Source organism: Paenibacillus stellifer (assembly GCF_000758685.1).
Lineage (GTDB): Bacteria > Bacillota > Bacilli > Paenibacillales > Paenibacillaceae > Paenibacillus_AQ > Paenibacillus_AQ stellifer.
This window is the reverse complement of record NZ_CP009286.1, coordinates 2961266-3884011: the sequence shown is the minus strand read 5'-3', so window position 1 is coordinate 3884011 and position 922746 is coordinate 2961266. Positions and strand designations below refer to the sequence as shown.

Sequence of the window (922746 nt, the reverse complement as noted above, 5' to 3'; positions counted from 1 at the left end):
GATACTCCTTACTCAGCACTGGATCGGGATGGAGGAAGGCTTGGCCGCTGTGCGGCGGCTAGCCGGGATGAAGCTCCGATTGCAGCTGTATGTTGACCCTGCTCTGAGGCAGGTCATGGGGCAAAGAGAAATTGTGCAAGCGACCGGAGTGGATGACTTCCTGGAACCGGGTGCGGAATTTCGGATCGCCGGTGGTTTCTGCAATTCCGGTAATTTCGGCAATCTCGGTAATTTCAGTAATTCCGGGAATTCCGCCAATTTCGGCGTTTCCGGCAATCCCGGCATTTCCGGCAATCATACCGGCATGGAACCACCGCTGGCCTCCAATATTCAGTATTTGTTCATCCCAGTGCTTTCCTTCTCCTTAATGTCCAGGATTTCCAGACTGGATGACGAATCGCCGGTCGTGCGGCTGATCCTTCAGGGCTTATGCTCGGGCAGACAAGTCGCCGCCCTTCGTGCAGGTGTGGAGGACGACGGTCCGGAATGGACGGCGCGCGGATGCTCCATGCCGCCTGCGATGAGGCGTGAAGCGGCAAATATGCTGGGGTCGCTTCGGAGCTATGGAGTTACGCTGCTTGGCAGCGAAGGAATAAGCGAATGGATTGGCGGAAGCCGTGAGAAGAAGGAACTGATTGCCGGAGATGACATTCTGTCGGCGGTATCTGGCGGCGTTACGGAGCTGAAGACGGGACGGGGTTCAATCATTACACCGCTTGCCCGCGACCTGGCGGCACAATACGGAATACAGATCCTGCAAGCGCGGGATGGGGAGACGATGTAGATGCAAATCGGAAAAGTGATCGGGCGAGTGACCGCAACCAGAAAAGATGAGCGGCTTGTCGGCACCAAGCTGCTGATCGCTCAACCCATCCGGCTTGACGGGACTTTGACCGGAACTCCCATAATTGCGGTGGATACCGTAGGAGCGGGAGTAGGGGAGCAGGTGATTTTTGTGGTGGGCAGCATGGCTGCAAGAGCGATTGCGAATGAAGGCGCTCCTGTCGACGCGGCAATCGTCGGCATCATAGACAGTCTGGATAGTGAACAGTAGGGGGCTGATCCGAAGTGGAACCAACAAGACTCAAGGAAGCGCTGGAATACCGGCGGCTGATCGATACGCTGCTGGATCGCGGCGGCTATGCCGATCTGGTGCTAAGCGGCGGCTTCATCATCAATGTTATTACAAGAGAAATATATCAGGGAGATGTCGCGGTCAAAGGCGAACGCATCCTCATGGTCGGCGATTGCTCGGACCTGATCGGTCCGGATACTGTAGTTGAGCGGGTTGCAGGTCAATTTATCAGCCCGGGCTTTATCGATTCCCATATGCATTTTGAAAGTGCGATGCTGACGGTGACCGAGTTCTCGAAGCTGTCGATTCCGACAGGAACGACAACGCTGATTGCCGATCCCCATGAAATCGGAAATGTGCTCGGAGTTCCCGGCATTCGGGCAATGATCGACGAGGCGAAGAGCCTTCCGAACCGGGTGCTTTATACCGTTCCCTGCCTGACGCCGGATGCGCCGGGTCTGGAGACGGCGGGCGCCGAGATCAATTCCAAAGACATGAAGGAGCTGCTGAATGATCCTTACGTACAGGGCATCGGCGAAATTCAAGGCTTCAGCAATGTCATGCCAGTCTTCAATCACGCTTCTCCGCTTATCGATGATCTGATCGCTTCCGTTGTGTACGCGAAGAGCATCGGGAAGACGGTGGAGGGGAACGCGCCGGGCTTGTTCGGCAAGGAACTGGCCGCCCATATTATCGGCGGAGGAACGCATGTCTCCTGCCACGAGACGACGACCAAGGAAGAGATGATGGAGAAGCTCCGCTACGGCGTAAGCGTGTTTATCCGGGAAGGCTCCTCCCAGCGCAATATGGCGGAATGCATCCGCGCCATTACCGAGGAAGGCGTAGATTCGCGCCGGGCCATTCTGGTATCGGATGATATGGTTCCGGAGGATCTGCTGAAGCTCGGCCATATGAACGACATCGTCCGCAGAACGATTGCGCAAGGAATCGATCCGGTTGAAGCGATCCAGATGGTAACGATCAATCCGGCGACCCATTTCGGCTTCGGTGATATCGGGGTTCTTGCGCCCGGCAAGCGGGCGGATATCGCCGTCATTTCCGATCTGCGGCAGATGACCATCGACAGCGTATATCTCGGCGGCGTCAAGGCGGCGGCGCGGGGCGAGCTGCTGCTCGATATTCCGGCTTATACGTATCCGGCTTCCGTGAAGTCATCCGTGAAGCGTTCGCCCGTTACGGTGAAGGATATGTATATTGAAGCGAAGGGGACGCAGGCCAAAGTCCGCGCGCTTGAAGTGATTCCCGATCAGAATTTGACAGGAGCGCTGGAGGTTGCCCTGACGGTGAAGGACGGGATTGTCCAGCCCGATCCAGCCAGCGATATTCTGCCGCTGCTTGTTGTCGAACGGCATGGCCGCAGCGGACGGATCGGCCGGACGTTCGTGCGCGGGATGAAGCTGCGCGAGGGGGCCATCGCCCAGAGCATCGCCCATGACACGCATAACATCATCGTCACCGGAACCAATTATGAGGATATGAAGGTGGCCGTCAACCGCGTGATCGCCATGAACGGCGGCATCTGCATGATCAAGGACGGGAAGGTGATCGGCGATCTGCCGCTGCGGATCGGCGGGCTGATGTCCGACGAACTGACCGGCAAGGAAATGAGCGCGGCCGTCGCCGAGCTTCACCGTCAGGCGAAGGAGGAGCTGGGCTGCACGCTGCATGTTCCGTTCATGCATTTAAGCTTCCTGTCCCTCGTGACCAGTCCGAAGTGGAAGATTACCGATCTCGGACTGATCGATGCAGAGAAGTTCGAGAAGCTGCCGACTATTTTACAGTAAAGGAAGATGGGCATGGGGCTGAGATTGATTGATCTGTCGCAGGAAATTTATCAGGGCATGCCGGTCTTTCCTCCGCATCAGAAGACGATGATTTTTCCAAATATGTCGCATGAGGAAAGCAAGGAGAAGCTCGGGTTTGAATTTGCGACCAATAATCTGCTGATTAACGAGCACGGGCCGACGCACAGCGACGCGACCTACGAATATGACCGCAACGGCAAGACAATTGATGAAATGCCGCTGGAGTATTTTTACGGGCCTGCGATCTGTCTGGACGTCTCCTATGTATCGCCGGATTCCTATATTACAGCCTCCATTCTGCAGGAGGAATTGAAGCGCTCGGGACTGTTTATCGAACGGGGTGATATCGTCCTGCTTCACACCGGGCATTATACAAGGTCTTACGGCAAGGAAGAGTGGCTTACGCGGCATGCAGGCCTTGATTACGGCGCGGGGGAGTGGCTGGCGAAGCAGGGCGTGGTCAATATCGGCGTTGACGCTCCGTCCATCGACAATCCTGCGGATATGAGCTATGCGGGTCATCTGATCTGCCGGGAATACGGAATGACGAATACGGAGAATATGTGCCAGCTGAATGAGGTTGTCAATCAACGGTTTCTTTATTTTGGACTCCCCTTGAAAATCCGCAGAGGCACAGGCTCGCCCGTCCGGGCGGTCGCCGTGCTGATCGACTAAGGACCGGGGATACGGAAAGAAGGAAGAGCAATGCTGAGAACGAGAGTGAAGGAAGAGGTCATCATTCCCGCCTATGAAGGACGGGCCATCGTTGTGCCGAAGGGTCATTATCTATGCATTATTGATATGGAAGGACAGCAGGTGGGCGATTTCGTCTGCTTTAACCAAGGCAATCCCGGAGAACATGTGTCTCCTGTCCATATGAGATCATCGCTGAGCAGCATACGTCTGAAGGAAGGGGACGGGCTGTACAGCAATTATCGGCGGCCGCTGATGACCTTGGTCAAGGATACGGTCGGCAAGCATGATTTTTTCTTTCCGGCCTGCGACTATTACCGGTATAAAGTGGACTTTGATCTGGAGGAGCACCCGAACTGCCACGACAATCTGGAAAAAGCGCTCAAACCGTACAGACTCGGTTATACAGAGCTTCCGGACCCGATCAACTGGTTCATGAACAATGTGCTGGATGACAACGGTGATTATGTGATTGAGCCTCCCCTTTCCAAGCCGGGCGATTATGTCATGCTGGAGGCGCTTGATGATGTGGTTGTGGCGGTATCCGCCTGCTCGCAGGACCTTGCGCCCGTCAATGGCTGGAAGGTGACTCCGCTGAAGCTGCAAGTGCTGGAGGGGATTTAAGCGATGAGAGATGTCCGCAGCCGGGAGTACGCCGTCTCTTTTCTGCAAAAACTGATCGCCACCGATACCTGCAATCCTCCGGGCAATGAGCACCGCCTGTCGCTTGTGCTGGAGTCGTTCCTGAATGAAACTGGGATTCCTTGCGAGGTCGTCCCACTTGATCGTACACGCAGCAATGTGACAGCTGAGCTAAAGGGAGGCGGCCGCAAACAGCTCATGTTCTGCGGTCATATGGATACGGTAAGCCCATGGTCGGCTTCGGCTGGGCACTATACTCCCCACGGCGCTGACATCAGCGGCAACCGGATTTACGGCAGAGGCGCCTCCGATATGAAGAGCGGGCTTGCAGCCATGCTGCTGGCTATGGCTTCGCTGCGGCAGGATGGAATCCGGCTGGACGGAGAACTCCTGTTCCTGGCAACCGCCGGGGAAGAGGTGGACAGCTGCGGAGCCCGGATGTATCTGGACCATCACAGCACTCGGGAACTGGATGGGCTGGTGATTGGCGAGCCTACCTCGGGCAAGGTGGCACTCGGGCATAAAGGAGCGTTGTGGCTCCGTATTTCACTGTATGGAAAAAGCGCCCACGGCTCCATGCCGGAATTCGGGCTGAACGCGGTGGAGGGCATGATGGAGCTGATTGCGCTGCTGCGCTCTCACGCCCTGGAGTGGAAGACCGATCATCCGGTCCTCGGGACAGGCAGTCTGTCCGTCAACATGATCGCCGGTGGAGTACAGACGAATGTAATTCCGGACCGCTGCGCTATTGACGTTGATATCCGCACCGTTCCGCCGCAGAACCATGCTTCGCTGCTGGAGGAGATCGAGCACAGGCTCCTTGAGCTGAAGAAGCTGAATCCGCAGTACCGGTATGAAATCGAGCAACTGCTGGACAGAAGTCCGGTCCATACCGATCCGAACGAGGAACTGATTGCGGCGGCGCTGGAAATCACAGGCCAATCACGCGGGGAGCTGAAAGGCGTCCCTTATTATACGGACGGGTCTGTTCTGCATCATGCAGGGAAGCCGCCCATTCTGATCTACGGTCCCGGTGACGAGAAGCTGGCTCATCAGCCGGATGAGTGGGTGGATATTGATGCCTATATGGCGTCTATCACCTTTTACCGGGAGCTGGCGATTCGATTCCTGGGTTTAGAGCAGGCTTGAAATCGAATAGGAACCTCCGGCTAAGTTCGCATAGTCCCGCTTGTATAGCGGCGGCTATGCGATTTTTTTTGAAATAGGAGCAGTTAGTAACCATCCTTGGAGCCAAGCCGCTGACATCGGAAACGATCAGCTTCGCGCTAGAACTGATCTTGTATTTCCCGGCCATCGCCCGCCCTTGCCATCAAGACGCGTGCAGGTGTTTATCCTTGGGAAAAGGCGAAGCGGCTCTGGATCTTCGGTCCAGCAGCAGCCCGACAAAGCTGGCCAGCACCTGCTGAAACACCATGCCGAGGATGACGGGCAACGCAACCGGAGCTGGGAAGTAGGAGACGGCGAGGACGGCCCCCGCGCTGATGTTGCGCATGCCTCCGTTGAAGATCAGCGCAACCTGGTCGGCTTCGTTCCACCCCAGCGCCCGCGCGCAGAAGAAGCAGATTGCGTATCCGGTGGAGAACAGGGCGATGATGGCGGCGGCGAGTCCGAGCAGCTTCCAGCTGAAGCTCGTCAAATATGGCGCAACGACAGACCCGTTAATCATGACAACGGCCGCCATGCACAGCTTGGACAGCGGATTGAATCTCGGTCCCCAGACCGGCGCGACCTTACCTTTGGTCCATTCGTTCAGAAGCATGCCGAGCAGGGAGGGGGCGACGATCATCCAGAACAGGCTCTTCATCATGGGAAACACATCCAGATGCACATCCGCGCCGACGAGAACCGATAGAACACCCGGCACGATGAATGGGGACAGCAGCGTGTCGATCAGGATGATCGACAGCGTCATGGCGATGTTGCCGCGATAGATGCTGACCCAGACGAAGCTGCTGACGCCTGTCGGAATAACCGCTCCGAGAATAAGGCCGGTTATGGTGTAGGAGTCGCCCGAAAAGGCGAGATGCCCGGCGCCGAGGGCGATCAAGGGCATGACCAGATGAAGAATGGAGAGGCAGACGATCATCGGCAGAGGCTTCTTGAGGACATTCAGGAAATCCTTGAAGCCGAGGCTGATGCTTCCGGCGAAGGTCAGGAAAGCGAACAGCCAGGGCGACAGATACGAATACGGGGACAGCAGTCCGCCGAGCAGAACGCCGATCACAATGCTGGTTGGAGTAATCAACGGCATCATGCGGTTCAGCCGCTGATTCAGAATGTGGAGCATAGAAGGCAACATTCCTATCCTGTTTTTTTCTACTTATTATACATCTTGACGGCTGTTTGCACAGGGATTGCGTTCCGTGTGTTCAGGTTAACCGTTTCTTCCGCATCCTAGGCGAATCGGTTAAACTAGAGTCAAATCGCGGATGAAGCCGATTCCGTACAGCAAGGTGGAGCTGATTTATGAACAAACATTTGGTATTCGTTCTGGCGCCCGATTCCTTCAAAGAGAGCATGACAGCCAAGGAAGCCTGCGACGCCATGGAACTGGGAATCAGGAAAGTCGATCCGGGTATCACCTGTATCCATGTTCCGATGGCCGACGGTGGGGAAGGGACAATGCAGTCGCTGGTCGACGCCACGAACGGACACGTAATCAAGATGAACGTTACGGGTCCTCTTGGCAGTGAAGTGGAGGCTTGCTTCGGCATTCTGGGAGACGGCGAGACCGGCGTGCTGGAAATGGCCGGCGCAAGCGGCATCCATCTCGTTCCGCCTGCCGCAAGAAATCCGCTTGTAACCACGACCTACGGAACGGGCCAACTGATTAAAGCCTGTCTCGACCGTGGCGTAAAGAAGCTGTTGATCGGAATCGGCGGAAGCGCGACGAACGACGGCGGCGCCGGAGTTCTGCAAGCCCTTGGCGGCAGGCTGTTTGACCAGTATGGGCAAGAAATCGGCTTTGGGGGCGGCGAGCTGGGTCGGCTTGACCGAATTGACCTCACCGGGCTTGATTCCCGGCTTCTGGAGGTTCAAGTCGAAGTGGCCTGCGATGTGACCATTCCCCTGTGCGGGCCGGAGGGAGCCTCTCATGTGTTTGGTCCGCAAAAGGGAGCAAACGCCGAGACAGCAGGGCTGCTGGACCGAAGTCTGAATCATTATGCGAACGTTATCAAGGAACAGCTCGGGAAGGACTTGATGAATGTGCCGGGCGCCGGCGCCGCCGGTGGACTGGGTTACGGTCTGATGGTCTTCCTGAACGGAAGGCTTCATAGAGGCGTTGATCTGGTCATCCAATATACGGACCTTGAGGAAAAGATAAAAGAAGCGGATATCGTGTGGACCGGGGAAGGAAGCCTCGACTTTCAGACGCAATACGGGAAGACGCCATTGGGCGTGGCGGCCGTAGCCAAGAAGCATAATAAGCCCGTGGTCGCTTTGGCTGGCCGAGTGGGCGAGGATATTGAGATGTTGTATGAGAAAGGAATCGATTCCGTCTTTGGCATTATGAAGGAGGCCGGTTCGATTGAAGAGGCGTTAATGAAGGGCAGGGAGAATATCGAGAAGACGGCCGAAAGCATCGTTCGTTTCATGTACGCCACACGGGGACTTCGATAATCTCTATTGAGCGGAAATGAGCGGAAAAGATAACGATGCCGCCCGAACCCAAATCCGACATTTGACGTGGGATAACAAGGACGGTATCTCGATGAAATCCAGGTTCTATGCGGGTTGCCGGGATTCCGTCACCAGCCAATGGTCATAATATTCCATGAGAAAGTAACGTTTCTCCATAGCCCAAAGCCCGTTTTTGCGGTATCCTTTGGTTGAGCTAGCGGTTCATTAAGATACTGAATTAACATGTATGGAGGAATGCTACGTGCCGTCAATCGCTGATACGATTCAATTAATACAAAGTGAAGATTTCAAGGAGAAGCTGGTCAAGCTCTATGGAGACAACGCCGAAATTTTGAAGAGCCAGGCTGACAGATACGCTTCTCTTGTAAACGCCTACGAGGGCCGTTATGCGGAAGGCGATGTCTATCTGTTCAGCTCGCCGGGCCGCAGCGAAATCAGCGGCAATCATACCGACCACAATCTGGGCAAGGTTATCGCAACCAGCATCAATATGGATTGTGTCGGCGTTGCCGCGAAGACAGGCGACCGCAAAGTCAGCGTCAAGAGTCTGGATTATGGCACAGACTTCGTTATCGACCTTGACCGTAGAGGCGAGGCTGGAGAGCAATCCGGCACCTATACGCTGGTCGAGGGCATCCTGGAAGGGTTCGAGAAATTCGGCTATAACATCGGCGGATTCAGCGTCTGCATCACGAGCGACGTCATCAGCGCGGCGGGCGTCAGCTCCTCCGCTTCCTTCGAAATGCTGATCTGCGAAATTCTGAATGATTTCTATAACAAAGGCGAAATGGATATCGTTATCCGCGCCAAAATCGGCCAGTACGCCGAGAACAATAAGTGGGACAAACAGTCGGGCCTGCTGGACCAAATCGCCTGCGGCTACGGCGGTCTTATTACGATTGATTTTAAAGACAGCGTCCATCCGGTTATTAAGGGCGTGGATTTTGAAGCCATCGACAAGGATTACGATCTGCTGATCGTTCCGACAGGCGCGAACCATGCCGATCTCAGCGAAGAATATTCCTCCATTCCGACGGAAATGAAAGCGGCGGCCCGCGTACTCGGAGCCCAGGTTCTGGGCGAGCTGACGCTGGACGATCTGCTGGGACGGTTGGAAGAGGTTAGAGCAAGCGCCGGCGACCGTGCGGTTCTTCGCGCCCTTCACTTCTTCGAGGAGAACAACCGCGTGGACCAGCAGATCCTGGCGCTGGAGGAAGACCGTCCGGAGGATTTCCTCCGACTCGTGACGGAATCGGGCAATTCCTCCTGGAAGTGGCTGCAGAACTGCTACTCCAACACGGATCCGGGCGAGCAGGGGGTAACGATTTCCCTGGTGCTGACCGAGCTGTTCATTAAGAAAATCGGCGCCGGCGCAACCCGTGTTCACGGCGGCGGCTTCGCCGGAGTCATTATGGCGCTGCTGCCAAAGAGCGCGACCGAGGAATACACGTCCTACATGAAATCCTTCGGCACGCCGCATATTTACCGCATCCGCATGCGTAAATACGGAGCGGTTAATGTAAATGCTCTCTAATTATTATCTATAGGCTGTACGCAAAAAGCGCCCGCGAAATTCGCGGGCGCTTTTTTGCCATCTTTTTTACCATTTCACCCGTGCGTGATGCTCGTAATCCTGCACGGGGCGCTTGTATGTCAGGCGCTTAGACGTTCTCGCTGTATCCGGAATCGGTATAGAAGAGCTCCATCGACGGATGCTCGTCGTAATTGCCGAAGCCCTTGCCGAACAGTGTCAATCCGCCTTGATGCACGGCGTCTTCTTCGACTGACAGGCGAAGGGTCCATTCCTTCCGCCGGATGTCGACATCCTTCAGCGTGACTCCGGAGAGCTTCACGCCATCGATATAGGTGCCTGAATCCGTCAGGCGCAGCTGCTTAAGCAGGCCGTATTGATTGGTGCGCTGCGGCCACCAGGCCGGGGTGAAATTCCCTCTCCGGTCTCCGTAATCGCCGGGGCTTGTCCAGGTGCCGAGCTTCACTCCGTTCAGCGTGAAGGTGATGTCCGAGGGGTAATCCTCGCTGACTCCCGGCGCCTCCGAGGCGATTTCCATGCGGAGCAGCAGTTCCTCGGGATGCTGGCTGGACAGCAGGAAGTTGGGCGCCTTGTATTCAATGAAGCCCTTGCCGAACCAGAGAATCGCGGCATGAATCCGGTCCTGATCCCAGAAATACCGGGGATCGTCAAAGCTTCCGATCACATGACTAGTTGTGGCGAGACCGCAGGTCGGTTCAATGCTGAAATCCGAGTAGTGGCCGATCGGAATGTCGATGCGGTGGCTCTTGCGGACTGCAGACGAATCCGCCGGGAACTCAATTTCAATGGAAGCCGCGGCAAGGGAGCAAATCTTCTGGAGCCCGCTTTTTCCGGGAGCCATCCGGGTCTCAATGAGCCCCGCTTCGCTCAGCTTGCGGACATGCATCGTCATGATCGCGCTGGACAGACCGGCCGCGCCGGCAAGCTCCTTGATATTCATCGGCTGTTCGGTCAGCAGCCGGAGAATGTGCAGGCGCACCGGACTAGCCAGGGCCTCATAGACCGGAAGTGATTGTTCGGTAAGATCGAGTTTCATGGAATTCCGCCTTTTCAGGAAATGTCGTTAATAAATATATTACTCAAATGAACAAGGTAAAGCAATTCACTTCTTATTTTTGGGGAAAAATATATTTAATATATGAATTGACTTGAACAGCAAAATCCCCCTATAATGGTTTTGTAAAATATAAATTAATTAATAAATATATTAATTAAGGAGATGTTATACTCATGGCTTTGAAGGGTGTGCTTAACGCCGACATCGGCAAAGGAACGATTGACCGGAATATTTACGGGCATTTCTCCGAGCATCTGGGACGTTGTATTTACGAGGGAATCTGGGTAGGTGTGGATTCCGAGATTCCGAATACGAACGGGATTCGCAATGACGTTGTGAATGCGCTTAAACAGATCCGGATTCCGGTGCTCCGCTGGCCGGGCGGCTGCTTCGCCGACGAATATCACTGGATGGACGGCATCGGGCCCAAGGAGAACCGCAAGCGGATGATCAATACCCACTGGGGCGGCGTAGTGGAGAACAATCACTTCGGCACCCATGAATTCATGGAGCTGTGCCGCCAGCTGGAATGCGAGCCGTACATCAACGGCAATGTGGGCAGCGGAACGGTGCAGGAGATGTCCGAATGGGTGGAATACTTGACCTTCGGCGGCGAATCGCCGATGTCCGAGAAGCGGAAGCAGAACGGGCATGAGGAGCCTTGGGCCGTTACCTTTTTCGGCGTCGGGAACGAGAACTGGGGCTGTGGCGGCAACATGCGCCCGGAATACTACGCGGATGAGTACAGACGCTATCAGACCTATGTCCGCAACTATGACGGCAACAAGATTCACCGGATCGCCTGCGGCCCGAATGCGGATGATTACAACTGGACGGAAGTGCTGATGCGCGAAGCTTCCCGCTTCATGGATTCCATCACACTGCACTACTATACGCTTCCGCTTGAGTCGTGGGAGGATAAGGGGAACGCCACCGGCTACGACGAAACCGAGTGGTTCTCCACACTGAAGAAATGTCTCAAGATGGATGAGCTGATTACGCGGCACAGTACAATTATGGACAAATACGATCCTGAGCGCCGGGTCGGACTCATCGTTGACGAATGGGGCACCTGGTATAACGTTGAACCGGGCACTGTTCCCGGTTTCCTGTATCAGCAGAACACGATCCGCGACGCTCTGGTGGCCGGCATTACGCTGAATATTTTCCACAACCACAGCGAGCGGGTGCGCATGGCGAACATCGCCCAGACGGTCAATGTGCTGCAGGCTGTTATTTTGACGGAAGGCGAGAAGATGCTGCTGACGCCGACGTACCATGTGTTCGATATGTACAAGGTGCACCAGGACGCCGAGCGTCTGGATCTGACGCTTGAAGCCGGAACCTATGCCTTTAACGGACAGGAAATTCCGGCCGTCACCGGAACCGCCTCGAAGGACAGCGAGGGCAAGATTCATATCAGTCTGTGCAATCTGAACCCTTCGGCTTTCTCCGAAGTCGAGCTGGATATTCGCGGACTGGCGGGAGCTTCGCTTAAGGTAGCCGGAACAACGCTGGCGGGCAGCTCCATCGACGCGCACAATACTTTCGCGCAGCCGGAAGCCGTGAAGCCGCAGACGTTCAGCGCGTTTGCGCTGAATGAGGGCAAGCTTACCGTAACGCTGCCGCCGATGTCGGTGACCGCTCTGGAGCTTGCATCGAACTAGACCGGGGTGATGGAATGACCAAGGGATCATCTTGCAAAGCCTGCCGTGACGAATACCGGGTGACTGATGAGCAGATCGCCCGCATATTGGCGGCTCCGATGTTCGCATCGGAGCACTGCGTCCCGGAACAGGTGTATCAGGAACGGCTGGAGGCATGCCGAGCCTGTCCGAAGCTTGAGGGCGGCATTACGTGCCGGGTATGCGGCTGCATCATCCCGGTCGTCGCGAAGCTGAAAGAAAGGTCCTGCCCGCTCCCCGGCGGGAGCCGCTGGCAGGCGCAGGCTGTGCACGCTGAAAGCTGAAGAAGCTAATAAACCGGGTGTTCCGTTCTGGAGCACCCGGTTTTGCTTCTTTATATGGGCTGATGTCGGCGCGGAGAACTTTTATGAGAACTGGCGTCGGAACTGTCTCGGAGAGATGCCTTCGAGCCTGCAGAAGGTGGCGCTGAAATAGGAGGCGCTCCTGAAGCCGACCTCCTCGGCGATCCGGGCGACGGAGTATCCGGTCTGCATCAGCAGAAGCTTGCTCTGCTCGATCCGGTAGCGCAGCAAGTACTCCATGGGGGAGCAGCCGTAGGCCTTGTTCATGCATCGGGCGATATAGACCGGGTGGAAATTAAGGCATTCTCCCAGCCTTGCTGCGGTGATCTCCTCGCTGAAATGCCCTCTCAGAAAGGAGGCGGCAAGCTCGGCGCACTGGGTCTGGGGCGATAAGCGCCCGGCTTCAGACGCGCCTTGTAGCATGCCGAGCATTTCCTGGAACAGAATCTGCTGGCGAAGCGGGGTTCCGCTTAGATGCGCCTCCGGCGCGAGCCGGGTCAATTGGTCCAGCAGTTCTTCCATACGGGCGGGCTGGGGAAGCGAGGTATATTGGGGCAGGCGAAGAAGGAACGGATTCGCTTCGAATTCACGGTGAACATGGACTTTGCCGCCGGGTCCAGGCTGCCCGTGTACCGGCTCTCCGGCTTCCTGAAGCCAGGAGCCCTGAGGCCAGGTCTCCGAATGTACGGCCTCCGAATGTCTGGACTCAGGACCGCCCGTCCCGCTGACGCTCCACGGACCGGATGTCGAGAAGTGAAGCCAGTCATAGAGGGTCGATTCCGTACAATCTCTGGAGCCGAAATGATGGCGGTCCGGCAGGAGGATCAGCGCCTGGCCTTCCCGGACCTCATACCGGCGTTCTTCTTCGCCCATATACAGGCATCCGCTGCGAACGTACAGCAGATCGAATACGTGGATATGCTGACGGTTCAGATGCCGGTGGCCCGGCGGGAACTGATGGGTTCCGCTGGCGATATAGAAGGGAAGCGGCGGGGCTGCCAGGTGCAGGATCATTATGGAAGCACTCCTTGATGAGGTTGGAATATTGAAAGATCAGGTTGGCAATCTGAACTAAAATTTCGGTGAAATCCTCTATAATGATGAACACGGATTATAATCAAACATCAATTATCACTGTGTATGACCGGGTGCTGCTGTCTACAGGATAATGCCGGAAAGGAAGTTTGTATAGTGAAAAATCAACAGAATGGCTTTGGCCTGTGGATGCTGGCTTGGCCTATTTTTCTGGAGCTGTTTCTGCAGACGCTGCTAGGTACGGTCGATACATTAATGGTCAGCCGCATTTCGGACGACGCCGTCGCGGTCGTCGGTATTTCGAATCAGCTATTTGGTGCGTTAACTACGCTGTTCACGACATTCGCGGGAGGCGCCGGCATTCTCATCGCCCAGCGAATCGGGTCAGGACGCATGACAGAGGCCCGCTCGATTGCCATCCTCGGCGTCTCCATCAGCGCAGGTCTTGGCATAGCTGTCAGCATTCTGCTCTTCTTCTTCGCCGGACCGATCGGATCGATGCTCAGTATCTCCCCCGAGCTTCAGCCGCTCTCCGATATTTATATCGCCTATGTCGGCGGCGGGTTGTTCCTGGTCGGCATGAGCGTGGCGCTCGGAACGGCCATTCGGAACACGGGCAATACCCGGGGGCCGATGTACACGGGCATTGCGGTGAACGTCATTCATATCGTGCTCAATTACGGCTTCATCTTTGGCGCCTTCGGCCTGCCCCAGATGGGACTCGCGGGCATTGCAATCTCCAATCTGGTCAGCAGACTGATCGGAACTGCCGTTCTCTATGTTCTGTTCAGCCGTTCATTCGAGATCCGGGTGAAGGTGAAGGACTTCGCCGCTTTCAGCGTCCGGCTGTTCAAGGAGATTCTGAGCATTGCCTGGCCGCTCGGCATCAATTCCTCCAGCTGGGTGTTCTCGCAGCTGATCATCTATTCTTTCCTCGCCCAGTTAGGTGCGGAAGCGCTGGCGGTGCGTACCTATCTGAACACGCTGGAGTCGTACTGCTTCGCCCTCGGATTTGCCGTCGCGATGGCGGGCCAGATCCGGATCGCCCATCTGTACGGCGGAGGGAGAACGCAGGAAGCGTACACCGGGGCGTTCCGCACCCTCTTTGTCGGGCTGGCAATCGTTACGGCCAATATGGCCATTCTCTTCCTGTCCGGCCGCCAGCTGCTCGGTTTCTTCACGAACGACCCGGTCATCGTATCACTGGGGGTGTCGCTGCTGGCCCTGAACCTGCTGCTGCAGCCCGCCAAAATGCTTAATATGGCAATGGGAAATGCGCTGAATGCGATCGGTGATACCCGGTTCACGATGTATATTTCCGTTGTCTCCATGTTCCTGATCAGCGTTGGCTGCTCCTATCTGTTCGGAATTATGGCCGGCTGGGGCCTCTCGGGCATCTACTGGTGCATGATCGCTGACGAGACGCTGAGAGGCGTGCTTGTCCTGCGGCGCTGGCGCGGCCGCAAGCGGCTTCGCAGCAGGGAATCGGAAGCGGGCTTCCAGAGCTGCCGGCCTGAGGCTCAGGCTTCCATTTAGAACCTGTAACAAGTACTGAAACCGTATATTGATACCGTGTGCTGCATCAGTAATCAAGCTGTGAGCGGATTCTTGATTCAACTCGGACTGCAAGCTTATTCGCCTGATGTTGTCACTTGGCGGATTGTCGGTACTCGCTCGGGGGACGCTGACATGACGGTTGAACATCCGATGCAGATAGAAGCTGCTAGTGGAGTATGTCTCCTGGGCGATCACCGAAACCGAATAATCATTGTCCTTCAGCAGACGCTCGACCTCATGCATGGCTATGTCCACGACGGCATCCATGATGGCGGAGAGCGTCTGCTGTTCGTATGTCCGGCTGTTATATTCCGGAGACTTGCCAGGCTCAGGCCCATCCCCAACTGACAGACAAGCACTGGTCAGCTCCCCCGGCGGCGGTCTCATTGCTGCTGATGGAAGGGGAAGGTTCACCGCTCTCTTTTACACGAAATGCCTCCCCATCCTGGCAGATTGTAGAAAAGGTATTAGGATTCGTTGTTTCTCTCCATGTTTAGTGAAAACGCTTAATCTTATAATGGGAAGCGATAACGAAAGGGGGACGATTCATGAGATCGGATTGGATCAGCATCAGGCTTCGCAAACTGGGCATTATGGCTTTGATCTTTATGATAGCGCTTACTGGATTGGGGATGAGCTTTCCGCAGAACGAAGCGGCTGCAGCATCGGCATTGTCCGATCCCGGCACGTTTATTAAGGGAGTGGATATTTCCACACTTCAGGCTTTGGAAGCCAAAGGCATCAAGTATTATGAGAACGGACAGGAGAAGGATCTGCTCGCCATTCTTAAAGAGCATGGAGTAAATTACGTACGGCTGCGGGTATGGAACGATCCGACCGAGTCGGATGGCTTCAACAACAAGGAGAAGCTGCTCGAACTCGCGCCCCGGATCAAAGCGGCCGGCTTCAAGCTGCTGGTCGATTTTCACTATTCGGACTTCTGGGCAGATCCGGGCAAGCAGGTCAAACCGGCCGCATGGGCCAATCTGGACTTTGAATCGCTGAAGACAGCCGTGTATACATATACGAGTGAGGTGCTGACGGAGCTGGATCAGGTCGGCGCTTACCCGGATATGGTTCAAGTCGGTAATGAAATTAACAGCGGCATCCTTCTTCCGGATGGGGCTGTCGGCAATTTTACCAATCTCGCGGCGCTGTTGAATGAAGGCATCCAGGCGGTGCGGGACACGACCCCGGACGGGCACAGCGTCAAGATTATGCTCCATCTGGCCGAGGGCGGCAACAACGCGAAGTTCCGGAGCTTTTTTGATAAAGCCAAAGCCAACAATCTCGATTATGATGTGATCGGCATGTCGTACTATCCGTATTGGCACGGCACTCTGCAGCAATTGAAGACGAACATGGACGATATGGCCACCCGCTATGGCAAAGAAGTCGTTGTTGCCGAAACGGCATATCCTTTTACCCTGGACGATGCGGATAACGCAGGGGGCAATATCGCCGGTCAAAAAGAGACCGATACTGCCGGCTTCACGGCATCCGTGGCGAACCAGAAGCTGGTAACCGAAGCGGTGATGAACACGGTGGCGCATGTAACGGACGGGAAGGGACTCGGCGTATTTTACTGGGAACCGGCCTGGCTCTCCGGAGTAGGTTGGAAGACGGGCGACGTGAACGGCTGGGAGAATCAGGCGATGTTCGATTTTGAGGGCAATGCGCTGGATTCGCTTGACGCTTTCCAATACGTGCCCGGAAGTCTGGATACGTCTCCAATCAAGGTATATCCTTCCGCCGGAATCACGATTGTCAAAGGAGTACAGCCGGAGCTTCCCCAGACGGCGGATGTCCTGTACAACGACGGTTCGATTACATCTGCGCCAGTCGTCTGGGACAGCATTCCGGCGGACAGTCTGAATACGCCCGGAACGTTCACCGTCAAAGGGAAAGTGAGCGGTCTGGATGAAGAAGCCTCCATCGACATTAAGGTGCTTGCCAATCAGAATGTCATACTGAACCCTGGCTTTGAAGATGGACTGACGAACTGGACGGTAACCGGCACCGCTGCGGGAAAAGTGGAAAAGAATGCGGCGAACGCCCATACCGGCAGCAGCGCTTTTAACTATTGGTATGCCTCGGATTATGCTTACAAAGTATCTCAGACCATCACTGGTCTTGAGAACGGCGTATATACACTTCGCGCCTGGTCCTCGGGCGGAGGCGGCGAAACGAAGCTGAGATTGTTCGCGGACGGCTTCGGCGGAGACGCGCTGGGAAGTGATGCCGTCAATACAGGCTGGAATGTGTGGAAGCAGTACACGGTAGAGAACATTCATGTGACAAACGGCCAGATTACCGTCGGATTTGATGTTGAAGCGCCGGCTCAGGTATGGGGATATTTTGACGACTTTGAGCTTATTAAGGCTTCGCAGCCATCGGCGTCCCTGACAGGCGGAGACGTCACAAAGGCGCCGGGAGACGAGTTCAGCCTGACCTTCGGACTGAGCAATCTGGAGAAGCCGTTTCTTACAGAGGAAATGACGCTCAGGTTCGATCCTTCCCGCCTCGAATTCCTGGGAGCGAATTCTCTCGTATCCGGACTGGAGGTTGTCCAGCAGACCGCCAATGATGACAGCAGCTCGGTCTATCTCGTTCTGGCTTCGACGGCCGGAACCGTATCCGGAAATCCGTCGCTGCTGGATCTCCGGTTTAAAGTGAAGGATGGCGCCACCAGCGGAGCGGCAACGGTAACGGCCGTCAACGTGTCGGTCTCGGACGGCGAGGATATTACGGCATCCGCCGGAGCTTCAGCATCCATTACGGTAGCGGCCGTGGCAGACAAGGCCGCGCTGCTCACGGCCATCAACTCGGCCGAGGAGAAGTACAATGCCACCAAGACAGGCGCTTTCCTTGGCGGATATGGAACCGAGAGCCGCAATGCATTCCAGGGGGCTATAGCGGCAGCGAAGCAGGTGTATAACAATGCGGAAGCATCGCAAAACGATGTGAACAGCGCGACTTCGGCGCTGACGGCGGCGGTGCAGACTTATCTGGATTCCGCTTATACGCTCGAAACGCTCGGCGTTCCGGTAACGATCAAGGATTTGGCCAGCGTATCCAAAGGCTATGGCAAAACCTCTGGGGACAGTGACTGGTACCTGTATAAGCCGCTGGATGCCAATAAGGATAATATCATCAATATCGCGGACCTTGCGGCAACAGCCAAGAAGATTCCGGGCAAATTCTAAGGCGGATCGCAGAGAGGGGAACACAAGGTGAGAAACAACAGGCTCCTCCGCTTCATGTCCATCCTGCTTGCGGCGGTAATGCTGCTGATTCCGGTTTCGGAGGCGGCCAGCGCCGCCCCGGCCCCGGCCCTGTCGCTTGAGGCGCCCGGCACGGCTCAGCCGGGCGGTTCGGTCAGCGTCACGGTGAAGGGAGACAGCTTGGCGGATCTGTATGCCTACGAGCTGACGCTGACCTATGATCCGCAGAAGCTGACATACAAAAGCGCAGTCTACGACCTGGAGTCCACCGGTTACGGACTGCCGGTCAGCATGGCGGACGGCAAGCTGGCCTTTGCCTTCACGAAGCTAGGCGATCAGACGGCCGGAACGGACGGCTCGCATGGGCTCCTGACCGTCACCTTCGTGGCGGCAGGCTCCGGTCCGGCGCTTGTGAAGCTGTCCGGAATAACGCTAATTGACAGCAAGCTGAAGAGCGTCAAGCTGGAGCAGACGGCTGATGCTTCCATTATGATCAGCTCAAATCAGGACGCGGGAAGCGGCACAGGTACAGGCGGTTCAGGCGGTTCAGGCAGTTCAGGCAGTGACACTGGCACAGGCTCATCCTCATCCTCGCAGAGCGGCGCGGCTTCGCCGGCAGCGGGCGGGACGCAAGTCATTATTACACCGGAGATGGTGGAAGGCGGCGCGGGATCGTCCACAGCGACAGTGCCCTTCCCGGCAGACGCTCTGGAAATCATCATCCCGAACGAGGTTATGGGTCTATTATCCGGACATGTGGTCACGATATCCGGACAGACCTTCTCGCTCGATATTCCGTCATCGGTGTCCTCAGCGCTGGCCGGGCGTCTATCATCTTCCGGAAGCTATATATCGCTGAAGGTGAAGCCTTATTCCCCGGAAGAAGCTTCGGCCCTTCTGTCTTCAGGAAGCGCGGCAGGTACTGGAACTACAGGTTCTAACAAGATTGCCGGGCAGACCTTCGGATTTACGCTCAGCGTGAAGAACGGACAGGGAGCAGCCACTCCGGTCGAAACCTTCGGCTCTCCGCTGACCTTGCGGTTAAAGGGCGATTCTTCCCCGGACCGGAGCCTGACGGGTATCTATTACATTGACGAAACCGGCAATACGGAATTTCAGGGCGCGAAATGGGAGGGAGACCTCGTATCGGCCCCCATCCGTCACTTCAGCGTATACTCCGTTCTGAAGGTAACGCGCGAGTTCAAGGATGTGTCAGCCGCTCACTGGGCGCATGAAGCGATTCAGACGCTCGCCGCAAGAGGAATTGCAGACGGCAGCGGCGCAGAGCGCTTCGAGCCCGGCCGGAAGGTGACGCGCGCGGAGTTCTCGGCCATGCTCGTCCGCATGCTGCGTCTGCCGGAGCATACCGGCGCCACTGCGTTCAAGGATGTGCAATCCGGCTCATGGTACGCAGGAGCCGTGGTTGCCGCGTATGAAGCCGGTCTCGTTAATGGACGATCCGGCGGCGTGTTCGATCCCGGCGGTACGCTTACCCGCCAGGAAATGGCTGTGATGCTCACCAAGGCGGCATCTTATCTGAACGGTTCTGCTCCGTCTCCGGCAGACTCCGGCGCGGCGGTCCCGTTCAAGGATATGAACATGATCGCAGCATGGGCGGACGCCGCCGTACGGTCGGCTTATGCCCAGGGACTTATTCAAGGGCGAACCGCTTCCGAGTTCGATCCACAGGCGGCGCTTACGCGGGCCGAAGCGGCGCAGGCGCTGTTCCGAATGGCAGAACGCTGAATTGAATAAGGAGATTCAAGTTTCATCCGAGGAGAAATCAGAGATTTGGGAATCGCTTACTAACACCTCCGGGATGCATCGGTTACAATTAACAGAGGAACCGAATATTCAACAGGAGTGATCAATAGATGCCAATTCTGGATTTGCCTTTGGAAGAACTAAAGAGCTACGGGGGGCGCAATCCGTGTCCAGATGATTTTGACGCCTACTGGGAGGCAGCGTTGCAGGAAATGCGGCAGACTGATCCGAGGGTTGAGCTGATTCCTTCGGAATTCCAGGCCCCATTGGCCGAATGCTATGACCTTTATTTCACCGGTGTACGCGGAGCGAGGGTTCATGCGAAGTATATCCGCCCGTCGAATGCTCCCAAGCCGCACCCAGCGGTTCTCCAATTCCACGGATACTCGGGGAACTCGGGGGATTGGCAGGGCAAGCTGCCGTATGCGGCGCTCGGCTTCTCCGTCGCCGCACTCGATGTACGGGGGCAGGCCGGCTTGTCGGAGGATACCGGCGGCGTGAAGGGCACGACCTTCAGCGGGCAATTCATCCGCGGTCTGGATGACCGGGCTGACCGCCTGCTGATGCGGGATATTTTCCTGGATACCGCGCAGCTCGCTTCCATAGTCATGAGCTTCGACGAAGTAGATGAGAACCGGGTCGGGGCTACAGGCTGGTCGCAGGGCGGAGCCCTGACGATTGCCTGCACCGCGCTTGAGCCGAGAATCAAGAAGGCGGCGCCTGTCTATCCTTTCCTCAGCGATTATAAGCGGGTATGGGAAATGGATCTGGCTGCGGGAGCCTACAGCGAACTTCGGGAGTATTTCCGCAATTTCGATCCGCAGCACAAACGGGAGGATGAGATTTTCACCCGGCTTGGCTACATCGATATTCAGAATCTGGCTCCCCGCATTGAGGCGGAGCTGCTTATCGGCGTCGGACTGATGGACAATATTTGTCCGCCGTCCACCCAGTTTGCAGCCATTAACAAAATGCCTGCACCGCTCACGCTTGAAATTTACCCGGACTTCGGACATGAGGATCTTCCGGGCATGAACGACAAGATCTATCAATTCTTGAAGACACTATAAGCTTACGCTATGCGGCAGCCGGAGAAACTCTCCGGCTGCCGTTTTTGTTGAATTGCCGTGCGGGTTACGGCTACTTGTCAACAGCGACTGGTCCAGTTATGATCGAACTAACCAAGAGATGACAATAACGGAAGCAGCAGGATTATAGGCTTTGGAAATGGGGAGATCATTGATGGAGCGTCTTGAAAATAGTGATCTGGATATCGCTGCTTTGAAGCTGCTGGGGCAAGGCCGGACCGCTTCGGTGCATGACTACGGGAAAGGCAAGGTTGTCAAGCTGTACCAGCCGGAAATTCCGGAGGAAGATGCCGACCGGGAGTGGGCTGCGAGCAGTCTGGCCTTTTCACTTGGCATCCGAACCCCGAAGCCGTATGAAATTGTCCGGATCGAAGGGAGAATCGGGCTTGTCTATCAGCATATTTCAGGAGTTACTTTGCTTGACGTGATTAAGGGCAAACCCTGGGCTGTCTCAGCCAGCGCCAAGTCGCTTGCTTGGGTGCATGCGGAGATTCATTCCCGCGAGGGCGGCGGGCTCAGAGAGCAGAAGCCCATGCTTGCCGATCATATATCAGCAGCTCCGCTGCTGACGCCGGAAGAGAAGCAGCGGACTCTGCACCATCTGGACCGGCTGCCTGCGGGCTATTCGCTGTGTCACGGAGATTTTCACCCGGACAATGTTATCGTGAATGACGGCAGCTGGATCGTCGACTGGATGAATGGCATATGCGGCCATCCCGCCGGGGATGCAGCGCGGACCCTGCTGCTCTTAAGCATCGGCTCTATGCCGGAGAATACTTCCCGCACGATATCTTCCTTGATCAATCTGGGCAGGCGGAGGCTTAAATCGGCCTATTTAAGTCAATATTTGAAAGCCTCGGGTCTGTCTTACACTTCAATCGACGAGTGGCTTCTGCCCGTCGCTGCCGCCCGGCTGTCGGAAGGAATTCCGGAAGCGGAGAAGGAACAGCTTGCCAAGATAGTCCGGGAACGGCTCACGCCGGATCATTAGTCTTATCATGCAGATGTAGAGGAGGCGGCATAATCATGCTCTATTTTATCAAGTTTGTATACAGCTTCGTGTTGCCCCCGGGCATCATTATCGTCTTTCTTGCGCTGTTGTCACTGTGGATGCTGTGGAAGAAGCTGCGCGGCACAGCTGCGTTCCTGATCACGATTACCCTGATGTTGTACCTGGTCTCCACGCCCCTCGTCGCCGACCCGCTGATGCGTACGCTGGAGAACCGTTATCCGCAGCCTTCGGAGCTTTCCGGCGATGTTCTGGTTGTATTGGGCGGAGGAGCCGTGACGGGGACTCCGGATGTCGACGGTGTGGGGAATATGGGAGGATCGGCCGCGAATCGGCTGCTCACAGCGGTACGGCTGCACCGCGAGAGCGGCCTGCCGATTCTGTTCAGCGGCGGGAAGGTGTATGCGGATAGCGGCAACGAGGGCGATATTGCCCGCCGGCAGCTGATTGGGCTGGGGGTGGCGCCTGAGGATATTCTGATCGAGAACCGGTCGCTGAACACCGCGCAGAATGCCGAGTACTCGGTGGAATTAATGAAAGAGCATGATCTCAGCCGTGCGGTGCTGGTAACTGCCGGTTTTCAGATGGCAAGGGCGGTAACGGAATTCAAGCATGCGGGCATGGAGGTGCAGCCTTATCCCACCGCCTACGAATCCAGTTCGTCTGCTGCTGCGGCTTGGTACCCAGGCAAGCTTGCTCCAAGTGCAGACGCAATCGGTAAGGTGAGCACCGTGCTTAAGGAATATCTGGGATCGCTGGCTGCGGCCTTTTAGGAATCAGCTGCTGCTGTCTGGCGGCACATGAGGGACATTCCATTTTTTGGTTCCCGGCCGAATCCCGGAACACCTCATACTTCTCGTTATCATAGATTGTCTTATTGCGGGATTGTTATTTCGGGATTCACCGAAGGCTGCGCTTATTTACATCATTCGTCCTTCATTCGATTACCGGGGTGTGTTACATTGCATTTCCGGAATGATCTCTCTTTTTGTATAATTTTTAACATATCAAATGACATGCCGGGAAAGGCGGGAGACTGAGTATGATGAATGCATTTATCTTCGATATGGACGGTGTTATTCTCGACAGCGAGCCACTGCACTTTGAAGTCGATTTGGTAACGCTGGGGTATCTGGGAGTTGCACCGGATGTAACTTACCTGGAGAAATTTGTTGGCATGACGAATCCGGAAATGTGGAGCATCATCAAGGCGGAGCATGGATTGGTGCACACGGTGGAAGAAATGATCGATTACCAGCTGGCCCGCAAGCTTAAACTTCTCAGTGATACTCCGATGGAGCCGATTGACGGCATTCCTGAGCTGCTTGCTTATTTGCGCAATCGATCGGTGCCGATCGGGCTTGCCTCCTCTTCGCCACGCTCATTTATTGAAGGCGTGCTGGCTAAATTCGGGTGGAGAGATGTCTTCCAGTGCATCATCAGCGGAGAGGAAGTGCCCGCCGGAAAGCCGGCGCCGGATATTTACCTGGAGACGGCAAGCAAGCTGGGCGCAAGCCCATCATCCTGCTGGGTGCTGGAGGATTCCCGAAACGGAGTAACTGCCGCCAAAGCGGCGGGCATGAACTGTGTCGGCTTTCTGAATCCGAATTCGGGAAGTCAGGACTTGTCCGAAGCTGACGCTATCATTCATTCCGTAAGGGATATTTATACCATTTTGCCTGCAGGGGGACGGGAGCTTGAAGTATAATCATGTGCTGTTTGATCTGGACGGGACATTGACCGATCCCAAGATCGGGATCACCAAGTCCGTTCAGTATGCGCTGTCCAAATCGAACATCATCGTAGAAAATCTGGACGAGCTAGAGCCGTTCATCGGCCCGCCGCTCGCCACATCGTTCCGCGAATTTTACGGGTTCACAGAGGAGGAAGCGTGGGAGGCGGTACGGAATTACCGGGAGTATTTTGCCGACACTGGGATTTTTGAAAATGAGCTGTATGACGGCATTCCCGAGCTTCTGGCTCATCTTGCAGAGAATGGAGCGGTATTGATTGTCGCCACTTCCAAGCCGCAGGTGTTCGCAGAGCGGATTCTGAAGCATTTCGGCATTGATTCCTTCTTCTCGGCGGTTGTCGGCAGCGGTCTTGACGGGACGATGTCGGACAAATCCGAGATAATCCGGTTCATACTGGACCAACATCGGCCTGTCCCGGCAGAGACTGTTATGATCGGCGACCGCAAGCATGATATTATCGGAGCCCATAACAACGGAATCGCCTCGATCGGCGTGCTGTACGGCTATGGCAGCGTTGACGAGATGGAAGCGATCCGTCCCACTTATTGTCTCAAGACGGTGCGGGAGCTACATGATTTTTTCGACCCGACCAAGACGGTGGAGCTTCAGCCATGATCGAAATCCGGAGCATAAGCAGGGAGGATCTTCCCGGGCTAGGCAGTCTTTATGAAGAGTTGATGGGGACTCCCACCGATTATGGGAAGCTGCTCCGCAGCTTTGAAAGCATTGAGCGTACCGGAACCTACATCCTGCTCGGCGCTTTTGAACAAAATGTCCTGGCAGGTTCCCTAATGGGAATCGTCTGCCAGGATCTTGTCGGCAGCTGCCGTCCTTTTATGGTTATCGAGAATGTGATCGTATCGGAGTCGTTCCGCAGACGGGGCATTGCCCGGGGATTGATGGCGGAAATCGAGCAGGCTGCTAGAAGTCGGGACTGTTCCTACATTATTGTGGTGTCGGGAAGGCAGCGAACTGAAGCGCATCGGCTATATGAGCAGCTGGGTTACGGGGATGAACAAGTACGGGGATTCCGCAAGCACTTTTAGCCGGAGAGGATAAGAAAATGGGGGAGGACGAGGATGCCCATCAATTTTCATGATCGTGATAATCAGCATTCCTATGCATCGAGAGATGCGGATAACGGATGGATTCAAGCCCTTGCACCTTACATAACTTTTTGGGATAAAACCATTCTGGATATAGGCTGCGGCGGCGGGATTTACACCAAAGCTATGGCAGCTGCCGGGGCACGGCGGGTTACCGGATTGGACTCTTCGGCAGAGATGCTGAAGGGCGCAGCACAAAATTGTGAAGGGCTCAGGAATGTGGAGTTCGTATGGGGCGATGCTGTCAACACGGGAATGGCGCGGGAGAGCTATGACATCGTCCTTGAAAGAGCTGTAATCCATCATCTTCAGAATCCGGTTGACAGCTTTCGAGAGGTGGAGCGGGTATTGAAACCGGGCGGTTACTTGATTGTACAGGATCGTACTCCAGATGATTGTCTGCAGCCTAGAAGCCAGGAGCATATCCGAGGATATTTTTTCGAGAAATTTCCCCGGTTGCTGGAGCTCGACATTCGCCGGCGTCCATCCGGAGCTATGGTGAGAGATGCAATTAATAATAGCGGACTGGCTTTAGTGAAGGAATTTACATTGTGGGAAATACGCAGAACCTATAGGGAGTTTCAAGAACTTAGCCGTGATCTGTTAGGACGGACGGGAAGATCCCTTTTGCATGAGCTGAACGATGATGAACTTCTTGAGCTTGTCGCTTATATTGGCAAAAAATTACCAGAGAGAGACCCTGTCGTGGAACAGGACCGGTGGACTCTGTGGATCGCGCGCAAACTGGGGAGGGGAGAGAGAGGATGAACCCGGTTCAAATTCGTCATTATACCGAAGAAGACGGCGAGGTCTTGTCGGCGCTTATCCGCGAGAATCTGTTGAAAGTGAATAGCCTGGATTATCCGGATACCGTCATTCAGCAAATGCATTCGTTATTCACACCTGAGTACATCAGCGGATTGGCCCAAAACCGTGAAATGCTGGTTGCAGTTGACCAGGATCACGTAATCGGAACAGCCAGTCTTGAAGAGAACACGGTATATACCGTATTTGTTGACGCCCGTTATCATGGGCAGGGAATAGGGCGAATGCTCGTTGGGAAGCTTGAGCAGATGGCGCTTAGCAGAGGAATTGATTCCCTGTGGGTCCCCAGCAGCATTACGGCACAGAACTTCTATGCCAATATGGGTTATATCGAACAGCATATTTCGGAATCGGAGCGCTTCGGAAGAAGCATCGTAATGGTCAAGCAGTTGAACCCGGTAATCTTCCGTGAGCATCGGCCTTCTGGCATGGAATTCACCAGTTTGGTCGAAAGTGCGGGTTGGCAAGGAATAGCGGAGAAGGGCCCCGCAGTGCTTGAAGAGGCTCTATCGAATAGCTGGTACACGATAACCGCTGTTCATGACGGCCGGGTGATCGGTATGGGGCGGATCATATCGGATGGAGTGCTGCAGGCGTTGATCTGCGATCTCATTATCCTGCCGGATTATCAGGGAAGCAGCGTAGGCTCCGGCATATTGAAGCGGCTCCTGGCACGCTGCGCAGAACGGGATATTCCGCTTGTTCAATTATTTGCCGCTGCGGATAAAGCAGGCTTCTACAAAAAGTTCGGATTCGAGGAACGTCCGGCCGGAGCGCCGGGCATGAGATGGGTGAACCGGGATCTTATATAAGGGGGAGGGCTGCAAATGACGATTACAAGAGCGGAAGTTAGCGATGCGGAGGAGCTTCTTCAGCTTCAGATTCTGTCTTATCAGAGCGAGGGTGAACGCTACGGGGATTATACGATTCCGCCCCTGGTCCAGACGCTGGACGAGATGAGAGAGGACCTGGAGAGACAGGTCGTTCTGAAAGCTGTGTCCGAGGGAAGCATTATCGGATCTGTAAGGGCATATGACCAGGACGGGAGCTGCAAAATTGGCAAGCTGTTTGTCCATCCTGCCCGCCAGGGGAAGGGAACCGGGACCGCACTTATGAAGGAGATTGAACGGATATTTGATAACTGTGCAAGGTATGAGCTCTTCGCGGGCGAGAAAAGTACGGATAACATCAGGCTATATACTTCGCTCGGCTATAGACCGTTTCGCAAGGATTCTCTGGCGGAACACCTGACACTGGTCTATCTGGAGAAAGAACGGGTGTAATCGGAAGAGAAGACGGAGGACTGGCACTATAACCAACAAAAAAGACCGCAATCGCGGTCTTTAGTGCTGAAACTTCGTATCGTTTCTGGAGTAGAGCGTCGCCGTTCCGTCGAAGTTCTTCAATCGGACGAGATCATCGGAGAACATTTCAACAATCCCTGTGCCGACCCGGGAGTACATGCCGTCCGGTCCAAGCTGAAGAGCGAATACATATTTGCGTGAAAGAGCAGCGGTAAAAAATTCGACATTCTTCATAAGTGTATAAGGCATGGTGTCCCTCCTATGCTGGATTCCAATTCGCGTGCTGGATTTCAGTTCGCACAGACGCGTTAATTTGCTAAATTATACAATGGTGTTTGGAAAGTTACAATAGGCGGGCGCATCGGTCACAGGATTGAAAAAGAATACAGATGATGGCAGTAAATATACAGCCGCTCACCGCAATCAAACGCGAAGCGGCCCTTCCCGAAGCCGGGAAGGGCCACTGTTGTATAGCCGAGCAGACAGAAAATTAGGACTCTAATATAGTAAGCGTTTTCAATTTCCAGGCGACAATTTCCTTGAAAATCTCGGGAACGCTCAGATGCAGCCGTTCTTTCTGGAGCTTGAAGATGTCCTCCGATTTCACACTGACCTTTCTGCCATAGACGGTGACCTCCCATTCATAACCGCTGCCGCAGGGCTTTCGGACGGAGGACATTTCATAAAAGGACTGGCGGGCTTCCTCATTCACCTTCTGGACTTCAGATGACAGACGCTCCAGCTTTTCTGTATTTACACTGTGAATTAAGAGAATCATGGGCTGTTCCTCCTAACGAAATGGATAGCACATCCAGGTTGCCCGTTCAGGCGAGCCTTCAGGCTGTGCATCGGAACTGGTATATACAGTATGATACCGGAACGCCCCCGAAGCGTGAAGGAGTTGATTTTGTCGGAAAACTGCGAAGCTGCAAAATAGCCCCATAGTCCTTAATCCTTTCGTGTTTCCTGCGAATTCAATCGATTGCCTTCCCCAGTTTACCTAAAAATTTAATTATCGAAAACTGAAAGATTGCAGCTATATTTCGACATTAATTGCGAAAACATGGTGATTGGCGGGTGATTTGTCGAATTATCCTTCATATCGGAAGATCGGCATTCAAGGTTGTGTCCTTCGGATTTGTCCTTTACACTAAATAAATATGGAAGTGGAAGGGAGCAGTCAGCATTGGCGGGTCAGAAGTATTATGTAGTATGGGAAGGCCGGAAACCCGGAATTTATTCAACCTGGGCCGATTGCAAAAAACAGACGGATCAGTTCACGGGAGCAAAATATAAATCCTATGAATCGAAGGCCGCCGCGGAAGAAGCGTTTCGGGCGGGCTGGAAGGGCAATTGGGGCAGTTCGGCAGCAGCGAAGGGGAGCACTGGCGGAGGCAGAACGAAAGCGGCGGCTTCCTCCGGCGAGACAAGCTCCATCGATTACGACAGCATTTCGGTTGATGTGGGAACAAGGGGTAACCCCGGTCCTGTCGAATATAAAGGTGTAGATACCCGAACAGGTGAAACGATCTTCTCCTGCGGGCCGATTAACAAGGGCACGAATAATCTGGGGGAATTTCTCGCCATCGTACACGCGCTTGCGCTGCTTCAGAAAGAGGGAAGCACCCGAACCGTCTACAGCGACTCGGTGAATGCCATCAAATGGGTAAGAGAGAAGAAGGTGTCCACGACCTTGCCCAGGGACCAATCGACGCTGGAGATTTGGGGCATGGTGGACCGTGCCGTCAATTGGCTGCATACCCATTCATACAGCAACAAGGTGCTGAAGTGGCAGACGCGGGAATGGGGAGAGATCAAGGCGGATTACGGACGGAAATAATCGGCCGCTGCGTCTTCTATCGGAATTTATAGCATACAGGCCGGCAGGCGAGGAGAGCGGAGGGGAACAGGATGATTTTCGATAATGATTGGGATAACGTATTGCAGGATGAGACGCAAAAAACCTATTTTCAGAACCTGCGTTACACACTCGCGCGTGAATATAAGGAGCATTCGGTCTATCCGCCAAAAGAGCTGCTCTTCACGGCAATGAAACGCTGCTCTTATATGGGGACAAGGGTTGTCATTCTCGGACAGGACCCTTATCACGGTCCCGGACAAGCCCATGGGCTTAGCTTCTCGGTGGGCCCGGGTGTGCGGATTCCGCCTTCGCTGCGGAATATTTATACAGAGCTGTCCGACGATATCGGGGCTAATCCTCCGAATCACGGTTCGCTGCTACACTGGGCCGATCAGGGCGTGCTGCTGCTAAATGCAGTATTGACCGTGCGGGAAGGTAATCCGAATTCGCATAAAGGAATCGGCTGGGAGACATTTACGGACGCTGTTATGGAGAAGCTGAATGAGAGGGAAACGCCGCTTGTGTTCATTCTGTGGGGCAGCCACGCACAGCAGAAGGGCGCTTTTATTGACCAGAGAAGACATCTGGTGATCCAGTCGCCGCATCCGAGCCCGTTCTCGGCACACAGGGGCTTCTTCGGCAGCCGTCCATTCTCAAGAACCAATGAATTTCTCCAAGGGCACGGACTTGCCCCGATCAACTGGAATATCCCGAATTAGCAGGGCGGACAAGAACAGGAGGCTGATGAAATGAGACATTGGCTGGGCAAACCCGTAATCGTATACCTGGGAGAGCCTCCTTACGTAACATTGAGAGGTGTTCTGCGCAAGTGGGACGCCGCCGCCGGGCGGATTGTGGTCGGTCACCAGGAGACCGGCATTCCGATCCGCAACATTGCCGTTATCAAGGCGCTGGCTCCGAAGGAGCGCGCTCTTCCGCCCGTTCTGCATTCCGTGGGGTATATTATGAAAGACAGGCTGCAATTCGATAACGCCGTCTATTTCAAATCTGCCGTCACGGTGTGGAAGGGCGACCGGCTGATTGCGTTGAACACGACGCTGGTGTCGCATACGAAGGGCTCGGTCACGCTTGAAGATGGCCGAACCTTGGTGAAGTCCACGCATCTGTTCGTCGTCCGGTCCTTACGGGGCTAGGCTAGCACCTGCATCTGCCGGAGCTCAGGCGAAAAATACCGCAATTGAGTCGAAAGCCCGCAGGTTTGTCTGCGGGCTTTTCGTTATTATGGAGCAGGCTCGGGAGAAATAAGACGGCAATCTGGGCAAATTAATACTCGTCCATCTTCCCGACAATCGCAATCTCGTATACCTTAAGAAAAATGATCTTGATCGTCATATAGACGGGCAGTGCGATGAGCACGCCGATAATGCCGTAGAATTCGCCGCCGACAAGAACCAGAATCACGGTGGTCATCGGATGAATATCCAGCGTTTTGCCGGTGATGATCGGTGTAAGGAGATTATCCTGAATCTGCTGGGCGACCACGATGATAATGAGAGACCATAGTGCGGTCATTGGCGATTCGATAAACCCTACTGCCAGTATGGGAATGGCGGACAGAATGGCGCCGATGTACGGAATAAAGTTCAGCGGGATCGAGACGAGCGCCAGCAGCAGCGCATACGGCAGTCCGATGATGAGAAAGCCGATATACAGCAAGGCACCAAGGATCACATTCAGAAGCACTCGTGTTGTAATGAAGCTGCTGAGCGCTGAATCGATATCCGCCAGCATCTCCTGGCCCTCTTTGCGGTATTTGCGCGGAACGAGACCAAGGAGGATACGGGGCAGCTTATGGCTGTCCTTCAGCATGTAATACAGCAGAATCGGCAGTGTGGCAATGACGACGACAATGTTTGAGATCACGGTAATCAGGTTGCTCATCGAATTTGTCACCCAGGTGACGGCATTTTGCAAATATTGGTACAGTCTTGCAGTCAGATCCGACTCGCCGCCCAGATACCGGCCGATTACCGGATTATCGCTCAGCTTATTGAACTGGAACTGAATATCCTGAACGATAAAAGGCGCATTGTTGATGAAGTTCTGGATCTGTTCCTGAAGCGTTGGCCATACGGCCACCCAGAATATGGCGAACAGCGCGAGAAAAACAAGGTAAATAAGCAGAATCGCGAGCGGACGCTTCAGCTTCCGCCTCTCCAGGTAATTGACGAGCGGCCGAAGCAGATAATAGAAGAAGCCGGCGAACATGAAGGGCACGAGCAGCAGGTTAACAATCCGGCCGACCGGAGAGAAGAGCACCGAGACCTTTTCCCCCAGATACAAAATAAGCAGGATAAAAATAATGCCGAGCGTCGTGCGGAAAAATTTGTTTTGCAGCAATAAGGGCACCTCCCAAATTTAAGAATATCATAAGCAAACGGGTATGTATTGAATGGCGTTCGTCTTATGTTAATAACCGAATTGGAGGGCGCTGATTCAGCCAGCTTGACCCCTGAACCTTCCAGCACGATTCAATACGCAGTTTCGGCGTTAAATGGTGCATATAATTGGAATCGATCCTACAGCGTTCAGGAGGAAAAAACATGACGCATCTCGTAGTCGGCATATTTGGCCATAAAAGCGATGCTTCACGGACTGTCCAGGAGCTGAAGCGGCATGGAATCAAAGCCGGACGAATCTCGGTCATCGCCAAGGACAGAAGCGCAGTCGCTGAAATCAGCCGGAACGGCGGCTTGTCCAAACCGAGGGAGGCCCTGGGAGGCAGAGGGCTGTTCGGAACGGCGAAGGATATTGCGATCGGCCTGAACATGCTCCCGGAGACGGTGGTAACGGCTGGACCGGCGGCTGCCAAGCTGAGCGGGGCGGAATTCGGGGATGATCCGGCTGAGGACGGCCTCGTCACCGGACTCGTAGGCATCGGTATTCCGGAGGAGGATGCCGAAGCCTGCGCGATGCATGTGGAGAAGGACCGGATCATCCTCATCGCAGAGGTTGACCGGGAGGAGGCAGATCAAGTGACCGGACTCTTCGAACGTCATCAGCCTGTCCCGCTTGAAGCCGTCCAAGGAATTATGCCGGGGCATACCGGCGCTTAGGCTAACATTCTTCCGGGAATCACCTCCGCCCGGTTGGCTGAGTGAACCTGCGGGCGCCGAAGCAGGCTCTGATCTCCTATCTCCGTCGGCCATTCGTCCGGGAAGGGGCGCCTCCCGCAATGAGACCGGAGCCGATGCCGGGCACAATTACGGTTCCGCTATTGCCGCTGTCCCCGGATTGCGTGGCTTCCCGCTGCTTGATCAGGGACAGCAGGGCAAAGAAGTCGCCCAGAGCGGAAAAGGCCGCTCCTAGAATGGCATAGTCTTCGGCTGACAGTTCGTCTTGCCGGGGGCCGTTTTTTTTATTCGCCACCTTCTCTCACCCGCTTTGCTCATTCGTATGCTATAGCATATGTCTCCCTCCGCTGATGGGGAACAGGCGGATGAGGGATTTCATGCCTTGAGCCAAGCGGCACCGATCCCGTATACTGAGGCTGACTGCATATCGGTAAGAAGGAGAATGGGGAGCATGATCATACACAAGGGAGAAGCTTTGTTCCATCAGGGTGATGACGGGCGGTATTTATATGAGATCAAGAGCGGATTGTTCAAAGTGACAAGGCTGCATGAGAATGGGAATATCGTCCTGTTTAATATTTTATACCCGGGGGAAATCGTGCCCCATCATTCGCTGATCTCTCCCAAGGAGACGCATGGCACGGCTACCGCGCTTATGACCAGCGAGGTGGAGCGGATTCCGGCCAAGGAGTGGTACCGCAAGCTGGAGGAGGAGCCGCGCAAGGCGATGGAGGTGGCGCTGCTCCTCCAGGAGAAGCTCCGGTTCATGCAGACCCGGATCGACCATCTGACGGCCGGTTCGCCGGCCGAACGGCTGCGCCTGTTGACCGAATGGATGGAGACATACTCGCAGAAGACGCCGCTGACCGAGCTGCTTACCCAGGAAGAGATCGGCCAGCTGATCGGCGTGCGGCGTGAAACGGTCAACCGGCTGCTGCGGAGCTGAATATTTTTTTCTGGAAAAACTTGTCTGCCTGTTTAGGCTTCGGCGTATTCGTGGTATAATTAGGTGGTAATCAAAACATAAGAGAAAGGATCAGGATACCATGTGTCCCCGAAGGACGAATCCCCAAAGGACGATTTGGAAACGTTGTGATCTATCTTATACTTAGCTTCCTCGTAGAAGGTGCGTACTGACCATAGACGCCAAACCGCCTCTACGAAGGAAGGGAATGGGAATGCGAAGGACTAAGATTTGCCCGGTTCACCCCGTCGTAGAGGGTTGGTGGGACGTTTAGCCGCCATTTACGATAAGGGGAATAGGTATGAGGAATCAAGACAGCGGAACTGGAAATTGGCCGCTTCAGTTAATCATTAATTTGTTCGGAACGTTTGTACTCAGCTTTGCTTATTATCACATCAATTATCAGAATCATCTCACCGAAGGCGGGTTCGTGGGCTTGTCGCTTCTCGGCAAGTATGTGCTCGGCCTGTCGCCCTCCATCACCGTTTTGCTGCTGGATCTGCCGGTTCTCCTGGTGGCGCTGCTGCTTAAAGGCAAAGGGTTTGTCTGCAATACGTTTATCTCTTCCAGTGCGTTCACAATATTCTACGCCTGGATGGAACGTTACTCGACATTCACGTTGGATTTTCACGGGAATCTGGCGCTTGCCGCGCTGCTGTCCGGTCTCCTGACGGGACTTGGCGCAGGGCTCGTGCTGCGCTGCGGCGCGGCAAGCGGCGGAGACGATATCCTCTCCCTGCTGATCAGCGAATGGAAGGGAATCAAGGTGGGAACGGTATTTATCCTGATGGATATCCTCGTTCTGCTGCTCTCGCTGCTGTATATGCCGCTGAGAGAGACGATGTATACCGCAATGGCGGTCATTGTGGCCGGCCAGGTCATAACGTTCATGACCTCCTTCGGCAAGCCGAAGAAGCTCAAGAAGCCGCAGACCCGCTCGGGTCTCGCCGGCCGGAACGAAGCTGCCGCCGCGGGCAAGCTGTAACAGGTATAGGGTCAGCCGTGAAACGGCTGGCCCTTTTGTATGATTGAAGTACGGTTACGATCCGTTGACTCCTTTAGGATTGGACTATTGCTGAAATGCCAAGCCCCGCGCTGCGGGGTTATTTTTTTGCCGCTCGGGATTCATATTCGGAACTCACGTTCGAGTTTCATGTTCGAGTTTCATGTTCGGGGTTCACGCTCGGAATCATGCCGGGAGTCCAATGCCCTGAATGACTGCTCTATGACACTTGAGTTAGCACTGTCCGCAGCTCATCGATCAATTCTCCGGTATCCTGGTAGCTTTCAGGATGATCCAACAGCCGAAGCAGAAGTCCCCGCATGGCTGGAGATAACGGCAGTTCTTCCGTCCAGCTTCGTTCCTGCTGGCCCCGCTGCGGCGAGAAGCCGGAATACAGCATGAAGAGCATCAAATGGCCGATGTCATGCAAATCCGAGGAGATGGAGGCCGGCATGCGCGCCGGAAGTCCGTCAGGGTCCGGGTCCCGCAGGAAATTCTGGTCCGCTTGATCCGATGCTTCAACAAACGGACGGGCAAGCCCGAAATCAATCACGTACAGCTCTTCGCCCTTCGCGATGATATTGGGAATGCGCAGGTCTAGATGGGCGATTCCCTTTTCGTGGATATAGCCGACGACATCCATCAGCCTCAGGATGAAGCCCAGCGTCTCTTTCTCTCCGAAGACGGAGCCTTCATCGAAGATCAGCTGCTCGAACGTGGAGCCGTAGATATAGTCGGTAACGAGCCAGACCGAGCCTTTATCCTCAATAAAGTCCCTGCAGGAGGGGATGCGGGGATGATCCAGTCGCAGAAGAACGTCCCGCTCGCGAAGCAGCATCGTATATCCGATATCCTTTTTGCTGGGCTTAGCCTGCTTCACGGCCACCTCTCGCTTGGATTCCCGGTCCAGACAGCGGTAAGTGAGGCCGTAGCTGCCGAGTCCGAGGCGCGAGATCACTTCATATCGTCCACCGATGAGCGCTCCCGGCTCCAGCGGATAGTCTCTCCAGGCGGCGACAAACGCCCGCAACCGTTCAAACAATGCAAGTTCCTCCCTCAACTCTAACATCTCTTCGAATCTTTATGTTCATTATGACATATGGACCCCGGGCAGAAGCAAGTATTGACAGCTAACGGAATAGGAACAACGGCATATCTGCGTTAGGTATGTTCACCTGAAAATGGAAGCTGCAAGTTTCAGAAATTGCGGATGGCGTTTAAGCTACGGTATAATGGAAAAAATCTTGAATTTGGAGGAATTTGATGAAAACGTGGATTACCGATTTCATGGAGCAGTTCGGGTATATCGGCATCTTTTTGCTGCTGGCGCTGGAAAATGTGTTTCCGCCCATTCCATCCGAAGTGATCCTTCCTTTCGGCGGGTTCATGACCACCACCTCCCATCTGACGATATCCGGAGTTGTTCTATCTGCCACCCTGGGCTCAGTGCTCGGCGCCATTATTCTATATGCGATCGGCCGCATGATGAGTGTTGAACGGATGGAGCGTCTTGTCGAGAAATACGGCCGCCTTCTGCGGGTGAAGAAAGAGGATGTACGCCGGGCTGATGCCTGGTTTGACCGGTACGGCTACTGGACTGTCCTGTTCTGCCGGATGATACCGCTGATCCGCAGTCTCATTTCCGTTCCTGCCGGGATGTCGGGAATGAAGCTGAGTCCCTTTCTGATATTGACCGCCATCGGCAGTCTGGCCTGGAATGTTCTGCTTGTTCTGATCGGCGCCGCACTGGGAGAATCCTGGCATGAGATCGGCGCTTACATGGACATGTACTCCAACATTATTTATGCCCTGCTGGCTGGCGGAGCTGCCGTGATCGGCTGGATGTTTTTCCGCAGACGAAGACTGAAGCTGAAGGAATCTAAGCAGTAAAATCTGCTTTCATTCATAACATTGTACCCAATAATTCAAGGAATTGAAGGAGGCGGGAATTTGGATTGGTTCGCTATTATCAAGGCGATTGTACTGGGAATTGTTGAGGGGCTGACCGAATTCGCTCCGGTTTCGTCCACAGGCCATATGATCATCGTTGATGACATGTGGCTGAAGTCTCAGGAGTTCCTGGGAAAATACACGGCCAATACCTTCAAAGTTGTCATTCAGCTGGGCTCCATATTGGCGGTCGTCGTCATTTTCAGGAACCGGTTTATTGATCTGCTGGGGCTCAGACGGTTCAGCCGTAAGGCAATGGAGCCGGACCGCATCATAGCTGGAGGAGCGGCGGTTCAGAAGCGGACGGAAGGCGGCGGGCATCTGACCCTCGGCCAGGTTATCGTCGGACTGATTCCTGCCGGCATTCTCGGATTTCTGTTCGAGGACTATATCGATAATTACCTTTTCTCCACGGCAACGGTGCTGATCGGCCTTGTGGTAGGCGCCATATTCATGATTATCGCGGACCGGTTCTCTGCCAGAAGGAAGCCCAGGACGGAGAATGTTGACCAGATTACATACGGTCAAGCGCTTGGGATGGGCCTGATCCAGTGCTTCTCGCTGTGGCCTGGATTCTCCCGGTCCGGTTCGACAATCTCCGGCGGCATTATGCTTGGCATGAGCCATCGGGCTGCTGCTGATTTCACCTTCATCATGGCGGTGCCGATTATGGCCGGAGCCAGCTTGATCTCCCTCATGAAGAATTGGCAGTACTTCACAATGGACGCGCTGCCTTTCTTCATCGCCGGTTTTATCAGCGCATTCGTGTTCGCTCTCTTGTCCATGCGCTTCTTCCTGAAGCTGATTAACCGTATCAAGCTGCTGCCATTTGCGATTTACCGGATTTTGCTGGCTGGACTTGTCTATATTATTTTCTTTTAGCCGGTTATCAGGTTTCGATATAACTGGAGGCTCTTCAACCTATTGCGGGACATTCAGGTCTTGCCTTAACATTAAGGCATACCGAATTCCGGGTAGGCGAATGGAAGATGCCGGCAACGTTAGCTGCGTCTTTCCCGTCACGGGGGAGACGCTTTTTATTTGCTTCTTCGGGTACGAAGGCTGTGCAGCGGATACTGATGATTCTGAATAATTCATATAACAACGATAATGGTTATATGGGGTTGCAGGACTCGTTACCGGAATTGAGGCATGGCACATGGGGTTACAACAAGACAGGGGGATACGAAGGATGACGATTAATGTTCGGACAAGCAGTCTCGGATATCCGAGAATCGGCGGCAGCCGGGAATGGAAGAAGGCGCTGGAAGCCTATTGGGCGGGACGCATCAGCCGCGAGAAGCTGGAGGAAGAGCTGAGCGCCATTCAGGAGAGTCATCTGCGTACGCAGCGTGACGCCGGTTTGGACTTCGTCCCGGTCGGGGATTTCAGTTATTACGATCATGTGCTCGATACGGCCTTCATGTTCGATGTAGTGCCTCCGCGTTTCCGGAAGGAGAACGGCAAGGAAGGGCTGGATCTGTACTTCGCCATGGCCCGGGGCGGAGAGAATGCGACGGCCTGCGAAATGACGAAATGGTTCAATACCAACTATCACTATATTGTGCCGGAGATCGGGGAGACGGCTCCCCGGCTTGTGTGGAACAAGCCGCTTGAAGCGTACCGGTTCGCCAAGTCCCGATTGGGGATTGCCGGCAAGCCTGTTCTCGTCGGCCCCTATACCCTCGTGAGACTGTCCAAAGGGTATGCCGCGCAGGAATTCGAAAGCGTCGTGCGCCGCTTCCTGCCGGTATACGTTCAAGTGCTGAAAGAGCTGGCGGAAGAAGGGGCAACCTGGGTCCAGCTTGATGAGCCGGCGCTTGCCACCGGATTTCCGCAGGAGCATCTCAAGCTGCTGGAGGAAATATACGGCGAGCTGAGCACGGCCGCACCTGGGCTCTCCATCCTGCTGCAAACATACTTCGAAGCGGCCGAGCCGCTTGGGGATATTCTGAAGCTGCCGGTCAGCGGCTTCGGTCTGGATTTCGTGCATGACGGCGGCGCCAATCTGGAGGCGCTGCGCCAGCTGGAATGGCCGGCCGGCAAGTCGCTGTGGGCCGGCATCATCGACGGGCGCGGCATCTGGCGCTGCGATCCGGAGGCCAAGCTCTCGCTGGCTGAAGAGCTGGCGGCGCTGGTTCCGGGAGACAGCCTGATTCTTCAGCCGTCCTGCAGCCTTCTGCACGTCCCCGTTAGCGTACGCGGCGAGCGTAAGCTGAAGCCGGAGGTGCGGGGCGCGCTGGCCTTCGCCGACGAGAAGCTTGAGGAGCTGGCGCTGCTGAAGCTGGCGCTGCGGGAAGGCCGGGAGGCGGCCGGCGAAGCACTCTCGGAAGCGAACGCCGCGCTGGCTGCGTTCCGTGCGCTGCCGGAGCGCAGCCGCGCGGACGTGGCGGAGCTTACGCGCGGGCTTGCGGAGCTGCCGGACCGCCGGAGCACGGCATATGCCGAGCGTGCGCGTCTTCAGCGGGTCAAGTGGGACCTGCCGCTTCTGCCGACGACGACCATTGGCAGCTTCCCGCAGACGCCAGAGGTCCGGCAGGCCCGGCTGAAGTGGCGGCGGGGCGAGTGGAACCAGGAGCAGTATGACAGCTTCATCCGCAAGGAGATTGAGTCGGCGATCGCCTTCCAGGAATCGGCGGGACTGGATGTGCTCGTGCACGGCGAGTTCGAGCGGACCGACATGGTCGAGTTCTTCGGCGAGAAGCTGGACGGCTTCCTCTTCACGGAAGGCGGATGGGTGCAGTCTTACGGCTCACGCTGCGTCAAGCCGCCGGTAATCTATGCGGATGTGGCCTTTACCGAACCGATGACGGTCAAGGAGACGGTCTATGCGCAGTCCCTGACCCAGCGTCCCGTCAAAGGCATGCTGACCGGTCCCGTCACGATTCTGAACTGGTCCTTCGTCCGCGACGATCTCAGCCGCGAGCAGGTGGCCCTCCAGATCGCCCTTGCTCTCCGGCAGGAGATTCTTGCCCTGGAGAGCGCCGGGATCGAGATGATTCAGGTCGACGAGCCGGCGGTCCGCGAGGGGCTTCCGCTGAAAGCTTCCGACCAGGAGGCTTATCTGGACTGGGCGGTTCGGGCGTTCCGGATTTCCACTGGCCTTGTCCGCCCGACAACCCAAATCCATACGCATATGTGCTACTGCGAGTTCGGTGAAATGATCGGCTCCATCTCCGACATGGATGCCGACGTCATCTCCATCGAGACTTCCCGCAGTCACGGCGAGCTGATTGAAAGCTTCGAGAGCATGCATTACGACAAAGGAATTGGTCTTGGCGTCTACGATATCCACAGTCCGCGCGTTCCTTCGGTTCTGGAGATGGAGACCGCCATCGACAGGGCGCTGCGGGTGCTCGAGCCGGAGCAATTCTGGATCAATCCTGACTGCGGGCTCAAGACCCGCGGCTGGAAGGAGACCGAGGCCGCGCTGCGCAACATGACCGAGGCTGCGGTATCTGCGAGACGCAAGACGGGGGCTTAAACGCACGTAATCCCTGAATAAATAAGATTTCCTCAAAAAAGCGGCGGATGGTGCAACCTCCCCATGTCTGGAAACGTCTGGAGGTCAAATCCGGATGTACAGATACAGGGGGAGATGAAGAATGAAGACAATGTACAGGCTGTTGAGCATGCTGGCTTGTCTGCTCGTGCTGGCGGCGGTGATTGCCGGCTGCAGCGCGGGGAATTCCGCAGGAGATGCAGATCGGTCCGATTCGGCTGTGGAAACCAAGCAAAAGTCGGTGACCTCGACATCTATGGACAGAGGTGTCGTGAAAAGCGACACAGAGGCTCCCATGGCAGGCGTCTCCAGCGAGGATGGGAGCTCAACCGCCAATGAAGCGGCGGCTCCGGCTGAGAAGGGAGCCGCACTAGCAGGCGGCAGCAGCGGTGGAGCTGTCGAAGGATCGACTGAGGGCAATACGGCCGCAGGCGGTTTCACCGCAAATGACACGGCAGCCGGGCTGAACAAGAAGCTCATCTACCATGCGAACCTGAACATGGAAGTGGAGAGCTACGAGAAAGCGCAGAGCGATGTCCGGAACCGCGTCAACCTGGCCGGGGGCTATATCATCGGGTTCACCGAGACGGTAACCAATGCCGAACAGGGCGGCACTTTTGTGCTGAAAGTCCCGGCGAGCGGCTTCTCCTCCTTCCTGGACAGTCTGGACAAGATCGAGCATAAGGCGATTCAGCGCAGCATCGAGGGGCAGGATGTATCGGAGGAATATGTGGATCTGGAGGCTCGCCTGAAAGCGAAGCAAGTGCTGGAATCCCAGTATGTCGAGTTTATGAAAAAAGCGACCAAAGCCTCTGATCTCGTCTCTTTCGCCAGCGAACTGAGCCAGGTTCAGGAAGAGATCGAGCAGGTCAAGGGCCGGATGCGCTATATCGATCAGAACGTGCTGTATTCCACAGTGGAGCTGAGGCTCTATGAACCGGGAGAAGACGCTCAGAATTTGCAAAAACACGAGGATGAACCGCTGCTTGTTAGAGCCGGCGACGCGCTTCGCGGCACATTGAACGCGCTTGGCGTAATGCTTCAGTGGGTGTTCGTCGTGCTGGCTGGCGCGCTGCCGCTGCTTGCGGCGGCGGCTGTCCTTCTGATTCTCTTCCTGTGGCGGCGGCGGTCGTATCTTCGCAAGGGAGGCAGGAGCCGCCATGAGTCCGGATTTTACCGGAATGCGGCCAGCGGGGGGAATGGAACAGCGATTAAGGCGGATCACGAGCCATCCTCCTCTATTAAGAGCGGGGATGATGAGACGGCTGGAGAGTCGCCGGAGAACAAGTAACTCGAATGAACAAGTAACAGCAGCGTGAAATGAAAATATGCAATCAGGGCATTATCACGGGCGTCCTTTACAGGACATGCTCATGGTAATGCCTTTTCCATTTTATCGCAGCGATATCGCTGCCTAGCAATCTAAAGACTTGCACGATCAATCTACTCTTTGACTGGTATTCACGGACAAGGAGCCGGCAGCCAGCTGCTGGATGAACTTTTTAGGCGTAAGCATGCTGAATTCTTTGAATTCCTTAATAAAATGATTCTGGTCAAAGTAGCCCAACTCGAAAATTTGCGGCAAGGCTTGTTCATATTGCTGCTTCTCCAGCAGATGAATGACGTTCTGGAAGCGAATAATGCGGCTGAACAGCTTGGGCGGCAGTCGTTATTATAGAGGTGTTCAACACCTTATGACGAATCATATTCACAAGTTGATAAGTACGCTGATAAGCGATTTTAGTGTAGGAGTGACCATTCATGCAGTGGACGACCATCGGTAGAAATCATTATCCCGGATACCTCCATCTCATGCAGGTGAGCGGTTCAGTAGAACTGGCAGAACATCCGCCGCTGGGGAACAGATATCAGCTGATCCTTGCAGAAGAGGGTGAAGGGGCATTACAGCTCGGGAGACAACTGCATTCGGTAGCCTCTCCCTCCATCATTTGTCTGAACGAGGCGGATGCTTTTTTGCCTCTGCAAAAAAACCGGATAATAGCCCGGTCGTTGGCCTTTAACCCGCAGACAGTCAACCGAAAATATGATTTTCCCATGGATTTTGGCGAAGGGGAGCATGATGAACTGACGGAGACGGATAGGCAGGATCTATGGTGTATGATTCCTTTTAAAGACAGGTCCTGCAGCATTCCGGTCGACCCCATGTATGCCCGGCATATTTCGGGGATTATGAATGATATTCGGGAGCAATTGGCTGAACAGCCGGATGAAGGCTGGCCTTGCAGAAGCCGCTCCTATATGCTCGAGCTGTTGTCTCTTGTGCGAAGATTGTATGACCGGTCCGAGGCTGTCCCCCATACGGCGTGTTGTTTCTCCGATGAAGGAGTCGAGCCGATTCTTCGGTTTCTTCATTCCCATTACCGGGAAAAAATCAAAGTTGAGGACATTACGCGTGCATTTCATACCAACAAGACGACATTAAATCAACGCTTCAAGCAATGTACGGGCCTGACCGTGATGTCCTATTTAAACTCCATCCGCATGCAAATGGCCGGATCGATGCTGCGGAATACGACATTGGCTACGAGTGAAATCATGGTTATGGTAGGCATTCAGGACAGCGCTCATTTTATCCGCAATTTCCGCAAATACAGCGGTTATTCGCCTTCCGAATACCGTACCAGGTTTTGTTGGATGCTGAAGTAAGCGGCCGTTGCACAGCACTTCCGATTTGCAGTATTATGCTTCCTTATCACTATGTTCCTGCGGAGAGGCAATAACTACAATATCCATAGAGCGACATGACAAGGGGGAATCATTAATATGACCAGATCGGGAAAAATGCTTCGAATCTGCGTTGCGCTTATGGCTGCCGCTTCTCTGCAGGCCTGCGCTGCGGATAACTCGCCGAAGGCGGAAAAGCCGGCTGCATCGGCAGATCAACCTGCCGTCCAATCCGCGAATGTCCAGCCGAAAAAAGTCGAAGTGAAATGGAATACGGAAATTTTCAACAATACAAGCGGCAAGACAATGATTAAATGTGTCACAACACCGAATCAAAACCATATGTCCTTTGCAATCGTTTCCTCAAAAGGCACAGTCATCATTGCCGAACCGAACCGGCTTAATTATTCAGGCGGCTTGCTTCACGCAGATGTCATCACATCAAGCATCAATAATCACGATCATCGGGACGGAGGAATTATCAAAGCCAATCCTGAAGCCAGAGTGTCCGAATGGACTGCGGAAAGCTTCACCGTCAAGGATGTAAAAGTAACCGGCATTCCCGCATCCTATGCCAATGAGCTTGTGAAGACGGAAAGTCCATCCGAGGTAATCTATCTGTACGAGGTTGACGGATTGCGCATCGCCTATACAGGAGCGTTGGGTCAGGATGAGCTAACGGCGGAGCAGTTGAAACAACTGGGGCGGATCGATGTTTTGATCCAGTATTTTAACGACGCTCCGACTTGGCATATCCAAAAGGAAACGGCGGTTCATGTGATAAGCCAGTTGAAAGCGCCGATCGTATTGGCTTCCGAGTACAATAAGGAGGCGGCAGCATTTATAATGGATGGACTGCAGGCCGGAGAACTTAAAGAGCAGGATGTCCTTCTTGTTGATAAAGAGGATATCACCAGCATAACAAGTCCGGAATATATTTACTTAAAATAAGGCACTTACGAAAAACCTCCCTGCCAGTTAATCTGACGGGAGGTTTTTTAGCGCTATAATCTTTTACTCAAACAAAACCCGGTACTCGCCGTAGCCTTCCTTCTCCAGCTCTTCCTTCGGAACGAACCGCAGGGCGGCGGAGTTGATGCAGTAGCGCAGCCCGTTCGGTCCCGGACCGTCCGGAAAGACGTGGCCGAGATGCGAGTCGGCTTCCCGGCTCCGGACCTCGGTACGGATCATCATGTGGCTGAGGTCCGTCTTCTCCTTGACGGAATATTCGCGGAGAGGACGGGTGAAGCTCGGCCAGCCGCAGCCGGAATCGTATTTGTCTCTGGAGCTGAACAGCGGCTCGCCGGAGACGATATCCACATAGATGCCGTCGCCGTGGTGATCCCAGAACTCGTTGTGGAAGGGAGATTCCGTCGCGCTGTTCTGCGTGACCTCATACTGCAGCGGCGTCAGCCGCTTTTTCAAGCTGGTCTTGTCCTCATTATGCTTCCAATGGCTCTCGATAAAGGCTTCACGGCCGGAGGCTTTGCGGTAGCGCTTGTAATGGCCGGGATTTTTGCGGTGATAGCCCTGATGATATTCCTCCGCCGGGTAAAAGGCTGCTGCAGGCACAATTTCCGTTACGACCGGTCCCGGGAAGCGGCCGCTGTTCTGAACAGCAATCTTGGAGGCTTCGGCCTCCTTGCGCTGAGCTTCGGTGTGGTAGAAAATAGCCGTCCGGTAGGAAGAGCCTCGGTCATGGAACTGGCCTCCGGCATCGGTCGGATCGATCTGCTGCCAGAACAGCTCAAGCAGCCGGCTGTAAGGGAAAATGTCGGGATCGAATGTAATCTGGACCGCTTCGGCATGGCCCGTCGTCTCGGAGCAGACTTCCTCATATGTCGGATTCTCGGTATGGCCGCCGGTATAGCCGGAGACAACGGACAGAATACCCGGCAGCTCTTCAAACGGGGAGACCATGCACCAGAAGCAGCCGCCTGCGAATGTCGCTTTTTCCGCGCGGGAACCGTCAGGACGGGAGCCTGAAGGATTTGCCTGTAGCTCGCTCATATATGAATCCCTCCTAAAAAGCAATTAAATAGATCACAATTAAAGTATAATTCATTGTTGTGCGATGCGCCAATTATGACTGGAAAGGCGACCGTGCGGCATTGCTCCTTTTCGTTACCCCTTCGCTTTCCATCTGAAACCGCCGCTTTTTAGAATCATAACGAGAACGAGCAGCGCTCCCAGGTATATAACAGTTAATCCTGCGGACACATAGGGATGCTCTTTGGCGTTGCCTCCGAGAAAGGCAAAAACGGCGATGCCGGGGATTTTGCCCAGCCCGGAGGCGAGCATAAAGCTCCAGAAGGGCAAGCCTGCCGCTGCTGCATATGCGTTGACCGCCGCCTGAGGAATGACGGGCAGCAGACGCGCCGCGGCCACCGAAGCGAACGGGCGGCGCTGGACGGCGGCCGTGAAGGAATCCAGCGCCGGAACCGACTCCAGAACCTTTCTTCCCTGCTGCGGAAATATCGCCAGAACGCCACCGTACATAATCGCCGAGGCGGCCATTGTGGCGAGCCAGCACATGGCGCCTCCCAATAAACTGCCGTATACATAACCGAACAGGCCGATCACCGCTTTGTAGGGCACAGCCGGAAACAGCGCCAGCGCAGTCGCTGCCAGCAACGAGTATCCGGTATGGCCGCTTTCACCGAGCCAGTCCAATAGGGGATTCCGGTAAATAAACACCGCTGTCAGGCCGAAGCCGTAAGCGATCGCAAGCATCCATTTTCTCATTGTAATATGTCCCTTCGCGTAATTCTTCAACCATCATACTGAAAAACGTCCAAGAATAGAAGAAAGCTCATTGTCGAATGGACTTTACACTGTATAATAGCTTCATGAGAACTGTTAACATGGGCGGTTAGATCCGCAGGAAGGGGGAGAGATTATTAACGCTTCACCACAGATCAAAATCGCTTTGGCGGGAATCGGCGGCATTGCCCGCAAAGTGTATCTCCCGCTGCTGTCGCAGATGCACGAAGTACGTATAGAAGGCATCCTCAGTTCTTCCTCATCCACCGTGGAACAGACGGTACATACTTATCGGCTCCCGAGGGGAACGACCAGCCTGGAGGAACTGCTGAGCTGGCAATTGGACGCCGTATTCATCCATGCTCCGACACCTGCCCATTACGAGTTGGTGACACAGTGTCTGAAGCGGGGAATTTCGGTGTATGTCGATAAGCCTTTATCATACAGCTTGAGCGAATCGGAGAGCATGGCTGCCCTTGCGGAGAGCAAGGGACTCCTGCTCGGGGTCGGTTTTAACCGCCGGTTTGCTCCGCTGTATGCCGAAGCCAAGATGTGGGTCGGCGAAGCCGGCGGCATTACCCAGTGCTCGGCGTTTAAGCAGCGGACCGGCCAGCAGAGCATCAGCAGCAGGGAGACGATTCATGACGATCTGATTCATATGCTGGATCTGCTGCTATGGCTGGGTGGAGAGGATTATGAGCTGCTGCGCGGAAATCTCCGCAGTGACTCCGAAGGACGGCTCATTCAGGCCTCGGGTCTGATCGGCTGGGACGGCGGGGCTGCCGGCATGTACGGCATGACGAGAGACGCCGGCGCCGATTCGGAGAGGCTCGAGCTTCACGGCGGAGGCCGGTCGGCTGAAGTGGCCGACATGGAACGGGCGGTGCTCTCCGAGCGGGGCGGAGCCCAGTCTGTACGCGGGTTCGGAAGCTGGGACACGATTCTCCAGAGGCGCGGCTTTGACGGAGCAGTCCGTCATTTTCTCGATCATTTGAACACGCCGGAGCTGTGCCGAATTTCCGCATCCAAGGTTCTCGCGTCCCACAGACTTGCGGCAGAGCTGGCGTGAGGCCGCAACCAACAGGAGGAGGCAGCAGAAATGGACGAATACCGGAAAGCGATGGAAGATCAGATTATCGAGAGCTACAGGCAGGAAGAGGATATGATGATTCTCGTCTTCGCCCAGTGGTGCGTCAACCATGATCTCGACCCGGAGGCTCTTTACCTTCAAGCCTATCCCGATCAGGCTGGCAATGAGCGTCTGGCCAGGGCTCTGGAACTGACCGTATCGAAGGAGGAAGCCGGGGAGATCCCCGATGATACTGTGCTTGGCGTACTCTCAATGTTCGGCAATGAAGACCTGGCATTTATCGTATCCGAAGCGATATCCGCCCGAAAATAAACTTTTTTTGGCAGACATTGTTCAGCGGGGACGAAATATGCTAAAATTATATATACTAACTAAACGTAAGTTTTTCTTAAGCGAGAGGTGAAGAACAATGGAGCAGCATCAATTAACGATGTGTCCGCGATTTGAGTCGGCTTTCTCATTTTTGGGCAAACGGTGGAACGGCCTCATTATCCAGACGCTGATGAGCGGACCGAAGCGTTTCAAGGATATCTCCGGCCTGATTCCTCTGATGAGCGATAAAATGCTGTCGGAGCGCATGAAGGATCTGGAGAGTGAAGGCATACTGGTCCGGCACGTATACCCGGAGACCCCGGTGCGCATCGAGTATGAGCTGACAGAGAAAGGCCGCGCGCTGGAGCCGGTCATGAAGCAGATTCAGAGCTGGGCCGAAACGTGGGTAGAATAGCAGACGTGGGTAGAATAGCAGACGTGGGTAGAATAGGCAAAGTGGGTAGAATAGGCAAAGTGGGTAGAATAGCAGCGGAATACTTATGTCCGTGAAGAGAAAACAGGCGCCGGAAACGGCGTCTGTTTGGTGTTCAGCTTTTAATTGATTATTTGGCCAACCGGTCCAAGTGCATGATAAGCGGGTGTTCTGTGCGCTCCTTCTTTTTTCGGAATTCGTAGGACTCGTTAACGATTTCGTCCGGCTCGATTATCCATACCGTGGACAGATCGTCATCGGGATTACGCGCTAGGGTCTCTTTGTAATACTGTTTGAATTGGGGGCCGCTGATGATCGACCGGATGGGGTATCCTTTTATCAAATAAGCGTCATCGCCATTTGTAACATACAAGGCAACCAGGCGCTTGAACCAGAGGGAGGATACGAGATTTGAGTTGCTCTGCGAAGTCTCAATACGTTCCAAATAGATGATCTGTCCGTAACTGTTAAGCGTAATGGATGAATCCGACAGAACATGGAGTTCTCCCTCAGCGTCAGTTGTTGCTAACACTTTGAGTATCGAGGGATTCAGCAGAAGTCCCCTAATGTCATCGTTCAATTGAATAGTCATTTTACTCCTCCTACAAAACTAAGATCCACCTGTATTAAATTACCCGGTCCAGATCAGTATCGGGATGATTTCCGCATTTTCTGTAATTGTCCATATCGATGTTCAGCTTGTATTTACGGCGCAGATTATGCAGCCCTTTGGCTAATTGAGCATAATATTCGAGCGACGGAGTCTTCTGTTTATGGAAAGCCGAGCCATGCATCGGTACCCAGACTGTATGAACCACGCTCACGCCCCTGCTGGCAAAATCCTCCGCTTCTTCAAGCACGGCTTTTAACGCTTCACTCTCATTCTGAAAGCCATGCGGCTGTGCCGTCTCGCAACCTCCGACAATCCCTGTGCTTACATTCCCAGGCCCAAAAATATCGACCGCCGCTATAATGCGCCGCTTCCATTCCTGATACCCAACTTTCTCATGCTTCCCTTTACAGATCCAGGCGAACAGCGCTTCGTTTGGTATTTCGATATCGGAAGTATAGGTAAGAAGACCTGTATTCTCATACAGCCGGGCCAATTGCTTCTCGCTGAAAGCTGACGCAACGATCGTGCTTGGGAATTTCTTGGTTTTGAAATTCTCTCCGGCGGCTTGGAGCATTTCGATATACATATCAACCTCATCATCCAGAAGTTGCTCGCCGCTCAGGATCGAACCTGAGCTCATCTTGAGATTGGTGAAAGCTCCCGGCTCCTTCAGTGCTTCTCTGACCGTCTCGTAAACATCCCGGGGTGACAGCCGTTTGGCGATATTCCGTTCCTTATGGCTCTTAGCCGAGTTGGCGTTGATATTGCAGAACTTGCAGCCTCCGCCCTTGTTCCAAAATTCGCAATGGCTGTTCGGATCAATGTCGATCCGCTGCGGCCGGGCTGAGGCGACCTGCCACATTGGAGTGCCGGCGCTGGTAAATTGATCGTAGTAGGCGGGTTTATACCAATACTCAACTTCTTCGACTGCTTCGCCCTTGTCAGTAAGCCAAAGCCTGCCGTCAATTTCATCTACGACATAGGGATTCGTCGCTGTTCTTGAAGGCATGGCAATGATGGAACTCCCGTCTCTTAAAGTAAGAGCGACCGGTACAGCGGCCTGATCATCTCCGTTCGAACCGATTAAGACCCGCTGCTCGTACTGATGTATTCTCGGGTCCACTGCTCGCAGTGCTTTTTCGGTGTATGATAGGGATCTGCGGGTAACATCGGCTTTAATAATGGCAAATGGAGAAACATCATGATACTTTCGAATGACTTCTTGTAATGTCAGCTCCCGTGGGGGTCCGGCGGGACTGCTAGAAAGAGTGTTCATAATGATTAGCACCTCGCTTCAAAATGGGTACTGCATTTATCCTTTAAGCGCTCCTTCGGTCAAGCCGGTTACGAAATAGGGCTGAAGAAGAACAAAGACAATAGCTAATGGAAGAGCGGTCATTAGAATGCCTGCTAATAGCATGGGATAATTGGTCACATATTCGCCCCGGAATTCCAGCAGCGCAAGTGGAAGGGTCAGCTTGGACTTGCTGCTGAGCAGGAGCATGGGCATCAGCAAGTCATTCCATACGATTACAAGTAAAAAAGCGGCGGTCGCTGCAATGGAAGGGGCGGTCAGCGGCAGTGCGATACGCCAGAAGAGTGTCCACTCTCTGCAGCCGTCCAAGCATCCCGCCTCCATAAGCTCTCTGCTCAGTAATTTCATAAACCCGGTCAGCATAAACACGGTGAGGGGAAGAAGTGTGGAGGCGGATACTATGACCAGACTAAACAATCGGTCAGATCCGCCGACTTGCCGGACCAGAGCATAGAGCGGCAGCATATTCACCTGCGAAGGAACGATCAATCCGGCTGCAAACAGGGAGAACAGTACCGAACCGCTTCGACCGCCTAACCGGAAGATTGCGTACGAGATCAGGCTCCCGAGAAGCAGTGCCGACATCAGCGTTCCGGCTGTGACCAGCACGGTGTTAAGGAAATAGCGCAGCATCGGCTGGCCTTGAAGAACGCCGGTGAAGTTGTCCAGCGTGAACGGTCTAGGCAATCCCAGAGGATTGGCGAAGAAGCCGACCGATCCTTTAAACGCAGATGCCGCTACGAAATACAAAGGCGCTGCAACAATAAAGGCGTACAATGTCAGAATGCCGCCGCCTAGCGTCTTGCTGAATGTGCGGCTCAAGGGGAAAGTGCACCTCCTGTACGATTAATAAGAAGTCCGGCCCGCTCCCAGCGCCTTGAATTGAAGGAAAGTAATCAGAGCAACCAGTGACAGGAAAAGAACGGAGGCGGCTGAGGCTTCGCCGAAGTGATAGCTGGAGAACGCCAGATGGTAAATATAGGTGGTCAGGATTTCCGTTGCGTAATTCGGACCTCCGTCCGTCATCGTGAAGATCAGATCGAACGCTTTAAAGGACTGGATCGTGGTGTACGCAAGAACAATTGCCGCGGAAGGCGCCAGCAACGGCCAGGTCACTTTCCGGAAGACCGTCCAACGGCTTCCGCCGTCAATGACTGCCGCTTCGTGCAATTCAGCAGGGATACCGCCAAGTCCGGCGATGAAGACGATTGCCATTTGCCCGGTATGAGCCCAGATCTGCACGGCGGCGACCGCGTAAATGGCGTAATGCTCATTTCCAATCCAATTAAGTGCCGAATGTCCAAGACCGATCCGGTTCACGACCGCCTGTATCAGACCGATTGAGGGATCGTAGACGAATGACCAGATCAATCCGACGGATACGTTGGACAGAATGGCCGGGAAGAAGAACAGTGTGCGCAGAAACACGCGGACCCGCGTTTTTTTGACGAGCAGGAGAGCCAGGACAAGAGCAAGTCCGGTTTGCGCCAAGGCAACGACGATCATAAATTTAACATTGTTCAGCAGTGCTTTCCGGAAAAGAATGCTCTTCAGTACCGTGGCATAATTCCCTGCTCCGACATAATGAAAGGTTGCGGAAATGCCGTCCCAATCCGTGAACGAGTACAGAAGCCCCGAAAAGGTCGGATACAGGAATACGATCCCATAGAGCAACAGGCCGGGCAGAACAAATATCCAGAGCAGGAAGGGCTTCCGCATGCCTAATGTCCGATCTGCTGGTCCGCGATAGCCTGTGCTTCCTTGGCGGCATCTTCAGGCGACTTGCCTCCAAGCACCGACTGGATTGAACTAGTGACGGCCTTTTGAATGTCGGCATTGGTAATCGTAAAGCGCGGTTGGAACAGCGTCTTCTTGGTGCTCCATTCGCTGACGGTCTGCAGTTCCGGACTTGTGTATTTCACATCTTTGACCGTCACATTCTGTCCGGTTGCATTAGCGTATTGGCCAGCGATATCCTTGCGGCTCAGGAATTCCAGAAACTTCTCCGCTTCTTTAGGATGACTGGATTTGCTGTTTACCGCCAGCAGGAAAGTGCTGGTATGAATGCCTTCGTATTTGGCCTCATCTGCCGGTACTGTAATCGGAGCCAGAAGCTTTTGTTCCAGATTCGGATTCTGCTGCTTATTCTGAGCGAGCTGGTATGAGCCGCTGGCCAGCATAGCCGCTTTCTCCTGGATGAACAGTGCTCCGGCTGCGGCATCTTTTGTCCCTAGAGCGTTCGGCTGAAAATATCCTTTGTCATTTAGCTCTTTAAACTGACCCAGTGTCTTCACCCACCAATCATTGGTCAGCTTCTCTTCACCGGTCTCGATTTTGGCGAGTGCGTCCGGTGAAGGCAGGTTGTTCATGACCATCGTATTCATGAATTGACCAGGCCCGATGTCCGCTCCGGCAAAGGCAATAGGGATAATCCCATTCTCCTTCAGCTTCGCGCACAGCGCGAGGAATCCGTCCCAATCCTTCGGCGGTTCGAGACCGTATTTCTGAAACAACTTCACATTGTAGATCGGGTCGTTATAGACAAGCTGGTATGGGACTGCTAGTTGCTTGCCGTCTTTCGCTCCGGCCTCGATTAGCGCTGGATTAAAGTTGGACAGAAACGGTTGGCCTGTCAAATCGGTGAACAGTCCCGCTTTGGCAAATACCTCAAACTGTGCGCCGGGAAACGAGGTGAAGACATCGCCAGCCGAGCCGTCCGAAATTTTAGCCTGTGCTGTCGTTTGATACTGGTCGGACGGCATCGTCTGCATCTCTACCTTAATCCCGGGATTTTCTTTCTCGAATTGCTCGATAATCGGCTTGAAAGCGGGGACATCTTCACCGCGCCAATGAAAGAAGCTGATGGTAACCGTCTGTGCGGCTGACGCGGTTGTTTCATTAGTGGCTGCAGCCTTATCAGTGGCTCCCGGCGCAGCTGTGTTATCTCCTCCGCAAGCAGACAGTAATCCCGTGGCTCCAAGCGAAAAAGCAAGCAAAAGAGCCCGAAATGCGTTTTTTCTCATAAAAATACCTCCCCTATTCGTATGAATTTATATTTCCTATCAAACAGATTGGAAAAATTATATTTAAATCATAACAATCGTTTTATGCATGGGGAATGTCAATTCGCGTGTTTTTCGATTTGTCATTTTGAGTAGTGGAAATATCACAGCATAAATATGAGTTATTAGATAAGATTAATGGAATATTAAGCGGGTAGTCTTGTCAGGTAGACTTGGATATTGTGAAAAAGAGGTTATGCACATGATGAACGCGTTTATGAGAGAAGACCCTGCTGAGTATCTGGAAGTATGCTTCTTCACTCCATCCTGCTACGAGAAATCCGGCGGAGCCTGGCCGATCCGTCTGGGCCGAAATATTGCCAAACCGCATTATCATATCGGTCCTCGCACTTCACCGTATTACTACTTGATCTTTGTCTTGAAGGGAAGCGGCATCCTGCGCCAAAATCATGAAACCTACAACCTCCAACCGAATGATGTCTTCTGCCTGTTTCCACAAGTCCAGCATGAGTATTACACAAATCCCGACGATCTTCTGCACAAGGCATTCATCGCTTTTGACGGCAAGCACGCTCTTCGCCTGCTTGAAAGAATCGGGTTAACGCCTCATCATTCGCATAGTGCGGGACTGTTGTCTCCGGAGCTCATGGAGGTGCTCGAAGAGTTCTTTCGTCTGGCTGAATCCAGGGAGGGGCGAAATACGGATCTCGGGAGACTTGCGATGTTTCATCTTATCTTTGACCGGCTTGGGATTCTGGCTAATGGACGGAATGGGGTGGACTCCCGAAACGTAACCTGGCTTCAGAGAGGGAGGGAGTATATGGAGATTCATTATGCTGAAGGGATCACCGTTGAGAAGGCGGCTGAACACGCCGGCGTAGAGAGGACGTATTTCACGAAGCAGTTTCGCAAAGCATACGGGATTACACCGATTTTATTTATTCAGGAACTTAAAATGAAAGAGGCCAGGCAGTTACTTGAACAAACGAGCTATACACTTGCAGAAATTGCCGATTCAGTTGGCTACCCTGATCTCTTTTCATTCTCCAAAGCGTTCAAACGGCATACCGGCACCCCGCCTGCCCGGTATCGGCTTCAAATGGGCCACACCGTTCGTCACACCTGATTTTTAAGGGGGCGGTACTATACTCCATGAATTATCGATCACCGTCCCCCTGATTTATAGGCTGGAAGACTCGCTGCGGAAGCTTTCATGGACGAGTATTCACACCTGCTTAGATAACCGGCTCAAAAAAGTGTTGCACTATCCCTGTGAACCGGTAATATTATAGAAAACAATGCCCGCTTTTTTGAAAGCGATTTCCCGAGCGCTGTTTATGGCCCATGCTCAGTTATAAGGCTAACGATCGGTCTCCATGTCCCTTTGACTGCTTGAAGATTTCCAAACCGGTTCCCTGCCTGATGCGGGAACATTTAGGGAGGCGAGCATATTGAAGACCACTTTGTTCTCGAAGGAAGCCCCTTATGAAAAGGCGGAGGTCGCCGAACTCGAATTGGCTTCCGTCAAGGTTCAGTTTATGTATGACAAGGTCCTGCATATGCTGTACAGCCATCTTCCATCATCGGTGTGGGACAGGACGATCGGAGTGCCATACGAAATTATTTCCTCCTTATATAAGGGGAATGGAGAAGGCACGGTTTTTCAAAAGTGGATCAATGGCCCCTCAGGCTGGAAGTGTATCGGCTGTGAACGGCATTGTCTGGAGCATGGGCAGCGAGGACAGGCGGAGACAGAAGGACAGCAGCGAACGTATACGTTTCACAACGGAAGAAGACAGAGTCTTCTGCTTCAGGCAGTCATCTGGTCGCTGTATGAGAAGACGATGCTGCTGCATCCTTTTTTAGGCTGTGAAGCCTTTTTGGAAGGAGAAGAGCTGGAGACGATTGCGGCATATTTCGTCCCGACATATGTACATGATTCATGGCTGCGCGAGCAGGGCAAACCTTGGAAGACATACACCGATACCGGCGTTCGCGTCTACCAGGAATGGGTCTCGGCTCCGGATATCGTTCTTCAATGGGACGGCGGTCTGACGGAGGGAAGATGGATGACGGGCGTCTATGTCAATGAGGCGAAATTCGCCGGACTCGGACCGTATTTGAAAGATGCGGAAGGCAGACGCACTTATATGGACGCTTGTGTGCACTAGGTACATGTTCAACAACTTGACGGAAATGGCGTGATTGCAATCACTAGCCCGCTTGCCTTCAGGAGGTAAGGTTAAGGAGAAGATTAACCCTTATCTACGAGGAGGAGAGCATCATGGCCATTAAACAGCCTGTATTTCAACCCGATTCCCTGGTTAAAGATATCGTTCTGCAATTTCCGAAAGCATCGGATTATTTTAAAATGAAGAAAATCGATTTCTGCTGCGGAGGCGCCAAGCCTTTGAAGACAGCTGCGGAGGAGAAGGGCCTGCTGACGGACACCGTCATTGGCGAGCTGTACGGACTTCTTGAATCCTACCCAGTGCTCGAAGGGGATTATGTCTGGAATGATGCGCCGTCTCCAGAGCTGATCTCTCATATAATACACAAACATCATGCCTACCTGCGCCAGGAACTGCCGCTGATCGCGCAAAATGTCACCAAGGTATTCCGCGTGCACGGCGAAGATTCCCCGCATCTGGGAGAGATGTACCGCCTGTTCAACCAATTGAAGGACGAACTGCTGGAGCATACTGCGCATGAGGAAGAGCATGAGTTTCCGGCGATTGCCGACTATGAAAAAGGCGGAGATGCTGCCGCTCTGGCTTCACTGCGAGACAGCTTTGTCCACCTGGAAGAAGAACATGACGCTGCGGGGAATATCCTCAGACAGCTTCGCGAAGTTACGAACGATTATCAGCCGCCGGCACATGCCTGCACCACCTACCGGCTGACCTATGCCCGGCTGGAGGAGCTTGAAGCGATGACATTCGAGCATGTCCATCTGGAGAACAATATCCTGTTCCCTCGTTATCAATAATACGTGAGGAGTTTGCAGCCGCCTTTTCCGGTCTCCGGAAGGCGGCTTTTTTGGCGTAACGCTCCTTGCGTTCTCCGCATTCTCCGTCAGTCTCCATGCGTTCTCCGTCAGTCTCCATGCGTTCTCCGTCGTCTCCATGCGTTCCCCATAAGTTCCATGCGTTCTCCGTCAGTCTCCATGGGTTCCCATGTATTCAAAATGCTCCCCATGTGTTCCTCATGGATTCTCCGCAGATTCTCCATGAACGGTGAAAAAGATGCATTAAAGTGATGGTCATAGCATTTGTCAAGAGGAATCACCGCTCCTTTTGTTACAAAATGTTGTGAAATTATTCACTATTGGTGTGATAGCGGTCACGCGTATGCTTAAAATTTGAACCGTATAATCTCACTATAAAGTAACTGAGAGCAGTGAGTGAACGCTTTGAGGAGGAGACGAGAATGACTACCGAACGCAAAAAATTGGTGCTGATCGGCAACGGCATGGCCGGTGTCGGCACGGTTGAACAGATTCTGAAGCTGGGCGGAGCCTACGACATCACGGTGCTGGGCAGCGAGCCCCATCCCAACTACAACCGCATTATGCTATCTTACGTTCTCGAAGGCAGCAAGACGATCGATGATATTATCCTGAATGACCTGGACTGGTACAAGGACAACGGCATCGAGCTGCACACCGGAACACGGGCTGTCCGGATTGATGGAGAGGCCCGGCAGGTTGTCGCGGAGAACGGTCAAGTCTTCCCTTATGACAAAGTCATAATCGCCACCGGCTCGAATTCCTTCATCCTGCCGATTCCCGGCAGCGATAAAGAGGGCGTTGTAGGATTCCGGGACATCGCCGATTGCGAACAAATGCTGGATGCCGCCAAGTCTTACAAGCAAGCGGCCGTTATCGGCGGCGGGCTTCTCGGCCTTGAAGCGGCCAAAGGTCTGGTGAATCTGGGGATGGACGTTACGGTCGTCCACCTGATGGAGGACCTGATGGAACGCCAGCTTGATCACACCGCAGCTACGATGCTGAAAGCGGAGCTGGAGCGCCAGGGCGTGAAATTTGCCATGGGCAAGCAGACGGCAGAGCTGACCGGGGACAGCCGGGTAAGCGGACTGCGATTCAGCGACGGCACGGAGCTGGAAGCCCAGTTCGTCGTTATGGCGGTTGGCATCAAGCCGAATGTGGAGCTGGCGAAGAACAGCGGAATCGATGTGAATCGCGGAATCGTGGTTAACGATTACCTGGCAACTTCGCTGCCAGATGTGTATTCGGTAGGCGAATGCACGGAGCACCGGGGAGTATGCTACGGCCTTGTGGCGCCGCTGTTCGAACAAGGCAGCGTTCTGGCCAAGCATCTAAGCGGTGTGGACACCGCTCCGTATGAGGGTTCGGTCGTATCGACCAAGCTGAAAATTTCCGGCGTTGACGTCTTCTCGGCTGGCGAGTTCATTGATACGGCGGAGCACACCGTCATTGCCGCGAAGGATGACTGGAAGCGCACATATAAGAAAATTCTGCTCAAAGACGGCCGGATCGTCGGCGCGGTTCTGTTCGGAGATGTAACCGAATCGGCGAACTTGCAGAAGCTTGTGAAGACGGGCGCCGAGATGACAGACGAATTATACAGCGAATTGATGGGAACCGGCTGCTGCGGCGGCGGTGCGAAGAAGACAGCTTCCGTTGAAACGATGGCGGACGAAGAAATTGTCTGCGGCTGCAACGGTGTTACGAAGAAAGCAATCGTGGACGCTATCCAGGATAACGGTTTTACGACGGTAGATGAAATCAAAGCCTGCACCGGTGCTACCCGTTCCTGCGGCGGCTGCAAGCCTGTCGTGGAGCAAATTCTCCAATATGTGCTGGGAGACGGATTCCAGCAGAGCGCCAAGACCGGAATCTGCGGCTGTACAACCTTGAGCCGGGATGAGATTGTTGCCGAGATCAAGGCCAAGGGGCTGACTACGACAAAGGAAGTCATGAACGTCCTTGGGTGGAAGCAGGAGGAAGGCTGCTCGAAATGCCGTCCGGCTGTCAACTATTACCTGGGCATGATTTATCCTGACACGCATCAGGACGAGAAGGAGTCGCGCTTCGTTAACGAGCGGATGAGCGCCAATATCCAGAAAGACGGCACCTTTACAGTCGTTCCCCGCATGTACGGCGGCGTAACAACTCCGGAGGATCTTAAGAGAATCGCAGATGTCTCCATTAAATATGACGTCAAAGTCGTCAAGGTAACCGGCGGTCAGCGTCTGGATTTGATCGGCGTTAAGAAGGAAGACGTTCCGAAGGTGTGGGAAGAGCTTGATATGCCTTCCGGCTATGCCTATGCCAAGTCGCTGCGTACAGTGAAGACCTGCGTCGGTTCGCAGTTCTGCCGGTTCGGCACGCAGGATTCGCTCGGCATGGGTGCTCTGCTGGAGCGGAAATACGAGCGTCTGGACTTCCCGGCCAAATTTAAAATGGCGGTCAACGGCTGCCCCCGCAACTGCGCGGAATCATGCACCAAAGACATCGGCATCGTCGGCAACGACGGCGGATGGGAGATCTTTATCGGCGGGAATGGCGGCATCAAGCCCCGTATCGCGGATTCGCTCTGCAAGGTCAAGACAGACGAGGAGCTGGTGGAAATCTGCTCTGCGGTCATGCAGTATTACCGGGAGACCGGCAACTACCTGGAACGTACGTCCGAGTGGGTAGAGCGCCTGGGACTTGAGCAGATCAAATCGGTAATTCTGGATCAACCGGAGGAACGGCGTGCGCTTGCGCAGCGCATCGACTTCGCACTTGCACAAGTCAAGGATCCGTGGAAAAAGATGCTGAACGACGACAAGACCCGCACCGCTCTGTTCGAGCATGCGGAGATCCGTTAAGCCATTACCGGGAAAAGGAGAGAGCACAATGGATACAGCAAAAGCGGTCTATACAGCCGGCCGTGTGGAGGATTATTTGAGACAGATCGGCCGTGTGGTCGTCATTGAAGGCAAGGAGGTCGCGGTCTTCCGCACTTCCCAAGACGAGTTCTATGCTCTGGAGAACCGGAATCCGCACCCGAAGGGCGGTCCGCTGGCTGAAGGGATCGTATCCGGGCACTATCTGTATGACCCGCTGTATGACTGGAAGATCGATCTTCGCACAGGCGAAGTTCAGGCTCCGGACAAAGGTCAGGCCGTTGTCTTTCCGGTCTATGTAAACGGGGATGAAATCGCAATCGGCATTTAGGCAGTTAGATGAAAAAGACGAGAAAATAGGGCGGGGGTAGTTACATGTTTACGCAAAGCGTGGAGAACATTGTTGAAGCGGCGGTAGCCAAACGGGATAAAATGAATGAGAGCCTGCCAAGGTACGCCTTGGCGGCGCTGCTGGCGGGTGCGTACGTCGGTATTGGCATCATCTTGATATTTACCCTGGGTGCGCCTCTGGCGGCGGCCAAGTCTCCATTCCAGCCTCTGATTATGGGATCGACGTTCGGAATCGCGCTGACGCTTGTCATCTTTGCCGGCTCCGAGCTGTTCACAGGCAATAATATGTTCTTTACCGTCAGCACCCTGGCAGGCAGAACGAGTGTGTGGGATACCGTCAAGAACTGGATCGTTGTCTTTATCGGGAATCTGGCTGGCGCTCTGCTGCTCGCCTGGCTTATCCAGGGAACGGGACTGTTCAAGGCTGCCGCACCGGATCATCTTATCTTCGCCTCCGCGGCCAAGAAGATGGGTCTGCCGTTCTCCCAGCTCTTCTTCCGGGGAATTCTGTGTAACTGGCTCGTCTGTCTGGCGATCTGGATGTCCTCCCGCGCCAAGAGTGAAGGGGCGAAGCTTGTGCTGATCTGGTGGTGTCTGCTCGCATTTATCGCCAGCGGCTACGAGCACAGTGTTGCCAACATGACGCTGCTGAGCGTTGCCCTGCTGCTGCCGAACCATCCGGAGACCGTAACGCTGGCCGGCTGGCTTCATAACATGATCCCCGTCACGCTTGGCAACATCGTCGGAGGCGGTGTGTTCGTAGGAATGGCCTACTGGCTGATTTCCCCGGTTCGCCGAGGCTCTTCCGGTCAAGCAAAGTAGAAGATTTGCACGCACTGTACCATAGGTAGCTTAAGGTCGCTGCTCGTCCCTTTTGGGGTCTGCGGCGGCCTTTTTTGATTGCACTTGGAAAGTCTTTATCGCATAAAAAAAGCGCCCTGCGAGGGCGCTTCTCGGCTACCTGGACCCGAGCCGAAAAAAACGAACGTGTATGTTTCACTGAGGTGTAAAGAGGGTAATCACTAGTCGGCAGATGATTAGTCCGTCTACAACATGAAGTCCATGACGTTCAAGCGTGAAGACTTATTAGATGCGGCAGATCTCGTTAGGGCAAAGCTCGCAGTGGCAAATATCCTGAAGCATCTCAAGATCCTTAATAACGATCATGCCGTTCTCATACTCGACGGCGTCCTTTTTGCGGAGATCGCTAAGCATCCGGTTAACGCTCTCGCGCGTCGCGCCGATCATGTTGGATAAGTCGGTATGCGTGATTTTTTTGTTAATCAGAATTGTGTCGCCGTTCTTCTCGCCATAGGTGTTGCTAAGCCGGATAAGCGTGGAGCATAGAGCGCCCGGTTTGCCGTACATCATCAGGTCGCGGAACTTGGTCTGGGTAAGCCGGTGGTGAATGCCCATCCACTTCATGAAGTCGATCGCGAAATCGCAGTGCTGGCAGATCAGAATCTCCAGATCCTTATGCTCGATAACGCCGACTTCGCTTTCTTCGATGACTTCGGCGGTGAAGCTGTGCTTCGTGCTGAAGAAAGGATCCGCTTGGCCGACCATATCACCCGCTTGATACATATAGAGGATGAGTTCCTTGCCTTCGTCCGTGGATTTGGTGAGCTTGACGCGTCCCCGTTTCAGATAGAACAGCTTATCCGAATAATCCCCTTCCCAGAACAAATGCGATCCCTCAGGGACCAGACGATCTTTCATTGTCACGAGCAGTCGGTTGAAGTTTTGTTCAGAGAAACAGTTCGTATTGCCATGGGCCTCGATAACATTCGTATGCTCATTCATAATCGATATCCCCTTTATTCCCTCAGTTTTTCAATAAATTTTAAATTAATTATACAATGAATTCCTGACTTTGCGTTGAAAAAAACTCGAAAAATAGTGTCTAAATTTCAACATTGTGATTAATTTCACTCAAAAAGCCGGAATTTCAGTGCCATATTTAATAGGTTTTCGCAATATGCGGGTAAACGACAACTCCGAAGGAGTTTTTTTTACTATAAATGATGGAAATGACTTAGGCAACTAGAAAGTGATAGAGAAGTTGTTACATGAGAGGATGCTGCCGCATTATGCAGACTGATACAACGCGCTTTCACAACGGAGAAGACCAAGGGGATACATAATGAAGGAAAGGGATTCTAACGAGTAATCAGATCGGAGAAGCCCGCTGCGGTTTATTTTTGCGTATTGCGTATATTATATGAAACTACTTTTTAATAAAAACTTTTGAATATTTAAAAATAGGAATAACAGCTTACCGGGCTAAATTTCAAGAACCATATTGTGGAATTTCAGTCAATGCGAAAAAAAGATTCGCGCACGGCAGCGGGCTTGTGTACTGGGAAAGCATTGCCGTAGGGCTAATGACACCATGGAAAAATACCCGAAATGTAAGCGCTTTGAAAACTGATCAAAAAAAATTTATACTTTGTGAAAGATTTCACTATACAAGACGTACATGATATGTTATGATCAATGTGTAGAGAGGAAACACCACAAATTGACAGGAGGACGAGGGAAATGGCAGTTAAGAATGAAGTCGCCGCCCAGGTACAGCAACCAACCGCTGAAGAGTACATTCAGACTTTGGTGGATAAAGCAAAGAAGGCTCAAGAAGCTTTCATGGCTCTTGATCAAGAGCAAGTGAACAACATTGTGCACGCTATGGCGCTTGCCGGTCTCGACAAGCACATGTACCTGGCAAAACTGGCTGTTGAAGAAACAGGCCGCGGCGTTTACGAAGACAAAATCACGAAGAATATTTTCTCCACTGAATATATCTGGCACGGAATCAAATACGACAAGACAGTAGGGGTTATTGAAGACAACTCTTACGACAGCTTCCAGAAGATCGCCGAACCGGTCGGCATTGTAATGGGTATCACACCGGTAACCAACCCAACATCCACCACGATGTTCAAAGCGTTGATTTCCATTAAGACACGTAATCCTATTATATTCGGTTTCCACCCGTCGGCGCAAGCTTGTAGTGCCGCGGCGGCAAAAATCCTGCATGATGCAGCGGTAAAAGCCGGCGCTCCTGAGAACTGCATCCAATGGATCGAACAGCCGACGATGGACAAAACCAACGCCCTGATGAACAATCCGGACGTGGCTCTGATCCTGGCAACAGGCGGTGCTGCAATGGTTAAAGCGGCATACAGCTGCGGCAAACCGGCTCTCGGCGTAGGCCCTGGTAACGTTCCTGCCTTCATCGAGAAGAGCGCGGACATCGACCAAGCAGTTACCGACATCATCCTTTCCAAAACTTTCGACAACGGCATGATCTGCGCATCCGAGCAGGCTGTTATTATTGAAGAAGCCATCTTCGACCAAGTGAAGAAGAAGATGATCGCGAATGGCTGCTACTTCGTTAATAAAGAAGAAGCTGCCAAGCTGACCAACGGCGCTATGAACGTTGAGAAATGCGCAGTTAACCCGGCAATCGTAGGTCAATCCGCTACGAAGATCGCCGAAATGTGCGGAATCCAAGTACCGGCAGGAACCAAGATTCTGGTCGCCGAACTGGAAGGCGTAGGTACGAAGTACCCGCTGTCCGCTGAGAAACTGAGCCCGGTTCTGGCTTGCTACAAAGTTAAGAACGCTGATCAGGGTATCGAGCGCGCTGCTCAAATCGTTGAATTCGGAGGCATGGGCCACAGTTCGGCTATCCACTCGAACAACGAAGAAGTTATCATGAAGTTCTCCAACCGTCTGCAGACCGGACGTATTCTCGTCAATTCGCCTTCCACGCATGGCGCTATCGGCGACATTTACAACACGAACATCCCTTCGCTGACTCTGGGCTGCGGATCCTACGGCCGCAACTCGGTATCGCAGAACGTTACCGCAATCAACTTGATCAACGTGAAAAGGGTGAATCGTCGTACCGTGAACATGCAATGGTTTAAAGTACCGGATAAGATTTACTTCGAAAAAGGCGCTACTCAATACCTGGCCAAAATGCCTGACATCACTCGCGTTGCAATTATTACCGACCCGATGATGGTTAAACTGGGCTATGTGGAAAGAGTTGAGCACTACCTGCGTCAACGTCAGACTCCTGTAGCCATTGAAGTGTTCTCGGAAGTTGAACCGGATCCGTCGACAACTACAGTTGAAAAAGGTACCGCTATGATGAACAGATTCCAACCGGACTGCATCATCGCACTGGGCGGCGGTTCCCCAATGGATGCTGCGAAAGGCATGTGGCTGTTCTACGAACATCCGGATGCAGACTTCCAAGGCCTGAAACAGAAATTCATGGATATCCGCAAGCGCGTATACAAATTCCCTAAACTGGGCAACAAAGCGAAATTCGTTGCTATCCCGACCACTTCGGGTACTGGTTCGGAAGTTACTTCCTTCGCGGTTATCACTGACAAAACAACTGGCAACAACACGAAATACCCGCTGGCCGATTATGAGCTGACTCCAGACGTAGCCATCATCGATCCGGAATTCGTATACAGCCTGCCGAAGACTGCCGTAGCTGATACCGGTATGGACGTTCTGACGCATGCGATTGAAGCTTATGTTTCCGTAATGGCGAGCGATTATACCGATGGTCTGGCTATCAAAGCTATCCAACTGGTATTCCAATACCTGGAGAAATCCGCTCTGACCGGCGACAAACTTGCCCGCGAAAAAATGCACAATGCATCGACGCTGGCTGGTATGGCATTCGCGAACGCATTCCTGGGCATCAACCACAGCTTGGCGCATAAATGGGGCGGTCAGTATCACACTGCTCATGGACGCACCAACGCCATCCTGATGCCGCACGTTATCCGTTACAATGCGAAGAAGCCTTCGAAGTTCGCTTCGTTCCCGAAATATTCGCACTTCGTAGCCGACGAGCGCTATGCCGAAATCGCCCGCATTCTGGGACTGCCGGCTCGCACGACGGAAGAAGGCGTAACCAGCCTGATCAACGCGATCCGCGAAATGAACAAGAAGCTGGGTATCGAAGAATCCTTCCAAGCCCTGGGCTTCGATCCGAAGGACTTCGAATCCCGTGTTGATTACCTGGCAGACCGTGCATTTGAAGACCAATGTACAACTGCCAATCCGAAGCTGCCGCTCGTTAGCGAACTGGCCGACGTATACCGCAACGCATTCTACGGCAAATTCGACAACTAATTTTTAGAGAATATTATATGAAGAAACAGTGCCCGGATTGTCAGGTTAAGCGCCAGAATCCGGGCGCTTCATTGGAAAAATCTGGGACATAAATAAAGTGATAAATATCACTAAATAGGCTCGTAAAGGTGATATTTATCACAGTTTTCTTTTGGAAAGTAAACTAAGATGTTTATATAAGGTCCCAGTTATAAGAATTGCAAATGTGAAATATGTTACAAACAATAGCTTGGGATCACGAGACACGGGATTAACCTTCAAGCCCGCGATCTCTACAAATCATATAAATATATGGAGGGATTAGCATGTCGGTGATTGAAAAAGAAGTACAAGACGTAAAGTCGGGATGGCGCGGGTTTGTAAGTGGCAAATGGGCCAAGAAAGTTAACGTCAACGATTTTATCTCCAAGAACATCAAGCCGTACGAAGGCAATGAATCGTTCCTCGTTGGTCCGACCAACAACACGACAGAATTGTGGAAGATTGTCTCCCAACTGAGCAAGGAAGAGAGAGACAGAGGCGGCGTTTGGGATATTGACCTGAACACGGTCTCCACTATCACTTCCCATAAACCTGGCTATATCGACAAGGATAAGGAACAAATCGTTGGTGTTCAAACCGATGCTCCTTTCAGACGTTCCATCCAGCCGTTCGGCGGCATCAAGATGATGATCGATGCCACTAAAGCTTATGGCTTCGAGCTCCCGAACAGCATTGTTGAAATGTTCACGAATATCCGCAAAACGCATAACCAAGGCGTGTTTGATGCATATACACCTGAAATGAGAGCTGTGCGTAAATCCGGCGTTATCACAGGTCTTCCGGACGCTTATGGCCGTGGCCGCATCATCGGCGACTATCGCCGTGTTGCTCTGTACGGTATTGATTTCCTGGCCAAAACCAAGAAACAAGAACTGGCTGAGCTTGAAGTGAATTCCCTGACTGAAGACGTCATTCGTCTTCGTGAAGAACTGTCCGAACAAATTCGCGCTCTGGGCGAACTGAAAGAAATGGCTGCTGCTCACGGATTCGACATTTCCAAGCCGGCTAACAATGCTAAGGAAGCTTTCCAGTGGGTATACTTCGGCTACCTGGCTGCAATCAAGGAACAGAACGGTGCTGCTATGTCCCTGGGACGTGTATCTTCCTTCCTCGACATCTATGTGCAACGCGATATGGAAGAAGGTACTCTGACGGAAGAACAAGCACAAGAACTTGTTGACCATTTCGTCATGAAGCTGCGTATCGTTAAATTCCTGCGTACTCCTGACTACAACGAACTGTTCTCCGGAGACCCTACTTGGGTAACGGAATCCATCGGCGGTATGTCTGAAGACGGAACAACTCGTGTAACTAAGAACAGCTTCCGTTTCCTGCACACCCTGTACAACCTGGGACCAGCACCAGAACCAAACCTGACTGTTCTGTGGTCTGAAAGACTGCCTGAAGCATTCAAGAAGTTCTGCGCCAAGGTATCCATCGAAACAAGTGCTATTCAGTACGAAAATGACGATCTGATGCGTCCGTTCTGGGGCGAAGATTACGCGATCGCTTGCTGCGTATCCCCAATGCGTATTGGTAAGCAAATGCAGTTCTTCGGAGCCCGTGCCAACCTGGCAAAAGCTCTGCTGTATGCAATCAACGGTGGTGTGGATGAGAAATCCGGCGTACAAGTCGGACCGGAATTCCCGCGTATCACTTCCGAGTATCTGGATTACGAAGAAGTCATGAAACGCTTCAAACCGATGATGGAATGGCTTGCCAAGACTTATGTCAATGCGCTGAACGTCATCCACTACATGCATGACAAGTATTCCTACGAACGGATTGAAATGGCGCTTCATGACCGTGACATCCTGCGTACGATGGCTTGCGGTATCGCTGGTCTGTCTGTTGCCACTGACTCCTTGAGCGCAATCAAGTATGCGAAGGTTAAGCCTATCCGCAACGAACAAGGCATTGCTGTTGATTTCGAAATCGAAGGCGAATTCCCAATGTACGGCAACAACGATGATGCTGTTGACAGCATCGCAGTTGAACTGGTTGAAACCTTCATGACCATGATCCGCAAGAATAAAACTTATCGTGATGCAATGCCGACTCAATCGGTACTGACTATCACTTCGAACGTTGTATACGGCAAGAAGACTGGTACTACTCCTGATGGCCGTAAGAAAGGCGAACCGTTCGCACCTGGCGCTAACCCGATGCATGGACGCGACAAGAAAGGCGCACTGGCTTCCCTGAGCTCCGTAGCCAAACTGCCTTACGCTGACAGCCAAGATGGTATCTCCAATACGTTCTCCATTGTGCCTAAGGCTCTGGGTAAAGACGAAGAATCCCGTAAATCCAACCTGGTGTCCATGATGGATGGTTACTTCCACAATAACGCTCAGCATCTGAACGTTAACGTATTTAACCGTGAACAGCTTCTGGATGCTATGGAACATCCGGAGAACTACCCTCAGCTGACTGTACGTGTATCCGGTTATGCGGTTAACTTCATCAAGCTGACTCGCGAACAACAGATGGACGTTATCAGCCGTACGTTCCATGGTTCGATGTAAGTAAACTATTCAATACAATTCTTAAAATGCAGTGAATGACAAGGTGATACCGCCCTTGATCCAAGGGCGGTAAAATCTTGTATCAAGAACGTTAAAATTTTAAATAATTAAGTTGCAGTCAGTCGAGCGGAAAGGATGACCTCATATGCTGAAAGGCCATATCCATTCTCTGGAAACTTTCGGAACTGTAGACGGGCCTGGAATCCGTTTTGTGTTGTTCATGCAGGGATGCCTGCTGAAATGTCAATATTGCCATAACCCGGATACCTGGGGCTTGAACGAAGGCAAGGAAGTTACGGTTGAAGAAATGCTGAAAGAAATTGAACCGTATGTGCATTATTACCGCACATCCGGCGGCGGCTTGACCGTATCGGGCGGCGAACCGACCCTTCAGGCGAAATTTGTCGAGCAATTGTTCACTGAAGTGAAGAAACGGTGGGGGCTTCATACCACGCTGGATACTAACGGTTATAATGACGGTGAGAAAATTACCGACCTGTTGAATGTAACGGACCTGGTCCTGCTTGATCTCAAACATATTGATGATGAAGCTCATATTAAACTGACCGGTAAATCCAATGAACGTACATTGAAGCTGGCCCGCTGGCTCTCCGATCACGACCGGAAAATGTGGATTCGCCACGTCTATGTACCAGGTATTCACAACAAAGAAGAAGACCTGATCAATCTTGGGCGATTCATCGGTACGTTAAACGGCGTTGAGAAGTTTGAAATCTTGCCATATCACCAAATGGGGATATATAAATGGCAGGAGCTCGGCCGTCCGTACGAGCTTGAAGGCGTTCCTTCACCGGATCAGGATGAAGTGGACCGGGCTTATAAGCTTATCGAAGAAGGACGAAAGCAGACCACACCGGTATAACATATAAGGCAGCACGTACAGATCGGAATTCCGGGAGGGGTTCCGATTTTTTGATTTCCCAGGAAATCAAAAGAAGTAAATTTTAACATCAGCATTTTGCTGAATCCGGCATAAGCGCCTGATCTTACAAAACTAATGCTTAAAGCTTACATAGATAATAATTTTCTTGATTATAAATGAAACTTTTTCCCAGACTTTGCGTCTAATAGTATGTTTTGTTTCTGGGGATGCCAAGACTTAAGCTCATGCCGCCTTGGGAGGGCGGCTGTGTTTTTGCTTGGAGTAATTTATCGTGCAATCCATGCACTAATAGAGATCCAATATTGAGAAAATGGGAGCAGAAGGAGTCATACCATGAATCTTAAAACCCTGACCTTAGCAGCCGCATTAACTGTGGCTCAGGTTGCTTCTGCAGTACCGGCGTTTGCCGCATCTGCAGACACAGTCAAAGGAACTGTTGTCAGTACTAAAGCTTCATCAACGGCAGCCGCGGCAACATCCAGCTCTTCACCTGCGGCGGTCTCAACAGCCGCTCCGAGCGCCTCACCATCGCCGACAGCCGCTACCGCTTCGCCAATTACAGGAGTGGACACCCAGCCTTCCGTTGATCCGCTGGCATCTGCAAGCACGGATGTTCCGAGCGCCACTCCATCTCCGGCATCAACGGATGCATTTCCAACAACCAGTGCCACTCCTACAGCAACGCCGGTTCCGGCCAGCAATGCGGGTACGGGGCAGCTGGTACTAATGATGAACAGCAACAAAATGTATCTGAACGGCCAAGAATATTTGGCAGCACAGCCAATGGCGGTGAAGAACGGCGTCTCCTATGTATCGATCCGCGCCATGGTGGAACGGGTCGGGCTGACGCTCACATACAATGGTAAAACGAAAGAAACCATTATTATGAAAGACGGCAACGAGCTCCGGTTCAAGACCGACAGCAAATGGTATACCGTCAACGGAAAGACCACTTTGATGAAGGGACCGGCTTATCAGTATAAGAATACCTTCATGATTCCACTAACTTCGATTACACAGGCGCTTGGGCTGAAGTACTCCGTGGATAACGTGCAGAAGAGAGTCATTATTAATCTGCAGACGAAACCGAAGGCTTCGTTCACGGTGCAGCCGGCAGAGATTTTTGCCGGAGAGACGACCGTTGATTACGTAACCTACAACAGCGCTTCTAACGGAGCGTCGATTGTTCAGGAGCAATGGGAAGGGCGTCAGGAGATCTTCGACCAGCCGGGCTTCTATACGGTGAAATATTCCGTAATGGATTCCAACGGTCTCTGGAGTGATCCGTATTCGGTGACGGTTACGGTTCTGAAGCCCAATCAGCCGCCTGTGGCGCAGTTCACAACCAACAAGGACGAGTACAAAATGGGCGAGCCCATTACGATCACCGATCTGAGCTCGGACCCCGACGGCGACGCATTGACCGAGTCTTGGAACAACCGGGCGCAGGCGTTCTTCAACCCGGGTCCGGTAGCCATCCAGTTGACGGTGACGGATACTCACGGTCTCAGCAGTACGTTTGAGAAAGTCATCAACATTACGAACGAGACGCTGTATTCGCGGGATGACTTCAACAAGCTGTTCATTCCACTTGGTGATCTGTATGCGTTCGACGGTTCGCAAATCCCAAGCTGGAACAAAGTCTCTTACACCACCAGCTCTGAGCCGGTAACGCTGATCCGAAGCAACAGCCCGGAAACCGTATATTCGGACGGCATTATGTATCAGGAGACAGCAATGGGCAGCACCCGGATTATGGTGCATCATAAGAACTCGACTTCAACCAATAAGAAGATGTACGTCATCGCGACCAATGATAACATCTATCCGGCCAATATTACGACACAGTACTCCGGATTTGGCGGACCGAGCGAATATCCGACAGCGACGGGTAAAAAATCGATCGATACGTACTTCCAGTCCATGCTGACCGGAAGCGCGACTAGCACAGTTACTCTTCAGCCTGGTGAGAGCAAAGCTGTTCTGACCACGATTAATAATGTGACCGTTAAGCCCGGACAGGTTATTTCGCTGATGTCCGATGTGTTCAGTGATTATCCGGTGAAGTATTCCGTTATCATGATCGACTCGGATAAAGACCCGCTGCTGACACTGCCGACACTTGGCTATCTGGATCGTGACGGGGTTCATAACCGGGGCACTTATCCAAATGCCAACCGTATCATAAATGTGACCGATGCGGTAGGGGCAACGCCGTCCCGTCTTGTTATCGGCGATAACAACAGCGATCCGAATCTGCCGGGAACAGATCCATTGTCCGGAACAGATGCATCGAACTCGGGGAACTTTGGCGTCGTATACAAAATTACATTGAGCCATGTTGCTCCGAATACGCTGATCACGCTTAATCCGCGAGGAGGCAAGTATCAAGGACCTCTGCTGATCAACGGCAACATTATCGAAGCGCCGAACTCCGGTGCGGTTGACGCTCCGAACCAGACGAGCGTTCTGTACCGTACAGGAAATCTGGAACAGACCGTAGAAATTGTCTTCACCGCAGCTTCAGGAAGCAATCTTCCGGTCAATCTGTTGTTCATGCCGCTTCCGGCACAGAAATCTTATTAAGCATAACGCCATCATTTCACAACCGGCAGGCCCGCTTGGCTACAAGCGGCCTGCCGGTTTATTTTGGGCGTGAAGAGACAAAAATGGTGAGAAGCCGCCGACTATACGCAAAGGGATGTACTTCATTGACGCCGGCTTTCTTTTGAGTCATTATTAATAGATGGGCTGCACCCATGAAATCGGAGCACTAGGAGATGAGCTAATGCTGTCGACAGACGAAATTCTGCAAGCCATGTCGGAGCAGGGATTGCGAATCACCGATCAGCGCAAGACGCTTGCCAAATTGTTCGGCGAAACATCGGGATATTTGTCCGCTAAGGATGTCTATAAGCATATGGAATGCAAGTACAGCGGGCTCAGCTTTGATACCGTCTACCGGAATTTGCGGGTCATGGAAGAGCTCGGCGTGCTGGAACAGATTGTCTTTGAAGACGGCATCAAATTTAAATCCAGCTGCAGCCAGGACCATCACCATCATCATATGATCTGCCTGCAGTGCCAGAAGACGTACCCCATTTCATTCTGTCCAATGAATATGACGGATACGCCTGAGCAGTTCCGGGTGGTCAAACATAAATTCGAAGTGTTCGGTTACTGCCGCGAATGTGAAGAGGCCGCCTCTGAGCTGAAGACTGCTGCGCACTCCGAAGAGGAACATTAATATGGGAATCGGACGCAGAACGGTTCAGGCGCCGATCCGGTTCTACCGGCGCTTCATTTCGCCGCTGAAGCCTCCGACCTGCCGGTTCTATCCGACCTGCTCGGCATATGCCCTGGAGGCGGTGGAGGTGCACGGACCGGTTAAAGGCTCGCTGCTTGCGGCCAAGCGAATCGCCAAGTGTCATCCCTTTCACCCGGGAGGGCTAGATCCGGTTCCGCCGGCCAAGCCGAAAGGTGAGGGCGGCCGCCGTGAAGCAGCTGGGCGGACTTGACACAGCAGTGATGTTTTGGGTATATTTTCAATGATGAATACAAGCTATATGCATTTCCGAAGAACGGATGAGTACATCGGGGACGCCAGTACAGAGAGCCGGGGCAGGTGCAAGCCGGTCTGGAACGCCAGGTGGAAGATGGTCCGGGAGGAACCGCCCGCAAGTCAGAAGGCAGCGTCAGTTTAGACCTTCGATAAGCCGGCGGCGTGATCCAGCGTTAATGGGCGGTTCCCTGGAAGGAACCGGTTGAGCCTGCGCTCCGCGAGGAGCACGGGGAAGCTTGGGTGGTAACGCGTGAGACAACTCTCGCCCCAATAGGGGACGGGAGTTTTTTTATTTTGGCAATGAAGAAAGGATGACGGAAATGAGCCAGGAGAAGACTTTTTATTTAACGACACCGATCTACTACCCGAGTGACAAGCTGCATATTGGACATGCGTATTCAACGGTAGCCGGTGATGCGATGGCGCGGTACAAGCGTCTGCGCGGCTATGAGGTGCGCTATTTGACGGGTACGGACGAGCATGGGCAGAAGATTGAACGCAAGGCAGAAGAGGCTGGCAAGACGCCTCAGCAGTTCGTGGACGATATTGTCGTCGGGATCAAGGATTTGTGGAAGAAGCTCGACATTTCCAATGACGACTTCATCCGGACAACGGAGGAGCGTCATAAGAAGGTTGTTCAGGATATTTTTGACCGGCTGCTTCAGAAGGGCGATATTTATAAAGGGGAGTACGAGGGCTGGTACAGCATTCCGGACGAAACCTTTTACACGGAAACCCAGCTGGTGGACATCGTCCGCGACGAAGACGGCAACATCATCGGCGGCAAAAGCCCGGACAGCGGACATCCCTGCGAACTGGTCAAAGAGGAAAGCTACTTCTTCCGGATGAGCAAATACGCGGACCGTCTGCTGCAGTTCTATGAAGAGAATCCGGAGTTCATTTTGCCGGAATCGCGCAAGAACGAAATGATTAACAACTTCATCAAGCCGGGACTCGAGGACCTCGCCGTCTCCCGTACGACATTCGGCTGGGGGGTCAAGGTCAAGGGCGATGAGAAGCATGTTGTATACGTCTGGATCGACGCGCTGACGAACTATATTACCGCACTGGGCTATGGCTCGGATGACGACAGCCTGTATCGCAAATACTGGCCGGCCGATGTCCACATCGTGGGCAAAGAAATCGTCCGTTTCCACACGATCTACTGGCCGATCATCCTGATGGCTCTGGGCGAGCCGCTGCCGAAGAAAGTGTTCGCGCATGGCTGGCTGCTGATGAAGGACGGCAAAATGTCGAAGTCCAAAGGAAATGTCGTGGACCCGGTAACGCTGATCGACCGCTACGGCCTTGATGCGCTTCGTTATTACTTGCTGCGCGAAGTTCCGTTCGGTTCTGACGGCACATTTACGCCGGAAAGCTTCGTTGACCGGGTCAACTACGATTTGGCGAACGACCTCGGCAACCTGCTGAACCGTACTGTCGCCATGATCGACAAGTATTTTGGCGGCGAGCTGCCGGCCTATGAAGGCCGGGTGACGGATTTCGACGTTGATCTGGAGAACACAGTGAGCGCAACATACGCCAAGGTGGAAGAAGCTATGGAAAAAATGGAATTCTCCATCGCCCTGTCCGCCATCGGCTCGCTCGTCAGCCGGACGAACAAATACATCGACGAAACCCAGCCGTGGGTGCTGGCGAAGGAGGAGAGCAAAACCTTCGAGCTTGCATCCGTCATGAGACATCTCGCAGAAAGTCTGCGCTCCGCGTCGATCCTGCTGCAGCCGTTCCTGACGCAGGCTCCCGCGAAGATCTGGGAGCAGCTCGGCGTGCCGGCGGGCGAACTGACCGCCTGGGACAGCGGCAAGACGTTCGGCCTGATTCCGGCCGGAACGAAGCTTGTGAAGGGAGATCCGATCTTCCCGCGCCTCGACGTGGAGCAGGAGGTCGCCTACATCGCAGCGGCGATGGGCGGCGGCAAGAAAGCGGAGGAAGCGAGCGCAGCGCCCGCATCCGAGAGTGCACAGCCGGCGGCGGAAGAACCGGAAGAGCATAAAGAGGAAATCGGCATCGACGATTTCGCCAAATGCGAGCTGCGGGTAGCTCAGGTCATCGCCGCCGAACCGGTGAAGAAGGCGGATAAGCTGCTGAAGCTGCAGCTGGATCTTGGATATGAGCAGCGCCAGGTCGTATCGGGCATCGCGAAGTTCTATACGCCGGAAGAGCTGGTAGGGCGTAAGGTGATCTGCATTACGAATCTGAAGCCGGTGAAGCTGCGCGGCGAGCTGTCGCAGGGCATGATTCTGGCGGCATCCAAGGGCGACCAGCTCACGGTGGCGACTGTGCCGGATTCCATGCCGAACGGCGCAATCGTCAAGTAATCATACGGCGGGAAGTGAGACACGCCATGAGCGGCTGCTTGAACATGCAGCCATAGAAATGCTATAAGCATATGAAGCGGAGATCCCGGGCGGTTTGACAGCCCGCAGGGATCTCCGTTTGTTTTGTGAGAAGCCAGAATGGTGGTTGAAGCTGATGTTGCCAAAGAAAGCTTTTTAAATATATATAGAGTGTTGAGAGCTAAGGTATAAACTATCAGATTCCGTGGAGAATGATTAGTAAAAGCGTTGACTTATCGTAATGATTACTATTATAATTCGGAATGGTAAAGATTACGATTTAGGAGGACCACAAGAGATTATGCAACGAAAATGGATTAAAGGCTGGGTTTTGCCTTTTGCGCTGCTGGCGGTTATGTTGGCCGGATGCGGCCGGGGGAGCAGCGGGACGATCGTGGAAGGCAAGGTTAACGTCGTAACGACATTCTACCCGATATATGAATTTGCGAAGGAAATCGGAGGAGATGATGTCAATGCGATCAACCTCCTGCCGGTAGGTGTAGAGCCGCATGACTGGACGCCGCGAAGCCAGGATATTGTGAACACATCCAAAGCGCAGCTGTTCCTGTACAACGGTGCAGGACTGGAAGGCTGGGTTCCGAACTTCCTGAAGTCGCTGGAGAGCGACAGCCAGGTGCAGGCGGTAGAAGTCAGCAAGGGCGTGGATCTGATCAAGACGAACGAGGAAGAGGAAGGTCATGACCACGGTGACGGCGAGGTGGAGGATTCCGGCGATACGCTGCACACCGATCCGCATACATGGGTCAGTCCGAAGTCGGCGCTTATTATGGCGAAGAATATCAAGGATAGCCTTGTGAAGGCCGACCCGGCGCATCAAGCGAATTACGAAGAGCGATATGAGGCGGTGGCGGGCAAGCTGAAGGACCTCGACACCAAGTTTGAGACGGAATTAGCCAAGATGCCGAACAAGGAGATTGTCGTATCCCACCAGGCGTTTGCTTATTTATGCCGGGACTACGGATTGACTCAACATGCAATTATGGGGCTGTCTCCGGACGCCGAGCCGACAGGCCAGGATCTGGTGAAGCTGGCGGACATGGTAAAGAAGGACAAGATCCGCTATATTTTCTTCGAAGAGCTGGTGTCCGACAAGCTGGCCAAAACGCTCGCATCCGAGGCGGGGGTATCCACCATGGTGCTGAACCCGCTGGAGGGACTTACGGAAGAGCAGGAGAAGAACAACGAGAACTACTACACATTGATGGAGAAAAATTTGCAAAATCTCATTCTCGCTTTAAAATAAGGATGAACGCCAACAGGAAAGGGGGCATTTCTCATGCTTCCGGAATCACTGGACTGCCACAAGCATATGATCGAGATCAAGAACCTTTCATTCTCATACGGAGAGCAGAAGGTTATATCCGATCTGAATTTTACGGTCAGAGAGCGGGATTTTGTCGGGGTTATCGGTTCGAACGGAGCTGGTAAATCCACGCTTCTGAAGATGATCGTCGGGCTTCTTACACCGTCAGAAGGTGATATCAAGCTGTTCGGAGAGTCTGTCCGCAAGTTCAGGGACTGGGAACGGATCGGCTACGTGCCGCAGAAGAACGCATTTAACCCGCTGTTTCCCGCCACCGTGCGCGAGGTTGTCTTGTCGGGATTGTATAATAATAAAAATGTGTTCCGGCGCCTCTCGCGCCAGCAGCAGCGTAAATGCGACGACGCGCTTGAGGTAATGCGCATCCAGAACATTCAGGACAGACGGGTCGGTATGCTGTCCGGCGGCCAGCAGCAGCGTGTCTTTCTCGCCCGCGCGCTGATCAATCATCCCGATCTGCTCATCCTGGACGAGCCGACAGTCGGGATCGACGTTGAAACCCAGGCCGCATTCTTCGAGCTGATCACCCATATGCATGCCCATCATCATATGACCTTTCTTATGGTATCGCATGATATCGATATGATCCGCAATTATCTCGGGCATGATCCGATCCAGCGAAACGGGAAGATCAATTTCTACTCCCATCATTCGCATGAGCTGCAGAATTGCGCTGCCGAGGATCTCCAGCATTCGCTGACTTGATAAGCCTGAACCCGGGGGGGTTGAGAGGAGAAACAGAACTTGGATATTTTATTCAGCGGTTTTTTTCAGCGGGCGCTTGCGGGCGGTCTTCTGATCGGTATAACAGCCCCGCTAATGGGCGTTTTTCTTGTGCTCAGACGTCTGTCGATGATTGGCGATACACTGGCGCATGTGACGCTTGCGGGGGTGGCGGTCGGCTTTCTGACCGGTTTTTATCCGCTCGGAGCAGGACTGATCTTCGCCGTCGCGGCGTCGTTCGCGATTGAAAGGCTCCGTAAAGCCTATAAGACGTACGCGGAGCTGTCCATCGCTGTCATTATGTCGGGGGGAGTGGCGCTGGCTTCGCTGTTTTTTACGCTAGGAAAAGGGTATAACGCGGATGTCATCAGCTACTTGTTCGGCAGCATTTATACACTAGACACCACGGATCTGCTTGTGGTTGGGATCGTGACCATTGCCGTCGTGTCGGTAATCGCCGTGTTCTTCAAGGAGTTTTTCCTGCTGAGCTTTGAGGAAGATGCCGCAAGCGTAAGCGGGCTGCCCGTTAAGATGCTCAACATGCTGATTACGATCTTGACGGCGCTTGTGATCAGCACAGCCATCAAGATCGTTGGCTCGCTGCTGGTGTCGGCTCTGCTGACGATCCCCGTCGCCATCAGCCTGCTGCTGGCGCGCAGCTTCAAGACCTCCGTTATTCTGTCCGTCGTCATCGCCGAAATAGCGGTGGTCGCCGGCCTTGTGATCGCGGGGATCTGGAATCTTGCCCCGGGAGCCACAATTGTGCTTCTGCTGATTGCGCTGCTGGTGCTGATTCTGGCCGGAAAGAAAGGATTCTCCGTCTGATCGTTATGCAGATGCAGGATGCTTCGAAGCGGAAAGGAGAAGGGAGATGCCGGATGTCAATACGGGACTTGCTTTGGCTGCCGGACTGGCCTCGTTCATTTCCCCCTGCTGCCTTCCGCTGTATCCTTCCTACTTGTCGTACATAACCGGCCTGTCGGCCGGCCAATTAAGAGCGGGGGAACAGCGCCGGAGCGCCCGTCTGCACACGATGAGCCATACACTGGCCTTTATCCTTGGATTTTCCGCCGTATTTTATTCGCTGGGCTTCGGAGCCGGGCTGTTCGGCCGGGTCTTTGCGGAGCATCGTGAACTGATCCGGCAGCTGTCCGCCATTCTGATTGTGGGAATGGGGCTGTTCCTGCTCGGTGTCTTCCAGCCGGCTGTTTTGATGCGTGAGCGGAAGCTTGAGATTGGCCGGAGACCTGCCGGATATATCGGTTCTTTTATTTTCGGGATCGGCTTCTCGGCCGGGTGGTCGCCCTGCATCGGTCCCATTCTGACGGCGATTATCGCTTTGTCGGCAAGTGAGCCGGGGTCGTGGCTCAGGCTGATTACGGCGTACAGCATCGGTTTTGCGCTTCCCTTTTTTGCCTTGGCCTTTTTTCTGGGAGGGGCAAGGAGGCTGCTAAAATACTCAGTGGTATTTATGAAGGCAGGGGGCACGCTAATGGTCTTGATGGGCGTCCTGCTGTTCACCGATCAGATGTTCCGCATTACAGTCTGGCTGCAAAGCATGACGCCGGAGTGGCTCAAATTCTGATCTTGATATTGTTGACGTTTATGTGAAACAGCCGGTTTGGTCTGTCGAAATTTGATCTGTCAAAAAAAATGCCCTCAAATGCGCTCTGTGATCATTATGGTCACAGGGCGTCTTGCCGTTTGCCCGATACGTGAATCTATTCGGACACTGGCGCATCTATCTTTTCATAGGGAGAAAAGGCTGCGGTAGCCGAGAAAAAACGCCTGATTCAGCAGGGAAAGATGCAGGCAGAAGGCGGTTTCGACTTGCCAAGCGCGGGCTGAAACATGTATCATGGTTTAGACAGGTTTGGCTTTGAGCGCCATGGTTATTATAGAAAAGAGGTAATTGCATGCCAACACCCAGCATGGAGGATTATCTGGAGCGCATCTACAAGCTGATCGATGAAAAGGGCTATGCGCGGGTTTCGGACATTGCAGAGGGACTGGAAGTGCATCCTTCGTCCGTTACTAAAATGATCCAAAAACTGGACAAAGATGAGTACCTGATTTACGAGAAATACCGGGGGCTTGTGCTTACCACGAAAGGCAAGAGAGTCGGTAAGCGTCTGGTTGACCGGCATCAGCTGCTGGAGGAGTTTCTCGCCATGATCGGGGTACAGGAGCAGAATATCTACAGGGATGTGGAAGGAATCGAGCATCACCTTAGCTGGGATTCCATAACCTGCATTGAGACGCTGGTGGAATTTTTCCGCCGGGACGAAGCGAGGCTGAAGGCGCTCAGCGACATTCAGCAGGAGCTTCTCAAAGAATCCTGATCCGGGCTTTGCCCTATTACGTGAATTAAATAACGAAGAGAAACGGACCTATCCTTCCGGGTATCGTCCGTTTCTTGCTGATTGACGCAACTTTTTCCAGTTTCCTTCGTCCAAATGTGTAGCAGAGAGAGAAGCTGCAACCTTATGGGGAGGAAACATGAAACGAAAAAGTTGGATTATCGGACTACTGCTAATCGTACTCATGATGCCGTTCGTACAGCCGGGAGCCGCCCATTCGGCAGCTGCTTCCATTACACTGGAACTGGACGGTTCAACTCTGGCATCTGAGGTGCCGCCTTATTTGAATGCCAAAAATGTCACGATGGTGCCGCTCGGTGTCATCAGCAAGGGTCTGAAAGCCGGCGTTCAGTGGAACCAGAGCACCAAGACGGTAACGGTTACCAAAGGCGGAGACGAGCTCAAGCTTACGAGCGGTAAGAGCAGCGCGCAGGTGAACGGCGCTTCCGTCGCTCTCGACAGCTCGGTTCTGATCCGGCAGGGACGCGTCATGGTCCCGATCCGTTTTGTTGCGGAGCAGCTTGGCCTCCAGGTTGTCTGGAACAAGGCGGAGCAGCTCATATCCTTGTACACGCTTGCCGAGGTTCCCGACGTTACGACCCCGGTGACTCCAACCGTGCCGACTGTCCCCAGTGTTCCATCGCCAACGGTGCCGACTATTCCCGGCACCGGCAAGGCGATGAAGGGGGTCTGGATTTCCACGGTATTCAATCTGGACTGGCCTTCGGCATCGTCTGCGGGGAAGGCGGACAAGCAGAAGCAGGAATACACAGCGCTGCTTGACAAGCTGCAGGCTGTCGGCTTCAACGCAGTTTTTGTACAAGTGCGTCCGTCGGGCGACAGTTTGTATCCCTCCGCGCTCGTGCCCTGGTCGAAGGTGCTTAGCGGCACGCAGGGCAAGGACCCCGGTTACGATCCGCTCGCTTTCATGATTGAGGAGACGCATAAACGCGGCATGCAGTTTCACGCCTGGTTCAATCCGTTCCGCGCGACTACCGATGGCAACACATCCCAGCTAGCGTCAAGCCATATCGTCAAGGCGCATCCCGATTGGGTCGTACAAATGAGTAGTAAAGCGGATAATAAATACTATATCAATCCCGGAATTCCCGAAGCCCGGCAGAGCATAATCGATACGGTGCTTGAAGTGGTGAAGGGTTACGATATTGACGGCGTTCATCTGGACGATTACTTCTACCCGTCCTCTTCTTTTCCGGACGACAGCACATATAAAGCTTATAACGCCAAGGGCATAGCATCCGTAGCCGATTGGCGGCGAGACAACATCAACGACTTCGTGCAGCAGCTCGGCGCCCAGATTCACGCGGTGAAGCCGGCTGTCTCCTATGGCATTAGCCCTTTCGGAGTGTGGCGCAACAGCAGCAAGGACAGCACGGGTTCGGATACCAAAGCGGGCGTAAGTGCCTATGACGACATGTACGCCGATGTGCGGATGTGGATCCAGCAGGGCTGGGTCGATTATGTGGCTCCGCAGATTTACTGGAGTCTCTCCTTCAACACAGCCAGATACGACAAGCTGGTCGATTGGTGGGTGAACGAGGTGAAGGGCACCGGCGTCAAGCTGTACATCGGACAGGCGGCGTATAAGGTGGGAGCTGCCGATCAAAGCGCCGAGTGGCAGAGCGGCCAGCAGATCATCAACCAATTGAAGTACAACGAAACCTACAGTGAGGTCCAGGGAAGCATCATGTTCCGCGCCAATGATATAACCGTACGCAATCCTGGCGATTTGACGAGCCTGCTGACTTTTTATTTTAAATCATGAACCGGAAAGTTTAAGACATCAAAAAACCCCTGTGCTCATAGATAAGCAGTAGAATCTATGGGAACGGGGGTTTGTCGTTCATGGAAATCCACGCGGTGTTTGAAGGCGGAGGGGTCAAGGGCGTATCGCTTGCTGGAGCGGTAAAGGCTTCGGAAGAGGCCGGGGTAACCTTCAGCCGGGTGGCTGGCACCTCTTCAGGCTCCATTGTCGCTTCGATGCTTGCTGCGGGTTACGACGGTGCAGGAATGAACCGGATCATTCGCGCAACATCGTTCCGGTCGTTCATGAAGCGTTCCCCGGTCTTCAACACCCGGATTATTGGACCTCCTCTAAGAGTGCTTCTGAAAAAAGGACTGTATTCCGGGGAAGCGCTCGAATCCTGGATTCGCGGTGTTCTGGAGAGGAAAGGAATCGTCCGCTTTCGTGATCTTCCTTCCGGCAAACTGTCCATCATCGCTTCCGACATAACGAACGGCAGACTGGTTGTGCTGCCTGATGATTTGCCGTCATACGGAATAGAGCCGGGTTCATTCGAGGTTGCAAGAGCTGTGCGCATGAGCTGCAGCATTCCCTATTTCTTCGATCCGGTGATGTTAAGATTGAGCGCGAGAGCATCGCAAGGCAAAAGCTTTGCGGAACAGTTCGTCTATATGGTCGACGGCGGCCTGCTCAGCAATTTCCCGATGTGGCTGTTCGATGAAGACACGAAGGAAGGCGGACCGCAAGTTCCGGTGGTCGGCTATCAGATGGTCGGCCGGGCGGAGCCGCATCCGAACCGGATAACAGGACCGTTCAGCATGCTGCAGGCGCTTGTGGAGACGATGCTCTCGGCGCACGACGAACGATATATCGAACATGAAAAGGTTGTCCGTACCGTCAAAATTCCTACACTCGGCATCGGCACTGTCCAGTTCGAGCTTACCCCCGAGCAGAGCGATGCCCTGTATCAATCCGGCTATGAAGCCGGGCGCGAATTTTTCCGGAAATGGCGACCCGGCCCTCACGCTTGAGCGCCTCCAACAAGACGAGCGGCGCATTCGGATTGAATGCGCCGCTCGTCTTGGCTGTGATCGGATTAATGATATTTGGGCAGCTGTTCATCATCATTCTTGCCTTTGCTGCCTTCGATGACTCGAAACGGATACGTCTTGCGTTTGGCCGCTGTTGGCGGCTGGCTCTTCCGAATGCCGGCAACCTTGGCCATCGTCTTCTGGGAAGGCTTCACCTTGCGGTGCTGACGCCCTCTGCCTCCCCCAAGCCGCCCCATCTGGTATCTGTACAGCAGAAACAGGAGCAAGATCATAACGACCGGAATAATAAAGCCTTGCAGCGAAGCCAGTCCTTGGCGGAGAAATCCGGACACGAGTCCGATCGCCGCCAGAACAATGGCGCTCCAGAATACAACAGCATCCCGTTTCATAGCCCACTCATCCTTTCGCAGGGTCCAATATGCCTCCGGTTACATTGGTTTGCTCATACCCCTTGGCTTCGATGGCTGCATCCAGCTCGCGCATCCGGTTAAAGGAGGCGATGGAGACTTCGACCTGATCGTCCTTCGGTTCCTTGGTGGTGAGAAGCTGAAGCCATAGTCCGGGATACCCGAGATAGCGCAGCACGGGGATTTCGCGGACAGCGTTCGTTCCCTTCAGCACTTCAAAGGAGACGCCGATAACGACCGGGAGCAGAATCAGGCGCTGGACGACGCGCTGCACCAGATTGTCCCAAGGGGCAAGTGAATAAATAATAACACCCAGCACAATCGTCAGCATCATGAAGCTGCTGCCGCAGCGATAATGCAGCCGGCTGTGCTTCTGCACGTTCTCTACCGTCAGTTCATCGCCCGCTTCAAAAGCGCTGATTACCTTATGCTCCGCGCCGTGATACTGAAACAGCCTTTTAACGACCGGAGTCTGGGAGATGGCCCACAGATAGACAAGCAGCAGTACGAGCTTAATGGCTCCTTCAATCAGGTTGTGCAGAATGTAGTTGTCGAATGCGTTGCCGAACAAAAAGGATTCGACAAATACAGGCACGAGCGTAAAGATGACCTTGCCGATAATGAAGGACAAAATCCCCATGACTGCGACCCCCAGCATCATGCCGAGACTCCAGCCTTCCTCTTTCTTCTCCTTCTGCTTCTTGGACTCTTCCTTAGGCCCGCCTTCGTCCTCGGCATAAGCCTCGGCGGAATAGTTCAAATGCTTCGATCCTTTGGCGCTGGCATCTATAATACTGACAAGGCCGCGAAGGAGCGGAATCTTGCGCAGCTTAAGTACCCAGCTCTTCTCGCTTCTCGGCACCTCCAAAAATGTGATTTCCTGATTCTTCCGCCTAACGGCCGTCACGTTGACATGCTTGCCGCCGAACATCACGCCTTCGATGACGGCTTGACCGCCGTAGCTCGGAGTTTCCTGGGACAACCAATTCACCTTCCCGCAAAAAAAAGTAGTGTATCCTTCTATACATTATTATTGTAACGAATTTTTGTTTACATTTCTACTTGGAACGCCGCGGCTTGTGCATACTAATCTTAAATGTGCAGCCGGATCTATCCGGAGCCTTCAAAAATGAAAGAGAAACGGGGACTGGTATGATGGGAAAAGTGGCCGAACAGCATAAGCCGATGACGAATCCGCTGTTTTTTGCAATAGAGACCGGGTTTTTCGCCGGTTTGATCTGGGGCGGTGTACGCTGGCTCTTTTATGCCATTCATTTTACAAAAGTGGTTCCGGGATTTCTCGGCGAGCCCTTCTTTAAGCATAAATTTCTGCTTACAACGGCCGGGCAGCTTGCGGGCTATTTGCTGTTCATCGGGTTCTCCGTTCTGTGCGCCATTCTGTATACTCTGTTGCTCCGTAAAGTTAAAGGTCCTTGGCTGGGCATGGTATACGGCGTTCTATGGTGGGCGATCCTGTTTCTGACATTATCCTGGCCGCTTCTGCGGCAGCCTCCGTTCCGGCTTCCCTGGAATACGGTCATTACGGAATTCTGCGTCTTTCTGCTCTGGGGACTGTTCATCGGATATACGGCTGCCAATGAATTCACCGACGAACGCAAGCGGGATGCAAGCACCGGAATGGCGTAATCGGCGGCTTCTAATCCGTATTCAGAGCCGCGCACAAAAAACTTCTCAGCCGCAGGCCTGCTATGCTACAATATAATGTGGCTATTTTCGAGAGGAGAATGTGATTATGGGCAACAACCGGGTCTCCAAACTGCGGAACGTAGTGCAGGATCACGGACTGGATGCGATATTGATTACAAGCGGCATTAATCGCCGCTACTTAAGCGGGTTTACCGGTTCCTCCGGATATGTGCTCATAACGGAAGAGGAAGCCTATCTGTTGACCGATTTCCGCTACATGACCCAGGCCTCCGAGCAGTCGAAGGGGCTAAAGGTTGTGCAGCATGCGCCGAGCTTTGTGGATACGGTGAGAGAACTGCTGCCCAAGGGAGGCAATTGCCGCCTCGGTTTCGAGCAGGATGATGTCACCTACGGTTCCTATGCCTCTTACGCGGAGGCGCTGAAGCCGGCAACGCTCGTTCCGGTGTCGCAGGCGGTCGAGAAGCTTCGCATGTTCAAGGATGAGGAAGAGCTTGCCGTTCTGAGACGGGCGGCTGATCTCGCAGATGATACTTTCCGCCATATCCTGAAAGTGATCAAGCCCGGTATGACCGAGCGGGATGTCGATCTGGAAATGGAGTTCTACATGCGCAGCCACGGGGCAACGGCTTCATCGTTCGATACGATCGTAGCTTCCGGGGAGCGCTCGGCTATGCCTCATGGTGTGGCCAGTGAGAAAGTGATTCAGAAGGGCGATATCGTAACCTTCGATTTCGGCGCACTGCTGGACGGCTACTGCTCGGACATCACGCGTACCATCGCCGTTGGCGATCCCGGAGCGAAGCTCAAGGAGATTTACGAGATTGTGCTGGAATCGCAGCTCTATGCGCTTGAGCATATCAAGCCGGGCATGACTGGCCGGGAAGCCGACGCGCTGGCGCGCGATATCATCGCTTCCAAGGGCTACGGCGACGCCTTCGGCCACAGCCTGGGCCATGGCCTAGGTATGGAAGTGCACGAATGGCCGCGCCTGTCCATGCGGAGCGACGATGTGCTGGAACCGGGCATGGTCGTTACGGTTGAGCCGGGTATTTATGTGCCTGGACTCGGCGGCGTCCGAATTGAAGACGATGTGGTCGTGACGGCGACCGGGGTCGAGAAACTGACTCATTCGTCCAAGGATTTCACCGTTCTGTAATTTTGCGGACGGACTCTTGCTTTAAGAGCGGGAGAAAGGGTTTAATGTTCTCATAAGAACATGCTATTCATGTGAATTCAGGAGGGGTTAATTCGTGATTTCTGTTAACGATTTTAAGACAGGCCTGACCGTCGAGGTAGACGGCGATATCTTCACCGTGCTGGACTTCCAGCACGTTAAACCGGGTAAAGGCGCGGCGTTCGTCCGCTCCAAGCTCAAGAACCTGCGCAACGGCAACACCGTTGAACGCACATTCCGCGCCGGCGAAACAATCGGCCGCGCCGTGATCGAGAACCGCGCTGTGCAATACCTGTATGCGAGCGGCTCCGAACATGTATTCATGGACAATCAGACTTATGACCAGTTCAGCCTGGAAGCTGGCCAGCTGGAATGGGAGCTGAATTTCCTTAAAGAGAACATGACCGTTAACATCGTCAGCTACCAGGGCGAACTGCTCGGCATCAATCTGCCGACGAGCGTGGAGCTGAAGGTTATTGAAACCGAGCCTGGAGTTAAAGGCAACACGGCTCAGGGCGCTACCAAAGCGGCCAAGCTGGAGACCGGCCTGTCGGTTCAGGTACCGCTCTTCATCAATGAAGACGACGTACTCTTGATCGATACGCGCGAAGGCAAGTATATCTCCCGCGCATAAGCTTCAAGCTTGAACCTTCAATAAAGCGAATAAACGATTTACCGGAAACCCGCGCCATGTGCGCGGGTTTTTTTGCTTTTTTTTATAACGCCACATGCGATCATCAATGGATATCACTCCGCCCGACTTCAGCCTAGCAGAAATAACTGACGAGGAAAGTTGGAGATATGTAAATATAACGTCATTATACTTTACGCGAGTAGCGATAAATGTGAAGTTTAGACAACATTTTCAGAACATTTCATGAATGCAAAAGGAAAAATGTAAAATATTCTCACATATTTTCATAGATTTTTCTTATATGACGTGTAAATGATCTTGTTTGATCTAAATATATCTAAAAATAATAAATATAAGTTTGATAAAACGATTCATTCACAGAACGGAAGCTATGAATCACTTAAAAATAATCAAACATAACAAAAAAAGGGGTCGCGGATGAAGGGCTTGAAATTAAGAATAATCTTTGGCTTGCTGATTGTTATCCTGATTATCCCTGCCGCGTACGGCCTTGAGGGGCTGGACCGGAGCAGAGGCCTTAGATCAGGGGCCATCATTAAGGTACAGGATGAAAGCTCAGGCTCCCTGGTGGCGCTTATGGGGATCGACGTTCTCAAGTCGCTGATGGTTCAGCAATTCCCCGATGATGATTCTGCTGAAGGGCCGACGCTGCTGTATGTCATTGGAGCCTCCGGACTCAGCGGATACGAGCAGGTGGAGGTCAAGGGATTGAAGGGCGGAGAGAAATTTCTCGGAGACAAGAAGAATCTGAGCGGACCTTACGTACTTGCCCTCAACGAGCGCGGCACAGCGGATCTTGTCTGAGCTGAGTCACGTAAGCTTCAGGTATGGAGGAGACCGGAAATCCGGGGAAAAGGCTCTTGACGACATCTCCTTGACTGTAGATAAAGTCGAATTTATTGCAGTTGTGGGGGAGAATGGATCGGGAAAATCAACGCTAGTCCAGCATATGAACGGTTTTCTCTGTCCGGATGAGGGCGAGGTGACGGTGCTGGGCGGGAAGACCTCGGACGTTCGCCACCGCTCCGGCTTGTGGCGCCGGGTCGGACTGCTGTTCCAATACCCTGAACGTCAGTTGTTCGAGGAGACCGTGATCCGGGACGTATCCTATGGGCTAAGGAATTAAGGAAGAATGTGGATATCGAATGGGGGAAGAGTGGGAAAGCCGCGGGCAAGATCCTCATTTTTTTGCAAAATAATTAACGCAACGGGTCACTTTCGTATTATACTGGTTTAAAGCGGGAAACCGAGTTTTTTACATAGAACTGAAGTTGGGAGTGAATGAGGTTTTGTCACTTTATGTCATGAAGTTCGGAGGTAGCTCCGTTGGCGATACCGAGCGTATGAAGCGGGTTGCCAAACGCATCGCGGATAAGCAGGATGAAGGCCACCGCTGTGTTGTGGTTGTGTCCGCCATGGGAGATACCACTGATGATTTGATCGATCAAGCGAAACTGCTGAACAGCGCGCCTCCTGCCCGTGAGATGGATATGCTGATGGCCAACGGGGAGCAAATCTCCATTGCGCTTCTGTCCATCGCCTTGAACGGCATCGGGCGGGAAGCCGTATCGTATACAGGCTGGCAGGCAGGCTTCCGGACGGACCCTACCCATGGACGTGCCCGGATCAACGAGATTGTACCGCGGCGTGTGCTGGAAGCGCTGGAGAAGAACAAAATCGTCATCGTCGCCGGATTCCAGGGAATGACACTTGACGGTGAAATTACAACGCTTGGACGCGGCGGCTCCGATACAACGGCCGTTGCGCTTGCGGCTGCCATCAAAGCCGATGTGTGTGAAATTTACACTGACGTTGACGGCGTCTATTCCACAGATCCGCGGATCGTGAAGAATGCCCGCAAGCTGAATGAAATTTCATATGATGAAATGCTGGAGCTCGCCAATCTCGGCGCCGCCGTTCTCCATCCCCGTGCGGTGGAATATGCGAAGCGGTACCAGGTGAAGCTGGTTGTGCGGTCGAGCTTCAATTATAATGAAGGCACTGTAGTGAAGGAGGAAGCAAGCATGGAGCAGGGAGTGGCGGTCAGCGGGATCGCTTATGATAAAAATGTGGCCCGGATCAGCATTTCCGGAGTTGCGGATGTGCCCGGGGTGCTGGCCCAGGTGTTCGGTAAGCTTGCCTCGGAAGGCATCAACGTGGATATTATCGTGCAGAGCGGAGTTCAGAACGGAGAGGCCGACTTCTCCTTCACCGTCTCACTGGATGAAATGGAACGGGCGAAGGAAGTCATCCGGGCGATCCGCGAAGAGCTTCCTTATCGTGACGTTACTTCGGAAGATAATCTCGTCAAAATTTCCATCGTCGGCGCGGGCATGGTCAGCCATCCCGGCGTAGCGGCGCAAATGTTCGAAGTGATTTCCGGGCTGGGCATCAGCATCAAGATGGTCAGCACCTCCGAAATCAAGGTCTCCTGTGTAGTGGAAGCCGGACGTCTGCAGGAGATTATCCGGGCGCTGCATACAGCTTATGAGCTGGATACCGACAATCAGGTCTTTGTTGGCGGTCCGCAGGATCGCCGTTAAGCTGCTAACCCAAGCCTGAACACTAATGATGGTATGAAGGCTCACGGCGTTTTGGAACGCTGTGAGCCTTTTGCTGATTATCATTAAACCGAGTGATTGACGATTGCCAGAACGATTGCCTGAATATGAAGAAGACCGGTTACGGGGCATTTCATGCCTGCGAAACCGGTTTTTTTCGTGCATTCCACAACTATGTGAGGTAGAGAGTCTGCTACCTGTTCATCCCCCTCGCTATGTTCCTCAATACTAGCTTACTACCTCATACTTCTCTCTAAATTAACCTGCAATTGCTTTATCTCCGCTCGGCCGACGGCTCTTCCAATCAAGGCTATGAAATCAGGCCAGCCGTTTGAATCTGCCGAGAATCTCGACCGTCTCCAGCACGTTCACAAAAGCAGTCGGGTCTACCGACATCACCGCTTTGCGCAGCTCGGCCAGTTCGTATCGTGTTGTCACGGTCATCAGCATCGTATTGCCTTCATGGCTGTATCCGCCCTCCGTATTGACGACGGTAACACCGTGCGGAAGCTGGTTGAGCCGTTCGAGCATCTCATTCTTATGCTTGGTCACGATGAAGCAGGTCAGCTTGACGTGCCGGATATGAATCAGATTGACAACCCTGCTCTTGACGAAGACACACAGCATGGCGTACAGCGCGGAATCCCAGCTCTTCATGAAGCCGAGTGTCAGGATGACGACTCCGTCCATGACGAACAGCACTGTTCCAATCGGCACGTCACGCTTGCGGGTAATGATGGAGCCCAGAATGTCGAAGCCCCCGGATGAACCTCCGGCGCGAAGCGAGAAGCCGACGCCTCCCGCGATGATCACACCGCCAAAAATACTGGCGAGGATCGGGTCCTTGGTCACTTGAACCTGGGGAATAACAGCCAGGAACCAGGTGGTAGAAGCGACACAGAGCATGCTTAGTCCGATGTATTTTTTGCCGACGGCGATGAAGCCCCAGATCAGGATCGGCAAATTGATCGCGAAATAGATCGCGGAAATATACTTGGGGTTCGTCAAGTACCCGAGGACGGATGCCGCCCCGGCTACTCCTCCGCTTAGCAGCTGGTGAGGAATCAGGAACAGCTTGAGTCCGGCTGCGACCAGCAGGGCGGAAAATACGGTTACTGCGGCGTCACGAACCGTACGTGACAGATTTACGGCTGTGGTTGACATGGTCGATGTGCGTGTAGGCATGAAAGCAATCCTTTCTGTTTATGGATGATAGAATCGATATCCAAAAAATATTTTATCACACTGAATATTTTTTTCTATCATTATTTTGTGAAAAATATCCGCCTTCATTGTAATTAGGTTGGTTTCCCATCCTTGCTTTTATGCCCGTTGTCCCATTTTTCGTAAACCGGCCTGTCTAAATCGCGAGCAAGCCGCATATTCATGAACAGATAGCGTGAAGCCGGAATGCCGGAATCTGTGGAAAAGGAGTGAGTCGGAGATGGACAAGTATGTGAGCTGGATGGCCGGTTTGCGGATTCTGTCCGGGAGCGTCGAGATTTTAGCTGCATTGCTCATGCTTAGACTAGGCCGGGTGGACAGGGCACTTGCCGTGAATTCGGCGCTGGCTCTTGTCGGACCGACGGTGCTGATCCTGACGACAACAATCGGCCTGTCGGGTATGGCAAGGGAATTGTCGCCGGGGAAGCTGGCATGGGTCTTTATCGGAGTGGCGTGCCTCTTATTCGGCATTTTGAAGAAATGATAGATTGGTAGGCATATAGAGCGGCGTACAAGCATAGATATGTAGCAAACCATCCGATAGAAGCATGATTTGGGGGGATGGCCTATGGCCAACGAATGGCTTCAATTATTTCCCGAAAAAGTGAGAGCCGCGCTTTCCCGTCTTCCGCTCCAACTGTTGGACAGGGTGGAGGAGATTCGCCTAAGAGAAGGCCGCCCGCTTGAGATCAACTATGAAGGCCGCTATGCCTTTGTAAATGCTGCCGGAGGCGTGGCCTCGGAATCCGAGGCTTACCGGCCCGACCGGGAGGACAGCCACCGGATGCTTGACCTGATCAGCAATCATTCGCTTTATACGATGGAAGAGGAGCTGCGCAAGGGCTTCATTACGATTCCGGGCGGACACCGGATCGGACTGGCCGGCCGGGCGGTACTGAGCGGCGGCAGCGTGGGCCATCTACGCGATATCGCCGGCTTCAACATCCGGATCGCCCGGGAACTGCCCGGCGTCGCCGATCCGGTGCTCCCCCATCTATTCGATGCGGGCGGCCGGAGGGTGCTGCATACGCTGATCATCTCGCCGCCGCAGCATGGCAAGACGACGCTGCTTAGGGATCTTGCCAGGCAAATCTCGTGCGGCGGCACAGGCGCCGGCGTCCGGCGGCCCGGCTTCAAGGTCGGCATCGTGGACGAGCGTTCCGAAATCGCGGGCTGCCGAAGAGGCGTTCCCGCCTTCGACATCGGCCCGAGAACGGACGTGCTGGACGGCTGTCCCAAAGCCGAGGGCATGATGATGATGATCCGGTCACTGTCGCCGGATGTGCTGATCGCAGATGAGATCGGACGCCCGGAGGATGCCGAGGCGGTAATGGAGGCTCTGCATGCCGGAATCACCGTTCTGGCAGCTGCGCATGGCCGGGAGGCGTCGGAGCTTGGCATGCGGCCCGGACTGGGGCGGCTGATCGAGATGGGGCTGTTCGAACGGTATGTCATCCTGAACCGGTCAGGCGGCGAGCTGAGCTGCCGGGTGCTGGACGGCAGGAAGCGTCCGCTCCATGCGGTTCCGGGAATCCGGACAGGGGGGCGGGAGGCATGATCAAGCTGCTGGGCGCCATTCTGATCCTCGCATCCGCAACGCTTGGAGGCTTCACCGCAGCGAGACGCTTTGCGCAGCGGCCCCGCAGCATCCGGGGGCTGATTGCGGCTCTGCAGCGGCTGGAGAGCGAGATCACTTATGGCTATACGCCGCTGCCCGAGGCGATGGGACGCATCGCCGCCCAGTCCCTGGAGCCGCTCCGCAGCCTGTTCCTGGACATCGCGGACGATATGGGCGATCCGCATAACCGGACCGCGCGCGAAGCGGTGGAGCGGGCGGTCCGCTCCCACTGGCAGGCGACCGCGATGAAGGCTCCGGAACGCGAGAGTCTCCGCCAGCTCAGCTTCACGCTGGGCGTCAGCGACCGGCAGGATCAGGCGAATCATATTGCTCTCGCGCTCCGGCAGCTGGCACAGGAGGAGCAGACAGCCCGGGAAGAACAGGCCAAATACGAAAAAATGAGCAGAAGCCTGGGTGTTCTTCTGGGGGCGCTCATCGTCATTCTGATTTGTTAGCGAGGTGCCAGGGATGAATATCGAAGTGAATGCGATCTTCCAAATTGCCGGCATCGGCATCATCATTGCCATGATTCATACCGTTCTGAAGCAGATGGGCAAAGAGGACTTCGCGCACTGGGTCACGGTTATCGGCTTTGTCGTCGTCCTCTTCATGGTCGTGAGGATGCTGGACGGACTGCTGCAGGAAATCAAAACGATTTTCCTTTTTCAATAAACCGCCATGGAAATCATTCAAATTGTTGGTGTCGGACTTCTGGCGACCGTGCTGATCCTGGTCCTCAAGGAACAGAAGCCGGTGTTCGCCTTCCTGCTGGCCACAGTAACCGGAATTCTGATCTTCATGGTGCTGCTCGGCAAAATCGGCGGCGTCATCTCCACACTTCAGCGTCTGGCGGAGTCGTCGGGAATGGAGACGGTGTATCTGAAGACGATCTTCAAAATCATCGGCATCTCCTACATCGCAGAGTTTGGAGCGCAAATCGTCCGGGACGCCGGCCAGGAATCCATTGCCTCCAAGATCGAACTGGCGGGCAAGGTGCTCATTATGACGCTGGCGGTCCCGATTATCGGGATCATTATCGAGACCGTTATGAAGCTGCTGCCGGCCTGATATCCGCAAGGGCTGGACGATTTCCGCGAGAGGAGGAGCCGTTATGGGAAAAAGAGCCGTCTTTCGTCCGCCAAGGTCCGTATCTACCCTTCTGCTTCTTCTGCTCTTCCTGTGCGCGGGAACCGGACTGGCCTTCGCCGAAGCCACAGGTTCAGGCGGAAGCTCTCCGGAAGCTGTAACGGCAACCTCGGATTCAGAGACAGGCTCCGGTGTGCAGGAGTATTCGGGCCTCGATCAGGGTAAGGGGACAGCTTCACAGTCAGGTCTGGCCGCAGAGGCTGAAGGGTTCGCCGGTGACAGTTCCGCTGCGGCGGGCGTTCCGGAGGCGGCTCCTGGCACGAACGGAGCATCCGGCGGCAGCGGCGGGGGATCGTCAGGCGCTGTCAACGAATGGGTCAGAAGCCAGGTCGATGATCTGCCGAAGGACGGCGTCGAAAAATACTGGAACCAGTTAATGAAGGATTACGGCGGGTTTTTTCCGGAAGGTACGACTCCTTCCCTTATGGACATGCTGCTGCCCGGCGGCAAGGGAATCAGCATGCAGAGCGTGCTGTCCGGGCTTCTGAACTATATGTGGCATGAGGTGCTCTTCAACGGCAAGCTCCTTGTCACCATTGTGATGATCAGCGTGCTCAGCATGATACTGGAGACGCTGCAGACGGCGTTCGAGCGAAAGACGGTCAGCAGAGTGGCGTACATGATCTGTTACATGGTGGTGGTCGTTATCGCGGTGAACAGCTTCAGCGTCGCGATTGGCTACGCCAAGGACGCAATCGACAGAATGATTGATTTCATGATGGCCATGGTTCCGCTGCTGTTCGCCCTGCTGGCCTCCATGGGGAACTTCGTCACCGTCTCGGTGACTCACCCGCTGATCGTCTTCATGATTCATCTGGTCGGCATTCTGATCCATACGATGGTGTTCCCGCTGCTGTTCTTCTCGGCAGTGCTTCATCTGGTCAGCTCGATATCGGACAAATATAAGCTTACCCAGCTGGCGAATCTTCTTCGCAACATCGGCACCGGCGTGCTCGGCGTTCTGCTGACCGTGTTTCTCGGGGTCATATCGGTCAGGGGCATTACCAGCTCCGTCACAGACGGCGTAACGCTGCGGGCGGCCAAGTATGTGAGCGGCACCTTCGTTCCTGTCATTGGCAAAATGTTCGCGGACGCCACCGACACTGTCGTTTCCGCGTCGCTCCTGGTCAAGAACGCGATCGGCTTGTCGGGTATTATCATCATCCTGTTCCTGTGCGCGTTTCCGGCCATCAAGATCCTGGTGCTTGCGCTGATCTACAATGTGGCGGGAGCAGTGATGCAGCCGCTTGGCGACACGCCGATCGTAGCGTGCCTGCAGCAGATCGGCAAGAGCATGGTGTATGTGTTCGCAGCGCTGGCGGCTGTCTCGCTGATGTTCTTTCTGGCGGTAACGATTATGGTTGCCGCAGGCAACGTGACGGTGATGATGCGATGAACCGGAGGGGACTGGAGGTGGAGCATGGGCTGGCTCTCGGGATGGCTGCGTGAAGTCATATTGATCGTGCTGATGGCGGGCTTCATCGAGCTTCTGCTGCCTAGCAAATCGATGGAGCGGTATGCAAGGCTGGTGCTGAGCCTGCTGGTTCTGCTGACAATTCTTAGTCCTATCGTCTCTCTGCTTAAAGGAGACGCCGCCTCGCAGCTCAGTCTGGCGCTCAGCCGGACAATTGAGGACGAGGGAGGGAGCAGCGGGAAGGAGAGCCGGGAGCTGGCCGATATTTTGGCTGACGGACGCAAGCTGGCTTCCGGAAGCCGGGAGCAGAGCCTGAAGCTGGCCGCAGGACAGATCGCCGGGCAGATGAAGGAAGAGATTGCGGCGGCGACGGGAAGACGGGGAGTGAAGGTATCGGTATCGCTCGGGATGACCGGCGGCGAGGGCGACGATGTGCCTGTCATTACAAGGGTTGCCGTCAGCTTGCCGTCAAGCGCTCAGGCGGCGGAGAGCAGCACCGCGGGCAGCGGCGAGGGTTCTCCGATCATGGTCGAGCCGGTGGCCGGCATCTCCGTTCAGCTCGGCGACGAGCAGGGGACTCAGCCCGCAGGGCAGAGTGCCAAAGATACGGAGGACACGCAGGATGAGGGGGACCGCGCCGAACAAGAGACCGTAACAGCGCTGCTCGCGAAGAACTGGAGTTTGGACCGGGATGTCATAACAGTGACTGGAACGCCGGATAAACAGTCCTATGCCGGGGCTAACCGGCAGTAACAGGAGGGAAGCAATATGGGCAAATGGCTGAAGAAGCTGGAGGAACTGGTAGGAGGCGGGGAGAATCCGAAGCGGTCTATTACATTCCGCTGGCTTCTAATTCTGGCACTGCTGGGCGTGGCGATTATGCTGTTCAATTCCTTCGTCCATGTGAAGAAGCTGGATAGCGACAATACAGGGAGAGAGCCGCCAGCCTCCCAAAGCTCCCAGGCAACCCTGCAGGAGCAGACCGAGAATGACGCCAGCTCATTTGACGGAATCGAACGGGAAATGGAGAACCGGCTGAAGGGCATTCTGGAGCAAATTGTCGGCGTGGGGACCGTGGATATCATGGTAACCGTGGATTCCACGGAAGAGGTGGTCGTACAGCGCAATGTCAATGACTCGCAGCAGCTCAGCGACGAGACGGACGCGAACGGCGGCAAACGTCATACGACGACCTATACGAGGGATGGAGAGATCGTCACCTACAGCAACTCGGGGGACGAGACTCCGATCGTCACGAAGAAGATCAAGCCCCAGGTCCGGGGCGTTCTGATCGTAGCCAAGGGGGCGGAGAACAAGGTGGTGAAGGGGCTGATCGAGCAAGCAGTTCAAAAAGCGCTCAACGTGCCGAGCTACCGCATCTCCGTTGTACCGAGAAAGCAGGAATAGGCTGTTCCGCGGGACGGGGCGCTGCTCAGCGCTCACCCTGCCCGGCAAGAGTTACTCAATCGCAAGAACATGAATAAGGAGGAAGAAGGATGAACGGAAAAAGACAGACAATCTGGTTGGTGTCCATGCTCAGTTTGATGGTGGTGCTCTCCGCTTACTATTTGTTCACGGAGGACTCGGGAGTCTCATCCCCGAAAGAGACGGCGGGAACGATTCAGGTGGATTCCGTGAAGAACGGCGGGGCAACTCTCGCTGACGGCGGCGCTACAGTCAGCGAAGTAACGCCTCAGGATGCAGCTTCGGCGAATGATTCCTCGGCATCCGCCGGTCAGTCCGCTTCGAGCGATAATACAGCTGCCACGGATATCGGCAGCACCGACGGCACGGACGGCAAGACCACGGCTGATGGCAAGACCACAGCGGACGGCAAGGCCACAGCGGATGCTTCATCCGCAGCCGCAGGAGACAACGGTGCCGCATCGGCAGCCGATGCCGGCACCTCCAAGGGTACAGCCGCTCCATCGGCGGCTGTCCAGAGCCCCGATGCATCTCCCAAGGCTTCTGCCCAATCGGGCAAGACCGGCTCGGATAAATCGGCTTCGGCCGGGGAGAGCAGCGGCGTTTCGAAGAAAGACGCCGCCGTGCTCGATCAGGTCGCCTCGCAGAGCGCTTCGGCTTCCAGCATGTTCACCAACTACCTCTATGAGCGCGAGCAGAACAACCTGAAGGAACAGAATGACCTGATGGCTGTCATCAACGATATGGGCAAGACGCCGGAGGAGAGCGCCGCTGCCCAGCAGCAGTTGAACAAACTTGAGGAGAAGGAATCGAAGATTACAAGCATCGAAGAGCAGCTGCAGCAGCAGTACGGCGACGCCATCGTCAAGGAAGAAGGGGAAGATACCTACAAAGTGGTCGTGCTCAGCGACAAGCTGGATGTGAAGCAGGCCGCGGGCATCATCGATCTGGTTATGAAGGAACTCAGCGTATCCCAGGATAAAGTGAGCGTCCAGCATGTGTCGGAGCAGTAAAATATCGAATAAACAGAACATTTGGCGAAAGAGCCCGGGCTTGTTCCGGGCTCTTTCTATTTCCTGCGTTTATGATATAATACATAACGTCATCCGAAGGTACAGGCTACCGGCCGAGTTATGGTTTCAAGAGAAAGCTGAAGGAGTGAATGGATCGAAATGTTCAAACTAAGCGAAATTAAGGAATTGATCAAACTGCTGGACCAGACTTCCTCCGTCCATGAACTGGAGATTGAGAGCGAAGGAATGAAGCTGGCCATCCGCAAGCCGGACCGGTCCGAAGCTGCGGAAGTGCAAGCAGTTCCGACAGCTCCTTATCCGTATCCCTTTACACCGGCTCCGCAGGCTCCTGTATCCCAGCCGTCCGTCCAGTCGGCTCCGGCCGCAGCCCCTCAGGAATCTGCACCGGCTCCTGCAGAAGGAAATTTACATAAAATCGTATCTCCAATGGTAGGAACGTTCTACACCTCGGCTTCGCCGGATTCTCCTGCTTTCGTCAGCGAAGGAGACAAAGTAACCGAGAAATCGACGGTGTGCATTATAGAGGCAATGAAGCTCATGAACGAACTTGAAGCCGAAGTTCGCGGCGAGATCGTCTCAATTCTGGCCGAGAACGGCCAGCTGGTGGAATATGGCCAGCCGCTGTTCCTGGTGAAACCGGAATAGCCAAATATTTCAACTGGTGACGGATGGCAAGGACCAGCGCCGCATGAGCGGATAATGAGAGGAAAAGGCCGACGTTTCTTATTAGGATCCACTTGGTTATAGCTTCATTTATTAAACTGGACTTAGATTTCTCGGTAAACGTTTGGCGTCAAGAAGACGCCGATAGACGTTTATCCTTGGGAGGATAGACATGAACATCCATAAAGTGCTGATTGCCAATCGGGGCGAAATCGCCGTCCGGATCATTCGCGCCTGCCGCGAACTTGGCATTTCCACCGTAGCCGTCTATTCGGAGCCCGACCGCGATTCGCTTCATGTCCGGCTTGCCGACGAAGCGTACTGCATTGGCCCTACGGCGTCCAAAGACAGTTATTTGAACTTCACGAATATTATGAGCGTCGCAACCCTGACGGAATGCGACGCCATTCATCCCGGCTACGGCTTTCTGGCTGAGAACGCCGATTTCGCCGAAATTTGCGGGTCCTGCAACATCATCTTTATCGGTCCGTCTCCGGAAGCCATCACCCGAATGGGAGACAAGGCTGTCGCGAAGGATACGATGAAGAAAGCGGGAGTTCCCGTCATCCCGGGCTCGGACGGTTTAGTTGAAGACGTGGAGGATGCGGTCCGGCTCGGACGGGAGATCGGCTACCCGATCATCGTCAAAGCGACTGCCGGCGGCGGAGGCAAGGGAATCCGCATTGCCGAGGACGAGGAATCGCTTGTCAAGCAGATCACCGCAGCCCAGCAGGAAGCCCAGAAGGCGTTCGGCAATGCCGGCGTATACCTGGAGAAATACCTGACGGGCATGAAGCATGTCGAGATTCAGATTATCGCCGACAATCACGGCAATGTGGTGTACCTGGGCGAACGTGACTGCTCTGTGCAGCGCCGGCGGCAGAAGCTTGTCGAGGAGGCGCCTTGCCCGGTGCTCACGCCGGATATCCGGCAGGCCATGGGCGAAGCGGCCGTGCGCGCTGCGGAGGCAGTGAGATACTCCGGCGCAGGGACGCTGGAGTTCCTTCTCGGTTCGGACGGGCAATTCTATTTCATGGAGATGAACACCCGCATCCAGGTTGAGCATCCCGTTACCGAGATGGTGACGGGCGTCGATCTGATCAAGGAAATGATTTCGGTAGCGGAGGGCAATCCGCTGACCTTTACGCAGGATGATATCAGAATCAACGGCTGGGCCATCGAGTGCCGGATCAACGCGGAAGATCCGGCGAAGAACTTCATGCCTTCGCCGGGCAAAATCGGATTCTACCTGCCCCCAGGCGGGCTCGGCGTACGCATCGACAGCGCCGCCTACCCCGGATGCACAATATCGCCTTTCTACGACTCCATGATCGCGAAGTTGATCGTCTGGGCGCCGACCCGTCAGGAAGCGGTGCAGAAAATGAAGCGGGCCTTGGGTGAATTTGCCGTGGAAGGCATTCATACGACTATCCCGTTCCATCAGAAGCTTCTGGAGCACCCGGTGTTCCTGGACGGCAACTTCGATATTAAATTCCTGGAGGAATATGAAATTTAGGGCATGGCCGCTTTGTTTGTCATAAAGATCGGCAAATGATATAGTATGTTTAATGAGAAACGAACTTACGCTTAGGCCAGTATGAACTAAGTTGAAAGGTGTGGGGGACAATTATGAGTACAGTGCCTACAGAATTCGAGCGGACGGAAATCGGTGAAATCCAGATCGCTCCCGAGGTAATCGAGATTATCGCGGGACTAGCAACCGTTGAGGTTAAAGGCGTGGCCGGCATGAGCGGCGGATTTGCCGGAGGCATTGTCGAGCTCCTGGGCCGCAAGAACCTTTCGAAGGGCGTTAAAGTAGAAGTCGGCCAACGCGAGGCGGCGGTGGATGTATCCGTTATCGTCGAATACGGCAACCGTCTTCCTGAAGTCGCAGCTGAGATTCAGCGCAACGTCAAGCGTTCCATCGAGACGATGACCGGCCTGACCGTGGTGGAAGTGAATGTCCAAATTCACGATGTTCAGTTCAAGGCCGTCGAGAAGAACACAAGCGTCGAAGATACGGATTCTGCTCTTCGCGTGAAATAAGGACTCTGGCGAGGCAGCCTGAAGAATCCATACATTCCCGGGGTCCCTACCAGGTGTACCTGAGCAAGCATCAAACGACAGCCCCACCAACTGTGTGGGGTTTTCTTTGAACCCCCGACGCTTTCGGTCGAGGGTTTCTCTATTTTAAGGAGGTTATGCGGTTCGTGGCCAAAATTTTGGACAGACTTCTGCTGTTTCTGTACAGCTTAAGCATCGGAATATTATCGGTAATTGCCCTCCTTCTGCTAAGCGGCGTCGTGCCCTGGAATCTGGAGATCCGTGACTGGAACACGGTCTACATCGCTGCGGTCGCCGGCTCGGTCATTCTGTTCCTGCTCAGCATCCGCTTCTTCTATATCTCGCTGCGCCGGGACCGTTCTTCCAGTCTTTCGGTCGATCAGCGGACGGAGTACGGGGATATTCAAATCTCCATGGAGACGATTGAGAATTTAAGTCTGAAGGCCGCAGGACGCGTCAAAGGCATCCGGGATCTGAAGTCGCGCATTCGCGTGTCTCAGGCGGGTCTCGAAATTATGATTCGCGGCGTCGTCGACGGCGATCATTCGCTGCCGCTGCTGACATCGGATATCCAGCGCCAGGTTCATGAATATGTGCAGGAGACGACAGGCGTTCCGGTAGCCGATGTGTCGGTCTACATTGCGAACCTTGCTCAGTCCCCCAGCTTCAAAAGTCGAGTGGAATAGAGGTGGGTTTCCCCTATGCCCTGGAGAGAATTATGGGAAAGTCACGGAGGCAGAATAACGGGAGCGGCTTTTGGTCTGCTGCTAGGCATCATTTATTTAATCAGCGGTTTTTGGGATATGCTGTTCTTTGCACTGGTTGTGTTCATCGGGTATACGCTTGGCGGACGAAAAGACGCACAGGCTCCCCTGTTTCCCTGGCGGGAACTGCTGGAGCGGCTGTCGTCCCGTTGGCGCCCTTTTAAATGAACCGCGCTAAAAGTCTTTCTTTCGGGAGCGTACCGGTTAGCTGTGAATGATCTCCGAATGAGGACTGGCGCGGTTTTTTTTAAAATATAAGACATTATAAGTTGTTGCTTACAATAGGTCTTCTATTTCTCGGTAAATGCACGGCGCCTAAAGGACGCCGTTAGGCGTTTATCCTTGTGATAAGAATTAATAAGCGATTTGCTAAGAAGAAGTCTGTCTGTTAAGGGGGAAGGGACTCTTCGATTTTCGCTCCCCGCCTCTCGTATGGAATTGAAACGTGATGCGGACATTATCAGAGAGAGCCTTGAACGGGTGCATGGAAGCGGTAATCCCCCCGGCCGAACTCCGGCTGTAAGCGCCGAACTCCGGCTGTAAGTATATGAAGGAGGTACTAATGAAAAGACGCGTAGCAAGAGAAATTGTGATTCAAAGTCTGTATCAGATGGAAATGAATGAGGTAGAGAGCAGCGAAGCCGTGACCATGCTGCTGGACGAAGCGGCCGAGGATAACGAGACGGACCGGACAATCGGGGACGAGGCGCTGATGCGGGATTATGTGCTCAGCCATGTCAACGGCATATGGGAAGCCAAGCCTGCGATCGACGACATGCTGGAACACTATTTGAAAGGCTGGCAGATGAGCCGTCTCTCGCGTGTGGACCGTCAAATTTTGCGATTGGCCGCCTATGAAATGATCTATCTGAACGATGTACCGGCCAAAGTTGCCGTCAATGAGGCGATTGAGCTGGCCAAGCATTTTGGTACAGAGGATTCCGGCAAGTTCGTCAACGGCGTACTGGGCAAGATGATTCAGGATCTGGAAGAGCTGAAGGCTAAACATAACTGATCAGCAGGACCGAATGGCTGCAAGCCGCGGGCCTATCCAACTAACTTCAAGAATAAGGGGAGAAGAGTGTCATGACAGCAGCAATCATCAGCGGTAAATTGGTTTCCGAAGAGATTCGTGTAGATATCGCCAAGGAGGTCGCGACGCTCGCGGGGCAAGGCGTTAAGCCGGGCCTGGCCGTTGTACTCGTCGGTGAAGATCCGGGTTCGCAGGTCTATGTGAACAGCAAGGAAAAAACATGCATCAGCCTCGGCTTTCACTCGGTCGTACACCGGCTGCCCGCAACCACCACTCAGGAGCAGCTGCTCGCCTTGGTAGATGAACTGAACAACGACGATGATATCGACGGTATTCTGGTGCAGCTTCCGCTCCCCAAACACATCAACGAAAAAGCGGTAATCGACGCCATTTCCGTAGAGAAGGACGTAGACGGCTTCCATCCGGTCAACGTCGGCAATCTCGTTATCGGCGATGACAGTCTGCTGCCCTGTACGCCTGCCGGCGTCATCGAGCTGATCAAGCGGACGGGCATTGACCTCTCCGGCAAGCATGCGGTTGTTGTCGGACGCAGCAACATTGTCGGCAAGCCGGTATCTCTGCTGCTGCAGCGGGAGAACGCGACAGTTACAATGTGCCATTCCCGTACGACTAATATGGCCGAGCTGTGCAAAATGGCCGATGTGCTCGTGGTGGCAATCGGCCGCGCCAACTTCATCGACGCATCCTATGTGAAGCCGGGCGCGGTTGTAATTGACGTAGGCATGAACCGTCTGGACAACGGCAAGCTGGCGGGAGATGTCGATTACGACAGCGCCAAGGAAGTTGCAGGCTACATAACGCCGGTTCCCGGCGGCGTGGGCCCGATGACCATCACGATGCTGATGGTGAACACCCTGACGGCAGCGAAGCGCCGCCGCGGTCTGGAATAGGGAGCCTTCTCATGGCGGATCGCAAGGTATTTTCCATTAAAGATCTGAACCGGTACATCCGCATGAAGCTGGACTCTGACACCGTGCTGTCCGATGTGTGGATTCGGGGCGAGATTTCGAATTTCACGCATCACGGCAGCGGACATATGTACTTCACGCTGAAGGACGAGAGCAGCCGGATCAAGGCGATCATGTTCGCGTCCCACAACCAGCGGCTGCCGTTCGTACCGAAGGAAGGCTCACGGGTAATCGCCAGAGGAAATGTAACGGTGTATGAGCGGGACGGACAATATCAGTTCTACGCTACCCATATGCAGCCCGACGGCATCGGCAGCCTGTATCTGGCTTACGAGCAGTTGAAGAAGAAGCTGGAGCAGGAGGGGCTGTTCGATCAGGGGCGGAAGCGGCCGCTTCCCCGTTACCCCAAATGCATCGGCGTTGTAACGTCGCCGACGGGAGCGGCGGTCCGGGATATTCTGATTACGCTTCACCGGCGGTTTCCGCAGGTGGAGATTGTCCTGTATCCCGTGCTTGTCCAGGGGAAGACCGCCGCGCCTTCCATCGTGAAGGCGATCCGGAATCTGAACGTCATCGGCGAAGCCGACGTGCTCATTGTCGGCCGGGGCGGCGGCTCGCTGGAGGAGCTGTGGGCGTTCAACGAAGAAGCGGTTGCGCGCGCCATCGCCGAGTCGGACATTCCGGTCATCTCGGCTGTCGGCCACGAGACCGATTTTACGATCGCGGATTTCGCGGCCGACCTGAGGGCCGCGACGCCCACGGCCGCAGCGGAGCTGGCCGTGCCGAGCTCGGCGGAGCTCATGTCGCAGCTCCGCCAGCAGCAGCGCCTGCTGCGCCAGGGCTTGCAGCGGCGCGCGCAGCGCGGCCGCGAGCGGCTGGACGCGCTGCGGCGCTCGCCGGCGCTCACGAATCCGCGCCGGCCCCTGCTCCAGCACGCGCAGCGGCTGGACATGCTCCAGCAGCGGCTGACGCGCGCGCTGGAGTCGAAGGCAGCGCGGGCGCGCGACCGTCAGGCGGTGCTGCATCACCGCCTGGAGCGGCACAGCCCGCGCGAGGGCGTCATCGCCGCGAGGCAGCGCGCCGAATCCGCGAAGCGGGAACTGGCCGCCGCCATGAGGGCGGCCATTGGGAACAAGCGCGCCCGGTTCGCGGCGGAGCTCAAAGCGCTGGACGCGCTGAGCCCGCTTAAAGTCATGGCGCGCGGATACAGCCTGGTCTATGACGAGAAGGAACAGCACCTGATCAAATCGCTGGGCGAGGTTCAGCTCGGCGACCTGGTTGTCGTGAAGCTGGCGGACGGCCAGCTGGACTGCCAGGTATGGGGAATGAAGGAGGATGCGAAGGAACATGGCGAAGGAAGAAGCGGAACTGGGGTTTGAGGAAGCGATGGACCGGCTGGAGCTGATCGTGCGTGAACTGGAGCACGGCGATGTTCCGCTGGAGAAAGCGATTGATCTGTTCCAGCAGGGCATGAAGCTCTCCCAGCTGTGCGGAGCCAAGCTGGAGCAGGTGGAGCGCAAGATCGAGATGATCGTCGAAGAAGACGGAGAACTGCGCAAGAAGCCGTTCGGCGATGCGCTGGAAGGGGCTGCCGATGAATTCTGATTATAGCGGCAGCGGCGCACTTCGCGGAGACGGGCCTGAGGACCGGCCTGCATCGGAAGCTGTGTCCGGTCCCAATGACCGCCGCCAACCGCTGAATGAATATATGGCAGGCGTTACGGATTTGGTAACCGCCCTGCTGACGCCTGAGAAGCTGTTCCCGGCGCATTGGGAGGTTCCGGCCAAGCTGGCAGAAGCGATGGGCTACTCGCTGCTTGCCGGAGGCAAGCGCCTGCGTCCTCTTCTCGTGATCGCGGCCTGCGAGGCGCTCGGGGGAAGCCGGGAAGCGGCGCTTCCGGTGGCAGCCGCCATCGAGATGGTGCATACTTACTCACTGATCCATGACGACCTTCCCGCGATGGACGATGACGATTACCGCCGCGGACGGCTGACGAATCATAAAGTGTTCGGGGAGGCGACCGCCATTCTGGCGGGCGACGCGCTGCTGACGCATGCTTTCTACAGCGTCGTTCAGTCCTCACGGGCTCACGGCGTTCCTGCCGAGCGTGTGCTCTCAATCGTCGAGGACCTGGCCGAGATGGCCGGTCCGCGCGGCATGGTCGGCGGACAGACCGCCGATATGGATGGCGAGCAGGGGCTGACTGATCTGGACAGCCTGAAATACATCCATCTGCACAAGACGGGGGACTTGATCGTATTCTCGCTGCTGGCCGGTGGCCGGATTGCGGGAGCGGACGAGCGGCAGCTGGAGGCGCTCCGGCGTTTTGGCGTTAATATTGGACTGGCCTTTCAGGTGCAGGACGATATTCTGGACCTTGTCGGGGACGAGGGCAAGCTCGGCAAGAAGACCGGAAGCGATGTCCGCCAGCAGAAGGTGACTTATCCTTATTTTATCGGGCTGGAGGAATCGCGCCGGGAAGTGGAGCGGCTCACAGGAGAGGCCAAGGATGCTGTGCTGGACGGCGGGTTCTCCGACGCGTCGCGGCTTCTGGAGATCGCGGAGTATTTAATGTCGAGAGATCACTAGAGCTTGTCACGGAAACGGCTGCCTTTCGACAGCCGTTTCACTTATGTTATAATGAGGGTTATACTTTACAACATCAGGAAAGCGGGGAATTCACGTGCTGCTTCCACAACTGAATGATCCACAGCAACTGAAATCGCTATCGATCGAGCAATTAAACTCGCTGGCGGACGAGATTCGCCGGTTTTTAATTGAGAAGCTGTCCGTTACCGGCGGACATCTGGCCTCCAATCTGGGAGTCGTGGAGCTCACGCTGGCCCTGCATTACTGTTATGACAGTCCCAGGGACAAATTCATCTTCGATGTCGGACATCAGGCGTATGTCCATAAAATATTGACCGGCCGCAGTGACCGCTTCGATACGCTCCGCAAATTAGACGGGCTGTGCGGCTTCGTCAAGCGATCCGAGAGCGAGCATGACGTATGGGAAGCCGGACACAGCAGCACCTCACTCTCCGCCGCGATGGGCATGGCAATGGCGCGCGACTTCAAGGGAGAGGACAACAAGGTGGTCGCCGTGATCGGCGACGGTGCGCTTACGGGCGGCATGGCCTTTGAGGCGCTGAACCATATCGGCCACGAGCGGCGCAAGCTGATGGTTATTCTCAACGACAATGAGATGTCCATCGCTCCGAATGTCGGGGCCATGCACAACTATTTGAGCAAAATCCGCTCGGACCGGCATTATCTGCGGGCCAAGGATGAAGTGGAGACGCTGCTGAAGAAAATTCCGGCGATCGGCGGACGATTGGCGAAGACGGCAGAGCGCATGAAGGACAGCGTGAAATACATGATGGTTCCCGGCGTGCTGTTCGAAGAGCTGGGCTTCACGTATTTGGGCCCGGTGGACGGCCATGACATCCAGACGATGATCGATACATTCCATCAGGCGGACAATGTTGCGGGTCCGGTGCTTGTTCATGCGCTGACTACCAAGGGCAAAGGCTATAAGCCGGCGGAAGCCGATTCCTATAAGTGGCATGGCATCACGCCTTACAAAATCGAATCCGGCCAGGTGCTGAAGGCCGTAGGGAACCCGATGTACACCGATGTGTTCGGGGAGACGCTGATTGAGCTTGGCAAGCAGGACGAACGCCTCATTGCCGTTACACCGGCCATGCCGGGCGGCTCCGGTCTGTTTCCTTTTGCCAAGGAATTCCCGGGAAGAATGATCGACGTCGGCATCGCCGAGCAGCATGCGGCAACGCTGTGCGCGGCGCTGGCGATGGAAGGAATGAAGCCGGTGTTCGCCGTCTATTCAACCTTCATGCAGCGGGCTTACGATCAGATTGTCCATGACATCTGCCGCCATAACGCCAACGTCATGTTCGCGATCGACAGAGCCGGCTTCGTTGGCGCCGATGGAGAGACGCATCATGGCGTCTACGATATCGCCTTCATGCGGCATATTCCGAACATCGTGCTGATGATGCCGAAGGACGAGAATGAGCTGCGCCATATGATGAAGACGGCGCTTGAATATAACGACGGTCCGATCGCCTATCGCTACCCGCGCGTCAACGGAACCGGCGTTCCGCTGGATGCGGAGCTTCGCTGCCTGCCGATCGGCACATGGGAGCGCATGCGTCCCGGCGACGATATCGCGGTTATCGCCTGCGGGCCGATGGTTCAGGTAGCCGAAGAGGCGTCCGAGGCGCTGAAGCGCGAGGGCATTCAGGCCGGAGTGATCAACGCACGATTCCTGAAGCCGCTGGACCATGATATGCTGCTTGATCTTGCACGCGCAGGTACGAAGCTGGTCGTGCTGGAGGAAGCAAGCCAGGCGGGAAGCCTGGGAAGCGCGGTGCTTGAGTTTTTCGCAGAGCACGGGCTTCATCATGTAACCGTGGAGCTGATGGGAGTTCCGGATATCTTTGTCGAGCACGGTTCGGTCAAGGAGCAGCGGCAGATGACAGGGCTCACCGTCGAAGGACTGTGTGCCCGAATCAAATCGATGAAGGCGGTCAGCACTTATCCGTACGGCAAGACGACAACGTCCTCATAATCTACCCCTTATTCGGGTAAGCGATAACCTACAAGCTGGAGATGACTATGGAAGGTAAAGAGAAGGAACGCAGTCCCAAAGAAAGAATCGATGTACTGCTTGTCGAGCAGGGTTTCTATGAGAGCCGGGAGAAGGCCAAGGCAGCCATCATGGCCGGTCTTGTGCTCGCTGACGAGGAACGGATCGAGAAGGCGGGCATGAAGGTGCCGCGCAGTTCAGTCCTTAAGGTGAAGGGCGCTGTGCATCCCTATGTGAGCCGGGGCGGGCTCAAGCTGGAGAAGGCGCTGCGCACCTTCGGAATTGATGTCACCGGAAGAACGATGCTCGATATCGGCGCTTCGACCGGCGGATTTACCGACTGCGCGCTGCAGAACGGAGCGAGCTATGTATATGCCATTGATGTTGGCTACAACCAACTGGATTGGTCGCTCCGGGAAGATAAGCGCGTCTGTGTCATGGAACGGACCAATTTCCGTTATATGACGCCTTCTGATCTGCAGGGGCCGGCTCCGGATTTTGCGAGCATTGACGTCTCTTTCATTTCGCTCAAAATTATTCTGCCTCCGCTTAAGGAACTGCTGCAGCGTCCCGCTGATATCGTAGCGCTCATCAAACCGCAGTTCGAGGCTGGCAGGGAGAAGGTGGGCAAATCGGGAGTCGTCCGGGATTCTGCGGTTCATCGCGAGGTGCTGGTGAACGTGCTGAGCATGGCTCAAGAGCTCGGCTACCGTCTGCAAGGGCTGACCTTCTCTCCCATTACGGGTGGGGAAGGGAATATTGAGTTTCTGGCTCACTGGAGACTTGAACATGAACAGGCCGGTCAGATTGCGGAAGACGCGTCTTCAGGAACGCCTGATTCCGGGTTCGCTGAGCTGGCGGCAAGAGTGACGGCCGACGCTTCCGGGACGTTCGGTGGTCAAGCGCCGTCATCCGGAGGCTCGCCGCGCCGGTAACGGCCCGAGCAAATATCGGATTAGGGAAATCGTTCAGCGGATCGCCGCTTAAGGCTGCCGAGATCATCGGCAGTCTTTCTTTTGTTCCGGAGGCAGATCTGTAACAGCAACAGTAAAGTAAGGCTTCCCGGAAATGGGCCTTTGCTGTAATAGAAAAGCGGAACCCACTTGAAATGCGAACGTTTATTCGTGTATACTACAGCAGAAGAACCAAAATTCGGCATGCCAGGGCCGTCTCCCGGACGGTCCAGGCTATGAAACTATATGCAGCGAACCAGAGCCATTTTGGAAATCCGGGGTATGCTAATTACAACGGGATTGCGCCTTTCTTTTGAGAATCGGGAGGGAATCGGTGTCTCCGGCTCGAATACATCACCGAGGTGATGACGAGATGACGGGAAGCCCCGACAAAGCGGTTATGGCGATTATCGGCACGCTGGCAGCGGTTTTTATAATCTACCGCATTTACGTATGGCTGCAGAGTTCGCCCCGCTCCTTCCTGCAGGACCGTCTTCCGCTGAACGAAGACATTCCTCCACACCCTGCCATAGGCCTGCTGGAGCAGGCCGGATATGAAGTGATAGGCGGAAGGCTCAAGATTCCGCTCTCGTTCCGGGTGAACGGGACGCCGCTCTACAGCCGGCTGTTCGTTGATTACGTAGCGGCCTCGGATGACGGAACCTCATATCTGGTACTGCTGGCACGCCCGCGCCGGCCGCTGGAATGGACGGGGAGCGGTATTCGGGACATGCTCCTTCCCTTTCTGCTGATTTATCCGGAAGTTGGGGGCGTGCTGTATGTGAACGCTCCGGAAGCGGCGGTTCATGTAATTACATTCGGCAGGGACGACGGAGAGAATGACTAGAATCTTTTTAACCAAACGGGAGGATCTACATGAAAGGTCAACGACATATCAAGATTCGCGAAATTATTACCCACCGGGAAATCGAAACCCAGGACGAGCTGGTCGAAGCGCTGCGGGACGCGGGGTTTCAGGTTACCCAGGCGACGGTCTCGCGCGATATCAAGGAGCTCCTGCTCATTAAGGTTCCCATGGATGACGGGAGATACAAATATTCGCTGCCGACCGATCAGCGCTATAATCCGACCCAGAAGTTAAGGCGGGTGCTGGTGGATAATTTCGTCCACATTGATTATTCGGGTAATCTGGTTGTGATGAAATGCCTGCCCGGTACCGCCAACTCGGTCGCCGCGCTTATCGACAGTATCGAGTGGCCGGAGATTATGGGAACCATTTCAGGTGATGATACGATTCTGATCATTTGCCGCGAACCTAAAGACAGTACGAGTGTGGTTTCCCAAATCATGGGTTATATCTGATACAGGCAGTTAAGTCTAGGAGGTGCTTTTCGTGCTGGAAACGTTATCGATCCGTAATCTGGCGGTTGTAGAATCGGTTGATGTTCATTTTTATCCCGGATTTCATGTGCTTACTGGCGAGACAGGCGCGGGGAAATCGATTATCATCGATGCGCTGGGTATGATCGCGGGAGCGCGGGGGTCGGCGGATTCCATTCGCTACGGCTGTGAGAAAGCCGAGATGGAAGCCTTGTTCAATCTGCCGGATGACCACTCGGTTTGGGCGACGCTGGAGAGGCTTGGCATACGGGCCCAGAAGGAAGAGCACCTCATAATCCGCAGAGAGCTGAATGCCCAGGGGAAGAGCACCTCGCGGGTCAACGGACAAATGGTCAATCTGACCATGCTCCGTGAAATCGGCGAGCAGCTTGTCAATATCCACGGACAGCATGAGCATCAGAACCTGCTTCGTCCGGATCGCCACTTAAGCCTTCTTGATACGTATGGAGAAGCGGTGATCGGCCCGCTGAAGACGGACTATCAGGTGAAATACAGCAAATTCGCTGCGGTTGAGAAGGAGCTCAGGGAACTTCAGGATTCCAGCCAGCGCGCGTACCAGATGCTGGATCTGTACCGTTTTCAGCTGGAGGAAATTTCGGCGGCCGCGCTAAAACCGGGAGAAGATGAATTACTTTCCGATGAAAGGGTCAAACTAGCCCATAGCGAGAAAATGATGGATTCCATTTCAGGCGCTTACGAGCTGCTGAACGGCCGTCAAGGGCTGGAGGCGATCGGGAACGTCATTTCCATGCTTGAGGATGTCGTCCGGTTCGACGAGAAAGCTTTGAGGCCGCTGCTGGAACAGCTTCAATCTTCCTATTATCAGCTGGAGGACGCTTCCTTTCAGCTTCGCGATTACCGCGAGGACATTGAATTCAACCCGGCAAGGCTGGAAGAAGTGGAGACCCGGCTGGATTTGATCAATACGCTCCGGCGCAAGTACGGTGACAGCGTGGAACAAATTTTGGCTCATTTCGAGCAGATTACCCGTGAGACGGATCTCTTGGAGAACAAAGACGAGTATCTGGCGAAGCTGACCGCGAAGCGCGATGGGCTTCTTTCTGAGCTGATGGCTTCGGCGGAACATCTCAGCGCGGCGCGGCGGAAGTGTGCCAGTGAGCTGGCTTTCCAGGTGGAGAGAGAGCTGAAGGACCTTCAAATGGAACGGACTACGCTTGAAGTGAAGCTGGATTATCTAGAGGATCCCAGGGGCGTAGAGGTGGATGGCCGGCGCATTCGCCTCACGAGACAGGGAATCGACAACGCCGAGTTCATGATCTCGCCCAATCCGGGCGAACCTCTGCGCCCGCTCAGCAAAATCGCCTCCGGTGGCGAGCTGTCCCGGATCATGCTGGCGATGAAGAGCATTTTTGCCAGACATGAAGACATCCCGGTGCTGATCTTCGACGAAGTCGATACGGGGGTCAGCGGACGCGCAGCGCAGTCGATCGCCGACAAGCTGTACAAGCTGTCGTCCACCTGCCAGGTGTTCTCCATCACACATCTTCCACAGGTGGCGTGCATGGCCGACCATCAGTATTTGATCCGCAAAAAAGTGGAGGACGGACGCACGATGACCGAGGTGGAGCCGCTTAATGAGCAGGGACGCGTCATGGAGATGGCCCGTATGCTCGGAGGCGTGGAAATTACCGAAAAAACGCTGCATCACGCGCAGGAAATGCTGGGCTTGGCGGAGGGGAGCAAGGCTGTCGGAACACCGGCAGGTTAAGTATTGACAGTAATAAAAGCCTGGGGGCAGGGTTATCTTATAGGTACGCAATTGGCGACCACTTTTTTCGTCAAGCGAAAGAAGCAAAAGGGAGCGTGACAGCCATTGAAGCCCAACCTCAGGATTGTTGTGCCTGGTCTTTTCATTGCCTTTTTTCTTAGTGTGTCCGGGTTTAGTGCATCTGACTCCGGCTTTGCCTCTCCAGCCCGAAATGATTCCGTGCAGGCTTCGGCTCAGCGGGAAATCAAGGTGTTCCCGGGCGGTCAAACGATCGGCGTCAAGGTCAAGTCTGATGGAGTGCTTGTCGTTGGTCATCATCTGGTGGAGGTGTCTCGTGACAGCAAGCTGTCTCCCGGCGAGATCAGCGGGCTGGAGCCCGGCGATCTGATGACTTCCATCAACGGGGTCAAGCTGGACGATATGTCCAAGGTGGCGGAGCTTGTTAAACACGCCGGCGAGGCGGGCAAGGAGCTGAACATTACGTTTAAGCGAGGGGGACAAGAGCGTTCGGCAGCTCTGAAACCGGCATACGACAGGAATGACAAAGTATGGCGCCTCGGATTGTATATTCGCGACTCGGCGGCAGGGGTCGGAACCCTTACCTTCTATGCTCCCAAAGAAGGCGTGTACGGCGCGCTTGGCCATGTTATTACGGATATGAACACTGGTACTCCGATTGTGGTCGGCAGCGGTCATATCGTCGAATCCAGCGTAACCTCCATTTCCAAGAGCCAGGATGGTGACCCCGGTGAGAAGCGGGCCCATTTTCTAAAAGAAAGCCAAGTGCTGGGGAATGTTGAGAGTAATACGGACTTTGGCATCTTCGGCAAAATGGGGAGCAACCCCGCTCACAGCCTATACCGTGAACCAATTCCCGTTGCAATGAGCCGCGAGGTCAAAGAAGGGCCAGCGCAGATTCTTACGGTCGTTGAAGGACAACGTGTGGAACGGTTTGACGTGAATATTATCCACGTAGCTCGTCAGGACGAGCCGGCTACGAAGGGAATGGTGCTGCGGATTACCGACTCAAGGCTGATCGATAAGACCGGAGGGATCGTTCAGGGAATGAGCGGGAGTCCGATTGTCCAGAATGGCAAGCTTGTGGGAGCCGTTACACATGTCTTCGTAAATGATCCCAAATCGGGTTATGGCTGCTTCATTGAATGGATGCTGAAAGATTCCGGCGCAGCGGCGCAGCATAACCTGTTCTACAATCTTAAGGCGGTATAGCCTTAAGATTTTTTGTCGAGCAATACCGAACTTCATCGAATAATGGAACAAAAATAATAATTATAATTCATTGCCGAAAATAAATAAAGAAAAATAATTTTCGACAGAAGGAAAATCATTTCGTCTGTCGAAATCCTTAGAAGGATTGATCAAATGCTGTTTGGATAAGCAGATTCTTTTAAGGAGGAAACAGCCTGTGCAAAAAATTGAAGTGCTATTGGCCGATGATAACCGGGAATTTACCAATTTGCTTGCTGAATATATTTCGGAGCAGGAAGATATGACGGTAACCGGTATTGCGTACAATGGTGAAGAAGTGGTTCAGATGCTGAGTCAGGTCCGCAAAATTCCCGACGTTCTTATCCTTGATATTATCATGCCTCATCTTGACGGACTTGGCGTGTTGGAACGCCTGCGTGAGATGGATTTGAATCCTCAGCCCAAGATCATTATGCTGACTGCTTTCGGTCAGGAGAATATAACGCAGCGAGCTGTTCAGCTTGGAGCTTCGTACTATATTCTGAAACCGTTTGATATGGAAGTGCTGACCAATCGCGTGAGGCAGCTGGTCGGAACGCAGAGCGGAAGCATCATGACATCGTCATCTTCCAGCTCGCCGTCCTTCTCTGCAGTCAAATCGAATGTGGTTCCGTTGTCCAAGGGCAAGAATCTGGATGCCAACATCACTTCGATCATTCATGAAATCGGCGTTCCGGCTCATATTAAAGGTTATCAGTATCTGCGTGAAGCCATCACGATGGTATATAACAACATCGAAATTCTAGGGGCAATTACGAAGACGCTGTACCCTGCCATTGCCGAGAAATTCAAGACAACGCCTTCCCGCGTTGAGCGCGCGATCCGTCATGCCATCGAGGTGGCATGGACACGCGGCAACATCGATTCCATCAGTCATCTGTTCGGATACACGATCAACATCAGCAAGTCCAAGCCAACCAACAGCGAATTCATCGCGATGGTGGCCGACAAGCTGCGGATTGAGCATAAGGTGTCGTGAAAGGGTAAGGATCAGGACACGTAGAACTCGAATCAACCAAAACCACTTATTTATTGGTGTACCAAACACTAATGAAGGAGTGGTTTTTTTCTATGACAGATTTCGAAGAACCGTTGGATACATCAATGCTCTATCATGGTCACATATATGGTTAGTCGAAAAGGAAATTGATATAATTAAACTCATTGGGAGGTACTGAAGATGAATGAACCCGGGTTGGAGAAGGCCATGGATACTCTGCAATATTTGAGCCAGGATTCGGAGGCTCGCCGCTTGTACGAGGCCCGTCAGAAATACCTGCATGACGAAGCATCTATGCTCGAAGGAGCGAAACAAGCTGGAATCAAGGAAGTCGCACATAATATGCTGAAGCTGAACATCGACATCGCCACGATTGCCAAGGCGACCGGATTATCGGAACAAGAGATTCTTGCATTGAAGAAATAATTATACCTCAGGGGGTTTCCATTGTGGAACTCCCTTTTTTCGTGCCCTCCTTCCGAGGTCACCTTGATTTCGTGTTCTTCCTCCGCTTATTGGAGAGGGATGCTGCCTATTACGCTCGCAAATTTCCTTATTGCATTAAAGGACAGGATTTTATATAATCATAATGCAACCGGTTGCATTAAGGAGTGGATAAAATAACATGGAGAAGTTGACCATCCAACAGATAGCCGACCTTGCTGGCGTCAACAAGGCTACAGTATCGCGTGTTCTGAACGGGAGCAGCAGCATTTCCGAGAAGACACGGCAAAAGGTCGAGAAGATTATGAAGCAATACAATTATGTGCCCAATTCCATTGCCCGCGGTTTGGCTTTTAAGAAGACATTTACTGTCGGCTTTTGCTTTGATTATACGGATAAGCGGGCTTATGCGAATCCCTTTTTCTATAAGGTGCTTCAGGGAATTGAGGAGATCGTGTATCAGAATGACCATCTGTTTCTGATGATGAGCGATCACCGGCTGAAGAAAAGCAAGTCCACGTTTGAACGCGTTGTCGTCGATCATCGTGTGGATGGCCTGATTATTCCGAATACGTTGTTAAATGAGCAAAATTACAATTTGCTCCTTAAACATAAAATGCCCTATGTAGTCTCCGGGGAAAATATGCTGCCAAAGGAGGGAGTGCCATGGGTTGATATTGATAATGTGCAGGCTGGCCGGATATTGACGGAGCATCTGATTGATCTTGGATGTCGCCATATTTTGATCTATGCGGATAAAAGCGCCGCAGAGCGGGACAAGTTTATCACCGACCGTCTGAAAGGGTACTCAGAAGCAATCAGCAAGGCAGGACTGGAAGTTAATGTTATACACAGTCCCGAAGATTTGAAAGCGGTTAATCAAGAGGGGGACGAGCGATCAGAAGGTCTTCCGGAGCCGGATGCTTTAATCTGCTGTACTCATGAGCAGCTGTTTGAGGTCCTTGACTGGGAACTGGGACACTCTGTTTTATCCCAACTGGCCTTGGCCACCTTTGATAATTTCCCAATATCCCGCTATATGAAATACCCGATTCATTTTGTTGAGATTGATCTGGAAATGATGGGCAAGCAGGCGGCCCAAATGCTGTTCGCGCTAATGAACAAAGAGGAAAGCGTGGTGCGATCCATTTCGATTCAGACACGCATCGGCAGCAAGTGAAGAAGAACATACTGGACAAAAGGAAGGATTCCAATGACTACAAACTTTTATCACGACCCGGCGGTGGATGCGGTGCTGATCTCTCCGCGGCAGATGGAGATACGGCTCAGGCTCCCAAGCCAAGATACTGCGGTCCGGCTCCTGTACTGGAATAAATACAAGCTGGATCAATATGGGATACAGTCCCAGCCTATGGTTATGTGGGCGGAATCCGAGGATTACAAGTATTACCGCACGGTATTGACAGGAATGGAGTCCCGTATCCGTTACCTGCAATATAAATTTGAATTTGAAAGCGGGGGTGAGAGGCAATGGCTTCATTCCGATGGCGTGAAGCACACAGAAGAAACGAAAGGCGGGTTCTCGTTATCCTATGCAGGAGACAGGGATGCAATTGATCCGCCGGATTGGATCGGCAGCCGGGTATGGTATCAAATATTTCCGGAACGGTTCAGCAACGGGAATAAGGATAATGATCCTGAAGGCACGGAGCCATGGGGAAGCGTACCTACACGCGACAACTATATGGGCGGCGATCTGCAGGGGATCATTGACCGTCTGGATTATCTGGACAGCCTGGGTATCAATGCACTATATCTCAATCCGATATTCAGCGCCACATCGAACCATAAGTATGACACGATTGATTATTTCGCCATTGATCCGCAGTTTGGAACGGCCGATGACTTGCGTCAGCTCGTCAATAAATGCCATGAGCGGGATATCAAGGTGATTCTGGACCTGGTCATTAATCACTGCGGGTATTATCATCCTTACTTCCAGAATGTGATTCAGCAGGGGGAACAGTCAGAGTATAAGGATTGGTTCTACATTAATCAATATCCGGTGGTGCGAAGCGAAGAGGGGTATGATTCAGTAGGATACTATCAGTGGATGCCCAAGCTGCGGACATCGAATCCTGCCGTTCAGCAATACATCTTCGATATCGTTTCTTTTTGGCAGAAAGAAGCCGGTATCGACGGATGGAGGATCGATGTCGCAGACGAGGTGGAGATCAGCTTCTTGCGGGAGCTGAAATCCGTTGTGAAGAGATTAAATCCCAACGCTATCATTATTGCAGAAATCTGGGACGATGCCAAGCGGCTGATGCTGTCCGGAGCGGTGGACAGTGTCATGAACTACGAGCTTCGCACCCTCTTGTTCGATTTTATTCTGGACCGTTCCATCACCTTGCGCCAGTTCCATGCCCGTCTTGTTCATTTCACCCACCGTTATTCACTTGCCGAACTGGGGCAAATGTTCAATCTGCTGGGAAGCCATGACACCGAGCGGATTATAACCAGATGTGGCGGGAACGAAGAGGATTTATTGCTGCTGCTGGCTGTACAGTTCATGCTGCCCGGAAATCCGACCGTGTACTACGGGGATGAAATCGGTATGACTGGAGAAAATGATCCATACTGCCGCGCGGCGATGCCTTGGGAGCGCCTGACGATAGAGCATCCGCTGTTTAAGCAATGGCAATTCTGGATTTCCAGAAAAAAGAGTGATTCAGCCCTTCAGAATGGCGGAATTGAACTGCAATATATGGAAGAATCCGAATGCTACTTGATTCGCAGAGCGAATGAATCCCAGAGCATAAGCTTATTGATTAATTTCTCTTCATCGGAAGTGCAGCTGGAATCTATTCATAATGAGCTGGGTATTCGTGAAAGCACTTGCATCTACCGTTCCTCCGAGCTCGGTGCAGCAGCTGCAAGTATTCACCCTCGGCAGTTTCATGTATATCAAACTACGATATAAGGAGACTAACATATGATGACTAAAAGGGGCCTCTTACTGTCAACTGTGTTTGTAATGTTAGTTATTTTGTCAGCTTGCGGTTCGGGTAACGGCAATAAGCCGCAAGCCGGGAATGCCAATTCCCAACAGGCGGAGAAGCAGGTAACCATAACGTTCTGGCATCACTACAGCACAGCTTCTCCGGAAGAGAAAACCTTGACCGAGAAGCTGATCCCTGAATTTGAGAAGCAGAATCCGGGCATTAAGGTGAATGCGGTGGCTTTTCCTTGGGATGAGCTGCATAAGAAGCTTCAAATCAGCGGCAGCGGAGGCGAGGTGCCCGATGTGGCCCGGCTGGATATTATCTGGGTTCCGGAGCTGCAGGATTCGGATCTTCTGGTCCCGCTGGATGAGGAGTTTTCCGATTTTAACACAGTCGCGCAAGGGCTGCTGGCGGGTCCGCTCTCTACCGCGAAAGTCGGCGACCACTATTACGGTGTCCCGCTGAACACGAATACAAAGGTGCTGTTCTGGAACAAGGACATGCTCCAGAAGAGCGGAGTTAATCAGGCGCCGGCAACCATGGATGAATTCTTCAGCGCAATAACAGCGGTTAAGGCTCAATTCCCGAAAGGCTGGGGGTACGGTGAACCGGCATTGCAGGGCTGGAACGTGCTGCCATGGATTTGGAGCAACGGCGGGGATATTCTTTCGCCAGACTACACGACAGCCGACGGATATTTAAATTCGCAACAGACGATTGATATTATTTCAAAATTGAGAACCGCGTACGCTGCCGGAGAAATCTCGGGCTTCAAGCCCGGAGATGTGTCCGTAACGGAAGGCCATGCTCAGGGCAGCTATGCCATGATGGCTGAGGGACCATGGTCTGTAGCGCAGTTTAACACGCAATTTCCGGATTACAAGGCCAATATGGCGCTCTTCCCGGCGGGTTCGGCTGGCTCCGTGCAGGTGCTTGGAGGCGAGGACTTAGGGGTGCTTAGCAAGGATAAGAAGGAGGAGTCCTGGAAGTTCGTTAAGTTTATGGTGTCCGAATCTTCACAGGTAGAGATGGGCAAGATCGGCCAAATTCCGGTTAACCTTGCGGCCATGAGCAATGAGGAAGTCCAGAAGATTGATTACTATCCAATATTTTTGGAACAGTTAAAAACAGCCAAGGCACGTCCTCCTGTAAAATCATGGCCGCAAATCGACAATGTGCTTGGCGATACAATGACCCGTATTTTCCTGACAGATAAAGATGTCAAAGCGGAGCTTGATGCAGCAGTCGTGCAGATCAATAAGCTGTTACAGGATTAACCATTAATGAAGACGCCTTCATCTGAAACGTGAAGTGAAGGCGTCTCATCTAAATAAGGAGTCATACCTATGCGAAAAAGGGAAGGGACTGCCGGCTATCTGTTTTTTCTGCCCGGTTTCATGTTTTTTTCACTGTTTATCCTCTACCCGTTAATCCGGAATTTCATATACAGCTTCTATGACTTCAGACTGACGGATATTAATCATCCGGTGTTCACCGGAGTCACCAACTATAAGCATGTGCTGTATGATTCCATGTTCTGGATCTCCCTGCGGAATATCCTCGTGTACGGATTGATTTCCGTTCCCGGGCAGATGATATTCGGTTTTTTGGTAGCCTATGCCCTGCATCAGAACCGTTTTGGAATTAAGCTGTTTCGTGTGGTTTATTTCCTGCCGGTTATTACATCGTGGGTGGTAGCCTCACTGATTTTCAAGTTCGTGTTCATGGACCAGGGCTTCTTAAACTATGTGATCACCGATGTCCTGCATGTAACCGGAGAGACGATCAGTTGGCTTAGCGAACCTGGCAAGGCCATGTTTGTTATTGGCTCTCTGGGCATCTGGAAGGGTGTTGGATGGGTGATGGTAATCTATCTGGCCGCGCTGCAGGGAGTGCCCAAGGATCTATATGAGGCTGCAGCGCTGGATGGAGCCAGCACATGGGAGAAGATTAGATATGTGACTCTGCCTTCCATACGCAATACTACATTTTTTATCCAGATGATGTTGATAATAGGGGCATTTAATGTGTTTACTTCCATTTATCTGATTACGGATGGCGGACCGCTGCACCAGACGGAAGTGATGCTGACATGGATGTATGAAAAGGCATTTACAGAGTATGATCTCGGTTATGCCTCGGCTTTGTCCTATGTGTTCGCTGTCATTATTGCCGGCTTGACGGCTATACAATTTCGCCTGAATAGACAGAATTAAGGAGGCGATCTCATGCGTTCGTTATGGAAACCAATATTACTGTACACGCTGCTCGTTATAGGCGGCATCATTTCCGTGTATCCGCTTGTCTATATGTTCCTGACGGCCTTAAAGCCGATGACCCTGCTGTTTGAATTTCCGCCCCGGCTGGTTCCGTCAGAGATAACCTGGAGCAACTTCACCGAAGCCTGGGTCAGCCAGGATTTTGCACGCTACCTGTTCAACAGCATTTTGGTCACACTGTCCAGCTTTGCCCTGATCTTTGTATTATCCTCAATGCTGGCTTTTGCTTACTCCAGATTTCATTTTAAGGGAAAAGGCTTAAGCTTCGCGATTCTAATGGGCGGATTAGTTATTCCGAGCCTGACGCTGCTGATTCCGCAATTCCTGCTGATCCGCCAGCTTGGCTTGTTCAACTCGCTATGGGGATTAATCGTGGTATATGCTGCCGGCAGCATTCCTTTTACCACGTTTCTGCTTAAAGGGTTCTTCGATTCCATCTCTTTTGATATTGATGAATCCGTGGAGATGGAGGGAGGCAATGCCTGGACGCTGTTTTATTCCATTATTCTCCCGCTGTCGAAACCGGCTTTTGTGCCGGCAACCATTTTTAATGCGCTCGTCGTCTGGGAAGAGTTCCCTTGGGCGCTAACGATCATCAATGATCCGCTGAAGCGGACCTTGCCGGTGGCGCTTGCCAATTTCCAGGGCCAATACACTACCCAGTGGGGGATCGTATTTGCCGGGTCATTGATTGCGATTGTGCCCATCATCCTGTTATTCCTGATGCTGCAGCGTTACTTTATCGCCGGAATTACCGCCGGAGCCATTAAGGGCTAGAGCCTCGCAACAAAATAAGTTCAAGAGCAGCAGGTACCGGCAGACGGTGGCTTGCTGCTCTTTGGCATACGGTTTGGAAGACAAATACATATGAGTTCCTATATAATGATAACGATCATTTTATAAAAAAGGGGAATGCTGAATGGACTTGCTGCATTTGAAGTATTTTCAAACCGTTGCTCGGACAGAGCACATTACTGAAGCTGCCAAAATGCTGCATATGGCCCAGCCTGCGCTTAGCATGATCATTTCGAAGCTGGAAGCAGAATTGGGCGTTCCCCTGTTTGACCGGGTTGGCAGACAAATTCGGCTGAATGAGCAGGGCAGAATCTACTTGCAGAGAGTTAATGCTGCTCTTGACAGTTTAGAGGAAGGAAGGCGAGAGCTTTCGGCATGGGCAGGTGTGGAGGAGAAGCAGGTCTCATTAGCTGTTCAATCCTTAAGCGAGCTGTCCAATGTGCTGTCGCCCTTCTTGAAGCAGTATCCCGATGTTCAGTTCAAAATTATGCAGGCTTCGACCGAAGAAGAAAAGCTGCAGCTGCTTGAGCGAAATGAGATTGATTTTTTTCTGACGAATGAAATGATGAGCACCAAAGATGTGGTTCATGTCAAGCTTGCAACGGACGAGCTGATGATTGCAGTGCCGCCTGGACATCGATTGGCCGGGTCAAGCCGTATTTCATTAACGGAAGTAGCCAAAGATGGATTCATTACGCTCAAGCCAGGATATTATTATCGAAAGCTAACGGACGAATATTGCAGGATAGCGGGCGTTGATCCGAACATTGTATGTGAAGGCGATGAGCCGGCAGCAATATGCGGTCTGATAAAATCCGGTTTGGGCATTGCGTTCCTGCCCTCGCGCTCATCTGTGGAGAATCCTGCCCTCACCTATCTTCATATCGACCAACTGGACTGCCGCATCACTTACTATCTTGCATGGAAAAAAGAACGCTACTTATCACGGGTTGCACAAATATTCCGTGAATATGTGATTCAACATTTTTCTGCCATCTAATCATACCGGGTTCAAATGAAAGAAGTTTGCGCAAATTTTTCACCTAGAGGCAACCAGCATTCATATTAACGAATTCATGTGTACCTTATGTAGCATTAAGCTGAAGAAGCTGGTGTTCCGCAGGAAAAAAATGCTACTATTTACACAAATGAAAACGATAATAGTGAAAAGAAGGGTTGAACATTGATATATGAAAGAGAGCAACAGGAGGACCTGCAGGCTTTGACTGAACGGGCGGAGAGCGGAGATGCGGAAGCTCAGTACCGCCTGGCGCATTGGTATTACAGCGGTGTGTATGGCGTCAATAAGAACGATGAGGAAGCTTTTTCCTGGTATTCGCAATCCTTCTATTGGTTCTCCCAGGCGGCCGATCAGGGCCACAGCATGGCCCAATACTATTTGGGCGTGTGCTATGAGAACGGATATGGTGTGAGTGAGGACTATGAACGGGCCGTTTCCTTGTACCGGGAAGCAGCGGATCAAGACCTTCCGCCTGCGCAGTGTGCGCTGGGGCTGTGCTATGAACATGGAACAGGCACTGAGGAAGACAAGCCCGGAGCGATGGAGCTGTACATGCTGGCTGCCGAGCAGGGCTATGCCCCGGCACAGTGCAATTTGGGTTATTTTTATTATCTTGGCATTGTAGTGAAGGAGGATAATGCGGAGGCTGTTACATGGTTTGCCAAGGCGGCGGAGCAGGGCTATCCCCGGGGGCAGCTTCTGTTGGGCGAATGTTATGAGAACGGATTCGGTGTTCTGCAGGATAAGCCCAAGGCCAGGGAGCTGTACCGCCAGGCAGCGGAGCAGGGCTATGCGCAGGCACAGTGCAATCTGGGCTTTTTCTATTATCATGGCATCACTGTAGAGGAAGATCATGAGGAAGCTGCACGCTGGTTCACCAGAGCCTCCGAGCAGGGTTATCCCCGGGCGCAGTATTTGTTGGGTGTGTGCTATGAGAACGGCTATGGTGTGGAGCAGAGCCTGGAGCAAGCCGCCGCCCTTTACCGCAGCTCCGCCAAAAGGAATTATCCGGATGGCCAATGCGCGCTCGGCGTGTGCTATGAATACGGCAATGGGCTGGAGCAGAACTATCAAAAGGCGGCTGAGTATTACCGATTGGCGGCTGAGCAGGGTCATTCTGCAGCGCAGTGCAATTTGGGCTTCTTCTACTATCATGGTGTTGCGGTGGAAGGTGACTACGAACAGGCCGTACACTGGTTCGCCAAGGCAGCGGATCAAGGTTTTTCACGGGCACAGTATTTGTTGGGCCAATGCTATGTGCACGGCTATGGTGTGGAGCGAAGGCCGGAGCGTGCTGTGGAGCTGTTCCAGCTTGCCACAAGGCAGGGAGATGCCAGGGGAATGACTGAGCTGGGCTTGTGCTATGAGCACGGTACCGGCGTCGAGGAAGACAAGGCCGAGGCTATGGAGCTCTACCGTCAAGCGGCGGAGCAAGGCTATCCCCGTGCACAAAGCAATCTGGGCCTTTTTTACTTCTACGGCATCGCTGTTGATGAGGACAACGACAAAGCGTTCTACTGGTTCTCCCAAGCTGCCGGGCGCAGGAATGCTCAGGCGCAGTATATGCTCGGAGAATGCTATAAATTTGGCTTTGGTGTAAAAAAGGATCTGAAACAGGCTGCCGAATTGTATCGGCTGGCATCGGATCAGGGGCATCTGGGGGCGCGGAATGTGCTCGGCGGTCTCTATGAATCCGGAAGCGGCGTCGAGCAGGACAGCGCAAAGGCAATCGAGCTTTATCGCAGCGGTGCGGAACAGGGCAATGCCGACTCCCAATACAATCTGGGCAGAATGTTCTATCTGGACGATAAAAAAGGGGCGGCAGGGGCAGCAGCAAGCTGGCTGGCTAAGGCGGCGGAGCAGGGACACCGCATTGCACAGCATAAGCTTGGGGACTGCTATTTATTTGGCTCCGGCGTTCAAGCGGACAGAGGAAGGGCACTGGAGTTGTATGCGCTTTCCGCTGAGCAGAACTACTCCCCGGCACAGTATGTGCTGGGTGAAGCGTATCTGAAGGGAACATTGTGTAAAAAGGACTACAGTCAGGCGATCGTGTGGCTGGAGAAGGCCGCCGCGCAGGGCGAGGCTAAGGCCAATCACCTGCTCGGAATCTGCTATGAGAACGGTTATGGCGTAGAGCCGGATTTGCGGCGGGCTTGTGAGCTGTATGGTATTCCCGCTGATAACCGCTACCCGGATGCGATGAAGGAGCTGCAGCGCTTGGCTGAGGCTGCTTATATTCCGGCACAGCTCAAGCTGGGACAGATTTACTATCACGGCTATACCGAGGATGAGGAAGAACAGGAAGAGAACCTGCAGGCGGAAAAGTGGTTCATACGGGCGGCGGAGCTGGGCGATTCCGATGCGCAATATAGGCTTGGCTGCTGCTACTATGAGGCAACCGGGATTAAGAACAATCTGCCCTTGGCTGCACAGTGGCTGGCGTCTGCTGCCGAACAGGACCATCTGGAGGGGCTGCGCTTATTGGCGCATTGCTATGAATATGCGGACGGTGTGCCCAGAGACAAGAACAAGTCCAATGAGCTATACCGCCGTGCGTTCCAAATTTGCCTTGCGCGCGCTGAACAGGGCAATCTATCCGCGATATCGCTGCTGGCGAAGAGCTATTGGCTCGGTCAGGGCGTCAAGCGGGATTACGCTCTGGCGGTACAGTGGTATGAACAAGCCGCAGGGCATGGAAGCATTGAGGCCATGTGCCGGCTGGGCGAATTCCATGAGCGCGGTCAAGGTGTTGCCAAAGATGGCGCCCAGGCCGCAGAGTGGTACAGAAAAGCCGCAAATCGCGGCAGCGCTCACGCACTGGCCGAGCTGGCGCGCCTCTATGAGAAGGGCATCGGTGTGGAGAAGGATATACAAAAAGCCTATGAGCTGTATTGCACTGCCGCCGAGCGTGGCAGCGGTCAGGCAGAGGAGGCGCTTGAGCGGCGGTTTGGTCATACTGCGCGATTCCAGGAGAAGGACGAGGAGAGCGAAGATGTCAGGGAAGACGAAGACGGTGATAGCAGCAACGGGAGTTCGCTCTTGTTTGACAATGAGGAGTACAAGGAGTATTGCCGTCAGCTTGACCGTTACAATTGGGACGATGGCTTCGAGTTTCCGCAATCTCTTTTGTCCGACTCCGGCTGTGATTTAGCACTTGCCCTGAAAATCTTCTATCTGGCAGACGGCTACGGCTATCTGCAGCGTTTTATTGGTGAGGAGCCATCCGGTTCCCCGGAATGGCTTGTTTTTATGGATGCTCTGTATGCAAGGCTTGTGGAGAATCAATTTCCCGCTGCAGAGAGCCGGTATCCCGGCAGGAAGCATCCCTATCAGATTCCCTTGAGCAAGGTGCAGCGCTTCCGTCTGCGGAAGGCAAATGTACCGGATGTGTTTATTGAAGATGTGTAACACAAATAGGCGATGATATCCACTGGAGCTTCCTCCAGAAAGGATATCATCGCCTTTTAGTTATGAACAACCGTGAACCTGATTTCAGTGCGCTTCCCGCTTATACAGGGGCAAGGATCAGCGCAGTGTCTTAAGCGCGCCGCTCCAGGCTACGACCTGGTCGAGCATGCCGTTAACATTGGTCAGATGAAGATCCTGGGGCTTAAAGACCGAGCCGTTCTCAAAGTCGGTGAACAGCGATAGCGCAGGATGTACACGGACATCGGCGATCGACAGCTCTCCCAGAATGCCGCGAAGATGCTCGGCTGCACGTGCGCCGCCGACGGAACCATAGCTGACGATGCCAGCGGCTTTATTGTTCCAGGCTTCGCGGGCGTAGTCCAGGGCATTCTTCAGTGCACCGGAGATGCTGTGGTTGTATTCCTGCACGATGAACACGAAGCCGTCGAGGCTGGCAAGCTTGGTGTTCCATGCTGTTGCTTGTTCTGTAGCATCCTCTTCACCGAGCAGCGGCAGTTTGTAATCGGCGATGTCGACGATCTCGTAATTAGCGTCCCCGCGCTTATCGGCGATGCTCTTCACCCATTCTCCAACCTGAGGACTTAAGCGTCCTTGCCGTGTGCTGCCCAGAATGATTCCGATATTTAAGTTAGACATTGTATTCTCCTCCTGATCGGCATTTTTGCCAAATAGTTTGTCCAGAAAGCCCATTGCGTACACCACCATATTCTACTGTAATTGTTAGTTGATCTGCATTTGCTTATGTTGCTATAATAATGCAATTACATTATAAATGTCAAGCTACTAACTTTAAGTTTGCAGATATTTTTTTATTATCCGCATCTCACATTGCTTGATCAATGTTTTTGCTATTCTTATCAATCAAATTAAAATAACATAATCGTTATTAAACTGCCCGATATAGCTAAAATCATGTTGGCCTGCTCGAGGATATGATACAATCAATGCTGCTGATGGCTAACTGCCGTACTACTTATTGGAGGTCAATATGAAAAAAGTCGAAGCGATCATCCGTCCCGAGAAGCTGAGAGAGGTGATAGAGGCTCTTCGCACGATAAATGTAACCGGTTTTACGGTCACACAGGCTCAGGGACGCGGCCAGCAGAAGAACACGACAGGCGTGTATCGGGGCAAGTCCTATACGGTAAATCTGCATCACAAGATCAAAATCGAGATTGTAGTATCCAACCACAAGGTTCAGGAGACGATCCAGACCCTGATCCGGACCGCACAGACCGGCGAGATGGGCGACGGCAAAATTTTCGTCAGTACCATTGAGGAAATGTACAATATCCGCACCGGAGAGCCCGACGAGACCATCGATGAATTAATGTGAACGCTTTATATGAATGACAAACATGTGAACAAAGAGAGGCGAAGTCCTGAATTCGTCTCTTTTTTGTGTAAGCAAACATAACATTTCATGTTGACAATGATAGGCCTCGCTTTTACTATTAGAGATGCTCATATCGTGTCAGGGAGGATAACATCAACATGAATGCCGGAACTGAAGTTGCACTGAATACCGTCTGGGTTGTACTGGCAGCGGCCATGGTCATATTCATGGAAGGCGGCTTCAGTCTGCTCGAAGCCGGCTTGGTACGGACGAAGAATGCGGTTAACGTGACAATGAAAATTTTTGTGGATTTAACGGTGGGAGTACTGGCCTTTTTTCTCATCGGATTCGGGATTTTATTTGGAAAAGATTCGGGCGGTGTCATCAGCTTCAATTTCTGGGGCGCGTCACAGAAATTGAAGCTGGCTCTCGATCTCCCGCTCGCCGCCTACGTGCTGTTTCAAATCGGATTCGCCATTGCGGCGATCTCCATCATTTCCGGCGCGGTTGCGGAGCGGATGTCCTACAAGGCATATATTTTAATCGCTGCGTTCGTAGCCGCGATCCTGTACCCGATTTCGGGACATTGGATCTGGAACGGCGACGGATGGCTGGCGCAGCTTGGCATGAAGGATTTTGCAGGCTCCGCTGCGATCCATGCCCTGGGTGGCTGGGCGGCCTTCGCCTTCGCCAAGGTGCTAGGCCCCCGGCGGGGAAGATTCAACTCGGACGGCAGTGTGAACGTATTTGCGCCAAGCAACATACCGCTGGCTTCGGCGGGAACCTTTATTCTCTGGTTCGGCTGGTTTGGCTTCAATGCGGGAAGCACACTGAATGCGCTTGATGTCAATCTGGCTTCCATCGCGCTCAACACCACGCTGGCTGCAGCGGCTGGAGGAACGTCGGCAATGGTCTACACCATGTTCCGTTACGGGAAGGCTGACCCAAGCATGACGATGAACGGCGCTTTGGCCGGCCTTGTCGCCATCACCGCAGGATGCGCCTTCGTCAGCGCCTATTCCTCGATTCTTATCGGGCTCATCGCCGGGGTGCTGGTCATCTGGGGAACGCTGGCCATCGACAAGCTGAAGGTGGATGATCCGGTTGGAGCAGTAGCCGTACATGGAGTCAACGGAGTCTTCGGAACATTAGCGGTCGGCCTGTTTGACAAGAACGAAGGCCTTCTGACGGCAGGCAGTCTGCATCTGCTGGGCGTACAGGCACTCGGCGTCGCGGTTGTCGTCATATGGGGACTCTTCATGAGCTTCGGCTTCGCGAAGCTGATCCAGAAGACGGTTGGCCTGCGCGTGACAGCGGAGGAAGAAGAGGATGGTCTGGATATGGCCATGCACGGCATCCCGGCCTACAACGAGCTTGAGCGGTTCAGCGACCAGCCGGGCATTGATCCTCATCTTCTGCACAAGACTGGAACCGGACTTTAAAGCGGCAATGCTTGGATGCGCTGATGCGAAAGCTTTGGCTTAACAACAGAAGAAGGGCTGCCCTTGCTTAAGGACCATCCCCTGTCTTGGAGACATGGGAGAAGCTCCTTGCTTTTGCCGGGCGGCCCTTTTCTGATGGAAAAAATGCAATAGGTTACTCTTTCAGCCTCAAAACGTCTCAGCCGCTTCCTTGGCCCGTGCGATCCCGTTCTCCTTGATCTGCTGGGCTTTGTCCGGCTCCGCGTTATGCCCCTCAATGAAGATTCCTTCAAGTGACGGCACGCCATAGAAGTTCATCATGATTTGAATATACCGGTGCCCCATTTCAAGCTGAGCGGCCGCGCCTTCGGAATAATAACCGCCGCGGGCTTGAATGTGGATCGCCTTTTTGTCCGTCAGAAGGCCGACCGGTCCTTCAGCTGTGTAGCGGAAGGTTTTGCCGGCGACGGAGATCGCGTCAAAGTAAGCTTTCATGACCGGGGGAAAGGAGAAGTTCCAGAAAGGGGTCACGAAGACATATTTATCGGCCTCTACGAACTGGTCGCTGAGCGCGGCCAGACGGCCAACCTTGGTCTGTTCGTCAGCGGATAGCTGATCGAAGGCGGTGCCGGACTGAAGCTTGCCCCAGCCGCTGAATACATCTGCGTCGATGTAGGGGATATGCTCCTTGTAGAGGTCGATCCGGATGACTTCGTCGCCCGGGTTCTTCGATTGATAGGCATCGATGAACGCTTTTCCGGCCGCCATACTGTAGGAGACCTGGTGGTCATGAGGGTGGGCGGTAATATAGAGCAGCTTAGCCATGTTGGGTTTCATTCCTCCTGGTGAGTGATCTGCCGTTAGTGTTGGATTTTTCCCGTGATTTATTCATGGCGATTGAACGGGGTGACTATAAATATGACTATAAATAAAGCGAATCCCGCAGGATCCGCTTCCATTAGAGGTAAGCTATTATGTAGTTCTCTTAGTACGCGCTCTAATCCCGACTCCAAAGCGTGAATGAGAGCTTGAATCCTTATTTTGCACTGGAAAAAAATCGATAAACCTGTCAAAATACGAATATGCAAGGAAGCATTTACTCCGTAAGCTCAGGCTTCCTCTTGATCAGCACGTCTTCAATTATCTCGATAAACTCCGCGGATGCCTTCGCCTGTACCGCCAACTCATAGATATTCAGCAGCTGTTCATTGGTTAATGTCTCCAGTGAGGAGGGACGCGGAGAAGGAGTAAAATGATAGTTCATTAAATTCCTCCTTAAGTTTGAATGGTTGTGCATATACATCCTTTCCAAATGATACCATTTACTTTGCGACTTGTCTTGTCCTGTTCTCCCTCTCAATTCTTCTTTACATATCATGGGTATTATGTAATAATAATATTTTTTGTTAACTTAGATAGAGGAGAGTGTTAAATATGAGTTGGCGTCCGCAAACTGAAGAGTACGACAAGTTTTTTGAGAATTACATCGCTCTTGTTCCGAAGGAAGGAAGCTTGGAAGAGCTGCTCCGCGAGCAGGGTAAAACGGTGGCCGCTTTATTCGGAGAACTGTCAGAGGAACAAGGGAGTTACCGTTACGCCCCTGGCAAATGGAGTCTTGGGCAGCTGCTCGGCCACCTGATCGACGCCGAACGGATCATGTCCTATCGGCTGTTCCGGATCTCACGAGGGGACAGCACATCGCTTCCCGGATTTGACGAGAATTTTTTTGTAGACGCTGGCCAATATGATTCGTATTCTCTGAAAGAGCTGATTCCTCTCTATGAAGCATCCCGGCAGTCCACGCTGGTTCTTGTCGGCAGCATTCGGGATGACGCCTGGACCCGGAAGGGGAACGCGAACGGGCATGCCATTTCGGCCGGGGCCCAGCTCGCCCTGATGATCGGCCATGAACGCCATCATTTGAGTATCATTAAGGAACGGTATCTCGTTTAGGAGGAACTGGCATGGGGGTTTGGCGGAGTATCTTGCGGTTGTTGTGGGAGCCTGAGCGTCATCTGCTGGCTGAGATATTCGATCAGTCCGAATACTTCCGGATCAAGGGAGCGCTGGGCAGCGCAGGCATCCGGCACCGAACCCGATTCTCCGGAACGACGGCAGCCGCAGAACGCCGGAAATTCCGGGGAGGGCCCTCTCCTGTCATTTATCGCGTTTATATCAGCTCTGAAGATGAAGCAAGAGCGGCGAAAGCGCTGAATCATAGAGGATAAAAATGAAGGCCACGAACGTCTGCGGCAGGCAGGCGGTCATGGCCTTTATTTATTTGTTGGAGTTCCTACAAGGAAGGATTCTTATGGCATTTGCGGCATACCGGATAATACGCCTCGTTGCCTCCGATCTGAATCTGCTTGCCGGTGTATACGGGCTTGCCGTTCTCGACCCGCAGCGTCATGGTGGCTTTCCGCTCGCAGAACCAGCAGATCGTCTTCATTTCCTCGATTTTATCCGCATAGATGAGCATATACTTGCTGCCCTCGAACAAATTGTTCTGGAAATCATTCTTCAGGCCAAAGGCCATCACCGGAATGTCCAGTTCATCGACGATACGGACGAGCTGTAAAATGCTGCTTTTGTTCAGGAACTGGCATTCGTCGATCAGCACGCAGTGCGGCTTCGGCTCATTCGAGCTGACGATGCCGAATATATCGGTGCTCTCATCGATGGCGATGGCCTGTCTGCGCAGACCGATCCGTGAAGACACGTATCCCACTTCGTCCCGGTTGTCGATGGCGGAGGTAAAGATCAGTACAGACTTGCCCTGTTCCTCATAATTGTGGGCGACCTTCAAAATTTCGATGGATTTACCACTGTTCATGGAACCGTATTTGAAAAATAATTGTGCCACTGGCTATCTGTCCCTTCCCTGAAAATGCGACCTCTCTAGAGTATCACACTCCCGCCGCGGCAGGCCACCATAAAAAGAGCATCGCTGGTCACCAGTCCGCCGAATCTGTTAAAATAACGTCATGCCAACCTGCCGCTATTTGACAGCGCAGGTTTTTAGTCCGAGCATTTTGCATTGAACGATGCCAAATGCTGATCCGGTTATTAATGAAGGAGAGGAGTACGCCGAGCATGACAGAGAATCAGGATTCATACAAGGAACGGATGTCCAGTTTGAAGGAAAAAGGCGCCCTGCCGCCCGAAGCGGAGAACCTCATGGAAGAGCTGCTTACGAGGCTGGCGGAGGCGGAACGGAGCAACCTCGCGCTTCGCCGCGCCGCGCTCAAAGCGGCAGGAGGCCAGACTATGTCCACCCGGCTGAGGGATGCCTTGTATGAATAGAAGGGAAGCCTATGTCCATTCTGTTTAAGTTCCTCAAACCTTACAGGACTGCCGCGATTCTGGCACTCGTGATGATGCTGATTGAACTGGCGGTCGAGCTGTCGCAGCCCTATCTCATTTCCAAAATTATCGACAACGGCATACGCAGTCATGATTTAACCGTGGTGTGGACATGGGGAGGATTTCTCGTGCTCAGCGCCGCCGTGGCGTTCTCGGCCGGGATTCTGAGTTCCTTCTTCGCTTCCCATGCGAGCCAGGGGTTCGGCTTCGATATGCGGGACCGGCTCTATGAGAAAGTGCAGTCGTTCACGTATGCCGCGTTCAACCGTTTTGCAGCATCTACACTGATTACCCGGCTGACAGGAGATGTCTCCCAGCTTCAGGATGCGGTATTTACCGGACTGCGGTTCATGTCCCGCATTCCGCTCGTGGTGCTCGGCAGCGTGGTCATGGGGCTGGTGGTGCAGTGGCGGCTCGGACTCGTGCTGACCGTGACTGTCCCGGTCATGATCGTTCTGCTGATGCTGCTGATGCGCCGGTCCTCCAAGATGTTCCGAACCGTCCAGAACAAGCTGGACAGTGTCAACGGAGTCGTTCAGGAGAATCTGACCGGCATCCGCCTGATCCGCGTCTTCGTGCGGATGGGCTATGAAGTTGCCCGCTTCGCCGAATACAGCCGGGATCTGATGCGCAGCACAATTTCGGCCCTCCGGCTCACCGAGACGGCGATGCCGTTCGTCCTGCTGCTGATGAATGGCGGCATTCTGGTGCTGCTGTGGTTCGGCCGCATTGAAATATCCCACGGGAACGCCACGCTGGGGCAGACGGTTGCCGTGATCAACTACACGCTGCGCGCCGTCGGCGGACTATCGGCGCTGTCCGGCATCGTGGCCGCCTTCTCCCGGATGCGCGCGTCCGCGCTGCGGGTGGGAGAAGTGCTGGACGCGCCTGGAGTTGAGGATACCCGCCGTAGCGGAGTCACAAATCTAGAGAATGGCGTGAATAATGCCAGTATGGCAAACCCGCCCCAGCGCATTAAGGGAGCTGTCTCCTTCGAGCATGTGTCATTCCGCTATCCGGATAGCGGCATCGCCGTTCTGGAGGACATTTCGTTCAAGGCCGAGCCCGGCGAGGTCGTGGCGATAATGGGAGCGACCGGTTCGGGCAAGACGTCGCTCGTCTCGCTGATCGCCCGGCTGTATGAACAGACGGAGGGCGTCGTCCGGGTAGACGGCCGGGACACGCGCGACCTGAATCTCGCCGGTCTGCGCAGCGCGATCGGGTACGTTCCCCAGGAGGTGCTGCTGTTCTCGGGCACCGTCCAGGGCAATATCGCCTGGGGCAACGAGAAGGCGGGGCTTTCCGAGATTGAAGCCGCCGCCCGGGCCGCGCAAATCCATGATACGATCATGAGCCTTCCGGATGGTTATGATGCCCTGCTCGGACAGCGGGGAGTCAACTTGTCCGGCGGGCAGAAGCAGCGACTCAGCATTGCCAGGGCGCTCGTGCGCAAACCGTCCATCCTGATTATGGACGACAGCACGAACGCGCTCGATGCCGTTACGGAAGCTGCGCTGCTGTCGGAGCTGCAGAAGCTGTCGTGCACCACATTCATCATCACCCAGAAGATCGCCTCGACGGCGGCAGCCGATCTCATTCTGCTGCTGGATGAAGGCAGGCTGCTGGCGGCAGGGACCCATGAGCAGCTGCTGGCCGGCTCCAGTCTGTACCGGAGCATCTGCGAGTCGCAGGAGGGAAAGGAGAACCTTCATGTTCAAAACCGTGCTTGAACCGTTTCGGCACCCGAGGCCCGTCTTTGAGCTGGGCGAAGGCCGGGCTCTCGGAGCAGGCCGCGGCGGAGGCAAAGCTCCGGTCAAGGCCAAGGACTGGTCCTCTACACTGCGCCGTCTGTGGATGTATTTGGCCGAGCGCAAGCTGAAGCTTGGACTGGTTCTGCTGATGGTTGTGCTGAGCTCCGGGCTTTCCCTCCTGGGACCCTACATGATCGGCAGGGCTGTCGACCATTATCTGGAGGGAGGCGGAGCGCATTGGGGACTGTTCCTGGCGGGACTTGGAGCAGTCTACGTCCTGGTCGCCGTCACATCGTGGCTGCAGAACATCTGGATGATCGAAATATCCCAGGAGACGGTATACCGGATGCGCACCGAGCTGTTCTCACATCTGAACCGTCTGCCGATTTCATTCTTCAACCGGCGCCAGCAGGGGGAGATCATGAGCCGTCTGACCAATGATATCGAGAATGTCAGCTCGAACCTGAACAGCTCGGCGATCCAGATCTTTTCCGGCGTGCTTACGCTGGCGGGAACACTGATCGTCATGCTGACGCTCAGTCCGCTGCTTACGCTGCTGACCTTTATCGTCGTGCCGCTGATGGCGGTGGGCATGCGCTGGATTACCCGGCGGACAGGCCCGCTGTTCAAGCAGCGGCAGCGCAATCTGGGCGAGCTGAACGGCTATATCGAAGAGACGCTGTCGGGGCAGCGGGTCATCAAGGCGTTCGGCCAGGAGGAGAGGGTCATCTCCGCCTTCAGGGAACGCAACAGCACCATTATGCTGTCCGGTTTCTGGGCGCAGTCGATTTCCGGCTTTATCCCGAAGCTGATGAACGGCCTCAACGATTTGAGCTTCGCCATTGTCGTCGGGTTCGGGGGCATTCTGGCGATCCGGGGCTCGATAACGGTCGGCATTATTCTGGTCTTTGTCGAATATACCCGGCAGTTCACGCGGCCGCTCAACAACTTGGCGAATCAGTGGAACAGCGTGCTGTCCGCGATCGCCGGCGCGGAGCGGGTGTTCGAAATTCTGGACGAGGAAGTAGAGGTCAAGGACGAGAGCGGAGCGCATGATGCAGGTGAACTGCGTGGAGAGGTTAAATTCGACGGGGTATCCTTCTCCTACAGCGGGGACGGCGATACGCTGCATAATATTACGTTCGAGGCCAAGCCGGGCGAAATGATCGCGCTGGTCGGTCCGACCGGAGCGGGGAAGACGACACTGATCGGCCTGCTCTCCCGCTTCTACAATCCTTCGAGGGGCGTCATCACAGTCGACGGGCGTAACCTGGCGTCCATCACCCGGGAGAGCTTGCGAAGCCAGATGGCGTTCGTGCTGCAGGATACGTTCCTGTTCAAGGGAAGCATCCGGGACAATATCCGTTACGGCCGGCTGGATGCCACCGACGAAGAGGTGGAGCGCGCGGCCAGATTGGCCAACGCCCATTCGTTCATCATGCGTCTGCCCGGCGGGTATGACCGTATGCTTGACGTCGATGGCGGCGGCATCAGCCAGGGGCAGAAGCAGCTGCTCGCCATTTCCAGAGCGATCCTGGCCGATCCGGCAATGCTGGTGTTAGATGAAGCAACGAGCAGCATCGATACCGTAACCGAGCTGAAGATCCAGGAAGGACTGCAATCGCTGATGAAAGGACGAACCAGCTTCGTGATCGCTCACCGGCTCGGAACCATTCGCCAGGCGGACCGTATTCTTGTGCTAAGCGGCGGAAGATTGGTGGAGCAGGGAAATCATGTGGAGCTGGTGGAACAAGGCGGTCTGTACAGCGAGCTTGTGAGCGGGGGAATGAAGCATTGACCGAAGTCGGCAGGCTGATGACCTTTTTTGGCGAACGGAACACTGAAGAAGCTAAATTTTAGCCGTGGCAACAGTCGGGACATTAGCCCGTGACAACAGTCGGGAGAAGAAGCCGTGGACGGGGGACCGTCACACGGCTTCTTTCGTTTCGGTAAGTCGGCCGGCACGTCGGCTGGTCCATCTTTTTCCAAGTGCGATTGCAGGCTTCTCCACATACTTATAAGACAGGACGGACAGCAGAATGGAGGCTGCGAGCGCAATAATGAGGGTTGCCCAAAGAGGCAAAACATTATGGAACGCATACACGGAGGCAAAGAGTGCAATACAGTGATATAGATACAGGCTGTACGAAATATTTCCGAGGAAATGGATAGAATGGATTTCGAGAACCCCGGAGATTTTAGGCGAAGCAAGAGAGGTTGAGATCAGAACACATACGCCGGCCGCAATTCCCCAGTCGGAGAGCAGAGACAGCCATATCCCTTCCGCCTTGAAGAGTCTCTTCAAGACAGCGTCGGCGATACCGGCATACGTGTAGATCATCAGCCCGGTAGCTAGCAGCACATATTTCATCGAGACGCTTAAACGCATGATCCGGGCGATAAGTCCTGCCTTGTGTTTGGCAAGCAATGCCCCAATAATAAAGAACGCCATGTAATGCAGCGTGAAATAGAGATTGGAGGATATCGGCAGCGGATTGGCCGGTCTAATAAGATGATTAAGCAGGAGCGCCAGCCCGGAGAGCAGCAGTCCGAGGGCAAGGCTGGTCTTCCAGCCGAACCGGATAATAAATGTCATCAGAAACGGAAAAATGAGCGAAATCCGAAGCTCGATGCACAGCGACCACAGCACGGGGTCAAGCGCATAGTCCTTGAAGCTGCCAAGCAAAAGGAGGTGGTCTCCGATCAGCCCGGGGGTCAGGGGAAAGCTCCATACATCCGTGAAGAAGCTGCTGTAGCCTGGCATCGAGCCTTCCCTGTAGAAGGCCAGATAGGTGAGCAAAGCGCAGGCGACCGCCGCGATATAGGGAATATAGATCCGGCACACCCGCTTGATTAGAAAATGAGAAATCCGTACCTTGGCGCCCTGTGCGTAAAAAGGGAGAGAGAGCACGAAACCGCTGAGCACAAAGAAGAAAATGACTGCTTCATGGCCTGCCTTGAAGATGCGCAGGGGCGTATAATTCAACATTTCCAGCCACCATAAGCCGGTAAAAATAAATAAAAAATGGTGAATCAGAACTGTAGCGGCCGCGAGCCCTCTTAAGGAATCCAACTGATGGTACCTCTTCACTAATCCGCACCCCCACATGTTTGAATTACTAAGATTATACATAAATATGATTCTTTTCAATATCGAACGGAAGAGGGATAGACCGGAATTCAATCTCTTCAAAACAGCGGGTAATAACGAAGAAATAGTCAAATTCGTTCGTTATAATGCGCTTTCTTTCGCGAAAAATGCAAATCAATCCGGTTCGAGGATTCTTCCCAAACACAAATCCCTGACGAAGGACCTGCTTGAGCAGCCATTCAGTTTCCCGGAAAATGAGAGCGGAGTCATAGGCGGGTAAGCAGAGGCAGCGCGAAATCCCGCACTTTTGCACCGGGTCAGGCGAACAGACTGCGAGCGTTACAGCTCGAATGCCTGCCAGCCTGCGGGACAGAGGGCCTAATGCCGGGCCGAAAGTGATATCATCTGTCAGTGGCAATGTCGAACCATGATTGTCCTTACATTTTGATAAATGGCTTGCATCTGGATAGATCCATGAATCCGTCCGTTTCGCCGTTCCTTCTCTCCGGGCCGAAAAGAGAGTACAATAGAAAGGATTCTGTGATTATGCGTATAAAGGAACGGGAGGATACATATTCATGACCATTTCATGTGATGTGGCGATTTTGGGAGGCGGAACAGGAGGGTACGTCGCGGCCGTCCGGGCAGCCCAGCTCGGCAAATCCGTTGTTGTCATCGAACAGGACAAGCTGGGCGGAACCTGCCTGCACCGGGGCTGCATTCCGAGTAAATCGCTGCTGCGCAGCGCCGAGGTATATGCCGATATTGCCGAGAGCGATCAATACGGCATTGAAGTCTCCGGCGTGAGGCTCGCGTTCGATAAGGTCCAGCGCCGCAAGGAAGCCGTCGTGGAGCAGCTGCACCAGGGCGTTCAATATTTAATGCGCAAGAACAAGATCCAGGTTCTGAAAGGTAAAGGAAGGGTCATCGGCCCTTCGATCTTCTCGCCGAGAAGCGGCGCGGTTGCGGTCGAACTGGAGGACGGAGAGGCCGAGACGGTGGTGCCGGACCGCCTGATCATCGCCACGGGCTCGCGTCCCAAGGTGATTCCGGGCTTCGAGCCGGACGGCGAGTTCGTGCTTACGAGCGAGGAGGCTCTGCAGCTTGAGGAACTGCCGGAATCGATGCTGATTATCGGAGGCGGGGTCATCGGGGTCGAATGGGCTTCGATGCTGGCTGACTTCGGCGTGAAGGTTACGGTCGTGGAAGCGGCGGATCAGCTGCTGCCGAGAGAAGACAAGGAAGTTGCCCGTGAACTGCTCCGTCTGCTCAAGAAACGGGGAGTTCAGTGCCTGACGGGCGTATCCGTTACGCCGGGTAGCATTTCGAGAGAGGGAGACGGAGCCACTGTCGAAGTCGTGAAAGCCGGACAAGCGCAAACATTGCGGGCAGCGAAAATTCTGGTCTCGGTCGGCAGATCGGCGAACATACAGAATATCGGCCTTGAAAATACGGATATCCGCTTCAGCCAGGGCGTCATCGAGGTGAACGCCAATATGCAGACGAGCGAGCCGCATATTTACGCGATCGGCGACTGCATCGGCGGGCTTCAGCTGGCGCATGCCGCGAGCCATGAAGGCATCATGGCGGTGAATCATCTGGCGGGTGAGAGCCTTCATCCGTATCATCCCCATCTCGTTCCCCGGTGTGTGTACACCCGGCCCGAAGTTGCAAGCGTCGGATACACGGAGCAGGAGGCGAAGGAACTGGGTCATGAGACGGCAATCGGCAAATTCCCGTTCTCGGCGATCGGCAAGGCGCTCGTGCAGGGCTCCAAAGACGGATTCGTCAAAGTGGTCGCCGACAAGGCGACCGGCGATATTCTCGGCGTCCAGATGATCGGCCCGCATGTCACCGATCTGATCGGGGAAGCCTCGCTAGCCCAGCTGCTGGACGCGACTCCCTGGGAGGTTGGAGAAGCGATACATGCTCATCCAACGCTGTCCGAAATTATCGGAGAAGCAATGCTGGCCGTTGACGGACGGGCCATTGGAATGTAAGGAGGCCGCCGCCTTGAGCGGCCCTTTTCTTTTTAAGGAGAAACGCTATATAATAGATGGAGATACGTCTTAGTACCTGGTTTTAAGATCAGATCAGTATCATCGTCCGGACTTGCTCCGGACCCAGAATGAAGGAGGTACCTCCACAATGGATATACAAGACACAGTTCAAGGCGTCAACCGGCATGAACCTCTTGGCTTAACCGACGGCCAGGTCATCGACATGTACAGGTATATGCTGCTTGCGCGCAAGTACGATGAACGCAGTCTGCTGCTTCAGCGGGCGGGGAAGATCAACTTCCATGTGTCGGGCATCGGCCAGGAAGCGGCGCAGGTTGGAGCCGCGTTTGCGCTTGACCGCGAGAAGGACTATTTCCTGCCCTATTACCGCGATTATGCGTTCGTGCTGTCCGTCGGCATGACGACCCGCGAGCTGATGCTGTCGGTCTTCGCCAAGGCAGATGACCCGAACAGCGGAGGACGTCAGATGCCCGGTCATTTCGGCAGCAAGCGGCTGCGGATTGTTACCGGCTCAAGCCCTGTAACGACACAGGTTCCACATGCGGCCGGCTTTGCTCTGGCTGCCAAAATGCGCAGAGAGCCTGCGGTTTCTTTTGTGACCTTCGGGGAAGGCTCAAGCAATCAGGGCGATTTTCATGAAGCATGCAACTTCGCCGGCGTGAACAACCTGCCGGTTATTATAATGTGCGAGAACAACCAGTATGCCATATCCATTCCGGCCCACCGCCAGCTTGGCGGGAAGGTCAGCGACCGGGCTCTCGGCTACGGCTTCCCGGGTATTCGCGTGGACGGCAACGATCCGCTTGAGGTGTACAAGACCGTGAAGGAAGCCCGCGAGCGGGCGCTCCGCGGGGAAGGGCCGACGCTGATCGAAGCGATGATGTACCGGCTGTCTCCCCATTCGACGTCGGACAATGATCTGGCTTACCGGACCAAGGAAGAGGTCGAAGAGAACTGGAAGAAGGACGGTGTTGCGACATTCCGGCAGTACTTGACCGCACTCGGACTGTGGGATGAGGATAAGGAGCGCGACCTCGCCTCCCAGATTAACCTGGAATTGAAAGATGCGATCGAATACGCCGACAATGCGCCGTTCCCGAAACCGGAGGACACGCTGCTGCATGTGTACAGCGAATCCGAGGGAGGAGTATAGGCTATGGCGATGATGGAATATATCGATGCCATCCGGCTGGCGATGAAGGAAGAAATGGAGCGGGACGAGAACGTCTTCGTGCTCGGTGAGGATGTGGGCGTCAAGGGCGGCGTCTTCACCACGACCAAGGGACTTCAGGAGCAGTTCGGAGCGGATCGCGTTCTGGATACGCCGCTTGCGGAATCGGCGATTGCCGGCGTGGCAATCGGGGCGGCGATGTACGGCATGAAGCCGATCGCGGAGATGCAGTACTCGGACTTCATGCTTCCGGCAACGAACCAGATTATCAGCGAAGCGGCCAAAATCCGCTACCGGTCCAACAATGACTGGAGCTGTCCGGTCGTTATCCGTGCGCCGATCGGCGGCGGAATCTTCGGCGGGCTGTATCATTCGCAGTGCCCGGAATCGATTTTCTTCGGCACTCCGGGTCTTAAGATTGTCGCTCCTTATTCGGCTTACGATGCCAAGGGGCTGCTGAAGGCGGCCGTGCGCGATCCGGACCCCGTGCTCTTCTTCGAGAACAAGAAGTGCTACAAGCTGATCAAGGAAGACGTGCCGGAAGGCGACTATACCGTTCCGATCGGCGAAGCCAATTTGCTGCGCGAAGGCGATGACATTACGGTAATTGCCTACAGTCTGCCGCTGCATTTTGCCATGCAGGCCGCAGAGGAGCTGGAGCGGGAGCAGGGCATTACGGCTCATGTGCTCGATCTGCGCACCCTGCAGCCGCTCGACAAGAACGCCATCGTGGAGGCCGTTCGCCGCACCGGCAAGGTGCTGATCGTTCATGAGGACAACAAGACGGGCGGCGTTGGCGCCGAGGTGGCGGCCATTATCGGCGAGGAATGTCTCTTCGACCTGGACGCTCCGATCTTCCGGCTGTGCGGACCTGACGTTCCGGCCATGCCGATCAGTCCGCCGATGGAGAAGTTCTTCATGCTGAGCAAGGAAAAAGTGAAGGCCGAGATGCTTCGTCTGGCGCAGTATTAAGACAAGGATAACAGGCGCAATCGGTCCCTAAAGGACGGAATGCGAAGACATAAGCCCCGCAGCAGAGCGGGGGCCTCTTAAGGAGTGAAAGTATGGTAAGCAACAAGCAGTTGACGGATGTGGCAATGCCCCAGCTCGCGGAATCACTCGTATCGGCCACGATCGGCAAATGGCTGAAGAAGCCGGGAGATCCGGTGGAGCAGTACGAGCCGCTGTGCGAAGTCATTACCGATAAAGTGAACGCCGAGCTGCCGTCCACGGTGGATGGCGTAATGGGCGACATTCTGGCGGAGGAAGGGCAGACGGTCGCTGTCGGCGAAATCATCTGCCGCATCGCCGTGCCTTCGCCCGGGGCGACCCCGGAGGCCGCGCCTCAGGCCGGCGCGGCGGAACCTGCGCCGGCCCCTGCGGGCCGGCCGGCGGCTCCCGCTGCCGCTGCGCAGGCAGCGGGCGGATATGCGGCGCAGACCCGCGCCGCATTCGACCCGGACGCGCCGATGCGGGCGCGTTATTCACCCGCCGTGCAGAGCCTTGCGGCGCAGCACGGCATCGAGCTGACCGCCGTACCGGGAACCGGGCTCGGCGGACGCGTGACGCGCAAGGACGTCTTGGCGTACCTTGCGCAGGGACCGGCGGCGGCTTCGCAGACGCCGGTGGCTCAGTCGCCGGCGCCTGCGGGCGCGCCGGCAGCACGTCCGGCCGCGCAGCCGCAGGCCGCGGCCATCCCGGCAGCGCCTCTGGAGGCGGAGGCGCTGCCGCCGGTGCGGCATTCCGGACTGCATCTGTCCGAAACGCCGCGCATTCCGGAGATCGAGGTGGAGAGCGGACGCTCGGAATACCTGATCGACGTAACGCCGATCCGGAACACGATCGCCACCCGGATGCGCCAGAGCGTAGCGGAAATTCCGCATGCCTGGACGATGATCGAAGTGGACGTGACGAACCTGGTGCTGCTGCGCAACAAGCTGAAGGACGAATTCAAGCGCCGCGAGGGCTTCAACCTGACTTACCTGGCGTTCCTGATGAAAGCTGTCGTCAGCGCCATCAAGGATTATCCGATCATGAACTCCGTCTGGGCGGTCGACAAAATCATCGTCAAACGGGATATCAATATTTCGCTCGCTGTCGGCACCGAGGATTCGGTCATGACCCCTGTTATCAAGCGGGCGGACCAGAAGAACATAGCCGGACTTGCCCGGGAAATCGACGAGCTGGCGATGAAGACGCGTGAAGGCAAGCTGCGGCTTGACGATATGCAGGGAGGCACATTCACCGTCAACAACACAGGCTCGTTCGGCTCCATCCTGTCTTATCCGATCATCAACTATCCGCAGGCTGCGATTCTGACCTTTGAGTCGATCGTGAAGAAGCCGGTCGTCATCAACGATATGATCGCTGTACGCTCCATGGCGAATATTTGCCTGTCGCTGGACCACCGGATTCTGGATGGCGTCATCTGCGGCCGGTTCCTGCAGCGGGTGAAGGACAACATCGAGAGCTACAGCCTCGATACGAACGTCTACTAAGCAAGTAAAACGAACGAAGGCTGTTGCTGTTGGCCGCCTTTTGGCAATTCCAACGGGTGAAGCGGTGCGAAGAACAGCGTGGCAGTGAATGGGTCTTGTTGACACCAGTTAGGGCCAGACGCCGCCGCAGCCTGCTTTTTTAATAGGTCCGGCGGCTATCAAGGGAAGGGAGATGCTAGAGCATGAACAACACGGAAGCGCGCAAGCTTGAAATATCTTATATTCCCCTGATCGAATACGGCCAGGCTTGGGAGATGCAGAAGGAATCGGTGCGCGCGATTGACGCGGGCGAGCGTCCGGAGCGGCTGATCTTTCTGCAGCATCCGCCGACCTACACGATCGGATCGCAGAATCATCCGGAGCATCTGCTGATGAGCCCCGAACAGCTCAAGGCGGAGGGTATTGCGGTATTCAAAATCGACCGCGGCGGCGACATCACCTATCACGGGCCCGGCCAACTGGTCGGCTATCCGCTGCTGACCATCGGCGAGCAGGGAAGAGTCGATCTGCACGGCTATTTGCGTTCCCTGGAGCAGGTGATCATCGATTATCTGGCGGAGTTCGGCATTGAAGGCAGCCGCAAGCCGGAGTATACGGGCGTCTGGGTAGGCAATGTGAAGATCTGCGCCATCGGCGTTAAATTCAACAAGAGCAAGACGCGCAAAGGCTTCGTGACCAGCCACGGCTTCGCCTTCAACATCCGGGAAGGGATTGCCCAGGAAGGCTTCCGGGGCATTATTCCCTGCGGCATTTCGGAGTACGGGGTTACGTCGCTGGAGGAATGCACCGGACGGCGCTTTGAGATCGAGGAGGTTGCGGCGGCACTGGTGCCGCATTTTCTGAGAGCTTTTCCATATGGAACTCTGGTATCCGACTGGGAAGGGTTTCCCGCCGAAGCGAAATAACGGCATCCGCATGAAGGCGGCGCTGCCAACTGTGCCTTGCGAGCCGCCCATGCAGAGCCATTATCATGTCAAACGGCGGCCCGGAAATTCCGGGCCGCCGTTACTAACGAAACCAAATTCGGGAGCTTGCCTCGCGCTATGCGGTCAGCCTGCCAGAAAAGGCTCGATAACCACAAGCAGCGTGGAAGCGATCATAGCGATCAGCATGAGATAGATGAAGATGCGAAACCATTTTCGACGTTGCATGAGTAACTCCTTTGGGGTTTGGTGTAAAATATAAGACATTATAAGTATTGGCTTATAACAGGTCTTCTATTTCTCGGTAAACGTCCGGCGCCTAAAGGACGCCGTCAGGCGATTATCCTTGATAATAATCATAATTGTAACGCAAATTTGAAAGCGAGGGAAGTCCGGTGGTAGAACGGGACCGATTGATATCGGAATTTATGGAGCTTGTCCAGGTGGACAGCGAGACAGGGAATGAGCGGAATATCGCCGATGTGCTCATCGGCAAGTTCAAGGCGCTCGGGCTGACGGCGGTTGAAGACGATTCGCAGCAGAGAACGGGACATGGAGCAGGGAACCTGATTGTCACGTGGGCTGCCGAGAAGACGGAGAATGCTCCCAAACTGCTGTTCACCTGCCATATGGATACCGTCGTTCCGGGACTGGGCATCAAGCCGGCGCTCGGCGAGGACGGCTGGATTACAAGCGACGGCACGACCATTCTGGGCGCCGATGACAAGGCTGGACTGGCCGCTCTCTTCGAAGGCATCCGGGTCGTCCAGGAACAGAACCTTCCGCATGGACAAATCCAGTTCGTCATTACAGCCGGAGAGGAATCCGGACTGCTCGGTTCGCGTTCGCTGGACCCCAAATATCTGGATGCGGACTTCGGCTTCGCGCTCGACTCGAACGGCGAGCTGGGGGCCATTGCGGTCGCCGCGCCTACGCAGGCGAAAATCACAATGCAGATCTTCGGCAAATCGGCCCATGCCGGCGTGAATCCTGAGGACGGCATCAGCGCCATCCAGGTGGCGGGCAAGGCAATTTCGGCGATGAAGCTTGGACGCATCGACAATGAGACGACTGCCAACATCGGCAAATTCGCAGGCGGCGGTCCGACGAATATCGTCTGCGACCATGTGCAGCTCGATGCGGAAGCGCGAAGCATCGTGCAGGAGAAGGTGGAGCGACAGATCGATTCCATGCGCGAAGCGCTGGAGACGACGGTTCGCGAGTATGGAGCGACCTGCGAGTTCCGCAGCGAGATCATTTACCCGGCGTTCAGCTTTAACGGAGAAGATCCCATCGTGCAGCTGGCCGAGCGGGCCATCGCATCGGTCGGCCTGACACCGAGAACCTTTCATTCGGGCGGCGGAAGCGACGCCAACGTATTCAACGGGCTGAACGTGCCGACGCTGAACCTCGCGATTGGGTATGAGAATATTCATACAACCAAGGAGCGGGTTAAGGCGGATGATATTGTCAGAGCGGCCGAGCTGGTAGTCGCGATTGTGCGGGAAAGCGCCAAGCCGCAGTAATTCTGCGAAAAGGAAGGCACCAAGTAGCCGCAATTTTGCGGGAAAGCGCCGAGCCGCTGTAATCTTGCAGAGTGGAAGGCATCAAACCGCCGCACATTTTACGGAGACGGACCGTATGATGCGATCCATCCCCAATAGTCAGCCGCACCCTGAACCGGAAGATTCATTTCCGGCCCAGGGTGCGGTTTTTACGTCGGATGGGAAATAACGGGCAAGCTAGAAGAACAGGTGCAGGCAGCGGTTTATGTTAAGGCAGGGTCAAGCTTTCTCCTGCGTGCGGAGCCGTCCCGAAGTCCCGCCGGATGATCGCCGGGCTGGCTGTGAGCGCTCATGACCAGCGAGTGACAATACGTACGACAGCGGCATATCCCTTCCGAATTTGCGCTGCAGCATACGAATCACCTCCAGAATTTCGTCCGGTTTTCCCTTCAGCAGCAGGCCGCTGCGCCCGGCCCCCGTGCCTTTCCCGTTCTTCATGTCCATTTCCTTCTTTCATCTGAAGTTTGCTATAATACACGGTATGCAGAGAAGCCGCAAAGGAGACCTGAAACTATGAAAGAACCGAATGCTGATATGAAAAAACAATGGCCTGCGAACCCCGCGCTGGACGAAACCTTTGTCTCGACGCAGCCCATTTTCTCCGGAAAAATCATCACGCTGCAGGTTGATACCGTCACTCTTCCCGATGGCGAAACGGCTACACGTGAGGTCGTAAAGCATCCCGGCGCGGTAGCGGTGCTGGCGCTTAACCGCGGCAAATTGCTTGTGGTGGAGCAGTACCGCCAGCCGATGGGGCGCACCGAGGTGGAGATTCCGGCAGGCAAGCTGGACCCCGGAGAAGATCCGAGGGATGCAGCTGCGCGCGAGCTTCGGGAAGAGACGGGATTTCACAGTGGTGACCTGTCGCTATTAAAATCCTTCTACACCTCGCCGGGATTTGCCGATGAAGTCATCCATCTCTATGTAACGGATAATGCGGAGGCCGGAGAGATGGCGCTGGATGAGGATGAGTTCCTGGAGGTGTCGGAGCTAACGCTGGAGGAAGCTTACCAATATATCGCGGACGGGCGCATTGCCGATGCCAAGACGATGATGGCCGTCTACGCCTGGCATTTGTACACGCTGACGGGGCAGTGGCACTGATGAATCGTAATGAATCCAAGTCTCTGCCCGGCGGCTTGGAGGACCGGAACGTACCTGCACTCTCAACATACTACTGCGACCTGCATGTCCATATCGGAAGGACCACATCGGGCCAGGCGGTCAAAATTAGCGGCAGCCGCGATCTGACCTTTGCAGGGATCGCGCGGGAAGCGTCAGAGCGGAAAGGAATCGGGCTCGTCGGCATTATCGACACCCATTCTCCGTCTGTGCAGCGCGATATGCTGGACTGCCTGCACAGCGGCGAGATGACAGAGGTTTCCGGCGGCGGCATTCGCTACCGGGACACGGCCATTCTACTCGGTGCCGAAATCGAGCTGCGGGAGCCGGGGCGGCGGGAATTTCATGTTCTGGCGTTCATGCCCGACCTGAGGGCGATGGAGGAGTTCAGCACATGGATGAGCCGCCATATGCGGAATGTGAATTTGAGCTCCCAGCGTATCTATGTGACACCGCGGGAGCTTCAGGCAGAAATTCTCGCAAGAGGCGGGCTGCTGATCCCGGCCCATATTTTCACCCCGCACAAAGGGCTGTACGGCTCCGCAACTAATCGGATGGCGGATGTGTTCGATCTTGACGGGATCGCGGCGGTGGAGTTGGGCTTAAGCGCGGATTCAGAGATGGCCGGTTATCTGTCTGAGCTTGAGCCATTCACGTTCCTGACGAACTCCGACGCGCATTCGCTCGGCAAGATCGGACGGGAGTACAACGAAATGACACTTACCACACCTTCCTTCACCGAATTTAAGCTGGCGCTCGAAGGCAGGGAGGGGAGAGGCGTCGCTGCCAACTACGGGCTGAATCCGCGTCTCGGCAAATATCACCGGACCTACTGCGCGGGCTGCGGCAGCATTATCGACGAAGCGTTCGTCACCTCACAGCGCTGTCCGTACTGCGGAAGCGTCAAGCTGGTTCAGGGCGTGCTGGACCGGATTATCAGCATCGCGGACCGCGAGCAGCCGAAGGTTCCGGGCAGCCGCCCGCCATACCGGTACCAGGTTCCCCTGGAATTCATTCCGGGGCTGGGGAAGGCGAAGATGAATGTGCTGCTGGAGGCCTTCGGCAGCGAGATGAACATCCTGCACCGGGCCGGAGTAGAGGAACTATCGGAGAAGGTCGGCGCCGATTTGGCGGATAAAATCGCCGCCGCCCGCTCCGGCACTCTGGAGCTGACCGCCGGAGGCGGCGGAACGTACGGGAAGGTAGCAGCGCCGCTTCATGAGCGTCCCTAGGGGCGCTCTTTTTCGTGGAATCTGGACGATACTTTGGAAGATGAAGCCTTACAGTCTTAGAGAATGAAGTCGGTTGCGGATCGGAATCGTGAACATAATTCATCGCATCTAATGAAGCATACCAACGGACAAGGCATAGGGCGGGACATCCTCTCATATGGTTGTAACAGAGACCAGGAGAGGAGAACATCCGATGCGGAACATGAGCCGTTCCTTGAAAGAGCAGACACCGCTCTATATGTTTGTCGCCATCCTGTTTCTGGTGGGTGTCGTCTTCGGCGCCCTGATCGTCAGCGCGCTGACGCTGGACCAGCAGCAGGATCTTGCCGATTATCTCGGCAATTTTTTCACAACCGTTGACCAGCAGGGACTGCCCGCCGCGCCGGAATCGTTCTGGAGCATCGCGGTGCTTCATTTAAAGTGGATCGGCCTGATCTGGGTGCTTGGCCTGTCGGTTATCGGACTGCCCGGCATTCTGGTGCTGGATTTCCTAAAAGGGCTGCTGATCGGTTTCACGGTCGGAACGCTTGTCAGCCAATATTCCTGGGACGGCCTGCTGTTCGCGCTCGTCTCCGTTGCGCCGCATAATCTGGTCGTGATCCCTGTGATTCTCGTATGCAGCGCGGCCGCGATCGGGTTCTCGCTGCTTATGATTCGCAGCAGGGTGACCGCACGGCGTTCCGTTCCGATCGGCAGACCTTTTGCGACCTATACGATGCTGTCTCTGGCCATGGCTGTAGTGCTGCTCGGCGTCGCCTCATTCGAGACGTATGTGACACCGGCGATGATGGGATGGGTAACGCCGCTGCTCGTCAAATAATCGTGGCTGGAGCGGGCCGAATCGCCAAGATTATCGGCACGCGTGAACATAATAAGCCTCCGCCATTTCTGGCGGAGGCTGTCGTGTTATTCAATATCAATGCTCCACTTGCCGTCAGCTTGAACCGAAATTACGTAGGTTCCCTCATACTCCAGTGTCTCTGCGGTAGACCCGGAATAGTTGCCGATTTCATTGGCAAGAGATATACCTTCGTTCAGATGGACAATGAAATTGGATTCCCCGGTATGCTTGAAGCTGAACCTTGTAAGCTTGGATTGGAGATTGACAAATACAACGTCATTCCCTTTGCCAGTCAATTGGGTCGGAGCGGTCTTGATAGCTGTTGGGACATTTTGTGTAATCTTGAATTTCCATGACCCTTCAGATTGGATCTTCAGCATGTATTTTCCGTCATCTTGAATGACCACGATGCTCTTGCCTTTGTATGGGCCAATTTCGTTGATGACATGATCTTCATCCTGACCGGATTCATCCAGGATGTGAACGATGAAATTCGAATCTCCCGAATCCGATGCATCGATCACGGCGAATCCCGAGTGGAGTTCAAAGAACTTCGTGGCTTGATCGCCTTTGCCGGTTAAGACGATAGGCTGATCCGCTTCAGGAGTCGGTTCCGGCTCCGGAGAAGGTGATGGCGACGGAGCCGGAGCTCTGAATGAAGGGACTATTTCGCCTAATTCTCCATATATCTTCGCCACGTTCTGAACATCTTCATCCTCCATCGATTCAGCAATTTCCAGATATTTGAACCGGACATCACCGATTTGATCTCTTGATTTCTCGCGTATGCTATCCGCTGTAGATTTGGATTTTTCCGTATTCCATTTATTGGTCCCGTATAATTCAAGGAAATCTTTAGTCTCCAGCAAAATGAGCTTCTTCTGCTTCTCCAGTTCCTGAGGGTCCGCTTCAGGGGCTTTCGATGGAGAGACGGAAACCGCCGGCGTGCTGACAGCGGTGGCGCTTGGCGATGGGCTGGCGGTTTGTTCGGCAGATGGATCAGCGGTAGAATTGCTGCAGCCACCGATTAATGCTGACAATAGAAATGCGAGTGTTACTAACCTCATTTTAGTAGAATCTTTCTTCACTTGTATCCCCCAGTTCCAATAATATACATAAAGTATAGGGGGACTGGGTATTTTTTACTAGGATATTTTTCGGAAAGGAGTATAGAATCACCAGTACCCTGATGCTAATGATCCGGCTTATATCCTATTTGTTGCTTGAACCCGTACCAGCTCCTCCGTCCGGCAGCACGGATGTTCCATCCTCATAGACCGGCCCTGCCGGGGAAGAGGAGGCTGCCCAATCCGCCTTGGCCTGGTTGAGCTTGTTCTGCATCTCCTGAAGCAGCTCATTCCGGATTTCATCGCGCAGCGTCACCAGATCCTGCCGGGTTACCGCTTGCTCCCTTTCGTCTCCGGCGGTGCTGGAGGCGGCATCTCCCTCCTTGACCCAACCACCTTCTCGAAGGATCTTCGTCTCTCCCGTAATCCGGTTCATCCGGACCGGATATTTGCCTTCCAGCTTGTCGTATTTATATAGCCCCGGATAGATCAGCAGGCCGAACAAAGCGATGATCAACAAGGCGAGCACCGCACGGCGCAGTTCTTTTTCCATCATTACATTCTCCTTTGCTGCAAAATATTTCTGTCATATCATTCCATTATAGGCTGCGCCCCGCACTCCGGCTGTGACTTTCTCTCTTCGCCCTGACGCGCGCCCCCGTAAGCAGAACACTTTAGCCAAAACGTTTGACTTCTCAAAGTTCCCGGACCTATAATGGGAGAAGCGGCTTTTAAAGAGAATAATCGCGCGTGTTCCTGGGGGGAGGGAGATTATGGAAGACCGGATCGACAAAATCAAACAACAGCTGCAGTCCCAAGGCTATAAACTGACACCCCAGCGGGAAGCGACTGTCCGCGTTCTCCTGGAGAACGAAGAGGATCATCTCAGCGCCGAAGATGTGTTCATGCTCGTTAAGGAAAAAGCTCCCGAAATCGGTCTCGCCACCGTATACCGTACTCTGGAACTCCTGAGTGAGCTTCATGTTGTGGAGAAGATCAATTTCGGAGACGGCGTTGCCCGTTACGACCTCCGGACGGATACGGCCAAGCATCACCATCATCATTTGATCTGCGTACAGTGCGGCAGCATGGATGAAATCCGGGAGGATTGGCTCGGTCCATTGGAAGAGAAGCTGGAGAACGAGTTCAATTTCTCGGTCATTGACCACCGGCTCGATTTTCACGGTATTTGCTACCGCTGCCGGGAGAAGAACAAGACGGACAGCAAGGCGGAATAATCCGCTGGCTATTGCCCGTTCAATGACGACAACCATTTCAGACCTTCCATGTTATTAGGGATAACGAAAGCTCTCCCGGCTCTGCCGGAGGGAGCTTTTTGGTTCTTTGCGGCTAACCGGGCTCTCGCCAAACCGCCAGGAGTGTACATAAGAACGACGGCAAACGCATAAAGTGAAGGACGGAGGGATGTCTATGGTCATTTCGCTGCCTAAAGCGCTTCGGCGCCTGATCTTTATTGTGATATTTGTCGCTTTTACCTGCCTGTTCTATAATATAATGGACCTGCTTCACCGGTGGATGGGTCCGATTCCCAATCCGGATATTCCGGAAGGATCTGCCGTTCGCGCATACACTGGCGTTAATCCGGCGGACGGGCAAATGAAAGCATCCCAGCGCCTGAAGCTGTACTATTGGTATGGGGAATAAGTCTCAGACAGGAATTGCATGGATGACTGCCGAATGAACAAAGAGAGGACGGTGCCGAGGGAAACGATGAAATCAGCGGTACAAGACTTTCTGGAGTATCTTTCCCGTGACAAAAATGCCTCGCCCCGGACCCTCGAATGCTACGGACGTGATATTTCACGATTTTTGGACTATGCGGCGGGACGGGGAGCGGAAATCCTGGAGGATATCCGCAGGCCGCTCATTTCGCTGTATTTTGGCGAGCTTCGGTCAGAAGGGCGTTCTGCGGCAACACTCAACCGGAACACGGTGTCGATCCGTGCCTTTTTTCATTTTTTGCTGAAGGAAGGCTTGATCTCGGGAGACCCCACTCTTGGAATGGAATCGGTTAAGGTGGAGAAAAAGCCGCCGCTCGTACTGAACATCGAAGAAGTGGAGGCTCTGCTTGCGGCTCCGGACCCTGGGACTCCCCAAGGACTGAGGGATAAGGCGATGCTCGAGCTGCTCTACGCATCCGGGATTCGCGTCTCGGAGCTAGTGATGCTGGATGTGAGCGATGTGCAGACCTCGATGGGGTTCGCGCGCTGCTCCGGCTCCGGTGGAAGGGAGCGGGTGGTTCCGATCGGCAGGGCCGCGTCGGAGACAGTGGAAGCGTATGTGCGGACAAGCCGGGACAAGCTTCTGCGGGGAGACGGGGAGATGGTGGAGCCAGCGCTGTTCCTGAACAATCTCGGAAGCCGGCTGACCCGTCAGGGCTTCTGGAAAATGATGAAGAGATACGCGAAAGAGGCGGGAATCCGCGAGGATATCACCCCCCACACACTGCGCGCTTCCTTCGCCTCTCATCTGCTCGAGCGAGGAGCCGACCTGCGCTCCGTTCAGCAAATGCTCGGCCATGCGGACATCTCGACGACCCAGATGTACGGCGGCGCCGCGCGCGGAAATATGAAAGAAGTGTATGAAAGACATCATCCCCGTGCACGTCCGCCCGGCTAGGGCGGCTGCAGTGGGACAAGCTTCCAAGCCGTCTTAAGCGTTAGTGAAGCATACATGAAGGAGCGTGGCATAAGTTGTCTACATTTGACAAGATCTGTTTTATCGTACTTGATAGCGTGGGAATCGGGGAAGCGCCCGACGCCGCTAGCTTCGGCGATGTTGGAGCCCATACACTGGGCCATATTCTGGAACGGAATCCGCAGCTCAAGCTGCCGAATATGCAGCATCTGGGACTTGGCAACATCGCCCCGCTGCCGCATCTGGAGCCGGTTCAGGCTCCGGAAGGCTACTATGGCAAAATGCAGGAGGTCTCCGTCGGCAAGGATACGATGACCGGCCACTGGGAGCTGATGGGCCTCAAGATCGAAATGCCGTTCAACACCTATCCGGACGGATTCCCGCAGGAGCTGATTACGAAGTTCGAAGAGGCTACCGGCCGCAAGGTGCTCGGCAACAAGCCAGCCTCTGGAACGGAGATTCTGGTCGAATTCGGCGAGGAGCAGATGAAGACGGGCGCCTGGATCGTCTACACATCCGCCGACAGCGTATTTCAGCTGGCTGCCCATGAGGATATTATTCCGCTGGACGAGCTGTACAAGGCATGCCATATCGCCAGAGAGCTGACGATGGCGCCGGAATTCTCGGTCGGCCGCGTCATTGCCCGCCCGTATGTCGGACAGCCGGGCAGCTTCACCCGCACTCCGAACCGGCATGATTATGCCGTGAAGCCGCCGGAGCCGACCGTCATGAACGCGCTGGCGGATATCGGCCGCGATGTCATTGCTGTCGGCAAAATCAATGATATTTTCACAGGTGAAGGCGTTACGGAAGCTTACCCGACGAAGAGCAACGAACACGGCATCGAAGTCACGCTGGAACATCTGCGCAAGCCGTTTAACGGCCTGCTCTTCACGAATCTGGTCGATTTCGATTCCCTGTATGGACACCGCCGCGATCCGGAAGGCTACGGACGCGCGCTGGAGGTGTTCGACAAGGCGCTGCCGGATCTCATGTCCTCGCTCGGCGAGAATGATCTGCTGATCGTGTCAGCTGACCACGGCAATGATCCCGTGCACAGCGGGACAGACCATACCCGCGAATATGTGCCGCTTCTCGTCTACTCGCCGCGCTTCAAATCGCCGGGCAGTCTAGGAGTGCGTTCCACCTTCTCCGACGTTGCAGCCACGATTGCCGAGAACTTTGGCGCCAAGGCTCCGGCTTACGGAACCAGCTTTCTTCAGGAACTGAAATAAGGAGGATTACAGATGAAGGATTCAATCAGCCTAGGCTCCATCCAGGAAGCGGCGGCCTATATCAAGAGCAAGGGCGCCGGAACGCCCGACATCGGACTTATTCTCGGATCGGGGCTCGGTATTCTGGCCGATCTGATCAAAGACGGCATCAGCATTCCCTACCACGATATTCCTCATTTTCCCGTATCGACGGTGGAAGGGCATGAAGGCGAACTGCTGATCGGCACGATAGAGGGCCGCAAGGTCGTCATGATGAAGGGCCGCTTCCATATGTATGAGGGCTACGGCCCCGAGACGACGGCGTTCCCCGTTCGTGTTATGAAGGAGCTTGGCGTGAAGAGCCTGCTCGTTACGAACGCCGCCGGCGGCGTGAACACCGGTTACACGCCAGGGGATCTGATGCTTCTTACCGACCATCTCAACCTGACCGGCCGCAATCCGCTCATCGGACCGAATGATCCGGAGCTTGGCGTGCGTTTCCCGGACATGTCGGAGCCTTACAGCCGCCGGCTGCTTCAGGCGGCGAGAGATGTAGCGAAGGAACAGAACTTCACCTTTAGAGAAGGCGTCTACGCAGGTCTTCTGGGACCTACTTACGAGACGCCGGCAGAGATCGTTATGCTGCGCCGTCTGGGCGCCGATGCGGTCGGCATGTCGACTGTCTCGGAGACGATCGTCGCCCGCCATGCAGGCATCGAGGTGCTCGGCATTTCCTGTATCACGAACATGGCTGCCGGCATTCTAAATCAGCCGTTGTCCCATGACGAGGTTATGGAGACGGCTGAACGGGTTCGCGAGACGTTCCTGGGCCTTGTGCTTGCGCTCATTCCGAAGATGTAAGTGAGCTTAATTCCAAATATCCGGGAGGGAATCCATTATGACACAATCCGCAAGCAATGCGCCTGAGGTTCTGGCATACGGCGCACAGGTTAAAGAAGCCGCCGATTATATCGCGTCCAAGCTTGGCCCCTTCAAGCCGGTTATCGGCTTGATCCTCGGCTCCGGCCTCGGCGATCTGGGAGACCAGATCGAAGATGCCGTATACCTGCCTTATGAAGAGATTCCCCATTTTCCGCGTTCCACCGTTGAAGGACATGCCGGACGCTTCGTTATCGGCAAGCTGGAAGGCAAGGATGTCATGATCATGCAGGGCCGCTTTCATTACTATGAAGGCTACGCCATGCGCAAGGTCGTGCTTCCCGTCTATGTCATGGCCAAGCTGGGCATCGGCACGCTTGTCATTACGAACGCGGGCGGCGGCATGAACCGCGCCTTCAAGGCCGGCGACCTCATGCTGATCACCGACCATCTCAACATGACGGGAGACAACCCGCTGATCGGACCGAATGATCCCGAGCTCGGCGTCCGCTTCCCGGACATGTCCCGTGCTTACGATCCGGAGTATATCGCGCTTGCCAAACGCCTTGCTCCCGAAATCAAGGGAGCGGACGGCGAAAGCCTGACGCTGCAGGAAGGCGTATACGCCGGCATCAGCGGCCCGACCTATGAGACGCCTGCTGAACTTAAGATGCTGGCGCTGCTTGGCGGGGACGCGGTCGGCATGTCCACGGTTCCCGAAGTCATCGTGGCGAGCCACAGCCGCCAGCGTGTGCTTGGCATTACCTGTATCACCGACATGGCGATCGGCGACGAGCTGGAGCCGCTGACGCATGAGCAGGTCGTGAAGGTTGCGAACCTGACCAAGCCGAAGTTCATCGGACTTGTCCGCGCATTCGTCCGCGAGGTAAGTCTCTAATATGAGAGCGGTCGACATCATTCAGAAGAAAAGAGACGGCGGGGAGCTGAGCAGGGAGGAGATCGCCTTTCTGGTTCAGGGCTACAGCCGGGGAGAAATCCCGGATTATCAAATGTCGGCCTGGGCTATGGCCGTCTACTTTCAGGGGATGAACGCCCGCGAGACCGGCGATCTGACGCTGGAGATGGCGATGTCAGGCGATCAGGTGGACCTCAGCCCCATCGCGGGCATCAAGGTGGACAAGCATTCCACCGGCGGAGTCGGCGACAAGACGACGGTCGTCCTGGCGCCGCTTGTCGCTTCAGCCGGTGTGCCTGTCGCCAAGATGTCGGGGCGCGGCCTCGGCCATACCGGCGGCACGCTCGACAAGCTGGAGTCCATCTCCGGCCTGACCGTCGAGATGGACCAGAGCCGCTTCTTCGCCCAGGTCGGCGAAATCGGCGTAGCTGTCATCGGCCAGTCGGGGAACATCACCCCGGCCGACAAGAAGCTGTACGCGCTGCGGGACGTAACCGCAACTGTGGATTCCATTCCGCTCATCGCCAGCTCCGTCATGAGCAAGAAGATCGCCGCCGGCGCAGACGCCATCGTGCTCGATGTGAAGACCGGCAGCGGCGCGTTCATGAAGACGCTGAACGATTCCATCGCGCTGGCCAAGGCGATGGTGGACATCGGTACCCAACTCGGCCGGCACACCGTTGCGGTTATCAGCGATATGGATCAGCCGCTCGGATACGGCATCGGCAACGCGCTGGAGGTCAGAGAGGGGATCGACACGCTGCGCGGCAGCGGACCGGCCGACCTGACCGAGGTCTGCCTCATTCTCGGCAGCCAGATGCTCGTGCTGGGCGGCAAAGCCAAGGATACGGACGAAGCCCGCAGCATCCTGAAGGCCCGCCTGGAAGACGGCAGCGCCCTTGCGAAGCTGAAGGCGCTCGTAACGGCGCAGGGCGGAGACGCTTCGCAGATCGACGACCCCGCGAAGCTGCCGGCCGCAAGCCGGCAGGTGGAGGTTAAGGCGGCGGCAGAAGGCCATATCGAGGCCATTCAAGCCGAGGAAATCGGCATTGCCGCCATGCTGCTCGGCGCGGGACGGGAGACGAAGGAGTCGCAGATCGACCTCGCCGTCGGTATCGTACTGGCGAAGAAGGTCGGAGACGCAGTGTCTGAGGGCGAGACGCTAGCCGTCCTGCACCTGAACGATGCCTCTGAGGCCAAGGTTAAAGAGGCCGAGTCCAAGGTGCTGGAGGCGTACCGGATTACGAGTCAGCCGGTAACGCCGGCGCCGCTCGTCTACGCCATCGTGACCAAGGAAGGCGTGACCCGATTCTAGAGAGCGGGGCCGCTTGCAGGCCCGGCAGTGTTCATCTCCCGGAGGCCGGTCAGGGTTAGCCGGGTAACAAACGGGACCTGCCCGCCGCTCGCGGGAACCCGCAGCAGAATCAGGGATGCAGCACATCCCATAACGAAGTTAAGGCCGGGTTAAGCTCTATGCTTAACCCGGCCTTTTGCATAGTAACAGCAATATGTTGCCATTTAACCTTATTTCACCACAACTGTGAAGCTGACAATCGGCTCCTTGGCATTAGAGCCAGCCGTATAAGGGCTATACAGCGTGACGATGTACGTTCCCGGTCCTTGCTCCGGCTTGATCCGTATCGAGAAGCTGCCGTCCTCGGCCAGCGGAGCACTGACGGCCTTGCTCTCTCTGCCCCCGGCAGGGCGGGTGGTTAGATATAGCCTGGTCACACCGCTTGCCGCGTTCGTCAGGGTCCCGCGCAGATCGGCATAGCTGTCTGTCTCCGCATAGCCGGCCGGCCAGACGGTTCCATCAGCGGTAACAAGCGACAGGTCCAGCTTCCACCCGTCAAAGGACGGACTGCCGCTGTAGCGGAAATCAATATCCGCTGGCTGAAGGTCGGCCCGGATCGGGATGCTGTTGATGATCCGCCCGGTGGTGGCATCCCGGTATACAAACTCGTTGTTTCCGGGAAGCAGAGGAATGCTGACTTTGTGCAGGGCGTATTTTAATCCGTTATAGCCCTGAGGCGGTTTGCTCGATACATAGCTGTATGAGTCAAAAGCGCCGAACCGGCTGTTCTCATAGGAGAAGCCGCCTATTCCGAACATCGTCACCTGGAGGCTGCTGCCGGTTACCTCCGGCTGCTTATAATTGGTGTACCAACTGCTGTACTGGAGTGTTCCCGACTTCGATGCCCCATCGAAGTCATAAGCAACTTTGAACTGCCGCTGCAGGAAACTGAGCGGGACGAGAATCGTTCCGCCGCTTCGCAGAACTTTGATGGAGTCGACCTTCTCATTTTTCCGGTACACCGTCCCTGTTCTTACATCCAGCCTCAATTCGTTCACATACCCGTTCTCCGCGAAGTAGACGGAATGCTCCGAAGGAACGCTCTGCATTTGCCCTTGGATAAAAGAGACGGCATCCTTCAGCGGAAAATACGGGACGGAGCCGGACATAATCGGGGCTGCGCTCAGCTTAATCTGTTCGTTCTCCCGCTTGCGCAGCGCCGAAGCCGTTCCGGGGCGGAATGTCAGCTCATCCTCGTAAGGAACCAGCACGACATCCGCCTCATCCAGCAAATTAATAACCGGTCTGTAGCTGGTTAACACGGACAGGAAATCGCGGAGAGATGTGCGGGCTGACAGGGTATACCCTGTTGCCTGATCAAAAGTCCAATAGGCGGAATAGACTGCCTTGGCGCCGCTTCCCGAAATCTGGATCACCCCTGTGACATCATTCGAGAGCGGTGTCGCGAATTTGAATGCCTGTGTCCAGAACTGAACCAGCTTTTGCTTGCTGCCGGAGGTTCCCGCCGCCGCTTCATCGGCGTACACGGTCCAGCCGTTCTTCGTCAGCAGCTTGACGCTGCCTTGCGGCATGGTTCCGCTGTATGCCGAGGCCGATGTCTCGAACAGTGTGTTGCCGGACGCGCGGAATGCAGCGGCTCCGGGCAGTGAAGATGCCGAAGAGGGCTTCAAGCCGCTTTTGTACAGCTGGACCTTATAGCCGTCGGTAGTCAGCTTGCTCGCGATTCCGTAGTAAGACAGGCCTGCATCAGGCAGGCGCGTCGGCAGGTAAGCTTTCACTTGGCTCTCTTTGTACAGCTTGCTTGCCAACTGCTCCCATAGGCTGCGATAGCCGAAGCCAGGGTCCAGTACGACTTTCGCTTCCGGCTTAGTACCATCTTCAGCGGATGCCGGTCCTGCCCATAAGCCGGATACCAGACCGGCCAGCAGCAGCAGCTTCACACCAAGCCCGAGAATTTGCCTCGTTGTATTCTTTTCTTGCCTAACCTCATGATGCCGAATCATTCTTCTACCTCCCCAATCCTTCTTTTTCCAGAATGCTCTGATGTCTAGACGCGTTTCATTGCCAAAAGTTTCAAGAAGCAATTCGGGCATCCTGATCATCCTGATCATCACCGCAACCCTTGCCGGAATAATTCCCTTCATTTCTGACAAAACTGGAACACAGTACCTGTGATAAAGGTAAACGCTCAGGAGGGGAATTGGAATGAAGAAATGTCTCATTGCTGTGCTGGCGCTCTGTATACTGCTGGGGGTGCTCAGTCCCGTTTCGGTGTTCGCGGAGGAGAAAGGCCAGAAACCCGGAAGCGCGGCGCCCGATCTGGCATCCCAGGCCCGCTCGGCGATTCTGATGGATGCCGGGACGGGAACGGTAATCTACGAGAAGAACAGCCACGACAAGTTGCCTCCGGCCAGCATTACGAAGATTATGACGATGCTGCTGACCGTCGAGGCGATCGACGGGGGCACGCTGAAGCTCACGGACAAGGTGCGGACGAGCGAATATGCCGCCTCGATGGGAGGCTCGCAAATCTTTCTGGAGCCTGGCGAGGAAATGACCGTCGACGATATGTTGAAGGGCATCGCGATGGCCTCGGGCAACGACGCGTCGGTCGCGATGGCCGAGAAACTGGCCGGTTCGGAGAGCGCTTTTGTCGACCTGATGAATAAGCGGGCGGAAGAGCTGGGGCTGAAGGACACGCATTTTGCCAACTGTAACGGTCTGCCGACCAAGGATCACTACTCCTCCGCCCATGACATCGCCGTTATGAGCCGGGAGCTGCTGAAGCATCCGCAAATTATTAAATACACGGGCTCCTATCAGGACTATTTGCGCAAGGACACCCCCAAGCCTTTCTGGCTGGTGAACACGAACAAGCTGGTGCGCTTCTACACAGGCGCGGACGGCCTCAAGACCGGATATACGTCGGAAGCCAAGTTCTGCCTCTCCGCCACCGCTTCCAAGGATGGGCTGCGGGCGATCGCGGTTGTGCTGGGCGAGCCGAACACCAAGACGCGCAATAGTGAAGTGTCGGGCATGTTCGATTATCTGTTCTCCCAGTACAAGGTGCATACGATTCACAAGACCGGAGACACGCTGGGAACCCTCAAGATCGAGAAGGGCGTCAAGCGCGAGCTGCCGATTGTAGCTCAGGAGAACTATACGCTGCTGCTGAAAAAAGGAATTGCCCAGGAGGGCATCCGGCATGAGACGGTGATCCTGGATAAGGTGAAAGCCCCGATTGCCAAAGGTCAAACGATCGGCAAGCTGGTCGTCTACCAGGGAACTACCGTCGTGAAGGAATATGAGCTCAAGGCGCCGGAAGCGGTCGCCAAAGCGGGCTGGTGGAAGCTGTTCAAGCGGACCACGGGTTCCATGTTCTCGATGGGCTGACAGGGTATAGACAGACTTTCGATAACCCGGTACTCCGGGTAAAAGAAAGAGACAAAAGAAACGCTGCGCGTCCGCCAAGGATGCGAATGCAGCGTTTCTTTTTTTGCCTCGAACAAGTATATCTCTCTATAAAACTGTCAACACTGGATAACAGATTATTATGATTACACGGGCAAAATGGGGAATCCGGGCTGTTCGTTGCGGATGTTGTCCTTCATTCTTGTAGATACTTGAGAGATTTCTTCTAGTTTTGTCGGCAGGCAGGAGTCCCCCGCAGCGGCGTAGAAATCGTTGTCCGAAAGGTGCCGCGAGGGGCGCCTGATAGCCGCTTCCAAAGCAGCGAAGAGGAGAGTGACGATTATGAATTCCCATGTGCAAATGGAGCAACACCGCGGAGTGCTGGTCGTGCGCCTGACAGGCGAGCTGGATCATCATGCCGCCGATTATGTAAGAATGGATCTGGATGAAGCGATTCTGCGCCGGCAGGTGGAGCATCTCGTTCTGAATCTGAAGGACCTTCAGTTCATGGACAGCTCCGGTCTAGGCGTCATTCTGGGAAGGTACAAGCTGATTCGCGGCAAGGGAGGCAAAATGGTGCTCTGCGACGCCAATCCGGCGGTCCGCCGGCTGCTCGATATGTCGGGCCTGTTAAAAATCATGTCTCTATATGACAGTGAGGATTCAGCGCTTACAGATCTGGAGGTGGCGTTATGAGCATGGAGCCGTCCAAAAATGTAATGAGCGTCCAGTTCGCCGCATTGTCGGAGAACGAATCGTTCGCCCGCGTCGTTGTAGCAGCCTTCGTGACCCGGCTTGATCCGACTATAGATGAGCTTAACGATTTGAGAACCGTCGTCTCCGAGGCGGTGACCAACTGCATCATCCACGGCTATGATAGCGATCCGAATGGGGTTGTCTATATCTCGGCGGCAATTGAGGGTGAAACCGTAAGCCTGACCATTGAGGACAAGGGGCGGGGGATCGAGGATCTGGAGCTGGCGCAGCAGCCGCTGTATACATCGAAGCCGGAGCTTGAGCGCTCGGGCATGGGCTTCACCATCATGGAGAACTTCATGGATGAATTCGAAGTGAGCAGCGAGCCGGGACGGGGAACCACCATCCGGATGAAGAAGACGATTGTCTCAAAAAAAGCGCTATTTAACTAGGGGATGGAGCTATGGATGCGGAATCAAAGAAAGCTCCGCCGACCTATTTGGACGATGCGGAGGTCAAACGGCTGATCGCGCTCAGCCAGGCCGGAGACACGACGGCCCGGGACACGCTGGTCGGCTGCAATATCAGGCTCGTCTGGTCGGTTGTGCAGCGGTTCATGAACCGGGGCTATGAGCCCGACGACCTGTTCCAGATCGGCTGCATCGGCCTGCTCAAGTCCGTGGACAAGTTCGATCTCAGCTACGATGTGAAGTTCTCTACCTATGCCGTGCCGATGATTATCGGCGAGATCCAGCGCTTCCTGAGAGACGACGGGACGCTGAAGGTGAGCCGTTCGCTGAAGGAGATGGCGAACAAGGTGCGCAAGATGAAGGATGAGATGTCCAAGACGCTGGACCGGCTGCCGACGATCGGCGAAGTTGCCGAGGCGCTGGGCGTCACGCCTGAGGACATCGTTTTTGCACAGGAAGCGAACAAGCCGCCGGCTTCGATCCATGAGACGGTGTTCGAGAATGACGGCGATCCAATCACCCTGATCGACCAGATCGCCGACGATTCCCAGGAGAAGTGGTTCGACAAGCTGGCGCTGAGCGAGGCCATCGGCTCTCTGACCGAGAGAGAGCGTCTCATTGTCTATCTGCGCTATTACCGCGACCAGACCCAATCCGAGGTCGCGAGCCGTCTCGGCATCTCCCAGGTGCAGGTGTCGAGGCTGGAGAAGAAAATTTTGCAGAACATCAAGGAGCAGATCGCCCAGTGAAGTCCGGCTTGGGCCAAGTTCATACCCGCAGGCTGGCTGCCTTCTATGAAGGACGCCGCCCTGCGGTTTTTTCATTTATGGGATGAATCCGAATGGAGAATTGGATTTAATTAACTTGAACGGGTATGCTATGATGATAGAAAATCCTGGACTAGAAATGGAGAGTGGAGTTATGAAAGAAGAACTGGCGAAAGCGTTGAACGAGCAGTTGAATTTTGAGTTTTACTCGGCGCATGTCTATCTGGCGATGGCGGCTTATTGTTCGGGCGAAAGTCTGGACGGCTTTGCCAATTTTTTTCTGATTCAGGCGGAAGAAGAGCGGTTCCATGCCATGAAGATCTACCGCTTCCTCAATGACCGGGGCCTGCGGGCTACGCTTGCGGCACTGCCGGAGCCGAAGAATGATTATTCATCGGTTCTGGACGCGTTTGAGCACGGATATGCCCATGAGCAGCAAAATACGGGCAAATTCTATAACCTGACCGACCTTGCGCTGGAGACGCGCGAGCATGCCACCATGTATTTTCTGAAATGGTTCGTGGACGAGCAGGTGGAGGAAGAATCGCTGTTCAGCACCATTATCGAGAAGCTGAAGCGGATCGACAAGGACAGCAACGCTTTCTACATGATGGACGCCGAGTTTGCGGCGCGCACATTCACACCGCCTGCCGAATAGAGCAGATTCGCGGCAAGCAGCCTTTGATATTCATTTCAAATATTCATTTCAATATGGAATCCGAGCAGCCCGGACATTTGTGTCCGGGCTTATTTGGTGTGGAGAAGCACTACCCTGTACTCAGAATGCAGAGGCTCGGCAGGTTGTAGTTGCCAAAAACAGGGCGATCGGTTAAAATTTTATTGATAATGATTATCAGTATCACAACAATAACGGGATGATGTCTGGAGGATGACGATGAGCGAGCATTCTGAAATATACGATGTGACCATTATCGGTGGCGGACCGGCCGGTATGTATGCGGCCTTTTACAGCGGCATGAGAGATATGAAGACCAAGCTGATCGATGCGAATGAGGAGCTTGGCGGCAAAATGCTCGTATATCCCGAGAAGATCATCTGGGATGTCGGGGGCGTTACGCCGATAAGCTGCCGAAATCTGATCGATCGGCTGAAAGAGCAGGCAGCCACATTCGATCCGACCATCGTACAGGGCGAGCAGGTGGTGGAGATGAAGCTTCAGGGTGACGGGATCTACCGCCTGACTACCGCTTCGGGAAGCGTTCACTTGACGAAGACGGTCATATTGGCAATCGGTTACGGAATTCTGCGGATGGCGAAGCTCGACATTGAAGGAGCAGACCGCTATGAAATTACCAACCTGCATTATACGGTCCAGGAGCTGGAGCCATTCCGGGGCCAACATGTGCTGATTTCAGGCGGCGGAGATTCCGCAGTGGACTGGGCCAATGCTCTGGAACCCATCGCCGGCAAGGTGACGGTAGTTCATCGCCGGGACCAATTCGGCGGACATGAAGGCAGCATTCTCAAAATGCGGAGATCATCGGTTGACGTGCGTACTCCATATATGATCAGCCAACTGCACAGCAGTGATGGTGAACTGATCGAAGAGGTCACGCTGGCGCATTCGGAGAGCGGGACGACCGAACGGCTTCAGGTGGACGCGGTCATCGTCAGCCACGGACTGAAATCCGACTTCGGTACGGTACGCGACTGGAATCTCGAAATGGGCGAATGGAACGCATTCGTAAGCCCACTGCTGGAGACCAATCTGCCCGGCATATTTGCGGCCGGCGACTTCGCGCATCATGAGAGCAAGCTAAGACTGATCGCAGGAGCGTTCACGGATGCCGCGCTTGCGGTGAACAGCGCCAAGCTGTACATCGATCCCTCGGCGGACAAGGTGGCGTACGTCTCTTCCCATAACGACAAATTCAAAGAGAAGAACAAGGCTCTGGGCGTTAAGCTCAATGCCTAATTACCAAGAGCAGGTATCATTGTGCATATACTGCTGAGTATTGACCGGGGATTCCGACCGAAGCTGCCCGGGTGATCCTCGGCAGCTTCTTTTTTTTCTGAAAGAAAGTACAAAGAGATGAAGAGGGCTAAGGCTGAATTTCCGGTGAGGAGAGGCTGCACAAACTACCCCTTATTGATGACAAGAAAAAATCGTTAACAAAGGTTGATAAAGCGTTTACATTCTTAGTGGCATATGCTATGATAAAATTAACATGTTGATGCAAACGATTGCATAAATTAACCGTTTCAGTGCTTCAAACCGACTTCAGCCGAAATAAGGAATGATTTGTCGATGAAAAGTGCAGAACGGTATTTTTGTGTGATTTGTGCAAACGTTAGCGCAACAAATTTACAAAAAACTGGAGGGGATAAAGGTCTATGTCCATCAGTGCAATGAGAAAACACCGGCGCTGGATTTCATTTGTAACCGCTATCATCATGGTGCTTCAACTGGTGCTTGGCATTGCACCGCAGTCGGCGCACGCGGATACGGAAGCACCGGTCGCCGATGTGCTGGCCGATCAGCCGGGAGGCGGGAGCAATTGGGTTGTGGTCGGCACCTTGAACGGCTGGAATAACAGCGACACGGCAACCCGGATGAAGCATCTGGTCGGAGGTTTCTATGAGTATTCGACCGTGCTGAACGCCGGACATCATGAATTCAAGCTGGTCAAATCCGGAACCTGGAACGGGTTTGAGAATGCGGGGAACAACTTTGCCTTTGATTTGGATTCGGCATCGAAGGTCAATTTCTACATAAACGAGGATCTGAATCAGGCGCGGATCAGCCTGCCGAACGTACAGGGCATACAGCAGTATGTGCCCTCACGCTCCGTGGACAGCTGGCCAAGGCTCGTTGGCACTCTGCAGAAGAAGCTGGGAGAGAGCGATGATTGGTCGCCAGCGACCAGCCAGCTGTTCTTTGTGGATTATAACTTTGACGATACGGTCTACAAAATTCAGCGCACGCTCCCGGTCGGGAATTATGCAGCTAAGGTGATCTTCGGCACCGACTGGCTCACAAGCGAGAGCTATGGAGACGGGGGGCAGAACCTGTCACTCAATGTGCTGGACCCATCCGACGTGACCTTCACGATCGACTACAGCGCTGCCAGCAAAAACCTGACTCATAATTATGTCCCGAAGAATTCTGTGTTTGACGGCAAAATCGACAGCGGCTCGCTAGCCTTTGACAGCCGTTCGATCACGTATAAGAAACCTTTCGGTGCCATTAAAATGGGGCAGGAAGCGGTCACACTGCGCATTGCAGCTCTTAAGGGCGATGTGCAGCTGGCGAAGGTCGAGCTGACGAATCCGGACTCGCTGTCCAAGGATTTTACGATGAACCGGGTAACCTCGGTGGACGGGAAGGATTATTTTGAAGTGACCATTCCGGCATCCCAGTTCTCCAAGATCGGCGTATGGGGCTACAAGTTCATTCTCGTGGACGGGTCGGCCAAGATGGAGTACGGCGATGATGCCGCAAGAGGCGGCACCGGCACTGTCAGCGTTGAAGGCGCGGTGCCCTATGACCTGACGGTCTACGACCCGGACTTCAAGACGCCGGACTGGATGAAGGACGCGGTGGTGTATCAGATTTTCCCGGACCGGTTCTTCGATGGTGACGAGAGCAACAACCGGGCCAAAACGGCCGACGGCTATCGCGGCGCCCTGACCGAGGATGCAGCCACAAGCAAGGGCGGGCAGAAGCTGCAGTATTTCGACGGCGGTGTCAGCAATGATCCTACACCGGAGCAGGTGTGGGGGGATTGGAGCACTTCGCCGGAGAACCCCGACCGGAGCAAGGCGGAGAACAAGCCGAGTTATCCGGATGCGAAGACGGACGGAGTCTGGACGAATGAATTCTACGGCGGCGACATCCAGGGCATCCAGGAGAAGCTGGGCTATCTGAAGTCGCTGGGCGTCACGACGCTGTATCTGAATCCGGTTTCATGGGCTGCCTCCAATCATAAGTATGACGCCACGGACTATGAGCATCTCGATCCGATGTTCGGTCAGCCGGTGTACAACACGCCGGGAGATCCGGCTTCCGGTCTTAATTATACAGAGACCCGGGCCCAGTCGGACCGCATCTACCAGCTGTTCGCCAAAGAGGCGCGCGAGTTGGGTATGCATATTATCAACGACGGCGTATTCAATCATGTTGGTGACGATTCCATCTATTTTGACCGGTATGAGAAATATCCCGAAATTGGTGCCTACGAATACTGGTCCAAAGTCTATGACAAGATGGAAGCCCAGAAGCTCTCGCAATCCGACGCGGAAGCAGCGGTACGGGCGGAGTTCACCGCCAAGATCAATCCGCTGACGAACGAGCACTACAAATACCCCGAGGACTTCACATACACCACCTGGTTCACGATCTCGAACGTACTGGTGAACAACGGGGACGACAGCAACAAGCATTACAAATACGACGCCTGGTGGGGCTATGATTCGCTGCCAGTAATGGATGCCAAGGAGCCGCAGACCGAAGATACCGATTTCTTCCCGGCGGATTCCGAAGCGATTGAAGGAGCGAATGAGTGGAATAACATCGGCTACCGCGACACGGTCATCGGTCATGATCTGACGGGACTGACTGATACACAGGCTTCCCAGGAGATGCAGTCGACCAACTCGCAGCGCTGGCTGTGGATGGGTTCGAGCGGCTGGCGTCTGGATGTTGCTCCGGACGTATCCGGCGGGACCTGGCAGAAATTCCGCGAAGCCGTCAAATCGACGGAAGGCAGAACGGATGCGAACGGCAATGTGATCGAAGAGCCGGTCATCCTTGGTGAAGAATGGGGCATAGCTACCAAATACCTGCTTGGAGACCAGTTCGACTCCGTCATGAACTACCGCTTCCGCAGCGCGGTTCAGAGCTATATGATTTCCGGCGACGCCGCCACGCTTAACCAGTCGCTGGAATCGATCCGTGAGGATTATCCGAAGGAAGCCTGGCAGACAATGCTTAACCTGGTGGATTCTCACGATACGACAAGATCCATCACCAAATACGACAACCCAAGTTACGAGGAAGAGCATCTCGTTATCGCAAAAGATGCGTCCGATAAAGCGCTTAAGCTGCAGGCGTTGACTGCGATCATGCAGATGGGCTACCCCGGGGCTCCTACGATCTACTACGGAGATGAGGTCGGCGTCACGGGCACGAAGGACCCTGATTCCAGACGCGCCTTCCCATGGGAACGGGTCATTGAGAACAGCAATGGAGGCTACAGCGCAACAGGCGTCTATGAAGAGCTGTTCCAGACGTATCAGACCGCAGCGCAGGTTCGCAATGACAATGAAGTGTTCCGCACCGGAGATTTGAAAGTGGCTTACGCAAGCGGAGATGTTATTGTCTATGCCCGTAAAAATGATACAACAGGCGCGCTTGTCGCCATCAACCGCGGCAGCTCCGAACAGACCGTATCGGCCGATGTAACAGGCTATCTGCCGGAGGGTCTGACACTGCGCGATCAGCTCGGCAGCGGTGCCGAGGGAACGGTAACCGGAGGCAAGATCAGCCTGACGATTCCGGCACTGTCCGGCATGATGCTGCTGTCGACCTCCGATCTGTCCGTACTCCCTGCCGTTACGGGACTTCAAACGGTTGCAGGCAACGGACAGGTTACGCTGAGCTGGAATCCGGTGAATGGTGCAGAAGGTTATACCGTTTATCGGGCGGCTATTGAAGGCGGTACGCAGCAAAAGGTCGGGGATACGGCAGATCCCGCTTTCAGCGACAGCACCGTCACGAACGGCAGCAAATACTATTACACCGTAACCGCCAAGCAGGGCGTCTATGAAAGCACGCCGTGCGATATGGCGTCGGCAACGCCGGCTTTTGCGATCCAGAGCGTTGCGATCGTACAGCAGGCGAAGGATATGACGATTGGCGTCGGCAAGGCGACCTATGAAATCCAGGTCGAAATCAAGATTCCGGGCCTTACCGATGTGCCATCCAGCGTGTATCAAGAACCTTCCGGCATTGTGGCGAAGCTGATCTACTATCCAAGCGGAGCCTCGCCGGATCAGGCGGCCGAAACGAAGCTCCGTTATAAGGATGACAATGTGGAGGAAGGGGCCAAAATTTACTGGGCAGCCTTCGAGCCGACCATGCCGGGTTCCTACACGTATCTGGCACAGGTCTCCACCGATAACGGAGAGAGCTTCACTTCATCCGCACCAGAGACGATGACGGCCTATGCCGATCCGGACGATGCGGTTCCGCCGGCTGCACCGGTGCTGGCTGAAATACCTGTCGAATCGAATATGACGAATCTGTCCTGGACACTCGATACGGAAGGCGCGACGGGCGTTGAAGTATTCCGCAAGGAAGCGGGCCATGACTACACGCTGATCGCTTCTCTTGACAAGAACGCGACCTCGTACCGGGATTACACGGTCAGCAACGACACTGCGTATACGTACAAAATTGCGGCCTATGACAGCTCGTATAACCGCGCCTATTCTGAAGAGCAGAGCGTGACGCCGAAGACGGTTATGATCGATGTAACCTTGCGGCTGCATCTGCCGGAGTATACGCCAAGTACCGACACAATTTATATTGCTGGCGACTTTATCGGCTGGAACGAAAGCGGCACGGCTCTGAGCGTCCCGAGCGGCGCGACCGACCGCAGTGTCGTCGAGTATTCCTTCAAGATGATGGCGGGCAAAACAATTCAATACAAGTACACCCGGGGACTCTGGAGCACTGAGGCGTTCACCAGCCACAGCCGCTCTGCCAACGACACGACAGATACGGGCAACTGGGCCTACAGCTCCACCGACACCAATATGAAGCTGACCATCGCCAATCAGGGCGGCAGTAAACAATTAATCGATGATTACGTGCTCAGATGGAGCGACATGCCGATGATCGTGACCCTTCCGCGCACCTCTTACGGGTCCGACATCGAGTACACAACCGATGAGAGCACGATGAATCTGAAGGCATTCGTTCCGTTCGGCGTGGCTTTTACGATCAACGGACAGCCGATTCCGCAGGGCTCGATGGACAGCCGGGGCAATGTATTGCTGAACGGCATCCCGCTGGCCTACGGAACCAACAGCTTCATGCTGCATATCGAGCCGACAGACGAGACGCTGGCGCTTCCATGGTACACGGACAAAGGACGCGCAGGCCAGGCGACCAAGACGCTGACGATTACGGTTAACCGTACCGGAGGCGGAACGACGCAGCCTTCGCTGACAAGTCTGGCCGTAAGCTCCCCAGCGGCGGCCCTCACGGTTGGCGATACATGGAGTACGGTTGTTACCGCACAGTACGACAACAACACCACGGCGGATGTTACGACCGGCGCAGTATTTGAATCCTCGCAGCCGGCTGTGGCAAGCGTGGACAGCAAGGGCGTCGTCACGGCACTATCGCCGGGCAATGCCGAAATTACCGCATCGTACGGCGGTATGACCAAGAGCTATAGCGTACAGGTAATTGCCAAGGAGCCAACAGTGACGGCGCTGTCTGTCAGCGGACCGGCAAACAGCCTTGCCATAGGCGGCACCTGGAGCACTGTAGTGACAGCCGTCTACAGCGACGGAAGCCGGAAGGTCGTCACGGCGGCTTCGGTGTTCGAATCGAGCACTCCGGAAGTGGCGAGTGTGGATGCAAGCGGTACAGTTCATGGTCTTGCAGCAGGCACGACTATCATTACCGTGCGTTACGGTGAATGGACCGGAAGCTTTGATGTAACGGTAACGTCAGCGGCTGCAAGCGGCAGTGGAACCTCTTCCGGTCAAACCCAGACTCCGGGAGTGCAAATCGTCACTGCGGCGCAGTTGAACCCGGACGCAAGCGGCACAGCTGCCATTACTATGGAAGCTGGTGTGATACGGCTTCTGCTTCCTGCAGAGGCGGCAACAGCGGAAGGACTGCATACGCTTGTGGTTACTGCCAATGGAGTGACGCTGTCCATTCCGTCTCAAGTTCTGGCCTCGCTCTCGGCAATGCTGACGGAAGACCAGCGCAAGTCCGGAGCCCGAATCGAACTTATTGTGAATCCGCTGGATGCCTCGACGAAAGAGGCTGTGACAAGCGGGCTGCAGCTGCCGGCGAACACTCGTATGACATTGGCCGGAGAAGTCTATGACTTCATCCTGCAGGCAGTGTCTGAAGATGGTACCCGCATGAATCTGACGGTCTTCCCAGCGCCGGTTCAACTGACGTTCCCGCTGAATGACAGCATCCATTCCGAACTGGCGGGCGTGTACTACCTTAGACCCGGCGGTGTCGCCGAGTATGTTGGCAGCACGTTGAGCGGCGGTCAGCTGAAGGCCGGGGCAACCCATTTCAGCCGTTATGCCGTAATGGAATACGTGAAGAGCTACAGCGATCTTCCGGCGAGCCATTGGGCAGGTGAAGCCGTCGCCGTACTCAGCGCGAAGCATATCGTAACCGGCGTTACAGCCGATCTCTTCGCTCCGAACCAGCGCGTAACCCGCGCCGAATTCACAGCGATGCTCGTCCGGACGCTGGGACTGACGGCGAAGGGCAAGGCTTCGTTCTCCGACGTAGCAAGCAGCGCATGGTATGCTGAATATGCTGCGGCAGCCTATGAGAACGGAATCGTCAAAGGCAGTAGCGGACGCTTCAATCCGCAGCAGGCCATTACCCGCGAAGAAATGGCATCCATGCTGCTCCGGGCTAGCCAGGTGAAGACGGGAGATAAATCTGTTTCCGGCGAGTCACCGGCATTCTCGGATGCGGGCAGCATCAGCAGCTGGGCGAAGGAAGATGTAGCGGCAGCTGTTTCACTTGGGCTGATGAAAGGCCAAGGCAATGGCATCTTTGGCGCCAAGGCTGTGTCCACCCGCGCAGAAGCGGCGCAGGCAATCTACAACCTTGTGATGAAGCCGTAACAAATCGCTGCGAAGAGAAGACAAGACTGATCCGGCCCGCAAGCTATCCGCGATAGCTGCGGGCCGTTTTTTAACGAAATTCAAATTAACCCGCTGATTTGATTTCCTCATTGTGATGAAACGGACGGGGGGTGGAGAATGAGCGAAGATTGAGAGGAGAGCGAGTGAAGATTGAGAGGAGAGCGAGTGAAGATTGAGAGGAAAGTGAGCGAAGATTGAGAGGAGAGTGAGAGAGGGATGAAGGTGTGCGTGCGTTGAGTAAGAAGTGAGGTGTAACATGGTTCTGGACGCCTGATGCGTCTGAAGCATATGAAGCATTTGAAGCGGCAGAAGTTAACGAAAAACCCCCGCTGTCTTCAGCGGGGGCTTGCGGCTTATCTCTTGGTAATATATCCTTCGGCCTTCAGCAGCTCGGCGATCAGGACCGCGCCGCCGGCGGCGCCGCGGAGAGTGTTGTGGGACAGGCCCACAAACTTGAAGTCGTACAGGGAATCTTCGCGAAGACGGCCTGCCGAAATGCCCATGCCGTTCTCGATATCACGGTCAAGATGCGTCTGCGGACGGTTCTCTTCCTCGAAGTAGGTGATGAACTGCTTCGGCGCGCTCGGCAGTTCAAGCTCCTGCGGGCGGCCCTTGTAGCTGTTCCATTTGGCGAGGATGTCTTCCTTGGATGGCTTGGTCTCGAAGGAGACAAATACCGTAGCCAGATGGCCGTCTGTTACAGGGACGCGGATACACTGGGTCGTAATTTGCGGAGAGGAAGCCTTGACGATCTCGCCGTTCTCCACCGTACCCCAGATCCGCAGCGGCTCTTGTTCGCTCTTCTCTTCCTCGCCGCCGATATACGGGATGACATTATCCAGCATTTCCGGCCAGTCGGTGAAGGTCTTGCCGGCTCCAGAGATCGCCTGATAGGTGCTGGCGATGACCTGGGTCGGTTGGAACTCTTTCAGAGCGGACAGCATCGGCACATAGCTCTGGATGGAGCAGTTCGGCTTAACGGCGATAAATCCGGTCTCCGTGCCGAGACGTTTGCGCTGATGTTCGATAACTTCCAGATGCTCGGGATTGATTTCCGGCACGACCATCGGAACGTCAGGCGTCCAGCGGTGCGCGGAGTTATTGGAGATGACAGGAACACCGGCCTTGGCATAGGCTTCTTCTAGCGCCTGAATCTCATTCTTCTTCATATCGACAGCGCAGAAGATCAGGTCGAGTCCGGCTGCAACTTCTTCCACCTTGGAGGCGTCCTGAACCTGAATATGTTTAACGCTTTCGGGCATCGGCGTGGAAAGCTTCCATCTGCCCTTTACCGATTCTTCATAAGGTTTGCCTGCCGAATTGGCGCTTGCGGCAATTGCAGTAACTTCAAACCAGGGATGATTCTCGAGTAGAGCGATAAAACGCTGGCCGACCATGCCGGTCCCGCCGACGATTCCGGCTCTCAGCTTCTCTGTCATGACGTTCTTCAGTTCCTTTCGAAGGCCATATATAATAGCGGCTTTTTATTGTACTGAATTATATAGGATATGCCCGGAACCTTCAATATGAGAATGCCTCCAGGAGCTATATTTATTTCATGTTGTGTAAGGATGATGACAAAGGAGGGGGATTGGAAAAAAATTCTGGTACACTGGAGATTGCTATTATGGAGATTGCTATTACTCTGTGGCTAAAATATTCAAGGGGGCTTGATGCTCAAAGCGAAAAGCACCAAACGTCAGCTACGTGCTCGGGCGAACGCATGAGGGGCTGCCTTTTGGAGATAACTCCTTCGATTTGGCTTATACCAAAAAAGGCCCGATCAGCTGGTACGCCGAAGGGAACCGGATCGTCCGGCCCGGCGGCGGGCTGTTCCTCTTCCATCCCGGCGACGGCAACGGAGAAGGGGGAGAGCTGGGAGTTTATTTTCCCGGCCTGTTCGCTCCCCCATTACCGGGTACGCCGATCTTGAACAAAATCGAGCAGCGCCTCGGCGCCAGGGGTTTGACCGATATTGTGCTGTCTACAATCAAAGAAACGGTGTGGCTCCCGGAACCCGGGGACATTTTGTCACTGCTGCCTTCGGACAGAGCGACGGCTTCGCCCAGTATGCGAGAGAGCGATGCCTCCCCGGGATTCGGGATCAATTCGAGAAGCATGCAGGCGCGAAGGGCTGCTGACAACCGGCTTCTATTATTTCATCGAGGCGACAGCAACTTAAGTCTCGGGCTGCTTAAACCTGATGAATCTTGATCAGATTCGTCGTTCCGGCCTTCCAGATCGGGACGCCTGCACACAGGACGACGGTATCGCCCTGTGCGACCATACCGGTCTTCACGGCATTTTCCACCGAGGACTCGAATAATTCATCGGTTGTAGTTACAGGGGAACCAAGTACGGGGATGACGCCGGAGAGCAGGCAGATCTTCGGGAGCACCTCTGCATTGGGCGTCACCGCGATAATGGGTGCTTCCGGACGGTGCTTGGAGATCATCCGGGCGGTGAAGCCGCTCTCGGTGGCGGCGATGATGGCTTTGGCTCCAAGCATCAGGGAGGAGCTCACGGCGCTGCGGCTGACCACCTCGGTGACGCTCTGTTCCTCCCAGTCGAATCCACGGATGAACTTCTCTTTGTAATTGATCATCGTCTCGGCCTTGGCCGCTACGGCTGCCATCGTGCGTACCGACTGGATCGGGTATTTGCCCGCCGCTGATTCGCCCGACAGCATCACGACATCGGCGCCCTGCAGGACGGCGTTCGCCACGTCGCTGACCTCTGAACGGGTAGGGCGGGGATTGATCTGCATCGATTCCAGCATATGCGTTGCCACGATGACGGGTTTGCCGGCCTGGTTGCATTTGTCGATCATTTCCTTCTGGAGCATCGGCACATCCTCAATCGGAACCTCCACGCCAAGGTCGCCGCGTGCGGCCATGATGCCGTCCGAAGCTTCAATAATATCATCGAGATTGATCATGCCTTCATGGTTCTCGATCTTGGAAATGATCTGCACATGCCCTGCACCGTTCGCATGAAGGATGCTGCGGATTTCACGGATGTCGTCTCCTTTGCGGACGAAGGAAGCGGCGATCATCTCGATCTTCTCGCCGATGCCGAAATGAATATGCTTGATATCCCGTTCGGTCACACCCGGGAGCGTCGTATGAATGCCGGGCAGATTGACTCCTTTTCTCGGCTTCAGCAAGCCGCCGCTGACTATCCGGCACTCCATATCCGATCCATTGACGCCGGTTACGGTAAGATCGATCAGACCGTCGTCAATAAGAATGCGGTCTCCGGGCTTGATGACCGAGGTCATATCGGGATAATTCACAGAAATCCGTTTCTCGTCGCCGAGAATTTCCTCGGTCGTCAGGGTCAGCTGTTCGCCGGCTTTCAGGGTGACATAATCCTCTTTCAGCTTCCCGATTCGCACTTCCGGTCCTTTAATGTCCATCATAATCGGAACGAAGGTGCCCAGCTCGGATGCGGCCTGCCGGACATTTGAGATTCGGGCGGAATGTTCTTCAAGCTCTCCGTGAGCCATATTGAGCCGTGCTACCGTCATGCCTGCCGCGATCATTTCCTTAAGTGTTTCGACCGATTCCGATGCGGGACCGATCGTACAGATGATTTTGGTCTTTCTCATTTCAAGTTCCTCCTTGCAAGGCAAGATTGATGGACATATGCTGTGAATAGTATATCGTTTAGCCCTGCCGTTATTCATTGATTTACCCAGGACATACAGGCATAAACGTAAAAAAGGAGTGGGGGACATGACGACGTGGAATCTGGAAGGAACAACCTGTCATTTGCTAGTCTGCGGCGGAAGCAGCTGCAAGAAGCGCAAGGGCGAAGACATTATTGATGCCATCGACGGGGAAATTGAGAAACAGGGGGCGGAGGCGGCCGTTCATACGACTCTGACCCGCTGCAATGGCCGCTGCTCAGACGCACCGGTGGTCATCTCTTATCCCGATGGCGTCTGGTACGGGGATATGTCGCCGAAGCTCGGCAAGGCGCTTGTCCGGCAGCTGCTTCAGGGCGGGAGACTGGAGGACAATATTGTCTATACCTTCGGGACTGAAGGAATGCAGGCTGCCGGCACACCCGGAACCAAAGGGAAGAAGAAAAAGAAAGGCTAACCCTCTTCTAAGGAAACCAAAAGCGAAGGGTAAGCCTGCTGTCAGCGAGCTTGGCATACAATTATCAAGGAGCCGTAAAGGCCAGAATAATGTAGCCGCGCTGCCAAAAAACAAGAAGAGTTGGAGGGACAGCCTCATGTTCATGAATCTGCCGAAAGACGATCTTGTGCTGGAGGGAGAGCTTTTTCGTAAAGACGAAGTCCGTTATAATCTGCTTCACCTGATCTGTGGAAGCCAGGATGCGCTCCGGGTCAGAACGGAGGACGGCCGTCTGGTAATCGGACAGACTCCGGGGTTTAATCCGTGGCTGTGGATTTCCTCCGACGTATCTCCATCTGATAAGGACGAGATGATTCGGCGGCTGGCTGAATATATGGATGACCGGGAGTTCCCTGGCATCACCGCCGATCTGGATATTGCGGACCGCTTCGCACGTTATTATTCAACTGTGAAACCGTGCCAGCCATACCCTTATATGACGCTTGAAGCGTATGAGTGTCCCGAGGTCTTCATGCCCTGGGGGGTGCAAGGCATGCCTGAGAAAGCGACCGTGGCGCATACGGAGAAGATCGCCGCTTATATGGCCGCGTTCTCGCAGGAAGCCTTCGGCAGAAGACCGGACAGCAGGGAAGTGTACAAAGCCGCCACCTCGGCGGTCAGTTCGGGCGGCATGTATCTCTGGAAGGATGGGGATCAGATTGTCTCCATGGCGAGAATCGCCCATCGCTCTCCCCGGCACGCCCGGATCAATGATGTCTATACACCTCCTGCCCACCGGAAAAAAGGATACGCCAGCGCCCTTGTCGCCTCGCTAAGCCTTACCTGCAAGCACAACGGGCTGACCCCGATGCTGTATGCCGACGCCAAAAATCCGGATTCCAACAAAGTTTATCGTTCGATCGGATTTGTTCATGCCGGCAGACTTGAAGAATTCCGTTTTGCTTAGATTGATGAAACGTCATGCCGCCTGATTTGACTTGCCCTCCGGATGTTGTCTATCCTTAATGCAACACTATTTTTTGGGAGGCTCAAGTGGATGCAAAGGCTGCAAATCTGGCCGGAGAAATTTCGCAAATTTTTTCTCAATAATAAATTCGTCGTCTTTCTGCTGGTGCTTCTGCTGATCGGCTTGAATGTGATGGTGCTGTCGAAGATACCGTTCGTCTTCAGGCCGTTGTCGGTGCTGCTGCACACGGTGGCGCTGCCCCTGATTCTGTCGGGAGTCGCCTATTACTTGCTCAACCCGCTGGTGGACAGGCTGGAGAAGAAGAGCCGGCTGAAGCGTTCCTACGGAATCATCATCCTGTATCTGCTCATTATCGGCATTATCACGATCATCCTGCTGACGGTTATCCCGATCATCCGCCGCCAGCTGTTGGGGCTGATCGACAATTTTCCGACGTACAGCACGCAGATCCAGGAGGAAATCAACCATCTCATCGGCAGCAAATTTTTCGGCCAGCTTCAGGAGAAGACCGGCTCCGGCATCGATGAAGTGACGACCCGGGTCACCACCTGGGCAACCTCATTTCTGCGGAATGCCCTGAACGGCGTGGGCAATCTGGTCGGCACGATTACGGAGATCGTTCTCGGGATAGTGACAACTCCGCTGATTCTGTTCTATCTGCTGCGCGACGGAAGACGGCTGCCCGATTATATTCTGCGTTTCGTGCCAAATGGGCTTCGGCCGCAGACACGGTCGGTGATGTCGGAGATGAATGACCAGATTTCTTCCTATATCCGGGGTCAGATTATTGTCAGCTGCTGCATCGGTGCGCTTCTGTATATCGGCTACCTGATTATCGGACTCGACTACTCGCTGGTGCTTGCGATTGTGGCGGCATGCACGGCGGTGGTCCCTTATCTCGGGCCGGCGATCGCCATTACACCCGCGCTTGTTGTAGCTGCGGTCACCTCTCCGTTCATGCTGCTCAAAATGATCGTCGTCTGGACGGCGGTGCAGCTGATCGAAGGCAAATTCATCTCGCCCCAAATTATGGGCAAATCGCTTAAAATCCATCCGATCACCATCCTCTTCGCCATTGTATTCGCCGGCAAAATGTTCGGCGTGGTCGGCATTATTCTGGCCGTTCCGGGATATGCAGTAATGAAAGTGGTCGCGACACATGTGTTCCAGTGGTTCCGTTATCGTTCGGGGCTGTACGACAAGCCGGACGAAGACGATAAGCCGCTATCTTAGTTTCGAAAGTCAGTCTCAAAAATAAGTCTCGAAAGCAAATCTTGAATGTTAGCTTCGAAAGGATGTGTTGTTGTGAGACAACCTGAAGCCTCAACCCGTTATGGGATTGTGAGAGGAACAGAAGAGGAAGGCGTAGTAATCTGGCGCGGCATTCCTTTTGCCGCTCCTCCGGTCGGAGAGCTGCGCTTCGCTGCGCCGCGTCCGCCGTCATCCTGGGAAGGCATCCGGGATGCGTCCTCCTTCGGACCCGTCAGCCTTCAGCCGCCCGATACCCGGGGTACCCGGTTCCGGGGCCAGCAGCCCGTCTTCTCGGAGGACTGCCTGCATCTTAACATCTGGTCGCCTGCCGAAGAGGATGAATCGCTGCCGGTCATGGTATGGATTCACGGCGGCACCTTCCTGACGGGCTCCGGAAGCCAGCCGATGTTCGACGGCAGCGTCCTCGCTTCCGAGAGCCGGGTCGTGGTCGTATCGGTCAATTACCGCCTGGGACCGCTCGGTTTCCTGCACCTCTCGCCGCTTGGAGACGGCTTCGTCTCGAACGCCGGTCTTCTGGACCAGGTCGCAGCGCTGGAATGGGTGCAGGGCAACATCGCCGCTTTCGGCGGCGATCCGAAGCGGGTGACCGTCTTCGGCGAGTCGGCCGGAAGCATGAGCGTCGCCGCCCTGCTGGCGATGCCGTCCGCGCGCGGGCTGTTCGCGCGCGCCATCATGCAGAGCGGCGCGTCGCAGGCGCTCCCGCCGGAGGCGGGCTCGGCCATTGCAGCTGCGCTGCTGGCCGAGCTTGGGCTGGACCGGAGCAGCGCTTCGCAGCTCCGGTCACTGCCGGCCGAGAGCATTCTCTCGGCCGCATTTGCGGTGGCGCAGCGGCTGACCGGCGACTCGCCCGGCATGGTCTTCCAGCCGGTCGTCGATCCCGCCACTCTGCCGGAGGAGCCGATCCTCGCCGTGAGCGGCGGATCGGCAGCCGGAGTTCCGCTGCTCATCGGCACGAACAGTCATGAAGGGCATTATTTCTTCCGGGAAGGCACGCCCGTCCCGCCGATGGAGAAGTCGCTGAGAGCGCTGGAGCAGACGCTCGGGCTCTCCGACCTGTCGGCGCTGGCGCCCTATTATTCGGAAGATTGGGAGGGGCAGGCGGGCATGATGACCGACCTGTTTTTCTGGCGCAGCTCGGTCGCTTTTGCGGAGAGCTATCTGGGCCATGGTCCGGTATGGATGTACCGCTTCGATTGGGGAGTGGAGGATCATACCTTGCTCTCCAAGGCGGTACATACCGCCGAAATCCCCTATGTATTCGGAAACATGGATTTCCTGCGGACGCTGGGCATTCAGGTAACCCCTGAGCTTCAGTCGCTATCGGACGCGATGCGGAGCGCATGGACGGCTTTTGCTTACAGCGGGAATCCGGATTGTCCGGCTCTGCTCTGGCCGGAATATGAGACTGATGAACGTGCGACTCTGATCTTTGATGAATCGCCGGCAGTCGTCAAAGACCCGGAGAGCGAAAAGCGGAAAATGATATTCTAGCAGCGGATAGGAATGATTTTCATCAGGATGTTTACAGGGCGGAGATCGGAACTGACATCAGCTCTTGTGTATAAGCAAGCTCAAGCTAAGAGAGCATCTGACTAATGCTTTTATCTTAATGTTGAACGCCTGCCTGCGGTGGAAGCACTGCGGCAGGCGTTTTTTCGTGAAAATTTCATGAAAACTCTTTACGAATTGTGCCGAAAGGAATATGCTTGGGTTGTGAAAAAATTAACGGAATACAAGATTCTCGGGGTAAGGTGAAATTCCTGACCGGCGGTGAGGTTCGCTGAATAGCGAATCGCAGCCCGCGACTCCCTCGCTTGGGCAAATAAGCAAGGGACTGATCTGGTTAAACTCCAGAGCCGACGGTACAGTCCGGATGAGAGAGGATCAAGGATAGAAACGCCGAGTGCTGCCGGCGGAACGGTTGTCCCTGCGAAGAATGGGGGGCGCACTGTTTCTTCTGGCTGGACGTTGATATCGGATATTACCCCCGGGACGCATTCAAGTGCGGCTTCGGGGGTTTTTTGGTCCCAATATAAGAATCTGAAGATTATTGCTTAGAACCTTCAAACGGTAATCCGGATTCATGGCGAACGGAAACGTGCACAAGGCAAGGTCCAAGGCAGGCGTTAATCCTTGCTACCCGAAATTTGTATCAGTGAGGAGTAATGGTTATGGGTAAAACAATTGCTGCCGGCGAAGAAGCGCGGAAGACGCCGCTTCGCGGAGGCTTCTGGCTGGTTGTTCTGGGCGCCGCCTTATGGGGCGTGGACCCGCTGTTTCGTATTTTGCTGCTGAAATCGCTGACGTCTTCGCAGATTGTGCTGCTGGAGCATGTTGTGCTGTTCCTAGCTGCCGCGCCGGTGCTGTGGCGCCGCCGTGCCGAACTGAAGCGAATTCGCCTGCGGCATGCCGGGGCCTTGCTCTTTGTATCGTGGGGAGGCTCGGCGGTGGCGACGATACTGTTCACCCAGGCTCTGTCCAGCGGTGATCTGAATGCCGTTATCCTGCTGCAGAAGCTGCAGCCGCTGTTCGCGATCGGCCTGGCGGCGGTCATTCTGAAGGAGCGGCTTCCCCGTTACTTCCTGCCGCTTCTGCTGCTTGCGCTGGCTGGCACCTATCTGCTGACCTTCGGATGGAGCATGCCGTTCGGGCATGCGGGCAGCTTCGTTACGGCCGGCAGCGCGCTGGCTCTTGGAGCGGCGGCGCTCTGGGGCGGTTCGACCGTCATGGGACGGTATCTGCTCGGAACGATGCAGTATGAGACGGTAACTTCGCTGCGGTTCATGCTGGCGCTGCCTCTGCTGCTTGTGATCACGTTGTCGCAGGGGGCACCCTGGCAGCTGAACGGCGGACTTGGCACATCGGCCTTGATCTCGCTTAACTTGCTGCTGCAGGCGCTGCTCCCGGGTCTGCTCAGCATGCTGCTGTACTATCGCGGCCTCAGCACCACGAAGGCATCGTTCGCCACGCTGGCTGAACTCAGCTTCCCGATGACCAGTCTGGTGCTGAACTGGGCCGTCTATGGTCAGCTTGTAACCTGGGCGCAGCTTCTGGGCTTTGTGCTGATCTGGACAGCGCTGTTCGCGATCTCTGCCCAGCAGAAGGAGCAGGCGGAACCCGCCGCCCAGGTAGAGCTGCGCAAGATTTCCTGATGCCTTAACGCCCGGAAGCGGGAGGCCGAAACAGAGTTTGATGTAATCAAATACCGCATGACACGCCCTTGTGGACTCGCTCCGCAGGGGCTTTTTTCTGCTTCCGGAAACTTGCAAAGTTGCTCTCTCTGTGTAAAAAACTTCACTTTCATACATACTATCGGTATTCCAAGTCCGCTTGCGGCGGATGAGGGCCGGAAATGGACCCAGTTATGATCTGTCCGGATATCACATGCACCATGCATATCGCGCATTGCAGATGAACCGCAAGGAGGCAAGCCGATGCAGAGCCTGACCAGTCCCGTCATCTATATTCAGCTGAAGAGCCGGGTGACGCTGCCGCATGGAGAAGGCGTACGGCTTGGCGATATCGCCTTTATCATTTCACCTCCGGAAATGAAGGAGTCTCTCGATTCGCTGCTGCTTGTTCAACCGGAGGAAGAGGACGGAAATCTCATCCTGATCGACATGTTGAAGGTCATTCCTCATGTGCAAAAACTCGTGCCGGAAGCGGATATCGAGCCGATTGGAGAAGGACGGACGATTGTGGAAATATACAAGCCGAATACGAGGCGGAAGTCCTCCCGTTTCCGGTTTGCGCTCGTATGGCTGCTGCTGTTCTTCGGCGCCGCACTGACCATTATGAATTTCCATGCAGATGTCAATATGGAGGAAGTCCAAATCCGGATCGTCGAAATGCTGACGGGCCGGAGAGACGAGCATCCGTACGCTTTTCAACTGGCCTACTCGCTGGGGATCGGGTTCGGCATGGTCATCTTCTTCAATCACCTGTTCCGGAAAAAATGGAATGAGGAACCGACTCCGCTCGAAGTGGAGATGTTCCTCTACCAGAAGAATATCGATCAGTATGTCGTTCATGAGGAGTACCGAAAGATGAAGGAAGAGGCAGGCATGAACAGGCGGAAAGGAAGACGGATATGAACGTGCTTCTCGAACTGCCGGTCAGTCTGTTTCTCGGCATAGCCGGCGGAATTGCGGTTGGAGGCGGCGTCATCGCCTTGTTCGTCGTGCTGGATATGATTCCGCGTCTCGCTCAGCTGACCCAGAGCTATGATAAGGTCCACTGGTATGAAGGCGCGATGGTCAGCGGATCGCTGATCGGTACGATCGCGGATTTCTGGCACTTCAAAATCGGAGCGGGTCCGGTAATCCCGGCCGTTGTCGGTCTGTTCGACGGCGTATTCGTCGGGATGCTTGCGGCTGCACTGACAGAAGTGCTGAATGTGCTTCCCATCCTTGCGAAGCGGCTTCAGATGACGTCCTATTTGTTCGGCCTGCTGATGGCGATGGTCGCCGGGAAGGTAGCGGGCTCGTTGTTCGACTGGTTTATATACCGACAGTAAACGGGGGCTTACGATGAGCAGATATATACACAGCGGTGACAGCATCAATGAGGAAGAGCCGGGACGGTATAAGCAGCAGGACTCTCACTGCCTTGAGAACGGGGCGGGAGAAGAAAAAGATACTGAGATTGAAGGCGTAGGCTTGAGCGCGGAACCGGGCAGCATGATGAGCGCAGGCAGCGGCGAGGCTCCCGGCTCCGGGGATGCGGAGATTTCGGCCGAGCCGGGCACTGCCGATGCGGATGCCGAAGACAGCGCTGCCGGAGAAGACTTGTCCGGAAGCAAGCAAGAAGGAGAGCCTGAAGGTGACCGTGAGGACGGGGCGAGAGACTTTGGGGATGGGGCAAGCAAAAGCTCGTCATCCGATATAACTGCAGATGCTCCCTTGACTCAGGAAGCTTCAGACCGTGCCTTGGCCGACGAGAGCACAGAAACGGAGAACTCGGAATCAGAGGGCACGGAATCAGAGAGCACGGAAGCTGGGAGCACAGATGCGGACACGGAAGCAGACAGGAGGATCACGAAGGACGGGATTCTCTTAACGGAGGGAGAGGAGACGGAAGCGGAAGATGGTCAGCCGGACTCTGATCCGGCAAGCCGATCTCAGTCCGGGGATATGGAAGCCGCAGGGGAACTGGGCGCAGAAGAGCAGGCAGGGGAGGATTCGCCTGGACAAGGCTGGGCCCAAATAAGGCAGGATGCCCAAGGCAACAACTTTTCTGGAGAAGATGCCCTTACTGAAGAAGCTGCCCCGATTGGGGGCGAAAATTCCGGAGCCGGAGAAGATGAAGTTGAAGAAGCTCAAGACGCTGTGTTCGGAGCGTCCGGGAAGCGTTCCGGAGCAGAAGCGGACTCTGGCAAAGGCAAGAAGAAGAAACCGAAGGACAAGAAGGCCCGCATTCAGGAGAAGAGAGACAAGGAGTTATCGAATTCGCTGGAAGAATCGATCAGGTATTGGAACGGAGATGACCGGGTTCCGGAATCACTGGATAGAAGCCGGGGAGTGCTGACCGAAGTTATAGGTCTTGATAATTCCTTTGACGTGGTGTTCCGGGAGATGAGTTTTGCCGGCACAAGAGCGGGTCTTCTCTTCATGAGCGGCTTCGCCAAGGACTTCGTCATGGATGAAATACTGAAGCGGCTTACCTACTTGACGCCGTCTGACATGACGACCGACGCCGTCGCCGCCTTTATGATCGATTACATTCCGCATATTCAGGTCGAGAAGACGGACCGGTTCAGCGAAGCGGTCAACAAGACGATGATGGGCATGAGCGCACTTTTCGTTGATGGAGAACGACAGGTCATCGTCATGGATACGCGTTCATACCCGGCCAGATCGCCGGACGAACCGTCAATCGAGCGTGTTGTCCGCGGCTCCCGCGACGGATTCACGGAGACGCTGCTCAGCAATGTAGCCCTGGTGCGTCGCCGTCTTCGCGATCCGGGCCTTACCTTCAAGCTGCATCAGGTCGGCCGCCGGACAAATACGGATGTGGCTATTGCCTACATCGACGATATCGTTGATAAGTCCCAGGTCAAGGCGGTCTCCGAGAAAATTGCAGCGATCAATATAGACGGAATACCGCTGGCGGACAAGCAACTGGAGGAAGCGATTGTCGGCAAAAATTGGAACCCGTATCCGATGGTCCGTTATTCCGAACGTCCGGATGTGGTGGCTTCCCACCTGATGGAAGGACGGGTTGTCGTATTCGTCGATACATCGCCCAGCGTCATGGTCATTCCGACCACGTTCTTTGATCTGTGCCAGCATGCAGAGGAGAACCGGCAGACGCCCATGGTTGGTTCCTACCTGAGGTGGGTTCGCTTTATAGGGATACTGTGCTCGATCTTTCTGCTGCCGCTCTGGATGCTCTTCGTCATGCACCCCGAGTTTAAGCCCGCGTCTCTGGAGTTTCTTGGTCCGCAGGAGACAGCCAAAATCCCGCTGCTCGCCCAGTTCCTGATGATCGAGCTCGGCGTCGATCTGCTGCGGATGGCAGCTGTTCATACACCGACTCCGCTCGGCTCGGCGATGGGCTTGATCGCAGCCATCCTGATTGGGGATATTGCGGTGAAGACCGGTCTGTTCGTCAACGAGGTTATTTTGTACATGGCATTGGCAACGATCGGCATGTTCGCCACCCCAAGCTATGAGCTCGGTCTGGCCAACCGGATCGTCAGGCTTCTGCTCTTGATGGCGACGGGTTTCTTCCACGTACCCGGCTTTGTCATCGGTTCGACGCTGCTGATTGTGCTCCTGACGCTCAACCGGTCCTATAACTCGTCTTATTTATGGCCCTTTATACCTTTTAATGCAAAGGCTCTAGGGGCCATTCTGGTCCGGCGGGAGGTAATGGCCTCCAAGACAAGGCCTTCCTCCAACAAAACACGGGACAACACCCGCATCGGTCCGCCGAATATCCAGAATAACGAATCGTAGGATAATACAAATGAACTGTGCATTTGTCCATTCTACAACTTTCCCATCCTCTGCTATACTGGATATCACAGGACGAATGTAATGGATATTCCAAATATGAAATCGGAGGATTGTAGAATATGTTCTTACACGGGACGAGCCGGATTAACGATGCCGGTCATTTGGAAATCGGAGGGTGCGACGTTACCGAGCTTAAGGCCGAATACGGAACGCCTCTATATATTATGGATGAACAGCTGGTCCGCCGCCGCTGCCGTGAATATATGGACGCTTTCGCAGCCAGCGGGCTGGGTTTCCAGGTTGCTTACGCCAGCAAGGCGTTCTCGGTCATGGCGATGTGCCGGATCGCGGACGAAGAAGGGCTGTCTCTGGATGTCGTATCCGACGGCGAGCTGTACACGGCGCTGCAGGCCGGGTTCCCTGCTGAACGCATTCACTTCCACGGAAACAACAAGACGCCGGATGAGATCGAAATGGCGCTGGACGCACGCATTGGCTGCTTCGTTGTCGATAACTTCACGGAGCTTGAATTGCTCCAGGCCATCGCTGCTGGCAGAGGAGTCACAGTCAATGTTCTCCTCCGCGTTACGCCGGGTGTTGAAGCGCATGCGCATCATGCCTATGCCGCAACGGGCCAGACCGACTCGAAGTTCGGCTTCGACATCGGCAACGGCTCCGCCTTCGAGGCGGTGCAGCTTGCATCAGCCAAGGAGAATCTGACACTTCTGGGCGTTCATTCCCATATCGGCTCGCAAATTTTCGAGACGGAAGGCTTCGAGATGGCTGTGGAACGAGTGGCCGATTTTGCCCGCCGCGTGAAAAACGAGCTGAATATCTCCTTTAAGGTCGTCAACCTGGGCGGAGGCTTCGGCATCCGTTACGTCGAAGGCGATACGCCTCTTCAGGTATCGGAATATGTCGCCGCAATTACGAACGCGGTGAAGAAATATTTTGCCGGGATCGGCGAGAGCCTTCCCGAAATCTGGGTGGAACCGGGCCGCAGTATCGTGGGCGATGCCGGAACGACGCTCTACACCGTGGGCACAAGCAAGAACATTCCGGGCGTTCGCAAATATGTCGCCGTGGACGGCGGCATGACCGATAATCCGCGTCCGGCTCTGTATGAATCGAAGTACGAGGCACTGCTGGCGAACCGCGCGAATGAGCCTGTGTCCGAAACAGTATCCATCGCCGGCAAATGCTGCGAGAGCGGCGATATGCTCATTTTCGACGTGGAGCTTCCGGCTGCGGAGAGCGGCGATCTGCTTGCGGTCGCCTGCACAGGCGCCTACAATTACTCCATGGCCAGCAACTACAACCGCATCCGGCGTCCGGCAGTCGTGTTCGTCCAGAACGGGCAAAGTGATCTGGTCGTCAAACGTGAAAGCCACGGCGATATTGTGGCCAATGATCTGGTGCCGGCGCGTATGACGAAGCAGGCGGTAACGAAGTAAATAAGCACTGTCCCGTCTATATGTTATTGGAAGCCCTCTGCCATTGTGCAGCGGGCTTCTGTTATGGTCTCGGGAAAGGGACTTTGGATATTTCGACTGGGTTCGGACAGGAATCCGTCTGCTTTGCTTTGAACCGGGTTTCATAGTACACTGGACTAGTACGTCTTCAGCCGGGGTCTGTGAGATCTACCGATAATCCCCTACCTATCGGCGTGAACGCGTACTACACATTTCGTTAATATGGAAAGGAGCTATTTACATATGGCTAAACAAGCGAAGATTACACTAGAGAACGGCGGCGAAGTGCTGCTGGATCTGTTCGAGAAGGACGCTCCCAATACCGTTGCCAACTTTGAGAAGCTGGCGAATGACGGCTTCTACAATGGACTTGTGTTCCACCGCGTTATTCCGGGTTTCGTTGCCCAAGGCGGCTGTCCGAACGGAACGGGTACTGGCGGACCTGGATATACCATCAACTGCGAAATCAACCCGAACAAGCATGAGCGCGGCACTCTGGCTATGGCGCATGCCGGCCGCAACACCGGCGGCAGCCAGTTCTACATCTGCTATGCACCGCAGCCTCATCTTGACGGACAGCATACCGTATTCGGCAAGGTTGTAAAAGGCATGGAATATGTCGACGCCTTCCAGGGCCGTGACAAAATGACTTCGGTTGAAGTTTTCGAAGCCTAAGTTTTATCAGCAAGCCAGGCAGTAATCGAATAAGCTGCAAGCCCGAGCCTCCGCAGGTTTCTGCGGGGGCTCGTTGTCTTTTTATCCGGAAAATAAGTCTTCGTACTCTGGCTTGACAGATTAAATTGTGGGTAATAAGCTATGAGTAGGTGTTCTCAATACAGAACAACTCAGAGAACAAAAGACGGCGCGACGTTCTCGCGTCCCTGCACACCGTGAGGAAGCCGCGACAACAGAGTTAAGTCTACAGATTATACGGCGTTAAATGGAAATTGCACACCGGGAGCAATTCAAGCGTTAAAGTATGCGATACATAACGGACGGAGGCGAACGATTTCAAGACACCGCCAAGACTGTCGCTCCCCGTTCCTGACAATTCGGCATCAAGAGACTCACCTTGCATAACGCTTACAAAAAAGCGGTTGACTGCCCGGCAAGAGCCCGGCAGCCCGTGAATAATTCTCCCTGTTGCAGAATACTCCATTTATATAATCTACCAGCGGTACAGTGCCGGTAAAAACATAAGGGAAGAGGGGAATAAAAAGGATGACGCTGCGGAGAATGTTGAGGAAAAGGTTTGCCATGGGACTCGTGATCATGCTGCTGATTGCCCAGTACAGCTACGGGCTCGGTTTCATGACCGATGCCAAAGCGGCTGCGATCGACAGTGACACGAATATTATTACGAGCGTATCCATGGCGGTATACGGCCCCGACGGTCAGACGGTTACCGGAGACGTATACGAGCAGGGGGCTGAGGTGAAACTCAATTATACATGGTCCCTGCCGGACGGACACAGCTATCAGGCCGGAGATACATTCACCTTTCAACTGCCCGAGCAGTTCAAGCTGTACAACGATATCGGGGGAGCGCTGGAGTCCGATGAAGGCGATTTCGGAACTTTTACAGTGAGCCAGGCGACCCATTTGGTAACGATGACCTTCAACGAATTCATTCAAAGTCATGACAATGTCCATGGCACTCTGAATATTTCGACCCGTTTTGATAAAGAAGTAATCAAGGGCAGCACCACACAGCAGATTTATTTTCCGGTCAATGGGGATACCCAGGTCGTCGTTGTCAGGTTTAAGCCTGACGTCGCTTCCACGATCGACAAGCAGGGAACGGCCGACCGCTTTAATGCGACCTCCATTCACTGGTCGGTAGATGTGAACAAGACGATTGACTCCGTGTACGGCGCATCCGTGAGCGATCCGATTCCATCCGGACTTACGATTGACCCGGTAACGGTGGCTGTCTATCAGTTGGATGTGCAGTTGGACGGCACCGTAAATCAGGGCATCCTGGTGGACCCGTCCCAATACGAGCTGAACACCCAGAGTGGTACGCTTTCGGTGAATTTCAAGGCTTCGCCAATTACCGGTGCTTACCGGATCCTGTACTCGACTGAGATCACCGACCTGACCAAGACCCAGTTCACCAATACGGCGACCTTCTCCGGTACGAATTTGAGCCCGGTTAGCTCTTCCTCCACCGTTACGGTTCTCCGGGCACCGAGTCTGAAGAAATACGATATCGGTTACGACCGGATCACCCAGACGGTAACGTGGAAGATCGAATACAACTACAACTACGGCTTTATCCCGCAGTCCGAAGCCATCCTCACCGACCTGTTCAACAATACCCAGGTGCTGGTGGACGGATCGGTTAAGGTGTACAACGTAAGCGTCGATGCCAGCGGCAATGCAAGTGTGGGCTCACTGCTCACTCCGGGCACGGATTATACCTTGGCACCGGCGACTGCGAACGGCAAGACCGGCTTCGTGCTTCAGTTTCTGCGCGATGTAACGACGCCTTATGATGTCCAGTACCAGACGAAACCGAAGGAGCGGCTGTTCGAGGCGAAGCGCATTTACAATACCGTTACCTCAGGCACGTACAAGGCGGAATTCAACAAGGATATCTTCCCGGTTGTCATTACGAAGACGGCGGACGCCGCGAATGCGGATTACGTTGCCAGAACCGTTAACTGGAAGATCACCCTGAATGAAGACAGCTATCCGATGAGCCATGTTGTTGTGAAGGATGTCGTTCCGTACGGCGGACTTACGTTCCTGCCTGACACCCTAGTCGTCCTTGACGCCAAAGGCAAAAAGGTTCCGGCCTCGGCCTATACGCTGGACTATACCCAGCCGGTTCAGCCCGGAGAGGGCTTCACATTGAGCTTTAATGATACGATTACCGGCAAATATACAATCTTTTATAAAACGAAGTTCGATTACAGCGCCCTTTCAGGCAAGGAGAAGTTCTATAATACCTCCTATCTGTATTGGGACGGAACGACAGGATATGCGATCGCATCCTTCGATCCACGCTCTGAAGTGAAGAACAACGGCTTCAAATCCGGCGAATATAATGCCGTCAGCAAGGAAATCACCTGGTCGGTTGGTGGCAACTACAACGGCATGACGCTGAATAACGCGGTTGTCGTTGACAAGATTCAGTCTCCGCAGAAGCTGGTTCCCGGCTCCGTCAAGGTGAAGCAGATGTATCTGTGGCCCAACGGCAATACAACCAAAATGTCCGAACTGAACGTACCCTACACGGTAACGATCAGCGACGACAATGTGCTGAGAGTTAGCTTCCCTGAACCGGTCAATTATCCGTTCTTCGTCGAATTCAAGACGAGTCTGGAAGGACAGCTGATTGACAGCGATAAGGCGAACAACACCGCCTCCGTCTTCGATGGCAACAGCAAGGTGTCCGGCGACCTGACAGCTTCAGTGACGATTCCGCACGGCGGCGACTATATCTCCAAGAGCGGATCGCAGTCCGGAGATAAGCTGAACTGGACGATCAACATCAACCGCGGGCAGTCTTATGTGAAGGATGCGAAGATTTCCGATACAGGCAGCCCGAATCAACTGCTGCTGGCCGATTCCTTCCATCTGTATCCGACTGTCGTAACCGCTGATGGCACGATATCCAAATCGGGTCCCGAGCTGGTAAAAGGAACGGATTATAACCTGGATATCGTTACATCGGATACCGGCAAGCAGACCTTTGTGCTGAGCTTCCTCAGTGACATCCGGTCGGCTTATGTTCTGGAATATCAGTCGCTGATCGCCGCCCGCAGCGGCGAGACCGTAACCAACAAGGCAACTTTAAGCGGCAATAATGTCGTTGAGGTAACCAAAGAAACCTCCGCCGAAGTCATTGTCGGCGTCTCCAGCGGTTCAGGCACAGGCAATGGCTCACGCAGCTTGCTGACGGTCCAGAAGCTGGATGAGACCGATCACTTGAAGCTGCTGGCCGGCGCTGAATTCAACCTGTATCGTCTTAACGGAGATGAGCGTTTGCTGATTGGAAGCAAGGTGACAGATGAGGACGGCAAAGCCGTGTTCAACGGTCTTCTGTCCGGCAGCTATGTCCTGGTGGAGACTCAGGCGCCGGAAGGCTACACGCTTGACTCGACCGAGCATGCGGTCAGCCTGGGTGCGGGCGCGGCGATTACGCTTCCCGTAACGAACAAGAAGCTGGAGTCGCCGGAGCCTTCGGCCACGCCGACACCGACGCCGACTCCATCGGCTTCGGCAGTGACAATATCGCCGACGCCTACTCCTTCGGCTTCTGTATCGCCATCCGAGGTGCCATCTTCCGCTCCATCGGAAAATCCGTCGGCAGCTCCTTCGGAAGCTCCGTTCTCGGCGCCGCCTGCGGGTGCGACCGCAACGCCGACTGCAGCTCCGTCGAGCGTCATTCCTTCAGCTTCGCCAACGCCGTCAACCGGCGGCGAGGTGATCATTCCGGATGAGAATGTTCCAATTGGACCGGCAGTTTCTACTGGACCTTCGGCGGTTCCTTCGCCGACGCCTGCGGCAACGCCATCCGAGGTGCCGATCGTCGATGAAGTGCCTTCCGGCGGCGTGGAAATTCCGGATGAGGATGTTCCTAAAGGAGGTCCGGAAGACCCGGATGCGGGCTCAAACCCTGTCTCCGGCAAGCTTCCAAAGACCGGCGAAAGCAGCTCGATGCCGATTTATATGGGCGGACTTGGCCTTATCCTGATCGGACTTGTGCTGAACCGCTGGCTGAGCCGCAGAAGAAAGTCCTAATAGGGAGTACAGGTATCGCCTGATGAATAAGTAAGCGCCCCGGCTACGGCCAGGGCGCTTTTTGCGCTGTCGGTCAGCATAAGGAGGAGCTATCGGCGGATCACTCATGAGCGCTCCAAGCTCAGGCCGAGTTAATGTCCGGGAGGTAATCTTCCGGAGAAAAGCTCTGTGCGACAGCTGTGGGTATTATGGGCTATAATGGATGCACACATGATTGACAAATGAGGCTTGAGGGAGGTATATGATGCTGCACGAACAAGTGATTCAGAGAGTGCTTGGCGCTGCGCTAGAAACGGGAGCCGATTTCGCGGAGCTGTTCGCGGAAGACCGGACGGACGGCAGACTTGAAATGGTGGGCGGCCTTGTCGACAGCTCGCTGTCAGGCAGAGATTACGGGGTCGGCGTCCGGATTCTGAAGGGCAGCTTCGCAGTCTATGCCTACACGAATGACAGCAGCGAGGCCAATCTCATTACGGTTGCGCGTTCAGCGGCAGCAGCCATTCGGGACGGCAGAGCCGTCATTCCGGCGATTGATCTCCGGCGTGCGGTGATAGACAACCGCCACTACATAGGGACGCTGCCGGACAGCTCACTCAAACAGCGGACGATCGAGATTATGCGGCGCGCTCATCAGGAAGCTTCCGGCTACGATCCTGCCGTCTCTCAGACGCGTATCTATGCCAGCAATCAGCGCCAGCATGTGCTGATCGCGGGCAGTGACGGTCTGCTGGTCGAGGATATGCGGATCTATACGAGGCTTGGCATCAGCGCCGTAGCGGAAGAAGGCGGTCAGAAGCAGTCGGGCTTCAGCGGCCCCGGCGCTTATGCGGGACATGAATTCCTGGAAGGCCTGGATGTTGAAGAGCATGCCCGGACTGCCGCGCGGATCGCGGTGACGATGGTGCGGGCAGGCTATGCTCCGAGCGGCCGCTTTCCGGTCATCATTGACAATGGCTTCGGCGGCGTACTGTTTCATGAAGCCTGCGGCCACGGTCTGGAATCAACCTCCGTTGCTCCCGGTTCATCCGTCTTCGCCGGCAAGCTGGGGCAACGGGTCGCTTCTGAACTTGTCACGGCTGTGGATGACGGGACGATCGCCAATGCCTGGGGTTCGCTGAACATCGATGACGAAGGGGCGAAGACCCAGCGCAATGTGCTGATCGAGAATGGCATTCTGAAAGGCTATCTGATCGACAAGCTGGGCGCCCGTAAAATGGGCATGGCTGCCACCGGATCGGGACGGAGACAGTCCTATAAGTTCGCACCGGCCTCCCGTATGAACAATACCTTCATCTGCAACGGGAGCTCCACCCGTGAAGAGATTATCGCGGATACGGAGTTCGGTATTTATGCCAAATCCATGGGCGGCGGTTCGGTCAATACGGCGACCAGTGATTTCAACTTCGCCGTACAGGAGGCCTATATGATCCGGAACGGGAAGATTGCGGAGCCGGTCAAAGGGGCGACCCTGATCGGAAAAGGCATCGATATCCTAAGCCGGATCGACAAGGTCGGCAACAACCTGGAGCACGGGCAGGGGATGTGCGGCTCGATCAGCGGAAGCCTTCCGGTGAATTGCGGGCAGCCGACAATCCGGGTGTCCGAGATGACGGTCGGCGGAAGAAAGGGGGAGTAGGCGGTGAACATTGCTGAATTTCAAGAAGCGCTGCTTCGCAAAGGACGGGAAGCCGGGTTCACAGATATGGAGATCTACTATTCAAGCGGGAAATCCTTATCCGTATCCGTTGTGAAAGGCGAAATCGACGCTTATAAAATCGTAGAGAGCGGCGGACTGTCCTTTCGCGGCCTGATCGGCGGAAAGATGGGTTACGCTTCTACTGAGGCGCTGGATGAGACCTCAATCCCCTTCCTGCTGACCGAAGCGGCCGGGAATGCAGAGCTTCTGGAGCTGAACGAAGACGAGGAGCTGTTCGGGGGTTCGGAGCGCTATCATGAAGTTGACAGCTATTCGGCGGAGATCATCCAGACGCCGCCAGAGAAACTGATTGAAGCCGCGTTTGCCATGGAGCGAATTGCGCTGAACGCCGATCTGCGGATTGAAATGGTCAGACGCTCCGCAGCTGCAGTGAGCGAGAGCGAAGTATCGATTATCAACACTAAGGGACTGAACTGCCATCGGCGAAGCAGCAGCGCTACAGCAAGCATCTATGTGCTTGCGAAGGAATCTCCTGAAGCGGCGGAGACGGTGACGGGGGGCTGGTTCGATTATTCGCTGAGCAGCTTTTACGATATCGATGTGGAGGCGGTTGCCCTTACCGGGGTGCAGGAAGCGGTATCCAAGCTTGGGGCGACCACGGTGCCCTCGGATAATTATCCGGTTATTTTCCGGAATGATGCTGCGACCTCGCTTCTATCCAGCTTCGCTTCGGTATTCTCCGCCGAGTCGGTCGACAAAGGTTTCTCGTTGTTAAAGGGGCGGCTCGGAGAGGTCATCGGGGGGAGCAATGTGACGATTATCGACGACCCGCTGATGCCGGGCGCTCCTTCGGCCAAAGCGTTCGATGCGGAAGGCAGCGCTACCGGGCGGCATGAGCTGGTGAAGGAAGGAAGGCTGCTCACCTTCCTGCATAACCGGGCGACGGCGCGCAAAGCGGGGGCGGCCAATACCTCCAACGCTTCAAAAGGCGGATACAAAGGCAAAATTGGAGTGTCCTATCACAATTTGTATATCGCGCCAGGCACACAGAGCCTGGAGGAGATGATTGCCGGAACGGATAAAGGCCTGCTGATCGTGGAACTGCAGGGTCTTCATGCCGGAACCAACGCCACATCAGGCAGCTTCTCGCTGGCGGCAATCGGATATTGGATCGAAGCAGGCGCCATCGTAAGGCCGGTCAACCAAATTACCGTGTCCGGCAATTTCTTTGAGCTTTTGAACAGCATTGAAACGGTAGGCAGCGATCCCAGATTCATCGGCAGCTGCACTTCCCCGTCGCTGAAGGCTGTCTCCCTCACTGTATCAGGGGCGTAAACCCGGCAAATTGTCACTGTGGAAGAAAGCATGGCAGGTTATTTTAAAGAACAGTTTGATGAACAACAAGTACTGAAACTTATTCAGTCTTTTGATAAAAGTATCAGCCACGATATCCCATATCTTCAGAAACTACTTCAGTTTTTGGAGGAGAATAATTCGCTTAATTTGGTCTGTGCAGTGATGCTTATCAAAAATTAGCTGTAAGCATTGTAGTGGCAATATTACCGGATGTTTGAACCCAAGCTTGAGATGGTCAATTCCTTCGGGGCAGGAAGAGTGTCTCTTATATAGTAAAACCGCCAAAAACCCAGTCATTTCATGGGCTTGGCGGTTTTTTGTCTTGAAAAACGAACTTTGGCAGGGCGATTGGTAGGGGAGTCATATTAAGTTATGCCGAGGGAGAATGTATGAATAAGCTGCTTGTTGACAATTGACTTAAAGTCAATTATTATTGACTCGAAGTCAATTATAAATTATGGAGGTTTTATTCATGAGTCAAAAAGTTGCATTAATTACAGGGGCATCCTCTGGCATTGGCAAAGAAGCTGCAATCGAGTTGAAAAACAAAGGGTTTACAGTTTATGCAGCCGCCCGCCGTATAGATAAAATGCAGGACCTTGCCGCAAAAGGGATTCGTCCTGTTTCAATAGACGTAACCGATGATGAATCCATGATAGAGGGTGTCAATGAGATCCTTAAGAAGGAAGGAAGAATTGATGTTCTTGTCAATAACGCAGGATACGGTTCGTATGGAGCGGTTGAGGATGTTCCAATGGAAGAGGCACGACGCCAGATGGAAGTAAATGTGTTCGGACTAGCGAGAATGATTCAGCTCGTTGTACCGAATATGCGAAAAAATAAATACGGAAAAATTGTTAACGTTTCTTCAATGGGAGGGAAAATATGGACTAATTTCGGTGGCTGGTATCATGCAACCAAGTTTGCGGTGGAGGGTCTTTCCGATTGTCTTCGTTTAGAATTGGAGCCATTCGGAATTGATGTCATCGTAGTAGAACCAGGCGGTATCAAAACGGACTGGGGTATTATTGCCGCTGAAAATCTTAAAAAGGTATCTGCGAAGGGTCCGTATGCCCAGGCAGCCAGTAAAACGGCCGAGGGGATGATCAAGAATTATACAGGCAACCAGTTATCAAAGCCGGAGTTAATCGCACGTACCATTGGTAAAGCTGTAACCGTGAGAAGACCGAGAACACGCTACCTTGTAGGCTTTATGGCAAAACCGATGGTGTTTATGAAAAATATTTTTGGAGATCGTGCCCATGATCGAATCATCAAAATGTTCGGTTAAGCTGCCGCTACTTTTTTGCAAAAAGGAAGGATAATAAATATGACCAATTTCGATCTTCGATTGCCAGATACAACCACTTACTGGAAAGATGGTGATATTTTCTTTATCAAGCATACAAATTTTCTTATCTCGATGGAAGAAGCTTATGCTATTGGGGAAATGTTAAAGCATTTTGCAGCGATTTCGACGAATCAGTTAGGACCTTCTTGCAAGCATAAATAGAGTAAGGCGGTTTTATTTTGACTCCAAATCGATTAGCATCTAAAATGGATCGAAATGGAGTGATGAACTTATGGCAAAGCGTGCGATGACTCCTGAGGCAAAGGCATTAAAAGCTCAGGCCATCTTAGACAAAGCGGCGGAAATGTTTCTCTCATCCGAATACGAAAAAATTAAAATGTCTGATATTGCTAAACAGATGGGCATGTCGAACGGTATTCTGTTTGTGTACTTTAAAACAAAAGAAGCGTTGTTTTTCAGCCTGTTGTGTCGGGAGTACGTGAAAAGGCTTGCGCGCCTAACGGAGATGGTGAAGGGCACGCCAATCCTGAATTTTAATGACTTCAAAATGCTCGTAATCAATGAGCTTACAGAACTGGTAGATCATAACCCCTTGTATATTAGACTGGAATCCATGCGTACAGCAGTTTTTGAAAAAAATGTTGATGCAGAAACAATGCTGGGTCAGAAGATGAATTTGTACAAATTGATGTCGGAGCTGGTATCCATAATTTGCAGTCATAACGCATTGACGCAAGAGGATGTCATGGACATCCTTCAAGCGGAGGCGTCGATTATTACGGGGTGCAAATTATCTGCCACCTTGCCTGCAGAGGTTATTGATATTATCGAAAAAAACGGGTTGGATGGACTTAAACGTGACTTTAAGGATGATGTTCTGAAGACAATGATTTGTTATTTGGATGGGTATCTTAAGAATTATATATGAGTTCGTTCAACCGGATCATAGGAATCCGTTTCAGGTAAGGAGTAGTCAAAGCTCAGACGAACACGTAAGCCACCAGAAAAGGGACTGTACACAAATTAAGAAAGGTCATATTGTTTAACTGAGAATGTCAATAACGGCGCGGTTTCCGAGGTTTCGGGAGCCGCGCCGTTTTCTGCATATGCCTTGAAGGATGTATGTATGGGCTATTGATAACCGTCAACGCTTAACTGAGTTCATCTGGATTGCTATCCTCAGGAAGCGGTTTCTATGTTTTTGCATGACTTCCGGTAAGTTTTAACATACTTTCACGCGCATTTTAACAAAGGACCTACAGCAGGGTGGTACGATGGGACTATTGGTGGGATCTAATAAGTTGATTCCTTACTCACTACATAGTCATAAAGGATGAATTGGATTGAAGATCTATAGTACTCTCCAGAAATCTTTTCGATTACATAAGCAATTCTCTGAACTGCAAAAGATTATGCAACAGCATCTGTTAACAACTTATTTTCAGCCGATTCTGAATTTACAGGACGGACGTACGCTTGGTTACGAAATTCTGAACCGTCCCCCGGAGTCCAAACTTTTTCCGAATACCGAGTCTTTTTATGATTTTATCGGGCACACCGATCATGTCTTCGCGTTTGAGCATTTTTGCCGTGAACTTTCGATTGAACGCTTCAGAGCAGCATGTTTGACACAGGAGCAGAAGCCGCAGGATGCCGTTATTTTTCTCAATATACATCCCCGGGTTTTGGCGGACTCCAACTATCGAAGCGGAGAGACCATCAGCCTCCTTAACCGTAACGGGTTAACTCCTGAACAGGTTGTCTTTGAACTTACGGAAAAGCATGCGGTCCATGATTATGTGGAATTCGAACGGGTTCTCTCGCATTACCGGTCACAGGGATTTCGTATTGCCGTTGACGATGCAGGGTCCGGATATAACAGTCTGAAAGCGATCGTAAGTTTAAAGCCGGATTTCATTAAATTGGACCGCTTCCTGATCCGTCATGTGGATACCCACCCTGAACAACAGCATATTATCAAAATATTGAAGCAGTACGCGGCCAGCTCAGGCACGAATATTATTGCGGAAGGGATTGAGCGCTGCGAGGAAGTTCAGTTCCTGCAGAGTGAAGGGATCGACTACGGTCAGGGATATGTACTTGGCAGACCGGACACTGAGCTGAAATAACCCCTGTTACCGTTTTTCTGACCAAGAGGACAAGCTGTCGCTGGCCCTGGATGCAGCATAAATGGAGAAAAAAAGAAGGTGAAGGGTATGTTTATGCACATAGGCGAAATCGCCGAGACCATTCCTGTAGTCACCCCTGAAACCAAATGCGATGAGGTTTATCAACTTTTTAAAACACATCCCAATTTGGAAGGTCTGGCGATTGCAGGGGAGGACGGAAGGCCTTCGTTGATCATGCGTGCTCTTTTTTTTCAAAAGATTGGTACACGCTACGGTTATCCGGTGTATATGGATCGCCCGGTCAAGCTCATTATGAACGCTCAGCCGTTGGTAGTGGAGTACATGGAACAGATTACAGAGGTAAGTATCCAGGCGATGAACCGGACCGAGGGAGAATTATATGACCTGGTTCTGATCACCCTGGAAGGCAGCTTGTTTGGAGCTGTAAGTATCCGGCGCCTTCTGCTGACTGTTGCTGACGTTCGCGCGGAGATGGGGATTTTTATGAATCCGCTGACAGGTCTCCCGGGCAATCGGATCATCGATGAATGGTTATACCAATTCATTCAGCTGGAGCAATTCAGTGTGCTCTACATCGATCTGGATTATTTCAAGTCTTACAACGACAGCTATGGCTTCAAAAAAGGGGATCAGTTGATTCAGGCTACGGCAGGCCTGCTTCGCAAGTATTTTGCCGCTACTCCGAAAGCATTTCTCGGGCATATTGGAGGAGATGATTTTATTGCCATTTTGGATCATCATGACTTCAAGCCGGTCTGCGAAGAGGCGATCGCGGATTTTGAACAGATGAAGAGGGACTTTTACACCCCTGAAGACTTACATAACAATCACGTCTTTGGTGAAGGACGCTCGGGCCAGAATCATCTCATCCCGCTTGTATCCATGTCGATAGCGGTTGTAACGAGCCGCCGCCAGAAATATACCAGTGTCGATCATATTGTTACTGAAGCAACCCGTATCAAAAAAGTATGTAAATCCGTGCCCGGAAGCGTGTGCGTAGCCGATCAGGAAGACATTGTTACCCCTGCCGATTAGGCACATGCAGTCTGGCAAAAGAAGCTTTGTTTGATAGCAAGCCACTGTGGATCAAAAACGCCTAGCCGCGATCCTCCATTAACGGGAGATTCGCGGCTCGGCTTAGTTCTTCTTGCAATCTTCACATGGTTGGGCTAGGTCTCGGCCACTGAAAAAGTCTCTTTTATCAGCCAGCCCCTTATTCGCTGCGAATCATGAATCATACCCTTTGCTTCCATGCCCGCTTACGCGGAAATATCGGCAACCAGATTCTTCAGCCACTTTTTGGAGCGGATTCGATACAGACCAACAGCAAAGCGGACGACTTCCTCCAGAGAAAGAATCATGTACACCAGATAGATAGGCTGCTTCCAGACAAATGAAACCAGCAGCCCGGATGGAACTCCGATCAGCCAGGTGGCGGTGGATTCCATGGCGAATACAAATTTGCTGTCTCCTCCGCTTTGGAGAATGCCGCCGGCCAGAATCATATTGGAGACTTTTACCCAAAGGAATCCCGCAAACACCCAGACGAGACGGATACCCATCTGGTGCGCTTCGTCGGAGATTTGAAAGATGGACACATACAGCGGTGCCGCTGCAGCAATCAGCACTCCCGCCACCAGCGATATGACAATCCCGAGCAGAATGAATCTTCGGGAGAAATCCAGCGCAGTTTCTTCCTCGTCCGCTCCGAGCTTGTTGCCAATCAGAATGCCGGCAGCGCTCGAAAGGCCGGACAGTAGTCCGATGCTGAGCCCCTGAAGCGGGAAGGTTATCGTCATGGCCGTCATTTCCGCAGTACCCATGCGGCTGTAAATAATAGCGTAGACCGTTTCCCCCAGCACCCAGATCAGCTCGGTCAGCACAATCGGGTACGTGGTCCGGAAAAATTTGCCCGCAAGCTGTCCAGATGCCCCGAACCAGTTGCTTCTGTCCGCGATGCCGGGGAGGCGAAGCTTGTACGAGGCTCCGATAATAAACAGACACTCCACAATCCGGGCGGTCAAGGTCGATATCGCGGCGCCCTTCAGTCCCAATTCAGGGAATCCGAAATTCCCGTAGATCAGAAGGTAGTTGAGCACAATGTTAATGCCTACCGTACACATACTGACGATCATCGGCAGCTTGACGCGTCCGGTCGAGCGCAAGATGGCCGAATAGATCATCGTCAGCATGGCCGGAATGTAGCTTAAGGAGATGATTCGGAGAAATATCGCCCCTTCCGAGATAACACGCTGGTCCGTCGTAAATAATCCAAGATTAAATTTCGGAGCGAAATGCACCGGCACGGTAAAAAGAATCGCAAAGACCAGCCCGACCGTCACACCCATCCCCATTAATTGAGCAATGCTCTTCTCATCCCGCTTGCCCCAGAACTGGGCCGCATAAATGGAAATACCGGTTGCGAGACCTGCCAGCACAACGGATATAATGCCGTAAATCTTGGTGGAGATGCCCACCGATGCGATCGCCACATCGCCAAGCTGGCCGACCATCAGTTGGTCGGTCAGCGTTAGCAGAGCCATGATTAGACTCTGCAGGGTCACAGGGACCGCAATTTTTATTACATTGTTGTAAAAATCACTTTTCAAATGACTGTTCACCTATCGATTCTCCTTCTATACCGCCTTTAGATAACGGAGCAGCGTATAATTTTTGGTCGGGACGACCTCTGCCACCTTGAATTTTTTGGCTAAATCGAGATCTCGATAGCCCTCGCCGTCTGCAAGAGTAATGTTCGTGGCGCCTCCAATAATGATGGGCAGCTGCATCAAAATAATCTCATCCACCAAATCCTGGTCGAACACATGCCAATTCAGAAAACCCCCGCCCTCAATCATCAGGCTGGATACGCCATAGTTTGTTTCAAGCTGCCGGTACAGTTCCGTGAAGTCCACCTTGTCTTCTCCGCAGACCAGCACCTCTTTATTGCTGCGTCCGCGCAGAACCTCGATTTTCTCCGAGTCTTTGCCGTTCTCGGTCGTAACCACCAGCGTTTTGCCATTGTCGGTAAATACATGGCTGTCCATCGGAATATCCATATGCGAAGTTGGAATAATCCGCAGAGGGTCGTTGTTCTTCTCATACCGGTTCGTAAGCATAGGATTGTCGGTCAGAATTGTATTTTTTCCTACCATAATACCTTGTACCTGGCCGCGAAAGCTGTGAATATATTCGATATCCTGGTTCTCCAGCAGGCTGAAGAGCGGCTTACTGGACTGGCCGGCTCCCATCGTAATCTTGCCGTCTATTGAGATTTGGCTGAAAATACTGGTTTTCATTTTATCGGCCCTCTTTCAACTAGGATTATTTGGTATTGTCATTTACCAGCCGTTCTTCCGACTGGGTATGCAGAAACTCTCCCATTGTATGGAGAAGCCGTTTGGGATCTTCTTCTCTAAGTCTGGACAGCCCGGCTTTCATTGCGTTCCATACCGTCAGCATGACGGGCTCGATCGGCATGCTGCGGGTATTCGCCAACTGTTCGATCAGCTTGGCCCGGGCAGGCGAGGAGGAGGCTTTCACCTCCGACAGTACGCCGGAATGAACCGGAATCCGCTGCACCCGCTCAGCCCATTCCCGCTGACCTTCTTCTCCCACCAGGTAAGCGGCGAAGGATAATAGATGATCCCGCTGTTCCGACTCCAGGGTATGGTTGGGGAAGACAAGACCGATAGCAGAGGTCATCGAAAGAGAAGGCTTGCCGAGAATGGAGGGAAGCGCACCGACGCCCAAGCGTTCGCCCATGTTCTGGTCCAAATAATTGAAGATCCATTCACCGCAGATGATCGCCCCAACCTCACCTTCGATGAAGCGGTCAAGCAGCGAAGTCGGTCCGTCCAGACTGGCCAGCAGCCCCCGCTCGCATTGCAGGCGGGTAAAGCGAAGAGCCTCCTCCATTTCGCTTGATCCCAGGTCGGGACTTCCGTCCTTCAGCGGCCAGCCGCCCATGGCGGTCAAAAAAGGAATGAAATAATAGGGGTCCCGCAAATCCGCCCCAACCGGCACGATTCCTCGTTCCAGCAGTGGTCCCCCCAGATTGTCAATGACTTCCCATGAAGAGGGGGCTTCGTCATAGATCGACTGATTATAGTACAGAACCAGATGGTTGCCTGTGAGAACGGGGATGCCGTACTGGACTCCGCCAACCTGCATGGCGGATCGAATCTTGGGATCAAGCCCTTCCGCGCTAGACCAGAATGCCTCGGGAATCTCCGAGTAGAGAGCCTCTTGGGCATAGCCGGCCATATCCGCCGGTGTCAAGGCCATATGGGGACCGGCACCACTGCTGCCGACCCGCCGCAATCTCGCGACCAGATCCGTAATATTCATGACCTCCGGAATGACGGATACACCGGTTCTGCTTGAGAATGACTGGCAGAGGCCCTCCAGCACCTGAATGGAGGTATCTCCTTTACCGTCAAATTCATGCCACACTACCAGTGAGTCTGCCGTATTTGCCCGATAGCTCATTGTGCTTCTCCTCTCTGAATGAATAAATTTGCGTCATCGACAGTGCGATAGCCTGATGCGGCTGCAAACGGTACACGCCGTCTTCATTACGGGGGTTCCCCCTGCCCGGATAGCTGTTGATCAGCAGCTCGGTCTGTTTGGATGAAGGAAGAATAAGCTCGGTGTTTAATTGCTGCTCCTTGTCCGGACTCAAATTAAAGCAGAAGGCAAGCAGCCGGTTCCGATAATAATAGGCATACAGAATAATATCTCCCTGGGGGTCCGGTATGAAAAAATACTCCGGCTTCAGCAGCTCCGCCTGTTCCTTTCTGAACCGGTTCAGCTCTTCGAGCAGCGGCAGCATGGTCTGTCCGGCCGTCCAGTTGATCGCCATATTGTTGAAAAAGGCTTTGGGGATATCCGCTCCCCCGGTATTGTCTCCAAGGCCGCAATTGAGCGGCTGCTCTTCGAACATCTCCATACCTGTGGTCAGGTAAGGAATTCCGTTCGGGAGAAAAAAATTGAACATAGTCATCAGTCGGGACAGCTTCTTGCCCCCACGGCTTGTAATCCGGGGAGTATCAGCCGTCTCCGAGCAGGCAAATACATGGATCTGCAGCTCAGGCAATTCTTTCAGATAGCCAAGCATATTCTCGGCGCTGATATCCGTCATGATATTCCAGCCGCTGCCGAGCATGATATTGTATCCGGTCTGCGCCGCCTTGCGGTGATTGCGGTTGAACAGATCCTCGCTGATCAGAATGGCGGAAGGCTTGATTTCCTTGATGGTCCGGAACATCGAATCCAGCAGAGGAACCGGCAGCACATGCCCGATGTCGATTCTAAAGCCGTCAATCCCATAGGTGTTGAGTTGGAAACGGGCAGCTTCGATCAGCAGCTCCCATAATTCCGCATTCGGCTCTTCCCCGGGGTACAGATTGCATTTAATCGTATCAAACAGCACATATGGCGCTTGATCCGGGGGCAGAAACGGACGAACCTGCGGGGAAAAGTCCTTGTACAGCCGGTAAAAAGCAATGTCCGTCCAGATCGGCTGCACATCGTTGATCCAATCCGAATGCGCCGGGGCCGGAGTGATGCCCATCTCGCTTTCCACCAGCTCGAGCAAAGGCTCTCCGGTCACGCGCGCCCGCTCCTTCAGTTCTTCCCAGAGCGCAGGCTGCAGCTCGTTCGGCGGCAGACGGAATTTTTGAAGGAAGCCAATGGTTTCCCCGCTTCGATACACCGTCTCCAGCTTGTCCGGCGTGCATTCGGTGAAGAAATCCAGCTCCGGAATGGCCGGCGGACGAAAGTCCGCGAACGCCTCTTTATCGATCCAGTACATCCAGTGGGGATGCTCCTCCAGCAGCGCGTTATCCCGTGCGATCACCCTCGGAATCAGATCAAGCACTACCTTGATATCCAGCAGATGGCAGGCCTCCACAAGAGCTGTAAGCTCGTCGTTCAAGGTCAGATGCTCCATTCCGTCAAGCAAAGGATCATGCAGATGTTCGTCCAGTGCGAACAGGGAGTAGACGGCGTACGGAGAACCAAGATCGCCCTTGCGGTACATCTCGCTGTACCGGGTCAGCGGGAGCAGATACAGAATATTGGTGCCCATGCGTTTCAGCAGCGGGAGCAGGAAAGTGAATCTGAGAAAGGTGCCGGACTGAATCACACCGGTATGGTGATAATCCCATGCGCAGGAATAGCGGAGCAGAGAGCAGTAAATGACACTGTTGTCCAAGTCCGTGTGGTCTGTGTAAAGGTATCCGGCGGACAGGTCATACAAATACTGCAAATGACGGGCGATGAATTCATTCGGCTCGACAAGGATTTCACCGTTGCTTGCTTCAAGCACCTTCTCATAGCCGCACTCGTTCCATAGCGCCGGTATCCAGATCGGCTCCGCTTCCACCGACTGCCGGTCAGCAAAGTACCGGAGCATCTGCTTCAAAATTCGATTGGAACTGCTCATGAACAGAAAGCCTCCTTTGATGTATGTGCAAATAACTTTTCAGAAAACGAACGTGTTTCAGAAAACAAACACGGTTTTCATCATTGGAGTCGACAAATTATCCCCGCCGCCGTCGGCCTGTCCAAGCAGTTGTTGAATAGCCTCAGCGTATTCGTCTAATGGGTAACGGTGAGTTACCAGTGATGAAATTTCCGGCACGTCTGCGACAAACCTCAGCGCCGCTTCAAAAGTATCCAGATACTCGCCTGCTCCAAGCATCCGGATCGCATTCTGCACATAAAAGGTGGGGGCAAGCGTATGCCGGTAGCGATTGTTGATGCCGAAGGGAATGATGGTTCCCCCGCGTTCAACCCATAGCTCAGCCATGAGCATCTGCGTGCCCGTTGTGTCGATGACCACATCGAATTTCACATCGTTCAGCAGCGGTTCTAACCGTTCCTTGTCAAGCTCGTCGGGCGGGCAAGCAAAATCGCTGATAGAGCGGGCGATCGTAAGCCTTTCGGCGCTTACCTCCGTAGCCACTGTGATGCAGCCTGTCCGCTTGCCAACATACTGGCATAGCAGTCCCATCGGGCCCGATCCGAGAACGAGCAGACGGTCACCCGCCCGGATTCCCGCTTCACGGAAATTGTGGAGGACGCAAGCCAGCGGTTCCGTAAGGACTGCAGCTTCCCAGCTCACAGATTCCGGCAGCTTGTGTACGAACGACTCCTGCGTCAACGAACCAGGGGGCGAAAGTTCCGTCCTTGTTAAGTCCCGCGATCGGCATGCCGCGGCCGTCAGGCCCGACACAGAGATTACGCTTGCCCCGCAAGCAGAACCGGCATTTCCCGCAGCTTTCGTTGGGATCAATCACGACCCGGTCGCCCGGCTTGAGACGCGAGACCTCCGGTCCCGTCTCCGTCACGATGCCGACGGCTTCATGCCCCCGGATCACCCCCCCGATTCCGGGCTCCTTGCCGGTGATAACCGCGAGGTCGGTTCCGCAAATACCGGTCATATGGATCTTGATTTTGACATCGGAAGGATGTTGAATCTGCGGGATTTCACGGCTCGACAGCTCCAGCCTGCCCGCCTGACTCCAGATTAAAACGGGCATTTTTTGTGTTTGGGTGACTTCAGCAACATCGGTGTTCATCTCTACAAAAGACTCCTTTCCATTCCCAATTTCAGTCATCAGGCGACATGGCATTACAAGATAAAACAGGTCAGTACAAACGTTTGCGCAACCTACGGGATTAATCCTAGCATATTAAAATCGTAAAGTAAGGGGAATATTGTCGGTACTTACACAATTTACATTGGAAATTTCACGAGTGTTTTCTGTAATTATCATTAGTTTCATTTCTTTCCAATAATGGCGCGCCATCAGACCCATTTTCACATTGGTGGATGACGAAAAGAAAGGGCATTTTTTCTAACAGGTGATGTAATAATTTACTATAAAAGGACGGTTATTCCTCGAAAAATACCCAAAAAAACGACATAAAAATATATATTTTTCTAAATAAAGACAATTTTATATAAAATTGAGGAAGAATGCTTTCGATGGAGGCCTTATCTTGAAGAGCGGAAAATAGATTTTACGAAGTGGGAGTTAAGGGGGCGCCGCCTGTTTGGCTGGCGAGGGCGATTACATTTGCCATGCATGTTTGCTCCTTTCATAGCAAAAGCCGGTTACTCTGAAATTCAGTGTAACCGGCTTTTAATATGAATCAATCATCTTTCTATAGTCAACGGGACTCACACCTAGCTGCATTTTTATAAACTTGGTGAAACTGGATGGTTGTTCAAACCCAAGCCTCTCGGCAATCAGATAGATGGGGTCTTTTGTTGTCAGAAGCAGCCGTTAACAGTCTCCAGTATGTGTATAAGGCTGCCTTCATGGAAGTCGTAATATTTTGGCCATAAACCAGCTCGCACTCGGCATTATTTTTCAAAGAGGTTCAGCTTGAACGAGACGTTGTAATATGGATCACGAGGATTCACTGCATTGTAATCAATCAACGTGATTAATGGATGCTTAGGTTTGGCATAGCCCAGAATATCGTGAAGCACAGAGATCGATTCGATATTAACCATCTGCCCAAAACCCCCCTCCAAGCAAAGCTCAAAGTGAACTCTGCCGATTATCATTCAAAAGTAAATGTAATTATACACCCGAATCTACGACCCAAACATAGCCAAATCTATGATGAACTTGTGCCAATTACCGATAATACCTATGAAGCAAGAAGCGAATTTGCCTGGGCAGCCGCGCAAGCCTTGAACGAAGCAAATTCGCCGGGGTGGAAGGAAATCGCTATGACACCCATTTAATTGAGCATTCTCTTTCGGCCTTGTACGATGTACCTCATGGGGCGGGTCTCGCAGTCGTGTATCCGCATGGATGAATTGGCATCTGCCTATGAACCCAACAAGATATGAACAATTTGCACGAAATGTATTCGGCCTTCCTACTGCGCAAGCAGGCATCGAAGCGTTAACCAATTGGTTTGTTAGTATCGGTGCTCCGGTTAAGCTTGAACAAATTCACATTAAAAAGGACAAGTTCGAGGAGATTACCACACATATTTATCGGACCATTGAGATGGCCAGAATGCAGACCCTTTACCTGAAAGAAACGATTGCAGAGTTGTTGAATCGGGGACTGCCCCCGGTTCATGAGAAAGGGGAAGCTTACCTGAACGTGGGATGAATGGACAAGTCAATAGAGCATAACTCCATTTTCTTAATATACCAAGTTAACATAACCATGTTTCTTAGTAGTGTCGGCATTAGTAATGCTCATGATGGAAGTTTGATGCAAAGAGAGGTGAGCAAGAAGTTGAAGCGAATCGGTGTACTAGGAGGACTCAGTGCTGAGTTAACCACTATGTTTTATTGCACTGAATTCCCTATGCTTATCAATTCTGAAAACAGTCCGCTTCCTTTGCTAGACTCTGCTCTTTTATTAGCTCAAGCAGCTTTGGATGAAGCCGTGTATTGAGTAACAAAAAAATGAGACGACTTCGTTGGAAATAAATTAGTCTAAAACTCCCATTTGCCAATGATCAGCCGTGTTGCTTGTGTTTTTAGAACATTGGTGGTAATATTACCGCAAGGTTGAACCCATATTTATGATGGAAATCACCACTAAGAAACCAATTAAATACGCAATAATCCTTCAGGGCAGGGTGAAATTCCCTACCGGCGGTGATGAAACAGATGACGCATCAGCGTAGCTAGTTTCTCAGTCCGCTACCCGGACCGCAATCAATGCGGACGGTGGACCTGGTGCAATTCCGGGACCGACAGTATAGTCTGGATGGAAGAAGGAGAGTTTAGCCGATTGCCTGCCATTCGAGCAGGAGGTCTGCTGTGTCATGTCCGCTCATCAATTGTGCGATAAATCACAAAGACCCCCAGCCCGATAGACGTCTGGCATCCGGCTTGGAATTTCATGATACTCTCACATACCCATCCGTTGCTCCCTAAAGGAGAAGCGGATGGGTTTTTCGCAGATCTGGCGGTTTTTGCTGTGGAAGGATGAACACCGAGTGGAGGAATGGTCATGCAGGTAATGAACGACGAATTCTATATGTCGCTTGCGCTGGATATGGCCGAGCGAGCTCAGGGACAGACAGGAATAAATCCCGTCGTCGGCTGTGTTGTCGTTAAGGATGGAGCGGTCGTTGGACTGGGCACACATCTCAAGCGGGGAACGGGTCACGCCGAGGTTCATGCGCTCAATATGGCGGGCGAACAGGCAAAGGGCGGCACCGCGTATGTAACGCTGGAGCCCTGCAGTCATTATGGCATCACGCCCCCCTGCAGCGAGCGGCTGATCACCGAAGGAGTTGCCCGGGTTGTGGTGGCCTGCGAAGACCCCAATCCCCAAGTGGCTGGCCGGGGTATTGCCATGCTGCGGAGTGCGGGGATTGAGGTAGAGGTCGGGCTGCTCAAAGAACGTGCATTGAGGCTGAACGAGAGGTTCATTAAATATATACTGACCCGCAAGCCTTTTGTCACGCTGAAAAGCGCAAGCACGCTGGATGGCAAAATCGGAACGCGTACGGGCGACAGCAAGTGGATTTCAAATGAGGAAGCGCGTGCTATCGTACATACATTGAGACATCGCCATCAGGGCATCATGGTTGGCGTGGGCACCGTGCTGGCAGACAATCCCTCGCTCACGACGCGGACCGAGGTTCCGGGAATCAATCCGGTACGGATTGTCATCGACTCGAAGCTCCGCACTCCGCTGGACGCCGCAGTGGTGGCGGATGGGCAAGCTCCGACGATTGTGATCGCAGCAGACTCGGCCGACCCTGCGAAGGAAGCTGCGCTAACGGCTGCGGGAGTCAAGGTGCTCAGGTGCGGAGCGGGGCCGCGTGTGGATCTCACTGCTGCGATGAAGGCTCTTGGCGAGCTGGAGATCGGCTCGGTGCTGCTGGAGGGCGGCGGCGAGCTGAACGGCGCGATGCTGGAGCAGGGTCTTGTGGACCGGGTGACGCTGTTCTTCGCTCCGAAGATCGTCGGCGGCCGGGCCGAAGCGCCGTCCGCGTTCTCTTGGGACGGCGTGGCGCTGATGAAGGATGCAGTCACGCTGGAGCAGGTCGAGGTGGAAGTGCTCGGCGACAATGTATGCATCACCGGCCGTCCGGCATCCAGCGGCAACGCCTGATAAAGCCGGGAAGCGCGCATGAGGGCTGGCGGCCCTTGAACGATTGCCGTTGGCGCCCGTGAGATGCGGAGCAGGAAAGGCTTAAGGAGGGAAGCTTGTTATGTTCACGGGACTAATTGAGGAAGTCGGCGCTTTGCGGGGCGTATCTTCCAGCGGCGAAGTCATGATGCTTCATATCGACGCTTCGCTGATTATGAATGATTTGAAGATCGGCGACAGCGTGGCGGTGAACGGTGTCTGCCTGACGGCGACCTCGGTCGGTCAGCGAAGCTTCACCGCCGATGTGATGCCTCAGACATACCGCAACAGCAATCTGAAGGAGCTCAAGGCGGGCAGTCCGCTCAATCTGGAGCGCGCCATGGCGGCGGGCGGCAGATTTGGGGGCCATATCGTACAGGGCCATGTCGACGGGACGGGAACGATCCGCAGCATCAAGCGCGACCAGAACGCCGTGGTCTTCGAGATTGCCCCGGATAGTCCCTCGCTCTTCAAATATATAATTCCGAAAGGCTCCATCACGATTGATGGCATCAGCTTAACCGTTGTCGCTACGCCTGCCTCGGCGTTTACGGTATCGATCATACCGCATACGCTCGAGCAGACCGTGCTCGCCCATAAAAGGACGGGCGCAAGCGTCAACATCGAATGCGATGTTCTGGGCAAATATGTGGATCATCTGCTTCGCTACGGTTCTTCCTCACAGAATGATGAGGAGAATGGACGGGGCGGAGGCTCGCGGATCAGCAGCGATTTTCTGGCAGCGAACGGATTTCTATAACAGGCAGGCATTGAGGAGGGAATGACCATGAGTCAGCAGCAAGGAGAGATTCGGCTGAATACGGTCGAAGAGGCTATTTATGACCTGATGCGCGGCAAGGTAGTCATCGTAGTGGATGACGAGGACCGCGAGAACGAAGGCGATTTTATCGCACTGGCGGAAAAAGCAACGCCCGACGTGATCAATTTCATGATCACTGAAGGACGCGGGCTGGTCTGCCTGCCGATTACGGCGGAGCGGGCTGCGGAGCTTGATTTGAAGCCGATGGTGAACCAGAACACCGATTACCACGGCACAGCCTTTACGGTGTCGGTCGACTACAAGGATACGACAACAGGGATATCCGCTTATGAGCGGTCGCTGACAGCGAAGGCGATCATGGACCCGAATGCGAAGCCGGCTGATTTCCGGCGGCCGGGGCATATGTTCCCGCTGATCGCGAAGAAAGGCGGCGTGCTTCGCCGTTCCGGACACACCGAAGCGGCGGTTGACCTGGCCCGGATGTGCGGCTCGTATCCTGCCGCGGTCATCTGCGAGGTCGTGAAGGAGGACGGCACTATGGCCCGGCTTCCCGATCTTCATGAAATCGCGAAGAAGCATGATCTGAAGCTGATCAGCATTGCGGACATGATCCATTACCGCAATGAGAAGGAGAATCTGGTTACGCGCGAGGTGGCCGTCCGCATGCCTACCGACTTCGGAGTGTTCCAGGCGATCGCCTACACGAACGAGGTTGACGACAAGGAGCATGTCGCGCTTGTGAAGGGCGACATTTCCGGAGACGAGCCGGTTCTCGTCCGTGTCCATTCCGAATGCCTGACCGGCGACGTGTTCCATTCCCACCGCTGCGACTGCGGACCGCAGTTCGAAGCGGCGCTGCGCCAGATTGAGGCGGCGGGACGGGGAGTTCTGCTCTACATGCGCCAGGAAGGACGCGGCATCGGGCTGATCAACAAGCTTCGCGCCTACAAGCTGCAGGAAGAGGGGCTTGATACGGTGGATGCGAATCTGAAGCTCGGCTTTCCCGCCGATCTTCGCGATTACGGCATCGGAGCGCAGATTCTGAAGGATCTCGGGGTCCGGCGCATCAATCTGATGACCAACAACCCGAGAAAGATCAAGGGTCTCGAAGGCTATGGCCTCGAAGTTGTGGAGCGGGTGCCGATCCAGATGCCGGAGAACGAGGACAACACCAAGTACCTGCACACCAAGCAAGTGAAGCTCGGACATCTGCTGAAATTCGACGATCTCGAGCAGAACGAAAGTGCCAAATCATAAGCCAAATCATAAAACTACTATTTAATAAGGAAAGGGTTGTGGATGAGTATGCCGCATATTTTTGAAGGACATTTAGTATCGGAAGGTTTGAAGTACGGAATCGTCGTTGGACGTTTCAATGAATTTATTACTAGCAAGCTGCTGACAGGCGCGCTGGACGCGTTCAAGCGTCATGGCGTGAAGGATGATGAGATTTCCGTAGCCTGGGTTCCGGGCGTATTCGAAATTCCGCTGATCGCGCAGAAAATGGCCGAAAGCGGCAAGTATGACGCCGTCGTAACGCTGGGCACCGTTATCCGCGGCTCTACGACCCATTACGACTACGTGTGCAACGAGGTATCCAAGGGAGTTGCCGCCATCAACCTGAAGACGGGCGTTCCGACAATCTTCGGAGTGCTGACAACCGAGAATATCGAACAAGCGGTTGAACGTGCAGGCACCAAAGCCGGCAACAAGGGCTGGGATGCGGCAGTATCCGCGATTGAAATGGCAAATTTGAGCAAATTAATCTAAGTCTCCTGAGAAAAGAGTAATCCCGCTATTGACGAATCCGTTCCAATCGTGCTTATTTATATGTAGGGAAACGAATCTCATTCGAGCGTATCTACCTTATGTAGCGTCCGGTTTCCGGGCGCTGCATTTTGCTTTTTTCGATATCATTAAAGGACACTTAGCGGGAGGTTGCCTCGTGACTGTATTGTACAAGCTGGAGACGTTTGAGGGCCCGCTGGATTTATTGCTGCATTTGATCGACAAGGCGGAAATCGACATCCAGGACATTCCGGTCAGCGAGATCACCGAGCAATATATGGAGTATCTTCAGACCATGCAGGAACTGGAGCTGGAAGTAACCAGCGAGTTTCTGGTGATGGCCGCGACTCTGCTCTCCATCAAGAGCAAGCTGCTGCTCCCCAAACCGCCGGTCATCGATTTCGAAGATTTCGAATATTACGATGAAGAAGAATATGACCCGCGGGCAGAGCTCGTCGAGCGGCTGATCGAGTACCGCAAAATCAAGAGCATCGCCTCGCAGCTGATGGATATGGAGAGCGAACGCTCGCTTATCTTCACGAAGGAGCCGGATGATTTGGCGCCATTCGCACCATCGCAGGAGGATAATCCCATCATGGGACTGCATGCCTCCGACCTGATCGCAGCATTCCGCAAGGCGCTCGGCAAAGCGGCAAGGCGCACTTCGTATGCCCGGGTAACGCGAGATGAAATCTCGGTCAAGGACCGGATCCGGGATGTGTCCGAGGCGCTTCAGCGAACCGGAAAGGGCGGAAGGCTCCGTTTCTCGTCGCTCTTGAACGATACTATGGTGAGACATGAGATCGTGGCGACCTTTCTCGCGATTTTGGAGCTGATGAAGATGAAAGCGATTCTGTGCTATCAGGAGAAGCTGTTTGACGACATCGTGATGGAGTGGAGAGGGGCGGATATCACAGATGGACTACAAGAGTCTGAAATCAATTATTGAGGGTCTGCTGTTTCTGGCTGGTGAAGAAGGGCTGTCAGTCCGGCAGATCGCCGATATAACCGAGCAGCGGCCTGATCTGGCAGCCGAAGCGTTGGAGGAGCTCAGAAGCGATCTTGCGAACCAGCACCGCGGTCTTCAGGTCGTGCAGATCGCCGGCAATTTCCGGCTTGCGACCTTGCCGGAGCATGCGCACTATTTCGAGCGGCTTGCTTACTCGCCGTCGCGGGCATCCCTGTCGCAGGCGGCACTTGAAACGCTGTCAATTGTCGCTTACCGCCAGCCGATTACCCGGGTCGAAATCGAGGAGATTCGCGGTGTCAAGGCGGAACGAGCTCTCCAGACGCTGGTTAACAAGGACCTGATTCAAGAGGTTGGCCGGGCCGAGGCGATCGGGCGGCCGATTCTGTACGGCACGACGAAGTCTTTTCTGGAGACCTTCGGCCTTGCCAGCCTGAAGGAGCTTCCTGAGCCGTCCGCCTCCGATGTGAGCGACAATCTGGAAGAGGAAACACAGCTGCTTTTCAACAAGCTGGATGCCCAGCAGATGACGCTGGATGAAGTGGAGCAGTCCTGACAAGCAGGAGATTGATTGCGCCTGCCATCACCATGTAACCGCAGACCAAGTACGTTCGCAGCATGAATGTGTGGAATTCTGGAGGCGTAGTTCGGGCTACCGCCGAACGCCGGGCTGATTCCATGCTTTCGGACTTGAACACGTATGGGTCTGCGGTTTTTTTATTAGAACGGGTTCGGCAATTGCTTCGACATGACTTTGATTCAGGTTATTATTATCGAATTATCCCAGCCCAAGTCTGCCATACTAATCCAAGTGATCCTATTATGTAGATGGCTTGGGGGTTAATCCGTGAAGCTCTGGCTGCTCATTATCGCTGTACTGCTGCTGGCCGTCATCGTGCTGGTGCTCTTTTCGCATATTCGTTTTGCCCTGAAGTTCCAGAAGCGGGGACCCGATGAACGCCTTGAGATTCAGATTATCGCCCTGTACGGATTGGTGAAATACCATTATACCGTTCCAGGGTTCATATTCGAGGGGATTCGGCGCGGACTTCACGTGAAGCTGGAGAAGACCGGTGTTGCTCCTTCCGTCTCGGCAGATGATAAGGAGCGAAATATTGACAGGAAAGATGTCAGCGAATGGATGGATTTCGGGAAAAGGGCTCTTGCCGCGACACGCGGACTCAAAACATGGACTGCCGAAACCCTGACGCATGTGAAAATCACCAAGCTTGATTGGTCCACCGATTTCTCGCTCGGAGACGCAGCGGGAACGGCTACGGCTGCCGGTGCTTTGTGGGCCTTGAAATGGACGCTGATCGGCTGGATTTCGCAAATCATCCGACTGAAGGAAAAGCCGAGGCTCTTTGTAGTTCCGCGCTTCGTCGATCAAATTTGCTACCTGACCAAAGTGGACTGCGCCGGACAGTTCTCCGCCGGCTATGCCGTGTACGCGGGCTTTCGGCTTGCGCTTCGCGTGATCCGGGAGGATCAGGGGGTACGGCAATGGTGGGAGCTGCTTAAGATTGCCCGCAGGGGCAGCTGGGCCAAGGAGTTGAAAGAGCAGCATTAAATGGGCAAAGATGACAATGCTCCACTTAGCGGAGTTATTTCGCTCCTGCCCGGTACATACTCATCTTCACTTTGGAGAGACTAAAGCTCAGACAGCTCGAAGTCAACTTGAACAAGTGGAGGGAACAATATGTCTGAGCATCCCATTCAGGGTCTGATGCAGACCGCGATGGAGAACATCAAGGCCATGGTGGACGTGAATACGATCGTCGGCGAACCGGTTGAAACGAAAGATGGCAGCATCATTCTGCCGATCAGCAAGGTCGCTTTCGGCTTTGCGGCCGGTGGCAGCGATTTCCATGTGGAAGAAGACGATAAGCATGCACAGGGGCAAAATGGCGGCGTGAAGATGCTTCCGTTCGGCGGCGGCAGCGGCGGCGGCGTCTCGATCCGTCCAATTGCTTTTCTGGTCGTTGGCCGGGAGGGTGTGCATATCGTGCCGCTGGACAACCAGACTCATATCTTTGAGAAGATTATCGATGCTACTCCGGGTCTCATCGACAAGATCCAGACCATGTTCCAGACAAACGGGATTAATACGGGGGCCGTGCCCGGAGCAGCGCCATATAACCCGACTATCCCTGCGACGCCCGTGACTGAAGCCGGCGACGTTCATTATACGTCATCCAGACCGTAAGCCCGTTATTAAGCATTAAACCTCGAACAAGGTTCGAAGTGACGAAGTATCTCATGCATGCAAAAAGAGAAGGGTCTGTCCAACAGCTGATGCCGCTGTGGCAGACCCTTCCTGTTTTATTAAAAAGGATGTGCACCGAATCTCCGAAGGCTTCCGCAACGAACGATAAGGGCACCAGTGCCTTTCCGCTCAGGAGAAGCGGGGCAGACTTAAGCTCGCGACTTGTCCCGTTAACGATGGCTGTCTTGCTGCCGACCCTGAACTGAACAGAGCAGCTTCCGGTCGAAAGAGTAACCGTTCTTGCATTCATTTTCCAGGGCAGGGTTCCCGGCAATTTCCGTATCGTCAATCGTTCCCTCTCCCTTTTTCCATTTTGTAGCCGACCCCCCAGACCATCTTGATGTACTCCGGATTTCGCGGGTCCAGCTCGATTTTTTCGCGGATTTTTCGAATATGGACCATCAGCGTCGGCGTTTGTAGAACGTTGCGGTCATCTGCAGGGTGACTCGTCTTCCTCCGTAGTTGTAGAACAGAACGAATGCGTTCAGTGCGAGAAATGCGGGAACCGCAAATTTCATGAAGATGTTCAGAAAGTTGTAGAAGAAGAAGTATCGCGATTCTTCGAACTGAACCGTGGCGTAAGAAGTAGCGTGGATGAGAATAACCCCAAAATACAGAAGGCGCGGACAATGATTAGCTCGGGCAGCTGCTGCGGTTTTGATGCATTGGGCAAAGTGTATCAGTCCTTTCGTCATTTGGTGCTTCATGTTGTCTACACCCCAATGATAGCCGCAACTTCTTAATAGGAACGTGGAGCCTTTCTAAAGAATCTCTTAAGATTTTCTTGAGTTCCGGGCAGTATGGGACATACCGCTAACCGGACTGGCATACACTTGTACAAAATGGGGTTAGGAGCCGGAGGTTGAGCATGAAGAACATACAATTAAGGATGTCCCTTATTTGGATTCTGTGCGGACTGCTGCTGCTGGTGCCGTTCGCGGGCGCTCATGCGGAAGAGGTGGAGGTATCAACCCATGCCAAGGCAGCCGCGCTAATTGATGTGGAATCCGGACGGATTCTGTACAGCAATCATGGAGACGAGCCGATGCTGATCGCAAGTCTGACCAAGATTATGACGGCGATAGTAGCGATCGAATACGGGGATTTAAGCAGCAAGGTGACGGTCGGCCGGAACGCTTATGCCAAGGAAGGCTCGTCGCTGTTTCTGAAGCAGGGCGAGCAGATGACGCTGGAGAATATGCTGTACGGGCTGATGCTTCGCTCGGGCAACGACGCGGCGACAGCCATCGCCGAGCATGTGGGCGGATCGGAGGCCGGCTTTGTCATGTTGATGAATGCCAAGGCGGAGGAGCTTGGACTTAACCATACCCATTTCGAGAATCCGCATGGCCTCGATGCCAAGGAGCATTATTCCACTGCGAACGATCTCGCGGTACTGACGGCATATGCCATGCATAACCCGGTATTCAAGGAAATCGTGAAGACGCAGGTGAAGACGGCCGACAACCCCAATGACAAATGGGATTACAAGTGGCTTAACAAAAACAAAATGCTCCGGTTGTATGAAGGAGCTGACGGCGTCAAAACGGGCTATACGAAAAAAGCGCTGCGCTGCCTGGTAAGCTCCGCGACGCGGAACGGGCAGCAGCTTGTGGCGGTAACGCTGAACGATGGGAATGACTGGAACGACCACGCCTCGCTGCTGAATTTCGGGTTTAACCGATTTCCGCTGCGAACGGTCGTCGAACGCGGCGACCGGGTGGAGGGATATCCGCTGGAGGCAAGCCTTCAGTTCTCCTATCCGTTCGGGCCCGGTGAGGAAGAGCGGATTGTGAAGGAGCTGGTGTTGAATTCGAAAGCCGCAAGCGGCAGTGACCTGAACTTCGGCCTTCGCGGAGTGCTTGTTCTGAAGCTTGGCGGACAGGAGATTGGCAGGGTGCCGATGTATGAAGAAGGCCACCTGCCAAAGGTGAGCCAGTCGGCGGCAGGCCGTGAGACTGCGGCGGTTCCACATCAGGCGGGTACCTGGCTTCAGGCGGCGGGAAGCGCGCTTAAGGCGCTGTTCGACCCGTTCCGTGGAGGGGGTGAAGCCCGTGATTAACGCCATCTGGCTCGGCATGATTCTCATCGGCTTCATCTTCGCCGCAGTGACCGGGCGCATGGACGACTTCACGGCGGCGGTCTTCGACGGCGCCAAGACCGGTGTGACGGTCAGCTTCGGGTTGATCAGTGTACTCGCCTTCTGGCTTGGCATGATGCGAATAGCCGAGGATGGCGGTCTGCTGCGGCTGATTGCGAAGGCGCTCGGCCCGGTCGTCCGCTTCCTGTTCCCCGATGTGCCGAAGGGCCATCCGGCCATCGGGTACATCCTCTCCAACATGAGCGCCAATCTGCTCGGTCTCGGCAACGCCGCGACGCCGATGGGCATCAAGGCGATGCAGGAATTGCAGACGCTGAACCCTGACAAGCACACCGCCACGCCGGCGATGTGCACCCTGCTGGCGCTCAATACCGCCAGCATTACGCTCATTCCGGCGACGCTGATCGCGATCCGCCTGAATTACGGATCGACCGAGCCCGCCGGCATCGTCGGAACGACACTCGCGGCCACATTCGTCGCCACGCTCGCCGCAATCTTGGCCGACCGGCTGTGCCGTCGGCTCGAACTGCTGCGGAGGCCTCCCGGGACTCCGCCATCGCTGGGGCTGCATGACGCGGGCGGACCCGCATCGCAGCCGGGCAGCCACGCCGCTCTGCCGCCAACAAGCGGCGCCGCTTCGCGGCCGACCAAGACGGGATAGCAGGGCGGCTGTCAAGCCAATCCAGCGAAAGGAGGCCTGTCCGTGTACGAGCTGATTACCCTCGTGTCCACCTGGGCGATCCCGGTCCTGATCGCCTTTATTCCTCTTTATGCCTACGCCCGCAAGGTTCCCGTCTACGAATCATTCGTCGACGGTGCGAAGGAGGGCTTCGGCACAGCCGTCGGCATCATCCCCCCTCTGGTGGGGATGATGGTGGCAATCAGCGTCTTCCGGGCTTCCGGAGCGCTGGATTATTTGATGAGCTTCCTGACGCCGCTCATGCGCCAGCTCGGTGTCCCGCCGGAGGTGCTGCCGCTCGGGCTTCTGCGCCCGCTCACCGGAACCGGTTCGCTCGCTTACACTACAGAACTCATCCGGGTCTACGGCCCGGACTCAATGATCGGTCGCATCGCCTCCACGATTCAGGGAAGCACGGACACCACGCTGTACGTGCTGACCGTCTACTTCGGAGCAGTCGGCATCCGCAACGGGCGCTACGCCCTGAAGGTCGGGCTGTTCTCCGACCTTGTCGGCTTTGCAGCGGCGGTCGCAGTCTGCCTCATCGTGTACGGGTAGCGAACGCCACACCTGCACGCGAGCGTGATGGGTCTGCGGATTGGGCGCGGATTACTGTCCGCGATGTGTCACGCTGACCTTAATTCGTCTCGCTACCCTTAACGTGTCCCGCCACATCGCCTGCTATCGTCAGCACTCCTGGCTCATAGATGATCGGCAACATCCGTCTTAGCCCGCCTGCGCCGCCGTTTCTGCTCTTGCCGCCTCCTGCCACAGCCAGCCGCCCGCTGCACACTGGCGGCTGGCTTTTGTGTCGAGACATTCACACCGGTGCCGATACTGACATATGCTAATGCACAGCATCCGGCGGGAAGGGGAGATAGGCATGCCGTCATACAAAGGGTTCGTCATTCATCACTCCGTCTGTCACTCCATTAACGGCAAGGGTTTCGATTTCTGGATCGGCGCGGATGGTACTATATTCGCGGCGCCGCTCTTGACTGATCCCGAGAATATCCATCTCTGTCTCGAGGGTGATTTCGGATACGCTTCTGTACCCGGAGCCACCGAAGCTCAGACTTTTGCGGCCTGCCGGCTCATTCTGGAGCTGTCCGCCAGGTATTGCATCTCACCGCCTGTTGTCAAGCCGCATGACGATTCCTGCCCGGGGTTCTTTTTTCCATGGAATGAACTTGTGCTTTACCCCGGCGATGGGTATCATTAGGCTGAGGTGACCAAATCGACAATGGAAAGATTGCAGAAAATACTGGCACAGGCCGGAGTTGCGTCCAGACGCAAGTGCGAAGAGCTTATTCTGGCAGGCAAAGTAGAAGTGAACGGGGAGGTAGTGACCGCTCTTGGCACGAAGGCCGACCCGGCCAACGATGTGATCAAGGTATCGGGCAAACCGATCTCGGGCGAAAATAAAATCTACATTATCTTCAACAAGCCGAAGGGCGTCATCACGAGTGCTTCTGACCCGAAGGGGCGTAAGATCGTCACGGATTACATGAAGGGAATCAAAGAGCGGGTCTATCCGATCGGCCGCCTGGATTATGATACGGAGGGTTTGCTGCTGCTGACCAACGACGGCGAGTTCGCAAATCTGCTGACTCATCCGAAGCATCATGTGCCGAAGACTTATCTGGCGACCGTCAAGGGCGTACCGCACGGCACATCGCTGGACAAGCTCAAGGAAGGCGTCAAGCTGGAGGACGGCATGACCGCTCCGGCTGAAGTAGAGTACAAGGATATCAACGAAGATGGCAAGGAATCCGTTATCAGCATCACGATTCATGAAGGAAGAAACCGACAGGTGCGGCGCATGTTCGAGGCGATCTCCCATCCTGTGATCCGGCTGAAGCGGATATCGTTCGGCGATCTTCTGCTTCAGAATTTGAAGCGGGGGACATACCGGCATTTGACTAAGGAAGAAATTGAATCGCTGCGGCAAATGGCCAAGGCCGGTCTTTCCAAAGGCAACAACACACGCAAAGACACATAATGTTCACAAATAGCCCCCGGAAAAGTATGGCAGCTTTCGTTATAATGTTCATAAGATGTTCACACATCTGGTGAAAATAAGGAAAAATGTCATTACGGACATTCTGTCCATAGGGGGCTATTGCTTTGAGTATAGGAAGAAAGCAAATTCAACTTATCATCCTGGCTCTGGCAGTTCTCTTGGGAAGCTACGCCGTGGGCGCATCGATATTTGGCGGGAACGGAAAAGCGGAGGAAGGCGGATGCGCGCCGTCTTTTGATCTGCTTGGGCTTGATGGAAGAACGCATTCGCTGAACGAATACAAAGGCAAGGCGGTCGTGCTGAACTTCTGGGGCTCATGGTGCACACCTTGTGTGAAGGAGATGCCTGTCCTCCAGACACAGTGGAACAAATGGAAGAATGAAGACGTTGTCATTGTGGGTATCAATGTGGCCGAGGACAGGGCGACGGTGCGGGACTTTGCCAAGAGCGCGGGGGCAGAGTTTCCGATATTGATCGACCCGGACCGCACAGCAGTGATCAGCTATGGCATTTCTCCGCTGCCGACTACTATTTTTATTAACGCAAAAGGCCGGATCGACAATATTCATATCGGACAGCTGGACATGGGTACACTGAATGCCGAGATTGAAAAGCTGGTTTCTTCATGAGCAGCCGGACAGATACTGAAGACGCGTATCCTCCCCATGCAGCTACGTGACTTGTAGAAGTGAGTTAGCTGGCCGGGTGTAGCGGAAGCCAACCGGGTACAGCGAACCCGAATTGCGGCAGGCTCTGAGTCAGGTCGATGGTAAATTTTGGGGTGTCAATTTCGAGTGGACGCGCTCTGGGAGAAAATCAGCAAATTGACGGAAGCTCTACGGAAGCTCTGCGGAATACCAACGGCAGGTGTACGGCAAGGATTTTCTTTGTCAGCACGTCAGATTATTACGGGGTTTCGGGTTCCGCCTCCGCTTCCCGTGGGGCAAGGTGCATGACGGTGATTACCCGGACCAATGTTATCGTTGACAATCCCGGGAGCAATGATAGTACAATAGAGAAAGTCAGTTATAAAATGCCTCCGATCGAGGCAACTTAGCATTGCGAAATTGAGCGTTTTGAGTCATTTCTTGGAGTGAACAAGCCCTTGTTCGAGGCTCTCTCCTGGATGAAGGGTATCACCCCGGGGCGTACATTGAACGCGGTGAATTTGGTTCCCGGCAACTGGCGGCGCTATTGGCTGTTGAGGCTTATGGTCTGTCAGCTCCTTGGGAGCATATCTGATCCTGACATTTGATGTCGCCAACGAAAGTGATCTCGATAAATTCACCTGCCGGGCTATAGCTATCGGGTTTCCGATCATTTTCCTGGGCCTCCTGATCTAGACACAGATTGGGACAGGGCGGCCTAGGCGATTCCGGGGACGGAATCCGAAGGAAGACCGGGCACAGGTAACCTGGTTGTTCACAGCGCTAATCATATCACCGTCCGGCACTCGGATGGCAGGGCGGAATTTGGTCAGGCTGGCGGTACCCGGCTTGTTGATTGTCATGTTTACTCTGGTTGGCGTTAATCTGGTTATCACCGGTCTGCAGCTCTATGCGGGTACGGATTAACCCGGCCGATCGGCCGATAAGACGCAGCCATCCTAGCAATCTTGTATTGTATCCGATGAAGGGGTTGTTGTGAAATGGCAGAACATCTGAATAGAATTCTGGTTGTGGACGATGAAGAGCGTATCCGCCGTCTGCTGAAAATGTATCTGGAGAAGGAAGGCTATGAGATTGACGAAGCGGAAGACGGAGAAATTGCGCTGAGAAAAGCGACAGCCGCGGACTACGGATTGATTCTGCTAGATGTGATGCTCCCGGGAATAGACGGAATCGAGGTTCTCACCCGGCTGCGCGATGTGAAATCGACGCCGGTCTTGATGCTCACAGCCAAGGGCGAGGAAATCAACCGCGTTCAGGGCTTCGAAATGGGCGCCGACGACTATGTTGTCAAACCGTTCAGTCCTCGCGAGGTCATTTACCGGGTAAAAGCGATTATGCGACGATCCTCGGCAACCGCCTTTCTATCCAAAGAAACGAATTCGAGCAACAATATCGTATTTCCCCATCTCATTATCGAGCATGACGCGCATCGCGTGACAGCGGGCGGGCAGGAAGTGAGCCTTACCCCGAAGGAATATGAGCTGCTGCACTATTTGGCCGTCTCTCCGGACAAGGTGTTCTCCCGCGAGGAACTGCTGAAGGATGTATGGAATTATGAGTTCTTCGGCGATCTCCGTACGGTGGATACTCATGTCAAACGATTGCGCGAGAAGCTGAACAAGGTGTCGCCGGAGTCAGCTGCGATGATCACGACGGTCTGGGGCGTCGGATACAAGCTTGAGGTCCCGAAGTAAGTGAATTTCTGGAGAAGCCTTGTCGGTAAGCTGTGGGTGACGATTATTTGTCTCGTCGCGATTGTGCTGATGACGCTCGGGCTGTTTCTGCTTCCGTATATTGACAGCAAATTTTCCAATTCGGGAGCGATCAAGCGGCTGTATATGTACACGGGCATGATCGGATTCTCCATGACAACCGTCTTCGCGCTCTTTCTGTTCACCAAGATTACGCAGCCGATGCAGCGCCTCATCGAGGCGGCTAACTCGATACGCAAGGGTGAGTATGGAACCCGCGTGAATGTGGTGACAAGCGACGAGATCGGAGTGCTGGCTACTTCCTTCAATCATATGGCCGCAGAGCTGGAGGGCAACATCCGAAGCCTTAATCATGAAAAAAGCTTGCTGTCCAGCGTACTCCGAAGCATGAGTGATCCCGTAATTACGTTCGACAACGAGGGCTCCATCGTGCTGACCAATCCCCATGGCCAGGAGCTTCTGGAGCAGTGGAGCGATTTGAAATGGGAGCATGAAGGGGAAGAAGCTTTCCCTGAAACCTCCGGCGGACTTGCCGGAATTCCGCTTCCGCTGCGGCCGCTCTTCCTGAAGACACAGGAGGACGGGGGCGACTACAGCGATAATGTGCATGTCCGGCAGGGCGTATGGTCCGTGCACATGGCGCCGCTGTATACGGACAATGAAATTCAAGGCGCGGTGGCGGTGCTTCGCGATGTGACCGAAGAGGTGCGGCTTGAGAAGATGCGCAGGGATTTCCTGGCGAATGTCTCCCATGAAATCCGCACTCCGCTGTCGATGATGCAGGGCTATAGTGAGGCGCTGCTGGATGGAATGGCGGCCTCACCGGAGGAGAGCAGCGAGCTGATCCAGGTCATTCACGACGAGTCGCTTCGGATGGGCAGGCTGGTCAAAGATCTTCTGGATTTGGCCCGCATGGAAGCCGGCCATACCGATATGAGCCGGGCGGTCGTGAACGTGAGTGAACTGCTGGAGCGTATTTACCGTAAGTTCTCTGTCCGGGCGAAGGAACGGAATATCGATCTCCGCTGTATTCGGAAGAGCAGCGAGCTGTGGCTTCACGATGGGGATGAAGACAAGCTGGAGCAGGTGCTCACCAATCTGCTCGACAATGCGTTCCGCCATACTCCAGCCGGGAAACGGATCGATATCGTCGCCGACTGGATCGCCCAGTCGAACCGTTCGGAGATTGAGATCGAAGTGCGCGATGAAGGAGCGGGCATTCCGTCCGCAGACCTGCCCTTTATCTTCGAGCGATTCTATAAGGCGGACAAGGCGCGGGTGCGGGGCGAGTCCGTAGGCACAGGCCTTGGACTTGCCATCGTCAAGAATATCGTGGAATCCCATGGCGGCCATATTTCCGCTGCCAGCCGTCTCGGTGAAGGCACCTGTTTCACGATGCGCCTGCCTGTCGAAAAACCATAAATTTAAACTTTGTCTGTCAGCGCCTCTCGAACTGGAGGTGCTTTTTGTTGAAATAGGCACTTAAATCTTGTTCTTCGTGGAACAAAACAGGAGGAACCCTATGAATCCAAACCCCATCTCTCATCATGAGTTAATACGATCGAAGCCCATCCGTTTAACGGGAGCTTGGCTGAGCGGAGCGGTCTTATGAGCCGCTTTATTTTGTCTCTGGACCAAGGGACGACCAGCTCGCGGGCCATCGTGTTCGATGAAGCGGCTGTCAACCAGGGCCAGGGCCAGTATGCGATTCCCCAGCATTTTCCGAAGCCGGGATGGGTCGAACATGATCCGGAACTGATCTGGGAGATGCAGCTGGGGGCGGGCAGAGATGCCATCGCAAGGGCGGGTATTCAGTCATCGCAGATTGCGGCGATCGGAATTACGAATCAGCGGGAGACCGCGCTGGTCTGGGACCGTCAGACGGGCCGGCCGGTCTACCCGGCTATTGTCTGGCAGGACCGGAGAACGGCCGAGATGTGCGAGGAGCTGAAGCGGAAGGGGCTGGAGCGGGAAATTTCGGCCAAGACCGGACTGGTCTGTGACGCCTACTTCTCCGCGACCAAGATCGCCTGGATACTCGATCATGTCGAAGATGCCAGGGCGAGAGCCGAGGCGGGCGAGCTGCTTGCCGGAACCATCGACACCTGGCTGATCTGGAAGCTGACCGGCGGCGCCGTCCACGCAACGGACGTCACGAACGCCTCCCGGACAATGCTGTATGATCTCCACCGAATGGAATGGGACCAGGGCCTGATGGCCGAATTGAACATTCCAGCCGGCATACTGCCTGAGGTGCGGATGTCCGGCGGGTCCTTCGGCACGGCGCTTGAGGAATGGTTCGGAGCGTCTATTCCGATCATGTCCGTGCTCGGGGACCAGCAGGCCGCCCTGTTCGGGCATACTTGTCTCGATGCGGGCAGCGCCAAGAACACTTACGGAACCGGCTGCTTCATCCTGATGAATACGGGAACGGAAGCCGTTGCATCCGGTCACGGTCTGCTGACGACCATCGCTTGGGGAATGGGAGATGAGCTGTATTATGCGCTTGAAGGCAGCGTATTCGTTGCCGGCGCGGCGGTGCAGTGGCTGGAGGAAGGGCTGGGGCTGATCAGCAGCCCGGCGGACTCGGAGAGGATGGCGCTCGAAGTAGAGGACACGGGAGGCGTCGTGGTGGTTCCCGCCTTTACCGGACTTGGTGCTCCTTACTGGGACATGTACGCAAGGGGGGCAGTCTTCGGGCTGACGCGCGGTACGACATCGGCGCATCTGGTGCGGGCAACACTGGAATCGCTTGCTTTGCAGTCGCGTGATGTGATCGGGGCGATGGAGAAGGATGCAGGGATGCCGCTCTCGGACCTGAGGGTCGACGGCGGCGCAGTCCGGAATGACCTGCTGATGCAGTTTCAGGCGGATATCCTGGGCAGTGAGGTGACCCGTACGACCCATGCCGAGACGACGGCGCTGGGAGCCGCTCTTCTGGCGGGGCTCGCAGCTGGCATCTGGTCTCGGGAGGAGCTGCGGGGCTTTAATCAGGCAGAGCAGACATTTGTCCCGCTGATGGCGGAGGAAGAACGGGAAGCGCGTTACGCCGTCTGGCAGGACGCTGTCCACCGGACAATGGGCTGGGAGAAGCACGAGCGTCCGAACGGGCGGTAGCAGCCGCTTTTTTCACAACAGATTAAGACCAAGACGGGTTGTCCGGCTGCCGGGGAATGAGAACTCGATTGGAACAGCGGTCTGTTCGCGGGGCGTCAGCCTAGACAACCTAAGATAATACGTTAATTCTTTTATAAAAATGAAGCAGTCCCAATCAGCCATTTTCATGGCATACTGGACTGCTTCGTTTTTTTGCATATAAGAAGAATTGGATCGCTCTTAGAACTTGAATACATGAATCGCTTTTTGCAGCCGGATGACCGCTCCGGTCATTTTCTCGGTCTGTTCGGCCACGCTTGCGATCGCATGGATCTGCTCGTTCATCGAAGCGGCCACCTGCTGCGTTCCCGCAGCCGATTGCTGGGTGATTGCCGAGATGTTCTGGATCGCTCCCGAAATTTGCTGTGAGCTGTCCAGCATTTGATCGCTTTCGGCTGAGAAGACGGAGATTTGTTCCGTAATATAACGGACGCTATTCACGATTTCGGAGAAGATTTCGCCAGATTCGACGATTTGTTCATTCTGAATATGTACGATCTCTTCATTGATGGCGGTATTATCTACAGCCTGGGCGATGTCCGCGTCGATAGCCCGCACCAGCTTGAACACCTCTTTGGCAGCCGCCGCCGACTCCTCGGCAAGCTTGCGGACTTCCTCGGCAACTACCGCGAAGCCTCGTCCGTGTTCACCGGCTCTCGCCGCTTCGATAGAAGCATTCAGAGAGAGGAGGTTCGTCTGCTCTGCAATTTCGGAGATGGTGGACGTAATGTTCGAAATGCCTTTGGCGCTCTGTGTCAGTGCTTCGATCGATTGGGTAACCTTCCGGGTGGCTTCTACATTACGGCGCATGCCTTCAGCCTGAACGTCAATGGATTGGCGGCCTTTATCCACCAACGCCAGCGTCTGATTGGAGCGAAGATGCATCTCTTTGCTAGCATGGGTGTAATTGGAAACTTTCTCTTCAATTTCCTTAACGGAATCCATCATCCCCGCAATATCGGAAGATATTTCGCTTGCACCAAGCGCCAGATCATTCGCGGAACTCGCGACCTGAGACATGACAATCTTGAGCTCATGGTTCTTGTCTTCAATGCCTCTGCTGGCATCGGTCACGTGGCGGGTAATCTGGGACACCTCTCCAAGGATGCCGCGCAGCTTGTCAATCATGCTGTTAAAGGTGCGGCTTAGATCTCCGGCTGAGCCCGATTCATCTGCTTTGACGGTGAAGTCTCCTTTTGAGACCGTGTGCGTGACATTGGCGATCTCGTCGAAGGATGATGTAAGCGCTCTCTCTATTGCGCGCGACAGCGGGTAAGTCACGCCGAGAAGAATGGCGATAACGAGAAAGCCCCAAACAAACTTTCCTACGATCGCAAAAACGATCAACACCGGTACTGCGAACAGCGCAGCGACCAAAAAGCAGCCTGCCACAATACGCTGACGGAGCGGAAGCTTGGTCAACCATGCCATATAAAGTTCCCCCTTAAGTATATGTATGCGTTATCATTTTCAGTATAGGACTAAAGTCTTCCCTCGTCTACAGTAAAATGTGATCAATCTATATCGTTTGCGGGGTTCCGGTAAACGGTATAGATTGATCACTCAATAAGGCCACTGGGATAGAGAGCGGCTATGCCGCGGGCCGTTGTGGCGATCTTTTCTCTCAGTTCAGGGGGAGCAATGGCGATCATTTCGGTTCCATAAGAGAGCGCAATCTTGACAGCCCATTCCGGGGTTTCGAATTCGGCGGTCACGGTCATCCACTCAGGATCGGTGGAGGGACAGGCTTTCAGCACTTTGACATACCGCTCGCTCTGCAATCCGTTCAGAGCGGATTCCCGCACTTGAAGCTCGGCTTCGAAGCTGGGGAGCGCTGCCTTAAAGTCACGGATGGACTGCTCCCAATAGGACTCCAGATCGAAATCAGCCGGACGGCTGAACACTTCATCCGTTAATTCGGCACTGATCATCCGCGATATACGGTACGTGCGAATATCCCCGTCACAGGAAGCAGCGGCATACCAGACACCTCTCTTGGCGATAAGGCCGAGCGGCTCTATGATCCGTTCCTTCACATCTCCGTTTCGTCCGTACTCCATACGGAGCCTGCGGCTCTCCTGAACCGCCTGTCTGATCAGGGACAGATAGGGTACGGGTTCATAGGAGGGGTCCCACGAATGGCCGTCGATGTGAATATGATCCACAGGCTGATTTGTCTGTTCGCCGGCGGCAGGCCGGGCTGCGGCTTCCAGCTTGCGGGCTGCGGCATCGTAGTCATCCAGAATCCCGAGATCGGCGAGAAGGGCAGAATCGGCTCCTAGCAGCAGGGCGGTCAGTTCACTCTGCTTCATGCCCGTAAGTCTTGTCCGGTAGCCTTGGGTCAATTGCCAGCCCCCGGCGCGGCCCCTCTCGGCATACACAGGAATTCCCGCGGCCGATAGAGCCTCCAAATCCCGATGTACCGTGCGTTCCGAGATTTCGAGCAGACGTGACAGCTCACGGGTGGTAAGCTTACCCCGGTTCTGAAGCAGCAGCAGCATGGTCAGCAATCGTGAAGCGCTCATCTGTAATCACCTCTCCTCTATACATTCGGTCTTTTTGCGGAGTCTGGATTTATTATATCTTAAATATATGACAATAGCTGACATGATTTAAGGCTAATCTTGAGATATTACCGATAAGGGAGCCATTCCTGTAATGAATTAATCTGAGGTTTGAATGAAAAAAGCGCCTTCTGTATACTGGGAAACGTTCCGACCAAAGAACAATTTCAGCATAGGAGGCACTCTATCATGAAGTATAAACAATCGAAGAAACAGAATCAACGAATCACCCGAATTTCCGAAAATACCCTCGTGGTCGGCGCAGATATCGCCAAAGATACCCATGTGGCTCGCGCCATAGACTTTCGAGGGATCGAACTGGGTAAGGATTGTGTGTTCTCTAATACCCGTGCCGGACTCGAGCAACTGGTTCAGTGGATGAAGGAGCTTCAGCAGGAGCATGCCAAGAGTGACGTCCTCTTCGGTATTGAGCCCACCGGACACTACTGGTTTACGCTGGCGGAATATTTAGGGCGGCAGGGCATTCCTTTGGTCATTGTGAATCCGCATCACGTACACAAAAGCAAAGAACTGGAAGACAATTCACCCACGAAAAATGACTATAAAGATGCCAAGGTCATTGCCGATTTGGTGCGAAACGGGAAGTACAGCGAGCCCAAACTGCCAACGAGCGTTTACGCCGACCTGCGGATTCTCATGAATCTTCGGGAGAAGATCATGGTGAACTTCGGACAGGTGCAAAGACGGGTGCAGAACTGGCTGGACCGCTTTTTTCCGGAGTACACGCAGGTCTTCAAAGACTGGGAAGGCAAGGCATCACGCATTACGCTTAGCGAGTTTCCAACGCCAGGAGAAATCGTAGAGATGGGCACAGAGGCCATTGTCCAGCGGTGGAAAAAAGACGTAAAACGAGCCGTAGGGGCGAAACGAGCGCTGCACCTCATGGAAACGGCGAGGCGTTCCATCGGGCTTACGGAAGGACTTCCCGGAGCGAAAGTGGAGATCAAGACGCTTCTGGAGCAGTATGAGATGTTCGCCAGACAACTCGAAGAGATTCTGGCCGAGGTGGAACGTCTCCTTGCTCAAATTCCGGGAACGAAAGAGATGCTTACCGTTCCGGGCGTAGCCGTAGTTACGTTGGCAGGGTTTCTCGCCGAAGTCGGGGATCTGAGCGGTTACGAGCATGGACAGCAGATTATTCGGCTCGCCGGACTAAACCTCAAGGAGAACAGTTCGGGAAAGAAAAAGGGCAAATCCAGTATTACTAAACGTGGACGCGCACGCCTAAGGGCGCTGCTGTTCCGGGCGGTGATGCCCATGGTGGCAAAGAACGCCGAGTTTAAGGCACTGCACCAGTATTTCACCAAGCGAAGTCAAAATCCGCTCAAGAAAAAGCAATCCCTTGTAGCCTTGTGTGGGAAGCTCATTCGCGTGCTTCATACGCTCGGAACCAAGCAGGTTCCGTACAACGCAAACGACGTGTTAGGGCCGGTGCGTCAGGCTCAGTTACAGATGGCAGCTTAAGCCAAACCGAATTCATGTTTACCGCCGGACCGGAATGAGCCAAGACAACGGAAGCACGGAGCAGCCGTAGGAATTATTCCATAAGGGCAACGACCCTGTAAAGGAGCAAGAAACGGCGTCCACCTTTTGAGAGGCAGAACGAAGGAATGTAAGGGCTAAGACCCAGCGTGACATGGGAGGGTAAGCCGTCAAAAGAAGGTGTGGATATCCAAGGTGCGATCAGAGGAATTATCTAAGGGTTGGAAATAATCCCCCGACCTCTATTCCCGCCACCGGCTCCTCCAGAAAATAATGTCATCCTTACATGAATTCTCCATCTCTCGATCTGTCAATGAGTGAAAATCCGAGAAAGAGTGAGTAAACAAGAGATTTTATTAATTTATAGTGGGAGGTTTTATCCATGAGACCACTACAGGGGAAAATAGCATTAGTAACAGGAGCCAGTCGGGGAGCCGGCAAGGGAATCGCGCTCGAATTGGCGGAGGCGGGAGCTTTCGTATACGTAACCGGCAGGAGTGTAAAAGGAAACACTACCGGCGGCCGGCCGGGTGATATCGACACTACGGTTTCAGAAATTCGCGTCACAGGCGGAGCGGCGGAAGCAGTGCCCTGCGATCATACGCGGCCCGAAGACACGGAGCGGCTTATCAGCCGAATCGCCTCCGAGAAGGGGAGGCTGGATATTCTGGTCAACAACGTGTGGGGCGGGAATGAACTGAGTATCGATGAGCGTCCGTTCTGGGAGCAGCCTATGGAGCATTGGAATACGATGTTCGATAGCGGCGTCCGTGCGCAGCTTCTTACAAATATGTTCGCGGTCCCGCTCATGAGGGATAATCCGGGGAGCCTGATTGTGCATACAACCTTTTGGGACAGAGACCGGCACATCACTAATTTCTATTATGATCTGGCCAAGAATGCACTGGTCCGCATGGCGCAGAGCTTGGCCAAGGAGCTTGCCTCCGACCGGATCACGGTCCTTCCGCTCTCCCCGGGCTGGATGCGGACGGAGCTGGTACTGCAGGCGTTCGGAACGGACGAGGAGCACTGGCGAGAAGTGGAGGCGCTCAAGGACACGGAATCCACCCGCTATATCGGCAGGGCTGTCAGCGCCCTGGCGGCCGACCCCCGTGTCATGGAGCGTTCAGGCAAGCCTCAGCAGGTCGGGCAGCTGGCGCTGGACTATGGATTTACCGATATTGATGGCAGAGTGGTTCCTGTATTCTCGCTGGAGGAGCAGAAATAAGTGGTTGTGAAAAAGATAAAGTCCCGCTGCCTGGGCAGCGGGACTTGTCGTCCTGAAGGGCTGAAAAGAAGGGGATAGCTTCTTTTCAGCCCTTTCATCTAAGTTAAGATGGATACCAGTAAAAGCTTAAACCAGCACCACTTCGGTCGCGGTGTTAATTTCCGCAAGAGCGGCGAGCTTCACAAGCACCTCAGCCGGCACTTCTTTGTCTACAGTCAGCAGCATGATAGCTTCCCCACCGACAACGATACGTCCGACCTGCATGGAGGCGATGTTCACATCGCTCTGGCCGAGCAGGGTGCCGACATTACCGATGATGCCCGGTTTGTCATTATGGGAAATCAGAATTTGATGTCCTTCTGGCGAGATATCTACCGGGAACTTGCCGAGCTGAACAATGCGCTCGCCATAGCCCTGAAGCAGCGTTCCTGCAACGACACGCTCTTCGCCGCCGTCGGCGATCAGCTTCACGGAGATCAGGTTGGTGAAGCCCTTCGTCTTGGAAGCCTTGGTGACCACGACGTTAACTTCGCTTGTCTTGGCCAGGTGCATGGAGTTGATGATGTTCACGTCTCCTCCGAAATGACGGGAGAGTACGCCCTTTACGATGTACCGGTTAAGAGGCTGGGTATCGACATCAGCCAGATCGCCTGCGAATTCCACAACGATCTCCTTAATGGCTCCGTGTGTAATTTGAGCGGCGAAGCTGCCCAGCTTCTCGCCGAGCGTGAAGTACGGCTGAAGCTTGTTCATAACGCTAGGAGCAACCGGAGGAATGTTGACCGCGTTGATAAACGGTTCGCTCCGCAGGATATGGAGCACCTGCTCGGATACGTCGATCGCCACGTTCTCCTGGGCTTCCACCGTCGAAGCACCAAGGTGCGGAGTCACGATAATTTTCGGATTGGACAGGAACGGATGGTCAGCTTGCGGCGGCTCCTTCTCGAATACGTCGAATGCTGCGCCTGCCACGATGCCGGCATCAAGGGCTTCCACCAGAGCCATTTCGTCGATGACTCCACCGCGTGCACAGTTCACGATGCGCATACCCTTCTTCATGACCTCGAACTGCGGACGGGAGATCATATGCTTCGTCTGCGGAGTCAGCGGCGTATGCACCGTAATAAAGTCGGCGTTTCTTACAATGTCATCCACTGTAGCGATTTTCACTTCAAGCTTTTCTGCACGATCTTCGGTCAGGAATGGATCGTAGGCCAGAATATTCATGCCGAACGCTTTGGCGCGTTTGGCAACTTCGCTTCCGATTCGGCCCATTCCGAGAACGCCGAGAGTTTTGTTGCGAAGCTCAACGCCGAGGTACGATTTCTTGTCCCATACGCCTGTAATGGTCTTGGCATACGCTTGCGGGATATGGCGGGCAAGAGCCATCATCATGGCGAAAGCATGTTCACACGTAGTAATGGTGTTGCCGTCCGGGGCATTGATAACAACGATACCGCGCTTGGTTGCAGCTTCAAGATTAATATTGTCAACGCCCACGCCTGCACGGCCGATGACCTTCAACTTGGCTCCGGCTTCGATGATTTTGGGAGTGACGGTAGTCTGGGAACGAACAAGGAGGCCATCATATTCGCCGATAATGGCGACGAGCTCATCCTCGCTGAGTCCTGTCTTCTTGTCAACCGTTACATCGCTTGCGTCCGTCAGCTGCTGAATCCCGAGATCGCTGATCGGGTCCGATACCAAAATTTTGAACATGATTTTCTTTTTCCTCCTTAGATGATGAAGCTTAATATTTAGGGGAGATGTCCAAATAGGGATCTCCGGATTACCTAAAAAGTGCCTTTCCTTCTACCGTACAAACGCTGATGCGGTGTCGCGGCAAAGGGGCAGTCTAAAGCTCTGCCGGAAAGAAGAGGGAATCATCCGCTAGTCAAAATCCAGACTTAACCAGCAAAAAACTCCCGACCGCATACTGCTTCCACAGTAAGGGACGAGAGTTGTCGTGGTACCACCCTAATTCACCGCATCCATTACAGATGCAGCCTCATTATCCTGCCGATCAAGACAGGAACACTGGTAACGGAGTGACCCGATTGTGCCTACTGTTAGTTTCGACACAATATCTCAGGAGCGCTAAAGACAGCTGTCCGCCACCGGCTTGCACCACCCGCCGGCTCTCTGAAGACCTTCAGTATCTTTGTTCCATCATCGCATTTGCTTGATTAATTTTTCATAATGTAACATGGCCGTGCTAGATGTGTCAATAGGATTTTACGCTCACATTATGGTATGATGCTTGTTGCCGGTTCAGTCGAAAAAGAACGGAAGCTGGGGCAGTGTCTCCTTGGCGTAATATTGCAGCCGCCACTTGGAGAACTCCTGCTCGGACAGCGCGCCGGTAGAAACCAGCAGCGTGATTGCGCCCTGCACATTCGTCAGGTTAAGCGACTCGGTGCTTCCCGTATTGACCAGGCTGTCTATTTTGGCCGTAACGTCCTGCGGGTCGTAATCCGCGAAGATTCCGCGATTCAGCAAAATCTGTGCGATGTTGGCGTTCTTGAGCAGAAGGGGCATCTTCTTCCACTCGGCAAACGAAATGACCTTCGGATTCCCGATATCGGAAGGAATCGAAGAGCTGCTTCCCGCGCCCCAGCTCAGCATGGCGGAGTAATAGTTATTCTGTCCCGTAAGGCCGTATTTCACCGCACCTTGAGCAAGCTCTCCGGTTCTCAGCTCTTTGGCGGTCGCGGCAGAGCCTGCGGAGGTCGCTTTGTCCGCGGCTTCGGAGAAGAGCCGAAGGCTCTTGAGAATGTTAAGCTGTCCCTGCTCCAGCAGCGGTGAATTGGCGAATAGCGCCGTTTCCGTCACCTGGGAGCTGGTCTCATCCGCAAGCTTGCGGAGGCTGCTCAGCGTCTGTGAGGGACTGGCCGAACCGGATGCCAGACGATCGACCTTATCGTTCCATTCCCGCTTGAATTCCCGATAAGGGGAAAATACGCTATGATAGAATGTGACAAGATCCGACTCCTGATACAAGGCGTTAGGATCATGGGCAACACTGTTCGGATTTTTTTGGGCGTATTGCGCTTCGGCTTTATCGGCTCCAATCTTCACGCCCAGAAAGAACACGGCGAACGCCGCGATCAGACAGAACAGAAATCCCATTGTGTACAGCATTGAAGTGCGTGAGGTACTGCGTTTCATAAAGCGTCGGCTCCTTTAACGGGCAATTTCGTGCAAACAGCTTGCGCAGGAATTATTCATCATAAAGAACAGGCAGGTAATTATGAAAAAATTCAAATTTGGCGACATCAAGGTCAAAAAGGCGACCCCTGATCAGCTGACCGACCGGCTGTTGCTCATCAATCTCTACCTGACGCAAGGCATTACTCTTATTATCGGATTGGTCTGGATATTATTTCAGAAAAGAAATCCGATTCAATTGTTAAAATTTCCTGACAATCTTCATTTTTTGGCCTGGGGCCTAGGTCTTGCGGTCATTATGCTAATTGTGGACTTTGTGTTAACCTATATTGTCCCCGATGAGGCGATGGACGATGGAGGCATTAATGATCGGCTGTTCCGGAACCGTCCCGTCTGGCATATCGCGCTGATCGCAATTCTGGTGGCGGTGTGCGAGGAATTGTTGTTTCGCGGAGCCATTCAATATGCAATCGGTCCTTATTGGACCAGCATCCTCTTCGCCGTTATCCATGTCCGTTATTTGAGGCATTGGATACCGACAGGCTGGGTGTTCGCCAGCAGCTATGGATTGGGGATGATTTATGTATGGTCCGGCACCCTTTGGGCGCCGATACTGTGTCATTTCGTCATCGACCTGCTATCAGGACTGGTGATCCGTTACAGGAGGGAGTCATGAGCGAGGAGCTGAGCCGGGTCAAATCCCGACAAAAGAAAAAAACACGGGAACGATCTTCCGGCGGGCGGAAGACCGCGGCGAACGTAAAGACGGAGCCGAAAAAAGAAAAGTCGGCGCCAGTTTTATCCCGCACACGCAAAAAAACATCCTCGGGGAAGCCTGCGCCTGCGGGTCGGCGAACTACAGCCGCCACTGCGCGGGGTGGTAGTCGCGCCGCACGGCCTAAGGCAGGCAGGGAGGAGGAGCAGACTGCACCTTCACGTTCAGCGACTTACAGGTCCGAACGGGTGCGGCTGGCCAAACTGTTCGTCAACACGCTGAACGTTCTGTTTTTCGTTCTGCTTGCTTTTTTATTGGTGTGGGGCATCAAGGGCGCGCCCCCGCTGCGAACGCTATGGTGACCGCCTGGCCTTATGTGGCGGCTGCAGGAGCGGGTATCGTAGCCGTTGCGTCGAGTATGGTCGTATCGGCATTCGGCCGACGGATCGTCGAGACCGACATCGTGTTGGACAACCTGCCCGCAGCGCTGGATGGCTTCCGCATTTTGCTGGTGACGGATATTCATAGAAGGCGTCTTCCGAAGAGTCTTCCGTCACGTCTTGGCAAGGGAGTCAATCTTGTGCTGCTGGGCGGCGACATGACGGAGAAGAATGCGCCGCTGCACAGGCTGGAATCGAATCTGGAGCTGCTAGCTCCCGTCGCACCAATCTTTGCCGTTCACGGCAACCATGATTACAAAGCCGAGATTGCCAAGGTGGATTCAATCATTCGTGGCCGGGGAATCCGGCTGCTGGTGGATGAGAACGTGCAGCTGGACTCGAATGGAGAGAAATTCTGGCTGACCGGAGTCGATTATCCGAGATCCGGCGGCAAGATCGACTATGCACCGCTTCCGGAGCTGCCTTCCGGCAGCGAAGGGGCCTTTCGGATCATTCTGGTCCATGATCCGATGTGGTTGATGACAAGAAGCACGGTTCCCGCGGATTTGGTGCTGGCTGGACATACGCATGGCGGGCAGGTCCTTGTTCCACTGATCGGCCGCAGACATGTCGAAACCTTCTATCATACGTATTCAGCCGGCATGTACGATTGGGCGAGGCGCGACGGGTCAGGAGGACTCGCCAAGGTATTCATCAGCCGCGGCTTCGGAACGGCCCATCTGCCGCTGCGCTTCCGGAGTCCCGCCGAAATCAATGTGCTGACGCTGCGCCGCCGTGTAGTGCTGTCATAACAGCTCACCGTTACATAAAAGTCCCTGCATACCGGAGTGCCGGCTTGCAGGGACTTCTTAATGTGCGCTTGTTCTCATTTCATCTCATTTTAAGCTCTATACTGCGAGGGTCGACGAAACCATAGCCTTTGCCCTCCAGGGTGGTCAACAGCTGGTCCAGCGCCTCCGTTGTCCAAGGGAGCTCGTGCATAAGAATATTGCTTCCGGAATGAAGCTGGTCCGTGACGTTTTTGATGATCTTGCCGGTCTTGCCGGCCTCCTTCTCGGACAGCGTCCAGTCAAGCGAACCGTTGGACCATGTCATGTAGAGCATGCCGTTCTCTGCCGCGACATTCTTGCCAACATCGCCGCCCGCTCCGTGGGGAGGTCTGAAGAATACCGGCGTTTCGCCGGTCACTTCCTTGACAATCTGCTGCACATCTTCAATCTGTTTCTTGACCTCTGCATAGGATTTGTCCTTCAGCACGATATGATCCCAGCTGTGGTTGCCGATAATGCCGCCCCGTTCCTGAATAAGCTTCAGCAGCTCGGGATGCTCCTTGACCCGGTAACCATTGACGAAAAATATCGCTTTGGCATGATGCTTATCCAGTGTGTCGAAGATGGAGTTGATCATCTTGGCTTCCTTCGGCCCGTCATCGAACGTCAGCAGCACGATTTTCTTATTCACGCTTTCATCGTTCGGCTTGATATCATAGTTTTTGTTCATATGATACTGAAGCTTCACAGCTTCACCGACTCCGCCGGAAGCCACGGGTTCGGATGATGCGGAAGCTGTGTCCACCGGCCCGGAAGCTGGCTGCCCGGATGCCGATGGCGAAGGGGATGCCGCCGTACCCTGTCCCGAAGCCGAGGTCGCCAATGCGGAGGCGATCGGTGACGGAGAGGGGAGCGCGCTTCCGTCCGGCGATGCCGCAGCAGCCGCTCCGGGAGCGCTTGACGCGACCCCGGAACTGCTGCCCGGATTAACTGCGGCGCTGTCTCCGCCGCTGCTGCAAGAGGCCAGCAGAAAGGCCGCCGCAAGCAGAACTGCTGTCTGTTTAACCACTTATTTCATCTCGCTTTCCTGTGTTTGGATTGAATGAGGCACACCCGTTCCGCAAACACTAGTCATGATTTTATCATACAAGGAGGTTAGAGATGTGAAGACTTCGTCATTTTTCCTCGGCGTGGTGTTCGGAGCCGCAGCGAGCGTCATGATGTCCCGTAAACGGAATATGTTTGTACCATTACTGAGCCAATCCGGCGCTGCGGACCGAGCCAAACACAAGATCATGAACATGGCGGCAACCAGCTTCGGAGGCGGGTCCGATGACCTTAATCATGCCAAAAAACCGGAAAGCGCAGCACCAGGCAAATCGGACCATACATCTCAGGCGCGTTCTAAAGACGCCGATCTCGGTATGCTGAAGGATTTGATCCGCAGCAATCCGGATGTGAAGCAAGATGTGGAGAAAATTCTCAGGGAAACCCATGCAACTGTACCGGGCTTGTAACCTTTAATCTGCGGGCAGAATCATTTTGGAGATTCCATGTCGCCAAAATGATTCTTTTTTTAAACCCGTCCCCACATATTTACGTGCATTTATCTCGTCAAAATGGTAACATACATACATATAATCGACTAAGAAACTATTTTTGGCTCATTACTTGGGACTCATCATACACTATTCTTAAGCTGAGCTTTCAAAAGGAGGATCCTGTCATGAGAATAGAACGTTTAAGTCAAGATAAGATACGGATTTTCCTCACTTTTGACGACCTGAGCGAACGGGGGATCCAGAAGGAAGACATGTGGCAGGAAGTCCCCAAGGTTCATGACCTCTTTACGGAAATGATGGACCAGGCATACACAGAACTCGGATTTGACGCCACCGGTCCTCTCGCCGTGGAAGTCTTCGCTCTGCCCGCGCAGGGTATGGTCGTCATTGTCACCCGAGGTAAATACGATCACCATTACGGCGCTTCCGGAGAAGAAGAACTGCCTGACGAAATATATGAGATGGAAGTCACGCTTGAACAAGCAGACTCCATCGTATACGCCTTCCGTGATTTTGAGGTTGTGATAGAAGCGGCTCATGTGCTTGTGAACAGCATCACATCTGCGGGCAAGCTCTATTCCTATAACGATAAGTACTACCTTTATTTCGATCCCAAGGAGTTTGAGGAACAGCCTTTGGCTTCGCTGGTAGCGGTATTGGCGGAATTCGGCGATTCGTCACCAGTGACGGAAGCTGTTCTGGACGAATATGGCAAGACTGTCATGGCAGAGAATGCTGTACAGCAGATTTGCACGTTCTTTAAGCGTCAGGAATAATGGAAGGAAAGACGGTGTAACGCCGTATTTCCGGATATTGGTAACGTGCCGGCCATGCCTGTCATTTGGGATATGGACCGGCCTCTTGCTTTATATTTATTGAAGGAGTGAGTGTTCGGTGCTTTGGTTATCGGTGGTTTCGTCGGCAGTGGCACCGGGACTTGCTCTGCTGGTCTACTTTTATTTGAAGGACAAGTACGACGCGGAGCCTCTTCATTTGGTGCTGAAGGTGTTCCTGCTCGGTCTCTTGATCGTTGTTCCGGTCATGATTATACAGAGAGGTCTGACCCTTGGGCTTCATCCGGGACCATATATAGAATCGTTTCTCGTATCGGCCGGGGTTGAAGAGTTCCTGAAGTGGTTCGTGCTCTATCATCTCATCTTCAACCATACCGAGTTTGACGAGCCTTATGACGGCATTCTGTACGCGGTGGCGATTTCGCTCGGATTCGCAACGATTGAGAACGTCATGTACGCCTGGTACAGCCATGCGTCGATCGGCTCGATGTTTCTCCGGGCGTTGCTGCCGGTATCGGGCCATGCCATGTTCGGCGTTGTGATGGGATATCATTTGGGCAGAGCGAAGTTCTCGAAGGGAAAGCGCAGAGGCATAATTTTGGCCGTATCGCTTCTTCTGCCCTGGATCTGGCACGGCATCTATGATTTCATTCTGAATACGATGGCGAGCTATTGGATCTGGTTTATCGTGCCTCTCATGGCTTTCCTCTGGTACGGGGGAATGATCAAGGTGGCCAAAGCCAACAGCCTGTCGCCTTTCCGGCTCTTGAAGCGGGAGGAAGAGGTTAATATGTAATGATGATGGACACACTGTAACCGGGAAGAATTTCCATTTGAAATTCACTCGGAAGCGGGGTGTCTTTTATTTGCGTGTCAAAGTAAGAATCATCTGCAGACGGTGCGGAGAAAGCTATGTTCTGCGAGGCATCAAGAATCATGGCGTCATCCAGACCGGGTTCAAGCAGTGTCTGTGCAGCTGCACCGAAGATTTTCTGATCGAAGAGCAGGCGTAGCAGGCGTCTGCTCTTTTATTGTGAAACCGTATCGGAATTTTGGCTTTCCCTGCGATTCCTGCTATGCATAAGACTTCCTTCCTTTAGTCACACTAAGGGCAACAAGCGATTTGGAAGGGAGTCCTTACGTCTATGTACAAAAGATTGAGTGCCGTTATGTTCCCCGTCACCGCCATTCTCCTGCTGGGCGCTCTTGTATGGGGGTACCAGGAGAACAAGGAGAAAAATTCGATTCTGATCAAGGCTGAGAACCAGTACCAGCGCTCCTTTCATGATCTGTCCTACCATATGGAAAAGCTGCATGGCGAGCTGGGCAATATGCTGGCTGTCGGTGCGGCTTCGGACGGGATGCATCGCAAGTGTATGACGAATGTATGGCGGATGACCAGCGAGGCTCAAAATGAAATCAACCAGCTTCCGCTTACGCTGCTTCCGTTCAGCAAGACCGAGGAGTTTCTGTCGAAAATCTCCAGATTCTCTTACAAAACCGCGATCCGCGATCTCAAAACCCAGCCGCTGACCGACGGGGAGATAAAGAACCTGAAGGCGCTGTATAAGAACTCAGGTGAAATCTCGAAGGATCTGCAGGGTGTCCGCAACAAAGTCATCACGAATCGTCTCCGCTGGATGGATGTGGAGAGTGCTCTGGCCTCGGAGAAAAAGGCGGAGGACAACACGATCATCGACGGTTTCAAGACCGTGGATAAACGTGTCAGCGCGTATCCCGAGCTCGACTTCGGTCCCTCGGTGGCAAGTGTGTACGACAAGCGTTCTGTCAAGAAGCTGAATGCGCCGCCCGTATCCGCCGAAGAGGTGGGCCGGAAGGCTCTTCAATTCGCGGATGCCGGAACAGGGGCCAAGGTTCAGGTTACCGAGAACGGTAAAGATACCGAATGGGCTTCCTATACAGCGAAAGTGACCGGTTCGAAGGAAACGGTAAGCATGGACTTTACAGTCCGAGGCGGACAGCTGATCTCCTATCATACCAGCCGTGAGGTCGGAGCGGCCCGGGTATCCATGGACCAGGCTGCCGGCAAGGCGGCAGAGTTTCTTGCACGCAAAGGCTATGCGAACATGACTCCTGTGAGCGCGGACCGTTACGACAACATGGGCAGCTTCACCTTTGTCTCCAAACAGGACGGCGTGCTGATCTATCCGGAGAAAATTACGGTTCGTTCGGGACTGGACAACGGTGAAGTGACAGGCTTCCAGGCCAGCGATTATGTCAATGAACACCAAACCGCCCGCAAGCTGAGCAAGCCGTCCTTGTCTCTCGCGCAGGCCCGGAAGAAGCTCAATTCCGAATTCAAAGAGCAGTACGAGCGACTGGCTCTGATCGAGAACGATGAAGGTAAGGAAGTTCTGACTTACGAATTCGGCGGTAAAATCAACGGCTCCCGCTACCGGATTTACCTCAACGCGGACAGCGGACTGGAAGAATCAATTGAAGAAATCCGCAGCACGGAGGCGGGACTAGAGCAGCAGTAAAGCATTAGTCTAGGATCAGCATCTGATCAAGCTAGAGACGGCAGTCACCGGCAACGGGGCACTGGCGTCTCTTTTAATGGAACAAAGGGATCAGTTTTTTTCTCACCCATGCATCCGCAAGCCATGGTATAATCTGCTATAGAATATTTGAATATGGCGGTGACAGGCTTGTATCCCAAAATCAACGATCATCTATACATACGGATTGCGTCCAGCGACGCATCCGAAGAGGAAATTGAATACCGGTCTCGAATCGCCGAGATGGAAGAGGAATCGTTCCTGATTGAAATTCCGTTGGGTGAGAATACCGGCAGGCTCAAGAAGCTGCATATCGGCGATGAGCTGTCGGTCTATTTCTTGACAGGAGAAGGCATCAAGAACTATTTTTATACCCATGTATTGGGCTTTAAGGATGATGTGATCCGCATGGTCCGCATCCGGAAGCCAGACGAGGACTCCATCGTCAAGGTCCAAAGACGCAGCTTTCTGCGCGTCAGCGGAGAACTGGAACTTGCGTGCAAGACACAGGGAGGCGAGCGCTTCCTGGTCCGGACCGAAGATGTGAGCGGAGGCGGTCTGTCGTTCTGGACGGACGGCAAGATTAAGCTGAATGTGGGAGAACAGCTTCAATGCTGGCTGCTCATTCCTTACCGGAGCGGCGCGGGCGAGCATGCGGGTTTCGGAGCCGAGATCGTTCGCATGAAGGAGCTTGAGAACGGCCGGAATTTGGCCATGGTGAAGTTCACCAACATTTCAGACGGCGAGCGGCAGAAAATTATCCGCTACTGCTTCGAGCGGCAGTTCGATTTTCGGAACAGATAGGCATTTCCCCGGAGTTTATCGCGATTTTTCGGCAAATTCCCCCATGTTTATTCGAAATATGCGCTAATTTACCCGTTTCTGGACGGTTATTAAAATCTATGCCATTTTGCACTGCCGTACAAACTGTGGTATAATTTTATAAGTCGCAGGCAATGCCTGCTTTTTTCTTGAAGGTATCGATTAATTGAAATTGCCGGTACACTCAGGAAAAAAACAGCGGCCAAGCGCGTTCTTGGCTTTACTTTGAGGAGGAATGCCCCTTTGGCTAGGCAGGGGACACATACTTTGGACAGAATTAATGTCGCCATCGACGGACCTGCCGGGGCAGGCAAGAGCACAGTAGCCCGAATGGTTGCACAGGAGCTTTCCTACATTTATGTCGACACGGGAGCCATGTACCGGGCGGTTACGTGGTATATGCTCCGCGAAGGCATTAAGCCGGAAGATCACGATAACGTGCTTCAAACCGTACGTAATATGGTGATTGAATTAATACCCGGCAAGGATACGCAGAGCGTGATGATCAACGGGGAAGACGCAACTCCTCATATCCGCACCCTCCAGGTCAGCGGCATGGTATCGCAATACGCTAAAGTGGAGTGCATCCGCACGAGACTAAGCCAATTGCAGCGCGAGATGGCGCTTGCCAAAGGCGTTGTAATGGACGGCCGCGACATCGGCACGACCGTTCTGCCTGATGCCGAAGTGAAGATTTTCATGACGGCCACTGTGGAGGAACGGGCTCTCCGCCGCTACAAAGAGCTGAAGGACAAGGAACAGGTGAGTCTTAAGCAGCTTGAGAACGATATCGCCCAGCGCGATTTTCTCGATCAGAATCGGGAAATATCGCCTCTGCGGCGCGCCGAGGACAGCGTTTTGCTGGATACGACGTCCATGGATATACTTCAGGTTGTGGAGACCATTGTGTCCCACTGCAGATCTTATGCCCGCGGGGAGAGAAATCATTTATGATTTATGTCATTTGCCGAGGATTGCTTCGCTTGATCTATGCCATTTTGTTTCCGCTTAAGCTTATCGGAAGGGAGAACGTTCCCGACGAAGGCGGGGTGCTGTTGTGTGGCAACCATACAAGCAACCTGGACCCGATGACGATGGGCATTATGCTGAAGCGCAAAGTCAACTATATGGCCAAGGCGGAGCTGTTTAACGTTCCCGTTCTGGGCTGGTTGATCCGGCAGCTTGGCGCTTTCCCGGTCAAACGCGGCGGCGTGAGCAAGGAATCCATTAAAACGGCGCTCAAACTGCTCCGTGGAGGGCAGGTAATGGGCATATTCCCGGAAGGGACGAGAAACAGCGACAGCGGCATTGCCAAGAAGGGCGCGGCTACCTTTGCGCTCCGCAGCGGTGCGGCGGTTGTCCCGGCTGCGATAATTGGCAGTTACAAGCCTTTTCGCCGGATGACCGTGGTGTATGGCGCTCCAATCGATCTGAGCGGGTTTGACGGAGGCAGTGATTCGGCGGAAGCGGTAACCGACCTCATTATGGCCCGTATTCGCGAAATGCTTCAAACCGGCAAGCCCAGCGGCAAATAGCAGGGACTTCGGTATGAAGGATAGGCTGAAGCTGGAAGACGGCATAGCCGTCATTTTTTGGAACATAATAGGTAAGTATGCAATCAAAGCGGGTCCTGTCTTCATGAAGTGCGTTTTGAACCCTGCTAAAGGCGCGGGTTTAAATAAATGGGGTTTTGAATCGAGGAGGGTAATCACATGTCTGAAGAAATAAGAAATCAGGAAGCTGCGGAATCCGCAGAAGCAACGGTAGATGCCGCTGCTGAGAACCAAGAGGAAATGGCCACCCAGGACGAACTGGAGCAAATCATTTCCATCAAAAAAGGCGACACCGTGAAAGGAACGATCGTCAAAATCGAAGATAACCAAGCTTATGTAAGCATTGGATATAAATATGACGGCGTTATTCCGATTCGCGAACTGTCTTCCGTCCAACTCGACAATGCCGCAGCAGCTGTCGAAGTAGGTCAAGAAGTGGAATGCAAGGTTGTCAGCATCAACGACAACAAGGAAAGCCTCATTCTGTCCAAACGTGCAGTGGACAGCGAGAAATCCTGGGATGATCTTGAGAAATACTATAACTCCCAAGAAGCGTTCGAAGTTACCGTTGCCGACGTTGTCAAAGGCGGTCTGGTAGCTGACGTTGGCGCCCGCGGATTTATCCCGGCTTCCATGGTCGAACGTCACTTCGTTGAAGATTTCAGCGATTACAAGGGACGTACGCTTCGCGTTAAAGTGAAGGAACTGGACCGTGAGAACGGTAAAGTGATTCTGTCCGCGAAAGAAGTTCTGGAAGAGGAATTCGAAGCCAACAAGCAGAGAATTATGTCCGAACTCTCCGAAGGACAAATCATCGAAGGTACTGTACAGCGTCTGACCCAATTCGGCGCATTCGTCGATGTAGGCGGAGTAGACGGACTGGTTCATGTATCCGAAATCGCCTGGACGCATGTAGATAAGCCTTCCGACGTGATCTCCGAAGGAGACAAAGTGCGCGTGAAGGTGCTGAAGGTTGATCCGGAGAAAGGCAAAATCAGCCTGAGCATCAAAGCAGCCGCACCTGGTCCTTGGGACACCGCTTCCGACAAAATCCATATCGGCGACATCGTGACCGGCGAAGTGAAGCGCCTTGTTAACTTCGGCGCATTCGTCGAGCTGCTGCCGGGCGTAGAAGGCCTTGTGCATATCTCGCAAATTTCCCACAAGCACATCGGCACTCCGCATGAAGTACTTAAAGAAGGACAGGAAGTTCAGGTTAAGGTTCTCGATTTCAATCCGTCCGAGAAACGCGTCAGCTTGAGCATCAAGGAAACGGAAGAAGCTCCTGCACAGGCTCCAAAGCCTGAGCGCAGCAGAGAACGTGCGCCTAAGGAAGTGCTCGACAATCCTAACGTTTCGCTTAGCAATCAAGGTCTCAGCTTCACGCTGGCTGAGCGCTTTGGCGACAAGCTGGACAAATTCAAGGAAAAATAAAAGCCTGATATGATCATCGGCTTATGATGGGCCGCATAACGGGTATACTGAACGGCGAACCCTTAATCACAGGGTTCGCCGTTTTCATGTTAGGATGTTAGCCAAAGGTAAGCTTTTTTGCTATGATGGGAAACGTAAGGCAGACAGGAGGAATGTACCATGGCAAGACCCGTTGTGGCCATTGTAGGAAGGCCAAATGTGGGGAAATCGACCATTTTTAACCGGCTGATCGGCGATCGGCTGGCTATTGTAGAAGATAAGCCTGGCATTACGCGCGATCGGATATACGGCGTGTCGGAATGGAACGGAAAAGCTTTTAGTGTTATTGATACGGGCGGTATCGAGATTGACGGAGAGGATACAATTCTGAGATCAATCCGGGTGCAAGCCGAGCTTGCGATCGAGGAAGCCGATCTCATCGTGTTCATGTGTGAAGCGAAGAGCGGGCTGACGAATGCGGACGAAGAGGTTGCGCAGATTTTGTTCCGTTCGGGCAAGCCTGTCGTTCTCGCTATCAATAAAGTGGATAATATGCAACGCGCAGAGGATATTTACGAGTTCTACAGCCTTGGCTTTGGCGATCCGATCGGCATTTCGGGCAGCCATGGAACCGGAATCGGCGACCTGCTGGATGAGGTGACGGCGCGCCTTCCTGAGCTTGAGGATGATGTATATGACGACGATGTTATCCGCGTTGCGCTGATCGGACGGCCGAATGTCGGCAAATCCTCGCTGGTTAACGCGATTCTCGGTGAAGATCGCGTTATTGTCAGCGACATCGCGGGGACTACGCGGGATGCAATCGATACACCGTTCGAACGGGATGGGCAGAAGTATGTTCTGATTGACACGGCCGGCATGCGCAAGCGCGGCAAAGTATATGAGTCAACAGAGAAGTACAGCGTGATGCGGGCGATGCGGGCAATCGAACGCGCTGACGTCGTGCTGGTTGTCATCAATGGCGAGGAAGGCATTATCGACCAGGATAAACATATTGCCGGATATGCCCATGACGCCGGGAAAGCCTCTCTCTTCGTCGTCAACAAATGGGATGCGATTGAAAAGGACGACAAGACGATGCACCAGTTCGAAACGAAGATCCGCGATCATTTCCTGTTCATGACCTATGCGCCGATCGTCTTTCTGTCAGCGCTGACGAAGCAGCGGCTGCACAAGCTCCTTCCCGTGGTGCAGCATGCCGCCCAGCAGCATTCGCTGCGCATCGCGACTCATCTGCTAAACGATGTCGTCTCGGATGCTGTGGCAATCAACCCGCCGCCGACCGACAAGGGCCGGCGCCTGCGCATCAACTACGTGACCCAGGTGGCTGTCAAACCGCCGACGATCGTGGTGTTCGTCAACGATCCTTCGCTAATGCATTTCTCCTATGAACGCTACCTGGAGAATAAAATCCGCGGAGCGTTTAATTTTGAGGGTACGCCGATCCGTATCTTTACACGGCGCAAATCCGACGAGGAATAGGGGAGAGAATTGTGGTGTTTGAATGGATAACCATCGTAGTTAGCTATCTGCTCGGATCCATCAGCTTCAGTGTTCTGCTGGCCAAGCTGCTTAAGGGAATCGACATTCGCCAGTACGGCAGCGGCAATGCCGGGGCGACCAACACGCTGCGGGTCCTTGGCAAGGGACCTGCCATTCTCGTTCTGGCTCTTGACGTCGCCAAAGGCATCGCTGCCGTATGGCTCGGCGTCTGGAGCGGCGGCTGGGGCAGCTGGGTTGCCGCTGTCTGCGGCGTTGCTGCAATTGTCGGGCATAACTGGCCCGTCTACTTCCACTTCAGAGGCGGCAAGGGCATTGCCACCACAATCGGTGTCATGGCGACGCTGTGCTTCTTTCCCGCACTGTACGCCGGAATTATCGCGATTCTATCGATCTTCATCACTCGTTACGTATCGCTGGGTTCCCTGATTTTCGTGGCTCTAACGCCGCTTTTTCTGCTCCTGACCGGGTTTACCTATCCGGTGCTCTGGACGAGTTTGATTATTGCCGTATTCGCTTTCTGGCGTCACCGGAGCAATATCGTCAAAATCGCGCAGCGACGTGAGAACAAGATCGGTACGAAAGCCAAAGGGGGGAAACGCGTTGTCTGACAAAGTAGCCCTGCTGGTTGCGGGCAGTTGGGGAACGGCTCTTGCCACTGTCCTGGCGGCTAATCATCCACAGGTCCATATGTGGACGCGCAATCCCGGCCAAGCTGAAGAAATCAACCTCAAGCATACAAATGATCATTATCTTCCCGGCATTGTTCTTCCGGACAATATTGTGGCTACAACCTCGATGGAGGAAGCGGTAACCGGCGCCAAAGCCGTTGTGATCGTCGCTCCGTCGTCGGGGATGCGTGAGGTAAGCCGCAGCCTGAAAGCGTACTGGAAGGAAGACATGCTGTGCGTGCATGCGACCAAGGGCTTCGAGACTGAGACGATGAAGCGGATGTCGACCGTAATCGCGGAGGAGCTTGGCTGTGATGAAGGACGAATCGTCGTCCTCTCAGGTCCAAGCCATGCGGAGGAAGTCGTCCGCCACTGTCCGACAACCGTTGTAGTCGCTTCGCAGAGCGAGAAGGAAGCCGTAAGAGCCCAGGATTTGTTCATGAACAATGATTTCCGGGTCTATACGAACCGGGATCTCGTTGGCGTGGAGCTGGCCGGAGCCTTGAAAAATATTATCGCCCTTGGAGCGGGAATGTCTGACGGCCTCGGTTATGGAGACAACGCCAAAGCGGCGCTGATCACGCGCGGCATCGCCGAGATTTCCCGGATTGGCCAGGAACTGGGGGCTAATCCCATGACCTTTGCCGGTCTGGCCGGTATCGGAGACCTGGTGGTAACGGCGACGAGCCAGCACAGCCGCAACTGGCGGGCGGGCTCAATGCTCGGTCAAGGCTGTCCTCTGCAAGAGGTGCTCGACTCCATGGGAATGGTTGTCGAAGGGATTCGCACGACTCAAGCGGCCTATTCCATTGCGACCAAGCTTGGCGTGCAGATGCCGATTACGGATCAGATCTACCATGTGCTGTTTCAGGGACGCAGCCCCCGGGACGCCGTAGAGGCTCTGATGGGACGCGATCCCAAAGCGGAACTGGAGAAGATCACCCAGGAAACCTGGGAGCAGTGGCATACTTGATAGCAGGGCATCCAGCCACAACAGGATCTAGGCGGTGACAGTTACCTGTAGTCCGCCCATCACCTTTTGCGGAATATCCTCATATGCTGTATCGGGGATTGACGGAGGAGGGATGAGAAATGAGCCGAAATTTTTCCAAGGATGCCTTGAACGCCATCAATAAGAAGACGGGCAAAAACATCACGGAAGGTGCTGTCAAGAAGCTGGCAAGCACGGTCAAGCCGGGAACGCTGCAGAGTGATGCCCAGCTCCGCCAATTGATCAAGCAGGTCTCCGCCATGGCCAAGGTGCCGGTCAGCGAGGACACGGTCAAGGAAATCATTCAAGCGGTGAAGAAGACCGGATCAAATCCAAGCGGTATTGAAGGCCTGATGAAATTAATGATCAAAAAATAGCTGTCGCCTTTGTAAAAAAGAGCAGGAGTGTCTATACCGGCACTGATGCTCTTTTTTTTGAACTTATGTTATAATATGGACAACATTCCAGCGGGTAGAAAGGACTCAGACAGCCAGAATCCGATGTACAGAGATCGGCTGTCTCCGGAAGAAGTTATATTTGGGCATAGTCGTATTGCTGACTATCTTCGCCCGTATCCGGACCAAGAGTCTAGTGAGCGCCAATAGGTCCTTTCCTGCCTTCGCAATTATGCTTCAAGGTCAGCCGGAAGGCGCAGCTTTGATTTCGTAAGCCATTCCATTCCGGTTTGCCTTGAGTGATTTCTGATGTGGAGTCGACTTGGATTTCGTACAGGAATGGAGGCGTATGATTTTGTTGGAGGCTTTAGGAATCTCTGCCGAGCTGCTCCTCGCTCTGGAGGAGACGGTCTCGGCCCTGTCTGCCGACGGAAGGCAAGAAGGACCGACATGGCTGCTGGGAGGAAGCTGTGGCCTGCTGCTGCAGGATGTACCGCTGAAGGCCGCGCCGCATGATATCGATTTGTACACAGAGATTGCGGAGGCGGACAAGCTGCATGAAGCTCTGCATCCATATGCTGCGGGCGAATTGTCCGAGGACTACAGCCGAGGCTGTTATTCTCTGATGGGGCATTATGTGATTGATAGCTATCCGCTGGAGCTTATCTGCGGGTTCAAGGTATGCTGCGGACAATCGGTCTACCGGGTGGAAACGGGACTGCTGCGAGCTTATGCGGCTGCCGGGAAGTATCCGGGAACGGGAGGCATCCTCCTGATGCCGCTGGCCCATGAACTGATCTTCAATGTGCTGCGGGGACGAAGTGACCGGTACGAGGCTATTGCAGCGGTTATGAAAAGAAATCTTCCGGCGCATTTACCGCTGGTAGAGCTTCTGATCGGGCGAAATGAGCTGGAGGCCGCTCACGCCTGGACAATTCGGGAACTTCTCGGCATCTCTGCACAATGCTCATAGTGAGACTAACAACAAGAGTAAGGAGGTCCAAGGGAACATTGAAACCGCAACATGTCTCTCCCATAACGTTTCTGCCCTCGGGAAAAAGCGCAAATGTGCCAAACGGTGTTACGATTCTGGACGCCGCGCGGCGGGCGGGCATACATATCGCAACACGCTGCGGAGGCAAAGCCGGCTGTTTGATGTGCAAGGTTCATATAGAAGACGGGTCGGCGTCTTCTCTTAGCCCTCCAGGAGAGGCCGAACGGCGGAAGCTGGGCGGACTGCTGGATGACGGAATCCGTCTTGCCTGCCAGGCCAAACTTGCAGGAGAAGCGGTCGTGAGCGTTCCGGAAGACCCGCTCAAGGCCGCCATCCGCAAGAGGCTGGAGGAGGCCAAGAAGGGCGAAGAGGACCGCTTATGGTGACTCCTCACGCCGGAGGCAGAGTGTAAGGCGGTATTTTTTTTGAATAGATCCACAGCGCTTGTCCCGGTTGGGGCAGGCGCTTTTATTAATTGAGAGAGTAAAGACAAGGGAAAAGTTCTAATAGAGAATCGGCCCGCATACAGATGATGAGAAAGCTTCCGGATGCCGGCAAAGGTCTGCCGCGCCAGCATGCATCACGAAGAAACCGCAACGAAATTGCGCGGACGGCAGGTCATAAATCCTCAGCGGGTACATATGATGATACTAGTCCAAATGCATGTCCGAGCGTTCGGCTCAGCCGGGGCTGGAAGCGGGCCTTGCGGACCCGGGCGGTCAAGCTTCCGCCGAAGGCCATACGCCGGTCTACAGAACACGAGGCCATGCAGGCGATGAATACCGGCGGCAAGCGCGAAGCCGATGCTCTTCAGGCATTTTTCTTCGGAAGTATATGAGGAGGGATCTCTTTTGGAAAAAGTGGATATTTTCAAGGACATTGCCGAACGTACCGGCGGGGACATCTATCTGGGAGTCGTCGGCGCGGTCCGCACAGGTAAATCAACGTTTATCAAACGCTTTATGGAAACGATCGTCCTGCCCAACATTACGAGCGAGGCGGACCGCGTCCGCGCAGTGGATGAGCTGCCTCAAAGCGCAGCCGGCAAGACGATCATGACCACGGAACCCAAATTTGTTCCTAACAACGCGGTGCAGATCAAGGTGGCAGAGGGTCTGGAAGTGAATGTCCGGCTCGTCGACTGTGTCGGGTATGCGGTTGAGGGAGCGAAGGGATATGAGGATGAGAACGGTCCCCGGATGATCTCCACTCCGTGGTTCGAGGAGCCGATTCCGTTCCAGGAAGCGGCCGAGATCGGCACGCGCAAGGTAATCCAGGAGCATTCGACGCTTGGCGTTGTCGTCACGACCGACGGCAGCGTTGCGGAAATTCCGCGCGGCTCGTATGTTGAATCGGAAGAACGGGTTGTTGCGGAGCTGAAGGAAGTCGGCAAGCCCTTCGTCCTGGTAATCAACTCCACGCATCCCAAAGCCGAGGAGACTCAGTCGCTGCGCAGCGAACTGGCAGCCAAATATGATATACCGGTAATGACGCTCAGCGCGGCTACCATGAGCGAGGATGACGTAACCGGCGTGCTGCGCGAAGTGCTCTATGAATTCCCGGTTCATGAAGTGAATGTGAATCTGCCGAGCTGGGTCATGGTGCTTCCGGAGAATCACTGGCTGCGGAGCAGCTATGAGAATTCGGTCCGTGATACGGTCAAGGATATCCGCCGCCTGCGTGATGTCGACCGGCTCGTCTCCCAGTTCACCGAGTACGATTTCATCGACAGAGCGGGACTTAGCGGCATGAACATGGGCCAGGGCGTCGCCGAGATCGATCTGTTCGCTCCGGAAGAGCTGTATGACCGGGTGCTGATGGAAGTCGTAGGCGTCGAGATCCGGGGCAAGGACCACCTGCTTCAACTGATGCAGGAATTCGCACATGCCAAGCGGGAATACGACCGGTTCTCCGAAGCGCTGGAGATGGTCAAGACGACCGGTTACGGCATCGCTGCACCGTCCCTGGCTGAGATGGCGCTCGACGAACCGGAGCTGATCCGGCAGGGAACGCGTTTCGGTGTACGCCTGAAGGCGACGGCTCCTTCGATCCATATGATCCGCGTCGATGTCGAATCGGAGTTCTCGCCGATCATCGGCACCGAGAAGCAGAGTGAGGAGCTGGTCCGCTATTTGATGCAGGATTTCGAGAACGATCCGATCAAGATCTGGGAGTCGGATATATTCGGCCGCTCGCTGCACAGCATCGTCCGGGAAGGCATCCAGGGCAAAATCGCAATGATGCCCGACAACGCGCGCTACAAGCTGCAGGAGACGCTGGGACGCATCATCAACGAGGGCTCCGGCGGACTGATCGCCATCATTCTCTAAAGTATAGCCACTGTCATATAAAAGTGTGACGAAAACGGGGTCCAGCGACCCCGTTTATTGGCATGAGCGGAAAGGGCTCCCGGTTAAAATCCGTCTGACCGCCCGTCTGTTGGTCTGTCCGGTTCAGGAAGATTAGGACGGGCGAGGGAATCATTTCAGCTTGTTTTTTTCAGAACGCTTGAAATTATGGAGAGCCTGTATTACTATAAATTTGTTGCGCATCCGGGTATGGATGCGGTCCACGCTCCACAAAACGCAATAATCACGTATATTTTACGCTGAAACGGAAACAGTGAACAATATCGGAGAATTAGCCAGGGAGGTGAGAAGAAATGAATAAATCTGATTTGATCAACCAAGTGACGGAAGCAACCGAACTTCCCAAGAAGGATGTAACCAAAGCTGTGGACGCCGTATTCGAAGCAATTACGGAAGCTCTTCAGAACGGGGACAAAGTGCAGCTGGTCGGATTTGGAAACTTCGAAGTGCGCGAGCGTTCAGCACGCAAAGGCCGCAATCCGCAGACCGGTGAAGAAATCGAAATTCCTTCGAGCAAGGTTCCGGCATTCAAACCGGGCAAAGCGCTTAAAGACGGAATTAAATAAGATTTCTACATATGTCTTCTATATTCCAGAACAACAACCATGCCGCCCTCTCAGGCGGCATTTGTTTTTACATTGCGATCATGCAGGTTTTTCCATAAGGAGGGTACAGGGATGAGCGAAAGCAGAAATGAGGGACTGCCCGATCCGTCGGACAGTGATTATATCGTTATCAAGGCGAAGGAGAATGGCGTTCAGGTTATGGGGCTTACACGAGGGCTGGACACCCGATTTCATCACACGGAGAAGCTGGACAAAGGCGAAGTATATATCGCCCAGTTTACCGATCACACCTCGGCAATGAAGATCCGCGGCAGAGCCGAGATTATGACGAAGCACGGCCAAATCGAGAGCGGGATCTGACCGGCAGGCATAGCCTGCTTTTTTTTAACATATAAGAGGATATAGGCCCGCGTCCAGGCACAGCGTCTGCGTAGGCAACACGGAAGGGGGAGTCGCGGTGAACCGTTCATGGTGGATCGGAGCAGCTCTTGTTGTTACAGCGGCTTCGGCTCTGCTGCTCCCCCGGATGGAGATTCTTCAGTCATCGCCCAAGGCTGCTTCCGGCACGGTGGAGACCTTCTCGCAGCGGACTGACAAGCTGGTGCTGGGGGAGGGCAATCTGGTGGATGCATTAGGAAGCATTTCCTTTCACCTGCCGATCGGGAGCGTGAGCTGGGAAGAGGGCGTACTATCCCTGGACTTGAAAGTAACCGACACTGCTGTTCGACCGGGGGATGTGTACGCCGACATGTCGAATGCGCTCTCTTTCGCCTTCCGGAACACCGAGAACGCCAATCAGGTCCTGTTGCGGATTATGGCCGAAGACCGCTGGATCGGCTCTTCGCGGCTTCTGCTGGCTGCCGATGCGAGGCGTTCGGAGCTGACTCCCGAACTGCTCGAGGAACTGGAGAACGCCGGAAATATCCCACTGCCACCTTCCTTGAAATCCGCACTGCGGATAAGCGAAACCAGCCTGTGGAAAAATCAGTTCATCGTTCCCTGAACCGGGTAATAGAAGTAGTGTAAGGCTGGATGAGACAATACCGGGCCGTGCGCGGCCTCTTAACATATGCTATAATAGTCAAGATTGTGAACAATCGATCGGTCAATATTAATTTGGGCTCGGAGGCTGAAATGAAACCGTACCGCATACCGCAACTGGCTAAATCTTATACGGACTACGACATGATCCGGCGGCATACGGAACTGCCGCCGCTTTCGGACGCCCGCGGATCTTTACTCTACACTTTTCTGAACCATGCCTCCCGCAGGCAGCCGGACGCTGAGCTGTACGCACTCGTAACCGCACTGGTGCAGCTCGGACTGGATACGCATGAGTCCGTTGACGAAGCCGGGTCCCGGAATGAGGAGGCCATGCGCTCCCGCCAGCTGAAGGTGCTGGCCGGCGATTTTTTCAGCAGCTGGTTCTATCGTCTGCTTGCAGGCGGCGGAGAAATCGGCATGGTTGGCTCTCTCAGCGCAGCCATCGCCAATTTCAACGTACTGAAGGCTCAGATGTATATCAAAGCCAAGGAACTGATGTTTACTGCCGAAGCCTACTTGCAGAGTGCGCTTCAGCTCAACATGAGCTTGTTCCTGTCTTTTACACCCTTGATTGATCAGACACTCGTGGAGCCTTGGCGCAGGCTGCTGGCGGAATTTACCCAGTGCGAGACTGTTGCCCTGGAACTGAAGCGGGGAGAATTGCCGGAACTGGGGCTTGAAGGCTATAGTTTTTGGCATCTGCTCGAATCGGGCACCGAGGAAGAAAGACGGCAGCTGCGGGAGCGGAAGCTGGAGAACAAAGACTGGAAGAAGCTGAAGATGAAGTATAAATGCGATTCCCTGCTTACCGACAAGCTGCATCAGGCGATTGATGCCATTCAAGAGGTGCTTAAGGAACTCAAGGATGAGATGCTGATCCGGGAGCTGCGGACTACGCTAGACCGCTTTCTTCTGCAGCATAAAATTTCGGGACTAGCCGCGGGGGAGGCCTAATCAACTGCATGAACAAGACGACAACGGCCGGCGGAAACGGAACGAAGCCGAAGGAGCAGTACGTTCATTCCGTATTCGAGAAGATCGCCGGCAAATATGACATTATGAACGATATTCTCAGCTTCCGGCGACATAAAGCCTGGAGGCGGTTCGCCATGGACAAGATGGGCGTACGCTGCGGAGATACGTCCGTCGATCTGTGCTGCGGCACCTGCGACTGGACGATTTCGCTTGCAGAGAAGAGCGGCACCGGGAGCGTTGTGGGCCTCGATTTCAGTGAAGGCATGCTGGAAGTAGGCCGCAAGAAGGTGAACGAGCATGGACTTTCGGATCGGGTTTCACTCGTCCAGGGCAACGCCATGAAGCTTCCCTTCGGAAATAATTCCTTCGACTACGCGACGATCGGCTTCGGCCTGCGCAATGTTCCGGACCCTGTTCAGGTGCTCCGCGAAATGCAGCGGGTGGTGAAGCCCGGAGGCATGGTGGTCTGTCTGGAGCTGTCCAAGCCTACTGTGCAGCCGTTTAAAGGCATTTATTATTTCTATCTTACACGTCTGCTGCCTATGATGGGCAAATTGTTCGCCAAGAGTTATCAGCAGTACAAGTGGCTTCCCGAATCGCTCGCGCTGTTCCCTGACCGGAAGGCGCTGGAGCAAATCTTCCGCGATACGGGACTCCAGAGCGTGGAATCCTATCCCTTGACCGGAGGCATCGCAGCTTTACATATTGGGATCAAGGAGAATCAGGATGTTTAAGAAAATCGGCATTTTTCTGCAAATGATCAAGTTCGAACATACAGTATTTGCCCTTCCCTTCGCATTTATGGGCGCGCTGCTCGGATCAAGCGTCGTAACCGGCGGGCTTCCGACATGGCGGGATATCGGGTGGATACTGGTGGCGATGTTCGGCGCGCGCAGTGCGGCGATGGGCCTTAACCGGCTGATCGACCGGGTGAGCGACGCCAAGAATCCCCGAACATCCGGAAGAGCTATCCCGGCAGGGCTGCTCAAAGCGGGTGAAGTGGTCATCTTTGTTGCTATTTCTTTCCTTTTGCTGTTCTGGGCCGCTTCGAAGCTGAACCCGCTCTCGGCCAAGCTGTTGCCGATCGCGGTCTTTTTGCTTGTCTTCTATTCCTTCACGAAACGCTTCACCTGGGCCTGTCACCTTATCCTCGGCTTGACCATAGCGCTTGCACCGCTCGGCGGCTGGGTCGCCGTAACCGGCAAGGTGGATATGACAGCCATGGTCTTCTATTTCACGATCGTCTTCTGGACGGCCGGATTTGACGTTATTTATTCCTGCCAGGACGTCGACTTCGACGTCAAGGAGGGCCTTTATTCCATCCCGGTCCGCTTCGGTGTGGCGGGGGCGCTTCGAATCGCGAAGGTGTTTCATTTCCTGACCGGCGTCGGATTTATTTCCCTGCTGTTCATGGCGCACTTAAGCTGGTGGTACATCGCAGGCATGATTATCGCTTATATCATTTTGTTCTATGAACACAACATCGTATCGCCGAGCGACCTGAGCCGCCTTCAAACTGCGTTCTTCACCATGAACGGCGTGCTGAGCATCGTGGTGTTCTCTTTTACCCTGATTGACTTGGTGGTGCAGACTTACAGATGAATATAACGAACTCCAAAGGCTTTGTCGTCGGAATAACGGGGGCCAGCGGAGCGGTGTACGGCGTTCGCCTTACCGAGAATCTGCTGTCGCTAGGTTTCCCCGTCCATCTGGTCATCAGCAATGCGGGCTGGCGGGTAATCAAGGAAGAGCTGGGCTGGGATGTAACCGACCGTGAGGGAGTCCTGAATCAGCGCTTCGGCGGCTTGCAGGGGACTCTAGAGTATCATCCGATTGCGGACATTGGCGCCTCTATCGCGAGCGGCTCGTTCCGGACGCATGGCATGATCATCATGCCGTGCTCCATGGGCACGCTCTCGGCGGTGGCGAACGGCTCGTCGGACAATCTCATGACCCGGGCGGCGGATGTGATGCTCAAGGAAGGACGCCCGCTAGTACTCGTTCCCCGCGAGACGCCGCTGCATGCCATCCATTTGGAAAATATGCTGAAACTGTCCCGGCTGGGCGTGCGGATGATTCCGGCCATGCCAGCTTTTTATTTCGGGCCGCAGAGTCTGGAGGACATGGTCGACTTCATGGTCGGCAAGGTGCTGGACAGCTTCGGGATCGATCACGCATTATTCCGCAGATGGGGAGAGTGACATCATGAAGAACGAAGAACCTGCCGTTATTGGCAAAATCAGCTATACCAACTCCTGGCCGGTGTATCATCACTTTAATCCTTCGGCGCTTCCTTTCCCGGCTACGCTGGTGAGCGAAGTGCCTTCACGTCTCAACAGGGGGATGGCGGAGGGTGAAATCCATGTCGGGGCGCTCTCCTCCTTCGCCTATGCGGAAGCGAGCGACCGGCTGCTGCTGCTGCCGGACCTGTCCGTCAGCTCGGATGGGCCTGTTCGCTCGATCTTTCTCTTTTCAAAAGGAACGCTGGAGGAAGCTGCATCGGGCACGGTAGCCGTGACGAATACGTCCGCCACCTCGGTCAACCTGCTTAAGATCCTGCTTGAAAAGGCAGTGGGCGGAAGACCGCAGTATGTTGCCGCAGAGCCCGATCTGGAGCAAATGATGAAGACCGCGGACGCCTGCCTGCTGATCGGGGATCATGCCATTAGGGCCGGTTGGAGCAACTCCCGCTACCGGGTGACGGATCTCGGGGAGCTGTGGAAATCGTGGACGGGCTGCGGAATGACCTTCGCCGTGTGGGCGGCCAGCCGGCGGGCTGCGGAGCAAGAACCGGAACGAATCCAGCGCATAAATGAAGCTTTTGCCGCGAGCAAGCGAAAGGGACTTGGCGATCTGGAGCCCATCGCAATGGACGCTGTGGCGAAGATCGGGGGAAGCGAAGGCTACTGGTACGGTTATTTCCGCAATTTGTGTTATGATTTTGGGGAAAGGCAGCAGGAAGGACTGAATCTCTATTTCCGCTATGCCCATGAGCTGGGACTGCTGCCGCAGCAAGTGAAAATGGAGTTCTGGAACGACAATCTGCTGACACGGGTGAAGAAATGAAACGACTGCAAATGTTCGGTCTGCTGAACCGGGATATGGAAGCGCTGGAGAAGGAGCTGTACCGTAGCGTTCAGGGAGATGACGCGCTTCTTGAGGAGACATCGCTGCATCTCTTGAAGGCAGGCGGCAAACGGCTTCGCCCTGTCTTCGTGCTGATGGGCGGCAAATTCGGCCGCTACGACCTTGACAAGCTGAAGCGGGTCGCCATTCCGCTTGAGCTGATTCACAGCGCGTCGCTGGTCCACGACGACGTCATCGACGACGCTGACACACGGCGCGGCGAGCCGACTGTCAAAGCCAAATGGGGAGACAAAATCGCCATGTACACCGGCGATTATATCTATGCCAAGGCGCTGGGTATCACCGCCGAGCTGCCGAATCCCCGGATCCACCAGATTCTGTCGAAGGCGATGGTCGAAATGTCTGTCGGCGAAATGGAGCAGATCCGCGATTTCTTTAACAGCGAGCAGAGCGTCCGCCATTATTTGCGGCGCATCCGCCGCAAGACGGCGCTCCTGATCGCCATCAGCTGCCAGCTCGGCGCCCTTGCCGCCGAAGCGCCCACGGAGGCGGCGCGGCTGCTGTACAGCTATGGCTACAACGTAGGCATGGCCTTCCAGATCCGCGATGATCTGCTCGACCTCTCGGGAACCGAGAAGCAGATCGGGAAGCCGCCGGGGAGTGATATGCGCCAAGGCAACATCACACTTCCGGTGATCTACACCCTGCAGGACAGCCGGCTTCGTTCGCAGCTTCTGGAGGAACTGGAACTGATCCGTTCGGGCCGCGCCACTGTGGGCCGCGCCATCGATCTGATCCTTTCCGGAGAAGGGATTTCCCGGTCAGAAGAACTGGCCTCCCGTTATATCAACAAGGCGCTGCATGTGCTCGATCAGCTTCCAAGCAACCGAACCAAAGGGAATTTGCGCGAGATTGCTTATTTTGTGACAGGGAGAGCTTATTGAAAAGCGGTTTCATTCCGATATTAGAAGTTAACAGCCGCCAGTGTTTTTGATAAAATATCGAAAAAAGACCATCATCGCATTTGGAAATGGAGAGTGCTAACCATGGAAAAGACGTTTTTGATGATCAAACCTGACGGCGTGCAGCGTGGATTGATCGGCCGTATCGTAGCCCGTTTGGAGGACAAGGGCTTCAAGCTTGTCGCTGCCAAACTGACATTGGTCACCGAGGAGCAAGCCAAACGGCACTATGCCGAGCATGAAGGCAAGGATTTCTTTCCGGGACTTATCTCTTTTATTACGTCAGGTCCTGTGTTCGCCATGGTTTGGGAAGCCGATGATGTCATTGCTTTGTCCCGTCTGCTGATCGGAAAGACCAAGGTAGGCGAAGCGCTGCCCGGTACGATCCGCGGCGATTTTGCCAGCCATACGCCTCTCAACCTGATTCACGGATCGGATTCACCCGAGAGCGCAGAAAGAGAAATCGCGAACTTCTTCGCTCCCGGCGAACTGAATGATTACAACAAAGCTATTGCGGCCTGGACCTGAACCGGGTCATTAATTACGGGGAATTATTTACGGGGGTAGATCATAATGTTGCCTGAACGCGAACTGACAGCGGCGGACCCGGATTACATCGGATTTATTCAAAGTGTCAACAAAAGCACGGGCATAGACCTGTCGCAGTACAAGGAAGCCCAGATGAAGCGGCGGCTTACAACGCTCCGCACGAAGAACGGATACCGCACCTTCGCGGACTTCTACTCCGCCATGATGAAGGACAAAGAGCTGTTCTACGAGTTCCTGGACCGGATGACAATTAACGTCTCCGAGTTCTGGCGCAACCCCAACCGGTGGGAAGTGCTGCGCGATGTAATCCTTCCGGAGCTTCTGACCCGCAGCAAGCGGCTTAAGCTGTGGAGCGCGGCCTGTTCGACCGGCGAAGAGCCTTACACGCTCGCTACTATACTGGCAGACAAAAAAATCCTCGCGGACTGCAGCATCGTGGCAAGCGACATTGACGACGGAGCGCTGGCGAAGGCCAAGCAGGGATTGTACCTGGAGCGTTCGCTTAAGGATGTCCCGCGGGATGTCGTGTCCCGGTATTTCACACCGCAGGGCGCCATGTACGAGATCAGCGATACGTTCAAGAAGAATATTGATTTCCGCAAGCAGAACCTGCTGCTGGACAAGTTTGACACCGGCTTTGATCTCATTATCTGCCGGAACGTTATGATCTACTTCACCGAAGAAGCGAAGGATAAGCTGTATCACAAATTTTCGGCCAGTCTCCGCCCGGGCGGATATTTGTTCGTCGGCAGCACGGAGCAGATTTTTACACCGGGCAAGTACGGATTCGAATCGACGGAGACTTTCTTCTACCGCAAAAAATAAGCTTCGGCCAGAACCAGCCTGATGCTTGATGCGGGTGTGGAGGTGGAGAGGTATACTTTCGTTCTTTGGCAGAGATACTAGTCATAGAATCGAGTTTAAAGGCGAAAGGTTGTACCCCATGGACAAAGTCAAGGTCTTCGACGCATACCGGCGCGGCTATATAACCGTCAAGGAATGCGGTCAAATTCTCGGTGTCGAGGAAGCTCAGCTGCTGCAGCTGCTTCGGCAGGAGGAAGCAAGGAACCCGTACAAGCTGCATGACCGGGTGATCGGTAGCTGAGGGCGATGCCCGCCTTCACTTCTGGCCGGATGCTTATAGATCGAGTATGCAGGCCGCCACACGCCGCCCCGCTCCGTAACCGGAGTTTCGGGCGGCGTTTGTCGTTCAGGAACATGAGGTCGGCCTGCTCTTCGCATTCTTGTCAAAATGGATTTCCCTATACTATAATGAGCAAAGGTCATTACGGATTTTAGCAGTTTACAGTTTGAAAGCGCGAAGGGGGAACGCAGCATGAGTTTACGTTATTTAACGGCAGGGGAGACGCACGGTCCCCAGCTGACGGCGATAATCGAAGGTCTGCCAAGCAATCTTACTTTGAATTTTGAGGAACTGAATTTTCAGCTTCAGCGGCGGCAGAAGGGATACGGCCGGGGCCGCCGGATGCAGATCGAGAAGGATACAGCGCAAATTGTCGGCGGTGTCCGCCACGGGAAGACGACTGGCGCTCCCGTAGCGCTTGTTGTGAAGAACAACGACTGGACCCACTGGCGTAATATTATGAATATCGAGCCGATTCCCGGTTCGGACGAAGAGAAGCGTCGCGTGAATCGGCCGCGTCCCGGCCATGCGGATCTGAACGGCGGCCTGAAATACAATCAGACGGATTTGCGCAATGTGCTGGAGCGTTCCAGCGCCCGCGAAACGGCTGCGCGTGTAGCCTGCGGCGCTGTGGCGCGTCAGTTCCTTGAAGCGTTCGGCGTGAAGATCGCCGGTCAGGTCATCCGGATCGGTGAGATCGAGGCTCCTGTCAGCGATTTGCCGATTGACGAGCTGATTGCCCGTACGGAGGAGTCTTCCGTCCGCGTAACGGACAAGGAAACCGAGAAGAAGATGGAAGCCTACATTGACCAGATCAAGGAAGAAGGCGATTCCATCGGAGGAATCGTGGAATGCATCGCGGTCGGACTGCCGGTCGGGCTCGGCACCTATGTGCAGTATGACCGCAAGCTGGACAGCGCCATTGCCGGAGCGGTCATGTCGATCAACGCGTTCAAGGGCGTTGAAATCGGCATCGGCTTTGAGGCGGGAACCCTGCGCGGCTCCCAGGTCCATGACGAGATCCTGTACGATCCGGCCCGGGGCTACCACCGGGGCAGCAACCGGCTCGGCGGCTTCGAAGGCGGCATGACGAACGGCATGCCCGTTGTGGTCCGCGGCGTCATGAAGCCGATTCCGACGCTGTACAAACCGCTGCAGAGCGTGGACATCGATACGAAGGAGCCGTTCACGGCTCAGGTCGAGCGTTCCGACGCCTGTGCGGTCCCTGCCGCATGTGTGGTCATGGAGAACGTGGTCGCCTGGGAATTGGCCAAGGCGTTCCTGGACAAGTTCGGCGGAGATTCCATGGAAGAAATCCGGGCCAATTACAACAATTACCTGGCCCAAGTGGAGAGCTATTAATATGCGGAGAATTCAGGTATCGCTCGGTGAGCGCTCGTATCCGATCGTGATCGGCTCCGGTCTGCTGGACGGAATCGCTGAATTATGCGGGGAGGCCGGATTTCCGGTCCGAAGTTCGCTGCTTGTGGTCAGCGACAACTCGGTGGCTCCGCTGTATTTGGACGGACTGACAGCCAAGCTGGAAGAAGGCGGCTACAAGGTTGTTACCCATATCATCCCGGCCGGGGAAGCCTCGAAATCGCTGACCGTCTATGAGGAGGTCATGACGACCGCTATCAAGGCCGGACTGGATCGCCATTCCGCCGTGCTGGCGCTCGGCGGCGGGGTTGTCGGAGATTTGGCTGGCTTTGTCGCCGCGACCTATATGCGCGGCATCGGCTTCCTGCAGATTCCGACGACGATTCTGGCGCATGACAGCAGCGTAGGCGGCAAAGTGGCGGTGAACCATCCCCTTGCCAAGAACATGATCGGAGCGTTCTATCAGCCCAAGATGGTCGTTTACGACCTTGATACGCTGGCGACGCTTCCGCCGCGTGATGTGCGTTCGGGGCTGGCGGAGGTCATCAAGCATGGTCTCATTCTGGACCGCGAGTTCGCCTACTGGTGCCGCGAGCATGCGGCTGAGCTGCTGTCACTTCAGCCGGAAGCGCTGGGCTATGCCTTGGAACGCGGGTGCGCGATCAAAGCGGATGTGGTCGGCGAAGACGAGCGGGAGCACGGACTCCGCGCGATTCTGAATCTGGGCCACACGATCGGACATGCGATCGAGGCGGTCGGCGGCTATGGCACGTTCCTGCATGGGGAAGCCATCTCCATCGGAATGGCGGGCTCCGCGCTCGTGGCGGCCAAGCTGGGCCGTCCGCAGTCGCTCTACGAGGAGACGGTGTCGATGCTGACGGCTCTGGAGCTTCCAGTAACGCTGCCCGCACAGTACAGTGTGGATGATATCATTGAAGCCATGATGCATGACAAGAAATTCAAGGAAGGCCGGATTACATTTATCGTGCCGGATGAGATCGGTGCCGTGAGTATTGTTGAAGGCGTCGAGGAATCCGTTATCAGAGAGGTTGTCGGCCAGCTGAAGAAGGAGGGAAGCCCATGGTGAACCGGGGCATCCGCGGCGCGACGACAGTCACCCGCAACGATGGAGAGGAAATTCTTCGCGAGACCGTACTGCTGCTGCGAGAAATGGTGGAACGCAACGACCTGGTTGCCGAAGACATCTGCAGCGTATGGATCACAATGACGACAGATCTGGATGCGGCTTTTCCGGCCAAGGCGATTCGGGAGATCGAGGGCTGGGAGCTTGTTCCCTTGATGTGCGCCATTGAAATTCCGGTCAAAGGCAGCCTGCCGAAATGCATCCGGCTGATGGTCCAGGTCAATACCGAGAAGAGCCAGAAGGAGATCCGCCACGTCTATTTGAACGAGGCGCAGCGTCTTCGTCCCGACTTGACGGAAAGCAAATAACAGAGTTCCGGCTTGAGTGCGGAACCTGCCCTCCTGAAATAATGGGGTTGTAAAAGAGCATAGCTATCATGTATAGTGATATCAGACGAGTGAAGCAGAGTTTAGAACAGTTTAGATGAGCTGAGAAGAGACGAGTATTTGGGAATTGGAACGGATGATCCGTGAGGGGATCTCCGCGCTTAGAATGTGGACACAGGTTCGCAGGGCGCGGAGGATGCTGCTTAATCCTTTTGCGCGTATTTTTCGAGTATATGCCATCATCCCCGCTCTTTTATACGCTTGCCTAACTAAACCTCTACTTCGGTAGAGGTTTTTCTGCATTTAGAGCCGTTTATGATTTCAGATTCCAAGGAGGAACGACAAATGACCAGTCCCAGCGTAGAGCAAGTGGTGTCCCTCGCCAGGCAGTACAATCTGATTCCCGTGGTCAAGCGAGTGCTGGCCGATATGGAGACGCCGATCCGGATCTTTCAGCGCTTCGCCAACCGCCGCAACGCCTTTCTGCTGGAAAGCGTGGAGGGGGGAATCCAGTGGGCACGCTACTCATTCATCGGAAGCGATCCGTTTCTGCTGATATCCGGTAAAAAAGGGGTTATCAACATCGAAATCGGCGGAGAGAAGAAGCAGTTGAAAGGCAAGCCGATCGAAGAGCTCAAGACGCTGCTCCGCTCTTATCGGAGCCCGAAGCTTCAGGATATGCCGCCGTTCACAGGTGGGGCGATCGGATTCTTCGGTTACGATCTGCTGCAATATTATGAGAAGCTGCCGGCGCATGCCAGCGACGATCTGAAGATGGACGACATCCGCTTCATGTTCTGCGACCGGATCATCGTGTTCGATCATGTGAAACAGCAAATACTGCTGGTTGGCAACCTTCATATCAAGGACGGCGACAGCGACGATGACATCCGTGCGAATTATGCCAAGCTGAACGACAATCTGGAAGCGCTGGCCGATGAGCTTCACAAGGATGGACCGAGGGAGAATATGAACCGGCACAGCATCCCGCAGGACATCGATCTCGGCGACATCCACTCCAATCTGTCGAAAGAGCAGTTTATCAGCAACGTCGAGCAAGCCAAGGAGTACATCCGGGCGGGCGATATTTTCCAGGTGGTGCTCTCCCAGCGCTTCCATATCAACACCGAAGTATCACCGCTGCATGTGTACCGGATGCTTCGCACGCTGAATCCGTCACCTTATATGTATTATCTGAAAATGGATGAGGAGATCATCGTCGGCACATCGCCGGAAGCACTGGTCAAGGTAGACGGCAGCGAGGTCAAGACTCGCCCAATCGCCGGAACGCGGCCTCGCGGCGTGAACGAGCAGCAGGACCGCGAGCTTGCCGAAGAGCTTCTGGCCGACGAGAAGGAAAGAGCCGAGCATCTGATGCTCGTCGACCTTGGGCGCAATGACCTGGGCCGGGTCTCCGAGTTCGGCACAGTTAAATGCGACACGTTCATGGAGATCGAGAAATACTCCCATGTTATGCATCTGGTATCCAACGTATCCGGCAAGCTGCGCCAGGATAAAGATTTCTTCGATGCCTTTCTCTCCTGTCTGCCGGCCGGCACCGTCTCGGGAGCGCCGAAGCTTCGCGCCATGGAGATTATCGCCGAGCTGGAGCGGGAAGCGAGAGGCGCCTATGCCGGAGCAATCGGCTACTTAGGATTCTCGGGCAATATGGATTCCTGTATCACAATCCGGACGATCATCTTCCGCAAAGGTAGGGCATATGTGCAGGCGGGAGCAGGCATCGTATGGGACTCGGTACCGGAGAAGGAATATGACGAGACGGTCAACAAGGCGAAGGCCATGCTGAAAGCGATCCGGATGGCTGAAGCCATGTTCCCGCAGGAGAAGAACGCCGGCGGCAGCATCAATCAGGATTACTTGTACGAATATACACCGTAAGGAACTGGCCTTAACGGACGTTAGTGCGGGTTGAACGGGGTAATAATCCAAAATCGGGGGGAGAAGACTCAGATGGACAGCAGCGCGAATCAGTTGGTCCAGTCCGGAATAGCCGGACTGATCGAAGGCAAGGATTTAACACGGGAGCAGGCGCGTGATATTATGGGCGTCATCATGGAAGGGGCCGCCACCCAGGCACAGATCGGTTCGCTCCTTACCGCTTTGCGGATCAAGGGCGAGACGGTGGAGGAGATCACCGGCTTCGCGGAGGCGATGCGGGGCTTCAGCATGCATGTGGCGGCCGAGAACGCCCAACTGCTTGATACATGCGGAACAGGCGGATCGGGGATTCATAAATTGAATATCTCCACCATCTCGGCGATCATCGCGGCGGCGGCTTCCGTACGTGTCGCCAAGCACGGCAACCGTTCCGCATCGGGACGGACCGGCAGCGCCGACGTGCTGGAAGCGCTCGGCGTTAACATTTCGCTGGATGCGGAGCAGGCGAAACGCTGCCTGGACGATATCGGCATCTGCTTCCTGTTCGCGCAGCTGTACCATCCGTCCATGAAGCATGCAGCGGCCCCGCGCCGGGAGCTTGGCGTCCGGACCGTATTCAATATGCTCGGTCCGCTGACGAACCCCGCCGGCGCTGACAGGCAGCTGCTCGGGATCTATGACCGGAGCAAGACGGAGACCGTCGCCACGGTGCTGAAGGAGCTCGGCTCCAAGCGGGCTCTCGTCGTTAGCAGCAATGAGGGCTTGGATGAAATCAGCATCTCAGGTCCGACTCAGGTGTCGGAGCTGCGTGACGGCGAAGTCACAACCTATGAAATCACCCCTCATGATCTCGGACTTCCCTGCCATCCGCTTGAGGATGTTCTGGGCGGCGGACCGGAAGAGAACGCGGCCATTATTCGTTCCGTTCTCGCCGGAGATAAGACTCCGTACCGGGATATTGTGCTTGCCAATGCAGGCGCCTGCATTTATGTAGCAGGGCTTGTGGACAGTCTGGCGGACGGTGTCCGGAAGGCCGCCGAGACGATCGATTCGGGCGCTGCAGCCCGCAAACTGGAACAGCTAATAGCGGTAACGGAGGAGCTTAAACATGTATCTCGATAAAATTGTGGCAACCAAGATCAAGGAAGTGGAAGAGCTTAGCAGAACCTTCTCCATAGCGGAGGCTGAGAAGGGGATCGCAGAGCTCCCGGCAACCCGGGGGTTCCGGCAGGCGCTTACAGCGAAGCGGAAGCGGGAGATCGGACTGATCGCGGAGGTGAAGAAGGCTTCGCCTTCCAAAGGGCTGATCCGGGAGGACTTTCATCCAGTGGAAATCGCCAAGGCTTATGAAGAAGGCGGGGCCGACTGCCTGTCTGTCTTGACAGATACCCCTTATTTTCAGGGGAGCGGTGATTATCTCCGGCAGGTGCGGGAGGCGGTGAGCCTTCCGCTGCTCCGCAAGGACTTCATCATTGACGAGAAGCAGATTTACGAAGCCCGTCTGCTGGGTGCAGACGCCGTGCTGCTGATCGCAGCCATCCTGACTCCGGCCGTGCTCTCATCCTTCGCGGACACCGCTGCATCCTTGGGGCTTGATGTGCTGCTGGAGGTTCACGTCAGCACGGAGCTCGAACGGATTCTGGAGACCGGGACCGCAGAGAAGCCCCATGTGCTGCTCGGGGTCAACAACCGGAATCTGCATACATTCGAGACTTCGCTCAGCGCAACTGCGGAGCTTGCGAAGCTGGCCCCTGCAGGTGTGCCGCTCATCAGCGAGAGCGGAATCGCCGGGCCGGAGGATATTTCGTTCCTGAAGACAGCGGGAGCGTCAGGCGTGCTTGTCGGCGAGTTCTTCATGCGCCAGAATGACGTGCGTCAAGCGGTAGACAATCTGCTCGGCCCGGTTCCCGGGCGCGCAGGGAGCCGCAGCCATGACTGAAGCGCAGGTAAAAATCTGTGGACTTCAGGACGTTGAAGTGCTAAAATCTATGTTACGATTGCCGGTGGATTATATCGGGCTGGTCTTTGCACCGAGCCGTCGGCAGATTACGGCTGAACGCGCCTCCGAGCTGGTCTCCCTGCTGAAGGACTGGGGAACCGGCAAGCCGCCTCTCGCCGCAGGAGTGTTCGTGAATCCCGACCTGGAAGAGCTGGGCGACGTGCTATCGCGCGTACCTCTCGGCGTCATTCAACTGCATGGCAGTGAATCGCCCGCCTTCTGCCAGGAGGTCAAGACCGCATTTCCCGACGTACAGGTATGGAAGGCGCTGCCGGTAAGCGCAGATGGAGAAGAGAAGCATGGCGGTCCGATGGAGAGCTATGCCGGGACGGTGGACGCGGTGCTGCTAGATACGTACGACCCCGCACAAGCGGGAGGCTCCGGACGGACCTTCGCCTGGAACCAGGTTCCGGCATACCGGAAACGGGCGCAGGAGATAGGCGTGCCGCTCTTCGTGGCAGGCGGACTGACCCCGGACAATGTCGGAGAGCTGCTTGCGGATTATGGCCCTGACGGCGTTGATGTATCCAGCGGAGTGGAGACCGAAGGAATGAAGGATATTGCCAAAATTACGGCTTTTATAGAAAGGGTGAAGCAATCATGATACAAGTGCCTGACGTGAATGGACGTTTCGGGCCTTTCGGCGGACGCTTCGTTCCCGAAACCCTTATGAATGCATTGATTGAACTGGAGGAAGCATACGCGAAATTCTCTGCCGATCCGGAATTTCAGCAGCAGGTCGCATACTTGCTCAAGCAGTACTCCGGACGTGAAACGCCGCTGTATTACGCCGAACGTCTTAGCGCGCATCTTGGGGGAGCCAAGATTTATCTGAAGCGCGAGGATCTGAATCATACCGGTGCCCACAAAATCAACAATGCGATCGGACAGGCGATCCTGGCGAAAATGATGGGCAAGAAGAAGGTCATTGCCGAGACCGGAGCAGGCCAGCATGGCGTCGCGACAGCTACTGTCGCCGCGCTGCTCGGGATGGAATGCAAGGTATTCATGGGCGAGGAAGATACGCGCCGCCAGCAGCTCAATGTCTTCCGCATGAAGCTGCTCGGCGCTGAAGTCGTATCGGTCACTTCCGGATCGCGAACCTTGAAAGATGCGGGCAACGAAGCGCTCCGCTACTGGGTCAGCAACGTGGAAGACACTTTCTACATCCTTGGTTCAGCGGTAGGTCCGCATCCGTATCCGATGATGGTCCGCAACTTCCAGCGCATCATCGGCGACGAGACCCGCCGTCAGATTCAGGAAGCCGAAGGCCGTCTGCCGGATCTGCTTGTTGCTGCCGTCGGCGGCGGCAGCAACGCCATCGGGATGTTCTACCCGTTCCTGGAGGACGAAGCGGTAGGCATGATCGGCGTTGAGGCTGCAGGTAAGGGTGTCGACACCCCGTTCCATGCCGCAACCATGAGCAAAGGCAGCCACGGCGTCTTTCAGGGCTCCATGAGCTATCTGCTGCAAGACCAGTACGGACAGGTCATCGAGGCTCATTCCATCTCGGCCGGTCTGGATTATCCGGGCGTTGGTCCGGAGCATTCCTATCTCAAGGATATCGAGCGGGTTCAATATGTGCCGATTACCGACCAGGAGGCGCTGGACGCCCTCAAGCTGCTCTGTGTGACGGAAGGCATCATTCCGGCTCTTGAATCCGCGCATGCCGTCGCCCAGGTTGCGAAGATCGCCCCTACGCTGGCCAAGGATAGCATCGTCGTGATCTGTCTGTCCGGCCGGGGCGACAAGGACGTTGAATCGATCATGGCCTACACGGAAGGGGAAGGTTTGAAATGACGACTGAAACGACGAACCGCATGGATCTGGCGTTCCGAAGCCTGAAGGAGCAGGGCAAAACGGCGCTGATTCCGTTTCTGACGATAGGTGATCCCGATCTCGAGACGAGCCTTGCCATTATTGCAGAGCTTGAAGCCGCCGGCGCCGATATGGTAGAACTCGGTGTGCCTTATTCTGATCCATTGGCAGACGGACCGGTCATTCAGCGCGCTTCCGCCCGGGCACTGCGCGGCAATATCCATTTGCGGACCTGCATGGAGGCAGCGCGCAGAGCCCGCGAGTCGGGAAGCCAGCTTCCCTTTATCCTCTTCACCTACTACAATCCCGTACTGCAGTTGGGACTTGATACTTTCTTCGCTGAGCTGAACGATCATGAGATCAGCGGTTTGATCATCCCGGACCTTCCGGTCGAGGAGTCGGAGGATCTGCGACGCCGCAGCCGCGAGGCCGGAATCAATCTGATTCCGCTCGTCGCACCGACATCCAGCGAGCGGATCGCGAAGATTGTGGATGGCGCAAGCGGATTCGTCTACTGCGTGTCTTCACTGGGCGTGACTGGAGAGCGGGCGTCCTTCCATCAGGATGTGGACCGGTTTATCGAATCGGTCCGTCAGGCGACCGATCTGCCGGTAGCTGTCGGATTCGGCATCTCGACGCCGGAGCAGGTTGCCCGGTTCGCGGGAATTTGTGACGGCGTCGTGGTGGGCAGCGCCATTGTCCGCAAAATCGAAGAGGTGATCTTCCTGCTTCAGGATCCGACGAAGCGCGGCGACGGGCTGTTGCAAATCCGGGATTTTGTGGCACAATTAAGACCGTAATCATTGAAACATTGACATCAGGATGATCAATTCCGAAGGAAAGAGGACCGTTCATGAACCCGAAACCGCATATTGTAGACCTTCCGGTATACAAGCCGGGCAAGCCCATTGAAGAAGTGAAGAAGGAATATGGGCTTGAGAAGGTCATCAAGCTAGCCTCTAACGAGAACCCGTACGGCTCTTCTCCAAGCGCCAAAGCCGCCATTATGGCCGAGCTGGACAATCTGTATCTGTATCCCGACGGCTCCTCCGTGGATCTCACTGCCGCCCTGGCTTCACATCTGGGCGTCAAGAGCGAGAACATCATCTTCGGCTGCGGCTCCGATGAGATTATCGCGCTGATCGCCCGCGCGTTCCTGATGCCCGGCGACGAGAGCATTATGGCGGACCAGACCTTCTCCGTGTACAAGAGCAATGCGGACATCGAAGGAGCGGTCAGTATCGAGGTGCCGCTTCTGAACGGGACGCATGATCTGGCCGCCATGCTGGCCGCCGTCTCGGACAAGACGAAGGTCATCTGGATATGCAACCCGAACAACCCGACGGGAACCTTCGTTCCTGAACCGGAGCTGAGATCGTTCCTGGACGCGGTTCCCGGGCAGGTAATGGTTGTGCTGGACGAAGCCTATTTCGAATATGCGACCGATTTGTCTTATCCGGACGGCATCAAGCTGCTGGACCGGTATCCTAATCTGGTTGTGCTTCGTACATTCTCCAAGATTTACGGACTGGCAGCACTGCGTATCGGATACGGAATCGGAAATCCCGGAATCATCAGACTGATCAATCAGGTGCGCGAGCCGTTCAATACATCCCGCATCGCTCAGGCAGCAGCGCTTGCATCATTGGGAGACCAGGAATATGTGCAGGAGTGCCGAAAGCTTAACGCAGGCGGCAGATTACAGCTTCAGGCCGAGTTTCAGCGTCTGGAATTGATCCATTTCCCCTCGCAAGGCAATTTCATCATGGTGGATGTGCGCGTTCCGGCCACGGAGATTTTCGAGAGCCTGCTGCGCAAAGGCGTGATCGTCAGAGCCGGACACCGGCTGTATCCGACATGGATACGGGTTACCGTAGGTTCCCGGGAACAGAATAAGGCCTTTATCGCAGCGCTCGAGGCCGCGCTGATAGAGCAGGGAGTCCGGGTTTAGCCGGACCCCTGCAAGCACTTTACAGAAGGCGAGATGTTGGAACGACATGACGACTAAAATTTCTATATTCGGCGTCGGGCTGATCGGCGGTTCCCTGGCGCTCTGCTTCAAGGGCAAGCCGGGAATAACCGTCGTCGGACATGCCCACAGGCCGGAATCGGCCGACAAATATGTGAGCAGAGGCGTGGTGGACAGTGCGACGCTGTCCTTTGAGGAAGCCGCGCTGGATTCGGACTTTATCTTTTTATGCGTACCGGTAGGAATGCTGGAAGGATACATGGAACGCCTGAGCAGGCTTCCATTGAAGAAGGGCTGCATCATTACGGATGTGGGCAGCACGAAGGGGAGTATTGCAGACTGCGCGCAGGCGCTAGATCTGCAGGACGTACACTTCATCGGCGGACATCCCATGGCCGGGTCGGAGCGTTCCGGCGTGGAAGCGGCCTCGTCGCTTCTGTTCGAGAATGCGTATTACGTGCTCACTCCGCCTCCCGGCGTGTCCGAGGAGGCTTACGAAGCGCTTAAGGCGCTGCTGGTACATACGAAAGCCCAGATCGTCCGGCTGGACCCCCACAGGCATGATGAAATCGTGGGAGCCATCAGCCATCTTCCCCATATTATCGCCGTTGCTCTGGTGAACCAGGTTCACGGATATGACAGCGAAGATTCGCTGTACAGCACGCTTGCCGCCGGGGGATTCCGCGACATTACACGGATCGCTTCCAGCGAGCCTGTGATTTGGCGGGATATTCTACTGAACAACCGTTCTGTAATGCTTCAGCTGTTGAAGGACTGGAACGAGGAAGTGTCGGAATTCGTGAGCATGCTGGAAACCGGAGACGGAGAGGCGATCGAGAAGGCTTTTGAGGAAGCAAGCGGATTCCGCAACCGGCTCCCGGAGCGCCGCAAGGGAATGATCACACCTCTGTTCGACCTGCATATCGACGTTCCCGATCACCCAGGCATCATCGGCCGGATTGCGACGGAACTGGGCGACCAGGGCATCAATCTCAGCAATGTGCAGATTATCGAGAGCCGCGAGGATGTGCCGGGAATAATGCGGCTGTCCTTCCGTCAGGAGAGCGATATGGAGCGGGCCAAGGAGCTGCTGCAGCGGCGTGATTATACGGTGTATGTGTAAGACAACATATGTGTAAGTCAGCAAATGAAGCCGGGCGGATGCCCGGCTTTTTTAACTGTTGAGTGAAGTGCGGGCGCGATGCCTGTGGGATTACATCTCCCATGTATAGAGCATCTTAGATCTGGTCCCCAGCCAAACGAGTTGCGATCACGGCCCAAAGGACAAAAAAAAAGACCGCTTTCAGAAAGCGGCCCTTGCTCATTTAGAGCAACAGTTTTGGATAGGAGTGGAGAGAAACCATACTGTACTTTTATTATATGTATCCGTTTACAATTTGTCAACGCTTTCAAGGAAAAAAACTCAAAAAAAATTTCTGCTTATTACTTATCATGCCTATGAACGGAAGAATTGGATGATTCAAGTAGAGATTTTCTTTATCGGAATATATCCTAGGGACCGAAGAACGGGTTGTTTCTCTAGACGGAACGGGCTTTTATTCGGAGAAAAAGTCGGAAAGAGTCGCCTATTCCTGGCGCCTGAACTCTATTAATGTCTTTGCCTACCGAATTGTGGTACAATAGGAAAGGTATTTTTACAGAGTTTAAGATTATTCATGTGCATTTCAGAATCTAAACATCTGTTCCGATGAATATACATAGAAACCGAATGTGTGAAATCGCAACCCATTATTTTCAGAAATAGCCGCAACCTTTGGAACCCGGCAGGGTATATATAGACATCAGCCGGGAAATGACGTGCGATGGCGAGGAGGACCACACCCACCATGACGGATTCCCAATTGATCCAGCTTATTAAGCAAGGCGATACCGAACTGTATTCCGAACTTATGCGCAGATATCAGCGCAAGATATTGGCTTTCGTATATCATATGTTGAAGAATTCCCAGATGGAGCTGATCGCGGAGGATCTCTGCTCCGAGACTTTCTACAAAGCTTTCCGAAGTCTCCATTCCTTCCGCGAAGTCGATGCTTCTTTCTCAACTTGGCTGTATACGATCGCCCGCAACACCGTACTCAGCGAGCTGCGCAAGAACAGAACTGGCAGCGTATCTCTTGAAGAAAGCGGATATACGCCTGTGGCACCTATGGAAGTGGCCCCGGAGCAGGCTGTTCTGCGCAACGAGAGAATGAATCTGGTCCGCAAAGCGATCAACAATCTGCCTGAGAAGCAGAGATCGGCGTTGATCTTGCGTGAATATGACCAGATGGACTACCAGGAGATCGCCACGATTCTGGACCAGAGCGTAAGTTCGGTCAAATCGCTGCTCTTCCGCGCACGAAGCAGTGTGAAGCTGCAGCTTGAGTCTTACTTCTACGAGCCTGCCTACGAGGAGCGGGCAGAGAGGATGAACAATTAATGAATTGTAGAGAAGCGCAGAGACTGATACCGCTTCTTGAAGATTTTCCGAAAGGATCTCCGGAAGTGGAAGCTTTCATGCGGCATGTCTCTGGCTGTTCCTATTGTACGGCGGAATGGGAGTTATGGCAGGAGAGCAGTCGGCTGATCCGTGAGATGAAGACAGCAGTCAGCGATGAGCGGGCCGAGGCGATCAATGCCAGGGTTATGGAACGGATTTACCTGGAGAGCCCTTGGCTGATGCCCGGTGACGGCAAATCGCCGGGACGGCCTGGCATTTTCCGCAGACGCATCAGTATGTGGATAGCCTGCTTTCTGGCGGTATTCTTGTGTAGCTTCCTCTATTTTGCAATATTCCAGACACCGGACAATACATCCATGGCACAGACCGGGATTGTACCTACCGGAGTCGCCGGTTCGCCGGGAAACTGGGAATCAGTCTATCCGGTGTCATCGGGTGCGACAGAAATTATCGAGCCGCTGGTCGTCAGCATGGACCCGACACATCCTCAATACTGGATGATTCTGTCCAGTCTGGGCGTTTGTCTGTCCATTGTATCGCTGACCCGGCTTAATCGTTACCGCAGGCATTGAAAGAGCTCTCCTTGGCCCAAGGAAGAGCTCTTTGCTGTTCATTTGGGTTCATCCATGATAAAGTTAGTTAAAAAATAGGGGAAGGGATGGGAGTTCTCATGTTGATTGGCTTGATACGCCATGGACAGACCGATTGGAATGTCGTTGGCCGCATTCAGGGACAAAGCGATATTCCGCTGAACGCCGAAGGCCGGAGACAGGCTCATATGCTGGCAGACCGGCTTCTGGAGGAGCATTACCGCTGGGACTGCTGCATTACAAGCGGACTGTCGCGCGCTCAGGAGACCGGCGAGATCATTGCGGCGAAGCTCGGCATCCCCCTTCTTGAGCCTGACAGCCGCATACGCGAGCGTGCCTATGGTCAGGTCGAAGGGCTTACGGCCGCAGAACGCGAGTCCAAATGGGGCAAGGAGTGGAATCTTCTGGACCTTGGGCAGGAGAAGGATCACGAGCTTCAAGCCCGCGCCCTGGCCTTTATGGAGGATCTGTCAGCCAATAATCCGGAGAAGAGCATTCTCGTGGTTTCCCACGGCGGATTTCTGGCGCAGCTGTACACAGCTCTGTACAAAGACAAATATACCGAACGCATTGGCAACCTTTCCCTGACCATATTGGAAAAGAAGGAAAAAGACTGGAATCCTCTGCTGTACAACTGTACCCGCCATATTCTGCAAAACCAGCCGTAACCCGAAAAAATTCGGGTTATTTTTTTTGCGGAAACTGGAATAAAAAAAGCCAGCATTCCCATAATGGTATTAAAACAGCGAGGCGATGTAGATGAATCTGGCGGATATGCTGAGCTATGCGGACATGAGCCAGCTTACGGCCATTGCGGGCCGGTACCAGTGTGAATGCAGGCCGAACTCGAAGCGGGATCTGATTCAGACGCTGCTCCACACGCTGGGCAGCAGGGACTTTATGGACGACCAAATCAGAGATTGCTCGCTTTCGGATTTACGGTTTTTGAACACTCTCCTGTTTGATGAAAGAGGTTATCTGGCGTTGGAGGATTTACTGGCCGCTGCCCGGGCCGCGGCTTTCGAGACGCCTGATTCGCGCGGCGGCAGTTATCGCGATACCGTGAACCGCTTCAAGAACGGCGGCTGGCTCTTTAACGGAACATCCCAACAGACGAGGTATTTGTTCCGGGTTCCCGGAGATCTCAAGGAAAGATTTCGCGATGCCTTGGCGATCCGAATCCGGGAAGGGCTGCATGAATGCGGCGAGCCCGAAATGTACCGGGAAGAGAGCGGTCTTGTGGCTGCTGATCTCCTGACACTGCTTCGTTTCGTCATGGAGAACGAGCCCGAGATCAGCACGGAAGGCTCTATGTACAAGAGAAGCCAGCAGCAGCTCATGAACGCGCTGCACATCCCCGAACCGCTGCTGTCCAAAGGCGGCTGGCGGTTCGGCTACGGCAGAGCATGCGAGTTTTATCCGCCCCGGCTGGCGCTCCTGTACGATTATGCCAGACACCGCCGCTGGATCGCCGAAGAGGGGCCGCGGCTCCGGCTGACGCCCGGCGGCTGTCTTGTTCTGGAAGAAGCAAAAGCTGAATCCATGTTGCAGATTTTCTCCTTTTGGTTAAGACTTTATAAAGGTGCTATTCCAAATCTTACATCGCTCGTCTATTGGGTCGGCGTTGCTGCGGGAGAATGGGTGACCGTAGAGTCGCTGAACGCCTCGCTGGGCTGGCTGATCAAGCCGTTCTATTACGACGATGCGAGTTCGATCATGGAGAAGCGAATCCTTCGTATGATGCTGCATCTGGGCATGCTTAGAGCGGGGGAGACGGCAGCGGGAGCCGCCGTTAAAATGACGGCATGGGGGCTGGAGAAGGCGGTAGTCAACAAACCGGTCCTGATTTAGCCGTACCATGCGGCATGTATCCCTTGCACTCCATAAGCCCGCCTGAATGTCAAAAGGAGGGGGATTACTTGCGGATTGCGTATGGAGCCTACATACCTCAGCTTCATCCATCCGTCTTTACGGCCGCAGGAGCGAAGATCATAGGCGACGTCAAGGTTGGCGCCGGCTCGACCATATGGTTCAACACCTTGCTTAAGGGGAAATATCGCTCCAGTTGTCATCGGCGAACGCTGCAATATTCAGGATGAAGCCGCCGGTCATGCAGGCGACGGACTTCCGCTGATATCAGTATCCTGACGCGGGATAATTATCCACGGCAGCCGTTATAGGCAGAGGCTCATTCATAGGAATGGGCGCCATAGTGTTGAACGGTGCGACGGTTGGTGAATATGCTTTAATAGGAGCCGGTTCCGTTGTAACCGAGAACAAGGTGATTCCCCCATACACCTTTCCCTCGAAACCCCTGCCATATTCATACGGGAACTGATGGAACAGGATCTGGAGCGGATGGCCCGGACTTCGGCCAGCTACGTTGAGCTTGGGAAAACATATGCAGAAACATTAACAGCGGAGGTGTATTCGAATGGACAAAATGAAGGCAACCTATGAAGTGATGTTAGGGCTCGCGGCAGAAATGGTGTGGGACGAAGCGCTGCGCAAGCGCCGGTGCGACATCTTGTACCGGGAGATTGACACGGCGCTGGCCATGGGAGACGAAACGGCATTCCGGAATCTTACCGAGGAACTTAAAAGCCTGGCATAGGGGTCGAGAAGCGCGAAGGCGCTTACCTCCCGTTTAAAATAGGAGTGGACATATAGCGACCTGCCTGGGCTAACAGGCGGGTCTTTATAATGACTACAAACATTCAGGAGGTTCAGAAGGCGCGGCTTGCGAAACAAAAAGCGGAACAGTAGAATAGAACGTATAGGACGAACCTGATCGGATTATACGGTCAGGTTTTTATTTGAGCAGGGAGGAGTAAAGGAGTGTCGAATGCTGTGCTCATTATGGACAAGGTGCTGGCAAGCCGGCCTTTTGTCTGGATTTTGCTGGCGGTCAATACGCTGGGAACGATTTACGGTTACATATGGTATGGCAATCAGTTGGCTTATACGGCAGGGAATTACCCCGCCTGGCTCCTTCCGTTCGTACCGGACAGTCCGACAGCCAGCCTGTTCTTCACATTGGCGCTGGTGCTGTTACTGTACCCTCCCCGTACCGCCTGGGGCGTTGCGGTTCGGGCGCTGGTGGAGGCGCTGGCTGTTGTAACTTCGGTGAAATACGGAATTTGGGCCGTTATGATTATTGTCGCAGGCGGATATCAGGGCGGAAACCTTGATTGGCAGGATTGGATGCTGATGGCCTCGCATGCCGGAATGGCTGTGGAGGCACTGCTGTACGCCAGATTTTTTCATTGCCGAAAAATGATTCCGCTCGCGCTGCTCTACACCCTGCTCAACGATACGATGGACTACGGCTTCGGTATTTACCCGTGGCTTCCGTCGACGCTCACGGACGATGTCCCGCAGGTGCGCAATTTCACCTTCCTGCTGACGCTGCTGAGCGCTTCCGCCGCGTGGTTGGCGGCAGAAGCCTCGGCGCGTCGGAATCTCCAAAGGCGCAGCCGCATGTTCTAGACCCTGTCCCACTGCATAAGATGAAGGCAGGAGGGATGTCTCATGCGGCGGAGAATATGGGGAATAATGCTGGCGTTGGGAGTGCTGCTTGTGCCGCCGGTACTTACGGTTACGGCAAGCACGGCTAATGCGTCGGATTTGAGCGGATTTGCGACCTCGGACAAGTCATTGCAAACTTTGGAATCCGTTGCTTCTGAACCGAAGAAGGCTACGGACGGGAGCGCGGAACAACCCGCCCAGCGTCTTGAGGATATGACGGAAGCTCTGTACCGTTACGCATCGGAAGGCGATGTCAATAAAGCCAGGGAAACGGCGGAGGCTGTCTCGGCTTTGTTCGCGTCGTCCTCCTTTGGAGACCGGACTTCGGTGGAAGGAATCAACGCCCTGTCCGGTGCGATCATTGACATGAAGACTGCGATGAATGCGGTCAATCTGCAGCCCGACCGGTGGATAGCTGCTGCGGCCCGGCTAAGGCTGGCTGTGAACAGCCTGAATCATGCCCGGCAGCCGATGTGGATGCAGTATTACAAGCTGATGCTGGAGGATTTGAAGGAGATGGGAGGCAGTGCGTCGGCAGGTGATACGGCCGGCTGGACAACCGCTCTGAAGAGCCTGAGACAGCGGTATGACCTGATCCGTCCGGCGGTTCTGGTCGCGAGGAGAGAAGTGGAGGTCAACCGGTTCGATGCGTGGCTCTCCTTCGCAGAGGGACTTGGAGCGGGCGAACCCGCCCCTGGGCGGGAAGAGCGGGTTGGCGCCGTTTCGCATGGAAGAGAGGCCGTGCGCGCGTTGTTCGGCAAGGAGAAAGATGAGCCGACGCTGTCGACACCGCTTGCTCCGATTAATTACGGATTGGCAGGCTGGCTCGCCGGAGGGTTCATTTTGGCAGCTCTGGCTTATACCGGCTTCCGGAAGTACAAAGGCGAGCGGGACCGGTGGAATCCGCTGTAGCGGTTCCTAAAGGCTGGAAGAGCGATAACGGAGATTCAGTCGGTGAAAGTCTCTTACCTTGCAGACAGCTTCCGTTTCAGAATGCCAGTCTCTAAGACAAACTTTCAGACGAACTTCAAGACAAGCCAAAACCGGCCGCAGGGACCGGTTTTGGCTTGTCTTGGCTTTAGGCTTTAGCTTTAAGCTGAAAGCCTCACTCTTCACGGAAGCCTTCTCCGTGTACGTCATGCACATCGCTTATAATTACGAAGGCTCTGGGATCGACCGATCTGACCAGCTGGTTGAGGCGGCGGATTTCCTGCCTGGAAACGACGCAATAGGCGGTATACTTGGACATTTTCGAGTATGCGCCTATGGAAGGGATCAGGGTGACCCCGCGTTCCATATCTCTCGTGATCAGATCCGCGATTTCCTCTCCGTGATCGCTGATGATCATAAAAGCTTTGGCGGCATACGCGCCTTCCTGAATGAAATCGATCACCCGGGAGGCAATAAATACAGCTACCAGCGTATAGAGGATTTTTTCCTTAGGTATGTAGAGCAGCGAAGAGCCGATAATGATGACATCGGTCACCAGAATGATCTGCCCCATGCTCCAGCCGAACTTCCGGCTTAATATGCGGGCGACAATATCAACGCCGCCGGTTGTTCCGCCGAAGCGGAAGACGATCCCAAGGCCCAGCCCGAGCGTAACCCCTGCATAGAGCGATGCCAGAATAAAATCATGCTCGGTCTGAAAGGGGGCGATCCATCCATGGGAAATCAGCCGCTCAAACAACCAGAGAAAGAATGACAGCGAGCCGATCCCTACGCCGGTATAGACGATTTGACTCGATCCCAGCATTTTCCATCCGAGCAGAAACAGCGGAAGGTTCAGCAGCAGGGTTGTCAGAAAGACCGGAATGCCGAAGCCGTAATTAAGCAGGATGGTTATCCCGGTAACCCCGCCTTCCATCAGCTGATTGGGAATAATGAAATATAAGAGTGCAAAAGCATATACCGCAGTCCCCAGCATGATTGGTGCGGTTGTCTTGAGGATGGGTTTGAGTTTTTCGAATTTCATGGGTTCCTCCGTGAGCCGTAATACCGGCAGTTTTTCTCCGATTGCGAAAAAGTATACTTTATTGAAGATAAACCAGATTCAAAAAAGGTTTGTCTTCAAAACGTCTTTACGATAACATAGGGGCAAACGAAAAGGCAATATGCGCCAGGTGAAGGGAGCGTAAGATATGGAGAAAAGTCTTGCTGAAATCCAGCGCGAAGTCGACGCTTATATCTCCCAATTCAAAGAAGGTTATTTCAGTCCCCTCTCCATGCTTGCGCGCATGTCGGAAGAAGTCGGGGAGCTTGCCCGGGAGGTCAATCATTCCTTCGGCGAGAAGCCGAAGAAAAAGGACGAGCCCGAGAATTCCATAGAGCTGGAGCTTGGCGATATTCTCTTCATCACCGTATGCTTCGCCAACTCGCTCGGCATTGATCTGACGCAGGCCATGGACAAGGTCATGCATAAATTCAACACTCGAGATGCGGAGCGCTGGACGAAGAAGAACGCGGAGTAAGCCCAAAGCATATGCTGTAACATATGACGGAGGGTGGTAAGCATGAATCCGGGAGAATATGTGAAAGAGGCATACCGGTACATCCTGCGGAGCGATTTCGAGGAAGCGATCCAATGTTTTGAGGCCGCCATCGCGGCCGATCCGCATGACCCGGAGGTCCGCTACCGCTGCTCGATTACGTATGCCCGTAACGGGCGGCTGGAGAAGGCAGCCGAGCACGCCAAGGAAGCAGTGAAGCTGGACGGAGCCAAACCGGAGTACAGGCTTCACCTCCAGCATCTGCAGGCCATGATGCATGTCCAGGAGGCCAAAGTGCTGCTTGAAGAGGAGACGGGCCCGGGCAGCAATCCGTACCGGCCTGTCACGCTGCTGCAGGAAGCCGTCAGGCTGGACCCGCTGTACGGCGACGCCTATGTCTGGCTTGCCATTGCGCACAGCCGGATGAATGAGCATCTTCCGGCTATCGCAGCCATGAAAGAGGTCATCGCTCTGCATCCCGGTGACGAAGGACTGAAAGCATTAATGAAGGATCTTCAGAAATCGCTGCGGCTGTATATGCAGTAACCAAACGACGGACGAAAGCGGGGGCTAAAGACAAATGGACAAGAGAATCAGAGTGGTAGTATCAGGAGCAGGCGGAAGAATGGGCAAGGAGGTCGTCAAGCTGGTGCTTCAGGACGAAGAGCTGGAATTGGCCGCCGCTGTGGACCGTTCCTCCATGGGAATTGACGCGGGATCTCTTGCGGGACTTCCCGAAGCGGGAGTCACGGTAACAGATGATTTGGACGCCGCTTTGTCTGCCGGGGCCGACGTACTCGTTGACTTCACGGTTCCGCAATCCGCATTCAACAACACGACAGCGGCGATCCGCCATGGAGTGCGGCCGGTCATCGGTACGACCGGCTTCACGCCGGAGCAGATCGCAGAGCTGGACAAGCAGTGTCGGGAGCAGGGCATAGGCGGACTGATCGCTCCGAACTTCTCGATCGGGGCCATTTTGCTTATGAAGTTTGCCGCTCAGGCGGCGAAGTACTTCCCACACCTTGAAATCATCGAGTATCATGGAGATCAGAAGCTTGATGCGCCTTCCGGAACCTCGATCAAGACGGCTGAGATGATTGCGGAGGTCCGGGAGGAGCTGCGGCAGGGCAATCCGAACGAGGAAGAGCTTCTGGAAGGGGCGCGCGGCGGATATTATAACGGCTTCCGCATTCACAGCGTCCGTCTTCCGGGTGTATTCGCCCAGGAGGAGGTCGTCTTCGGAGGGTTCGGACAGTCGCTCAAGATCCGCCATGATTCCTACGAGCGGGCGGGATATATGCCGGGAGTCAAGCTGGGCATCCAGAAGGTTATGGGCTACACGGGATTGGTTTACGGATTCGAACATTTTATTGAGTAGACGGGGAGAGGTCACTAATGAAGATCGCTTTTATCGCACATGACAGAAAAAAAGATGAAATGGTTAACTTTGTAACCGCATATGAGCATGTATTTGAAGGCCATGAAATGTTCTCTACCGGAACGACGGGCGAACGCATCATGGAAGCAACGAACCTGAAGATTCACCGCTTTATGTCAGGACCGCTCGGCGGCGATCAGCAGATCGGTTCCCTGGTTGCCCAGGATGAACTGGATCTTATTATCTTCCTGCGGGACCCGCTGATGGCGCAGCCGCATGAACCGGACATTTCCGCTCTGCTTCGCCTGTGCGACGTATACGGCATTCCGGTTGCTACGAATATCGCAACCGCGGAAATTCTGGTCAAGGCAATCGACCGGGGAGATTTCGCCTGGCGCGAGCTGGTTCACAAGTACAAGCCGGGAGTCGATCCGGAATGAAGCTCGACATCCTCGTGATCGGAGCGCATGCGGACGATGCGGAGATCGGCATGGCCGGCACCATCGCGAAGCATGCAGCTGCGGGGCTCGCAGTCGGCATCTGCGACCTGACCGCCGCCGAAATGTCCTCTAACGGTACGGTGGAAAGCCGGAAGGAGGAAGCAAGGCATGCGGCCGAGGTGCTGGGCGTTGTCATGCGTTCCAATCTTGGACTGCCCGACCGGGGACTCCGGACAAGCGAGGAGCAGATTGCAGCCGTAACGGCGGAAATCCGCCGCTGTTCGCCCTCCATCGTATTCGCTCCCTATCCGGAGGACAGGCATCCCGATCATGTGGCATGCGGCCGAATCGTGGAGGAAGCGGTATTCAATGCCAAGCTTCGCCGGTATATGCCGGATGTACCCGCTATTCCGGCGCCCCAACTGTATTTCTACTTCATCAATGATCTGGGACGAACGGATCTGCTGGTTGATGTGACCGGCAGCTACGGCTTGAAGGAAGCCTCCCTGTCCTGTTACGTCTCCCAGTTTCAGAAGACGCCGGGAGCGGATATCGTATCCACTCCGCTGAACGACGGCTACATCGAGCGTGTCCGGGCCAGGGACATGCTCCTGGGCCAGCGCAAAGGCTTTATATACGCGGAAGGATTTGCGTCCAAGCTTCCCTTTGCGGTCGATCTGTTCCGGGTATAACGAAACTAAGCCATCATCCGCCGGCGTTCCTAAGCAGCGCCGGCTGTTTCATGGGAAGGACCGAAAGACTTGCCAGTTAGAGCAGCTGAGGTCGGGCAAAGGTAAAGATGATATGAATAAAGGAGACGGACCTATGGACCGGCTGTTAAAAATTGGGATTACCTGTTATCCGTCTCTGGGCGGCTCGGGCGTCGTAGCTACAGAGCTAGGCAAGCTGCTGGCGGAAAAAGGACATGAGGTCCATTTTATCACCCACAGCATCCCGTTCCGCCTGGGAACGTTTCAGAAAAATATTTTTTACCATGAGGTGGAGGTCAACGATTATTACGTCTTCCGCTATCCGCCTTATGATCTGGCGCTTGCAACCAAAATGGCGCAGGTCGCCAAAATGGAGAACCTTGATCTCTTGCATGTGCACTATGCGGTTCCGCACGCGGTCTGCGCTTTCCTCGCCAAGCAGATGGTCGGCGGTCAGATCAAGGTCGTAACGACGCTGCACGGCACGGATATTACCGTACTGGGACAGGATGAGTCGCTGAAGGATCTGATCCGGCTCGGCATCAACGAGAGCGACGCGGTAACGGCGGTATCCCGCGATCTGATCCAGGAGACAAGACGGGCGCTCGATATTACGGCTCCCATTGATTTGACCTACAATTTCGTCGACAAACGGGTGTACTATCCGAGAGATGTGACCGGGCTGAGAGAGCTGTTCGCGGAGCCTGAGGAAAAAATTCTGATGCATATTTCCAACTTCCGTCCCGTGAAGCGGGTCTCGGATGTTGTTGATATTTTTGCCAAGGTCAGCGGCCGGATTCCTGCGCGCTTGCTCTTGGTAGGCGAAGGGCCGGAGCTTCCGAAGATCCAGGCGAAGATCGCCGAAATGGGACTGGAGGACAAAGTTCGTTTCCTCGGCAAGCAGGACGAAATCGCTCAGGTGATATCGATGGCCGATCTGCTGCTGCTGCCCTCCGAGAAGGAGAGCTTCGGGCTTGTGGCGCTGGAGGCGATGGCCTGCGGCGTGCCGACCGTCGGCTCGCAGGCCGGGGGCATTCCCGAGCTTGTCCAGCACGGAGTCACCGGCTATCTGGCACCGATCGGGGATACAACATCGATGGCTGACTATGCTGTCCGGCTGCTCTCTGACGAGAAGCTGGCCGAGCAGATGCGTGAAGCCTGTCTGAGACGCGCGTGCCAGGATTTCTCCAAGGATATTATTACCGACCAGTACGAGAGCATTTATTACCGCGTCCTGGACCCTCAGACAAGCGGAGTGGTCCGCTAAAGAAAGGGAGCCGTGACAGGATGAAGTGGAAAATGGCGGACCCCGTTATGGCGGAAGCCGCGGCTGGAATTGTGAACACGCTGGAAGACGCCGGTTATGAAGCTTACTGGGTTGGCGGCTGCATCCGCGACGAACTGCTGGGTCGTCCCGTTCACGACATGGATCTGACGACCTCAGCGCTTCCGGAGCAAGTGCTGGGGCTGTTTCCGAGATGCGTGCCGACCGGGCTGGAGCACGGCACGGTGACGGTGCTGGAATCCGGATTTCCCTTTGAGGTCACGACTTTCCGGACGGAGAGCGGCTACGCCGACCATCGCCGCCCGGAGAGCGTGACCTTTGTGGCCGATGTGACGGAAGATTTGAGAAGACGGGACTTCACGATCAACGCCATCTGCATGGGGCTGAGCGGCACACTCATCGACCCCTTTGGCGGGGAGGAGGACCTGGCTCAGCAGCGCATCCGCTGCGTCGGTTCCGCAGACGAACGCTTCGGCGAGGATGCCCTCCGCATGCTGCGCTGCATCCGGTTCGCCTCGACGCTTGATTTCCGCGTCGCGAAGAACACGTGGCGCGGCCTGCTGCGCCGCCGTCATGAGCTGGCGCACATCGCCGTTGAGCGCGTCTACGCGGAGCTGACGCGCATCGTGGAAGGCCCCCGCCCGCTGCGGGGGCTGGCCATGCTTGCGCGCAGCTGCCTGCTCGCGCGCGGCAAAGCCCCGTTCCCCTGGGACGCGGACCAGCTTGCGGCAGCCGCCGCAAGCCTTACGCGCATCGGGGAACTCGGGAGCGCCCGGCTGCGCTGGGCGCTGCTCCTCCATGCCCTGGGCTCGCCGGCTGAAGAGGCCGACCGGCTCATGCGGGCATGGACGTTCCCGGGGGCGGCCCGCAAGGATGCCGCCCGGGTGCTGCGGTTCCGCGAGGCGTGGACCGCAGAGGAAGAGGCGGGGCCGGATGACGGCCCCGCAGCCTCCAGGCGTCGGTTCATCGCCGCCGCCCTGACCTTCGGCTGTGATGCGGCCGAAGGGTGGCTGGACGTGCTCGCCGCGCTGCCAGGCGGCGAGGAGGGCGCGGCCCGGGTGAAGGCCGCGCGGGAATGGCTCGCCGGCATGCCGGTGCGCAGCCTGGCGGAGCTGGCGGTAAGCGGCGGCGAGCTGACCGCCGCGCTGGACCGGCGGCCAGGGCCTTGGCTCGGCAGCTTGCTGCAGGAGCTGCTGCTGGCGGCCGCCGAGGGAAGCGTCCCGAATGAGCGGGACGCGCTGGTGAGACAAGCGAAGAGGGTGGAGATCAAGTGAGCAGATATGAGAACACTTTCTTCCAGGGGGAAGAAGCTGAAGAACGCCGCCCTTCTGGCTGGGCTGCCATGCTGCGCCGCGTGGACACGGTAGTATCCACGCAGGAGGCCGCGAAGGAGCTGGCGGAGCAGGGAGCTCCTGAAGGAACGGCGGTTATGGCCGAAGAGCAGACAGGCGGCAGAGGCAGACAGGGGCGCAGATGGCACTCGCCCAAAGGCAAAGGCATCTGGATGAGCGTTGTGCTCCGTCCGTCGATTCCGCTCCAGCTAACGCCGCAGCTGACGCTGCTTGCCGGAGCGGCGGTCTGCTCCGCCATCCGGAGGGAGACTGGAGTGGAAGCCGGCATCAAGTGGCCGAACGATCTGCTGGTGAACGGCCGGAAGCTATGCGGCATTTTGCTGGAATCCTGTGCCTGGCCTAGCGGCTTGCAGTACACAATTGCCGGCATCGGCATCAGCGCGAATCTGGCGGAAGAGGATTACCCGGAGGAGCTTCGGAAGATCGGCACCTCGCTGCTGATCGAAAGCGGGAGGGAGACGGAGCGGGAAGAGCTTGCCCGCGCTGTTCTGAAGGAGCTGGAGACGCTCTACGGCGTATACCTGGAGCAGGGGCTTGATCCGATCGCCGCGCTATGGTCGGAACAGTCGGTTACGCTTGGCAGACGAGTGATGCTGCGGACGCCTGAGGGGCCTCAGGAAGGTACTGCGGTCCGTCTCGAAGAGGACGGAGGACTTGTGGTTCTGCGCACTGACGGGGAGACCGAGACGCTGTACGCCGGAGAAATCGCGCTGATCTGACATGTTGTTCCACAGCTTGTCATATTTTTTACGTGTAATTACGGGTGGTATTTGATATACTGTTGTCAGGAGGCGGTATCGCTAGCGAACTGCACTCCGGCAAGAAGTGATGGTTTATAGGAAACGCCAGCCTAATCTTTAGATGACAGGCGGCGGGTTCCTCTTGGTAACTGGATCGACGGTTACGCCAGATTCTGCTCTGAGCCGCAAGGACCGAGACAGAAGGGACGATCGCGAGTGACTCTTTTTTGCCCTTCGGACCTTTTTAGCGGATACGCTAAAAGGTTTTTTTGTTTGCGCGAAATAAGCGCAGGGGACTCGCAAAAGGGGAAAAAGAAATGACTGTCAAACAAGCGTTAAACATTGTGAAGCTGAAGAAAATGAAGGCGGAGGGCGTTCCGCTCAGCATGCTGACCGCGTACGACTACCCGTCCGCCGCGCTGGCCGAAGAAGCCGGGGTGGATGTGATCCTGGTCGGCGATTCGCTGGGCAACGTTGTGCTGGGGTACAATTCGACGCTGCCGGTCACCATTGACGATATGGTGTATCACACCCGGTCAGTTGCCCGCGGTGCGGAGCACACCTTTATCGTGGCCGATATGCCGTTCATGACGTATCACGGCAGTATCGACGTCACGCTGGGACATGTGCGCCGCCTCATTCAGGAAGGACACGCCCATGCGGTCAAGATGGAAGGCGGTCTTGAAATTTGTCCCGCCGTATCCGCCATCGTCTCCGCCGGAGTGCCGGTGCTCGGCCATATCGGACTTACGCCGCAGTCGGTCAATACAATCGGCGGCTACCGGGTGCAGGGCAAGGACCCCGAGGACGCTGTACGGCTGATGAGAGAGGCGAAGGCGCTGGAGCAGGCGGGAGCCTTCGGTATCGTACTGGAGCTTGTCACCGAAGAGGTGGCGGAGGCCATTTCACGGGAGCTTTCCATCCCGACAATCGGCATCGGCGCGGGTCGCTATTGCGACGGACAGGTGCTGGTCTTCCACGATATTTTGAAATATACCTCTTCATACAGAGAGAAACGGTTCGTCAAGACATACGCTGATGTCGGAGGCGTGATCAAAGACGCAATCGGCCAGTATGTGCAGGATGTGAAACAGCGCGCTTTTCCGGAAGAACGGCATGTATTCGGCGCTGATGAAGAAGTGCTGCACACATTATACGGCGCTGCCGGAAAAGGAGCGAGATAATATGAAAGTCGTTAGAACGGTTGAACAGCTTAGAGAATCCTTGGGCCAGCTTCGGAGCGAGGGACGCGGTCCTGTCGGACTGGTTCCGACGATGGGCTTTCTGCATGAAGGCCATGCCAGCCTGCTTCGCCGGGCGAAGGAAACCTGCGGCATCGTGGTCATGAGCATCTTCGTGAATCCGATTCAGTTCGGGCCTGGTGAAGATTATGAATCCTATCCCCGTGACGAGATCCGTGATCTTGCGCTTGCGGAATCCCGGGGGGCTGATATTGTATTTATTCCCTTGGCCCAGGAAATGTATCCGAAACCGACCCGCACCAAAATCAAAGTCTCCGGCCTGACGGACAAGCTCTGCGGCGCTTCCCGTCCGGGACACTTCGACGGCGTCACAACCGTTGTGACCAAGCTGATCAATATGGTGCAGCCTGATTATGCATTCTTCGGCCTGAAGGACGCCCAGCAGGTGGCTGTGCTCTCGCAGATGGTCGAAGATCTTAATATGAACGTTACAATTGTGCCCTGTCCGCTCATTCGTGAGTCTGACGGGCTGGCGCTCAGCTCCCGCAACGTGTATTTGTCCGCTGAAGAACGCCGCCAGGCACTTGTACTGTCACGCTCCCTTCGGGAAGCGCGGGCCGCGATCGAGGACGGCCGGGTCGTTACCGCGAGCGAAGCCCGCGAGCTGATCGTATCCGTGATTTCGGAATCGCCGCTGGCGGATATCGACTACGCCGATATTTTGAGCTTCCCTGCGCTTGAGCCCATCGCTGCCGATCTTCCGCTCACCCGGGCGGAGGGAGAGATTATTATGGCGCTGGCTGTCCGTTTTGGCCGCACCCGCCTGATCGACAATATCGTCTTCACGCCGAAGGAGGTAGCTGCGCTTGTATAGACATATGATGAAGTCCAAGATACACCGGGCTACGGTAACCGAAGCCAATCTGAATTATGTAGGCAGCATTACGATCGATGAAGATTTGATGGAAGCAGCCGATCTGCTCGAGAACGAGAAGGTCCAGATCGTGGACAACAATAACGGCTCGCGTCTGGAGACCTACGTCATCCCCGGCCCTCGGGGCAGCGGAGTAATCTGCCTGAACGGCGCGGCGGCACGGCTTGTGCAGCCCGGCGATACGGTCATCATTATCTCTTATGCCATTCTGTCCAAGGAAGAGCTTGAAGGCCACAAGCCGACTGTAGTGTTTGTGGACGGGAACAATAAACCGGTTAAGCTTGAGCATAAGGAGCTTCATGCGACAACGGCCTGACAGGCTTCTGCTTACGCATTAAGCAATGTCTGCCACGCATGAAAGGGTCCCTCCGGGCGAACAATGAAGTCAGGCAAGCCGCACTGATTTTATTATCGGCAAGGAGGGACCACCCTTATGTTTCAACAGATGTTTGCCGAAATGAAACACATGCTGACCGATATTGCAAGGGAGCTGCCCGGCTCGCAGGGTGCAAGGCGCCAGGACCTTCTGGGCAAATACCGGATGCTTCGTAACCTCAGCGACGAGGCGCTTGACGAATGGCTGGCCTTTGCAGAGGCTTTAAGCCTGTTCCGCCAAAATATCGGAGTTGAGGAAGAGCAGGGGGATGCGCAGAACGTTCCTGATACTGGGCCCACTCCGGAAGATCCTTCCGAAATGGAGAATTTTGTCCGTGGGCAGGGTTATTACAAGCTCCTGATGTATCCCAAATGCATCGAGCAGTTCAAGGTCGTTCTTGTCCGCTATCCCGATCATCCGGCTCCGAGATTATATCTCGCCATGTCTTATCTCTATCTGGGCGATACCGCCGCTGCATGGGAGCATCTGGAGCATATGCTCTCTGTGGTCCAAGGAAGGAAGCTAAAGGCGCATATTTACAACGCTATGGGCTGCATTGCAGCTTCCGGACGGCGGTTCGACGAGGCCAGGGAATTATTTTCACTTGCGATGAGATATGATCCCGGCTTTCCGGAGCCTGAGCGCAATCTCCAGGTATGCACCCGGGGCAGCGGCGAGCTTGAATTCGGAAGCCAGCTTGTCTCCCTGCTGTGAACAGAACAGATGGTTAATTCAAGCGATGCATGACCGGCTTAGAGGCGGTGTGCATCGCCTTTTTTCGCACTTTCTGTTATGCTGAAGAAGAGTCTTAAATGAAAGGGTAATAGATCATCATGAAATTTGCCGTGCTTGATTTTGAAACAACGGGAACCCAGTCCGTGGGTGAAATCATTCAGGTCGGACTTGCCATCATAGAAGAAGACCGGTCCATTTCGCGGGTATACGGTTCCTACGTCAAGCCCGGAGGACCCATTCCCCCTTTTATCACGGGCTTGACCGGCATTTCGGACAGCGATGTTGCGGATGCGCCCGAGCTGGAAGAAATGATGATGGAACTGGTGCCGCTGCTGGACGATGTGGTGCTTGTAGGGCATAATGTCGCTTTTGATTTTCATTTTCTGCAAAACGCCCTGGACCGCTGCGGATATCTGCCGTTCCAGGGTCGTATTCTGGATACGATCGATTTTCTCAAAATCTGCTTTCCGTCTCTCAGTTCCTATCAGCTCGGCGCCGTCAGCTCCCATTTCGGACTGACCCATGAGCGTCCGCACCAGGCGGACAGCGATGCGCTTGCGACCGCGATGGTCCTGCTTCGCTGCCTGGATGAGCTGTATGAGCTTCCTCTTCTGACTATACAGCGCCTTACGGAACTGTTCAGCGGCGAAGACAGCGATCTCAGCTGGTTCTTCGACGGCCTGCTCAGAGAGCGCGAGATGGAGACGTTCCAGCCGGAAGGCGAGCTGCAGTTCCACCGTCAGCTGGCGCTTGCCGTCGGCGATTGGACGGAGCTGTCCCCTCCGCGAGAGGAAGGGGATTACCCGGCCGAGCATATGTCGTTCCGCGAGTATCTTGACGAGGTTAAGACGAGGCTGAAGGCGCTTTTGCCCCAGTATGAGGACCGTCAGGCGCAGGAGCAGATGTTTGAAGAGGTGTACCAGGCGCTTCAGGACGAGAAGCATCTGCTGATCGAAGCGGGCACCGGAACCGGCAAATCGCTCGGTTATTTGCTGCCTGCCATTTACCAGAGCGTCAAGACCGGCGAGAAGGTGATGGTCAGCACGCATACGATCAATTTGCAGGATCAGCTCAGGGAGCGGGATATCCCGCTGCTGACCCAGACCGTTCCGTTTCCGTTCAAGGCTGCGGTCTTCAAGGGAAGAGGACACTATTTGTGTCTGCGCAAATTTGAACATAAAATTAATGCAAAGGAATTCACCGCTCCCCGTGAGGATACGCTTACCTCGGCCCAGATGATCGTCTGGCTGACGCAGACCGATTCGGGGGACGACGAAGAGCTGAATCTCGGGGGCCGGGGCGGCGATTTCTGGGAGACGGTTGCCAGCGATACCGATTCATGCCTGGGAAGATCCTGTCCGTGGTTCCGCAAATGCTACTATCACCGGGCGAAGCATGAGGCGGGCAATGCGGATGTCGTCATCACGAATCATTCGAAGCTGTTCGCCGACGTGAGGGCCGGACATCAGCTTCTGCCAGCCTATGAATACCTGGTCATCGACGAAGCCCATCAGCTGGAGGAAGTCGCCGGGAAGCATCTGGGCATGAGCATGAAGCATTTCACAGTTTCCCACACGCTGAACCGGCTGTATAAGGACAGCAGGACCGGCCAGCTGCCGGCGCTGCGCCATGTGCTGCAGAGCTCCGGAAGCGAGCAGGCGGCGGAATGGAGCTCGATCATCGACCGGATGTATCCGGACCTTCTGACTATCAAGGAATCGTGGGAACTCCTGAGCGAGAAGCTGTTCACGCTGATCCCGGAGCGCGCCGACGCAGGGGGCGAAGCCGGTCAGCTCGTTCATCGCCTGCTGCCTTCCCGCAAGCCAACAGGCTGGGAGGAGCTTGCCGCGCTGGAGCAGACACTCCACAGCTCTCTGAGCGACGTGATCCGCAAGGGCGAGGGGATGCTCACGGAGATGCGGGAACAGGAGAGCCAGTCCTCTTCGGACAGCCTGGTGACCGATATCGGCGGACTCTTAAAGGATTTGGCCGAAATCCGGGAGCAGGTGCGGTTTTTTATGGGAATGAACGACGAGAATGTAGTATATTGGCTTGAGGCGAACGGAAATTACCGCAACAAATCGCTGCATCTGTATGCCGTGCCGGTAGATGTCAGCGCTCAGCTGAAGGACCTGTTCTTCGACAAGAAAAAAAGCGCGGTGCTCACCTCGGCGACGCTCTCCGTCGACAAGTCGTTCCAGTACATGATCGACAGCCTCGGACTCAACGAAGCCCAGGAGCAGGAACGGCTCAAGACCGTGCAGCTGCCTTCTCCGTTCAAGTACAGGGATCAGGCGCTGCTGGTCATTCCAAGGGACTTCCCGAGCGTGAAGGGGACCGTGGGCGACGCCAAATTCGTCGATATGCTTGTCCAGTCGCTGGCGGAAGCCGCCGTGACGACGCAGGGAAGGATGCTGGTGCTGTTCACGTCCTACAAAATGCTTCGCCAGGTGTATGAGCCGCTCAAGGAAGCTCTTGCAGCCCAGGATATTTCCGTGCTCGGACAGGGCGTGGAGGGCGGCAGCCGGAGCAAGCTTCTGAGAAGGTTTCAGGAGAAAGCTGCTTCCGTCCTGCTGGGAACGAGCAGCTTCTGGGAAGGCGTCGACATACCGGGCGATGCGTTGACCTGCCTGGCGATTGTCAGGCTGCCGTTTCAGCCCCCGAGCCATCCGCTAGCGGAGGCCAAGGCCGAGCTGCTTCAAGCCCAGAAGAAGAATCCGTTCATGAAGCTCTCCGTGCCTCAAGCGGTGATCCGCTTCAAGCAGGGCTTTGGCCGGCTTGTCCGGACCGCGCAGGACAGGGGGATCGTCATCGTATATGATACCAGGGTCATCGAGTCTTATTACGGCAAATACTTCCTGTATTCGCTCCCGGGTCCCAAAATGGAGCATATGACGACCAAACAGATGGTCCCGCGCATCGCAGAATGGCTTCATCAGGACGGTGTATCCTAATAACCTGCGGAAGCTGAGTGACGGATCGTAGTTCTTAGTCGTCCTGAAGTCAGACCGGCTGGTCATGGCTGATATTATTACGATTAACCCTATTTCCGGGAATGTCTTCTGTTCATGTAATTGCAGCAGATCCCGTATATTTAAAGTGTCCCGTCAGGGATGCAAGCGGTCCTTGTCACCCAAAACCCGCCGAAGCTTCGTCTGCCTTCGTCCAATCGCCATTTGAACGGAGGTCCTGAACGAGGTGCAGGTGGCCCTGCGGGCTCTTGACGTAATAGCCTAAGGCTGGACTTTGAGAGGTTTTGGGATGAAAGGCACCGATATCGATTAGGAGGAGAACTCATGAAATCGGACAAAATATCAGAGGCCGTTGTACGCAGGCTGCCTGTATACCTGCGCTTTCTGAACGACCTGCACCGGCGCGAAATCTCCACAGTCTCTTCTCAGGAATTGGGCCAGCGTCTGGATTTGAACCCTGCCCAGATTCGCAAGGATCTTGCCTATTTCGGAGATTTCGGAAGAAAAGGCATCGGTTATGATGTAGCTTATCTGATCGAGAAAATCCGTCATATTCTCAAGCTGGACCAGCCGATCAATGTTGCTCTGGTCGGAGCCGGTAACCTCGGCCACGCGCTGTCCAACTATAACGCCTATTTGAAAGACACGATGAAAATTACGGCTGTCTTCGATTCCTACCCGCCGAAGGTCGGAACCAAAATCAATACGCTGACCGTGCAGCCGATGGAAGAGCTGTCCAAGACCGTACGCGAACAGGGCATCCGGATTGGCATCATTACCGTGCCGGACCAGGAAGCGCAGAATGTGGCCAATATACTGATTGAATCAGGTATCGAAGCCATCCTTAATTTCGCTCCGGTCATCCTGAAGACCCCGCAAGAGGTTCGTGTGCACGCAGCCGATTTTACAACAGATCTGCAGAGCCTTGCCTATTATCTGCATGACGGAAAGGACGAAGAACAGGATGAGCGATAAGTGGATCGTCCGCGGCGGCAAATTTGTCGTGCCCGGAGATGATAAGCCCGCCGTGATTGGCGGAGATATGATCGTGGAGAATGGGGTAATCACATACATAGGAGAAGCATTGAATGCTGTTCCCGAGGGCGTGGAGACATTCGATGGCAGCCGGCTGCTGTTCATGCCCGGCTTGGTCAATACACATGGTCATGCGGCGATGTCGCTGCTTCGCGGTTATGGGGACGACCTCGCACTGCAAATCTGGCTGCAGGAGAAAATGTGGCCAATGGAAGCGAAATTCACCGGAGATGACGTCTACTGGGGAAGCGCGCTGTCCGTACTGGAAATGCTGAAAGGCGGCACGACCACCTTCCTTGATATGTACGATCATATGGACCGGGTGGCCGAGGTGGCGGAGAAATCCGGCATTCGCGCCGTGCTGATGCGCGGCGTCATTGGACTGTGCCCGGAAGAGGTGCAGCGTCAGAAGCTGGCGGAAGCCGTTGCCTTTGCCAAAGATTATCACGGAAGCGCAGGGGGACGGATTACAGCGATGATATCGCCGCACTCCCCGTATACTTGTCCGCCTGATTTCTTCGAGAAATTCGTTCAGGCCGCGCATGATTTGGACCTTCCTCTGCATACCCACATGTCGGAGACCCGCCGTGAAGTGGAGCAGAATGAGGCGGATTTCGGGCTGCGTCCCGTCGCTCATCTGGAGAAGCTCGGCATGTTCACCCGGCCGTCACTGGTGGCGCATGGGGTGCATCTGAATGACGAGGAGATTGAAATTCTGGCCCGTTATCAGGTCGGCGTCTCCCACAATCCGGGAAGCAATCTGAAACTGGCGAGTGGAGTCGCGCGGGTTCCCGAGCTCCTTAAGGCGGGCGTTACGGTTTCCTTGGGAACGGACGGTCCAGCGAGCAACAATAATCTGGATATGTTCGAGGAAATGCGTCTGGCTGCCTTGATTCATAAAGGGGTCTCCGGCGATCCGACGGCTGTGCCTGCGAGTGAAGCTCTGCGTATGGCTACAGAGTATGGAGCGAAGTCTATCTTCCTGGATCAGATAGGCAAGCTTGCGCCCGGAATGAAGGCGGATTTTATCGCCCTGGATATTGACCAGCCGCATCTGCTGCCGCATACGGATCTGGTATCACATGCCGTATACTCGGCAAGCGCCAAGGACGTCGAGCATGTATGGGTAGATGGCAAGCAGGTTGTGAAGCACGGCCTCTGCCTGACGCTGGATGAGGAAGAAGTCCGCCGCAAGGCGCAGGAAGCATTTGAGGGACTGCTCAAAAGGTAGCCTGTGCTTGTCTATGCCTGTCTGGTAACGACGGGAACCTAAACCTCACAGAAGGAGAACAGCAAGTTGAGAACTAGGAGAAAATGGATTCTGTACGGGATCTTTCTGGCCGTGCTCTTTCTGTTCGCCCTCTATCAATTCTTCGCCTACGTACTGAGGGATCAATGGAATGAGCGTAGCGCGGCCGAAGCTGCCGCAGACAGCGCAGCGGGGCTGACAGAGATTGATAGTGTCCGGAAATCGGTGTGGGACGCGAACTCCATCTACTGGGTCGTCAGCGGCAAGAATGCATCCGGAACGGATATGATGGTCTGGGTGCGTTTCACAGAGGATGGCAAGCCGGCCGGCGGACAGAACGGCGTATACGCCCAGGAGGTCTCCAAAGGCGTCTCCGAGAAGAAGATGAGGCAGCTGATCGAGTCCTCAATTCCCGGCGTTCAAATCAAACGTCTGCTTGCCGGCGCGTATAACGGAGAGTATGTCTGGCAGCTTTTTTGCAAAGAGAATGACAAGTATTATTACCGGTTCTATCGGTTCTCGGACGGACAGCAGATTGGTGAAGGCTACTCCTTGCCCAGTCGTTGACCATTACTCTGCTCAAATTAAAACCTTCAAGCCGCTTGCGGCCTGAAGGTTTTTTGGGTTTTCCTTAGATTTTGAGAATACAATAGGCAGAAAATAGAAGGTAAAATTTTAAATATTATTCACAAATCAATCGTCCTCGTATATACTCCTATGATATACTACTAGATGTATTAAGGCGCGACAAAAAATGTCGGTCACATAATGACGACATGACGACAGGTATAAGGATTCGTTCGTTGTATCTCAGAGAGGAGGACGCTGTTTGAAACTTCGTCTAATGCCTGTACTGCTGACCGCAGTGCTGACTGCTGCCGTCCTGTTCGGCGGCTGGTTCCTGTATCGGGAGTTCGCCGTCCAGGAGCCGCTTGAAAAAATCGTCAGCAGCTACAAGGGAGTCAATGCCTCCCAAGTCTCTATTAACCGCAGTGAAGTCAATTTGAAACTTGATTTGCAGCCAGGCACTAAATTGCGTGAGCTGGTCCAATATATTGAAACGGAAGGCAAGACTATAATCGGGAGCCGCACCGTGAAGCTTGATGTAACGCAGCATTCCAACCAGACACTTGACGATTACTGGAACAAGGCGCTGTTCTCGGTGGCTGAGGCTATGGAGAGCGGCAAGTATACGCTGATTCCCGAGACGCTTAATGATCTGTCGAAGGAGTTCACAGGTGTTCAGGCGACAACGGAAATTGACGATAACAATGTATATGTAAGTCTATCGGACGGCAAGGAGAGCAAGTTCATCATCCTGCCGCGCCAGGCTGAGAAGCTGGGGGTATGGAACAATGCCTAAATGGACCAAGGAAATCATCATCGGATTCGTACCTGTACTGCTTATTTTTCTGGCTTTTCTCGGCCTCAATATTGTGCCGGTAATTATCGCGGCCGTCATGGTCGGTGGCTTGCTGTTCATTACGCATATGCGGGGCGGAATTGCCGTTAATGCAGGTGCGGAAAAGAAGCGCAAAAAGGCCGGCCCTGCGAAGCTGACCTTTGAGGAAATCGGCGGCCAGGACAACGCGAAGCAGGAGCTGCGCGAGGCGCTCGACTTCCTGATCCGCCACGAGGAGATCAGCAAGTTCGGCATCCGTCCTCTGAAGGGCATCCTGCTGACCGGCCCTCCCGGAACCGGCAAGACATTGATGGCCAAAGCCGCTGCTCATTACACCAATTCCGTATTTGTGGCAGCATCGGGCAGTGAATTTGTGGAGATGTACGTGGGTGTCGGCGCCGGCCGCATTCGCGATCTCTTCAAGGATGCCCGGAGCCGAGCGGCGAAGGAGAACAAAGAGAGCGCCATTATTTTTATCGATGAAATCGATGTTATCGGAGGCAAGCGTGAAGGCGGCCAACAGCGGGAATACGACCAGACGCTGAACCAGCTCCTTACCGAGATGGACGGCATCTACAATTCCGATACGCCGCGTATTCTGCTCATCGCTGCGACGAACCGCAAGGAGATGCTGGACTCGGCGCTGCTGCGCCCTGGACGGTTCGACCGTCATATCCAGGTGGATATGCCCGACAAGAAGGGCCGCAAGTCAATTCTGGAGCTGCATGCCAAGAACAAGCCTCTGCACGAAAGCGTCAATCTCGACAAGATCGCCGAGGAAGCCTATAATTTCTCCGGCGCCCAGCTTGAGAGCGTCATGAACGAAGCCGCCATTTACATGATGCGTGAAAATCTGACGCAGGTGGAGCACCGGCATCTGGCGATGGCGATCGACAAAGTGATGATGGGCGAGAAGACGGACCGCGAGACCAATCAGGAAGAGAAGAAGCGCGTGGCGATTCACGAGCTTGGACATGCCATTATGGCGGAATCGCTGCGTCCGGGAAGCGTCAGTCAGGTTACACTGACTCCGCGCGGACAGGCACTAGGTTATGTAAGACATAATCCGCAGCAGGAACAGTACTTATATACTAAGGAGTTTTTGGAAGAGCAGATTATGATCGCACTGGGCGGCGCCGCAGCCGAGGAAATTTTCTACGGCGGACGCAGCACAGGCTCCCGTGGAGACTTTGACCAGGCGCTCGGCATTGTGGAGATGATGATGAAATCGGGCCTGACATCGCTTGGCATCGCCAAGCTTGAAATGGTCACGACCGAAGAAATCATGAAAGAGAATACCAGCATCCTGGACGAACTGATGAGCCGCACACGGGACATCCTTGAGAACAAACGGAATATCTTCGAGTATTCCCTGGATATCCTCATGAAGGAAGAAGTGCTGTCCGGCGATCAATTTCGTTGTCAATTTCGTGACAGTGTACTTTTACCGGCATAATTCTTTATGCCGGTTATTTTTTTTTACTTTTCCGGCATGCTAAGATATTATTATATGTCGGAGTATGTTGTTTTTTCGACAGAAAAATAGGTCCTGCAACAATTGCAGAGATACCTGAAAGGATGGAGGCTTTTTATGAATTTCAAAAAAATCGGTGTCATCGGCGGAGGCACGATGGGACAAGGGATTGCCGAAATGCTGGCAGCCAAGGGCCTGGATGTGCTTCTCGTGGAGAAGACGCCGGAGAAATTGGACTATTCCTACAGCATGATTGAGACAAGTCTGGACAAACAGTTGGAGAAATGGGCAATTACCCAAGCAGAGAAGAAGCTCATTCTCGGCCGTATCCAGAAAGTCACTCACTTCGCCGAACTCAGCGCCTGCGATATGGTCATAGAGACGATTATCGAGGATCTGGAGGAGAAGAAGAAAGTATTCAATCAGCTTGACCAGGTATGTCCGAACAATATTATTCTCGCCAGCAATACATCCACGCTCAGCTTGACCGAGCTTGCCAGCTCGACCATGTACCCGGAGCGTGTAATTGGCATGCACTTTATTTATCCGGTGGCCAAGGTTGACGTTGTCGAACTCGTACGCGGCCTGAAGACTTCCGATACCACTTTTGAGAATACCAAAGCATTCGTCGACGAAGTTGTCGAGAAGAAAGGCGTAATGATTTATGAATCCCCGGGATTCGTAACTTCACGCCTCATTTGCCTGTTCATCAACGAAGCGATGCATGTGCTTCAGGAAGGCGTCGCATCCGCCAAAGATATCGACGATGCCATGCGCGTTGGCTACCAGTTCCAATATGGTCCGCTTGAAATGGCCGACCGTTTCGGCCTGGATTCGGTTCTTGCCGCCCTGGAACGGATGTTCCGCGAGTTCGGCGAGCTGAAATACCGCCCTTCGACGATTCTGAAGAAGATGGTTCGCGCAGGACAACTGGGAATGAAATCGGGCGAAGGCTTCTTCAAGTATGACAAGGATGGTGACCGCATATGAAAGTTCTCGTAATTAACGCAGGTTCTTCTTCGCTGAAATATCAGCTGTACGATATGACGGATGAATCCGTTCTGGCAAAAGGGCTGGTGGAGCGCATCGGGATGGACTCCTCCATCTTGACGCATAAGCCGACAGGCAAGCAGGAATTTACGGAGGTCAGCGAAATTCTGGAGCATACAACAGCGATCCGGAAGGTGCTGTCCGCCCTGACCGATAAAGAGCATGGCGTGATCGATTCCATCGGCGAAATCAACGCCGTGGGCCATCGGGTTGTGCACGGCGGCGAGGTCTTCAAGAAATCGGCTCTCGTTGACGGTCCTGCCAAATCGGAAATTCGCCGTCTGTTTGACCTGGCGCCGTTACATAACCCGGCAGCCGTTATGGGGATTACCGCTTCGGAAGTCAATATGCCGGGCGTGCCGCAGGTTGTCGTATTCGACACCGCGTTCCACCAGACGATGCCGGAGAAGGCTTATATGTATGCCATTCCGCGCGTTCTGTACAATAAGTACAAGGTTCGCCGCTACGGCGCGCATGGCACGTCCCATGACTTCGTCAGCAAGGCCGCTGCCGAGTTCATCGGACGTCCGGTTGAAGATCTTAAGATCATTACCTGCCATATCGGCAACGGTGCCAGTGTAACAGCTGTGCAGGGAGGCGTCTCGGTGGATACGTCCATGGGCATGACTCCGCTGGAAGGTCTCATGATGGGTACGCGAAGCGGAGACATCGACCCGGCTGTCGTTCCTTATGTTATGAACAAGGAAGAGCTGACGCCTGGCGAAGCAAGCTCGATGCTGAACAAGCACAGCGGTCTGCTCGCGATCTCCGGCACAAGCAGTGACATGCGCGACATCATCGACGGTTACGAGAAAGGCGAGCCTAACTCGACCCTGGCCTTTGAAATGTATGAATACCGGCTTCGCAAGTACATCGGTTCCTATGTGGCAGCGATGGACGGCGTTGACGTCATCGTCTTCACAGCCGGCGTCGGCGAGAATGCCTCGCTGCTGCGGGAGAAGGTTCTCAGCAACCTGACCTTCCTCGGCATCGAGCTTGACCGCGAAGCCAACAAGGTTCGCTCCGGCGATCCTCGCCGCATTTCGACTGCGGGCTCCAAGGTGGAAGTTCTCGTCGTTCCGACGAACGAGGAACTCGTAATCGCCCGCGATACGCTTCGTATCGTGCAAGCGCAAGGATAAAGAGTTACAATCGAATATAGGCGGAAAATTAACAGCCAAAGGCCTTCGGCCTTTGGCTGTGGAATTTTTCGGAATATAATAAGGTTTAAGCTTCCGCTTCATAACAGGCCTAGTATTCCTGGTAAACGCCCGTCGTTGTTTAAGACGCCGCCAGACGTTTATTGTTGGAATAGTCCGGTCACCGGATCTGAGGTCTGATACAGGCTTATCACCGCATTTTACAGAGGAGAGATTGAGGGCATGGCTAACAAAACAGTGATCAGAGGCGTAAAGGATCATGTCGGCGAAAGCGTCGTCATCGGCAGCTGGGTGAACAACAAGCGTTCCAGCGGTAAAATCCAGTTCCTGCAGCTTCGGGACGGCACCGGTTACATTCAGGGTGTTGTTGTGAAATCGGAGGTTCCGGAGGAGGTCTGGGATGCGGCGAAAAGTCTGACTCAGGAGAGCTCCTTATATGTAACCGGGATCATCCGCGAGGAGCCGAGAAGCCAGTCAGGTTATGAAATGACCGTTACAGGCATCGAGATTTTGCATCTGACCGAGAACTATCCGATTACCCCGAAGGAGCATGGCGTCGATTTCCTGATGGATCACCGTCATCTGTGGCTCCGTTCCTCCAAACAGCGGGCGATTCTGGTGATCAGGGCGGAGATCATCCGGGCGGTTCAGGAGTATTTTGACATAAACGGCTTCACGCTGGTCGATCCTCCGATTCTGACTCCGACATCCGCTGAAGGGACAACCAATCTGTTCCATACCAAATATTTCGAAGAGGACGCTTATCTGACCCAGAGCGGCCAGCTCTACATGGAAGCCGCAGCGATGGCGCTCGGACGCGTGTATTCCTTCGGTCCGACCTTCCGGGCTGAGAAGTCGAAGACGCGCCGCCATCTGATCGAGTTCTGGATGATCGAGCCGGAAATGGCGTTCACCGAGCATGAGGAGAGCCTCCGCGTCCAGGAGGAATTCATCAGCCATGTCGTGCAATCCGTGCTTAAGAACTGCCGCGTGGAGCTTGAAGCCGTCGGCCGCGACGTCTCGAAGCTGGAGAATATCAAGGCGCCGTTCCCGCGGATTACGTATGACGATGCGATCGAGTTCCTGCACAGCAAGGGCTTCGATATTCCGTGGGGCGAGGACTTCGGTGCGCCGCATGAAACCGCGATTGCGGAGGAGTACGACAAGCCGGTCTTCATTACCCACTATCCGGCGGGCATCAAGGCTTTCTACATGAAGCCGGACCCGAACCGTCCGGAGGTTGTGCTCTGCGCGGATATGATTGCGCCGGAAGGCTACGGCGAAATTATCGGGGGCTCGCAGCGCATCGACGATCCGGAGCTTCTGGAAGAACGTTTCAAGGAGCATGAGCTGTCTCTGGAGACGTACAAATGGTACATGGACCTTCGCACCTACGGCTCCGTACCGCATTCCGGATTTGGCCTTGGGCTGGAGCGGACGGTCGCGTGGATCTGCGGTCTTGACCATGTGCGGGAGACGATTCCGTTCCCGCGGACACTGTACCGTCTCTATCCTTAATATCAAGTATACGAAAGCGAGGAGCCGCTTATGGACAGCAGAGAAGGAAACGGCTGGGCTCACGGCCTGTCCTTCGGGCTGCAGAGCGGAATGGCTGTAATTCCCTACGCGCTGCTTACCTTTTACAGGAAGCTGAATCTGACCGGCAGCGAGACGCTGCTGCTCATTCATCTGCTCTCCTTCCGTCAGGTGGAGGGCAAGGAATTTCCATCGCTGGAGGAGCTTCAGGCCGTGACCGGCCGGAGCGCCTCCGCGATTGCCGGCGAGCTGCAGAAGCTGATCAAAGAAGGCTTTCTGCGGATTGAGGCGGGCAGCGATGACGGACTCGGGCTGCATTATGAACGGTACGACTTCTCGGTGCTGTACGATAAGCTGGGTCAGTACCTGGCTGATCAGCGGGCTGCGGGGTCTGCGGAGAATGGCAAGTCGGGACAGTCGGCGGGAAGAGCCGCTATGCAGCCCAAGAACGGCGCTGCGGCTGCCACAGCCGGCAAGGGGATCGACCCGGCGGAAGAGGAGACACCCAGTCTGTTCGTCGTGTTCGAACGGGAATTCGGACGCCCGCTGTCCCCGATGGAATTCGAGACGATTGCGGGCTGGCTGGACCAGGACCGGTATCCGGAGGAATTGATCCGGCTTGCATTGAAGGAATCGGTATTTGCGGGCAAGGTCTACTTCCGTTATATCGACCGCATCTTGCTGGAATGGAGCCGTAACCGGGTGAAAAATGCCCAGGATGTCAAAGCGTACTCCCAGCGGTTCCGTGGGGGAAGCTGAACCGGCTCTGGCGGTATCGGCGGCCATATTGGCCGGACGACCGGCGCTAGCCAGAAGACTGGTGCATAGCTGGAAGAACGGCGCATAGCCGGAAGTCCGGCACATAATAAAAAAGCAGCTTTCGGGATGATTCCCGGAAGCTGCTTTTTTGATGTATGCCTTAACAAGAGCAATCAACTCTCTTCGGTTTCCTTGTCCTTCGCAAGCTCTTGATCGAGCGCTGCGCCCATTTCACGGGACCGTTCAGCGCAGCGGCTTACCGCCGCAATGATGGTTTCGAAGAAGTTGCCTTTATCGAGCACTTCCAGCGCAGCCTGCGTCGAGCCGCCGGGCGAGGTTACTTTCTTGCGCAGGGCGGCAGGCTCTTCGCCAGTCTGCTGTACCATCCGGGCTGCCCCAAGGACCGTCTGGATCGTCAGCTCGGCGCTTTGTTCCTTGGTCAGTCCGCCCCGGATTCCGGCGGCGATCATGGCTTCCATCATGTAATAGATGTAAGCCGGACCGCTGCCGGAAATTCCGGTCAGCGTCTCCATGCGCTCTTCATCGATTACGGCGGTGATGCCGACCGCCTCGAAGATGTTGAGCGAAAGCCGGCGCTGCTCCTCGGACACTTCCTTCGAGAAGGCGATTCCCGTTGCTCCGAGGCCAATGGAACTGGAGGTGTTCGGCATGGTGCGTACAACCGGCTGCTTCCGGCCGAGCAGTCCCTGAATCGTGCGGATGGACAGCCCCGCAATGACCGAGACAATAAGCTGGTTATCCTTGAGGATCGGCCCAAGCGCACGAAGCGCCGCGGCCGCATCTTTGGGCTTCATGGCTAGCACGATAATCGGGGCGGAAGCCAGATAGTCGTCCTTCTGAGCCGGATCGTTGCTGCCGGTAACGCCGTATCTGGATCGAAGCTCGGCTAGACGTTCGCTGTTGCTGCGGTTCAGCATGACGATATGATCCGCATGGACGACGGAGCGTGCGATCAGGCCGCGAACGATGGCTTCTGACATCGAGCCTGCGCCGTGAAAGACGATCTGGTCCTGAATAAGCGGTTTGGCAGTTTGTTGACACATGGTCTGGATTTCCCCCTATCGGATAAAAATTATTTCCGGATTTGTCCGTTCCCGTAGATTTTGTATTTGACTGAGGTCAGCGCCGGCAGGCCCATCGGTCCGCGCGCATGCAGCTTCTGGGTGCTGATCCCGATCTCTGCGCCGAAGCCGAATTCGAAGCCGTCGGTAAAGCGAGTGGAGGCGTTATGGTAGACGGCGGCAGCATCCACATCATCCTGAAACCGCTCGGCATTCTCTTCGTTCTCCGTTACGATGCATTCGGAATGCTTCGTGCCGTATTTGGCAATATGCTCCAGCGCTTCGTCAATATCGTCGACTACTTTGACATTAAGAATATAATCGTTATATTCCGTAGCAAAATTCTCCTCGGTCACAGGCAGCGCCCACGGAATGAGAGTACGGGTACGGTTGCAGCCACGAAGCTCGACTCTTGCGTCCCTGAAGGCTTCTCCCAGGGCAGGCAGATGCTCACCGGCGAACGTGCGATGAACAAGCAGCGTCTCCATCGAATTGCAGACCGAAGGACGCTGCGCCTTGGCGTTGAGCGCGATTGCTTCCGCCATAGCAGGGTCGGCGCCTTCATCCACATAAGTGTGGCAGATTCCGGCTCCAGTCTCGATAACCGGAACAGTCGCATTCCGGACGACGTTCTGGATAAGCGAGCTTCCGCCGCGCGGAATGATCACATCGAGCAGTCCATTCAGCTTCAGCATTTCATCAACCGAAGCGCGGTTTGGATCCTCGATCAGTTGGAGCGCTTCGGGCGGCATGTTGGTCTCTGCAAGAGCGGCATGCAGCACCTCGACGATTTGGCGGTTGGTGTATAGAGCGGCTGAGCCACCGCGAAGGACGACGGCATTGCCTGTCTTCAGGCATAGTCCGGCGGCGTCGACCGTTACATTCGGGCGGGCTTCGTAAATAATGCCGATGACGCCGAGCGGAACCCTGATCTTCTCAATGATCAGGCCGTTTGGACGTTCCAGCGTCTCCAGCGTGTCGCCTACGGGATCGGGAAGAGCTACAATCTGACGGAGTCCTTCGGCAATGGCTTCAATCCGGGCGGCGTTCAGCGCCAGCCGGTCGAGCATGGATTCCGGTGTACCGTTCTCTTTTCCGCGTTCCAGATCCTTTGCATTGGCTGCAATAATGGCGTCTGCATTTTGCTGCAGCGCATCGGCCATGGTCAGCAGCGCTTCGTTCTTCTGCGCAGTAGTCAGCTTGCCGAGCGCGGTGACCACACTCTTGGCAAGCTCCGCTTTCGCAACGACTTCACTCATCATCGTTCCCCCTTTTCATCATTCCATCCGGTATCTGCCTTCTGATATCCGGCGGCGTTCAAGCCAGCGTAATCCATTCATCCCGATGTATAACCTCGAGCCGGTGGATTTCCTCGCCAAGACGCTCGAAAACTTCCTTGCCGGGAAGCCCCAGGATGCCGCGGAGCTGGGTGTCGTCATAGTTCACGATTCCGCGGCCCAGAAGCTTGCCCTCGGGCCCAAGCACTTCCACGACGTCGCCGGCGTGAAAGCTGCCCTGCACCTCTTTCACGCCTACAGGAAGCAGGCTGTGCCCGCCGTGAACCAGAGCTTCTTCCGCACCGGCGTCGACAATCAGCGAGCCGAGCGGGGTGGACATAAAGCCGAGCCACTGCTTCTTGACGGGCATGGAGGAGAGGGTGGTGGCGAAGTAGGTGCCTTTACCCTCGCCCTGTGCTGCAAGAAGCAGATCCCCGGATTCGATGACCCGTCCGATGAAGACGGGCACGCCGCCCCGGGTGGCGATTTTGGCGGCGTCGATCTTGGATCGCATGCCGCCAGTGCCTACGGCTGTTCCGGCTCCGCCCGCAATGGCATATATCTCTGGCGTGATCTCTTCAACGAGCCGGTAGCGTTCGGCATCCGGGTTATGCCGGGGATCGCTGCTGTACAGGCCGTCGATATCGGTAATAACGATTAGCCGTGAGGCTTTAAGAAGATTGGCGACCAGCGCCGACAGCGTGTCATTGTCGCCGAATTTCAGCTCGTCGACGGACACGGTATCGTTCTCGTTGAAGATCGGAATGACACCTTGACGCAGAAGCTCCTCGACCGTCATCACGGCGTTGTTCATTGCCCGCCTGCTCCGGAAGTCGGTGCGTGTCAGCAGAATCTGGGCGGCAGTCAGTCCGTGGCTGGAGAACGCCTCCTGGTAAGCCTGCATCAGGAGCGCCTGTCCGACGGCCGCCGCCGCCTGCTTCTCGTGCAGCAGCTTGGGACGAACCTGATAACCGATGCTCCGGAAGCCTGCTGCAACCGCTCCGGAAGTTACAAGCAGAACTTCACAGCCGCTGCGGCGGAGGTGAGCGATTTCCGAGGCGAAGTAGGCTACCGACTCATGGTTCAGCCCGCCTTCCGCCGAAGTCAGGGAGCTGCTGCCGATTTTGACAACTAAACGTGTGGTCATCTGTTTCACTTCCTATTTCTATCGGTATATAACAGCAAAAAAAGCTTCCATCCTAAGACTGAGCAAAGGACGAAAGCTTGGGTTCACTTCCGCGGTACCACCTTCATTGATGAGGGATCATCCGACTTAAACCTCGTAACGAGAGGGTTTCGTCCTGCAGGGCAGGCCGTTCGGGGGTAGGGTTCAGATCGCCGGCCGCGGTAAATTCTTTCAGCCTGTCGGAATTTACTCTCTGTCGCAGCTTGATGCGCTCTTACTGGTCCCGTCAACACGTTTTCCTATTTGACAACTAGAATACCATGCGAAGGCAGGTTTGCCAAGTCAGTTCCACCCCATATGACGCAAAACCGCTTCGTTCCGGCAGGTTATTCTTGCTCCAATCGGGTAAAAATAGGGGGAGTCCGTGATCAGGAGGTGGATTCTTAATGACAGAGGATAAACAGCTGGAACAACACCGCGAGGAGCTGGAGCAGCAGACGGAGATCATGCGCGATTTTATCGAGGACAAGACAGGAATACCGAAGCGCAGAGGTCCGGTCAGTGAGGAGACAGGCAGGGTGCCGGATATGCAAAACCACATGACTGCCGTCCATAATCGCCAGGATTAAGCGAACAGGAGATATGAAGCAGACCGTCCTTTGCTAATACAGCAGAAGGACGGTTTTTTTGCCTGAGATCCGATTTTTGTCTGAAACTTTTTGTCTGAAAATCCTATATTCGCCTGAGATCCCGTTCTTGCTCTAAATTCTATTCACGGGCCAGATCGGCAACCATTGACTGGAAGGTATCAATAAAGGCTTCGGCAGCCTTTGATAAATAACGCCCCTTGCGGTAAGCGATGACGAGCGTGCGGCTCGGAGCGGGCTCGGCCAGTGGGAGGTAGACAGGAACGAACTCGCTGCGCGGGGCTCTGGAAATAAACCGGGGAACGAGCGTGACGCCCATGCCCGCTGCAACAAGCGATTGCACCGTCTCCATATTATTGCTCTCAAACACGACGGATGGCTCGAATCCGGCATCCCGGCACAGATCCATTGTAATCTTACGGAAGCCCTGGCCTTCTTTCAGCACAATAAAAGCTTCATTCTTCAGTTCCCCTATAGAAGTCCGTGTTCCGGTTTCGGCCCTGAAGGCGAGCCGATGCTCCGGAGGGACTGCCAGATCGATCCGTTCCTCTCCCAGAACCTTATAATCCAGTGTCGGTATTTCTAGCGGAAGCGACAGAAGGCTGAGATCGCTCTGTCCGCTGGCGGTCAGCTTCTCCAAATTCAGGGAGGAGTCTTCGAGCAGCGCGATTTCAATACTCGGATACTTGCTCTTGAATACCGGCAGCACATATGGCAGCAGATGGGCTCCCGTTATCGCCATGCTGCCGACGACGACTCGGCCGCTTCTTAGCTCGGAGATGTCGGTCATTTCCTGCCGCAGAAGCTCCACCGCATTGATGATGGTTTGGGCCTGCTCCACAAATTTCACCCCCGCATGCGTAAGCTCAACCGCGCTGGTATTCCGCTGGAACAGCATGACGCCCAGCTCTTTCTCCAACTTGGCAAGCTGCTGGCTGAGCGAAGGCTGTGCAATATGAAGCTTCTCGGCCGCCCGCGAGAAATTCCGTTCGCTTGCGATTTGCAGCACGTACTGCAGTTGTCTGAATTCCATGATCCCTGCCCCTTTATAATATCTCTTATAAGAGTAACCTAATTGAATGAGGATAAACGATATGCTTGTGAGAAGGTCGGCATCGTTTATAATTACGGCCTATAAGTATTATAGCTTTTATATCTTGGTGTAATAAAGAGACCCATGTTATATTTATATCATTCAAAGGGTATATGAAGTAATCTATGACGAGGTGAAATCATGGGCAAGAAGACAATGTTCGAGAAAATCTGGGACAATCATGTAATCTACCAGGAAGAAGGCAAGCCTAGCATTCTATATATCGACCTGCATTTGGTACACGAGGTAACATCGCCTCAAGCATTTGAAGGACTTCGGTTAAGCGGCCGCCAGGTGCGCCGTCCCGAACTGACTTTCGCAACGATGGACCACAACGTTCCGACTACGGACCGTTTCAATATCAAGGACCCGATTTCCAAACAGCAGATCGACACGCTGTCGAATAACTGCGCCGACTTCGGCGTCAAGCTGTTCGGCTTGGAAGATCTGGACAACGGCGTTGTTCACGTAATGGGACCGGAGCTAGGCCTGACCCATCCGGGCAAGACGATCGTATGCGGCGACAGCCACACTTCGACTCACGGCGCTTTCGGTGCGCTTGCGTTCGGTATCGGAACAAGCGAAGTGGAGCATGTTCTCGCCACTCAGTGTCTCCAGCAGGCCAAAGCGAAGACAATGGAAGTCCGCTTCGTTGGCAACCGCGCTCCCGGCGTTACCGCCAAGGATATGATTCTCGGCCTGATCGCCAAGTATGGTACGGACTTCGCGACCGGCTACGTTATTGAATACACCGGGCAGTCCATCACCGATCTTACGATGGAAGAACGCATGACGGTCTGCAACATGTCCATCGAAGCCGGAGCAAGAGCCGGCATGATCGCTCCGGACGAGACAACCTTCGAATATCTGCGCGGACGCCAATACGTTCCGCAAGGATCCGCCTTCGACGCTGCTGTCGAGGACTGGAAGAGTCTTGTCACCGATGAGGGAGCCGAGTTCGATACCATTGTTGAGTTCGATGTGGAGTCTCTCATTCCGCAGGTAACCTGGGGCACAAGCCCTGGCATGGGCACCGACATTACGTCCACCGTGCCGAACCCTGCTGATTTTACTACGGATAATGAACGCAAGGCTGCCGAGAAAGCGCTGGAATACATGGATCTGACGCCGGGCACCCCGATTTCCGAAATCGAGATTGATTATGTCTTTATCGGCTCCTGCACGAACGGCCGTATTGAGGACCTGCGCGCCGCCGCCAAGGTTGCCAAGGGCCACAAGGTTTCCGGAAAGGTAACGGCGATCGTCGTTCCGGGTTCGGGACGAGTGAAGAAACTGGCCGAGTCAGAAGGGCTGGACCGGATCTTTACCGAAGCAGGCTTCGAGTGGCGTGAAGCGGGATGCAGTATGTGTCTGGCAATGAACCCGGACATTCTGCAGCCTGGAGAGCGCTGCGCCTCGACTTCCAACCGCAACTTTGAAGGACGCCAGGGACGCGGCGGCCGCACGCATCTCGTATCGCCTGAAATGGCGGCTGCGGCTGCAATCAAGGGACACTTCACGGACGTGCGCGACTGGAACTTCAAGACGGAAGCTGTCAGCTCTTAAGAATTCGAGAACAATCAGGAGGGTTATATAGATGGAAGCTTTCAAGAAATTAACAGGGTTAGTCGGACCTGTGGACCGGGTCAACGTGGATACGGACGCCATCATTCCGAAGCAGTTCCTCAAACGGATCGAACGCACGGGATTCGGACAATTCCTGTTCTTCGAATGGCGTTTTGACGAGGAAGGCAACGACAATCCTTCGTTCTCGCTGAACCAGGACCGTTTCCAGGGATCGTCCATTCTGATTTCCAGAGCGAATTTCGGCTGCGGCTCCTCCAGAGAACACGCTCCTTGGGCCATTCTGGACTACGGCTTCAAGGTAATTATCGCGCCGTCCTTCGCGGATATTTTCTACAACAACTGTTTCAAGAACGGTATTCTGCCGATCAAGCTTTCGGAAGAGCAGGTCGAGGACCTGTTCCAGCGCACTGCTGCTAATGATGGCTACAAACTGACGGTGGATCTGGAGAACAAGACGATTACGGACGGTAACGGCCTGAACATCGCATTTGATCTCGACGAGCATCGCAGACAGTTCCTGCTTCAAGGCCTCGATGATATCGGTCTGACACTCCAGCATGAGGAACAGATCGCCGCATATGAAGCCAAGAAAGCCGCGAAGCAGTTCGCCTGACAGAAGCTGATTGTCAAGGCAGGTTCATCTAGCAAATTTTACACAAAACTTCCATTTCCGACACCGGAAATGGAAGTTTTTTTGATATAATAGCAGAATGAGGGGTTAGAAGCAGCAATCCGAAAAAAAACGAAATTATTCACGTGATAACTGTAACTTTTTTCCGTATTCTTCGTCAAAATAATGATTGCAGCGGTTCCAAAACAGGGAGTAAGGGGAGAGAGGAATGAGGAAGGCTTGTCTGATCGTGATGTCACTGCTGCTGCCCCTGCTAATATGGACGGGGTGGACCGGAGAAAGCAGCGCAGCGGCGGTTAAGGGGAAAATCGTGCTGGATAACCAGGAACTGACACTTCCCTCGGGAGCAGCGCCGGAGAACGTGAACGGGAGCGTTATGATTCCGATCCGCGTCGTGTCCGAAAGCTTGGGCTATCAAGTAAAGTGGGATCAAAAGGTACATAAGGTAACGATTTCGCAGGATTTCAAGACGATTCAGCTTACTGTAGGAAGCAAGCTGGCGGACGCCGACGGCGTTACGCTGAATTTAAACGCAGCCCCCAAGCAGACCGGTGGAACGGTCCTCGTTCCCATACGGTTCGTGAGCGAACAGTTCGGTTTGTCTGTTGGCTGGGATAACGGGGAGAAGACCGTCTATTTGTCCGCCAATCCTATAGCAATGCCGTCTGCAGCTCCGGCTTCCCAAGCACCGCAGCCATCGGCATCCCAGGCGGCATCTGCAACGCCTTCACCATCCGCTACGCCTTCTCCATCTGCAACACCGGCCTCATCATCTCCACAGGCTTCACCGACGCCCACGCCGTCGGCCGGAATACCGGGTACAGCCGCTGTGCAGGTCAAAGGCGCCGCGTTCGAAGCCAATCAATTAATGATTGCTGTGAACGGCAGCGTACAGCCTGCTGTTACTTCGCTGGACAATCCAAACCGGATTGTAGTGGAACTGCCGTCCAGCATGATAGCACCTGATTTAGCCGGCGGTCTGGCGTCCGGAACACTGAACACGACAGGATATCCGCTTATTTCAGGCATCAGCTACTCTACGGTCGCAGGTAATCCTTCGTCCGTGCGCTTCGAGATCAGCACTACGGAAAGGCTTGCCTATCAGCTCACTGTGGATGCAGGAACGGGACTTATCACGGTCAGCCTGGGCACAGGAACGAGCGGAGGTTCTACGGGTAACGGCCGCCCGGTAGTAGTGCTGGACGCCGGTCATGGAGGAACCCAGCCGGGCACGACCAGCGCGGCCGGCCGCAAGGAGAAGGACTTTAATTTGGCTGTCATCCAGAGAGTCGGAGCCTTGCTGCAGAACGACGGAAGAGTGGATGTCGTCTATACCCGAACGCAGGACGTAACGCTGTCACTGCAGGACCGGGTCAACATCGCTGAGGCGGCGGGCGCAGATGTGTTCGTATCGGTGCATGCCAACGCCATGCCGACCTCAGCCAAGAACTGGAATCAGGTTAACGGAAGCGAAACGTATTATTCAAGGAGCGAGAGTCTTCCTCTGGCAAGGGTGATGCACAAGCATCTGGTTGCTGGCACCGGACTTAAGGACAATGGCATCCGGACCAAAAGCCTGCATGTTACCCGGGAGACGAGCATGCCCGCAGTTCTCCTGGAAGCGGGTTATCTGTCCAATGTCTCCGAGGCGGCGAAGCTGTATTCCACCGATTTCCAGGATTCGCTTGCACGGGAAATCGCCGCAGGCATCCTTGAATATCTGGGCCTTTAAGCCGATAAGAACGTAAAGGCGCTTTCGCACCGGGAGCGGCGGATTGGAAAACATTCGCAACTTTTGAGTGCGGAAGACGTCTAACCATTGTCAAAGGTCGTCGAAGGCTGCCATCAAGAACGCCGGTCCAGGGCGGAATACTAGATTTTTGAGGTGAAGAATGAAGAGACTTAGTTTTATGCTGCTGGTGCTATTGTTCGTACTCGTGATGCCTGAACATGGACACGCCGCTTCTGGAAACAACAAGATCTTCCTCGACGGCAAAGAGATCACCGCAGGGCAGAGCGTTCCTGTCGAGAATGTGAACGGGACCGTCATGGTGCCTTTGCGGATGATCGCGGAGAATCTCGGGTACAAAGTGGATTGGAACCAGACGTCCAAGCTGGTTACCATCGTCCAGGGTGATACGACCATCAAGCTGACGGTTGGCCAAAATTCGGCATCCGTTAACGACAAGACGGTAACCCTAACGCAGGCCCCGATCCTGAGAAGCGATACTTCGCTTGTTCCGATCCGGTTCATCTCCGAACAGTTCGGACTTCAGGTCGCATGGGACAACACGGCGAAGACCGTAACGATTACTACGCCGCAGCCACCTAGTGGAGGAGATTCCTCGCAAACCGGCGGCACCTCGGGCGGGTCAGGAACTACTACACCGGGGGATACGTCCACCGGCAATCTGACCATGGTCAACGGTATAAGCTTCAACAACAATGTGCTGATGATTGCGCTGGATGGAAGTGCGGAACCAAAATTGAGTGTACTGAATAACCCAAGCCGGATTGTGGTCGACATCCCGAATGCTAACTTCTCGGACGCTTTCGGAAGCGGCCAGACACTTGATCCCGCGAAGTACGGGACATTGGATGCTACCGGATATCCAGACGTCAAAGAGATCCGTTACTCCTTGTATTCCAGCAGCCCGTACACGGTGCGTTTTGTCATTCAACTTAACGACAAGAAAGACTTCGGCTACAGCGTGACCAATGATACCGGCTCCAAGCTTGCCATAGTAGATTTGAACGCCACCGGCGGTCTTGCCTCTGTGAATGCCGGAACATCTACCGATCCCACGAACACGGCACCTCTTCCAGGCAGCGGAGGCAAAAAGGTGATCGTTCTTGACGCGGGACACGGAGCCAAAGACTCCGGAGCCATCGGCATTACCGGCAAATATGAGAAGAACTTTAATCTGGCTGTCGTCCTCAAGGCGGCGGAACTCCTGAAGAAGGAGAACAATATTGATGTCGTGCTGACGCGAAGCGACGACACGTTCCTTGAGCTGAGTGAACGGGTGGCAATCGCGAACAATCTGAATGCGGATTTATTCATTTCCGTACATGCCAACAGCAGCTCTACCTCCGTGGCAAGCGGCACCGAGACTTATTACAAGCGGGATGAGAGCAAGGCTTTTGCAAAGGTTATGCACAAATATTTGGTCCAGGCGACCGGGTTGAACGACCGCGGCGTTCAGTACGGCAACTTCCACGTCATCCGCGAGACGAAAATGCCGGCGATTCTGCTTGAAGTCGGCTATCTCAGCAACAAAAAGGACGAGTCCCTCCTGTTCACCGAAGCTCTGCAGCAAAGAGTAGCGGAGGCGATTGTCAGCGGCGTCAAAGAGTATCTTGGTCTTTAGTTGACCATGCGGCAGACCGGTGCCGCAAAGCCAGGCTTTACGCCCGCAAGGGATAGAGATGCTTTGCGGTCCGGTCTGTTGTTCTTGGGACAGTGATCGTATGGAAATTGATAATTCAAACAGGGAGGCGTTAAATATGTTGAATAAAAAAATAGGGGTTATCGGCATAGCGTCGGCCCTTCTTCTTGTGCTGGGAGGCTGCGGTGACAAGCCTGCAGCTGCGCCGGATGAAGGAGGCATTTCGACACCGACGGTTGTCAGCGGGGCGGATAGCTCGGAGGAGCCGGCAGCCAGCGCGTCGGCATCTCCATCTCTCCAGCCGTCCGAAGGCGAGACTTCCCCTTCTCCGGCTCCGGCTTCCGCCACGGCATCTCCTTCCGAGAGCGCCGTTCCTTCTGCGAGCGCTCCTGCGGAGGAGAAGCAGACCCAGACCATCAGCGTCTATTATACCGATCAGCAGATGACGGTGCTGAAGGAGTCCAAGGCGCCGATCTCTTTCACCAAAGGTGACGACAAATACACGGAAGCTTTCAAAGCGCTCCAGAACAGCGGCAGCGGAGATCTGATTTCGCTATGGGGCAAAATGGAGCTGAAATCGCTGAAGTTCGAGAACGGCCAAATTGTGATGGACATTCATAAACCGGATGAAGCCCAGCTTGGAGCCGGCGGCGAATCATTCGCACTCAGCGCACTGACCAAGACGCTGTTTCAGTTCCCGGAGGTCAACAGCATTGAACTGCTGGTTGATGGCCAGAAGGTCGAGAGTCTGATGGGGCATGCGGATCTGCTTCATCCGATGACCCGGGACAACATGGCAGATTAAGAATGGAAGGAACAGGGAGCCTATGTGTCGAATGATGTATAGGCTCCGGTTTATTTCAAGCAGAGAGGGGAATCTCGAGTTTTGTCTATCAACAGCAATCATCATTTGAATCGCAATCATAAAGGCTATAAACGCACCGTTTCCGCTCTTTTGGCGGCTTCACTGGCATTTGGCGGAGCGGGGGCCGTATATGCGGACACTGCTGGATCGACTTCCGCCACGGCAGGCGTGACATCCGCTTCCGTAACGGGAGCCTTCAGCGATATCACAACCGGCTTCTGGGCGGAGAAGCATATTTACAAGCTCGCAGCCCAAGGGATCATCATTGGAAATAACGGGTTGTTCCGTCCCGGCGATTCCGTTACCCAGCAAGAAGCGGTTTTGATGGCGCTGCGCTTCATGCAGCTTGACGGTCAGATTAGCAGTACGGCAACAGCGCTGCCATCCGGCATTGAAGTCTCCAACTACTACAAACCTTATGTGGTGCTCGCTTTCCAGAACAATCTGCTCGACAAGGTAACCGAGTCGGCATCCGATAATTCCAAGACCGCTTGGGGAAGCCGCAAGGCAACCCGCGAATGGGTCGCCGAATTGCTTGTTCGCGCGCTCGGCAAGACTTCTGACGCCCAGGCTGCGGCAAGCGAGCCTTCAGGCTTCGCCGATGACTCCAAAATTTCTGCGGACAAGCGGGGGTACATAAACGCCGCGATCGATCTCGGCCTTACCAATGGCCTCAGCGGAAACCTGTTCAATCCGCAAGGAGAAGTTACCCGCGCCCAGCTGGCGACCTTCCTAAGCCGGGCTGAAACCCAATCCCAGGCTGTATATGCCAACACGACCAGCGGGATTGTCACGGCTATTGGCAGCGGCAGCATTACCGTGTTCGGAGGAGTGACCAATGCCGTGTATTCGCTCGGTGCGTCAACCGGCGTATTCACGAGCACTTCGGAAACCGCGATCAAGGCAACGGATATTCCGCTCTACTCCAAAGTAACCTTAATTGGGAAGAACGGAACAGCATCCTATGTAGAATTGACTGACGCGAAGCCTCAGGTTGAGAACATTCAGGGAACTTTCGCCCGCTTGTCTGCGTCCGGAGGGAAGCTGTGGCTGAAGACGGCCGACGGTTATCCCGAATATGCGTTTGACAGTCAGACCGCATTTACGGATAAAGGCGGCAGCACAATTGATCCTGCAACCATTACCGAAGACAGCACCGTTACTATCATGCGGGAGACGTATACTTCACAGCGCAAGATTTTGAAGGTGCAGGTCACCTCGGGCGTTGTCAACAAGACGGCCTCCGGCACGTTGAAGAGCATCGATACGTCCGCCAAGACGGTTGTCTTCACCGGAAGCACAGGCTCTGAAGAAAGCTACTCCTATGATGATCATTCCCAGTTCTGGTATCAGAATACAAAGCTGGCCGCTTCTGACCTGAAGTCAGGCTCGGCCGTCAATTATACGATCAAGAACAGCGTGATCCAGTCGATCGAAGTAACCGGCGCAGTGGACCGCACGGTTACAGGCACTTTGCAGGAAATCGGGGATTCCACCATCGTCTACAAGACGGCTGATGGCAAGCGGGCGGTTAAGCTGTTAGCCGACAGCCCCGTTATTGCGATTCCCGGTATTTTGGCGCCGACAGCCGAAGATCTGGTCGCGGATGCGGTTGGCGGGGATAAAGTGGAACTGACGCTGAACAGCAGCGATCAGGTGACCAAAATCAATGTGCTGAATCACCAATACGACCAATATATCAGTTCTTCCGTAGTAAGCTATGATTCTAACACAGGCATGCTGACGCTGACCGACATTTCCGGCGGAGCCCATGTGGTCAAGCTGAGCAAGGATACTGATGTAGTCAGCTTTGACGGAAGCAAGCCGTCGCTTACGGTGTTTGGCGGTCAGCTGCTGCAGGGCAAGAAGCTGAATGTCATTGCGATCGGTGACCGTGCTCTAACCGTCAAAATTGTCTCAAGCTACGAGGGAACGATTCAAGACATCAGTCCTACGGGAAGGTACTTCACACTGAAGACGTCGAGCGGCCAGAGTCTGAAGCTGTATGATCCGGCATCAGTGGAAGTGTTCGGCTTGAAGAGTCCTTCCCTGAACAATCTTGCCGTAGGAGATTCCGTAACCGCGCTCTTGACCAATGGGCAGGTTGACATATCGGTTGTCAAGAAGATTCAGAAGCTTCAGCTGCAGTTGACCTCGGTCAATGCAGCGGCCTATAAGCTTGGCGTGAAATGGGGAAGCTACACCGATGAGCTAAACGCTGCGGGCATCTCCGTAACGGACGAGAACGGAGCATCAGCCAATCTTACCGCACTTAAAGCGGGAGATTATATCAACGCCAGCTTCTTGGGAAATAAGCTGCTGGCCTTACAGACCGTATCCCAGAAGATGGGGCAGGTGACGGGGATTGATGCTGCTGCGGGTACGCTTACGATTAAGGATTTCGCCGGCGCCTCACAGACCTTTAATGTATCCGGAGGTGTCAAAATCGACCGCAGCGGCACGGTGAACACCGGGCTTGGCAGTCTTTCGCTGTCTGAGCGTGTGGAAATTCGGAAGGATGCAGACGGAACTACGATTGCTTCCGTTCTTCCGGCCCAGTCCAAGAGCTTCTCCAGCTACGATTCGGTCAATAATCTGGCGAGCTTCAAGCGGTCGACAGTTGATGAAGCCTATCAGTTCAGCCTCTCGCCAAATGTATACATTCACCAAGGCGACACGACATTATCCGTGCAATCTCTCAAAGAAAATGATAAACTTACAGTATATTTCAAAAACAATGTCATTGTTGAAATAGTGAAGCAGTAAGGAACGGCGGCTTGCCTCCAAGAGAATCCGTCTTGACGCATGGCTTCTGTCATGCGCCGGGACGGTTTTTTATAAGCGCAAGAGAAGAACGGAATGACCGCCGCCTTGTATTGAAAGGCACCATCGGCTATAATACATACTTTGCCGGACTTTCATGCGATGCGATGCGTAAGGTGCCGCTGCTTATACCGGACGATAGTGATGTGTGAGGTACACCTATGAAGATTTCGGATGTCCGACATATTCTGGACACAATCGGCGATATGTTCCCTGATGCGCAATGCGAGCTGAACCACAGCAACGCGTTTGAGCTGACGATTGCGGTTCTGCTGTCTGCCCAGTGCACGGATGCGACGGTGAACAAGGTCACCGAGGACCTGTTCCGCAAGTACAAGTCGCCGCAGGATTACCTGTCCGTTCCTCTCGAGGAGCTGGAGCAGGATATTCGCCGGATCGGGCTGTACCGCAACAAGGCCAAGCATATCCGCAGCTTATGCGCCATTCTGATCGAGCAATACGGAGGCGAGGTGCCGCAGGCTCACGATCAGCTCGTGACGCTTCCCGGAGTCGGCCGCAAGACGGCGAATGTAGTTGTATCGAACGCTTTTGGCGTCCCGGCGATCGCCGTTGACACGCATGTCGAACGGGTTTCGAAGCGCCTCGGTCTGGCAGGCTGGAACGATTCAGTCCTTGAAGTGGAGAAGAAGCTGATGAAGGCGGTCCCGAAGGACGAATGGACGCTGACGCATCACCGGCTCATTTTTTTCGGGAGATATCATTGCAAAGCCCAGAATCCGAAATGCCAGGTCTGCCCGCTGCTCGATGTATGCCGGGAAGGCAAGAAACGTATGAAAACGTCCCGAGTCAGGCAATCTAAGAAGTAAGGTCCGGGCAGAGAGAAATGAGTCAGAAACAAAGAAGAGGATGGGATAGTAAAATGAAGTGCATTTCCGTATACACCGACAATTTTGAATTGTTCTCGGATATTTTTGACCGGGTAGTGGACAGTTCGATGGAAGAGAATGAAGAGCAGGAAGTTGAAGGCGTGACGATCAGTCACTCCGGCGACGTTCCGGAGCATTATCTGGAGCGCATGTCGCAGAAGCCCGAGGTTGTCGTCATGAAGGACAAGTCCCGCGGACTTACGATTCTGCAGCATGGCAAAGTATTCGAAATTTTGCTGCCGGTGCTCGAAAGCGCCTAAGCGGCTGGACGAAGGAGTCTCCCTGAGGGAGGCTCTTTTTTTATTTGTATTTCTTTAATTTGGGATTATTTAAAATTTGATGAACATCTGCCGATATATATATGAGCAATTGCATCAGATACTCTTCTCAACATTCTCAATCAGAAAAGGTTGCTGCCCATGTTCTCTTTGCCCAAAGACATGATAATCCTGCACGGAGAATACTCGATCTCTCTCGTGATTCTCTCCGTTGTAATATCGTGCTGCGCCGCCTATACCGCGCTATCCATGAACCAGCGTATCCAGCAGAACAGCTTCTTTCACAAGTCGTTCTGGCTCTTGATGTCTTCCGTTGCCATGGGTCTCGGGATCTGGTCGATGCATTTTGTGGGGATGAGTGCGTTTATGCTTCCGGTCAACATGAATTATGATTTGTCCCTGACCGTGATTTCGGTCTTTCCTGCGGTCTTTGCATCCTATTTGGCTTCTTATTTTGCGGGCCGGCCAAGCTTCAGTCATTGGTCCAAAGCGGTTGCCGGCTTGATCATGGGACTGGGCATTTCATCCATGCATTATATCGGCATGGCCGCCATGAAGATGGAAGCAAGTTTTAAATACAGACCTTGGATTTTCCTGACGTCGGTTGTCATTGCAGTAGGAGTATCATATGCGGCATTGTTTGTATTTTCGGCGCTGCAAAAGTATATGGGTGATCATCTGATCAAGCTCTTGACTTCGATTTTGATGGGGCTTGCGATTACGAGCATGCATTATACCGGTATGTCCGCCGTTGTGTTTTATACGGAAACGCCTTTGCGCACCCATTTACATCAAATGAACCAGATGGACATCACTTTGCTCACGACGGTAGTCGTGATTGGGGTCTCGCTGCTGCTGCTGATTTCCGGTCTGACGAGCCTGCTGGACAGGTATGTGGAACACCGGCTCCATTTTTTTGATGCCTTGACTCTGCTGCCCAACCAGAGACAACTCGAACAGGATTTGAATTCGGTGAAAAGCGCCCGCAGCCTTGCCATCGTACATATTCATAATGTGGAAAAATGGATCAGCATGCATGGATATACTTTTGGAGATATGATCATCAAAGCGATTGGGGAAGTGATTCAGAGCATGAAACCCGCTTCATCCCAAATTTATCGGATCGAGGAGAACCGCTTTGCTGTCGTTGAGGCGCATGATTCGGGGGAGACCTTGAAGAAGACGATGGAACGGACATTGGCTCATTTTAAAAAACCGCTCCCCATCGAAAATCACCGATTGGCTATTGAGATGGTATGTTCGCTTTCCCATACAAGCAGCAATGATAACAGGGAACTTCTATCCAATGCAATGGCAGTCCTCCAGCATCCCTTAACCCGATATAATCATGAAATTATTGAATACAATCCGGAGATCCACACATACAGTTATGAACGGCAAATTGTTCAGGACATAGGCAAGGCTATATCCGAGCATGAGTTGTTCCTGGTCTATCAGCCTCAAGTGGATTCCAAGTCGCTAAAGGCTGCAGGTGTTGAAGCGCTGCTGCGCTGGCTGCATCCCCGATTCGGACCGATTTCACCGGGAGTATTCATCCCGATCCTTGAGGAGAACGGTAAGATTTTCGACGTAACCGACTGGGTGATTGAAGAAGTGTGCAGACAGATTTCCAAATGGCGGCAGGAGTCTTTTGCCGTAGGCCATGTATCCATTAATATTCCGGGCGCCTATGTAACCTCATCCCGGCTGCTTAAGCTGATTCACGACAACCTTTCGGCATACCGGATCGAAACCCGCTATATCGAGCTGGAGATTACCGAGACGAGCGTTATTGAAGATATCGAAAATGCGATTACCGCCATTGCCCGCTTCAGGGAGCTCGGTTTATCCGTGGCGCTGGATGATTTCGGAACAGGCCTGTCCTCCTTGTCCTATCTGAAGCAGATGCCGATTTCGACCATCAAGATTGACAAATCCTTTGTTGACGGCGTTCCTGTCTCTGAAAAGGATTCGGCCGTGCTGGATGCAATCATTACGCTATGCTACTCGCTGAATCTGAACGTCGTAATCGAGGGTGTTGAGACCGCTGGCCAAATGGAATTTATCAATTCCATGAAGGAAGCCCCGCTGATTCAGGGGTATTATTTCTCGCGTCCGCTGAAGTCCGGTGAGCTTGTTGCCTGGTATGCGGAGAGAGGCCCGGAACCAGCCAGGTGAAGCGAAGCAAGGGGAGCAGACGATCAGGTGAGCAGGTAACAGGTAATCAGGTGAGCAAGCATAGCTGACAAAAAGCAAGTCAAAGCCCGTCCGGTCCGTAGACTGGTCGGGCTTTGCTCGTTAATAGTGTGGAATGCAAGCTTCCAAGCCGCCCCATTGCCGTCACGGTAATGAAAAGCTCTGTTTTTTCAGTTTCCGAAGGAAAAAACGATATTATGGAAGGAGTCAATGTAATATGTCATTATTTCCTGACGAAAATCGGCGATATGAACTTTGATTTGTGCCAATCCGGTGATAAAATGAAATTATTCCATTATTATAATAACAATTGATATATCGCAATAAAAAGCATCTTGATTGATTAATTAGTTGAGGTGGGTTGCGAATGGGGCCGGAACGGTTGAGAATGCCCATGCAGGATTCAGGGGATATGGAAAGAACGCTGGTTGAGCTATACTCTCTGGCGGAGCGGCAAGGAGACAGGGCGCGAGCCCATGTCTTTAAAGAGCTGGCGCTCAAAGCCAATATGGGCGAGCTGACCTTTACGTTCTGCGGACATTTTTCGGCAGGAAAATCGAGCATGATCAATGCGTTGTGCGGCAAGGAGCTGCTTCCGTCTGGACCGGTTCCGACAAGCGCCAACATTGTATCTATCCGCAGTGGATCGCCTCGCGCCAATGTCCGGAGACGTCTTGAAGGCGGCACCGAAGAAGAGCTGCTTGTGTCCCCGGAACAGATGAGGGAGTATTGCCGCCTGGGAGGCGAATACAGCTCGATTGAGGTATGGGAGGATGTTCCGCTGCTTGGAAGAAGCGGCGTTCTGATGGATACGCCGGGCGTGGACTCGACTGACGAAGGCCATCAGCGGGCTACCGAGACCGCGCTTCATCTGGCGGACATCGTCTTCTATGTGATGGATTACAATCATGTCGAATCGGAGAACAACCTGGCGTTTGCCAAAAATTTAAGCGAGTGGGGCAAGCCGCTGTATTTGATCGTCAATCAGATCGACAAGCATCGCCATAACGAAATTCCCATTGAAGCTTACCGCGCACAAGTGGAAAGCGCTTTCCAGAGCTGGGGCGTTTCTTATGCGGGTCTGCTCTTCACTTCTTTGAAAGATCAAGAGCATGAGTTCAGCGCCTGGGGAAATCTGCCTCTCCTGATTCGTGATCTGCTGAAGCGCAGGGAGGAGCTGCTGGCTTACAGCCTCTCGCAGTCCATGCATCATACAGCCGATGAAGCTCTGGAGTCTCTTCGTGAAGATCAGTCTGAAGAAAGAGAGCGGCTTCTCGAGGAGCTGGATAGCGGAAGCAATCAATCTGCTGCCGTGGAGGCCGCTGAACTGGAGATGGAAGAGCGGCGGCTTGATTCGCTGCCGGAGGAAGCCCGGGGAGAACTCCGGAAGAAGTTGGACGTCCATCTTGAGAACGCTAACCTGATGACGGCGGATATTCGAGATCTGGTGAGCCGTCTGGCCGAAAGTCTCGCGCCAGGCTTTCGAACCGGTCTATTCACGACGGCAGCCAGGAAGGACCGGGAGCGCGTCGCCCGCTTGGCCGCACTGGAAGCTGCTCTCCGGCGGCAGCTATCTTCACAGCTTGAGATTCATGTGCTTCAGTTGCTTCGAGAATGGGGCGAAGCGCTGGAGCTGTGGAGAGACGAGGAGGAGGCCCTGATGAAGGAAAGCTTTCCTCTTGCGGATTCAGCCTGGCTGTCCGGCGCAATCCAGCCGGGCACGCCTACTGAGGGAGAAGCCCATCTTCAGTTCTGCCGGGGGCTGGCGCTTGAGCTTCGGAGCGGCTTCCGCAGGGCCGCTCTCGCCTCGGCAGACCGGCAGCTGGCTTCGCTGCCGCCCCTGCTTGCGCAGCGCCGCGCAGAGCTGGCGCTGCGCCGTGCCGCCGCCGGGCGGCGGGCCGCAGCCGCGGCCGCCCTGGCGGAGCTGGACCGCGCGGAGCATGCCCGCGCGGCCGAATTCGCGGCGCTGCTGCCGCCGCGACCCGCGCTCGCCCCCGGCCTGCTGCCGGAGGTGAGCGCGTACCCCCGGGCGGCCCGCAGCGCCGCCGTCCGGGTGCCGGGTCCGCCGCAGATGACGGCGGACCCGGTGGTGGCCGCCCGTCCCGCGGCGGCCGGCCATGCGCCGGCGGAGGGACGGCGCCGGCTGGGAGAAGCCGCGCGGCTGCTGGAGCGCGCGGCGGCCAGGCTTGCGGCCGAGCCGGCGATGGCCTCGGCGGCGCGCAGCCTGTCGGCGCGGTCCGCCGATCTGGCTGGCGGCCGGTTCACGCTGGCGCTGCTCGGAGCGTTCAGCGCCGGCAAATCCTCCTTCGCCAATGCGCTGCTCGGCGAAGAGGTGCTGCCCGTGTCGCCGCATCCCGCTACCGCGGCGGTGAACCGGATTCTGGCGCCGGAAGGGCAGAATCGGCACGGGACAGCCAGGGTCATCATGAAGAGCCGGGAGGAATTCTGGGATGATCTCCGCCACTCCTTCAGCGTGCTTCAGCTCGGAGAACCGGATGACAGCTCATGGGATGAAGCCGTGAATCGGCTGCCGGAGCGGGGGGTGCACCCGTCTTCACTGCCGCATGCCGGATTCTTGCGGGCGGCGGCGAGAGGGTGGAAGGAAGCGGAGCGGCATCTGGGAACCGTCCGGACCGTTGAGCTTCCGGAATACCGGGAATTGGTGGCGGAAGAAAGCAAAGCATGCTTCGTGCGGAGCATCGATCTCTTCTACGATAGTCCGGTTACCCGCAGCGGAATCGTGCTCGTCGATACGCCGGGAGCGGATTCGCTGCATGCGAGGCATACCGGCGTCACCTTCAGCTATATGAAGGAAGCGGACGCAATCTGCTTCGTCACGTATTACAACCATGCGTTCTCCAAAGCGGACAGGGGACTGCTTATGCAGCTTGGCCGGATCAGGGAGAGCTTGGAGCTTGATAAAATGTTCTTTATCGTCAACGCATCCGATCTCGCGGACAACCGGGAGGAGCTGGAGCAGGTGCTGGAGCATGTAGCCGGGAATCTGCGTACCGCAGGCATCGGCCGGCCCCGTCTGTATGCGCTGTCCAGTCTCCTGGCGCTGGAGGCCCGGAAATCGGGGGTTAACCCGGGACCATCCTCCGGCTTTAGCGATTTTGAGGATGAGCTGTGGCGGTTCGCCGGACAGGAGCTTCCCGGTCTTGCATTGGCATCTGCCCGGGAGAGCCTGGCTTCGGTGCGGAAGCGGACCGAGGAATGGCGGGAGATGGCGTCAACCGCCGAGTCAGAGCGGGAAGCGGAAGCCACACGCATGGCGGAACGGCGAGCGGCAGCGGAGAAGGCGCTGGAGCGGCTCGCTGTGGATGAGCGGGTGCTGCGCGACATCAGGCGGGAGGGCGAGGAGCTGCTCTATCATGTCCGCCAGCGGCTGGGCTTTGCGCTGGGGCGAATGTTTCAGGAATCATTCCATCCGTCCCTGCTGCGCAGCGATGCCGGGCCGATGAAAGAGACATTCGCAGCCTGCGGACGGGAATTGTGGCGGACCGCAGGCCGCGAGCTGGAGGCCGAGCTATGGGCGACGACGCTGCGACTTTCGTCGGCGGGCCGCAGACTTGTCCGGTCTGCGGCGGATGCCATGGCGGAAGAGCTGGGAGACTCCGGCCTGACCTATGAAGGGAAGGCTTGGGACGAACGCTCCTGGCCTGCGCCCGGGCGGCTGGAAATTTCGCTGCCGGAAGCCGATTGGGAGCGGTGGTGGCCGCTCTTCAAGTCGCCGAAGGCATTCTTCGAAGGCGGAGGCCGGGATGTCCTGCGGCGGGCGGTGGAGCCGCAATTGAAGGAAGCGATTGCGGCCGCGGCTGCGAAGGCTGAGCCTGCGCTGCTGGCGCATTATGAATCTCTGGCCTCTGCTGCGCTTGCCGCAGCGGCACGGGAGCTAGCAGCGGAATTGAAAGAGCGGGAGATCGCCATGTTATCGCTTCTGAAGGGGGGTGATACGGCGGAACGCTGGGCGATTCTGGCGCAGGAGCTGCAGCAGATCGAATCCGGCTTGGCCTCTCTTTAGAAGAGGACTCTCGAACTCTCTTCAGAACAGAAGGCGGGGCAGGGAAATATTACCGTTATTTAAAATATAAAACTTTATAAGTTGTTGCCTACAATAGGTCTTCTATTTCTCGGTAAATGCACGGCGCCAAAAGGACGCCGTCAGGCGTTTATCCTTGGTAAAATTTTCTTCAAAACCCCAGCCGCCTGACAAGGAACATATTGTATTGTGAAGTTTGCGGGAAAATGTCGAAAGAAGTCTTGCAATCTGCCGCGTCTTGGAAGAAAATAAAGAAAGCCTGAAAATTTGCAAAAACATGATCCGGCATTTGCACACAAGCTGCAACACATGCCGCAAACATTTGCCGAAAGAGGTTGGATACCGAAATGTGGGGATCTCCCTATTCTGCTCAGAGCCGCAAGCTGATGCTGCTGGGCAGCGGAGAGTTGGGCAAGGAAGTAATTATTGAAGCACAGCGGCTTGGCGTGGAGACGATTGCCGTCGACCGCTACAAGGACGCTCCCGCGATGGGAGTCGCTCACAGGTCATATGTGCTCGATATGCTGGACGGAGAGGCGCTGAAATCGCTGATCCGCTCCGAGAAGCCCGATGTTGTCGTACCGGAGATTGAAGCAATCGCGACGGACGCTCTTTTGGAGCTGGAAGAAGAAGGACTGTACGTGGTGCCGACGGCCCGGGCAGCCAAGCTGACCATGGACCGGGAAGGCATCCGGCGGCTTGCCGCCGAGAAGCTGGGTCTGCCTACGGCGGACTACCGCTTCGCGGACAATCTGGACGAGCTGAAGAGAGCCGTCGCCGAGCTGGGAACGCCCTGCGTGGTTAAGCCGATCATGAGCTCGTCCGGCAAGGGCCAGAGCATCTGCCGGACGCCCGGCGACGCCGAAGGCTGCTGGGAGACGGCGCTGGAAGGCGCGCGCGCCAAGGGAACCAGAGTTATCGTGGAGGCTTTCGTAACGTTCGAGAGCGAGATCACTCTGCTTACGGTCCGGTCTTCATCAGGGACTGTGTTCTGCCCGCCGATTGGTCATATTCAGAAGGATGGCGATTACGTGGAGTCCTGGCAGCCGCATGCCATGAGCGCGGAGGTGCTTGCTGGCGCCCAGCATATCGCCCGCCTCGTGACCGATGAGCTTGGAGGCTACGGCATATTCGGTGTCGAGCTGTTCTTGACGAAGGAAGGCGTGCTGTTCAGCGAGGTAAGTCCAAGGCCGCATGATACCGGCATGGTGACGATGGCAACACAGGATTTGTCCGAGTTTGCTCTGCATGTCAGAGCGGTGCTCGGATTTCCGGTCGAACCGGTGACACTGCTGTCTCCGGGAGCGTCTGCGACGCTGAAGGCCGAACGAAATGCTGGCGGAAGGGCTTTTGCCGTAACCGGCCTGGAGCAAGCGCTGCGGCTTCCCCGCACGCAGGTCAGGGTATTCGGTAAACCGGAGGTGCGTCCGGGACGGCGTATGGCCGTCGCGCTCAGCGCGGCGGATCATGTTGATCAAGCGCGGGAGACAGCCAAACTGGCGGCCTCACTGCTAAAAGTGGAGGTATGCGAAGATGGACAGTAGTATTCAGGCACCGGTTCTTCAAATCCGCAAATACGATATGAATGATTTGGAGACCGTAACAACGCTGCTGAGATCATTTGGTTATCCGACGACCCTCAGCGTGATGAGAGACAGAATGCAGACTGTGGAGAACAGCGACGCTCATTGCACATTGATCGCCGAATTGGACGAGGAAGTCGTCGGCATGATCGAACTGCGTGAAGTGATTTCCTACTGCAAGCAGAAGGATACTGTCGCTGAAATCACTGCCATAATCGTAGCGGAGCAGCTCCGCGGAGAAGGTCTTGGCAGACGTCTTATAACCGCTGGTGAAGAATGGGCGAGAAGCCTCGGCTGCAAGCAGCTGTTTCTGTGCAGCGGCAATCGTGTGGAGCGCGCGCCTGCGCATGCTTTCTACCGCCATCTGGGCTTCGAGCAAAAAGGCTACCGTTTCAGCAAATCGCTCTCGTAGCTTATCCCTGATAATCGCTTAACGCCATCCCTGCTGCCAGCAGGGGTGTTTTTTTATTCAATTGCCACGATAACGCCGCGTATTTGCACAATAATGATATGTAACCCGAACAGAGGTTCTTGAAACGGGCAGCCTTGAGATTTGGCGGGTCTGTTCATTCACAATTTGCTGTTTCTATTTGGCCCGCTGAATGGGGTACGGGTGCTCCTTTGTTATGGGGTCTTTTGCTATAGGGTCTTTTGTCATTGCCCGTCCCTTAATCTTCATGCTAGAATTTTCGCTAACATGCACGAGATTAGATGTCGCGCGGTAAATTGGAAGCTCCTGGCGAAGCGGGCTCCAAGCGAAAGGAGAACAGGAATGGCCTACAAACTGGCGGTGGGAAGCAGCGACGGGGAAGTCGTCGACCAGCATTTTGGCAGAAGCGAGCGTTTTTATATTTATGAGGTGGAAGACACCGGGACCTGGAGTCTGCTGGAGGTTCGGGACAATGTCACGAACCGTGAAGAAGGAGAGCATCATGGCGGAGAGCTGGCACGGACGATTGATCTGCTCCAGGATTGTAGCCGGGTGCTTGTGATGCAGATCGGCCAGGGAGCGCAGCAGTCGCTCAAAAGCCTTGGCATTACCGTATATTCCAGCAGAGGAACGGTTGAGGACGCTCTCGGCAAGCTGATCGCTTTCGAGAGCAAGCGCAGAAATCGCTCGTTTCTGGACCGAAGCCAGGCGGAGTGAGCGTGCGGCAATAACTTAACTTGTGGAGTTGAGCGCGCAGTGGCTATCCAACTGGCAAAAGCGGCGGTCCGTTTCCGGTACAGCCGGAGGCGGACCGCCGTATTTTTTTGAAAAGGCGTAAATTGTTCCGGATTTAAGATGGATCGTAATGACTGAGCTGCCAGCCGATGCCGAACTTGTCATTCACCATACCGTAACACTTGCTCCAGAAGGTCTCCTGCATATCCATAATGATGGTGCCGCCTTCCTTCAGCTTGGCGAAGAAGGATTTCAGTTCCTCCACATCGCTGCTGTTCACAACCAGGCTGATATTATTGCCTTCGATAAAGGAAGAGCCCGGCAGGACATCGGAGAACATGAGCCGCCCGCCTTTGATATCCAGGTAAGTGTGCATGACAAGGTCCTTGGCTTCCTCGGGAAGCGTGAACTTCGGATTCGGCGGGTTGTCACCGAACGTCATGACAGGCTGCTTGTCCACTCCGAAAACTTCCGCATAGAACTCCACAGCCTCGCGGCAATTCCCGTTAAAGTTGATATACGTTTCGATGGCCACTGTTATTCCTCCTTGAGTAAGGGATGGATTGGGGATTTCCCCATTTCATTCTAATATAAGCCCATACGCTTTCCCAGTCTTGACAGTAACCCTGGAGCCTAAACGCGTATGAGGATTCTAATAAAATGTAATCGCATACAAGCGAAGCCGCTTTCGCCTTAGCGAGGACTGCTGCCTTGGAGCGGTTTTTTGGCATTTTCGGCTCCTGGATGAACTTTCCTCACCAAGCCCACGCCTCTCTCATATTCTATAGGCAAATGCCTTAAGAAATCAGGAGGAAGAACCGGATGCTCAAAATCAGCTTGGATGATCTTCGGCCGGGAGGACGCAGGAAGCCTGCCGCTCCCGAGGTGAGAAAGTGGGATGGCCAGGGCTGGGCAGTCAGCGTTCCCCAGCCGGAATGGAATGAACGTAATGGAGAGGGAGCCTGCGTCTTGCTGCCCGCGGAGCCGGGCTGGTACCGGATCGATATCACCAGCGGCAGCCCGTTTGCGGAATCTGGATTATCGGATGAGGAAACGCAGGCATTTCATGAAGGCGGACTCGCCGAGCCGCGCGCGGCTATGCCGCATCCCGCTCCGTTCCGTCTCGCGGAAGGAACGCTGTGGGGGTATATCGCCGACAACGGACGGACGGTTATTGAGCCGCATTACGAATATGCGGAGGAGTTTCAGCCGAACGGCCTGGCCGTCGTCCAGCGAAACGGTCTGGCCGGATTGATCGACCACACCGGAAGGGAGACGGTAAAGCCGTCATTCAATTATATCGGGAACTTCTCGGAGGGCAGTGCGCCGGCGAGCGACAGCAAGGGCTATCTGTTGATCAACGAGAAGGGCAAGCCGCTGACCGGACGGCGATATGAATATTTGAACGGCTTGAAGGATGGGCGCGCCCTGTTCTCCAGACAGATTACGGAAGGTAAAACGAGATACGGCTATTTGGACCGGGAGGGCCGGGAGGCGATTTCTCCCGTGTATGAAGACGCGAATGAATTCAGCGGTTGCCGGGCGCTTGTTAAACTGCAGGATAATGAGTTTGCCCTGATCGACACGGAAGGAACGGTCCTGCATACGTACCATTTTCCCTATGTAGGGACTCCCGGGGATGGGCTGCTTCCTTATCAAGAGACGGAGAACGGGCGCTACGGCTATATCCGGGAGGATGGCAGTCCGGCGATCGCGCCCCAGTTCACTTCGGCGCTTCCTTTCTTCGAAGGAAGGGCGGTAGTCAATACCGCCGAGAATTTCGAGAATGGATACGGGCTGATTGATGCAAGCGGCCGGTATATCGTCCAGCCGGGCTATGAGCAGATCGAGCAGCTGGGCGAGAACGTGATTGCGCTTGGCGTGCCGCTTGATCCGGCCCAGACGTACAGAGGTACTGTATTTTCGATAGCCAACGCGGAGACGGGAGCGGTATTGAATGCCCATCCCCTGCGAGGCGTGGACCGATACAGCCAGGGGTTCGCCTCCGTCTACGACGAGCATGAAACGTACATGATCGATAAGACCGGCAGACGCGCACCGGGTATGCCGGTCGTGCCCGGAACAGGGAACCTGAGTTTCAGCGGCCGGCTCATCCGCGCGAATGTAGACCAGCGCACTTCTTATTACAACCGGGATGGAGTGCTGGTATGCAGTGAGAATACTCTTATCACGCTTCGTCCCCCGTATGCCGTTCAAGAAATCAAATTCAGACCGAATTTTGATTATCTCGTCTATTATCCCGTAGTGAAAGGAATCGCCAATCCTGCCGTCATGGAGAGCGTGAACAAGAGGCTGAAAGAGCTGTCGCTGCCGGATTCAGGGACGCCTGCCGGCGAGCGTACCTCCAGCTACACCGGCGACTTCTCGGTTTCGTTCTTCCGGAAGAACCTGCTGCAGCTGGAGCTGCAGGGCTACAATTACCCCTTTGGTGCTGCGCACGGGATGCCGACGCGCATCTACACGAAGATCGATCTGCGCAGCGGCATATTTTATCAGCTGAAGGATCTCTTCAAGCCGTCCGTTGATTATACGGGAACCCTGAGCGATATAGTGGCCCGTCAAATCAAGACCGACCCGCAGTATTCGTACGTATTTCCTGACGCCTTCAAGGGGATTGCGCCGGACCAGCCGTTCTTTGTGGACGCTGATGCGCTCTACCTGTATTTTAACCCCTATGACATTGCTCCTTATGCGGCCGGCTTTCCGACCTTCCGCATTCCGTTCGCGCAAATCATGGGTCTCATCAATACCGATGGAGCATTCTGGCGCTCGTTTCACTGACGTTAAGCTCTTCATCTCAGGCATAAAGCCTGCAATCTCCTCTTCAAGCCTGGCAGAAATTAACGTCTCCCGCAGCATGCGTAATATGTTACAATGACCAAGGAACATGTTACAAAAATGTAATCATTGCCTCGAACATCATGGCTTCGATAGACATCACGAAAAGGGAGATGGCAAAATGAACAGCAAAACGGTCAAGGCATTAATCAGCGGAAGCGTGGCGGCGGTACTGGCTCTCGGCATATCCTTGCCCTCGCAGGCAGATGCGGCTTCGGCGCAGACCTCATATAACGGAACCATTACGTACGACCAGATCGTTAATTTTTGGAAAGAATATTACAATCAGAACGGCTCCGGCGCGGTAAAAACAACCGTACCCGTTACCGTTGTATCCCCGGCCAAACCGGCGGCAGGAACATCCGCGGGAACGGGATCGGCAGAATCTGCCGGAAGTACAGGGGCATCGGCGGGCACAGGTTCCCAGACTAAACCTTCGGCTGGAGCAATCACTCCGTCTGCCGGAACGACAACTCCGTCTGCCGGAACGACAACACCGTCCACCGGAACGACAACAGCTGCCTCCGACTCCTCCGCTTATGTGAAGGAAGTCGTATCGCTGGTTAACGCGGAACGCGCCAAGGCGGGGCTTGCGCCTCTTAAGGCTCTGGACAGCCTGAACAAGGTGGCTGCCGCCAAAGCGACGGATATGCGGAGCAACAACTATTTCTCCCATACCTCGCCGACCTACGGTTCGCCGTTTGATATGATGAAATCCTTCGGTGTCAACTTCGGCTATGCAGGCGAGAATATCGCCATGGGCCAGAAGACGCCGCAGGAAGTGATGACTGCCTGGATGAACAGTGCCGGGCATAAGGCCAACATCCTGAGCAAGAACTTTGATTCGATCGGCGTAGGCTTCGACAACAACTATTGGGTACAGGAGTTTACCGGCAACTAAACTTGTGGCTATAAGCCGCTTCGGACATCTTCGGATGGCCGAGGCGGCTTTTTTAATATATAAGACTTATAAGTTGTTGCTTACAATAGGCCTTCTACTTCTCGGTAAACGCATGGTGTCTAAAGTACGCCGTCAGACCTTTATCCTTGATGAGTCGCGTCACTCTAGCAGGGCTGGTTGAGGGGATTTGCAAAATGTACATAGAAGAATTATGTTTAAATACAGCAGAATTTGTGGAAGAAACGGAGGAATCGGCTTGAAGGATTTCAAATGGCAGTGGAGAGGCATCGCCTTTCTGTCCATCGCCGCTACGCTGATGCTCATTTTCGGCTTTATATATGCGGCTAGAGATGTTATTTACCCCGCAGGTTCCTTGTCGTCCGGGACTCTTCCCGAGAGTTCGGCCGCTCCGAACGCGGAGGCTTCGGGCAAGCTTCGGGTCGCGGCGGTCGGAGACTCGCTGGCCAAGGGAACGGGCGACGACAAAGGAGAAGGCTTTGTGTGCCGCGCCGTTGCCGGACTGTCCTCCGGCGGGACGGAGGCCGAGCTTGTAGGCAATTTGGGCATCAACGGGCTGACGACTTCCGGCTTGCAAGCGAAGCTGAAGGAGCAGGGCGTGAAATATGTTCTTGAACAGGCCGATATTATCCTTGTGTCGATCGGCGGCAATGATTTGTTTCAGGGCGCGCAGAGCATGCTGAACGAAGCGTCCGGCAGCGGTGCGGGGGCTGACGGATCTGCCGGGCTAGGCAGCGCGGCTTCCGGTTCCGCAGGCCAGGGATCGGCCGGAACCACGTCCAGTGGCGGCAGCGCTTCCGCCGCGCCGGGCAGCGGAAATGCGGCCAGCTCCAACACGGCCGCCGAGGGCGGAGCTGCAGCTTCCGGCCGCACATCCGCAAGCGAGGTCTTGCAGGACCTCGACCCGGCGAAGATGATGGGAGACATCCCCGCCGCGTCCAAACGGTTGGAGGCGGTGCTGTACGGGATTGAGGCAATTAATCCGAAGGCGAAGATTTACTATATCGGCTTGTATAATCCGTTCGGGGACATCAAGGATATGCTGCAGCCCGGCAACGAAGGGGTTACGGTGTGGAACGCAGCTGCCATGGACATCATTAACCGTCATCCCAATATGACGCTGGTCCCGACTTTCGACCTGTTCGGCGGCCATCTGGACAAGTATTTGTCCAGCGATCATTTTCACCCGAACGGCGACGGCTATCAGCGTATGGCGGACCGGATCGTCCAGGCGGTACGCTGACAGAAGGGAGAGGAAGTCATGAACACAATCAGCAAGGAGAACGTTGGCAAGGAAGACAGCCAGGAGAATATCGTGCTGTCCGTCCAGGGCGTCCGCAAAAAAATCGGACGAAAATGGATCATCGACAACGTAACCTTCGATGTCCGGCAGGGCGAAATCTTCGGCTTCCTGGGTCCGAACGGCGCGGGGAAGACGACCACCATCCGTATGCTGGTCGATTTGATCCGGCCGACCGAAGGCATGATCGCCGTCTGCGGCCATAACGTCAACAAAGAGCCGGAGAAGGCTCTTCAATATGTCGGCTCCATCGTAGAGAATCCCGAAGTGTATTCCTACTTGACGGGCTGGGAGAATCTCCAGCATTTCGCCCGGATGCAGCCTGGCGTGGACGAGGCCCGCATCGAGGAAGTCGTGGCGACGGTCCGGCTGGACCAGCGCATCCACGACAAGGTTCGCACCTACTCGCTCGGCATGCGCCAGCGGCTCGGCATCGCACAGGCGCTACTCGGACGGCCGCACCTGCTCATTCTCGACGAGCCGACGAACGGGCTGGACCCTAAGGGGATTAAAGAGCTGCGGGAATTTATCCGCGAGCTGGCCGACGAGGGCATGGCTGTCTTCGTATCGAGCCATCTGCTCAGCGAAATCCAGCTGCTGTGCGACCGGGTTGCCATCATCAGCAAAGGCCGCGTTCTGGCTGTCGGTGGGGTGCAAGAGCTGGTCTCCCGCAATTCGCCGTATGTGCTGTGGGAGCTGCATCCCTCCGAGGAAGGCGCCACCCTGCTCCGTTCAAGACCTGGCGTAACCATCGCCGACCCCACCGAGCTGGCGCTTGACGACAGCGTCATTGCCAATATGGGCAGCGGAACCATCGTCACAGTTATGGACGAGGATGCGGTGCCGGATACCGTCGTCTCTCTTGTAGCGGCGGGCATTGAGGTTAGGGCTGTGCAAAACATACATCCGACCCTTGAACAGCTATTCCTGAAACTGACGGAGGGTGAGACCATTGATTAGCCTGCTGCCGCTGATTAGGAACGAATGCATGAAAATTATCAAGAAGAAACGTTTTTACGTCATTCTTCTGATTCTGCTCGTTCTTGTACCGATGTTCACCTATGCCCAAATGCGGTCCGCTGAACGGAACCGGGAGAAATTCAGCTCCGACTGGAGACTGGAGCTGCAGCAGCAAATTACCGACAATGAAAATTCGCTCAGTTCAAGCCGCATCCCGGAGGAATGGAAGACGTACCGTCGAATTTTTATACAGCAAATGCAGTATTATCTTGATCATGATGTGAACCCGAACGAGCCGAGCGGCGTAACATTCACGCGGGAGTTTCTGGATAACTCCATCTCCCTGTTCATTCCGCTGCTCATTATGGCCGTCGCGTCCGACATCGTATCCGGGGAGCGGACGACGGGAACGATAAAGATGCTGCTGACCCGTCCGGTGAGAAGGTGGAAGGTGCTGTTCAGCAAGCTTGCGGCTCTGCTGATGTTCGTCTCGCTGATTATTTTGTCCACATTTCTCGTAAGCTACTTGATATCAGGGCTTGCGTTCGGCTACGGAGGCTTTAATGTACCGGTCTTCACCGGGTTTCAATTGCATGGCGATACGGTCGACATGTCGGCTGTTCACTCGGTACCGCAGTGGAAGTACATGCTGATGCAGTGCGGGCTGATCTGGTATGTCAGCGTCGTTGTGGCGCTGCTGGCCTTCATGATCTCCGTTCTGTTCCGCAGCACGGCGGCAAGCATCGTCGTGATGATGGCGGCGCTGATCGCGGGTTCGATTCTGACCAATATGGCCTCGGCCTGGACATCGGCCAAATATCTGTTCATGGTCAATCTGGGTCTGACCAATTATTTGGCGGGTTCGCCGGCTCCGATCGAGGGGATGAATCTTCCGTTTTCGCTGACGGTCCTGGGGATCTGGGGCATCGTATCGGTATTCATTTCATTCGCCGTCTTTACGAAAAGGGATATTTTGAATTAGAATGTACAAAGTAACAAAACATTTGTTTGCATATTGGATAAGAGAAGAGAAGGGGGAACATGAATGTTCGAACAGGTCGATATGTTCGCTGAAGTCACAAAGAACGGCGCAGCAGACCGGACTGGATACGATGCTGACGACATTCAGGTGCTTGAGGGTCTGGTTGCGGTTCGCAAACGGCCCGGCATGTATATCGGCAGCACGAGCTCCTCGGGCCTGCATCATCTGGTCTGGGAAATCGTCGACAATGCCGTGGATGAGCATTTGGCGAAGTTTTGCTCCAAAATTGATATCGTAATGCGCAAAGACGGATCGATTACCGTGACCGACAACGGCCGCGGGATTCCGACCGGTATGCATAAGATGGGCATCCCGACACCACAGGTCGTCTTCACCATGCTTCACGCAGGCGGCAAGTTCGGCGGAGCGGGATACAAGAAATCCGGCGGTCTGCACGGCGTTGGCGCATCCGTTACCAACGCGCTGTCGGAATGGCTCGAGGTTGAAATCTACCGCGAAGGCAAAATTCACCGCCAGCGGTTTGAATATTGGGTTGACGAGGCCGGCAAGGAGCATGTGGGTGAACCCGTCACGGGCCTTGAAATCCTGGGGAATACGAACCGAACCGGCTCGAAGATTACGTTCAAGCCGGATATTCGCGTCTTCCAGAGCGGTATCAATCTGAATTACGATACACTTGCGGAGCGGCTGCAGGAAATCGCATTCCTGAATTCGGGGCTGCGCATTACGCTGACGGACGACCGGAACGGCCGTCAGGACGAGTTCTACTACGAGGGCGGAGCCAGCGAGTTCGTCCGGTTCCTGAATGAAGGCAAGGACGTCCTGCATGACGTCATCCACTTCAGCGCCGAGAAGGACGATATCGAAGTGGAAGTGGCGATTCAATATAACGGCGGCTACACCGAGACGATCGCCTCATTCGTGAACTCGATCCCGACCCGCAGCGGGGGAACGCATGAGACGGGCTTCAAGACGGCCTATACGCGGATTATGAACGAATACGCGCGGCGCACGGGCCTGCTGAAGGAGAAGGACAAGAACCTGGACGGTGGCGATCTTCGCGAAGGCATGATGGCGGTCATCAGCATCAAGATGTCCGAGGTCGAATTCGTCGGTCAGACGAAGGATCAGCTCGGCAGCGCGTCGGCGCGCGGAGCGGTCGATTTCGTCGTCTCGGAGAACATGCAGACCTTCCTGGAAGAGAATCCCCAGGTTGCGCAGAGCCTCCTGAAGAAATCGATTCAGGCCGCGAAGGCGCGGGAAGCGGCCCGCAAGGCGCGCGATGAAATTCGCAGCGGCAAGAAGCGCAGCGAGAGCACGAATCTTGGCGGCAAGCTGTCGCCGGCCCAGTCGAAGGACTTCTCGCGTACGGAGCTCTTCATCGTGGAAGGCGACTCTGCGGGCGGTTCCGCCAAGCAGGGCCGGGATTCGAAGATACAGGCAATTCTTCCTCTGAAGGGCAAGCCGATGAATCCGGAGAAGGCGCGGCTCCCCGAAATCCTCAAGAATGACGAATACCGGGCGATCATTTCGGCGATCGGAGCCGGAATCGGCTCGGATTTCGAAGTGGATGACAGCAATTATTCGAAGATCATCATCATGACCGACGCAGATACCGACGGCGCGCACATTCAGGTGCTGCTGCTGACCTTCTTCTACCGTTATATGAAGCCGCTGATCGACGCGGGCCGGGTCTATATCGCCCAGCCGCCGCTGTATAAGCTGACGCGCAAATCAGGCAAGCTGGAGACGGTTCGATACGCGTGGACGGATGAGCAGCTGCAGAATTACCTGAAGGAGTTCGGCAAGAACTTCGAGCTTCAGCGCTACAAGGGTCTCGGCGAGATGAACCCGGATCAGCTGTGGGAGACGACCATGAATCCGGATACGCGCACGATGCTCCAGGTGCAGATCGAAGACGCCGCGAAGGCGGAGCGCCGCGTGTCTACCCTGATGGGCGACAAGGTTGATCCGCGCAAGCGCTGGATCGTGGAGAACGTCGATTTCACCGAAATCGAGGAGTAGATCCGGGTCGTTCCGGACCCTTTCGATTTACATTTCGGAGTGATGAGAATTTCGGTATTAAGAAATCTTTGGCGATTTGCGGAGAAGCGCGAAGGTTAGGAACTGAAGGAGAGTAATCGTCCGCCTTTGTCCCCGAATATCACCGATTATTAACCAATTCAGGATATTTGGAGACAACAGCGGCCGAAAGTCCAAACCGTCAGCGCTGCGTAGACTAATCGCCAGCTTATTTTGAATAAGGCGACAGTTTGAAGAACAGAAGGTGAATGCATGAGCAGTTTATCCGAACAATTTCTGCCGGCGTTTCTGGAGGAAGTCGTCGGCGACCGCTTTGGGCGGTATTCCAAATATATCATTCAGGACCGGGCCATCCCCGATGTGCGCGACGGGCTGAAGCCCGTGCAGCGCCGAATTCTGTACGCCATGTATGATTCCGGCAACACGCCAGACAAGGCTTACCGGAAGTCGGCGAAGACCGTCGGAGACGTAATGGGCAACTATCATCCCCATGGAGATTCCTCCATCTACGAAGGCATGGTCCGGATGGCGCAGCCTTGGAAAATGGGCCATGTGCTTGTCGACGGTCATGGCAACTGGGGCTCGATGGACGATGATCCCGCCGCAGCGATGCGGTATACCGAGGCGCGTCTGTCGCCGATCGCCATGGAGATGCTCCGCGACATCGAGAAGCGTACGGTGCTCTTCAAGGACAACTTCGATAACTCGGCCAAGGAGCCGGTGGTGCTGCCGTCCCGTTATCCGAATCTGCTGGTGAACGGAACGAGCGGAATTTCGGCCGGCTTCGCCACCGAAATTCCGCCGCATAATCTGCGGGAGACGATCGATGCCTGCATCGCGGTTATGCAGAAGCCGGAGATTGAACTTGAAGAAATCATGACCTTCATCAAAGGTCCGGATTTTCCGACAGGCGGCCTGATCATGGCCGGTGACGGTATTATGGATGCCTACCGAACAGGCAAAGGCCGCATTTATTTGCGCTCCAAGACGGAGATTGAGAATGTCCGTGGCGGCAAGCAGCAAATTATAATTACGGAAATCCCGTTCCAGGTCGTGAAATCCCGTCTCGTTACCGCTATGGAGAACATCCGTCTGGAGAAGAAGGTTGACGGGATAGCCGAAGTGCGCGACGAGAGCGGACGTGAAGGCCTGCGGATCGTCGTTGAACTGAAGAAAGAGGCCGACGCCCAGAGCATCCTTGCCTATCTGCTGAAGAAGACGGACCTTCAGGTGACCTATAACTTCAACATGGTGGCTATCGTCAACAAGGCGCCGCAGCAGCTTGGCCTTAAGGCGATTCTGGAGGCCTACATCGCGCATCAGCGCGAGGTCGTAACGCATCGCACCCAGTTTGATCTGGACCGTGCCGAGGACCGGGCTCATGTGCTGGAGGGTCTGGTTAAGGCGCTCAACATACTGGACGAGGTTATCGCCGCCATCAAGGCGTCGAAGAACCGCCAGGATGCCCAGAACAACCTGGTGTGGATGTTCGGCTTCAGCGAGCGCCAGGCGGATTCCATCCTGACCCTGCAGCTGTACCGGCTGACCAATCTCGAAATCCGGACGCTGGAGAAAGAACTGGAGGAGACGGAGAAGAAGATCGCCTCGCTCCGGTCCATACTCGAGAGCGACAAGAAGCTGGTAAGCGTCATTCGCAAGGAACTGATGGAAATCCGCGACAAGTATGGCATCGAACGCCGTGCCGCCATTCAGGGTGAAGTCGAGGAGATCAAAGTCAGCCTCGAAGCGCTGGTCAATGCCGAGGATGTGCTGGTTACGCTGTCGGCAGAAGGTTATATCAAGCGGACAAGTATGCTGTCTTTCACCCGTTCAGGCGGAGACCGGAAGTCATCCGGTGCGAAGGAAGGCGACTACGTCACGAAGCTGATGGATGTGAATACGCGGGACAGCCTGCTGATTTTTACGCGCAAGGGCCAATATTTCCTGCTCCCGGTCCATCAGATTCCCGACTTCAAATGGAAGGACCCCGGCACTGCAATCGTCAATGTGATCGGCCTGTCCAAAGAAGACGGCATCGCCGACGTTATTCCGGTAAGCGGTCTGGATGAGCCGGGTCTCAGCCTGTTCTTCGTCACCCGCAAAGGTCAGGTCAAGCGTACGGAGCTTAAGGAATACGCAACTAGCCGAAGCGGAGCCGTAGCCGCTTGCAAGGTAGCCCCCGATGACGAAGTGCTCTCAGTTCTGCTGAGCGGGGGAGATCAGGATCTGATGCTGATTACCCGTGAAGGCATGAGTATCCGGTTCCGTGAGAACGAAGTGAACCCGATGGGCCGTGTGGCCGGCGGTGTCAAAGGCATACAGCTGCGCGAAGGCGACGAAGTGGCAGCCTGCTTCCGGGTGTCGGACGATGAGGGTGAGGTATTTGTACTAAGCGATCTCGGCTATGGCAAACGCAGCCTGCTGCTGGATTATATCCCGCAGAGCCGGGGCGGCAAGGGTGTTCAGACCTTTGAATTCAAAGAAGGCAAGCGTGTCAAGCCTAACGGCAGCCGGATCGCAGGCGCATTCTACTGCAAGGAGCCAGTGCCGGTTACCGCAATTACAAAGGACGGACACATATTCGAGCTTACCACGGAGTCCGCGCCGATTGCCGAGCGCAAGTCGATTGGCAAGCTGCTCGTATCGCTGGACAAGAAAGACGAAATTATACAAGTGCACCGTTCGGTCGACTAGGCCGGATCAGAGAAGGCATCGTTCTCCGCTGGCGGAGAGGATGCCTTTTTGATCATTCAGCAAGCATAATATAGATTAGGCAGTTGCTTCGCAGATCCTGAGATGGGGTTATTCTTATTGGATTCGAAACGCAGCCGGTTATAACATAATACGGAAAGTTAGTCAGGGTAGTATTGGGGCAAAATACATATCACTCATTCTCAATTGTCGGAGGTATGGTCTATGCTGTCATCCATCAAACGCTTTCTCATTGGACGTCCGCTCAAATCGAATGAATTAGGGGAACAAAAGCTGACCAAAGCGAAGGCGCTGGCCATTCTCTCTTCGGACGCGCTGTCGTCGGTGGCATATGGTCCGGAGCAGATCCTGATCGTACTGATTACGGTTGGCGCAGCGGCTTTCTGGTATTCCATTCCGATTGCGGTCGGCGTATTGGTGCTGCTGGCAGCTCTGATTTTGTCATATCGGCAAATTATTTTTGCCTATCCGCATGGAGGCGGCGCTTATGTCGTGTCGAAGCAGAACCTGGGGAAATATCCGGGACTCATTGCCGGGGGCTCGCTGCTGGTGGATTATATTCTGACGGTTGCGGTCAGCGTGTCCGCGGGGACCGATGCCATCACCTCGGCATTTCCGAGTCTGCATCCCTATAACGTGCTTATCGCGGTCCTGTTTGTCTGCTTCATTACGACTTTGAACCTGAGAGGGGTAACGGAGTCGGCTTCCATTCTGGCTTATCCGGTATATCTGTTCGTTCTTGCTTTATTTATCATGATCGGGGTAGGCTTGTTCCATATTGTAACCGGGCAGGTGCCTGAAGGGCTGCACACCCCCATCGGGACGCCGGTGGCTGGCATCTCGCTGTTCCTTCTTCTGCGGGCTTTTGCATCGGGCAGTTCGGCTTTGACCGGAGTGGAGGCCATCTCGAACGCCATTCCCAACTTCAAGGACCCGGCTCCGAACAATGCCGCCAAGACGCTTGCCGCCATGGGCATTTTGCTGGCCTGCCTGTTCACGGGAATCGTGTTCCTTGCCTACTATTACGGCATCAGCCCGATGCCAGACGTTACGGTCGTGTCCCAGATCGCCGAAACGACATTCGGCCGGAACGTGATGTACTTCTTCGTTCAGGGAACGACGGCTCTGATCCTGATTCTTGCCGCCAATACCGGTTATTCGGCATTCCCGCTGCTGGCGGTCAATCTGGCCAAGGATAAATTCATTCCGCGCATGTTCACAGTCCGGGGCGACCGGCTGGGGTATTCGAACGGAATCATCATTTTGGGCGTGTTGTCCATTCTGCTGATCATGGCCTTCGAAGGCAAGACTGAGCATTTGATTCCACTGTATGCGGTGGGGGTATTCATTCCTTTTACCTTGTCACAGACCGGCATGATCGTGAAGTGGAACCGTGAGAAGCCGCCCGGCTGGCTCCCGAAATTGATCATCAACTCGACGGGCGCACTGATCAGCTTAATCGTAACGGTGATGTTCTTCCTGACCAAATTTCCACAGGTATGGCCGGTCCTTGTTTTCCTGCCGCTGATTATCTACCTGTTCCACCGGATACGGAAGCATTATGAGGCGGTGGCTGACCAATTGAGACTGAGCACTTGCGAGCCTTCCATCCCCATTGACGGCAATGTGATCATCCTTCCGGTTGCAGGCATCACGCATGTGGTGGAGAATTCTCTGAATTACGCCAAAACGCTGTCGGCGCATCAGATCATTGCTGTATACGTTGCGTTCGAACGCGAGGATGAAGCGGTGTTTGAGGAAAAATGGGCCAAATGGCAGCCGGATGTCCGGCTCGTCACCCTGTATTCGCCATACCGCAGCATCATCCAGCCGCTCGTGAAGTTTATCGACACCGTCCAGCGGAAGGCGAGCGAGTCGAACTTTAAGGTAACGGTCATCATTCCGCAGTTTATTCCACGAAAAGGCTGGCATAATATTCTTCATAACCAGTCGGGTCTCTTGATCCGCACCAATCTGCTCTACCGGCGTAATGTGGTCGTTACGACTGTGCCGTTCCATCTGAAGAAATGATGCCGATTTGTTTATGGGGTTATTTATTTTTTTCCACTTGCAGGAAAAAGGAACTTAACAGCGAACCTATCTTATAACGAATGATTCGTTGGAAAGGAAGGAACTGCAGTGAACTCCTTTGAATTCAGTAAAATCTGGCATAAAATTCTGAAGGATTACAAGGTTCATATGGAGACCAAGCTGGCCCCGACGTTGACCGATGCGCAGCTTACCGTACTTGAGCTCGTACAGGAGCGCGGTGCGGCCAAGCCTTCCGATCTAGCCCCTCACCTGGCGACAAGCGCGGCGGCGGTGACCATGCTCCTCGACCGGATGGAGCGGGGAGGACTAATTGTCCGCGACCGGGATGCGGCGGACCGCCGGATCGTATGGGTAAGCATTACGGATCTGGGGCGAATGGAAACGGCCAGAGGTCTTAAGGTGCGGAGCGATTTCTTCGCCGGAGTGCTGGATCATATCTCCGCCCATAATCAGCAGCTGCTGCTGTATTTGATGGGCAAGCTGGTAGCTCCGGGCAATGAATCAACGACGTTGGAGCTGAGCAGACAAACCTGACGGAGTTACATAGGACGGAAACAGGCAAATACTTAAAGGGGACGTTCTCCGGATTCGGAGGAACGTCCCCTTTAAGTTTAGCTTGCATAACCGATATAGCGGAGTCAGCCGGCTTTAAGTCTCTTCGGAGACTTCTGCGAGTGACTGCTCCTGAATGTCTCTGCTCCACAGGCTCCAGGGAAAGGAGCGGGGAGGCAGGGAGACGAGATTGATTTCCTCTTTGGTGACCGGGTGCGGGAAGCCGACAAGCGATGACCAGAGTGCGATCTGCTGGCCGGGCTTGTTGACGGAAGGGCCGTATTTCTGGTCGCCATAGAGGGGGCAGCCGGCATGGGCAAGCTGCACCCGAATTTGGTGAGGCCGTCCGGTCAGCAGGTTGATCTTGACCAGACTGAAGCCCTCCGCCTTGGACAGCACCGTATAATCGAGCACAGCCTCCTTGGCGTCCTGCGTTCCCTGCCGCACTACGGTGACGGTATTCGTCTTCGCATTCTTCAGGAGGAAGTTGCGCAGCCGTCCGCTTGGAGCCGGAAGTTCGCCGTGCACAACGGTTAAATAGACTTTCCGGAAGCTGCGGTTACGAACATTCTCCGAGAGCCGGGAGGCGGCTTTGGATGTCTTGGCGAAGATCATGGCGCCTCCGACGGGCCGGTCCAGCCGGTGGACAAGTCCCATAAAGACATTGCCCGGCTTGTCGTACCGCCGCTTGATATCCTCCTTGAGCAGTGTCAGCAGGTCGGGATCTCCAGTCGCGTCTTCCTGAACAGGGATATTTACCGGCTTGACAACACCTAGCAGGTGGTTATCCTCATACAGGATTTCAATGTCCTGAGCAGGCTGGCCAGCGGCTTGTCCGCCGTTCTTGTCCGCCATGGGTTAAGACTCCCAGCGGCCAAGAATACCGCATGGCAGATGGAGACCGGAAGCCGTTATCGGCAGTCCGATTTCTCCCGAACTGATCGAACCGCCGTACCGGGACTTCATCGTCATCGCCAGCATATTCTCCAGAACCGTAGGCGAAATGCCGGTCGTATACGAATTGATCAGGAGAAAGAGCGGCTGGTCGCTCATAATGGACAGACAGCTTTCAAGGAAGGGGTAGAGGCTCTGCTCCAGCTTCCACATTTCTCCGCCTGGACCTCTTCCGTACGAAGGCGGGTCCATAATAATGGCGTCGTATTTATTCCCCCGGCGCTCCTCACGCTGCACGAACTTGAAGACATCGTCCGTAATGAAACGGACGGGGCGCTCGCCCAGACCGGAGAGCTGAAGGTTCTCCTTCGCCCACTGCACCATCCCTTTGGCGGCATCCACATGGACGACGGAGGCGCCGGCTGCGGCCGCGGCAACGGTGGCTCCGCCGGTATAAGCGAACAGATTCAGAACCTGGATCTTGCGTCCCGCACCGGCGATCTTGTCCATCATCCAGCTCCAGTTGGCCGCCTGTTCCGGGAACAGCCCTGTATGCTTGAAATTGGTCGGACGCAGGTGGAATTTCAGCTTGCCGTAGGAGATGCTCCAGCTGTCCGGTATGCTCTTCTTCATTTCCCAATGGCCGCCGCCGGAGGAGCTGCGGTGATAATGCCCGTGCACATTTTTCCATTGTGCCGATTCGTTGGCCAGAGGCCAAATGATCTGCGGATCAGGTCTCCGCAGAATGACGTCCCCCCAGCGCTCCAGCTTTTCTCCGCCGCCTGTATCGATAATTTCGTAATCCTGCCAATCCCGGGCCATGTACATAGTGATCCATCCTTCAAAAATTTTCATTTAGCCTATATTGTACATCAAATGTACGGTTCTTAACAAACCATTTGGACAAAGAGGCAAATCCGTGATATTAATGTTGACAATGAGAATCATTATCAATAGACTGGAGAATATCGGAGAAGCTGGTTGTTGAACCGATTTCTCAATTTAGGGAGGCGATCTTGAAATGGTCCGAATTTTGGTGGTCTATGCCAGTCTGACCGGCAACACCGAAGAAATGGCGGAGCTTATCGCGGAAGGCATCCGTCAAGCCGGCAATGAGGCTGTGCTGAAAGAAGTCCATGAATGCAATGCTGATGAAATCACAACCTATGACGGAGCGATTCTCGGCGCATATACATGGGGTGACGGCGAGCTTCCCGACGAGTTCCTGGATTTCTATGAAGAGATGGATGATCTGGACCTGAAGGGCCGTAAGGCCGCCGCCTTCGGCAGCGGGGATACCGGCTATGCTATATACTGCGGTGCAGTGGACCTGCTTGAGCAGAAGCTTGCGGAGAGAGGCGCCAAGCTTGTCCAGCCGGGACTTAAGATCGAATACGGACCTACATCCGCCGAGAAAGAGGAGTGCCGGCGCTTCGGACAACGTTTCTCTGAAGCCTGCCTTCCGGTAACATGATGGGCGCCTCCATGTTGGCGGCTGAGAAGCAGCCGGAAATCCGGTTCCAGCCGCTCCGCGACTATATTGTGGAACGGACGCTGCTTGATATGACCGAAGCCGAGAAACAGGCGGGAGCGGTCCTGCCGAAATGGCGGCAGCAGGTTCAATATACGGTGGGTCATGCCCTTAACGATTTCTATAGCCTGACACCGGAAGTCCGCCAGCAGACACCGATTCAGTTCATACTGGAGCATAGATGGCCTTCTCGTTCGAACGCTTTCTCCTCGCTTCTCCATTACTGGGAGGTCAAGAACAAAGTTATGGACTCTCTCATCCGGGCGGTCAGCTATAACCGCGACCATAATGTCATGCCGGTGAAATTGTACGAGGACTGGCATGTAGCCGTGCCTGAGCTGGGGATGGAATTATCCGTCATTTTTCAGCTGGTCTGGCAGATGCAGGGGGGCAGTGGCAAGGACGGTCTCATTATTCAGAAGTTCATGGCCTGCCGGTGCGAGGAGGTGGCGGAAGGATTCTATCATATGGTGAACGTCTTCTGCCATAAGGCGTATGGCAAGCCGCCCGAACGGGTAGAGCTCTTCCTCCTGATGGAAGGCGAGCAGCGCTGTTATCCCGGCGATTGTTACAGCCTGGAGTACTCGCTTGATTATTTGCGGCTGCTCTCCGTGCTGGATGAATCTCCGGATTCCGGAGCAAAGAGCCTTTCGGGGAACACGGGCCGCCGAGGGGCTGAAGAGGTACGCTGCCGTCAGCTCCTGATATGAAGCGGAATGACAACAGCCCCATGAATGTTTTGAATTCATGGGGCTGCTCTGTAATTTATCCGTTATAACGGTAGTAATCCTGCTTGTTGATAATGATAAATCCGCTGCTTTCATACAGCTTTAGAGCATTCGGGTTATCAAGGGCAACCTCCAGATTAATTCCGTTCCCGTGATGCCGCTCCCGGGCTATGGTCTGAAGGAGCGCGCTGCGGCCGATGCCTTTTCCTCTGAGCTTCTCATCGACAGTAAACCCGTAAATCCAGGTTTCGTTATCCTCCGTCCACAACCGAAGCTTCCCCGCTGCCTCCCCGGCATACTCAATGATAATATGCTCGGTGCCGCTCTCCTCCGCGATATCCTTGAGCATCTCAGCGGCCTCTTCAAGATTCATTCCGAATCCGCTGCTGTCCAGCGAGGCCAGCAGCGGGGTCTCGTCCGGCCGCGCCGGACGGAGGGTGATCTTGTCCTCCGACAACTCGCGCTCCAAGGCGCCGTTCTCCACAGCCTTGGATTCGTCCCATTTCATTTGATATTCCGCATGGTTAAGGACCAGCGGCAGTGTCCGCAGGAAAGGGGCTGCTGATGCCGAGGCCGCAGGGGCATTCAGCAAGATGGTTTCGGCTCCGATGCGGGAGATCGCTTCATATGCCTGCTTCCAGAGCGCGGTGAATATGCCCCGTCTCCGGTATCCCGGGCGAACCATCCCGCAGACTTCGGCTTCGCTGCCGAAAGGATAGATGCCGATAAAGCCAACAATCAGACCGTCCTCGTAGGACAGCCTGATTTCAGCTCCTCCACTTTCGGGACCTCTGCGCAGAGAATCCCAGTTCAGCTTCAGCGAAATACCGTCATATTCCTCGACGCGCCGCTGCAAATCTTCAATCTGTTCCAATGTTTCGATCGTTGTCAAAGCTATTCCTCCTAGTAAAACACACGGATACCCGACTATCCTCTTGGCGCGTTACTGCTCCATACATCCGAATATTCCGCATGTTTCTTGAATTGATGTGCCGCATATGAGCACTCCGGTACAATCTTCAGCCGCTCGTCGCGGGCCTTGTCCACCACAGCCCGCACCAATTGTTCGCCGGCTCCCTGACCGCGCAGATCTTCGGAGACAAAGGTATGGTCAATAACGAGATCCCCGCTGTTCTCATCCAATCTGTATGTAATTTCGGCCAGGTCCTTGCCTTCGCCGGCAATATAGAATCGTCCTTCTCCCGTTTGAATTTGTGTCATATTCTTCACTCCATTTCGGGTGTAATGTCTTTATTCTACTACCCAATTTTGGAAAAAGCGAGGACAAGCATGCCGCAGGCGGTATTTTACACATACATCACAACACGGGTTAGGTTATTTCGAATCACTTGTGTATTCTGCAGGGAATGCCCTAAGATTAAGACACTAACGCTGCAATGAATAGAAGCTGCTTCAGGAGGAATGTCTGTGGATTATGAAGTTATTGTTGAGTTTCAGCCGGTTTATGAGTTAAATAACTGAAGGGCGATATTCCCAGCCCGGTCAATCCGCCATCCGGCTGCAAATTTCATACCCGCTGTCCGTTCGCAGTGGAGCGCTGCAAGGCGGAAATCCCGCTCTTCCGCGACGCTGGCTCAGGGCACTATGTTGCGTGTCATATAGCTTGATTATTCAATAAATGGGATATAATTTAATAAATACACTATTTTGACTTTATGCGACTAAAGTGCTATATTTGATTCCACCACAGGCAAAACGGGTAATATAAGACTGATTAGAATACATATCTAATCGGTCTTGTGTTTTTTCAGTCCATACCTTAGGAGGAATTGATTGTAATGAGTGAAACAGTACGTTTGATCGAAAGAGCCGGGAAGCCTTCCGCACAGCGGAGACAAGGCCTCGTGCCAGTCGTTATCTACGGTGCGGGTTCGGAGTCTCTTTCCTTAAGTGCGGATGCTAAGACGGTAGACAATATTCTGAGCAGAAATCCGCGGGCAATTCTGAAAGCGGAAATCCCGGCTGCGGGAACCAAGGACGTTATCATCAATGAAGTCCAGCGCCAGCCTCTGACGAAGAAGCTGCTGCACATCGACTTCCATGTTATCGATATGAAGACCGAGCTGGAAACGAAGGTTGCCCTTCACTTTACGGGTACGGCTGAAGGTGTGAAGGATGGCGGCATCCAGACCGTAGAGCTGCATGAGATCGACATCCGCACGCTGCCGGACAAGCTGGAGCCGACGCTTGAGGTGGACGTCAGCGGCCTGGCGATCGGCGACCAGCTGTTCGTCTCCGACCTGCCGAAGCATGAAGGCTGGGAGGTACTGAACGATCCGGAGACGCTGGTCGTCAAGATCGCTCCGCCGGCTGTAACGGAAGAACCGACAGCCGAAGAGGGTGAAGCGCCAGCAGCGGTTGAAGAGGCAGCCGAGGGTACGGAAGGCAAGGAAGCCTGATTTCGTTTCGGCTATGGCTAACAATAAAAGAGCAGATCGTCCCTTGCTTCAAGGAACGGTCTGCTCTTTTGTATTGATATATGGGATGAACCGGCTCACGTTGTTCTTGAACGATAATCGGCTCTATACCGGTTGCTTTCATTACATAAAATCATTCAGTATGACCGAATAAATGTCCTCCGTCAGATGAAGCGCTCCGTCATAACCGACATAAGATTTGCTCAGCACCATTTGATTGGAGATCGGCGCAGAGATCGATAACTGATAAGCGTTCAGGTCTCTGGCGACCGCGCGCTCCCAGGAGCTGCCGAGGATGAGCGGGCGGCTTCTGAGCTTGAGCTTCCGTAATTCCTCTTCCACATAACCACCATCGTTGGAGAACACCGTCTCCGCCACAATATCGTTCGTAAATTTCGCAAATTCGGTTGTAACACCTTTCTGGTGCTTAAGCGGCGTATCCTCGGTGATGAACTGCTTATCCGGAATCAGTCCGAGGTCATTGGTCAGAAACCTGGAAATCCCGAGCGTGTACAGGCTGTCGCCAACCGTTGAGAACCGTCTAGGCAGCAGACGTGTCTCCAGCAAGGTATCGGCAGCTCTTTCCAGGTAATAGTAATACCGATTCTCTTCCTTCAGGATGACGCTCTCGACGATGGCTGGATCAATGCCGGCGAATTCGCCGACAGTTCTGAGGAAATTGGATGTCTCCGTCGGACCGATCGGCAGCACCGGGTAATGCAGGAACGGCGTGCCGAACTTCTCCTGCAAATGCTCGGCAGCCCGTAATCCTGCCCAAGGCGAGACTACCAGATTGAACTGTGCTTTCGGGATATCGCGAACGGCTTCAATACTGCTATCGGGGCCAAAAATCGTATTCAGCTTGAGCCCGATGGCGGAGAGCAGCTTGTTCAGCTGCTCGATATCTCCGGCCCAGAATGTATTCTGATAAGGAATTACCGACCAGAGATTGACCAGTCCGGGCTCAATTTCCGGCTGCGGCTCCAGAAACTGGTCGATAATGGCATCGAGGACCAGTTCATGCCCGACCAGGTTGCTTCCTTTGAATCCGCCAGTTTCTACATACACGATCGGCTTGCCGCTCTTCTTGAACTTTCGGGCAACCTCCCCAATATCGTCACCGATAATATCCGAGGTGCAGCCCGTAAGGACGACGAACAGATCGCCGTCAATGACATCAAATGTATTGGTAATCAAATTGCGAAGCTGATCTGTACCGCCGAATACCACTTCTTTCTCGGAGGCGTTCGTGCAGGGAATGGCGTGTCCTCCTACATAACCTGAACCCTGATGTCCGTTCTGGGTCCCGAGGGTTACCATCAATTTGGATACGCAGCCTGGTCCGGAATGGACAATCGGAACGGCTCTTTTAATGGCCAGCACCGATTCAAACGCTCCCAGTGCGCATACATGACGGATCTGTTCAACCGACTGAGACATGTTCGTCAACCTCGCTTTTCTCGCTATTCAGGAAAGTAAATGGATCTTGCTCATACCACCAGTTGGTGTAAGGGAGCTTGATGCGCTCTGCCAAGTTCTTGGCCAGACTGTTATTGGTCAGCGCGTCGATGATGCGTTCGCCGAATTCCAGCGTCCCCTGATAGCCGAAGGCGCTGTATTCGTCGCTGATCATGATTGTGGGAATGCCCAGCTTGGTGGCCCATACCGATTGGCCGGGATGTCTTCCGACATACAGGTCCGGCTGGACTTTTTTGAGCAAATTGATGATCTCATGATTTTGCTGGTCGCTGACACTGACCGGAATATCCCGTTCCTTCTCAGCCAGATCAAGTGTGCAGGAAGGGCAGCCGCCGTGGTCATGCTTCGAATCATAGTGCCAAGAGAAGCCCCAGACAACCTCCATGCCGAAATCCTCCAGCAGCCGGATATAGTTATGGGCGAAGCTCGGTCCCATGCCCACGACAACCCGCTTGCCTTGCAGCTTGCGCTTGATTTCCGCCAGTTCCGGCGCTGCAAGCTCCTTTTGCTCCGCCAGATACGCTGCCACTTCCTGCTGCTTCCCTACGGTCTCTCCAAGTCTCGTCAGCCAATCGTCAAAGCCGGCAATCCCGTGCGGCTGCAAGGCCGTTACATAGGGAACGCCGAATTTCTGCTCCAGACCGTTGCCCAAATATCCGCCCAGCGTGCCGCAAATGCTGATGGTGGCCGCGGCTTCCGACCACTTCTCCAGCTGTTCGATTGTGCTGAACGGTATGCCAAATTGCGGGACCAGCCCCAGCCGTCCGAAAATTTCGGTTACAATCTTCCGGCCGCTGGCGTAGAAATTAATGACATTGACCAGTTCAGGCCGCTTCTGCTCTGCAGGCTTGATGATCCGCGTCAGCAGGGCGTGGAAGGCTGCGTCGAAGCCGGAAGCCCAGATTTGCGAGCGGAAGCCGTCGCAAAAGACGGGAACGACCGGAATGCCAATCTCGGCTTCCGCGTCCTTCAGCGTGCGTTCTATATCATCACCGATAATGCCGGAGGCGCAGGAGGTGGTGACGAATATCGCTTTCGGGTTGAAACGTTCGAAGGCTCTGCGGACCGCGTCCTGCAAAATCTTGTCGCCGCCGAACACGACTGCATTTTCCGACATATTCGTATTGACGATTCTCACATTCCGCTTGTTGTCCACGCCGCGGATATGCTGGCCCCATTGGTAGACCGAATTAGCGCCCGCCACATCTCCAGCGCAGCCGACAGGCCCGTGATTGACAATGGCAGCATCGACGATGGAAGACAGATGGCCTTGGGCGCATCCGGAGTTGCAGTTGGTTGCCTGACTAAAGCCGCGGCCCGCATTCTTCAGGCAGCCTGTGCGTGATTTCTCCGCAAGATCCTTGATTGATCCCTGGTAACCGACGATGGATTTTAACCGTTTTTCGCGGATGACGGCTTGCGAACGGTTCAAATTAATTGGCTTAATAGGCTTGATAGACATAGATGTGAACCTCCTTTTGTTTAGTCAAGCTGCGACGCTTCTTTCCATACCAGAAAATGCTTCTTCAGTCTGGCGAACGACAGGTTGATAATAATGCCCAGCACGGTGATGAAGAGAACGATACCGTACATAAGCGGCAGATCATACCGGGCGGTCGAATTGATATAGTACCAACCGAGCCCCGTGCTGGCCCCGATTACTTCAGAGGCGATAATCATGAAGAACGAGAGCTGAGCGGCAAATTCGATGCCGATAAAAATATGGGGAGCGGTGTATGGCAGAATGACCTTGGTAAACAGCTCTTTGCGCGTCGCCCCCATGGAACGCGCCGCCCGCAGCAGATTGAAATCGACCTCCTTGGCTCCGGCCATCGTGTTGAACAGCACGGGCCAGATCGCTGACCAGAAGATGACTACTACCTTCTCCGCTGTTCCGATTCCGAAGAAGATCATGAATATCGGAATGATCGCGAAGGGATTCAGCTTCTCGCAGGTGCGCAAGAAGGGCAGCAGCGCTTTCTCGGTCGAACCGAAGAAGGTACCGAGTAAAAATCCTAGTGGAATGCCTAAGATCAGCGAAAGACCGAACCCCAGCAGCACTCTGTACAGGCTGATCAGCGTCTGCTGAAACAGTATACCGGAGCTCGCCGAGTTGAAGATGGCCATAATCGCTTCGCTGGGAGGCGAGATGACGCCCTCCGGAATGACTCTGGCGCCAGCTTCCCAGAAGATGAAAAACAACACGATAGGGATGCTGCCGACGCCGATACGTTTAAGCTTGCCTGTGGCGGAATTCATGGAATCCGTCTCATCCTCCTTTGCTATAAGATAAGATCACGCTAGGCTGCGGCTTTGCTGCTGGATTCCGGGGCTTGCCGCCAAGTGAGAATCGAGTTCTCCAAATACTCAAGCACATAATTGAGCGCCAGACCAACGCCCGCAACCATGATCGCTCCAAGATAAATCCGCTCGACGAACCCCATGCTCTGGGCATTGTGGATCATCCAGCCCATCCCGGAATCGGCGCCCATGCTCTCCGAACCGATCAGCATGAAGAAGCTCATGGTCAGACCGGTGCGGAGTCCGGTGATCAAGGTCGGCGAGGCGCCGGGGAGAATCACCTTTGTAAAGATCGTCACCTTGCTCGCGTTCATGGATTTGGCCGCCCGGATCAGCAGCGGATCGACATTCTGGATACCGGCTATGGTCGTGAACAAGATCGGCCAGAACGATGACCAGAAGATAACAGTGTATATGCCGCCCTCGCCGACTCCGACAATGATAACGAAGACCGGAAACAGAATATACGGCGGGATGCTGGAGAGAAATTTGGTCAAGGGCCGGAGAAATACGGCAAGCTTCGGCACGGCTCCGGCTAGAATAAAGCCTACAGGCAGGGCCAGAATCGTAGCCAAGATAAAGCCGAAGAACACTCTTTTGAGACTGATGGAGATGTAGAGCAGAATGTTCGTCAGTCCCAGGTCGACTCCGGTCTTCACGACCCGCGAGAAGGGCGGGACAAACACGTCGCTGACAAGGCCCAGACGCGGGGCAAGTTCCCAGATAATGATCACCAGGAAGAACAGGTAGAAGCTTAACAAGGCCCGGTGAACAGAGAGTAACCATTTCATCTGTTAGTCATCCTCCTTTTACGCTTAGTTGCGTCAGCAGAGCCGTCTCCTCATCACTCACCGCACCGAATCCAATCAGCAGCCGCTCCGGTTCGTATATGTCGATCAGAGGGGAGGGGGAAGCCGAAGCTTCCCGTTGTGGAAAATGGTGTCGAATGAATAGCCAAAACCCGTTGTTTTGCGAAGTTGCTAGTTCTTCCAATGCCTCTTTTACCTGGAAGTGCGAGTTGTTGACGTTTCTGAGCTAACATTAGCTGCTGCCTTACGTATGATGGCATTTCAGCCCTTGTCAAACTGGGTGGTGATCAGATCGTTGACGTGCAGCTGGTCCTTCTTCAGTGCTCCGTTTTTGACTAGGTCATCAATCCAGGGCTGGATCAGTTTGTTCGGAAATCCGTTGCCGGTGTAGTAATAGTGTACGGCATTTACTGGTTGACCGATATATTCGCCAGTCAGCTTAATTGCTTCTTCCTCATGCGCGGGGTTGACGATCCAGGCCTGCGCTTTCTTAATCGCGTTGACAAAATGCTGTACCGCGTCAGGATTCTCTTTGATAAAATCATCCGTGAAGTAGTAGAAGGTCGTACCTGCCGATTCGCCGAGCCCCGTATCCGCCGTGTCGAAAACTTCGATCAGTCCGGATTCTTTCGCCAGCTTGTAGAATGGCGGGTGGACGCCGACGATGTCAATGTTGCCCTGTTCGTTGGCCTGAAGGGCTGCTGTATCGCTTTCGAAGGAGACATATTTGATTTGATTCCGGTCAAAGCCCTCATGGTCGAATGCGTTGGATGCGATAAACGTTGTGCAGCTCGGAACGGTGCCGTTGATCGTAATTTTTGCTCCATTCTTCTTCTTGATCAGTTCTCCCAGAGTTTTAACTCCCAGCTTGGGGCTGACATAGTATTTCATATGGTGATATTTGTCATCCACATCAGGCTTCGGGTCAACCCCGCCGATCGTAACGCCCTTGATTTTGGCCCCGCCGGCGATATAAGTGGCGATGTTGTTGACATGGGCACTGGAGACGTTATTTGTTCCGTTCAAGATCGATGGAAGCACTTGGGCGGTAGTCAGTTCGCCGGTGTACTCCACATTGATTCCTTCTTCAGCGAAAAATCCTTCTTTCTCGGCAATTACCCATGGTGTGGAGGAGCAGTTGACCTTGGTGTCGGTCTTGATCGTGTAGACCTTCTTGCCGGACTTGGCCGGGTCGAAACCTGCGCTCTTCAGATTCGAGAGCCCGGCAGCGCCCTGGATGCCAATTCCTTTCTTCGTCTGACCGAAATAGCTGCCAACGCCGATTCCTCCGACCACCACGAGGGCGACCACAGATATAATTACCCATTTCTTTTTGCTAGTTGCCATTTTTTCACACTCCTAATATAATCTTTATAAGTTAAAATATAACAACTCTAACTACAACAACTCAACCTGATCACCACCTGCATCGAATAGTATAAAAAAGAGACTAAGCGAACTTCCGGGGGGAAGTGCGTTAGTCTCCAGCTAACTGGTCAACTTTTTAAATCCGATAAAACTTATGAGATTTATGAAATAAAGCTTATTCTATGCCTTTCTCAATTGTCAACGCATGAATATACATAAACCAGCTAGTTCGATAATTTGTAACTTTTATAATGGTTGTCATTTTATGAGGGATAGGACAGCCGTTTTCCCGCCGCAGACATAATTCCATCCAGAGCGATGGCCAGAACCGCGATAATCAAAACACCGGCGAACATCTGCACAATTTGATAATTAGCCTGCGCTGTATAGATCATGAAACCCAGACCGGAGCTGGACCCCATCATTTCGGCCGCGATCAGGAACAGCAATGAATAGCCTGCAGCCAACCGCGTCCCGGTCAAAATGTAGGGGAGGGCAGAGGGGAGCAAGATTTTGGCCGTCAGCCGGAAGCGGCTCAGCCCAAATGAACGCGCCGCTTTGACAATGTCTGCATCGGCATGGATAATGCCGGACAACGTGCTGAACGTAATCGGCCATACACAAGCCCAGGCAATAATCGTGACTTTCGTCAGCTCGCCGGCCCCCATGAATACGATGATAATGTGAAACATGACAAACGGATTGATGTTAGAGAACCACTCCAATACGGGTTCGATGGCAATACGGGCCTTATCCGACCAGCCGGCCAGGGCAATCCCGAGCGGCACGGCTGCAATCAGGGCAATGGCAAGTCCTCCCAGAGCGCGCCCCAGGCTGATCAGCACATGGTGAGCAAGCTCACCGGTTACAGCCTGTGAGCCGATGAACCGGACCACTTGAGTGAAGGCCGGGATAAACTGAGGGTCTACCCATTCAAACCTGACGCTGGCTTCCCACAGGACCAGGAAGGCGGCTACAGCGGCATACCGTTTGCCAAGCTTGGTTAACACATTCATTTGATTCCTCCCGACATTAGTTTTGTGGTCCGGTGACCGGCAGGTTACCTAAGTGTTCACGGAGAATCGGATGTCGCACCATGACCCGAATGCCCGGAATGTCCGGACTCAGTGTCTGAGTCCATATGCATATTGGACATGTGATCCATATTAGACATGTGATCGCTATGATCACTGGAAGAGGACCTGGGCACATCTCCTTCTCCCGCGAAGCTGCCGTTCGTTCGGCTCAGATGGGCTGTTGACGCGCCTCCCGCCACGAGAAGAAGCAGGACAGCCGCTAACACGGTAACGGAAAAATAACGGTTTGGCCTGCCCCGACGCTCCCGGGAGGCTGATTCCGTACTCCACACGGAGTCTTGAGGCTTCCAGAAAAAGAGATCACGCTCCAGCTTGCGCAGTACGAAGCTAAGGATCACGCCAATCAGGGAAATACATAGACCAACGGCAAATATAGGCGTCGTGGCGTATGGCGACGAATAGTAATTGCCGGACCAATGAAGCAGCCAGCCGAGTCCGGCCAAGCCTCCCAGCATTTCTCCGGCCACGAGTATAGCCAGCAGCAAGATGATCGACGTTCGGATTCCCAGCAAAATGGAGGGAGCCGCTCCCGGCAATATGACGCGCAGGAATAGCCGGGCAGGTGAGGTTCCCATGCTGCGCGCTGCTTTCAGCAGGTCAGCATCCATATTCTGCACACCGTTGATCACATGCTGCAGCAGGGGCCAGAATGCTACCCAGGTGACGATGATCAGCTTTGCTTTTTCCCCGATGCCGAAGAACAGAAGAAAGACCGTCATTAGTGAAAAGGGATTGACCTGGGCCATTATGCGGAACAGCGGGTTCAATCCTTCAGTCAGACCGGGCAGCCAGTATGCGAGAATCGCACCTGCCGGCACGGCCAGCAGCACCGCCGGTACTATGCCCGCCACCATCCGCCATAAAGTCGCTACCGTATGACCGAGCAGATGCTGGTGCTGCAGAAGATCGACGACCTCCTGCAGCACCGCGGACAACGGCGGGAAGTAAGTCGAATTTACTAGTCCGCTTCTTGGCAGAGCCTCCCATAGAATACAAATCAGGGCGATGCCGGATAGTCGCAAACCTGCGCGCAGCAGAACCGGAATATTCCTGGTTGCCATGAAAGGATAACCCCCTCTCCATTTCTTAAATCCTATTTAACTGATAATTTTTGTACAGTTTGATTTGTCTTTGTTTTTTTGTCAAGCAGGAACATCACTCGGTTGCTGAATGACTCTCGATGCTGCTGTTCCGCCTAGGATTTGTTAATTTCGTCGTTGACAGGTTCAGGAGCCCGTTCTAAAATAAGATAAAGTGTATGGGAATTATAGGATATAGGCGCGGCTGACCGACAACCAGGAAGCCGGATGACTGCATTGCAGCCGTCCGGCTTTTGCCGCACTGACGGACTGATCCGTATGCAGACTCTGAAGCTCCTTGAGAGAGCCTTCGGTCTGCTCACAGATAAGGCGTATTATCCTGGCCCGTGATTGTGATGGAATTCACAATTAGGCGTGGCGCATTTGGCGTATGGCGCTCTAGCGCTTGAGTCCGCGCAATTTCCGAGCCAACCGGTTCGCCGGAGGCTTGAGACGAATGGCATTTTGCCGTCCGTTTCAAGTCTTTTTTTGTCACTATGAGACATCATGCAGCTTGGGCTGCGGTATGTAACAACCAATTTGAAAGGTGGTGTTCGCGTTGCCGAACGAATCGCGCCATCCATGCTATGACGAAATGGCGCATCATTACTTTGCCCGCATGCATGTGGCGGTAGCGCCGAAATGCAATATCAACTGCAATTATTGCAATATCAAATATGACTGCGTCAGCGAGAGCCGTCCCGGGGTTGTCAGCAAAGTGCTTACGCCGCAGGAGGCCTATGACAAGGTGCGCAGCACGCTTGTGAGTCTGCCGCAGCTGACCGTGGTCGGCATTGCAGGCCCCGGCGATCCGCTGGCGAATCCGCGGGAGACGTTCGAAACGTTCAGACTGCTGTCCGAAGGTCTGCCTGAATTGCAGCTATGCCTCAGCACCAACGGGCTGAAGCTGCCCGATTACACGGAAGAGATCGTCCGGTACGGAATCAGCCATGTCACGGTCACGGTTAATACCGTTGACCCGGACATCGGGGCGGAGGTGTACCGGGCCGTGTCATTCCGCGGCAAGGCTTACCGCGGCAGGGAGGCAGCAGAGCTTCTGCTGCAGAACCAGCTCGAAGGCATCCGGAAGATTGCCGAGCAGGGCGTCAAGGTCAAGGTCAATTCCGTGCTGATCCCCGGCGTTAATGACGGCCATCTGATCAAGGTGACCGAAGCGGTCAAGGAGGCAGGCGCATTCTCCCACAATATTATGCCGCTGATTATTTCGCCGGGCAGTCTGTACGAGAAGGAAGGGCGAACCGAGCCCGCCACTTCGCTGACGCTTGAGGTGCAGGCGCGCAGCGAGGCGCTTATGCCGGTAATGCGGCATTGCCGTCAATGCCGCGCAGACGCGGTCGGGATGATTGGCAACGATATCGGCCTCCAAGCCGAAGCCGCACCGGCCCGGGAATACGATCCGGTGGCCCGGGAAGAAGTGCTTCTGCGGCTGGACCGCACAGTATCAGAGCGCAAGCAGCGCCTAACCAATTCGGGGGCGGAAGGAGAACGCGGCAGCATGCGCATCGCGGTGGCGACGCGGGGCGGGGGCCAGGTGAATGTGCATTTTGGCCATGCCCGCGAATTCCTCGTATATGAAGTGTCCGGTCAGGAGCAGAAGCTGCTGGGCGTGCGGCGGATTCAGGCGTACTGCAACGGCAAGTCCGATTGCGGCGATGCGGACAAGGCGTCGATTCTGGAAGAAACGGTATCGCTGCTGCAGGATTGCTCCATCGTCCTGTGCGCCGCGATCGGTCCCGGACCGTCCGAGCGGCTGGCCCGGGCCGGGCTGACAGCACTGGCGCGTAAAGGAGAGATCAGCGTACTGCTGGAGCAATGCGCGAAGTACCAACGTTACTTCGCTTCCATCTCCTGCTCTCCACAGGGAGCTTGTCCTTCTCCCGCGCAGCAACGGTGAATATTCGGTCATGAAATCAAGCGGGCTTCGCGGCTTAATCGGCTGCGGAGCCCGCTTGTTTGTGGTGCGCCCGGCATGGGCGATAACTCGGCGGTGAAAGTCCGCTACGGGCTTGGCAGTAGGAACTGTTAGCTGAAGGCAAGGGTGTCCGCCGCGAGGCGGAATCTGAAGGAAGCCGGAGGCAAACCCTCGGTCTGACGAACAGAAATCACATATAAGGCATGATGGGACGGACGAGCTTGCCACACAAAGCAAAGTCCAATACTGCCCGAATCCCATGATGTAAATGTGGCAGATAGATGAGGGGAAAGTTATCGCTCTTACCCGGGGAGATCTCACAGACGGGGAGTAGGAGAAAAAAAAAATCCGAAACACGGAGTAAAGCTTGTTGTGAGAGGTCAGCAGACGCCATAGTACGCCTGTTGCGTCAGCGGCAAGCGGAAGGGCTGAACAATCGTAAGTCTCGAGTACAGACTGGAAGGAGAACCGGTGCGATGAAAGCAGAATACCGAAAGGGCTGCCCTCAAAGGGATAGTGTGGAACACGAAGAGTATGCGGGAGTGCGGAGTGCCGGAGCTCGGGAAGGTAAAGAAAGAGACGGTGCAAACGATCTGATGGAACGCATCCTGGACAGAGATAATCTGAACCGGGCGTACAAACAGGTCAAAAGTAATCACGGAGCGCCCGGGATCGATGGGATGACCGTAGAGGCGGCGCTTCCGTGGCTGCGGGAAAACAGAGATGAACTGCTGCAAAGCATCCGGGAAGGGAAATACAAACCAAGCCCGGTGCGGCGCAAGGAAATCCCCAAACCAGATGGAAGTGGAGTGAGAAAGCTCGGCATCCCGACCGTCGTAGATCGGGTGATCCAGCAAGCGATCTCCCAGCAGCTGCAACCGTTATTCGAGCCACTTTTCTCGGATGGAAGCTATGGCTACCGCCGGGGTCGAAGTGCGCAACAGGCCATTCGGAAAGTCAAAACGTACGCCGAGCAGGGCTATGGACAAGCGGTTGAAATCGATCTGTCGAAATACTTTGACACGTTGAACCATGAGCTTCTTTTGAACTTGCTGCGCAAACAGATCGAGGATAAACGCGTCATCGACCTGATCAAAAAGTACCTGAAAAGCGGAGTCATGGAAAACGGGGTACGACGCGCAACGGAGGAAGGATCGCCGCAAGGCGGGCCGCTGTCTCCGCTTTTGTCAAATGTCTATCTGAACGAATTCGATCAGGAGATGGAGAGCCGAGGCGTGAGGGTCATCCGCTATGCGGACGACATTGTCGTGCTGGCAAAGAGCAAACGAGCAGCCATGCGACTGCTGGAATCCAGCCGGACGTACTTGGAGCAGAAGCTAAAACTTCAAATGAACCCGCAGAAGAGTAAGGTCGTCAGCGTCGTGGCGCAGAAACACTTTAAATTCCTCGGCTATGCGCTGGGAAAGAACGGGAACGGTGTGTACATTCGCACCCATCCGCAATCTCTCGCTAAAGCAAAGAGGAAACTGAAAGAGCTCACGAATCGAAGACAAGGCAGGAGTGCAAGAGAGGTAATGGAGAACGTAAAAGTCTACATTCGCGGCTGGCTGGGTCACTTCTACGTAGCCGACATGAAGCGAATCCTGCAAAACTGGAATGAATGGCTGCGAAGGCGGATGCGCATGTACATCTGGAAGCAATGGAAGAAGCCAAGAACGAAGGTACAAAATCTGCGAAAGCTGGGGATACCGGAGTGGCAGACTTACCAATGGGGAAATACAAGGCGGGGCTACTGGCGAATAGCCAGAAGCGCAGTATTGAATCGCTCTGTAACAAACGAAAGGCTCGTACAGGCAGGGTATTATGACTTCCCTGCCCAGTACGAGCGCTTGCGTCAATTGCACTCAAACGGTTGAACCGCCGTATACCGAACGGTACGTACGGTGGTGTGGAAGGTCGGCTACTCAATTAATGGGTAGCCTCCTATCCGATTCTGGCGCCGGAATCCGGAAAACCGCTGAGGTGCGAAAATGGTCATCTTCGCCGTGAAATCTGTCAAGTGATATCAGACGGTTATCCCCGAAATGAAAGCTCGTGTCACTCCTTGAAGCGATTCGTTATTTGCTAAAATGAAAGCGCAAATATTTTATCGTAGATAGGAGATTCTGACATGAGAGTACCCTCCGAAGAGCTGCTGCCCGTCGTACAAGAAAGAGATGGGATCTCTATGCCAAGAACGAAGAGGGGATACAGTTCGGGACGGCCCAATCTCTCCGGTCCTCCTTGCTCCTGTATGTGCTGGCCGGTTCGCTGCTGCCGATGCTGGTTGTCGGAATCCTCTCCGGCAAAATCGACAACGGCATCAGCGCAAGTCTGAGACAGGAAGCGCTTAATCTGGAGAATGCCATCGACAATCTGGATTTCGCTTCCAAGCAGTTCGAGCTGGATGGGCAAATCTTGGAGGATGTCCGCTTTTTTGCAGGAGAAGCTCTGGAAGCGGGATATCCGGTCCTCTCCGTAAGGTTAATAAGGAAATTATCCGAATGGCCGAGAATGTCACCGCCCCGGTGTCGTATACGCAGGTTGCCGAATTTGTTTTCGTTCTCAGCAATTAATCCGCATTTTCTGCATAACACCTTGAACACAGTTCAGTGGCTGGTGCGACTTAACGGACAGAAGGAGATCGACAGGCTGGTGACCCTTTTGGTGAGCTGTACGGAGCGCGCCTGCAGAAGCTGGAGAGCGAAACCTTTCTCAATATTATTCTCGGCGACGCACCCATTCAGCCGTTCGACGACTTTGTCGCTAAGTGGAAGAAGGAAGGCGGCAATCTGATCACCGAAGAGGTGGAGGAGAAGGTGAAGGCGGAGGAAGCTGCAGCCCAATAGATTGGTAAAAGGACGGAATCCCGCTGGCTGGGATTCCGTCCTTTTTGATCAAGCCAGCCGGGCAAGTTAGCCGGGCAAGCCAACCGGGTAAGTTAGCCGAGCAAGACAGCCAGGTAAGTCCACAGGGCAAGATAGCCGGTCAAGACAGCCGAGCATAAGTCAGCCAGTCAAGACAGCCATAGTAAGACAGCCCCGTGTTTGCTGCCGGGTTCTCACGGTCAGGAGGCTTGTCCGTCTTCTGTCTCGATTTTATCTTCCCAGTCTTTGCACACATCGACCCAGGCGAGGCCGCCGGAGTATTGCTCCAGCTCCGCGCAGGTCAGCTCAATCGCTGAGTTGGAGCTTCCGCAGGCGGGAAAAACGGTCTCGAAGCGCTTCAGCGACACGTCGAGGTAGACTTCAAGCTTGCGGGCAAGCCCGAAGGGGCAGACGCCGCCGACGGCATGCCCGGTCTGCTCCAGCACTTCATCCGGTGTCAGCATTTTGGCTTTGAAGCCGAACTGCTCCCGGAATTTCTTGTTGTCAATTTTGGCATCGCCAGCGGCGACAATCAGCATGGCGGACTCGCCTTCACCCTTAAAGGAAAGACTCTTCGCGATGCGCGCGGGAATGACGCCGATGGTAGCGGCGGCCTGGTCAACTGTGGCACTGGATGTTGCGAATTCCATGATATCGTTCTCTCTTCCGAAAGAACGGAGATGGGCTTTTACCTGCTCGATGGCCATGGGTTTAACTCTCCTCTCAATAATAGGCTCACAAAAATATCCTCACAAATCAAGCCTGATTTTCTGAAGCAGCAGGGTGAGCTGCTGCTTCTCTTCTTCGGTCAAATCCCGCGTCATTTTGGCATTGGATTCATCCAGTACGCGCTGCAGCACGGGCAGGAATTCCTCCGCCTTGCGCGTCGGGAACAGCAGATAAGAGCGCCGGTCGCCCGGATCTGTCCGGCGTTCGATATATCCGGCTTCTTCCAGCTGCTTCACCGAGCGTGCTGTCGTGGCTTTATCGAATTTAAGATCGCAGGTCAGCTGCTCCTGAGTCGTCCCGGGCGAATGAAGAATCGCTTTGAGGAAGCTGTATTGTCCGCCTCCGCCGATGTCGTATTCCCCTAGCGAACGGGACAAGTACTTCTGCTGGGATCGATGAATATGGGAGATCAGCCGTCCAATCGGTTCTTTTCTGAAGGTGTCGTTCGGGTTCATGGAGGGCTCCTTTGGTCTGAAGCAAACGTACGCCTGTACAGGCGATACATATGTGCCCCAGACAGTGGTGATGGTATAGAAGCAATACTATAGATGCAATACCAAAAATTTTACCGCAAAACAGTTGCGTACGCAACAAAATTGGAGTACACTTTGGAAGTCAAATGGTTGCGTACGCAACTAAATGCAAAATGCAGCCTATCATGTGCAAAATGCAGCCAATTATGATTAGTGCAGAAAACGGGGTGGTTATATGAGCTCGATCACTCGGGCGACCTATCAGGAAGATGCAGACGTGCAGAAGCGCCGCTGGATCATTTTGATTGTCCTTAATTTGTTTACATTTATGTCCACACTGGACGGAAGTATTGTGAATATAGCGCTCCCGGTGCTGTCCGGCAAACTGGGGCTGCCGATGGCTCAAGTGGAATGGGTTACGACCGGTTATTTGATGGCGATCTGCTCGGTCATCCTGTTCTTCGGCAGACTGGGAGACATCGCGGGCAAGATCCGGATGTTCAAGATCGGTACGGTTGTCTTCATTATCGGCTCGCTGCTCTGCGGCTTCAGCGGAACGCTGCCGCTGCTGGTCGCTTCACGGATTGTCCAAGCTCTGGGTGCGTCGATGACCATGGCGAACAGCCAGGGGATTGTGACGGATATTTTTCCGGCAAATGAAAGAGGAAAAGCGCTCGGCCTCATCGGCACTTTCGTTTCGCTCGGCAGCATCGCCGGTCCCAGTCTCGGCGGTATTATTGTAGCCAATCTGGGCTGGGAGTACATCTTCTGGGTTAACGTACCGATCGGTCTGATCGCCATTCTATTTGGCTGGAAGGTGCTTCCGAAGGATCTGATCCGGGTCAAAGCCCGCATTGACGTCTCTGGAAGCCTGCTGTTCGCTGTGTTTATCGTTGCCCTGTTCGCCGGCCTGCTGCTCGGCCAGCAGAGCGGTTACGGCAACACAGGCATCATCCTGTCGCTGGTCGTCGCTGCTGTATCATTTGCAGCCTTTCTGTGGGTGGAGCTCCGCAAGCCGGAGCCGCTGCTACAGTTGAATCTGTTCCGGAACCCGCTGTTCTCGGTCAGCATTCTATGCGGCTTCCTGGTCTTTGCCGCGAATTTCTGCTTCAATATTATTTCGCCTTTCTATACCCAGAACATGCTCGGTCTGTCACCGTCCTCCGCCGGTTTCCTCCTGATGCTGTTCCCGATCATGATGGTCATTGTGGCGCCGATCAGCGGGGCGCTGTCGGATAAGATCGGATCGGAACTGCTGACATTCGCGGGATTGATCGTGATGGTCATCGCCCAGTTTGGCCTGGCGCAGCTTCATGAAGGCAGTCCGATCACGCTGGTCGGATTATGGATCGCCATGCTCGGGATCGGAGGCGGCCTGTTTCAATCGCCGAACAACTCGCTTGTCATGTCGACGGTTCCCCGCACCCAGCTAGGCTCGGCCGGCAGTGTTAATTCGCTGGTCCGCAATGTTGGCATGGTCGTCGGCATCACCATCGCTACCACGACTTTGTTCAATGTAATGAGCGGCCTTGCCGGTCACCGGGTAACCGGTCTTATCCCGGGCCGTCCGGATATTTTTCTGGCAGGCATGCATGTAGTATTCTCTACCTCGGCCGCTATCTGTCTCGTCGCCGCTCTTCTGACCGGACTCCGGTTTCTCCGCTCCAAGCAGCACGCAGGAGCAGGGCAACGGCAGGCGGGCGAGGGAGGCAGCAGAGGATAAAGGTGACATGATTTTGGCGCATTGATGTATGGGTTAAGCTGATCATGCGGGATTGAACCGTGATGACGGAGCTTTTCCCAGCCTGTTCCGCCGGCGAGCGCACAGTCGGTCAAGTTCTACAATGAGACGGCATCCTCGTAGCCGGGCATTGTCCTGAAAGGAACGGATGGCGTGAACTATGTGCTGTTTGTCGATGTCACTTCCGGAGTTCCTACTCTTGGCATCCAGAAAGCCTAATTCCCGCTGCGGATGCCGATACGAATGCCTATACGAATGCCGATACGAATGCCGATTGCTGAATCGCACAAATCGTGAATCGCACAAATCGTGAATCGCACAAATACAAAGAAGCCTGCTTCCCGGAGATAATGGAAGCAAGCTTCTTTGACGTTATTAAAGGTCCCCGATATTGAAAAAGGTCCCCGATATTGAAGCCCAGCTCTGCTAATACTTTGACCGAATCAATTCTCAGGACAAGCCTCTGCTCGTACCTCGTAGGGCCGGACTCAGATGACTTTATTTGAGTGAATTCGGTCTGCTCAAAGGTTAACTCCGATTTAAACTAGCGAAGGTCTAGTTCTTGAAGCTATGAATCGGAGCGGGAATCCGGCCGCCACGGTCGACGAAGCCGGCGCAGTTGAACGAGTTGACGGGCATAATCGGCGCGTAGCCGAGCAGGCCGCCGAATTCCACCATCTCGCCGACACCCTTGCCGATGACGGGAATCAGGCGGACCGCTGTCGTCTTGTTATTTACCATGCCGATAGCCGCCTCGTCGGCAATGATGCCGGACAAGGTCTCCTTCGACGTGTCGCCCGGAATGGCGATCATGTCAAGGCCAACGGAGCAGACGCAGGTCATGGCTTCCAGCTTCTCCAGCGTCAATGCGCCGCGTTGGACGGCCTGGATCATCCCGTGGTCCTCACTGACCGGGATAAACGCGCCGCTGAGTCCGCCGACATAGGAGGACGCCATGACGCCGCCTTTCTTCACGTTATCGTTCAGAATGGCTAGAGCTGCCGTGGTTCCTGGCGCACCGGCCTCCTCCAGGCCCATGACCTGGAAGATTTCGGCGATGGAATCGCCGATCAGCGGCGTCGGGGCCAGCGACAGGTCGATAATGCCGAACGGAACGCCAAGCCGCTTGGAGGCTTCCTGGGCGACGAGCTGGCCGACGCGCGTAATCTTGAACGCGGTGCGCTTGATTGTCTCGCACAGCGTCTCGAAATCCTGGCCCTTGACTTCTTCGAGGGCCCGCTTCACCACGCCTGGGCCGCTGACCCCGACGTTAATGACGCATTCGCGTTCGCCGACGCCGTGGAAAGCTCCGGCCATGAAGGGGTTGTCCTCTACGGCGTTGCAGAACACGACGAGCTTGGCGCAGCCGATGGAATCCCGGTCTGCTGTTCGCTCCGCGGTCTGGCGGATGATGTCGCCCATCAGCTTGACGGCGTCCATGTTGATGCCGCTGCGCGAAGAGCCGACATTGACGGAGGCGCATACCCGCTCCGTAACAGCGAGCGCTTCGGGAATGCTCTCGATGAGCTTGCGGTCGCCGGTCGTGCAGCCTTTCTGCACCAGTGCGGAGAAGCCGCCGAGGAAGTTGACACCGACTTCTCGTGCAGCCTTGTCCAGCGCTTCGGCGACCGGTACGTAGGTGTCCGTGTTCAGAGCGCCGGCTGCAATCGAGATCGGCGTAACCGAGATGCGCTTGTTGACGATCGGAACGCCGAATTGCTTCTCCAAATCCTCGCCGGTCTTCACCAGCTTCTCTGCCGACTTCGTGATTTTGTCATAAATCTTCTGGTTGAACACGCTCAAATCCGTATGCGCACAGTCCATGAGGCTGATGCCCATCGTAATGGTCCGCACATCGAGGTTCATTTCGCGGATCATCTTGTTCGTTTCCTGCACTTCCACCCGTGAAATCATCGTAATCCTCCCGCTTGCTGTTCTCTTTGTTGGGCGATGAATCGCCCTTAAATCGGCATTAAATCCGGTGCATGATATTAAAAATGTCCTCGTGCTGAAGCTTGATCTCGACCCCGATTTCCTCACCGGCATGATGAAGCTCTTCAACGAGAACCTCAAAGCTCTTCTCGGCTAGCGAAATGTCGACGATCATCATCATATTGAAGTAATCCTGAACGATCGTCTGGGAAATATCCAGAATGTTCACGTTGTTGTCCGCCAAATACGTGCACACCTTGGCGATGATGCCGACCTTGTCCTTGCCCAGTACGGTAATGATTCCTTTCAATGAAGCTTCCCCCTTGTCCTGATTCGCTGATGGTATCATGTATTTCACTCATTATGTCAAATGAAGATGCAAGCTTCAACCAAATGTTTTATAGCGGAGGCTGTTTTTCGACATTTTTTAGAGGATTTTCTGAAAAAACAAAGAAATTACTTCCGATAGCTCAGAATTAATCCCGTACGAGAGACGGAGAGGAGAGGACGCGAATGGCGATATCCATGCTTCTGTTTGTGCTGGCGGGACTTGCTGAAATCGGCGGCGGCTATTTGGTCTGGCTGTGGCTCCGGGAATCGAAGCCGGCCTGGTATGGACTTGCGGGCGGATTGATTCTTGTGCTGTACGGCATTATTCCGACCTTCCAGCGCTTTCCCGGCTTTGGCCGGGTATATGCCGCTTACGGCGGGGTCTTCATTATTCTGGCGGTTCTGTGGGGATGGCTTGTCGAGAAAAAGACGCCTGATCTCTATGACTGGATCGGCGCCGCAGTCTGTCTGATCGGGGTGTGCATTATGCTGTGGGCTCCCCGGACTTAAGCAGCGCGGAATGAATTAGCCGCCAGGCGAAGCCTAGAAACACCAGCCCGATCACTCCGTTAAGCGCTCCGGTTAAGCCCGGAGTCATGAACGGCTTCACCAAGCCTCCCGCCAGGGACACGGCTGTCAGAAAGAAGACGGTGGACATAAGGCAGCCTATCCCAAAGTGAAGGCGTTCTCCACTTTCCATCTTCCATTCGGCTGTCTTGGCGGCGAATACGCCGGTCCAGAAGAGCAGGGTCAGCGGGTTCGCGGCAGTCAACAGCAGCGCTTGGACAAAGCTTCCGCCCCACACCCCTTGATGAGCGGGAAGCGATGGAAGCAGGGGATAGCCTGCGGCAGATGCCAGCATGTCGGCTCCGAACAGCAGCAGCACCGCAGCGCCCGGCACGCTGAGCCAGGCCCCCGGCTTGCCACGGGAGACCAGCAGCGAAATCCCGGACAGAGCGGCCAGAATATACAGTCCGTCGACAAGGGCGACTCCAAGCACTGCCGCTTCGGCTGCCCCGAAGCCCTTCGCAGAGGCGGTGCCGAGGATGAACAGACAGACCGGACCCACTGCAAGCTGCAGCAGCAGGCCAAATTTAAAACCTCTCAGCAGCATCATTCAGTTCCCTCCTTTAATCGTTTTGTTTGACGACACCCGATCACCGGTTCCAATTCTCCTTAAGCGAAGACAATGAAATCATGGTGTTGCTGCGGATCACGCCGGGAACACTCTTCAGCGTTCGCGTCAGAAAGGTCTCCAGTTCTTCCGTATCCTTCACAAGCACCTTTAGCAGATAATCGTATTCGCCCGCCAAATGATGGCATTCCAGCACTTCACTGCTCTCCGTAACAAATGACCGAAAAGCGGGTATTTGCTCTGTTCTGTCAATAACGACGAGCACGAACGCCAGCAGCTTGTAGCCGCTCTTGGCGCGGTTGATCTTGACGGAATAGCCTTCGATCAGCCCCGATTCGTCCATCTTGCGGATTCGTTCCGTGACGGCTGGAACGGACAGCTTCACTTTTTTGCTAATGTCCGAGACGGTCATCCGGCTGTTCGCTTTCAATTCATTCAGAATACTGCGGTCAATGTCATCCATTCGGGGCTCTCCTTGTCTTGAAGAAGAATTAAGGCTAATTGTAATTTCGGCCTTCTTATATGTAAATAGATGTGTAAAATACAATAAATAATAAAGTGAAATTCATAAATTTCTGAATTATTTTAAGTTTCGTATGTTGGGATTGAGGTTTGGACGTATAAATGCAAAAGGGCGGTCTACGGGCCATATAGGCCGGCAGTACCCGCCGCAAGGTTTCGGAGCTGCTCCGAGTTTCACCCGACAAATTTTACCCGATACGTTTTGACCCTAAACGTATTACCTTGTCTTGAATTCCAAAGCCGATTCTGCGGCCGCACCGGAAGAACAGCTACTTCCGAATCACGATCCGGTAATCCCGGGAAGCGGTGAAATCTTCCGCTGTTACCGTCAGTCGGACGACGGTCTCCATTCCTGTCAGCTTGACGGAGCGGGGCTGCGACTCATCGATCAGCACGCCGTCTACATAGACGAGTGCCCCGGGATGATTGGCTGCAATCATCATTGTGATAGCAGCCCGGTCTTCGGCTGCATTCACCACAATTTCGCGCTGGGCGAGATCGGGAAGATGCTCCGCTTCGGCGCCCTCGAAGCTCAAGCTGGCGATACCGGTGTCCGAATTAAAGGCGGTCATCGTTCTCAGAATGCCGAAGATCGCATTGTCTTGTTCCCGCGCAGCGAACTTGATGTCAAGAGCAGTCTTGTCACCGATCATGCCGGCACTCAGCACATAGTGTTTCTCGACGAACGAGCGTCTGTCCTCCGCCTGCAGCTTCTCGCTGGCAATAAGCTCATCATCCGCATAGATCTCGAAGGTCCTGCCGGAGTTGCCCGCAAAATAGGTCACCGACAACAGATTGTCCCGGCCCGGTATGACGGCCATCCGGTAGCTGAACCATCCGCCGGACTCGGCGCGGCGGAAATTGCTGCCGTCCCATGTGCCGACGGAGGTCGCCTCGCCACGGACGCCATGCTGCAGCTCGTATTGATCGTTGCCGACCGGCAGGCTGTCAATGGTGGCGCGCTCGGTCCGGCCCCGCTCTTTGGCATTCAGAATATGCTTTTGCAGTTCTAGCGAATCCTCTTCGACGATCCGCCAATAGATGCCGTATCGTTCGCGGTGCTGTCTGTAGTGGGGGGTGAACACCAGCCTTGAGTCCTCGTCGGTGTCTTTGAGGGTAAAGGCAAGCTTGCCGTCCCTGTCCCGCATCAGGTGAGATGGGAGATCGGCCAGCCACTGCTCCGGGCTCATGCCTATGACAGTGATGAAGTCTTTCACAAGCATGCTCCGGGTCGGAACGCTGACCATAACGCCCGTAGAGGACAGCTCCATGTCGTCGGAGCCGAGAGCGGCGCTGAGGACGAACGGCCCGTAACGGAAGCCCGCGACATGCGGTGCATCCGGGAGGGAGGAGAAGGTGACCGTCATCGGCAGCCTGAGGATGATCTGATCGCCATCCTTCCAGGTTTTGTTCAACATCGCCCAGCCGTTCTCTGCCTCAAGCTTCTCTGGGTGTCCGTTAACGTCGGCTTCAATCGGTCCCGCGGCCCAGGAAGGTATCCGGAAGCGAAGAGTAAGCGGGGAGGTGACGCCATCCTGCACAGATAAGGTGAAGGATGTCCGGTCGCCGGCCGGAAGCTCCGACTGTTGAATCAATATGATGCCCGCTTCTTCCCAATCCAGTCTTGAGCTGATATATTGATTGACGTACAGCTCGCGGGTCAGCTTCAGCATGTTATAGGTATTGCAGGTTTCGCAGGTGAAGTTGGAACGGTCACGGTCTAAGGGATCAGGTTCCCCGAAATGCTCCCATTCGCTGTTGCCGCCGGTCATGTAGCTGTGGTGAAAGACGACCATTTCCCAAAATTTCTCGCAGGCTTCCAGGTAGAAGCGTTCGCTTTCACCCAGTACGTTGTAACGGTTCAACGCTCCGAGAAATTTCGGAATCGTTGTGTTGGCGTGTTTGCCCCGGAGGTTATCCCGGCCTTCGTGAACGGGCGTGAACAGCGTAAGCTCGTCGAACATATGGGCGGCCTCCAAATGGCGCTCGCTTCGGGTGATACGGTATAAATCATACAGGCAATCGTTCATACCGCCGTATTCGACCGAAAGGACAAGGGAATGGATTTCGTCATCCCATTTGGATGTGCGAGCCGATACCCAGTCCCCGAGACGGGAAGCAACTTCCAGTGCGGACGCGTTCGACGTTGCTTCATATACGGACACAATGCCTGCCAGCACCTTATGCATCGTGTAACAAGGCACCCAGGCGGGCTGCCGGTTCTCGATCCGGTCGAACAAAGCTTCGTCAAAGGCAGAAATGTAACCGTTCTCAAACTGACAGAGCTGAAACTCGCCAATGAGGTACTCGAGCCGCTCCCGCAGTTCTTCATCCCCCGTCTGCTTGTAAGCCTGAGAGATGGCGGTCAGATAATGGCCGAGCGTGTGCCCACGGATTTCCGTATCCTCCCAGCCGGGGTACTTCGGTGCTCTGGGCGTCAATCCCCGGGTCTCCCGGAAGCCAGACAAGAGACGGTCTAGATCATAGTTTTTCAAATAATCCAATTCTCTTGCGAATGCATTAACGGCGTATTCATCACTCAGAATCACCCGGTCAAGCCCGAAATCCCTGATCGGAATATGCGGAAGGGGGCGGGCAAGATTGCCTGTCGTCTCCATAACTTATGTCTCCACTCCTTCATGTTCTGCTGCAGCCAGCGATAGTTTACAGATCAAGCATAACGTCTGAAGGTAGAAGGGTAAATGTCATGAAGTTCGAATCTGTGTGAAAAAGTTAGATGTTCTAAGCTCCGTTTGTGGGAAAAATCAATCAAATATTATAATTTGATTAAGTGATATATCATGCGAAGGTGGAAAAAAGTCAGAAATGGTGGTGTAATCCCGGATGCATGCATTCGTGTTCCGGATCGAGTCGCCTGTTGAACTGGTACATACCGGAAAATTCATGGCTCCAAGCCCCGAGTGGATCCATCTCAACCGGCTGATGATCGATTATGAATTGATTTTGGTTACTGAAGGCGTCCTGTATATCGGAGGAGACCAGGAGCATTACACGGTCCAAAAGGGTGAGTATCTGCTCATGCCGCCCCTTACGAACCAATACCGCTATAAGTCGTCCGAATGCAGCTTCTACTGGCTGCACTTTACCGCAAGAAACGCCTTGATGAAGGTTGATGCAGGGCAGTCCGTCGCTGAATCCGGAGAACGGATCGTGATTCCCCAGCAGAAAGCGCTGAACACTCCGGAAAAGATCATTGTGATGATGAAGCAGCTTCAGGACGCTGTCCGCTCCTATAACGAGAAGAATCTCAACAATTACATGACGACCGCCATTCTGTGCGAGCTGTTCAATCAGGCTTCCGGTACTGCATGGAACCTCTTTCAACACGCCTGCCTCCGCGCGCCGACTCCCGCTCAATACGTGCCGTTCCCAAATTTCACCCGCCCTATTCACGGCGCCTCCGTTCCTGCCGTTATTCAATATAGAGGAACCGCAAAATTTATTTGAAACGGTTGGTGTGAAACGGATGAAAAATCGACAGAAAAAGCTTATACTTATGGTTACTTTCAGTTTAATCTTTATTCTTCCGTACATAGGAAGCCTGGCGAAATGGGGCGGCTTCCCGCCCGGATACGGGGATTTTCCCGCCCAGAAGGTAGAGGGAGACCCCGGTTTCAATCTCCTGTATTTCACACTGGCTTCCATCGTAGCAATAGGTATTGCCGCAGTGCTGCTGTTCCCGCGCATCTTCGGATTCCGAAGACCGGATACGAAGCGGCAGGCCGGGGGGAATTCCACTCCTTTTCCGTCATGGTTCTGGTGGAGCCTTCCTGTGCTGGCCGTCAGCTGGATCGCCATGTGGGGACGTGTGCATATCATTGTCGATCTGGAGCACTATTCATTTGTGCCGCTGTGGTGGTCCTTTATTCTTATTCTGGACGGTATTGTCTACAAACGGAATGAAGGGAGATCCATCATCTCCCGGAGGCCTAAGACCATGCAGCTGCTGGCTGTTGTCTCCTGCTTCAGCTGGTTTGCCTTTGAATTTTTAAATTTCTTTGTTATCGAGAACTGGTATTATCCGAATAACGAAGTGTTTACGAATTTTGGTAATGTATTCTGGTTCTCCTTATCCTACACAACCGTACTCCCCGCCATTTTCGAATGGTACACGCTGCTGAAGACCTTCAAGGGTATGAAGGACCGCTACCGTTTCGGCCCCAAGTTCTCCACCAACCGAACCTTTCTGCTGATTTACTATGCTCTGGGGCTTGTGCTTGCTTTCGGAATGGGATATTATCCGTACGTTTTATTCTGGGTGCTGTGGGTGGCGCTTGTTCCGATGCTGTCCGCTGCCATGGCGCTCACCGGTTATTGGACGCCTTTTACACCTATCCGGAACGGCGACTGGTCTCGGGTCTTTCTGATTGCGCTTGCCACCCTGTTCAACGGATTTTTCTGGGAGATGTGGAATTTCGGAAGCGAATGGTTTCATGATTCACTGCCGACGAACCCGAATTATTGGAAGTACTCGGTTCCTTACCTGGACAAGATACATATCTTCTCTGAGATGCCTATTCTGGGGTATTTCGGTTATTTGTTCTTCGGCGTGAACTGCTGGATTATATGGCTGATCGCCGCGTATATTTTTGAGTTCGATGCCGATGTTGAAGTGTCGGAGGATACTGAGTAGAGGGTGGACGAAGCATGACTGCCATTGACAATTACACCGTACTGGAGACGATTTCCGATAATGAACGCAAGTCGGTGTACCGCTGCCGGGCGATGGATACGGAGAACACGGTTATCCTGAAGGTTCTGAAATCGGATTATGCCGGCTATGAAGAAGTCATGCGTTTCAAGCAGGAATTCAAGATGCTTAAGGAACTCAGCGGGAAGGTTGAAGGCGTCATCAGACCGATCTCGCTGAAGGAAGAGAACGGTTATTTCGTCATGGTTCTGGAGGACATCGGAGGGAAGTCGCTCAAGCGGATTATGGGCGAGGGCAGTATTGATCCGGAGATGATTCTGCGCCTGATGATCAAGATCGTCGAGATTATCGGTTCCGTCCACGAGCACCGGGTTATACACAAAGACATTAAGCCCTCCAACATCATTTGGGACAAAGAGCGGGATATTGTCCAACTGATCGATTTCGATCTCGCCGTCAAGCTGTCCCGGGAAAAAGCGGAGTTTCAGAACAGCGGTGTTCTGGAAGGCAGTCTGCCCTATATTTCTCCCGAGCAGACCGGGCGCATGAACCGGAGCATCGACTACAGGACGGATTTCTATTCACTTGGAGTGGTGCTCTACGAGCTGACGACCGGCGCGAAGCCCTTCGAAGACCGCGACATACTGGAGATGATCTACTCCATTATCGCCAAGTCAGCGGTAACGCCCCATGACCGGACGGGCGGGGAAGTCTCCCGCGAACTGTCGTCCGTCATTATGAAGCTGCTGGAGAAATCGCCGGAGGACCGCTATCGGAGCGCCTTTGGGATCAAAGCAGACCTGCAGCGCTGTCTGGCCGGAGAGCGCGGCTTCGAGCCTGCCGAGGACGATCGGAAGAACATCTTCGGGATCTCCCAGCGCATTTACGGCAGGGAAGAAGAGCTTCGCAGTCTTAAGGCTTCCTTTCATGCGAGCATTCGGGAGAAGCCCCGGCTTATGCTGATTTCGGGAGATGCGGGAGTGGGCAAGACCGCGTTCGTGAACGAATTGCATCCTTATATTAGCCGGGAGAAGGGCTTGTTCACCGGTGGAAAGTTCGATCAGTACAACCGGAACATCCCTTACAGCGCCTTGATACAGGCCATCCGCAAGCTAATTCTTCAAATGGACGCCGGAATGTCCGTTCAAGAGAAGTCAGCTCTTGCGGAAGTCCTTAACGCTTCGCTAGGCGGGAACGGGAAGATTATGACAGGGATCATCCCCGAGCTTGCGAATCTGATTGGCGAGCAGCCGGAAATCGAGCATCTGAATCCGGCAGAGGAGACGAACCGGTTCTACCAGACCTTCATTCGGCTGCTCGAAGGTCTGATTGGCGATGAGCGTCCGCTCGTCCTGTTCCTGGATGATTTGCAGTGGGCCGACCTCTCGACGCTTCAGCTCCTTGGGAAGGTGGTTCTGAGCAATCGTCTCCGCAGGCTCTTTATCGTGTGTGCTTACCGTCAGCAGGAGACCATGCAGGGACACCCTCTCTTTGCAGTGCTTGAAGAGATGGAGAAGAACGGCGGGCAGGTGGACCGCGTCATTCTGAATGCCCTCCCCCAAGAAGCAGCCGCCCAACTGATCGCGGATACCCTCTTTACGGACACGGCCAGTGTTTCACCGCTTTCGGAGCTGATCTATAGCAGGACCAAGGGTAATTCATTCTTTATGACTGAGATTTTGAAGGAATTACATAAGGAAAGGCTTATACACTTTGATGAAACGAAAGGGATATGGGCCTGGGAATTGGACCGCATCGGTCAGCTGGATATCAGCGAGAACATTATCGGCTTTCTGATCAACAAGCTCCGGGTTCTTCCGGAAGAGAATCTTCATACGCTGCGTCTGGCCGCCTGTATCGGCAGTTCATTCGATTACGGCATGCTTGCGCAGATCAGCCGGGAGAATCCGGTGATGATCGCAAAGTCTTTGATCCGGGCTGTGGAAGAAGATTTGATCTTCCCTGCGGATGCCAACTATTCGCTGCTGTCCGGCTTATCCGAGGATCTCGGGATGCAGGCCGCCCGGATTCCGGTTACCTTTCGCTTTCAGCATGACCGTATCCAGCAGGCGCTGTACCAAATGATCGACCCCGAAACCGGCAGACAGCTTCATTTGACGATCGGCAGATTGATGCTGAAGGCTCTGCCGCCTGCTGAAATAGACGTGAACATTGTGGATATTGTTGCACATATCAACAAAGGTCTGGATTACGTTGAGGACATGCAGGAGATCGATCTGATCATCGGGCTCAACGAGCAAGCGGCGCTAAGAGCGAAAGCGGCTTTCGGGTACGACGCCGCCTTCGATTTCCTGCAGGCCGCCCGGAAGCTTCTGCCCTCAAGCTCCTGGCAGCCCGGCGAGGAACGGACTCTGGCATTGTACCGCCTCTTCGCGGAATGCGGTTACCTTACCCGCCATGTGGAGGCGGCCGACGAAGCGTGCGCGCTGCTGCTTGCTGCGCTGAAGGAGCCTATGGCGGTCGGATTGATTCGTGAGATGCAGGCCAATCATTATATGTACCTGGGCTTGATGAAGGAATCCATTGAGGCGGGCCGAAAGGGGCTGCAGACGCTTGGCATCCAGATTCCGGACAAGCCGGGGATGGGCAGTGTACTGAAGGAGTTCCTGAAGCTGAAGTTCCGGCTGCGCGGATTGGACATCGAGGACATTTTCAGCAAGCCCGAAATGACGGATGAGCGCATCCGGCTTGTGATGCGGCTGCTGATCAATATTTTTCCGCCCGCCTTTATCTCCGGGGAGAGTAATCTGTTCGCCATTGTGGTGCTGAAGAAAGCCGAGCTCAGCCTGATGTACGGCAACAGTCCGGAATCGGCGATTGCCTTTATCGGCTACTCCATCCTGCTGTCCGGCTTCGGCGATTTGCAGGGCGCCTTCGATTTCGGCCGCCTGGGTATCCGTATCAACGACAAATTCAACGATGTACAGTGGAGAGGCGCGGCGCTCGTGCTGTATACGCTGTTCTGCCATGTGTGGAAGGAACCGTGGGACACGCTGAAGGAATGGTTCGGGAAGTCCATTGAATCCAGTCTGCTGATCGGGGAAATGATGTACCTCGCCCATTCCTGCTTCTATATCAATCTGTGGGACCCGTCCCTCGAGATTGCGGCCAATCTGCGTGAGACGGAACGCTATCTCTCCATTATCGAGACGACGAAGTACCAGGAGGCGCTGAATACAGCCAAGCTGTCCAGGCAGCATCTGCTCAATCTGGCGGGGGAGCTGTCCGATCCGCTGTCCTTTGACGGGGGAGACTTTCGGGAAGCCGATTTCCTTCACGGATTGGAAGAAGCGAGGTACTATTCCGGAATCGCCATCTACTATATTTACAAAATGAAGCAGTTCTTCACCTTCGAGCATTACCACGAGGCTTTGGCCTTTCTTGAGAAGGCGGATTCGTACAGCGGAACGCTCGCCGGCTCCGCCTTCATGGTGGAGTTCTCATTATATGCCTTCCTGAATTTGGCGTATGCCTTCAATGGGATGAACACTGCGGCGAAGATTAAGGCCAAGCGGAGAATGCGCAAGGAACTGCGGCGGATGGGAAAATGGGCTGTCCACAATCCGGATACGTTTCTGCAGCTGGAGTGGCTGATGAAGGCGGAGTGGGCCCGGATTAACGGCAAGCCCCTGGAGGCTGCCAAAGGCTACGAGCAGGCTGTGAAACTGAGCGAAAAGGGCAGCTTTGTCCGCTACAAAGCGCTCTGCTACGAGCTCGCCGCTAAGTTTAATATGGATCTGGGCTACAGCGATTACGCTTCATACCTGCTCAAGCAATCGCTCTACTATTACTCCGTATGGGGAGCCAAAGGCAAGATCAGCCAGCTTAACGGGGCCTATCCCGATGCCGCCCGGCATCAGAAGGAGTTCTCCTTCAACCGGTCGGTAACGGAGACGACGGAGAGCATCGATCTCAGTTCCATCCTGCTCGCTTCCCAGGCGATTTCCAAGGAGATTGAGCTTGATCACCTGCTGGAAGCACTGATGGATATTGTAATCAAGAATGCGGGCGCCCAGCGCGGCTGCATTATTATGAAATCGCAAAGCGATCTGTTGATCGAAGGGGAATATAACGCCCGGGATAACAAAATATCGGTTCTGCTCCACCGGAACTACACGGACGCCGATCTGCCGGATTCCATTATCCGCTACGTGGAGGAGAGCAAGGAGACGATCATATACAAGGATGCGTTCTCCGAATCGGAATTCGTCAACGACCGGTATTTGAACACCCATCGGCCGAAATCGCTCGTATGCATGCCGCTGATCAATCATAATCAGGTTGTCGCCATCATCTATCTGGAGAACCAGCTGCTGACCGGCGCCTTCACCAGAGACCGGATGAAAATCATCAATCTGCTGTCCAGGGAAATGGTGTATGCGCTGGAGAACGCCAGCCTGTATGCCGATCTGGAGCGGTCGGAGGAGAAGTACCGGACCCTGGTCAACAACATGCTGGACGGCATCTTTATCAATCAGGACCGGAAGCTCGTATTTGCGAATCATGCGCTGGCCCGTCTGACGGGCTACGAGCTTGAGGAAATGCTGAACCAGCCTTTTCACACTTTCATCTATCCCGGGGAACGCGAGAGGGTGGAGGGTTACTACAGAAACCGGACAAAAGGCATCCCCGTACCGGACGAGTACGAGACCCGGTTGGCCCATAAGAATGGAGAACGTGACATTTACGTTATTCATAAAGTCAGTCTTATCGAATATCTGGGCAGACCGGCCGTTCAAGGGACCGTCAAGGATATCACCGAACGGAAGCTGGCCGAAGAAGAGCTTCGGACTCACAAGGAGCATCTGGAAGAGCTGGTCAATGAGCGGACGCGGGAGCTTGAGCTGAACAACCAGGAATTGAACCGCAATATTCAGCTGATTGAGAAGCTGTCGGTCACGGATGAGCTGACCGGCGTCTATAACCGGAGATACTTCAACACCGTGTTTTATGAGGAAGTGAACCGGGCCAAGCAGAACAAAGGCTTACTGACCTTCATCATGTTCGACATCGACCACTACAAAAAGTTTAACGACACGTACGGCCACTATGAGGGTGACAATGCGCTGCGGACGCTTGGAAAAAAACTCCGCGAGTATGTCCGGCCTCTCAGCGATTTTGTCTTCCGTCTAGGGGGAGAAGAATTCGGCGTTGTGGCGTCCGGGCTAACCTCGGAGGAGTCGTGGGAGCTTGCAGAGGGTATCCGTTCCGTTGTGGAAGAGCTTCGGATCGAGCATGCCATGAGCAAGACAAGCCGTTATCTGACCGTATCCGTAGGCGTTGCGACAGTGCAGGTTGACGCCATGAATGAGAACGATATTTACAAGCTGGCCGACGATGCCTTGTACCAGTCCAAGGCCGGAGGCAGAAACCGGGTGACGCTGCTCGAACATTAGCAAGCCCCGCTGCCGCTGGTTCGGCCATAAGAACAGGCATGCGTGCATTTCTCTCAGAACGATTAATTCGGACGCAAGATGCAGATACTTCAACAGACACTATGGATATGTTGGAGGCTGCGCCATGGAAGAAGGCAAAAAAGAGCCGGGTAAAGGGCTATCGGTGTGGCAGCTCACGATGCTGGCTCTGGGAACGGTAGTCGGAGGTTCGTTCTTTCTCGGTTCGTCGGTCGCTATCCGCGCCGCCGGACCTTCGGTGCTGATCGCATATGTGATCGGCGGTGTGCTGGTCTACTGGATTCTGACCGCACTATCGGAAATGACGGTCGAGAACCCGTCGCTGGGATCATTCAGGACCTATACGGAGCAGGCTTTTGGCCCTGGAGCGGGCTTTACGGTTGGCTGGGTGTATTGGATCGGCATGGTGCTGGCCATGTCGAGTGAAGCGACGGCGGCCTCCATTCTGATCCGGGGGTGGTTCCCATGGCTCTCGCTAGGCTTGCTTGAGGCCGGGATCATTGTTGCGATGACGCTGCTTAATCTGCTCGGCGCCGACCGGCTCAGCAAGCTGGAGTCGAGCCTTGCAGCAGTGAAGCTGCTGGCCGTCGTTGCTTTCGTTGTGCTGGCGATTCTGTTGGCCGCCGGTATAGGAGCACTGCTGCCAGGCGGCCCCGCCCGCTCCGGTCCTGCGGGCTTCGGCGTCCTTGCCGGTCAGCCCCTGATGCCCGGAGGGGTCGGGGCCATTGCCGGCAGTATGCTGATCGTGATGTTCTCTTATGCCGGCTTCGAGGTGCTTGGCCTCGCGGCATCGGAGACGGCAAATCCAAAGGTACAGGTTCCGAAGGCGATCCGGCTGACCCTCATTCTTCTGGTAGGGCTGTTCCTGTCCGCAATGGCGGGACTGTTCTTCCTCGTTCCGGGATCGGTGGTAACGGTGCAGGAGAGCCCGTTCGTCACAGCGCTCTCGCTGCATGGTCTCGGCTGGGCCGGGAATGTGATGGACATCGTGCTTGTATCGGCGATCCTCTCGACGATGCTGGCCTCCATCTTCGGTCTGGGGCGGATGCTCCGCTCACTAGCCGATGAGGGGCATACTCCCGCCTGGATGCGGGACAAGACCGATGTGCCGTACCGGGGAATTCTGTTCTCAGGGGCGGCCATGCTGACAGGACTCGGTCTTGGCCTGCTGCTGCCGCAGGGCGTCTATTTGTTCCTGCTCAGCTCCGGAGGCTTCTCGATCCTGTTCGTATACATCGCGATTATGGCCAGCCACTACCGGCTTCGCCGAAAGAGAGAGAAGGCGGAAGGGGCCAGGCTGCCCAGAAGCGCTCTTCGAGGCTTTCCGTACACATCCTGGCTCGCCATGCTCAGTCTGGCAGCGGTCATTGTAAGTATGCCGCTTATTCCAGGGCAGGGCGGCGGACTTGCAGCCGGCCTGCTGTTCGTTGCTTTGTTTGCCGGCATATACGCCGGCAAACGCTACTTCGGCCGGGCGCCGCGCAGCGAAGTCGCCCGCCGTGTGCCGCCCGGCGCGTTCGCGGCCCGGGCGCAGCCGGAGCTGTCCGAGGAATTGACCGGCCCCGTGGTCTCCGACCACAAGGGGCCGGCAGGGGACGGACAGCGGCGGGACCCGGGCTGATCCATCGCCTGCGGCGCCCGGATCAGCGAGCAAGAGCCGCCGGGTGCGATAGCCCGGCGGCTCTTTGCCGTTACCCGGCTCTGCGCTTCGAGCAAGCGCTTCGAGCGTGTATTTTTCGCGATCAATATCGCTCAATTATTTGTCATTTCGCCGGTCAGCCAGCCGGCTCACTTCAGCTTAAGCCCCGCCTGATAAGCCTTCAGGCAGCTTCGGCAAATACAGGCTTTGCCCCTTAGCTCCTCCGGAACAAGGTCAAAGATTCCCGGCGGAAACGTCTCGCCCGCGCACCAGCACTCCGTACCTTCCTGCGTATGCCGGCCGCATACCTTCTGCTCACCGCAAATCGGGCACCGGTCCAGGTCATACTCCGATTGTTCGTCGTTCATCCGATCTCTCCTCCAATCACTCCTACTATTCTATCAAAAAAACAGGCGTTCAGGCCCCGGAAAGAGCATGATTGCATTTGCTCTGTGGAAATGGGTGGATTATGATCACAGTATAGTACAAGAAACCGTACAAGAAATCAGGTAAATGGAAGGAACGTATGCAAGCATGAAAGATATAGCCGCAAGCCTTCCCCAGTCGCCGGGCGTGTATCTGATGAAGGACTCGCTTGGACATGTGATCTATGTCGGCAAATCCAAAAATCTGAAAAAAAGAGTGCAATCTTATTTCTATAATAACAAGTCGCATTCTCCGAAGGTCAAGAAGCTTGTTCAGCATGTCCGGGATCTCGAATATCGCGTAACCGACACGGAATTCGAGGCGTTTATGCTGGAGTGCAGACTGATTCATGAAATTAAACCGATGTACAACCGCAAAATGAAAAATCCGCTCGGCTATCCCTATATCCTCATCGGTCCCGGTCCGGGTCTCAAGCGGATGAAGGTGTCCGCCGATTTGCCGGAAGAGGAAGGCTGGCGGGCTCTCGGTCCTTATACGTCGAGCAGAGGGTCCGTAGAGCGTGCGGTTCAGGACTTCCGGGAGTGCTTCCGGCTCGACTGCAATCATGCGTCCTCGGGCAACTCCGCGTGCTTGAACCATTCGCTCGGCCTATGCCGGGGGGCCTGCCTCGGAGGCGAGGCGGAGGCGCAATATCATCGCCTGATCGACCGTTTTGCCGCGCTGCTGGGCGGAGAGGACGGGAGCCTTGAGGAGGAAATACAAGCGGAGATGGCGGCGGCCGCCGAAGTCTTCGATTTCGAAGCCGCAGCCAGGTACAGGGACTGTCTCAAATCCATCGGCTTCCTGCTTCGGCAGCGCCAGGTGGCGCGATTTGCGGAAGCGAACCGGAAGCTGCTGGTGATGGAGCGAATGGATGAAGGAAGTGCCAAGCTGTTCCTGATCCGGCGCAATCTCGTTCTGTTCAGCGGAATATTCGATGTCTCGAATGTGGACCGGCTTCCTGAAGGGTTTGAGGAAATCGTCCGGGCCGGTTTCGAAGAGGTGTCCGCCGCTGCGGAACAGGAGATCGGCAGGGAGGAATTTGATGAAGCCCAAATTATCTACAGCTACGTGAAGAGCAGCACCTGCCGGCATCTCGAAATTCAGGATGATTGGCTGGAAGCAGGGGACGAAAGCCTGTGCGAGGGACTTGCCGATTTTTTGCGGACCGGATGGTCACAAGACGGCGCTTGACAGCGGCGTCTCTTTCCAATATTATATAATTAACAAAATGATAATTGTTAAATAAATATCAAGTTGAGACAGGGAGTGGAGGATATGTCGAACGAAGAGGCTTTGCAGCAGTACGATGTGAAGAAGTACCGGACGCCAGACGGGTATACAGCGGATATTGCAGTATTCACGATTCTGTCCACACGGGACGAGGAATACAAGCCGCCGCTGATGGATTTGAAGATGATGCTGATCCGCCGGAGCATGCTGAACAGCGAAGGCAAGCCGAATATCGAGGCAGGCAAATGGGCGCTGCCCGGCGGGTTCGTGGCACCCGACGAAACGGCTTATCAATCGGCGCTCAGGGAACTGAGCGAGGAGACGGGCGTAGAGGACATTCACCTTAAGCATTTCGGCGTATACGATACACCGGGGAGAGACCCGCGCGGATGGATGATCACGAATGCGCATTACGCCATCGTTCCGGAGCACAAGCTCGCAGGGCGGCAGGCGAATGACGATGCCGACGCGGTTGAGCTTTTTTCCGTAAAAGACGTGTTTGAGCTTGATCTGGCTTTTGACCACGAGACGATTATCAGAGACGCGATCGGCGTCATAACCCGTGATCTGTTGCAGACAACGGCGGCCCGGGAGTTTCTGCCGGAGGAATTCACCTACTCGGAGCTTCAGGCCGTGCTGAAGACGGTAACGGATCAACCGTATGTCGCGCTGGATGCGGCTTTTGCCCGGAAGATCAAATCCTTTCCATTCATCGAGAAGGCGGGCGACAAGAAGACCAACCGGACCTCGCGGAGGCCGACGCAGCTGTACCATTTTGTGGAAGCCGGGTTTCACCATTCCATTTACAGCGACCGTTACTAATTAATTCACAGGAAGCATGGATAGGTCGAAGTATAGAAGTATAAAGGGAGGCGTTACCTATGACGGAGAAGCAGCCAAAGAGAGCGCTGATTAACATCGACTATACGGTGGATTTTGTGGCGGATGACGGGGCATTGACCTGCGGCAAGCCGGGCCAGGCCATCGAATCGCGGCTGGTAGAGATTACACGGGAGTTTATCGACGGCGGTGACCTGGTCGTGTTCGCGATCGACCGGCACGATCCGGCGGATCTGAATCATCCGGAGAACCGGCTGTTCCCGCCGCATAATATCGCCGGTACGAAGGGAAGAGACCTGTACGGTACGCTAAAAAATGTGTACGAGGAGAACCGGAGCAATCCGCTGGTATATTACATGGACAAGACGCGGTACAGCGCGTTCACGGGTACCGATCTGGAGCTTCGGCTTCGGGCGGCGGGCATTGAGGAAGTGCATCTTGTGGGTGTCTGTACCGATATCTGTGTGCTGCACACGGCTGTGGACGCGTACAACAAGGGCTTTCGCATTATCGTGTACCGGGACGCGGTAGCCAGCTTCGACGCTGAAGGACATCTCTGGGCGCTGCGCCATTTTCCCGGGTCGCTCGGCGCAGAAATTCGATAACTTCATAAGGAGGAGATACACATGACACAGAAGACACAGATGACCTATCCTTTTCCCGATGACAGCCTGACACTTCATACCGATAAATATCAAATCAACATGGTAGAGACCTATTGGAGAGACAACATCCACAACCGCAAGGCTGTCTTCGAAGCCTATTTCCGCAAGCTGCCATTCAGCAACGGGTACGCCGTATTCGCCGGGCTGGAGCGGGTCGTGCGTTATCTGGAGCAGTTCCGTTTCTCGGACAGTGATTTGGACTATCTCAAAGAGGACGGGTACAGCGACGAATTCCTGGCTTATCTGAAAGGCCTTTCGTTCACCGGTACGCTGGCTTCCATGCGCGAAGGGGAACTGGTATTTCCTAACGAACCGATTCTGCGCGTGGAGGCGCCGCTGGCGGAGGCGCAGCTGATCGAGACCGCTCTTCTTAATATCATCAATTATCAGACGCTGATTGCCACCAAGGCTTCGCGGGTCAAACAGGTGACCGGAAACGCGCTGACAATGGAATTCGGAACCCGGAGAGCGCAGGAGATGGATGCCGCGATTTGGGGAGCGAGGGCGGCATACGTCGGCGGCTTCGAATCCACGTCCAATGTCCGCGCCGGCAAGCTGTTCGGCATCCCGACGGTAGGTACGCACGCCCATGCGATGGTGCAGGCTTATTCCGACGATTACACCGCATTCCGCAAATATGCGGAGACTCATACGGACTGCGTCTTCCTTGTCGATACTTATGATACGCTCAAATCGGGCGTTCCGGCTGCCATCCGTGTGGCTTCGGAGATGGGTGACAGGATATCGTTCAAAGGAATACGTCTGGACAGCGGAGACCTGGCCTATCTCTCGAAGGAAGCCCGCAAGCTGCTGGATGAAGCCGGATTTACGGATGCCAAAATATACGCTACCAACGATCTCGACGAAGCGACGATTCTGAACCTCAAAATGCAGGGTGCGCGGATCGACGTATGGGGAATCGGCACGAAGCTGATCACCGCTTACGACCAGCCGGCGCTCGGGGCCGTCTACAAGCTGATCGCGATCGAAGACGAGAACGGGAAGATGAAGGATACGATCAAAATCAGCGCCAACCCGGAGAAGATTACGACGCCCGGTCTTAAGAGAGTGTACCGTATCATCAACAAGGGCAGCGGCAAATCGGAAGGAGATTACATCGCGCTTGCCCATGAGCGTCCGCAGGACGAAGAGCATTTAAAGATGTTTCATCCTGTTCATACCTATATCGCCAAGTTCGTAGCGAACTTTGAAGCCCGCGAGCTGCACAAGCCGATCTTTGAGAGCGGGAAGCTGGTCTATGAGCTGCCGCCGATTCAACAGATTCAGTCATTCGCCAGGGACAATCTGAATCAGCTGTGGGATGAGTACAAGCGGACGCTGAATGCCGAGGAGTATCCGGTCGATCTCAGCCAGGAGTGCTGGAACAACAAAATGGCAATGATCGAGGAAGTGAAGAAGAAGGTCGTGCAGAAGAAATGAAGATCATCATTGGAGCGGGGAATACGACACAGATGGGCTGGATCAGCACACAAGAAGAGCAGCTTAACGTTTTGGAGCGCAGCCATTTTGCCAGAGATTATTCAGAGAACAGCATTGAGGCCATGCTGGCTGAGCATGTGTGGGAGCATATGACGCTTGAAGAGGGGATTGCGGCTGCCCGGAATTGTTATGATTACTTGCAGCCGGGCGGCTACATCCGCTGCGCTGTACCGGATGTCAATTTCCGGAATGAGGCATACCAGCGCATCGTTCAAGTCGGCGGCCCCGGCCCTGTGGACCATCCTGCATACTCCCACAAAATCGTATACGACTACGCCAGCTTCAGTAAGGTATTCGAACAGGCGGGTTTCCATGTGGAGCTGCTGGAGTACTGCGACGAATCGGGGATATTTCACTATAGCTACTGGAATGAGCAGGATGGAAAGATCGGACGCTCCTTCCGGTTCGATACGAGAAACAGCCGAAATTCGCTCGGAATGGTGTCGATTATCATCGATGCCAAGAAACCTCTTCTGATTTCAGGGTACTAAATTTTGGAAAAATGGCTAAAACTATAAATTTTCTTTATTGATGATGCATGAAATCAGGAGAAAATTAGAAAGTTAAAACGCTTAAGTGAAATAAATCACTTGATTTTCTTTAAGTTTTATATATAATTTTTGGTAGAAACAAATTAGGGGGTTAAGGAAAATGAAAGTAGTAAAAGGTTTTCTGGTAGCCGGACTTGCCGCAGCTCTTCTGTCCGGATGTGGATCGAACAACAATAACAGCGCTTCTGAGTCTGCCGCTCCTGCATCAAGTGCAGCAGCTTCGACTGCTCCTGCTGCATCCGCTGCAGCTGACGCAACGACAACTGCTTCCATCGTGAACCAGGGTGATGCTTTCAAGACAGCTGTAAGTGAAAGCGGAACATGGATCATCGCTGTTCTGAACGATCTGACAGTTGACGGTGAAGTTACCGTAGCTGGCGAATTCCATGACAAGAATGATACTTCCAAGGACATCTACCGCAAAATCGCGCTGTATGCACAAGATGCTGATCATAACGTAACGGCTCAGTACACACTGACTGTTCCGAAGCTGACGGTTAAGAGTGAGAACCTCCGCATTCAAGGCGGAACGGTTAAGGGCGACGTATTTGTAGAAGCTAACGGCTTCAACCTGTTCAACAACGCTACTATCGACGGCAACCTGACTTTCGCGAATGCTGATGTTCAGAAGACAGCCAAGATCGAAGGCAAAGTAACAGGAACAACTTCCGCACAATAATTTTTCGGGTAACCGAACGAATAAGCCTGCCGGCTCCTCTCAATTGAGAGGTTGCCGGCAGGCTTTTTACTGTGCAGCAAATATTATATAAGTACAGGAACGCCCCCGCGGACAGTATGATAACCGCAGGGGCGTTACTTCGTTTCGAATCAATTATTGGGCTGCAGTAGCGGTGGCTGGTACGGCCTTGGCGCCTTCATGATCAACGAGGGAGTACCGCTCCCAGGCCCGGCTTCTCCAGCGGAACAGCATGATGACCGCTCGGGTCCACTCATCCAGAGCGATAGCCAGCCATATGCCGATCAGTCCCAAGTGCAGGTGGAAGACGAACAAATAACCGACAGGCAGGCTCATGCAGACCATGGACAAAATGCCCATATATACCGGAAGCTTGGCGTCCCCTGCGGCCCGGAGCGAACCGATCACGATCATATTGACGGTACGGCCCGTTTCGAGCAGAAGGCTGAGGAGCAGAACCTGAGCGCCCATGCGGATAATGTCCGGATTGTCGGTGAAGATTCCCATAAGCGGCTCGCGGAACAGGATGACGATGATGTCGATCAGAACCGTTACAAGCAGCGCGCCTTTCACACTGGATCTTACCCGGCTGAATGCTTCATTCTGGCGCTTGGCGCCGATTAAATGCCCCACAATAATGGAGGTGCCTACGGCGACTGCCATGCTGAACAGGTAGATATAATTCGAAATATTGAGCGCATATTGGCGGGTAGCCATCGCTTCCGCGCCCAAATACGTTACATACATCGTGAAGACGAGCTGGCATGTTTGATACAAGAGCGATTCCATCGCTGCCGGAATGCCGATCCGCAGTATTTTGAGCACAAAATTCTTCGAGAGATGTACATAATACGTCCAGGCGACCCGGACCTCCATGATCCGGTACAGCAGCCAGAAGAAGATAAGCAGACAGATCAGCCGGCTGCCGATCGTCGAGATTGCTGCACCTTCCACGCCCAGCGCCGGCAGGCCGAAATGGCCGAAAATAAGTGCATAGTTGCCGATCACATGAATGATGTTCATCAGAAAAGAGACAGCCATGGTCTCTTTGGTAAAACCGTGGGTCCGGATGGTTGCGGCCAGCGCATTGATCAGCGCCTGAAGGAAAATGGCACCGCCCACGATATGCAAATATGAACTGGCATAGGCCAGAATGTCGCCTTCCACATGCAGAATGCCCAAAATACTTTTTCCGAGGAGAAGCAGCACGACGCTCAGCACCAGACCGACGGTCAAATTCAGCGTAATAGCGTTGCCCGTCACCTGTGCGGCTTCAGCCGGTTTTTTAGAACCCAGATACTGAGCCACTACGATTGCCGCCCCGTTGCCAATGACTTCAAGGATGATAATCGCGACTGTAATGATCTGGTTGGCTGCGCCGACACCCGAAACGGCATCGTCGGATACCGAACTGAGCATAAATGTATCGACACTACCCATCAGCATAAACAGAAAGACTTCCAGAAAGATAGGCCATGTAAGCCGCGCGAGATTCATCGATTTGCCGTCCGAAGGAATCTCCGCTTTTACCGCCTTAGCAGACATAGTTGTTAACAACCTCCATTTAACCGTTTTGTTCAAATTAGGGGTATCGTAGCACATCAATTTAAGAAAATCATCATGTTTCATGAAAATTAATAAAAATTACAAAAATAAACATTTCATTTTTCATAAAACGGGTATGGAAGACTATAATGATTTCATTTTAAGGCACCTGGGGTAAAAGAGTAATGATTCCAAGGGACATCAAGCGACGACCATACAGCTATCAACATGGAGGGGAAGAGCTATGCTGAGAGTCAGACGTACCGGATTGACTTGTGACATTCTGCTGCAGGATTTTCATGTCAAGAAAATGCGTGTGCTGGACAAGCAGAAGCTGAAGTTTAACAGTGTGGACGGAAGGGATGTGTATAACATCACCGCCCCTTTTAAGGATGAAGGAGAATGGACGATCGCGGGCAGAGTCGAGGAAAGAGACAGCGAGGAATCCAACATCGTCTTCTTCAACGAACGGAACGGAGTCTGGACGCCTATGGAAGACGGGCCCGTCTTCCCGATGCAGGACCCGTTCTTCAGCTGCATTGGAGGCGAGCTTGTGCTGGGCGGTGTGCAGACGTTCACGAACCCTGCGGTGCCTGGCGCTCTCCTGTGGCGGACCGTCTTCTACCGGGGATCATCTGTACGCATGCTCATGCCTTTCTTTGTCGGGCCGGACGGAATGAAGGATCTTCGTCTTGTTGAGCTGAACGATGGCCGGATCGGTGTCTTTACTCGTCCGCAGGGCGTGAAAGGGGGCCGCGGCAAGATCGGCTTCGTCATTGTTCGTTCTCTTGAAGAGCTGACGGTCGAGCTGATTGCGGAGGCTCCGCTTCTGGAGGAGCAGTTCATCGAGACCGAATGGGGCGGCGTCAATGAGGCGCGCATGCTCGCAAACGGGCTTATCGGCGTACTGGGGCATATTGCGAGATTCGATAAGGACGGTAATCGGGGTTACTATCCGATGGTCTTCGCGCTGGACCCGGATACTGGGGCCTTTACGGATATCGAGGTCATTGCGGTTCGGAGCAACTTCGATCTCGGACCCGCCAAGCGGCCCGATCTGACCGATGTTGTGTTCAGCGGCGGACTTGTCCGCAGCGATGACGGCACCGCAATTCTGTATGCGGGAATCAGCGATGCGGAGGCACACTGTCTGAAGATTCCGGACCCGTTCTTGCGGCTTGAGGCCCTTGACCGGTCTGTCATTACGCCTGTGCATATCTAGACTAAGGCATCATTTTGTTGGAAAAATGCAAAACTGGTTTAAATTATAGGTATGAGGTAAAGAGCTGTAGTTCCATCTACCCCATTTGCACCGTAGTCATCAAATATAAGAGGAGGCTGGATAGAATGACTCGCATAGCTTATATCGGAACCTACGTGCCGCAAAAGTGCGGTATTGCCACGTACACTCACCATCTTCGGCAGAGTATCAGCCAGGCAAAAGGATGGAAAGGAAAAGATCCGGTCTTCACCATCAAACCGGGCGGCAGCTTGATCGCCTACAACGATCCGGATGTATATGAGGTCCCCAAGGACAAGCGGGCTGCTTACAAAAAGCTGGCCGAACGCCTGAACGGAAGCGATATCGGCGTTGTGTCGCTCCAGCATGAATTCGGCATTTTTGGAGGAGAAGCCGGTTCCTACGTCCTGGATCTCGTGGAGAATCTGGACAAGCCGCTTGCCGTAACCTTTCACACGGTGTTCGAGAAGCCGGAAGAACCTTATTTCAGTATTCAGGAAAGAATCGCCCGCAGAAGCGATCTTATACTCGTCATGAACCGGAAGGCGAAGGAATACCTGAACCGGTCTTTCGGCATTCCTCTAGGCAAAATTCAATATGTTCCTCACGGAACCCCTTCTCCGCTGTCCGGAAGACGGGAAGCATACCGAAAGGCAATGGGATGGGACGGACACAAGATCCTGATGACCTTTGGCCTTCTGGGCAGGGGAAAAGGGCTTGAAACGATCATTAAATCGCTTCCGGATGTCGTTCGCGAGGTTCCGGAGACGCTCTACACGATTGTGGGGCAGACCCATCCGGAAGTCCGAAAAGCGGAGGGAGAATCCTATCGCGAGGAGCTGAAGACTCTCGTCCGGGATTTGGGACTTGAGAACAATGTGGCTATGATCGACCGCTATGTTGAGGAAGACGAGCTGGCCGGACTGCTGTCTGCCTGTGACCTGTACGTCACTCCTTATCCGGGGCTTCAGCAGATTACGAGCGGAACGCTGGCTTATGCCGTTGGCCTCGGCCGGCCGGTGCTGAGTACGCCGTATGCCTACGCGAAGGATCTGCTGTCGGATTACCCGGAGCTGCTGATCCAGCCTGGAGACATCCCTTCATGGTCTGAAGGCATGCGCCGTATTCTGGGTGATGAAGACAATCTGCGGCAGACTGAGTACAGTATGGCTGCACTTGGCGCTCCGATGAACTGGCCTTCGGTCGGCCGTCTGCATCTGGATATGTTCAGCTCGCTGGCGGCGCCGCTGCTTCGGGCGAACTAAAGGGGGGTGGTTACAGGTGAAAACGCAGAGCGTCAGTCTCGCACATATGAAACGGCTTACAGACGGCTGCGGTATGCTTGAGCATGCGATTGGGCGTATCCCCCGGCGTAATGAAGGGTATACCACCGACGACAACTCCCGGGCCCTGTGGGCCTGCATCGCCTGGATTCCGCGCGTTCCCGATGATGAGCGCCGGGAGTGGGAGGCTCTGGCCGACATCTACACCTCTTTTCTCCTCTGGGCGCAGAACAGGGATGGAAGCTTCCACAATAACTTCGCCTATGATCGGCAGAAGGAGATGGAGACGCCTTCCGACGATTGCTTCGGGCGTACGTTTTGGGCGGCTGCGGCGCTGTGGAGCAGCGGTTTGCCGGACAGCATCCGCATCGCTGCGGAGCATATGTTAAGCGCCGCCGCCGCAAGGACGGAGCAGTTAAGCTTCCCCCGCGGCTGGGCTTATACCCTGGCCGCTTATGCGAAGCTGCTCGCCTCAGACGCGAGGCCTCTCCTGGAGGACAAGCCGGAGTTCGCCAAGCGACTCCAGTTTAAGCAGCGTTTCGACTTGCTGGAGGGCAATCTGCTGCAGAGCTACGAGCAGTCCTCGCGAAAAGGGTGGCGCTGGTTCGAGCCAATGATGAGTTACGGCAATGGCGTATTGCCCTGGTCCCTTTGGCTCGCGGCTCAGGCAGGTAGCCGCCCGGAATCGCTAGCCGTAGCCCGCGAATCGCTGGACTTCCTGACCGAGCGAATGACGGCTCCAGGAGGCTGGATTCGGCCGATCGGCAACGACGGATGGGCCGGCCCGGACCACTCCAGCATCTGGGACCAGCAGCCGCTGGAGGTGATGAAGCTGGCGCTGGCCGCTTCCGAGGCTTACCGCGTGCAGCGTCTGGAACGCGACGCCGATACGGTCCACCGCTGCCGGGAATGGTTCTTCGGCGCGAATGACTGCGGCGTCCCTATGGCCGATCCGTCAGACGGCAGCTGCTGCGACGGGCTGACGCCGGATGGCCCGAACCAGAACAGGGGAGCGGAGTCGACGCTGGCCTATGTGCTGACCGAGGCGATTTACGCTGAGGTCGCCGAACTGAAGCAGCTCGAACGCGGTACAGGGAGGGCTTCCGAAGACCGGCGAACAGTCTTGAAGTAAGCTGCCCCGAATAAGACTCCAGAGGACTCCGCAGACTTGGGCTGCGGGGTCTTTTTATAAGGCAACTGCACTAGAGCGCTTATCTAAAAATCGCCAGAACCCCGCCAAACGTGATCGCCTGGTGACGGGTCGGCCTACATACAATCTGCTATTCTGGAAGCAAGGGAAGGAGGGGACTGAATGAATATGCTGGAAGGCATGAATCAAGCGATGGCTTATATCGAAGATCGGCTGACGGAGAACATTGACTACAAAGAGGCGGCCAGGCTTGCGCTGTGCACGGATTATCACTTCAAGCGGATGTTCAGCTTCTTGTCCGGGATTCCGCTCTCGGAATATATCCGCCGAAGACGCCTGACGCTCGCGGGATTCGAGCTTCAGTACAACCCGGCCCGAATCATTGATATTGCGCTGAAGTATGGGTATCAATCTCCGGATGCTTTTGCCAAAGCGTTCCAGCAGTTTCATGGTTTGGCGCCGTCAGAGGCCAGAAGCAAGGGGCAGCCGCTTAAAGCCTGGCCCCGAATGACATTTCAATTGAGTATCAGAGGAGGAAGCGAAATGAAGTATCGGATAGAGGAGAAGGAGGCCTTCCGCATTGCCGGGATCTATAGGAGAGTTCCCATCGTATTCAGCGGAGTGAATCCCGATATTGCGGAGATGTGGCAGAGCCTGGACCTGCCCGCCATAGAGAGGCTGAAATCTTTGTCAAACACTGCCCCGCATGGCCTGATCAGCGCCTCAACGAACTTCTCGGAAGGCCGGATGGAGGAGAAGGGCGAGCTGGATCATTATATCGGTGTTGCAACTGAAGGCGAAGTTCCCAAAGATTTAGCCGCGCTGGAGGTGCCTGCCGGAACGTGGGCGGTCTTCGAAGCGGTCGGCACGTTCCCGGATGCCCTGCAGAATGTCTGGGGAAGGATCTATTCGGAGTGGTTCCCGGCTTCCTCTTATCAGCAGGCGGAGGGACCGGAAATGCTGTGGAACGAAAGCAAGGATACATCTTCACCAAAATACCGAAGCGAGATATGGATTCCGGTAAATACAAGGGAAGGTGTGGAATAAACGGCCTACGGGAATGGTTAAGCAGCAAAACGGGCTCTCTCCGCCAGAAAGCGGAGAAGAGCCCGTTCAGTTCGTTATGAAGCCGAAGCCGTTGTTACTTGGCTTTAAGTCCCATCGACTGCATCAGCTTGTCGAAGACTTCGATGTTCTCGAAGATGCCGGTGAACAGGTTGGCATTACGTCCCGTAGCGGTAACCGGAATGTCAACGGCGGTGTGGCCGGAGGTTGTCCAGTCTACAACGAAATTCAGCTTGGAATTCGCGATTGCGAAAGGACCGTCTTCCTTGGAAATGCCGTCGCCGGATTCGTCGTCGGCGTTGACTTCCTCAATGGAGAAACCGCCGGTTTCATGGTCAGCCAGGACGAGCACAAGTGTATCAGGATTTTTGCTTGCGAAATTTTTGGCGACTTGAACGGCCTTGTCCAGCTCCTGGCCGGATTTGATCGTCATTTTCGCGTTGTTCTTATGGGCGAATTCATCAGTGCCTTCTTCTTCAACCATGAGGAAGAAGCCTTTTTTATTCGTCGAGAGTGTACAGATTTAATACCAGACAGTTTCCCCGATTTCATGTTTCCTCCTCCTGTAAGTGGTTAAGTCCTCTCCTATCGTAGAAGAGAAAGATTAAGAGAATATTTTCGGAATTCGCAAAAATGGTTAAAGGATGGTGAGAGATTGCGATTCCAATGCCGGCCTCAGCTGCTGCCATCCACAGTCCTGTCCCGGCAGAGGGGCAGAAGTGGAGAATAGGAATATAGTCCTGTCATCAATGAGATCAACAAGATCTATTGACGGTTTCGACATGCAATGGCATAATAAGACTAATTTCACCATGATTCGTCTTGACAGCGCTTCCGCCGTGATCGCGGGAAGTTATTTTTTGAATATTGAGCAAACGTTTGCGCAACTGGAATTGCATAAAGTAGGCGTTTCGGTGCAGCCCGTGAGCAATTGAACCGATGTGGATTTTTATCCGGAGAGCTGAAACTGGAATTTGAATAAATCTCGTAGACTCATTTGTGCAAACGTATATATATATTGTTATAAGAAGTCAGTTTTTATTCCTCTCATTTACTCACGCTCTCCGCAAGGAAAGCGGGTAAAAATATAATAGGTAAGGGGTATGACATGAAGAAGAGAATTAAACCGTTATTCAGTACTCTGCTGTTTGCTGTTCTGCTGCTTCAGACTCTCGGATTCCCGGTAACTCCTGGTCAAAGCTCTTTTGTAAGCGTTCCAACTGTCCAGGCGGCTGCTGCCGACTATGGACTGCCTGCGAAGACATCGGACGGCGTTATTTTTCATGCATGGAACTGGTCATTCGACAATATTAAAAATAATCTTCCGGCAATAGCAGCCGCGGGCTTCAAGTCGATTCAGACTTCACCGATCCAACCCACGAAGGAGTCTTCGACGGAGGGAAGCAAGTGGTGGCTGCTCTATCAGCCGACCTATTTCTCTGTAGGCAACACGCAGCTTGGCTCCCGTGACCAGTTCCAGCAGCTGTGCACGGAAGCCGACAAATACGGCATCAGCATTATCGTGGATGTGGTTGCCAATCATACCGCCAATGCAGGCGGCGGCAGCCTGACCTATACGCCGGCATCCAATGTCGATCCGGTTATGCGGAACAATTCGAGCTTCTGGCATGAAGCCAAAGGTATTAGCGATTACAATAATCGCTGGCAGGTTACCCAATGGGGCATCGGCCTTCCCGACCTGAACACGGGCAATCAGGATCTGCAGAACATGGTCATCTCGTTCCTGAATGATGCTGTCTCGCTCGGTGCCGACGGCTTCCGGTTCGACGCCGCCAAGCATATCGAGCTGCCGGACGATTCCGGAGGCTCCAACTTCTGGACCCGTGTACTGGGTTCGCTGAACAACCGTTCGAACCTGTACATCTACGGGGAAGTTCTGCAGGGCGGGGCGGACCGTTTTGCGGATTACGCCAACTATATCAATCTTGCAGCTCCCAACTACGGCCATAATATCCGCAATGCGGTAGGCTTCGGCACGACGGTCAACGCCAGCTCGGCTCTGTCCTACGATGCGAACAACGTTAGCCCGACCAAGCTCGTCACCTGGGTTGAATCCCATGATACCTATGCCAACGACAGCAATGAATCGACCGGACTGAATGATTGGCAGATCAAGACGGGCTGGGCGATTATCGCGTCCCGCGCCCAGACAACTTCCCTGTTCTTTGACCGTCCGGGCGGCAGCGGCAAGTTCGGCACTGCTCTGGGACAGACCGGCAGCACACTGTGGCAGGACCCGGATATCGCCGCCGTCAATAAATTCCACAATGCCATGGTTGGACAGACTGAGTATTTGAGAACGCAGGGCAGCCAGATTTTGCTGGTTGACCGTGGTACCGTCGGTACGACGATCGTTAATCTTGGCGGTGACGCCTCCATCAATTCCCCGACGAGCCTGGCGGACGGAACTTATGTGAACAAGGCAAGTGCAGGCGGAACCTTCACTGTATCAGGCGGTAAAATTACCGGCAACCTCGGCGGAGGCAAAATCGCTGTCCTGTACAACGCGGTCCAGCCTGTTCCTACCGTTACAGTCGATAAGGCTGAAGGCGCCTTTACTACTGACTCACTCGCGGTGAATGTCAGCGTAACGAATGCAGATAGCGCAAGTTATTCGGTTAACAATGGAACACCGGTATCTTTTTCGTCCAACACATCCGTTAATCTCGGCGCAGGCGCTGCCTTTGGCACCTCCTTTGCGCTGAAGGTAACGGCAGCCAATGCCGCAGGCACGACGGTCAAGACCTTTACGTATGTCAAAACCGACCCCAATGCCGCGCTCGTTGTCCATTATTACAAACCATCCAGTTGGGGAACTCCAAATATTTATTACTACGACGACACTGTAACGCCGACGAAGATTGGAGCAGCATGGCCGGGAACAGCAATGACAAGCGAAACGGGCAGCTGGTATTCGTATTCCATTGCAGGCTGGACAAAGGCCAAGGTCATTTTCAACTCGGGCAGCAATCAGATGCCAGCCGCCCAGCAGGCGGGATACTCCGTTACCGGTGAATCTTGGATCAAGGACGGCGTCATTTATACGTCCAACCCGGATGTCGTCGAGCCGACGATCACCATCGACAAGGCGGAAGGCACATTTACTACAGACAGTCTGGATGTTACCGTAACTTACAGCAATGCTACTTCGGCTTCGTACACTCTGAATGGCAGCGCTTCCGCTTCGCTCACTTCAGGACAGAAAATTTCGTTTGGAGCTGGCGCAGCTTCCGGAACGACCTATACGCTGACCGTCACGGCTTCCAACGCCAGCAAGACGACGACCAAGACCTTCACGTTCACGAAGCAGACGGCTCAGGCTCTTACCGTTCACTATTACAAACCGTCCAGCTGGGGAACGCCGAACATTTATTACTACGACGACACCGTAACGCCGACGAAGATCGGAGCAGCATGGCCGGGAGCTGCGATGACCAGTGAAGGCAACGGCTGGTATTCGTATTCCATTTCGGGCTGGAGCACGGCCAAGGTCATCTTTAACTCCGGAAGCAATCAGGTTCCTGCGGCCCAGCAGGCGGGATACTCCGTTTCCGGAGAATCGTGGATCAAGGACGGCGTGATTACTACGTCCAACCCGGATGTGGCAGCGCCGACGATTACGATCGATAAGGCGGAAGGCACATTTACGACAGATAGCCTGGATGTTACCGTAACTTACAGCAATGCCACTTCGGCTTCGTATACGCTGAACGACAGTGCTTCCGCTTCGCTCGCTTCGGGACAGAAAGTTACGCTCGGAGCGGGTGCGGCGTCCGGAACAGTCTATACGCTGACCGTTACGGCTGCTAACGCCAGCAAGACAACGACCAAGACCTTCACTTTCACGAAGCAGACTACGCCATCGTTCACCGTACATTTCTATAAGCCGTCCGCTTGGGGAACGCCGAACATCTATTACTACGATGATTCTGTCTCGCCAACGAAGACCGGAGGCGCTTGGCCGGGCAGCGCGATGACGAGTGAGGGCGACGGCTGGTATTCCTACACGATCAGCAACTGGAGTCAAGCCTACGTGATCTTCAATTCAAACGGCCAGCAGACCCCTGCTTCCCAGCAGCGCGGATATCTGGTTACCCAGAATTCGTGGATCAAAGACGGCGTGATTACGACGACCAAGCCTTAAGTTTATCTGAACAGCTACGTTTGATGAATCAATTCAATGCAAAGGGGCGCTAACCGAGGGTTAGCGCCCTTTTTACATTCCGTATGTCCACAAAAGTGCTTACATACTGATTTCATTCCACTCCGGCTGGACGGCTAAAGGAACTGAATACGCCTTCGCGCTATGAATCAAGTCGATAAATCGGGACAGAGCCTCGGTCTTCACGGCGCCTCTGCGCCGGATGAAGAAGGTGCGGGTCGAGCTGAACTGGGCCGGTACGGGAAAAGATTTCAACAATCCCTTATCCTCGTAATGCTTAATGGAGGAACGGGAAATGAAGGAGACGCCCAGATCGGCGAGCACGCCCTGAATAATCGAGTCCACATGATTGAATTCCATATAGCGGACCTTGCTGACGCCGTTGAACTTCAGCCAGCGCTCCAGCTGATTCCGATTTGGGCAGCCGTCCGAGCTCATGAGAAAAGGTCTGCCATATACGCTTTGAGCCTCTTTATACTCGGGACGGGAGACGATGACAAGCTCTTCCTTGAACTCAAGCTCTTTAATCAAATCGTCGTTATCCAGAGACGGAAGCTTCACAAAAGCACCGTCCAGCTCATAATGAAGCACTTTGTACAGAAGATCGTCCGCCGATCCCGTGAACAGCGACAAATCCACATCCGGATAGGAGTGATGATACTCCGCCAGCACGTTCGGCAGATGCAGGGAAGAAATGCTGTGATACGTGCCAATGGCCAGTGAACCGGAAGGAGTGTCGGGTTCGCTTAAGAAGCGGGAAGCAACATCCAGCAAATGCAGAATCTGCTCGGCATAGGTTAGCAGCTTCTCGCCAGCCGGAGTCAGAACCATTCCCCGCTGTCTATAGAACAGGGGCGTTCCCAGCTCCGCCTCCAGCTGCTGGATTCGGGTCGTTACATTGGACTGCACATAGCCGAGGCTGGCCGCTGCTTTCGTAATGCTGCCTTCCGCCGCTACCGCACGGAAAATTCGCAGCTCGCTGCTCTCCATACAATCAGCTCCTTCTAACTATCTGTAAGAGTGAATCATAACATCATTTCTATTCATTTTACGTGATGTGTAAATTGCTGTAAACTAACATTTAAGAACCGTGTATTTCAATCGAAAAAGGGAGGATTGAGCATGACAGTTAACAACAGAGCGGCAGACGAATCCGGCACGTTCACAATCGGCGGCGATCTCAAGGTGAACCGTTTGGGCTATGGCGCCATGCAGCTGACAGGTCCCGGTATTTGGGGAGAGCCCCGTGATCCCGAAAAAGCGGTGCGGGTGCTGCAGCGCGCGGTAGAGCTCGGCGTTAATTTCATCGATACCGCGGATTCCTACGGTCCGTTCATCGCGGACAAATACATCCGGCAGGCGCTGCATCCTTACCGCGACGGACTGATTATCGCAACCAAGGTAGGTCTGACCCGCTCGGGCCCGAATGACTGGCGTCCGGTAGGCCGTCCGGAATATTTGCGGCAGCAGACGGAACTGAATTTGCGCAACCTCGGCCTGGAGACGATTGACCTGTTACAGCTGCACCGGATCGATCCAAAGGTTCCGCTTGCGGAGCAGCTGGGCGAGCTGACCCTGCTTCAGCAGGAAGGGAAGATCCGGCATATCGGCCTTAGCGAAGTGTCGGTAGAGCAGCTGGAGGAAGCGAGCCAATACGCCAAAATCGTATCCGTTCAAAATCTGTACAACTTATCCCAGCGTACCGCCGAGCCGGTTCTGGAGTACGCCGAGTCCCATAACCTGGCCTTCATTCCCTGGTTCCCGCTCGCGACTGGCGCTCTGGCGAAGGAGGGCGGCAAGCTGGATACGCTGTCCAAGCGGCTTGGCGCGAAGCCTTCGCAGCTGGCGCTTGCCTGGCTGCTGAAGCGCTCGAAGGTTACGCTGCCAATTCCCGGCACTTCGTCTGTGGCGCATTTGGAAGAGAATATCGAAGCAGCTGGTATTACGCTTAGCGACGCGGATTTCACCGAGCTGTCCAATTTGATATAAGCAGAGTCTGGATAGGAGGAGAATTTATGAGAACACTGGTGATCATCGCTCACCCGGATTTGCAAGCTTCCCGGATCAACCGCTCATGGGCGGAGGAGCTGCAAGCTCAGGAGAATGTTACGATTCATTCGCTGTACGGGATTTATCCGGATGGAGCCATCGATGTCCGGCGGGAACAGCAGCTGCTGGACAGCCATGACCGGATTATTTTTCAATACCCGTTATATTGGTACAGCACACCTTCACTGCTCAAGCAATGGTTCGATCAGGTGCTGGAACTAGGCTGGGCATACGGCCCTGGCGGTGAGCATCTCAGCGGCAAGGAAATCGGAATCGCCATTTCGACGGGCGGTCCTGCGGATTCGTACCAGCCAGGCGCCTACAATCTCTTCACCCTGCATGATTACACCAAGCCGATTCAAGCTTTGGCTTATCATGTCCTTGCGAGCTATTTGCCTCCGTTCATTCTGAATGACGCGCGAAATGTGACCGATGAGCAACTGGCTGCGAGCCGGAAAGCTTATATTGAGCATTTGGCTACCGCACAGCCCGTAGCTTTGGAAATCGTCCAATAACATATCGAAATAAACAATAAGAGATGCCGCGAGGCATCTCTTGTTCTTTGTGCGGGATAAGCAAGATCTGCCCGAATAAAAGGAACATAAGGCGGGATGGCGAATTGCATTAAGATGTAATCCGGGAATTGATGGAGGAGCAAATGAACTGTTCGAATTTGGTATTTCATATCCATTACTGCAACGGCCGAAAGGTCGGGGAGCGTGCCAGGCCTTTGCGGAGACTCGCCCGGACTCTCGGACATCATGAGCTTGTGCTGACGACCGGAGGGCGGGGGGATTTTAAGCTTGGGGGCAAGACTTATCCGATTGCGGCGGGAATGCTGTATTATATAGCTCCCGGTGTCCCTCATGTGCTGGAGCCGGACCTTACGAATCGTCCCACTTTCATGACGGTGCATTTCGATTATGCGCGCGTCTCGTTTCATGAAGAGGAGTGGGAGATAGCGGGCGGTGAACCGAGCCTGGGGCTTCGTCCTGCCGGGCAGCTGAATGACTATTACCAGGTGGAGGACGCCTTCGGCAAATTGATCGATTGCTGGAACGCCAAGCGGCCGGGCTTTGAAGCGATCGCCAGAGTGCTGCTTCAGGAGCTGTGGATTGCCATTACCCGGAATCTGGGACAGGGCCGCCAGCAGGATGCTGCCTCGCTCAAGGTGGAGAAGGTCATCGCCTATATGAATGAAAAGGTGGAGGGACGCATTACGCTGCAAGAGCTTGCCGAGCTTGTGCAGCTGGCGCCGACTTATTTGTCGCGTTCGTTCAAGGAGGTTACCGGCTACTCGGTCATCGCCTTCTTCAACAAGCTCAAGATGGACAGAGCGAAGGACATGCTGCTTACCGGAGACAAGAAGATCAAAGAAGTAGCCCAGGCGCTCGGCTATTCGGACGAGTTCTATTTCAGCCGGATTTTCAAGAAGACGGAGGGCATCAGTCCTTCCGAATTTTACGGCAATAATGCCCATGGGATATAAGTTGTTTTGAACGATGAGGAAAAGGGGTTGACCCAAGGCCGAAGGAAGCGGCTCGCCTGGGACAACCCCTTGTTGTTAGAGAAGAAAGCTCTTCTTCATTATGCAGTATGGAGGACATCGTCAAATTCCGGGTGCTGCTGTAATCTGCCTTTGGCGAACGGGCATAAGGGCAGCAGCTTGATCTCATTCTCCCTTGCATACTCCACTATAGCTTCAACAAGGCGGTCTCCGAGCTCTTGTCCCCGGTACTTATTTTCCACAAAAGTATGATCAATAATAATGAGCTTCGGGCTTGAAGTCACGTAGGTCATTTCGGCAGCCACGGAGCCTTGGTCCGAAATCAGAAACCGTCTGCCTGCGGTATCATGTTCAATATGCATCGTTAACCCGCTTTCTGTATCGTTTTGTACATCATCAAGAAGCTTGTACTGCAGCGCTCCGCTTGGACATTTGTCGATGTGCTGCGCAATGGCTTCCGCCGAGTCGGCATCCGGGTTCACCCAGGGACGCTTCTTCAGGTTAAACACAGCGGGGAAGCCCTTGACGCACACACCGGAATGGATGCATTTCTCCGAATCAAACATCACCGTTATCCCTTTTCCGTAATACAGCTTCTGTGTACTTGACATACCTTCACACCCTTCATCGAAGATTTGAATCATAAGGCCGGCAGATTGTATTCCTTGTTGAGATTCCTGTATCCGTGTTGTACGGGCTTGAACTGAATATACCACACTCTCCAAGCGTAGACACATATGATTTATTTAAAATTTGATATGAAAAGATAGCGATCGCCGTTTATATGCAGTTTAAATAAGCGGAGTATCCTTCAAGCATAATCAGTTGCTTAGGAGGAATGGAGATGAATCGATCCATACAGAAAGCGCCGCGTCAAGGCGAATGGGCGATCGAAGCACATGGTCTTGTCAAAACATTCGGGGATAACCGGGCAGTGGACGGTGTGAACCTGCAGGTGGGTACCGGTATGATCTACGGGGTGCTTGGACCCAACGGGGCGGGGAAGACGACGACGATCCGGATGCTCGCGACTCTGTTGCGCCCGGATGCGGGTTCGGCGGCCATTTTCGGCCATGATGTGGCGAAGGAGCCGCAGATTGTGCGGCAGTTGATCGGGGTGACCGGTCAGTATGCCTCGGTTGATGAAGCGCTTAGCGCAACGGAGAATCTGGTGATCTTCTCGCGGCTTCTGGGACTCGGACGCGCCGAAGCGAAGCGGAAAGCGGCAGAGCTGCTGGAGGAATTCGGCTTGACCGAAGCGGCGAAACGTCCGCTTAAATCGTTCTCCGGCGGCATGCGCCGGCGGCTGGATCTCGCGGCGAGTCTGATTGCTCAGCCGCCGCTTATCTTCCTGGATGAGCCGACGACGGGGCTCGATCCGCGCACGCGCAATCAGATGTGGGAGACGATCCGCCGTCTGGTCCAGTCGGGCTCGACTGTGCTGCTGACGACGCAGTATCTGGAAGAGGCCGACCAGCTCGCCGACCGAATCGCGGTCATCGACCGCGGGCGGGTCGTCGCGGAGGGCACGGCGGATGATCTGAAAGCGTCTGTCGGCACTTCATCGCTTCAACTCAGAGTTCAGCAGCCAAGAGACGTCGTGAAAGCCCGCCAGATCATTGAACGGGTGCTGAAGGTCCAGTCCGGCATCTCGGCGGAGGCAGCGAAAATCACGGCGCCCATGGCTTCGGCCGACAAGGTCACCGATCTGCTGATCGCCCTTCGCGAGGCGGGGATTGCGCTGACCGAAATGAGCGTGCAGAAGCCGACGCTTGATGAAGTGTTTCTGACGATCACGGGGCATGGCGTGGAAGAGGAGAACGGAACGCAGCCAGCTGACAAAACCGGACAATTGGAGGTACAAAGCCAATGAGCACACTAATTAAACCGGGCGCCCAGCGCCAGTTGAAGAACCGTTCCGGCTTCGGCCAGGCGATCCGCAATTCGCTGACGATGGCTTACCGCGGCCTGCTCAAAATCAAGCGCACGCCCGAGCAGTTGTTCGACGTGACGATCCAGCCGATCTTATTCACTCTGATGTTCACTTATATTTTCGGCGGGGCCATCTCCGGAGATGTGCAGAGCTATTTACCTGTCATTATCCCAGGAATTCTGGTGCAGACCGTGATTACGGGTTCAGTCGTAACAGGCGTTCAACTGCGCGAGGATATGGAAAAGGGGGTATTCGACCGCTTCAAGTCGCTGCCGATTTCCAGGATCGCGCCGCTCGCGGGCGCCTTGCTCGCAGACACGATCCGCTATACCATAGCGACCGTCCTTACCTTCGTTATGGGCTACATCATGGGCTTCCGCCCCGATGCCGGGTTTGACTTCGTAGTCATTGCGGCACTTCTCGTCATTGCCAGTTCTTGGGCTATCAGCTGGATCTTCGCTTTCTTCGGCGTCATCGCGCGCACCGCATCCAGTGTGCAAGGCATCTCCATGATCATCCTGTTTCCGCTGACCTTTGTCTCCAATGCGTTCGTGCCGGTTGATACAATGCCGCATTGGCTTCAGTGGTTCGTCAAGATCAACCCGATCTCCCATCTGGTCTCAGCCGTGCGCGAGCTCTTGAATAACGGAACGGTCGGCAGTGATCTCGTCTACACCCTCATCGGTGCAGCTGTTATTGTGGCTATATTCGCTCCTATAACGGTACGCGCTTATATGCGCCGCGCTTGATCTTTTATGGATCTACTATCGGCAGAGAGACAGCTCTTCGCTACATTCGCGGGGGCTGGCTCTCTGCCGTTTTGTATGCAAGACAAGATCAATTGCACCCGGAATCAGCTTCCGGTATACTAATTATTGATTCATTACTAACCATTTTGATTGTTAAATAAAATGTGAAGGCGGGATTACAATGGCCAAGACAGAGGCAGCTTCCGTTAACCGGAGAGAGGAAATCATTGCCGCGGCGATAGACGTTTTTTCGGAAATCGGATTTTACCGCGCCACGACGGCGCAGGTTGCAGAGCGGGCGAAGATTTCGCAGCCTTATATTTTTCGTTTTTTTTCAACTAAAGAAGCTTTGCTGCTTGCAGCACTGGAAGTCTCTTGGGAGAGAATCATCGGCTCCTTCGAGCAGGTGGTGGGCTCCGCGTCTCCATCCAGGCTGGAAGCCGATTTGATCGAGGCGTATGAGAGCATTTTGGCCCGGCATTCCAGTGAGATGCTGCTTCAGATGCAGGCCCAGACGATCCAGGCTGACGACATTCGCGAGGCGATGAGAACCGGCTTCGGGGCTGTCCGCCAAATGGTGCTGGATGCTTTCCGGAACGCCGGGATACCAAATCCGGAAGAGCGCACGATGCTGTTCCTGGCGAGAGGGATGCTGTGCAATATTTCGATGGCGCTGAATATGCCGGAGCTTATGGAAGGAAAGGCGTAAAGCCGGTTCCTTGAAAATTAGTTATTGACCAATCACTAACTGGTGAATATAATAAGATCAAGTAATTGATCAATCACTAAATAAAAGCGAATGGAGAGGATTCATTTGAAAAAAGCAATCGTGCTGGGAGCAACGGGCGGAACGGGATCAGTTATTGCGGCAGAGCTGGTGAAGCGGGGAGTGAAGACCGTCATCTTCGGGCGTTCCCGTGCCAAGCTGGAGAGACTTGCCGGGCGACTCGGAAATCCGAAGCATTTAACGATGGCAACCGGAGATGCGTTCAAGCCGGAGGATATTATGTCAGCAGCAGGAGATGCGGAAGTGCTGTTCCACTGCGCGAACGTGCCGTACCATGAGATGGTCAGCAAGCTCGTTCCGCTGGGAGAAGCGGTGATGGAAGCAGTCGTGCGTAAGAATCTGAAGGTCGTTGCTGTAGACGGAATCTATCCTTACGGCAAGAGACAGAGTGATTATGTAACGGAGGAGCATCCCAAACAGCCGCACACGAAGAAGGGCAAGACCCGGCTTAAGTTTGAGCAGATGGTCTTTGACCGCCGCTGGGGTAATGTACAGCGAATGATTGTGCGTCTGCCGGATTATTACGGGCCTACTGCCAATGAGGCTTCCTACCTGGGAGGTACGCTTGAAGCAATCGCAGCCGGGAAGATGGCGTTCTTCATCGGCAATATGACCGTTCCCCGGGAGTATGTGTATTTGCCTGACGCGGCCAAAATGATCGTCGAACTGGCGGACCATGACAGCGCATATGGACAGAACTGGAATATTCCGGGTGCGGGCATCATTTCGGGCCGGGATAATGTGCGGATCGCAAGAGAGGCCAGCGGCAAATCCAAACCCGTCATTCCTCTTGGAAGAGTGGGTTTATCTGTACTAGGATTGTTCGTTCCTGTCATGAAGGAAATCATCGAGATGCTGTATTTGACCAAAGAGCCGCTGACTCTTAGCGGGGAGAAATACAAGAAGCATATCGGCCCGATTCCGGCAACCAGCTTCAAGGAAGGGATCACCGAGACGATTCATGCGCTGCAGAGTAATTGATCAATCAATAATGACAACTTCAAGTCTATGCAATGTTATCAAAAGGGGGAGGCCGAACCCTATGGATTCAGTCTCCCAACCAGATATGCTCTCAGTTCCTCCACGGTGCGCAAAATTTCATCAGGCTCGTGCTGGCTCAGTTCGTCGATATCCGTATAGCTGCCCCAAGCCGCCGAAAGGATTGGCACACCGGCCGCTCTTGAGGAATGAATGTCGCTCACCGCGTCCCCGACATAGACGGTTTCCGATGCCTTTAGGCCGAAGCGTCCGAGAACTTCCCGGATGCCCTCGGTCTTGCGCTGCCCATGCGGTGAACCCGTCTCGATCCAATCAAAGAGGTTCTCCATCCCGTAAAAAGCAAGGGATAAGCGGCAGCTCTGCTCCCCTTTTCCCGTTACCAGTGCGACAATTATTCCTTGTTCCTTCAAGAAGTCCAGAAGCTCTCTCATTCCATCGAAGGGCTCGGCGCACATACTGTGTAGCTCTTCGTAATGCCGTAAATAGGAGTTCAATCCTTCCTCGTAAAAATACGGGATCAGCGCATTAATAGTCCCTTCTTCGCTCGGACCGAAGGTTGCGATGATTTCCCCATCGGTCAGCGAGCGTCCCGCCAATGGCTCAATCGCCTTGCGGAATGAAGCAATACAGAGCGGCAGCGTGTCCGCAACCGTTCCGTCGAAATCAAAAATGACAGCTTTCATACCGTTCCACTCCTTGGATAATTGACATGGATCATGCCTGTATCTATAGTTATACCGACAAGTTAGGCATTGAACTAGCAGAATAATGCCATATTTCACAACGATACCGCCAAATGGACAGAGGTGAAGGATTTTGCAGGAAACTGAGCTGATTGTGGACGAGAACCGCCGTGGTGGACCGGAGGGATGAAAGCGTGGTTAGCGTTAGGATCAAGCTGATGCTTGATTTCATCCATCTCCGGTATGCCGATCACATCGGTCCCGGAAGTATCGCGGATGCGGCTCATATCAGCGAGCGGGAAGCCTTTCGCATTTTCGGAAGAACGATCGGAATGACACCGGTAGCGTACATGCTGAAGCATCGGATATCTGTCGCGGCCAGGCTGCTGGCGGAAATCGGTCTTACCGTAACCGAAGTCGCTCTGAGTACGGGCTTCAACACGCCAAGCTATTTCACCAAGGTCTTCAAGCAGCGGATGCGTCTTACACCGAGCCAATACCGGAATTCATCATTAGAAGAATAGTCCTTTCCGGTCCGGTTCAAGCCGGGAGGACAGAAGCAGTATCATCCATTCTTCGATCGCGGTAAGGGTTGCAACTGTACAAACCACTGCCACAGGCAGCGAAGGCTGGACAAAGGGCAGCATTAACGGGATCATAAACACCAATATTCCGGTGGCCTTGTTCCCATAGGTGTGAATCCCGGCAAAAACGCCGAATTTCAGGAAGCCGGTAAGGATTGACGCCAATTTGACCGCCCCGATCACCGCAATCCAGATCACCAAGCCGCCATCAAGCTTCAGGACCGGAATCAGGGTGAACAGGACCGCTCCAATGAAGATCAAGTCGGCTGCGGAATCCAGCCTGGCGCCCCGTACACTTGTCGTACCCGTCTTCCTCGCGATAACGCCGTCCAGCACATCGCTTAGTCCGCACAACAAATAGACGGTGAGATAAACCGCGCTTAACGGCTTCGGGAGCAAGAGCAGCAGCGCCAAAATCATCCGGCTTCCCGTAATCCAATTGGGTATGTTGTTCATTACTAATTCCTCTCGCTTCGATTGGTTCATGTATGTATCTTCTTCATTATAACAGCCGCGCCCTTGATTATGCGCCTGGAACGAGGTATAAGGTGGAATAGCAACCGCCGCATACAGAGCGGGAAACGGCGCCTTATTTTTTGGATGAGCCATAATCCGTAATTTTCAGCTTGATATCGAATGTAACCGGTGTACGGCTGAATACGTCGTCCCAGTGGTCCTCTACCTTCTTCCATACCTTGGGATGCTGGATTTTTAATACATCACGGAAACCGATCACATCGGCATGGTAAGTAGACTGCAGCTTTAACATGACGGAGCTGAGCATATCGGACAACCTTTTCTCGAAAATTTTCTGCGCTTTATCGTTATAGCTGCTGGCAGACGGGTTTTCGTCGATGTCCCAGTTCTCGATCAGCCGCCCCTCTGATTGGATGTTCACATGAAATGAAATGTCATCACCCTTCACAGTGGAAGTTATTTTACTCTTAGCCTCTTTAATCTCATAGGTGATCGGTTCGTTTCGCCAATCATAGCTTTTGATGGTTCCGCCCCTAATCTCGTTCGAAATCCAGGCGATGCTCTCCACATCCGTCTGATTCAGGGAGCCGATCCATCTTCCGGTCTCTCCTTTGATAATCCCGGCACCTGCAGCAACCGTTATACCGTTGTTCTCATTAACCTCTTGCAGGACAAAGCTCTGCTTGATGCTCAACTGCTCGTCGAGCTTGGTCAGGTTAATCCCCTCCATAACTCTGCCTGTTCTGAAATGTCCACGTGGCAGACCTTTCAGCTTGAAAGCGGGAATATCGCCGGTCTGTGCGCCTTCAATCGTATTCTTGGCCGGTCCATGACTCAAAAATACGAGGCAGCTTGGACGAATATCGTTATCGCGAAGTACGAAATCCATGATGTTCTCCATATTATGGCTTTGAGCCAACACGTTGGAGACCACAATTACTTTCAAATGGTGACCAATGACCGGACGGTCAAGCTGGAGCGAGAATTCCCGCATGATTTCTAACAAAGAATCGCCGGTCCCTGTTACATTGAAGAACTGTGGAGGCTGTTGGCTCTTCGTCTGCTGTTGAGCGCTCCCGCTCGATCTCGTCGGAACAATCTGGATAGTGGCTGTCATCACATTGCGTTTCAGATAGCCGACTCCTTGTTCGTCCAGCTTTTGTTCAGTGGGAGTCGGATTTCCTTCATCTAGAGCGAGGCCTATGTACATGCTTAAGTCCTCAATTTCTTTGCTGCTCCAGCATCCCGTTAGAGACGCCAGCAGGCAAGCGGACAACAACAGCGGTATAATGCGGTGTCTAACCATGGCGCTTCAGCCCTTTCTTCCGCAAGAGGAAAATGAGGGACAAAGGTACTGTCACCAATAGAAACAGAAGTACACTCATCATCCCGATAACGGAGCCCAGTTCAAATATTTCATTCATCGTGTGAGGAATGAGCGTGGCGATAAATATGACCGGCATCAGCGCCAGCAGAACCGTCCGGTACTGCACAGGGAACACCTGCGAAATCCCCAGGGAGGCAGTGTAAAAAAAGCTGGTGAAGTTGCAGAACAGCTGCATCATCCATATAACCAGAAACGGAAACTCGAACCGTTCAAAAAACAAACCCGAGATTTCAAAGCTTCTAAGCAGGTCGATTGTCGGCCATGTGCTTCTCTGCAAGCTGCCGATAGTCATGCTTCCAATCACGATGACGGTGGTCAGAAAATATAGAAACAGAGGAATGCCCAATCCCGCGAGCATCGTTTTGACCGCGTGTTCGGGGTGCTGTAGATGACCAACGAGAACCAGAACAACTTCACAACCCGAGAAGACGAGGATTGACGACTTCAGCCCTTTGATAACCGGAGAAAGCCCCTCCCCCAGAAAAGGACGCAAATGTTGGATATCGAAAATTCTCACACTGAGAAAGAGGCTGAGCAGCAGTATCAGAATGCTAATGGGAAATATGATCTGAAACAGGCGGGCAATCGCATTAATACCTCCCGCTGCCAAATACACCGAAGCCCATATAAAAGGGATGACGATGGCCCAAATGGGGGTACCCTCCAGCAAAAAAAACAAGGTCACTTCGGCAAATACGCGAATCTCGAACCCGGCGATCATTACAAAGAAAAGGATGAGCAGAAGCGATAATGCGCTTCCCGGTATCGTGCCGACGATTTTTTTGGAATACTCAAACACCGTTTTCCCCGGAAATTGCTGGCTTAATTTTACCATGACCAGAATGGCAAGCATGACCAAGACGCCTCCCAGCAATACGGATAGCCAGGAATCCGGAGTTTGTACTTTTTCGGTGACGTCCCTTGGAAGTGTCAGAATGCCTGCGCCAAGCACACTGTCGGTCAAGAAGATAGCCGCTTGCGACGAGGTGATTTTGTCATCGGAGCGAATAAACATTCGGTTACCTCCAGCTCGGGTCTAATGGGTTCGCGATTTGCGGCGAATCGTCTTCATCATCTGGGGTTTGCGTTTCATCAAGTTCAGCGGGGCACGGATGAACAAGTCTTTCCAATCCCGGATGCGGAAGGGGGAGATGGGCGTCACGTACGGAACTCCAAAGCTCTTCAGTCTGGTCAGATGGCTGCTCATGAACAGAAAGAACAGGATGGTCCCCAAAATTCCCAGGGCAGCGGCGAAGAACATCCCGGCAAAACGCAAAATGCGCAGCGTAATTCCGGTGCTGTACATCGGGATGGAGAAGGAAGCGACTGCGGTTACCGAGACGACGATAACGAGAAACGGACTGACGATGCCCGCCTGGACGGCCGCTTCGCCGATGATCAGGCCGCCGACGATGCCCATCGCAGGTCCGATCGGCCTCGGCAGTCTTATCGCCGCTTCCCGCAAAATTTCGATCGAAACCTCCAGAATTAATATCTCGATCAGAGATGGAAAGGGGACACGTTGTCGTGCCTGGATAATGGTGATAGCCAGATCGGTCGGAATCAGACCCGGGTGAAAGGATATGAATGAAATATAGAGCGATGGGGCCATCAGGGCCAGAAAAGCGGCTACGAACCGGAGCAAGCGCAATAAGGAACCTCCGATCCAACGCTCATAATAATCCTCCGGTGACTGGAGAAGCATGCTGAACGTTACCGGAACAATGAGCGCGAACGGGGTCCCGTCAAGCAGAATCGCGATTCGTCCATCCATTAAGGCGCTCATGACCCGGTCCAGTCTTTCCGTATTTTGGGCCTGTTGGAACGGGCTCAGAATATCATCCTCGATCAGCTGCTCCACGTAACCGGATTCGGCGATAAAATCGAGATCGATCTTATCAATTCGCTTCTCTACTTCCCGCAGCAGTTCCGGGTTCACGATGTCCTTCATGTATGCGAGCACCAGGTCTCTTTTGACAAAGTTACCGACCACATACTTCTTCATCTCAAGCTGCTCCGTTCGCCCTTGACGCCGCAGTATGGCGGTATTATCGCTTAATTGCTCGGAGAAGCCCGTTCTTGGGCCGCGCACCAGCCCTTCCGAGATCGGCTCCGAAATGCTTCTCGTCTTGCCGTCAGGCGCACCGACGAGCAGGGCATGCGGCATTCCTTCAACCAGCAAAGCGGTATAACCGTTCAATATTGCTTCGTTCAGGCTTATAAGTCCGGTTTCTTCAGTCACTTCGCTTGCTGGCAGCATATTCTTGATCAAATACGCTGAAAAATCATCCGGGGCTTGTGCCTTTAATCCGTGTTTCGCGTCAGGTTCCGCAGCTGACATGAACGCCTGCATTACCTGGGTGTCGATATGCTCTTCAGCGATCATTCCATCCACATAAATCAGCGTCGCCCGCTTCTGCAGCGCCGCTATTTCGAAATCCCGGAAGTGGACATCGCAGTTGCTGCCGATTGCTTCCTTGATGGCACTTCGATTGTTTTCGTAATCTGCGGGTAGCGGTGGATCATTCTTGTCCACAGCTTGAACATCTCCGGAGGTTCCCCCGTCTCCATTCTTTCCTTCAATGCCCTTGAAGACCGCACGAAGCTTGTTGATCAAGGCGATGAAGGCGATGGGAATCAGCAAACAAAATCCCGCTTGCATGAAGATCGTCCAATCCGGAATATAGGATAGAATCTTTTGCCACACCGTACCACATCTCCCAGCTAGTTCTCTTGTCTGTTAACTTGCCCAGAAGCTGGAATTTACATGCAGCGAAGCCCTTTAAGGGTATTTGACAACCGGCCATTTCTCCTTGCGGAGCTTGGAGATGAACTCTGGCGTTACATTTAGATTGCTCTCAACCAGCTGGTGAGGCGTCAGCGCCATCCATTGATTCAGTGACACGTCCTGGAACCGGTCGCTTTTGAACATTTCCAGGAACCACAGTGTAGTGTCCCCGGTGTTCTGGATATAGTGGCCGAACGCAAAAGGAACGTATCCGACATCCCCGGCCCTGAAATCGAATGTTCGGGCGTTGCCGTTGGCGCCGAATACCGTCATTCGGCCGCTGCCGGACAAATAATACTGCCATTCATCGTTATTGGGATGCCAATGAAGCTCGCGCATCGCGCCGGGTTCAATCTCCACAAGGGCGGCAGCGATTTGCTTCGCGACCGGAAAGTTGGTGGAGTCTACAATCCGCACCGATCCGCCGGGCGTCTTGAGCGGCTTCTGGGCAAGCAGCTCATGCTTGAAGGGAAGCGGAACTGTGCCATAAGGAGCCATTCCTGTAATGAATTAATCTGAGGTTTGAATGAAAAAAGCGCCTTCTGTATACTGGGAAACGTTCCGACCAAAGAACAATTTCAGCATAGGAGGCACTCTATCATGAAGTATAAACAATCGAAGAAACAGAATCAACGAATCACCCGAATTTCCGAAAATACCCTCGTGGTCGGCGCAGATATCGCCAAAGATACCCATGTGGCTCGCGCCATAGACTTTCGAGGGATCGAACTGGGTAAGGATTGTGTGTTCTCTAATACCCGTGCCGGACTCGAGCAACTGGTTCAGTGGATGAAGGAGCTTCAGCAGGAGCATGCCAAGAGTGACGTCCTCTTCGGTATTGAGCCCACCGGACACTACTGGTTTACGCTGGCGGAATATTTAGGGCGGCAGGGCATTCCTTTGGTCATTGTGAATCCGCATCACGTACACAAAAGCAAAGAACTGGAAGACAATTCACCCACGAAAAATGACTATAAAGATGCCAAGGTCATTGCCGATTTGGTGCGAAACGGGAAGTACAGCGAGCCCAAACTGCCAACGAGCGTTTACGCCGACCTGCGGATTCTCATGAATCTTCGGGAGAAGATCATGGTGAACTTCGGACAGGTGCAAAGACGGGTGCAGAACTGGCTGGACCGCTTTTTTCCGGAGTACACGCAGGTGTTCAAAGACTGGGAAGGCAAGGCATCACGCATTACGCTTAGCGAGTTTCCAACGCCAGGAGAAATCGTAGAGATGGGCACAGAGGCCATTGTCCAGCGGTGGAAAAAAGACGTAAAACGAGCCGTAGGGGCGAAACGAGCGCTGCACCTCATGGAAACGGCGAGGCGTTCCATCGGGCTTACGGAAGGACTTCCCGGAGCGAAAGTGGAGATCAAGACGCTTCTGGAGCAGTATGAGATGTTCGCCAGACAACTCGAAGAGATTCTGGCCGAGGTGGAACGTCTCCTTGCTCAAATTCCGGGAACGAAAGAGATGCTTACCGTTCCGGGCGTAGCCGTAGTTACGTTGGCAGGGTTTCTCGCCGAAGTCGGGGATCTGAGCGGTTACGAGCATGGACAGCAGATTATTCGGCTCGCCGGACTAAACCTCAAGGAGAACAGTTCAGGAAAGAAAAAAGGTAAATCCAGCATTACCAAACGTGGACGCGCACGCCTAAGGGCGCTGCTGTTCCGGGCGGTGATGCCCATGGTGGCAAAGAACGCCGAGTTTAAGGCACTGCACCAGTATTTCACCAAGCGAAGTCAAAATCCGCTCAAGAAAAAGCAATCCCTTGTAGCCTTGTGTGGGAAGCTCATTCGCGTGCTTCATACGCTCGGAACCAAGCAGGTTCCGTATAACGCAAACGACGTGTTAGGGCCGGTGCGTCAGGCTCAGTTACAGATGGCAGCTTAAGCCAAACCGAATTCATGTTTACCGCCGGATCGGAATGAACCAAGACAACGGAAGCACGGAGCAGCCGTAGGAATTATTCCATAAGGGCAACGACCCTGTAAAGGAGCAAGAAACGGCGTCCACCTTTTGAGAGGCAGAACGAAGGAATGTAAGGGCTAAGACCCAGCGTGACATGGGAGGGTAAGCCGTCAAAAGAAGGTGTGGATATCCAAGGTGCGATCAGAGGAATTATCTAAGGGTTGGAAATAATCCCCCGACCTCTATTCCCGCCACCGGCTCCTCCAGAAAATAATGTCATCCTTACATGACTTCTCCATCTCTCGATCTGTCAATGAGTGAAAATCCGAGAAAGAGTGAGTAAACAAGAGATTTTATTAATTTATAGTGGGAGGTTCCTCCAATAACCTTGCCGCCGGCGAGCATAATCTCAACATCGATTTGGTAATGACTTTTTGTCTTGGATGAATTATAGATCGTCTCCAGCGGATGATTCTTGACGATAAAGCCGTAGGTGATGATTTCTTTCCCCAGATAGAGTTCCGGTTCCTTGTTCTGAAGACCCCAGATCAGCATATAGGGTGCCTCAATCAGCCTCTTGTTGTCCAGGTTGTACCGGTTCGTTTCCCCTCGATTAGAGACAATTTCATATCCCTGCGATTGCACATAATCCGCTGCCGTTTGTTTATCGCCTGAAAGCTCAGCTTTAGCATCGGTTCGGCATCCGGAAGCTGTAAGTAGAATTAGCCCTAATATGATGAAGTAGAGAATGAATGGCTTCTGTTTCATGTCCCGATCCGTCCTTTTCACCGTTATATCTATGATTGTAATCCACTTGGCATGGAAAAAATAGTTAACCGATTCAAAGCTTGACCGGATCGGAGGCCCGGGGTATGGCTCCAAATCCGCTGACTTCAATCCGATTGTTTCGATTACTGTCGGCAACGGGGCAGAAGCCGGGATACGCTAAATTTAAGCGGCGGGCGAATTCGGGGTCCAGCTTCGACAGCTCGGCATAATAGCTGCCAATAACGTGATTGTCACCAACTCCGCCATTTTGAAAAGAAAGCTGGGAGAGCGTCCGGACATGGCTGTAATAGTAGCGCTTATCCCGTCTCGGAAGCTTATATACAGTTGGCGGAGCCAGGGTGACGACATCGAACACATTAGCGAAACGCCAGCTGTCCGGGACGTAGGAGGCGCATGCCTTGGCAAAATCCGGGTCGCCGACGCGCGGAGAACCGTAAGTGTATAAGAAGGGCGATCTGAAAGCAGTGTTGGCGGCTGTGTCCACGGCGCATAGAGTTGCCAGTGCGGCGCCAAGGCTGTGCCCTGTAACATACATGGATTTCTCCGGCGGCAGCTTGCCGAGCGCGCGTATCAGCTCCTCCCGTGCCGAGGAGTAGATCGCGGTGAAACCGCGATGTGTGAAGCAGTTGTCGCTGATGTAGCGAAATTTCTTCTGGGAAGCCATCGCATCCGAGATCCAATTGGTCGTGGTGACCGTTCCCCGAAAGGCGACGATAATCTCATCAGTACTTTCCAGAATGAAGCCGAAGGTCTCCCATACATTCGTGATGGATTTGGCCCTGATAATATGTTGAACCGTATAAGGAGACGGAACGACAAATGAGCCGTCCTCGCTTGCGAACTGGACATAGGTTTGTCCACAGATGGCGGCCAGAAAGATGGCCCATTGTTCATGTATTCTGCTGTCTGTCATATGCATCCCGCCTTTCTGTTCTACTATGTATGATGAAAACGCCCGGACGGTGCCTGATGATTATCGAAATCCGTGTGAAAATAAAGAATTTTTCAGAAAAACATTGACACATTTCGACAGCAACTCTATACTGTAATACGTTAATCCGACAAATATAGTATACTTAAAATTATGATTTATGAGCGCTACCAGATAGGATTTTTAGGCAGGAGGAGAGATGGAGATGCCGGAGTTAAGCAATAGATTGGACGGATTTACGGAATCGATTATTCGAAAAATGACCCGCATCGCGAAGCAGCATGATGCGATTAATCTGTCCCAAGGGTTTCCGGATTTCGACCCGCCACGGGAACTGCTGGATGAATTGCGAATAGCGGCGGATGAAGGTCCCCATCAGTATGAGATCACCTGGGGTTCCGAGCTGTTTCGGAAGAAACTGGCGGAGAAGCAGAGCAAGTGGATGGGAATTCCGGTTGATCCGGAATCGAACATCGTTGTAACCTGCGGCAGCACCGAAGCCATGATGGCAGCGATGATGACGGTGTGCAATCCCGGTGATAAAGTTATCGTCTTCTCACCCTTCTACGAAAATTATACCGCTGATGCCATACTGACCGGCGTCACCCCGATTTATGTACCGCTGGCCCCACCCGAATTTCTGTTCGACCCTGAGGAACTCCGTCGCGCGTTCGAGCAGGGCGTCAAAGCGATCATTCTGTGCAACCCCTCTAACCCGACGGGCAAAGTATTCACCCGCAGCGAACTGGAGACTATCGCCAGCCTTGCTGTGGAATTCGATGCATTTGTCATTACGGATGAAGTATACGAGCATATTGTGTTCGAACCCTATACGCATACATATATGGCTTCTCTCCCGGGCATGTTCGAGCGGACGCTGTCCTGCAGCTCGCTCTCCAAGACGTATTCCATTACCGGCTGGAGACTGGGCTATATCATCGGGCCTGCCGGGGTTATTGACGTCTGCCGGAAGGTGCATGATTTTCTGACTGTCGGAGCCGCGGCCCCGCTGCAAAGGGCGGCGGTCAAGGGACTGGAATTGGGCGACGACTATTATGAGGGGCTTACCCGGAGCTATGAACAGAAACGGACGTTGTTTCTGGAAGGGCTGGACCGGATCGGCCTTAAGTATTACAAGCCCCAGGGCGCCTATTATGTGCTGGTCGATATCAGCGAGTTCGGCGAGCCGGACGATTACAAGTTCTGCGAATGGCTGGCGAGTGAAATCGGAGTGGCGGCGGTTCCCGGCTCAAGCTTTTTCCGGGAGGATGTCCGTCAGTATATCCGGTTTCATTTTGCCAAGAAAGAGGAGACGCTGATCGAGGCGCTGAAACGGCTGGAGAAGCTGAAGCTGTACCGGAAATCGTAGTAAATTCAAATAATATAGAGGAAGAGGAATGAATACCATGAACAACATGAAGAAATGGCTGGTCCTCACTTTGACCGTATCGATGCTCGCGCTGCTGCTTGCAGCCTGCGGCGGAAAAGAGGCAGACAGCGGTTCTGCGCAGACGACGAAGAAGGATATCAAGATCGGGGTTTCTCCCGGTCCTTATGGGGATATGATCAAGCAGGCGATTGAGCCTTACATGAAAGAGAAGGGCTATACTATTGAAGTCGTACAGTTCTCGGATTATGTCCAGCCCGATCAGGCGCTCGGCAGCGGGGAAATCGACGCCAACCTGATGCAGCACACGGTATACCTGGAGAAATTCGCAGCAGACAACAAATTGGATATTGGTAAAGTCATCTCGGTGCCGACTGCGGGCATGGGACTGTACTCCAATTCGGTAAAAGAACTGCAGGCGATTCCGGACGGCGCCAAGATAGCGATTCCTACAGATGCTTCCAATCTGGCGCGCGCGCTTCGCTTCCTGAAATCGCTCGATCTGATCACACTGAAGGCGGACATTGACGAGACCAAAGCGACCGTGCACGATATCGCGGAGAATCCGCATAACATCGAATTTGTCACTATGGATGCCGCGCAAATCTCTCGCAGTTTGGACAGCGTGACGCTCGGCATCGTTCCAGGGAACTTCGCCATAGCAGCCAAGATGGATCTTGCGGATGCCATCGCCGTCGAGAAGCTGTCGGAGGATTACAAAAATGTCGTTGCGGTGCGGACTGCGGACATCGACGGGCAGCTGGGCAAAGATTTGAAGGCCGCAGTCGAGTCCGAGCAATTCCATAACGCGATTGAAGACGCGAACGGAATTTTCAAAGCCTTCGATAAGCCGGAATGGTATACAACGAAGTACGCTAAATAAGCCCAAAGCGTGGCAAGCATTGGCTGTGATTGCCAGAGAGGAGGCTTAAGGTGATCGTACTGGACAACATCAACGTCAATTTCAAGCAAAAAGGACGCAGCATGCAGGCCGTCAAATCAGCATCGCTGACCGTCGAAAAAGGCGAAATCTTCGGCATTGTCGGTCCCAGCGGGGCAGGCAAGAGCACATTGGTGCGGGTAATCAATTTGCTGCAGCCGCCCGCTTCAGGCAGAGTGCTCATTAATGGCGAGGATATCACCGCCTTCAAGGGAGCCGCGCTGCGCAGAGTCAGACTGAAAATGGGCATGATCTTTCAGCATTTCAATCTGATCAGCGGGGCGACAGTATTCCAAAACATCGCCTTTGCGTTAAAAGCCAACAACTGTCCCGAGAACCAGATTGCCGGGCGGGTCAAGCAACTGCTGGAGCAGGTGAATCTGTCGGACAAGGCTAACGTGTACCCGGCGAATTTAAGCGGCGGTCAGAAGCAGCGGGTAGCGATCGCCCGGGCGCTTGCGAATGATCCGGAGATTCTGCTGTGCGATGAGGCGACCTCTGCGCTGGATCTTGAGAATACGGAAGAAATCATCCGCATCCTGCGCCGGATTAACCGTGAGAAGCATATTACCGTTGTGTTCATCACACATGAGATGGATGTGGCGCGCAAGCTGTTCGACCGAATCGCGGTCATGGCCGAAGGTGAAATTGTGGAGATCGGCGATACGTACCGGATCTTTACAGAACCCCGGCATGAGCTGACCCAGTCTCTTGTGGCAAGGGTGCTGAACATTGAGGTTCCCGATCACCTGGAGCTTAAGGCCGGGGAGGAAATGCTCAAAATTACCTACACCGGAGAGCGTGCGTATGAGCCTCTGATCAGCAAAGTCTCGAAGGACTTTGATGTGCTGGTCGACATTTTGCATGGCAAAATCGAATACATCCACGGACAGCCTCTTGGCATTCTGCTCATTAAGCTGAGCGGTGAGGCGGCGGAAATTGTTAGGGTCCGCGAGTACATTTCCGGGCAGGTCTTCAAGCTTGAAGTGATCTCGGACCGGGTGGAAGGTGGAGCGCACAATGGATAATACCTGGGATATTCTGCGGCTGGAGCTGTTTCCCGCCATGTGGGACACCTTGATCATGATCTTCATCTCAATGGCCGCTTCGCTGATCTTCGGGCTGCTTATTGGGCTGGTGCTCTATTTATCTTCGAGCCGTCTGTTCTTTCCGAACCGTGTGCTTAACGCAATCATGGGTGTAGTGGTTAATATCATCCGCTCCATCCCGTTCGTTATTTTGCTTGTGCTGCTAATTCCCGTGACCAAGGTGATTGCCGGAACCAGTATTGGCCCGGTGGCTGCTTCCGTTCCGCTGGCTTTTGCGTCTATCGCTTTTTTTGCCCGTCTGGTCGAAGGGGCTTTCAGCGAAGTGGACAAGGGAGTGCTTGAAGCGGCGATTGCCACTGGTGCGGGGCTTGGTCTCATTCTGCGGAAGGTGCTGTTCGTGGAGGCGATGCCCGGCCTTATCCGGGCGACAACCGTAACCGTCATCAGCCTGATCGGCTATTCGGCAATGGCGGGACTCGTAGGCGGCGGCGGGATCGGCGATTTGGCGATCCAATACGGCTATTACCGTTATGAGACGGGAGTCATGTTCGCGACGGTAATTCTGCTGATCCTCATCGTCCAGGGAGCGCAGTTCGTTGGCGACTGGACGGCGCGTATTTTTACGAGAAAGTAGCTCATGTGGCATAACATATTCAGTGCCGGCGGCGCCGGTAATTTGCATCCCTTGGAATGGATCGGATAGACCCTTTGGTTTAGACGATCTGTTTCAAGGGATGTTTTTTTATGATAATGTGGGGAGATAAGCTGTTCCTCAGTAGGACTTGAACATGCAATCAGTTGGAGGAAAAGGATTGAAGGCATAAACTGGAATAATATGCTTATCGGGCAAAATGTATGCGGTGTATCGCAATCAGGCGTATCACAATCAAATGATAATAATCAATAAGATGGTCGGAGGACACTATGGAGGATCTGACTGTTTACTTGCCAAGGGATAAGCATGATTTCGAGAGAGTAGATGTTTTGAAGAATACAGACAAATCAATAGTAATAGCACTGATTCCGCAACTGCTGGAATGGCTGCAAGACATAAATTGGCCTATCGCTGAGGATATTGCCAAGCTGTTGCTTCAATGCCCGGAAGAGACCATTCCCCATGTTAAAGCCGTTTTGCAAATGGATGATGATATTTGGAAGGAATGGTGTTTAGAATATTTTGTTAAAGAACTGCCAGTCGAATTAATGGCAAGTTTCAAATCGGATGTAATCCGGATATCTAGCCATCCAACTCCGGGAGAAGTACTAGAGGAAGTTCATGAAACTGCTAAAGAAATATTGGAGATAATGGAAAAGCGGTTAAAATAACATAATGCTGCTAAGTGGTAGGCAAATGAGAGGAGATAACGAATGCCAAGCGAAAAAAACTTTACCCCCATTTTTGACCAACTGAAAAAAATCTTGAAAGAATATGAGCCCGAGATGGTTGTAAAGACGGACTCATCCGAGCAATATTATTTGGATACACACAAGATCAATCCCGTTAATAATAAAATAATCTTCTTCGCCGCAACGATCATCAAGAAAAATTACGTCAGTTTCTATTTGATGCCAATCTACTCGTATCCAGAGCTATTGAACGAGATTCCGGATTCTTTGCGGAAACGGATGCAGGGGAAATCCTGTTTTAATTTTAAAGCGCCGGATGATGATTTATTTCAGGAATTGAAAATATTAACGAATAAAGGCTATCAGAAATATAAAGAAATGGATTTGATTTAGCAGTTTCAAGCAATCCCTCTAAGGGGAATCTGTTTCATCTAACCTTTTGGGTAGTAACTACCATTAAAGTGGGTTCTTTTTTACTTGAACAAGGCGATGTATAATTTTTCACAGGAAAGGAGGGACATGACTGAGTATATGTTTCTCGAGGTCAAGCCTTTCACCAGAGTTGATTTGACTATCGTGAACGATGTCTGGAGTACGGTTCATTCCTTCGATGCTTGTTGGTTAGCATGACCCCATTGGCCCATAAGCTGGAGGATGGGAATCAGGGTTTTGCCCTTCTCGGTTAACGAATATTCGACTTTGGGTGGTACTTGCTGGTATACTTTCCGGTTGATTAGCAAGGACGCCTCCAGATCTTTAAGCTGCTGGCTCAGCATCTTGTGGGTGATGCCAGCTACATCCTTTTTAATCTGTCCGTATCTAAGAACATCGTGACTGTCATGAGGTCTGGCAGGAAATAATGAATGAGCTTCACAAGAGCATGGATATTCAATTCGATCATCCTGATCTGCTCATCGATATCAAGGTGATCGAACTCTCCAAACATCCCGGCTCCTGCGTTGTTCACCAAGGTGTCGATGATAATATTCTGTGACTTGCACCATTCATATATGGACTTGGGGGCTTCTTTTTCTGATAAGTCGCAGCTAAACCACAATACCCTAATGTGATAACTCTCCATCAACCGTATGGATACTTCCTCCAACAGGTGCTGCCTTCTTGCAACCAATATTAAATTAGCGCCGCGCTTAGCAAAAGCTTCAGCCAATTCATTTCCGATCCCGCTGCTTGCCCCAGTAATCAATATAAAAGTATCGCAACGATTCTCCGCATCCATTTGACATTCTCCTAACGTATGAAATTCATTCAGATCATACAATAGGAGAAGGGTTCTTTCTTTAACATTTGTTAAGTTTATTCAACTTGCTTCTAATTCTGCTGAGCGAGACTTGAGAAATGCCAAGATACGAAGCAATATAGCCAAGGTTGATCCGTTCCTCAATATGCGGGTGACGCCTAAGTAAGTGAACATATCTCTCGGAGGCCGTCTCCAATTGGAAGCTGCGCTCACGCTCTTCTTTATAAATTAGAGCTTGTTCTTGTATCTTCTTGATCAGCTTTAGCCAGAACAAACTATCGTTGGTCAATTGTTCGAACGAGCGATAGTCCGCGCAGAGCAGCAGGCAGTCCTCCAAGGCTTCGATATAATAATGTGATTCTTGCCTTAGAAGCAGTGCCGAATACGAAATGACAGAGCCTTCAAAACAAAAATATTTAGTCACGTCGTTGCTTTTGCCATCCACATAGTAACATCGCAACAAGCCTGATACATTATATGCCAGTTTATTTGGGATATCTCCTTCTTTGAGAAAAAGCTCCTTTTTACTAAGGCGTGCCGGCTTGAAAATGTCCATGGCATTTCTTTTTTCTGCTTCTGGAATTGTTGTGGACATTAGTGCCTCCATAGTATGGAATAATGATTCATACCAACTAATTTTCATGTGAGTGTCCTGCCTTATAAGTATTTGAATCAATGTACTCTGTATTATGACCTTGCAGCCATGGTAGGCACTGTTAGAAAGAATAAAATAGACTGTTGATGTTCAAGCCCGAAAGGAATAGATTATGGAGTGCAGGGAACAGATTATGGAGTACAAGGATGGACTATACAAATTCAAGGATGATGATAATGAAAACATTCGCCGTCATTACAGATATTCATGGCAATAGTCCTGCACTACGAGCAGTGTTAGAGGACATATCCAACAAGGAGATCGATCATATATTTTGTCTGGGAGATATGGTCGGAATCGGGCCGGATTCAAATCAGGTGCTTGAAATGTTGACGGAACAGAAGAATGAAGGGACTAATTTTTGGGAGAGAAGCTTTTTTCTAATATATTATTAAAAGGGAGATATTAATGAATCTAAAACTAGTGCCATTACGAATACCTAGTGGATGGTCTGTTACACTAAATGATTTCACAGAATCGTATCCTGAGAGGTTTATAGATGATGATTATGAACATCGATGGGAATTCAAAGAGGATATATTGCAACTCAGAAGCAAGAGTAGAAATAAGATAATAGATCTGGGTTGGTATCCTGAATTCAGTGCAGATGGTCAATATAAATTGGTATTAGTCGATACTAGTGAAGAGGATGAAGAAGGTTCATTTTGTTGGAATGTAATATTCGAATTCGAATCGAAAAGTATTGAAGATATAAGATTGAAAATTGAAGAGCTATTACAATTATAAAAAAGATTTTTTTCGGGTAGACGGAGTATATTTGTAAGATGTATATGTTTGAGAATTAGAATCTTATTCTGCTGTCGATTGAATGATAACTGTATTTGTTTTCGGTAGATTATCATTTACCTTTTGAGGCCATTTACGCCAGACAATAAAAGAGCGCAAGGGAAGAGATAGCCCCATGGGCTTCTGTGATTGCTGTTATGGCATAAAAGTGGACTCTTTAACCGACGAAGCACCCCCCGACACCTCTTTCAAATCCCCTCAACGGAAACTTCCCTGGCACCACAAGCCAGCTTTCTATACATAATCTTCACATTTCAATCGATAGCGGCTGTCCCGGGTATATTATAATGATCTGAAAAAATGAAATTTTACCCAAGGGGGCTGTTCCCATGAATGAAGAAATCGCTCAACCGAAGTACACCAACCGGCTGATCCATGAGAAGAGTCCTTACCTTCTCCAGCATGCGCATAATCCGGTGGATTGGTTCGCCTGGGGCGAGGAAGCGTTCGAGAAGGCGAGGGCGGAGAACAAGCCGGTGTTCGTATCGATCGGCTATTCCAGTTGTCATTGGTGTCATGTGATGGAGGAAGAAAGTTTTCAAAGTGAGGAAGTCGCGGCGCTCCTGAACGGCCATTTTGTGGCGATCAAGGTGGACCGGGAGGAACGGCCGGATATCGATACGCTGTATATGGCGGTCTGTCAGGCGATGACAGGCGGGGGCGGATGGCCGCTGACGGTTGTGCTGACACCGGAGAAGAAGCCTTTCTTCGCCGGGACTTATTTTCCGAAGCGGCGGATGATGGGGCAGCCGGGACTTATTGAGGTTCTGGAGCAGATTCGGCTCAAATGGGAGAGCGACCGCGACAAGCTGACTCAGCTCGGCGACGAACTGCTGACGGAGATCCAGGCGACCAATCGCAAAAATCTCGGAGCCGAGGAGGATGGTGAGCTGTCGGAGGAACTGCTGCATCAGGCGTTCAGGCTGTACAGCACGCTGTTCGACTATAATTTCGGCGGCTTCGGACAGGCTCCGAAGTTCCCGACGCCGCATAATCTGTCATTCCTGCTGGCGTACTCGCGGAAGTACGATCAGGTGGCGGCGCTCGATATGGCCGAGAAGACGCTGGATGCGATGAGCCGGGGCGGGATCTTTGACCACATCGGCTTTGGCTTCGCCCGCTATTCCACCGACGACCAGTGGCTTGTTCCGCATTTCGAGAAAATGCTGTACGATAACGCGCTGCTGGCCATCGCATATCTCGATGCATACCAGCTGACTGACAAGTCCATGTACGCGGAAGTGGCGCAGAATGTACTCGCCTATGTGAAACGCGAGCTGACCTCGCCGGAGGGCGGGTTCTACTCCGCGGAAGATGCCGACGCCGATGGGGTGGAGGGCGGCTTCTATATTTTCAGCCGGGAGGAGATCGAGGAGGCGCTGGGCCTGGAGGATATGCATTCGTACTGCCGGATTTACGGCATTACGGAGGAAGGCATCTCGAATGGCTTCAGCATTCCGAATCTGCTGGAAGGAACGGCCGATGAGTTCGCAAACAAGCTGGACATGGAGCCGCTGGCACTGCGCACACGGATGGATGAATGGCGGGAGAAGCTGTTCGCGTACCGGGAGCAACGGGTGCATCCGTCCAAGGATGACAAGGTGCTGACCTCCTGGAACGGTCTAATGATCGCGGCGCTCGCCAAGGGAGCCAAAGCTCTGCAGGAGCCGGAGTATGCGGCTATGGCTGAGAAGGCGGCGAATTTCATCTGGGAAAATCTGCGCAGGGAGGACGGCAGGTTGCTGGCCCGTTATCGGGACGGCGAAGCGGCGCATCTCGGATATGTAGACGACTATACCTTCCTCATGTGGGGGTTGACCGAGCTGTATGAAGCGACCGGCGAAGCTGTATATCTGAAGCGCGCCCTTGAGCTGAAGGACGGGCTGCTATCTCTCTTCCTGGATGAAGAGGAAGGCGGGTTCTTCTTCAGCGGACGGGATGCGGAGCAGCTTCCGGTTCGCGGCAAGGAGCTGTATGACGGAGCGATGCCGTCCGGTAACTCCGTGGCGGTGAAGACGCTCTGGAAGCTGGCGGCAGTTACCCAAGACGTCAAGCTGAAAGGCGTGGCGGAGCAGACGGCGCAGGTTCTGGCCCGGGCGGCGGCGAAATATCCCGCGAGCTACGGCATGTTCCTGCTGTCGCTCCTTACGTTGACGGACGGCGGTTCGGAGTGGGTGCTGACCGGCCGGAAGGATGATCCCGCCATGCACAGCATGATTGCCCTTGCACAGCAGGCTTACCAGCCGGAAGCTTCGCTGCTCATTCATTGGGATGAGCCCGGCGATGAGCTGGCGGCGCTGCTGCCACATGTGCAGGACAAGAAGCCGGTCCACGGCCAGGCGACCGCGTATATCTGTAAGGATTTTGCATGCCGGGAGCCGATTACGAGCCTGGAAGCGCTGCGGGAGCTGACAGCCAAAGAGGCGGGCGAATAAGGAGAGTGATGAACTGGCGTCGGTGCTGTACCGGCGTCAGTTTTTTTTAACTGTGGGATCAGCCTTCGTACGTTATAATATCGTCTGTACTCGATTTCATACTAACCTTGAAATGGATGAATGCCTATGAAGATCGATCGATTGCTCGGAATTACGATATACTTGCTTAATCATAAAAAGGTAAATGCACAGGTATTGGCTGAGCATTTTGAGGTATCGGTCAGAACTATTCTCCGTGACATCGATTCGTTGTGCATGGCCGGCATTCCCGTCATTTCCACTTATGGCGCAGATGGCGGATACGAAATCCACGACACTTTTCGCATGGAGAGGCAAGTCGCGGGCGCTATCGACTACGCGCATATCGTGACCGCACTGAAGGGACTCGCTACTGCATATAACAGCAAAGAAGTCCACTCCACCTTACAGAAAATACAAACCGTATCAAGAGGAAAGCCGTCGAATATAATTCTGGATTTTGGTGTTCTGAGCGAGAAAGAGAGAATCAACCACAAACTTACCATCTTGAATCAGGCCATAGAGGACAAGCATACGGTGACCTTTTCCTATACGAATGCCGATAATGTGCAAAAGAACTTTGAAGTTGAACCCGTAGCCGCATTGTATAAATGGTACGCTTGGTACTTGTTATGTTATTTTCCCAAGTATGAGGATTACCGCATATTCAAGCTTGAACGTATGGATCAGATCGAGATCACCAATCGGACCAACAGCTTGGAGCATCATGCAGAGCATGCACAGGAGCAATGGGAGAAGCAGGGAGATCAGCGAACATATATTCATCTCAAGCTTCATTGCCGGAAAGAAATCAAGGTGAAATGCATGGAGTATTTGAATGGAGCCATCGAAAGCGAATTCGAAAATGGCGATGTCATCATGGCGCTATCCGTTCCCGAGAACGAGCAGTTTTGGTATGGGGTTGTGCTTTCTTTTGGCAACAAAATCACAGTTCTCGAACCGAAGGAGCTTCAGCAGAAAATCGTAAACACATGTCAGGATATTTTGCAGCAATATCAAGATGTATGACATACTGTTGTCGCCATTGTTTTGTTCTAATAAAGACAAAAAAGGGTGATACTATGTACAAAATTTACGAGAACTGTCCTGTTTTTCACAATGAAAAGATAACACTGCGGCATACCAATGAGGAAGACACGCTGGAGCTTCTTAACTGTTATTCAGACGAGAAAGCGGTTCCCTTGTTCAATTCAGACAACTGTAATGGAGATACATTCTTCTATACGACCCCCGAACGCATGAAACAGGGCATTGATTTCTGGCAGTTCTGCTATGAAACGAAGCAATACGTCCGGATGACGATCATCCTGAATTCTACGAATGAAATCATAGGAACCGTTGAAATGTTCAATCGGGGGGCAGCTTATTTTTATGGGGTGCATGGCATTCTGCGTATCGATATCATGAGCAAATATGAGGAAGAGGAAGTCTTACGCGCTGTACTGGAATTAGCCCATGTTCATTTTTATCAAGAGTTCGGCGTCGAATGGATCGTTACAAAAGCAGTAAGTGATGCCGTTATTCGAAGAGAAACGCTTGCGAAGCTAGGATATATTCCGATGAAATCCTTCGCATTAGATCATTACTATGGGAGAGGCGAACATGAGAACAGAAATCCTTTCTAAGAACGACGCCAGACAATTTCTTGCGAGCTATCACAATTTGAATGGCAGTCAGCAATACTGCGGTTCAGACGGGATTATCAAGTATTTTGCAAAGGCGGGAAGCATTCAATATGACCCTCTGAACGTGGTTGGCCGAAATGCAGATTTGGTCCTCCAGTCTAAAATTAAGGATTACAAACCGGAAATGCTGCACAATCTTCTGTACAAGGAGCGTCTGCTGGTTGACGGCTTTGATAAGGAAATGTGCATCTACATGACCGAGGAATTCCCCAAGTTCGCAAGAATTAGAGCGGCAAGAGCCATTGCTGTAACCAACACATTGGGCCATCGAAACCAGCTGGATGCTCTCCAAATACTTGATGAAGTGCGTGATTTCGTCCTAATAAACGGTGCAACGGGTACAAAAGATCTTTCCATAGGCGGGCACTCCCTGGAGGGCAGCTGGGGACATAAGAAACTATCCAGCGCCGCATTGGATTATCTTTATACCATTGGCGAGCTATGTGTCGTTAACAAGAATGGAACGCAGAAGCAGTATGATTTTACGAAAAAGATATTGCCTTCACTTGCGGAGCAGCAGGATAGTTATGCAGATGATGACGATTTTTTGACCTGGTATGTGAAGCGCCGGATCGGCAGTACCGGAATTTTGTGGGACCGAACAGGCGGTGCGTGGCAAGGACATTTCCTCTCGAACAAGGTAAAAAGAGAGCAAACTCTTAGCAGATTGCTGGAAGAAGGCGAAATCGTCCGGCTGCTGATCGAAGACATTAAAAGTCCTTTTTACGTGCGCAAGGAGGACATCTCTCTTTTTGAAAAAAACGATAGCAGCAAGCAAGTGAAATTCCTGGCTCCCCTCGATAACCTTCTTTGGGATAGAGAAATGGTTGCACAGCTGTATGATTTCGAGTATCGCTGGGAAGTGTATACTCCTGCCGAGAAACGCAAATATGGATACTATGTACTGCCTGTGCTCTATGGCGATCAGCTGATTGCCAGATTTGAGCCTGAAAGGGTACTAAAAAATGCTCCGTTTAAGATTAAAAGCTGGTGGTGGGAGCCTAATGTACAGGTTACGAGTGAGCTGCTTGATGCTATAAACGCCGCCATTTATGACTTTTGCAGGTATCTGGATGCAGAGTGTTCAAAGGATTATCTGGATGTACTCAGGAACAATGTATAAACTGCCTTGCTGATATGGGTCAATCGTACTGCTCTTGAGTGGTAAGTATTGACCATTGCTTTTCAACCGGATCATTGGGAAAATGAAACAAACCCTTACATATGACGAATCTGTAACTTTTACCGTTTTTTCGGCTGATCCTTTCCAGTGTGTGGACTAATCTTCGTGCTGGAAGGATAGCCGGAATAACCGTTTCGGGGTAAAAGTCTTTTCGATGTGTCCACTCTTGAAAGATGATAGCGCCTTTGCAGACAGAGATTACAGGGGCTACCCGATCGAGTGCTCAGTGAGGATGGAAGGGGGAGAGTCATGGAGCAGGGAACACACGAAAGAGTTAGGGACGATAATGAGGGCGACGCGGGCCGCGTATCGGTCCGGGAGCTTGCCAATCAGCTGGTTGAGCTGTCCGGCGGACCCGGCAACATAACGGAGATTACGCACTGTACGACCCGGGTTCGCCTCAGATTAAGGCGGCCTGAACTGGCTGACGAGGCCGGACTTGGCCGTATCAAGGAAGTCCAGAGTGCGTTCAAGCAGTCCGGACAGCTTCAGATTATTGTGGGACCGGCTATGGTGTATAAAGTACACCGCCACATTGTCCGGCTCCTTCAGGAACCGGGGGAGAGTCCGGCTTCAAATCGGGAGTCTAAGCAATCACTGCAATCGCTGCCTCCACAAAAAAGGACCGGAATAGCAGCGCTTCTGCGCCGTTCGTTTGCGGCTGTCTCTTTGCTGTCCGATATCGTCATTCCGATGATACCGATCTTTGTCGCGGTCGGAATGCTGCTCGGATTGATCAGCGCCATCCGGGCGTTCGGCTGGATCTCTCAGGAGAGCGCGCTCTTCCAATTGCTTGCGATGCTGACAAGCACCGCCTTTCAGGTGCTGCCCGTCATGTTCGGCTATCATGCGGCCAAGCGGTTCGGGGGCACTCCGGTGCTCGGTGCCGCCATCGGTCTGATTATGACGCGACCTGGGCTCCATAGCCTGATCACCGCGGGTGAAGCGGGAACTGGCAACATGGCAGCGGCAGCGGGCAACATCCCTCAGTTAGGCTATCAAGGGACTGTGATTCCAATAATTCTTGCCGTTCTGTTGATGAGTCTTGTTGAAAAAGGGCTGCGCAGAATCGTACCGTCATCCGCGGCGATGATCGCCGTTCCCTTCTCAAGTCTGCTACTGGGCGGCAGCATTGCCGTTCTGGTCATCGGGCCGGTAACGGGTCATCTTGGCAGCATCCTGAGCGGGCTGCTGGAGCAGGCTTATCATCTTGGAGGTACGCTATTCGGACTCATCCTGGGCGGAGTCTACGGATTCATCGTCCTGACAGGACTCCATCACGGCATTCAAGCGATTGAAGTTGGACTCATAGCCAATCCCGCTATTGGCGTGAACTTCCTGCTGCCAATCTGGTCGATGGCCAATATCGCCCAGGGAGGAGCGGGGCTCGCTGTTTATGCCCGAACGCTGGATCACAGCGAGAGAAGGATCACGCTTATGGCTTCGATCACGGCTTTTCTCGGCATTACGGAGCCGGTGGTGTTCGGCGTCAATCTAAGGCGGGGCTATCCCTTTCTTGGTGCGGCTGCTGGAGGAGCGGCAGGCGGCGCTTACGTTGCTTATCATCAGGTAGTGGCCAATTCGTTCGGACTGACCGGCATTCCGATGCTGGCCTTTGTCATTCCGGCAGGGCAGAGCAACCTGATTCATTACCTGATCGGGATTGTGATCGCAGCGGGCACGGCTTTTGCCGTCACCTGGGGACTCGGGGGGCGGGGAGTTCGGCTTCCGGCGGGGATTTGTCATCTAGGTCAGGCCAAGCACAGGAGACTATCATGAAGATCAAAAAAATTCTGAACAACAATGCGGTCGTCGCGCTCGACGGCGGTGAAGAGAAGATTGTAATGGGCTCCGGGATTGCTTATCAAAAAGGGAAGAACGATATCATCGATCCCGACCGAATCGAGAAGGTCTTTATTAAAGACGATGCGGATCAGTACGGCCATCTGCAGGAAATGCTGAGATCGCTGCCCGAAGAGGAGATCGCGGTGTCGGAGTGTATTATCGCGCATGCGGAACAAGAACTTGGGGTTACCTTCAACAAGCCGGTGCATATCGCGCTGAGTGATCATTTGTCTTATGCCCTTGAGCGGTTAAGCAGAGGAATGCTGATCCAGCATACGCTGCTTGCGGAAATCCGCATTCTGTATCCGAGGGAATTCGAAATCGGCCAATATGCCAAAAGTCTTATACGCGAGAAGCTTCAGGTGGAGATCCCCGACGATGAGGTCGGCTATATTGCCATGCATATCCACACCGCCTGGGCCAACGCGGGCGCTTGTCACTCTTCTCCAGAGCTGGCCGCCATGATCCGGGATATAACAGAAGGAGTGGAGAGAGAGGCCGGGGTCCGCTTGAACCGGCAGTCGGCCAACTACGAACGGCTTGTGAATCAGCTGGAAAATATGCTGCAGACCGACGACACAACGGGCATACCTCGCGGCGAGCTGGACCCGGAAATCGTCAGAATCGCCAAGGAGCGCTATCCGCTTGTCTATGGACAGGCCTGTCGGATTGCGGACGAGGTTGACGACGATTACGGTTACGTCTTTACCGACGGCCAGCTTGTCCTACTGGCGCTTGAGATCAACCGGCTCGGCCGCCGGATGGAGGACGCTTCCAGCGGGTTGTCTTCCATTTGAAAACAACTTTAAGTTGGCAATAAGGCCATAGTCCCGGTTTGGAATTGGGCACTTTCGTCTATAGCCTTACCCGCGCTTTTATCGATAGAATAGACCGCGAGACAACTTCACATTGTGGGATTGTTACTGCTCGGCAGGCAAGACCTAAAATCCTTCGGGGGAATTCAGAGCGTTATCTGAATTTCATTCCGGGAATTTTAGGTCTTTTTTTGTTGAGCAAAACCAAAATGGAGAGAAGAGGAGACTGAAAAATGAACATCAAAAAGTTGGCAAGACAAGCGACGGCGGTAACCTGCACAGCGGTTCTGCTGGCAGGAGGCGGGACTTCGGCTTTTGCACAAGGGAAGAACAGTGTCGATTATAAAGAAACATACGGAATTTCTCATATCACACGGGCGGATATGCTGGAGATTCCGGAGCAGCAGCAGAGCGCGCAGTTCAAGGTTCCCCAGTTCGATGCTTCGTCTATCAAGAATATCCCTTCCGCCAAAGGCTATGACTCGAACGGGAATCTGATCGATCTGGATGTATGGGACAGCTGGCCGCTGCAGAATGCGGACGGTACGGTCGCGAATTACAACGGCTACCAGGTCGTATTCGCACTGGCGGGCGATCCCAAGAAGGGATGGGACACCTTCATCTATCTGTTCTACAAAAAAGCGGGCGACAACTCGATCGATGCCTGGAAGAATGCCGGCCGCGTGTTCAAGGACAGCGACAAATATGTTTCAAATGATCCGATTCTGAACAATCAGGCAGAGGAATGGTCGGGTTCGGCGACTCTGACATCGGACGGCCAGATCCGGTTGTTCTATACGAATCGTCAAGGCTGGGACCCGGCGAACGGCTTCTTCGGCAAGCAGACGCTGACTACCGCCCAGATCAATGTATCTCAGCCAGATGAACAAACGCTGAAAGTGGACGGCGTTGAGGATCTTAAATCGATTTTTGACGGGGACGGCAAGCTGTACCAGACGGTCGATCAAGCCTTTAGCGGCGGCAACTATGCCGATAACCACACCTTGAGAGATCCGCATTATGTGGAAGATCAAGGGCATAAGTATCTGGTGTTCGAATCCAACACGGGGACGGATGACGGCTACCAGGGCGAGGATGCCTTTAATAACAAGGTGTTCTACGGCGGCAGCACCAAGTTTTTTAATGAGGAGAAAAGCAAGCTCCTGAGCAGTCCCAACAAATGGCTGGCTGAGCTCGCCAACGGTTCGCTTGGCATCATTGAGCTTAACGACGATTATACCCTGAAGCGCGTCATGAATCCGCTGATCGCCTCCAATACGGTAACGGATGAAATCGAACGGGCGAATGTATTCAAGATGAACGGCAAATGGTATCTGTTCACCGACTCCCGTGGCGCCAAAATGACAATTGACGGAATCGGCGCAGAGGATGTCTACATGCTCGGCTATGAGTCGAACTCGCTTACCGGACCTTACAAGCCTTTGAACAAAACGGGCCTTGTCCTGCATATGGATCTGGACCCTAATGATATCACCTGGACGTATTCGCATTTCGCCATTCCGCAGGGAACAGGCAATGATGTCGTTATCACAAGCTATATGACGAACCGGGGTCTGTACAGCGACCGCAAGTCCACCTTCGCTCCAAGCTTCGTGCTGAACATCAAGAACTCCAAAACCTCGGTTGTGGAAGGCAGCATCCTGGAGCAGGGCCAGCTGACAATCAAGTAATCGAATGACGTCCAAGGGACGGAAGGCCGCGGGGGCAATGATTCTTGCCGGCTGTCTGATCGCGATATGGCTTGCAGGATATGAAACGTCCTTGAACAAGGATGCGAAGCCGGATATCAAGAAGTCATCCATTGATACGTATAACAACGATAATCATCAGAAAATCGGTTTGCGGCCGGTCTTCCATTTTACAGTTCCGGACAAGTGGAAGAACGACCCGCAGCGGCCGGTGTATGCGAACGGGCAGTATCACTATTACTACCTGTACAATGGAGACTATCTCTCCGGCAGCGGTACGGAATGGCGTCATGCGGTATCCAGCGATCTGGTGAACTGGCAGGATAAAGGCATTGCTATTCCGAAATTCACTACGGTGAACGGAGATATTTGGTCGGGTTCAGTCGTCGTGGATGAAGAGAATACAGCGGGCTTTGGGCCGGGGGCGTTCATCGCCGTTCTGACCCAGCCGTCGGGTAACGACGGGAAGCAGGAGCAGTTTCTGTGGTACAGCACGGATGGAGGAGACACCTTCAAGCCCTATGGGACGGAGCCTGTGCTGGCCAATCCCGGAAGTGCCGATTTCCGCGACCCGAAGATTATTTGGGACGATGGCTCCGGCAAATGGGTAATGACGCTTGCGGAGGGTGACAAGATCGGCTTCTATGCCTCTTCGAACCTGAAGGAGTGGCAGTACGTGAGCGGATTCGTCACTGAAAATATCGGACTCATGGAATGTCCGGATTTGTATGTGATGCGTGCGGATGACGGGCAGTACCGTTATGTGCTCGGCGTCAGCGCCAACGGGAAACGGGTGGGCAAGCCGGGAACGTATGCTTATTGGACCGGCAGCTTCGATGGAACAGCCTTTGTGCCTGACCGGAAGGAGCCGCAGTGGCTCGATTACGGGTTCGACTGGTACGGTGCGGTCACATTTGAGGACGGTGCGGCTGACGATCTCTTCGATCATCGATACGCGCTGGCCTGGATGAACAGCTGGGACTATCCGGACAACAACCCGTCGGTACGGGAAGGGTACAACGGTATGGATTCCATCGTTCGCGAGATCCGGCTCGCACACCGGGAAGATGGGTATACGCTGCTGTCTACAGCCTTGCCCGCGCTGCAATCCAAGACACTGGGGACAGAGATGTATCCGCGCATCGAACTTGAGGGGAATGAAAGTCTGCACCCTGCGGGAGCCGCCTATCGGCTGGATGCAGATATTTCCTGGAGCAGCGTCCGGAATGCCGGTTTCAGGCTGATGGAATCGCCGGACGGAAAGTCACATGTGGACATTGGCGTGTTCGCCCAGGGCGGGTATCTGTATGTGAACAGAGGTTCAACGGGGAATCCTGACCGGACGGGGAACCGTGCCGAGAGCAGAGCGCCGCTGAGTCCGGACGCGAAGAAGGTTCACCTGACGATCTTCGTCGACCGGTTAAGCATTGAGGTGTTCGTGGACGATGGGGAGACCGTCTTCTCCAATCTGGTCTTTCCGGATGCGAAGGATCAGGGCATCAGCCTGTATGCGGAAGGCGGAACGGCAGTCTTTGAGAATGTAGTGATTCAGACGTATTCCTCCCGTTAAAAAACGGCCGTTATGCCGGCAGATGCGCTTCTCTGTAGCGAAGCGCATCCGCCGGCTGACGGCCGTTTAGTATTCGAAGCTGTCCGGCTGCTCCATAGCATCAACCAGCTTCGCAGCTTGCTCCAGTTCCTCGGCGGATTTCAAGCCATCGTCGGCATCCCCGGATTGTTGCAGGCCGCCCGAACCTGAAATGCTGCTCTCTTCATTTTCTGGGTTATTCAGCTTGTTGCGTTTCAGTTCATTCATATGAACCCTCCTTACGGTAATCATCTTGCACTCCTAGTGTTAACGAATCACGTCTTCTTTAAGCCTGCGGCTGCAAGTTTGGAGGAAATGAAGCTAGACTTGCCAAGAGAGAGGGTATGGGGACGGTGGGTGCAGGAGCTGCTTTCCAGCTTCTACTTTAATGAAATGGAAACTTTACGCTTCAAAATGCGGAACAGGGCACTGGGCTAATGCATAGGATAGTAGCAAAATTCAGCTCCGAAAGGATTGAGCTTATGTCAACTTATCCCGGCACCCAGAGCCTGATTTATCAGGCCGACCCGACCTCGCTTCATCATGTGAGAAAAGTGCGCGACCATATGCACGGCTCACTGAAGCCGTATATAAATCAGAAGGTACGGGTCCAGACGATTGACGGTGAAGTGTATGAAGGCTGCATTGCAGGACTTGATACGGGTCATCTGTATTTGACGATTGCGGCTGAAGCAACGAGCACGACAACGACAACAACGATCACGCCAGCGCCGGTTCGCGGATTCTATCCGTACCCGTATCATCCATATCCTTCTTATTATCCTTACCCGTCGGTCTATCCGGCAGGCGGCGCTCTTCTGCCGCTCGTTCTGTTCAATCTGCTGGCGATTTCGCTGATTTAGTTACAGGATCGGGCGTTAGTTTGAACAAGAGGGAAGCCCCTTCACCTTGCGGTGAGGGGGCTTATTGCCGTTGTTCGATCTGTAATGCTAGACGTTAAGCCGGCACAGATCATCTATCCTCAACTTGTTTGGTCGTTCCCGCCGCTTCCCGTATCGGTGAGCGTAATGCTCTCGGCAATCTTTGAACCGCTCTTCAGCACGTACTGAATGACGTCCCCGGCTTTCAGTTCGCTTAAGGTAATTGCCGTCTCTGTCCGTTTGCCATTCGTCATGCTGACGGACACAAGCTTCGTCTCCGCGTTCACCGTAAGAGTGACGGTCTCGCTGGTGAAGCTCTGCTGCGGCTGTCCGCCGCCCGGACTGCCAGCGGCGGAGGGGCCTTCACCGGCAGCGGGCGGGCTGCCGCTTGGGAGTGGCATCGGGCTTCCCGCAGGGCCGCCGTTACCGCCTGCCGCTCCACCCTGCGGAGCGGTGGGAGCCTCGGCGGTGTACACGGTGATCGTCCCGGTCCCGATGCTCTTGATCTTGCCGAAGCTCATGGCGCCTTCGCCGCCGCCGGGAGCTTCGGCCTTGCCCGGGCTTGCAGCTGCGGCAAGCCCGGGGCTCGGAGCCGCCGCCGAAGATGCGGCGGGCTTCGCGGTGGCCGCCGGTGCTCCGGCGGCCGGGGTTGCGGCCGCTTTCGCCGATGCGGCCGGCTTCGCGCTCGCCGCCTGGCCCGCTCCGGCCCGGTTCCCGGCCGGAGCGCCGCTTGGCGGCGAGCCGCCCGCGCCCCGGTCCCCAGGGGCGCCGCCTTTGCCGCCGGCGGGCATTCCGCTCGGCGGCGTGCCGGAGCCGCCGGCCTTGTCGCCGGCCGGCGGTGCGCCCTTGCCGCCAGCGCCGGATGGCGGCGGCGTTCCCTTGCCGGCCGATGGCGCAGCGGCCGGAGCTGCCGAAGGCGTCGCCTGTGCGGCGGCGCCCGGCGAAGCCGCCGGCAGCATGCCACCGCCCTGCGGCTGCAGCCGCTCGATCCGGACGGCCAGCAGCATGCCGTCCGTCAGGGTAACCCTGACGACATCGCCGGCCTTCAGATCGGCGAGTCCGATCGCAGCTTCCGAGCTGCTGCCGGAACCTGCGTACTGCGTGCTGTCATTTACCGTAATCGTGATCTGCTCACCATTAAATGACTGATTATCGGTGAATGACTGATTACCGTTGTTAGCCGCTTTCGATACTTCGCCTGCTTCGCCATTTCCTGTGTCCAGCGTACTCGCTCCGCCAGTTGCTGAAGCGGCTTCCGGGTCCCCGCCACCGGATTCGGCTGTCGATGACCCGCCGATGACGGCTCCTGAGTCTTGCGACGAAGACTCCAGCGTGCCGGAGCTATTATCAGTTTCCGCTCCGCCGGTTGTCTCGTCGGCCGCCGCTTTCGTCAAAGTCAGTTCACTTCCATCGATGGAATCGATACGTCCGATGAAGCTGCCGCTGTCCGGCTTGGCGCTGGCTGCAGGCGTCGGAACAGGGCTCTGCTGGACAGCCTCCGCCTGTTCCTGCCCGCAGCCTGTTAACAGCGCAAGAACAAGCATGACTCCCCCCAGCAGCAGGGGCGTTCTCTTTACCATTGGTTTCATGGTCCCTCCTTATGACATCTGACTGCGTTTTCAGGCATAATATACCAAAATTAGCTGAAAGAAAGTTGAATACCAGCTGAAAGAAAGTTGAATGCCAGCTGAAAGAAAGTTGAACGCGGGCAGGTTCCTGACCGGGAAGAGAAAGTATGATTTCGAATCCGTCCACATGAAAAAGGCAGCCTGACCGCATAAAGCCGGTACAGACTGCCTATTTGTAAATTTTCAGTTAATCTTTCTCCTACATTTAATCATTTTTGCATCTAGTCATTTATTGAATTTAGTCATTCATTGGATTTAATCATTCACGACAGCGATGATTTCATCCTCCAGCTCAAGCCGGACATCCTCCGGATAGGCGCGGATATTGTATTCCGTGTGGAGGTAGCGGAGGACTGCCTCCACGATGTTGGACGCCACCAGGTATTGGCTTCGTCCTTGGGTCCAAACCTCTGCGGTGAAGCCGGTATCCTCATCCCAGCTAAGCTCTACCTGAACGTCCCGGACGTTAACGCCCTTGCGATCCGCTGTATGAAGGCAGACGGCGTTGACGATTTCATCCATGCTGAGAACGGCCGGCATTAGTAGCGATCGCTCCGTTCTTCATATCTTCTGCGTTCGTTTCTGCGGCGGAACAGCGAGAGGACGAGCATCACTACGAGATAGATGGCCAGCATATTCACCGCGAAGCCCAGGATGTTACCGAAGAAGCCCATGCCTCCGAACAGACCGCCGAACAGCATACCGGCCAGACCGCCGATCATCATGCCTTTGAAGAAGCTTCCGCCGCTGAAAAATCCCCGCTTGGCCGTCGTAGCGGAAGTGCCGGAATAGGACGAGCTTTTGGTTGAATCACTTTTATATGTGCTGCTCTGCGTCGATTTGTTCGGCGTCGATTTATACCCCTGAACGCCTGATTTGAAGCCACCGCCGCTGCGGCGGGCGTCAGCGTAATCCGGTGCGGCTGCCCCGAAGAAGAGTGTAAAGGCCATAACGATCAGCATTGCGCTTTTGATAAATTTCATGGAATAGAATTGCCCTCCTGTTGTATTTGTCTTGTCCGGTAATACGGGGAAGTGTTCAGATGGTTTCATTTTTAAATAATAAAAAATAAAGGTGCTCGACTCGATGCCCATGCTCTTCTTGCTTGCGCGGTATCCCTGAAATTATTTCAATGAATATCCGAGGTGGACAGACCGGACTTTCTGTTGGAGAATGGAGGGACCATAATGGAACCATAATGTCACCAGGGAGATGAAGTCATGCCGCCAACCGAACGGTTCGATATTTATGACAAGCACCGCAACCCGATAGGAACCGATACCCGGGAGAACGTACACGCCAGAGGACTCTGGCATCAGACGTTTCACTGCTGGGTGCTGAATCAGGTGGTGGGTGAGAAGGGCAGCCTGCTGTTTCAGCTCCGGCATAAGGACAAGGATACCTTTCCCGGGAAGCTGGATACTTCATGTGCCGGACATTTGCAGGCGGGTGAGACAGTGAAGGACGGAGTACGGGAGCTGAAGGAGGAGCTGGGGCTTGATATACCTTTTGAGCAGCTTGAGTACTGCGGTACCTGCACGGAAGAGAGCCGTCCGTCGCCCGGTATCATTGACAATGAATTCAGCAGCGTCTTTTTATATGTCTCCTCTCAGCCTCTTGAGGCCTATGATTTTCAGCGGGAGGAGATTTCCGGATTGTTCTTTGTGGATGTGCTGGCTTTTCAGAAGCTGGTAGCCGGGGAGCTCGAAAGCTTGAGAATTCGAGGTGTCATTGCGGATGAGAATACGGGAGAGATTGTTGAGGATGAGAGACTCGCAGCCATCGACAGCTTCACTCCGAATACCGAGGAATATTACCGGCTGCTGTTCTCCCGTTTGTAGCCTGCGCAAGCAGCGGCTTAAGAGAGATATCGGCAGTTGTTGACGCTTCATATTGCTCGCCGTTCGGAATCCGATAAACAAACGATTAGCTACTATAATTTGTCCAACACCTTTCTCTGAAGCTTGCAATACACTATATCATCTCTAAGAAAAGGAGTGATATAAGTGGGATTCAGTGGTGTACGTCTTTCACTGTGGTCCGGCATTAATTTTACCAACCGCCGGATTGTCTTCAGACGCAAGGGAGTTGCCGTCCGTGATCTTGGCGCATTCCGGTTTAACAACGTGCTGTCCAGCTTCCGGCTTCACAATGAAGTGTTGGGCTCTCAAGTAACGCTTGTGCTGTTCTCCCGGATTAACTTTCAGGGATCAGTCCGTGTATTTCGCGGCAGCCAAAGCGTGGCGGACTTGAGAAGATTCAATTTTAACAACGTCACTTCATCGTTTATTCTGGTGGACCGTATTCTGACCAACCAAGAAATTGTGCTGATTCAGAGCACAGGCAGACCGCCTCGTGGCGTCGTCGTCATCAAGCAATAGGCTCGCCAGCAGGCTGTCGGTGGACAGCATCGCCAAGCCAGTAAGAACCAGATCAAACAGCCTGGTGCCGTTAACGGTGCCGGGTTTTGTCATGATGATTATCGCTGTTGAGGGAATCATGGTCTTGCAGTCCGATAAGCGGTCTCCAGCGGAAGGAGATTGCGTTTTTGCATGATATGCAAAAAAAGGCGCGGGCCAGTGCCCGCGCAAGCAGCAGTTCAGAGAGATGTCAATCGTTGCTGGCGTATCCTTCCGAGACAAGCTCCAGAGCGCCGGTAGCCGGGTCCATAATCATGCCATGAACAGGAACGCCCGGGGGAGCAACGGGTGATGCTGAATCATCCCCACAGTCTGAATTACCCCGTCTTTTGTACTGTCAAACCCGCGCAGCCACTCAGTCAGCTTGATCCCCGAATGCTCCAGAGTGTCCAGCACCTGATCCGGAACGCCGCGATCTTTGATCGATTGGATCATATGATCCGCATTGAGGGAAGCCATGCCGCAGCCATGATGGCCGACGACAACCACTTCGCTGGCATTCAGTTCATACAAGGCAACCATAACGCTGCGCATCACGCTCCCGAAGGGGGAGGAGATGATGGCGCCGGCAGTTTTGACGACTTTGACGTCGCCGTTCTTGAAATTCATTGCTTTCGGAAGCAGCTCCACGAGCCGTGTGTCCATGCAGGTGATGATCAGCAGTTTTTTGTCGGGAAACCGGCTGGTCAGATAGGCTTCATATTCCTTGTTCTCTACAAATTTCGCATTGAACTCCATAATGTCGGAGACTTGGCTCATGGTACGTGTAACCTCCTAATCAAATTAGTTCGAACGGGGAAGAATCTCGCAGGAGGAAGGCGAATGATATTCGCTGAGCTCCAGTCCGCGCAGGTCGCGGATTTGAATGTTCTTGCCGTATAACTGGGAATCGCTGGTCAGGACAAACGCAGTCGTATGCTCGTCCGCATCCAGCTTCAACTGTTCTTCATAAAAAATTTCATGCTGGGTGTTCACGACAAAAGGCAGGCCACCGGCTTCGACGTGCAGGTCGCCTATGTCCGGCTTATCCAGAATCAGCAGTACGTTGATCCCATCGCAGCCGCAGGCATGTCCCGTATCGTACAGAAGCTTGATCGTTCCCGGCAGGCTTCCCAGCCTTTCTCTCAGCTTCCGCTCCGCAAGCGGTGTAATCCGGATCTTCATGCATCCACACTCCTCAAGTTGGCATTCCTCCCGCATGGCGCGGCAGGCCTCATCTGTAGATCGAGCGGCCTCAAGTCGCTTCGTTAGTTGATTATACCCACTTAAAAAAGTATCATCAAGAGTAGCATGATTTTGCAGAAAGCGGGTGTAAGAAGATGGAAGATCAATTACAGGCGCAGTGGAATGATTTCGCCGTTCTGCTGGCCAAGATGAGCGGTTACCGCGAAGCAATCGGACTGCTTCATTGGGATCTGCGGACGGGCGCGCCGCGCAAGGGGGCGGAGGTCCGTGCCAAGACAATCGGAATGCTGAGCGGCGAGCACTTCAAGCTGGAGACCTCTCCCGAAATGGGGCGGTTCACGGAGCTGTTCAGCCAGCCGGAGGCCAATGCCCAGCTGTCGGCCGCTCAGCGGAAGATCGTAGAGGACTGCCGGAAGGAATATGAACGGAGCCAGAGCATTTCTCCCGAGAAGTATGAAGAGTACGCCGTGCTGGCCGCCCATTCCGAGACGATGTGGGAGTCAGCCAAGGCGGAGAATGACTTTGCCTCGTTTGAGCCTTACTTAAGCAAGATCGTGGCTTTCAAACAGGAGTTTATCGATAGCTGGGGCGTTAAGGGAACCCGATATGACACTCTGCTGGATATGTACGAGCCGGATCTAACTGTAGCGAAGCTCGACGAGATTTTTGGCAAACTGAGAAGCCGGCTTGTTCCACTGGCGGAGAAAATCGCGGCATCCCCTCATCAGCCGGACGCTGCCTTCCTTGAAGGGGAATTCCCGTCCGACCGCCAGGAGGAATTCGGATTATTTCTATTGAAGCAGATGGGCTATGACTTTGAAGCGGGCCGTCTGGATGAAAGTGTGCATCCGTTCGCCACAGGGCTGAATCCCGGCGATGTTCGCATAACGACGAATTATGTGCTGGATAACGTGACCAGTTCCTTGTTCAGCTGTCTGCATGAAGGCGGACATGCTCTGTATGAGCAGAACATTTCGAAAGACCTCGTTGGCACACCGCTTGCACAGGGCGCCTCGATGGGCATCCACGAATCCCAATCCCGGCTGTGGGAAAATATGATCGGCCGCAGCCGCGCCTTCTGGCAGCGGTATTACAACGATCTTCAATCGCGTTTTCCGGATAAGTTCGCTAACGTAGACATGGAGGATTTCTACCGGGCCATTAACCGGGTGGAGAACTCGCTGATCCGGATTGATGCGGATGAACTGACGTATAACCTACATATTATTATCCGCTACGAGATCGAGAAGCTGATCTTTAATGAAGGACTGCAGGTCAAGGACTTGCCTGAGGTATGGAATGCCAAGTACAAGGAGTACCTGGGGGTTGTTCCGCCTACCGACAGTCTGGGCGTACTGCAGGACGTTCATTGGTCGGGCGGGGATTTCGGCTATTTTGCTTCCTACTCACTTGGCAATATGTACGCCGCACAGTTCCTGAATACGCTTCGGAAAGAGCTGCCGGAATTCGATTCGCTTGTTGCCTCCGGCAATTTGCTGCCGATCAAGGAGTGGCTCACAGAAGCGATTTACCGGTACGGTATGAGCGAAACCCCGTCGCAGATTATCGAGCGTGTTACCGGCGAGCCGCTGAACCCCGATTATTTGGCGGATTATCTGGAGCAAAAGTACACTGACATTTACCATCTGGATGACCATTAATCGTTCCTCCGGTGCAGGTGGATTATCAAATTTGCAAAAGATATAATAGAAGAAAACCGTCAGTGAAAGGAGAGAGGATATGGCTAATACGCACACCTATAGTCGAAAGGAAGAGGTCGTAAACGCAGTAACGCACGGTATTGGCGCTGTGCTGAGCGTCGCCGCACTGGTGCTGCTCATCGTCTTCTCCAGCATGAGAGGAACGGCCTGGCATGTCGTGAGCTTTTCCATCTATGGCACATCGATGCTGCTGCTCTACCTGAATTCGACGATCGTGCACAGCCTGAAGGAAGGCAAGGTGAAGGATCTGTTCGAGTTCTTCGACCATTCCTCCATCTATTTGTTCATCGCCGGCACCTATACGCCGTTTCTGCTGGTTGCCATCCGGGGAACGCTTGGCTGGAGCTTGTTCGGGATCATCTGGGGCATCGCCTTCTTCGGCGTATTGTTCAAGGCATTTTTCACCAAAAGGTTTCTCTTCATGTCAACGATTTTCTATATCGCGATGGGCTGGCTGATCGTGATCGCCTGGGGGCCGCTGACGGCGGCTGTGGCGCAGGACGGCATGTCGCTTCTGATGGCTGGCGGCGTTCTGTATACGCTCGGAACCATATTCTACGTATGGCGGGCATTCCCCTACCATCATGCGGTCTGGCATGTGTTCGTGTTGCTCGGAAGCGTCACCCATTTTTTCGCGGTGCTGATGTATCTGCTGCCGATCCGGTGAGGACCAAGGCTGATATTACCCGCAAAATGAAGAAGAAAAGATGACAAGCAAAAATGCTTGACATCTTTCTTTGTTTTCGGTATGATTAGGAACGTTGAATTGGTGTAAAGTGTTTTTCCTTGACGAAGGGAGTGCCCTTGATGAGTCAGGGTAACCGACTGGAGAAGACGAACCGGATCAATCTGTTGTTTGCATTCTACGAACCTCTGCTTACCGATAAGCAGCAGACGTTTCTGAAATATTATTTCCACGACGATTTCTCCCTTGGGGAGATTGCGGCGGAATTTGAAATCAGCCGACAGGCTGTGTACGAGCATATCAAGCGCGCCGAGCAGGTGCTCGAGAATTACGAAACGAAGCTCGGTTTATTATCGAAGCATGAAACCCGAACCATGTATTTTGGAGAATTACGCAGAATCCGGAACGAGGCGGCTCTTCCGGAATCGTACGGACAGCGCCTTAATGAAATTGTGGATTCTTTGGAGAACCTGGAGTAGCTTGAAGGGAGAAGGCAGCCTATGGCATTTGAAGGATTAACCGGAAGACTGCAGAATGTGTTCAGCAAGCTGCGCGGCAAAGGCAAGGTGTCCGAAGAAGACGTAAACGAAGCGATGCGCGAGGTGCGTCTGGCCCTGCTGGAAGCGGACGTTAACTTCAAGGTCGTTAAGGACTTCGTAGCGAAGGTGAAAGAGAAGGCTGTTGGCAAGGAAGTTATGGAGAGCTTCACACCAGGCATGGTCATCATCGACATCGTCAACAAGGAATTGACGGAGCTGATGGGCGGCACTCAGGCGAAGCTGGCCAAGGCGAACAAGCCGCCGACCGTCATTATGATGGCGGGCCTTCAGGGCGCCGGTAAGACGACGACCTCCGGCAAGCTGGCCAAGCTGCTGCAGAAGAACAACCACCGGCCGCTACTCGTAGCGGGCGACATTTACCGTCCGGCCGCGATCAAGCAGCTGCAGATTCTCGGCGAACAGATCAAAGTGCCGGTATTCTCGCTGGGCGACAAGGTGAGCCCGGTCGAGATCGCGAAGCAGGCGCTGCAGCAGGCCAAGGATGACAATCACGATTATGTCATCATCGATACCGCAGGCCGTCTGCATATCGACGAAGAGCTGATGGAAGAGCTGAAGCAGATTCACGCCGAGGTCAAGCCGGACGAAGTGCTTCTCGTCGTCGACGCCATGACTGGTCAGGATGCCGTGAACGTCGCGGACAGCTTTAACAAGCAGCTTGAGCTTACAGGCGTTGTGCTGACGAAGCTGGACGGCGATACGCGCGGCGGCGCCGCGCTGTCGGTCAAAGCTGTAACCGGCTGTCCGATCAAGTTCGCCGCGCTCGGCGAGAAGATCGATGCGCTGGAGCCTTTCCATCCGGAGCGGATGGCGTCGCGGATTCTCGGTATGGGCGACATGCTGTCGCTGATTGAGAAAGCGCAGGCGAACATCGATGCCGACAAGGCGAAGGAAATGGAACGTAAAATGCGCAACGCGGAATTTACGTTCGACGATTTCCTGGAGCAGATGGACCAGGTCAAGAAGCTGGGTCCGCTGGATCAGATTCTTGATATGCTCCCGGGCATGAACAAGGCGAAGGGCATGAAGGACCTCAAGGTTGACGACAAGCAGATGGGCCGTGTCGAGGCGATCGTCCATTCCATGACGAAGCAGGAGAAGGCCCAGCCTGAAATCATCAACCATAACCGCCGCAAGCGGATTGCCGCCGGCAGCGGCACCTCGCTCACCGAAGTGAACCGTCTCATCAAGCAGTTCGACGAAATGCGCCGTATGATGAAGCAGTTCTCCGGTATGATGGGCGGTATGGGCGGCGGAGGCAAGGGCAAGAAGAACGCCATGAAACAGCTAACAGCTCTTGGCGGCAAGGGAATGAAGTTCCCGTTCCGTTAAGTCTTTGTGGTTTTGAAGGTTCAAGCACTATGGTTTTATGTTTTACCTGGATCGACCATTGTACAACATAGGTCGATCAGTAATCTTTTCAGTCTCTAAGGTTGGTTTTTGGGTTTGAAAGGCTTGAAACCCGTGACTAGATAGATTCGCAGTAAAGCGTGTCCCGACAGGGACGGCAAGCGATCCAAGCACTCCACCCACCAAGGTCCCACCAATCTGAACGCCAACGCCAATTGCCATTAGCGGGTGTCCAGAGGGCGGCAGCCCTTGGGGCCCTCCCTTGGAAGGGAGGGTTTGGGTGGGATCGATACTCTTATAAGGAGGTGAATTTCGTGGCAGTACGTATTCGTCTGAAACGTATGGGTGCTCATAAAGCGCCTTTCTATCGTGTAGTAGTTTCCGATTCCCGTTCCCCTCGTGACGGTCGTTTCATCGAGGAGATCGGTTACTATAACCCGGTTGCACAACCGGCAGTAGTGAACATCGATGAGGAAAAAGCTCTGAAATGGCTTCAAACCGGTGCGCAAGCATCCGACACGGTCCGCAACCTGCTCAGCAAAGCGGGCGTTATGAAGAAATTCCATGAGTCGAAGCTGCAGAAATAATGACTGATTGCGAGGGTCCTCTATGGAAGAATTAGTTGCAGTTATTGCTAAGGCTTTAGTGGATCATCCGGAAGATGTGACGGTGCGGGCGGTGGAGAAGGATCACCTTATTGTCTATGAATTGTCGGTCCATCCCGATGATGTCGGCAAGGTCATTGGCAAGCAGGGAAGGATCGCCAAGGCGCTCCGAACCGTCGTAACATCAGCAGCAGTCAAGAGCGATAAGCGCGTTACCGTGGACATTTTGTCCTGATCGGTAACCATAAAGAGGGGCCGGGGATCGCCAGATTCCGGCTCCTTTTTGCTAAAGTCAGAAATTATTGAGATCCCCGTTCCTTACGGCATAGACTGCAGGCGCGGGGGAACGTTATAAATAGAAGAGAACAGGCAAGGGAGCGGATGTTATGTCGGAAACGTTGTTAACGGTCGGCAAGCTGGTCAATACGCATGGAATACGCGGAGAAATCAAAGTTCTGTCCCGCACGGATTTTCCGGAAGTCCGGTTTGCGCCGGGAAGTCAGCTGCTGATTATGCCGGAGGACGGCAAGGAGCGGCTGGAAGTTACGGTTGAATCATCCCGGGAGCATAAAGGAATGTACATCGTGAAGCTGAAGGGCTATCATGATATCAACCAGATGGAAAAATATAAAGGCAGCCTGATCAAGGTGACATCCGAGGATCGGGTGGAGCTGCCGGACAACGAGTATTATTTCCACGATATTATCGGCTGTGAAGTGTACAGCGATAACCCGGATGACGGCAAGCTTGGGGTGATCACCGAGATTTTGACGCCCGGGGCGAATGATGTGTGGGTTGTGAAGCGGCCCAAGGGCCAGGATCTGCTGATCCCGGTAATCGATGATGTGGTTCTCGACGTGGATGTGCCGGGCAAGAAGGTAAAGGTCCATGTGATGGAAGGACTGCTGTGATGATACGGATCGATGTGCTGACGCTTTTTCCGGAGATGTGTGAAGCCGTATTCGGGACAAGCATCCTGGGCAAGGCTCGGGACAAAGGAATTGCCCGCCTTCAGGCGGTGAATTTCCGGGATTTTTCCGGCAACAAGCATGGCAGCGTCGATGATACGCCGTACGGCGGAGGTGGCGGGATGGTGCTGAAGCCGGACCCGATTTTCGCTGCGGTGGAGCATGTGCTGGGGGAGCGCCATTCCGCCCAAGCTCCGTTAGCTTCCGAGGCTTTGGCCGGAGTGGAAACGGCGCTTCCGGTGGAACCAGCGGAATCGGTGGCGAATAGGGCCAACACCGATGAGGTCCCGGCTGCTAACGCCAAGCCGCGGATTATTCTGATGTGCCCGCAGGGCCGGCCCTTCGATCAGCGGATCGCGGAGGAACTCTCCAAGGAGCAGCATCTGATCTTCATCTGCGGCCATTACGAGGGCTATGATGAACGCATTCGGGAGCATCTCGTTACGGACGAGCTGTCCATCGGAGACTATGTCCTGACCGGAGGCGAGCTTCCGGCATTGACGGTCATCGACGCGGTGGTTCGTCTGCAGCCGGGTGCGCTCGGCAACGAGACATCTGCGATTACCGACTCCTTCAGCACAGGGCTGCTGGAATACCCGCACTATACCCGTCCGCCGGAGTTCCGAGGCTGGAAGGTGCCGGATATGCTGCTGAGCGGGCATCATGCGAATATCGAAGCCTGGCGGCGGGAGCAGTCGCTGAGACGCACACTGGAACGAAGACCGGATCTGCTGGAGCAGGCGGAGCTGAGCGAAGGGGATCATAAGGTGCTGAAGCGGCTGAAGGCCGAGATGGAGCAGTAGGACGCGATCGTTTCGCCAACATAAGCACTTGAGATTCCAGAGAGAAGGCGAACCGAAGGTTCGGGAGATATGAATTTGATTTTGCAGGGGGAATCGCCGTCATAAAACGTTCATCTCATCCATATACTGTTAAGGTGTCAAGATCCCCGGTTTTGGGGTAATTAATAGTGATGCCGCACACAACAGAGAAGGCTGAACCAGCGAAAGGATGAACTAGATGACTACGAATACGCATGACGACTGCAAGCCGGACTCGAACCCGATCCGGAAGGAAGCGGAGCCGCTCCGCACGGTTAGCGATATCATTGACTTTTACACCAATCGCAAATCGTAAGTGCCAGACCTCCTGCCCTAGCAAGCAGAGAAACCATACCTCGAGAACCGCCTAATGTGAACACCGTTCGCGCATGGCGGTTTTTTTGCATACAGCATCAGAATGACCTTCGTGAAAAAAAGGCAATAAAAAAGACCGTCCGAAGACGGTCTTTCTACCCGAGGCGCTTCATTTCTGAACCGTATCCCGCGCCACCAAAAGCCTGTTAGTTAGCCAATGGTCCGGGTAAGGGATACGTTCAACATGTCATTACTAATGTGAACGCACCTCCTTTCCTTGTAGACACAGTATAGCACAGCACATTCTGAAATTCTACAAAATTTAAGTAGATATTGAAGAATTATTTTGAAAATTTCTCTGAAGATGGATTCGCGTTCTATACTTCTGAAAAGGGATGGGCGAACAGTGAAATAAGAAATTATAGACCATTCATAGATCAAAAATCGAACATTGGAGTTATGGCCCCGGTATATTTATCTACATCGTACCAATTGAAGGTTGCGGTATGTCCTACACCCGTTGATTGATCATCAATCACGACCTCGTATACATGGACTGTATATATAGTTGATGATTCACTGTCAACTTCTACAATGTAACCCGATGAGAAAGGGCCGTATTTCTTCTGAACTAATTCAACTGCTTGAGAGGCAGACACTTTTACGGTTGGCTGCTTACCTATGTATAAACTATCACCATATAAACCTACTTGTTTACCGATTGCGGTTCCAGCACTTTTAACCGGAATGTATGTCGTGCCCTTGTAAATAAATCCAGTTGCAGAAGTCTTCTTAGACCCATCGAGGTAGATGCTTAACTTTTTAGTTACAACATTGATGTTGACGCCAGTTGCTGCGAATGCGGTAGCTCCGGTGAGCAAAGAGCCGATGGACAAACCCAATATGAGTCCTTTAATTTTGTCATTCATTGTCGATTCCCCTTTTTGTGGTGTATTGCGAAGTTCGACAATAGAGATACATTATCCTTTTCTATAGTCAAATCATTATGGAATTGCCTCTTAATTGCGACTATACGGAGGACGGCCCAACCTGCCAAATTGGCAAATAGTCTTGCGCGAAGCTGCCGCTCTGCGTTATAATATTCCTTGTGAGAAATTTCTCCAGCCCTTGTGTGGCTCGGGAGAAAGCATCGGGGTATGGCGCAGTCTGGTAGCGCGCACCCTTGGGGTGGGTGAGGCCGTGGGTTCGAATCCCGCTACTCCGATCGTAAATAAGAAACCGCGTTCCAGCCGGAACGCGGTTTCTTTGTGCTGATCATCAAGCTGCTACCTCATTTGGCCACTTTAATCGATCCGACCGAGGAGTTCAGGGTCACCACTGGACCGCCGCCGTTGATGTCGGTTCTTCCGGAGGATACGCCGCGAACGCCGCCCAACTCGGCATGGGCTTCCAGCGTACAAGCAACGGATGAGTCCAGGGAGGCGGTGATACTGCCGACTTCAGAGCTGACTTTCAACTTGGAGCTACTGTCAATACCAGAGAGATCGAGGTTGATTGTTCCCGTGTCCGTGCCGATGCTGGAATCGCCGGTTATATGGGCGTCTTTCACATTGATGCTGCCGACATCGCTAGTTACGTCGTAAGTACCGTTTAATCCCCGTGTATTGATCCGGCCAACATCACTTCGGATGACGAATTGGTTCATACTATCGGGCACTTCGATGACATAGGATATGGTAAGGTCGGAGGTATCATATTGGCGGTTGGCCCAGGTCCACAAATCAGTATCTGCATCCTCGCTGGAATGGGTATAGACTGTCCACTCCCCTCCGGATTGTTTGGCTTCCACGACCGCATGGTCCAGAATTTCCTGCCGATGATCTTGGCGACCGACGGTTTTATACGCAGTAATGGTTGCGGAAATTTTCAACTGGGACCCGCTGCCTCGCTTTACTTCGATATCACCGACAGAACTTTCCACTCTCAGCGCCGTTCCGCTGCCGGACTCCGTGCTGTAGACGATCTCCTTCTTCATTCCGGAAGAACTCAGACGGTCAGTCGCAAGATCGGTTGTGCTCTCCACAACCTTAGCCGCGCTGTCTACGGCTGTGCCTACTCCTTGGCGGACGGAATCGCCTATCGACCTCGCTGCTTCTTCAATGCTGTTATCTGAATTCTCCTGCTTGTCTTCCGCGCTCTTTCCAGGCAACGGTGTGCAGCCCGACAGGAGCAGAGCCGTTATGATACCGGCAATGGCTGCCGTGCTCCATTTGTGTTTCATTGTTATTAGCCTCCTTGGCTTCTTGTTGTTCTGATATTCGTGATGTCATCCGGTTATGTATGCGTTTATTATATCGGGTGGGAAAAAATACTAACAGAGACCCGGGACCGTAAAATTCCCTGGACCAAAGTCGAGTAGACGTCATCAAATAATGGAAAAACTTGTTTCATAAAAAACAATTCCCGTATAATAATAATTAAATAAAGCCTCTATAGAAAGGAAACCTGCGATGCGATATCTTGTACTCCTGCTGATTGTGCTGGCTGCCGCCTCCGTGTATGCCGTAACCCGGTTTCGAAATTCAAGGAATGTGCAGAAGCGAAAGAACAATGTCATACCTCTTGACGCGCACCGCAGGGCAAGGCAGCATTCCGAAGAGCAGCCCTGCTCAAGCTGTAAAAAGAAAAACGGAAAGCTGATCTTTTACGCGCAGGATGATGGAACGGTTACAGGTTTGTGCAAGGACTGCCGCGACAAAGCCAGAAAACGGGATATGCTTCCTCTGTAACGGGATAAAAAGGTTGATTTAAGCATTGTGATATGCTAGAATAATTTTTGTTGTGTGGAATACGGTGGTCCGCTGCGGATGATGAAGGAGAACGAGGTTCTCCGGAGGAGGCATGAACACCTGTACGGAAGGAGGAAGTCCTTAATGAATATTTTACAAGAGATTACGAAAGAGCAGCTGCGCAAAGATATCCCTAGCTTTCGTGCTGGCGACACACTGAAAGTGCATGTTAAGGTTATCGAGGGTAGCCGCGAACGTATCCAGCTGTTCGAAGGCGTTGTAATCAAGCGCCGCGGCGGCGGAATCAGCGAGACTTTTACGGTTCGTAAAATTTCTTACGGCGTTGGTGTGGAAAGAACTTTCCCAATCAACTCGCCGAAGATTGATAAAATCGAAGTAACTCGCCACGGTAAAGTTCGTCGTGCCAAGCTGTACTACCTGCGTGAACTGCGCGGTAAGGCTGCTAGAATTAAAGAAATTCGTCGCTAATCCAGCGGCAGAGGGGAGGGGCTTGATTTCAAGCCCCTTTCGTTTAGCAATATGACGATAAGCCTGACGGTTCTGTTTCGGCTTATAAGTATGCTCCTTCAATGGATGAAGAGAAACGGGTGCCGCCACAGCAGGCCGGCGCATCCGTTTCTTCTTAATTTTGCGGCAGTTTAGGTTGAGTTAACGAGAGGACGGTGAACCATGCAGCAGGATTTGCAGCAGGGTGGACAGGGAGAGGGAGAAGGCCAGGTACAGGAAGAAGGTCAAGTACAGGGCACGCCCCCGAAGAAGAAGAATGAAGTCCTGGAATGGGTAAAAGCGATCGCAATCGCCTTGGTTCTGGTCATTCTGATTCGCTGGCTGTTATTTAAGCCGTTCATTGTGGACGGACCGTCCATGCAGCCGAATTTTCATACCGGCGAGCGGGTTATTGTTAATGAGATTTTATACGATATGCGGTCTCCGAAGCGGGGAGAGGTTATCGTCTTTCATGTGCCTTCGGAGGGCAGGGATTTCATTAAACGGGTAATCGGTGTGGCTGGAGATACCGTCAAGGTGGAGGGCGATGTCGTTACGGTTAATGGAAAGACCGTGAACGAAACCTATATTCAGGATGCTATTGACGATGCCCATAAGAATAACAAGCTGTATAACAACAAAGACTTTCCAAATGAAGACTTCAAGGACGGTACAGTACCGGCGGGTCATGTGTTCGTCATGGGCGATAACCGTTCAGACAGCACGGACAGCCGCATGATCGGTTATGTGTCGCTCGGAGAAATTGTCGGACGGGCTGACGTCATTTTCTGGCCGGTATCCGATATGGAATGGATTAAACACTAATTGCAGACAACATTCAAAGGAGGCGACGGGCAGTGACCATACAATGGTTTCCAGGTCATATGACCAAGGCCAGAAGGCAAATCGAAGACAAACTGAAGCTGATTGATGTTGTCATCGAACTTCTTGATGCCCGCCTTCCGCTGTCCAGCCGCAATCCGATGATTGACGATATTTTGAAGGACAAGCCAAGGCTGATTATTCTGAACAAAAGCGATTTGGCGGATGCTGAGGCGACCAAGAAGTGGCTTGCCTATTTTCGCGCAGAAGGTCATGTGGCGCATCCGGTCGATGCCTCGACTGGCAGCGGAGTGAAGGAAATTCCGGATCAGGTGCGTCTGCTCCTGAAGGAGAAGATCGACCGGCAGATTGCCAAGGGGATGAACCCCCGTGCCATGCGCGCACTCATAGTGGGCATTCCCAATGTAGGCAAGTCGACGCTGATCAACCGGATGGCCGGGAAAAATATCGCAGCGACGGGAGACCGTCCGGGCGTGACCAAGGGACAGCAATGGATCAAAACCGGGGGCGATCTGGAGCTGCTTGATACCCCGGGTATTTTGTGGCCCAAGTTTGAAGATCAGATGGTTGGGTATCGCTTGGCCATTACCGGCGCAATCCGTGAGGAGATTCTCAATGTCGAGGACATCGCGTTCTATGCGATTAAATTTCTGATGCAAGATTACGGAGACCGCTTCAAGGAGCGATACGGCATAGAGAAGCTTCCTGAGGATCTCGATAACCCGGATGAAATCGTGACTGTAATGGAAGCGATCGGCCGAAAGCGGGGTTGTCTGGTCAGCGGAGGCAGAGTGGATCTGGAGAAAGCCTCCCGAACGCTTCTACACGAGCTTCGGGCCGGCAAGCTGGGCCGCTTCTCTCTTGAGGCTCCAGGAAAATAGGACAGTGTCCTGAACATTTTTGAGAAAATGGAGGGTTAATACACCCACAAGACCGGAAGAACCGGCCGATGAAGATCGGCGGTTCTTTTTTGCGTTGGACGGAATCGACGATTGGTCAATTTTTACCGAAAGCCGGGAGATTTGGGGGATGCCGCCGGACGCGGCCTGTGGTAAGCTGTACAAATAACGCGGAAGTGCAATAAAGGGCCGGTGGGTGAAGAATATGGAATTGGATATGCTGCAGTATGAAAAAGAAGTGTGGTGCAGCTCATATCGGCATATTGCCGGTGTGGACGAGGTGGGAAGAGGCTGCTTGTTCGGAGATGTGGTGGCTGCTGCGGTGATTTTACCGGAGGGCCTGATCATAGACGGTGTTGACGATTCGAAGAAGCTGACTTCTAAGAAACGCGATGCGTTATTCGAGCTGATTATGGAGCAGGCGGTTGCCGTTGGGATCGGCCATGTGGATGCATCCGTTATAGATGAGATCAACATCAAGCAGGCATCGAGGCTTGCCATGAAGCTGGCCGTTGAGCGGCTTGAAACCTCGCCGGATTATATGCTGGTAGATGCCGAGAAGATCGACATCGAACTGCCGCAGCAGGCGATCATCAAAGGTGATGCGAACAGCCAGTCCATCGCAGCAGCCTCGATCGTGGCCAAGGTGACCCGCGACCGGCTGTGTGAAGGAGTGTGGGAAGAGACATATCCCCATTACGGGATCGCTATACATAAAGGATATGCGACGAAGCTGCACCGGGAACGGATCGCCGAATTCGGGCCGTCGCCAATGCATCGGCGCAGCTTCCTGGGCAACATTCTGACAGAGCAGATCATGCTGTTCTGAAATCCGCTATTATCGTGAGCAGACGTAATCCTGATACCAAGACTCTCCAAACGGACGCTTTCAGCCGATATTAGTATCAGAGAGTTAATGGGGAGAGGAGGCAGGCTGTAATGAATATCGGATCTTTGATTCGCGGTCTATTGGGCGATACTAAGCCCGGAGAAGCAAAGGCGCTGGATCTGAAAGAAGGCCAGGTCGTCCGCGGTGTCGTCCTCAGCGTATCCGATTCCGGTAAGGAAGCGGTGGTTCAGATCCAGGGGACTCCGGTCCGCGCGGAGCTGGAAGCCCCGGTTCAAGCAGGTCAGGCAATGACGCTTCAAGTGGCTCCTCCCAATGAGGAAGGGCTGCCGGTGCTGAAGCCATATCTATCCGGCAATTCAGTTGCCGCTGGGCTTACAATGGGAGAAGCGCTGGAGACGCTTGGGCTTACCGATGTGAAAGGCGGTAAGGAAATCGTTCAAGCCATGCAGTCTGGAGGTCTCCCTTTGACGAAGGAGAGTGCTGCCCAGCTTAAAACGATTCTGGATGCCAAGCCTTCGGCTGTACCGGTTCAAGAATGGTTGGAGTCTGCAGTGATCTCGCTGAAGAGGGGACTGCCTGTCACCCCAGAGAGTGTGAAGGGTATTCAACAGGCCGTGTTCGGCCCTCCGCTGCATGAGCTGCTGTCCAATTTGGAAGAGCAGGTCATGCAATTGATCGGGCAATTGGAGGACGAGGCCGTAGCTGCGAAGCCGCAAACGGCCCAGAACCAGACGCTGCTGAACGGACAAGCTGCCGCAGGAGCTGAAACAGCTTCTCTTAAGGAAGCCAAACAGGGTATCGCTTCTGGAGCGGGAAATCCGGCTGGTCAAGCGGCTCAAGACGGTTCAACGGACTCGGCAACCGATAATGCTGCGGTGGGTAACAAGGCTAACACCGGAGAAGGCGCCGGAAGAGCCGAGGGCAAGGCCGCAAGCCCAAACACTCCGAATCCGGGCTTGGCCGAACCGGATATTCTTCCGGCGGAAAGCGGCTCCAACACTGCGGCATCCCGGTTGACGGATACCGCTGGGAAGCAGCAGCCGGCACACGGCGCAGCAGCTGCCGGCATGCCGCCAGCAGATACGGAGACATCTGCAGGCGGATCGGCCGCCGCTCCAACCGGCGGCCAAGCGGGCGATCCCATCCAGGAGGGATCGGGCCAGGATGCCGCGAGAAACAACGCGGCAGCAAGGGCGGCGGGCGCTGGCGGGAATCCGGCTGAAGCCGCCAGCTTATCGGCGGCGGCAGCTGATCCGCCGCCAGAGGGGCCGGCCGCCCGCGCTGCGGCGGCCGAGAACCCACGCCTGCGGGACGGCGCTGCCCCGCAGGCTGACGCCGCCCCCGGCCAGGCACGGCCGGCCGGGGAAGAGGCCGCGCGCGCTGTGCCCGCGCGGCCCGAAGCCCTGCTGGCGAAGCTGCAGGGCGTGCTGGCCGAGCTGCGGGACACGCTTCCGCAGCTCGCAGACGGCACCCCGCCGCAGAGCGCGGCGGGGACGGCAGCGGCCCGGCCGGAGAATGCGGCCGGGCAGAATGCTGCGGCGGCAGGGCAGCCGCAGCAAGATCAGGCCGCCCAAGGCGGAGCCTGGGTGGCCAAGGTGCTCAAGCTGCTCGGTGCGGAGCACGAGCAGCTGGCAGTGCGTGCCGGCGCGCAGCATGCCGGCGCAGCGGACGCGGACGCGCAGGGCGGTGCTGCCCGCGCGGCGGAAACCGTGAAGGGACTGCTGCTTCAGGCCATGGATTCAGGCGTGCTGCCGCCTGCGCTTAAGGACACGGCGGGGCAGCTGGTACAGAATCTGACCGGTCAGCAGCTGCTGTTGAACACGGACCGGACGGCACCTTTTGCACAGGTTACCTTATTCCTGCCGCTCAAGGGGCCAGACGGAACGGAGACGGCTTCCGTGCATATCCAGTCCAGAAGAGGCCGCAAAGGTGAACTGGATGCATCGAACTGCCGGCTCTGGTTCGACTTGGATATGAAGGCTATAGGCCGGACACTTGTGGATGTGCAGGTGGTGGACCGGATCGTAAGCCTGAAGCTGCATAATGACGAATCATGGGCACGGGATTTGTTCGAAACGACTCGTGACCAGATTCAGACGGCGGTGGAGGGTATTGGCTATCAGCTCTCGTCGCTAAAAGCCGAGCCGCTCCCTGTCAAGAATGGAGACTCTTTGGTCAAAGCCCACGGAACGCCCTCCGATTATTTTCCCGATTCCTATAGAGGAGTGGATTACCGGGTATGAACGAGCCTGAAGACCGCAGCCGCAGCCTGTTTAAAAAAGCGGTTGCCTTGAAATATACACCTGGCGAGACGGATGCACCGGTTGTCGTGGCCAAAGGCAGGGGATATGTGGCCGATGAGATCCTGAAGAGGGCCAAAGAAAGCGGCGTCACTGTCCAGGAGGATGCCGCTCTCGTTGAAGTCTTGTCCAAGCTGGATCTCGACCAGCAGATCCCTCCGGAATTGTATCAACTCGTAGCCGAAATTTTAAGCTACGTATACCAAAGCGATTCCGCTGCGAAGAATCGGGAGAGAGAATGAGCAGCAAGGAAGCATCCCGAAGATCGGGTGATAGTCATAACGGGGCTGCCGGAGAAGCTTGCACTCGCAGGCAAAAAGGGCAGGCAGCAGAAGAGGCGGCGGTGCTGTATTTATCTTCCAAAGGCTACCGCGTGCTGGAACGAAACTGGCGATGCCGGACAGGAGAGCTGGATATCATCGCGATGAAAGCAGGGGTTCTTATCTTTATCGAGGTGCGCAGCCGAAGCGGATCAGGGACTCTCGGTACACCGGAAGAGGCGGTGGATATTCGTAAGCGGGATCAGGTCCGCCGGACTGCTGCTGTCTTTCTGCATACTACCCGAAGAGATAACGAGCCTGTTGCTTTCGATGTCATCGCCGTTCGCCTGAAGCCGGATATGAGTATTGCTTCGCTGCATCATATACCCGACGCCTTTTGAAGCAGCTTGTGTATATGATAAAAAGTGCAAATCCGCCTGATATGGTGGTTGAATGGCAGTGCCCGCCGGAGCTTGAGATCATGCAGAAAAGAGAACCGTAACTTGTTGCTTTGGGTCAGTTTTGATCGGAAATGGGTATACAATAGTGTAACCTTTCCAATACACCCGGGAGGAGGCTGTCCGAGTGAGTCAACAACCTTTTGAAATACAAGTGAAGTTTGCTTGCCAACAGTGCGGGCAGGAAATCGGGGTCGTATTCGGCAGCGAACCGGTTCTTTCCATTAACTGCACTACTTGCCATCAAACCTTCTCTGTGATGCGTCCGGCCATTGCCGAAGAAATATTGATAGACTGGAAGAATGAGGCTCTCATTCAAAAAATCCGGGCCGATCAGTCGCAGAGCAGTAACGCAAGTCTGATGATGCTGATCATCCAAGTTATCGAGCTGTTAACCTGGCGGGACAACGGTGCAGGGCAAATTGAAGCGATCAAGCTGATGAGACAGTGGCTTGTCGACAATGAGGCCGCACCTACTATCTCCGAACTAATGAGGACGAACAGCAGTCAAAGACTTAATAAACGTCACTAATAGGATGTCGTATGATACGATAAGTGAAATCGTTGCCTGACAACGAGCTGCGCTTGCGGATCGGCGACTCCTTATTTTTTGTATGCATCCTAAACCAAAGATAAATTCAAGTGGGGGGCTTTGCAGTGGCTAACGTGTTCTTTACTTCTGATCATCATTTCGGGCACCGGGCGATTATGGATTATGAATCCCGTCCTTTTCGCGATGTGCCACATATGAATGAGGCCATGATTGCAGCCTGGAATGAAACGGTTGGAGCCGGGGATCAAGTGTTCCATTTAGGGGATTTTTCATTCATGAATAAAAGCGACACAGCGAACATAGTTAAGCGACTGAACGGGCGAATCACGCTTATTCTCGGCAATCATGACCGGGGCCGTTCCCGGAGCTGGTGGCTTGACGCCGGCTTTGCTGAGGTGAGTGAGCATGGGCTTATCTATAAGGATTTTTTTCTGCTGACTCATGAGCCGCTCTATATGAACCGTCACATGCCTTATGTCAATGTGCACGGTCATATCCATGGCCAGAAATACGAAGGCATACAGCATTTCAATGTAAGTGTCGAGCTGTGGGATTACCGTCCGGTCTCATTCGAGAACATGATGGATATCTTGAAAACTGCCGAGTTTTCAGGCGAAAAACAGTCAGAAGAACGGACTGACGAGGGCGATTGAAGAGTTGCTGCACGATGCCGCGAATTTTTTTCTTCTATAATAATAGGCTGTAAAACGATAGATTCGAATGATGTAAAGAAGGAGTTCGTATAATATGCCGACTATGAATGAGCTGAGCGCCCAGGTACATCAAACTGCGCTGGACAAGGGCTGGTATGATGGAGGCGGACGCACCTTCGGTGAAGTGATCGCCCTTATGCACAGCGAGCTATCTGAAGCCCTTGAGGATTACCGGAACGGCGCTGCTCCGGAATCCACCTGGTACGAAAAAAAGACGGACGGTGAGCGTCACATTTCCCGGGAACCGGTTGATGAAACCTGGAAGCCCTGCGGAATCCCGTCAGAGCTGGCGGATGTGGTGATCCGGGTGATGGATGCATGCGCCTACTATGGCATCGACCTCGACCGGGCCATACAAGAGAAGATGGCGTATAATGCGACAAGACCGCACCGCCACGGCGGCAAAACCATTTGAGCATCCTGGAAATCATCTGACCGAGAATACCTGATGCTCATATAAGCCTGCATAAGTCTGGATGTTATTCCCCGTCGCCCGGAGGTTTATCAAGATTGCGGTATTGAAGCGCCTCGGCGATATGTCCCGGAGTGATACGTTCCGCACACTCCAAGTCAGCGATGGTCCGGGAGAGCTTAAGAATCCGGTCATACGAACGCATGCTTAAGCCCAGATTCTCCAGCAGATCATGCAGCATCTGCGAGCCGTCGGGGCCGGGATCGGCATGGCGTTTCAGGGCGGCGCCGTACAGCTCGCTGTTCCAGGAGATGGGCAGTCTGCGGTAACGGGCGGCTTGAAGGCGGTGGGCCTCTTCCACTTGTGACCGCATATCGGCGGTCGACAAGCCGGGGGAGGCAGTTTTTTTGTCCAAGTCCCTGGGGCGAGGGACCTCTACCTGAAGGTCGATCCGGTCAAGCAGCGGACCCGACAAGCGTCCCCGGTATTGTGCGATGCGTGCGGGACTGCATGTGCAGCGCTGCGCCGGATGGCCGCTTCCTAATAGTCCGCAGTGACAGGGATTCATAGACGCAGCCAGCATCAATCTGGCGGGGAATGTGAAGGCGGCTCTCGCCCGGCTGATCGTTACAATATGATCCTCCAGCGGCTGACGCAGCATTTCGAGAACGCTGCGCGAGAATTCCGGAAGCTCGTCGAGGAACAGAATGCCCCGGTGGGCAAGGCTTACCTCGCCGGGCTTCGGAACGCTTCCGCCGCCGATCAACCCCGCTCCTGATATGGTGTGGTGAGGGGAACGGAAGGGCCTGTCCCGGATCAAGCCTTGCCGGGCGTCGATTAGCTTGCCGGCTGCACTGAAGATCTTCGTTACCTCAAGCGCTTCACTGTCGGATAAGGCGGGAAGAATTCCGGGAAGTCTCTTGATCATCATGGTTTTGCCGGTTCCGGGTGGACCAATCAGCAATATATTGTGCATTCCGGCGGCGGCTATCGTCAGCGCCCGCTTCACATGATGCTGGCCGGTTACGTCGCTGTAGTCTTCCTTCATCGCCTCTTCGGCATTAGCAGCCGGCTCCGTGATAATGGGCGAAGAGATGTAGCGAAGATGCTCCAATGAATAGGCTGTTACCGGTTCCTTCAAACCGGGAGCGCCGTCCACTGTTACCGGGAATGGAAGTGAGGCTGTTCCGTCCGGCGTGTCCTCCGCAATAGGCGACGCTGGATTGTCCGAGGGGAGAGCCAGATAGGAACCAGCTTCCCGATTTGCACTTCCCGCCGTTTTGTATTCCGGCTCAAGAGAGTTGTCCCGAAGCTGGTTAATGTGGCCGGCAGCGTATACTTTCACCCCGCTGATGAGTGCTGCTTCCGCCGCGTTCTTCCTCGGGAGCAGAACGGCTTCAAAGCCTTCGCGCCGCGCGGCTTCCACCATTGGCAAGACACCCGTGACGGGTCTTAGACTACCGTCGAGAGCCACTTCGCCGATCAGCAGCATTCGCTTCGCGGAAGGCATGATTAGCTGACCGCTCGTAGTCAGGATGCCGACCGCAATAGCCAGGTCGAAGGCAGAGCCTTCCTTGCGCAGATCGGCCGGCGCCAGGTTGATGGTAATCCGCTGCTGCGGGTAGCGGAAGCCGCAGTTGCGGACAGCGGAGCGGACTCTCAGCGCCGATTCGCGGATGGCGGAGTCCGGCAGGCCAATGATATGGGTCTGCGGCAGCCCATTGGCCAGATCGATTTCAACGCTGATCATGACGCCTTCAATGCCGTACAGGCAGGCGCTGTTCAGTTGTCCATACATACAAAACACCCCTTATCCAAAGTCGGCGCAGAACAAATGCGCCGGGCTTCGGTCAAGAGGTGCTTCCTCATTTTCCAAAGTTTAATCTTCTTCCATTATAATCGTGAAAGAGCCGAAATCAATACCCGCCGCCGAAGGAATGTTCTTCTTCCAGGACGTTGATCTCCACGGCGATGTTGCCGCGAGTGGCGCGGGAGTACGGGCATGCGGCATGTGCGCCGTTAACGAGAGTTACGGCTGTGTCATGGTCTACACCCTTGACCAGCACATCCAGCTTGACCCCAATGCCGAAGCCGCCGTCTTCCACCTTGCCGAAGCTCACGGTAGCCGTTACTTCGCTGCCTTCGATCTTGATGCGGCTTTGGCGGGCAACCATGTTCAATGCGCTGTCGAAGCATGCGGAATAGCCTGCGGCGAACAGCTGCTCAGGGTTGGTGCCTTCTCCTCCGGCTCCGCCCATTTCGCGAGGTGTAGAGATTTTTTGAGAGAAAACGGGGGCGGCGGATTCTACATAGCCGCTGCGGCCTCCGACGGCTTTTACGGTTGTTTCGTACATTTTTTGCTGGATGGTCATCATATAACATCAATCTCCTCTTAACAATTATATTTTACACAATCTAATTTAACACAAAAATAAGTTGTGTCAAACTATTTTTTCGCAATTAACAAGAATTTATCCGCAATTTGTGATAAAATCAATTCAAGAAAGCAGGTGACATACTCGATGAACCAATCATCCAATTCGAACCCGATCCCGGAACTGCTGCTGGAGAATCAGTTGTGTTTTACCATATATGCGTGTTCTCGGGAGATCACCAAGCTGTACCAGCCTCTGCTGGACAAGCTCGGACTCACGTATTCCCAATATCTCGTTATGTTAGTGCTCTGGGAGAAGAAGCAGTGTACGGTGAAGGAACTGGGCACGGCGCTGTATCTGGACTCCGGGACGCTTACTCCGCTGCTGAAACGTCTTCAGGCCGCTGGTCTCATTGTGCGGGAGCGCTCGCAGGAGGATGAGCGTAAGGTCCTTATTTCTCCAACCGGGAACGGATGGGCGCTGCAAGATGACGCGAAGTGCATACCGTCCCTCATGGCTGAGGGAATGACCATGGAGAAGGACGAATTTGCCGAATTGTTGGGCCAGTTCCGTTCTTTGCTGAACCGTGTTCACCAGGCGAATATTGCGGAGAGAATGTGATTAATTTTGCAATAAGATCAATCGCATTTCGGCATGAAATCATGCGAAAATCTGTGTATAAAATGTGAATATTTTTAAGGAAAGCGCTTAAAATTCATGTTACAATATTCTGGGTTTCCTAATTTGACAGTGTTCTTCATTGTCAGCATGCGGGGGGAACGGCAGGTTTCTTCCGTGTGCCATAGGAATACAGGATGCAGCAATCCTATGACCCGACTCATTGGCAATCCAAACGTATAAGCGAACAAGTGCGAAAGACAGCTGCGCTGTTCGCCACACATTAGGAGGCTTCCAGAATGAATATCCATGAGTATCAGGGCAAAGAAATGCTAAGGAGCTATGGGGTTGCGGTCCCGAATGGAAGGGTTGCATACACGGTGGAGGAAGCCGTAGCCGCAGCGCAGGAGCTGGGCGGTTCGGTTGCCGTGGTCAAGGCGCAGATTCATGCGGGCGGCAGAGGCAAGGCGGGTGGCGTCAAGGTTGCAAAGAGCCTGGATGAAGTCCGCGCTTATGGAGGCGAAATACTGGGCAAGACGCTGGTGACGCACCAGACCGGACCGGAAGGCAAGGAGGTCAAGCGCCTGCTTATTGAGGAAGGCTGCCAGATTGTGAAGGAATACTATATCGGGCTTGTCGTCGACAGGGGCACGGGACGAATTGTCCTCATGGGCTCCGAGGAGGGCGGAACCGAAATCGAAGAAGTGGCGGCGAAGCATCCCGAGAAGATCTATAAGGAAATTGTAGATCCGGCTGTCGGACTGCAGGTGTTTCAGGCACGCAGACTGGCCTATAACATTTCCATTCCGAACGAGCTGGTCGGGAAAGCGGTCAAGTTTATGCAAGCGCTCTATTCAGCTTTTGTCGACAAGGACTGCTCCATTGCTGAGATCAACCCTCTCGTCGTTACAGCCGATGGCAACGTGCTGGCTTTGGATGCCAAGCTGAATTTCGATTCCAACGCCTTGTTCCGGCATAAAGATGTCGTGGCGCTGCGCGATCTGGATGAAGAGAATGAGAAGGAAATCGAGGCATCGAAGTTTGATCTCAGCTACATTGCGCTTGACGGCAATATCGGATGCATGGTGAATGGGGCGGGCCTCGCAATGGCCACGATGGATATAATTAAGTATTACGGCGGAGAGCCTGCCAATTTTCTGGATGTCGGCGGCGGCGCCACGGCGGAGAAGGTTACGGAAGCGTTCAAAATCATTTTGTCCGACGAGAGCGTCAAAGGCATCTTCATCAATATTTTCGGCGGAATCATGCGTTGCGACGTCATTGCCAGCGGCGTGGTGCAGGCGGCTCGCCAGCTCGGTCTGACTAAGCCGCTCGTCGTCCGTCTGGAAGGAACCAATGTGGAGCTGGGCAAGCAAATATTGTCCGGCTCGGGACTCCATATCGTATCGGCCGATTCCATGGCAGACGGCGCCCGAAAGATCGTCGCGCTCGTACAATAACCCGTCCCGGGCAAATTCGGCGTTTTTACTATAAGAATAGGATGTGAACACATGAGCATTCTTGTCGATAAAAATACGAAAGTGATTACCCAGGGCATCACGGGATCTACGGGACTTTTTCATACAAAGGGCGCTTTGGAATACGGTACGCAGATGGTGGGCGGCGTCACACCGGGCAAAGGCGGAACGACGGTTGATATCGAGCTGGATAACGGACAAATCAAATCCCTGCCGATCTACAACACAGTAATTGAAGCCAAGGCTGCGACGGGTGCAACCGTAAGCGTCATTTATGTGCCGCCGGCTTTTGCTGCGGACTCGATCATGGAAGCTGTGGATGCCAGGCTTGATCTCGTTATCTGTATTACCGAGGGCATTCCGGTGCTGGACATGGTCAAAGTAAAGCGCTTTATGGAAGGCCGCTCTACGGTGCTGATCGGACCTAACTGTCCTGGTGTCATTACGCCGGGCGAGTGCAAAATCGGCATTATGCCGGGCTACATTCATATGCCGGGATACGTCGGAGTCGTTTCGCGCAGCGGAACGCTGACCTACGAGGCTGTTCATCAGCTGACGGCCCGCGGCATCGGTCAATCGACGGCTGTAGGGATTGGCGGCGACCCGGTGAAGGGCTCGGAGTTTATCGATATTCTAAGACGGTTCAATGAAGACCCGCAGACGAAGGCGGTCATTATGATCGGCGAGATTGGCGGGACAGCCGAGGAAGAAGCCGCCTACTGGGTGCGCGAGCACATGACCAAGCCGGTCGTCGGCTTCATTGGCGGCACAACTGCGCCTCCAGGCAAAAGGATGGGGCATGCTGGCGCTATCATTTCCGGTGGCAAAGGCACCGCCGCTGAGAAAATTGCCGTGCTGGAGGAGTGCGGCATCACTGTAGCCCCGACTCCGGCCGAAATGGGCTCCACTTTGGTTCGGATTCTGGAGGAAAAAGGAATTCTTAACGCCTGCACGTCACACTAATTCCGCTGTCCGCATCAACGGATTTCAGGTATAATAGCGGCAAAGGTAAGCAACCTTTTATTTCCTAATGGGGATAAAAGGTTGCTTTTTTGCTGTCAGGATCGATCATGTGACGCAACAGTCTTGCTTTTGCTAATAGCTTGGACCAAAATAGGGGAGGTGCGCCTTCCGGACAGGAGTGCATGGCATATGAATAAACGGGACATTTTACTGGGACTTCACGAGGTGGAGGGGATTGGCTGGAAGAGCATCGACAAAATCCGCAAGGCGGGATTTTTGTCGGATTTGGCGTTTGAGCTGAAACAAGAGGATTGGGAAGATATCGGATTAACACCCAAATTATCGGCAAAACTTGCCGAGCGCTTCACTCCCGAATGGGTCAGTGAGCGAATCCGGCAGAACGGGTCCGCCGGGATCGGCTGCATAACTTTGCTTGACGCGGGCTATCCGGTTCGGCTGAAGGAGATCGCCCAGCCTCCGTGGGTGCTGTACTTTCGCGGCCGTGAAGAGCTTATGCATGCTCCGGGAATCGCAATCGTCGGTACCCGGGTTCCTACAGCGTACGGCAGGAGGGTGGGTTCCGTTCTTGCTGAAGAACTGGCGGATGGAGGTCTGAGCGTTGTTAGCGGATTGGCACGCGGAATTGACAGCGTATGTCATGAGGCCTCCTTGCAGCGGGCTGGAGGAACAATTGGGGTAATGGCGACACCGATGAACAAGGTGTATCCCCCGGAGAACCGGGAGCTTATGGAACGCATTGTACGTCATGGGCTTGTCGTGACAGAATACCCTTTTGGGACGAAGAGCCATCCGGGGTTATTCCCGCAGCGCAACCGGATTATTGCCGGATTGACCCTTGGAACTCTTGTGGTGGAAGCGGATAACCGCAGCGGCTCTCTAATTACAGCGGCAGCAGCGCTTGAATCCAACCGCGATGTGTTTGCCGTTCCTGGACCTATTACTTCTCCCAAGAGCAGAGGGACACTTGAACTGCTTAAACAGGGGGCTGGATTGGTTACGGAAGCGAGCGATATTCTGGATCTTTACAGCCATTATATTCCTGAAAAAGAGAAAAGTAGTGGCGATTCATCGGTCTTACAAACAGATTCCAACCGTCTTCAGCCGGAAAAGAATTTGACAAGTGCTGAGCTTCGCCTATACCATATACTGCATCAGGAGCCATGTACATTGGATGAGCTTCTGGAGAAGACCGGGCTCGATTTTGGACATTTGCATTCGGTTCTGTTATCTTTAATCGTAAAAAAAGCGGTAACATCCCTTCCAGGCTCGGTATATAAAGTGATAGGATAGGGAACTTGGTTTCAATTCCCCTTGGATAGGACAGGATGCGAGAGAGAGAACCAGCTGTAAAGGCTTAGTCTATAGATCGCAATCAAGTGTGCAGCAATGCAGCATCCACTGGTTGATCGAGCACCTGATAATCGGCTGCTGGTTGCTGACAAACTAAGGTCGGAGGATTATGCTTTCGATACGTGAGGGTGCTATCGCAGTGACTTTGCTTAGTGATTTCAGGGAAGTTATTATAACAATTTTAACGCTTGCTTCCGAAGAAAGTTCTACGAAGAACATACAAGTGGCTATGTAAACAAAACGAAGCGCCTGCTTCCGAATCTAATTCTGCGATGTCAGAACAAAGAGGCAGCACTTTGGGAATTAAGCGAATGCTTCTGAATCAATTTAACGAAGTAATTTCAGCGAGTAGTGCTATCAAAACTTAGCGGATGCTTTCGAAGTCAGTTTTGCGAAGAACATTCATGAAGCAACGCTTACAAAACTAAGCACGTGCTTCCGAAGTCAGTTTTGCGAAGAACATTCAAGGAGCAACGCTTACAAAACTTTTAGGAGGACGATTCTGTGGCGGATTCATTGGTCATTGTCGAGTCGCCGGCCAAGGCGAAGACGATTGGCAAATATTTAGGCAGCAAATATATCGTAAAAGCATCGATGGGACATGTTCGCGACCTGCCCAAGAGCCAGATCGGCGTGGAAGTCGAAAATGGCTTCAATCCCAAATACATTACAATCCGCGGGAAAGGCTCTGTGTTGAAAGAGCTTAAGGATGCGAGCAAAAAAGTTAAAAAAGTATATCTGGCGGCTGACCCGGACCGCGAAGGAGAAGCGATCGCCTGGCATCTGGCGCATGCTCTCGAACTGGACGATACCCAGGATTGTCGGGTTGTCTTTAACGAAATCACCAAGCAGGCAGTGAAGGACGCATTCAAGACTCCCCGCAAAATCAACATGGACCTTGTCAATGCCCAACAGGCCAGACGCATTCTGGACCGGCTCGTGGGCTACAAGATCAGTCCTCTTTTATGGAAGAAAGTCAAAAAAGGCCTCTCCGCAGGTCGCGTGCAATCCGTTGCCGTTAAGATCATTATGGACCGTGAGAATGAAATCTCGGCCTTCGTGCCTGAGGAATACTGGACGATTACGGCTAAGCTTGCCATCCGGGACACCTTGTTCGACTCGAAATTTTATAAGCTGAACGGTGAAAAGCTGGAACTTGGCAAGGAGAGCGACGTACAGAAAGTATTACAAGCGATTGAAGGCTCCGACTTTATTGTCTCCGAAGTGAAGGAGAAAGAAAGACAGCGTCACCCGTCGGCGCCGTTTACGACAAGCTCACTTCAACAGGAGGCGGCCCGCAAGCTGGGCTTCCGGGCGGCCAAGACCATGTCCGTCGCGCAGCAGCTGTACGAGGGTGTGGAGCTTGGCAAGGAAGGAACCGTTGGTCTCATCACGTATATGCGTACGGACTCCACCCGGATCTCGACTACGGCACAGGATGAAGCCCGGGAGCTGATTACAGGCAAGTACGGCGAGAACTTCTTGCCGGAGACTCCACGCCAATATTCGAAGAAAGCGGCCGGGACCCAGGATGCGCATGAAGCGATTCGTCCGACATCGGCCCTGCGGGAACCGGAATCCGTTAAAGAGTTCACCAGCCGCGACCAATTCAGACTGTATAAGCTGATCTGGGAACGTTTTGTCTCCAGTCAGATGGCTTCTGCCGTACTCGATACGCTGTCGGTGGATATCAAGGCGGGCGATGCCATTTTCCGGGCGGTCGGCTCCAAAGTGTCGTTTCCAGGCTTCATGAAGGTTTATGTGGAAGGGAACGACGACGGAACGACGGAGGAAGAGAAATATTTGCCCCAGCTTCAATCGGGGGATAAGCTCTCTGTTAAGGAAATCGACCCGAAGCAGCATTTCACACAGCCGCCTCCGCGATATACGGAAGCACGGCTCGTGAAGACGCTGGAGGAACTGGGAATCGGTCGTCCTAGTACGTACGCTCCGACTCTGGAGACAATCCAGAAACGCGGCTATGTCGCGATCGAAGAGAAGAAGTTCATGCCGACGGAGCTCGGAGAGCTCATTATCGAGCAGATGGAGCAGTTCTTCCCGGAAATTCTGGATGTCGAGTTTACAGCCCATATGGAAGGTGATCTCGACCACGTGGAGGAAGGCGTCGAAGATTGGGTTAAGGTACTGGGCGAATTCTACGAATCCTTCGAGAAGCGTCTGGAAGTCGCCGAAGAAGAAATGAAAGAGATCGAGATTGTCGATGAGGTCTCTGACGAGATTTGCGAGAAATGCGGCAAGCCGATGGTATATAAGCTAGGCCGTTTTGGCAAGTTCCTGGCCTGCTCGGGCTTTCCGGAGTGCCGGAACACCAAGCCGATCATCAAGGATATCGGTGTGGAATGTCCGAAATGCCATGAAGGCAAGGTTGTGGAGCGCCGGAGCAAGAAGGGCCGCGTCTTCTACGGATGCGACCATTATCCCGAGTGCGATTTCGTCTCATGGGATAAGCCGTCCGCGAAACCTTGTCCGGAATGCGGCTCCTGGATGATCGAGAAACGGAATAAGCAGGGCGTGAAGCTTCAGTGCACATCCTGTGACCACAGCGAAGTGCTGGAAGAGAATGAGGAAGAAGCGGCGGAGTAACTGAAGCCGCGGCCTGTTAATCATCAAGAGTTACGGAGGTCGTATCAAGTTGACAGAAATATTGCAGGATACATCCGGCCCGGTTAAGCCGGTCACCGTCATTGGAGCAGGATTGGCCGGCAGCGAGGCAGCCTGGCAAATCGCTTCGCGTGGAGTGCCGGTACGGCTGTATGAGATGAGACCGGTTGTGAAGACGCCGGCCCATCACACAGATAAATTCGCCGAGCTCGTATGCAGCAACTCGCTGCGTGCTAATGGCCTCGGGAACGCGGTCGGCGTTCTCAAGGAAGAAATGAGACGCCTTGGCTCTCTGGTGCTGGGTTCGGCAGATAAGCATGCTGTCCCAGCAGGGGGTGCGCTTGCTGTTGACCGTGACGGCTTCTCTGGCGAAATCACTGAGCGGCTTCATAGTCATCCGCTCGTCGAAGTTATAAATGAAGAACTCCAGCATATACCGGATGAAGGGATTGTCGTCATCGCCACAGGACCTTTAACTTCCCCTTCGCTGTCCGCGGAAATCAAGGAACTTCTTGGCGAGGAGTATTTCTACTTCTACGATGCGGCGGCGCCAATCGTGGAGAAGGACTCCATCGATATGAGCAAAGTCTATCTGGCTTCCAGATACGACAAGGGCGAAGCCGCTTATCTGAATTGTCCGATGAGTGAAGAAGAGTTTGATGTGTTTTACGATGCACTGGTCAATGCGGAGACAGCGACGCTAAAAGACTTTGAGAAGGAAATATACTTTGAAGGCTGCATGCCGATCGAGATCATGATGAAACGCGGCAAGCAGACAGCGCTGTTCGGACCGATGAAGCCGGTCGGTCTGCTCAACCCTCACACGGGCAAGCTTCCTTTCGCGGTCGTTCAACTCCGCCAGGATAATGCAGCCGGAACGCTCTATAACCTAGTGGGCTTTCAGACGCATCTGAAGTGGGGAGAGCAGAAGCGGGTCTTCTCGCTGATTCCCGGACTGGAAAATGCGGAATACGTGCGTTACGGGGTCATGCACCGCAATACCTTCATCAATTCGCCGAAAGTGCTGCATCCGACCTACCAGCTGAAGGAGCGCGGACGGCTGTTCTTCGCAGGCCAGATGACGGGGGTGGAGGGCTACGTGGAATCAGCTGCCTCCGGGCTTATCGCCGGTATCAATGCGACCAGAGCCGCACTTGGCGAGGAACTGCTGGTCTTCCCGGAAGATACGGTGCTCGGCAGCATGCCGGCTTACATTACGTCGGCCGATCCGGAGCATTTCCAGCCGATGAATGCCAACTTCGGTCTTCTGCCTAAACCGGAACGCCGGATTCGCAACAAAAAAGAGAAAAACGAGATGCTGGCACACCGGGCGCTGGACAGTCTGGCCGAATTTGCGGGGAAGACGGGATTGCCGCATAATGTGAATGAGGATATCGGGCAGAATAGCTAAACAAGTGCAGGCAATAAAGGAGGTAAGAGCATGATTCCGGAATTTCATGCAACGACAATCTGTGCGGTGCGTCATAACGGTGAAGCCGCCATCGCAGGCGACGGGCAGGTTACCTTTGGCGAGAATGTGATAATGAAGACGACGGCCAAGAAGGTCCGGCGGTTGTACAGAGGGCAGGTCATTGCCGGCTTTGCCGGCTCGGTGGCGGATGCCATCACGCTGTTCGAGAAGTTCGAAGGGAAGCTGGAGGAGCATCACGGCAATCTGCAGCGAGCAGCGGTTGAACTGGCCAAGGATTGGCGTCAGGACCGCGTGCTGCGCAAGCTTGAGGCACTCATGATCGTGATGGACAAGAACGGCATGCTGCTTATCTCCGGAGGCGGGGAAATCATCGAGCCGGACGACGATGTGCTGGCTATCGGCTCTGGAGGGAATTTCGCCCTGTCCTCGGCCCGGGCGCTTAAGCGCCATGCGACTAATTTGAGCGCAGCCGAAATTGCAAGAGAAGCGCTTGTGATTGCATCGGAAATTTGCGTGTATACGAATTCCAATATTATTGTCGAAGAGTTGAAGGCATAACCGACTTCAGGAGAGGTGGAAAATCGACATGGCGAACCAATCGCTCACTCCTCGGCAGATCGTTGCCGAGCTGGATAAGTATATTGTCGGCCAGAAGCAGGCCAAGAAATCGATGGCTGTTGCTCTGCGCAACCGGTTCCGGCGGGGACGTCTTCCGGAAGACGTTCGTGATGAAATTGTGCCTAAGAACATTCTGATGATCGGACCTACAGGGGTGGGCAAGACCGAAATTGCGAGACGGCTCGCGAAGCTGGTCAATGCGCCTTTTGTCAAGGTGGAGGCTACGAAATTTACCGAAGTCGGCTATGTTGGCCGCGACGTGGAATCCATGGTTCGTGATCTTGTCGAGACAGCGATCCGTATGGTGAAGCTGGAACGGACGGAGAAGGTGAAGGAACGTGCCGAGGAAATGGCCAATGAGCGGATCGTCCGCATTCTCGTTCCTTCCTCATCCAAGAGCAAAAGTCAACGCAATCCGCTGGAGATGCTGTTTGGCGGGGGTAACTCTCAGGAGGATGCCAAAGCAGACGATTCGGAAGGCGATGCATCGCTCGCAGAACAGCGCCGGGGCATCCGCTTCAAGCTGCTGGCCGGACAGCTCGAGGACGATATCATTGAAATCGATGTTGAGGACACATCCCCTACCATGCTCGATATGTTCGCCGGGCAGGGCAATGATCAGATGGGCATGAATATGCAGGAGATGTTCGGTAGCCTACTTCCAAAACGGACCAAGAAGCGCAAGCTGCCGATTCGGGAAGCCCGCAAGGTGTTGACCCAGGATGAGGCGAACAAGCTGATCGATATGGATGATGTCATTCAGGAATCTGTTGCGCGCGCGGAGCAGTCAGGCATTATTTTTATCGATGAAATCGACAAAGTGGCCAGCCAGGGAAAAGGTGCAGGTCCCGACGTTTCCCGTGAGGGTGTACAGCGTGACATTCTACCGATTGTTGAAGGCTCTACCGTCGTGACGAAATACGGCCCGGTTAAGACCGATTATGTGCTGTTTGTTGCGGCAGGCGCATTTCATGTAGCCAAACCTTCCGATCTCATTCCCGAGCTTCAAGGCCGTTTCCCGATCCGGGTGGAGCTGAACAGCCTGACACTGGAGGATTTCGTGTCCATTTTGAAGGAGCCCCAGAACGCGCTGACGAAACAGTATGCGCTTTTGCTGGCGACTGAGGATATCGAGATTGAATTCCAGGACGAGGCCATTTATGAAATTGCCAAAATCGCCGCTACGGTTAATCAGAACATGGAGAATATCGGGGCACGCCGTCTGCATACCATTTTGGAAAAACTTCTGGAGGATTTGTCTTTCGAGGCTCCGGAGTTGACACTTGATAAAATGGTAATTACGCCGGAGTATGTCCGGGAAAAACTGGCAGATATCGCGCAAGATCGCGACTTAAGCCAGTATATTCTTTGATTTCCCTACGCTTCTACCCGTTGTCTAGGTAAGAAGTAACGGTTAATTGGAGTTTGATGTCTAAAATAAGGGAATTTTCGGAACATTATGAAAGAGAGAAGAAATATCTGGTTAAAAATTGCCACAAATTGGATAAAAAGATCGCAAAGTCCTTTCTTTTTTAAAAAGATAGGGCTATTTTCTTATTGTAATATTATACAAATTCTAAGAGAATCAATATATACCAATTCGAGTTTCATAGTGTTTGGAAATTGTCGATCGCTAATTTTTCGGTGAAAATCCGGGAAAGGTCGCTTTTTTTATCAATTTTTGTCGATACAGAAGGATTTCAGGAAAAAATGTGGAATTCTTTTCATGATGAGTATTTGGAAAGGAGAAAAACATGGGATTGCTCAACAGCATCAGCTTTCAAAGGCTGCAGACAGGAATCGACGCCGCCACGTTGCGACAAAGCGCGCTGGCGAATAATGTAGCAAATGTCGATACACCCGGTTTTAAACGTTCCGATGTTTCGTTCGAAAGTTTGTTGCAGCAGGAAGAAAAAGGCATTAAGTCGACTCTGAACGCCAAAACAACCAATCCTCTTCATATCCAGTTCGGTAGTGCTGGTTCGGTTCCAACACCGACCACGCAAACCGACACGGAAACGTCCATGAACAACAACGAAAACAATGTTGACATCGACCGGGAAATGGCCCTGAGCGCAGAGAATCAGCTTCGCTACAATTCATACGTATCGCTGATTAACAATCAGATTACGATGATGCGATCGGCTATTGAAGGGAGATAGTAAAACATGAATTTTGGCAGTAGTTTTGGGATCAGCGCTTCGGCTTTAACTGCTCAAAGGCTGCGGATGGACGTCATTTCATCCAATATCGCCAACGCCGAAACAACACGCGCTTCCGTTGTCGACGGCAAGCCTGTGCCTTATCGCAGAAAGATGGTTGAGCTGGAATCAGTGAAAAGCGACAGCTTCTCCAATATCCTCCAATCGCAAATGAACAGTGGGACTCAAGGGGTACGCGTTCGCGCAATTACCGAAGATTCATCACCACTGAAGCCGGTCTACAATCCGACCCACCCTGATGCCGATGAAAATGGATATGTGTACATGCCGAATGTGGATACGACCAAGGAAATGGTGGACATGCTATCCGCTTCGCGCTCCTATGATGCCAATGTAACGATGTTCAATGCAAGCAAGGCGATGGTTACGAAGGCGCTTGAAATCGGCAAGTAATCAGATTTGCGGGTAACAAAGTATTGTGGTATAGACTGCAATTAATAATCAAGGAGGAGACAAGTTGAATATTGCGATTGGACAGCAGGTCGTAACCCCTCTACAGATGAAGACGACTGAAACCCAGTCAGTGGCAGGACTCGCGGATGGGGAATCCAAAGGCTTTGGCGCTTATCTTGAAGATGCCCTGAATCAGGTGGCGGCTCAGGAACAAAATGCAAAAGACATGAATAACAAGTTTGTTTTGGGAGAAGTGAATGTGGATGAAGCGATGATTTCCTCTCAGCAAGCGCTTCTCAGTCTTCAGCTGACTACTCAGGTCCGAAACAAAGTCATTGAAGCCTATCAGGAAATTATGAGAACGCAGATCTAAATAATCCCAGCTTGGTTTCGGATGAGGTGACACTGTGAATGAAAGATTCGCCCAATACAGGGACAGGATATCCCAGTATTGGAACAAATTCAGCGTTAAACAGAAGGTTCTGTTCTTTTCGACGCTGTTGATCATGATTATTATCATTATCGCTGTTACGATGCGACTCACCCGAACCGAATATGAAGTCGCCTTTCAGGACTTGGACAGCACCGATGCGGCGGGGGTTATCAATTACCTGGATACCTCCGGAATCAGCTACAAGCTGAGCGCGGACGGACACAGCATTTCCGTTCCGAGCACCGACGCCGCTCGGGTGAAAGTGGATGTCGGCTCACAAGGTATCGTTCAGGATGGATCGATCGGTTTCAAGGTTTTTGACGAGAGTTCATCCATGATCGGCACGACTGACAGCGAGTTTAATGTGAAGTATAACAACGCGCTTAACGGCGAGGTCCAACAGCTGCTTCAGAAGATGCAGGGAGTCAAGGACGCCAAGGTGCTCGTCAATTTGCCGAAAGAAACTGTGTTTGCCACCCAGGATGACCAGGAGAAAGCTTCGGCATCTGTTGTCCTTTCGTTCAAACCGGGATTCCGGCCGAGTCAGGACAATATCGACGGTTATTTCAATCTGGTGAAGACTGCTATTCCGAATCTGCCGATCGATAACATTACCATTACGAACGACGAGACGGAACTTATGCCATCGGCCAAGGGCGGCCAGAACGGCGTATCCAACCAGGTTGAAGAGAACTTCGCTCTTCAGAAAAAATTTGAAGATGAAGTCAAGAAAAATGTAAAAGCGTTTCTTGCTAATCTGACAGGTCCCGACAAAGTCGATGTCCTGGTCTTCTCCAAGCTTAATTTCGATAAAGAGAGCCGTAAAGAGGATCTCGTTACACCTGTTGATAACGAGAATATGAAGGGCATCGAAATCAGCTCGCAGATCATCAGCAACACGTATACGGGAACTGGCAACACAGATGGCGGGGTAGCGGGAACCGGCTCAGGAGATGTGTCGGGATATCCGACGAGCAGCAATACCGGGAACAGTACATCCGAGGAATCCTCCGAGACGCGAAACTACGAGGTCAACAGAATTACGAAGGATATCATTGCAACGCCATATACTGTAAAAGATTTAACCATTAATGTTGCAGTTGAACCACCTGATGGCCAAACAAGTTTGGATACCGCAACAAATGATGCTATTCGTACGATTTTGGTCAATATTGTCAGAGCATCGCTTGCGGATTCAGGAGTTACTTATACAGACGCTGACTTAACAAAAAAAGTTTCGGTCTCCGTGCAGCCAGTTGGTGTAAACACATCTGCTCAGAATGCGGGCGGTATGGCGAAATGGATGATTTGGGCAATTGCAGGAGCGGCGCTGCTGCTCGGCGCGGGCGGAGGATACTTCTTCTTACGCCGACGTCGCAGCGATGCGGAAGAGGAAACCGAAGACGAACCTCTTCAAATGCCGACGGAGTTCCCGTCTATCAATCTCGAGAGTGTAACGAACGAGAGCCAAGTACGCAAGCAGCTTGAAGGCCTGGCTAAGAAAAAGCCGGAAGAATTCGTAAACCTGCTGCGCACGTGGCTTGCAGATGAACAGAGGTGAACCTATGGCAAAGGCTGCACAGCAGGGTCTTAGCGGCCGACAAAAAGCAGCGATACTGCTTATTACTTTGGGGCCTGAAGTATCGGCCCAAATCTTCAAACATTTAAGAGACGAGGAAATCGAACAGCTCACGCTTGAGATCGCCAATGTTCGCAAGGTGGACAGCGGCGAGAAGGAAATGATCATGTCGGAGTTTCATCAGATTTGCCTCGCTCAAGAGTATATTTCTCAGGGCGGGATCAATTACGCCAAGGAAATTCTGGAGAAGGCGCTTGGTCAGCAAAAGGCTCTGGAAGTTATCAACAGGCTTACTGCTACACTACAGGTTAGACCATTCGACTTCGCTCGAAAAGCGGATCCGAATCAGATTCTGAACTTTATTCAGAATGAGAATGTTCAGACTATTGCTCTCGTTTTGTCCTATCTGCAGTTCGATCAGGCTGCATCCATCCTGTCGTCGCTTCCCCAAGAGAAGCAAGCGGAGGTGGCAAGAAGAATTGCAGTCATGGACAGCACTTCGCCGGAAGTTATATCCCAGGTCGAGAGAGTACTGGAACAGAAGCTGTCCGCTACCGTAACCCAGGATTATACAAATGCCGGCGGCATCGAATCGATTGTTCAAATTTTGAACGGCGTCGACCGCGGGACAGAGCGTACAATTCTGGATTCACTGGAAATTCAGGACCCGGAACTTGCCGAAGAAATCAAGAAGCGGATGTTCGTATTCGAAGATATCGTCAATGTGGATAACCGGTCCATCCAGCGGATTATCCGGGATATCGAGAATTCCGATCTGCAGCTTGCGCTCAAGGTTGCGAGCGAAGAAGTCCGGGATGTCATCTTCCGGAATATGTCCAAACGGATGGCGGAGACGTTCCGCGAAGAGATGGAATACATGGGGCCGGTTCGGCTGCGTGATGTTGAAGAGGCACAGACCCGCATCGTAGGCACGATTCGAAGACTGGAAGAATCGGGTGAAATTATAATTGCCCGCGGCGGAGGAGATGACATTATTGTCTAAACTGATCAAACACTCCCAATACGTTCCTGTTGATGTGCTGAAAAGGCTGGAAATAGCCAGGCAGCATGCCGGCATTCAGGAAGAAGAGAACCTTCAGTCCGAAAATCATGCTTCTGCAGCTTTTGTAGATCCCGCTTACGAAGCGACAGAGCAATCCCGGAGACAAATCTTGCATGATGCCAAGGAATTTGCGGAGGGCCAAGTGCGGGATGCCTCAATGGAAGCGGAGCGGATAATCGAAGCCGCCCGCGCCGAAGCGGAGGAGTGGTGGCAGAGCCGGAGAGATCAGGATGAGAACCTGGTCGAAGCGGTTAAGGCCGAAGCCTTTAGCAAGGGCTATGAGGAAGGGCTGTTGGAAGCCGAGAAAGAAATGCGCGAGAAACTTGCTATTGTAATGGAAGAAGCGCAGGCGGTTCTGACTGAGGCGTATAAGGCAAGAGATTTGATCATTCAGGAAGCGGAGCCTTTTTTGGTGGAGCTGAGCTGCGATATCGCCGAGAAAATAGTCGAGAAGCAGCTGACGATCGAGCCCGCATTTACCGTCGAACTGATAAAAAGAAACCTCGCCCGCAAACGGGAGCAAGGAATTATCTCCTTGTGCGTCGCGCCAAGCCAGTTCGCTTTTGTTAACGCGGCTCGCGAGGAACTTACACTGGCCATCGATTCCCAGGCAGAGCTTCAAATTCTTCCTGACTCGACGGTCAAGGATCACGGCTGTGTGATCCGGTCTTCTTTTGGAAGCGTGGACGCTCGAATTGACACCCAGCTGCAGGAAATCAAGAAAGAATTGATCAGAGTGGCGCTTGACAATGAGGATCACAGAAATGGTGAAGAGCATGCTTGATACCCGCAAATACAAAGAGCAGCTGAGGGGCTTTGATCCCGTTCGTATTAACGGAAAAGTTACTCAGGTTATCGGACTGATGGTGGAGTCGGAAGGGCCGGATGCCAGCATAGGCGATGTCTGTTACATCTATCCGGCAAAAGGAAGCAAACCGCTTAAGGCAGAGGTAGTCGGATTTCGCGACAATAAGGTGCTTCTGATGCCGTTGGGTGAGCTTCAAGCAATTGGACCTGGCTGTGATGTCGTCGGGACAGGCAAGCCTTTGAATGTTCAGGTTGGCTCCGAACTCCTAGGCAAAGTGCTTGACGGACTTGGACAACCTTTGGACGGTTCGCTTATCCCGGCACGAATGCCTTATAGTTCCACCTTTAACGCGCCATCCAATCCGCTTAATCGCCCGAGAGTGCAGGAGCCGATCAGCATCGGCGTCCGGGCTATTGATGGACTGCTAACGATTGGCAAAGGTCAGCGTGTCGGTATTTTTGCAGGATCAGGCGTTGGCAAGAGTACGTTAATGGGGATGATCGCCAGAAATACTTCTGCTGATGTCAATGTGATCGCGTTGATCGGCGAACGGGGAAGAGAAGTGCTGGATTTCATAGAACGGGATTTGGGGCCAGAAGGCTTGCAGCGTTCGGTTGTCATTGTTGCAACTTCTGACCAGCCCGCACTAATCCGCATCAAGGGAGCCCTTATCGCAACGACAATCGCCGAGTATTTTCGAGATCGCGGGTTGAACGTCATGCTCATGATGGACTCGGTCACCCGTTATGCAATGGCTCAACGCGAAGTGGGCTTGGCGGTCGGCGAGCCTCCGGCTATGAGAGGTTACACACCGTCGGTGTTTGCAAGCCTTCCGAAGCTGCTTGAACGTGCGGGTACCGGTCCAACCGGATCGATAACGGCTTTTTACACCGTTCTTGTTGACGGGGACGACATGAATGAACCAATTGCCGATGCGGTGCGCGGTATTCTGGACGGGCATATTGTTCTGAACCGCGGTATTGCGAACCGGGGACATTTTCCGGCGATTGATGTGCTGTCAAGCATCAGCCGGGTTATGAAAGACATCGCTCCTAGGGATCAGATCGCAGCGGCTGAGAATGTGAAGCGGTTGATGGCTGTCTATAAGGAGTCGGAAGATTTAATTAATATTGGAGCCTACCAAAGAGGATCGAACGCTCAAATCGACGAGTCAATCTTTTATATAGACCGGATTTGGGAGTTCACCAGACAAAAAGTTGACGAGAAGACGACCCTTTCCGAAGTCCAGCAGGATTTAATCTCCCAGTTCTCAAGGAGTTGAATGGTAATTCATGAAATTTAATTATAATTTCCAGAAGGTCGTTGATTTGAAGGGCAATGAACGCACGCAAGCCGAGTGGATGCTGTCCAGTGCGTTAGGCGAGCTTGAAGCACAAGAGAAGAGCTTGGCGGAACTAATGGAACAGCGGAACGAAATGCTGTTTCAACTTCAGGCGGCGGCAGAGCAGTGCTCATCCATGAATAAGATCAGGGAATTACAGGACTACGTCGACTTTTTGGAAAACCGTATCGTCCATAAGCATCAGCAAATCAACGCTGCGCATCAAAAGGTCGTGCGTAAGCAGGACGAACTCAACGAGAAGGCTCTGGACGAAAAGGTGTGGCTCAAAGCCAGAGAAAAGGCGCTTTCCCTTTTCCAGCACAATATGAACTTGCGGGAACAGAATGATTTGGACGAGATGGCTACGGTCCGCTTCGCGATGAAGTCCCTGTAAGATTTGGAGGTCTTGAAACTCTTGGCACAGAACGATATGGAGCTGGAGAACGAAGGGGCGGCAGGCAAATTTGAACGGTTTCTTTTTCTGATGATTCCAATTCTATTTACGCTCGTGCTGATCGGCGTTCTGCTGGCGCTCTTTAATATGGATTATCGAAATGACATGCTTAAGCTGGCCAATAAAATCCCGATTGTGGAGAAATGGATTCCCGATCCTGAGACGACAGAGGCGGACAGCGCGGATACGAAGGACAAGCAGACTGAAAGCTCATCTTCCACGATCAAGAAGCTGAAGAGTCAGCTTGCGGAACAAGAGGCTAAAGTTAAAGAGCTGACGAAGCAGAAGACGGCGCAGGATCAGCAGGTCAAGAGCCTGCAGGATCAAATCAAGTCGCTTCAGACCGCTCAAGATGCAAGCGCGCCTACTCCTTCGCCTACGGAGGATCCTCACGCGAAAGCTGTTGCAGATATGACCAAGCTGTATGCGGGAATGAAGCCGGCAAACGCTGCTAATATCATGAAGAATATGACTACGGATGAGGTTGTACAACTGCTTAGCGGTATGAACAATGAGAGCAAATTGGCGATTCTCGAAAAAATGGATCCCAAAACGGCGGCGGATGTTTCAGTAAAGCTAAAAGAATCGACCGATTCTTCCGATATGGCTATTGCAGCCCTTCAATCGAGACTCAATCAGCAATCGTCCGCATCGACAGGATCAACCAGCAGCGGAAATCTCGACAAGGCGACGCTAACACAGACATTCACTTCAATGCCTGCAACCGAGGCAGCCAAGCTGCTGTCTTCCATGTACAGCGTCAGCCCGGATAAGGTAGTCACGATTCTCAGCTCGGTAAGTGACAGCGTGAGATCTTCGATTCTTGCCGAGATGACCAAGAACGACACCAACGGTGAAACGGCCAAGATTGTGAACAGGCTGATGGGCGGCAAATAAGATTATAAAACTGTACTTGAAAGGAGGTGAAAACAAATATGAGTCTCGTATTTCAAATGATGTCTTTAGGTGCAGGAATGACAGGCAAAACCTCTGGAACAGGCACCGCTAACCAGACCAATGTTCAGGGAACGTCAGCAGCAGGGTTATTCTCGCAAACGTTGATTCAGACCCTGGGCGGCCAAAGTCTGAGCGGGAAGCTCGGCGATGGTGAAACGGCGATCAATCTGCAAAGCCTTGCGGCTATTTTGCAGGGAGCGAACAACACCAATCAGGGCGACGATACTAAACCGGCAACCCTGGGAGAACTGGTGGAAGAAATCATCCCGGAGCTTGGGAAGCTAGATGATGCAATCGAGTCAGATCCTGCTTTGTTGGCTGCACTTCAAGGCTGGCTTGCACAAGCTGCCGCAGTGCTGGCGGGCAATGATCAGGCTGAACCCGGGCAACAGACAGAATTGACTGCTCTCGCGGAGAATCCGGCGACAGTAAGATTTGCCGTTCAAGATCAACTGAACAATCTGGCTGCAATACTTAATGAGGCTTCAGCGGGAACTGAGACCACCAAGCTTCAGGCTCAGAAACTAGTTGCAAGCTTTGCTTCAATCTTTGAACCCATCATGGACAACGTACAGCCTAACTCTGTTAATAATGCCTTTGCACCTGTTCAGGTGTTAGGTACTGAAGAAATCAATCAGCCGCTTCAGAGTAAAAATGTGAAAATTGACAGTCAATTGGTTCAAGTCCTGCAGGGACATCAGAATCCGGTTGTCGCGAATGCTGCCGGGAATCATTCTGAAACCGCTGTGTCGTCAGACAACTCGGACCCGGTTACACTGCTTCAGGAGCTTAAGGCTAGCCTGAGCACAGCCGCGAAGGAATCCTCAAACGGCCAAGGTCAAGACGGGGCGCTCAACCAGGAAGATACGAATAAGGGTGCGCAGGACGATGGGAAAATTGTTACAGCCGGCCAGCTTCTGATGAAAGATGGTATTACCGGATCGGCTAAAGCCGAGATTCAACAGCCTGTGCCCGTTCGAAAGTTCTCTGAAGAAATGACCAAACTGATCACCGGCAAGCTTGAAATTGTCAAGAAGAATGGAGTTGCCGAGGCAACGATCTCTTTGTTTCCGGAGAATCTGGGGCAGGTTGACGTCAAGATCACTCTTCAGAACGGTCAAGTCGTCGCACAATTCATGACAGAACACTCCAATGCAAAGAGCCTGCTTGAGAATCAAATGTCTCAGCTTCGCGCAGCGCTTCAGTCGCAAGGACTGCAGGTTGAGAAGTTGGAGGTCACACAGAACACGTCTTCACCACAATCCCAGCTGTTCCAGGAAGGCCGGCAGTCTAACTCTGGCGGACAGAATTCTGAACGGCGTTCCAAGGAGCGCAACGTTCAAAGCGAGGATGCCATTCTCGCAGCGGAACTTGATGGAGAGTTGAAGGAATGGCGTGCGACTGAGAGACAGAACCTGCAGAGTCATGCAGGCCAATTCTCAGCGAAAGCCTAAGTCTACCAAAAGGGAGGTGAACACAAATGGCATCCACGGACAGTATCATTTCCACATCGAATGTCTGGCCGAACTATTCATCATCGAACGTAGCCAATGTCAACTCTTCCACCAACAAGACCGGCAGCTCGACACTTGGCAAAGACCAGTTTCTGAAGATTTTGATTACCCAGCTTCAGAATCAGGACCCGATGCAGCCGATGGAAGACAAAGAGTTTATCGCTCAAATGGCTCAGTTCTCGTCGGTAGAGCAATTAATGAATATCTCCACTCAGCTTAATACGTTAAATCAATCACTTGGCGCGGTTTCCGGTCTAATCGGGAAAAATGTCAGCTGGCTCGACGCTTCGACTTCTCTGGAACAATCGGGAATCGTAGATTCGATCGTTGTCAGCAGCGGCGTTCAATATGCGATTGTAGGCAAGGATAAGATTGCCCTAACCGATATTACGAAGATCCAGAATGCGGATACCGCGGCTTCTACGGAAAGCGGGTCATCTTCATGAATGAAAAAATGACAGTCGGTCAAATGTATACCGGCGTTCGCCATCCGGGAATAGTAGCGCGCCCGGGCAGCAGCCAAGCTTCGGCTAAATCATCCGATGTGTCTTTCGAGAGCATGCTGCAGCAGAATATGCTGAAGTTCAGCAATCATGCTGCCAAGCGTCTAGAGCAGCGGGGGATTCAGCTCGGAACACAGCAATTGGACCAGATCAACTCGGCCGTTGAACAAGCGGCGGCAAAAGGAAGCAAGGAATCGCTCATCCTGATGAAGGACTTGGCGTTCATCGTCAACATTCCGAATCGCACCGTCGTGACAGCCATGGATGGAAGTTCAATGAAGAACAATGTTTTTACGCAGATCGACAGTACTGTAGTTATTTCTTAACCGGCTGGCCCTAACGGAATGCCGGAGAACCGCCGACCGACAGACGCGGTTCATAACAATAAACATCCGGGAGCTAAGATTAGCTCCACCAATGGGAGGATCTATTAAATGTTAAGATCAATGTACTCCGGTGTTTCAGGCATGCGCGGCTTTCAGACGAAGCTGGACGTCATCGGCAATAACATCGCCAATGTCAACACAACAGGCTTCAAATCCTCGCGGGTAATGTTCAAGGATATTATGAGCCAGACGGTATCCGGCGTTACCGCTCCAACTGACGGCGGAGCCGGCGGTGTCAATGCCAAACAAATCGGTCTGGGCGTAAGCATCGGATCGGTAGACACGCTTCACCTGGCAGGCAGTGCCCAAACTACCAATAACCCTACCGATTTGCGGATCGACGGCGACGGTTTCTTTCTTGTCAAACTTAATGACGATCAAGAGACTCCGTTCCTGACTCGCGCAGGTGATTTCCATGTTGATGCGAGCCGAAATCTGGTTAACTCGGACGGTCTCCATGTACTGGATTCCTCAGGCGAAGCCATTGTTCTGGGTGACGATGTAACCTCCTTCTCCATTGGCAGTGACGGCACCATTATTCAGTCAATGAGCGACGGCACTACACAGGCTGGGGTACAGATCGGCGTGGCGAAGGTCAGCAACCCACAGGGGCTTGAGAAGATTGGCGGCAATCTTTACCGTATGACGCTGAATGCCAATGCGGAAGGCGCCCTTGAGCCTACAACCGCCAACAACACAGAATCAGGAACTGGCGCAATCGTCGCCGGACAGCTCGAAATGTCAAACGTTGATTTGACAGGCGAGTTCACAGAAATGATTGTGGCGCAGCGCGGCTTCCAGGCTAACTCCCGCATTATTACCACTTCGGATGAGGTGCTTCAGGAAGTCGTTAATCTGAAACGGTAAGTAGGCTTATAGAGCCGGGAAGTTTTTGGTATACGCAGCTGCAAGTTTTGCATTATAATAGACTCGTTTCGCTTTTTTATAGCATTATCTTCATTATCCGGTCAAAGCTTCCTTTGGCCGGATAGTGGGGATACAAGCCGCACGCCGATTATCCGTTTTACTATTTACCAGAAATGCTGCGAAGTCTGCTGCAGACGCGCGCTCTTCTGACATAGGAGGCCTAGTATGATCTCGGTAACACGATTAAACGGATCGCCAATGTGGCTTAATGCCCTTCTGGTAGAAATGGTGGAGGAAAACCCGGACACCTATATCACACTGGTAACGGGCAAAAGGCTGATTGTTCTTGAAAAAGCCGATGAGGTTATAGCCAAAATCAGGGACTACAATAAGGATATCGGCGCAAATTCCGCTACCATTAAAGTCCAAACACTGGAGGAGCTTTCATGAAAAAGATGCTGCCTTGGCTGATTACGATTTTACTCGCAATTACTTTGATCGTGGTCGCCGCATTTCTGTTATTGAACAAGATTTTCCCAAGTGACACGAACAATCCTGTAAATGAAGTAGCTCAGCAGGTCGAAACCAAGAACCTGACGGCTGATCAAATCGTTGAGCTGACTTCTGAAATATCAGAGATCAAGACTAACCTTGCAGACCCCGATTACATCGTTCAAATAAACTTCGCGTTCCAACTGGATACAGCAAAGGCGAAAGAAGAGTTTGAGAAAATCAAGGATATCAAAATCAAACCGCTGATTATCAAGACCCTGGCCGATGTGAAACCGCAGGAACTTAGCGGAGCAGCAGGCAAGGATCAGTTGTGCAGCAAGCTGCTTAATCTGATCAATAAGACTCTGCCAGAGGGTAAAGTGACTCAGGTAGAAATAACCAATTATATATTGGCATCCATGTAACAGGATTAAAGCAGCCAAGGGGGTGATTGAGTGGTTGATGTACTATCGCAAAATGAAATTGACGCTCTGCTTGCCGCCCTTTCATCTGGCGAGATGGACGCAGACGAACTAAAAAAAGAAGAAACTCAGCGAAAAATCCGCTCCTATGATTTCAAGAGGGCATTGCGTTTCTCCAAGGACCATATCCGAAGTCTGACGAGGATTCACGAGAATTTCGCACGATATCTCACGACATATTTTTCAGCACAGCTGCGGACCTTTGTTCAGATCAATGTGGTTCAGGTAGAGCAACTGCCCTATGATGAATTCATCCGTTCCATTCCCAAAATGACGATATTGAACATCTTTGAAGCCGAGCCATTGGAAGGCCGAATGGTTATGGAAGTTCACCCCAATATCGCATATGCAATGCTGGACCGGCTGTTAGGCGGGGTTGGAACCGCGCCTACCAAGGTAAACACTCTGACTGAAATCGAAACTACCATAATGGAGCGTATATTCAGCCGCTGCTTCGAGAGCCTTCAGGAGGCCTGGAAGACCGTATTGGATATTGAGCCCCGATTAGAGGCTCTTGAGACTAATCCGCAGTTTATGCAGATTGTGTCGCCCAATGAGACCATTGCTCTGATATCCCTTAGCACGAAGATCGGGGATACGACAGGCATGATCAATCTATGTATCCCGCATGTTGTGCTTGAACCAATTATGGCAAGACTCTCGGTGCATCAATGGTTTGTCTCCGAGAAGAAGACACGGGACGATCAGGAAATTCAAGCCATACGAGATAACGTAACGAAAGCACAGCTTCCGATCGTTGCCGAGCTTGGCGAGTCGAGAATTTCTGTTTCCGAGTTTTTAGGTCTGAGCGTAGGTGATGTAATATCACTGAACCGGACTGTTGAAACTGGTCTTTCAATTAAGGTTGGCAACATACCGAAATTTATCGGAAGCCCGGGAGTAGTTAAAGATCGGGTCGCTGTACAGATTGACGAGATTGTCAATGAAGGAGTTGAAGAGCTTGACGAGTAAGGACTATTTATCCCAGGAAGAAATCGATGCTCTTTTAAAACAATCTGCCGAAGGCACAGACTCGCCAGCTGCGAAGACTGTGGATGACTTTCTGACGCCTTTTGAACAGGATGCCCTGGGTGAAATCGGGAACATCACGTTTGGCAGCGCGGCAACGGCCTTATCTACCCTGCTTGGTAAAAAGGTCGATATTACGACACCGCAGGTTTCGATCATTACACGCAGTGAATTTGAAGTGGCTTTTCCGAAGCCGCATGTTGCCGTACATGTTCAATACGTGGACGGTTTCCAGGGGATTAACTCCCTCGTAATCAAAATCCGCGATGCTCAAGTTATTGCGGACCTTATGCTTGGAGGAAGCGGAGAGCCCAAGGATGAGGAATTGAACGAGATTCATATCAGCGCGGTTCAGGAAGCGATGAATCAGATGATGGGTTCGTCCGCAACCTCGATGTCTACGATCTTTAACCGGTTCGTTAATATTTCGCCGCCGGGCATTGATATCCTGAACATGTCGAGCGGTGAAGGAGTGGGAAGTCTTCCTGAAGAGGAGACACTGATCAAAATCTCGTTCCGTCTGACAATCGGGGATTTGATCGATTCCACCATCATGCAGCTTCTGCCTGTTTCATTCTCCAAGAATATGGTGTCAATGCTGATCGGGGATGCAGCAGCTGAAGAACCGGCCGCAGCGGTCGAAGCGCCGGCTCAACCGGCTTCTCAACCGGCTCAGGCTCCTGTACAGCAGACACCTCCGGCAGGTGCGCCTGAAGCCCAGACGCCTCCGCAAGGTCAGCAGCCTTATCCGGGAATGCCGGAAGGCGGCTATTACTATCCGCCATATGGAATGCCGCCTTACGGAATGCCTGGAGCGATGCCTCCTTATGGAGCGCCGCCTCAAGGAACGCCGTATCCACAAGCTGCGCAGACGCCTCCTCCTGCCGCACCGCCAGCCCGGAACGTAAACGTACAGCCGGTGCAGTTCGGCAATTTGAGCGGCAACGTGTACGGCAACGTCGACGAAAATAATTTAAACTTATTGATGGACATTCCCCTGAAGGTCACCGTAGAATTAGGAAGGACCCAGAAGCAAATTAAGGATATTCTTGAAATGTCTCAAGGCTCAATCATCGAGCTGGATAAGCTCGCCGGTGAGCCTGTTGATATCCTGGTGAACAACAAGCTGATTGCCAAGGGAGAAGTTGTGGTAATCGACGAGAACTTCGGGGTTCGCGTAACGGATATCGTAAGCCAATGGGACCGGATGCAAAAATTACAATAAGCAAAAATTAGGGAGGATTTTCTTAAATGGCTAACCGAATTTTGATCGTAGACGATGCTGCTTTTATGAGAATGATGATTCGCGATATTTTGTCCAAAAATGGGTTCGAAGTAGTAGGGGAAGCCCAGGACGGTTCCCAGGCGATTGAAAAATTCAAAGAACTGCGCCCCGACTTGATTACAATGGATATTACCATGCCTGAAATGGACGGCATCGCAGCATTGAAGGAAATTAAGAAGGTTGACGCTAACGCGAAAGTCATTATGTGCTCCGCAATGGGCCAGCAAGCTATGGTAATCGACGCCATTCAAGCCGGCGCTAAGGACTTTATCGTTAAGCCATTCCAAGCTGACCGCGTTATCGAAGCCATTAACAAAACGCTTGGCGTTTAGGAGTAGTCCATGCCCAGCAACTCCGGCTTTGACGGTGGAAGCACTACGCTGAATTTAATCAATGTAATCCTGGCTCTTATTGTTATCCTTGTTCTTATCGTGTTGCTCATCCGGTTTCTTGGACGGCGAAATCAAAGCTGGATGAGCAACCGGTCCATTAGAACCCTGGGAGCAGTCGGACTTGGTCCCAGCAAATCGCTGCAGGTTATTGAGATTGGCGAAAGCCTGTATATCATCGGGGTAGGAGAGAATGTCACCATGCTCGACAAAATAACCGATCCCGAGGAAGCGGCGGTCATTATGGCGGCATTCGAGGAACAGTCCTCATCTGCCGGTCATTTATTCAAGACAGTTGGAGATAAGCTGAAAGGGAGATTTCAAGGCAAAGTGTCGTCGGAGGAAATTAATCTGAACGATAACTCGGCATTCTATGAAATGCTTAATTCCAAACTGCGCTCCGCTCCTGACCGAAAGAAGGAATTAGAGGAACTGCTAGACGAGGATGACAAGAAGAACAGGCAGGAGGAGACATGAAGAAGAAAATTCTGCTCACCTTCCTGCTTATCGGTCTGTTTAGTATTCTGGTTCTGCGACCGATCTACGCGGCTGCAGCTGATCCGATTCCGAATATCGATATTCAGGTAGGGGGACAGGGCTCGCAGAGCGGGACGAGCTCGGTATCCATCATTTTACTTATTACCGTACTGAGCGTCGCGCCTGCGTGTCTGGTGTTGATGACAAGCTTTACACGAATTGTCATCGTCCTCGGATTCGTCCGTACATCGCTTGGCACTCAGCAAATGCCGCCCAATCAGGTTTTGGTCGGGTTGGCATTGTTTCTGACCCTGTTCATCATGTCGCCTACGCTGTCGAACGTGAATCAGGTTGCGCTTCAGCCTTATATCAAAGGCGAGATTTCGCAGACGGAAGCATTGAAAAAGGCCGAGGAACCCATGAAGCAGTTCATGTTCAAGTATACGCATGAGAAGGATCTGCTCCTGTTCATGAAATATAACGGCTATACAGGGGAGCATAAGCCCAATACTTACAAGGATATTCCGTTGACGGTTCTTATTCCTTCCTATGCGATGAGTGAGATGAAGACGGCATTTCAGATGGGCTTTTTGATATTCATACCATTCCTGATTATTGATGTGGTTGTGTCCAGCACACTAATGGCCATGGGGATGATGATGCTTCCGCCGGTTATGATTTCACTGCCTTTCAAAATCATGCTGTTCGTGCTTGTAGACGGCTGGTATCTTGTCGTCAAGTCGCTGCTTCTAAGCTACAGTACTTGACGAAAGGAGGGGCGATATCCATGAGTACGGAATTTATAATCGGACTTGCGGGACAAGCGGTATATCTGATGCTGGAGATAAGCGCGCCGATGCTTGTGTTCGGTCTTGTAGTCGGACTTCTTGTCAGTATCTTTCAGGCCACAACCCAAATTCAAGAGCAAACGCTGGCCTTTGTTCCGAAGATCGTAGCTGTGTTGCTGTCTCTGCTCTTGTTCGGGCCATGGATTCTAACGAAGCTTATTGATTTCACATCCCACATACTGGGAAATCTGTATCTGTACATCGGTTGACGTTATGATAAACTCCATCTTACAGGGATTTCCTGTCTTTTTGCTTATTTTTTGTCGAATTACAGCTTTTTTTGTTGTGGTTCCTGTGTTTTCTTCACGCAACATTCCAATGTCGTTCAAGATCGGCCTTGCCTTTTTCGTTTCATTGGTCGTTTTTACTGTCAGAGGGACGGGTATTGTTGTTCAAGAGGATTTGAACCTTGTTTTGTTGATTGTGCGCGAGGTGCTGATCGGCCTGCTTCTCGGTTTTATCGGATACCTGATGTTTATGATGATACAGACGGCCGGTTCCTTTATTGACTTGCAGATCGGTTTCTCTATTGCGAACGTTATTGACCCGTTGTCCGGTGCGTCGGCGCCACTGCTCGGCAATTTCAAGTATATGATCGCGTTGCTGCTGTTCCTGGGGATGAATGGTCATCACTATTTGCTGGACGCCATAGTCAACAGCTACAACTGGGTTCCTTTGAACAATTCGGTGCTTGAGAGAATGATGGACGGCACTCTGTCGGATTTCCTTATTCGTACGTTTGGACAGGCATTCATGCTTGCACTTCAAATGTCGGCGCCCCTTGTAACGGCATTGTTCCTAACGGATCTCGGACTTGCCTTCTTGGCCAGAACCGCGCCCCAATACAATGTCTTTGTCATAGGCGTGCCTTTAAAAATCATAGTCGGCCTGGCTCTTCTCATGATTCTCATGCCGACCATGGCTGTTTTGTTCCAAAATCTGTTCAGCATTATGTTTGAATCCATGCGCAATCTGCTAACGACTATGGGCGCCTAAGCCGGACTGGGAGGGACGAATGAACAAGCGGTATAAATTCGACCTTCAAATGTTCGGCGGCGACAAGACGGAGAAGCCTACCGCGAAGCGGCGCGGAGATGCCCGGAAGAAAGGCCAGGTCGCCAAAAGCCATGAGCTGTCCGGAGCCATTGTCCTGCTTTCTGCGGTGTCCACGCTGCTCATTTTCGGAGGCTTTCTAAAGGATCGGGTCGTTTCGTTGTTCAGGGATATCCTGATGAACAGGCTGACGATGGAAGTGACACCGGATAATGTGATGAACCTGATGAGCGGGTATGGAGTTCAAATTTTGGTCATATTGGCTCCGGTTTTTCTAATTCCCTTGATCTTGGCAATCGTCGCCGAGGTGAGTCAGATCGGTTTCAAGATGGTCGGCGAAGGACTGACGCCAAAATTCAGCAAGATTAATCCACTCAAAGGTTTGAAGAACATTTTTTCGATGCGTTCATTGGTGGAGATGTTCAAATCAATTCTGAAGCTGATTATCATCGGATATTTGGTCTTTAGCACGCTTTGGGGAAAAAAACAGGAATTTTTGGCTCTGTCCCATGTGGATGTTGAAGGAATTATGCATTTTGCTTCAAAAATGACATTGAACTTAGGAATGAAGATCGGAGCTGCACTGTTGATTATGGCCGTACTGGACTATGTGTACCAGCGCTATGAGCATGAAAAAAGTCTGAAGATGACCAAACAGGAAATCAAAGACGAGTACAAGAACATGGAAGGCGATCCGCAAATCAAAGGCAAAATCAGGGAACGTCAGCGCCGGATGGCCATGCAGCGAATGATGCAGGAAGTTCCGAAGGCGGACGTAATCATAACCAACCCGACTCACTTTGCCGTCGCATTGAAATATGACGGATCAACCATGGAGGCTCCGCAAATTGTGGCCAAAGGCCAGGACTTTGTTGCCCTTCGCATTCGCGAACTGGCCAAGGAACATGGCATTATTACGATGGAAAACAAGCCGCTTGCACGGGCGCTGTTTCAGCGGGCGGAGATCGGGGATGCGGTTCCCACTGATCTGTTCCAGGCGGTTGCTGAAGTGTTGGCTTACGTATATAAACTAAAGGGCAGACCAAGATCCAACGGGAGGTAGGAAGCATTGAAAGCAAAGGATTTAACAGTTCTTCTTGGTATAATCGGCATTGTGCTGATGATGATTCTTCCGATTCCTACGTGGCTGCTCGACTTACTGCTCGTTATTAATATTTCCATAGCGCTGACCATTCTGCTGGTTGCGATGAATACGAAGGATGCGCTGCAGTTCTCCATCTTTCCATCCCTGCTGCTCATTACAACGCTCTTCCGTCTTGCGCTCAATCTCTCCACAACCAAGCTGATTCTGGCTAACGGAGACGCCGGTTCAGTTGTTGCCACATTCGGGAGCTGGATTGCAAGAGGCCAGATCGCAATCGGATTTATCGTCTTTCTGATTCTGGTTGTCGTACAGTTCATCGTTATTACCAAAGGCTCGGAGCGTGTGGCCGAAGTCGGAGCGAGATTTACGCTCGACGCAATGCCGGGTAAGCAGATGAGTATTGACGCGGACTTGAATGCGGGCCTGATCAATGAGCAGCAAGCCCGGGAGCGCCGGAATATTATTGAACGCGAAGCGGATTTCTACGGCGCGATGGACGGTGCGAGTAAGTTCGTCAAAGGCGACGCTATCGCCAGCATCATCATACTGCTGATTAACCTGATCGGCGGTTTCATAATCGGGATCGCCATTCACGGCCTTTCCTTTCAAGACGCACTGTCGACTTATTCCCTTCTTACTATCGGGGACGGTCTTGTCAGTCAAATTCCTGCTCTGCTCATTTCGACCGCATCCGGGTTAATCGTTACCCGAGCTTCTTCGGAAGGCAATCTTGCGGAAGATTTGACAGGGCAATTATTGTCTTATCCCAAGCTTCTCTATATCGTTGCTGTTACAGTTGCTTTCCTGGGGCTGTTCACACCGATCCATGCTATCAGTACACTGCCGCTCGCAGCATTATTGGCTTTCTCGGCATACCGGATGACGCAGAACCTAAGCCGCAAAGCGATTGCGGAGGAGCAGCTTGTCGAAGAGAAGCAGATCGAAGAAGTGCGGAGTCCGGAGAGCGTTGTCAGCCTGCTAAATGTAGACCCTATCGAGTTTGAGTTCGGATATGGTCTTATTCCGCTTGCCGATACGCAGCAGGGTGGAGACCTTCTGGACCGGATCATCATGATTCGACGTCAATGCGCACTTGAAATGGGACTTGTCGTCCCTGTTATCCGAATTCGCGACAATATTCAACTAAAACCGAATGAATATGTCATCAAAATAAAAGGAAATCAGGTCGGTGGCGGTGAATTATTACTTAACCACTACTTGGCAATGAGTCCCGGGTACGATGACGATTCGATCAGCGGTATCGAAACGATTGAGCCGTCATTCGGATTGCCAGCATTGTGGATTGACGAATCTGTCAAGGACCGGGCGGAGATGGCTGGATATACAGTTGTAGATCCGCCTTCCGTAGTAGCCACTCACTTGACCGAGCTGATCAAACGTTATGGACACGAGTTGATTGGCCGCCAAGAGACGAAGCTTCTGGTGGACAATGTCAAGGAGAATTACCCGGTATTGGTGGACGAGCTTATTCCGTCCGTACTTACCATTGGGGATTTGCAGAAGGTACTTGCTAAACTGTTGAAAGAAAAAATTTCGATCAGGGACCTTGTTACTATTTTTGAGACGCTCGCCGATTATGGGACCTATACCAAAGACCCGGATGTGCTGACTGAGTATGTACGACAGGCACTCTCCAGACAAATCAGCCAGCAGTTCTCCCAGCCTGGAGAAACGCTGCGCGTAATTACGGTGGGACCGTCGCTTGAGAAGAAGATTGCAGAAAGCGTTCAGCAATCGGAGCATGGAAGCTATCTCGCTCTGGACCCTGTCTCGACCCAGACGGTATACCAGCGGCTGACGGAACAAATCAACCGGCTTCTGCAGTCTGGTCAGCAGCCAATTGTGCTGACCTCTCCCACAATACGGATGTACCTGCGGCAGGTCATTGAACGGACCATGCAGGATATTCCAGTGTTGTCCTATAGTGAACTTGAGCCCAATATTGAAATTCAGAGCGTAGGGGTGGTGAACCTGTGAGAGTGAAGCGTTATGTGGTGGATAATATGCCTGACGCCATGCATTCGATCCGCACTGAGCTGGGAAGCGATGCTGTAATTTTAAGCACCAAAGAGATCAAAACCGGCGGTTTCATGGGTATGTTCAAGAAGAAGAAAATTGAAGTGGTTGCCGCTGTAGAGAATGAACCCAAGCAGTCGGCAGCGCCCGTTAAGACGCCAGCTTCCTCATCAACACCAAGAAGCGGCGTGCCAACGGCTTATCGCCGGGCATACGAAGCGGCAGCCGATGCAGGCTCAACCAAGACTGTCGAATCTGCGCCACGAAGCTTCGCGGAGATTGCAGCAGCGCTTAGCCAGGAAGCAGAGCGCCGAGGCGGGGTTGCGGTCTTGGAAGAGAAGGAAGCCATACCTGAAACATCCCGTATTGAAGATGCCGTTGACAGCGTTAAGATGAAAGAGCAGCCTATTATTTCTCCGGACCGGGAATTGGCTCGAGTGGCAGCTGTAACGGTTCCGTCTGAGAAAGAGGCAAGTCCTCCGTCGAACGAGCAAGCGGTGCTTGCGGAAATTAAAGAAATGAAGCAGTGGATGGAAAGGCTTGCCAGACAGACTCCGATTTCAATGGATTTGCCTGAGCCATTAGTCCTTCTCAGAGAGAGGCTTCAGGATCAGGAAGTTGACAGCAGGCTTGCGGATCAGTGGATTGACCGTGTGCTGGATGCCTGGAATGAAGCGGGAAGGGTTTGGGGGATCGAGCATTTTGAAGAATCGCTCAGCGGAGTCGTTATGGATTTCATTACGCCAAGAATTGGCAGCGGCATCGCTCCTGATACGAGACTGCTATATGTTGCAGGGCCTACAGGGGTTGGGAAGACGACAACCTTAGCCAAGCTGGCGGCGGATCAGATGTTCCGTCATGGACGAAAGGTCGGGATGATCACTTCCGATACGTACCGGATCTCGGCCGTTGAGCAGCTTCGCACTTATGCATCCATACTGAACGTGCCGCTTGAAGTTGTCCAATCTCCCGGTGATTTGCAGCGGGCGATGTCCAGGCTTGAGAGCTGCGATCTGATTCTGATGGATACAGCCGGGCGTAACTTCCGGAACGAAATGCTGGTAGCAGAGCTGCAGAGCCTGCTTGCTCCAACGCTTAAGAGTGAAACCTATCTCGTGCTAAGTCTTACTTCAAAGAGCAAGGATATGAAGTTGATTACAGAACATTTCAGCAAGTACCGGCTTGATAAAGTGATCTTGACCAAGATTGATGAAACCGGAACCTTTGGCCCGATGTTTAATCTTCTTTATGATTATCCGCTCTCATTGGCATATATGACGAATGGCCAGACCGTTCCGGATGATTTATTGATGCCTAACAGCGCGATTCTGTGTAATCTGCTGCTTGGTACGGGTGATGCGTAATGGATCAGGCCCAGTCGCTGAGAGAGCTTGCTGCCGGACAGAATCGTAAGCTTAGCGAGGGGAAGACGGATTCGGCCCGCATTATTACCGTTTGCAGCGGTAAGGGAGGTGTCGGCAAATCGAATTTCACCTTAAATTTTGCACTAACACTCAAGAGTCTTGGCAAAAAAGTGCTGCTGTTCGATGCCGATATCGGCATGGCCAATCTGGACGTGCTGATGGGTGTGTCGCCCAAATATAATCTGTATCACCTTTTAGGCCGAGAAGCTCCTATTGAAGAAATAATTCAGCTTGGTCCGGATCACCTTCCGTTTATAGCCGGCGGTTCGGGGATGGAGGAATTGTTCTCCCTTTCAGATCGTGACCTGGACTATTTCTCTTCACAGATATCCGATATTGCGGATGAGATGGATTATATCCTGTTTGACACAGGTGCCGGATTGTCCAAGGAGACGATGAAGTTCATCGTATCCGCCGACGAATGCTTCGTCGTAACGACGCCGGAACCGACAGCGATCACTGACGCTTATGCGCTGATGAAAGTGGTTCATAATAGCCATCCGCAGGTGGAGTTCAGGCTGATTGTGAATCAAGCATCCGATATCCGGGAAGCGAATGCGACAAGCGACAAGATCCGAATGGCAGCTAAGCGTTTTTTGCAGATGGACATCAATTATCTGGGTTATATTAGCAGCGATGTCCATGTTGTGCAAGCGGTGAAGAAACAGGTTCCTTTTTCAATGGCATATCCGCAAAGCGCCGCATCCAAGGATGTTCACAGGCTTGCGATGAAATATTTATCTTCAGACAGGTCTTACGCAAGTTCCTCTACGGAGGGAATTAAAGGATTTATCAGCAGGTGGCTTCGCCGAAAATAGACGACATGTTCCGACTTTAAGACAAAGGTGGAAATGATATGAAGCCATATCGAGTATTGGTTGTAGATGATTCGGCATTTATGCGCAAGATCATTTCCGATTTAATCGAGCAAGACAATATGTTTCAGGTTGCCGCGACCGCCGTTAACGGCCGGGAAGCTGTGGAGAAAGTGAAGGAACTAAAGCCGGATCTCGTTACGATGGATGTTGAGATGCCGGAAATGAACGGCCTCGAAGCTCTTGGGCTGATCATGATGCATTATCCTCTGCCGGTAATTATGTTGTCCGGCATTAACGAGGAAGGGATGAAGGAGACGATCATGGCTCTGGAGAGCGGAGCCTTTGACTTTATCCGCAAGCCTTCCATTTCCAACTCCAACGATATTAACAGTGTCGGGGATGCTCTGAGAGAGCAGATGAACGAGGCTATGATGGCGCGTGAGAGAAGAGAGGCGCGGTCCGCATCGGCGCTTCTTACTCCCGAAGCGCCTGTGGCGGCGACGTTGACATCACCCGCAGCACCGATATCGCCGGCAGATAAACCGATTGAGAAACGAGGGAATCTGTCGTCAACGATTCCGAAGGAAGCGACTGGCCCGTACGCCGGAAGCGTCCGCAAAGACAAAGATACGAAGTTAGAAAATCCGGCCCCGGGAGCGAAGTCCGGGCCTTCCAAACCGGATAATCCTGCGCCAGCTAGCCGGACGGTCAAACCGCTGAGACCGGATGCGTCCAAGGCGAGGCCTGCACCGCCGGGTGGCGGCAGGTTGGCCCCGCCTCCCAAGAATGAGCCTGCCTTAGGGGGGGCGGCCAAGCCGAAGCCAGCTTCGGCTGAGCCTGCGGCAGGAGGAATACCTGTTGCTGGCTCACGGGAAAGAAAGATTGGCGGAAGAGAGCTGAGCAAGCTTGTGGCAGTTGGATGCTCAACAGGCGGTCCCAGAGCCTTGAAGGCTTTTCTGGAGAAGATTCCAGCGGATTTTCCGGCGCCTATTCTCATTGTGCAGCACATGCCGCCTAATTTCACGAAGTCCCTGGCTCAGCGGCTGAACACTTTCAGTCCTCTAGATGTGATGGAAGCCGAGCAAGGCATGGTTCTCCGTAAAGGGGCGGCATATATTGCGCCGGGAGGCTTTCATATGAAAGTGGCTGAATCGACAGGCGGGCAACTCTCCATCAACTTGACGAAGGAGGAAGCTCGCAACGGTCATCGTCCATCTGTCGATACGCTTTTCGAATCGCTGCTCTCACTGACTTCGCTTGAGCGGCATGCGGTTATTATGACCGGGATGGGAAGCGATGGAGCCAGGATGATGAAGTCCCTGTATGACTCGGGCGTCACCTCAACCTTCGCGGAGAGCGAAGAGACCTGCGTAGTTTACGGTATGCCTCGTTCCGCCGTTGAATTGAAATGCGTCAGCTATATTTTACCTTTGCAAGACATAGCACCAAAGCTGGTTCAAGTCGTGAAATAACGAAAAGCGAACGTGAAGGGTAGGTGTCTGAACATGGACATGAATCAATATTTATCCATGTTTATTGATGAGTCGAACGATCATCTGCAAGCGTTGAATGAAAATATGATGAGCCTGGAGGCGAGTCCGGAGGATCTCAGCATCGTGCAGGTGATCTTCCGTTCCGCTCATACCTTAAAAGGCATGGCGGCGACTATGGGCTTTGAAGATCTGGCATCATTGACGCATCAAATGGAGAATGTGCTCGACCTTGTCCGTAACGAGAAGCTCGCGATGCAAGATTTTATCTTCGACACCTTGTTTAAGAGCCTTGATGCCTTGGAATCCATGGTGCAGGATATCACTGGTGGAGGTGACGGGAAGGCGGATGTTGGAGCTATCGTCGCCTCTCTTCAGGCGATCGTCCGCGGAGAGAATCCTTCTGCTCAAGGATCGGCCCCGGCTGCAAATGCGGCAGCTGCCGCTCCTTCCGAAGGCCGCGCGCTTCTAGATGAATTTCAGCTGTCTGTCCTGAAGCAGTCCGTCCAGGAAGGCCATCAGGTGCTGTTTATCGAGGTGACTCTGCGCAGTGACTGTCAGCTTCGTGCAGTCCGGGCGTATATGGTCTTTGAATTGCTGGAGCGATACGGCGAAGTCGTCAAATCCTTCCCTTCCGTTCAGGATATCGAACAGGAGAAGTTCGAGTTCAGTTTTTCACTCTATTACATAACCCAGAAGACGGCCGAGGAAATACAGAGCATGATTCTGGGTGTGTCCGAGGTCGACACCGTAACGTCAGTGGCGCTTGATCAGGAATCGTTGGAACAGGTTGGACAACCCGCTGTTGCGGCTGCGGCAGAAGCTCCCGCTCCTTCCGCGCAAGCGGCTCATCCGGAAGCGCCCAAGGCAGCTTCGGCACAGACGTCCGCCGTTCCGAAAGAAGAGGCCAAGAAGGCACCGGCCAAGACGGGCGGTACTCCTTCCCGAACGATCCGCGTTGATATTGACCGGTTGGACGTTCTGATGAATCTGCTCAGCGAGCTGCTGATCGATCGTGTTCGGCTGGAGCAGTTGGCTTCGGATACCCAAAGCACTGAACTGACCGAGACGGTTGAGCATTTGAGCCGGGTGAGCGGCGATCTTCAGAATATTGTGATGAAGCTGCGCATGGTTCCCGTCGATACCGTGTTCAATCGGTTCCCTCGCATGGTGAGAGACTTGGCCAAGTCGCTGGATAAGAAAGTTGACCTCGTCATTACGGGCGCTGAGACTGAGCTAGACCGGACGGTTGTCGATGAAATCGGCGACCCGCTCGTTCACTTGCTCCGCAACGCGCTGGACCATGGTGTTGAGCCCATAGCGGATCGCATTGCATCCGGCAAGTCGGAGACAGGCACCATCCATTTGCGCGCCTTCCACAGCGGCAATCATGTTTTTATCGAGATTCAGGATGACGGTGCAGGCATCTCGCGTGAGAGAGTGTTGAAATCCGCATTGAAAAAAGGCGTCGTAACCGCCGACCAAGCGGCATCGATGAGCGATAGCGAAGTACATCAGCTGCTGTTCGCTGCCGGCTTCAGTACAGCGGAGGTTATCTCCGATATTTCGGGCCGCGGCGTCGGACTCGATGTCGTGAAGGCGAAGATCACTTCCCTCGGAGGCAATGTCACCATTTATTCGACTCAGGGGAAGGGAACCAACTTCTCGGTACAGCTTCCGCTGACCTTGTCGATTATCGCTGCGATGCTGGTGCGGATCGGCACGGAGAAGTATGCCATTCCGCTTTCTTCCATCGTAGAGACCGGTATTATCAAGCGTGCACAGATTCGAAACGTTCACGGTTCCAAAATGGTCGAGTTCCGGGGCTCCCATATTCCTCTACTGTCGCTCGGAACCATTTTTGCGGTGCCGGATTACGATGAAAGCACGGAAGATGAGACAGAGATCGTTGTGATCCGCAAAGGAGACAAGCTTGCGGCGCTTACTGTGTCCGACTTTATCGGCCAGAATGAAATTGTTATCAAGAACTTGGGAAAATACCTGCCGGAAGTCCAGGGCATCTCGGGAGGCACGATTCTTGGCGATGGACAAGTTGCCTTAATTGTCGACCCCAACGCTTTTATTAAATAAGGGAAATCCATAGGGAGGTTCATCAAATGGCTGAAGATATCAAAGTGATTGTCTTTAAACTGGGTACCGAGGAATATGGAATTGAAGTCGATAAGGTGCAGACGATTGAACGTATGATGCCGATTACCCGTGTTCCCAAGACTTATGCTTTCATCAAAGGCGTCATCAATTTGCGGGGAGTGGTTATTCCGGTAATCGATCTTCGCGGAAGATTCGGACTCGATGAGTCGGAGCATACCGACCAGACCCGGGTAATTATTGTCAACGTGAACGAAATGGAAGTCGGCTTTATTGTGGATTCTGCCAATGATGTAATCGATCTGAACCGCGACTCTATTGATACTCCGCCTGAAGTAGTCGGTGGGATCAAGGCCAAATATCTTGACGGGGTGGCCAAGATCGGAGATGACCGCCTGTTGATTATGCTTAATCTGGCGGAAGTTCTCAATAAGAGCGAAATCGTGCAGTTGGAAAGTCTAGAGGGTTAATTCTGTGGAACTGTTCAAGCACCAGAAAGACTTCAAGATGGACGTGCTTAAAGAAGTCGGGAATATCGGAGCCGGGAACGCAGCCACCGCGTTGTCCCAGCTCCTGAATAAACCGATCGACATGGCAGTCCCCAAAGTTCAATTGCTGGGCTTTGAAGAAATCGCAGACAAAGTCGGAGGAGCGGAAGAGCTGGTCTACGCTGTCTTTCTGCGGGTAGAGGGTGAAGCACCGGGGAATTTGTTCTTTATTCTAACTCCTGATGCTGCACGCAGCTTACTGAACCGGGTGGCGGGCATCTCCGAAGTCTCAGAGGATGAACTGAGCGAAATGGAGCTGTCGGCGCTTAACGAGATCGGCAATATTCTGGCGGGTTCCTACCTTTCGTCGCTTGCTGATTTTACTTCTCTCACCATGTATCCGACAGTTCCGGCCCTGGCTATGGATATGGCTGGAGCAATTTTGAGCTACGGGCTTCTGCAGTTCGGCCAAATGGGCGACGACGCGCTGCTGATCGATACGACATTTCTGGAGGGCAAAGACGAAATTGAAGGCCAGTTTTTTCTGATCCCCGATCCGGAGTCATTCCCAAAAATCTTTACATCCCTGGGAGTGCCGTTTGAGCATGATTGATGAACAAAGTGTAATCAAGGTAGGAATGGCCGATCTCAACGTAGGCATTCAAGACAACATCATCCGAACGACCGGTCTTGGTTCATGTGTAGGCCTAACCATGTACGATCCCGGCAAAAAAGTCGGCGGCATGGCGCATGTCATGCTTCCATCTTCTGAAATCGCTCGAGAAGGGATGCTCAATATTGCCAAGTTTGCGGATACCGCAATCCCCGAACTGCTCAATCGCCTGCTGCAACTGGGGGCAACTAGAGGAAGAATTGTGGCGAAAATGGCAGGCGGCTCTCAGATGTTCGCTTTTGCAGGCGGAAATGATACGATGCGTATCGGACCACGAAATGTGGAATCCTGCAAGCTGGCGCTGGAGCAGCTGAATATTCCGCTGATTGCAGAAGATACAGGCGGCAGTTACGGACGTACGATTGAAATTGCCTGCAGTTCGGGATTGTTATATATCCGCAGTGTGCAAAAGGGCGTTAAGGAATTATAATGATGATTGGAACAATCTTGCTGAACATAATCTGCGGGTTGCTGGGTTTTGCCTTTACTTTCTTGATTTCGCTGCAGAACAACTTGATCCTGACCAGCCTGTATCGGGGGTTATTCGGATTTATACTCTGGTTTCTGCTTGCCTTCGTCCTAAGATGGGTATTGGGTTTCATTACTGATGGCTCCGCAAATCAGGGCAGTTTCTCATCATCCGGCGGCGATTCCGAGTCACTCGGAGGAGCCGTGGATTTGTCCACACCGGATGAGGAAGAGGAGCTTAAGGATTTGCTCAAACCCAAGCCGGCGGCTGCAGACCAGGGCAGTGGCGATTTTAAGCCTCTCCAGCCTCCCAAACTGGTTTCGATGAAAGATCCGGAAGAATTGGCAAAAGCCGTTCGTCACCTGAAAGAAGAATAATAAGCGGGTAAAGCAGGGTACTGCTAAACAACTAGATGCACCTGGTCCGCCCACTCGCCGACTACACTTTGGGAAGGGTGAAAGCCGTTGAACGAGCATAAAGCTTCTCAATTGGAGCATCAGGAACTCTGGGAGCAATGGAAGGAACAGGGCGATCCTGAAGCCAAAAAAAAGCTGATCGAGAAATATCTCCACATCGTGGATTATGTGTCGGGGCGACTGGCCGTAGGCCTGCCCAAGAACGTATCCAAGGATGACTTAGCGAGCAATGGCGTTATGGGACTAATTGATGCGGTCGAGAAGTTCGATTACAAAAGAGGATTGCAGTTCCAAACCTATGCCTCCTGGCGTGTTCGCGGCGCTATTCTCGATTCGCTTCGCCAGGGAGACTGGGTGCCGCGCTCCGTACGGGAGAAAGCCAAAAGAATAGAAGATGCTTACCAGCAGCTGGAACAGAAATACTTGAGATCCGTAAGCGATGAGGAAATGAGCCAGTACTTGAATGTGAGCGAGCAGGAATTTCAGAGCATGCTTCAAGATGTATCCGTTATGACGCTGTGTTCCTTGGAGGACCCGATTCGTGAAGAGGAGTCGGAGACCCGCATGTCGGTATTGGTGGACGACAAGGCCAAGAATCCTGACCGTAAGGTCAATGAGTTCTATTTACGGGAAACTTTAACTAAAGGCATAGAGAAACTAACCGTGAAAGAAAGGACCGTCGTGTCCCTTTTATATTATGAAGATTTATCCCTGAGCGAGATTGCTGAAGTGATGTCCCTATCTCCGTCACGAATTTCTCAGCTGCATTCTAAGGCAATTCTCAGGCTTCGGGGAACGCTTGAAAAGAACCGGGATTTGTTGATGCAAAACGACTAGCCATAGCGGTTGGAGGAGGGGGAAAATGGTCGTCCATTATGCAATGAACGATTATTTTAATATCAGCTTTTCGGATGATAAAGATGCAGCCTATCTGGAGTTCTTTAAACGGGAAGAAGGTTTTTCCTGTACGGTGGACGAGATGGGTGCTTTTTTAGAGAAATATAATGTACGCTTCGGAGTCCAGTGGGAGATTGTCGAACGGTTCGTCAGCCATCCAGAGGAATATTTGTCCGGCAAGGTGACGATTGCGGTTGGACGGGCTCCGCAGCATGGCAGCGACGGCAGAGTGGATCTGCACTTTAATATGGAAGCTGACGGCTTGAAGCCTTTAGAAAAAGACGATGGCAGAGTCGACTACAAAGAACTTATTCGTCTCAATAATGTGCGCAAAGGTCAGTTGATCGCAACGCTGGTTCTTCCGGAAACCGGGGAACCCGGTATGTCGGTTACAGGCGATCAAATTCCGGCCAAGCCCGGAAAGGCCGCCCGCTTCAAGGTAGGAAAGAATGTCGTGGTTGATCAGGAAGAAACATCGATGTATTCGGCGATTGACGGTTTGGTGTCCTTAACGGATAACGGCAAAGTCAACGTTTTTCCGCTGTATGAAGTGAAGGGCGATGTGGACTATACGACTGGCAATATCGATTTTGTGGGTACAGTCGTCATTCGGGGCAATGTGCTGTCCGGATTTACTGTCAAATCGGCAGGCGACATACGTGTAATCGGCGGAGTCGAGGGGGCCGAGCTGATTGCCGGAGGCAGCATTGAGATTACCGGCGGCATTATCGGGTACAACAAGGGGATTGTCAGTGCGGGCATGGACGTTAAGGTGTCGTTCGTTCAGGATGGCACGGTTAATGCTTCTCAGGACATTATCGTGTCGCAGAGCATTATGCACTCCAGTGTAAGAGCGGGCAGAAATGTGCTGTGCAACGGGCCTAAAGGTTTTATCGTCGGAGGTACCGTCCAGGCAGGAGAAAAAGTAGTCGCGAGAACGATCGGCAATACGATGTCGACTGCAACAGCCATTGAGGTAGGTGTGCTCCCTGAGCTGCGCAACGAAATGAATGTGCTTCGCACACAGCTTCGGGTTCTCATCGAGAACGATGATAAGACAACCAAGGCGCTTCATCTGCTGGATCAGCTGGCGGCGAGCGGAGCACTGGGACCTGACAAAGTAGCCATGCGTATTAAGCTAAATGCCACCAAACAGTCGCAGCAAAAAGAGCTGGCGCATACCCGTGAACGCATTCTGGAGATTGAGCAGGTGCTGGAAAACACAGACCGGGCCAAGGTGGAGGTTGTGCGAACCATCTACGGCGGTTCCAAAATTGTGATTGGCCGATATACCAAATTCGTCAAAGATACGGCTGAGCGGGTTACATTCCGATTCTCCGACGGAGACATTAGCATGAGCCCGAATGTGTAAAGCGGGAGGGGATTGCAGTGAGTTTCAGACCGGTGGAATTGCAAATAGCGGTACCGAGAACGACGGAACTCGGCAGGGACCAACAGAATCTCTATAACCGCTCAACCCATGAGCAGCAGGGGCTTGCTGACCAGACTGTTAAGCATTCTCAGGAAATGGGACAGCGCAGCCCTGAGGTGGACGAGACCCCGGAGTCGGCCATTAGGGACGACGGTAACCGCGGCCGAGGCGGAAGACATAATCAGCACGAGAAGACGAAAGAAGAGGCCAAAGACAAGGAGGCCGAGCATCCGTACAAAGGTCACAGTATCGACCTCAAGCTCTGACAAAGGGCAGGCCGGGTGCAAGGCAACATCTAATTGAATTAAAGGAGAAAGACAAGTGCAACCATGGGCGTACATTGTTCTGCTTGGCGGATGTGCCTTGGCATATGCGCTCTTGTTACCTTCCCGTAACCGAAAAAAGGAAGGCGGCGGAGATAAGCAGACCGTTAAGGAAGTGGAGGCGGCTCTTGAGCTGTATATGTCCGACATCGAGCGTGAGAATCGGGAGCTGATGGAGGTGCTGGGAACGATCAAGACACAGAGCCAGAATAACCAGGCGGCACTCCAGGAGCAGATCGGCGAGCTGAAGGGGCAGCTGGACTCTCTCCATCACCGCATTGCCCAGCTTGAGAACCGGACAGCCGCGACGGAGAGCGGACTCCTTCAACTGGCGATTTCCGGTCCGGCTCCTCGCGAGGAATCGGAGGACATGGGGGAAGAGACGGAATCGAAGTCCAAACCGGTTAGTACGATCAAACTTCGCTATCCCCAGTTATTTGAATTGCATGAGGAAGGCAAGTCCATCGATGTCATCGCCAAGAAGACCGGGATGCAGCGCGGTGAGATTCAACTTATTCTGCAATTGGCCAAGCAGGAGGAATCGGTGTGATCAAGAATCGTTCCTTTTGGATTGGCCTCGGTTCAGGTCTAGTATTCGGAGGCCTTTTGCTGCAGCTGATGATTTCTGCAGGCATGTCTACTCCTACAAAGAGCCAGCTTATTCAGGAAGCGGCCAGACTGAATCTAAAAGTATCTGATGCTTCCTTGAAGCTGATGACGGAGGAAGAGTGGAAGGCTCAGAACGGCGAGAACGGGTCGCCTCCGCCTCAGCTGGAGACTACCCAAGAAGCGGCTGCAGCCGGCACAGGGGGAGGGCCTACAGCAACTCCGGCGCCTACGCCTAGTATGACTGCATCACCTTCCGCCATTGGAACCAAGTCTTCGTTGTCAGGAACAGCTCCTTCGGCACCGTCCAAAGCATCCTCTCCGACTGCACCATCGAAACCATCATCGCCAGCACAGAAACCGGATTCGTCGGCTACAGCTCCTGCGAAGGCTGCTGCGCCGTCAACGCCGGCAGCAGCCAAACCAGCCCCAGCCACTATTATTCTTCGCATTCCAAGCGGCGTTACGCTTAGCCAGGTCGCCGATCTGTTGGCCGGCGCCGGGGTGATCAAAGACAAGGATGCCTTCCTGGTGGCAGCGACTAACCGTCAGATTCAGAGAAGGATCCAGTACGGCTTATACAGCTTTAAATCCGGTCAAAGCCTGGATTCGATCATTGAGCAGCTAATCACTATCAAAGAATAACGCGTAGGCTATTTGAACACCGCCCATTCGGGCGGTGTTTCGTTCTCTTCCCGGCTCCGACGGCGAATTACCGAATCTGACAAAAATCGTTCACTTGGAAGTTGCATCTCACCCGGGTCTTATGATATATTAATTGACGGTGTTAAAACACACGTCGACTGATTACAGCAAGCGGTGCTTTCTTCCGAAGAAAGTCTTGCTGCAAGATGAAGCCGGCGGAGGGACACACAATAAACCAAACCTAGGAGGTGTGTGAAGATGGCAGTAATCTCCATGAAGCAGCTTCTTGAAGCTGGGGTACACTTCGGTCACCAGACTCGTCGTTGGAACCCGAAAATGGATCGTTATATCTTCACTGAAAGAAACGGAATCTACATTATTGACCTGCAGAAGACAGTCAAGAAAGTAGAAGAAGCTTACAACTTTGTTAAGAGTGTAGCAGGCGAAGGCGGTACTATCCTGTTCGTCGGAACAAAGAAACAAGCACAAGATTCGGTTAAAGAAGAAGCTGAACGTTCCGGCATGTTCTTCATCAACCAACGCTGGCTGGGCGGCACGCTGACGAACTTCTCAACAATTCAGAAGCGTATTGACCGTCTGAAGAAGCTGGAAGCTTGGGAAGTGGACGGCACGTTTGAAGTTCTGCCTAAGAAGGAAGTCATCATTCTCCGCAAAGAGAAAGATCGTCTGGAAAAATTCCTGGGCGGCATCAAGAACATGAAGGGCCTGCCAAGCGCCCTGTTCATCATCGATCCTCGCAAAGAGCGTATCGCTGTTGCCGAAGCCCGCAAGCTGGGTATCCCGATTGTGGCTATCGTTGACACGAACTGCGATCCGGACGAAATCGATTATGTCATTCCGGGCAATGACGACGCAATTCGCGCCGTTAAGCTGCTGACTGGCAAAATGGCCGACGCGGTTGTGGAAGCACACCAAGGCGAAGACACAACTTCCGCTTAATTTGGCGGACCTGTGCTGAAATAAGAAATTAAATGAAAAGGGTGGTTGGCAGGTGGATAACCTTCTCACCGCCCTTTTTTAAAATACCTGGAGGGATTAAATCATGGCAGTAGATGCAAAATCCGTTAAAGAGCTTCGCGAAAGAACCGGCGCCGGCATGCTGGATTGCAAAAAGGCTCTGGAAGAAGCAAATGGCGATCTGACGAAAGCCGTTGAAATTCTTCGCGAAAAAGGTCTTTCCGCAGCGGCCAACAAAGCCGGACGCGCAGCAACCGAAGGCGTTGTCGAGTCCTACATCCACGCCGGCGGCCGTATTGGCGTACTGGTGGAAATCAACTGCGAAACCGACTTCGTCGGCAAAACCGATCAATTCAAAGAGTTCGCCCGCGACATCGCCATGCAGATCGCAGCAGCAGCTCCTCGCTTCGTTCGCCGTGAAGAAGTTCCGGCTGAAGAGGTAGAGAAAGAGAAGGAAATTCTGAAGGCTCAAGCCCTGAACGAAGGCAAGCCTGAGAAGATCGTTGAGAAAATGGTTGAAGGCCGCATCAACAAGTACTACGAAGAGCACTGCCTGCTTGAGCAAGCCTTCATTAAAGATCCTGACAAGACGATCTCCAACCTGCTCAATGAGAAGATCAGCACGATCGGCGAGAACATTTCCATCCGTCGCTTTGTTCGCTACGAACTGGGCGAAGGCCTTGAGAAGAAAGTCGACAACTTCGTTGAAGAAGTAATGGCTCAAGTGAAACAATAATATCGGCGCCGCGGCAATCGCCGTGACTTACCGTATATATCTTTCGAGAGCGGAACACGGGCAAATGGTGTTCCGTCTTTTGCAAAGAGAAGAAAAGCACGATCAACCTGGGGCCCTTCAAGGCACCTTGCAAAGTGAGGGTATAAAATTGGAACAGCCGGTATTTAAAAGGGTAGTCCTCAAGGTCAGCGGCGAGTCGCTGGCTGGACAAAACGGTTATGGCATCGATGCGGCTACAATCACCTCGATCGCCGAGCAGGTGAAGGAAGTTGTCGAGCTTGGCGTGCAGGTTGCAATCGTATGCGGCGGCGGCAATATTTGGCGGGGTATCGCCGGCAGTGCGAGCGGTATTGACCGGGCGACCGCTGACTACATGGGCATGCTGGCAACGGTTATGAATTCACTGGCTCTGCAGGACTCTTTGGAACAGAGCGGCGTGCCGACTCGCGTACAGACATCGATCTCCATGCAGCAAATCGCGGAACCCTATATCCGCCGCCGTGCCATCCGTCATCTTGAGAAGGGCCGTGTCGTCATTTTTGCAGCGGGTACGGGCAATCCTTTCTTCTCTACCGACACGACTGCTGCGCTTCGCGCCGCCGAAATTGAAGCGGAAGTTATTCTGATGGCGAAGAACAAGGTGGATGGAGTCTACTCCGCCGATCCGTTCAAGGACAGTACCGCCGAGAAGTACGATCAACTGACTTATCTGGATGTGCTGAACAAGAATCTGGGCGTCATGGATTCCACTGCTTCCTCTCTCTGCATGGACAACAATATCCCGCTTATCGTGTTCGCAATCACGGAACAGGGCAACATCAAACGAGTCGTTCTGGGTGAACGCATCGGAACGATTGTTAAAGGGAGTGTAGAATAATGCCGCAATCGGTTAAGAAAAACGCCGAAGAACGCATGGAGAAAGCAATTTTGGCTCTTAAGCGCGACCTGGCGACTCTGCGTGCCGGACGCGCAACCCCGTCGCTGCTCGATCGTATTCAAGTGGAATACTACGGAGCGCCGACTCCGGTCAACCAGTTGGCCAACATCAATACGCCGGATTCCCGTACGCTGCTGATTCAGCCTTGGGATAAATCGTCGCTGAACGATATCGAGCGTGCAATCATGAAATCCGATCTCGGACTGACACCGGCCAATGACGGCACGACAATTCGCCTGACGATTCCTGCGCTGACGGAAGAACGCCGCGGCGAGCTCGTTAAGCTGACGAAGAAGTTTGGTGAAGAAGCGAAGGTTGCGATCCGCAACATCCGCCGCGACGCCAACGACGAGATCAAGAAGATGGAGAAGAACGGCATCTCGGAAGACGAATCCCGCGGACATCAGGAGAACATCCAGAAGACCACGGACAAGTTCATCGCCGAAGTCGAAAAAGTACTCCTGTCCAAAGAAAAAGAAATCATGGAAGTATAAGATAGCGCAAAAGATCAAGGCCCCTCCTCAATTGGTGGGGTTTGTCTCTTTCTCGCAAGCAAAGATGGAGGAAACGGTAATGATCAAACGGGTTCAATCTTGGCTGGGCCGGGAAGATCGGCAGCAGCCGGTTGATATTTCGCCGGACAATATTCCCCGGCATGTGGCCATCATTATGGATGGCAACGGTCGCTGGGCCAAACGGCTCGGATTGCCCCGCATTGTCGGCCATCAGAATGGCATGAAGGCGGTCAAGCGCGTAACGATTGCTGCTGACGAGTTGGGGATCGAATTTTTGACGATGTATGCTTTTTCCACAGAGAATTGGAAACGGCCCAAAGAAGAGGTCGATTTTCTGATGCGCCTGCCTGTGGAGTTTCTAGCCATTGAACTGGATGAGCTGATCGAGAAGAACGTCCAGGTTAGAGTGATGGGCGACAGCGAAGCGCTGCCCTCCTATACCCGCAAGGCGATGGAAGAAGCGGTACAGCGAACGGAGAATAATACCGGCCTTATTCTGAATTTTGCCCTGAATTACGGCGGACGCAAAGAAATTGAGGATTGCATGCGGGAATTGGCGATTGAAGTAGCGGAAGGAAAGCTGAATCCTGATGATATCAATTCCCAATTGATTGACAGCCGACTGCTGTCCGGCGGATTGCCTGATCCCGATTTGATGATTCGTACGAGCGGGGAAATGCGGCTCAGCAACTTTATGCTGTGGCAGCTGGCATATAGTGAACTATGGTTTACCGACGTCTACTGGCCGGAATTCGGCAGAGAGCATCTGCTGCAGGCTGTAGCTGAGTACCAGCGGCGCTCGCGCCGTTACGGCGGGCTTAAGTAGCAAGGTAGGAGTGAGGATGTTTGAAGCAGCGACTGATAACCGGAGTGGTGGCCGGAGCCTTGTTCTTGGGACTATGCCTCCTTGGAGGATGGTGGTTCCAGCTCCTGCTGACCGCGATGGCACTGATCGGCTATTATGAGTTCGTCAAAATGACCGGCCTTTCGACTAAGAGCGGAAGCGCGGCTCTCGGGTATGCTGCGGTGCTTGGCTTTATGATTCCATGGGAGAAGCTCGACATGTCCGCGCCCTTGACCTGGATACAAGGTGTGTGGCTGCTCATGTTTCTGTTCCTGTGCATTACAGTGTTCTCCAAGAATAAAACCGATATTCGCTTAGCGGCGATGCTGTTCATCGGCGCGCTATACATAGGAACCGGTTTTTCCTATATGGCGGTATCCCGGTCTGCTCCCGACGGACATGGCGTATTCTGGACTTTTTTGCTGTTGTGCTGCATTTGGGGCAGCGACGCCGGCGCGTATTTCGTCGGAAAAGCAATTGGCCGGAACAAGCTGTGGCCGGCGATTAGTCCCAACAAAACCGTGGAAGGGGCCGCCGGGGGTGTCATCATTTCTATCGTCATTGCGATGTTTTTTGCGGCTTTGTCTTCCGGTCTGCTGAACTATGGACAATCGTTAATGATTGGCCTGGTCAGCGCAGTCGTTGGACAGCTGGGAGATCTCGTGCAATCGGCGTATAAAAGGGTGTACGGCATCAAGGATTCGGGTTCGCTGCTCCCCGGGCACGGCGGTATTCTGGACCGCTGCGACAGCTGGATCATCGTCTTTCCGTTCATACATATCCTGACGCTGCTGCCGTACTATCACTAAGACTAGAGTGGGAAAGAAGGTGCACGTTCCTTGAAGAAACTAAGCATCCTGGGCTCTACAGGCTCAGTGGGGACGCAGACGCTGGATGTTGTGGCCCTTCATCCGGAGAGCTTTCAAGTGGACGGGCTGGCGGCAGGCAACAATACGGCGCTGCTGCTGGAACAGATCAAACGCTTCAAGCCGCGCCGGGTATCTGTAGCGAGCCGAGAGCTCGCTGAGCAAATTCGCCTGGAGATCCCTGGAGACATCAAGCTGTATTACGGCGAAGAAGGATTGGTGGAGATTGCTGCAGGGGGCGACGCGGATTATGTCGTTACGGCAGTTGTGGGCAGCGTAGGTCTTCGATCCACCTTAGCCGCTATCGAAGCGGGAAAAGATATTGGTCTAGCCAATAAGGAAACACTGGTCACTGCAGGGCATCTGGTAACCGAAGCGGTTCGCCGAAAGGGAGTATCACTGCTGCCGATCGACAGCGAGCATTCCGCGATATTCCAATGCCTGAATGGCGAAGACCCTGATGATATTCATTCCATTACGATAACCGCCTCGGGCGGTTCCTTCCGCGACCGGACGAGAGAGCAGCTGCGGGACGTCACGGTTGAAGATGCACTCCGGCATCCGAACTGGTCCATGGGCGCGAAGATCACGATCGATTCGGCAACGATGGTTAACAAAGGCCTGGAGGTAATTGAAGCCCACTGGCTGTTTGGTCTCCCTTATGAACAGATCAACGTGCTGCTGCATCCGGAGAGCGTCGTTCACTCCTTTGTGGAATTCAAGGACAGCAGCATTATCGCCCAGTTGGGCAGTCCTGACATGAGAGTGCCGATTCAATATGCTTTGACATATCCGAAGCGGCTGCCTTCTCCGGCACAGCGGCTGTCGCTGGCACAGGCGGGGCAGCTGACGTTCCGTGAGATGGATCTTGAACGTTATCCGGCGTTGAGAATGGCGATTGAATGCGGCAAGCTGGGCGGAACGGCGACTACGGTATTCAACGCGGCGAATGAGATCGCGGTAGCCCGCTTTTTGCGCCGTGAAATTTCATTTCTCCGTATTGAGGAAATTTTGGAGAAGGCGATTGCCGGACATACCCCCGTTTTGCACCCTAATCTCGAGGAAATCGAGGAATGCGACCGGAGCGTCCGGAAGCTTGCGGAACTTCTATAACAAATTAGCAGGGCTTGGCTGATTCTCTTGTGCCGGATCGGAGAATAATGATAAATTAAAAGGACATACTTCGGTCTTTCACCAGAAGGAGGTTGCCAAACTTGGAAATGGCTCGAGTCGTCTTTTTGACGGTGCTCATGTTTTTTGTCCTGGTTACCGTGCATGAATGGGGGCATTTTTACTTCGCCAAACGAGCCGGTATCCTGGTCCGGGAGTTTGCTATCGGTTTCGGTCCGAAACTGTTCTCGTATAAAAGGGGAGAGACCCAATTCACGCTGCGTCTTCTGCCTTTCGGGGGCTATGCCCGTATGGCGGGCGAGGACCCGGAGATTGTGGAAATATCGTCCGGCCAGACCATAGCGGTCCGGCTGGGAGAAGGTAAGGTCATCAAGAGCATTTATCTGGATCAGCTGGACACGCGCCGCAATGTGATACGCGGAGAAGCCCAGAGCGTCGATTTGGAGGACGATCTGCAAATTCGGCTTGATGTTGACGGCGAGGTCGAGACTTATGCCGTGCATCCGCAGGCGATGATGGTCAAAGGCAGCCAGCAGATTCAGATCGCCCCGCGAGACCGGCAGTTCGGCAGCAAAACCGTTGGACAGCGCGCGATTGCCATTCTTGCAGGTCCGGTGATGAACTTCCTGCTCGCCTTTATCCTGTTCGGCGTCTACATCCAGATGGCTGGCGTCGCCGTGGAGAATCCGACCTACTTGGAGGTGGGCGACGTATCCAAGGGCATGCCTGCCGAGGCAGCAGGCTTGAAGAAAGGCGACATTGTTGAATCAATTAACGGCGAGAAGATCGGCGCGGATTATCAGAAGATGATTGATTTGACTTCTGAGTCGAAGGGCAAGCCGATGGATTGGACGATCAAGCGCGGAGACGAGACTTTTACAGTCACAATGACGCCGCGTACGATGGAAGGACAGGAAGGTGGCAAGGTCGGCATAACTCCGATGCTTCCGACAAGGGACGCCGGAATTGGAGAGACCTTCAAGCTGTCTGGAAATATGATGGTGGATACAACGGAACAAATCTTCCTCGGATTCCGTCAGCTGATCAATCATTTCAATATGAATGATTTGAGCGGTCCGGTCGGAACGATGGAGCTGACGGGACGGATTGCCCAGCAGGGCATCGTCTATCTCACCCACTGGACGGCGATTCTCAGTCTGTATCTCGGTATTTTCAACCTTCTGCCGATACCGGCGCTTGACGGCAGCCGTCTCGTCTTTCTTGGAGTGGAGGCGCTCCGGGGCAAGCCTATCGATCCCGGACGGGAAGGGATGGTTCATTTCGTAGGTTTCGCTATGCTCTTTCTTCTGATGATTGCCGTGACGTACAATGATATTCTGCGGCTCATCAGCGGCTAATATTGCTTCGGCCTTGTCCGGCGAACTCCCGGGCAAGGCTTATTAACAGGAGGAATACCATTATATGGCTAAAGACAAGCAGTTTGTTACGGAGATCACGCCTCAGGGCGAAGACTTCTCGCGATGGTATATCGATGTAATCAAGAAAGCGGACCTCATGGACTACTCTCCGGTCCGCGGTTGCATCGTGTTCAAACCGGACGGATTTGAAATCTGGGAGCATATCCAGGAGGAGATGAACCGGCGCTTTAAGGAAACGGGACATCGGAACGCTTACTTTCCGCTGTTCATTCCCGAGAGCTTTTTCCAGAAAGAGAAAGAGCATGTCGAAGGCTTCAATCCGGAGCTTCCGTGGGTAACGGAAGCCGGAGGCGATAAGCTGGAAGAGCGTCTGGCGATACGTCCGACTTCGGAGACGATGATCGGCCATATGTACTCCAAATGGATTCAATCCTACCGCGATCTTCCGGTTCTGATCAACCAGTGGGCGAACGTGGTGCGCTGGGAGAAGCGGACGCTTCCGTTCCTTCGGACGAGTGAATTCCTGTGGCAGGAAGGCCACACGGCCCACGAGAATGAAGAGGAAGCCCGCGAAGAGACGATGCGGATGCTGGAAGTCTACCGCGATTTCGTGGAAGGCTATCTGGCGATTCCGGTCATTACGGGACAGAAGACGCCTTCCGAGCGCTTCGCCGGAGCGGTGGATACTTATTCGATCGAGGCGATGATGAAAGATGGACGAGCCGTTCAGGCAGGCACTTCCCATTACCTCGGCACCAAGTTCGCTGTTGCTTTTGACATCCAGTACTTAAGCCGCGAGAACAATCTTGAGTACGTGCATACGACTTCGTGGGGAACAAGCACCCGGCTGATCGGTTCCATGATCATGGTTCATGGCGATGACCGCGGCCTTGCACTGCCTCCGAAGGTGGCGCCTACCCAGGTGATCATGATCCCAATCGGTCCGCCTAAGACACGGGAAGCGGTTGTAGCCCGGACCGACGAGCTGTTCAAGGAACTGAAATCCGCCGGTGTCCGCGTCCGTGTGGACGATCGTACCGATGTAACGCCGGGCTGGAAATTCAACGAATATGAAATGCGCGGCGTACCGGTAAGACTGGAGCTTGGACCCCGTGATATGGAGAACGGCGTCTGTGTGCTTGTATCGCGGATCAGCGGCGAGAAGAAGGTTGTTCAACAGGACCGTCTCGTTGAAGAAGTGAAAGAGATGCTGGAACAGGTGCACCAGGAAATGTACGAGCGCGCCTTGAAATTCCGTGAGGAGCATTTCTATTCCGCAGATACGATGGACGAGCTGAAGAACGAGATGGAAGAGAAGCGCGGCTTCGCACTTGCTGGCTGGTGCGGCGACGATGCCTGCGAGGCGAAGGTGAAGGAAGAGACCGGCGCGACAAGCCGGAACATTCCGTTCGAGCCGGCTGAGACGAAGAGCACCTGTATTTGCTGCGGCAAGCCGGCGCAGCATACAGTAGTTTTTGCCAAAGCCTATTAAAAGTGCCGGGGACCCTGGAAGGGAATCCGGATTTCGATTAACATAGAGATAGATTGTAAGCTTACAGGGATAACCGGACGCAATTACCTATATAGGCAGGGATAAGCCGAAGAAGCTTGCCCTGCCTATATGCATCAGCATAGACCTCGCTTTATCGGGGAATGTAAAGGTGGGGGAAGCATGGCATTTAGCGAGGAGAAAAGAAAACGATTCGAGCTGCTCATGAAGCAGGGAGATGTGCCGCCCGCGCTGGTCGATCCGTATTTCCTCGACGGTTATATCGAACGGGTCGAAATTAGCAGGGGCAATCGGGACTGGATGATCGTCGTTGCGAAGCAGAGTCTAGTACCCGCACAGGCATACCGGACGTTCTGTGTCCGCATGCGGGAGCGGCTGCAGCATATCGCGAAGGTTGGCTTTCTATTTCTGTATGAGGAACAGGTGAGCCGCTCCGATATTGTTCAAGAATACTGGGGTCTGTTCCTGGAATGGGTTCACCGCGAGATTCCTTCGGTCAACGGCTGGCTGACCCGGTCTACTCAGGAGATTCAAGGCGAGAACCTGCTTCTGAAGATGAGGGACCAGATGTCGCTGGACTTGGCGAAGAAGAAGGGCATCGACGGTGCGATCGTCAAATTCTATGAGAAGTATTTCGGACTGCACTTGAATGTCAAAGTCCTGCTGGAAGCGAAGGAGAACAAGGCCGAAGAGTTTGAGGAATTCCAGCAGAAGCTTCAGCAGGAGCAGCGGGAATTTATCGAACAGATGATGACGGCGATGGAGGCCGAGGTGCCGGGAGGGGACAGCGGTGACGAGGAAGCCGTGCCGCTTCAGATTGGTTATGATATCAAGGAACAACCTGTCCCCATCATCGAAATCCAGGATGAAGAGAAGAAGATCGCCGTACAAGGAACGATATTCGGCTTGGACAGCAAGGAGCTGCGCAACGGCAGCACGCTGTTCACCTATAATTTGACCGACTTTACCGATTCGCTTCAGATAAAAATGTTCGCGAAGACCAAGGATGACCTGAAGATCATGAGCCAGCTGGCGAATGGCAAATGGGTCAGAGCCCGCGGGCGTGTGGAATACGACCGTTTCATGCAGACGCCAGAGCTTGTCATGATCCCATCGGATCTGTCCGAGGTGGTGGCTCCTCCTGCACGAAAGGACAATGCCGCCAACAAGCGGGTCGAATTCCACCTTCACACGACCATGAGCACAATGGACGCCGTTTCGCCGGTAGACGCTTATATCAAGACAGCCGCCAAGTGGGGCCATCCGGCGATTGCGGTTACCGATCACGGCGGGGTCCAATGCTATCCTGATGCCGCCAAGGCGGCCAAGAAGAACGGGATCAAGATGCTGTATGGCGTAGAGGCGAATGTGGTCAACGATGCGGTCAACGTCGTCGAGAATCCGCTGCCGATTTCGCTGAAGGATGCGACCTATATCGTATTCGATATCGAGACCACCGGTCTGTCGATTACCCGCAACAACATTACAGAGCTTGCAGCCGTGAAGATGCAGGGCGGTCAAGAGATCGACCGGTATTCAACTTTCGTCAATCCGCATGAGAAAATCCCGTATCATATTCAGCAGCTGACCAATATCACGGATGAAATGGTCAAGGATGCGCCCGATCTCGAGCCGGTCCTTGGCGAATTCGTCGAATTTATCGGTGACGGCGTCCTGGTCGCGCATAACGCACGGTTTGATATGGGTTTTATTCAGGCATCGCTGCTGAAGTACGGACGGAAGGAGCTGCCGAACCCGTTCCTCGATACCTTGGAGCTTGCCCGCCTGCTGCATCCGACGATGAAGAACCACCGTCTGAACACGCTGGCCGATAAGTACAAGGTGCTGCTCGAGAGCCATCACCGGGCGGTTGACGATACCGTTGCGCTCGGAGGCATCCTGAACGGGCTGCTGGCCGACGCCGAGAAGCTGAAAAACCTGACGATGCTGGACCGGCTGAATGATTATGTCGGCACCGATTTGTCCAACACCCGACCGTTCCACTGCGGGATTTATGCACTCAATGCAACAGGGAAGAAGAATTTGTACAAGCTGATTTCGATGTCGCATACGGAATACTTTAAACGTGTTCCCTGCATACCTAAATCGAAGCTGACGGAGCTGCGCGACGGACTGCTGGTCATCTCGGGATGCGAGCGCGGCGAATTCTTCGAGACTGTGCTGAACAAAACGGTTGAAGAGGCGATTGAAGTCGCCGAATTCTACGATGTGCTGGAAATCCAGCCTTTGACGATGTACATGCATCTGGTGGACAAAGGATTCGTGGCCAGCCCCGAGGAGCTGCGGGATGTCGTCAGACGGATTTGCGAGATCGGGGAGAAATTGAACAAGCCGGTAATCGCAACCGGGAACGTGCATTACCTGGAGCCGCGCGACAAGCTGTTCCGCGATATTACGATCCATGGCATCACCGGGTTCAGTCCGCTTAAGGACCAGCGCAAGCCGGACGCCCATTTCCGGACTACGGAGGAGATGCTGGAGGAGTTCGCGTTTCTCGGTACCGAGAAGGCAATGGAAGTCGTCGTCACGAACACGGTGGAGCTGGCCGAACGCTTCGAGGAGTACCCGCTCTTTCCGAGCGAATTGTTCACCCCGAACATCGAAGGGGCGGACGAAGAGATCCGCGAAACCTGTTACCGCACGGCGAGAGAGATTTACGGCGAGGAGCTGCCCGAGGTCGTCACTGCCCGATTGGAAAAAGAGCTGGCGCCGATCATCAAATACGGCTTCTCGGCGAACTATCTGATTTCCGAGCGGCTTGTCAAAAAGTCAAACCGCGACGGCTATCTCGTCGGTTCCCGGGGCTCCGTCGGTTCCTCCGTCGTCGCAATGTTCCTCGGCATCTCTGAGGTTAATCCGCTGCCGGCCCACTATATTTGCCGCAATTCCGAGTGCCGGCACAGCGAATGGTTTCTCGACGGCAGCGTGCCGAGCGGCTTTGACCTTCCGGACAAGCTGTGTCCGGACTGCGGACAGCCCATGAAGGGAGAGGGCCAGGATATCCCGTTCGAGACCTTCCTCGGCTTCAAGGGAGACAAGGTCCCCGATATTGACCTTAACTTCTCCGGCGAATACCAGCCGGAGGCGCATAATTTCACGAAGGTCATGTTCGGCGAGAAGAGCGTATTCCGTGCCGGCACAATCGGCACCGTCGCCGAGAAGACGGCATACGGGTTCGCGAAGAAATACGAGGAAGACCATCACAAGCGCTGGCGGGGCGCGGAGCTTCAGCGTCTCGCCGCCGGCTGCACGGGCGTCAAGCGAAGCACCGGACAGCATCCGGGCGGTATAGTCGTCGTTCCGGATTATATGGAGGTCGAGGACATCACCCCGGTGCAGTATCCGGCCGACGATGTCAACGCCGAGTGGAAGACAACCCATTTCGACTATCATGCATTTGACTCGAACCTCTTGAAGCTCGATATTCTGGGGCACGACGATCCGACCATGATGCGTATGCTTCAGGATTTGACGGGCATTGACCCGACGACCATTCCGATGAACGATCCTAAGGTCATGAGCATGTTCAACTCTACGGAATCGCTGCGCGTGACGCCGGAGCAAATCCGGACGCCGGTCGCCACCTACGGGGTGCCGGAAATGGGCACGAAGTTCGTTCGCCAGATGCTCATCGAATCGAAGCCGTCGAGCTTCGCTGACTTACTTCAGATTTCCGGTCTGTCCCACGGGACCGGGGTATGGCTCGGGAATGCCCAGGAGCTGATCAAGAACGGCACCTGCAACATCAAGACCGTAATCGGCTGCCGCGACGACATCATGCTCTATCTGATTTACAAAGCTGGTATGGACGCGGGCCTGGCCTTCAAGATTACCGAGAGCGTTCGTAAGGGCAAGGGGCTTACGCCGGAATGGATTGAGGAAATGAAGAAATGCAAGGTTCCGGCCTGGTACATTGATTCCTGCCTCAAGATCCAGTACATGTTCCCGAAGGCGCATGCCGCAGCTTACGTAATATCCGCTGTACGGACCGCTTACTTCAAGCTCTACCATCCGATCGAGTATTATGCGACCTACTTCTCCGTTCGGGCGGCTGATTTCGACATCGAGCTGTGCTGCCAGGGCTACGATGCCATTCTGAAGGCGATCATCGAAATCGAAGGCAAGGGATTCCAGGCTCTGCCGAAGGAGAAGGCGCTGCTTCCGATTCTTGAGATGGCGCTGGAAATGACGGCGCGGGGCTTTACCTTCAAGACCCTTGACCTGTACCGGTCGGATGCAACCAAGTTTACGGTTGACGGAGACAGCCTGATCCCTCCTTTCTCCGCTTTGGCGGGAATTGGCGAGAACGCCGCCAAGAACATCGCGGCTGCTAAGGATGCGGGTGAGTTCCTGTCAATTGAGGACTTCCAGCAGAAGTCCAAAGCGAGCAAGACGATTGTCGAACTCCTGACCAATATGGGCTGCTTCCGCGGACTTCCGGAGAGCAATCAGCTGTCCCTGTTCTAGGTGAGCGGAGTAAAGGGCCGGCACTTGTCAGTGATGTAAGGCTATGGTATAATTTTTCTGGTAATAATGAGATAAGATCCGTTGCGCAGAGAGTGGGGAAACCCACTCTTTATCTTTGAAATATAAGAGTTATAAGCCTCCCGCTTATGAGATATCTTATATTTTAACGGGAAGCGGATGGTACAGTGATGCTTCTGCCGTGCTTCCAAGGTAGGGGAAGCCCTGACGGCAACAACGCCGCATCATGCCGCACCCAAGGCTATGGCCGGATGGCGGCGCAGCCGTTTCTTATTTGAAATATAAGAATTTATAAGCGTTTTGCTTATTTAGAGCCTTATATTTCTCACTAAACGCCTGGTGTCTGAATGATGCCGTCAGGCGTTTATCCTTGCATAGAGCATAAGACAAGTACGTGGAGGTTAGTTGTATTTGAGCGCATCCAAAATCAAGGACACTGTTGAAACGATGCTGAAACCCTATCTGGACGAGAATGGATTCGAACTGGTGGATGTGGAATATGTGAAGGAAGGCTCCAATTTCTTCCTGCGCGTATTCGTGGACAAGGACGGCGGCATCGATATCGACGACTGCGGAGTTATCAGCGAGTACCTCAGCACAAAGCTTGACGAGAACGACCCGATCCCGGGAGCCTATTTCCTGGAAGTATCCTCTCCGGGGGCCGAGCGTCCGCTTAAGAAGGCGGAGGAAGTATCCAAGGCTGTCGGTAAGGACGTGTTCGTCACGACTTACGAGCCGATCGGTGGCCTGAAGGAATTTGAAGGCCGGCTGCTTTCGTTTGAAGACGGGGAAATGCTCATCTCTGCAGGCAAAAAACAGCATGTCGTTCCGTACGCCAAAGTCGCCAGCGCGAGATTGGCCATTATTTTCTAAAGAATTAAAACTTCTTGTTTAGGTTTTGAAAGGGGGACCGGATTTTTCATGAGTATGGATTTTATCGAAGCTATGAATGAACTGGAGAGAGAGAAAGGCATCAGCAAAGATGTGCTGTTCGAGGCCATTGAGGCGGCGCTGATCTCCAGCTACAAACGAAATTTCAACGCCGCGCAGAACGTTCGTGTCGACATGAACCGCAATACCGGCGTTATCAAGGTGTATGCGCGCAAGCTGATTGTCGAAGAGGTGCTGGATCCGCGCACTGAGATTTCTCTTCCGGCGGCACGCGAAATCAACCCGCATTTTCAGCTGGAAGATGTGGCTGAGCTTGAGGTAACCCCGAGAGACTTCGGACGCATCGCTGCCCAGACCGCCAAGCAGGTTGTGACGCAGCGCATTCGCGAGGCGGAACGCGGCCTGATCTACAATGCTTTTATCGACAAGGAAGAAGATATCGTGACCGGTATCGTGCAGCGTCAGGATCTTCGCAATGTGTATGTCGATCTTGGCAAGATCGAAGCGGTTCTTCCGCTGAACGAATTGATGCCGGGTGAGAAATTCAAGCATGGCGAACGGATCAAGGCTTATATTACGAAGGTCGAGAACACGACCAAGGGTCCGCAAATTTTGCTGTCCCGCACGCATCCGGGCCTCCTGAAGCGCTTGTTCGAGCTTGAAGTTCCGGAAATTTTCGACGGTGTCGTAGAAATACGGTCCGTAGCCCGGGAAGCGGGCTTCCGCTCCAAGATCGCCGTCTATTCCCGCAATGCCGAAGTGGACCCGGTTGGCTCCTGCGTCGGTCCCCGCGGCATGCGCGTCCAGACGATCGTAACGGAGCTGCGCGGCGAGAAAATCGATATTGTGCGCTATTCGGAATCCGTCGAGGAATATGTGGCGAATGCGCTCAGCCCTTCCAAGGTTCTGGAGGTTCAAGTGTTCGAAGCCGAGAAGATGGCCCGCGTAATCGTGCCTGATTATCAGCTGTCGCTTGCCATCGGCATCAAAGGGCAGAACGCGCGTCTGGCGGCCAAGCTGACAGGCTGGAAGATCGACATCAAGAGCGAGACCCAGGCGGAGCAGGAATTCGGCAGACCCAAAACGCCAAGTGATGAAATGCATCAGGATTCCGTCTCCATCGACTAATTATAGAAGGCGGGTGGCTGTAGATGAAACAGAAAAAAGTGCCGCTGCGCAAATGCGTCGCTAGTCAGGAAATGATGCCGAAGAAAGAGCTGATCCGAATCGTTAGAACGCCGGATGGAGAAGTGCTTATCGATCTGACCGGCAAGAAATCAGGCCGCGGAGCTTATATTTGCGGTAAGCTGGAATGCTTCAAGCTTGCACAGAAGACCAAGGCGCTGGACCGGGCGCTGAAGGTTCCTGTAAGCCAGGAAATCTATGAACAGCTGGCTCGGGATTTCGTATCTGTGGAGGAGCAGTTCTTAGCCGCCAAGGAAGCTGCTGGTGACGATGAGTAGGGCGTTGTCCAATCTCGGTCTCGCGATGCGGGCCGGGAAAGTGGTGACCGGCGAAGAAAGTGTGCTGAAAGCGGTCCGTTCGGCGGAAGCGAAGCTGGTTCTCCTGGCGGGAGACGCTTCGGATAATACTCAGAAGAAATTCCGCGACAAATGCGGGACCTACAATATTCCGCTCGTGATCGAATTTAACCGGGATTTGCTTGGAGCCTCAATCGGGAAAGACGGACGCGTCGTACTGGCGGTCACGGATAAAGGATTCGCGGAAATGATCTCCAAGCAGCTCGGAGACAATGTCGGAGGTGGAATGATTGACTAAACAACAAGACAGCAAGGATAAGCTGCGTGTGTACGAATATGCCAAATCACTGAACATGAGCAGCAAGGAAATTATTACAATCCTGAAACGACTGAACGTTCCGGTGAATAATCATATGAGCGTCATGGAGAATGACGCCGTATCGAAGGTGGAGCAGTTCTTTAAGGATATTAAGAGCAATGCGGCGGCGAAACGGGAGAACGCCGGCGGAGGCCGTCCGGTCCAGCAAGCGGCAACCGCAACTGCAGATGCTCCAGCCAATAACAAAAATCAAACAGAAAAGCAGGTAGGTATGAACAAACCAAACCAAAACCAATCGACCATGTCGTCCAGACCTCAAAGCGGGCAGGATTCCCGCAGAAATCAATCAGGCTCCGTTCAGCAGCGTCCGCAGGGACAAGGCGGAGCACAGCGCCAGAGTGGCGGCCGTCCGCAAGGACAAGGCGGAGCGCCTCGTCAGGGCGAAGGCCGTCCGCAGGGACAAGGCGGCGCTCCCCGCCAGGGTGAAGGCCGTCCGCAGGGACAAGGCGGCGCGCCTCGTCCGAGCAGCGGCAACCGTCCGCAAGGACAAGGCGGAGCGCCGCGCCAGGGCGAAAACCGTCCGCAGGGACAGGGCGGAGGCCAGCGCCAAGGCGGCTTTGGCGGCGGCGGAAATCGCCCGCAGGGACAAGGCAGCGCACCGCGTTCCGGTGAAAGCCGTTCCCAGCAGGGCGGGGACTTCAACCGCGGCGGCGACCGGAACAAGAACCGTTCCGGCGGCGGTGGCGGCCAGAAGCGCTTTGAAGACGGCAAGAACGGCGGCTTCCGGAATAACGGACGCGGCGGCAAGAACCAGCGCGGCAAGTACCAGCAGCAGACGGAACGCCGCGAGAAGATCGACAATACGCCGAAGAAGATTATTGTTCGCGGCAACATGACGGTCGGCGAGACCGCCAAGCTGCTGCATAAGGATGCTTCCGAGGTTATCAAGAAGCTCATTCTGATGGGCGTAATGGCTACCATCAACCAGGAGCTCGATATCGACACCATTCAACTGCTCGCCGGCGAGTTCGGCGTTGAAGTCGAAGTGAAGATTCCGGTAGAGGAAGACCGCTTCGAGACGGTCGAGGAGAATGACGCTCCGGAAGATCTGAAGGCCCGTCCTCCTGTTGTAACCATCATGGGTCACGTCGACCATGGTAAAACAACCCTGCTCGACGCCATCCGTTCCACGAACGTGACAAGCGGTGAAGCAGGCGGTATCACCCAGCATATCGGCGCTTACCAGGTCGAAATCAACCATAAGAAAATTACGTTCCTCGATACTCCGGGTCACGAAGCCTTTACGGCAATGCGCGCACGCGGAGCACAGGTTACTGATATGACCATTATCGTTGTAGCGGCCGACGACGGCGTTATGCCGCAGACGGTTGAAGCGATCAACCACGCCAAAGCCGCTGGACTTCCCATTATCGTAGCGGTCAACAAGATCGACAAGCCGGGTGCAGACCCTGACCGTGTGAAGCAGGAGCTCACCAATTATGAGCTGGTGCCGGAAGAGTGGGGCGGCGACACGATCTTCGTTAATGTGTCGGCCAAACAGCGCATCGGTCTTGAAGACCTGCTCGAAATGATCCTGCTCGTGGCAGAGGTCAACGAATACAAGGCGAATCCGGACAAACGGGCTCGCGGTACTGTTATCGAAGCCGAGCTGGATAAGAGTCGCGGACCTGTTGCCCGCATTCTCGTGCAGAACGGTACACTGAAGGTAGGCGACGCCTTCGTTGCAGGGAACTGCTTCGGACGTGTCCGCGTCATGGTGAACGACAAGGGACGCAGACTGAAGGAAGCCGGACCATCCACTCCGATCGAAATTACGGGTCTTACGGAAGTGCCGCAAGCCGGCGATCCGTTCATGGTGTTCGAAGACGAGCGGAAGGCGCGTCAAATCGCCGACAAGCGTGCGATCACGCAGCGTCAGTCCGAGCTTAACACGAACAGCCGCGTAACGCTGGATGATCTGTTCAAGCATATTAAAGAGGGCGAAATCAAAGACCTTAACGTTATCATCAAGGGTGACGTGCAGGGTTCGGTCGAAGCACTCAAGAGCTCGCTTGCCAAGATTGAAGTGGAAGGCGTGCGCGTCAAGATCATTCATAGCGGTGCCGGCGCAATCACTGAATCCGACATTACACTGGCTGCCGCTTCCAATGCCATCGTGATCGGCTTCAACGTCCGTCCTGACGCCCAGACGAAGGCTGCCGCCGAGCAGGAGAAGGTCGACGTTCGTCTGCACAACATCATCTACAATGTCATCGAGGAGATCGAGCAAGCCATGAAGGGCATGCTGGAGCCGGTGTACAAGGAGAGCGTTATCGGACACGCCGAAGTGCGCAACGTCTTCAAGATCAGCAAGGTGGGCGCTGTTGCCGGTTGTATGGTTACGGACGGCAAAATCGCGCGGAATGCCGAGACACGCGTTATCCGCAGCGGCATCGTCGTGTTCGAGGGCAAGATCGACTCCCTGAAACGCTTCAAGGATGATGCCAAGGAAGTAGCGCAGGGTTATGAATGCGGCATTACATTGGAACGCTATAATGACGTCCAAGAAGGCGACGTCATCGAAGCGTTCATCATGGAAACCGTGGAGCGCTAACTTAAAGAGGTGAAGAAATATGTCCAAAATTAGAGCCGGACGCGTCGGCGAACAAATCAAGAAGGAACTGAGCCGGCTGATTCAGGGCGAGCTCAAAGATCCGCGAGTTGGCTTCGTCACCGTAACAGGTGTCGATGTCACGAACGATCTCTCCCAGGCCAAGGTTTACTTGAGTGTCTTCGGAGACGACGAGCAGAAGAACGCTTCGCTTAAAGCGATCGAGAAGGCGAACGGCTTTCTCCGCACGGAGCTTGGCAAGGCGATCCGCCTCCGGCATACGCCGGAGCTGATCTTCAAGTTTGACGAGTCCGTCGCATATGGCAGCCGGATTGAGAAGCTGCTGGGCGATATCGGCAAACCGGATGAAAGTAAGGAATAATAAAGGAGACGGCGAATGCAGAGCTATGAACAAAGTCTTCGGCAGACAAAGCAATTTCTGCTGGACCACGATGATTTTCTTGTAGTGTCGCATATTCAGCCGGACGGAGATGCAGTCAGCTCAACCCTAGCGGTGGGCTGGCTTCTCTCATGTCTGGGCAAGAAATTCAGTATGCTGAATGAAGGGCCGATTCCTACACGCATGAACTATCTGTGGGAAGCGGACAAAATTGCCAATATGTCGGTCAATCCCCCGGAACGCACCTTCAGCAACGTCATCTGTGTGGACTGCGCCGATTTTCAGCGGGTGGGTCTGACCCAGCGCTATTTCGAGCCGGGAGCGTCCATCGTCAATATTGATCACCATCCTACCAATAACGGATATGGAGCCGTTCAGCTGATCAAACCGGACGCCGCCGCAACGGCGGAAATCCTGTATGATCTGCTGAAGACATTCGATATCGCCTGGAACATCGACATCGCAACCGCCTTGTACACGGGGCTCCTGACGGATACCGGCGGGTTTCGCTATACGAATACGACCCCGAAAGTGATGGAAGCCGCATCGGATCTGCTGTCACATGGCGTCAAGGGTCCGGAGCTGGCCGAAACGCTGCTTGAAGAAATGACCCTGCCTCAGGTGAAGGTGCTGAGCCGTGCGCTCCAGACGCTTGAGATGTCGCCGAACGGCGATGTTGCCTGGGTCAGCGTGACGCCGCAGGACATGCTGGACTGCGGAGCAGCGAACGAGGATCTGGAGGGAATTGTGAATTATCCCCGCAATATCCGGGGCGTCGAGGTTGGCATGCTCTTCAAGGTAATTCATGACCAGGCGGTTAAGGTGAGCTTTCGGTCGGCGGGCAAAGTCAACGTCGCGGCGCTTGCGCAGACCTTCGGCGGAGGCGGGCATACCCGGGCAGCAGGAGCGAAGGTTGATCTGCCTCTGGAGCAGGCGATTCCTCATGTAGTGAAGGAGGTCAGCCGGCTTCTATGAGCGACTACGAAGGCGTACTTGCCGTGTACAAGCCGGCGGGCTTTACCTCGCATGACGTCGTCGCCAAAGCGCGCCGTCTGCTCGGTATGAAGCGGATCGGCCATACCGGTACGCTCGATCCCCAGGTTACCGGCGTACTGCCGCTCTGTCTTGGACGGGCTACCCGGGTTGTCGAATATATCCAGGAGCTGCCCAAAGAGTATGTCGCAACATTAAGGCTCGGCATGTCAAGCGACACAGAGGACCTTACGGGCACCATCACGGAAGCGGCAGACGAGGTTCACATCAGCGAGGAAGAAGTAAGAAAGACACTGAATTCGTTTAAAGGTGTCATTTCCCAGACGCCTCCGATGTACTCCGCGGTCAAGGTTGGCGGCAAACGGCTCTACGAACTTGCCCGGGAAGGCAAAACGGTAGAGCGCAAAAGCCGGGAAGTCGAAATCTACGAAATCGAAATGCTGAATATGGTTTGGGACGGCAAATACCCTGATATTACGTTTCGGGTGCTGTGCTCCAAAGGAACGTATATCCGTACGCTGTGCGTGGACATTGGACGCGCGCTGTCGCTCCCTGGCGTGATGGTCAGGCTTGAGCGGACGATGTCTGCTGGAATCCGGGAAGAGCGGTGCCTGACACTGGATCAGATCGCTGAACACTGCCTGAACGGAACACTGCAGCCTTTTCTGATTCCGGCGGATGAAGCCATTTCGCATATGCCTGCTTTCACCGTGTCGGACGAGAAGCGGGCAGCGGCTCTACAAGGACAGCGGCTGTCCGCACAAGCGGTCAACCCTGCGGTACAAGAGAAGGGCCCGATTCGTCTCTACGACCGGACGGGAGTCTTTCTTGGCATTTATGAGCGCGAGGAGACGGGCTCGATTGCACCTGTGAAGGTGTTCTCGGAGGCTGGCCAGAAGTAAGAGCGAAGCATAGAGGGCTTGTATCCGTGCCAGGGAGTCCTCGGCTCTCCGTTAATAAATGCCTTGTTGAATCAACAGGCAGCTTGAATTGCTATTATATTAGTGAAATGCAGGTGAATGCAGCGTGAGAACCGTAACGTTAACCTATCCGGTGCCGCCCGGGAATGCGGAAGGAATCCCGCAGCAGCCGCAAATTGCTGCTCTGGGACAGTTCGACGGCCTGCATCGCGGGCATGCGAGCGTGATCACCGCAGCGGTATCGAAAGCCCGCGAAGAAGGTGTTCCCGCGGCTGTGATCACTTTTTACCCTCATCCCAAAGATGTTATGGGCAAAGGCGATTATGAAGGCTATCTGACTCCTCCGGCCGACAAAGCGCAGCTGCTCGACGAGATGGGTGTCGACATTATGTATGTCATCGAGTTTAACGATCAGCTTTCAAAGGTCAGCCCGGAGGAATTTGTCGCGAATATGCTGCGTCCCCTGAATATTTCGATGGCGGTGGTCGGTTTTGACTTCCATTTCGGATACAAGGGGGAGGGCGACGCTGACAAGCTTCGGGAACTGGGCCTTGACTTCATGCAGGTTGAGACCGTCCCTCCGTTTCAATTGAACGGTGAGAAGGTGAGCAGCTCCGGCATCCGCAAGGCTCTGCAGACCGGCGCTATGGAGCTGGCCAACCTGTGGTTCGGCCGCTGTTATCATCTTCGCGGCGTGGTGGAGCACGGCGAGCAGCGGGGCCGGACGATCGGTTTCCCAACCGCCAATCTGCGGCTGGAGGACAGGTACGTTATCCCCGCCAAAGGCGTCTATGCTGTTCTAGCCCATCTTGATGGCGATGTACTGCCGGGCGTCATGAATGTCGGAGTTAAGCCGACTTTTCATGAAGGCGTGACGGCGCCGACCTTCGAAGTGCATTTACTCCATTTCTCCGGAGATGTGTACGGCCGGGAGATGACGGTGGAGCTCGTTGAGTTTATCCGTCCGGAGCGCAAGTTCGACTCTATCGACGCTCTCGTCTCGCAGATCCGTCTGGATGCCGAGACAGCAGAGAATCTTTTGAAGAATAAGAAAGTCTAGCTATACAGACACAAGCACAGTTAAACCGTATGATGGAATCATTCCTATTCTTTCCTCTTTGCGCGTTTACTTTTGTATCCGATAGTGCTATACTGATTAACGTTGCCGGGCGAGCCCAGACAACTCTAACCTTGGCTTGGTCATTCGAGGTCACCGGACGGTGACGAGGCCACAGGCGATTATAATGAAGGAGGTGAACAGGATGGCATTGACACAAGAACGCAAGCAACAACTGATCGACGAGCACAAGACTCACGAGTCCGATACCGGATCTCCTGAAGTACAAATTGCTATCCTTACGGAGAACATCGTTAATCTGACCGACCACCTGCGTACGCACAAGAAGGATCATCATTCCCGTCGCGGATTGCTGAAGATGGTAGGCCAACGCCGTAAGCTGCTTGCATATTTGAAGAACAAAGACGTGCAGCGTTACAGTGCTTTGATCGAGAAACTGGGATTGCGTCGTTAATAATCCATAAGGTTACCAGAAAGCAGCCTGGTTGTTCACCGTATGTGCTTCCGAGAAGCGTCAGCGGGACAGCTGGGTTGCTTTTTGAAAATTAAGGAAAAATTTAGCAATTCGTATGCGGCCATTTGGACGTGAGAAGACGGCTGCTTTTCCCTGAAGCGAAAGGCCGGGCCGTCTTTTTGCTTGCAATTAACCATGATATATCTTTACAGCAAGGCCAAGCCGCTGCATCAATGAATAGGGAGAGGACAAACAGTCCTATCCTAAGATAAAGCTATCTTGAACATCCAAGGAGGGACTTTATGCAAAAACAAGTAGAAATGCAGCTCGGGGGCAGAACTCTCGTTCTGGAAACGGGGCGGCTTGCCAAGCAGGCGAACGCTGCGGTTATGGTCCGTTACGGCGATACTTCGGTACTCTGTACGGTTACAGCCTCCAGCGAGCCGAAGGATCTGGACTTCTTCCCGCTGACCGTCAACTATGAAGAGCGCCTGTACGCAGTAGGCAAAATTCCCGGCGGCTTCATCAAGCGCGAAGGAAGACCGAGCGAGAAGGCGATTTTGTCCAGCCGACTGACCGACCGGCCGATTCGCCCGCTGTTCCCGGAAGGCTTCCGCAATGACGTCCAGGTACTGAACCTTGTAATGAGTGTGGACCAGGACTGCTCGCCTGAAATCGCGGCCATGATCGGAACCTCGGCTGCGCTGAGCATTTCGGATGTACCGTTCAGCGGTCCGATCGGCGGTGTTGTCGTAGGACGCATCGGCGGTGAATTTATCGTCAATCCGACGATTGCCCAGCAGGAAGAGAGCGACATCTATCTCGTTGTGGCGGGAACCAAAGACGCCATCATGATGGTGGAAGCGGAAGCGAATGAAGTGCCGGAAGAAGTCATGCTCGAAGCGATTATGTTCGGCCATGAAGAAATCCGCAGCATTGTTGCGAAGATCGAAGAGCTGGTTGAGATCGCCGGCAAGGAAAAAATGGCGGTCAAACTGCATGCCGTCAACGCAGACGTGAACGCCGAAGTCCGTGCATTTGCGCATGGTCGGCTCGTCGAGGCGGTTAAAATCGCCGAGAAGCATGCCCGCCAGGATGCGATCGATGCCATCAACAATGAAACCGTGGAAGTCTTCACGGAGAAATACATCGAGACGCCTGAGCTCATTGCCGATGTGAAGGAAGTGCTTCACGACATCGTCAAAGAGGAAGTCAGACGCCTCATCACGCATGAGAAGGTTCGTCCGGATGGCCGTAAACTGAACGAAATCCGTCCAATCGAGTGCGATACATCTCTGCTGCCCCGTACGCATGGTTCGGGTCTGTTTACACGCGGTCAAACCCAGGCACTCAGCGTATGTACGCTTGGCGCCCTTGGTGATGTACAGATTCTGGACGGCATCGATCTGACGGAAACGAAGCGGTTCATGCATCATTACAATTTCCCTCCGTTCAGCGTAGGTGAAGCCCGTCCGCTTAGAGCACCGGGTCGCCGCGAAATCGGTCATGGAGCGCTCGGCGAGCGTGCATTGTCCAAGGTGATTCCGAATGAAACAGAATTCCCGTACACGATCCGTCTTGTATCCGAAGTGCTGGAATCGAATGGTTCGACGTCTCAGGCGAGCATCTGCGCCAGTACTCTGGCGATGATGGATGCAGGTGTGCCGATCAAGGCGCCGGTTGCCGGCGTGGCGATGGGTCTCATCAAGGACGGAGAGCATGTCTCCATTCTGACGGATATTCAAGGCATGGAAGACCATCTCGGCGATATGGACTTCAAGGTTGCAGGTACCGCAGAAGGCGTAACGGCGATCCAGATGGATATCAAGATCGACGGCATCGACCGGAAGATTCTTCAGGAAGCGCTGGAGCAGGCCAAGGAAGGCCGGATGTTCATTCTGGGCAAAATGATGGAAGCCATCTCGAAGCCGAGAGAGAGCCTCTCCCAGTATGCGCCTAAAATCATCATCATGCAGATCAATCCGGATAAAATCCGCGATGTTATCGGAGCAGGCGGCAAGATCATCAACAAGATCATCGAAGAAACCGGCGTGAAGATCGACATCGAGCAGGATGGCCGCGTATTTATCGCTTCCTCGAACGATGAGATGAACCAGAAGGCCCGTTCCATCATCGAGGGCATCGTTCGCGAAGTTGTTGTAGGCGAAATCTATGTCGGCACGGTTAAACGCATCGAGAAGTTCGGCGCATTTGTAGAAATTTTACCGGGCAAAGATGGACTCGTGCACATCTCCCAGCTCTCCACAGAGCGCGTTGGCAAGGTTGAGGATGTTGTCGCAATCGGCGATACGATTACCGTCAAGGTTACCGAAATCGACCAGCAGGGCCGTGTCAACCTGTCCCGCAAAGCGATTCTTACCGCTGAGACCAAGGCTTAATAGCCTGTGGTTAGTGGCAGCTTCGATTTCGGACGCTTGGAATCGAGAGTACAAGAAAAGAGGCAGGATCAACCATTCTGGCTCTTTTTTTCAAATTGAACAATCAAGTTGAATAAAGGGAAGCTTACCCGCTTATCCCGGTTCCGATCTCAGGAAACGGCGGGCGCCTGATCGGACGCGGGCTCATGCGGGTAATTGTTGCCGTACGCCTCGGGGGGTGCGGTGAGTCCCGCAGACGCCGTAACTCCACGATGTGGAGTTATTTTTACGTTCGGATACCGGCGGCTTCTTCTATTGCGCGCATATATCTTTTCCGCTGACAAGTCATATTGGCTGAACCTGTCTCATAGGCTGGACAAAAAGGTTGCGGCAGACGGCTGAATCGAAGGCACAGCCTCGCAGCCGTAGGAGGAAGCCGGATATGAAACTGGAGAAAGCAGCGGTTGCGCTTGCCTGTATGGCTGTTGTGATCGGCCTTGGCAGCACGGCGGGACCGATTAAGGATATGCTGTCGGAGCAGCGGAGCGGCGAAGTCGCCGCACTGCCCGCAATGCTTGCGGATAAGGGAGACGAGCTGCGCAGCCGTATCGAAGCCCGTGCGACCCAGCTCAAGGAGGCGCCGGTGGACGCCAGGGTGGACCGGATCTGGAAGGCGATACCTGGCTACAATGGGCTGGAGGTGGATGTTGAGGGAACTTACCGGAAAGCGCTGCTTCTGCCGGCAGATTCTCCGATTCCGTATGTATATAAGCAGACACCTCCCTCTGTCGGCCTGGATGAGCTGGGTGCCCAGCCCATCTACCGGGGCAATCCGGCGAAGCCGATGGTTGCCTTTATGATCAATGTCGCCTGGGGGAACGAGTACCTGATTCCGATGCTCGATATTTTGGACCAGGAGAAGGTGAAGGCTACTTTTTTTCTGGACGGGAGCTGGCTCAGCAAAAATCGTGAACTGGCTCTGGAAATCCAGAAGCGAGGACATGAGATCGAGAATCATGCCTATACGCATCCGAACATGAGCACGCTTAGCCGGGCGAGAGCCACCATGGAAATCGAGAAGACGAAATCGCTGCTGAAATCGAGCCTTGGTGTGGAGAACCGCTGGTTCGCACCGCCGTCCGGAGATTACAATCAGGAGACGGTGGAAATTGCCCGCGAGCTTGGACTCAAGACGGTGCTGTGGACCGTGGATACGGTGGACTGGCGCAACCCCTCCCCCGATTCGGTGATCGCCAAGATCACCACCAAGGCAGAGCCAGGTACGCTTGTGCTGATGCATCCGACGAATGCCTCTTCCAAGGCGCTTCGCGGCATGATCCGCGGCATCCGGGCGAAGGGACTGACCCTTGGCACGGTAAGCGAGACGCTGTCGCCCGAGCGCGTTTTGCCTGCCGGCGTTGAGTGAAGAGGATGTTTCTGGTAGGATATAAGTCACCCGGGTTTTTGATCAGCATATTGCATCACTCGAAGATGAACGCTTGATTGCGGATTGAAATCGCTTCAAGGGGTTCTGCAAAATGCTCAATATAAGAAGTTATAAGTTTAGCGCTTATCTCACTCTTATCATTCTCGGTAAACGCACAGCGCCTTGGATGACGTTATCAGGTGTTTATCCTTTCAAGCAAGGCAAGCCATGGGCCAGGAGGATTTTTACGTGGAAAAAAAGGTATTATCAAACGGGCTCCGTGTTGTCATGGAGAAGATTGCGACGGGCCGCTCCGTCTCGTTCGGCATTTGGGTCAAGACGGGATCGCGGAACGAAACGCCTGACAATAACGGGATTTCCCATTTTATCGAGCATATGCTGTTCAAAGGAACCGACCGCTTTGACGCCAAGCAGATTGCGGAACAATTCGACGCCATAGGCGGCAATGTGAATGCTTTTACCTCAAAGGAATATACGTGCTACTACGCCAAAGTGCTGGATGAGCATCTTCCCATTGCAGTCGATGTGCTGGCGGATATGTTCTTCCGTTCCAAACTGGATGCCGGAGAACTGGCGAAGGAGAAGAACGTGATCCTGGAAGAAATCTCGATGTATGAGGATACGCCGGATGATCTCGTGCATGATCTGATGTCGATGGCCGCATACGGCAGCCACCCGCTCGCCTATTCCATTCTGGGGCTGAAGGAACGGCTTGAGACGATGACGCCGGATGATCTTCGGGCTTATATGCAGGCTCAGTATACAGTTGAAAATACCGTGATCAGTGTGGCGGGCAACTTTGACGACAGCGTCATAGAGCTGCTGGAGCAGTATTTCGGTTCGTTCAATAATCACGGGACTTCTGCTCCGCTGGTGCCGCCGGATTTTCATGGCGATTTGCTCTTCCGCCGGAAGAAGACCGAACAGAATCATATTTGCCTGTCCCTTCCGGGGTGTTCGATTGAGGACCCGCTGCAGTATGCAATGGTGCTGATCAACAACGCGGTGGGCGGCGGGATGAGTTCCCGGCTATTCCAGGAAATTCGCGAAAAGCGCGGACTCGCCTACTCCGTGTACTCCTACCACAGCGCCCAGGCCGACAGCGGTCTGTTCACGGTCTATGCCGGCACGGCGCCGAAGCAGACGAAGGATGTCATGGAACTGACGAAGGAGATGCTGGCTGAGCTCGCGGCTAAGGGATTGGATGAAGATGAAATCCGCAAGGGCAAGGAGCAGCTCAAGGGCAGCCTGATTCTGAGTCTTGAGAGCACGAGCAGCCGTATGAACCGGATGGGTAAAAACGAGCTGATGCTCGGACGTCATGAGTCTCTTAACGATGTCATTGCCAAAATCCAGAACGTGACCATATACGAAATCAACCAGGTGCTGGACCGGATGTTCGCGCAGCCACTGTCTGCGGCGATGGTCGGCACCTCGGATAAAGTAATTGCTACAATGAGGAGAGATGATCTTGTCCATTTACGTACAAATGCTCAAGCTTCCCGGCAATGAAGATGTGAATCTTCCCCGCAAAATGTCGGAGCAGGCTTCCGGCTATGACCTCTTTGCCGCCGTATCCGGCGAGCTTACCCTGGCCCCCGGCCAGCGGGCGCTCGTGCCGACAGGCATCGCGATTGCTATGCCGGACGGGCTGGAAGCCCAGATACGCCCCCGCAGCGGGCTGGCGCTCAAAGCTGGCATCACCTGCTTGAACACGCCTGGTACAATCGATGCCGACTACCGTGGAGAAATCAAGGTGCTGCTGATCAATCTGGGCCAGGAGCCATTCACCATTGCGCGGAATGAACGCATCGCCCAGATGGTATTCCAGACCGTTCCGGCCGTTACGGTCGAACATGTAGAGACGCTGGACGAAACCGAGCGGGGCGCGGGCGGCTTTGGCCACACCGGTAAATAAACAGACGATTTCTATAATCACCAAGCGGTTGTACATCCTGGAGAAGGAACGTGCAGCCGCTTTTTATTAGCGGTCTAACAACCGAACAATAAGGAGGTTTCCATGCTGCATATTGTCAATGGTGATGCGGTCTCGGACAAGCTGCTGGAAGGCGGTATTGAAGGAGAGGTGCTGGCGTGGAGAGAAATTTATTCGGCTGGTCCGCTCACTTCGAACCTGTCGGCGCCGGAAGCGATGGATCTTCGCGCTCAAGTGCTGGAGAAGAGTATCGGGATTTCGGCGGAAGACTTCAAATCGGGCTGCGCCGAGCAGGAGCGCAGGCTGGAGGAGTTCAACCGTCATGACGAGATCGTATTGTGGTTCGAGCATGATTTGTTCGATCAGAGCATGCTGTCTTATCTTCTTCACTGGTTCAGCAGCCGCAACCTGGGGGAGACGCGTCTTCATTTGCTATGCATCGGCGAGTTTCCGGGGATTGAGCCTTTTCATGGGTTAGGTCAGTTGACGGTAAGCCAGCTGATGAGCCTGAACCGGACATGGCGGCCCATCGGCACGCGTGAAATGAGTCTGGGAAGCCGTCTATGGGAAGCCTATACCTCCGCCAATCCGCTCGATATGGCCTATTTCCTTGAGCATAGCCGGGAGGAGCTGCAGGCATCGGAGCTTTCATTTGCGTATGATGCATTCAAAGCCCATCTGTCCAGGCTTCCATCTGTGGACAATGGCCTTGGCATCGCCGAGCTTGCGACCTTGCGTGTACTCCGTCAGGGGGACTGTACGCCGCTTGATCTGTTCAGGCAGGTAACAGACAGGCTGAGCATTCTGGGAATGGGAGATTTGGAGTACTGGCATATGCTGTCGGGACTGGCGAAGGAACCTCATCCCCTTCTGGTCATAAGCGGAACGGAATCCGCTGAACAGGCTGGAGGGCCCGCCCGGATGGAGCAGATACCCGGATTTCTGGGTCGTCAGGTATCCCTGACTGGGCTTGGTGAGCGCGTTCTGGACAACAAGGCCGACCGGGTGCAGGAGCAGGGGATTGATCAATGGTATGGCGGGATTCATCTTGAAGGATATCATGCGGCCTGGCGTTGGGACAGCCGGGAGGAGAAGCCGGTGACAGGCTAGGAATAGCCGGAATGAAGAAAAGATGTGCTGGCGGGCGCCTAAATGGCGCTCGTTTTTTTGTGCCCGGAGAACGGCCTTGCCAGTTAAACCTGGAATACCATTTTCAGCCTGCATGAAGTAGTGAAGAGATGGGACAGTGCGGCTCCACTGTGTCATTCACCTAAATTCGGGCGGATGCATATGATGCTTCATGGTTGAAGTAGCAATGGTGAAAGGAGCGTCATCCTTATGCTGACTGGCGTCAGGATCGTATTCCTGGGCGGAGACGCAAGACAAATCGAAGTGATGCGGAAATGTGTGGAGATGGATGCGGCAGTAAGCGCTGCCGGGTTTGATATGTGGGAAACGCCCTGTGATGGGGTGGAACTGGAGGAGCTGTCGGGGGCTCTTCTCGCTCAGGCGGATGTGCTGGTGCTGCCGACGGTTGGCTGCGATGACGAAGGCAACATCAGCGCCAAGTACGCCAGCGGACCGCTGCGGCTGGATGCGGAACTGATGAGGGCGCTGCCCGGACACTGTACAGTCTATACCGGGATGGCGAAGACGTACCTGAAATCGCTGTGTGTGGAAGCCGGACTGGATCTGGTCGAGCTTCTGAACCGCGATGATGTCGCGATCTACAATTCGATACCGACCGCCGAGGGCGCGCTTGTAATGGCGATTCAGAATACGGATTTCACCATTCACGGCTCGCACGCTCTCGTGCTTGGACTCGGAAGGACCGGCTTCACCATGGCCAAGAGCCTGCAGGGGCTTGGCGCAAGGGTATCGGCCGGTGTGCGGAAGCGGGAGCATTTTGCACGGGCCGAGGTGATGGGGTGGAAGCCGTTCATGACAGACCGACTCCCCGAGCATGTAGGCGATGCGGATTATGTGTTCAATACCGTACCCGATCTGATATTGACGGCTAAGGTACTGTCCCGCCTGCCGAGGCATGCCTGCATCATCGACTTGGCATCGGCACCGGGCGGGGTGGATTTTCGTTATGCAGAGAAACGGGGAATAACGGCGCTTCTCGCTCCGGGCCTTCCCGGCATTGTCGCGCCCAAGAGCGCTGGCATGATTATGGCGGGCGCACTTTTGCTGTCCATATCGGAACGGTCTTTGACAAAGGGGGATAAAGGATGAACTGGCAAGGCAAGACGGTAGGCTACGCGATCACCGGTTCGCACTGCACCTTTTCGGAGGTCATGCCCCAGATTAAGCGTTTCGTCGAGGAAGGAGCCAATGTTGTACCGATTGTCTCGGCTTCCGTATTGTCAACGGATACCCGGTTCGGCACATCAGAAAATTGGCTAAAACAGTTGAAAGAAATAACGGGGAATGATATCATTTCTACAATTGTTGAAGCGGAACCGCTGGGTCCATCCAAGCTGCTTGATGTGCTGACTATTGCACCCTGCACAGGAAATACCACTAGCAAGTTGGCCAATGCCATGACCGACGGCCCCGTCCTGATGGCGGCCAAATGCCAAATGCGCAACGGACGTCCGCTCGTTCTCGCGATCTCGACCAACGACGGACTCGGTTTGAACGCAGCCAATATCGCGAAGCTTCTGGTAACGAAGAATATATATTTCGTTCCGTTCGGACAGGATAACCCGCAAGCGAAGCCGAATTCATTGGTAGCGAAGATGGAGCTGATTCCCGAAGCGTGCTACGCGGCGCTTCAAGGCTCCCAGCTGCAGCCGATGATCATCGAACGGTTTCATTCAGCATAATTGATTTGTCTGTTGACTGCCTGGGCTAGTGCAGCCGCAGATCTCAGCCGTCCTCCTCCCCGGGGGACGGCAACCCATTTCTCGCATTCCCTGCATGTTATGCAGCGGCGGGCCGGGGGTCCGTATGCTTATTAAGCTGACTATCGACCCGCGAACGAGAAATAGATGCAGCTTGTTGTTTACTAACTGGAGGAATCATTCATGGGTATTTTAGTGCAAAAATTCGGCGGCACCTCGCTGTCCACCCCTCAGGCGAGAGAGCATGTCATCCGGCATGTAAAGCGGGAGCTGGAGCACGGTTACAGCCTCGTTATTGTGGTATCCGCCATGGGCCGCCGGGGTGAGCCGTATGCGACGGACACGCTCCTCGACTGGGCCGTTCAGAACGGCGACGCCCTACCCGACCGCGAAAAGGATTTACTGCTGTGCTGCGGTGAAATCATATCGGCAACGACGCTGTGCAGTCTTCTTGTAAGCGAAGGCATCCCTGCCACGGTGCTCACCGGAGCCCAGGCAGGGTTTCTTACGGATAACAGCTACAGCAATGCCCGGATTCTCGATGTGCGGCCCGAACGGATACAGCGCGAGCTGCGCGGCCAGAAGGTTGTCATCGTCACCGGCTTTCAGGGACAGACGGAAGAAGGCGACTTCACAACTCTCGGCCGGGGTGGAAGTGACACCTCCGCTACGGCACTGGGCGCAGCTCTCCGGGCGGATATGGTCGACATTTACACCGACGTCAACGGCATTCTGACCGCCGATCCTCGTATTGTTGAGGACGCGAAGCCGCTGACCTATGTGAGCTACACCGAAATCTGCAACATGGCCTACCAGGGCGCCAAGGTCATTCATCCGCGCGCCGTAGAGATTGCCATGCAGGCTCAGATTCCGGTCCGTGTGCGCTCAACGTTCTCAGACGGCGAAGGAACGCTGGTCACGCATCCGGAAGGGTTTCAGGATATCTCAACCGGCATTGTAGACCGCTATGTTACCGGGATCGCCTATGTCAGCAATATTACACAGATCTCAGTCGATTGCCCGGACGGCAACGGTACAGGGGTTCAGCTTCAAATCTTCAAGAGCATGGCGGATGCCGGCATCAGCGTGGATTTTATTAATGTGACGCCGACAAGCGCCGTCTATACCGTATTTGATTGCAGCTCGGAGAAAGCGATCGCTGCACTTCAGGAAATCGGGCTTCGTCCGAAAAGCCTTTCCGGCTGCGTCAAAGTATCCGTGATCGGGGGCGGCATCAACGGCGTTCCCGGCATTATGGCCCGAATCGTTGAGGCGCTTAGCGCCCATAACATCCAAATCCTGCAATCAGCCGACTCCAACACGACAATCTGGGTTCTGGTCAAGAAGGAAGATATGGTGCAAAGCCTACGCGCGCTGCATTCCAAGTTTGAATTACACCGTTAACAGGAGGAATTCAGAGTGGATTTTGGAAGACTTATTACAGCAATGGTCACTCCTTTCGACAAGGAGGGGGAAATCGACTGGCAGGCAACAGCCGCTCTCGTCGATTACCTGATAGAAGAGCAGAAGTCGGAGGCGCTCGTTGTCTGCGGAACAACCGGCGAGTCACCTACGCTGAGCGATAAAGAGAAGCTGCAGATGTTTTCCTTTGTCCTGGACAAAGCGGCTGGGCGCTGCAAGGTGATCGCAGGCACCGGTTCCAACAGCACCAAGCATTCGATCGAACTTACGAAGGAAGCGGAAGCCATCGGCGTTGACGGCGCTCTGCTGGTCGTTCCCTATTACAACAAGCCGAACCAGGAAGGTCTGTACCGCCATTTCTCGGCGATTGCCGGCGAGACGAAGCTTCCGCTCATTCTCTACAACGTTCCTAGCCGGACGGGCATCTGCATGAGTGCGGAGACGACGCTGCGCCTGTCGCGCATTCCGAACATTGTAGCGACCAAGGAGTGCGCATCGGTCGATCATGTTGCCTTAATCGCCGCTGATTGCCAACCGGACTTCCATGTCTACTCGGGCGACGATTCAGCGGGGCTGCCGATGATGGCGGTCGGGGGACACGGCATTATCAGTGTAGCCAGCCATATCGAAGGCAGACGCATGTCTGAAATGATCAATTCCTTTTTGGAGGGCAATGTTCAGGAAGCGGGCCGGCTGCACAGAGCGCTGTTTCCGGTCTTCAAGGGGCTGTTCGAGTGTCCGCATCCGCTGCCGAATCCTTCGGCGGTCAAGTATGCGCTGGAGCTTAAAGGCGTCAGCGTAGGCTCCGTCCGTCTGCCTCTGATCTCCCCGAATGAGTCGGAGGCCGAATTTATCAAGAAGCTTGTCCTTTGAACTGATCAGATGAATATCATTTTATGAACCGGGTCCTTGAGAAGGGCCTGGTTTTTTTATACATATTTGATATGCTGCATGATTAATGGCTCTCGATCACTAGGTAAAAGGCAGGGAGCTTAATGATGATTGCAGGCGATTATTTCTGAATCATGATTTCGGGGCGGGGAACGCAAGTTTGTCCGCTTCCCGGGGAAGAATATGTCTATCTGATTCCCGCGACTTGTTTTTTGACAAAAATATCATGTATAATGGGTTTAAGTGACTGGGTGCGGTTAAAAATTGAATACGCGGCAATTTTTCCGTTATTGGTTAACGCTCTAAGTCTGTCCGGATGCATGGGCATTTTTTACCATTACTGACGTTTCTTTGTGCAATCGCGAATTGTATGAAGGCGGTGGTGGAGTGCCGTTGTCCGAATAGCAGCTGTCCGCCTACACAGAAGTGTGCTCCCGGGTGCGGAGGACTCTCGTTAAGGTTATTCGTTAGGCCTTTGTAGTTCGTTTTGGCGGATTATTCTGCTATTTCATTGCGCATGGCGCCTGTACAATTGAAGGTCTGTATTTAAATAACATATGACGTCCAACATTAATTTAGGAGGGTTAGATTCATTTGTCCAAAAAAAACAACAACGATAAACTGATGATCTTCGCATTGGGCGGAGTCGGTGAGATCGGAAAAAACATGTACGTAGTCCAATACGGTAACGACATTGTCGTCGTGGATTCGGGATTGAAGTTCCCAGAAGAGGATATGCTCGGCATTGATATCGTTATTCCGGATATTTCCTATTTGACGGAGAACCGCGACAAGGTAAGAGGCATTGTGCTGACACATGGTCACGAAGACCATATCGGAGGCCTGCCTTATGTGCTTAAGCATCTGAACGTTCCGGTATACGGAACGAAGCTCACGCTTGGACTTGTAGAGAATAAGCTTAAGGAAGCCAATCTGCTTGGTGAGACCAAGCGCATTCTGATTCACGAGGATTCGGAAGTCAAGCTCGGAAGCACGCTCGTCGTAACGTTCTTCCGCACGAATCACAGTATTCCGGATTCCGTCGGCGTATGCATCGAGACTCCGGAAGGCAACGTTGTCCATACGGGTGACTTCAAATTCGACCATACCCCAGTCAATGGTCAATTTGCGAACCTGCACCGCATGGCCGAAATCGGACAACGCGGCGTACTGGCACTGATGTCTGACAGTACGAACGCGGAGAAGCCGGGCTTCACGCCTTCGGAGAAGAATGTTGGCGTCGTGCTGGAGGATATTTTCCGCAAAGCCGAGCAACGTGTAGTCGTGGCGACCTTCGCCTCCAACGTTCACCGCATTCAGCAGGTCGTCAATGCTGCGGAGCAGACGGGACGCAAGATTACCGTTATCGGCCGCAGCATGGTCAACGTCGTGTCCATCGCTTCCGAGCTCGGTTATCTGCATATGCCGGATGGCATGCTGATTGAGCCTGAAGAGATGAACCGGATGGCGGCCAACCGCGTCGTCGTTCTCTGCACAGGCAGCCAGGGAGAGCCGATGTCAGCGCTGACACGGATGGCTCGCTCCAGCCATCGCAAGGTGGATATTCTGCCTGGCGATACGGTTATCATCGCGGCTACCCCGGTACCGGGTAACGAGAAATATATTGGCCGCACGATTGACGAGCTATTCCGTCTTGGAGCCGACGTTATCTACAGCGGTTCGAACTCCGGTGTGCACGTATCAGGTCACGGCAGTCAGGAAGAGCTTAAACTGATGCTCAATCTGATGAAACCGAAGTTCTTCATTCCGATTCACGGTGAATACCGCATGCAGCGCAGACATGCGCTTCTGGCGCAATCCGTCGGCGTCGATCCGGACAATATCTTTATCACCGAGCTTGGTGAAGTTGTGGAAATTCAGGGAGGATCGGCTCGCAAAGCCGGCAAGGTAACTTCCGGCAATGTGCTGATCGACGGACTTGGCGTCGGCGATGTCGGCAATATCGTGCTTCGCGACCGCAAACTGCTGTCGCAAGATGGTATCCTGGTCGTCGTAGTAACGCTGAGCAAGCAAAACGGAGCAATCGTCTCCGGTCCCGACATCATTTCCCGCGGATTTGTGTATGTCCGCGAATCGGAGGGGCTGCTTGACGAAGCGAACCGCATCGTATCCAGCACCCTTCAGCGCCTCATGAGCGAGAAGGTGAATGAGTGGGCATCGCTCAAGACGAGCGTCAAGGATTCGCTTGGCCGCTTCCTGTATGAGCAGACCCGCCGGAGACCGATGATTCTGCCAATTATCATGGAAGTGTAATACCTGAGCTACCTCATTTCTAGATAATCAATCGAATAAGCCTTTTCGCCTGGAAATATTGGACGGTTTCCACGGCGGAAAGGCTTTTTGGCGTCTATGGCTGTGCATAGATACGGGGAGAGGAACGTCATACTAACCTGGAGATTCCATTACCCATGCGAAAGGACCGGCCCCGAACCGGCCTGGCAGACAAAGGGAGTGCTGAGCATGAAAGATGATCAAGCAATTGAGACGGTATATGTGAACGAGACGCCCGATCCGGCTACTCAGCCACCCGACGAAGGGATGCAGTCGAATGGAACGGTCGGGATGATGAAGGAATTCGGACAGACGGCTGTTCCAACCGTCGAGCCGGAAATTTACTGCATCACTATAATCGGCCAGATTGAGGGGCATATTATTATGCCGCCGCATAACAAAACGACGAAATATGAGCATATTATCCCGCAGCTTGTTGCTGCCGAGCAGAGCAAGACTGTCAAGGGAATCCTCATCATCCTGAACACCGTCGGCGGAGACGTCGAGGCGGGGCTGGCAATTGCTGAAATGATCGCCTCGTTATCGAAGCCTACGGTAACTGTAGTGGTCGGCGGAGGGCATAGCATCGGCGTTCCTATCGCCGTCTCCTCGAGCTACTCCATCATAGCAGAGAGTGCGACCATGACCATTCATCCGATCCGGATGAACGGGCTGGTCATTGGGGTTCCTCAGACCTTCGAATATATGGAGAAGATGCAGGAACGGGTTGTGCGTTTCGTCACTTCCCACTCCCGGATTTCGCCAGAGCAGTTCAAGGATTTAATGTTCAAGACGGGCGAGCTAAACCGCGATATCGGAACGGCTGTTGGCGGTACGGATGCGGTGTCGTTCGGCTTGATGGATGAAGTCGGAGGGATAGGAACCGCAATGTCGAAATTGAACGAGCTCATTGCCTTCAAGGCCTCCCCGGCCGAAGCGGGAGGACTGACGCAATGATACTATACTCCGTTCTCTCGGCTGAGCAGGTCTGGGAAGGAGCGATTCAAGCGCCGCCATCTTCCCGCGAAGTCGTCGTACAGGGAATTCTGATGCAGGTCGAACCGCTTGATGAAGGCAGGGGGAGAGTAATCCGGCTGCTGAATTGTCCGCTGAACCGCTATCTGGATTCCGGGCTTGCACCAGGGGCCATTATCGACCTCCGGCAGTGATGTAGGACCAAAAACAGAACATAGGTGCGCCACGCCATTATATGGTATAATGTTGTTCCGGGGGTGGCTGGCGTGGCAAAACGGAAAAAACGCAAAAAAAAGAAGGCGCTGCTCGGCAGCGTCTTAAAATACGAAATTTACGGCATTCTGCTTATTACATTCTCGGTGATTGCTCTGTCCGGCGAGGCAGCCGTGGGCAGGTCTCTTTCTAACCTGGCTGGCTACCTGCTTGGCAGATTTTACTTCGTGCTTCCCTTGGTGGGCATCTATTATGGATTGTCAGTCATGATCTTCCGCAAATGGCCCACCAACTGGTCGAGCCGCTATACTGGAGTCTTTCTCCTGGTCCTTTCGCTCTGTCTTATGAGTACCATCTCGACGATGGAACAGAAGCTTGGACCCGTTTCAATGCTGCATCCCGGCAATGTCATTTCACAGACGCAGAAGGATTTGGCCGCTGCTCTGAAACCCGGCGCTGAAAGCGATAGCGTCTACATGCTCGGTAAAGATATCGGAGGCGGTTACGCGGGCGGGCTGACATTCGCTCTGCTGCTAATGCTGTTCGGGACGCTTGGCGCGAAGCTGATCATGATCGTGATGCTGGCGATCAGCTTCATGCTGGTGACGAACCTTTCCTATATCGAGCTGTTCGGTCTTCTGCGCGTCAGGCTGGTGAAGCTGGCCAAGGAGCTGAAGAAGAGAGCGGCCAATCGGCCGAAGGCCGTTCCCATAGCAAGCCGTACATCCGGCGGCAGAGGGAAGGCGCAGCATGTGGAGGCTGAAGAGGATGAGGAAGACGAGGAGGAACAGGAGACGTCGCTGCCAAGCCGCAAGGCTCCTCAATTCTTCGAGCGGCTGATGCAGCGCAAGCCAGCCCGGGAACGTGTAGAATCTAACCCGGAATTGGAGGAAGAGCCTGCGCTTCCGGCTGAAGCCATGCCGATTATGTCGGGATTCACGGCATCTTCGAATGACAACTTTGATGACTTCGAAGATTTTCATCCGGAGGAAGAGGATCTGGAAGAGGTTACGCCGATTATCCGCGATTTCTTCCAGCATATCCGCTCGGAGGGGCTGAGCGAAGAAGAGCGGGAGGAATGGGGCGAGTTCTCGCCTGCGGCCCGCAGCAGCATGCGTACTGGAGATCTGGAGCTGGACACTGGACAGACGCCGAATGATTTCGGCGATCCCGAACTGTCACAAGCGGAGCCTGATGCATTGGCAGCGGAAGTGGGCAGTGTGACGGACGCAGTGTCGACCGGATCTGCCGAGCCGATATCCGGGGCGGAAGAGCCCAAACCGGTGCCGAAGCCAAAGCCGTACAAGCTTCCGCATTTCCGTCTGTTGTCCAAGCCTAACAACGGCGGAAAGGGCAGCGATCAGAATGACTATATGCAGACGGCCCGCAAGCTCGAGGCGACGCTCGAGAGCTTCGGCGTACGCGCCAAGGTTCTTGAGGTCGTACGCGGACCAGCGGTTACCCGCTACGAAATCCAGCCGGATATCGGGGTCAAGGTTAGCCGGATCGTTAATTTGACGGATGACATTGCGTTGGCGCTGGCGGCAAAGGACATCCGGATGGAAGCGCCTATCCCGGGCAAATCCGCGATCGGCATCGAGGTGCCTAATCCGGAGGTATCGTTGGTTACCATGAGAGAAGTGATGGAGACCCCAATTTTCCAGGAGGCAGAATCCAAGCTGACAATCGCCTTCGGACGCGATATTTCGGGCCAGACCATTATCGGCAATCTGGCACGGATGCCCCATCTTCTTGTTGCCGGCGCTACGGGTTCCGGCAAGTCGGTCTGCATCAACGGCATCATCACGAGCATCTTGTACAAGGCGAAGCCGGAAGAAGTCAAATTTCTGATGGTCGACCCCAAGATGGTCGAGCTGAATGTATATAACGGCATTCCACATCTCATGGCTCCTGTGGTTACCGATCCGAAACGCGCCAGCCTGGCCCTTAAGAAGATCGTGGTCGAGATGGAGAAGCGGTACGAGCTGTTCTCCAAATCGGGAACGCGCAATGTGGAAGGCTATAATCAGCTGATGAAGGATAATCCCGCCGCCGTCCTGCCCTACATCGTCGTTATCGTTGACGAGTTGGCCGATTTGATGATGGTCGCCGCGGGCGATGTCGAGGATGCCATATGCCGGCTTGCCCAGATGGCGCGCGCGGCCGGCATTCACCTGATTATCGCTACCCAACGACCGTCCGTAGACGTTATTACCGGCGTTATCAAGGCAAATATCCCGTCCCGTATCGCTTTCGGTGTGTCTTCACAGGTGGACTCCCGGACGATTCTCGATATGGCGGGTGCGGAGAAGCTGCTCGGACGCGGAGATATGCTCTTTATGCCGATGGGTTCCTCCAAGCCGATTCGCGTTCAGGGCGCTTTCATGAGTGATGCGGAAGTGGAAGCGATCGTTCATTATGTCAGCAGCCAGGGCGAAGCGGAATACGATGAGTCGATCGTACCTGAGATTGACGAGATGTCTTCGGAAGCCGAAGAGCCGCAGGACGAACTGTATGATCAAGCAGTTCAGATCGTGCTTGAGGCGAAGCAGGCATCGGTCTCCCTGCTGCAGCGCCGGATGCGCGTTGGATATACCAGAGCTGCGAGGCTGATCGATTCCATGGAGGCACGGGGCGTAATTGGGCCATATGAGGGAAGCAAGCCGCGCGAGGTGCTGATATCGCTTGAGCAATATCAGCAGAACCGGATTAGCTCCTGAGCAGCGGTATAAAGGAGTGGTCAGGCGTTCCTTCTCATCGGAGGGGAACGCCTTTTTGTCGTCCGAAATCAGGAGACATCCTCTTGGAACCACCGTGCCGCCTGCCTCAGTGCTCATCATTGCCTCTCTTGGAGGGAGTGCATAGGATTACCGCCGTGTCGTCATAATAACGGTAGCCATCCATGCAGAACTTACAAGAGAAAGGTAGAGCGAAGCCCAATGAAGAATCAAAAGCTATGGATAATCGCCGTTCTTGCCCTGGTTGTGGCATCGGCGCCGCTGGTGGAACACTTCTCGGCCCCTAAGAGCACCGTTCGTTCAGAGCAGAGGCAGGATGCTTCTTCAGCGGCGGAAGCCACTGATGATTCGGCCATGCCTGTATTCGGAACGACGCCGCTTAAATACGGCGCATCCGGGCAGGATGTATATGAGCTGCAGGGCCGCCTCAAGTATTTGGGTTACTATGACGGCAAAATCGACAGCAGCTTCGGCAGCTCCACGCTGAAATCGGTGAAATGGTTTCAGTGGAAATTCGGGATGGTCGCCGATGGTGTCGTCGGTGCCAAGACGAAGCTGAGATTGTACAATGCCACCAAGGCGTGGCGTCCAACCGAACCTTCTGAGGGAACGGCTACAGCCGGTAAAAATAAGGAGTCCAACAAAACAAATACCGCTGCGGCCGAGCTGTCGTCCGGCAATTCCATGGGACTGTCCGAGAACGATTTAAAGATCATGGCTAATGCTGTGTATGGAGAATCCCGAGGCGAGCCCTTTGAAGGCCAGGTGGCGGTAGCTGCGGTCATTTTGAATCGGGTGAAGTCGCCGAGCTTCCCGAATACGCCGTCGGGGGTAATCTTCCAGCCTGGCGCATTCACAGCAGTAGCGGACGGGCAGATTTATCTGGAACCCAATGAGACTGCCCGGAAGGCCGTGCAGCAGGCTCTGAACGGCTGGGATCCTTCTGGCGGCTGCCTGTATTATTTCAATCCCAAAACCGCAACATCAAAATGGATTTGGTCCCGGCCGCAGGTGAAAACGATCGGCCAGCACATTTTCTGCATGTAAGCCTTAGCCGCTATGCCCGGTTGCTCCGGAATACGCGGCTCCATGGAAGCAACCGGCCGATTCTCCGCCGGTTGCTTCCTTACTTTGGAATGGTTTAGAATGAATACTACTTCATAAACTTGGAATATAGGCATCCCATTCAAGCCGTAAAGGAGTTTTGGACTTGACCAATCACGTGTTCCATCATAGCGACGCAGGCGGCATCCGGATTCATGTTTTGCCGACCAAGACGTTTAAGACTTATGCAGTTTCACTATACGCCGGCATTCCGCTTGCTGAAGAGACGGTAACCCCTACCGCTCTTATTCCCTTTGTGCTGCGCCGCGGAACGGTCAGCTATCCGGAGACGACCCGGTTCCGGGAGCGTCTGGAGGAGCTGTACGGAGCGGGCTTTGGCTTCGATGTATACAAACGGGGAGATTATCAGATCGTTCAGTTCCGTATGGATACGATCAATGACTCCTTCGTGTCTACGAAGGAGAACCTGCTGGAGCAATCCTTCGCTTTTCTGGGTGAAGTGCTGACGAAGCCCGCTCTGGAGAACGGAAGCTTCCGCTCCTCCTATGTGCACACCGAACGCGAGACGGTCCGCAAGAAGCTCGAGTCCATCGTCAATGACAAGATTCGTTACGCTGCCGAACGCTGTATGGAGGAAATGTGCCGGAACGAACCATACCGGCTTAACGCGCTGGGACAGCGCAAAGATTTGGAAGGCATTACGCCGGACTCGTTATATCAGTCATATCAGTCTTGGCTGAACAGTGTGATTCTTGATTTGTATGTGGTCGGAGACACGACTCCGGAGGAAGTGGAGCAACTGGTAACCCGCTATTTCGGACTTGGCAGCCGCAAGGATGCTCCTTACCAGTCTTGCTTCACGCCCAAGACCGTGTCCGAGGTTAAGACCATCGAAGAAGTGATGGAGGTCGGACAGGGCAAGCTCAACATGGGGCTGCGCACCTCAATTACTTACGGCGATGACAGCTACGCCCACATGCTGATGTATAACGGGATTCTTGGAGGCTACCCGCATTCCAAGCTGTTCGTGAATGTGCGCGAGAAGGAGAGCCTCGCCTATTATGCGTCCTCCCGTTACGACGGCCACAAGGGCATCGCGACGATTCAGTCGGGCATCGAAATTCCGAACTACGCCAAAGCAGTTGACATCATTCGCAAGCAGCTCGAGGATATTAAGGACGGCCAGATCAGCGAACTGGAGCTGATTCAGACGAAGGCTATGATTCGCAATCTGTTGTCTGAGATTCAGGACTCCGCTTTTGAAATGATTTCGTATGACTTTAACCGTCAGCTGTCCGGGAAAGACCGGAGCACCGAGGAACTGATGCAGCAGATTGAAGCTACCGGTGCGGAGGACGTGAAGCGGGCCGCCGAAACGGTCCAGTTGGATACGATTTATTTCCTGACAGGGCAGAAGGAGGAATAGCGGATGGAACAGATCCATTACGAACGGCTCCAGGAGACGCTGTATGCGGAAGAGCTGGATAACGGACTGAAGGTATTCGTGCTGCCAAAGCCGGATTTCAAGAAGACTTATGCTACATTTGCAACCAACTACGGTTCGATTGATAATCACTTTAAGGTAGCGGGCGGAGAGGAAATCTCGGTTCCTGATGGCATCGCCCATTTTCTGGAGCATAAAATGTTCGAAGAGCCGGAAGGCGATATTTTTGCGACTTTTGCCTCCAACGGAGCGTCAGCCAACGCTTTTACAAGCTTTGAGCAGACCGTATACTTATTCTCCGCGACGGAGAAGATTGAGACCAATTTAGAGACACTGATCGATTTCGTGCAGCGGCCTTATTTCACCGATCAGAACGTCGAGAAGGAAAAAGGGATTATAGGCCAGGAGATCAACATGTATGCCGATAATCCGGATTGGCGGGTGTACTTCGGATTAATCGAAGCGATGTATTCGGTCAACCCGGTACGGATCGATATCGCAGGCACGGTGGAATCGATCTCCACGATCACCAAAGAGACGCTGTACACCTGCTACAACGCGTTCTATCACCCGAGCAACATGCTGCTGTTTATCGTGGGAGGCGTTGATCCCCAAGCGGTTCTGGACCTGGTTCGTAGCAATCAGGCGCGCAAAGCGTATGAGACTCAGGGCGAAATTGATCGTATTTTTGCAAAAGAGCCTGTGGAGGTCGGCCAGACGCGATTGGAGAACAAGCTGCCTGTATCGATGCCCAAATGTCTGTTCGGATTTAAGGAACGGGAAGCCGGCCTGACCGGAAAAGATGCTGTCCGCAGGGATCTCACCACCAAGCTGATGCTTGACCTGCTTCTTGGCAGCAGTACATCCCTGTATCAGAAGCTGTACGATGAAGAGCTGATTACCGACAGCTTCGGCCATGAATACAACAGCTCCCCGCAGTATGCATTCTCAGCGATCGGCGGCGATACGAAGGACCCCGAGCTTCTTCTTAAGCGAATCCGGGAGGAGATTGAGCCGCTGCTTGTGTCCGGGTTCAATGAATCCGATTTTATTCGGGCCCGCAACAAGAAGATCGGCGGTTATTTGCGGATGCTGAACTCCCCCGAGAGCATTGCGCATGAATTTACGCGCTATCAGTTCAGGGGCGGAGATTTCTTCGACGTGCTGCCGCAGTATGAATCGATCACGCTCGAGGAAGTCAACGAACGCTTGCTTTCACACATCGACTGGAATCAGCTGGCGGTATCTGTGGTGGTGAATCCTTAGTGAATGGCCTGGGAGGAATCGGCAAGCCGCTTGGAGAAACGACAGTGCTGGTAACGGGAGGAAGCGGGGGAATCGGCGGAGCGATCGTCGAACGCTTTGCCTCGGCAAGGATGAAGGTTGTCGTCCACTATATGAATTCACACGAAGCGGCCAATGAGGTTGCCAGAAAGTGCATGGAAGCCGGAGCGCAGGTGATGACGGTGTCGGCCGACCTTCGGGATAAAAGCCAGCTGCTGCGCATGGCCGAAAGGCTTGAAGCGAACGGCATGCAGCCGGATATTCTGGTCAACAACGCGGGCAGATCCCACTATGGAATGCTCGCCGACCTTTCCGAAGAAGAATGGGATGACGTAATGGCGGTCAATTTAAAAGGCACATTTCTGTGCAGTCAGATTTTCATGCCCTATATGGTGTCGCAGCGCTATGGCCGGATTATCAATGTATCCTCCGTATGGGGGATTTCGGGGGCTTCCTGCGAGGTCGCTTATTCAGCCAGCAAAGGAGGGGTCAATGCTTTTACAAAGGCTCTGGCCCGCGAGCTAGCTCCTTCGGGAGTTACGGTTAACGCGGTGGCTCCCGGAGCCGTCCGGACTTCAATGCTGGATAATCTGGCTGAGGATGAAGTGCGGATGCTGGAGGAGGAAATTCCGGCCGGGCGATTGGCGCTTCCGGATGAAATTTCCTCGCTGGTGTATTTTTTGGCGCTGCCTGAGTCGGGATATATCAACGGCCAGATTATTAGCCCGAACGGTGGATGGATTACCTGATGTTACCGAACTCACCCGGGATTACGGATGCTTCTTGAGGGCATTATAAAGCTGTTGCTTATAAATCTTAAATTTGTAGACAGGCGCTTCAACAGCATCGCGCCGGTCCAATCACGAAGGAGGATTTCATATGTCAACAGAATCAACTGTCATCAAGAACTACGATACCTGGAAGAGATTTTTGGGTGAACGGGTCATTCAGGCCGAAAAAGTCGGCATGAGCGAGGACACCATTTCCAAGCTGGCTTACGAAATCGGGGAATTCCTCGATAAGAAAGTCGACCCGCAGAACGCTTCGAACCGGGCGATCAAGGAGCTGTGGGATGTGGGCGACGAAAGTCAGCGCCAGACCATCGCTTCCCTTATGGTGAAGCTGGCGAAGCAAAACGCATAACCTGCGGAGAGCTCCCCTTTGGGGAGCTTTTCTATGCGGTGAGAACGCTTCTGGGTATTACTTCTAGATCTAATCCGGGCTTTGACCTTGCCTTTCAATTTCTTTTTATATATCATTAACATGACCCGTGTAACGGAGAGGCTTGTCGGATCATGTGGAATTCCGGCAAACGGCGGAAGAAGCGTCAATTCACAATACGAGGTGTAGAAGTTGGAATACAAACAGTGGTACATGGAATACAAGATACATAAGAATCGGCCCGGGCTTCTTGGAGACATCGCCTCCATGCTCGGGATGCTTGAGGTCAACATCCTGACCATCAACGGCGTGGAAGGCAAGACGCGGGGAATGCTGCTTGAAACGGATGACGACGAGAAGATCAGCCTTATGGGCGACATGCTCAAGAAGGTGGAGAATATTACGGTTACCGCCCTGCGCGCTCCGCGGCTGGTTGATATTTTGGCTGTCCGTCACGGCCGCTATATCGACAGGGACTCCGATGACCGGAAGACATTCCGGTTCACCCGCGACGAGCTTGGTCTTCTTGTCGATTTTCTCGGGGAACTGTTCAAGCGCGAAGGCAGCCAGGTTATCGGTCTCCGGGGCATGCCGAGAGTCGGCAAGACGGAATCGATCATCGCCGGCAGCGTGTGCGCCATGAAGCGTTGGACCTTTGTCTCTTCGACCATGCTTCGTCAGACGGTGCGCAGCCAATTGGCTGAGGATGAGATGAACCCGCATAATGTGTTTATCATCGACGGTATCGTCAGCACCATCCGATCCAATGAGAAGCATTACAATCTCCTGAAAGAGATTATGGCTATGCCGAGTGTGAAGGTCATCGAGCACCCCGATATTTTTGTGCGGGAATCTGAATATACGTACGACGACTTTGACATTCTGATCGAGCTTCGCAACACGCCGAGTGAGGAAATTGTATACGATACTTTTACCGGCAGCTACAGCGACGATCTGTAACAACATATACAACGAGGAGGTCATAGCATGTCGGAACTGGGCCGGCAGTTGAAAGAGGCTCGTCTGCAGAAAGGCATGAGTCTTGACGATGTTCAAGAGGTTACGAAAATTCGCAAAAAATATCTCGAAGCGATCGAGGCGGGAGATTACAAGGTGCTCCCCGGAAGCTTCTATGTCCGTGCATTTATCAAGACATACGCGGAGGCGGTCGGCCTCAATCCTGACGAGTTGATGCAGGAGCCGGGAAGCGTTCCCGCGCCTGTACAGGAGTCGTCTACTATGGAGTCTGTGCTTCAGAGCCGAAGCCGCAGACCCGAGAGCGGACGGAATCCGAAATGGCTGCCGACGCTACTGATGTGGATTTTTCCCGTACTGATTGTAGTGGTCATTTATATGTATGCTTCCGATTGGGGCAAATCGAACGACAAGCAGACGGACGTGAGCCCGATTACCACCAGTACGCAGATGCCTTCACCTGTAGCGGCTTCGGCCGGCGCAGGCGGGGCGACGCCTTCTCCTTCGGCCGGAGCTGCAGGGGAATCTGCGGTTCCGTCGGGAGAAGTCTCTCCTTCGCCATCGCCGTCGGTATCTCCGTCACCTGACGCGGGCAGCGGCGCAGTGGTTCAGGACGGCAAATCCGGCAAAACCACGATATTCAAGGTGTCAGGGGCGAATCCGCAGGTGGTTATAACCGCTAGCGGCAAGAGCTGGCTTGAAGTATATCGCGGCACGAATTCACAGGGCGAGAAGCTCAGCTATGGAAGCACCGAAGCCGGAGATACGCTGAATTTTACACTCGACAGCCAGGGCATGTATATCAAGTCGGGATACTCTCCCGCGACCCAGATCACGGTTAACGGCCAGCCGGTTACGGACGGCAAATCGACGTCCCGTATTTTGCTGAAGCTGGATGACGGTTCGTCGACCGAAGGCTCAGGCACTACCGGCGATACCGGTACGGATGGCACTCAGGATGCCGGAAACACTACCGGCCAATAAAGGCTGAAGTGTTGTATAGACTTAGCAGAGATGGAGAACCTATTAATGTCTAGCAGTTCATCCATTGAAGCGAGGTGTACAATCGATGACGGTCAGTTGGATCGTAACCGGACTTGGGATCATTGTTAGTCTGCTCGGTTATTATTTGACACCCAGTGCTTGGGGTTACGGAATATTGGGGTTCGGCCTGGCGCATATCGTTCTGGGCGTTCTGGATATGTTCCGTGCCCCGGCCCGGAGCAGATAACGGAGCTATACAGCTTCATGTTTGACAGCAGCACGCCTCCCGGGCAAGGGTGAAACACCCCTTGTGGGAGGCTTGTTTGTTATATAGCGGACAAATGGAAACAGGGCGGTTAGACTTGTCCGCCGCTTTTTCATATAATATAAGCTGAAACTTGTAGCAAAGGGCGTGAAACGATGGCTTCGGAAAGCTCATTCGACATTGTATCCAAAATGGACATTCAGGAATTAACCAACGCGATCCATCAGACGGAGAAAGAGATCCAGAACCGCTTCGACTTCAAAGGCACCAAGAGCAACCTCAAGCTGGAAAAGGACGCGTTGATTATCGTATCGGACGACGAGTATAAGCTGAATGCGGTAATCGATATTTTGCAATCCAAAATGGTGAAGAGAGGAATTACCCTGAAGAACCTGGATTTCGGCAAAATCGAGCCGGCGGCGCTTGGCACGGTACGCCAGCGGCTAGGATTGAAGCAGGGGATCGATCAGGAGAACGCCAAGAAGATCAACGTGCTCATCCGCGATTCCAAGCTTAAGGTCAAGAGCCAGATCCAGGGCGACCAGATCCGGGTCACGGGCAAGAGCCGCGACGATCTGCAGCAGATCATCAAACTTCTCAACAATGCGGATCTTCCGCTGGACCTGCAGTATACCAATATGAAATGACCCCTTTATCCCCGCAGATGACCTGAAGCCAGCAGGCTCTGCGGGGTTCTGCGTGTTTTTGACAGCGCAAATGCGGCTATATTATACTTGTTGAGATAATGTGGATAGGGATTGGGATTAAGGCTTAGGGCTTTCATTATTGGGGGATGACCATGACAGAAAAAATCAACATCGTAACGCTCGGATGCGAGAAGAATCTGGTCGACTCGGAAATTATGTCCGGGTTGGTTCATGAACGCGGATACACGCTCGTGGAGGAGAAGGAAGAGGCAACAGTCATTATCGTAAATACTTGCGGCTTTATCGATGCGGCGAAGGAAGAATCGGTCAATACGATTCTGGAGCTAGCGGAGCTGAAGGAGAGCGGCAATCTAAAAGCGCTGATCGTTTCTGGCTGCCTGACGCAGCGGTACAAGGCCGAGCTGATGGAGGAAATGCCGGAAATCGATGGGATTGTGGGCACCGGCGACTTCCATAACATCGTGCAGATTGTGGATGAAGCTGTCAGAGGCCGGCGTCCGGTATGGGTCGGCAATCCGGTATTCAATTATGAAGAGGCGCTTCCCCGCAAGGTGTCGACACCGCGTTTCACGACTTATGTGAAGATTGCGGAGGGATGCGACAACAACTGTACCTTCTGCAGCATTCCTATCATGCGGGGGGCATTCCGCAGCCGCACCATGGAATCCGTTGTTTCGGAGGTGCAGACACTGGCTTCGCAAGGCGTTAAGGAAGTCAGCCTTATCGCTCAGGATTCCACCAATTACGGGACAGACTTGTACGGCGAGTTCAAGCTTCCCGAGCTTTTGAACCGGGTAAGCGAAGTAGAAGGAATCGAATGGGTCCGGCTTCATTATGCATATCCCGGCTTTTTTACCGAAGAGCTGATCAAGACGATGGCATCCAACCCGAAAATCTGCAAGTATGTGGACATGCCGCTGCAGCACAGCGAAGACTCCATTCTGAAGCGGATGCGCAGGCCGGGCAGGCAGCGCGATACACGCGAACTCGTTGCGCGCATTCGGGAATATATTCCGGAAGTCTCTCTGCGCACCTCGCTGATCGTCGGATTTCCCGGGGAGACAGAAGAGGATTTCCAGCGTCTTTGCGACTTTGTGAGTGAAATCGGCTTTGACCGGCTCGGCGTATTTACATATTCCATGGAAGAAGGAACGCCGGCCTCCCGACTGCCGAACCAGGTGCCGGAGGACGTGAAGGAATGGCGGGCCAATACTTTGATGGAGCTGCAGCGGGAAGTAACGAAGAATCGTGGCAGCCGGTTTGTGGGACAGGTTCTGGACGTTCTGGTGGAACGTTACGACGGACGCAGCGATGTGTATGTGGGCCGTTCGCAGTACGACGCACCGGAGATTGACGGAGAGGTGTTTGTCAAGGGCAGCAATCTCGGCATTGGGGAAATGACGAAGGTCCGGATCACCCACGCTTTTGAATATGATTTGTCAGGGGAGGAACTTCAGTGAATTTACCCAACCGCATTACATTAGCCCGCATCTGTTTGATTCCCATCATGATGTTTTTTCTGCTGGTCGATCTCAATATTTACCCGGAGCCGCTGCATTGGGGTTCGTTTCAGCTTCCGGTGAACCATCTGATCGCTGCCGTTATCTTTTTGCTCGCGGCCAGCACAGATGGCATCGACGGATATATCGCCCGTAAATATAATATGGTGACCAATCTTGGCAAGCTGCTCGATCCGCTGGCGGATAAGCTGCTTGTTACGGCTGTTCTGATCTCGCTCGTTGAACTGGGAAGATGCGATTCCTGGATCGCCATCGTCATCATCAGCCGTGAATTTGCTGTGACCGGACTCCGGCAGGTCGCGCTGCTCGACGGCAAAGTTGTCGCGGCCAGCAAATGGGGAAAGGCGAAGACGGTTTTGCAGATCGTTGCGATCTCGCTGCTGCTCCTTAACAATTTCCCGCTCGAGTTCGTGGGCATCCCTTTTGACACGATCGCCATTTGGGCCGCGGCGCTTATTACGATCTACTCGGGAATCGATTATTTTGTGAAGAACAAGGATCTGCTTCAATCGCACCATGCCTGATTCAAATCAGACAGCAAGCTTACAACCACCTGAAGCAAGGCTGAATCGGGGCAGCGGGACCGGATCCTGACTGCCCTGTTCTTATACGCCAGTATTGGCGGTTGATCATAGGAGGCGAAAGGTATGAAAGCAGAAATCATTGCGGTCGGCACCGAGCTGCTGCTGGGTCAAATTGTGAACAGCAACGCCCAGTTCCTCTCCGTTGAGCTTGCCGCACTCGGAATTGATGTCTATTTCCAAACTGTCGTTGGGGATAACAGCAGCCGGCTGCAGCAGGCCATAGAAATTGCCAAAACACGGGCGGATCTTATTCTGTTTACAGGCGGAATCGGGCCGACGGAGGACGATCTGACGAAGGATGCGCTGGCTGCATCCCTGGGCCGGGGACTCTATCTCGACCCTGTGGCGATGAGCCATGTGGAGCGCTTCTTCAGTGAGCGCGGGGTCAGCATGACAGAGAACAATCGCAAGCAGGCACTGGTCATTGACGATTCGACTCCGCTGCACAATGAGTCCGGACTGGCGGTAGGGGTAGCCCTGAAGGATCAGAATACATACTATGTCGTTCTGCCCGGCCCGCCTCGGGAGATGAAGCCCATGTTCGCGAACAAAGCGAAACCGTGGCTGCTTCAGCATGCTCTGACCGAAGAAATGCCGCTGTATTCCAAAATGCTCAAGTTCGCCGGAATCGGGGAATCGCTGCTTGAAGACAAGTTGATCAACCTGATTCATGGTCAGAATGATCCCACCCTTGCTCCATACGCCAAGGAAGGCGAGGTCACGGTCCGGATTTCGACCAAGGCGCCTTCTCAGAATGAGGCAATGGCGAAGCTGGATGCGCTGCAAGAGAAGATCCGGAATATACTTCCGGAGCATCTGTACGCCGATACCGACGTTCCGCTCGAACAGGTACTGGTGGAATGGATGGCGAATGCCGGAATTACGGTCAGCTGCGCCGAGAGCTGTACTGGGGGCATGCTCATGGAAAGCCTGACCAGCATTCCCGGCAGCTCATCGGTTTTTCAGGGAGGCATTGTGTGCTATTCCAATGAAATGAAGATGAAGCTGCTGAATGTTCCGCAGAATTATCTCGAAGGGGAGGAAGCTCCGGGAGCAGTCAGCCGTGAGGTGGCCCAGGCTCTGGCGGAGCAGGTCCGTACAATTGTGGACAGCGATTTCGGCCTGTCGGTAACCGGTGTCGCAGGACCGGGCCATTCGGAGCGGAAGCCGGTTGGCCTTGTCTATATCGGAATCGCAGAGCGAAACGGCAGAACGGATGTGTTCGAGCTAAGGCTGAGAGGCGACCGGCAGAACATCCGGGTCAACTCTGTCAAGGCGATCCTGTACCGTCTGTGGCGCCGGCTTGTGGAACGCGGGTAAGTTAATCCGTATGGCAGCTCAGGCTGCAGGCTTGAAATGATTCCTCCAGGTCATATATAATGAATGTATTGCGGAAGAACCGTGGCATTGATCTCTCTTTGCCGCGGTTTTTGCTTTCAAATAGGTGATTTTATATGCTTCGGGTATGGAATTGGCCTTTCATTTGCCGGTAAACGCTAGTCGTCTATGGGACGTGTCAAGTCGTTATCCGTGGATGGTCAAGGCTTAAGCCAACGCTTGGCAGCGGTTCCGTTCCGTATTAGCTTCCTATTTCTAACGGAGTCAAGGCTTCGATCTCGATTTAACAATAAAAGGGAATTATGTGATACGAGGTCAAAAAAACGAATGTATGTTCGAAAAAATGCTTGGCAAACACCCCAAAACAAGGTACAATAGATCCATAGGAACAGTTGTTGCCCTTCCTGCAAAGTGTTCAATGAGATTTTTTATTATATAAATAGAGAAAAGGATGTGATCTGATTGTCAGATCGTCGTGCAGCGCTGGAGATGGCGCTTCGTCAAATTGAGAAACAATTCGGTAAAGGTTCCATTATGAAGCTGGGTGAGTCGACTCATATGCAGGTCGAAATCGTGCCGAGCGGATCGCTGGCTCTTGATATTGCGCTTGGAATCGGCGGCCTTCCGAAAGGCCGGATTATTGAAGTGTACGGACCAGAATCGTCGGGTAAGACGACAGTTGCCCTGCATGCCATTGCTGAAGTACAGAAGGCCGGCGGACAAGCTGCGTTTATTGACGCGGAGCATGCGTTGGACCCAAGCTATGCGAGCAAGCTGGGCGTCAATATTGACGAACTGCTGCTGTCCCAGCCGGATACGGGCGAACAAGCGCTGGAAATCGCCGAAGCGCTGGTGCGCAGCGGCGCGGTTGATATCATTGTCGTCGACTCTGTAGCGGCGCTTGTGCCGAAGGCGGAAATTGAAGGCGAAATGGGAGATTCCCATGTCGGTCTTCAAGCTCGTCTGATGTCCCAGGCTCTTCGCAAGCTGTCCGGGTCGATCAACAAATCGAAGACGATTGCTATCTTCATCAATCAGCTTCGCGAGAAGATCGGCGTTATGTTCGGCAACCCGGAAACGACACCGGGCGGACGCGCGTTGAAGTTCTATTCGACTATTCGTCTTGACGTACGGCGCGTAGAGAGCATCAAGATGGGCAACGACATCGTAGGTAACCGCACCCGCATCAAGGTTGTGAAGAACAAGGTTGCTCCGCCGTTCAAGCAGGCAGACATCGATATCATGTATGGCGAAGGTATTTCGAGAGAAGGCAGTCTTGTAGATATCGGAACGGAAATGGATATCGTCAACAAGAGCGGGGCCTGGTATTCCTATGAAGGCGAGCGTTTAGGCCAAGGCCGTGAGAACGCGAAGCAGTTCCTGAAAGAGAATCAGAACCTGGCCCTTACAATTGAGAACAAGATTCGTGAAGCGAGTAATCTCAGCACTCTTGTAGCCGCTCCGACAGAATCGGAACTGCAAGCGGAGAAAGAAGAAGAGCAGGCGCTGCTGGAAATCGAATAATCCGATGGATAGATATACAGGCGCCCTTGTCCTAACAAAGGCGCCTTTTTTAGTATGTCAAACTCAAAATATTGTGGAGGATACGCACCATGACGATACAGCTGGAAGCCGAGGATGACCGTCAGGAAGAGAACGTGCTGGCGGAGTTCCCGGATGGCGAGGAGCTGACGATAACCAAGGTTGAGAGGGAGCCCAGATCCGGTTACCGTTATCTGCTGCATTTCGGCCCTTACCGGTTGAGCGTTCATGAGGATATCATGATTAAATACCGGATGATCACGGGCAGTGTGTTCACCAAAGCGGAGCTGGAAGAGGTCGTCCTGGCCGACGAGAAGCAGAGAGCCTATGTGGAAGGTCTTCGTTATCTGGAGCGCAAGCCCCGGACAGCGATGGAGATGACCCGGCGTTTACGCCAGAAAGAAATCGGCGAGACTGTTGTTGAGGAAGTCCTGGGCCGGTTAATCCGGGAACGTCTGATCGACGACGATCAGTACGCGAGACAATGGGCGGAGCAGCGGGTGACCGCCCACCGCAGGGGCAAGCTGTGGGTGAGACAGGAACTGCGCGGCAAGGGGATCGCGAAAGAGACGATTGCCGAAGCGCTTGGAGAGATCAGTCCAGAGCAGGAGAAAGAGAGCGCCATGCAGCTTGGCGCCAAGAAATGGAATACGATCCGCGGGGATCTTATGGATAAGAGACGAAAGACCGGGGCCTTTTTGATGAGACGGGGATACTCCGGCGAAATCGTCCGAGTTGTGCTCAATTCCCTCAAGGAGGACGAAGCGGATGCAGGAGAATTCGAGGATTTGAATGAATTCGAGTGATCTCCTTGACTTTGTGCCTGGTATCGACTCTCTTGACAATGTCTTTTTATAAACTATAGAATATAACATGAATCGGCATGACATTGAATCCTTTTTCCTTCCCAAAAAAGGGTATCATTTTCAGGTTTGATTCACGTGTCAATTCATATGAAATGTAATCGCCGGATGCGGCGGGCAGTGTGCATGTGAAGCATGTGCAGTTCGGCAATCGGTGAATTTACCGGTTTTTTGTATGGTGATGAACGGATAGTTTGACAACTGCACAAATCCCAAGGAATGCCTTGGAGGAACCAACGAGGAGGTGAAACAGATGGCTACCTGGATCTGGATCATTATCGTTCTCGTTGTAGCGACATTATTCTTTGGGTTCGGTTATTTTATTCGGAAATCCCTTGCAGAAGCTAAAATTTCCAGCGCGGAGCAAGCCGCCGCCCTAATCGTGGAGAACGCGAAGAAGGAAGCGGAAGCGTTGAAGAAGGAAACGGTGTTGGAGGCTAAGGACGAAGTCCACAGAATCCGAACCGAGGCTGAGAAGGAAACTCGTGAACGTCGGAATGAAATCCAACGTCAGGAAAGACGGTTGCTGCAAAAGGAAGAATCGCTGGATAAAAAAATGGAATCGCTTGAACGAAAAGAAGAACAAGTGGCTAACAAAGAGAAACGAATTGATGAAACCCAGCAGCAAATCGAGGTCATTTACAAAAATCAGGTTACCGAGCTGGAACGCATCTCGAACCTGAGCATGGAAGACGCTAGAAGCATTATCCTATCCAATGTAGAACAGGAAGTCCGTCATGAAACCGCTCAGATGATCAAGGATATCGAGCAGCAGGCCAAGGAGGAAGCGGATAAGAAGTCCCGTGAAATCATTACGCTGGCTATCCAGCGCTGCGCTGCCGATCATGTGGCGGAAACAACGGTATCCGTCGTTACACTTCCGAATGAGGAAATGAAGGGCCGGATTATCGGACGCGAAGGCCGGAATATTCGTGCACTTGAGACTCTTACCGGCATCGACCTCATTATCGATGATACGCCGGAAGCGGTTATTCTGTCGGGATTCGATCCGATCCGCCGTGAAGTGGCGCGTACCGCGCTTGAGAAACTGGTGGCGGACGGGCGCATTCATCCAGCTCGCATTGAGGAAATGGTCGAGAAATCCCGCAAGGAAGTCGACGAGCGCATTCGGGAATACGGCGAACAGGCAACCTTTGAGGTTGGCGTTCACGGCCTGCACCCGGATTTGATCAAGATTCTCGGTCGATTGAAGTTCCGCACGAGCTACGGTCAGAACGTACTGAAGCACTCTATGGAGGTTGCTTATTTGACCGGACTGATGGCCGGTGAGCTTGGGGAAGACATCGTGCTAGCCAAACGGGCGGGATTACTGCATGATATCGGCAAAGCGCTGGATCATGAAGTAGAAGGTTCTCACGTCGAAATCGGCGTGGAGCTTGCGAAGAAATACAAGGAACATCCTGTTGTCATCAACAGTATCGCATCCCACCACGGGGATGCCGAAGCGACTTCGGTCATCGCCATGCTGGTCGGAGCAGCAGATGCCTTGTCTGCGGCAAGACCGGGCGCACGCCGGGAGACGCTGGAGACCTACATCAAGCGTTTGGAGAAGCTGGAGGAGATTTCCGAATCTTTCGAAGGCGTCGAGAAGTCTTATGCGATCCAAGCTGGACGCGAGGTGCGCGTCATGGTACAGCCGGATAAGATCGACGATGCCGAAGCTTTCCGTCTGGCGCGTGATATTACGAAGACGATTGAAAATGAACTGGATTACCCGGGTCATATCAAAGTTACCGTTATTCGAGAGACACGGGCAGTTGAGTACGCTAAATAGGTATAATCAGAAAAGTGGCGCCTCTGCGGTGTCACTTTTCTTTAACTTTAGATCCATTGCCGGCTGTACAAGCCGGTTCGCTGCATACAATTAGGAGGAGATTACGATCAAAGTTCTGTTTATCGGAGATATAGTCGGGAACACTGGACGCAAGGCACTGAAAGAGACGCTGCCGCTTCTTAAGGACAAATACCAGCCGCATATCATTATTGTTAACGGTGAAAATGCGGCCGCCGGCCGCGGCATCACTTCTGCAATCGCCAATGAATTTTTCAACTGGGGTGTTCACGGGATTACCATGGGCAATCATACCTGGGACAACAAGGGCATTTTCGATTTTATCGACGATGAGCCCCGCATGGTAAGACCGGCCAACTTCCCGCCCGGGACGCCGGGACAGGGATATACGGTTGTGAAGGGGAACGGCAAGCAGCTCGCGATCGTCAATCTGCAGGGCCGAACCTTTTTGCCAGCCATCGACTGTCCGTTCCGCACTGGTGAGGAAATTGTGGATGAGCTTAGACGTAATCATAAATGCATTCTGGTCGATTTCCATGCCGAAGCTACTTCTGAGAAGATTGCGATGGGCTGGTTCATGGATGGACGCGCATCTATTGTCGTAGGAACTCATACCCATGTGCAGAGTAACGATGATGTGATTTTGCCCGGGGGAACGGCTTATTTGACGGATGCGGGTATGGTTGGTTCAAGAGAAGGAATTTTGGGTATGGAAAAAGATGCGGTACTCTACAAATTTACAACCCAGCTTCCGTCCCGTTTTGTCGTCGATGAAGGAAAGTGGATGCTCCATGGACTGTTCACCGAGCTGGATGAAGACACCGGCAAAGCGAAGAAGCTTGAGAAGATCCGTATGCGTGAAGATGAGTGGGTAATGAATTAGAGCTGAGGCGAAGCGGCGACGGTTGGGTCTATAGGACGATTTTGTTCGGTCGTGGAGAATTGTGATCTTTGTTATATCGATAACTCGCATCTTTTGTACCAATTTCTGTGAAGGGATTCAAAAAAGAAGGAATTTTTCATTGCCGCGCGAATAACATCTAAAGTAGTGGAAGAACACCTATTCTTTTTCCCAGGGGAGGTACTTACTATGGATGTATTAAAAGTATCAGCCAAATCCAATCCGAATTCCGTTGCCGGTGCATTAGCAGGTGTTCTTCGCGAGCGTGGGGCGGCCGAACTACAGGCCATCGGGGCTGGGGCTCTGAATCAAGCTATCAAAGCAGTTGCGATAGCCCGGGGGTTTGTTGCACCAAGCGGCGTTGACCTGATCTGCATCCCTGCGTTTACCGACATTGTCATTGATGGAGAAGACCGAACAGCCATTAAATTAATCGTTGAGCCGAGATAGAAATAGAGAATTCAAGCAGTGAGCCTGTTTACGTAAAGTAGACAGGCTTTTTGCTATGGAATAAAAAGGAGGACAACTCTCATGAACAATCCGGGATCAAGTCAGCCAAAAGTCGAAGTGGCGGATTTTCACTGCGATGTGCTCAGCCGCCTGCTGGAGCATCCGGAGACCGATTTCTTGAAAGGCGGCCCGCTGGACGCCTCGGGGGAGAGATTAAAATCTGGAGGTGTCGTTCTTCAGTGCTTTGCCATCTATTTATCGCAAAAGTGGGGTATTCCGAAATTTGAGCTTATTCTGGGACAGATCGAGCGGTTTCGCCGGCAGGTGCTGGAGCAGGGAGGCGTGAAGCATCTTCGCTGGAAGGAAGAAGTGGAGAAGATCGGGCATACGCCCACGCCAGGGAACAGCACGCTCTGGGGGCTTTTGTCGATAGAGGGCGCGGAGGGGCTGGAAGGCAATCTGTTCTATGCGGAAGCGGCCTTCGACCTCGGAGTCCGGCTGCTTGGGCTTACCTGGAATTATGCGAATTGGGCGGCGGACGGCGTGCTGGAGCAGCGGAACGGCGGTTTGACGAACAAAGGGCGTAAGCTTGTGGAGTGGTGCAATCAGAAAGGCATGCTGCTCGATGTCTCCCATCTGTCGGAGGCAGGATTCTGGGAGCTTGCGGAGCTGGCCGCCCGCCCGTTCATAGCTTCCCATTCCAATGCGAAGGCAGTCTGTGGGCATGTCCGCAATTTGACCGATGAGCAGATTCGGGCCATCATATCAATGGACGGCAGGATGGGTCTGACGTTCTTCCCGCCGTTCGTCAGTGAACACGGTACAGCGGCGATTCCGGATCTGCTGAAGCATGTCGAACATGTATGCAGCCTTGGAGGAGAGAAGCAGCTTATGTTCGGATCGGACTTTGACGGTATCGATGCCTGGGTGGAGGGATTGGAGCATCCCGGCTGTTATCCGGCGCTGGTCGAGCAGCTGCTGGCCCGTTACCCCGAGGATCGGGTCAGAGGTTGGATGCACGGCAACGCGTTCACTTTTTTACATAAAAATTTACCTGCGGCTCCATAGGAGAGACTCCAGTATAGACAAAATCATCCATTGACGAAAATGCGAACTCTTGGTTATAAGGAGGCCTATCATGTATAGGTTCCTTTTTATTTTGGATGAAATAGGAGTATAATGGTCAGTGGCTTGTACAAATTATAGAGAAAATACAAGGAGTGACTTACGATGAGTAAGACAGTACCCGTAGGTGTGTCGGCCAGACATATTCACCTAACGCAAGAACATGTGGAGGCGTTGTTCGGACCTGGCTATCAGCTGACCGAATTCAAACCGCTCTCCCAGCCTGGACAATTTGCAGCCAATGAAACCGTAGCGGTTATCGGCAGCAAAGGCAAATTCGACAAAGTAAGAATTCTGGGACCGGTTCGTCCCGCATCCCAGGTTGAAATTTCCCGTACCGACGCATTTGCGATCGGCGTGAAAGCACCTGTCCGCGAATCCGGCAAGATCGATGGAACCCCTGGCATTACGCTGAAGGGACCGGCAGGCGAAGTTGAACTGGAGAAAGGCGTTATCGTGGCGGCCCGTCACATTCATTTTCATACATCCGATGCTGAAAAATGGGGCATTGCCGACAAGCAGCTGCTGAAGGTTCGTCTTGGCGGCGAACGCGGCCTTGTGCTGGAAAATGTCATTGCGCGCGTGTCCGAGAGCTTTTCGCTTGATATGCACATCGACACCGACGAAGCGAACGCTGCAGGCGCAAGCAACGGCGACACCGCCGAGATCGTCGATTAATCAGGTTACCTGTACGGTATCCTTAATACCATCCATATTTCACATGTACAAGTTAGCAGGCCAGGCGGGGGAGAAATCCCCCGCTTTTTTGGTTGTCTGGGGCATCAGTCCCAGCGGCAACTAATCGTACGCCCTGCACGGTGACATTCACAATCCTCTTAAAGCCTCTAAATAGTTCGGACATGATTACAGTGACATTTAACATTGCGCAAATCATTTCTGTCTATGCTCATGAACTTTCTTCGGTATAATAGAGGCAAACTGCCGGTTTCCCGAGGGTTCGTCCTTGAGAAGAAGGTGAAAGAAAGGTGAAAGCGTGAATAAAAAAGCCGTCAGGGCCTGGATCATGTACGATTGGGCCAATTCCGCCTATGCGACTACGGTGCTGGCTGCGGTGCTGCCCATTTTCTACAGCTCCGTTGCCGCCGACGGACTGCCCAAGAATACCGCCGCCTCTTACCTGGCCTATACGCATGCGATCGGTATGGCGCTTGTTGCCTTGCTGTCGCCGCTGCTGGGTGCGGTTTCGGATTTATCGGGTAAAAAAACGAGCCTGTTGACCTGCTTCTCACTGCTCGGTATGGCCGCAACAGCCGGCTTCGCTCTCGTGGAACGGGGAGACTGGCTGATAGCCTCCACACTTCTGGTTCTGTCGACGATCGGGTTCGCAGGGAGCAACTCCTTCTATGATTCAATGCTGCCCGACCTGGTGCCTTCGGAGAAACGCGATGAGATTTCGGCCAAAGGATATGCTGCCGGGTATGTGGGCGGCGGGCTGCTGCTGGCTGTGAATCTGGTCATGATCCAGATGCCTTCGGTGCTGGGCCTCAGCGATTCGCTGGCCGGAACGCGCCTCGCGTTCATATCCGTAGGGCTGTGGTGGCTCGTGTTCGCACTGCCGATCATGCGAAGAGTGCCTAATCTGCCCAGACAGAGCAAGGAGAACCTGAACGCGGCGGGCTATATGCGGGCGGGGGTACAACGGATCGCGGGAACGTACCGGGATATCCGGCGTTATCCGCAGCTGTTCAAGCTGATTGCTGCGTTCTGGTTCTACAATGACGGCATCAACACGATCATCCTGATGGCGACTATCTATGGCGCGACTATCGGCATCGGAACGAGCGATTTGATACTTGCGCTGCTGATTACACAGTTCGTCGGCTTCCCCAGCACGCTGCTGCTCGGAAAGGCAGCGGGCCGCCTTGGAGCGAAGCGGACGCTGATCATCTCGCTGCTGGTCTACGTGCTGATCGTTGCGCTGGGTTTCGGCATGACCAAAGCTGTTCACTTCTATGCGCTCGCTATTCTGGTAGGGCTTGTCCAAGGGGGAAGCCAGTCGATTTCACGCGCCATGCTCAGTGATCTTATGCCGGCACACCGTACCGGAGAGCTGTTCGGCTTCGTGAATATCACGAGCAAATTCTCCTCGATCTTTGGGCCGTTCGTGTTCGGACTTGTCGGACAACTGACCGGAAGCCAGCGTCTGGGGATTTTGTCGCTGATCTTGTTCTTCGGACTTGGCATTGCGATCCTCTTGAAAGTGAATGTGGAGCAGGGAAAGAAGGACAGCCTAGTGAAAACTGAGCCTGGTTCGTACGGGCTAAAGAGCGATACGGACGGGGCGGAAGGATTTGTCTCATAAAGAGCTTACCGGCCGGAAGGGATAGCAGTGAACGGGCAGGCAAGCTAAAAACCGCGAAGAACTGCCGAGGGGCTTTTCTTCGCGGTTTCTTTTGTTGAGGAGGCCAGCACTAGATTGGCAGAAAACCGTTGGACGCTTGAACAGAGCCAGAGCCTTCAGCTGCTTGCCGCAGTGTCCCAAATCGGCTCTGCATACTGATTGATCAGATTGGAGGCGCAGTCCTTGCCGGTATCATAGGAGCGGTTGCCCAAGAGACCCCGGAAATGCTCGCGCCGGTTATTCGCTTCAGCGGGATTGTGGGCGGACAGCCATCCGGCGAGCGCTCCGAGAACGGCACGGCCCTCTGCCAGCGCCAGCTCCCACAGCTCCGGCACGCTCTCCGTCCGGACCTCTGAATACAGGGCCGAATGCCGCCAGGGAGCTTTGCGTTCATTCAATACATCCAGCTTCGTCTCGGCCGGACTCGGCTTGCGGTAGAACAGTCCGGCATTCGGGCCGCGCACGATTTTTTTCTTCCAGCCGTGCGGGTCGAACAGCAGACGCTGCGCCAGCACCACATCCCGGTACGCTTCCTGCCAGCCGGACTGCGGGAAGCCTTCGGCTTCCACGAAATGCGAGACTGTCGTGTCATGAAGGATAGAGATAATGGAGGAAGGCAGCTTCGGACCTGCGTCGATTTGCTTCCAGCCCGGCTGCTCCCATGTACGCTCTCCGTTAAGCCAGGCGAGGAAGACGGTGTCCAGCAGTATTTCGAACCGCTGATGGTCCCTGTACTTGTATCCCGCCTTCCAATTGATGTAGGGATGGAGGTTTCGGTCCAGCAGATGATGCGTCACGAATCCGGCGAAGTAGGCCGTAGCCTGCTCCCGCTGCGCATCCGGAAGTTCAAGCACCCGGTCCCAGAACTCCATCAGGACCGGCCCGCAGTTGGTGCCATGAATGAGGTCGCCGATGAGACCGGCCTGGATGTCTTTTTTCCAAGGGAGAAAACCGTAGTAATACAACAGATCAGGTCCTTGACATCCCAACTGGTACAGCTGCCGCCACCGCTGCGAAGCGGCCGGGAACAGCCGGCTGCCTTGCAGATCGCGTTCAAGCTGTCGTCCGTACTCGATATGCATCCACAAATTAGGCACCTTGATTCCTCCCACTATAAATTAATAAAATCTCTTGTTTACTCACTCTTTCTCGGATTTTCACTCATTGACAGATCGAGAGATGGAGAAGTCATGTAAGGATGACATTATTTTCTGGAGGAGCCGGTGGCGGGAATAGAGGTCGGGGGATTATTTCCAACCCTTAGATAATTCCTCTGATCGCACCTTGGATATCCACACCTTCTTTTGACGGCTTACCCTCCCATGTCACGCTGGGTCTTAGCCCTTACATTCCTTCGTTCTGCCTCTCAAAAGGTGGACGCCGTTTCTTGCTCCTTTACAGGGTCGTTGCCCTTATGGAATAATTCCTACGGCTGCTCCGTGCTTCCGTTGTCTTGGCTCATTCCGGTCCGGCGGTAAACATGAATTCGGTTTGGCTTAAGCTGCCATCTGTAACTGAGCCTGACGCACCGGCCCTAACACGTCGTTTGCGTTGTACGGAACCTGCTTGGTTCCGAGCGTATGAAGCACGCGAATGAGCTTCCCACACAAGGCTACAAGGGATTGCTTTTTCTTGAGCGGATTTTGACTTCGCTTGGTGAAATACTGGTGCAGTGCCTTAAACTCGGCGTTCTTTGCCACCATGGGCATCACCGCCCGGAACAGCAGCGCCCTTAGGCGTGCGCGTCCACGTTTAGTAATACTGGATTTGCCCTTTTTCTTTCCCGAACTGTTCTCCTTGAGGTTTAGTCCGGCGAGCCGAATAATCTGCTGTCCATGCTCGTAACCGCTCAGATCCCCGACTTCGGCGAGAAACCCTGCCAACGTAACTACGGCTACGCCCGGAACGGTAAGCATCTCTTTCGTTCCCGGAATTTGAGCAAGGAGACGTTCCACCTCGGCCAGAATCTCTTCGAGTTGTCTGGCGAACATCTCATACTGCTCCAGAAGCGTCTTGATCTCCACTTTCGCTCCGGGAAGTCCTTCCGTAAGCCCGATGGAACGCCTCGCCGTTTCCATGAGGTGCAGCGCTCGTTTCGCCCCTACGGCTCGTTTTACGTCTTTTTTCCACCGCTGGACAATGGCCTCTGTGCCCATCTCTACGATTTCTCCTGGCGTTGGAAACTCGCTAAGCGTAATGCGTGATGCCTTGCCTTCCCAGTCTTTGAACACCTGCGTGTACTCCGGAAAAAAGCGGTCCAGCCAGTTCTGCACCCGTCTTTGCACCTGTCCGAAGTTCACCATGATCTTCTCCCGAAGATTCATGAGAATCCGCAGGTCGGCGTAAACGCTCGTTGGCAGTTTGGGCTCGCTGTACTTCCCGTTTCGCACCAAATCGGCAATGACCTTGGCATCTTTATAGTCACTTTTCGTGGGTGAATTGTCTTCCAGTTCTTTGCTTTTGTGTACGTGATGCGGATTCACAATGACCAAAGGAATGCCCTGCCGCCCTAAATATTCCGCCAGCGTAAACCAGTAGTGTCCGGTGGGCTCAATACCGAAGAGGACGTCACTCTTGGCATGCTCCTGCTGAAGCTCCTTCATCCACTGAACCAGTTGCTCGAGTCCGGCACGGGTATTAGAGAACACACAATCCTTACCCAGTTCGATCCCTCGAAAGTCTATGGCGCGAGCCACATGGGTATCTTTGGCGATATCTGCGCCGACCACGAGGGTATTTTCGGAAATTCGGGTGATTCGTTGATTCTGTTTCTTCGATTGTTTATACTTCATGATAGAGTGCCTCCTATGCTGAAATTGTTCTTTGGTCGGAACGTTTCCCAGTATACAGAAGGCGCTTTTTTCATTCAAACCTCAGATTAATTCATTACAGGAATGGCTCCTTTATCCTGTTATTCCTCTTCCATTATACCTGTGAATCATTAGGGATAAATTAATACGTTTGCCTTCGGGCCGCCGTATTGTGTTAAATTAGTATCAGGAATAGGGGAACGGGGGTAATGAAAGCATGAAAGCAGCAGTCAAGACGAACGCAATGCGTCTTCTGGATGCGAAAGGGATATCCTACGGAATATTGGCTTATGACAGCGAAGACGGTCAGATCCATGCCACGGCAGTCGCGGAGAAGATAGGCAAATCGGTGGAGCAGGTATACAAGACGCTGGTCGCACACAGCGGCAGCAATCTGTACGTCTTTGTCATTCCCGCCGCAGAAGAGCTGGATCTCAAGAAAGCGGCCAAAGCTGCGGGCGAGAAGAAGATCGAGATGCTGCCCGTAAAGGAGCTGCAGAAATGGACGGGCTACATCAGAGGCGGCTGCTCGCCTGTCGGTATGAAGAAGCTATACCCCACCTTCATCGACGACAGTGCGGAGAATCTGCAGCTTATGGCAGTCAGTGCCGGCAAGATCGGGATGCAGATAGAGCTGCCGCCGAAGCTGCTCGCTGAAGCGGTGTCTGCGGTGTTCGCCGGGGTAGTGAAGGAACATGACGATTCCGGCACGCTTTAGATCCAAGATCGAGATTTCAATATATGGGTAACAAAAGCAAGCGGTCACCGGCAGAGCCGGCGGCCGCTTCGTCTTTTTTAAAAGAGATCAGTAGATCAGCTCGATACCTACTTCCGACAGCCGCCGCGACCATTTCTCGTTGGGTTTGCGGTCTGTGATGAGATAATCGATTCGTTCAAGCTCCGCCAGACCGGAGAAGGCGGTCTTGTCAAATTTCGTATGATCCGCCAAGAGAATGACCTTATCACATTGGCCCAGCATATACTTCTGGATGAACTCAAGTTCACGAAGACCCTCTGGCAAATGTGTACGGAATGCCTCGTTGTCTTCCCGGACGGCGTAAGCATCCTGCCATGGATCGTGCCGGGCAGCAACGAGATCGGACGGGAAACGGCCAAGAAGATGAAGGACTCGCTTGTTGTCATTTGGCCGCATCACGGCATACTCGGAACCGGATCCGCTATGGATTCCACATTCGGCCTCATCGAGACGGTTGAAAAAGCGGTGGCTGTCTACAATTTGACTGGTGGACGCGAGATCAAGCAGGTCATCACCGATTCGGAGCTGGAGGCGCTGGCTAAAGCTTTTGGCGTAACGCCTAAGGCCGGTATTCTCGAGCTATAAGCATTCATTTATGTGACTAATATATATTACCGGTTTCAAGCCGGGTACTGCATGCTGTATATGCGGTGCCCGGCTTTTTGATTGATCGGCTTAAATCAGTGTAATGGATGGGGACGTTATGGATAGTAAAGATTTTAAGCCATAAATATGATATATTTAAAACTAAACGATTCATGGGTATATGTGCTGTCTGCTGCCTGTATTTGCTGCAGTAGCCTTTGCTTAATGGACGCCGCCAGGCGTTTGGATATGCAATTCGATACCACTAGATGCTATGAATGACTCAGATAAGGATGTGTACTTCATGACCAAGGAGAACCGCTCACCGGACTTAAAATCCGGCAAGGGCGCCAAGGATTATTCCAAATATTTCGATTTCAGCGGAGCCAAGGTGATCGCCGAAGCAGAAGGCAAGACCACCTTCCGCATCAAGGGCAGAACGATTCAGGTGAACAGCCAGCCCGACTATAGAGAAGGCAAACGCCGCGGGAAGGAAGAGATCGAGGTTCATTATGATTTTGCTATTCCCGAGGATATGAGAACCTTTGGAGAAGGCAAGCTCTATTCCATCACCACCTACGGCTGCCAGATGAATGAGCATGACACCGAGACGATGAAGGGACTTCTGGAGCAGATGGGCTACCGGAGCACGGAGGACCGGAACCAGGCCGACATCATTCTGCTCAACACTTGTGCCATCCGGGAGAACGCGGAGGATAAGGTGTTCGGCGAGCTTGGTCATCTCAAGCACCTCAAGACGGAGAAGCCGGGCCTGCTGCTTGGCGTCTGCGGCTGCATGTCCCAGGAAGAGGGCGTCGTCAACCGCATTATGGCCAAGCATGGTTTTGTCGATATAATATTCGGCACCCATAATCTTCATCGGCTTCCCGCACTGATCAAGGAAGCGGTGTTCAGCAAGGAGCTCGTCGTGGAAGTCTGGTCCAAGGAAGGCGACATTATCGAGAACCTGCCCAAGAAACGGGAAGGCATGCGCGCTTGGGTCAATATTATGTACGGGTGCGACAAGTTCTGCACCTACTGTATCGTTCCTTTTACTCGGGGGAAAGAGCGCAGCCGCAGACCCGAGGACGTCATCGCCGAGCTTCGCGAGCTGGCCCGCCAGGGCTTCAAGGAAGTGACTCTGCTCGGACAAAATGTCAATGCGTACGGCAAAGATTTCACGGATCTGGATTATACCTTCGGCGATTTGATGGATGACCTCCGGAAGATCGATATCCCGCGGATCCGGTTCATGACCTCCCATCCGCGCGACTTCGACGACAAGCTGGTGCAAGTGCTCGGCAAGGGCGGCAACCTGATGGAGAGCATCCATCTCCCCGTTCAATCCGGCAGCAACGCCATTCTGAAGCGCATGAGCCGCAAATACAGCCGTGAAACTTACCTGGAGCTTGTCCGCAAGCTGAAGGGTGCTGTTAAGGATGTTGTTCTGTCAACCGATATTATTGTCGGCTTTCCTGGAGAGACGGAGGAGCAGTTCGAAGAGACCATGTCGCTTGTTCGGGAAGTCGGTTTCGATATGGCATACACGTTTATTTATTCGCCGCGCGAGGGCACCCCGGCCGCCTCGATGGAGGATAACGTACCCGCCGAGGTCAAGAGCGAGCGTCTCCGCCGCCTGAACGAGCTGCTGAGCGAGCAGAGCCGCGCCGGCAACGACCGGATGATGGGCCGGACAGTAGAGATTCTGGTCGAGGGCGAGAGCAAGAACAACGCGAATGTTCTGTCCGGCCGCACGCGCAGCAATAAGCTGGTGCATTTTGAAGGGCAAAAGGAGCTGATCGGCACCTTCGTCCAAGTCAAGATTACCGATACCAAAACCTGGTACATCAAAGGCGAATACGTGGCCGAAACGGCCGCAGCCCTGTGAGATCACAACAAGAGAAGGAGGGATCGGCATGACAGAGGAGAGAGGCCATGTCAATCAGTATGGAACGATGTCCAATGACTATCGCGAACTGATCGGCAGGGATGACATATTGGCCAAGGCCAGCGAGCTTGCCTCGCTGATTTCGACCAGCGAAGAAGTGCGGCATTTTCAGCAGGCGGAAGAGAAGATTCAGGATCATACCCGTGTGCAGGGGCTGATCTCCCAAATCAAGAAGAAGCAGAAGGAGATCGTCGCCTTCGAGAGCCTCGGCAACAAGACTATGGTGGAGAAGATCGAGGCTGAAATCAGCGAGCTGCAGGATGAGATCGACAGCATCCCGCTCGTAGCCGAATTCCAGCAGAGCCAGAGCGAAATCAACGAGCTGCTTCAACTGGTGGTCTCCGTCATCCGGGATACCGTATCGGAGAAGATCAATGTCGAAGCCGGGACGGACACGCCTCCGTCGAAGTGCGGCGAGTAACAGAAGGATGCTCAAGCCGGACGCTTGCGAGCCTATCCATCCGGCAACAGACCCTGCGCTTGTGCCAAGCCGCAGGGTCTTTTTTGAAAGAAGGCGTTGTCAATGGGATGCAAAATTCCGGCTTTTGAGAGAAGGGTTCCTTTAGTCTGGCAGAAGGTTATTGCTTTTGGAAGTTTAGATTTGGTAACATTTAAGGATACGAATATAATTCAGCAGCGGTAAAGGATGATTTATGGTGAGCCAGAACGGAGAACAAAGCTATAATCCCAAAAAATACCGGACACCGGACGGGGTCCCGGCGGATATTGTTATGTTTACCTTGACGAAGAGAGAGCGAAAGACCGTCACCAAGACACTGCCCCTGCGCGAGCTCAAGGTTATGCTGGTCCGGCGGAAGAAATGGCCGTGTGAAGGTAAATGGGCGCTTCCGGGCGGCTTTTGCCAGGAGAATGAATCGATCTACGATGCGGCGAAGCGCGAACTGAAGGAAGAGACCGGTGTGGACGGTGGACATTTGGAGTATCTTGGCGTCTACAGCACCCCGGGCAGAGACCCTCGCGGCTGGATTATCAGCCATGCGTTCTTTGCGCTTGTGGAAGAGTGGATGCTGGAGCAGCGCCAGGCCTCGGACGACGCAGGAGAGGTGGGACTGTTCACCTTGAGAGAGGCGCTTGAGGAGCTGGATCTGGCCTTTGACCATCACGACATTATTACCGACGCTTACTTGCGGATTCAGCAGCAGATGCTTCAGACGACGATCGCGAAGCAGTTTTTGCCTCCTCATTTTACGCTCAGCGAGCTGTATCAAGTGATTCAGACGGTGGTCCCCGAATTCAAGGAGCCGAACTTTATCCGCAAAATCACCTCGACAAGAAGCCGCCAGGGCATTCTTCAGGAAGTACGGGACAGCGAGGGCAACCCTCTTAGCTCGAACCAATATTCGCAGCGGCCGGCACAGCTGTACATGTTCACGGACCATCAGCCACTGCTGTCGATTTATACGTAATGGCAAATAAGGCCATACTACAGCATGCAGCCGGAAGTACGGGGTAACTCCCTTGCATTCGGCAACCATTTCATAGAGTACTGGAAGAGAAGCGGCGGCGAGCCGCTTTTTCCGCCTTTTATAAGATAAGGAACGGCGTTTGATGACAGGAGATGAATCAGTTGAACAGAGAGCTTGCTCTGCATACGGATAAATACCAGATCAACATGATGTACGCCCATTGGGTGAACGGTTCGCACAAGCGGCGAGCGGTGTTTGAAGCCTATTTCCGCAAGCTGCCGTTCGGGAACGGATTCGCCGTGTTCGCCGGTCTGGAGCGGATCGTCAATTATATCGACGGCCTCCGGTTCACGGAGGAGGATGTAAGATACCTCTCGGAACAGGAGGAGAACTACGACCCGGCGTTTCTGGAAGAGCTGCTGCAGTTTCATTTTCAGGGCAGCATCCATTCGATGAAAGAAGGAGCCCTTGTCTTTCCGGAGGAACCGCTAATACGCGTCGAGGGATCGATAATGGAGGCTCAGCTCGTAGAGACGGCCATCCTTAACTTCATGAATTACCAGACGCTGATCGCGACGAAGGCGGCCCGGATCAAGCAGGTGGCCGGAAACGATATTCTAATGGAATTCGGCACGCGCAGAGCGCAGGAGGCGGATGCGGCGATCTGGGGGACGCGGGCGGCGTATCTCGCTGGATTTGACGCGACCTCGAACCTTCTGGCTGGCCGGATGTTTGGCATCCCGGCGAAGGGAACGCATGCCCATTCCTGGGTGCAGAGCTTCGGCAGCGAGCAGGAGGCGTTCGATATCTACGCCAAGGTGATGCCTGAAGGCGTAACACTGCTGGTTGACACATTCGATACGCTCAGAAGCGGCGTTCCCCAAGCCATTGCAACAGCGAAGAAGCTGGAGGCCATAGGCAAGCGCATGAACGCGATACGGCTCGACAGCGGAGACCTCGCTTATCTGTCGATTCAAGCGCGCAAAATGCTGGACGAAGCCGGTCTTCCATACGTCAAAATCGTTGCCAGCAATGATCTTGACGAGAACACCATCTCGAACTTGAAGCTTCAGGGGGCCCGAATCGATTCCTGGGGCGTCGGCACCCAGTTGATTACAGCCTCGGACCAGCCTGCCCTGGGAGGGGTATACAAGCTGGTCGAAATCGAAGCGGAGAACGGGAAGATGATTCCGACGATCAAGATTTCCTCCAACCCGGAGAAAGTCACGACTCCCGGTCAGAAAGACGTCTTCCGCATCATCGGTCCAAAAGGCAAAGCGCTGGCGGATTACATCAGCTATCCCGGAGAGCCCAGCCCGCGTGATGGTCAGCCGGTGAAGCTGTTTAACCCGCTGCATCCCTACCTGCAGAAGACGGTTGAGGCTTACACGGCGCTGCCTATGCTGGAACCTGTCTATCAGAACGGCTTGCGCGTCTATCAACTGCCGAGCCTAGAGGAGATCCGCTCGTATCACCGGGAGCAGCTCGATTTGTTCTGGCCGGAATATTTGCGCAAGCTGAACCCCGAGGTGTACCGCGTGAACTTGAGCGAAACAGTCTGGAACCGCAAGCAGGAGCTGATCAAGGATCATTTGCAGGCCGACAGGGATTAGCCAGGGGCATTACACGCCGCAAATTTTTTGATTTTTTTGTGAAAATCAATGATCGTTACATTATTTTTCCGGCAGAGAAATCTGTGCTTTCATTTTAGCCTCTCCAAGCCTCTACTTTAGGAGGAAGAAGAGGCTTTTTTGTGCTTATTTTTGCCATACAGTCCGGGTTTTGATTTTTTTCTTTCATATAATGTGATTTTGGTCATCTTCAATGTGACAAATTTAACATCTTAAATTTTATTTTTTTAGTTAGATTAGAGGTAACAAATGTCACAGTGCAGCGGAAGACACATTTTAGACATACTTATCGGTTTTGGTGGAAGCTTTCTTCCTCTTTCTGTTACACCATCCTTCCGCATATAAGTGAAATATGGCCTGTCCATCAGTTTTATTGATTGTTGTTTGGACGCGTTGTGCAAGATTTATCACTTCGTCCGCGGCGGGTATCAGGGTACAATTTTGAAAAAGTCAATCAGGATGTTATTCTAGCTGACACAGAAGAAAGGGGTTATGTCGGTGGTACAATTACCGAAAGTGAATGAACTCGGGTTCTTCGAGATCCGTCTTGAATCCATAGGAGGTCTCGGTGCGAACCTTGCCGGCAAGATGCTGGCTGAAGCCGGAGTCGTAGGCGCTAACTTGAACGGCGTCAGCTTCTCGTCCTACGGCTCGGAGAAGAAAGGCTCTCCGGTTAAGGCTCACATCCGCTTCTGCGACTTGAACACTCCGATTCGCGACACCTCGCCGGTTGAACGACCGCATGTCGTCGGCGTCTTCCATGAATCGCTGGGCAAGATCGTCAACGTAACGAGCGGCATCCAGGCAGACAGTACCGTGCTCGTGAATTCCTCCAAATCACCCGAGGAACTGAAGGAGCTGCTGGGTGTTACAGCCGGCACGATCGCCGTGGTTGACGCCACGATCATCGCGCTGGAAGAGAAGAACCGCGTTAATATGGCCATGCTGGGCGGACTGTTCCGTCTCTGCCCATTCCTTGATCCCGACACAATGAAGGCCGTTATCGAGAAATCGCTCGGCAAGAAATATCCGCAAGCGGTGCAATCGGCCATCACGACGTTCGACAGAGGCTATAACGAAGTGAAATTCCAGACCTTCGAGCTTCCGGAAGGCGAAAGCTTGCCGGAGTTCGTCCGTTCCGACACTTCTCCGCTAGGCTACGAGACTCAGCCGATCGGCGGAACTATCGTCAATCCGGGCACGAGCTTCCTGAAAGATCTCAGCATATCCCGTTCGGGACTTATTCCGAAATATGATAATGAATCCTGCATTAATTGCGCAGAGTGCGATACCGTATGTCCGGACATGTGCTTCGTATGGGAAGAGACTGTCAACAAGAAGGGCAGAACGATGATGTTCCTGAAAGGGATCGATTATCAATACTGCAAGGGCTGCCTGAAATGCGTGGAAGCCTGCCCGACCTCGGCGCTCTCCCGTGTCCGTGAGAAAGAAGGCTTCGCTGAAGCCAATACGGTCCGTCATACCTTCGATCTAGTCGAACAGATCTGAATTTCGAGAGAAAGGTGGAAGAGAAATGGCAATCGATTATGAAAAAGAAGTCGGCTCCGCCAAAGTGGAGCAGAAATTTTTATATGAATCCGGCAACGAAATGGCGGCTTATGCCGCTCACCAGATCAATTATCACGTCATGGGGTACTTCCCGATTTCCCCGTCCACGGAGGTTGCGCAGTTCCTTGATACGATGAAAGCCAGCGGACAGCATGATATCATGCTGGTTCCTTCCGACGGCGAGCACAGCTCCGCGGGCATCTGCTACGGCGCTTCGACAGCCGGCGGCCGCGTATTCAACGCTACCAGCGCGCAGGGTTACCTGTACATGCTGGAGCAGCTTCCGGTACAGTCCGGCACACGGATGCCGATGGTCATGAACCTGATCTGCCGCTCCATTTCCGGTCCGCTGAACATTCACGGCGACCATTCGGACTTATACTTTGCCCTGAACACAGGCTGGCCGATCCTGATGTGCCGTGATCCCCAGTCCGTATACGATATGAACATTATGGCAATCAAGCTTGCCGAGCATGCCAAGGTGCGTCTGCCTGTGCTTGTAGCGATGGACGGCTATTTCACCTCTCACCAGAAACGCCGTGTACAGGCTATCGCGAAGCGTGAAGATGTGCAGAGCTTCATCGGACCGCAGCCAAAGGGCTACGACGATACGCTCGACCGCGAGAATCCGATTTCCGTTGGTCCTTACATGAACGAACCGGATTACATCAACAACAAATACCAGCAGTCGGTAGCTATGTACAATGCCGGCGATGTATTTGAAGAAATCGCCAAGGAATATGCCGAGCTGACTGGGCGGCACTATCCGATTCTGGAGCAATACCGGATGGAAGATGCCGAAGTTGCGGTATTCCTGCTGAACTCTGCATCGGAAATCATCAAGGACGTCGTCGACCAGCTTCGCAATCAGGGAGTGAAGGCCGGCGCGTTGTCTCCGAATATTATCCGTCCGTTCCCGCAGAAGCAGATTGCCGAAGCCTTGAAGAACGTCAAGGCGGTTACCGTAGGCGATCGTGCTGATTCGTTCGGCGCTCATGGCGGCAATATGGTTAACGAAATCAAAGCAGCTCTGTTCACTTACGGCAATACAACAACCAAGGTCATCAGCCGGATCTACGGCGTAGGCGGCAAGGACTTCTTCTCCGAAGACGGCCATAACCTGTTCCAGCTGGCGATCGAAGCGGCAGAGACGGGCGAAGTTAAGGTTCCGTTCGACTACTACGGTCACAATCCGGGAACTCCGGAAAGCGCACCGAAACGGGTGATTAAGCCGCTGAACTTCGAGTCGCTGAAGACAGGACTCATTACGGTTGACAAGGATGAAGAAACCGGCAAGCTGAAGGTCAAAGTTCCGCCGCTGCGCAGTCTGACCGTGAAGCCGAAGCGCCTGTCTCCGGGCCATGGAACTTGTCCTGGATGCGGCATCTTCTCGGGTCTGGAACTGTTCTTTAAAGGTATTGAAGGTGATGTTGTGGCTCTGTACCATACGGGCTGCGCATACGTAACAACAACGGGCTATCCGTATTCTTCCCATAAATCGACGTTCATCCACAACCTCTTCCAGAACGGGGCGGCAACGATGTCCGGTGTCGTCGAAATGTTCTGGGAACGCAAGCGCCGCGGCGAGCTGGACGAACTCGGTCTGAAAGATGATTTCACATTCGTCATGGTAACCGGCGACGGTGGTATGGATATCGGTATGGGACCGGCAATCGGCGCCGCGCTTCGCGGACATAAGATGATCATCGTGGAATATGACAATGAGGGCTACATGAACACTGGTGCCCAGCAGTCGTATTCGACGCCGATTGGACATCGTACGTCCACTTCGAGCATCGGCAAGACTCAGAAGGGTAAAGTAACGCAGCATAAGGATACGCCGCAGATTATGGCGGCAACGAATGTTCCTTACGTCTTTACGGGCTGCGAAGCCTTCCCGCAGGATCTGGTGAAGAAAGCCGCCAAGGCTCAGTGGTATGCCCAGAACGAAGGTCTGGCTTACGGCAAAATCCTGTCGGCTTGCCCGCTGAACTGGATGACAGACGATCATCTGGGTACGAAGCTCGTATCCCTGGCTGTGGACTCCTGCTTCTTCCCTCTGTATGAAGTGGAACAGGGAGTCACCACGATTACGTATAACCCGGAAGAGAAGGAGAAACGGGTTGATGTAACGGAATGGCTCAAAGGAATGGGCAAGACCCGCCACCTGCTGAAGGAAGAGAACGAGCCCGCGCTGAACAGCTTCAAAGAAGAAGTCGAGCGCCGCTGGAGCCGCCTGAAAGCGAAGCACGAGCATCCGGAACTATAAGATCGAAGTGTAATAGATCGGCAGCGGCGGGCCCTACGGGGTCTGCCGTTTGCTTTAACCAAAATATAAGTGAGAATGATCCCTTATTCTGAAAATATCACAGTTTATTCACGGAATAAGGATTGAAGTATCTTAGTGAATTCGCTATATTTAAAGCATAGTAATTCAATTGGAAATATAGTAATAAGAACTGTTGTGAACAACTTCACATGCCGACCATATCAATGGAGGCCCCTGATTTATACAGGGGCCTCTTTTGTTTTTTAACGGTGAAGGGGGCCCATACACAAAGACAAACGGTCATTTGAGAATTGCTGAACATGACAAGGCAGCAGAAAGCCGGAAGGGGGAGAACATACAGGTGAAAGTGGCGGTTGGCAGCTCCGACGGTTATACCGTGGATGAGCATTTCGGCCGATGCAGCCGATTCCTGATCTATGAGATCTCAGATGCAGGAGAATATGCGTTCATTGAGAGCAGAGTGGTTGTGCCTGATAGAACTCAAGAGGGACATGAGCCTAACAGGCTGCGGACAATGGCGGAGGAATTGTCCGATTGCGGCTGCGTGCTTGCGGCACAAATCGGGCGGGGAGCGATCGGTGCATTGAGCCAATTCGGCGTTACGGCGCTGGCTGTAGAGGCCCCTATAGACAAGGCGCTGAATCGATTGACTCGGTTTCTTCAGTCCAATAGGGGTTCGATTCTGGCAAGAGAATAATTTAATCAGGGAAGTGGGGAATTGAAATGACGGAACATCAGCCTTTGGGCTTTGACACTTTGAAGGTTAGAGCAGGTTACGATTCCAGTGAGCATCAATATGCGGTATCGGTGCCGATCTATCAGACGGCATCCTATGATCTTGGCAGCGTCGAGCGGGCAGAGAAGCTGTTCGGGATGGAGGAAGCCGGCTATCTGTACACCCGGATTGGCAACCCAACCGTAGCGGTGCTGGAACAACGATTGACGGCTTTGGACAAGGGCACGGGAGCGGTCGCAGTCGCATCCGGCATGGCTGCGGTGGGATACACGCTGCTGAACCTAGCGGAAGGGGGCGGAACGATTCTGACGACACCGAGACTTTACGGCGGAACCTTTGACGCAATCAAGCATCTGTTCCCGAAGTTCGGTGTCAAAGTGGAGTTTGTAGAGAATTCGGATGATCCTCAATCTTTCCGGCAGGCGATCGGACCGGACACAAAAGCGATACTGATCGAGAGCATCAGCAACCCTAATGCGACGATCCTGGATGTAGAAGCCATTGCTGAAATTGCGCATGACAACGGACTTCCTCTGGTTATTGATAATACGTTCGGTACGCCATACCTGTTCGATTCGTTCTCCCATGGTGCTGATATTATCATTTACTCGGCGACCAAGGCGATCGGCGGGCATGGCACGACAATCGGCGGAGTAATTGTGGAGAACGGCAAGTTCAACTGGGCAAACGGCAAATTCCCTCATTTTGAAGAACCGCAGTTTCTACTGCGGGATCAGGCCACCGGGCGTGAGCGCAGCACTTTGGAAGTCTTCCCTGACGCACCGTTCACATCTAGAATCCGGCTTAGCTACCTGGCCTATTTCGGGGCGGCACTGAGCCCGTTTGACGCTTTTCTGCTGATTCAAGGATTGGTGACTCTTACTGAACGGGTCGACAAGCAAATTGCGAACACTTTGAAAGTTGTAAAATATCTGGAACAGAACGATAAGGTAAGCTGGGTGAGTCATCCTGCTGCGGAGGGAAATCCGTATCGGGAGCTTGCGGAGAAATATTTCCCGAAAGGCGCCGGATCGATTTTCTCCTTTGGCTTTAGTGGAAATGATGAGCAACTGAAGGTCTTCCTTAACTCAGTGAAGCTGTTCAGCTATCACGCTAATGTAGGGGATGCCCGGTCGCTTATCATCAATTCACCAAAGACAACTCATGGAGAATTGAATCCGGAGGAGCAGGCACTGGCCGGCATTAAGCCGGAAACCGTACGGCTATCTATCGGGCTGGAATCTGCCGAAGACTTGATTGCCGATCTGGAGCAAGCGTTCAATCAGGCTTTTGTCAAAGCAGTAGTATAGAGAAACACATCTAAAGAAAAAGAGAGAAGAAACAAGCATAAGTAGGGAGGATCTAGGGATCATGAGGAACAAAGTAAAGCTGCCGGCAATACTGCTGGTTACAGCTGCGTTGGTGGCAATCACCGCTTGCGGCAATAATCAATCATCAACTGCTACTTCTAACACAGAGAATCACGCGAATCATACGGCGACACAGAGCGCAAGCACTGCCGGATCTCCGTCGGCACCCGCCGCAAGCACGGCTGCAGCGGCGAAGCCGACCTCGTACAAGTTCGGCAAGCTGAAGATACAGGCGCTGAGCGGCGCCGTGTGCGGAGCGCCCAGCTATATCGCCTACGAGAAAGGCTTCTTCGCAGAAGAAGGATTGGATGTGGAACTTGTCAGCGGCTCGATGGATTCCATGAAGGCGGGACTTGCGACAGGCGAATTCACAGTGACGAACGGCGACTTCGTATGGTTCACCTCCATCCAGCAGGGTCTCGACCTGAAGGTGATCGGCGGGCTTCATCACGGCTGCATCAAGCTGGTTGTGCCACCTGGATCCAGCATCAAATCGGCCGCCGATCTTAAAGGCAAGAAAATCGGTGTCGATGAAATCGGCGGAGTTCCAATGGCGGTGGCAAGCGTCGTACTGAGCAATGCGGGTCTTGATCCGCAGAAGGACGTGGAATGGCGGGCGTATCCGCTGGATCAGCTGCAGGAAGGCGTCAAGAAGGGCGAAATCGACGTCTATGCTGCATGGGACCCGTTCGGCAAGCTGGCTGAGGTAAACAACGGCTACACGGTGCTGTCCGATATTTCCAGCGATCCGATCTTCGCCGGCAAGAGCTGCTGCTTCCTGTACGCCTCCGGCAAACAGATCAAGGATAACCCGGAGAAGGTGCAAGCAATTGCTCGTGCGTACCAGAAGGCAGCAGCCTGGATTGCTCAGAACCCTGAAGAGACGGCTAAAATCGAGATCGAGAAGAAGTATGTCGCCACCGATGATCTGGCGCTCGTAACTGATTTGATCAAGAGCTATCACTTCGAATACACGACTGACGCCGCCAAGGACGACATTCGTTATTTCGTAGGGCAATTCAGCAAGACCGGGTTCTTGAAGAAGGATACCGATCCGGAGAAATTCGCGAATGATGCTTATTCCGACATTTTAAATTCAGGCAAATAATTGCTCAAATTCCGCGCCGTTCTAAACCCGATAATTCGCTGACCAGCGAATACGGGAAGAACGGCCGGGTTTGGAGGGAAGCAAAACATGAGTATTGTTGATCGAAATTTGAGACTCGAAGGCTCCCGGCGCTCCTTCGGCTTACCCGCTTCGCTCAAGTCGTCGCTGCCGGCCGTGGCATTCGCGGTTGCGCTTGGCATAAGCCTACTAATGCAGACACGCCAGGATGTGGATTCGGAGCCTTACCGCTATCTTCTGACAGCGGCTGTTATTATTTATGCACTGCGTGCTGGCTTATCGTCGTTTAGTGAGAAGAGGCGTGCCAAGGTATTGCGAGACTCGCCATTTTATACGGCGGCAGGGTTGCTAGTCGCGCTGTGGGATACGCTGTCTACCAAGCTGAATATTTTGCCGCTGCCATTCGTGCCGGGACCGGCGCAGATTATTTCAGTCATGAAAGAAGACTGGAACACGCTGCTGCTGAGCACAGCATACTCGGTACGGCTGCTGGCTGTAGGCTTCGTAATCGGTTCGATAATCGGCATAGTTCTGGGAGTGCTTATCGGCTGGTATCAGAAGTGGAGCTACTGGATGTTTCCCGTTATCAAGTTCATGGGAGTGGTACCTGCTACGGCGCTGATTCCGATTGTTATGATTATTGTACCGTCCAGCTTTTATGCCGGAGTGCTGCTGATCGTAATTGCGGTCGCCTTCCCGGTCGCCTTCATGACTGGTGTAGGCATAGCTAATGTGCAGAAGACCTATTTCGAAGCAGCCCGTACACTTGGAGCGGATGAACGGTTTCTGATCTTCCGTGTAGCCATTCCGGGGGCAATGCCTTCGATATTTACCGGCATCTACACGGCGACGGGCATTTCATTCGCCACTCTTGTCGTATCCGAAATGATCGGGGCCAAGGCGGGACTCGGCTGGTATATCAATTGGGCCAAGGGCTGGTCCAACTACGCCAAGGTGTATGCGTCGATCATTATTATGGCGATCGCCTTCTCCATTGTGATGGCGATAATCTTCCGCGTTAGAGACAGAGTGCTTCGCTGGCAGAAAGGACTGGTCAAATGAGTGTGCAGACCGAATGGGGCAAGCCGGCGGGAAACGTCTCCATCAGTCGGGTAAGCCGCGTTTACACCGACGATTCAGGCAGCCGGGTGGAGGCGCTGAACGATGTCAGTCTGGAGATTGAGGCGTGCAGTTTCGTGTCGTTCATTGGTCCGAGCGGCTGCGGAAAGACGACCTTGATGCGGCTGATTGCCGGTCTGGACGAATGCGCAGCCGGAGAGCTTGAACTTGACGGCGTGCCGATTAAAGGAACGAATTACGAGCGGGGATACGTCTTCCAGCAGGCGAATCTGTTTCCATGGATGACGCTGCGGCAGAATATCGCCTCCGGGCTGAAAGCTCGGAAAATCTATAAACAGAACGCCAGCAAGCCGGACCAGTATTTGGATCTGGTAGGCCTGAAGGACTTCGGCGGAGCGTATCCGCATCAGGTGTCGGGCGGTATGGCCCAGCGCGCTTCACTGGCGCGCGCACTGATCAATCAGCCCAAGGTGCTGATGCTTGACGAGCCGCTTGGCGCTCTGGATGCTTTTACCCGAATGAACCTGCAGGATGAGCTGCTGCGGCTGTGGAAGCTGCGGGGCACAACGATGCTTCTGGTTACGCATGATGTTGATGAAGCGGTCTACCTGAGCGACCGGATCGTCGTCATGACTCCGGGTCCGGGGCGGATCAAGGAAGTTATTGATGTCAATCTGGAACGTCCGCGCGACCGGAACAGTCCGGATTTCATTGCCTATCGTTCAAAGATCTTGGAATCCCTCCATTTTGGGGGTAAGAGCCGAGCACTCGAATATTACTTATAACATAAAGGGGAATAGGTTATGCCCAAAGTTAATCTCAACTTGTCCGAGGTCCCGATTCGCGAAAAACGCTTGGGCTCGATTACCGGATTCGCGGGATCGGCCGGCGAACTGGTAGGCTGCTCCAATGAAGGCTGCCTTAAGGACGGCACCCGTTCCTTCAGCCAGTGCATGGGATGCGGTTCGGGGAACGCCTTCTGCCAATTGTCAATGATTCGCGACGCCGCTGTTATCAATCACGCGCCTGTCGGCTGCGCTGGCGATTTTGCCGGGTTTAATTTTGTCTATCGGGTCGGACAGATGGAACGGGAGCTGCCGTCGTCGATCGGCCGTTACTTCAATACTAATATTGATGAGATGGATACGGTCTTCGGCGCGCTGACCAAGCTTGAGAAGACCATCCGCCTGGCCTATGAGCGGGTTAGCCCAAACGCTATCTTCATTACAACTTCCTGCGCCTCTGGCATCGTCGGCGAAGATGTAGAGAGCGTCACGACCAAATTGACGGAAGAACTCGGCATCCCGGTCGTGAACTGTGTCTGTGAAGGATTCCGATCCAAGATCTGGACCTCCGGGTTCGACTCCGCCTACCACTCCGTTGTGCGCGGGCTTGTGAAGCCGCCGACCAAGAAGACCAACAAGGTGAATATTATCAACTTCTGGGGCAGTGACGTCTTCTCGAAGCTGCTGGAAAGACTGGGCTACGAGGCAAATTATATTGTCCCGTTCTCTACGGTCAGCCAGCTCGAGACGATTTCGGAGGCTGCTGCGACCATTCAAGTTTGCCCGACGCTCGGCACCTACATGGGAGCCGCGCTGGAGCAGGTCTACGGAGTTCCCGAGATCAAGGCTCCGATGGCATACGGTTTAGCAGGAACCGACGCGTGGATGCGGGAACTCGGCCGGGTGCTGGGCCGCGAAGATGTAATTGAAGAGATCATCCTCGAAGAAAGAGCGGCGGTGCTTCCGAAGCTGGAGGAATACCGTGCCAAGCTGACCGGGACGACTTGCTATCTGACGGCGGGGTCAGCCCATGGCCACGCGCTGATCGCCCTGCTCCGCGAGCTGGGAATTGACGTGCAGGGCGCAGCTATTTTTCATCATGATCCCATTTATGATAATGAAAGTCCCGAAGCCGATATGCTGGATCATACAGTTAAAACCTATGGAGATGTAAAAAGCTACAATGTCTGCAACAAGCAGGCTTACGAGCTGGTTAACATTTTGAACCGTGTCCGGCCGGATCTGATGATCGCCCGGCACGGCGGCATGACGCTATGGGGCGCCAAACTGGGCATTCCGACGCTCCTGATCGGTGATGAGCATTTTAGCTGGGGCTATCAAGGCTTGCTCAATTACGCTGAACGGATTCTGGAGACGCTGGATAACAGGGAATTTGTGACTAATCTGGCCAAGCACAGCTCCATGCCATACACCAAATGGTGGCTGGAGCAGGACCCGTACACCTTCCTGGGAGGTAACGCGCATGTCAAAGCTTATTGAGCAGCCGCGGTATTCCTGCGCACTTGGTGTACAGCAGTCGGTAATCGCGATCAAGCGCGCCGTGCCCGTCGTTCATGCCGGACCGGGTTGCAGCACGAAGATTCATGGCCTGCTCGGCCAAGGCGAGGGCTATGCGGGGGGCAGTACCATTCCCTGCACGAACTCCAGTGAATCGGAAGTTGTGTTCGGCGGAGAGAAGAAGCTGCGCGGCGTTATCGAAGGGGCATTTAAGGTAATCGACGCCGACTTATTCGTCGTGTTGACCGGCTGCACCTCCGATATCGTGGGCGATGATGTGGGGCAGGTGACGAGGGATTTTCAGAACGAAGGCCGCCCCATCGTATTCGCGGAAACCGGCGGCTTCAAGAGCAATAACTATGTCAGCCATGATCTGATTCTCAAAGCCATTATCGAGCAGTATGTTGACCGGTACGCCGAGAACAAGGATCAGGTGATTCCGGGTCTCGTCAATGTATTCGCGTCCATACCGTATCAGGACCCTTACTGGATTGGCAATTTGCAGGAAATCAAGCGGCTCCTGACCGGTATTGGCCTCACGCCGAACATTCTATTCGGGCCTGAATCGGAAGGTGTATCCGAATGGCTGACGATTCCGCGCGCCGAGTTCAATATCGTTATATCTGCATGGCCGGGACTTAAGACCGCAAAGCTGCTGAAGCGGAAATACGGAACGCCGTTCTATCATTTCCCTTATTTGCCGGTGGGCGGGGCGGAGACGGGACGGTTCCTGCGGGAAATCGCCGCGTTCGGTGAGAGCGTGGATGCCACGCAGGCGGAAGCGTTCATCAGCAACGAAGAATACAAGTTCTATACGCATATCGAGCGTACGGCCGATTTCATGCTGGAGTTCCGCTACGGCATTCCGCGAGTATTCTATACGATTCTTGACGCGACTTATGCCGTCGGACTGTCGAAATTTCTGCTGAACGAGCTGGGCATCATTCCGGCGGAGACGCAGTACATTGTCGATGATACGCCTGAATCCTACCGGGAAGGCATCAGGCAGCAGTTTGCGTCAATATCCGACAGAAGGTCGGCGAAGGCGGAATTCTCGGTGGACGGCGGCGACATTCAGGCGAAGATCCGCCAATCGGCGCCGAAGCAGCGCGCGCTTATTCTGGGCAGCGGTTGGGAACGGGATCTTGCCACCGATATCGGCGGCGATCTGCTGCCTGTAGGTGTACCGATCACATACCGGTTGATCCTGAATGGCGGTTATGCCGGATTCAACGGGGGGCTTCGCCTGATCGAGGATATATATGACCGTGTCCTCCATACCTATCGTTGAGGAGAGTCATTGAGCGTGAATACGTAAAAAAGGGGCATCCCCGCGGACAGTTGAAGCTGACGTGCGGGAGTGCCCTGTTTTCTTAAAATAAACCCAAACTGCCTCTAATCCGGGCATATCGTTCCGCCTTGACCAACAGATAGCGGGTGAGCAGAACAAGGAGAATATCGGCGATGATTTGAATGGCCAGCGCGGTGTTCCAATTGCCGTCAGTTGTCCCGTACAATGCACCCCGCAGAAGAACCAGACTGTAGGTTACAGGGAACAGAAGGGACAGACCCTTGGCCCATACCGGAAAAACAGAGGGAGGGATGCGCACGCCCCCGAACAGCTCCATCGGCGCCTGAAAGACGTAATACAGAATGCCGGAATCGCGCGAGAACAGGGACACTGCGCTCAGCATCGCCCCCCAGATCACGGCCGAAATAACGATTAACAATATAACAGGGATAAGCCGTGCCCAGTCGATAACGGTGAAGTCGGCGATGAAGAGAAAGGTCAGAAGCGAGAAGCCCGCGAACATCCATATCCCGCCCAGCAGAGCGTAAATGGACCGGCCGAACAAGAAAGCCATCTTGGAAGAGGGCGAAAGAAAAATCAATTCAAGCGTTCCTTCCTTCCGCTCCAGTTCGAACAGCCATGCCGCCTGGACCGTCGTCCAATACAGCTGGAACACCAAATATCCGCTCAGCAGAAACAAAGGGACATTTCCGCCTGCGATGGCATTTGCAAGTTCGGAGCCGGCTCCCGCACGATAAGGCTTCATCGCGTAATAGGAGGTCAGCAGAGTCAACGCCGGCCACAGCAGCATGGAGAACAGCGCAGCCTTCCCCTTGGTGCGACTTCGATGCTGTTTGCGGATTTCCGCGGTCAGGTGTTGAAGACAGCTCCGCAGCATCAAGGCCGTCCTCCTTCGGACAGCAGAATGATCGCGTCTTCCAGACCGGGCTTCTCTGCCGCGAAAGAGAGCACCTTCACCCCGTGAGTCGCCGTCCAGGGGAGAAGTCCTGCGATCAGTTTGTCGGCGGACCGGCTTTTGAGACTGAGCCGCACGCCTTCGTCATGCCCCGGCTCAGCGGCGCTTCCGGACAGCCGCAAATCTGACAGATCATGCGCTTCGAGCCCGATTTCCGCATGCAGATAGTCGTGCAGATCGGGCAGCAGCTCGTCACGCCAGCCCTCAAGCTGAAAATGGGCGGTCTGGAGTCCGGCGACCTGCGTTGTTATGCGTTCCGGCGTATCGCACATAATCAGGCTGCCGCGGTTCAGCACATGGACAGTGTCGCACAGCTCCTCCACCTCCTGGAGGTAATGGCTGGTCAGGAGAATGCCCTTGCCCTGTTCTCTGGCCAATCTGCGAACCATGCTGCGCAGCTGGCGCGCAATAGGCGCATCAAGCCCAAGCGTTGGCTCGTCGAGAAACAGGTAGTCCGGATCGTTGATGAGTCCTCTTGCAATCTGCAGCCGCTGCTTCATTCCCTTGGAGTACTGCTCCACCGGGCGGTCTGCCGCATCGCTCAGACCTACTTCCTTAAGCAGCTCGTCGCTTCTTAATTTGAGCAGGCGGGAATCCAGATCGTATAGAGCCCCGAAGTATTGCAGGTTCTCCCGGCCGGTGAGCCGCCAGTACAGCATGCGTTCGCCGCCTGCGATCATATTGATTTTCCGCTGAATGGCCTTTCGGGACGTTCTCATATCCAGGCCATCAACCTCGATATGTCCCTCCGTCGGGTCCAGCAGTGTTGAGAGCATGCGGATAGTGGTCGTCTTGCCTGCTCCGTTGAGGCCGAGCAGTCCGGTGATTTGGCCCGGTTCGATGGATAGTGACAGCGATTTGACAGCCTCGGTGACAACCTTCCGGGTACGAAAACGGCTCAGCCGCTCTTTGGTAACATACGTTTTACTTACGTCCTGCATATGTATCATGTTACTGTCCTGCCTTTCTAAAAAATCTGTCGATACACCGTTCTGCTTCTGTCAGTAACGGTCGAACATCCGCCGCTCAATACGCCTTTCTGCTGGTAGAGCAATCAGAATATAGAGGGCGGAGAGCAGAAGAACACGGAGGAGGCTGCCGCCGGACGGCATTTGACCGGTCAGCAGACTTTGTCTGAGACCCTGAAGCGCACCCGTCAGCGGAAACACCTCGCCCGCTGTTCGCAGGATGGCCGGCAAATACTCTCTCGGGAACTGAAATCCGCAGAGCAGCGAGGTGAGCGCAAAGAGTGTATTTTGCACAAAATAAGTATCCCGTGTATACAGCATGACGCATCCGAGCAGAAGTCCCATCGAGAAGCAGGAGAGCAGGTATAGCAAAATTCCGGTCAGAACAGGCAGAAACTCTGCATGGGGCAGCCTCAGCCCGGCAATTACCCCGACGATCAGAGCGGCTGCCAGCTCCAACATGCAGCGGTAGAGCTGCTGCACGACAGTTCCTGCGAAGTAGCCGAAACGGCTCGAAGGCGATAGCAGCACCGTCTCAAGCGTCCCTTCCCGCCACTCGGTAATCAGCGCCCGGGATACGTTCATCATCATGCTGACCGATAACAGGCTGAGCGCTCCACCGATGATTGCAAATGTCACGTAGTCCGTAGTTCCTGTATAAACCGCGAACCTGGAATCAATATCCCCCTTGATGAGATACACATATGAAAAATACGAAACAAGCACCAGATAAACGCCGTCAATGATATGACCTAACGTAAAAGTCCAAGGATAAGCGCGCAGATTGGATCTCTGGTTGCGCAGCAACGTCGCCATGGCGGTATGCCACATGCATTTAACTCCTTTCAGACGGCCCGGCCCTTTCCATGAAAAAGATCTTTATTGCTCCAAATACTGCCGCTGCAAAACGATCAGCATCTCCAGCTCCTCTTTAACCGCCGAGTAGAACTGGTAGCTGCCCCGTCTTCTGGATTGCACAAGTCCTGCCTCGGAGAGCAGCTTCAAATGCTTGGATACAGCAGCCTCGGATATGCCAAGAATGGGCGCGAGCTGCATCGTACAGTGCGGATTTCTCCAGAGAAGGCGGATTATGCGCAGACGCGTCTCGTCGGAAAGCGCTTTGTAGCGCAGCAGCAGGTCGGCCGGTGGCGAGTCCGAGGATTCGGGCCCGGGAATTTCTACCGCGAGCGGAAGGAAGACATCATTGGCATGGATGCCGAGGAGCAGATGAGGCGCAATAAAGGTACTCGGGAAGATGTAAATATGCTCCAGGGTCTCATAGTCGAACAGATAGGCCCGCGCTTTCTGGGCAGTAATCGTTCCTTTTTCCGCGCGAAGCCTGGGGTGAAGGGAATTTAGCGCCCGTTCGGGGGAACGATCGGCTTCACTAAGGAAATCTCCAGCCGCAGCTTGTAAAAAAGGCTCGATAACCTTCCATTCATCCCGAAAAAGTTCTGCCTCAACCTTCCTCAATGTCGCGGCAAGACGTAATCGGAAACTGTCCAGGTTCTCCAGGAGATCAATCCCGTCAGCTTCCAGTCCTTCCTCAGTCAAACCCCGTTCGCCCTTCACCCACAGCAGAACGGTGCTGACCGGGACTTTTCCATTCAGCATCAAATGCACAAGTTCCGCATCAGGCAGAGCAAGCAGCTCCTGAATTCCTTCCTCGCAGGTTCGGGATCTTCCCCAGGCGTCCGCCAGATCATGCAATGCGGCCCAGTCGTCGCTCACCCGGCCGATTTCCCGGATTTCATCCGCAAGGCCACCGGAAAGCTGCTGAAGCGCCGCTGTGGCCCAAGCCAGACGCCCCGGATGGTGTCCGGGCTGTGTCAGTACATGCAGACAGCAGAGCAGTTCATGAAAAGGGCTGACTACAATTTTGATTTTGTGGTGCAGAGATGAGCTCATCCAGTTCCTTTCTGATTAACCATCTGGTTAATCAAATCGCACTTTCGCGAAAAGTGTTCAATATTATATGTGGATAATGTCGTGACGTCAAGTGAATGTCGTAAAAAACTCCCGTAACGTTGAACAGATGCATTTCGATAGCCTGTTATGCAGCCTGTCCGTTCCGGGAGTGCGGTTTTTGTATGAAATTGATGAAATGAAGAGGCTAGGGAGCCTCCTATTTAGTTGGCTTTATACAGCTCGCGCATGACATGCTTGAGCTCCGGAGCTATCAAGCGGGTCACAGCCAGCTTGACCGCGCCAACCGACCCTGGCACGGAGAATACCGCTGTCCGCCCGATGGTGCCTGCAATCGCTCTGCTCAGGATAGCTGCCGTACCGATATCTTCCGCGTAGCTCAAGTATCGGAAGATCTCCCCGAAGCCGGGAAGCTCTTTGTCCAGCAGGGACTCCACCGCTTCATAGGTACAGTCTCTAGGAGAGATCCCTGTGCCTCCGGTCAGCACAACGGCTTCGATCTGATCGTCCGCTGTGCATTTATACAACAGTTCGCGAATTTCGTCATAATCGTCTTTGACGATTTCTCTTCCGGCGACCGTATAGCCGGCTTCCACAAGCAGTGTTTCGGCCAGCTGTCCTCCTTTGTCTGTCTCCGGCGTGCGGGTGTCCGAAACCGTAACAATAAAGCAGTTGACGGAAGACGGTGCTTCGCGCCGATGCTGTTCGACTGAGTTCATAGAGCTCACTCCTTGGCGTTAGTGTAACCTTACTGATTTTATCATAGAGGGATAACGAAAGCATGCAAGGAGGGGAGATGGTATAGAAAATGTCATAAAAATAACCAAAAAAGCAATTACAATGTAAGCCTGGCGCTTGCAGGGGCAATGTCGGTGTAGTAAACTTCTTAACACAGGAAGCAAAAGGCGATAACAGAATTAAGGGAGAATAAGAAATGGAGAATACGGTTCCGGTATATATTTTGTCCGGGTTTCTGGGGAGCGGCAAGACAACGCTGCTGCACCGGCTGCTGGACGATTGGAAGGAGCAGAACCTGCTTCCGGCCGTGGTGATGAACGAGCTTGGGGAAGTGAACTTTGACGGCATGCTGGTAGACCGCTCTGTTCCAATGGCTGAGCTGCTGGCCGGATGTATTTGCTGCTCCGCGAGCGCGGATCTCAGTATGGAGCTGACGACGCTGGTCAAGCGTGACGCGCCGGATGTCATTGTGATTGAAGCAACGGGTGCGGCGAACCCGCTCGATATTATCGACAATGTAACGGAGACCTCGCTGTACACCAAGGTCGAATTGAAGGGTTTGATTACGGTCGTCGACGCTGCGCACTTGCTTGGTTTGTACAGAGAGCAGAAAGGCGCGACCTATCGTCTCATGCAGGAACAGATCCGCAGCGCGTCGGCGCTGATTCTGAATAAACAGGATCGGGTATCGCCGGAGGAAGCGGAGGAAGTCCAAAGCTTGGTCCGCAAATGGAACGCTTTCGCCGAGATCATTCCTGCCGTACGCTGTGACGTCGAGATTAAGAATTTGATGGAGGCGATGGCGGAAGTCCCGGTTACGGGACAGCCGGAGGCCGATGATGACGGCGCGGATGTGGAGAGCCAGGGAGAGCAGCATGCTTCGCATGATCATGTTATGGCATATACCCATTATTTCGAGCACCCGGTGAACAGCGAAGCATTTGAGGCGTTCATCAAGGAATTGCCGAATGACGTATACAGGGCCAAGGGAGTGCTGTCCTTCAGCGATACATCCGGAAGGTTCCTGTTCCAGTACGCTTACCGGGAAACGGATTTCCTGAAGATTAATCCACAGGGAGAGGTTGCCGATGTTGCAGTGTTCATTGGGGAGCATTTTTCAGCGGGAGAATTAAGAAGGAAACTGCTCAGATTGGAAGGGCGTCTGCCGAACCGGCCGGCGGCGGTCAGACGCAGTCTGTAAGCTTTAATAGGTGTATTTCTGCGATAGTGACATCACTTGCTGATTGATTCGGCGGAACAGACGAGGGTTAATACTTAGGCATACCACAAAAGATTGCAGGAGGTTAAAGGCTATGACCCGAATTCATTATCAGGACTGCATTGAAGCTTGCTTGAAATGTATAGACGCCTGTAACTTTAGCTATGTCTCAAGCCTAAAAGAATACGACCTTGCGCGCTTGAGGGAATGGATCAGGATGGACCGGGAATGCGCTGACATGTGTGCGTTTGCAATTGAAGCTATGACCCGTCAAAGTCCGTTCGTCGCCGAAATCTGCCGTCTCTGTGCAGAAGTATGTGAAGCTACAGCCAATGAGTGCGGACGTTATGAACGGACACACTGCCGCGACTGCATCGAAGCCTGCCTGAAATGTGCCGAAACCTGCCGTCAGGTCAGCGAAGCCGCAGCCGTACTTGTATAATAAATGCAGACTAATAATGTAGAAGAACGATTGACCGATAGAGGCAGCACAGAAAGCCGGCTTCGGGTGAAGCCGGTTTTGCTCTGCCAGATTTGAGTCTTGTTATTGAATTTTTCTTTTGTTTTGGAGGAAAAGGGAGTTGGCCCGGCGAAATTTATATACAGTAAGCAGTAAGCCTCATCGCTTCCATTCAGGCCTGACAGGTTATACATAGAACATCTACACAGCCATAATTTAAGAAGAAACAAACGGAGGGCAGATGAAGGAGGATACACAATCAACGGAGAGTGAACAATCCAAGGAGCTGTTCGCCTATTTCGGACTGGCTGTTTATTACTGCCAAGCGATCGAACAGCAGTTGACCAATCTGCTTCTGCTGACGAAGCTATCACAGGGAACCCTGCCGTCCGAGGCGGATTTGGCGGATTTGTATCAACGCAAGCTCGGCAACTCACTCGGCCAGCTCATCAAGGAAATCCAACATCATTTCTCATTCTCGGAAGAAGAGACGGCCCAGCTTCATCATGTGTGGAAGCAGCGGAATTATATCGTACACGATTATTTCAAGGAGCGTATTCAGGATACGTTCACGCCATCGGGGCGGGCCGGGATCATCCGGGAGTTGAAACGGTTTAAGAACAAGGCGGGAGCGCTTGAACTCAAGCTGCAGGGCTACTGCAACGAGTTGTACCGGAAGCTTGGACTGGAAGGCAAGCTGGACGAAGAGGAGCTGCTCGGCCATTATCCTGCGGCTGATTTGAAGCGGCGGCCTCACTGACTATGAGGGAAAGGGGATTACTCCGCTCTCCATATGACAGACGAAAACTTCCGTCATCCAACAAATAGAGGTGTCCGAATGAGCCAGTTGATGGCTTTTGGACTCCTCTTTTTTTGTTTTCAGAAATCGCTGTGAACCTTATCGGGATGCCCTGCTGTCATTCTTACAAAAAAAGCTGCTCCAATCGTAGATCATTCTACGTTTTGGAGCAGCTCTTGATGCAAAGGGCGGTCACCGCCGTCAGGGTTTATCCCTGCCGGTTCGCGGACTGCAGCGCCGGCTGTTCCTTGGCTGCAGCCTCTGCCGATGCTGCCGGGGAGTCCGGGCTCTCCGCTTGGATAGCGGCCCCCTGCATAGCAGCTGCAGCAGCCGGTTCCGCCATGGTGGAACCGCTCTGCAGCTCATACATGCGCCGGTACCGGCCGCCGAGCGCCATCAATTCGTCGTGGCTGCCGTGCTCGACAATCTCTCCGCGGTGCAGGACGAGAATTTGGTCCGCACTGCGGATGGTAGAGAGGCGATGGGCGATGATAAAGGTGGTCCGCCCTTGCTTCAGAACCTCCAGCGCCTGCTGGATGATGCTCTCCGTCTCGGTGTCGATATTGGACGTAGCTTCGTCCAGAATCAGAATCGCCGGATCGAAAGCGAGCGCCCGGGCGAACGAGATCAATTGGCGCTGGCCTGCCGAGAGCGTACTGCCCTTCTCGACGACAGGTTCGTCGAAGCCCTGCGGCAGATGGGCCAGCAGCCGGTCCGCACCGACCTCGCGAAGCGCGGCTTCTACGCGCTCACGGGAGATGCGTTCATCGCCCAGGCTGACGTTGGACGCGATCGTGCCGGTGAAGAGATAAGGGTCCTGAAGCACGATCCCCATATGCTTGCGCAGCCACTGCTTCGGAATGTCAGTTGTCTTCTTGCCGTCGATATAGATCGAACCCTTCTGCGGATCATAAAATCGGAACAGCAGATTGATGATCGAGCTTTTGCCGGAGCCTGTATGTCCTACGAGGGCAACCGTCTCGCCGGGACGAGCCGCGAAGGAGATGTCGCGCAGAACGTAATCTTTTTTATAGGCAAAAGACACGTCTTCGAACACCACATCGCCTTTATAGCGCGGCATTTCACCGTCGGTGACGGGCTCGCCCGGTTCATCCATGAGCTTAAACACACGGCCTGCGGATACCATGGAGGTATCCAGGTTGGCGAGCTGGTTGACCATGCCGATAATCGGCTGGAACATGCGGCCGAGCACATCGACGAACGCGTACAGGACGCCCAGCGAGACGATTGTACCGCCGCCCAAGCTGCCGAATCCGAAGTACAGGAGTACAAGCACAAAAGCGAAGTTGCGCAGCGATCCAACCAGATTGTGGGAGGTCAGCGAGTTCAGATTAAGCATTTTATCCTGATACTTCAAATAATCCTCGTTCAGTGTCTCGAATTCGGCCATCCGCTGCTTCTGGCGGCGGAAGATCCGGATAATGGACATCCCCTGGATCGATTCGTTGATAATGGCGTTGATCTCGCTCAGACGCGAGCGAATGATCGTATTGTATTTCGTTGCAACTTTACGGTACAGAATGATCCAGACAACGATGATCGGTGCAATGAACAGACTGATCAGACCCAGCCGGAAATCCAGCAGGAACAGAGCGATGTACACGCCGATGATGTTGATAATGCCGGAAGCGAAATTCGACAGCACCGCAATGAACAATTCCTTGATTGCCTCAGTGTCGTTGGTGACCCGGGACACGACTTTACCTGCGGGCAGGTTATCGAAGAAGTATACCGGAAGACGCTGAATATGTGCGTATACATCCGTACGAAGCTTGCGGACAACCTGGTTGGCCGAGGATTGCAGCCAATACGTCTTGCCGAATTCGGCAAAGATCGAGATGACGAGGAACAGGCCGTACAGACCTACCAGCTGATAAATGCCGGGAAATTCAGGTTTGTAAAAAGCAAATACGTCGCTCGACGAGAGCTTCACGGCCGGATAACTGGCAGTCTCGCCGCCGTCACGAACGACCACTTGGCCGTCCGTGAAAGTCCGGTCTCCGGACAGCGACTTCACGGGCTCGTTGATGAAATAGAAGCTGCGCCCGATTTGGACAAGCCGGATTTCCTGGCCTTTAATCTCTCCGGACTCGAACCGGTCACCCCGCTTGTAGTAGACGCCGTTGTAGGAGACAGCTCCTTCTGCGTTTTGGGTCTGATAGTAAGGCTTCTCAATCGCCAGCATATGATTGTCGATCATGCTCCGGGCGATGAAAGGGCCGGCGAGCTCCGCCGCTACTCCGATGGAGAGCAGCAGCAGCGCTGCGATGAATGTGGTTTTGGCTTGCAGGGCGTACTGCAATAGACGCCTGCCTGTATTAGGTTTCAAGGTGATGGCACCTCCTGAAGGTTCGGTGTAGAAATTGTAGTCGTGATTGGGCGCACTGTTTAAGTCACTTGCTTAAGTAACAAGCTTAGTTGCTTGATTATGCTGCCTAGGACAAATTATTCTCCAGCTGCTGGCGTTCGTACTGCTCACGGTACCAGCCTCCCTTAGCCAGCAGCTCCTGATGGGTGCCGCGTTCAGTGATCACGCCGCCGTCAAGCACGACGATCTGATCGGCATGTTCGATCGCGGACAGGCGGTGGGTGGAGATCAGGGTAGTCTTGCCCGCCCGCCGGGATCGGATATTCTCGACGATCTGTGCTTCGGTCCGTGCGTCCACCGCTGACAAGGCGTCGTCCAGGATCAGAATCTCCGGCTCGGCAATGAACGCCCGGGACAAGGATACCCGCTGCTTCTGGCCTCCGGAGAGGGAGACGCCGCGTTCGCCGACAAGTGTGTCCAGCCCGCTCTCCAGCGTCTCCAAATCTCCCAGGAAGGCGGCGGTGGATACCGCTTCAAGGACCTTGTCGTCGCTTGCGCCTTCAAGTCCGAACTGAATGTTCTCGCGGACGGTCTTGGAGAACAGAATTTGCTCTTGCGGCACATAGCCCATCCAGCTGTGCAGCCGATCCAGTGAAATGTCCTGGATCGGAACATCTGAGATCGTAAGACTGCCGGTGCCGGCGGGATATTCATGCAGCAGCTGCTTCAGCAGCGTTGACTTGCCGCTGCCGGTCCGCCCGACAATCCCGAGAGTCTGGCCTTTGTGCAGAGTGAGGCTGATGTCGGTCAAATTATCGATAGGTGACGTAGGGTAGCGAAACGTCACATGGTTGAATTGAATGGTATCCGGCGAAGCAACCGGAACGGTCACTTCCGGGTCACGCACATCAGGCACGGAATTCAGCGTCTCGTCAATCCGTTCCAGCGAGGCGCCGCCCCGCTGCATGACGTTGATGAGCTCGCCGATGGCGAACATCGGCCACACGATCATCCCGAGATACATATTGAAGGACACGAGATCACCGAGTGTGATCTGGTTCCGGAAGACAAGGTAAATACCGTAAGTCAGTCCGATGATGTAGCTCAGTCCGACGCAGAAGCGGATGGTTGGCTCGAAGAAGGAGTCCACACGGGCGACGGCCATATTTTTGCGGTACACATCATCCGTTATATCCGCGAACCGCTTCTCGTCATGCCGCTCCTGGACATAGGCGCGGATGACGCGGATGCCGGAGACCGACTCCAGCACCTGATCGTTCATATCGCCGAACGCGTCCTGCGCCAGTGTGTAGCGGTCGTGGATGGCTTTGCCATATACGGCCATGGCGATGGCAATCAAGGGCAGCGGCAGCACCGCGGCAAGCGTCAGCTTCCAGCTGACGAGAAAGCCCATGGCGAACAACACAACGGAGAAGAACACGGTAGAGTCGACAAGCGTCAGCATACCGAAGCCTACGGTAGCGGAGACAGCGCGGATATCATTGGTTGCGCGGGCCATCAAGTCGCCGGTGCGGTTCTTCTCAAAGAAAGACGGTGTCAACGTCATCAAGCGTCCCATGAACCGGGAACGCAGCAGCCGCTCAACAAGGTTGGAGCCTCCGAACAGATTATGCATCCATATGTACGTCATCCAGTAAATGATGAGCAGCAAAGCCAGTATCATGACGATGTACCGGATCAGCGAGCCGGAGGTGATGGAGCCGCGTACGATTTCATCAATGGCGCTCCCCAAGAGACGCGGGGGAAGCAGTTCAAAGACGCCGGCTACGATCAGAAGGATAAGTCCGATCGCATAGCGCTTTTTCTCCCGGCTGAAGAACCAGCCAAGATCTTTTAACACAGAAAACATGAAGAATCCCTTCCTTTCGAGTAAAGGTTGTGTCGGCATAGGGGATAGCGGTCAACAAAAAAAGGCATATCATCCGCTGACGGACGATATGCCTTGGTTACAAGTACGTATCATGCGCACGGTGCGTTGCAGCACCGGCGTGAAACGAATACCTCTTCTTGAGCAGTGAACAGCATGGTCAATGACTGTTCAAGAAGGGTTCCACCTGCAGGGCTGACTTAGTATTCGATTGGATAAAGCTGCCGACAATAGTGCGATGAGAATCCAATGGTTTAAACACTAAGATCACCCTTTCGTTAGAGATTTGGTAATTACTTGAAGACGTTTCGCTACTCATGAGTTTACACCCCGTTCTCCAAAAATGTCAAACCATTTTTCGAGCAAATCGTGGACCTCGCGGAAAACCGGGCTAAGTCCGGCAAGTTGGAATAGAGGCGGGATTGAGGTATGATAAAGTTAATAGACATTCATGCAGCTTCTCACAGAGCCCAAATAATGAAATGTCGATGAAGGTCCGGGGTTTGGCTTCGCCAAATTCACGGCTTCCATATAGCGCCTGAGTTGCAGGACATAGTTAGGTTCAGTTGGACAAAGGAGATGAATGACAGATGGGTATTTCCGTAAGTTCCGAAGCGTCCGGCTGGTTCAAGCGTGAGCTGGGTCTGGATAACGGGTCAAGTATTCGCCTGTTCCCCCGCTACAGCTCGGGCGGCGGACTGCATCCGGGCTTCTCGCTCGGAATAGCGGTCGAGCCTCCGGGACGTCCGGGACTCCTTACGGAGTCGGAGGGGATTGTGTTCTACATGGAGGAACAGGATCTCTGGTATATGGAAGGTCATGATTTGTCGATCCTCTATGACAAGAATGAGGATGATATTGAATACCGGTATATCCCTGTTTCAGGCGGAGTGCAGAACGGAAACGCCGCCGAGCCGGATAGTGCGGTTCGTTCCTGAAGAACATGCAGTCCATAACGGCAGGCAGTGCCGGTGACTGCAATACCGGACAATATGCATGAAGAGCAAGGCCCCAGCCATATTCGGCCGGGGCCTTGCTCTTATCTGGATGTCCGTATGGTGATGGAGAGGATGCATCAGTGTGAACGGCGGAATGTTTCTTCCTCCACCGCAAATTCAAAATCGTCGATGTCATACACCGTTACGGGGACGCCGCCGTCAATGATGCGGTGAATCAGCTCGATCTGGTCGGTCAGAATCGGAATCTTTTCCCGCTGGGAGGCCAGGAGAAGTTCGGTCTCAATGGGATCGAAAATTTCGCCGTAGCTTGCGTTGTCCACACTGTTGATGACGGTAACCCTCGCCTGTTCACCGAGCACAATGGCCGGACTCTTCGCCCAGGGAATGGTCAGGCATCTCCGGATTTTCTTCTGGTTGAGCGGCTCCTCGAAATACGCGATCAATTCACCGATCTTGACCTTCACATGCCGGTCTTCGTCCGGGATGTTCATGAGCGGCTCATCGCTGTCCCTTAGCTCGTACAGCTCCAGAATGGTCGTGTAGGGCACAATATATTCCACAGAGCTGCCGGGAACCAGCAGCTGGCCGTAAATAGCCATCATAACGGCTTCCGTCACAAATTGTCTAGACATCATTATCCTCCTGAAATTCGGGTACTGCCAGTAATAAAATTATCAAAACACTGTACGGAACAAAAGTCAATAAGCCCCGGCCCACCGGGCGCCAAGCCGCTGCCCAGGGGGATGCATTATCCTCTGCCGATAATCAAAGAGAGAATACCGGCGGCAATCAGCGGTCCGACAGGAACGCCTTTGAACAGCGCGACGCCGAGAACGGTTCCGATCAGAAGGCCCGCGACAATCGTCGGCTGGCTTCCGAGCAGGGTTGTTCCCCGGCCGCCCAAGTAAGCGACCATCATGCCGATTCCAATCGCGGACAGCGATTTCCAGTGCAGAAAGGCCTGGCCGACCGTCTGCAGGGAAATGCGGCCGCTCGCCAATGGGGTCATAACGCCGATAAGCAGAATGATAATCCCTGCCGTAAGGCCGTATTTCTCCAGCCAGGGAAAGGTCTGCGAAAGTCCGAGAAGCTTCAGAAGCAGAAGCACCAGCATCGCGATCGTTACGGTTGAATTGCTGCTCACGATTCCGAGTCCGGCGAACCCGAGCAGTAGGAGAGAGACGTAGTCCATGATTACCGGCTCTCCCCTGCACGGGCCGGCCGTCTCGATGCCAGATGCTCGGCGATCAGCGCGCCGTGCCGGCGTCCTGTCTCGATGAAGATCTCGTTCGCGTTGCGTCCTGAGGCGATAACGCCCGCGACATACACGCCCTGGATGTTCGTCTCCATGGTGGCCGGGTCGAAGACCGGCTTATCCATCTCATCATCCATAATGACGCCCAGATCAGTGACAAGTCTGCGGTCCGGCCTAAAGCCGGTCATCGCGAGCACGAAGTCGTTCTCCAGCCGCAGGGGGGCTTCTCCGTCCGCAGGTGTGACCGTGACATAGGACGGCGTAATTTCTGTTACCCGGGATGACAGATGCAGCCTGATCCGGCCTTTGTCAACCATGCTTTCGAAGATCGGCCTTACCCACGGCTTGATATTGGCGGAAATGCTGTCGCCGCGGTAGACCATATCTACCTCTGCTCCGACCCGCATCAGCTCAAGAGCCGCATCTACCGCCGAGTTGCTGCCCCCGATGATCGCGACCTTCATGCCGGTATACGGGTGGGCTTCCCCGAAGTAATGGGTAACCTTGGGCAAATCTTCGCCCGGAATGCCTATCCAGTTCGGCTGATCGAAGTAACCGGTCGAGATGATGACGGCTGAGCCGTGCCGGGTCTTCCGTTCTCCGCGCCGGTTCTCCGTATGTACGGCAAAGGCTCCGTCCTCAAGCTTCTCGATGGAGACAGCTTCCTCATAAGCCGCGATGTCAAGCTGATGCAGCTCAGCGGCTTTGCGGTAATAGACCAGAGCTTCATGCCGGTAAGGCTTATCATGAGGCGAAGTAAATGGGATTCCCCCGATTTCCAGCAGCTCCGGTGTGCTGAAGAACTGCATATGTGTCGGATACCGGTAAATGGAATGGACGATAAAATGCTTCTCGACGATAATCGCGGACAGTCCCAGCCGCCGGCACTCGATTGCAGCGGACAGCCCGCAGGGCCCCGCTCCGATAATGATCACATCATGCATATACGCAAAGACCTCCCGCTATTTTCTTGTTCTAAAGTATACGCTGGGTATACGGTGAGTATCGCAACCTAAATCGTACCGTAATTATCGCCCTTTTGCCAGGGAGAAGCAAAGCGTAAGGATCAGCCGCAGAACGAACGGTTGCCAGAACTTGAGGATTATTATATAATTAGATATATATCTAATAACATGTTTGTTGAATGAGGAGTGTCTCTGATGCAGCTCGATAAAATTGTCAATTATCATAAAGCGCTGGCCGATCCTACCCGCATGCGGATGCTGCTTCTTCTGTCCAAGGGGGAGATGCACGGGCAGGCGCTGGCGGAAGCGCTCGGGCTGTCCCAACCCACGGTAACCCATCATGCGGCCAAGCTGCGCGCCGCAGCGATGATCCTGGAACGCAGGGACAAGAACACCGTGTACTTCAAGCTCAATCCGGAGTTTATCCGGAAGGGGAGCGAGGCGTCGTTATCCTTTATTTTTGACAAGGGGGCAGAAGAAATGGATGAGATCAGCAAGGATCAGAGCCTGCAGGAGTCAGTGATCCGCAACTTTTTCTCCAAAGAAGGGAAGCTGCGGCAGATTCCGGCACAGTACAAGAAGAAGCTGATTGCCCTCCAGCATATGGCGGAGCAGTTGCAGCAGGGGGTGACTTACAGCGAGAAGGAGATCAACGCTTTTATCAAGGAGTACCATGAAGATTTCGCGACCATACGCCGTGAGTTCATTATGCACCAGTTTATGTATAGAGAGAACGATGTCTATGAGCTGAATCCAAGAGAGATGTGGACGAAATGGGAATCCGTCAAATAATATTCTAAAGTTTCGTACATTTCTGTGACAGGTTAATTATAATTGATTAAAATTTTCGGGATTGAATAAACTGGAATTGAAAGCGTTATAGATATTAAATCTGGCAGCAAGAAAGGAGTCTTTCGCATGATCTTCAAAAGGTTCAAGAAAGAAGCCGCTCCGTCCCGGATCACTGTCACCTTGCCGGAAGTTAAACAAGCTGTACGCCAATTCGAGAATGACATGCCCCCGAAGATTAACCGGACAGTGCTGCTCAAAGAAGACAAAAGCATCGACCTCTCCCGTCTAACCCGGTACTTGGGAGGCGTGTCGGATCAGAAGTTCTATATGTCCCGCGAAACGTTTGAGATTTTTGATGAAGGGGAGAAGGATATTCCCTACTTTCTCGATCTGGTCCAGAGCGCCGTGGACAGCTATTTCAGCGATACCGGCAAGCTGCCCCTGCTCGAAGAGGCGCCGCTTCCCGAGGTTCACTTCCGCCTTCTGGCCAGCCAGCGGTATTTGAAGGAGGTTCCGCCTTTTCCTCTGTACATTACCGACGAAGAGCTGATGCTGACCCATCGCTCCGAACATTTCAAGTAAATGGATTTCTCGGTGGCCGATATCGGCCGCTATGGAGAAGCCTGCGAAAGGCGCGGCGGTATTAAGATGCTTGATGGTCCATTCTCGCCGTATGCCTTCTGACCGAAGCAAGGGTGTTTGCACTCTGCAAAAGCCCTTCGGGTTTCTATAATGGAAGCGTTAACAACAACTGGGCTGCAATAGGATTTATGTTCTGTAAAATATTCGGCCTTGCGCAGAACTGTGGTGATCGTTGTGTCATGCGGCTGCCGGCCGAGCTACAACAAGAACAAAACGAAGCCCGTCTTTGCCTGCCTGGTCTAACAATCTGTCTGATTTTCAAGTATAATGCCTATGAGTATCTGTCCTGTGAGGATGGAGAATAGAAACAAGGCAGGGAGAATCGGAAGAATGGGAACACCCAAAGCATTATTATTTGATCTGGACAATACGCTGATGGATCGTGATTCCACATTCCGCAGCTTTGGCACACAATTCATATCGCACTATTTCGGACACTTGAATTCTAGTGAACAGCTTGTGCTGGTCGAGGACATGATCGTCCGCGATGCGGACGGCTACAGGGACAAGGACGGTTTTTTTCACGAGCTCAGCGAGGTGCTGCCCTGGAAGGAGCCCGTCACTGCAGCGGACATCAGGGAATATTACGATACGAATTATGCAGGACACGGCGCGCTGATGAAGGATGCGGTGGAATGCCTTGAGTATTTGGCCGCCAGCGGCTATGTGCTCGGGCTTGTCACCAACGGGAAAAGTGATATTCAACGGGGAAAAATCGAAATGCTGAACCTGGGAGATTACTTCAAGACGATTGTGATCTCCGGCGAAGCCGGAATCAGCAAGCCGGATGAGGCGATTTACCGCCTTGCACTGGAAAGGCTTGGCTTCGGGGCAGAGGAAACGCTGTTTATCGGAGATCATCCTGTTAACGACATCTGGGGAGCGGGACGCACAGGCATGCAGGGGATCTGGCTGCGGCGCAATCATCCTTGGGACGATAAGCTTGGCGTTCGCCCATGGCGGACGATCGATGAGCTCTGCGAGCTCAAAGAAATTTTGTAAATGAGGTTGAAGCGGGTTGACAATAGTTGGTCTTCCCGTTTATGATGGGTCCATTAATTACCGGAAGGAGTAGATGTAATATGACAGTTCAAATGGTCAAGATGTTGCCAGTTGTTGCTGATTGGGATACGTCTCTTCCGGGAATAGGCCGCTTGCGCTGATTAGACACCGCGGCTGACACGCCGCGCTTGTATGAAGCCGCCGGAACCGTATCCAGGTTCCGGCGGCTTTTTTTGCGGCAGGGGGAGGTGGAGTTGCAACATCCCGCCTTCCCTGTGCCCGTACGCGCAGCTGTCGGGGAATTCTCTCCCCGTCCTGCGCGAGAAGAAGCTGTAGAGGCCCGCTCCGAAGCGCATATGCACAGGAGCGGTTTATTTAGCCCGCCGGAACCGAAAGGTACGGCGGGCTTTTGTGTGCGCGGATTCCCGGAAGAACGTTGCAGGTTAAGGAAGACAAGATCAACACTCAAACAATGGAGGTATTACATGACTTTAGAGCAGTACGGTTGGAATGAAGATTGGAATCAACTATGGAATCGGAACGGAGACCGGACCGAAGGAACGATGCCGGCCCGTATCGTCGGCGACTTCGGAAGCCGTTACCGGGTCGTGACCGAAGAAGGGGAAGGCTGGGGTGAACTCTCCGGCAAGCTGAGACATTCTCTGGAGACTTTCGGCGATTACCCGGCGATCGGGGACTGGACAGAGGTTAGAAAATCGGAAGCCGGACCGTATATACTTCAGCGAGTGCTGGAACGGCGCAGCCAGATTTCAAGAAAGGCAGCCGGGAGCCAGCCCCGTGAGCAGATCGTCGCTGCCAATGTCGACACGCTCTTTCTGGTCAGCGCCTTGAATGATGATTACAATATCCGCCGGATGGAGCGGTATTTGATCATGGCCTGGAACAGCGGTGCTTCGCCTGTTATTGTGCTGACGAAGGCGGACTTGTGCGATGATCCCGAGAGCAGGCTCCGCGAAATGGAGCTGGCCGCGCCCGGTGTGCCGGTGCTGGCGGTTAGCGCTGTCAAGGACCGGGGACGGGCCAAACTGATGCCTTATATCGGCGAGGGAAGAACCGCCACACTTACCGGCTCCTCCGGCTGCGGCAAATCGACGCTCGTCAACTGGCTGAGCGGAGAAGAAGTCCAGCTGACCGGCGCTGTCCGGGAGGACGACAGCCGGGGACGGCATACGACGACGCGGCGGGAGCTGTTTGTGCTGCCGGACGGTGGAATCATCATCGATACGCCCGGCATGCGCGAGCTTCAGCTGTGGGAGGATGAAGGCGGCCTGGATTTGGCATTCGCCGATATCGCCCAGCTGTCGGCAGGCTGCCGCTTTGCGGATTGCCGCCATGAGCGGGAGGAAGGCTGCGCTGTCCGCGAGGCGGTGGAGAGCGGGGAGCTAGCGGAGAAGCGTCTCCGGAGCTACCATAAAACCCAGCGCGAGCTGCAGTTTCAGGCGACGAAGGAATCGCGCCTCAAGCGCAAGGGCGCAGCCGCGGCAGCAGCCGGAACCAAAGGCTCCGGCTCACGTGCCCGGAAGTATGACTGGCGTGCCGAAATGGATGAATGAACGGGTAAAAATATTTTTTGGGAGCATAAATGATGACATCTCAAGGCACTCTCACCTACATCTTTGAATGGGAGCGTTCTTATATCCGGTACAGCCTCTAGATATGGATGACCGTAATCTCCTTGCCCTAGAAGAGAGCTATCCGATGCTCATTTCTCTTCCGTTTAAAATGTGACGGACAGGGTTATATAGGATTACCAGATGCTCAGGAAATCATTTCCTGTCCCTTCTGCATTTCAGATAAAGGAGCGATTGACATGTCCATTGACCGTTTTATAATCAAAAAGTTGGACAACTGTCACGAGCAGACGAAGATCAACTTGGTCAAGCTGTTTCAGCTTCGGATTCAGAAGGCGGAGAAGGCGGAGGATCGAAATCATCGAACCGGAACATGACACAGAAGCTTTACTTTAACGGAGACAGTCAGATTCAATATAAAAAAGCATCCTTCCGTCCGGAAGGATGCTTTTTTGAAAATAGAAGACCTATAAGTTATGGCTTATAATTGGTCTTCTATTTCTCGGTAAACGCCCGGGCCTAAAGGACGCCGTCAGCGTTTATCCTTGGTAGACTTGCATATTCAAGGGTAAATTGAGTTCATGACTTTAATAGAGAGACAGCGCCAGAGTATCGTCTTCGCTAAAGCTGTGCAGGATGGCTTCGGAGCCTTTGATCTCGATACTGATCAGGGAGTTCAGGCATTTCTTGAGCGCGTTTTTCCCTTTGTTGATTTTGAGATCCAGCGCGCTTGTCAGCAGTTTAAGTACTTTTTGAGTTGGCTGCTTGTTGTCTGTAGTAAAATATACCGGAACACTCTTGTTCTGGAAAGTAATCAGCATTCTCATTAGAAATCACCTCGTTACAGTTATTTCATGGTATACATAATATCTCTCTTTTCTTAATTTTACCTTAAAATTAGCTTATGATAACATAAAGATTGGTAGATTTAAGACCGGAAGGATACGATCGCAGTGATGGAAGATCAATCGAAGAAATTCTTGCGGTTCCTGATGCCCGAAGAAGAGAAGCTTGTAAGAAGCAGCGGACTGCCCGCTGAACAACCGGAAATCCAAAGGATCTGCCGTCTGAGTTACCGGAGCGGGAACAAGGACTGTGATCTGCTTATATATGTTAATCCCCGGCAGGTCATCATTATTCGCAAAGGAAGAGCGGAGCCTGAATGCCATGCGCTGGATGATCCTGGTCATGAACAAGCAATCCGGGAAGCCATTCTGGAAGGCATCATTCTCCCCGAAGCTTCATCCGGGGGTAGACTTGATCCCGCACTGCTCATGTCCAAGCCCCAGTATAGAGAAATTCTGAACCGGGCGTCCGGCTCCGTGCTGCAGCTGTGCCGCTTTGTGAAGCGGATTACCGGAGATTCGCGGCTCTCGATCCGGTTCGCGTTCTGCGTCCGGTCTCCCCGCACTTCGGGCGAGCTGCGCTTCTGCTCCAGACATGGACGGGACTGGACGTTTCAGTACGCGTCCTTTCTCGCTAACCGGTGGTGCGGCTGGCTGCTTCGGATGAGCTGCGGAGAAGGGGAGGAATGGGTATCGGCATCGACGATGGACAAGGAGCAGTACTGTTCGATTTTTCTGGAGTGGCTGCTTCATTGGGGGCCGACACGCCAGCAGGATGTGGGATAGATCAATTTCAGGGGGTGCAATATGGATAATGGAGTATTAGGTACGCAGGTTGTAACCCAGATCGGCATTATTGTTAAGGATGTGGAAAAGACTGCCCGGAGCTATGCCGATTTCTTCGGCATACCGGAGCCGGAATCGTTCTGGACGGATACAGCGGACCTGGCGCAGACGGAATATGAGGGGCAACCGACGCCCGCGCGGGCCAAACTGGCCTTCTTCGATATGGGTCAGCTGCAAATCGAGCTGATTCAGCCGGATGAAGGACCTTCTACCTGGCGCGAGTTCCTGGACAAGCAGGGAGAGGGCGTTCACCATATCGCCTTCGGCATCAAGGGAATGAAGGAGAAAATCGCGCTGCTGGGGAATAAAGGCATGCCGCTTATTCAAAAAGGGGAGTTTACGGGCGGAAGATACGCCTATATGAATACGCTCGATGAGTTGAAGGTGCTTGTGGAGCTGCTTGAGAACGACTGATACAGGTTTTCGGAATACAAGACGGTTTGGCCAACGCGGCCAGGCCGTCTTTTTTTGGCATGGGAGTGGAATAACCGATTCCTGGGCGTCTGCATATGCTGGATTATCCCGCTCCGGGGGAGCGGATGGCTTATCTCCGATATTCGGACCGTCATCCCCCGCAAGGGCAAGGGAGAGAGGAGAGACGCATGATGCGTAAAGGGTACAGAGCCGCGGCGCTGGCGCTTGCGGTCGGGATGGCCGTCTCCATGCTCGCCGGCTGCGGCGGGAAGAGCGAGTCAGCCTCGGTTAAGGTGAAGGTCGGAGAGGTAACGCGTTCCGTGTTCTATGCGCCTGAGTATGTGGCGCTGTCTCAAGGGTTTTTCAAGGATGAGGGACTGGATGTCGAGCTCCAGACGATTCCCGGGGGCGACAAGACCATGACGGCGCTGCTGTCCGGGGCGATCGATGTGGCGCTGGTGGGATCGGAGACGTCGATCTATGTTTATCAGCAGGGCAGCGACGATCCGGTGATCAATTTTGCCCAACTGACGCAGCGCGACGGCACCTTCCTGTTCGCCCGCAAGGAGCAGTCAAATTTTGATTGGAGCCAGCTCAAGGGATCAACTTTCCTGGGTCAACGCAAAGGCGGCATGCCGCAGATGGCCGGTGACTTCACGCTCAAGAAGAAGGGGATCGATACGTCCAAGGATTTGACCCTTATTCAGAATATCGATTTTGCGAATATAGCGGGAGCTTTCGCTTCGGGCACAGGCGATTATGTGCAGCTGTTTGAGCCGCAGGCGTCCATCTTTGAACGGGAAGGCCGGGGCAAGGTGGTAGCGTCGTTCGGGGTCGAGAGCGGATATTTGCCTTACACGGTGTTCATGACGAAGCTCAGCTTCATCACGAAACACTCCGGAACGGTTCAGAAATTCACGAATGCCCTGCAGAAAGCACAGAACTGGGTAAAGGACCACACTCCGGAAGAGATTGCGGATGCCGTACTGCCATACTTCAAGGATGCAGATAAGGATGTTCTTGTCTCTGCGATCAAGCGATATAAGGATCAGGACACATATGCGCTGAACCCGGTTATCGACGATGCGGAATGGAATAATCTCCTGGATGTTATGGACAATGCGGGCGAGCTGAAAGAACGTGTGCCGGCATCCAAAATTGTGAACAACTCATTCGCGGAGAAGGCGCTGTCGGAAGTAAAGGACGATAAATAAGAATGAGTAAGGCAATTAAGCGATGAAAAGGAGGGAGCCGCCATGCCGCCGGTAGTGGAGCTGCGTTCAGTCTCACACGCTTATCTGGAGGACCGGAGCGCCTCATTGGCCCTTGATCAGATCAGTCTTGTCATCGAAAAAGGGGAGTTCGTCAGCCTGGTCGGACCGAGCGGCTGCGGCAAAACGACGCTTCTCTCCATCATCTCCGGCCTGCTGAAGCCGTCGAAGGGCGAGGTGCTGGTGAACGGCTCTACGGTCTCGGGGACTTCGCCGCATATCGGGTACATGCTGCAGCAGGATTATCTCTTTCCGTGGCGGACGATTCTGGAGAACTCGCTGCTCGGTCTTGAATTGACCGGCAGGCTGAGATCGGAGGATCGAGACAAGACGGCAGCGCTGCTTGCCGAAATGGGCCTTAAGGGGAAGGAATCCTCCCTCCCCGGCCAGTTGTCGGGCGGAATGCGCCAGCGGGTCGCGCTCGTCCGGACGCTTGCTACCGATCCGGAGCTGCTGCTGCTTGACGAGCCGTTCTCCGCGCTGGATTACCAGATCAAGCTCCAGCTTGAGGATCTCGTGTCGGAGACGCTCCGAAGCAGGGGGAAGACGGCGCTGCTGGTCACCCATGATCTGTCGGAGGCGATTGCGGTCAGCAGCAGAGTCGTTCTTATGGGACGGAACCCAGGAAGAATCCGCCGCATCTTCGATATCCCCCGAAACATCGCGGATACACCGCCGCTGTACGCCCGGGACCAGCCGGGATTTGCCGAACTGTTCCATACTGTTTGGAGAGAAATGGAGCTGGAAGGAGCCGGAGGTTCGCCCGGATAGTTCCGGTAATTTAATGAAAGGAGGTGCAAAAGCGTGAAGCAGGTGACTCTGGGAGAGAGCGGCGAGGCGGGGGCGTCAGGAGCTGAATGGCTGGCCGCCGAGCATGGTGATTATCTTCGGGCCAAGCGAAAGCACCGCAGATACGTCCGGTATGTTCAGGCCTGCCTGCTGCTCCTCTTCTTCGGTATGTGGGAAATCGCCGCGCGGCAAGGCTGGATCGACCGGCTGTTGTTCAGCAGTCCATCGAAAGTGTGGGAACAGCTCTTGAAGAGTGCGCTTGACGGGAGTCTATGGCATCATCTCGGCATTACCGTCTGGGAGACGGCGGCCGGTTTTGTCCTGGGCACACTGCTGGGCACGCTGCTGGCCGCTCTGATCTGGTGGTCGCCTTTTTTGTCGGCTGTGCTCGATCCATATATGGTCGTCTTCAACAGCATGCCGAAGGTCGCGCTTGGTCCAATCTTCATCGTGATGTTCGGTGCGGGTTTTACGGCGATCGTCATGACGACGCTCTCCATCACCGTTATCGTCACGACGCTGGTCGTGTACAACAGCTTTCAGGGAGTCGATCCCAATTATGTGAAGGTGATCCGTTCGTTCGGAGGAGGGCGGCGCCAGGTCTTCGGCAAAGTCATACTGCCGGCGTCATTTCCCGCTATTATCTCGACACTTAAGGTTAATGTCGGCATGTCATGGGTTGGTGTCATCGTCGGCGAATTTCTGGTGGCGAAATCGGGTCTGGGATACTTGATCATCTACGGTTTTCAGGTGTTCAATTTCACGCTGGTGATGTCCAGCCTGCTCGTCATCGCGATTGTCGCGACGCTCATGTATCAGGTTGTCGTGTATTTGGAGAAGCTGCTGCTGAACCGGCGCTGATCCATACATGGCCGGATGAATGCTCAATGAGAGGCGGAAGTGTGTCCGGTTCCGGTTGAACCCAGTCCGGATTATGTTAAGTCCGGTTTGCGTTCAGTATTGTGACTTTTCTGAAAATCAAGTACCATGAACTTGATCGAAAGTACGTCAAACATCCGGTAAGGATCGAAAATGTGACAAGGCGGGGTAAAGTTCATGGGATTTCGCATCATCAAGACGGCGGCGGCGACGCTGCTGTCTGTACTTCTGGCTGCGGCTGCCGGCATTCCGAATGCGCAGAGCGCCGGGCTGCTGGCCATTCTGGGCGTGGAGGTGACAAGAAAGCGGAGTCTCAGGACTATAACGGCGCGTTTTGTCGCCTCCTTGGTCGGACTGCTGATCGGCTGCGGCCTCTTTGAAATTTTCGGCTTCGAGTACTGGGTTCTCGGGCTGTTCGTTCTGCTCGGATTTCCGCTGATCGTCCGTTCAGGCTTCAAAGAAGGCATCGTTACCAGCTCCGTTATCGTGTTCCGCGTGTTTGGACAAGCTGAGCTGAACCTTGGAATCATTCTTCAGCAGGTGGAGCTGCTTATTATCGGCCTTGGATCTGCCGGACTCTGCAACCTGATCTACATGCCGAAGTCCGATCAGATGATGTACGGAATCCGCAAGGAAGTGGACGGCCTGTTCTCCGTAATCTTCCGGCAGTTCTCGCAATCGCTGCGTGACCCGCAGTATGTATGGGACGGCAAAGAACTGATTCAGGCGGGCGGCGCAATTCAGCGCGGTCTGTCGGCTGCGGCCCGGGAAATGGAGAACAGCGTCATTCATCCGGACGAGGCTTGGAATGTCTACTTCTATATGAGGAAGGAGCAGCTCGAATCGATCCAGAACATGCTGCAGCTGCTCTCTCAGGTGTATCAACATCTGCCTCACGGTAAAATGGTCGCCGAGCTGTTCGAGCAGTTGAGCCAGGATGTGCTTAACGAAGGGTACACGGGGCGGACGGAGAGCCTGCTGACCGATCTTGAGGAAAGCTTCAAGGAAATGTCCCTGCCTTCATCGCGGGAGGAATTTGAGGTGCGGTCCGCCATTCTCCAGCTCTGCCGGGAACTGGCGCTCTATCTGAAGATCGCGAAGCAGTATAAGGCACCGATCACTTCAGGCCGCCAGACATCTGCGGAGACTGCCGGCAGCCGGTAGGCTGAGGCCCAGACTTATCTATAAAATATTGGCTGGCAAGAAGAAGGCCGCTCTTTCGCTATATGGGAAGAGCGGCCTTCTAGGCGATATGCGATTAACAGATTTCTGCCCCGGCGGACATGGTGCAGCCGTTTTTTTGCTTGAACAGCAAGGGTTTCGGAGACTTCTCGAACTTATCCAAAAATAGTTGTCACTCTGGGCCAATGCCCTGCATACACTTCATAGTGAATGATTGTATGGAGGAGGTTCAAAGATGTCATTAGGCCATAAACGCCAAACAAGGGAGATCATTACGAAAGCGATCTGCGGCAAGGGTCGTAAGTTCTCCACCGTAACCCATACCGTAACTCCGCCACATCATCCGACGAGTATTTTGGGGGCTTGGATCATCAACCACCAGTACGAAGCGGTTGCCGCCGGAAACGGAATTGAGGTGATCGGTACTTACGATATCAACATCTGGTATTCGTACGACAAGAACAAACAGACCGAGGTAGCGAAGGAGACGGTCTCCTATGTGGAGCCGATTCCGCTCTCTTATCTCGATCCGAAACACCGGGCTTCCACCGTCGAGGTGTCTGCGGAGGCAACGCAGGAACCGAACTGTGTGGAAGCGGGTGTAACCTCGGGCGGCGGCAGTGTCACCATCCGGGTCGAACGGGAATTCGAAGCTGAGCTGGTTGCGGAGACGAAGCTCCGTGTATACGTCAGCGATGCGGAGAGCGACCCGGAAGACAAGGACTACGACTACGAGTCCGAAGGCTTCGACTACGAGGATCTGGACCCCGACGCGCTGGACGATGAGCTGTAAGACGGCTCAGACGCCCGCCGGCGTCTCCCGCTGCCCGGTACGCGTATATCCGTGCCGGCGGGAGCGGAAACGGAATATACAGTATCATATGTACCGGGAGCGGGGACGTAGAGGGCGGATGCCCTCCTTTTTTTGAATTTTTTTTCAGACTGGACGCTGTCGCTTCACGGCAGCAGTCCACAGGAGAAGAGGACGGCCTCAATTTACCGGAGACTTCTTTCATTATTGTCTTTCATTATTTGTTCGCAGGGGGTGACGGGATGAACGAAGGAATGGAGGTATACCTCTCGCTGACGCCAAGGGGCCGTGAGCGGCGGCTGGGAAGGGCGGGGATTCATGCCGAGTTCGTCTCGGGAGCCGGTTCGCTGTCGAAGGGTAAACGCAGGATGCCGGATGAGTTAGGGTCCGGTGAAAATCTTATGCAGCAGAACCGGATGAAGGAATCCCACAAGGAGGATACTTATCGCCAGCGGTATAGAACTGCGGTCTTCAATCTGCATCATCTCGGAACGGCGCCGCTTGGTACAGGAATGGAACGCATGCCCTTTCAGTCGGTGTGGGTGCGTCCTTCGCTTACGCCTGGCGGCCATCCCGGCTCTGGTTCTGATACAGAGGAAGATCTTCCGAACATATCTGGAGAACGGGGCGGCTTATACAAGCGGCTCGGCAGCCTCGCCGTCAAAGCCTTGTACGGCCTCGGACTGGACAGCGGAGAGGTCTTCATTACGGCCGGAGGAGAGGGCCGCTATATCGTGTCAGGCATCTCTCCGCTGGCCCCGCAGGACGGCCGCTCGCTGCCCGAGCCCTACCGCCAGGCGGAGGAGGCCCTTCGCCTGGCGCTGGCAGGGGAGGGGCCGCGGCGGCCGGATCTGCAGCTGGGCATGGACCCGGAGTTCCTCCTGCTCCGGGAGGACACCGGCCGCGTCGTGCCTGCGTCGCGGCACTTGCCCCTCGGCGGCGCGGCAGGCTGCGACGCCGGTCCCCCGGGAACGCGCGGCGTGTTCCCGGTCGCAGAGCTGCGCCCCGGCCCGCGCGCGGCGCCGCGCGCGCTGATGGCGCAGCTGCGGTCCGCGGCGATGCTCGCGGACCGGCTCATTCCCGGCCCCGGCATCGGCTGGCGGGCCGGGGGGATGCCGCTGAGGGGCTGGGCCCTCGGCGGGCATTTGCACTTCAGCGGCGTCGTGCTGACGGCGCCGCTGCTGCGCGCGCTCGACAACTATCTCGCGCTGCCGGTTGCACTGCTGGAGGACGAGCGCGCCTCCGGCCGCCGTCCCCGGTACGGGACGCTCGGCGATTTCCGGCTCCAGCCGCATGGCGGCTTCGAGTACCGGACCCTGCCGAGCTTCCTGGTCTCCCCGGAGATCGCCCGGGGAGTGATCGCGCTGGCTCACCTGATAGTGAGCCGCTACGAGGCCCTGCCGCTGCGGCCGCTGGACCGCGAGCCGGTGCACGCCGCCTATTACGGCGGCGGCAGGGAGACGCTGCGCGCGGCGGCAGGGCCTCTTCTCCGGCAGCTGCGGGCGCTGCCGGAATACGCCGCGCTCCGCGGAGATGCGGAGCCGCTGCTCCGGATGATCGAGGAGGGGCGGCGGTGGGATGAGTCCCGGAATATCCGGGAGCTGTGGCGTCAGGAATTCGACCGGGTGAAGGCCCTTGGCCGGCGCCCTGCGAGCATATCCATCCCGTCGCGCTAAAGATTATTTAGCGCTGGATTTGCTGGTGTAATAAGTCATTATGCGGACCCGCCCATGGACGGGTCCGCTTTGTTGTGGCATGTACAAGAAGAACATTTGTTTCGCTTTCGGATTCCACCTGATCTTCAACTTCTGCTATAATGAACAGATAAGCATGTTATGGCCTGGAGGTACCCGATGGCAAAATATACACCGATGATCGAACAGTATTTGAAGGTAAAGGAAGGGGCAAAGGATGCCTTCCTTTTTTTCAGGCTGGGCGATTTCTATGAAATGTTCTTTGAGGACGCCCTGCTGGCTTCCAAGGAGCTCGAAATTACATTGACCGGCCGCGAAGGAGGAGGCGACGAGCGCATTCCGATGTGTGGCGTTCCATATCATTCGGCCGAAGGCTATATTCAGCGTCTGATCGAGAAGGGCTACAAGGTCGCCATCTGCGAACAGCTCGACGATCCGGCGACGACCAAAGGCATGGTCCGGCGGGATATCGTCCGGGTCGTGACCCCTGGAACGGTCATGGAAGGCCGGACGCTGGCCGACAAGAACAACAATTATCTCGTCTGTGTCACTGAACTGGACGGGATGGCGGCGCTGGCCGCCTGCGATTTGACGACCGGCGAGCTCTATGTCACTTCTTCGCCTGCTAGCGAAGAGGGATTGCGCGGTGAAATCGGCATTTACGAGCCTGCCGAAATTCTCGGAGACGGCGAGCTGCTGGAGAGACTGCGGAGTGATTCGCTTCCCGGCGGTAAGCCGATCGTCTATACGCCATGGGAGAAGAAGGATGAGGAGAAAGCTCGCGGACAGTTCGGCGAGGCCGTCTGGGCGCGGCTGGAACGGGAACGCGCACAGTGCCTCTCGATCCTGATCTCCTATCTGAATGAGACCCAGCGGCGTTCGCTGGGGCAGCTCAGCCACATTTCCTCCTATGAACCGGGCAATTTCATGATTCTCGATCCCTTCACACGGCGGAATCTGGAGCTGACCGAGACAGTCCGGGAGCGCTCCAAGAAAGGCTCGCTGCTCTGGCTGCTCGATCGTACCGAGACTTCGATGGGCGCGAGGCTGCTCCGGCGGCGGATCGACAAACCGCTGCTGCAGCGCCACCAGATCGAACGGCGCCTTGAGGCCGTGGAACATCTGTACAATCAGTTTATTCTGCGTGAGGAACTGCGGCTGGCTCTGAAAGAAATCTATGATCTGGAACGGCTGACGGGCCGGGTAGCCTACGGCAGCGCGAACGGCCGCGACCTGAATGCGCTGAAGCTGTCCCTGGCGCAAATTCCATCCCTTAAAGAGCTGTGTCTCTCCTCCGCTTCATCCACATTGAGGGAGCTCGGGGAAGCCATAGACGAGTGTGCCGACCTGCGGGAGATCATCGAGAAAGCGATCATCGACGACCCGCCGGTGTCCATCCGTGACGGCGGCATGATCCGGCCGGGCTATCATGAACGGCTTGACGAGCTTAGGGAGGCCGGCAGCAGCGGCAAACGCTGGATCGCCGAGCTGGAAGCGAAGGAGCGCCAGGCAACCGGCATCAAGTCGCTGAAGATCGGCTTCAACAAGGTGTTCGGCTATTATATTGAAGTAACGCGCAGCAATCTGTCATCGCTTCCGGAAGGACGGTATGAGCGCAAGCAGACGCTGGCGAACGCGGAACGGTTCGTCACGCCGGAGCTGAAGGAGAAGGAAGCACTGATTCTGGAAGCCCAGGATAAAATGACGGATTTGGAGTATACGCTGTTCAGCGAGCTGAGAGACCGGCTGTGCGCGCAGATTCCACGGCTGCAGAGGCTCGCGGAGAATGTCGCGGAAATCGATGTGTACCAGGGTCTCGCCGCCGTCAGCGCGGAGCACCGGTTCGTCAAGCCGACGTTGACCGACGGCTATGATCTGCATGTCGAGGGCGGACGCCATCCGGTCGTTGAGGCGGTTCTCAAAGATGCCTCGTTCATTGCGAACGACAGCAGCCTGTCGAAGCAGAACGGACGGATTCTGCTTATTACCGGTCCGAATATGGCGGGCAAAAGCACCTATATGCGCCAGGTGGCTCTCATCTGCATCCTGGCGCAAATCGGCTGCTTCGTGCCGGCAGACAAGGCGGAGATTCCGGTGATCGACCGGGTGTTCACGCGGATCGGAGCCGCGGATGATCTGATCGGCGGCCAGAGCACGTTCATGGTCGAAATGGCCGACATCCAGCTGATGACGGAGCAGGCGACGCCGCGCAGCCTTATTATTATCGACGAGCTGGGCCGGGGTACATCGACGGGCGAGGGCATGGCGATCGCCCAGGCGGTCATTGAATATGTGCATGATGTTATTGGCTGCAAGGCTTTGGTGTCGACGCATTTCCACGAGCTTGCCCATATGGAAGAAATGCTGGAGGGGCTGCGGAACTACTCCATGGCCGTCCAGGAGAGCGGGGACAAAGTCCAATTCCTGCGGAAGCTGATTCCGGGTCCGGCAGACAGCAGCTACGGCATTTACTGCGCACGGCTTGCCGGTCTGCCGGGCAGCATCATCGACCGGGCATATGGCCTGCTTCAAAATATGGAGCAGATGACCTCACCTGCTGGCGGAATTCGTGAAGGCGCTGAAAATGGAGCCGGTATAACAACAATTCGGGAAGCTGCGAACACAGAAGCTTCGACCCGGAAAGCTGCAATCACGGAAGCTGCGATTCGGGAAGCAGCTGCGGGAATCGCTACGAGGCGCGACGCAGGATCGCCTGCTTCCTCCCCTTCAGCGGAGCCGGTTGGCGCTGGTGCTGGCGCTGGACGGATTGTTAATCCGGGCGCGCTGGCGGCTGAGGGCGCGCCAAAGGCCGTGAATCCTTCCGGGGAGACGGATTATCAGCGGCAGGAGGCAGCGGCTCTGGAAGAAGATCATTTCTCTTCATCCTCTGCTTCCGGTTCCGATTTCGGCAGCGAGGTGGTCCAGCTCTCGATCTTCGGGGACGAGGAGCCGCGGCGCGGCCGCAAGGGAGCCGGACAGCGGGAACATTCGGTCGCGGATGATGTAATGGCCGCCGTCGGTGCGGCGGACCTGATGAACATGACCCCGCTGCAGGCGATGCAGCTGCTGAACGATTTGAAAATGAAAATTCGCGCAAAATAAAGATTTGAGAGGAAGAGAGGCGGTCCGGAAATGGCGAGAATCCATGTGCTGGACGAGCATATTGCCAACCAGATTGCAGCCGGCGAGGTGGTGGAACGGCCGGCTTCGGTGGTGAAGGAATTGGTGGAGAACGCCATCGATGCGGGAAGCACCCGCATTGAGGTGTCCATCGAGGAGGGCGGGCTGCAGAGCATCAAGGTCAAGGACAACGGCTTCGGTATCGAGCCGGAGGACTGCGAGACCGCCTTCTACCGCCATGCCACCAGCAAAATCGAGAGCGGCCGGGACTTGTTCCAGATTACGAGCCTCGGCTTCCGCGGTGAGGCGCTGCCCAGTATCGCTGCCGTGGCGAAGGTGTCGCTGCTTACGGCAAGCTCGGATGATGGCAAAGGGAAGCTGCTTGAGATCGAAGGCGGCAAGCTGATGGTGAACGAGCCAGCGCCCTCCGGCAGAGGTACGGAGATGACAGTACGGGAGCTGTTTTATAATACGCCTGCAAGACTAAAGTATATGAAGAGCATCCAGACGGAGCTTGGGCATATCTCGGACGCGATGTACCGGATGGCTCTTGCCCATCCGCAGATTTCATTCACGCTGCGCCATAACGGCAACCAGCTGCTGCAAACGCTGGGCGGAGGCGATCTGCTGCAGGTGATCGCGGCCGTATACGGCACATCGGCAGCCAAAGCGATGCTTCCCGTTGAGGCGGAGGACCCCGACTACCGGATTTCCGGCTATATCAGCCGCCCGGAATGGACGCGGGCCAACCGCAATGCGATTACAACAATCGTCGGCGGGCGCTATATCCGCAGCGGAGGGCTGAATGCGGCCATTATGAGGGCTTACCATACCCTGCTGCCAATCAACCGGTATCCGCTGCTTGTGCTCAAGCTGGATATGCATCCTTCCCTGGTGGATGTCAATGTGCATCCCGCCAAGCTGGAGGTGCGGTTCAGCAAGGAGAACGAGCTGTATCAGTTCGTGGAGCAGGAGCTCCGGAAGGTGCTGCTGGGAGAGAATCTCATTCCCCGGCCTGGAAGAGAAACGATCGGGCCGAAGGGCAGCACGTCCTTTATTCAGGAGCAGTTCTCGTTCACCAAACCGGCATCGCAGACGGCTGAGACGGCGCAGGATGCTGTGAACAAGGGCGCAAATGGAGAGGGAAGATTGTTCGGACCTCAAGGCGCACAGGGCGACCCGGCCGGTCCGGCAGCCGGATATCTGGGCGGGTCTCATCAGGAACTGCCGGGTAACCTTGGCGTTAACGGTTCGCCTTCCGGCGCCTCCTTTGGCTCTGCGCCGGGCAGACAGGCGGCTGGTTCTCCCGCTGCCGGTGGGCCATCCGGTTTGCTTGAAAGCGCGGCGGCCTCATCAGGAACCGCCGCCTTCCAGACGCGGGAGGGCGGAAGCTCCGGAGCGCCATACAGCTCCTCCGGAGGCAATTCCGCGTCCAGGGTGCGCGATGCATCGGCATTCGGCGCGGGTTACCGGGCTTCGGGTCCCGCCGCCGCAGGACGGAACGCCCTGCCGCCCCAGGCGGGACGCGAGCTGTATGCGCCAGCGCCTGAGAGCCCGTCCACGCTGCCGCCTTTCCCGGAGCTGAGCTATATCGGCCAGCATCATGGAACATATATCATTGCCCAGAATGATGACGGGCTGTATTTGATCGACCAGCATGCCGCTCATGAACGGGTTAACTACGAATATTACTATGAGAAATTCGGGCGTCCCGCGGAGGCTTCGCAGGAGCTGCTGCTGCCGATTACGCTGGAATTCACGCCCTCGGAGAGTCAGAAGCTCAGCGAGCGCCTGAATTGGTTCCAGCAGGCTGGCGTATATCTGGAGCATTTCGGCGGCCAGACGTTTCTGGTGCGTTCTCTTCCATACTGGTTCCCTAGAGGAGAGGAGAAGGAGATCGTCGAAGATATGGCGGAATGGGTGCTTAGCGAGAAGAACATCGATCTGGCGAAGCTGCGCGAGAAATCTTCGATTCTCTGTTCCTGCAAAGCCTCGATCAAGGCCAACCAGAAGCAGACCGAGCAGGAGGCGATGAGCCTGCTGGACCGGCTCGCTGCCTGCCGTCAGCCCTACACCTGCCCGCACGGCCGTCCGATTCTCATTTCATTCTCGCCCTACGATCTGGAGAAGCTGTTTAAGAGGGTCATGTAGCATATTACAACAGGCGTTTTGCTTGATTACGGAGGTACCATGATTATATCGACGGGCGAACGCCCGAAACCGGAGGTTGCCGAGCGCGCCCGTGCATTAGCCGGGCGTCTTGGCGTCTCATACGCCCCGCGCGGCAACGCTTCTGTTGCGAAGCTTCTTGCGGAGTACCGGGACGATGACCTGCTCATCGTCCTTCACCAGGGAGTCAGGCTGCTGCGCAGCGGCGCGGCTCCGCTTCAGTTCCATCCCAGCATGGGTTTTGTCCGCGCCAAGCGGGTATTAAAAGGAGAGACAGATCCGCTGGCAGCCGCAGCCGGGATGGTTCCGGGAGACAGCGTGCTGGACTGTACGGCCGGGCTCGGCGCGGACTCGCTGGTGCTTGCGGTCTCCGGTGGCGAGGAGACAAGCGTCACAGCGCTTGAAAGCTCGCTCCCTTTGTATGCGCTGCTGAGCGAAGGCATGGCCAGCTATGATTCCGGCCTGCCCGAGGTCGATTCCGCTCTAAGGCGGATTGAGGTCGTGAACAGCGGTCATTTGGACTATTTGCACAGCCTCCCTGACCGGAGCGTCGACATCGTCTATTTTGACCCGATGTTCCGGGAGCCGCTGCATGATTCCGCCGCGATCTCGCCGCTGCGTTCTTTCGCTGACAGCTCAGCGCTTTCGGAAGGCAGTGTGGCCGAGGCGCTGCGGGTCGCCCGCAAGTCCGTCGTGCTGAAGGAGAAGCGTGGCAGCGGCGAATTCAGCCGTCTTGGCTTCCAAGAGCAGCTTCGGCAGGGCAATAAAACATCGTACGGGGTGATCGCCATTGACAACCGAAGCTAAACCGAAGCTGCTTGTGCTGCTGGGTCCGACCGCAGTCGGCAAGACGCGGCTCAGCCTCAGCCTCGCCTCCGCACTCCATGCCGAAATCATCTCCGGTGATTCCATGCAGGTGTACCGCGGGATGGATATCGGCACGGCCAAAATCAAGCCGGAGGAGATGGAAGGGATTCCTCATCATCTGATTGATGTTCTGGACCCGACTGAGCCGTATTCAGTCGCCGAATTTCAGGCCGAGGGGCGCAGGCTGATCGGTGAAATCAGCGCAAGAGGCAGGCTGCCGTTCATCGTTGGAGGGACGGGGCTGTACATCGAATCGCTATGCTACGGCTTCCGCTTCTCGGAGGCGGTGGCGGACGAGGCGTTCCGCAGCGAAATGGACCGGTTCGCCGAGGAGCATGGGGCGTTTGCGCTGCACGCAAGGCTGGCCGAGGTTGATCCGGAAAGCGCTGAAAGGCTTCATCCGAACGATCGCCGGCGGATTATCCGGGCGCTTGAGATTTTCCGGCAGACGAATACTCCGCTCTCCCAGTCTCCTGCAGCCGTCAAGCCGGAGTCGCCTTACGACCTCTGTCTGATCGGTCTGACAATGGACCGTCAAATGCTGTATCAGCGTATTGAAGAACGGATCGATGAAATGTTGGCGGATGGGCTTGTTGACGAGGTGAAAGCTCTAATGGAACGCGGATGCAGCCGAAATCTCGTATCCATGCAGGGACTGGGCTACAAGGAGATCGCCGCTTATCTCGAGGGCGAAATGACCTGCGAAGAGGCGGTTACACTGCTAAAGAGAGATACCCGGCGCTTTGCCAAGCGGCAGCTCTCCTGGTTCCGCCACATGAAGGACATACACTGGATCGACGTTGGCGGCGGGACAGACTTTTCCGTGAATTTTGCCAAGATCCGGGACATAATAGCAGCTTCAATGGGATAACCCTTATAAATACGCCCCACTAACCTTGATAGGTCAGCGGGGCGCTTCATTTTCTCCACGATTACTTGATAAAAAAGGAACGCATCACCGCGATTACAAACAGAGCAGCGAGAACGAGCCAAGTGAAAGGATGGCGTAAATTAAGGGTCCATCCGATTCCGGAGTCTTTTGGAACTAACAATTTTACTTTTTTAAATGTCATGACATCAACCCAGCCTTTTTAGAGAAGATTAGGATTTCGATTCTGGCGGAATTTTTCCCTTAACCTGCTTTAACGTCGCTACTATAAGGAAACTGACAATCACTAATAACAGCCAGGAGCTCACCTTTCCCAGATGAACGAGACTCCAGGCTTCTCTCTGATTCGGGTATTGCCAGGCTCCAAAGAATGTTGCGATATTTTCGGCGATCCATATAAAAAATCCAATAAGTCCAAAAGAAAGCGCAAGCGGCATACGGTAACGGGTTCCGCCCACCTTGTATGTAACCCATGATTGCCAGAACAGGATCAGTACAAGCCCTGACAACCACCAGCGGACATCAATCCAGTAATGATGGGTGAAAAAATTCAAATAGATCGCAGCTGCAAGAACTACAACGACCCAGAACCGCGGCCACTTGACCAGTTCAACCTCAAACCTCCTCCATGCCTGGCACAGATAGCTTGCCACACTTGCGTACATGAATCCGCTGTACAATGGTACTCCGCCAATTTTAAAATACCCCTCCTCCGGATAAGACCAGGAGCCCATATGTACTTTGAACAGCTCAAGCGCAAGTCCGATTAGATGGAACAAAGTGATCACCTTAAGCTCATCTCTTGTCTCAAGCCCGGAATACACCATCAGCCACTGCATCAGCAGGCAAATGATTAGCAGCCAGTCATACCGTGGCAGGAAGGGAAGCGGCAGGATTTTTGTAATTGCCAAAGAGGCGAAAATAACAACCGGAAACAAACAGGACAAGGCCTGCTCACGGCCAAAACGAACCAACTGTATTAGTGCCCTCATTTTACGCTCCCTAAGGCGCTTCTGTAAATGCTCAGCCTCTGCTTAAAGAGTCTCTTCATCGCTTCGGTACTCCAAAAGATCTCCAGGCTGGCATTCCAGAGCCTTGCATATCGCCTCTAAGGTGGATAAACGGATCGCTTTGGCTTTGCCATTTTTCAGGATAGAAAGATTAGCCATCGTAATTCCAACCTTCTCCGAAAGCTCGGTAACGCTCATTTTCCGCTTCGCCAGCATCACGTCAATATTAATGATAATCGCCATTGTCTTCACCTCAGACCGTTAAATCATTTTCAGATTTGATGTCGATGGCATTGTTTAACAGCTTTTGAAGAACGGCGGCAAACACCGCAACCACAATGGAAGCAAAAATAATGACCAATCCGATTACGATTAGACCAGGAGCGTCGTCTTCATCCGCTATGAAATATAAAAACGGCAGGCTTGCCGTAAACAAGATACTGATTATAAATGCACAGTATTTAATAATTTTCAAAGCCCTTACGGATAACTCGGAGAAAGCATTGTTCTTGTCAATATAGCTTAAAAGTTTAAAAGCCTGAATCAATGCTGCAAAGAACGGTATCGCCGATCCATACAAGATGATTAATAGGGGGTATAGCCAATATCCCGGATAGCGTTCTGCAGTTTCTTTAACTATGGAAGGTATCCCTAATACACATAAAGCAAGAATTGGAACTCCCATAAGAAACACAGCAATCTTCAGAAAAAGTGTTTCTCGTTTCATACAAATGCTCCTCACTTGTTAAAGTTGATTATGATTTTAGCATGTGATTTATCGAAAAACAATAAAAAAATACTGTTTTATATTATATTTTTATTTATATTTCTTGAACATCAGAAGTAAAACATTGTTATGAATCTGAATACATTTTATGCCGTGAGGGATTATTATACATTGAATAAAGCACGTAAGTTCGCATATAATACAAACAAATGTTCTAGTTTGGGGTGGGGTACTATGCATATGCACACAGGCCAGACTGTGGAAATGGTGTATTTAGATCAAGCAGGAAAAATCACTCAGCGTATAATAGAGGTCAAGCGAGTGCAAGGCGGCCGCATCCGGGCAACTTGTCTGGCCACAGGCGAATCCCGCGTCTTCCTGGCAGTGAGTATTCTCACCTGGCGTTCGGTAACCAAGAGACATGCTGTCGGATAATGCCCGCAAGATCCTGCGTATTATGTATTATCACCGCCAGCATTTTGGTGCAGTACCGCCAATGAGGCAGCTCAAGCGCAAATCCAGCCGCAGGCCCGAACAGATTAGAGCTGCGCTTCAGGAACTGGCTGACGGGCATTATATTGCTTGGCGGCCCGGAGATCCCCCGGAAACCGCCGTCATCCTGGAGGGATGGGAACGTGAAGATCCCCAACCGACGTGGAAACGAAAATAACGGGAGAACCGGCACGATGACGAACTTGCGCTCCATTTGTATGAACCGTTTGACGACCGGCAGGCAAAAGGGGTAGTATTGGCATTAGACCGACAACTCAGGCCTGTTAATCTGAGCTGCGAGAGGGTGGTCGAGTTCATTTTTCATATTTATTTTGTATTTGCATTTTGAGCATAATTATATCCATGACCGATGAAACTTGTCTCCGATCAGATGCTCTTAACGCGTGTTTTCCTTGTTGTAGAATACGTGATATAATAGCAGGAAAGTTTCTCACAGGTCTTGAATATACTTCTGAACAATCTATTTGAACCATTGGGGGTACGGCATATGAACAAGTCCATTAACATCCAAGATACGTTCTTGAACCAACTTCGCAAAGAAAATATCCCTGCAACCGTATATTTAACCAACGGGTTTCAGATCCGCGGGATCATTAAAGCTTTTGACAATTTCACAATCGTGATCGACAGCGACGGCCGTCAGCAGATGGTGTACAAGCATGCGATCTCGACCTTTACGCCGCAGCGCAGCGTATCTTTAATGCAAGACAGCGGTACGGGTGAAGAATAATTGATTTTGAAGGGCAAATCGCCTCGGTGTTCCGGATAGCGAAACCTTTTTGCTTGAGTAACGTTTGAATAGAAGGGCGTAGAGAGCAACCTGAACAAGGTTGTTCTTTTCATTGAAATGAAATTTCGCCCATACTAAAAAAAGGGGTCCCCGCTCGACTCAAAGGTACAAGATAAAAAGAAAGGCTTTGCTTAGGGGCAAGGCCGATTGGGGAGTCAGGAGGCAGCATGTCGAACGACGAAATTTTGCGGTCGAACCGTCACCGGAAATCCGGAGGGGGGCAACCGCCAAAACCGAAGAAGAAGAGAAAGCTGACCCGAAAGCGTGTGCTGTGGACGCTGTTTTTCACCATGGCATTGGCCATTTTTTGTGCACTAGGCGGCTATTTGTTCATTACCATTAACGGAGAGAAGCTGCTGACCGAGAATGAAGGCAAACTGACGGTCAATCCGACTACGAAGATTTATGACCGGAATGCGAATCAAATCGCCGAGCTGGCTCTTGAGAAGAGCGATCCGGTCGAGAGCGATAAGATTCCCCAGATCATCAAGGATGCGTTCGTAGCAACCGAGGATAAACGTTTCTACGAGCATCAGGGGGTCGATCTGTGGTCAATCGGCCGTGCGGCGGTCAAAGATGTTATTGCCCGGAGCATGGTGGAAGGCGGCAGTACCATTACCCAGCAGCTGGCCAAGAACATCTTCTTGACCCGGGACAAAACCTTCTTCCGCAAAGCGACGGAGATGTCGATCGCGATGGCGCTGGAGCGTCACAAATCGAAGGATGAAATCATTACGCTGTATTTGAACCGGATCAACTTCGGAGGCACGGTCTATGGAATCAAGGCGGCTTCCGAGCATTATTTCGGAGTCAGCAACCTGAATGAGCTGAAGCTATGGCAGATCGCCACGCTTGCGGCCATGCCGAAGGGACCTTCCCGCTATAATCCGCTGCGCAATCCCGAGCTGTCCAAAGAGCGGCGCGGAGTTGTGCTCCAGCTGATGAATGAGCAGGGCTACATTACGCAGGAAGAAATGAATCAGGCGAAGGTGATTAATTATAACTATAAGCCGCCGGCCACGAAGCAGAAGTATCAGGCGTTCATCGACTACGTCATTGACGAAGCCGAGAACAAGTATGGCCTGACTGAAGACGATCTGAATATCGGCGGCTACAAAATCTATACCACGATGGATAAGGATGCCCAGACGACGGTCGAGAACGCTTTTGCCGACGCTGACAATTTCGAGAAGAGCGTTGATGACGAGCCGGTTCAAGGCTCCATGGTTATCATTAACCAGGAGACCGGCGGTATTGTGGCGCTGATGGGCGGACGCAATTATGAGAAGAAGGGCTTCAGCCGCGTGAATGACAGCCGCCGCTCGCCGGGATCATCGATCAAGCCGATCGTGTCCTATGCGCCAGCGATTGAGTCCGGCAAGTTCTCGATGGACTCCCAGATCAGCAACGCGAAGCAGTGCTTCGGCGATTACTGTCCGACCAACCTTCACGGGTATTCGAACACGATCAGCATGAGCGAGGCGCTGACGAAGTCCGAGAATATTCCGGCTGTATGGCTGCTGAGCCAGATCGGGGTTGGAACCGGCTATGATTTTGCCAAGAAGCTTGGAATCGGCGTAGGCGATAATGACCGCAACCTTTCACTTGCGCTTGGCGGCATGGAGAAGGGAACAAACACGCTAGAGATGGCTCAAGCCTATACGGCCTTTGCAACAGGCGGTGAGGAGCGGCAGGCTTATGCGATCAAGTCGATTGCGGACAGCACGGGTGAAACGGCCTACAAAGCCAACACGACCGCCGAGCGGGTCATGAAGGAGAGTACCGCTTACCAGATGACCGAAATGATGCAGGAGGTCGTGCAGAGCGGTACGGGCAAGAAGGCCAAGATCGACCGTCCGGTTGCGGGCAAGACTGGCACGACCCAAAGCGGATACAGCGGCGTGAGCTCCAACCGCGATGTCTGGTTCGTCGGCTATACGCCGGAGCTTACCGCAGCAGTCTGGATGGGCTATGACAATCCCGACCGTAAGCATTTGCTGAAGAACAGCAGTCCGCTGGCTGCGGCGTTCTGGGGCAAAGTTATGGGCGAGGTCGTGAAGAACTATCCGGAGAAATCGTTCCCGAAACCGGATAATCTGGATATACCGAAGCCGTCTGAGCAGGTTACCGAGCAGGTTCAGGCCGTTACCGGACTGACTGCTGCGTATGAGTCATCGACCGGCACCGTTAACCTGGCCTGGAATCCGGTTACGGGCGAGGGTAAAGAATATCGCGTATACCGGAAGGAGACTTCAGAGGCGGACTTCACCCAGCTCGTCAGCACACTGTCGCCAAATGCGGCAGACATCGGCGCCATGGCGGGGCTGACCTATGAGTATTATGTAACGGTCTATGATCCTGCCACGGGGACGGAGAGCGATCCGTCCAACACGGCAACCATCCTGATTGAAGGAGCGGAGCCGTCTCCGTCGCCTTCACCATCTCCTTCCGTTGAACCTTCTCCTTCACCTGACCAAGGCGCACGAGGAGGTCCGGAGCAAACTGTGCCGGGCGGCGATAACGGCGGCGGAACAGACAACGGCAACGGGAATGGCGGCGGGAACGTCGATGGCAATGGAAACGGAAATGGGAATGGTAACGGTAATGGCAACGGCAACGGAAACGGGAATGGTAACGGCAATGGTAATCAGGGCGGTGGAGAGCTTCCGGTTACTACCACGCCTTCCCCTTCACCAGCTGCCAGTCCCGCTGACGGGGCTGCGGCTGGTGGGGCTGCCGTCCCCGAAACCGACACCCAGAATGTAACAGGCGGCGCCGATGCAGGCGTTGTGACCCAGTAACGACAGAAGGCAGAAATTGAAGTAGCGGCTCCGCAGCCGGAGGCTTCCATGCACGCAGGAAGTCCGGAGGCGGAGCCTTTTTTATGCAGCATTTGCGTGATTTGTAACTAGGCTCTTATGCTTAAAGGTGCAATTAATAGACAGCTCCTATCCTTCAGATCTAAATAATGTTGATTCGAAATCACTAAATCGATTTATGCAATATGATAAGTGAAGTGCATTCTGCTTGCTTTGGGTTTTGAGTGCATCTCCTAAATGTGGTAAGCTGGAGTCACCATAACCCGAGAGGATTATTATATGAAACGTAAATTCGGAGACCGTGCCAATTGGCGCCGAATTACCCGGCGCGGGTTCGCCTGCCGCTACGTGGAGACCCGGGAATTCAGCGGTTACATTACTTTATATACCATCTATGGATTGAAAGAGCCGCTGTGGAAAAGCTATGGACGGCATACATACCGCATTGCGGACAAAGGCTATTCATGGCTCCAGTACTTTCCGAAGGACAGCCACTATATTGTGACCGCGATGTTCGACGAGCGGCAGAACATTATTCAGTGGTACATCGATACATGCAAGGTGCAGGGCGTCACCGATCAGGGGGTTCCCTGGTTCGATGATTTGTATCTCGATGTCGTAGTGCTGTGGAATGGAGAAGTGTTCCTTCTGGACGAGGATGAGCTGGAGGAGGCGCTGGAGCGCGGTGATATAACCGACAGCGAATACCATCTTGCCTGGGACACGGCCCGCAGCATAATGAAAGGGATCGACGCTCATGCGTTTCCCTATTTCACGCTCTCTTTGAAGCACCGGGCCGAACTGTTTCATCACGGGGAATTCAGGAGGAAGAGCTAAGCTATGAAATGGGATTTGACACCCGCCGGTCCGATACGGCCGTTCAAGAGCCGGCCTCAAAGACGTTATCGCAGGGGCCTGCTCCTTTTGCTTGCCCTTCTATTGGCAATCGGTTTAATGTGGAGCGCTTACGTCCTGATTCGGATCAACGGAGCCCGGACTACCGAGCCGATGCGCAAGGCGGATGCCGGCATTGTGCTGGGGATGGCGATGTGGGGTGATGAGCCCAGCCCGGGACTCCGGGAGCGTCTCGATTATGCAATTCAATTGTACAAGCAGGGTGCTTATGATCACATTATCGTGACCGGGGGGCTTGACCGTGCGGGCTACCGGTATACCGAGGGCCAGGGCATGCGGAATTATTTGATCTCCAAGGGCATTCCAGACAGCGCTGTCAAGGTAGAGAACGAAGCGACCTCAACCTATGAGAATTTGCTGTTCAGCCGGAAGATTATGCAGGAGGAGGGTTGGACCTCAGTGGTGATTGTGACGCATACTTTTCACGGCAGACGGGCCCAAGAAATCGCCAAGTATTTGGGTTATGATAATCCGGAGCTTGGATTAACCGAATCTGAGACGATGTCTATGGTTAAATATAAGACAAGGGAGATTCTCGCGTATACGAAATGGAAGCTCCAGGAGACGTTCTAAGCCGAGCCGGACAAAAGTGCAATTCTTCTAATATCATCTCGCTACCGGGAATAGACTGGTGTAGAGCAGTCAGCCTTAAGTGACGAGGTGAAACTATGAGTATACGCAGCGCGGCTTCAAGCGAACGGGAGGAAGGCAGACCGTCGCGTCAAATCAACATTGTCCTGCGGAGCCATGATGCTCCGGCAGTGGGCGGCACATCCGCGCTCAGCGAACCGGTGCCTGCCAAAAGCGCCGCCCATGCCGGCCTTTTTCAGGAGATCGGACGAGAGTTGGACGCGCTGGTGGGTTTGGACAATATCAAGGAGCTTGTGTTTGAGATATACGCTCTTCTTCAGGTGGCGCAGATGCGGAGCGAAGCCGGTCTCGCAAGCGGCGGCCAGGCTTACCATATGGTGTTTAAAGGGAATCCCGGCACTGGCAAGACAACGGTCGCCCGAATTGTCGCCAAGCTGTTTCAACGTATGGGTGTGCTCTCCAAGGGGCATCTGATTGAAGTGGAGCGGGCGGATCTTGTGGGCGAATATATCGGGCATACCGCACAGAAGACCCGCGACCTTGTAAAAAAGGCGCTAGGCGGCATACTATTCATTGATGAAGCTTACAGCCTGGCCCGCGGCGGCGAGAAGGATTTCGGCAAGGAAGCGATCGATACATTGGTCAAAGCGATGGAGGATCACCGCAGCCAGTTCGTGCTGATCCTTGCCGGGTACTCCAGCGAGATCGATTATTTTCTGATGAGCAACCCGGGGCTTCCGTCGCGGTTTCCCATCCAGGTTGAATTTCCCGATTATTCGATTGATCAGCTTCTGCAGATCGCGGAGCTTATGGCCAAGGAGAGGGATTATATTCTGATGCCGCAGGCGGTGGTGAAGCTGAAGCAGCGGCTGCTGCAGGAGAAGGATGAAAGCCTGCATGCGTTCAGCAACGCCCGTTACGTCCGAAATGCAATCGAGAAGGCGGTCAGGAGCCAGGCGGTCAGGCTGCTCAACCAGTATGAACATGCAAGTCCAGGCAGGCAGGAACTGATGACGCTGCGGACTGAGGACTTTAAACTATAGGGCGGATGCGGATAGGCCGCATTCCGCAAGAGGAGAATGCAGATGGCGACGACATACGACACAAATATGGACATTCAGGACAGGGCGATTCTGGTCAGTCTTGTTACCGATGCCGTGAAGCGGACCGGGATTGATCCGGAATACTCGCTACAGGAGCTGGTGCAGTTAGCGGAGACTGCCGGTGTTGAAGTGCTGGAGGTGCTGCGCCAGAACCGGGAGACACCCGACTCCAAGTGGTTCATAGGCAAAGGGAAAGTGGAGGAGCTCCGGATGGCCGCTGACGGCCTCGGAGCTAATACGGCGATCTTTGACCAGGAGCTGTCCGGTGCTCAGGTCCGGAACCTGGAGGAGGCGCTGGACCTCAAAATAATCGACCGCACCCAGCTGATCCTGGATATCTTCGCAGGACGTGCCAAAACGCGTGAAGGCATCATTCAGGTCGAGCTGGCCCAGCTGTCTTATTTGCTTCCCCGCCTGTCGGGACATGGCAAGAATCTGTCGCGCCTCGGCGGCGGCATCGGCACGCGCGGTCCCGGCGAGAGCAAGCTGGAGACCGACCGCCGGCATATCCGCGACCGGATCGGTGAATTGAAGCATCAGCTAGAAGAAGTGGTGAAGACCCGCAATCTTCACCGCGAGCGCCGGCGCAAAAGCGGTGTCGTGCAGGTCGCTCTCGTCGGCTATACGAACGCCGGTAAGTCTACGCTTCTTAAGCAGCTGACAGACGCTGATGTCTATATCCAGAACCAGCTGTTCGCGACGCTGGATCCGACTTCGCGTCTTCTGGAGCTTCCAGGGGGCAAAAACGTCGTTCTGACCGATACCGTAGGTTTCATTCAGAACCTTCCGCATGATCTCGTTGCATCGTTCCGGGCAACGCTGGAGGAGGTTAATGAAGCGAACTTGGTGCTTCATGTGGTGGACGCCTCCTCTCCGATGCGGGATGAGCAGATGAAGGTTGTGGCCTCGATCCTGCAGGATTTGGGTGCGGCGGACAAGCCGCAGATCGTTCTGTTCAACAAGATCGATCTGTGCAGTCCGGAGCAGCTTGAAATGCTGCCGTCAGGCCCCGGGTATTTGAAGGTCAGCGCGTTTGACCAGGGCGATTTGGAACGGATAACCGATATTGTCCAATCGGAGATGTCTGGTGATACGTTAAGCTTTCGGATTCCTCCAAGCCGCGGAGACTTGTCCTCGCTTCTGTACCGGGTGGGGGATGTTCTCGATCAGACGTTTGAAGGCGACGATGTGATCTATACGGTTCGGGTCAATAAAGACGACTATGAGAAATGGGGATATATGCTGTCCGACTTCAAAGACCAGACCAATTCTCAGGAAGCAACTGGTAACGTTCAGGAGTAGCTTGGATACAGACAATTCGGCAGTGGCGTGATTACCAGGGGATATCTGGATATTCGTCATCGTCGTGTACACTACAGCAGGACAGGCTGGCATGGTTCTGCCTTGTCCTGTTAACACCATGGAATGTAGATGTTAGGAGCGAATGGGGAAGATGGCAGGGTTTGCAGAAGATATTTTACAGGCGGCGGAAGCAGCCGAACTGGAGATTCAGGAAGCAGTAAGAGCGCTTGACCGGGTGGTCGACCATAACCAATGGAAAGTCATTCAGGCGTTTCAGCGGCATCAGGTCAGCGATTTTCATTTTGCCGGATCTACCGGCTATGCATATAACGACAGAGGAAGAGAAGTGCTGGATTTAGTGTATGCCGATGTGTTCGGAGCAGAAGCGGCTCTGGTGCGGCCGCATTTTGCTTCCGGAACGCATACGCTTTCAACTGCGCTGTTCGGGGTTCTCAGACCCGGGGACGAGCTGCTCTATATAACCGGAAGACCATATGATACGCTTCATAAGGTGATCGGACAGCCGGGAGACGGAACCGGGTCCCTGGCTGACTTCGGTATTACTTACGGGGAAGTGGCGCTCTCAGAAACGGGTGATGTGGACTGGGCTGCGGTTGAGGCGGTTTTAACGCCCCGTACTAAGGTGGTAGGCATCCAGCGCTCGCGCGGGTATGACTGGCGGTCTTCATTCTCGGTCGCCCAAATCGGCGAAATGGCGGCACGCATCAAGGAGCTGGCGCCGCAAGCCATTGTCTTCGTGGACAACTGCTATGGAGAATTTACCGAGGCACTGGAGCCTACGCAGCTCGGCGTTGATCTGATGGCCGGTTCCCTTATCAAGAATCCGGGGGGCGGACTGGCGGAGACAGGCGGATACATTTGCGGGCGCCGTGAACTTGTGGAACTGTCGGCCTACCGGCTGACGGCGCCGGGAATCGGCGGGGAAGTCGGCGCGATGCTGGGCACGACGCGAGGGCTGTATCAGGGGCTGTTCATGGCGCCGCACACAGTTGGACAGGCTATCAAGGGAAGCATCTTCGCCGCGTCCGTATTTGCCCGCTGCGGCTTCAAGACGAAGCCGGCCTGGAACGAGCCCCGTACGGATCTCATTCAGGCGGTAGCCTTCGACGGGCCGGAGCATTTGATCGCCTTCGTACAGGGCATTCAGAAGGCGGCCGCCGTCGACAGCCACGTCGTTCCGGAGCCTTGGGACATGCCGGGATATGAGCATCCTGTTATCATGGCCGCAGGTACGTTCATTCAGGGCGGAAGCCTGGAACTGTCGGCGGATGCGCCGATCCGGGCCCCCTACATTGGGTATATGCAGGGCGGGCTGACCTATTCACATGTAAAGTACGGTGTACTTATGGCCCTGCAGAGCATGCGAGATCGTAAATTATTGTGAGTATTCCTAACACACCATTGACACGCCATATAACCAAATGTACAATGAGATGAGAAAAAGATCATTGGAAGGTTGGATGAGTCATGGGTGATGAAATCCGCAGAAATATGGCATTATTTCCAATTGGTATAGTAATGAAACTTACCGATTTATCTGCGCGGCAAATCCGCTATTATGAACAGCATAGTCTGATCGTACCTGCCCGTACTTCGGGCAATCAGCGGTTATTTTCTTTTAACGATGTGGAGCGTCTGCTCGAAATTAAAGCTTTGATTGAAAAAGGTGTCAACATTGCCGGAATCAAGCAAGTCATGAATCCGGTATCCAAGGAATCTGAAGAAGCGACCGTCATTACTCCCGATACGGAGGTCCGGCGGCGCGAGCTGTCCGATTCCCAACTGCACCGCCTGCTGAAGCAGGAGCTGGTGTCCGGGAAGAGACCGGGCCAGGTTTCGCTTATTCAAGGAGAGCTATCCCGGTTTTTCAATAAATAATTCACAGAAGCGCGAAAGGGAGAGGGTATAGTGAGCTTTAGTAAAGAAGATATTTTGCGCATTGCGAAGGAAGAGAACGTCCGGTTCATTCGTCTTCAGTTCACGGATCTGCTCGGTACGATCAAGAACGTGGAAATTCCAGTAAGCCAGCTGGAGAAGGCACTGGACAACAAAATGATGTTCGACGGTTCTTCCATTGAAGGCTATGTGCGCATCGAAGAATCCGATATGTATTTATATCCCGATCTCGACACATGGGTTATTTTCCCATGGGTTGCGCAGGACCGCGTTGCGCGGCTCATCTGCGATATTTACATGCCGGACGGAACTCCGTTCGCCGGAGACCCGCGCGGTATTCTGAAACGCTGCCTGAAGGAAGCGGAAGAAATGGGCTTCACCGCGATGAATGTCGGTCCGGAACCCGAGTTCTTCCTGTTCCAGACAGACGAGAAAGGCAACCCGACCACCGAGCTCAACGATCAGGGTGGATATTTCGATCTGGCTCCGATGGATCTGGGCGAGAATTGCCGCAGAGAAATTGTACTTACACTCGAGGAAATGGGCTTTGAAATCGAAGCCTCCCACCACGAGGTTGCTTATGGCCAGCATGAGATCGACTTTAAGTATGCAAATGCGATCAAAGCCGCTGACCAGATTCAGACGTTCAAGCTTGTTGTAAAGACGGTAGCCCGTCAGCATGGATTGCATGCTACCTTCATGCCGAAGCCTCTTTTTGGAATGAACGGATCGGGTATGCACTGCCACCAGTCTTTGTTCAAGGGCAGTGAGAACACGTTCTACGACGAGAGCGACGAACTGGGCTTGAGCAGCATCGCCCGCAGCTACATGGCCGGACTGCTGAAGCATGCCCGCGCTATGGCAGCGATTACGAACCCGACCGTCAACTCGTATAAACGTCTGGTTCCTGGTTATGAAGCGCCTTGCTATGTAGCTTGGTCCGCCAGCAACCGCAGCCCGATGATCCGTATCCCGGCATCGAGAGGCCTCAGCACCCGCGTGGAGGTTCGTAACCCGGACCCTGCGGCCAACCCTTACCTGGCTCTGGCCGTTATGCTGAAAGCCGGTCTCGACGGCGTCAAACGCCAGTTGGATCTGCCCGCCCCGATCGACCGGAACATCTATGTGATGTCCGAAGAGGAGCGTATTGAGGAAGGCATTCCGAGTCTGCCGGCCGATCTGAAGGAAGCGCTGAACGAGCTGATCCGCAATCCTGTAGTTACCGATGCTCTCGGCGAGCATGCGCTGGCTCACTTTTATGAGTTGAAGGAAATTGAGTGGGATATTTACCGGACCCAGGTTCACGATTGGGAGCGGAATCAATATTTGACGCTGTATTAATGTATTAATGGACGAGACCCTTGGGGCCGTAAGGCTCTGAGGGTTTTTTGGTGTGTGGGTGTGGAACTGGGTGGCTGACCATGCTCCGATCACCTTTAGGTCACTAAAAACGAGCCCTAGATCTCTTCTAAGGCTCGTTTCGCGTTCAAGGAATTATAATAATTCGCCTGCGATCCTGCTATTAGCTGCACTCTTAAAATGAATTATTGGACCTCGTAATTATGGCCATAGTTATTATCCCAATACGTCTGCCCGCCAACTGTATACGAAATCGCATATTTAACATCTGCAGCACCAGGAACATTGAAGCTGTAGCTCCATCTTTCAACACTATTGAAATTGTTCAAGGAGCCATTGTAAGTAGCGAAGCCCTCCTGAACCGTTGCCCAGTTGTCCGTTGTGTATACGACTTTTACTGTTTTCGTCGAACTCAGGTTTTTAACGTAGATGTTTCCGCTAAACTCACCATTGCTCAGAGTACTTTTGGCGTTAAGCACATTTGGTAATCCCAAAATAACGGAATCGAGGGGAACTGTACTGTTGACTTCATTGTAATAATTTACTCCCCCGTTGTTATCCCAATAGGTCTGGTTATTCACTTCGTATTTGATTGCGAATTTTACGAAGCTCAGATTCTTCAACTCGGAATGATCTGTTGTAGAATCATTTGTGAAGATGCTGAAATTCCATTTCTCATGGGTTCCATCCGTCGGCCCTACATAACTCGCACTGGTATCATACCAATTTGTGTTATCTGTCGTGTAATGGACAGTGACATTTTTCACGGTTCCCAGATTAGCAACATCAATATTTCCGCTGAATCCGACATATCCAGGTTTATAAATAACGCTGACATCCGAATCAAGAAGCTTGACCTCATCACCGCTGGCAAATGCCGATCCCACAAAGGATACACCAAAAATCAGAGTAAACATCATCAATCCAGCAAAAAGTTTTTTAATTGCTTTCACTGCTATCTCTCCTCTAATTTTAATTTTTAAACACCGGGTCTTGAGCCGACAAGAATGTTGTTCATACGTTTGCACATTTCTTTGTGTTTTTTCATTCCTCCTTTGAAACTTGAGAATTGGTTGTAAATTGTTGAATGTTAATTATTTCCTATCAATAAGGATATCTTTAGCAGAATTATATGTAAATAGTAATAAAGTAACATTGTACTAGAATAATATATGGGATAATATGTCATAAAAGGTCGATAAACAGGAAGGAAGCACAAAAGTCACCTTAAAGGCTGTCGATATTCGCCGAGTCCATTGGAAAATTCCATTCATAGAAAAAGGTACAGTCCTTCAGAAAATGGAGGCTGTACCTTTTTTGCCGGGGTAGATGTCTTCTTTGATTTTGATCCTTACCGCTGAATAAAAAACAGTAAGTTCTTCAAGTGGCCCAGGTTATTCCTCCTGTGGAGACACTTTTCGAATTGGATGTCTAAGCTCTTCTCAATCAGGCGGCAATGGCTCTTTCGGAACTGGCTTTAAGAGTGCAATTTTTCATGCAGTGATATGTTGAAATGTTATCGTGAAGAAGATCAATCGGTGCATGAGGGCTTGACCACCTTGCGGGGAGTTTTACATATTAGGCTGATTGATCATGGGAGACCCAAGGCAAAGCCTGGGCGGTATTCAGGAAGAAGTAGGGGCGCCGGTCAAATCCTCGATATCTGTCGATCCCATAATCAACAATGTAATTACAATTACCAGGAGTATGTTCACAGCAAACCCTTCGCCGTCAAAATCGCTCATTCGGACACACCTTCTTTTGAAGTTATTTGTTATTCCCGGTTTGCTTTTTTAGAGCTCCCATCAAATCGTTCAATGTTAAGTTGCCGTTCTCGTTCATAAAGTTAACCAGCTTATCGACATTGGTGTCGCCCATATCGCTCAATGTTTTGTATTTCCCCACCAGGCTGACGAACAGAGAAGCGTCGGTGAACATTTGAACGGAATCAACCTTAAGCTTACCGCTCAACAACAATGCAGCCACCGCCACTTCAAGCCCTTTATTCTTCTTAACTGTCGACGCTGTGCTTTTCTTCTTGGCGCCTGAATTGTTGCGGTTTCCGAGAGGAGCCATGGTCTTTCCTTCCTCCCTGAGCATAATTTCGAAAATGGATATTGAGCGCATCCTCCGTATCACACTCTATGCGTACTCTAAGTTTTTGGTTAATCGGGCATTGAATTGCACGGGAAATTGAAACTGCGGCTGTTCTGGATCGGACAGGAGGGGCGTTCTGCCAGCTTAAATGCTGATTCATGCGGATAACGCAACTCGATCGTCATTTGCTTCGAACTTCAATTGAAGAATCAGTATTGGCAAAATGACCGCCATCGTAAAAAACCGCCGGGCGGCGGTTTTTGCGCTGAGTCTTTAGCTTACAAATAGCGCCGCCTTACTTCCGGATTGTGACCCGGGTATGAAGCGGAACGGTGCGGGCCAGCTCCAGCACATCCTGATTATGCATCCGGATGCAGCCATGCGACACGTTGCCGCCGATGGAAGCCGGATTGTTCGTGCCGTGAATCCCGTAATGCGGTCTGGATAACCCGAGCCAATAAGCGCCGAAGGGCCCGCCAGGATTTGGCTGCTTATTGATTATGGTATATTCACCGGCTGGGGTTACGGTCAGCATTTTACCGATCCCGACGGGAAAGCCCCGAATTACGGTGTCCTGATCCAGGAGATACAGCATATGGTCGGACAGATCGACTATGATGCGGTAGTTGGGCACAGTGATTCCCCCTTTTTATCATCCTATGCCCCCAAATTCATATGAAATGCTAATCATAATGAAAAAAGGCAGCGCCGTTGTACGGCTCTGCCTTTAAGTGCTGCTGTTATAGTAGCTTAATGAATATCACGGAAAAGACCAATAACCTTGCCGAGAATCGTAACCCGGTTCAAGCGAAGCGGTTCGTAAGACGGATTCTCTGGTTGAAGCCGAATATGATCCCTTTCCTTATAGAAGGTCTTGACTGTAGCTTCATCTTCCTCGGTCATCGCTACGACGATATCACCATTGTCAGCGGTCTGCTGCTGCCGGACGATGACATAATCGCCATTCATAATGCCCGCTTCAATCATGCTGTCACCCGACACGGAGAGCATAAATACCTTGTTGTCCCCAACATAATGAGTAGGAAGGGGGAAGTAATCTTCGATGTTCTCTGTCGCCGTAATCGGTATGCCTGCGGTAACCTTGCCGACAACCGGTACTCTTGCGACCGTCTGGACAAATTGATGAACATTCTCGGATTCCTCCTGGCCAAGCAGTTCAATGGCCCGGGGTTTCGTCGGGTCGCGGCGGATAAGGCCTTTCTTCTCCAGCCGGTCCAGATGACCGTGAACGGTCGAGCTGGAGGCTAGTCCAACGGCTTCACCTATCTCCCGGACTGAGGGCGGGTACCCCTTGCTGCGAACTTCGTTGCGTATAAACTCCAGGATCGCCAGCTGGCGACTCGAGATCTTTGACATCGGAATACACCCCATGTAGTAATGTTTGGGAAAATTATAACACAGAACCTTCGTTCGCACAAACATAAGTTCTAAAATTGATGAAGCAAACCTGTAATGGCTGAATCTGCATTAAGAAATAGTAACCTCTCAACTTCAGTTTAGTAGTAAAGAAGAGGCTTAAATTGCTTCAAAAAATAAAGGGAACACTCGTTCGAAAAACCTCTTGATCGAAACGCATGTTCGTGCTATATTAGTTTTGTAAGTAAGAACAAGTGTTTGGAGGATGATACCCATGAGATATGGTACATATAAGAGCATCTATAATGAAGAATCTGTTCCGGCAGTTAGACAGGAAACCCGCTCGACGAACAAAGTCAACGGTTCGGGATCTAACCGAAGTGTCAATTCTATAACGGTGTTGAACCGTATTGGCATGTTCAAGATCTCGTTAATTCTTCTTATGATAATTTCCGGCTTCACGCTTGTGAACCAGGTGTTCGCCAGCTCCGAGAAATCGCCTCAGCAGGAACGTAAGGTTGTTGTAGAATCGGGAGACTCGCTGTGGGGCATCGCTCAGGAGTACAAGCCGTCGAATATGAGAACAGTAGTCTACATGCAGGCGATCCGTGAGCATAATCATCTGAATGTCAGCGGGCTGCAGGCAGGCCAGGTGATTTCGGTTCCTATCTATGAAGAGTAAGACAGGCGCTACCAGCACAGCGATCTTTAGCTAATGATCACAATCCAACCCAATATCAGATGTCGAAGAGCTTTCAGGGGATCGCCTTGACAAGCTCTTTTTCTCATGGCAAAGTTAGAATGACTTAAATGTCATGTTTCGACAGGAGGAAATGGTTTGAACATAGATGAACTGGTTAACCGGATTAACGAGCTTGCCCGCAAGCAGAAGAGCGAAGGGCTTAACGAGGAAGAATTGGCGGAACGCGCCAGGCTCCGTGAAATTTATCTGGGCAACGTGCGCCGTAACTTCCGCGCTCAGCTTGAATCCATTGAAATTGTAGATAACGAAGGAAATGATGGGAACGGCAGCAAGCCCCTGCACTAAGGGGCCTGTCCTTTCATAGATATTTCAGTATGACTAGGAGGAAAGGAAATGGCCCGTTCTTGGGAAAGAATGGTTCAACGCAATTCACAGCAGCTTAACAAAAAAAGGAAGAAGGAAGGCAAGGAATCGATTCATGCCTCCCGTTCACAGGCTGAAAGCGATGTATTTAAAGGAAGAAACATTGCATTTCCGGTTGTCCTTGTGACGCTCGGCATTTTGTATGCCTTTATCGCCCAGGTTGACGCGGCAGCAAACGGTTCGAAGAACAACTCCGTGATGAACTGGATCGGGGTAGTGCTCTATTTCGGTCTCGCGGCCCTGATCTACTTCCGCCGCCCTTATCTCAAAGTCGAACGTTCAAAGGTGTCCACCTTTAAGTTCAATAGGAACCGAATCCTGGAAGCTGACCAGATCGAGAAGATTATCGTATCTCGCCGCGCCGTGAGCATTAAGCCAAAAGCCAAGCGGGGAAATTGGGTCTTCTCCAAGCTGATCAACCGTTACGATACGGCTGCCATGGGTGAACGTATGGAGCAGTTCGCGAAACAGCACCGCATTCCGTTGGAGAGCGAGTAAGTTTTTTGAAACTGTATACCGCATAATCTGGATGAAGAGAGGAAGTAGTGGAGGAAATGCCGATTGCTGCTGTACTGTTTGATCTGGACGATACGCTTTTATGGGATGAACGAAGCATTGAAGAAGCTTTTGAGCACGCTTGCTTGGCTGCCGGCGACGCCGTAGACCCCAAGCTGCTGGAGACCGCTGTACGCAAGGAAGCGCGGAGCTTGTACGAGTCTTACGAAACGTTCCCGTTTACCCAAATGATCGGCATCAACCCGTTTGAGGCGCTCTGGGCTAACTTCACTGCCGGGGAACAACCGGAGTTCCGGAAGCTGGAGCAGCTGGCACCTGTCTACCGGAAGGAATCGTGGCGCCGTGGACTGTTGTCGGTCGGGATTGATGACGAGGCTCTGGCCGAGACCCTTGCAGCCCGCTTCGCCGCAGAACGCCGCAGCCGTCCGTATATCTACGAAGAGACGCTCGAAGTGCTGAAGACGCTCCAGGGTAAAGTGAAGCTTCTGCTGTTGACGAACGGCTGTCCTGCGCTTCAGCAGGAGAAGCTGGATGGCGTCCCCGAGCTGACTCCATTCTTTGATCATATCGTGATCTCCGGAAACTTCGGCAAAGGCAAGCCGGACCCTGCGATTTTTGCGCATGCGCTGGAACGCCTGAACATCAAGCCTGAGGAAGGCGTTATGGTCGGGGACAAGCTGACGACCGACATTCGCGGCGGTTTGGCTGCCGGACTGACTACGGTTTGGATCAACCGCACTGGCAAGCCTTCGGATCCGGAGATTGTACCGAATTACGAGATCAAGCATTTGACCGAGCTGCTGCCGCTTGTGGAATCTTTATAAGACATTATTGTGATATTAAAAAGGACAGAGCCTCAGAGTGAGGATCGGTCCTTTTTTTCACCTCTACTGCCTGGGCGATTACATGTTGAGTTTCGTATTCCTGCTTTCATATGACCCGAAACCGTGTATAATAAAAGAAATTTATTAACGCAGGACTTACGTGCGATGTCATTGTCCAGGAAACGAAATGCCGCCGGAACGGCGGCGGGCTGCAGAGTGGCCGGGAGACTTTTCGAATCCCCTTTATTCTGCTAAACTTACTCTAATGTTTGACTAGGGGGATTTGAAGTTGGCAAAACCTACACTATCGGAAGCGCTGGCGAAGCGCATCTTAATAATGGACGGAGCCATGGGGACGATGATCCAGCAGGTTCCGCTTACTGCCGACGACTTCGGCGGAGAAGAGCTTGAGGGTTGCAACGAAATGCTGGTGCTGACACGTCCTGAAGTCATCGGCAAGATACACGAGGCTTACCTGGAAGCAGGAGCCGATCTGATTGAAACGAATACATTCGGCGCCACCTCTGTGGTTCTAGCCGAATATGACATTCCGCAGAGAGCGCGTGAAATCAATCTCTCAGCTGCGGCTATAGCGAGAGAAGCGGCTGACCGCTTCAGTACGGAGGAACGGCCTCGTTATGTGGTGGGCGCGATGGGACCGACGACGAAGACGCTGTCCGTTACAGGCGGCGTGACGTTCCCCGAGCTTACGGCAAGCTATGAAGAACAGGCGGTTGCTCTGATTGAGGGGGGCGTTGACGCGCTGCTGCTGGAGACTTCGCAGGATACGCTGAATGTCAAAGCGGGCAGCATCGGAATCCGCGAGGCTTTCCGCAAGACAGGCGTCACTCTGCCGATTATGATTTCCGGGACGATCGAGCCCATGGGAACGACGCTTGCCGGCCAAAATATCGAAGCCTTCTATATTTCCCTGGAGCATCTGAACCCGATCTCCATCGGATTGAACTGTGCGACAGGGCCGGAGTTTATGCGCGACCATATCCGTTCATTGGCTGGAATGGCCTCGGTTGCGGTCAGCTGCTATCCGAACGCGGGACTGCCCGATGAGAACGGCAATTACCATGAATCGCCGGATTCCCTGGCCCGCAAAATCTCGGCCTTTGCCGAGAAAGGCTGGCTGAATATTGCCGGCGGCTGCTGTGGCACAACGCCCGCGCATATCAAGGCAATGGCTGAAGCGCTTGAAGCGTATCCGCCTCGTCTGCTGGAAGGCAGTCATCCTCCTGCACTATCCGGTATCGATCCCGTCTATGTGGAGCAGGATAACCGTCCATATATGGTAGGCGAACGTACCAATGTGCTGGGATCGCGGAAGTTCAAGCGACTGATTGTCGAAGGGAAATACGAGGAAGCGTCCGAAATCGCCCGCGCCCAGGTCAAGAGCGGAGCGCAGGTTGTCGATGTGTGCGTGCAGGACCCGGACCGGGATGAAGCCGAGGATATGAAGTCATTTCTGGAGCTGGTCGTCAAAAAGGTCAAGGTTCCGCTTATGATCGATACTACCGATCCAAAGGTTATTGATCTGGCACTGCAATACAGCCAAGGCAAGGCGATCATTAACTCCATTAATCTTGAAGATGGTGAAGAAAAGTTCGAACATGTTACGCCGCTTATTCATAAATACGGCGGGGCTGTCGTCGTCGGCACCATTGATGAGAACGGACAGGCGATCAAAGCTGTGGACAAGCTTGATGTCGCCAAGCGCTCCTATGAGCTGCTGGTGAACAAATATGGTCTTCATCCAGAGGATCTCATTTTCGATACACTTGTCTTTCCGGTCGGAACAGGGGATGAGCAGTACATCGGGTCCGCCAAGGAGACGATAGACGGTATCCGCCTCATCAAAGAAGCACTGCCCGGCGTGCATACGATTCTGGGCATCAGTAATGTCTCGTTCGGTCTCCCGGAAGCAGGACGTGAGGTGCTGAATTCGGTCTTTTTGTACGAGTGCACCAAGGCCGGACTGGACTATGCGATCGTCAACACGGAGAAGGTGGAGCGATACGCTTCGATTCCCGAAGAAGAGCGCCGTCTGGCGGAAGAATTAATTTATAATACGAACGATGAGACGCTGGCCGAATTCGTCGCCGCTTTCCGGGGGAAGAAGGTCGAGAAGAAGGAGAAAATCTCCAACCTGACTCTGGAGGAGCGCCTTGCGTCATATGTTGTGGAAGGCAGCAAGGATGGGCTTATACCTGACCTGGACGAAGCGCTTAAGAAATACGGCGCACTCGAAATAATTAACGGCCCGCTGATGGAAGGGATGTCGGAAGTAGGCCGTTTGTTCAACAACAATGAGCTGATCGTAGCCGAGGTGCTGCAGAGCGCGGAAGTCATGAAGGCATCGGTCGCGCATTTGGAGCAGTTCATGCAGAAGAATGAAACTTCGGTCAAGGGTAAAATACTGCTCGCCACCGTGAAAGGCGACGTGCATGACATCGGCAAAAACCTCGTGGAGATCATTCTCTCCAACAACGGTTACCAGATCGTCAATTTGGGTATAAAAGTACCACCGGAGACGATCATTGAAGCGTTCCGCCGCGAGAAAGCGGATGCCATCGGACTGTCCGGCCTCCTGGTGAAGTCGGCGCAGCAGATGGTGCTGACCGCACAGGATTTGCGGACCGCCGGCATCGATGTGCCGATTATGGTAGGCGGAGCAGCGTTGACCCGCAAGTTCACCAAGACCCGGATCTCGCCGGAGTATGACGGACTTGTTCTGTATGCGAAGGACGCGATGGACGGCCTTGATCTGGCCAACAAGCTCATGAATGCGGACGAGCGGGCCAAGATGGTCGAGGAGCTGCGGTCCGAGAAGGAAAGCACGGCCACCGAGAAACCGAAGTCGGAGCTGCCGAAGCTGACCCGCGTGGAGCGTTCGAGCATCTCGGTGGACGCTCCGGTCTTCACGCCCCCGGATTTGGAGCGGCATGTGCTGCGGAACTATCCGCTCGGCCACGTCATTCCTTATGTGAACATGCAGATGCTGCTGGGCCACCATCTGGGTCTCAAAGGCTCGGTTGAAGGGCTGCTGGCATCCGGCGATTCCCGGGCCGTTGAACTGAAAGAGACGGTGGACAATCTTCTGCATGAAGCTACCGTTAACGGCACGATTACGCCAAACGCAATGTACCGGTTCTTCCCGGCGCAGTCCAGAGGCAACGACATTCTGATATACGATCCTGAGGATACGGGCAAGGTGCTTCACACCTTTACGTTCCCAAGACAGCAAGTCGAGCCTTACCTCTGTCTATCGGACTTCCTGAAGCCGGTGGACAGCGGAATCATGGATTATGTCGGCTTTCTGGTCGTTACGGCCGGACAGGGTATCCGGGAGCAAGCCGAGGAACTGAAGGCCAAGGGAGATTATCTGCGTTCCCATGCGCTTCAGGCGATGGCGCTCGAAATCGCTGAAGGCCTCGCAGAACGCGTCCATCATATGATGCGTGACATCTGGGGCTTCCCGGACCCGGCGGATATGACGATGAAGCAGCGTCACGGAGCGCGTTACCAGGGAATCCGGGTGTCGTTCGGCTATCCGGCCTGCCCGGATCTGGAGGACCAGGAGCCGCTGTTCCGGCTGATGTCGCCTGAAGATATCGGCATCCGGTTGACCGAAGGCTTCATGATGGAGCCGGAGGCTTCGGTATCCGCAATGGTGTTCGCCCATCCGCAGGCCCAGTACTTCAATGTGGAAAAAGCCTGACCAACGGGGCAGCCGGCACAACGACCAGCAGGATTCTGCCCGATTATGCAGCCTCCCGTACACGGGAGGCTTTTTAGACATGAAGAATGTATAAGTTTCAGGGTTCCCGCAACTTTCGTGAATCCGCTTCGAGGCAACAGCCAGCCCCACTTAGTGGGGCTGTTTAGTGACAATAGACCGGAAGAAAGAAGGGGCTATATGGAAATCTATTTTCTGGGCACGAACGCGGGCGTCCCGACTCTTCTGCGAAACGTAACGTCCGTCGCTCTGCGGCTGCTGGAGGAGAGAAGATGCTTCTGGATGTTCGACTGCGGAGAGGGGACGCAGCATCAGGTGCTGCGCTCGCCGCTCCGGCTCGGGAAGCTGGAGAAGCTGTTCATTACCCATCTGCATGGCGACCATATCTTTGGCCTTCCGGGTCTGCTCAGCAGCAGAGCCTATCAGGGAGGGACAGCGCCTCTGGCGGTGTATGGACCTCCTGGCCTGAAGAGCTTCATCGAATTATCGATGTCCGTCAGCCAGTCCCGTATTCCTTACAAGCTCGAAGTGGTGGAGCATACCGGAGGGCTGATTTTCGAGGATGATCAGTTCAAGGTGGAAGCCGCCCTTCTGGAGCATCGGATCGACAGCTATGGCTACCGGGTGACCGAGAAGGACCGGCCAGGCAGCCTGAATGCGGAGCTTCTGAGAAGCTATGGACTGAAACCGGGTCCGCAGTATGGCGTGCTGAAGAGCGGCAGAGATGTCACTCTAGAGGACGGCACAGTCATCAAGGCCACCGAAGTGCTGAGCGCGCCGAAGAAGGGCAGAATCGTTACCGTGCTCGGAGACACACGTCCATGCGGAAACACTGTCCCGCTGGCGCATGAAGCGGATCTGCTGATTCATGAAGCCACTTTCAAGCACGAGCTGGCAAAAATGGCCCACGAATACTATCACAGCACGACCATTCAGGCAGCCGAAGCGGCGAAGGAAGCGGGAGCACGTCAGCTTATCCTGACGCATTTCAGCTCACGCTACGGTCCGCTTGATGAGCTGCTGCCGCTGCTGGATGAGGCGCGCACCGTATTCCCGAATACGCTGCTGGCGGAGGAATTCCGGCTGTTTCCGGTAATGACGGACTGAATTATTTTCCGGGAAAGCGCAGGAAATGACAGGGCGCTGTCAAAAGCCGCAGCAGGCAGCGTCTTTTCGATTCTCTTCGACGATATCGTGGCGGTAGGTGTCAGAGCGTCTGACGAAAATTACTGATTTGCGGACGTTTAACCCTATGAATAATCTCTGAAATGAATGGGAGAGGTGTTAAGAATGATTAGTGAAATCAAAGGGCTGCTCCTGGATTTGGACGGCACGCTGTTTCACGGCGGTATTATGATTCCCGGCGCGGATTCGTTAATATCTGGCCTTAGAGCCAAAGAAATCCCCTTTCTGTTCGTGACCAACAATTCATCCCGGACTCCGGCCGGTGTTGCGGAGCATCTTCGTGCAATGGGCATTGAAGCGCATGAGCGGGAGGTCTGTACATCTTCGCTGGCGGCAGCCGCATATGTAGCGGAAGAATCGCCAGGTGCGTCCGTGGCGATACTGGGGGAAGAGGGACTTAGGCAGGCTTGTCTGGAAGCGGGACTTGCACTTGTGGAAGAGCAGCCGCAGTATGTCATCCAGGGGATTGACCGGTCGTTTACATACCATTCGCTGACCAGAGCGGCCAGATGGATCACGGACGGCGCGAGCTTTGTGCTGACGAACCCGGACCTGATGCTTCCGTCCGACGACGGGATGGTGCCTGGCGCGGGCACCCTTGGCGCTGCTATTGAGGCCGCAACAGGTGTGGCTCCGGTCGTAATCGGCAAGCCGAAGCGCCATTTGGTCTCCTATGCTGCCGCCCGGCTTGGAATCGAGCCGTCAGATGCGGTCGTGGTAGGCGATAACATGCGTACCGATATTGCAGCCGGCGCCCATGCGGGCTGCCGGACGATTCTCGTCCTGACCGGCGTAACGACAACCGGCAATCTGGATCATTACAAGGAGCTTACCGGCGTAACTCCGGACGAAATTTGCGGCGATTTGGCTGAATTGCGCACGCTGCTTGGTGTATAATGGCAGAGCTGCATCACAATCAGGGAGGAAGATGTAATTATGCCGGAATATCCGGAAATGGAGAACTACCGCAGGCTGCTGTCGCAGCATATCATCAACCTGCCGATTACCGGAGTGACGGTGAACAGGGACAAGTCTCTGAATGTCGAACCCGAGGTGTTTAAGGCGAGTCTGACCGGAGTACGGATCGTTTTCGTCGAGCGCAGGGGGAAGAATCTGATTTTTCATCTGCAGGACGGAAAAAGACTGCTTCTGCATTTGATGCTGGGCGGGCTGCTGTTCTACGGAACCGAAGAGGAACGGCCGAACCGCACGACGCAGATTGAGCTTCATTTTGGGGAACAAATTTTGTATATCATGGGATTGCGACTTGGCTATATGCATTTCCTGACAGTCAAGCAGACCGAAGAGGCGCTGGCCAAGCTGGGGCCGGACATCATGGACCGGAAGCTGACCGAAGACAAATTCGCCCTGAGACTGAAGGGAAGACGCGGTTCGCTGAAAAGCGTGCTGGTAAATCAGTCTGTTGTTGCCGGGATCGGCAACTGCTACGCCGATGAAATCGCGTTCGAGGCAGGTCTTCTGCCCTCGGCTCCTGTTCAGGGCATGCCTGACGAGACGGTAAGCCGCTTGTACCAGGCTGTACGCAAGACATTGAGCGATGCGGCGGATATCGGCGGTTATATGGAAATGCCTTTTATGACGGGCGATACCGTCACCGGAGCCTATAACGACCAGTGCAAGGTCTACGACAGAGGCGGGGAAACCTGTGTCCGCTGCGGCGGGACCATCCGGAAGGAAGAGCAGTCGGGACGGAAAGTATTTTATTGCCCGGATTGCCAGCATGAGCACTAAACCGGTCATCGGGGCGCATGTCAGCATCAAGGGCGGTTATGCGCAAGCGGCAAAGAGTGCCTGGAAAGCCGGAGCGGGCTGCTTTCAGTATTTTCCGAAGAATCCGCGAAGCCTTCAGCTGAAGCAAGCCGATATCCGGGATGCCGGCGAATGCGCGGGTTTTTGCCGGGAGCATGGACTCGTCTCCATTGCGCATACCCCTTACCCGACCAATATGGCGGTGTCTGACACCGGTCCCGGACCCGGAAGAAGCGTAATGACGGCTTCGCTCCGCAATGATCTGGACATCGCCGAAGCCTGCGGTTCGGTGGGCATTGTCGTTCATTTCGGGCATTTTCAGAACATCATGCCGTTACAGGGCTATCAAAATATTATACAATGTATGAATGAAACGCTGGAGTCCTGGCACGGCTCCGCCAAGCTGCTGATCGAGAACCAGGCCGGTAACGGCGGATTTGAAGGCACGACGCTGGAAGAGCTGATCAAGGTGCGCGAGCTAAGCAAGTATCCGGAGAAGATCGGATTTTGCTTCGATACATGCCACGCCTTTGCGTCCGGCCTTTGGAACCCCGAGCGCAGCGATGAGCTGCTGGAGAAGGGAATCATGCTTGGATATTGGGATCATCTGGCGGCCGTTCATCTGAATGACTCCAAATATCCGTTCGGTAACAAAAAAGACCGTCATGCCAGAATCGGCAAAGGGCTGATCGGCCAGAAGGGGCTGAAGGATCTTTTGCTCTCTGAGCCGTTCTGCGGCAAGCCTTGGGTTCTGGAGACGGAAAAGGGCGAAGACGGTACTCATCAGGACGAAATGGACACGGTACGGTCGTGGTTTGAGTAGGGGGGCGAACGGGTCATGCTGCATATTTACATGGACGATGCGCGCAGAGCCCCTGAGGGCTTTGCCCTGGCCAGAACGGTGGAGGAATGCCTGCTGATGCTCCGGGAATGCGAGGTCGGAATTCTGTCTCTCGATTATGAAATGGGGCCGGGAGAAGATACCGGAGGCTATGCCGCGCGAATGATCGTGCTGGAACGGCTGTTCCCGAGAGAGATTTATCTTCATTCTTCAAGCGTTCTGGGCAGAAAAGAAATGTTCGAGACGTTGTACCCGGCCTGCCCGGCTGAGACGATTCTTGTGAACGGTCCCATCCCTTACGAACGGCTTCTGAGACTGTCTGGTGAGGAGCCCGCCGGAGGAAGCACTCGATGAACGCTTATGTCATCAAGGAGTTGGACGAAAAAGAACTGCTGGAGCTAATAGCAGAAGGGGACAGGCCGCTTGCTGTGTTCCTGCAGTCTCCTTTTTGCGGAACCTGCAAAGCTGCCAAAAGGATGCTGGAGGTAGCGGACCTGCTTATCCCCGAAGAGATTCAGCTCGTATCGGGCAATATCAATATGCTGCCTGAGCTGGTATCCCGTTACCGGATATCGGGTATACCGGCGCTGCTCATTTTAAACCGGGACCGGACCGTGCCGCCTGCTATTCATTATCGCTTTCATTCGGTGGAGACGGTTCTGGGTTATATAAGGAGTGAGAATTCATCATGATTTCATTGCAGCATTTGACGCTGCGCAGAGAGGACAACCTCATCCTGGACGATGTGTCTCTTGAGATCAGGGAGGGCGAGAACTGGGTCATTCTCGGGCGGAACGGCTCGGGCAAGACGACGCTGCTCGAAATGATGACCGGCTATCTATTCCCCAGCAGCGGAACCGTGCAAGTATTGGGCCACACATACGGCCAAGTCGATCTGCGCGAGGTCCGCAAGGAGATCGGGTATATCGGACCGTCTCTGATGGAGAAGCTGACGCTTCGCGATCCCGTCTGGGAAGTAGTGGCTACGGGCGCTTATGCGTATCTCCGTTTCTATCAGAGCATCCCAGGCGAAGTCAAAGCGAAGGCGATCGGTCTTCTTGAGGATATGAGTATGGGCGGACTTGCAGATCATGCTTTTGGCACACTGTCCCAGGGCGAACGCAAGAAGGCTATGCTGGCCCGGTGCCTAATGGCGGACCCCAAGCTGCTCATCATGGACGAGCCATGCGCCGGCCTTGATCTGTACGAACGCGAGAAGATGCTCGCGGAAGTGGATAAGCTAAACCGGCGCAACGTGACGGTGGTCTATGTGACCCATCATGTGGAGGAGATTGTGCCGCTCTTCACCCATGTAGCGCTGATTCGTGCCGGCAAGCTGGCGGGAGCCGGACCGAAGCGGGAGGTGCTGAACAACGAGCTTATGCTCGCCGCCTATGAGCTGCCTGTGGATATTGAATGGGAGGATGAACGTCCCTGGATTAAAATAAAACGGAGAGGGTTGTCCATTTGAACGAGCATATCCCAAACGAAGAACAGAACAAGCTCCAAGAGGGAAGCGGGGTGTCCTCGCGCTTCATCTGTACGGCGAACCATGGGTTCGCACCGTACGCACAGGAAGAACTGCGCCGTCTGTTCGGTTCTGTCAAAAGCACCCTTCTGGTGCCCGGCGAAGTGTTCCTGGCTACGCTGCATGCCGAGCCAGAGGAAGCGACCCGGAGATTGAGCGATAATCCTCCGGTCTTTCTCCGGCATATTCAGCCGGTTCAATTTCAGGATGAAGGAAGCCGGGAGGCGCTGGACCGGCTGGCGGTCTACTTAAGCCGCCGGACCGAGCTCAGCGGCGAAGTGATTGCCCTGCAGGCGCGCAAGACCGACGACTCGTTCTGGACCGAGAGTCCCGGCGAGCTGCGGGAGCTGCTGCAGGCCGGTCTGGAAGACGTCGCCGCGGAGTTCAGCGTGCAGCAGCCGGTCTGGATCGTGTCGGTCTATGTCACCGGCAGCGCCCTGTATGCCGGGATATCCCGGCCGGAGGACAATTTGTCCGACTGGAACGGCGGAGCGATCCGGTTCCGGCGGGAGGACGGACAAATCTCCCGGGCGAAATTCAAGCTGATGGAAGCGGAGAAGGAATTCGGGATTGATTTCGCGGCATTCCGCAAGGGGCTCGATATCGGAGCCGCACCCGGAGGCTGGACTTCGTTCCTGCTTGAGCGGGGCCTCTCGGTTACCGCTGTCGATCCGGCGCGAATGCATGATTCGCTTGGTGATCATCCGGCACTTAAGGTGCTCCGCAAGAACGCCGGAGAAGTCAAGTTCAGGGAAAATGAATTTGACCTCCTCGTCTGCGACATGAGCTGGAATCCGAAGCTGATGGCCAAGCTGGTCTCTGGCCTGCTGTACAGCCTCGTTACAGGCGGAATGGCGGTGGTGACGATCAAGCTGCTCACGAAGAAGCCAATGGCGCTGATCAAAGAGATTACCGCCATGTTCGAGAACGAACGGATGCAGATTCAGCGGGTGAAGCAGCTGTTTCACAACCGCGATGAAGTTACAGTTTATATGATTAAATATTAACGGCATAAAATAATAAAAATCGAGGACGGGAAAGCATCCCGCCGAATCGTGCGCTAGGGTTAAGCGCCGGTTTGGCGGGATTTTTGTTGTGTCTGACTGGGTTCCGAAAGCAAGAACTATGAAGATCATAGGATTAAATATTAATGAGATAAATTAAATGAGTGTACAATATAATCCCGCGCTCAGGAGGAGATTGCATATGCGTTATCAGACAAAGCTTGCGCCCGGCGCCACGCTCGGCGGGCGGTATATCATTAGTGGTATGATCGGTTCCGGCGGCGAAAGCCATGTTCATGAGGCGGAGGATCTTAAGCTTCCCGGCAAGCGCTGGGCAGTTAAAGAAACGGCGGGACTTCAGGATGGAGAAGCGCTGCGGTCCGAGGCAGAGCTGCTGACCGGACTATCCCATAGACGGCTGCCAAGGATTGCCGATTTCTTCCCGCCGGACGAGGACGGCTATGCCTACCTGGTAATGGACTATATCGAAGGGGTGACCCTTGACCGTTATTTGAAGTCGGTGAACGGGAAGATGCCTCCCGATGTGCTGCCTGTTTTTGCGAGCGAGTTGCTGGAGGTGCTGCAATATCTCCACGGTCTCCGTCCGCCGATCGTATACCGTGATCTCAAGCCCTCCAACATCATGCTGACGCCGGAGAACGGCCTGATGCTGATCGACTTCGGCATCGCCCGCCGTCACCGCAGCGATGCCTTGAGCGATACCGTCAAGCTGGGGACGGTAGGGTTTGCCGCACCCGAGCAGTACGGCGGCGGGCAGACCGATGCCCGTTCCGATCTCTACGGTCTCGGGGCGCTGCTGCTGTACCTGGCGACAGGCGGTACAGCCAGTGAATGGTCTCCGGGCATGGAACGGAGACTGGAGGGCCGGACTCCGGCCGGACTGGTCCCCTTCCTGCGGAAGCTGCTTCGCCCAAGGCCGGAGGACCGGTACGAAAGCGCCGCTGACGCAGCCGCGGCGCTTCAGAGCTTGCTGCCGCGGGAGCGGAGCGGCCTCCGCGGCAGCAGCGCCAGCGTCAGGCCTGCCCTGCCTGGCCTGACAGCGCAGCCCGCACCGCCGCCATGCCGGCGGCTCGCGGTGCTGGGTGCCGCGCCGGGCCTCGGCGCGACGCATGTCTCCCTGGCCGCCGCGCATGCGCTGGCCAGGCCCTGCGCCGGGCCGGTCGCCTGGGTCGAATGCGACCCGGCTTCCGGCGCCTGGAGCCGCCTGCGCGAAGCGGCGGCTCCGCCTGGCGTCCGCAGCGGGCCGGACGCGGGCGCAGGCTTTGAGCTGTCCGGCGTCCGCTGCTTGAAGCTTCTGCCGGACAGCGATCTCGCGGAACTGACCGCAGGGTTCCGCGTCGTCGTGCTCGACCTCGGCACAGGCCGGTACGGCCGGGCCGAGGAGGATCGCAGGCTGGCCGATGTCAGCCTGCTCCTCGCTTCGGCATCGCTCTGGCGCCTGAAAGAGACGCTCCAGGCGCTGGAGCGAGTTGATTGGCGCCCGGATGCCGGGGACACTGTGATCGGCCTGTCACTGGCCGGTGGCAACGACGAGTGCAGGCTGCGCGGGCTGCTGCAGACCCGGGACGTATACGGGCTGCCCTGCCAGCCCGATCCCTTCGAGTGCGGCGGGGCCCTGGAGGATGTTCTGCGCGGCATTCTGGAGCCTTTGGTGAGCGATCTGCGGGAAGGCGCGGCGATTGAATCGGCGTATAAGGCGTATAAGAAGAAGCGCTTTTTCCGTAGATAAAGCTGTAAGCTGCCGGAGCAGCCGTTTCGGGTAACATGCCGGGGAATGAAAAGTGATGGAAAGTGAACTTTTTAGTTTCGTAAAATATCTGAGATATGCTAAAATTAATCGTTGTATCCAACACGGATTATTCCTGATTTTAAGTATAGATAGGAGCTTAAAGAGAAACGATGAGTTTACTTACTGTTGAAGATGTAGCCCATAATTTCGGGGAGCGTCAGCTGTTCAAGAATGTATCCTTCCGGCTGTTGGCTGGAGAGCATGTCGGACTGGTGGGAGCGAACGGCGTTGGCAAATCGACGCTGATGAATATTTTGACAGGCAAGCTGTTGAAGGACAGCGGCAAGGTGGAATGGACGCCGAAAGTGCGTTATGGCTATCTGGACCAGCACACGGTGCTTACCCCTGGCAAGACGGTGCGCGACGTACTGAAAGATGCGTTCCTGCCGCTGCTGGAGCTGGAGAAGGAAATGATGTCGATCACCGACAAGATGGCGGACGCCACTCCGGAGGAACTGGAAGTACTGCTGGAAGAGATGGGCGAAATCCAGGAGCAGCTCGAAATCGGTGATTTTTATCTTATCGATGTGAAGGTCGAAGAAATGGCCAACGGTCTTGGTCTGTCGGTCATCGGCCTGGACCGCGACGTGTCCGCACTTAGCGGGGGCCAACGGACGAAGGTGCTGCTGGCAAAGCTTCTTCTGGAGAAGCCGAATGTGCTGCTGCTTGACGAACCGACGAACTATTTGGACGTGGAGCATATCGAATGGCTGACGAATTATCTGAAGAATTATCCATACGCCTTCGTTCTCATTTCTCATGATTCGGAATTCATGAACAAGGTCGTAAATGTCGTCTACCATCTGGAATTTGCGAAGCTGACCCGGTACACAGCGAATTATGAGAAGTTCCTGGATATGGCGTATATTAACAAGACCCAGCATATTGAAGCTTATGAGAAGCAGCAGGAGTTCATCAAGAAGCAGGAAGATTTCATCGCGCGCAACAAAGCACGTTATTCTACTTCCGGCCGGGCGAAGAGCCGCGAGAAGCAGCTTGACCGCCTGGAACGGATCGACAAGCCGGAGGAAGCGGTTAAACCGGTGTTCCAGTTCAAGGAGAGCCGGGCGAGCGGCAAGACGGTGTTCGAGGGCATCGATTTCGAGATCGGCTATGACCGTCCGCTGCTCCCCAAGATGAACATGACGATCGAGCGGGGCGAGAAGATCGCCATCGTCGGCTGCAATGGTGTGGGTAAATCAACACTGCTGAAGACCATTCTCGGCGTTATTCCGCCGATCAGCGGCAAGACTTATCTTGGCGATTTCCTGAATCCCGCCTACTTCCAGCAGGAAGTCAAGGCTGGCAACATTACGCCGATCGACGACGTATGGAATGAGTTCTCAAGCCTGAATCAGCATGAGGTGCGCGCGCATCTGGCCCGCTGCGGCTTGAAGAATGAGCACATTACCCGTCCGCTGAACATGCTCAGCGGGGGAGAGCAGGCGAAGGTGCGGCTCTGCAAGCTGATGATGCGCGAGAGCAACTGGATTCTCTTTGACGAACCGACGAACCATTTGGACGTCGTGGCGAAGGAAGAGCTCAAGCGCGCGCTTAAAGAATATAAGGGTACCGTGCTGCTTGTATCCCATGAACCTGATTTTTATGAGGATTGGGTGACGAAGACATGGAATGTGGAGCAGTGGTCCACACAATCCGTATAGCGCAATACGGGCGGAGCGTATATAATGTCTACAACTCGTTATAGCACCGCCAGCTGCCCGGAAGGCGCGCTAGTCATTTGAAACATGAGATGAAGGTTGGATGCCAACCTGAACAATAAGTCCGGGAAGCGGCTCAGCATGAGCGGATCCCGGGCTTTTTCAAAATATAAGACTGTATAAGTTATTGCTTATAAGAGGTCTTCTATTTCTCGGTAAACGTTTGGCGCCTAAAGGACGCCGTATGGCGTTTATCCTTGAGTTTGGAGGAGGATCGGGATGGAGAGAGTGACAGATAGAGAACAGTCCGCTGCCACAGCCGGCGGCAGAGACGGACGGTATTCCCGTCAGGTTAGATTTGCCCCCTTCGGCGAGGAAGGCCAGCACCGGCTCGCGGATTCGGCAGTGCTCATCGTTGGAGCGGGCGCGCTTGGGACAGGCATGGCCGAGACTCTCGTACGCAGCGGTACGGGACGGGTGATCATCGTCGACCGCGATTATGTCGAGTGGAGCAATCTGCAGCGGCAGACGCTGTACACGGAAGAGGATGCGGCCAACCGGACGCCCAAAGCGGCGGCGGCGAAGGCGCGCCTGTCGTCCATCAACTCCGATGTAATTGTAGAAAGCCATATCCTGGATGTACGGGCCGAAGAGCTGGAGGAGCTGGCCGAAGGCGTGGATCTGATTATGGACGCAACGGATAACTTTGACACAAGGCTCATTCTGAACGACATCGCCCAGAAGAAGGGTATCCCCTGGATTTACGGAGCTTGCGTTGCCAGCTATGGCGTCAGCTATACATTTTTGCCGGGAGAGACACCTTGTCTGAACTGTCTGCTCGGCACTGTTCCGCTTGGCGGAGACACCTGCGATACGGCCGGAATTCTCCCTCAAGCGGTGCAAATGGTGGTCTCCCATGCCACTATGGAAGCTGTCAAGCTCCTCGGCGGGAAAAAGGACAAGCTTCGCGGCAAGCTGCTGACTTTTGACGTATGGAGCAATGAGTATCAGGAGATCGGGGTATCGGCAGCCCGCAAGAGTAATTGCCCTTCATGCGGTCAGGAACCGGTATATCCGTACTTGTCCGCAGCAAATACAGAGCGGAGCGATGTGCTGTGCGGACGCAACACGGTACAGATTCGTCCGGCCGTACGCGGCAAGCTGTCGCTACCGGAGACGGCCAACCGTCTTGAACGGCTTGGCATTGGCAATGTGGAGAGCAATCCGTATCTGGTCTCCTTTCATGAGGGGGACTACCGGGTGGTGGTCTTCGGGGACGGGAGAGCGCTGATCCACGGTACGAATGACATCTCGGCTGCGAGGAGCGTCTATCACCGTTACTTCGGCTAATCGGGGTAGGAGTATGAGTCTAAATTCAATACAGCGTCATGACAAAACGGCCATCCTGTACAGGAATGGCCGTTTTGTCATGGGGGTATCCTAGAACCCATACGCCTATTGCGCTTCATATAACCGGAAGCGGAGTGATATGGGGGAAGCAGGATGAATGAGAACATCATCTGGTATACCGGAGAAAGGGCCCGGGATGAACGCATCACCGCCGGGAAAGATGAAGACCCGGAGACAATCGGGAAGGAAATATCTCCGGAGACATCACTGATAACTCAGGTACTGGACGATACCGGCATGCATGTTCTGACCTGCAGCCAAACGGAGCAGCTCGGTGAGATTCTGAAGCACGGAGATGCTTCACTGCTCCTCGTCCAGCTTGAGGATGTGCCAAGTTGGGAAGGATGGCGGGTCGTCGACACAGTCAGGGAAGACGGCATACGCCTCCCTGTGTTGGCCGTTTCGGGGGTGCGTGGCGGCGATGCAGCGGCAGCGTCCCTGAAGTCGGGAGCAAATGATTATATGACTTATCCGCTGCATGCGGGGGAATTGGCCGCACGGATTATGAACCTGCTCGAACTGGCAGGCATCCGCAGCCGGAAGTCCGTGCTGAAGATCGGAGGACTGGTGCTGGACCGTCCCCGCCGAAGCGCGGTGCGTGAAGGGCGAAATCTGCAGCTTACTTCCAAAGAGTTCGCCCTTCTGTATTATCTCGCCGAGAACTGCGGAGAAATCTGTACCCGCGAAATGATACTCCGTCAGGTATGGGGTTATCATTTTCACGCCGGCACGAATGTGGTCGATGTGTACATCCGGCATCTTCGGATGAAGGTTGACAAAGGATACCGGCAGAAGCTGATCTATACAGTTAGGGGTGCTGGCTATGTAATCAGGGCGCCGGAAACGGCGCCGTATTCGTAATTTTCGTTACCTGCTTGGTTTACAGAACGCGGCGTGCTTTCAAGTATGTTTTTTTCCAATTGCCGGCGTTAAGGTTGGAAACTGTTACCCCCGGGGAACCGTAGGTATGAAGAATTTTGCCTCCGCCAATGTATACCGCAACATGTGTTACATTTTTACCGTTGGCACGGGCGCCGCTGGAGAAGAAGACCAGATCGCCTGCCTTAAGGTTCGATTTGGAGACGGCTTTGCCGACCTTGGATTGAGCAACTGATGTACGCGGAAGATCCACGCCGTATTTCTTGAAAATGTACTTCGTAAAGGAAGAGCAGTCGAAATAACGGGTTGTGGACGTCGAAGCTCCGAATCTATAAGGTGTGCCCATAAATTTTTTGCCGAACGAAATGATATTGGAAGCGGTAGAAGATGCCGAAGCCGCCTGTGCGGTTGGAGTCGCTACTCCACCGGCCATCACTCCTCCGAAGCCCAGAGCGGTGCATACGCCTACGACAATCGCCTTTTGGATCAATGTTGTTTTCTTCATGTTGTAGTACCTCCAAAGATGTTTGTCCAAGTCTAGCTGCTTGGCTTGAATGTAGTATAACAGGTGGGAGGTCACCTAAATTTTGGATCGGAGGGCGTGAACCAGCGCGGCGCAAGGACTGTAAGCGATTTATTAAAATTCAATTAAAAGTTACAAAAAATTAATCTTTACATCGGATGGCATACAAAAAAGACGGAAAACCCTTGGTATACAAAGGTTTCTCGTCTTTTTCGAATCTGCGAATTGGTTACAAAGCTGTATGGATTCAGACAGGCTAATCCCTGCTCTGGATGATCAGCAGCAGGCCGCTCTCGATGGTTACCGTGCCAGTCGGAGCGATCAGCTGGTTGCTGACAGCCAGCGACATACCGAGCTTCAATGTTGCCCCCTCAAGAGGGTATTTAAAGCCCTGCAGCGTTATGCCGGTGACCTCGGGTGTGATCGGAAGCAGCGATACATATTGATAACCCCGTTCCTGTACCAGAGCCTGCGATCCCGTCAGGGTAATATAATTGTGAAGATCCATGGCAGTGCAGCGAATCTGGCGCTGAAGCGGGCGGGTCATCATCTGAATACAGGCCAGCGTCTGATCGATACGGGTGCCTGTGACCCCCAGCAGCAAAATCTCCTCGGGCTGCTCCTCCAGAGCGAGATCCAGCGCCAGCTCGCTATCCGTCAAATCCTTGTCCACGGAGTCGCATGAGATCACTCTTTCGCAATTGTCCTGAATCAGCTTGAATTCATCCGGAGTAATGGAATCGAAATCGCCGACGGCTAGGTCCGGGATGACTCCATTCTTCACGAGAAACAGCGCTCCCCGGTCTGCGCCAATAATATAATCATCCGGTGCAAGTTCGTTCAGAAACTGGTCTGACAGAATTCCCCCGGCAAAAATGACGGCTCTGTGTACCGGCATTGCAATCCTCCTTCCACTACTTGATTCAGTATAAAGCAGAACCTGGAGTTGTACAATTGGCGGCATCAAGGCTAAAATGGAGAGGTGGCACACTACATATAGAATTACGGAGGAAACTGAATGCTGAAAGTGCTGTTTGTCTGTCTGGGCAACATCTGCCGTTCGCCGATGGCCGAGGCGGTTCTCCGGCATAAAGTGAAGGAGGCCGGGCTGGAGCACCAAATCTCGGTCGATTCGGCCGGAACGGGGGACTGGCATATCGGCAAGCCGCCCCATAAAGGCACGAGAGCCGTTCTGGATTCGTTCGGAATCAGTTATGAAGGCATGGCTGCCCGCAGAGTCGTCCCGGAGGACTTTGGCGGCTTCGACTATTTGATCTGCATGGATCAGTCCAACGGCGCCAATGTCCGCAAGCTGCCTGGGAGCGAGAAGGCCAACATCATGTTCTTTATGGATCTGCTGCCGGATGAGAGCCTGAGAGAAGTACCCGATCCTTATTTTACGGGTAATTTCGATGAGGTGTATCGCCTGGTTGATGCAGGCTGTTCCGTTCTGCTGGACAAGCTAAAGTCGCAGATATAATAATGTAGAATAAGCTTTGGATCGGCCAATGAAGACAAAGAAGAGGACGAGGTTCTCTTCCGCACCCTCTTTTGAAAGCGCAATCATGGTTCCTGTATCCTGCAATTTGTAAGAACTTGTTCACGAATTTAGGCTATCAAGCTCTGTTCAAGCGTTTAAGAAATAGAGGAGCGATTCCGGAAGCTCTTTCTGCCAGAAGCCCCACAGGTGACGGCCGTCCTTCTCCCGGTAATCTACCTTGGCGCCGCGCTCCTCCAGAAGCTGCTTCGCGTCGCGGTTCAGCTGGACAAAATCATAGACGCCCGTATCGGTCTGGTAGTCTCGCTCCTGAAGACCGACGACCATGTTGATATCGAGCCAGGACAGGTCGCTTTCGTCCTCGATCCATTCCAGAGTAAGCGGGTAGAAGGCTCCCGACAAGCTGAGAACCCGATGAAACAGATTCGGGTAACGCAGTGCCAGATGCAGCGAGACGCTTCCGCCAAGCGAGTCGCCGGCAACAATTCGTTCGGAAGGAGTACGGCGTACCGGATAATTCTCTTCGATATAGGGGATAATCTCTTCGGCGAAGCAATTCAGGTAGGCGTCGAACCGGCTCCCGAATGGCGCGTACTCCTGCGTCCGGACGGCGACATTGACTTCGACTCCTACTATTATGAAAGGTTCCGCGCCTTCCTCGAGAATGAGTCTGCCGGCAATCGTCGCGATCCGTCCGAAATTGAAGAACTCTTCACCGTCCTGGCAGTATACAACGGGATAGCTGAGGAGCTCATTATAGCCGGGCGGAAGGTAGACGCGCAGCTTGCGGTTCTCCTGCAGCTGGTCGCTCCAAAGGGTATGTTTGACAATTGTTCGTTTCAGAAAAACAGATTCATCCATGGCAGATCGGCACCTTTCCTGTCGGATTTTGCATTGATTCACGCGTTGAGTTAAAATGGATTTTGTGGCAAAAATCATTTACTTATTGAAAATGATCAAATCTGTTATATGAAAATCATCATACTGTTATACATACAAAGTATACGCGGTGTTAAATTATATGCGTATTCCTTTGACGAAATACAAGAAACAGGTGTATAATAATTCTATAACAGAGGCAGCCAATATTCAAATTGTTATTCAAATATTTTTGCTGAGGTGAAGATAATGAGTAAAGTTCCTTACGAAGTTTATACGGAGGATGTAGAGGCTCTTTCGGTCCTTTCCCCGGCTGGAGAAGTGATCAACAAAGACAAGATGCCCGCGCTTACCGACGATCAATTGAAAGAAATTGCTTACCGCATGATTTTCACCCGCACCTGGGACGACCGTGCCGTTAACTTGGGTCGCCAGGGCCGCCTTGGCTTCTATGCTCCAACATCCGGACAGGAAGCAACTATGGTCGGCAGCGAGTTCGCACTTGAGAAGGAAGATTTCGTCTGCCCGGGCTACCGCGATATTCCGCAGCTCGTATGGCACGGACTTCCGCTTCACCAGGCATTCCTCTATTCCCGCGGCCATCAACACGGCGGTGAAATTCCTGAGGATGTCAACGTACTGCCTCCACAGATTATTATCGGAGCCCAGATCGTGCATGCCACAGGCATTGCAATGGGCTTTAAATTGAAGAATGAGAAGAAAGTCGCCATTACTTATACCGGTGACGGCGGTTCCTCCGAAGGCGATTTCTACGAAGGCATGAACTTCGCAGGACGCTTCAAGCTGCCGGTTATTTTCTTTGTTCAGAATAACGGCTACGCCATCACGACTCCTTTCGCGAAGCAGACGGCTGCCAAATCGATCGCTCATAAAGCGGTTGCTGCCGGTATTACCGGCGTGAAGGTTGACGGCATGGATATCTTCGCGGTCATCCAGGCGGTTCGTGAAGCCGCAGAGCGCGCACGCAATGGCGAAGGCCCGACGCTGATCGAAGCTGTAACGTACCGTTTCCGTCCGCACTCCTTGTCCGACGACGCTTCCAAGTATCGTACCAAGGAAGAAGAAGGCGAGTGGAACGAGAAGGACCCGATCGCGCGTGTCGTGAAGTATCTGGGATCCAAAGGACTCTGGAGCGACGAAGATACCCAGCGCGTGAAGGACGAGGCGAAGGCCAAGGTTAACGAAGAAATCAAGATCGCGGAAAAAACCGAAAAAATGACCGTTCCCGGCCTGCTCGACTCCATGTTCGAGAAGACGCCGAAGCATCTTGAAGAACAAAAAGCCGATTTTGAATAAGGATTTTGAATAAGGAGGAACTGAAGGCTATGGCACAAATGAATATGAAAGAAGCGATTCGCGACGCGATGCGCGTCGAATTAAAGCGCGACCCGAATGTCCTGATCTTTGGCGAAGACGTAGGCCATGTTGGCGGCGTATTTCGCGCAACGGAAGGACTTCAGAAAGAATTCGGCGAAGACCGCGTATTCGATACACCGCTGGCCGAGTCCGCAATCGGCGGTCTTGCTGTCGGACTTGGCGTACAGGGCTTCCGGCCGATCGCCGAAATTCAGTTCGTCGGCTTCATCTTTGAAGCGCTGGACCAAATCGTGGTTCAAGCTGCTCGTCTGCGCTACCGCACAGGCGGCAAATATAATGCGCCGATCGTATTCCGTACGCCTTTTGGCGGCGGGGTAAAAGCGGCAGAGCTTCACACCGACTCCCTGGAAGGCCTGATCGCACAGAGCCCGGGCATCAAGGTTGTTATTCCTTCCAACCCGTATGACGCGAAAGGCTTGATGATTGCCGCTATCCGCGACAATGACCCGGTATTCTTCATGGAGCATCTGAATCTCTATCATGCATTCCGTGCAGAAGTTCCGGAAGAGGATTATACAGTTGAGATCGGCAAAGCCAACGTTGTGCGCGAAGGCTCCGATGTTACAATCGTTGCTTACGGCCTGATGGTACATACCGCCACCAAGGCTGCAGATGAGCTCGAGAAGAGCGGAATCAAGGCCGAAATTATCGACCTGCGCACCGTCAGCCCGATCGATATCGATACAATCGTCGAATCCGTCAAGAAGACGAACCGCGTAATTGTCGTTCAGGAAGCCCAGAAGAGCGCCGGCGTAGCCGCAGAAGTAATTGCTCAGATCAATGAAAAAGCGCTGCTGCACCTGGAAGCTCCGGTTCTCCGCGTAACCGGTCCGGACACTGTATATCCGTTTGCCCAGATCGAAGATACCTGGCTGCCGAACCCGTCGCGTATTATTGCCGGCGTCAAGAAAGTACTGGAATTCTAATCGGACTCAAACTTTATAGGGAGGTAATCGAGCGTGACTAAATTTAATTACCCGTTCCCCGAACTGGGCGAAGGCCTGCATGAAGGCGAAATTATCAAAATGCATATTAAGGCCGGGGACAAAGTAACCGACGAAGATATCATCATGGAAGTGCAAAACGACAAGGCGGTTGTGGAAGTTCCATGTCCCGTTAACGGTACCGTTCTTGAAGTATTGGCGAAGGATGGAGACGTATTCCGCGTAGGCCAGACAGTGGCTGTCATCGACGCGGAAGGCGATATTCCGGAACAAGAAGGCGGCCATGAGGAAGAACAGGGCGCCCAGGAAGCCGACTCCGCCAAAGGCAGCGCGGATACCGCTTCTTCCCCTGCGGCAACCAGCCCGTCTGACGCCAAAGCCGGCGAAGCGGTACCGGCTCCGGACCGCGATGTGCTGGCTACGCCTGGCGTTCGCAAGTTCGCCCGCGACAACAGCGTGGACATCTCGAAGGTGAACGGAACCGGCAAGAGCGGCAAGATTACCCGTGAAGACGTTGAAGCCTTCCTGAACGGCGGCCAGAGCGCAGCTCCGGCGTCCGCATCGGCTGCCGCAGAAGGTGCTCCAGCCGACAAAACTGCTGCACCTGCAGCCGCGGCTTCGGGCAATGTCAGCCTGGAAGAAGAGCGCGTGCCGTTCAAGGGCATCCGCAAGGCGATCGCCAATGCGATGGTCAAATCGGCATACACCGCTCCTCATGTTACGATTATGGACGAAGTGGACGTAACCGAGCTCGTAGCTTTCCGTACCCGCATGAAGCCTGTTGCTGAGAAGAAGGGCGTGAAGGTGACTTATCTTCCGTTCATCGTCAAGGCTCTCGTAGCGGCTTCCCGCCAGTTCCCGGCGCTGAATGCAACCATCGACGAAGAAGCGAACGAAATCGTGTACAAGAAATACTACAACATCGGTATCGCTACAGACACGGATAATGGTCTGATCGTTCCGGTAATCAAGGATGCCGACCGCAAGAGCATCTGGATGATCGCTTCGGCCATCAGCGACCTGGCCGCCCGCGGTCGCGAAGGCAAGCTGAGCCCGAACGAAATGAAGGGCAGCACGATCTCCATCACGAACATCGGCTCCGCCGGAGGCATGTTCTTCACTCCGATCATCAACTATCCGGAAGTGGCCATCCTCGGAACAGGCCGCATCAGCGAGAAGCCAGTCGTGAAGAACGGCGAAATCGTCGCTGCACCGGTTATGGCTCTGTCCCTGAGCTTCGACCACCGTCTCATCGACGGCGCAACCGCACAGAACTTTATGAACTACATTAAATCGCTGCTCGCTAATCCCGAGCTGCTGGTTATGGAGGTGTAACATATGGTAGTGGGAGACGCTTCACTCGATATTGATACATTGGTAATTGGTGCCGGTCCTGGCGGATATGTAGCGGCCATCCGCGCCGCCCAGCTGGGTCAAAAGGTTCTCATCGTCGATAAATCCGAAGTCGGCGGCGTGTGTCTGAATCGGGGCTGTATTCCTTCGAAGGCGCTGATCTCGGCGGCTCATCAATATGAGTCTGCCAAGCACGGCGAAGCATTCGGCATCAGCGCCGAGAACGTGAAGGTCGACTTCGCCAAGACGCAGGAATTCAAAGCCGGCGTCGTGAAGAAGCTCACCGGCGGTGTAGCTGGCCTGCTGAAAGGCAACAAGGTTGAAATCTTCAACGGTGAATGCATGTTCATCAGCACGACGGAGGCCCGTGTGTTCAACGACCACGAATCCCCGCGCTACCGCTTCAAGAACTGCATTATCGCGACGGGCTCCCGTCCGATTGAGCTCAAGCCCTTCCCGTTCGGTGGACGCATCCTGTCCTCCACGGAAGCGTTGGAGCTGCCTGAAATTCCGAAGAGCCTGATCGTTATCGGCGGCGGATATATCGGCGCCGAGCTCGGTCAAATGTACTCGAAATTCGGCACTAAGGTAACGATCATCGAGGGCTTGGATACTGTGCTTCCTGGCTTCGACAAGGATATGACCCGTCTGGTTGCCAAGAATATGGCGAAGACCGGCATTGAAATCGTAACGAACGCCAAGGCCGAAAGCGCCGAGCAGACCGACAAAGATGTAACGGTTAAATACTCCGTTAACGGCGAGTCCAAGGAAGTTACGGCTGAATATCTGCTCGTAACAGTCGGACGCCGTCCGAACACCGACGGCGAGCTGGGTCTGGACCTCATCGGCGTCGAGCTGGATGAACGCGGTCTGATCAAGGTCGATCATCAGGGACGCACCAACATCCCGAACATCTTCGCCATCGGCGACGTTGTACCGGGTCTGGCGCTGGCTCACAAAGCTTCTTACGAAGGCAAAATCGCCGCTGAAGCGATCGCAGGACATAAATCCGTTGTGGACTACAAGGTCATCCCGGCCGTTGTGTTCACCGATCCAGAATGCTCCAGCGTCGGCCTGACGGAGAAGGAAGCGAAGGATAAGGGCTACAAGGTGAAGGCCGGCAAGTTCCCGTTCGCGGGCAACGGACGCGCACTGTCCTTGAACAATGCGGACGGCTTCATCAAGATTGTGGCGAACGAAGAGAACAATCTGGTGCTGGGCGCGCAAATCGTCGGCATCGAAGCTTCGAACCTGATCGCCGAGCTGGGTCTGGCTATTGAGATGGGCGCAACGCTTGAAGATATCTCCCTGACCATCCATGCGCATCCGACTCTCGGCGAAGTGGTCATGGAAGCAGCTGAACTGGTCGAAGGACATCCGATCCACGTACTGTCCCGCTAAATACGTCAAGAGTCCCGCAATACACCGGGTATACACAGAAGGAGCGAAGACGCGACGCGTTTTCGCTCCTTTTTATAAAAAATGCCAAAGATAAAATTCCGGTTATTCAACTCACTCTGAACGTCTGATGCTGACGGAGATGCGCTTTCTATGATTCTCATCACGTTTTCCTCCCTTTTCTAGAGTTTGGTATGTTACATGTAGCGTGAGTCATGGTACACTGAAGAAAGATTAAGTATGGAGGAGCGTTGAAGGCTTGCGTAAATATCTCGATTTGTTGCAGGATATTCTGGATCACGGCACGCGCAAGAGCGACCGTACGGGAACGGGTACGATATCCGTATTCGGCCGCCAGCTGCATTTTGATCTCTCGGAAGGGTTTCCGCTGCTCACGACCAAGCGGATTCATTTGAAGTCGGTAATCCATGAACTGCTGTGGTTTCTAAAGGGGGAGACGAACATCTCCTACTTGAAGGAGAATGGCGTCACCATCTGGGACGAATGGGCAGACGAGAACGGAAATCTCGGGCCGGTGTACGGCTCGCAGTGGAGAGCCTGGGAGAGCGCTGACGGACGGCATATCGACCAGATTACACAGGTCATTGAAGCGATCCGCAGAAGCCCCGATTCCCGCCGACATATCGTCAGCGCCTGGAATGTCGGGGAGATTGATCAGATGAAGCTGCCTCCCTGCCATTTCGTCTTTCAATTCTATGTGGCGGACGGCAAGCTGAGCTGCATGCTGACCATGCGATCGGTGGACACGTTCCTCGGTCTTCCGTTCAATATTGCCAGCTATGCGCTGCTGACCCATATGGTCGCCCAGCAGACGGGACTTACACCGGGTGAATTTATTTGGTCCGGCGGCGATGTGCACATCTACACCAATCATCTGGAGCAGGTGGCGACCCAGCTGGCCCGTGAGCCTTACGAGCTGCCGAAGCTGGTAATCCGCCGCAAGCCGGACAGCATTTTCGATTACACGTTCGATGACTTCGAATTTGTGGATTACCGGTACCATCCGGGCATTAAGGCGCCTGTTTCGGTTTAGGACCGGGGAGGCTCGCTTGAACAGAAATGGCCGAAAGGAGCGGAAGACCGCGGTGGAGATCAGTCTGATTTGGGCTATGGGGCATGATGGCGTCATCGGCAAAGGAGGCACCATGCCCTGGCATTTGCCTCGTGATTTTGCCTTTTTCAAAGAGCGGACGATGGGCCGGGCGATGCTGATGGGCCGCAAAACCTGGGATTCTCTTGGAGGGAAGCCGCTGCCTGGCAGAACAAGCATTGTCCTGACGCGAGACGACAGCTTCAGCGCCGAAGGGGCGAAGGTCGTTCACAGTCTTGAAGAGGCCCTGCAGGCGGCGGGTGACGAGACAGAACTGATGGTGATCGGGGGAGCGGAGATTTACAAGATCACGCTGCCTGTTGCCGACCGGCTGATCGTTACTCTGATCGAAGAGTCATTTGACGGAGATACCTTCTTTCCGGAGATTGACTGGAGCCAGTGGACCGAGGTTTCAAGCGAAAACGGAATCAAGGATGAGAAGAATCCATATGATTACCGGTTTGTTGTATATGAGCGTCTGGACCGTAACTCAGCGACCTGACACCTCGTGTGAAAAAAGTACAAACAATCGGCAAATTAGTCCATTAACGTGACAAAGTGCTGAATGCTAATATAATTAAAATTAAAGCAATTAAACATTTCGCGGAATGTTGAAACCTGCGCGCGAAAAATTCATGTCATATGCGTCCCGCCTGGGCGGGTGCCGGTATGCACGGCAACATCACAGAAGAGAACGGATGGGGGAAGAACAATGTCGACACCTACAGGATTTATGGAGTACAAAAGACAGCTCCCGGGCGACCGCGACCCGGAGCAGCGTGTGAAGGACTGGGAAGAGTTTCACCACCACCTGTCTGAAGAAGAGCTGCGGACACAGGGCGCCCGCTGCATGGACTGCGGCACGCCGTACTGCCATACGGGAATCGACATGGCGGGAGCTACGCTTGGCTGCCCGGTTCATAATCTGATTCCGGAGTGGAACAATCTCGTCTACCGCGGACTCTGGAGAGAAGCGCTGGAGCGTCTGCACAAGACGAACAACTTCCCGGAATTTACCGGCAGCATCTGTCCGGCTCCTTGCGAAGGTTCCTGTACCGTCGGCCTGATCGGCCAGCCGGTGACGATCAAGACGATCGAGCTGGCGATTATCGACAAGGGCTTTGAAGAGGGCTGGGTCGTTCCCGAGCCACCGGAGAAGCGCACGGGCAAGAAGGTTGCGATCGTCGGCTCCGGTCCGTCCGGACTCGCCGCAGCCGCTCAGCTGAACAAAGCCGGTCATACGGTTACCGTCTATGAGCGCAGCGACCGTGTCGGCGGCCTGCTGACCTATGGCATTCCGACGATGAAGCTTGACAAGCGCATCGTGCAGCGCCGTGTGGATCTGTTGGAAGCCGAAGGCGTGAACTTCGTCGTGAACACGGAGATCGGCAAGGATATTCCGTCGCAGCAGCTCGTTGACGAGTACGATGCTGTCGTGCTCTGCGGGGGCGCAACCAAAGCCCGCCGTTTCACCGCTGAAGGCGGCGATCTGAACGGCGTCGTCTATGCGATGGATTACCTGAACGGAACGATCAAGAGCTACCTTGAATCGGGACTTGAGGACGGCGATTACCTGTCAGCTGAAGGCAAGGACGTCATCGTCCTCGGCGGAGGCGATACAGGCTCCGACTGTGTGGCGACAGCTCTTCGCCACGGCTGCAAGAGCGTGACCCAGTTCGGCACGCATGAGAAAGCGCCGCTGGTCCGTGATCCGATTGCGAACCCTTGGCCGCAGTTCCCGAACGTATACACACTGGATTACGCTCAGGAAGAAGCCAAAGCCGTGTTCGGCAAGGACCCTCGCGAATTCTCGATCATGACGACGAAATTCGTCGGCGACGAGAACGGCAACCTGAAGGAGCTGCACACCGTGCAGATTCACCGGACAGTTGACGAGACGGGCCGCAAAATCTATCAGCCGATTCCGGGCACGGAGAAGGTATATCCGGCCCAGCTGGCCCTCATCGCTATCGGCTTCGACGGACCGGAGCAGGACCTTATTCAGGAGCTGAAGCTGGAGACGGACCGCCGCACGAACGTCAAAGCCGCATATGGCAAGTTCAGCACCAACGTGGACAAAGTGTTTGCCGCTGGCGACATGCGCCGCGGACAGAGCCTTGTGGTCTGGGCAATCAATGAAGGCCGCGCAGCTGCGCGCGAGGTGGACAAGTATTTGATGGGCTCCACCGTGCTTGCTTAATCGACTAATCGATTAAACCGACTTAATCGGCACAGCAATTTGCCGATAAATGCCAATCAGGCGGGTTCGCACTTGACGAACCCGCCTTTTTCAAGTATAAGAATGTATAAGCTTTCAGTTGATATTTCATCTGCATTGACCGAGGAAGGCATGCCGCGCCCGCCGCAGGTACAGAAAGGGAGCTCACCGGCTGAGAGGCTCCCCGAAGCACGCGAATGCCCCCCGCCCCGGTAGCTGCGGCGAAGAAGCGCTTAGCTGTGAATTATGTCCTTCGGCGGAACGTCCCGATGGCCAGTTCACAGAAGTTCCAGTTCCAGGCCGAATTAACGGGATGCCACAGGCAGCCCTGCCGGAGCAATCGGAGCATCAAAGCGTGAATCCCCGCCGGTTCGGACCGTTATTTCCGGATTGAAGCCGCACCATCCGTCCCGCCTGGACGGAAAACTGCGAAAGGAGCCGGCCAGATTTGTGGCAGGTCCGGAGCTTCATATTGCCGCCTTCCGTTCGAAGGCGTCTTAGGGTGGTATAACGACACATTCGTCCCTGACGAATGTGTCTTTTTTTATTTTGAAGGAGGTCATACGATGCGCCAGAGCCATTTGCTTCAAAACACACTGCGGGAGCGTCCGTCCGAAGCCGATACGCAGGGCCACAGCCTGCTGCTGCGCGGCGGCTATGTTCGGCAGCTTGCCGCCGGCGTGTACAGCTATTTGCCGCTTGGACGCAGGGTTCTGCGAAAGGTCGAGGGAATCATCAGAGAGGAGATGGAGCGGGCTGATGTGCAGGAAGTGCTGCTGCCCTCGCTGCAGCCTGCCGAGCTGTGGATGGAGAGCGGACGCTTCGCCACCTACGGTCCGAATCTGATGAAGGCGGAGGATCGGCATGGCCGTTCCTTCGTGCTGGGACCGACCCACGAGGAAGCGGTGACCTGGCTGTTGAAGAATGAGGTGAGCTCCTACAAGAAGCTGCCGGTTCGGGTCTATCAGATCGGGACGAAATTCCGCGATGAGCTGCGTCCGCGCTCCGGTCTGCTCCGGGGACGCGAGTTCATCATGAAGGACGCCTATTCCTTCGACACCACGGAGGAAGGCCTGGATCAGTCGTACCGCGTGATGTATGAGGCCTATCACCGGATCTTTGCCCGCTGCGGGCTGGACTTCCGCGCGGTGGAGGCGGATGCCGGCTCAATCGGAGGCGAAGGCGGAAGCCATGAGTTCACCGCACTCTCGTCCATAGGCGAAGATGGCATAGCCGTATGCGGGTCCTGCGGCTACGCGGCCAATGTGGAACAGGCGGAAACGGCGGGGATGAAGGGATTGCCGGAAGCAGCTGAATCGCCTTCTCGGGGAGCTGCCACAACGCCGTCACTGGACAGAGCGGCACTTGGGGAATTTGGGAACATACAGATCAATATGGCATCAGACCAAATGCCGGGCGGCGGGGAAGCCGCCGGTTCAGCCTTTGGGCAGAACGCTGATCAGGCTCATGAACCGGAGCTCTTCCACACCCCAGGTGTGAAGACGATCGATCAGCTGGTATCGGCTTTCGGGCTCCAGGCCGCAGACATTATCAAAACATTGATCTACACGGCAGGCGGGCAGACCGTGGCCGTGCTGGTACGCGGCGATCATGAGGTCAATGAGCTGAAGGTCGCCAAGTACCTTGGCGTGCCGGAAGTGTCACTTGCCGAAGAATCCGCCGTGCTGGCGGCAGCTGGTGTCTTACCTGGCTATGTCGGACCAACGTCGCTCAAGCTGCCTGTGACGTTGCTCGTTGATTATGCAGTGGCCGATATGACTTCAGGCATTGCCGGTGCAGGCCGGCCGGATTATCATCTGCGCGGCGTTGTGCCGGACGTACATTTCTCGCTCCGGCATACGGGCGATTTCCGGAATGCGGCTGAAGGCGACATCTGTCCGCGCTGCCGCAGCGGGTTAATCGGGGTGCACAAGGGCATCGAAATCGGCCATGTGTTCAAGCTGGGAACCCGCTACAGCGAGCCGCTGGCGGCCTCTTTTCTCGACGATACCAGCAGAAGCAGGCCGATGATCATGGGCTGTTATGGCATCGGCGTATCCCGGCTGGTTGCGGCTATTGCGGAGCAGCATGCGGGAGAGGAAGGGATCGCCTGGCCTGCGGAGCTTGCCCCTTTTGACGTCCATCTGATCGTGGTGTCCATGCGGGACGAGGCTCAGACGAAGCTTGCGGATGAGCTGTATGAAACGCTGAAACGCTCGGGCGTCGAGGTGCTATTGGATGACAGACAGGAGCGGCCGGGTGTCAAATTTAAGGATTCGGAACTGATCGGAGCGCCGCATGTCATCGTGATCGGCAGGGAAGCTGGCGAGGGCAGAGTGGAGTTTGAACACCGCGGGGCTGGAGGCAAGGAGACCATTGATTACCGGGAAGCAATTCGCCGGATAACCGAATAGCCCAATAACTGGATACCGGGTAACCGGATCACTGGATAAGTGAATAGCGAATAACCGAATCGACGAATAGCGGATAATCGAATAGCGGATAACCGAATAACCGGATAAGCGAAAACCGTATAACTGAATACCGTATAATCGTATAACCTCGTTGCCCCATTCGGTACGGATTTGTAGTATAATTAACTGTTGCCCATGAACGGGATCATGACTGTAGATTGTACTAAAGAGATGAACGGGAGCGATTGTTTTGAAGACACTGATCATTGCGGAAAAACCGGATATGGGGCGCAACATCGCCGCCGCAATCGACCCGAAAGCCCAAAATCGCCGTTCCTATCTGGAAGGGGAGCAGTATATTATCACCTGGGCCATCGGGCATCTGATCGAACTGGCTGAGCCCGATGCCTACGATCCGAAATACAAGAAGTGGAATATCGGCGATCTGCCGATTATTCCCGAGACTTTCAAGCTGGTGCCGAACCGCAAGACGATCGATCAGCTGAAGCAGATCGGGGAGCTTGCGAAGCGCTGCGATGCCCTGATCAACTGCTGCGATGCCGGGCGCGAGGGTCAGCATATTTTTTCCCTGATTCAGCGGCATTTGAAGCTCAAGCAGCCGGTCAAGCGGCTGTGGATCTCGGACCTGACGCCGGAGACGATCCGGCGGGGCTTTCAGGAGCTGAAGGACGGCTCGGAGTATGAGAATCTGACCAAGGCGGCGAGAGCCCGCAGCGAGGCGGACTGGCTGATCGGGATGAACGGCTCCCGCGCTTTCACGACAAGGCATAATGTGCTGCTGTCGGTCGGGCGGGTGCAGACGCCGGTGCTCGCGCTCATTTATGAGCGGCAGAAGATTATCGAGGCCTTTTCCTCGCTGAAGTATTATCAGGTGGAGGGCATGTTCAAGCAGGGCGAGACGGCCTACAAGGGGATGTGGCAGGGAGACCGGCTAACGGATAAAGAGAAGGCCGACACTATAGCAGCCAAGGTCAAAGGCAAGCTCGGCCGCGTCTCCTCCTACGAGACGAAAGAAACGAAGGAATACCCGTTCCGCCTGTACGACCTGACGCTGCTTCAGCGGGAGGCGAACGGCAAGTTCGGCTTCTCCGCCAAGAAGACGCTGGATGTGGCCCAGGCGCTCTATGAGAAGCATAAAGTGATTTCTTATCCAAGAACGAATTCCAATTTTGTCACTGAGCAAAATATACCGGAGATGCATAAAGCGCTGTCCTCGCTTGGCGGAACGGCATATGAAGAGCTGGCCCGCGGCGCGGACCGCAGCCGGGTGCATAAAGGCAACCGGTTCGTCTGCAATCCCTCCAAGGTCGAGGACCACCATGCCATCCTTCCGACAGGCAAAAGGGCGAACAACCTTGGACCGGACGAGCAGAAGCTCTATGATCTCATCGTCCGGCGGTTTCTGGCCCAGTTCTATCCGGCTGCCGAATACAAGATGCATACGGTTCTGACCGAAGTGGAAGGTGAAACGTTCAAGACGACGGTGAAGGAGCTGCTCAGTCTCGGCTGGAAAGTCATTTATGCCGACCAGAAGAACGACAAGCCCGCTAGAGGCAAGGCTAAAGACAAGAACGAAGATGAGGAAGAGGAGACGGAGGTTCAGGAGCCTTTTTCCGTTGAACGGGACGGCGAAGTCCGGTGCGAGGACGCGGCTGTCAAGGAGAAGGAGACACAGCCACCAAAAGCCTTCACGGAAGGCACGCTGCTGAAGGCGATGGAGAGCGCGGGCAAGCAGATCGAGGACGAAGAGCTGCGGGACGCGATGAAGGACTCGGGGCTTGGAACGCCGGCGACCCGGGCGGCCACTATCGAGCGGCTGAAGAAGGTCGGCTATATCGATATGCAGGGTAAAAAAATCCTCATCACGCAAAAGGGCCGGACCGCCATTGAGCTCATCCGGGGAGCCGGCGTCGAGCTGCTGACCTCGCCGGAGATGACCGGCCAGTGGGAGCGCCGGTTGAATGAAATCTCTCGCGGCTCGGCCTCGGATCTCCAGTTCATGGAGAACGTGAAGAAATTCGCCGCGATGATCGTGGACAAGGTCCGCGCGCAGACCCGCGCGGACAAGCTTGCCTTCGAAGGCGCGGCGGCTCCGGCCGCGCCGGGCGGCAAGGCGCGCGCCCGCACGCAGCGCGCCGGGAATAGCGCCGCTGCAGGGCGCGGCGCGGACGGCGCCGGCAGCGGAGCCGGCGCCCGCAGCAGCCGGTCCGCCCCTGCGGGCGGCGGACCTGGCAGGGCCGTGCCGGCGGGCGAAGCGCCGGCGAGGGCCGCGCAGCCTGCGTCTGGAGCGGGGCCGAAGTTCATCGGCCCCTGCCCGCGACCAGGCTGCGGCGGCATGATCTTCATGGGCCGCAAAGGCTACGGCTGCTCCCATTACAAAGAAGGCTGCGGCTTCGTCATCTGGAAAGAGAGCTTCGGCCGGCAGCTGACAGACACGCAGATCAAGTCTCTGCTGGAGAAGGGCCGTACGGCGAAGCTGAAGCTCGTCCTGCCGGACGGCACGCCGGTGGAGGGCAAGCTGACGCTAAGAAGCCCGCAGACCGGCGAACTCGGAGTGGAGTCGCTATAAGGCAGCAGGTTCATGAAGTAAAATAACATGGCAACAATAAGAGCTTGAAGCAAAGGCCGCTTCCCGGTATGAAGGGAAGCGGCCTTTGCTATTGGTTAGCCTTGCGGTACTTGCCCGGTGGAACTCCGGTCAACCGGGCGAAGACCCGGTTGAAATGGTATTCGTTGGAGAAGCCGGTAAGCGCAGCGATTTCATGGATTTTCAGACTGCCGTTTGTCAGAAATTCCTTGGCTTTATTGATCCGGAAGATCGTTAAGTACTCGAAGATGGTGAGGCCTGTCTGCTCTTTGAAGGTCCGGTTCAAATAATCAAAGTTCGAATGCAGACGGCGTTCGATTTCGTCACCGGTCCATTTATAGGCGTAGCGTTCATGCAGCAGGCTCAATATCTCTTCCACCCGTTTATCCTTCCGGGACAATTCAGATGAGGCCGGGGCTTCGGAAAGGGCCGAGAGAGCGCAGCTTTTGGATATTCGGATCAGGATGTCGAGCATATTCCGGGAACAAATGAGCTTATACTCTTCATCACCGGCAGCCAGCGCCTGCATCGACTCCTCCATCTGCCCGCGAATTGCCTGAAAAGACGTTTCGGGGAGCTTCATGGTCTTGGGTATGAGGCATTTGCAGGAATCGTACAGACCGTAATCAAATGGATTGCCCTTGTAGTATTGGTGCTTTTTTTGCTGAAAATGCGCAGCCAGATCTTCTTGGGTTTCGATCATGCTTGGGATGAAGGTGTCCGGGGGCATATGAATAAAGTAAAAATCGACAAAGGCGTTCTTGTAGCCAGTATGGAAATGTCCGGGCTCCAGCAGCAGCATGTCACCATGATGCAATTCATACGGGACTTCATTTTCCTGAATATAGAGAACGCCATCATTAACCAGAAACAGCATGTATTCAGACGGCTTACGGGGAAAGTGCATCCAGTCATCCGGAAAAATATTCCGCTGCATAAAGGATGCCTTCGGAAACCTGTCGGTTGAGAGATAAAAATACATAAGCGATTCCTTTCTACTCAATCTGAATAGTCCCTTTAATAGCTATATCGTATCATGTACGCAGCTCTAATGGATAGTCGCTAAGAGATAAGATTGTGTCGTCCCCGAGTAATTCTTAACATGCTGGGCGGGTTATGATAAGGAGGCAACGGGCCCGTTAGGGGCGGGCTCGCCGACACCGTAGCAGGAGAGGGGCTTCAACATGGACAAGGGAATGCGCAAGCAGCTACTAAGCCAATTCAGACTGGGCGATATGCTAGCCAGGTATTTCAAGGGAGAAGAGAACGGGCAGGTGGAGCTTCAACTGATACCGGCCAACAGGGAAGATGATGTGCAGGAGCTGAAATTCTCAAGAGGAGACAGTCTCGTTCAAGTGAAGCTGCTTGGCGATATTTATCCGGGCTCATACGCCGGAGGAATGACGATGCGCAACAGTGGAACCGTCCAGCAATGCCGGTTCAAATTGCAGGAGACCGAGAGCAGCGGAGGAAAGTTCACGATCCGGACCGTACTGGAAGACGGAAGGAACCATGAATTCATTCATGAGCTGATCTGGTGCGAGGGAGATGCCGGTGTATCCTCACGGACAACCGCTGTGAACCGCTCCTCCGAACGAATGACGCTTGAAATGCTGTCGAGTTTCTCGATGAGCGAAATGACTCCTTTTCAGCAAGGAGACGCGGTCGGCACGCTGCGCTTTCACCGGCTGCGAAGCAAATGGAGCCAGGAAGCGAGGCTGATCACCGAGACGATCGAGGATTTGCAGCTGGAACCGAACTGGGTGCAGTGGCAGCCGAATTCCATACGCTTCGGGCAAGTAGGCTCCATGCCGGTCAAGGGATATTTCCCGTTTGCTGCGCTTGAGGATACCGAGTCAAATGTCACCTGGGGTGTACAGCTCGCCATTGAAAGCTCCTGGCAGCTGGAAATTTACCGGAGAGACGAAGGCATTGCCCTTTCGGGAGGCTTGGCCGACCGCGAATTCGGGCATTGGCTGAAAATTGTGGAGCCGGGACAATCGTTCACGACGCCTGAGGCCATTTTGACAGTGTGTACGGGCGGACCTGACTATGCCTGCCAGCGCCTGACACAGTTCGGAGAGAAGTACCTCCAGAATGCGCCTGAGAGCGAAGATAAGCTGCCGATTTTGTTTAACGAATACTGTACGACCTGGGGATTGCCGTCTCATGACAACATTACCGGCATTGTTGAAGCCATCAAGGGCAAGGGGATCGACTATTTTGTAATCGATTGCGGCTGGTTCGTGGAAGAGGGCAAGAGCTGGGGAGACGGCATGGGGGACTACATTCCTTCGGACCGGCTGTTCCCGGAAGGGATGCAGCAGACGATTCAGGCGATCCGGGATGCGGGCATGAAGCCTGGACTGTGGTTTGAAATCGACAATGTGGGCCGGGATGCCGCCGTCTATCACCGGGATGAGCTGCTGCTTCACCGGGACGGCATTCCAATCACGACCGAGAACCGCCGGTACTTCGATATGAGAAAGCCTGAAGTTGAAGCTTATCTGGACGAGAAGGTGATCGGCCAACTGAAGACTTACGGCATCGAGTATATGAAAATGGATTACAACGATACCATTGGTCTTGGATGCGACGGAGCCGAGTCGCTTGGAGAAGGGCTGAGACAAAATATGGAGGCCTCCATGCAATTCGTCCGCAAGGTTAGAGAAGAGCTGCCCGGTCTTGTTCTGGAGAACTGCGCATCCGGCGGACACAAGCTGGAGCCGCTTCTGATGAGCCTGTGCAGCATGGCTTCCTTCTCGGACGCGCATGAGACCGAAGAGATCCCCGTCATTGCGGCGGGTCTTCACCGGGTGATTCTCCCGAGGCAGAGTCAGGTATGGGCCGTAATCCGGAAGGATGATGATCTCAGACGGATTGGTTACACCTTGACCAGCACCTTCCTCGGCAGAATGTGCCTCTCTGGAGATGTTACGGAGCTTGCACAGGAGCAGTGGGCTGTTATTGAACGGGGAATGTCGTTCTACCGGAAGATTGTTCCGGCTGTTAAATCCGGATACAGCTATATTTTCTCCGACAAAGGGCTAAGCGACAGACATCTGACCGGGTATCAGGCTGTAATCCGGGTACAGCGAGAGGATGATCTGATCGCCCAGGGCAAGGAGCTGTACGAAGGGCTTCACCGGACGGCCTATGTCACGGTTCATATTTTTCATGGGGAAGTTCCGGCGGTCATCGAGATTCCGCTCCCTGAGGGATGCCCGGACCGGATTGCCGATCTGTACGCGGGAACGGATATTCGGGCAGAAGTCGTTGACCGGATGCTCCTGATTTATCCGACTTCCGAAATGGAAGCCGCCGCTATTTTGCTCGAATAAGAGAACTGAAAGTGATTGCTGCACGTCAAAAAGACACCTTAACAAGGTGTCTTTTTGGATCATTCCGTATTCGCTGTGCTCTGAGTGAAGAGTCCGGCATTATTTTTCTGCTTGCTTCAGCTCCTTGTCGATGGCGGCGGTCAGCGTCTTGTACTCGGAGTCTTGAAGAAGGATGCCGTTCACCATAAATTTCGGGGTGCCGTTCACGCCGAGCGAGCCAGCGGTTTTGAAGTCTTCCTTGACATCGAGCATATAGGTCTCGTTCTTCAGATCCTGCTGGAACCGGGCGTAATCGATGCCGTCGATGTTCTGTTTGACGAATTTCAGAATGAAGCTTTGGGTGGCCCAGATCTGGTTCTCGTCGCCCTGATTCTCGTACAGCTTAACGGCGTATTCCCAAAACTTCTCGTTGCTTTGATGATAGATCGCTTCCCCCGCACTGGCGGCCAGATAGGAATCCCGGTCAATGAAGGCGAAATTCATGAAATAATAATCGACCTTGCCGGTATCCACATATTCTCGGAGGAATCTCTGCATATACGTTTTCGTCCAATCTTTGCAGGCGGGGCACTTGAAATCGGCGAACTCAACGACCTTGACCGGGGCTTTCGAGGTTCCGAGATGAGGCTGTTTATCGTATTTGATGCCATCGACCTTGATCATGCCCTTTACGTCGGTATAGTTGGGCAGTTTATCCAGCTCGGCCGCTTCCGTGTCCTTTCCGTGAGTCCATGTGTACAGAAGCGCCCCGGCCAGAATGACGACCAGAATTCCAAGAATCATGGCAAGGGTGTTCGGATTGCGTGACTTTCCGTTCTTGGCGGGATTGCTGCTCATACCGCTCCTCCTGTGTTCTCTTGATTTTTCACAAAGAGGAGTATAAAGGCTTGGACGTCATCCCGATATGCCATTTGTAACAGGTATGAGAAGCAGCCGCTGTTAGCCGTGACCGGAGTTGCGGTGAAGGGAAGCTCCGCGAATGACATGTACCGCTTCATGAATGGAGCCGATCGTAATGACGGCCTGCTGCATGTCGCGCTGAAGCTCGATCATATTGTACAGCCATTCATTCTTCTGCTTCAGGTAGATGCTCTTGATGCCGGCTGTCACGGCAGGCTGTACATCGGTCCGCAGGGAATTTCCGATCATCCAGGTGCGCTCGCGGGTGAAGTTGCCGCCCTGCAGAATAGCTTCGAGCGCTTCGACATTTTTATGCTGACGGATATAGATCCGGTCCCCAAAATACAGATCCAGCTTCATCTGCTCGATTTTACGTCGCTGAATGGCATGGTCGCCTCCGGTGTACAGGTGAAGCTCATGTCCGTCCTGCTTCATGGAGTCGAGCGTCTCGACCATACCCGGATAAGCCTCGATCTCCTGGTCGTATACACTGAGACCGAGCTTCATCAGCTGTTCTTCGTGAAAACGATCGGCCGGACGGCCGTATTTTGTGCAGAAATAGCGGTAGGTGGCGATCAGGGATTTCGGAAAGTTGTCGCTCGCCAGACCTTTGGTGCTGACTGTCTCGACATCAATCTCAACCTGCTTGCGCCGCATTTCTTCGGTGGTTGCGCCTTCCGACTTGAACCATTCGCCCATCAGCTCGAAATATTGTCCCAGAATGAGGTCAAAATATTTGTTGCAGTGGACCAAAGTATCGTCCAGATCGAAAATCACTTGTTGTGTCCAATATTTCATGTCGCTCACTCCTTAGTCGGGTCAGGCCCTCTAATGTCTGTAAAAGTATTATAATCGAATATACGACTCCAGGAACATCTGAAGTTCCGAAGCGCCGTCCACCCTGATGCTGAAGCGCTCATTCTGTTCATCGCGCAGGTGGATGCGCAGCAGTCCGGCAACTCTCAGCATGAGGAGATGATGCATCAATATGTCCGCCGACTGGCTGGAGAATTCCGATTGAATCTCCCACAATGACTTGGGCTCGTCCGCCACGTAGCGGAGCAGGCGAAGCCGGACGGGGTCCGACAGCGCCTTGGTCATACGGAGCAGCAGCGTAGGCGGTTCATCTTCATTCTCCACGGGGACGTCAACCGGGTATTGAACAAGAATCAGCTTATTGTAAAAGCAGTACGTATTAATCGGCCGGTGATGCACGGTCGGCAGAAGGACAACCGTCTCAAGTTCCGGAATGTCCTGAATTACGATGCCCCCTGAAGCATATTCGATGAGCGCAGCGGAATCCATCTTGCTCTGAAGCAGCTTTTTCTCGGAGGCGTCCTGGATTAACAGCGCGAGCATCTTGGATTCGACATGGCGGAAATACTGATCATGCCATAGACGCAGCAGGGGGCCGTACCCGTCCTTGATCCGCCGGCATTCATCCAGCGTGAAGTTCGGCAAATACGGTGCGGCCATCTCGAACCATTCTTCCGCCGTTGCGGATTCCATGTCCCTGAGGAACAGTTCGACCTTTGCGGCGGGTCCGTGGGTGTAGGCCCAGGCATACAGCACATCGTAATCGTTGAAGGGCCAGTCCGCAGCGGTTCGGAGCGCCGCAATTTTGAGCGGGGGAATGCGTTCGTCTATGTCGCGCACCCAGTCCGGGCCGATATCGAGATTCGTAATCCATTTTCTCGTTACATATAGCATGAAGCTGTCGAGCAGCTCGTATACGGAAGACACATCGATTTTCAAATCATAATCCATGCGGCATGCAGTCCTCCCAGAAAATCTCTTTGGCTCAGGCTATTATCTCTTGTTTGGAATAGGGTTGTCCACTATAATATTGAAGGTTTGCCTTCAATTATACCGAAATCCAAGGGGGATATCATCCGTGTCAGACACAAGCGCAGCTCATCTTAGGCGCGGTGGAACCATTCATTACGCAATCCTGATCACCGTCATTATCGCAGCGGGGCTCAGCCAAGGGCTGCTGCTTCCCGTCATATCCATTATTCTGGAGCAGCGAGGCGTATCCTCTTCTTTGAATGGCCTCAATGCGGCCGCTCTATACATAGGCTCCTTCGCCATGACGATGATCGCCGAGCGGCTTCTGGCGGCATTCGGCTTCAAGAAGCTGATGCAGGGCGGACTTGTTCTGGTGCTGGTCTGCTTTCTTCTATTCCCGGTGCTTCCCGGCGTCAAGACCTGGTTTGTTCTCCGGCTGCTGGTCGGGGCCGGGGATTCGGCGATCAATTACGCGGCCCAGCTCTGGGTGCTGCTGATGACTCCGGCAGAGCACCGTGGAAGGAACCTTTCCTTCTACGGCATGTCTTACGGCCTCGGCTTCAGCCTGGGTCCGCTTGGCATTGGACTGCTGAAGTTCGGCGAATCGGCACCCTTCCTGGCCTTGTCGTTTCTCTTCGCGCTCGTGCTGCTGCTGGCGGCCTGGAAGCTTCCCGATTCGCGGCCGGAGAAGACCGCGTATCAGGACAGCGGCGCCGGCCGGTTCAGCAAGGTCTACAAGCTGGCCTGGTATGCGCTGCTGCCCGCGCTGCTCTACGGATATATGGAAGCCAGCCTGAACAGCAGCTTCCCTGTATACGGCCTGCGGGCGGGCTTCAACGAGGACCAGATTGCGGCGCTGCTGCCGTTCGCCGGGATCGGCGGACTGGTGCTGCAGCTGCCGCTCGGCATGCTCAGCGACCGGATCGGTCGCAAACCGGTGCTGATGATGGCCGGTACGGGCGGGGGGCTCGCTTTCGCGCTGCTGTCGTCGGGTGCGGGCTTCTGGCCTGCCATGGTCCTGCTGCTGATTGCCGGCGGTCTGGTCGGCTCCTTCTTTTCGCTGGGGCTTGCCTACGCCGCAGATATACTGCCCCGGGACCTTATTCCTGCCGCGAATGTGGCCTCGTCCTTTCATTTCTGCATAGGAAGCATCATCGGCCCTGCCGCCGGGGGCGTTCTGCTGCAATACGGTTATGGCGGGGAGGTATTCATTCTGCTCGGACTTCTATATGTCGTGTTCGCCGCATCGGGTCTGTTATTCTCGCCAAAAAGGAAGAATTGAGGTAAAATAGGAACAACTGCTCGCATGGCAATTGATCTTGCTTTTCAAGTACACTAGATGTAGAAATCGATACGAAACAGGGGAGACTTCAGTCTATGATTATCGTTGAGCACTTGGCCAAGGCGGCCGGACCGGAACAGGTTCCGGTGCTGCGCGACGTTGGCTTTCGGATGGAATCTGGCGAAATGATCGGGCTGCTGGGCGCCAGCGGCAGCGGCAAGACGACGCTGCTGCGCTGCCTTGCGCTGCGCGACAAATGGGATAAAGGGAACTTCCGGATCGACGGAGCGGATATTCTGGGCGGAGGCTTCGGAGCGAAGCGGAAGATCAGCCGCGAATGGGCGTTTTTGGAACAGAATTCGGAACTGAATAAAGAACGGACGGCGCTGAAGAACGTGCTGATCGGCCAGGCGGCACAGACGCCGTGGTGGAGAAGACTGACCGGCGTCGTGCGTACCGATGATTATATGGGCGCCATGGACGAACTGGAACGGCTCGGGCTGCTGGATAAGGCGAAGATGAAGACCGGACAGCTGAGCGGCGGGGAGCGCCAGCGTGTGGCCATCGCCAGAGCTCTCGTTCATGGCGCCAAGGTTATCCTGGCCGACGAGCCTGTAACGGGTCTTGATCCGAAGTCGGCGCAGAGTGTGCTGGAGACGTTAATGACGCTCTGCAAGGAGACCGGACTTACAGTGGTTGCTGTACTGCCTTTGGAGCTTGCAGAGAAATACTCGACCCGGATGTGGGTGCTCGACAAAGGCGTAATCAAGCACGACGTGACCGGCCGGCGGTTGACGGGCGCGGAGCGTGCGGGATTGATCTGAAGCGCCGGCTTCTCATACTCAGCTATGAAAGAGTGATTTCATTGAATATTCGCAGTCTAGCAGCAAGAGCATTTCCGGCGGGAAGATCGGCCGTCCGGAGGCTGTCTGCGGCGATGATGGCCCTGACGTTGCTGTCGGGCTGCACCTTCATCAGCGATCCTGTGTCGCGGATGAAGACCCCCAGACTCTCCGAGGACAAGGCGACCCTGATGGCCGCCATCAACTCGCTCAAGCTTGTCCGTCCAACCAATGACGACGACAGTTCCATCCGGACGGAGGATCTGAACGGGGACGGCGTTGAAGAATCGCTGGTCTTCTATGAAACGCCGGGCGAGGCGGTCCAGATCCACGGGATGATCCTTGCGAAGCAGGGTGACTCCTGGGTGAAGAAGCTGACCTTCGACGGCGCGGGCACCGTTCTGGAATCCGTGGAGATCCGCGATGTGACCGGTGACGGAATACCGGAGATCGTCGTCGGATATTCGCGCGGAGACGAAGGACTTCAGAAGGGGCTCGTCGTATACAGCTATTCAGGGAATACGTTGGAGGAGAAGCTGACGCTTTCCTACACCAAGTACGTAATCGACGATCTCAATGGAGACGGCAAGGATGATATTACGGTCGTCTCCCTGAAGCGGAACGAATCCTCGACGCTGACGACCTATCAGTACAGCTCGGGAGCATTTAAGGAACTGGATCGTCTGGAGAACCTGGACCCCTATATTAACAATTACTACAATATCGTCGTCGGCAAGGTAGCCCAGAACAAGGAGGGCATCGTGCTTGATGCAGCCGTGAACTCCCATTCGGCTTACAGCTACATGGTGGTGATGGAGAATAACCGGTTCCGCGTCGTGCTCTCTGGTGACGACCACACCTTCAAGGACAGCCGCATCCCGAGCACGGATATTGATGGTGACGGCATCATTGAAATCGGATTGATGGAAAGGCCGTCAGGCTGGGAGGACGTCGATGCCGACGCGATCCCCTGGTTCTACTCCTACTATAAATGGAACGGCAAGGAGGGGCTGATCTTCGCCCTGCAACAGTACCGCGATCCATCGGACCGGTATACGCTGGACTTTCCGCCTTCCTGGCATGGCAAAGTTACTGTTGACCCCAAATCGGTGCAGAACCAGTATCTCCGGTTCATTCTGTCGGATACGGGCGAGACGGTAGCCGAAATATCCTTCTTCTCGGCGGAGGAGTGGGATTTGATGAAGGGCAACGGCTGGCAGCTCTGGGGTCGTGACGCGGACCGCATTATCGCCTACCGGGGCAAGCTGGAGCAGAATGCGAACGGAATCAAGAAGGGGACCGCCACGGCCCCTGGAGAGAGGAAGGGAATCAATGAGTAAGGTACTGATACTGGAAGATGAGGATTCAATCCGCAGTTTTATTGTGATTAATTTGAAGAGAAACGGATTCGAGGTGCTGGAAGCGGCGGACGGCAACGAAGCGCTGTCCAAGCTGAATGCGAATCCCGATATCGATATCGCACTGCTTGACGTCATGGTACCGGGCATCGACGGATTTGAAGTATGCCGGCGCGTCCGGGAGAGCAACGAGCGGATCGGCATTATTTTTCTAACGGCCAAAGTGCAGGAGCAGGATAAAGTGTACGCCCTGTCGGTAGGAGCAGACGACCATGTCAGCAAGCCCTTCAGTCCGACGGAGCTTATCGCCCGCATCCAATCGCTTCTGCGGAGAGTGAACGTCCACAGGGAACAATCGGCCAAGGTGTCATTCCACTCCGGACCGTTCACGCTGGATCTGATTGCCAAACAGTTCAAACGGGAAGGGGAACTGATCGAACTGACTCCGACCGAATTCTCGCTCGTACAATTCTTTTTGGAGAAGGAGAACACGCCGCTCAGCCGCGACCTGCTGCTTGACCATGTGTGGGGCAAGGAGTACATGGGCGATCCGAAGATCGTTGACGTGAATATCCGCCGTCTCCGCCAGAAGATCGAGAGAAATCCTTCCGAGCCTGAGTATTTGCAGACGGTGTGGGGCCACGGCTATAAGTGGAAAGGCCAGGGACAATGATCAAGAAGGGGATGCGCAGACAAATTGTTTTACACTATATCCTGGTGGTCTTTCTGGCGCTTCTCCTGGTTGAAGTCATCTTTCTGATCGTCATAAGGACTTACTATTACGACAGTATCTACACTCGGATCACGACACAAATCAGCCAGGCGGAATATTTCTACAGGCTTTCGAACGGAGAGGATTCCCCGGTATCGCTGCAGGAGCTGCTGAGCACATTTGAGCTGAGCAATACGGAGCTTCAGGTGCTTACGCTGGACGGCAACATGATCACAAGCTCAACGGGCTTTCAGCCGGACCGGACGATCACAACAAGCGATGTGCCGGAGGCGGTGGGCGGCGGGGTCGGCAGATGGGTCGGCCGCCAGCCGGGTACGAACGAGAGCGTAATGGCGGTCTCCAAGGTGCTGCAAATTCATGGACGGGATACATATGTCCTGCGCTATGTCACATCCGTGGAGCGTGTCGACAGCGACCTGTTCAATGTAACCTTGCTGTCGGCGGGGATCGTAGTGGCGGTTCTGGCAGTCGTTACCGCGTTCAGCTTCGGACTCGCCAATTCCATCATCAAGCCGCTGAACAATATTACCGCCGTCTCCGCCCAGATGGCAAAGGGCAAGTTCAACATGCGAATCAAGGGCGACTATCGGTACGAGATCGGGGAGCTTGCGAACACCCTCAATTACATGGCCCAGGAAATTGTCAGAAGCAATCAGATCAAGGATGATTTCATCTCCTCGATCTCCCATGAGCTGAGAACCCCGCTGACCAGCATCAAGGGCTGGAGCGAGACGCTGATCTCCGGAGGGTATGATCCCGAGGAGACCAAGCTAGGCATGAGCATCATTTCGAAGGAAAGCGACCGGTTAATCGGCCTGGTGGAGGAGATCCTGGACTTCTCCAAATTGCAGCAGAACGAGATGAAGCTGTCGATCGGAACCGTGGCTGTCCGAGAGCTGCTTCAGGAGATTGTGCTGAATTTGTGGGCCAAAGCGGAGAAGAAGAGCATCCGCCTCGTGCTGGAAGCGGAAGAAGGGCTTTATGTAAGAGGAGATGCCAACCGGCTGAAGCAGGTCTTTCTGAACTTGGCTGATAATGCGGTCAAATTCTCCTATGAAGATTCCAATATTCTGCTCTCTGCCCGAAAGGTGAATGCGGAAGACGCGGAAATCATCGTACAGGACAGCGGAATCGGAATCAGCCAGGAGCATCTGCATCGCGTGAAGGACCGGTTCTTCCAAGTCGACTCGCTTAACGGCGGCACTGGTCTGGGACTTGCGATTTCCCAGCAGATTGTGGAGCTGCATGGCGGCACCATCGAAATTGACAGCGAGCTGGGCAAGGGAACGCAGGTCACAGTCTATCTGCCGCAGGCAGAGCCTGTAGTGCCGACGGATGAAGGGCGGCATATTGCCCTTCCGGCAGCCGATGAACACGGGGAGCAGGAGGAGAAGGAACAGTGAGTTTGCCAAATACGGGAGAGGTAATGACATCGATCGGGTCACTTACAGTGAGACGCGTTCAGGAGAACCAGACGGAAGCGGCAGTGAAGCTGCTTCGTGACGCTGCAGGCTGGATGCAGACGACAGGGCTGACCCAATGGAATCCGGAGCAGTTCACCGATGGGGAAGTGCGGCGGTATTTCACCGAGCGTGAAGTCTACATGGCCTTCAAGGACGATATCCCGGCAGCCGTATTTACGCTGCAATTCGGCGATCCCCAGTACTGGGGAAGCCAGAGCGACGACCGCTATGCCTATTTGCACCGGCTGGCGGTTGCTCTTCCCTTCCGGGGTTCGGGCATCGGCGGGGAGCTGCTGAAATATGCAGCCGTGAATGCGAAATCCTGCGGACACCGGGGCCTGCGGTTGGATACCATCGAGTACAACGTGAAGCTGAACCGCTATTATCAGACACAAGGTTTCCGCTACATGGGAACGAATGACGCCGGTGGCGGACGGCTGGTTAATCTGTATGAGAAGATCGAGGATGATGGAGACGATAAGGCGATTCGTCTGCAGTATTTCGATGAGTCGGATTTTAGCGTTATTGCAGGCTGGAGCTCATCACCCGAGTCGCTGAAGCAATGGGCCGGCCCTTCGCTGCAATTTCCGCTGCGGCATGAAGAGCTGGCGGAGTATATCCGCGAAGCGAACCGGCCCGCTGTGTCCAAGCTGCTGGCATACAGCGTCATCCACAGCGCCAGCGGCGACACCGTTGGCCATATCAGTCTCGCGAACATCGACCGCGATAACGGGCATGGCCGAATCGGCCGGGTCGTGCTGGCACCCGGCTGCCGGGGACAAGGCTATGGCCGGAGCATGATGGCCGAGGCGATGCGGATCGGCTTTGAAGGCTTGAAGCTGCATCGGCTGTCTCTGGGCGTCTTCGATTTCAACGCCCCGGCACTCTCGTTATACGAGTCGCTTGGATTCCGCAGGGAAGGCGAGCAGGTGGAAGCCGCCCGCTTCGGCGACCGCTATGTCAACCTGATCGACATGGCGATGCTGGACCGCGAATGGAAGAACATCAGAAGCTCGGTTCTCAAGTAGATATAATGATACGGCAGCGTAATAAAGGGTGGTATTCCGGAAAGGACCGGGAAACCACCCTTTATTAATGAAGCAGGCGAATAAGCGGAACATGCTTCCTGTAGGCAGCTCTTAGTCGCCGCCTAGGACAGCAGCCCGCCGGCGCGCAGTCTGCTTGTGTTCTCGTATACTTCCTGGAACAACCGGGATGTGCGGACAGCCGGTTTGGGGGCAACCGTCTCACGAGGACCGATTACAGTAATGGTATCCACGCTGCCGGTTACGACCGCGCCGTCCATAATGACAGCATCCTCGCCGATAATGGCGTTCTCGATATAGACATTCTTGCCGATTCGCGCTCCAGGCATAATGACGCTGTTCTTGACGATTGCCAATTTGCCGATTTCCACATTGGCGAACACGACAGAGCGCTTCACGACGCCCTCAACTGAAGCATGCTCGCTGATCAGAGCATTATGAGACGAACCCTGTGCCTTGCAGCGGATTGCCGCTGGTCTGGCAACCAGCGTCCGGCTGTACATCGGCCATTGGCTGATATCGAGGCCCCAATCATTGTCGCCGGCCAAGAGATCCATGTGGGCTTCCCACAGGCTCTCCACTGTACCGACATCGCGCCAGTACCCCTTGAAGCGGTAGGCGAACAGTGAATCGTCATTCTGCAGCATGGCGGGTATGACGTCCTTGCCGAAGTCGTGGCTGGAAGCGCTGCTCCCCGCATCCTTCATAAGATGCGCCTTCAGATAGCTCCAGCGGAACAGGTATATGCCCATCGAAGCGAGGTTGCTCAGCGGCTTCGGCGGTTTTTCGACAAAGTCCGTAATTTGAAGGTTATCATCCACATTCATCACGCCGAACCGGCTCGCTTGTTCCCATGGAACCTCCATAACGGATATGGTTGCGTCCGCATCCATACGCTGGTGGTGCTCCAGCATCTGGCGGTAATCCATATGGTAAATGTGATCGCCGGACAGGATCAGCACATGCTCCGGGTCCAGGCTGTCGATATAATCGATATTCTTATAAATGGCGTCTGCGGTTCCTACATAGCTGCCTTTTTGTTCGGTGCCGGAGGGCAGAAGAGCGATTCCTTTGCCTTCCTCGGTCCGGAGTCCCCAAGGGTCCCCCTCGCCGATATGGGTGTGTAAGGATTCTGCCGCATATTGCGTCAGTACCCCAACCGTATCAATACCGGAATTCACACAGTTGCTGAGGGGAAAATCGATGATCCGGTAATGTCCGCCGAATGGGACTGCCGGTTTGGCCATATCGGATGTAAGAGGAGCAAGTCTGCGTCCCTCGCCGCCTGCGAGAAGCATAGCGATGCAATCTTTTTTACTCATGTGTACCCCTCCATCTAGTGGTGATGTTTGTCATTGTCGATGTCAATGAATGTTATATAACCTGGCAGTTTAGGTTTGAATCGACGCCAAAATGAGCATGGATGAAATATATGACGCATTGCTTGGGCTCATTCCACGAACTAAAAATACGTGATTTTATGCTCAAATAATCTCGCTTTGGCGTTATTTTCAAATGTTAGGAATTCGGTTAATGTATTAGGTGTATCCTGTATGGAAATACCCCGCATGCGCAGCTTTGCTTACACTTAGAAGACATGTCTCTATTTATTAGAAAAGGTGGTATTCATTTGGCTGAGCGACAAGCAGGAGTAACCATGCCGTCACCCGAGGATATTTACTTGTTTCATGAAGGCACCAACTACCGCAGCTACCGGATGCTGGGTGCTCATCCCGCAGTGGAGGAGGGCCAGGCCGGAGTAAGATTCACTGTCTGGGCTCCCAACGCGGCATATGTAGGACTGGCCTGCGACCGGAATGGATGGGACGGAAACCGCGAAGAGGACTCGTTATATAAGATACCCGAATCGGGAATATGGACTCGTTTTTTTGCCGGAGTTTTGCCGGGAACATTTTACAAATACCGTATTAAGGGACCGGACGGCTCGAGCTTTCTAAAAGCCGATCCTTACGGTTTCATGTCCGAGGTTCGCCCTGCTACAGCTTCGGTCGTAACGCAGTTGGACGGCTATAAATGGGGTGACGCTGCCTGGAGGCGCCGCAGCAAGGCCCTTTATGACAAGCCCCTGAATATATACGAAATGCATTTGGCGACATGGAGGCAGAAGGAGAATATCCACGGCAAGGAAGGCGGAGAGCTGTATTCCTATACCGAAATCGCGGATTTGCTGATTCCTTATCTCCGGGAGATGGGTTACACCCATGTGGAATTTATGCCGCTTGCTGAGCATCCCTATGACCTGTCGTGGGGTTATCAGGGTACAGGCTATTACGCAGCGACCAGCCGTTTCGGCGAGCCGCAAGGACTTATGCTTCTGATCGACCGGCTGCACCAGGCGAACATCGGCGTTATTCTCGACTGGGTGCCTGCCCATTTTGCCAAAGATGCGCCCGGTCTGCGCCTGTTTGACGGAACCCCGACCTTCGAATACAGCGACCCCTTGATGGCGGAGAAGCCGGGATGGGGCACGTTGTCATTTGACTTCGGCAAGCCGGAAGTGCTCTCGTTCCTGATCTCCAACGCCCTTTTCTGGTATGAGTACTATCACATCGACGGAATGCGGGTGGATGCCGTAACCAGCATGCTGCGTCTTGATTTCGAGAAGGGTGATGGGCAGTACCGGCGCAACATCAATGGCGGATTGGAGAATCTGGAGGCCATTGCTTTTATCCAGAAGCTGAATACTGCCGTGTTCCATCACTATCCGAACGCTCTGATGATGGCTGAAGAATCCAGCGCCTGGCCTGGTGTGACAGCCCCTGTGTACGAAGGCGGGCTTGGGTTCAACTATAAATGGAACATGGGCTGGATGAACGATACGCTGGCTTATGTCGAGAAGGATTTCTCCGACCGGCCGCATCATCATAACCTGCTCACCTTCCCGATTACGTATGCATACTCCGAGAACTACACGCTTCCGCTGTCTCATGACGAGGTTGTTCACGGCAAGAAATCGCTGCTCAGCAAAATGCCGGGCACGTATGAGCAGAAATTCGCCGGACTCCGGCTGCTGCTCGGGTACCAGATAACAAGCCCTGGCAAGAAGCTGCTGTTCATGGGCGGCGAGTTCGGCCAGTTCATCGAGTGGAAGGACCAGGAGGAGCTGGACTGGCTGCTGCTGTCATACGACAGCCACCGGAAGATGCAGGTCTATACGGCTGCGCTGAATCATTTTTATTTGGCTGAAAAAGCGCTCTGGGAGCTGGATCACAGCTTCGAGGGATACCAATGGATCACGGCAGACGACAGAGGGCAGAGCGTGATATCCTATATCCGCAAGGGCAAAAAACCGGGTGATACGCTCATCATTCTGATCAACTTCCAGCCGGTGGAGCGGCCTGATTACCGGATCGGCGTACCGAGGGCGGGAACGTACGATATCGTCTTTCACTCCGGGAAGGAGGAGTTCGGCGGTGCCGGAGCCGTTCTGGAGCCGCTGAAGACGCAGAAGAAGGAGATGCATGGGCAACAGAACAGTCTGTCGCTGACGCTGGACCCTCTCAGCATGGTTATTCTGAAAAAGCGCGGACGGCGGACAGCGGAGGATAAACCGGCGGCTGTGCAGATGTCATCCGGTACTCCGGGTGAAGCGGCTGGAAGCACAGGTGGCCGTGCAGCGCGTTCCAAACGATAAATCATCTAATCATAGGAGGAAAAGCCATGAAAGTGCTATTTGCCGCTGCGGAAGGACATCCGTTCATCAAGACGGGAGGTCTGGCCGATGTGATCGGAGCGCTGCCGAAAGCGCTGAAGGAAGCCGGAGTGGATGTTAGGGTGGTGCTCCCCAAATACAAGGGCATTCCCGAGCAGTACCGCTCCCGGATGGAGCCGGTTGGAGTTATCAAGGTTCCTGTAGGCTGGCGGAGCCAATACTGCGGGATTGAGCGTATTGTGCATGAAGGCGTCCCGTTCTATTTCATCGATAACGAATACTATTTCGGCCGGGACGGCATCTACGGCTATATGGATGACGGCGAGCGGTTCTCTTTCTTTAACCGGGCGGTGCTCGAGATCCTGCCGGAGATCGGCTTTCAGGCGGATATCATTCACTGCCATGATTGGCACGCCGCCGTCGTTCCCGTGCTGCTGAATGGTCATTACCGCAGCCAGCCATTCTACAGCGGGATGCGCACCGTCTTCACCATACATAACCTCCTGTATCAGGGTGTGTTCCCATACGAGGTTCTGGGCGATCTGCTTGGGCTGGACAGCAGCTACTTCCTTGGCGTAGAGTATTACGGCAACGTGAATTTCATGAAGGGCGGAATCGTATTCAGCGATTATGTGACAACGGTCAGTCCGACCTACTCCCAGGAGATCCGGACGCCTTATTTCGGATATGGTCTCGATGGGCTGCTTAATTCACGCGCTGATCATTTGAGCGGAATCGTCAACGGGATAGACACGAAGGCGTACAACCCAGCTACCGATTCCAAAATCTTCTCCAAATACCGGACGAATCTCGCCAAGAAGGTTGAGAACAAGATCGGCCTGCAGCAGGAGCTCGGACTCCCGATAGCGCCGCATATTCCGATGGTTGCCATGGTGACACGGCTGGTTGATTCCAAAGGCCTTGATTTGGTAACCCGGGTTCTGGACGAGATGCTCTATTACGACAACATCCAGTTCGTGCTGCTGGGAACCGGGGACGAGGCGTATGAAGCCTGGTTCCGCGACGCAGCATGGCGCTATCCGTCGAAGCTCTCCTCTCAGATTAAGTTCAGCGATGAGCTATCCCGCAAAATTTATGCGGCCAGCGATCTGTTTCTGATGCCCTCGAAGTTCGAGCCATGCGGCATCAGCCAACTGCTGGCGCTGCGGTACGGCAGCATTCCGGTGGTCCGCGAGACGGGCGGATTGAACGATACCGTACATTCCTATAATGAAGCGACCGGGGAAGGGAATGGCTTCACGTTCCGCGATTACAACGCACATGACATGATGCACACCCTGCGCCGTGCCGTCTCACTCTACCATCAGCCGGAGCATTGGAAGCGGGTGACCCGCAACGCCTTCGCGGGCGACTATAGCTGGGATGTATCGGCGGAGCAGTATACCGCTATCTACCGGGATTTAATCCAGCCGGCCATTTCCGAAGCCGACCCGGGTGTCGCAATTGAAGAAGGCTGATTTAATCTCTGCCAATTAGAAAAAAGTTAACAAAGGCGTGCTTTCCGCCGGGCCAGACACGGACTCGGGAGGAAAGCACGCCTTTTTGTTGCCGGAGCAATGGCTCCTGAGAGACGGTGGTTGTCCTGCGTTCCCAACAAGAGCAGCCGCAGGTCTACAGCTCGCGCTGCAATATCCGGAAGCCGAACGGCTCCAGCGTGAGGCTAATCCTGCCGCCATCCGTCTTTACACGGTTTCCGGATAACGCGTCCCTCCAGTCATCTGTCTCAAACGGAAGAGTTAGAGTACGCGGCTCTGCGGAATTATTCATCCAGATTGTAAATTGCTGCTTGCTGTCTTCCCGCTCATACACCAAGCAGGACTCGTCCCGGCAAGCCTTCAGCATCCGGTAACGGCCGCTGCGGAGCGTTACGTGATTCTTTCGCAGTCCGATCAGGGTCCGGTAGAAATCGTGAAGCTCATGATCCTGTTTAGCCGGGTCCCATTCCATGCACTTCCGGCAGTCGGGATCGCCTTCGCCCGTCAGCCCGATCTCGTCGCCATAGAAAATACAAGGGGTGCCGATGAAGGTGAACAGGAATACGACTGCGAGCTTCATCCGCCGCTTGTCTTCCCCCAGGCAGTTCAGCAGGCGGGGCGTATCATGGCTGCACAGCAGATTGAAGATCGCTTCGTTGGTCTGCTGCGGATAGCGCATGAGGAGAGAGCCAAGCCTGTTGCTGAACGTGCCGCTGTCCATTTTGCCTCCAAAGAACTCTAAGACCGTATCCGACAACGGATAGTTCATAACGGAATCGAACTGGTCGCCAAGCAGCCAGGACAGGGAGTCACTCCACACTTCGCCGACAATGTAAGCCTCCGGATTCGCCCGCTTCACGACTTTGCGGAAATCCCGCCAGAACGAATGGTCGATTTCATCCGAGACATCGAGCCGCCAGCCGTCCAGCTTGATTTCCTTGATCCAGTATTCGGCCACGTCCAGCAGAAATGCTTTAACCTCCGGATTCGCCGTGTTGAATTTGGGCATATCGGGGTAGAAACCGAAGGTATCGTATGTCGGAATCCCGTCCACAACCTCAAGCGGAAAGGACTTGATATGAAACCAGCCGGCATACCTTGAATCCGCTCCGTTCTCCAGCACATCCAGAAACGCGGGGAATTCCCGGCTGCAGTGGTTAAACACTGCGTCCAGCAGCACGCGTATCCCTCTGTTATGACATCGTTCAACCAGTTCTTTAAGAAGTTTGTTATCTCCAAAATGAGGATCGACCTGTTTGTAATCGACAATATCATACTTGTGATTGGAGGGAGACAGGAACAAGGGAGTGAAGTAGATCGCGTTGATCCCGAGATCACTCAAGTAATCCAAATGATCGATAACTCCCTGGATATCACCTCCGAAGAAATTCTCCCTTTCAGGCTTGCCGCCCCAAGGCTTCGTTCCTTCCGGATCATTGCCGGGATCACCGTTCGCGAACCGCTCCGGCATAATCTGGTAGAAGACGGCGTCTTTGGCCCATGCAGGCACCTCAAACAGATCAACCGGATGGATGAACGGATATTCGAAGTTGCCGCGGGGCGGAAGCGGCTCTTCCGGCAGAATGCCTTTTTCACATACAAAAAAAGTCTCATCCCCGGATTCAATCCGGAAATAATAAGTCAGGCGTCTGAATCTCGGCTTCACATGTGCTTCCCAATAATCAAACAGGTCATCCGCTGCCGCGACTTCCATTTGAGCTTCGGCACAAGTACCGTCCCAATCGTATTTATCGCCGGATACAACGGTTATTGCAGCGGCGTCACCGCGTTTGGCGCGAATCCGCAGATGTACGGTTTCTCTGTCGTAAGCATAGGCCCATTTATCCCGCGGCACATGATACAATGCTTCCAGCTGCATATCAGACCCTCCAATCAATGTTGTTCGTGAACGCTATAAGGTTACGTAGCTAAATACCCGAAATCGTTGCTATGAAACCCGTTCTTTTCGTATAGTGTGCCAAGAATGGAGGAAAAAAACTTTGCATAATCATGCGACATGAATTATAATAAATCGGTCCGGGACGAAGTAACATCAATTTAACACAACAAATAGACAAGGGCCAAATAATCGCCCGACAAGAGAACAGGGGAGACACAACTAGATGAACAAATGGGTAAAAATATCCATGGGGATGCTGCTTGCAGCAAGCCTTATTTCCGGCTGCGGTCAGAACAGCAAAAATACATCGAATGAGAATGCGGCTTCGGGTAACAACGCAGGCAGCACACAGACGAAGACGCTGACGCTCGGAACGAGCGCGGATTTTCCGCCGTATGAATTTCACAAGGTTATTGATGGCAAAGATACCATTGTAGGCTTCGACATCGACATCGCCAAGGATATCGCTTCCAGCATAGGTGCTGAGCTGGTGATCAAGGACCTGCCTTTCGATTCGCTGCTGAATGAGCTGTCCAGCGGACGGGTGGATATGGTCATCTCGGGTCTCAGCCCGACACCGGAAAGAGCCAAAGCCGTCGGTCTGTCCGATATTTACTACAAAGCTGAGCAGGCTGTAGTTGTGCGTGAAGCCGACAAGGACAAATTCAGCACGATGGATTCACTGAAAGGCGCCAAGATCGGCATTCAGACTGGATCGATCCAGGAAGATATCGCCAAGGGGATTGAAGGCGCGAAGCTGACATCTTTAGCCAAAATTTCGGATATCGTGCTTCAGCTGCAGTCCAACCGTGTGGATGCTTCCATCATGGAAGGCCCGGTTGCCAAGTCCTTCGTGCAGAACGTCAAGGGACTGGCTATTACGGATGCCAAGCCTGAAGTAGAGGATGACGGATATGTAATCGGCGTTAAGAAGGGCAATGACGACCTGCTGAAGCAGATCAATGACAAGCTGGCCGAACTGAAATCCTCCGGTAAAATCGACGAATATGTCACGAAAGCTGCCGAACTCGCCGAATCGAAATAATTACGGGGTTTCCATAATGAAAGGACAAGCGTGCACCCGTCTCTTACCTCAGGAGGGCTAAGACTGAATGGCTGCACGCTTGTTTATTCCTGCTGACAAGGAGGTTATTACTAGCTATATGGCAACTTTTTTCAATATGGCTTACGACTATCGCGACCTGTTCCTGACGGGTCTGCAATATACACTGCTGCTTGCGGTCATCGGAGTGCTGTGCGGCTTCATACTGGGTGTCGTAGTCGCCTTGATGCGGATGTCCAGCCTGGCTGTCCTCCGCTGGATCGCCACGGCCTGGGTTGAATTTCTGCGCGGCACACCGATGCTCGTCCAGCTCTTTCTCATCCACTACGGCCTTCCGGCCATCGGGCTGGAATTCTCGCCGATCCAGTCGGGCGCCATCACCTTGACCATCAACAGCTCCGCTTACCTGGCTGAAATATTCCGGGCCGGTATTCAGGGCGTTGACCGGGGGCAGACCGAAGCGTCCCGCTCGCTCGGGATGACACAGGCAATGACCTTGCGATATATCGTGCTGCCTCAAGCCTTTAAGAGTGTGCTGCCGGCAATCGGCAACGAATTCATTACCATTATCAAAGAATCCTCGATTGTCGCCATGATCGGTGTTACGGATCTGCTGCTCCAGGCGCGTACGATTACGTCCATTACCTATGACGGCCTGACGCCGCTGCTGATCATCGCTTTAATGTATTTCGTGCTGACCTTTGCGCTGTCCAAGCTGCTTGGGCTACTGGAAAGGAGATTGAGCGCCAGTGATCACCGTTAATAATTTGCAGAAATCATTCGGAAGACTGGAAATTCTGAAAGGCATCGACCTGACGATTCATAAAGGGGAAGTCGTAGTTGTCATCGGACCGAGCGGCTCGGGAAAAAGCACCTTCCTGCGCTGCCTGAATCTGCTGGAACAGCCGACCGGGGGCGAGGTTACATTCGAAGGCGCTTCGATTACAGACCGTAAGCATGACATCAACGCGACCCGCGAGAAGATGGGGATGGTCTTCCAGCAGTTTAACCTGTTTCCGCATAAAACCGTGCTGGAGAACATTACGCTCGCACCGGTCAAGGTGAAGAAGCAGCCAGCGGCGGAAGCTCAGCGGGTTGCCATGGAACTGCTGCGCACGGTTGGCCTTGAGGACAAGAAGGATGCCTATCCTTCGCAGCTCTCCGGCGGCCAGAAGCAGCGGATCGCCATTGCCCGGGCGCTCGCGATGCAGCCCCATGTCATGCTGTTCGACGAGCCGACTTCCGCGCTTGACCCCGAAATGGTCGGTGAGGTGCTGGAGGTTATGAAGAAGCTGGCTCTACAAGGAATGACGATGGTCATTGTCACACATGAGATGGGCTTCGCACGGGAAGTGGGGGACCGGATTCTGTTCATGGATGGCGGCGTTATCGTCGAGCAGGGCACGCCGGCAGAAGTGTTCGGCAATCCGCAGCACTCCCGAACCAAAGATTTTCTCAGCAAGGTGCTGTAACGATATCAGAAGCTGTCCCAAATGCCATGTGATGGCTGCTGGGGCAGCTTGTTTATTACCCGGATCAACTGAATCGTTTAGTTGGACGCTAAGCGAACGGATCGTTTTTCAATCGGACACAAAGCGAACCAGCCGCTATCCGGAGGTCGTTTCGTCATCCCCGCTGCAATAACTTTGCTTGAACGAAAGATCAGCGTTTAGAAAAATGAAGGCCGTTTAAAATGTAAATATGCTGCAAACGGTTGTATAATAAGGCTCAGCGACATAAAAAGGGGACAAAATATGGATAACTACTTAAGCCGGGTGGGGATCATCGACATCGGCTCCAACTCGATCAGGCTGGTCATCTATGAAACAACGCCGGAAGGCGGGTTCCGGATTATCAAGGAATGCAAAAATTCGGCGCGATTAAGTGAAAAAATTACGAAGGACGGGCATCTTGAACACGAAGAGCTTCAATCGATAGTACCGGTGCTGCTGCAGTTCAAGAGCGTGTGCCGGATGTATGGCGCAGAGCGCATCCGCGTCGGAGCGACTGCGGCGATCCGCAATGCGGTCAATTCGGAAGAGATCGTGAAATACTTGTCGGAGCAGGCTTCGCTGCCCATTGAGATTGTAAGCGGTCATCAGGAGGCTTACTTCGGCTTTCTTGGCGTGATCAACGCCTTTGACGCACAGGACGGTTTTGTCATCGACATCGGCGGCGGGAGTACGGAAATTACATTGTTCCGGAACAGAAGACACGCCTACAGCATCTCTTTTCCCTTCGGAGCCGTCAACACCAATGTCATGTTCGGGCAGAACGGCAACTGGAGCGGAGAGCAGGTCCGGAAGCTGGAGAGCTATGTGCGGGAACGGCTGGAGGAATGCGAATGGTTGAAGGAGGGCAAGGGACTTCTGCTGTATGGTCTGGGCGGAACGATCCGCACCTTGGGCAAAATTGACCAGAAGCGGCGGAATTACTCGCTGCCCAATTCGCATGGCTACACCTTGTCTACCGAAACCGTGAAGAAGTTCATGGAGACGCTCCCGGCAATGCCATACGACAAGCGCAAAAATGTGGATGGCTTATCCAAGAGCCGTGCCGATATTATCGTGTCGGGTCTGATCATCTTTCATACTGTATACCAGTATATCGATGCGGGCGGGGCAGTCATCAGCGGCGAGGGCTTGCGCGAAGGAATGCTGCATGATTTGCTGGAGCCGGAGCACCCGGTCCGCCCAAGCGCCCTGGAGTATAGTCTCCGCACCATTCAGCTCCTTAACCGGGAAGCGTCGAGCTTCTTTCTGTATCCTGTCTACAAGCTGGCTGGGGCTCTGTTCGCTGCGCTAAAAGAGGACGAGCATACAGAAGAGCAGGAGATGCTGATTTACGTGTCCGTCATGCTGCACCGGCTTGGGGCCAACATCAACTATTATCAATCCAAACGCCACACCCAGTATTGGCTTATGAATTCGCCCATCCGCGGATTGACGCACCGTCAGCTTGTTCTCTGCGCCTTGATTGCTTCCTTCAGCACAAAAAGCCGGAAGCAGAAGCTGTCCGCCGAGCATAAGGACATTCTTCTCGCATCCGACGAGGATTGGATACACAAGCTTGGATCACTCGTGCAATTAAGCGCTGCGCTGGACGGCAGCGATATCGGAATCGAGCTGCAAATCAAGCCGGTAAGAAGAGGCAGCATGCTGGACATCGAGCTGATGGTAAGCGAACGCCCGCTTCTTCGGCTGGAGGAAATCGATAATGCGCTTAAAGCGTTCAAGAGCGCATGGGGGATTAAGGTTACTCTGATTTATACTTCCATTCACTAACCGCCATGGCCTCGAATTGGCTCCGATAAGGAGCCTCTTTGTCGTCCGGGCGTTCATAGTTCCCGCTTGGAGTCAGGAAGCTGGATTTCTGATTGTCCCGCAGCGACATTTGCAGAATCTCGACGACCTGCCCGCGCGTCTCTTTATCCTTCACCGGACACATTAATTCCACACGCCGGGTCAAATTCCGCGTCATCCAGTCAGCACTGGACATGTAGACCTCCGGATCTCCGCCGTTCTCAAAATAATAAATCCGGGAATGCTCCAGGAACCGGTCGACGATGCTTCGGACCGTAATATGCTCGCTCAGGCCTGGAACGCCCGGGCGCAGACAGCATACCCCTCGTACGATCAGGTCGATCGTAACGCCAGCAGCGTTGGCTTCATACAGATCGTCGATGACCTGCTGGTTCGACAAGGAGTTCATCTTGGCGATGACTCTGGCCGGACGCCCTGCGGCGGCATGCTCGCTCTCCCGCTGGATCAATCGCCGCAGATTGGTGCTCATACTGCTCGGCGCAACGACGATTGCGTTCCACTCCCGGTTCGAGGAATACCCGGTAATTTGATTGAACAGCTCCGAAGCGTCGAGGCCGATATCGTCATTTGAGGTGAAGAGACTGATATCGGTATACATTTTTGCGGTATTTTCATTATAATTGCCGGTGCCGATATGAACATAACGCCGCAGCTCGTTGTCTTCCTGGCGGACGATCAGCGTAATTTTGGCATGAGTCTTCAATCCGACAAGGCCGTAGACGACGTGACAGCCCGCCTGCTCCAGCTTCCGGGCCCAGGCGATGTTGCGTTCCTCGTCGAACCTCGCTTTCAGTTCCACCACGACTGTAACCTGCTTGCCCGACTCCGCAGCATGCGCAAGCGCTCCGATCAGCGGCGAGTTGCCGCTCACCCGATACAGCGTCATTTTGATCGCCATAACCTGATCATCTTCCGAAGCCTGGGTGATGAAGTCAATCATCGCCTCAAATGACTCATACGGATGGTATACGAGGACATCGCGTTTGGTTAATACATCAAAGAAATCTTCTGTCTCATCGAACTCGGCCGGATAGACGGGCTCAATCGGCGGATAGTTGAGATAACTGTATCCCTTGAGGCCTGAGGCGAACTGGCGGAAGAAGCCAAGATCAAGCGGACCGTCAATTTCAAAGGTAAAAATTTCGGTTTCAAATTCGGTCTGCAGCTGCTCCAGTGCGAACGGATGGATGCCTTTCTGGACCTCCAGCCTTACCGGAACGCCGCGGCGCCGTTTGCGGAGCTCCTTCTCAATCTCCTCCAGCAGATCCTCGGCGCCTTCCTCGTCAATGCTGAGGTCGGAGTTTCGAGTCAGCCTGAATTCGTTAACCGCAAGCGCTTGATAGCCGCTGAAGAGTGTTCCGATATGGGCTCTGATCACATCTTCAATAAAGATAAACTGGCGGCGTTTGCTGTTGGAACGGTGGGGGAGCGGAATGCACCGGGGCAGATTCGATGGAATCTGCAGGATGGCGAAGAACAGCTCGTCGTCATCTTGATCCTTCTTGCCCAGCACGACCGCCAGGTAGATGAACAAGCTGTGCACAAGCGGAAAGGGTCGGCTCTGGTCCACGGCCATCGGCGTCAGCACGGGAAAAATAATGTCCCGGTAATAGTCCTCAACAGCTGTCTCCTGGGCATGGGTCAAATCCTCATAATCCACGAAGACGATGCCTTCTTTATGTAAGCTGCGCGACAGATCGCGGAAAGAACGGTACTGCTCGTTCACGCTTTGGCCGACACGCTTATACAGCCGTTTGAGCAGACCGGAAGGGGTGTATCCGGTAAAATCCTTTTTGGTATAGCCCGCCCTGATCTGGTCCTGAATCCCTGCAACCCGAACGCTGATAAATTCATCGAGATTGCTTGATACAATACCGAGGAACTTGGCCCTCTCAAGCAGGGGGTTGTCCGGGTCCTGTGCCTCATGAAGGACTCTTCGGTTAAACTCGATCCAGCTGAGGTCCCGGTTCAGATAGGCGGCGGATGGACTGCTGTGATGTTTTTTCTCTTCTTCGCTCATGTTTCCTCCAAATTGGCTACCAGAATGAATATACTCCATTTTATCATATCGCCTGCATCGTATTCATTTTACCTTTTACCAGGGAATGAAATGTTAACGCAGTGTAAAATCGAAAAAAAAACCTGACATAAGAATTGCTGTCTTGCGGTGCGTGTTATCGGGACGGATATTTACCGGATATTACAAGGCCGGTTATTGTTGTGCAGCCAATCCATCCACATACTATAAATATAACAAATCTGACATGAAAAAAGCCGCTTATTATTCTATTTGAAACAAATTTCGGTAGAAAAAACTCAGTTTTAGCGTGCTTTTCACGCTTGTTGGAAGCATTTGTAAGTGCACTGGTTACAAAATTGTGATATATTCAAAACTGTTGAACGGGGAAACCAAAAAACCGCATTGCCGCAAGGAACCTACATAAGCTTGTGCGCAGTACTTAAGGAGGCACCATGATCAAGAACATCAAGACGGTTAAAACTGCAGCCGCCCTGCTCGGACTCAGCGTAATGCTGATGGCCGCGCCTGCTCATGCCGAGCGTATCCATGTCGCCGGAGATCAGACCACCTTTTACAGAGTCGCCCAAAAATATAGCGTCAGTCTGGAGCAACTGATGCAGGCTAATCCGGAAGTCGATCCACAGAACATATATCCGGGCCTGCGTCTGGTCGTTCCGGGCAGCACCGCCCTGGCCGGATCGGGAATTGCCAGTGCCGAATCAGCCAAACAGTCGGGCAGTCAAGGGAACAAGACAGTGGAAGCCTGGGGCAAGGTCTTTACCTACGACAAAACCGTGCAGGCTAAGGCTACCGCCTATTCTTCGGCTGCGAGCGAGAACGGACCTTGGGGTTCCGTCGACTATTTCGGCAATCCGCTGAAGCTGGGCACCATCGCCGTTGACCCTTCTATTATTCCACTCGGCACAAAAGTGCTGGTCACGGGGTATTCGCATCCCGGCCTGCCGAAGCAGGCATTTGTCGCCACAGCATTGGATACGGGAAGCGCCATTAAAGGCAACCGGATCGATATCTTCATTCCAGGCAGCCAGAGCTTTGTCTCGGAATTCGGATTTCAGAACGTGGAGCTCTATTTGATCAATTAAACAGGCATTGCAAAGCCGGACGGGCACAGACCGAGGCCGGCTTTTTTCAATATCAGGGCATAGCTGCCCAGCGTTCTTATTCATTAAAGCGTCCGCTTAAGATCGGCTTGCAGCGAGATGAAGGAGCTGGGGGACGGTTACGAAACTGTACCCTCTCTGGCGCAGGTTATTGATAATGTCGGGCAGGGCCTGAATCGTTCCCTTCAGATCGCTGCCTGCACCCCCGCCTCCATGCTGAAGAATGATTGCACCCCGACCGGCATGCGGCAAAATATTCGCTTTGACCCGTGCAGCCGACAGCCCTTTCCAGTCCTCGGAGTCGACATTCCAGTTGATAAAGGTATAGCCGTTAGCGGCGGCCCATTTCAGCTGCTGCTCGTTAACGTCGCCGTATGGCGGACGAATCAGTCTGGGCCGGATGCCGGTAATCCCCGATATTGTCTTCTCCGACCTCAAGATTTGTTTCCGGAAGCTCTGCAGATCAAGCTTGCTGAACTGTGGATGACTGTATGAATGATTACCGATGCTGTGCCCTTCGCGGACGATCCTCCGGACGAGTGCGGGATGCTTGGCTGCCCGGCTTCCCACCAGAAAGAACGTCGCCTTCACATTGTATCTCTTGAGGACATCCAAAATTACCGGGGTGAACCGGGGGTCCGGTACATCATCGAAGGTCAGGGCGATCTGCTTGACCCGGGGACCGTTTGTTTTGATCGCATTCGGATATTTACGGATCAGCTGGCTAAGGGTAAGGGGAGAGGAAGCAGCGGCTACCGGACGGGCTTCTGTTTTTGCCGGCTCCTTCCCGGACAGGTTCCACTCCCCAAAGGACGATGCTCCGGAAGAACGTTCTGCCGGAATATAACCGGAGCAGCCAGACATGCCGCAGACCAGTGTCAGGATTAAAACGGCCGTCAGCAAGCGAGCCGCTGGAAAAAATCTCATTACACGTTCTCCTTCCCGTAAAGGCGTTTCCGTCTATTATTTGTCTTTCACGCGAAAAACATTCAAAGGTGTGAAGAATATCACAGATTTTAAGTTTCTTCTCAGGCATGTTTAATAAGATAAAATTTGAAGGAGCTTGATAACGTGGGGACGGTTATTAGTAATGAACAACTGGCGGACAATGTTTACCATCTCCGGGTCGGCGGAGATTACAGCGGTGAAATGGGCCAATTCTATATGCTGCGGGCATGGGACAACTATCCGGTGCTGTCGAGACCTCTTAGCATCCATCAGGTAGGGGAAGACAGCATCGATTTCTTATATCATGTTGTAGGCGAAGGTACGGAGCTGTTCGCGAAGCTGACTCCTGGCGATCCTATTCAGCTGGAAGGGCCATTCGGCAGCGGCTTTCCCAAGGTTGAGGGACGGATCGCTCTGGTAGGCGGGGGAATCGGCATTGCGCCTCTCATGTACTGTGCCCGTGAGCTTCCGGGCTGCGACGTCTTCCTGGGATACAGCCGGGAGCCATTCGCGACTGAACAATTTCGTCCCTACGCTGATAAGCTGACGGTGGATGTCGGCGGCCTCATTCTGGACAGCGTCGATTTCAAGGCCTATGACCATGTGTTCGTCTGCGGGCCACACCCAATGCTCAAAGCAGCACAGCATAAGGCTGCAGCGGCCCAGTCGGAGGGCAGCCGGGTGAATGTGTACCTCTCATTGGAGAACCGGATGGCGTGCGGCATCGGAGCCTGCCTCGTATGCAGCGTATCGTGCAAGGACGGACAGCGGAAGGCATGTGCGGACGGACCTGTATTTTTGGCGGAAGAGGTGGTATTTCATGATTAGAACGGAAACGAGCGGAGCGGCGGATACGAAGCTTGATCTGAGCACTGTTATTGCGGGGGTTACCTTCAAGAATCCGATTGTGATGGCATCAGGAACCTTCGGGTTTGGACGGGAATATGCCAAGTTTTACGATGTAAATGAGCTTGGAGGCATTTCGGGCAAAGGTCTTACGCTGAATCCCAAAGCAGGGAACCCGGGCGTGAGGGTGTACGAGACACCTTCGGGCATGCTGAACAGCGTCGGTCTGGAGAATCCGGGCATTCATGCTTTTCTTAAGAAGGAAGGCGCCTATTGGGAATCGCTGGACACCGCAAGAATCGTCAATCTTGGCGGCAACACCTTTGAGGATTATGTTACCGGAGCGGAACTGATTCAGCAGGATGCCGACCGCCGGGCGGAGCATGGAACGAAAGCAGTGGATATGATAGAGCTCAATATTTCCTGTCCCAATGTAAAAGAAGGCGGCATCGCCTTCGGCATCCGCACCTGCGATGCCCGGGAGCTTGTCCGCGCCGTTCGCGGTGCGACGAGTCTGCCGCTGTCCGTCAAGCTGTCTCCGAACGCCGAAGACATCGCAGACATGGCCGCAATGTGCCAGGAGGAAGGGGCGGACGCTGTCTCCTTGATCAATACGATTTCCGGCATGAAGATCGATGTGCGGCGCAGACGGAGCGTATTCAATAATCTGTATGCGGGTCTGTCGGGCCCTGCCATCAAGCCGGTTGCGCTGCGCATGGTGCATCAGGTGGCGAAGAGAGTCAGCATACCGGTCATCGGCATGGGCGGGATCGCTTCCGCGACAGATATTGTCGAATTTATTATGGCCGGAGCCGCTGTCGTTCAGGTCGGCACCTATAATTTCATGAATATGCGGGCCGGACGGGACTTGCTAACCGGTCTCCGGCAGTTTATGATCGAAGAAAATATCTCTTCCCTGGATGAAATCCGCGGCATCATTTAAGTTCCGCAGTCATGCAGGTGCATGAAGGAGGGAGATTTCTTGCCTTCGGAAGCATTTGACCCTGAAGACATAGTCATCACCGATTTCGAGGTGGGGCGCGATCTTCTTCTGGTAATTACCGGCGGGGTCAGGCATATCGGGGCGGCCAGCATTGCATATCCGGATACGGGCGGCGTCTCCTCCGGAACCTCGGCGGTTCCCGGACACAAGGAGCATACGATCAGCGAGCGGATCGCCAGACAAGCCGCCGAGGCGCTTGGGCGAACCGTGACCGTTGTGATGGGCATCCATTACGACAATCTGACCAAGGAGCAAATATTTCGCGTGGTTGAGACGGTGGATCGCAAGGTGGATCAGTTTTTACGAAACAAAAAATGAAACGGATTCCGCTGACCTGCGTAAAACATATCAACAAGTTTAAAAACCATCTTTTGGAGGAATGAACATATGTCCATTTTTAAAAGATTGCGCGATTTAACGATGTCCAATATCAATGCGATTATCGACAAGGCTGAAGACCCGATCAAAATGACTGACCAATATATCCGGGATATGACCGAAGATTTGGAAGACGCCGAGAAAGCAGTCGCCGCCCAGATCGCGATTGAGAAGAAATTCAAGCAGCTGTACGAAGAGCAGGAAGCGCTTGTGAACAAGCGTAACCAGCAGGCCCACGCCGCCGCACAGGCGGGCAACGCCGATCTGGCGCGCCGGGCGCTGGAAGAGAAGAAGACGGCTGAAGGCAAGCTCGCCGAGTATAAGACGAGCTACGACCAGAACAAGGCTTCGGCTGACAATCTCCGCGACAAGCTGGAAGAGATGCGCAAGCAGCTCGGCCAGATGAAGAGCAAGCGCGAGACGCTGGTAGCCCGTTATAACGCGGCCAAGGCGCAGACTGAAATCAATAAGGCTATGAGCGGCTTCAGCTCCGACTCCGCAACAGCCGGACTGAAGCGCATGGAAGAGAAGATGCTGCAGGCCGAAGCCCAGGCGGAAGCAAGCAACGAAATGAGCAAAGGCACAAAGTCGCTTGACGACGAGTTCGAGCAGCTGTCGAAGGACCAGGGCGTTGAAGATGAACTGGCCGCTCTGATGAAGCAGTACGAGAAGCAATAAGAGCCTCCCGTCACGATATCGTGAAGGCGATAGGCGGGGAGAAGCGTTGAGTCGCTCTCCCCGTCCTTGTATGTACAAGGACCTGACAGGAGGAACGACCATGAGTATATGGAAACGTATTGGCAATCTGTTCGCCAAGGATGAACCGCTTCCCGCACCTAAGAGCGTGCTTCAGCTGTCGCCAGGCGATATTTGCGAGGTATCGCTTGTTAGTTATGAAGTGACTGGACGGGTCAGTAATTTCGGCCGAAACACAGCGCTGCTGACGCTTCGCGACGGAGCAGCGCTGGCCTATTTGCATGTGGAGCAGCGGGAAGAGCTGCGGTATGCGCTGTACAAGGCGATTGACGGCCGGATGGACAGCCTGGCCGAGGTTCCAACTACGATGGAGCTCGACGATATCCTCTACTATCTGGAGGAAGAGTACGAGGGCCATGTGGCGGTGACCGGTCAGACGCCTTTTATGAATGCGGGCGACCAGCATGTGTGGCAGTATCAGTCCGACGAAGGCCAGCTGCTTCGAATTGAGTGGCAGAACGGGCGGTTTATGCTGTACGAAGGGGAGAAGATTATTCCGGGCGACGTTCAGGTCATCCGGGCTTCCTAGAGCTTTTTAAGAAAGCCGATCGAACAAATGGATTTATCAATATATGACAGCGGGTATGTCATCAAGCGGGTATGTCATCAGACATGCCCGCTTTTTCTCGTTATCGGGAACATCTTTACAGGTTTGGGGACGATTATTCCGGTATGTTACAATGAAACGGATTCGGAGGGAAGCAGTACTAGGCGGGAGTTATTACTATGGGATAACGGAGGGATCGTCATGATGGAAGAGACCACCAAGAGCGGCAAGTTCGGCAGAAAAGTGGTTCAGGTGCATGAGGCTCAGCAGAAGCTTATGGCATATGCCTCTCCGCTGGAGATGGAGAACGTTCCGATCAGACAGTCGGCCGGACGCAGATTGGCGGAGGATATTACAGCGCCGCATCCCTTTCCGGCGTTCAATCGTTCCGGAATGGACGGCTACGCAGTCATTGCGGCGGATACGGGAGCGGCGAGAGACGAAGAGACCGTATGGCTCAGGGTTGTCGATGAAATTCCCTGCGGGTTCGTATCGGAAGCGAAGATTACGCCGGGTACGGCGGCGAGAATCATGACCGGAGCGCAGGTTCCGGAGGGAGCGGACGCGGTCGTTATGCTGGAGGCGACGATGACGCGTGAGGAAGATGGCGTGTCATGGGTTGGCGTACGCACGGTCATCCAGGCCGGGCGCAACGTCACGCCCCGGGGATTTGAAATCCGCAGCGGGGACAAGGTGCTGGAGGCAGGCCGGCAAATCACGGCCGGTGACATTGCCGTTCTGGCGGCCTTCGGCATCGCCGAGATTCCGGTGATCCGGCGACCCAAGGCGGCGATATTCGCGACGGGAAGCGAGCTGCTTGGAGTTGGCGACCCGCTCCAACCCGGCAAGATCCGGGACAGCAATTCGCCGATGCTGGAGGTGCTGATTCGGGAAGCGGGCGGCGAGCCGGTGATGCTGGGCGCCATCGCCGACGATCTGGAGCTTGCGCGCACGAAGGTGGAGATGGCGCTGGAAGCTTATGATCTCGTGATCACCATCGGCGGTGTGTCAGTCGGCGATTATGATATTATGGGCGATCTGATCCGTGAAGACCCGGATGGCATGCTCTTCAACAAGGTCGCCATGCGTCCCGGCAGCGTAACGACGGCAGCCGTTCGCGGCGGAACGCCTATCATCGCGCTGTCCGGCAATCCGGGCGCCTGCTTCGTCGGATTTCATCTATTCGCTTATCCGGTGCTGGCTGCGATGCAGGGTGCTCCATCTCCTTTTCTTCCCGAAGGAGTCGCGGTGCTGGCGAAGGACTACCAGAAGGTCAACAATTTTACCCGCTTCGTGAGAGCGCGTCTGGAGCTGCAGGATGGAGTTATGCACGCTTACCCGGCCTCTATTGATGAATCCTCGGTAATGGTCACGATCAAGGACAGCGACTGTCTGCTGGTCGTCTCGCCGGATGAGCGGGGACTCATCGCGGGCTCAAAGGTTCGCTTTATCAAGCTGCCATGATGAGGACGATGGAAGTCTCTTCTCGGCATAGGGAACGCTCTCTTAAACGCCACTGCGGGACAAGGCTTGCGACCAAAGGTAATGGGTCAAGCAGTCGCGTGCAGGGCAGAGTTCGTCCTTTATTGGGACAAGCCGCTAGGAGAGGCCGCAGACCTGCCGTCTGTCAAATTGTCGGTTATAAGAACAGGGGCAAGACGACGCTGATTGGCGCATTGATTCCGATTCTTCGCAGGCAGGGATTCAGCGTGGCTGTAATCAAGCATGACGTCCACGGCTTCGAGGCCGATCGGCCTGGAACGGACACCTGGCTTCATCGGGAAGCCGGAGCGGAAGCCGTGTCCATCACGTCGAATGAGAGCTCCTATGTCTGGGAGTCGAGAAGCAGAAGCTTGAAGGAACTCGTGAACGGTTTTGTCAGATATGATTATGTGCTTGTCGAAGGGTTTAAGGACGAGGACCTTCCCAAAATGGTTCTGATCCGGGAGCATGAGGATTTGGAGTTGCTCGTCCGTCTGAAAAATGTGAAAGCTGCCGTCTGCTGGCCGGATATGCTCGCGTTGAGCAAATTAGCCGCCTTGGGCTGCCCTGTGTTCGAAATCGGCGATCCGCAAGCGGTCGCGGGATTTTTACAGCAGCAACACAACTTATTATCGAATTACAACATATGAAAAATTCATAATAGAAAAACATAGATTGCAGCTCGTCCATCTTAGAGCGGTTCAAGCATCCAACGCCTATCTTGCCTACTTTTCCTCACAGTTAAAAGGCAGCATAAAGGCCGGATCGGCAAAAATAGGCCGTACCCTCTCGGTGCGGCCTGATTTCTAAGAAGCAGACTAAAGATTATCTGGGCGGATGCTAACTCAACTGTACGATTTGCTCCAACCTCAGGAATCCTGACGCCGCTCGATCGCCTCAGACATCGTCTTGTCTGTAAGATGCGCATAGACCTCGGTCGTCTCCGTGGAGGCATGCCCGAGCTGTTCCTTCGTTTTGTAAATATCATTTTGAAGATAATAGTCGGTTGCAAAAGAATGCCGGAGCTTGTGGACCGTCAAATACGGCTTGCCGAACCGCTTGGCGTATTTGATGATCATTTCCTGAATTGCCCGCTTCGTCATGCGCTTGCCCTCATTGCTTCCGTTGGGCTTCGCGACGAACAGCGCCTTTTCCTTCTTCGGTGTGCTGTACCTTGTCTGTCTGAGAGTTAAATAGGCCATCAGCTCGTCCTTGGCCTGCTCCCGGAAATATACCGGAGTCTTAAAGGTCTCATCGTTGTTGCCCTTGCGGAATACATACAGCAGCTTGTTATTAGGGTCCAGATCATCCACGTTCAAATTGACGACTTCAGATACGCGAAGACCGGAATTGAGAATCAGGCTGGCAATGCAGGCGTCCCGTTCACGATTGAGCTGAAAAGCGTAATACGCCTGCTTATTGTCCTCAACGTCCTTGCCATAGCCCTCCAGAATATATCCGACGAACTCCAGCAGCTCATCCTCCTCCAGAATTTTGCCCTTCAGCTTGGCGGCTGTATCTTTTGGCTTGTGAACACGTTTGATCTCTACCTTGGCCATGACGTTTCGTTTGAGCAGCGGGTAGAAATTTTCATCCTCGGCAATCTGACTTAGGTAATGAAACAATGAGCGCAGCGCGGACAGCTTGCGGGATACCGTAATTCGTGAATTGGCGCTCTCGGCCCGCGAGGTCAGATGGAGACGGTAGCCGGTGATGCTGTCCATATGGAGCGTCTCCAGATCGAGCAGCGTAATTTCAGCGTTGGAAGACGCCTGCGAGATGCCCTCAGCGCGCAGCCATCCGAAGAACGACTCATAATCGCGCACATATTCCAGCAACGAGGAAGGCGAAAGATCGGGGAGCTTGTAATTGATGAACTGGCGGACGAACCAGGGCATGGCCGGCAGCTTCAGATCGAGCTTCTGACGGTCGCTCCATTTTTGAATGCTCATGAGGTCACCTTCTTCCGATAAAAATCGTAATGCACTCATTTTAACATGTTTCGCTTCGGATTACTTTTTTAAGAGCCTGCCTTGTCGCCTTGCTCCTTGGATAGCAAAGTTATATCATGTGTAAGAAACACAAAAAGCGACTAGCAGAGGTGACTCCAATGGAACTTGGACTTGAGCTTGTTCCCGCCGAGCGAAAAGCGATTATCAGCAGATTGATGCAGTTCTATCTGTACGATTTCACCCGCTATCTGGAATTGGATGTGGACCGGGAAGGTGCTTTTCCCGCTTATCCGGGGCTTGAAGCCTACTGGAACAGCGGCCACAATAAATTTGCCTATTTAATCACCTGCAATGAGCGGCCTGCGGGCTTTGCGCTGGTGGACAGGCTCCTTCGCAGCAAGGAAGGCGAGTTCTATATGACCGAGTTTTTTGTGATGCAGAAATACCGCCGATTCGGCGTCGGCACTTGGGCTGCCCACCGGCTGTTCGACATGTTCCAGGGGGACTGGAAGGTGTCGCAGATCCGCGCCAATACACCGGCCAGAACGTTCTGGCACAAGGTAATCAGCGAGTATACCGGTGGAGTTTTTGAGGAGAAGCATAATTCCCAGCAGGGCAATCCGAGCCAGTATTTCAGCACGCTGCACGCCGGCAAATCCGGTAGAGTCAATAAATAACAGGATCGTGGAGGGGAAACCATGTACTTGCCATCTTTCAATCTGCAGGGTAAAAAAGCGCTCGTCACCGGAGCGGGAAAAGGAATCGGGCGCGCGCTTGCCGTCGGCCTGGCTGAAGCCGGATGCGACGTCGCGCTGCTCTCCCGTACACAGAGCGATCTTGAGGCTACAGCGGCGCTAATTGCCGAGCATTCGTCGTCCCGGAGCTTCTGCTACCCGGCCAATGTCACGAGCCGCGAGCAACTGGAGGATGCCATTAACCGCGCTTCCGCCGATTTGGGCGGACTGGATCTCCTGGTGAACAACGCAGGGATGAATATCCGCACTCCCGCCATTGACGTGACCGATGAGGAATGGGAGATCATTATGTCCACCAACCTGAAGTCAGCCTTCATGGGCTCTCAAATTGCAGCCCGGATCATGAAGGAGCAGGGAGGCGGCAGCATCATTAATATTTCCTCCGTCGGCGGCCATACGGCGCTGCGCACAGGCGTTGTGTACGGTTCGACCAAAGCGGCCATGATCCAGATGACCAAGAATCTGGCGCTGGAATGGGCGCAATACGGCATCCGGGTCAATGCGGTAGGCCCGTGGTATTTCCGTACACCGCTGACCGAGAAGCTGCTGAATGATGAGGTCTACCTGAAACGGATTACAGACCGTACCCCGATGGGACGGGTCGGCAGTCTGGAAGAACTTGTTGGTCCGGTTGTGTTCCTAGCTTCGGATGCCGCCAATTATATGACTGGTCAGACTCTGCTTATTGACGGCGGATTAAGCATTTTCGGATTTTAGTGAGATTGGATTGAGGAACAAGATGTAACTTTTTCCAGAGATATTCCGTCTGGGGAATGAGGTGATTGTTCCATGAACTGGACTCGAAAATGCGCAGCGGCTTCGCTAATCCCGCTAACCCTCCTGATGGGCTGTGCGGCGGACAACGAAGCCTCCAAGAATAGCACAACATCTGCACCCGGATATACCGCTGATTCTCTGACTGCCCCGTCTTCACCTTTGCCATCTTCACCGGTAACGCCTGCCGCCAAGAGTGCCGTTCCTACTCCGGTTAGATCGTTCGCAGCTGCCGCTTCCAAGTCGATCTTTACGGACGGCAAGGTGCCGGATTATGACGGCTCGGGACGTGGCTATGTTATAGACGGCGGCGATGTCAATGCCAAGCTGTTAAGCGATCCCCTGACGCCGATTGCCGTTTTTGTTCCGGAGACCATGGTGGAATTCACGCTTGGGAGCAGTAAGGCATGGGGAACGCCGGATCAGCGTAATTACCTCGTCTTTCACCCGGGCAATCTGACGGTGCAAGCGAATGAGCACGAGCCGGATTTGCTGCCGTACAAAGAGTACAAGGGGACAGCGAGAGACAGCGAGACGTCTGCGGATTATTTTGCCTTCACCGTACATGGCAAGCCGTACACGGCCGAGGTCCGGTTAACGGTGGAAGAGAGGGATAAATGGCTTCTTCTTTTTACGCAAATGGTTGGATCGGCCCAGTATTTGGAGAAGAGACAGCTTCCCGAGCCTGGCGTGTATGTTATGCGCCCCACACTCAGCGGGGAAGGGCAGAAGCAGATTGTTGACACGGTAATGGACTGTCTGAAAGGCTGGGCTGCGAATGACCGGGAGCTGTTCAACTCCTCTATGTATTCCCCGGAGACCGCGGATTATTTCAGCTATCTCTTCAGTCCGGACGTCAAGTACCGCTTCAATTCTTTGACCTATGAGGGACAGCCTAAGAATACGAAGCGGGTGGATTTTCTGCTGGAGTATCAGGCCATACACGATAACGGTTATTTATCGGAAGGAACCTATTTGATCTCTCTTTTGAAAAATAAACAGGGAGAATGGAAGGTTGCGCAGATTGATTGATGAAGATTTGAGCGTTTCGCATCATCGGGCGAAGACCGGTTTGGCGGATCTACTATTTAAGGCTGTCTGAGGTTGACCATGGACGGCAATAGTTTGCTAGCCCGAATATGGGCACCAAGCGTCTGTCATTTCAGGAGCAGTTAGATTAGGGGAAACGGCTGAGGGAAAGGTGAATATTCTCCGCAGCCGTTTTTGCTTTACTCCTCATCAAAAGCGGAAAGCGCAGCAGGCAGCGCCTGAATAACAGCATTGCCGACAGCGGGCAGTCCGACCAGAATACTGCCGATAATTTCATCTCTTGTTGCGCCGAGTTCTTTGGCTTGTTTGACATGGAAAGGAATCCCGCCCACCAGACGGGCTGCCGCCAAGACCGCCAAATATGCGAGGGCTTGCGTCTTCTTATCCAGTGCACTGGCGATGTCCAAACGTTCCACAAGCTCGCTCCAAGCACTCTGCTGCTGCGGTGCCTCCTTGGCAAAAGTCAGAAAAGCATTGCTGATGCTCATTCGTATACCTCCTCATATTAAGTGCGATTGTTCGATCCTATTGACTCTACTTACTTTATCATAATTGCAAATTCTGCCAGTTCTAAAAATCACAGTACTTTTAAGAATCGACAACTGGTGCAAAATGTTGCTTACTCGCATCATTCCTATACAAAAAGGGACAGTGCAAAAGCAGCCGGTTGAATCTTCCACTTGATTGACTCTGTCTGAATATGATATATTCTTATTCCGGCCAAGAAATTCGAGCTGTTGATTCAAAAAAAGAAATAAAAAAAGCTTGCGTTGATGACTTGGTTGTGATAAGATATAAAAGTTGCTGATGCGAAAGCGAAGCGACAATGAAAGTCTTAATTGAAGCTTGATCTTTGAAAACTGAACAACGAGTGAGTACTAAGAGAATTTAATTCTCGTCAGATTCAAAATGAGCAAATCATCTCTTTCTATACTCGTTCCGGAATGATCGGCTCAGCTGAGATCGACCCATTCCGGAACGGGCAACGCGACGAAGTCGCGTCTTTAATGGAGAGTTTGATCCTGGCTCAGGACGAACGCTGGCGGCGTGCCTAATACATGCAAGTCGAGCGGAGTGGTGAGGGAGCTTGCTCCCGAACCACTTAGCGGCGGACGGGTGAGTAACACGTAGGCAACCTGCCCTTCAGACTGGGATAACTACCGGAAACGGTAGCTAATACCGGATAATTCCTTTCTTCGCCTGAAGGAAGGATGAAAGACGGAACAATCTGTTACTGAGGGATGGGCCTGCGGCGCATTAGCTAGTTGGTGGGGTAACGGCTCACCAAGGCGACGATGCGTAGCCGACCTGAGAGGGTGAACGGCCACACTGGGACTGAGACACGGCCCAGACTCCTACGGGAGGCAGCAGTAGGGAATCTTCCGCAATGGGCGAAAGCCTGACGGAGCAACGCCGCGTGAGTGATGAAGGTTTTCGGATCGTAAAGCTCTGTTGCCAGGGAAGAACGTCTCTTAGAGTAACTGCTAAGAGAGTGACGGTACCTGAGAAGAAAGCCCCGGCTAACTACGTGCCAGCAGCCGCGGTAATACGTAGGGGGCAAGCGTTGTCCGGAATTATTGGGCGTAAAGCGCGCGCAGGCGGCGATTTAAGTCTGGTGTTTAAACCATGGGCTCAACCTGTGGTCGCATCGGAAACTGGATGGCTTGAGTGCAGAAGAGGAAAGTGGAATTCCACGTGTAGCGGTGAAATGCGTAGAGATGTGGAGGAACACCAGTGGCGAAGGCGACTTTCTGGGCTGTAACTGACGCTGAGGCGCGAAAGCGTGGGGAGCAAACAGGATTAGATACCCTGGTAGTCCACGCCGTAAACGATGAGTGCTAGGTGTTAGGGGTTTCGATACCCTTGGTGCCGAAGTTAACACAGTAAGCACTCCGCCTGGGGAGTACGGTCGCAAGACTGAAACTCAAAGGAATTGACGGGGACCCGCACAAGCAGTGGAGTATGTGGTTTAATTCGAAGCAACGCGAAGAACCTTACCAGGTCTTGACATCCCCCTGAAACGTCTAGAGATAGGCGCGGCCTTCGGGACAGGGGAGACAGGTGGTGCATGGTTGTCGTCAGCTCGTGTCGTGAGATGTTGGGTTAAGTCCCGCAACGAGCGCAACCCTTGACTTTAGTTGCCAGCAGGTCAGGCTGGGCACTCTAGAGTGACTGCCGGTGACAAACCGGAGGAAGGTGGGGATGACGTCAAATCATCATGCCCCTTATGACCTGGGCTACACACGTACTACAATGGCCGGTACAACGGGAAGCGAAACCGCGAGGTGGAGCCAATCTTATAAAGCCGGTCTCAGTTCGGATTGCAGGCTGCAACTCGCCTGCATGAAGTCGGAATTGCTAGTAATCGCGGATCAGCATGCCGCGGTGAATACGTTCCCGGGTCTTGTACACACCGCCCGTCACACCACGAGAGTTTACAACACCCGAAGTCGGTGGGGTAACCCGCAAGGGAGCCAGCCGCCGAAGGTGGGGTAGATGATTGGGGTGAAGTCGTAACAAGGTAGCCGTATCGGAAGGTGCGGCTGGATCACCTCCTTTCTATGGAGAATCGTCTTTCGTAGCAAAGACATTCAAAAAATCAGGTTTCGGCCTGTTACTCACTTGTTGGTCAGTTTTGAGAGTTCAAGCTCTCAAAGTCGGAAAGACCTTGGTCTGGACGACTCTCCGAATTCTTCATCGGCACAATCTGTGATCGACCGAAGAATTCAGAGATTGATCCTTGAAAACTGGATACCGAAACGAAAATTGCGTTTTAGAACATCTTTTAGCTGAAACTTGTGTCTAGCAAGTTGAAGTAAGTGATGCTTAGAGCGAAGGGGTTTGGATGTTGAGCGAATTTGGATGGAAACGGTGTTCGAAGCAGCGTAAGCGGCGGAGAAGAGATTCCACCAAGCGGAGCAGAAACAGCCAAACGCCAGAGCGTTGGTTAAGCTAGTAAGAGCACACGGAGGATGCCTAGGCGCCAGGAGCCGAAGAAGGACGTGGCGAACAACGAAAAGGCCTCGGGGAGCTGTAAGCAAGCGTTGATCCGGGGGTGTCCGAATGGGGAAACCCGGCTGTGGTAATGCACAGTCACTCATTGCTGAATACATAGGCAATGAAGAGGCAGACCAGGGGAACTGAAACATCTAAGTACCCTGAGGAAGAGAAAACAAGAGTGATTCCGTCAGTAGCGGCGAGCGAACGCGGAACAGCCTAAACCAGGGAGCTTGCTCCCTGGGGTTGTGGGACGTCTCACATGGAGTTACAAAGGAACAGGGTAGACGAAGAGGTCTGGAAAGGCCCGCCGGATAAGGTAAAAGCCCTGTAGTTGAAAGTCTGTTCCCTCCGAGACGGATCCCGAGTAGTGCGGGGCACGTGAAACCCCGTATGAATCCGGCAGGACCATCTGCCAAGGCTAAATACTCCCTGGCGACCGATAGTGAAACAGTACCGTGAGGGAAAGGTGAAAAGCACCCCGGAAGGGGAGTGAAACAGTACCTGAAACCGTGTGCTTACAAGAAGTCAGAGCCCATTATAGGGGTGATGGCGTGCCTTTTGTAGAATGAACCGGCGAGTTACGTTTAACGTGCAAGGTTAAGGCGAGGAGCCGGAGCCGCAGCGAAAGCGAGTCTGAATAGGGCGAATGAGTACGTGGACGTAGACCCGAAACCGTGTGATCTACCCCTGTCCAGGGTGAAGGTGCGGTAACACGCACTGGAGGCCCGAACCCACGAACGTTGAAAAGTTCGGGGATGAGGTGGGGGTAGCGGAGAAATTCCAATCGAACTCGGAGATAGCTGGTTCTCCCCGAAATAGCTTTAGGGCTAGCCTCGGAAATGACAGTCGTGGAGGTAGAGCACTGATTGGGTGCGGGGCCCGCAAGGGTTACCAAGCTCAGTCAAACTCCGAATGCCATAGACTGATTAACCGGGAGTCAGACAGTGAGTGCTAAGATCCATTGTCAAAAGGGAAACAGCCCAGACCATCAGCTAAGGTCCCCAAGTGTGTGTTAAGTGGGAAAGGATGTGGAGTTGCACAGACAACCAGGATGTTGGCTTAGAAGCAGCCACCATTTAAAGAGTGCGTAATAGCTCACTGGTCGAGTGACTCTGCGCCGAAAATGTAACGGGGCTAAACACACCACCGAAGCTATGGCTTGGATCGACTTCACTGCTTCTTTGAGGCGGTGTTTATCACAAGAACATATTTGCCGAAGAGCCGGTTATCCAGGCTTGAGGCCAAATGGTTCCCAGGGGATAAACACAAGGCTTCGAGGCAGGAGTGAAGTCGATCCAGGGGTAGGGGAGCGTTGTGTATAGGTTGAAGCTGGACCGAGAGGACTGGTGGACAGTACACAAGTGAGAATGCCGGTATGAGTAACGAAAAGATCAGTGAGAATCTGATCCGCCGAAAGCCCAAGGTTTCCTGAGGAAGGCTCGTCCGCTCAGGGTCAGTCGGGACCTAAGGCGAGGCCGAAAGGCGTAGTCGAAGGACAACAGGTTGATATTCCTGTACCACCATAATCCGTTATGAGCAATGGGGGGACGCAGGAGGGTAGTGACGCGGACTGATGGATGTCCGTCTAAGCAGCGAGGCTGGTGTATAGGCAAATCCGTACACCATAAGGCTGGGCTGTGATGGGGAGCGAAACTTATAGTAGCGAAGGTCATGATCTCACACTGCCAAGAAAAGCCTCTAGCCAGGAGAAGGTGCCCGTACCGCAAACCGACACAGGTAGGCGAGAAGAGAATTCTAAGGCGCGCGGAAGAACTCTCGTTAAGGAACTCGGCAAAATGACCCCGTAACTTCGGGAGAAGGGGTGCCTCGGTAGGGTGAATAGCCCGAGGGGGCCGCAGTGAAAAGGCCCAAGCGACTGTTTAGCAAAAACACAGGTCTGTGCGAAGCCGCAAGGCGAAGTATACGGGCTGACGCCTGCCCGGTGCTGGAAGGTTAAGGGGAGCGGTTAGGGGTAACCCGAAGCTGTGAACCGAAGCCCCAGTAAACGGCGGCCGTAACTATAACGGTCCTAAGGTAGCGAAATTCCTTGTCAGGTAAATTCTGACCCGCACGAATGGCGTAACGACTTGGGCGCTGTCTCAACGAGAGATCCGGTGAAATTTTAATACCTGTGAAGATGCAGGTTACCCGCGACAAGACGGAAAGACCCCATGGAGCTTTACTGCAGCTTGATATTGAACTTGGGTACGATCTGTACAGGATAGGTGGGAGCCTAGGAAGCCGGAGCGCCAGCTTCGGTGGAGGCGACGTTGGGATACCACCCTGATCGTATCTAGGTTCTAACCTGGTACCGTAACCCGGTACGGGGACCGTGTCAGGCGGGCAGTTTGACTGGGGCGGTCGCCTCCTAAAGCGTAACGGAGGCGTCCCAAGGTTCCCTCAGAATGGTTGGAAATCATTCGAAGAGTGCAAAGGCAGAAGGGAGCTTGACTGCGAGACCCACAAGTCGAGCAGGGACGAAAGTCGGGCTTAGTGATCCGGTGGTACCGCATGGAAGGGCCATCGCTCAACGGATAAAAGCTACCCTGGGGATAACAGGCTTATCTCCCCCAAGAGTCCACATCGACGGGGAGGTTTGGCACCTCGATGTCGGCTCATCGCATCCTGGGGCTGAAGTAGGTCCCAAGGGTTGGGCTGTTCGCCCATTAAAGCGGTACGCGAGCTGGGTTCAGAACGTCGTGAGACAGTTCGGTCCCTATCTGTCGTGGGCGCAGGAAATTTGAGAGGAGCTGTCCTTAGTACGAGAGGACCGGGATGGACGTACCGCTGGTGCACCAGTTGTTCCGCCAGGAGCACGGCTGGGTAGCTATGTACGGACGGGATAAGCGCTGAAAGCATCTAAGCGTGAAGCCCCCCTCAAGATGAGATTTCCCAATACGTAAGACCCCTTGAAGACGACAAGGTTGATAGGCTGGGGGTGGAAGTGCAGCAATGCATGGAGCTGACCAGTACTAATCGGTCGAGGGCTTATCCAAGACTACCCCACAAAGTGAGGAAGACGCTGACGAAGCCGATTCCGAGTACTTTGCGGGGGCCCCATAAGCATACCCCAAAAAGTGAAGCGGAGGCTTCGAAGAGTACACCGAGTACTTTTCGGGGACCCCGGAACACTGGGTAGGGGCAAGACGCAATGTTTCGTTTCGATCCAGTTTTCAGGGAGCAAGACCTAAACTTTACCAGTCCACGCGGCTGCGTGAGGCGACGATTTGCTTTCAGCATTTGGCGATGCTGAAACCTGAACCTAAATATTTTTCTGCAGTCGGTTATTTTCCTGAAGAGATTCCGGGAAGTAATACGAGCGGAAAAACCGTTTGGTGGCGATGGCGGAGGGGTTCCACGCGTACCCATCCCGAACACGACCGTTAAGCCCTCCAGCGCCGATGGTACTTGGACCGAAGGGTCCTGGGAGAGTAGGAAGCTGCCAAGCACATGAACCACTGCTGAATAATCAGCAGTGGTTTTTTGTGTTTTTTAAAAGTAAAATCATCACTGACCGAAACTCCGTATGCTCATATACTGAACAGTGATCAAAATATTAACAATGTTTAAAATATGTTGGTCGATAAATCTTCCAAGCCGCCCGAAGAACGTACGAAATCTGCTAATGCGCTTTCTGGAGAAAGCAAAGGTAGCTGCCGAGCCGGTGATCCTAATGATGACAATAATCCTGTTGAATATGCCCACGGAAAGGGAGCGGTCGAATGAATGCCGTTATTTTATACACCTCCAAACATGGATGCGCCGAAGAGGCGGCCAAGGCTCTGCAGAATGTATTGGGGCCTGGAACGGAGATGGTCAATTTAATGAGGGCTAAGCCCTCCGATTTACAGCGCTTCGACTTGGTGATATTGGGAGGCTCCATCTATTACGGTCAAGTCCAGAAGCAGCTGACGGCCTATATGAACACCGAGCAGCAACAGCTTCTTTTGGCAAAAACAATCGGACTGTACATTTGCGCTGCAGCGGAGGGAGATAAAGCACAGGCCGAGCTTGAGCAGGTGTTCCCAAAGGAACTTTTGAACCGTGCATCGGCATCTGCGGTACTCGGGAACAGGATTATTCCCGGGAAGCTGTCGTGGATGGAAAGGCTGGTACTGCGGGTGGTCAGCGGCAAAAGTGAGGAAAGCGGCGGATTGTTCGAAGATCGTATCAAACAATTTGCTTCTGAGCTTCAAAATGCGTAAGTTGTTGGACAGAGGATAGTGTGCTATAATTCGCACATTAAATACGAAGCAGGGAGCTGGAAATTCGGATGGCTCAAGTCAAACGATTCGGGTACGGTCTCCAAGCTCTGATCCTGCTGGCAATGGACAGAGAGCAGGTGTCCAGCGCCGAGATGGCCGGCAAGATATCATGCGAACCGACGGCGCTTCGAAAGATTCTGGCACGTTTGACCGAGGCCGGGATTATTGAAGTGAAGCAAGGCAGAGGAGGCGGGTACCGTCTCGTGAAGCCTCCTTCCTCGATAACCTTGGCTGAGGTATACCGTTCCGTCCATGAAGAGGAACCGCTGTGGGACGGGATGCTTGAGACGACAGGCAACAACTTGTTCGGAAGCCGGGTACGCGGCTCATTCGATAAAATCATGTCGGATATCCAACTTCAGGTTATGGGAGTTCTGGATTCATACAACTTGGCGGATATGCTGGAGACGGAGATCCCGTATTGACGGAGGGAGAACAGAATGATTGTCAAATGGTATGGCCACTCATCGTTTCTTCTGACATCGGAAGACGGACTCAAGGTGCTGATTGATCCCTATGGAAAATTTTTGGGCTATCGCATGCCCTCGCTACAAGCGGATATCGTTGCCGTAACGCATGATCACCGCGATCATAACCATGTCCAGGTTGTTGAGGGAGGCTATGTGCTCGTCAATGAACCCAGACGTTATGAGCTGGAGCATGCTGTCATATATGGAATTTCCACCTTTCATGATAATGTTGGAGGTAGGAAAAGGGGAGAGAACACCGTGTTTGTCTTCGAAATAGACGGATTACGGCTATGCCATCTCGGCGATCTCGGTCATCTTCCAACAGCCGAACAGCTGGAACAAATCGGGAGAATCGATGTTTTGTTCGTTCCGGTTGGCGGAACCAGGACGCTGGACGGTGCATACGGAGCGGAGACGGTCCGGCTAATCAAGCCTCAGATCGCCATTCCGATGCATTATCGGACAGAGGCGCTTGGTTTTGCCGGTAAAGTGCTTTTTCACAGAGTCGAGCCCTTTATTCAGGAGTCCGGACTTCCAGTGCACCGAGTGCATGAGTTGAAATTCACAGCAGAGAATGCGTCTGACTACCTTGGAATTGTTCTGATGGAGTACTAAACAGAGAAAGAAAGTTGGGAGTGGTAATGGAGAAAGAAAATGCCCGTAAAATGCTAAGTCCTAAATCCAAGTATGGAATTACGCTGTTAACCGCTGGACTCGGCGGTATATTATTTCAGCTCTTCAATCTCCCCTTGCCTTGGCTGCTGGGCCCTATGCTTGGTTCGCTGATCGGTTCCAATGCGGCAAAAGGCTGCTATGCATGGCCTTCTCTACCTAGAAACGCAGGGATGATCATCGTAGGTTATACGATTGGGCTGGCCATGACCGCACCGGCGCTTAAGGAGATGTCACGCGGACTTCCGAGTATGCTGCTCATGACTACAATGCTGATCTTGTGGTGCGCGCTTATTGCGGCGACTGTCTCCAAAATCTCCGGAATCGATTATAAAACGATGCTGCTTGGAAGCATTCCCGGAGGTCTTACGCAGATGATTATTTTGGCGGAGGAGACGAAAGGCATCGATATCACAATCGTTACAGTGACCCAGGTTATCCGTCTAATGATGATCATCATAACGGTGCCCTTGTTGGTCTTCGGGCCACTCGGCGGAGTCAGCGGAGGCGGCGCTTCGGCGGCAGGTGTGTTCTCGGCAGCCGAGCAGGCGACCTGGGCGGGGCTGTTTCCAAATCTGTTGGTGTTCATCCCGGTGAGCATCGCGGCAGCGGTTCTCGGATCGAAAATCAAGTTTCCGACTCCGTATCTGCTTGGACCCGCTATCGTAACTGCGATACTGCAGCTGTGCGGTCTATCCGGTCCGGCGCTTCCGCAAGTTCTGCTGGCTGCGGCGCAGCTGACGATCGGAACTTACGTAGGACTTCTGTTGAAGCCTGCAACCCTGGAGCATAAAGTGCGGACCTTAGCGCTGGCGCTTGGCAGCAGTGTGCTGCTGATTGGCGGGGCTTGGCTGTTAAGCATGTTTCTGACATCGAGCGCCGGAGCGTCGCACGCAACCGCGCTGCTCAGCCTGGCGCCGGGCGGCATGGATCAAATGAGTCTGATCGCTCATGAAGTGAATGCTGACTTGTCCATGGTTGCGGGCTACCAGTTGTTCCGGACGTTCTTTATTTTCCTGGCCGTTCCTCCAATTCTGCGGGTCCTGTTCAAGCGGGCGGACAGAATAAGTGCGAGGAGGGGGCGGCAGGTCCGGCGCGAAGCGAAATGAACGAATGTGATACTATAATATATATTATGTAAACTAAAGAAGGCAAATCATGATTCTTGCTTTCCGTTTGCTCCGTTGCTTTGCTTAGAATAAGTAAGAGATAGATAATAATTTCATCATATGAAAAATTCAAAATAGAACCCAGGCAAGATAGAAACTTGGCAAAATGGAATAGTTTCAATAGAACGTTGCAATGGAATTGTGCAATGATATCGTTGCAATAGAATCGTGCAATGGAACGTTGCAAATCTTTGCAAATGGGCAAGACGCCCCTTCTCGATAAGAGGCGTCTTGTCTGTGCTAGCCCAGCAGCAATCAAAAATCAAAGTTATCCGGGTCGGGACCGACGCGAAGGTCCTGGTTAAGCGCGTCGATTCGTGCCATATCCTCGAGGCTAAGTTCAAAATCAAACACGGAGGCATTCTCGGCAATGCGATGCTCCTTCGTCGATTTGGGAATAGTAATGACGCCATGCTGAAGATCCCAGCGCAGAATAACTTGAGGCACGGTTTTGCCATGCGAACCGGCGATTTCCTTCAGAACCGGTTGATCCAGCAACCCTCCCTGCATGAGAGGCGCCCAGGCTTCCAACTGAATACCCTGCTCCCGTGTGTAGCGCAGTAGATCTTTTTGCGTCAAATAGGGGTGAAATTCAACTTGGTTAATCATAGGTTTCACTTCCGCATCTGCCAGCAGGTCCTCCAGATGATGAATCTGAAAATTGCTCACCCCGATCGCCCGGACGCGACCTTCGCGGTACAGCTTCTCCAGAGCACGCCAGGCATCCTTGTACTTCCCGGCCACCGGCCAGTGGATCAGGTACAAATCGAGGTACTCCAGGCCAAGCCGTTCCAGACTTGCATAGAAAGCCGATAGCGTTTCCTCATATCCCAGATCGGCATTCCATACCTTGGAGGTAACGAACAGCTCCTCACGGGACAACCCGCCTTCCTCAAGCGCTTCGCGAATGCCTTGACCCACGCCGGATTCATTCGCATATACAGCAGCGGTATCAATGCTCCGGTATCCATGTTTGACTGCCGACTTCACGGCTTCGATCAGTTCGCGGCCTTCCTCCACTTGAAATACGCCCAGTCCCATCATTGGCATATGAATTCCGTTATGCAGCGTCGTAGTGCTGTGAATATTGGTGATCATTATTAAGTCCTCCTGTGCTGAGTTTGTAAAGTCAAGCAATGTTAAGTTAAGATTGCGCCGAATCGGCGCAGACCAAATCAGGCGCCTGATAGCCGGCAGCTGCATGACTCGCGGTCCGGCCCTTCTTCTCCAGAGCAAGCGCCCACACAGTTAGCAGGACGGCTCCGGCGACCATCAGCGCCCCGATCCATGCCGTATGGATCAGTCCGAGCGAATCGGCGACAATTCCGCCGAGGAAAGCGCCCAGTGCAATACCCGCGTTGAACGCGGAAATGTTAACCGCAGAAGCCACATCAACAGCCTTGGGCACGTAGCGTTCGGCCAGTGTAACGACATGGATCTGCAGACCGGATACACTCATAAAGCCTAACAGTCCCATTCCGAAAATAGTGATTAGGGCCGGAATCTTAAATGGTGCGGTAAAGGTAAGAATCAGCAGCACGACGGCCTGCAGAATGAACATGCGAAGCAGCGCGGCAAGCGGGTTCCGGTTGGCGGCGCGACCGCCGATCACATTGCCGATGGCAATCGCAACGCCATACAGCAGCAAAATCAGGGCGACCGACGAGGTAGCGAAGCCGGTAATCTCGTGAAGCAGCGGCGACAAGTAGGTGAACACGACGAATGTTCCTCCATAGCCGAGCGCCGTGATCAGAAATGCGAGCAGTAAAGGACCGTTCGTAACCAATTTGACCTGTTCGCGCACTGGGGTCTTTACGCCGCCTCTAAGCTTCGCGGGCACAAGAATCAGATTGGCGATGAACGCGATGATGCCGATGAGCACAATAGCGGCAAAAGCAGCCCGCCAACCGAACTGTTGGCCGATAAAGGTGCCGAGCGGAACGCCGGTAATTGTGGCGACGGTTAAGCCCGAGAACATGAGGGCAATCGCGCTGGCCCGCCTGTCTTCAGGGACGAGATCGGCGGCAATCGTAGAGCCGATTGACATGAAGACACCGTGCGAGAGGGCGCTAATAACCCGTGCGATCAGCAGCATCGCGATTCCGCCAGACAGAGCGGCGACCGAATTGCCGAGCACAAAGACGATCATGATTCCGAGGAGCAAGATCTTACGGGGAACTCCCGACGTAAGGGACGTAAGCACAGGCGCCCCAAAGGTTACTCCGAGTGCGTATAAGGTAACCGTTAATCCGGTTAAGGTAATGGATATATGAAAATCTTCAGCGATCAGGGGCAGCAGCCCCACACTGATAAATTCGGTAGTGCCGATGGCAAACGCGCTGATGGCCAGCGCCAGCAGTGCCAGTCTATTGCGGTTCGCTGTCTCTTTCATGGAATCTCACTCCTATCTGGTATTCTCCGGCCGGTATGTGTTATTATGTACGTAACCGTGAAATTTGAATAGTACGTACTTCAAAGTACCATAGGCACTAAAAAGTACCTATAAATCCCGAAGAGATGGAGGCGTGCCGGTATGGCCGTGAAAAAATATAATATTCCCGTGGAAGCGACTCTCGAGATTATCGGGGGAAAGTGGAAGTGCGTGATCCTGTGTCACCTTACGCACGGAAAGATGCGCACAAGCGATTTGAAACGGCAAATGCCGTCAATTACCCAGAAGATGCTGACCCAGCAGCTTCGCGAACTGGAGGATGACGGTATCGTGAACCGGATCGTCTACAACCAGGTTCCGCCGAAAGTGGAATATGAGCTCAGCGAATACGGCTGGAGTCTTCAGCCGATCCTGGACTCGCTCTGCGCCTGGGGAGAGAGACATATCATCAACGAGTATGGCGATAAGTTCGCCGTGCTTGAAGACAATATCCTGAACCATACGGAGAAGAAGTTCAGCGGTGAGCCGGTGTTGTAACAGAGCCTCAATGATAGCGAGCTCATTATGAGTTCTTTTTACAGGAGTCGCTCGAACGGTAGAGCAGAACGAGATTAGGCCGCCCACAAGGCGGCCTTTTTGCATGATCAGGTTAACCGGTTATTACGGCTGGCCTATTTTTTTGACTGCTTCACGAGGGTAAAACGCGGAGTAGCACAAGCTTGCGTTATCTGTGACTGTCAGCGCATGATTGGAATCCTTTGCCAGGATCGGGTGTGAAGCAGAATGTCGCCATTTTACAATACTGCAAAAACAGGTTGTCTTATTATTAACAGTATTGGATTTCAATAAAAAGAAGGGGGAATTTATCTTGTCGAGGAAAACAACAAAAGGCTTCAAAGCATGGAAGGGAGCGCTGCTTCTACTGCTTGTAACAGCGATTTTCATGGGGGGACATGGAAGTGTAAATGCGGAAACCGCACAAGTGGTAGACCAGACAACCGGACAGAGTGTATCCGAGATTAAGATGCATACACTGACTACCGGAGATACCATAGATATGGGAAAGCGCGGACAATACGAGATCAATCTGTCATCGGATGTGGAAGAGCTGGTAGTGCCCATAAAGGCGGAGGCTGCAGGTGTATTCCAGGTTTTTCTTAAGGATGACACGCAAAATATCGACGTTGAATTCTATAGCGACGCCGCCTGCACATCAGCCCTTGATTATAACAGCAATAATGCGTTTGGTGTGATTCCCAAGGCAGGCACTTATTATGTGAAGTTCGTGAATTCGTATGGAGACTACGGCGCAGAGGATGTAATTTCCCTAAAAGCCGATTTCAGCTGCCAGCTGTTCCCCGATGTCACGGAGCTGAAGGCGGATAACTGGCAGGCTGCCGGTATAACGGATTACACAAAGCCGGTATATTACAAAGTGTCAGTTCCTGCAACAGTTTTGCTGGAAGTGGATTTCCAGGCGGAAAACACCAACTCCAATATCACCCTCTGCGACAGCAGTAAAAAGGCAATAACAGATAGTATGACCATTGCAAGTACGGAAGGCAAGAAAGCCTTAGTCGTAAAGAAGGGCACCTATTATTTGAAGGTTAGCACAAATGCCTGGTGGGTAAGGGTGAAAGCTTCCGCCAAAGGGGTATCGGACAGCAGCGGTGTTTCAAAAAACAGCGCAGCAGCCTTGAAATTGGGAACTGCCAAGAGCGGGGTATTTTTCCTTGAGGATAAAACTAGTGCGAGTGACTGGTTTAAGTTTACTTTAACCAAGCCTACCAAGGTGGATCTCGTGGTAAGCGGCAATGTTTCCGCCGGGTACATAAAATATGAAGTGACCAGCTCAGTTATCGACGGTACTCTGTCCGGATACCTTAGTGATGTAGGAAATGTAGACAAGACGAAATTGGTCTATTATAAAGGAAAGAAGCTTTACGAGTCCCTGCCTGCAGGTACTTATTATGTCCGCCTTTATAAAAGCTCCGCAAAAACCTGCGGCAATTACTTCGTAAAGGTTGTCCAGCGGTAAAGTGTAGTGTTCCGTTTATTAGTCAGGCAAGAAGCTCCAAACACAATCCGGTATCTCCGGGAATTCACAGTCGCATAATCTCTGCACAGCAGAAAAGCGAACGGCACCGCAAGGTGTCGTTCTTTTTTTATAGATATAATAAATATTATGTAAACTACATATGAAACATGTACATTCTGTTGTCTCAATTAACAAGTGATCCCGCCTTTATTTATTCTAAAAACACATCATATGAAAAATTCATAATAGAATCAATAATCACCTATCCTCTCGCATCACTCACACTAATCCATCCTCACAGCAACAAGCATCCAACCTTTTTTTGTAAAAAGGGGACACCGAGGCGTCCCGCAACAAACTGCTACACTGCGTTCTCCTTCTCTATAACTACAGGAGCGGCCGCAGCGCTCTCCCTTGCTGTAAGCCGGCGGTGCGCAGTGAAGAGAAATGGGAGACCGGCAGCCGTTGTCAAAGCAAGCGGAAAGAAAATAGCAAGCCCGTGATCCGCGCCCCAGAAATCGATCAGGATTCCTCCAAGGATCGGGGCGATGACGCTGCCGATGCCGTTGAAGCCGATCGTGCCGAAGTAGGTTCCCTTCCATTCCGGCTTCGCAACCCGATCGATGAGCATATCCATCATGGTAAAGAGCAGAACTTCCCCGATTGTAAAAAGTACAACGCCGAACATAAGCAGCGGCAGTCCGTTTGCGGAACCAAAGACAAGCATTGATGCCGACACGCACAAGTTGCCGAATATTAGCGGGATAACAGGCGGGAAATTCCGAAACGTCCGAACGATAGGAAACTGGACGACGAGCACGGTGACGGCATTCAGTGAGAGCATATAGGAGAAGGCCTGTCCGCCGTTCGCAAAATGCGTATTCAGTGCCAGATACTGTGCGAGCGTAGAGCTGAAGTGACCGTATCCCAGTACACAGAAAGTCGTACCAATAAGTATCGGCAAGAAGACACGGTCGCGCCCGGTCACCGACAGCGCTTCACGAAGGCGCGGGCTTTGGGCTGCCGAGCGGGAAGGAAGCTGTCCGCCGTGAACCGAGAACTGCATGATGAGCACGAGTCCATATAGAATATACACAGCCGCCGCAATCAGGAACGGATAGGTCGACTGGGCGGAGCCGAGCTGCAGACCGATGATTGGCCCAAAGACGACGCCGAGATTGACGGCGGCGTACCTTAGATTGAAGACGAGCAGCTTCTGGCTGCTTGGTGTAATGTCCGACAGCAGTGCCCGCGAGGTCGGCTCAAACACGGAGCGGCACAGGCCGTTCAGCGTATTGACCAGCAGAAATACCCATAAATGTCCGGCGATTGCGAAGCCGACGAACACGGCCGCCCAGCAGAAGATCGAGATAAGCATTACTTTCCTGCGTCCGATGATGTCCGAGATATAGCCGCCATAGAAGGAAATGGAGACGCCTGCCAGAGAGCTCGCGGCAATTGTTATCCCGGTCTGGGTCGGCGTTGCGCCAAGCACTCGGGTCAGGTAGATGGACAGAAACGGGATACTCATCGAGGTAACCAGTCTGCCGAACATGGTTCCGATAATGATGGTCCAAGCCAGCGGATGAACTTGCCTTAGTGTCAGTTTCATTATGTTCTCCTTACAAGTGCGTTATTGTCAACAGCCATGTTGTATAGTATATAATTTTAATATTAAAAAGAGGAAGGAAAAGTGAAATCTTACACGCGATGTTTTCACCTTTTATAGAGAGGGGAGAGAGATGGAACAGTCTCATTACTACAGGCTGGCGAAGGCGCTAAATAATCCGGATAACCCTGGAATTCCGGTTAAGGTTACGATTGAGCAGCTGTCTGAGCTGCTGTGCTGTACACCGCGCAACGTGAAATTTATTCTGCGGAAGCTGGAGGATCAGGAGCTGATCGCATGGAAGCCCGGAAGAGGAAGAGGGCACTTGTCTTCCCTGACCTTTTTTCGGAGTACGGATGATATGGTGGAAGAGAACTTCCGGGACCTACTCAGCAAGGGGAAGATCAAGGAGGCCATTGAGCTGATCCGGATGTCTGCGGCTGGCGATCTGCTTCGGGATCGGCTAATGACCGAGCTGACCAGGCATATGGGCTTCCGCAGCGATCCAGCCTCATCATCCGGCAAGGATGTGCTGCGCATGATGAGAGGAAGGGTGCTTGAGCGGTTGGACCCGGCCTTTGTATTTACGGCTTTTGAAGCCTATATCATTGGTCAGGTGTGCAGCACTCTGGTGATCTACAATGTAGCGGAGGATCGTTTCTCACCGGGACTGTCGCATACTTGGGAGCACAATGCGGATTATACGGTCTGGACCTTCTATTTGCGAAAAGGGGTAAGGTTTCATCACGACGGACTGCTGACCGCTAAGGATGTGAAGTATACGCTGGAGCGTTTATTACAGCTGGACAGTCCCTCGCTCTGGCAGTTCAGGGAGCTGAAGGAAGTGAGAACAGCAGGCGATTATACGGTTAGTTTTTACCTGGAGAAACCGAACCGTTTCTTTTTGCACACCGCAGCCTGCTTGTATATGTCCATACTTCCTCATGATGTTGGGCGGTCGGAAATCCCTGTCGGTACCGGACCCTTTCGGGTGAGCGAAATGAACGAAGATGTGCTCGTCTTGACCGCTTTCGATAACTATTACGGTATCCGTCCGCTTCTGGATCGCGTGGAAATCTGGTTTTTCCTTGAACATGCAGGCAGTGAGCGCCGGTACGAAGTTGCAGGGGAGGAAAGTCCGGTCCAGGAGCTGATGTCCTGGAACCAGTACAACAGCAGCATTGATTATCCGGCATCGGGCTGCCGTTATATCATGATTAATTTTGGGAGAGAGGGCGTTCATCACCGGATTGAGGTGCGGCAGGCGCTGCGGCACTTGTACGACAGGGAGGCCGTCATCCGCGAGCTTGGAGGCAGCAGGTATAAGCCGGCGGACAGCCTTCTGCCCGAGATCAGCCGGGAGCGTGACATCCCGGAGGGGAGCCTGCAGACAGCGAAGGAGTTGCTGATGCAGGCGGAGTATGCTGGAGAGCCAGTGACATTCGCTTATACCACGAAAAAGGAAGAGATGGAGGAGGCCGAATGGCTGTTGGCGCGTGCCCGGTCGATCGGACTCAATCTGGTCTTGATGCCGCTCAGCAACCGGGATTCACGGACGGTCATGGCGGACGCCGATCTTCTGCTGGCCGAAGAGGTGCTGGAGGACGACTGGGAATGGGGGATGCTGAATTTTTACAAAAATGACCGGAATTATCTGGGACAGATGCTTGATCCGGCGGGGAAGAAAGCATTGAATCAAGCTCTGGAGAACGTTTTTCAGCTGACAACGCATGAGCGGTTCAACCGGATTCGGGAAGCCGAATCTCTGGTCCGGGACAATCTCTGGATGCTGTATACTTGTCATCTCAACAAAAAAGCGAAGCTCAGCGACAGCCTGCTCGGCAGACATACCGGCTCGTTCGGGTTTCTTGATATCTCCAGGCTTTGGGTTAAAAATACGGGTGCCAAGGAGACTTAAACGGTTGAGGCAGGGTAGCCCAGTGTTCCCCAGATCTCGCGTACCCGTTCCTCGCCATCGTAATAATCGGATTTTTCGCCGAGATGATAGATGTCCTGATCGGGCAGGATATTGATTTTGCCTGAATCGGGATACTCGGCGATGTCGAGACCGTTCAGTGTGGACAAATCAAGGTAGGTGCAGGGCTGGTCCGTATGGTTGTACAGCTGGTGTGCTCCGGCAGGTCCCGATTCAAAGAACAGGATATCTCCTTCCTTCACCTCTGTGATGCCTTCCGGCGCGCGAAGCAAGGCCCGTCCCGAGAGGATGACGAACATTTCTTCAGCATTGCGGTGAAAATGGTACGGGTAAGAGAACACGCCCGGCTCCAGCCTGCGAACATCAAAGTCGAGACGGGAGGCCTTGACGGACTTCCATAAATCATCGGTGCTTGAGAAAGCGAACTCCGGCAGAGGTGCAGATCTCTTGTTGAACGACAGCTCATTTGTATGAAAAATAGATGCCACTGTACTCACTCCTAACGGATTGGATGGATGCTGGTCTTCTTGTATGATTGTACCATTTAGCCCCGATATCAGGCGTGAAAAAAGGCTCTCCCGATCCATCCTGTCCACCGGAAGAGCCTTGAAATTATCGGTTAGCCAGAGCACGGCATTTGGGCTTATTTACTGCAATTTGCCGACATGTCCGCCCTCAAAGGGCTCAACTGTAAATGCTGTGGTCGGCTTTGGCGAACTCGGCGGATTTCTCCTTCATGCCTTGTTCGATCGCTTCGGCATTTTCCAGATTATTCGCCTTGGCATAGGCCCGGATATCCTGCGTAATCCGCATGCTGCAAAATTTCGGCCCGCACATGGAGCAGAAGTGGGCTGCCTTTGCCCCTTCGGCGGGGAGCGTCTCGTCATGGTACTCGGCGGCCCGTTCCGGATCGAGCGAGAGCGCGAACTGGTCTCTCCAGCGGAATTCAAACCGCGCCTTGGAGAGGGCGTCGTCCCGCTGCTGCGCGCCGGGATGGCCTTTGGCCAAATCGGCGGCGTGCGCCGCGATTTTGTAGGCGATGACGCCTTCGCGGACATCGTTCTTGTCCGGGAGGCCCAGATGCTCCTTGGGTGTCACGTAGCAGAGCATCGCCGTGCCGAACCAGCCGATCATGGCCGCTCCGATGGCCGATGTTATATGATCGTAGCCCGGCGCAATATCCGTCGTCAGCGGCCCCAGTGTATAGAAGGGGGCTTCCTTGCAGACGTCCATCTGGCGGTCGACGTTCTCTTTGATCTTGTGCATCGGCACATGGCCGGGGCCTTCAATCATCACCTGGACATCATGTCTCCAGGCGATTTCGGTAAGCTCGCCGAGCGTCTCCAGTTCGGCGAACTGCGCTTCGTCGTTGGCGTCGGCAATCGAGCCGGGACGGAGGCCGTCGCCGAGCGAGAAGGCGATGTCGTACGCCTTCATGATCTCGCAAATTTCCTCAAAGTGTGTGTAGAGGAAATTCTCCTCGTGATGCGCCAGGCACCAGGCGGCCATAATGGAGCCGCCGCGCGAGACGATGCCTGTGACGCGCCCCGCGGTCATGGGCACATAGCGCAGAAGCACACCCGCGTGGATGGTGAAATAGTCCACGCCCTGCTCCGCCTGCTCGATCAGAGTGTCGCGGTACAGCTCCCAGGTCAGATCCTGCGCCTGGCCGCCCACCTTCTCAAGCGCCTGATAGAGCGGAACCGTGCCGACGGGAACCGGGGAATTGCGGATGACCCATTCCCGGGTCGTATGAATATGACGGCCGGTAGACAGGTCCATGACAGTATCCGCTCCCCAGCGGGTCGCCCAAGTCATCTTCTCGACCTCCTCCTCGATGGAGGAGGTAACGGCTGAGTTGCCGATGTTGGCATTGATCTTCACGAGGAAGTTCCGGCCAATAATCATCGGCTCGCATTCCGGATGATTGATATTGGCGGGGATGATCGCGCGGCCTGCCGCCACTTCATCCCGGACAAAGGAGGGGTCGACATTCTCGCGGATGGCGATGAACTCCATTTCCGGCGTGATGATGCCCTGCCGGGCGTAGTGCATCTGCGTCACATTGCCGCCGATCTTGGCTCGCAGCGGTTCTCGCTTAAGGCCCGGATAGATTATTCCGTCACCTTGTTCAGCTTCGCTTCTGCGCAGTCCATTGTCCTCCGGCTTAATCGGCCGGGCCGCATATTCCTCCACATCATTCCGCTCCAGGATCCAGCTTCTCCGAAACGGCGGAAGTCCCTGACGGATGTCGGCTGGCGAAGGCTCTCCCCCGGACGGTCCGCTTGTGTCATAGACCCGGACCGGCGGATTATCCACCGTTCCTTCCGCGCTCTCCGTACGGCTGAGCGCAATTTCTCTCATCGGCACCCGGATGTCTTCGCGGGAGCCTTCCACATACACCTTTTGACTGGCCATTCTACGATTCCTCCTCATAGTTAGTGAAGCGCAGAGGAGCCCGTACGCCAAAAAGACCGCATCCCGAAAGAAGCGGTCTTTGTACATACAAAGCCTGTAATGATTCCTCCGCTGGCATTACCCAGATCAGGTATTACGGTCGACGACATGCGGTCATCCTCTCAGCCTGGCCGGTTCCAAGCTCCCGTGTGCTATGATGTTGTCCGTTTACAGATTAACCCAAACTATACAGAAGTGCAAGATGCTAACGGTATATTTGTCTCGTAATCTCATGCGAGAGCTTCAGAGACTCGGCTGCTCGGCATAAGGATAGCGGGGAATCTTCATTGGGTGATGAAGACCCGTTACGCTCGCCCAATACCTGAAGGGCATGCTTCAGGCTTTCGGCGTAAGGGTCTGCAGCCGTAAGCTCAACCTTGTGCTCGCCTTCCGGCGTATATGCCAGTAGGGAGGACTCGCCGTTGTCGCAGTTCTCGTGGTAGACGAGCTTGGCGGATTCAAAATACGCCTCGAAGCCCACAGTAAAGGGATAACAGGGCGGCAAGCCGGAGGAGGCCGTAACCGTAACCCGGGGAGACGCGTTCCCGTATCCGATGACTGCATTTACCAGAGACTCTCCGGGATTCGGGAATTCCGTGCCCCATGCATATTTGAGAGCGGGCTCCGAAGCCAGTGAAGCGGCGAAATCCAGCTCATGGATCATCAGCTGAAGCGGCAGCTTGGATAGGCCGAGATCACCCCATAACGGAGCCGTCTCTCTTACCAACGATACAGACAGCAAGCGTCCGTACGTGCTCTGAAGTGCGCACTCCCGCAAATAAGCATAGGCAGGGTCAAACGTGATGAAGCGGTTGACCAGTACCTTTTGACCATATTTGACTTCCGCCTCCAGCATCTGCTCCGATTCATCCGGCGTACAGCTGACCGGCGTTTCGCAGAATACTTGCTTGCCGTATGACATCGCTCTGATTGCAACCTCGCAGTGTAGCGGGGTGGGCAGGCAAATATCGATGATGCCGATGGACGGATCGCGCAGCACCTGATCCAGATCCGTGCTGATGCCGACCCCAAGCTCCGACTCCAATTTTTGCAGCTTCTCCTGATTTCGGCCGAAGACTGTTATGCCCTCCACATCGCTCATTTGTTTAAGCAGCTTCGCATGATATGCGCCGAACCCTGTTCCTAGAACTCCAATTTTCATCCGCTGAACACTCCTTTATCTCAGATGATTCCATGATATACTTCAATCGTTGACAACAGTCTGGCAGCAATGAAGGCATCCGAAATACAATTTTTCCGTTATGCGGAATGAAGGAGGAGATCTGATTGAGACTGCATCGGCTTGTAGCGATCCTGCTTCTGCTGGAATCGAGAGGCCGAATCAAGGCAAGAGAGCTTGCCGAGGCGCTGGAAACATCAGTACGTTCCATCTACCGGGACGTGGACACCCTTGGCGAGGCGGGAGTTCCCATCATAAGCACATCCGGGCCGGGAGGCGGCCTGGCTCTAATGCCGGGGTACACCCTTGATCTCAAAACGATACATAACGACGACATCATACAGCTGTATTTGACCGGTCTCGGCATCCGCTCCGGGGGAGGAAGCGAATCGGGTCAGAGGCTTCAAGCTGCGCTGCTCAAGCTGGAGAAAACTCTACCCGAGTCCTACCAGCCTGATCTCCATAGGGCAAAATCAAGGTTCTGGTTCGACGACACCCCCTGGTGGAGCGAGAAGAAGCCATTACCCTGTCTGGAGACGATCCGTGCCGGAATATGGAAATCGTTGAAGCTGAAGCTGCAGTACCGGAAGCCCGGCCGCGAAAGCACAGTGCGAATAGTCCAGCCCTACGGACTGGTTGTCAAGCAGGGGGACTGGTATTTGGCTGCATATTGCGAGACCGCTCAGGATTTGAGAATCTTCAGATGTGAACGTGTGGAACAAGCGGAGCTTGAGGAGGAAGAATTTGAAATCCCGCCGGATTTCAGACTGGAGACCTTCTGGAAGGAGAAGGAGGGGGGCTTCAAGCAGCATCGGCGGGATGAGGAACGATATCCGGTCGTACTCAGGATGGATGATCCGGCACTGCTTCTGAAAGCCGATCTGGATATTTTGGATATCAACCGCCAGGATGGGGAGACATGGGTCACGGTGAATATGTATGGCTATGAAGTCGCCTGCCGCGATTTGCTGCCCTGGATCGGAGTTGCGGAAGTGATGGAGCCAGAGGAGATACGGACGTATGTCAGGGAGAAGCTGGAGGAAATGCATAGCCGCTATGCATGATTAAGCCGGGAGCTGGATGTGATGACTCACGGCCAGCAATAGGCGTTCTTCCGGACATTCTCTGGCCGCGTATTCTCGAAATATGGTTCAGGTTTAACATAATTTGGCGCCCTTCTCCGGAACAATCTGCAGCGCAGAACGGATTGTCATGCTGAAGGGCGACCGGGTGGCCGAGGCCGGGAATTACCCGGCCTTTTTGCCTTGGCATTTTTTGCACACATTCAGCGTCTCTCCCGTACTGCCTTTGGCGGTATACAAAAGCTTGATCCGGGTGCTTCCGCAAAAGGGACAGGTTCCCCTGCCTCGTGAAGGAATGCGCCACAGCGCCTTGCCCCGTTTGTTCTTCGACATTCCTGATTCCCTGCCTTTATCACAAGATAAAGTATCATATGCGGAAAATTTTTAAATTGCAACTGTCGAATTAACAGAGAAACGATAGAATTTTGTGATATAATTCCAGCAAAACTGACTGGAAAGCGTGTCCATAATGACTATCAAGCCTATTAACTGCAAAAACTTGAATCCGAGCCCCTCTCCCGAGACCTGCATGGAGCACTACGGTTGCATTTATGAGAATAATCATCTCATAACTCTGCTGATCGATCCTAAAGACGGGAGCATTGCGGATGCCAACAGAGCGGCCTGTTCATTTTATGGCTACAGCCTCAAGCAGTTGAAGAAAATGAATATTTCCGATTTGCGCACGTTGGCCGGCGATCCCGGAAGCTCCGGTTTTTTAGCACTGGCGCTTGACGGTGTGAACCAGGAATCGGGTACAAATCGGAGGTTTCAGCTGCGTCACCGGGTTGCGGATGGAGGGGAAGCCGATGTTGAGATTCATACCGGCTTCATAACCATGCTCGGCAGAAATTTGTTGTATACCGTAGTTCATGACATCAGCGACCGGGTACGCTCCGAACGTCTGCTCAAAGAGAGTGAAGAGAGATATCGGGAAGTGGTCGAGCTCTGTCCCGACGCCATACTGGTTCATCGAAACGGGACAATTGTATTCGCCAACAAGCGAAGCGAAGCTCTGTTCGGTGCCCGCAGGGACAAGCTTGTAGGGAAGCGTCTGGAAGATTATTTAACCGGCTCCGGCATAACCTCACAGGATTACCGCAAGATGCTCCGGCTGAAGTCATTGAGAAGGAGCACGCGTCTTCAAGTAACCGTAATCCGTCATGACAACCGCTCCTTTGATCTCGAAATCGCAGGCGCTCCGATTACGTTCCGCAGCGAGCCGGCAGTGCAGCTTGTACTGCGGGATGTAACGAAGAGCAGACAGGAGATCAGACGTGCCGTTAAGCTGCAGGAGCGTCATTTCGCCGGGGATTTTCCGCTTCCCGATAAAGCCGATTTCATGAAGCTGTACGTGCCGGCCGAGACGCTGAGCGGGGATTTTTATTTTTTTCACCGGATTAGCGGCGATGAGGTTATCGGTCTGGTCGGCGATGTGATGGGCAAAGGCATCTCGGCGGCACTCGGCATCTCAGCGGTCCGTATGCTGTTCTCGGACTTGGCTATGCGTATCCACGATCCGGCTCGTCTTCTGTCCGAGCTCAACCGGCGGGCGCTGAAGCATATGGAGGAGGATTATATCTCCGCGTTGTGCTTTCATCTGCAATTCACCCAAGGTCTCTTGACTGCCTCCGGCGCCGGCATCAATGAATTTATTCACCAGGCCCGGAGCGGCGCTGTGACGAAACTGATCGTACCGGGCGCACCGGTAGGGATGTTCCCGCACAGCAATTTTGAATCCTCGGTCGTTCCGTTTGTACCCGGAGACCGCTTATGTTTCTACAGCGATGGATTAGAGCTGCTTGACGGTGGCGCCGAAGGGGAAAGAAGGTATTTCGATTACGATTCACTGAAGTTCGCGATCCATGAATCTGTATTGAAGGATGACTGCACATGGTTAAGTCTGCTAATCAAGTAAATAGCGGTGACCGTCTTCCCGGAAAGGGCAAAGAGGTAATCGTGTACGGCCTGGAGAGGCATTCAGGTGTGATCGATGGAATCATCCGGGATCTTCAACTGGAGGAAGCCGCTTTCGCCGTCAAGTTAATGCTGACCGAAGCTGTGACCAACGCCTATAGCCATGGCAACGGCTGCTGCGATACCAAGCCGATTACCATTCGCTATTCCCTGTCTGATGGACTTTTGTCCGTACAGGTTGAGGATGAGGGCGGCGGGATTGACCCCGGCTTTCTCTCAGACACCATAGAAGAGGCGGATCTGCTTGCAGAGAGCGGCCGGGGATTGTTCTTGATCCGCAGCTTCGCGGATGAAGTTCTGGCGGATGGCCGGGGCATTACCATGGTTAAGCGTATTTAGCACCGGCACAGCCGGATATTCATTAGCTTGACACGGAGGAATGATTACACTGAGTCTAAAAGTTAAAATAAGCATATGTCTTGTGCTGATTATCAGCGTCCCACTTCTTATATCCGGGTATTTCAGTTACAATCAATCTTCGGACGCTTTGCAGTCCGCCATTCAGGACGAACTCCGAAAGACGACCGCTTCAGCTTCGGAAGCTGTGGAGACCAAGCTGGATACCGTTCGCCACGATTTGGAGATTGCGGCCCTGAACGCCGATCTTGCTCGACTGGCTGTGAATCCGGACAATTCGGAGCTTCAAAGTGCCGTATATCGCTATGCCGCCGATGTCCAGCAGCAGAACAAAGATCTGATTGAGCTGCTCATTATCGCGGATACTCAGGGACAAGCCTTAGTAACTAGCGCGTCGAACACACCTGACTTGAGCGTAAGCGACCGCGAGTATTTCAAGCAGGCACTGCAAGGTAATTCGGCTGTCAGCGATGTTATCGTATCCCGGGACAGCGGGAACCCGGTTGTCGCCATTGCGCTGCCTCTTAAGAGTGGAGGAAGGACGGCGGGAGTCCTGATCGGAACCATTCCGTTCACCGCCATCTCATCTCCGGTTGATGATGTGAAGATCGGCGAGAATGGCTATGCCTATATGCTCGACAAGAGCGGGCTCGTGCTGGCTCATCCGGTGAAAGACAAGATTATGAGCGAGAACTTTACGGATAACGGGCATAAAGAAATGAACGATTTGATCAAACAGGTGGTAGCGGGTAGCAGCAATGAAGGATTCTATACCTTTGAAGGCATACATAAGTTTGTAACCTTTCAGAAGGCGGGGAACTGGCTGGTTGCAACAACTGCGGATTACAAGGAATACATGGCACCCGCATTTAAAATCCGGACGGGTACGATCTGGATCACCGCTGCGTGTATTGTGGCAGCTATCGTGGTTGCTCTGATCCTTACCCTGCTTGGCATCCTGCGTCCGATCAAGCGTCTCCAGGCTGCCATGAAGGTAGCAGGCGAAGGCGACTTGAGAGTCCGGTCCGACATCAGAACGGGAGACGAGTTCCAGTCGCTGGGCGAGTCCTTTAATCAGATGGTCCAGAAGCAGGAGGAAATGATCGGAAGCATCCAGGCTGGCTCCCTAGCTCTGATGAACATGTCGGAGGCGCTGGCCAGCTCATCCGAGGAATTCAGCGCGTCGATCGAAGAGATCAACTCCAGCTCTCAGGAGATTGCGGCGGGGGCGGAGAACAGCAACCGTTCGGTGCTGGAGGCTTCCCAGGTGCTCGTTCAGATGTCCAGTCTGGTTCAGCTGGCCCAGAGCAAAGCGAGTACGGCGAATACCAATGCGACTGCGGCCAATGAAGCCGCTCAGGATGGCAGAGTCAAAATCGCGGATACCGTTAAGGCCATGGAAGTGATCCATGCCAATACCGGAGAGACAGAAACCATTCTGGAGGCAGTTCATGCCCAATCGGCGCATGTCTCCGAGATTATCGGTGTTCTTAACGGTATCGCCCGTCAGACTAATCTGCTCGCATTGAATGCGGCGATTGAAGCTTCGCGTGCCGGAGAGCATGGAAGAGGATTTGCCGTAGTGGCTGGCGAAGTTAGAAAGCTGTCCGACGAATCGAACCTCAGAGCTACCGAGATTTCGGAAATGATCAGCGAGATGGTGAACTCGATCTCGACAGCCGTAACGGCAATGCGCGGCGCTTCTCAAGCGGTGGAGGAAGGCCGGGGAGTCGTACACGAGACCGACCAGGCTTTTATGCGAATAATGGAAAAGGTGCAAAATATCGAGGGCAATGTTGATGAAATCGTGGATATTACCCGGGATGAAGTCGCCACATCGGATCAGATCATCAAGCTGATCGATTCCATGGGTTCGGTGTCGGAGCAGGCGGTATATGCGAGCGAGAGCGTGGCCTGCGCAATTGAACAGCAGGCGTCGACTGTCAACCAGATCGCCGCTTCGGCGCAAGAGGTAAGCGCAACTTCAGTGGAGCTGGAGCATCTGGCGGAGAACTTTATTATACGAGGTGAACATCATGAATGAAACGGTGATCCGGATTCCGCAGGAATTTTCCGTCGAGAAAGCTTGGCTGTTCAGAGATGAAATCCGCGGCCTTATTGAAGAAGGAACGCTTGTCTTTATGCTGGATTTCAGCGATTGCACCTTTATCGACAGTACGGGGCTCGGGGTGATTGTCAGCTCCTACAAAAAATGTGTGGAAGCGGGCGGCACCATCCGCCTAAAATCGCTCTCACCCAACGTGATGAATGTCTTTCAGCTGACGAGATTGAATCATGTGTTTGAGATCCTTACTTAAAGGCATGGCAGTATAGATACAGAAATAACTTGGAAGCTTCTCTTTGGCGGTTATCCGCCGGAGAATAGCTTCTTTTTTTGGGAAAAAAAGGCGAATCGTTCTTTACAAATTGAAGGGATGGTTATATAGTTAGTTACATGAGTAATGAACCAGCAAGGTTGTCTGGAGGTGCGACAAATGGATGACAGCCGACCGATTTTTCTGCAGATATCAGAGAAGATCGAGAATGACATATTGGAAATGAGGCTGCCGGAGGAGAGCCAGGTTCCATCCACCAATCAGTTCGCGGCTCTGTACCAGATCAACCCGGCTACGGCGGCCAAGGGTGTGAATGTGCTGGTGGATGAAGGGATTCTCTACAAGAAGCGCGGCATCGGCATGTTCGTGGCGGAAGGAGCGAGAGAGAAGCTGATGGAGAAGAGACGGGAGCATTTCTATGAGCAGTATGTGGTAGCGCTGCTCCAGGAAGCGAAGAAGCTTGGCATATCGGTGGAGCAGGTTACCGCGATGATCTCGAAAGGAGCCGGGGACAGATGAATATGATGACCGTAAAAGGTCTGACCAAACGATATAAGGACTTGACTGCCGTCGAAGACATCTCCTTCAATTTGGAGCAGGATCGGATCTATGGACTGATCGGGAGGAACGGCGCAGGGAAGACGACATTGATGCGAATGCTGACTGCCCAAATGGAGGCCAGTTCAGGGGATATCCGGATTTTCGGTGAACATCCCAGGGAGAATAACCGGGTGCTCTCCCAGATCTGCTTTATCAAGGAGAGCCAGCAATATCCGGATCATTTTAAAGTTCGCGATGTGCTGGATGTTGCAGCCAAGCTGTTCCCGCAGTGGGACGCGGGCATTGCGCAGGGCTTGATGCGGGACTTCGACCTTCCCGAGAAGCGCCAGGTGAAGAAGCTCTCGCGCGGAATGCTCTCAAGTCTCGGCATTATCGTCGGTCTGGCCAGCAGAGCTCCATTGACGATGTTCGATGAACCGTATTTGGGATTGGATGCGGTAGCCAGAGAAATTTTTTACGACCGGCTGCTTGAAGATTATCAAATCATCCCCCGAACATTCATCATCTCGACTCATCTGATTGACGAAATCAGCCGCATACTCGAACATATACTGCTCATTGACAAAGGACGGCTTGTGCTCGATACAGAGACGGATGAGCTTCGCGGAACCGCTTATACCGTGACCGGGCCTGCGTCCGCCGTTGAAACCTATCTTGAAGGGCGCAAAGTCATGAGCCGCGAGCGTATCGGAGGCTACATCAAAGCATCGGTCCGGGAGACTCTCAATCCTCAGGCACAGAGACAATCGATGGAGCTGGGTCTTGATCTATCCTCCGTATCGCTGCAGCAGCTTATTGTATATATGACCGGGAAGAGGCAGGATGAAACACAAGGGGAGGACAACGCGTTATGAACCGGATCCGGGGTGTTTGGGGACTTCAAATGAAAGGTATTAGAGGGGCGCTTTACAATCCTTGGCTGATCGTTGCCGCAATCTTCGTATTAAATTATCTGGGAATTCAGGTAGCGAGTGCTTCAACAAGTACAGATAGCACCTATAGTGGATCTATCGCAACGCTCTATATTTACGCATTTGTATTCAGCATCGTTCTCGTCAGCCAGACCTTTCCTTACGCAATCAGCATGAGCGTCCGCAGAGCAGATTATTTCAATGGAACCTTGCTGTTCCTGGGCTTCACCAGCGTTGTAACAACGGTGATTATCCTTATTCTGGGTGCTCTCGAGAGGTGGACCTCCCATTGGGGCGGAACCATCCAATTCTTCAATCTGCCATATATTAATGTGGGAGGGATATTCCGGCAGTTCTTTGTTATCTTTGTCCTTATGCTGTTGTTTAATCTCTGCGGATTTTTTATAGGCTCACTTTATCGGCGGTTTAAAGGCATTGGAGTGTGGATGTTCTTCGGTGGTTGTGCTGTAGTCTTCGGGCTTCTCATTTATATACCGGGAGGCCGGGAGCTATTGTTGGACGCTGCGAATTGGATAGGTGATCATGATGCGTCCACGATGGCTGTAATTACCATTCCTTTGCTCGGGATTCTGGCACTGGTTTCATGGGCATTGCTGCAAAAGGCAGAGGTTTGATGTTTGATAACATAATAATTATTATGTAAACTTAAATATTTGTAAAATTTAAACAGCGCTCTGTGAGGGGCGCTTTTTTCTTTGGACCATGCACTCGATCACCATATAAAATGAAGAGAGTCCCGCAGGGACCAAGTTCTTCATCGGAAAGAGAGGCATGAGAGATGGAATCCATCACGATCAGACAAGTGAGCTGGGGAACACCGGAATACCATGAGGCATTGGCGCTGCGGGATAAAGTGCTCCGGCGTCCGCTTGGGATGAGTATCAAGGACGATCCCTGGCAGCAGGAAACCGAAGATATACATGTATGTGCCGGCAGCGGCGATGTTCTGATTGGCGTGTTGCTGCTCCGGAAGTTGGATGACACAACGGTCCAAATGAAACAGGTTGCCGTTGACGAGGCGGCGAGGGGCCGGCAGGTGGGCACACAAATGGCCGAATTTGCCGAAGCCCTTGCCAGACGGGAAGGTTATCACCGGATCGTACTGCATGCGCGTGAGACGGCGGTTCCTTTTTATGAAAAAATGAAATATATATGCGAAGGAGAAAGGTTTACGGAAATCGGCATCCCCCACCGGCATATGTATAAGGATATTCGCAATTGTTAGCGTGGACTATATAAACATTTGGAGCAGACCCAAGCTGTAGGATGACAGTCTGGGTCTGTTTTTTATGAAGATTAGCCCCAAAAGCGATCACTGGTGAGATTTACGTGTTCGAGAGGTTCGCAAGTTGGAATATCCGGATTTTGGCGATAAAATACCCCGAAAAAAACGGCGTATAACATAAATTATACGCTGTTTTGATTCAGAGGGATTTATTTCACGGCTTATGTCCAAGTGCATCGAAAAAGAGGCGCTCGGAGCTGCAAAATAAGCGCTGTGAGGTAATCAACCAGGAATGATCCAATACATAGCGTCTGCTGGAGAATTATGCCATGATGACTCTGGAGGTATTCAGAGATTATTTTTTGCGGAAAGGTGGGGGAATAAGTGGTAGCGAAATACGATACATTTGGCGGATTATTCTTTGGTGGATTTACTGTGTTCGGCATTCTGATCTCGCTGGTTTGGACGGTCATTGGGATTTATCTAGTGGTGCTGGTCATTAAAGCTCTGCGTAGAGCAATCGAGGCACTTGATCTTTATATTTATTCCAAGAATCGGGAGATTCGCAAAACGTATGAATCAAGTGATAGCGATCTCAACAAAAGACAGTAATATAATTATTATTATGTTATCTTTGCCAATCCTCAAGAAGATATTCATATAATAAATATTATGTTAACTTAATGTGGTAAATGAATGGGCGAACGGAAGAGTCCATCTAATCTGTTCGCCCTGTGCCACCATGTATTAACGGGTGTATCGCCTGCGGAGGTTAAGCTCCGCAGGCTTTTTGCTATGCGCGTCTGCGTGAGTGTGCGGCTGTGCGGTCGCCGGATGAACCGGGCACAGGCTGCTCTGCGGATGCCGATCTGCGATCAGTACGGCTGCGCAATAGTACGAAGAGGCTGTACACGAGGCATATCACGAGAGGGTAACCGATCGCCATTCCCGTGAACGGGAAGACGGCGACGGTTGCGATCAGGGAGATCCAGCTGACTGCAGACCCGAAGCGGCTTCCCTTCAGCAGACGGACCCCGGCGGCGCAGCCGCCGATATACGTCAGGATGAAGGTAGCGTTCGGGAAGGTGATCAGCGTGGTCAGCGAGAGCAGGCCGCTGCCATAGAGCGACATAACGGCGATGAAGCACAGCAGCAGGAACAGCAGCGCGCCGATCGGCGTATGGAAGCGCCGGGACATGCGGCCCATCCAGGCCGGGGCGCTTCCCTGCCGGGCCATCGCATATGCGACGCGCGAGGCGGCACCTGCGTAGGCGATAATGGTCGCCGTGCAGATGAACATGCCGGTGAGCCCGGCAGTAAGGCCGCCCCAGCGGCCGAGCGGGCCGCTGATCATCCGGACGAGCGCCGCCGAAGCGGCTCCGTCCAAATAGCTGCCGGTGCCGACGGTCGCCAGCGCCGACAGGAAGTACAGCGTGCCGACGATGACCGCCGCTATTGTAATGCCCTTAATCGCCGCACGCTGCGGGTCCTTGAATTCTTCGGACAGGTGGGAGACGGCTTCCCAGCCGATGAAGCACCAGAACAGGATGGCTGCCGAGCGGCCGACATTCAGCCAGCCATGCGGGGCGAACGGGGTGAAGGCGGCCCGCTCCATATGCGGCAGCGCCGTTCCGAAGGCGCAGACCAGCACCGCGATGATGGCAACTACCACCGCGATCTGCACTTTGCCGGCAAGCGACATGCCGACGACATTCATGCCGAGGCCGACAGCCAGCATCAAGGCGGCAAGGCCGATCCGGGCCGGCTCGCCCCAGCCCATGGCCGCCGTCATGTAGCCTGCACCGGTGAGCGCGGCAACCGGTGCGCCGATCGGTACAGACATGAGGAAGAACCAGCCTGTCAGCGAGCCGGCCCGTTCACCGAATGCGAGCGTGACGAAGTGCGAGACGCCGCCCGCATTCGGGTATTTGGCGGAAAGAAAGCCCATGGACAGCGCCATAGGCAGAATAAGCAGCGTCATCAGGCCCCAGGCGAGCAGGGAGGCGGGTCCGGCCATTTCGGCCGCCAGCCCGGGGACAATCAGGATGCCGGATCCAAGAACAGCTCCGATGTAGAGCGCGATGGCCTGCGGCATGCCGATCTGACTGCGCAGCGTTACGGATTGCTTCATTATAAATCAGCCTCTCTTGTCATTTGTTATAGCGTATCAGATAATGGTCCTATTAGAAAAACAGATTCTTTGAATGATATCCATTCAAATTTCCGATAGCAGGAGGCGAAGAGAGTGGAGTCCAGACATTTGTTCACCTTTCTTGAAGTCGTGGAGGCGGGAAGCTTCACCCGCGCCGCGCAGAAGCTGGATTATGCCCAGTCCAGCATCACGGCCCAGATTCAGGCGCTGGAGCAGGAATTGGGTCAGCCGTTGTTCGACCGGATCGGGAAGAAGATCGTTCTGACCGATGCGGGACGGCGGCTTCTTCCTTATGCACGGCAAATAATGCGAATGCACAGCATGGCCGAAGAGGATTTGCGCGCTCACAGCGCTGTCTCGGGCCTGCTGCGGATCGGAGCGCCGGAGTCGCTGGCAGCGTTCCGGCTGCCCGGCATCATCAGCGAGTACCGCTCCAAGTTCCCGCAGGTCGAGATCATCCTGAAGCCGGGTTCGTGCTGGGAACTTCGGGAAATGAGCCGGTCTGGGGAGATGGATTTGTCATTCCTTCTTCAGGAGGAGTTCAGTGACAAGGACCTGCATGTAGAGACGCTCATTCATGAGGAAATGGCGCTTGTTGCGCCAGTCGGTCACAGACTCTCGAATGGCATTCAGGTCAGCCCGGATGATCTGCGCAACGAGACGATCCTGCACACCGAAACAGGCTGCTCCTACCGCCTGCTCTTCGAGCGGTATTTGAACGCATCCGGCGTATATCCGGACCCCAAGCTGGAATTCTGGAGCATTGAAGCGATCAAGCAGTGCGTCATGGCCGGGCTTGGATTGTCGCTGCTGCCGCTCGTTACGGTGCGGAAGGAGCTTGAAGAGGGCAGGCTCGCAAGGCTCCTCTGGGATGACTCGACCCACCGCGTAGCGACGCAGATGGCTTTTCACCATAAGAAATGGCGATCTCCCGCGCTGGAGGCGTTCCTGGAGACGACCCGCAAGCACGCCGGTCTTTGGCGTCAGGATAAGATATCCGTATAGGTCTGCCAGACCGATTTTATGCTATAATAGAACGTCGGTTTTAACAGGAGGTTGAGGGCGCCTTGCAGGAAGAGATGACCGAATACGAAGAAGAACTGGAAGCCTTCGTCATCTGGATGAAGGATGCCGGCTATACGGCATACACTCAAAAATCCTATATAAACGATGTCCGGCAGTTCCTGGCTGGCCTTCAAGGCAAGCCTCTCGGCTCGGTCAAGAAGCTGCATGTGATCTCGTACCTGAGCCGGATGCGCGAGAGCGGGGTCAGTGATTCGACCCGTAACCGCAAGCATGCGTCGGTAAACTGCTTCTTCAAGGCGCTGAACGAGTTGGAACTGCTTCAGGCCAACCCCGCCTCAGGCATCAAGAAATCGAGAACCGAGAAAAATCGGGAGCCGGTCTATCTGGAGGAGGAGGATCTTCGGCATTTCCTTGCACATGTAAGCGGTAAGTACAAGACCCGGAATTTGGCGGTGTTCCTGCTGATGGCTTATATGGGCCTTCGAGTAGGCGAGGTGCACTCGCTCAATATTGGTGACTACCATCCGGAACGCCGGACGCTCAATGTCTTCGGCAAAGGCCGGAAATGGCGGTCTGTTCCCGTTCCGGAGGCAGCCGCTTCCTATCTGGAGGAAGCCATTTCAGAGCGGCTTGAGCCTTGGCGCGGGAATCGGGAAGACGCGATGTTCATTTCCCAGAAAGGGCGCAGGCTCTCGATCCGTACCATACAGAACATTGCTTCCGAGACCTTCGACCGGTTCCAGAACGGACTTCCGGCAGCCCGCCGCCGTTCTTATTCCAGCCATAAGCTTCGGCATTCATTCGCGACTATGCTGCTGAGAAAAGGCGCGGATCTGAGAACGGTTCAGGAGCTGCTCGGACACTCCTCCATCCAGACGACGACGGTATACACGCATATCACGAACAGGGAGAAGGAGGAAGCCATGTCCCGCCTCCAGCTTGAGCTAATGCAATAATTGACATCATATTTACGTGCTATGACAAGAATTAATGACTGTAATCCAGAGAACGATTAGAAATTTGAACCCGGTCATGTCCATGAAAAAAAGCCGCAGGCTTTTCGAAAACATAGAGGACCGTATTGCGGTTTGCTTCGCTGGTCTTCTATGTTTTCCGAGAAACGGATGCCGTTCTCCAGAAGGAGGATGCCCCGTTTCTACTTAGCAGGCGGCTTTCTTTATGGGCGGTAATATTGGGATTAGGAGCCGATGGGCGGCTATTTCCTAAAACTCCAGTTTTGAGATTTCACCTTTGAGCTTCTCGGCAGACTGCTGGAACAGCTTGGTCTCCTCGTCGCTCATCGGCAGGGGCAGCACCTCGCGTACGCCAGAACGATCTACAACGCATGGTGCGCCCAGGAAGATATCGGACACGCCGTTGTAGTTGTTCAGCAGTGTGGATACATTCAGCACGGCGCCTTCATTGCCGAGGATCGCCGCTACAATCCGGTCCAGCGCCAGCGCGATGGCATAGGAAGTGGAGCCTTTGGCATTAATGATCTCGTAGGCGGCATTTTTGGTGTCTTCGTAAATTTCCTTGCGTGTGTCTTCGTCGAAGCCGAGGTCGGTACCGCTGACATTGGCCAGACTCCATACCGGCACCTCGGAATCGCCATGCTCCCCAATGATGGAGCCATGGATGCTCCGGGGATCGATTTCCTTGTATTTGCCGATCAGATAGCGGAAGCGCGCGCTGTCGAGCACGGTGCCGGAGCCAATGACCCGGCGGCGGTCGAAGCCGCTGATCTTGAGCGTGGCGTAAGCCAGAATATCGACCGGATTCGTGGCGATCAGCAGAATCGCATGAGAATTATATTTGGTAATCTTCTGGATAATATCCCGGAAGATCGAAATATTTTTGCGGAGCAGATCGATGCGGGTTTCACCCGGCTTCTGTGAAGCGCCTGCCGTAACGATAATGATGTCCGCTTCACGGCAGTCCTCATAGGTGCCGGCCCACAGCTTGACGCCTCCGACAAACGGAAGGCCGTGGTTCATATCCAGCGCTTCGCCAAGCGCTTTCTGGTGATTAACATCGATCAAGACCAATTCGGGCATCCGGTTGCGCAGCAGCAGGGTGTAAGCTGTAGTTGTGCCGACGGCTCCTGTGCCAATGACAACGACTCGATTAGGTTTGAATGGGGGGGCCATAGTTCCATCTCCTTAGAAATTATGAATTTTTCTTGACCAATCTTATCCATCATAGCCTCATTCGATAGTCTTTTCAAGAACCCGTTATTTAATCCATTACCCAATATTACATACAACTTATACCCGTGTTCAGGAAAGGGGCGAATTTAATTTGTTCACATTATCCGGACTTGCACTATTTGCCTTAGCGGCAGTCATTCTGATCCTCATTCCCGGTCCCGATCTGATCTTCGCGGTGACACAGGGGATGACCAACGGCAAGAGAGCGGGAGTCGTTACGGCGCTTGGCCTGGCGATGGGCAATACTATTCATACCTTGGCCGCAGCTCTAGGTTTGTCCGTTCTGGTCAAGACTTCGCCTATATTGTTCACCGTATTTAAAATCGCAGGAGCTTTGTATTTGTTTAACCTGGCGAGAAAGTCGATTAAGTACCGGAAGATGCCCATTACAGCAGCAGAGGGAGAACAAACGGCGAATGACCGGTCTCTGTTTATTAGGGGGCTGACCATGAACGTTTTGAACCCGAAGGTGGCGATCTTCTTTCTGACCTTTCTGCCGCAATTCGTCCATTATGATTACGGATACGTGCCTGTGCAAATGATAACTCTGGGTCTGATCTTCATCGTACTGACGGCTCTGATCTTTGGCGCGCTGGCTTATTTCGCCGGAGCCGCCGCCGGCAGGCTCCTTAAGAATCCAAGAGTAAACGAGGCTGCGAATATCGTCGCCGGGTCCATCTTTACTCTGCTTGGACTTAAACTGTTGACGACATCACCATAATACGACTAGCATGAAGACTGGAGAGATTTTTAAGCATGAACGTTTTTCGTAAAAAACCGCTTGCCATATCTCACGATACCGATGCCAGCAAGCTGAGCAAAACACTGGGCGCCCTCGATTTGACCGCCCTTGGAGTCGGCGCCATCATAGGGACCGGCATTTTCGTCATGACGGGTGTAGCCGCCGCCGAGCACGCCGGACCGGCGCTTGTACTCTCCTTCATTATCGCCGGACTGGCCTGTGCCCTGTCCGCTCTCTGCTACTCGGAATTCGCTTCCAGCATTCCGGTGTCGGGGAGTGCCTATGCCTACAGCTATGTGGCATTCGGAGAGCTTCTGGCCTGGGTGCTCGGCTGGGACCTTGTGCTGGAATATGGCGTGGCTGCGGCGGCGGTCGCCAGCGGCTGGTCCGGATATTTTCAGGGGTTGCTTGATGGCTTCGACATCCATTTGCCTACTATTTTGTCGGGAGCGTATAATGCGGATGAGGGAACACTCGTCAATCTCCCGGCTATTTTCATCATACTGCTGATCACTCTTCTGCTTACGCGCGGAGTCAAAGAAACAGCCCGCTTTAATGAAGCAATGGTTCTGATCAAGCTTGCGGTCGTGCTCTTATTCATTATTACGGGTATCTTCTTTGTGAAGCCGACGAACTGGACTCCATTTATGCCTTTCGGATTTCACGGCATTATGAACGGCGCAGCGACCGTCTTCTTCGCCTACATCGGCTTCGATGCCCTGTCGACCGCTGCGGAGGAGGTCAAGCGGCCTCAGCGTGATCTGCCGATTGGAATCATATCATCGCTCGCGATATGCACGATATTGTACATAGCCGTTTCCCTTGTGCTGACAGGAATCGTTCCTTACCAGAGCCTGAATGTCAGCGACCCGGTATCCTTTGCGCTGCGATTTGTGGGCCAGGATATGATCGCCGGCTTCATCTCGATCGGCGCCATCGCGGGCATGACGACGGTGCTCCTCGTTATGCTCTTCGGCCAGACCCGGCTGCTGTTCGCGATTTCTCGCGACGGACTGCTGCCAAAGAGTCTGTCGGTCGTCAGTCCGAAGACGCAAACGCCTGTCCGCAGCACATGGATGGTGGGCGGCATTATTGCCCTGCTGACCGGATTCATTCCGCTCGACCGGCTGGCGAATCTGACCAGCATCGGAACGCTGTTCGCATTTCTGGTCGTATCACTCGGCGTTATTGTGCTCCGCAAAACCCAGCCACACTTGAAGAGAGGCTTCACGGTGCCTTGGGTTCCCGTGATTCCGCTGCTCAGCGCGGCCGCATGCGCCTATTTAATGATTAATCTGGGCTACGAAACCTGGATCGGCTTCTTCGTGTGGCTGATCGCCGGCCTGTTTATTTACAGCCTCTACGGCTACCACAACAGCCGCCTGAACCAAGAACGCAGCCGCCGGAGCTAAGGTCCCGGCTGCGATTCGAATCGAAAGGAGAGAGAACATTGCCATCTGCAGGTGCCCGCCACAAGATACTGAGAACTCTATTTATTCTGATCCCGGCTGCGCTGATTCTGGCATCGTGTTCGTCTCCGAAGCCGGAACCGTCTCCAAGTCCGGTATTGCCAAGCGCTTCGCCGGAGGAAGGGCAGACGATCACACTGATTACACCGGATGCGTCCAACATTGACTCCTCCAAAACATCCAAATACCAGATCCAGACCCGGCTCACCGACTTCGAGTTGATGAGCGGTACGGAAGGGCTGGCTTGGGGCGTGACCAGGAATTCCCTCAGGCTCTACATGACTCGCGACAACGGAAAGACCTGGAGCAACATTTCGCCGTCATCCACGGTTCAGTTCTCTTCGAACCCTGTGTACGGCAAAGATATATTCTTCACCGATCCTAGTAACGGCTGGATTATCCGGCAGTCTTTCGGCATGATGGAGACTGTGGTGCTGCGGACCCGAGACGGGGGCGCGACCTGGAAGGTGTCCTCCTTGAACCAGGGGAGCGACATCAGGTCGATTTACTTTGTGTCGGCACTTAAAGGCTGGTTATTGGCGACCTGGGACTCTGAAGACGAGCATGAGAGCAAAGCTCTTTATAAGACAGAAGACGGCGGTGCCACCTGGAAGACTGTGATGCAGAACGACCAGTACATGCCCAATTCGCCGCATCCCGCACTTCCGGTGGCCGGAGAGACCGGGGGACTCGTATTCCGCGATTTCAATCACGGATTGAATATCCTGAATCGGTCCGATGGTCCTGAGCTGTATCATTCATTCGATGGGGGGGCTGGCTGGCGTAAAGACACGTCGTTCTCGTCCGATATCAAGAAATTGACGGATTACGAAAAAATCAACGCCGGAACGCCACATTTTTTCAGCTTCAACAACGGCTGGATTCCGGTATCGGCCGGCAAGAAGGGGCAGGACGGAACATTTTGGGGCGGATATTTCACCGCGGACGGGGGCAGCAGCTGGAAATATGTTTCGTTCAATTTAGGGATTCAAACAGGTACCAACGCTGATATTCCGCCTACTTTCTTGAACAATACCACTGGCTGGCGTCTGATCGGCAATCTGCTGTACCGGACGGATGATCAAGGCAAGGTCTGGAAAGCATTATCCACCAGCAGCGTCCTCAAATCGAAGCTCGCCGAATACCCCGAGATCGTGAAGCTGCAATTCATTGATGAGGAAACAGGCTGGCTGCTGATTGAAAAAAGCGAGGACAAGCGCTCGATTCTGCTGCAGACGACTGATGGCGGCCTCAGCTGGCATGTGATGTGATTGCTCGAATCGAGAATAATACACGGTAATGATAAAAGGCGATTTGTTCCGGCAGAGATCGGGGCAGATCGTTTTTTTGTTTAAGAATCTCCTTTTTTAGCAATAAAAAAATTATTTAAAATTTTCTATTGAATGTGAAAAAAATCACACATGTGCCTAAGAGATTGTGATATATTTAACACATAGAAAACAAGTTCATAATTTCACAAAGTCATACATCATATCGATAGGAGAGATTATCATGACAACTTTTGAAACGGATTATGTTACGAAAAACCTGCTTCAGCTGTGCTACAACTGCGAAGATGCTTACCTGTGTGAGACTGAAGAACAATGCATGGCTTGCTGGACAGAGAACGGTATGATTCCTCAGGAAGAAGACGAGACGAAACGTTTGCTGGACCTGGTACATGCATAATCTAGAAAATAACTTATTAATCTGAAGACCGACGATTTCCCACTGGGAGACGCCGGTCTTTTTTGTTGCCTTTCCCCAAGTCTCTCCCGCTATAGCCTGGCATATAATGTAGGGAAGCCCGGTCTGGGCGATCACTTCGGGGCGAGGGGGAATCAGCTGTGAATTTGGGTCCGGATTCATCATGGATGTTTGATTTTGCCGGAACGGTGTTGCCGATCTTTTTCGTCGTGGTGGCGGTTATAGGCGCTCTGGCGGCCGGAAGGGAGCTGCTGGCCTGGAGCCGCAACAACCGGATGCCCGTGCTTACCGTCCCGGCCCGGATTGTCGCCAAACGGAGCGAGATCAGACAGAAGCCGCAGGATGAGGGAAGCCCCGCACGCACCACAACACTCTACTACATCACGTTCGAGCTGGAGAATGGTGAACGGATGGAGCTCAGGGTAAAAGGGGGAGAATATGGAGTAAGTGCGGAACGCGACTGGGGCACTCTGACCTATCAGGGAACCCGCTATCTCGGTTTTACCCGAGAGCCCCATTATTCAAGGTTGGAAGGGCGCTAACAAATTCTATCCTCTGTTTCCGTAATGCGGATTCAGGGGATATATTAGTTTTGCAGACTAGTATTCGGGCAGGAGTGATGAGACCATGACTTTTAGAGACAAGACGGTAATCGTAACCGGAGCCGGCAGGGGAATAGGACGGGGGATTGCCAAAGCATTCGCGGAGAAAGGCGCCCAGGTCGTCATAGCCGAGGTGAACCGGGAGGAAGGCGAGAAGACCGTAAGCGAGATCACGGAGATAGGAGGAATTGCAATGTTCGTCTCCTGTGATGTGAGCCGTGAGGAAGAGATTGCCGCGATGGTGCAGAAGACCGTCTCCGCATATGGGAACATCGATGTTCTGATCAACAATGCCGGAATCGCCAACCCGCATACCGCGAGCTTCTATGAGCTTGGTGCGGATGAATGGGACAAAGTGATGAACACGAATGCCCGCGGCTGTTTCCTGACATCCCGGGAAGCGGCCAAGGTGATGCGGGACAATCCGGACGGCGGGACGATCATCAACATCTCTTCCACACGCGCCTTGATGTCGGAACCGGATACAGAGGCTTACGCAGCGTCAAAAGGCGCCATTTCAGCGCTTACCCATGCGATGGCGGTTACGCTGGGCAGGGACGGCATTACGGTGAACTGCATCCTGCCGGGCTGGATTGAGACAGGCGATTACAGCACGCTGCGCGAATCCGACCATGATCAGCATCCGGCGGGGCGGGTAGGCGTACCTGAGGATATTGCCAAGGCTTGTCTGTATCTGGCTGATCCGGATAACCGGTTCGTGACCGGGGCGCAGCTAGTCATTGATGGCGGGATGACACGCAAGATGATTTACGTTCCCGATTGAAATTTTCATGCACCACTTAGGCGATTGCACATACAATACATCGTGCAGAAGCGGCGGCGCTCTTACGAGTTGAAGCGGATCAGATATGATTGCGGAACTCCTTGGGAAGCCGTTTCTCAGAATAATTCGCTTACGGAGGTACTTGAAGGAGGAACGCTTGTGGCCGTCATTAAAACAAATTCGGAGGACGAGAAAATTCTGGCCCGGCTGATGCGGGCGGAGGCGGAGGAGGATGGGGACCCTGGCATGCTGATGGTCGGCAATGTAGGGGTTAACCGGATTCTCTCGAACTGTCTGGATTTCCGCAATATCCGCTCCATTAATGACATGGTGTTCCAGAGTCCGGGAGGCTTTGAAGCGCCGACCAAGGGCTATTTCTATCAGAGAGCGAGAGAAAGGGATATCCGGCTGGCCCGGCGCGCGATCGGCGGAGAACGGACCCGGCCTGCTACCAATGCCCTTTGGTTCTTTCGTCCTGCGGGCGAATGCCCTGCAACCTGGTATAACCAGGAAAATACCGGCCGCTTCAAGGCCCACTGCTTCTTTAGGCCGACTCAAGAAGATTGTCCCAACGTTTATTGACAACCCTACTTAAGGAGGAATCGAATTTCATGTTGACACAACCCTATCGTCCCGTGACTTACACGATCGGAAGCATGAGCAGCGGAACAGGAACCGGAGTGCCGGCGCCCAGCAACCCGTCTCAGGTTGCCAGCGGAGGCATGATGACCCCTGGAGGAACGGTGGTCAGCACCGCGCAGCCCGCCTTCGAGCAATCTTACATCGAGAACATACTCCGGCTGAATCTAGGCAAAGTCGGAACTTTCTACATGACCTATGAGAATAACAGTGAATGGAACGCCAAAATCTTCAAAGGCGTGCTGGAAGCGGCAGGACGCGACCATATTATAATCAGCGATCCGACAACCGGAGTGCGTACGATCCTGCTCATGGTCAACCTGGATTACGCTACCTTCGATCAGCCGCTTGTTTATCAATACCCCGGCGTGGTCGGCAATCCGCCTGCATCCCGCGGATACCGTTAATTCAAAGCGTGAAGCACATAATATCCGAACGGCATTTCTCCAATATTATGGAGGGTGCCGTTTTTTTTACACATCGGATGAACACTTGTTGCACTTCGGATAATTCGGTACAATTAACCAAATCACGGAGGTAATACCAGAATAGGGGGCTTCGTATGATCCGTTACCCGCATTTGAAAGAAGGGATTACCATCGGAGTGACGGCTCCGTCCTACGGTGTGAAAGCGGAATATCACGATCGGCTTAAGCAGGCGGGCAACCGCTTGAAGGAGCAAGGGTATAGGATGGAATTCGGAGAGACCATCTGGACCCAGAATAAGGCGAAATCAGCTCCTGCACACGTTCGCGCAGCCGAGTTCAACGAGATGATGACAGGTGAGCATGTGGATATGGTGTTCCCGCCCTGGGGCGGAGAACTGCTGATTGAGATTTTGGAATTTCTGGATTTTGATCATTTTAAGGAAAAATGGATTTTGGGTTATTCGGATATCAGTCTCCTGCTGCTTGCGGTTACCTTGTGTACAGGTATTGCGACTGCACATGGCACGAATCTGGTTGACCTTAGAGGCGAGTTCTCGGACCCGACCACAGCCAAGTGGAAGGAGGTGCTGTCCACCCGGATGGGAAAATCCGTCCTGCAGCATTCCTCGGAGAAGTATCAGCGGGAGTGGAGCCGTGACGAGCCTTCGGCATGTATTTTTCATTTGACGGAATCGACTTCATGGAAGATTGTTTCCGGCTCCAAAGTGAATATTAAGGGCCGTTTGTTAGGCGGATGCATCGATGTGATCAGACATCTGATCGGCACGCCTTACGGAAATGTCGGTGAATTCCAGAAGAATTACATTCACGGCGAGCCGATTATTTGGTTTTTGGAGAACTGCGAGCTAAATACCGCCGATTTGCGCCGGACGCTTGTTCATATGAAGCTGGCGGGCTGGTTCGATCATTGCTCGGGCCTTCTGTTCGGGCGCAGCTCCGCCAATCAATCTGTCGATGGATATTCAGCTGAAGATGTCTACGCGGAACTGGCTGAGGAATTGAAATTGCCTGTCCTTTATGATATCGATTGCGGCCATGTTCCCCCTCAAATGACACTTATTAACGGGGCGCAAGCGGTAGTTGAGGTATCGGAGAATCAGGGAACTGTATTGCAGTTTTTTTCACCATAATCCGCGATTTGAACTCATTTATGCCTCTGGAGGCAGCATTGACAGGCTGTTCCCTATTTTCAGAAGGGACGCGCATGCTTGCGGTCAGGAGGTATATATTTATATAATAATGAATAATTCATTACACCCGGATCAAGCAAGGAGCTGAATGCGTTGGGAAATATGTAGCGGAAGGAACGATCGCACTGTCGGTTGTCACCATTTTGAACAAACGAAGGAGGTGGGCCTACCCGCCTGCCTGAATACGTGGACGGGTAGGAACAGAATTTGAGCGACCGTTTACCCGGTTTATTGAGAGTATGTCTGATTTTACTTTTGGTGCTGTTAAACGGATTCTTTGTTTCTGTCGAATATGCGATGGTGAAGGCGCGGGGAGGAAGGATTGATAACCTGGCCGAGGAAGGCAGCGCAAGAGCGTTGTCTGCGCGGCGTATCATCCGTAACCTGGATTCATATCTATCAGCTTGCCAGGTCGGCATTACGCTGTCCTCACTGGCGCTTGGATGGCTCGGAGAGCCTGTAATCGCTACCTTGCTGACTCCTGCTCTGTCGGGGCTCGGCTTTGGGGAGACGGCGGTGCATGTATGCTCCGTAATCCTTGCGTTCCTGCTGATCGCCATTCTGCACATCGTACTCGGCGAGATCGCGCCCAAGACCATTGCCGTGAACAAAGCGGAGAACGTCCTGCTGTTGACGGCGGGGCTTATGACAGCCTTTTTCCGGTTGATGTATCCACTGATCTGGATCGTGAACGGCTTGGCCCACGGGCTGCTGAGGCTGTTCAGACTGACGCCCGTCTCCGAGACGGGAACCGCGCATACGGAAGAGGAAATCCGGATTATTATGCAGGAGAGCAACAAGAGCGGACTGATCGATAACACCGAAATGGCTCTGGTGGACAATATCTTCGGATTTGCGGACACCACGGCCAGAGAGATTATGATCCCGCGGACGGAAATGATCTGCCTGAGCAGTCATCTGTCCGTTCAGGAGAATCTCACTGTCGCCTTTGAGGGTATGCGGACGAGGTATCCGGTATTCGACGGCGACAAGGACCATATTGTCGGATTTATTCATATGAAAGACCTGATTCGCGAGAATATGATGAATTTGCAGGAATTAATCCGGCCGATTCTGACTGTGCCCGAATCCATTCAGATCAGCGCCCTGCTGAAGACGATGCAGAAAGCCAAGACCCAGATCGCCATTCTTATTGACGAATATGGCGGTACTTCGGGACTGGTTACGCTGGAAGACATCATGGAGGAAATCGTCGGCGAGATCCAGGACGAATTTGACCAGGAACGCCCTGAGGTGGAGAAGCTGGGAGAAGATGAATACTCCCTAGACGGCCTGCTGCTGATCGAAGAGGTGAACAACCGTTTCGATCTGCTGCTGGAGACGGAGGATTACGATACAATCGGGGGCTGGCTGTATGCCAGACTTGAAGTGAATCCGCCGCAGAAGGGACAGTCCTACCAGCATGATGATCATTTGTTCGTGGTCGAGGAGACCGACAACAAACGGATTGCCCGCATTAGGCTGCTGAAGGCGGAGCCTCTGGCCGAAGAGGCGGGGGCTTGAAGGGAACCTGGTAAGCCGAAGCAGACGTAAGCAAGGAGAGCGTGACGCCTATATGGGCGTGCGCTCTTTTTTTGCCGGGAAAAAAATGCATAATCACAACCTTAAAGGGCAGAAATAGGTGCATGTCCATGTTCGGGCGCTCTCAGGACAGGAAAGAAGGCTGAGTTCCCTTTCCCTTCCATTTGCAAGGATATAAGCTGAACTATATACTTTTTACTATTACCAATAGAAATCATCTATTGAATATGAAGTCCGACGGGACAGAAAGGAAAGACTTACATTGAGCAATCCGAGAAGAAGAAGCACTCCTTCCAATGCCCAGAGTCAACAAGAGAGGCGGCGACTGGAGCAGGAACGCCAAAAAAAGAAAACGCGAATACTGCTGATCGCCTCAGTGGTTCTGGTCATCGCGATTTTCGCCGGACTGTTTGCCTTAGCCTCCCAAGATTCAGAAACCAAGAACACCGCCTCCACGCCGGCCGAGTTCGACTATTCGACTCTCCCAAGGCTTGGACAGGCCGACGCACCGGTCAAGCTTGTGGAGTTCGGCGATTTCCAATGTCCCTCCTGTGCTCAGTTCACGAATAGCGTCAAGCCTGAACTGATGGACAAGTATATCAATACGGGCAAGGCGGCGCTGTATTTCGTCAATATGTCGTTTATCGGCCCCGACTCCGAGACAGCTTCTCTTGCCGCTCTGTCGGTCTATCATCAGAACAGCGATGCCTTCTGGAAATTCTATGATGCGATGTACGAGAACCAGGGAGAAGAGAACTCAGGATGGGCTGCCGAGGACAAGCTGGTGGAGTTGGCCCAAAAAGAGCAGCTCGATATCGATTACGAACTTCTTCGCACTGATATCCAGAATCGCACCTATGCCGACGAACTGTCACGCGATAACAAGACAGCCTCCGACAATGGGGTGTCAAGCACGCCGACGCTGTTTGTCAACGGGACTGCGGTCCGAAATGCCCTTGCTTTGAACGAAGTGGGAGACGCAATCGAGTCGGCGGCGAAGGCGGCAGAGTCGAAATGAAGGAGTTCGTAAGACGCCACTGTCTGTACCTTGCCTGGTTTGTCTCGTTGGTTGCGGTAGCAGGCAGTCTTTACTTAAGCGAAGTGCTTAAATACGAACCCTGCAAGCTGTGCTGGTTTCAGCGGATTTTCATGTACCCGCAGTTCGTGCTGCTCGGCATTGCGACCTACCGGAACGACAAGAAGATCATTCCCTACATTTTGCCTTTGTGCATAATTGGAGGGAGCATTTCGACCTATCATTACGCAGAACAGAAAATACCCGCTCTTGGACGTATTGCATCCTGCAGCATCGGCGTCCCATGCACCAAGGACTATCTCAATTGGTTCGGATTTGTGACGGTTCCGCTTCTGGCGCTCACGGCATTTGTGCTGATCGGACTGCTGCTCTGGAACGGGAGAGAACGGTCAGTTGAAGAAGACAGCCTTGGAGAATGAAAAATCAAGAGCCTGAGGGATAAAACAAGAGAATGAAAGAGTAGAAGATTTCTTACTGGAAATTTGCGCTTTTTAGTCGGTTTTTCAATTTATTTTCATCTTATTCACTGTTTACTGCTCCGGGTTTATCGACTAATATTAGACCTTGTGAGAAGTTGAATATGCGCTGAATTTTCCCATAACGGAAAAACGGGGGAACCAACATGACCGCCAGCCGGTCAAGGGGTGAATCGGAACCGAAATGTTCGGTCCGTAGGGCTTCCACAGTCCGAATCCGCCAGCTAACCTCGTAAGCCACAGTGGATAATGATCATGTCTTAAGCATGCGGTCATTACCGTATGCTTATTTTTGTGCCTCCATTTATGAAAATTAACCACTGAAAACGGCGCACGGTATTACCGTTTCAACTCACCAAAGAGAGGAACTGGATCCAACATGGTAAGCAGAGTCAAACGGCTGTTGATCGGCCGTCCAAGGAAGTCAACAGAGCTTGAACAGGAGAAATTAAGCAAGCTGAAAGCACTTGCCGTTCTGTCCTCCGACGCACTCTCATCCGTCGCTTATGGTACGGAACAAATACTGCTCGTGCTTGTAACAGTCGGCTTCACGGCGGTCTGGTATTCGCTGCCGATCGCTCTTGCTGTTCTGGCATTGCTGGCGATTCTGATTTTGTCGTACCGGCAGACGATCTTCTCTTACCCGCAGGGCGGGGGAGCGTATATTGTCGCCAAGGATAATCTGGGCGTCTCAACAGGACTGCTGGCCGGCGGTTCTCTTCTGGTGGATTACATCCTGACGGTTGCCGTAAGCGCCTCGGCGGGTACGGACGCGATCACGTCGGCTTATCCGAGCCTGCATGACCACGCCGTAGCCATCGCCGTGACGGTTATCATCATTCTGACGATCATCAATCTTCGCGGCGTGACGGAGTCGGCCTCCTTCATCGCGATTCCGGTGTATCTGTTCGTCCTGTCTATCGTCGTTCTGATCGTGACAGGCGTGATCAAGTACGCAACCGGTGGAGCACACGCCGACGTTCCCGAAATCGGGACGGCCGTTTCGAATGTCAGCCTGTTCCTGCTGCTAAAAGCCTTCAGCTCCGGGTGTTCGGCGTTGACCGGTGTTGAAGCGGTATCGAACGCCATTCCGAACTTCAAGGCTCCGGCTGAGAAGAATGCGGCCAAGACGCTGATGATGATGGGTCTGATCCTCGGTTTCATGTTCACGGGGATTACGCTGCTCGCTTACTGGTTCGGCATTTCGCCCAACGCGAAAGAGACGGTCGTATCGCAGATCGCGGAATCGACCTTCGGACGCGGCTTCCTCTACTACGCGATTCAGGCGGTTACAGCGGCTATCCTGTTCCTGGCGGCCAACACCGCGTACTCGGCTTTCCCGCTGCTGTCGTTCATGCTGGCCAAGGATAAATACATGCCGCATGCCTTCATGGTTCGCGGTGACCGGCTTGGATTCTCGAACGGCATAATTTTTCTGGGTGTCGCCTCTGCGGTTCTTGTTGCAGCGTTCCACGGGGAGACTACCAATCTTATTCCGCTGTACGCAGTTGGCGTATTTATTCCGTTCACCCTGTCCCAGCTCGGAATGATGATCCGCTGGTATAAGCTGAAGCCTGCAGGGTGGAGAACGAAATTTATTGTCAACACCATCGGGATGCTGACAACTCTGACCATTACGATGATCTTCATTATTACGAAATTCTCGAATGTGTGGGTAGCCTTCATCTTTCTGCCGATCGTGATGCTGATCTTCTTCCGGATTCATAAGCATTATATGAATACGGCAGACCAGCTCCGGATTCAGCTTGATGCCGAGAAGCCGGTAATCAAGGGCAGCACGATCGTCGTTCCGGTATCCGGCGTGACGCGCGCGGTGCTTCACTCGCTAAGCTATGCAAAGTCGCTCACCGATAACGTAGTGGCGCTGTACGTCGGCTTTGATGAGGAAGAGATCCGCAAGATGGAGCAGAAGTGGGAGGAATGGAACCCGGGTGTCCGTCTGATCGTGCTCCGCTCGCGTTACCGCAGCATTATACGGCCGCTGGTCAAATTTATCGACACGGTCGAATGGAAGACAGCCTCAACGGACCATATTACGATTCTGATTCCGCAGTTTATCACGAAGCACTGGTGGCAGGCAGTCCTGCATAATCAAACAAGTGTGTTTATCCGGACTTATCTGATGAATCATAAAGATATTGTCGTCGCAACAGTGCCTTATCATTTAAATAAATAGCTTAGTAAGATCTGCTTTGTTCTCAAAGACCGTTCCGGGTTCACCGGGGCGGTTTTTTTGCTGAAAAAACAAAGGTTTTCCGAAAATATCGATTTTTCAGTATCTTTCAAGTTGACATAGATAATGAGAATCAATATCATTTATATAGAAGAGAGCTATATTGCTCGATGGTTGATAGCAGGGACATGAACGGTTACTATTACAGCGGTTATACCGCTTTGATGAGGATGAGGAGTGAAGTGAAATGGCGGAACGCCTGAACGCGAATCAATTAAGCATCGGATATTCGGAGTCGATTATTGTTAAAGACCTCAATCTGACCATTCCAACCGGAAAGATCACAGCGCTCGTAGGCGCGAACGGATCAGGGAAGTCGACGATTCTCAAAACGATGTCCCGGCTGATGAAGCCGGCCGGAGGCAGCGTGCTGCTGGATGGCAAATCCATTCACAGTCAATCGACCAAGGAAGTGGCCCGCCAGTTGGCTATACTTCCGCAGAATCCCACTGCTCCGGACGGACTGACGGTATCCGAATTGGTTGCTTACGGACGCTATCCGCATCAAAAAGGCTTCGGCTCACTGACTTCCGAGGATCGCCGGATTGTGGCGAATGCGATTGAAGTTACCGGTATGACCGCATTTGGAGACCGGCCGATCGAACGCCTCTCCGGCGGACAGCGGCAGCGTGCCTGGATTGCCATGGCTCTTGCACAGGAGACGGAAATTCTGTTCCTCGATGAACCGACGACCTTCCTAGATATGGCCCATCAGCTTGAAGTGCTGCAGCTGCTCCAAATGCTGAATGATCGGGAAGGAAGAACCATTATTATGGTCGTTCATGACCTGAATCATGCCTCGCGCTACGCCCAGCATATGGTTGCGATCAAATCAGGCACTGTGATCAGCGAAGGAACCCCAGGCGAAGTGATGACACCAGAGGTTCTGCGCAAGGTTTTCGGCATTGAAGCGGACATCGTGGAGGACCCGCGCACCGGACTTCCGCTATGCCTTCCACACAGTCTTGCCGGACGTGAGGCTGTCTAAGAAGTTCATCTTGCACGATGTCACCGAAGCCGGGAGCCTCTGCTACATTTGCCCGCGGGTAAGCGAGCGGGAGCGGAGCGCACGCCGTGAGGAATACCGTCTGCGGGCAGGATCGGCTGCTGCGGAATAAGCCTCCGGCATCAATCTGGAACAGCAACTTCATAGGCTTGCAGGGGCTCCCGTCATTGACAAGGGAGCCTGTTCGTTGTTAAAGTGAGGATTGCTTAAGCCAAGTAAGGATCAAAAGGAGCAAATCCATGGATATGAACCACATACAGACAGAACTTACGAAACGGGTACATACAGGTACGGTCAAGAACGCGGAACCGCTGAAGGATCATGTGTTTACCAAAATGGGCGGCCGCGCCGACATTCTGGTTGCACCCGGAACCTATGAGGAGATGCAGGCGGTTGTCGCCTATGCGGCCGCTAACGGGATTGCCCTGACCACTCTGGGAAACGGCTCGAATGTCATCATCCGCGACGGCGGTGTACGCGGCATCGTTCTGCAGACCTCGGGTCTTAATGATATACGTGTAGAGAATGATTGCGTCGTGGCGCAGGCCGGCTCTCAGCTCATTGAAGCCTCGCGTACGGCGCTGAGCCATGGCCTTACCGGCCTGGAGTTCGCCTGCGGCATTCCGGGGACTGTCGGAGGCGCTCTGTACATGAATGCCGGAGCCTATGGCGGCGAAGTCGCCCATGTGCTGGAGAGCGCACTGGCGATCAACAACAAGGGTGAGCTCGTCACATTCGCAGGCGAGGAGCTTCAGTTCGGATACCGGAAGAGCGTCTTTACGAGAGGGCAATACGTTATTCTCGAAGCGCGGTTTGCGCTGAAGCCTGGCGATCCCGCTGTCATTAAGGCGGAGATGGACCGGTTAACCGAGCTGCGGGAATCGAAGCAGCCATTGGAATATCCGTCCTGCGGCAGCGTGTTCAAGCGCCCGCCCGGACGATTCGCCGGTCAGTTGATTCAGGAGAGCGGCCTTCAAGGTACGCGGATCGGCGGAGCGGAAGTATCCCGGAAGCATGCGGGCTTCATCATCAATGCCGATAATGCGACAGCCAGCGATTACATTGGACTGATCGCGCATGTCAGGGAGAAGGTCAATGAGAAATTCGGGGTCGTGCTTGAGACGGAAGTTGAGATAATCGGCGAGGAACCAACGTCCGGGAACGTTTGACAGAGCGGAACGGAGAAGCTTTATCGTTCAAGGATGCATCAGAATGCCATACTCACTCAAAAGGCATATCCTCTCAGAACGCATACTTTAGTCAAAAAGAGCTGTGGGAAAAATCATTCCCGCAGCTCTTCATCTTCATCAGAAGTACGAATACAGCTATACCCTACAGACATTCTGCCGCCGTTCACTCAATCGTCAATGTATAATTGGCGCGTTCAGTCTTGGCAGTTACTTTGTCGCTTCCGGCTGATCCGAAGCTCAGACCGCTTACGGCGATCTCGTAGCTCGTACCCGGCAGCGCGACAAGCTCTCCGTCTCCGTTCATGGTGCTCCCCGTTCCATGGAGAATCAGCGCGCTGTCCAGATAATCATCGATCACGGAATTCGAGTCCCGGTAATCAACGCCGCCCAGCTTGAAATACACTTTGTCGCCGTCATCCAATTCCTGTTTCTCAATGACGACGGTCTCCCCGGTATGTTCATCCAGCCAATCCGCCAGCAGCTTCACATGCTCTTCCATAAGGTAATCCCATCCTTTGCCGCGTTTGTCGTACATCAAGTCTATAATGAGTAATTTACCCCGCTTTTTCGGATTGAATCCGTGCCGGTGCGGCGGCGCTGCTTCGATAAAACAGCCATAAGGACAGAATCAGGCAGCAGGCCGTAACGATCGCGACGCTGAGGAACATCCCTGTCGATTGGTACATGGCCCCCGCAGCTGCTGCACCAATTGTTGTTCCCAGATACATAAGCGTATTTGTAAGGGCCGACACCGTCCCTCTTGCGTTAACCGTAAGACTTTGCAGAATGCTGACCATGAGCGGAAACAGCATGCCGCCAATTGCGTAAATGAGCACCAGTTCCGCCTGTATGACTCCCAAATTGCCGGTTACGGCCAGCAGAGGGAACAGCAGCGCATTCATTAGCATACCTCCTGCCAGGACCGTATAACGGCCAAAGCGTCCGCTTAATCGGCTGCCGAACAGGCTTCCAAGCAGATTGCCGAGTCCGAGAAACAGCATCACCTGGCCGATATGGGAGACGCCAAGCCCAAATGATTTGGAGAGCCAGGAGCCAAGAAACGAGAAGACGGCAAAGTTGCCGATTTGAAATACGAAGTAAGCGGAGAAAGCTAAAATGGCGGTTTTAGAGGAGAGAAGAGAGCCGTACGGTTTCAGAAGATTGGACGCTGTTCCTTTCTCAAGCCTCGAGGGTATGGAGGGCAGAAGGGGGAACAGAAGCAATGACAGGAGGAGAGAGAAGCCCGCGATCACCAGAAACGGGGTCTTCCAGGAATGAACGGCGAAGAATCCGCCCAGAGGCAGACCGAGCAGCTGCGCGCAGGAGAGACCGGCGGTTGCAATTCCCATGCCCTGAAGAATCCGTTCCTTCGGCAGAAGAATCGGGATGGATGCCCATACCTGAGGGGTTACGAATGCCGCGCTTACGCCGGCGAGGAACCGGAACAGCAGCATGCTCCAGAATCCGGATGCGGTTGCGCAGAGCGCAGTTGACAGCGTGAAGGCAAGCATTCCTGCAATCATGACGGGCTTACGGTTCAACCGGTCCGACAAGGGGCCGGCGATCAAGGCGAACAGAGCATAGCCGAGGGCATAGGCGCTGACCATCCATCCGGATAGAGCCGTGGATACCCCGAAGTCTTCACGAAGCACCGGAAGCAGCGGACTGATCAGGAACGTATCTGTGCCGACGATGAACATGATGAGGAAGAAGAGCGTAAGACTTGTTTTTTGCATAAAAAAACCTCCATTATTTCATTAGTTAAATAACTATTTAACTAAAAGGCGCTAAAAAACCGGATCACAGGGTATCCAGGAATCCGGGCAAATATTGATCGAACGTTTCTTGTCGAATTTGTATGTATTTGGTCTGGGCTTCCTTTCTAACGAGAATCAATCCCGCTTCCCTTAAGGTACGGAAATGGTAAGAGGCGTTCGACTTGGAGGCTTCGCAACGTTCACCGACTTCTCCGCAGTTCAGCTCCGTTCTGCTGTCTCTCAGTGTCCGGAGAATTTGCAGGCGGGTGGGGTCGGCCAGTGCCTTGAAAATATGCACACGCTGCTCATCGTTAATTAATGTTTGTTCAATAGTCATAGAACTATGATAACTTATTTTTCCAATCTGTCAACATTAAATCAGGAATCCCTTCGCGCCCGCTCACCAATTGCCTGCTAACCCAGCCAATTCTGCTCATAGACGTACCTTGCAAGCTGGACCCGATTCTCCATGTGAAGCTTTTGCATAATATTTTTCAAATGATTCTTCACCGTATGTTCGGATATGATTAATTGCTGCGAAATGTCACGGTTGGACAAGCCTTTGGCGACCAGTGTCAGTATTTCCCGTTCCCGCCCGGTCAGCGGGTCTCCGCATGCCTCCGGCTGTCTCATCCGCGAGAACTCGTTCAGAAGAAGATGGGCAAGCTCCCGGGTCATCGGGGCCTCGTCCAAGGCAATCGCCCGTAAATACTCATGCCAGGATTCCGGCTTTAAATTTTTCAGCATATAACCCTGCGCACCCTTTTTAAGAGCCTCGAACAGATGGGTAATATCGTCGGATACAGTAAGAATCACGATTTTCACATAAGGGAATCTTTCTTTAATCCGTTTCGTTGCTTCCAGACCGTCCATCACAGGCATTTGTATGTCCATCAAAATAAGATCCGGCATCCATATCTCCGTCAGCGCAATTGCTTCGGCGCCGTCTTTGCCCTCGGCTACGAATTCAAATGCCGGATCGTCGCCAAGGATGGTATGAATGCCTTCCCGGGCCTGATCGCTATCGTCAACTACAAGCACTCGGATCGGTGTATTCACGCCGCTTCCCCCTTTCGAATGCTGAACACCGTTTCACCCTCGTTCCTTCCGATATCAAAATGCCAGTTCATCGTTCTCGCCCGGTCTTCCATCATTTTGAGGCCATACCGGCTCTCATGCGAAGGGGCTTCGGCAAATCCCTTGCCGTCATCGCATACCTGGCACTTCCACCCGTTAGCCGTAGGCGCGGCTTCAATACGGACGCTGTTCGCTTCCGCATGCTTGCGGATATTGACCAGCGCTTCGCGAACCGAGGCGAACAGCTCAATTTTCTCCTTCGTCGTCAGCAGATTTTCCGGTAAGTCCCATTCGAGCTTGAACGACAAGCCGGTCTCCTGCTTATAGGTGTCCACCAGACGCTCGATCCCTTGAACCCAGGGTACATAGAGGCAGTCGGTCGGATACCGCAGATTGGCGATGGCTTCTCTTACGTATACATTGGTGCGGTGAATGCTTTCTTTAAAAGACTGGAGCAGGATGCCATCGTTATCAGATATTTGTTCCATCCGGCTCACCTGGGCGTTCAGAAGAAACAAGGATTGCATAATGCCGTCATGCAGCTCTCTGGATAACTGCTCCCGTTCCTGAAGAGCGGCTTGCATGCTGCGGGCCTCATTCAATTCCGCCTGATTCTTCTCGATCATTGAGAACAGCGGGATCAGGAACAGCAGGGATGCGATAAATACAACAACCGGCGCCAGCCAATTTCCCAGATCCATCGAAATGTAAGGAAGCAGAAATCGGTGCCGCACGTATTCCCACAGGCCCATCGTGAAAGTTGGAATCGTCAGGATCAACCACTTCATTTGTCTGTACGTCATTTCGAATCCCTCGCTTTTAATTGATTTTCTATTTTGTCACACTCCGTCGGCATAAATAGCTAGAAAAGGCTATAGTAACGCATAAATGATCGTTGTATAGTGAATTAAATCACATAAAACTTATGAAATAAATCGGAATTAACATGTGAACTCATTTAAGGAGGAGTGGAAGATGAAGATGATGCAAAAAAAGTACAGATCAGCGGTAAAAAGGGCGCCTCTCGCTATATTGGCGATTACGGCTGCCCTTGAGGCGGGGGTAGTTCCGGTCTACGCTCATGAAGGTCATGTGGGCGTCAAAGATTACAGCGGTCATTGGAGCGAGTCGATTGTTGAGCGTTCAATCGGGCAAAAGCTTCTGACCGGTTATCAGGACGGGAGCTTCCATCCCGACTCTCCAATTACCAGAGCGGAGCTGGCAGTTCTGCTCACGAAGGCCTTCCCGGATGAGAACTCGAAGAAAACAGAATCCTTCTCCGACGTGCGTTCCGGCTCTTGGTATGCATCGGCGATTAGCCAGGCAGTTGAAGATGGCTATTTAAGCGCGAATGCGGACGGCGCTTTCCGGCCGGGCCAGCCAGCGACGCGGGCCGAGGCCGCCGCAGCTTTTGCGGCTGCCCTTAACTGGAAGGAAGTTTCGGCAGATACTCTGAACGCATATAAAGATATCGCTTATCTTCCTACCGGAGAAGAGGGAGAGTGGCTCCGCCAGGCGGCAGCTCAAGGATACATAGAAGCATCATCCGATGGATATCTGTTACCGCAGAAGCCGTTAACCCGGTCAGAGGCCGTGTTCTTTCTGGCCAAAGCAGGCAGCGCGGAGCCGCTTGACGTGCAGCCGCCGGCTTTCAATGCTGAGCAGGAGTATACCGGCTCCATTGTTCAATCTGCGGAAGGCTTCAGCCTGAAGGTGAAGACTGACAGCGGCAGCGACACCGTCTATTCACTGACCGGGGCAGGAGATGAAACACTTGCCGGAACTGAAGCTGTAGCCGGTATCGAATCCGGAACAGCGCTCGTGGATGCGATTGATGGACTAGTACCCGGCAAGCTTCAGGTGGTGAAGATAGCTCCCGGCGGCAGCGGCGGTACGGCGGCTGATTTGCAGGAGCTGGATGGTATTCTTATCGAAGGCCATCACAGCGGAACAAGCGACCCGACTAAACATTCGAAGAAATGCCTGCTGATGCCGGGCTGCGCTTCATCCGGGTTCGGAATCGACGTCCTGCAGGCAGACGGCAAGTATAAATACTACAAGTTTGACGAGAGAGGCCATAAGCTGGCCGCCGTGTTGATCGACAGCATCAAGAAAGAGAAGAATATCGTTATCTATGTAACCGGGACAATCGAGGGGGACACGCTGCATGTCGCTTCCCTTTCACAGGATGTAACCGCCGTCGATACGCCGGCTGAGAGCGATCAAGATGCGAGCAGTGGGAGGGGGCATATGGACTAATTGCTGTTCTTCGATAAGGTTAACGCGGAGGCAGGGAGCAGCGGAATGAATTTCGGATGAACGATGAGATCAGGATACGAAATGTAAATGGATAATCCGGCTAACAATGTAGGAGGAACAATGTCTGATCACTTCACGGAAACTAGTCAAGCTGAAGAGCGGAATCGGCAGACTCGCGACATCAGAAAAGGAATAAGATGGCTCCTCGCAGCAGCGGTTGTCCTGTCAGCCTGCATACTGCTCTGGCTTCATCCGGAATGGAGAGGCTTTGTTCTGGATTTGGTCCTGATGAAGAATGTCCCCCAGCTGTCCATGGATGCAGGCTATGGCATGATTTTTACAGTTGGCATTCTCACATCTTTTCATTGTGCAGGCATGTGCGGAGGGATTGCAATTTCCCAGTCCATGCGCGGCCGGAAAGAGCTGAACAAGCTTGAACGCTTTCAGCGATATATCCCTTCCATCCGCTACAATGGCGGCCGGATTGTCTCCTATACACTTTTTGGGGGACTTGCGGGCGGGATCGGCCAGGTCTTCCAGTTGCCGGGAATCTGGCGCGGAATCATCCCTCTAATCGGCGGTCTGTTCATGATTATTATGGGATTCAATCTGTTAGGATTGTTCAAGGTTTTGCGCAGATTCAATTTGAGCATGCCCTCGTTCGCATTCAATGTGATCCGGAACGGGGCTTCCGGTCTGGGGCCTTTTTCAATAGGCATACTCAGCGCTTTAATGCCCTGCGGACCCTTACAAATTATGCAGTTATACGCGCTTGGAACAGGCAGTATTGTCCATGGAGCTCTTTCCATGCTGGTCTTCTCTCTGGGCACGGTTCCAATGCTCTTTCTGTTCGGAGCAGTCCACCCGATGCTGAGCAAGAAGTTCGCCGGACAGGTACTAAAGGCAAGCGCCCTGATCGTCATTACGCTGGGTCTGGTTATGCTTAACAGAGGGTTTGCCCTGGCAGGCATTTCTCTTCCTTACGAAAAAGTGCATATTAGCCCACAGGCGGTGATCGCCAGGCTGAACCCGAACGGCCAATCCCAGGTTGCGGCTGCGCAAGCAGGAAAGAACAGCTATCCGCAGATCGTCGTGCAAAAGGGAATAGCCGTCACCTGGAATCTGCATATTGAAAAAGAGAATCTGAACACATGCAACGATGCGCTCAGCATTCCCAGGTTAAAGATCGAGCAAAAGCTTCATGCCGGCGACAATACGATCAGCTTCACCCCTAAGCAGGAAGGAGTGTTGGAGTATACCTGCTGGATGGGAATGATCCGGAGCAGCATCGTCGTTGTGGATGACATAAGCCGCTACGATCGGGATCAGTTGTTATCTGATGGCGGGAAAGTAAAAAGCTCAGCCACTCCTAGCCCGAAGAGCGCATCTCATGCAGCCTCAGAATCAAGGCCAACCTTTCCTGCTTCTGTTAGGAAAACCGGGCATACTCAGGAACAAAGCGGACAGGCAGCTGCTACGGCGGTGACGCGGAGCTCAGGTAACATTAACGGTTCCACAGCTCCAGCTGCAACCCCGCATAAGACTGCGCCGCCCAAAGCATCTCCCAAAACAGCAAGCAAGCCGACGCCTACGCCGGACCCGACTCCCTTGAATGGCAAGGACCATAAGAAGGAAGAGGGGTTGAAGAGCACTGCTCCGTCTGCGTCACCGAACAAAGCGAAATCTGCCGAGTCCGATACCAAAGGATCGAAGACTTCCGACGGCAAGAAAGAATCGGCTGCGGCGGCAGGGAAGGCGTCTACGTCCTCTCCCAAGCCGGCTGCCACGGCTACACCCACTGCGTCTCCCCAAGGTGCAGAGAACGGCGATCAGGAGATCCAGACTGCTGTCACCATCGTTGGTAAAGACAGCTACTCTCCGATTACGGTCAAGAAAGGAATCCCGGTCAGGTGGATCATTCGGGTAAGCCGCGATCAGTTGAATGACTGCAACAACGAGATTATTGTCCCGGCCTTTCATATACGTAAGAAGCTTGTGGCCGGGGATAACGTTGTGGAGTTCACGCCGAAGGAGGCGGGAGATTTTCCTTTTACCTGCTGGATGGAAATGATTGAAAGCCGCATCACGGTTACGGAGTGACAGTACGAGCTGATGGTGTATGTAAAGTACGAGCTGATGGTGTATGTGAAATTGCATTCTTTTACCGTGGACCGGCGAAAGAATAACAAATTGGGAGAGGAGGGGCTGAAGTGGCGGAAACAACCTTGCGGGTAGATGGAATGACCTGCACATTGTGTTCCAGGACAATAGAAGCGGCACTTGGCAGACTGAAAGGAATCCAAAGAGTATCGGTCAGCTATGTGGCGGAAAAAGTACTTGTCGAATATGAGGAAGAAACCTTGGAGCTATCGGAGGTCGTCCGGGTTATCGAATCATTGGGATTCTCGGCATCCATCAAGGGGCAAGAGGGGAAATACAATCGGCGCCGCAAAGGCGGAGGGACGGAGATGAGCAGGCTGAGAACTCGGCTTCTGATATCTGCTCTGCTTAGTTTTCCGCTCTTCCTGGGCATGGTTCTGGGAGGCCTCGGATTTTGTCATGATCTCGTCTACAGGGGGCAGGAGACATGGTTCTCGCAAGCTTTGGATACGGTCAGACACAAGACGATATTGCTGCATAACTGGAAAGTCCAGCTGGCGCTTGCAGCGCCTGTTCAATTCATCATCGGCTGGCCGTATTACAAGAACGCCTTCTATTCCCTGAAAGCCAGACAAGCGACTATGGACATTCTGGTTGTGCTTGGAACCAGTGCAGCGTTCGGCTACAGCCTGTATACGGTTATTTATAAAGAGCCGCTCGTTATCGGGGGAATGCTGAATGTTTATTTTGAAGCCTCTGCCGTCATCATTACCTTAATCCTGCTTGGAAAATATCTGGAATCCGCAGCCAAGGGCAGAACCTCCAGCGCCATCCGTGCTTTGCTCGAGCTGGAGGCCAAATCTGCCCGGGTGGAGCGGGAAGGTATAGAGCTGGACCTCCCCATTGCCGAGGTGCAGGTAGGGGATATAGTCGCCGTGCGGCCCGGCGAGAAAATACCGGTTGACGGCGTCGTCACTGAAGGAAGCTCGTATGTGAACGAATCCATGCTGACAGGGGAGAGCACACCGGTGCTCAAAGGCGAGCATGATTCCGTTACCGGTGCATCCCTCAATCAGCACGGCACATTCAAGTTCAGGGTAACTCAAGTGGGCGGTGACACTGTCCTGGCACGGATCGTACAGATGACGGAAGCGGCTCAGAACAGTAAAGCGCCGATCCAGAAAATCGCCGACAAGGCAGCGACGTACTTCGTTCCATTCGTCCTACTTGCTTCCTTTATTACCTTTGCAGGGTGGTACTGGGGCGTTTACGATGGAACGGCGTTTGTCCTTGACCTGGCATTGATAAAAGCTGTGGCGGTGCTGGTCGTATCCTGTCCATGCGCCCTCGGGCTTGCGACTCCCACAGCCATTATGGCGGGGATGGGCAGAGGCGCCCAGAACGGAATACTGATTAAGAACGGAGAGCAACTGGAACTTGCCGGGAAGATCACGGACGTGGTGTTTGATAAAACCGGTACACTGACTTCCGGGAAGCTGCATTTGAGCGATTTGATCGTGTTGGAAGAGTCGGGTGACAAAGAATTGAGCCGGGACGACATCCTGTTCCTCGCTGCTGCGGCGGAGAAGCGCTCCGAGCATCCGCTGGGCCAGGCCATCCATAAAGCAGGCATGGAACTGTTCGCGGAGGGCATCCCGGACCCGGACACATTTATTTCCATACCGGGAAAAGGGGTCTGCGCTGACGTTGGCGGCGTCCAAGTGCTGGTAGGTTCACAGCGGCTGCTTGCCGAACATGAAGTGGACTTGGAGAAGGTTGACGTGCAGGCATTGGAGCTGCTGCGCCATAGCGGGAAGACTGTGGTGTTCATTGCCGTTGACCGGGTGGTGAGAGCCGCAGCCGGATTACAGGACAAGCTTCGCGATGGAGCGCTTGCAGCCGTTAACGAGCTGAAGAGCATGGGACTTGAGCTGCATATGCTTACAGGCGACAACATCCGTTCAGCGGAAGCCATCGCCGGGCAGCTGGGCATCCGCCATGTAGTGGCAGAGGTGCTGCCGGAGCATAAGGCTCAAGAGATTGAACGGCTGAAGGGCAAGGGCAGAGTCGTGACCATGATCGGGGACGGAATTAACGACGCCCCTGCCATGGCAGCCGCCGATGTCGGCATTGCGATCGGATCAGGCACGGATGTGGCTATTGAGACTGGCGATATTGTGCTGCTGCATGATAATCTCCTGGCCATTTCGTCGGCAATTCGCCTCTCGTCCAAGACGATGTCCATCATCAAGGAAAACCTGTTCTGGGCGTTCATCTATAATCTGCTCGCAATTCCTTTGGCGGCATTCGGCTATCTTAGCCCGGTGGTGGCCGCCGCTGCAATGGCTTTAAGCTCGGTGTCCGTTCTCTTCAATTCACTTCGTCTCAGACGATTTGAGTTAAACAAGGATATCAACCTTGCCGGCAACAGTCCTTTGCAAGAAGTTCGGTCATAAATCCAATGAATCGGAATACAGAAGATGACAAGAGCAAACGGACAAGCGGATTCATCTGCTGTGTCCCGTTTGCGCCTTCGTGAATAATCTTGTCTATTGCTGTTACCTATGGTATAGTTCTAACGCATGAACTAACTGAAGAAGAATTCCGCGGCTATAGTCGCGGGAGAGGTTCGCAAACTCCCTCTATAAAAAACTAAGAACGATGTGCCGGGACCGGCATGTCTGCTTGTGCTTTTCTTAGTCTTATGGATAGGTTTGATGAAGTCTCGTTCTTCTTTCCAATATACTGGCGCCGGTGCGCCGATGGAAAAGAGAGGGATTTTTTGTTATGTCCGAAGGTAGAAAGAAAGAAGAAATGCCCGAGGTTACGCTGCTTGGCAACCAGGGAACAGCATACAATTTCGGCTATGATCCGGGTGTGCTGGAATCGTTCGACAACAAGCATCCGGGACGCGATTATTTCGTTAAATTCAATTGTCCAGAATTTACAAGCCTCTGCCCGGTAACGGGCCAGCCCGATTTCGCGACGATCTACATTTCCTACATTCCGGAAGTGAAAATGGTGGAGTCCAAGTCGCTTAAGCTGTACCTGTTCAGCTTCCGCAATCACGGCGATTTCCACGAAGACTGCGTCAACATTATCATGAATGATCTAATTAGCCTGATGGACCCGCGCTATATTGAGGTGTGGGGCAAATTCACACCGCGCGGCGGCATCTCCATCGATCCTTACTGCAACTACGGACGCCCGGGAACGAAGTACGAGACCATGGCTGAGCATCGGCTGCTGAACCACGATTTATATCCGGAGAAGGTAGATAACCGGTAATCATCAGGTTTCGGAATGGTTCTTGCGCAATATTTAAGCAGATTAAGGAGAGGAATTAATCCCATGAATAAAAAAGCGCTAGTCGTCTTCAGCGGCGGCCAGGACAGTACGACCTGTCTGGCTTGGGCTCTGAAGCAGTTCGAAGAAGTTCAGGTCGTTACCTTTAATTATAACCAGCGGCACGCGGCGGAAATCGAGGTTGCCAAGGAAATCGCCGGCCATTTCGGGGTGAAGCAGCATATCTTGGATCTTGGCCTGCTGAACCAGCTGGCTCCAAATGCCCTCACCCGCAGCGATATTGAAATCTCGGCCGGCGAGGAAGGCGAATTGCCCAGCACCTTCGTTGACGGACGTAATCTGCTCTTCCTGTCGTTCGCGGCTATTCTGGCGAAGCAGCTCGGCTATCATCACATCGTAACCGGTGTGTGCCAGACGGATTTCAGCGGATACCCCGACTGCCGGGATGTGTTCGTGAAGTCGCTGAACGTGACGCTCAATCTCTCGATGGACTACGAATTCGTCATCCATACCCCGCTCATGTGGCTGGATAAGAAAGAAACCTGGCAGATGGCTGACGAGCTTGGACAATTTGAATATATCCGCGAGCATACGCTGACCTGCTATAACGGGATTAAGGGGAGCGGCTGCGGCGAATGTCCGGCCTGCCAGCTCCGGAACCGGGGGCTTCAGCAGTATGAAGCCGTTCGAAAGACGGTGAACGGGTAAGATGCTGCACGAAGTATCCGTATGCAAAATATTCTCGTTCGATGCGGCGCACCAGCTAATCGGACACAAAGGCAAATGCGCCAACGTTCACGGCCACACCTACAGGCTGGAAGTTGTGCTTAAGGGCCGGCCTGTAACCGAAGAAGGTCGGTCCGACGAGGGCTTTGTCGCCGATTTCGGCGATATCAAGGCGCTGGTCAAGGCGAGAATCGTCGACAAGCTGGACCACGCTTTTATGGCCAAAGGGGACGAACCTGTTCTTGAGACGCTAGAGGCCTCAGGCTCCAAGGTGGCCGTCTTGTCCTTCCGCACGACCGCTGAGAACCTGGCTGGTTACATCGCCTATACGCTGAAAACAAGCGGACTGCCTGTCTATTCCGTGAAGCTGTGGGAGACTCCGACCGCCTGGGCTGAAGTGCTGGCAGCCGACATTCCCGAACATGGGCCGGCCTACTGCCTGAATGGAGGTTGCGATCTATGAGCACCAAAATTCCAGTCATCGAAATGTTCGGTCCGACGATTCAGGGGGAAGGGGCGGTCATCGGGGTCAAGACGATGTTCGTCCGTACTTACGGCTGCGATTACCGGTGCTCCTGGTGCGACTCCGCGTTCACCTGGGACGGGAGCGCCAAGGATTTGCGGGTGATGATGGAGCCGGAGGAAGTGCTGTCCGGCCTGCTGGAGATCGGCGGAGACCGGTTCGATACCGTAACCATTTCCGGCGGAAATCCGGCACTGATCGGCGAAGGCATCTCCGAACTCATCGGGCTTCTACATGATCGCGGCATCAAGGTCGCCATTGAGACGCAGGGCAGCCGCTGGCAGGACTGGTTCCTTGAAGTGGATGCCCTGACAGTAAGTCCGAAGCCGCCAAGCTCCGGTATGGCCACTGACTGGACGATGCTGGATTCCATTCTGACGGAGGTCGGGATGAACGCGCGGGGTTCATACAGCCTGAAGGTTGTCGTCTTTGATGACATAGATTATGATTATGCAGTTCAAGTTCACAAGCGTTACCCGGATGTTCCATTCTACCTGCAGCCGGGCAACGACAATGTAACCGAAGAGGGCGACATTTCGGCGCGGCTTCTCGGGCGTCTCGAATGGCTGTTCAATAAGGCGATTGCTGACCCGGATATGAATGCAGCCCGCGTGCTGCCGCAGCTTCATGCCCTGATATGGTATAATAAACGAGGTAAATAAGCTCTATTCACTATTAAGCATTTGGGGAAGCCGCTCTCTTTGGAGGAGAGCTCTTCCTTTTTTTACTTCTGTATTGCAAATTCCATTATTCTCAGTATAATACTTGGTATAAATGAACCGAAAAGGGGAGTGAAGGCTATGTCAATCGACGATTATCTGGACCTATACAACTATGCGAAACAAATTGGGGATGCGGGGTGGCAAGCCGAGCTGATAGAATCCCTTCGTAAGGAAGCCGGTACTACCGAGAGCGAGCGCCGGCAGAAGGAGCTTCAGTGCCGGTTTGAGGATATCAATGTCGTGCTTAAGGAGCTGTTCAGCAAGCTGGAGAACGGCGAAGGCGACGAGAACCAGATGCTTGCGTGGAAAGAGCGGATGATCGAGCTGAAGCTGGAACGTATTTTTTTGGCCAGAAAAATGAAGTAATATAGATCCTCGGACCATCTCTGACAACAGCAAAAAAGCGCCTTATTGTCTCCTAATCGTTAAGTGACAATACAGGCGCTTTTTCGGCTAATAAAATCTCAATTGACAGCTTCCAGCTCGATCCACTCTGAAGACCAGCCGCTGATTTCCTTAAGAATAGGAGCAAGCGCTTCGCCTTTGCGTGTGAGTGAATATTCGATGCGTACCGGAATTTCCGGATAAACCTTGCGCTCGATAATTCCTTCATACTCCATTTCCTTCAGCCGGTCGGACAGCACCTTGCCGCTGAGATTGGACAGGCAGCCTTCGATTTCTCCGAAACGGCGCGGACCCTTCATGAGAACGAAGACAATGAGCGCGACCCAGCGCTTGCTAAGCATATCGACCGCTTTCTCAAAGCGGGGACACATTTCAAAGTCCTTCATGGAATCACCTCTGCCATTAGTATACCACAGACTTACAAAAAGTAATTATAAATATTTATATATACATTATAACTTGACGAATATATATTACAATGGTAAACTTACTTACAAATAGTTACTCCATACATTTGTTTGAAAAGTAACGACTACTGTCGGTCGCGGCAGTTAAATCGACATTTTATAACCGAGGAAGGTGCGCTCTCATGATTAAACCGGAGATTGCTTCCATACTTAAGAACAAAATTCAAACTATTGATCGCGGTGATTCCGCTAATATTCTCGTCGGACCCATTACGCTTCCGGTAAATCTGGATGGAGAGACGGTCACCTTCAAATGGTACAGCTGGCTGCATGTTACGGAAGAGGAACGGCAGGAATTGTCCGGCGAAGATATGACGGAGAAGCTGATCGCCCGTCTGCCTTCCATGAAGCTGGCTGACAGCCAGCAATCCAGCGTCCTCGTCTACGGCGACTTCGAGCATGACGAGCAGGCGCTGATCCGGGTGCACAGCATTTGCCATACCGGCGATATATTCGGCAGCAAACGCTGCGATTGCGGCTTCCAGCTTCGCCAGTCGATGCGGATGATCGTAGAGAACGGCTCCGGCGCGCTCTTCTATCTGGCGAACCATGAGGGCAGAGGCATCGGCCTCTTCAGCAAAGCGTTCGCTTACCTGCTTCAGGAAGAAGGATTGGACACTGTTGAAGCGAATCTGGAGCTTGGATTCGAAGATGACAGCCGGGACTACTCGGACGCAATCAGCGTCCTGAAGGCGCTCCGGACGAAGCCGGTGACGCTCATCACCAACAACCCGAAGAAGCTGAGAGCTCTGAAGGCTGCGGGAATGAATGTGGCGAGACGCGTTCCGCTGTGGGGTGACGTGTCTGTGTTTAATGAGAAATATCTCCGCACGAAGGTCATTCGTTCCGGACATCTGGAGGCGGAAGACAGCCAGCCCTTCACGGGTATGGCTGCAGGCAATCTGTAAGAAGCAAATGGGTGGTGCTTTCTCGCCTGTTCCTTTATAATGGGATGTTGAATGAACCATAACGGGCAAGAGAGGTAGAATATGGCAGCTATAGATGTGCAGGATTTGCGAAAAACCTTTAAAGTGCAAAAAAACCGCGGAGGCCTCAAAGGGGCCTTCGTTGATTTGTTTAAGCGGGAATACAATGAAGTGATGGCCGTCAAGGACATCTCCTTTCAGATCCCGGAGGGCGAGATCTGCGGCTATATCGGCGAGAACGGGGCCGGAAAGTCCACTACGATCAAGATGCTGACCGGCATTCTCGTGCCGACTTCCGGTCACTTGACCGTCGGCGGCTACGTTCCCTACGAGGAGCGGGAGAAGTTCGTCCGCAACATCGGCGTTGTCTTCGGGCAGCGCAGCCAGCTCTGGTGGGATATCGGTGTTGTAGAATCCTTCGAGCTGCTGCGGAAGGTGTACCGGGTCGGCGAGGCCGATTACCGGAAAAGATTGGACGAGCTGGTAGAACGGCTCGAGCTGCAGGAACTGCTGAACCGGCCGGTCCGCAAGCTGAGCCTGGGCCAGCGGATGCGCTGTGAGCTGGTTGCGGCGCTGCTGCACAACCCGTCAATCGTCTTCCTGGACGAGCCGACGATCGGTCTCGACATCGTGGTCAAATCGGAGATTCGCTCCTTCCTGAAGGACATGAACCGCGAGCACGGAACAACGATCCTGCTGACGACGCATGACCTGCAGGATATCGAAGCGCTCTGTTCCCGCGTCATCATGCTCGATGACGGGCGGATCATCTACGATGGCGGCCTGGATGAGCTTAAGCAGCGCTGGGGAACCGGCCGCGAGGTCGAGTTCCAATTCGGCGCGCCAACCAGGCTAACCAAGCTGGAGGAGCTGACATTCGGCATGCCGGTTAGATGGTCGGCCGAGAACCAGCTGGGCGCGACAGCCTGGATTCCGCTGGAGCTGAACGTCTCCGATGTGCTCGCCCGTGTCGTCGGGCAGGCCGACATCACCGACATCAAGATTATCGAGACCAATACGGATGACATCGTCCGCAGCATTTACCAGTCGGGCTCGGCGAGCAAGAGCGAAGAGGCGGTTCTGGCGGTCTCCGGGGAAGGAGCCGGCCATGTTTAAGCGAACGGCGGGAGCCGCCGCCCCGGCCGGAGGCGGATTCGGAGGAGAGGCGAAGCCCGCCCGCAGCGAAAGGCGTCTGCTGCTTGACGCCTACTTCGATTTCATTCGCATCCGCTTCTTGACGATGCTGGCTTACCGGCTGAATTATTACACAGGCATTCTCATCTACTCCCTGAATATTGGCGTCAATTATTTCACCTGGAAAGCCATTTACGGAGAAGGGGAGTCGCTTGGCGGCTTCACCGCCTCCCAGATGACGACCTACGTGGCTGTCTCGTGGATGGCCAGAGCATTCTACTTCAACAATCTGGACCGGGAGATTTCAACCGATATCCGCGACGGCAGCATTGCGATCCAGTTCATCCGTCCTTACAATTATGTCCTGGCCAAAATGATGCAGGGCCTCGGCGAGGGCATGTTCCGGTTCATGCTGTTCATGATTCCGGGCATGGCGATTGCCATGCTGCTGTTCCCGGTGAAGCTGCCGAGTGATCCTGCGGCGTGGGCGGGATTCCTGGTTATGCTGTTCTTCAGCTTCCTGATCAACTCGCAGATCAATGTCATTACCGGTCTGCTGGCGTTCTTCGTAGAGAATAACGAGGGGTTGATGCGGATGAAGCGCGTCATCGTCGATCTGTTCTCGGGCCTTATTATTCCGATCAGTCTCTTCCCGGGCTGGCTGTCGGGCATCCTGAAGGTGCTGCCGTTCCAGGCGATCACCTATTTGCCGGGCTCCGTCTTTACGGGCCGGGTGAAGGGCGTCGGGATATGGAATGTGCTCGGCATCCAGATCTTCTGGTTCGCCGTGCTGCTCATTCCGCTATTCTTCTTGTATCGCGCTGCCAGACAGCGGCTGTTCGTGCAGGGGGGCTGATCATCATGAGATATCATTTGGGACTCTTGTCGGAATATTTGAAAAATTACATGAAGACCCGCCTCACCTATCGGGCCGACTTCTGGGTTGAAGTCATCTCCGATCTGCTGTTCCAGGCCACGAACCTGATCTTCATCTTCGTGATCTTCATGCATACGAACAGCTTGGCGGGCTGGAGCCAGAACGAGGTCGTGTTCGTATACGGATTCTTTATGGTGCCCTACGGCGTCTTCAGCTGCTTCGTCAATATGTGGAATTTCAGCGACCGCTATATTGTCAAAGGCGAGATGGACCGGATTTTGACGCGACCGGCGCATAATCTCTTTCAGATCTTTCTGGAAAATGTCGATCCGCCTTCGCTGGTCGGCTCGCTGATCGGTCTTCTGATCATGGGAGTCAGCGGATATAACCTTGGTCTTCCGTTTGAATGGTGGACTATTCCGGCGATTATTGTGCTGACGCTCAGCGCGACGGCGATCTATACCGGCATCTATACGACGCTGACTTCGCTGTCGTTCTACTCGGATGCGCCGACCGGCATTATTCCGCTGATGTACAACATCCAGACGTACGGACGCTATCCCGTAACGATCTACAACCGGGCGATTCAGGTGCTGCTCACCTGGATTCTGCCTTTCGCTTTTGTAGGCGTCTATCCCGCCGCGCTCTTCCTGGGACGCGAAGAGATGACGCGAATGGCGCTGCTCACGCCAGTAATGGGCGCGATTTTCCTGGGGATCGGGCTGTTCACCTGGAGCCGGGGAGTACGCCGCTACAAGGGCGCAGGATCATAAAGAATGAGTTCGTAAGCCTCCCGCATGGGAGGCTTTTTACTTTTTTGAAGAGGGATTAGCCGCAATTTCGAAGAAGTATTTGTCAAAGGAAAATCGAGTTTTAGACTAGTTGAAAATCAATCGTAGTGAACCGTATCATAAACAGGGGCAACTTTTAAATCATTTATGGGTCATCAGGAGGAAAAAATGACTGAATTATTAGCTCCAGCAGGAAATATGGAAGCTTTAAAAGCTGCCATTTCGAATGGTTGTGATGCCATATACTTAGGAATGCAAAAATTTGGAGCACGTGCATACTCATCTAATTTTGATTTCGAATCGTTACAAGAGGCGGTTACGTATGCGCACCTGAGGAACGTTAAAATCTATGTTACCATGAATACCATCGTTTTCGAAAATGAAGTGGAAGAGATGAAAGAACAGATCCACGAATTAAATGAAATTGGTGTGGATGGCATTATCGTCCAGGACCTGGCCGCTTTCGATTATATCGTGAAGAACTTTCTTGATATGGAAGCCCATTGCTCCACTCAAATGGGAATAGACGATGTAGCCGGAACTTTATTGTTTAAAGAACTTGGTGCTAAACGAGTTGTTCTGTCCCGTGAGGTTGAGATTGAAAAAGTAAAAGAGATCAAACGAATAGCGGAAATCCCCTTGGAAATTTTCGTTCACGGTGCGTTATGTGTCTCTTATTCGGGGAACTGTCTAATGTCAGGATTAATTGGCTATCGATGCGGAAATCGCGGAAGATGTGTGGGTTCATGCCGCAAGGATTATGAACTAATGGATCTGACAACCGATGCTTCTCTGGGGAAGAACTTTATTCTATCGACCAAGGACTTAAACACCATCGATTACATCCAGGATTTAAAAGAAATCGATTCTTTAAAAATTGAAGGTCGAATGAAAGTGCCTACGTATGTTGCTAATGTTGTATCAAAATATCGCATGGCCTTGGATAATAAAATAACCGAAGAAGAGAAAGAAAATCTGAAAAAAACATTCAATCGAACATTCACCAAAGGCTATTTGTTCCACGAAGATAAGAAAAATATTACAAACATCCTAAGACCGAATAACTTTGGTTATGAAATTGGAATCATCAGCAGGATTGTTAAAGATAGGTATGAAATAACACTTACACGTCCATTAAATCAAAACGATACTATCCGAATAAGCCACAACAAGGAAGATGTTAATTTAACGGTTGTCAAACTGTACAATAAAGAGGGCGAATTAATCAACAAGGCAGATAATGTCTGCTATATCAAAATCCAAGAAACGCTATCTAAAGGAGATGTCGTCTATAAAACGAAGGATTATTTCTATTCCAAAGAATTAGAAGCATCACTGGAAAAAGAATTTAAGCGGTTTACCCTGGATATTAAAGTATATGCATGTCCAGATTCAAAGCTTTTCATCGATGCGGAGGGCTTAGGCTTTCATTATTTCTATGAAAGCGAGGAAATACTGGGCGAAGCCATTCATAATCCAACAACAAAAGACCAGGTAATCAAGCAATTTTCAAGATTACATGATACGATATTCGAGCTTCACCATGTCGATTATGAGGATTGCCATGCCTTTATTCCAGCTAAACTGTTGAATGCAGCAAGAAGAGATATTGTACAGGGCTTATATGACTTAAAGCTGAACAGCCGGGAGAAAAGAACCCAAGCTTTGAAAGTAAAGGAGAAAATAAGCTTTGCCGCTCAAAAACCATACCTTACGGCCTCTGTAACGACTAAGGAACAGTATGATGCTTGCGTGAGCTGTGGAATTAAGGAAATCTATTTTAATAACGTGGTTAGAAGAAATCAAAATCATTATAAGGAAAAAGAAGGGCAGCTCCTAATCGGAGGATATGGTGGAATTTATCACTACAGAGAAACGAATCCGTTTGTTACAGACTATTCACTAAATGTTGTTAATGCCACCAGTTGCTATGAATTATATAAATTAGGTGCAAAACGAGTCACTTTATCTTATGAATTGAATAAGAGCCAAATGGAAGATTTAAGGAATGCCTACTATGAAGAAAATGACGGCTATCCTTCGCTGGAAGTGATTGTATATGGCAAGGCTCCCTTGATGTTCACTAAATATTGTCCGATGAAAAAAATGAATCAATGCAGAGTTTGCAAAACGAAGAGCTACGCGTTAAAAGATGAGAACGGAACGTTCCCTATCCTTTCCCATGATGATTGTACAACGACTCTCCTTAATGGGAAGACGCTTAATCTTTTGGATGAGCTGCAAACCATCAAAGGAATCGAGGCATTCCGATTAAGCTTCACCGTTGAATCACAAGAGCAGGTTGTGAAAGTCATTCATCAGGCCTCAGGCAAATTGAATGGCTCAATGAATAATCCTGTCTTTAATCAGGAAACCGACACAAGAGGACATTTTAATAAAGAGATTTTGTAGGCAGCCAATCTCTAATCGTCACCACTATCGTTTTTACGCTTGAAGAGGGGCAACATTGCGCTTTTATCGGAACAAGCGGCAGCGGGAAAAGTACACTGATCGATATCCTGATCGATCCCGAAAGGTATTTGTTTGAGGGGAAGCTAGAGATAGATCCGACCTGCAAAATCGGGTATGTCAGTCAGTTCTCGCAAGTAGACAAGCCTGAAGAAACAACCGTTTTTGACTATATCGGGGAAGCCTATATCCAGATACAAGATGAGACCGCATCCATTTATGCTGAAATGGAAACCACATCGGACATGGATTCGCTGCTGGAAAAGCTTCAATTGGCTTTGGACGCATTCGCTTCAATAGGCGGCGATGATTTTGAAAGCAGCATGAACAAGAAACTAAATCTGGCAAACCTCATGAAGCTTAAAGATGTTAAGGTATCCGATCTGAGCGGTGGGGAATTCAAACTTATAGATGGGTGATCCCGTTGAAATCGGCAGAAACCTTAACCGGATTCATAAGCCGAGAGTTCATTGGGGCTTGCTGATTACAACCTTGCTGTTCTCAGGTATTGGTATTATAGGTATGTTCTCAGTAAGCCGGGCAGCAATCAGACCCGAGTTCAATAGTCCGCTTCATGCTATGGTGGGGAGTGCACATATTCATTTCATCATACCCGGACTATTGATTATGCTCATTATGATGCTGTTGGATTACCGCAAGCTGCGAAGCTTGTCATGGCCGTTCTACATCTGCACAATAGCGGGGATGATCCTAGTTAATTTATGCCCGCGCAGTGTTAACGGATCGCACAGATGGCTGACTCTGCCCATAGGCTCTGCCATTGATGTTGTGGGCTGGAGCCTGTACTTGCTTCCTGCATCGATCCTGGGAATCTGGCTATCAAACCTGAGTTTGTATCGTGGCAGAATCATCGTCAGGTGGCGGGACCTTCTGCTGATTGGTATCCCGATGTTTCTCTATGTCCGCAGTTATGCTATCCCGGAGCTCCTTATATTTCTTGCAGTCATCTTGATTCTGTACATATGGCTGACGGGCAAATGGGGCCTTCCAATAGCTCTTGGTCTGGTAGGGGTTGTGATCGGAGGTGCAGCTATTTGGCGATCAGAGTACTTGAGCATGCGCGTGATATCAACGCTAAATCCGGAGCGGTTCGCAGACGGTGCAGGTTATATGATGATACAAATGAGAGAGGCATTGGCCACTGCTGGCTGGCGTGGTCATGGGTTCGGAGTGCTGCTTCCTGATCTGCCTTTATTGTATAGTGACATGCTGCTGCCCTATTTGATCTACTGCTTCGGCTGGTCGGTGGGACTTCTTCTTGCCGCTGTTATGCTCGGCTTTCTGCTTCAGGCAATAAAGGCCTGGAAGTCGGTACGCGATCCTTACGGAAGAGCGCTTCTAGCAGGCCTATCTCTGACAATTATCTTGCAGCTGCTGTACGGACTGGCCAAATTATCCGGCTACCTTATACTGGTCAATCTTCCTGTTCCATTTATAAGCTACGGGGGAAGCCACTTGCTGATCGAATATGCCGCCTTGGGCATCATTCTGAGTGTGTTCCGGAGAAAAGATATGATTCCGGGTCTGAACGGGCATAGGGAAGCGGAAATGTAAGGAGTGGTGCATGGGTGACTGATCTTGCTTTTTGCTTCCTGCGGTCATACAAGGTATGATATGGATGCCCGAAAGACAAAGGCGAACACCGAAATCGAACCCGGGAGGAACGACCAATGGGACGCAATATTCAGCATATGCCTTATGGCTATGAGCCGTCTGCGCCCGAGCGCAAGGGAACGCTTATCGTGTACGATTCCTTTGAACGCACGACCGATGAAGAGCTGAACGCGGCCGCCGAGGCAGCGCGGGACATGAAATTCGCCAAGCTGGTGCTCTATCCGCTGCATGAGGAGACGGTACGCCGAATGTCGAAGGAGCCAGCCAGCTCGTACTATAAGCGGGAGGACCGGCTGCATGAGTGGAAAAGAGACTACGGCGCTTCCTACATTACCGTCGAGAATCTGGAGGGCAAGCGCAAAAAATACACGCCTATCGATTCTGCGCTGCGGCACTTGACCGAGCGTTATCCGGCGCCTCATTTTCTGTATTTGACTCCGGACATGGCTAACCAGTTCGCCTCATTCTCAACTTTCGAGGAGTGGATCAGGAAGATCCGGCTGCTGCTCTCCAAAGCGCCCCGCGAGATTCATCCCCGGCTGCAGAAATTCAGCCACCGCTGGTCTGTCGCCGGAGAGGAAGAAGAGAACGGCTGAGACCCAGCGCGCGGCCCTATGTGCGGCAAAAGACAAAAGCCCCTCACACTTGTCATAACGACTTGGTGCAGGGGCTTTTTCATGGGACTGGGACGGCTGTCAACGGGTGCTGCTCTGCTTGCGGCGGTAGGTGTACATTTTCCATTGATAATGAATGAAGCAGCCGATGCAGAAGCCCAGAATGGCGACGAATGCGGCCAAGGCCACTATAGCGGTGAAAATATAAGCAGCGGTCAGCCAGCCGGCGATATAGCTGATCAGCCCGGCAGCCAGGCACGCTACGGCGATTGTCTGGTTGAACTGCTGCTGTTCCTCGTCCTCCAGAATATATGCGGATCTGTCTTTTTTCAGGAATCGCGCAGACCACTTAATCACCGGGTTATACCGGAATATGAGCCCGAGCAGACCGGCTGCCAGAGGAACCGCAAGAATCCAGTACAACCCTGTGAACCAGGTTAGAAGAAGCGATAATACGATAACGGATTGGTTAACTCTAACGAGCGGCCGGGGAATACCTTTGCTTTCTTTAGCCACCTTAACCCACCTCTTTAGTTGGAATAACTCCATTATATATCCAGAACGTAATTGTGGAAAGAGTGGAGGTTGATTTTTATTTAAAATTGTGTTTAAAATATGTAGACCGATTGTTATAATGAGAGGGGCCGGAAGGTAAATGACCAACAAGCCGAATACGCGCGATGCCATCCTGGATACCGCATCCAAGCTTTTTTATTGTCAGGGCTATCACGCGACCGGTCTGAACCAGATTATCAAGGACAGCGAGTCACCCAAGGGGTCATTGTACTATTACTTTCCGGACGGAAAGGAGGAGCTGGCGCTTGCCTGTATCAATCGAACAAGCGAGAACATGTCCCGGGATTTGCGGTGCTACATGGATAATGGCGGATCGGCCGGCGAGGCCGTAAGCGACCTGCTGCACGGGATCGCCCGGGAGGCGGAGAAGAGCGCCTATGAGGGACTGGTTCCGCTCAGCTTCTGGTTGGCGGTGGAAACCTCGGGAATCAGCGACCAGCTGCAGCAAGCCTGCCGCTCCGTATTCCTGGACTGGCAGAATGTGATCGGAGAGCGCCTTGTCCGCGACGGCTTTCAGGAAGAGGAAGCGGTCCGCAAGGCCTCGGCAACCGTTTCTCTGATTGAAGGCGCGCTGCTTCAGGCGCTGACCTGCAAGGAGGGAGGGCCGCTGCTCGCGGCTGCCCATGCCGCTGCTGAGTTGCTGAATCGCCCGGCAGAGAAATAGCCACAGAATAAAGAGATAGAGAAGAGAACAAACTTATTCCAGGAGGAAGATCGAAAGTGGGAGAAACCATGCAAGCTCAAGCTGTCAATCTGAAGAAAGTCAGGAAAATGCCGATCCTGATCTCGCTGCTCCTCAGCGGCTTCATCGGCATGTTCAGTGAAACAGCTCTTAATGTCGCGCTCAGCGACCTGATGAAAGTGCTCAATATTACGCCAAGCACCGCACAATGGCTGACTACCGTATATCTGCTTACCCTCGGTATTCTGGTGCCGATTTCGGGACTGCTGATTCAGCGGTTCACGACCAGACAATTGTTCATCGCTTCACTGTCTTTCTCGATTATCGGAACGTTCATCGCAGCCATGGCGCCGAGCTTCGGCTTCCTGCTTGTGGCGCGCGTCGTTCAGGCCATGGGAACGGCACTGCTGCTCCCGTTGATGTTTAATACGATTCTGGTCCTGTTCCCGCCGGAAAAAAGAGGCGCGGCCATGGGCATGATCGGCCTCGTCATCATGGTTGCGCCTGCAACCGGCCCGACGATCGCGGGTCTTCTGATCGAGAACCTGAGCTGGCACTGGATCTTCTGGCTGTCGCTGCCGTTTCTCGTTATCGCGCTGATCTTCGGCATTCTGTTCATGCAGAATATTACGAAAGTAACGAAGCCGGCCATTGACTGGTTCTCCATCGTGCTGTCTTCAATCGGCTTCGGAGGCGTTGTGTACGGCTTCAGCAGCGCGGGCGAAGCAGACGGATGGAACAGCGTGAAGGTATGGATCGCCCTGGTTCTCGGGGTGGCGGGTCTGGCGCTGTTTGTGTGGCGCCAGCTGACGATGAAGCAGCCGCTTATGGATTTGCGGGCCTTCAAGTACCCGATGTTCGTGGTTGGACTCCTGATGGTGTTCATCTGCATGATGGTTATTCTGTCGTCCATGCTGATTCTGCCGCTGTATCTGCAGAACGGACAGGGGTACAGCGCATTTAAAGCGGGCCTGGTGCTGCTTCCCGGCGGCTTGGTAAATGGTCTCATGTCGCCTCTGATGGGCCGTCTGTTCGATAAATTCGGACCAAAATGGCTCGTCATCCCGGGCCTCGCCCTGACTGCGGCCGCGCTGTGGATGTTCTCGGACATCAACGCGGCTTCCACCGTAGCTTTTATCATCGTCCTGCACAGCCTGCTTATGATCGGCATCTCGATGGTCTTCATGCCGGCGCAGACCAACGGAATCAACCAGCTGCCGCAGGAACTGTATCCGCATGGCACGGCCATTATGAACACGCTCCAGCAGGTAGCGGGCGCCATCGGCACGGCGCTTGCGGTCAGCATCCTGACATCGGGTACGAAGAGCTATCTCAGCGGCGTCAAGAACCCGCAGGACCCGGTACAGGCGCTAGCAGGCTTCACCCATGGCGTTCAGAACGCCTTCATCTTCGCCATGGCGCTTGCCATTGCCGGATTTGTACTCGGCTTCTTCCTGAAGCGGGTCTCCATTCGCCATCCGCAGAGCGGCCCGATGCATTAATCGGGATGCACTTTAAAGTTTAACGTTTAATAAGAACGCAAAAAGAACACCCCTTATCAGCGGCTTGGATCGTCAGCGACGATCAGCCGTTAGATAAGGGGTGTTCTTGTGTGAAGACATGGCCGCTTGGAGACGGTTCTAGTCTGCCCAGCCGCCGCCAACGAAGATCGGCTCTACGCTGCCGTCCTCGGTAATGCCGTCGATGTTCATCTCGGGCGAGCCCATCATGAAGTCAACATGGATAAGGCTCTGGTTCATGCCGCGTTCCACAAGCTCTTCCTTGGTCATCGCCGTTCCGCCTTCCAGCGTGAACGGATAGGAGGCGCCGAGCGCCAGATGACAGGATGCGTTCTCGTCGAACAAGGTGGTGAAGAACAGAATGCCGCTCTCCGAAATCGGGGAGCGATGGGGGACAAGGGCAACCTCACCCAAAGAACGTGCGCCTTCATCCATCGCGAACAGCTTCTCCAGCTGATCCTGGCCGATTTCGGCCGTATAGTCGGTAACCTTGCCGTCCTTGAAGGTCAGGGTGAAGCGGTCAATCACGTTCCCCGCATAGCTGAGCGGCTTCGTGCTGCTGACCGTCCCGTTCGTACCGTCGCGATGAGCGACCGTAAAGACTTCCTCCGTTGGAATGTTGGCGAGGAATGGAACACCGCGGCCGTTGACCGCACCGGCCTGGCACCAGATATGGCCTTCGGGAAGCTCCAGCGTAAGATCCGTTCCCGGTGCGGTATAGTGAAGCTTGCGGTATTTGCGCGCGTTGAGCCGGTCGCAGCGTCGCTTCAAGCCGTCCAGATGAAGCTGCCAAGCTTCAAGCGGGTCTTCCTGATCCGCCCGGACGGCGCGGAAGATCGCATCCCACAGGAGGCTAACCTGTTCATTCTCCGGAGCGTCCGGGAACACCTTGGCTGCCCATGAAGCCGAAGGGAAGGCGATGCCGCTCCAGCTGGCATGGTTGCCCATGAGCTGCTTGCGGTAACCAGCCATAGCTTTGGCTGTTACACGCTGATTGTTGGCGACCCGGGCGGGATCGACTCCCTTCAGCAGATCCGGATCGGCTGATATGATCGTTAGGAAGCAGGCGTTGTTCAGCGCCAGCTCTTCCATTTCCTCCGCGTGGCGTGTTGGAGGTTCGAGGAAGGACTCTTCCGGAGCCAGGTCGTAACGTGTTCTGGTCACGACTTCATCGTTCCAGTTAACCTTGACCAGAGTTGCTCCGGACTCGTATGCATTGCGGACAACGAGGCGTACCAGTTCGGCCGCAGCAATATCGGCATTGATCACCAGCTTTTGGCCGGGTTGAATGTTAACACCAATCTTGACGGCAAGCAGTGCGTAGTTCTCCAGTTTTTGCTTGAATTCCATAGCTTATGACCTCCTCCCTTAGAACGCCCAGTTTCCATTCACAAAGACTTGTTCTTCGGTTCCGTCAGCCGTAACGCCATAGATATTCATCTCGGACGAACCGATCATGAAGTCGACATGCGTCAGGCTGTCGTTAAGGCCGCGTTCCGCCAGTTCCTCTTTAGACATGCTCTTGCCGCCTTCAATACAGAAGGCATAGGCGCTGCCGATTGCGAGATGGTTGGAGGCATTCTCATCGAACAGCGTGTTGTAATACAAAATATTGGATTCCGAAATCGGGGATTGATGGGGAACCAAAGCGACCTCGCCCAGATATTTGGCGCCTTCGTCAAGTGAAATCAGCTGCTCCAGCGTTTCCTGTCCTTCCCGGGCCGTCACCGACACAATCCGTCCGTTCTCGAACGTCAGCGTGAAGCCGTCGATGACATTGCCGCCGTAACTGAGCGGCTTCGTACTGCTAACCTTGCCGTTGACGCCAGTCTTCAGCGGAGCGGTGAACACTTCTTCCGTCGGCATGTTGGCGACGAAGGTGTGGCCTTTGGCGTTGATGCTGTCGCCCTGTGCCCACACATGTCCTTCAGGCAGCTCGATCGTAAGGTCTGTGCCAGGAGCTATGTAATGAAGCTTCTTGTACTTCTTCGCGTTCAGCACCGCTGCTTTGGCTTCCAGCGTGTCCAGATGCTCCTGCCAGGCTGCAACCGGGTCCTCGCGGTCCAACCGCACGGTGTGGAAGATGGCTTCCCACAGCTTGTTTACGCGCTCTTCTGCCGGAACGTCCGGGAATACCTTGTCTGCCCATGCCTGGGAAGGAATAGCCACGATGCTCCAGCTGATTTTGTCGGACATAACGAACTCCCGGTATTTGCTTAGCGCCTTGCTCCGGGACTTCTGGTAGGCCGTTATCCGGGATTGCTCGATGCCCTTTAATGCGTCCGGGTCCTCAGCGATGACGGCAAGGACGGCGGCGCCGTTCTCCGCGAATTCAGTCAGCTCGCCGGCATACCAGACCGGTTCCTTCGTGAACACCTCCGGGTCAGCGTGTTCGAACAGCAGACGGGCAATTCCTTCGTCGCTCCAGTTGACCTTGACCTGGCTTGCGCCTGCTTCATAAGCCTTGGATGCGATGATGCGGACGAATTCCGCGGAGCCTGTGGGCGCATTGATGACCAATGCCTGGCCCGGCTGAATATTTACGCCGATTTTGACAGCCAGTTCGGCGTATTTGGAGAGTTTTGCGTTAAAATCGATCATACGAAATTTCCTCCGTTTGCTGGACTCTAAGTATTGTACTAAATTATTAACCGCCGGATGAAAAAAGTCAATTGGATTACTGGCGTAGGATTCGCAGGCGTTTCGGTGATATACTGAGTGCAGGGTGCTCTTTCCTTAGAAGAGACAAAGAGCCGTAACCATGGAAAGGATGGAAGCAGACAATGAGCGTCAGCATCAAAGAAGCGGCGATGCGCCGTGATGAGGAAGGCAGCTATGTAGGCAAAACCGTATTTGAGCTTGAGGGACATAAAGCTGGATACGAGATTAACTTTTTCAGCAAAAAGGGCAAGGATTGGGACTACTCGCTGAGCTTCGCGGATGAGCCCGGCAGCGAGGAGCTGTTCCTGGAGCTTGACGCCCGGCTTGAAGAAGATGACGAGCTGTTCGATCTGCTGCTTGACGCGGCTCTCGATGCGGAGCAGGCTTAGAGCCTGCCCCCGTTTTAACCGATCATGATTTGCCCTTCAGGATGCCGGTAGAGCTGCTTGTCCTTCTTCGGCCGGATCGCGTAAGCCAGGGTCAAGGGTCCTGTTCGTCCCACGAACATGAGGATGACGATGAGGATTTTGCCTGCCTCGGTCAATTCGGGTGTAAGACCCATCGTCAATCCGGATGTGCCGAAGGCCGATACGGCTTCAAACAGCACGGCAAGAAAATCAGCTTGTTCGGTAATGGACAGTAACATGGTAGCCGCAACGACCAGAAGCAGGGACAAGAGCGTCATCGTTATGGCGCGGTACACATTGTCTTTGGAAAGGCGGTTGCGGAACAGCACGACATCTTCTCTGCCCCGAATCCGGGAATAGACGGCGGCGAGCAGCAGGGCGAACGTCGTCACTTTGATGCCGCCGCCCGTGGAGCCCGGCGCCGCTCCGATGAACATCAGCACAATAATCAGGAACTGGCTGGATTCCCGAAGCGCCTGGATATCAAGCGTGGTCACGCCGCCTGAACGGGGCGTGAGTGCTTGCAGGAACGAGGCCATGATTTTACCGCCCGTATGCAGCGGTTTAAGCGAATGGTAGACCTCCAGCCAGAAGAAGAACAGCGCGCCAGCTCCGATCAGAAACGCCGAAGTCGTCAGGACTACCTTGGAATGCAGCGTCAGTCGTCTGCGTTTCGTAAAATCGACAAGATCGGACAGCACGATGAAGCCGATGCCTCCTAGGAAGATCAACAGCATGGCTGTAATATTGACGACAGGATCTTCCGCATATCGGGTAAGGCCGCTGAACGGGCCATGCACATCGCCGAACAGGTCGAAGCCTGCATTATTAAAGATGGAGATGCTGTGGAAGATGCCGTAGTACACGGCCTTTCCGGCGGACATGTCCTTCAGGAAGCGCAGCGCCAGCACAAGCGCGCCTGAAAGCTGGATAACGACCGAGTAGATAAGTACCCGGCGGATCAGGCGGACGATGCCCTGCATGGAGTTTTGGTTCATCGATTCCTGGAGCAGAAGTCTTTCTTTCAGTGAAATTTTCCGGTTCAGCACAAGCGTAATCAGCGTCGCCATCGTCACGAAGCCGAGTCCGCCCAACTGGAACAGCACCAGAAGAACGAGCTGTCCGAAGGTGGATAGACCGGTTCCGGTGTCGACTACGGCAAGTCCGGTCACGCAGGTCGCAGAGGTCGCCATGAACAACGCATCGATCCACGACATATGCCCCTCCTGAGAGGATATGGGCAGGGCGAGCAGGACCGTACCTATGGCGATCAGGATGATGAACCCGAGCGATAAAATTTTGGGAGGCGTCAGCCGAAGCCTCTTTAGCAGCAAATTGAACATGAAATGCGGCCTCCTTGACCGTTTCTGCAGGAAGGTGGTTATATGTACAAAATGAATCAGAATGAGACGTTGCACAATATCGAAATTACCATCCGCGAGCTTGTTCCCGAAGACGCCGACACGCTTCTTCAGCTCCAGCTGGCATTGGACCACGAGAGCTCGTACATGATGCTTGAGCCCGGTGAACGCCAGTCGGATGCGAATCGCACCCGGGAGATCATCGCCGGCTTCGCGGGCGATCCATACGGCCGCTCGATCCTGCTCGGCGCCGAGGCAGGAGGCGAATTGGCCGGGTATGTCTCGGCGAGAGGCGGCAACGCCAACCGGAACCGGCACAGCGCCTATCTGGTGCTGGGCGTACGGAATGACTTTCAGGGCCGGGGGATCGGAGGGGCTTTGCTCCGGAGGCTTGAGACCTGGGCTGCCGAGGCCGGTCTGGTCCGGCTGGAGCTAACCGTCATGACGCATAACGAGCGGGCTGTCAGCCTTTACCGAAAGCACGGGTTTGACATTGAAGGGACCAAGTTACGCTCGCTGCGCGTAGACGGCAATTGGGTGAATGAATACTATATGGGCAAAATCATCGCCGACACCTAGAATACATGTACATAACCCGTATTGGCAAGAATCTGAAGAATTTCCTGCCATAATCAAAAGGCCACCTGCTATAGGATGGCCTTTGATTATGCAGAAGCTTGGAGTCAAGCGATCAGCCCTGATATTAAGGCTGCGTGACTTCCGCACTTTCGCGCTCATTGTTTATATTCAGCTCGACTTCGACTCTGCGTACACGGTGCCGGTTCATTTCCCGGACGGTCAGCAGGGAATCGCCGTGTGCGATCTGTTTGCCGACGGCAGGCTCTTCCAGATGGCTGTACACCCAGCCGCCGATCGTGGTAATCTCATCATCTTCCAGATCGAGTCCGATAAGCTCCCGCACATCGGGGAGTGACACAGTTCCGTCCAGCAAGTAGCGGGTTTCTCCCAGCTTCTCGATGTTGCGGCGTTCGTCCTCGTCGAATTCGTCGCGGATTTCGCCGACAATTTCCTCAAGGATATCTTCGATCGTGATCAGGCCGGAAGTACCGCCATACTCGTCGAGCAGCAGGGCGATGTGCACCCGTTCACGCTGCATGCGGGTCAGCAGTGTCTTCACCGGCGTAACCTCGGAGACGGTAAGCACGGGATGAATCAGCTTCGCGAAGTCAAAATCCGTGTTGTTGTCATACTCCAGATACAGCTGCTTCGTATTGACCATACCGATAATATTGTCTTTGTTCTCCTGGGCAACCGGGAAGCGGGTATACTGCTCTCTGCGGATGATATCCAGATTCTCGCGGAGAGACAGGTTCGTGTAGAGACAGACCATATCGGTACGCGGCACCATGATATCGCGGGCCAGCATTTCGTCGAAGGCGAAGATCCGGTTAACATAGCCATACTCGGCCTTGTTGATTTTGCCGCTCTCATAGCTCTCGGACAGAATCAGACGAATCTCCTCTTCGGAGTGCGCTTCCTCATGCTCGCTTGCAGGCTTCATGCCGAAGAGACGGACCAGTATATTGGCGGAACCGTTAAGCAGCCAGATCAAAGGATACAGGATGCGGTAGAACCAGATAATCGGCTTGGCGGTGAGCAGACTGAATTCTTCAGCTTTATTGATGGCGGCGGTCTTCGGAGCAAGCTCCCCGATAACGACATGCAGGAATGTTGCGATGAAGAACGCCATTATGAACGAAATGACATGGCTTGCCTCGGAGCCGATGCCGGCCCAGTGGAAGAACGGATAGAGCAGCTCTTCAAAAGCGGGTTCCGCCAGAGCACCGATACCCAGCGCGGTAATCGTGATGCCCAGCTGGCAGGCGGATAAATATCCGTCCAGATTAGCGGCCACCTGCTGTACGGCTAATGCGTTCTTGCGTCCTTCCAGGACAAGCTGGCTGATCCGGCTTCCCCGAAGCCGCACCATGGCAAATTCCGTCGCCACAAAAAAAGCGGTTAACACAATCAAAATCGCCACCAACGTCAAACTGACTCCTATACCCATATAAATCGAACCATCCCTTTCCTTTGCAAAATAGGTTATACTGAATTATAAGTTCATATGAACTTATTTTACGAACTTTTTGGCCGGATTTCAAATGTCTGTTGTAAAAAGGCCGAAATCCGCCACCGGATAGGAGGTAAGACGGCTTGGAATCATTAACCTTGACCCGTGTGGAAATGTCTGCCCTTCTGCTTGCGCTTAGGGGAATGTCGGCTGAAACGCCGCTGCATATTTTTCAGGAAGCCTGGAGCCGGCATCACCGCCGTCATGCGGAGGAAGGGAACCCCTTGCAAGATTTGCGATCGACGGAGCTGCCGCCTATCGTACTTAAAATGATGAAAAAGGGAGACGCCAAAGGATTGTCACTTCAGGAAATCGCAGCTCTCGGCGCCCTTATCGAGTATTCCACAATATCCATTACCGCCATGCAGAATTGGGTTAAACGGGATTTCAAAGAATACCTGGGCGCTCCCCGGGAAGGGAAGAAGTACTCGATTAATCAAGCGGCTATGCTCTTTATGGTTGAGGACTTAAAATCGTCGCTGGACTTCCGCAGCATTTCCCGTTTGTTCCGGAAGCTATTCCTGAAGCCCGAGCGAGACGATGACGATCTACTGGAGCCGGTGAGGCTGTATAGCGCTTATGCCCAGCTCTTTGAAGAACACCGGCAGCTGACGGCCTCACCAGCCGGGGAACCGGCGCCTGAAGTCGAAGCAGCCTCTGACCGGCTGACCGGCGACGCGATGTCCGCAGCCGCCGAGAAGGCGGTCACGCAGCTCGTCCATTTGAACCGGAGACAACGGGAGACGGTGCGCAACACGCTGATTATCGCAGCAATATCGGTACAGGCCTGCTGCTTTCAAGCGCTGGCAAGACAGTACTTTCACGCCTCGCTTTTTCTGGATTTCTGACCGTACTTGGATTCGGAATGTAAGATTAGGGTCAAACGGGGTAAGATTATAACAAATAGAAGGGGGGATCAGGGATGGGGATGCAAGCCAATACATTGTTAAAAAGCCCGAAGCAGCGCAAGCTGCTGCTGAGCGCGGGCTTCAGCTGGATGTTCGATGCGATGGATGTCGGAATGATCTCCTTCGTCGTGGCGGCGCTGGCCAAGGAATGGAGCCTGTCTTCGGGACAGATCGGTCTCCTGACCAGCATCAATTCGCTCGGCATGGCGGCAGGAGCCGCTGCGGCGGGCATTCTGGCCGACAAATACGGCCGCAAAAATATTCTGCTCTGGACGCTGTTGATCTTCTCCGTAGCTACAGGGCTGTCGGCGCTTGCAGCGAGCTTCGCGATTTTGTGTGTACTGCGTTTTATCGCGGGCTTCGGACTTGGGGGAGAGCTTCCCGTAGCCTCAACTCTTGTCTCCGAGAGCGTGGAACCAAGGGAACGGGGAAGAGCTGTTGTGCTTCTGGAGAGCTTCTGGGCGTTAGGGTGGATCGTGTCCGCACTTATCGCATATTTCATCATTCCCGGATACGGGTGGCGCATTGCGCTGGTGATTGGGGCCGTACCGGTCTTATATGCCCTATATTTGCGGCGAGCGATCGATGATTCACCTAGATTTGAGGGCATCCGCAAGAAGCCCGTACCGCTTGGGGAACGGTTCGCAGCCGTCTGGTCTTCCGAACACCGGCGTTCCACGCTGATGCTGTGGATTCTGTGGTTTACCGTGATCTTCTCCTACTACGGCATCTTTCTGTGGCTGCCATCCGTTATGGTGATTAAAGGCTTCAGCCTGGTGCGCAGCTTCGAATATACGCTGATTATGACGCTGGCGCAGCTTCCGGGATATTTCACTGCCGCCTACTTCATTGAGAAATTCGGACGGAAATTCGTGCTTGTCGTGTATCTGGTCTTCACAGCCCTCAGCGCGGTGTGGTTCGGGTATGCCTCGACGGAGGGAACACTAATCGCCGCGGGCATCTGTCTCTCCTTCTTCAATCTGGGCGCATGGGGCGGCATGTATGCTTATACACCGGAACTATACCCTACCAGCGTGCGTTCTACGGGAGTGGGACTTGCTGCCTCCTTCGGCCGGATCGGGGGCATTATTGCACCGCTGCTTGTCGGCGTTCTGGTGGGGCGCTCGGTAGGCCTCCCGTCCATCTTCGTGTTGTTCTTCGTTACAATCCTGATCGGGGCGGCGGCGGTGCTGTTCCTGGGCCGGGAGACGAAGGGGATAGATTTGGACTAGAGGAGTTTAGAGTTCGATTAAGACTTTTGGTCAGAAATTGAACCTCAAAAGGCAGCGTGGCAAAAGTTCGGACATGCCTGCACCGGTAGCCAAGACGCTCATAAAAAGTTCTTAGTCCGGTAAATGCTGCGACAATGGAGAGAACAACCGATGTACAGCCAAGGGCAGACAAGCTTTTCTCTGCTTCGGTTATCAAATACTCGCCATACTTGCTGCCCCGGTATTCCGGCAAAACGGCGAGGTGTTCGATCGAGCCTTGGTTACCGGATGCACGGAGGCCAACGGTCCCGATAGCTTTTTCGCCGAGATATAACAGATTTACTTGAGTACCATTAATTCTGGAGCGTGCTGCCGGCTCATGCTCAAAAGCAACGTAATGGGGAAATTGTTCTTCGCTAATATCCAACATGACCGCCTGATCTTTAAAAGAGCGCTGGATTATTGAGGAGATGAGAAGGCTGTCCTCCGGGACGGCTTTTGCTATTTTCAGAAAACTTTCCAAATGCTCCCCTCTTGACTCTTAGATTGAATACAAACCGGACGCCTGCTTGCCAATCTTGTCCAGAACCGAGGCGCTTGAGCCGAACCGCCCCATTGCCTCGGCGTTCTGCCGCAAATCATGAAAGAGAATATAGGAGATGCTCTGGAACGGCTCTTGTCGAAAAACGGGTCTGGAGAGCTGGGCGAGGATTTCCTTCTCTCTTTTGCCGGGAGCGATCAAGTACAAGGCAGTAGCGGAAGATGGCAGTGACAGCGCCAAGTCCTGGAGTCTTAAAATACCCGAATAAATCGATGTGCTCTTCACTCTCATTGCAATCCGCAATCCATTCCTGATGTCTTTTGTTAATCGATTTGGCGGCAGCAGTCTCTAATTGATCCGTCAAAGGCTCAGAGCTAACACTGTTCTCCACCGGGATTCTCAAACTTCCGATTTCAAATAGCAGGCCGGCCAGGGCGCCAAGGTCATTGGACAATAGATCTCTGTGAAGTTCATTCCACTCCAGCATATGATCTCTCAGCTCCAAATAAGCAGGCAGGATGTTGGCGACAGCGGGGCCAAGGCCTTTGATTTTCCGGTTATCCAGACGGGCGATTTCCTGCAGGACGGCTTTGGCATTTCCGGCTGAGGCGCATTGCCTTAAGAATAGGCCGAAGGCCCGTTTGTTCTCTTCGTTCTCGTAGATATCGGGGATGCGCAGCTCCCTCGAACACCTGCTTCTGCTCGGCGATCGCCGTCACAACGGTCTCCAGCGGAGAGCCCTTGTAGTCGGAACCGAACATGCCGTGCTCGATAGCTTTGACGCCCCGGCTTACGCCGGATTTAATCGTCCGGAATGCTTTGAGTCTGTCCTCATTGTTAATAAACCAAGTGTTATAGACGGATTCGGGATCGGATTTATAAGCGAGAATGATAGATTGAAGATGAGTCTCCACGTATGATTCCTCCTTATGTGGGTCAGGCTTTCATTATAATCCGAATAAATGTTCGCCGAATAGGAAGCATGTTACACATTTCGATGCTATAATGAGAGGAACAAAACGGGCGGATATCAGCGTCCAGGTTGGAGCGGGATGAAGATATGAGCGATAACGGCAAGACGCGTTTCACTGAGCTCATCTGGGAAGGTGAAGAACAGAATATAGCGATTCCGTCTCGCGAAGAGGCACAGCTTGAGGAAGCCAGAAGATCGCGCGAAGAGGCCGGGCGGAACGAGCATACCGCGCATGAGCGGACACCGGCTGCCCGCCCTCCGGAGCAGCTGGTCCTCTGGGAAGCTGAGCTGCCAAGGGACGGCGGCCAGCGAACCAGCGCGGGCAGAACGGCCGGACGCGAAATGGCTGTGCCGCCGGCTGGTCAGGGAGGAGCCGGAAACGCAGTACGCAGAGGCTCTGCCTCCGGCGCAAGCGGGGGCGGAAGACAAGGTCGCCGGGCAGACTTCATAGAACAGCGATCTTCATTCCGCCCGGATGAAGGTCGTAAGGTGCAGCCGGAAGCGCCGGCGGCTTCCCGTCCGGCGACAACCGAGAGCCTCTTTGTGGAGAGAGCCAAGGAACTGGTGAGTTATACGGAGACTGCTGCCGAATTCATTAATTTCAAGAGCTATTGGCCGACTTATGGCCATATGACGGCAGCTCAGAGCAAATGGTATTTTTATTGGCGGAATGAAGTTAGACATGGACGATATCCGGAGACGGATTTATCGTATATTTTTCTCCATGTATATGAGCTGATTAACGGCGTAGGATGGGAGACGCCTCAGGACGGATATGAACAGCTGGGCGCCCTGTGGGAAGCTTACCGAAGCTCGTTCAAAAGGCTGGATCATTATTTGGGCGGTTGGATCGCTGATTTCGCGTTTGTCCACAAGCTGGACATCTCGCTGCGGGATATTGTGATGCGGGCCAAGGGATTGGGTGGCGATCTGGCTGAGCTGGAGCTTGTCCGCTGCCTGGGTTCTTCGCCGGAGCAGCTGACGCTGCCTGCCCTGGCGCTGATGTCGGACTATGATGTAACGAAATCCAAATTCTTTACCGGCACTGGTCAGGAAGCGCTAGAGCGTTATTTTCCCCTTGTTGTTGCGCTGGTTGACGGCTATGCCCTCCGGAAGCATGGACAGAAGCTGCTTGACATGTATCCGCCCAGCCCGCCTGTCGTGCGCGAACGCTATTTGTTCCGAAGCGCGGTCTATGACATTTCACTGTACGGATATTCGGTGCTTGTGCCGGTTGCGCGGATCAGCAAATCCCCGCCGCTGCGCAGCCTGATTACGCGTCTTCTCCGCCTGACGGAGAACAAGCTGCGGGCGCTGATGGATTACCGGGGGCGGCTGAAAGGGATCAGCATCGACAAGGAAATTGAGGAACTGGTGGAGAAGTTTCTGGAGAGAGAGTTCCGGAAGGCGGAGAAGGAAGCCAGATCTGCGGAAATTGTGATCGACAGGGAGAGACTGCACCAGCTTCGTTCCGACTCGGACGTTGTCCGGCAGCTGCTGACAATTGATGAACAAAATGAGCCGGGACAAGAGACGTTCGATTCTACGGAAATTGAAGAGACAAACGAAGCTACAGCAGAAACAATTGAAACGACAACCGAAGCGTCAGCACCAGCAGAACCAATTGAACCAACAATCGGAATGAGCCCGATCGCTATGGCGCAGATGGAGGAAGAGACGGAACAAGCTCTGGATGAGCTTACCGAGAAATCGGAACATGCAGGACCTGCCGCTCCGGAAACACCGTCCTCGTCCACCTCAACAGCTCCTGCCAGCCAATGGGAGAACTTAGCCGATGCCCTGACTTCGTTTCAGCGGGAGGCGCTGCTTGTTCTGGCCGGACCGGAAGGTATCGAGGGGCTGTACAAGCTGGCGGAAGCACGCGGCGAGCTGCCTGATCTGCTCATTGACGAAATTAACGAGACGGCGATGGATGTGCTGGGCGATCTGCTGATCGATGGCGATCAATTCTCGCCGGAATATATACTTGTGCTGCCATATTTGAAGAGGTGACATAAAGGCATGAATGAATGGAAAATACCGAAGAGAATGACCACCGCGCTTATCAACTCGCTGACGGCCGGTGTAGTGCCCCGAATCGGACTGGAGCATGTCGCGGTCGGACGGCGCGCGGAGATCGAAGCGATCTTAAGGGAACTGAACAATATCGCCGAGGGCGGAGCCGGATTCAAGCTGATTACAGGCCGATACGGCAGCGGCAAGAGCTTCCTGCTCCAGACGATCCGCAACTATGCGATGGATCGGGGATTTGCGGTCGCCGATGCTGATTTGTCGCCTGAACGCAGGCTGGTTGGGACCAAAGGCCAGGGGCTGGCTACTTATCGGGAGCTGCTCAGCCACTTGTCAACGCGAACCCGGCCGGACGGCGGAGCGCTGGAGACGATCTTGCAGAAATGGATATCGGGGCTTCAACAGAAGCTGATGCGCGAGCAGGGGATGGACCCGGGGCAGCCTGAGATGATCTCCGAGGTCGAGAAGGAAATCTTCGCCGTAACCTCGGAAATGAGAAGCCTGGTTCACGGTTTTGACTTCGCCAAGGTACTCGCCTCATACTGGAACGGCCATAAGCTGGGGAACGAGGATCTCAAGCAGGACGCCCTCCGCTGGCTGCGCGGCGAGTTCGCGACCCGTACGGAATCCCGGAATGCGCTGGGCGTGGGCGTCATTATCGATGACGACAACTGGTACGATTATATGAAGCTGTGGGCGGAATTTACCGCCGCCATCGGCTACAAGGGCTTGCTGCTGTTCATTGACGAAGGCGTTAATCTGTACAAAATTACCAACAGTGTGTCGAGGCAAAGCAATTATGAGAAGCTGCTCACCATGTTCAACGATACGATGCAGGGCAAGGCGGAGCATCTGGGCATCTTCATCGGCGGAACGCCGCAGTTCGTCGAGGACCACCGCAGAGGTCTCTTTAGCTATGAAGCACTGCGGTCCCGTCTAGCGGCAGGACGCTACGGGAACGCTGCGTCGAATAATTTCTCCGGACCGATCATTCCGCTGGAGATGCTGTCGTCCGAAGAGATTCTCGTCCTCCTTCAGAAGCTGCGGGATATTCACGCCATGCACTATGAGTATACGCCGCAGCTGACGGACGATCAGCTTCTTCACTTCATGCAGGAGGCTTCCTCGCGCCTTGGAGCGGACGAGCTGTTGACCCCCCGGGAGCTGGTCCGGGACTTTATGGATCTGCTGCATACGCTGCAAGGGAGTCCCGGGACAACGTTCGAAAGCCTTGTAGGTGAGCGGAAGCAGGCCGAAGGCGGGGAACAATCCGGGTCTTCTGTAGACGATCTGCTGGCGGAGTTCGAGCTATGAGCGATAACCCGTTCTACAAGCTGGCCCCATTTATCAAGGAATTCATCTACCGAAATAAATGGGAGACTCTGCGGGAGGCGCAGGTGGATGCCTGCCGGGTGCTGCTGGAATCGCCGGACCACCTGCTGATCGCCTCGGGAACCGCGTCGGGGAAGACGGAGGCGGCTTTTTTTCCTGCCTTGACCGATCTCCATGATCGTCCCTCGACTTCGGTCGGGATTCTGTATATTGCGCCGCTGAAGGCCTTGATCAATGACCAGTTCACCAGATTGAACGATTTGCTAGTGGAGGGCGGAATCCCGGTATGGCATTGGCACGGCGATGTGCCCCAGGCTGAGAAGATGAAGCTGATGCAGAAGCCGTCGGGCGTTCTGCAGATTACGCCTGAATCTTTGGAAGGCCTGCTGATGAACCGGCCGAATGCGATCCCGGCGCTGTTCGGCGACCTGCGCTTCGTCGTAATCGACGAGGTGCATGCCTTCATGGGCGCGGACCGGGGCATCCAGGTACTGAGCCTCTTAAGCCGAATCAACCGGATGGCGGGCTGCTCGCCAAGACGGATCGGGCTGTCGGCGACGCTCAGCGACTACAAGACCGCCATGAATTGGCTTGCCGCGGGCACCCGGGAACGGGTACAAGTCTCGGCTCCCCAGGGGGGCCGGAAGCTGCGGCTCAGCGTTGAGCATTTCTCGTTCCCGGATGCGCGGGATGAGAAGCAGGCGGAACAGCTGGACCTTGCCCGCAAGGCTTATTACGATTACATCTACGACCATACCCGGATGAAAAAAGCGCTCGTCTTCACGAACAGCCGGACTGACGCGGAGACCGCTATCCTGGAGATGCGCCGTATAGCGGCGAAGCGCCAGGATAAGGACGTCTTCCACGTCCATCACGGCAGCATCTCCTCCATGCTGCGGGAGGAGGCCGAGGCGGCTCTTCGCGAAGGCCCGGGTCCGGCCGTCACTGCCGCGACGCTGACGCTGGAGCTCGGCATCGATCTCGGCGCACTGGAGCGCGTCGTCCAGCTCGGAGCGCCCTACAGCTGCGCGAGCTTCGTGCAGCGGCTCGGGCGTTCCGGCCGCCGGGAAGGAGCGGCGGCCGAGATGATGTTCGTCACCCCGGAGGAGGAAGACGAGGAGGCGCAGCTACCCGCGCGCATGCCCTGGACCCTGCTCCGCGCGATCGCCGTCATCGAGCTGTATGCCCGCGAGAAATGGGTGGAGCCGCTTACCGTCCGGCAGATGCCGGTCGGCTTGCTGTACCATCAGACCATGAGCATCCTCAAGAGCATGGGCGAAGCCGATCCGGAGGATTTGAAGCATGCGGTTCTGACGCTTCCGTCATTCCGCTCCATTCCTGAAGGCCATTACGATGCCTTCATGGAGCATATGCTGTCGATGGGCCAAATCGAGCAAATGGAAGAAGGCGGCCTGATTGTCGGGCTGGCTGGCGAGAAGATTGTGAACAATTTCCGGTTTCTGGCTGTCTTCAAGGATGATGAAGAGCATGTCGTCTATAACGGCACTGAAGAAATCGGCTCGATCACGACCGTTCCGCCTCCTGGATACTGCTTCACCCTGGCCGGCAAGCTGTGGAAGGTGGAAGAGATCGACAACCGGCATAAGGCGATTTACGTCAAGTCTTCGCGCGGCAAGGTGGACACGCTCTGGGTCGGTGGGGGCGGGGAGATTCATACCCGCATCATGACCAAGATCCGCGAGATCCTGAACGATCAGACGATCTATCCGTATCTGGCGCCTAATGCGGCTGCCCGTCTCGAAAGAGCCCGCCGGCTGGCGCGGGAGAGCGGCCTGCTGCTGCGTTCCGTGCTCCCGGCAGGGGGAGATTCGCTGTTCATTATGCCTTGGGCGGGAAGCCGGACGTTCCGTACGCTGGAGAGGCTGTTGAAGCATAAATTGACAATACCGCTCGGTCTTCGTTCTGTTGTGCCCATGGAGCCGTATTACATGGTGGTCGCCGGCAAGGCGGATGCCGACTTGCTTGAATCAGCCATTCTGGACGAAGGCAATGGAGACTTGGACCCCTATGGCCTCTTGGCGCAGGGCGAGGCGCCTTATCTCGGCAAATATGACGAGTGGATTCCGCCGGACCTTCTGCGCAGCGCCTTTACGGTAGACGGGCTGGACGTTCCCGGGTTCAAGGAAATGACGAAGCGCTGGATGGAGGAATAGCTGTCATTTTCATCCGTTCTGTTGATGTAATAAATTTGATACTGCCGTAACGTCTGGGAACGCCATTTTATAAAAAAAAAGGAGCTGAGTCTTAGATGTCTCAAGCCGATTCCATTAAACTGACGGCGCTGTCCAGCAAGGGCGGCTGCGGCTGCAAAATCGGGCCCGCCGATTTGATGCAGGTGATCCGAACACTCCCGAAGCCGGTGCCGAATCCGAACCTGCTTGTCGGTCTCGACACCAGCGATGACGCAGGTGTATACAAGCTGACGGATGACCTTGCCCTTGTGCAGACAGTCGATTTCTTCACGCCGATCGTGGATGATCCGTATTCCTTCGGACAGATCGCCGCAGCCAACGCGCTGAGCGATATTTACGCCATGGGAGGGAAGCCGCTTACCGTTCTTAATATCGTGGCCTTTCCGATCTCCACCCTGGACAAAAGCATTCTGGCCGATATCCTCCGCGGTGCCGCGGATAAAGTAAGCGAAGCGGGTGCAACGCTGGTCGGCGGTCATTCCATCGATGATAAAGAGCCGAAATTCGGTCTTGCCGTTACAGGTCTTGTGCATCCCGATAAGGTTCGGACCAATGCCTCCGCCCGCCCGGGGGACAAGCTTATTCTGACCAAGCCGATCGGCGTCGGCATTCTGACGACCTCCATCAAGAAAGACCAGCTATCGCCTGAGGAGACAGCCCGATTGACCGCCGTAATGTCCACGCTGAACAAAACGGCTGCCGATGTGATGGACTCCTATGACGTGCATGCCTGCACGGATGTAACGGGCTTCGGTCTGCTTGGACATGCCTCCGAAATGGCAAAAGGAAGCGGGTTCGGACTCATAATCCGCAAGGATGACGTACCTGTGCTGCCAAGAGTCCGCGAGCTAGCGGAGCAGGGCTTTGTTCCGGGCGGCACGCGCAACAATTTTGCCCATCTGGAGGGTTCGGTTGTGTTCCCGGATTCGCTCGATCAAATCGGCCGCTACATACTCTGTGACGCGGTTACCTCTGGCGGACTCCTGATCTCCATCGGAGCTGACGAGAGCAGACAGCTTCTCGACGATCTGCTGGCGGCAGGTGTAGAAGCGGCGGAGATCGGTGAAGTGACGGACGAGCATCCGGGCATCATTACGGTCATCTAGGCAAGGTGCAGAGGAGAGAGGACAGTGTTTCAGGACATTTCGCTCGAAGAGCTTCGGGCGCTTCAGGAGAAGAAGCAGATCACCGTTATCGATGTGCGTTCTCCATCCGAATTCAACAATTCGACGCTTCCCTTCAGTATTAACATACCTCTATTCGATGATGCGGAACGGGCGGAGGTAGGGACACTCTATACGCAGACCAGCGTTCAGGCAGCGAAGGAAAGAGGGCTTCAGATCGTCTCCGCCAAGCTTCCTGCCTTCATTCACCGTTTCGGAGAAATTCCGGGCAGCAAAGCCGTGTTCTGCTGGAGAGGCGGCATGCGCAGCCGTACGACCGCCACTGTGCTGTCCCTTATGGATATTCACGTTTACCGCCTTCAGGGCGGCTATAAGGCTTACCGGAAATGGGTAACCGACTCGCTGGAGTCTTACGAGTTCAGACCGCATTCCTACTTTGTTCACGGCAATACCGGCACCGGAAAAACAAACCTGCTGAAACGCCTCGAGGAGAAACGTTACCCGGTAATCGATCTCGAAGGCATGGCCGGACATCGCGGTTCGATCTTCGGGCATGTCGGACTGTCGGCCAACAACCAGAAGACTTTTGACAGCCTGTTGCTCGAGAAGCTGCTGACACTGGAATCATCACCGTACATGCTCTTTGAAGCGGAGAGTATGCGAATTGGCAAGGTTGTAATGCCGTCATTTATGGGTTTGCAAAAAGAAACCGGGACCCAGCTCTGGATCGAAATGCCGATCGAGGCCAGGGTTAAGCAAATCATAGAAGATTACCGGCCGCAGGAGCATCAGGAAGAGCTGCTGACCGCATTCCGGCGGATCAAATCTCGGATACACGTGCCGGTCGCGGCGGAAATCGACCGAAGCCTGACCTCGGGCGATTTCCACCAGGCCATTCTGCTGCTGCTGGAGTATTATTACGATCCAAAGTATGGTTTTACCTCCGAGCAGTACGGCGCTTCTGAGAGAGTCGCGTTCACAGTCCGGAATCTGGATGAAGCAGAAGCGGCGGTGACTTCGTTTCTTCATGAACGGCATCCGGAAATCGGAGAGTATTGAGATCAGCTTCATAAGCGCGAATTGCCGGTCCTCAGGGGCTCGCTTCTGCTCCGCAGGGTGCTGCCGGTCGCACGGCCGGAGACAACGGCGTCATACGGACAGCTTCTCGCTTCTCTCGGAAGCCTCATTTGCAGGTGGCTCGATCGGAACGACCGCCGGCAGCTATGCTTGGCATGCATGGGGCTGGATCGGAGTGTGCGGAACAGGCGGTGGGCTGGTGCTGATCGCCTTTCTGATCTGGTCGTCGCACCTTATGTCGGAGCGATCTTAATCGACAGGACTTTTCATTTTTTTATTCCGGGAACGGCGGTTCAGGCTCTGAAAAGGGCGTCTGGACAGCCGTTTTTTAAATTAATAACATTAAAGATCAAATGGATTAATGATTAGAGATTAATCAGATTAATTAGTGGGTTTTTCGATCAAATCAGGTTTGGAAAGAAAGATGAAAAGAAGTATAATGTCCATGAAAATGAGGCGGAGTTTTACAATTAGTGAGCAGATAGGAGAATGAACGATGAAAATCATGACATTGAACACCCATGCCTGGATGGAAGAGGATCAGCTCGCAAAGATTGCGGCTCTGGCTGATTTTATCAATAAATCGGAATTTGATGTGATCGCCCTGCAGGAGGTGAACCAGTCCAAGGATGGAGCGATTCTCTCGAATGAGAAGCTGACAGGATTTGTTCCAGCAGAGGAAGAGACCGTTATCCGGGAAGACAACTATGCGTACGTTCTGCTGCAGCAGCTAAGGCTGCCATATCACTGGACCTGGATACCGGTTCATCAAGGTTTTCAAAAATTCGATGAAGGTCTTGCCATCCTGACCCGCGCTCCTATCCTAGATGTCTTTGAAATGTATGTCTCCCGGATTACCGATTATGAGAATTATCGCACCCGGAAAATCGTCGGGGTCAAGACGGAAGCGGGCGGGGAAGAGCATTGGTGGGTATGCGGCCATTTCGGCTGGTGGCAGGATGAGGAGCCTTTCAAGGGCCAATGGGATTGCGTGCAGGACAAGCTCGATACGCTGAAGGAATTGCCGGTATACATAATGGGGGATTTTAACAATGTGGCAGAGATTCGGGGAGAAGGCTATGACTATGTAGTGGAACGGGGCTGGACCGATCTCTATGAATCCGCTGCCGAACGCGACGAAGGCGCAACGGTGACTAAAGCAATCAAGGGCTGGGATGATAACGAGAGCAAGCTGCGCATCGACTATATTTTTGCCAACCGCCCGCTTCAGGCTAAATCCTGTCTGGTTGTCATGAACGGGAAAAGAGGCGAGGTCGTATCCGACCATTTCGGAGTTGCCGCCGAGGTATAGCATAAAACCTACATTTTGTCACAAATAACCTGACATCCTCTATTTACAGGAACCCCCCCAGGGGGATAAAATTTTGAGAACGGTTCTCACTATTTGAGAAAATCCTGGAGGAGGATGACGATGGGACAAGTCATGTTGGGAAATGAGAAAGCGGAAGGAAAACCGCTCAGGTCGCTATGGGAGCAGCATGGCGGCTTGTTGATCGCGGGTATCTGTCTCTTGTGTATCGGGATCGCCTGGTACATGGGCAGAAGCGGGCAGACTGGCGGGGAGCTTGTGTTCTTCATTCTGGCGTATGCGATCGGCGGCTACCGCAAGGCATGGGAAGGACTTGAGACGCTTGTCAAGGAAAAGGATCTCGATGTCGACCTGCTTATGGTCGTTGCGGCGCTCGGCGCTGCAGGAATCGGCTATTGGCTGGACGGTGCGATTCTGATCTTCATCTTTTGCCTTAGCGGTGCGCTGGAAGATTACACGATGGAGAAGACCAATCAGGATATCGCGTCGATACTGAAATACCGTCCGGATGAAGCGGTGCTCCTGAAAGACGGCGGTGAACAGCGGGTGAAGGCATCTGCTCTGCAAAAGGGAGATATCGTGCTCGTCCGTCCGGGCGAACGCATCCCCTGTGACGGGCATATTCTGGAGGGGCATTCGGCTGTCGATCAATCTTCCATTACAGGCGAATCGATACCGGCCGATCTCGGAGCGGGAGATCCCGTCTACGCCGGAACCATCAACGGACAGGGAGCGCTTCGCATTGAAACGGACCGAGGAGCGGAGGATACGCTGTTGGCCCGCATCATCCACCTCGTGCAGGAAGCCAAGAATGAGATGCCCCCGAGCCAGCTGTTCGTCGAACGGTTTGAGGGCATCTATGCAAAGATTGTGGTTGCCGTCGCCCTGCTGCTGATGGTGCTGCCGCCTCTTCTGCTGGGATGGTCCTGGGAGACTACTGTATACAGAGCGATGATCTTTCTGGTCGTGGCATCTCCTTGCGCGCTCGTCTCCTCCATCATGCCTGCCATTCTGTCCGGCATTTCGAATGCCGCCCGCAAAGGAGTGCTATTCAAGGGCGGTGTTCATCTGGAACAGATGGCAGAGGTGGATGTTGTGGCTTTCGACAAGACGGGCACGCTGACGGAAGGCAAACCCAGGGTGACCGATGTCGTTCCCGCTGAAGGGATGAGTAAAGAGGAACTGCTGGTTCTGGCTGCCTCCCTGGAGCATTTGTCGGAGCATCCCATTGCACGGTCGATTGTGAAATATGCCCAGGACTCGGGGCTATCGCTAGTACCGGCCGAAGACATGCAGGCGATACTAGGACTCGGGATTAGCGGCAGAGTGGGAGGCCGAAGCTGCCGGATCGGCAGAATGGAGCTCCTGGAGAGCGCCGGAGAGCGCTTCAGTCCAGACATCGTGAACATGGCCGGGCGGCTTGAGGCTGAGGGAAAGACCGTCATTTTCGTCGAAGCGGATCAAGCCCCTGCCGGGCTTCTGGCGGTTCAGGATGTGCTCCGGCCTGGCGTCCGCGCCGCTGTGAAGAAGCTTAAGGACATGAACAAGCATGTCGTTATGCTTACCGGAGATGCGCAGGCGACCGCCGAGGCGATCGGACGTGAAGCCGGAGTGGACGAAGTGCATGCCGGCCTTATGCCGGACGGTAAGCTTGTGCTGATCCGGGAGCTGACCAAGAGACATGGCAAAGTCGCGATGGTCGGCGACGGTGTCAATGACGCTCCCGCAATGGCGGCTTCGGCAGTCGGCATTGCAATGGGGGCGGCGGGAACGGATGTCGCGCTTGAAACGGCGAATGTTGTGCTGATGACAGATGATATTTCGAAAATCCCTTATGCGCTGTCACTCGGCAAGAGAGCACGCCGGGTCATTCGCCAGAACATTACTTTTGCGCTGGCGGTGATCGCCATTCTGGTCATATCCAACTTCGGTGGCGGAATCAATCTTCCTTACGGCGTCGTCGGTCATGAAGGCAGTACGCTTGCCGTCATTCTAAGCGGGCTTCGGCTGCTGCGATAATACTCCGGGTGCCGGATCAGTGCTTTCACAGCTAAGGGTTGTTCCACCATTTTCCCTTTAGACTTTCACTTGCTATAATGAAGACATACAATCAGGCCTGCTGAAGCGGGCTGGAGGGGTGTCCGTAATGGAGCATGAATCCGGCATACATGAAGACGATTATGAGCACAAGTACCGGAAACAGATCGTCAACCGACTGGCGAAGATCGAAGGCCATGTGCGGGCTGTGAAAGAAATGACCGCAGGCGACAGGGACTGCTCGGAGGTGCTGCTGCAGATTGCCGCCGTGCAGAAAGCGCTGGACAAGGCGGCCAAGCTGCTTCTCAAGGACCATTTGGAGAACTGCGTGGTCAAAGCTGTTCATCATGGCAACGAATCCAGAGTTCTGGAGGACCTCAACAAGGCTTTGGACAATTATATCCGGTGAAAAAAACCTGTCGCGATATCTTTTGCGGCAGGTTTTTCATGTTTTGGGTGTGAGGCGCATTATACTTTTAGCAGTTGGGATTACTAAAGGGTATTTAATGATTATGGAAGCGGTGGCTTCATATATCCCTGAAAAAGGAGACTTCCCATGAATCACGATCCTGTGGTGCTAATTGTATCGGCGGCGTATGGCGGCGGCCACGCCAAAGTGGCTCAGGCGATCGAACAGTCTTTCCGTTCCCGGAATATCGACAAGGTGCATGTCTTGGATTTATTTGGGGAAGTCCATCCGCTGTTGAACGGCCTGTCCCGCGCGTTCTATCTGAAGAGCTCCGAATACGCGCCGCATGTGTACGGCGTTCTCTATAACATGACCAGCGGCATGAAGCCGGAATATCCGTTCGGCCGGATGCTGCATTCCCTCGGGAGACATAAGGTTCGGCGGATTCTAGATGAGCTTCGTCCGGACGCCATTATTCATACATTCCCTTATCTGGCAGCATCCCAACTGTCTGCCGGCCCAGGGGAAGGGTCTCCGGTCTTTACAGTGGTGACGGATTACTGCCTTCATGGCAGATGGATACATCCGACAACAGCCAAATACTTTATCGCGGCTGACTACATCAAGGACGACATGCTGAAGGCTGGCGTCTCCAGTGACCGGATCGAAGTCAGTGGGATCCCGGTGCGTGATGCTTTCACGCATCCGCTGGAGCATATGGAATTGATCCGGAAACACGGTCTGAGGCAGAACCGGAAATATGTGATGCTGTCGGCGGGAGCCTATGGCGTCACGAGCCGGATTCGCGCCCTTATCAGACGGGTGCTCCGGGAGACCGATCTGGATCTTCTGATCCTCTGCGGAAACAACCGCAAGCTTCAGCACTCGCTGATGGAGCTGTACGGCGACAGCGACCGTGTTCGGGTGCTCGGCTATACAGATGACATCCATGAACTGATGTCGCTCTCTTCCTGCCTGCTGACCAAGGCGGGAGGCGTGACGTTGACGGAGGCTTTTGCCTTGTCTCTGCCGGTCATTGTATATAAACCGCTGCCGGGCCAGGAGGCTGGCAACGCCAAAGCGCTGGAGAGCCGGGAGGCGATCTTTGTAGCAGGCAACGAAGAGGAGCTGATGGACCGCCTGCGCCGTTTGGACTCCGATACGGCCCTTGACTCCCTGAAGCTGAAGATGCAAGAGCTCTCCAGGAACGACGCTGCCGGTGCTGTAGTGAATGAAGTGCTGCGTATGCTGAATGAACGGCCAGCCTACGGGTTCAATTCCGCTGACTCCACGCCGCCAAATAAGCAGCCAGAAACCGCACACAGCTAGGCCGGATTCCGCGCACAGCTAACCCGAAATCGAATTGACTATCCCAGTCTTCCGTTTACCGGATGGGTATTCCATGTTATGGTAGATTCATTCGGGATAATACAAACAGAAGAGAGAGGATATCAGATGATACGTAAGCTTTCGGCGGAAGATCGTGAAGAAGTGCTGGCCATGCTGGGAAAGGAGCCGGCACGCAATCTGTTTTTCATTTCGGATGTGGAGAACTTCGGATTCGATCAGCATTTTCAGGAGCTGTGGGGCGACTTTGGCGCCGAAGGGACGCTGACTGCAGTGCTACTGCGCTATGAAAGTGGATATTTACCGTACGCGCAGGGTCCATTTGACGCGGCGGGATTTGCTGAGATTATGCTGCGTGATCCCCATATGGAGATGCTGTCCGGAAGCTCGGAATTTGTGGAACTGTTCTTTCCCTTCCTTGAGTTTCGCAAGCGGAAGCAGATGTTCTTTGCGGAGCTTAAAGAGGTTAACCGGGAGTCTGCGGCTGCTCCGGGAGACGCAGTCATCCGGCGGGCGGAATTGGAGGACGTCGAGGCCGTATGCTCGCTGACCGACATCATTGAGGAGTTCGAGGTCAATCCCGAGAGATCAAGATCCAGCTTAAGACGGGCGCTCGAGACTGGAACGGGACGAACTTACCTCGTGGAACGAGAGGGAAAAGTGATCGCGACAGCCTCAACTACTGCTGAGAACTCGATGTCGGCAATGGTAATAAGCGTCGCTACCCATCCGGATTACCGGGGGCAGGGGCTTGCTTCTGGTGTGGTGAGCGCCTTGTGTAGCGAGCTTAACACAGAAGGCAAATCCTTGTGCCTCTTCTACGACAATCCGAAGGCTGCCTCTATCTACAAACGGATCGGCTTCCGTGATATTGGTGACTGGACCATGAACTACCGTTAATCGGGGTGTACGTAGCATTTATTTTCTCAGGACACTGGGCTTGACGCGCCCGGTGTCTTTGCTTTGTCTTTGCTGCTTCTCAAAAAATTTTTTCGTACAATGAACAATTTATTGCTTACCAGAGTCTTTTTCTAAGATGATTCTATGAATGGATGCATGACAAGCCCGAATTAGGTAATCATTTAGTCGCAATTGATTCATAATGAGAAGAAGGGAGGCGTGCATAATGCTCCATTTAACAATGCTTCTGCAGCATTATGGTTATGGCATTCTCTTTACGGCATTGTTTCTGGAAATGCTGGCATTGCCTTTACCGGGAGAAATGATGATGAGCTATGCCGGATTGTTCGTCTATGAAGGCAAGTTGAATATGGGCATGAGCATAGCCGTCGCTTCGCTGGGCGTTTCGGCGGGTATAACCCTGTCCTACTGGATCGGTTACCGACTCGGGAAGCCGTTCGTATTAAAGCATGGGCACAAGGTTCATCTCGGAGAGCCCAGATGGAGTCCATGACCCGCTGGTTCGCCAGATACGGGAATAAACTGCTCTTTATCGCGTACTTCATACCGGGCGTCCGCCATATTACAGGGTATTTCTGCGGGGTTACGCAGATGCCCTTCCGCCGCTTCGCGGGCTATGCGTATTCGGGGGCTCTGTTCTGGACAGGGCTGTTTATCACGCTTGGCAAAGTGCTCGGCCCCAAATGGGAAGTCTATCATTCCACTGTGAACCGGTATATGCTGATCTTCGGCCTTGGCTCGGTGCTTCTGGCAGCGGCCGTCTATGCAATTCGCCGCTACAAGACGAGAATGCTGAAATGGGCGGCGTCGCTGCTGCGTAATGCACTGCTTCATTTCAACTCGCTGGGCAAGGTCCGGTTTCTCGTTTTGGTTTCGTTTCTTGCCTTCGTCGGCTTCGTATCACTGATGCTGGGCTTGATTCAGGACTTCCTGGCGCGGGATTTCGATACCTTTGACGATTTGGCTTCCTACCTTATCACGACAGGCTTCGGTCCCGAGTGGAAAGGAGCGATGAACCTGTTCTCCCGGCTCGGTACAGCCGTATTTTACGGTCCGGTGATCCTGCTGGCGTCTTTGCGCATTGTGCTGCATAACAAAGACCGGCTGCTGGAACTCGGGTTTCTGCTATGGGTCGTACTGGGTGGTGAATTGCTGGATACCGGTCTCCGAGCGCTGTTTCACCGGCCTGGACCGGTGTTGGCAGGATACAGAATTTTTAATACATTCCCCAGTACTGAGACGTTGACTACCTTTATCGTTTGCGGGTTCTCTGCCTATCTGCTTGTACGGCATGCCTCTAGTCATACTACGCGCCTGCTGGCCTTCGCAGCGGTTCTACTGATCTGCCTTCTCGTGGGTCTGAGCCGGATTTACTTTCATGTTCAGTACCCGAGCGATGTCGCCGCGGGCTATGTCTTTGGCGGTGTATGGGTAAGTCTCAACATTACCCTACTGGAAGTGACGAGAAGGCTGCAAACCGTTGAACAGATTCCTTAATGAACTAACCCGTGTATGCGGCAGGAGTGAATACGCAAGTGGATGAAGAACTGAACCGACTGATACGCCGGGCAAGAAGCGGCGACCAGGTGGCTTTTTCGGAATTGGTCACCAGGTACAAAGGAAGAGTCTACCGCTATGCAGCCGGCATGCTCGGAGACCGGTCCGATGCTGAAGACGTGACTCAGGAGGCATTTGTGAAGGCCTATTTTTCGCTGGATGCACTTGATCATGATTATGCCTTCACTTCCTGGTTGTTCCGGATCGTCTCCAATCTCTGCAAGGACTATTTAAGAAAAAGAGGAAAGACGCGCAATGCGGAAGCCCCGCCTCCGGATGAGACGATCCCGGACCCTTCGCGGTCTGATCCCATTGGGAATTTATCGCTGAAGATATCTCTGGATGAAGCGCTCCGCCATCTCAGCGTCGATCACAGAGAGGTTCTTCTGCTGTATGATGTACAAGGGTTCCGATATGATGAAATTGCAGAGCTGGTGCATGTGCCGCTAGGGACGGTGAAATCCAGGCTGTTCGCGGCCCGGATGGCGCTGCGTAATGAGTTAAAGGAGGAAGGGCTGAAATGAGTAACCATCCGGAAAAGCATCCTGAAGAACAACTGTCTGCATACCTGGACGGCGAGCTGGGCGAGGAAGACCGGATGCTGGTGGAGTCCCATCTAAAGGAATGTCCGGAATGCAGAATGCTGGTGGATGAACTGCTAAGTAATCAGCACCTGCTATTATCGGCTTTTGAGTCGATGAGCCCGCGTGAAGACCTTGAAGCCTCGGTTGCTGCTCATATTTCTAAAGAGGCTCATCCGCTTCCTGTCGTGAAACGGACACTTTCCTTCGCGCTATCGGCGATTTCATTTTTTGCCGTGATCGGTCTAGTATTGGGGGCACTATACATTAAAATGTTCGCGGGAGCCGTGAAACTGATGAAGCCGCTGCTGTTCTTATCGACTCATCTGATTGCCGAAATGCCGCTGCTCATGGGCGTTGTAATTCTGTTCTCGGTGACCGCGCTGACGCTGTCAGCGGTTTCGCTGCTTCGGCTGCTACGGACAACGACAAGTTAAGAAAGGAGGTAAGGCGTTGCGTAACAAATGGATTGTCATCATTGCTCTGACGCTGCTGATTGCTTTCATACCGGGAACAGTATCGGCGAAGAGTCTGTTTGAGCATCAGCATACGACCGTTCCTGCGGGTCAAACGGTGGACGATGTATATATCGTTGGCGGAGACGCAGATATTCGAGGCCATGTGAAGGGGATTGTCGTTGTCGTGAACGGCAATGCGCTGCTAGCCGACACTGCAGTGGTTGACGGGATGGTGCTCGTTCTGGGCGGAGAAGTCACCCAATCGCCAGGCGCTGTTATTGGAGACGACGTGTATGGTCTCTCACTGGACAGCGATACTCAGAACAGCCTGCTGCTTGGCAGCGGACTTGTCCTGGGCGTGTGGCTGCTGCAATTAGGCGGCAGTCTCTTGCTTATCCTTCTCCCGACGCTCTTCGGCATAGCTCTCCGAAACCGAGTGAAATCTTTTTTGGATCGTTTTCCGAGTAAGCAAATGGGACGTACGCTGTACATTGGATTTTTCACCGGACTTCTGCTGCTTGCTCTGTCGATCTTGCTGATGCTCAGTGTCTTCGGCATCCCGCTCGTACCGGTTGTGCTCCTGATCGCTTGTATCCCGCTGATTCCGGGGGTTGCGGCAATTGGTTATAGGATGGGTGACAGCTTCAAGCTTGCGGAACATCTGCCAGATTGGCAAAAGATTCTGATCGGCAGTCTCATTGCCGCGGCTTTCTGTAATATTCCCGTATTGGGATGGTTGTGGCAGCTGTTTATCAGCTTGCTAAGTTTGGGGATATGCGTTCAGTGGGTTTCGCAGACTGCCAGGAAGCGGTCATAGACCTAATCCATTCGCCCAAATAGCCGAAATGCATTAGGCGAATTCATCCAAAAGCTGATTCAATTTATCATATGTAGCCAATAATGATTGTCTTTCGTCCTCTGTCAATTTCTCGAACAGTTTCGTTCGCAGATCTTTTCCCTTTTCTTGAGCTTTATTTAAAATGTTCAAACCCTCTTTGGTTATCTCCAGGTAGATGATCCGGCGATCTTCTTCATCAATAAGGCGAACGGCGAATTCCTTTTTTACAAGTTTTTCAGATAAGTGAGTGAGAGTAGGGGGAGTAAGGCCCAACGCCTTGGCGATGTCGGAAGGCCTGCTTTTTCCATTGTGGTTCAAATGAGCAAGAACAAGAATATGCGAGACGCCAAGATTTTCACTAAATTCTTTGTTCCAGTAGATCATTAAGCGGTTCGTGATCTGATCCATGGAATGAATGAGTTCGAAGATTGTCTGTTCTGTCATAGTGAATCCCTTTCTTGATGGAAGTCCCCCTCACTCATATTGGATAAAGGGGGACTTATTAGTAGTGTGCCTAATTATTGAGCAGAGAACCCTCCGTCAATGACCAATTCCGCGCCTGTAATGTATGACGATTCATCCGAAGCCAAAAACAGTGCAGCTTTAGCAATATCATCGGGCTGACCTAACCGCTGCAACGGGGTTGCTTGAATTAAGTGACTCAGGAGTTCTTTGGATGTACTCAGCGCTGAGGTCATTGGTGTCTCGATTATACCAGGAAAAAGTGTATTCACACGAACACCTTGTCGGCCAAAAGTCGTTGCAGCTGCTTTGGACAAAGCACGAACGGCTCCTTTAGAAGCGGAATAATGGTTAAAGCCTTGGCCGATCTGAGCTGTGTAAGACGAAATATTGACGATTGAACCTTTCTCCTGGGCTGCCATATAAGGCGCAATGTGTTTAACCCCGGCAAAAGGGCCATAACCGTTAATGGACAGCATCTTTTGCCAATCATTAATGTCGATATCCTGGTAAGGTTTTTCCGAAGAAATCCCTGCGTTGTTAACAAGGATATCGATTCTTCCAAAGCGATCATTCACTTGTTGAGCTAATATAACCCAATCTTCATCAGAAGCAACGTTTAGTTTCATGCCATACACATTCTTTTTCTGACTTGCCCGTTCGAGTGCCGCCTCATTAATATCCGCCGCAATAACAATAGCTCCTTCCTCGCTGAAAAGATCCACCATGCTTTCACCTATACCTGAAGCACCACCTGTGATAATTGCTATCTTGTTATCTAACCGTCCCATTATATATTCCTCCTTGATCGTTCAAAGATAAGTATTTAGATATCTAAATATTATATGTCTTAATTTTATCAAAAATCTGTTTTTTTCTCAACTGGCCTTGTGTAAAAAGTTTAGGAGATTGTTGGAACGGTGGTGGAACCGAGGTTGTGTTATTACATGGGGTCGAATCCATTCGAAATGAAGTAACGGCGACTGAGGTATGTCATGACTTGGATATGTATGGCTTGAGGAACATTAAAATCGGATCTCATAAAGTTCTGCTGTACTTGCGAAATTAAGTTTCACCTGTACTGCCGATTGATATAATTCAACTCCATAAAAAGCCCTTTTCACTTCCTATTGGGAAGGAGAAGGGCTGGAATAGAAGGCAGTAGCTATAGTTGAATTGTAATGGTCGGAGCAGAGATCGTCGGCTCTGTTGTGATCGGTGAAGAGACATTGGTAAGGTCTGTAATCACAACGTTGACCGGCGCACCAGCGGGAGCAGATGTAGTAGAGAGAACCAACTGAGTTGTCGACAGACTGGACAAGCCGGCTTCCTGAATTACGCCGTTTACATAGACATGAATATAGGCGGTAGAAGGAACCGACGGGAAGGCACTGATGGCAGCTCCGGTATCATCAAGAAAGCTGTCTGCTGGAATCGTCGTATTCGAAGCAGTGATCATGTCGGCTGTTATCGCAGCATTATACCGGGTAACAGCAGGTGTGATGGTGGTTGTCGCCGCCCCTCCAGTGGCAACAGGGGCAGAGGCGGTCGCCGAGACGAATAACTTGATTAGTGACGCAGCCATGTAGATTCACCTCCTTTCAAACACGGTAATCCGGATAAACTGGATAATGATTGGAACTCCTTTAGTTGGAATATCTTCTGAGAGCAGCAACAGCCGCCCCTTGCGTACGCGGTATAGCGATCCCGGCTGCAAGACGCCGTTGATAAAGACATTAGTTAGCGAGAAAAGCGCGGGATCCAGAATCCGGGTTAATCCATAGCCTTTGATCCCGTCGCTGTTGTGGTAGATCCTTTTTTTACCGTCCGAGACCGTATAGAATAGGGTACTGCTCGCCCGGCACATTTTGCGGCGCCGACGTAAGGCAGAGCGTCCGTTTCCTGAGCCGGCTTTGTTCATATTTTCACCTCGTTCCTCTTTGAGCACACTATGCTTAAATTATTTAGAAGGTATGTACGCATACCTAATCAATGGGTATAAATCGATTTAAATTTCATCCCAAAATGGGCTTTCAGCAGGTTGCCGAGTCTTCAAGAGTTGAAGAGATCTGATAATGAAAAAGGCGTGTAAGCGCTACCGAGGGGAATTGGCGATTTCACTGAAAACATTGCAAATTCCATATGAGATCTCCAAAGTTTTTCACTTCTTCACAAAACCCGTATTTTGTACATATGTACATATATCTAAGATTGCCTCTACCATTGGCATCTCAGATAATGTCGGAGGACAAGAACATATATCCTTAAAGGACAAGAACATGTATCTATTGTCGTAAGTATGCCTCTTTTCATACAAAAAGAACACTGATATCGATTAATCAGTGCTCTTTTAGAAATTGTATTTTTTTCACGTATGCATCAACATAGTTTTTTAAATCACTACCCTTGTAATTTATTGCTACATCTAAAGGAGTAAATGGCTTCATCCTTGAGATATTTCTTCTCTTTTTCATTGTATTATTCGGGCAGCTATACTTAGGATATACCATTACTTCTGGACTAACATATAACTCTAATGTGAGTGTTCTCTCTGATTTTTTGAAAATGGTTTGTTGTATATTTAAATGCAAGTTTTGTTTGCACTGATGAAACTATTTGTTGAACATCGTTCCAATTTACTCTCTTTTCGCGCTTCAAAACGTTTTCGGCACAGTTCAGCCAGGCATAAAATAATTTAATTCCAAATCGCAACGTCCATTGATCGTGAACCCAAAACAATGCATCTTTATTTATCCCTCGCTTTTTCTCACTTTGTGTGATGAATTCCTCAAATAATGTTTTGATCTCATTAGTAATAAAATCTGTGGCCAGTTCAAATCCACTCTTCTTAGTTCTAGAAATATCATCGCCCCTTGTGTTTTTACGGTGGAAATATTCTAGTTTTAGAAGTGTCTTTCTCCAGTTAACGTAGGCGTATGCATATGGGCATATTGTGGGAAATTCCTCATCTTCGTTTTTTAATAGATTCCAAAATTGATGTATACAATGTTTGTGACTTTTCAAAAGCGTCTTTCTTATGTAACGATCAACAGTATGAAAAATGTTTATGTTACGTGAATATAGTTCTTTGTTGAAATGTGAGTGGTAGCTTAAATCATCTAGTTTTATCAAGTTTTTATCATAAGAAAAATGTTCTGTTGCTATTTTAGGAGAGGATTCAGTTACTAAATTGATGTTACATTGATCAGGTAAAAATAAATATCGACTCTCCTCACTTCTGCTTTTTGACAACCAATTGATTACTGATATGTCATTGATCCTTATTTGAGTATTCCAGTTGTTCCATAATTCATTAGAAAAATCAACCAATTTGTAACCACACTTACATGTAAATGCTTCCTGCATTCGTTCATTTGATAAAAGAAATGGAAATATAGTTTTACATTGAGGGCAGGACTCAAACAATGGACAATTATGATATGGGCATTTTTCTATTAATCGAAATTGATGAAGCCAACTGTGGTGTCCAACACTCAGGCACTCGTTACACCATCTTAGTTGGGGAAAAAACCATGACGACGAATTAGAATGTCCAAAATAATCCAATGGAGATATTATCTTCTCTATTGAAGATTTAACTTTTTCAACAAACTTGTAATTAAATACTTCTGTTAACAATTCCTCATCAAACCCGCTTAAATCAAAAAACTCTCTCCGAATGTTGCCAATCATATAACCCTTTATCGCTTTTACATCTTTACTGCCGAGAATCTTTAATATATCATCTCGGTTTACTACATTAGCTAGAGAGAGTTTTTCAAATAATGACCACGGAGATTCAAATTCATTTACCCACTCTTTTCTCCAAATAGCATTCATATTTACACCTCCTTTACACACTTATACTAAAGCCATATAAATTTCCGACTCAACATACCCCGACATTTCTATTGCTTCTTTCCACAATGCGCTTGTTAACCAAAAGTGTTGATTTCCATGAGACCCATTTTTCTTCAAGGCGTTCTCTATGCTGAAGGCGAAATACTCCATGGGTATTTCAAAATCAGCCGAAACTCCATGCTCTTTACGTAACTCACTAAATAGACTGAAAATGGTCTTTGCATCTTTTTCTAATCTTTCCCCTCTACTATATCCTTCAGGAAAGAAAAATCGGCTAAAGCTCCATCCACTTTCAACTGGATAGGATGAAATTTCCTCATCATCATAGCATTTTAAAATTAACTTCATTTCTTCGATCGTGCGAATTCCATAAAAATGATGTTCATGTGTCATGAAACGTCCGATAATCTGAGATTTCTTTTGTTCCAGGAAAAAAGTACGACGAGATAACAGCTCCTCTTGCCCGACAGAAATAACAGACATACTTATTTTCTTCCTGTCCAATTCATTATAAATATCCATAAGCCAGTTATAGTGATATTCGGTTAATCGATGAGCCTCATCCATAATTAGAATGATTCGACGCAATCTTGATTTTTCAGCTTTTTCAAGCATTAAGTTAACAATTTGACGGCGCATCTCCGCAGGTTTTCTCTTTGCAGGAAACGGGAAATTAAAATCATTAAGAAGATCCAGGAAAAATTTTTCTTCACTGGGAACTCGATAAGAATTACTATTTGCAATCAAAATGGGTAAAGGGGCTCCAAGATCCGTTGGTAGATGTTCTATAGCAAATTTTAATGCTGATGTCTTTCCAATACGAGGTCTTCCGTACACAATCATACCTGGTAATTTTTGTTTTATATACTTTTAATAATTCTTCATAGATCTCATATTCTACATTCTCTTGCTGCTGCTTTGAGATTTGTCTAGCCCTTTCTAGTGCATCATTGCGTTCTTCTGCTTCCTGAAGTGCTTTGGTTTGTTCTGCAGGCTCATTTACGCGTTTCCTATTTTTATTAGAAGCCTCTCTTACCTGTGTCACTTTATTGGCTGCTCCTCTTTTTCCTAATGTTGCATTTTTCATCAAATAATCCGTGTAAATAAATACTGGATCGTCCCATGTTGTATAATAAATGATTTTCCGCTGAACCAAAGAGTTTATAGCCTTTCTAGTCTGTAAGGAATGGGGTGTTAATGACCACTTCCCGGCAGCAGTAAGATAGTCAAACTCACTACCATCTTCCAGATAAGCTTTAACTGTACGTAGGTCATCTACATTAACATGGAGATGAAGCTCCTTATTAATCAAATGTGCTGAATGGGCCAGTTTATCACTTCGATATTCAACACCTTCATACTGGATATATGGCTTTTTACCAGATGTGTGAGATCCGCGCACGGTCCGGGTAATAACAGTTTGCATAAAAAGCACCTCTGAACGTTTCTCTTCTTCTAATTGTCTTGGGAGTAAACCATTGTTCAAACGCTTACCAAGTAATTCTAGTGGGGATTGGTGATAAATCCCTCCATGTGGCGTCCCATTATAATCAGAAATCATAACATCAATCAGCTGTTTCAAATGTTCAAATGTCATATGGTATCTAATTGCGTTCTTCTCAGGGTTCTTTCTTCTTGGATCATCAGGATTGCTTCCAGTTGTGTTTGGCAGCCGGTGAAAGCCTGTCTCCTCAAGTGTTTTGAAAAAACGCTCAATAATTCCTCTTCTCATCGGGAGTGCAACCGGTCCAAGATTAGTAGCGCACCCAATCAGATTCTTTAATCGATCCTTCACCAAATTTGCAAGATGAGACTTAGCGTTATCAAAACAAATCACATCCCACACAGCCCAGGAAGTATTTTGTGGGTATACTTCGGAAGGGAATCCTCCCAATTCTGAGTACTTCATTCCATCTATTGTGATTTGTATTTTTTCATGAGGGATTACTGAATTACGAAAACATATCATAACATCACTCGCACTGTACTCTTTGCTTAAACTTATCGAATAACCAAAAACTATACGAGTGGCTACATCAATTAATGTAAGGATCCAAAATCGATCCAGTGTGACTGATACTAAATCACCTTCTGGGGTTACTAAATCAACAATGAAGAAACCGTCTATGCGATGAGCATCAAATTGTACTTTCTGGTAGGGGTGTAAAGTTGAAGGATGGTTCTGTTCACCTTCACCGGTATGTTTAGCTCGAGTCTTGGCATCTTGCCCATAGCGTCGATTTCCTTCACCAAAGTGTAGATACGCAATGCGATTTAAGAAACGTTGTAAAGCTTTTCTGCCCATGTTCTTAGTATTAAAAGGATATTGTGATAAAGGAATTTCCTTATTTCGGCATTGCTCAATAAATTTTTTATGAATATTCAGAGGTTTCATGGCTGGTTCAAGCGTTCGACGATGAGTTCCCAGATATAAGTCTGTTATTAAGTCTTTTATGTCAGGGTGTGTCTCTAACAGCAGATTAAACTCCCCTGTTTTTCTCGATTCATTTCGGTCTTCCTTTAGTACGTCAAGTCGGTATGATTTCACCTTTTTGTACGGAATCAATGCACGAAATCCCCATACGACTCCATTTTCGTCTAGGTCTATACATCTTTTTACTAATCTTCTTAGATTCTGAGGACTTATCTGGGTGGATCGTTGAATCTCTTTCATATCCACTCGCTTAAAATACATAACGATAGCATCTCTTCGATTCACGTACCTGTTCTTTTCTATTTCAGATAATCTGGAATCATCTACAGTTGGCCAAAGATCTGGATTGACTTGTTCCTGCAAATAACCGTCTTTCTCAAATAATCGACATCTGCTCAAGTTTCCAGACCTCCATCTCATAGTTCCAAATCATCGAATCAATATCGGCAGTAATTATTCCTTTGTAGTACAACCAATGACAAGAAAGAAAAACCTCATAAGAACTACATGTATCAGATAATTCATAGCAAATCTCTTTCATCGTTCTTTTTGTGCAGTCAAGAGATTTGGATACTTCTTCGATAAACATCGGATGTCTATGATTAATTACACTAGCTAATATTTTGATTCTGTTTTCAATGGAATACCTACCTGAGCGAATGGATTTCTCTGTCCTCACTTCATGAAGTTTTCCATTAAGCCTACACCATTCTTTTTGAGCTTCAAGTTGCCTCATGACACGGTCGTAATTCCGATTACTCGGATGAAGTTCTTTCTCATATTTAACTTCCACAAAAAGCTCAGACCCATTTTCATAAAGGCACATATCAAAAATAGTTCGATTCCGTTTTCCATTCAAAGTATAAGTAATCTCCAGTGGTTGTTCACAATATGTTTTTACCTTAGCATCTGTTTCAACGGTCACCCAATGATCATATTCTAAGTCGCTATATAAGATAACATCCCGGTAGCTAACTTTTGGCCCCATCATACCCCAGTAATTGTTACCGTATCTTTTACTTCTTGGCATGACGATTGGAGTATATGGAATCAAGGTGTGCTCCATAGAATCACATCCGCTCTCTTTTTTCGAATAATAAACAATTCGAATTTCTGAAGATTCTTTCATTACTTCTTGGGATTCTTTATTTCCGAATGTTCAGATTTTAAACAGCATTTTTGTTATTGACTTCAAAAATACTAAAGCTCTCTCTTATTGGTAATACTAATCTTAATAGATTAAGAGAGGAGTATTATGATGAGCGAATTCATGTATTATAAAATCATTGGTCAACTTATTAAGAGTAAAAGAGAAGAACGAGGCATGACTCAAGAAGAACTAGCAATACGAGTCCATATTTCAAGACCTTCAATAACCAATATTGAAGCCGGTCGTCACCTTATTCGAATCCATTATCTTTATCAGATTGCCACTTCTCTTGAGGTTTCTGTCCATGATCTTCTACCTTAGAATGTCTATCATTTGTTTTTGTTATGTCTTAATTGTACTTTCAATGACGCTATGGCTGAAAAATAGAGTTCTCTCATCTCAGAGTCGATTTTTTGGCTTGCATCTTCAATTTGGAATGCACCTTTTGTAGAGTCGATATCAAGTAACATAATTCTTGTTAAATCCTTACTATCGTAGAGAATTGGTATCTGCCATCCCTCTTCTCGCTGTGCTAACTCAAACCATCCATGCTTTATCATCATTCCGTTTGTGTAAAACACGTTTTCGAATTTTAAGCCAGATGGTGTAACTAAAGCAAATCCTAAGGTCAATGAGTTCTCTGTATTTTCCAATCCTATCACCTCACTATATAGTGTTGCCATTTACTACTAAATAATACGTATACATATCAAAAATATGTATTGATATTTATGTGAGTATGTATCGCTGTTGCCCCATTGTTTACACTTAGTTTTAGAGGTGTAATCATGGAAACTTCAGTAATTCAAAAAATAGGACAACGCATCCGTGATATTCGGAAGCAACGTGGATGGTCTCAAGAGGAGCTCGGTGAAAAGGCCGGCTTTCATTTCTCCTATATTGGTGGCGTTGAACGAGCTGAAAAAAATATTACTTTAGTGAACCTACTGAAGATCGCCGATGCTCTTGATGTTCAGATTATGGATTTGTTTATGTATACGAAATATCAAGAGTCCGCATTGAATGAAAAGGACGAATTATTGAATCAAATCATCCATACCTTAGTTTCCTTAAAAAAAAGAGATCTTCGAAAGGTTCAAGTCATGCTAGATGAGTTTTTCGAAAAATAGACCGATCACATGGCATAAATAAACCGCACCCTTTGCTTGGGGGTGCGGTTTATTTATGTTTGATATGGGAATGACTTTTTAGTATAAACTTTAGGAGGTGTTCCCATGCATACCATATGGAAAGGCGCTATCAGTTTTGGATTAGTTCACATCCCGGTGAAACTTTACGCCGCCACAGAGGAGAAAGAAATCTCTCTCAACTTACTCCATAAAAGCTGCCATGGTACAATTAAAAACCAGCGATATTGCCCAAATTGTCAACGATCCGTCGAGTCTGAAGAACTCATTAAAGGCTACCCACTGGATACGAATCAATATGTAACCTTTGAAAAAGAGGAACTCGATCAGATTCAAGAAGACGCTAGTAAGCAGATACGGATTATTGATTTCATGAAGGAAGAACAAGTCGATTTAATGTTCACGCAAAAGGTTTATTTTCTAGGTCCTGATCAACTTGGGAGTCATGCGTACTATTTACTTCTCAAGGCTCTTGAGACATCTAAAAGACTCGCAATCGCCAAGTTTACGTTTCGAGCTAACACGAAATTATGTATCCTGAAGCCGATAAATGGAAATTGCATTCAGTTGGCCACCATGCACTACGCGAATGAAATGCGGCCCGTAGAGAACGTCCCCAACCTCTCTAGTACCATTTCTGTAGATTCCAATCAGCTGAAGTTAGCCTTACAAATCGTCAAAGGAATGACAGGTACCTCCGATTTAAAATCATATTCCAATCCAGAGCAAGAACGATTGTTAGCAGCTATTCAATCTAAAATTGCCGGACAGAACATTGTTTTAAAGCCCACGCAAGAATCAGAGGTTGTTGTTGATCTTTTAGAGGCGCTTCGGGAGAGTGTCAGAATGAATAAAGGGAAAAACAAGGTGGCAGCCCCGAAGGAAAGTAAACGTGGGACCCCTAATGAAAAACTGGGATAGTCTTTTGCAAGCAAATGGATGAAGTAGCTAAGGATCCAAGTAAGGTGGTTCTTAGCTATTTTCATGTCCTTCCTGGACTTCTCCAAAAGATTACCCTCTGCCGAATTTTCTATATATCCCTCCCTGAATATACGAGCAAAACTCTAGTTTGTTTTTATAAGCTAATGCTAATATAACTATATGGACGTACTTAATTTGAAGATTATTATTGTAGGCTCTGTAGCTGCAGGAACCTATGTGGCTGCTAAAGCCCGGTGGAATGATGAATCGGACGAAATTATTGTATATGAAAGGGTCCAGATATTTCTTACTCCATCTGCGGGATACCTTATTATTTAGGGAATGAAGTCGATGACCTGTCAGAGTTGATTCCTCGAGATAAAAAGTGGTTTGAGGCTCGCTACCACGTCAAGATGGACATCAACCATGAGGACATTGTAAACGATCCGGTGAACCAGGCCATCCGTGTGATTGATTTAAGCAATGGTGCCGAGGTGGAAGAGACTTTCGATAAGCATGGGCTGGCTACAGGGGCCAATGTTACGATTTAAAGCAAAAGTTGAGGACCTCTTTCATCTGGATATGACCTATGCGCCTTCTTTCTCTAGCACGAAAGACCCTGTTATGTACACAGCGATGACCCTTCATAACGCGATCAGCCGCAATCGTCCTCTACTTTCTCCGGCAGAGCTGGTGGGCAAAGAAGACGAGTATCAAATTGTTGACACGCGTTCGAGAAAGCAATATGAAGCCAGTCATGTCCAAGGAGCACAGATATTTCACTTAGCGACCTGCGTGAGAAGGCTTCTACCTTAGATTTTCAGAAACCTACAGACACCTATTGCAACAAAGGAACAACCGGAAATGCAGCCCAGAATATTCGGGCTTTGAGAAGGTCTTTAACCTGTCGGGAGGCAACAAGAATTATCAAGTATATCGTCGTTACCTGAAATCATTCAATTCGTAAAGAACGGTTTATCTAGCTCCAATTCCAAATTTATAGGACTGTACTTTTGTCGCACAGTCCTATAAATCGGGAGTTATTGTATAACTTCTACGTGCTCAAAGTCCCTCGTCTATTTCATCTTCAGTACCTGCAGCCACTAATTCCTTACTGGCTTGCACAGCAACCATCTCCTCTAACTGAGCAATGCTTGTCCATTCAAGCGCGCCTTCAGGCGGAACTTTGCTATGATCCAGAAGAGCATCCAGCAGTTGTTCCACCTTTTCGAATCGTTTCTCATCGTGTTGCAAATGAACAATTGCATTGTAGGGTTTCTCACTACTTACTTCCTCCCCAAAATACGCTTTCTCAAAATTCCCCAGTGAGGCTAGTAGTCGAACATTTGAAGTATGCGGTCGATCCTGTATCGCTGCATATATTTTTTCGTTATGTGCCCATGCCGGATTTTTTATCGTTTTTCCCTTTCTTAGGGTTGTCGGTGTATCACTATCATGCAGGACAGAGTAACGAGAACCGAAATGATTTAAAATTTTGACTAATGAAATAATGGTCGCTTTTCCTCTTGCTCTAATAATATGTACATCCTTATATATACCCGGCTTTGTTGCCATGATGTGCTTAAACGCCGTATACTCCGTGTCGCCTTCAACGATAATGCAACGTCCTCCAAAGAAGAATTCGGCAACATAAGGATCAAAAATGTTCATTAGCTTTAATAGGGAGCGGTCTTCATCATCTAATTTGACTCTTTCCGGACGAAATACCGTTGTCCCGGAAATGTGTCCATTAATCTGTTCTACTCTTATAATGGTTGTGTTATCGCGAGAGACGTCAATAAAAGCAGGAGAGTGTGTCGTTACAATCACTTGCCAGTTTCCCGTATTCGGTAAATCGTATAATACCCGGCAAGCCTCTCTTACTGCGTTTGGATGAAGGCATAGCTCTGGCTCATCCAAAAGAAGGACATGAGGCCTATTCTCCTCACCTTCGATTGCTTCTTTTTTAGCCCCTTTTTTAGCCCCTTTAGTCACATTCGTTTCTGCAATCATTCGTAAGGCACTCCATAATAAGGTACGTCTTGCACCGCTCCCTTGACGATCCAGTGTGGTTAAATGTCCATTTTCACCATATCCCATCTTTAGCTGCGCGTTATTTACCTTTTGAAATAGATTAAGGTCACTCTCCGCTTCCTCTTCTGCCCGAGGATCAAATTTAACAACGTATCCGGGGAATACTTCACTAAGTAGCTCTGAGACCTGCAGCTCAATTTTTTCGATATGCGCAATGGATTCACTGATTACTTGCTGTCTTAATGTTGCGATCGTACGGAGCAAATGTTTGTATTGAGATTCCCCAGCCTCTTCTTGAACATCCTTTACTCTCTCTTTAATGACATTGCTCAGCAGTTTGACGATGACATCCGCTTGTACTTTAGGATCTGAAAATGCATCGATTCGATGCGGCTTTGGTCGATTATAATTTGCGACATTAGGTGCACCCCATGGAACCGCATCTTCTGCCCATACTTTTTTTTCAACATCGAAGCCCTGACGCTTGGGTGCACCTGGAGTAGCCCATGTCCATCTCTCCTTGACCAACTTTTCTTGGGTAATTGAATCCGTATGTATCCATCTCGCTCCAGGAGCATGATTCTGAACAACTGTGTGAAGCTCGATCATGGGAAGAGAATCTTGATGTACCACACCACCTGGAAAGTCATCTTCCTGCAGATTAGCTTCGTTCGAGCCCTCGGACATTGCTACTTCATAGGCCCTTAGAATGGAGCTCTTTCCGACATTGTTTGGACCTACTAATACGACAATCTTATCCAGTTCAATTGTGACTGGATAATTGTGACTGGATGATTGCCTATTCCGCGAAAATTCTGGATGATCAATTGCTTCAATCGAGGACGCTCTTGATTCAATGGTTCTATCGTACGCTGCTGCTCGTTCATTTCTATTCCTCCCATACATTCGTTCTTCACCTCTCAACAGTAAACTACCTAATTTTGGATTTCAATCTTTTTTAGATCGGTCTTCCATACCCTTCAATGCTCATTTCAGCTACGAATGGCGACATGCAAAAAGGACTATTTCCCTCTTAGGAAACAATCCCTTCATTACCGGCGTTCGAGAATAACTCCGCTATAGTCTTGACATGGTCCTTCAGGTTAACGCGCAATCAATAGGTGAACTTCAAATTCAATAACGCAGTTACCGGCAGGTTGGTGTATTTGAGAAGCAAGATGGTAATGGCGGAGAATTTATTGATGTAATGATTATGGAGAAACTGCTTTAAATTGAATAAATATATAACAAACGTGGGAGCTCTAAGCTCCCCACGTTTGTTAAATTACACCCTTGCTATTTCACAATAATCACCGGACATTGAACCAACTTCATAACCTTATGACTGACGCTACCCATTATCATTTCCTGAAGCGTATTCAGCCCCCGACTTCCCATGATAGCAAATTCAATGTTTTCTTGTTCAGTGTAATCAACGATAGTCAATGCCGGATCACCGTGAAGAATTTTCAAATGATAGATTATTCCATTTTGCTTTAGCAGCTCTTCAACCGCCACTAATTTTCTCCGTCTCTGTATGTCTAACTCTTCCACACGATAGGAATGCAGTACTTCATCTTTAGATTTAGAATAATCCGCGACATTGAGAACATCCACTTGGCAGCCTGGTGACAAACTCGCCAACTTTATTGCTTCTTGGGTAGCTCGTAGAGAGTTTTCTGATCCGTCCACAGCTAAGGCAACCCGCTTGTACATGAAATCCACCCCAATATAGAATTAATGTGTACTTAACTTTGCATTCACATCGTTATAAACAGCCAACTTGTCCACCGTCTTTTTACTTGCCGAGTTCAACCCCGTAATAGTGACTACATTATTGTTCTCACGATATTTAATTACTACTTTATCAATAGCGCCAACCGCAGAATCATCCCATATGTGTGAGTTTTCAAAATTGATAATGAGGTTTGTATTTTCGATGGAAAAATCAAACGATTCAACGAACCTTTCAACAGAAGCAAAAAACAACTGACCTTCTACATCAAACAACGTTTTATGATCAAGCTCACGTCTATAAATTCTAATTGTCGAGATCTTAGCTACAAACAAAATAGCGCTCAGTATAACCCCGGCAATAACTCCAATTGATAAGTCATGTGTAGCAACAACAAGGATTACGGTTACCAGCATAACAGCAGCATCACTTTTAGGGGCTTTACGTAAATAGGAGAATGACGACCAATCAAATGTTCCAATGGACACCATAATCATAATGCCTACCAGAACAGCCATCGGGATTTTCACAACCAAATCTCCCAGTAGGAGAATCAGAAGCATTAGAAACAATCCTGAAATTAAAGTTGACAATCGGCCCTCTCCCACCAGACTTCACGTTGATTACGGTCTGGCCAATCATCGCACAGCCGGCCATCCCGCCAAAAAATCCAGTAATGATATTCGCGATGCCCTGTCCTCTGGCTTCTTTATTTTTGTTACTGTCACTCGATGTCATATCATCCAAAATGGAAGCCGTTAGCAAAGACTCCAATAGTCCTACTATAGCTAAAGCTACAGAATACGGAAAAATAATTTGTAACGTCTCTAAATTGAAGGGTACATTTGGAATGAAGAACATTGGTAAGGACTGTGTGATGTTGCCAAGATCCCCGACAGTTCCTAAATTAATTCCAGATACGATAGCAGCTGCGGTTAATAGAACAATTGCAATCAATGGAGCCGGAATAGCTTTAAAGAACTTGGGCAATACGTAAACTATGAGCAAGGTAATGCCTACAAAAACATAAGTCATGGTAGAAATCCCAACGAAATGTGGAATTTGAGCCATAAAGATCAAAATAGCCAGAGCATTAACAAAGCCGATCATCACTGCACGCGGAATAAATTTCATCAATTTAGCTACTTTCAACAGTCCGAATATACACTGAATGACACCAGTCAATACCGTTGCAGCTAATAAGTAGTTTACGCCATGCTCTTTGACGAGTGGTACGATTAGCAAAGCCATTGCTCCTGTTGCAGCAGAAATCATACCCGGACGGCCACCAACAATAGCAGTGACAACGGCAATACAAAAGGAAGCATACAAACCGACCATAGGATCTACACCTGCAATAATGGAAAAAGCAATCGCCTCGGGAATCAAGGCCAAGGCGACCACTAAGCCTGCGAGCAAATCTCCCCGGACATTTGAAAACCAATCTTTTCTTAACTTGCCTAACACTTCAGCACTCACCTCATTGGTATATTTTTATGACCTTTAACTCTCATAAAGGTCAGTCCGCACTCAATCCATAAAATCAGTTTACCATCTTTATTCCCAAAAAGGAACCAAAATGGTTCTTCAATTTTAAATTTTATTAATTTGCGGTCTAAGAAGCGAGGTGAATAAAAGCAGTTTTACTTTCTGAACAATTAACTCTCTTGTATTTCCTTCTCGTTCCTTTTCTTGGGTTTAGGGCTAATTATGGCGAAAACACAGCCCAGTATCGGGAATAAGATCATGATCCAGAGAATCTCTGCATAACCTCCAAAATAATCAAATGCAAATCCAAAGGGTAAAGGTCCGAAAGCTGAGCAAACAACCGTTGAAGTCATGGTAATTCCCTGAATATTAGCAATGCTGGATCTACCATAATAATTGGGCCAAATGGTGTTTAAAGTGATCGACTCAAAGCCCGCGACAATCCCCCGTACCACACCGAAAACAAGCGCACTTGCCGCATCTTGACTGTAAATTAATATGAGCATAGTCAACACTTGACCCACAAAAACAGCAGCAAGAATATAATTCGTTTTAAATCTTTCATTCACAAATCCGGAAATGAAAGATACCGGAAAAGAAGTTAAAGCCATGAGGCTAAGCACAAATGCCGATAAAGTAGCATCAATCCCTTTAGAGCCAAAGATTGAAATCAAATGAAACGTTAACCCTGTATTCACCATTGCAGGTATGCCTACACAAACGAGTAAAAGCCAGAACATTCTTGTCCGCAGAGCCTCATTTAAAGTCCAGCTTTCCTCCAACACTTGAGGTCCGGTAGTACCGGTCAATTGGACCCGGTTGTCTGGCAACAAACCAACAGATTCAGGTGTATTGCGAATGAAGTAAAAGGCTAGCGGGGCAAAGATAAAACTCAATAACCCGCCCCAAAATAACCACGCCTCCCGGATTCCCCACTCTTGAATTATCCAGGTATTAATCAACGGAACAAATGAAGATCCGGCGAAAGTACCAATCGTCATTAAGCTAAAAGCTCTACCTCTGTGTGAGATGAACCATTGCGAGACTAAAGTAACAGGAATAAGTGTCATTGATCCTTGGCCAAAAAGCCGGGTCATAAAAAATCCAAAAAAGAGCATGATCGGAGTAAAAGCCATGCTGTTCCAAAAACAAGCCAAAGCAAGTATAATGGCTACAACGAATGTAACGTTGCGCTGCCCCCAGCGATTCACTGCCCTGCCTACAACAAATAAAAGCATCCCGGCCATAAAGGTAGCTGCGGAATATAAGCTGGATATGAGCGACCTGCTCCAATGATTTTGTTCGATGTATGCATTAATAAAAGTGGAAATGGAGTAAGTCTGGCCGGGTCCAGAGAAAAATAGACCAAGCCCGGCAATCAATACTATGATCCATCCGTAGAAAAATGGCGGTTGAAACGGAATTTTGTTTTTAGATATTGTATTCATACTTATAGTACCTCCATCTGATGTATTTCTGCTTCTGCACAGGTATTCATAAGTTCTTTAAGGAGTGAATGATATGATTAAAACGATACTCGTCGCTTCCGACGGTTCTAAGCATGCCCACCATGCAGCAGAAAAGGCGCTTGAACTGGCTAAACAGTTGGGTAGCGATGTGTCCATCACTTTATTTCATGTTGTTTCTAAAACCATTTCCAGAGGCGAACTAATTCATCACAATCTTAATATCAGAGCGATGCTTGAAGGGGATGCCCACCAAGCCCTCATGCGAACAGAGCTGCTGTTTAAGAAAGAAAACATCCCATTTGATCTTCAAGTCGTCATGGGTGACCCTGCCCAGGAAATCACACGTAAGGCAAATATAGAGAGCTATGATCTTGTCATCATCGGTAGCCGCGGTTTGAATAAAATGAAAGAACTGATTATGGGCAGCGTTAGCCGCGAAGTCGCTCATTCCGTATGGGGACCTGTGCTAATTGTGAAGTAATCCCCGTTTATAGGGTAGGGCATTCTAAATCTTCACCTCTGGAGAATTACCGTTTGTTTCTAAATATCAAGCACACCTAATGAGGGGTGCTTTTTTTCGTTAAGCACCCGTAGATGACCCGCAACCATTCCATTGCCTTTTATGGCTCTTCACTCTCAGAAAAGCCGAGTCCGTTTTTTATCCAATAAGATAAATAATAATAATTCAGGTTCTGTATGAACAAAGAGTAATTCATTGAAGTAAGCGTATTAATTCAACCTTCTCTCTATTTTACTAACCTATTCTCTCCGATGCTTAAGTACAGTTATAATTAAAATAATTTGATATAAATAAGTCCTATCTATTATAATTGAGTATAAATTAGATGCAACAATAAGGAGCGAATCCCACTTGGACGAGCAACATGAAATAATGACGATCGCTCAGGTCGCCAAATATCTGCAGTTAAGCGAAATAACCACATATAAGCTTGTGAATGAGGGTGTTATTCCCGCTTTTAAAATTGGACGGCACTGGAGAGTACAGAAAAGTGACCTTTCTGAATTGATTGAACGACTGAAAAAGGGGGAACGAATCTAACTGCTATTCAGATTGTATTTCACTATTCTGTATTCTCTGTTGACTCATTCTATGAACATCCACTCCAGAGAGATCAGAAAGGACAATACACGTGAATAAACCTTTGCTTGTAGATGCTTCCACAACTCAGAAAAAGAGCCGTCCACGTCCTCAGCCTGTACGCATTTTTGCGCTTGGAGGCCTCGGTGAAATCGGTAAAAACATGTATGGCATTGAATATAAAGATGAAATTGTCCTTATTGATGCCGGCTTAAAATTTCCGGATGCCGATATGAATGGGGTTGACTACATCATCCCTGATATCCGCTACCTGCTTCAAAAAGCAAAGAATATTAAGGCGCTATTCTTGACGCATGGACACGAGGATCATATTGGAGGTATTCCTTATCTCCTTAAACAGCTGTCCGTACCCATTTACGGAGGTCCTTTGACCCTTGGTCTAGTAAAGGCGAAGCTTGAGGAGCACCAGATCCTTCATCAGGCTCAGCTTCACACCATACAGGGTCATGAGATCATATCCTTTCGCCACCTGAAGGTCCATTTTTACCGGACGATACACAGTATCCCTGACGCCTTTGGCATTATCATAGAAACGCCCTACGGCCCTGTTGTGCATACCGGGGATTTCAAATTTGATTCCACCCCTGAGGGAATACCTGCTGATATTCACAAACTGATGATGATTGGCAGGAAAGGAGCTCTAGCCTTACTTGCTGACAGCACAAACAGTGAACGCGAGGGTCAAACCCCTTCAGAGCTGGCGGTAGGTGAGTCCATATTGGAGTCGTTCAGACAATGCAGCGGACGGGTTCTATTTGCCACTTTTGCCTCCAATGTTCACCGGCTACAGCAGGTAGTACGAGCAGCTGTGGAATGCCAGCGGAAGATTATTGTAATTGGACGCAGTATGGAGAAAGTATTCGCCATAGGACAAGAGCTGGGGTATATTCATGTGCCCGAAGGAACCTTGGTGGACAGCAGACGGATTAACACGCTGAAGGATCATCAGGTCCTTATCATCTGTACAGGCAGCCAGGGTGAAGTTAATGCTGCACTCACCCGAATAGCGACCGGTTCTCACCGTTCGATTCAAATTCAGCCGGACGATACCGTCATTTTTTCTTCGTCCCCTATTCCTGGCAACGTACAAAACGTAAACCGCAGTATTAATATGCTGATGCGTTCCGGAGCCAACGTTATTTATGGAACGATTTTTGATATTCATACCTCAGGCCACGGTTCACGAGAAGATTTGAAGCTGATGCTGAACGCCGTCAGGCCAAAATATTTTGTACCCATTCACGGGGAATACCGGATGCTCGTCAATCATAAACGGCTGGCAAAACAAGTTGGTGTTCCGGAAGATCAAATTTATCTGCTGGATATCGGAGAAACCTTGGAAATAACCAGAAACAAGGCAAGAAAAGGCCGGAAGGTTCCTGCCGGTTCTGTATTCGTGAGTCAAAACGAACTACGCTACCACGAAAATGAACTGATACAAGAGCGGAACCAACTCGGAACTAACGGGGTGGTCATCGCCGCATTCACCATCAAGAAGAACACTAAACAAATCGTATTTGGTCCTGATTTAATCAGCCGGGGATTCGTCTACATGAAGGATGCAAAGGCCCTTTTAAAGAAGGCAGAAACCCAGCTGAAATCATCCTTAAACACATTGGGGCAGCAGCATAGATACACTCATGCGGTCTGGTACGATCACACGGTTGAGGTTTTGAATCTATTGTTTGATCAAGAATTAGGCCGTGCTCCCGTCATCCTACCCTCTATCCAGGAACTTTAATTTATCTGAAAAGGAAAGTGTGCAATGAAGCTGATCAAAAAAATGATTCACCAAGATGTACAAAGCATTGAAGGAAACATTTACGAGCGGAGAGCTGCACGAGGGATTATCTTACGGGGTACAGATATCCTCCTTCTGTATACCAAGCGGTATAATGACTACAGCTTCCCCGGAGGCGGCGTAGAGTTAGACGAGGATCTGCTGACTGGACTTCGCAGGGAGCTCGCTGAGGAGACGGGAGCCGCTAAAGTAGAAGTCATTCGTGAGATCGGTTATATTGATGAATACAGACCCCACTACAAACCGGAATTTGATCTCATCCATATGCTGTCTTATTATTATGTCTGTTCCATTGGAGAACAGCTTGGGGAATCTAAGCTTGAGGATTATGAGATCACAAACGGGATGTCTGCCGTATGGATCGATATCCAGGAAGCTATTCATCATAATCGGCAGGTCATTGCCAACCAAGAAGCATCCATGGGTTTCTCTATAGAACGGGAAACGTTGGTGCTTGAACTGATCCTTGAAGACCTTCTCCGTCAATCAGCTTGACGCGCAGAATCAAAAAACCAACCTCAACACAATTTGAGGTTGGTTTTTTGAATTAAGCATTCTCAAGTTTCTCGCTATTTTACAATCATTACAGGACAATGCACTCTTTTTACAACCTTATGGCTGACACTTCCCAGTACCATCTCCTGGAGCGCATTTAATCCCCGGCTTCCGATAATAACCATCTCCACTTTTTCCTTGTTGGCGTAGTCAATGATCGTCGGACCTGGTTCTCCATGCAGGATCTTTAATTTATACGCGATATTTCCTTGCTTCAGTATTTCTTCGACAGGCGCCAGCTTTTGCCGTCTTTTCAGCTCCAGCTCCTCTCTGCCCTGGGTGTGCAGAATTTCACTCTTCGATTTAGAGAAGTCTGCAACGCTAATCACATCAATCTGGCAGCCTGGTGTTAAAGACACCAGCTTCACCGCTTCTTTGGTTGCTCTCAGCGAATTCTCCGACCCATCTACAGCTAATACGATCCGGTTATACATCCTTCATTCACTCCTGAAGTCAAATTAGTGGGCACTTAACTTTGCATTGGCATCATTATAAATAGCCAGTTTATCAACGATCTTTTGGCTTGAGGAATTCAATCCTTTAATTTCAACACGGTTATTGTTCTCTCGATATTTAATGACTACCTTATCGATCGCGCCAACGGCGGAGTCGTCCCAAATATGAGCGTTCGAGAAGTCCACTATAATATCGGTATCCGCTGCTGTAAAATCAAAGGTGTCCACAAAACCGTCTACAGAGGCAAAAAACAGCTGACCTTCGACTTCGAATATGGTTTTCGCTTTTTCCACGCGTTTCCGGACTTCAATATTGGAGATTTTGGAGACAAAGAAGACCGCACTCAAAATCACCCCGGCGATGACACCTTTGGACAAGTCATGGGTAGCCACCACGATAATAACCGTTACGAGCATCACCGCTGCGTCGGTTCTTGGGGCTTTTAACAGATAAGTAAACGAGGACCAGTCAAAAGTACCAATGGATACCATAATCATAATGCCTACCAGGACAGGCATAGGAATTTGCACCACCCAATCGCCCAGTACAAGAATCAAGAACATCAGGAACGTGCCCGCCACCAAAGTTGATAGTCTTCCTCTTCCGCCTGATTTGACGTTAATCACCGATTGCCCGATCATAGCGCATCCAGCCATACCGCCGAAGAAACCGTTGATTACATTCGCGATTCCCTGACCTCTGGCCTCCCGGTTCTTATTGCTGTCCGTTCCTGTCATATCATCCACAATGGAGGCGGTCAACAGAGATTCCAGCAGGCCGACAATAGCTAGTGCAATGGAATACGGGAAGATGATTTTCAGTGTCTCCAAATTAAACGGAACATCAGGAATAAAAAAGGATGGCAGCTCTTGCTTAATAATACCGAGATCCCCCACTGTGTTCAGGTTAACCCCCGTGAAAATGGCTATTACCGTCAATACAAAAATGGCAATCAGCGGAGCAGGAATCGCCTTGAAGAATAAGGGAACAACATATACAATGGCTAACGTGATCCCGACAAAAACATACGTCATCCCGTTAATTCCCCAGAAATGCGGTACCTGGGCCATGAAAATTAGGATTGCCAAAGCGTTGACAAAGCCAATCATGACCGGTCTCGGAATAAACTTCATCAGCCTGGCAATCTTGAGAACTCCGAATACAAGCTGGATCACGCCTGTCAGTATCGTTGCCGCAAGCAGGTACTGAAGCCCATGCTCCTTGACTAGAGGAACCATAAGCAATGCCATGGCTCCTGTAGCTGCCGATATCATACCTGGCCGACCGCCTACAAAAGCAATGATGACCGCAATACAAAAGGACGCATAAAGGCCCACCATAGGATCAACACCGGCAATAATCGAAAATGCGATGGCTTCCGGAATCAGTGCCAATGCCACGACTATCCCTGCCAGAACATCTCCCTTCACATTAAAAAACCAGTTTTGTTTTAGTTTCTCAATCACTCTGTTTTCCACCTCTTGTTTTTTCGGCAATGCCATCTAAGGATGTCAGACCGATTTTCTACAAACAGTTTAACATCACTCTTCCCTAAATGGAACCTTTTCGATACAAAAAAATATGGTATGATAACGGCAGGTTTAAAAAGTAAGGAGAGTACAGAATGCGTATTGGATATATGAGACCTTATCAGGACGATCTGAATGTTGAAGCACAAACTCAAATGTTAACCTCTTTCGCATGTGATACCTTTGTTATTGAAGAACACGCATCAGCGAAGCGAAGAACCCATCTTAACCATATGATGAACAATTTAAATCCTGGAGATACTATCGTAGTTGCTAAATTGTTCGCCCTTGCAGATTCTACCCGTCACCTCGTGGAGCTGCTCGAACTCCTGGACAGACAGGAAGCTTATATATTCTCTATTACAGAAAATATAGACACGGGTAAACCCGAAGGATATTCATTTAGCGATATTGTAAAGCACTTGGTTGAGTTTCAAAGCGATGTAATTAGTGAAAAAACCAAAAGAGGACTCTTCGAAGCGAAGCAGAAAGGGAATGTTCCCGGCCGGCCCCGGAAAGCTGATGAAAACGTGGAGAAAGCGATCCTTATGTATCAGTCCAAAAACTATACGCTAGCTGAGATTAAAGAACAAACTGGAATCAGCAAATCGACCTTGTACCGATATTTAGAAAATTAATTGTATTCGTGATGAACACAGATAAACTCCTGCCAGATGGCAGGAGTCTTTTACGACATCTTCAACTCTATCTTTGACGTTTGGCTATCTTTTGATGAATTTATTTCAGAGTCGACCGTATTACTGAATACAATTTTTATAGGTGGAGCTATCAGGGTTGCAAGGATTATCGTTATAATAAAGGTTGTGAAGTATTCAGGGAGAAGCAATTCAGAATGCATTCCTGTGGCAGCAATGATTAACGCGACTTCACCTTTGGATACCATACCAGAACCTTTGGCAATTGAAGAACGAGCATTGAATCTGGTTGACCTTGCCCCTCCTGCACCTGTCCCGAAAAAGCTGGTAAGAACGGCAAGCAGAACAACAACAAGCACATCATCTACTACGGCTGCTCCCAATATGGTTGTAGCTTCCCTTGAATCCAGCCGGTTTATTTATACCTGCACCGTAATACTTACTGAAGTTACACTTAACAACACTCCAGGAACAACGAATGAGCTGAGGATAATCCGAACACCTCCCCTGCTCCAAATCCGCCAGCTAAAGGTAACATAATACACCCTACCGCAACCGCAAATGCCGGCTTCCAATTCTTCTTTATCTGCTCCAGATCGTTTTCAAGTCCGGCCATAAACATAAGTAGCAAAACGCCAATCTCGGCAAAGAAATGGATAAACTCCCCTTCATCTATCCAGCCTAAGTTGGCAGGCCCTAAAATAATTCCTATAATTAATGCAATCGCGCGTTTATTAAGATTAGACATATATCAATTCGGCAATAGATACATGTTCTTGTCCATTTTCGGCAATGGATATATGTTCTTGTCCTCTTACACCCGTCCAACAATGATGACACAAAGTTACCTACATAAATAACACAAAGTTACCTACATTGTTATATTACAATCAAATGTTTACTCCGGCTCTCTGCTCCATAAATGAGTAAAAAATAGACTCCTACCAGGGAAATGTAACTTCTCTGGTAGGAGTCATTAGCCTTTCGGCATTTATTGCGAACTTCTCGCCTAATGCATAGGTGAATTATGTTACCTTATGCAAAGTCAGTCAAGACAAAATCAAAGCTTACCTCCACAAATTATACTGAACAAGAAGCTTTACTAAATATAATACTCGATGAACTCCTCGCTGTACTTATGCCCTGTTTTTTTCTGAAATAGTGCTATAAAGAGTGCAGCAGCGCTCAATAACCCTATAAGCACAAAAGAGATTCTGAAAGCCGTAATATTTGATGATTTATTAGTAGCTGGCAGTAACCTGAGTGAGATTTGGTATAACATCCCACTTAGTGTAACACCCATCCCCATGCCAATCGTCCGACTCATATTTAATGTTGCACCTGCGACCCCTAGTCGCTCTTTAGGAACACTTCCCATGATATGACTGTTATTGGGTGGTGTAAAGATCCCCATCCCAACTCCAACTAACAAAAGACCTGAAAGAAGAAGCGGAATATCACTCTCTTTCTGGATGAAAGCCAGTAAAATGCATCCTGCAAAAACTGCACTCATTCCCATAATTGCTGGGAAGCGAATCCCAAATCGATCAGATATGTAACCGGAAATAGGTGTGAAAACAGTCATGCCGATCGGAACAAATGACAAGTAGAATCCGGTCATCGTAATGGTCGTGTGAAATTCGCTTTCGATTAAAAACGGACTAAGCAGCAACACACCATACATCGCCGTAAAAGAAAGAAAGCTTGCAACATTACCAGTTAAAAAGATACTATTCTTAAACAAATTCAAATCAAGTAATGGAGAATTAGAACGGCGCTCTTCTCTGATAAACGAAGTTAGTGCAAGTAAACCTGCGAACAAACATAATGTAATAATTGGTGATGTCCATCCTGCGCTCTCTCCCTTGTTCAACACATATACGATCATGACTAGAGCAGAGACAAGAAATAAGACTCCCCAATAATCGAATGGTTCTCGATTCCTGGCTTGTGTGTCTTTCGGAAGTAAAAGTACAGCAAGGATTGTTCCTAGGATACCTATTGGAATATTGACAAAGAACAGCAAGCGCCAATCGCCTATCGAAAGTAAAGCTCCACCAATTACTGGACCCAGGCTAAGTCCAATCCCTTGTGCACTTGCCTGAATGCCAATAGCCTTTCCACGATGCTTAAGTGGGGTAGAAGCGGTAATAATGGAGACACTATTGGCTTGTAACATAGCTGCTCCAATTGCTTGCAACACCCTTGAAAGTAACAGCATAGTTAAACTAGTCGATATTCCACATAATAAGGAACTGAACAAAAAAACACTAAAGCCAGCTGCATACATCCAGCGGCGGCCAAACATATCCGCTAGTCTCCCAAATGGAATAACAAGCGACGCTAGAGTTAGCAAATAAACCAGACTAATCCATTCCGCATCAGACATGCTTATACCAAATTGCCTAACCAGAGTGGGTAGCGCAAGATTGATGATACTTGCATCAAGAGCGGCCATAAAGGCACCTATACATACCGTAAAGACAACCAGCCAATGGTAGCCCTTCCGGTTGGTAAGACTTTCAGAAGGACTATATGTAAATAATTTCATTGAATGCATTTGTTATTATTTCCCCTTTGAGTGTTAATCAAATATGAGAATAGATCTAAGATTAATCATACGATGCTACACATGTTCATTATCAGCTTTCAATACTTTATTGTGAGGTTTTTTTGTAGTATGGGATCTGTATATTTAATAACAACAGATTTCGACATTCTCCGGATTGTTATAAAAGAGACGGAAGCCAAAATTATGATTATGGCTAAAAGCTGAGAAATTCGAATATTCCCACCCTCCATTGCTCCCCACCCGAACGAGGACATAGGGCTCCATATTGTTTTCAATGCAATGGCTAGCCAGTTTGGCCCATGGAAGACTAAACTATCTGTACGAACTCCTTCTATAAAGAAGCGGCCGATTGAATACCAGATTAAATAACCCATGAATACTTCTCCGGCACGCACATAAGGAATTCTTCGAAGTATCAATAATAAAATCAATCCTGCGAAACTCCAAACCGATTCATATAAAAAAGTGGGATGGAAATAAGCATTCCCAATATGCATTTGGTTTACAATCCATTCGGGAAGATGTAGCTTACCCTGCAGAAATTCCTTGGATACAGTCCCCCCATGAGCCTCCTGATTGATAAAGTTCCCCCATCGTCCAATCATTTGACCAACAATCAAACCTGGAGCACAAATATCAACAACGCGCAAAAATCCATATCCTTTCCGACGGGAGTAGAACCAGCCTGCAAGTAAGGCGCCAATCAATGCCCCATAGATTGCAATTCCTCCATGCCATATCTTGATGATCTCAAGTGGATTGTTTTTGTAATCGTCCCATTGAAAAGCCACGAAATAGATACGGGCACCCACCAATGCAGAGGGAAGTCCTATCAATACCAAATCCATGAAAAAATCAGAATGTACTCTAAAACGTTTGCCTTCACGGATGGCAATTAGAAGTCCGAGTAAAGCTCCTATCCCGATAATGATTCCATACCACCGAACGGTCAAGGCTCCAAGCGAAAATGCGATGGGGCTAATGATGATGTACATAAATTTCCTCCCTATTCACTGATGTGATCGATTTCAAATGCAATCTGTTCCTGCAAATAGTGCAGTGTCTCCTTTAATTCAATAATCTGTTCATCGGACAATCCTCTGCTTACCTTCCTGTTCACATGGTCAGGGATTGGCTGAACTTGACGGATAAGCTCTTTTCCTATTTCAGTAAGAAAAATCCGATATGAACGACGGTCCACCGGATTCACCTCTTTGGTTACGACTCCGCGCTCAACCAGACTTTCGATGATTCGGGTAATGGTCGTTTTATCTTTGTCTGCCATGTAGGATAGATCTTTTTGGGCTAGACCATCATGTTCCTGAAGATGTTTCAGTACATTCCATTGCTCAGGTGTGATATTGTACGGTTTTAAACAAAGCGCCATAAGATATTGATAATTTCGATTCACCCGGTAAAAAATAACTGCTAATTTCTCTGATGGATGTTTTGACACCAAGGCCAGCTCCTTACAATAACTATGATTATGCTCTAAGTAACCCAATAAAACGGTTCCCCACCCCTCAATTATAATGTTTTAAAACTGGTTGGCAAGCTTACTATTTTATCGCTTGTTTTTTGTGTTTGTTGTTTTTTAAAAAATCACCTACTCTTGAGTTAAGCGATGAGATTGCTACTCCCACTTTGATCTGCCGTAAATACTGCTAGACTCCCTTTTGTTCCTGCTCTTCTGTTCCCATTTTTATTGGTTTCGTTGAAGCAGGTATTCCACTCGGCGTTACCTTCTCATTTTTGATTACCTCACCAATCGTTAACGAAGCTGCTTTTGCTGTTCTGATCGCTTCTTTCGGCTGGAAGATTGGATTACTTTATGTATTACTTGGTATATTGGTCGGGGTTGTGGGCGGTATTGTGGTTGGAGCACTTCATATGGAGAAACAGGTGGAAGAATACGTATACCAATCAGCAGCAACGAATGAAATTGAAATATATCAGCCAACGCTGAAAGAACGTCTGATCTACTCTTAGGAGGGTGTTACGGATATTATCAGACGGGTATGGATCTACTTGCTTGTCGGGATTGGAGTGGGCGCATTTATTCATGGTTGGGCTCCCTCGGAAATGCTTGCTAAATATGCTGGACCGGGCAATCCGTTTGCGGTCGTCATCGCCGTTATACTTGGAATTCCTTTATATTCAAATGCTCTGGGTACTATCCCGATTGCAGAAGCATTAATTAACAAAGGCGTTGGTATGGGAACTGCACTGGCATTTATGATGGCTGTCACGGCTTTATCTTTGCCTGAAATGATATTGCTGCGTAAAGTCATTAAACCCAAATTAATTGGAGCATTTGTTCTTGTTATGTCTTCAATTTTATCATATAAACCCAGGGAGGAATTAGAATGGAAATCAAGATCTTAGGAAGCGGATGTTCAAATTGTAAGAAGTTAGAGGAACGTGCCCGTGACGCTGTTAAGCAACTGAAAAAGGAAGCCACATTTGTGAAAGTACAGGATTACAAAGAAATTGTATCCTATGGTGTTATGAAAACCCCCGCTTTAGTGATTGATAATCAAGTGAAGGTCATGGGTAGATTACCGTCTGTGGAAGAACTGAAAAAGCTTTTGGCTATAAAAGCATAAACTATCACATTATTCGATAACCTTCCCGTAATTGAGATTGCTTTTTGTAATGTACGCATAAAAAAATCCAACTCCAGTATAATTTAGGGTTGGATTTATTAGTTTCCTGTAGAGCATTCAACCCCCAGGCTTCCGAGGATAATCATTGTAATATTGTATAGTATTTATATCTCAATATCATGATGTTTTAATGTAAGATTAAACCAATAAGGAAGTGAACTCTGTGGAAGAACACTATATTAGAAAAGCGGAATGGCTTAAAATTATCGCGCATCCTGTTCGCCTTTGTATTATTCAAGGGTTGATCGAGAAAAATAGCTGTAATGTGACCGAAATACAAAACTGCTTGGAGCTTCCTCAATCCACCCTGTCCATGCACTTACAGAAGCTGCGTGGTGCCGGTATCATTGAAGGGTCCAGAAAAGGACTAGAAGTTATCTACCAAATCAAGGATCCGCAGGCTGCGGAGCTGATTAAAGTTTTATTTCCGCAAATACAGTTCATGGAAGTGGTTGAATAAAAATTACTCATCACCACTAACCTCTTATTTCCTTTAAGTTAATTTATGTTGGAGACTGCCCGAGCCGCCAGCATGCAGTAGCAGTACGAGAACCCAGAGCAATACAAGCGAACGATGGACTGAACTCCACTTGTTACGAAATGATAAAGAAACCGTACCCGACGATCATTAGCAAAATGACGAAACCCGCGAGACCGGTGTAAATACTGTTATCCTCCTGTTTGGTAATCGAAAAAAAGATGCCGTGAGCTACAATAACTATTAGGGTCATCCATCCAAGCAGTATGTGCACTGCATACAATTACCGCCAATTTTCGAGCAGCTTACATGTGGGCAAGCAGCCGTTCAGCACATCCAAATAAAACAATCCTAGTACCGACTGGTACTGGACAGTAGTTAATATGAAATCCACTCCATTCAATCAGAGCTTTATAACAAAATAGAAATTATATTACTGACTTTTATCTACACATGAGATAAGGCGCTTCTCGATATCGGACGCGATAGACATTAACTTGTCATTTTCTATTAGCCCGATAAGACTTGTTGGTTTCGGCAACCCGATCTTGGTAGTACCGTTTTCTTCATACACCACAAGCTTGCATGGAAGAAAATAACCAACTAGAGCATTTTCGGACAACACGCGCTTCGCTTCAACCGGATTACAAACCTCCAGGATATGATAGGTCATCTCAAGTTCGACCCCTTTTTCCTGAAGTTTCTCCTTCATATCCATTTGCCAAAGAACGCCGAACTTCTCTGCTTTCAGGTTTTCTGTAAGCGCTAAGATTGCTTGTTCAGGTGTTTTGGTGGTTTCAACAGTATAATGGAACATGATACTTCATCCTCCTGTTGTCATTTTTATACGATCAGAACATAGTGAGGTCCTAAACGGATGAATCCCTTATCAGCGTTTCAGTTTACCGCTCCAGGCGCTCAAGCCACCTTGCAGATGAACAAGGCCTGTATAGCCGTTTTTCAGTAGAATTCTTGCCGCATTCTTGCTTCTTATCCCACTACGGCAGTATAGAAAAACATCTTTTTCCTTAGGGATTTCCCCTAAGCGACCCGACAGTTGGGATAATGGGATGTTCTTCGCCCCGCTGATATATCCAGTCTTATACTCTCCCGGCTCCCGTACATCTATGAGCATCCGTTTCTCAGTGCTCTCCAGCACATTTTGGAAATCGTTAGTGCCCAGTGCCTTTAATCCTTTGGCCGGTCTTACACGGGAATAGACAAACCAGAGCAACAATATAATCACTGCTATATTAATGATTGAACCTGTGTTCACAATGCCTTCCTCCTTTTGAGGGTGTTTTTTGAAAGCATGCTTGTGTAGACAAAACATCACCTTGTATTGCATATAGACTACGGAATCCATGCTTACGGAGGATTCTTGCTGCTTTGTTGTTTTGGTACCAATTGTTGGACAGAATTAGTACATTATCATCAGGAAATAGATCTTGTTGCCATACATAAAGAAGACGCCCTAAAGATATATTTATCGACCCGGAAATATGTCCTTCCAAATAATCCGAAGCATCCCTGACATCGAGCATTTTCAAATTTAAACTTTCCTTAGCTTGGACCCAGTGGTGAACATTTATATAGGAAAGTGAACGAACGGGCCACAACTGGCGCAATAACCATAAGATCACTGCTCCAGTCAAAAAGTACAAAAGTGTTATCATGTTGTCCTGTCCTTTCAATAGCGCTGCAGCTGCTGATTATGCCTCCAGTTACTGCAGTACTGTCCTGTAAGGCTTTATTCACAAACCAATACATCCGTCCAGGCATTAAGCCCACCGGTCATATTCACGACATTATATCCTTTTTCATTTAGCAGTTCGCAAGCCAGACCGCTCCGGCTTCCGCTTCGACAGATGACAATGGTTTCTTGTGCAGGATCCAGCTCCTGTTGCCGTTCCAAAAGCTGTCCAAGCGGAATATGCTTGGCAGCGGCGATGTGTCCCTCTGCCCATTCTCCTAGTTCGCGAACATCCAGCATAATAAGGGACTCCCCTTTCTTGAGCTGCGCTGCTACCTTCTGGGGTGTGATTTCTTTTGAAATTTTGAATGCCATGTTAATCTCTCCTTTATTCTTTTTATTATTAACTCAACTTTCGCAGCTCAAATCTCCAAACAAACCCTTGATATAGCTGGGTAAACCGGAGATCCATTCCTGTAGTTGACAAAAAATAGCTGTTGTATTCTTCTTGGTTTTCGCCTGGGACATTTCGAGAAATAAACTCATAAGCTGCTGAAGCGCGGTCTGGTAGTCCAAGTCGCGGACTTCGTCGGTAAAGAGAAAGAAGAGTCCTCCAAGTGTCCGGTCGTCACTTGATTGACGCCGTTCGTATTCCATCGCTAAATATCGGCTAAATACAATCGTCGTATGGCTAATCAGCCCGTCAAACGAACGGCCCTGAAATTCAGTGCCCAATTTCAAATAACTTTTGGTGACTTTGAAAAAGGTCTCTATACTCCAGCGCATGCCGTAAATCCGTACGATTTCAGCTGCATCCAGCGTCACATCGGTACTTAAAATAGCCAACCACTCCCGTTTTTTATTCCGGTTGCGGACAAACACAAGCTTCACCTGCAGACCGCAGGCGGTATGCACGATGAGCGAGCCTTTAATGTCTTTGGCATTCGATGCGGGCAGGCTTTGAAAGACCTCGCGGAGTGTCATTCGCTTACCGTGAACTAGGTAGCGTTGTTTCATTTCCTTTACCATACCAATCACAGGAAGCCCTTTAGCGGCAAGCTCACGAAGGAGTGGAGCTTGCGTAAACCAGCTGTCCATAAGCACGTAGTCGGCGGTGAATCCTGCACGTAAAGCCCGTTCTAGCAAGGCTACGACAGCATCCGGCTTCCGGGAAAAGGCCTCCAACCGGCGCTTGTAGCCGTGACTTCGTTTGGACAGATTCGAAGCCATTTCACACAACCGATTGGTGATTTTGGCAGAAGAGAGCATGACAAAATCAAGCGGAGCAAAGCTAAAACCGTCCGACCAACCTAGGGTTAGCATCGTGTAGCCTTTGGTGAATTTGCCGGTGGAATGGTCAAAAACCCGTGCTAACAACTCTGCTTTTTTGCTCCGGTTTCGACTCAAAACGGAATCGTCGATAATGAACACACGTACGCGCTGAGTAGAAATGAGCGATTCGAAATGGCGCACGTTCCGAAGACTTAAGGCTTGTAAAAAGCGACGCCACGCAAAAGAAGCTTGATTCAAAAACCGATAAATAACATCTTTGCCGGGAAGATCTGCAGCACGGTCACTTTCCAGAAGGCGAAACCAATTCTTCCCTTCGAAGACCAGGGAGAACACGATTTGAAAAATTGCTAGGCTCGAAAGACCGAACGATTTGGAAATACCTGCTTGTCGTAAGGTTTTCCCGATTTGAAGATTGGCAAAAAGTTTGGAAAAGCGAGACTGTTCAGACAGGGAATGTTGTTGTAACATAGGGTTGCGCACCTTTCTTGTTGGCATGTGAGCTCGACACTTCCATGATACCAAACAAGCGAGGTGTTTTTTGTCAACTTGGCTAAATATAGCGAATTCTTCTTACAGCCTCAAGGGTTTAAGCCGATTTTCTAGCTGCGAAAGTTGAGTTATTAATGTTAAAGCTATCCGTTAATGACTTTTGACTAAAAGCGCGATGGCTTCCTTGACCATTTTCTCGGTATTTTGGTTACCCTCAGCTTGTTTAGCTAAAATACATTGATGCAGATTCTCCGCGACGATTTGGGCAATAGCTTTATCGGATGCATTGCGTACGGCAGACAATTGAGCGACAACTTCTTTGCACGACTTTCCTTCTTCCATCATTCGCAGCACACCCCGAACCTGGCCCTCGATTCTGCGTAAACGTGATTTCATTTCATTCAGATAATTGTAATCCATTATTAAGATCACCCTTCTAATTTGATACTTATACCCCTATAGGTATTATAACGCGAAAAATCATTAAAACAACACTCTTTAAGGAAATTCACTGAATACTATAAAATGGAAGACCATACCTTTACTGCCGTGAGGGCAATTAAGACAACTAATCCGTACCGCAGCACATTAACGTTAATATTGGAGCTTATCCTGGATCCAAGTGGTGCACCCAGCAGACTCCCGATTACTGTATAGATTGTAGGTTCCAGAGGAATACCCCCAGCCGAGATTTTACCGATTAACCCACCGATTGCTGATATAAAGACGATAGCAAGCGAGGAGGCTATGGTTGTACGAGTGAGTATTTTGAGAACAGTAAGCATAATAGGAATAAGAATAAATGCGCCGCCTGCTCCTACGATTCCTGAAACGATCCCTACTAATATAGCCGCGCCTATTGCAATGACTTTATTGAATGTTAGATGATCCGACTGTTCTTCGAGACTGACTTCATATAACCCACCGTCTTTTCATTAGGATTTGCTTTTAATTTATGGAAAAAAAGATCGGTTATGACGGAAAATGCAATGGACTGCATAAGAAAAGGCCAATCAGTCTTAAACTGATTAGCCTCTCGTTGATATTGTTTAGTGCCCTGCATATTTCGTAATAGCTGCCGTAAACCGTTCTAGCGGTTGTACCCCGACGAAGGTTTCAACTTCGGTTCCGTTATGAAACAGCTTTAAGGTCGGGATCCCCTGGATTCTATACTTCGTTGCTCCAACCGGATTCTCATCCACGTTCAGCTTCGCAATAATGGCTTGATCTCCAACCTTTTCGGCTAAATTCTCCAATATGGGTGCAATCATTCGGCACGGTCCACACCAAGGTGCCCAAAAATCAACTAGAACCAGATTGTTATTCTGAATAACCTGTTCCATTGTACCGTCAGTCACTTTCATTGTTGCCATGCGGTTCTCCTCCTTTATTTTAAACATATACCCCTATAGGTATATATTATGATCACCGGAGCTCTTTGTCAATTGCCAATTTTAACTTCATAGTGTGCGGATAAACTGAAGATTTACTTTCTGGATTCCGAAGTGTACTAAAGTGTATAACACCGCTAGTTGCATTTTCTCGACTGCCATCGATGAACCAGAGCTGTGCACTTGAATTTTTATAGTTGCCTTGTGATCTGCGAAGTCAATTTCCAGTAACTCTGATTTTGGAGGAAAAGGATTCTCTAGTCCCTCCTTCTTTGCGGCCAGCAATTGACGTATCGCTGTAATTCTTGGTGCAACCACTGCCGTCTTATTGGTATATGTCATTTCGACCGGAACAGGTTTGTTTCCTTTAAACAGATAAACCGTATATCTTTCCTGCCTTACTAGCGCGTTCGGTATATTATGTGTTGCAGTTAACTCTCCCTAATCAATACGTTGAATGAAATCGATGATTTTTTGCGTCTCTTTAAAGCCTTCCACCCGATAACACTCCCTCTCCTGTTCATCCAAGAAAACAAGAGTCGGATTATGAGTGACACCATATTGATTCGTGATTTCTTCCTGGACATCAGCATACACCAGCTTATATTCCATCCTCTCCATCTGGTTTACGACCTCTTGAACCACCGTCTTCATAGATCTCCCCATTGGGCAAGCCGTCACAGTGTACAGGAGTAAATTACGATCAGACTGTCTCATCCTGATTTCACTTCCTTCTAAAAAGCATCAACCGTCTTTTGCATGATCTCGTAATTGATAGCTCCACGGAATACTTCACGAATAACGCCTTGTTCATCGAGGACATAGGTGGTGGGATAGGCTATCACCATATAGTCTGTCATAAGAGTCCCTTCTTCATCCATAACGATGGGGAAGGTTAATCCAAACTCTTCGATAAACGGTTTAACGTCTTTGGGGCTATCTTCGGTGGCTGTCAAATTAACTCCTAAAATGACGGTGTCTTTCTGGTAGTCTTCATAAAACTGTTGCATATGCGGCATCTCTGCACGGCACGGCGGACACCATGTAGCCCAGAAGTTAATCAGGACCTTTTTCCCGCGGTAATCTGCCAATTGAATCGGATTCCCGTTTAAGTCGTTTAATGTAAAATTCGGTGCCCGTTGTCCTTTTTCAATTCCAATAGGTTGATTTTCGTTCGAAGCCGACGTTTGCTCCTTTTTTGATTCTTTCGTAGTCCCGGTTACGTAGTCATAAACCCCATAACCAACAAGTCCAATTAGAACAAGGAGTGCCAACCAGTTTTTCTTCATCCACTTATCCCCTCTTTATAGTGTAATATCGAATAGTGTGTATTTGGCGAGCCATGCGCTGATCTTCTGAAGTTGACCCGTAAATAGCAGCAAGCCAAGCCCCAGGAATATTAAGCCGTTGATTTTGGAAAGCACAGGAACATACTTATTCATTTTCTTCATAATGCCGGTTGAATAAGTCAGCACCCATGAGATAATAAGGAACGGGATGCCAAGTCCTAAAGAATAAATAGCCAGCATCCATATCCCTATTCCGAGCGTTTCCGACGAACCGGCCATCAGAAGTATGGAAGACAAAGCGAGTCCAACGCAGGGGGTCCAGCCGGAACCAAAGGCTAGTCCCGTTAGGAAGGATCGCACCATGCCGCCATTCGATCGAATCTTTCCTGTATCCCAGGACTTATTCGACATAAACCAACGAAGCTGCAGCCATCCGATCATCTGCATCCCGAACAAGATGATTAGAAGCCCGCTCACCTTTTGTATCAGTTCCCTCTGTTCCGCAAAAATCCGACCAACCATACTCGCCGACGCTCCCATCGCGATAAAGACAACACTGAAACCGATGATGAAACTGATGGAGCGAACCAACAAAAGCTTTCGGTTAACCTCCATTTTGTTATTCTGAATAGATGACCCGGTGATATGGGAGATATAAGCTGGAATGAGTGGAAACACGCAGGGCGAGAGAAAGGATAAGGCTCCTGCTGCGAGAGCGATAAACATCGTCAACAGATCCACTTAGAGGTCCCTCCTTTTCAATAACGATAAAATAAGATATAGCCCTCCTGCAGCGGCAATCCCTGCGATTTGGAGGAAGTCGAAGGACAGGAATACGGATACTCTGTTGGAATTCAGGAATCCAATCGCTACTAAACCGATACACAGCCATAACCCTCTCTCTACTAATCCCGTCCAAAGAATCTGTCCTTCAGCTAATAGGAAGGAGAGCACGATCAAGATGGACAAGGCAGAAGTGGCCAGGAGTGTCAGTTTTTGCTCCGGTACAAACCATGACAATCCAAGATCGTAAACCGTTAACCCGCCCAACAGATAAATCGTAGCTGCTTCTGCAACCATAAGAAAAGACATTTTCCTCTTGATCAGGTGATAAAAAAGATATCCTATAACGGATAAAGACGCAGCCCACCGTCCCTTGACTCCACCGTCAAAATAAACTAACGATAAAGGTTGCTGGATCACCGACGCTGGCTCCCATAATAGGAGACTTCCTTTCCAAACCAACAACCAGATCAGGAACGCTTGAAAAGAAATGGCCCCCAGTTCATATTTCCATTTCATTTTTCGCTCATAACTCCGCAGAGCAGCCCATCCTGCCATACCAAAAGCGAAAAACAGCAATATTTGCCCATTCAATACGAATGATCCAACCTGAATCGTATACAAAGTGTCCCCTCCTCGCTTTAACGGTCATATTATCGATCCTATGTTAAGAAATGATAAAGAAAAAAATAGAACGAAAGGACTTAAGGTCCCTTTCGTTCTCTCTTATACACCCTATAAAATTTCTTGATGATCAGCTGGTGTGAATTTCGACATGGAATAGCTGCGATAACCGCCTGTCACGTTCTTCACTTGGAAGCCCTTTTGGTTCAGGATTCGTGAAGCGATGTATCCTCTCATCCCAACGGCGCAGTAAGCAAAGATCTCTTTATTTGGATCAAGTTCGTTGCTTCTTGCCCGCAATTCATCGACCGGGATATGCAGTGCTCCTTCAATATGTCCTTGATCATATTCTGCCTTTGTTCTTACATCCAGCAGGATTTGGTCTTCCGGATTGATGTTCTCTACCTCATTTAACGTCGCCACCTCAGTCCGTCCAGCTAATACATTTTGTGCCAGGTATCCTGCCATATTAACCGGATCCTTCGCAGAAGAGAACGGAGGCGCATACGTCAGTTCTAACTCGGCAAGATCGTTCACAGTTCCCTTCAATCGAAGGACGGTAGCGATCACATCAATCCGTTTATCTACACCTTCCTCCCCGAATGCTTGCGCGCCAAGGATAGTGCCTTTATCATTAAATAGCAGTTTCAGGGCAATTGGCTTCGCTCCAGGATAATACGTGGCATGGGAACTTGGATGAACATAGACCGTTCGATAAGGTGTATTCAATTTTGTGAGCATCCGCTCGTTACTTCCCGTACTTGCACCGGTCAAACCGAAGATCTTGATAATAGCGGTGCCTTGAGACCCCTTGTAAACTGATGGCAGTCCGCAAATGTGATCGGCTGCTATTCGTCCCTGTTTGTTTGCCGGTCCTGCTAAAGGGACTGCCGCTTGTTGTCCGGATACAAAGTCCGAGATTTCAACCGCATCCCCTACAGCGTATACGCCGTCGCAGTTGGTTTGCATCGATTCGTTTACCAGGATATGGCCTCTAGCTCCAAATTTAATGCCTGAATCCTTCAAGAAACCGGTATCTGGAGCAACACCAATGGCTAGAATCACCAAGTTTGCACAGACTTTTCTTCCACTCTGCAAGGTAACGGAAATTTTCCCGTCCTTCTCTTCGAAAGATTGAACCCCGTCTCCAAGCAGCAATCGCACTCCGTTGTCCTCAAGCTCCTTCTCAGCGAACGTCACCATGTCAGAATCGAATGGCGCCAAGATATGCGGTGCTGCTTCAACTAAAGTCACTTCCAGACCCCGGTGTCTAAGATTTTCGGCCATTTCGACACCGATATAACCACCACCGATGACAATCGCACTTTGGATCCCTTCCCGATCGACATGAGCTTTAATTCGATCCGTATCCGGAATAGTTCTAAGCGTATATATCAAGTTGCTTTCAATCCCTGGAATCGGCGGCTTGAGCGGTTTTGCACCGGGAGACAGGATTAAATAATCATAGCTCTCTTTGTAAATGCCCTTTTCTTTGCTGTAAACAGTAACCGTCTTTTCATTCGTATCGATTCCGGTGACCTCACTATGAATGCGAACATCGAGATTAAACCGGGCTTTCATGCTCTCGGGAGTTTGTACCATCAGCTTCGAGCGATCTTGTATCGTTTCACCCACATAATACGGAAGGCCGCAATTGGCGAAAGAAATGTGTGCATCCCGCTCAAACATGATGATTTCCGCATTTTCGTCCAATCGTCTAAGTCGAGCAGCGGCCGACGCTCCGCCTGCTACTCCGCCAACAATGAGCACTTTCTTTTTCATTAGGGTCCACCTTTCTAATTAATCATAAGCCATACCCAGTATGGTATACGTGATGTCAATCACATGTCAAACAATTATACATAATTTTCCATGTTCTAGAGCATCTTAAATAAAAACGTTCTAGAAAGGAAATTGAACATGACCCAACTCACCATTATTCAGCAAAACGACACTTAGTCTCATGCAGAGTATTTCTGGAAAGCTGGAATGCCTGAATATCGTCAAACTGTCGGGTTCGCTCGTATTGCCCATGCTGTAAAGAAAATAAGAAAGAACAACCCGAATGTATTGTTCGTGGACGGAGGTGATTTTATGCATGGAACGGGTCTCGCTGTACTTTCACAAGGCAGCGTTATCATTCCCCTTCTAAATGCATGGCCGTACCTGGAAACTGGGAATTTGCTTATAGGTATGAATTAATCACGAAACTCCAAGAACGGTTCACATTTCCGATTACTTCTCTTAATCTGAAAGATACAAGAAATCATCAGTATGTATTCAATCCTTACATCATCAAAGAGATTGATTCCTTGCGCCTTGGTATTATCGGCTCAATCTATCCCTACGTACAGGAAACCATGCCGTCTTCCTTCTCCCAAAACCGTTCGTTCTCTTTAGGAACAGAGGAATTGTCGACAGTGATTCAGAAACTGAAAGATGAAGAGCGAGCAGATCTTATTGTCGTCGTCAGTCATATGGGTTTACCTCTGGATGTGAAGCTGGCATCTCAAATTCACGGTATCGATATTCTACTTAGCGGTCATAGTCATGATCGAATTAGCCGTCTGATCATCCAGAACGCCTGTATCATTATGCAATCCGGGGCGAGCTCTTCATTCCTTGGAAAGCTTGACTTAACCGTTAAACAAGGGGAAGTTACAAATTTCTCACACGAGCTTATCCCTCTTTATTCGGAAATTTACGAAGAAGATGCTGAAATTAAAAGCATGATTGATGAATTATTACTTCCCTATCGAGACCAGTTAACGGTACCGAATGGAACGATCCGGACTCTACTTCACAGTATGACACTTCAGGAAGCACGGATCGACCGCCTTATCACCGACGCCTATTTAGCCTATACGGACGCCGATTTTTCCTTCTCCCATGATGGAGGTACGGAGCTCCTGTATTACCCGGAGTAGTAACTATGAACGTTTATACAATACCATTCCAACGAATCCTGAACTATTTATCCTAGAAATGGAGGGGATTCCCTTCTATCGGCCTTGGAACGCAACTTAGAGCAAGTATTCGCTGCCGATCCCTATAAACAAAAAGGAGGTTATATTTTACGCTCCTCGAACCTTATGATGGCTTATAAACCTTACAATCCATCAGGTCACCGTATTCAGCATGCGGAAATCAGAGGAAAATCCATTCAAGAAGATCAAATTTACCGCATTGCCGGGGATGGCTAACAGTTGTTTATGAAACATATAAGCGGTCGAAAGATGCTAAGCGTTGACGAACACGAGGTTCTTAAATCCTATTTTGACCGAAAAGGTGAAGTTATGGTCATGAATCAACCTCATCCATCATTTCTATATAATTCGAACATCAAAAAAGACAGTCCCCCCCTGTCTTTTTGAAGTTACTTCGACTGACGAGCAATGATCATGTAATACTGTTCGGAAGGAAAGAGGATATCCTTCAGGACAAAACCTTGCCTTCTCTCTAAAGAGCCCCAATGGTATTTTGCATGATCTCGTAGTTAATTGCTCCACGGAATATCTCACGAATAACCCCTTGTTCATTGATGAAATAGGTAGTGGGATAGGCTATAACACCATAGTCCATCATTGTGTCTCCTTCTTCGTCCAATACAATAGTGAAGGTTAATCCGAACTCTTCGATAAATGGCCTAATATCTTCGATCTTCTCTTCGGTTGATGTCAAATTAACCCCTAAAATGACCGTATCTTTCTGGAAGTCTTCGTAAAACTGTTTGGTTCTAATTCTAAAAACACTTATTATCTGCCGTAGTGAATTTTGAAATTGAATAGCTTCGATAGCCACCCTCTGTGTATACACCATTTTCTTTGCTATTTACGGTAACGGTTTTCTCGTTCACATTAATTCCCGATACCTCACTATGAATACGAACATCGAGATTAAATTTCCGCCTCTTCATCCAAGCGTCTAAGCCGGGCAGCTGCCGAAGCTCCGTCTGCAACACCGCCAACAATCAGCACTTTCTCTTTCATTATAGTCACCCTTCTTATTGAGTCATTTCATACCCCGCAGGGTATATGAAGTATAATGTTAAATTTGTATAGCTGTTTGAGATATGAGTTACACTCCAGACACTATACATAAAGTGCCGCGATTTGAACATCTTATGTATAACTGTTCAGAAAAGGGAGGTTCAAAAAATGACTCAACTAACCATTATTCAGCAAAACGATACGCATGGGTATATAGAATCCCATGAGGAGTTTTTTTGGAAAGGAGATGCTCCTGAATATCGTCAAGCCGGGGGTTTTGCTCGGATTGCCCGAATTGTAAAAGAAATCAGAAAAAACAATTCAAATGTATTATTCGTTGATAGTGGAGATTTTCTTCATGGAACGGGCCCTTCTGTACTTACGCGAGGCAGCACCATTGTGCCTCTACTCAACGCATTGGAGATTGATGCAGCAGTACCTGGAAATTGGGATTTTGCATATGGTTCCGAACGGCTCCTGCAACTTCAGCAACGATTGGCCTTTCCAATGATTGCTTTCAATCTGAAACACAAAGATAATAATAGTTATGTGTTTAAGCCTTATATCATAAAGGAAACGGATTCCTTGCGACTTGGTATTATCGGGCTAACATACCCATACGTGCATGAAACAATGCCCCCCTCCTTTTCTGGTCATTTATCATTTTCTTTAGGAACAGAGGACTTGCCTGCAGTGATTCAGAAACTAAAAAAAGAAGAACGAGTGGATCTGATTATTGTCGTTAGCCATTTGGGCTTGCCCTTGGATGTGAAGTTAGCCTCTCAGGTTCCTGGCATAGATATTATATTAAGCGGTCATAGTCATGATCGGCTTAGCCAGCCTATCATCCATAAAGGCTGCATCATTATTCAGTCGGGGGCAAGCGGTTCATTTCTTGGAAAGCTTGTAGTAAGCATTGAACAAGGAAAACTAACGGACTATAAGCATGAACTTATTCCTATTTATGCGGATCGTTACGAAGAAGACGCTGAAATGAAGTTCATGATCGATGAATCATTATTTCCATTTCGAGACCAGTTATCAGAAGCGGTTGGAACAATCCGTACTCCGCTGCATAGAATGACGCTTCAGGAAGCACCTATGGACCGCCTTATCACCGACGCGTATTTAGCCCACATGGACGCCGACGTATCCTTCTCCCACGGATGGAGATATGGGGCGCCTGTATTACCAGGGATCGTAACAATGAATGATTTATACAATATGATTCCCACGAATCCTGAACTCTTTATTCTGGAGATGGATGGTGCATCCCTTTTTTCAGCATTGGAACGAAATTTGGAGCAAGTATTCGCTGCCGATCCCTACCAACAGAAAGGTGGTTATATTTTACGCTCCTCGAACCTCATGATGGCCTATAAACCATACAATCCACAGGGACATCGGATACAACATATGGAGATAAAAGGAAAATTAGTTCAAGGAGATCGAATATACCGCATTGCCGGTGCAGGTGAACAATTATTTATGAAACATTCTGTCAGTCGTAAAATGCAAAATGTTCATGCTCATGATGTCCTGAAAGAATACTTTGCCCGCAAAGGAGAGATTACAATTAATGATAGCCCCTTTATTATCTCTATATAATTGAAAGCATTACAAAGGCAGGAAGTAATCATCCTGCCTTGCAAATGCCCTTTTGAACTAATAAACAAGAAAATTCGCTCTCAGTGATGATAAAAGTTATTAGGATATCGGCAAAGTAAACCAGAAGGTATATTTGCTATTGTCACTTTGTAGGCCAACTTCCCCATTGTGCTGCTCAACAATTTCCTTAACAATTGCGAGACCGAGCCCGGTTCCTGTGATATCACCCTTACGCGGTCTAAAAGGATCGCCTTTCACAAAACGTTCAAAAAGGAATGGTTGTGCCTCTTCCGAAATAGGTCTCCCATAATTTGCAATTGAAAATTTGTAAATTCCGTTTGCAACCGATCCTTGTATCCATATTTCCTTCCCTATGTCATAAAGGACTGCGTTAGCTACCAAATTAGTGATAACTTGTTTGATCCCTTGCGGGTTTATTCTTATTTCGTAGGGTTCAATATCGTTGTGAAAGTGAATACCTTTCTTAGAAGCGTCCAAACAAAAACTTTGGACTACCTGGTTACATAGTTTTTCAATTTGGATATTCATCTTCTCCTGTTCCGTCAATTGTTTCGCTTCCCAAACAGAAAGGGAATGGAGTTGATCCACTAGTCGAGACAAATGCTGCGATTCTTCATATAGTGAACGGTATAATACCGGATCACCCACAATCACCCCCTCTGTAAGAGCTTCCAAATATCCATTTAAATTGCTTATAGGTGTCCGAAGCTCATGCGAAATGTTACTCATCCACCGTTTGCGATGCTGCTCTTCGCGATGCAGCACCGCTGACATATGATTAAAATGATGAATAAGCCTTCCTAATTCGTCTTCGCCCTGCTGGGTAATCGGTTCAGTCTGCTCTCCCTTCATTACTGACTGTATCGAATGGGTTAGTATATTCAGAGGAGTTAACAGTTTTCGCACGAAGAAAAAGTGAACAAGGCCTCCAACTACGATGGCTAAGAAGCTCGCTCTCCATAAGTAAAATTGCATGACCTGATTAAAGCTTCGAGTTGTTTCTAAACCAACGGTCTCGAATTGTCCTACAGTGACACACGCGAAGTCTTTGAGGGAGAAACCAGCAAGCCAGATCACGATTAGTACGACAATTCCGTTCACAAACATTAGTTTCCATGACAGATGACGTTTCCAGAAGAATAATTTATTCATATCCATTGAACCGATACCCCATTCCACGAATGGTATCAATCATATCTGACGATGCCCCTGCGCCATTAAGTTTCTCGCGCAACTTGCTGACATGAACGTCTATTGTCCGGTCAATAACCTGTTTTTCCTCATAGGGATATAATTCTTGCAGAATTTGATTTCGGTTCAAGACTTGATTGGGATGGCGCAAGAAAAAATACAATAATTGAAACTCGTGATTCGTAAGTGGAACAATCTTTCCGTCATATTTGGCTTCTCCCCGAAGCGGCTTCAAGGTAAGCCCCCTATAACTGATTTTGCTGCATCGGTTTGCGGTTCTTCTCAATATGGTCTCAACCCGGACAACGACCTCTTTGGGGCTAAAGGGTTTTGTAACATAATCGTCCGCGCCCATTTGTAATCCCCAAATCCGTTCTGATTCTTCTACCTTCGCAGTTAGGATCATTAACGGCACATCACTGTTTTGATCGGATCGGATCCATTGACAAATCTCCTCGCCACTCACGTGAGGAAGTATCAAATCAGTAATTACAAAGCAAGGATCCAGTTTCTCAAATACCTCCTTGCCCTCCCTTCCATCTTTTGCTTCAAATACCTCGTAACCCTCATTTTCTAGATAAAGCCTGATCAACTTTCGAATCTTAGCATCATCCTCTATAACCAGCACAGTTTTACCTTTCACAAGAACCTCCCTAATATGAACTTGACTTAACAGTATATATTATTGAAACATTATTAAGTTTCTATAAAGAAAAACCAATGAGTTCGAACTCATTGGTTTTGTTAAGTATACTGAGGTCTATTTTTGAGTCGGACCCTTCCAAGACATCATCCCGCCACGTAGTTCCGCTACACTGGAAAATCCTTTTCGTACAAGTATCTTTGCGGCTTGTTTGCTTCGAATCCCACTCTGACAATACACTAAAACCTTACAATCTTTTGGGATTTCGTCTATATGCTGCTGAAGCTGGCTGAGGGGAATATTTACGGCTCCTTTGATGTGGCCCCGCTTATATTCATGTATTTCCCGAACGTCGATCACCTTGTTTCCCTTGGCTTCGCTTTGAAACTGTTCCGGTGTAAGAGCACGCAGACCTTTCACTGGCGCGTACTGTTTGTATAAAATCCAGAGTACAACTAACGCTAGTATAATATAGAAAAAGTTATTCATTTTCCTTCACCTACCTGCAATCATATTCATAACATTCTCTCTCTCGATTCAGAGGAAGAAAACAATCCTTAACGGCGTATAGTCTGGTAAATCCCCTTCTCGCCAGAATCCTCGCCGCTTTTTTTCTTTGCAGCCAGTTGTGCGAGAATATAATCACTTCATCCTCTGCCGAAAGGTCTTTTTTCCATACAACGGGCAGCCGGCCAACAGAAATATTGATGGATCCGGGAATATGCCCCTCTCTGTACTCGTTCGTATCCCTAACGTCGAGTAATTTCGCTTTGGACCACCGATCTTCCAATAGAGACCATTCCTTGCGATTCACACAGGTAAGGAACGGAACTGGCAAAAGCTGAATCAATATCCACCACAACACCAATAGACTGGCTATATAGAAAATAATCATATGGATATCCCTTCTAATGAAACTCTTTTATCAATCCCGGACAAGTACGCTGTTCCATACGGTTAACCCACCCGTCATGTTAACTACTTTATATCCCTTTTCATACAGCAGCTCGCAAGCCAAACCGCTGCGATTTCCGCTTCGGCACATGATAATGAACTCCTGGCCACGATCTAATTCCTTGTGCCGTTCAATTAATTGGCCCAGCGGAATATGTTTGGCACCTTCAACATGCCCCTCTACCCACTCCGCCAATTCGCGAACATCCAATACATTCAGCGACTTTCCTTTTTGTATTTGTTCAGCTACTTCTTGTGGTGTGACGGCTTTAGGTATTTGAAATGCCATGTGGTTTTCTCTCCTTTTTATTATCGATAATGCATTTGAATTTAATACTAATACCCCTATGGGTATTATAGCCTGCCATTGATACTTTTTCAATGCTTCTTATTGGTAAACAATTTTTTTCGTTATGCAGAACTCTGCACATCCATGAATGAAACGCAGCAACTGCTGGAAACCTCAGTTGCTGCTGAATATCAATATATTCGTATTTATTCGCGAACCAGTTTGTCAGTCCAGGCAAGGAGACCGCCGGTCATATTGATAACCTTAAATCCCTTATCGTTTAGAAGCTCACAAGCCATTCCGCTGCGATTCCCGCTGCGGCAGATCACGATGGTTTCACGTGCAGGGTCAAGCTCGTTCAGTCTCAAATTCAGTTCACCGAGCGGAATATGCTTAGCGCCTGCAACGTGGCCTTCCTCCCATTCTTCGACTTCACGAACATCGAGTACCGATAACGACTCACCTTGGTTAAGACGGCTCGCTAGTTCACTAGGGGCCATTTCTTTATAAGCCATGCTGTATTCATCCTCCTGGTGTTTGTTTATCTGTAGTCTTTCCTCACTCATCTGCTTTTAACAAGCAATTCCACAGCTTCTTTGACCATTTTTCCCGGATCTGGATTACCGTTGGCTTGTTCTTCCAAAATACATTGCTGCAGATTCTCCGCCACAATTTGAGCAAGCGCTCTATCGGAGGCGTTGCGAATGGCAGACAACTGTGAAACGACCTCTTTGCAGGACTTACCTTCATCCATTAACCGCAGCACGCCGCGAATCTGTCCTTCGATTCTGCGCAAACGGGTTTTAATTTCATTGGGATAATTGTATTCCATATCTGTTCATCTCCTCTTATAAGCAATACCTGTATAGGTATAGTATAGAGCAAAACCATTCAATATACACGCTATATAAACAAGTTGACTTTTCCGTTTGATGCATCGCCGAGATAAGCGGCAACACCTGCATATTCGATACCGTCCATCAGTTCTTCCTGTTTTAGACCTAGAAGATCCATAGTCATCGTACAGGCAACAAGCTTGACTCCTTGCTCCTTTGCAAGCTCAATCAATTGTGGCAATGACAATGCATTATGCTTCTTCATGACATGCTTGATCATCTGGGGTCCAAGCCCGCCGAAATTCATTTTAGAAAGACCCAGCTTGTTAGCGCCGCGCGGCATCATCCAGCCGAATGCTTTTTCAAGAAAGCTCTTATTGGTTTGGATCACCTCATCTTTGCGAAGGGCATTCAATCCCCAGAAGGTAAAGAAAATCGTCACTTCATGATCATAAGCTGCAGCCCCGTTAGCTATTATAAAAGCGGCAATCGCCTTATCGAGTTCACCGCTAAAGAGCACAATTGTAGATTGTTCAGACATTTTTATTTAGACCCACCTTTTATATACAGTTACCCCTATGGGTATATAATGACGAATAAAGAACATTTTATAATCTTTCATACATGTTCCTCCTAAAGGATAGAGGACCAAATCTTAACAGAGGTTAAAGAGATAAGGATGATTAAAGCATATCTCAGCAGCTTTACGTTCATTTTGGCGCTTATTTTTGAACCCAGCGGTGCACCGATCAAGCTGCCAATGACAGTAAATAGTGTCGGCCATAATGGAATAGCGCCTCCGGTAATTTTACCAACCACTCCGCCAATGGCTGAAATAAAGACAATTGCCAGTGAGGACGCAATGGTCGTACGGGCTGGAATGTGGAGCAGAGTGAGCATGACCGGAATCAGAATAAAAGCTCCTCCAGCTCCGACAATGCCTGAAACAATTCCGACTATAAACGCAGATACAATTGCAATGAAGGTATTAAATTGTAGATCCTTCCCCTTCTCTTCCGTTCCTTTGCCCGGTATCAGCATCAAGATCACGGCTAGAACAGCCAGGATGCCATAAATCAGGTTAATGATGTCCCCTTCAAGCATTCCTGAGACAAAACCTCCGATCAAACTGCCAGCCAATATGCTGGTGCCCATATATAAAACGAGCCGTTTGTTCACGAGAGAAGGCCCCGTTTTACTCTTTTTCCGGAAAGCCAACACTCCTGCTAATGAAGCAAAAAAGACCTGGAACATACTGATCGATGACACTTCATGCGCATTAAATTGGGCCGCTCCGAGAAGAGAGGGCACATAAAGCAGCAGTGGATAGTTAATAATTGCTCCTCCGATCCCAAGTAAACCTGAAAAGAAAGAGCCGATCAATCCAAGCGCAACCATGATGATCATTAGCAAGGGATCCATAATCTGCCTCCTTATCGTGTGAATTTGTTGTATACGATCCGCAAAAGTCAGGTTATAATTAAAACATAGTTACCACATAGGAAATGAGGTATAAAAGTATGCTGATGGTATTAAAAAAATGGTTCACCGATACATGCCCTGTGTGCCAGGAAAGACTTCAGGCAGAAAGCAATTTCGCGTGCGCTACCAAATCCTGTCCCCAAGGTCATTATAGAGAAGAAGCCTACTGTACACTTGGAGTGAGGGTTACCTATAAAGGCTTGAAATAAGCGAACACATCAGGCGTGTTCGCTTATCCTGCTCTACACCTTTTTTACAAAAAATTTATAGATGCCGTTGTCTTCTTCATGCTTCAGAAGTTCGTGTTTCGTCTGCTTGACCCATGCTTGGAAATCGTTAATGGAGCCTTTATCTGTCGACTGAACTTCCATAACTTGCCCGGATTCCAATCCGTCCAAAGCCTTCTTTGCCTTTACAATAGGCAACGGGCATGCCATTCCTTTAGTATCAACTACAATGTCTGTTTTCATTTATATATTCCTCCTCTTATTTGTCATGAACCGCGCAGCGATTGGGACCGACTTCCATCTCCCGCTGCTCGTCTTCGCTAGGTGTTATTTTCCCCATATTGGTCTGACGAATTTCCTGATAGGCATTTGGCTGCGGAGGCAGATTTTCGGTGACTGTGCGGCGGAATTCTTCCTCGTGCTGAATGTTCAAGCCGGGGTTATTCTGATACAGCTCCGACAGTTTCGCCATCACCCGGCCGCCTGCCCCCAGTTCGGTAACCTTGCCAAAGTGTGCAGGCAGAACTATAAGATCTTGCGAAAGTTCTTTATAACGGCTATAGAGCGTATTGTGCAGATCGCCGACCCAGTCTTCCGCTTTACCGGCCAGATCGGGGCGTCCGATCGACTCGATGAACAGGATATCGCCTGTCAGCAAATATTGATCGTCTACAATAAAAGAGGTGCTCCCGATCGTATGACCGGGCGAATATACCGGTTGAATCCGGATGGTCGTAGATCCTACGGAAATATCACGGCCTTCCTCAAGTTTCTCATAAGCGAAGGTGACTTCTGTTGCATCTTTAGGAGGCAGCCAATACGTGGCGCCAGTTTGTTCCGCGAGTTTGCGTCCGCCGGAAATGTGGTCAGCATGCAGATGCGTATCAAGCGTATGTTTGATCACCGCTCCCTTTTCTTTCGCAAACTGTTCAAATACATCCGTCATCCGAAGGGTATCGATCATGGCAGCTTCCCCTTGGGATACGACCATGTAAGACAGGCAGCCTTTACCAATCCGGACAAACTGATACAAAGAGCCGCCATTTTTCAATTCACCAATTTCCACTGGTTCCAAATGTTCGCTCCAAGCTTTCATACCGCCTTCCAGATAGTGCACATTCGTCCGGCCGGCCTCTACAATCTGCTCGGCAACAAACTTGGAAGAACCCTCTTTTGCACATACAACGAGCAGTTTTTTGCCATCCGGAATTTGATCCAGAGCTTCGTCTACACCATCCAGAAGATCAAAGTAGGGGATATTGATGATATCCACGCTCTCGCCTTCAATTTTCCAATCATTAAAATCACTTTCGTTACGCACATCCAAAATAAACAATTCTTCTTTAGCCAGAACGATTCGAGTCAATTCTTTGGCATTCATGATTTTTATATTTGGTGCTGCATTCATGTTTGAATCCTCCTTTGGATTAGAATGTCAGACTTACGTTGGCATCTTTGGCAAAATCCAGGAAAGTTACGGCCCCGCCTACTTCAATGCCTTCGATAAAGTCCTCTTTCTTCAAGTTCATAACATCCATCGTCATCTGACAGGCAATGATCTTGACACCCAACTCCTGTGCCATCTCTACAAGCTGGGGAATCGATGGAATATTGGCATTCTTGAACCCCTCGGCGAAGTGTTCGGCTCCCGCCGGGAGCGGCAGTTGATGATGCGCCTGCTTGTGAATAAGGTTCAGCCCTTCAAAAGTGAAGAAGATCGCTACTTCCGCATCGGTTGCCGCAGAAGCCGTTGCGATGTTAAAGACTTTATAGGCATCAAACAAACCACCATTGCTTGCAATAATCGCTACTTTTGTACTCATGTTAATAACCTCCGTATAGTTTAGTTTGTAGATCTTTATTAGATGATTTACTTCTCTGCATTTTCCATAGGCCCCGTCCAACCCGACATCCCTGGCTCGACGTTCTTCACTTGTTTGAATCCTTTTTCGCTGAGCATACGGCAAGCCATATCGCTGCGGCTTCCCGTCCGGCAGACAACATAGATATTATCTTCCAGGTTCAACTCCTGGATACGATTCTCAAGCTCACCGAGCGGAATTGAAATGGCTCCGGGGATTCGGTTGAACGAATATTCAGCAGGCTCCCGGACATCAATAACGGTAATTTTATCGTTCGCTGCCAGTTTTTTGGATAAATCTTCATTGGAAACGATATGAGGATGCTTTTTTTCTTCTTTTACTTCAGTTGGTCTGGATTTACGGATGAAGTGTCTAAACACATCCCCTTCTTCTACAGTACCGAGATAATGATGGCCTGTATTCTTAGCCCAACCTTGAATGTCAGCAAGAGATCCTTTATCTGTGGCCTGGACTTCAATGACTTGACCAGCCTCCAGTTGATCAATCGCTTTTTTGGTCTTTACAATAGGCATTGGACATGCGAGCCCTTTGCAATCAAGGGTCATGTTTGTTTTAATTTCCGGCAATGTAGGATCCTCCTTGTATTGGGTTATAGATACACATTTAAGTGCAGTCACGGTTAGTCTGTCCTAAACCGGATGATAACTTTCGACTTTTAAAACAACGAATGCGCGGTAATGATATGATTTTTATCACAATACCGATACCCGTATTAGTATACTACGATCTTGAGTGTTTATTGTCAACATCTGTTCGAGCTTATACGGATAATAAAATTTTCCTTTGGTCTCCAGAAACTAAAACTCTATGTGGACATTCTGTTTATATAGCTCATTCACTTTCTTTATAGATTTTCTAAATAAAAAAGAGAATGCGCATCTTATTAAGCGACGACATTCTCGATCTACTTACAATTCCTCCATGGTTTTAGTAAATTTCAACGTAAATAGACTCAAATAAAATGGGCACGGCATACGTTACATTATACTAACGATCTGGAGGAAATGCTGATGTATCAGATGGGTTATCAAGATGGATTTAGAGCTATGGGGGGACAAATGGGGCAAGGAGGTATGGGCGGAGAAATGGGCATGCATGGAGGAATGGCTTTTAGAAATACAATTCTTATTCCTGATATCTCCAAAGCCATTATCGGGGAGGCACATGCCTATTGGTTTTATGAAAAGCTGGCCGAATTAGCACCGAATGAACAGACCAAACAGACCATTCTGCATATTCAAAGGGACGAAGCTAAGCATTATCGTTGGTTCACCATGATACTGAGCTGACTGGGAGGACAACCGCCGCAAATCCCCGCCGGTAAAATGCCAAGGACGTTCCAAGAAGGTGTCAGAACTGCAATTCAGGATGAATTAGAAGCGGCCGCGTTCTACCAAGACATTGCCTACAGAGCTACCGATCGCCCGATTCAAATGCATTTTATGCATGCCATGCATGACGAGCAGCCTCACGCTTCAATGTTTCAGTTGATGCTTAGCAATTTATGAACTGTCAGCATCATGCTATGAGTAAGGACATGAATTGAACCAGGAATGGTACTTCGTCCTACCACCTAGCATAATAGGCGGAGCATTTATATATGTATAATGTCCGTTTCGTAAGAAGAACTTTTTCAAAGATGAAATATTTAAACTTTGGACCTGACCCGCTTCAAGTTGGTCCATCGCTTTTTTTGTTTTCATGATTGGCATTGGACATGCCAGTCCTTTGCAATCCAGTGATTGATCTGCTTTAATCATTGGCAATTTTAGTACTTCCTTGAAGTAATTCAACTATTAAATATACCCGTATGGGTATTGGTGTGGACTTATCATAAATGTGATAAACTCGTTTGTCAATAGTGTTTGTAAGCAACTGATTTTTTATTAATTTGGATAATGCAGAATAGAAACACGAATAATCTTGCTCATAGATGAAGCAATGGATTAGAAAATTAACTACTTTGACCCATGCACACAACCTGCCATATATTCGACACAATGGATGGATTGTATTTTATATCTCTATATCATAATATTACGATATAACGTTTTAATGAATCGAGGTGATCTCTCAGTCAATGGAAAAACAATTTGAAGCCTATGCTCAGGCGGCTGAATTATTAAAGGCCCTAGCCCATCCGGTTAGATTATGTATTGTAAAAGGAATCATCGATAATGGAAGTTGCAATGTGACCTACATGCAGGAATGTTTGGAACTTCCACAATCAACAGTTTCCCAACATCTCCAGAAGCTTAGATCTTTAGGTATTGTGGAGACAGAGAAAAATGGACTGAAGATCATTTATTCCGTTAAAGACGAAAGAATAAAACATCTGATACAAATATTAGGAGGAGAATAAACATGAATAAAAAAGTATTGATCGTAGGCGGAGTAGCAGGAGGCGCTTCAGCGGCAGCTCGTTTGCGCAGATTGGATGAAGAAGCACATATTGTAATGTTTGAACGGGACCCGTATATTTCTTTTGCCAACTGCGGTCTTCCCTACTATATTGGAGGTTCTATACAGGATCGTTCCAAATTGCTAGTACAAACGCCTGAAGCCATGCATAAGCGCTTCAATATTGATGTTCGCATCCAGAGTGAAGTGATCTCTATTGACCCTGTTGGTAAGAAAGTTATTGTACAAAGTAAAGAACGAGGCTCTTACGAGGAGAACTATGATGCTCTGATTCTGTCACCAGGTGCAAAACCAATCCGACCTTCTCTGCCCGGGATAGAGAGTTCCAAAATTCACACATTACGGAACATTCCCGATACAGACAAAATCAAAACTAAGGTTAGTGAAGAAGGAACACGTTCAGCAGTGGTAATCGGCGGCGGATTTATCGGAGTAGAAATGGCGGAAAATCTGAAGGAAGCCGGGTTAGAAGTAACACTAATCGAGGCTGGCCCTCAACTGTTGGCTCCCTTCGATTCCGAAATGTCAGCCATATTGTCCAAAGAGCTGGAAGATCATGGAGTAAATCTAATTTTCTCCGACATGGTGCAGAGCTTCGAGGAGTCTGGAGAGCAAATACAGGTCCATCTTGCAAGCGGTACGGTTCTACGAAGCGAGATAGTCCTGCTGGCCATCGGTGTTGCGCCGGATACGTCTTTCCTGAAAGATAGCGGCCTTGAATTCGGACCTAGAGGGCATATTTTGGTTAACGAAAGAATGGAAACGAATCTAAATGATGTTTACGCAGTAGGAGATGCTGTTGAGATCGTGGATTTTGTTAACGGACATAAGGCAGCCGTTCCATTGGCAGGACCTGCCAATAAACAAGGACGCATTGCTGCGGACAATGTCAGCGGATTAGGTACCACTTATAAAGGGACCCAAGGCACATCCATTATTAAGGTCTTCGGTCTGACTGGTGCATCCACCGGGAATAACGAGAAAACTTTGCAGCGGCTCGGCATCCCGTATCGTGTTGTCTATGTACATCCAAACTCCCATGCTTCCTATTATCCAGGAGCCACTCCGCTATCCTTAAAACTTCTTTTTAACGAGGATGGCAAAGTTTTGGGTGCACAAGCTGTTGGTTATGACGGGGTGGATAAACGAATCGACGATATTGCCACTGTGATCCGCTTTAAGGGTACGGTTACGGATTTAACTGAACTGGAGCTCTCTTATGCTCCCCCATATTCCTCAGCCAAAGATCCGGTTAACATGGCCGGTTACACGGCTGAGAATGTAATTAATGGAATGACTGAAGTATTTGTACCAGGGGATTTGGCCGGCCGGAATTTGGACAGTACCATGTTGGTGGATGTTCGAAGCGAACTTGAGCATGCGAACGGACATATTGAGGGTTCTATAAACCTTCCTGTCGACGAGCTGCGTAATCGTCTGGATGAACTTGATCCCAGCAAGGAAATATGGGTCTATTGCCAGGTTGGCTTGAGAGGCTACACTGCTTCCCGGATCTTATTACAAAAGGGTTTCAATGTGAAGAATCTGACAGGTGGTTACAAAACATATCAGATCAGCAAATATGTTCCGCAAAATAAAAATACGGCTTCAAATGAAAAATTATCTGTAGCTGACAATTTGAATGCTGATGCAGTCATTGACGCCTGTGGCCTTTGCTGTCCAGGTCCGATCGTTCAAGTAAAAAAGAGTATCGACCGACTGCAAGACGGGCAACTCTTAAAGGTAACAGCTTCTGACCAAGGATTTTTCGAAGATATCAAGTCATGGGCAAAGCTGTCCCGCAACAGTCTTGTTCAGTTGACGAAGCTTGCCGACGGTACCATCGAAGCTTACCTCCGCAAAGGAAACATCAATGATGCGAGCATAAGTAAGTCCTAGCAGACGACTTAAAAAGAATCATTTACAAAGAAAGAATCTGCCACTTCTGTAGCAGATTCTTTCTTTGTGATATGCTTTAAAGATTAAATAGATACGCTGAATTGAGACAATCTGATTAAGTACAGCTCCTTTCCGTCTGTTCGATCTTATTTGTAAATGTAACCACGCTTAATGGCCCAATAAAAAACAGCTACGGATGCTGTCCCCGTAATGATGATAAACATTTCAGGCTTCTCATAATCCATACATACAACACAATACGTTTCACCGCTGATCAAATGAATATTTACAGGCATCCGGTTTAGAATTGCTTGATGGATAAGATTCTTTCTGAGCAAATATTTCTCGTCTCCTCAAAAGATGATCTTTTTAGAATTATAAACAACCAGGAGGGGGATGAATCAAATGAGGTATTAAATAAGGCAAGCTAGAATCATAAATAACAAAAGAGCCGTTCACAGAGTGCAGGGCTCCTTGTTCTTTTGCCTTATCTCCATTAACGTTTTCAATCCCGCAAAATGCTCTTCATCCGAAAATATTCTTCCTCCGTGATTTCACCTTTTGCAAATCGTACATCCAAGATTCTCTCTGGAGTATTGTCATTAAAACGTGAATTCCCTTCCCCCCTAACCCATTTTATCACCAAATAGATTACACCTAAGATCAACAGAAAATTGATGACCAATCCAAACATACCGAACCCAAAACCATACCCCATCATCATTGTGTATCTTCCTTTCATCGAATTAATGGAAGACGGACTCGGACAGTTGTCCCCTTATTGATCTCACTTTCAACATGTATAGATCCGGCATGAGCCTTCACAATCGCTTGTACAACGGCAAGTCCGATTCCGGCTCCGCCAGTCTTCCGGTTCCTTGATTTCTCTCCGCGGTAAAAACGTTCAAAGATATAGGAAAGTTCATCTTCAGGTATTCCCATTCCGGTATCGGATACGATGACTACGCCCTCTGCTTTCTCTTTTAACACTTCAATATGAATACTTCCAGAACTCGTATATTTGAATGCATTGCTTATCAGATTTACGAATACCTGAACGAGCCGCGAACGGTCCCCTGTGATCCAAACGTCATTTGTACTTATCAGGTCACCTGAAAGTCCTTTATCCCTAAACTGGCTGGATACTGTATTTAACGACTTCTCTACAATATCGTTAAGAGATACGATTTCCGTCTTCAGCTGAACCATTGGATTCTCTACGGCAGCCAGATTTTCCAAATCACTGATGAGCCGGACCAGCCGCAGGACTTGATCATGGCACACTTGTAGTTTATCCGGCGTCGGTTCCCAAATGCCGTCCTGAAAAGCTTCCAAATGGCTTTGTATTGTTGTTAAGGGTGTTCGCAGCTCATGCGCCACATCAGCAGTCAGTAATTTCCTTAACTGATCTTGCTTCTCCAACCCGTCAGCCAAATGATTGAGCGCACGCCCCACGTCATCGATCTCTGTATTTTGATTGATAACTACAACCCGGGAAGTGAGATCTCCCTCCCTCATTCGCGAAGCGATATCTTTGATCTCTAAAAGAGGCTGGCTAATGCTTTTGGCCAAATACCGGCTAAACAGATACGTCCCGGCAATGACAAGAAGCATTGCTGCCCATAACAATGTATTAAACATTCGTAGAAACTGCTGATTTAGGCTTTGCGATGTTTCGTTCACTGGTTGAAATTCCATTGTCCCGATCTGCTGATTGCCTTTTACGATTGTTTTTGTAATGGTGTCTTGCATAGGCTGGGAATCAACTTGTCTTTGCATCCCCATTTGGCTAGTGTCCCAAATCAATTGGTGGTCTTTGTCGTATACACGAACGATATAGTCACTTACCATCGCCTGATGCGAAATGATCATCCATACATTTGTATTCCATTGGCCGGTAGACTCATGATAAGCGTCTTTTAGATCGTCCAGTAGACTTTGTATTTCCGCCTGCTCCTGGTTTTTCTGATATTGGTTGAACGAAACGTTCATTACTAAGTTGACAAGCAGAACAATAGACAGAAGCGCAGCAAGAGCTACACCGGCATGGGATATAAGAAGCTTTCTGCTCAATCCGCCTCTATTTCTCATCCGAACTCACCAAGAATTTATACCCCACTCCAAACACTGTACCAATAAAAACAGGGTGTTTAGGGTCATCGCCAATTTTTTGTCTAATATTCTTGATATGAACATCGATGGTTCGCTCGAATCCTTCATAGGTGTCACCTTGGGTAAGGTTAACCAGCTCTAGTCGTGAGAACACTCTCTTCGGATGCTTCGCTAAAATTTCCAGCAGCTTAAACTCCATAGGGGTGAGGGATACGGGTTCCTCGTGAATTCTCACCTCATAACGTTCCGAATCTATTGTTAAACAGCCTTGGGCATATGACAGCAGTGATATATTCCCTTGTTCCCGCTGATTGGTTCTTCTTAAAAGACTAATCACCCGAGCGAGCAGCTCTCTTGGGCTGAATGGTTTGGTTATATAATCATCGGCCCCAATCATGAGACCATTTACCATATCGTCCTCACTGCTTTTTGCAGTCAGCATGAGAATCGGAACGTTCGATGATTTACGTACCATTCTGCATACTTCCTCTCCGGTCATATCCGGAAGCATCAAATCCAGTACGATCAGATCGGGCTGTAAGGTTTCAAATAGATGAATCGCGCCTATTCCTGTATCGGCTTCGTACACAATATAATTATTCTTTCCAAATAAGCCTTAATGACCTGCAGGATATTCTCTTCATCATCCACCACTAAAATTTTCACGAACTTCATCACCTACTTTGTAGTTAAAAATGAGACAGACCTCATTTCTATGAGGTCTTATCTTATCATGATCGGATTAGAAGTTCATCATACCCCTGCGATATTGGGAATTTTGCATCATTCCTGACATTCCATTCCCGCTTGATGTACTGCAATTTTCATGCATTTGCTTGATTTGTTCCTCTGACAGGTTGGGGTGCATTTGTTTGGCAAAGGGCAGCATTTTTTCGAAAAAGCCGCTGTTGTTCTTATCATTGTTTGCTGTTGCAGCGTAAGCGCCAGCGGTGCCAATCCCCATAACCAGTACCAATGCCGATAATCCAATCCAAAGTTTCTTCATTTGTATCTCCTCCTTATAGTTACACTATATAAGAGAGTTATGAAGAACCAATTTGCAGCTTGTGAAGAAGTTATGAAGATAGCAAAAGGAAACCGGGGGCCATAGGCAATATTATCATAAATCGACATGGGGAACGGGTTCGGCAATTGGAACACCATGCCCACACGCTTACGCAGCATTTCTGTTCGTATCCCTTTTTCATATATGGAGTACCCTGAAATCTGAATATCCCCTTCCACTCTCATATCCTGAATTTGGTCATTCATTCGATTAATGGTTCGCAGCAAGGTATAGGATTATATCAGAAAATGGGATACCGGCAGGTTGGTGTTTTTGAGAAGGAAGGTATTATGGATGGGGAATTCATTGATGTGATGATTATGGAGAAACTGCTTTAAATTGAAAAAAAAACGTGGAGGAAACCGATTCTTTCCACGTTTTTTTATATTACAAGTACTGGATATTTTAGGTAATCGGACACTGGATCCGTTTAAGGATCATGTACGTTACCGATAATACAGTCCCTATAAACATCAGGAAGGTTAGAGCAAGATATATCTCTTCGAAAGTATTTAACTAACAGAACAATAGATCCAGAATTTTTTCATCTGCCTTTCTATTCTTCCCGATATATGGGTAACAGTGAATGTGAATTGCTGGATTGAAGTTTAGTTCAATTATGCTGTAATTGGTATCGTTCGCTGCTTCTTCTATAGAATCAATCATCATATCTACACCACATATGGTCGCTCCTGCAGCTTTAGCTGATTGAATGGCAAGATCTTTATAGCTGTTCGGTATTTCATCAGTAAAATCGATACTGTCTCCTCCCGTACTAATATTCGAGTTCTCTCTCAGATAGATGATTTCTCCTAATTGGGGTATATCGTTCCAACTCATAGCATGGTTCTTTAAAAACATCTCTTCTGCTTCGCCTAACTGAATTTTTTCCAAAGGAGTCTTATATCCTTTACCTCTAAGCGGGTTTTTATTCTTCTCGTGAACAAGCTGTTCGATCGTGTGGATTCCGTCTCCAATGACATTTGCAGGGACACGATGTAGAACTCCTACGACCTGGTCTCCCATGATCAGAAAGCGATATTCCTTACCTGTTATGAATTCCTCAAGAAGGACCGTCTTATCGTGTGTGAAAGCTATTTTAAACGCTTTTTCCATATCTTCTCTTGAGTAATCTCGATTGAAGATCGTAATGCCTAACCCAAAATTAGTTGATTTAGGCTTAATTACAATTGGAGTGCTACGATACGTATCGTAACTGGACATTGCTTCATCTAAATTCTGAAAGGTTTCTCCAGAGGGTACACGGATTCCATGCTGATTAAGAATGTCTTTTGTAACAACCTTATTTTCCATAATTAGCACAGTACTATAGGAGTCCAAGGCAGTTTTCGTAGCCTGCTTCACATACTCTTTATGATCTCCTTGTGAAAGCAGTACGAAATTCTCCTCCCGATCCATCAGTTCAAATCGTATTCCTCGCTTCACTGCTGCCTTTAAGAGTAGTTGAGTTGATAATTCGAGATCCTCATATCCTGTAAATCGGTAACCATTATGAATACTTTCTTCAGCGTATTTTTTTGCTTTATCCAGATGGTACGTCAAAAAGGACGATTCTTGTATTTCCTTCTTCACTATAGATGCCGCATTTAGCTCGGAATGGAGAATCTTTTGCTTTTCACCATCTATTATTTTACGATAATCCTCGTTTCCAGGAAACAAAAGCTCCACCATTTCTTTCATCTCATTGATAAAAGAAAGCGCCATTTCCTCCATGGTGAGCTGACAATATTCGGACTCGTTTAAAAACCCCTTTATTCCTTCCATTATCACTTGATCTTGGTTAACAGCAGCAATCCTTTGATCTTCCTTGTTATAGGATTCATCTACTTTAAGCAGCATAAAGAGAATAAACAAATGGATAAAGGACATCATTTCCATGCTTATTCCTATCTTGTGAAGTGGATTGATATCGATAAATCGAAGTTCTAAATATGCCACTCCCTCTTCTACAAGGTCTTGAACTGGATTAGTTCCCTTTGAGGTTTTAATACGGACAGGGCTGTAATATTCTTTTACACTTAATAGTTCATTTTGTTGAATCAATCTGTTTAAATCATGAACATACTCTGTGGCTGAATTAAAAGAGACATAATACAATTTTTCATTTCGATAGCCACACATACTGTTCCGAAGTGAATTCATCATTGGGAAATAATAACTTTTTTTATCAAGTGAGTCCGCTAAGTTAACACATTTCTCAATATACGTATTATCAAAAACAGGGCTTGCCCCTGTTAGGTAAATGAGCAACCACCGGTATCTTAACAAATTACGGGCTACTTTAAAATAAACCGTATCTTTGAACTCCTTGAAGTCTTTGTAGTGTCCCTGAGTTTCGTATAACCTCACAAGGAGTTTCTCATCAAATGAGAAATTATAATGTATTCCGCTTAACAATTGTCTTTTACGACCATATTTATCCGCCAATTCCTTTCGATAATCGTCCGCAACAGGATCGCTCATTTTGGCAATAGGAATTTCTTCTTCTTCGGGTAGCATAGGAGGGTTACTGCTTGGCCACAAAAACTCCCCTTCCAATTCTAAAGAAACAATGTCTTGCAAGGCTTCCATGAAATGATACGTCTCCTCAATCGAGTCTAAGGCAGGAGTGATCATTTCAATTTGACTCTCTGAGAAATCCGTTTGAATATAAGGATTTTCTGTTTTACTCCCAAAAGCTTTAGGGTGGGGCGTAAGGGCAAGTTTCCCCTCTTGGTCGACCCGTACATTTTCTTTTTCTAAACCAAATCGACCTCGAATTAGATCATCTTGAAGTGCATTGTCTATAACAATCTGTACAAGTTCACGATTCAACCAGTTCATATTTATGACCGTCCTTTTTCTATGTTTATTCAGAAACTGCAAGCGATTTATGAATGCTACGCAAAGACTTTCTAAACCAGATGACCAAAATAATACCCTTAAAAACACTACTTAGCGCAATCGACATCCACACCCCATTTAATCCAAACGGTTCCGATAAGAGCAAAGCCACGGGTATTCTTAATACAGTAAATAAAATGCTGAATATTGGCGGAATATATGTTTTACCAATACCGTTAAATGCTCCAACTGTCATCAGTTCCATGCACATAAACAACTGAGAAAAACCGATAATTCGCATGTAATCTGTTCCGAGCTTCATGCTCGTTTCATCAGTTAGAAATACCGAGAAGAGCTGCTGAGGAAATAAGATAAATATGAACGAAATGAAAGCACCGAATATTGTGGTCATCAGCAACGCCTTTCGATAGCCCTGCTGTATTCGATCCAATCGACGTGCTCCATAATTTTGTCCAAAAAAAGCTGCAATAGCCCCTTGCAGACCACCGATCGTCATATAGGAGATTGATTCTATTTGAATACCTACCTTTTGAACAGCAATGGCCTCAGCCCCCCAACCGACTATGATCTTGGCCATAATGATCGATATGATCGTAAAGGTGATCCGTTGAATCGAAATCGGAATTCCCAATCGAATGACTTCTATCATGAGACGGCTATTCCTTACCGACTGTTTAGAGATAAGGTCTAATTTTTTTGTTTTTATGATAAACAGCAAGGTCACTAATAAATTGGCCGTTAGTGTAGCAATAGCTGCACCTGCAACTCCCCAACCTTCTAAACTGCCTACTCCATATATTAACAATGGATCAAGAATGATATTTAAAATGAGACCCATTGAAAAAATATAAAATGGTTGCTTACTGTTCCCCATCGCATTCATAACGGTTGCATATAAGGTATTAAGTATTGAAAAGACGGCCCCCACGATCGAAATCATTAGAAATTGCTTCGCCATTAACTCAACTTCATTTCCAAGATCGAAGAAGCCTATAAGCTGGTCCTGGGTCGAAATAATAAAAACCATATAGAGCAGTCCTAATACAACAGACATTACAAATCCGTTCTTTACATATGAATAAGCTTGTTCTATCTTACCGGATCCCATACAATGTGAAACCTTGATTCCTGTACCAATTGTTATCATGGTCGATAAAGCAATCGCTAAATTAATAAAGAAGCTTGCTGTACCAATTGCAGCAACCGGACCACTTCCTAGCCCTCCAACCCAGATCATATCGACAAGACCATAGGTTGTAGATATGAAATTGGTAGCAATGATGGGGAGTGTCAATTTCATTAAAGTAGACATTATTGGACCTTGGGTTAAATCATTTGTGCCCTTCATCTGCTACTCCTTCTTGCTCCTAATGTAATATGAAAACCGACCACAAGTGTCGTTCGAATAAAAAGTGATGTCTTTTTTAGTCAAAATCAATACATTCATAAGCATAAACTTATATATTATCCAGAATATGTGACTGATTTTGTATAAGCGGCATCTTCTTCTAAAACTTTCCGCTGTCTAGAGCAGCCATACACCCTGTACCTGCTGCAGTAATCGCCTGACGGTACTTCGGATCTTGTACGTCTCCGCAAGCAAATACGCCAGGGATGTTCGTTTCGGTTGTTCCGGGTTTCACACGAATATATCCAACAGGATCGAGATCGATCTGTCATGAACTTCGAAGCTCGCAGTTCATCCGCCGGTGAACAATCGTCACTTTGGAAGCGAACTTGGTAAGAAAATTTGCTTCTTCCATTGCGGAATCTCCCCCACCCACAACAACTACTTCTTTGTTACGGAAAAAGAACCCATCGCACGTTGCACACGTACTTACACCACGGCCAATATTCTCTTTTTCGCCAGGTATGCCACCGAGCAAATTCGCCGACGCACCTGTAGAGAGAATACTGGATTCAGCTTGCAATTGACCAAGTCCTTCTACCTTCACTACAAATGGACGAGACGAAAAATCAACATCATTGACCCAGCCATTCATAAACTCGGCACCGAACCGCTTGTTTTCTCATGTTATCCATGAGTTCGGGACCCATTATTCCATCAACAAATCCTGGGAAATTATCTACTTCTGTAGTTAATGTTAATTGGCCCCCCCGGTTGTGGTCCTTCAGTAACAAGCGGATTCAGGTTAGCTCTAGCTAAATAAATAGCTGCAGTCAACCCTGCGGGACCTGTTCCTATAATTATTGACTTGTACATGACTTCTCACTCCTTCGTTTGATTTAAAGGCGGAAACTGGATTCTACCTTCTCAAATCATTAATTACACTGATGAGATCGGCATGCGGCAATCGTTTATATTGGGTGCACTGCTAATGCTACATACACCCGTCTCTGGCAACTCTAATTCAACCTTCAGCGCGGCTTCTAGATCGCCATCCAGGTAGGCTACAATTGATCTGCCCTGTTCGTATCCAGTAGCCATAAGAAATGTTGGTGCCCGACCATAACTCTTCATTCCAACGAGGTAAAAGTTTGGTTCTAGGAGTTTGAATCAGACTTAAAGATATTCAGCTTTTTTGTATAGTTCTGTTCTATACTCGTTCGAGATCATCGCTTCTAGCAGGTAGGCGATGATCAGGATGCCCGGAATATCAATCAGAAGCCGGGTAATGGCAAAAGTCGTTCCCAAAGCGGACATTTCGAACAGGAGCATTGGAATCTTCGTAGTGGACCATGCCCCGATGAAGATTAGAATATTGCTGAATTTGACGCCCTTTTTCATCAAAACTGCGGCAACCGGAAAAGCTCCATACAGGGGACCTGCAGCCGCTGAACCAATCAGAAAGGCGAGCACGATTCCCTTCCATCCCGATTTTTCCCCCATGTATTTCATCATGACCTCCTTGGGTACCCAAGTATCCAGAATTCCCAACAGAATAAAGATGGGGGGAATGACAAGAAGCATCTCTTTCAGGCTGAATGCTGATATTTGCATAGCATTCGTACCGGCATTTAGGTTCAACAAATACAAAATGGTCATTACTACGACATGATGGATTTTTTTCACCCTGTCAATTTTGACAATTTATTGCCTCGTAATCAATTACTCCTGATGACACTTCCTATTATGAATTTTGTGAAATATAAAGGTCTAAATTCTTATCATGAACAAGGGAAAAAATGGTGAATTTTTTTTCCTTTCTCGATTGGATAACGCCTCCACGCTCCAGGATCTGCAAGTGATGCGTCAATGTAGAAGCTGGAATGACTAATCCAGATACTAATTCACAAAGACATGAGTCCTGAACTTTCAATATGCCGATAATTCTCAATCTGGTTTCATCACCCAATGCTTTTAATAAAAGAGCTTTTTTTCGCAGTCCCTCTTCATTGTTTAATACCGGGAGAACAGTAAGCGATTGTTTGATAACATCATTCATTTCATTGTCGTTTTTGGGTAGCCAATCGGTTTTTACGTGATTCATTAAGAGTACCTCCATTTGAGTTTGTTTACTTATAATTATTATATAACTAATTTTATAGTTTTGAAATACGTGATATCCATGTTGCCTGACGATAATGTGAACTTATTTTATCCCAAACAAAGTATTTCACCATCATAAACAGACTCATACCAGGAAAATATCACTGGTAGATACCTAGTCCTAAGTAACCACGAGTACATACTGTATAGGTGTTTCCAATATAACTAGCCGTACGTGCCTTCTCTGCCTGCACACCACCCCGAATGAATGTGTGATGATCGTTTCAATCAGCTTAACTTCCAAGTAATATCCACTTCAGCAACGTTCCCACGTAGCCAGCACCTGGGAGCCCTAACCCTTGAAATACTTACTCCTGTGCTGAAAAAATTTGTTTTCCTGACTTCTTTCTGGGAAGGGGGGGATCTCTTTGAATTATCTTGATTAGGACATGACTATAATAATTCTCGGTTAACGGAACACATTCTTGGCCTAATTCGGAAGTCGGTACAGATTCTTGTCATTAGCTTTTGACAAGAATCTGTACCGTGAAAAAAGAAAAACCCGCAATTTATGCGGGTTCCATGCGGAACACATTCTTGTCATCCGACAAGTGACACAAAGTTGCCTACATAAAGGACACAAACTTACCTACATTGTTATTATCATTAAAGATCTTTGGCGAAAAGGATCAATTTCAACAATAAAACTGATCCTCACTCTAGATCGAACAGTCTTCAACTAAATGGTAAAAGCTCGCTTTACCGACTGGTACTAAGCAGTAGTTAATATGAAATCCACTCCATTCAATCGGAGCATACTAACTAAAGTGGAAACATATTTGTGGTTCAGATCAATATTGGAATCCCACTCGGATTCAATTTTAATCTCATCCATACTTCCTCCAACAACCTCTCACTTGTATCCACTGCTCATTTACTTGGCACCCTGTAGCCCCCCTATAAGCAACCTTTGTATAATTTAACCGAAACTCAGAATTAATCACACACTAGGCTCATGTGCATATAATTGAGAGTGAAATTACTTACATTAACGGAGGGCTACGCTCATGAATATGGTTTATCCCTATTGGATCAGATCACAATTCGTTCCCATTTGGGCAACTTCAACTCAAGACGCGCTTGAATTAATGAGGACTTCAGTCCAAGGGGAACGGAATGATGAACTTTTTTATGACCAACTCATTCATCTTACTCCTAGCCAGAAACAAGCTGAAGTTATTACCTCTATTCGGAATGATGAACGAGGGCATAATCAAATGTTCCGACAAATGTACAGAGAATTAACTGGACATGAAGTGACAGGAGTTAGTAACGAAGTTCCTGAACATGTTAATTCGTATATTGCCGGGTTGCAAAAAGCCTTCCAAGGTGAATTGTCAGCAGTTGAAAAGTATCGAAAGATATGGTTCGGCCTTCCTTATGGCGTTTATAAGGATACTTTGTATGGCATTATTCTCGATGAGCAAAAACATGCGGCAAAGTATAATAATTTATTGATACAGAACTTACCTGGAAATTAGTAGTAATTACTTGGACTGCCATCTGCCATTCATAAATACACACGAATCTAGTCCGAGCTTTTGCATGAGGCTTAGTACCTTCTTATAGTTCATCCAATTGCCGTCATTCTGCCACAAGAACAATTGAACTACCGGTGCCCGTACTTTCCTTCGTAACGTTTATAGTTCTTTACGAATTTGTTGTTTGGCTTTGGCGTCACGCCGTTTCCCCTCCCCTTTCGCTTCAGATAGGCGTAGTAACCGCTTCTGGACATGTTAAAGGCAATGTTCCTATGTAGTCAGCATGACCCATTTTTGGACCCTATAGTTCCAAGGTTGTTTTAAGTGTTTCATTATTAACTTCTCTCCGCTCTACAATTGAGCAAAAAAAGAGACTCCTACCAGGGAAATGTAACCTCTCTGGTAGGAGTCATCAGCCTTTCGGCAGTTAAAGCGAACTTTATCGATTTAATATATTGGTAAATTATTCCTTGAATGTAGGGATTAACTCCAAAAATCAGACTGAATAATCAGCTTTACTAAATATAGTACTCAATGAACTCCTCGCTGTACTTATGCCATGATTTCTTCTGGAAAAGCGCTATAAATAGTGCAGCAGCGCTTAATAATCCAATAAGCACAAAAGAAATTCTATACGCCGTAATATTGGATGGTTTGCTTGTAGCTGGTAGTAACCTAAGCGACATTTGGTATAACATCCCACTTAGTGTAACACCCATCCCCATGCCACTTCTGTAGCAGATTCTTTCTTTGTGATATGCTTTAAAGATTAAATAGATACGCTGAATTGAGACAATCTGATTAAGTACAGCTCCTTTCCGTCTGTTCGATCTTATTTGTAAATGTAACACGCTTAATGGCCCAATAAAAAACAGCTACGGATGCTGTCCCCATAATGATGATAAACATCTCAGGCTTCTCATGCTCCTTACATACACCACAATAAGTTTCACCACTGATCAAATGAACATTTACAGGTATCCGGTTTAGAATTGCTTGATGGATAAGTTTCTTTCTGAGCAAATATTTCTCGTCTCCTCAAAAGATGATCTTTTTAGAATTATAAACAAACCAGGAAGGGGATGAATCAAATGAGGTATTAAATAAGGCAAGCTAGAATCATAAATAACAAAAGAGCCGTTCACAGAGTGAAGGGCTCCTTGTTTCCGTATCTCCATTAAGATTTTTAATCCCGCAAAATGCTCTTCATCCGGTAATATTCTTCTTCCGTGATTTCACCTCTTGCAAAGCGTTCATCCAAGATTCTCTCTGGAGTATTGTCAATAAATCGTGAATTCCCATCTCCCCTAACCCATTTTATCACCAAATAGATTACACCTACGATCAGTAAAAAATTGATGACTAATCCAAATATTCCAAATCCAGAGCCATAACCCATCATCATTTTCTCTCATCCTTTCATCGAATTAATGGAAGACGAACAAGAACGGTAGTTCCTTTCTCTATCTCACTTTCAACATGAATAGATCCGGCATGAGCATCCACTATGACTTTAACAACCGCAAGTCCTATTCCGGCTCCGCCAGTTTTCCGGTTCCTTGATTTCTCTCCGCGGTAAAAACGTTCAAAGATATAGGGGAGTTCATCTTTAGATATTCCCATTCCGGTATCGGAAACGATAACGACGCCTTCTGCTTTCTCTTTTAACACTTCAATATGAACACTTCCAGAACTCGTGTATTTGAAAGCATTGCTTATCAGATTTACAAAAACCTGAAGGAGCCGCGAACGGTCCCCTGTGATCCAAACGTCACTTTTACTTATCAGGTCAGCTGAAAGTCTTTCCTGCCCAAACTGGCTGGATACCATATTTAAAGACTCACCAACGATTTCGTTAAGTGAGACGATCTCCGTCATAAGCTGAACCATTGGATTCTCTACAGCAGCCAGATTTTCCAAATCACTGAAGAGCCTGACAAGTCGCAGGACTTGATCATGGCACACTTGTAGTTTATCCGGCGTCGGTTCCCAAATGCCATCCTGAAAGGCTTCCAAATGGCTTTGAATTGTTGTTAAGGGTGTTCGCAACTCATGTGCCACATCAGTGGTCAGTGATTTCCTTAATTGATCTTGCTTCTCCAATCCATCAGCCAAATGATTGAGTGTACGCCCCACGTCATCAATTTCTGTATTCTGATTTAACATTTCAACCCGGGAGCTGAGATCCCCCTCCCTCATTTTCGAAGCGATATCTTTAATCTCTAGGAGAGGTTGGCTAATGCTTTTGGCCATGTACCGGCTGAACAGATACGTCCCGACAATTACGAGTATCATTGCGGCCCATAATAAGGTATTAAACATTCTCAGAAATTTCTGATTCAGACTTTGCGTCGTTTCTTTCACTGGTAGAAATTCCAATGTTCCTACCTGCTGATTTCCTTTTACGATTGTTTTTTTAATGGTGTCTTGCGCAGACTGGGAATTCACTTGTATCTGCCTGCCCATTTGACTAGTATCCCAAATCAAGCGACGGTCTTGATCATAAACACGAACCATATAATCACTAATCATCGCTTGGTGCGAAATGGTCATCCAAACGTTTGTATTCCAGTGGCCGGTAGACACATTATAAGCGTCTTCTAAATCGTCCAGTAAACTTTGTATTTCTGTCTGCTGCTGGTTCTTCTGATATTGGTTAAACGAGATGTTCATTACCAAGTTCACAAGCAAGACAATAGATAGAAGCGCAGCAAGGGCCACACCGACATGGGAAATAAGAAGCTTTCTGCTCAATCCGCCTCTAATAGACATCATGACTCACCAAGAATTTATACCCCACTCCAAATACAGTGCCAATAAAAACAGGGTGTTTAGGATCATCGCCAATTTTTTGTCTAATATTCTTAATATGAACATCGATGGTCCGCTCGAATCCTTCATAGGTATCACCCTGAGTAAGGTTAACAAGTTCAAGTCGTGAGAACACTCTCTTCGGATGCTTCGCTAAAATTTCAAGTAGCTTGAACTCCATAAGGGTAAAAGATACTGGCTCCTCGTGAATTCTTACCTCATAACGTTCCAAATCCATAGTTAAATCGCCTTGGGCATAAGACAGCAGTGACATATTCCCCAATTGCGGCTGAATGGTTCTTCTTAATAGGCTAATCACCCGAGCGAGCAGCTCTCTTGGGCTGAATGGTTTAGTAATATAATCATCGGCTCCAATCATGAGCCCATTCACCATATCGTCTTCACTGCTTTTTGCAGTCAGCATGAGGATCGGAACGTTCGATGATTTGCGTACCATTCTGCATACTTCCTCTCCAGTCATGTCTGGAAGCATCAAATCCAGCACGATCAGATCGGGCTTTAAGGTTTCAAAAAGATGAATCGCGCCTCGTCCTGTATCGGCTTCGTACACAATATATTTATTCTTTTCCAAATAAGCCTTAATAACCTGCAAGATATTTTCTTCATCATCCACCACTAAAATTTTCACGAACTTCATCACCTACTTTGTTGTTAAAATGAGACAGACCTCATATCAATGAGGTCCTATCTTATCATGATCGGATTAGAAGTTCATCATACCCCTGCTATATTGAGAATTTTGCATCATTCCTGACATTCCCTTACCGTTTGAAGTGTTGCAATTGTCATACATTTGCTTGATTTGTTCCTCTGACAGGTTGGGGTGTATTTGTTTGGCAAAGGGTAGCATTTTTTCGAAAAAACTGCTGCCATTATTATCATTGTTAGCTGTCGTAGCGTAAGCCCCAGAGGTGCCAATCCCCATAACCAGTACCAATGCCGATAATCCAATCCAAAGTTTCTTCATTTGTATCTCCTCCTTATAGTTACACTATATAAGAGAGTTATGAAGAACCAATTTGCAGCTTGTGAAGAAGTTATGAAGATAGCAAAAGGATATGAACACGAGAAAGAAGCCTTTCACTCAACTTTGTCCGGTGAAAGGCTCATTTAAGTAAGATGAGACTAATGTTGGCACATTGCGTACATGTTTGACAATTTGGTTTCTTCAAATAAGTTGCTCTATTCGATAATTGTGAATCGGCAATAGTACCATGTTCTTGTCCATATTCGGCAATAGATACATGTTCTTGTCCTTTGCTTGGGACAAGAACATGTATCCTTAAATCAAAAAAACCGCGACCAGCGCGGGGTTCAATGAATATATGTTCTTGTCCTCTTACAGATAACATCATGTCCAGCGACAGCCACTTGGGTGCATCCGCGGAAGTAGTTATGTGCATCCCTCCTTTTACGACAGTTGTTGGGTGCACAATATAATGACGTAATATGTACATAGTTTAGTATATACATTATAAAGTAAAAATGCATTGGCAAAAGCGGGAACAATGACTTTGCAAAAAAAGCAAAGATGCTTCCTGTAACTTTTGTAATCAAAGCTAGAAAACTATAGGAGCCGAATGCTTATCCCCTTGTTCTATACAGTTCTTGCACTATTTTAGAATCGAATAACCGCCGTCAGCAAATATGGTCTCTCCATTAATGTAATCAGCCTTATCAGATAGCAAAAATAAAACGACATTTGCAATGTCTTTTGGCTCTGCAATTCTTCCAGCAGGAATTAGGTCCTCCGAAGATTTTCGTAACTCAGGATGTTCAAAAGACTTGGCTGTCATTCCCGTATATGTGAACCCAGGAGCAACAGAGTTGACCATTATATGGTATGGAGCTAAGTCTAAAGCCATTGCGGATGTTAAAGCGACAACCCCTCCTTTAGCTGCAGCATATTCTGTCATATGGGGTTTGTAAATTTTCGAGCGGATACAACTGATATTTACGATTTTTCCTGACTTATTGGGAATCATTTTTTGAGCCACATATTTCGATAGAATAAATACGCCTGTGAGGTTCGTCTCGATCACGTCATTCCACTCATCAATTCCCAAATCAAAAAAAGGTTTTGAATGTGAAAATATTCCAGCCGCATTTACAAGACCTGCAATATTTCCGTATTTCGAATGAACTTCATTTGTAATTGCTGCAATCTTCTCATCTTCTCTAACATCGACTGAGTAATGTATGTATTTGGGATGCTCTATAGAATTGTTGTCAGAATCGATTCCAATAACCATAGCTTCGCTTTCAAGCAAAGTTTCGGCACACGCCTTTCCAATACCTGAGCTGCTTCCAGATACAATGACTAATTTATCAGAAAAGCACACATCCATCCCTCCTCTTTATTTTATTAAACCGGATTACTCATATTCCATATAGTATGCAAGATCGCATGCCCGCTCTAATGCCGGTATTGGCGAAATTGGATATTTAAGTTATACAGGACTTATTTGTATATCGCAAGTATATTTTTTTGGTTTCCTACAATTATGGCGGTATAGATGAGAAATATTCAAATTATTTGTTTGTTAGTCGTCACTTAATAGTTGTGTTTTGCAATTAAATGAGTTATAACTAATGCAGAGATAAATTCCCTTGGGAAATGCTCGCGAGCTCTTTCAAATCATGACCAGACGTTTTGGAATACTTAATAAAAATTGCTGTACGATCGGAGAGATGAACATGAGCAAAGCTTCCCATGATGAGATTAGACAGAACGTTCGTGCAAGATACCAAAAGATCGCGGTAAAACCTAATTCCCCCCGTACAACCAGCAGCTGCTGCGATTCAGCTGGGGATTTTGATCAGATCTCGGCAAAATTAGGCTACTCGACGGATGAATTAACGGCTGTTCCGGATGGGGCCAATCTGGGTTTGGGCTGTGGTAACCCGCAAGCCATAGCGGAGCTTAAGCAAGACGAAGTTGTACTGGATCTTGGAAGCGGTGGCGGCTTTGACTGCTTTTTGGCTTCGCGGCAAGTGGGGAGTAAAGGTAAAGTTATTGGTGTTGATATGACTCCGGAGATGATCAGCAGAGCACGCAGCAACGCTGAGAAAGGCAAGTTCAACAATACAGACTTCCGGCTCGGAGAGATTGAGCACCTTCCGGTCGCAGACCATTCCGTGGACGTCATTATTTCCAATTGCGTGGTTAATCTTTCCCCAGATAAACAGCAAGTATTTAATGAGGCTTACCGGGTGCTTAAGTCTGGCGGTCGCCTGGCTATCTCCGATGTTGTCACGACTGCCGATTTACCCGCTGCAATTAAAAGTGATTTAACCGAATTTTATTCAGGCTGCATTTCCGGAGCTTCCTCCGTACAAGAGATCAAAGAAATGCTGCAGCACAGCGGATTTATTGATATCTCCATCGAGCCTAAAGACGAATCCAGAACGTTTATCAAAGATTGGGTTCCTGGTACAAATATCGAACAATATATCGTTTCAGCTGTAATTAAAGCCATTAAACCGTAAGACAATCGGGAGGGAATAGCTATGGCCGTATTGAGTCATGTAGCAATTCGAAAAGCAAAGGCCGAAGACTTGAATGATATCTTGCTCATTTATAATCAAGGTATTGAGGATCGAATTGCGACACTAGAAACAGAATCGAAAAATCAGGATTATATTCAAAAATGGTTTGATGAACATCAAGGAAGATATGGGGTTTTAGTGGCTGAAGCTGATGATCAGATTGTCGGTTGGGCTTCCATAAATCCCTACTCTCACCGTTGTGCATATCAGGGCGTTGCAGATCTGTCTATCTATATCCACCGTGATTATCGGGGTCAAGGGATAGGTTCAGCCCTCCTCCCGGCTCTTGAAGAGGAAGCCCGTCACAACAAGTTTTATAAAATCGTACTTTTCACTTTCCCTTTTAATCAAAAAGGACAGGGATTGTACCGGAAACTGGGCTATCGTGAGGTTGGGGTATTTAAAGATCAAGGGATCTTGGATGGCGAGCGAATCGACGTTATGATCATGGAAAAGGTATTCAATGAAACCTGCCATTAATTATTCGCCATAGATCGCTCTCAAAGATTCCCATTGTTTGGGCTTCACCGCAATAATGGGTCGAATCGCCTTTGCCTGCTGCTCAGCCTCTTCCAACGTCTTGGCCAGTCCTAATTCCTTTAGTGTGCCAACAGCCACAGTGCCTGTACGTCCTTTTCCTCCACCGCAGTGAAATGCAACTTTCTTTCCATCCCGATAAGCTTGAACCACTTCTTGAATGGCTGAACGAAACAGCTCAGCTTCTGGCTCTTCGGAGTTATCGCCTAATGGAATCTGAATCCACTTCACTTCGGTTGAGTTGGAAGCGCAGGCCTCGGCTTCCTCCCGAAGATCAACAACTACCTCTACGCCTTCATTGGTTACCATTTGATCAACATCTTTGGCACCGCCAAAGAAAATTCGATCTTCAACTAATGCTTGATAAGGTTTCTCCATGATTCTCTCCCTCTATATTACGTCTTTATTCAAGAAATCGAGGACGGCTTGCCAAAGTACTTCTTCTGAAACCAAAGAGCTACATTGACGAGCCCAATGAGTACGGGAACTTCAACCAACGGTCCGATGACGGCTGCAAAGGCAGCACCAGAATTCAAGCCAAAGACCCCAATTGCAACTGCGATGGCAAGTTCAAAATTATTACTGGCTGCCGTAAAAGATAGTGAAGCTGCGACGGGATAAGAAGTGCCTGCTTTCCGTGATACCAGAAAAGAAACGAAAAACATGATCACGAAATAAATCAGAAGTAGTATAGCGATACGAACCACATCCATCGGCAGTTGAACCATTAAATCAGCCTTCAGTGAAAACATCAAAACAATGGTAAACAATAACGCAATCAAAGTCAGAGGGCTAATTTTCGGCAGGAACTCCCTTTCGAACCATGCTTCACCTTTGGTTTTGAGCGCAATTATCCGTGTGAAAATACCCGCTGCAAACGGAATACCCAAATAGATCATGACACTTTCTGCGATTTCACCCATAGAAATGTTGACGACTGCCCCCTGGATGCCAAACCATTCAGGTAAAACTGTGATAAAGATGTAAGCAAATACGGAGTAGAACACGATTTGAAAAATCGAGTTAAAAGCTACGAGACCAGCTGTATACTCCGGATCACCCTTAGCTAAGTCACTCCACACTAGAACCATGGCAATACATCTAGCCAACCCGATCATGATCAGGCCAATCATATATTCCGGCAAATCACTAAGAAACGTAATCGCCAGAAGAAACATCAGAACCGGGCCAATGATCCAGTTTTGAACAAGGGATATAAGGAGAACCTTCCAGTCCTTAAACACCCGGCCCAATTTCTCATACTTAACCTTTGCCAGCGGCGGGTACATCATTAAAATAAGCCCTACGGCAATAGGAACGGATGTTGTTCCAATTTGAAGCTTTGATAGACTGTCCGCAAATCCAGGAATCCAAAAACCTAAAACAATCCCTATTGCCATCGCTGCAAAAATCCAGATCGTTAAATACCGATCCAAGAACGATAGCTTTTTGACCGACTGGTTCACCAGAACACTCTCCCTTTCATACCATTTCATTCGCAGCAAATTTGAAGGTCCTTCTTCTTCAGCGCTTTTAATTCATGTTCCTGAGAAGGGACATGTTTAAGCAAATCCTCTATCAGACTCAAATGCTTGAATTCAGGATTTAAAGAATAAAATATCCACTGGCCTTTACGGTTTTCTTTGATCAAACTTACGTCTTTTAGTTTACGTAAGTGCTGACTGACTGCTGGTTGGCTCGTTTGAAAAATTTCAACCAATTCACAAACACAGCATTCCCTTTGCTCTAGAAGCTTAACAATAGTTAAGCGCGTCTTATCGCCAAGTAACTTTAATACCTGGGACACATCTTCAATGTTCGATATGGTTTGAATCATTGCTCCCCCTCCTCACGATATAAGTATATAAAAATATGCTTATATATACAATACAACATCATCATTTATTTATCTTTAAGCTTATTAATTAGAGCCAGTATTCGGTTATTCTTTGTTTCTTCCTTTTTAGCAAGTTCAATATAATTGATCTGCTCTCGCTTAATGTAATCAGGCTGACTCAGGAAATTATCCAGAATGTGGTGATCTTCTAGTTCTTTTGAAATGTAATCTGGCACAACAATGTTGCGATTTGTTTCATCTTTTTTAAGAATTACATGGAGTGTGTCACCAAGTTGTTTATGTACTGCTCTTCTAATAAATTCATTATATACAAAATAATGCCCATTTTTTGACGGCAACAATGTATGCTCAAACTCATGCCCGTCAACGATGATTTGAACAGGTACTTTACCATTAGTACTGAAGATTTCTTGTACCGAATATGGGAAATAAACGACTTTCCATTTTATTTTACCTTCCAGCATCTTAATCTCACTATCAAATTCATACACCATATGGAATAACACTCCTCATTGTAAAGAAGCTGACTTCGATCCCTCACATTATCATAGCCACTTTACGGCTTCTAAGCGATTTGAATTCAGTATACTGTTGCAATAACCTATATGATGTTGAACATGTCGGATCTGCATCAGGACTACATCAGTTTTAGTTATTTCTTCGTATAGTACACATGGCTCCAATAATCTGTCGTCAGTCAGTTCATCAAGAAACTTACGAGCCACACTCAATATATCCTCAACGTACTTCGTCATCTCCTCTTTAGTAGGGTAGTCAGAGCACTCTTCATCCAGGGATTCTGTTATACCCTTACCGAAGTCTGGTATTTTGAATTCTTCATCCTTCTGCTGCCTGAACCAAAATTTCATACTGGTTGTAGCATGAAATATATGTTTCCAGTATTTTTGCTTGGCATCCATCCAAAAATCATCAGGGCATGCTTCGATAAGATTCTTCAACATTTCTAATGTCGGATCAAACTGTCTTCTTAAGACAGCTACCATCTTGTCCCCCATGCTCATCAACTCAATTCTCATAATATGGTATTGTGACTCTATTCTTGTTCTCAACCGGCAAAACCTTCTCATTCTCAGACCTGCTATTGGCATATTTGTGAACTTTCAAGCTAGCTCTTCCAGGAACTGAAGTATCATATCATTTACGGCAACAGGATTTTCCTTAACCATATGGGGTCTATGCTCCGGTCGGGTCGCAAAATCCGCTTGTACCATTTGCCCCCCCTAACTATAGCCAATTAAATGTGCTGCGGCAGTGTTCAATTGATCCATAAAGTCAATGATGTCGTCAGCGATTCGAGGTGTAGACCATTCAAGACTTTCACATCTTGTTCTACCGTGTCCTCTAAAATCCGGAAAGTAACACGTATATTGTTTTTGAAAATCTAACATTTGACTAGCAAAAGCCAGTATACCGCGTGAATAGCTGCTGTGTAAAAAGATGACGTTGTCTCCATTGCCCATTTTCTCATAATCTCTCAAGAACTGCATCCGTCGTTTCGTAAGAGACATTGAACATCACCTCGTTCCCGGGGAACAAGAATCAACTCAGTTTGTCCCCCACAAAATATCCAATGGAAATAAACAAGGTGGACCAGATCAAGGCCCCAATGCAGCAGAACATGAAGTACTTCCTTAAAGTCATCTTCGTTATGCCCGAGATGTATCCGGCTGCATGTCTCACACCAGGAATAAAATAGGAAATCAACACCGACCATACGCCGTATTTCGCGAACCAGTTTTTCACTTTTTCATAACGCTTTGGAGTTAGCCCTATCCATTTTCCATACTTTTCAACGACCTTATAGCCTATTTTGTTGCCAATGAAATAACTGATGCTCATTCCTATAACAGAACCCAAAAAACTAAAGATAATGGATGGACAGAATCCAAGAATCTTCACGGAAGCTAAATAGCCAACAAATAGCATTAGCGTCTCGTCGGGTACGGGGATTCCTATAATCCCTAACGCCAAGAGCAAGATTACAGCCACATATCCGTAATGCTCGATGAACGTCATCGCTATTTCCATGAGGTTACACTTCCTTTAACTCTAACGATTACAACCTTCCATGATGGGAAGCGTATGCGGCTGATCATGAGCCAAGAGAGTACCGCAAGATTGATCACAACAACCTTAAAATGGATATGATTATGAAAAAAAGATAGTCCCGCTGCCAAGAAGCCCGCGACAGTTATGGGCATCCCGGTAAAAGTTGCAGATTTGGGAGTAATGTTGAACCGGGCTAACCGCAGAGCGCCGCATATGATAAACACGACCCCTACTGCGGCCCCTATGAACGACCATTCATCCAGATTATGCTCAAGAATAAGGATAACCGGAGCCACGCCGAACGAGACAATGTCAGCCAGCGAATCGAGCTGCTTGCCAAACTCGCTGGTACAGCTCAATAATCGGGCTAGTAGTCCATCCATCACATCGAACGTAGCGGCTATAACGATAAATAAGACGGCCAATTTATAATGTTCTTGAATTGTCGAGATTAACGAAACAATACCGGCTGCCAAGTTGAACATTGTGCATACTGACGGGATGACTTTAAAAGACATTGCGACTCCTCTTTTCTTCAAATCTTGGAAATAGTCTATACTTCCTCTTCTGAGAATTTGTAACCGATCCCGACGACCGTTCGGATATGATGTGAAGAATGGCCAAGTTTAGCCCTTAGCTTCTTGATGTGGGAATCCACGACCCGATTGTCGCCATCAAAATCCAGACCCCAGACACGGGAGATAATGGCATCTCGGGTCACAACCAGGTTCTTATTATTGATTAGGAACAATAAAAGTTCGTATTCTTTATGCGTCAATTCAATTTCAATACGATCGACTTCCAGCCGGCGAGCCAATGTGTTGAGTACGGCGGAACCAAAGGTATATCTGTGACCTTCAGGTTTGTAATTCTCCGTGACGCGCTTCATTAATGAGTTTGCCTTCGCTACGAGAACTTTTGGGCTAAACGGCTTGGTCAGATAATCATCAGCTCCCAGCTCATAGCCTAACAGCTTATCCTCATCATCCGATTTCGCGGTTAGAAAAATAATGGGCACGCCCAGAACCTTCCTAACCTCTCTGCAAACTTGAAATCCATCCATTTCAGGCATCATAATGTCAAGGATGATTAAATCCGGGTATATGACATCGATAAGATCCAGCGCTTCTTGTCCGTTGCCGGCTTCTTTCACTTCCCAGCCATCCTGCAGGAAATAGTCCGAAATCACTTCGCGAATTCTTGATTGATCTTCAACGATGAGAACCCTCTTCCCCATTCCAAATCCTTCTTCCCGTTTCAAGCGTTTGAATTTAATGATTGATCTTAACCATGAACTGAACACCATCATCCAAATTCGTTACCGAGTATTCACAATGATGGAGATCCAAAATTTGCTGCACAATGGATAAGCCTAATCCTGTTCCACCTGTTTGACGACTTCGGGAGGCTTCTCCCCTGTAAAATCTCTCCCAAATTAAATTTATTTGCGGTTCAGGGATCGTTTTGCCCTTATTTTTGACATAAAGCGTGCTCGACTGCCTATCACTATGAATCTCAAAAAGGATGTCACTCCCATGATCCGCATGTTTAATGGCATTAGTCGTCAAGTTGACGATAACCTGCTCGAACCAATCCGGATCAATGAGAACGGGGAGCTCATTCACAGGGATAACGATAATTTCCAATCCCTTCGCTTTGAGCTGATACAGCAGCCGGTTTGCGCTTTTATCAATAAGCTCGCTCAGTAAAATGGATCGTTTTCGAAGCTGTATCGTTCCCGACTCCAACCGGGCCAGATCGAGCATGTCTTTAATCAACATCTCCATTCGCTCTGTTTCCTCAATAATGACGGATATGTAATGTTCCTGCTTATCAATATTAATGCCATCCTGCAAGCCTTCGGCGAAGCTCTTTATGATGCTGATAGGCGTCTTCAGCTCATGCGAGGCATTGGTAAAGAAGCTCTTTTGTGTCATTTCGATTCTTTCTTTTTGCTCCATATCATTCTGAAGCTGCTGGTTGGCATCTTGAAGTTCACCAAGCGCCTTGTCCAGTTTTTGTGCCATCGTATACATGTTTTGAGAAAGGCTCCCCAGTTCGTCGCTTTGCTGTAAGGGTTTGAAAGATGAAAAATCAAAATCAACCATTTTCTGTGCGGCTTCATTCAATGAAACAATAGGCGATGTCACCATCTTGGAATAATAAAGGGCCAAAATCAGAATGAAAATAAATCCCCCGCCGCTAAGATAGATATAGAACCAACGCAGCGCTTCATTGGCATCATTAATTTCTTGAAGTGAGGTGACTGAGAACAGGATTTGTTTGTTGCCGCCGCTTACTACCAATGGCTGCATAATGATAATATTGTTGGTTCCGCTCCAAGGTTCTACCCACTGCAACTCTTTTTCTTCCATCCCATTAAGCTCTTTTTTCATTTCGTCAGACAAAGGAAAAAGCTCATTTAAAGCTACATACAGGAGACCTTGGCGTTGAGTCTTTAGGGTTGGTGCGATAATATCCTCTACAACGCCTGAGAAAACGGAAAGGCTATCCGGAGAGGTCTCTCCAATGGATAATGAATGACGCACTAAGATCTTTTCTGGATATACGATCGGATCTAGATTCCCTCTGCTATATTCCTCACCCCAAATGGTGATCGGGTCTCCTTGCTGTATATTGGCTTTCCGCAGCTCTTCATCGTTCACATTCAAAAAAAGCGACAGCGGGACCGTGATTTTGTTATGGTTCGGGAGTTCAACCGTCATACGGTAGGGATCACCCAGGACCAGATTGCCCTCGAAATCAACAATAGCCAGCTGTGTCCGGTTTCGATTCATAAACTTGGCTACGCTCACGGCGAGCTCTTTATTCTTGTCCCGATTTTGATGTGAATATTGTTGAGCAAATTTATAAAGATCTCGTTCGACTTTTTTCACTTTATAGTCCTGGTAGAACCGATTGAAAAAAAGAACCTGCGATAATAAAACCAGAATATAAAAACTGGCAAAGAAAATGACGGTCAGAATAAAGAGTTTAAATGTAATTCCCCTGTTTCTCATGCTTAACTCCTTTTATCGCAGCTGTTATTAGAATAACTTGCCAGTATGTTTTTCATGTGTCCTGCTTCTTAGACAAGCTTATCCTATATTCATCTCTCCTTATAGGTGTAAACACACTGCATCTCTTAACAGAGTACAGTCTTTATACAAATAAAACCTCCCGAATGAGGTCTGTAATAACCCTCGGGAGGTTTTGGAGCTGCTATTGATGGGTTACTGTTTCATTCCGGTCTCTTCCAGCGATTGTCGGAAAATTGGATAGGCCGGATTACTCTGCATGGACTTCCTGCAGCGATGACATTTGGAGGAATGTCTTTCGTAACTACGCTTCCCGCACCGATAATACTATTCTCTCCGATAGTCACGCCCTGCGTTATTTTGACATCGCCACCCAGCCATACTCGATCTTCCAGCGTTATCGGGGCGGAGTAAACTCCTTTGTCTGCACGCTCAAAAGGATCTTCCGCATGATTTGCTGCATACAGTCCCGCCCTTGGTCCTATATACACATCATTTCCGATTTTCACTTCGTTGCAATCGAGGATAATCATGTCATGATTAATATATACATCGTTACCAATGGAAATATTAAATCCGAATTCGCATCGGAAATTGGACTCGATATATACATTTTCTCCTACGCGTGAGAATAACGCTTTTAAAATGGACATGTCGTATCCTGCATTGGTATTTACCTTGTGATTGTATTCACGGCACTTTGCTAACGCATGTGCTCTAACCTCTGCTACATCTTCAGCGGCGTCATCATACATGTTCCCGCTATTCGTTATTTGCTTGATTTTTTCGATATCCATTGCGTCCTCCTATTTAAAGTATTGATGTGAGTGGTATCATTTCACTTTTCAAGATATGATTATATCATCATGTATTTTGTATTGAAGACAGTTTTTTCTCGATTAATAACACTATATTCCCAAGAAGGAGTTTATCATGCGCGCAGACACCATGCCTCTTGATCATACTCTGTATGAAACCATTCAACATGGCCAGAATGATTTCCCTATTCAATTCTATGTGGATGAGCTGCATAAATTCCTTAATAGAAAGGTTCCGCTTCACTGGCACTTCGAACCGGAGTTCTTTGTTGCGCGAGGCGGAACCGTAAAGGTTCAAGTCGGTAATCACTGTATTGAATTATGCCCAAATGATGGCATTTTCATTAACAGCAATGCATTGCATTCTTTTGAGCAGGTATATGACAACGATAGATGTAAGTGTCCCAATATCGTCTTTTCCGCGGAGCTGATCGCACCCCATACCAGTATTCTTTATCAGAAATATATCAGGCCTATTCTGATTAACCGAAGCATGCCCTATTTTATACTACATTCTGATATTCCCTGGCAAAGAGAAATCCTTAATGAGCTTTCTTACATCTTTGCGTTATTGCAGGAGTTTGGTCTTCAGAGTCCCTACGGTTCCTTCTCCACTTTGGACTTTAATATCGAAAATCTGAGTGCAGCATGCTTCGAAATGGAGGTACAGTGCCACCTAAATCAAATATGGCAGTCGATTTTCAATCATGTGGAGCAAATTCCTGCGGTTGCCCAAGACCAAAGGGATATCCAATTCCAAGTGCGTGTGCAGCAGATGATTTCATTTATACAGCGAAATTATATGAACCCAGTAACGCTTCAGGATATCTCAATGTCGGCAAATATCAGTAAAAGCGAAGCATCCCGCTGTTTTCAATCCTACCTGAACTGTTCTCCCATCGAATATTTGCTGCAATCTCGTATTGAAGCATCTCAACGTCTGCTATATGATACGACCCAAAGCATCCAGGAGATTTGCTTAGAATGCGGGTTTAACTCCTCCAGCTATTTCATTAAGGTATTCAGAGAGAAAGTGGGTATGACACCTGGAGAGTATAGAAAAAAATAAGGGTATCTATAAGTCAGACCTTTAATCAGGCCGTACTTAGGATACCCGCAGCTTAATCAATATAGGTGTTTCGTACAGTTGTACAGATCACGTATTAACCCGATCTTGTTCTGTAGTTCCTTCGATAAGGCCGCAGTTCATTTCTCTTAATCGTTCGTCTGTTATGACTTCAATATTTTTTGCTCTTGGATAATCGTTCAGCTTGTTGGCGTCCTTCAGCATATAAAGGTATATTGGTATGACCTTGAGCCCTTATTGATCATTCCAATCCGTTGCTCCATGCCTTATAAGTCCTAATGTGGTCATATTTATTCCAGGCTTTGTTTGGCGTAATTGGTTAGAAACTCAACGGTTTGCGGGTCATAGTGGGAGAAAAATGCACTCTCTCCGGTATCAAGCGATGTTATTTTTCCCATATCTTCCACGGTCAACTCGAAATCAAATACGTTAAAGTTGTAAGCGTCGCCCGTAAAGTTAGCTTGAACCTTATCCCCTAATGGGAAAATCGTACTGTTGCTAAGATGTTCATTTTCCATTGCGAACCCTACCTTCCATCTCAAGCATCTCTTGCGTCTCTCGGATTCCGCCGACATTAGATGCCGTAATACTCCGGCGCCCGGCAAATAAGGAGGAGAAGACGTTATAATGATCCGGCTTGTTCGGGAGACCGAGATTCACCAGAGCGCCGTCTACGTTAAGAATGGACAGATACGCATCCACGTCGGCCAAAATCATCATGAGCATTGTGAATATCAGAGTGGCAAATCCCGCAATATTTAATATCGATTAAGACATCATCCGGCCTCAAATCTCTTCGTTCTATTGTAGTTTGTTCGAAAGGCGCTTTTGCCGCTGGAACACTTAGTACTCGAGTCATGATGTTACTGTGATTGTTGCACATGTTGAACATCCCTTCCTTTTTAGTCTGAATGATTCGGATGTGTTTCGTGTCTCATCCCGTTCAAATTAATGTGCACGATTACTTTATTGTGCAGATGTCTATTATTATAATGAAATTAAGATTGAATCCTATTGTTAATTTGAATCGATTTGTACATTAATGAATTAAGTAATCGGATTTGTTCATTATCAAAAGGATTGATGAAATAATGAACATCATAAAAACAAAGAAAGTTCGGTGAGCAGTATGTCTAAAATCGATCGAAGAATCCTAAAAACCCAAGAAGCATTAAAAACAGCAGTAATTGAACTGATGACTGAGAAAAGTTTTGACGATATAACCATTCAGGATCTATCAGATAGAGCGAATGTCAGCCGTGGTACGATATACCTTCACTACATGGATAAATATGATTTGCTGGATAAGCTTATCGAAACCCATATTAATGAACTTCGGGTAAGATGCGCGGCAGTTGCGGATTTAGATTTTGTAACGGGGTCTGTAGTTTGGACGGAATACTTTGAGCAAAAATTACGCTTTTTTCTCCACAATGCTGGCAAGTAAAGGAGCGCCTTTCTTCCGCAATAGATTCCTTGAATTAATTATTGAAGAGTTTCAAGATGAAGTGGATAACACGAAGGGAAAAAACGAAGGATTAAATAAAGATCTTGTCGTTCATTTTGTGGCATCTTCCTATGTGGGCGTAGTCGAATGGTGGTTTACGAACGAAAGACCCGTCCCCCATCAAGTACTGGCAGAACAGTTGGGAACCCTATTGGAAAGGATTTGTGAGTAAGAAGTTTACTTTGCCAAAAAGGTTCAAATCATAACCACCCGTCCGGGTAGGTTTTTGTTTTCCACGCTTCGCGTGCTCAACTGGCTAAAGTCTAAATAAAAGGCCACTCCATTTGAGCGGCCTTGAATTTAATGATGATTAGATCAAATATCTTCCCGTGATCGATTGCTCAACCTGAATAATCTGCGAAGGTGTACCCTCGAACACTACCTGGCCACCTTTGCTGCCTCCGTCCGGTCCCATATCGATGATCCAATCCGCTTGGCCGATCACATCGAGGTTGTGCTCGATGACGATTACCGTGTTGCCGGTATCCACCAGGCGGTTCATGATTTCCAGAAGGTGACCGATATCCGACATATGCAGCCCGGTTGTCGGCTCATCCATAACATAGATGCTTCCCTTCTTATGCAGCTCGCTTGCCAGCTTGATCCGCTGACATTCCCCGCCCGAGAGCGTACTAAGCGGCTGGCCGAGCGTAATATAGTTAAGCCCCACATCGCTCATTGCCTGGAGCTTGCGCACAACCTCTTTTAGCTGGAAAAAATCCAATGCCTGTTCCACAGTCATCTCCAATACATCGGCAATTGACTTGCCGTTCAGCTTGTACGAGAGCACCTCTTCCTTGAACCGTCTGCCTCCGCATACCTCGCATGGCAGCTTCACACTCTCGAGGAATGCAAGTTCTGTATACACAACGCCGAGACCTTGGCAGTTCTCGCACGCCCCTTTGGAGTTGAAGCTGAACAAGCCTGGGCTCACTTTGTTCGCGGATGCAAACGCCTTGCGCACATCATCCATTATGCCTGTGTAGGTCGCGGGATTCGAGCGCGTTGACACGCCTACCGCCGATTGGTCGATGACGATCGCATCCGGATGCTGACTGAGGAATACATCATTAATCAGCGTACTTTTGCCAGAGCCGGCGACACCTGTAACTACCGTCAGCACTCCTGTTGGAATATCAACATTCACGTTCTGCAGGTTATGCAGCTCGGCGTTCCTGATGGGCAGCTTGCCGGATGGCTGCCTGCAATCGCTCTTCAGATGGAGAGGCCGTTTCATATGGGTGCCTGTTAATGTCCCCGCCTCCAGCAGGCCTTGGAAGTCTCCTTCATACACGATGGTACCTCCGTGGCTGCCGGCGTGAGGACCGACATCCACGATATGATCCGCCACCTTGATCACATCGGGATCATGTTCGACGACAATGACGGTATTGCCTTTGTCGCGCAGCTTCAGAAGCAGCTCATTTAATCGGTGTACGTCACGGGGATGCAGGCCAACGCTTGGCTCATCGAAGATGTAAGTGACATCCACCAGGCTGCCGCTAAGGTGTTTCACCATCTTGACCCGCTGCGACTCGCCGCCGGATAATGTATCCGTCTCACGATCCAGCGTCAAATAATCGAGTCCGATATCCACCAGATGCTGCAGCCGTTCCAACAGCAGCTTGACGACAGGCGCGGCGATCGCGTCGTCTATCTCCCGAATGACGCGGATAAGTTGTCCGACTTCAATGGAGGACAGCTCCGCAATGTTGAGGCCATTGATCTTGCAGCTGAGTGCAGCCTGACTGAGTCTAGCACCATGGCAGCTCGAGCAAGGCCACTCGGTGATGAATGGTGCAACTGCTCGCTGTGTGCGTTCGGACATCGTCTTCAGATCCCGCCTGATATACTTGTTAGTGAACTTCTCGATGATGCCTTCCACTGTAATATTCACGGCTTTCCCGCCGAACTGCACTTCTATTTTCCTCGCCTTGCCATACAGTAACTGCGCAAGCTCCTCTTCCGAATAATCGCTCAGCTTTTTATCGGGATCGAATGGCCTCGATTGCACGATCATATTCCAATCAAAGCTGCTTAACGCATAGTCCGGCAGCATGATCGCACCCTCATTCAACGACTTTGACATGTCCAGCGCCTTGCTCATGTCGACGCCCAGCCTGCGGCCGATTCCACTGCATTCCGGACACATGCCCTGCGGGTCGTTGAACGAGAACATATGCGCTTCTCCAATATGGGGCTGACCTACCCGGGAGAAGAGAAGACGCAGAATGGGAGAAATGTCGGTAATCGTACCCATCGTGGAATGGGACCCGCCGCCCAGGCGCTTTTGATCAACAATAACAGCCATGCTCAGATTCTCGATCGCGTCTGTATCCGGCTGCGGAACGCGGGGCAGGAAATTACGCACAAACATACTGAAGTTCTCATTCAGCAACCGCGTGGATTCTGCGGCAATCGTATCGAAGACGATCGATGATTTGCCGGATCCGGATACCCCGGTGAAGATCGTGATCTTTCGTTTGGGAATGCGCAAGGATACGTTCTTGAGATTATTCTCCCTCGCACCCGAGATTACGATATACTCCTGATTGGGTTTGTTCATGCCTGACATCCCTCCACTAGTAATAGTTTCTGTTCATACTCATCTTGTACCATTCATCAGCAGCAAATTAGGAAACGCGAACCAGATCAACCCAAAAAGAGCCGGCATTGGCCAGCTCTTGTAATCATGTGAAGAAGTCAATTCTGATTGGCGGACGTTCATTGTATACTAAGCCTCATAATTTGGCAAGATGTTTGGCTGTACGGATCATTTGACTGGTAAAAGAGTTTTCGTTATCGTACCAGGCAGCGATTTTCACCAGCGTATCTGTTCCTAAAGGAGATACCTTCGTCTGCGTTGCGTCAAACAAGCTGCCGTAAGTGATCCCGATAATATCGGACGAGACAAGCTCCTCATCTGAATATCCGTACTGCTCGGATTTGGATTGCTCCATCTTCTTGTTGACCTGCTCCGCTGTGACACAGCCGGCAACAACTGCGGTCAACTCGGTTAACGAGCCTGCGACAACTGGCACCCGTTGAGATGTGCCGTCCAGCTTGCCGTCCAATTCCGGGATCACGAGGCCTATTGCCTTGGCTGCCCCGGTGGAGGTTGGAATGATGTTGGCAGCCGCCGTGCGCGCCCGGCGCAAGTCGCCTTTGGCATGAGGGGCATCCAGCGTATTCTGGTCGTTGGTATAAGCATGTATCGTTGTCATGAAGCCCTTTTGGATCGGTGCAAGCTCGTTCAGGTAATACACCATTGGAGCAAGGCAGTTCGTGGTGCAGGACGCTGCCGAAACAATGCGATCCTCTTTGGTCAGTGTATGCTCATTGACACCATAAACAATCGTGGGAACATCTTTTCCGGCTGTTGTGGATATAAGAACTGTTCTTGCGCCAGCATTGATATGCGCTGCTGCCCCTTTTTTGGATGCGAAGAAGCCTGTACACTCCAAAACAACATCGATCTGCAATTGATTCCATGGGAGCTTGCCGGGGTCTTTTTCAGCATAGATTGGAATATCCACGCCGTTTACGGTCAAACGGTTCTCACTATACCCGATCTCTCCGTCATACCGTCCTTGCGATGTGTCGTACTTAAGCAAATGCGCGAGCATCTTCGGGCTTGTCAGATCATTGATCGCTGCAATGCTGTATCCTTCCGTACCAAAGAGCTGCCGAAATGCAAGCCGCCCGATTCTGCCAAACCCATTAATGGCGATATTAATTCCCATAACAACCACCAATCCTTTCTTTGTTCAGGTTCCAACGCTATTATATCCTCCACATTCTTGTGGTACACTGTTATAAGTGAAGTATTCGACTATACTATCTGTCAGGTGAGAACAATGCCACAAATGGACCGACATAAGAACAGAACGGTAAATATCGAGTTTGTTGCTGCGGAGGCTTTGGATTCGCTTCCCTACCCGGAGCGGTTTACACTGGTTTTTGTTACGAGTGGAATGATAAGCGGACGGTTGAACGATCGTCCAATAACCGTTTCCGCCCCAGGTATTCTATGTTTGTCCGAAGAAGATACGCTGCATATTACAGATAAGCAGGACGCCTTCGCGCAATCCTTTAGCTATCATGCCGATTTTCTTAACACCATTCCCCTAACAGAAACGGAAGACTATTTTCCCAAAAATCTGAAGATCCAAACAGGGCTCTCCCTTTTTCAAGGTGACGATATGCGTACAAGGGTGCCTCGTGTAACCGGCAAAGCATTTTCGCAGCTATTTGAGTGGTTCTTTGTGATGGGAACAGAAGTGTATGCGCAGAGCGATGATCGCTGGGTATGCCGAATAAAAAAATACCTGATTCAAATTTTGGGGCTGCTTGAGGATTTGAACCGGCATAGCGAACAGTCTCCTGTCGATTTAGTTTTGGAATATATACACACGCACTATTCGGATAAAATCAGCCTGGAGGACTTAACGAATTGCGCGCATCTGAACCGTGTGTCGCTTAATAAGATGTTTCAGGAAAGATGCGGCTGCACAGCAATTGGCTACTTACTGTCACACCGACTGAAGGTTGCGGAGGATCTTCTGACACATACAGGGATGAGCTTGAATGAAATTGCGCGTTCTACCGGATTTGAGTATGACACGTATTTCATCAAGCAGTTTACAGCTAAAAAAGGGATGTCTCCGACCGTATATCGGAACACATCCCGCGAGTTTGCCACTGTCCAATAAGACTAAATTTCTGATTCACATCGATCCACTTTAAGATCCCGACGGAGAACATGCAGGTCTCTATTGCAGCGCCCCATATCATTCACAGGCTTTATAATTAATGTTGTGAAAAATTAGGCATCTTAATGAACCCGGATAACCCGGATGCAATCAGCAAACTCGCAGCCAGCGCTTCGAATGCCGCCAAACTGCTGCCTGTCTTCAGAAGATTCAAAGCCAGCAAGGGTCCTAAAGACGCCCCGATGAAGAGTACGAGCGAATATACGGTGTGACGGCTGGGCCGCGTTTGTCGCCCGCAAGCGTGCCTACGATGGAGATCAGCGTCGGGATTGTGATGACCAGTACCGCAGTAATAAAGGAATATTTTGCTGGCGACGCGCTGTTCAAGTGTTGTACGCGTTCTGACATGACACCCCTCCATTCCAATTCCTCATTTGTTGATTGAAAAATAATGCTCCCGATCAAGATCGGAAATGAGTCCTGGCTGATCAGGATTCCAGCCGAGCCGACTCCGGGTCAGAGCGCTCGATGCTGTAATATCTGCGGTAACAAAATGCGCCAGCCAGCCAAAATGCCCGGCGGCCTCCTCGGGAGTTTTGCTGACTACCGGTACGCCCAGGCGGGCGCCGATTACCGATGCAATGTCCCGGATCGGCACTCCTTCTTCTGCGGCCGCATGCAGTATTGTTCCCGCAGGAGCCGCCTCCAGCGCCAGCCGATACAGCCGGGCGGCGTCAAGACGATGTACAGCAGGCCAGCGGTTAGCACCTTCGCCTATATAGGCGGCCGCTCCCTTGCTGCGTGCGATTTGAATCAGCGCAGGCAAGAAACCGCGATCGCCTTCACCATGCACCGATAGGGGGAGCCGCATTACCGACACACGCACGCCTCGCGATGCCAGCGATAGCGCAGCCTCTTCCGAAGCGATGCGATGCGCCGCGGCGGAACCGCGATCAGGCGCATCTTCTTCCATAGCGAGACGGCCCTGAGCGAGATGCCCCATCACAGAGGTGACAACAAGCGGCCGGTCCGTTCCGGCAAGAGCGGCGCCCAGTGTCTCAATTGCAAGCCTGTCTTGTTCGCCTACAGTCGTAAGGTCCGAAAAATTGTGGGAAAAGGCGGTATGGATGACGCCATCTGCTGCCTCCGCACCGCGCTTCAGGCTGTCCGGATCTTCCAGCGATCCTCTGTGTACAGACGCTCCTTCCGCTGCGAGAGCGGCGGCAGCCTCATTCGACCGGGCAAGTCCAAGCACTTCATGTCCTGCTTCGATCAGTTCGCGCACAATCGCAGTGCCGACAAACCCTGTTGCTCCTGTAACAAAAACACGCATCATTTAGTCCTCCTTAAACGTTTGAGTAATAGCCGGTGTGTGGATCGAGACCTTTAGCTTGATTCAGCTGTTCGTTCGTACCAGCCCTTGGGCTAAACTCATTATAGAGGGCGTGCCGGTACGCGGCTTGCCTGTTTCGCGTCATTTTTTGCCCAATCCTCCGGAAGCATGGGCTGTCCTCTCCTCGACTCCGATAACAAAATGAAAACCCGCCAAGCCAGATGGCTGCGGGTAATAGAATAGGCGGTTGATCAGTCCGGCATTTGTGCAGGTTGACGCAATCGGGCAATATCTCTTTTGGGCGGACTTCCGAAGAAGCGGCTGTAATCCCGGCTGAATTGGGAGATGCTCACATACCCTGCCATCTGGCAGGCCGTTGTAACATCCATTGAGCCGGAAATCATGAGGCGTCTCGCTTCATGAAGGCGAAGCGCCTTTTGATACTGAAGAGGACTCATTGAGGTAACGGTCCTGAAATGCTCGTGAAACGAGGATTCGCTCATGTTGACCAGCTCGGCCAAGTCCGTCACTTTCATCTGTTGGGCGTAGTTGTCGCGTATCCAGGAGATGGCCTTCACGACGCGCTGCACACCCGAATCGGCAAAGCCGAATTCAGCGGCGTGAACGCCGATGGGGCTTCGCAGGACGCGTATCATAATCTCATCAATTACAAGCGGAGCAAGCAGTTCGGCATCGCCGGGGCTGTGCAGACACTCCATCAGTCTCGTTACCGCGTTCACCAGGCTGTGATCCATGTCGGTGATGTAGCCTGTGCTGCGCTTACGCACCGGAGGCAGGCCCTTGGGATATACCTTCAAGGCCAGCTCGGTAATCCGCTGCGGGTCGAGTTCCAGCCTGATCCCGAAGAACGGTTCGGAAGGGCTGGCGTCCGTGGCTTTCATTGATACCGGCAGAGCGACAGGGAACATCAGCATCTGCGATCTGCCGAACGGATAGACATTCTGTCCCACCGTGATGGTCTTAGCTCCCTGTGAAACGACTAACAACGAGGGTGTATAGAAGGTTTTCACATAGTCCATATTCGTTCGGGAATAACGGCTGACATGCAGACCAGGCACGCGCTGGCTGAAGACACCGTCATGAGGTGTAAGAGCTCCGATGAGACTTGTCAGCCGGGCCGTCTCCGCTTCAATCACTCCTACCGCGCTCACGGCTTCCGTTACGGGCGAATGTTCGTCAAGGATCTTCATCTTATCGTTAACAACTCCCGTGTTTCAAACTCAGATTTCTTGATTATGGCCATGTCCTGTCCTCTTCATCTCCGGCCGTTTCCTTCAGACGAGCGACAATATCAGCTTCGGCTCCCTCCACAAGCTGGAGCTTGCCGTGATCCTTTCGTATCATTCCATTATTGATGCGGTCCTTCAGCCAGTCTGTGACAAAAGCCTCCGCATAGCCGCCGGTGCCAAAGCCTGAAGCAAAAGCGATCATCTCGCGGTATTGCTTCAGATAATCTTCAGTGGCCGGAACCGGATGCACGCGGCTATACAGCCAGAATTGGACATCGTACATCAAAGTGGAGAACTCGTCCGCATGCAGCGCGAAATACCCCTTCTCCCGTACAATCCTTGCGGCAACGCTTCGGATCAGCAGATCGACACGCTCCACCTCCGTGACCGCGCCGCACAGCTCGGCCAACAGTGGAGAGAACGGCGCCTCGTTCACCTTGCGGAGATCCTCCTCCAGAGTCACCTCGGCGGGAATCTCGTAATCCTCGTCCGGCCGCAGGCCCCGGATAAAGCTCTCGAAATCGGGAGCCAGATACGTAATCTCGTAATCCGACTCCTGGTCTACATGAATAACGGACGGTTCCCCGTCCTTGCCGCAGGATCGGTAATCCAGCATCACCACATCATGGCCGGCGGAAGGGCAATCGCAGATGACGACTCCGATATCCGGATATCCCCACTCTTCGATCATGAAACGGCTCCCTGAGCTTCCGCCGAGCGCTTCCGCCTTCTCCAGGCCAATTCCCATGATCGACGTAATGGCGATATGATCCTCCGACCAGGAGGTTGGTTCTTCCGTCCCGAAGCAGGTATTGCGCGGAATCCCGCCGTTCTGCACCTTCATCAGAGCGATATAGGACGCCGGCAGCTTATAACCGCCCAACTCTTCCTCCACCAAAGCAATCATCTTCTCTGTGGGTGGATCACAGACATACGTATCGATTGCATAGCGGCTGTTCTCCCAGAACTGCGACACATCCATTCCGGCAAAAGGCTCCTGATTCCCGCCTTCCTTCACTCTTTGCTCCCGCTCTGCCCGAGCGGCAGCCGCCCGCCGTTCTTGGCGTTCCGAGCGCTCCACCTTCTCCCGGGCGGCTTCCAGCCACTCCTCCAGATCCTCGCTTGGGTTCAGCTCATATGCTCTGGTGAACGCTCCCACCGCCTGCTTATACTGCTGCAAGAAATAATAGGAATAGCCAATCCGGTAATGCCATGCGGAATCGTCTTTGCCCTGCTCCGCCAGGACAAGCAGCTGCTCCATTGCTTCGTCGTAGCGGCCCAAGTTATTATAAGCTCTGGCCAGTTGGCCCAGCAGCTCATAATCCCGCTCAGAGGCTGGAATCCCCATGATCGTCTTCACAATCTCGGCGAACTCGTCGTCCTCATGCAGCTGATTCAAGCGCGCCAGCAACTCCTGCTCCATCGTATTCGCTGCTCCTCTCGTTTTGGCCTTTACTATGTCCTCTTACTGTGCCATCGATATGCAGATAGCGGGTTGCTCCGTCGTTTACACCTGCTCAACTCCCAATGATTTGACCAGTTCCGTTAAATCCTTGCCCTTGAGGGCGCCTTCCACCAGAGCGGGCAACATGCCAGGCGTACAGGCGAAGCACGGGGTCCCATTCCTTGTGAGCTGGGTCGCTACCTGTTCGTCGTAAAAAGGCTTGCCTCCGTCCGACAGCGCCCGCAGGCACAGGGTCAGCACTCCCGATTCCCGCATGCGGCGGATTAATCCGGCCTGGCTTCCGCCTTCATATAGATCCGAGATAAGGATGAACAGGGTCTTCTCAAATTAACGACTCCTGTTGATCCTTAGCTTAAATTGGAAGAATCATCTTATCTCAAAGTCTATCATCCTTGCCACAAGTCTTCAATTTTTGGAGAGGTAAGGAAGACTGAGTGGAAGTCCCGGATGGAGTTCTGGAATGGCCTGACAATTGAAAAAGCGGCAGCCAGGGACGTTGGAGAATCGTCCTGGACTGCCGCAAATGAAATGACTATCATATAACTCAGGATTGCTACAGGGAGGCTCTGGTGCCGCTGGTCGCCGACTTCAACTGTGCAGCAGCTGGAAACTGACGCCGCAGACTGGCCAGCCTGGCTGCAGAGGATTCGAGGTCTTCCGCCTTCCGCAGCTCGAGTACCCACTCACCTGCGTACCCGCATGCCGAAAGCTGGGCGATCATCGCTTCAAGCGGAACCGTCCCACCGCCGAGACCCAAATGCTCATCCGCTTCACCTCTGTTGTCACTGAGATGAAGCGCCACCATGTGGGGGAGGGCTTGCAGCAGCTTAATCAGACATTGGCCGTTCCCTGTCATATGCGCGTGGCCGGCATCAAATACAATGCCGATTCTGGAAGAGCCAACTTCACGGATGATATCGAGCAGAAAATCCGGTTCCACGCCGAACATGCCGGGATAAGGCGGAACATTCTCAAGAGCAATCACAGTCCGGGAGCCTGCGGTAAGTTCCAAGATGCGGGCAAGGAATCCGGCAATGCGCATCCGGGTTTCCCTGCTGCCCCGGCCGAATCCGCTACCCTCATGCGTGTCGCTGCTGTCCGAAGCTCCAGGATGCAGAACGACATATGAGCATCCGAGCCGGTCCGCCAGCCGCAGCGTCTCCAGCAGCACCGCTTCCGAAAGCGCCGTTTCGGTTCCGTCCACGGCAGCAGGGTTGCAACCGGCGATCGGCGAATGCAGGCTCCAACTGATTCCGTAGCGTTCACCCGTACGCTTCAGCTCCTCCACCCTGTCATCGGACCAGCCCAGCAAATCCCCATGGCTTCCCTCACACATGATCTCAATCCGCCGCCAGCCTTCGGCCGCCAATTTCTCAACCGCTTCTTCCAGTGCGACGTCGATATAAGCATAAGTCGAAACAGCGAAGTCCCGATCTCCCGTCATTGCAATCCCTCCCTGAGTTTGAATGTCGTTTATTTGATGCCCGAATGAATGAAGCTGTCGATGAATTGGCGCTGGAACAGCAGAAAAATGGCCAGCAGCGGTGTAATAACCAGCAGAGTAGCCGCGCTGACCTCGGTCCACTGCACCCCTACCTCAAATGACTGGGCGAAGATGGACAAGCCTACTGTGAGCGGACGATTCTCCACCGAATTGGTGACAATCAGCGGCCAGAGGAAATTATTCCACTGGTAGCTGATCGAGACGAGTGCAAACGCCACATATGTAGGGCGTGAAAGCGGAAAATATACTTTCCATAACACCTGCCACTTACTGCATCCTTCCATCAGAGCGGCTTCTTCCAGCTCGAATGGGATTGTCTTGAACATCTGTCTTAGCAGAAAAATGCCGAAAGCCGATGCCAGATAAGGAAGCATGATGCCTAACTTCGTATCAAGGAGCGACAGATCTTTCAAAATGTTATAGTTGGGGAAAATCAGCACATCCGCCGGGATCATAATCTGGATCAGAAACAGCAAGAACATAATGCCGCTGCCGGCGAACGGCACACGGGCGAACGCATAAGCCGCCATGGTCGAGCTGAGCATCTGCACAGCAAACACACAGACAACGATCAGCAGCGTATTCAGGTAATATACGGCAAACGGGGCCGCAGACCAGACGGTGGAGAAATTCCCCAGCGTAAAGTCGAGCGACCAGAATCCTGACAAGGCCGCCTTTCTCGGGCGGAACGCCGTTACCGACATCCATACGAGCGGAACCAGCCAGACCGCAGCCATTAGCAGCATCATCCAGTTTCCGATTTTTGTCCCCCATTTCAGCGTCATGGTTCCTCCTTTCTTCCCGAGTTTAGGGCCGAGATTCAGTTGTAGTGAATTCTCTTGTCTAGTCCGAAGAACTGAAACGCCGCAAAGAGGAGCAACAGGCCGATCATCACCACGGTCAGCGCCGACGCCATTCCCTGATCCCAGAAGCTGAAGGCCGTCTCATAAATATAGTAGAGCAGCAAATTGCTGGCGTTATTGGGGCCGCCCCGGGTCATAATCATAAGGTGATCGACAAGCTTGAAGGCGTTGGTTAATGCGACAATACTGACGAACAGCGTGGTTGGCATCAGCAGCGGGAAGGTGATTTTTCGAAAAACCGTGACTCTTCCCACGCCGTCCATCTGGGCCGCCTCGTACAGATCCTTCGGGATGTTCTGCAGGCCCGCCAAATAAAAAATCATGAAGTACCCCGCTTCCTTCCAGATGATCATAATGATCATCGCCCACTGAACCAGCCCCGGAGAACCGAGCCAATTCAGGTCCGAAAGACCGGCTGCGTGCAGAAGACGGCTGAATAATCCGTATTCCGGTGTGTAAATGAACAGCCAAATATTCGCCACCGCAATCATCGGAATCAGGGTTGGATAGAAAAAGGCGGTCCGCAGCAGCCATTTGCCCCGCAGAGCCTTGTTGGCAGACACCGCCATCAGGAGCGCGAGGGCGATTCCCGCAGGAACCGTCCCCAGCGCAAACCAGATGTTATTGGACATGACTTTCCAGAACACTTCATCAGCCGCAAGCCTGCGGAAATTGTCCAGACCGGTGAATATGGGCTCCGGTACAGCCAGATCGGCCTGGTACAGACTTAGGCGCAGTGTAAGAAAGATCGGATAAAAGGTGAACATAACGAGAATGACCAGCGAAGGCAGCAGCAGCAGCCAGGCAAACCCGTTCGTTCTCCACCTGTTACCGGACATTATTTATTGAAGGACGCCAGCGCCTGATCGGCTTCGCCCTGGGCTTTCTTGAGCGCTTCAGTTGGAGTCAGATCACCGGTCAGGGCAGCCTGAATGCTGTCGCTCAGAATTTTCATGACTTTACCGTTGTTATGAGTAGACAGCTCGGCCGCCGCATATTGCAGCTGATCGCGGGCTACAAGCGCCGCCGGGAACTCCTCGGCGTACTTCTTCATCTGGTCCGTCTCATAAGCCGACTTGCGGACAGCAATATAACCGGTATCGATGCTCCACTGTGCCGCGCGCTCGCATTCCGTCATGAACTTGACGAATTCCCATGCCGCCTGCTGCTTCTCTGCCGAAATATCTTTGAAGATATAGAAGTTGCCGCCGCCAGTAGGGCTGCCGTACTGTTTCTTCGCCGGCAGGAAGCTGACTCCGAAGTCGAAGGTGGCGTTCTTCTTCACATTCGTCAGATTGCCTGTCGTGTGGTACATCATGGCCGTCTTGCCCTCCAGGAAGTCTGACGGCACGGTGCTCCAGTCCGTTGCGCCTTCCGGAATGGCCTTGTATTTGGCTGCCAGATCGACCCAATATTGCAGACCCTCCACGTTCTCCGGCGTATCGAACATCACTTTTTTACCGTCGGAAGTCATCAGATTATCCCCATTTTGCAGCGCGAAGGTCTGCATCATCCAATAGGCGAAGCCGGTAACCGGAATTTCCAATCCGAAGCGTCCATCCTTATTCAGCTTAACTGCATATTCCTGCAATTGTTCCCAGTTCTCCGGGCCTTTCTCCGGGTCCAGCCCCGCTTCCTTGAACATATCCTTGTTATAGTAGAGCACGATGGTGCTGCGCTGGAACGGAATACTGTATGTATGCCCCTCCGTCTGAGAATTGGCGAGAAAGGCCGGATAGAAATCCGACAAATACTGCTCGCCGCCTTCTTTCTGGACGAAATCATCCAACGGAATGATTGCGTTCATATCCAGCAGGCTGAACAGCTCGGTTGACTGCAGAACCGCCACATCAGGCGGCTGTTTGGCCTGCACACCGGCTTGTGTCTTGACGGCCGTATCCGCGTAGCTGCCCGTATAGACTGGAGTGACTTTGATATCAGGATGCGCAGCTTCGAACTCTTGCGTCATCGCTTCAATCGTCGCGGTCAGCGGTCCACCAACGGCAATCGGATAATAGAAGGTAAGCTCGGTCTTCTTCCCGTCCGGCGCAGAAGTCTGCTTATTGTCGCTTGCGGTTTGACCCGCATCGGCAGCACCGCTTGCCCCTTCCGTTCCGCCATTGTTGCCTCCACAGCCTGCCAGCAGGGACATCCCCACTACGGTTGTCAGCATTACTGTGTTCCATTTCCTCATCATCCTAATCTCCTCCATTAGCGTATAATGAGCGGAAGAGTTCGTCCTCTGGACTACGCCTTCCACTTTACCAAACCTGTTTGTTCCAATCGTTAGTCCAAAGTAAAGCTCCTGTTAAATTATCGAGTCTGTCCCGGCGGCCGTCGATAGCAGCTCGTCCAGCGACTTCCAGACATAATCGGGCTGGACCGGGTACGCAGCCAAGTCATCGAGAGAGGTGACTCCGCTGAGCACAAGCGCGGTATGCATCCCGTGACTGGCGCCGAACTGAATATCGGTATCCAACCGGTCCCCGATCATCAGGCAGCGCTCGCTTCGTGCTCCACTCCATTCCAGTACTTTCTCGGCATAATAAGCCGACGGCTTGCCGATGACCTCCTGCACCTGAACGCTTCCCGCCGATTCGATCGCCTTCACCATAGACCAGGTATCGGGAAGGAGATCGCCTTCAACCGGACAGCACGGATCGGGATTGGCTGCAATCAGGCTAGCGCCGGCACGGACCGCCCGCATTGCCCGGTGAAGCTTGTCATAAGTGAACTCCCGGTCCATGCCGACCAGCACATGCGTCGCATCCAGCGGATCATCCGTTACGGCGACACCCTCGCTCTCCAGCTCGAACCGAAGCGCGCGTTCACCCGAGACCAGCACCCGGACAGGGCCATCCAGCTCCTTAAAATACACGGCCGATACGTATCCAGCCGTCACAACCTCGTTGATATCCGCAGTGAGTCCGAGCAACCTCAGCCTGCCAAGGCATTCAGCCCGTGTACGGATCGCCGTGTTGCTGAGAAATCGCAGCTGCTTATTCAGCCTTCGTAAGTGAAACAGCGTTGTCTGCACGCCGGGCAGCAGGGCGTCACCGATAAAGACGGTTCCGTCCAGGTCGAAAAAATAAGTCTCGTAAGATAGCATGTCCGGCAATGAATGAGCAGCCTCCTTTGGCGACGGCGACAAAAAAAGCCCATTATCCAGCATTAAGAAGCGGACACGGCGCATCGCGCCGACCGTTCTCGGTACTGCATAAGGGCTTTCTCCTCGTCTCCGACCCTATAATATGAAATTGATAGAGATTTCATCTGACTTCCTAACTATAGCCGGGCCGTGTCAACACGATATTAAGGCCGTGTTAAGCATTTGCAAACGTATGCCATAAATTTTTGTTCCCCATTGAGACGGCTGAAGCCCCTGCGCGCAGCGCCGTTTCAATCTCTTCATGATCCTTGATCAGGCCGCCGGCAATGATCGGAAGCGAAGTGCCCGTGCTAAGCTCGCTGATCACTCTGGGGATCAGTCCCGGCATCACTTCAAGGGCATCCGGACGGTTTTGCTGTACGGTGTGAATTCCATGCTCCAGTGCGGAAGTATCGATCAGGAAGAGTCGCTGAATCGCCTGCAGACCGCATTTTTTGGCCTGCTTGACCATATGGCTCTTGGTGGAAATGATACCGGTCGGGTTCACTTTGCCCGCGATATATTCCATAGCGACTGCATCGTTGCCGAGCCCGGCAATGAAGTCGACATGCAGGAACACCTTTTTGCCGCTCCGTAGCGCTTGTCCTACATAATCCTCCACCGTGAACAGATCGCCGGTCAGCAGAAACAGTATCGGCCAGTCGCTGCGGCAGGCTGCAGCCAAATCTTCAGGCTTGCGCACGGCGGGGATAATCGTACGTCCTTCGCTTCCCGCGAAGAGTCCGTTCTTCATCGTCTAACCTCCCGTATCGGTTTCCTGCTATTGTAACAACCGATTATCAGCGGTGGATAAACGCCGCAGATTCCGGGAGGAGAAACAGCAAACAGCCTGCAAGCCCAGATGAATCCGGCTTAGCAGGCTGTCTGTTCACTCATTAGGGTTGATAATCGCCAGCACCTGATGATCCTCCCACACCCCGTTAATCTTAACATTGCTTCGGGCGATGCCTTCCTTGTGGAATCCGGCATTCTCCAGCACGCGGATTGAGCCGGGATTCCGGGGAGAGGCTTCGCCAGTGATCCGGTGGAACTTCAGCTCCTCGAAGGCATAGCTTACCACCTGCTTCACCGCTTCCGTCATATACCCCTTGCCGTTATAATCACGGTCCAGGCTGTATCCGACCATGCAGCTCTGCAGCGGTCCCCGCACCACAAAGGACAGCCCGATGCTGCCAATAATCCGGTCATCCTCCTTGTGACAGACGATGAAGTTATATTTCCGGTCCTCGTCTCTGTCGGCCCTGGTCTGATTAATGATTTGCAGCTGGTGCTCCACGGTATAGAAATCATCTGGTATGCTTGGCGAGAACTTCTCAAAAAACTCCCGATTGCGCTTGTACATGGCCGTCAATTCTTCAGCGTCTGCTTCCTCCGGATACCGGAAATATACACGTCCCTCCAACATCTGCACCATCTCCACCTAGTAATATATTGAAATTATTATATCATAGGATGGCTTCTCCACTTATTGTGCCTGTGGTTCCGAACAGCAAATCAAGAATCTTCTCGTCCGCTCTCCGGTTCTTGCCCTGATAAGGGTAGCAATGAATATGAATGGCAGGATTGAAGTTGATTTCAATAACACTGTAGTTATTATGCGCTGCCTCTTTGGTGACATCTTCGATCATCATGTCAACTCCGCAGATCGCGGCTCCGGCAGCTTTAGCCGATTTCAACGCGATCTGCTTGTAGCTGTCCGGGATTTGATCTGTATAATCAATACTATCTCCGCCCGTGCTAATGTTGGAGTTCTCTCGCAAGTAGACAATTTCACCTAATGCCGGAACATCAAACGGACTTTTGGATTGATTGCTCAGGAACATTTTCTCTGCCTCGCCTAATTGAATTTGCTCGAGCGGGGTTTTATAGCCTTTTCCCCTTAATGGATCTTTATTTTTCTCATGGATAAGCTGCTCAATCGTATGACACCCGTCCCCGGCTATATTGGCAGGCACCCGATGAAGAATCCCGACAACCTCATCCCCCATGACAAGGAACCGGTATTCTTTGCCTTTAATAAATTCTTCAAGCAGGACCGTCCGATCATATTTGAATGCCATTTCCAGCGCATGCTGATACTCCTCTTTAGTAAAACTGTTGGTGAATATCGTGATGCCAAGCCCGAAATTCGTGGACTTCGGCTTAATGACAATTTTCCGCTGCCGATATTCTTCATACTCCTGCATGGCCTCCTGTAGGCTCCGATAAGCTTTTCCGCCTGGAACCCGAATGCCGTGCCGCTCCAGTACTTCTTTTGTGACGATTTTGTTCTCCATAATCAACACTGTACTGTATGAATCCAACGAGGTTTTGGTGGCCTGCTTGACATACTCCGTATGATCGCCTTTCGTCAGAGCCACAAAATGATCCTCACGATCGATGAGTTCAATGCGAATCCCGCGCTTAACCGCGGCTTTTAACAAGAGCTGGGTCGATAATTCCAAATCCTCATAACCGGCAAATGTGTATCCCGATTCGAGACTATGTTCTGAATACCGCTTGGCTCTATCCAAATGATAGTCCAGGTAAGATGACTGCTCAATTTCCGATCTGATGATTGAAGCGTAGCTGAGATCCGGGTTAACGATCATTTGCCGGATATGCTCAAGCAGGTCAAAGAGCGTCTGATCATCCGGTTTTAAGATGCGTATCATGTCTTGCATTTCATCGAGAATGGCTAGGGCTTTGTCTTCCATGCTTACGAGGTTGTTCTGATCGTTCAGTCGTCCTTGAAGACCTTCCAGCATTAGCGTATCTACAGCCATGTCCGCTTGCTGCTGCGCGATCGTATCGAAGGCTTCATCCGGTCTCACCAGACAGTACACCAGAAATAAATGGATGAACCGCATCATCTCAATGCTGATCCCGTTCTTATAGAGCGGGTTAATATCAAACATGCGCAGTTCCAGATATGACGCCCCTTGTTCAACAAGCGCTTGAAGCGGATCGCCGCCTTTTGCCGGTTTTAACCGGACCGGGCTATAGAACTCTTTTGCGCTCAGTAATTCCTTCGAAACGACTAAACCTCTTAAATCCCGCACATATTCTTCAATGGACTGATGAGAAACGTAGACAGGCTTTGGATTGCGATATCCGCAAATGCTATTGCGAAGCGAGTTCATGTTGGGAAAGAAGCGGCTGTCATGATCCAGTGAATGGCTTAGGGAAACGCATGGCTCTATATAAGTTTTATTAAAAACAGGACTGGCTCCTGTCAGGTATATAAGCAACCAGCGGTATTTCAACACATGCCGTGCAACCTTCAAATAGATGCCGTCCTTGAATTTCTTGTACCCGTCATTGCTGCCTGATGCTTCATATAGCTTCCTCAATAAGCTCTCACTAAACGAAAAATTGTAATGGATGCCGCTGAGCAGCTGCTTTTTTCGTCCATATTTATGTGCCAGATTGCTCCGATACGTATTCTCTGAAAGATCCTCCATGTTGGCTATGGGAATATCCTCTTCGCGCGGAAGGACGGGGGGATTGCTGCTGGTCCATAAATACTCTCCGGTAAGGCTCAATTCTTGCATCACGATATCCTGCAGGGCTTCAAGGAAACGGTAGGTCTCTTCGATGGAATCGAAGACGGGCGTGATCATTTCCACCTGGCTCTCCGAAAAATCCGTCTGGATGTACGGGTTCTCCATTTTGCTGCCAAACGCTGCCTTATGTGGGGTTAGCGCAAGCTTACCTTCTTTATCGACCCGTGCACTTTCTTTCTCAAGGCCGAATCGACCCATGAAAAGCTCTTCGTTCAAGTGATTGTCGATAACGGTCTTTAATAAATCCAGCTCCAAAGACTCCATGTTGATCCCTTCCTTCGCTTCTTTTTCCTTATAATCAACTTTTTTTGATTAATTGGGCAAATAAAAACCCACGTTGTGGGCTTATGAGCAGCAACCGTTGCTGAGGTCGTCTGCCTTCCGGAACATACAGCATAGCTCGGGTGACAGCGTCCGGTTTAGTTCTGCGTGATTCAGCTCGTAAAAGCTCCATGTTCCTTTCGTTTCCTTGATGATTAGACCGGCATCCAGCAGTATTTTCAAGTGATAAGACAGCTTGGACTGCGGCATATTCACAATGCTCACCAGCTCGCATACACAGACGTTCCCCCTCTGAGTTAGCTCATACATAATTTGCAGCCGTTTTTGATCGGCTAACGCTTTGAATGTGGCTTCATAGCCGGCAAAATCAACAGACTCTGGAGATTGTGAAACCACCGCAAGCTCTTTAGCCATCTTGACACCCCCTGTTCCCTAGCAATTTGTTTGTGATTCTGAACATCACTGTGCATAATCAATTTATTTTGATGAATAGATCGTATCATGCTCTGCTGGAATATTCAAGCACCATACAAAAGACTGCCGGCATTTCGCCGACAGTCTTTCGCTTGCTTATACCGTAGTATGCTTCTCCTCATATTCGCCGGACAATTCCTTAAGCGATTTGATTTTACCATGGGGATGCTGGTCTTGCTTCCGTGACTTCCAGGCAGCTTCATTCCTTCTCTTCTGGTGAGCCATCTAAGAATCCTCCTCTGGATGTTGAGATGTATACTACTTCGTTATGTTGTCATTCCTGTGCCCTCTTCATTCACCCAGTTGCAGTCGAGTTATTGAGAGTTGTGGCTGCCGTGGTAAGCCGGGCATTTCATTGATATACTAAGTCTGCATCTTTGTACGAATTGAGGAGGTAACAACATGGAAGTTTTTGCATCGTATTTAGCACAGATTGAGCATCCGGAGCATCGGGCGAGAACGGAAGACGTATTGACTTGGGTATCCGAGAAATTTCCCCATTTAGTTCCCAAAATCGCGTGGAAACAGCCCATGTTTACCGATCACGACACCTTTATTATTGGCTTTAGCGTATCCAAGCAGCATATGGCTGTTGCCCCTGAAAAAGCGGGTATAGCCCGTTTCTCTGATGAAATTGTGCAGTCGGGCTATGATCACACCAAGGAGCTGATCCGTATCCGGTGGGAACATCCGGTTGATTTCGCATTGCTTGAGAGAATAATCGAGTTTAATATTCGTGATAAGGCGGAGTGTTCAACCTTTTGGCGGAAATGATAAATCAATTATTCTGAGCTATGAGCTCTTGTTTAAGCCGGTCCAATTGCAAGAAGTGATGCCGGTAATGCATTTCGATCAGCAAAAACCACTCTGTTGCGGTTAACGCACCGAGCCTTGGATGAAGAACTTTATTGCTTTCGGATGCCTGGCCTAAGGCGGGCTCTATACGTTTCATCCGCTCCGCTACAGCACATAGCCCCTCCGTAATCTGTGCCTTGCTCTCCGGCTGACGCGGGGTGTATTGCGGCGAAGCCGGGACCCGAATCCGTACAGGCGGAAAGCTCCCCGATTCGAATGCCGCTCTCCCATTCTCCGTTTTATCTGCTGTTGAGAACAAGCTCGCATCGCTTCCGGTCAAACATTGGTCGACATTGTGCAAATGCATGAACTGCGCCGATTGAATCAGATGCATATACATTTGCCCGATGGACCACTCCTCTTCGCTCTTTTTTTCAAGCAGCTGCTTCATATTGAGGTCATCCAGTTCGGTTAAATACCGCTCTACACTCGCTTCAAAATCGTGCAGCGCTTCCGTTGTACTTCTCATCATTCACACAACTCCTCCATCTATAAGGGATTTATTCCAATATATAAAACCGCTGCTGACAACTGTGTGTCAGTAGCGGTTCACAATTTTTATGGCCTCTTCCCGAATCCGGCTGCGAAAAGACTCCGGCTCCAGCACCTCGGCATCCCCGCCCCATCCCAGGATGTACGGCAGCAGCTCCTCCGGCCGCCTGACGCGAAACGTAACCAGATGACCATCTTCCATCACCTCGGTTTCTTCCCAATAAAAATGGCATGTCTCGGCGACTTTATCCGCAATTTCGGGGCTTACCCGAATCTGCACCCGAATATGGCGATCATCCGGCGGGCTGTAACGGCTCAGATTAAAGCCGGGCGGCATGGCAAAGCGCCCTTCCAGCACGGCAAGCTCTGTCATCCGCGACAATCGAAAATGGCGGATATCCTGACGCAGGTCGCAGCGTGCGACCAGCATCCAGTTCCCTTGAACGAGCGTCAGACCATATGGTGCGACCTCCCGTTTGTTCAACCGATTGCCACCCGAATCCGGCGAATGCTTCAAATACGTAAAGCTTAATTTGCGCCGTTCCAGAATCGCGCGCCTGACCTGTCCGAGATAGTCCTTCTCCTTCTCGCCAGTCGCCGGCTCACGGGCTTGAAGCAGCCGCATCGTTTCCCGAACGCGCTGCGACTCGGCGCGCACCGGCTCAGGCAGAATCGCTTCGATTTTGCGCCGGGCTGCCTTGGCCACATTGCCATATTCGGCATCCAGCTTCTGCCCGATGAAATCCGTCCCCAGCAGCAGGGCTACGGCTTCTTCTGCAGTAAAGCCGACCGGCGGCAGGAAGTATCCTTCCATTAACGAGTATCCCTGTCCGGGAGCCCCGATAATGGGAACCCCCGCTTCGCTCAATGCTTGAATATCGCGGTAGATCGTCCGCACGCTCGTCTCGAATTGAGCAGCCAAATCCTCCGCCCGAACCATCCTGCTGCGCTGCAGCTCAAGCGTTATGGCAAGCTGCCGTTCGGTTTTGTTCATTATCGTATCCTCCGCGCTGTCTTGCTTGCTATAATTGCATTATGCAATTAATTGGATTATAAAATAAGGAGAGGTGAATTCACAATGGAAAATGCCCGCGAGCTTTTTCAAATCATGACAAGACGCTTTGGGCTGCTGAATAAGAAATGCTGTACAATCGGCGGCAGTGACATCTCTCCCGTTCAAAGTCACATCCTGTACGAGGTCGATCGTCAACAAAGTCCTTCGATGCAGCGAATTGCCGAGACGCTCGGGACAGACATCACTACGTTTAGCCGGCAAGTTCAGTCGCTTGTAAAAATGGGCCTCGTCAATAAAACCCCGGACCCGTCCGACCGGCGGGTGTATACGCTTAGTTTAACCGATCAGGGGAAATATGCGGCAGCTGCGATCGACCGGCAGATGAATGACTATCTGGATGAGGTCTTCTCGTATATGAGCGATTTTGAGAAAGACATGGTCTTGCGTTCGATTCAGCTCATGAATGAGGCTATGGCCAAAACGGGCCGCTGCTGCCGCCCTATCAAAGATGAATGCGGATTGTAGAGAGAACTGGAGAAGCTGTTCAATTGATTTGCAAAAAGAACCCGGCAGACTGTCTTTACACGGTCACCAGGTTCTTAAGAAGATTTACATCAAGGAGCGCGTCCGGCGTCTGGAGCGGAGAATGAGGAACAGCGAGCATATCAACACTGTTGCGAATATGGCGATGCCAGCCGCTTCTGCATTCATTTCCACTTCCGGATTAAAGAAGGTGTAGGCTTGATAGAACGACACGCCGTAAGCGAGCAGGACAATCAGCCAGCCGATGGCGCGCAGCGAGGATTCGCCTGCTCTCTCCGTGTGGCGGATCATACGGAATGTAATCAGACCTCCAAGGGTGTCGGTGATCATCATGCCAAGCATGAAGACGACTCCCAGCACAATCGGCAAATAGGTGGACTGAGTGCTTGCCGCAAGTGCCCACACCGAAGTTTGGCTGATCGTTTCGGCTGCCAGCGCAAAGAGGGCTCCCACCAGAATGATCATTAGCGGGTTCGTGGTTCCGCCGGATATTTTTCCGAAGATGGCGCCTTTGAGCCCTTTCAACTCAAAATTCCGGCGCTGACCGGAGGATCGCAGCAGTTGAGTCGCCTTCCAGATTGATTTTGGTCTGCATAATAATCCTCCGTTTCTTGAGTCCCAATAATTAGTGGAAAAATCATATGTTTTTTACAAACTATCGAAAACCGGCTTCTATCCGAGCATCCATTCTACCTTGCCGGCTCTGTGACGTTCGGGTCGAAATCAGCAACGATCAACATGTCCATATGCCGCGCATTCCGGAGCAGATAGTGAACTAGACTTTCTTTGAACCAGGAGAGCCACAGAGGCTTGCGTGACTGTCCGATAATAAGCTGGGTTGTATGGAGAGCGTTCATCCGGCCCAGCAGTTGACGGTTGATATCTACTCTGCCCTTGACTTCGGTGATCTCCATATTGCCTCCAAGCCGCTCGGTTAGCAGGCGAAGGGCATCGAGGCGCTTCCGCTTCTCTTGCGTCAATTCCGCTCCGCAGTGCACATAATGCACGTACCATTCCGCCTTGAGGCGATGAGCGATCCGAAATCCGCGGCGAATGAGCCGCTCCGCGCGGGCGTCCATATCCACGCAGACGAAGATAACCTCCTGCCTGCTCCATGCCCCCCGAAAGGCGGAGTCCCGGTCCCATGCTTCCAGCCGCTCATCCACATCATCGGCGATTTCTCTTAGTGCCAGCTCCCGAAGGGCGATCAGATTGCCGATTTTGAAAAAGGATTCCAGCGCCTGATTCACTTTATCCGCCGCGTAAATTTTCCCCTCCCGCATCCGTTCCTGGAGCATTTGCGGAGTAACGTCGATCAGCTCCACTTCATTCGCCATTTTCAGTATGGCATCCGGCACCGTCTCCCTGACCCGTACGCCCGTCAACTGGGCGACCGCATCGTTCAAGCTCTCCAGATGCTGCACATTCACTGTTGTAATGACGGAAATCCCGTTCTCCAGCAGGTTGATCACATCTTCATACCGCTTCCGGTTTCGGCTGCCTGGGACATTGGTATGCGCAAGCTCATCGACAAGCACAACCTCCGGATGCCGCGCAATGATCGCTTCGGTGTCCATTTCCTCCAGTACGGCGGATGTATAAGCGATCTTGGCCCGTGGGATAACCGGCAATCGCCCGATCTGTTCCTGTGTCTCCTTCCGCCCGTGTGTTTCCAAGAGGCCAATCATCACATCGATGCCTTTATTCAGAAGCAGGTTTCCTTCCTGCAGCATCTTATAGGTTTTGCCCACTCCGGGAGACGCGCCGATATACACCTTGAGCGTGCCGTGGCGGATCTTCTCAATCTTCTTCTGCATCTCTTGGCGGGTCAGACGGTGAAAGGGTTCTTCAGGGCTTTTGGCCCCGGGTTTGATAGGAAGAATGCGCTCCCCTTCCCGCTCCGCACGGTCTGCCATCAGGAACACATCGATGTTCCTCGTCTTGCGCAGCACGCGGTTGGCGATAGAGCCCTGCCATTTTTCCTGCCAGCGGCTTTTATTGGAGTGGCCCATCACGATTCTTGTCACCTTATTGCGGATCGCGTAGCGCACGAGCAGTGTCGGCATCTGGCGAATATTGATCAAAGGCAGCTCTTCGAATCTCGCATCCACACGTTTGACCAGCTTCGTGATTGACTGCTTGAAGGTTATCTGCTCTTTGCTGAGCGGCTTGCCCGGCTTCACAAAGGTTACGACCATTAACTCTCCGTTCAGCCGTTTGGCGATTTGCTGCCCTCTTCTTACATATAAAGAGCCGTTCCAATGATACTGGGCGGAGACCAGGATACGCTCGATGGCCCCGGAAGGTCCGATTAATCCATTCTCATCCCGGTGCTTCTCCAGAGATTCGTTGACGCCCTCTGCCACGAGACGCAAGGCCGCTTCGCGAAGCACAGCCAGATTTCCTCTGCGCGACAGGGCGGGATGAGCTGATTGGCCGAGCACTCCTTCTTCAATCCGCGTCAGGATCGTCTCCGGCGAGACGTCGATCAGGCGCACTTCATCCGCGAGCTCCAGCGTATCCAGCGGGACTGTAACCTCTGACCTGATACCCGTCTTCTGAAAAATGGCTTCACCTGCTCCTTCCAGCTCGTAGACATTGACGGTTGTAATGACACTGATGCCGTTATTCATCAAGAAGCGGATGTCCTCGAGCCTTGTGCGAAAGCGTGCACCCTTCCGGTTGCGATGGGCGAGACCGTCGACCAGCAGCACCTCCGGATTCCGTTCAAGCAGGACTTCTACCGGGAGATCCTTTTGCTCGATGCCATCCCTCCACCAATGAATACTCGGCACACTCTCCAGGTCTTGAAGCTGCTGGACGGTCTCCGCCCGCTTCATTGTCGATACGGCACTGTATACAACATCGATGCCTTGCTGCTTCAGTTGCCTGCCCTCCTGGAGCATATGATACGTTTTGCCCGATCCGCTGACAGAGCCGATTATGATCTTCAGCCTGCCTCGCTGCAGCCGGGAGATCGATTCCAGAATTTCATCTGGCGTCTTGCGTTTATACGGCGCCATTCGACTCTTCCCCCTTATTCATATCCGAACGGCAATCGGCCCTGTCTGCTCATGTAGGCAGACAGGGCTTATGCACTTCATTAATGCTTGTTCGCCGGCAATTTCGACAACGCGATGTTCAGCTTCAGCACATTAACATGTTCTTCGCCAAAGAGCCCAAGATCGCGTCCGGCCGTATGCTCCTTCACCAATTGCTCCAGTTGTTCCGCCGGAATTCCGGTCAGGCTGCTGATTCTCGGAATCTGGGCGCGGGCCGAAGCGGGTGAAATATCCGGGTCCAGGCCGGAGCCTGAATTCGAAATGAGATCGATAGGCAGCTGCCGGAGAGGCACATCCGGGTTATTGGCTTTCCACTGCGTAATGGAATCCTGAACCCGTTTCAGCATATCGGGATTGGAAGGAGCGTAGTTCGGTGTACCTGAAGACGCAGCGTTGTAGTCAATGCTGGAGACTCTTCCTTGAAAATATCTCGGCGAGGTGAATGATTGTCCGATCAGCTCGGAGCCGATCAGCTTCTTTCCGTCGTAGATCAGGCTTCCGTTCGCCTTATGCGGCATTGCTGCTTGCGCAATGCCCGTTACCGCCAATTGATACACGAGTATAAGAACCATGAGCAGGATGCTCGTTCTGACTGTTATGATAATCGTCTTCATGGCTGTAGTCTTCATCTATTGGTCATCTCCTAAACCATAAATTGAACGAGCAGGTCGATCAGCTTGATGCCGATAAACGGTGCGATAATTCCGCCCAGGCCGTAGACCAGCAGGTTGCGGCTCAGCAGCCGGGATGAACTCATCGGCTTGTAGGCGACTCCCTTCATCGCCAGAGGGATCAGCAGAGGGATTATGATGGCATTAAAGATAAGAGCCGACAGGATGGCCGACATCGGCGAATGCAGCCCCATAATGTTCAGCACCTTCATCTCGGGAATCGCCACCATGAACATTGCGGGAATGATGGCGAAATACTTGGCGATATCGTTCGCAATGCTGAATGTCGTTAGCGCTCCGCGCGTCATCAGCAGCTGCTTCCCGATCGACACAACCTCAATGATCTTCGAGGGGTCGGAATCCAGATCGACCATGTTGGCCGCCTCCTTGGCCGCAACCGTCCCGCTGTTCATGGCGATCCCGACATCCGCCTGCGCCAGTGCCGGAGCATCATTCGTTCCATCGCCTGTCATGGCGACCAGCTTCCCTTCCGCCTGCTCGCGGCGGATAACCGCGATTTTATCCTCCGGCTTGCTCTCGGCGATAAAAGCGTCCACACCCGCCTCCGCGGCGATCGTCGCAGCCGTCAGCGGGTTGTCGCCCGTACACATGATCGTCTTGATGCCCATCTTCCGCATCTGATCGAAGCGTTCTCTCATCCCCGGCTTGACGGTATCCTTCAAATAAATCAGCCCGTATATCGTCTGATCCACGGCCACCGCCAAGGGTGTGCCTCCAGCGGTGGCGATAGCGTTGCTGTTCTCCTGCAGCCCGGAGGGAATGACGCCTCCCTGATCCGCTACCCACATCTTGACGGCATCGACCGCACCTTTTCTGACCTTCCGGCCATCCTTCAGATCAACGCCGCTCATACGGGTCTCCGCCTTGAATTCGATAAAGTCAGCGCCTTCCGCCACACTCTGGGGGAACGACAAGCCCTGCTTGTTCAGCAGCTCCAGCACGGAGCGGCCCTCCGGCGTCTCGTCCTGAACCGAGCTGACTGCGGCCCATACGCCCACTTCCTGAGCGCTGTAATTGCCGACCGGAACGAACTCGCTGGCCATGCGGTTGCCGTAAGTAATCGTGCCCGTTTTATCAAGAATAATGGTGTTGATATCGCCCGACGCTTCGACAGCCTTGCCGGACATCGCCAGCACATTGAACTGGGTGACGCGGTCCATCCCCGCAATCCCGATTGCGGACAGCAGTCCGCCGATCGTCGTCGGGATCAGACATACGAGAAGTGCGATCAGGACGGGAACCTGAAGCTGAATACCCAGATAATCGGCATAGAACGGCAGAGTGATCACCACAAGCAGAAAAATGATGGTCAAACTCACCAAAACGGTGTTCAAGGCGATTTCATTGGGCGTCTTTTGCCGTTTGGCACCCTCAACCAGCGAAATCATCCGGTCCAGAAAGGACTCGCCGGGATCGCTGGTGATCCGCACCTTGATCCGGTCGCTGATCACCTTGGTTCCACCGGTAACCGAGCTGAAGTCGCCTCCCGCTTCCTTAATAACTGGTGCAGACTCGCCGGTAATAGCCGATTCGTCAACCGAAGCCAAGCCCTCAATAACTTCGCCGTCGCCGGGAATCATCTCGCCCTGGATGACAACGACCACGTCGCCTTTGCGCAGCTCGGTGGAAGGCACCTGCTTGACGCCCTGTCCGGTTATTTTGTTAGCCATAATCTCTTTCTTGGTCTTCTTAAGCGAATCCGCCTGCGCCTTCCCTCTTCCCTCGGCCAGTGCCTCCGCAAAGTTGGCGAACAGCAGCGTAAAGAGAAGAATGAGAGCGACGGAAATATTGAAGCCCGTTGATACGCTCACGCCGAAGGCATCCGGCACGAACAGCAGGAACACCGTGATTAGAAATCCGGCTTCCACGACGAACATAACGGGGTTCCGCAGCATAATCCTAGGATCAAGTTTAATAAATGACTGTTTGACCGCCTGACTCACAATATCACGCGTTAACACGCTTTTACGTTTGCTCATACGATTGTTTCCTCCATCCGGGTAGCTCTATGGTTTCAGCGTCAAATATTCGGCAATCGGTCCGAGTGCAACGGCCGGGAAGAATGTCAGCGCTCCTACAATGAGGACCGCTCCGATAAACACGGTTCCGAACAAGGCGTTGTCCGTCCGGAACGTCCCCGCTGTCTCCGGTACACTCTTCTTGGACGCCAGAGAGCCAGCAACTGCCAGCATTGTTATGACGGAGAAGTAACGTCCCAGGAACATTACGATGCCAGTGGATATGTTCCAGAACGGATTGGCGTCTCCAAGCCCTTCGAATCCTGATCCGTTGTTAGCAGCAGCGGATGTATATTCATACAGAGCCTGAGATAATCCGTGATAACCGGGATTCGAGATCGTATCTGGATGAGCGTACAGCGCCAGGGCGGTAGGCAGCAGGATCAGCAGCGGGTTAATGATCAGCGTAACGGCAATCAGCTTCATCTCCTTGCCCTCAATCTTCTTGCCGAGAAACTCCGGCGTCCGTCCGACCATTAGACCGGAGAGGAAGACAGCGATCATAGCGTACATCAGCACGTTGATAAATCCGGCGCCCACCCCGCCGAACACCGTGTTGAGCATCATATTGCCAAGCGTAACCAGGCCGCCGAGAGGCGTCAGTGAATCATGCATCGTATTGACCGCGCCCGTCTCTGAGGCTGTCGTTACGACCGAATACAGAGCGGATTCGGCTACACCGAAACGCACCTCTTTTCCCTCCATGGAGCCTTGATTATGCTGAACGCCCATCGCGTTGATCACCGGGTTGCCTGCGTTTTCGCTCGCCAGAGATGTGCTCAGCAGAACGATCAGCATCACGATCATGGATACGAAGAGAACGCGGCCCTGCTTCTTGTTGCCCACCATTTTGCCATAGGTGAAAGGCAGTGAAGCTGGCAGCAGCAGCATCAGGATAATCTGAATAAAGTTGCTCAGCCCGCTTGGATTCTCAAAGGGATGCGCCGAGTTGACGCCGAAGAATCCGCCGCCGTTATTCCCGAGCTCCTTGATCGACAGGAACGAGGCCACAGGCCCTCTGGCAATTTCCTGCGCTGCTCCCTCTAGCGTGGTTGCCATTGCCGTTCCATGCAGCGTCTGCGGGACGCCCATCGCGACGAAGACCAGGGCAAGCACGAAGGATATCGGCAGCAGGATGCGGGTAATGCAGCGGATCATATCGGCGAAGAAGTTGCCCAGCGGCTTGCCCGAAAGCCCGCGAATGAAGGCGATGGCGCCAGCGAGTGCGGATGCCGGAGCGGCAAACATCATGAAGACGATGGCAATCATTTGGGATAAGTATGACAGGCCGCTCTCGCCGCTGTAATGCTGCAGATTCGTATTCGTCATGAAGCTGATCGCCGTATTGAAGGCAAGCGTCGGTTCCATCGACTGAATTCCGCTTGGATTAAGCGGCAGCACGCCCTGCAGACGGAAGATCAGATAGACGAGCAAAATCATAACGGTGTTGCTGAGAACGAGCGCTATCGCATATTGCTTCCACGTCTGGTTCTCCTGCCGAATGCCCCCTATCTTGTAGAGCGGCTTCTCGATCCATCCGAACCACCGGTCAAGCCCCGTTGCTTCATAATCGAACACCTTCGCCATATACAGCCCCGCAGGACGCGCCAGCAGAAAGGCTATTAATAGAGTTACTGCGATTGCGAGATAAGAAATCATGGTCACTGGAAATCCCTCCTGGAGTTACCCTAAAAACGTTCCGGATTAATAAGCGCGTAGGTCAAATAGAGCAGAAGTGCGGCGATGACGACGAACAATCCCCAAATCATCAGCGTTCGCTCCCCTCTTCACCCGTGCGGACTGCCCATCGTTCAAGTCCGATCATGAGCAGGACGAGCACGAGCAGCGCGGCAACCATGTAGACATCCAGCATGGAATTCTTCCTCCTTGTTATTCTTGCGTATGGTTTCTTTATGGGATTAAGCGTAGCATTTCCGTCATTAATTCAGGATTAGAATCTAGCGGCAAGAGATTAAGATCGCATTAAGATTTCAAAAATACACTTCGTCCCCCAGCACCTGATTGGCAGCCTGAATAAAGCCCTGATAACCTCCGTCACCGTCTTTGCGGTGTGGCAGCGCCATTCGCAGTGTATCCTGGGCCATCGCTTCGTTGAATTCGTAACTGGTAAGCAGCAATTCCATAATCCGTTCCGCAGGCACACCTTTGGCAAACTGCTCGGCCGCCTGATAGACGATACGATCTTCATAGATTCCGCCTTCGGTCAGCTTATCGAAGTACCGTTTATCCCAGAATTTTTTGACCAGATACAGAAACACCACAATCAGCGCAATTATACCCGTCAGCTTAAAAAATCCATTCATCTTCCTCTCTCCCCTGTTATCTACATGATTACGGCATTCAGCGTAACACTCCGGCCGTTAGTTTAGGATTAGAGTCTGGATGAATGGAATTAAGATCGCCTTAAGATCGAAGCAGCTCAAACTCCATGCCAAAAAGACCAGGCTCTAGATGAGCATGGCCTCTTAGTAAGATTCGATGTAACCTCAAGAGATTCGATATAAATGTAATAATAGCTTATGACTAATCGGCCTTATTCGCCTTAGTCGCCGACCTGAATCATACGGTATCCGATTCCGATATGGGTCTGAATCAGCTTCGGATGCGCAGGCGTGACTTCAATTTTTTTGCGCAGCGTCGCCATAAATACGCGAAGCGCCGGGACATCGTAAGGATGATTGCCCCAGATGGCATGCAGGATATAATTATGCGTCAGCACTTTGCCCACATTTTTGGCCAATAAGCATAGAAGCTTGTATTCACTTGGCGTCAAATGAATTTCCTCATCGTCCAGCCAGACGCATCCCGCCGAATAGTCGATCTTAAGGGGACCGTTCACGAAGGTGGATGCATCCTTCATCAGCTTCTCGCTGTCATAGCGGATTCGCCGCAGACTGACGCGAAGTCTTGCCAGCAATTCTTCCACGCTGAACGGCTTGGTCAGGTAATCGTCCGCGCCTGCATCCAGCGCCTCGATCTTGTCGCGGTCCTCGCTGCGGGCGCTGACTACGATAATGGGCAGGTTCGACCAGGCCCGCACTTTCCGGATGATATCCACTCCATCCATGTCGGGCAGACCCAAATCCAGGATCATCAAATCCGGCTGCCGGGATACCGCCTCGATGATCGAGGCTTCGCCCGTCTCCGCCGTATGATACCGATAGCCCTGGGTTTCCAGTGTAGTCGTGATCAGCTTGCGGATCGGTCTGTCGTCCTCCACGACCAGTATAAAGGGTTTATTCATACACATTCACCTCTGCCGCCTGTAGGGTAAAATAAAACACGGCTCCTCTTGGAACCTGATCTCTGACATTTATCGTACCGCCATGAGCGTTGACAATAGATTTGCACAGAGAAAGACCAAGGCCGAGGCCCCGGCGCCCGTCCCCGCGAATATTGTTCGCCGTATAGAACATCTCGAACAGACGGGTTTTCGTATCATCCGTAATACCGGGCCCGTCGTCAGCCACTTCAATATTCACCCATCGCCCCTCACGCCTTGCCGAAATCCTGATGCGGGAACCAACCTGGGTGTAGGTTATGGCATTGTCCACCAGATTGATCAGCACTTGAATAATGAGGCGGGGGTCCATCCGGGCCATGAGCAGTTCATCTTCCACATCCGTCTCAATGATATGCTTCTCTCGGTTACGGTTCAAATGAAGCAGAGCTTCGGAAATGACTTCATCGACCAATTCCGCCTGCAAATTCAAGTGGATCGAATCGTTCTCGATCCGGCTGATGGAGAGCAGGTTCTCCACCAGATTGATCAGCCACATCGAATCGTCGTAAATATCTGTATAGAGGCTTGTCTTCTGCTCGTCGCTCAGCACGCCGGAATTTCCGATAAGGATTCCCGCATTTCCGGTGATGCTCGTAAGCGGAGTGCGCAGATCATGGGAAATGCCCCGGAGCAGGTTGGCTCGCAGCTGTTCCTGCCGAATCTGCATCGAGATCTCCTGCTGCTTCTCGTTAAGCCTGTCTTTCTCAAGAGCCAGTGCGCATTCCCCGAGCATCGCAATCAATAGACTTTTCTCAAAAACGTCCAGCGGCTCTTCCTGCTCCATTACGACTCCGGCAACCGCAAAGACCGTTTCTCCGCCGCGCACGGCATGATACAGGCAGCGGGCGCCGAAGAAGGTATCCGTAGTCGCACCGGCGCGTTTGTTATTGGTATAGACCCAATCGGCGACCGCCCGTTCATTCTCATCGATATAGATGTCCGGAAGGCTGGACAAATCGTTCTTGAGATAGATCATCGGCTTGGAAAGCCCAACATCCGAAGCGGTATAGAAAATAACCGTCCGGTCCAACAGCTTCACCATCTGCCGCGCTGTTTCGCCGACAATCGCCTGAAAGTCCTGGGCCTGCTGCAAATTCCGGCTTGTCTCAAGCAGAACCTCTGTGCGGTAAGCCTTCTGCGCGGATTGGCGCGCTTGATCCCGCACCCGCATCGTCAGCGTGCTCGTCAGAAAGGAAGCCGCCAGCATGACAAGGAAAGTCACCGGATAGCCGGAATCGTACACTCTCAGCGAATAATAGGGCTTCGTAAAAAAGTAATTGAACACCAGCACGCTCAGTAACGAAGACACTACGCTGTACAGCCGTCCTTTCGTGATCATCGCATTGAGCAGGACGCCGAGTATATACACCGTAATGATATTCGCTTCTTTTACTTCCAGGTATTGAAAGTCAAGTCCGATCAGGGTACAGCCAGCGATGATGACCGCTGTCTTGCCTAGGTCGGCCGGAGACAGACGGAGCGGCTTGGAGTGCCTCGATAGCTTTCCTGAACCGGCAGGCTGCTGGTACGGAATGATGTACGTCTCGACACCCGGCACGAGCGCCGTCAATTTATCGACCACGCTTGCTTTTGCGAACCCTCTCTTTTTATTAGGCGAGCGGCCCAATACAATTTTGGATACCTGGCTGGTCTTGACGTATTCCGCAATCTGGGCGGGAATGTCTTCGCCATATACGGTTGCAATCTGGGCGCCCAACTGTTCCGCCAGTCTCAGATTGCTTCTCAGCTCTTCTTTGTTCTTGGCGCTCAGCGCCATCGTCTCCGGCGTCTCTACGAATAATGCGGTGAAGCGTCCGTGAAAGGCTTCTGCCATTCTCGCCGCCGTACGGATTACTTTCTTATTGGACTCCGCCGAAGAGAGGCAGACCAAGATATGATCCTTAGTATCGTATTCATTTCTGGAAGCCTGCTCGCTAATTTGGATCGCGATCCGGTTCAGTTGGCTTGCGGTGCTGCGAAGCGCGATTTCGCGCAGAGCAGTCAGTTTTTCCCTGGTGAACAGCACCTCTGCGGCCCGCTGCGCTTCAATATCGGGATATATCTTGCCTTTATTCAGCCTGTCGATCAAATCATCCGGTTCGATATCGACCAATTTCACCTGATCCGCGCTGTCAAATACGCTGTCCGGTATACGTTCCTGAACAGGGAATCCGGTTATTGCGGCTACAATATCAGCCAGGCTCTCGATCTGCTGTACATTGAGTGTCGTATAGACATCGATGCCTGCCCGGAGCAGCTCCTCCACGTCCAGATACCGCTTCTTGTGACGGCATCCCGCCGCGTTGCTGTGAGCCAGATCATCCAGCAGCAGAATCTCGGGCCCTCGGCTTAGCGCGCGATCCAGGTCAAATTCATGGACGGGGCTTCCCTGCCCGGAGAGTATCCTTGGCGTCAGCTGCTCCAGACCTTCAACAAGAGCGGTCGTATCGGGCCTTGAGTGAGCGTCAACGAAGCCTGCAACGACATCGATTCCGTCTTTATGTTCCTCCTGGGCTGCGCTCAGCATGGCGCTGGTTTTGCCGACGCCCGGCGCATAGCCGATAAATATACTCAGCTTCCCCCGCCCTTTGGCTGCTGCGGGCTGATCATCCAGCCGCACGGGCTGGACACCGCCGTACTTTTTTTTCGCTGTCATCTTAAGCCCGCTTTCCGCTATCCTCATTACACTTCTAATAAGTGTTAGTATAGCATGTGCAAAATCAGCATCGTATTACAAGTTTCGGCCTGACATTAAGATTGCATTAAGACGCGATTGCTGATGTGCTGCCTCGGCAGAACAGAACAAAGCCCCTGGATATCCAAGGGCTTACGTCTTTTGATGATATTAATAAAATGTTCAGATGCCGTTATGAGTTCAGTATTTCCAGGACCAGTACGCCATACGGCGGCATCTCAACCTCATGCTCCATGAGGGCTTCGCTTAACAGATCCTTGGCTGCTTGATTAAGCTGCACGAGAACTGGCTTGTCCGAATAATTCAGCGCAAAAAGATACTGCTTCCCGTCAGCCGCCCGGATTCCCAGCTCAACCTCAGCGGGTGAGGTCACGAGGTCTGCGGCGGGAGAGGTCAGACCCAGCTTCTCGATCAGAGCACCGGCCACCTGTTCGCTGAATGCAGCGCCGAAGTACCAGGCATGGCCTTGACCATACGCACGGCGTGTAAATGCGGGGCTGCCCGCGTAGTATTCGGACGCATATTCGGCGATCACTTCTGTCGCTTCATCCGAAATGGCCAGCACCTCGTTGAAGCCTGCTGCAGTTGCGCCTGCCGGAAGGGACAGAACTTCCGATTTCAGCTCTGCAGGAGCTACGCTGCCCTTGATTAAGGTGAAATCCTCGACCGTGATCCCGCATAATCCGGCAACCGGTCCCGGGAACGGGTCCATCTTGCAGTGGCCGTCCAGATTTTTGTAACCGGTGCGCGCTCCGAAGAAGAGCTGTCCGCCCTGCTCCACATACCGGCTTAGAAGGTCTGCCGTTTCGTCGGTCATGATTGCCGCATGCGGATAGACGATCACTTTGTAAGGAGTCAAGTCGTCAAGCGATGTCCCGGGCCGCAGCGTAACGAGATCCACCGGAATATGGCGATACTGAAGCTGCTTGAACCATGAGAGCTTGCTCTGCCAATTCAGCGCTCCATGCCATGAATCCAGTTCTCCATCCCAAATATTATCATAGTCCTGCAAAATGGCGACTTCCGCCTTGTATTTCGTTCCGGCTATCGCTGCGCCGATTTTGGCGAACTCACCGCCTACCTGCGCGACTTCCTTCACCCTCCGGTTGGGCCGGTTGTGATAGTCGTTGATGCCATGCCAGTAGATTTCAGTGCCGAACGTAGCCGTACGCCAGCGGAAATACAGCAGCAGATCGGCTCCGTGCAGAACTGATTGATAGGTCCAGAGCCGGATTTGTCCGGGTCTCGGTGATCCCATCCCGATGCGGTCCACCCAGCCGCCCGGACCGGACTGCTGCTCCATGACGCAGAAATTCGGCGAGACTGACCGGACGATGGAGAGATTCATGCTCCAGGATCGGTCTTTCAGCGGCTGCTCGTCATCACCGGGAAAGATCGTCGAGAACTGGGGATACGAATCGTATGAGAAGAAATCCAGCGCCTGGTCGGTCAGTTCATGGCTGTCCAGATGTCCGAACATCCCGTTTGTCGTAATCCAATGCTGCGGCGCCAACTCGCGGATAATATCGGCCTGGAGCTTGGCGAACGAAATCGTATTCGCGGATATGAAGCGCTTCTCATCCAGCGCCAGATGCGGATTCGGCGAACTGCTGACCAGAGGACGGGTAAGATAAATCTGCTCCCAATCGGTATAGGTCTGGCTCCAGAACACGGTTCCCCACGCCTGATTCAAGCGGTCCAGCGAACCGTAACGCTGCTTCAGCCATTCCCGGAACGCGGTATGATCCGCTTCTGCGTAGAAGACATTCATCTCGCAGTTCAGCTCGTTATCAATCTGCCAGCCGATGACGGCGGGATGATCCTTGTAGGCGTAGGCCATATTTCGCACGATCCGGCTGCACAACTCTATGTATACCGGACTGCTGTAATTGTAATGACGCCGCATGCCGTGTCTGTACAACACACCTTCCACGTTGGCATTCAGAACTTCAGGATACTTATGTGTCAACCAAGCGGGCGGCGTAGCGGTCGGAGTCCCCATAATGACTGTTAATCCATAGTTATGCGCCAAATCCAGGACTTTTTGAAAAAAACTGAAATCAAACCGTCCCTCCTCCGGTTCCAGCATCGCCCAGGCAAATTCCGCCATCCGGATCACCGAGATATTCATCTCCCGCATTCTCCGGAAATCGTCCTCCCAGAATGCCTCCGGCCAATGCTCCGGATAATAACAAACGCCAAGCGTTAATTCGTTTAGCTGTATCGATTTGGACATCCAGTTCTGCCTCCTGTCATATTCTCGACTTCATTCTAGTGGACAGAGGACTATAAAGGAACGGCAAAAAGATGCGATATGTATTAATATATTGTCATCGAAGAAATTCATAATGTAATGCATTCAAGATTTTATTAAAAGCCATTGTAATAATATTGTGTTGATGCGAGGTGCCAGATGAGAGAGCATATCTTTTTTCCCAAACCTGTATTCCCAAGACATGTATGCTATCCCGACTTTGTCGGAGGGTACAACGAATATCCCGAACACAGCGTTAACCGGATGTACCGTACAACAGAAAACAATCTGGACCAACGTTATAATCTGCATCTTGTGCTATCTGGCAAAGGCTATCTGGACACCGACAACAGGACTTATGAATTAACCCGGGGACAGGGCTTTTTGTACGGTCCAGGAATGCGGCAAATTTACCGTTCGGATCACCATGATCCGTGGGACATCCGCTGGGTGCATTTCTACGGAATTCATCTGGAGGAGCTTCTGGATGGCAAAGGGCTTGACGAGCCTTGGCTGTTCGGTGTAGCGGACATTTCCCCGTTCGAGACTTTGGTGGAGACGATGCTGCAATTGGGCAGGAACTTTGAAGTGGATAACGAATTCGCAGTTGCTTCGACGTTATACGGGCTCTTGACCCGGCTGCAATCCGGGGCAGCCCGTTTGAATGAGCCGGTCAACATAGCCGCTGATAAAATACGGGCGGCAGCGAACTTTATCCGCGCCCACTGTAATGAACCGGTCAGTCTGCAGCAAGCGGCGTCCATCGCCGGTTACAGCACCCACTACTTCAGCCGGATGTTCAATGTGATCTTCGGCATGTCGTTTTCGGACTTTCTGCTGGAATGCCGGATGCTGAAGGCGAAGCAGCTGCTTGCTTCCACCGGTCTTCCGGTCAAGCAGATCGCGCTGGAGACCGGCTTCTCCCAGACCAGCTACTTCAGCAAGTGCTTTCGCAGCCAGGAGGGGATGACGCCTATCGAATTTCGAAGCATACACAAGACATGACGTATAAGCAGCATTTCGGCTGCGCCAATTCACCGAATTTTCACCAAACGACATTAAGATGGCTTCGTTGAGGGTAATCGACTTTGATTGGGACGGTTTCTCAACAAATACATACTTTTAGGTGGAGACGAAGATGAAGAAGAATAAGAAGTCGTATGTAAAACTGGCGCTGGACCTTCTGATGGGGATCACGTTTGCCCTCCTTTACAACACGAGAGTGCTCGGCGGACTGGCCTTTCACGAAATTGCCGGAATTGCGATCGGATTTGCTTTTGTGGTCCATATTGCGCTCAATTGGAAGTTTGTTCAGAAAATTACGGTCCGCCTCTTTGACAAGTCCCTTCCAGCCCGGACAAGATTCAGCTACTTGCTGAACGTGCTGCTGCTGCTCTCCATGTCACTCGTCATCTTTAGCGGACTGGTCATATCCAGAGTAGTGCTGCCGAATTTTCAATTTATGAATGAGAATTGGTTCAAGATCGCCCACATGGCCGTCGCCTATCTGGCGCTTGGATTGATCGGCGTACACATCGGTATCCACTGGCATTGGGTGATCAAGGTTACACAGAAGCTGCTGCATATGAAAATGCCCCAACCGCTCTCCAGAGCATTAATGACAGGTACAGCGGTGCTGGTGCTTGTGTTTGGCGCCTTTCAAGCTTATCAGACGAATTATCTCTCCAAGCTGCAGATGGTTCAGGGCCTGTTCACGGTTTCGGCCGCATCTGGCAAAGGCGCTATGGAACATGGAGGCATGGACCGGTCACAATTCCGGAAGGCGCCGGATTCAGCGGCCAATTCCTTCCAAGGGACGGTAAACGGTTCAACCGAAGGCAATGGAATGGGAGACAAAGGCGAATTTAGGAAACGTGAAGGAGGAGGCGGGTTTGGCGGTCGTGAATCCGGCGGCGAAAGCTGGTATATGGTTCTGTTCACCTATACAGGAATAATGGCTGTATTTTCCGGTATCACATACTATTTGGATAAGTGGATAGCATCACGCAGAAAAAAAGCAAGAACGGCGTAAGCCGTTTTTGTGAATTTCAAAAAAACCTATTGTTTTTCCAATAAAGCCGAGTATAATACTAGGTAAAGAGCACTTAAGGAGAAACAGTTATGGGATACAGCAATCAAACCATCTTTCCCGCCCGCCGGGTTGACGATTATCTGGACTTGTTGAATTATGCGAAGCAGATTGGCGATGTTCAGTGGCAGTCCGATATTCTTGAGATTTTGTCGGAATTAACTGTTGCTGGCGAAGGCTACGATAGAAATGAAGAACTGCAGGAACTGTGGAAGGATTTTGACCGGATCAATGATCAGTTGCTTGCGTTGTTCTCGAATCTTCGGGAAGTCCCGAATGCCGGAATGAAGAGTAAATGGATTGAAGAAATTTGGGAATTGAAACTGGCGCGTATTGCTGCATCGAAGAAAATCCAGGGGTTCTATAAGGAAGGGTAAGCTGAGGTATCACTTATAAGACAGGCATGCAGTTGTCTGCTCAGCCCAAGAATCACAAGCAATTTACATACTCGTATCTTGTTAGGCGTATGACTTGCTGCGTATTTAGTACGATGCTTCTTATTTTGAAGTCTGCATCATGTCGCGCATCATTTTCATCATCATTGTCATCATTTCGTCGCATTCCTGCATTTTAGACATCATCATTTCTGTGTCCATGGGCATGTCCATCTCGGACATCTTTTCCATGCACATTTTCATGCATTTCATCTTGCTCATCATATCCTCCATACACATTGCCCCCATCATCTGCATACACATTTGTTCCATACCAATCTCTCCTCTTCAAATGGAATTTTTTACTTCTCTTTAAAGCTACTATATCCCTCTATGAAAATCAATTCATTGTTAGGAAAAATCATTGAAATTTTTTTTCAATTTAGAAATATCTGACATTAACAGTGAGAAGTTTGTATTTAAAATTAAATACAACTATACCAATTAACAAACTCGGTAATTGATTCGTCTGAAGCGTGAGACATATGAAGTCCGGCGCTCGTTATGTACAAAGGGGGGCTTGAGTTAACAACTTGGTGTAGTTTTGAAAATCAGGATTCAACATTCAGGAGGAGAAAAAAATGAACCCAAGAACTCAAGTCATTACTCTCGGTGCGCTGGCCGTCGCGATCAACGTGATAGCAAGCACTCTCGTAAGCAATCTGAAAATCCCCTTTTTGTTTCTGGACACGGTCGGCACGATCTTTATCGCCGCGATCTTCGGTCCGCTGTGGGGTGCGGTCGTTGGCCTTCTGACCAACCTCGTTCTCGGTGTAACCTCCGGTTATACCGCCATTCCCTTTGCACTTGTCAATATCATCGTCGGTCTCGTCGTCGGATACGCTTCGCGTAAGAACGGATATCGCTTCTCTTCTGCGCTGATCTCCGGCATTATTCTCGGCGTTCTATGCCCTGCTGTCGGTTCTGTTATCGCGATCGGATTGTTCGGCGGATTGACGGGAGGCGTCCAGGACGTCGCGGTTCTGTGGTTGAAGCAGGCCGGAACCAGTCTGTTCGCAGCGGCATTCCTTCCGCGTCTTGGTGAGAATCTGATCGACAAAATCCTGTCCGCCCTGCTTGTCTATTATGTTGTGAAGAATCTGCCGCAATCCATCATCAGAAGAACCAACTCGAAGAAGCGCAGCTCCAATGCAGCGTAGTAAAAAAATCATCGTCGCCTCACACTGCGTCGTTAACCAGAACGCAGTCGTGGAGGGCGAAGCTCGCAGTCCCGGCATAATGAAAGCGGCAGTCGACTGGACTTACGAGCAGGGGTACGGGATCTATCAGCTGCCCTGCCCTGAATTCACCTTTCTCGGACCGGAGCGTCCGCCTATGACAGTGGAGGAATACGACACGCCCGAGTTCCGCAGCCACAACCGTAATATCCTGCTTCCGGTCGTGGAGCAGTTGAAGACTTATCAGGATCATGGTTACACCATAGTCGGAGGTCTTGGCATCTCCGGCAGCCCCTCCTGCGATCCCGAAGATCCGGGGAGTGTATTCGGTCCCGTCCATACGGACAAATCTCCGAAAGAAGGCGATCGCTCATGATTCGTATTCATGAGGTCAGCTTTGATTATCAGATATTCAGCGAGGATGATAATGCCGGCCGCAAGCCGGCATTATCCAATGTGTCGCTGGATATCGACTCCGGTGAATTTATCGCCCTGCTCGGGCGCAATGGTTCCGGCAAATCGTCCCTTACCCGCCTGCTTAACGGCATCGAGACACCATCTGCGGGAGAGGTGATCGTCGACGGCCTCTCAACAGAAGATCCGGCAGCCATCCCTTCTATCCGCCGATTGGTGCAAATTGTGTTCCAGAATCCTGAGAACCAGCAGGTCGGTTTGACTGCCTTCGAGGATATCGCGTTCGGACTGTCCAACATCGGCTGGCCGCATGAGGAGATGTCAGACCGAATCGCCTGGGCGATCCGTCTTGTCGGGCTAAAGGCTCCCGAAGACCGGCCGGTCAGCGGCCTGTCGGGTGGCGAGAAGCAGAAGCTGGCGCTGGCGGCTGTTCTTGCATTGGCGCCTAGTTATCTGATCCTGGATGAAGCCACCTCCATGCTGGACCCGGCAGCCCGAAGACAATTTGTGGAGACGCTGCATGAGGTCAGAAGTAAACACCCCTTCACCTTGATCTACATCACGCATCATATGGATGAGGTCATGGATGCCGACCGTTGGGTCATTTTCCGCGAAGGCGAAATTGCCGCTTCCGGCACTCCCGATGAGCTCGCCACAGACCCAGAGCGTTTATCGGATTGCGGTCTTGAACTGCCTTATTCCCGCCTATTGGGTGAGCGGCTGCGCCTTCAGGGCGTCAAGGTATCTTCGGCTCCGGACATTCAGGAATTAAGGAGACTGCTATGCAAATCGAATTAAACGACATCAGTTTCTCATACAGCAAAGCGCGAAGAAGAAAACCGGCAGCCCCTCCATTCGTCCTGACCGATATCGGGGTGACCATTAACAAAGGCGAGATGCTTGCTCTGGCCGGGCGATCCGGCTCCGGCAAATCCACTTTTCTTCAGCTCGTAAAGGGCTTTATCGCCCCTTCGCTTGGAAGTGTTGAGCTTGACGGAAGAAATCCTCATCTCACAAAAAGTGCCGAGCTGTTCGACAAGGTCGGGTTTATTTTTCAATATCCCGAGCATCAGCTGTTTGCGAACACGGTATATGAAGATATCGCTTTCGGACTTCGGGCAGCGAAGCTGGCCTCGGGCGAGGTTGAAGCCAAGGTGCGGCGGGCGATGGAGGCTGTCCGGCTCGATTATGACGAGTTTAAGGACCGCAGTCCTTTCGAGCTCAGCGGCGGTGAGAAGCGGCGGGCGGCCATTGCAGGAGTTGTGGTGCTGGAGCCCGGGGTGCTGATTCTAGACGAGCCGACGGCCGGCCTGGATCTCCAGTCCCGCCGCTCCCTATTTGATCTCCTTCACAAGATGAACCGGGAACAGGGAATTACCGTTCTCTGGGTCAGTTTCTTCCCATTCTCGTAGAGGAATTTGATAAAATTCGCAAATCCCAGCTGGCCCGGGGCGGCGGATTTCAACGCGGAGTGGTCATCACGAGGTTTGGCGGCGTCCTTCCGATGCTGATGCCGCTGTTCGTCATGTCGATTCTGCGTGGAAGGATCTGGCTGTGGCGATGGAATCACGCTGCTACCAGGGAGAATCAGGACGCACTCCCATCCGCCTGTATCGTTTCAGAGCGGCGGATTACACGGTGTTTGCCGTATCCCTGCTCGCTCTCCTTCTTGTTGCTGCGTATTAATTAATGAAGAACTTCAACAACCTATAAACACCAACAAACCGTTAGGCCACAATTTGGCTTAACGGTTTGTTGGTGTTTGGTATTTTGCCCATCCGAACGACGATATTGGTGATGGATATCTGATCCTTCATTTAAGCCTCCGGATTCATGCCATCCGGCTTCGCTCCTTCATGCTTAGTGCCCTCCGGTTGTTCATTCTCATACCAGGGATTCAAATGTACCAGCACTTCCTCAACATCGGCGTTCTCATGCATGATAGCTGCCTTGATTTTGCGGATAATGTCATGCCCTTCCTGGATCGTCAACTGGGCCGGTATTCCGACGCGCACATCCAGCATGATATATTGTCCGAATTCTCTGGCCCGGAGTCGGTCGATACGCTTCACCTCGGGGACAGTAAGGATGAGCGCCTCATAGTCCCGGATTTGTTCAACCGAAACCGACTTCTCCATCAGAATGTCGATGGCATCCTTGCCCATATGATAAGCCAGGCGGATAACAAAATAGGAAACGATAATGCCGGCAACGGGATCGCCATAGCTCAGAACGGCGATGTCGAGCCAACTGCCGATCAGAGCCAGCCCGATTCCGGCAACCGCCGCGATTGACGCATACACGTCGGCAAGATGA

Annotated in this window: 881 protein-coding genes, 1 tRNA gene, 3 rRNA genes, 25 pseudogenes, 4 riboswitches and 1 other annotated feature (2 of these 915 only partly in view); of the genes and pseudogenes, 644 read left to right on the top strand and 266 right to left on the bottom strand. The window is 52.6% G+C overall.

Translation table 11 applies throughout. The annotated features are described in order from the left end of the window. The 6 genes in view from PSTEL_RS17995 to PSTEL_RS17970 are tightly spaced (at most 30 nt apart) and all read left to right on the top strand, a layout consistent with a single transcriptional unit that may run on beyond the window. Window positions 1-784 carry the 3' portion of a hypothetical protein gene (locus PSTEL_RS17995; protein WP_156995903.1) on the top strand. 98 nt of this gene lie to the left of the window's left edge, so the window shows 784 of its 882 coding nt (coding positions 99-882); the start codon falls outside the window, past its left edge; its stop codon occupies window positions 782-784. Next, window positions 785-1054, top strand: coding sequence for a EutN/CcmL family microcompartment protein (locus tag PSTEL_RS17990; protein ID WP_038697435.1), 270 nt, complete (start codon window positions 785-787; stop codon window positions 1052-1054). It begins immediately after the preceding gene. 14 nt (window positions 1055-1068) lie between these two features. Further along, entirely contained in the window at window positions 1069-2880 is a 1812-nt protein-coding gene (gene ade / locus PSTEL_RS17985) for an adenine deaminase (protein ID WP_038697433.1), read from the top strand. 12 nt (window positions 2881-2892) lie between these two features. Then, complete coding sequence (locus PSTEL_RS17980; protein WP_038697431.1) at window positions 2893-3576, top strand: cyclase family protein; 684 nt, start codon at window positions 2893-2895, stop codon at window positions 3574-3576. Window positions 3577-3606: 30 nt separating this feature from the next. Beyond that, window positions 3607-4218: a DUF1989 domain-containing protein gene (locus PSTEL_RS17975; RefSeq protein ID WP_038697429.1), complete on the top strand. Its 612-nt coding sequence runs from the start codon at window positions 3607-3609 to the stop codon at window positions 4216-4218. A 3-nt stretch (window positions 4219-4221) separates the two neighbouring features. Further along, window positions 4222-5385, top strand: coding sequence for a M20 family metallopeptidase (locus tag PSTEL_RS17970; protein ID WP_038697427.1), 1164 nt, complete (start codon window positions 4222-4224; stop codon window positions 5383-5385). A 181-nt stretch (window positions 5386-5566) separates the two neighbouring features. On the opposite strand, the gene PSTEL_RS17965 is transcribed toward PSTEL_RS17970, so the two are convergent. Continuing rightward, window positions 5567-6544 carry a bile acid:sodium symporter family protein gene (locus PSTEL_RS17965; protein WP_038697425.1) on the bottom strand — a complete coding sequence of 326 codons (978 nt, stop codon included), beginning with the start codon at window positions 6542-6544 and terminating at the stop codon, window positions 5567-5569. A 179-nt stretch (window positions 6545-6723) separates the two neighbouring features. On the opposite strand from PSTEL_RS17965, the gene PSTEL_RS17960 reads away from it, so the two are divergent. Both PSTEL_RS17960 and PSTEL_RS17955 read left to right on the top strand, forming a co-directional pair. Next, window positions 6724-7878 carry a glycerate kinase family protein gene (locus PSTEL_RS17960; protein ID WP_038697423.1) on the top strand — a complete coding sequence of 385 codons (1155 nt, stop codon included), beginning with the start codon at window positions 6724-6726 and terminating at the stop codon, window positions 7876-7878. Between the two features lie 262 nt (window positions 7879-8140). Beyond that, window positions 8141-9433: a galactokinase gene (locus tag PSTEL_RS17955; RefSeq protein WP_342666514.1), complete on the top strand. Its 1293-nt coding sequence runs from the start codon at window positions 8141-8143 to the stop codon at window positions 9431-9433. Between the two features lie 127 nt (window positions 9434-9560). On the opposite strand, the gene PSTEL_RS17950 is transcribed toward PSTEL_RS17955, so the two are convergent. Beyond that, a complete protein-coding gene (locus PSTEL_RS17950) occupies window positions 9561-10487 on the bottom strand; it encodes an ArsR/SmtB family transcription factor (RefSeq protein ID WP_038697419.1) in 927 nt (308 codons plus the stop codon). A gap of 194 nt (window positions 10488-10681) precedes the next feature. Between PSTEL_RS17950 and PSTEL_RS17945 the strand changes: the two genes are divergently transcribed. Together PSTEL_RS17945 and PSTEL_RS17940 are read left to right on the top strand one after the other, a co-directional pair. Next, window positions 10682-12175, top strand: coding sequence for an alpha-N-arabinofuranosidase (locus PSTEL_RS17945; RefSeq protein WP_038697417.1), 1494 nt, complete (start codon window positions 10682-10684; stop codon window positions 12173-12175). Between the two features lie 14 nt (window positions 12176-12189). Next, window positions 12190-12477, top strand: coding sequence for a DUF6171 family protein (locus PSTEL_RS17940; RefSeq protein ID WP_038697415.1), 288 nt, complete (start codon window positions 12190-12192; stop codon window positions 12475-12477). 81 nt (window positions 12478-12558) lie between these two features. On the opposite strand, the gene PSTEL_RS17935 is transcribed toward PSTEL_RS17940, so the two are convergent. Next, window positions 12559-13509: a helix-turn-helix transcriptional regulator gene (locus PSTEL_RS17935; RefSeq protein ID WP_038697413.1), complete on the bottom strand. Its 951-nt coding sequence runs from the start codon at window positions 13507-13509 to the stop codon at window positions 12559-12561. A gap of 174 nt (window positions 13510-13683) precedes the next feature. On the opposite strand from PSTEL_RS17935, the gene PSTEL_RS17930 reads away from it, so the two are divergent. The 13 genes from PSTEL_RS17930 (at window position 13684) to PSTEL_RS17865 (ending at window position 27140) form a co-directional block, all read left to right on the top strand. After that, window positions 13684-15066, top strand: a complete 1383-nt coding sequence (locus PSTEL_RS17930) for an MATE family efflux transporter (RefSeq protein ID WP_425415283.1) — start codon at window positions 13684-13686, stop codon at window positions 15064-15066. Between the two features lie 153 nt (window positions 15067-15219). Next, on the top strand, window positions 15220-15435 hold the full coding sequence (locus PSTEL_RS17925) for a hypothetical protein (RefSeq protein WP_038697409.1): 216 nt from the start codon (window positions 15220-15222) through the stop codon (window positions 15433-15435). A 200-nt stretch (window positions 15436-15635) separates the two neighbouring features. Next, window positions 15636-18293, top strand: coding sequence for a glycosyl hydrolase 53 family protein (locus PSTEL_RS17920; RefSeq protein WP_052098643.1), 2658 nt, complete (start codon window positions 15636-15638; stop codon window positions 18291-18293). A 27-nt stretch (window positions 18294-18320) separates the two neighbouring features. Further along, the gene (locus PSTEL_RS17915; protein ID WP_156995902.1) at window positions 18321-20057 is read left to right on the top strand and encodes an S-layer homology domain-containing protein; all 1737 of its coding nucleotides are present in this window, start codon (window positions 18321-18323) and stop codon (window positions 20055-20057) included. 128 nt (window positions 20058-20185) lie between these two features. Then, window positions 20186-21145 carry an acetylxylan esterase gene (locus tag PSTEL_RS17910; protein ID WP_038697405.1) on the top strand — a complete coding sequence of 320 codons (960 nt, stop codon included), beginning with the start codon at window positions 20186-20188 and terminating at the stop codon, window positions 21143-21145. Window positions 21146-21317: 172 nt separating this feature from the next. Further along, the gene (locus PSTEL_RS17905) at window positions 21318-22154 is read left to right on the top strand and encodes a phosphotransferase family protein (protein WP_245624979.1); all 837 of its coding nucleotides are present in this window, start codon (window positions 21318-21320) and stop codon (window positions 22152-22154) included. A 35-nt stretch (window positions 22155-22189) separates the two neighbouring features. Then, window positions 22190-22945, top strand: coding sequence for a YdcF family protein (locus PSTEL_RS17900; RefSeq protein WP_038697403.1), 756 nt, complete (start codon window positions 22190-22192; stop codon window positions 22943-22945). A gap of 269 nt (window positions 22946-23214) precedes the next feature. Next, window positions 23215-23880, top strand: a complete 666-nt coding sequence (locus tag PSTEL_RS17895; protein ID WP_038697401.1) for an HAD family hydrolase — start codon at window positions 23215-23217, stop codon at window positions 23878-23880. Beyond that, a complete protein-coding gene (locus PSTEL_RS17890; RefSeq protein ID WP_052098641.1) occupies window positions 23870-24541 on the top strand; it encodes an HAD family hydrolase in 672 nt (223 codons plus the stop codon). The genes PSTEL_RS17895 and PSTEL_RS17890 overlap by 11 nt, the downstream gene beginning before the upstream one ends. After that, window positions 24538-24972, top strand: coding sequence for a GNAT family N-acetyltransferase (locus tag PSTEL_RS17885; protein ID WP_052098639.1), 435 nt, complete (start codon window positions 24538-24540; stop codon window positions 24970-24972). Before PSTEL_RS17890 ends, PSTEL_RS17885 begins: the two co-directional genes overlap by 4 nt. Window positions 24973-25005: 33 nt before the next feature. Next, window positions 25006-25800 (top strand): class I SAM-dependent methyltransferase, encoded by a 795-nt coding sequence (locus PSTEL_RS17880; RefSeq protein ID WP_038697399.1) that lies wholly within the window; start codon window positions 25006-25008, stop codon window positions 25798-25800. Further along, on the top strand, window positions 25797-26669 hold the full coding sequence (locus PSTEL_RS26395; protein ID WP_052098637.1) for a GNAT family N-acetyltransferase: 873 nt from the start codon (window positions 25797-25799) through the stop codon (window positions 26667-26669). Before PSTEL_RS17880 ends, PSTEL_RS26395 begins: the two co-directional genes overlap by 4 nt. A gap of 15 nt (window positions 26670-26684) precedes the next feature. Further along, complete coding sequence (locus PSTEL_RS17865) at window positions 26685-27140, top strand: GNAT family N-acetyltransferase (protein WP_038697397.1); 456 nt, start codon at window positions 26685-26687, stop codon at window positions 27138-27140. Window positions 27141-27200: 60 nt separating this feature from the next. Here PSTEL_RS17865 and PSTEL_RS17860 read toward each other — a convergent pair whose 3' ends face one another. Both PSTEL_RS17860 and PSTEL_RS17855 read right to left on the bottom strand, forming a co-directional pair. Further along, complete coding sequence (locus tag PSTEL_RS17860; protein WP_038697395.1) at window positions 27201-27410, bottom strand: hypothetical protein; 210 nt, start codon at window positions 27408-27410, stop codon at window positions 27201-27203. A gap of 241 nt (window positions 27411-27651) precedes the next feature. Then, window positions 27652-27939, bottom strand: coding sequence for a hypothetical protein (locus tag PSTEL_RS17855; protein ID WP_038697393.1), 288 nt, complete (start codon window positions 27937-27939; stop codon window positions 27652-27654). A 408-nt stretch (window positions 27940-28347) separates the two neighbouring features. On the opposite strand from PSTEL_RS17855, the gene rnhA reads away from it, so the two are divergent. From rnhA to PSTEL_RS17840, 3 genes are all read left to right on the top strand, one after another. Then, window positions 28348-29001, top strand: coding sequence for a ribonuclease H (rnhA, locus tag PSTEL_RS17850; RefSeq protein WP_038697391.1), 654 nt, complete (start codon window positions 28348-28350; stop codon window positions 28999-29001). Between the two features lie 74 nt (window positions 29002-29075). Further along, window positions 29076-29741, top strand: coding sequence for a uracil-DNA glycosylase (locus PSTEL_RS17845; RefSeq protein WP_038701192.1), 666 nt, complete (start codon window positions 29076-29078; stop codon window positions 29739-29741). 30 nt (window positions 29742-29771) lie between these two features. After that, complete coding sequence (locus PSTEL_RS17840) at window positions 29772-30176, top strand: hypothetical protein (protein WP_038697389.1); 405 nt, start codon at window positions 29772-29774, stop codon at window positions 30174-30176. Between the two features lie 130 nt (window positions 30177-30306). Here the strand turns inward: PSTEL_RS17840 and PSTEL_RS17835 are convergent, their stop codons facing one another. Then, the gene (locus PSTEL_RS17835) at window positions 30307-31392 is read right to left on the bottom strand and encodes an AI-2E family transporter (protein ID WP_342666513.1); all 1086 of its coding nucleotides are present in this window, start codon (window positions 31390-31392) and stop codon (window positions 30307-30309) included. A 194-nt stretch (window positions 31393-31586) separates the two neighbouring features. Between PSTEL_RS17835 and PSTEL_RS17830 the strand changes: the two genes are divergently transcribed. Beyond that, window positions 31587-32099 (top strand): general stress protein, encoded by a 513-nt coding sequence (locus PSTEL_RS17830; protein ID WP_038697384.1) that lies wholly within the window; start codon window positions 31587-31589, stop codon window positions 32097-32099. A 76-nt stretch (window positions 32100-32175) separates the two neighbouring features. On the opposite strand, the gene PSTEL_RS17825 is transcribed toward PSTEL_RS17830, so the two are convergent. Further along, window positions 32176-32412 (bottom strand): hypothetical protein, encoded by a 237-nt coding sequence (locus PSTEL_RS17825; RefSeq protein ID WP_038697382.1) that lies wholly within the window; start codon window positions 32410-32412, stop codon window positions 32176-32178. A 156-nt stretch (window positions 32413-32568) separates the two neighbouring features. On the opposite strand from PSTEL_RS17825, the gene PSTEL_RS17820 reads away from it, so the two are divergent. Together PSTEL_RS17820 and PSTEL_RS17815 are read left to right on the top strand one after the other, a co-directional pair. Next, window positions 32569-33063, top strand: a complete 495-nt coding sequence (locus tag PSTEL_RS17820; protein WP_038697380.1) for a Crp/Fnr family transcriptional regulator — start codon at window positions 32569-32571, stop codon at window positions 33061-33063. Between the two features lie 319 nt (window positions 33064-33382). Then, the gene (locus tag PSTEL_RS17815; protein WP_052098635.1) at window positions 33383-34066 is read left to right on the top strand and encodes a YitT family protein; all 684 of its coding nucleotides are present in this window, start codon (window positions 33383-33385) and stop codon (window positions 34064-34066) included. A gap of 238 nt (window positions 34067-34304) precedes the next feature. On the opposite strand, the gene PSTEL_RS17810 is transcribed toward PSTEL_RS17815, so the two are convergent. Continuing rightward, window positions 34305-35126, bottom strand: a complete 822-nt coding sequence (locus tag PSTEL_RS17810; RefSeq protein ID WP_038697378.1) for a serine/threonine protein kinase — start codon at window positions 35124-35126, stop codon at window positions 34305-34307. Window positions 35127-35347: 221 nt separating this feature from the next. Between PSTEL_RS17810 and PSTEL_RS17805 the strand changes: the two genes are divergently transcribed. From PSTEL_RS17805 to PSTEL_RS17780, 7 genes are all read left to right on the top strand, one after another. Continuing rightward, on the top strand, window positions 35348-35974 hold the full coding sequence (locus tag PSTEL_RS17805; RefSeq protein ID WP_038697376.1) for a DedA family protein: 627 nt from the start codon (window positions 35348-35350) through the stop codon (window positions 35972-35974). 60 nt (window positions 35975-36034) lie between these two features. Beyond that, entirely contained in the window at window positions 36035-36916 is an 882-nt protein-coding gene (locus PSTEL_RS17800; protein ID WP_038697374.1) for an undecaprenyl-diphosphate phosphatase, read from the top strand. Between the two features lie 310 nt (window positions 36917-37226). Beyond that, the gene (metE, locus tag PSTEL_RS17795) at window positions 37227-39518 is read left to right on the top strand and encodes a 5-methyltetrahydropteroyltriglutamate--homocysteine S-methyltransferase (RefSeq protein ID WP_281176718.1); all 2292 of its coding nucleotides are present in this window, start codon (window positions 37227-37229) and stop codon (window positions 39516-39518) included. A 121-nt stretch (window positions 39519-39639) separates the two neighbouring features. After that, window positions 39640-40827, top strand: coding sequence for a DUF4349 domain-containing protein (locus tag PSTEL_RS17790; protein WP_052098633.1), 1188 nt, complete (start codon window positions 39640-39642; stop codon window positions 40825-40827). Between the two features lie 252 nt (window positions 40828-41079). Then, on the top strand, window positions 41080-41214 hold the full coding sequence (locus PSTEL_RS28735; RefSeq protein WP_281176717.1) for a hypothetical protein: 135 nt from the start codon (window positions 41080-41082) through the stop codon (window positions 41212-41214). A gap of 83 nt (window positions 41215-41297) precedes the next feature. Then, a complete protein-coding gene (locus PSTEL_RS17785; protein WP_038697372.1) occupies window positions 41298-42203 on the top strand; it encodes a helix-turn-helix transcriptional regulator in 906 nt (301 codons plus the stop codon). A gap of 117 nt (window positions 42204-42320) precedes the next feature. Next, window positions 42321-43172, top strand: coding sequence for an MBL fold metallo-hydrolase (locus PSTEL_RS17780; RefSeq protein WP_038697370.1), 852 nt, complete (start codon window positions 42321-42323; stop codon window positions 43170-43172). Window positions 43173-43235: 63 nt separating this feature from the next. Here PSTEL_RS17780 and msrA read toward each other — a convergent pair whose 3' ends face one another. Both msrA and PSTEL_RS17770 read right to left on the bottom strand, forming a co-directional pair. After that, entirely contained in the window at window positions 43236-44231 is a 996-nt protein-coding gene (gene msrA / locus PSTEL_RS17775) for a peptide-methionine (S)-S-oxide reductase MsrA (RefSeq protein ID WP_052098631.1), read from the bottom strand. A gap of 114 nt (window positions 44232-44345) precedes the next feature. Then, on the bottom strand, window positions 44346-44966 hold the full coding sequence (locus tag PSTEL_RS17770; protein ID WP_038697368.1) for a TVP38/TMEM64 family protein: 621 nt from the start codon (window positions 44964-44966) through the stop codon (window positions 44346-44348). A 184-nt stretch (window positions 44967-45150) separates the two neighbouring features. On the opposite strand from PSTEL_RS17770, the gene PSTEL_RS17765 reads away from it, so the two are divergent. From PSTEL_RS17765 to PSTEL_RS17755, 3 genes are all read left to right on the top strand, one after another. Continuing rightward, the gene (locus PSTEL_RS17765; protein WP_342666512.1) at window positions 45151-46053 is read left to right on the top strand and encodes a Gfo/Idh/MocA family protein; all 903 of its coding nucleotides are present in this window, start codon (window positions 45151-45153) and stop codon (window positions 46051-46053) included. A gap of 30 nt (window positions 46054-46083) precedes the next feature. Next, window positions 46084-46386: a protein YxiS gene (locus PSTEL_RS17760; RefSeq protein ID WP_038697364.1), complete on the top strand. Its 303-nt coding sequence runs from the start codon at window positions 46084-46086 to the stop codon at window positions 46384-46386. 97 nt (window positions 46387-46483) lie between these two features. Further along, complete coding sequence (locus PSTEL_RS17755; RefSeq protein ID WP_038697362.1) at window positions 46484-46801, top strand: winged helix-turn-helix transcriptional regulator; 318 nt, start codon at window positions 46484-46486, stop codon at window positions 46799-46801. Window positions 46802-46949: 148 nt separating this feature from the next. On the opposite strand, the gene PSTEL_RS17750 is transcribed toward PSTEL_RS17755, so the two are convergent. From PSTEL_RS17750 to PSTEL_RS17730, 5 genes are read right to left on the bottom strand one after another with little or no spacing between them, the layout of a single operon-like run. Further along, complete coding sequence (locus PSTEL_RS17750) at window positions 46950-47411, bottom strand: hypothetical protein (protein WP_038697360.1); 462 nt, start codon at window positions 47409-47411, stop codon at window positions 46950-46952. A 34-nt stretch (window positions 47412-47445) separates the two neighbouring features. After that, window positions 47446-48708: a radical SAM protein gene (locus tag PSTEL_RS17745; protein WP_052098629.1), complete on the bottom strand. Its 1263-nt coding sequence runs from the start codon at window positions 48706-48708 to the stop codon at window positions 47446-47448. A gap of 36 nt (window positions 48709-48744) precedes the next feature. Beyond that, entirely contained in the window at window positions 48745-49569 is an 825-nt protein-coding gene (locus PSTEL_RS17740; protein WP_038697358.1) for a carbohydrate ABC transporter permease, read from the bottom strand. Window positions 49570-49593: 24 nt separating this feature from the next. Beyond that, window positions 49594-50466: a carbohydrate ABC transporter permease gene (locus PSTEL_RS17735; RefSeq protein WP_179944906.1), complete on the bottom strand. Its 873-nt coding sequence runs from the start codon at window positions 50464-50466 to the stop codon at window positions 49594-49596. Between the two features lie 2 nt (window positions 50467-50468). Beyond that, window positions 50469-51770: an ABC transporter substrate-binding protein gene (locus PSTEL_RS17730; protein ID WP_038697356.1), complete on the bottom strand. Its 1302-nt coding sequence runs from the start codon at window positions 51768-51770 to the stop codon at window positions 50469-50471. Window positions 51771-52011: 241 nt separating this feature from the next. Between PSTEL_RS17730 and PSTEL_RS17725 the strand changes: the two genes are divergently transcribed. The 6 genes from PSTEL_RS17725 (at window position 52012) to PSTEL_RS17700 (ending at window position 58817) form a co-directional block, all read left to right on the top strand. After that, on the top strand, window positions 52012-52896 hold the full coding sequence (locus tag PSTEL_RS17725) for an AraC family transcriptional regulator (RefSeq protein WP_245624978.1): 885 nt from the start codon (window positions 52012-52014) through the stop codon (window positions 52894-52896). Window positions 52897-53221: 325 nt separating this feature from the next. After that, window positions 53222-53941, top strand: a complete 720-nt coding sequence (locus tag PSTEL_RS17720; protein WP_052098627.1) for a hypothetical protein — start codon at window positions 53222-53224, stop codon at window positions 53939-53941. A gap of 113 nt (window positions 53942-54054) precedes the next feature. Next, complete coding sequence (ric, locus tag PSTEL_RS17715) at window positions 54055-54759, top strand: iron-sulfur cluster repair di-iron protein (protein ID WP_038697351.1); 705 nt, start codon at window positions 54055-54057, stop codon at window positions 54757-54759. A gap of 440 nt (window positions 54760-55199) precedes the next feature. Continuing rightward, window positions 55200-57626, top strand: a complete 2427-nt coding sequence (gene nirB / locus PSTEL_RS17710) for a nitrite reductase large subunit NirB (protein WP_038697349.1) — start codon at window positions 55200-55202, stop codon at window positions 57624-57626. Between the two features lie 28 nt (window positions 57627-57654). Continuing rightward, a complete protein-coding gene (nirD, locus tag PSTEL_RS17705) occupies window positions 57655-57975 on the top strand; it encodes a nitrite reductase small subunit NirD (RefSeq protein ID WP_038697347.1) in 321 nt (106 codons plus the stop codon). 44 nt (window positions 57976-58019) lie between these two features. Further along, window positions 58020-58817, top strand: coding sequence for a formate/nitrite transporter family protein (locus tag PSTEL_RS17700; RefSeq protein WP_038697345.1), 798 nt, complete (start codon window positions 58020-58022; stop codon window positions 58815-58817). 264 nt (window positions 58818-59081) lie between these two features. Here the strand turns inward: PSTEL_RS17700 and PSTEL_RS17695 are convergent, their stop codons facing one another. Beyond that, window positions 59082-59798, bottom strand: a complete 717-nt coding sequence (locus PSTEL_RS17695) for a Crp/Fnr family transcriptional regulator (RefSeq protein ID WP_038697343.1) — start codon at window positions 59796-59798, stop codon at window positions 59082-59084. A gap of 738 nt (window positions 59799-60536) precedes the next feature. Between PSTEL_RS17695 and adhE the strand changes: the two genes are divergently transcribed. The 3 genes from adhE (at window position 60537) to pflA (ending at window position 66608) form a co-directional block, all read left to right on the top strand. Further along, complete coding sequence (gene adhE, locus PSTEL_RS17690) at window positions 60537-63158, top strand: bifunctional acetaldehyde-CoA/alcohol dehydrogenase (protein WP_038697341.1); 2622 nt, start codon at window positions 60537-60539, stop codon at window positions 63156-63158. Window positions 63159-63463: 305 nt separating this feature from the next. Beyond that, on the top strand, window positions 63464-65725 hold the full coding sequence (pflB, locus tag PSTEL_RS17685; RefSeq protein WP_038697339.1) for a formate C-acetyltransferase: 2262 nt from the start codon (window positions 63464-63466) through the stop codon (window positions 65723-65725). Window positions 65726-65870: 145 nt separating this feature from the next. Next, window positions 65871-66608 carry a pyruvate formate-lyase-activating protein gene (gene pflA / locus PSTEL_RS17680; protein ID WP_038697337.1) on the top strand — a complete coding sequence of 246 codons (738 nt, stop codon included), beginning with the start codon at window positions 65871-65873 and terminating at the stop codon, window positions 66606-66608. Window positions 66609-67006: 398 nt separating this feature from the next. On the opposite strand, the gene PSTEL_RS28545 is transcribed toward pflA, so the two are convergent. Then, entirely contained in the window at window positions 67007-67369 is a 363-nt protein-coding gene (locus tag PSTEL_RS28545) for a hypothetical protein (RefSeq protein ID WP_245624977.1), read from the bottom strand. Here PSTEL_RS28545 and PSTEL_RS17675 point away from each other — a divergent pair. The 11 genes from PSTEL_RS17675 to PSTEL_RS17625 all read left to right on the top strand — a co-directional run bounded on the left by PSTEL_RS17675 (window position 67356) and on the right by PSTEL_RS17625 (window position 79769). After that, window positions 67356-69215: a copper amine oxidase N-terminal domain-containing protein gene (locus PSTEL_RS17675; protein WP_245624976.1), complete on the top strand. Its 1860-nt coding sequence runs from the start codon at window positions 67356-67358 to the stop codon at window positions 69213-69215. The genes PSTEL_RS28545 and PSTEL_RS17675 overlap by 14 nt on opposite strands. 202 nt (window positions 69216-69417) lie before the next feature. Further along, window positions 69418-69876, top strand: coding sequence for a Fur family transcriptional regulator (locus PSTEL_RS17670; RefSeq protein WP_038697333.1), 459 nt, complete (start codon window positions 69418-69420; stop codon window positions 69874-69876). Window position 69877: 1 nt separating this feature from the next. Further along, window positions 69878-70147 carry a membrane protein insertion efficiency factor YidD gene (gene yidD, locus PSTEL_RS17665; RefSeq protein WP_038697331.1) on the top strand — a complete coding sequence of 90 codons (270 nt, stop codon included), beginning with the start codon at window positions 69878-69880 and terminating at the stop codon, window positions 70145-70147. 364 nt (window positions 70148-70511) lie between these two features. Beyond that, the gene (gene metG / locus PSTEL_RS17660) at window positions 70512-72530 is read left to right on the top strand and encodes a methionine--tRNA ligase (RefSeq protein ID WP_038697330.1); all 2019 of its coding nucleotides are present in this window, start codon (window positions 70512-70514) and stop codon (window positions 72528-72530) included. Window positions 72531-72849: 319 nt separating this feature from the next. After that, entirely contained in the window at window positions 72850-73812 is a 963-nt protein-coding gene (locus tag PSTEL_RS17655; RefSeq protein ID WP_038697329.1) for a metal ABC transporter substrate-binding protein, read from the top strand. A gap of 33 nt (window positions 73813-73845) precedes the next feature. Continuing rightward, the gene (locus PSTEL_RS17650) at window positions 73846-74595 is read left to right on the top strand and encodes a metal ABC transporter ATP-binding protein (protein WP_038697328.1); all 750 of its coding nucleotides are present in this window, start codon (window positions 73846-73848) and stop codon (window positions 74593-74595) included. 39 nt (window positions 74596-74634) lie between these two features. Continuing rightward, window positions 74635-75438, top strand: coding sequence for a metal ABC transporter permease (locus PSTEL_RS17645; RefSeq protein ID WP_038697327.1), 804 nt, complete (start codon window positions 74635-74637; stop codon window positions 75436-75438). Between the two features lie 46 nt (window positions 75439-75484). Continuing rightward, window positions 75485-76198, top strand: a complete 714-nt coding sequence (locus tag PSTEL_RS17640) for a cytochrome c biogenesis CcdA family protein (protein WP_038697326.1) — start codon at window positions 75485-75487, stop codon at window positions 76196-76198. Between the two features lie 331 nt (window positions 76199-76529). Beyond that, window positions 76530-76955, top strand: a complete 426-nt coding sequence (gene mntR / locus PSTEL_RS17635; protein ID WP_038697325.1) for a transcriptional regulator MntR — start codon at window positions 76530-76532, stop codon at window positions 76953-76955. A gap of 157 nt (window positions 76956-77112) precedes the next feature. Next, a complete protein-coding gene (locus tag PSTEL_RS17630) occupies window positions 77113-78759 on the top strand; it encodes a family 10 glycosylhydrolase (RefSeq protein ID WP_038697323.1) in 1647 nt (548 codons plus the stop codon). Between the two features lie 80 nt (window positions 78760-78839). Continuing rightward, window positions 78840-79769, top strand: a complete 930-nt coding sequence (locus PSTEL_RS17625; RefSeq protein ID WP_038697321.1) for a patatin-like phospholipase family protein — start codon at window positions 78840-78842, stop codon at window positions 79767-79769. A gap of 65 nt (window positions 79770-79834) precedes the next feature. Here the strand turns inward: PSTEL_RS17625 and PSTEL_RS17620 are convergent, their stop codons facing one another. Further along, the gene (locus tag PSTEL_RS17620; RefSeq protein ID WP_038697319.1) at window positions 79835-80179 is read right to left on the bottom strand and encodes a hypothetical protein; all 345 of its coding nucleotides are present in this window, start codon (window positions 80177-80179) and stop codon (window positions 79835-79837) included. Window positions 80180-80186: 7 nt separating this feature from the next. Continuing rightward, window positions 80187-81128 (bottom strand): DUF1385 domain-containing protein, encoded by a 942-nt coding sequence (locus PSTEL_RS17615; RefSeq protein ID WP_156996066.1) that lies wholly within the window; start codon window positions 81126-81128, stop codon window positions 80187-80189. A 221-nt stretch (window positions 81129-81349) separates the two neighbouring features. Between PSTEL_RS17615 and PSTEL_RS17610 the strand changes: the two genes are divergently transcribed. The 6 genes from PSTEL_RS17610 (at window position 81350) to PSTEL_RS17585 (ending at window position 86237) form a co-directional block, all read left to right on the top strand. Beyond that, window positions 81350-81844 (top strand): YqhR family membrane protein, encoded by a 495-nt coding sequence (locus PSTEL_RS17610; protein WP_156995901.1) that lies wholly within the window; start codon window positions 81350-81352, stop codon window positions 81842-81844. 106 nt (window positions 81845-81950) lie between these two features. Continuing rightward, entirely contained in the window at window positions 81951-83021 is a 1071-nt protein-coding gene (locus tag PSTEL_RS17605) for a M24 family metallopeptidase (RefSeq protein ID WP_038697313.1), read from the top strand. A gap of 94 nt (window positions 83022-83115) precedes the next feature. Continuing rightward, the gene (gene efp / locus PSTEL_RS17600; RefSeq protein ID WP_038697311.1) at window positions 83116-83673 is read left to right on the top strand and encodes an elongation factor P; all 558 of its coding nucleotides are present in this window, start codon (window positions 83116-83118) and stop codon (window positions 83671-83673) included. 471 nt (window positions 83674-84144) lie between these two features. After that, window positions 84145-84498, top strand: a complete 354-nt coding sequence (locus tag PSTEL_RS17595; protein ID WP_169744601.1) for a hypothetical protein — start codon at window positions 84145-84147, stop codon at window positions 84496-84498. Then, window positions 84491-84820 (top strand): ATP-binding cassette domain-containing protein, encoded by a 330-nt coding sequence (locus PSTEL_RS17590; protein WP_052098626.1) that lies wholly within the window; start codon window positions 84491-84493, stop codon window positions 84818-84820. The genes PSTEL_RS17595 and PSTEL_RS17590 overlap by 8 nt, the downstream gene beginning before the upstream one ends. Before the next feature lie 163 nt (window positions 84821-84983). Continuing rightward, window positions 84984-86237: an aspartate kinase gene (locus tag PSTEL_RS17585; protein WP_038697307.1), complete on the top strand. Its 1254-nt coding sequence runs from the start codon at window positions 84984-84986 to the stop codon at window positions 86235-86237. A 336-nt stretch (window positions 86238-86573) separates the two neighbouring features. Here PSTEL_RS17585 and PSTEL_RS17580 read toward each other — a convergent pair whose 3' ends face one another. Then, on the bottom strand, window positions 86574-87440 hold the full coding sequence (locus PSTEL_RS17580; RefSeq protein ID WP_084065146.1) for a YitT family protein: 867 nt from the start codon (window positions 87438-87440) through the stop codon (window positions 86574-86576). Between the two features lie 259 nt (window positions 87441-87699). On the opposite strand from PSTEL_RS17580, the gene PSTEL_RS17575 reads away from it, so the two are divergent. From PSTEL_RS17575 to PSTEL_RS27705, 34 genes and pseudogenes are all read left to right on the top strand, one after another. After that, entirely contained in the window at window positions 87700-87963 is a 264-nt protein-coding gene (locus PSTEL_RS17575; RefSeq protein ID WP_038697305.1) for a YqhV family protein, read from the top strand. Window positions 87964-88047: 84 nt separating this feature from the next. Beyond that, a complete protein-coding gene (gene spoIIIAA / locus PSTEL_RS17570; RefSeq protein ID WP_038697303.1) occupies window positions 88048-89037 on the top strand; it encodes a stage III sporulation protein AA in 990 nt (329 codons plus the stop codon). After that, on the top strand, window positions 89034-89552 hold the full coding sequence (spoIIIAB, locus tag PSTEL_RS17565; protein ID WP_038697301.1) for a stage III sporulation protein SpoIIIAB: 519 nt from the start codon (window positions 89034-89036) through the stop codon (window positions 89550-89552). Before spoIIIAA ends, spoIIIAB begins: the two co-directional genes overlap by 4 nt. Before the next feature lie 13 nt (window positions 89553-89565). Beyond that, window positions 89566-89769, top strand: a complete 204-nt coding sequence (gene spoIIIAC, locus PSTEL_RS17560) for a stage III sporulation protein AC (RefSeq protein ID WP_038697299.1) — start codon at window positions 89566-89568, stop codon at window positions 89767-89769. A 6-nt stretch (window positions 89770-89775) separates the two neighbouring features. Continuing rightward, window positions 89776-90165, top strand: coding sequence for a stage III sporulation protein AD (spoIIIAD, locus tag PSTEL_RS17555; RefSeq protein ID WP_038697297.1), 390 nt, complete (start codon window positions 89776-89778; stop codon window positions 90163-90165). A gap of 43 nt (window positions 90166-90208) precedes the next feature. Next, entirely contained in the window at window positions 90209-91639 is a 1431-nt protein-coding gene (gene spoIIIAE, locus PSTEL_RS17550) for a stage III sporulation protein AE (protein ID WP_245624975.1), read from the top strand. Between the two features lie 24 nt (window positions 91640-91663). Then, window positions 91664-92410: a stage III sporulation protein AF gene (gene spoIIIAF / locus PSTEL_RS17545; protein WP_052098623.1), complete on the top strand. Its 747-nt coding sequence runs from the start codon at window positions 91664-91666 to the stop codon at window positions 92408-92410. A gap of 15 nt (window positions 92411-92425) precedes the next feature. Further along, entirely contained in the window at window positions 92426-93064 is a 639-nt protein-coding gene (gene spoIIIAG, locus PSTEL_RS17540; RefSeq protein ID WP_038697295.1) for a stage III sporulation protein AG, read from the top strand. 89 nt (window positions 93065-93153) lie between these two features. Next, window positions 93154-94095, top strand: a complete 942-nt coding sequence (locus PSTEL_RS17535) for a SpoIIIAH-like family protein (protein WP_038697293.1) — start codon at window positions 93154-93156, stop codon at window positions 94093-94095. A 159-nt stretch (window positions 94096-94254) separates the two neighbouring features. Then, window positions 94255-94761 carry an acetyl-CoA carboxylase biotin carboxyl carrier protein gene (gene accB, locus PSTEL_RS17530; RefSeq protein ID WP_038697291.1) on the top strand — a complete coding sequence of 169 codons (507 nt, stop codon included), beginning with the start codon at window positions 94255-94257 and terminating at the stop codon, window positions 94759-94761. 190 nt (window positions 94762-94951) lie between these two features. After that, a complete protein-coding gene (gene accC, locus PSTEL_RS17525; protein ID WP_038697289.1) occupies window positions 94952-96295 on the top strand; it encodes an acetyl-CoA carboxylase biotin carboxylase subunit in 1344 nt (447 codons plus the stop codon). A gap of 113 nt (window positions 96296-96408) precedes the next feature. Next, entirely contained in the window at window positions 96409-96825 is a 417-nt protein-coding gene (locus PSTEL_RS17520) for an Asp23/Gls24 family envelope stress response protein (protein WP_038697287.1), read from the top strand. Between the two features lie 164 nt (window positions 96826-96989). Continuing rightward, window positions 96990-97529, top strand: coding sequence for an alkaline shock response membrane anchor protein AmaP (gene amaP / locus PSTEL_RS17515; RefSeq protein ID WP_038701168.1), 540 nt, complete (start codon window positions 96990-96992; stop codon window positions 97527-97529). A gap of 15 nt (window positions 97530-97544) precedes the next feature. Next, window positions 97545-97775 carry a DUF2273 domain-containing protein gene (locus tag PSTEL_RS17510; protein WP_038697285.1) on the top strand — a complete coding sequence of 77 codons (231 nt, stop codon included), beginning with the start codon at window positions 97545-97547 and terminating at the stop codon, window positions 97773-97775. A 394-nt stretch (window positions 97776-98169) separates the two neighbouring features. Further along, window positions 98170-98622, top strand: coding sequence for a transcription antitermination factor NusB (gene nusB / locus PSTEL_RS17505; RefSeq protein ID WP_038697283.1), 453 nt, complete (start codon window positions 98170-98172; stop codon window positions 98620-98622). Between the two features lie 71 nt (window positions 98623-98693). After that, the gene (gene folD / locus PSTEL_RS17500; protein WP_038697281.1) at window positions 98694-99551 is read left to right on the top strand and encodes a bifunctional methylenetetrahydrofolate dehydrogenase/methenyltetrahydrofolate cyclohydrolase FolD; all 858 of its coding nucleotides are present in this window, start codon (window positions 98694-98696) and stop codon (window positions 99549-99551) included. 11 nt (window positions 99552-99562) lie between these two features. Next, window positions 99563-100948: an exodeoxyribonuclease VII large subunit gene (xseA, locus tag PSTEL_RS17495; RefSeq protein ID WP_038697279.1), complete on the top strand. Its 1386-nt coding sequence runs from the start codon at window positions 99563-99565 to the stop codon at window positions 100946-100948. After that, the gene (gene xseB / locus PSTEL_RS17490; RefSeq protein WP_038697277.1) at window positions 100917-101174 is read left to right on the top strand and encodes an exodeoxyribonuclease VII small subunit; all 258 of its coding nucleotides are present in this window, start codon (window positions 100917-100919) and stop codon (window positions 101172-101174) included. The genes xseA and xseB overlap by 32 nt, the downstream gene beginning before the upstream one ends. Window positions 101175-101277: 103 nt before the next feature. After that, the gene (locus PSTEL_RS17485; protein WP_038701166.1) at window positions 101278-102159 is read left to right on the top strand and encodes a polyprenyl synthetase family protein; all 882 of its coding nucleotides are present in this window, start codon (window positions 101278-101280) and stop codon (window positions 102157-102159) included. Window positions 102160-102253: 94 nt separating this feature from the next. Then, a complete protein-coding gene (gene dxs / locus PSTEL_RS17480; protein WP_038697275.1) occupies window positions 102254-104161 on the top strand; it encodes a 1-deoxy-D-xylulose-5-phosphate synthase in 1908 nt (635 codons plus the stop codon). Window positions 104162-104208: 47 nt separating this feature from the next. Next, a complete protein-coding gene (locus tag PSTEL_RS17475; RefSeq protein ID WP_038697273.1) occupies window positions 104209-105114 on the top strand; it encodes a TlyA family RNA methyltransferase in 906 nt (301 codons plus the stop codon). Window positions 105115-105505: 391 nt separating this feature from the next. Then, entirely contained in the window at window positions 105506-105979 is a 474-nt protein-coding gene (locus PSTEL_RS17465; protein ID WP_038697269.1) for a hypothetical protein, read from the top strand. 29 nt (window positions 105980-106008) lie between these two features. After that, complete coding sequence (ahrC, locus tag PSTEL_RS17460) at window positions 106009-106455, top strand: transcriptional regulator AhrC/ArgR (protein ID WP_038697266.1); 447 nt, start codon at window positions 106009-106011, stop codon at window positions 106453-106455. A 31-nt stretch (window positions 106456-106486) separates the two neighbouring features. Beyond that, entirely contained in the window at window positions 106487-108223 is a 1737-nt protein-coding gene (gene recN, locus PSTEL_RS17455; protein ID WP_038697264.1) for a DNA repair protein RecN, read from the top strand. A gap of 162 nt (window positions 108224-108385) precedes the next feature. Beyond that, a complete protein-coding gene (gene spoIVB / locus PSTEL_RS17450) occupies window positions 108386-109453 on the top strand; it encodes a SpoIVB peptidase (RefSeq protein ID WP_425415226.1) in 1068 nt (355 codons plus the stop codon). Window positions 109454-109649: 196 nt separating this feature from the next. Then, window positions 109650-110471, top strand: a complete 822-nt coding sequence (gene spo0A, locus PSTEL_RS17445) for a sporulation transcription factor Spo0A (protein WP_038697260.1) — start codon at window positions 109650-109652, stop codon at window positions 110469-110471. 180 nt (window positions 110472-110651) lie between these two features. Further along, window positions 110652-110918, top strand: a pseudogene (locus PSTEL_RS17440) (PD-(D/E)XK nuclease family transposase); the annotation flags it as partial. 199 nt (window positions 110919-111117) lie between these two features. Further along, entirely contained in the window at window positions 111118-112116 is a 999-nt protein-coding gene (locus PSTEL_RS17435) for a LacI family DNA-binding transcriptional regulator (protein WP_038697255.1), read from the top strand. 33 nt (window positions 112117-112149) lie between these two features. Beyond that, window positions 112150-113880 (top strand): glycoside hydrolase family 13 protein, encoded by a 1731-nt coding sequence (locus PSTEL_RS17430; RefSeq protein ID WP_052098621.1) that lies wholly within the window; start codon window positions 112150-112152, stop codon window positions 113878-113880. Between the two features lie 54 nt (window positions 113881-113934). Beyond that, entirely contained in the window at window positions 113935-115179 is a 1245-nt protein-coding gene (locus PSTEL_RS17425) for an extracellular solute-binding protein (RefSeq protein ID WP_169744600.1), read from the top strand. A gap of 69 nt (window positions 115180-115248) precedes the next feature. After that, window positions 115249-116118 carry a carbohydrate ABC transporter permease gene (locus PSTEL_RS17420; protein WP_038697251.1) on the top strand — a complete coding sequence of 290 codons (870 nt, stop codon included), beginning with the start codon at window positions 115249-115251 and terminating at the stop codon, window positions 116116-116118. A 12-nt stretch (window positions 116119-116130) separates the two neighbouring features. Beyond that, window positions 116131-116958, top strand: a complete 828-nt coding sequence (locus PSTEL_RS17415; protein WP_038697249.1) for a carbohydrate ABC transporter permease — start codon at window positions 116131-116133, stop codon at window positions 116956-116958. A 142-nt stretch (window positions 116959-117100) separates the two neighbouring features. Further along, on the top strand, window positions 117101-117976 hold the full coding sequence (locus PSTEL_RS17410) for a LysR family transcriptional regulator (RefSeq protein WP_038697247.1): 876 nt from the start codon (window positions 117101-117103) through the stop codon (window positions 117974-117976). Between the two features lie 222 nt (window positions 117977-118198). Continuing rightward, on the top strand, window positions 118199-121408 hold the full coding sequence (locus tag PSTEL_RS27705) for a DUF4274 domain-containing protein (RefSeq protein ID WP_169744599.1): 3210 nt from the start codon (window positions 118199-118201) through the stop codon (window positions 121406-121408). A 117-nt stretch (window positions 121409-121525) separates the two neighbouring features. Here PSTEL_RS27705 and PSTEL_RS17400 read toward each other — a convergent pair whose 3' ends face one another. Further along, window positions 121526-122065, bottom strand: coding sequence for an NADPH-dependent FMN reductase (locus PSTEL_RS17400; RefSeq protein ID WP_038701160.1), 540 nt, complete (start codon window positions 122063-122065; stop codon window positions 121526-121528). A 352-nt stretch (window positions 122066-122417) separates the two neighbouring features. Between PSTEL_RS17400 and PSTEL_RS17395 the strand changes: the two genes are divergently transcribed. Both PSTEL_RS17395 and PSTEL_RS17390 read left to right on the top strand, forming a co-directional pair. Beyond that, window positions 122418-122765, top strand: a complete 348-nt coding sequence (locus PSTEL_RS17395; protein ID WP_038697245.1) for a P-II family nitrogen regulator — start codon at window positions 122418-122420, stop codon at window positions 122763-122765. 158 nt (window positions 122766-122923) lie between these two features. Then, window positions 122924-124207 (top strand): ammonium transporter, encoded by a 1284-nt coding sequence (locus tag PSTEL_RS17390; RefSeq protein WP_052098618.1) that lies wholly within the window; start codon window positions 122924-122926, stop codon window positions 124205-124207. Window positions 124208-124375: 168 nt separating this feature from the next. Here PSTEL_RS17390 and PSTEL_RS17385 read toward each other — a convergent pair whose 3' ends face one another. Beyond that, window positions 124376-125011 (bottom strand): FMN-dependent NADH-azoreductase, encoded by a 636-nt coding sequence (locus PSTEL_RS17385; RefSeq protein ID WP_038697243.1) that lies wholly within the window; start codon window positions 125009-125011, stop codon window positions 124376-124378. A 271-nt stretch (window positions 125012-125282) separates the two neighbouring features. Next, window positions 125283-125450: a sporulation inhibitor A family protein gene (locus PSTEL_RS28010; protein WP_169744598.1), complete on the bottom strand. Its 168-nt coding sequence runs from the start codon at window positions 125448-125450 to the stop codon at window positions 125283-125285. 170 nt (window positions 125451-125620) lie between these two features. Between PSTEL_RS28010 and PSTEL_RS17380 the strand changes: the two genes are divergently transcribed. Further along, window positions 125621-126139, top strand: a complete 519-nt coding sequence (locus tag PSTEL_RS17380) for a DinB family protein (RefSeq protein WP_038697241.1) — start codon at window positions 125621-125623, stop codon at window positions 126137-126139. A gap of 11 nt (window positions 126140-126150) precedes the next feature. Beyond that, on the top strand, window positions 126151-126414 hold the full coding sequence (locus PSTEL_RS17375) for a hypothetical protein (protein WP_038697239.1): 264 nt from the start codon (window positions 126151-126153) through the stop codon (window positions 126412-126414). Window positions 126415-126479: 65 nt separating this feature from the next. Here the strand turns inward: PSTEL_RS17375 and PSTEL_RS17370 are convergent, their stop codons facing one another. After that, complete coding sequence (locus tag PSTEL_RS17370) at window positions 126480-127049, bottom strand: thymidine kinase (protein WP_038697237.1); 570 nt, start codon at window positions 127047-127049, stop codon at window positions 126480-126482. 230 nt (window positions 127050-127279) lie between these two features. Between PSTEL_RS17370 and PSTEL_RS17365 the strand changes: the two genes are divergently transcribed. The 3 genes from PSTEL_RS17365 to PSTEL_RS17355 are packed head-to-tail and all read left to right on the top strand — an operon-like array spanning window position 127280 to window position 131098. Further along, a complete protein-coding gene (locus tag PSTEL_RS17365; RefSeq protein ID WP_038697235.1) occupies window positions 127280-127489 on the top strand; it encodes a hypothetical protein in 210 nt (69 codons plus the stop codon). An 11-nt stretch (window positions 127490-127500) separates the two neighbouring features. Beyond that, complete coding sequence (locus PSTEL_RS17360; RefSeq protein ID WP_038697233.1) at window positions 127501-129279, top strand: ABC transporter ATP-binding protein; 1779 nt, start codon at window positions 127501-127503, stop codon at window positions 129277-129279. Beyond that, window positions 129260-131098, top strand: a complete 1839-nt coding sequence (locus tag PSTEL_RS17355; protein ID WP_038697231.1) for an ABC transporter ATP-binding protein — start codon at window positions 129260-129262, stop codon at window positions 131096-131098. Before PSTEL_RS17360 ends, PSTEL_RS17355 begins: the two co-directional genes overlap by 20 nt. Before the next feature lie 129 nt (window positions 131099-131227). Here the strand turns inward: PSTEL_RS17355 and PSTEL_RS17350 are convergent, their stop codons facing one another. Then, a complete protein-coding gene (locus PSTEL_RS17350) occupies window positions 131228-132391 on the bottom strand; it encodes an acyltransferase family protein (protein ID WP_169744597.1) in 1164 nt (387 codons plus the stop codon). A gap of 578 nt (window positions 132392-132969) precedes the next feature. Here PSTEL_RS17350 and lpdA (PSTEL_RS17340) point away from each other — a divergent pair. The 5 genes from lpdA (PSTEL_RS17340) (at window position 132970) to lipB (ending at window position 138986) form a co-directional block, all read left to right on the top strand. Next, complete coding sequence (gene lpdA, locus PSTEL_RS17340) at window positions 132970-134391, top strand: dihydrolipoyl dehydrogenase (RefSeq protein WP_038697225.1); 1422 nt, start codon at window positions 132970-132972, stop codon at window positions 134389-134391. 148 nt (window positions 134392-134539) lie between these two features. Then, complete coding sequence (locus PSTEL_RS17335; RefSeq protein WP_038697223.1) at window positions 134540-135565, top strand: thiamine pyrophosphate-dependent dehydrogenase E1 component subunit alpha; 1026 nt, start codon at window positions 134540-134542, stop codon at window positions 135563-135565. 3 nt (window positions 135566-135568) lie between these two features. Continuing rightward, on the top strand, window positions 135569-136555 hold the full coding sequence (locus PSTEL_RS17330; protein WP_038697221.1) for an alpha-ketoacid dehydrogenase subunit beta: 987 nt from the start codon (window positions 135569-135571) through the stop codon (window positions 136553-136555). A gap of 92 nt (window positions 136556-136647) precedes the next feature. Further along, entirely contained in the window at window positions 136648-138081 is a 1434-nt protein-coding gene (locus PSTEL_RS17325; protein WP_038697219.1) for a dihydrolipoamide acetyltransferase family protein, read from the top strand. Between the two features lie 182 nt (window positions 138082-138263). After that, window positions 138264-138986, top strand: coding sequence for a lipoyl(octanoyl) transferase LipB (lipB, locus tag PSTEL_RS17320; RefSeq protein WP_038697217.1), 723 nt, complete (start codon window positions 138264-138266; stop codon window positions 138984-138986). A 144-nt stretch (window positions 138987-139130) separates the two neighbouring features. On the opposite strand, the gene prli42 is transcribed toward lipB, so the two are convergent. Continuing rightward, a complete protein-coding gene (prli42, locus tag PSTEL_RS27700; protein ID WP_156995898.1) occupies window positions 139131-139232 on the bottom strand; it encodes a stressosome-associated protein Prli42 in 102 nt (33 codons plus the stop codon). Window positions 139233-139399: 167 nt separating this feature from the next. On the opposite strand from prli42, the gene PSTEL_RS17315 reads away from it, so the two are divergent. Then, window positions 139400-140530, top strand: a complete 1131-nt coding sequence (locus PSTEL_RS17315; RefSeq protein WP_038697215.1) for a M20/M25/M40 family metallo-hydrolase — start codon at window positions 139400-139402, stop codon at window positions 140528-140530. A 258-nt stretch (window positions 140531-140788) separates the two neighbouring features. On the opposite strand, the gene PSTEL_RS17310 is transcribed toward PSTEL_RS17315, so the two are convergent. Continuing rightward, window positions 140789-141007, bottom strand: coding sequence for a hypothetical protein (locus tag PSTEL_RS17310; protein ID WP_038697213.1), 219 nt, complete (start codon window positions 141005-141007; stop codon window positions 140789-140791). Between the two features lie 75 nt (window positions 141008-141082). On the opposite strand from PSTEL_RS17310, the gene PSTEL_RS17305 reads away from it, so the two are divergent. The 3 genes from PSTEL_RS17305 to spoIIM all read left to right on the top strand — a co-directional run bounded on the left by PSTEL_RS17305 (window position 141083) and on the right by spoIIM (window position 143743). After that, entirely contained in the window at window positions 141083-141673 is a 591-nt protein-coding gene (locus tag PSTEL_RS17305; RefSeq protein WP_038697211.1) for an NUDIX hydrolase, read from the top strand. Next, window positions 141673-142923 carry an endonuclease Q family protein gene (locus tag PSTEL_RS17300; protein ID WP_179944905.1) on the top strand — a complete coding sequence of 417 codons (1251 nt, stop codon included), beginning with the start codon at window positions 141673-141675 and terminating at the stop codon, window positions 142921-142923. Before PSTEL_RS17305 ends, PSTEL_RS17300 begins: the two co-directional genes overlap by 1 nt. Window positions 142924-143116: 193 nt before the next feature. Beyond that, window positions 143117-143743, top strand: a complete 627-nt coding sequence (spoIIM, locus tag PSTEL_RS17295; protein WP_038697209.1) for a stage II sporulation protein M — start codon at window positions 143117-143119, stop codon at window positions 143741-143743. An 86-nt stretch (window positions 143744-143829) separates the two neighbouring features. On the opposite strand, the gene PSTEL_RS26390 is transcribed toward spoIIM, so the two are convergent. After that, window positions 143830-144831 (bottom strand): hypothetical protein, encoded by a 1002-nt coding sequence (locus tag PSTEL_RS26390; protein WP_169744596.1) that lies wholly within the window; start codon window positions 144829-144831, stop codon window positions 143830-143832. Window positions 144832-144976: 145 nt separating this feature from the next. After that, window positions 144977-145387, bottom strand: a complete 411-nt coding sequence (locus PSTEL_RS17285; protein WP_156995896.1) for a hypothetical protein — start codon at window positions 145385-145387, stop codon at window positions 144977-144979. A 217-nt stretch (window positions 145388-145604) separates the two neighbouring features. Here PSTEL_RS17285 and fur point away from each other — a divergent pair, with 217 nt between their 5' ends. From fur to PSTEL_RS17250, 7 genes are all read left to right on the top strand, one after another. Then, window positions 145605-146069, top strand: coding sequence for a ferric iron uptake transcriptional regulator (fur, locus tag PSTEL_RS17280; protein ID WP_038697205.1), 465 nt, complete (start codon window positions 145605-145607; stop codon window positions 146067-146069). A gap of 187 nt (window positions 146070-146256) precedes the next feature. Then, entirely contained in the window at window positions 146257-146496 is a 240-nt protein-coding gene (locus PSTEL_RS17275) for a DUF4227 family protein (RefSeq protein ID WP_038697203.1), read from the top strand. 66 nt (window positions 146497-146562) lie between these two features. Further along, window positions 146563-147471 (top strand): site-specific tyrosine recombinase XerD, encoded by a 909-nt coding sequence (gene xerD / locus PSTEL_RS17270; protein WP_038701152.1) that lies wholly within the window; start codon window positions 146563-146565, stop codon window positions 147469-147471. A 74-nt stretch (window positions 147472-147545) separates the two neighbouring features. Beyond that, window positions 147546-148724 carry a phosphopentomutase gene (gene deoB, locus PSTEL_RS17265; RefSeq protein ID WP_038697201.1) on the top strand — a complete coding sequence of 393 codons (1179 nt, stop codon included), beginning with the start codon at window positions 147546-147548 and terminating at the stop codon, window positions 148722-148724. A gap of 12 nt (window positions 148725-148736) precedes the next feature. After that, a complete protein-coding gene (locus PSTEL_RS17260) occupies window positions 148737-149564 on the top strand; it encodes a purine-nucleoside phosphorylase (RefSeq protein WP_038697199.1) in 828 nt (275 codons plus the stop codon). Between the two features lie 37 nt (window positions 149565-149601). Continuing rightward, window positions 149602-150480, top strand: coding sequence for a purine-nucleoside phosphorylase (locus PSTEL_RS17255; RefSeq protein ID WP_052098613.1), 879 nt, complete (start codon window positions 149602-149604; stop codon window positions 150478-150480). 1 nt (window position 150481) lies between these two features. Next, window positions 150482-151813 carry a pyrimidine-nucleoside phosphorylase gene (locus tag PSTEL_RS17250; protein ID WP_038697197.1) on the top strand — a complete coding sequence of 444 codons (1332 nt, stop codon included), beginning with the start codon at window positions 150482-150484 and terminating at the stop codon, window positions 151811-151813. On the opposite strand, the gene PSTEL_RS28730 is transcribed toward PSTEL_RS17250, so the two are convergent. Then, complete coding sequence (locus PSTEL_RS28730) at window positions 151810-151944, bottom strand: hypothetical protein (RefSeq protein ID WP_281176716.1); 135 nt, start codon at window positions 151942-151944, stop codon at window positions 151810-151812. The two genes, PSTEL_RS17250 and PSTEL_RS28730, sit on opposite strands and share 4 nt — an antisense overlap. A gap of 78 nt (window positions 151945-152022) precedes the next feature. Next, complete coding sequence (locus tag PSTEL_RS17245) at window positions 152023-153816, bottom strand: hypothetical protein (RefSeq protein ID WP_038697195.1); 1794 nt, start codon at window positions 153814-153816, stop codon at window positions 152023-152025. A 202-nt stretch (window positions 153817-154018) separates the two neighbouring features. Here PSTEL_RS17245 and PSTEL_RS17240 point away from each other — a divergent pair, with 202 nt between their 5' ends. From PSTEL_RS17240 to PSTEL_RS17210, 7 genes are all read left to right on the top strand, one after another. Beyond that, window positions 154019-155206, top strand: coding sequence for a D-alanyl-D-alanine carboxypeptidase family protein (locus tag PSTEL_RS17240; protein ID WP_038697193.1), 1188 nt, complete (start codon window positions 154019-154021; stop codon window positions 155204-155206). A 360-nt stretch (window positions 155207-155566) separates the two neighbouring features. Next, on the top strand, window positions 155567-155920 hold the full coding sequence (gene spoIIAA / locus PSTEL_RS17235; protein WP_038697191.1) for an anti-sigma F factor antagonist: 354 nt from the start codon (window positions 155567-155569) through the stop codon (window positions 155918-155920). Further along, window positions 155917-156372 (top strand): anti-sigma F factor, encoded by a 456-nt coding sequence (gene spoIIAB, locus PSTEL_RS17230; RefSeq protein WP_038697188.1) that lies wholly within the window; start codon window positions 155917-155919, stop codon window positions 156370-156372. Before spoIIAA ends, spoIIAB begins: the two co-directional genes overlap by 4 nt. Window positions 156373-156383: 11 nt before the next feature. After that, on the top strand, window positions 156384-157139 hold the full coding sequence (gene sigF, locus PSTEL_RS17225) for an RNA polymerase sporulation sigma factor SigF (protein WP_038697186.1): 756 nt from the start codon (window positions 156384-156386) through the stop codon (window positions 157137-157139). A 172-nt stretch (window positions 157140-157311) separates the two neighbouring features. Next, the gene (locus PSTEL_RS17220) at window positions 157312-157815 is read left to right on the top strand and encodes a ferritin (protein WP_038697184.1); all 504 of its coding nucleotides are present in this window, start codon (window positions 157312-157314) and stop codon (window positions 157813-157815) included. 237 nt (window positions 157816-158052) lie between these two features. Continuing rightward, window positions 158053-159093, top strand: coding sequence for an NAD(P)/FAD-dependent oxidoreductase (locus tag PSTEL_RS17215; protein WP_038697182.1), 1041 nt, complete (start codon window positions 158053-158055; stop codon window positions 159091-159093). A gap of 419 nt (window positions 159094-159512) precedes the next feature. Beyond that, window positions 159513-166019, top strand: coding sequence for an alpha-amylase family glycosyl hydrolase (locus tag PSTEL_RS17210; protein ID WP_052098610.1), 6507 nt, complete (start codon window positions 159513-159515; stop codon window positions 166017-166019). 374 nt (window positions 166020-166393) lie between these two features. On the opposite strand, the gene asd is transcribed toward PSTEL_RS17210, so the two are convergent. Continuing rightward, on the bottom strand, window positions 166394-167479 hold the full coding sequence (gene asd, locus PSTEL_RS17205) for an aspartate-semialdehyde dehydrogenase (protein WP_038697180.1): 1086 nt from the start codon (window positions 167477-167479) through the stop codon (window positions 166394-166396). Between the two features lie 268 nt (window positions 167480-167747). On the opposite strand from asd, the gene PSTEL_RS26385 reads away from it, so the two are divergent. Beyond that, window positions 167748-168254, top strand: a complete 507-nt coding sequence (locus PSTEL_RS26385; RefSeq protein ID WP_169744595.1) for a hypothetical protein — start codon at window positions 167748-167750, stop codon at window positions 168252-168254. Here the strand turns inward: PSTEL_RS26385 and pyk are convergent. Beyond that, window positions 168235-169650 carry a pyruvate kinase gene (gene pyk / locus PSTEL_RS17195; RefSeq protein WP_038697178.1) on the bottom strand — a complete coding sequence of 472 codons (1416 nt, stop codon included), beginning with the start codon at window positions 169648-169650 and terminating at the stop codon, window positions 168235-168237. The two genes, PSTEL_RS26385 and pyk, sit on opposite strands and share 20 nt — an antisense overlap. 127 nt (window positions 169651-169777) lie before the next feature. Between pyk and PSTEL_RS17190 the strand changes: the two genes are divergently transcribed. From PSTEL_RS17190 to PSTEL_RS17105, 19 genes are all read left to right on the top strand, one after another. After that, complete coding sequence (locus PSTEL_RS17190) at window positions 169778-170146, top strand: (2Fe-2S) ferredoxin domain-containing protein (protein WP_038697175.1); 369 nt, start codon at window positions 169778-169780, stop codon at window positions 170144-170146. Window positions 170147-170282: 136 nt separating this feature from the next. Further along, complete coding sequence (locus PSTEL_RS17185; protein WP_038697173.1) at window positions 170283-171092, top strand: GNAT family N-acetyltransferase; 810 nt, start codon at window positions 170283-170285, stop codon at window positions 171090-171092. Between the two features lie 90 nt (window positions 171093-171182). Then, window positions 171183-172346, top strand: a complete 1164-nt coding sequence (locus PSTEL_RS17180; RefSeq protein WP_038697171.1) for an AI-2E family transporter — start codon at window positions 171183-171185, stop codon at window positions 172344-172346. Between the two features lie 72 nt (window positions 172347-172418). After that, entirely contained in the window at window positions 172419-173876 is a 1458-nt protein-coding gene (locus tag PSTEL_RS17175; RefSeq protein WP_038697169.1) for a carboxylesterase/lipase family protein, read from the top strand. Window positions 173877-174118: 242 nt separating this feature from the next. Next, window positions 174119-174274: riboswitch (FMN riboswitch) on the top strand. A 282-nt stretch (window positions 174275-174556) separates the two neighbouring features. Then, on the top strand, window positions 174557-175537 hold the full coding sequence (locus PSTEL_RS17170) for a DMT family transporter (protein WP_179944904.1): 981 nt from the start codon (window positions 174557-174559) through the stop codon (window positions 175535-175537). Between the two features lie 282 nt (window positions 175538-175819). Next, entirely contained in the window at window positions 175820-176479 is a 660-nt protein-coding gene (locus tag PSTEL_RS17165) for a stage V sporulation protein AA (RefSeq protein WP_038697165.1), read from the top strand. Beyond that, complete coding sequence (locus tag PSTEL_RS17160) at window positions 176476-176901, top strand: stage V sporulation protein AB (RefSeq protein WP_038697163.1); 426 nt, start codon at window positions 176476-176478, stop codon at window positions 176899-176901. Before PSTEL_RS17165 ends, PSTEL_RS17160 begins: the two co-directional genes overlap by 4 nt. Before the next feature lie 811 nt (window positions 176902-177712). Next, entirely contained in the window at window positions 177713-179344 is a 1632-nt protein-coding gene (locus PSTEL_RS17155) for a spore germination protein (protein WP_052099262.1), read from the top strand. 119 nt (window positions 179345-179463) lie between these two features. After that, window positions 179464-180798, top strand: a complete 1335-nt coding sequence (lysA, locus tag PSTEL_RS17150) for a diaminopimelate decarboxylase (protein ID WP_038697161.1) — start codon at window positions 179464-179466, stop codon at window positions 180796-180798. Window positions 180799-181059: 261 nt separating this feature from the next. Continuing rightward, the gene (locus PSTEL_RS17145) at window positions 181060-181491 is read left to right on the top strand and encodes a peptidylprolyl isomerase (protein ID WP_038697159.1); all 432 of its coding nucleotides are present in this window, start codon (window positions 181060-181062) and stop codon (window positions 181489-181491) included. 582 nt (window positions 181492-182073) lie between these two features. Beyond that, window positions 182074-185568 (top strand): collagen binding domain-containing protein, encoded by a 3495-nt coding sequence (locus tag PSTEL_RS17140; protein WP_052098605.1) that lies wholly within the window; start codon window positions 182074-182076, stop codon window positions 185566-185568. 244 nt (window positions 185569-185812) lie between these two features. Then, complete coding sequence (locus PSTEL_RS17135) at window positions 185813-187204, top strand: TldD/PmbA family protein (protein WP_038697157.1); 1392 nt, start codon at window positions 185813-185815, stop codon at window positions 187202-187204. A 3-nt stretch (window positions 187205-187207) separates the two neighbouring features. After that, a complete protein-coding gene (locus PSTEL_RS17130; protein ID WP_038697155.1) occupies window positions 187208-188560 on the top strand; it encodes a TldD/PmbA family protein in 1353 nt (450 codons plus the stop codon). 18 nt (window positions 188561-188578) lie between these two features. Next, window positions 188579-188761, top strand: a complete 183-nt coding sequence (locus PSTEL_RS27695; RefSeq protein WP_156995895.1) for a hypothetical protein — start codon at window positions 188579-188581, stop codon at window positions 188759-188761. A gap of 292 nt (window positions 188762-189053) precedes the next feature. Then, window positions 189054-189872: an oxidoreductase gene (locus PSTEL_RS17125; protein ID WP_038697153.1), complete on the top strand. Its 819-nt coding sequence runs from the start codon at window positions 189054-189056 to the stop codon at window positions 189870-189872. 39 nt (window positions 189873-189911) lie between these two features. After that, on the top strand, window positions 189912-190094 hold the full coding sequence (locus tag PSTEL_RS17120; RefSeq protein ID WP_038697151.1) for a hypothetical protein: 183 nt from the start codon (window positions 189912-189914) through the stop codon (window positions 190092-190094). A gap of 70 nt (window positions 190095-190164) precedes the next feature. Next, window positions 190165-190821: a TetR/AcrR family transcriptional regulator gene (locus PSTEL_RS17115; RefSeq protein ID WP_038697149.1), complete on the top strand. Its 657-nt coding sequence runs from the start codon at window positions 190165-190167 to the stop codon at window positions 190819-190821. 484 nt (window positions 190822-191305) lie between these two features. Then, a complete protein-coding gene (locus PSTEL_RS17110; RefSeq protein WP_156995894.1) occupies window positions 191306-192022 on the top strand; it encodes an EAL domain-containing protein in 717 nt (238 codons plus the stop codon). Between the two features lie 87 nt (window positions 192023-192109). After that, window positions 192110-193078 carry a GGDEF domain-containing protein gene (locus tag PSTEL_RS17105; RefSeq protein WP_052098603.1) on the top strand — a complete coding sequence of 323 codons (969 nt, stop codon included), beginning with the start codon at window positions 192110-192112 and terminating at the stop codon, window positions 193076-193078. A 224-nt stretch (window positions 193079-193302) separates the two neighbouring features. Here PSTEL_RS17105 and PSTEL_RS17100 read toward each other — a convergent pair whose 3' ends face one another. The 8 genes from PSTEL_RS17100 to PSTEL_RS28005 form a co-directional block, all read right to left on the bottom strand. After that, complete coding sequence (locus tag PSTEL_RS17100; protein WP_038697147.1) at window positions 193303-194664, bottom strand: MATE family efflux transporter; 1362 nt, start codon at window positions 194662-194664, stop codon at window positions 193303-193305. A gap of 15 nt (window positions 194665-194679) precedes the next feature. Then, a complete protein-coding gene (locus tag PSTEL_RS17095; RefSeq protein ID WP_038697146.1) occupies window positions 194680-195342 on the bottom strand; it encodes a RibD family protein in 663 nt (220 codons plus the stop codon). A 25-nt stretch (window positions 195343-195367) separates the two neighbouring features. Further along, window positions 195368-196534, bottom strand: a complete 1167-nt coding sequence (locus tag PSTEL_RS17090) for a sugar ABC transporter substrate-binding protein (RefSeq protein WP_052098601.1) — start codon at window positions 196532-196534, stop codon at window positions 195368-195370. After that, on the bottom strand, window positions 196488-198491 hold the full coding sequence (locus tag PSTEL_RS17085; protein WP_052098599.1) for an alpha-amylase family protein: 2004 nt from the start codon (window positions 198489-198491) through the stop codon (window positions 196488-196490). Before PSTEL_RS17085 ends, PSTEL_RS17090 begins: the two co-directional genes overlap by 47 nt. A 57-nt stretch (window positions 198492-198548) precedes the next feature. Beyond that, window positions 198549-199172: an MDR/zinc-dependent alcohol dehydrogenase-like family protein gene (locus PSTEL_RS28540; RefSeq protein ID WP_245624974.1), complete on the bottom strand. Its 624-nt coding sequence runs from the start codon at window positions 199170-199172 to the stop codon at window positions 198549-198551. After that, on the bottom strand, window positions 199111-199629 hold the full coding sequence (locus PSTEL_RS28535) for an alcohol dehydrogenase catalytic domain-containing protein (RefSeq protein ID WP_052098595.1): 519 nt from the start codon (window positions 199627-199629) through the stop codon (window positions 199111-199113). Before PSTEL_RS28535 ends, PSTEL_RS28540 begins: the two co-directional genes overlap by 62 nt. Window positions 199630-200196: 567 nt before the next feature. Next, window positions 200197-200331 (bottom strand): helix-turn-helix domain-containing protein, encoded by a 135-nt coding sequence (locus PSTEL_RS27690; RefSeq protein WP_281176792.1) that lies wholly within the window; start codon window positions 200329-200331, stop codon window positions 200197-200199. 89 nt (window positions 200332-200420) lie between these two features. Then, window positions 200421-200627 carry a hypothetical protein gene (locus PSTEL_RS28005; RefSeq protein ID WP_169744594.1) on the bottom strand — a complete coding sequence of 69 codons (207 nt, stop codon included), beginning with the start codon at window positions 200625-200627 and terminating at the stop codon, window positions 200421-200423. A gap of 271 nt (window positions 200628-200898) precedes the next feature. Here PSTEL_RS28005 and PSTEL_RS26370 point away from each other — a divergent pair, with 271 nt between their 5' ends. The 9 genes from PSTEL_RS26370 (at window position 200899) to ytfJ (ending at window position 208917) form a co-directional block, all read left to right on the top strand. Continuing rightward, window positions 200899-201189 (top strand): dehydroquinate synthase/iron-containing alcohol dehydrogenase family protein, encoded by a 291-nt coding sequence (locus PSTEL_RS26370; RefSeq protein ID WP_052098593.1) that lies wholly within the window; start codon window positions 200899-200901, stop codon window positions 201187-201189. Between the two features lie 460 nt (window positions 201190-201649). Then, window positions 201650-201814: riboswitch (FMN riboswitch) on the top strand. A 230-nt stretch (window positions 201815-202044) separates the two neighbouring features. Then, a complete protein-coding gene (ribD, locus tag PSTEL_RS17065) occupies window positions 202045-203157 on the top strand; it encodes a bifunctional diaminohydroxyphosphoribosylaminopyrimidine deaminase/5-amino-6-(5-phosphoribosylamino)uracil reductase RibD (protein WP_038697142.1) in 1113 nt (370 codons plus the stop codon). 100 nt (window positions 203158-203257) lie between these two features. Beyond that, a complete protein-coding gene (locus tag PSTEL_RS17060; RefSeq protein ID WP_038697140.1) occupies window positions 203258-203935 on the top strand; it encodes a riboflavin synthase in 678 nt (225 codons plus the stop codon). 27 nt (window positions 203936-203962) lie between these two features. After that, the gene (locus PSTEL_RS17055; RefSeq protein ID WP_038697138.1) at window positions 203963-205213 is read left to right on the top strand and encodes a bifunctional 3,4-dihydroxy-2-butanone-4-phosphate synthase/GTP cyclohydrolase II; all 1251 of its coding nucleotides are present in this window, start codon (window positions 203963-203965) and stop codon (window positions 205211-205213) included. Window positions 205214-205261: 48 nt separating this feature from the next. Then, window positions 205262-205726: a 6,7-dimethyl-8-ribityllumazine synthase gene (gene ribH, locus PSTEL_RS17050; protein ID WP_038701135.1), complete on the top strand. Its 465-nt coding sequence runs from the start codon at window positions 205262-205264 to the stop codon at window positions 205724-205726. 175 nt (window positions 205727-205901) lie between these two features. Next, window positions 205902-206693: a segregation and condensation protein A gene (locus PSTEL_RS17045; protein WP_038697136.1), complete on the top strand. Its 792-nt coding sequence runs from the start codon at window positions 205902-205904 to the stop codon at window positions 206691-206693. Then, on the top strand, window positions 206662-207267 hold the full coding sequence (gene scpB / locus PSTEL_RS17040) for an SMC-Scp complex subunit ScpB (RefSeq protein ID WP_038697134.1): 606 nt from the start codon (window positions 206662-206664) through the stop codon (window positions 207265-207267). Before PSTEL_RS17045 ends, scpB begins: the two co-directional genes overlap by 32 nt. 291 nt (window positions 207268-207558) lie before the next feature. Next, window positions 207559-208281, top strand: coding sequence for a DUF2953 domain-containing protein (locus PSTEL_RS17035; protein WP_038697131.1), 723 nt, complete (start codon window positions 207559-207561; stop codon window positions 208279-208281). A 129-nt stretch (window positions 208282-208410) separates the two neighbouring features. Further along, the gene (gene ytfJ, locus PSTEL_RS17030; protein ID WP_038697129.1) at window positions 208411-208917 is read left to right on the top strand and encodes a GerW family sporulation protein; all 507 of its coding nucleotides are present in this window, start codon (window positions 208411-208413) and stop codon (window positions 208915-208917) included. On the opposite strand, the gene PSTEL_RS28985 is transcribed toward ytfJ, so the two are convergent. The 3 genes and pseudogenes from PSTEL_RS28985 to PSTEL_RS28000 form a co-directional block, all read right to left on the bottom strand. After that, window positions 208856-209251 (bottom strand): copper amine oxidase N-terminal domain-containing protein, encoded by a 396-nt coding sequence (locus PSTEL_RS28985; protein WP_425415282.1) that lies wholly within the window; start codon window positions 209249-209251, stop codon window positions 208856-208858. The two genes, ytfJ and PSTEL_RS28985, sit on opposite strands and share 62 nt — an antisense overlap. Before the next feature lie 11 nt (window positions 209252-209262). Continuing rightward, window positions 209263-209385 (bottom strand): annotated as a pseudogene (locus PSTEL_RS27065) (winged helix-turn-helix domain-containing protein); the annotation flags it as partial. Continuing rightward, entirely contained in the window at window positions 209379-209684 is a 306-nt protein-coding gene (locus PSTEL_RS28000; RefSeq protein WP_038697127.1) for a hypothetical protein, read from the bottom strand. The pseudogene PSTEL_RS27065 and the gene PSTEL_RS28000, both read right to left, overlap by 7 nt. Before the next feature lie 161 nt (window positions 209685-209845). On the opposite strand from PSTEL_RS28000, the gene PSTEL_RS17020 reads away from it, so the two are divergent. The 3 genes from PSTEL_RS17020 to PSTEL_RS17010 are packed head-to-tail and all read left to right on the top strand — an operon-like array spanning window position 209846 to window position 212315. Next, window positions 209846-211039 carry a D-alanyl-D-alanine carboxypeptidase family protein gene (locus PSTEL_RS17020; RefSeq protein ID WP_038697126.1) on the top strand — a complete coding sequence of 398 codons (1194 nt, stop codon included), beginning with the start codon at window positions 209846-209848 and terminating at the stop codon, window positions 211037-211039. Then, window positions 211032-211739 (top strand): nucleoside recognition domain-containing protein, encoded by a 708-nt coding sequence (locus PSTEL_RS17015; RefSeq protein ID WP_038697124.1) that lies wholly within the window; start codon window positions 211032-211034, stop codon window positions 211737-211739. The genes PSTEL_RS17020 and PSTEL_RS17015 overlap by 8 nt, the downstream gene beginning before the upstream one ends. Before the next feature lie 42 nt (window positions 211740-211781). Further along, complete coding sequence (locus PSTEL_RS17010; protein ID WP_038697122.1) at window positions 211782-212315, top strand: spore maturation protein; 534 nt, start codon at window positions 211782-211784, stop codon at window positions 212313-212315. A 79-nt stretch (window positions 212316-212394) separates the two neighbouring features. Here the strand turns inward: PSTEL_RS17010 and PSTEL_RS27680 are convergent, their stop codons facing one another. Next, the gene (locus tag PSTEL_RS27680; protein WP_156995892.1) at window positions 212395-212577 is read right to left on the bottom strand and encodes a hypothetical protein; all 183 of its coding nucleotides are present in this window, start codon (window positions 212575-212577) and stop codon (window positions 212395-212397) included. Window positions 212578-212640: 63 nt separating this feature from the next. Between PSTEL_RS27680 and PSTEL_RS17005 the strand changes: the two genes are divergently transcribed. From PSTEL_RS17005 to glpK, 6 genes are all read left to right on the top strand, one after another. Further along, a complete protein-coding gene (locus tag PSTEL_RS17005) occupies window positions 212641-212979 on the top strand; it encodes a peptidoglycan recognition protein family protein (protein ID WP_038697120.1) in 339 nt (112 codons plus the stop codon). A gap of 21 nt (window positions 212980-213000) precedes the next feature. After that, window positions 213001-213759: a pseudouridine synthase gene (locus PSTEL_RS17000; RefSeq protein WP_038697118.1), complete on the top strand. Its 759-nt coding sequence runs from the start codon at window positions 213001-213003 to the stop codon at window positions 213757-213759. Between the two features lie 125 nt (window positions 213760-213884). Next, window positions 213885-214409 carry a redoxin domain-containing protein gene (locus PSTEL_RS16995; protein WP_038697116.1) on the top strand — a complete coding sequence of 175 codons (525 nt, stop codon included), beginning with the start codon at window positions 213885-213887 and terminating at the stop codon, window positions 214407-214409. A gap of 1019 nt (window positions 214410-215428) precedes the next feature. After that, window positions 215429-216145 carry a response regulator transcription factor gene (locus PSTEL_RS16985; protein WP_038697111.1) on the top strand — a complete coding sequence of 239 codons (717 nt, stop codon included), beginning with the start codon at window positions 215429-215431 and terminating at the stop codon, window positions 216143-216145. After that, a complete protein-coding gene (locus PSTEL_RS16980; RefSeq protein WP_038697109.1) occupies window positions 216146-217585 on the top strand; it encodes an ATP-binding protein in 1440 nt (479 codons plus the stop codon). A 186-nt stretch (window positions 217586-217771) separates the two neighbouring features. Beyond that, window positions 217772-219280 carry a glycerol kinase GlpK gene (gene glpK, locus PSTEL_RS16975; RefSeq protein ID WP_038697107.1) on the top strand — a complete coding sequence of 503 codons (1509 nt, stop codon included), beginning with the start codon at window positions 217772-217774 and terminating at the stop codon, window positions 219278-219280. A gap of 219 nt (window positions 219281-219499) precedes the next feature. Here the strand turns inward: glpK and PSTEL_RS16970 are convergent, their stop codons facing one another. Together PSTEL_RS16970 and PSTEL_RS16965 are read right to left on the bottom strand one after the other, a co-directional pair. Beyond that, window positions 219500-220750, bottom strand: a complete 1251-nt coding sequence (locus PSTEL_RS16970) for a methyl-accepting chemotaxis protein (protein WP_038697105.1) — start codon at window positions 220748-220750, stop codon at window positions 219500-219502. 128 nt (window positions 220751-220878) lie between these two features. Next, on the bottom strand, window positions 220879-221844 hold the full coding sequence (locus PSTEL_RS16965; RefSeq protein WP_038697103.1) for a helix-turn-helix transcriptional regulator: 966 nt from the start codon (window positions 221842-221844) through the stop codon (window positions 220879-220881). Between the two features lie 228 nt (window positions 221845-222072). Here PSTEL_RS16965 and PSTEL_RS16960 point away from each other — a divergent pair, with 228 nt between their 5' ends. Together PSTEL_RS16960 and PSTEL_RS16955 are read left to right on the top strand one after the other, a co-directional pair. After that, window positions 222073-223368 carry an IS110 family RNA-guided transposase gene (locus PSTEL_RS16960; RefSeq protein WP_038692930.1) on the top strand — a complete coding sequence of 432 codons (1296 nt, stop codon included), beginning with the start codon at window positions 222073-222075 and terminating at the stop codon, window positions 223366-223368. Between the two features lie 400 nt (window positions 223369-223768). Further along, entirely contained in the window at window positions 223769-224614 is an 846-nt protein-coding gene (locus tag PSTEL_RS16955; RefSeq protein WP_038697101.1) for an SDR family oxidoreductase, read from the top strand. Window positions 224615-224740: 126 nt separating this feature from the next. On the opposite strand, the gene serA is transcribed toward PSTEL_RS16955, so the two are convergent. After that, window positions 224741-226333, bottom strand: a complete 1593-nt coding sequence (serA, locus tag PSTEL_RS16950) for a phosphoglycerate dehydrogenase (protein WP_038697099.1) — start codon at window positions 226331-226333, stop codon at window positions 224741-224743. A 228-nt stretch (window positions 226334-226561) separates the two neighbouring features. Further along, window positions 226562-226796 (bottom strand) — a binding site (T-box leader). A gap of 89 nt (window positions 226797-226885) precedes the next feature. Then, the gene (locus PSTEL_RS16945) at window positions 226886-227782 is read right to left on the bottom strand and encodes a hypothetical protein (RefSeq protein WP_038697097.1); all 897 of its coding nucleotides are present in this window, start codon (window positions 227780-227782) and stop codon (window positions 226886-226888) included. 82 nt (window positions 227783-227864) lie between these two features. Between PSTEL_RS16945 and PSTEL_RS16940 the strand changes: the two genes are divergently transcribed. From PSTEL_RS16940 to PSTEL_RS16930, 3 genes are read left to right on the top strand one after another with little or no spacing between them, the layout of a single operon-like run. Next, on the top strand, window positions 227865-228458 hold the full coding sequence (locus PSTEL_RS16940; protein WP_038697095.1) for a CPBP family intramembrane glutamic endopeptidase: 594 nt from the start codon (window positions 227865-227867) through the stop codon (window positions 228456-228458). After that, window positions 228455-228859, top strand: coding sequence for a hypothetical protein (locus tag PSTEL_RS16935; RefSeq protein WP_038697093.1), 405 nt, complete (start codon window positions 228455-228457; stop codon window positions 228857-228859). Before PSTEL_RS16940 ends, PSTEL_RS16935 begins: the two co-directional genes overlap by 4 nt. Beyond that, window positions 228817-229689 carry a metallophosphoesterase gene (locus tag PSTEL_RS16930; RefSeq protein ID WP_169744593.1) on the top strand — a complete coding sequence of 291 codons (873 nt, stop codon included), beginning with the start codon at window positions 228817-228819 and terminating at the stop codon, window positions 229687-229689. The genes PSTEL_RS16935 and PSTEL_RS16930 overlap by 43 nt, the downstream gene beginning before the upstream one ends. A gap of 79 nt (window positions 229690-229768) precedes the next feature. Here PSTEL_RS16930 and PSTEL_RS16925 read toward each other — a convergent pair whose 3' ends face one another. Next, entirely contained in the window at window positions 229769-230737 is a 969-nt protein-coding gene (locus PSTEL_RS16925) for a polysaccharide deacetylase family protein (protein WP_038697089.1), read from the bottom strand. A gap of 94 nt (window positions 230738-230831) precedes the next feature. On the opposite strand from PSTEL_RS16925, the gene PSTEL_RS16920 reads away from it, so the two are divergent. The 48 genes and pseudogenes from PSTEL_RS16920 to PSTEL_RS16685 all read left to right on the top strand — a co-directional run bounded on the left by PSTEL_RS16920 (window position 230832) and on the right by PSTEL_RS16685 (window position 271626). After that, window positions 230832-231185: a hypothetical protein gene (locus PSTEL_RS16920; protein WP_038697087.1), complete on the top strand. Its 354-nt coding sequence runs from the start codon at window positions 230832-230834 to the stop codon at window positions 231183-231185. 209 nt (window positions 231186-231394) lie between these two features. After that, entirely contained in the window at window positions 231395-232006 is a 612-nt protein-coding gene (locus PSTEL_RS16915; protein ID WP_038697085.1) for a genetic competence negative regulator, read from the top strand. Window positions 232007-232124: 118 nt separating this feature from the next. After that, on the top strand, window positions 232125-232820 hold the full coding sequence (prsW, locus tag PSTEL_RS16910; protein WP_038697083.1) for a glutamic-type intramembrane protease PrsW: 696 nt from the start codon (window positions 232125-232127) through the stop codon (window positions 232818-232820). A 37-nt stretch (window positions 232821-232857) separates the two neighbouring features. Then, the gene (locus PSTEL_RS27995; protein WP_038697081.1) at window positions 232858-233037 is read left to right on the top strand and encodes a hypothetical protein; all 180 of its coding nucleotides are present in this window, start codon (window positions 232858-232860) and stop codon (window positions 233035-233037) included. 132 nt (window positions 233038-233169) lie between these two features. Beyond that, complete coding sequence (gene ypeB / locus PSTEL_RS16900) at window positions 233170-234525, top strand: germination protein YpeB (protein WP_038697079.1); 1356 nt, start codon at window positions 233170-233172, stop codon at window positions 234523-234525. Window positions 234526-234693: 168 nt separating this feature from the next. Beyond that, window positions 234694-235347 carry a flagellar brake protein gene (locus PSTEL_RS16895; RefSeq protein ID WP_179944935.1) on the top strand — a complete coding sequence of 218 codons (654 nt, stop codon included), beginning with the start codon at window positions 234694-234696 and terminating at the stop codon, window positions 235345-235347. Window positions 235348-235608: 261 nt separating this feature from the next. Beyond that, window positions 235609-236319 carry a (d)CMP kinase gene (gene cmk, locus PSTEL_RS16890; protein ID WP_038697077.1) on the top strand — a complete coding sequence of 237 codons (711 nt, stop codon included), beginning with the start codon at window positions 235609-235611 and terminating at the stop codon, window positions 236317-236319. Beyond that, window positions 236316-236900 carry a lysophospholipid acyltransferase family protein gene (locus tag PSTEL_RS16885; RefSeq protein WP_038697075.1) on the top strand — a complete coding sequence of 195 codons (585 nt, stop codon included), beginning with the start codon at window positions 236316-236318 and terminating at the stop codon, window positions 236898-236900. Before cmk ends, PSTEL_RS16885 begins: the two co-directional genes overlap by 4 nt. A gap of 177 nt (window positions 236901-237077) precedes the next feature. Next, on the top strand, window positions 237078-238352 hold the full coding sequence (gene rpsA / locus PSTEL_RS16875; RefSeq protein WP_038697071.1) for a 30S ribosomal protein S1: 1275 nt from the start codon (window positions 237078-237080) through the stop codon (window positions 238350-238352). A 159-nt stretch (window positions 238353-238511) separates the two neighbouring features. Then, window positions 238512-239834: a ribosome biogenesis GTPase Der gene (der, locus tag PSTEL_RS16870; protein WP_038697069.1), complete on the top strand. Its 1323-nt coding sequence runs from the start codon at window positions 238512-238514 to the stop codon at window positions 239832-239834. A gap of 11 nt (window positions 239835-239845) precedes the next feature. Continuing rightward, a complete protein-coding gene (gene plsY, locus PSTEL_RS16865; RefSeq protein WP_038697067.1) occupies window positions 239846-240463 on the top strand; it encodes a glycerol-3-phosphate 1-O-acyltransferase PlsY in 618 nt (205 codons plus the stop codon). Continuing rightward, window positions 240456-241496 (top strand): NAD(P)H-dependent glycerol-3-phosphate dehydrogenase, encoded by a 1041-nt coding sequence (locus PSTEL_RS16860; protein ID WP_038697066.1) that lies wholly within the window; start codon window positions 240456-240458, stop codon window positions 241494-241496. The genes plsY and PSTEL_RS16860 overlap by 8 nt, the downstream gene beginning before the upstream one ends. Before the next feature lie 119 nt (window positions 241497-241615). Continuing rightward, window positions 241616-241891 carry a stage VI sporulation protein F gene (locus tag PSTEL_RS16855; protein ID WP_038697064.1) on the top strand — a complete coding sequence of 92 codons (276 nt, stop codon included), beginning with the start codon at window positions 241616-241618 and terminating at the stop codon, window positions 241889-241891. 373 nt (window positions 241892-242264) lie between these two features. Beyond that, entirely contained in the window at window positions 242265-242882 is a 618-nt protein-coding gene (locus PSTEL_RS16850; RefSeq protein ID WP_052098590.1) for a hypothetical protein, read from the top strand. Between the two features lie 38 nt (window positions 242883-242920). After that, entirely contained in the window at window positions 242921-243289 is a 369-nt protein-coding gene (locus PSTEL_RS16845) for a 2Fe-2S iron-sulfur cluster-binding protein (RefSeq protein WP_038697062.1), read from the top strand. A 143-nt stretch (window positions 243290-243432) separates the two neighbouring features. Beyond that, complete coding sequence (locus PSTEL_RS16840) at window positions 243433-243741, top strand: hypothetical protein (protein WP_156995891.1); 309 nt, start codon at window positions 243433-243435, stop codon at window positions 243739-243741. Window positions 243742-243754: 13 nt separating this feature from the next. Next, a complete protein-coding gene (spoIVA, locus tag PSTEL_RS16835; RefSeq protein ID WP_038697058.1) occupies window positions 243755-245233 on the top strand; it encodes a stage IV sporulation protein A in 1479 nt (492 codons plus the stop codon). A 332-nt stretch (window positions 245234-245565) separates the two neighbouring features. After that, window positions 245566-245838 carry an HU family DNA-binding protein gene (locus PSTEL_RS16830; protein WP_038697055.1) on the top strand — a complete coding sequence of 91 codons (273 nt, stop codon included), beginning with the start codon at window positions 245566-245568 and terminating at the stop codon, window positions 245836-245838. A 111-nt stretch (window positions 245839-245949) separates the two neighbouring features. Then, window positions 245950-246198 (top strand): trp RNA-binding attenuation protein MtrB, encoded by a 249-nt coding sequence (gene mtrB, locus PSTEL_RS16825; RefSeq protein ID WP_156995890.1) that lies wholly within the window; start codon window positions 245950-245952, stop codon window positions 246196-246198. A 97-nt stretch (window positions 246199-246295) separates the two neighbouring features. Then, window positions 246296-246841, top strand: coding sequence for a hypothetical protein (locus PSTEL_RS16820; protein WP_038697052.1), 546 nt, complete (start codon window positions 246296-246298; stop codon window positions 246839-246841). A 131-nt stretch (window positions 246842-246972) separates the two neighbouring features. Beyond that, window positions 246973-247836 carry a heptaprenyl diphosphate synthase component 1 gene (locus PSTEL_RS16815; RefSeq protein WP_038697050.1) on the top strand — a complete coding sequence of 288 codons (864 nt, stop codon included), beginning with the start codon at window positions 246973-246975 and terminating at the stop codon, window positions 247834-247836. An 8-nt stretch (window positions 247837-247844) separates the two neighbouring features. Beyond that, on the top strand, window positions 247845-248591 hold the full coding sequence (locus tag PSTEL_RS16810; RefSeq protein WP_038697048.1) for a demethylmenaquinone methyltransferase: 747 nt from the start codon (window positions 247845-247847) through the stop codon (window positions 248589-248591). After that, on the top strand, window positions 248584-249459 hold the full coding sequence (locus PSTEL_RS16805) for a UbiA-like polyprenyltransferase (RefSeq protein WP_038697046.1): 876 nt from the start codon (window positions 248584-248586) through the stop codon (window positions 249457-249459). The genes PSTEL_RS16810 and PSTEL_RS16805 overlap by 8 nt, the downstream gene beginning before the upstream one ends. After that, on the top strand, window positions 249456-250058 hold the full coding sequence (locus PSTEL_RS16800; protein WP_038697044.1) for a UbiX family flavin prenyltransferase: 603 nt from the start codon (window positions 249456-249458) through the stop codon (window positions 250056-250058). The genes PSTEL_RS16805 and PSTEL_RS16800 overlap by 4 nt, the downstream gene beginning before the upstream one ends. A 4-nt stretch (window positions 250059-250062) precedes the next feature. After that, window positions 250063-250923: a menaquinone biosynthetic enzyme MqnA/MqnD family protein gene (locus tag PSTEL_RS16795; RefSeq protein WP_038697043.1), complete on the top strand. Its 861-nt coding sequence runs from the start codon at window positions 250063-250065 to the stop codon at window positions 250921-250923. Beyond that, a complete protein-coding gene (locus PSTEL_RS16790; protein ID WP_038697041.1) occupies window positions 250920-251888 on the top strand; it encodes a polyprenyl synthetase family protein in 969 nt (322 codons plus the stop codon). The genes PSTEL_RS16795 and PSTEL_RS16790 overlap by 4 nt, the downstream gene beginning before the upstream one ends. Window positions 251889-251990: 102 nt before the next feature. Beyond that, the gene (gene ndk, locus PSTEL_RS16785; RefSeq protein ID WP_038697039.1) at window positions 251991-252434 is read left to right on the top strand and encodes a nucleoside-diphosphate kinase; all 444 of its coding nucleotides are present in this window, start codon (window positions 251991-251993) and stop codon (window positions 252432-252434) included. A 45-nt stretch (window positions 252435-252479) separates the two neighbouring features. After that, a complete protein-coding gene (locus tag PSTEL_RS16780) occupies window positions 252480-253280 on the top strand; it encodes a CheR family methyltransferase (RefSeq protein ID WP_156995889.1) in 801 nt (266 codons plus the stop codon). Window positions 253281-253398: 118 nt separating this feature from the next. Continuing rightward, a complete protein-coding gene (locus PSTEL_RS27990) occupies window positions 253399-253560 on the top strand; it encodes a hypothetical protein (protein ID WP_169744592.1) in 162 nt (53 codons plus the stop codon). A gap of 231 nt (window positions 253561-253791) precedes the next feature. Then, window positions 253792-254961, top strand: coding sequence for a chorismate synthase (aroC, locus tag PSTEL_RS16775; RefSeq protein WP_038697037.1), 1170 nt, complete (start codon window positions 253792-253794; stop codon window positions 254959-254961). A gap of 1 nt (window position 254962) precedes the next feature. After that, window positions 254963-256066: a 3-dehydroquinate synthase gene (gene aroB, locus PSTEL_RS16770; protein ID WP_038697035.1), complete on the top strand. Its 1104-nt coding sequence runs from the start codon at window positions 254963-254965 to the stop codon at window positions 256064-256066. Beyond that, entirely contained in the window at window positions 256060-256431 is a 372-nt protein-coding gene (aroH, locus tag PSTEL_RS16765; protein WP_038697034.1) for a chorismate mutase, read from the top strand. The genes aroB and aroH overlap by 7 nt, the downstream gene beginning before the upstream one ends. Before the next feature lie 363 nt (window positions 256432-256794). Continuing rightward, on the top strand, window positions 256795-258348 hold the full coding sequence (gene trpE, locus PSTEL_RS16760) for an anthranilate synthase component I (RefSeq protein ID WP_038697032.1): 1554 nt from the start codon (window positions 256795-256797) through the stop codon (window positions 258346-258348). 72 nt (window positions 258349-258420) lie between these two features. Beyond that, window positions 258421-259470 carry an anthranilate phosphoribosyltransferase gene (trpD, locus tag PSTEL_RS16755; protein WP_038697031.1) on the top strand — a complete coding sequence of 350 codons (1050 nt, stop codon included), beginning with the start codon at window positions 258421-258423 and terminating at the stop codon, window positions 259468-259470. Further along, window positions 259457-260287 (top strand): indole-3-glycerol phosphate synthase TrpC, encoded by an 831-nt coding sequence (gene trpC, locus PSTEL_RS16750; protein ID WP_038697029.1) that lies wholly within the window; start codon window positions 259457-259459, stop codon window positions 260285-260287. Before trpD ends, trpC begins: the two co-directional genes overlap by 14 nt. After that, window positions 260280-260951, top strand: a complete 672-nt coding sequence (locus PSTEL_RS16745) for a phosphoribosylanthranilate isomerase (RefSeq protein ID WP_038697026.1) — start codon at window positions 260280-260282, stop codon at window positions 260949-260951. The genes trpC and PSTEL_RS16745 overlap by 8 nt, the downstream gene beginning before the upstream one ends. Further along, complete coding sequence (gene trpB, locus PSTEL_RS16740; protein WP_038697024.1) at window positions 260948-262147, top strand: tryptophan synthase subunit beta; 1200 nt, start codon at window positions 260948-260950, stop codon at window positions 262145-262147. Before PSTEL_RS16745 ends, trpB begins: the two co-directional genes overlap by 4 nt. Beyond that, window positions 262144-262965 carry a tryptophan synthase subunit alpha gene (gene trpA, locus PSTEL_RS16735; protein WP_038697022.1) on the top strand — a complete coding sequence of 274 codons (822 nt, stop codon included), beginning with the start codon at window positions 262144-262146 and terminating at the stop codon, window positions 262963-262965. The genes trpB and trpA overlap by 4 nt, the downstream gene beginning before the upstream one ends. Before the next feature lie 53 nt (window positions 262966-263018). Next, window positions 263019-264116 carry a histidinol-phosphate transaminase gene (hisC, locus tag PSTEL_RS16730; protein ID WP_038697020.1) on the top strand — a complete coding sequence of 366 codons (1098 nt, stop codon included), beginning with the start codon at window positions 263019-263021 and terminating at the stop codon, window positions 264114-264116. Window positions 264117-264162: 46 nt separating this feature from the next. Continuing rightward, a complete protein-coding gene (locus PSTEL_RS16725) occupies window positions 264163-265257 on the top strand; it encodes a prephenate dehydrogenase (RefSeq protein WP_038697018.1) in 1095 nt (364 codons plus the stop codon). A gap of 724 nt (window positions 265258-265981) precedes the next feature. Next, window positions 265982-266575, top strand: coding sequence for an RNA polymerase sigma factor (locus PSTEL_RS16720; protein ID WP_038697016.1), 594 nt, complete (start codon window positions 265982-265984; stop codon window positions 266573-266575). Continuing rightward, window positions 266575-267168, top strand: coding sequence for an anti-sigma factor (locus PSTEL_RS16715; protein WP_038697014.1), 594 nt, complete (start codon window positions 266575-266577; stop codon window positions 267166-267168). The genes PSTEL_RS16720 and PSTEL_RS16715 overlap by 1 nt, the downstream gene beginning before the upstream one ends. A gap of 98 nt (window positions 267169-267266) precedes the next feature. Continuing rightward, on the top strand, window positions 267267-267854 hold the full coding sequence (locus PSTEL_RS16710) for a histidine phosphatase family protein (protein WP_038701125.1): 588 nt from the start codon (window positions 267267-267269) through the stop codon (window positions 267852-267854). Between the two features lie 91 nt (window positions 267855-267945). Continuing rightward, window positions 267946-269037, top strand: coding sequence for a hypothetical protein (locus PSTEL_RS16705; protein WP_038697012.1), 1092 nt, complete (start codon window positions 267946-267948; stop codon window positions 269035-269037). A gap of 68 nt (window positions 269038-269105) precedes the next feature. Then, window positions 269106-269646: pseudogene (locus PSTEL_RS16700) on the top strand (gamma carbonic anhydrase family protein). Continuing rightward, window positions 269621-269800: an IDEAL domain-containing protein gene (locus PSTEL_RS16695; protein ID WP_038697011.1), complete on the top strand. Its 180-nt coding sequence runs from the start codon at window positions 269621-269623 to the stop codon at window positions 269798-269800. Before PSTEL_RS16700 ends, PSTEL_RS16695 begins: the two are co-directional and overlap by 26 nt. 224 nt (window positions 269801-270024) lie before the next feature. Continuing rightward, entirely contained in the window at window positions 270025-270675 is a 651-nt protein-coding gene (locus PSTEL_RS16690; RefSeq protein WP_052098588.1) for a DUF1405 domain-containing protein, read from the top strand. 42 nt (window positions 270676-270717) lie between these two features. Continuing rightward, entirely contained in the window at window positions 270718-271626 is a 909-nt protein-coding gene (locus PSTEL_RS16685) for a sporulation protein YpjB (RefSeq protein WP_052098585.1), read from the top strand. Between the two features lie 193 nt (window positions 271627-271819). On the opposite strand, the gene PSTEL_RS16680 is transcribed toward PSTEL_RS16685, so the two are convergent. Further along, the gene (locus tag PSTEL_RS16680; RefSeq protein ID WP_038697009.1) at window positions 271820-272689 is read right to left on the bottom strand and encodes a YitT family protein; all 870 of its coding nucleotides are present in this window, start codon (window positions 272687-272689) and stop codon (window positions 271820-271822) included. 166 nt (window positions 272690-272855) lie between these two features. Here PSTEL_RS16680 and PSTEL_RS16675 point away from each other — a divergent pair, with 166 nt between their 5' ends. From PSTEL_RS16675 to PSTEL_RS16570, 22 genes are all read left to right on the top strand, one after another. Beyond that, entirely contained in the window at window positions 272856-273185 is a 330-nt protein-coding gene (locus tag PSTEL_RS16675) for a nucleotide pyrophosphohydrolase (RefSeq protein ID WP_038697007.1), read from the top strand. 42 nt (window positions 273186-273227) lie between these two features. After that, a complete protein-coding gene (locus PSTEL_RS16670) occupies window positions 273228-273749 on the top strand; it encodes a tetratricopeptide repeat protein (RefSeq protein WP_038697005.1) in 522 nt (173 codons plus the stop codon). A gap of 34 nt (window positions 273750-273783) precedes the next feature. Further along, complete coding sequence (dapB, locus tag PSTEL_RS16665; RefSeq protein ID WP_038697004.1) at window positions 273784-274584, top strand: 4-hydroxy-tetrahydrodipicolinate reductase; 801 nt, start codon at window positions 273784-273786, stop codon at window positions 274582-274584. Between the two features lie 17 nt (window positions 274585-274601). Continuing rightward, a complete protein-coding gene (mgsA, locus tag PSTEL_RS16660) occupies window positions 274602-275024 on the top strand; it encodes a methylglyoxal synthase (RefSeq protein WP_038697003.1) in 423 nt (140 codons plus the stop codon). After that, window positions 275021-275716, top strand: coding sequence for a bacillithiol biosynthesis deacetylase BshB1 (gene bshB1 / locus PSTEL_RS16655; protein ID WP_038697002.1), 696 nt, complete (start codon window positions 275021-275023; stop codon window positions 275714-275716). The genes mgsA and bshB1 overlap by 4 nt, the downstream gene beginning before the upstream one ends. Window positions 275717-275849: 133 nt before the next feature. Then, window positions 275850-277001, top strand: a complete 1152-nt coding sequence (gene bshA, locus PSTEL_RS16650; RefSeq protein WP_038697001.1) for an N-acetyl-alpha-D-glucosaminyl L-malate synthase BshA — start codon at window positions 275850-275852, stop codon at window positions 276999-277001. 20 nt (window positions 277002-277021) lie between these two features. Further along, window positions 277022-278293 (top strand): CCA tRNA nucleotidyltransferase, encoded by a 1272-nt coding sequence (locus PSTEL_RS16645; protein ID WP_038697000.1) that lies wholly within the window; start codon window positions 277022-277024, stop codon window positions 278291-278293. Then, window positions 278290-279090 (top strand): biotin--[acetyl-CoA-carboxylase] ligase, encoded by an 801-nt coding sequence (locus PSTEL_RS16640; RefSeq protein WP_052098584.1) that lies wholly within the window; start codon window positions 278290-278292, stop codon window positions 279088-279090. Before PSTEL_RS16645 ends, PSTEL_RS16640 begins: the two co-directional genes overlap by 4 nt. 338 nt (window positions 279091-279428) lie before the next feature. Further along, a complete protein-coding gene (panB, locus tag PSTEL_RS16635) occupies window positions 279429-280295 on the top strand; it encodes a 3-methyl-2-oxobutanoate hydroxymethyltransferase (RefSeq protein WP_038696999.1) in 867 nt (288 codons plus the stop codon). Window position 280296: 1 nt separating this feature from the next. Then, complete coding sequence (panC, locus tag PSTEL_RS16630) at window positions 280297-281187, top strand: pantoate--beta-alanine ligase (protein ID WP_038696998.1); 891 nt, start codon at window positions 280297-280299, stop codon at window positions 281185-281187. After that, entirely contained in the window at window positions 281180-281563 is a 384-nt protein-coding gene (panD, locus tag PSTEL_RS16625) for an aspartate 1-decarboxylase (RefSeq protein ID WP_038696996.1), read from the top strand. Before panC ends, panD begins: the two co-directional genes overlap by 8 nt. Window positions 281564-281680: 117 nt before the next feature. Next, window positions 281681-282337, top strand: coding sequence for a tetratricopeptide repeat protein (locus PSTEL_RS16620; RefSeq protein WP_038696995.1), 657 nt, complete (start codon window positions 281681-281683; stop codon window positions 282335-282337). A 119-nt stretch (window positions 282338-282456) separates the two neighbouring features. Next, window positions 282457-285312, top strand: a complete 2856-nt coding sequence (dinG, locus tag PSTEL_RS16615; RefSeq protein WP_038696994.1) for an ATP-dependent DNA helicase DinG — start codon at window positions 282457-282459, stop codon at window positions 285310-285312. Between the two features lie 342 nt (window positions 285313-285654). Further along, entirely contained in the window at window positions 285655-286305 is a 651-nt protein-coding gene (locus PSTEL_RS16610) for a redox-sensing transcriptional repressor Rex (RefSeq protein WP_038696993.1), read from the top strand. Further along, window positions 286295-287596, top strand: coding sequence for an amidohydrolase (locus PSTEL_RS16605; RefSeq protein ID WP_038696992.1), 1302 nt, complete (start codon window positions 286295-286297; stop codon window positions 287594-287596). Before PSTEL_RS16610 ends, PSTEL_RS16605 begins: the two co-directional genes overlap by 11 nt. A gap of 66 nt (window positions 287597-287662) precedes the next feature. Continuing rightward, window positions 287663-288181, top strand: a complete 519-nt coding sequence (locus tag PSTEL_RS16600; RefSeq protein ID WP_038696991.1) for a cell wall elongation regulator TseB-like domain-containing protein — start codon at window positions 287663-287665, stop codon at window positions 288179-288181. A 262-nt stretch (window positions 288182-288443) separates the two neighbouring features. Further along, window positions 288444-288977, top strand: a complete 534-nt coding sequence (locus PSTEL_RS16595; RefSeq protein ID WP_038696989.1) for a hypothetical protein — start codon at window positions 288444-288446, stop codon at window positions 288975-288977. Further along, window positions 288970-290472 (top strand): AAA family ATPase, encoded by a 1503-nt coding sequence (locus PSTEL_RS16590; protein ID WP_038696987.1) that lies wholly within the window; start codon window positions 288970-288972, stop codon window positions 290470-290472. Before PSTEL_RS16595 ends, PSTEL_RS16590 begins: the two co-directional genes overlap by 8 nt. Before the next feature lie 135 nt (window positions 290473-290607). Continuing rightward, window positions 290608-291480 carry a 3-hydroxyacyl-CoA dehydrogenase family protein gene (locus tag PSTEL_RS16585; protein ID WP_038696985.1) on the top strand — a complete coding sequence of 291 codons (873 nt, stop codon included), beginning with the start codon at window positions 290608-290610 and terminating at the stop codon, window positions 291478-291480. After that, window positions 291477-292682 (top strand): acetate/propionate family kinase, encoded by a 1206-nt coding sequence (locus PSTEL_RS16580; RefSeq protein ID WP_038696983.1) that lies wholly within the window; start codon window positions 291477-291479, stop codon window positions 292680-292682. The genes PSTEL_RS16585 and PSTEL_RS16580 overlap by 4 nt, the downstream gene beginning before the upstream one ends. Window positions 292683-292922: 240 nt before the next feature. Continuing rightward, window positions 292923-294218, top strand: coding sequence for an asparagine--tRNA ligase (gene asnS, locus PSTEL_RS16575; protein ID WP_038696981.1), 1296 nt, complete (start codon window positions 292923-292925; stop codon window positions 294216-294218). A 30-nt stretch (window positions 294219-294248) separates the two neighbouring features. Further along, the gene (locus PSTEL_RS16570) at window positions 294249-294995 is read left to right on the top strand and encodes a DnaD domain protein (protein ID WP_038696980.1); all 747 of its coding nucleotides are present in this window, start codon (window positions 294249-294251) and stop codon (window positions 294993-294995) included. Between the two features lie 173 nt (window positions 294996-295168). On the opposite strand, the gene proC is transcribed toward PSTEL_RS16570, so the two are convergent. The 3 genes from proC to proB are packed head-to-tail and all read right to left on the bottom strand — an operon-like array spanning window position 295169 to window position 298501. Then, window positions 295169-296059 carry a pyrroline-5-carboxylate reductase gene (proC, locus tag PSTEL_RS16565; protein WP_038696978.1) on the bottom strand — a complete coding sequence of 297 codons (891 nt, stop codon included), beginning with the start codon at window positions 296057-296059 and terminating at the stop codon, window positions 295169-295171. A 29-nt stretch (window positions 296060-296088) separates the two neighbouring features. Further along, a complete protein-coding gene (locus PSTEL_RS16560; RefSeq protein ID WP_038696976.1) occupies window positions 296089-297336 on the bottom strand; it encodes a glutamate-5-semialdehyde dehydrogenase in 1248 nt (415 codons plus the stop codon). A 58-nt stretch (window positions 297337-297394) separates the two neighbouring features. Continuing rightward, window positions 297395-298501, bottom strand: a complete 1107-nt coding sequence (gene proB, locus PSTEL_RS16555; RefSeq protein ID WP_038696974.1) for a glutamate 5-kinase — start codon at window positions 298499-298501, stop codon at window positions 297395-297397. Window positions 298502-298926: 425 nt separating this feature from the next. On the opposite strand from proB, the gene PSTEL_RS16550 reads away from it, so the two are divergent. Continuing rightward, the gene (locus PSTEL_RS16550; RefSeq protein WP_038696972.1) at window positions 298927-299109 is read left to right on the top strand and encodes a hypothetical protein; all 183 of its coding nucleotides are present in this window, start codon (window positions 298927-298929) and stop codon (window positions 299107-299109) included. Between the two features lie 139 nt (window positions 299110-299248). Here PSTEL_RS16550 and PSTEL_RS16545 read toward each other — a convergent pair whose 3' ends face one another. Beyond that, a complete protein-coding gene (locus PSTEL_RS16545) occupies window positions 299249-300160 on the bottom strand; it encodes a LysR family transcriptional regulator (RefSeq protein WP_038696970.1) in 912 nt (303 codons plus the stop codon). Between the two features lie 201 nt (window positions 300161-300361). Between PSTEL_RS16545 and leuC the strand changes: the two genes are divergently transcribed. From leuC to PSTEL_RS16480, 13 genes are all read left to right on the top strand, one after another. Continuing rightward, window positions 300362-301786 (top strand): 3-isopropylmalate dehydratase large subunit, encoded by a 1425-nt coding sequence (gene leuC / locus PSTEL_RS16540; RefSeq protein WP_038696968.1) that lies wholly within the window; start codon window positions 300362-300364, stop codon window positions 301784-301786. Window positions 301787-301817: 31 nt separating this feature from the next. Next, entirely contained in the window at window positions 301818-302420 is a 603-nt protein-coding gene (gene leuD, locus PSTEL_RS16535; RefSeq protein ID WP_038696966.1) for a 3-isopropylmalate dehydratase small subunit, read from the top strand. A gap of 226 nt (window positions 302421-302646) precedes the next feature. Next, window positions 302647-304170, top strand: coding sequence for an N-acetylmuramoyl-L-alanine amidase (locus tag PSTEL_RS16530; protein ID WP_038696964.1), 1524 nt, complete (start codon window positions 302647-302649; stop codon window positions 304168-304170). Window positions 304171-304330: 160 nt separating this feature from the next. Continuing rightward, window positions 304331-305809, top strand: coding sequence for an N-acetylmuramoyl-L-alanine amidase family protein (locus PSTEL_RS16525; protein WP_038696962.1), 1479 nt, complete (start codon window positions 304331-304333; stop codon window positions 305807-305809). Window positions 305810-305945: 136 nt separating this feature from the next. Next, entirely contained in the window at window positions 305946-306632 is a 687-nt protein-coding gene (locus tag PSTEL_RS16520) for a GerMN domain-containing protein (RefSeq protein ID WP_245624973.1), read from the top strand. Between the two features lie 81 nt (window positions 306633-306713). Continuing rightward, the gene (locus PSTEL_RS16515) at window positions 306714-309458 is read left to right on the top strand and encodes an S-layer homology domain-containing protein (protein WP_052098582.1); all 2745 of its coding nucleotides are present in this window, start codon (window positions 306714-306716) and stop codon (window positions 309456-309458) included. Between the two features lie 218 nt (window positions 309459-309676). After that, window positions 309677-310342, top strand: coding sequence for an endonuclease III (gene nth, locus PSTEL_RS16510; RefSeq protein WP_038696960.1), 666 nt, complete (start codon window positions 309677-309679; stop codon window positions 310340-310342). Between the two features lie 53 nt (window positions 310343-310395). Next, window positions 310396-310662: a hypothetical protein gene (locus PSTEL_RS16505; protein ID WP_038696958.1), complete on the top strand. Its 267-nt coding sequence runs from the start codon at window positions 310396-310398 to the stop codon at window positions 310660-310662. Window positions 310663-310842: 180 nt separating this feature from the next. Then, window positions 310843-312858, top strand: a complete 2016-nt coding sequence (locus PSTEL_RS16500) for a putative bifunctional diguanylate cyclase/phosphodiesterase (protein WP_169744591.1) — start codon at window positions 310843-310845, stop codon at window positions 312856-312858. Window positions 312859-313288: 430 nt separating this feature from the next. Next, the gene (locus PSTEL_RS26365; protein ID WP_169744590.1) at window positions 313289-316900 is read left to right on the top strand and encodes a dynamin family protein; all 3612 of its coding nucleotides are present in this window, start codon (window positions 313289-313291) and stop codon (window positions 316898-316900) included. Between the two features lie 365 nt (window positions 316901-317265). Next, a complete protein-coding gene (purT, locus tag PSTEL_RS16490; protein WP_038696956.1) occupies window positions 317266-318462 on the top strand; it encodes a formate-dependent phosphoribosylglycinamide formyltransferase in 1197 nt (398 codons plus the stop codon). Further along, on the top strand, window positions 318452-318913 hold the full coding sequence (locus tag PSTEL_RS16485) for a GNAT family N-acetyltransferase (protein ID WP_038696954.1): 462 nt from the start codon (window positions 318452-318454) through the stop codon (window positions 318911-318913). The genes purT and PSTEL_RS16485 overlap by 11 nt, the downstream gene beginning before the upstream one ends. A 360-nt stretch (window positions 318914-319273) precedes the next feature. After that, window positions 319274-319648, top strand: coding sequence for a NifB/NifX family molybdenum-iron cluster-binding protein (locus tag PSTEL_RS16480; protein ID WP_038696953.1), 375 nt, complete (start codon window positions 319274-319276; stop codon window positions 319646-319648). 133 nt (window positions 319649-319781) lie between these two features. Here PSTEL_RS16480 and PSTEL_RS16475 read toward each other — a convergent pair whose 3' ends face one another. Further along, window positions 319782-320201: a VOC family protein gene (locus PSTEL_RS16475; protein WP_038696951.1), complete on the bottom strand. Its 420-nt coding sequence runs from the start codon at window positions 320199-320201 to the stop codon at window positions 319782-319784. 287 nt (window positions 320202-320488) lie between these two features. On the opposite strand from PSTEL_RS16475, the gene PSTEL_RS16470 reads away from it, so the two are divergent. The 9 genes from PSTEL_RS16470 (at window position 320489) to PSTEL_RS16430 (ending at window position 334048) form a co-directional block, all read left to right on the top strand. Beyond that, a complete protein-coding gene (locus tag PSTEL_RS16470; RefSeq protein ID WP_038696949.1) occupies window positions 320489-322468 on the top strand; it encodes a WG repeat-containing protein in 1980 nt (659 codons plus the stop codon). Window positions 322469-322646: 178 nt separating this feature from the next. After that, entirely contained in the window at window positions 322647-323426 is a 780-nt protein-coding gene (locus tag PSTEL_RS16465; protein WP_038696947.1) for a CAP domain-containing protein, read from the top strand. Between the two features lie 256 nt (window positions 323427-323682). Next, window positions 323683-324687: a GDSL-type esterase/lipase family protein gene (locus PSTEL_RS16460; protein WP_038696945.1), complete on the top strand. Its 1005-nt coding sequence runs from the start codon at window positions 323683-323685 to the stop codon at window positions 324685-324687. An 18-nt stretch (window positions 324688-324705) separates the two neighbouring features. Continuing rightward, entirely contained in the window at window positions 324706-325704 is a 999-nt protein-coding gene (locus tag PSTEL_RS16455; protein WP_052098580.1) for an ABC transporter ATP-binding protein, read from the top strand. After that, entirely contained in the window at window positions 325697-326686 is a 990-nt protein-coding gene (locus PSTEL_RS16450) for an ABC transporter permease (RefSeq protein WP_038696943.1), read from the top strand. The genes PSTEL_RS16455 and PSTEL_RS16450 overlap by 8 nt, the downstream gene beginning before the upstream one ends. 63 nt (window positions 326687-326749) lie before the next feature. After that, on the top strand, window positions 326750-328732 hold the full coding sequence (gene parE, locus PSTEL_RS16445; RefSeq protein ID WP_038696941.1) for a DNA topoisomerase IV subunit B: 1983 nt from the start codon (window positions 326750-326752) through the stop codon (window positions 328730-328732). A gap of 270 nt (window positions 328733-329002) precedes the next feature. After that, a complete protein-coding gene (gyrA, locus tag PSTEL_RS16440) occupies window positions 329003-331444 on the top strand; it encodes a DNA gyrase subunit A (protein ID WP_038696939.1) in 2442 nt (813 codons plus the stop codon). A gap of 222 nt (window positions 331445-331666) precedes the next feature. Further along, window positions 331667-333493, top strand: coding sequence for an APC family permease (locus tag PSTEL_RS16435; RefSeq protein WP_038696937.1), 1827 nt, complete (start codon window positions 331667-331669; stop codon window positions 333491-333493). Window positions 333494-333601: 108 nt separating this feature from the next. After that, window positions 333602-334048 (top strand): MarR family winged helix-turn-helix transcriptional regulator, encoded by a 447-nt coding sequence (locus PSTEL_RS16430; RefSeq protein ID WP_038696935.1) that lies wholly within the window; start codon window positions 333602-333604, stop codon window positions 334046-334048. A gap of 114 nt (window positions 334049-334162) precedes the next feature. Here PSTEL_RS16430 and PSTEL_RS16425 read toward each other — a convergent pair whose 3' ends face one another. Then, window positions 334163-334921 carry an RluA family pseudouridine synthase gene (locus PSTEL_RS16425; RefSeq protein WP_038696933.1) on the bottom strand — a complete coding sequence of 253 codons (759 nt, stop codon included), beginning with the start codon at window positions 334919-334921 and terminating at the stop codon, window positions 334163-334165. A 3-nt stretch (window positions 334922-334924) separates the two neighbouring features. Further along, entirely contained in the window at window positions 334925-335788 is an 864-nt protein-coding gene (locus PSTEL_RS16420; protein WP_038696931.1) for a class I SAM-dependent methyltransferase, read from the bottom strand. A gap of 193 nt (window positions 335789-335981) precedes the next feature. Between PSTEL_RS16420 and PSTEL_RS16415 the strand changes: the two genes are divergently transcribed. Together PSTEL_RS16415 and PSTEL_RS16410 are read left to right on the top strand one after the other, a co-directional pair. Beyond that, window positions 335982-336434 (top strand): flavodoxin, encoded by a 453-nt coding sequence (locus PSTEL_RS16415; protein ID WP_038696929.1) that lies wholly within the window; start codon window positions 335982-335984, stop codon window positions 336432-336434. Next, window positions 336431-337201: a hypothetical protein gene (locus tag PSTEL_RS16410; RefSeq protein ID WP_052098579.1), complete on the top strand. Its 771-nt coding sequence runs from the start codon at window positions 336431-336433 to the stop codon at window positions 337199-337201. Before PSTEL_RS16415 ends, PSTEL_RS16410 begins: the two co-directional genes overlap by 4 nt. Before the next feature lie 55 nt (window positions 337202-337256). Here PSTEL_RS16410 and PSTEL_RS16405 read toward each other — a convergent pair whose 3' ends face one another. Both PSTEL_RS16405 and PSTEL_RS16400 read right to left on the bottom strand, forming a co-directional pair. Then, the gene (locus PSTEL_RS16405; protein ID WP_038696927.1) at window positions 337257-338111 is read right to left on the bottom strand and encodes a GNAT family N-acetyltransferase; all 855 of its coding nucleotides are present in this window, start codon (window positions 338109-338111) and stop codon (window positions 337257-337259) included. A gap of 35 nt (window positions 338112-338146) precedes the next feature. After that, the gene (locus tag PSTEL_RS16400; protein WP_038696925.1) at window positions 338147-338440 is read right to left on the bottom strand and encodes a GNAT family N-acetyltransferase; all 294 of its coding nucleotides are present in this window, start codon (window positions 338438-338440) and stop codon (window positions 338147-338149) included. A 257-nt stretch (window positions 338441-338697) separates the two neighbouring features. Between PSTEL_RS16400 and PSTEL_RS27060 the strand changes: the two are divergent. Then, window positions 338698-338847: pseudogene (locus tag PSTEL_RS27060) on the top strand (oligopeptide/dipeptide ABC transporter ATP-binding protein); the annotation flags it as partial. Between the two features lie 171 nt (window positions 338848-339018). After that, on the top strand, window positions 339019-339639 hold the full coding sequence (locus PSTEL_RS16395; RefSeq protein WP_038696923.1) for a 50S ribosomal protein L25: 621 nt from the start codon (window positions 339019-339021) through the stop codon (window positions 339637-339639). A gap of 141 nt (window positions 339640-339780) precedes the next feature. On the opposite strand, the gene PSTEL_RS16390 is transcribed toward PSTEL_RS16395, so the two are convergent. From PSTEL_RS16390 to PSTEL_RS16360, 7 genes are all read right to left on the bottom strand, one after another. Beyond that, window positions 339781-341097 carry a nitrogenase component 1 gene (locus PSTEL_RS16390; RefSeq protein WP_038696921.1) on the bottom strand — a complete coding sequence of 439 codons (1317 nt, stop codon included), beginning with the start codon at window positions 341095-341097 and terminating at the stop codon, window positions 339781-339783. Then, entirely contained in the window at window positions 341081-342598 is a 1518-nt protein-coding gene (locus PSTEL_RS16385) for a nitrogenase component 1 (protein WP_038696919.1), read from the bottom strand. Before PSTEL_RS16385 ends, PSTEL_RS16390 begins: the two co-directional genes overlap by 17 nt. A 20-nt stretch (window positions 342599-342618) precedes the next feature. After that, on the bottom strand, window positions 342619-343395 hold the full coding sequence (locus PSTEL_RS16380) for an ABC transporter permease (RefSeq protein ID WP_038696917.1): 777 nt from the start codon (window positions 343393-343395) through the stop codon (window positions 342619-342621). 41 nt (window positions 343396-343436) lie between these two features. Further along, window positions 343437-344228 (bottom strand): ABC transporter permease, encoded by a 792-nt coding sequence (locus tag PSTEL_RS16375; RefSeq protein ID WP_038696915.1) that lies wholly within the window; start codon window positions 344226-344228, stop codon window positions 343437-343439. Window positions 344229-344507: 279 nt separating this feature from the next. Further along, window positions 344508-345593, bottom strand: coding sequence for an ABC transporter substrate-binding protein (locus PSTEL_RS16370; RefSeq protein ID WP_038696913.1), 1086 nt, complete (start codon window positions 345591-345593; stop codon window positions 344508-344510). 284 nt (window positions 345594-345877) lie between these two features. Next, the gene (locus PSTEL_RS16365; protein WP_038696911.1) at window positions 345878-346630 is read right to left on the bottom strand and encodes an ABC transporter permease; all 753 of its coding nucleotides are present in this window, start codon (window positions 346628-346630) and stop codon (window positions 345878-345880) included. Window positions 346631-346686: 56 nt separating this feature from the next. Further along, complete coding sequence (locus PSTEL_RS16360) at window positions 346687-347772, bottom strand: ABC transporter permease (RefSeq protein ID WP_052098578.1); 1086 nt, start codon at window positions 347770-347772, stop codon at window positions 346687-346689. Window positions 347773-348349: 577 nt separating this feature from the next. Here PSTEL_RS16360 and nifB point away from each other — a divergent pair. The 3 genes and pseudogenes from nifB to PSTEL_RS28530 form a co-directional block, all read left to right on the top strand. After that, window positions 348350-349705 (top strand): nitrogenase cofactor biosynthesis protein NifB, encoded by a 1356-nt coding sequence (nifB, locus tag PSTEL_RS16355; protein WP_052098575.1) that lies wholly within the window; start codon window positions 348350-348352, stop codon window positions 349703-349705. Window positions 349706-350199: 494 nt separating this feature from the next. After that, window positions 350200-351600: a group II intron reverse transcriptase/maturase gene (gene ltrA, locus PSTEL_RS16350; RefSeq protein WP_038696909.1), complete on the top strand. Its 1401-nt coding sequence runs from the start codon at window positions 350200-350202 to the stop codon at window positions 351598-351600. Window positions 351601-352294: 694 nt separating this feature from the next. Beyond that, window positions 352295-352390, top strand: a pseudogene (locus tag PSTEL_RS28530) (sensor histidine kinase); the annotation flags it as partial. Window positions 352391-352790: 400 nt separating this feature from the next. On the opposite strand, the gene PSTEL_RS16340 reads toward PSTEL_RS28530, so the two are convergent. After that, window positions 352791-353297, bottom strand: coding sequence for a YbaK/EbsC family protein (locus PSTEL_RS16340; protein WP_038696907.1), 507 nt, complete (start codon window positions 353295-353297; stop codon window positions 352791-352793). A gap of 42 nt (window positions 353298-353339) precedes the next feature. Beyond that, on the bottom strand, window positions 353340-353774 hold the full coding sequence (locus tag PSTEL_RS16335; protein ID WP_038696906.1) for a MarR family winged helix-turn-helix transcriptional regulator: 435 nt from the start codon (window positions 353772-353774) through the stop codon (window positions 353340-353342). 253 nt (window positions 353775-354027) lie between these two features. On the opposite strand from PSTEL_RS16335, the gene PSTEL_RS16330 reads away from it, so the two are divergent. After that, the gene (locus PSTEL_RS16330) at window positions 354028-355515 is read left to right on the top strand and encodes an MFS transporter (protein WP_038696905.1); all 1488 of its coding nucleotides are present in this window, start codon (window positions 354028-354030) and stop codon (window positions 355513-355515) included. 573 nt (window positions 355516-356088) lie between these two features. On the opposite strand, the gene PSTEL_RS16325 is transcribed toward PSTEL_RS16330, so the two are convergent. Together PSTEL_RS16325 and PSTEL_RS16320 are read right to left on the bottom strand one after the other, a co-directional pair. Then, window positions 356089-357447 (bottom strand): PFL family protein, encoded by a 1359-nt coding sequence (locus tag PSTEL_RS16325; protein ID WP_038696904.1) that lies wholly within the window; start codon window positions 357445-357447, stop codon window positions 356089-356091. Between the two features lie 58 nt (window positions 357448-357505). After that, window positions 357506-357775 (bottom strand): ACT domain-containing protein, encoded by a 270-nt coding sequence (locus PSTEL_RS16320; protein WP_038696903.1) that lies wholly within the window; start codon window positions 357773-357775, stop codon window positions 357506-357508. Window positions 357776-357978: 203 nt separating this feature from the next. On the opposite strand from PSTEL_RS16320, the gene PSTEL_RS16315 reads away from it, so the two are divergent. Then, window positions 357979-358305 (top strand): YnfA family protein, encoded by a 327-nt coding sequence (locus PSTEL_RS16315; protein WP_038696901.1) that lies wholly within the window; start codon window positions 357979-357981, stop codon window positions 358303-358305. Here the strand turns inward: PSTEL_RS16315 and PSTEL_RS16310 are convergent. The 3 genes from PSTEL_RS16310 to PSTEL_RS16300 form a co-directional block, all read right to left on the bottom strand. Beyond that, window positions 358280-358912 (bottom strand): LysE family transporter, encoded by a 633-nt coding sequence (locus PSTEL_RS16310; protein WP_052098574.1) that lies wholly within the window; start codon window positions 358910-358912, stop codon window positions 358280-358282. The genes PSTEL_RS16315 and PSTEL_RS16310 overlap by 26 nt on opposite strands. A gap of 40 nt (window positions 358913-358952) precedes the next feature. Further along, entirely contained in the window at window positions 358953-359393 is a 441-nt protein-coding gene (locus tag PSTEL_RS16305) for an Lrp/AsnC family transcriptional regulator (RefSeq protein WP_038696899.1), read from the bottom strand. A gap of 328 nt (window positions 359394-359721) precedes the next feature. Next, window positions 359722-362070, bottom strand: a complete 2349-nt coding sequence (locus tag PSTEL_RS16300) for a beta-L-arabinofuranosidase domain-containing protein (protein WP_052098572.1) — start codon at window positions 362068-362070, stop codon at window positions 359722-359724. A 226-nt stretch (window positions 362071-362296) separates the two neighbouring features. On the opposite strand from PSTEL_RS16300, the gene PSTEL_RS16295 reads away from it, so the two are divergent. The 4 genes from PSTEL_RS16295 to PSTEL_RS16280 all read left to right on the top strand — a co-directional run bounded on the left by PSTEL_RS16295 (window position 362297) and on the right by PSTEL_RS16280 (window position 371180). Then, entirely contained in the window at window positions 362297-362920 is a 624-nt protein-coding gene (locus PSTEL_RS16295) for an AraC family ligand binding domain-containing protein (RefSeq protein WP_052098571.1), read from the top strand. A gap of 49 nt (window positions 362921-362969) precedes the next feature. Continuing rightward, window positions 362970-364106, top strand: coding sequence for a small-conductance mechanosensitive channel (locus PSTEL_RS16290; RefSeq protein ID WP_245624972.1), 1137 nt, complete (start codon window positions 362970-362972; stop codon window positions 364104-364106). A gap of 14 nt (window positions 364107-364120) precedes the next feature. Continuing rightward, a complete protein-coding gene (locus PSTEL_RS16285) occupies window positions 364121-369541 on the top strand; it encodes a diguanylate cyclase (RefSeq protein WP_038696894.1) in 5421 nt (1806 codons plus the stop codon). Window positions 369542-369665: 124 nt separating this feature from the next. After that, window positions 369666-371180 (top strand): amino acid permease, encoded by a 1515-nt coding sequence (locus tag PSTEL_RS16280; protein ID WP_038696892.1) that lies wholly within the window; start codon window positions 369666-369668, stop codon window positions 371178-371180. A 167-nt stretch (window positions 371181-371347) separates the two neighbouring features. Here the strand turns inward: PSTEL_RS16280 and PSTEL_RS16275 are convergent, their stop codons facing one another. Continuing rightward, window positions 371348-371566, bottom strand: a complete 219-nt coding sequence (locus PSTEL_RS16275) for a cysteine-rich CWC family protein (protein ID WP_038696890.1) — start codon at window positions 371564-371566, stop codon at window positions 371348-371350. Between the two features lie 166 nt (window positions 371567-371732). Between PSTEL_RS16275 and PSTEL_RS16270 the strand changes: the two genes are divergently transcribed. From PSTEL_RS16270 to PSTEL_RS16245, 6 genes are all read left to right on the top strand, one after another. Next, window positions 371733-372818, top strand: a complete 1086-nt coding sequence (locus PSTEL_RS16270) for a GIY-YIG nuclease family protein (protein ID WP_038701097.1) — start codon at window positions 371733-371735, stop codon at window positions 372816-372818. Window positions 372819-372902: 84 nt separating this feature from the next. Beyond that, the gene (locus PSTEL_RS16265) at window positions 372903-373679 is read left to right on the top strand and encodes an NUDIX hydrolase (RefSeq protein WP_038696888.1); all 777 of its coding nucleotides are present in this window, start codon (window positions 372903-372905) and stop codon (window positions 373677-373679) included. A gap of 59 nt (window positions 373680-373738) precedes the next feature. Then, window positions 373739-374302 (top strand): cysteine hydrolase family protein, encoded by a 564-nt coding sequence (locus tag PSTEL_RS16260; RefSeq protein WP_038696886.1) that lies wholly within the window; start codon window positions 373739-373741, stop codon window positions 374300-374302. Window positions 374303-374341: 39 nt separating this feature from the next. After that, complete coding sequence (locus PSTEL_RS16255) at window positions 374342-375802, top strand: nicotinate phosphoribosyltransferase (RefSeq protein WP_038701095.1); 1461 nt, start codon at window positions 374342-374344, stop codon at window positions 375800-375802. Further along, window positions 375799-376353, top strand: a complete 555-nt coding sequence (locus tag PSTEL_RS16250) for a class I SAM-dependent methyltransferase (RefSeq protein WP_038696884.1) — start codon at window positions 375799-375801, stop codon at window positions 376351-376353. The genes PSTEL_RS16255 and PSTEL_RS16250 overlap by 4 nt, the downstream gene beginning before the upstream one ends. Before the next feature lie 160 nt (window positions 376354-376513). Then, window positions 376514-377092: a polymer-forming cytoskeletal protein gene (locus PSTEL_RS16245; RefSeq protein WP_038696882.1), complete on the top strand. Its 579-nt coding sequence runs from the start codon at window positions 376514-376516 to the stop codon at window positions 377090-377092. 153 nt (window positions 377093-377245) lie between these two features. On the opposite strand, the gene PSTEL_RS16240 is transcribed toward PSTEL_RS16245, so the two are convergent. Then, window positions 377246-378655: an MATE family efflux transporter gene (locus tag PSTEL_RS16240; protein ID WP_038696880.1), complete on the bottom strand. Its 1410-nt coding sequence runs from the start codon at window positions 378653-378655 to the stop codon at window positions 377246-377248. Between the two features lie 244 nt (window positions 378656-378899). Here PSTEL_RS16240 and PSTEL_RS16235 point away from each other — a divergent pair, with 244 nt between their 5' ends. From PSTEL_RS16235 to PSTEL_RS16220, 4 genes are all read left to right on the top strand, one after another. Continuing rightward, a complete protein-coding gene (locus PSTEL_RS16235) occupies window positions 378900-379877 on the top strand; it encodes an MTP-1 family protein (RefSeq protein WP_038696878.1) in 978 nt (325 codons plus the stop codon). Between the two features lie 125 nt (window positions 379878-380002). After that, the gene (locus PSTEL_RS16230) at window positions 380003-381160 is read left to right on the top strand and encodes a glycosyltransferase (RefSeq protein WP_038696876.1); all 1158 of its coding nucleotides are present in this window, start codon (window positions 380003-380005) and stop codon (window positions 381158-381160) included. 16 nt (window positions 381161-381176) lie between these two features. Next, the gene (locus PSTEL_RS16225) at window positions 381177-382310 is read left to right on the top strand and encodes a hypothetical protein (protein WP_084065128.1); all 1134 of its coding nucleotides are present in this window, start codon (window positions 381177-381179) and stop codon (window positions 382308-382310) included. Window positions 382311-382490: 180 nt separating this feature from the next. Beyond that, on the top strand, window positions 382491-383375 hold the full coding sequence (locus PSTEL_RS16220) for an AraC family transcriptional regulator (RefSeq protein ID WP_038696874.1): 885 nt from the start codon (window positions 382491-382493) through the stop codon (window positions 383373-383375). A gap of 94 nt (window positions 383376-383469) precedes the next feature. Here PSTEL_RS16220 and PSTEL_RS16215 read toward each other — a convergent pair. Continuing rightward, window positions 383470-383916: pseudogene (locus PSTEL_RS16215) on the bottom strand (alkaline phosphatase); the annotation flags it as partial. Between the two features lie 226 nt (window positions 383917-384142). Between PSTEL_RS16215 and PSTEL_RS16210 the strand changes: the two are divergent. Next, window positions 384143-384328 (top strand): hypothetical protein, encoded by a 186-nt coding sequence (locus PSTEL_RS16210; RefSeq protein ID WP_038696872.1) that lies wholly within the window; start codon window positions 384143-384145, stop codon window positions 384326-384328. 173 nt (window positions 384329-384501) lie between these two features. Next, complete coding sequence (locus PSTEL_RS16205; protein WP_084065126.1) at window positions 384502-387558, top strand: starch-binding protein; 3057 nt, start codon at window positions 384502-384504, stop codon at window positions 387556-387558. A 99-nt stretch (window positions 387559-387657) separates the two neighbouring features. Here PSTEL_RS16205 and PSTEL_RS16200 read toward each other — a convergent pair whose 3' ends face one another. After that, complete coding sequence (locus tag PSTEL_RS16200) at window positions 387658-388566, bottom strand: LysR family transcriptional regulator (RefSeq protein WP_052098570.1); 909 nt, start codon at window positions 388564-388566, stop codon at window positions 387658-387660. A gap of 132 nt (window positions 388567-388698) precedes the next feature. Between PSTEL_RS16200 and PSTEL_RS16195 the strand changes: the two genes are divergently transcribed. From PSTEL_RS16195 to PSTEL_RS16185, 3 genes are all read left to right on the top strand, one after another. After that, window positions 388699-389565, top strand: a complete 867-nt coding sequence (locus PSTEL_RS16195; protein ID WP_038696871.1) for an aldo/keto reductase — start codon at window positions 388699-388701, stop codon at window positions 389563-389565. 26 nt (window positions 389566-389591) lie between these two features. Next, on the top strand, window positions 389592-390140 hold the full coding sequence (locus tag PSTEL_RS16190) for an NAD(P)H-dependent oxidoreductase (protein ID WP_038696869.1): 549 nt from the start codon (window positions 389592-389594) through the stop codon (window positions 390138-390140). Window positions 390141-390283: 143 nt separating this feature from the next. After that, complete coding sequence (locus PSTEL_RS16185; protein ID WP_038696867.1) at window positions 390284-391114, top strand: AraC family transcriptional regulator; 831 nt, start codon at window positions 390284-390286, stop codon at window positions 391112-391114. Between the two features lie 98 nt (window positions 391115-391212). Here PSTEL_RS16185 and PSTEL_RS28525 read toward each other — a convergent pair whose 3' ends face one another. Next, on the bottom strand, window positions 391213-391743 hold the full coding sequence (locus tag PSTEL_RS28525) for a GNAT family N-acetyltransferase (protein ID WP_245624971.1): 531 nt from the start codon (window positions 391741-391743) through the stop codon (window positions 391213-391215). Window positions 391744-391976: 233 nt separating this feature from the next. On the opposite strand from PSTEL_RS28525, the gene PSTEL_RS16170 reads away from it, so the two are divergent. The 4 genes from PSTEL_RS16170 (at window position 391977) to PSTEL_RS16155 (ending at window position 395582) form a co-directional block, all read left to right on the top strand. Then, complete coding sequence (locus PSTEL_RS16170; RefSeq protein ID WP_156995886.1) at window positions 391977-393005, top strand: ATP-binding cassette domain-containing protein; 1029 nt, start codon at window positions 391977-391979, stop codon at window positions 393003-393005. Next, window positions 393002-393814, top strand: coding sequence for an ABC transporter permease (locus tag PSTEL_RS16165; RefSeq protein ID WP_038696863.1), 813 nt, complete (start codon window positions 393002-393004; stop codon window positions 393812-393814). Before PSTEL_RS16170 ends, PSTEL_RS16165 begins: the two co-directional genes overlap by 4 nt. Window positions 393815-393995: 181 nt before the next feature. Continuing rightward, window positions 393996-394523 (top strand): TetR/AcrR family transcriptional regulator, encoded by a 528-nt coding sequence (locus tag PSTEL_RS16160; RefSeq protein ID WP_038696861.1) that lies wholly within the window; start codon window positions 393996-393998, stop codon window positions 394521-394523. A 90-nt stretch (window positions 394524-394613) separates the two neighbouring features. Then, entirely contained in the window at window positions 394614-395582 is a 969-nt protein-coding gene (locus tag PSTEL_RS16155; protein ID WP_038696860.1) for an SDR family NAD(P)-dependent oxidoreductase, read from the top strand. 59 nt (window positions 395583-395641) lie between these two features. Here the strand turns inward: PSTEL_RS16155 and PSTEL_RS16150 are convergent, their stop codons facing one another. Continuing rightward, entirely contained in the window at window positions 395642-396283 is a 642-nt protein-coding gene (locus PSTEL_RS16150; protein ID WP_038696859.1) for an HAD family hydrolase, read from the bottom strand. A gap of 194 nt (window positions 396284-396477) precedes the next feature. Between PSTEL_RS16150 and PSTEL_RS16145 the strand changes: the two genes are divergently transcribed. Further along, entirely contained in the window at window positions 396478-396807 is a 330-nt protein-coding gene (locus PSTEL_RS16145; protein ID WP_156995885.1) for a helix-turn-helix transcriptional regulator, read from the top strand. Here the strand turns inward: PSTEL_RS16145 and PSTEL_RS16140 are convergent. The 5 genes and pseudogenes from PSTEL_RS16140 to PSTEL_RS16120 form a co-directional block, all read right to left on the bottom strand. Further along, a complete protein-coding gene (locus PSTEL_RS16140; protein WP_052098565.1) occupies window positions 396796-397323 on the bottom strand; it encodes a CDP-alcohol phosphatidyltransferase family protein in 528 nt (175 codons plus the stop codon). The genes PSTEL_RS16145 and PSTEL_RS16140 overlap by 12 nt on opposite strands. Window positions 397324-397456: 133 nt before the next feature. Then, window positions 397457-398650 (bottom strand): Ger(x)C family spore germination protein, encoded by a 1194-nt coding sequence (locus PSTEL_RS16135; RefSeq protein ID WP_038696857.1) that lies wholly within the window; start codon window positions 398648-398650, stop codon window positions 397457-397459. Continuing rightward, window positions 398643-399746, bottom strand: coding sequence for a GerAB/ArcD/ProY family transporter (locus tag PSTEL_RS16130; protein ID WP_038696855.1), 1104 nt, complete (start codon window positions 399744-399746; stop codon window positions 398643-398645). The genes PSTEL_RS16135 and PSTEL_RS16130 overlap by 8 nt, the downstream gene beginning before the upstream one ends. Before the next feature lie 21 nt (window positions 399747-399767). Continuing rightward, window positions 399768-401438 carry a spore germination protein gene (locus PSTEL_RS16125; RefSeq protein ID WP_038696853.1) on the bottom strand — a complete coding sequence of 557 codons (1671 nt, stop codon included), beginning with the start codon at window positions 401436-401438 and terminating at the stop codon, window positions 399768-399770. A 75-nt stretch (window positions 401439-401513) separates the two neighbouring features. Beyond that, window positions 401514-402014, bottom strand: a pseudogene (locus PSTEL_RS16120) (cupin domain-containing protein); the annotation flags it as partial. A gap of 105 nt (window positions 402015-402119) precedes the next feature. Between PSTEL_RS16120 and PSTEL_RS16115 the strand changes: the two are divergent. Further along, the gene (locus PSTEL_RS16115; RefSeq protein ID WP_038692930.1) at window positions 402120-403415 is read left to right on the top strand and encodes an IS110 family RNA-guided transposase; all 1296 of its coding nucleotides are present in this window, start codon (window positions 402120-402122) and stop codon (window positions 403413-403415) included. A gap of 300 nt (window positions 403416-403715) precedes the next feature. On the opposite strand, the gene PSTEL_RS26360 is transcribed toward PSTEL_RS16115, so the two are convergent. Together PSTEL_RS26360 and PSTEL_RS16105 are read right to left on the bottom strand one after the other, a co-directional pair. Further along, the gene (locus PSTEL_RS26360; RefSeq protein WP_052098564.1) at window positions 403716-404201 is read right to left on the bottom strand and encodes a hypothetical protein; all 486 of its coding nucleotides are present in this window, start codon (window positions 404199-404201) and stop codon (window positions 403716-403718) included. Window positions 404202-404274: 73 nt separating this feature from the next. Then, complete coding sequence (locus PSTEL_RS16105) at window positions 404275-405135, bottom strand: lipase family protein (protein WP_084065125.1); 861 nt, start codon at window positions 405133-405135, stop codon at window positions 404275-404277. 223 nt (window positions 405136-405358) lie between these two features. On the opposite strand from PSTEL_RS16105, the gene PSTEL_RS16100 reads away from it, so the two are divergent. The 6 genes from PSTEL_RS16100 to PSTEL_RS16075 all read left to right on the top strand — a co-directional run bounded on the left by PSTEL_RS16100 (window position 405359) and on the right by PSTEL_RS16075 (window position 410269). Beyond that, window positions 405359-406522, top strand: coding sequence for a pyridoxal phosphate-dependent aminotransferase (locus tag PSTEL_RS16100; protein ID WP_038696843.1), 1164 nt, complete (start codon window positions 405359-405361; stop codon window positions 406520-406522). A gap of 37 nt (window positions 406523-406559) precedes the next feature. Next, the gene (locus PSTEL_RS16095) at window positions 406560-407423 is read left to right on the top strand and encodes a MetQ/NlpA family ABC transporter substrate-binding protein (RefSeq protein ID WP_038696841.1); all 864 of its coding nucleotides are present in this window, start codon (window positions 406560-406562) and stop codon (window positions 407421-407423) included. 50 nt (window positions 407424-407473) lie between these two features. Next, on the top strand, window positions 407474-408508 hold the full coding sequence (locus PSTEL_RS16090; RefSeq protein WP_038696840.1) for a methionine ABC transporter ATP-binding protein: 1035 nt from the start codon (window positions 407474-407476) through the stop codon (window positions 408506-408508). Then, a complete protein-coding gene (locus PSTEL_RS16085; protein WP_038696838.1) occupies window positions 408501-409163 on the top strand; it encodes a methionine ABC transporter permease in 663 nt (220 codons plus the stop codon). Before PSTEL_RS16090 ends, PSTEL_RS16085 begins: the two co-directional genes overlap by 8 nt. Window positions 409164-409453: 290 nt before the next feature. After that, the gene (locus tag PSTEL_RS16080) at window positions 409454-409855 is read left to right on the top strand and encodes a DUF5071 domain-containing protein (RefSeq protein ID WP_038696836.1); all 402 of its coding nucleotides are present in this window, start codon (window positions 409454-409456) and stop codon (window positions 409853-409855) included. Between the two features lie 42 nt (window positions 409856-409897). After that, window positions 409898-410269: a hypothetical protein gene (locus PSTEL_RS16075; RefSeq protein ID WP_038696834.1), complete on the top strand. Its 372-nt coding sequence runs from the start codon at window positions 409898-409900 to the stop codon at window positions 410267-410269. 206 nt (window positions 410270-410475) lie between these two features. Here PSTEL_RS16075 and PSTEL_RS28520 read toward each other — a convergent pair whose 3' ends face one another. From PSTEL_RS28520 to PSTEL_RS16060, 3 genes are all read right to left on the bottom strand, one after another. Further along, complete coding sequence (locus tag PSTEL_RS28520; protein ID WP_245624970.1) at window positions 410476-410652, bottom strand: winged helix-turn-helix transcriptional regulator; 177 nt, start codon at window positions 410650-410652, stop codon at window positions 410476-410478. Window positions 410653-410669: 17 nt separating this feature from the next. Beyond that, window positions 410670-411113, bottom strand: coding sequence for an SDR family NAD(P)-dependent oxidoreductase (locus PSTEL_RS16065; protein ID WP_038701071.1), 444 nt, complete (start codon window positions 411111-411113; stop codon window positions 410670-410672). Window positions 411114-411174: 61 nt separating this feature from the next. Next, on the bottom strand, window positions 411175-411729 hold the full coding sequence (locus PSTEL_RS16060) for a Crp/Fnr family transcriptional regulator (protein ID WP_052098561.1): 555 nt from the start codon (window positions 411727-411729) through the stop codon (window positions 411175-411177). A 146-nt stretch (window positions 411730-411875) separates the two neighbouring features. Between PSTEL_RS16060 and PSTEL_RS16055 the strand changes: the two genes are divergently transcribed. From PSTEL_RS16055 to PSTEL_RS16010, 10 genes are all read left to right on the top strand, one after another. Then, window positions 411876-412184 (top strand): metallophosphoesterase family protein, encoded by a 309-nt coding sequence (locus PSTEL_RS16055; RefSeq protein WP_342666507.1) that lies wholly within the window; start codon window positions 411876-411878, stop codon window positions 412182-412184. Between the two features lie 13 nt (window positions 412185-412197). Further along, the gene (locus PSTEL_RS16050; protein WP_038696828.1) at window positions 412198-412536 is read left to right on the top strand and encodes a hypothetical protein; all 339 of its coding nucleotides are present in this window, start codon (window positions 412198-412200) and stop codon (window positions 412534-412536) included. 389 nt (window positions 412537-412925) lie between these two features. Beyond that, entirely contained in the window at window positions 412926-415031 is a 2106-nt protein-coding gene (locus tag PSTEL_RS16045; RefSeq protein WP_038696826.1) for a thioredoxin domain-containing protein, read from the top strand. A 141-nt stretch (window positions 415032-415172) separates the two neighbouring features. Next, on the top strand, window positions 415173-416078 hold the full coding sequence (locus PSTEL_RS16040; protein ID WP_169744589.1) for a helix-turn-helix transcriptional regulator: 906 nt from the start codon (window positions 415173-415175) through the stop codon (window positions 416076-416078). A gap of 230 nt (window positions 416079-416308) precedes the next feature. Next, window positions 416309-416695, top strand: a complete 387-nt coding sequence (locus tag PSTEL_RS16035) for a hypothetical protein (RefSeq protein ID WP_218917550.1) — start codon at window positions 416309-416311, stop codon at window positions 416693-416695. Beyond that, window positions 416673-417878: a DNA glycosylase AlkZ-like family protein gene (locus PSTEL_RS16030; RefSeq protein ID WP_038696820.1), complete on the top strand. Its 1206-nt coding sequence runs from the start codon at window positions 416673-416675 to the stop codon at window positions 417876-417878. Before PSTEL_RS16035 ends, PSTEL_RS16030 begins: the two co-directional genes overlap by 23 nt. Window positions 417879-418187: 309 nt before the next feature. Continuing rightward, window positions 418188-419717 carry a PTS transporter subunit EIIC gene (locus tag PSTEL_RS16025; RefSeq protein ID WP_052098556.1) on the top strand — a complete coding sequence of 510 codons (1530 nt, stop codon included), beginning with the start codon at window positions 418188-418190 and terminating at the stop codon, window positions 419715-419717. After that, window positions 419714-420580, top strand: coding sequence for a PRD domain-containing protein (locus tag PSTEL_RS16020; protein WP_038696818.1), 867 nt, complete (start codon window positions 419714-419716; stop codon window positions 420578-420580). The genes PSTEL_RS16025 and PSTEL_RS16020 overlap by 4 nt, the downstream gene beginning before the upstream one ends. A 251-nt stretch (window positions 420581-420831) precedes the next feature. Further along, complete coding sequence (locus PSTEL_RS16015) at window positions 420832-422289, top strand: glycoside hydrolase family 68 protein (RefSeq protein WP_038696816.1); 1458 nt, start codon at window positions 420832-420834, stop codon at window positions 422287-422289. A 4-nt stretch (window positions 422290-422293) separates the two neighbouring features. Next, window positions 422294-423877, top strand: coding sequence for a glycoside hydrolase family 32 protein (locus PSTEL_RS16010; RefSeq protein WP_052098555.1), 1584 nt, complete (start codon window positions 422294-422296; stop codon window positions 423875-423877). A 66-nt stretch (window positions 423878-423943) separates the two neighbouring features. Here PSTEL_RS16010 and PSTEL_RS16005 read toward each other — a convergent pair whose 3' ends face one another. Continuing rightward, the gene (locus PSTEL_RS16005) at window positions 423944-424123 is read right to left on the bottom strand and encodes a hypothetical protein (protein WP_038696814.1); all 180 of its coding nucleotides are present in this window, start codon (window positions 424121-424123) and stop codon (window positions 423944-423946) included. A gap of 254 nt (window positions 424124-424377) precedes the next feature. Here PSTEL_RS16005 and PSTEL_RS26355 point away from each other — a divergent pair, with 254 nt between their 5' ends. Beyond that, the gene (locus PSTEL_RS26355; protein WP_052098550.1) at window positions 424378-424758 is read left to right on the top strand and encodes an LSm family protein; all 381 of its coding nucleotides are present in this window, start codon (window positions 424378-424380) and stop codon (window positions 424756-424758) included. A 119-nt stretch (window positions 424759-424877) separates the two neighbouring features. Here PSTEL_RS26355 and PSTEL_RS26350 read toward each other — a convergent pair whose 3' ends face one another. From PSTEL_RS26350 to PSTEL_RS15975, 3 genes are all read right to left on the bottom strand, one after another. After that, complete coding sequence (locus tag PSTEL_RS26350; RefSeq protein WP_156995883.1) at window positions 424878-426365, bottom strand: hypothetical protein; 1488 nt, start codon at window positions 426363-426365, stop codon at window positions 424878-424880. Between the two features lie 294 nt (window positions 426366-426659). Further along, a complete protein-coding gene (locus PSTEL_RS15980) occupies window positions 426660-426926 on the bottom strand; it encodes a YxcD family protein (protein ID WP_245624969.1) in 267 nt (88 codons plus the stop codon). A gap of 17 nt (window positions 426927-426943) precedes the next feature. Next, window positions 426944-427387: a hypothetical protein gene (locus PSTEL_RS15975; RefSeq protein WP_038696809.1), complete on the bottom strand. Its 444-nt coding sequence runs from the start codon at window positions 427385-427387 to the stop codon at window positions 426944-426946. Window positions 427388-427624: 237 nt separating this feature from the next. Here PSTEL_RS15975 and PSTEL_RS15970 point away from each other — a divergent pair, with 237 nt between their 5' ends. Then, window positions 427625-428245 (top strand): NUDIX hydrolase, encoded by a 621-nt coding sequence (locus tag PSTEL_RS15970; protein ID WP_038696807.1) that lies wholly within the window; start codon window positions 427625-427627, stop codon window positions 428243-428245. 165 nt (window positions 428246-428410) lie between these two features. Then, complete coding sequence (locus tag PSTEL_RS15965) at window positions 428411-428785, top strand: hypothetical protein (RefSeq protein ID WP_038696805.1); 375 nt, start codon at window positions 428411-428413, stop codon at window positions 428783-428785. Between the two features lie 229 nt (window positions 428786-429014). Here PSTEL_RS15965 and PSTEL_RS15960 read toward each other — a convergent pair. Together PSTEL_RS15960 and PSTEL_RS15955 are read right to left on the bottom strand one after the other, a co-directional pair. Continuing rightward, window positions 429015-429583 (bottom strand): annotated as a pseudogene (locus PSTEL_RS15960) (beta-class carbonic anhydrase). Window positions 429584-429607: 24 nt separating this feature from the next. Continuing rightward, entirely contained in the window at window positions 429608-429988 is a 381-nt protein-coding gene (locus PSTEL_RS15955) for an iron-sulfur cluster biosynthesis family protein (RefSeq protein ID WP_038696803.1), read from the bottom strand. Window positions 429989-430143: 155 nt separating this feature from the next. Here PSTEL_RS15955 and PSTEL_RS15950 point away from each other — a divergent pair, with 155 nt between their 5' ends. The 8 genes from PSTEL_RS15950 to trmD all read left to right on the top strand — a co-directional run bounded on the left by PSTEL_RS15950 (window position 430144) and on the right by trmD (window position 436701). Further along, entirely contained in the window at window positions 430144-431670 is a 1527-nt protein-coding gene (locus PSTEL_RS15950) for a carboxypeptidase M32 (protein ID WP_038696801.1), read from the top strand. 79 nt (window positions 431671-431749) lie between these two features. Beyond that, window positions 431750-432397, top strand: coding sequence for a PAQR family membrane homeostasis protein TrhA (gene trhA / locus PSTEL_RS15945; RefSeq protein WP_038696799.1), 648 nt, complete (start codon window positions 431750-431752; stop codon window positions 432395-432397). Window positions 432398-432537: 140 nt separating this feature from the next. Beyond that, window positions 432538-432894, top strand: a complete 357-nt coding sequence (gene ylxM, locus PSTEL_RS15940; protein ID WP_038696797.1) for a YlxM family DNA-binding protein — start codon at window positions 432538-432540, stop codon at window positions 432892-432894. A 21-nt stretch (window positions 432895-432915) separates the two neighbouring features. Next, the gene (gene ffh / locus PSTEL_RS15935) at window positions 432916-434307 is read left to right on the top strand and encodes a signal recognition particle protein (protein ID WP_038696795.1); all 1392 of its coding nucleotides are present in this window, start codon (window positions 432916-432918) and stop codon (window positions 434305-434307) included. Window positions 434308-434639: 332 nt separating this feature from the next. Next, the gene (rpsP, locus tag PSTEL_RS15930; protein WP_038696793.1) at window positions 434640-434912 is read left to right on the top strand and encodes a 30S ribosomal protein S16; all 273 of its coding nucleotides are present in this window, start codon (window positions 434640-434642) and stop codon (window positions 434910-434912) included. A 22-nt stretch (window positions 434913-434934) separates the two neighbouring features. Next, complete coding sequence (locus tag PSTEL_RS15925; RefSeq protein ID WP_038696791.1) at window positions 434935-435165, top strand: KH domain-containing protein; 231 nt, start codon at window positions 434935-434937, stop codon at window positions 435163-435165. 151 nt (window positions 435166-435316) lie between these two features. Next, complete coding sequence (gene rimM / locus PSTEL_RS15920) at window positions 435317-435841, top strand: ribosome maturation factor RimM (RefSeq protein ID WP_038696789.1); 525 nt, start codon at window positions 435317-435319, stop codon at window positions 435839-435841. Between the two features lie 2 nt (window positions 435842-435843). Continuing rightward, window positions 435844-436701, top strand: a complete 858-nt coding sequence (trmD, locus tag PSTEL_RS15915; RefSeq protein ID WP_038701061.1) for a tRNA (guanosine(37)-N1)-methyltransferase TrmD — start codon at window positions 435844-435846, stop codon at window positions 436699-436701. 770 nt (window positions 436702-437471) lie between these two features. On the opposite strand, the gene PSTEL_RS15910 is transcribed toward trmD, so the two are convergent. After that, a complete protein-coding gene (locus PSTEL_RS15910; protein WP_038696787.1) occupies window positions 437472-437963 on the bottom strand; it encodes a hypothetical protein in 492 nt (163 codons plus the stop codon). 222 nt (window positions 437964-438185) lie between these two features. Between PSTEL_RS15910 and PSTEL_RS15905 the strand changes: the two genes are divergently transcribed. Beyond that, window positions 438186-438259: transfer RNA gene (locus PSTEL_RS15905), tRNA-Pro, on the top strand. Between the two features lie 66 nt (window positions 438260-438325). Here the strand turns inward: PSTEL_RS15905 and PSTEL_RS15900 are convergent. Further along, the gene (locus PSTEL_RS15900) at window positions 438326-439276 is read right to left on the bottom strand and encodes a DUF4097 family beta strand repeat-containing protein (RefSeq protein WP_038696785.1); all 951 of its coding nucleotides are present in this window, start codon (window positions 439274-439276) and stop codon (window positions 438326-438328) included. Window positions 439277-439505: 229 nt separating this feature from the next. Here PSTEL_RS15900 and PSTEL_RS15895 point away from each other — a divergent pair, with 229 nt between their 5' ends. The 11 genes from PSTEL_RS15895 to PSTEL_RS15845 all read left to right on the top strand — a co-directional run bounded on the left by PSTEL_RS15895 (window position 439506) and on the right by PSTEL_RS15845 (window position 447582). After that, entirely contained in the window at window positions 439506-439784 is a 279-nt protein-coding gene (locus PSTEL_RS15895) for a hypothetical protein (protein ID WP_038696783.1), read from the top strand. 144 nt (window positions 439785-439928) lie between these two features. Further along, window positions 439929-440273, top strand: coding sequence for a 50S ribosomal protein L19 (rplS, locus tag PSTEL_RS15890; protein WP_038696781.1), 345 nt, complete (start codon window positions 439929-439931; stop codon window positions 440271-440273). Window positions 440274-440474: 201 nt separating this feature from the next. Further along, complete coding sequence (gene lepB / locus PSTEL_RS15885) at window positions 440475-441116, top strand: signal peptidase I (protein ID WP_038696779.1); 642 nt, start codon at window positions 440475-440477, stop codon at window positions 441114-441116. 32 nt (window positions 441117-441148) lie between these two features. After that, window positions 441149-442015 carry a ribosome biogenesis GTPase YlqF gene (ylqF, locus tag PSTEL_RS15880; RefSeq protein ID WP_038696777.1) on the top strand — a complete coding sequence of 289 codons (867 nt, stop codon included), beginning with the start codon at window positions 441149-441151 and terminating at the stop codon, window positions 442013-442015. Between the two features lie 223 nt (window positions 442016-442238). Beyond that, window positions 442239-442862, top strand: a complete 624-nt coding sequence (locus PSTEL_RS15875; protein WP_084065122.1) for a ribonuclease HII — start codon at window positions 442239-442241, stop codon at window positions 442860-442862. 110 nt (window positions 442863-442972) lie between these two features. Then, window positions 442973-445126, top strand: coding sequence for a hypothetical protein (locus PSTEL_RS15870; protein WP_038696775.1), 2154 nt, complete (start codon window positions 442973-442975; stop codon window positions 445124-445126). Further along, window positions 445123-445425, top strand: coding sequence for an EscU/YscU/HrcU family type III secretion system export apparatus switch protein (locus PSTEL_RS15865; RefSeq protein WP_038696773.1), 303 nt, complete (start codon window positions 445123-445125; stop codon window positions 445423-445425). The genes PSTEL_RS15870 and PSTEL_RS15865 overlap by 4 nt, the downstream gene beginning before the upstream one ends. Further along, window positions 445422-445844 (top strand): YraN family protein, encoded by a 423-nt coding sequence (locus PSTEL_RS15860; protein ID WP_052098547.1) that lies wholly within the window; start codon window positions 445422-445424, stop codon window positions 445842-445844. Before PSTEL_RS15865 ends, PSTEL_RS15860 begins: the two co-directional genes overlap by 4 nt. A 184-nt stretch (window positions 445845-446028) precedes the next feature. After that, window positions 446029-446433, top strand: a complete 405-nt coding sequence (locus tag PSTEL_RS15855) for a hypothetical protein (RefSeq protein ID WP_156995882.1) — start codon at window positions 446029-446031, stop codon at window positions 446431-446433. A gap of 125 nt (window positions 446434-446558) precedes the next feature. Next, window positions 446559-447107 carry a metallophosphoesterase gene (locus tag PSTEL_RS15850; protein WP_038696771.1) on the top strand — a complete coding sequence of 183 codons (549 nt, stop codon included), beginning with the start codon at window positions 446559-446561 and terminating at the stop codon, window positions 447105-447107. A 94-nt stretch (window positions 447108-447201) separates the two neighbouring features. Then, the gene (locus tag PSTEL_RS15845) at window positions 447202-447582 is read left to right on the top strand and encodes a nucleoside triphosphate pyrophosphohydrolase family protein (protein ID WP_038696769.1); all 381 of its coding nucleotides are present in this window, start codon (window positions 447202-447204) and stop codon (window positions 447580-447582) included. 64 nt (window positions 447583-447646) lie between these two features. Here the strand turns inward: PSTEL_RS15845 and PSTEL_RS15840 are convergent, their stop codons facing one another. Continuing rightward, entirely contained in the window at window positions 447647-449377 is a 1731-nt protein-coding gene (locus PSTEL_RS15840) for a YifB family Mg chelatase-like AAA ATPase (protein WP_038696766.1), read from the bottom strand. A 118-nt stretch (window positions 449378-449495) separates the two neighbouring features. Then, complete coding sequence (locus tag PSTEL_RS15835; RefSeq protein WP_038696764.1) at window positions 449496-449954, bottom strand: organic hydroperoxide resistance protein; 459 nt, start codon at window positions 449952-449954, stop codon at window positions 449496-449498. Between the two features lie 147 nt (window positions 449955-450101). Between PSTEL_RS15835 and PSTEL_RS15830 the strand changes: the two genes are divergently transcribed. From PSTEL_RS15830 to PSTEL_RS15350, 98 genes are all read left to right on the top strand, one after another. Further along, window positions 450102-450575, top strand: a complete 474-nt coding sequence (locus PSTEL_RS15830) for a MarR family winged helix-turn-helix transcriptional regulator (RefSeq protein ID WP_038696762.1) — start codon at window positions 450102-450104, stop codon at window positions 450573-450575. 296 nt (window positions 450576-450871) lie between these two features. Further along, window positions 450872-452032, top strand: a complete 1161-nt coding sequence (gene sucC / locus PSTEL_RS15825; protein ID WP_038696760.1) for an ADP-forming succinate--CoA ligase subunit beta — start codon at window positions 450872-450874, stop codon at window positions 452030-452032. A 51-nt stretch (window positions 452033-452083) separates the two neighbouring features. Beyond that, window positions 452084-453013: a succinate--CoA ligase subunit alpha gene (sucD, locus tag PSTEL_RS15820; RefSeq protein ID WP_038696758.1), complete on the top strand. Its 930-nt coding sequence runs from the start codon at window positions 452084-452086 to the stop codon at window positions 453011-453013. A gap of 189 nt (window positions 453014-453202) precedes the next feature. Next, window positions 453203-454324: a DNA-processing protein DprA gene (gene dprA, locus PSTEL_RS15815; RefSeq protein ID WP_038696756.1), complete on the top strand. Its 1122-nt coding sequence runs from the start codon at window positions 453203-453205 to the stop codon at window positions 454322-454324. Between the two features lie 564 nt (window positions 454325-454888). Beyond that, window positions 454889-456988, top strand: a complete 2100-nt coding sequence (gene topA / locus PSTEL_RS15810) for a type I DNA topoisomerase (protein ID WP_038696754.1) — start codon at window positions 454889-454891, stop codon at window positions 456986-456988. Between the two features lie 58 nt (window positions 456989-457046). After that, window positions 457047-458417: an FADH(2)-oxidizing methylenetetrahydrofolate--tRNA-(uracil(54)-C(5))-methyltransferase TrmFO gene (trmFO, locus tag PSTEL_RS15805; RefSeq protein WP_245625198.1), complete on the top strand. Its 1371-nt coding sequence runs from the start codon at window positions 457047-457049 to the stop codon at window positions 458415-458417. 30 nt (window positions 458418-458447) lie between these two features. After that, window positions 458448-458996, top strand: a complete 549-nt coding sequence (gene hslV / locus PSTEL_RS15800; RefSeq protein ID WP_038696752.1) for an ATP-dependent protease subunit HslV — start codon at window positions 458448-458450, stop codon at window positions 458994-458996. A gap of 28 nt (window positions 458997-459024) precedes the next feature. Then, the gene (gene hslU, locus PSTEL_RS15795; RefSeq protein WP_038696750.1) at window positions 459025-460428 is read left to right on the top strand and encodes an ATP-dependent protease ATPase subunit HslU; all 1404 of its coding nucleotides are present in this window, start codon (window positions 459025-459027) and stop codon (window positions 460426-460428) included. Between the two features lie 382 nt (window positions 460429-460810). Beyond that, window positions 460811-461218 carry a flagellar basal body rod protein FlgB gene (flgB, locus tag PSTEL_RS15790; RefSeq protein WP_038696748.1) on the top strand — a complete coding sequence of 136 codons (408 nt, stop codon included), beginning with the start codon at window positions 460811-460813 and terminating at the stop codon, window positions 461216-461218. A 6-nt stretch (window positions 461219-461224) separates the two neighbouring features. Continuing rightward, window positions 461225-461671, top strand: a complete 447-nt coding sequence (gene flgC / locus PSTEL_RS15785; protein WP_038696746.1) for a flagellar basal body rod protein FlgC — start codon at window positions 461225-461227, stop codon at window positions 461669-461671. A gap of 106 nt (window positions 461672-461777) precedes the next feature. Then, window positions 461778-462044, top strand: a complete 267-nt coding sequence (gene fliE, locus PSTEL_RS15780; RefSeq protein ID WP_052099258.1) for a flagellar hook-basal body complex protein FliE — start codon at window positions 461778-461780, stop codon at window positions 462042-462044. A gap of 34 nt (window positions 462045-462078) precedes the next feature. Then, window positions 462079-463665 (top strand): flagellar basal-body MS-ring/collar protein FliF, encoded by a 1587-nt coding sequence (gene fliF / locus PSTEL_RS15775; RefSeq protein ID WP_038696741.1) that lies wholly within the window; start codon window positions 462079-462081, stop codon window positions 463663-463665. 4 nt (window positions 463666-463669) lie between these two features. Then, window positions 463670-464686 carry a flagellar motor switch protein FliG gene (gene fliG, locus PSTEL_RS15770; protein WP_038696739.1) on the top strand — a complete coding sequence of 339 codons (1017 nt, stop codon included), beginning with the start codon at window positions 463670-463672 and terminating at the stop codon, window positions 464684-464686. Further along, the gene (locus tag PSTEL_RS15765; protein WP_038696737.1) at window positions 464679-465530 is read left to right on the top strand and encodes a FliH/SctL family protein; all 852 of its coding nucleotides are present in this window, start codon (window positions 464679-464681) and stop codon (window positions 465528-465530) included. Before fliG ends, PSTEL_RS15765 begins: the two co-directional genes overlap by 8 nt. Then, complete coding sequence (gene fliI, locus PSTEL_RS15760; protein WP_038701051.1) at window positions 465523-466836, top strand: flagellar protein export ATPase FliI; 1314 nt, start codon at window positions 465523-465525, stop codon at window positions 466834-466836. The genes PSTEL_RS15765 and fliI overlap by 8 nt, the downstream gene beginning before the upstream one ends. 10 nt (window positions 466837-466846) lie before the next feature. Further along, window positions 466847-467290, top strand: coding sequence for a flagellar export protein FliJ (fliJ, locus tag PSTEL_RS15755; RefSeq protein WP_038696735.1), 444 nt, complete (start codon window positions 466847-466849; stop codon window positions 467288-467290). A 21-nt stretch (window positions 467291-467311) separates the two neighbouring features. Continuing rightward, window positions 467312-468247, top strand: a complete 936-nt coding sequence (locus PSTEL_RS15750; RefSeq protein WP_052098546.1) for a MotE family protein — start codon at window positions 467312-467314, stop codon at window positions 468245-468247. A gap of 38 nt (window positions 468248-468285) precedes the next feature. After that, window positions 468286-469761: a flagellar hook-length control protein FliK gene (locus PSTEL_RS15745; protein ID WP_052098544.1), complete on the top strand. Its 1476-nt coding sequence runs from the start codon at window positions 468286-468288 to the stop codon at window positions 469759-469761. A 26-nt stretch (window positions 469762-469787) separates the two neighbouring features. Then, on the top strand, window positions 469788-470267 hold the full coding sequence (flgD, locus tag PSTEL_RS15740) for a flagellar hook assembly protein FlgD (RefSeq protein ID WP_038696733.1): 480 nt from the start codon (window positions 469788-469790) through the stop codon (window positions 470265-470267). After that, window positions 470264-470650, top strand: coding sequence for a TIGR02530 family flagellar biosynthesis protein (locus PSTEL_RS15735; RefSeq protein ID WP_038696731.1), 387 nt, complete (start codon window positions 470264-470266; stop codon window positions 470648-470650). Before flgD ends, PSTEL_RS15735 begins: the two co-directional genes overlap by 4 nt. Before the next feature lie 108 nt (window positions 470651-470758). Continuing rightward, entirely contained in the window at window positions 470759-471577 is an 819-nt protein-coding gene (gene flgG / locus PSTEL_RS15730; RefSeq protein WP_038696729.1) for a flagellar basal body rod protein FlgG, read from the top strand. Window positions 471578-471802: 225 nt separating this feature from the next. Beyond that, window positions 471803-472027 (top strand): flagellar FlbD family protein, encoded by a 225-nt coding sequence (locus PSTEL_RS15725; RefSeq protein ID WP_038696727.1) that lies wholly within the window; start codon window positions 471803-471805, stop codon window positions 472025-472027. Continuing rightward, entirely contained in the window at window positions 472024-472494 is a 471-nt protein-coding gene (locus PSTEL_RS15720) for a flagellar basal body-associated FliL family protein (protein WP_038696726.1), read from the top strand. Before PSTEL_RS15725 ends, PSTEL_RS15720 begins: the two co-directional genes overlap by 4 nt. Window positions 472495-472524: 30 nt before the next feature. Further along, on the top strand, window positions 472525-473523 hold the full coding sequence (gene fliM, locus PSTEL_RS15715) for a flagellar motor switch protein FliM (protein ID WP_038696723.1): 999 nt from the start codon (window positions 472525-472527) through the stop codon (window positions 473521-473523). After that, window positions 473513-474805, top strand: a complete 1293-nt coding sequence (gene fliY, locus PSTEL_RS15710; protein ID WP_038696721.1) for a flagellar motor switch phosphatase FliY — start codon at window positions 473513-473515, stop codon at window positions 474803-474805. The genes fliM and fliY overlap by 11 nt, the downstream gene beginning before the upstream one ends. A 26-nt stretch (window positions 474806-474831) precedes the next feature. Then, entirely contained in the window at window positions 474832-475197 is a 366-nt protein-coding gene (locus tag PSTEL_RS15705; protein ID WP_019910416.1) for a response regulator, read from the top strand. Between the two features lie 9 nt (window positions 475198-475206). Continuing rightward, the gene (locus PSTEL_RS15700; RefSeq protein WP_038696719.1) at window positions 475207-475731 is read left to right on the top strand and encodes a flagellar biosynthetic protein FliO; all 525 of its coding nucleotides are present in this window, start codon (window positions 475207-475209) and stop codon (window positions 475729-475731) included. Next, complete coding sequence (fliP, locus tag PSTEL_RS15695; protein ID WP_038696717.1) at window positions 475728-476498, top strand: flagellar type III secretion system pore protein FliP; 771 nt, start codon at window positions 475728-475730, stop codon at window positions 476496-476498. The genes PSTEL_RS15700 and fliP overlap by 4 nt, the downstream gene beginning before the upstream one ends. A gap of 20 nt (window positions 476499-476518) precedes the next feature. Next, a complete protein-coding gene (gene fliQ, locus PSTEL_RS15690) occupies window positions 476519-476788 on the top strand; it encodes a flagellar biosynthesis protein FliQ (RefSeq protein ID WP_038696715.1) in 270 nt (89 codons plus the stop codon). Window positions 476789-476795: 7 nt separating this feature from the next. Beyond that, window positions 476796-477575, top strand: coding sequence for a flagellar biosynthetic protein FliR (fliR, locus tag PSTEL_RS15685; RefSeq protein ID WP_425415281.1), 780 nt, complete (start codon window positions 476796-476798; stop codon window positions 477573-477575). 19 nt (window positions 477576-477594) lie between these two features. Next, window positions 477595-478695, top strand: a complete 1101-nt coding sequence (gene flhB, locus PSTEL_RS15680; RefSeq protein WP_038696713.1) for a flagellar biosynthesis protein FlhB — start codon at window positions 477595-477597, stop codon at window positions 478693-478695. 6 nt (window positions 478696-478701) lie between these two features. Continuing rightward, entirely contained in the window at window positions 478702-480735 is a 2034-nt protein-coding gene (flhA, locus tag PSTEL_RS15675) for a flagellar biosynthesis protein FlhA (RefSeq protein WP_038696712.1), read from the top strand. Further along, window positions 480732-482138: a flagellar biosynthesis GTPase FlhF gene (flhF, locus tag PSTEL_RS15670; protein WP_038696710.1), complete on the top strand. Its 1407-nt coding sequence runs from the start codon at window positions 480732-480734 to the stop codon at window positions 482136-482138. Before flhA ends, flhF begins: the two co-directional genes overlap by 4 nt. Next, window positions 482138-483016, top strand: coding sequence for a MinD/ParA family protein (locus PSTEL_RS15665; protein ID WP_038696709.1), 879 nt, complete (start codon window positions 482138-482140; stop codon window positions 483014-483016). The genes flhF and PSTEL_RS15665 overlap by 1 nt, the downstream gene beginning before the upstream one ends. 38 nt (window positions 483017-483054) lie before the next feature. After that, entirely contained in the window at window positions 483055-484488 is a 1434-nt protein-coding gene (locus tag PSTEL_RS15660; RefSeq protein ID WP_038696708.1) for a protein-glutamate methylesterase/protein-glutamine glutaminase, read from the top strand. Window positions 484489-484521: 33 nt separating this feature from the next. Beyond that, window positions 484522-486597, top strand: a complete 2076-nt coding sequence (locus PSTEL_RS15655; protein ID WP_038696706.1) for a chemotaxis protein CheA — start codon at window positions 484522-484524, stop codon at window positions 486595-486597. A gap of 26 nt (window positions 486598-486623) precedes the next feature. Next, window positions 486624-487085 (top strand): chemotaxis protein CheW, encoded by a 462-nt coding sequence (locus tag PSTEL_RS15650; RefSeq protein WP_038696704.1) that lies wholly within the window; start codon window positions 486624-486626, stop codon window positions 487083-487085. A 37-nt stretch (window positions 487086-487122) separates the two neighbouring features. Then, window positions 487123-487716, top strand: a complete 594-nt coding sequence (locus PSTEL_RS15645; protein ID WP_425415280.1) for a chemotaxis protein CheC — start codon at window positions 487123-487125, stop codon at window positions 487714-487716. Then, on the top strand, window positions 487709-488206 hold the full coding sequence (locus tag PSTEL_RS15640) for a chemotaxis protein CheD (protein ID WP_038696700.1): 498 nt from the start codon (window positions 487709-487711) through the stop codon (window positions 488204-488206). The genes PSTEL_RS15645 and PSTEL_RS15640 overlap by 8 nt, the downstream gene beginning before the upstream one ends. Next, the gene (locus PSTEL_RS15635) at window positions 488206-488622 is read left to right on the top strand and encodes a hypothetical protein (RefSeq protein WP_038696698.1); all 417 of its coding nucleotides are present in this window, start codon (window positions 488206-488208) and stop codon (window positions 488620-488622) included. Before PSTEL_RS15640 ends, PSTEL_RS15635 begins: the two co-directional genes overlap by 1 nt. An 87-nt stretch (window positions 488623-488709) precedes the next feature. Then, window positions 488710-489498, top strand: coding sequence for a FliA/WhiG family RNA polymerase sigma factor (locus PSTEL_RS15630; RefSeq protein ID WP_038696696.1), 789 nt, complete (start codon window positions 488710-488712; stop codon window positions 489496-489498). 25 nt (window positions 489499-489523) lie between these two features. Beyond that, a complete protein-coding gene (locus tag PSTEL_RS15625; RefSeq protein WP_038696694.1) occupies window positions 489524-490930 on the top strand; it encodes a flagellar assembly protein A in 1407 nt (468 codons plus the stop codon). Between the two features lie 17 nt (window positions 490931-490947). Then, window positions 490948-491256: a hypothetical protein gene (locus tag PSTEL_RS15620; RefSeq protein WP_038696692.1), complete on the top strand. Its 309-nt coding sequence runs from the start codon at window positions 490948-490950 to the stop codon at window positions 491254-491256. A 55-nt stretch (window positions 491257-491311) separates the two neighbouring features. Then, window positions 491312-491863, top strand: a complete 552-nt coding sequence (locus tag PSTEL_RS15615) for a hypothetical protein (RefSeq protein WP_038696690.1) — start codon at window positions 491312-491314, stop codon at window positions 491861-491863. Then, window positions 491860-492564 carry an endolytic transglycosylase MltG gene (locus PSTEL_RS26345; RefSeq protein ID WP_052098542.1) on the top strand — a complete coding sequence of 235 codons (705 nt, stop codon included), beginning with the start codon at window positions 491860-491862 and terminating at the stop codon, window positions 492562-492564. Before PSTEL_RS15615 ends, PSTEL_RS26345 begins: the two co-directional genes overlap by 4 nt. A 258-nt stretch (window positions 492565-492822) precedes the next feature. Further along, a complete protein-coding gene (gene rpsB / locus PSTEL_RS15605) occupies window positions 492823-493524 on the top strand; it encodes a 30S ribosomal protein S2 (protein ID WP_038696688.1) in 702 nt (233 codons plus the stop codon). Window positions 493525-493627: 103 nt separating this feature from the next. Then, window positions 493628-494278, top strand: coding sequence for a translation elongation factor Ts (gene tsf, locus PSTEL_RS15600; RefSeq protein WP_038696686.1), 651 nt, complete (start codon window positions 493628-493630; stop codon window positions 494276-494278). 148 nt (window positions 494279-494426) lie between these two features. Next, window positions 494427-495155 (top strand): UMP kinase, encoded by a 729-nt coding sequence (gene pyrH, locus PSTEL_RS15595; protein ID WP_038696684.1) that lies wholly within the window; start codon window positions 494427-494429, stop codon window positions 495153-495155. Then, the gene (gene frr, locus PSTEL_RS15590; protein WP_038696682.1) at window positions 495155-495709 is read left to right on the top strand and encodes a ribosome recycling factor; all 555 of its coding nucleotides are present in this window, start codon (window positions 495155-495157) and stop codon (window positions 495707-495709) included. The genes pyrH and frr overlap by 1 nt, the downstream gene beginning before the upstream one ends. 79 nt (window positions 495710-495788) lie before the next feature. Further along, the gene (locus PSTEL_RS15585) at window positions 495789-496556 is read left to right on the top strand and encodes an undecaprenyl pyrophosphate synthase (RefSeq protein WP_038696680.1); all 768 of its coding nucleotides are present in this window, start codon (window positions 495789-495791) and stop codon (window positions 496554-496556) included. A gap of 20 nt (window positions 496557-496576) precedes the next feature. Continuing rightward, window positions 496577-497383 carry a phosphatidate cytidylyltransferase gene (locus tag PSTEL_RS15580; RefSeq protein WP_038696679.1) on the top strand — a complete coding sequence of 269 codons (807 nt, stop codon included), beginning with the start codon at window positions 496577-496579 and terminating at the stop codon, window positions 497381-497383. Between the two features lie 30 nt (window positions 497384-497413). Then, window positions 497414-498553, top strand: a complete 1140-nt coding sequence (locus PSTEL_RS15575) for a 1-deoxy-D-xylulose-5-phosphate reductoisomerase (protein ID WP_038696677.1) — start codon at window positions 497414-497416, stop codon at window positions 498551-498553. 101 nt (window positions 498554-498654) lie between these two features. Next, complete coding sequence (gene rseP / locus PSTEL_RS15570; RefSeq protein WP_038696675.1) at window positions 498655-499929, top strand: RIP metalloprotease RseP; 1275 nt, start codon at window positions 498655-498657, stop codon at window positions 499927-499929. Window positions 499930-499993: 64 nt separating this feature from the next. Further along, window positions 499994-501442 carry a proline--tRNA ligase gene (gene proS / locus PSTEL_RS15565; RefSeq protein ID WP_038696673.1) on the top strand — a complete coding sequence of 483 codons (1449 nt, stop codon included), beginning with the start codon at window positions 499994-499996 and terminating at the stop codon, window positions 501440-501442. Window positions 501443-501622: 180 nt separating this feature from the next. After that, the gene (locus PSTEL_RS15560) at window positions 501623-505948 is read left to right on the top strand and encodes a PolC-type DNA polymerase III (RefSeq protein ID WP_038696671.1); all 4326 of its coding nucleotides are present in this window, start codon (window positions 501623-501625) and stop codon (window positions 505946-505948) included. 429 nt (window positions 505949-506377) lie between these two features. Next, window positions 506378-506839, top strand: coding sequence for a ribosome maturation factor RimP (gene rimP, locus PSTEL_RS15555; protein ID WP_038696669.1), 462 nt, complete (start codon window positions 506378-506380; stop codon window positions 506837-506839). Window positions 506840-506887: 48 nt separating this feature from the next. Continuing rightward, the gene (gene nusA, locus PSTEL_RS15550) at window positions 506888-507985 is read left to right on the top strand and encodes a transcription termination factor NusA (RefSeq protein ID WP_038696667.1); all 1098 of its coding nucleotides are present in this window, start codon (window positions 506888-506890) and stop codon (window positions 507983-507985) included. Between the two features lie 23 nt (window positions 507986-508008). Then, window positions 508009-508320: an RNase P modulator RnpM gene (gene rnpM / locus PSTEL_RS15545; protein ID WP_038696666.1), complete on the top strand. Its 312-nt coding sequence runs from the start codon at window positions 508009-508011 to the stop codon at window positions 508318-508320. Then, window positions 508313-508636: a YlxQ family RNA-binding protein gene (locus PSTEL_RS15540; RefSeq protein WP_038696664.1), complete on the top strand. Its 324-nt coding sequence runs from the start codon at window positions 508313-508315 to the stop codon at window positions 508634-508636. The genes rnpM and PSTEL_RS15540 overlap by 8 nt, the downstream gene beginning before the upstream one ends. Window positions 508637-508691: 55 nt before the next feature. Then, complete coding sequence (infB, locus tag PSTEL_RS15535) at window positions 508692-511271, top strand: translation initiation factor IF-2 (protein WP_245625197.1); 2580 nt, start codon at window positions 508692-508694, stop codon at window positions 511269-511271. Window positions 511272-511290: 19 nt separating this feature from the next. Next, on the top strand, window positions 511291-511650 hold the full coding sequence (rbfA, locus tag PSTEL_RS15530) for a 30S ribosome-binding factor RbfA (RefSeq protein WP_038696660.1): 360 nt from the start codon (window positions 511291-511293) through the stop codon (window positions 511648-511650). A gap of 15 nt (window positions 511651-511665) precedes the next feature. After that, the gene (locus PSTEL_RS15525; RefSeq protein ID WP_038696658.1) at window positions 511666-512643 is read left to right on the top strand and encodes a DHH family phosphoesterase; all 978 of its coding nucleotides are present in this window, start codon (window positions 511666-511668) and stop codon (window positions 512641-512643) included. Continuing rightward, a complete protein-coding gene (truB, locus tag PSTEL_RS15520; protein ID WP_038696656.1) occupies window positions 512640-513563 on the top strand; it encodes a tRNA pseudouridine(55) synthase TruB in 924 nt (307 codons plus the stop codon). Before PSTEL_RS15525 ends, truB begins: the two co-directional genes overlap by 4 nt. A gap of 124 nt (window positions 513564-513687) precedes the next feature. After that, window positions 513688-514641 (top strand): bifunctional riboflavin kinase/FAD synthetase, encoded by a 954-nt coding sequence (locus tag PSTEL_RS15515; protein WP_038696654.1) that lies wholly within the window; start codon window positions 513688-513690, stop codon window positions 514639-514641. A 202-nt stretch (window positions 514642-514843) separates the two neighbouring features. Further along, window positions 514844-515113: a 30S ribosomal protein S15 gene (gene rpsO / locus PSTEL_RS15510; protein WP_025335318.1), complete on the top strand. Its 270-nt coding sequence runs from the start codon at window positions 514844-514846 to the stop codon at window positions 515111-515113. Between the two features lie 302 nt (window positions 515114-515415). Continuing rightward, the gene (pnp, locus tag PSTEL_RS15505; protein ID WP_038696651.1) at window positions 515416-517512 is read left to right on the top strand and encodes a polyribonucleotide nucleotidyltransferase; all 2097 of its coding nucleotides are present in this window, start codon (window positions 515416-515418) and stop codon (window positions 517510-517512) included. Window positions 517513-517933: 421 nt separating this feature from the next. Next, window positions 517934-518917: a polysaccharide deacetylase family protein gene (locus tag PSTEL_RS15500; protein ID WP_038696649.1), complete on the top strand. Its 984-nt coding sequence runs from the start codon at window positions 517934-517936 to the stop codon at window positions 518915-518917. Between the two features lie 249 nt (window positions 518918-519166). Next, window positions 519167-520450, top strand: a complete 1284-nt coding sequence (locus PSTEL_RS15495; protein ID WP_038696647.1) for a M16 family metallopeptidase — start codon at window positions 519167-519169, stop codon at window positions 520448-520450. Then, window positions 520404-520856 carry a dUTP diphosphatase gene (gene dut / locus PSTEL_RS15490; protein WP_038696645.1) on the top strand — a complete coding sequence of 151 codons (453 nt, stop codon included), beginning with the start codon at window positions 520404-520406 and terminating at the stop codon, window positions 520854-520856. Before PSTEL_RS15495 ends, dut begins: the two co-directional genes overlap by 47 nt. 102 nt (window positions 520857-520958) lie before the next feature. Beyond that, a complete protein-coding gene (locus PSTEL_RS15485; RefSeq protein ID WP_038696643.1) occupies window positions 520959-521984 on the top strand; it encodes a DUF1835 domain-containing protein in 1026 nt (341 codons plus the stop codon). Between the two features lie 228 nt (window positions 521985-522212). After that, window positions 522213-523112 (top strand): dipicolinate synthase subunit DpsA, encoded by a 900-nt coding sequence (gene dpsA, locus PSTEL_RS15480; protein WP_038696641.1) that lies wholly within the window; start codon window positions 522213-522215, stop codon window positions 523110-523112. Then, window positions 523109-523705 (top strand): dipicolinate synthase subunit B, encoded by a 597-nt coding sequence (locus PSTEL_RS15475; protein WP_038696639.1) that lies wholly within the window; start codon window positions 523109-523111, stop codon window positions 523703-523705. Before dpsA ends, PSTEL_RS15475 begins: the two co-directional genes overlap by 4 nt. A gap of 201 nt (window positions 523706-523906) precedes the next feature. Continuing rightward, window positions 523907-525127: an aspartate kinase gene (dapG, locus tag PSTEL_RS15470; protein ID WP_038696637.1), complete on the top strand. Its 1221-nt coding sequence runs from the start codon at window positions 523907-523909 to the stop codon at window positions 525125-525127. Window positions 525128-525142: 15 nt separating this feature from the next. Further along, entirely contained in the window at window positions 525143-526018 is an 876-nt protein-coding gene (gene dapA, locus PSTEL_RS15465; RefSeq protein WP_038696636.1) for a 4-hydroxy-tetrahydrodipicolinate synthase, read from the top strand. Between the two features lie 612 nt (window positions 526019-526630). Beyond that, window positions 526631-528310, top strand: coding sequence for a ribonuclease J (locus PSTEL_RS15460; protein ID WP_038696634.1), 1680 nt, complete (start codon window positions 526631-526633; stop codon window positions 528308-528310). Between the two features lie 207 nt (window positions 528311-528517). Beyond that, window positions 528518-529285 (top strand): ClpP family protease, encoded by a 768-nt coding sequence (locus tag PSTEL_RS15455; protein ID WP_038696632.1) that lies wholly within the window; start codon window positions 528518-528520, stop codon window positions 529283-529285. Then, a complete protein-coding gene (locus PSTEL_RS15450; RefSeq protein ID WP_038696630.1) occupies window positions 529282-529497 on the top strand; it encodes a YlzJ-like family protein in 216 nt (71 codons plus the stop codon). The genes PSTEL_RS15455 and PSTEL_RS15450 overlap by 4 nt, the downstream gene beginning before the upstream one ends. A 72-nt stretch (window positions 529498-529569) precedes the next feature. Next, window positions 529570-532236 (top strand): FtsK/SpoIIIE family DNA translocase, encoded by a 2667-nt coding sequence (locus tag PSTEL_RS15445; protein ID WP_038696628.1) that lies wholly within the window; start codon window positions 529570-529572, stop codon window positions 532234-532236. 219 nt (window positions 532237-532455) lie between these two features. Continuing rightward, window positions 532456-533301, top strand: coding sequence for a spore cortex-lytic enzyme (sleB, locus tag PSTEL_RS15440; RefSeq protein WP_038696626.1), 846 nt, complete (start codon window positions 532456-532458; stop codon window positions 533299-533301). Between the two features lie 163 nt (window positions 533302-533464). Then, entirely contained in the window at window positions 533465-534745 is a 1281-nt protein-coding gene (gene yfmF / locus PSTEL_RS15435; protein ID WP_038696624.1) for an EF-P 5-aminopentanol modification-associated protein YfmF, read from the top strand. Between the two features lie 3 nt (window positions 534746-534748). Beyond that, window positions 534749-536029, top strand: a complete 1281-nt coding sequence (yfmH, locus tag PSTEL_RS15430) for an EF-P 5-aminopentanol modification-associated protein YfmH (protein WP_038696622.1) — start codon at window positions 534749-534751, stop codon at window positions 536027-536029. Window positions 536030-536037: 8 nt separating this feature from the next. Then, a complete protein-coding gene (ymfI, locus tag PSTEL_RS15425; protein ID WP_425415279.1) occupies window positions 536038-536796 on the top strand; it encodes an elongation factor P 5-aminopentanone reductase in 759 nt (252 codons plus the stop codon). Window positions 536797-536926: 130 nt separating this feature from the next. Beyond that, the gene (locus tag PSTEL_RS15420; RefSeq protein WP_038696618.1) at window positions 536927-537190 is read left to right on the top strand and encodes a DUF3243 domain-containing protein; all 264 of its coding nucleotides are present in this window, start codon (window positions 536927-536929) and stop codon (window positions 537188-537190) included. A 210-nt stretch (window positions 537191-537400) separates the two neighbouring features. After that, window positions 537401-538168 carry a DUF3388 domain-containing protein gene (locus tag PSTEL_RS15415; RefSeq protein WP_038696616.1) on the top strand — a complete coding sequence of 256 codons (768 nt, stop codon included), beginning with the start codon at window positions 537401-537403 and terminating at the stop codon, window positions 538166-538168. A gap of 27 nt (window positions 538169-538195) precedes the next feature. After that, window positions 538196-539167, top strand: coding sequence for a RodZ domain-containing protein (locus PSTEL_RS15410; protein WP_038696614.1), 972 nt, complete (start codon window positions 538196-538198; stop codon window positions 539165-539167). Between the two features lie 85 nt (window positions 539168-539252). Then, window positions 539253-539414 carry a hypothetical protein gene (locus tag PSTEL_RS27985; RefSeq protein ID WP_169744588.1) on the top strand — a complete coding sequence of 54 codons (162 nt, stop codon included), beginning with the start codon at window positions 539253-539255 and terminating at the stop codon, window positions 539412-539414. 173 nt (window positions 539415-539587) lie between these two features. Further along, window positions 539588-540079, top strand: a complete 492-nt coding sequence (locus PSTEL_RS15405) for a YajQ family cyclic di-GMP-binding protein (RefSeq protein WP_038696612.1) — start codon at window positions 539588-539590, stop codon at window positions 540077-540079. Between the two features lie 152 nt (window positions 540080-540231). Then, window positions 540232-541560, top strand: a complete 1329-nt coding sequence (gene rimO / locus PSTEL_RS15400; protein WP_038696610.1) for a 30S ribosomal protein S12 methylthiotransferase RimO — start codon at window positions 540232-540234, stop codon at window positions 541558-541560. Continuing rightward, window positions 541557-542144 (top strand): CDP-diacylglycerol--glycerol-3-phosphate 3-phosphatidyltransferase, encoded by a 588-nt coding sequence (gene pgsA, locus PSTEL_RS15395; protein WP_038696608.1) that lies wholly within the window; start codon window positions 541557-541559, stop codon window positions 542142-542144. The genes rimO and pgsA overlap by 4 nt, the downstream gene beginning before the upstream one ends. Window positions 542145-542267: 123 nt before the next feature. Then, window positions 542268-543524, top strand: a complete 1257-nt coding sequence (locus PSTEL_RS15390) for a competence/damage-inducible protein A (RefSeq protein ID WP_038696606.1) — start codon at window positions 542268-542270, stop codon at window positions 543522-543524. 480 nt (window positions 543525-544004) lie between these two features. After that, the gene (gene recA / locus PSTEL_RS15385) at window positions 544005-545066 is read left to right on the top strand and encodes a recombinase RecA (RefSeq protein WP_038696604.1); all 1062 of its coding nucleotides are present in this window, start codon (window positions 544005-544007) and stop codon (window positions 545064-545066) included. An 89-nt stretch (window positions 545067-545155) separates the two neighbouring features. After that, complete coding sequence (locus tag PSTEL_RS15380) at window positions 545156-545890, top strand: regulatory protein RecX (protein ID WP_038696602.1); 735 nt, start codon at window positions 545156-545158, stop codon at window positions 545888-545890. Window positions 545891-546200: 310 nt separating this feature from the next. Next, on the top strand, window positions 546201-547742 hold the full coding sequence (gene rny, locus PSTEL_RS15375; protein ID WP_038696600.1) for a ribonuclease Y: 1542 nt from the start codon (window positions 546201-546203) through the stop codon (window positions 547740-547742). A 106-nt stretch (window positions 547743-547848) separates the two neighbouring features. Beyond that, on the top strand, window positions 547849-548643 hold the full coding sequence (locus PSTEL_RS15370; RefSeq protein WP_084065120.1) for a TIGR00282 family metallophosphoesterase: 795 nt from the start codon (window positions 547849-547851) through the stop codon (window positions 548641-548643). 207 nt (window positions 548644-548850) lie between these two features. Beyond that, window positions 548851-549111 (top strand): stage V sporulation protein S, encoded by a 261-nt coding sequence (locus PSTEL_RS15365; protein ID WP_025335291.1) that lies wholly within the window; start codon window positions 548851-548853, stop codon window positions 549109-549111. An 81-nt stretch (window positions 549112-549192) separates the two neighbouring features. Then, a complete protein-coding gene (locus PSTEL_RS15360; RefSeq protein ID WP_038696595.1) occupies window positions 549193-550179 on the top strand; it encodes a dipeptidase in 987 nt (328 codons plus the stop codon). A gap of 162 nt (window positions 550180-550341) precedes the next feature. Further along, the gene (gene pduL, locus PSTEL_RS15355; protein WP_038696593.1) at window positions 550342-550914 is read left to right on the top strand and encodes a phosphate propanoyltransferase; all 573 of its coding nucleotides are present in this window, start codon (window positions 550342-550344) and stop codon (window positions 550912-550914) included. A 316-nt stretch (window positions 550915-551230) separates the two neighbouring features. Continuing rightward, window positions 551231-552559, top strand: coding sequence for an MFS transporter (locus PSTEL_RS15350; RefSeq protein ID WP_052098540.1), 1329 nt, complete (start codon window positions 551231-551233; stop codon window positions 552557-552559). Window positions 552560-552714: 155 nt separating this feature from the next. Here PSTEL_RS15350 and PSTEL_RS15345 read toward each other — a convergent pair whose 3' ends face one another. Continuing rightward, on the bottom strand, window positions 552715-553695 hold the full coding sequence (locus tag PSTEL_RS15345; protein ID WP_038696591.1) for a zinc dependent phospholipase C family protein: 981 nt from the start codon (window positions 553693-553695) through the stop codon (window positions 552715-552717). Between the two features lie 399 nt (window positions 553696-554094). Continuing rightward, window positions 554095-555390: an IS110 family RNA-guided transposase gene (locus tag PSTEL_RS15340; protein ID WP_038696589.1), complete on the bottom strand. Its 1296-nt coding sequence runs from the start codon at window positions 555388-555390 to the stop codon at window positions 554095-554097. 235 nt (window positions 555391-555625) lie between these two features. Here PSTEL_RS15340 and ybaK point away from each other — a divergent pair, with 235 nt between their 5' ends. Beyond that, window positions 555626-556126 (top strand): Cys-tRNA(Pro) deacylase, encoded by a 501-nt coding sequence (ybaK, locus tag PSTEL_RS15335; RefSeq protein WP_038696588.1) that lies wholly within the window; start codon window positions 555626-555628, stop codon window positions 556124-556126. Window positions 556127-556213: 87 nt separating this feature from the next. Here ybaK and PSTEL_RS27055 read toward each other — a convergent pair whose 3' ends face one another. Beyond that, a complete protein-coding gene (locus PSTEL_RS27055) occupies window positions 556214-556387 on the bottom strand; it encodes a DeoR/GlpR family DNA-binding transcription regulator (RefSeq protein ID WP_084065440.1) in 174 nt (57 codons plus the stop codon). Between the two features lie 6 nt (window positions 556388-556393). On the opposite strand from PSTEL_RS27055, the pseudogene PSTEL_RS15330 reads away from it, so the two are divergent. The 14 genes and pseudogenes from PSTEL_RS15330 to PSTEL_RS15265 form a co-directional block, all read left to right on the top strand. Further along, window positions 556394-556750: pseudogene (locus PSTEL_RS15330) on the top strand (class II aldolase/adducin family protein); the annotation flags it as partial. A 304-nt stretch (window positions 556751-557054) separates the two neighbouring features. Further along, complete coding sequence (miaB, locus tag PSTEL_RS15325) at window positions 557055-558638, top strand: tRNA (N6-isopentenyl adenosine(37)-C2)-methylthiotransferase MiaB (RefSeq protein WP_038696587.1); 1584 nt, start codon at window positions 557055-557057, stop codon at window positions 558636-558638. Between the two features lie 28 nt (window positions 558639-558666). Further along, complete coding sequence (locus PSTEL_RS15320; RefSeq protein ID WP_038696585.1) at window positions 558667-559119, top strand: YlbF/YmcA family competence regulator; 453 nt, start codon at window positions 558667-558669, stop codon at window positions 559117-559119. Between the two features lie 232 nt (window positions 559120-559351). Next, window positions 559352-560125, top strand: coding sequence for an NUDIX domain-containing protein (locus PSTEL_RS15315; protein ID WP_052098538.1), 774 nt, complete (start codon window positions 559352-559354; stop codon window positions 560123-560125). Window positions 560126-560277: 152 nt separating this feature from the next. Then, window positions 560278-561738: a nicotinate phosphoribosyltransferase gene (locus tag PSTEL_RS15310; protein WP_038696584.1), complete on the top strand. Its 1461-nt coding sequence runs from the start codon at window positions 560278-560280 to the stop codon at window positions 561736-561738. A 516-nt stretch (window positions 561739-562254) separates the two neighbouring features. Continuing rightward, entirely contained in the window at window positions 562255-563265 is a 1011-nt protein-coding gene (locus PSTEL_RS15305; RefSeq protein WP_038701036.1) for a 2-oxoacid:acceptor oxidoreductase family protein, read from the top strand. 25 nt (window positions 563266-563290) lie between these two features. Further along, on the top strand, window positions 563291-565594 hold the full coding sequence (locus PSTEL_RS15300) for a thiamine pyrophosphate-dependent enzyme (RefSeq protein ID WP_038696582.1): 2304 nt from the start codon (window positions 563291-563293) through the stop codon (window positions 565592-565594). Window positions 565595-565955: 361 nt separating this feature from the next. Continuing rightward, window positions 565956-566312, top strand: a complete 357-nt coding sequence (locus PSTEL_RS15295) for a NifB/NifX family molybdenum-iron cluster-binding protein (protein WP_169744587.1) — start codon at window positions 565956-565958, stop codon at window positions 566310-566312. A 26-nt stretch (window positions 566313-566338) separates the two neighbouring features. Next, window positions 566339-567661, top strand: a complete 1323-nt coding sequence (locus tag PSTEL_RS15290) for an O-acetylhomoserine aminocarboxypropyltransferase/cysteine synthase family protein (RefSeq protein WP_038696580.1) — start codon at window positions 566339-566341, stop codon at window positions 567659-567661. A gap of 61 nt (window positions 567662-567722) precedes the next feature. Continuing rightward, window positions 567723-568829 carry an ABC transporter substrate-binding protein gene (locus PSTEL_RS15285; RefSeq protein WP_038696578.1) on the top strand — a complete coding sequence of 369 codons (1107 nt, stop codon included), beginning with the start codon at window positions 567723-567725 and terminating at the stop codon, window positions 568827-568829. Window positions 568830-568916: 87 nt separating this feature from the next. Further along, on the top strand, window positions 568917-569909 hold the full coding sequence (locus PSTEL_RS15280; RefSeq protein WP_052098534.1) for an ABC transporter permease: 993 nt from the start codon (window positions 568917-568919) through the stop codon (window positions 569907-569909). After that, window positions 569906-570712 (top strand): ABC transporter ATP-binding protein, encoded by an 807-nt coding sequence (locus PSTEL_RS15275; protein WP_038696575.1) that lies wholly within the window; start codon window positions 569906-569908, stop codon window positions 570710-570712. The genes PSTEL_RS15280 and PSTEL_RS15275 overlap by 4 nt, the downstream gene beginning before the upstream one ends. An 18-nt stretch (window positions 570713-570730) precedes the next feature. Then, window positions 570731-572212, top strand: coding sequence for a nitrogenase component 1 (locus PSTEL_RS15270; RefSeq protein ID WP_038696574.1), 1482 nt, complete (start codon window positions 570731-570733; stop codon window positions 572210-572212). After that, window positions 572196-573521: a nitrogenase component 1 gene (locus PSTEL_RS15265; RefSeq protein WP_038696572.1), complete on the top strand. Its 1326-nt coding sequence runs from the start codon at window positions 572196-572198 to the stop codon at window positions 573519-573521. The genes PSTEL_RS15270 and PSTEL_RS15265 overlap by 17 nt, the downstream gene beginning before the upstream one ends. Before the next feature lie 82 nt (window positions 573522-573603). Here PSTEL_RS15265 and PSTEL_RS15260 read toward each other — a convergent pair whose 3' ends face one another. The 5 genes from PSTEL_RS15260 to PSTEL_RS15240 form a co-directional block, all read right to left on the bottom strand. Next, the gene (locus PSTEL_RS15260; protein WP_038696570.1) at window positions 573604-574419 is read right to left on the bottom strand and encodes an ABC transporter permease; all 816 of its coding nucleotides are present in this window, start codon (window positions 574417-574419) and stop codon (window positions 573604-573606) included. Continuing rightward, window positions 574419-575447, bottom strand: coding sequence for an ABC transporter ATP-binding protein (locus PSTEL_RS15255; RefSeq protein ID WP_038696568.1), 1029 nt, complete (start codon window positions 575445-575447; stop codon window positions 574419-574421). The genes PSTEL_RS15260 and PSTEL_RS15255 overlap by 1 nt, the downstream gene beginning before the upstream one ends. 51 nt (window positions 575448-575498) lie before the next feature. Beyond that, window positions 575499-576296 carry an ABC transporter permease gene (locus tag PSTEL_RS15250; RefSeq protein WP_038696566.1) on the bottom strand — a complete coding sequence of 266 codons (798 nt, stop codon included), beginning with the start codon at window positions 576294-576296 and terminating at the stop codon, window positions 575499-575501. A 48-nt stretch (window positions 576297-576344) separates the two neighbouring features. Beyond that, entirely contained in the window at window positions 576345-577373 is a 1029-nt protein-coding gene (locus PSTEL_RS15245) for an ArsR/SmtB family transcription factor (protein WP_038696564.1), read from the bottom strand. Window positions 577374-577594: 221 nt separating this feature from the next. After that, entirely contained in the window at window positions 577595-578110 is a 516-nt protein-coding gene (locus PSTEL_RS15240; RefSeq protein WP_038696562.1) for a MogA/MoaB family molybdenum cofactor biosynthesis protein, read from the bottom strand. 215 nt (window positions 578111-578325) lie between these two features. On the opposite strand from PSTEL_RS15240, the gene PSTEL_RS15235 reads away from it, so the two are divergent. From PSTEL_RS15235 to PSTEL_RS15225, 3 genes are all read left to right on the top strand, one after another. Next, window positions 578326-579330, top strand: coding sequence for a CobW family GTP-binding protein (locus PSTEL_RS15235; RefSeq protein WP_038696560.1), 1005 nt, complete (start codon window positions 578326-578328; stop codon window positions 579328-579330). 112 nt (window positions 579331-579442) lie between these two features. Further along, window positions 579443-579790, top strand: a complete 348-nt coding sequence (locus PSTEL_RS15230; RefSeq protein WP_038696558.1) for a four-helix bundle copper-binding protein — start codon at window positions 579443-579445, stop codon at window positions 579788-579790. Window positions 579791-580049: 259 nt separating this feature from the next. Then, on the top strand, window positions 580050-580568 hold the full coding sequence (locus PSTEL_RS15225) for a hypothetical protein (RefSeq protein WP_052098532.1): 519 nt from the start codon (window positions 580050-580052) through the stop codon (window positions 580566-580568). A gap of 247 nt (window positions 580569-580815) precedes the next feature. On the opposite strand, the gene PSTEL_RS15220 is transcribed toward PSTEL_RS15225, so the two are convergent. Then, the gene (locus PSTEL_RS15220) at window positions 580816-582957 is read right to left on the bottom strand and encodes an ABC transporter ATP-binding protein (RefSeq protein WP_052098531.1); all 2142 of its coding nucleotides are present in this window, start codon (window positions 582955-582957) and stop codon (window positions 580816-580818) included. Between the two features lie 106 nt (window positions 582958-583063). After that, window positions 583064-584806 (bottom strand): ABC transporter ATP-binding protein, encoded by a 1743-nt coding sequence (locus PSTEL_RS15215; protein ID WP_038696555.1) that lies wholly within the window; start codon window positions 584804-584806, stop codon window positions 583064-583066. Between the two features lie 608 nt (window positions 584807-585414). Between PSTEL_RS15215 and PSTEL_RS15210 the strand changes: the two genes are divergently transcribed. Then, window positions 585415-585762: a HesB/YadR/YfhF family protein gene (locus PSTEL_RS15210; protein WP_038696554.1), complete on the top strand. Its 348-nt coding sequence runs from the start codon at window positions 585415-585417 to the stop codon at window positions 585760-585762. Window positions 585763-585899: 137 nt separating this feature from the next. Here the strand turns inward: PSTEL_RS15210 and PSTEL_RS15205 are convergent, their stop codons facing one another. From PSTEL_RS15205 to PSTEL_RS15195, 3 genes are all read right to left on the bottom strand, one after another. Then, a complete protein-coding gene (locus PSTEL_RS15205; protein ID WP_038696552.1) occupies window positions 585900-586415 on the bottom strand; it encodes a hypothetical protein in 516 nt (171 codons plus the stop codon). Window positions 586416-586531: 116 nt separating this feature from the next. After that, complete coding sequence (locus tag PSTEL_RS15200; protein ID WP_038696550.1) at window positions 586532-586975, bottom strand: DUF441 domain-containing protein; 444 nt, start codon at window positions 586973-586975, stop codon at window positions 586532-586534. A gap of 2 nt (window positions 586976-586977) precedes the next feature. Further along, window positions 586978-587982 (bottom strand): YpdA family putative bacillithiol disulfide reductase, encoded by a 1005-nt coding sequence (locus tag PSTEL_RS15195; RefSeq protein WP_038696548.1) that lies wholly within the window; start codon window positions 587980-587982, stop codon window positions 586978-586980. Window positions 587983-588198: 216 nt separating this feature from the next. Here PSTEL_RS15195 and PSTEL_RS15190 point away from each other — a divergent pair, with 216 nt between their 5' ends. From PSTEL_RS15190 to PSTEL_RS27980, 5 genes are all read left to right on the top strand, one after another. Then, a complete protein-coding gene (locus PSTEL_RS15190) occupies window positions 588199-588795 on the top strand; it encodes a DUF2087 domain-containing protein (protein WP_038696546.1) in 597 nt (198 codons plus the stop codon). 126 nt (window positions 588796-588921) lie between these two features. Then, on the top strand, window positions 588922-589377 hold the full coding sequence (locus PSTEL_RS15185) for a DUF3939 domain-containing protein (protein ID WP_038696544.1): 456 nt from the start codon (window positions 588922-588924) through the stop codon (window positions 589375-589377). A gap of 390 nt (window positions 589378-589767) precedes the next feature. After that, window positions 589768-590439, top strand: a complete 672-nt coding sequence (locus tag PSTEL_RS15180; RefSeq protein ID WP_038696543.1) for an HAD family hydrolase — start codon at window positions 589768-589770, stop codon at window positions 590437-590439. 485 nt (window positions 590440-590924) lie between these two features. Continuing rightward, a complete protein-coding gene (rsgA, locus tag PSTEL_RS15175; RefSeq protein ID WP_038696541.1) occupies window positions 590925-592013 on the top strand; it encodes a ribosome small subunit-dependent GTPase A in 1089 nt (362 codons plus the stop codon). A gap of 257 nt (window positions 592014-592270) precedes the next feature. Next, window positions 592271-592408, top strand: coding sequence for a hypothetical protein (locus PSTEL_RS27980; protein WP_169744586.1), 138 nt, complete (start codon window positions 592271-592273; stop codon window positions 592406-592408). Between the two features lie 210 nt (window positions 592409-592618). On the opposite strand, the gene PSTEL_RS15170 is transcribed toward PSTEL_RS27980, so the two are convergent. Then, window positions 592619-592858: a hypothetical protein gene (locus PSTEL_RS15170; protein ID WP_038696539.1), complete on the bottom strand. Its 240-nt coding sequence runs from the start codon at window positions 592856-592858 to the stop codon at window positions 592619-592621. Between the two features lie 126 nt (window positions 592859-592984). Here PSTEL_RS15170 and PSTEL_RS15165 point away from each other — a divergent pair, with 126 nt between their 5' ends. The 12 genes from PSTEL_RS15165 to miaA all read left to right on the top strand — a co-directional run bounded on the left by PSTEL_RS15165 (window position 592985) and on the right by miaA (window position 607789). Then, window positions 592985-593662, top strand: a complete 678-nt coding sequence (locus PSTEL_RS15165; protein ID WP_156995880.1) for a hypothetical protein — start codon at window positions 592985-592987, stop codon at window positions 593660-593662. A 21-nt stretch (window positions 593663-593683) separates the two neighbouring features. Continuing rightward, on the top strand, window positions 593684-594136 hold the full coding sequence (locus PSTEL_RS15160) for a VOC family protein (RefSeq protein WP_038696535.1): 453 nt from the start codon (window positions 593684-593686) through the stop codon (window positions 594134-594136). A gap of 188 nt (window positions 594137-594324) precedes the next feature. Beyond that, complete coding sequence (locus tag PSTEL_RS15155) at window positions 594325-595350, top strand: ABC transporter substrate-binding protein (protein WP_038696533.1); 1026 nt, start codon at window positions 594325-594327, stop codon at window positions 595348-595350. A 42-nt stretch (window positions 595351-595392) separates the two neighbouring features. Next, complete coding sequence (locus tag PSTEL_RS15150; RefSeq protein ID WP_038696531.1) at window positions 595393-596178, top strand: ABC transporter ATP-binding protein; 786 nt, start codon at window positions 595393-595395, stop codon at window positions 596176-596178. 90 nt (window positions 596179-596268) lie between these two features. Further along, a complete protein-coding gene (locus tag PSTEL_RS15145; RefSeq protein WP_052099255.1) occupies window positions 596269-597057 on the top strand; it encodes an ABC transporter permease in 789 nt (262 codons plus the stop codon). A 195-nt stretch (window positions 597058-597252) separates the two neighbouring features. Beyond that, on the top strand, window positions 597253-598239 hold the full coding sequence (locus PSTEL_RS15140; RefSeq protein WP_038696527.1) for an aromatic acid exporter family protein: 987 nt from the start codon (window positions 597253-597255) through the stop codon (window positions 598237-598239). Between the two features lie 253 nt (window positions 598240-598492). Beyond that, window positions 598493-599050 carry an outer spore coat protein CotE gene (locus tag PSTEL_RS15135; RefSeq protein ID WP_038696525.1) on the top strand — a complete coding sequence of 186 codons (558 nt, stop codon included), beginning with the start codon at window positions 598493-598495 and terminating at the stop codon, window positions 599048-599050. Between the two features lie 260 nt (window positions 599051-599310). Beyond that, window positions 599311-600744 carry a putative amidoligase domain-containing protein gene (locus tag PSTEL_RS15130; protein WP_052098529.1) on the top strand — a complete coding sequence of 478 codons (1434 nt, stop codon included), beginning with the start codon at window positions 599311-599313 and terminating at the stop codon, window positions 600742-600744. Between the two features lie 177 nt (window positions 600745-600921). Beyond that, window positions 600922-603864: a DNA mismatch repair protein MutS gene (gene mutS / locus PSTEL_RS15125; RefSeq protein WP_038696523.1), complete on the top strand. Its 2943-nt coding sequence runs from the start codon at window positions 600922-600924 to the stop codon at window positions 603862-603864. A gap of 30 nt (window positions 603865-603894) precedes the next feature. Continuing rightward, complete coding sequence (mutL, locus tag PSTEL_RS15120) at window positions 603895-606033, top strand: DNA mismatch repair endonuclease MutL (RefSeq protein WP_038696521.1); 2139 nt, start codon at window positions 603895-603897, stop codon at window positions 606031-606033. Window positions 606034-606072: 39 nt separating this feature from the next. After that, window positions 606073-606858 (top strand): class I SAM-dependent methyltransferase, encoded by a 786-nt coding sequence (locus tag PSTEL_RS15115; RefSeq protein WP_038696519.1) that lies wholly within the window; start codon window positions 606073-606075, stop codon window positions 606856-606858. Beyond that, on the top strand, window positions 606842-607789 hold the full coding sequence (gene miaA / locus PSTEL_RS15110; protein ID WP_038696517.1) for a tRNA (adenosine(37)-N6)-dimethylallyltransferase MiaA: 948 nt from the start codon (window positions 606842-606844) through the stop codon (window positions 607787-607789). The genes PSTEL_RS15115 and miaA overlap by 17 nt, the downstream gene beginning before the upstream one ends. 61 nt (window positions 607790-607850) lie before the next feature. Here miaA and PSTEL_RS28980 read toward each other — a convergent pair whose 3' ends face one another. The 4 genes from PSTEL_RS28980 to PSTEL_RS15095 are packed head-to-tail and all read right to left on the bottom strand — an operon-like array spanning window position 607851 to window position 609544. Next, on the bottom strand, window positions 607851-607991 hold the full coding sequence (locus tag PSTEL_RS28980; protein WP_425415215.1) for a DUF5808 domain-containing protein: 141 nt from the start codon (window positions 607989-607991) through the stop codon (window positions 607851-607853). Window positions 607992-608019: 28 nt separating this feature from the next. After that, window positions 608020-608799 (bottom strand): DUF817 domain-containing protein, encoded by a 780-nt coding sequence (locus PSTEL_RS15105; RefSeq protein ID WP_038696515.1) that lies wholly within the window; start codon window positions 608797-608799, stop codon window positions 608020-608022. A 42-nt stretch (window positions 608800-608841) separates the two neighbouring features. Further along, window positions 608842-609060: a helix-turn-helix domain-containing protein gene (locus PSTEL_RS15100; protein WP_038696513.1), complete on the bottom strand. Its 219-nt coding sequence runs from the start codon at window positions 609058-609060 to the stop codon at window positions 608842-608844. A 10-nt stretch (window positions 609061-609070) separates the two neighbouring features. Further along, entirely contained in the window at window positions 609071-609544 is a 474-nt protein-coding gene (locus PSTEL_RS15095) for a DUF2975 domain-containing protein (protein ID WP_038696511.1), read from the bottom strand. A 421-nt stretch (window positions 609545-609965) separates the two neighbouring features. On the opposite strand from PSTEL_RS15095, the gene PSTEL_RS15090 reads away from it, so the two are divergent. The 10 genes from PSTEL_RS15090 to glnA all read left to right on the top strand — a co-directional run bounded on the left by PSTEL_RS15090 (window position 609966) and on the right by glnA (window position 620835). Next, the gene (locus PSTEL_RS15090; RefSeq protein ID WP_052098527.1) at window positions 609966-610214 is read left to right on the top strand and encodes a hypothetical protein; all 249 of its coding nucleotides are present in this window, start codon (window positions 609966-609968) and stop codon (window positions 610212-610214) included. Window positions 610215-610544: 330 nt separating this feature from the next. Then, window positions 610545-610787, top strand: a complete 243-nt coding sequence (gene hfq, locus PSTEL_RS15085; protein WP_038696509.1) for an RNA chaperone Hfq — start codon at window positions 610545-610547, stop codon at window positions 610785-610787. Window positions 610788-611014: 227 nt separating this feature from the next. Further along, complete coding sequence (locus tag PSTEL_RS15080) at window positions 611015-613648, top strand: transglycosylase domain-containing protein (protein WP_038696506.1); 2634 nt, start codon at window positions 611015-611017, stop codon at window positions 613646-613648. A gap of 297 nt (window positions 613649-613945) precedes the next feature. After that, window positions 613946-614503 carry a ribonuclease FAU-1 family protein gene (locus tag PSTEL_RS15075; protein WP_038696504.1) on the top strand — a complete coding sequence of 186 codons (558 nt, stop codon included), beginning with the start codon at window positions 613946-613948 and terminating at the stop codon, window positions 614501-614503. Between the two features lie 3 nt (window positions 614504-614506). Beyond that, window positions 614507-615154: a YdcF family protein gene (locus PSTEL_RS15070; protein ID WP_038696502.1), complete on the top strand. Its 648-nt coding sequence runs from the start codon at window positions 614507-614509 to the stop codon at window positions 615152-615154. A gap of 95 nt (window positions 615155-615249) precedes the next feature. Further along, a complete protein-coding gene (locus tag PSTEL_RS15065; protein WP_038696500.1) occupies window positions 615250-616215 on the top strand; it encodes an AAA family ATPase in 966 nt (321 codons plus the stop codon). A 42-nt stretch (window positions 616216-616257) separates the two neighbouring features. Next, a complete protein-coding gene (hflX, locus tag PSTEL_RS15060) occupies window positions 616258-617577 on the top strand; it encodes a GTPase HflX (RefSeq protein ID WP_052098523.1) in 1320 nt (439 codons plus the stop codon). A 151-nt stretch (window positions 617578-617728) separates the two neighbouring features. Next, on the top strand, window positions 617729-618982 hold the full coding sequence (locus PSTEL_RS15055) for a methionine gamma-lyase family protein (protein ID WP_038696498.1): 1254 nt from the start codon (window positions 617729-617731) through the stop codon (window positions 618980-618982). A gap of 83 nt (window positions 618983-619065) precedes the next feature. Further along, entirely contained in the window at window positions 619066-619476 is a 411-nt protein-coding gene (locus tag PSTEL_RS15050; protein WP_019910684.1) for a MerR family transcriptional regulator, read from the top strand. 30 nt (window positions 619477-619506) lie between these two features. Continuing rightward, entirely contained in the window at window positions 619507-620835 is a 1329-nt protein-coding gene (gene glnA / locus PSTEL_RS15045) for a type I glutamate--ammonia ligase (protein WP_038696496.1), read from the top strand. A 203-nt stretch (window positions 620836-621038) separates the two neighbouring features. Here the strand turns inward: glnA and PSTEL_RS15040 are convergent, their stop codons facing one another. The 4 genes from PSTEL_RS15040 to lexA form a co-directional block, all read right to left on the bottom strand. Continuing rightward, on the bottom strand, window positions 621039-621806 hold the full coding sequence (locus tag PSTEL_RS15040; protein WP_052098521.1) for a carbohydrate-binding protein: 768 nt from the start codon (window positions 621804-621806) through the stop codon (window positions 621039-621041). An 814-nt stretch (window positions 621807-622620) separates the two neighbouring features. Beyond that, entirely contained in the window at window positions 622621-622953 is a 333-nt protein-coding gene (locus tag PSTEL_RS15035) for a hypothetical protein (RefSeq protein ID WP_245624967.1), read from the bottom strand. Window positions 622954-623245: 292 nt separating this feature from the next. Next, window positions 623246-623584, bottom strand: a complete 339-nt coding sequence (locus PSTEL_RS15030) for a L,D-transpeptidase (protein ID WP_038696494.1) — start codon at window positions 623582-623584, stop codon at window positions 623246-623248. A 116-nt stretch (window positions 623585-623700) separates the two neighbouring features. Further along, window positions 623701-624327: a transcriptional repressor LexA gene (gene lexA, locus PSTEL_RS15025; protein WP_038696492.1), complete on the bottom strand. Its 627-nt coding sequence runs from the start codon at window positions 624325-624327 to the stop codon at window positions 623701-623703. Between the two features lie 274 nt (window positions 624328-624601). Here lexA and PSTEL_RS15020 point away from each other — a divergent pair, with 274 nt between their 5' ends. The 17 genes from PSTEL_RS15020 (at window position 624602) to PSTEL_RS14940 (ending at window position 642608) form a co-directional block, all read left to right on the top strand. After that, a complete protein-coding gene (locus PSTEL_RS15020; protein ID WP_038696490.1) occupies window positions 624602-625009 on the top strand; it encodes a LysM peptidoglycan-binding domain-containing protein in 408 nt (135 codons plus the stop codon). A 156-nt stretch (window positions 625010-625165) separates the two neighbouring features. Continuing rightward, window positions 625166-625375: a DUF896 domain-containing protein gene (locus PSTEL_RS15015; protein WP_038696488.1), complete on the top strand. Its 210-nt coding sequence runs from the start codon at window positions 625166-625168 to the stop codon at window positions 625373-625375. 48 nt (window positions 625376-625423) lie between these two features. Then, on the top strand, window positions 625424-625951 hold the full coding sequence (locus PSTEL_RS15010; RefSeq protein ID WP_038696486.1) for a hypothetical protein: 528 nt from the start codon (window positions 625424-625426) through the stop codon (window positions 625949-625951). Between the two features lie 56 nt (window positions 625952-626007). Further along, window positions 626008-626793, top strand: a complete 786-nt coding sequence (locus PSTEL_RS15005; RefSeq protein WP_038696484.1) for an HAD family hydrolase — start codon at window positions 626008-626010, stop codon at window positions 626791-626793. A gap of 289 nt (window positions 626794-627082) precedes the next feature. Then, a complete protein-coding gene (gene metH / locus PSTEL_RS15000; protein WP_038696482.1) occupies window positions 627083-630520 on the top strand; it encodes a methionine synthase in 3438 nt (1145 codons plus the stop codon). 198 nt (window positions 630521-630718) lie between these two features. After that, window positions 630719-631645: a ribonuclease Z gene (gene rnz / locus PSTEL_RS14995; RefSeq protein WP_038696480.1), complete on the top strand. Its 927-nt coding sequence runs from the start codon at window positions 630719-630721 to the stop codon at window positions 631643-631645. A 183-nt stretch (window positions 631646-631828) separates the two neighbouring features. Beyond that, window positions 631829-632620, top strand: a complete 792-nt coding sequence (locus PSTEL_RS14990) for an HAD-IIA family hydrolase (protein ID WP_245624966.1) — start codon at window positions 631829-631831, stop codon at window positions 632618-632620. Between the two features lie 39 nt (window positions 632621-632659). Beyond that, on the top strand, window positions 632660-633475 hold the full coding sequence (locus PSTEL_RS14985) for an Fpg/Nei family DNA glycosylase (protein WP_038696478.1): 816 nt from the start codon (window positions 632660-632662) through the stop codon (window positions 633473-633475). After that, complete coding sequence (locus tag PSTEL_RS14980) at window positions 633465-634316, top strand: deoxyribonuclease IV (protein WP_052098519.1); 852 nt, start codon at window positions 633465-633467, stop codon at window positions 634314-634316. Before PSTEL_RS14985 ends, PSTEL_RS14980 begins: the two co-directional genes overlap by 11 nt. A 15-nt stretch (window positions 634317-634331) precedes the next feature. Beyond that, window positions 634332-634688: a cyclic-phosphate processing receiver domain-containing protein gene (locus PSTEL_RS14975; protein WP_038696474.1), complete on the top strand. Its 357-nt coding sequence runs from the start codon at window positions 634332-634334 to the stop codon at window positions 634686-634688. Then, window positions 634685-635026: a thioredoxin family protein gene (locus PSTEL_RS14970; RefSeq protein WP_245624965.1), complete on the top strand. Its 342-nt coding sequence runs from the start codon at window positions 634685-634687 to the stop codon at window positions 635024-635026. Before PSTEL_RS14975 ends, PSTEL_RS14970 begins: the two co-directional genes overlap by 4 nt. Beyond that, window positions 635023-635805: an ABC transporter ATP-binding protein gene (locus PSTEL_RS14965; RefSeq protein WP_038696472.1), complete on the top strand. Its 783-nt coding sequence runs from the start codon at window positions 635023-635025 to the stop codon at window positions 635803-635805. Before PSTEL_RS14970 ends, PSTEL_RS14965 begins: the two co-directional genes overlap by 4 nt. After that, entirely contained in the window at window positions 635802-636869 is a 1068-nt protein-coding gene (locus tag PSTEL_RS14960; RefSeq protein ID WP_038696470.1) for an SAM-dependent methyltransferase, read from the top strand. Before PSTEL_RS14965 ends, PSTEL_RS14960 begins: the two co-directional genes overlap by 4 nt. A 199-nt stretch (window positions 636870-637068) precedes the next feature. Then, entirely contained in the window at window positions 637069-638616 is a 1548-nt protein-coding gene (locus PSTEL_RS14955; protein ID WP_052098517.1) for a serine/threonine protein kinase, read from the top strand. Between the two features lie 170 nt (window positions 638617-638786). Further along, window positions 638787-640340 carry an ABC-F family ATP-binding cassette domain-containing protein gene (locus PSTEL_RS14950; RefSeq protein ID WP_038696468.1) on the top strand — a complete coding sequence of 518 codons (1554 nt, stop codon included), beginning with the start codon at window positions 638787-638789 and terminating at the stop codon, window positions 640338-640340. Window positions 640341-640616: 276 nt separating this feature from the next. Beyond that, window positions 640617-641687 (top strand): ThiF family adenylyltransferase, encoded by a 1071-nt coding sequence (locus tag PSTEL_RS14945; RefSeq protein WP_038696466.1) that lies wholly within the window; start codon window positions 640617-640619, stop codon window positions 641685-641687. A gap of 153 nt (window positions 641688-641840) precedes the next feature. Next, complete coding sequence (locus tag PSTEL_RS14940; protein WP_052098515.1) at window positions 641841-642608, top strand: response regulator transcription factor; 768 nt, start codon at window positions 641841-641843, stop codon at window positions 642606-642608. 19 nt (window positions 642609-642627) lie between these two features. Here PSTEL_RS14940 and PSTEL_RS14935 read toward each other — a convergent pair whose 3' ends face one another. Both PSTEL_RS14935 and PSTEL_RS14930 read right to left on the bottom strand, forming a co-directional pair. Then, on the bottom strand, window positions 642628-643131 hold the full coding sequence (locus PSTEL_RS14935) for a C40 family peptidase (protein ID WP_038696464.1): 504 nt from the start codon (window positions 643129-643131) through the stop codon (window positions 642628-642630). 274 nt (window positions 643132-643405) lie between these two features. Further along, window positions 643406-644047, bottom strand: a complete 642-nt coding sequence (locus PSTEL_RS14930) for a thiamine diphosphokinase (protein WP_038696462.1) — start codon at window positions 644045-644047, stop codon at window positions 643406-643408. Window positions 644048-644167: 120 nt separating this feature from the next. Between PSTEL_RS14930 and PSTEL_RS14925 the strand changes: the two genes are divergently transcribed. Further along, window positions 644168-644629, top strand: coding sequence for a low molecular weight protein-tyrosine-phosphatase (locus PSTEL_RS14925; protein ID WP_038696460.1), 462 nt, complete (start codon window positions 644168-644170; stop codon window positions 644627-644629). 147 nt (window positions 644630-644776) lie between these two features. Here PSTEL_RS14925 and PSTEL_RS14920 read toward each other — a convergent pair whose 3' ends face one another. Next, window positions 644777-645508, bottom strand: coding sequence for an alpha/beta hydrolase (locus PSTEL_RS14920; RefSeq protein WP_038696458.1), 732 nt, complete (start codon window positions 645506-645508; stop codon window positions 644777-644779). Between the two features lie 267 nt (window positions 645509-645775). Here PSTEL_RS14920 and pdhA point away from each other — a divergent pair, with 267 nt between their 5' ends. The 9 genes from pdhA (at window position 645776) to PSTEL_RS14875 (ending at window position 658952) form a co-directional block, all read left to right on the top strand. Further along, the gene (gene pdhA / locus PSTEL_RS14915; RefSeq protein WP_038696456.1) at window positions 645776-646843 is read left to right on the top strand and encodes a pyruvate dehydrogenase (acetyl-transferring) E1 component subunit alpha; all 1068 of its coding nucleotides are present in this window, start codon (window positions 645776-645778) and stop codon (window positions 646841-646843) included. Between the two features lie 29 nt (window positions 646844-646872). Beyond that, window positions 646873-647850, top strand: coding sequence for an alpha-ketoacid dehydrogenase subunit beta (locus tag PSTEL_RS14910; RefSeq protein WP_038696454.1), 978 nt, complete (start codon window positions 646873-646875; stop codon window positions 647848-647850). Between the two features lie 33 nt (window positions 647851-647883). Continuing rightward, window positions 647884-649203, top strand: a complete 1320-nt coding sequence (locus PSTEL_RS14905; protein WP_038696452.1) for a dihydrolipoamide acetyltransferase family protein — start codon at window positions 647884-647886, stop codon at window positions 649201-649203. Window positions 649204-649206: 3 nt separating this feature from the next. Beyond that, window positions 649207-650622, top strand: a complete 1416-nt coding sequence (gene lpdA, locus PSTEL_RS14900; RefSeq protein WP_038696450.1) for a dihydrolipoyl dehydrogenase — start codon at window positions 649207-649209, stop codon at window positions 650620-650622. A 256-nt stretch (window positions 650623-650878) separates the two neighbouring features. Further along, window positions 650879-651673 carry a thymidylate synthase gene (gene thyA, locus PSTEL_RS14895; RefSeq protein ID WP_038696448.1) on the top strand — a complete coding sequence of 265 codons (795 nt, stop codon included), beginning with the start codon at window positions 650879-650881 and terminating at the stop codon, window positions 651671-651673. 52 nt (window positions 651674-651725) lie between these two features. Then, on the top strand, window positions 651726-652232 hold the full coding sequence (locus PSTEL_RS14890) for a dihydrofolate reductase (RefSeq protein WP_038701008.1): 507 nt from the start codon (window positions 651726-651728) through the stop codon (window positions 652230-652232). Between the two features lie 210 nt (window positions 652233-652442). After that, window positions 652443-653930, top strand: a complete 1488-nt coding sequence (locus tag PSTEL_RS14885; RefSeq protein ID WP_038696446.1) for a glutamate synthase subunit beta — start codon at window positions 652443-652445, stop codon at window positions 653928-653930. Between the two features lie 584 nt (window positions 653931-654514). Further along, complete coding sequence (locus tag PSTEL_RS14880; RefSeq protein ID WP_038696444.1) at window positions 654515-656362, top strand: proline--tRNA ligase; 1848 nt, start codon at window positions 654515-654517, stop codon at window positions 656360-656362. Between the two features lie 250 nt (window positions 656363-656612). Then, window positions 656613-658952, top strand: coding sequence for a type IA DNA topoisomerase (locus tag PSTEL_RS14875; RefSeq protein WP_038696442.1), 2340 nt, complete (start codon window positions 656613-656615; stop codon window positions 658950-658952). Window positions 658953-659040: 88 nt separating this feature from the next. On the opposite strand, the gene PSTEL_RS14870 is transcribed toward PSTEL_RS14875, so the two are convergent. Next, complete coding sequence (locus tag PSTEL_RS14870; RefSeq protein WP_281176789.1) at window positions 659041-659877, bottom strand: helix-turn-helix domain-containing protein; 837 nt, start codon at window positions 659875-659877, stop codon at window positions 659041-659043. A 277-nt stretch (window positions 659878-660154) separates the two neighbouring features. Here PSTEL_RS14870 and PSTEL_RS14865 point away from each other — a divergent pair, with 277 nt between their 5' ends. Continuing rightward, the gene (locus tag PSTEL_RS14865; protein WP_218917549.1) at window positions 660155-662311 is read left to right on the top strand and encodes a glycoside hydrolase family 36 protein; all 2157 of its coding nucleotides are present in this window, start codon (window positions 660155-660157) and stop codon (window positions 662309-662311) included. 99 nt (window positions 662312-662410) lie between these two features. On the opposite strand, the gene PSTEL_RS14860 is transcribed toward PSTEL_RS14865, so the two are convergent. The 3 genes from PSTEL_RS14860 to PSTEL_RS14850 all read right to left on the bottom strand — a co-directional run bounded on the left by PSTEL_RS14860 (window position 662411) and on the right by PSTEL_RS14850 (window position 664978). Beyond that, entirely contained in the window at window positions 662411-663148 is a 738-nt protein-coding gene (locus tag PSTEL_RS14860) for a DsbA family protein (protein ID WP_038696439.1), read from the bottom strand. A 102-nt stretch (window positions 663149-663250) separates the two neighbouring features. Further along, on the bottom strand, window positions 663251-664009 hold the full coding sequence (locus PSTEL_RS14855; protein WP_038696437.1) for an HAD family hydrolase: 759 nt from the start codon (window positions 664007-664009) through the stop codon (window positions 663251-663253). Window positions 664010-664057: 48 nt separating this feature from the next. Beyond that, on the bottom strand, window positions 664058-664978 hold the full coding sequence (locus PSTEL_RS14850) for an ArsR/SmtB family transcription factor (protein WP_038696435.1): 921 nt from the start codon (window positions 664976-664978) through the stop codon (window positions 664058-664060). Between PSTEL_RS14850 and PSTEL_RS14845 the strand changes: the two genes are divergently transcribed. From PSTEL_RS14845 to PSTEL_RS26340, 6 genes are all read left to right on the top strand, one after another. Then, on the top strand, window positions 664977-666281 hold the full coding sequence (locus tag PSTEL_RS14845) for an MFS transporter (RefSeq protein ID WP_084065112.1): 1305 nt from the start codon (window positions 664977-664979) through the stop codon (window positions 666279-666281). The two genes, PSTEL_RS14850 and PSTEL_RS14845, sit on opposite strands and share 2 nt — an antisense overlap. A gap of 95 nt (window positions 666282-666376) precedes the next feature. Then, entirely contained in the window at window positions 666377-667105 is a 729-nt protein-coding gene (locus PSTEL_RS14840; protein ID WP_038696433.1) for a phosphonate ABC transporter ATP-binding protein, read from the top strand. Between the two features lie 41 nt (window positions 667106-667146). Further along, window positions 667147-668463 carry a hypothetical protein gene (locus tag PSTEL_RS14835; RefSeq protein ID WP_179944900.1) on the top strand — a complete coding sequence of 439 codons (1317 nt, stop codon included), beginning with the start codon at window positions 667147-667149 and terminating at the stop codon, window positions 668461-668463. Then, window positions 668456-669154, top strand: a complete 699-nt coding sequence (locus PSTEL_RS14830) for a response regulator transcription factor (RefSeq protein ID WP_038696429.1) — start codon at window positions 668456-668458, stop codon at window positions 669152-669154. The genes PSTEL_RS14835 and PSTEL_RS14830 overlap by 8 nt, the downstream gene beginning before the upstream one ends. Then, window positions 669151-670617 carry a HAMP domain-containing sensor histidine kinase gene (locus tag PSTEL_RS14825; protein WP_084065110.1) on the top strand — a complete coding sequence of 489 codons (1467 nt, stop codon included), beginning with the start codon at window positions 669151-669153 and terminating at the stop codon, window positions 670615-670617. Before PSTEL_RS14830 ends, PSTEL_RS14825 begins: the two co-directional genes overlap by 4 nt. After that, on the top strand, window positions 670614-671705 hold the full coding sequence (locus PSTEL_RS26340; RefSeq protein ID WP_052098514.1) for a GNAT family N-acetyltransferase: 1092 nt from the start codon (window positions 670614-670616) through the stop codon (window positions 671703-671705). Before PSTEL_RS14825 ends, PSTEL_RS26340 begins: the two co-directional genes overlap by 4 nt. A gap of 122 nt (window positions 671706-671827) precedes the next feature. On the opposite strand, the gene PSTEL_RS14815 is transcribed toward PSTEL_RS26340, so the two are convergent. Beyond that, window positions 671828-673045, bottom strand: a complete 1218-nt coding sequence (locus PSTEL_RS14815; protein ID WP_038696427.1) for a glucose-1-phosphate adenylyltransferase — start codon at window positions 673043-673045, stop codon at window positions 671828-671830. 335 nt (window positions 673046-673380) lie between these two features. Here PSTEL_RS14815 and glgB point away from each other — a divergent pair, with 335 nt between their 5' ends. Both glgB and glgA read left to right on the top strand, forming a co-directional pair. After that, complete coding sequence (gene glgB, locus PSTEL_RS14810) at window positions 673381-675378, top strand: 1,4-alpha-glucan branching protein GlgB (RefSeq protein WP_156996059.1); 1998 nt, start codon at window positions 673381-673383, stop codon at window positions 675376-675378. Between the two features lie 26 nt (window positions 675379-675404). After that, a complete protein-coding gene (glgA, locus tag PSTEL_RS14805; protein WP_038696425.1) occupies window positions 675405-676874 on the top strand; it encodes a glycogen synthase GlgA in 1470 nt (489 codons plus the stop codon). 154 nt (window positions 676875-677028) lie between these two features. Here the strand turns inward: glgA and PSTEL_RS14800 are convergent, their stop codons facing one another. Then, window positions 677029-678771 carry an alpha-glycosidase gene (locus tag PSTEL_RS14800; RefSeq protein ID WP_038696423.1) on the bottom strand — a complete coding sequence of 581 codons (1743 nt, stop codon included), beginning with the start codon at window positions 678769-678771 and terminating at the stop codon, window positions 677029-677031. 244 nt (window positions 678772-679015) lie between these two features. On the opposite strand from PSTEL_RS14800, the gene PSTEL_RS14795 reads away from it, so the two are divergent. The 4 genes from PSTEL_RS14795 to PSTEL_RS14780 all read left to right on the top strand — a co-directional run bounded on the left by PSTEL_RS14795 (window position 679016) and on the right by PSTEL_RS14780 (window position 683139). Then, window positions 679016-679837, top strand: coding sequence for a transporter substrate-binding domain-containing protein (locus tag PSTEL_RS14795; protein ID WP_038696421.1), 822 nt, complete (start codon window positions 679016-679018; stop codon window positions 679835-679837). A gap of 67 nt (window positions 679838-679904) precedes the next feature. Beyond that, window positions 679905-680618 (top strand): amino acid ABC transporter permease, encoded by a 714-nt coding sequence (locus PSTEL_RS14790; protein WP_084065105.1) that lies wholly within the window; start codon window positions 679905-679907, stop codon window positions 680616-680618. Beyond that, the gene (locus tag PSTEL_RS14785; RefSeq protein ID WP_038696419.1) at window positions 680605-681327 is read left to right on the top strand and encodes an amino acid ABC transporter ATP-binding protein; all 723 of its coding nucleotides are present in this window, start codon (window positions 680605-680607) and stop codon (window positions 681325-681327) included. Before PSTEL_RS14790 ends, PSTEL_RS14785 begins: the two co-directional genes overlap by 14 nt. Before the next feature lie 282 nt (window positions 681328-681609). Next, a complete protein-coding gene (locus PSTEL_RS14780; RefSeq protein ID WP_038696417.1) occupies window positions 681610-683139 on the top strand; it encodes a Ppx/GppA phosphatase family protein in 1530 nt (509 codons plus the stop codon). On the opposite strand, the gene ppk1 is transcribed toward PSTEL_RS14780, so the two are convergent. Beyond that, complete coding sequence (gene ppk1 / locus PSTEL_RS14775) at window positions 683111-685198, bottom strand: polyphosphate kinase 1 (protein WP_038696415.1); 2088 nt, start codon at window positions 685196-685198, stop codon at window positions 683111-683113. The two genes, PSTEL_RS14780 and ppk1, sit on opposite strands and share 29 nt — an antisense overlap. Before the next feature lie 452 nt (window positions 685199-685650). Here ppk1 and PSTEL_RS14770 point away from each other — a divergent pair, with 452 nt between their 5' ends. Next, window positions 685651-686301, top strand: a complete 651-nt coding sequence (locus tag PSTEL_RS14770) for a 3D domain-containing protein (RefSeq protein WP_342666505.1) — start codon at window positions 685651-685653, stop codon at window positions 686299-686301. 96 nt (window positions 686302-686397) lie between these two features. On the opposite strand, the gene PSTEL_RS14765 is transcribed toward PSTEL_RS14770, so the two are convergent. Further along, complete coding sequence (locus PSTEL_RS14765) at window positions 686398-687246, bottom strand: polysaccharide deacetylase family protein (protein WP_052098512.1); 849 nt, start codon at window positions 687244-687246, stop codon at window positions 686398-686400. 144 nt (window positions 687247-687390) lie between these two features. On the opposite strand from PSTEL_RS14765, the gene PSTEL_RS14760 reads away from it, so the two are divergent. From PSTEL_RS14760 to mobB, 7 genes are all read left to right on the top strand, one after another. Continuing rightward, a complete protein-coding gene (locus PSTEL_RS14760; RefSeq protein ID WP_038696413.1) occupies window positions 687391-688095 on the top strand; it encodes a dihydroorotate dehydrogenase electron transfer subunit in 705 nt (234 codons plus the stop codon). After that, on the top strand, window positions 688088-689056 hold the full coding sequence (locus tag PSTEL_RS14755; protein WP_084065102.1) for a dihydroorotate dehydrogenase: 969 nt from the start codon (window positions 688088-688090) through the stop codon (window positions 689054-689056). Before PSTEL_RS14760 ends, PSTEL_RS14755 begins: the two co-directional genes overlap by 8 nt. A gap of 39 nt (window positions 689057-689095) precedes the next feature. Further along, complete coding sequence (lpdD, locus tag PSTEL_RS14750; protein WP_038696410.1) at window positions 689096-689434, top strand: prenylated flavin chaperone LpdD; 339 nt, start codon at window positions 689096-689098, stop codon at window positions 689432-689434. A 69-nt stretch (window positions 689435-689503) separates the two neighbouring features. Continuing rightward, window positions 689504-690172: a PspA/IM30 family protein gene (locus PSTEL_RS14745; RefSeq protein WP_038696408.1), complete on the top strand. Its 669-nt coding sequence runs from the start codon at window positions 689504-689506 to the stop codon at window positions 690170-690172. A gap of 100 nt (window positions 690173-690272) precedes the next feature. Continuing rightward, complete coding sequence (locus PSTEL_RS14740; protein ID WP_038696406.1) at window positions 690273-690779, top strand: DUF4178 domain-containing protein; 507 nt, start codon at window positions 690273-690275, stop codon at window positions 690777-690779. A 219-nt stretch (window positions 690780-690998) separates the two neighbouring features. After that, window positions 690999-692261 carry a molybdopterin molybdotransferase MoeA gene (locus PSTEL_RS14735; protein WP_038696404.1) on the top strand — a complete coding sequence of 421 codons (1263 nt, stop codon included), beginning with the start codon at window positions 690999-691001 and terminating at the stop codon, window positions 692259-692261. Window positions 692262-692383: 122 nt separating this feature from the next. Further along, window positions 692384-692929, top strand: a complete 546-nt coding sequence (mobB, locus tag PSTEL_RS14730; protein ID WP_052098508.1) for a molybdopterin-guanine dinucleotide biosynthesis protein B — start codon at window positions 692384-692386, stop codon at window positions 692927-692929. Window positions 692930-693148: 219 nt separating this feature from the next. Here the strand turns inward: mobB and xerS are convergent, their stop codons facing one another. After that, window positions 693149-694231 carry a tyrosine recombinase XerS gene (gene xerS, locus PSTEL_RS14725; RefSeq protein WP_038696402.1) on the bottom strand — a complete coding sequence of 361 codons (1083 nt, stop codon included), beginning with the start codon at window positions 694229-694231 and terminating at the stop codon, window positions 693149-693151. Between the two features lie 158 nt (window positions 694232-694389). Between xerS and PSTEL_RS14720 the strand changes: the two genes are divergently transcribed. From PSTEL_RS14720 to PSTEL_RS14710, 3 genes are all read left to right on the top strand, one after another. Then, window positions 694390-694908, top strand: coding sequence for a GNAT family N-acetyltransferase (locus tag PSTEL_RS14720; protein ID WP_038696400.1), 519 nt, complete (start codon window positions 694390-694392; stop codon window positions 694906-694908). 21 nt (window positions 694909-694929) lie between these two features. Then, on the top strand, window positions 694930-695703 hold the full coding sequence (locus PSTEL_RS14715) for an SDR family NAD(P)-dependent oxidoreductase (protein WP_038696398.1): 774 nt from the start codon (window positions 694930-694932) through the stop codon (window positions 695701-695703). Window positions 695704-695775: 72 nt separating this feature from the next. Beyond that, a complete protein-coding gene (locus tag PSTEL_RS14710) occupies window positions 695776-696792 on the top strand; it encodes a hypothetical protein (protein WP_038696396.1) in 1017 nt (338 codons plus the stop codon). Between the two features lie 197 nt (window positions 696793-696989). Here the strand turns inward: PSTEL_RS14710 and PSTEL_RS14705 are convergent, their stop codons facing one another. After that, complete coding sequence (locus PSTEL_RS14705; protein WP_038696394.1) at window positions 696990-697298, bottom strand: carboxymuconolactone decarboxylase family protein; 309 nt, start codon at window positions 697296-697298, stop codon at window positions 696990-696992. Between the two features lie 516 nt (window positions 697299-697814). On the opposite strand from PSTEL_RS14705, the gene PSTEL_RS14700 reads away from it, so the two are divergent. From PSTEL_RS14700 to PSTEL_RS14670, 8 genes are all read left to right on the top strand, one after another. Beyond that, window positions 697815-699369, top strand: a 16S ribosomal RNA gene (locus tag PSTEL_RS14700). A gap of 386 nt (window positions 699370-699755) precedes the next feature. Further along, window positions 699756-702806 (top strand): 23S ribosomal RNA (locus PSTEL_RS14695). 335 nt (window positions 702807-703141) lie between these two features. Next, window positions 703142-703258: ribosomal RNA gene (rrf, locus tag PSTEL_RS14690) — 5S ribosomal RNA — on the top strand. The 16S, 23S and 5S rRNA genes sit together here, the layout of an rRNA operon. Window positions 703259-703383: 125 nt before the next feature. Beyond that, window positions 703384-703536, top strand: coding sequence for a hypothetical protein (locus tag PSTEL_RS27970; RefSeq protein WP_169744584.1), 153 nt, complete (start codon window positions 703384-703386; stop codon window positions 703534-703536). Beyond that, on the top strand, window positions 703533-704015 hold the full coding sequence (locus PSTEL_RS14685) for a flavodoxin domain-containing protein (protein ID WP_038696392.1): 483 nt from the start codon (window positions 703533-703535) through the stop codon (window positions 704013-704015). Before PSTEL_RS27970 ends, PSTEL_RS14685 begins: the two co-directional genes overlap by 4 nt. A gap of 68 nt (window positions 704016-704083) precedes the next feature. Then, entirely contained in the window at window positions 704084-704500 is a 417-nt protein-coding gene (locus tag PSTEL_RS14680) for an Rrf2 family transcriptional regulator (RefSeq protein ID WP_038696390.1), read from the top strand. A gap of 15 nt (window positions 704501-704515) precedes the next feature. Beyond that, window positions 704516-705160: an MBL fold metallo-hydrolase gene (locus PSTEL_RS14675; protein ID WP_038696388.1), complete on the top strand. Its 645-nt coding sequence runs from the start codon at window positions 704516-704518 to the stop codon at window positions 705158-705160. A 26-nt stretch (window positions 705161-705186) separates the two neighbouring features. Further along, the gene (locus PSTEL_RS14670; RefSeq protein WP_052098506.1) at window positions 705187-706326 is read left to right on the top strand and encodes an AbrB family transcriptional regulator; all 1140 of its coding nucleotides are present in this window, start codon (window positions 705187-705189) and stop codon (window positions 706324-706326) included. Between the two features lie 315 nt (window positions 706327-706641). Here PSTEL_RS14670 and PSTEL_RS14665 read toward each other — a convergent pair whose 3' ends face one another. Both PSTEL_RS14665 and PSTEL_RS14660 read right to left on the bottom strand, forming a co-directional pair. After that, window positions 706642-707484, bottom strand: a complete 843-nt coding sequence (locus PSTEL_RS14665) for an aldo/keto reductase (RefSeq protein WP_038696386.1) — start codon at window positions 707482-707484, stop codon at window positions 706642-706644. Window positions 707485-707530: 46 nt separating this feature from the next. Next, window positions 707531-708778, bottom strand: coding sequence for an MFS transporter (locus PSTEL_RS14660; RefSeq protein ID WP_052098505.1), 1248 nt, complete (start codon window positions 708776-708778; stop codon window positions 707531-707533). Window positions 708779-708919: 141 nt separating this feature from the next. Here PSTEL_RS14660 and PSTEL_RS14655 point away from each other — a divergent pair, with 141 nt between their 5' ends. Together PSTEL_RS14655 and PSTEL_RS14650 are read left to right on the top strand one after the other, a co-directional pair. Beyond that, window positions 708920-709315, top strand: coding sequence for a winged helix-turn-helix transcriptional regulator (locus PSTEL_RS14655; RefSeq protein ID WP_038696384.1), 396 nt, complete (start codon window positions 708920-708922; stop codon window positions 709313-709315). 331 nt (window positions 709316-709646) lie between these two features. Next, window positions 709647-710816 carry a PPC domain-containing protein gene (locus tag PSTEL_RS14650; RefSeq protein WP_038696382.1) on the top strand — a complete coding sequence of 390 codons (1170 nt, stop codon included), beginning with the start codon at window positions 709647-709649 and terminating at the stop codon, window positions 710814-710816. 361 nt (window positions 710817-711177) lie between these two features. Here the strand turns inward: PSTEL_RS14650 and PSTEL_RS14645 are convergent, their stop codons facing one another. Next, window positions 711178-712428: an MDR family MFS transporter gene (locus PSTEL_RS14645; protein WP_038696380.1), complete on the bottom strand. Its 1251-nt coding sequence runs from the start codon at window positions 712426-712428 to the stop codon at window positions 711178-711180. Window positions 712429-712558: 130 nt separating this feature from the next. On the opposite strand from PSTEL_RS14645, the gene PSTEL_RS14640 reads away from it, so the two are divergent. Then, complete coding sequence (locus tag PSTEL_RS14640) at window positions 712559-714343, top strand: ABC transporter substrate-binding protein (RefSeq protein ID WP_038696378.1); 1785 nt, start codon at window positions 712559-712561, stop codon at window positions 714341-714343. Here PSTEL_RS14640 and PSTEL_RS14635 read toward each other — a convergent pair. The 3 genes from PSTEL_RS14635 to PSTEL_RS14625 all read right to left on the bottom strand — a co-directional run bounded on the left by PSTEL_RS14635 (window position 714340) and on the right by PSTEL_RS14625 (window position 717980). After that, on the bottom strand, window positions 714340-714849 hold the full coding sequence (locus PSTEL_RS14635) for a cupin domain-containing protein (RefSeq protein ID WP_038696376.1): 510 nt from the start codon (window positions 714847-714849) through the stop codon (window positions 714340-714342). The genes PSTEL_RS14640 and PSTEL_RS14635 overlap by 4 nt on opposite strands. 196 nt (window positions 714850-715045) lie before the next feature. Beyond that, window positions 715046-716779 carry a phosphomethylpyrimidine synthase ThiC gene (gene thiC, locus PSTEL_RS14630; protein WP_245624963.1) on the bottom strand — a complete coding sequence of 578 codons (1734 nt, stop codon included), beginning with the start codon at window positions 716777-716779 and terminating at the stop codon, window positions 715046-715048. A gap of 244 nt (window positions 716780-717023) precedes the next feature. Beyond that, the gene (locus PSTEL_RS14625) at window positions 717024-717980 is read right to left on the bottom strand and encodes a Gfo/Idh/MocA family protein (protein WP_038696374.1); all 957 of its coding nucleotides are present in this window, start codon (window positions 717978-717980) and stop codon (window positions 717024-717026) included. Window positions 717981-718105: 125 nt separating this feature from the next. Between PSTEL_RS14625 and PSTEL_RS14620 the strand changes: the two genes are divergently transcribed. Beyond that, window positions 718106-719062, top strand: coding sequence for a helix-turn-helix transcriptional regulator (locus tag PSTEL_RS14620; RefSeq protein ID WP_038696372.1), 957 nt, complete (start codon window positions 718106-718108; stop codon window positions 719060-719062). Between the two features lie 183 nt (window positions 719063-719245). Here the strand turns inward: PSTEL_RS14620 and PSTEL_RS27965 are convergent, their stop codons facing one another. After that, a complete protein-coding gene (locus tag PSTEL_RS27965; RefSeq protein WP_169744583.1) occupies window positions 719246-719413 on the bottom strand; it encodes a hypothetical protein in 168 nt (55 codons plus the stop codon). 196 nt (window positions 719414-719609) lie between these two features. Between PSTEL_RS27965 and PSTEL_RS14610 the strand changes: the two genes are divergently transcribed. From PSTEL_RS14610 to PSTEL_RS14570, 9 genes are all read left to right on the top strand, one after another. Beyond that, the gene (locus tag PSTEL_RS14610) at window positions 719610-720998 is read left to right on the top strand and encodes a PAS domain S-box protein (RefSeq protein ID WP_169744582.1); all 1389 of its coding nucleotides are present in this window, start codon (window positions 719610-719612) and stop codon (window positions 720996-720998) included. Further along, window positions 720974-721396, top strand: coding sequence for an ATP-binding protein (locus PSTEL_RS14605; RefSeq protein ID WP_052098503.1), 423 nt, complete (start codon window positions 720974-720976; stop codon window positions 721394-721396). Before PSTEL_RS14610 ends, PSTEL_RS14605 begins: the two co-directional genes overlap by 25 nt. Before the next feature lie 148 nt (window positions 721397-721544). Beyond that, window positions 721545-723458: a methyl-accepting chemotaxis protein gene (locus tag PSTEL_RS14600; protein ID WP_245624962.1), complete on the top strand. Its 1914-nt coding sequence runs from the start codon at window positions 721545-721547 to the stop codon at window positions 723456-723458. Next, complete coding sequence (locus tag PSTEL_RS14595; RefSeq protein WP_038696368.1) at window positions 723451-723732, top strand: STAS domain-containing protein; 282 nt, start codon at window positions 723451-723453, stop codon at window positions 723730-723732. Before PSTEL_RS14600 ends, PSTEL_RS14595 begins: the two co-directional genes overlap by 8 nt. 177 nt (window positions 723733-723909) lie before the next feature. Continuing rightward, window positions 723910-724269 carry a GntR family transcriptional regulator gene (locus tag PSTEL_RS14590; protein ID WP_245624961.1) on the top strand — a complete coding sequence of 120 codons (360 nt, stop codon included), beginning with the start codon at window positions 723910-723912 and terminating at the stop codon, window positions 724267-724269. After that, window positions 724266-725165 carry an ABC transporter ATP-binding protein gene (locus PSTEL_RS14585; protein WP_038696363.1) on the top strand — a complete coding sequence of 300 codons (900 nt, stop codon included), beginning with the start codon at window positions 724266-724268 and terminating at the stop codon, window positions 725163-725165. The genes PSTEL_RS14590 and PSTEL_RS14585 overlap by 4 nt, the downstream gene beginning before the upstream one ends. Then, complete coding sequence (locus PSTEL_RS14580; protein WP_038696361.1) at window positions 725162-725857, top strand: hypothetical protein; 696 nt, start codon at window positions 725162-725164, stop codon at window positions 725855-725857. Before PSTEL_RS14585 ends, PSTEL_RS14580 begins: the two co-directional genes overlap by 4 nt. 164 nt (window positions 725858-726021) lie before the next feature. After that, a complete protein-coding gene (locus PSTEL_RS14575) occupies window positions 726022-726468 on the top strand; it encodes a GNAT family N-acetyltransferase (RefSeq protein ID WP_038696359.1) in 447 nt (148 codons plus the stop codon). Between the two features lie 384 nt (window positions 726469-726852). Next, on the top strand, window positions 726853-727080 hold the full coding sequence (locus PSTEL_RS14570) for a hypothetical protein (RefSeq protein ID WP_038696357.1): 228 nt from the start codon (window positions 726853-726855) through the stop codon (window positions 727078-727080). 181 nt (window positions 727081-727261) lie between these two features. Here the strand turns inward: PSTEL_RS14570 and PSTEL_RS14565 are convergent, their stop codons facing one another. Beyond that, window positions 727262-728599, bottom strand: a complete 1338-nt coding sequence (locus PSTEL_RS14565; protein WP_038696355.1) for an amino acid permease — start codon at window positions 728597-728599, stop codon at window positions 727262-727264. Between the two features lie 114 nt (window positions 728600-728713). Here PSTEL_RS14565 and PSTEL_RS14560 point away from each other — a divergent pair, with 114 nt between their 5' ends. Both PSTEL_RS14560 and PSTEL_RS14555 read left to right on the top strand, forming a co-directional pair. After that, window positions 728714-729625 carry a LysR family transcriptional regulator gene (locus PSTEL_RS14560; protein WP_038696353.1) on the top strand — a complete coding sequence of 304 codons (912 nt, stop codon included), beginning with the start codon at window positions 728714-728716 and terminating at the stop codon, window positions 729623-729625. Window positions 729626-729699: 74 nt separating this feature from the next. Then, complete coding sequence (locus tag PSTEL_RS14555; protein WP_038700973.1) at window positions 729700-730602, top strand: tyrosine-type recombinase/integrase; 903 nt, start codon at window positions 729700-729702, stop codon at window positions 730600-730602. Window positions 730603-730869: 267 nt separating this feature from the next. On the opposite strand, the gene PSTEL_RS14550 is transcribed toward PSTEL_RS14555, so the two are convergent. Further along, window positions 730870-731796 carry an L-lactate dehydrogenase gene (locus PSTEL_RS14550; protein ID WP_038696351.1) on the bottom strand — a complete coding sequence of 309 codons (927 nt, stop codon included), beginning with the start codon at window positions 731794-731796 and terminating at the stop codon, window positions 730870-730872. Between the two features lie 151 nt (window positions 731797-731947). On the opposite strand from PSTEL_RS14550, the gene PSTEL_RS14545 reads away from it, so the two are divergent. The 15 genes from PSTEL_RS14545 to murB all read left to right on the top strand — a co-directional run bounded on the left by PSTEL_RS14545 (window position 731948) and on the right by murB (window position 746921). Next, window positions 731948-732577 carry a LysE family translocator gene (locus tag PSTEL_RS14545; protein WP_038696349.1) on the top strand — a complete coding sequence of 210 codons (630 nt, stop codon included), beginning with the start codon at window positions 731948-731950 and terminating at the stop codon, window positions 732575-732577. Window positions 732578-732612: 35 nt separating this feature from the next. Continuing rightward, on the top strand, window positions 732613-734010 hold the full coding sequence (gene bcaP, locus PSTEL_RS14540; protein WP_038696347.1) for a branched-chain amino acid transporter BcaP: 1398 nt from the start codon (window positions 732613-732615) through the stop codon (window positions 734008-734010). 38 nt (window positions 734011-734048) lie between these two features. Further along, on the top strand, window positions 734049-735338 hold the full coding sequence (locus PSTEL_RS14535) for a WD40/YVTN/BNR-like repeat-containing protein (RefSeq protein WP_038696345.1): 1290 nt from the start codon (window positions 734049-734051) through the stop codon (window positions 735336-735338). Window positions 735339-735579: 241 nt separating this feature from the next. Next, window positions 735580-735756: a hypothetical protein gene (locus PSTEL_RS27960; RefSeq protein ID WP_169744581.1), complete on the top strand. Its 177-nt coding sequence runs from the start codon at window positions 735580-735582 to the stop codon at window positions 735754-735756. A 158-nt stretch (window positions 735757-735914) separates the two neighbouring features. Continuing rightward, window positions 735915-736316: a DUF2500 domain-containing protein gene (locus tag PSTEL_RS14530; protein WP_245624960.1), complete on the top strand. Its 402-nt coding sequence runs from the start codon at window positions 735915-735917 to the stop codon at window positions 736314-736316. Between the two features lie 85 nt (window positions 736317-736401). Beyond that, window positions 736402-737160 (top strand): SDR family NAD(P)-dependent oxidoreductase, encoded by a 759-nt coding sequence (locus PSTEL_RS14525; protein ID WP_038696343.1) that lies wholly within the window; start codon window positions 736402-736404, stop codon window positions 737158-737160. A 159-nt stretch (window positions 737161-737319) separates the two neighbouring features. Continuing rightward, entirely contained in the window at window positions 737320-737742 is a 423-nt protein-coding gene (locus PSTEL_RS14520) for a cell wall hydrolase (RefSeq protein ID WP_038696341.1), read from the top strand. Between the two features lie 74 nt (window positions 737743-737816). Beyond that, window positions 737817-738206: a spore coat protein GerQ gene (gene gerQ, locus PSTEL_RS14515; RefSeq protein WP_245625194.1), complete on the top strand. Its 390-nt coding sequence runs from the start codon at window positions 737817-737819 to the stop codon at window positions 738204-738206. 155 nt (window positions 738207-738361) lie between these two features. Continuing rightward, window positions 738362-739378: a S66 family peptidase gene (locus tag PSTEL_RS14510; protein ID WP_038696337.1), complete on the top strand. Its 1017-nt coding sequence runs from the start codon at window positions 738362-738364 to the stop codon at window positions 739376-739378. Window positions 739379-739645: 267 nt separating this feature from the next. Beyond that, window positions 739646-740962 carry a hemolysin family protein gene (locus PSTEL_RS14505; RefSeq protein WP_038696335.1) on the top strand — a complete coding sequence of 439 codons (1317 nt, stop codon included), beginning with the start codon at window positions 739646-739648 and terminating at the stop codon, window positions 740960-740962. Window positions 740963-741242: 280 nt separating this feature from the next. Beyond that, on the top strand, window positions 741243-741998 hold the full coding sequence (locus tag PSTEL_RS14500; RefSeq protein WP_052098500.1) for a DsbA family protein: 756 nt from the start codon (window positions 741243-741245) through the stop codon (window positions 741996-741998). After that, on the top strand, window positions 741995-742435 hold the full coding sequence (locus PSTEL_RS14495; RefSeq protein WP_038696333.1) for a disulfide oxidoreductase: 441 nt from the start codon (window positions 741995-741997) through the stop codon (window positions 742433-742435). Before PSTEL_RS14500 ends, PSTEL_RS14495 begins: the two co-directional genes overlap by 4 nt. Before the next feature lie 154 nt (window positions 742436-742589). Then, window positions 742590-742746: riboswitch (cyclic di-AMP (ydaO/yuaA leader) on the top strand. Window positions 742747-742871: 125 nt separating this feature from the next. After that, complete coding sequence (locus PSTEL_RS14490) at window positions 742872-744689, top strand: APC family permease (RefSeq protein ID WP_038696331.1); 1818 nt, start codon at window positions 742872-742874, stop codon at window positions 744687-744689. 244 nt (window positions 744690-744933) lie between these two features. Further along, window positions 744934-745734, top strand: coding sequence for an ABC transporter ATP-binding protein (locus tag PSTEL_RS14485; protein WP_038696329.1), 801 nt, complete (start codon window positions 744934-744936; stop codon window positions 745732-745734). 257 nt (window positions 745735-745991) lie between these two features. Further along, on the top strand, window positions 745992-746921 hold the full coding sequence (gene murB, locus PSTEL_RS14480) for a UDP-N-acetylmuramate dehydrogenase (protein WP_038696327.1): 930 nt from the start codon (window positions 745992-745994) through the stop codon (window positions 746919-746921). A gap of 184 nt (window positions 746922-747105) precedes the next feature. Here the strand turns inward: murB and ymzB are convergent, their stop codons facing one another. From ymzB to PSTEL_RS14455, 5 genes are all read right to left on the bottom strand, one after another. Beyond that, window positions 747106-747477: a protein YmzB gene (gene ymzB, locus PSTEL_RS14475; protein WP_245624959.1), complete on the bottom strand. Its 372-nt coding sequence runs from the start codon at window positions 747475-747477 to the stop codon at window positions 747106-747108. A 19-nt stretch (window positions 747478-747496) separates the two neighbouring features. Continuing rightward, the gene (locus PSTEL_RS14470; protein ID WP_038696323.1) at window positions 747497-748678 is read right to left on the bottom strand and encodes an MFS transporter; all 1182 of its coding nucleotides are present in this window, start codon (window positions 748676-748678) and stop codon (window positions 747497-747499) included. Between the two features lie 64 nt (window positions 748679-748742). After that, entirely contained in the window at window positions 748743-749036 is a 294-nt protein-coding gene (locus PSTEL_RS14465; RefSeq protein ID WP_038696321.1) for an ArsR/SmtB family transcription factor, read from the bottom strand. 77 nt (window positions 749037-749113) lie between these two features. Then, window positions 749114-749758 carry a response regulator gene (locus PSTEL_RS14460; protein ID WP_038696315.1) on the bottom strand — a complete coding sequence of 215 codons (645 nt, stop codon included), beginning with the start codon at window positions 749756-749758 and terminating at the stop codon, window positions 749114-749116. Next, a complete protein-coding gene (locus PSTEL_RS14455; RefSeq protein ID WP_038696313.1) occupies window positions 749755-750579 on the bottom strand; it encodes a sensor histidine kinase in 825 nt (274 codons plus the stop codon). The genes PSTEL_RS14460 and PSTEL_RS14455 overlap by 4 nt, the downstream gene beginning before the upstream one ends. 172 nt (window positions 750580-750751) lie before the next feature. Between PSTEL_RS14455 and PSTEL_RS14450 the strand changes: the two genes are divergently transcribed. From PSTEL_RS14450 to PSTEL_RS14415, 8 genes are all read left to right on the top strand, one after another. Then, window positions 750752-752035 carry an S-layer homology domain-containing protein gene (locus PSTEL_RS14450; RefSeq protein WP_038696312.1) on the top strand — a complete coding sequence of 428 codons (1284 nt, stop codon included), beginning with the start codon at window positions 750752-750754 and terminating at the stop codon, window positions 752033-752035. Window positions 752036-752155: 120 nt separating this feature from the next. Continuing rightward, entirely contained in the window at window positions 752156-754135 is a 1980-nt protein-coding gene (locus PSTEL_RS26335; protein WP_052098499.1) for a sulfite exporter TauE/SafE family protein, read from the top strand. Between the two features lie 110 nt (window positions 754136-754245). Further along, the gene (locus PSTEL_RS14440) at window positions 754246-756591 is read left to right on the top strand and encodes a heavy metal translocating P-type ATPase (RefSeq protein ID WP_084065093.1); all 2346 of its coding nucleotides are present in this window, start codon (window positions 754246-754248) and stop codon (window positions 756589-756591) included. 162 nt (window positions 756592-756753) lie between these two features. Further along, window positions 756754-756797, top strand: a riboswitch (PreQ1 riboswitch). Between the two features lie 125 nt (window positions 756798-756922). Continuing rightward, on the top strand, window positions 756923-757423 hold the full coding sequence (gene queF, locus PSTEL_RS14435; RefSeq protein WP_038696308.1) for a preQ(1) synthase: 501 nt from the start codon (window positions 756923-756925) through the stop codon (window positions 757421-757423). Window positions 757424-757486: 63 nt separating this feature from the next. Next, window positions 757487-758149, top strand: a complete 663-nt coding sequence (gene queC, locus PSTEL_RS14430) for a 7-cyano-7-deazaguanine synthase QueC (protein ID WP_038696307.1) — start codon at window positions 757487-757489, stop codon at window positions 758147-758149. Window position 758150: 1 nt separating this feature from the next. Beyond that, window positions 758151-758630, top strand: coding sequence for a 6-pyruvoyl trahydropterin synthase family protein (locus tag PSTEL_RS14425; protein ID WP_038696300.1), 480 nt, complete (start codon window positions 758151-758153; stop codon window positions 758628-758630). Then, window positions 758627-759352, top strand: a complete 726-nt coding sequence (gene queE / locus PSTEL_RS14420) for a 7-carboxy-7-deazaguanine synthase QueE (RefSeq protein WP_038696297.1) — start codon at window positions 758627-758629, stop codon at window positions 759350-759352. Before PSTEL_RS14425 ends, queE begins: the two co-directional genes overlap by 4 nt. A gap of 138 nt (window positions 759353-759490) precedes the next feature. Continuing rightward, entirely contained in the window at window positions 759491-759778 is a 288-nt protein-coding gene (locus PSTEL_RS14415) for a hypothetical protein (RefSeq protein ID WP_052098498.1), read from the top strand. 98 nt (window positions 759779-759876) lie between these two features. Here PSTEL_RS14415 and catR read toward each other — a convergent pair whose 3' ends face one another. Then, window positions 759877-760203, bottom strand: coding sequence for a catDE operon transcriptional regulator CatR (gene catR, locus PSTEL_RS14410; RefSeq protein ID WP_038696295.1), 327 nt, complete (start codon window positions 760201-760203; stop codon window positions 759877-759879). Between the two features lie 203 nt (window positions 760204-760406). Here catR and PSTEL_RS14405 point away from each other — a divergent pair, with 203 nt between their 5' ends. The 8 genes and pseudogenes from PSTEL_RS14405 to PSTEL_RS14370 all read left to right on the top strand — a co-directional run bounded on the left by PSTEL_RS14405 (window position 760407) and on the right by PSTEL_RS14370 (window position 768712). Next, window positions 760407-761192 (top strand): GTP cyclohydrolase II, encoded by a 786-nt coding sequence (locus PSTEL_RS14405; RefSeq protein WP_038696293.1) that lies wholly within the window; start codon window positions 760407-760409, stop codon window positions 761190-761192. An 81-nt stretch (window positions 761193-761273) separates the two neighbouring features. Beyond that, window positions 761274-762326, top strand: coding sequence for an ABC transporter ATP-binding protein (locus PSTEL_RS14400; RefSeq protein ID WP_038696291.1), 1053 nt, complete (start codon window positions 761274-761276; stop codon window positions 762324-762326). A gap of 79 nt (window positions 762327-762405) precedes the next feature. Further along, entirely contained in the window at window positions 762406-763200 is a 795-nt protein-coding gene (locus PSTEL_RS14395; protein ID WP_038700960.1) for an ABC transporter permease, read from the top strand. 5 nt (window positions 763201-763205) lie between these two features. Next, entirely contained in the window at window positions 763206-763994 is a 789-nt protein-coding gene (locus PSTEL_RS14390; protein ID WP_038696288.1) for an ABC transporter permease, read from the top strand. Between the two features lie 186 nt (window positions 763995-764180). Next, window positions 764181-766424, top strand: a complete 2244-nt coding sequence (locus tag PSTEL_RS14385; RefSeq protein ID WP_038696286.1) for a U32 family peptidase — start codon at window positions 764181-764183, stop codon at window positions 766422-766424. A 14-nt stretch (window positions 766425-766438) separates the two neighbouring features. After that, a pseudogene (locus tag PSTEL_RS14380) lies at window positions 766439-766891 on the top strand (ATP-binding cassette domain-containing protein); the annotation flags it as partial. A gap of 67 nt (window positions 766892-766958) precedes the next feature. Further along, complete coding sequence (locus PSTEL_RS14375) at window positions 766959-768056, top strand: FtsW/RodA/SpoVE family cell cycle protein (RefSeq protein ID WP_169744580.1); 1098 nt, start codon at window positions 766959-766961, stop codon at window positions 768054-768056. 116 nt (window positions 768057-768172) lie between these two features. Next, the gene (locus tag PSTEL_RS14370; protein ID WP_038696280.1) at window positions 768173-768712 is read left to right on the top strand and encodes a hypothetical protein; all 540 of its coding nucleotides are present in this window, start codon (window positions 768173-768175) and stop codon (window positions 768710-768712) included. Between the two features lie 99 nt (window positions 768713-768811). Here PSTEL_RS14370 and PSTEL_RS14365 read toward each other — a convergent pair whose 3' ends face one another. Then, complete coding sequence (locus tag PSTEL_RS14365; RefSeq protein WP_038696278.1) at window positions 768812-769246, bottom strand: DUF4395 domain-containing protein; 435 nt, start codon at window positions 769244-769246, stop codon at window positions 768812-768814. A gap of 139 nt (window positions 769247-769385) precedes the next feature. Here PSTEL_RS14365 and PSTEL_RS14360 point away from each other — a divergent pair, with 139 nt between their 5' ends. Further along, window positions 769386-769970 (top strand): TetR/AcrR family transcriptional regulator, encoded by a 585-nt coding sequence (locus tag PSTEL_RS14360; protein ID WP_038696276.1) that lies wholly within the window; start codon window positions 769386-769388, stop codon window positions 769968-769970. Window positions 769971-770038: 68 nt separating this feature from the next. After that, entirely contained in the window at window positions 770039-771490 is a 1452-nt protein-coding gene (locus PSTEL_RS14355; RefSeq protein ID WP_038700958.1) for a DHA2 family efflux MFS transporter permease subunit, read from the top strand. A gap of 138 nt (window positions 771491-771628) precedes the next feature. On the opposite strand, the gene PSTEL_RS14350 is transcribed toward PSTEL_RS14355, so the two are convergent. Continuing rightward, window positions 771629-772858, bottom strand: coding sequence for an aminopeptidase (locus PSTEL_RS14350; protein WP_038696274.1), 1230 nt, complete (start codon window positions 772856-772858; stop codon window positions 771629-771631). Between the two features lie 18 nt (window positions 772859-772876). Then, window positions 772877-774109, bottom strand: coding sequence for an aminopeptidase (locus tag PSTEL_RS14345; protein ID WP_038696272.1), 1233 nt, complete (start codon window positions 774107-774109; stop codon window positions 772877-772879). 182 nt (window positions 774110-774291) lie between these two features. Here PSTEL_RS14345 and PSTEL_RS14340 point away from each other — a divergent pair, with 182 nt between their 5' ends. Beyond that, window positions 774292-774558: a hypothetical protein gene (locus PSTEL_RS14340; protein WP_038696270.1), complete on the top strand. Its 267-nt coding sequence runs from the start codon at window positions 774292-774294 to the stop codon at window positions 774556-774558. A 14-nt stretch (window positions 774559-774572) separates the two neighbouring features. Here the strand turns inward: PSTEL_RS14340 and PSTEL_RS14335 are convergent, their stop codons facing one another. Next, a complete protein-coding gene (locus PSTEL_RS14335; protein WP_038696268.1) occupies window positions 774573-775919 on the bottom strand; it encodes a TrkH family potassium uptake protein in 1347 nt (448 codons plus the stop codon). Between the two features lie 42 nt (window positions 775920-775961). On the opposite strand from PSTEL_RS14335, the gene PSTEL_RS14330 reads away from it, so the two are divergent. Further along, entirely contained in the window at window positions 775962-776516 is a 555-nt protein-coding gene (locus PSTEL_RS14330; RefSeq protein WP_245624958.1) for a GNAT family N-acetyltransferase, read from the top strand. A gap of 124 nt (window positions 776517-776640) precedes the next feature. Here the strand turns inward: PSTEL_RS14330 and PSTEL_RS14325 are convergent, their stop codons facing one another. Continuing rightward, window positions 776641-777966, bottom strand: coding sequence for a hemolysin family protein (locus PSTEL_RS14325; RefSeq protein WP_038696266.1), 1326 nt, complete (start codon window positions 777964-777966; stop codon window positions 776641-776643). 146 nt (window positions 777967-778112) lie between these two features. Here PSTEL_RS14325 and PSTEL_RS14320 point away from each other — a divergent pair, with 146 nt between their 5' ends. Further along, window positions 778113-778877: a DUF1836 domain-containing protein gene (locus tag PSTEL_RS14320; protein WP_038696264.1), complete on the top strand. Its 765-nt coding sequence runs from the start codon at window positions 778113-778115 to the stop codon at window positions 778875-778877. An 80-nt stretch (window positions 778878-778957) separates the two neighbouring features. Further along, window positions 778958-780169 (top strand): MFS transporter, encoded by a 1212-nt coding sequence (locus PSTEL_RS14315; RefSeq protein ID WP_038700955.1) that lies wholly within the window; start codon window positions 778958-778960, stop codon window positions 780167-780169. On the opposite strand, the gene PSTEL_RS27045 is transcribed toward PSTEL_RS14315, so the two are convergent. The 3 genes from PSTEL_RS27045 to PSTEL_RS28510 all read right to left on the bottom strand — a co-directional run bounded on the left by PSTEL_RS27045 (window position 780099) and on the right by PSTEL_RS28510 (window position 781603). Then, the gene (locus tag PSTEL_RS27045) at window positions 780099-780671 is read right to left on the bottom strand and encodes a GNAT family N-acetyltransferase (protein WP_084065091.1); all 573 of its coding nucleotides are present in this window, start codon (window positions 780669-780671) and stop codon (window positions 780099-780101) included. The genes PSTEL_RS14315 and PSTEL_RS27045 overlap by 71 nt on opposite strands. Before the next feature lie 18 nt (window positions 780672-780689). After that, complete coding sequence (locus tag PSTEL_RS28515; protein ID WP_038696262.1) at window positions 780690-780980, bottom strand: hypothetical protein; 291 nt, start codon at window positions 780978-780980, stop codon at window positions 780690-780692. Between the two features lie 266 nt (window positions 780981-781246). Beyond that, window positions 781247-781603, bottom strand: coding sequence for a hypothetical protein (locus PSTEL_RS28510; protein ID WP_038696260.1), 357 nt, complete (start codon window positions 781601-781603; stop codon window positions 781247-781249). A 146-nt stretch (window positions 781604-781749) separates the two neighbouring features. Between PSTEL_RS28510 and PSTEL_RS14300 the strand changes: the two genes are divergently transcribed. The 16 genes from PSTEL_RS14300 to PSTEL_RS14230 all read left to right on the top strand — a co-directional run bounded on the left by PSTEL_RS14300 (window position 781750) and on the right by PSTEL_RS14230 (window position 798896). After that, entirely contained in the window at window positions 781750-783675 is a 1926-nt protein-coding gene (locus tag PSTEL_RS14300) for a TerB N-terminal domain-containing protein (RefSeq protein WP_038696258.1), read from the top strand. A gap of 9 nt (window positions 783676-783684) precedes the next feature. Then, window positions 783685-785007: an ATP-binding protein gene (locus PSTEL_RS14295; protein ID WP_038696256.1), complete on the top strand. Its 1323-nt coding sequence runs from the start codon at window positions 783685-783687 to the stop codon at window positions 785005-785007. Continuing rightward, window positions 785004-787199 (top strand): DEAD/DEAH box helicase, encoded by a 2196-nt coding sequence (locus tag PSTEL_RS14290; RefSeq protein WP_038696254.1) that lies wholly within the window; start codon window positions 785004-785006, stop codon window positions 787197-787199. Before PSTEL_RS14295 ends, PSTEL_RS14290 begins: the two co-directional genes overlap by 4 nt. A gap of 95 nt (window positions 787200-787294) precedes the next feature. Continuing rightward, entirely contained in the window at window positions 787295-788344 is a 1050-nt protein-coding gene (gene selD, locus PSTEL_RS14285) for a selenide, water dikinase SelD (protein ID WP_038696252.1), read from the top strand. 24 nt (window positions 788345-788368) lie between these two features. Further along, complete coding sequence (gene mnmH, locus PSTEL_RS14280; RefSeq protein ID WP_038696250.1) at window positions 788369-789421, top strand: tRNA 2-selenouridine(34) synthase MnmH; 1053 nt, start codon at window positions 788369-788371, stop codon at window positions 789419-789421. Beyond that, a complete protein-coding gene (locus PSTEL_RS14275) occupies window positions 789390-789692 on the top strand; it encodes a hypothetical protein (protein WP_038696248.1) in 303 nt (100 codons plus the stop codon). Before mnmH ends, PSTEL_RS14275 begins: the two co-directional genes overlap by 32 nt. 243 nt (window positions 789693-789935) lie before the next feature. Next, window positions 789936-790751, top strand: a complete 816-nt coding sequence (locus PSTEL_RS14270) for an endonuclease/exonuclease/phosphatase family protein (protein ID WP_038696246.1) — start codon at window positions 789936-789938, stop codon at window positions 790749-790751. Window positions 790752-790871: 120 nt separating this feature from the next. Continuing rightward, window positions 790872-792788: a heavy metal translocating P-type ATPase gene (locus PSTEL_RS14265; RefSeq protein WP_084065088.1), complete on the top strand. Its 1917-nt coding sequence runs from the start codon at window positions 790872-790874 to the stop codon at window positions 792786-792788. 127 nt (window positions 792789-792915) lie between these two features. Continuing rightward, entirely contained in the window at window positions 792916-793215 is a 300-nt protein-coding gene (locus PSTEL_RS14260) for a metal-sensing transcriptional repressor (RefSeq protein WP_038696244.1), read from the top strand. Window positions 793216-793362: 147 nt separating this feature from the next. Further along, complete coding sequence (locus PSTEL_RS14255) at window positions 793363-794544, top strand: MGDG synthase family glycosyltransferase (protein WP_038696242.1); 1182 nt, start codon at window positions 793363-793365, stop codon at window positions 794542-794544. Between the two features lie 126 nt (window positions 794545-794670). After that, on the top strand, window positions 794671-795462 hold the full coding sequence (locus PSTEL_RS14250) for a GNAT family N-acetyltransferase (RefSeq protein WP_038696240.1): 792 nt from the start codon (window positions 794671-794673) through the stop codon (window positions 795460-795462). Between the two features lie 226 nt (window positions 795463-795688). Beyond that, window positions 795689-795976, top strand: a complete 288-nt coding sequence (locus tag PSTEL_RS28170; protein WP_218917548.1) for a DedA family protein — start codon at window positions 795689-795691, stop codon at window positions 795974-795976. After that, complete coding sequence (locus tag PSTEL_RS14245; RefSeq protein ID WP_218917547.1) at window positions 795964-796980, top strand: VTT domain-containing protein; 1017 nt, start codon at window positions 795964-795966, stop codon at window positions 796978-796980. Before PSTEL_RS28170 ends, PSTEL_RS14245 begins: the two co-directional genes overlap by 13 nt. Window positions 796981-797018: 38 nt before the next feature. Beyond that, window positions 797019-797564 carry an RNA polymerase sigma factor gene (locus tag PSTEL_RS14240; RefSeq protein ID WP_038696238.1) on the top strand — a complete coding sequence of 182 codons (546 nt, stop codon included), beginning with the start codon at window positions 797019-797021 and terminating at the stop codon, window positions 797562-797564. Then, window positions 797561-798058, top strand: coding sequence for an anti-sigma factor family protein (locus tag PSTEL_RS14235; protein WP_038696236.1), 498 nt, complete (start codon window positions 797561-797563; stop codon window positions 798056-798058). The genes PSTEL_RS14240 and PSTEL_RS14235 overlap by 4 nt, the downstream gene beginning before the upstream one ends. Before the next feature lie 16 nt (window positions 798059-798074). Then, entirely contained in the window at window positions 798075-798896 is an 822-nt protein-coding gene (locus PSTEL_RS14230; protein ID WP_038696234.1) for a hypothetical protein, read from the top strand. Window positions 798897-798929: 33 nt separating this feature from the next. Here the strand turns inward: PSTEL_RS14230 and PSTEL_RS14225 are convergent, their stop codons facing one another. The 8 genes from PSTEL_RS14225 to PSTEL_RS14185 form a co-directional block, all read right to left on the bottom strand. Further along, window positions 798930-799325, bottom strand: coding sequence for a MarR family winged helix-turn-helix transcriptional regulator (locus PSTEL_RS14225; RefSeq protein ID WP_342666504.1), 396 nt, complete (start codon window positions 799323-799325; stop codon window positions 798930-798932). A gap of 110 nt (window positions 799326-799435) precedes the next feature. After that, window positions 799436-800170, bottom strand: a complete 735-nt coding sequence (locus PSTEL_RS14220) for an SDR family NAD(P)-dependent oxidoreductase (protein ID WP_038696231.1) — start codon at window positions 800168-800170, stop codon at window positions 799436-799438. 374 nt (window positions 800171-800544) lie between these two features. Next, window positions 800545-800964 (bottom strand): DUF4183 domain-containing protein, encoded by a 420-nt coding sequence (locus tag PSTEL_RS14215; protein ID WP_038696229.1) that lies wholly within the window; start codon window positions 800962-800964, stop codon window positions 800545-800547. A 6-nt stretch (window positions 800965-800970) separates the two neighbouring features. Then, window positions 800971-801300, bottom strand: coding sequence for a DUF4183 domain-containing protein (locus tag PSTEL_RS14210; RefSeq protein ID WP_245624957.1), 330 nt, complete (start codon window positions 801298-801300; stop codon window positions 800971-800973). A gap of 599 nt (window positions 801301-801899) precedes the next feature. Further along, the gene (locus PSTEL_RS14200) at window positions 801900-803219 is read right to left on the bottom strand and encodes a TniQ family protein (RefSeq protein WP_038696227.1); all 1320 of its coding nucleotides are present in this window, start codon (window positions 803217-803219) and stop codon (window positions 801900-801902) included. Window positions 803220-803240: 21 nt separating this feature from the next. Continuing rightward, a complete protein-coding gene (locus tag PSTEL_RS14195; RefSeq protein ID WP_084065083.1) occupies window positions 803241-804083 on the bottom strand; it encodes an ATP-binding protein in 843 nt (280 codons plus the stop codon). Beyond that, entirely contained in the window at window positions 803974-806073 is a 2100-nt protein-coding gene (locus PSTEL_RS27670; protein ID WP_156995876.1) for a TnsB C-terminal domain-containing protein, read from the bottom strand. Before PSTEL_RS27670 ends, PSTEL_RS14195 begins: the two co-directional genes overlap by 110 nt. Then, window positions 806051-806803: a TnsA endonuclease N-terminal domain-containing protein gene (locus tag PSTEL_RS14185; protein ID WP_082451816.1), complete on the bottom strand. Its 753-nt coding sequence runs from the start codon at window positions 806801-806803 to the stop codon at window positions 806051-806053. Before PSTEL_RS14185 ends, PSTEL_RS27670 begins: the two co-directional genes overlap by 23 nt. Before the next feature lie 126 nt (window positions 806804-806929). Between PSTEL_RS14185 and PSTEL_RS14180 the strand changes: the two genes are divergently transcribed. Continuing rightward, complete coding sequence (locus PSTEL_RS14180; protein WP_082451815.1) at window positions 806930-807145, top strand: helix-turn-helix domain-containing protein; 216 nt, start codon at window positions 806930-806932, stop codon at window positions 807143-807145. 8 nt (window positions 807146-807153) lie between these two features. Here the strand turns inward: PSTEL_RS14180 and PSTEL_RS14175 are convergent, their stop codons facing one another. Further along, entirely contained in the window at window positions 807154-807507 is a 354-nt protein-coding gene (locus PSTEL_RS14175) for a hypothetical protein (protein WP_169744579.1), read from the bottom strand. A 105-nt stretch (window positions 807508-807612) separates the two neighbouring features. Here PSTEL_RS14175 and PSTEL_RS14170 point away from each other — a divergent pair, with 105 nt between their 5' ends. The 4 genes and pseudogenes from PSTEL_RS14170 to PSTEL_RS28970 all read left to right on the top strand — a co-directional run bounded on the left by PSTEL_RS14170 (window position 807613) and on the right by PSTEL_RS28970 (window position 809444). Continuing rightward, window positions 807613-807954: a helix-turn-helix domain-containing protein gene (locus PSTEL_RS14170; protein ID WP_052098489.1), complete on the top strand. Its 342-nt coding sequence runs from the start codon at window positions 807613-807615 to the stop codon at window positions 807952-807954. Window positions 807955-808059: 105 nt separating this feature from the next. After that, the gene (ku, locus tag PSTEL_RS14165) at window positions 808060-808893 is read left to right on the top strand and encodes a non-homologous end joining protein Ku (RefSeq protein ID WP_052098488.1); all 834 of its coding nucleotides are present in this window, start codon (window positions 808060-808062) and stop codon (window positions 808891-808893) included. A 195-nt stretch (window positions 808894-809088) separates the two neighbouring features. Next, window positions 809089-809304, top strand: a pseudogene (locus PSTEL_RS28975) (FAD-dependent oxidoreductase); the annotation flags it as partial. A gap of 2 nt (window positions 809305-809306) precedes the next feature. After that, a complete protein-coding gene (locus PSTEL_RS28970; RefSeq protein WP_425339974.1) occupies window positions 809307-809444 on the top strand; it encodes a hypothetical protein in 138 nt (45 codons plus the stop codon). Between the two features lie 511 nt (window positions 809445-809955). On the opposite strand, the gene PSTEL_RS14160 is transcribed toward PSTEL_RS28970, so the two are convergent. The 4 genes and pseudogenes from PSTEL_RS14160 to PSTEL_RS14145 form a co-directional block, all read right to left on the bottom strand. Beyond that, window positions 809956-811851, bottom strand: a complete 1896-nt coding sequence (locus tag PSTEL_RS14160; protein WP_218917546.1) for an ATP-dependent nuclease — start codon at window positions 811849-811851, stop codon at window positions 809956-809958. A 372-nt stretch (window positions 811852-812223) separates the two neighbouring features. After that, window positions 812224-812643 carry a universal stress protein gene (locus tag PSTEL_RS14155; protein WP_038696223.1) on the bottom strand — a complete coding sequence of 140 codons (420 nt, stop codon included), beginning with the start codon at window positions 812641-812643 and terminating at the stop codon, window positions 812224-812226. Between the two features lie 21 nt (window positions 812644-812664). After that, window positions 812665-814129 (bottom strand): annotated as a pseudogene (locus tag PSTEL_RS14150) (SulP family inorganic anion transporter). A 191-nt stretch (window positions 814130-814320) separates the two neighbouring features. Further along, window positions 814321-815598 (bottom strand): MFS transporter, encoded by a 1278-nt coding sequence (locus tag PSTEL_RS14145; RefSeq protein ID WP_038696221.1) that lies wholly within the window; start codon window positions 815596-815598, stop codon window positions 814321-814323. A 73-nt stretch (window positions 815599-815671) separates the two neighbouring features. Between PSTEL_RS14145 and PSTEL_RS14140 the strand changes: the two genes are divergently transcribed. The 4 genes from PSTEL_RS14140 (at window position 815672) to PSTEL_RS14125 (ending at window position 819035) form a co-directional block, all read left to right on the top strand. Then, a complete protein-coding gene (locus tag PSTEL_RS14140) occupies window positions 815672-816100 on the top strand; it encodes a universal stress protein (protein WP_038696219.1) in 429 nt (142 codons plus the stop codon). A gap of 390 nt (window positions 816101-816490) precedes the next feature. Beyond that, a complete protein-coding gene (locus tag PSTEL_RS14135) occupies window positions 816491-816679 on the top strand; it encodes a helix-turn-helix domain-containing protein (RefSeq protein ID WP_038696217.1) in 189 nt (62 codons plus the stop codon). A gap of 91 nt (window positions 816680-816770) precedes the next feature. Then, a complete protein-coding gene (locus PSTEL_RS14130; RefSeq protein ID WP_038696215.1) occupies window positions 816771-818480 on the top strand; it encodes a ribonuclease J in 1710 nt (569 codons plus the stop codon). A gap of 24 nt (window positions 818481-818504) precedes the next feature. Next, on the top strand, window positions 818505-819035 hold the full coding sequence (locus PSTEL_RS14125; protein ID WP_038696213.1) for an NUDIX hydrolase: 531 nt from the start codon (window positions 818505-818507) through the stop codon (window positions 819033-819035). Window positions 819036-819109: 74 nt separating this feature from the next. Here the strand turns inward: PSTEL_RS14125 and PSTEL_RS14120 are convergent, their stop codons facing one another. Further along, complete coding sequence (locus tag PSTEL_RS14120; protein WP_038696211.1) at window positions 819110-819529, bottom strand: universal stress protein; 420 nt, start codon at window positions 819527-819529, stop codon at window positions 819110-819112. Between the two features lie 24 nt (window positions 819530-819553). Continuing rightward, window positions 819554-821017, bottom strand: a complete 1464-nt coding sequence (locus PSTEL_RS14115) for a SulP family inorganic anion transporter (RefSeq protein WP_082451813.1) — start codon at window positions 821015-821017, stop codon at window positions 819554-819556. A 158-nt stretch (window positions 821018-821175) separates the two neighbouring features. Here PSTEL_RS14115 and PSTEL_RS14110 point away from each other — a divergent pair, with 158 nt between their 5' ends. Beyond that, window positions 821176-821718 (top strand): recombinase family protein, encoded by a 543-nt coding sequence (locus PSTEL_RS14110; protein ID WP_038696207.1) that lies wholly within the window; start codon window positions 821176-821178, stop codon window positions 821716-821718. A gap of 50 nt (window positions 821719-821768) precedes the next feature. Here the strand turns inward: PSTEL_RS14110 and PSTEL_RS27030 are convergent. From PSTEL_RS27030 to PSTEL_RS14085, 4 genes and pseudogenes are all read right to left on the bottom strand, one after another. Next, window positions 821769-822454, bottom strand: a pseudogene (locus PSTEL_RS27030) (cation:proton antiporter); the annotation flags it as partial. A 384-nt stretch (window positions 822455-822838) separates the two neighbouring features. Continuing rightward, window positions 822839-824296, bottom strand: a complete 1458-nt coding sequence (locus tag PSTEL_RS14095) for an MFS transporter (RefSeq protein ID WP_052098486.1) — start codon at window positions 824294-824296, stop codon at window positions 822839-822841. Window positions 824297-824385: 89 nt separating this feature from the next. Further along, window positions 824386-825303 (bottom strand): prolipoprotein diacylglyceryl transferase, encoded by a 918-nt coding sequence (gene lgt, locus PSTEL_RS14090; RefSeq protein ID WP_179944899.1) that lies wholly within the window; start codon window positions 825301-825303, stop codon window positions 824386-824388. A gap of 11 nt (window positions 825304-825314) precedes the next feature. After that, the gene (locus PSTEL_RS14085) at window positions 825315-825764 is read right to left on the bottom strand and encodes a MarR family winged helix-turn-helix transcriptional regulator (protein WP_052098485.1); all 450 of its coding nucleotides are present in this window, start codon (window positions 825762-825764) and stop codon (window positions 825315-825317) included. 224 nt (window positions 825765-825988) lie between these two features. Here PSTEL_RS14085 and PSTEL_RS28505 point away from each other — a divergent pair. The 3 genes and pseudogenes from PSTEL_RS28505 to PSTEL_RS14075 form a co-directional block, all read left to right on the top strand. Then, a pseudogene (locus PSTEL_RS28505) lies at window positions 825989-826693 on the top strand (permease); the annotation flags it as partial. Then, complete coding sequence (locus PSTEL_RS14080; protein ID WP_038696201.1) at window positions 826675-826914, top strand: thioredoxin family protein; 240 nt, start codon at window positions 826675-826677, stop codon at window positions 826912-826914. The pseudogene PSTEL_RS28505 and the gene PSTEL_RS14080, both read left to right, overlap by 19 nt. A 223-nt stretch (window positions 826915-827137) precedes the next feature. After that, window positions 827138-827434, top strand: a complete 297-nt coding sequence (locus PSTEL_RS14075) for an ArsR/SmtB family transcription factor (RefSeq protein ID WP_156995875.1) — start codon at window positions 827138-827140, stop codon at window positions 827432-827434. A gap of 451 nt (window positions 827435-827885) precedes the next feature. Here the strand turns inward: PSTEL_RS14075 and PSTEL_RS14065 are convergent, their stop codons facing one another. The 13 genes and pseudogenes from PSTEL_RS14065 to PSTEL_RS14010 all read right to left on the bottom strand — a co-directional run bounded on the left by PSTEL_RS14065 (window position 827886) and on the right by PSTEL_RS14010 (window position 836796). Then, a complete protein-coding gene (locus PSTEL_RS14065) occupies window positions 827886-828269 on the bottom strand; it encodes a DUF302 domain-containing protein (protein ID WP_038696197.1) in 384 nt (127 codons plus the stop codon). A gap of 72 nt (window positions 828270-828341) precedes the next feature. Further along, the gene (locus PSTEL_RS14060) at window positions 828342-828800 is read right to left on the bottom strand and encodes a rhodanese-like domain-containing protein (protein WP_245624956.1); all 459 of its coding nucleotides are present in this window, start codon (window positions 828798-828800) and stop codon (window positions 828342-828344) included. Next, window positions 828706-828996: a rhodanese-like domain-containing protein gene (locus PSTEL_RS28965; RefSeq protein WP_408637899.1), complete on the bottom strand. Its 291-nt coding sequence runs from the start codon at window positions 828994-828996 to the stop codon at window positions 828706-828708. The genes PSTEL_RS14060 and PSTEL_RS28965 overlap by 95 nt, the downstream gene beginning before the upstream one ends. 206 nt (window positions 828997-829202) lie before the next feature. Further along, window positions 829203-829520, bottom strand: a complete 318-nt coding sequence (locus PSTEL_RS14055) for a rhodanese-like domain-containing protein (RefSeq protein ID WP_038696195.1) — start codon at window positions 829518-829520, stop codon at window positions 829203-829205. Between the two features lie 33 nt (window positions 829521-829553). Next, window positions 829554-830906 (bottom strand): IS4 family transposase, encoded by a 1353-nt coding sequence (locus PSTEL_RS14050; RefSeq protein ID WP_038696193.1) that lies wholly within the window; start codon window positions 830904-830906, stop codon window positions 829554-829556. Between the two features lie 171 nt (window positions 830907-831077). Continuing rightward, a complete protein-coding gene (locus tag PSTEL_RS14045) occupies window positions 831078-831347 on the bottom strand; it encodes a metal-sensitive transcriptional regulator (protein WP_038696191.1) in 270 nt (89 codons plus the stop codon). 98 nt (window positions 831348-831445) lie between these two features. Continuing rightward, a pseudogene (locus tag PSTEL_RS27015) lies at window positions 831446-831811 on the bottom strand (sulfite exporter TauE/SafE family protein); the annotation flags it as partial. A gap of 165 nt (window positions 831812-831976) precedes the next feature. Further along, the gene (gene trxA, locus PSTEL_RS14040) at window positions 831977-832300 is read right to left on the bottom strand and encodes a thioredoxin (protein ID WP_038696189.1); all 324 of its coding nucleotides are present in this window, start codon (window positions 832298-832300) and stop codon (window positions 831977-831979) included. A 459-nt stretch (window positions 832301-832759) separates the two neighbouring features. Beyond that, the gene (locus PSTEL_RS14030; protein ID WP_038696185.1) at window positions 832760-833035 is read right to left on the bottom strand and encodes a thioredoxin domain-containing protein; all 276 of its coding nucleotides are present in this window, start codon (window positions 833033-833035) and stop codon (window positions 832760-832762) included. Between the two features lie 17 nt (window positions 833036-833052). After that, entirely contained in the window at window positions 833053-833607 is a 555-nt protein-coding gene (locus PSTEL_RS14025; protein WP_038696183.1) for a TlpA family protein disulfide reductase, read from the bottom strand. A gap of 15 nt (window positions 833608-833622) precedes the next feature. Further along, a complete protein-coding gene (locus tag PSTEL_RS14020) occupies window positions 833623-834348 on the bottom strand; it encodes a cytochrome c biogenesis CcdA family protein (RefSeq protein ID WP_082451809.1) in 726 nt (241 codons plus the stop codon). Further along, entirely contained in the window at window positions 834349-835014 is a 666-nt protein-coding gene (locus tag PSTEL_RS14015; RefSeq protein ID WP_038696181.1) for a hypothetical protein, read from the bottom strand. It lies immediately after the preceding gene. Between the two features lie 111 nt (window positions 835015-835125). Then, on the bottom strand, window positions 835126-836796 hold the full coding sequence (locus PSTEL_RS14010; protein ID WP_052098483.1) for an FAD-dependent oxidoreductase: 1671 nt from the start codon (window positions 836794-836796) through the stop codon (window positions 835126-835128). A 374-nt stretch (window positions 836797-837170) separates the two neighbouring features. On the opposite strand from PSTEL_RS14010, the gene PSTEL_RS26330 reads away from it, so the two are divergent. Continuing rightward, window positions 837171-837941 (top strand): bifunctional metallophosphatase/5'-nucleotidase, encoded by a 771-nt coding sequence (locus PSTEL_RS26330; protein ID WP_052098482.1) that lies wholly within the window; start codon window positions 837171-837173, stop codon window positions 837939-837941. 45 nt (window positions 837942-837986) lie between these two features. Continuing rightward, window positions 837987-838217: a 5'-nucleotidase C-terminal domain-containing protein gene (locus PSTEL_RS27010; protein WP_082451808.1), complete on the top strand. Its 231-nt coding sequence runs from the start codon at window positions 837987-837989 to the stop codon at window positions 838215-838217. A 256-nt stretch (window positions 838218-838473) separates the two neighbouring features. On the opposite strand, the gene PSTEL_RS14000 is transcribed toward PSTEL_RS27010, so the two are convergent. Next, window positions 838474-838815: a TlpA disulfide reductase family protein gene (locus PSTEL_RS14000; RefSeq protein ID WP_159067746.1), complete on the bottom strand. Its 342-nt coding sequence runs from the start codon at window positions 838813-838815 to the stop codon at window positions 838474-838476. Window positions 838816-839171: 356 nt separating this feature from the next. Here PSTEL_RS14000 and PSTEL_RS13995 point away from each other — a divergent pair, with 356 nt between their 5' ends. Next, window positions 839172-840611, top strand: a complete 1440-nt coding sequence (locus tag PSTEL_RS13995) for a bifunctional metallophosphatase/5'-nucleotidase (RefSeq protein WP_038696179.1) — start codon at window positions 839172-839174, stop codon at window positions 840609-840611. Window positions 840612-840710: 99 nt separating this feature from the next. Here the strand turns inward: PSTEL_RS13995 and PSTEL_RS13990 are convergent, their stop codons facing one another. The 13 genes from PSTEL_RS13990 to PSTEL_RS13930 all read right to left on the bottom strand — a co-directional run bounded on the left by PSTEL_RS13990 (window position 840711) and on the right by PSTEL_RS13930 (window position 848682). Next, the gene (locus PSTEL_RS13990; RefSeq protein ID WP_169744578.1) at window positions 840711-841811 is read right to left on the bottom strand and encodes a sensor histidine kinase; all 1101 of its coding nucleotides are present in this window, start codon (window positions 841809-841811) and stop codon (window positions 840711-840713) included. Continuing rightward, a complete protein-coding gene (locus PSTEL_RS13985) occupies window positions 841777-842466 on the bottom strand; it encodes a response regulator transcription factor (RefSeq protein ID WP_232380839.1) in 690 nt (229 codons plus the stop codon). Before PSTEL_RS13985 ends, PSTEL_RS13990 begins: the two co-directional genes overlap by 35 nt. A 117-nt stretch (window positions 842467-842583) precedes the next feature. Continuing rightward, entirely contained in the window at window positions 842584-842955 is a 372-nt protein-coding gene (locus PSTEL_RS13980; RefSeq protein WP_038696174.1) for a rhodanese-like domain-containing protein, read from the bottom strand. A gap of 10 nt (window positions 842956-842965) precedes the next feature. Beyond that, on the bottom strand, window positions 842966-843361 hold the full coding sequence (locus tag PSTEL_RS26325) for a rhodanese-like domain-containing protein (RefSeq protein WP_052098478.1): 396 nt from the start codon (window positions 843359-843361) through the stop codon (window positions 842966-842968). Window positions 843362-843391: 30 nt separating this feature from the next. Further along, window positions 843392-843709 (bottom strand): rhodanese-like domain-containing protein, encoded by a 318-nt coding sequence (locus tag PSTEL_RS13970; protein ID WP_038696173.1) that lies wholly within the window; start codon window positions 843707-843709, stop codon window positions 843392-843394. A gap of 206 nt (window positions 843710-843915) precedes the next feature. After that, window positions 843916-844224: a rhodanese-like domain-containing protein gene (locus tag PSTEL_RS13965; RefSeq protein ID WP_038696172.1), complete on the bottom strand. Its 309-nt coding sequence runs from the start codon at window positions 844222-844224 to the stop codon at window positions 843916-843918. A 47-nt stretch (window positions 844225-844271) separates the two neighbouring features. Next, entirely contained in the window at window positions 844272-844541 is a 270-nt protein-coding gene (locus PSTEL_RS13960) for a metal-sensitive transcriptional regulator (protein WP_038696171.1), read from the bottom strand. Between the two features lie 71 nt (window positions 844542-844612). Then, window positions 844613-845086, bottom strand: a complete 474-nt coding sequence (locus PSTEL_RS13955; protein ID WP_038696170.1) for a DsrE/DsrF/DrsH-like family protein — start codon at window positions 845084-845086, stop codon at window positions 844613-844615. A 92-nt stretch (window positions 845087-845178) separates the two neighbouring features. After that, window positions 845179-845967, bottom strand: coding sequence for a sulfite exporter TauE/SafE family protein (locus PSTEL_RS13950; protein ID WP_038696168.1), 789 nt, complete (start codon window positions 845965-845967; stop codon window positions 845179-845181). Between the two features lie 302 nt (window positions 845968-846269). Then, window positions 846270-846497 (bottom strand): sulfurtransferase TusA family protein, encoded by a 228-nt coding sequence (locus tag PSTEL_RS13945; RefSeq protein WP_038696166.1) that lies wholly within the window; start codon window positions 846495-846497, stop codon window positions 846270-846272. A gap of 16 nt (window positions 846498-846513) precedes the next feature. Further along, window positions 846514-847662 carry an MBL fold metallo-hydrolase gene (locus PSTEL_RS13940; RefSeq protein WP_038696164.1) on the bottom strand — a complete coding sequence of 383 codons (1149 nt, stop codon included), beginning with the start codon at window positions 847660-847662 and terminating at the stop codon, window positions 846514-846516. A 19-nt stretch (window positions 847663-847681) separates the two neighbouring features. Continuing rightward, a complete protein-coding gene (locus PSTEL_RS13935) occupies window positions 847682-848077 on the bottom strand; it encodes a DsrE/DsrF/DrsH-like family protein (protein ID WP_038696162.1) in 396 nt (131 codons plus the stop codon). Window positions 848078-848124: 47 nt separating this feature from the next. Then, entirely contained in the window at window positions 848125-848682 is a 558-nt protein-coding gene (locus PSTEL_RS13930; protein WP_038700920.1) for a sulfurtransferase TusA family protein, read from the bottom strand. A 465-nt stretch (window positions 848683-849147) separates the two neighbouring features. On the opposite strand from PSTEL_RS13930, the gene PSTEL_RS26320 reads away from it, so the two are divergent. Further along, window positions 849148-849426: a ferritin family protein gene (locus PSTEL_RS26320; protein ID WP_052098476.1), complete on the top strand. Its 279-nt coding sequence runs from the start codon at window positions 849148-849150 to the stop codon at window positions 849424-849426. A 369-nt stretch (window positions 849427-849795) separates the two neighbouring features. Here the strand turns inward: PSTEL_RS26320 and PSTEL_RS27005 are convergent. Further along, window positions 849796-849897, bottom strand: a pseudogene (locus tag PSTEL_RS27005) (sulfurtransferase TusA family protein); the annotation flags it as partial. Window positions 849898-850217: 320 nt separating this feature from the next. Here PSTEL_RS27005 and PSTEL_RS13920 point away from each other — a divergent pair. Together PSTEL_RS13920 and PSTEL_RS13915 are read left to right on the top strand one after the other, a co-directional pair. Beyond that, window positions 850218-850499 carry an ArsR/SmtB family transcription factor gene (locus PSTEL_RS13920; protein WP_038696160.1) on the top strand — a complete coding sequence of 94 codons (282 nt, stop codon included), beginning with the start codon at window positions 850218-850220 and terminating at the stop codon, window positions 850497-850499. Between the two features lie 2 nt (window positions 850500-850501). Continuing rightward, window positions 850502-852424, top strand: a pseudogene (locus PSTEL_RS13915) (FAD-dependent oxidoreductase); the annotation flags it as partial. A 538-nt stretch (window positions 852425-852962) separates the two neighbouring features. Here PSTEL_RS13915 and PSTEL_RS13905 read toward each other — a convergent pair. The 5 genes and pseudogenes from PSTEL_RS13905 to pstB form a co-directional block, all read right to left on the bottom strand. Beyond that, window positions 852963-853199, bottom strand: coding sequence for an SHOCT domain-containing protein (locus tag PSTEL_RS13905; protein WP_038696156.1), 237 nt, complete (start codon window positions 853197-853199; stop codon window positions 852963-852965). Beyond that, window positions 853196-854548 (bottom strand): sensor histidine kinase, encoded by a 1353-nt coding sequence (locus PSTEL_RS13900; protein WP_038696154.1) that lies wholly within the window; start codon window positions 854546-854548, stop codon window positions 853196-853198. Before PSTEL_RS13900 ends, PSTEL_RS13905 begins: the two co-directional genes overlap by 4 nt. Beyond that, window positions 854538-855244 (bottom strand): annotated as a pseudogene (locus tag PSTEL_RS13895) (response regulator transcription factor). Before PSTEL_RS13895 ends, PSTEL_RS13900 begins: the two are co-directional and overlap by 11 nt. Before the next feature lie 67 nt (window positions 855245-855311). Further along, the gene (locus PSTEL_RS13890) at window positions 855312-855575 is read right to left on the bottom strand and encodes a hypothetical protein (RefSeq protein ID WP_038696152.1); all 264 of its coding nucleotides are present in this window, start codon (window positions 855573-855575) and stop codon (window positions 855312-855314) included. Window positions 855576-855667: 92 nt separating this feature from the next. Beyond that, window positions 855668-855865 (bottom strand): annotated as a pseudogene (pstB, locus tag PSTEL_RS28955) (phosphate ABC transporter ATP-binding protein); the annotation flags it as partial. Between pstB and PSTEL_RS28495 the strand changes: the two are divergent. Continuing rightward, a pseudogene (locus PSTEL_RS28495) lies at window positions 855863-855973 on the top strand (N-acetyltransferase family protein); the annotation flags it as partial. The pseudogenes pstB and PSTEL_RS28495 sit on opposite strands and share 3 nt — an antisense overlap. Window positions 855974-856151: 178 nt before the next feature. Here PSTEL_RS28495 and gshAB (PSTEL_RS13885) read toward each other — a convergent pair. The 6 genes and pseudogenes from gshAB (PSTEL_RS13885) to PSTEL_RS13870 all read right to left on the bottom strand — a co-directional run bounded on the left by gshAB (PSTEL_RS13885) (window position 856152) and on the right by PSTEL_RS13870 (window position 861952). Then, complete coding sequence (gene gshAB / locus PSTEL_RS13885) at window positions 856152-858479, bottom strand: bifunctional glutamate--cysteine ligase GshA/glutathione synthetase GshB (protein WP_038696150.1); 2328 nt, start codon at window positions 858477-858479, stop codon at window positions 856152-856154. A gap of 25 nt (window positions 858480-858504) precedes the next feature. After that, a complete protein-coding gene (locus PSTEL_RS13880) occupies window positions 858505-859848 on the bottom strand; it encodes an MATE family efflux transporter (RefSeq protein ID WP_038696148.1) in 1344 nt (447 codons plus the stop codon). A gap of 160 nt (window positions 859849-860008) precedes the next feature. Beyond that, window positions 860009-860724: pseudogene (locus PSTEL_RS26995) on the bottom strand (NAD(P)/FAD-dependent oxidoreductase). 63 nt (window positions 860725-860787) lie between these two features. Further along, a pseudogene (locus tag PSTEL_RS28490) lies at window positions 860788-861006 on the bottom strand (glutamate synthase); the annotation flags it as partial. A gap of 18 nt (window positions 861007-861024) precedes the next feature. Next, the gene (locus tag PSTEL_RS13875) at window positions 861025-861462 is read right to left on the bottom strand and encodes a permease (RefSeq protein WP_218917545.1); all 438 of its coding nucleotides are present in this window, start codon (window positions 861460-861462) and stop codon (window positions 861025-861027) included. 130 nt (window positions 861463-861592) lie between these two features. Beyond that, window positions 861593-861952 (bottom strand): ArsR/SmtB family transcription factor, encoded by a 360-nt coding sequence (locus PSTEL_RS13870; protein WP_038696144.1) that lies wholly within the window; start codon window positions 861950-861952, stop codon window positions 861593-861595. 1066 nt (window positions 861953-863018) lie between these two features. Here PSTEL_RS13870 and PSTEL_RS13865 point away from each other — a divergent pair. Then, window positions 863019-863492, top strand: a complete 474-nt coding sequence (locus PSTEL_RS13865; RefSeq protein WP_038696142.1) for a ferritin-like domain-containing protein — start codon at window positions 863019-863021, stop codon at window positions 863490-863492. A gap of 1186 nt (window positions 863493-864678) precedes the next feature. Here the strand turns inward: PSTEL_RS13865 and PSTEL_RS13850 are convergent. From PSTEL_RS13850 to PSTEL_RS13830, 5 genes are all read right to left on the bottom strand, one after another. After that, entirely contained in the window at window positions 864679-864897 is a 219-nt protein-coding gene (locus tag PSTEL_RS13850; RefSeq protein ID WP_038696135.1) for an SHOCT domain-containing protein, read from the bottom strand. 14 nt (window positions 864898-864911) lie between these two features. Further along, window positions 864912-866267 carry a sensor histidine kinase gene (locus PSTEL_RS13845; protein WP_245624954.1) on the bottom strand — a complete coding sequence of 452 codons (1356 nt, stop codon included), beginning with the start codon at window positions 866265-866267 and terminating at the stop codon, window positions 864912-864914. Beyond that, on the bottom strand, window positions 866254-866961 hold the full coding sequence (locus PSTEL_RS13840) for a response regulator transcription factor (RefSeq protein ID WP_038696133.1): 708 nt from the start codon (window positions 866959-866961) through the stop codon (window positions 866254-866256). Before PSTEL_RS13840 ends, PSTEL_RS13845 begins: the two co-directional genes overlap by 14 nt. Window positions 866962-867027: 66 nt before the next feature. After that, entirely contained in the window at window positions 867028-867291 is a 264-nt protein-coding gene (locus PSTEL_RS13835; RefSeq protein ID WP_038696131.1) for a hypothetical protein, read from the bottom strand. Window positions 867292-867937: 646 nt separating this feature from the next. Continuing rightward, window positions 867938-868672: an SDR family NAD(P)-dependent oxidoreductase gene (locus PSTEL_RS13830; RefSeq protein ID WP_084065081.1), complete on the bottom strand. Its 735-nt coding sequence runs from the start codon at window positions 868670-868672 to the stop codon at window positions 867938-867940. A 349-nt stretch (window positions 868673-869021) separates the two neighbouring features. On the opposite strand from PSTEL_RS13830, the gene PSTEL_RS13825 reads away from it, so the two are divergent. After that, window positions 869022-869813: an arsenite methyltransferase gene (locus PSTEL_RS13825; protein ID WP_038696126.1), complete on the top strand. Its 792-nt coding sequence runs from the start codon at window positions 869022-869024 to the stop codon at window positions 869811-869813. A 21-nt stretch (window positions 869814-869834) separates the two neighbouring features. After that, complete coding sequence (locus tag PSTEL_RS13820) at window positions 869835-870353, top strand: arsinothricin resistance N-acetyltransferase ArsN1 family A (protein WP_425415214.1); 519 nt, start codon at window positions 869835-869837, stop codon at window positions 870351-870353. On the opposite strand, the gene PSTEL_RS13815 is transcribed toward PSTEL_RS13820, so the two are convergent. The 11 genes from PSTEL_RS13815 to PSTEL_RS13765 all read right to left on the bottom strand — a co-directional run bounded on the left by PSTEL_RS13815 (window position 870354) and on the right by PSTEL_RS13765 (window position 878173). After that, the gene (locus PSTEL_RS13815) at window positions 870354-870788 is read right to left on the bottom strand and encodes a protein-tyrosine phosphatase family protein (RefSeq protein ID WP_038696124.1); all 435 of its coding nucleotides are present in this window, start codon (window positions 870786-870788) and stop codon (window positions 870354-870356) included. Window positions 870789-870817: 29 nt separating this feature from the next. Continuing rightward, entirely contained in the window at window positions 870818-871906 is a 1089-nt protein-coding gene (gene arsB, locus PSTEL_RS13810; protein ID WP_052099234.1) for an ACR3 family arsenite efflux transporter, read from the bottom strand. Then, window positions 871903-872247, bottom strand: coding sequence for an ArsR/SmtB family transcription factor (locus PSTEL_RS13805; protein ID WP_038696122.1), 345 nt, complete (start codon window positions 872245-872247; stop codon window positions 871903-871905). The genes arsB and PSTEL_RS13805 overlap by 4 nt, the downstream gene beginning before the upstream one ends. 65 nt (window positions 872248-872312) lie before the next feature. Beyond that, window positions 872313-872762, bottom strand: coding sequence for a YdeI/OmpD-associated family protein (locus PSTEL_RS26310; RefSeq protein WP_052098470.1), 450 nt, complete (start codon window positions 872760-872762; stop codon window positions 872313-872315). A 51-nt stretch (window positions 872763-872813) separates the two neighbouring features. Beyond that, window positions 872814-873305: a DinB family protein gene (locus PSTEL_RS26305; RefSeq protein ID WP_169744577.1), complete on the bottom strand. Its 492-nt coding sequence runs from the start codon at window positions 873303-873305 to the stop codon at window positions 872814-872816. 204 nt (window positions 873306-873509) lie between these two features. Beyond that, a complete protein-coding gene (locus PSTEL_RS13790; protein WP_245624953.1) occupies window positions 873510-873767 on the bottom strand; it encodes an alpha/beta fold hydrolase in 258 nt (85 codons plus the stop codon). A gap of 61 nt (window positions 873768-873828) precedes the next feature. Further along, window positions 873829-874317: a DedA family protein gene (locus PSTEL_RS13785; RefSeq protein WP_038696120.1), complete on the bottom strand. Its 489-nt coding sequence runs from the start codon at window positions 874315-874317 to the stop codon at window positions 873829-873831. Further along, window positions 874308-874856, bottom strand: a complete 549-nt coding sequence (pssA, locus tag PSTEL_RS13780) for a CDP-diacylglycerol--serine O-phosphatidyltransferase (RefSeq protein WP_038696118.1) — start codon at window positions 874854-874856, stop codon at window positions 874308-874310. The genes PSTEL_RS13785 and pssA overlap by 10 nt, the downstream gene beginning before the upstream one ends. Before the next feature lie 35 nt (window positions 874857-874891). Further along, window positions 874892-875575, bottom strand: coding sequence for a response regulator transcription factor (locus PSTEL_RS13775; RefSeq protein WP_038696116.1), 684 nt, complete (start codon window positions 875573-875575; stop codon window positions 874892-874894). A gap of 34 nt (window positions 875576-875609) precedes the next feature. Further along, entirely contained in the window at window positions 875610-877358 is a 1749-nt protein-coding gene (locus PSTEL_RS13770; protein ID WP_038696114.1) for a sensor histidine kinase, read from the bottom strand. A 221-nt stretch (window positions 877359-877579) separates the two neighbouring features. After that, on the bottom strand, window positions 877580-878173 hold the full coding sequence (locus PSTEL_RS13765) for a sugar O-acetyltransferase (RefSeq protein ID WP_038696112.1): 594 nt from the start codon (window positions 878171-878173) through the stop codon (window positions 877580-877582). Between the two features lie 136 nt (window positions 878174-878309). Between PSTEL_RS13765 and PSTEL_RS13760 the strand changes: the two genes are divergently transcribed. Next, window positions 878310-879263 carry an AraC family transcriptional regulator gene (locus tag PSTEL_RS13760; RefSeq protein ID WP_038696110.1) on the top strand — a complete coding sequence of 318 codons (954 nt, stop codon included), beginning with the start codon at window positions 878310-878312 and terminating at the stop codon, window positions 879261-879263. 308 nt (window positions 879264-879571) lie between these two features. Here PSTEL_RS13760 and PSTEL_RS13755 read toward each other — a convergent pair whose 3' ends face one another. The 3 genes and pseudogenes from PSTEL_RS13755 to PSTEL_RS28480 all read right to left on the bottom strand — a co-directional run. After that, window positions 879572-879799, bottom strand: a complete 228-nt coding sequence (locus tag PSTEL_RS13755; RefSeq protein ID WP_084065076.1) for a hypothetical protein — start codon at window positions 879797-879799, stop codon at window positions 879572-879574. Further along, window positions 879789-880007 (bottom strand): hypothetical protein, encoded by a 219-nt coding sequence (locus tag PSTEL_RS28485; RefSeq protein ID WP_245625224.1) that lies wholly within the window; start codon window positions 880005-880007, stop codon window positions 879789-879791. Before PSTEL_RS28485 ends, PSTEL_RS13755 begins: the two co-directional genes overlap by 11 nt. Next, window positions 879988-880164: pseudogene (locus PSTEL_RS28480) on the bottom strand (alcohol dehydrogenase); the annotation flags it as partial. The gene PSTEL_RS28485 and the pseudogene PSTEL_RS28480, both read right to left, overlap by 20 nt. Window positions 880165-880410: 246 nt before the next feature. Between PSTEL_RS28480 and PSTEL_RS13750 the strand changes: the two are divergent. Next, window positions 880411-880960, top strand: a pseudogene (locus PSTEL_RS13750) (TetR/AcrR family transcriptional regulator). Between the two features lie 138 nt (window positions 880961-881098). Here the strand turns inward: PSTEL_RS13750 and PSTEL_RS13745 are convergent. Together PSTEL_RS13745 and gap are read right to left on the bottom strand one after the other, a co-directional pair. Then, window positions 881099-883354: an ATP-binding cassette domain-containing protein gene (locus PSTEL_RS13745; RefSeq protein ID WP_038696106.1), complete on the bottom strand. Its 2256-nt coding sequence runs from the start codon at window positions 883352-883354 to the stop codon at window positions 881099-881101. Between the two features lie 175 nt (window positions 883355-883529). After that, complete coding sequence (gene gap / locus PSTEL_RS13740) at window positions 883530-884531, bottom strand: type I glyceraldehyde-3-phosphate dehydrogenase (RefSeq protein ID WP_038696104.1); 1002 nt, start codon at window positions 884529-884531, stop codon at window positions 883530-883532. Window positions 884532-884645: 114 nt separating this feature from the next. Here gap and PSTEL_RS13735 point away from each other — a divergent pair, with 114 nt between their 5' ends. Then, window positions 884646-885500, top strand: a complete 855-nt coding sequence (locus tag PSTEL_RS13735; protein ID WP_038696102.1) for a helix-turn-helix domain-containing protein — start codon at window positions 884646-884648, stop codon at window positions 885498-885500. Window positions 885501-885728: 228 nt separating this feature from the next. Here the strand turns inward: PSTEL_RS13735 and PSTEL_RS27655 are convergent, their stop codons facing one another. The 15 genes and pseudogenes from PSTEL_RS27655 to PSTEL_RS28475 form a co-directional block, all read right to left on the bottom strand. Beyond that, window positions 885729-885908, bottom strand: coding sequence for a hypothetical protein (locus PSTEL_RS27655; protein ID WP_156995872.1), 180 nt, complete (start codon window positions 885906-885908; stop codon window positions 885729-885731). A 22-nt stretch (window positions 885909-885930) separates the two neighbouring features. Next, window positions 885931-886833, bottom strand: a complete 903-nt coding sequence (locus PSTEL_RS13730; protein WP_038696099.1) for an SDR family oxidoreductase — start codon at window positions 886831-886833, stop codon at window positions 885931-885933. 251 nt (window positions 886834-887084) lie between these two features. Continuing rightward, entirely contained in the window at window positions 887085-888044 is a 960-nt protein-coding gene (locus tag PSTEL_RS13725; RefSeq protein WP_038696097.1) for an AraC family transcriptional regulator, read from the bottom strand. A 43-nt stretch (window positions 888045-888087) separates the two neighbouring features. Beyond that, window positions 888088-889506, bottom strand: coding sequence for an SMI1/KNR4 family protein (locus tag PSTEL_RS13720; protein WP_052098467.1), 1419 nt, complete (start codon window positions 889504-889506; stop codon window positions 888088-888090). An 84-nt stretch (window positions 889507-889590) separates the two neighbouring features. After that, window positions 889591-889872 (bottom strand): annotated as a pseudogene (locus PSTEL_RS13715) (VWA domain-containing protein); the annotation flags it as partial. Between the two features lie 229 nt (window positions 889873-890101). Beyond that, window positions 890102-890992: a sugar phosphate isomerase/epimerase family protein gene (locus tag PSTEL_RS13710; RefSeq protein ID WP_052098465.1), complete on the bottom strand. Its 891-nt coding sequence runs from the start codon at window positions 890990-890992 to the stop codon at window positions 890102-890104. 29 nt (window positions 890993-891021) lie between these two features. Further along, window positions 891022-891837: a carbohydrate ABC transporter permease gene (locus PSTEL_RS13705; protein ID WP_038696093.1), complete on the bottom strand. Its 816-nt coding sequence runs from the start codon at window positions 891835-891837 to the stop codon at window positions 891022-891024. A 35-nt stretch (window positions 891838-891872) separates the two neighbouring features. Further along, window positions 891873-892754: a carbohydrate ABC transporter permease gene (locus tag PSTEL_RS13700; protein WP_038696091.1), complete on the bottom strand. Its 882-nt coding sequence runs from the start codon at window positions 892752-892754 to the stop codon at window positions 891873-891875. Continuing rightward, window positions 892754-894109 (bottom strand): ABC transporter substrate-binding protein, encoded by a 1356-nt coding sequence (locus PSTEL_RS13695; RefSeq protein ID WP_038696089.1) that lies wholly within the window; start codon window positions 894107-894109, stop codon window positions 892754-892756. Before PSTEL_RS13695 ends, PSTEL_RS13700 begins: the two co-directional genes overlap by 1 nt. 114 nt (window positions 894110-894223) lie before the next feature. Continuing rightward, complete coding sequence (locus PSTEL_RS13690; protein ID WP_038700898.1) at window positions 894224-895024, bottom strand: HAD-IIA family hydrolase; 801 nt, start codon at window positions 895022-895024, stop codon at window positions 894224-894226. A gap of 214 nt (window positions 895025-895238) precedes the next feature. After that, complete coding sequence (locus PSTEL_RS13685) at window positions 895239-895817, bottom strand: glycerol-3-phosphate responsive antiterminator (protein ID WP_038696087.1); 579 nt, start codon at window positions 895815-895817, stop codon at window positions 895239-895241. Between the two features lie 135 nt (window positions 895818-895952). Then, the gene (locus PSTEL_RS13680) at window positions 895953-896489 is read right to left on the bottom strand and encodes a GNAT family N-acetyltransferase (protein ID WP_038696085.1); all 537 of its coding nucleotides are present in this window, start codon (window positions 896487-896489) and stop codon (window positions 895953-895955) included. 40 nt (window positions 896490-896529) lie between these two features. Beyond that, window positions 896530-898893 carry a bifunctional glutamate--cysteine ligase GshA/glutathione synthetase GshB gene (gshAB, locus tag PSTEL_RS13675; RefSeq protein ID WP_052098463.1) on the bottom strand — a complete coding sequence of 788 codons (2364 nt, stop codon included), beginning with the start codon at window positions 898891-898893 and terminating at the stop codon, window positions 896530-896532. A gap of 81 nt (window positions 898894-898974) precedes the next feature. Next, window positions 898975-899325, bottom strand: coding sequence for an ArsR/SmtB family transcription factor (locus PSTEL_RS13670; protein WP_052098458.1), 351 nt, complete (start codon window positions 899323-899325; stop codon window positions 898975-898977). Between the two features lie 156 nt (window positions 899326-899481). Beyond that, window positions 899482-899610 (bottom strand): DUF6254 family protein, encoded by a 129-nt coding sequence (locus PSTEL_RS28475; RefSeq protein WP_245624952.1) that lies wholly within the window; start codon window positions 899608-899610, stop codon window positions 899482-899484. A 177-nt stretch (window positions 899611-899787) separates the two neighbouring features. Between PSTEL_RS28475 and PSTEL_RS13665 the strand changes: the two genes are divergently transcribed. Next, window positions 899788-900159, top strand: coding sequence for an iron chaperone (locus tag PSTEL_RS13665; protein ID WP_038696083.1), 372 nt, complete (start codon window positions 899788-899790; stop codon window positions 900157-900159). A gap of 4 nt (window positions 900160-900163) precedes the next feature. Here the strand turns inward: PSTEL_RS13665 and PSTEL_RS13660 are convergent, their stop codons facing one another. Then, a complete protein-coding gene (locus PSTEL_RS13660) occupies window positions 900164-900709 on the bottom strand; it encodes a DinB family protein (protein ID WP_038700892.1) in 546 nt (181 codons plus the stop codon). 69 nt (window positions 900710-900778) lie between these two features. Further along, entirely contained in the window at window positions 900779-901726 is a 948-nt protein-coding gene (locus PSTEL_RS13655) for a helix-turn-helix transcriptional regulator (protein ID WP_038696081.1), read from the bottom strand. Window positions 901727-901810: 84 nt separating this feature from the next. Here PSTEL_RS13655 and PSTEL_RS13650 point away from each other — a divergent pair, with 84 nt between their 5' ends. Next, window positions 901811-902272, top strand: a complete 462-nt coding sequence (locus PSTEL_RS13650) for a MarR family winged helix-turn-helix transcriptional regulator (protein WP_038696079.1) — start codon at window positions 901811-901813, stop codon at window positions 902270-902272. 84 nt (window positions 902273-902356) lie between these two features. On the opposite strand, the gene PSTEL_RS13645 is transcribed toward PSTEL_RS13650, so the two are convergent. The 10 genes from PSTEL_RS13645 to PSTEL_RS13605 all read right to left on the bottom strand — a co-directional run bounded on the left by PSTEL_RS13645 (window position 902357) and on the right by PSTEL_RS13605 (window position 916297). Further along, window positions 902357-902815, bottom strand: a complete 459-nt coding sequence (locus PSTEL_RS13645; protein ID WP_052098456.1) for a hypothetical protein — start codon at window positions 902813-902815, stop codon at window positions 902357-902359. Window positions 902816-902979: 164 nt separating this feature from the next. Then, the gene (locus PSTEL_RS13640) at window positions 902980-905313 is read right to left on the bottom strand and encodes a histidine kinase (RefSeq protein ID WP_038696077.1); all 2334 of its coding nucleotides are present in this window, start codon (window positions 905311-905313) and stop codon (window positions 902980-902982) included. Between the two features lie 80 nt (window positions 905314-905393). Continuing rightward, a complete protein-coding gene (gene kdpC, locus PSTEL_RS13635; protein ID WP_245624951.1) occupies window positions 905394-905981 on the bottom strand; it encodes a potassium-transporting ATPase subunit KdpC in 588 nt (195 codons plus the stop codon). 14 nt (window positions 905982-905995) lie between these two features. Continuing rightward, window positions 905996-908023, bottom strand: a complete 2028-nt coding sequence (gene kdpB / locus PSTEL_RS13630; protein WP_038696075.1) for a potassium-transporting ATPase subunit KdpB — start codon at window positions 908021-908023, stop codon at window positions 905996-905998. A 27-nt stretch (window positions 908024-908050) separates the two neighbouring features. Next, the gene (kdpA, locus tag PSTEL_RS13625) at window positions 908051-909718 is read right to left on the bottom strand and encodes a potassium-transporting ATPase subunit KdpA (RefSeq protein WP_038700886.1); all 1668 of its coding nucleotides are present in this window, start codon (window positions 909716-909718) and stop codon (window positions 908051-908053) included. Window positions 909719-909750: 32 nt separating this feature from the next. Then, window positions 909751-909831, bottom strand: a complete 81-nt coding sequence (kdpF, locus tag PSTEL_RS28950; protein ID WP_084065071.1) for a K(+)-transporting ATPase subunit F — start codon at window positions 909829-909831, stop codon at window positions 909751-909753. A gap of 222 nt (window positions 909832-910053) precedes the next feature. Further along, window positions 910054-910386, bottom strand: a complete 333-nt coding sequence (locus PSTEL_RS13620) for a hypothetical protein (RefSeq protein WP_038696073.1) — start codon at window positions 910384-910386, stop codon at window positions 910054-910056. Between the two features lie 239 nt (window positions 910387-910625). Next, window positions 910626-911327: a response regulator gene (locus tag PSTEL_RS13615; protein WP_038696070.1), complete on the bottom strand. Its 702-nt coding sequence runs from the start codon at window positions 911325-911327 to the stop codon at window positions 910626-910628. After that, on the bottom strand, window positions 911320-914022 hold the full coding sequence (locus PSTEL_RS13610; protein ID WP_052098455.1) for a sensor histidine kinase: 2703 nt from the start codon (window positions 914020-914022) through the stop codon (window positions 911320-911322). Before PSTEL_RS13610 ends, PSTEL_RS13615 begins: the two co-directional genes overlap by 8 nt. 211 nt (window positions 914023-914233) lie before the next feature. Then, on the bottom strand, window positions 914234-916297 hold the full coding sequence (locus PSTEL_RS13605; RefSeq protein WP_038696068.1) for a beta-galactosidase: 2064 nt from the start codon (window positions 916295-916297) through the stop codon (window positions 914234-914236). Window positions 916298-916474: 177 nt separating this feature from the next. On the opposite strand from PSTEL_RS13605, the gene PSTEL_RS13600 reads away from it, so the two are divergent. The 3 genes from PSTEL_RS13600 (at window position 916475) to PSTEL_RS13590 (ending at window position 918781) form a co-directional block, all read left to right on the top strand. Next, on the top strand, window positions 916475-917320 hold the full coding sequence (locus PSTEL_RS13600) for an AraC family transcriptional regulator (RefSeq protein WP_038696066.1): 846 nt from the start codon (window positions 916475-916477) through the stop codon (window positions 917318-917320). Window positions 917321-917453: 133 nt separating this feature from the next. Further along, on the top strand, window positions 917454-918347 hold the full coding sequence (locus PSTEL_RS13595; RefSeq protein ID WP_038696064.1) for a DUF4405 domain-containing protein: 894 nt from the start codon (window positions 917454-917456) through the stop codon (window positions 918345-918347). A gap of 89 nt (window positions 918348-918436) precedes the next feature. Next, complete coding sequence (locus PSTEL_RS13590) at window positions 918437-918781, top strand: hypothetical protein (protein WP_052098454.1); 345 nt, start codon at window positions 918437-918439, stop codon at window positions 918779-918781. Window positions 918782-918901: 120 nt separating this feature from the next. Here the strand turns inward: PSTEL_RS13590 and PSTEL_RS13585 are convergent, their stop codons facing one another. Next, the gene (locus PSTEL_RS13585; protein WP_038696062.1) at window positions 918902-919111 is read right to left on the bottom strand and encodes a hypothetical protein; all 210 of its coding nucleotides are present in this window, start codon (window positions 919109-919111) and stop codon (window positions 918902-918904) included. 308 nt (window positions 919112-919419) lie between these two features. Between PSTEL_RS13585 and PSTEL_RS13580 the strand changes: the two genes are divergently transcribed. From PSTEL_RS13580 to PSTEL_RS13565, 4 genes are read left to right on the top strand one after another with little or no spacing between them, the layout of a single operon-like run. After that, window positions 919420-919998: a CD3073 family putative ECF transporter S component gene (locus PSTEL_RS13580; protein ID WP_038696060.1), complete on the top strand. Its 579-nt coding sequence runs from the start codon at window positions 919420-919422 to the stop codon at window positions 919996-919998. Continuing rightward, window positions 919988-920392 (top strand): CD3072 family TudS-related putative desulfidase, encoded by a 405-nt coding sequence (locus PSTEL_RS13575; RefSeq protein ID WP_245624950.1) that lies wholly within the window; start codon window positions 919988-919990, stop codon window positions 920390-920392. The genes PSTEL_RS13580 and PSTEL_RS13575 overlap by 11 nt, the downstream gene beginning before the upstream one ends. Then, window positions 920389-921228 carry an ATP-binding cassette domain-containing protein gene (locus PSTEL_RS13570; RefSeq protein ID WP_038696058.1) on the top strand — a complete coding sequence of 280 codons (840 nt, stop codon included), beginning with the start codon at window positions 920389-920391 and terminating at the stop codon, window positions 921226-921228. The genes PSTEL_RS13575 and PSTEL_RS13570 overlap by 4 nt, the downstream gene beginning before the upstream one ends. After that, on the top strand, window positions 921213-921842 hold the full coding sequence (locus PSTEL_RS13565; RefSeq protein ID WP_084065068.1) for an ATP-binding cassette domain-containing protein: 630 nt from the start codon (window positions 921213-921215) through the stop codon (window positions 921840-921842). Before PSTEL_RS13570 ends, PSTEL_RS13565 begins: the two co-directional genes overlap by 16 nt. A 405-nt stretch (window positions 921843-922247) precedes the next feature. Here PSTEL_RS13565 and PSTEL_RS13560 read toward each other — a convergent pair whose 3' ends face one another. Beyond that, window positions 922248-922746: the 3' portion of a cation diffusion facilitator family transporter gene (locus tag PSTEL_RS13560; RefSeq protein WP_342666499.1), read on the bottom strand. The gene runs 500 nt beyond the window's last position; 499 of the gene's 999 nt are visible here — the last part of the coding sequence; its start codon lies beyond the right edge, outside the window; it ends in the stop codon at window positions 922248-922250.

Bases quoted from the DNA above. Each gene is read 5' to 3' on its own strand.
- PSTEL_RS13940 (WP_038696164.1), bottom strand. From the start codon at position 847,662: ATGAATGCAGCACCAAATATAAAAATCATGAATGCCAAAGAATTGACT.
- PSTEL_RS14670 (WP_052098506.1), top strand. From the start codon at position 705,187: ATGGAGAAAGAAAATGCCCGTAAAATGCTAAGTCCTAAATCCAAGTAT.
- PSTEL_RS16130 (WP_038696855.1), bottom strand. From the start codon at position 399,746: ATGTTTATTCGCTCCGATGACAAAATCACCTCGTCGCAAGCGGCTATC.
- PSTEL_RS13830 (WP_084065081.1), bottom strand. From the start codon at position 868,672: ATGGATGTGTGCTTTTCTGATAAATTAGTCATTGTATCTGGAAGCAGC.
- PSTEL_RS16840 (WP_156995891.1), top strand. From the start codon at position 243,433: ATGATGAGAAAGCTTCCGGATGCCGGCAAAGGTCTGCCGCGCCAGCAT.
- PSTEL_RS13995 (WP_038696179.1), top strand. From the start codon at position 839,172: ATGACTCAACTAACCATTATTCAGCAAAACGATACGCATGGGTATATA.
- rpsA (WP_038697071.1), top strand. From the start codon at position 237,078: ATGTCTGAAGAAATAAGAAATCAGGAAGCTGCGGAATCCGCAGAAGCA.
- PSTEL_RS14770 (WP_342666505.1), top strand. From the start codon at position 685,651: ATGATCAAGAACATCAAGACGGTTAAAACTGCAGCCGCCCTGCTCGGA.
- PSTEL_RS17465 (WP_038697269.1), top strand. From the start codon at position 105,506: ATGACGGGAAGCCCCGACAAAGCGGTTATGGCGATTATCGGCACGCTG.
- PSTEL_RS28485 (WP_245625224.1), bottom strand. From the start codon at position 880,007: ATGCTCATGATGATTTTGGCCGACGTGGATGCGTATCTGTCCATTCTT.
- trpB (WP_038697024.1), top strand. From the start codon at position 260,948: ATGATACAAGTGCCTGACGTGAATGGACGTTTCGGGCCTTTCGGCGGA.
- lipB (WP_038697217.1), top strand. From the start codon at position 138,264: ATGAACAACACGGAAGCGCGCAAGCTTGAAATATCTTATATTCCCCTG.
- PSTEL_RS14485 (WP_038696329.1), top strand. From the start codon at position 744,934: ATGGCGGAACGCCTGAACGCGAATCAATTAAGCATCGGATATTCGGAG.
- PSTEL_RS16720 (WP_038697016.1), top strand. From the start codon at position 265,982: ATGACGGATTCCCAATTGATCCAGCTTATTAAGCAAGGCGATACCGAA.
- leuC (WP_038696968.1), top strand. From the start codon at position 300,362: ATGGGCAAGAAGACAATGTTCGAGAAAATCTGGGACAATCATGTAATC.
- PSTEL_RS13620 (WP_038696073.1), bottom strand. From the start codon at position 910,386: ATGAATGGATTTTTTAAGCTGACGGGTATAATTGCGCTGATTGTGGTG.
- PSTEL_RS15705 (WP_019910416.1), top strand. From the start codon at position 474,832: ATGGCTAACCGAATTTTGATCGTAGACGATGCTGCTTTTATGAGAATG.
- kdpF (WP_084065071.1), bottom strand. From the start codon at position 909,831: ATGATTTGGGGATTGTTCGTCGTCATCGCCGCACTTCTGCTCTATTTG.
- spoIIIAE (WP_245624975.1), top strand. From the start codon at position 90,209: ATGGGAAAAAGAGCCGTCTTTCGTCCGCCAAGGTCCGTATCTACCCTT.
- xseA (WP_038697279.1), top strand. From the start codon at position 99,563: ATGGCGGATCGCAAGGTATTTTCCATTAAAGATCTGAACCGGTACATC.
- nirB (WP_038697349.1), top strand. From the start codon at position 55,200: ATGACTACCGAACGCAAAAAATTGGTGCTGATCGGCAACGGCATGGCC.
- PSTEL_RS13680 (WP_038696085.1), bottom strand. From the start codon at position 896,489: ATGTTGGAGGGACGTGTATATTTCCGGTATCCGGAGGAAGCAGACGCT.
- proC (WP_038696978.1), bottom strand. From the start codon at position 296,059: ATGTGTCAACAAACTGCCAAACCGCTTATTCAGGACCAGATCGTCTTT.
- PSTEL_RS17285 (WP_156995896.1), bottom strand. From the start codon at position 145,387: ATGATGGAAAAAGAACTGCGCCGTGCGGTGCTCGCCTTGTTGATCATC.
- PSTEL_RS13920 (WP_038696160.1), top strand. From the start codon at position 850,218: ATGGAAAAACAATTTGAAGCCTATGCTCAGGCGGCTGAATTATTAAAG.
- PSTEL_RS14555 (WP_038700973.1), top strand. From the start codon at position 729,700: ATGACCGAATACGAAGAAGAACTGGAAGCCTTCGTCATCTGGATGAAG.
- PSTEL_RS16400 (WP_038696925.1), bottom strand. From the start codon at position 338,440: ATGACACAAATTCAAACGGGAGAAGGACGATTCTATATTGCCGGCGAA.
- PSTEL_RS17625 (WP_038697321.1), top strand. From the start codon at position 78,840: ATGGAAATCCACGCGGTGTTTGAAGGCGGAGGGGTCAAGGGCGTATCG.
- PSTEL_RS17240 (WP_038697193.1), top strand. From the start codon at position 154,019: ATGAAGAAATGTCTCATTGCTGTGCTGGCGCTCTGTATACTGCTGGGG.
- PSTEL_RS13585 (WP_038696062.1), bottom strand. From the start codon at position 919,111: ATGGAACAAATGTGTATGCAGATGATGGGGGCAATGTGTATGGAGGAT.
- PSTEL_RS14025 (WP_038696183.1), bottom strand. From the start codon at position 833,607: ATGAAGAAAAACTGGTTGGCACTCCTTGTTCTAATTGGACTTGTTGGT.
- PSTEL_RS13700 (WP_038696091.1), bottom strand. From the start codon at position 892,754: ATGTCCGGTAACAGGTGGAGAACGAACGGGTTTGCCTGGCTGCTGCTG.
- PSTEL_RS15255 (WP_038696568.1), bottom strand. From the start codon at position 575,447: ATGATACATATGCAGGACGTAAGTAAAACGTATGTTACCAAAGAGCGG.
- proS (WP_038696673.1), top strand. From the start codon at position 499,994: ATGGCTAAAGACAAGCAGTTTGTTACGGAGATCACGCCTCAGGGCGAA.
- PSTEL_RS15700 (WP_038696719.1), top strand. From the start codon at position 475,207: ATGCCCAGCAACTCCGGCTTTGACGGTGGAAGCACTACGCTGAATTTA.
- PSTEL_RS13980 (WP_038696174.1), bottom strand. From the start codon at position 842,955: ATGAATAACTTTTTCTATATTATACTAGCGTTAGTTGTACTCTGGATT.
- PSTEL_RS16985 (WP_038697111.1), top strand. From the start codon at position 215,429: ATGGCAGAACATCTGAATAGAATTCTGGTTGTGGACGATGAAGAGCGT.
- PSTEL_RS16810 (WP_038697048.1), top strand. From the start codon at position 247,845: ATGAACAAGACGACAACGGCCGGCGGAAACGGAACGAAGCCGAAGGAG.
- PSTEL_RS17135 (WP_038697157.1), top strand. From the start codon at position 185,813: ATGCTGCACGAACAAGTGATTCAGAGAGTGCTTGGCGCTGCGCTAGAA.
- PSTEL_RS16260 (WP_038696886.1), top strand. From the start codon at position 373,739: ATGACGGAGAAGCAGCCAAAGAGAGCGCTGATTAACATCGACTATACG.
- PSTEL_RS13950 (WP_038696168.1), bottom strand. From the start codon at position 845,967: ATGGATCCCTTGCTAATGATCATCATGGTTGCGCTTGGATTGATCGGC.
- PSTEL_RS14605 (WP_052098503.1), top strand. From the start codon at position 720,974: ATGGTTAAGTCTGCTAATCAAGTAAATAGCGGTGACCGTCTTCCCGGA.
- purT (WP_038696956.1), top strand. From the start codon at position 317,266: ATGTGGGGATCTCCCTATTCTGCTCAGAGCCGCAAGCTGATGCTGCTG.
- PSTEL_RS16055 (WP_342666507.1), top strand. From the start codon at position 411,876: ATGTTCAAGCCCGAAAGGAATAGATTATGGAGTGCAGGGAACAGATTA.
- PSTEL_RS17180 (WP_038697171.1), top strand. From the start codon at position 171,183: ATGCAAAGGCTGCAAATCTGGCCGGAGAAATTTCGCAAATTTTTTCTC.
- PSTEL_RS17005 (WP_038697120.1), top strand. From the start codon at position 212,641: ATGCCGTCATACAAAGGGTTCGTCATTCATCACTCCGTCTGTCACTCC.
- glpK (WP_038697107.1), top strand. From the start codon at position 217,772: ATGAGCCGCTTTATTTTGTCTCTGGACCAAGGGACGACCAGCTCGCGG.
- flhB (WP_038696713.1), top strand. From the start codon at position 477,595: ATGAACAAGCGGTATAAATTCGACCTTCAAATGTTCGGCGGCGACAAG.
- PSTEL_RS14050 (WP_038696193.1), bottom strand. From the start codon at position 830,906: ATGTTACAACAACATTCCCTGTCTGAACAGTCTCGCTTTTCCAAACTT.
- nusA (WP_038696667.1), top strand. From the start codon at position 506,888: ATGAGTATGGATTTTATCGAAGCTATGAATGAACTGGAGAGAGAGAAA.
- PSTEL_RS15160 (WP_038696535.1), top strand. From the start codon at position 593,684: ATGGATAATGGAGTATTAGGTACGCAGGTTGTAACCCAGATCGGCATT.
- PSTEL_RS17110 (WP_156995894.1), top strand. From the start codon at position 191,306: ATGCAACAGCATCTGTTAACAACTTATTTTCAGCCGATTCTGAATTTA.
- glgB (WP_156996059.1), top strand. From the start codon at position 673,381: ATGCCGTCACCCGAGGATATTTACTTGTTTCATGAAGGCACCAACTAC.
- prli42 (WP_156995898.1), bottom strand. From the start codon at position 139,232: ATGCAACGTCGAAAATGGTTTCGCATCTTCATCTATCTCATGCTGATC.
- PSTEL_RS16680 (WP_038697009.1), bottom strand. From the start codon at position 272,689: ATGAAATTCGAAAAACTCAAACCCATCCTCAAGACAACCGCACCAATC.
- PSTEL_RS15655 (WP_038696706.1), top strand. From the start codon at position 484,522: ATGGACATGAATCAATATTTATCCATGTTTATTGATGAGTCGAACGAT.
- PSTEL_RS16265 (WP_038696888.1), top strand. From the start codon at position 372,903: ATGTCGAACGAAGAGGCTTTGCAGCAGTACGATGTGAAGAAGTACCGG.
- PSTEL_RS13600 (WP_038696066.1), top strand. From the start codon at position 916,475: ATGAGAGAGCATATCTTTTTTCCCAAACCTGTATTCCCAAGACATGTA.
- PSTEL_RS14860 (WP_038696439.1), bottom strand. From the start codon at position 663,148: ATGAGCAGCAATCCCGCCAAGAACGGAAAGTCACGCAATCCGAACACC.
- PSTEL_RS14710 (WP_038696396.1), top strand. From the start codon at position 695,776: ATGAACTGGACTCGAAAATGCGCAGCGGCTTCGCTAATCCCGCTAACC.
- rimM (WP_038696789.1), top strand. From the start codon at position 435,317: ATGTCGGAAACGTTGTTAACGGTCGGCAAGCTGGTCAATACGCATGGA.
- PSTEL_RS17390 (WP_052098618.1), top strand. From the start codon at position 122,924: ATGAATGCCGGAACTGAAGTTGCACTGAATACCGTCTGGGTTGTACTG.
- rpsB (WP_038696688.1), top strand. From the start codon at position 492,823: ATGGCAGTAATCTCCATGAAGCAGCTTCTTGAAGCTGGGGTACACTTC.
- PSTEL_RS15735 (WP_038696731.1), top strand. From the start codon at position 470,264: ATGAATGAAAAAATGACAGTCGGTCAAATGTATACCGGCGTTCGCCAT.
- PSTEL_RS15135 (WP_038696525.1), top strand. From the start codon at position 598,493: ATGTCATTAGGCCATAAACGCCAAACAAGGGAGATCATTACGAAAGCG.
- PSTEL_RS17305 (WP_038697211.1), top strand. From the start codon at position 141,083: ATGAAAGAACCGAATGCTGATATGAAAAAACAATGGCCTGCGAACCCC.
- PSTEL_RS15170 (WP_038696539.1), bottom strand. From the start codon at position 592,858: ATGAGAATGCTGATTACTTTCCAGAACAAGAGTGTTCCGGTATATTTT.
- PSTEL_RS13745 (WP_038696106.1), bottom strand. From the start codon at position 883,354: ATGAACAAACCCAATCAGGAGTATATCGTAATCTCGGGTGCGAGGGAG.
- PSTEL_RS14645 (WP_038696380.1), bottom strand. From the start codon at position 712,428: ATGAAACTGACACTAAGGCAAGTTCATCCGCTGGCTTGGACCATCATT.
- PSTEL_RS17095 (WP_038697146.1), bottom strand. From the start codon at position 195,342: ATGAAAACCAGTATTTTCAGCCAAATCTCAATAGACGGCAAGATTACG.
- PSTEL_RS15285 (WP_038696578.1), top strand. From the start codon at position 567,723: ATGAGGAACAAAGTAAAGCTGCCGGCAATACTGCTGGTTACAGCTGCG.
- PSTEL_RS17940 (WP_038697415.1), top strand. From the start codon at position 12,190: ATGACCAAGGGATCATCTTGCAAAGCCTGCCGTGACGAATACCGGGTG.
- PSTEL_RS16390 (WP_038696921.1), bottom strand. From the start codon at position 341,097: ATGTCTCAGTCGGTTGAACAGATCCGTCATGTATGCGCACTGGGAGCG.
- PSTEL_RS14640 (WP_038696378.1), top strand. From the start codon at position 712,559: ATGGAACAGTCTCATTACTACAGGCTGGCGAAGGCGCTAAATAATCCG.
- PSTEL_RS17485 (WP_038701166.1), top strand. From the start codon at position 101,278: ATGGCAGGCGTTACGGATTTGGTAACCGCCCTGCTGACGCCTGAGAAG.
- PSTEL_RS15215 (WP_038696555.1), bottom strand. From the start codon at position 584,806: ATGTTTTCTGTGTTAAAAGATCTTGGCTGGTTCTTCAGCCGGGAGAAA.
- PSTEL_RS13965 (WP_038696172.1), bottom strand. From the start codon at position 844,224: ATGGCTTATAAAGAAATGGCCCCTAGTGAACTAGCGAGCCGTCTTAAC.
- queF (WP_038696308.1), top strand. From the start codon at position 756,923: ATGTCCGAAGGTAGAAAGAAAGAAGAAATGCCCGAGGTTACGCTGCTT.
- PSTEL_RS17475 (WP_038697273.1), top strand. From the start codon at position 104,209: ATGGAAGGTAAAGAGAAGGAACGCAGTCCCAAAGAAAGAATCGATGTA.
- aroB (WP_038697035.1), top strand. From the start codon at position 254,963: ATGCGGAGAATTCAGGTATCGCTCGGTGAGCGCTCGTATCCGATCGTG.
- PSTEL_RS16425 (WP_038696933.1), bottom strand. From the start codon at position 334,921: ATGGCGGACAAGAACGGCGGACAAGCCGCTGGCCAGCCTGCTCAGGAC.
- PSTEL_RS14260 (WP_038696244.1), top strand. From the start codon at position 792,916: ATGGAGCATGAATCCGGCATACATGAAGACGATTATGAGCACAAGTAC.
- PSTEL_RS17855 (WP_038697393.1), bottom strand. From the start codon at position 27,939: ATGATTCTCTTAATTCACAGTGTAAATACAGAAAAGCTGGAGCGTCTG.
- fliG (WP_038696739.1), top strand. From the start codon at position 463,670: ATGGCAAAGGCTGCACAGCAGGGTCTTAGCGGCCGACAAAAAGCAGCG.
- PSTEL_RS14950 (WP_038696468.1), top strand. From the start codon at position 638,787: ATGAGTTTACTTACTGTTGAAGATGTAGCCCATAATTTCGGGGAGCGT.
- PSTEL_RS28010 (WP_169744598.1), bottom strand. From the start codon at position 125,450: ATGAACTATCATTTTACTCCTTCTCCGCGTCCCTCCTCACTGGAGACA.
- PSTEL_RS15130 (WP_052098529.1), top strand. From the start codon at position 599,311: ATGAACGAAGGAATGGAGGTATACCTCTCGCTGACGCCAAGGGGCCGT.
- ffh (WP_038696795.1), top strand. From the start codon at position 432,916: ATGGCATTTGAAGGATTAACCGGAAGACTGCAGAATGTGTTCAGCAAG.
- hslU (WP_038696750.1), top strand. From the start codon at position 459,025: ATGGCGAACCAATCGCTCACTCCTCGGCAGATCGTTGCCGAGCTGGAT.
- PSTEL_RS17140 (WP_052098605.1), top strand. From the start codon at position 182,074: ATGGGACTCGTGATCATGCTGCTGATTGCCCAGTACAGCTACGGGCTC.
- ndk (WP_038697039.1), top strand. From the start codon at position 251,991: ATGGAAAAGACGTTTTTGATGATCAAACCTGACGGCGTGCAGCGTGGA.
- PSTEL_RS14795 (WP_038696421.1), top strand. From the start codon at position 679,016: ATGAACAAATGGGTAAAAATATCCATGGGGATGCTGCTTGCAGCAAGC.
- PSTEL_RS17700 (WP_038697345.1), top strand. From the start codon at position 58,020: ATGTTTACGCAAAGCGTGGAGAACATTGTTGAAGCGGCGGTAGCCAAA.
- PSTEL_RS28970 (WP_425339974.1), top strand. From the start codon at position 809,307: ATGGACATCAACCATGAGGACATTGTAAACGATCCGGTGAACCAGGCC.
- PSTEL_RS13770 (WP_038696114.1), bottom strand. From the start codon at position 877,358: ATGAGAAACAGGGGAATTACATTTAAACTCTTTATTCTGACCGTCATT.
- PSTEL_RS16295 (WP_052098571.1), top strand. From the start codon at position 362,297: ATGCATGCATTCGTGTTCCGGATCGAGTCGCCTGTTGAACTGGTACAT.
- ribD (WP_038697142.1), top strand. From the start codon at position 202,045: ATGCAGGTAATGAACGACGAATTCTATATGTCGCTTGCGCTGGATATG.
- gap (WP_038696104.1), bottom strand. From the start codon at position 884,531: ATGGGAATTAATATCGCCATTAATGGGTTTGGCAGAATCGGGCGGCTT.
- PSTEL_RS15105 (WP_038696515.1), bottom strand. From the start codon at position 608,799: ATGAGGGCACTAATACAGTTGGTTCGTTTTGGCCGTGAGCAGGCCTTG.
- PSTEL_RS15450 (WP_038696630.1), top strand. From the start codon at position 529,282: ATGATACTATACTCCGTTCTCTCGGCTGAGCAGGTCTGGGAAGGAGCG.
- PSTEL_RS14235 (WP_038696236.1), top strand. From the start codon at position 797,561: ATGAGTAACCATCCGGAAAAGCATCCTGAAGAACAACTGTCTGCATAC.
- PSTEL_RS16940 (WP_038697095.1), top strand. From the start codon at position 227,865: ATGAAAAAATTCAAATTTGGCGACATCAAGGTCAAAAAGGCGACCCCT.
- PSTEL_RS15010 (WP_038696486.1), top strand. From the start codon at position 625,424: ATGGCCCGTTCTTGGGAAAGAATGGTTCAACGCAATTCACAGCAGCTT.
- ribH (WP_038701135.1), top strand. From the start codon at position 205,262: ATGCCGCATATTTTTGAAGGACATTTAGTATCGGAAGGTTTGAAGTAC.
- PSTEL_RS14350 (WP_038696274.1), bottom strand. From the start codon at position 772,858: ATGGAATTCAAGCAAAAACTGGAGAACTACGCACTGCTTGCCGTCAAG.
- metG (WP_038697330.1), top strand. From the start codon at position 70,512: ATGAGCCAGGAGAAGACTTTTTATTTAACGACACCGATCTACTACCCG.
- PSTEL_RS13960 (WP_038696171.1), bottom strand. From the start codon at position 844,541: ATGGAATACAATTATCCCAATGAAATTAAAACCCGTTTGCGCAGAATC.
- PSTEL_RS27680 (WP_156995892.1), bottom strand. From the start codon at position 212,577: ATGTCTCGACACAAAAGCCAGCCGCCAGTGTGCAGCGGGCGGCTGGCT.
- PSTEL_RS13870 (WP_038696144.1), bottom strand. From the start codon at position 861,952: ATGAATCACGTAAAAACCGATTGGCTACCCAAAAACGACAATGAAATG.
- PSTEL_RS17580 (WP_084065146.1), bottom strand. From the start codon at position 87,440: ATGCCTACACGCACATCGACCATGTCAACCACAGCCGTAAATCTGTCA.
- spoIIIAG (WP_038697295.1), top strand. From the start codon at position 92,426: ATGGGCAAATGGCTGAAGAAGCTGGAGGAACTGGTAGGAGGCGGGGAG.
- PSTEL_RS15625 (WP_038696694.1), top strand. From the start codon at position 489,524: ATGGTCGTCCATTATGCAATGAACGATTATTTTAATATCAGCTTTTCG.
- PSTEL_RS16455 (WP_052098580.1), top strand. From the start codon at position 324,706: ATGAACACAATCAGCAAGGAGAACGTTGGCAAGGAAGACAGCCAGGAG.
- PSTEL_RS26330 (WP_052098482.1), top strand. From the start codon at position 837,171: ATGGCCGTACCTGGAAACTGGGAATTTGCTTATAGGTATGAATTAATC.
- PSTEL_RS15150 (WP_038696531.1), top strand. From the start codon at position 595,393: ATGCCGCCGGTAGTGGAGCTGCGTTCAGTCTCACACGCTTATCTGGAG.
- PSTEL_RS16470 (WP_038696949.1), top strand. From the start codon at position 320,489: ATGCTCAAAATCAGCTTGGATGATCTTCGGCCGGGAGGACGCAGGAAG.
- PSTEL_RS15180 (WP_038696543.1), top strand. From the start codon at position 589,768: ATGGGAACACCCAAAGCATTATTATTTGATCTGGACAATACGCTGATG.
- PSTEL_RS16385 (WP_038696919.1), bottom strand. From the start codon at position 342,598: ATGTCTATCAAGCCTATTAAGCCAATTAATTTGAACCGTTCGCAAGCC.
- ric (WP_038697351.1), top strand. From the start codon at position 54,055: ATGGCCATTAAACAGCCTGTATTTCAACCCGATTCCCTGGTTAAAGAT.
- PSTEL_RS17355 (WP_038697231.1), top strand. From the start codon at position 129,260: ATGTTCAAAACCGTGCTTGAACCGTTTCGGCACCCGAGGCCCGTCTTT.
- PSTEL_RS16060 (WP_052098561.1), bottom strand. From the start codon at position 411,729: ATGTCCACAACAATTCCAGAAGCAGAAAAAAGAAATGCCATGGACATT.
- PSTEL_RS17750 (WP_038697360.1), bottom strand. From the start codon at position 47,411: ATGACTATTCAATTGAACGATGACATTAGGGGACTTCTGCTGAATCCC.
- PSTEL_RS14780 (WP_038696417.1), top strand. From the start codon at position 681,610: ATGGATAACTACTTAAGCCGGGTGGGGATCATCGACATCGGCTCCAAC.
- PSTEL_RS17300 (WP_179944905.1), top strand. From the start codon at position 141,673: ATGAATCGTAATGAATCCAAGTCTCTGCCCGGCGGCTTGGAGGACCGG.
- PSTEL_RS16205 (WP_084065126.1), top strand. From the start codon at position 384,502: ATGAAGAAGAGAATTAAACCGTTATTCAGTACTCTGCTGTTTGCTGTT.
- PSTEL_RS13615 (WP_038696070.1), bottom strand. From the start codon at position 911,327: ATGAATAAACCCTTTATACTGGTCGTGGAGGACGACAGACCGATCCGC.
- PSTEL_RS13930 (WP_038700920.1), bottom strand. From the start codon at position 848,682: ATGACCCTTGATTGCAAAGGGCTCGCATGTCCAATGCCTATTGTAAAG.
- PSTEL_RS28475 (WP_245624952.1), bottom strand. From the start codon at position 899,610: ATGGCTCACCAGAAGAGAAGGAATGAAGCTGCCTGGAAGTCACGGAAG.
- PSTEL_RS27985 (WP_169744588.1), top strand. From the start codon at position 539,253: ATGACGGTCAGTTGGATCGTAACCGGACTTGGGATCATTGTTAGTCTG.
- PSTEL_RS14195 (WP_084065083.1), bottom strand. From the start codon at position 804,083: ATGATTGTGTACGGAAGACCTCGTATTGGAAAGACATCAGCATTAAAA.
- PSTEL_RS14080 (WP_038696201.1), top strand. From the start codon at position 826,675: ATGGAAATCAAGATCTTAGGAAGCGGATGTTCAAATTGTAAGAAGTTA.
- PSTEL_RS14910 (WP_038696454.1), top strand. From the start codon at position 646,873: ATGGCACAAATGAATATGAAAGAAGCGATTCGCGACGCGATGCGCGTC.
- PSTEL_RS15640 (WP_038696700.1), top strand. From the start codon at position 487,709: ATGATTGATGAACAAAGTGTAATCAAGGTAGGAATGGCCGATCTCAAC.
- msrA (WP_052098631.1), bottom strand. From the start codon at position 44,231: ATGAGCGAGCTACAGGCAAATCCTTCAGGCTCCCGTCCTGACGGTTCC.
- adhE (WP_038697341.1), top strand. From the start codon at position 60,537: ATGGCAGTTAAGAATGAAGTCGCCGCCCAGGTACAGCAACCAACCGCT.
- PSTEL_RS13725 (WP_038696097.1), bottom strand. From the start codon at position 888,044: ATGAAGATCCTTGACGAACATTCGCCCGTAACGGAAGCCGTGAGCGCG.
- PSTEL_RS17125 (WP_038697153.1), top strand. From the start codon at position 189,054: ATGAGTCAAAAAGTTGCATTAATTACAGGGGCATCCTCTGGCATTGGC.
- PSTEL_RS17115 (WP_038697149.1), top strand. From the start codon at position 190,165: ATGGCAAAGCGTGCGATGACTCCTGAGGCAAAGGCATTAAAAGCTCAG.
- PSTEL_RS16340 (WP_038696907.1), bottom strand. From the start codon at position 353,297: ATGGCCATCGAGCAGGTAAAAGCCCATCTCCGTTCTTTCGGAAGAGAG.
- PSTEL_RS17945 (WP_038697417.1), top strand. From the start codon at position 10,682: ATGGCTTTGAAGGGTGTGCTTAACGCCGACATCGGCAAAGGAACGATT.
- PSTEL_RS15185 (WP_038696544.1), top strand. From the start codon at position 588,922: ATGATCTTCAAAAGGTTCAAGAAAGAAGCCGCTCCGTCCCGGATCACT.
- PSTEL_RS14155 (WP_038696223.1), bottom strand. From the start codon at position 812,643: ATGTACAAGCGGGTTGCCTTAGCTGTGGACGGATCAGAAAACTCTCTA.
- PSTEL_RS15205 (WP_038696552.1), bottom strand. From the start codon at position 586,415: ATGTCTAGACAATTTGTGACGGAAGCCGTTATGATGGCTATTTACGGC.
- PSTEL_RS15975 (WP_038696809.1), bottom strand. From the start codon at position 427,387: ATGAAATTTATCAAAAGCGCAATGCTGATCGTTATGGCCTTTACACTC.
- PSTEL_RS15280 (WP_052098534.1), top strand. From the start codon at position 568,917: ATGAGTATTGTTGATCGAAATTTGAGACTCGAAGGCTCCCGGCGCTCC.
- PSTEL_RS13905 (WP_038696156.1), bottom strand. From the start codon at position 853,199: ATGAAAGGAAGATACACAATGATGATGGGGTATGGTTTTGGGTTCGGT.
- PSTEL_RS17755 (WP_038697362.1), top strand. From the start codon at position 46,484: ATGGAGCAGCATCAATTAACGATGTGTCCGCGATTTGAGTCGGCTTTC.
- PSTEL_RS15560 (WP_038696671.1), top strand. From the start codon at position 501,623: ATGGCATTTAGCGAGGAGAAAAGAAAACGATTCGAGCTGCTCATGAAG.
- PSTEL_RS15090 (WP_052098527.1), top strand. From the start codon at position 609,966: ATGCTGTCGGATAATGCCCGCAAGATCCTGCGTATTATGTATTATCAC.
- PSTEL_RS13785 (WP_038696120.1), bottom strand. From the start codon at position 874,317: ATGGAAATAGCGATGACGTTCATCGAGCATTACGGATATGTGGCTGTA.
- PSTEL_RS14010 (WP_052098483.1), bottom strand. From the start codon at position 836,796: ATGAAAAAGAAAGTGCTCATTGTTGGCGGAGTAGCAGGCGGAGCGTCG.
- PSTEL_RS15140 (WP_038696527.1), top strand. From the start codon at position 597,253: ATGGGATTTCGCATCATCAAGACGGCGGCGGCGACGCTGCTGTCTGTA.
- rny (WP_038696600.1), top strand. From the start codon at position 546,201: ATGGCTACCTGGATCTGGATCATTATCGTTCTCGTTGTAGCGACATTA.
- PSTEL_RS15380 (WP_038696602.1), top strand. From the start codon at position 545,156: ATGACGATACAGCTGGAAGCCGAGGATGACCGTCAGGAAGAGAACGTG.
- PSTEL_RS17165 (WP_038697165.1), top strand. From the start codon at position 175,820: ATGCAGAGCCTGACCAGTCCCGTCATCTATATTCAGCTGAAGAGCCGG.
- PSTEL_RS15525 (WP_038696658.1), top strand. From the start codon at position 511,666: ATGCAGAGCTATGAACAAAGTCTTCGGCAGACAAAGCAATTTCTGCTG.
- PSTEL_RS14255 (WP_038696242.1), top strand. From the start codon at position 793,363: ATGAATCACGATCCTGTGGTGCTAATTGTATCGGCGGCGTATGGCGGC.
- PSTEL_RS27965 (WP_169744583.1), bottom strand. From the start codon at position 719,413: ATGTCGAAGAACAAACGGGGCAAGGCGCTGTGGCGCATTCCTTCACGA.
- dpsA (WP_038696641.1), top strand. From the start codon at position 522,213: ATGCTGACTGGCGTCAGGATCGTATTCCTGGGCGGAGACGCAAGACAA.
- PSTEL_RS14865 (WP_218917549.1), top strand. From the start codon at position 660,155: ATGGACAAGGGAATGCGCAAGCAGCTACTAAGCCAATTCAGACTGGGC.
- PSTEL_RS16315 (WP_038696901.1), top strand. From the start codon at position 357,979: ATGGCGATATCCATGCTTCTGTTTGTGCTGGCGGGACTTGCTGAAATC.
- PSTEL_RS17330 (WP_038697221.1), top strand. From the start codon at position 135,569: ATGGCGATGATGGAATATATCGATGCCATCCGGCTGGCGATGAAGGAA.
- PSTEL_RS16715 (WP_038697014.1), top strand. From the start codon at position 266,575: ATGAATTGTAGAGAAGCGCAGAGACTGATACCGCTTCTTGAAGATTTT.
- PSTEL_RS14815 (WP_038696427.1), bottom strand. From the start codon at position 673,045: ATGAGTAAAAAAGATTGCATCGCTATGCTTCTCGCAGGCGGCGAGGGA.
- PSTEL_RS14400 (WP_038696291.1), top strand. From the start codon at position 761,274: ATGGCAGCTATAGATGTGCAGGATTTGCGAAAAACCTTTAAAGTGCAA.
- PSTEL_RS14360 (WP_038696276.1), top strand. From the start codon at position 769,386: ATGACCAACAAGCCGAATACGCGCGATGCCATCCTGGATACCGCATCC.
- PSTEL_RS14610 (WP_169744582.1), top strand. From the start codon at position 719,610: ATGGAGCACTACGGTTGCATTTATGAGAATAATCATCTCATAACTCTG.
- PSTEL_RS16005 (WP_038696814.1), bottom strand. From the start codon at position 424,123: ATGAATGAACTGAAACGCAACAAGCTGAATAACCCAGAAAATGAAGAG.
- PSTEL_RS14850 (WP_038696435.1), bottom strand. From the start codon at position 664,978: ATGGATTATGATTTGAAAATCGATGTGTCTTCCGTATACGAGCTGCTC.
- PSTEL_RS13730 (WP_038696099.1), bottom strand. From the start codon at position 886,833: ATGCGTGTTTTTGTTACAGGAGCAACAGGGTTTGTCGGCACTGCGATT.
- PSTEL_RS28535 (WP_052098595.1), bottom strand. From the start codon at position 199,629: ATGAACACCGATGTTGCTGAAGTCACCCAAACACAAAAAATGCCCGTT.
- PSTEL_RS16415 (WP_038696929.1), top strand. From the start codon at position 335,982: ATGGTCCGAATTTTGGTGGTCTATGCCAGTCTGACCGGCAACACCGAA.
- PSTEL_RS27960 (WP_169744581.1), top strand. From the start codon at position 735,580: ATGACAACTTTTGAAACGGATTATGTTACGAAAAACCTGCTTCAGCTG.
- PSTEL_RS15660 (WP_038696708.1), top strand. From the start codon at position 483,055: ATGAAGCCATATCGAGTATTGGTTGTAGATGATTCGGCATTTATGCGC.
- PSTEL_RS16030 (WP_038696820.1), top strand. From the start codon at position 416,673: ATGAGAACAGAAATCCTTTCTAAGAACGACGCCAGACAATTTCTTGCG.
- PSTEL_RS17000 (WP_038697118.1), top strand. From the start codon at position 213,001: ATGGAAAGATTGCAGAAAATACTGGCACAGGCCGGAGTTGCGTCCAGA.
- PSTEL_RS16855 (WP_038697064.1), top strand. From the start codon at position 241,616: ATGAGCCGAAATTTTTCCAAGGATGCCTTGAACGCCATCAATAAGAAG.
- PSTEL_RS14045 (WP_038696191.1), bottom strand. From the start codon at position 831,347: ATGGATTACAATTATCTGAATGAAATGAAATCACGTTTACGCAGAATC.
- PSTEL_RS17145 (WP_038697159.1), top strand. From the start codon at position 181,060: ATGGCTAAACAAGCGAAGATTACACTAGAGAACGGCGGCGAAGTGCTG.
- PSTEL_RS13865 (WP_038696142.1), top strand. From the start codon at position 863,019: ATGAATATGGTTTATCCCTATTGGATCAGATCACAATTCGTTCCCATT.
- flgC (WP_038696746.1), top strand. From the start codon at position 461,225: ATGAATTTTGGCAGTAGTTTTGGGATCAGCGCTTCGGCTTTAACTGCT.
- PSTEL_RS15970 (WP_038696807.1), top strand. From the start codon at position 427,625: ATGCCGCCAACCGAACGGTTCGATATTTATGACAAGCACCGCAACCCG.
- PSTEL_RS16310 (WP_052098574.1), bottom strand. From the start codon at position 358,912: ATGATGCTGCTGAGAGGTTTTAAATTTGGCCTGCTGCTGCAGCTTGCA.
- PSTEL_RS17735 (WP_179944906.1), bottom strand. From the start codon at position 50,466: ATGCGGAAGCCCTTCCTGCTCTGGATATTTGTTCTGCCCGGCCTGTTG.
- PSTEL_RS15075 (WP_038696504.1), top strand. From the start codon at position 613,946: ATGAAACGTAAATTCGGAGACCGTGCCAATTGGCGCCGAATTACCCGG.
- PSTEL_RS17830 (WP_038697384.1), top strand. From the start codon at position 31,587: ATGACGCATCTCGTAGTCGGCATATTTGGCCATAAAAGCGATGCTTCA.
- PSTEL_RS17425 (WP_169744600.1), top strand. From the start codon at position 113,935: ATGTTAGTTATTTTGTCAGCTTGCGGTTCGGGTAACGGCAATAAGCCG.
- PSTEL_RS17990 (WP_038697435.1), top strand. From the start codon at position 785: ATGCAAATCGGAAAAGTGATCGGGCGAGTGACCGCAACCAGAAAAGAT.
- PSTEL_RS16380 (WP_038696917.1), bottom strand. From the start codon at position 343,395: ATGAATTCCGCCACAGGCAAGCTTAAACGTATCGGCGTCGGCAGCATC.
- spoIIIAF (WP_052098623.1), top strand. From the start codon at position 91,664: ATGGGCTGGCTCTCGGGATGGCTGCGTGAAGTCATATTGATCGTGCTG.
- PSTEL_RS16100 (WP_038696843.1), top strand. From the start codon at position 405,359: ATGCCGGAGTTAAGCAATAGATTGGACGGATTTACGGAATCGATTATT.
- PSTEL_RS17415 (WP_038697249.1), top strand. From the start codon at position 116,131: ATGCGTTCGTTATGGAAACCAATATTACTGTACACGCTGCTCGTTATA.
- PSTEL_RS16800 (WP_038697044.1), top strand. From the start codon at position 249,456: ATGAATATAACGAACTCCAAAGGCTTTGTCGTCGGAATAACGGGGGCC.
- PSTEL_RS16045 (WP_038696826.1), top strand. From the start codon at position 412,926: ATGAATGAAGAAATCGCTCAACCGAAGTACACCAACCGGCTGATCCAT.
- PSTEL_RS16830 (WP_038697055.1), top strand. From the start codon at position 245,566: ATGAATAAATCTGATTTGATCAACCAAGTGACGGAAGCAACCGAACTT.
- spoIIIAD (WP_038697297.1), top strand. From the start codon at position 89,776: ATGGAAATCATTCAAATTGTTGGTGTCGGACTTCTGGCGACCGTGCTG.
- PSTEL_RS14980 (WP_052098519.1), top strand. From the start codon at position 633,465: ATGAGCACTAAACCGGTCATCGGGGCGCATGTCAGCATCAAGGGCGGT.
- PSTEL_RS17605 (WP_038697313.1), top strand. From the start codon at position 81,951: ATGGGCAACAACCGGGTCTCCAAACTGCGGAACGTAGTGCAGGATCAC.
- PSTEL_RS17275 (WP_038697203.1), top strand. From the start codon at position 146,257: ATGTCTATGGTCATTTCGCTGCCTAAAGCGCTTCGGCGCCTGATCTTT.
- PSTEL_RS17900 (WP_038697403.1), top strand. From the start codon at position 22,190: ATGCTCTATTTTATCAAGTTTGTATACAGCTTCGTGTTGCCCCCGGGC.
- PSTEL_RS16500 (WP_169744591.1), top strand. From the start codon at position 310,843: ATGATAATCCTGCACGGAGAATACTCGATCTCTCTCGTGATTCTCTCC.
- PSTEL_RS16780 (WP_156995889.1), top strand. From the start codon at position 252,480: ATGTTGCCTGAACGCGAACTGACAGCGGCGGACCCGGATTACATCGGA.
- PSTEL_RS17395 (WP_038697245.1), top strand. From the start codon at position 122,418: ATGAAAAAAGTCGAAGCGATCATCCGTCCCGAGAAGCTGAGAGAGGTG.
- hfq (WP_038696509.1), top strand. From the start codon at position 610,545: ATGAACAAGTCCATTAACATCCAAGATACGTTCTTGAACCAACTTCGC.
- PSTEL_RS15980 (WP_245624969.1), bottom strand. From the start codon at position 426,926: ATGGATGAAATCGTCAACGCCGTCTGCCTTCATACAGCGGATCGCAAG.
- PSTEL_RS14745 (WP_038696408.1), top strand. From the start codon at position 689,504: ATGTCCATTTTTAAAAGATTGCGCGATTTAACGATGTCCAATATCAAT.
- PSTEL_RS15245 (WP_038696564.1), bottom strand. From the start codon at position 577,373: ATGAGCTCATCTCTGCACCACAAAATCAAAATTGTAGTCAGCCCTTTT.
- PSTEL_RS17960 (WP_038697423.1), top strand. From the start codon at position 6,724: ATGAACAAACATTTGGTATTCGTTCTGGCGCCCGATTCCTTCAAAGAG.
- PSTEL_RS14345 (WP_038696272.1), bottom strand. From the start codon at position 774,109: ATGATCGATTTTAACGCAAAACTCTCCAAATACGCCGAACTGGCTGTC.
- PSTEL_RS14055 (WP_038696195.1), bottom strand. From the start codon at position 829,520: ATGGCATTCAAAATTTCAAAAGAAATCACACCCCAGAAGGTAGCAGCG.
- der (WP_038697069.1), top strand. From the start codon at position 238,512: ATGGCAAGACCCGTTGTGGCCATTGTAGGAAGGCCAAATGTGGGGAAA.
- PSTEL_RS17055 (WP_038697138.1), top strand. From the start codon at position 203,963: ATGAGTCAGCAGCAAGGAGAGATTCGGCTGAATACGGTCGAAGAGGCT.
- PSTEL_RS14215 (WP_038696229.1), bottom strand. From the start codon at position 800,964: ATGGCTGCGTCACTAATCAAGTTATTCGTCTCGGCGACCGCCTCTGCC.
- hflX (WP_052098523.1), top strand. From the start codon at position 616,258: ATGGCGACGACATACGACACAAATATGGACATTCAGGACAGGGCGATT.
- PSTEL_RS26335 (WP_052098499.1), top strand. From the start codon at position 752,156: ATGTCTGATCACTTCACGGAAACTAGTCAAGCTGAAGAGCGGAATCGG.
- PSTEL_RS17760 (WP_038697364.1), top strand. From the start codon at position 46,084: ATGGACGAATACCGGAAAGCGATGGAAGATCAGATTATCGAGAGCTAC.
- PSTEL_RS14385 (WP_038696286.1), top strand. From the start codon at position 764,181: ATGACTGAATTATTAGCTCCAGCAGGAAATATGGAAGCTTTAAAAGCT.
- PSTEL_RS15235 (WP_038696560.1), top strand. From the start codon at position 578,326: ATGGAGAATACGGTTCCGGTATATATTTTGTCCGGGTTTCTGGGGAGC.
- PSTEL_RS16530 (WP_038696964.1), top strand. From the start codon at position 302,647: ATGAGGAAGGCTTGTCTGATCGTGATGTCACTGCTGCTGCCCCTGCTA.
- PSTEL_RS16610 (WP_038696993.1), top strand. From the start codon at position 285,655: ATGAAATCGGACAAAATATCAGAGGCCGTTGTACGCAGGCTGCCTGTA.
- PSTEL_RS17435 (WP_038697255.1), top strand. From the start codon at position 111,118: ATGGAGAAGTTGACCATCCAACAGATAGCCGACCTTGCTGGCGTCAAC.
- PSTEL_RS14110 (WP_038696207.1), top strand. From the start codon at position 821,176: ATGCGTATTGGATATATGAGACCTTATCAGGACGATCTGAATGTTGAA.
- PSTEL_RS15420 (WP_038696618.1), top strand. From the start codon at position 536,927: ATGTCAACAGAATCAACTGTCATCAAGAACTACGATACCTGGAAGAGA.
- rpsO (WP_025335318.1), top strand. From the start codon at position 514,844: ATGGCATTGACACAAGAACGCAAGCAACAACTGATCGACGAGCACAAG.
- PSTEL_RS13720 (WP_052098467.1), bottom strand. From the start codon at position 889,506: ATGGAGCAGGAGTTGCTGGCGCGCTTGAATCAGCTGCATGAGGACGAC.
- kdpB (WP_038696075.1), bottom strand. From the start codon at position 908,023: ATGAGCAAACGTAAAAGCGTGTTAACGCGTGATATTGTGAGTCAGGCG.
- PSTEL_RS14880 (WP_038696444.1), top strand. From the start codon at position 654,515: ATGCGCCAGAGCCATTTGCTTCAAAACACACTGCGGGAGCGTCCGTCC.
- PSTEL_RS14580 (WP_038696361.1), top strand. From the start codon at position 725,162: ATGAACCGGATCCGGGGTGTTTGGGGACTTCAAATGAAAGGTATTAGA.
- ytfJ (WP_038697129.1), top strand. From the start codon at position 208,411: ATGTCTGAGCATCCCATTCAGGGTCTGATGCAGACCGCGATGGAGAAC.
- PSTEL_RS15410 (WP_038696614.1), top strand. From the start codon at position 538,196: ATGTCGGAACTGGGCCGGCAGTTGAAAGAGGCTCGTCTGCAGAAAGGC.
- PSTEL_RS15585 (WP_038696680.1), top strand. From the start codon at position 495,789: ATGATCAAACGGGTTCAATCTTGGCTGGGCCGGGAAGATCGGCAGCAG.
- PSTEL_RS17880 (WP_038697399.1), top strand. From the start codon at position 25,006: ATGCCCATCAATTTTCATGATCGTGATAATCAGCATTCCTATGCATCG.
- PSTEL_RS16270 (WP_038701097.1), top strand. From the start codon at position 371,733: ATGAAAGATATAGCCGCAAGCCTTCCCCAGTCGCCGGGCGTGTATCTG.
- PSTEL_RS17965 (WP_038697425.1), bottom strand. From the start codon at position 6,544: ATGCTCCACATTCTGAATCAGCGGCTGAACCGCATGATGCCGTTGATT.
- PSTEL_RS17245 (WP_038697195.1), bottom strand. From the start codon at position 153,816: ATGATTCGGCATCATGAGGTTAGGCAAGAAAAGAATACAACGAGGCAA.
- rbfA (WP_038696660.1), top strand. From the start codon at position 511,291: ATGTCCAAAATTAGAGCCGGACGCGTCGGCGAACAAATCAAGAAGGAA.
- PSTEL_RS13595 (WP_038696064.1), top strand. From the start codon at position 917,454: ATGAAGAAGAATAAGAAGTCGTATGTAAAACTGGCGCTGGACCTTCTG.
- PSTEL_RS16015 (WP_038696816.1), top strand. From the start codon at position 420,832: ATGAACATCAAAAAGTTGGCAAGACAAGCGACGGCGGTAACCTGCACA.
- PSTEL_RS13945 (WP_038696166.1), bottom strand. From the start codon at position 846,497: ATGAAAACAGACATTGTAGTTGATACTAAAGGAATGGCATGCCCGTTG.
- PSTEL_RS14825 (WP_084065110.1), top strand. From the start codon at position 669,151: ATGATCAAGAAGGGGATGCGCAGACAAATTGTTTTACACTATATCCTG.
- trpD (WP_038697031.1), top strand. From the start codon at position 258,421: ATGGACAGCAGCGCGAATCAGTTGGTCCAGTCCGGAATAGCCGGACTG.
- PSTEL_RS14885 (WP_038696446.1), top strand. From the start codon at position 652,443: ATGTCGACACCTACAGGATTTATGGAGTACAAAAGACAGCTCCCGGGC.
- accC (WP_038697289.1), top strand. From the start codon at position 94,952: ATGAACATCCATAAAGTGCTGATTGCCAATCGGGGCGAAATCGCCGTC.
- PSTEL_RS14955 (WP_052098517.1), top strand. From the start codon at position 637,069: ATGCGTTATCAGACAAAGCTTGCGCCCGGCGCCACGCTCGGCGGGCGG.
- PSTEL_RS16545 (WP_038696970.1), bottom strand. From the start codon at position 300,160: ATGGAATTCAGACAACTGCAGTACGTGCTGCAAATCGCAAGCGAACGG.
- PSTEL_RS17170 (WP_179944904.1), top strand. From the start codon at position 174,557: ATGGGTAAAACAATTGCTGCCGGCGAAGAAGCGCGGAAGACGCCGCTT.
- accB (WP_038697291.1), top strand. From the start codon at position 94,255: ATGTTCAAACTAAGCGAAATTAAGGAATTGATCAAACTGCTGGACCAG.
- queE (WP_038696297.1), top strand. From the start codon at position 758,627: ATGAGCACCAAAATTCCAGTCATCGAAATGTTCGGTCCGACGATTCAG.
- PSTEL_RS15485 (WP_038696643.1), top strand. From the start codon at position 520,959: ATGCTGCATATTGTCAATGGTGATGCGGTCTCGGACAAGCTGCTGGAA.
- PSTEL_RS16330 (WP_038696905.1), top strand. From the start codon at position 354,028: ATGAGCTCGATCACTCGGGCGACCTATCAGGAAGATGCAGACGTGCAG.
- PSTEL_RS14490 (WP_038696331.1), top strand. From the start codon at position 742,872: ATGGTAAGCAGAGTCAAACGGCTGTTGATCGGCCGTCCAAGGAAGTCA.
- bcaP (WP_038696347.1), top strand. From the start codon at position 732,613: ATGAACGTTTTTCGTAAAAAACCGCTTGCCATATCTCACGATACCGAT.
- PSTEL_RS16550 (WP_038696972.1), top strand. From the start codon at position 298,927: ATGACAGAGGATAAACAGCTGGAACAACACCGCGAGGAGCTGGAGCAG.
- hisC (WP_038697020.1), top strand. From the start codon at position 263,019: ATGAACCCGAAACCGCATATTGTAGACCTTCCGGTATACAAGCCGGGC.
- PSTEL_RS14175 (WP_169744579.1), bottom strand. From the start codon at position 807,507: ATGGCAACACTATATAGTGAGGTGATAGGATTGGAAAATACAGAGAAC.
- PSTEL_RS14975 (WP_038696474.1), top strand. From the start codon at position 634,332: ATGCTGCATATTTACATGGACGATGCGCGCAGAGCCCCTGAGGGCTTT.
- PSTEL_RS13850 (WP_038696135.1), bottom strand. From the start codon at position 864,897: ATGATGATGGGTTATGGCTCTGGATTTGGAATATTTGGATTAGTCATC.
- flgB (WP_038696748.1), top strand. From the start codon at position 460,811: ATGGGATTGCTCAACAGCATCAGCTTTCAAAGGCTGCAGACAGGAATC.
- PSTEL_RS13710 (WP_052098465.1), bottom strand. From the start codon at position 890,992: ATGACGGGAGATCGGGACTTCGCTGTTTCGACTTATGCTTATATCGAC.
- mntR (WP_038697325.1), top strand. From the start codon at position 76,530: ATGCCAACACCCAGCATGGAGGATTATCTGGAGCGCATCTACAAGCTG.
- PSTEL_RS15910 (WP_038696787.1), bottom strand. From the start codon at position 437,963: ATGAATGACAAAATTAAAGGACTCATATTGGGTTTGTCCATCGGCTCT.
- PSTEL_RS26365 (WP_169744590.1), top strand. From the start codon at position 313,289: ATGGAAAGAACGCTGGTTGAGCTATACTCTCTGGCGGAGCGGCAAGGA.
- leuD (WP_038696966.1), top strand. From the start codon at position 301,818: ATGGAAGCTTTCAAGAAATTAACAGGGTTAGTCGGACCTGTGGACCGG.
- PSTEL_RS14060 (WP_245624956.1), bottom strand. From the start codon at position 828,800: ATGCAATACAAGGTGATGTTTTGTCTACACAAGCATGCTTTCAAAAAA.
- PSTEL_RS13735 (WP_038696102.1), top strand. From the start codon at position 884,646: ATGCCACAAATGGACCGACATAAGAACAGAACGGTAAATATCGAGTTT.
- PSTEL_RS26350 (WP_156995883.1), bottom strand. From the start codon at position 426,365: ATGAAACCAATGGTAAAGAGAACGCCCCTGCTGCTGGGGGGAGTCATG.
- PSTEL_RS15635 (WP_038696698.1), top strand. From the start codon at position 488,206: ATGATGATTGGAACAATCTTGCTGAACATAATCTGCGGGTTGCTGGGT.
- PSTEL_RS14275 (WP_038696248.1), top strand. From the start codon at position 789,390: ATGAACGGCATCCGGAAATCGGAGAGTATTGAGATCAGCTTCATAAGC.
- PSTEL_RS13900 (WP_038696154.1), bottom strand. From the start codon at position 854,548: ATGAGAAATAGAGGCGGATTGAGCAGAAAGCTTCTTATATCCCATGCC.
- PSTEL_RS14845 (WP_084065112.1), top strand. From the start codon at position 664,977: ATGCGGCATGCAGTCCTCCCAGAAAATCTCTTTGGCTCAGGCTATTAT.
- PSTEL_RS16360 (WP_052098578.1), bottom strand. From the start codon at position 347,772: ATGGCAACCAGGAATATTCCGGTTCTGCTGCGCGCAGGTTTGCGACTA.
- PSTEL_RS14655 (WP_038696384.1), top strand. From the start codon at position 708,920: ATGGCCGTGAAAAAATATAATATTCCCGTGGAAGCGACTCTCGAGATT.
- PSTEL_RS16010 (WP_052098555.1), top strand. From the start codon at position 422,294: ATGACGTCCAAGGGACGGAAGGCCGCGGGGGCAATGATTCTTGCCGGC.
- panC (WP_038696998.1), top strand. From the start codon at position 280,297: ATGAAAGTCGTTAGAACGGTTGAACAGCTTAGAGAATCCTTGGGCCAG.
- PSTEL_RS16480 (WP_038696953.1), top strand. From the start codon at position 319,274: ATGGCCTACAAACTGGCGGTGGGAAGCAGCGACGGGGAAGTCGTCGAC.
- PSTEL_RS17905 (WP_245624979.1), top strand. From the start codon at position 21,318: ATGGAGCGTCTTGAAAATAGTGATCTGGATATCGCTGCTTTGAAGCTG.
- PSTEL_RS16805 (WP_038697046.1), top strand. From the start codon at position 248,584: ATGTTTAAGAAAATCGGCATTTTTCTGCAAATGATCAAGTTCGAACAT.
- PSTEL_RS15065 (WP_038696500.1), top strand. From the start codon at position 615,250: ATGAGTATACGCAGCGCGGCTTCAAGCGAACGGGAGGAAGGCAGACCG.
- PSTEL_RS13575 (WP_245624950.1), top strand. From the start codon at position 919,988: ATGCAGCGTAGTAAAAAAATCATCGTCGCCTCACACTGCGTCGTTAAC.
- PSTEL_RS15095 (WP_038696511.1), bottom strand. From the start codon at position 609,544: ATGAAACGAGAAACACTTTTTCTGAAGATTGCTGTGTTTCTTATGGGA.
- sucD (WP_038696758.1), top strand. From the start codon at position 452,084: ATGAGCATTCTTGTCGATAAAAATACGAAAGTGATTACCCAGGGCATC.
- PSTEL_RS14965 (WP_038696472.1), top strand. From the start codon at position 635,023: ATGATTTCATTGCAGCATTTGACGCTGCGCAGAGAGGACAACCTCATC.
- PSTEL_RS28515 (WP_038696262.1), bottom strand. From the start codon at position 780,980: ATGAGAGTGAAGAGCACATCGATTTATTCGGGTATTTTAAGACTCCAG.
- aroH (WP_038697034.1), top strand. From the start codon at position 256,060: ATGGTGAACCGGGGCATCCGCGGCGCGACGACAGTCACCCGCAACGAT.
- PSTEL_RS16420 (WP_038696931.1), bottom strand. From the start codon at position 335,788: ATGTACATGGCCCGGGATTGGCAGGATTACGAAATTATCGATACAGGC.
- PSTEL_RS28170 (WP_218917548.1), top strand. From the start codon at position 795,689: ATGCTCCATTTAACAATGCTTCTGCAGCATTATGGTTATGGCATTCTC.
- PSTEL_RS28005 (WP_169744594.1), bottom strand. From the start codon at position 200,627: ATGATAATCGGCAGAGTTCACTTTGAGCTTTGCTTGGAGGGGGGTTTT.
- pnp (WP_038696651.1), top strand. From the start codon at position 515,416: ATGCAAAAACAAGTAGAAATGCAGCTCGGGGGCAGAACTCTCGTTCTG.
- PSTEL_RS16580 (WP_038696983.1), top strand. From the start codon at position 291,477: ATGAAAGTTCTCGTAATTAACGCAGGTTCTTCTTCGCTGAAATATCAG.
- fliQ (WP_038696715.1), top strand. From the start codon at position 476,519: ATGAGTACGGAATTTATAATCGGACTTGCGGGACAAGCGGTATATCTG.
- PSTEL_RS13640 (WP_038696077.1), bottom strand. From the start codon at position 905,313: ATGGCGCCGTATAAACGCAAGACGCCAGATGAAATTCTGGAATCGATC.
- PSTEL_RS15665 (WP_038696709.1), top strand. From the start codon at position 482,138: ATGGATCAGGCCCAGTCGCTGAGAGAGCTTGCTGCCGGACAGAATCGT.
- PSTEL_RS17695 (WP_038697343.1), bottom strand. From the start codon at position 59,798: ATGAATGAGCATACGAATGTTATCGAGGCCCATGGCAATACGAACTGT.
- PSTEL_RS15320 (WP_038696585.1), top strand. From the start codon at position 558,667: ATGACAGAGGAGAGAGGCCATGTCAATCAGTATGGAACGATGTCCAAT.
- PSTEL_RS16725 (WP_038697018.1), top strand. From the start codon at position 264,163: ATGACGACTAAAATTTCTATATTCGGCGTCGGGCTGATCGGCGGTTCC.
- aroC (WP_038697037.1), top strand. From the start codon at position 253,792: ATGAGTTTACGTTATTTAACGGCAGGGGAGACGCACGGTCCCCAGCTG.
- PSTEL_RS14665 (WP_038696386.1), bottom strand. From the start codon at position 707,484: ATGATCACCAATATTCACAGCACTACGACGCTGCATAACGGAATTCAT.
- spoIIIAC (WP_038697299.1), top strand. From the start codon at position 89,566: ATGAATATCGAAGTGAATGCGATCTTCCAAATTGCCGGCATCGGCATC.
- PSTEL_RS16605 (WP_038696992.1), top strand. From the start codon at position 286,295: ATGAGCGATAAGTGGATCGTCCGCGGCGGCAAATTTGTCGTGCCCGGA.
- fur (WP_038697205.1), top strand. From the start codon at position 145,605: ATGGAAGACCGGATCGACAAAATCAAACAACAGCTGCAGTCCCAAGGC.
- PSTEL_RS16520 (WP_245624973.1), top strand. From the start codon at position 305,946: ATGTTGAATAAAAAAATAGGGGTTATCGGCATAGCGTCGGCCCTTCTT.
- PSTEL_RS14740 (WP_038696406.1), top strand. From the start codon at position 690,273: ATGAGTATATGGAAACGTATTGGCAATCTGTTCGCCAAGGATGAACCG.
- mtrB (WP_156995890.1), top strand. From the start codon at position 245,950: ATGAGCGAAAGCAGAAATGAGGGACTGCCCGATCCGTCGGACAGTGAT.
- PSTEL_RS17430 (WP_052098621.1), top strand. From the start codon at position 112,150: ATGACTACAAACTTTTATCACGACCCGGCGGTGGATGCGGTGCTGATC.
- PSTEL_RS14295 (WP_038696256.1), top strand. From the start codon at position 783,685: ATGAATGAATGGAAAATACCGAAGAGAATGACCACCGCGCTTATCAAC.
- PSTEL_RS14140 (WP_038696219.1), top strand. From the start codon at position 815,672: ATGATTAAAACGATACTCGTCGCTTCCGACGGTTCTAAGCATGCCCAC.
- PSTEL_RS14550 (WP_038696351.1), bottom strand. From the start codon at position 731,796: ATGGCCCCCCCATTCAAACCTAATCGAGTCGTTGTCATTGGCACAGGA.
- PSTEL_RS14720 (WP_038696400.1), top strand. From the start codon at position 694,390: ATGGAACTTGGACTTGAGCTTGTTCCCGCCGAGCGAAAAGCGATTATC.
- PSTEL_RS16230 (WP_038696876.1), top strand. From the start codon at position 380,003: ATGACTCGCATAGCTTATATCGGAACCTACGTGCCGCAAAAGTGCGGT.
- PSTEL_RS15230 (WP_038696558.1), top strand. From the start codon at position 579,443: ATGACCCGAATTCATTATCAGGACTGCATTGAAGCTTGCTTGAAATGT.
- PSTEL_RS14220 (WP_038696231.1), bottom strand. From the start codon at position 800,170: ATGGGACGGTTAGATAACAAGATAGCAATTATCACAGGTGGTGCTTCA.
- PSTEL_RS14300 (WP_038696258.1), top strand. From the start codon at position 781,750: ATGAGCGATAACGGCAAGACGCGTTTCACTGAGCTCATCTGGGAAGGT.
- PSTEL_RS17670 (WP_038697333.1), top strand. From the start codon at position 69,418: ATGCTGTCGACAGACGAAATTCTGCAAGCCATGTCGGAGCAGGGATTG.
- xerS (WP_038696402.1), bottom strand. From the start codon at position 694,231: ATGAGCATTCAAAAATGGAGCGACCGTCAGAAGCTCGATCTGAAGCTG.
- gshAB (WP_052098463.1), bottom strand. From the start codon at position 898,893: ATGGAGTCTTTGGAGCTGGATTTATTAAAGACCGTTATCGACAATCAC.
- rsgA (WP_038696541.1), top strand. From the start codon at position 590,925: ATGACTTTAGAGCAGTACGGTTGGAATGAAGATTGGAATCAACTATGG.
- PSTEL_RS16235 (WP_038696878.1), top strand. From the start codon at position 378,900: ATGCTGAGAGTCAGACGTACCGGATTGACTTGTGACATTCTGCTGCAG.
- PSTEL_RS14925 (WP_038696460.1), top strand. From the start codon at position 644,168: ATGCTGAAAGTGCTGTTTGTCTGTCTGGGCAACATCTGCCGTTCGCCG.
- gshAB (WP_038696150.1), bottom strand. From the start codon at position 858,479: ATGAACTGGTTGAATCGTGAACTTGTACAGATTGTTATAGACAATGCA.
- proB (WP_038696974.1), bottom strand. From the start codon at position 298,501: ATGACCACACGTTTAGTTGTCAAAATCGGCAGCAGCTCCCTGACTTCG.
- trxA (WP_038696189.1), bottom strand. From the start codon at position 832,300: ATGGCAACAATGAAAGTGACTGACGGTACAATGGAACAGGTTATTCAG.
- PSTEL_RS15875 (WP_084065122.1), top strand. From the start codon at position 442,239: ATGGAATTGGATATGCTGCAGTATGAAAAAGAAGTGTGGTGCAGCTCA.
- PSTEL_RS14495 (WP_038696333.1), top strand. From the start codon at position 741,995: ATGAAGGAGTTCGTAAGACGCCACTGTCTGTACCTTGCCTGGTTTGTC.
- bshB1 (WP_038697002.1), top strand. From the start codon at position 275,021: ATGAAGCTCGACATCCTCGTGATCGGAGCGCATGCGGACGATGCGGAG.
- PSTEL_RS15725 (WP_038696727.1), top strand. From the start codon at position 471,803: ATGATCTCGGTAACACGATTAAACGGATCGCCAATGTGGCTTAATGCC.
- dapG (WP_038696637.1), top strand. From the start codon at position 523,907: ATGGGTATTTTAGTGCAAAAATTCGGCGGCACCTCGCTGTCCACCCCT.
- PSTEL_RS28735 (WP_281176717.1), top strand. From the start codon at position 41,080: ATGATTCTGGTCAAAGTAGCCCAACTCGAAAATTTGCGGCAAGGCTTG.
- PSTEL_RS14625 (WP_038696374.1), bottom strand. From the start codon at position 717,980: ATGAAAATTGGAGTTCTAGGAACAGGGTTCGGCGCATATCATGCGAAG.
- PSTEL_RS16275 (WP_038696890.1), bottom strand. From the start codon at position 371,566: ATGAACGACGAACAATCGGAGTATGACCTGGACCGGTGCCCGATTTGC.
- PSTEL_RS15070 (WP_038696502.1), top strand. From the start codon at position 614,507: ATGAAATGGGATTTGACACCCGCCGGTCCGATACGGCCGTTCAAGAGC.
- PSTEL_RS26395 (WP_052098637.1), top strand. From the start codon at position 25,797: ATGAACCCGGTTCAAATTCGTCATTATACCGAAGAAGACGGCGAGGTC.
- PSTEL_RS14325 (WP_038696266.1), bottom strand. From the start codon at position 777,966: ATGGGTATAGGAGTCAGTTTGACGTTGGTGGCGATTTTGATTGTGTTA.
- ku (WP_052098488.1), top strand. From the start codon at position 808,060: ATGCATACCATATGGAAAGGCGCTATCAGTTTTGGATTAGTTCACATC.
- PSTEL_RS17805 (WP_038697376.1), top strand. From the start codon at position 35,348: ATGAAAACGTGGATTACCGATTTCATGGAGCAGTTCGGGTATATCGGC.
- PSTEL_RS26310 (WP_052098470.1), bottom strand. From the start codon at position 872,762: ATGGTGTATGAATTTGATAGTGAGATTAAGATGCTGGAAGGTAAAATA.
- PSTEL_RS16165 (WP_038696863.1), top strand. From the start codon at position 393,002: ATGAGCACACTAATTAAACCGGGCGCCCAGCGCCAGTTGAAGAACCGT.
- pflA (WP_038697337.1), top strand. From the start codon at position 65,871: ATGCTGAAAGGCCATATCCATTCTCTGGAAACTTTCGGAACTGTAGAC.
- PSTEL_RS14585 (WP_038696363.1), top strand. From the start codon at position 724,266: ATGAATATGATGACCGTAAAAGGTCTGACCAAACGATATAAGGACTTG.
- PSTEL_RS14225 (WP_342666504.1), bottom strand. From the start codon at position 799,325: ATGGATCAGATCACGAACCGCTTAATGATCTACTGGAACAAAGAATTT.
- PSTEL_RS14870 (WP_281176789.1), bottom strand. From the start codon at position 659,877: ATGCACTTTCCCCGTAAGCCGTCTGAATACATGCTGTTTCTGGTTAAT.
- PSTEL_RS17895 (WP_038697401.1), top strand. From the start codon at position 23,215: ATGATGAATGCATTTATCTTCGATATGGACGGTGTTATTCTCGACAGC.
- PSTEL_RS17185 (WP_038697173.1), top strand. From the start codon at position 170,283: ATGTTCATGAATCTGCCGAAAGACGATCTTGTGCTGGAGGGAGAGCTT.
- PSTEL_RS13590 (WP_052098454.1), top strand. From the start codon at position 918,437: ATGGGATACAGCAATCAAACCATCTTTCCCGCCCGCCGGGTTGACGAT.
- PSTEL_RS17950 (WP_038697419.1), bottom strand. From the start codon at position 10,487: ATGAAACTCGATCTTACCGAACAATCACTTCCGGTCTATGAGGCCCTG.
- PSTEL_RS16335 (WP_038696906.1), bottom strand. From the start codon at position 353,774: ATGAACCCGAACGACACCTTCAGAAAAGAACCGATTGGACGGCTGATC.
- PSTEL_RS16020 (WP_038696818.1), top strand. From the start codon at position 419,714: ATGAAGATCAAAAAAATTCTGAACAACAATGCGGTCGTCGCGCTCGAC.
- PSTEL_RS13650 (WP_038696079.1), top strand. From the start codon at position 901,811: ATGGAAAATGCCCGCGAGCTTTTTCAAATCATGACAAGACGCTTTGGG.
- PSTEL_RS14985 (WP_038696478.1), top strand. From the start codon at position 632,660: ATGCCGGAATATCCGGAAATGGAGAACTACCGCAGGCTGCTGTCGCAG.
- PSTEL_RS17510 (WP_038697285.1), top strand. From the start codon at position 97,545: ATGCCCTGGAGAGAATTATGGGAAAGTCACGGAGGCAGAATAACGGGA.
- dprA (WP_038696756.1), top strand. From the start codon at position 453,203: ATGAATAAACGGGACATTTTACTGGGACTTCACGAGGTGGAGGGGATT.
- PSTEL_RS16955 (WP_038697101.1), top strand. From the start codon at position 223,769: ATGAGACCACTACAGGGGAAAATAGCATTAGTAACAGGAGCCAGTCGG.
- PSTEL_RS16790 (WP_038697041.1), top strand. From the start codon at position 250,920: ATGAAACGACTGCAAATGTTCGGTCTGCTGAACCGGGATATGGAAGCG.
- PSTEL_RS16220 (WP_038696874.1), top strand. From the start codon at position 382,491: ATGAATATGCTGGAAGGCATGAATCAAGCGATGGCTTATATCGAAGAT.
- PSTEL_RS17675 (WP_245624976.1), top strand. From the start codon at position 67,356: ATGATGAACAGCAACAAAATGTATCTGAACGGCCAAGAATATTTGGCA.
- lpdA (WP_038696450.1), top strand. From the start codon at position 649,207: ATGGTAGTGGGAGACGCTTCACTCGATATTGATACATTGGTAATTGGT.
- PSTEL_RS15225 (WP_052098532.1), top strand. From the start codon at position 580,050: ATGAAGGAGGATACACAATCAACGGAGAGTGAACAATCCAAGGAGCTG.
- PSTEL_RS14685 (WP_038696392.1), top strand. From the start codon at position 703,533: ATGAATGCCGTTATTTTATACACCTCCAAACATGGATGCGCCGAAGAG.
- PSTEL_RS15250 (WP_038696566.1), bottom strand. From the start codon at position 576,296: ATGTGGCATACCGCCATGGCGACGTTGCTGCGCAACCAGAGATCCAAT.
- PSTEL_RS17575 (WP_038697305.1), top strand. From the start codon at position 87,700: ATGGACAAGTATGTGAGCTGGATGGCCGGTTTGCGGATTCTGTCCGGG.
- PSTEL_RS17920 (WP_052098643.1), top strand. From the start codon at position 15,636: ATGAGATCGGATTGGATCAGCATCAGGCTTCGCAAACTGGGCATTATG.
- PSTEL_RS14525 (WP_038696343.1), top strand. From the start codon at position 736,402: ATGACTTTTAGAGACAAGACGGTAATCGTAACCGGAGCCGGCAGGGGA.
- PSTEL_RS16695 (WP_038697011.1), top strand. From the start codon at position 269,621: ATGGACAAAATGAAGGCAACCTATGAAGTGATGTTAGGGCTCGCGGCA.
- PSTEL_RS14790 (WP_084065105.1), top strand. From the start codon at position 679,905: ATGGCTGCACGCTTGTTTATTCCTGCTGACAAGGAGGTTATTACTAGC.
- PSTEL_RS16115 (WP_038692930.1), top strand. From the start codon at position 402,120: ATGAAGTATAAACAATCGAAGAAACAGAATCAACGAATCACCCGAATT.
- PSTEL_RS15365 (WP_025335291.1), top strand. From the start codon at position 548,851: ATGGATGTATTAAAAGTATCAGCCAAATCCAATCCGAATTCCGTTGCC.
- PSTEL_RS15845 (WP_038696769.1), top strand. From the start codon at position 447,202: ATGCCGACTATGAATGAGCTGAGCGCCCAGGTACATCAAACTGCGCTG.
- PSTEL_RS15860 (WP_052098547.1), top strand. From the start codon at position 445,422: ATGAGCAGCAAGGAAGCATCCCGAAGATCGGGTGATAGTCATAACGGG.
- PSTEL_RS16210 (WP_038696872.1), top strand. From the start codon at position 384,143: ATGAGATCAACAAGATCTATTGACGGTTTCGACATGCAATGGCATAAT.
- PSTEL_RS17780 (WP_038697370.1), top strand. From the start codon at position 42,321: ATGACCAGATCGGGAAAAATGCTTCGAATCTGCGTTGCGCTTATGGCT.
- PSTEL_RS16195 (WP_038696871.1), top strand. From the start codon at position 388,699: ATGACAGTTAACAACAGAGCGGCAGACGAATCCGGCACGTTCACAATC.
- lepB (WP_038696779.1), top strand. From the start codon at position 440,475: ATGCAGCAGGATTTGCAGCAGGGTGGACAGGGAGAGGGAGAAGGCCAG.
- PSTEL_RS15840 (WP_038696766.1), bottom strand. From the start codon at position 449,377: ATGTATGGACAACTGAACAGCGCCTGCCTGTACGGCATTGAAGGCGTC.
- PSTEL_RS16885 (WP_038697075.1), top strand. From the start codon at position 236,316: ATGATTTATGTCATTTGCCGAGGATTGCTTCGCTTGATCTATGCCATT.
- lexA (WP_038696492.1), bottom strand. From the start codon at position 624,327: ATGTCAAAGATCTCGAGTCGCCAGCTGGCGATCCTGGAGTTTATACGC.
- PSTEL_RS16375 (WP_038696915.1), bottom strand. From the start codon at position 344,228: ATGAAATGGTTACTCTCTGTTCACCGGGCCTTGTTAAGCTTCTACCTG.
- PSTEL_RS14125 (WP_038696213.1), top strand. From the start codon at position 818,505: ATGAAGCTGATCAAAAAAATGATTCACCAAGATGTACAAAGCATTGAA.
- PSTEL_RS14270 (WP_038696246.1), top strand. From the start codon at position 789,936: ATGAAAATCATGACATTGAACACCCATGCCTGGATGGAAGAGGATCAG.
- PSTEL_RS15925 (WP_038696791.1), top strand. From the start codon at position 434,935: ATGGAAGAATTAGTTGCAGTTATTGCTAAGGCTTTAGTGGATCATCCG.
- PSTEL_RS17400 (WP_038701160.1), bottom strand. From the start codon at position 122,065: ATGTCTAACTTAAATATCGGAATCATTCTGGGCAGCACACGGCAAGGA.
- PSTEL_RS26355 (WP_052098550.1), top strand. From the start codon at position 424,378: ATGTCAACTTATCCCGGCACCCAGAGCCTGATTTATCAGGCCGACCCG.
- PSTEL_RS14250 (WP_038696240.1), top strand. From the start codon at position 794,671: ATGATACGTAAGCTTTCGGCGGAAGATCGTGAAGAAGTGCTGGCCATG.
- PSTEL_RS16795 (WP_038697043.1), top strand. From the start codon at position 250,063: ATGAAGAACGAAGAACCTGCCGTTATTGGCAAAATCAGCTATACCAAC.
- PSTEL_RS16620 (WP_038696995.1), top strand. From the start codon at position 281,681: ATGTTTCAACAGATGTTTGCCGAAATGAAACACATGCTGACCGATATT.
- flgD (WP_038696733.1), top strand. From the start codon at position 469,788: ATGGCATCCACGGACAGTATCATTTCCACATCGAATGTCTGGCCGAAC.
- selD (WP_038696252.1), top strand. From the start codon at position 787,295: ATGTCTCAAGCCGATTCCATTAAACTGACGGCGCTGTCCAGCAAGGGC.
- PSTEL_RS13685 (WP_038696087.1), bottom strand. From the start codon at position 895,817: ATGAAGAACGGACTCTTCGCGGGAAGCGAAGGACGTACGATTATCCCC.
- sucC (WP_038696760.1), top strand. From the start codon at position 450,872: ATGAATATCCATGAGTATCAGGGCAAAGAAATGCTAAGGAGCTATGGG.
- PSTEL_RS16150 (WP_038696859.1), bottom strand. From the start codon at position 396,283: ATGAAAGCTGTCATTTTTGATTTCGACGGAACGGTTGCGGACACGCTG.
- PSTEL_RS16710 (WP_038701125.1), top strand. From the start codon at position 267,267: ATGTTGATTGGCTTGATACGCCATGGACAGACCGATTGGAATGTCGTT.
- PSTEL_RS17770 (WP_038697368.1), bottom strand. From the start codon at position 44,966: ATGAGAAAATGGATGCTTGCGATCGCTTACGGCTTCGGCCTGACAGCG.
- frr (WP_038696682.1), top strand. From the start codon at position 495,155: ATGCCGCAATCGGTTAAGAAAAACGCCGAAGAACGCATGGAGAAAGCA.
- PSTEL_RS14970 (WP_245624965.1), top strand. From the start codon at position 634,685: ATGAACGCTTATGTCATCAAGGAGTTGGACGAAAAAGAACTGCTGGAG.
- PSTEL_RS15315 (WP_052098538.1), top strand. From the start codon at position 559,352: ATGGTGAGCCAGAACGGAGAACAAAGCTATAATCCCAAAAAATACCGG.
- rplS (WP_038696781.1), top strand. From the start codon at position 439,929: ATGAATATTTTACAAGAGATTACGAAAGAGCAGCTGCGCAAAGATATC.
- PSTEL_RS14030 (WP_038696185.1), bottom strand. From the start codon at position 833,035: ATGAGACAGTCTGATCGTAATTTACTCCTGTACACTGTGACGGCTTGC.
- PSTEL_RS16960 (WP_038692930.1), top strand. From the start codon at position 222,073: ATGAAGTATAAACAATCGAAGAAACAGAATCAACGAATCACCCGAATT.
- PSTEL_RS14405 (WP_038696293.1), top strand. From the start codon at position 760,407: ATGATTAAACCGGAGATTGCTTCCATACTTAAGAACAAAATTCAAACT.
- PSTEL_RS16285 (WP_038696894.1), top strand. From the start codon at position 364,121: ATGACTGCCATTGACAATTACACCGTACTGGAGACGATTTCCGATAAT.
- PSTEL_RS14575 (WP_038696359.1), top strand. From the start codon at position 726,022: ATGGAATCCATCACGATCAGACAAGTGAGCTGGGGAACACCGGAATAC.
- PSTEL_RS16365 (WP_038696911.1), bottom strand. From the start codon at position 346,630: ATGAATGTGTTAACCAAGCTTGGCAAACGGTATGCCGCTGTAGCCGCC.
- PSTEL_RS15405 (WP_038696612.1), top strand. From the start codon at position 539,588: ATGGCTTCGGAAAGCTCATTCGACATTGTATCCAAAATGGACATTCAG.
- PSTEL_RS17885 (WP_052098639.1), top strand. From the start codon at position 24,538: ATGATCGAAATCCGGAGCATAAGCAGGGAGGATCTTCCCGGGCTAGGC.
- PSTEL_RS14675 (WP_038696388.1), top strand. From the start codon at position 704,516: ATGATTGTCAAATGGTATGGCCACTCATCGTTTCTTCTGACATCGGAA.
- PSTEL_RS16170 (WP_156995886.1), top strand. From the start codon at position 391,977: ATGAATCGATCCATACAGAAAGCGCCGCGTCAAGGCGAATGGGCGATC.
- PSTEL_RS16155 (WP_038696860.1), top strand. From the start codon at position 394,614: ATGGAGAGGATTCATTTGAAAAAAGCAATCGTGCTGGGAGCAACGGGC.
- PSTEL_RS14840 (WP_038696433.1), top strand. From the start codon at position 666,377: ATGATTATCGTTGAGCACTTGGCCAAGGCGGCCGGACCGGAACAGGTT.
- PSTEL_RS17980 (WP_038697431.1), top strand. From the start codon at position 2,893: ATGGGGCTGAGATTGATTGATCTGTCGCAGGAAATTTATCAGGGCATG.
- PSTEL_RS17935 (WP_038697413.1), bottom strand. From the start codon at position 13,509: ATGATCCTGCACCTGGCAGCCCCGCCGCTTCCCTTCTATATCGCCAGC.
- PSTEL_RS13760 (WP_038696110.1), top strand. From the start codon at position 878,310: ATGCGCGCAGACACCATGCCTCTTGATCATACTCTGTATGAAACCATT.
- PSTEL_RS13755 (WP_084065076.1), bottom strand. From the start codon at position 879,799: ATGGAAAATGAACATCTTAGCAACAGTACGATTTTCCCATTAGGGGAT.
- PSTEL_RS26320 (WP_052098476.1), top strand. From the start codon at position 849,148: ATGTATCAGATGGGTTATCAAGATGGATTTAGAGCTATGGGGGGACAA.
- PSTEL_RS17630 (WP_038697323.1), top strand. From the start codon at position 77,113: ATGAAACGAAAAAGTTGGATTATCGGACTACTGCTAATCGTACTCATG.
- PSTEL_RS17090 (WP_052098601.1), bottom strand. From the start codon at position 196,534: ATGAGCTATCGGGCAAATACGGCAGACTCACTGGTAGTGTGGCATGAA.
- PSTEL_RS16505 (WP_038696958.1), top strand. From the start codon at position 310,396: ATGAAGTGCATTTCCGTATACACCGACAATTTTGAATTGTTCTCGGAT.
- PSTEL_RS17020 (WP_038697126.1), top strand. From the start codon at position 209,846: ATGAAGAACATACAATTAAGGATGTCCCTTATTTGGATTCTGTGCGGA.
- PSTEL_RS17220 (WP_038697184.1), top strand. From the start codon at position 157,312: ATGAAAGAAGAACTGGCGAAAGCGTTGAACGAGCAGTTGAATTTTGAG.
- gerQ (WP_245625194.1), top strand. From the start codon at position 737,817: ATGAGCAGCGGAACAGGAACCGGAGTGCCGGCGCCCAGCAACCCGTCT.
- PSTEL_RS13815 (WP_038696124.1), bottom strand. From the start codon at position 870,788: ATGGAGAAACCTTATCAAGCATTAGTTGAAGATCGAATTTTCTTTGGC.
- PSTEL_RS15745 (WP_052098544.1), top strand. From the start codon at position 468,286: ATGAGTCTCGTATTTCAAATGATGTCTTTAGGTGCAGGAATGACAGGC.
- scpB (WP_038697134.1), top strand. From the start codon at position 206,662: ATGGACTACAAGAGTCTGAAATCAATTATTGAGGGTCTGCTGTTTCTG.
- arsB (WP_052099234.1), bottom strand. From the start codon at position 871,906: ATGAAATGGTATGAAAGGGAGAGTGTTCTGGTGAACCAGTCGGTCAAA.
- fliJ (WP_038696735.1), top strand. From the start codon at position 466,847: ATGAAATTTAATTATAATTTCCAGAAGGTCGTTGATTTGAAGGGCAAT.
- PSTEL_RS14705 (WP_038696394.1), bottom strand. From the start codon at position 697,298: ATGAGCATCAGCAATGCTTTTCTGACTTTTGCCAAGGAGGCACCGCAG.
- PSTEL_RS15155 (WP_038696533.1), top strand. From the start codon at position 594,325: ATGATGCGTAAAGGGTACAGAGCCGCGGCGCTGGCGCTTGCGGTCGGG.
- PSTEL_RS13805 (WP_038696122.1), bottom strand. From the start codon at position 872,247: ATGATTCAAACCATATCGAACATTGAAGATGTGTCCCAGGTATTAAAG.
- ylxM (WP_038696797.1), top strand. From the start codon at position 432,538: ATGAGTCAGGGTAACCGACTGGAGAAGACGAACCGGATCAATCTGTTG.
- PSTEL_RS14920 (WP_038696458.1), bottom strand. From the start codon at position 645,508: ATGGATGAATCTGTTTTTCTGAAACGAACAATTGTCAAACATACCCTT.
- PSTEL_RS15310 (WP_038696584.1), top strand. From the start codon at position 560,278: ATGAATCAGTTGAACAGAGAGCTTGCTCTGCATACGGATAAATACCAG.
- PSTEL_RS14185 (WP_082451816.1), bottom strand. From the start codon at position 806,803: ATGAAAGAATCTTCAGAAATTCGAATTGTTTATTATTCGAAAAAAGAG.
- PSTEL_RS16585 (WP_038696985.1), top strand. From the start codon at position 290,608: ATGAATTTCAAAAAAATCGGTGTCATCGGCGGAGGCACGATGGGACAA.
- pdhA (WP_038696456.1), top strand. From the start codon at position 645,776: ATGAGTAAAGTTCCTTACGAAGTTTATACGGAGGATGTAGAGGCTCTT.
- PSTEL_RS17060 (WP_038697140.1), top strand. From the start codon at position 203,258: ATGTTCACGGGACTAATTGAGGAAGTCGGCGCTTTGCGGGGCGTATCT.
- PSTEL_RS16075 (WP_038696834.1), top strand. From the start codon at position 409,898: ATGCCAAGCGAAAAAAACTTTACCCCCATTTTTGACCAACTGAAAAAA.
- pflB (WP_038697339.1), top strand. From the start codon at position 63,464: ATGTCGGTGATTGAAAAAGAAGTACAAGACGTAAAGTCGGGATGGCGC.
- dut (WP_038696645.1), top strand. From the start codon at position 520,404: ATGATCTTGTCCATTTACGTACAAATGCTCAAGCTTCCCGGCAATGAA.
- PSTEL_RS16945 (WP_038697097.1), bottom strand. From the start codon at position 227,782: ATGAAACGCAGTACCTCACGCACTTCAATGCTGTACACAATGGGATTT.
- PSTEL_RS15050 (WP_019910684.1), top strand. From the start codon at position 619,066: ATGGGTGATGAAATCCGCAGAAATATGGCATTATTTCCAATTGGTATA.
- PSTEL_RS16160 (WP_038696861.1), top strand. From the start codon at position 393,996: ATGGCCAAGACAGAGGCAGCTTCCGTTAACCGGAGAGAGGAAATCATT.
- PSTEL_RS17840 (WP_038697389.1), top strand. From the start codon at position 29,772: ATGAGACATTGGCTGGGCAAACCCGTAATCGTATACCTGGGAGAGCCT.
- PSTEL_RS14660 (WP_052098505.1), bottom strand. From the start codon at position 708,778: ATGAAAGAGACAGCGAACCGCAATAGACTGGCACTGCTGGCGCTGGCC.
- PSTEL_RS15390 (WP_038696606.1), top strand. From the start codon at position 542,268: ATGAAAGCAGAAATCATTGCGGTCGGCACCGAGCTGCTGCTGGGTCAA.
- PSTEL_RS17160 (WP_038697163.1), top strand. From the start codon at position 176,476: ATGAACGTGCTTCTCGAACTGCCGGTCAGTCTGTTTCTCGGCATAGCC.
- PSTEL_RS15270 (WP_038696574.1), top strand. From the start codon at position 570,731: ATGCCCAAAGTTAATCTCAACTTGTCCGAGGTCCCGATTCGCGAAAAA.
- PSTEL_RS14465 (WP_038696321.1), bottom strand. From the start codon at position 749,036: ATGACTATTGAACAAACATTAATTAACGATGAGCAGCGTGTGCATATT.
- PSTEL_RS16080 (WP_038696836.1), top strand. From the start codon at position 409,454: ATGGAGGATCTGACTGTTTACTTGCCAAGGGATAAGCATGATTTCGAG.
- PSTEL_RS14370 (WP_038696280.1), top strand. From the start codon at position 768,173: ATGGGACGCAATATTCAGCATATGCCTTATGGCTATGAGCCGTCTGCG.
- PSTEL_RS13935 (WP_038696162.1), bottom strand. From the start codon at position 848,077: ATGAGTACAAAAGTAGCGATTATTGCAAGCAATGGTGGTTTGTTTGAT.
- dapB (WP_038697004.1), top strand. From the start codon at position 273,784: ATGGACAAGAGAATCAGAGTGGTAGTATCAGGAGCAGGCGGAAGAATG.
- pduL (WP_038696593.1), top strand. From the start codon at position 550,342: ATGAGTAAGACAGTACCCGTAGGTGTGTCGGCCAGACATATTCACCTA.
- PSTEL_RS17380 (WP_038697241.1), top strand. From the start codon at position 125,621: ATGAGTTGGCGTCCGCAAACTGAAGAGTACGACAAGTTTTTTGAGAAT.
- PSTEL_RS17815 (WP_052098635.1), top strand. From the start codon at position 33,383: ATGAGGAATCAAGACAGCGGAACTGGAAATTGGCCGCTTCAGTTAATC.
- PSTEL_RS14565 (WP_038696355.1), bottom strand. From the start codon at position 728,599: ATGAAGCAATCCGTAACGCTGCGCAGTCAGATCGGCATGCCGCAGGCC.
- PSTEL_RS13765 (WP_038696112.1), bottom strand. From the start codon at position 878,173: ATGGATATCGAAAAAATCAAGCAAATAACGAATAGCGGGAACATGTAT.
- PSTEL_RS16935 (WP_038697093.1), top strand. From the start codon at position 228,455: ATGAGCGAGGAGCTGAGCCGGGTCAAATCCCGACAAAAGAAAAAAACA.
- PSTEL_RS13580 (WP_038696060.1), top strand. From the start codon at position 919,420: ATGAACCCAAGAACTCAAGTCATTACTCTCGGTGCGCTGGCCGTCGCG.
- PSTEL_RS13845 (WP_245624954.1), bottom strand. From the start codon at position 866,267: ATGATGTCTATTAGAGGCGGATTGAGCAGAAAGCTTCTTATTTCCCAT.
- PSTEL_RS17120 (WP_038697151.1), top strand. From the start codon at position 189,912: ATGACCAATTTCGATCTTCGATTGCCAGATACAACCACTTACTGGAAA.
- gyrA (WP_038696939.1), top strand. From the start codon at position 329,003: ATGAGCAGTTTATCCGAACAATTTCTGCCGGCGTTTCTGGAGGAAGTC.
- PSTEL_RS14455 (WP_038696313.1), bottom strand. From the start codon at position 750,579: ATGACGTACAGACAAATGAAGTGGTTGATCCTGACGATTCCAACTTTC.
- queC (WP_038696307.1), top strand. From the start codon at position 757,487: ATGAATAAAAAAGCGCTAGTCGTCTTCAGCGGCGGCCAGGACAGTACG.
- PSTEL_RS15455 (WP_038696632.1), top strand. From the start codon at position 528,518: ATGAAAGATGATCAAGCAATTGAGACGGTATATGTGAACGAGACGCCC.
- PSTEL_RS16570 (WP_038696980.1), top strand. From the start codon at position 294,249: ATGGACAGCAGAGAAGGAAACGGCTGGGCTCACGGCCTGTCCTTCGGG.
- PSTEL_RS15830 (WP_038696762.1), top strand. From the start codon at position 450,102: ATGAACCAATCATCCAATTCGAACCCGATCCCGGAACTGCTGCTGGAG.
- PSTEL_RS14945 (WP_038696466.1), top strand. From the start codon at position 640,617: ATGGAGAGAGTGACAGATAGAGAACAGTCCGCTGCCACAGCCGGCGGC.
- lysA (WP_038697161.1), top strand. From the start codon at position 179,464: ATGTTCTTACACGGGACGAGCCGGATTAACGATGCCGGTCATTTGGAA.
- folD (WP_038697281.1), top strand. From the start codon at position 98,694: ATGACAGCAGCAATCATCAGCGGTAAATTGGTTTCCGAAGAGATTCGT.
- PSTEL_RS17860 (WP_038697395.1), bottom strand. From the start codon at position 27,410: ATGCCTTATACACTTATGAAGAATGTCGAATTTTTTACCGCTGCTCTT.
- PSTEL_RS14170 (WP_052098489.1), top strand. From the start codon at position 807,613: ATGGAAACTTCAGTAATTCAAAAAATAGGACAACGCATCCGTGATATT.
- ppk1 (WP_038696415.1), bottom strand. From the start codon at position 685,198: ATGAGCGAAGAAGAGAAAAAACATCACAGCAGTCCATCCGCCGCCTAT.
- PSTEL_RS17325 (WP_038697219.1), top strand. From the start codon at position 136,648: ATGGTAAGCAACAAGCAGTTGACGGATGTGGCAATGCCCCAGCTCGCG.
- PSTEL_RS14120 (WP_038696211.1), bottom strand. From the start codon at position 819,529: ATGTATAACCGGATCGTATTAGCTGTAGATGGGTCGGAGAATTCGCTG.
- PSTEL_RS15240 (WP_038696562.1), bottom strand. From the start codon at position 578,110: ATGAACTCAGTCGAACAGCATCGGCGCGAAGCACCGTCTTCCGTCAAC.
- PSTEL_RS26370 (WP_052098593.1), top strand. From the start codon at position 200,899: ATGAACCCAACAAGATATGAACAATTTGCACGAAATGTATTCGGCCTT.
- PSTEL_RS13565 (WP_084065068.1), top strand. From the start codon at position 921,213: ATGCAAATCGAATTAAACGACATCAGTTTCTCATACAGCAAAGCGCGA.
- PSTEL_RS17215 (WP_038697182.1), top strand. From the start codon at position 158,053: ATGAGCGAGCATTCTGAAATATACGATGTGACCATTATCGGTGGCGGA.
- PSTEL_RS17410 (WP_038697247.1), top strand. From the start codon at position 117,101: ATGGACTTGCTGCATTTGAAGTATTTTCAAACCGTTGCTCGGACAGAG.
- PSTEL_RS15895 (WP_038696783.1), top strand. From the start codon at position 439,506: ATGCGATATCTTGTACTCCTGCTGATTGTGCTGGCTGCCGCCTCCGTG.
- PSTEL_RS14470 (WP_038696323.1), bottom strand. From the start codon at position 748,678: ATGCAAAAAACAAGTCTTACGCTCTTCTTCCTCATCATGTTCATCGTC.
- PSTEL_RS17640 (WP_038697326.1), top strand. From the start codon at position 75,485: ATGCCGGATGTCAATACGGGACTTGCTTTGGCTGCCGGACTGGCCTCG.
- rnpM (WP_038696666.1), top strand. From the start codon at position 508,009: ATGAAACAGAAAAAAGTGCCGCTGCGCAAATGCGTCGCTAGTCAGGAA.
- PSTEL_RS16290 (WP_245624972.1), top strand. From the start codon at position 362,970: ATGGTTACTTTCAGTTTAATCTTTATTCTTCCGTACATAGGAAGCCTG.
- PSTEL_RS15190 (WP_038696546.1), top strand. From the start codon at position 588,199: ATGCAGCTCGATAAAATTGTCAATTATCATAAAGCGCTGGCCGATCCT.
- PSTEL_RS16705 (WP_038697012.1), top strand. From the start codon at position 267,946: ATGAATCTGGCGGATATGCTGAGCTATGCGGACATGAGCCAGCTTACG.
- PSTEL_RS17420 (WP_038697251.1), top strand. From the start codon at position 115,249: ATGCGAAAAAGGGAAGGGACTGCCGGCTATCTGTTTTTTCTGCCCGGT.
- rnz (WP_038696480.1), top strand. From the start codon at position 630,719: ATGGAAATCTATTTTCTGGGCACGAACGCGGGCGTCCCGACTCTTCTG.
- PSTEL_RS16095 (WP_038696841.1), top strand. From the start codon at position 406,560: ATGAACAACATGAAGAAATGGCTGGTCCTCACTTTGACCGTATCGATG.
- thiC (WP_245624963.1), bottom strand. From the start codon at position 716,779: ATGGCCAGTCAAAAGGTGTATGTGGAAGGCTCCCGCGAAGACATCCGG.
- PSTEL_RS15020 (WP_038696490.1), top strand. From the start codon at position 624,602: ATGAGATATGGTACATATAAGAGCATCTATAATGAAGAATCTGTTCCG.
- PSTEL_RS16965 (WP_038697103.1), bottom strand. From the start codon at position 221,844: ATGAGCGCTTCACGATTGCTGACCATGCTGCTGCTGCTTCAGAACCGG.
- PSTEL_RS17650 (WP_038697328.1), top strand. From the start codon at position 73,846: ATGCTTCCGGAATCACTGGACTGCCACAAGCATATGATCGAGATCAAG.
- nth (WP_038696960.1), top strand. From the start codon at position 309,677: ATGAAGATTTCGGATGTCCGACATATTCTGGACACAATCGGCGATATG.
- PSTEL_RS15260 (WP_038696570.1), bottom strand. From the start codon at position 574,419: ATGCTGCGGAGCTGTCTTCAACACCTGACCGCGGAAATCCGCAAACAG.
- PSTEL_RS17620 (WP_038697319.1), bottom strand. From the start codon at position 80,179: ATGAAACGGGATGCTGTTGTATTCTGGAGCGCCATTGTTCTGGCGGCG.
- PSTEL_RS16745 (WP_038697026.1), top strand. From the start codon at position 260,280: ATGACTGAAGCGCAGGTAAAAATCTGTGGACTTCAGGACGTTGAAGTG.
- PSTEL_RS14765 (WP_052098512.1), bottom strand. From the start codon at position 687,246: ATGAGATTTTTTCCAGCGGCTCGCTTGCTGACGGCCGTTTTAATCCTG.
- PSTEL_RS17335 (WP_038697223.1), top strand. From the start codon at position 134,540: ATGGATATACAAGACACAGTTCAAGGCGTCAACCGGCATGAACCTCTT.
- PSTEL_RS15100 (WP_038696513.1), bottom strand. From the start codon at position 609,060: ATGGCGATTATCATTAATATTGACGTGATGCTGGCGAAGCGGAAAATG.
- PSTEL_RS14335 (WP_038696268.1), bottom strand. From the start codon at position 775,919: ATGTTCAATTTGCTGCTAAAGAGGCTTCGGCTGACGCCTCCCAAAATT.
- xerD (WP_038701152.1), top strand. From the start codon at position 146,563: ATGAAATCAGCGGTACAAGACTTTCTGGAGTATCTTTCCCGTGACAAA.
- yidD (WP_038697331.1), top strand. From the start codon at position 69,878: ATGGGAATCGGACGCAGAACGGTTCAGGCGCCGATCCGGTTCTACCGG.
- PSTEL_RS16395 (WP_038696923.1), top strand. From the start codon at position 339,019: ATGAGTGAAACAGTACGTTTGATCGAAAGAGCCGGGAAGCCTTCCGCA.
- PSTEL_RS13825 (WP_038696126.1), top strand. From the start codon at position 869,022: ATGAGCAAAGCTTCCCATGATGAGATTAGACAGAACGTTCGTGCAAGA.
- PSTEL_RS16525 (WP_038696962.1), top strand. From the start codon at position 304,331: ATGAAGAGACTTAGTTTTATGCTGCTGGTGCTATTGTTCGTACTCGTG.
- PSTEL_RS14290 (WP_038696254.1), top strand. From the start codon at position 785,004: ATGAGCGATAACCCGTTCTACAAGCTGGCCCCATTTATCAAGGAATTC.
- PSTEL_RS16190 (WP_038696869.1), top strand. From the start codon at position 389,592: ATGAGAACACTGGTGATCATCGCTCACCCGGATTTGCAAGCTTCCCGG.
- fliE (WP_052099258.1), top strand. From the start codon at position 461,778: ATGAAGACGACTGAAACCCAGTCAGTGGCAGGACTCGCGGATGGGGAA.
- PSTEL_RS15720 (WP_038696726.1), top strand. From the start codon at position 472,024: ATGAAAAAGATGCTGCCTTGGCTGATTACGATTTTACTCGCAATTACT.
- PSTEL_RS17925 (WP_038697409.1), top strand. From the start codon at position 15,220: ATGACGGTTGAACATCCGATGCAGATAGAAGCTGCTAGTGGAGTATGT.
- PSTEL_RS16245 (WP_038696882.1), top strand. From the start codon at position 376,514: ATGAAAGTAGTAAAAGGTTTTCTGGTAGCCGGACTTGCCGCAGCTCTT.
- PSTEL_RS15300 (WP_038696582.1), top strand. From the start codon at position 563,291: ATGGCAATCGATTATGAAAAAGAAGTCGGCTCCGCCAAAGTGGAGCAG.
- infB (WP_245625197.1), top strand. From the start codon at position 508,692: ATGAGCAGCAAGGAAATTATTACAATCCTGAAACGACTGAACGTTCCG.
- PSTEL_RS15275 (WP_038696575.1), top strand. From the start codon at position 569,906: ATGAGTGTGCAGACCGAATGGGGCAAGCCGGCGGGAAACGTCTCCATC.
- PSTEL_RS13820 (WP_425415214.1), top strand. From the start codon at position 869,835: ATGGCCGTATTGAGTCATGTAGCAATTCGAAAAGCAAAGGCCGAAGAC.
- PSTEL_RS13840 (WP_038696133.1), bottom strand. From the start codon at position 866,961: ATGAAGTTCGTGAAAATTTTAGTGGTGGATGATGAAGAAAATATCTTG.
- PSTEL_RS15955 (WP_038696803.1), bottom strand. From the start codon at position 429,988: ATGAAGATCCGGATTACACCGCTTGCGGAGCGGAAGCTGAGAGAAAGG.
- PSTEL_RS16670 (WP_038697005.1), top strand. From the start codon at position 273,228: ATGAATCCGGGAGAATATGTGAAAGAGGCATACCGGTACATCCTGCGG.
- PSTEL_RS16025 (WP_052098556.1), top strand. From the start codon at position 418,188: ATGGAGCAGGGAACACACGAAAGAGTTAGGGACGATAATGAGGGCGAC.
- PSTEL_RS26360 (WP_052098564.1), bottom strand. From the start codon at position 404,201: ATGAAACAGAAGCCATTCATTCTCTACTTCATCATATTAGGGCTAATT.
- PSTEL_RS13660 (WP_038700892.1), bottom strand. From the start codon at position 900,709: ATGAGAAGTACAACGGAAGCGCTGCACGATTTTGAAGCGAGTGTAGAG.
- PSTEL_RS14830 (WP_038696429.1), top strand. From the start codon at position 668,456: ATGAGTAAGGTACTGATACTGGAAGATGAGGATTCAATCCGCAGTTTT.
- PSTEL_RS14680 (WP_038696390.1), top strand. From the start codon at position 704,084: ATGGCTCAAGTCAAACGATTCGGGTACGGTCTCCAAGCTCTGATCCTG.
- spoIIIAB (WP_038697301.1), top strand. From the start codon at position 89,034: ATGATCAAGCTGCTGGGCGCCATTCTGATCCTCGCATCCGCAACGCTT.
- PSTEL_RS16590 (WP_038696987.1), top strand. From the start codon at position 288,970: ATGCCTAAATGGACCAAGGAAATCATCATCGGATTCGTACCTGTACTG.
- PSTEL_RS15475 (WP_038696639.1), top strand. From the start codon at position 523,109: ATGAACTGGCAAGGCAAGACGGTAGGCTACGCGATCACCGGTTCGCAC.
- PSTEL_RS15835 (WP_038696764.1), bottom strand. From the start codon at position 449,954: ATGATGACCATCCAGCAAAAAATGTACGAAACAACCGTAAAAGCCGTC.
- PSTEL_RS14990 (WP_245624966.1), top strand. From the start codon at position 631,829: ATGATTAGTGAAATCAAAGGGCTGCTCCTGGATTTGGACGGCACGCTG.
- PSTEL_RS14180 (WP_082451815.1), top strand. From the start codon at position 806,930: ATGATGAGCGAATTCATGTATTATAAAATCATTGGTCAACTTATTAAG.
- PSTEL_RS14935 (WP_038696464.1), bottom strand. From the start codon at position 643,131: ATGAAGAAAACAACATTGATCCAAAAGGCGATTGTCGTAGGCGTATGC.
- PSTEL_RS28525 (WP_245624971.1), bottom strand. From the start codon at position 391,743: ATGTCAAGTACACAGAAGCTGTATTACGGAAAAGGGATAACGGTGATG.
- sigF (WP_038697186.1), top strand. From the start codon at position 156,384: ATGGATGCGGAATCAAAGAAAGCTCCGCCGACCTATTTGGACGATGCG.
- PSTEL_RS14390 (WP_038696288.1), top strand. From the start codon at position 763,206: ATGAGATATCATTTGGGACTCTTGTCGGAATATTTGAAAAATTACATG.
- PSTEL_RS15055 (WP_038696498.1), top strand. From the start codon at position 617,729: ATGGCAGGGTTTGCAGAAGATATTTTACAGGCGGCGGAAGCAGCCGAA.
- PSTEL_RS14355 (WP_038700958.1), top strand. From the start codon at position 770,039: ATGCAAGCTCAAGCTGTCAATCTGAAGAAAGTCAGGAAAATGCCGATC.
- PSTEL_RS14855 (WP_038696437.1), bottom strand. From the start codon at position 664,009: ATGAAATATTGGACACAACAAGTGATTTTCGATCTGGACGATACTTTG.
- fliI (WP_038701051.1), top strand. From the start codon at position 465,523: ATGCTTGATACCCGCAAATACAAAGAGCAGCTGAGGGGCTTTGATCCC.
- PSTEL_RS28965 (WP_408637899.1), bottom strand. From the start codon at position 828,996: ATGCTCGATGTCAGGGATGCTTCGGATTATTTGGAAGGACATATTTCC.
- PSTEL_RS15340 (WP_038696589.1), bottom strand. From the start codon at position 555,390: ATGAAGTATAAACAATCGAAGAAACAGAATCAACGAATCACCCGAATT.
- PSTEL_RS15900 (WP_038696785.1), bottom strand. From the start codon at position 439,276: ATGAAACACAAATGGAGCACGGCAGCCATTGCCGGTATCATAACGGCT.
- pyk (WP_038697178.1), bottom strand. From the start codon at position 169,650: ATGAGAAAGACCAAAATCATCTGTACGATCGGTCCCGCATCGGAATCG.
- mutL (WP_038696521.1), top strand. From the start codon at position 603,895: ATGGCGAGAATCCATGTGCTGGACGAGCATATTGCCAACCAGATTGCA.
- truB (WP_038696656.1), top strand. From the start codon at position 512,640: ATGAGCGACTACGAAGGCGTACTTGCCGTGTACAAGCCGGCGGGCTTT.
- PSTEL_RS15870 (WP_038696775.1), top strand. From the start codon at position 442,973: ATGAATATCGGATCTTTGATTCGCGGTCTATTGGGCGATACTAAGCCC.
- PSTEL_RS26390 (WP_169744596.1), bottom strand. From the start codon at position 144,831: ATGAGGTTAGTAACACTCGCATTTCTATTGTCAGCATTAATCGGTGGC.
- PSTEL_RS27980 (WP_169744586.1), top strand. From the start codon at position 592,271: ATGTCCATTGACCGTTTTATAATCAAAAAGTTGGACAACTGTCACGAG.
- tsf (WP_038696686.1), top strand. From the start codon at position 493,628: ATGGCAGTAGATGCAAAATCCGTTAAAGAGCTTCGCGAAAGAACCGGC.
- PSTEL_RS15540 (WP_038696664.1), top strand. From the start codon at position 508,313: ATGAGTAGGGCGTTGTCCAATCTCGGTCTCGCGATGCGGGCCGGGAAA.
- PSTEL_RS13835 (WP_038696131.1), bottom strand. From the start codon at position 867,291: ATGAAGAAACTTTGGATTGGATTATCGGCATTGGTACTGGTTATGGGG.
- fliP (WP_038696717.1), top strand. From the start codon at position 475,728: ATGAAGAAGAAAATTCTGCTCACCTTCCTGCTTATCGGTCTGTTTAGT.
- PSTEL_RS16410 (WP_052098579.1), top strand. From the start codon at position 336,431: ATGATGGGCGCCTCCATGTTGGCGGCTGAGAAGCAGCCGGAAATCCGG.
- PSTEL_RS14450 (WP_038696312.1), top strand. From the start codon at position 750,752: ATGAAGATGATGCAAAAAAAGTACAGATCAGCGGTAAAAAGGGCGCCT.
- lgt (WP_179944899.1), bottom strand. From the start codon at position 825,303: ATGTACATCATCATTAGCCCCATCGCATTTTCGCTTGGAGCCTTGACC.
- PSTEL_RS14330 (WP_245624958.1), top strand. From the start codon at position 775,962: ATGTACAAAATGAATCAGAATGAGACGTTGCACAATATCGAAATTACC.
- PSTEL_RS16435 (WP_038696937.1), top strand. From the start codon at position 331,667: ATGCTGTCATCCATCAAACGCTTTCTCATTGGACGTCCGCTCAAATCG.
- PSTEL_RS14930 (WP_038696462.1), bottom strand. From the start codon at position 644,047: ATGCCGGTACACAGAGCCGTCATTTTTGCCGGGGGAATTCTGTCAGAC.
- PSTEL_RS16560 (WP_038696976.1), bottom strand. From the start codon at position 297,336: ATGAGTGAAGTCGTTGCGAAAGCGGAGCTTGCCAAGAGTGTGGTCACC.
- PSTEL_RS17535 (WP_038697293.1), top strand. From the start codon at position 93,154: ATGAACGGAAAAAGACAGACAATCTGGTTGGTGTCCATGCTCAGTTTG.
- PSTEL_RS15080 (WP_038696506.1), top strand. From the start codon at position 611,015: ATGTCGAACGACGAAATTTTGCGGTCGAACCGTCACCGGAAATCCGGA.
- PSTEL_RS16200 (WP_052098570.1), bottom strand. From the start codon at position 388,566: ATGGAGAGCAGCGAGCTGCGAATTTTCCGTGCGGTAGCGGCGGAAGGC.
- PSTEL_RS17190 (WP_038697175.1), top strand. From the start codon at position 169,778: ATGACGACGTGGAATCTGGAAGGAACAACCTGTCATTTGCTAGTCTGC.
- PSTEL_RS14735 (WP_038696404.1), top strand. From the start codon at position 690,999: ATGATGGAAGAGACCACCAAGAGCGGCAAGTTCGGCAGAAAAGTGGTT.
- mgsA (WP_038697003.1), top strand. From the start codon at position 274,602: ATGAAGATCGCTTTTATCGCACATGACAGAAAAAAAGATGAAATGGTT.
- PSTEL_RS14590 (WP_245624961.1), top strand. From the start codon at position 723,910: ATGGATGACAGCCGACCGATTTTTCTGCAGATATCAGAGAAGATCGAG.
- xseB (WP_038697277.1), top strand. From the start codon at position 100,917: ATGGCGAAGGAAGAAGCGGAACTGGGGTTTGAGGAAGCGATGGACCGG.
- PSTEL_RS17365 (WP_038697235.1), top strand. From the start codon at position 127,280: ATGACAGAGAATCAGGATTCATACAAGGAACGGATGTCCAGTTTGAAG.
- PSTEL_RS28520 (WP_245624970.1), bottom strand. From the start codon at position 410,652: ATGCTGAGCCAGCAGCTTAAAGATCTGGAGGCGTCCTTGCTAATCAAC.
- sleB (WP_038696626.1), top strand. From the start codon at position 532,456: ATGAAGAATCAAAAGCTATGGATAATCGCCGTTCTTGCCCTGGTTGTG.
- PSTEL_RS16140 (WP_052098565.1), bottom strand. From the start codon at position 397,323: ATGAACAACATACCCAATTGGATTACGGGAAGCCGGATGATTTTGGCG.
- nusB (WP_038697283.1), top strand. From the start codon at position 98,170: ATGAAAAGACGCGTAGCAAGAGAAATTGTGATTCAAAGTCTGTATCAG.
- PSTEL_RS15200 (WP_038696550.1), bottom strand. From the start codon at position 586,975: ATGGACTACGTCTCTCTCCTACTGCTCGGGTTCGCCGGACTCGGAATC.
- PSTEL_RS13690 (WP_038700898.1), bottom strand. From the start codon at position 895,024: ATGCTATCTTACGAGACTTATTTTTTCGACCTGGACGGAACCGTCTTT.
- trpE (WP_038697032.1), top strand. From the start codon at position 256,795: ATGACCAGTCCCAGCGTAGAGCAAGTGGTGTCCCTCGCCAGGCAGTAC.
- PSTEL_RS14245 (WP_218917547.1), top strand. From the start codon at position 795,964: ATGGAGTCCATGACCCGCTGGTTCGCCAGATACGGGAATAAACTGCTC.
- PSTEL_RS17210 (WP_052098610.1), top strand. From the start codon at position 159,513: ATGTCCATCAGTGCAATGAGAAAACACCGGCGCTGGATTTCATTTGTA.
- PSTEL_RS17105 (WP_052098603.1), top strand. From the start codon at position 192,110: ATGTTTATGCACATAGGCGAAATCGCCGAGACCATTCCTGTAGTCACC.
- PSTEL_RS16970 (WP_038697105.1), bottom strand. From the start codon at position 220,750: ATGGCATGGTTGACCAAGCTTCCGCTCCGTCAGCGTATTGTGGCAGGC.
- PSTEL_RS17790 (WP_052098633.1), top strand. From the start codon at position 39,640: ATGAAGACAATGTACAGGCTGTTGAGCATGCTGGCTTGTCTGCTCGTG.
- PSTEL_RS15210 (WP_038696554.1), top strand. From the start codon at position 585,415: ATGGGTATTTCCGTAAGTTCCGAAGCGTCCGGCTGGTTCAAGCGTGAG.
- PSTEL_RS17610 (WP_156995901.1), top strand. From the start codon at position 81,350: ATGATGGGAAAAGTGGCCGAACAGCATAAGCCGATGACGAATCCGCTG.
- hslV (WP_038696752.1), top strand. From the start codon at position 458,448: ATGATTCCGGAATTTCATGCAACGACAATCTGTGCGGTGCGTCATAAC.
- PSTEL_RS15645 (WP_425415280.1), top strand. From the start codon at position 487,123: ATGGACGTGCTTAAAGAAGTCGGGAATATCGGAGCCGGGAACGCAGCC.
- PSTEL_RS15950 (WP_038696801.1), top strand. From the start codon at position 430,144: ATGGAAGATCAATTACAGGCGCAGTGGAATGATTTCGCCGTTCTGCTG.
- PSTEL_RS17970 (WP_038697427.1), top strand. From the start codon at position 4,222: ATGAGAGATGTCCGCAGCCGGGAGTACGCCGTCTCTTTTCTGCAAAAA.
- PSTEL_RS28980 (WP_425415215.1), bottom strand. From the start codon at position 607,991: ATGACATTTAAAAAAGTAAAATTGTTAGTTCCAAAAGACTCCGGAATC.
- PSTEL_RS27055 (WP_084065440.1), bottom strand. From the start codon at position 556,387: ATGCTGGGCCAATGTGATAAGGTCATTCTCTTGGCGGATCATACGAAA.
- PSTEL_RS16085 (WP_038696838.1), top strand. From the start codon at position 408,501: ATGGATAATACCTGGGATATTCTGCGGCTGGAGCTGTTTCCCGCCATG.
- PSTEL_RS28000 (WP_038697127.1), bottom strand. From the start codon at position 209,684: ATGAAGCACCAAATGACGAAAGGACTGATACACTTTGCCCAATGCATC.
- PSTEL_RS16300 (WP_052098572.1), bottom strand. From the start codon at position 362,070: ATGGAGACGACAGGCAATCTTGCCCGCCCCCTTCCGCATATTCCGATC.
- PSTEL_RS13955 (WP_038696170.1), bottom strand. From the start codon at position 845,086: ATGTCTGAACAATCTACAATTGTGCTCTTTAGCGGTGAACTCGATAAG.
- rimO (WP_038696610.1), top strand. From the start codon at position 540,232: ATGACAGAAAAAATCAACATCGTAACGCTCGGATGCGAGAAGAATCTG.
- PSTEL_RS13695 (WP_038696089.1), bottom strand. From the start codon at position 894,109: ATGAGGAAATGGAACACAGTAATGCTGACAACCGTAGTGGGGATGTCC.
- PSTEL_RS13670 (WP_052098458.1), bottom strand. From the start codon at position 899,325: ATGGCTAAAGAGCTTGCGGTGGTTTCACAATCTCCAGAGTCTGTTGAT.
- PSTEL_RS27990 (WP_169744592.1), top strand. From the start codon at position 253,399: ATGGACAAAGTCAAGGTCTTCGACGCATACCGGCGCGGCTATATAACC.
- PSTEL_RS16645 (WP_038697000.1), top strand. From the start codon at position 277,022: ATGAAGTGGAAAATGGCGGACCCCGTTATGGCGGAAGCCGCGGCTGGA.
- PSTEL_RS15865 (WP_038696773.1), top strand. From the start codon at position 445,123: ATGAACGAGCCTGAAGACCGCAGCCGCAGCCTGTTTAAAAAAGCGGTT.
- PSTEL_RS26305 (WP_169744577.1), bottom strand. From the start codon at position 873,305: ATGAGAATTGAGTTGATGAGCATGGGGGACAAGATGGTAGCTGTCTTA.
- PSTEL_RS16370 (WP_038696913.1), bottom strand. From the start codon at position 345,593: ATGGCAACTAGCAAAAAGAAATGGGTAATTATATCTGTGGTCGCCCTC.
- PSTEL_RS15290 (WP_038696580.1), top strand. From the start codon at position 566,339: ATGACGGAACATCAGCCTTTGGGCTTTGACACTTTGAAGGTTAGAGCA.
- PSTEL_RS13610 (WP_052098455.1), bottom strand. From the start codon at position 914,022: ATGACAGCGAAAAAAAAGTACGGCGGTGTCCAGCCCGTGCGGCTGGAT.
- PSTEL_RS17785 (WP_038697372.1), top strand. From the start codon at position 41,298: ATGCAGTGGACGACCATCGGTAGAAATCATTATCCCGGATACCTCCAT.
- PSTEL_RS14265 (WP_084065088.1), top strand. From the start codon at position 790,872: ATGGGACAAGTCATGTTGGGAAATGAGAAAGCGGAAGGAAAACCGCTC.
- mutS (WP_038696523.1), top strand. From the start codon at position 600,922: ATGGCAAAATATACACCGATGATCGAACAGTATTTGAAGGTAAAGGAA.
- PSTEL_RS16280 (WP_038696892.1), top strand. From the start codon at position 369,666: ATGGAAGAAGGCAAAAAAGAGCCGGGTAAAGGGCTATCGGTGTGGCAG.
- ahrC (WP_038697266.1), top strand. From the start codon at position 106,009: ATGAAAGGTCAACGACATATCAAGATTCGCGAAATTATTACCCACCGG.
- PSTEL_RS16305 (WP_038696899.1), bottom strand. From the start codon at position 359,393: ATGGATGACATTGACCGCAGTATTCTGAATGAATTGAAAGCGAACAGC.
- PSTEL_RS14200 (WP_038696227.1), bottom strand. From the start codon at position 803,219: ATGAATGCTATTTGGAGAAAAGAGTGGGTAAATGAATTTGAATCTCCG.
- spoIIM (WP_038697209.1), top strand. From the start codon at position 143,117: ATGCGGAACATGAGCCGTTCCTTGAAAGAGCAGACACCGCTCTATATG.
- parE (WP_038696941.1), top strand. From the start codon at position 326,750: ATGTTCGAACAGGTCGATATGTTCGCTGAAGTCACAAAGAACGGCGCA.
- PSTEL_RS15195 (WP_038696548.1), bottom strand. From the start codon at position 587,982: ATGCATGATGTGATCATTATCGGAGCGGGGCCCTGCGGGCTGTCCGCT.
- PSTEL_RS16465 (WP_038696947.1), top strand. From the start codon at position 322,647: ATGAACAGCAAAACGGTCAAGGCATTAATCAGCGGAAGCGTGGCGGCG.
- PSTEL_RS17310 (WP_038697213.1), bottom strand. From the start codon at position 141,007: ATGAAGAACGGGAAAGGCACGGGGGCCGGGCGCAGCGGCCTGCTGCTG.
- PSTEL_RS16240 (WP_038696880.1), bottom strand. From the start codon at position 378,655: ATGTCTGCTAAGGCGGTAAAAGCGGAGATTCCTTCGGACGGCAAATCG.
- PSTEL_RS17865 (WP_038697397.1), top strand. From the start codon at position 26,685: ATGACGATTACAAGAGCGGAAGTTAGCGATGCGGAGGAGCTTCTTCAG.
- PSTEL_RS13890 (WP_038696152.1), bottom strand. From the start codon at position 855,575: ATGAAGAAACTTTGGATTGGATTATCGGCATTGGTACTGGTTATGGGG.
- PSTEL_RS16050 (WP_038696828.1), top strand. From the start codon at position 412,198: ATGAATCTAAAACTAGTGCCATTACGAATACCTAGTGGATGGTCTGTT.
- ypeB (WP_038697079.1), top strand. From the start codon at position 233,170: ATGTACAAAAGATTGAGTGCCGTTATGTTCCCCGTCACCGCCATTCTC.
- PSTEL_RS16105 (WP_084065125.1), bottom strand. From the start codon at position 405,135: ATGACAGACAGCAGAATACATGAACAATGGGCCATCTTTCTGGCCGCC.
- PSTEL_RS15500 (WP_038696649.1), top strand. From the start codon at position 517,934: ATGAAACTGGAGAAAGCAGCGGTTGCGCTTGCCTGTATGGCTGTTGTG.
- PSTEL_RS16325 (WP_038696904.1), bottom strand. From the start codon at position 357,447: ATGATTTCACGGGTGGAAGTGCAGGAAACGAACAAGATGATCCGCGAA.
- pssA (WP_038696118.1), bottom strand. From the start codon at position 874,856: ATGTCTTTTAAAGTCATCCCGTCAGTATGCACAATGTTCAACTTGGCA.
- PSTEL_RS16255 (WP_038701095.1), top strand. From the start codon at position 374,342: ATGACCTATCCTTTTCCCGATGACAGCCTGACACTTCATACCGATAAA.
- PSTEL_RS14510 (WP_038696337.1), top strand. From the start codon at position 738,362: ATGATCCGTTACCCGCATTTGAAAGAAGGGATTACCATCGGAGTGACG.
- PSTEL_RS14145 (WP_038696221.1), bottom strand. From the start codon at position 815,598: ATGAATACAATATCTAAAAACAAAATTCCGTTTCAACCGCCATTTTTC.
- PSTEL_RS17260 (WP_038697199.1), top strand. From the start codon at position 148,737: ATGAAGGATTCAATCAGCCTAGGCTCCATCCAGGAAGCGGCGGCCTAT.
- PSTEL_RS16675 (WP_038697007.1), top strand. From the start codon at position 272,856: ATGGAGAAAAGTCTTGCTGAAATCCAGCGCGAAGTCGACGCTTATATC.
- PSTEL_RS14595 (WP_038696368.1), top strand. From the start codon at position 723,451: ATGAATGAAACGGTGATCCGGATTCCGCAGGAATTTTCCGTCGAGAAA.
- PSTEL_RS17520 (WP_038697287.1), top strand. From the start codon at position 96,409: ATGAGTACAGTGCCTACAGAATTCGAGCGGACGGAAATCGGTGAAATC.
- PSTEL_RS17725 (WP_245624978.1), top strand. From the start codon at position 52,012: ATGATGAACGCGTTTATGAGAGAAGACCCTGCTGAGTATCTGGAAGTA.
- PSTEL_RS17255 (WP_052098613.1), top strand. From the start codon at position 149,602: ATGACACAATCCGCAAGCAATGCGCCTGAGGTTCTGGCATACGGCGCA.
- PSTEL_RS16035 (WP_218917550.1), top strand. From the start codon at position 416,309: ATGAAACAGGGCATTGATTTCTGGCAGTTCTGCTATGAAACGAAGCAA.
- PSTEL_RS17385 (WP_038697243.1), bottom strand. From the start codon at position 125,011: ATGGCTAAGCTGCTCTATATTACCGCCCACCCTCATGACCACCAGGTC.
- PSTEL_RS17975 (WP_038697429.1), top strand. From the start codon at position 3,607: ATGCTGAGAACGAGAGTGAAGGAAGAGGTCATCATTCCCGCCTATGAA.
- PSTEL_RS16250 (WP_038696884.1), top strand. From the start codon at position 375,799: ATGAAGATCATCATTGGAGCGGGGAATACGACACAGATGGGCTGGATC.
- PSTEL_RS28730 (WP_281176716.1), bottom strand. From the start codon at position 151,944: ATGGGATGTGCTGCATCCCTGATTCTGCTGCGGGTTCCCGCGAGCGGC.
- PSTEL_RS27970 (WP_169744584.1), top strand. From the start codon at position 703,384: ATGTTGGTCGATAAATCTTCCAAGCCGCCCGAAGAACGTACGAAATCT.
- PSTEL_RS13570 (WP_038696058.1), top strand. From the start codon at position 920,389: ATGATTCGTATTCATGAGGTCAGCTTTGATTATCAGATATTCAGCGAG.
- PSTEL_RS14340 (WP_038696270.1), top strand. From the start codon at position 774,292: ATGAGCGTCAGCATCAAAGAAGCGGCGATGCGCCGTGATGAGGAAGGC.
- PSTEL_RS14315 (WP_038700955.1), top strand. From the start codon at position 778,958: ATGCAAGCCAATACATTGTTAAAAAGCCCGAAGCAGCGCAAGCTGCTG.
- glgA (WP_038696425.1), top strand. From the start codon at position 675,405: ATGAAAGTGCTATTTGCCGCTGCGGAAGGACATCCGTTCATCAAGACG.
- PSTEL_RS15360 (WP_038696595.1), top strand. From the start codon at position 549,193: ATGAACAATCCGGGATCAAGTCAGCCAAAAGTCGAAGTGGCGGATTTT.
- PSTEL_RS14800 (WP_038696423.1), bottom strand. From the start codon at position 678,771: ATGCAGCTGGAAGCATTGTATCATGTGCCGCGGGATAAATGGGCCTAT.
- murB (WP_038696327.1), top strand. From the start codon at position 745,992: ATGGATATGAACCACATACAGACAGAACTTACGAAACGGGTACATACA.
- PSTEL_RS17745 (WP_052098629.1), bottom strand. From the start codon at position 48,708: ATGAACACTCTTTCTAGCAGTCCCGCCGGACCCCCACGGGAGCTGACA.
- PSTEL_RS15265 (WP_038696572.1), top strand. From the start codon at position 572,196: ATGTCAAAGCTTATTGAGCAGCCGCGGTATTCCTGCGCACTTGGTGTA.
- PSTEL_RS16185 (WP_038696867.1), top strand. From the start codon at position 390,284: ATGAACTGTTCGAATTTGGTATTTCATATCCATTACTGCAACGGCCGA.
- PSTEL_RS17085 (WP_052098599.1), bottom strand. From the start codon at position 198,491: ATGAGCAGTTCCAATCGAATTTTGAAGCAGATGCTCCGGTACTTTGCT.
- PSTEL_RS17375 (WP_038697239.1), top strand. From the start codon at position 126,151: ATGGGGGTTTGGCGGAGTATCTTGCGGTTGTTGTGGGAGCCTGAGCGT.
- ltrA (WP_038696909.1), top strand. From the start codon at position 350,200: ATGAAAGCAGAATACCGAAAGGGCTGCCCTCAAAGGGATAGTGTGGAA.
- spoIIAB (WP_038697188.1), top strand. From the start codon at position 155,917: ATGAGCATGGAGCCGTCCAAAAATGTAATGAGCGTCCAGTTCGCCGCA.
- PSTEL_RS16685 (WP_052098585.1), top strand. From the start codon at position 270,718: ATGCGGCGGAGAATATGGGGAATAATGCTGGCGTTGGGAGTGCTGCTT.
- PSTEL_RS17820 (WP_038697380.1), top strand. From the start codon at position 32,569: ATGATCATACACAAGGGAGAAGCTTTGTTCCATCAGGGTGATGACGGG.
- dinG (WP_038696994.1), top strand. From the start codon at position 282,457: ATGAAATTTGCCGTGCTTGATTTTGAAACAACGGGAACCCAGTCCGTG.
- nirD (WP_038697347.1), top strand. From the start codon at position 57,655: ATGGATACAGCAAAAGCGGTCTATACAGCCGGCCGTGTGGAGGATTAT.
- flgG (WP_038696729.1), top strand. From the start codon at position 470,759: ATGTTAAGATCAATGTACTCCGGTGTTTCAGGCATGCGCGGCTTTCAG.
- catR (WP_038696295.1), bottom strand. From the start codon at position 760,203: ATGAAGGACTTTGAAATGTGTCCCCGCTTTGAGAAAGCGGTCGATATG.
- ybaK (WP_038696588.1), top strand. From the start codon at position 555,626: ATGAAAGCAGCAGTCAAGACGAACGCAATGCGTCTTCTGGATGCGAAA.
- asnS (WP_038696981.1), top strand. From the start codon at position 292,923: ATGGCTAACAAAACAGTGATCAGAGGCGTAAAGGATCATGTCGGCGAA.
- lpdA (WP_038697225.1), top strand. From the start codon at position 132,970: ATGACCATTTCATGTGATGTGGCGATTTTGGGAGGCGGAACAGGAGGG.
- PSTEL_RS13705 (WP_038696093.1), bottom strand. From the start codon at position 891,837: ATGACGCTGAAATGGGGGACAAAAATCGGAAACTGGATGATGCTGCTA.
- PSTEL_RS17730 (WP_038697356.1), bottom strand. From the start codon at position 51,770: ATGAGAAAAAACGCATTTCGGGCTCTTTTGCTTGCTTTTTCGCTTGGA.
- PSTEL_RS13605 (WP_038696068.1), bottom strand. From the start codon at position 916,297: ATGTCCAAATCGATACAGCTAAACGAATTAACGCTTGGCGTTTGTTAT.
- PSTEL_RS14065 (WP_038696197.1), bottom strand. From the start codon at position 828,269: ATGTTCCATTATACTGTTGAAACCACCAAAACACCTGAACAAGCAATC.
- asd (WP_038697180.1), bottom strand. From the start codon at position 167,479: ATGACAGAGAAGCTGAGAGCCGGAATCGTCGGCGGGACCGGCATGGTC.
- PSTEL_RS15115 (WP_038696519.1), top strand. From the start codon at position 606,073: ATGATTATATCGACGGGCGAACGCCCGAAACCGGAGGTTGCCGAGCGC.
- PSTEL_RS16135 (WP_038696857.1), bottom strand. From the start codon at position 398,650: ATGGTTAGACACCGCATTATACCGCTGTTGTTGTCCGCTTGCCTGCTG.
- trpC (WP_038697029.1), top strand. From the start codon at position 259,457: ATGTATCTCGATAAAATTGTGGCAACCAAGATCAAGGAAGTGGAAGAG.
- PSTEL_RS16815 (WP_038697050.1), top strand. From the start codon at position 246,973: ATGAAACCGTACCGCATACCGCAACTGGCTAAATCTTATACGGACTAC.
- PSTEL_RS16485 (WP_038696954.1), top strand. From the start codon at position 318,452: ATGGACAGTAGTATTCAGGCACCGGTTCTTCAAATCCGCAAATACGAT.
- miaB (WP_038696587.1), top strand. From the start codon at position 557,055: ATGACCAAGGAGAACCGCTCACCGGACTTAAAATCCGGCAAGGGCGCC.
- PSTEL_RS14715 (WP_038696398.1), top strand. From the start codon at position 694,930: ATGTACTTGCCATCTTTCAATCTGCAGGGTAAAAAAGCGCTCGTCACC.
- PSTEL_RS13970 (WP_038696173.1), bottom strand. From the start codon at position 843,709: ATGGCATTTCAAATACCTAAAGCCGTCACACCACAAGAAGTAGCTGAA.
- PSTEL_RS15005 (WP_038696484.1), top strand. From the start codon at position 626,008: ATGCCGATTGCTGCTGTACTGTTTGATCTGGACGATACGCTTTTATGG.
- PSTEL_RS13665 (WP_038696083.1), top strand. From the start codon at position 899,788: ATGGAAGTTTTTGCATCGTATTTAGCACAGATTGAGCATCCGGAGCAT.
- PSTEL_RS14755 (WP_084065102.1), top strand. From the start codon at position 688,088: ATGATTAGAACGGAAACGAGCGGAGCGGCGGATACGAAGCTTGATCTG.
- bshA (WP_038697001.1), top strand. From the start codon at position 275,850: ATGGACCGGCTGTTAAAAATTGGGATTACCTGTTATCCGTCTCTGGGC.
- spoIIIAA (WP_038697303.1), top strand. From the start codon at position 88,048: ATGGCCAACGAATGGCTTCAATTATTTCCCGAAAAAGTGAGAGCCGCG.
- PSTEL_RS15650 (WP_038696704.1), top strand. From the start codon at position 486,624: ATGGCTGAAGATATCAAAGTGATTGTCTTTAAACTGGGTACCGAGGAA.
- PSTEL_RS13880 (WP_038696148.1), bottom strand. From the start codon at position 859,848: ATGAAGGGCACAAATGATTTAACCCAAGGTCCAATAATGTCTACTTTA.
- trhA (WP_038696799.1), top strand. From the start codon at position 431,750: ATGGCTAATACGCACACCTATAGTCGAAAGGAAGAGGTCGTAAACGCA.
- yfmH (WP_038696622.1), top strand. From the start codon at position 534,749: ATGGAACAGATCCATTACGAACGGCTCCAGGAGACGCTGTATGCGGAA.
- PSTEL_RS13875 (WP_218917545.1), bottom strand. From the start codon at position 861,462: ATGCAAATATCAGCATTCAGCCTGAAAGAGATGCTTCTTGTCATTCCC.
- PSTEL_RS14210 (WP_245624957.1), bottom strand. From the start codon at position 801,300: ATGAACAAAGCCGGCTCAGGAAACGGACGCTCTGCCTTACGTCGGCGC.
- trpA (WP_038697022.1), top strand. From the start codon at position 262,144: ATGACGACTGAAACGACGAACCGCATGGATCTGGCGTTCCGAAGCCTG.
- PSTEL_RS13655 (WP_038696081.1), bottom strand. From the start codon at position 901,726: ATGAACAAAACCGAACGGCAGCTTGCCATAACGCTTGAGCTGCAGCGC.
- serA (WP_038697099.1), bottom strand. From the start codon at position 226,333: ATGTTCAAAATTTTGGTATCGGACCCGATCAGCGATCTCGGGATTCAG.
- panB (WP_038696999.1), top strand. From the start codon at position 279,429: ATGACTGTCAAACAAGCGTTAAACATTGTGAAGCTGAAGAAAATGAAG.
- PSTEL_RS15035 (WP_245624967.1), bottom strand. From the start codon at position 622,953: ATGCTCAGGGAGGAAGGAAAGACCATGGCTCCTCTCGGAAACCGCAAC.
- PSTEL_RS26325 (WP_052098478.1), bottom strand. From the start codon at position 843,361: ATGATTATTTTCTATATAGCCAGTCTATTGGTGTTGTGGTGGATATTG.
- PSTEL_RS14425 (WP_038696300.1), top strand. From the start codon at position 758,151: ATGCTGCACGAAGTATCCGTATGCAAAATATTCTCGTTCGATGCGGCG.
- PSTEL_RS17360 (WP_038697233.1), top strand. From the start codon at position 127,501: ATGTCCATTCTGTTTAAGTTCCTCAAACCTTACAGGACTGCCGCGATT.
- PSTEL_RS16065 (WP_038701071.1), bottom strand. From the start codon at position 411,113: ATGGATGCGGAGAATCGTTGCGATACTTTTATATTGATTACTGGGGCA.
- PSTEL_RS13775 (WP_038696116.1), bottom strand. From the start codon at position 875,575: ATGGGGAAGAGGGTTCTCATCGTTGAAGATCAATCAAGAATTCGCGAA.
- ymzB (WP_245624959.1), bottom strand. From the start codon at position 747,477: ATGTACGACAAACGCGGCAAAGGATGGGATTACCTTATGGAAGAGCAT.
- PSTEL_RS14415 (WP_052098498.1), top strand. From the start codon at position 759,491: ATGTCAATCGACGATTATCTGGACCTATACAACTATGCGAAACAAATT.
- PSTEL_RS17250 (WP_038697197.1), top strand. From the start codon at position 150,482: ATGAGAGCGGTCGACATCATTCAGAAGAAAAGAGACGGCGGGGAGCTG.
- PSTEL_RS14095 (WP_052098486.1), bottom strand. From the start codon at position 824,296: ATGCATTCAATGAAATTATTTACATATAGTCCTTCTGAAAGTCTTACC.
- PSTEL_RS27655 (WP_156995872.1), bottom strand. From the start codon at position 885,908: ATGTCAGAACGCGTACAACACTTGAACAGCGCGTCGCCAGCAAAATAT.
- spoIIAA (WP_038697191.1), top strand. From the start codon at position 155,567: ATGAATTCCCATGTGCAAATGGAGCAACACCGCGGAGTGCTGGTCGTG.
- PSTEL_RS14940 (WP_052098515.1), top strand. From the start codon at position 641,841: ATGAATGAGAACATCATCTGGTATACCGGAGAAAGGGCCCGGGATGAA.
- metE (WP_281176718.1), top strand. From the start codon at position 37,227: ATGACGATTAATGTTCGGACAAGCAGTCTCGGATATCCGAGAATCGGC.
- PSTEL_RS16915 (WP_038697085.1), top strand. From the start codon at position 231,395: ATGAGAATAGAACGTTTAAGTCAAGATAAGATACGGATTTTCCTCACT.
- PSTEL_RS17910 (WP_038697405.1), top strand. From the start codon at position 20,186: ATGCCAATTCTGGATTTGCCTTTGGAAGAACTAAAGAGCTACGGGGGG.
- PSTEL_RS17615 (WP_156996066.1), bottom strand. From the start codon at position 81,128: ATGTTCGGCGGCAAGCATGTCAACGTGACGGCCGTTAGGCGGAAGAAT.
- kdpC (WP_245624951.1), bottom strand. From the start codon at position 905,981: ATGAAGACTACAGCCATGAAGACGATTATCATAACAGTCAGAACGAGC.
- PSTEL_RS17655 (WP_038697329.1), top strand. From the start codon at position 72,850: ATGCAACGAAAATGGATTAAAGGCTGGGTTTTGCCTTTTGCGCTGCTG.